Genomic DNA, 912,127 nt, shown 5'->3' with positions numbered 1-912,127 from the left:
GGCGAGCATGGCGGCTACAAAGAGGTTATCGCCAAGATCAGCGGCGACGGCGTGTACGGTCGTCTCAAGTTTGAATCCGGCGGTCACCGCGTGCAGCGCGTGCCTGCGACAGAATCTCAGGGACGCATTCATACGTCAGCCTGTACGGTGGCGGTGATGCCGGAGCTGCCGGAAGCGGAACTGCCGGATATCAACCCGGCAGATCTGCGCATCGACACCTTCCGCTCATCAGGGGCAGGTGGTCAGCACGTTAACACCACCGACTCCGCTATCCGTATTACTCACCTGCCCACCGGGATTGTGGTTGAGTGTCAGGATGAACGTTCCCAGCACAAGAACAAAGCTAAAGCGTTATCCGTGCTGGGCGCCCGTATCCACGCGGCGGAAATGGCGAAACGCCAGCAGGCGGAAGCCTCTACCCGCCGTAACCTGCTGGGCAGCGGCGATCGTAGCGACCGTAACCGTACCTATAACTTCCCGCAGGGTCGCGTAACCGACCATCGCATCAACCTGACGCTCTACCGTCTGGATGAGGCGATGGAAGGCAAGCTCGATATGCTGATTGAGCCTATCGTGCAGGAATACCAGGCCGACCAGCTGGCGGCACTATCCGAGCAGGATTAATGGATTTTCAGCGCTGGTTACGCCATGCCGCCAGTGAGCTTTCTGCAAGTGAAAGCCCGAAGCGCGACGCCGAAATTCTGCTTGAGCATGTGACGGGTAAAGCCCGCACGTATCTTCTGGCTTTCGGCGAAACCGCTCTGACCGCTGAACAGCAATCGCAGCTGGAGGCGCTGCTTGCCCGCCGTAAAACCGGCGAGCCGGTGGCGCATCTGGTTGGCGAACGCGAGTTCTGGTCACTTCCGCTGTACGTTTCAGCGGCCACGCTGATCCCGCGCCCGGACACCGAGTGTCTGGTGGAGCAGGCGCTGGCGCGGTTACCGGCGCAGCCGTGTCAGATCCTCGATCTCGGTACTGGCACCGGCGCGATTGCGCTGGCGCTTGCCAGCGAGCGACCGGACTGCACCGTGACGGCGGTAGACGTGATGCCTGATGCGGTCGCCCTCGCGCGGCGCAACGTTGAACGGCTGGGGCTGAACAATGTTTCCGTTCTGCAAAGCAGCTGGTTTGCCGCGCTTGAAAGCCGCATGTTTGAGATGATTGTCAGCAATCCGCCCTACATCGACGAAGACGATCCGCATCTCGCGCAGGGCGACGTGCGTTTTGAACCTTTGACCGCGCTGGTCGCTGCGAATCAGGGACTTGCGGATCTCGATCACATTGTGACAACGTCACGACAACATTTGCTTCCCGGTGGCTGGCTGCTGGTGGAACATGGCTGGACGCAGGGAGAGGCGGTGCGAGCGCTGTTTACGCGTGCCGGATACGCTGCCGTGGAAACCTGCCGGGATTACGGCGGCAATGAACGTCTGACGCTGGGGCAGTGGTCATGAGCCTGTTTACGCTGCTGATCTCCGTTCACCTGATTTCCGTTGCCGTGACCATTGGCTTTTTCATTGCCCGCTACTGGTGGCGCTACAGCAACAATCCGCTGATTAACGCCCGCTGGGTACGCATCGCCCCGCACTGTATCGACACGGTGCTGTTCCTTTCCGGAGCCGGGTTAATGTGGAAAACCGGCTATCTGCCATTTACTGATAAAGGCGCATGGCTGACTGAAAAGCTGTTTGGCGTTATCATCTACATCGTTTTGGGTTTTATCGCGCTTGGGCGTCATCGTCCGCGCAGCCAGCAGACAGGGTTTATCGCCTTTTTGCTGGGTCTGGTGGTGCTGTACATCATCATTAAACTCGCCACCACAAGAATACCGTTACTGGGGTAAGTCATGAGGTCCTTAGCCGATTTCGAATTTAACAAAGTGCCGCTCTGCGATGGTATGATCCTGATTTCAGAGATGATCCGCGACGATTTTACGTCACAGTACGTTTACGCTGAACTGGAGAATCTGGTCAGCCTGGCGCGCGAAGAGATCAATCAGGCACGTCCGCAGGACTGGCAATTAGAGAAGCTGATTGAGCTTTTCTACGGCGAATGGGGTTTCTGCGACACGCGAGGCGTGTACCGCCTGTCTGACGCACTGTGGCTGGACCAGGTGTTGAAAAATCGTCAGGGCAGCGCCGTCGCGTTGGGCGCCATTTTACTGTGGGTTGCGCACGAGCTGGATATTCCACTGGTGCCGGTCATTTTCCCGACGCAGATGATTTTGCGGGCGGAGTGGCTGGACGGTGAGATGTGGTTAATCAATCCGTTTAACGGCGACACGCTGGATGAGCATACGCTGGACGTCTGGCTGAAAGGCAACATCAGCCCGATAGCTGAGCTGTTCAGTGAAGATCTCGATGAAGCCGATAACGCCGAAGTGATCCGTAAGCTCCTGGATACGCTGAAGTCTGCGCTGATGGAAGAGCGTCAGATGGAGCTGGCTCTGCGCGCAAGCGAAGTGCTGTTGCAGTTCAATCCGGAAGATCCGTACGAAATCCGCGACCGCGGCCTGATTTATGCGCAGCTCGACTGCGAGCACGTGGCGCTGAATGATTTGAATTATTTCGTCGAGCAATGTCCGGAAGACCCGATCAGCGAGATGATCCGCGCGCAGATTAACGCGATCGCGCATAAACACATTACACTGCATTAATCTTAATTCCGATTCACACCTGAATAAGGCGATCCTATGAAACAAAAAGTGGTTAGCATTGGTGATATCAACGTGGCAAACGACCTGCCGTTCGTGCTGTTTGGCGGTATGAACGTTCTGGAATCCCGCGATCTCGCTATGCGCATCTGCGAACACTACGTGACCGTGACCCAAAAGCTGGGCATCCCGTACGTGTTTAAAGCCTCTTTTGACAAAGCCAACCGCTCCTCCATTCACTCCTACCGTGGCCCGGGCCTGGAAGAGGGGATGAAGATTTTCCAGGAGCTGAAACAGACGTTTGGCGTGAAAGTGATCACCGACGTGCACGAAGCGTCTCAGGCACAGCCCGTGGCTGATGTGGTAGACGTGATTCAGCTTCCGGCGTTCCTCGCTCGCCAGACTGACCTGGTAGAAGCGATGGCGAAAACCGGTGCCGTGATTAACGTGAAAAAACCGCAGTTCGTGAGCCCTGGCCAGATGGGTAACATCGTCGACAAGTTTATCGAAGGCGGTAACGACCAGGTGATCCTCTGCGACCGTGGTTCAAACTTCGGTTATGACAACCTGGTTGTAGATATGCTGGGCTTCAGCGTGATGAAGAACGTCTCTAACCAGTCTCCGGTGATTTTCGACGTGACCCACTCCCTGCAATGCCGCGACCCGTTTGGCGCCGCGTCTGGCGGGCGTCGTGCGCAGGTGACCGAACTGGCGCGCGCCGGTATGGCAACCGGCCTGGCGGGTCTGTTCATTGAAGCGCACCCGGATCCGGCTAACGCGAAATGCGACGGTCCATCCGCGCTGCCGCTGGAGAAGCTGGAGCCGTTCCTGAAACAGATCAAAGCGATTGACGATCTGGTGAAGAGCTTCGACGAGCTGGATACCAGCAACTAATAAAAAAACCCGCTTCGGCGGGTTTTTCTTTGCCCGGCGGCGCTACGCTTGCGCGAGCCTACGGGTTTCGTAGGCCGGGTAAGCGTAGCGCCACCCGGCAAAAAAATTACGCAAATATCGTCATCAGATACGCAATAAACAGCGCCATATGCGCCGCGCCGTTCAGCACATTGGTGCGGCCGGTGGAGAAGGATATCTGGCACAGCAGCAAGGATGCCACCATCACAATCATCTCTGGCGCACCCAGCGCAAACTGCAATTCATTTCCCGTCATAAAGGCAATCAACGTCACCACCGGAACGGTAAGGGAGATGGTCGCCAGAACGGAGCCGAAGAACAGATTCATCGCCCGCTGCACCTGATTATTGAGCACCGCTTTCAGCGCTCCCAGGCCTTCTGGCGACAGGATCAACAGGGCCACCAGGAAACCGGTAAAGGCGACCGGCGCGTTCAGTTCAGTTAATAGCGCCTCCAGCGGGTTCGCATTCATCTTGGTGACCGCAATAACGGCAATCAGATGCACGATCAGCCAAACCGTATGCCACGCGCTGCTGTGCGCCGACGGCTTACCGTGATGCGGGTCATCGTCGTCGCCGTCGTCTTCATGCTCGTAAACAAACAGGCTCTGGTGCGTTTTGGTCTGGATCAGCAGGAACACGCCGTACATCGCCGCGGAAATCAGCGCCACCAGCAGCGCCTGGCCGGTGGTGAAATTTGCACCCGGCAGCGCCATCGGAAATACCAGCACAATAATCGCCAGCGGGAACAGGGCGATCAGGTACTGTTTAATGCCAAAGAGGTTCATGTACTGGGTGGCAAATTTGCGACCACCTAATAAAAGTGAAAAACCGACCAGGCCGCCGGTAACAATCATAATGATGGAGTAGAGCGTATCGCGCATTAGCGTTGGCGCGGCGTCGCCGGTGGCCATTAATGCGGAAATTAAACTGACTTCAAGAATCACAACCGAAAGGCTTAAAATTAATGACCCATACGGCTCTCCAAGACGGTGGGCTAACACATCCGCATGGCGTACCACGCTAAATGCACTGGTTAAAATACCCACCAGAGCCAGAATATTGATCCCCACAACCACTGGCAATGACTGACTGCTTCCCCAGAAGAGCAGCACAGCCAGTGCCAGAACCGGGAAAATGAGAGAGGTCTCCTTGTGGCGGGTTTTTACCGCCTCGTGTGTTGCTGTCATGTGTTTCTCCAACAATGCAGGTGCTTGTAATTATAGATAGATTTTAAAGGTATTAAATTAACAGAAATCTGTTAAAAACCCTGTATTTTTTACTTAATTTTACCCTTTATTATAATTTTTATGTCTGAGGCTTATAATGCCTTATCTCTGTTAAATATTAGTTTAATAACAATGAATTACATTTTTATATTGTTCATTTCTTTCTGTCGAGTGGCACCCTCGCGTATCGTCGTCCACACTTATCTTTTAGCCAAAAGAGAGGTTAACGATGCCATACAAATCGAAAAGCGAATTACCGGATAACGTGCAAAACGTATTGCCTGCCCACGCCCAGGATATCTACAAAGAAGCCTTTAACAGCGCCTGGGATCAGTACAAAGATAAAGAAGATCGCCGGGACGATGCCAGCCGTGAAGAGACGGCGCATAAGGTGGCCTGGGCCGCCGTGAAAAATGACTATGAGAAAGGGGACGATGATAAATGGCACAAAAAGAAATAGCCGCCAAATAACACGCTGCCTCCATTTTGACATTTCAGGCGGTTGACCTGCCGCTGTATTGCATCTGGCCCGCGAATTGCTTATCGTTGCTCAACTGCTGTTAAAATGAACAGCACGGAATGCCGGGAAGGCGAATTACAGATGTCGCAAGGAAGCATGCAGTGGCGGAGGTGGAATGTGTTAACGCGTGATTTCTTGATGAAGGCAGATTGTAAGACGGCATTTGGTGCTATTGAGGAATCGCTTCTGTGGTCGGCTGAACAACGTGCGGCGTCGCTTGCGGCAACGCTGGCCTGCCGCCCGGATGATGGTCCGGTCTGGATCTTTGGTTACGGCTCGCTGATGTGGAACCCGGCGCTCGAATTTGTTGAATCAGCAACCGGAACGCTGCCTGGGTGGCACCGCGCCTTTTGTTTGCGCCTGACCGCCGGACGCGGCAGCGCGTGCCAGCCAGGACGCATGCTTGCACTAAAAGAGGGCGGGCGCACCACGGGCGTGGCATACCGGCTGCCGGATACCACGCTGGAAGATGAGCTGACGCTGCTGTGGAAGCGCGAGATGATCACGGGCTGCTATATGCCCAGCTGGTGCAAGCTGGAACTGGATGACGGGCGCACCGTCAACGCGCTGGTGTTCATTATGGATCCGCGCCACCCGCTGTATGAAGCCGATACCCGAACCCAGGTGATTGCCCCGCTGATTGCCGCCGCCAGCGGACCGCTGGGCACTAACGCCCAGTACCTTTTCTCGCTAGATCAGGAGCTGACGCGTCTCGGCATGCAGGACGACTGTCTGAGTGAGCTGGTGGTGAAGGTGAAAGCGCTGCTGGAAGGGAACCCGCTCAGCAATACGCTGCGGCCGGGTTTTGCCTGATAATACGCCCGGCTGACCGGGCGTTTACGGTTATGCCGCCACGTAACTTACGGAATGTTCGAGCGACTGGCTGTGGCTGTCGATCAGCACATCCCAGGTGCCGGTGTAAGGCACCGTCAGCCAGGCCTTATCGTCCTGGACGGTAAGGATATCTGCCTGCGATTGCTTCTGTCCTTTTGTACTCATCAGATGGATGCGGCAACGCTCTGAGCAACGTACCACTACCGTATCCCCGCCAAACAGTTTCAGACTCGTTTTAACTCGTGCCATTTTATACCCCGTCGTTTTTGCCCATCCCGAGCGTGATGTTGTTCACAATTTACTCATTGCATAACACCAAAGGGGCAGGGGTGGGATGCTGATTTCGATCAAAAAATGGCGCAACGATTAAACAAAAATGACAAAATCCCTGAAACCTTTCAGCGGACGCGCGTTTACCCTGCTTAACGCGCGCCCGGGAAAAATTATATGCGGAAATGGCCAGCGGTCTCAGCAAGGTCGCCCGCCTGGCTTTGCAGCGCGCTGGCCGCCGCAGCAGACTGTACAACAAGTTCGGCGTTCTGCTGCACCATGCGATCCAGGTGATTCACCGCGTGGTTAATCTCATGGATCCCTTTCATCTGCTCGCGGGTGGCAATGGATATTTCACGCATAATGCCTGACACGCTCCCGACGCTGGCGCGGATCTCATCCATGCTGTCGCCCGCAAGGTGCACAAACCGGGAGCCGGTTGCAACGCTTTCGGTGGTGGAATCAATAAGGGATTTGATCTCCTTCGCCGCCTGAGCGCTGCGGCTGGCCAGGTTACGTACTTCCCCTGCAACGACCGCGAACCCACGGCCTTGCTCCCCGGCACGCGCCGCTTCCACCGAGGCGTTAAGCGCCAGAATATTAGTCTGGAAGGCGATGCCGTCAATGACGCTGGTGATATCGCCGATTTTCGCGGAAGCCAGTTCGATGGACTGCATGGTGCTGATGGCCTGAGCGACGACGTCGCCTCCGCGGGATGCGGCGGCAGAGGCCTTGCTCGCCTGTTCATTCGCTTCTGCTGCCGACTCGTTTGACTGCGTAACGGAGGCCGTGATCTCTTCCACGGCGCTGGCGGTTTCGCGAAGGCTTGATGCCGCCTGCTCGGTACGCCCGGAAAGATCCTGATTACCTGCCGCAATCTCATGCGCGGCGTTTTTCACTGAGGCGCTGGCATCACGCAGCTGGACCATCACCACAGAAAGCTTATCGCTGAAGGCGTTAAACGCCTGCGCGATTTGCGCCACTTCATCGCCCCCCTTATCCGGCAGACGCTGCGACAGATCGTTAGTACCGTTAGCAATGTTGTTCATCGCGTCACGGATACCGGACAGCCGCTTAAGAAGGCGGGCAATCAGGAGGTGCATGAGGGCTCCGCTCAGCAGGGCGAGGATCGCCAGAGACAGTGCAGATGCTTTTAGCAATGACCGCATCCCGGCGGTGGCATCGCCGTTATCGAGCGCCACAACCAGCAGCCAGTGCGTCCCCGGTACGGCGGTGGCCAGGAACGTTTTTTCGCGTCCGTTAAACGTTCCGTCAACCAGGTTGCCGCTTTTCAGGGTGGCAAAATCGGTCCCTTTGATCGTCTCCGTAAAAGGCTTAAGCGTCAGCGCAGGATCGCTGCCGGCAATAACGGTGCCGTTGCTGTCCAGAAGCAGTCCGCTGCTGGCCGGGGTCGGGTGAATACCGCGCACGTTAGCTACCACGCTGTCCATTGCCACATCGCCCGCCACCACCGCTTTCAGGGCACCTTGCTCTTTAACGGGTACCGCGAACGTCACCACCAGTTTCCCGGTGCCCGCGTCCACATAGGGTGCAGTCACTACCGGGCCATCAGCGCTGACGGCCTGCTGATACCACGGGCGAAGGGTGGGATCGTAATCAGCGGGTACCCCGGTTGGGTCAGAAAATTTAGCCGTTTTGCTGGCATAACCCACGTAGACGTTGGTGAATCCACCCGCCAGCGCAAGCTGTTTGAACACCGGAACCGGATCGTCGCTGAGCGCGACTGGCTGCGCCGAGGTGATGACGGTCATTTTGTTGTTCACCCAGTCGGCAATCGCCATGTTGTGGCTGGCGCTGGTGCTGGTCAGAATATCGCGCTGCGACTGCTGATTATCCTGGCGCGTGACCTGAAAGTTAATAATGGTATTAAGAAGAAGGGCGACGACCAGACAGCCTGTCGTCGCGGCAATGATGCGGGCGCGAATGGATCTGAACATAAGTGTAATACCTGCTGTGTTGTTTCCATGCCTATCGGCAACGGTGCAGGTAAACTTGATGCTGAAACCGCGTCCATAAGAAAATAATATTTTTAGCGGGTTATTATTAAAAAGTTAATACTTTATCGGCGGAAAGCGTCCATTCAGCCAGCTCCACCAGCGTACCAATTTCCACGCCATCAATCAGCGGTAGCCCGGTAATGCCGCGCCCGTCGGTACAGGTTTTGCACAGTTTGACCGGAACGTTTTGCGCGGTCAGGATCTCCAGCATTTGTTGAATGTTGTAGCCCTCTGCGGGTTTCTGCCCCTTCAGCCCGGCCGTGACGGCATCGGACATCAAAAAGAGGCGCAGCTCCAGCTCACTCGCCTTATCGCGCAGCGCGATTGCCAGGCGCAGGCTGTTAAAAAGGGATTCACTGCCGTAGGCCGCACCGTTGGCGACGATCACAATCTTCTGCATGTTGACTCCTGTTCTTTGAAAAGGCACGAATATTGCTTCTCGTACCGAAGAATACGTATCGGGGAGAGAAACGATGACGATAGTGGCTGGCAGTTCCCCTGGCGCAACCGAATGGTTCCAGCGTGCGAGAATGTTGCGCGAGGAACAGCTCGGCAGACTGGCGCAGCTGGGCGCACTGGTGAACGGCATCAGTCGACTGGTGCATATGCTACAGTGCGAGCGCGGTGCGTCAAATGTCTGGCTCTGCTCGCAGGGCAAATTGTACGCGCCTGAATGCAAGGCCAGCAGGGCCCTGGTGGATGAAAACCTCGCCGCATTGCACCTTCAGTTTAACGAACCGCTGCCGGGCAGCGCCCTGTGCGAACGTATTGCCAGCGCACTGCACGGCCTTGAGACGCTAACGGCGCTGCGTGATGGCGTTACAGGCCAATGCGTCACCGCGCCGGAAGCGATGGAACACTACAGCCGCATACTGCGTCATTTGCTCAGTATCGTACCTCAACTCAGCGACAGCATTGACGATCCGCACATCGCGGGCCGATTTGTGGCCCTTTACAGCCTGATGCAGGGCAAAGAACTTGTGGGACAAGAGCGGGCGCTGGGGGCTATTGGTTTCACCCAGGGATTCTTTGACGATGAAACCCGCCAGCGGCTGGTGGATCGCATTGATGGCCAGCAGGCCTGCTTTGAGGTTTTTATCTCCCATTGCACTCCAGACGTGCAGGAGACGTTTATCCTCAACTGCCAGCCGGGTCTGGAGACTGAAAAACTCAGGCGTGAAGCGTGCACCCGCCAGCCTCCGGCAGATAACGGCGATACCGCCCTCAAATGGTTTGCCCTGCAAACCGCGCGCCTTGAGCACCTGCGCACGCTGGAGGAGGTGGCAATTGCCGATCTGATGACGGCAGTTGAGGAGCGCCGCTATAGCGAAAACCTGCACGTAGACGATGAGCACGACGATATCCTGGCGCGATTTCCTGACAGACCGCTGCTGCCGCTGGTGCGCCAGCAGGCGCGTGAAATTGAGCAACTCTCCCGTCAGCTTGCTTCTCTGCGCGACACGCTGGAGGAGCGTAAGACCATCGACAAAGCCAAAAGCGTGCTGATAACGCACCAGAACATGAGCGAGGAGCAGGCGTGGACCGCGCTGCGCAAAATGGCGATGGATAAAAACCAACGCATGGTAGATATCGCCCGTGCGCTGCTTATGGTGAAAAATCTTTGGAAGATACCCCCTGGGGAGTAGTTGCACAGTCAGTGGGCATTTTGTGCCTGATTGAGGTGCGTAAAACAGCGCTCTTCTTGCAGAAACCCCGTAACGCCGGGGATGAAAAGCTGGCATTACCTTTGCATTAACAGATTAACCATTTTCGACGATGCGCCAACGGCGGTGCATGCGTCTTCGGGATAAAGGCGTCCAGCGGTGCTTCAGCACCGTCGGGCGCTTTTTTTTGCCTTTTTTCAGGAGCAATTATGGCGGATTTGTCGAGACGGCGGTTATTGCAGGCCAGCATGCTGGCGAGTGGTGCGATGCTGTTGCCGGGTGTCATGCAGGCCGCATGGGCGGCGGGGTCAGATAAGCCGGAGCAGGATACCGTGCGTATCGGGTTTATCCCCCTGACCGACTGCGCGCCCGTGGTTATCGCGGCCCTGAAGGGGTTCGATAAAAAACACGGCATTACTATTGTGCCGACCAAAGAGGCGAGCTGGGCGGCAGTGCGCGACAAGCTGGTGGCGGGCGAGCTGGACGCTGCGCACATTCTTTACGGCCTGCTGTACGGTCTGGAGCTGGGTATCGCGGGCAAGCCGCAGCAGATGGCGAACCTGATGACCCTCAACCAGAACGGACAGGCCATTACGCTCTCCAGCGATCTGGCGGAGAAGGGCGTTCGTGACCTCGACGGGCTGAAAAAGCTGATTGCGCAGCAGGCGCCGGGAACCTACACCTTCGCGCATACCTTCCCGACGGGAACGCACGCCATGTGGCTCTACTACTGGCTGGCCAGCGCGGGGATTAACCCGTTTGACGACGTGCGCACCGTGGTGGTGCCGCCGCCGCAGATGGTGATGAACATGCGCATTGGCAACATGGTCGGGTTTTGCGTTGGCGAGCCGTGGAACGCGCGGGCGATTAACGACCGCATCGGATTTACCGCCGCCACGTCGCAGTCCATCTGGGCCGATCACCCGGAAAAGATCCTCGGCACCCGACGCGACTGGGTGGCGAAAAATCCGCACACCGCACGGGCGCTGGTGAGCGCCGTGATGGAAGCCGCGCGCTGGATCGAGGCGTCAGCGGAAAACAAACGCGAAACCGCGCAGATCCTCTCGCGCCGCGCCTGGCTCAACTGCAAGGAACAGTATCTCACCGGACGTATGCTTGGCGAGTACGACAACGGGGTCGGTCAGCGCTGGCAGGATGCGCACCCGATCCGTTTCTTCAACGAGGGTGCCGTGAGCTACCCGTATCTCTCAGACGGGATGTGGTTCTTAACCCAGTTCCGCCGCTGGGGCTTGCTCAACGCCGCGCCGGATTACGCGGGCATTGCACAGCGCATTAACCAGACCGCGGTCTGGCAGGATGCCGCGACCGCCGTGGGCGGCATGTCCACACCGTCATCACCATATCGCAGCAGCACCCTGATGGACGGCACCGTCTGGAACGGCACCGATCCGGAAGGGTACGCCAACCGCTTCGCCATTCACCGTAAAGGGGCCTGAGTATGCAGCATCTGCAAAATACAAAACCACAAGAGACGTCAGAGAGCGGGGAAGTGATTGTCCTGCCTCCGCTACAGGTTCGCCGTCGTGCGCCAGCGTTTACGCGTCGGATGAATGATTTTTTACAGCGCGTCATCCCGGCGCTGCTCGGTCTCGGCCTGCTGGTGGTGCTCTGGCAGCTGGCAGCGATAAACAGTAAAGGCTTTCCGACGCCGCTCAGCACGCTCGATTCGGCCATGACCCTGTTTGCCGATCCGTTTTATCGCGACGGGCCAAACGATATGGGCATTGGCTGGAACGTGCTGGCGTCGTTGCAGCGCGTCGCCATCGGCTTCGGTCTGGCGGCGATGGCGGGCATTCCGCTGGGCTTTTTGATTGGCCGCTTCACCTTTTTCTCGCGCATGTTCAACCCGCTGATCGCGCTCCTGCGTCCGGTCAGCCCGCTGGCCTGGCTGCCTATCGGCCTGCTGCTGTTCCAGAAAGCGGAGCCTGCATCGAGCTGGACCATTTTTATCTGCTCCATCTGGCCGATGGTGATCAACACCGCTGAAGGGGTACGCCGTATTCCGCAGGACTACCTCAACGTGGCCCGGGTGTTGCAACTCTCAGAGTGGACCATCATGCGCCGCATTCTTTTCCCCGCCGTGCTGCCTGCGGTGCTGACCGGGGTACGTCTTTCCATTGGCATTGCCTGGCTGGTGATTGTCGCCGCCGAGATGCTCACCGGAGGTTTAGGCATTGGATTCTGGATCTGGAATGAGTGGAACAACCTCAACGTCGAAAACATTCTCATCGCCATCGTCATCATTGGCGTGGTCGGGTTGCTGCTGGAGCAGGGGCTGATGCTGATCGCCCGTCGCTTTAGCTGGCAGGAAAAATAAGGAGTGAAGATGAAACCGTTAATTCAGGTCCAGGCCGTGAGCCAGCGTTTTTCCACCGCCAGCGGCGAGTTTCTGGCGCTGCAAAACGTCTCTTTTGATATCCACGAGGGCGAAACCGTCAGTCTGATTGGTCACTCCGGCTGCGGCAAGTCGACGCTGTTAAACCTGATCGCCGGGATCACGCTGCCGACGGAAGGCGGGCTGATTTGCGACAACCGCGAAATCGCCGGGCCGGGGCCAGAGCGCGCGGTGGTGTTCCAGAACCATTCGCTGCTGCCGTGGTTAACCTGCTTCGACAACGTGGCGCTGGCGGTGGATCAGGTCTTCCGTCACACCATGAGTAAGGCCGAGCGCAAAGCGTGGATTGAACACAACCTCGACCGGGTGCAGATGGGCCACGCGCTGCATAAGCGCCCAGGGGAGATCTCCGGCGGCATGAAGCAGCGCGTCGGGATTGCCCGGGCGCTGGCGATGAAGCCGAAAGTGCTGCTGATGGATGAGCCGTTTGGCGCGCTCGATGCGTTGACGCGTGCCCATCTTCAGGATTCGGTGATGCAGATCCAGCAGGCGCTGAACACCACCATCGTGCTCATCACACACGACGTGGACGAGGCGGTACTGCTCTCTGACCGCGTACTGATGATGACCAACGGCCCGGCGGCCACCGTGGGTGAGATCCTGCGCGTCGATCTGCCGCGCCCGCGCAACCGGGTGCAGCTGGCGGACGACAGCCGCTATCACCACATGCGCCAGCAGATCCTCCATTTCCTCTACGAAAAACAGCCGAAAGCGGCGTAATGAGGGGGCACGATGCGACTGGTCATTATCGGTAATGGTATGGCGGCAGCCCGGCTGATTGCGTCGCTCACCGGGCGTGTTCCCGGTCGTTTCGCTGTCACCGTCATCGGTGACGAGCCGGAGCAGGCGTACAACCGCATCCAGCTTTCGCCGGTGCTGGGTGGCGAAAAGCAGGCGGAGCACATCTGTCTGCACGATGAAGACTGGTACACGGCACGAGGCGTGACGGTGCTGCGAGGAGAAAAGGCGCTCGCAGTAGACGTCAACGCGCGTGAAGTGCATACCTCTGCTCGCACGCTGGGCTGGGATGCGCTGGTGTTTGCCACCGGGTCTACCCCTGTCGTGCCGCCGATCCCCGGGGGCGATGCGCCGCATGTGTTCACCTTTCGCACCCTGGCAGAGACCCGCGCCATCCGGAACCTCTCCGGACCGGCGGTAGTGCTGGGCGGCGGCGTACTCGGCGTGGAGGCCGCGGCAGCGCTGGCGCGCAACGGTGACAACGTCACGCTCGTGCATCGCGGTCCGTGGCTGATGGAACAGCAGCTGGATCAGCAGGCGGGACTGCTGCTGGAAGAGGCGCTGGCGGTGCGGGGCGTACGCTGTGAACTCGCCTCCGGCATCACCGCCATCGCTGACGATGCCGTGACGTTGCTCGACGGACGCCGCATCGCCGCCACGCGCGTGGTGCTGGCCACGGGCGTGCAGCCCAACGTTGCGCTGGCAAAAGCCAGCGGCATTCGCTGCGCGCGCGGCATCGTGGTGGATCAGCAGATGCAAACCTCCGTGCCGGATACCTACGCCATCGGCGAGTGCTGCGAAATTGACGGCCAGACGTTTGGCCTGGTCGCCCCCTGTCTGGCGCAGGCGGATATTCTTGCCGCGCGGCTGGCCGGGGAGGTCACCGCGCCGTTTACCCTGACCGACAACGGCGTGCGCCTTAAGGTGACCGGCGTGGCGCTGTTCAGCCTCGGACGCGCGACGGCGCAGGCGGACGATGTGGTCTGGAGTTCATGGGATCCGCTCACCCGTCACTATCGACGTTTACTGATCCATCAGGGGGCGCTGGCTGGCGTGCTGCTGATGGGTGACTGCCGCAGCGCGGCAACCTTTACCGATTTACTGGCAACGGCTGCGCCCGCCCACGCGGACTGGCTGTTCGATCGTTTCACAACGCAACCGCAGGTTGCAGGACAGAACGCTATGACAAAACCTACTCTGGTGGTGGTTGGGCACGGTATGGTCGGCCATCATTTCCTCGAAGACTGCGTTAACCGCAATTTGCATCAGCAGTATCAGATTATTGTTTTTGGCGAAGAGCGCTATGCCGCCTATGACCGCGTGCATCTGTCGGAATATTTTGGCGGACGCAGCGCGGACTCGCTCTCGCTGGTGGCGGGGGCGTTCTTTGCCGATAACGGCATTGAGCTGCGCCTCTCGCAGCAGATCGTCGCTATCGATCGTGATGCACACGTAGTGCGCACCGCCAGTGGCCATGAGACTCACTGGGACAAGCTGGTGCTGGCGACCGGCTCGTACCCGTTCGTACCCCCCGTTCCGGGCAACGATCTGCCGGGTTGTTTTGTCTACCGCACCTTCGACGATCTGGACAACATTGCGGCCCATGCGACAGGCTCTCGCCGCGGCGTGGTAATTGGCGGCGGCCTGCTGGGGCTGGAGGCGGCGAATGCGCTTAAGCAGCTCGGGCTGGAAACCCACGTGGTGGAGTTTGCGCCTAACCTGATGGCGGTGCAGCTCGACAGCGACGGCGCGGCAATGCTGCGTAAGAAAATTGAGGCGCTGGGCGTAGGGGTACACATCAGTAAATCGACGACGGAGATTGCCACCGCAGACGACGGGCTGGTGCTGCGCTTTGCCGATGGTGAACCGCTGGAAACGGACATGGTGGTCTTCTCTGCTGGTATTCGTCCGCAGGACGCGCTGGCGCGCAGCAGCGGGCTGGCTGTCGGCGAGCGCGGCGGGATCTGCATTGACGACGGCTGCCGGACCTCCGATCCGGATGTGCTTGCCATCGGGGAATGCGCGCTGTGGGAGGGGAAAATCTTTGGCCTGGTGGCACCGGGCTACCAGATGGCGCGCGTGGCCGCCGCTGTGCTGGCGGGTGAGGCGAAACGCTTCACCGGCGCGGATATGAGTACCAAACTCAAGTTGCTGGGCGTGGATGTGGCGTCGTTTGGCGATGCCCACGGGCGCACGCCGGGTGCGCTGAGCTACCAGTGGACGCACGGGCCGCAGCAAATCTACAAAAAGATTGTGGTCAGCCACGACAGCAAAACCCTGCTGGGTGGCGTGCTGGTGGGCGATGCCAGCGAATACGCCACGCTGGTGCAGATGATGCTCAACGGCATCAGCCTGCCAAAAGAGCCGGAAACGCTGATCTTACCCGTATCGTCAGGCAGCGCGCCGAAAGCGCTGGGCGTGGCGGCGCTGCCGGAAAGCGCGCAGATCTGTTCGTGTCATAACGTCAGCAAAGGGGATATCTGCCAGGCGGTAAGCGCGGGCGCAACGGATATCGGCGCCATTAAGCAGTGCACCAAAGCGGCGACCGGCTGCGGAGGCTGTAGCGCGCTGGTGAAGCAGGTGATGGAGTTCCAGCTTGCAGCGCAGGGCGTGGAGGTGAAAAAGGATATCTGCGAACACTTCCCGTACTCGCGTCAGGAGATTTACCACCTGGTGCGCGCCAACCATATCCGCACCTTCGACCAGCTTATCAGCCGCTACGGTCAGGGGCACGGGTGCGAGATCTGTAAGCCGCTGGTGGGATCGGTATTGGCTTCCTGCTGGAACGAGTATCTGCTGAAACCGGCGCATCTGCCGTTGCAGGACACCAACGACCGCTATTTCGCCAATATTCAGAAGGACGGAACCTACTCCATCGTCCCGCGGATGCCTGCGGGTGAAGTGACCGCCGACGGGCTGATCGCCATCGGCCAGATCGCGAAACGCTATAGCCTTTACAGCAAAATTACCGGCGGGCAGCGTATTGACCTGTTTGGCGCCACGCTCGAACAGTTGCCGGAAATCTGGCAGGCGCTGGTGGAGGCCGGGTTTGAGACCGGACATGCTTACGGGAAATCCCTGCGCACGGTGAAATCCTGCGTCGGGTCGACCTGGTGCCGCTACGGCGTGCAGGATTCCACCGGCCTCGCGGTCAGGCTGGAACACCGCTACAAGGGCCTGCGCGCGCCGCACAAAATCAAAATGGCGGTCTCCGGCTGTACCCGTGAGTGCGCAGAGGCGCAGAGCAAAGACGTAGGGGTGATTGCCACGGACAAAGGCTGGAACCTCTATCTGTGCGGCAACGGCGGGATGAAGCCGCGCCACGCGGATCTCTTCGCCAGCGACCTGGACGACGAAACGCTGATCCGCACCGTTGACCGTTTCCTGATGTTCTACATTCGCACGGCAGATCGTCTGCAACGCACCAGTACCTGGATGGATAACCTGGAAGGCGGCCTCGACTATCTGCGCGAGGTGATCCTCAACGACAGCCTGGGGATCGTCCACGAGCTGGAGCAGGAGATGGCCCGGGTGGTGGAGACCTACCAGTGCGAATGGCAAACCACCCTTAACGATCCTGACCGCCTGGCGCTGTTCCGCACCGCGGTGAACGTCCCCGCCGCGGAGGAGAACAAGCGCTGGCAGGAAATTTGTAATATCGACGAGATCCCGGAGCAGGCGGGCATTGGCGCGCATCTTGGGCGCAAACCGATTGCGCTGTTCCGCTTTGGCAAAACCGTTTATGCCCTCGACGATCGGGAGCCGGGCAGCCGCGCGAACGTGCTTTCACGCGGCATTCTCGGTGATGCGGCGGGGGAACCGGTGGTGATCTCGCCGCTCTACAAGCAACGTATTCGTCTGCGCGACGGGTGTCAGGCTGAGAGCGGGGCGCCTGCGGTGCGTGCCTGGCCGGTAAAAATCGAAAACGGCAAGGTGTGGGTTGGAAATGAAGAGCTGGTGATGCGCGCGGAGGCCTCATGACGGAAACCCGGACAACGTGCCCTTACTGCGGGGTGGGCTGCGGCGTGGTCGCCAGCGCAGACGGTGAAAAGGTGAGCATTCGGGGGGATGAAACTCATCCGGCGAATTTCGGTCGTCTGTGCGTAAAAGGATCTGCCCTCGGGGAAACCACGGGGCTACAGGGACGCCTGCTGCGCCCGGTTGTCGATGGCCGGGAGGTGGCATGGCCGCAGGCGCTGGGCGAAGCGGGCGAGCGGCTGCGGAACATCATCAACGAATGGGGGCCGCAGGCGGTGGCGTTTTATGCCTCCGGCCAGCTGTTGACCGAGGATTACTATGCCGCCAACAAGCTGATGAAAGGCTTTATCGGGGCGGCGAACATTGATACCAACTCGCGGCTGTGCATGTCGTCGGCGGTGGTGGGCTACAAACGCGCCTTCGGTGAAGACGTGGTGCCGTGCAGCTACGAGGACGTGGAAAACAGCGATCTGGTGGTACTCGTTGGCTCGAACGCGGCCTGGACGCATCCGGTGCTGTATCAGCGGCTGGTGCAGGCAAAACACAACAATCCGCAGATGAAAGTGGTCGTGATCGATCCGCGTAAAACCGCCACCTGCGATATCGCCGATCTCCACCTCGCGCTCAGGCCCGGCAGCGACGCCGGGCTGTTTGTGGGGTTGCTCAATCTGATCCAGGGGCGCGGCGAGTGGCCGATCCCTCGCGTGGCGGCGTTTTGCGATCTGCCTTCAGACGAGATTGGCACCTTCTACGACTGGTTTGTCACCGCGCCACGCGCGATCACGCTCTACACCATGGGGATCAACCAGTCATCCAGCGGCAGCGACAAGTGCAACGCCATCATTAACGTGCATCTTGCCAGCGGGAAGTTCAACCGTCCTGGCTGCGGCCCGTTTTCGCTGACCGGACAGCCAAATGCCATGGGCGGGCGGGAAGTGGGCGGGCTGGCGAACCAGCTGGCGGCGCACATGAACTTCGAGCCGGACGATCTTTCGCGCGTGGCGCGTTTCTGGGGAACGGAACGGCTGGCGCAGACCCCGGGCCTGATGGCGGTGGAACTGTTTGACGCCATTGCCCGCGGCGAGGTGAAGGCGGTGTGGATCATGGGCACCAACCCTGCCGTGTCACTTCCCGACAGCCACGCGGTGTGCCAGGCTCTGGCGGCCTGCCCGCTGGTCATGGTATCTGAAGAGATGCAGGAGACGGACACCAGCCGGTTTGCCCATATCCGTTTTCCCGCTCTGGGCTGGGGCGAGAAAAACGGCACGGTGACCAATTCTGAACGCCGTATCTCCCGCCAGCGCGCCTTTATGCCTGCGCCGGGCGAGGCCAGACCGGACTGGTGGATCATCGCCCGGATCGCAGAGCAGCTCGGTTATGGCGATGCCTTCGCCTGGGAACACCCTCAGGAGATATTTTGTGAACATGCGGCGCTGACGGCGTTTGAAAATAACGGCGAACGGGCGCTAAACCTGCGCGAACTGGCGTCGCTGTCGCGAGAGGCGTGGGACGCGCTGGCGCCGTATCAGTGGCATGCCGGTGAGTTCCCGCAACGAACGCTTGTTCCGGTTGACCCGTCCCCGCATGGGGCCAGCGTCGACGAATTGTACCCCTTGATACTGAACACCGGGCGGATCCGCGATCAGTGGCACACCATGACGCGCACGGGGTATGTTCCGCGCCTGATGCAGCATATCGATGAGCCTTTTGTTGAGATGAACGCAACCGATGCGGCGCGCGCCGGGCTGACTGACGGCCAGCTGGCGCGGGTAAGCTCCCCGCGCGGAGTGATGGTTGCCAGAGTACGTATCTCTACCGCGCAGCGTGCGGGCGAGCTGTTTGCGCCGATGCACTGGAATGCGCAATTTGCCCGGCAGGGAAAGGTCAACGCGCTGGTGGAAGGGCGGGTTGATGCCGGGTCAGGCCAGCCGGAGAGTAAACAAACCGCGGTGAGGATCCTGCCCTGGCTACCGGCCTGGCAGGGGGAACTGTATGCCCGGGAGCTGCCAGCGCTGCCGCCGTCGGTCTGCTGGTGGCGTAAAGCCTCACGGCTGACGGTGGCGGCGGAGCAGCCGTTACTGTCGTGGGTCATGGCGTACGCCAGCGGTCGGGGCTGGCAGTTACAGGTGGCACAAACGGGAAAACGCAGCAGCGTGCTCGCCTGGCATCACGGCGAGCTGATGCTGGGCTACTGGGAGGGCCATACGCTGCCAGCGCTGGCGCATGCGTTTATTGAAGAAGCCTTAGCTGCTGCGCCCGTCCAACTTGCTGAACGCCATGCGCTGCTGCACGGGCAACGGCCGGACGAAGATGCCGATCCCGGGCGAATTATCTGTAGCTGCTTCAGCGTGGGTGAAAATACGATACGTAAGGCAATAGCCGGAGGCTGTGATTCTGCCCCAGCGCTGGGCGTGAAGCTGCGCTGCGGCACGAACTGTGGTTCCTGCGTGCCGGAGCTGAAAGCGCTGTTGGGATAATAGTGTAAGGGCGTCGGGTGGCGGCTTCGCACCGGTACGAATTTGTAGGTCGGGTAAGGGGAAGCCGCCACCCGACAAATCTTTTCAGGATATTCCTGAAATTTCTCTTAAGACTGGTTTTCAGGGCTTATGGCGTTAACATAATAAGTGTTTGTTCATAAACACAGGTTCTGATTGACGACGTTGAAGGCTGTATCGTCCCGCATCCGTTTTTTGCTGTTACTCCCCCTTTTTACGGCTGGAGCCGTTCATGGTGCGCCGAAATCCTTCGTGCAGCAGGCGCAAAATCCGTTTGATAACAACGGCGATAGTCTGCCGGATCTCGGCATGGCGCAACCGACCAGCGAAGGCGAAAAGCATCTGGCTGAAATGGCTAAGGCCTTCGGTGAAGCCAGTATGACCGATAACGGCCTGACGGCCGGGCAGCAGGCGCGACAGTTCGCGTTTGGCAAGGTGCGGGATGCCGTGAGCGGGGAAGTCAACGAGCAGATTGAATCCTGGCTTTCACCCTGGGGAAACGCCAACGTCAATGTGCTGGTGGATGACGACGGCAACTTTAACGGCAGCAGCGGAAGCTGGTTTATCCCCTGGAACGACAACACCCGCTATCTGAGCTGGAGCCAGCTTGGGCTGACGCAGCAGACAGACGGGCTGGTGAGTAACGTCGGGGCAGGTCAGCGCTGGGTTGCCGGAAACTGGCTGCTGGGCTACAACACTTTTTACGACAACCTGCTGGAAGACAACCTGCAACGTGCCGGGCTGGGCGCAGAGGCGTGGGGTGAAAACCTGCGCCTGTCGGCCAATTACTACCAGCCGTTCGCTGGCTGGCAGCCGCGTTCCGACATCCGCGAGCAGCGCATGGCGCGCGGATACGACGTAACGGCCAAAGCCTGGCTTCCCTGGTTTCACCACCTGAACACCAGCGTCAGCTTTGAACAGTATTTTGGCGATAACGTCGATCTGTTTAACAGCGGTACGGGGTATCACAACCCGGTTGCGGTCAACCTGGGGCTGAACTATACCCCCGTACCGCTGGTCACCCTGACGGCTGCCCATAAGCAGGGGGAGAGCGGCGTTAGCCAGAATAACCTCGGGCTGAAGCTCAACTATCGTTTTGGCGTGCCGCTGGCGAAACAGCTTTCCGCCGGGGAAGTGGCGGCGACGCGCTCGCTGCGGGGCAGCCGCTATGATTCACCCGATCGCGATAATCTGCCCGTGATGGAATTCCGTCAGCGCAAAACCCTCTCGGTATATCTGGCCACGCCCCCGTGGGATCTTAAGCCAGGCGAAACGGTGATGCTTAAGCTGCAAATTCGCAGCACGCACGGTATCCGGCAGATCCACTGGCTGGGTGATACCCAGGCGCTCAGCCTGACCTCACCGGCAAACGGCAACAGCAGCGATGGCTGGAGTGTGATCATGCCTGCATGGGATGATTCAGAAGGGGCGAAAAATACATGGCGGCTTACGGCCGTGGTGGAAGATAAGGATGGGCAGCGTGTCTCCTCCAATGAGATCACGCTTTCCGTGGTGCAACCGCTCGTCGCAATGCCTGCCGACGATCCACGGTGGAAGTTGCTGCCGGATGAGTAAGTTAAAAAATGCGCTCCTGATGCACCCAGACGGCGGCTTCGACGCGGGATTTTAACTTCATTTTTTTCAGCATGTGTTTGACATGCACTTTGACCGTGCTCTCGGTGATGTCCAGACGGCGGGCGATCATTTTGTTCGGCAGCCCCTGGGCAATCAGCTTCAGAATGTCACGCTCACGCGGGGTCAACTGGCTGACGTCACGATCAGACGTGGCGCGGTTCGCACGCAGGCTGGCGGCCAGTACCGGCGTTAACGCTTCACTCAGCACCATCTCGCCTGCGGCAGCCTGTTGCAGCGCCTTGAGCAGATCTTCCGGCTCCATATCTTTCAGCAGATAGCCGTCTGCCCCTCGCTTGAGGGCGGTGACCACGTCTTCTTCATGGTTTGAGACGCTGAAGACCACCACCCGGCCAGAGAGGGATTTCTCCCGCAGCTTGTCGAGGGTTTCCAGGCCATTCATGCCCGGCATGTTGAGATCGAGCAAGATCAAATCAGGATCGAGCGATTCGGCAAGTTCAATACCCTGTTCGCCGTTACTGGCTTCCCCGACGACGGTGATATCTGGCGCCATGCTGACAAGCTGTTTAACGCCAGTGCGCAGCATCGGATGATCGTCAATCAACAGGATAGATGCCGGTTCCTGATTAGTCATGGTTTTCTCCTTGAGCAGTTATGAGGGGCTTTTCGGGTATAAAGGTGACCACAACTTCGGTGCCACCTGACTCTCCCCGGCGAACCTGGCAATCACCGCGCAGGCTTTGCGCGCGGTCTCGCATAATAATTAAACCATAGTGGTTCGTTCGTTCGGCATTTTCCGGCACGCCGCGGCCGTTATCCTGAACCCTGAGCTTCACCTGATTATCCTGGCAGCTGACGGTGACCGTGGCGGCCGTCGCCTCGGCATGCTTGAGCACGTTGCTCAGGGCTTCGCGGGCAATTTGCAGCAAATGGATCGCCTGGTGAGAGGGGACAAAACGCGGTGGCAGCTGGTAATCCAGCTTCACCGGGAAGCCCAGCCGGGCGCTAAACTCCTGACAGCTGGACTCCAGCGCAGGGCGCAGCCCCGGCTCGGTGAGCTGCAAACGGAAGGTGGTCAGCAGCTCGCGAAGCTGAACCCACGAGGTGTTAAGCTCGTTGCGGATCTGACTGAGCAGCTGTTTGCTGCTCTCGGGCATGCCTTCATCCTGCATTTGCAGGCAGCTCACCTGCATCTTCATGCAGGAGAGGGACTGGGCGATGGAGTCGTGAAGCTCGCGGGCGATGGTGGCACGCTCCTCCATCACGATCAGCTGCTGCTGTTTCTCCTGGTGGCGGTCGAGCGCCAGCGTGGCCGTGAGCTGCTCAACAAGCGTATCGACCAGCTGCTGCTGGTCGTGGCTCAGGTGACGTCCGGCGGGCAGGGTGGCCAGCAAAATACCGTACTGGGTATGGCTGTCCATCAGCCGCCACTTGAGGGTCGTGCCGCTGGTGGTAAGCGGCGGCAAGCCGCGCGGGCACAGATGACACCCTTTATCGTCGCAGGAGATATCCGACTGACAGGTAAATTCCTGATGGTTTTCCTCATCTTCAACGTCGTAAACCCGAAGCTCAAGATCGCGGAGCAGAGTCAGATTTTGCAGGCCGTTCAGTACCGGCGAGAGACGTTCGCAAAGCGGGACCTGCATATGCAGGCGACGGTTCGCCTGCCAGAGGAAAGAGAGGATCTCGTTTTTCTGCTCAAGCCCGGCGGTTTTCTCCTGGACGCGTTGTTCCAGTACCGCGTAGCTTTCTGATAGCTCTGCCGACATGGTGTTGAGCGCCTCGCCGAGCATCGCCATTTCGTTGCGCCCGCTGATGTGCGTGCGCTGGGTAAAATCGCGCTGTGTGACGGCGCGGGCCATCGCCAGGAGCTGTTTCCAGGGATTAAGCAACCGCGCGCGTAGCCAGATAACCGTGAAAATCAGCAGCAAACCCATAAACAGCGCCATTGCGCGGTGAACCATCACCACACGGTCAATGCGTAACTCTGTGGTGCGATCGAATGAGGAGACAAGATGATCGATGCGTGACACAAACCCGGCAACGTCCCGGGCGACCGTTTCCCGGTCTTCCGCCCGTTTTAACCCAGGCTCCAGCTGGGTATGCCAGTAGCCCTGAAGCGCCTTAAGCTGAGATTGCTGACCGTCACGGATGGCGGCTCTTTCCAGTTCAGGGCTGAATGCGGTACGCTCCATTTCGTCGATAAGCGGTTGGTCAGCCTGCGTCAGCGGCACCGACGCCAGCAGCCGGTAACTCTGCATACGTAGCGAGCCTGCCTCGTTGATGGCATGCGCGTTACCCTGTACACCCTGTACCAGCCAGCCAGAAATAGCCATGCCGGTCACGCCGATAGCGGTGGACAGCAGAACAATAAGCGCCAGCTGGTTAACCAGCGTCAGCGGAGATAAACATCTTTTTAACATAGAGTTGCCGGGCTCCTGACGTGACCTGATTGCAGGAATGGCGCTATTCTGGTGCATACCCTGGAGTATACCCATACCAATAAAGGATTACCTCTAAATTGCCAGAGGGGTAACGGTTAGTGGGTGGACGAAGCAGGGATGCGTCAGCACCGTGAAAAACCACACCTTTTTTACGTTTTGCATCTACTCATTAAGAGTGATGGCTTTTTTTTCGCCGCAAAACCTCCCACTTTTCCTTTGATTTATATCAACTTACCGCCGCTCTAAAGCCCTAATGTTTGCAGCATCATTCGAGAATCAGAGGTGTCTATGAGTCACTCTTCCGCTCCCGAAAGGGAAACTGGTGCCGTTATTACAGACTGGCGTCCAGAGGATCCGGCGTTCTGGCAACAGCGCGGCCACCGTGTAGCAAGTCGTAATCTGTGGATTTCCGTTCCATGTCTGTTACTGGCGTTTTGCGTCTGGATGTTGTTTAGTGCGGTTGCGGTTAACCTTCCAAAAGTGGGCTTTACCTTTACCACCGATCAGCTGTTTATGTTGACCGCGTTGCCGTCGCTTTCAGGCGCACTGCTGCGCGTTCCTTACGCGTTTATGGTGCCGGTCTTTGGTGGTCGTCGCTGGACGGCTTTCAGTACCGGGATCATGATCGTACCGTGCGTGTGGCTCGGTTTTGCGGTGCAGGATACCTCCACACCGTTTAGCGTATTCGTGATTATCTCTCTGCTGTGCGGTTTTGCGGGGGCGAACTTTGCGTCCAGTATGGCAAACATCAGCTTCTTCTTCCCGAAAGCGAAGCAGGGTGGTGCGCTGGGCATTAACGGCGGCCTCGGTAATATGGGCGTGAGCGTGATGCAGCTGATTGCCCCGCTGGCGATCTCTGTCTCCATCTTTGCGGCCTTTGGCGGCGGCGGTGTGACGCAGCCCGACGGTTCCGTGCTGTTCCTGCAAAACGCCTCCTGGATTTGGGTACCGTTCCTGGTGGTCTTTACCCTGGCGGCGTGGTTCTTCATGAACGATCTGTCCGCGTCCAAAGCGTCACTGAGCGAGCAGCTGCCGGTGCTGAAGCGTGGCCACCTGTGGGTGATGGCGCTGCTGTATCTGGCGACCTTCGGCTCGTTCATCGGTTTCTCCGCAGGCTTTGCCATGCTGTCTAAAACCCAGTTCCCGGACGTGCAGATCCTTCAGTTTGCCTTCTTCGGTCCGTTTATTGGCGCGCTGGCACGTTCGCTGGGCGGGATGATCTCCGACCGTCTGGGGGGAACGCGCGTTACGCTGGTGAACTTTGTTGTGATGGCCATCTTCTGTGCGCTGCTGTTCCTGACGCTGCCTGCGGGTGGTGAGGGGGGTAACTTCTTTGCCTTCTTTGGCGTATTCATGGTGCTGTTCCTGACCGCCGGGCTGGGCAGTGCGTCTACTTTCCAGATGATCTCTGTCATCTTCCGCAAGCTGACCATGGACCGCGTCAAAGCGCAGGGTGGGAGCGACGAGCAGGCAATGCGTGAAGCCGCCACCGATACCGCTGCGGCGCTTGGGTTTATCTCTGCGATTGGCGCGATTGGCGGCTTCTTTATTCCAAAAGCGTTCGGCATCTCACTGGATCTGACCGGCTCTCCGGCGGGTGCGATGAAAATATTCCTCGTCTTCTATATCGCCTGCGTGGTCATCACCTGGCTGGTATATGGCCGTAATACCAAGAAAAACAAGTAAGCTTGATTATCCGTTTGCGCGGCCTGAGTGCCGCGCTTTTTTTAATCGCTAAATAGTTACAACATACTAATAGCTTTTCCTGTGGTCATACGCAGGTAACGCTGTGATCGCCATCGCTTTACAGGTGTTTCTACCCCTTAATACCTAAGATGTTAAATTTTGCCTCGCTTATTGTACGATAAATAAAATATATCTATATAAATCATAAAGTTAAAAAATATTAACGGCTACCGCTTTGGTGGTATTTGATCTAATACCCCCCCTCAGAGTCCCCCTTCGTCTTGATCGTTATCAATTCTCACCATCTTTCATAGCGTTACCTTCGCTGCAAATCAGCAATGTCGATTTAGAGAGCCACAGGCTCCACACAGGAGATACCCGATGAGCAAATTTTTGGACCGGTTTCGCTACTTCAAACTGAAGGGTGAAACTTTTGCCGATGGGCACGGCCAGGTTCTGGATACCAACCGGGACTGGGAAGACGGTTACCGTCAACGCTGGCAGCATGACAAAGTTGTCCGTTCTACCCACGGCGTAAACTGCACTGGCTCATGTAGCTGGAAGATTTTCGTTAAAAACGGTCTGGTGACCTGGGAAATGCAGCAGACCGATTATCCGCGTACCCGTCCGGATATGCCGAACCACGAGCCGCGCGGCTGCCCGCGTGGGGCCAGCTACTCCTGGTATCTCTACAGCGCCAACCGTCTGAAATACCCGCTGATGCGTAAACGCCTGATGAAAATGTGGCGTGAAGCGAAAGTGCAGCACAGCGATCCGGTTGATGCCTGGGCCTCCATCATTGAAGATGCCGACAAAGCGAAAAGCTTCAAGCAGGCGCGTGGTCGCGGTGGTTTCGTTCGCTCTTCCTGGAAAGAGGTGAACGAGCTGATTGCGGCTTCCAACGTCTACACCGTGAAAACCTACGGTCCTGACCGTGTGGCAGGCTTCTCGCCAATCCCGGCGATGTCGATGGTCTCTTACGCCTCCGGCGCGCGCTACCTGTCACTCATCGGTGGTACCTGCCTGAGCTTCTACGACTGGTACTGCGACCTGCCGCCAGCGTCGCCTCAGACCTGGGGTGAGCAGACCGACGTGCCGGAGTCCGCCGACTGGTATAACTCCAGCTACATCATCGCCTGGGGCTCTAACGTTCCGCAGACCCGTACCCCGGATGCGCACTTCTTTACCGAAGTACGTTACAAAGGGACCAAAACCGTCGCCGTGACCCCGGACTACGCCGAAATCGCCAAACTGTGCGACCTGTGGCTGGCGCCGAAACAGGGTACCGATGCCGCAATGGCGCTGGCGATGGGCCACGTCATGCTGCGTGAATTCCACCTCGACAAGCCAAGCCAGTATTTCACCGATTACGTGCGTCGCTACACCGACATGCCAATGCTGGTGATGCTCGAAGAGCGTGACGGCTATTACGCCGCAGGCCGTATGCTGCGTGCCGCGGATCTGGTGGACGCACTGGGTCAGGAAAACAACCCGGAGTGGAAAACGGTCGCCTGCAACAGCAACGGCGAGCTGGTGGCGCCAAACGGTTCTATCGGCTTCCGCTGGGGCGAAAAAGGCAAATGGAACCTGGAGCAGCGTAACGGCACCACGGGTGAAGAGACGGAGCTGCGTCTCAGCATGCTGGGCAGCCAGGATGAGATCGCCGATGTCGGCTTCCCGTACTTTGGTGGTGAAGGTTCCGAGCACTTCAACAAGGTTGAGTTGCAAAACGTTCTGATGCACAAGCTGCCGGTGAAGCGCCTGCAACTGGCGGACGGTTCTACTGCTCTGGTCACTACCGTCTACGATCTGACCATGGCGAACTACGGCCTGGAGCGCGGCCTGAACGACGAAAACTGCGCGACCAGCTATGATGACGTGAAGGCTTATACCCCAGCCTGGGCGGAGCAGATCACCGGTGTGCCACGCGCCCAGATCACCCGTATCGCCCGCGAATTTGCGGAAAACGCCGACAAAACCCACGGTCGCTCCATGATCATCGTCGGTGCCGGTCTGAACCACTGGTATCACCTCGATATGAACTATCGCGGCCTGATCAACATGCTGATCTTCTGCGGCTGCGTCGGGCAGAGCGGCGGCGGCTGGGCGCACTACGTGGGCCAGGAAAAACTGCGTCCGCAGACCGGCTGGCAACCGCTGGCGTTTGCCCTTGACTGGCAGCGTCCGGCTCGTCACATGAACAGCACCTCCTACTTCTATAACCACTCCAGCCAGTGGCGCTACGAGACGGTTACCGCCCAGGAACTGCTTTCGCCGATGGCGGATAAATCCCGCTACAGCGGCCACCTGATTGACTTCAACGTGCGCGCTGAACGTATGGGCTGGCTGCCGTCTGCGCCGCAGCTGGGTACGAACCCGCTGCTTATTGCGGAAGCGGCGAAGCAGGCGGGCATGTCACCGGTGGACTACACCGTTAAATCCCTCAAAGACGGCTCAATCCGCTTCGCGGCAGAACAGCCGGAGAACGGTAAAAACCATCCGCGTAACCTGTTCATCTGGCGCTCTAACCTGCTGGGTTCTTCCGGTAAAGGCCACGAGTACATGCTGAAATACCTGCTCGGTACCGAAAACGGTATTCAGGGTAAAGATCTCGGCAAGCAGGGCGGCGTGAAGCCGGAAGAAGTGGAGTGGAAAGACAACGGTCTCGACGGCAAGCTGGATCTGGTGGTGACGCTGGACTTCCGTCTGTCCAGTACCTGCCTGTACTCCGACATCGTGCTGCCTACTGCCACCTGGTACGAAAAAGACGACATGAATACGTCGGATATGCATCCGTTTATTCATCCGCTGTCGGCGGCCGTTGACCCGGCGTGGGAATCAAAAAGCGACTGGGAAATTTACAAAGACATCGCGAAGAAATTCTCTGAAGTCTGTGTAGGGCACCTGGGCAAAGAGACCGACGTGGTGACGCTGCCAATCCAGCACGACTCCGCTGCCGAACTGGCTCAGCCGCTGGACGTGAAGGACTGGAAAAAAGGCGAGTGCGATCTGATCCCGGGCGTAACCGCGCCGCACATTATTCCGGTTGAACGTGATTACCCGGCAACTTACGAACGCTTTACCTCTATCGGCCCGCTGATGGAGAAGATCGGTAACGGCGGTAAAGGCATCGCCTGGAACACCCAGAGCGAAATGGATCTGCTGCGCAAGCTCAATTACACCAAAGCAGACGGCCCGGCGAAAGGCCAGCCGATGCTGAACACGGCAATTGATGCGGCAGAGATGATCCTGACCCTGGCCCCGGAAACCAACGGCCACGTGGCGGTGAAAGCCTGGGCGGCCCTGAGCGAGTTTACCGGTCGTGACCACACGCACCTGGCGAAGAATAAAGAGGAAGAGAAAATCCGCTTCCGCGATATTCAGGCCCAGCCGCGCAAGATTATCTCCAGCCCGACCTGGTCTGGCCTCGAAGATGAACATGTGTCCTATAACGCCGGATACACCAACGTTCACGAGCTGATCCCATGGCGCACGCTTTCTGGCCGTCAGTCTCTGTATCAGGATCACCAGTGGATGCGTGACTTCGGTGAAAGCCTGCTGGTTTACCGTCCGCCAATCGACACCCGCTCCGTGAAAGCGGTGATGGGCGCGAAATCGAACGGTAACCCTGAGAAGGCGCTGAACTTCCTGACGCCGCACCAGAAGTGGGGTATCCACTCCACCTACAGCGACAACCTGCTGATGCTGACGCTGTCGCGCGGGGGGCCAATCGTCTGGATGAGCGAAGCGGACGCCAAAGATCTGGGTATCGAAGATAACGACTGGATCGAAGTGTTCAACAGCAACGGCGCCCTGACGGCACGTGCGGTGGTGAGCCAGCGTGTACCGGCCGGGATGACCATGATGTACCACGCGCAGGAACGTATCGTTAACCTGCCGGGGTCTGAGATCACCGAGCAGCGCGGCGGTATTCACAACTCCGTGACCCGTATTACGCCGAAGCCGACCCACATGATCGGTGGTTATGCCCAGCTGGCCTACGGCTTTAATTACTACGGCACCGTAGGATCGAACCGCGATGAGTTCGTGGTGGTACGTAAGATGAAGAATATTAACTGGTTAGATGGCGAAGGTAATGACCAGGTACAGGAGAGCGTAAAATGAAAATTCGTTCACAAGTCGGCATGGTGCTGAATCTGGATAAATGCATCGGCTGTCATACCTGCTCAGTCACCTGTAAAAACGTCTGGACCAGCCGTGAAGGTATGGAGTACGCCTGGTTCAACAACGTGGAAAGTAAGCCGGGCACCGGCTTCCCGACCGACTGGGAAAATCAGGAGAAGTGGAAGGGCGGCTGGATCCGTAAAATCAACGGCAAACTGCAACCGCGCATGGGTAACCGTGCCATGCTGCTGGGTAAAATCTTCGCTAACCCGCATCTGCCGGGCATTGATGATTACTACGAGCCGTTTGATTACGACTACCAGAACCTGCACAACGCGCCGGAAAGCAAACACCAGCCGATCGCCCGTCCTCGCTCGCTGATCACCGGCCAGCGCATGGACAAAATTACCAGCGGTCCAAACTGGGAAGAGATTCTGGGCGGCGAGTTCGAAAAACGCGCCAAAGACCAGAACTTCGAGAACATGCAGAAGGCGATGTACGGCCAGTTCGAAAACACCTTCATGATGTACCTGCCGCGCCTGTGCGAACACTGCCTTAACCCGGCGTGCGTGGCGACCTGCCCAAGCGGCGCCATCTACAAGCGTGAAGAAGATGGCATTGTGCTGATCGACCAGGACAAGTGCCGCGGCTGGCGTATGTGCATCACCGGCTGCCCGTACAAAAAAATCTACTTCAACTGGAAGAGCGGTAAGTCTGAGAAGTGCATCTTCTGCTACCCGCGTATCGAAGCCGGTATGCCGACCGTCTGCTCAGAAAGCTGCGTAGGTCGTATCCGCTACCTCGGCGTGCTGCTGTACGACGCGGACGCGATTGAAAATGCCGCAAGCACCGAGAACGAGAAAGATCTGTATCAGCGTCAGCTGGACGTCTTCCTCGATCCAAACGATCCGAAGGTTATTGAGCAGGCGCTGAAAGACGGTATTCCGCAGAGCGTGATTGACGCCGCACAGCAGTCTCCGGTGTACAAAATGGCGATGGACTGGAAGCTGGCCCTGCCGCTGCACCCGGAATACCGCACGCTGCCGATGGTCTGGTACGTGCCGCCGCTGTCTCCGATTCAGTCTGCGGCGGACGCGGGTGAACTGGGCAGCAACGGCATTCTGCCGGACGTGGAAAGCCTGCGTATCCCGGTTCAGTATCTGGCCAACCTGCTCACCGCAGGGGATACCCAGCCGGTACTGCTGGCTCTGAAACGTATGCTGGCGATGCGTCACTTCAAACGTGCGGAAACCGTTGACGGCGTTAACGATACCCGCGCGCTGGAGGAGGTCGGCCTGACCGAGGCGCAGGCGCAGGAGATGTACCGCTATCTGGCAATCGCTAACTACGAAGATCGTTTCGTGGTGCCGAGCAGCCACCGTGAACTGGCTCGCGAGGCCTTCCCGGAGAAAAGTGGGTGTGGCTTTACCTTTGGCGACGGTTGCCACGGGTCAGACAGCAAATTCAACCTGTTCAACAGCCGCCGCATTGACGCGATGGATGTGACCAGCAAAACGGAGCCGCACCAATGATTGAACTCGTCATTGTTTCGCGTCTGCTCGAGTACCCTGATGCTGCGCTTGTGCAGCATCAACAGGAACTCTTTGATGCACTCGCGTCATCTGAAAACCTGGATAAAGAGGATGCCCAGAAGCTGGGCATTTTCCTCCGCGATCTGCTGGCACGCGATCTTCTTGATGCGCAGGCGGACTACAGCCAGCTGTTTGACCGGGGCCGTGCCACGTCTCTGCTGCTGTTCGAACACGTTCACGGTGAATCCCGCGACCGTGGTCAGGCGATGGTGGATCTGATGGCCCAGTACGAGCAGCACGGTTTGCAACTTGACAGCCGCGAGCTGCCGGATCACCTGCCGCTGTATCTGGAATATCTGGCGCAGTTGCCGAAAGAGGAAGCGCTGGGCGGGTTGCAGGACATTGCTCCCATTCTGGCGTTGCTCGGCGCGCGTCTCCAGCAACGTGAGAGCAGCTATGCAGTCCTGTTCGATCTGCTGGTGAAACTGGCTAACGCCTCGGTTGACAGTCAAAAAGTGGCGGAAAAAATTGCGGATGAAGCCCGTGACGATACCCCACAAGCACTGGATGCCGTCTGGGAAGAAGAGCAGGTGAAATTCTTTGCTGACCAGAGCTGTGGCGAATCTGAAATCTCCGCGCATCAGCGTCGTTTTGCCGGAGCGGTGGCTCCGCAATATTTGAATATCTCTAACGGAGGACAGCACTAATGCACTTCCTGAATATGTTCTTCTTTGACATTTACCCGTATATCGCGGGCACCGTATTCCTGGTGGGAAGCTGGCTGCGTTATGACTATGGCCAGTACACCTGGCGTGCTGCCTCCAGCCAGATGCTGGATCGTAAAGGGATGAACCTGGCGTCAAACCTGTTCCACATCGGGATTTTGGGAATTTTCGCCGGCCACTTCCTGGGGATGCTGACCCCGCACTGGATGTACGAAGCGTGGCTGCCGATTGACGTGAAGCAGAAGATGGCGATGATTGCCGGCGGCGCCTGTGGCGTGATGACCCTGGTGGGTGGTCTGCTGCTGCTGAAACGACGTCTGTTCAGCCCACGCGTGCGGGCTACCACGACCGGAGCGGACATCCTGATCCTCTCCCTGCTGATGGTGCAGTGTGCGCTTGGTCTGCTGACCATTCCATTCTCTGCGCAGCATATGGACGGCAGCGAGATGATGAAGCTGGTTAGATGGGCGCAGTCTGTCGTGACCTTCCGCGGGGGCGCTTCTGAGCATCTGGACGGCGTGGCGTTCATCTTCCGCGTTCACCTGGTGCTGGGTATGACCCTGTTTGTGCTGTTCCCGTTCTCTCGCCTGGTGCACATCTGGAGTGCGCCGGTGGAGTACCTGACGCGCAAATATCAGATTGTGCGTGCCCGTCGCTGATTCGCTGTATTAATACAACCCCGCATTTGCGGGGTTTTTTTTGTCCCCGATCCAGGGGGGCGTGCGGATGCCGGGTGGCGGCTGCGCCTTACCCGGCCTACAGACCCTATTTGTAGCCCCGGTAAGCGAAGCGCCACCGGGGAAAACAGGCAGGGAAGGATTACTCCCGGCATCGATAAATATGGCGTATTGTGCTTGAGTGAGTGCTTAAGAATCTGGAAGTGATGGTGGTGGGGGAAGGATTCGAACCTTCGAAGTCGATGACGGCAGATTTACAGTCTGCTCCCTTTGGCCGCTCGGGAACCCCACCAGGGGTAATTCATATTTTGAGGTAAAGCTGGAGATGGTGGTGGGGGAAGGATTCGAACCTTCGAAGTCGATGACGGCAGATTTACAGTCTGCTCCCTTTGGCCGCTCGGGAACCCCACCACGGGGTAATGCTTTTAACTGGCCTGCTTCCTGTTGGAAGCGGGGCGCATCATATCAAATGAGACGCCCCTGTAAAGCATTCCTTTAGGAAAATGAAGCTGTTTGCCTGCTTTTTATCCGTAAAGGCGTAAAGCTAATCAATTCATTTTCCGAGGGATTAAAGAATAATCGTTCTGTTGCCGTACACAAAGACGCGCTGAGCAAGTACCTGATACAGCGCACGGCTCAGTACGTTCTTCTCAACGTCACGGCCAGCACGCATCATATCTTCTGCCGTATAGGTGTGATCCACGTGGATCACGTCCTGCATGATGATTGGACCTTCGTCCAGATTGTCATTCACGTAGTGCGCGGTTGCGCCAATGATCTTCACCCCACGCTCGTATGCCTGGTGATACGGACGCGCGCCAATAAAGGCTGGCAGGAAGGAGTGGTGGATGTTGATAATCTTGTTCGGGAAGCGCGCCACAAAGGATGGCGTCAGCACGCGCATATATTTCGCCAGCACCACGTAGTCCGGGTTATGCGCTTCAATCGCAGCTGCCATCAGGTTGTCGTGCTCTTCACGGGTATGGCCTTCGTGACTGACTAGCTCAAACGGAATGTCGAAACGTTCTACCAGCGTACGCAGCGTCTCGTGGTTGCCAATGACGGCGGCAATTTCGACGTCCAGGCCACCGTAGTTAGCTTTCATCAGCAGATCGCCCAGGCAGTGCGCCTCTTTGGTGACCAGAATGACAATGCGGCGACGGCCCGCCGGGTTCAGCTCGCGCACCGAGCCTTCCGGCAGGGCGCTGTCCAGATCGGCAAGCAGGGTTGTGTCGTTGAAAATGCCTTCCAGTTCGGTACGCATAAAGAAGCGACCGGTACGGTGGTCAACGAACTCGTTGTTCTGCACGATATTCAGTTCATGCTTGTAGCAAATGTTGGTAATTCGTGCGATCAGCCCTTTTTGATCGGGACAGATAGTGCGCAGAACTTTACGTTGTAATGATTGCATCGCCGGGAAATCCTGTTTATGTATTTGCGAAGTCTGAGTTGTCAGGCATTACTGCCGCAACACTTTTTAAATTTTTTTCCTGAACCACAGGGGCAGGGATCGTTACGACCGAATTGCGGACGTGTGCCGTCAATATAATACCATTGCCCGCTCTCCTTTAAGAACCGTGAGCGTTCAATGATGGCGCCGGGTTTGTTTTGTTCGCTAAAGCGGGCGACAAAACTGACATAGCCCTCGTTGGCATCGCGGCCGGGAGCGGCTTCAAAGACGGTGAGGCCCAGCCAGACGGTGTTGGCAAAACCAGCTTCAATCTCTTGGCGAAAATCGGCAGCATGGCAGGACGGATGCCAGGTTTTAATCAGGTAGTCTGCGTTTTTGATCACAAAAGCAGTATACCGCGAGCGCATAAGGTGTGACGGGTCTGGTGCAACCTGCTCGCCAGAAAGATATCGCTGGCAACATAGGCTATACTCCAGAGCGCTACCACAGGGGCAGAGTTGAGACACGATTCTCTTCCTGGAACAAAAAATAAGGCGTTAAACGCTTAAGGTAGCAATATGTTAACTGAGCAGGTGCGTTGACGCTATGTCGGGAATCCAGGGGAAGTAAAACAGGGCTAATGAGAAAGGTAAAAATTGGACTGGCGTTGGGCTCAGGTGCAGCCCGGGGTTGGTCACATATTGGCGTTATCAATACCTTAAACCAGATGGGGATTGACGTTGATATTGTCGCAGGATGTTCTATCGGGTCGCTGGTCGGATCCGCGTACGCCTGCGGTAAGCTTCCGGAGCTTGAAAGCTGGGTGCGCTCCTTCAGTTACTGGGATGTGCTGCGCCTGATGGATCTCTCCTGGCAGCGTGGCGGCCTGCTGCGCGGCGAACGCGTGTTCAATCAGTTTCGTAAGATAATGCCCCTCGCTGACTTCAGCCACTGCCAAATGCCTTTCGGGGCCGTTGCAACCAACCTCAGTACGGGCAGGGAGTTATGGCTCACTGAAGGGGATATACATCTCGCCGTTCGTGCATCCTGTAGCATGCCGGGGTTAATGGCGCCTGTGCCTCACAACGGCTACTGGCTCGTTGATGGGGGCGTAGTGAATCCTGTCCCTGTCTCTCTGACGCGCGCCATGGGGGCGGATATCGTTATTGCCGTGGATTTACAGCACGACGCACACCTTATGCAGCAGGATTTGATGCCGGTTAATCTTCAGAGCGATGACACGGAAGAAGAGAAACTTGCCTGGCATGCGCGATTACGCGGCAGAATAGGGCGCCTGACCGCCCGTCGCGCGGTGACCGCGCCGAACGCCATTGAAATCATGACGACCTCTATTCAAATCCTTGAGAATCGCCTGAAGCGAAACCGTATGGCTGGCGATCCTCCGGATATTCTTATTCAACCCTATTGTCCACAAATCTCTACCCTTGATTTCCACCGGGCTGAGGCCGCCATAGCAGCGGGCTCGTTAGCCGTCGAAAAGAAAATAGATGAACTGTTGCCTTTTGTGCGTACAGCACGTTGAGCACTTTTTTGATTACTTCAGCAAAATCTGACAGGCGATAGTACCAATAGCATGCCACTATTGAGTAACTGTCAGCCAGGGGAGGAACCATGACACAGCCATTGGCCGGAAAACATATTTTGATAGTAGAAGACGAGCCCGTTTTCCGATCGCTACTGGATTCGTGGTTATCCTCACTGGGTGCAACCACGTCCCTTGCCGAAGATGGCGTCGAGGCACTGGAAAAAATGGCCAGCATGGCGCCTGATCTGATGATCTGCGACCTTGAAATGCCGCGCATGGACGGATTAATGCTGGTGGAAAACCTGCGTAATGAAGGTTATCAGACACCGATACTGGTGATCTCGGCAACCGAAAATATGGCGGATATTGCTAAGGCGTTGCGTTTAGGTGTGCAGGATATTCTGCTCAAACCGGTTAAAGATTTGAACCGTCTGCGTGAAACGGTGTTGGCCTGCCTGTATCCCAATATGTTTAATTCCCGGGTGGAAGAAGAAGAACGTCTTTTCCAGGACTGGGATGCTTTAGTCAGTAATCCGCTCGCGGCCGCGAAGCTGCTTCAGGAACTTCAGCCGCCGGTGCAGCAAAATATCTCTCATTGCAGAGTAAATTATCGCCAGCTGGTAGCGGCTGACCAGCCTGGGCTGGTGCTGGATATTGCGCCGTTATCAGATTCTGACCTCGCTTTTTATTGCCTGGATGTTACCCGGGCGGGAGATAACGGCGTTCTGGCGGCCTTATTACTCCGTGCGCTGTTTAATGGATTGCTACAGGAACAATTATCCCATCAGGGGCAACGACTTCCTGAGTTAGGCAGTTTACTAAAACAGGTCAACCAACTTTTTCGCCAGGCCAATTTGCCGGGGCAGTTCCCGCTTCTGGTTGGCTATTATCACAGCGGGTTGAATAACCTTATTCTGGTCTCTGCGGGTTTAAATGCCACGCTGAATACTGGCGAACACCATATTCAGGTGAGCAACGGCGTGCCGTTGGGTACGCTGGGAAATACTTACCTTAATCAAATTAGCCATCGCTGCACCTCCTGGCAGTGCCAAATTTGGGGTGCCGGAGGGCGGTTACGCTTAATGTTGTCCACGGAGTAAGCAGTCAGATTTTATTTTTCAGATTGCTTTACCTGTGTTTTTGCTGGCAGTGCTACTATCGCTGCAAGTTTCATGCGTATTTGTCTTAATTGATCGGCAACGCGTTCTTTTCAGACCCGTATTAGTGGCTGAGACTGTATACTCAACGCGTTATTCAATGCATAAAAGTTCAAAACTTGAACAGTTCAGGAGAGTTTCAATGGCTGCCCTTAATTCGAAAGTCAGAAAGGCCGTTATCCCGGTGGCGGGATTGGGTACCAGGATGTTGCCAGCGACGAAGGCAATCCCAAAAGAGATGCTGCCTCTGGTTGATAAGCCATTAATCCAGTATGTCGTGAATGAATGTATTGCAGCAGGTATCACCGAAATTGTGCTGGTGACGCATTCATCTAAAAACTCTATCGAAAACCATTTCGATACCAGTTTCGAACTCGAAGCAATGCTGGAAAAACGCGTTAAGCGCCAGTTGCTGGAGGAAGTGCAGTCTATTTGCCCTCCACACGTTACCATTATGCAGGTTCGTCAGGGCCTGGCGAAAGGCCTGGGGCACGCAGTATTGTGTGCACACCCGGTAGTGGGTGATGAGCCGGTCGCGGTTATTCTGCCTGACGTGATTCTTGATGAGTACGAGTCCGATCTTTCCCAGGAAAACCTGGCGGAAATGATTAAACGCTTCGACGAAACCGGCAGCAGCCAGATTATGGTTGAGCCAGTCGACGACGTGACCGCTTACGGCGTGGTTGACTGCAAAGGCGTTGACCTGCAACCTGGCGAAAGCGTACCGATGGTTGGCGTTGTTGAAAAACCTAAAGCGGACGTCGCGCCGTCTAACCTTGCTGTCGTTGGTCGTTACGTACTGAGCGCTGAAATTTGGGCTCTGCTGGCGAAAACGCCTCCGGGTGCGGGCGATGAAATCCAGCTGACGGATGCTATCGATATGCTGATCGAGAAAGAGACCGTGGAAGCCTACCATATGAAAGGTAAGAGCCATGACTGCGGGAATAAGCTCGGTTATATGCAGGCATTCGTCGAATATGGTATTCGCCATAACAGCCTGGGTGAAGAATTTAAAGCCTGGCTCAAAGGTAGCGTGGGTATTAAGTAATAAACTCACAGCCCAGTGAACAAGACCGGTGGAGCGATGCCCACCGGTTTTTTTATGCCTGTCGCTCCGTAATTGGCGGAGGATTGTCAAGGACGTTAAATAGGTAGCCTCACAATATGACAGAATGTAAGGAGATGTTCGGGCAAATATTACAGGCATAAAAAATCCCGCATTAAGCGGGATTTTTCAGAATCTTTCCAGATTAATCCTTGATCAGGAAGTCATCCAGTTGTTTACCTTGTTCGTCCATTGCTTTCTTGATTACAGCAGGAGTACGGCCCTGGCCGGTCCAGGTTTTCTCTTCGCCGTTCTCATCGATGTAGCTATATTTAGCAGGACGTGCCGCGCGTTTTGCTTTGGTACCGGTTTTAGCCGCAGCCATGCTGTTCAGCAATTCGTTTGGATCGATACCATCGGCAATCAGCATTTCACGATACTGTTGCAGTTTACGTGTACGTTCTTCGATTTCAGCCGCAGCAGCGCTTTCTTCTTCACGACGTTCGTTAACTACAACTTCTAATTTTTCGAGCATTTCTTCAAGCGTCTCAAGGGTACATTCTCTTGCCTGCGCACGAAGAGTACGGATGTTGTTCAGAATTTTAAGTGCTTCGCTCATTGTAGTAATCTCAAACTTATAATGGGGGTGGGTTTGTTGTCCTAATAATAGAGCCTTAATTTCACTTGTGCAATAGGTGGGAATGTAAGGAATTCAAAAAATACAAAATAAACGACGCTATTATTAATTACGCTAACTTAAATTTCATTGTTTGTTGGGTCTGTGAGATATCGTTTCAAACGGCAAAAGCGCGTCATTTGCGTGTATGTTTTGTGACTTTTACCTCAGGAATTATAGTTGCGATTGATAAATATCAGCCTTTTGTATTACCCCGAGTAAGCGCAGCGAAGACAAGAATAGTTAATAAATAGTGAATTTTAATGAACGAAGAAGACACTATAAAAAGAAGTGTTATCTCTGGTTGCGGACTCACCTTATTGTCAGTGTTTAATGACTTTACTGCCTGTTTTAACGCATTATTTTGCGCCATTCGCGAAGGATTTACTGATGCATGGCAGGCTGGAGAGCGCAGCCCGCCGCTGATGACAGTACAAAATATGGTACAATGATCCATCGGGAATATTACACATTGATTAGGGTTCTTCGGCCAATGGCACAACTTTATTTCTACTATTCGGCAATGAATGCAGGGAAATCGACGGCGTTACTGCAATCCTCATACAATTATCAGGAGCGGGGGATGCGTACCGTTGTTTATACCGCCGAAATCGACGATCGCTTTGGGGCAGGGAAGGTGAGCTCAAGAATAGGGCTCTCGTCGCCTGCAAGGCTGTTTAACCCTGAAACGGACCTGCTGGAGGACATTCGTGCCGAGCATGCCTCTAAGCCTGTCCATTGCGTGCTGGTAGATGAAAGCCAGTTCCTGACCCGAGAGCAGGTCCATGCGCTTTCAGAGGTCGTTGATGAGCTGGATATTCCCGTTCTTTGCTATGGATTACGTACCGATTTTCGTGGGGAGTTATTTGCCGGCAGTCAGTATCTGCTCGCCTGGTCGGATAAGCTGGTTGAGCTGAAAACAATCTGCTTTTGTGGCCGCAAGGCAAGTATGGTTCTTCGCCTGGACCAGTCGGGTAAACCCTATGCTGATGGCGAGCAGGTGGTGATAGGAGGCAATGAACGTTATGTCTCGGTCTGCCGCAAGCATTATAAAGAGGCGCTGGCTGTAGGCTCGCTGACGGCGTTACAGGGCGACAATCGAAAATAATAAGAATGTTTTACGGATCCTCAGATATAAAAAAACCCGCCAGCGGCGGGTTTTTTTATCATACTGTCAATCAAGCATTTTTCTTCGCTTTCTTGTCAGCCTTTACAACTGCGGGGATTTCAACTTTTACGGCAGCGACATCGCTTTCAGTGAAGTTACGACCGTAATAAGTATCCAGCAGGATCTGTTTCAGTTCGGAAATCAGTGGGTAGCGCGGGTTAGCACCAGTACACTGGTCATCGAATGCATCTTCAGACAGCTTATCTACGTGAGCGAGGAAGTCAGCTTCCTGAACGCCTGCTTCGCGGATAGATTTAGGAATACCCAGTTCAGCCTTCAGGCTCTCCAGCCATGCCAGCAGTTTCTCGATCTTCGCGGCAGTACGGTCGCCCGGTGCGCTCAGACCCAGGTGATCTGCGATTTCAGCATAACGACGGCGCGCCTGTGGGCGGTCGTACTGGCTGAATGCAGTCTGCTTGGTCGGGTTGTCGTTGGCGTTATAGCGGATAACGTTGCTGATCAACAGGGCGTTCGCCAGACCGTGAGGAATATGGAACTGTGAACCCAGCTTGTGCGCCATGGAGTGACAGACACCCAGGAAGGCGTTAGCAAACGCAATGCCCGCGATGGTTGCCGCACTGTGTACACGTTCACGCGCAACAGGGTTTTTCGAACCTTCGTTGTAAGAAGCTGGCAGGTTTTCTTTCAGCAGTTTCAGCGCCTGCAAAGCCTGACCGTCAGAGAACTCAGAAGCCAGTACGGAAACGTAAGCTTCCAGAGCGTGAGTTACCGCATCCAGACCACCGAACGCACACAGTGATTTCGGCATTTCCATGACCAGGTTGGCGTCAACGATAGCCATATCTGGCGTCAGTGCGTAGTCAGCCAGCGGGTATTTCTGACCAGTTGCGTCATCAGTCACAACGGCAAATGGCGTCACTTCTGAACCGGTACCGGAAGTGGTGGTGACGGCGATCATTTTCGCTTTCACGCCCATTTTCGGGAACTTGTAGATACGTTTACGGATATCCATAAAGCGCAGCGCCAGTTCTTCGAAGTGAGTTTCCGGATGCTCGTACATCACCCACATAATTTTCGCGGCGTCCATTGGGGAACCGCCACCCAGTGCGATGATCACATCAGGTTTGAAGGAGTTCGCCAGTTCAGCGCCTTTACGTACAACGCTCAGGGTTGGGTCAGCTTCAACTTCAAAGAAGACTTCAGTTTCGACGCCAGCCGCTTTCAGAACAGAGGTGATCTGGTCTGCATAGCCATTGTTGAACAGGAAACGGTCGGTCACGATGAGCGCACGTTTGTGGCCATCAGTAATCACTTCATCCAGCGCGATTGGCAGAGAGCCGCGGCGGAAGTAGATAGATTTCGGAAGTTTGTGCCACAACATGTTTTCAGCTCGCTTAGCAACGGTTTTCTTGTTGATCAGGTGTTTTGGACCAACGTTTTCAGAGATGGAGTTACCACCCCAGGAACCACAACCCAGAGTCAGGGAAGGTGCGAGTTTGAAGTTGTACAGGTCACCGATACCACCCTGAGAAGCAGGGGTGTTGATCAGGATACGTGCCGTCTTCATCTTCTGACCGAAGTAAGCAACACGCTCAGGCTGGTTATCCTGGTCGGTGTACAGGCAAGAGGTGTGGCCGATACCGCCCATCGCCACCAGCTTCTCTGCTTTATCTACCGCGTCATCGAAATCTTTCGCACGGTACATTGCCAGCGTCGGGGAGAGTTTCTCGTGAGCAAACGGCTCACTTTCATCAACGACTTTCACTTCACCAATCAGAATCTTGGTGGTAGCAGGGACGCTAAAGCCAGCGAGCTCAGCGATTTTATATGCAGGCTGACCTACGATAGCCGCGTTCAGCGCACCATTTTTTAGAATCACGTCCTGAACGGCTTTCAGTTCTTTACCTTGCAACAGGTAGCCGCCGTGGCTGGCGAAACGTTCACGAACGGCGTCGTATACCGAATCAACCACGACAACAGACTGTTCAGATGCACAGATAACGCCGTTATCGAAGGTTTTAGACATCAGCACAGAAGCAACTGCACGCTTGATATCTGCCGTTTCGTCGATCACAACAGGGGTATTACCCGCGCCTACGCCGATGGCTGGTTTACCGGAGCTGTACGCTGCTTTAACCATACCAGGACCACCGGTCGCCAGAATCAGGTTAATGTCAGGGTGATGCATCAGGGCGTTGGACAGTTCAACAGAAGGTTGGTCGATCCAGCCGATGAGATCTTTTGGCGCACCCGCCGCAATGGCAGCCTGAAGCACGATATCTGCTGCTTTGTTGGTGGCGTCCTTCGCACGTGGATGCGGGGAGAAAATGATTGCGTTACGTGTCTTCAGACTGATGAGAGATTTGAAGATGGCGGTAGAGGTTGGGTTAGTGGTTGGAACGATACCGCAAATGATGCCGATCGGTTCTGCGATGGTGATGGTGCCGAAAGTATCGTCTTCTGACAGCACACCGCAGGTTTTCTCATCTTTATAGGCGTTGTAGATATACTCTGAAGCAAAGTGGTTTTTGATCACTTTATCTTCAACGATACCCATGCCGGATTCGGCAACGGCCATTTTAGCGAGAGGGATTCGAGCATCAGCAGCAGCCAGAGCGGCCGCGCGGAAGATTTTATCAACCTGTTCTTGGGTGAAATTGGCATATTCACGCTGGGCTTTTTTTACGCGCTCGACGAGGGCGTTCAGTTCAGCGATATTGGTAACAGCCATAATGCTCTCCTGATAATGTTTAAACTCTTTTAGTAAACCAGCGCTCGATACGTCTGACAGTATAGTCAGAGCCGATCCCACTTGCGTAACACACAGTAAAACAAAGGATTACTCACTGCTCCAGCTCACTAATTTACTAAAAGAGCCTTACCTTAGCATCATACCTTTTTGATAGGTGATCTCCCTGGCGGCGTAACCAAGATTACTCACTTCTGAGTACGAAAATTATGATCGAGATCAATTTTGTCCTAAGCTGATACCTTTCAGCAGGGTTATTTTGTGCTAATTATTCTACTGTTAAATAATTAAGTAACTATTGGAAGCAGCGATATCATTGATTACACAAATGTTTAACATCATGAATTGATAACGTTTAAGAACAGATTTCTGGTGAAGTATGCGGCTAAAAAGCGTATCTTCAGCGCGGATTTATCATGACATGCAGTTTCTCCCTGGCCATGCTCAATTGCGGAGCTTAATGTGATTCAAACGCTCTTTGATTTCCCTACATATTTCAAGTTTTTTATCGGCTTGTTTGCTCTGGTTAACCCGGTAGGGATCATCCCTGTCTTCATTAGTATGACCAGCTATCAGACGGCTGCGGCACGAAATAAAACCAACCTGACGGCAAACCTGTCGGTGGCGATCATCCTACTTACCTCTCTTTATCTCGGAGACGCCATTCTTCAGGTCTTCGGCATCTCAATTGATTCGTTCCGTATAGCAGGCGGGATCCTGGTGGTGACGATTGCCATGTCGATGATCAGCGGCAAGCTGGGGGAGGATAAACAGAACAAGCAGGAAAAATCAGAGACAGCTATCCGCGAGAGCATCGGGGTTGTGCCACTGGCACTGCCGCTGATGGCGGGCCCGGGGGCGATCAGTTCCACTATTGTCTGGGGAACGCGCTACCACAGCCTGATGCACCTGATTGGCTTTTCTGTTGCCATTGCGCTGTTCGCGCTGTGCTGCTGGGGCGTATTTCGTATGGCGCCATGGCTGGTTCGCTTGCTGGGACAAACGGGCATCAACGTGATTACCCGTATCATGGGTCTGTTGTTAATGGCGTTGGGCATCGAATTTATCGTTACCGGTATAAAAAGTATATTCCCCGGGTTAGTACACTGACTTTCATTTGAAAGAGCGGAGCCAGCGGCTCCGTTTTTTTTACGTGATTATCTGCAAATCATATAAATAAAGTTGAAATAGGCGCCAGTCATAATAAGTTCTACTAATAATCCTCTTTTGTTGTTTTTCAAGGGGTTGTTTATTTTCATTTCCCCTTGCCGCGCATAAATCCCTCAAACCCTCTGTTATTTTACTCACATGATACTCTGGGGCTTGCTGACAGATAACCGAAATGATATTAGTAATTTCGACGCTGACTCAGACGAATGTGCTAAATAATAATCAATTGTTAAATTATCGTGAAAAATCGTTCAGCTAAGCTTTGTCGTCGCGTTTGTAGCAACAAAATTTCTTATCTGTTTGAATTACATCTCTTTTTGTTGATTTCGGCGTAAGCCAGGGTTGGCACCATAGTTATGCCAGCCATCGTAAAAGAGAAATGCTTAACAAATTTGCAAAATGTATTGGCGAGAGATGGCACCATTTGGTACTTTCCGGCCTTATATTTTGCAGCATTAAACAAGTTGATGAGAACTATTTTCATATAGCCCTCACATAAGATATCCAACGCATCTCTCTGACAGGGGAGAGGTGTAAAGAATCGACGCAAGACCGCCGTACGAGCGGTCAGTAATAATGAAGTCGGTGATAGCAAGAAGTAAAAAAAGAACCTGACAGTAGCAAAAAAAACTCCTGCGCTGTACAGGCCCCAACAGGGGATTACACAACTGGCGAAGGCCGGTCATTATAATGAGTGGAGTATCAACACAATGTCCATCATCACAAAAAAAAGTCTGGTAGCGGCGGGGATTTTAACTGCGCTAATCGCGGGCAACGCTGCAATGGCTGCGGACGTTCCTGCTGGTGTTCAGCTGGCTGAGAAGCAAACGCTGGTACGTAATAACGGTGCGGAAGTGCAGTCTCTTGATCCGCACAAAATTGAAGGTGTTCCAGAGTCTAACGTTAACCGCGATCTGTTTGAAGGTCTGCTGGTGACTGACGTAGACGGCCACCCGGCTCCGGGCGTGGCGGAAAAATGGGACAACAAAGATTTTAAAGTCTGGACCTTCCATCTGCGTAAAGATGCGAAATGGTCTGACGGTACGCCGGTTACCGCCGAAGATTTCGTCTATAGCTGGCAGCGTCTGGCGGATCCGAATACCGCCTCCCCGTATGCGAGTTACCTCCAGTATGGCCATATTGCCAATATCGATGACATCATCACGGGTAAAAAGCCAGTTACCGACCTGGGCGTAAAAGCCATCGATGCCAACACCTTTGAAGTGACGTTGAGCGAACCTGTTCCGTACTTCTATAAGCTGCTGGTTCACCCGTCCGTCTCCCCGGTACCAAAATCTGCGGTAGAAAAATTTGGTGAAAAATGGACGCAGCCTGCGAATATCGTGACCAACGGTGCATATAAGCTGAAGGACTGGGTCGTTAACGAACGTATGGTGCTGGAGCGCAACCCGCAGTATTGGGATAATGCGAAGACCGTTATCAATCAGGTCACCTACCTGCCAATCTCTTCTGAAGTGACGGACGTAAACCGCTACCGCAGCGGTGAAATCGACATGACCTATAACAATATGCCGATTGAACTGTTCCAGAAGCTGAAAAAAGAGATCCCTAAAGAAGTTCACGTCGATCCGTATCTGTGCACCTACTATTACGAAATTAACAACCAGAAAGCACCGTTCACCGACGTACGTGTTCGTACCGCACTGAAGCTGGCTCTGGATCGCGACATTATCGTGAATAAAGTGAAGAATCAGGGCGACCTGCCGGCTTACAGCTACACCCCGCCTTACACCGACGGTATGAAGCTGGTTGAACCTGAATGGTTCAAATGGTCCCAGGAAAAACGTAACGAAGAAGCGAAAAAACTGCTGGCTGAAGCTGGCTATACCGCCGACAAGCCGCTGACCTTTAGCCTGTTGTACAACACCTCCGATCTGCATAAAAAGCTGGCTATTGCCGTCGCGTCAATCTGGAAGAAAAACCTCGGCGTGAACGTGAAGCTGGAAAACCAGGAATGGAAAACCTTCCTCGATACGCGCCACCAGGGAACCTTTGACGTGGCTCGTGCAGGATGGTGTGCGGACTATAACGAACCGACCTCATTCCTGAACACCATGCTGAGCGACAGTTCGAACAATACCGCACACTATAAGAGCCCGGCGTTTGATAAGCTGATTGGCGAAACCCTGAAGGTGGCAGATGACGCCCAGCGCGCCGATCTGTACGCGAAATCAGAACAACAGCTCGATAAAGACTCTGCGATCGTTCCGGTTTACTACTACGTTAACGCCCGCCTGGTGAAACCATGGGTAGGGGGTTATACCGGTAAAGACCCGTTGGATAATATTTCCGTTAATAATCTTTATATTATCAAGCATTAATGGCAATACGTGGGGCGAGCGAGCTTGCCCCACTGTGTCTATTTTGTAACATTCATCAGGCACACGCCAGAAGGTACGGGCAATGTTGAAATTTATCCTGCGTCGCTGTCTTGAAGCGATTCCAACGTTATTTATTCTAATTACAATTTCCTTCTTCATGATGCGTCTTGCACCGGGCAGTCCTTTTACCGGTGAACGCACGCTTCCGCCAGAAGTTATGGCCAACATCGAAGCGAAATACCATTTAAACGATCCTATCACCACGCAGTACTTCAACTATCTGAAGCAGCTTGCACACGGTGATTTTGGTCCGTCATTTAAATATAAAGACTATTCCGTTAACGACCTGGTGGCGTCCAGCTTCCCGGTATCGGCTAAATTAGGGGCTGCTGCATTTATCCTGGCCGTTGTTCTCGGTGTCACTGCGGGCGTTATCGCTGCGCTAAAACAAAATACCCGATGGGATTACGCCGTAATGGGGGTCGCAATGACCGGGGTGGTTATCCCCAGCTTCGTTGTCGCGCCGTTGCTGGTCATGATATTCGCCATAACCCTGAAATGGCTCCCCGGGGGCGGCTGGAACGGCGGGGCGCTGAAGTTCATGATATTGCCGATGGTGGCATTATCTCTGGCCTACATCGCCAGCATCGCCCGTATTACCCGCGGTTCAATGATTGAGGTCCTGCACTCGAACTTCATCCGTACCGCCCGTGCGAAAGGGCTGCCGATGCGCCGGATTATTTTCCGTCATGCCCTCAAGCCTGCACTGTTACCGGTACTCTCCTATATGGGTCCGGCTTTCGTCGGCATTATCACCGGCTCAATGGTGATTGAAACCATTTATGGCCTGCCGGGTATCGGGCAGCTGTTTGTTAACGGGGCGCTTAACCGTGACTATTCGCTGGTGCTGAGCCTGACGATCCTCGTGGGCGCGCTGACCATTCTGTTTAATGCCGTTGTCGATGTGCTGTATGCCGTTATCGACCCGAAAATCCGTTACTAACTGGAGCACGCCATGATGTTGAGTAAGAAAAACAGCGAGGCGCTGGAAAACTTCAGTGAAAAGCTGGAGGTCGAAGGTCGTAGCCTTTGGCAGGACGCCCGCCGTCGTTTTATGCATAACCGTGCCGCCGTTGCCAGCCTGGTCGTGCTGGTGCTTATCGCGCTGTTCGTAACCCTGGCACCAATGCTCTCTCAGTTCACCTATTTCGATACGGACTGGGGCATGATGTCCAGCGCGCCGGATATGGAATCCGGGCACTATTTCGGCACCGACTCCTCCGGGCGTGATTTGCTGGTGCGTGTGGCGATTGGCGGCCGTATCTCCCTGATGGTTGGCATCGCGGCGGCGCTGGTGGCGGTGATTGTCGGCACGCTTTACGGCTCGCTTTCCGGTTACCTCGGCGGGAAAGTGGACTCCGTGATGATGCGTCTGCTAGAAATCCTGAACTCCTTCCCGTTCATGTTCTTCGTCATTCTGCTGGTGACCTTCTTTGGTCAAAATATCCTGCTGATCTTCGTGGCGATCGGGATGGTGTCCTGGCTGGATATGGCGCGTATTGTGCGCGGCCAGACGCTGAGCCTTAAACGTAAGGAGTTTATCGAAGCCGCACAGGTTGGTGGCGTTTCTACCGCCAATATTGTGGTGCGTCATATCGTTCCTAACGTGCTGGGCGTGGTGGTGGTGTACGCCTCCCTGCTGGTGCCAAGTATGATCCTGTTTGAATCTTTCCTGAGCTTCCTGGGATTAGGTACGCAGGAGCCGTTGAGTAGCTGGGGCGCTCTGTTAAGTGATGGCGCAAACTCCATGGAAGTGTCACCGTGGTTACTGCTGTATCCGGCGGGCTTCCTGGTCGTCACCCTGTTCTGTTTCAACTTTATCGGCGATGGCCTGCGTGATGCCCTCGACCCGAAAGACCGTTAAGGAGCGCCGTCATGACCATTATTGAAACGGCAACCGCGCCACAGGCGCAACAGCGGACCAGCGCACTGCTGGACGTTAAAGACCTCCGCGTGACGTTTAAAACCCCCGACGGTGATGTTACTGCCGTTAACGATCTCAACTTCGACCTGCGTGCCGGTGAAACGCTGGGCATTGTGGGCGAATCCGGTTCCGGTAAATCCCAGACCGCATTCGCGCTGATGGGCCTGCTGGCGTCAAACGGCGTGATCGGCGGTTCGGCGACGTTTAACGGGAAAGAGATCCTGAATTTGCCGGAACATGAGCTGAACAAGCTGCGCGCCGAGCAGATTTCAATGATTTTCCAGGATCCGATGACGTCCCTGAACCCCTATATGCGGGTGGGCGAACAGCTGATGGAAGTGCTGATGCTCCACAAGGGGCTGGGTAAAGCCGAAGCGTTTGAAGAGTCCGTCAAAATGCTGGATGCGGTGAAAATGCCTGAAGCACGCAAGCGCATGCGCATGTATCCGCACGAGTTTTCCGGCGGTATGCGTCAGCGCGTTATGATCGCGATGGCATTGCTTTGCCGGCCAAAACTGCTGATCGCTGATGAACCAACCACCGCCCTGGACGTGACCGTTCAGGCGCAGATCATGACGTTGCTGAACGAGCTGAAGCGCGAGTTCAATACCGCCATCATCATGATCACCCACGATTTAGGCGTCGTTGCCGGGATCTGCGACAAAGTGTTAGTCATGTATGCAGGCCGCACGATGGAATACGGTAATGCTCGCGATGTGTTCTACCAGCCAGCCCATCCGTACTCTATCGGGCTGCTGAATGCCGTTCCGCGTCTTGATGCGGAAGGGGAGTCGCTGCTGACTATCCCGGGCAACCCGCCAAACCTGCTGCGTCTGCCAAAAGGCTGCCCGTTCCAGCCGCGTTGTCCGCATGCGATGGAAATCTGTAACAGCGCACCGCCGCTGGAAGCGTTTGCCCCAGGCCGTCTGCGCGCCTGCTTTAAGCCGCTGGAGGAGCTGATATGAACGCGATCGACGAAAAAAGAAATGTGCTGCTCGAAATCGCTGACCTGAAGGTCCATTTCGATATCAAAGACGGTAAACAGTGGTTCTGGCAGCCTGCCAAAACCCTGAAAGCGGTGGATGGCGTCACGCTACGCCTGTACGAAGGCGAGACCCTGGGCGTGGTGGGCGAATCCGGCTGCGGCAAATCGACGTTTGCGCGGGCGATCATCGGCCTGGTGAAGGCCACCGACGGGAAAGTGGCCTGGCTTGGCAAAGATTTGCTGGGGATGAAGCCGGATGAATGGCGCGACGTGCGCAGCGACATCCAGATGATTTTCCAGGATCCACTTGCGTCCCTGAACCCGCGTATGACCATTGGCGAAATCATTGCCGAGCCGCTGCGCACCTATCATCCGAAGATGCCGCGCCAGGAAATTCGCGATCGGGTGAAAGCGATGATGCTCAAGGTGGGTCTGCTGCCTAACCTCATCAACCGCTACCCACACGAGTTTTCCGGCGGTCAGTGCCAGCGTATCGGTATCGCACGCGCGTTGATCCTTGAACCAAAACTGATTATCTGTGATGAGCCAGTTTCGGCGCTGGACGTTTCCATCCAGGCCCAGGTGGTTAACCTGCTACAGAAACTGCAACGGGAAATGGGGCTGTCGCTGATCTTCATCGCCCACGATCTGGCGGTGGTAAAACACATTTCGGACCGTGTGCTGGTCATGTATCTGGGCCACGCCGTAGAGCTGGGCACGTATGATGAGGTGTACCACAATCCTCTGCACCCTTATACCAAAGCGCTGATGTCTGCGGTTCCCGTTCCGGACCCCGATCTGGAAAAAAATAAAACCATTCAGCTTCTGGAAGGTGAACTGCCTTCGCCAATCAACCCGCCTTCAGGCTGCGTATTCCGTACTCGATGTCCAATAGCCGGGCCGGAATGTGCAAAAACACGGCCGGTTCTGGAGGGCAGTTTCCGACATGCGGTTTCCTGCCTGAAAGTAGACCCGTTATAATCGCAAGGGCTGACATGATGTCAGCCCTTATTTTTCGAGGTTAATGTGTCGCGATTATTCACGTCGGCCCGCCAGCGGCTGTATCACCTTTTATTTGATCCTGAAACGGTTTCCGGTCGCCGCTTCGAAGGTCTGTGTGGTTTATTTGCGCTGATTAGCGTCATTATTATCTTTATCGAATCCGGCGCCGGAACGCAGTACCACATGACGTATGAGGAGTGGCACGTTTTCGTCTGGCTGGAATTGATTGTCACGCTGGTGTTTACTGCGGAATATGTGCTGAGGGTCATTAGCTGGCCAAATCCGGCGAAATACGTTTTCAGCTTCTGGGGATTTATTGATTTAGCCACCATCCTGCCGCTGTATGTCATGTGGCTGTGGCCTGAGATCAGCCTGAATTATGTGTTTGCCTGGCGTGCAATGCGGGCGATTCGTGTGTTACGGATTCTCAAACTGCTGCGCTTTATGCCGTCGCTGCGGGTTTTTTGGGTTGCCATTGTCAGCGCCCGCCACCAGCTGATTCTCTTCTATTCGTTTATTGCTATCGTGATGATCGTTTTTGGCTCCCTGATGTATTTAATCGAAGGGCCGAAATACGGGTTTACCACGCTTAATGCGTCTGTTTACTGGGCTATCGTCACGGTGACCACCGTGGGCTATGGCGATATTACCCCGCATACGCCGCTCGGACGTATTGTGGCATCGGTTCTTATCCTGATCGGCTATTCGGTGATAGCGATTCCGACGGGGTTAATTACCACCCATATGAGCAGCGCCTTCCAGAACAGCAAGCAGCAACGCAAATGTCCGAATTGTCAGCAGGGGAATCATGAACCCGGCGCGCGGTTTTGTCACCGCTGTGGAAATGCCTTACCGGATTAAATAAAAAGGCTGCGCGGGCAGCCTTTTTTATTATTCGCGCCAGAGGATATGGCACAGTTTGTGATCTTTCTCGCGGCACAGCAGGACGCGGGCAAAGATGTCGTTAATTTCTCCGCCGTCTTCATCTGCAAGGCCAATCACCACCTCGGCGAAGAAGTCCGGGTTGAGATCAAAATCGACATGTTCGGCCCAGTCTTCAGCCGGATCGAACAGCTCAGCACCGCCACGCTCTTCGAATTGCAGGTTGAAAAGAATGACGTCAGCAGGGTCGAGATTATCGACCGCCAGCTCGAGAAAAATATCGTAGGCCTGTTCGAGCGTTTCGTCTTCGGTCAGGCGATTGTTCAGATCCATTTCCATGATGACTACCTGTTAAACATCGTTGGGCACGTTTTACAGCAACGGACTAAAGAAGTAAAACAGTCGTTCGGCAATTCGCTGCCACAGCGGACGTTTCGCCCACAGTCTGGCGTCCAGCAGGCGTGAGCGGGAGATATAATCGTCCTGAACCGCCGCCAGATCGCCACCGAACCCGGCGTCATCAATGACCAGCGTAATTTCAAAATTCAGCCACAGACTGCGCATATCGAGGTTGACGGTACCCACCAGGCTCAGCTCTCCGTCCACCAGCACGCTCTTGGTGTGTAACAGGCCGCCTTCGAACTGATAAATTTTAACGCCTGCGGCCAGCAGCTCACTAAAGAACGCGCGGCTTGCCCATCCCACCAGCAGCGAATCGTTCTTGCGCGGCATAATAATGCTCACATCCACTCCGCGCTGTGCCGCTGTACAGATGGCATGCAGAAGGTCGTCGCTGGGAACGAAATAGGGCGTGGTCATGATCAGATATTCCCGCGCGGAGTACGCGGCGGTAAGCAGTGCCTGATGGATCAGATCTTCCGGGAAGCCAGGACCGGAGGCGATAGTGTGGATAGTGTGCCCGCTGGCTTCCTCAAACGGCATGATATTGCCATCCGGCGGCGGGGGAAGAATGCGTTTACCGGTTTCAATTTCCCAGTCGCAGGAGTAGACGATGCCCATTGAGGTCGCGATCGGTCCCTCCATCCGCGCCATCAGATCGATCCATTGCCCCACGCCGGAATCCTGCTTGAAGAAGCGGGGGTCAACCATGTTCATGCTGCCGGTGTAGGCGATGTAGTTATCGATCAGAACCATTTTCCGGTGCTGGCGGAGATCCATGCGGCGCAGAAAGACGCGGAAAAGATTCACTTTTAGCGCCTCGACCACCTCGATACCGGCGTTGCGCATCATACCTGCCCACGGGCTACGGAAAAAGGCCACGCTGCCGGCGGAGTCCAGCATCAGGCGGCAGTGGATACCGCGACGTGCAGCGGCCATTAGCGATTCGGCGACCTGGTCCGCCATGCCGCCCGGCTGCCAGATATAAAACACCATCTCGATATTATGCCGGGCGAGCTGGATATCACGGATCAGCGCCTGCATCACATCATCAGAAGAGGTCATCAGTTGCAGCTGATTGCCTTTTACCCCAGCAATCCCCTGGCGGCGTTCGCACAGCTTGAACAGAGATGCGGCCACGCTACTGTTCTCTTCAGCGAAGATATGCTTGCAGGCTTTAAGGTCGGCAAGCCATTTCGCCGTGGAGGGCCACATGGCGCGGGCGCGTTCGGCGCGGCGTTTACCCAGATGAAGTTCACCGAAAGAGAGATAGGCGATGATGCCCACCAGCGGCAGAATGTAGATAATCAGAAGCCAGGCCATGGCGGAAGGTACCGCTCTGCGTTTCATCAGAATGCGCAACGTCACCCCGGCAATTAACAGCCAGTATCCTAAAATGACCAGCCAACTCACCACGGTGTAGAAGGTTGTCATAAATAAAAAATCCTTTTGAAAGCGTATTGTTATGAGTTTACGCATCAGGATTCATCTGGCAAATAAAAACGGCAGATAAAAGCGCTGGTTTGCCGCCTGCTTAGGCATATAATGGCATCTCTGTTAGAGAAAGAGTTGTAGACATGAAGCGCAGTAGAACTGAAGTTGGGCGCTGGCGCATGTTGCGACAGGTGAGTCGTCGTAAGGCTCGTTGGCTTGAAGCACAATCCCGCCGCAATATGCGTATCCACGCCATCAGAAAATGTGGCCTGAACAGACACCGTAACGCGCTGTTGTTCGCGGTCCAGGACATCTGAAAAGCATGAAGGGCACCGTAAAGGTGCCCATTAAACATCCAGGCTATCAATTTTTGCAGTCTCTTCCCATCTGCTTTCCGCGATATACTGAGTCCCCATAACGTCATGATATTAAAAGATGAATCCTTATCTCTGGATTTTTATTGTACTTTTGGCGCTGGATGCGCTCAGGGAAGATTTAGGACTTTCGTCATTTTCCTCATTGGCAGATTATGTTTTCGCATGGGGAATACATTGTTATTAAAGGAAAAAAGGATGAACGGAAAAGTAATGGCAGCACTCTTTGGGATTGCGATATTAAGCGGTTGTGCCAGCAGCAAAACCTCACCCGAACGGCACGCGTTTTATTTCGTGTCGCATCAGTCCAGCTTTACTGGCGGCAATTACACCTCCAGCGTGCAGAAAAATTATCAGCTGAACGTGGCGCAGTTCCGCGAGCTTTATGCCCGTGGCAAAGCTGACCGCGCGGAAGGGCGGACTGAGGCTGAAGCCAGTGAATACGCGCAAAGCATTCGCGATCAGCTAAAAGAAAATGCGAAGTCGCAGGAATTGTTCGCAGGCAACGCGAAGGATAAATGGTCTTCGGACATGGACAGTAAAGACGCCCTGTTATTTGGTAACGAACTGGCCGCGACTTATCTTGATGGCTATAACGGCGTACAATAGCGCAACTGATTCAGGGGATACCGTAATTACCGGTATCCCCGCTGTTTTTGAGCGAAAGGAGTGAGACGTGTTTGCGGAGTTTGGTGTACTGAATTTCTGGACCTATGTTGTCGGCGCATTTTTTATCGTGCTGGTTCCAGGACCGAACACCTTGTTTGTGCTGAAAACAGGGATTGGCCACGGCGTTAAGAAAGGCTATCTGGCAGCCACCGGTGTGTTTATTGGTGATGCCGTGCTGATGTTTCTGGCCTGGGCGGGCGTCGCCGCGTTGATCCAGACCACTCCGGTTTTATTTAATATTGTCCGCTATCTGGGCGCGTTTTATCTGCTGTGGCTGGGCGGAAAAATGCTCTGGTCCGTTATGACGCGTCAAAAAAATGCGCCCGAAAGTAGCGCCGAACCGGCAAGCGCAATCCTTAAGCGTTCGCTGGTGCTTAGCCTGACGAACCCGAAAGCGATTCTCTTTTACGTGTCGTTCTTCGTGCAGTTCATTGATGTCAATGCGAAGAATACCGGCACGTCGTTCCTGATCCTCGCCACAACGCTTGAGCTGATCAGCTTCATGTACATGAGCTTCCTGATTTTCTCAGGCGCGTTTGTCACGCGTTACCTCAAAACCAAAAAGAAACTGGCGAAGCTGGGGAACGGGCTGATAGGTCTGCTGTTTGTCGGATTTGCGGCGAGGCTGGCGTCGCTGCACTGAATGAAGAAAAGGCTCCTGAGGGAGCCTTTCGTTTCAGAATACTTTTTTATACGGACGAACCGTGACTTTCTCGTACACGCCGGCTGCGACGTACGGGTCTGCTTCTGCCCAGGCCTGCGCGGCTTCCAGAGATTCAAACTCGGCAATCACCGTGGAGCCGGTAAAACCCGCCGCGCCCGGATCGTTGCTGTCAACGGCAGGCATCGGGCCTGCGGTCAGCAACCGACCTTCATCCTGTAGCAACTGTAAACGCGCCAGATGAGCAGGGCGAACGGAAAGACGTTTTTCCAGAGAATCAGGTACATCTTCAGCGTAAATCACGTAAAGCACGGCAAAGCTCCTTAACCGGTAAAAGTGGCAATTACGTTATGTGAAAGCACAAATGACTGCAATGTAAAGATAATAACAATGTTAAAACCCTGATCTGGATGCCCCTTTTTTGCCCTCATGTACGCTTAAATTGCGCCAGGACAAAGTGTCTTATTGAATATGATTGCTATTTGCATTTAAAATCGAGGTTCGGTTTTTTAACGTTGATGATTATGACTTCGATGACCCTTGATTTACCTCGCCGCTTTCCATGGCCGACGCTGCTTTCCGTCGTTATTCACGGTGCTGTCGTGGCGGGTCTGCTCTATACCTCGGTTCATCAGGTTATTGAAATGCCGGCGCCTGCGCAGCCAATTTCTGTGACCATGGTATCGCCTGCGGATCTTGAGCCGCCGCAGGTTGCGCCGCCGCCGCCACAGCCCGTTGTTGAACCCGAGCCGGAGCCAGAGCCCGAGCCGGTTCCTGAACCGCCGAAAGAAGCGCCGGTAGTGATCCATAAGCCGGAGCCGAAACCTAAGCCGAAGCCAAAACCAAAGCCGGTCAAAAAGGTGGAAGAGCGTCCGAAACGCGAAGTGCGTCCGGTTGAGCCACGCGCCACGCAGCCGGTTGAAAATGCCGCCCCGTCACGTCCGCTGATGAATAACACCACGACCGCGACAAAACCGACGGTAACGGCGCCCGCGGGCCCGCGCGCGCTGAGCCGTAACCAGCCGCAGTACCCGGCACGTGCCCAGGCGTTACGTATTGAAGGGCGTGTACGGGTGAAATTCGACGTTACGGCCGATGGACGTGTCGATAACGTGGAAATCCTGTCCGCACAGCCGGCGAATATGTTTGAACGCGAAGTTAAATCGGCCATGCGCAGGTGGCGCTATGAAGCCGGTAAACCCGGCAATGGGTTGATTGTGAACATTGTCTTCCGCCTGAACGGCGGGGCACAGATGGAATAAAAGAAGCCTCCGCAAGGAGGCTTTTTTTACCTGAGGATCAGCTCCGTGGGAGCTGGCGGGGCTTACCGTCGCTATCCACCGCCACATAGATAAATAATGCCTCCGTCGCCTTATAGCGCTGACCAATCGGCTCAGAAGAGACTTTTTTCACCCATACTTCAATGTTGATGGAGACAGACGTATTGCCGCGTTTTACGCAGCGTGCGTAACAGCACACCACGTCCCCCACCGCGACAGGGCGCAGAAAGGTCATGCCATCGACCCGGACTGTCACCACGCGCCCGTGTGCAATCTCTTTTGCCAGGATTGCACCGCCCATATCCATCTGCGACATCAACCAGCCGCCAAAAATATCGCCATTGGCATTCGTATCCGCAGGCATTGCCAGTGTGCGTAAAACCAGTTCGCCCTGTGGGGCGTCATTTGTTGTCATTGTTTTTAAACTCGTAACTGAAAACTTCAGGCGGGATGCTACTATGATTTCTGGCTGGAGAGAATAGGGTTAGCGCCCGCAGAGCAGGCGCCTTAGGGTCAGAAGGACAGTGTCACGCCGGCGTAATACGCACGGCCTGGTTCGTTATAGGTCGATGCACCGTCATTTTCTCGGTAAATCTGCTTATCAAAGAGGTTGCTGATCCCGGCATTCAGGCGGACATCTTTTGTCAGTTGATAGTTACTACCGATCCCAACGATGGAATAGGCGCCAATCTCTTTATCTGACATCGCATTCTGCTCTTTGCGGATTTCAGCATTTTCTCTTGGCTTCTGGCGGCCATACATCGTCCAGCTAAGGTTCGCTGAAAGTTTGCTGTTAACCTGCCAGTCGAGCATCGTGTTGACGGTATATTTTGGGATAATCGACAGAGGGTTGCCGGTGTCCTTACTTTCAGACTGAATCATATACGTCGCATTGGTACGCCAGGTTAGCGTGTCGCGGATAACCGGGACGGTGAGGTTGCCTTCCAGCCCCTCAACAACAGCCTTTCCTCCGTTCTGCCACTGAAGGATATTTGCGCCGCTGCTTGTCTGGCCCAGCACGTCCGTTCCCGAAACAATCTTGTTTTTGTAATCGTTGCGGAACCAGGTTATGCCAGCCTCGTAGCCTTCCAGCGCGAAGGCCAGGCCAATCTCTTTGTTCACGCTGATTTCAGGATCCAGATCCGGATTACCTAACAGGTAACAGCTTCCTTCGGAAACGTTGTTCGGGCAGCCATTGCCGCGGGTGGAAAGCAGATAGCCTTCGCTGGATTGATACAGGTTTGGCGCTTTAAATACCCGAGCGATACCCGCTTTAACCTTGAACATGTCACCCAAATCCTGAGAGAGGTTCAGGCTAGGACTCCAGTTGCTGCCAAACTGATTGTGATAATCAAAGCGGAGCCCTGGGATCAGGTTGGTGCCCTGGCGCGCTTCAATATTGTCCTCAAGATAGATGCCAGTGAGGTCAGCGCTGTTTTTGCTGTTGCGCTCAGAAGCTGTACCGGGAACGCCGTTAATCACTTCTCCCGACACATTTGTCGCCTGCATTGAGGCCGGATCGTTCAGTTCATCACGGTTCCATTCTGCACCCACGGTTAGCGTCTGTTCGACCAGCCAGAAGAAAGGCATGTTCAGTTCACCCGTTGAACGGTATGACTCCAGCCGGCTGGTATCGTATTTATCGCTATTGATCATCCCCTCAACTTTGCCCGTAGAGCCTTCTTCCAGGCGGGTGTTGTTGGTCTTTTCATAATAAACACCGAACTTTGACTGACCCCAGTCCCAGATGCCGTTGTGCGTAATGCCATAAGACTGGCGGTACATTCGGTTCGTTTCGTGTCCATACAGGGACGACACCAGACCGTCAGGGCTGACGTTGCTGTTGCTGTATTGAGTATCACCCGCGTAGATATTGCCCTGGCGGCTGTAGCTGTAGTCGAAATCGATAATCTGCTGTGGCGTGAGTTTCCAGGAGAGCAGAGCATTAATGTCCTTGTTGCGCACGCCTTCACGTCCGGCGGCGTAAGAGCCGTTTTGCGCGGTGTTGATGTCCTGAGCATCTGCGTCAGTTTTGTTGATATTCCCGTACAGGCGCATCGTTAACGCATCGCCCGCAAGGGGGCCGCTCAGATCAAAATTAGCGCGTTTCGTCGCTCCCTCTTTATCATTTTCAGGCTGGTTAGTGTACAGGGAGAGCGAGCCGTGCCAGTCGTTGGTCGGGCGTTTGGTAATGATGTTGACGACGCCGCCGGCCGCCCCCGAACCATAGCGGGCGGCAGCAGGTCCCCGGAGCACTTCAATGCGCTCAACCATCTCTGGCGGAACCCAGTTGGTATCCCCGCGGGTGTCGCGCTCCCCGCGCCAGCTGTAGCGCACCGAGTTACGTGACGTCACCGGCACACCGTCAATCAGAATCAGCGTGTTCTCCGGCCCCATACCGCGGATGTCGATCTGGCGGTTGTTACCGCGGCTGCCTGTCGCGCTGTTTCCGGTGAGGTTAACCCCGGGCATTTTGCGAATAATTTCTGAAAGATCGTTAACCGGTGGATCCTTTTCTATGTCCTTTGCCGTGATGATGGATACCCCCGGCTGTTGCTTCAGCGCCTCTTCAGCGGTGGCCTGAACAACCATTGTTTCACCATCGGCGAGAGGATCTTCCGCTGCGTGTGCGCTCTGGTATAACGTTGAAAGAATGGCGAGCGTAAGTGTAGCCGGGGCAAATCTTATTATGTTATTCATCAACTCATTTCCATTTGTTAAAAATGCGATGACGAATATTAATGATAGTCATTCTCATTACAATAAAGTGACAGCAATCTCCATAAAATCTTCATGATTCAGACATTTTCGCAGGGAGGATGTAGAGAAAAGAGAAGGCGGGAAAAGAGGCCAGACCGCGTGGCGATCTGGCCAGAAGGATCAGTGCTTGTCATCCTGCGGCATGTGGCGATAAATATAAACGCCGCTGAGCAGGGTGAAGATAAGAGTCAGCGCCGTCAGACCAAACACCTTGAAGTTGACCCAGATATTCTGCGGCAGCCAGAATGCGATATAGATATTCGCCAGACCACACAGAATAAAAAATAGTGCCCAGGCGATATTCAGACGCCCCCACACAGCCTGCGGCAGGGTCAGTTCTTTCCCCAGCATGCGCTGGATCAGCGGCTTCTTCATCACCCACTGGCTGATGAGGAGTGCGCCCGCAAACAGGCCGTAAATCACCGTGACCTTCCATTTGATAAATTCATCATTGTGGAAGAACAACGTCAGACCACCAAACACCGCCACCATCAGGAAGGTGATGAGCGCCATCTTTTCAACTTTGCGATAGCGAACCCAGCTGTAAATCAGCACCACAGCCGTTGCCACAATCAGCGCCAGCGTACCGGCATAAATGTCGTACAGCTTATAAAAAGCGAAAAATACGATCAGCGGTAAAAAATCAAGAAACTGCTTCATTCTGCGATCCCAGTTACTGACGAATTAACATGTACAGGCGGAACAAATAGACCAGCAGCACGGCTGAAATCAGATTGCTCAGCGTATTGGCGACAACCGCTCCGACGTTTGGCGTTAACACCGCAAAATTCGGCGCAAACAGCAACAGCAGAGTTTTGGCCAGCAGCCAGCTGATAACGGCCGGGGCGACCAGTCGCATATTGGCCCATGCGAGCCTGATGCTGCTGCGCATGGCGGTGAAAATGCCCATTTTGTCCTGCACAACCATTACTGGCGCGAATGAAAGCACGATAGCCAGCAGCACGCCCGGAACGACAACCAACATTATCCCCATCTGGACCAGCAGCGTGGTCAGGAAGATGAGGATAAACAGTTTTGGTAGCACCGGAGCGCTGGCCCCGATTGCACGTAACGCGCTGACGCGTTGGCCGGCAGACACCAGCTGGATCATCAGCAACACGCCACCCGCCAGAATGGCGTTGCCAATCAGGCCCGAGAAGGTCGATGCCGCAGATGCGCGCAGCAAGATTTGCTGTTGCTCTGGCGTCATATTCTGCACAAGGTCAAACAACCCTGCGCTGCCTGCAAGATTTTCCCCCTGGCTCAGCGTGGCAATCTGTTCATCACTGGGTGAGAACGCATGACCCAGCACCACCGTAATAAAGGCGCACAACAACGCGATCAGTAAAAAGGTAATGAACTGATTGCGGAAAAAATTTCCCGTGTCACGGTAGACAGACTTCGCCGTGATAGACATGCACTCTCCTTGAGTATTGCAGGTGTTAATTAGCCGGCAATTGTACACCGGATAACACGCTGGTGGCAGCATCAAGGCTTGTATGGAAAAGCATATCTTTGTAAAGCGGCGGTAATCCATAGCGGGCGCGGGCGCGATTGCATGCCTCATTGACCTGCCCATCCTTTCCCGACATCGCGAAAGTGCGACACGGGCTGGGGCGATCCGCGTAAATGGAACAGCGGGTGGATACCCCAGGCTCACCTTGCAGTGCCACACAGCGGCTCTGTTTTTGGTTGGTGCCGCGCATACAGCGCAGAAAAGGGGTTAAGGGTTCAGTGAGATCAACCGGAACGGTGCCGCCGCCATCGCTGGCTTCAGCCCAGTAGAAAGAGACTCGAAAATACGCACAACAGGCTCCGCACGTCATGCACGGGTTATGATCACTCATGGCACACCTGCAAAAGTAGAACGCATCAAATCACATTGTGAGAGCGATAAATTATCCAGCCGCTACAGGAAGCGCAAGAGAGGGAAAACAGAAAATTTTGTAACCATGAAATGCCAAAAATTGACGCGGTAACAACTTATTGCTTTATGAGGCGTCACCAAAAATTAACCTAGATCAATGAATGTTAACTTACTGGTTTTAATGTGATCTGTGTTAGATCACTTATTACTCATTTGTGAGTATATTCTCCTCCGCAATTAAAACCACAACGATGGAGCGGATATGAAAAAATTAGCGGTGGCAGCCCTTATCTTAAGCAGTCTCTCTGGCGGCGCGTACGCGCATGAAGCAGGCGAATTCTTTATTCGTGCCGGTTCGGCAACGGTACGTCCAACGGAAGGGTCCGATAATGTACTGGGTATGGGCGGGTTTAACGTCAGCAATAACACCCAGTTAGGCCTGACGTTTACGTATATGGCAACGGATAACGTTGGCGTCGAGCTTTTAGCCGCCACGCCATTCCGTCACCGCGTCGGTTTAGGACCGACCGGGGACATTGCCACGGTTCACCATTTGCCACCAACGCTGATGGCGCAGTGGTACTTCGGCGATTCCAGCAGCAAGGTGCGCCCTTATATTGGTGCAGGGGTTAACTACACCACCTTCTTTGATGAGAAATTTAACGATACCGGTAAAAAGGCCGGGCTCTCCGATCTCAGCCTGAAAGACTCGTGGGGTATGGCGGGGCAGGTTGGTCTGGATTATCTGATTAACCGTGACTGGCTGATCAACGCCTCGGTCTGGTATATGGACATTGATACGGACGTGCGCTTTAAAGCTGACGGGCAGCAGCAAAGTATCAATACCCGTCTGGATCCGTGGGTATTTATGTTCTCAGCAGGCTATCGTTTCTGACAGAAGATATATCCCCTGTCAGCCGGTGATTGCTGTATGGTGGTTGTTCCATACACTTGGCTGGAGGGGATATCCCCAACATCAAATTTGAGTGTCCGGTTTGTGCAGGTAAACAGTTTCAGTTCACGACGTTCAGCCCAGCACATAGCCTACCTCACGGTGCTATCTGTTCCGTTTGCGGAACACGTCTCACCATTCATTCATGCCTGCCGAAGCTCAGACGACGACGGTGGCCAAAGCCAGTAAACTAGAAAAGGCCTCTGAGAGGCCTTTTTAGATCGTGAGGTCACTTCTGAATTAAATAACGAATGGTTGGTCCGTCCTGCTGGATATCCAGCACGGTATAGCCGTGATTTTTGGCATCAAGAGGAATGTTATTGATCGACTGGGGGCAATCGCTCACCACTTCCAGAATTTCACCTTTCTTTAGCTGCGGTAGCGCTTCAAGCGTGGCGACGGCCGGGTAAGGGCAAGGTTCACCCACCATATCGAGACGATAATCAGGCACGATCTCTTTCATGCGGCATTCTCCTGAGTTTCAGTTTTGGCGGTGGCGCGTCGGAAGAAGCGCTTTTCTTGTGCAACAACCAGTAAGAAGGCAATAAGCAGCAGGGCGTAGGTCACCAGGAGTCCCCCGAGTGGACCAAAGGTTTTCAGCAGGTTGACCTTGTCCCAGTTTGTTGCCAGTACCGGAGAAACGTCATCCCAGTAGTAGGCCAGAATGGTAGAGCCAATCACGTTACCCAGACCCACCCACCAGTAATGCACCTGGCCTTCCACAGCGCGATACATCCAGCCGGTTTCACACCCGCCCGCCAGCACGATGCCAAAACCAAACAGCAGCCCGCCAATGACGGCATTTGGGCCCGCCCACATGATTTTCGGTTCCACGCCGAGCTGAACGTAGCTGAAGATGCCGATCGCGCTCACGGCCATACCGGCAATGATCGCCTTCGCCATCATGCTTCGTCCGGTGATCCACATATCGCGAAACGCGGAGGTAAAGCAGATCTGCGCGCGTTCAATCAGCAGACCAAAACCGACGCCGAACAGCATGGCCAGGCCGAGTTTTGGCTGATTCATCGCCGTGCAAATCGCCCAGGCAACCATGGCAAAAAAGACCAGCATACCGAGGCGGAAGCGACGACGCGCCTGATCGGGTTTTTGCGTTAACGGAGAGGCAGCGCTAACTTTCGTCATTTTCACCGGAATGCGGAACAGCGGCAGCAGGGTGAATTTAGCACCGAAGTAGGAGCCGATGGCGGTGGCGACGGCAAAGAACCAGGCATGCAGCGAGAACTGCGGAATACCGGTAAAGAACGCGGCCAGATTACAGCCCATCGCCAGGCGGGCGCCAAACCCGGCAATGATGCCGCCGACCACGGCCTGCATAATGCGGATGCGGCTTTTCGGCATGCGCAACTTAACGTTGTTGGCCCACAGCGCGGCCGCAAAACAGCCGCCGAACATGCCAATGATCATCATCCCGTCGATGCGGGTCAGCGGTGTGCCCTCAAGATGGATCAGTTTGAAGTAGCCCCACTCTTCGGCATGGACGCCTGCCAGCTGTAATAGCTGCCCACCCCAGCGGGTAAACTCGCCCGTAACAGCCCAGAAGGTGCCGGTAATACCGAAATAATAAGTAGAGAGAATGCCTGCCGCGATAACGGCCGGAACAGGTGACCAGAACTTAACCAGGTAAGTCTGTTTGAAGGAATGCCATGACATGAATAACCTCTGAACTCAGAAGGGTAACGCTAAAAAGAGCCCAGATCATACGCTTACGCGAAAGTTTGGAAAGTCATTCACACCGAAAATATCGACAGGATCAATTTTGACCTGCTTCTTTCAGGAAGAGAGAAGGGAAAACCGCCTGACGCCGGGGCCAGACGGTGTTAACGGTTACGCCTTGCGCGTGGCCGCTTTCATGGATGTGACGAATGCGTGTAACTCAGCCAGCATCTGCTCTGGCTTATCCACGTTCTTCTCGATAATTTTCACGATAGCCGAACCGGAAATGGCTCCGGCGGCTTTCGCGTCAATCGCCGCAGTAACCTGATCCGGTGAAGAAATGCCAAAGCCCTGAAGCGGCGGTGCAGCATGGTATTCTGCCAGCTTCTCCACCAGATGATGCAGCGGCAGCGCGGCTTTGTTTTCCGCACCGGTGACGCCCGCACGGGAGAGCAGGTAGGTGTAACCTCGTCCGTAAGAGGCAATCTGGCGCAACAGATCGTCATCGGCATTCGGTGGACAGATGAAAATCGGCGCGACGTTGTGGCGCATTGCCGCCTGACGGAATGGCGCAGACTCTTCAACGGGCACGTCAGCCACCAGCACGGAGTCAACGTCCACGCGGGCGCACTCTGCATAAAACGCATCAATACCGCGGCTGAACACCAGGTTGGCGTACATCAGCAGGCCGATCGGAATGGTCGGGTGCTTCTGACGGATCGCCGCCAGCATTTCAAAGCACTGGCTCGGCGTCACGCCCGCGGCAAACGCGCGTAGCGTTGCGTTCTGAATGGTCGGGCCATCCGCCAGCGGATCGGAGAACGGAATACCGAGCTCCAGCGCGTCGGCACCGGCATCAATCAAGGTGTCGATAATCTTCAGCGACTGCTCCAGGCCGGGGTCGCCCAGCGTCACGAAGGGAACGAAGGCGCCTTCCTGGCGAGCTTTCAGTTGTGCAAATGCGTTGTCGTAGCGTTCCATCAGATTTCCCCTCGTGCTTTCAGAATATCGTGAACGGTGAAGATATCTTTGTCACCGCGACCGGAAAGGTTTACCACCAGCAGCTGCTCTTTTTCCGGGTTTTCCTTCATCATTTTCAGCGCGTGCGCCAGCGCGTGGGAAGACTCCAGCGCCGGGATGATCCCTTCATTGCGGCACAGCGTTTTGAAGGCCTCCAGCGCTTCGTCATCGGTGATGGAGACATAATCCGCGCGGCCGGTGCTGTTGAGGAACGCGTGCTGCGGCCCTACGGACGGGAAATCCAGCCCGGCAGAGATTGAGTAAGACTCTTCAATCTGCCCTTCATCGGTCTGCATCATCGGGGCCTTCATGCCGAAGTAGATCCCCACGCGGCCATGCTTCAGCGGCGCACCATGCTCGCCCGTTTCAATACCGTGGCCGGCAGGCTCAACGCCAATCAGCCCAACGCTGGTTTCGTCGATAAAATCGGCAAACATGCCGATGGCGTTAGATCCGCCGCCAACGCAGGCGATCACCGCATCCGGCAGGCGACCCTCTTTTTCGAGGATCTGCGCTTTAGTCTCTTCGCCGATCATGCGCTGGAATTCACGCACGATGGTCGGGAACGGGTGCGGGCCCGCGGCGGTACCGAGCATGTAGTGGGCGGTTTCGTAGCTGCCAGACCAGTCGCGAAGCGCTTCATTACAGGCATCTTTCAGCGTGGCAGAACCGCTGTGCACCGGGATCACTTCCGCCCCCATAAGACGCATACGGAACACGTTTGGCGACTGGCGCTCAACGTCCTTCGCCCCCATGTAAATGCGGCATTTCAGACCGAGCAGGGCGCTGGCGAGCGCTGAGGCCACACCGTGCTGTCCCGCGCCGGTTTCGGCGATGATTTCGGTTTTACCCATCCGCTTCGCGAGCAGCGCCTGGCCAAGCACCTGGTTAGTTTTATGCGCGCCACCGTGCAGCAGATCTTCACGCTTAAGATACAGCGTAGTTTTAGTGCCTTCGGTCAGGTTGCGGCACTTTGTCAGCGCCGTCGGACGACCGGCGTAGTTTTTCAGCAGGTCGGTAAACTCCGCCTGGAACGCCGGATCTTTCTGTGCGCTCACGAACGCTTCTTCCAGCTGGCGCAGCGCGGGCATCAGGATTTGTGGGACATACATCCCACCGAACTCACCAAAATACGGGTTAAGTAATGTCGTCATCTTCTCTTCCTTAATATGCACGCAGAGTTTTAAATACCGATGCCAGCTTGCTGGCGTCTTTAATGCCCGGTTGGGACTCTACGCCTGAATTGAAATCGAGGCCTGCGCAGCCGGTTTTGGCCGCTTCCACACAGTTATCGGGGCTTAATCCCCCCGCCAGCAGGACATTGTCCAGCACTTCGCCACGCAGCAGTGACCAGTCAAAACGCTGCCCCGTGCCGCCCTGGCCGTTGTCGAGCACGTATTTATCAACATGCTTCAGGTTACGCGCGGGCAGGGTGGCGCCAACGCTTTGCGCTTTCCAGATCTGAACCTGAGGCGCCAGAACATGTCGCAGAGCATCGATGTACGCCTGATCTTCATCGCCGTGCAGCTGGACCGCGCTCAGGGATAACGCGTCCGCTTTTGCCGCAACGTCGTTAATATCCGCATTGCGGAACACGCCCACGTAGCTCAGTGGCGCAGCTGCCATCACCTTGCGCGCCTGTTCTTCATTTACTGCGCGAGGAGAGGACTCGACAAAGATCAGACCACCATAGATCGCGCCCGCTTCATATGCGGCCTGCGCATCCTGTTCACGGGTCAGGCCGCAGACTTTGTTCTCACCCAACAGCACGCGGCGCACGGCCGCGTTAAGGTCTTCGTGTTCCATCATTGCGGAACCTATCAGGAAACCGTTGGCAAAGTGGCTGAGTTCGCGCACCTGAGCGTAGCTGTTAATCCCGGATTCGCTGATCACCGTGACGCCCGCGCCCAGACGCGGCGCAAGCTGGCGCGTACGGTTGAGGTCAATCGACAGGTCGCGCAGGTCGCGGTTGTTAATGCCGACCACTTTGGCTTCCAGCGCGATGGCGCGCTCCAGCTCCTCTTCGTTGCTCACTTCGGTCAGCACGCCCATATTCAGGCTGTGCGCGACGGCGGAGAGCTGGCGATACTGCTCGTCATCCAGCACGGAGAGCATCAGCAGGCAGGCATCTGCCTGGTAAAAGCGCGCCAGCCAGATCTGATACGGGTCGATAATAAAGTCTTTGCACAGTATCGGCTGCGGCGCGATGCCGCTGACTACGGGCAGAAAATCGAAGCTGCCCTGGAAATATTTCTCATCCGTCAGCACAGAAATGGCAGACGCATGATGCTTGTAGATACCGGCAATACGCGCCGGGTCGAAATCGTCGCGGATCACGCCTTTGGACGGAGACGCTTTTTTACACTCCAGAATAAACGCGGTACGCGCGCCCTGGAGCGCATCATAAAAACGACGGCTGCTCGGAACGACGTCATTCTGAAAACTGGCGAGCGGCTGCTGTTGCTTACGGGCTTCCACCCAGATGGCCTTATCGGCGACGATTTTCGCTAAAACGGTCTGCATTATTTACCCTCTTGCCGCAAGTGCGGTAACGCGATCGTAAGCTGCACCGGAGCGCAGTACGTCCAGAACTTTTTGGGCGTTGGCTTTCAGATCTTCCTCGCCATGTAAACGCATCAGCATGGCTACGTTGGCCGCCACGGCGGCCTCATGGGCGGCCTCACCTTTACCTTGTAATAAGCGCGTGAGAATGTCACGGTTTTCTTCCGGCGTGCCGCCCGCCAGGGCGTCCTGATGGTACGGGGTCAACCCGAAGTCAGCGGCCTCAAGTTGATAGTTCAGCACTTCGCCGTTATTCAGTTCCGCCACCAGCGTGGGCGCATGCAGGGAAACTTCATCCATCCCGCCGCTGTGTACCACGGCGGCGCGTTGGTAACCGAGGACGCGCAGCGTCTCCGCAATCGGCAGGACCAGTTCCGGGCTGTAAACGCCAATCAGCGCCAGCGGCGGGTGCGCCGGGTTAATGAGTGGACCGAGCACGTTAAACAGCGTACGGGTTTTGAGCTGCTGGCGAACCGGCATCGCGTGGCGGAAACCGGTGTGATACTTCGGCGCAAACAGGAAACAGACGCCCAGGTCATCCAGCGCTTCACGGGAACGCTCGGCGTTCATGTCCAGGTTGATACCGAAAGCCGCCAGCAGGTCGGACGATCCTGAACGGCTGGACACGCTGCGGTTGCCGTGTTTCGCCACCTTCAGACCGCATGCCGCGGCCACAAAGGCGCTGGCGGTGGAAATATTGATACTGTTACTGCCGTCGCCACCGGTCCCGACAATATCGGCAAACGGATAGTCCGGGCGCGGGAACGGGGCGGCATTTTCCAGCAGCGCGGTTGCCGCGCCGGCGATCTCCTGCGGGCTTTCGCCACGTACCTTCATGCTCACCAGCGCAGCGGCCAGCTGCTCAGGCTTCAGCTCGCCGCGCACGACGGCGGAGAACAGCTGATGGCTCTCCTGCTGGCTCAGGGTCTGAGCCTGATACAGTTTTTCCAGAATCGGTTGCAGGGTGTTGGTCTGCTCCAGCTTTTGTAGCGCCCAGTCGAGCGTTTGCTCCAGCAGACGCGCGCCGTTGGACGTCAGGATAGATTCCGGGTGGAACTGCATCCCGCAGACGCGATCCGCATCGTGACGCACCGCCATCACCATCCCTTCAAACGAGGCGTTAATGGTCAGCCCGGCCGGAATGTTGCTGCCGACCAGCGAGTGGTAACGCGCTACCGGAAGCGGGTTCGGCAGACCGGCAAACATCGCCTGACCGTCATGTTCAATACTTGACGCTTTACCATGGAGGATCTCCCCCGCCTGACCCACGTAACCGCCGTAGGCTTCGACAATCGCCTGGTGGCCGAGGCAGATGCCGATAATCGGCAGCTTGCCGCGCATACGGGTCAACAGCTCAGGCATACAGCCTGCTTCGCTCGGTGCGCCTGGGCCCGGGGAGAGCATCAGCACCGGGTTTTGCATGGTCGCCAGACGGTCAATTAGCGTCTGGGCCGGAACGTGGTTGCGATAGATAACGACATTGTGACCATTCGCACGCAGCTGATCTGCCAGGTTGTAGGTAAAGGAGTCGATATTATCGAGCAGCAGAATGTCAGCCATCAGAAAATCTCCTGTGCATGATGTGCGGTAGCAATGGCGCGCAGTACCGCGCGCGCTTTACTGCGGGTTTCGTCGGCTTCCGACTGCGGAACAGAATCCAGCACAATCCCGGCCCCGGCCTGGACGGTGGCAATGCCGTCCTCAACGTAGGCGGAGCGGATCACGATGCAGGTATCAAGGTCACCGTGAGCGGTGAAATAGCCCACGGCACCACCGTAGCTGCCGCGACGGCGTCCTTCCGCTTCGGCGATCAGCTGCATAGCGCGGACTTTCGGCGCGCCGCTCAGGGTGCCCATGTTCATGCAGGCGCGGTAGGCGTGCAGAACGTCGAGGTCGTGGCGCAGTTCACCCACCACGCGGGATACCAGGTGCATGACGAAGGAGTAGCGGTCGACTTTGGTCAGGTCCGCCACGTAGCGGCTGCCAGGCGTACAAATGCGTGCCAGATCGTTACGCGCCAGGTCAACCAGCATCAGGTGTTCGGAGAGCTCTTTATGGTCGGTACGCATTTCCAGTTCGATGCGGCTGTCGAGATCGCGGTCCAGGGAGCCATCGGCACGACGGCCGCGTGGACGGGTTCCCGCTATCGGGTAGATCTCAATCTGGCGGCTGGTGGCGTCGTACTTGAGGGAGCTTTCCGGCGACGCGCCAAACAGGGTGAAATCATTGTCCTGCATAAAGAACATGTACGGGCTTGGGTTGCTCTTTTTCAGCACATCGTAAGCCGCCAGCGGCGACGGGCAGGGCAGTGAGAAGCGACGGGACGGCACTACCTGGAAAATCTCCCCGGCACGAATCGCTTTTTGCATCTGACGCACCACCGCGCCGTACTGATCGTCGGTCTGACTCACCTCGCAGGTCATCTTTTCAACACGCTGCACTGGCAGCGCGGGCGGTGCTTCCGACATCTGCTGTTGCAGTTGGGCGATGCGCTGCGCGAGGCGATTTTTCTCAGACACAGACGGCGTGAACAGGCTGGCCTGGATGCGGGTGTATTTTTTCTGATGGTCGATCACCAGCAGGGTTTCGGCCAGGTAGAAACAGTAGTCCGGGCAGCGGTTACCCTGCTCGGTTTCCGGTAAATCTTCAAAGCCAGCAACCAGGTCGTAAGCAAACAGCCCGCCAAAGAACATTGCTTCGCGCTCAACTTCCGGCACGGCCACCAGATTTTGCAGCAGGCGAAAGGCGTCAAAAACGGAGAGCGAGCAGAGGCGGGCATCCTCATCCAGCAGCTGGCTCACCGGCGGGAAATGCAGAATACGCAGGTCCGGGTGGCGTTCATTTTCAATGCCTGAAGGCAGCGTCGCATCCAGCAGCGGCAGGAGCGACGCGCCATTGTCAGACAACGCCCTGATAGTGACGGTGTCACCTAACGCGGTAATGCGCAGCGCGCTGTCAACCAGCAGCAGGCTTTTGAGGTCGTCCTTACTGTCGATATCAGCTGACTCCAGCAGCAGCGTCGCGGGACGTGCGCCGCACACCTGATGAAACAGCGCGGTAGGGTTATGGCGATAGGCCGCCTCGCAGGTCAGCAGTTCGAGATGAGGTTTGGCTGTTTGCATGTTGTTGTTCTCATATTCTGTTCAAAAAAAAGCCCGCTGGGTAGCGGGCCGGGTATCTGTTTGCATTTCGCTGACGCGTGACACTGCCCGAAGATCAGGAAGTACGCCACCAACCGTGCAGAGCGAAATGTGCTGTCATTTTCAGATACCTTTCTCGTGTGAACTTGCGTACTAGTTAACTAGTTCGATGGCGTGTTGTCAACCCCTGATTTCAGTATTTCGCGGTTAGTCGGTATCATAGGGGCTTCGGATGTCTCCAACCTGTTATGGGAAGTGCTTTGAGCGATACCACCTACGCCGTAATTTATGATTTACACAGCCATACGCAGGCTTCAGATGGCCTGCTGACACCCGAAGCCTTGGTCCATCGCGCCGTTGAAATGCGTGTCGGCACGCTGGCAATAACCGATCACGATACCACTGACGGCATTCCCGCCGCGCGCGCCGAGATTGCCCGCAGCGGACTGGCGCTGGATCTGGTGGCCGGGGTTGAGATCTCGACGGTCTGGGAAAACCACGAAATTCATATCGTTGGCCTGAATATCGATACAGAACATCCGGCCATGCGTGCTTTTTTGCAAGAACAAAAAACACGCCGCAATCAACGCGCGGAGATGATTGGCGAACGTCTGGAAAAAGCGCATATTCCCGGTGCGCTGGAAGGCGCGCGAAAGCTGGCGAACGGTGGGGCGGTGACGCGCGGCCATTTCGCCCGTTTTCTGGTGGATGCCGGTAAGGCGACGACCATGGCGAATGTCTTTAAAAAGTATCTGGCGCGCGGGAAAACCGGATACGTTCCCCCACAGTGGTGTACAATAAAACAAGCTATTGATGTGATTCATCATTCTGGCGGTAAGGCCGTGCTGGCCCATCCGGGGCGGTATAATCTTTCTGCTAAATGGCTGAAAAGACTGCTGGCACACTTTGCCGAATGCGGCGGTGAGGCGATGGAAGTTGCCCAGTGTCAGCAGGCACCCAATGAGCGTTCGCAGCTCGCGACCTACGCCCGTCAGTTTGGTCTGCTTGGGTCACAGGGTTCAGATTTCCATCAGCCCTGCGCGTGGATTGAACTGGGGCGCAAGCTCTGGTTACCCGCGGGCGTTGAGCCTGTCTGGCAGCTCTGGGAACAGCCACAGCAAATTGAAGAGAGGGAAGTATGAGTCAGTTTTTCTATATCCATCCGGATAACCCCCAGCCACGTCTGATTAATCAGGCCGTGGAGATCGTCCGCAAAGGCGGCGTTATTGTCTACCCAACCGATTCTGGCTACGCGCTGGGCTGTAAAATTGAGGATAAAGGGGCGATGGAGCGCATCTGTCGCATCCGCCAGCTGCCGGATGGCCACAACTTCACCCTGATGTGTCGCGATCTCTCTGAGCTGTCGACCTATGCTTATGTTGATAACGTGGCCTTTCGTCTGATTAAAAACAACACGCCGGGTAACTACACCTTCATTCTGAAGGGGACAAAAGAGGTGCCGCGTCGTCTGTTGCAGGAAAAACGTAAAACCATCGGCATGCGCGTGCCGTCGAACCCGATTGCCCAGGCGCTACTGGAAACCCTCGGCGAGCCGATGCTCTCCACATCGCTGATGCTGCCGGGCAGTGAGTTTACCGAGTCCGACCCGGAAGAGATCAAAGATCGTCTGGAGAAGGTGGTGGAGCTGATTATTCATGGCGGCTATCTTGGTCAGCAGCCGACCACCGTGGTGGATCTCACCGAAGACGCGCCAGAAGTGATTCGTGAAGGCGTGGGCGATGTTAAGCCTTTCTTGTAAGGGTGTAAGCAGATATACTACGCGGCCATCAAAGCAGGGCGCCGCCCTGTTTTTGACCTGATTCGACGCCTGTGAAGGCGACACCTGAGGAAGCTCAATGAGCGAGAAGTTACAGAAAGTGCTGGCGCGCGCCGGCCACGGTTCGCGCCGTGAAATCGAAGCCATTATTGAAGCAGGCCGCGTGAGTGTGGACGGTAAAATCGCCACGCTCGGTGACCGCGTTGAAATCGTACCGGGGCTGAAGATCCGCATTGACGGCCATCTTATCTCCGTGAAAGAGTCTGCTGAACAGATCTGCCGCGTACTGGCTTACTACAAGCCGGAAGGCGAACTGTGTACCCGCAACGACCCGGAAGGTCGCCCGACGGTGTTTGACCGTCTGCCAAAATTGCGTGGCGCCCGCTGGATTGCCGTAGGGCGTCTGGACGTGAACACCTGCGGCCTGCTGCTGTTCACCACCGATGGTGAACTGGCAAACCGTCTGATGCACCCGAGTCGTGAAGTGGAACGTGAATACGCCGTTCGTGTTTTCGGCCAGGTTGATGAGAACAAACTGCGCGACCTGTCGCGTGGTGTTCAGCTGGAGGACGGCCCTGCGGCGTTCAAAACCATCAAGTTTACCGGTGGTGAAGGCATTAACCAGTGGTACAACGTTACCCTGACAGAGGGACGTAACCGCGAGGTGCGTCGACTGTGGGAAGCGGTCGGTGTCCAGGTGAGTCGCTTGATTCGCGTCCGCTATGGCGACATTCTGCTGCCGAAAGGCCTGCCACGTGGCGGCTATACCGAACTGGATCTGACGCAAACCAACTACCTGCGCGATCTGGTTGGCCTGACGCCAGAAACCACGTCGAAAGTGGCGGTAGAGAAAGATCGTCGTCGCATGAAGGCGAATCAAATCCGCCGTGCGGTGAAACGTCATAGCCAGGTCAGCAGCAATCGCCGCTCTGGCAGCCGTAATAACAACGGTTAATTGAAAAGCCCGGTGAATATACCGGGCTTTTTTTTCAGTAATCAATCCCAATTTGCGCTTTGATACCCGCATCGAACGCATGCTTAACCGGACGCAGCTCGCTGACGGTATCGGCCAGCTCCAGAATGTCCCGATGACACCCGCGCCCCGTGACGATCGCCGTTTGGTGTGCAGGGCGGTTCCTGAGGGCCTCCAGCACGGCTTGCAGCGGCAGGTATTCATACGCCACCATATAGGTGATCTCATCCAGCAACACCATGTTCAGCGACGGGTCTGAAAGCATTCTTTTGGCATGCTCCCAGACGGCGAGGCAGGCTGCGGTATCGGTTTCCCGGTTCTGGGTATCCCAGGTAAAACCGGTTGCCATTACCTGAAACTCAACGCCATGCGGCTCGAGCAGATTACGCTCGCCGTTGGGCCATTCACCCTTGATAAACTGGATCACGCCCACTTTCTGCCCATGCCCGACTGCGCGGGTGGCGGTCCCAAATGCGGCGGTGGTTTTGCCTTTGCCGTTGCCGGTGAACACGATTAGGATACCGCGCTCGTCCTGAGCGGCCGCCACGCGTGCATCAACCTGTTCTTTCAGACGCTGCTGGCGCTGCTGATGACGATCATCACTCATTGCGATATCCCCGGTTTGCGGCCTGGCTGGGCATCGAAGGTCATTCCGGTTTTGCGACGGCTGTCGTCACCCATCAGCCACAGGTAAAGGGGCATGATATCGGCCGGGGTTTTAAGCTTCTGCGGATCTTCTGTCGGGAAGGCGCTGGCGCGCATTTTGGTGCGCGTACCGCCCGGATTAATGCAATTAACCCGCAGGTGGCGGCTTTGGTACTCTTCGGCCAGCACCTGCATCATTCCTTCGGTGGCAAATTTTGAGACGGCGTAAGCCCCCCAGTTCGCACGCCCCTGACGCCCCACGCTGGAGGAGGTAAATACCAGCGAGCCGGAATCGGAGTTGAGTAATAAAGGAAGCAAGGCCTGGGTCAGGAAAAACGTCCCGTTGACGTTAACCTGCATCACCTGTTGCCAAATTTCCGGATCCTGTTCATCCATCGGGCGCACTTCGCCCAGTAACCCCGCGTTGTGCAGTACGCCGTCCAGACGCGGATAATGTGTGCTGATCTGCTGGGCAAGGGCCTGACATGACGCTGGCGTGCAGGTCAGCAGATCGAGCGTATACCAGGGCGTGGGGGTACCGCCGGCGTTTTCGATTTCACGGGCGACGGCCTTGAGCTTTTCTTCATTACGTCCCAGCAGAATAAGGCTCGCACCGTATTCAGAATAGGTCAGCGCCGCTTCGCGACCAATCCCGTCGCTGGCACCGGTAACCAAAATGATGCGGTTCTGTAGAAGGTTTTTTTGTGGCTGATAATGCACGGTGGCTCCTCAGGCGCATTGGGCGTGACTTGCACCTTTATTTATGACTTTTCGGCTTTATGCCCGAAACAGCGTCAGAATTCAATCAGTCTACAGGACAGAACGCTGGGAAATTAACAATTTGCAAAGATTTAAACCAGAAGCGGGGGATTCCTGAAGCCGCCTCGCAGAGGTAATGTCCAGAGCGAGACGCCTGCGCAGGGCTGTTGTACACTGGCGTGAAAGATTCGTGGTTAAATCAAGGTGGAACGCGTGGAATTACTTTCTCAGTATGGGTTGTTTTTGGCCAAAATCGCGACGGTGGTTATTGCTGTCGCGGTGATTGCCGTCCTGATTGTCAACCTGACGCAGCGTAAGCGTCAGCGTGGTGAGTTACGCATTACCCGCCTGAGCGAGCAGTATAAAGAGATGCAGGAGGAGATGTCTCTGGCGCTGCTTGACGATCATCAACAGAAGCTGTGGCTAAAAGCCCAGAAGAAAAAACATAAGCAGGACGCCAAAGCCGCGAAGGCGAAAGCTAAGCTCGCCACGCCACAGGCTGACGCAAAACCGCGCGTCTATGTGCTCGATTTTAAAGGTAGCATGGATGCGCATGAAGTCTCCTCTCTGCGTGAAGAAGTGACGGCGGTGCTGGCCGTGGCGACAGCCCAGGATCAGGTGGTGGTACGCCTTGAAAGCCCGGGCGGCGTAGTGCATGGGTATGGACTGGCGGCTTCGCAGTTACAACGTCTGCGGGATAAACAGATCCCACTCACCGTTGCGGTAGATAAGGTCGCGGCGAGTGGCGGCTATATGATGGCGTGCGTGGCGGATAAAATCGTCGCGGCACCGTTCTCCATTATCGGCTCGATTGGGGTGGTCGCGCAGATCCCTAACTTCAATCGTTTCCTGAAAAATAAAGAGATCGACATCGAACTGCATACGGCGGGTCAGTACAAACGTACGCTGACGCTGCTCGGCGAAAATACCGAAGAGGGACGGCAGAAATTCCGGGAAGATCTGAACGAAACCCACCATCTGTTCAAAGATTTCGTGCACCGCATGCGCCCAACGCTGGACATTGAGCAGGTGGCTACGGGCGAGCACTGGTACGGCACGCAGGCGCAGGAGAAAGGGCTGGTGGATGAAGTGGGTACCAGCGACGACCTCCTGCTCAACCTGATGGAAGGCCGTGAGCTGGTGGGGGTGCGCTTCACCCGACGTAAGCGCCTGCTCGACCGTTTTACCAATAGCGCGGCAGAAAGCGCGGATCGCCTGCTGCTACGCTGGTTGCAGCGCGGACAAAAGCCGCTGCTGTAAAGACAAACGCGAGGCAGATGCCTCGCGTTTTCGTTTTAATCGACCAGGTGGTACTTCTCTGAGAGGGTATGCGCCAGGTATTTAAACATGTTAAACACGGCGGTGCTTTTTGGGGTGGGTAACCCTTGTTCATCAAGGAAGTATTCACCGCTGAACACCAGCACGCCATTACGCTGTTCCACGCCAGTCGCTTCAATCCCCGCCAGGGTGTCTTCATGGTCGCGAATGAGTTTATTTGCTTCGATAAGCAGTGAAGCTCGGTCAATGGGTTGAGTCGTATTCTGCATATTCCACTCCTTAAACAGTGACAATAGTCTACGCCTGGGTCGCTTCGGGGGCAAATTTTCCCTGTTATCCGAGGGGATAAGGAACAGGGGCTGGCTGGCGGGATTTGCTTTTGCATGCTAATAAAGTTGCGTAACGAATTTTATCAGGTACAGTGTGCGCTTTCGTCATTCTGGCAACAGAATTGCTTGACATTCGACCGGGAATTCGTCACGAATGAACTTTGATGTGAGAAAAATACCCGAAAACTCAATGACCTGGATGTCGCCATTCTGACGTTCGGTAACACATAGGGGTTGATATCCCCTGACGACGTCGCAATATCAATGGCTCGTCGTCAGCGGAAGGGAAATCAACGTGCGGCGTATTCCTGGAAGAATTAAATTAGGTAAAGGTGAATATGGGTAAAGCTCTCGTCATCGTTGAGTCCCCGGCAAAAGCCAAAACGATCAATAAATATCTGGGCAATGACTACGTGGTTAAGTCCAGCGTTGGTCACATTCGCGACTTGCCGACCAGTGGCTCAGCCAGCAAAAAGAGCGCAGACTCTACCTCCACCAAAGGGGCTAAAAAGCCTAAAAAGGATGAACGTAGCGCGCTTGTCAACCGCATGGGTGTTAACCCATGGCACAACTGGGATGCACATTACGAAGTGCTGCCAGGCAAAGAAAAAGTCGTTAACGAGCTGAAACAGCTTGCTGAAAAAGCAGACCACATTTATCTCGCAACCGACCTTGACCGCGAAGGGGAGGCCATCGCATGGCACCTGCGGGAAGTGATCGGGGGTGATGACAAACGCTACAGCCGTGTAGTGTTCAACGAAATTACAAAGAATGCGATTCGTCAGGCGTTTGAAAAGCCGGGTGAACTGAATATCGACCGTGTTAACGCTCAGCAGGCGCGTCGCTTTATGGACCGCGTTGTAGGCTACATGGTCTCGCCGTTGCTGTGGAAAAAGGTCGCTCGCGGCCTGTCTGCGGGGCGTGTGCAGTCTGTGGCTGTTCGTCTTGTTGTAGAGCGTGAACGCGAGATCAAAGCGTTCGTCCCGGAAGAGTTCTGGGAAGTGGATGCGAATGTCACCACGCCGGGCGGCGATGCGCTGCCGTTGCAGGTGAGCCACCACAACGACAAACCGTTCCGTCCTGAAAATCGCGATCAAACCATGGCCGCCGTGGCGCTGCTGGAAAAAGCGCGTTATCAGGTTCTGGATCGTGAAGATAAACCAACCAGCAGCAAGCCTGGCGCACCGTTTATCACGTCAACTCTCCAGCAGGCGGCGAGTACGCGTCTGGGTTACGGCGTGAAGAAAACCATGATGATGGCCCAGCGTTTATATGAAGCGGGTTACATCACCTACATGCGTACTGACTCCACCAACCTGAGCCAGGACGCTGTCAACATGGTGCGTGGCTATATCGAGGACAACTTCGGTAAGAAATACCTGCCGGATAGTCCTAATCAGTACGCCAGCAAAGAGAATTCTCAGGAAGCGCACGAAGCGATTCGTCCTTCTGACGTTTCCGTTCTGGCTGAATCGCTGAAAGATATGGAAGCGGACGCCCAGAAGCTGTATCAGCTGATCTGGCGCCAGTTCGTCGCCTGCCAGATGACGCCAGCGAAATACGACTCCACCACGCTGACCGTCGGCGCGGGTGATTTCCGCCTGAAAGCGCGCGGCCGTATTCTGCGCTTCGACGGCTGGACAAAAGTGATGCCTGCGCTGCGTAAAGGCGATGAAGACAGAACGCTGCCTTCAGTCAACAAAGGTGACGAGCTGTCGCTGGTTGATCTGGTCCCGGCTCAGCACTTCACCAAGCCACCTGCGCGCTTCAGCGAAGCATCGCTGGTGAAAGAGCTGGAAAAACGCGGCATCGGTCGCCCGTCCACCTATGCGTCAATCATTTCGACCATTCAGGATCGTGGATACGTTCGCGTTGAGAACCGTCGTTTCTATGCTGAAAAAATGGGCGAGATTGTCACCGACCGTCTGGAAGCAAACTTCCGCGAGTTGATGAACTATGACTTCACCGCGCAGATGGAAGACAGCCTCGATGAGGTTGCCAGCCATAAGGCAGAGTGGAAGAAAGTTCTCGACAGCTTCTTCAGCGATTTTACCAATCAGCTTGAGAAAGCCGAGAAAGATCCTGAAGAGGGCGGCATGCTGCCTAACCAGATGGTACTGACCAGCATCGACTGCCCAACCTGTGGCCGTAAAATGGGGATCCGTACCGCGACCACGGGCGTATTCCTCGGTTGCTCTGGTTATGCGCTGTCGCCGAAAGAGCGTTGCAAAACCACCATCAACCTCGTGCCGGAGAACGAAGTTCTCAACGTGCTGGAAGGTGACGATGCGGAGACCAACGCACTGCGCGCCAAACGCCGCTGTAAGAAATGCGGCACGGCGATGGACAGCTACCTGATCGATCCAAAACGCAAACTGCACGTTTGTGGCAATAACCCGACCTGTGATGGTTATGAGATCGAAGAAGGTGAGTTCCGCATTAAGGGCTATGACGGTCCAATCGTTGAGTGTGAGAAATGTGGTTCCGAAATGCACCTGAAAATGGGACGCTTCGGTAAGTACATGGCATGCACCAACGACGACTGTAAAAACACGCGTAAGATCCTGCGTAACGGTGAAGTTGCGCCGCCGAAGGAAGATCCGGTTCCGCTTCCTGAGCTGCCGTGCGAGAAGTCAGACGCGTATTTCGTGCTGCGTGACGGCGCTGCCGGGGTATTCCTGGCGGCCAACACCTTCCCGAAATCGCGCGAAACCCGTGCGCCGCTGGTAGAAGAGCTGTACCGCTTCCGCGACCGTCTGCCGGAGAAACTGCGTTACCTGGCCGATGCGCCACAGCAGGATCCGGAAGGCAACAAAACCGTGGTGCGCTTCAGCCGTAAAACGAAGCAGCAGTACGTGGCGGCAGAGAAAGAGGGCAAAGCGACCGGATGGTCAGCCTTCTTTGTCGACGGGAAATGGGTTGAAGGCAAGAAATAATCTTCCCTTACCGTAACTTACCTGTAAAAGGGCCGGACTTCCGGCCCTTTTTTATTACGTAGTTATTATTTTTTGTTCCGTACTATACAGCCTGGCTATAAATGATATAGTGGTTATAGTTAACCCGTTTCTTATTATCAAATCGTCTTAAGCGATTGACGCATGCGCTAAATCGGATGGTCTGGCATGAAATTACAGCAGCTTCGCTATATCGTTGAGGTCGTCAATCATAACCTCAATGTCTCTTCCACCGCAGAAGGTCTTTATACCTCTCAGCCCGGCATCAGTAAGCAGGTGCGTATGCTGGAGGATGAGTTAGGTATTCAGATATTTGCCCGCAGCGGTAAGCACCTGACTCAGGTCACCCCGGCAGGACAGGAAATCATACGCATCGCACGGGAAGTGCTCTCCAAAGTCGACGCCATTAAATCCGTCGCCGGGGAACATACCTGGCCGGATAAAGGCTCTCTGTATATTGCCACCACGCATACACAGGCGCGTTATGCGCTTCCCGGGGTGATCAAAGGCTTCATAGAACGCTATCCCCGCGTTTCCCTGCATATGCATCAGGGATCACCGACGCAAATCGCAGAGGCCGTGTCTAAAGGCAATGCAGACTTCGCTATCGCGACGGAAGCGCTCCATCTGTACGATGATCTGGTCATGCTCCCGTGCTACCACTGGAACCGCTCTATTGTCGTGACCCCGGATCACCCGCTGGCGGGGAAGGGCGAAGTGACAATCGAAGAACTGGCGCAATACCCGCTGGTGACCTATACGTTCGGCTTTACGGGCCGGTCTGAACTGGACACCGCGTTTAACCGCGCCGGATTAACGCCACGGATTGTCTTTACGGCGACGGATGCGGACGTCATAAAAACGTATGTACGTCTGGGCCTGGGCGTTGGGGTTATTGCCAGCATGGCGGTGGATCCTGTCTCAGACCCGGATCTGGTGCGTCTGGATGCGCATGATATTTTCAGTCACAGCACCACCAAGATAGGTTTTCGTCGCAGCACGTTCCTGCGCAGCTATATGTATGATTTTATTCAACGCTTTGCGCCACATTTAACGCGCGATGTGGTGGATACAGCTGTGGCGTTACGCTCCAATGAAGACATCGAAGAGATGTTTAAAGACATTAAACTTCCCGCCAAATAATCACTCCCGGTATCTTTCTCTTGCGGAAAGATACCGTCATTCCGCTTTAAACCTGAATTAGAATTATCATCATCTACGCCCACTGTCATATATCGTCATAACCCATTTGATGACTATGGTTTTACTGTCGCAAATTTGCGACAAAAGTAGAAACTAATTTACAGCTGTGCAAATTATTCTTTTCAATTATTTATTTCTGGTCAAAAGATTGAATTTTCCCGGGCTCGGATACGTAAATTCACTGGCTTTTCGGCTAAAGTTTCTTTAGGATTTATCTCATCAGATGATTACTTGTGCCAATTGTTTGGTCTCTAAATGATAAGCGATATCGATTGTATGAGGTTAGCAATGCCGTCAGGAAGTGAAGAACCGCAAAGGGATCCCGCGCTTAAGCGTAAAGCCTGGCTGGCGGTCTTTCTTGGCTCTGCCCTGTTCTGGGTGGTGGTTGCTCTTCTTGTCTGGAATTACTGGGGTTGATTATGGTCATGACGGTGCGTACAGAAGCGAGAAAAGAGATGTGTCAGCTTCGTGACAATGCTCACAAAGCCCGTAAGGCGCCAGCAACCAGCGTGCCAGCTTCCTGGAAACTGACGCCGCAGCAGCAGGCCTTTATTGATGTGTTCGCGGAAGACGAACCCAAAAAACAATAATTTTGATTTTTGCGTAATGATGCAAATAGTCTGAATATAGACCGTGCACTTTTGTACTCCTTAATAAATACACATCAGCAATATAGAACGAGGGCAGACCTCGCAACCTTAAATAATTAAAGTCTGGTGTCCCTATGATGAATAACATGACAACCGTAAAATACTGGTCATGGCTCGGCGTATTCTCAGCGTCGATCCTCTTCTGGTGTCAGCTCCTCTGGCTGGCCCTGCACTAAATCGTAAAACCTCGCCACGGCGGGGTTTTTTGTTTTATCCCTCGCGTTGGACCATTCCTAAATTTATCAATTTGGGTTGTTATCAAAACGTTACGACATCTTTGTGTTATCTTTAATTACAGCCCTGATGATTGTCAGGACATCCCTGTTTTTAAGGAGGAGCTTATGTCGTTAACCCTACGCGAAGCCAGTAAGGACACATTACAGGCGGAAAATAAAACCTGGCGCTACTACAGCTTACCGCTGGCTGCCAGAACGCTTGGGGACATTTCGCGGTTACCCAAGTCGTTGAAAGTCTTACTGGAAAACCTCTTGCGCTGGCAGGATGGCGACTCGGTTACCGAGGAGGATATCCAGGCTCTGGCAGGGTGGCTGAAAAATGCTCATGCAGACAGAGAAATTGCCTATCGCCCGGCCAGAGTGCTGATGCAGGATTTCACTGGCGTGCCAGCGGTGGTGGATTTGGCAGCTATGCGTGAAGCCGTTAAGCGCCTCGGGGGCGATACAGCTAAGGTTAACCCCTTGTCCCCGGTAGACCTCGTCATTGACCACTCCGTCACCGTCGATCACTTTGGTGACGACGATGCTTTCGGCGAAAACGTCCGTCTGGAGATGGAACGTAACCATGAACGCTACGTATTTCTGAAATGGGGTCAGCAGGCGTTCAGCCGCTTCAGCGTTGTTCCACCGGGCACCGGCATTTGTCACCAGGTCAACCTGGAATATCTCGGCAAAGCCGTCTGGAGTGAATTGCAGGATAAAGAGTGGGTGGCTTACCCTGATACGCTGGTGGGCACCGATTCACACACCACCATGATTAACGGCCTTGGCGTTCTGGGCTGGGGCGTCGGTGGTATTGAAGCGGAAGCGGCCATGCTCGGCCAGCCGGTATCAATGCTCATTCCCGATGTGGTGGGCTTTAAGCTGACCGGTAAATTGTCCGAAGGCATTACCGCCACGGATCTGGTTCTGACGGTCACCCAGATGCTGCGTAAGCATGGCGTGGTGGGTAAATTCGTTGAATTTTATGGCGATGGTCTGGATTCACTGCCGCTGGCGGACCGGGCCACCATCGCCAACATGGCGCCGGAATATGGCGCGACCTGCGGCTTTTTCCCGATTGATAGCGTTACGCTGGAGTATATGCGCCTCAGTGGTCGCAGCGAGGAGCAGGTGGCTCTCGTTGAGGCCTACACCAAAGCGCAGGGCATGTGGCGTAACCCGGGTGACGAGCCGGTATTTACCAGTACGCTGGAGCTGGATATGGGCACCGTTGAGGCAAGCCTCGCAGGGCCAAAACGTCCGCAGGACCGCGTCGCCCTGAGCAACGTTCCGAAAGCCTTTGCCGCCAGCAATGAGCTGGAAGTTAACGCCGCACAAAAAGATCACCGTCCGGTGGACTATGTTCTGAACGGGCGTCAGTATCAGCTCCCTGACGGCGCCGTGGTGATCGCCGCTATCACTTCCTGTACCAACACGTCCAACCCGAGTGTGTTAATGGCTGCCGGGCTGCTGGCAAAAAAAGCGGTAGAGCTGGGGCTCAAGCCACAGCCTTGGGTTAAAGCCTCCCTGGCGCCTGGTTCGAAAGTGGTATCCGATTACCTGGCACAGGCCAGACTCACGCCTTACCTCGACGAGCTGGGCTTTAACCTGGTGGGCTACGGCTGTACGACCTGCATCGGTAACTCTGGTCCACTGCCTGAACCTATTGAAATGGCGATCAAGCAGGGGGATTTGACCGTTGGCGCGGTACTTTCCGGTAACCGAAACTTTGAAGGGCGTATTCATCCGCTGGTGAAAACCAACTGGCTGGCCTCGCCGCCGCTGGTTGTAGCCTATGCGCTGGCCGGAAACATGAACATTAACCTGGCGACCGATCCGATTGGTCACGATCGCAAAAATGAACCGGTCTATCTGAAAGACATCTGGCCATCATCGCGCGAAATTGCGCGCGCGGTAGAGAAAGTTTCCACCGAGATGTTCCGCAAAGAGTATGCGGAAGTGTTCGAAGGCACAGCGGAATGGAAAGCGATCGACGTGGTGGGTTCCGATACCTATGACTGGCAGGATGATTCCACCTATATTCGCCTGTCGCCATTCTTCGACGAAATGCTGGCGGAGCCTGCACCGCTGAAAGATATTCACGGCGCGCGCATTCTGGCGATGCTGGGCGATTCCGTCACCACCGACCATATCTCCCCTGCGGGTAGCATCAAGGCGGACAGTCCGGCAGGTCGGTATCTGCAAAGTCGTGGCGTGGAACGTCGCGATTTCAACTCCTACGGTTCGCGCCGCGGTAACCACGAAGTGATGATGCGCGGGACCTTTGCCAACATCCGCATTCGCAATGAAATGGTCCCAGGCGTGGAAGGGGGTATGACGCGCCACCTGCCGGATACAGAGGTCATTTCAATTTATGACGCAGCCATGAAGTATCAGCAGCAGGGTACGCCGCTGGCCGTTATTGCCGGTAAAGAGTACGGCTCCGGTTCCAGTCGCGACTGGGCGGCAAAAGGTCCGCGTCTGCTCGGGGTTCGCGTGGTGATTGCCGAATCCTTTGAACGTATCCACCGCTCAAACCTGATCGGGATGGGGATCCTGCCGCTGGAGTTCCCGCAGGGCGTAACGCGTAAAACGCTGGGTTTGACCGGGGAAGAGCAGATTGATATCAGCGGTCTGCAAAATCTGCAACCGGGTAAAACCGTTCCGGTGAAGTTAACGCGCGCAGATGGAACGACAGAAGTGCTGGATTGCCGGTGTCGTATTGATACGGCAACAGAGCTGACCTATTATCAGAACGACGGCATTTTACATTATGTGATTCGTAAGATGCTGGACTGATAAAACTCGCCCGGCACATGTGCCGGGCGTTTTGCGTTTACTCGCTCAGCAGATGCCCCATTTTGGCAGCTTTGGTATCGAGGTAGTGCGCGTTTTTCGGGTTGCGGCCGACAATCAGCGGTACGCGTTCCACAATATTGATGCCCGCTTCAGTGAGGATTTCCACTTTTTTCGGGTTATTGGTCAACAGACGCACTTCGTCCACGCCCAGCAGCTTGAACATATCCGCGCACAGGGTGAAATCGCGCTCGTCAGCAGCAAAGCCGAGCTGATGGTTCGCTTCGACGGTATCGTAGCCCTGATCCTGCAACGCATAGGCGCGGATTTTATTCAGCAGGCCAATATTGCGACCTTCCTGACGGTGATACAGCAGAACGCCACGTCCTTCCTCTGCGATATGAGAAAGGGCGGCTTCAAGCTGAAAACCGCAGTCGCACCGCAGACTGAACAGCGCGTCACCGGTCAGACACTCTGAATGAACGCGGGACAGCACCGGCGTTTGCCCCGAAATGTCGCCGAACACCAGGGCGACGTGATCTTGCCCGGTTGCCAGTTCTTCAAAACCCACCATCAGGAAATCGCCCCATGGGGTTGGCAGTTTGGCTTCTGCCACACGTTTAAGCTGCATGTGATTCTCCAGACCAGGCTGACACGTTTCGTGCCTTTGCCCCATTATGCTTTCTGTATCGGACTATTTTGCCACAAGCCCGGCAACTTCACCTAATCACCACCACGCTTTACAAACGTTAAACGCACAATCCGACATATCCACCAGAATGATGAAATTCAGTTATGATTGTGGTGCTTAGTGAAAAAGGAGAGGACATGCTTTCAATTGCCAGACGAACGGCCGCAGGAGCCGCCGTATTGCTCGTTATACCCCTGGTCGTTTGGTTCTCCGGCTGGATGTGGCAGCCCGGACAAAACGAGACGTGGCTGAAAGCCTTATACTGGATAACCGAGACGGTCACCCAGCCGTGGGGGATTATTACGCACGTGCTGCTCTGTGGCTGGTTCCTGTGGTGCCTGCGCTTTCGCCTTCGCGCGGCGCTGGTACTGTTCGCTATTCTCGGCGGCGCCATACTTATCGGGCAGGGGGTGAAGTCGTGGGTCAAGGATCGCGTGCAGGAACCCCGTCCTTTCGTCGTCTGGCTGGAAAAAACGCATCATGTTCCGGTGGATGAGTTCTACAATTTAAAGCGTAAAGATCGCGGTGCGTTGGTAAAGGAGCAGCTTGCAGAACAGCAGGATATCCCGACCTTTTTACGCAAACATTGGCAAAAAGAGACCGGCTTTGCGTTTCCTTCCGGGCATACGATGTTTGCTGCCAGCTGGGCGCTACTTGGCGTGGGACTGCTGTGGCCGCGTCGGCGTACCCTCACGATTGCGATTTTGCTGGTCTGGGCGACAGGCGTAATGGGCAGCCGGATGCTGCTGGGGATGCACTGGCCGCGTGATTTGGTGGTGGCAACGCTGATCTCGTGGGTACTGGTGACGCTGGTGACCTGGCTTGCACAACGTTTTTGTGGACCATTGACGCCGCCGCCGGAAGAGAAGGAAGAAATAGCCGAAAGGGAGTCTGGCGGAACCTGAAGGTTGATATTCCGCATTTTGACCATAAATCCATGTAGGGCGCGTTACTTTTTCCATTTCGCGCCCGCCACTAAAATGGTAGCTTATAAGGCTGATTGCAGTGAGTTGAACACGCTTTATACGCTCGAACCACATAACGGGAAGTCATGTGAAATATTTACTCATTTTCTTACTGGTGTTGGCGATTTTTGTCATTTCAGTCACATTGGGCGCGCAAAACGATCAACAGGTAAGTTTTAACTATCTGCTGGCGCAGGGCGAGTACCGGGTGTCGAGCCTGCTGGCGGTGTTATTCGCGGCGGGTTTTGTCATCGGCTGGCTTGTATGCGGCCTGTTCTGGCTTAAGGTTCGTGTTTCTCTTGTTCGCGCTGAACGTAAAATTAAACGACTTGAACATCAACTTACGCCTGCGTCTGACATTCCGGCGAGCTCTGGTGTGCCGGTAGTCAAGGAATAATCGAATATGCTGGAGTTGTTGTTTCTGCTTTTGCCTGTCGCCGCAGCCTATGGCTGGTATATGGGCCGCAGAAGCGCGCAACAAACAAAACAGGATGAAGCAAACCGACTCTCCCGTGACTACGTAGCGGGGGTGAACTTCCTGCTGAGCAATCAGCAGGATAAAGCGGTGGATCTGTTCCTCGACATGCTCAAAGAGGATACCGGCACCGTAGAGGCGCATCTCACCCTGGGAAACCTGTTCCGCTCGCGCGGAGAGGTTGACCGTGCCATTCGTATCCACCAGACCCTGATGGAAAGCGCTTCGTTGACCTATGAGCAACGGTTGCTGGCCGTGCAGCAACTTGGGCGGGATTACATGGCCGCGGGGCTTTACGATCGCGCCGAGGATATGTTCTCTCAGCTGGTGGATGAGACGGACTTCCGTATCGGTGCGCTTCAGCAGCTTCTGCAAATCTATCAGGCCACCAGCGACTGGCAAAAAGCGATTGATACCGCCGAACGGCTGGTCAAACTCGGTAAAGACAAACAACGCGTCGAAATTGCCCACTTCTATTGCGAGCTGGCTCTCCAGCAGATGGGTAGCGATGACATGGATAAAGCCATGGCATTGTTAAAGAAAGGCGCTGCGGCCGATCGCAACAGCGCGCGCATCTCGATCATGATGGGGCGGGTCTTTATGGCTAACGGTGATTACGCCAAAGCCGTGGAGAGCCTGCTTCGCGTTATCGACCAAGACAAAGAGCTGGTCAGCGAAACGCTGGAAATGCTGCAAACCTGCTATCAGCAGTTAGGTAAGCAGGACGAGTGGGTTGCGTTTCTGCGTCGCTGCGTTGAAGAAAACACCGGTGCCACAGCCGAGCTGATGCTATCGGATGTCGTCGAAGAGCACGAAGGGAGTGATACCGCCCAGGTATACATTACCCGCCAGTTGCAGCGTCATCCTACCATGCGCGTCTTCCATAAGCTGATGGATTACCACCTTAATGACGCAGAAGAAGGGCGCGCTAAAGAGAGCCTGATGGTGCTGCGAGACATGGTGGGTGAACAGGTGCGCAGCAAACCGCGCTATCGCTGCCAGAAATGCGGCTTCACCGCCTATTCGCTTTACTGGCATTGCCCTTCCTGCCGGGCGTGGTCCACCATTAAGCCAATCCGAGGTCTGGACGGGCAGTGATTTTTAAAACGCCGCATTTTAGTTACAACATACTAATGGTTGCAGTGATTTCGTCAGCACCGTGCGGTCTGGGGTTCGGCAGGAAAATCATTCGATTCTGTTCATTTACCCCGAGGGCAGGTAGAATGCACGCCGTTTATCTGTTCCGCGCCGCTGCGCGCCCATAGACGAAAAGGGCTGGTCATGACGTCTGTTACATCCTCCACTTCCCGCGTAGTTACCGATTCTCCCGTAGTTGTCGCTCTGGATTACAATAACCGTGACGCCGCACTGGCCTTTGTTGATGGCATTAATCCCCGCGATTGCCGTCTGAAAGTAGGCAAAGAGATGTTTACGCTGTTCGGCCCGTCAATCGTCCGCGATCTGCACCAGCGTGGCTTCGACGTTTTCCTCGACCTGAAATTCCATGATATTCCAAATACCACTGCGCACGCCGTTGCTGCGGCGGCTGAACTGGGCGTGTGGATGGTTAACGTTCATGCATCCGGCGGGGCACGCATGATGACGGCTGCGCGCGAAGCGCTGGTGCCGTTTGGTAATGACGCTCCGCTTCTGATCGCCGTCACCGTGCTGACCAGTATGGATGAATCCGACCTGCGCGATCTGGGTGTGACGTTGTCACCTGCTGAACACGCGGAGCGTCTGGCGCGCCTCACGCAACAGTGTGGTCTCGATGGCGTGGTCTGTTCGGCTCAGGAGGCGGTTCGCTTCAAATCTGTGCTAGGCCGCGACTTTAAACTGGTAACGCCAGGTATCCGTCCGGCAGGCACCGAGTCTGGGGATCAGCGACGCATCATGACGCCAGAGCAGGCGCTGAGCGCGGGTGTAGACTATATGGTGATTGGTCGCCCGGTGACGCAATCCGCTCATCCGGCAGAGACCCTGAAAGCGATTAATGCATCACTGAAAAAGGGGGCATAATGCGTGACGCCAACAGTCGTCTGGTCTATTCAACGGATACCGGGCGCATTGAAGAGCCAAAAGAGAAAGCTGAACGTCCAAAAGGCGATGGTATCGTGCGAATTCAGCGCCAGACCAGCGGCAGGAAAGGTAAAGGGGTTTGCCTTGTCACTGGCATTGATCTGGATGATGCAGACCTGGTAAAGCTCGCCGCTGAACTTAAAAAGAAGTGCGGATGCGGTGGGGCAGTAAAAGACGGCATTATTGAGATTCAGGGTGATAAACGGGATTTAATTAAAGCGCTGCTGGAAGCCAAAGGAATGAAAGTCAAACTGGCGGGCGGCTAAAATAAATGAGCCACGGACATTGCCGTGGCTCTTTTTTTTACGTGCGTAAGTCAGACCTGAAAATACAAAATATATTATTATACCGGTGAGAGCCGTTATGGTGATTATTTGCCCACCTGGTGACCGATAACACCACCTACGGCAGCACCACCTAATGTACCCAGCGTACTACCATCCGTTAATACTGCACCACCAAGCGCACCAGCACCGGCACCAATCGCGGTATTACGGTCACGTTTAGACCAGTTAGAGCAAGCGCTCAGGGACATTGCTACAGTGATTGCCAGAACAGCGGCGGCTAATTTTTTGCTGGTAAAGGTCATAATACTTTCTCCTGAATTATCGATTCACGGAAAGGAATGCACTTTAAGTATAGACAATATCCATACTTAAATTCTGTTCCCGTGAAACCTGGTCGCGCAGGCGTTTCATCATCACGCAGGTGATAGTCACTTCCTGTTATATCGCTAATATTAATTTTACGTGTTTAGAACGGTTTCAACAGGTAAAAACTCTTAAAGGCAGGGTCAGAATACTCTCAGAGAAAGGTTTAAGTGCGCCCATTATTCGGGCGCAGCAGGATAATCAGGCCGTTTTTTTCACAATATCGACAGTCAGGCCGTCTTGTTCTAATTGCTGGCGATATTCATCGCGCAAACGCTCATCCGTAATCACACGGCTGAAGCGTGAAGCCGGACCCATCGTATAAGGGTGTACGGCGCCAAACTTAGAGCTGTCGGTCAGCACTATCGCTTCACACTCTTTGGCGAGCACTGCGTTAACCACGTCTGAACGCATCATGTCGCGACCGGTAAAGCCGGTGTCGGGCTGCCAGCCGTCAATACCAATGAATGCTTTACTGAAGTGAACCTGCTGAACATATTGACGCGTTAATGGCCCCACCATGCTTTCGCTTTTCTTCTGGTAAATGCCGCCCAGCAGTATCACCTCGCACTGAGTTTCCTTCAACAGATGGGCGATATAGCTGCTTACGGTGATGATGGTAACGTCTTTTTGATCGGCGAGCGTGCGCGCCAGAAGAGCGTTACTGCTGCCATTTTCAATAAAGACGGTCTCACCGTTATTCACTAAGGATGCAGCAAACTCCGCCAGCTCCCGCTTGAGCGCATAATTGTTCATCATGCGGGTTTCGACGTCGTCGCTGTCCAGTGGAACGGCATATCCGTGCGCACGCCGCAGGTAGCTCTGTTTTTCCAGCAGATTCAGATCCTGACGAATGGTGACTTCAGAAACGCCGGTGGCTTTAGCGAGATCGACCACGCTTACGCGTCCCTGATCGATCACCATCTGCAAAATGATTTGTTGTCGGGAATTCATAGCATCCATTTAAAAGGCAAGGGCGGAAACGACGTGGCTACACTTCCCACGGGGCTTTAGGTTGAGTGGATTCTGGAGCGTTATCAGCGCCGTTCTCAGCCAGCAGTTCAGACTTGAGGATTTCAAGGTTACGGATAGCAGAGTGATAATCGCCTGCGACAAGAATATCCAGCACAGTATCAATACGCTGTGCCACGGCTGTTGCATCAATGTTAGACATAAGCTCACCCTGAAGCGAAAAGTTAATATTATCAATGATGCAGAAAATTGATTCAAAAGAGAAGGTAAAAAATGCAATAACCAAAGTTCATAAATGAAAGTGATAAATTTGGCCCCCGTATGCTGCGGGTTGTAGGGGTGGATTAGTCTAAAACTGCGCGCAACGCGCTTTTTTATAAGAGGAATTCGACTATGACAGTTATCAACCAGACAACCTGCACATTGTTTACTGATGCTGAACGATTCACTCAACTGGCGGCTTATTATGAGGCCGAACGGCGTACGGTGTGGATGATGTTACGTGCCACGCCACGGCCTTGCTTCAATCATGCGCTGATCGAGGAGATCATGAATCTCTCCTGGCTGGTTCGACAGTCAGGATTTGTCGTTGATTTTTGGGTCACCGGATCGCTGGTCCCCGACATCTACAATACCGGCGGTGATTTACAGTTCTTCGTTGAGTGCTTCAAAAACAACCGACGCGAAGCGTTACGCGCCTATGCCCGGGCCTGTGTGGACTGCGTTCATGCCGCCTCGCGAGGGTTTGATACCGGAGCTGTCACGCTGGCTATGGTGGAAGGAAGCGCGTTAGGGGGCGGGTTTGAAGCCGCGCTGGCGCATCATTTCATTCTGTCCCAGCGCGATGCCCGATTAGGCTTTCCGGAAATCGCGTTCAATCTGTTCCCGGGCATGGGCGGCTATTCACTGGTGGCGCGTCGTGCCGGCATGAAAATGGCGGAGGCGCTGATCTACAAAGGTGAGACGCATACGGCGGAATGGTATGAGCAGCATGGTCTTGTGGATCTCTTATTCGAGCCGTTACAGAGCTATGTTTCGGTGCGGACGTTTATCGACACGCTACAGCCGAAGCTGAACGGCGTAAGGGCCATGCTGCGTGCGCGTACGCGCGTGCTGCCACTTCCGCGAAGCGAGCTGATGGACATTACCGAGGATTGGGTTGATGCCGCCTTCTGCCTTGAACCGAAGGATATCGCCTACATGGAGCGGCTGGTTATGCTGCAAAATCGCCATCAGGCGACGGGCTTACGCAAAGCCAGCTAACGGACATTTCTGGCCTGATAGCGCTTTAGCCATCGCTCGAATGCGGCAGCGGGCATGGGCTTAGCAAAAAGATAACCCTGCCGTTCGTTGACGCCATTCTTCGTCAGAAAGGCGTCTTCTTTTGCACTTTCCACCCCTTCAGCAATGACCTGCAAATTTAACGCCTGCGCCACGGCGACTATCGCACGCACCAGCGACTGTGAAATGGACTGCTTATGGATGTCCCGCACGAAAGCCTGGTCAAGCTTAATGGCATCGATAGGGAAGCGCGCCAGCTGCGACAGGGAAGAGTACCCCGTACCAAAGTCATCCAGGTGAATTTGCGCTCCCAGGCGGCTAAACTGCTGGATCACTGACAGGGCCAGTTCTTCATTTTCAATGAGACAGCTTTCGGTCAATTCCACGTCAATCGGGCAGTATTCAAAACTCAGGTCTTTCAGCGCCTGCTTCAGGTCGCTGAAGATGGTCTGGTCCGCCAGCTGACGGGCGGAGACGTTGACCGCGACGCGAAGGTTGATCCCCTTGTCGCGCCATTTCGCCACCTGGCGCACCACATCAAGCATAACCCAGCGGCCCAGGGGCACAATCAGCCCTGACTCCTCAGCATAGGAGATAAACTCCATCAGCGGGATCAGGCCACGCTCTGGCGACTGCCAGCGCACCAGCGCCTCCAGACTTCTGACTTCGCCGCGCCAGGTTATTTTGGGTTGGTAGTGGATTAACAGCTGATCGTTATCCAGCGCTTTACGCAGGTTGGTATCCAGCCACAGGTATTCAAATACGCGCTGGTTCATCTCTGGCGAGAAGACGCAGAATTTGCCCCGGCCATTTTCTTTGGCGGTGTACATGGCGGTGTCGGCATTACGAATGACGCTTTCGCGATCGTTACCGTGCTGGGGCGCAAGCGCGATGCCCAGCGAGCAGCCGGTGTAAACCTCTATCAGCCCGATGCGGAAAGGCTGACGAAGTCGGGTCAGTATGCGCGATGCCATGGCTTCCAGCGCGCCCTGCGAGGTATCGGTGGCCAGCACGATAAACTCATCCCCACCCAGGCGCGCCAGGGTTTGTCCTTCGTCCAGGCAGCTCAGGATCGCCAGCGCAACGGCCTGTAGCAGCTGGTCGCCAAACATATGCCCATAGGCATCGTTCACTTTTTTAAAGTTATCCAGATCGAGATAAACCACGCCTACCTGGGTGTCACCCCGAGCGGTGATGGCATCAGAGATCAGCTCATGGATGGCGTTTCGGTTAGGCAAACCGGTAATCGTATCCGTATTGGCGAGTACGCGCAGGCGCTCCTGGGCCCGACGCTCTTCGGTTATATCGGTACCTGAACAGATGAGGAAGATTTCATTTTTCCCGCTGCCGCTGTGAACAAATTTATTTCTGAAGAGAAACAGGCGCTGCCCTTTGCGGGTCTTGATCCAGCGTTCAACTTCGTACGAGCTGCCGTTACGAAAAAAACCGGTGATGTTGCGTTTGGAGGCCGCGGCTTCGCTACGGCTCATAAACAGTTTGAACACGTTTTGCCCGATAACTTCCTGTTCCTTCAGGCCCGTATATTCTTCACTTAAACGGTTGAAGCGCTGAATATTCCCGTTCTGGTCGAGGATCACAATCACGGAGTTAGCCTCGGACACTACCTGTTCGGCGAAGGAGAGCCCCTGCGCCAGGTCGCGCGCCACGGAAGGAGTATCGTTCCAGGCTGATGCCGTTCCTGCCCACTCATTTTTGTTAATTTTACGGCCGACAAGATGAACGGGAACGTCCACACCGTACAAGGGCAGGGTCATGGCAATGCTGGAGGTTATCACGGTGAGCTGGCGGATCAGCGCGGCCTGCTCATCATCCAGCGCCACCACTTGAATGATGTCAGCGCTTTCACTGGCAGCAAGATGCAGAGCATTGCTGTCTGCTGTCAGTCGCCACCAGGGGCTATGCGTACCCATGTAACGAAACAGCAAATTCTGCTCCAGATCGTCCATCACGTTTTCTCCCGCGGCTGCTGAGTAGCGCACAAATTATTCATTTGCAGTCGACAATGACGGCTCTCTTTTACTGTAGATAATTCTGGCGAAATGTGGCGATGGGAAACAGAAAAGTGTGAGAAAAAACGATGATTTTGCGGGAGATAATATTGGAGAGAACTCCCGGCCACCCCTTAACGGAACGGCCGGAAGTTTACGCGGTTATCAGGCGACAGGGCGCGCGATAATACTGCGGGTTTCCATGCGCACTTCAGCGATGGTGACATCAATCACGTCAGTGACCTTGTAAACCGTTTCGCCTTTAATTTGCACGGTCCCGTTTTCCTGGCTACAAACCAGTTCGTCGCGAACGGCATGCAGGAACGGGGCAGGAATAAAGGCAACGGCGCCATTATCCACCAGACGAACGCGCATACCGCCGCGGCTGATGTCAATGATTTCAGCCGGGAAACGGGTGTCAGTCCCTGCCTTATCATTCAGGAAGCGCGCGTATAACCAGTCGCCGACATCACGCTCCGCCATACGGTTCAGACGGCGACGTTCTGCCATCTGCAACTTCGTATCATCCTGTGGGCGGGCAACAGATTCCCCTTTTATGATCGCTTTCAGCAGACGATGGTTAACCATATCGCCGTACTTACGGATCGGAGAGGTCCAGGTCGCGTAAGCCTCAAGGCCAAGGCCGAAGTGCGGGCCTGGCTCGGTGCTGATTTCCGCAAAGGACTGGAAGCGGCGAATACGGCTGTCAAGGAACCCTGACGGCTGTGCGTCCAGCTCGCGGCGCAGTTTGCAGAAACCTTGCAGGGTCAGCACTTCCTCAGGATCGACGTGTACGTCATGGGTTTTCAGCAGGGCAGCCAGCGCTTCGGTGTTCGCTGGATCAAACCCGGTGTGCACGTTGTAAATGCCAAAGCCTAATTTGTCGCGCAGCACGCGGGCGGCACAAATGTTGGCGGATATCATCGCTTCTTCAACGATGCGGTTGGCAATACGGCGCGGCTCAGCGACAATGTTCAGCACTTCACCTTTTTCACCCAGCACAAAACGGTAGTCCGGACGATCTTTGAAGACCAGCGCGTGAGTTTGACGCCATTCGCTGCGGCTCAGGCAGACGCGGTGCAGCAGACGAATTTGTGCGGCAATGTTGTCGGACTCAGGTTTCCAGCTACCCGTGTTCTCCAGCCAGTCGGACACGTCGTCATAGGCTAGCTTGGCTTTGGATTCGATGGTGGCGGCGAAGAATTCAATATCTTCTTCAATGGTACCATCAGCCGCAATGGTCATCCGACAGGCCAGCACCGGACGCACTTCATGCGCACGCAGCGAGCAAAGATCGTCGGAGAGTTCACGCGGCAGCATCGGAATGTTAAAACCCGGCAGGTAGTTGGTGAACGAGCGCACTTTGGCCATCTCGTCCAGCTTGCTGCCTTCGACAATCCATGCGGTAGGGTCGGCAATGGCGACGGTCAGATGCAGTTTGCCATCGGCTGTCTCTTCGGCATACAACGCATCGTCCATATCCTCGGTGCTGGCGCTGTCGATGGTGACAAAGTCCAGCGCCGTCAGATCGCGACGTTCCAGACCTTCGTCCTGCATTTCAGTCGCCACGCCCTCAGGCGCTTCTTTTTCGAGGTTGTGGCGCGCCAGCGTCACCCACCATGGGACGAAATGGTCGTCGCCGAAGGTAATGTATTGGGTAAGCTCGGCGTAAAAACCGCGATCGCCTTTTAAAGGATGACGGCGCATCTCAGCAACCGCCCAGTCACCCTCAACAAAATCATGCTCAACGCCACGCGCGGCGCGGCACGGAATAGCATCTTTCAGGAGAGGATGGTCCGGCACGACAGAAAGACGATCGTCTTTTTTATGCACTTTCCCGACAAAGCGGGTCAGGAAAGGTTCGATCAGTGCTTCCGGCTCGGCAGACTCTCGTTCCTTTTCGGTATGAATAACGGCCGAAATGCGGTCGCCATGCATCACTTTCTTCATCTGAGGAGGCGGAATGAAGTAGCTCTTCTGCCCGTCAACTTCAAGAAAGCCAAAGCCCTTTTCCGTGGCTTTTACGACCCCTTCTGCACGCGGCGTCTGGGAATGCAGTTGCTGTTTAAGCTGCGCTAGCAGCGGGTTGTCCTGAAACATAATGTTCTATTTTCGTAGCCATTGAGCGGCTGACAGTTTTACGCGAATCTCACTGCTACAGCAAGCGCTCTTTAGGTAAAGAGTATGGTTATTCCTCTTTGCCGAGCGCCACGCGCAGACGGTCCAGCCAGCCATAAAATGCATCTCGGGTAAGCAGGTTGATGGCCTTCTCTGGCGAGAGACCTGACCCGGTCAGGGGCGTTAACTGGGCGGCGCTAAAGCGATCCGGAGAGGCGACAAGCAGCGCACGAGCGGCTGAGAGCATCGAAGACGCGGGACCTTCACTTCGCGGATGGTTAAGCAGAATTTCGCCCGTCAGATCAAGCAGCATCGGCTCATGACACAGCACAGGAGTAAGCGCTTCAAGCGCCGGTTCCGCCTGCCAGCGTGAGAGCGCCTCAAGCTGAAGCGCACTGGCATATTTTAGCTCAACCGCGGGTAGCGTGGCGGTCCATCTGCTGAAGCTGACCGGCAACGTATGGGGCTGAATGTGGTGCCCGGGCAGCCAGCGTACCGGATAGCCAAGCAATGCCTGAAATACCGCGACCACTCGCGCCTGAAAACCGACAAAGCCGATGATCTGGTTGATGAGCACAATGTCATACGTTGTGAGTCCAACCTCATCAAGCTGGTTTTGGGCCTTATCATCAATGACATCGGGTGAGCTGGCTAACTGGCGGGCATACTGGGTAATTTCTGCAAGGCGTCGATTGCTTTCCCGGGAGGAGTCCGGCCCCGGAAGAGGGGCGAGCAGAGCAGCGTAGTGGTTACAGAGCCGCTGAACGCCACACGCCTGGGCAACCGTTAATGCCGTGCTCAGCCTGTCGTAGGCGCTGAGGGTATGCAGACGGTTCACGGGAGTATCAAGCGGGAACAAAAGATGACACAGGGTTCGGGCAGGCGTAAGCCAACCAGCACAGCTTGCGAGAATGTCATTGGGCAGGGCTAAATCGAGCAAAAAACGGTCGTCGACGTTAGCGGCTTCGGGCACCAGCGGCAAAACGTCCGTCTGCGAATGATTCGACTGGGTTTCATGATACCAGTGGCCTTTGCCGGAAAAACGGCCTTGTTCCATGGGCGTTCCTTGATCTCAAAATGGCGATCAATATCCTGGCGTAAGGCGGATGAGGGGAAAAATATTGTTAGGTGATAACAAATAGCAGAACGGAATAACGAGGGGCGGGGCGGGGGAAACTCTCTTCCCTGACGGGAAGAGAGTGACAAGCTTATTTAATTTCCAGCTCGTTCATTGCAGCGATGTTGAAGCCGCCGTCAACGTGAACCACTTCGCCGGAGATACCTGCGGAAAGGTCAGAGCACAGGAAGGCCGCAGAGTTACCCACATCTTCGATGGTAACGGTACGACGAATCGGGGTAACCGCTTCGCAGTGTGCCAGCATTTTACGGAAATCTTTGATACCGGAAGCGGCCAGGGTACGGATTGGACCCGCAGAAATAGCGTTAACACGCACGCCTTCAGGACCCATCGCGTTCGCCATGTAGCGCACGTTGGCTTCCAGAGACGCTTTCGCCAGACCCATAACGTTGTAGTTAGGGATAGCACGTTCTGCGCCGAGGTAGGACAGAGTCAGCAGGGCTGCGCCCGGGTTCAGCATCGCGCGGCAGGATTTTGCCATTGCAACGAAGCTGTAGGAGCTGATGTCGTGGGCGATTTTGAAGCCATCACGGGTAACCGCATTCACGTAGTCGCCGTCCAGCTGGTCGCCAGGAGCGAAGCCGATGGAGTGAACAAAACCGTCGAATTTCGGCCATGCTTTTGCCAGTTCAGCAAACATGCCATCAATGCTTTCGTCTTGTGCAACGTCACATTCCAGAACAATGCTGGAACCCAGCTGCGCGGCAAATTCTTCAACACGGCCTTTCAGCTTGTCGTTCTGGTAGGTGAACGCCAGCTCAGCGCCTTCGCGATGCATTGCCTGTGCGATGCCGTATGCGATGGACAGTTTGCTGGCAACGCCAGTCACCAGAATGCGCTTACCGGAAAGAAAACCCATAGCTTTAATCCTTATATTCATTTCTTATTTTGCCTTGTAATTCATAGCGTTACAGGCAGTATTTCAAAATCATTCGAAATTAGCTCGAAATTAGCTCGAAATTATAGCCCACTCACAGCCCCTTGTGTCACGATATTTCTCGCTCCTGCGCCGTGAATGGGCTCACGGAAGAGGTCGAACTGTCTCTTCATCAGGCTGTTTCGTGTGTATCCCAGCAGTATATCACCGCACGCGGGGTTCGCCTCATCCAACCAGAGACTGCCCGGAGCACAGCCGGATCTTAATTCGCTGACGAGGGGATTCTGGCGATAACCTTAATTTCGAAATCAAAACCCGCAAGCCAGTTAACGCCTATTGCTGTCCAGTTTGGGTAAGGAGCGTGGGGAAATGCCAGTTTTTTCGCCTCCATGATAACGGGGAACTGGTTTTCAGGATCGGTATGAAACGTCGTGACATCAATCAGATCGTCAAAAGTACATCCCGCGGCTGCCAGGGTCGCCCGTAAATTATCGAACGCCAGCTGCACCTGAGCGGGAAGGTCGGGTTCAGGTGTGCCATCGCTGCGGCTGCCAACCTGATCGGAAACAAATAACAGATCGCCAGAGCGAATTGCAGCTGAATAGCCATGCTCTTCATAGAGGGCATGTCGGTTAGCCGGGAAGACGGGATCACGTGAAGGCATGGCTTTTCCTTTTCTGTCAGAGGTATTGTTGTGCTTACGCGGTAGAAGTAACATACGCGACGTATGTGAAAAATGTAATTCACATACGTCGCGTATGTCAAATTATAGTTATCGCTTAATTAAGGAAGTCCCATGGCTACAAAACGTCGCGCTGAAACGGCCCAGGAAAATCGCGAGAAAATGATTCAGGCGGCGCGAAAGGCATTTGCTGAAAAAGGCTATGCCGCAGCGTCAATGGATGAACTCACGGCAAGCGTGGGGTTAACACGCGGCGCGCTATATCATAATTTCAACGACAAGAAGGGATTACTGGCGGCGGTGGTCGCGCAGATAGACAGCGAAATGGCAGCAAACGCAAAAGCGATTGCCGCCGCCGCCGAAGATGACTGGGAGCGACTGCTGGCGGAGGGCATCGCCTATATCAAAATGGCGCTCGTTCCGGAAGTTCAGCGTATCGTCCTCCTTGACGGCCCGGCTGTTCTGGGCGACCCGGCGCAATGGCCCAGCCAGAACAGCTGCCTTGAGTCGACCCGTCAGACCATCGAAAAAATGATGGAGTGCAACGTAATCAAAAAGATGGATGCCAGAGTCGCAGCCCATCTGCTGAATGGCGCTGCTCTGAATGCGGCTCTGCTGATTGCCGCGAGTGATGAACCGCAGAAGACTCTCCCGCATGCCATAGAGGTGTTTACTCTGCTGGCAAGCGGGTTACGCAGCGGCTAACGATCTTTACGCCACGCGTCCGCCGTCAACGCTTCACCAAAGTGTCCGGCAATCAGGCGTTTTGTCAGATCGTGGAGCGGGGAGGCCAGTACGTCAGCGGTACTGCCGCGCTCGACAACTTCTCCCTGGTGCATCACCAGCACCTGGTCGCTTATGTGCTTCATCATGCCCAGATGCTGAGTCACGTAAATATACGAGATCCCCTGCTTTTCCTGTAACTCCAGCATCAGGTTAATGAGCTGCGAACGCATCGACATATCCAGCGACGCCAGCGCTTCGTCGGCGATGATGACCTTCGGGCGCAGGATCAGCGCGCGGGCCAGACCGAGACGCTGTTTTTGGCCAGGGGCCAGCATGTGAGGGTAATAGCTGACATGGTCGGGCAGGAGGCCTACCAGACGCAGGGTTTCGACAATCCGTTTGCGACGCGCTTCCGGCTCCAGGTCGGTATTCAACCGCAGCGGGAAATCCAGGATCTGGGAAATACGCTGACGCGGGTTCAGGGACGTCGACGGATCCTGAAAAATCATCCGGATGCGCTGACTGCGAAAAGAGTAGTCCCCAAATTCCAGAGGATGATCGTCAATCAGTATTTCACCGCCGCTCGGCTCGACCATACCCGCGAGCATTTTTGCCAGGGTCGATTTGCCCGAGCCGTTTTCACCGATAATCGCCAGCGTCTGCTTTTCGCGCAGCGTAAAGCTCAGCGGTTTAACAGCCTCGACGGTCTGACGGTGAAACAGGCCGGTGCGATAGCGAAAGGTCTTACTCAGGTTACGTACTTCCAGTAAGGTTTCGACCATTTCACTCTCTCTCCATGTTCAGCGGGAAATGACAGGCAAACAGATGATTTTTCGGCCCTGTCAGGCGCGGTGTTTCGATGCATTTGCGCTGAGCATACGGGCAACGCGGACCCAGACGGCAGCCAATGGGCAGCGATTCCAGCAGCGGTATCGCGCCAGGCAGCGTATTCAGACGGCTTTTGTGCGGCATCGCGCTGCCAAAGTCCGGGATCGCCCTGATCAGCGCCTGCGTGTAGGGATGATGCGGCGTCGTCACCAGGTCTTCGCTTGGCGCGGTTTCTACCGTCTGGCCGCAATACATTACATCAATTTTATCCGCCCATTTGCTCAGCATTTGCAGGTCGTGGCTGATCAGCAAAATGGTGGTGTTGTTATTCTGGTTCAGACGCGTGAGCAGGCGGAAAATCTGCGCCTGGGTGGTTGGCTCCATCGCGTTCGTTGGTTCGTCCGCAATCAGCAGACGCGGCTGATTCGCCAGGGCGATGGCAATCATCACTTTCTGGCATTCACCGTCGGTCAGTTCGTAGGGGAAACTGCGCATCGCGTCTTTATGGTCTTTGATCCCGACACGGTGCAACAGCTCAATGGCACGGCGTTTACGCCAGCCGAAACGCTGCCACCAGCGGCCTTTATAGGTCCACCCGGGGATGTTCTGCATCAGCTGTTTCCCGACGCGCTCGGACGGATCGAGACAGGATTGCGGCTCCTGGAAAATCATCGAGACGTTATGGCCCACCAGTTTACGGCGTTCGCGCGGGGAGAGACGCAACAAATCGATGTCGTCGAAACGCATACGGTCGGCGGTCACCCGCCAGTTGTCCTTCGCCACGCCGCAAATGGCCTTGGCGATCAGACTTTTCCCCGAACCCGATTCGCCCACCAGCCCGCGGATTTCGCCCTCTGCAAGCGTAATACTGATGCGATCCACGGCCTTGACCCAGCCTTCGCCCGTTTTAATTTCTATCGTGAGGTTGCGGATATCGAGTAACGGCATTATTGCACCCCCGCATTGATTGCGCGGCGGATCCCGTCGCCCAGCAGGTTAACGAGCAGCACGCTCACCATGATGGCCGCGCCCGGCAGCATGACCGTCCACGGCGCAACGTAAATCAGCTCCAGCGCATCGCCAAGCATGGCGCCCCATTCCGGGGAGGGGAGCTGCGCGCCAAGGTCCAGGAAGCCCAGCGCTGCGATATCCAGAATCGCCATCGACAGGGCGCGGGTGATCTCCGTCACCAGCCCGGCGGCAATGTTAGGCAGCACGGCAAACCACAAAATATTAAACGTGGTGGCGCCATCCAGACGGGCGGCGACGACATACTCTTTCTCCAGCTCGTCGTGAACCAGGCTGTAAACCGAACGCACCATGCGCGGCAGAATGGCCAGCCAGACGGCGAACATCGCATGGGTGAGGTGCGGCCCCGCGAAGGCCACGACGATAATCGCCAGCAGCAGCGAAGGAATAGAGAGCAGGGTATCAAGAATATGGTTAAGCACAGCCGACCGCAGCCCGTGGGTTGAGCCGGCAAAAATGCCCAGCGCCAGGCCGCAGATCGCGGCAGCCAGGGTGACCACGAACGCGCCGCCCACCGTAGGTGCGGCGCCGCTCAGCAAACGACTTAGCACGTCGCGTCCGAGATCGTCAGTCCCCAGGAAGAACGAAACCTCCCCGTAGCGCGACCACGACGGCGGTAAAAGCTGATAGCCAAGGAACTGCTGATCGATGCCATACGGTGCAAACCACGAACCCAAAACGCACAGCAACACGAGGCCAATGCAGCCGTAAAAGCCGATCATCGCCGTGGTGTCGCCGTAAAAATTACGCCACACGGTGCGTAGCGCACCGGGCGTGCGCTTTTCGCTGTAGACGTTATCGTAAGGCATACCATTCCTTATGCTTCAATGGGTTGGCCATGGCACCCAAAATATCGGAAATAACGTTAACAATAATGACCAGGGAGCCAATCACCATCACGCCGGCGGAGATCGCCGCGTAATCCTGCTGGCGAATGGCGTTGATCATCCAGCGCCCAAGGCCCGGCCAGCTGAAAACCATCTCGGTGATCATTGCCAGCGTCAGCATGGTTGAGAATTGCAGCCCAAGACGTGGGATTACGGGGGGCAACGCATTGTGCAGCACATGGCGACGTAAAATCGTCAGGCGAGACAGTCCGCGCGTGGCGGCGGCTTTCACATAGTTTTGATCGAAGACGTCGATAGTGCTGATGCGCATCAGGCGGATCACCTCGGTCGTCGGCGCGACGGCCAGCGTAAGCACTGGCAGCACCATGTGGCGCAGCGCGCTCACGATCATTTCGTCGCGCCAGACTGAATCAGAAAGCCAGGCGTCAACGATGGCGAAGCCGCTCACCGTTTGCACGTTATACAGCAGGTCAAAACGGCCAGATACCGGCAGCCAGCCTAACGTCAGTGAGAAGAAGAGGGTAAGCAGCAGCGCCAGCCAGAAAACAGGGATGGAAAAGCCAATTAAGGCAAGCGCGCTAATAAATTTATCCTGCCATTTATTACGATAAATTCCCGCCAGCATTCCCACCGGGATCCCCACCATGAGGGCAAAGCCAAAGGCGAGTATACACAGCTCCATGGTGGCCGGGAAAACCACTTTCAGCTGTTCGGAGATGAGCTGTCCGTTGATGCTGGACACGCCAAAATCCCAGTGCAGCAGGCCATTAAACCAGAACAGCCAGGCGTCCCAGAGAGATGAGCCCTGAAGCGGGGCGTGCGGCGTAAAGTAGCTCAGGCTAAAGCCGACAAAGGTCAGGAAGAACAGGGTCACCAGCAGTAACAGTAGCCGACGCAAGGTAAATATAATCATGGTTTCTTCACCTCTTGTTCTTTCTCACGGGTCACGCCCGCGAAGGAGGCGTTACCAAACGGGCTGAGTACCAGCCCTTTAATATCGTAACGGTAGGCCTGGAGGCGCAGGGAAGAGGCAAGCGGCAACACGGGAAGTTCTCTGGCCAGAATATTTTGCGCTTCATCGTAGGCCTCAATGCGTGAGGCAAGCTGTTGAGACGCCAGCGCTTTTTGCAGCACAGCATCAAATTCCCGGTTACACCAGTGGGCGTAGTTGGTCTGGGAGTTGATTGCCGCACAGCTCAGCAGCGGACGGAAGAAGCTGTCCGGGTCGTTACTGTCGGTGGACCAGCCAGCCAGCGTTAAGTCGTGATTCATGTCCATCAGACGCGCCTCCTGGAAACGGCCTTCGACAGGCACGATGATCACCTTAACGCCCACCTGCGCCATATCAGCCTGCAACAGCTCAGCCGTTTTCAGCGGGCTGGGGTTCCACGCCTGAGAGCTGGTGGGCACCCACAGCTGTAGCGTCAGGTTTTCTGCCCCCAGCGCTTTAAGCTGTTCGCGCGCTTTCGCCGGATTATATTCCGTAATCTTCGCCTCGCCGTCATAGGCCCAGGAGGCGCGCGGAAGAATAGAGGCGGCGGTTTCCGCGGTACCGTAGTAAATCGACTGCATCAGACGCTGATTGTTGATCGCTAACGCCAGCGCATGGCGCACGGCCGGATTATTCAGCGGCGGCTTATCGGTGTTAAACGCCAGATAAGCGATGTTCATGCCCGGGCGCAGGGTCAGGCGCAGGCGTGGGTCGTCGCGCAAAATGGTCAACTGGCTGGCCGCAGGCCAGGCAAGCACGTCGCACTCGCCGGTCAGCAGTTTGGAGAGTCGGCCTGTTCCACCTGAACCCAGATCAACAATAACCTGCGGCATCAGCGGCTTGCCGCGCCAGAAACGATCGTGGCGTTGCAGGCGAATGTATTGTCCGGCGCGGTACTCTGCTAACTGGAACGGACCGGTGCCTACAGGCTCACGATCGAGACGTTCCTGACGATCCTTTTTCGTCAGCTGATCCGCGTATTCGGCTGACATGACCGAGGCGTAGTGCGTCGCCAGATGCCAGAGGAAGGAGGCATCCGGGCGATTCAGACGAAACTCAACCGTACGGTTATCCAGTTTACGAACGCTTTTGACCGAGTCCGCGAATTGCAGACTGTCGAAATAGGGGAAGTTCCCGCCATTAACGTTATGCCACGGATGATTGCGGTTGAATATGCGCTGGAAGGTGAAAACCACGTCATCCGCGTTGAGCTTACGGGTTGGGGTAAACCACGGGGTGTGCTGAAATGCGACATCATCGCGTAGACGAAAGCGGTATGTGGCGCCGTTATCAAGCACTTCCCAACTTTCAGCAAGCTCCGGAACCAGCCGATAGGTATAAGGATCGACGTCGAGCAGGCGATCGTAGAGCTGTGCGGCCAGCGTATCGACAATCAGGCCGCTCCCCGCTTTTTGCGGATTAAAAATATCAACTTGACCGCTGACGCAGTAGACGAAACCACTATCACGGATATCAGGAGGCACAGCGCGATCGGGCGCAGCAAAGGCCAGATTGCTGAACAAACCGAGTGCAAACAGGGACGATAAAACCAGGCGCATAGTTTTTAAGGTTTTTAGATTCGATCTGCAAAGTGTATCGCACTTACGCCTGCTTCGTAAAAATGTCTGGGGGTAAGTGCTGATAATGTCAGCGCATTTGATGTTTTTTGAGCAATGCCCTTAACTGATGGTAGGTCAGGCCCAGCAGTTCAGCTGCCCGTTTCTGATTATATTTCGCCTCTTTCAGGCTCTGCTCAAGCAGCTGTTGCTCCTGCTGATGCTGGAACTGGCGTAAATCGAGCGGCAACGCCGGAGCCTGCTGGCGCGTCGCCGGAGCAGGGAGCTGTTTCTCCTCGCGCCGAAAAGGATCGAGAATAATGTTGTCCAGTTCGGTCTCGCTGCTGCCATGCCGGTAAACGGACCGTTCCACCACGTTTTTCAGTTCACGAATATTGCCCGGCCAGTGGTAACCGAGCAGGGTCCCGGTGGCCCGTTCGCTGAAGCCTGGAAAGAGAGGTAGACCCAGTTCCCGGCACATCTGAATGGCAAATTGATCGGCCAGTAGCATGATATCGCTGCGCCGCTCCCGCAGCGGCGGCAGCTGTACAACATCGAAAGCCAGCCTGTCCAGCAGGTCGGCGCGGAATTTGTCCTCAGCCACCATCGCGGGCAGGTCGGCGTTGGTGGCGCATACCAGGCGAACGTTGACCTGGAGCGGCTGACTGCCGCCAACGCGTTCCAGTTCACCGTACTCAATGACGCGCAGCAGCTTTTCCTGCACCAGCATCGGCGCGGTCGCCAGCTCGTCGAGAAAGAGCGTTCCGCCATCGGCGCGCTCAAAGCGTCCGGGATGGCGTTTTTGTGCGCCGGTGAAGGCGCCAGCTTCATGACCAAACAGCTCGGTGTCGAGTAGGTTTTCATTCAGCGCCGCGCAGTTAAGGGAAATAAAAGGGCCGTCCCAGCGGCCAGAAAGAAAGTGCAGGCGGTTAGCGATAAGTTCTTTACCCGTTCCGCGCTCACCGATAATCAGCACCGCTTTATTCAGCGGCGCGAGGCGCGATACCTGTTCAAGCACTTCCAGGAAGCTGTTAGCTTCGCCAAGCAAATTATCTTTATATTCAGCCATGATGAAATTAACCACTCCTTAGTGATATTCACCAGGTGAGAATAGCCGCTGGCTGGATAAATATCAATCACACTCAGTAAAATCAATAAGATAAAAAGTTGGCATGGGATTTGTATTAACTACTCAGCAGGGCATCGCCCGATAACAGAACTATGAGGATTGAATTATGGGTATTTTTTCTCGTTTTGCCGACATCGTGAACGCCAACATCAACTCGCTGCTGGAGAAAGCGGAAGATCCGCAGAAGCTGGTGCGCCTGATGATTCAGGAGATGGAAGACACGCTGGTTGAAGTACGCTCCACCTCCGCCCGCGCGCTGGCAGAGAAAAAGCAGTTAACGCGTCGTATCGAGCAGGCAACTGCCCAGCTTAACGAATGGCAGGAAAAAGCGGAACTGGCGCTGCGTAAAGATAAAGAAGATCTGGCTCGCGCTGCGCTGATTGAGAAGCAGAAGCTGACCGACATGGTTGCCACGCTGGAACACGAAGTGACGCTGGTGGATGATACTCTGGCGCGTATGAAGAAAGAGATTGGTGAGCTTGAAAACAAACTCAGCGAAACCCGTGCACGTCAACAGGCGCTGGCGCTGCGCCACCAGGCTGCAAGCTCGTCTCGCGACGTGCGTCGCCAGCTGGACAGCGGCAAGCTGGATGAAGCGATGGCCCGTTTCGAATCGTTTGAACGTCGTATCGACCACATGGAAGCTGAAGCCGAGAGCCACAGCATCGGTAAACAGAAAACCCTCGATCAGCAGTTTGCTGACCTGAAGGCCGATGATGAAATTAGCGAGCAACTGGCTGCGCTGAAAGCCAAAATGAAACAAGACAACCAATAATAATTCCTGCGGCACCTGAGCGTGCCGCATCGTAAGACAAGGAGTACACATGAGCGCGCTTTTTCTGGCTATACCCCTGACCATTTTCGTGCTGTTTGTTCTGCCCATCTGGTTATGGCTGCACTACAGCAACCGCTCTTCACGCGGTGAGCTGTCGCAGAGTGAACAACAGCGGCTGGCGCAGCTCTCTGCCGAGGCAAATAAAATGCGCGAACGTATTCAGGCGCTGGAAGCGATCCTGGACGCGGAACACCCGAACTGGAGGGAACGGTAATGGCTGGACTGAATCTGAATAAAAAACTGTGGCGGATCCCACAGCAGGGCATGGTTCGGGGCGTTTGCGCCGGGCTGGCGCACTATCTGGATGTTCCGGTAAAACTGGTGCGTGTGGTCACCGTATTGTCGATTTTCTTCGGCCTGGCCTTTATTACACTGGTGGCATACATCATTCTGTCGTTTGTACTCGATCCTATGCCGGAAGGTGAGCTGGATGCGGAGAACACGCCAACCAGCAGCGATCTCCTGAACGCGGTGGATGAACAGCTGAGCGCAGGGGAGAAGCGATTGCGCGAGATGGAACGTTATGTCACCTCCGATACCTTTACGCTGAGAAGTCGTTTTCGTCAGCTTTAAGAGAGAACTTACATGAAACAAAACTGGCAACAGGCCGGTCAGAAGGTAAAACCCGGCCTGAAAATCGCAGGTAAACTGGTTCTGATGACGGCGTTACGTTATGGCCCGGCCGGTGTGGCGGGTTGGGCGATCAAGTCTGTTGCCCGCAAGCCGGTCAGAATGATGCTGGCGGTCGCTCTGGAGCCGCTGTTACAGAAGCTGGCAAAACGCGTTTCCCGGCGCTACCTGTCACGCTAGTGTCTCCCGCATTAGCCCTTTCTCGCCCAGAGAAGGGGCATGACTTTCCCTTCTGCGTTTCTTCTGCTTTTCTGCTTTCTTTGCGGCAGCTCACAATAATGCGTTGCGCTGCGCTGAGATTGCTGCTTTCTGCCCCCGGGTCCGTTGACAGATATTTTACATGGGAGTAGATTGCCAATCCGTGGGACCGCTACCATGGAAAATAATGTGAACGCAAAAATTAAAAAACTTATCAATCATATTTACGGTGAATCATTTTCAGATGCACACCTTAACGTGTTATTAACTAAGCTTGAAAAGGCGGCGGTTAATATTACGGAAAAGCGTAAGTCAGGCTGGGATGAAAAAGACGTTGTGCTGATTACCTATGCCGATCAGTTCTCCGCGAAAGGGGAGAAAGCGTTGCCGGTATTTACCCGTTTCTATAATGAATGGCTTTCTCGCACGTTTTCTCATGTCCATCTGTTACCGTTTTATCCGTGGTCGTCGGATGATGGATTTTCCGTTATTGATTATCACGAAGTTGCACCTGAAACCGGAACCTGGCGAGATGTTGCGGAATTAAAACAGTCTGCCAGCTTAATGTTTGACTTCGTTTGCAACCATATGTCAGCGAAAAGCGAATGGTTTGCTAATTATCTGGCGCAGAAGCCGGGCTACGAAGATTTCTTTATTTCTGTCGATCCCGAAACCGATTTATCGGCGGTGACGCGTCCCCGCGCATTACCGCTGCTGACGCCGTTCACGCTTAATGATGGCAGCGTTCGTCATCTGTGGACCACATTCAGCGATGACCAGATCGATCTCAATTTCGCCTCGCCGCAGGTGCTGATTGCCATGGTTGACGTTCTGCTCCATTACCTCATGGAAGGGGCGCGTTATATCCGTCTGGATGCGGTCGGGTTTATGTGGAAGATCCCGGGAACCACCTGTATCCATCTGGAACAAACCCATTGCCTTATCCAGCTGTTCCGCGCCATTACGGACGCCGTGGCGCCTGGAACGGTGATCATCACTGAGACAAATGTTCCCCACAAAGACAATATCTCTTACTTCGGTGATGGTGAAAATGAAGCCCAGATGGTCTATCAGTTTTCCTTACCACCGCTGGTGCTGCACGCCGTTCATCGTCAGGATGTCAAAGCCCTGTGCCGGTGGGCGGGCTCGCTGGCGCTGCCTTCAACTTACACCACCTGGTTTAATTTCCTGGCTTCACATGATGGTATCGGATTGAACCCGTTACGCGGCATCCTTCCGGAATCAGAGATCCTTTCGCTGGTCGAAAAGCTTCAGCAGGAAGGCGCGCTGGTCAACTGGAAAAATAATCCTGACGGAACGCGAAGCCCCTATGAAATTAATGTCACCTATCTTGATGCGTTGAGTTTGCGAGACAGCTCAGATGATGAGCGCATTGCGCGGTTCATCCTGGCGCATGCTGTGTTGTTAAGTTTTCCTGGCGTACCGGCTGTATATATTCAAAGCATTCTTGGTTCGCGTAACGATTATGAAGGTGTCGAACGTCTCGGATATAATCGCGCGATAAACAGGAAGAAATACACCGCAGGTCAGGTTGATCGGGAGCTTAATAATAAGAAGAGTATTCGTTATCAAATTTATTCTCGTTTGAATGAGCTTATTGCTGTTCGTCGCGGCGAGCGTGCGTTCCATCCGGATAGTCAGGCTATTTTTGACGCAATCGGTGAACATATTCTTAAAATTGTTCGTGTTGCTGAAAATGGCGAGCGAATGACAGCATTATTTAATTTTAGCAATAAAATGCAGACCGTTTATGGACAAACGCTCTTTGGTACGGAATTACTCTCAGGACAAAATATTAGCGGTACGGAACTGACCCTCAATCCATGGCAGGTAATGTGGATTAAAGAAAACTAAAAAGGACCCTAAAATGAAAATGCCCAAAATTGTGCTGTTATCAGCACTGGTTTCGTGCGCCCTGTTATCAGGCTGTAAGGACGATAAAGCATCTCAGGTCACCATTGAGTTTATGCACTCGTCGGTAGAACAGGAGCGTCAGGCAGTTATTACGAAACTGATCGAAAAATTCGAGAAAGAAAACCCGACTATTACGGTGAAACAGGTCCCCGTTGAGGAAGATGCCTATAACACCAAGGTCATTACGTTGGCCCGTACCGGCGCGCTGCCGGAAGTGATTGAAGTCAGCCATGACTACGCCAAAGTCATGGATAAAGAGCAACTGCTGGACCGTGACGCGATCGGCAACGCGATTAAAGCCGTCGGTGAAGATACCTTTTACGACGGCATTTTACGCGTTGTTCGCACTGAAGACGGCAAGGCATGGACGGGGGTGCCGGTTAGCGCCTGGCTGTCCGGCGTCTGGTATCACAAAGACGCGCTCGCGGCAGCGGGAATCGAAGAACCGCACAACTGGGAGCAACTGCTGAAAGCCAGTCAGGCGCTCAACGATCCGGCGAAAAAACATTACGGTATCGCGCTTCCAACCGCAGAAAGCGTCATGACGGAGCAGGCCTTCTCGCAGTTTGCGTTGTCAGGCGGAGCCAACGTCTTTGATGCAAACGGCAACGTGAAAATCGATACCCCTGAAATGTCGAAAGCGTTGGCGTTTTATCGGGCACTGGCCGCGAACACCATGCCGGGCTCCAATGATGTCATGGAGATCAAAGACGCCTTCATGAACGGCTCTGCGCCTATGGCCGTTTACTCCACCTATATCCTGCCCGCGGTCTACAAAGATGGCAATCCGGCCAACCTGGGGTTCGTGGTCCCGACGGAAAAATCATCAGCCGTGTACGGCATGATCACCTCGTTGACGATCACGACCGGCCAGATCGAAGAGGAAACGCAGGCGGCAGAAAAATTTGTGACCTGGATGGAGCAGGCTCAAAACGCGTCTGACTGGGTGATGATGTCCCCTGGCGCGGCGCTGCCGGTGAACAAACTCGTGGTGGGCACTGAGAGCTGGAAAAACAACGACGTGATCAAAGCCTTTGGCCAACTGCCTTACGAGCTGATTGCGCAGTTCCCGAACGTCCAGGTATTTGGCGCCGTGGGCGATAAAAACTTTACCCGCATGGGAGACGTTACCGGGTCCGGCATTATCAGTTCCATGGTGCATAACGTGACGGTGGGACAAAAAGATCTCAATGCGACGTTAAGCAACAGCCAGAAGAAACTGACTGACCTGATATCACAACGATAGGAGCGCTTTGCGAAGGGAATTATGAAGACGTTGTTTTCTGGTCGTTCAGATATGCCTTTCGCCATGCTGCTGTTGGCCCCCAGCCTGATTTTGCTGGGGGGCCTGGTGGCCTGGCCAATGATTTCCAACATTGAAATCAGTTTTTTACGTTTACCGCTGAACCCGCGTATTGATGCGGTGTTCGTCGGCCTGGATAACTACATTCGCATTCTGGGCGATGCTGCGTTCTGGCACTCCCTGTGGATGACGTTCTGGTATACGGCGCTGGTGGTGCTCGGCAGCACCGGGCTGGGACTGGCCGTAGCGATCTTCTTTAACCGTGAATTCCGCATGCGGAAAACGGCACGTTCACTGGTGATTCTGTCCTACGTGACGCCGTCTATTTCACTGGTATTTGCCTGGAAATACATGTTCAACAACGGCTACGGGATTGTGAACTATCTGGGCGTTGATCTGCTGCATCTCTACGATCAGGCGCCGCTGTGGTTCGATAATCCTGGCAGCAGTTTTGTGCTGGTTGTGCTGTTCGCCATCTGGCGTTACTTCCCGTACGCCTTTATCTCGTTCCTCGCGATTTTGCAGACCATTGATAAATCATTGTACGAAGCGGCAGAGATGGACGGAGCAAATGCCTGGCAGCGTTTTCGTATCGTGACGTTGCCCGCCATCATGCCGGTGCTGGCCACGGTGGTCACGCTGCGAACCATCTGGATGTTCTACATGTTTGCGGATGTTTATCTGCTCACCACCAAGGTCGACATTCTGGGCGTATATCTCTACAAAACAGCCTTTGCGTTCAATGACCTGGGTAAAGCAGCCGCCATTTCCGTTGTGCTGTTTGTGATCATCTTCGCTGTCATTCTGCTGACCAGAAAAAGGGTAAACCTCAATGGCAACAAATAAACGCGTTCTGGGCCGTATCGGTTTTTATCTGGGACTGGCGCTATTTCTGATTATCACGCTGTTTCCATTTTTTGTGATGTTGATGACGTCGTTCAAAAGCGCGAAAGAGGCGATCTCGCTGCACCCGACCATTCTGCCGCAGGAGTGGACGCTACAGCACTACATCGACATCTTTAACCCGCTGATTTTCCCGTTTGTGGATTACTTTCGTAACAGCATGGTGGTGTCGCTGACCTCCTCGGTCATTGCGGTGTTTCTCGGCACGCTGGGCGCGTATGCGTTATCCAAACTGCGCTTTAAAGGGCGCACTACGATCAATGCGAGCTTCTACACCGTCTATATGTTCTCCGGGATCCTGCTGATGGTGCCGCTGTTCAAAATCATCACCGCGCTCGGCATTTATGACACCGAACTGGCGCTGATCATCACCATGGTGACGCAGACGTTGCCTACCGCGGTCTTTATGCTGCGCAGCTATTTCGACACGATCCCGGACGAAATCGAAGAAGCCGCGATGATGGACGGCCTGAACCGCCTGCAAATCATCTTCCGCATCACCGTGCCGCTGGCGATCTCGGGTCTGGTGTCGGTCTTTGTCTACTGCTTCATGGTGGCGTGGAATGACTATCTGTTCGCCTCCATTTTCCTGTCCAGCGCCAGCAACTTCACGTTGCCGGTGGGGCTGAACACGCTCTTCAGTACGCCAGATTACATCTGGGGTCGCATGATGGCTGCATCGCTGGTCACGGCACTTCCGGTCGTCATTATGTATGCCCTGTCTGAACGTTTCATTAAAAGTGGTTTGACCGCCGGCGGCGTGAAGGGCTGAGGCGGCCGATTTTAACAAGGAGTCAGTCATGAAAAAATTAGTTGCGACAGCGCCTCGTGTAGCGGCGCTGGTGGAATACGAAGATCGTCCTGTTGCAGCACACGAGGTGAAGATTCGTGCCCGTTATGGCGCCCCAAAACACGGCACTGAAGTCGTGGATTTCCGCGCGGCAAGCCCGTTCATCGATGAAGAGTTCAACGCGGAGTGGCAGATGTTTACCCCGCGTGAAGAAGGTGCAGCGCGCGGCATCGAATTTGGTAAATTCCAGCTGGGGAACATGATCGTCGGCGACATCATCGAATGTGGTGCGGACGTGACGGAATACCAGATCGGCGACAGCGTCTGCTGCTACGGCCCGTTGCAGGAAACGGTCATTGTTAACGCGGTGAACAACTATAAGCTGCGCAAAATGCCGCAGGGCGCATCCTGGAAAAATGCCGTTTGTTACGATCCGGCGCAGTTCGCCATGAGCGGCGTGCGTGATGCTAACGTCCGCGTAGGGGATTTCGTCGTGGTTGTGGGGCTGGGCGCGATTGGCCAGATTGCGATTCAGCTGGCGAAAAAAGCCGGCGCGTCAGTGGTTATTGGTGTCGATCCTATCGAACATCGCTGTGAGATCGCCCGTCGTCACGGTGCAGACCACTGCCTGAACCCAATCGGTACCGATGTTGGTCTGGAAATTAAGAAACTGACCGGCAAGCAGGGCGCGGATGTGATCATCGAAACCAGCGGATTTGCAGATGCGCTGCAATCTGCGCTGCGCGGTCTCGCCTACGGCGGAACGATCTCCTACGTGGCCTTCGCCAAGCCGTTCGCGACGGGCTTCAACCTTGGTCGCGAAGCACACTTCAACAACGCCAAAATTGTCTTCTCCCGCGCATGCAGTGAACCCAACCCGGATTATCCGCGCTGGAGCCGCAAGCGTATTGAAGAGACCTGCTGGGAATTGCTGATGAACGGTTATCTCAATTGCGAAGATCTGATCGACCCGGTCGTCACCTTCACCACCAGCCCGGAAAGCTATATGAAGTATGTCGATCAGCACCCGGAACTCAGTATCAAAATGGGCGTCACTTTTTAAGCTAAGGACAGCAAATCATGAAAATCGCAACACAAAACCAGGCCTTTTTCCCGACCGCTATCATGGAAAAATTCGAATACATCAAAGCGATGGGATTTGATGGCTACGAAATCGATGGCCGACTGCTGGTGGAAAATCTCGACGAAGTAAAAGCGGCTATCAAAGCCACCGGCCTGCCGGTCACGACGGCCTGTGGCGGATACGATGGCTGGATCGGGGATTTCATCGAAGAACGCCGCCTGAACGGTCTACAGCAGATTGAACGCATTCTGGAAGCGCTGGCAGAAGTGGGCGGAAAGGGGATTATCGTTCCGGCTGCCTGGGGGATGTTTACCTTCCGTCTGCCGCCAATGACTTCGCCACGTAGCCTGGACGGCGATCGCAAAGCGGTCAGCGCTTCCCTGCGCTGGCTGGATGAGGTGGCAGCGCGCACCGGTACTACCGTCTACCTGGAGCCGCTGAACCGCTATCAGGATCATATGATCAACACCCTGGCCGACGCGCGTCGTTATATCGTAGAGAACGGCCTGAGGCACGTGCAGATCATCGGTGATTTCTACCACATGAATATTGAAGAAGACTCCCTGACGGAAGCGCTGCATCAGAACCGCGACCTGCTGGGTCATGTGCACATTGCTGATAACCACCGCTATCAGCCGGGCAGCGGCAGCCTCGATTTCGCCAGCCTGTTCGATCAGCTGCGTGCCGATAACTATCAGGGTTATGTCGTGTACGAGTGCCGGGTGCGTGCCGACGATCCGGCTCAGGCCTATAAGGACTCTCTCACTTACTTGCGTGATTGCTAAGGATGACGAGCGTGATGAGTGCTTCTACACCTTTGCCTCTGCGCGTCGCCATCATTGGCGCCGGGCAGGTTGCAGACAAAGTGCATGCCTCGTATTACGCCACGCGCAGTGATGTTCAAATGGTGGCTGTCATGGACAGCCGCCTTGAGCAGGCACAGGCGTTCGCGGAACGTTATGCTATTCCATCGGCATGGCAGGACGCTCACGAGATGTTGCAGGAAGTAAAACCGGATGTGGTGAGCGTCTGTTCGCCTAACCGGTTCCATTTTGAACATGTGATGGCGGCTCTCGAAGCAGGCTGTCATGTGATGTGTGAAAAGCCGCCGGCGATGACCCCGCACCAGGCAGATGAGATGCGTCTCGCGGCGCGCAAGGCTGGAAAAGTCCTCGCGTACGATTTTCACCATCGCTTTGCCCTGGATACCCAGCTCCTGCGCGATGCGGTTATGAACGGAACGCTCGGTGAAATTTACTTCACCTCCGCGCAGGCGCTGCGTCGCTGCGGTGTGCCGGGGTGGGGCGTGTTCACCAATAAATCGCTCCAGGGCGGCGGGCCGCTGATTGATATCGGCATTCATATGCTGGATGCCGCGATGTATGTGCTCGGCTTCCCGACCGTGAAACGGGTAACCGCGCACAGCTTCCAGAGACTGGGGAACCGGAAACACACCGGCCAGTTTGGCGAATGGGATCCTGCGCAGTTTACCGTGGAAGATGCCCTGTTTGGTACGATTGAGTTCTGCAACGGTGGCATTCTGCGTCTGGACACCTCTTTTGCGCTTAATATCCGCGAGCAGTCGATCATGAACGTCTCTTTCTGCGGTGAGAAGGCGGGTGCAACGCTGTTCCCGGCACACATTTATAACGACGAAGCCGGTGTTTTGCAGACGCTGATCCAGCGTGAAGAAGCTGACGATCGGAGACATCTGCGCAGTATGGATGCGTTTGTTCGCCACGTATTGGGCGAGCCGGTCATGATTGCCGATGCGGAGCAGGGGCTGGTGATCCAGCAATTAGTCGCGGCGTTATATGAAGCCGCGGAAACAGGGGAAAGCGTGACGTTATGCTGAACCAGTCTGTACTAACCGATCCGGGCTTTTGCCCGCATAGCCTGAATAAGTACGCGTCCATTATGGCCTGCGGCAATGGCTACATGGGCATGCGCGCCACGCATGAAGAAGATTACACCCAGCAGACCAGAGGCATGTACCTTGCGGGGCTGTATCATCGCGCGGGACGCAACGAAACCACTGAGCTGATCAATCTGCCGGATGTCACCGGGATTGAAGTTGAGCTGGACGGCATCAATTTCACGCTCCTTTCAGGCGAAATTCTTGAGTGGCAACGCGAGCTGGCCTTTGCTAACGGCGAACTGCATCGTAATGTTGTCTGGCGTTCGCCGGACGGAAAACGCTATCGCCTCGAGAGCCGTCGTTTTGTTTCGCTGGACCAGTTGCCCTTAGTGGCAATGCAGCTCTCGATCACACCGCTTGACGGCGCCGCTCAGGCCGTGCTGAAAACCGGCATAGATGCGACACAAACGAACAGCGGCAGGCAGCATCTGGATGAAATCTCGGTAAGGGTCTTTGACCAGCACTACATGCAGGGTGTGTATGAAACGCAGGACCGGGCGTCTGAAGTTGTTGTTTCGGCGTTTTGTCAGCTCTCCGCTAAGAGCGACAGCTGTTTCACCGCCAAAAATCGTCGCCTCAGCGTTCATCATTCTCTGACTATCTCGCAAGGTGACACTGTCACGCTTGAAAAAATCGTCTGGCTGACGCATCGCTGCGATAAATCGCTCTCGCAGGAGTCTTTCGCCCGCAACGCGCTGGCCGATCTCAAAGTCTGCGCGGCAAGAGGCTACGATGCGTTGCTTGAGAGCTCAGCGTACGCCTGGGAAGCGGTATGGCGTGACGCTCGGGTGGAAGTGACGTGTGCAGAACAGCAGGATCAGCTGGCGCTGGATTACGCCGTCTGGCATCTGACGACAATGACGCCTGCTCATGATGAGCGAAGCAGTATTGCGGCTAAAGGGCTGACGGGTGAGGGGTATAAGGGACACGTCTTCTGGGATACCGAAATTTTCCTGCTGCCGTTCCATCTGTTTACCCGTCCACAGATTGCCCGCAGCCTGCTGCGCTATCGCTGGTTGAATCTTTCGGGTGCGCGCGAAAAAGCACGGCGTAACGGTTGGCCGGGCGCGTTGTTCCCGTGGGAAAGCGCCGCCAGCGGACAGGAAGAGACGCCAGAATTCGCGGCCATTAACATCCGCACCGGGGTTCGCCAGAAGGTTGCTTCCGCACTCGCTGAACATCACATCGTGGCAGATATTGCCTGGGCCGTAGTCGCTTACTGGCAGGCAACACACGACGATGTCTTTATGCGCAATGAGGGCCTGACGCTGCTGATGGAAACCGCTTCGTTCTGGATGGGACGCGCGACGGAAATTAATGGTCGTCTTGAGATCCATGACGTGATCGGACCGGATGAATACACCGAGCATGTCAACAACAATGCCTACACCAACTATCTGGCCTGGCACAACGTTGCCTGCGCGCGTCAGTTTATGGCGATGTTTGGGCGTGAAGATGCGCGTTTTACGGAGAATGCCGGGAAGTTCCTGGCGCGCCTGTGGCTGCCAGAGGCCGATGCAGACGGTGTGATCCCGCAGGACGATACCTTCATGGCGAAACCTGCCATCGATCTGAGCCGCTATAAAGCCAAAGCGGGTAAGCAAACCATTCTGCTTGATTACTCTCGCGCGGAAGTGATCGAGATGCAGATCCTGAAGCAGGCCGACGTGGTGATGCTTAACTACCTGCTGCCGGAACGGTTTACGCCGCAGCAATGTGCCGCCAATCTGGCGTTCTACGAGCCACGCACGATCCATGATTCATCCCTGAGTAAAGCCATTCACGGCATTGTGCTCGCACGCTGCGGTGACACCGACGGGGCGTATGCCTTCTGGCGTGATGGGATTGCCATCGACCTGGGGGACGACCCGCACAGCAGTGATGACGGTATTCATGCCGCCGCCACCGGTGCGATCTGGTTGGGCGCCATTCAGGGTTTTGCTGGCCTGCACATTAGCGAAGGGGAGCTGCATCTTGCGCCGAAGCTGCCTGCTCACTGGCAGAAACTCGCCTTTCCGCTGCGGTGGCGGGACGCAACGATGCACATTACCTGTGAAGATGACCAGTTAACCATTGAAACCACCGCACCTGTCACGTTGACGCTGTGGGGTAAAACGCTGCACGTATCAGGGCGAAAGGTCTGTGCGCGTAAGGACTTTCTTGCATCTGTTAATGGGACCGCTACCACGGAGGGGCGCCATGACGCTTAACGCTGTTGTATTCGATCTGGACGGGGTGATCACCGATACCGCGCATCTTCACTTTCTGGCCTGGCGCGCCGTGGCGGAGGAGATTGGTATCCCCTTCGACGAAGTTTTTAACGAACAGCTGAAGGGAATAAGCCGTATGGACTCCCTCCAGCGCATTCTGAAACATGGCGGGAAAGAGGGAATGTTCAGTGACGAGCAGCGCCTGGCGCTGGCGACGAAAAAAAACGCGCTTTACGTCCAGTCGCTGGCATCAATGACGCAGGACTCGCTGCTCCCGGGTATTCGCGACGTGCTGGCGGATATTCGCGCCGCGAAGGTCAAAATTGGCCTGGCATCCGTATCGCTTAATGCCCCTGGGATTTTGCACGCGTTGGGCATTCATCAGGCTTTCGATTTTTGCGCCGATGCTTCGCGTATTTGCCGCTCAAAGCCGGACCCGGAAATCTTCCTTGCGGCCTGTAAAGGACTGAACGTGCGTCCTGAAGAGGCCATTGGTATCGAAGATGCCGCCGCAGGGGTAGATGCGATCAACGCCGCAGGAATGCTGTCGGTCGGGATTGGGCCTGGCCTGAACCATGCGGGATTACAACTTCATTCAACGCAGGAACTGACCTGGGAACGCCTGACGGCGTTCTGGGCATCCCGGGCGTATTGATAAGGAATTAATAATGGCTCAACTGTCTCTGAAACACATTCAGAAAATCTATGATAACCAGGTCCACGTGGTTAAAGATTTCAACCTCGAAATTGAAGACAAAGAATTTATCGTCTTCGTCGGTCCATCGGGCTGTGGGAAATCCACGACGCTGCGAATGATTGCAGGCCTTGAGGAGATCAGCGCGGGTGAACTGATTATTGACGGGGTTTGCATGAATGATGTTCCCGCCAAGTCCCGTGATATCGCGATGGTCTTCCAGAACTATGCGCTCTATCCGCATATGACAGTCTACGACAACATGGCGTTTGGCCTGAAAATGCAAAAAATTGCGCCCTCCGTCATTGAAGAACGCGTTACCTGGGCGGCACAGATCCTGGGCTTGCGCGACTATCTCCAGCGTAAACCTGGTGCGTTGTCCGGCGGTCAGCGCCAGCGCGTGGCGTTAGGCAGGGCGATAGTGCGCGAAGCGGGGGTCTTCCTGATGGATGAGCCTTTATCCAACCTCGATGCCAAACTTCGCGTGCAGATGCGCGCTGAAATCAGCAAGCTGCACCAGAAGCTTAATACCACCATGATTTACGTGACGCACGATCAGACGGAAGCCATGACGATGGCGACCCGCATCGTGATTTTAAAGGACGGCATCATTCAGCAGGTGGGCGCGCCGAAGCAGGTCTACAACGAGCCGGCGAATATGTTCGTTGCAGGGTTTATTGGTTCGCCTGCGATGAACTTCATTCGTGGCGCGATCGACGACCGCTACTTTGTGACGGAAACGCTGCGCCTGGAGATCCCGGAGGACAAGCTGGCCGTACTGAATGCGCAAGGTTACCAGCGTAAAGCGGTTGTCTTTGGGATCCGTCCGGAAGACATTCTCACCGTACAGCGAAGCGGTGAAAACATCACGGCGAAGATCAGCGTTGCTGAGCTGACCGGGGCTGAATTTATGCTTTATGCCTCCGTGGGTGGGCATGAACTGGTTGTCCGTGCGGGAGCGGCGGATGATTACGTTGCCGGAGAGAATATCGGCATCCAGTTCGATATGAATAAGTGCCATTTCTTCGATGCTGATACTGAAACAGCTATTAGATAAGAAAGGTGTTCGCCGGAAATGAAAGTTTCCGGTTTTTTGTGTGTTAATTATAAAGGAATATTTTAATGAGTACTCTACTAAGAAGTGCTGCGCTCGTTCTGTGCGCAGGGGTGAGCTGCGCGCAAGCAACAGAATCAGCCAAACAGTGGGAATTTAATATTGGTGCCATGTATGAAATTGAAAACGTCGAAGGTCAGGCTGACGATAAAGATGGATTATATGAACCCTCCGTGTGGTTTAATGCCACATGGGATGCCTGGACCATTTCGCTGGCTATGTATCAGGAGGGGCCGGTCGATTACAGTAGCATGACGCGCGGCACCTATTTCGATCGTCCTGAAGTAGAATTACGCTATCGTTTTATCGGCACCGATGATTTTACGTTCGGCCTGACCGGTGGCTTCCGTAATTATGGCTATCACTTTAAGGATGAACATGGTGCTAAAGACGGTAGTGCTAATATGCAGCGCTATAAAGTTCAGCCTGACTGGGATATTAAACTAACCGACGACTGGCGTTTTGGCGGCTGGTTTGCCATGTATCAGTTTGCCAACGATCTGGAAAAAACCGGCTATTCTGACAGCCGCGTCGAGACCGAAACCGGTTTTACCTGGACAATTAACGAAACGGTCTCGGCAAAAGTTAATTACTATTTAGAGCGCGGTTTTAATATGGACGGCTCACGAAATAACGGTGAATTCTCCACTCAGGAAATTCGCGCCTATCTGCCGATTTCATTGGGTCAGACGACGCTAACGCCTTATACCCGTCTGGGACTCGATCGCTGGTCAAACTGGGACTGGCAAGACGATCCTGAGCGTGAAGGACATGATTTCAACCGTTTGGGTATGCTGTACGCCTATGATTTTAACAATGGTTTATCCATGACGCTGGAATATGCCTACGAATGGGAAAACCATGACGAAGGGGAAAGTGACCGCTTCCACTATGCCGGTATCGGCGTGAATTACGCGTTTTGATAACACTTCACCAGGGGCGTTTGCCCCTGGTTTTTAACGTAATGAAGCCGCATCTGAAAAATGCGTTTCAACCAATATCTTATGCGGGGCAGGTTTACCCGCTATGCACCTGAACAACACATCGCAGCTCTCTTCGCCCAGCTTTCTGGTGGGGATATCAAAGCCGCCAGGCGCAGGGGTTAAAATGAGAGATAGCATTGGGTCGCTGTATCCTGCCATTGCGACCTGTTCCGGGATCGTCAGGTTTAGCGCATCCGCGGCACGATAAAGACTCAGCAATTTCATACTGTCTGTCGCAAAAACCGCATCGGGCGGGTTGTCTGAAGAGAGTAGCTGACAGGCCGCCTGAAGCGCGCTTTCATGGGTATACCCGCCATCAATAACCCAGTCCGGGTTAATCGCAATACCCTGCTTCTCAAGGCTCGATTTATAGCCCGCCAGGCGATCGATAGAAACGTGATAATCGAGCGGGGCATGCAGGCAGGCAATTTTAGTTCGACCATGTTTGATAAATGAGTCGGTTAATATGGCGCTGTCGCGGAAATTATCCGTGTCGACAGAATAGATATTCTGGTAATTACCTTCCACTTTACCAATAACGACCACGGGCACGCCATATTCGTCCAGCGTCTCGAAAAAAGACTCGTTCGCCGGCGAGCTTAGCATGATGATCCCCTTGATCATCTTCTGCTTTATTTTACCCACGCATTTTTGCAGATCATCTTCGCTGCTTTTGGACGTTTGTAAAATAACATCAAAACCCTCTTCTTCTGCTTTTGCCGTAATGGCATGTAGTACATCAGAGAAAAACGGATTGCCTGCGGTGGTTTTGGTTGAACGGGTCGAAATAACCATAATGGCGTCGAAGCCAGAAGAGGTGAGTGCGCGGGCAAGTTTATTCGGTTGATAATTTAATTCTTCTATCGCCTTCAACACCTTTTCGCGCGCTTCAGGAGAAATATTCGTTTGTTTATTCAGAACGCGCGACACGGTTGATTTCGAAACGCCAGCAACGCGGGCAATATCATAGATGGTGGGTGACATACACCTTACTCACTCCAGACGGACAGCAATTGCGCCCATCTTACTGGAGAGAAAACGGCAATAGCAATAATTAAGAATTGATAATCAACGATCTGCCCCAATTTACTGTATTCTGAAGTGACTTTTTTCAGGGTTCCAGGCAATGAAGGACGGCGATGAAGCGACTTAAAAACGAATTCAATTCTCTGGTGAACCGTGGCGTTGATCGCCATCTGCGTCTTGCCGTGACGGGGCTGAGCCGCAGCGGTAAGACAGCATTCATTACGGCGATGGTCAATCAGCTGTTGAACCTGCATGCAGGGGCGCGCCTGCCACTGCTTAGCGCAGTGCGCGAGGAGCGGTTGCTTGGGGTGAAACGCGTACCGCAACGTGATTTTGGCATACCCCGTTTCACCTATGATGAAGGTCTGGCGCAGTTATATGGGGAGCCTCCCGCCTGGCCCACCCCGACGCGTGGCGTGAGCGAAATCCGTCTTGCGCTTCGTTTCCGCTCGAATGAATCCCTGATGCGTCACTTCAAAGAAACGTCCACGCTCTATCTCGAAATTGTGGATTACCCGGGAGAATGGCTGCTCGATTTACCGATGCTGGCGCAGGATTACCTGAGCTGGTCCCGACAGATGACCGGTCTGTTGCAGGGGCAGCGGGCAGAGTGGTCGACCAAATGGCGCCAGCTTTGCGAAGGACTGGATCCGCTGGCACCGGCGGATGAAAACCGTCTGGCCGTCATAGCCGAAGCCTGGACGGATTACCTGCATCAGTGCAAGCAGGAGGGGTTGCATTTTATTCAGCCGGGCCGTTTTGTTCTGCCGGGCGATTTAGCCGGTGCTCCCGCGCTACAGTTTTTCCCGTGGCCGGACGTTGACAGCATCGGCGAATCGAAACTGGCGCAGGCGGAGAAGACCACCAACGCCGGTATGCTCCGCGAGCGATACAATTATTACTGTGAAAAGGTGGTTAAGGGCTTTTATAAAAATCACTTTTTACGCTTTGACCGCCAGATCGTACTGGTGGACTGCCTGCAACCGCTTAACAGCGGGCCGCAGGCGTTTAATGATATGCGGCTGGCGCTTACGCAGCTGATGCAAAGCTTTCATTATGGCCAGCGTACGCTGTTTCGCCGTTTGTTCTCGCCGGTCATCGACAAGCTGCTGTTTGCCGCCACAAAAGCTGACCATGTGACGGTCGATCAGCACGCCAACATGGTATCCCTGCTGCAACAGCTGGTGCAGGATGCCTGGCAGAATGCGGCCTTCGAAGGGATCAGCATGGACTGTCTGGGGCTGGCGTCCGTACAGGCTACGCAGAGTGGGTTGATTGACCTGAATGGCGAGAAAATTCCAGCCCTGCGGGGCAACCGTCTCAGCGACGGTGAGCCGCTCACGGTCTATCCGGGGGAAGTCCCGGCGCGTCTGCCGGGCCAGGCTTTCTGGCAAAGCCAGGGTTTTCAGTTCGAAGCCTTCCGTCCGCAGAGTATGAACGTTGACCAGCCATTGCCGCATATCCGTCTGGATGCCGCGCTGGAGTTTTTAATTGGAGATAAATTGCGATGACGGAACCGTTAAAACCACGCATTGATTTTACCGGCCAGCTTGAGCAGTCCCCGCATGAGGCGTTTAAAACGGCGCAAACCTTCAGCGGGCCGCAGGCCGACAACTTTGCTCCCGTGCTGGCAGACGAGCCGTTGGCTGAAGAGGGGCAGGCGGAAGCGGTGGTTGATGCGGCACTGCGCCCGAAACGCAGCCTGTGGCGCAAGATGGTGACCGCCGGGTTAGCCCTTTTTGGTGTGAGCGTAATCGGTCAGGGCGTGCAGTGGGGTGTCAATGCCTGGCAAACGCAGGACTGGGTGGCGCTGGGGGGATGCGCCGCCGGGGCGTTGATTGTTGGTGCGGGCGTTGGCTCAGTCGTCACCGAGTGGCGTCGCCTCTGGCGTTTGCGTCAGCGTGCCCACGAACGCGATGAAGCGCGGGATCTGCTGCACAGTCACGGCACAGGAAAAGGGCGTGCTTTTTGTGAAAAGCTTGCGGCTCAGGCCGGGATTGATCACTCTCACCCGGCGCTTCAGCGCTGGTATGCGGCGATCCACGAAACCCAGAATGACCAGGAAGTGGTCACGCTCTATGCCCACATTGTTCAGCCGGTGCTGGATGCGCAGGCTCGTCGTGAGATCAGCCGCTCGGCGGCGGAATCTACCCTGATGATCGCCGTCAGTCCGCTGGCGATGGTGGACATGGCCTTTATCGCCTGGCGCAACCTGCGCCTGATCAACCGCATCGCCAGACTGTATGGCATCGAGCTTGGCTATTACAGCCGGCTGCGCCTGTTCAAACTGGTATTGCTGAATATCGCCTTCGCCGGGGCAAGCGAACTGGTACGGGAGGTCGGGATGGACTGGATGTCGCAGGATCTTGCGGCGCGTCTCTCTGCCCGGGCGGCGCAGGGGATTGGTGCCGGTCTGCTGACGGCACGCCTGGGCATCAAAGCGATGGAAGTTTGTCGTCCACTCCCCTGGATCGATGGCGATAAGCCGCGGCTGGGGGATTTCCGTCGCGAATTGATTGGCCAGCTTAAAGAGACGCTCAATAAAAAACCTGCTCAGTGAGGTTTTGTTTACTAATCGTGCGGGCTGTCAATATTTGTTGACAGCCACCTTCCCGAATACCGTTATCTGACATATCATTTTACTGTTATTGGCTTAAACGGTGAATTTCCCATGCGTCTGGAAGTCTTTTGTGAGGACCGTCTCGGTCTGACCCGCGAGTTACTCGATCTTCTTGTTTTACGTAGCATTGATTTACGTGGCATAGAGATCGACCCTGTCGGGCGAATTTACCTCAATTTTGCCGAAATTGAATTTAATACCTTCAGTAGCCTGATGGCGGAAATCCGCCGTATCGCTGGCGTTACGGATGTACGCACCATCCCCTGGATGCCGTCCGAGCGGGAACATCTTGCGCTGAGCGCGCTGCTGGAAGCAATGCCGGAGCCGTTTCTCTCTCTCGATCTGAAAAATAAAGTCGAGCGCGTTAACCAGGCCAGCTGCCAGCTGTTTGCGCAGACTCAGGAAAAACTTATCGGGCACCACGCCACGCAACTGATTACCGGTTTTAATTTCCAGCGCTGGCTGGACAGCAACCCGCAAAATACCCATAGCGAGCATGTCGTTATCAACGGACAGAATTTCCTGATGGAGATCACGCCGGTCTACCTGAAAGGGGAAAATGCCGCGCGGGTGCTCACCGGCGCGGTGATCATGCTGCGCTCCACGGTGCGCATGGGACGCCAGTTACAGAATCTTTCCAGCCAGGACGTCGGCGCATTCAGCCAGATTATTGCGGTGAGCCCGAAGATGCGTCATGTAATCGACCAGGCGCGCAAGCTGGCAAATCTTACGGCGCCGCTGCTGATTACCGGGGATACCGGTACGGGGAAAGATCTGCTGGCGCATGCTGTGCACATGGCCAGCCCGCGTGCGGCAAAACCGTATCTGGCGCTGAACTGCGCCTCTATTCCTGAAGATGCGGTGGAAAGTGAGCTGTTCGGGCATGCGCCGGAAGGCAAAAAAGGCTTCTTTGAGCAGGCGAACGGCGGCTCGGTGTTGCTGGACGAGATTGGCGAAATGTCGCCACGCATGCAGGCGAAACTGCTGCGTTTTCTCAATGACGGCACGTTCCGCCGTGTGGGGGAAGATCATGAAGTACACGTGGATGTGCGCGTCATCTGCGTCACCCAGAAAAACCTGGTGGAGCTGGTGCAGAAAGGGGTATTCCGCGAAGATCTCTACTATCGTCTCAACGTTCTGACGCTCAATATTCCGCCGCTGCGCGATTGCCAGCAGGACATCATGCCGTTGACAGAACTGTTCGTGGCCCGTTTTGCCGACGAGCAGGGCGTGCCGCGTCCGAAGCTCTCTGCCGACCTGGGCACCGTGCTGACGCGTTACGGCTGGCCGGGCAATATTCGTCAGCTTAAAAATGCGGTCTATCGCGCATTAACTCAGCTTGAAGGGTATGAACTGCGCCCTCAGGATATTCTGTTGCCGGATTACGATGCCGGGACGGTCTCGGTAGGCGAAGAGGCAATGGAAGGCTCGCTGGATGACATCACCAGCCGTTTCGAGCGTTCGGTGTTAACGCAGCTTTATCGCAGCTATCCGAGCACGCGCAAGCTGGCTAAACGTCTTGGGGTGTCACATACCGCGATTGCAAATAAGCTGCGCGAGTATGGGTTAAATCAGAAGAAGGGTGACGAATAAATAAAAAAGCCTCTTTGCAGAGGCTTTTTTACGATTAGGCTTTAAGCGCTTCAAGTGCAGCGGTGTAATCCGGTTCGGTAGTGATTTCGTTAACCAGCTCACTGAAAACAACGTTGTCGTTTTCGTCGATCACCAGTACCGCACGAGCAGCCAGACCTTTCAGCGCGCCTTCGGAAATGGCAACACCGAATTTTTCCAGGAAATCCGGGCTGCGCAGAGTGGAAAGGGTGATGACGTTGCTCAGGCCTTCAGCGCCGCAGAAGCGGGACTGGGCAAATGGCAGGTCAGCAGAAATGCACAGCACTACGGTGTTGTTCATTTCGGTCGCCAGCTGGTTGAATTTACGCACTGATGCAGCGCAAACGCCAGTATCGATGCTTGGGAAAATGTTCAGGACTTTACGTTTGCCAGCAAACTGGCTCAGCGTGACGTCAGACAGATCTTTAGCCACCAGAGTAAAAGGCTGTGCTTTGCTGCCAGACTGTGGGATGGAACCTGCAACAGCAACCGGGTTGCCCTGGAAATGAACGAGTTGTGACATAGATATCTTCCTGTTTACAAATAGTTAACGTCGTGGCTAGTGTATGTCATCCGCAGTTAGCACGGCAAACCAATTTTCTGCCTTTCCGGCCTGCAAGGAGTCAGTGATGAGAAGCGTTAAGGTCTATGAAGAAGCCTGGCCATTGCACACCCCGTTTGTGATCTCGCGTGGCAGCCGTAATGAGGCCTGTGTGGTCGTGGTTGAATGTGAAGAGGACGGCGTAAAAGGCGTCGGGGAATGTACCCCTTATCCTCGCTACGGAGAAAGCCTGGCGTCAGTCATGGCGCAAATTATGACGGTGGTGCCCGAGTTGCAGGCGGGTCTGACGCGCGAGGCTCTTCAGCTTCGGTTGCCGGCCGGCGCGGCACGCAACGCGATTGACTGCGCACTCTGGAGTCTGGAAGCGGCGAAACAACAAAAACCGCTGCCTGCGCTGCTGGACGTTACGCTGCCGCAATCGATCGTCACCGCGCAAACGGTGGTCATCGGTGAACCAGAGCAAATGGCCGCCAGCGCTCAGGCGCTGTATGCCACCGGTGCAACATTATTAAAGGTGAAGCTCGACGATCGTCTGATTAGCGAACGCATGGTCGCCATTCGTGCGGCGGTGCCTGATGCCACTCTTATCGTCGATGCGAACGAATCATGGCATAGCGAAGGGCTGGCAGCCCGTTGTCAGCTGCTTGCCGATCTGGGCGTTGCCATGCTGGAGCAACCCCTCCCGGCAGAAGACGATGCCGCCCTGGCGAATTTTATTCATCCGCTTCCCGTCTGTGCAGATGAAAGCTGTCATACCCGTGAGAGCCTGTCAGCTCTCAAGGGACGCTACGAGATGGTGAACATTAAGCTGGATAAAACAGGTGGATTAACCGAGGCCCTGGCACTGGCACAAGATGCGCAGGCGCAAGGCTTTGCTCTGATGCTGGGCTGCATGTTGTGCACGTCCAGAGCGATCGGCGCTGCGCTCCCGCTGGTGAACAGCGTGCGTTTTGCCGATCTGGACGGCCCAACCTGGCTGGCGGTTGACGTATCACCCGCCCTGAATTTTACCTCCGGCGTACTTCATCTTTGAGGCTGCCAGCGCAGGAGATCTGTCATCGCCCGCAGGTATTTTTCGCTCGCTTCATCCGAGGAGATGGGCGGAAACTCTGCGGTGATACAGTGAAGGCTGAGGTCTGCGCACCAGCTGCCAAACGACCCGGGTGTTTCATAGCCAACGCTGCTCACCAGAGGTAGAGCAAACGCATCCGCCAGCCACTGCCCGAGCGCCGTATTACGAGGATCTTCAATACAGGCGAGGGGATCGTGGAAAGAGACAACCCAGGCCGGGTGGATCTTATGAATAAGCTGGCACAATGCCTGAGTCTCCGGTTCGGAACCGGGTTTGTCTCCCGTGAGCAGGACAACATCTCGCTCCTGCGCCGAACTGTTCCAGCGATACACCGTTTCACCGGCGCGCCAGTTTGCCGCCGGGAAGTTCCTGTTCAGGTCAACGCCGCGTGCATTCGCCCGTAATCCAAGCTGACAACCGTCCGGATTGACGGTCAAAATCACATGATGACGTCGTAAATCGGGGGCCAGCGTACGTAGCGCGCACGAGAGCGTCACGACAGACGAGTTTTCATCGCCATGCGTGCCCGCAATGATTAAGCCGCTATTGCGATCGGCCTCGGGTGCCGGAAACCAGATCAGCGGCGCGCCTAAAAACGAGCGTCCATAATGTTCAGTCCCGGGCGGGAAGGCGCCGCGTTCCGTTCTTGGTCGGGTAGTTGCCATAGTAAACCCTGATGATAAAGTCACTTCTGGCAGTGTTGTGCAAAAGCCGCGCTTAATCAAATAGTTTCCGTGTGTGTGGAAAATTGCCTGACATCAACTTTCCGGAGGAAGCATTTGCATTTCTCCGTTTCGAAACAAATAATTACGCATCTGCCTGTTACCTGACATCATTAAGGGGATCGTATGAAGCATCCTGTTTCGCTTCTTTGTACTGCGCTGTGGCTGTGCGGGCTTTCTTCACTTTCATATGCCGCGGAGGTTCCCGAAGGAACGGTTCTGGCGCAAAAGCAGGAGCTGGTTCGACATATTAAAGATGAGCCCGCTTCGCTCGATCCGGCAAAAGCGGTGGGGTTGCCCGAGATACAGGTGATCCGCGACCTCTATGAAGGGCTGGTAAATCAGAACGAAAAAGGGGAGTTAGTTCCCGGCGTGGCGACGCGCTGGCAGAGCAATGACAACCGCGTCTGGACGTTCACGTTGCGGGATAACGCTAAGTGGTCTGACGGAACCCCGGTGACGGCACAAGATTTTGTCTATAGCTGGCGTCGTCTGGTTGATCCTAAAACAACGTCACCTTTCGCCTGGTTTGCGGCGCTGGCGGGCATTAACAATGCCCAGGCCATTATCGACGGCAAAGCTGCTCCGGATACCCTCGGCATGACGGCGGTGGATGCTAAAACGTTGCGCGTGCAGCTGGACAAACCGCTGCCCTGGTTCAGCAATCTGACGGCTAACTTCGCGTTTTATCCTGTTCAAAAGGCCAATGTGGAAAGCGGTAAGGAATGGACGCGCCCTGGCGCGCTCATTGGCAACGGTGCGTATGTGCTGAAAGATCGCGTGGTGAATGAAAAACTGGTGGTTGAGCCAAATTCTCATTACTGGGATAACGCCAGGACGGTGCTTAAAAAAGTCACCTTTGTGCCAATCAACCAGGAGTCCTCAGCGACCAAACGCTATCTGGCGGGCGATATCGATATTACAGAATCGTTTCCGAAAAACATGTACCAGAAGCTGCTTAAAGATATTCCGGGTCAGGTATATACACCGCCACAGCTTGGGACCTATTACTACGCGTTTAACACGCAAAAAGGCCCAACCGCGGATGCCCGCGTACGTCTCGCGCTCAGCATGACTATCGACAGACGTATTATGGCGGAGAAAGTCCTGGGGACCGGTGAGAAACCGGCCTGGCATTTTACTCCCGATGTCACTGCGGGTTTTACGCCGGAAGCCTCGCCATTTGAGCAGATGACGCAGCAGGAGCTGAATGCGCAGGCGAAAACGTTGTTGCAGGCGGCAGGCTATGGCCCTCAGCGGCCGCTAAAATTAACGCTGCTGTACAACACGTCTGAAAACCATCAGAAAATTGCGATTGCCGTCGCATCCATGTGGAAGAAAAATCTGGGTGTTGACGTTAAGTTGCAGAATCAGGAGTGGAAAACCTACATCGACAGCCGCAATACCGGGAATTTTGACGTCATCCGTGCATCGTGGGTAGGGGACTACAATGAGCCGTCAACATTCCTGTCGCTGCTGACATCCTCCCATAGCGGGAATATCTCACGATTCAACGATCCTGCTTACGATAAGATTATTCATCAGGCGACGCTCGAAACTACTGAAAAAGCGCGTAATGCCGACTACAACATGGCCGAGAAGATCCTCACCGAGAAAGCACCGATTGCCCCTATTTATCAGTACACCAATGGCCGTCTCATCAAGCCATGGGTTAAAGGTTATCCGATAAATAACCCAGAGGATGTTGCGTACAGCCGTACAATGTATATTGAAAAGCACTAAAAAGAGCTCAGGGCGCTACGTGATTATGGTTAACATCCATTAACCGCATAAGCGCCCGCTCTCAGGGTTGATTGTTTTACAGCCTGGTTATTTCCGAATATTCCCTTCATATCAGCCCATCACTCTTGTCATGATGAATATCTTCAGAGAGATTCTTCCTCCCGTTTATCGAAAAACGCGTAGTCATTTTTTCGCCATTCCAGTAGCAGTGTAGTCATTACTTTTTTTAAGATTAAATTTGTCCGATACAGGATTTTTCATATTCAGGCCATTTATTGAATTAAAACCTTATTTCTCTGCGCTGTTAAGGGACGCGTTAATAAATGCATTGATGTAAATCAATTATTCAACCTCATGGAACAATAAGTTCAATATTTCCAATCAAAGCAGTCATTTCTGCCAAATTAATGTGAATAAATAGTTAATTTTTACTGTGTGTCATGTATCTATGGCATTTATGAGTATAATAATTTAGTGGAATATTCTTAAGAAAAGTCTAATGGTAGATCTTTGATCTGATAAGTTGATTTTAAATGGGCTTTTGCTCTAATATGGTTTTGTAAAGAAACGTCACTCACTTAACATTTATTTCTTTTAAAGAAAGGGACTGCTATGGCCGATTCATTCCAGAATGAGGTGCCCAAGGCACGCATAAACTTAAAGCTGGCTCTGCATACAGGTGGCGCGCAGAAGAAAATCGAACTGCCGCTTAAACTCCTCACCGTCGGTGATTTCAGTAATGGAAAAGAGAATCGCCCATTATCGGAAAGGGAGAAAATTAACGTCAATAAAAATAACTTCAACAGCGTACTTTCGGAATTTAACCCGGAAGTGAATCTGACGGTTCCTAACACAATGGCCGGGGATGGTTCGGAAGAAAGCATAAAACTGAATTTCTCCGATATTAAGGATTTCGAACCTGAACAGGTTGCCCGCCAGATCCCCCAGCTCCGCGCCATGCTGGCCATGCGTAATTTATTACGCGACCTCAAATCCAATCTCCTTGATAACGCCACTTTCAGAAAAGAACTCGAGAAAATTCTTAAAGACCCGGCGCTGTCTCAGGAATTACGCGACGAAATGAGTGCACTGGCCCCGAAATAAGCGGCATGTGTAATTTAATGGATTAACCGGGAATATGCTGATGTCTGTGAATACTGAAACCGCCTCCGCGCAGGGGCAGACCACCGTACTGGAAAAAGAGGGCGTTTACGCCTCCCTGTTTGAAAAAATCAACCTGACCCCGGCCTCCAGCCTGGGGGATATCAATGCGTTTCTGGATGACGCCGCGCTTTCTGACGCTCCGGCGGGTGAACGCCTGACGGCGGCGATGCAGGTGTTTATGGACTGCATCCGCAAATCCGGTCAGCCGGTGGAGAAGCTCGACAAAACGCTGATTGACCACCATATCGCTGAGCTGGATTTCCAGATTAGTCGTCAGCTGGATGCCGTAATGCATCACCAGGAGTTCCAGAAGGTGGAGTCGACCAGTCACCCGGGCGATGACCCGGTACGCTTTGCCCCGCATCCGGGCATGGGATTTCCGGCCAGTGAGCTGAAAGCCGTGGAGTATGATGAGGATGATGACAGCCGGCCACCACGTATCCGCACGACCTTTATGGGAATGTACGGTGTCGACTCACCCCTGCCGATGGCGTATCTCGATGACATCGCTCAGCGTCGGGAAGGGCATGACGCACTACAGGGTTTTCTGGATATTTTCAGCCATCGCATTCTGACGCAGTTTTACCGTATCTGGCGTAAATACTCTTACCCGCGAAGCAGTGGAAGCCATTTGCTGCGGGTATGTTGTTCATGCTGGTGGCAGCCAGCATTGTCGCAGTGGGATGGCAGACGATGCATGCGCCAGATTCAGTACAAACTCAGCTGGCCGCGTCCCTGACTCCTTTACCTGATGGACTCTCTACAGCACAGTTGCAGGCGCTGCAACAAACGTCACCGCCACCTGAACCGGGGATCAGCAAGACACAGCAGCTGTTAGCGCAGCTTTTACACCTGAAACCAGACTGGGCAGTAAGCTACGGCGACCGTCTGGTGCAGCAGGCGCTGACGCTGTGGCCTGAAGAGGCCAAACCCCTGGCGCAACAGTGGCACAAGCAGATTAGCGTTGCCGGACTTGCAGAGTCAGAGCTGAATGGCTGGCATCAGGGAATGACGCAGTTACAGCAGTTGACGAACAGGCTAAACGCGCTGGATGAACAGAAGGGGAAGTACATGACGGTCAGCGAACTGAAATCAGCCGTGTTTGCCATGTCGCAGTCCTTCAGCCATACCGTTCCGCTTGAGGAGCAGCTTCGTCTGCTTTCCATTTTACCTGCCGGGCAACCCGTGTCAGCAGCGCAGCTAAACCAGGCCGAACAGCATCTTCAGCAGTTGATTGCCAGCTATGCCTTGCTGAAGCACCAAAAAGAATAATGAGACTGGCGAAAAACACGGAGTTGACATGTCAGCAAGAGAGCGTTTTTTTAAGAAAGTGCAACAGAATATCGGGGACAAACCAATCTATGTTAATACGGCTGAGGCCGAAGTCAGGGCGTTTTGTGAGAGGATGGAGGATCTTGCGCAGCAAATCATCACATGGTTTGAAGGTTCTGGTATTGAAATATTTTTATCTAAAAAACATATCACCGATTTAAGTACGGTTGGCTACAGCCTCAGTAGCGGTATATGTCGTTATGCCATTACGACGATCATTTTGCAAAATGGGGATCGCAGCGTCACCATTATGCCAGAACAGGTGATCAGGGGGCCGGAGAAGGGGTGTGTGACGATGAGTATTAATGTCCCCGATAGTCTGTCGGGGGCGAGGATATTCCATTTAAGCATGGCGCCTGATACAGGCTGGTATATTCGTCGCGGGCATCAAAGTGCAAAAGAGAATATTCTCATGAATGAGGACTGCTTTTTCCAGACTATCGACTATCTGGCCTGAACGTAAGCCACTCTAACGGGAGGGGAGCGTATTAACTACGTTAACTTATTAAGCACCACTAAACAACGGCGCCCTACAGCACCCCTCCTTAAATATATAATTGCCATTTTTGAAGGGGTATCAGCAACCAAACGACAAGTCAGACATTTAGCGTAAAACATGCTTTTTGTCCGCCTTAAGTAAAACTGCGAAAATCAAACTGCAAAACAACAAACCAGCGACGAACGTGAGGACAAATTTGTATGGCAATGCTATAACCCTTAATGCCAACCAAAATATAATGCCCCAGGAAAACGTATGCTAAGAAATATTAGTGTCAGAACGTTCATTGTCTATTTCCTTTTATGTGTATTTTTGGTAAGTGATGGAGTTATAGCGCTATTTTCACGGAATTCTTCGCTTTTTATTGCAGTCATAATTGTACAATTCATCGCCTTATTTTTACTCTGGGCGTACATGACCAAATATCTTGTGACGCCGATCAATACGGTGAAAAAAAGTATTGAAGAAGTGACGTCAGGCAAACTTGGCGTGTCGATACCTGAATTTGGCAACAATTGTGCAGGACGCCTGATCCCGGGGATTAATAGTCTCTCCAGCAACATTGCAACGCTGGTCCGTGAGATCCGCGCCTCCTCGCAAACCGCGATGACCCTGTCAGATCAACTCTCTTCACGCAGCGCGCAGCTTTCCGTCAAAACAGAACAGCAGTCAGCTTCGCTGGTGCAAACGGCAGCCAGCATGGAAGAAATGGCTGCAAGTACAAAAAATAATGCCGACAATACCCGTTTAGCCAGCGAACAGGCGAATCTCGCGACGTTGCAGGCGCGTAAAGGCGGAGAGTTAATGGGGCAGGTCGCGAACAATATGCAGTCGATTACCGACTGCGCCCAGCAAATGACAGAGATTATCTCGCTGATTGACGGTATCGCTTTTCAGACCAATATTCTGGCGCTTAACGCCGCCGTTGAAGCGGCAAGAGCGGGCGACCATGGTAAAGGGTTTTCTGTGGTCGCGGGTGAAGTGAGAAGCCTGGCGCATCGTAGCGCCGAAGCGGCAAAAAATATTAAGTCATTGATTGAAGTCACCAGCCATAACGTGACGCAGGGTGTTAACGTGGTCTCTGAAGCCGAAAAAAACATGCATGACATTGTTACCGGTTCGGGCAATGTGAGCAGACTGATGGATGAAATCTCCGCCTCAACATCAGAACAGGAAAAAGGTATTTCACAAATTACACAGGCATTGTCAGAGCTTGAACGCGTAACGCAGAGCAACGTGTCGATGGTTGAAGAACTCAATGGATCGTCAGATGTGCTGCGCAATCAGGTGATTGAGCTTCAGACACGAACATGCAATTTCCGTCTGGAAAATGAGTTCCAGGCTGACAATGCATTAAGAAGCCGCGAATGGGCGGAGAATTCCTGAGCGTATTCAGGACGATGCCTCACATAATTATTGCTTAACCCTCGGCGAAAGCTAGACTGACACCGAAAGAGATAAAACGGTGGAGGCGCTGTGGAGAGCATCAAAGGGTCTGAGGTTAACGTACCTGACGCAGTTTTTGCATGGGTGTTTGATGGACGTGGCGGCGCAAGGCCGCTTGAAGATCAGGATCACATCGACAGCGAACATCCATGCTGGCTGCACCTCAACTACACGCACCCGGACAGCGCCGAGTGGCTCGCGTCCACGCCGCTATTGCCCAACAACGTTCGGGATGCGCTGGCGGGAGAAAGTCTCAGACCCCGCGTCAGCCGGATGGGTGAGGGGACGTTAATTACGCTGCGTTGTATAAACGGCAGTACGGATGAGCGTCCGGATCAGCTGGTGGCCATGCGTGTTTATATGGATGAACGGCTGATTGTTTCCACCCGCCAGCGAAAAGTGCTGGCGCTGGATGACGTCATTAACGATCTGAAAGAGGGCACGGGGCCTACGGATTGCGGCAGCTGGCTGGTGGATGTGTGTGATGCGCTGACCGATCATGCCAGCGAGTTTATAGAAGAACTTCACGATAAAATCATCGATCTGGAAGATAACCTGCTCGATCAGCAAATCCCCCCACGTGGTTTTCTGGCGTTGCTGCGTAAGCAACTCATCGTGATGCGCCGCTATATGACCCCGCAGCGCGACGTTTATGCGCGGCTGGCCAGCGAACGTATGAGCTGGATGAACGACGATCAGCGCCGCAGAATGCAGGATATCGCTGACCGGCTCGGACGTGGTCTGGATGAGATTGACTCATGTATTGCCAGAACGGCAGTCATGGCGGATGAGATAGCCCAGGTAATGCAGGAGTCGTTAGCCAGAAGAACGTACACCATGTCGCTGATGGCGATGGTCTTTTTACCGAGTACCTTCCTGACGGGGTTGTTTGGCGTAAACCTCGGAGGGATCCCCGGCGGTGAATATCACTATGGCTTCACCACGTTTTGCGTCATGTTAGTGGTTTTGATTGGGGGTGTTGCATGGTGGTTGCATCGTAGTAAATGGCTGTAAATTTACGCTTTTCTGAGGCAGAGTCGGCTTCAAAACGACATTTTAATTGAGCGAAGTCAATAAACTCCGACCATGTTAGGTGCAATATTACTCCCGCAGGTGAATGCAACGTCAAGCGATGGGCGTTGCGCTCCATATTGTCTTACTTCCTTTTTTTGAATTACTGCATAGCACAATTGATTCGTACGACGCCGACTTCATAGTCGGCTTTTTTTTGCCTCCTGTTTATCTGCGTCTACCCTTTAGGGGTCAGCACCCTAATCTGGAGGAAAAGATGAGTATGCTACTTGCCCTGCAACGCCTGAACACCTGGCAGTCCGATCCGGTGCCTACCGATCCGACGCCGATACCCGATCCTGTCCCACGTCCGCAGCCGATGCCGGATCCGCCGCCGGATGAAGAACCGATTAAATTGTCGCATCGTTAGCGCAGATCTGCGAGGATACGCGCCATCTGACTGCAATCATTACCACGAGAGTATATTGTGACCGCTTTTTCCACGCTGAACGTTCTGCCTGAAGCCCAACTGACTAACCTGAATGAGTTGGGCTACCTCACTATGACCCCTGTCCAGGCCGCCGCGCTGCCGGCTATCCTTGAAGGCCGTGATGTGCGCGTGCAGGCGAAAACCGGCAGTGGAAAAACGGCTGCATTTGGGCTAGGCCTGTTACAACACATTGATGCAACCCTGTTTCAGACCCAGTCCCTGATACTCTGCCCGACGCGCGAGCTGGCCGACCAGGTTGCGGGTGAGCTGCGTCGTCTGGCGCGTTTTTTGCCTAATACTAAAATTTTAACGCTCTGCGGCGGGCAACCGTTCGGTGCGCAGCGCGATTCCCTTCAGCACGCGCCGCATATCATTGTGGCAACGCCGGGCCGTCTGCTCGATCACCTGCAAAAAGGCACCGTTTCACTCGATGCACTGCAAACGCTGGTGATGGATGAAGCTGACCGCATGCTGGATATGGGCTTCAGCGATGCGATTGACGAAGTGATCCGCTTTGCGCCAGCCACGCGTCAGACGCTGCTTTTTTCTGCCACCTGGCCCGAGGCGATTGCGGCGATCAGCGGGCGCGTGCAGAAGAACCCGCTGACCATTGAAATCGATGCTGTCGATGCGTTACCGGCGATTGAGCAGCAGTTCTTCGAGACATCGCAGCACGGCAAAATTCCACTGCTACAAAAATTGCTGAGCCAACACCAGCCAGCGTCCTGCGTGGTGTTCTGTAATACCAAAAAAGATTGTCAGGCGGTGTGCGATGCCCTGAATGATGCAGGACAGAGCGCATTATCGCTGCATGGCGATCTGGAACAGCGCGATCGCGATCAGACGCTGGTGCGTTTCGCTAACGGCAGCGCACGCGTGCTGGTTGCAACGGATGTGGCGGCCCGTGGCCTGGATATTAAATCGCTTGAGCTGGTGGTGAATTTCGAACTGGCATGGGATCCGGAAGTGCATGTCCACCGCATCGGGCGTACCGCGCGCGCAGGTAACAGTGGTCTCGCCATCAGCTTCTGCGCACCTGAAGAGGCGCAGCGCGCCAATATTCTTGCGGAAATGCTGCAACTGAAACTCAACTGGGTGAATACCCCTGGTAATATCAGCATCGCTCCGCTGGCGGCGGAAATGGCCACTCTGTGCATCGACGGCGGTAAAAAGGCCAAAATGCGTCCCGGTGACGTTCTGGGGGCGTTAACTGGGGATATCGGTCTCGACGGGGCAGATATTGGCAAGATCACGGTCCATCCTGCGCATGTCTACGTAGCGGTTCGCCAGTCGGTTGCGCATAAGGCCTGGAAACAGTTGCAGGGCGGGAAGATTAAAGGGAAGACCTGCCGCGTTCGACTGCTGAAATAAGCTTAAAACGCGTCTCAGAAATGATATCTGAGACGCTCCCAGGTTACTTGACTTCTACCACGTTCAGGCGCAGTTCATCGAATTGCGCATCCTCTTCCTCTGGCTGCCAGCCAGCAGGCTGCATCGGGATCTCTTCGCGGTCAAACGCCAGATCCCCGCCATTCACCACCTCTGAACCGTGGTTAATCCCTTTGAAATCGAACAGTTCAACGTCGGCCAGGTGCGAAGGCACCACGTTCTGCATGGCGCTGAACATGGTTTCGATGCGGCCCGGATAGCGTTTATCCCAGTCACGCAGCATGTCGCCAATGACCTGACGTTGCAGGTTCGGCTGTGAGCCGCACAGATTGCACGGAATGATAGGGAAGGCTTTGGCCTGGGAGAAACGCTCAATGTCTTTCTCGCGGCAGTAGGCGAGTGGGCGGATCACGATGTGTTTGCCGTCGTCGCTCATCAGCTTCGGTGGCATTCCCTTCATTTTGCCGCCATAGAACATATTCAGAAACAGCGTTTGCAGAATGTCGTCCCGGTGATGACCAAGCGCAATCTTGGTGGCGCCCAGTTCGGTTGCGGTGCGGTACAGAATGCCGCGACGCAAACGTGAGCAGAGCGAGCAGGTCGTTTTGCCCTCTGGGATCTTCTCTTTAACAATGCCGTAGGTATTCTCTTCTACGATTTTGTACTCAACGCCCAGGTTCTCAAGGTACTCCGGCAGGATATGTTCCGGGAAGCCGGGCTGTTTCTGATCGAGGTTAACCGCGACCAGGGAAAAGTTCACCGGTGCGCTTTGCTGTAGATTGCGCAGGATCTCCAGCATGGTGTAGCTGTCTTTACCGCCCGACAGGCAGACCATGATGCGATCGCCTTCTTCAATCATATTGAAGTCTGCAATGGCTTCGCCCACGTTACGGCGCAGTCGCTTTTGCAGTTTATTCAGGTTGTACTGTTCTTTCTTGTTAATTTCTTGATTTTGTTGCATCTATTCGTTACTCAGATCTCAAATGGGGCACAGGGTGAGGAAAACGATTTCAAAGCGTCAGCTTCGTGTTCATCTCTTCTATCCATGTAGCATAGATTTCATACACCATCTGCGCATGTACGTGCCCCATCTGGTTAGCGATAAAAGACGGGTTTGCGGCTACCGGTAAAAACCAGCATGCGAAAGTGTGTCGTGTATGGTACGGATTGCAGCGCCGAATGCCAGCACGATTTACAAATGAGCTCCACAGGAGAAGTTTGGTTAAGACTGAAGGGTTGTCTACACTTACAGCTTACGCAGTAAAAACGGAGGTGAAAATGACTGACCGTCCCGTTAATGGTGACCATCCTGATTATAATCCCAGCCCGGATAACCCGGAAAAGGATGGAAAAAAACCGAAAGATGATCCTGGCTCAGCGCCTGAATCAGGCGATAAAGATCCAGAGTAATGACCTGCCGCCTTTTCGAAGGCGGTTTTAACACCCATTCGGCCTCTCTACGCGCACCGCTATTCATGTTGTCCTCTTCAACGTTGTCTGATAACCGCTCAGAACCCCTACTGTTTTGCCTGGCGAACAGCTGAGATAAAGCACGAATCTCATTCCCGCGTACCAGCGCGTTTTACATTTCTCCTGCTACGCTTTTGAGGGGGACAAGGGAGCGCTTCTATGAAAAATAAAGACGAGCAGACAGGATTAGTTGGGCTGGCGATTGGTGCCGCCGTTATCGGGCTGGTTTCATCCCAGAAGATCATCAACCGTGAAAGTATTGTCGCTGAGCTGGTAAGGCTCGGCAGGCAGAAGGGGGATGGTGTCGAAGATGAGGTCTTTTTAAAAGCGGCTGAGTTAGTGAGAAAAGGAGTATAACGATGGCTGACATTCGTCATGCACAGTGTCATTGTGGGGCGGTGAAATTTACGGTTGAGCTGTCGGACGGCCTGAATACCGCTCGTCGATGTAGCTGCTCGTTTTGCAGGATGCGTGGGGCGGTAGTGGTTTCAGCGCCTTTGACGGGCATTAAGGTGACGCAGGGCGCGGACACGCTCACAGAGTACCGTTTCAACACCGGCACGGCGCGCCATTTCTTCTGTTCGATTTGCGGTATTTACACGTTCCATCAACGACGTTCCAATCCCAATGAATATGGTGTGAATGTCGCCTGTCTGGAAAATGTCACGCCATTCGACTTCCCGGAAGTGGCGGTAATGGATGGAGTTAATCACCCTATGGATGGCGACAGCGGAGTATTTGGCTATCTCTCTTTCCGCAAAGAACAGGCGAAACAGCGATAAAATTAGCCCGCAGATCGCTGCGGGCTAACGGGATTAGAACTGGTAAACCAGACCTAACGCTACGATGTCATCCGTACCGATGCCATTGTTTTTGTAGAACGAATCATCTTCATCCAGCAGGTTGATTTTATAATCAACATAGGTGGACATGTTTTTGTTGAAATAGTAGGTAGCACCGACGTCAGCGTATTTCACCAGATCTTTATCGTCCTGGCCATTGCCCAGGTCTTTACCTTTGGACTGTAAATAGGAAATAGCCGGACGCAGACCGAAATCGAACTGATATTGTGCGGTGACTTCAAAGTTCTGGGTTTTGTTTGCAATACCGCCGCCATCTTGGCTATCGGTTGAACCATAAGGGGTCATATTGCGGGTTTCGGAATACATTGCCGCCAGGTAAATATTGTTAGCGTCATATTTCAGGCCAGCAGTCCATGCATCCGCCTTATCGCCACCTGCATACTGAGATGCTGCGCCAGTGCCAGCACTAACCTGATCGTTGGTACGGTCAGATGACGTATATGCCGCGCCTGCGCTGAAGCCCATGCCAAAGTCATAGGTGGTGGAGATACCGAAGCCATCACCGTTTTGATTACGAATGTTGTTATCTGAACGGTTATTAGTGCCTTCCTGAGAGCAGCCATACTCGTCACAGTTGCTGCCTTCATTATTACCCTGATACTGCACCGCGAAGTTCAGACCCTGCACCAGACCAAAGAAATCGGTATTACGGTAGGTCGCCACGCCGTTTGCACGACCGGTCATAAAGTTATCGGCATAAGTATAAGAGTCGCCACCAAATTCTGGCAGCATATCGGTCCAGCCTTCAACGTCGTACAGGACGCCATAGTTACGGCCGTAATCGAAGGAGCCGTAATCGCCCACCTTCACACCCGCGAAGGCCAGACGCGTCCAGGACTGATTGTCAGAACCTTCGGTGTTGTTTGCCTGAATGTTGTATTCCCATTGTGCGAAGCCGGTCATCATGTCGTTGATTTGGGTTTCACCTTTGAAGCCCAGTCGCATATAGGTTTGATCGCCATCTTTAGACGCGTCGTCAGAGAAATAATGCAGACCATCTACTTTGCCATACAGATCCAGTTTATTGCCGTCTTTATTATAAATTTCAGCTGCGTGAGCGGCGCCAGCCATTAACAAAGCGGGGATCATCAGTGCCAGTACTTTTCTTTGCATTTTGATTATTCCTTTGCAGTTATTTTTTATTACTTCGTGAACTTTCCGGGCTGGAAAGCTGTCCCATGCTAAATCACTCTGACGGCGGATGAATAAAATATAATTGTTACGGGTTAAGTAAAATCTAAACTAAATGATGCGGTAGAAATAACGATTGATGCCATGAATGAATTATTATAATCAATACAAAATAAAAATTATTAATTACGTGGAAAACAAGGTAACCTCCACGCCGTTATATGCCTTTAAGATTTTTTCATCCATAATTCCCGTGAATATTGTTCAGAACATTGAGGCAATTTTCACCGATCTTCTGGATTCGCCCGGTGCACGTGCATCGGGCTTTTTTTGGCAAAAAAATGCCCGGACAAGCCGGGCATAAAGTTATTCACTGGTCGATTTTTCGGCTTTCCCCGCCAGTTGCGCCAGGAAGTCATAACGCTTCTGTAGATCCGCTGCCGCATCCTTCCATAGCTGCTCTGCCACTTCTGGCTGTTGAGCGTTCAGCCTGCGGAAACGCTGCTCCTGAAGTAAGGTTTCGGCAAGGGCGTCTGACGGCGGACGCGAATCCAGCGCCAGCGGCAATTTCCCTTCATCGGCACGGCGCGGGTCGAAGCGGTACAGTGGCCAGAAGCCGGTTGCGGTGAGCTGACGCATCTGGTCGTGGCTGAGCGCCAGATCGTAGCCATGCTCCTCACACGGACTGTAGGCGATGATCAGCGACGGCCCTGGATACGCTTCCGCTTCCTGAATGGCTTTCACCGTCTGGTTGAGCTGCGCCCCCAGCGAAATCTGCGCGACGTAGACGTGTCCATACATCATCATGCTGACGCCCAAATCTTTACGCGCCTTGCGCTTGCCGTGCTCACCAAATTTCGTGACCGCCCCCAATGGCGTTGCTTTCGAGGCCTGTCCGCCGGTGTTGGAATAGCACTGAGTATCAAGCACCAGAATATTGACGTTTTCGGTCAGGCTCAGGACATGATCAAGACCGCCGAAACCAATATCGTAGGCCCACCCGTCGCCGCCGATCAGCCAGACAGATTTTTCAACCAGCGCGTCAGCATCAGTCAGGAGTTGTTCAGCCCCTTCAACACCCTTAAGCGCGTTGCGCAGTTCAGCAACCTGCGCGCGACGAACGTCAGGTGTGGCCTCCGCATGCAGGGCATCATTCAGTTCTGCCGGGATCTTATCGGCAAACTGTGCGAGCAGACGCATTACGCGGGCGCGGTGCTGATCGACCGTCAGACGGAATCCCAGACCAAATTCTGCGTTGTCCTCGAAAAGCGAGTTTGCCCACGCCGGGCCGCGACCGTTCGCGTCGGTGGTGTATGGCGTGGACGGCAGGTTACCCCCGTAGATCGACGAGCAGCCCGTCGCGTTGGCAATCAGCATTCGGTCACCGTAAAGCTGAGTGAGCAGTTTGATATACGGTGTTTCGCCGCAGCCGGAGCACGCCCCGGAGTACTCGAAGAGCGGGGTGATGAGCTGCGAGGTACGAATGTCAATGCGTTCCAGCTTGTTGCGATCGATTTCGGGCAGGTCGAGGAAGAAATCATAATTCACTTTCTCTTCTTCAACATGTTCAAGACGCGACATCATATTGATGGCTTTGATTGACGGGTCCTGACGATCTTTCGCCGGGCACACCTCGACGCACAGGTTACAGCCGGTACAGTCTTCCGGCGCAACCTGTAGGACATATTTCTGACCACGCATATCGCGGGATTTTACATCCAGCGAGTGCAAACTTTCCGGCGCGCCATCTAACGCTTCTGGCGACACCACTTTGGCGCGAATGGCCGAGTGAGGGCAGGCCGCCACGCAGTGGTTGCACTGGGTGCACAGCTCTTCTTTCCAGATGGGAATCGCTTCGGCAATGTTGCGTTTTTCCCAGCGGGTCGTGCCCATCGGCCAGGTTCCGTCAGGCGGAAGCGCAGAGACGGGAAGGGTGTCGCCCAGTCCGGCAAGCATCGCCGCCGTGACGGTTTTGACGAAATCCGGGGCGGCGTCCGACACCACGGGCGGCCGGTTCGGACTGCTGGCATTGACCGGCTGCAACGGCACCGCGAACAGCGATTCGCGCGCCAGCGCCAGCGCCTGCCAGTTGCGCTCAACCAGTTCCTGACCTTTGCTGCTGTAGCTTTTGGCGATCGCCCCCTGGAGTTCCATCAGCGCGCTGTCGCCCGGCAGAATATTAGTCAGGTGGAAGAACGCCATCTGCATAACCGTATTGATGCGCGCGGCCAGGCCGCATTCGCGGGCGATCTTCGCGGCGTTAATGACATACAGGCGCGCCTGTTTCTGGTTAAGCACTGCCTGGACTTCCTGGGGCAGGCGTGCCCAGACCTCATCGGCGCTGTAAGGGGTGTTGATCAGGAAAATACCGCCGGGCTTCAGGCGCTCGGCCATCTGATATTTATCAATGAACTGGAGCTGGTGACAGCCAACAAAATCCGCCTGAGAAATCAGGTATGCCGAGCGGATCGGGTGTTCGCTGACGCGCAGGTGGGAAACGGTCAGTCCGCCCGCTTTTTTGGAGTCGTAGACGAAATACCCTTGCGCATACCACGGCGTGGAGTTGCCGATAATTTTGATGTTGTTCTTGGTCGCCGAGACGCTGCCGTCGCTGCCCAGACCGTAGAACAGCGCTTCCAGTTTCGCATTGGAGGGCAGGGTGTTTTCCGGTAAGGGCAGAGAAAGGTTAGTCACGTCATCATAAATGCCGACCGTAAAGCGCGGCTTCGGTTTTGCCTCGCGGAGTTCAGCAAATACCGCCAGGACGCACTCCGGCCCGAACTCTTTGGAAGACAATCCATAACGCCCGCCAATGACGCGCGGCAGCGTTTCGCGCTCACCGCGGTTAAACGCCTCAGCCAGAGCGGTCATCACGTCCAGATAAAGTGGCTCAGCCTGTGCGCCAGGCTCTTTGGTGCGGTCCAGTACCGCCACGGCACGCGCGCTGTCCGGCAGGGCTGCGAGCAGGTGTTCTGCTGAGAAGGGACGGTAGAGGCGAACTTTGAGCACGCCAACTTTCTCTCCACGCGTCAATAGCTCATCAACCACCTCTTCACAGGTGCCGATGGCGGAGCCCATCAGGACGATCACGCGCTCGGCCTGCGGATGACCGTAATATTCAAACGGCTTATATTCGCGGCCCGTCGCAGCGGCAAAATCGTCCATCGCCTGTTCAACGTGCGCATAGACCGCGTTGTACCACGGGTTTGTCGCCTCGCGGGACTGGAAATAGGTATCCGGGTTCGCAGAGGTACCCCGGATCACCGGATTTTCCGGATTGAGGGCGCGAGCGCGATGCGCATCGATGTCCGCCTGCGGCAGCAGATTCAGAATGGTGTCGTCCGGCAGTGGAACGATTTTATTGATCTCGTGGGACGTACGGAAACCATCGAAGAAATGAATAAATGGCACACGGCTTTTCAGCGTGGCGATATGCGAAATCAGCGCGAAGTCCTGCGCTTCCTGCACGCTGCTGGCGCAGAGCATAGCGCAGCCGGTCTGACGCACGGCCATCACGTCTGAGTGGTCGCCAAAAATAGAGAGAGCGTGAGTGGCTACGGTGCGTGCGGCAACGTGCAACACAAACGGCGTTAATTGCCCTGCCAGCTTGTAAAGCGTGGGGATCATCAACAGCAGCCCCTGAGATGACGTGAACGAGGTCGACAGGGCACCGGTCTGCAACGCACCATGCACGGTGGCAATGGCACCGGCTTCGGACTGCATCTCTACAACCCGCGGGACATCGCCCCAGACGTTTTTTATCCCATTACCAGCCCAGGCGTCAGCCTGTTCAGCCATGGTGGAGCTGGGCGTGATGGGGTAGATGGCGATCACTTCGCTGGTACGAAACGCAACAGACGCGACTGCACCATTGCCGTCAATAGTTTGCATAGGACAACACCCTTACATTGCGCAAAAAGAGGGGCCTGTAAAACGACGACAGACCCTGAATATTATCTGCGTATTTTAGCAAAGCTCAGGTTTTACGATTTTCGCTTTTGTGTCCTTGGTATGCGCTGTATCAATGACTCGATGGCTATTCGCGTTAAAAAATTGCGAGAAATTGTTACCAGGGCGCATAAATACGCACATCCGCTCTCGACGATGCGGCGCGTGATGCCTATTATGCATAGGTTTCGCTTTATTTATGGGGAGGAAGGTATGCGTTCAGCATTTTGGGTCGGATGTGCCGCGTTACTGTTGTCGGCATGCAGCAATGAACCTGTACAGCAGGCGACAGCGGCACACGTTACGCCGGGTATGCGGGCGGCTATGTCCAGTTCAGGTCAGGCCAACTGCGCAATGATCGGCGGTTCACTCTCCGTTGCCCGTCAGCTCGATGGCTCCGCCATCGGCATGTGCGCATTGCCAAATGGCAAACGCTGTAGTGAGCAGTCGCTTGCCGTAGGTTCGTGCGGAAGCTACTGAGTTATTCAACTCGCTTAAACATCAATGTTTTATTGGCTGTCGCCAGGGTTAACTGGTCTTCGGTCAGGTCTACCTGTGCGCCTGTGCGTAGCATATCGGCGATGGTCTGATCCAGTTCATTTAGCTGCGGCTCGGTGCAGAGTTTCCGCGTCATTGCCAGCGTTTTGACCGTCAACTCTCCTTCGGACAGTTTCCCCTGGCCGTTGAAGCCGTTGCACATTGTGCCTGAGACGACAATGTTGTTAATCAGGCTGATATTGGGTTGCGCACTGAAGCGAATTTCAGGCTGGGTTTTCCCGCCTTTAACCGCTTTTCCATCCACATTTTCCAGAACGAAACGATGATTCTCTAGCTGTTCGGTCTGAACGGAGGCTTTACCAGGATTAACGCATCCAGCCAGTGCGAAGCTGATTAAACTTACTGCCGCGAGCTTTTTCATTTTTTTTTCTCAAACTATCAATACCGTAAATATTTTTTCAGTGTAACCATACCCTCCTGAGTGTTAATGGGGTTTATCTGAAAGTGCGGGAAGGGACCGGGCGGCGGCGCACCCGGTCAGTGAGTTAGTGCGATTTAAATCCGGCTGCGGCCATCAGCATTTTAAAGAGCATACTTACGCAGGCCAGCGCCAGAACGCTGCCGCCCCAGATGATGGCAAGCCACATCAAACGTTTCCATACAGGTTGTTGCATCAGTGATAACCCTCCCCATGCTGTACTTTTCCGCGAAAAACGTAATAACTCCAGAAGGTGTAGACCAGAATCACGGGAATGATCAACAGTGCACCCACTAACATAAAGCCCTGGCTTTGGACTGGCGCAGCGGCCTGCCACAGGGTAATGTCCGGCGGGATAATATGCGGCCAGATGCTGATCCCAAGCCCGCTAAAGCCAAGAAAAACCAGCCCTAATGTCATAATAAACGGCAGAGTATGGCTCGCAGGATCGTTCAGGCAGCGCCACTGGCACAGACTCAGGATCGCAACCAGCGCAGGAACGGGCAGCAGATAAAACAGATTCGGCAGCGTAAACCAGCGCGCAGCAATAGCTGGTTGGGCGAGAGGGGTCCAGATACTGATTACTGCAATGAATACCAGAAGCAGGAGCAGAAGCACTTTCGATACCTGACGCATCCGCTGTTGCAGGGCATTTTCGCTTTTCATTACCAGCCACGTTGATCCTAACAGCGCGTAAGCCACTACAAGACCCGCACCGCAGAAAAAATTGAACGCGGTAAACCAGTCAAACGGACCACCGCTGTAAGCGCGACCAGTGACGCTGAACCCATGGATGACCGCGCCGACGGTGATGCCCTGGCTAAAGGTCGCCACAATTGATCCACCAATAAAGGCCTTATCCCAGAACGGGCGGTGCGCCGGAGTGGCCTTGAAGCGAAATTCGAAGGCGACGCCACGAAATATAAGCCCGATCAGCATTATTGTCAGTGGAATGGTTAGCGCGTCGATGATAACCGCATAGGCGAGAGGAAAGGCGCCAAACAGGGCCGCACCGCCAAGCACCAGCCAGGTTTCGTTGCCATCCCAGACGGGAGCCACGCTATTGACCATCACGTCGCGGTCGTCCGCATTCGGCGTTGCCGGAAACAGGATGCCTGTCCCCAAATCAAAACCGTCCATCACGATATACATCAACGTGGCGAAAACGATAATCACGAACCAGATAATGGAAAGATCGATACCCATTACGGTTACTCCTTAAATTCAGTGGTGACGGCAGAAAGCGGACGAGCAGGGCGGCCATCGGATTCAGTCGCGAAGGATTCATGGGGCTGCGGCCCTTTTTTAATCAGACGCACCATATAGCTGTAACCCACGCCGAATACCGCGGTATAAACCACGAAGAAGGCCAGCAAACTGACGCTCATGTGCAGATCGCCATGCGCGGAAACCGCATCCTTTGTACGCTGTAGACCATAGACGACCCAGGGCTGGCGGCCGACCTCCGTTGTTACCCATCCGGCGAGGATCGCGATCAGCCCGGACGGCCCCATCAGCAGGGCAAACCACAGGAAGGAACGTGAGGTATAAAGGCGCTGTTTATAACGCAGCCAGATTGCCGTCACGCCCAGGAGCAGCATCAACATTCCCAGGCCGGCCATGATGCGGAAAGACCAGAAGACAATGGTGGCGTTCGGGCGATCTTCTTTTGGGAACTCCTTCAATGCCGGAACCTGTTTATCGAGACTGTGGGTCAGGATCAGGCTGCCGAGAGCGGGAATTTCCAGGCCAAAACGGGTCCGTTCCTGCTCCATATCCGGCCAGCCAAATAGCAGCAGTGGGGTAGGCTCACCCGGCGGATTCTCCCAGTGGCCTTCTATGGCGGCTATTTTCGCTGGCTGGTGTTTTAAGGTGTTAAGCCCGTGCATATCCCCCACCAGCGCCTGGACGGGGGCCACGATCAACGTCATCCACAACGCCATGGAAAACATGGTGCGAATAGCGGGCGTATTGTTTCCGCGCAGCAAATGCCAGGCCGCGGAAGCACCGACAAACAGCGCGCTGCTGAGAAATGCCGCTATCGACATGTGCAGCAGGCGGTAAGGGAAGGAGGGGTTAAACACCACGGCAAACCAGTCCACCGGAACGACCTGACCGTTGATGATTTCATACCCTTGCGGTGTCTGCATCCAGCTGTTTGACGAGAGGATCCAGAACGTAGACATGAGGGTCCCCAGTGCGACCATGCAGGTCGAAAAGAAGTGCAGCCCCGGCCCGACCTTATTCCAGCCAAACAACATTACCCCGAGGAACCCCGCCTCAAGGAAGAACGCGGTAAGCACTTCATAGGTCAGCAGGGGGCCGGTAATACTGCCCGCGAACTGCGAAAACCCACTCCAGTTAGTGCCAAACTGATAAGCCATCACCAGGCCGGAGACCACGCCCATCCCAAAGTTGACGGCGAAGATCTTCGACCAGAAATGGTACAGCGAGCGCCAGACGGGATTTTTTGTTTTCAGCCACAGCCCTTCCAGCACGGCGAGATAGCTCGCCAGGCCAATGGTTATCGCCGGAAAAATAATATGAAAGGATACGGTAAAGGCGAACTGTATTCGCGCAAGATGAAACGCATCTAAACCAAACATGCACTGCCTCAATGTTAAACGGTGTACTGTTATGATAGAGAGGCGGCAAATGAGATATCAGAAGCAGAATTTGATAAATTATCTATAACAGTTGTGGGAAAAGCTTAACTTTATCTGGCTGATATAGTTAACAAGGAAGAATAAAAAATTTCTTTTTATGATTTTTACGCATTAATCAGCTTGCTTTGTCGCCAGCAACATGCGTTAATGGATTTCTGGTTTTGAATCCAAATAAATATCTGACGTAGTTTTATAAAGCAGTTCTCATCACGTTGTGCCTCTCCGCAGCCTCTCTTGGGTCTTTATCTACATTCCGATTAGTTTTGTATCGAACCATTTTTTGCCTGATCGGCTCATGAGTAATTTACGTTTTTACGTTCAAAGGAGAATCCTATGACTTCTTATATCCATTTCCGCTGCCCATGCTGTCATGGCTCGCAGTACCGCACCTCAGCTTTTGATGTGTCTGACAAAAATCCGTTCGGCGCGAAATGCATTTTCTGCAAATCGTCGATGATCACGCTCGACCACCTGGCCGCAGCGCGTTCTGCTCAGAATCACATTACAGAGTACCGCAAGTAATCTGCCGCGTTTCCTATAACAGTTAGCAAAATCTTCTCTTTTTCTCCTGCTGATATACACTGTCAGCAATAAGGAGAATCTGATGAAAAAATACCAGCGTCTGGCGCAACAAATTATCTCGCAGATTGAGCTTGGCGTATGGTTGCCGGGCGATAAGCTGCCTTCTCTGCGAGAGCAGGTGGCAAGCAGCGGCATGAGTTTTATGACCGTGGGCCACGCGTATCAGATGCTGGAAAGTCAGGGGCGCATTGTTGCCAGACCGCAGTCAGGCTATTACGTTGCCGCCCGCCCGACCACACACCAGCCTGCACCGCCCGCGCAGGTGATGCGCGATGAAGTGGTCGACATCAACACCTATATTTTCGACGTGCTACAGGCCAGCCGCGACCCCTCCGTTGTCCCTTTTGCCTCGGCATTTCCCGATCCGCGCCTTTTCCCGCTTCAGCAACTCAACCGATCGCTGGCTAACGTCAGCAAAACGGCTACCGCCATGAGCGTGATCGAAAACCTGCCGCCGGGTAACGTCGACTTACGTCATGCCATTGCCCGTCGCTACGCTCAGCAGGGAATGAATATCTCCCCGGATGAAATTGTGATCACCGCGGGCGCGCTTGAGGCGCTCAACCTCAGTTTGCAGGCTGTGACTGAACCAGGGGACTGGGTTATCGTTGAAAACCCCTGTTTTTATGGCGCACTCCAGGCGCTTGAACGTCTGAAACTGAAAGCGCTGTCGGTTGCCACTGACGTGCGTGAGGGCATCGATCTCAGTGCCCTTGAGCAGGCGTTAAATGATTATCCGGTGAAAGCCTGCTGGCTGATGACCAACAGTCAGAACCCGCTCGGCTTCACGCTGAGTGCAGAGAAGAAAGCTCAGCTGGTGGCCTTACTCACCCGGCATAACGTCACGCTGATTGAAGACGATGTTTACAGCGAACTCTACTTTGGCCGCGAAAAGCCGCTTCCGGCAAAGGCCTGGGATAAGCAGGATATGACGTTGCACTGCTCCTCATTCTCCAAGTGTCTGGTGGCCGGTTTCCGTATTGGCTGGGTGGCGGCGGGAAAACATGCGCGCCGTATTCAGCAGTTGCAGCTGATGAGTACGTTGTCCACCAGCTCTCCCATGCAACTGGCGCTGGTGGATTACCTGGCGACCAAACGTTACGACGCCCACCTTCGCCGTCTGCGACGCACGCTTGCTGAACGCAAACAGCAGGCCTGGCAATCGCTTTTGCGTCATATGCCTGCCGGCGTCAAAATCCATCATAACGACAGCGGCTATTTTTTATGGCTGGAACTGCCTGAACAGCTGGATGCGGGGCGGTTGAGTGAGAAGGCGTTAACCCATCAAATCAGCATTGCGCCCGGCAAGATGTTTTCCACCTCCAATATCTGGACACCGTTTTTCCGTTTCAATACCTCATGGGGCTGGGGCGAGCGGGAAGAGCAGGCGGTCATCCAGCTGGCGGGGTTAATCCGCGAAATGATGCTGCACCCAGTCACACCTTGATGAAAATTCCTGAAGCGACATAACGCGCAGTCTACCTTTAGTAAGGGAGCGCGGATTGGTAACGTGACGTTGTCACGTTTCTGCCCGCCAGAACGTGTGCTGACAGCGAAAACAATGTCGATTTCAACAGGACGATGCTATGCAAAATCAATTGCTGATTAATGGTGAACTGGTGACCGGCGAAGGTGAGAAGCAGGCGGTTTATAATCCTGCCACGGGTGAAGTGCTGCTGGAGATTGCTGAAGCGTCGGCAGCACAGGTGGACGCTGCCGTCCAGGCTGCCGATCGCGCGTTCACAGAGTGGGGACAAACGACGCCGAAAACGCGCGCCGAATGTCTGTTGAAACTGGCTGATGTGATAGAAGCCAACGCTGACGCGTTCGCAAAAGTGGAGTCCCTTAACTGCGGGAAACCGCTGCACTGTGTTCAGGGAGATGAGATCCCGGCCGTGGTCGATGTGTTTCGCTTCTTTGCCGGGGCCGCCCGCTGCCTGAACGGGCTGGCTGCCGGAGAATACCTCGAAGGACATACCTCAATGATCCGCCGCGACCCGGTTGGCGTTGTCGCCTCTATTGCGCCCTGGAACTACCCTCTGATGATGGCGGCGTGGAAGCTGGCGCCCGCGCTGGCGGCGGGAAACTGTGTCGTCATCAAGCCGTCTGAAATTACCCCGTTGACGGCGCTGAAGCTGGCGGAACTGGCGAAAGATATCTTCCCGCCAGGCGTGCTGAACGTGCTGTTTGGTCGCGGAAAAACCGTAGGAGATCCGCTGACCGGCCACGAAAAAGTCCGTATGGTTTCTCTCACCGGCTCTATTGCTACCGGAGAACATATTATCGGGCATACCGCATCTTCAGTTAAACGTACCCATATGGAATTGGGCGGAAAAGCCCCGGTCATTGTCTTTGACGATGCAGATTTGGATGCCGTGGTTGAAGGCGTGCGTACGTTTGGTTTCTACAATGCTGGTCAGGATTGTACCGCAGCCTGTCGTATCTATGCCCAGAAGGGGATTTACCCCGCGCTGGTCGAAAAGCTGGGCGCAGCCGTTGCCAGCCTGAAAATGGGCGCGCCGGACGATGCGTCAACCGAGCTGGGACCGCTCAGCTCCGCAGCGCATCTTTCCCGCGTTTGCGCTGCCGTGGACGAAGCCAAAACCCTTGGACATATCCGCGTCGTCACCGGTGGCAGTAAAAGTGAGGGGGCAGGATATTACTTCCAGCCAACGCTGCTGGCCGGGGCGAAGCAGGAAGATGCGATCGTCCAGCGAGAAGTGTTTGGCCCGGTGGTCAGTGTGACAGAATTTGAGGATGAAGCGCAGGTGCTGAACTGGGCTAACGATTCGCAATACGGCCTGGCCTCGTCCGTCTGGACAAAAGACGTCGGACGCGCCCATCGCCTCAGCGCACGGTTGCAGTATGGCTGCACCTGGGTCAATACCCATTTTATGCTGGTGAGCGAAATGCCGCACGGCGGGATGAAGTTATCCGGTTATGGCAAAGATATGTCGGTCTACGGACTTGAGGATTACACGGTAGTCCGGCATGTCATGATCAAACACTAAACCCTCATGCCCGGCGCAGTGCCGGGCGATTCAGCTTACCAGCCACAGACCTCGTGTTCATTTTCCGTATCGTAGGCGCGAACGGTGTTCACCAGATCCTTCACGACATCTGCCGCGACGTCCGGGATCAACAGCTCCATTGGCGCTTCTGTTTCATAATCCACCGACACGCCGTTGCTGTTGTTGGTGACGGTCACGGTATAGGTAGCCTTACCCATTATCTACTCCTTATGCGTATTGACCACTTTACCGATGCCCGCACCGCTGAGCGTGACGGCAGGATCCGCAAAAAAGTCGATATTAAAATAGGTGTCGTCGGTCAGTAGCTCAATGCGGTGCCATTTTTGCGGTGGGGAGATGCCAAAAGAACCGGCCTCAATAACCACTTCCAGATCGGGCTCGGTGGCGTCGCCATCGGCAAAGCCAAAGTAACGCACCGCACCCTGCATGACGGACAACCGACCGTACACGCCGGCTTTGGTGTTGTGATGGGTAAAAAGCGCTTTTGGGGCGGTCTCTTTATTCCAGAACGGCGTCGAGCGGGTATGAACAAAGTTTTCAGGAATACGTAACATAATAGTTTCCTTCATGTTGGCGGGCGCTTAAAGGGACTTAAGCACCTCAGGTTCAACAAAGAATTCAATATTGAACAGGGTGTCGTCGGTCATCACCTCAATGTGGTGCCATCTCTCTGGCGGGAAAACGCCGAAACGACCCGCTTCAATGACGAGCTCGCTGTCAGGCTCAGAGGTAAATTCATCAGCATAGCCCAGATAACGCACTGCGCCACGCATCACCGACAGGCGAGGGTAAACGCCCGGACGCGTGCCCGTATCCAGGTGGCGTTTAAAAATGCCGGCGGGGGCCGTTTCTTTGTTCCAGAAAGGCGTGGAACGGGTGTGAATGCAACTCTGCGGAATGCGTAGCATGTTTCCTCCCTTAAAAGCCTGCTGGTATTAAACTGCTTTCTGAGGGGATGGATTTATCAAAAAGTGCATTTAATATGCATCTTATCAATAATAACCGTTTTGCTTTACCCGGCGTTGTTACACAAGGTACTCAGTTGTTATTATCCTTAGTATTTAAGTGGTTATGATGTAACGAAAAAACTTGATCTGTGTCAACATATGACGCATATTGCGTGCGGTTATTTTTCGGCTCAGGTAAACAGAATGACGTTGTATCAAAAGATGTTGGTGTTCTACGCAATCATGGCCTCCATCTGCGCATTAATCACCTGGTTCCTGTCTAAAGATCGTAAACGTATTCGCCTGTTGAGCGCATTCCTGGTGGGTTCCACCTGGCCGATGAGCTTTCCTGTTGCCCTGTTGATCTCTCTTTTCTGAAGCACGCTTCCAGAATCGGCATCCAGACATAGCATTCCATACATTGAGGCTGTATAAATATACAGTCCGTCATACATGGAGTGCTTATGATCAGTTTCTATTCGCAGCAAGCAGGCTGCACTGTGCGCTGGCAAGATCTTCCCGGTGTCGGTGACCCGGTTGTGTTTATCCACGGGTTGGGCTGTGCATCGTCGTATGAATATCCTCGTTTTGTCTGTGATACCCGTTTCGGGGGGCGCAGAGCCATTCTGATCGATCTTCCCGGTAGCGGTTACAGTGACAAACCTGACAACTACCGTTATCGCACGAGCGAACAGGCGCAGGTGGTGGTTGAACTGTTAAACCATCTCGCCCTGGATAGTCTATGGCTGTATGGTCATAGCATGGGAGGGAGTATCGCGATCGAAACGGCAGCACTGTTAACGTCGCGCGTTAAGGGCCTGATAGTATCTGAACCCAATTTTCATGCGGGTGGCGGGATGTTCAGCCGAGCAATTGCGGCCCAAACGGAACAACATTTTCTGGCTCAGGGCTATGATGACATGCTGCGGGCGGAAACGTCGCCGTGGGCTGGAAGCCTTCAAAGCAATGCCCCCTGGGCCGTCTGGCGCGGCGCAACAAGCCTGGTCGAGGGCGTTAAACCTGACTGGGCACACCTGTTCTTGTCATTGAGCTGCCCGGTAATGTTAGTTTTTGGTGAGCGATCCCTGCCTGATGACGATTTTAATCGCCTGCAACAAAACAATGTTGCTGTAAAAATTATCCCTGATGCGGGCCATTCAATGTCCTGGGAAAACCCGTCAGCGTTGGCTCAGGCTTTATCTGGCTTCATAAACGGCTCATGAAGGGGTAGCCCGCATTGCTGCGGGCTGCAATGATTAAGACAGCAGGGCAGACAAGGCTTTCCGCGCAGCAGGCTGAACGTCATACGGGCACTGATAATCCACGTTTTCAATCGCGCGGGTGTAGAGCGCAACCAGCCAGTCATAAACATAGGCTGTCGCCGCATGGACAGGCTGCTCGCCAAGTCGGGTAAGACGGGGAGAAGCGCTGCTCACAACTGGCGTCACAAAAATTGGCTGACCTTTGCGGATCCGGCTTGCAGGCCGTTCAGAAACGGGCGTCATTTCATAGCCAAGCCAGCTAATGAAATTGCCTGTCGCGGCATGCAGCTGCGCGGCACTGCTTTTATCTTTTTCTGCAATGCGTTGCAGTTGCAGCGGCAGATCCAGCCGGTAGCTGGTAACGATCAGCACATCCGCAATCTGCTGTAATACCTCTGCGTCCAGGCCCAGACGGGCAGCCGCCGCGTCGTTGCGACTCCACTGACGAAGATGGTTAACCCACACGTTATGGGCCAGCCGCGCCTTGTCTTTGGTCTGCAACGCGCCTGGATTTTCCTGCGTCTCTTCCGCAAACAGATCGATAACATCGTTAAACAGGCCGTTGACCTGTTCCTCACGAGGCTGGTGAACGGTCAGCAGCGTCTCAAACGCGTTTAACGGCGGCAGAAGTCCCTTAAGCAGTTCACCATGACGAGCGGCACTGCCTTGCAGCGTTCGGACCATTTTTTCGGCCTGTGCCCGCCCTGCGCCTGGCTCCTGAGTGAGAGGCGCGACATATGGGCGAATCAGCGTCGACAGCGACTCTTGTAACAGCCTTTTCAGCGCGCGGAGACGCTTCTGGCGCTGTGCCGGCAGGGTAGCCTGCGACAGCCACTCAATCACCCGCTGCATGCTGTGGGTATCGAGCGCCTGGAGCGTGCCCCAGCGCAGACCCGGCTGGCCCAGCAATTGCTGCACCGCTTCGTCCAGATTCTGCTTTGTGGTAAACCGCGCATCATGAGGGGTAATGGCCCAGACCAGCCCCGGCAATGCGGATTCTTCAACCGGCTGCGTCTCTTTGACCCAGTTTTGCAGGAGCCTTGCCGTTTTCGCGGTCTGCTGGTGGTGCGCCGTCGCATTGCAGATAACCAGGACATCCGGCTGAATGTGCTGACGATAATGCTCCAGCAACCACAGGCATTTTGCCTGCATTATCAGCGGCGTGTTTTCCTCAGAAATGGCAGGGATATCAATGACGTCAACGTTATCCAGCACGCAGTTCTCAACGGGCAGCACCACTTCGCGGGTCAGAGATGCCAGTACATCGACGGGCAGGCTAATGGCGTTAAGCAGCTCGCCGTTTTTTACCGGATGAAGCAGTGTTTCCTGTGCTTCCGGCACGGTAAACGCCCCGTGCGTAAGGAAGCCTTCGCAGGGCAGACCAAAGCTGTCCACCAGCAGACTCAACGGCGCCGCAAGCGCGCTGGCATGGCTGGTTTGATGCAGCACCTGGGCGAATTTAAGCCACTGCTGGGTTAACTCCTGCTGCTCACCCCACAGCAGAGACCAGACGCTGGCGCGGGTGCTGAGATCAAGCGACGGAACCAGCAGGGCAAACTGGTGCCACAGGGCATCATCAATATGCTGCTTAGCGCCGGGTACTACGCTTTGCCAGAACCGGGCAATGGTCGCGACTTCCCGCGCCGTCATTCCCGGCACGCTCTGCGGTTGACGCAGTGCACGCCACTTCTCAAGCCGGGCTTCAATCACCAATTTATCCACCGCGCGGATCTGCGGATCCAGCGTGGTGCGCGCGATAAACAGCTGCACCAGCTCGGCCTCCGTTACCAGGCGTAGGCGCAGGGGAAACGCGTCGTCTGCGACCTCGCGGGACGCTCTGCTGAAACGCACGGCCATGTTGGTCGGTGCATGCCCGGGGTTAATATGCGAGAAGTAATCAAACGTGCGTTGACCCGGCGTAACGTTCAGCCGTTCGTCCCCGCTGCCGCAAAGAGCAGCCAGCAGGTGCGCTTTCGCGGCCTGCGAGTGGCCATATAAGCCGATACTGCCTTGGCTGACAAGGGCGCGATCGAGCGCCTCTTCACGCGCGCTTACTGCGTTAAGGCGGGCAAGCAGGGCGTCGGCTTCGTTATCAAGCATCGGGGCGTGCTGTCGCGTCTCGTTGATCCACCCGATTAAGGCCTGAGTGGTGGCAGTCGTCGCAGTCATTTGAGGTATACGCTCCCGCTGTCGATCCAGTAGTGGCTGCCGCTGTGTCGGCGATCGGCCAGAGTATTCAGTTTAAAGGTCAGGGCATCCGGCGGCACGGGCGTGCCGTCCTGTAGCCAGGCATCACTCAGCTCGAAAGATTCCGGGCCTTCCTGCTTAGTGCCGCCACGCAGCTTCAGGCGCACGTTCAGTACGCCGTCGCCCGCAATGGCTTTCGCCAGCTCGGCTGAGTTGATGCTCAGGGTATAGAGCGGCGTCGCGGGCCAGCGGGCATTGGCCAACTGCCGGAAGCCGAGCGTAACGTTGCCGCGCAGCGGGAAGTGCAGACGGGCGTCCAGTTTCGCGCCGGGTTTATCGAGGTCGATATCGTGATACCAGACGTTCTCGTCCCGCAGGGTATTGATCGTGTTATCCAGCACGCCCAGATAGCGCACCGTAGAATACGCGCCGATATCCGCTGCTTTAAAGTTAAAGCGCGGCAGACGAAGATCCAGCGCCAGGCTACAGAGCATCGCTCCCACCGCAGCGGTGGATTTCGGGTTGCCGATCCGTCCCTGCTGGCTGAACGGATACCATTCATGAACCTGGTATTTATCCAGCCAGACGATGCGGTTGACGGGCACCGGTTGCAGGTGGCGAATCAAGGCCTGAACGCCCGGCAGACAGCCCGGCCGTCCCGTGATCAGCAGGATATCGCAGCTGTAATGAGAGATCGCCTCACATACCGCATGAAGCGGGGCGGCAAGCGTGAACTGACCCGCCAGCATGGCGTCCCGCATCTCCCGGAAGCTGACGTGCAGCGGTACGCTGAACAGATCAAAGTGTTCTGAGCCGGCAGGCAACGCATGGTCGATCGCCTGCTGGAGATAATTCATCACGTTGCGCGTCGGTTTTTGCGCAAGCAGATCGCCAAAGGTGGCATGCAGCCCGGCCAGCGGATCGTCAACATCGCTCGATTCCCACGCCGCCAGGATCGCGTGACCGATCGGCATAAAGAGCTGAAGCGCCGTCTGCTGGCGCAGGACCGCCTGGGTATCGATCCGCCCGGAGTCACCGAACAGGGATGCCATCAGCTGGGAGGCATCGGCTATGCCGGATTTCTGAAGCTGGGTTTGCAGGGCGGGCAGAACGTAGCGCTGGATCACGTCCAGCAGCGTGTCGTCACCGGCTACCTTAAACCCTTCGCGGAACAGCAGCTGCGGGGTGATTTTGACGTTATTCCCGGAACCATCATCTAACTGATAGTGCGTGATGGCCATATCCGTCGTGCCGCCGCCGATATCAATCGAGGCCACGCGCAGCGCACGCCCCGGCTGGACGCCAGGCTCAGGCGCGCGATCCGGACGGGCGAGGGAGGCGAAAAAGGCCTCGGTCTGGCCACCAAAATGGGAAATGGCTTCGTTATACAGCCACACCAGCTGGCCGCAGCTGGCCTCGTCCCACTCCATCTGGATCTCAGGGACCGGCACCACGCTTTTTTCCTGCTGCTTGCGGCTGGCAAAATCTTCATCCTGCGGGTGCCAGCCCATCGCTTTCCAGACGATGGCGATGGCTTCGAACATGCGGCGACGGAAAATCTCGCGCTCCTGTTTCGGCATCGCCGACGGCAGGGTGAGGATCAGCGTCCGCAACTGGCGGGGAGAGGCCGGGAAGCCGAGCCGCAGGCGGGTGGCCACGCTGTTAATCTGGCCAAGCGCCTGAGCCAGCAGCTCGCAGAGCATGTGCGTCATCAGGGTGCTGCGGCTGTACTGCGGAGAGAACACCGGCAGGCGCTCATCCTGCGGCAGCGTAAAGAGCGGTTCCCCGTCGTCGTTCATCAGGTTCATCAGCGGAAACGCAGTTGCCAGCGGTTCGCGCTGGGTTTTGCTGTTCATCTGGCTAAAGCGCCAGTCCTGCACCACCGGCGTCTCGTCCCACAGATAGCGACGCGGGCTGGAAATGCCGCTGTTGCCTTCGGTGCCCAGACGCTGCATTGCCAGCTTACGCGCTTCATCACCCACGCGGACAATCGACGGCCAGACGAATGCATCCTCACGGCCGCTTTCCACCGAGAAGTGTTGCTTGCCAAAACGCGCTTCGGAAAACTCAAGACGGCTGGTAAACAGCGGCTCATTCAGGAACTGCGGCTCACTCAGCGATCGTACCTGAAGTTCAGCCGTCTGACGCAGGCCGTCGTTGGCATCACCATGATCTTCAATAATCACGCCGCAGGTGTGGGTGTTGCCTACGTCAAGGATCAAATCGACAGGAATAGCAGGGGTGCTCAGGGTATGGGTGACAAACTTCACTTCCGGCACGGTGAGTTGTTCACCGAGCATGGAGAGCAGGTTGAGCCAGTGCGCCTGATATTCAAAGCTGCGCATGGCCTGATGCAGCTCGCGCTCGGAGCGTTTTTCAACCCCGTCGGCAAACTGCGTGAAGGCTTCACGGAGCCAGCCGTCAATCCAGGTCTGGTCGAGGAAACTTTCAACCTCACTGTCGCGCCAGGCGAGCGCGAAACGTGTGCCGTTCAGGATATCGTTTTCAACCGGCGACAGGGCAGACGTCGCATGCTCTGCAATCTGGCTGTCGAGCGCGACGGTGACCCGGTGCGTATTGCCAGCTACGTCGGGCGTGGAAAGCTTTCGTACCTGGACGCGCGCCCAGTTATCCGGGCCTTCAACAAACGTCCGCGGCGGGTTAAAGCGCAGGAAAGGGATCGGCAGCCAGACGCCGTCCAGCACGGTCAGGGAGTCATGCAGTGGAATGGTGCTTTCAGGCTTGACCACTTCCGGCTGCCCGCCATCGGTGGCAGGGAGCGTGTACCGGCCGTTAACCAGGTCAAAATCCAGACGCAGCAGCGGGCCATTTGCCGTTTTACGCACGAAACGCCCGTTGCTGGCGGTGTCCTGCGGAGTCAGGCCAAAATCGAGAAACTGCACGCCGCTGTTAGCAATCAGCGTCACGCTCTGTTTATAGTCGCAAAGATTAACCAGCATAGGATCAGACACCTGCTTTCTTGAACGTCAGAGGAACGACGGTGTTGGCATCGTAACGTGCGGTGCATTCCGCCACATCGCTGGCACCTGCCTTACAGGTCACTTCCGGCATCGGATAGCGTGAACCGTCGGTGCAACGCGCGTTTCCGCGCGTTTTGATCAACAGCTCGCCGTTGCTGTGTAATCCGGAAAAGACGTCTACCCGGCAGACAATGTTGTCGCCATGCACGACCCGGGCGAAACCTTTATTGTTCTGGATCTGGTAGCGCAGCGACGGCGGTTTGCCGGTGAGCGGATCCTGCACATCGAGAAACGCGCGCCAGGTGCCGTTCAGGAAGCGCGTTAACCCCGCTTTGACCTGGTTTGCCTCCATCACCATCGCATCTTTCGGTATCGCGGTAATGACCACCGGTTCGGCTGCCGGGGCAGGCGTTTTCACCTTCGGCTCTACCACTTCGGCTTGGTGCAGCGGGAGTTTCAGTTCAAGCGGCTCAACCGACTTTATGGGGGCCGGAGCAATGGCGACGGGTACTGGCGCTGGTGTGGCAACAGGCGCTGCGATTGGGGCCTGTTTTGGCCAGAGCAGCGGGGTGGCGATGGCTGCAATAATGACGGCGGCAACCGGCAGCAACCACAGGGGGGAGCGACGTTTTTTCTGTATGGCCGCCGGTGCGGGCTCTGGCGGCGCGGCGTTCATGCGCACCGGCTCTGGCGTATACAGTTCATCGTCGGTGATACGGACTGTAGTCACAGGCGTGATAAGCGGCGCGTCGGCCTGCTCAAAGGTCACCACCGGGGCCGGTTCTGGCTCCGGTTCAGGTTCAGGCTCGTTAATCACCACTGGCTCAGGTTCAGGGACCAACGATTCGCGCAGGCAGTCCAGCACGTCGTCGCGCGCGTTTTCGTTAAGGTTGACGAAACCCCAGAAGCAGATCACCGGTTTGCCATCCACCAGGAAAACAAAGTTTTCACCGGGAAACTGAAAGGCTTTTGAGAGCAGAGAGCCAAACAGTTGCTGCGCCGTTTTCGGTGACTGAAGGCATTTTTTACTCAGCGACTCCACGCTGGTGAGCGTGTTTTCCAGATAGCGCAGGGCACGATAACGATCATCTTCATCCGCCGCCTTCCAGCTGGAGACGGTTCCCTCAACCGGGGAGTACCAGTCAACGCGATCGCCGCCGTCGTTGACCTGGGGGATGGCCAGGCAATCAACGATAGCCTGTTGTTTGCGCAACCGAAGCGCTTCGCGGATTTGCAGCGCTGATTCAAAAACGGCCTGTCCGCCGCCGCCAACGGCCTGAAAATCATCCAGATTACCGCTGCGTAAAAGTGTTTTTGCCACGATTTGGTCCTGTAGACTTTTTCACGCCATTACTTTAGCGAATCAGGTAAGCAAGCAAACGGCTGAGGAGACGGCAAAAGGGACGATTTCTTGCGGCATTGATCGTGACGGTTGTGCTTGACGAATAATGGACCTTAAGGCAAATCGGTTTCTGCGGGCTGATGCTAAAACCAGCGAAATGTACGGCTTTAGAATAACCTGATAGTGATTCGTTATTTGTCAGGCCAAAACGTCTGTGCTGTTATTACTGTTCACTATAATAAAACCGAAAGGGTAATAACCATGTCTACAGGGAAAACCGTGCTGGCCCTCGCGCTGAGCGCGCTGCTACCTGCAAGCGCCGCATGGGCGGAAAACAAAGACACCATTATCTACTGCTCCGAGGCGTCGCCGGAGTCGTTTAACCCGCAGATCGCCAGCTCTGGGCCCTCGTTTGTCGCCAGCTCGCAAACGCTGTATAACCGTCTGATTAACTTCGACCCGGTAAAAAACACGCCGGTGCCTTCTCTGGCCGAGTCGTGGACCATTTCGCCAGACGGCAAAACATACACGTTTACCCTGCGTAAAGGGGTAAAGTTCAACAGCAATAAATACTTCAAACCGACCCGTGATTTTAACGCTGATGACGTTATTTTCTCCGTTATGCGTCAGAAAGACCCTAAGCATCCCTATCACAATGTTTCCCAGGGTAATTACGAATACTTTAATGACGTGGGCCTCGACAAGCTCATTCAGGATGTGAAAAAGATCGACGATTATCACGTTCAGTTCACGCTGAGTGAACCCAACGCGGCGTTCCTGGCCGACTGGGGAATGGACTTCGCCTCGATCCTCTCAGCCGAGTACGCGGACGCGATGCTGAAAAAGGGTACGCCTGAAAATGTGGATACCTGGCCAATCGGCACCGGCCCGTATGTGCTTCAGCAGTACAAGGTGGATTCGCTGATCCGCTACGTCGCCAATCCGAACTACTGGGAGGGAGAGGTGCCGACTAAACACCTGATCTTCTCCATCACGCCAAATGTTGAGACGCGTCTGGCTAAGCTGCAAACGAACGAGTGTCAGATCATTCCTGCGCCGTCGCCGGTGCAGTTTGAAGCGATCAAGAAAAACAAAGACCTGACCCTGCACTCGGTGGATGCGCTGAACGTGGGGTACCTGGCGTTCAACACGGAGAAAAAACCGTTTGATAACGTGCTGGTGCGCCAGGCTCTGAATTACGCAACGGACAAAAAGGCCATTGTGAACGCGGTCTTTATGGGGTCTGGTACGGTCGCTAAATCGCCGATCCCGCCGAACATGCTCGGCTTTAACAAAGACCTGAAGGATTACGGCTACGATCCGGAAAAAGCGAAAGCGCTGCTGAAGCAGGCGGGTCTGGATAAGGGCGCGGAAGTGACCCTCTGGTCCATGCCGGTTCAGCGTCCGTACAACCCGAACTCGCGACGCATTGCGGAGATGATCCAGGCTGACTGGGCGAAAGTGGGCGTGAAGGCGAAAATCGTCTCATACGAGTGGGGGGAATATCTCTCCGGCATGCGTAAAGGCGAGCATGATTCCGCGCTGTTCGGCTGGATGTCTGATAACGGCGATCCGGACAACTTCGCCGATGTGCTGCTGGGTTGTAACAGCATCAAAACCGGATCTAACGCCGCGCGCTGGTGTGATAAGGGGTATGATGAGCTGGTGCAAAAGGCCAAACTGACCAGCAACCCGGACGAACGTGCGAAGCTGTATGGCCGGGCACAGGAGATTTTCTACCAGCAGGCACCGTGGATTGCGTTAGCTAACGGCAAAACGTTCTACGCGACCCGCAGCAACGTGTCCGGGTACAGCGTGAGTCTGATGGGCAGTGACTTCTCGAAAGCGAAGCTGAACTGATCGTATTCTTGCCGGGTGGCGGCTATGCCTTACCCGGCCTACAGTTACCACCCGTAGGCCCGGTAAGCGTAGCGCCACCGGGCATTTGGAAAGGAGTGACAATGTCACATTTAAACGATGTTATCGCCCGCGTCGATGCCGCCATCGAAGAGAGCATAATTACCCACATGAACGAACTGCTGATCGAATTAAGCGACGATGCAGAGCTCAGCCGTGAAGATCGCTATACCCAGCAGCAGCGCCTGCGTACCGCGATTGCGCATCATGGTAAGCAGCATAAAGAAGAGGCGGAGGCGCGCCATGCCCACCTCACGCAGGGTGGGACTATCCTGTAAGGGTTAAAACTGGCGCCGTGCCACCAGCCAGGCGCCGACCACCAGCATCGCTGCGCCGCAGACCGGGCCAACCAGCGCCCTCAGGGGGACACCGTTGCTCTTGAGGATGTCCATCACCAGGCCGCCAATCAGCTGGCTTGCTACCAGCACGGCAATGGTCGTTGCCGCGCCCACATTTTGATACCCGCTAATACTGGCAAAGACAAAAAATGACCCCAGCAGGCCGGGGATCAACGTCCACCAGCGCACCGTCGACGCCAGTTCGCTAAACCCCGACAGGCCATTTTTCACCAGCAAAATGCTGACAAACAGCACAATCCCCACCAGCGAGTTCAGCAGCATGGCGATAAGAATAGTGGAAGAGGATTGCGTAATGCGCACCATCAGGGTGTTTTGTACCACCAGCCCAATCCCGGCGGCCACCAGAAACGCTAACGTCAACGATTGATTCATGGCAGAGCATCCGGATCGCTGCGCTCATCGAGCTGGAGTTGCATAAAGGTTAAATCCAGCCAGCGACCGAATTTGGTTCCCACCTGCGGCATATTACCGGTGGTAACAAAGCCCAGGGTTTCGTGCAGATGAATCGACGCCTGGTTCTGCGCCTCGATACCGGCAACCATCACATGTTTACCAATCTGGCGGGCTTCCTTGATTAATTCCGTCATCAGCAGCCGACCGATGCCTTTGCCCTGATGATCGGGATGAACGTAAACCGAGTGCTCCACCGTATGGCGAAAACCGTCGAACGCTCGCCAGTCGCCAAATGAGGCGTATCCCGTCACAACACCTTCTTCTTCACTGACCAGCACCGGATAACCCAACAGCGTGCGCGCCTCAAACCATGCAATACGGTTATCGGTGTCGACAGTTGTATCGTTCCAGATGGCGGCGGTGTGCAGCACCGCATGGTTATAAATTTCACCGATAGCGGCACAATCTTCTTTGCAGGCATGACGAACGATCATGGTTAACCTCTGGCTGTGTTGTTTACTATAGTAGTACGATTCACTCACAATATTACACAGTTCTTGTGTTGCATCGCTACGACAAAATCCCTATTTTTTTGTCACCAAACTGCCCCGAAAAACCATCCGTACACTATAGTATGACGTCATGAACACAATGACAGACAATATGAATCAACGCATTAGCGCCCGCATACGCCTTGAACGCGAGTCGCGGGGCTGGTCATTAAGCGAACTGGCCGAACGGGCAGGTATTTCACGCGCCATGATCCATAAGATTGAACGGGGGGACAGTAGCCCAACGGCGACGCTGCTTGCCCGGTTATCCGGTGCCTTCGGTATTAGCATGTCTACGCTCATTGCGCGCGCGGAAATGCAGGAGGGCAAACTGTTACGTCTGGCGAACCAGCCCGTCTGGCGCGATCCGCAAACCCACTATTTACGTCGTCATGTGTCGCCGCGCAGCGATATGCCTATTGACCTCGTCCAGGTGGAACTGCCCGCGGGCAGCGATGTGCCGATGCCCGCCTCCTCTTATGCGCTGGCGCGACAGCTGATTTGGTTGCAGGCAGGTGAACTGGTCTTTCTGGAGGGGGACACCCGCCATGAAATGAAGGCCGGAGATTGTCTGGAACTCGGGCCGCCGAACGACTGCCGGTTTATTAACGAAACGGATGAATCGTGCCTTTATCTGGTCGTGCGGCTTAATCAGTCCGGCTCATAATGCAAAGGCGATCCGCAGGATAACGTGCCAGACTTGAATGACATTTTCAGCTGTAAGGAGCGATGAATGAGTCAATCAACTACGCAAAACCGACGCTGGGTACTGGCTTCCCGTCCACACGGCGCACCGGTTGCCGAAAATTTCCGCCTGGAAGAGCAGCCGATCCCCACGCCCGCAGAGGGGCAGGTGTTATTACGCACCGTATGGCTCTCGCTTGATCCGTACATGCGTGGCCGTATGAGCGATGCCCCATCCTATTCACCTCCTGTCGAGATTGGCGCGGTGATGGTGGGCGGCACGGTAAGCCGCGTCGAGACCTCCCGCCATCCGGATTATAAAGAAGGTGAGTGGGTTCTGGGCTACAGCGGCTGGCAGGAGTATGAACTTTCCGACGGGAAAGGGCTGGTCAGGCTGGGCGAAAACCCGTCGCACCCTTCATGGGCACTCGGCGTGCTGGGAATGCCGGGCTTCACCGCGTATATGGGGCTGCTTGATATCGGCCAGCCTCAGGCGGGGGAAACGCTTGTCGTGGCGGCAGCCACGGGGCCGGTCGGCGCAACGGTGGGGCAGATCGGTAAAATCAAGGGGTGCCGGGTTATCGGCGTGGCCGGCGGGGAGGAGAAATGCCGCCATGCGGTCGACGTGCTCGGTTTCGACGCCTGTCTGGATCACCATGCGGATGATTTTTCCGAACAGCTGGCGAAAGCCTGCCCGCAGGGCATTGACGTGTATTATGAAAACGTCGGCGGTAAAGTCTTTGACGCCGTACTGCCGCTCCTGAATACCTCCGCGCGCGTACCTGTTTGCGGACTGGTCAGCGGCTACAACGCGACCAACCTGCCGGATGGTCCGGATCGCTTGCCGCTGCTGATGGGGACCATCCTCAAAAAACGCATCCGCATGCAGGGCTTTATCATCGCTCAGGACTATGGTCATCGTATCGACGAGTTCCAGCAGGAAATGGGACGCTGGGTGAAGGAAGGCAAAATTCACTATCGCGAGCAGGTCACCGAAGGGCTGGACGCGGCGCCGGAGGCGCTGATTGGGCTGCTGGAAGGGAAAAACTTCGGCAAGGTCGTGATCCGCGTGGCGGCGGACTAAACAGAGCATCGGTTATGGCGGGCAAAGTCCGCCATAATTATTTGTGAAGATACGATATATTGTCTTTAATTAATCCATGAGCATTGCGCGCCATCGGCCCAGCTGAGCCAGAAGTGGTAAACGTAATATTAATTGAACAATTTTTATTTTAACGCGCGCCCTTCATACCAGGCATGACGATACAGGATATATCAAACCGGCGATGTTTTTTTAAACAGTCGCTGAAAATGGCATTTTGTTTTGGCTACGGGAATTAAACATGCTTGATTTGGAAAACCTGGAAAAAGCACAAAGAATCAGTCTGACGATGCAAGTTGAGGACAGTTTAAAGGGAGCGTTAATTACGGGCTCATTAAAACCTGGGGCTCGACTCATCACGAAAGAGATTGCGGATAAATTAGGCACCAGCATCACACCGGTGCGCGAAGCCCTGCTGCGCCTGGTGTCGGCAGGCGCATTACAGGCCACGCCTGCTCAGGCGTTTTTGGTGCCAGAGGTTACGCTGGAGCGTTATAACGAAATTAACGCCATTCGAAAACAGCTTGAGCCGATGGCTGTTGCGGCGGCGTGTCAGAATATGACCGAGACCAAACTGGATGCATTACGCGCGCTGTCAGATAACTTCAGCACCGCCATGCATCAGGGCGACGTGCAGAAGGCGATCCATGCCAACCGCGTGTTCCGGTTTACGCTTTATCAGTATGCCGAAATGCCGACCCTGAACTCGCTGATTGAGCAGCTCTGGGTACGGATTGGTCCGTGTATCAACTACCTGCACGAAGAGATGAAAGATATCCCTGCAACGACTTACCATTATGCCGATCTGCTTTCTGCGCTTGAGCAAAGGGACGTGACGGCCAGTCGGGAAGCGATCGACCGAGCCATTGATGAAGCTAATATCCTCCTGCAACGACAATACGACAGTTAAGGATCGCACTGGCGCACTTATTTTTTTATTCGTTTTAAACTTCCCTGAGTATATTCCCGGCGCTTAAGGCTACCGGGAATGATGTTATTTTTTACCGGCAACGTGCGCTGCCGGAAAATGTTTTACTCAAAGCGATAAGAGACCGACAGGCCCACGCCATAGTTACGGCCAGGGGCGGGTTCGTAATAGCGATTGTAGCCAGCGTTAACAATCTCTGAACCGACGTACTCTTTATCAAACAGGTTATCGACGCGACCAAAGATGTCCATTCCCCATTTGCCGTAATTGAGTTTATACCCGGTATTCAGACCGACCACGGTATAAGAGGGCGCTTTGGCGGTATTGGTGTCGTTTGCCATCACGTCGCTCATGTAGCGGGCATCTGCCCCCGCGTACCAGCCTTCCTCAGGCTCCCAGCCAAACGACGCATACCCCATGTTACGGGCAATCCCCGGCATCCGGTTGCCGCTACAGTCTGCATTGCTACAGACGTTGGTACGGTAGGTCGCATCAAGATAGGTCCACGCCATTTTCAGCTTCCAGTTTTCGGCAAACTGCTGGTCGAGCGCAATTTCCACACCCTGACGGCGCGTTTTCCCCGCATTTTTGTAGGTAGTGCGACCATCTTTGTTTTCGTCCACCACGATCTCGTTGTCGGTATCCGTGCGGAACAGCGCCGCCGTCAGGATGCCATTGCCGATGCGGGTTTTGCTGCCAATCTCATAGGTGTTGTTGGTTGACGGTTGCAGATTAATATTGAGGCCGCCTTTGCCATCAGAACGGTAGGAGAGTTCGTTGATGGTCGGGGTCTCAAATCCACGTCCCGCCGCGGCATAAAGGTTCCAGGCGTCGGTCACGGCGTATTTCACCGCACCAGCCGGGAGCCATTTATGGTAGCTGGCGTCACCGCTGTCATCGCCGTTTTGCGGGGTAATGTAATGATCGTTGGAGTCAAACCAGACGGAGCTGTAACGCACGCCCGCCTCAACGGACAGCTTTTGCGTGAGCTGCCACTGGGTTTGCAGGTAGGGATCAAGGTTCCACATCAGGTTACGTTCGTCACGGCGTTTGTTACCCTTCACGCCAAAATCCGGCACGCCGTTGTTCATCACGAAGTTTTCATACCCGCGGCGATTTTCACTCATATTTTCGTAGTTAAGGCCGGTGGTAAACGTTACCGGCACCAGCAGCTCGCCGCGGTGGGTCCAGCGGGTATCAATACCCTGGTAGTGGCGCTGCATATCAATTACGCCGCCCGAATGCGCAGGATTTTCAGTCTGCGTGGTATCCGGAATGGACTGGTACTGGGTCATTTCACGCTCACCGGCATACATCATCACGCTGAGGTCGTCCTGTTCGCTCAGCTGGCGGTCGTAGCGGATCCCGGCCTGGGTCTGCTTAATGGTTTTACGCGTATTGTACTGATCGCCACGGGGTGACTGGCGCGGGTTGTTCTGCCACTCCTGATAACTCAGTCCGCCCGGATCGTTGGCTTTCATGTCCACGCTGTTAAAAATCAGCGTTAGCTTGCTGACATCATCAATGCGCACGCCCAGTTTCGCGTTGGCGAGGTTTTTCCGTGCGCCGCTGTGGTCACGATAGCCATGTGTGGTGAAACGGGTGGTGGATACCGCATAGTCCACATCCCCCGCCTGAGTCCCGTCGCCCACCGCACCGGTGGCCTTCATGCCGTAACGCCAGGTGCCGTAGCTGCCGTAATAGCTGCTGGCTTCAATTGTGGCTGGCTGTTGTCCGGTCTGGGTGTTTATGTTGATCACGCCGCCGGAGGCATTGCCGTACAGGGCAGAGAAGGGGCCGCGCAGCACGTCGACGCTCTCAATGCTGTTGAGGTCAATGTTTGACGTCTGCCCCTGGCCGTCGGGCATGGTTGCCGGAATGCCGTCCACGTACATGCGGATCCCGCGTACGCCGAAGGTTGAACGCGCGCCGAATCCGCGAACGGAAAGTTGCAGATCCTGAGCATAGTTCTGGCGGTTCTGGATTTGCAGGCCGGGTACGCTCCCAAGGGATTCAGAAAGGTTGATGCGCGGTGTGGCATGTCGCATATCCTCGCCGCGGACCACGCTGACTGCGGCGGGGGTGTCCAGTTCGGAGACGGTTTGCGGCGTGGCGCTGACGATCAGAGTCTGTTCATCTGCGGCCATCGCATTCAGCGGGCCAAAAATGACGGGAACGAACAGCAGTGGTAGTGATGCCTTGCGGGCAGTAATAATTTTCATGGAGTAAACCGGTTAAGAAAAATTCGAACCAAATCAACTGGAACCTGTGTATATATGTTAAATCCTTTGTAAATGTTATGAAAACTATAACCGCACATTTCGTGAATGTAAGGCTTTGAAGGAAAGAAATACTCCACATTCAACTCATTAATGATTACTATTCTCATTAAAATAACGGCAAAGCGATGACTTTGCCCACCGGAAGTGATGTCAGCGGTAAATCTCCTCATTTAAAAAGGAATTGTTATGTCTTTACGTCATCTGTGCTCGCCGCGCCTGCGTGGGTCTCTGCTGTTGGGCTCTTTACTGTTTGCCGGTACGTTCCAGGTTCATGCCGCTGAAGAGATGCTGCGCAAAGCGGTCGGCAAGGGCGCGTATGAAATGGCCGTCAGCCAGCAGGAAAACGCGCTGTGGGTTGCGACGTCACAAAGCCGCAAAACCGATAAGGGCGGCGTGGTCTATCGTCTGGATCCGGTCACGCTGGAAGTGACGCAGGCGATTCATAACGATCTCAAGCCGTTTGGCGCCACGATCGATAACGCCACCCAGACGCTGTGGTTCGGTAACACCGTCAACAGCACCGTGACGGCGATTGACGCCAAAACGAGCGAGGTGAAAGGGCGCCTGGTGCTGGACGATCGCAAGCGTAGCGACACGGTGAAGCCGCTTCAGCCGCGCCAGCTGGTGGCCGATGACACGACCAATACGGTGTACATTACCGGTATCGGCAAGGAGAGCGTGATCTGGGTTGTTGATGGCGCAACGCTGAAGCTGAAGGACACCATCACCAACACCGGCACGTTCAGCACCGGTCTGGCCCTGGATGCGAAGGCAAAACGCCTGTATACCACCAATGCGGACGGCGAGCTGGTGACCATTGATACGGCAACCAACAAAATCCTCAGTCGTAAAAAAGTGCAGGATGACGGAAAAGAGCACTTCTACCTGAACCTGAGCCTGGACACTGCCGGCCAGCGTGCGTTTGTGACGGATTCAAAACAGCCAGAAGTGCTGGTGGTGAATCTGAAAGATGGCAGCGTGATGCAGAAAATCGCCGCGCCAGCATCGCTGGCCGTACTGTTTAACCCGGCGCGTAACGAAGCCTATGTGACGCACCGCGAGGCGGGCAAGGTGAGCGTGATTGACGCCAAAACCTACAAAGTGACCAGGACCTACGATACCCCGGTTTACCCGAACAGCCTGGCGCTGTCTGCGGACGGTGAAACGCTGTACGTAACGGTGAAACAGAAATCCACCCGTCAGCAGGAAGCGACCCAGCCTGACGATGTGATTCGTATCGCGCTGTGATGGTGGAATTGCCCGGTGGCGCTGCGCTTACCGGGCCTACAAAACCATGAGATGTAGGCCGGGTAAGGCGAAGCCGCCACCCGGCTTTTTTATTAACGCGAGGTTTCTTCTACCAGCGGTGCGTCGTGCTTTTCATCGTCGTGATGAAGCGGCGCGGTGCTGTGGATCTCGTGAACGCGCTTACGCACGCCGAACCAGCCAGCAATCAGCAGAACCGCCAGCAGTGGGATCGTCGCGATGGTGTAAGTACCGTTCGGGTAGTCGAAGGCCATCAGCACCAGCACGCTCAGCAGGAACAGCAGGGTAAGCCAGGAGGTCACCGGTGCGCCCGGCAGCTTGAAGCTGACGTCAGCCGCTTTTCCTTCTTTGATCGCTTTGCGCAGACGCATCTGACACACCACGATAAAGGCCCAGGAGGCAATAATCCCCAGTGCAGCCACGTTCAGAACGATCTCAAATACGCGGGACGGCACCAGATAGTTCAGGAACACGCCAAAGATATACACCACCAGCGTGGCCAGAATACCCGCGTAAGGCACCTGCTGCCTGCTCATCTTCGACATAAACTTCGGCGCAGAGCCCCCCATCGACATGGAGCGCAGGATACGGCCGGTCGAATAGAGCCCGGAGTTCAGGCTGGAGAGCGCGGCGGTCAGTACCACGATGTTCATGATGCTGCCCACGTACGGCACGCCCAGCTTAGAGAAGAAGGTCACAAACGGGCTTTGCCCCGCCTGGTATGCATTCCACGGCAGCAGCAGCACCAGCAGCACCACGGAACCCACATAGAACAGACCGATACGCCAGATCACGCTGTTGATGGCTTTTGGCACCATCGTCTGCGGATCTTTACATTCGCCTGCCGCCGTACCGACCAGTTCGATGGAGGCAAAGGCGAACACCACCCCCTGCACCAGAACCAGCGCTGGCAGCAGGCCGTGCGGGAAGAAACCACCGTTATCGGTAATCAGGTGGAAGCCGGTTGCGTTACCGTCCAGTGGTTTACCGGTACCGAGGAATACGGTTCCGACCACCAGGAAGATCACAATGGCCAGCACCTTCACCAGTGCGAACCAGAACTCCATCTCGGCGAACCATTTCACGCCGATCATGTTCATGGTCCCGACAATTGCCAGCGCCCCAAGGGCGAACACCCACTGCGGCACATCGCCAAACGCGCCCCAGTAGTGCATGTACAGCGCAACGGCGGTGATATCGACGATACCGGTCATCGCCCAGTTAACGAAGTACATCCAGCCCGCGACATACGCGGCTTTTTCACCAAGAAACTCGCGGGCGTAAGAGACAAAGCTGCCGCTGGAAGGGCGGTGGAGTACCAGTTCGCCGAGGGCGCGAAGGATGAAGAAAGAGAAGATCCCGCACACCAGATAGACCAGGGCGAGAGCGGGGCCAGCCATTTGCAGACGTGCGCCTGCACCTAAAAACAGACCTGTACCGATAGCGCCGCCGATGGCGATCATCTGCACCTGACGGTTGCCCATCGCCTTGTGATAGCCCTCTTCATGAGAGTTCAACCAGCGACGTTTCGCAGCATGATGATCGGCTGCGCTTTTATTGCTTGTTTTCATTGAGTTACCTGTTTGCCTGTCTGAACCATTAACGTGATAGTCCTGCCTGGCAGAAGCCGAAACAAACGATTGCTTCTGCGCAGACACATGCCGCCTTTCCAGTCATTCTGTGTATGGATAAGGCAAAACATGGCGAGGCATCCTACCCGCAATTGATAAGCGACGCAAAATATAACCGTGCCGAAAGTGATGCTCGTCGAAGGAAATCGTGTGGTCAGAGCAGACGGCGATCACAACGCGCTGAATCGTGACGTTTTTTTAGGCAAAAAGGTCTGCGAATGCTGATTTAATCATCAGGTTTGCTTAATAGTTACTTATAGGTAGAGCTTATGAATGCCGCAGGGCTGCAATAAGTAATGCAAACGCGGTAGTGTGCTGGCGGCGGCTCGGATAGTACAGATGGTATCCCGTAAAAGCCGGGCACCAGGCTTCAAGCACACGCACTAACCGGCTCTCAGCAAGGGCGTCCTGAACCGCATCTTCCGGGACGTACGCCAGCCCCAGACCGTTTTCGGCGGCATCGATGCGTTGCGGCAGGCTGTTGAGGATCAGCTGGCCGTCAACCCGCACGCGCAGCTCACGTCCGTCCCGTTCAAATTCCCAGGCATATAATCCGCCGCGTGTGGGCAGGCGCATATTAATGCAGCGGTGCTGATCAAGCTGCTCCGGCGTTTCCGGTACGCCGAAACGTTGCAAATACTCTGCCGACCCGACGACCGCCATGCGCATGTCCGGCGCAATACGAACGGCAATCATATCTTTCGCCACCTGCTCACCCAGACGCACCCCCGCGTCAAAGCGGCCATCGACAATATCAGTCAGCCCATTGTCCACCGTGACTTCAACGTTGATGTCAGGATACTGCGCCATAAAGGGTTTAAGCACAGGCCACAGCACCGCAGACATGGCGTGCTCCCCGGCGGTAAGGCGAATATTCCCGGCAGGTCTGTCGCGGGTATCACGCAGCGCGGTGAGTTCCTGTTCGATCTCCAGCAGATGGGGGCTTAAGCGCATGAGGAGTTGCTCGCCGGCCTCGGTAGGGGCCACGCTACGGGTGGTGCGGGTTAACAGACGGACTTCCAGCCTCGTTTCCAGATTGCGCATTGCGTGGCTGAGCGCCGACTGAGATACCCCAAGCTGCGCCGCGGCGCGGGTAAAGCTGCGCTCCCGGGCGACGACCATAAAGGAAAGCAGATCGTTGAAGTTGTCTTTTAACATGGCGGTTTACTCGATTTATGAAATGAATTCATGGTTCCTTTCTGATTATGCACTCTAATGCTCCCCATGGCTTTACGCTACTGTTAACGCAACAGCAAACGAGGAGTTAATCATGAAAATTATCCGTAGCGGTTCGTTACCTTCCGTTCAGGGGCCAGAGGCCTGGTTTACCGGCTGCGTGCGCATTGACGCGCCTTTCCAGGCGACTGAACCGGCAAAAGTCGGCGGCGCGACCGTCACCTTTGAACCCGGCGCACGTACCGCCTGGCATACGCATCCTCTTGGACAAACGCTGATCGTGACGCAGGGGCGCGGCTGGTTACAGGAGTGGGGGAAAGAGGCGGAACCGCTGAATCAGGGTGATATCGCCTGGATCCCACCCGGCGTGAAGCACTGGCACGGAGCAAGCGCGCAGACGGCCATGACCCATATCGCCATCGCAGAAGCTGTCGACGGGAGCCCGGTGGCATGGCTGGAGAAGGTCACCGACGAGCAGTATCCGGACGAGTAGTCTGGCGTTTCGTAAACAAATTATTAACGTTATGATTCGATCCGTTTTCTTCAGCATGTGCAGGCGGAACGGTGAAAATCAATATCATAGGCACCAGCGGAAGTGGGAAAAGCACGTTTGGCAGGCGAATCGCGGAGGCGCTGGCTATCCCTTACATTGAAATGGACAGGCTTTACTGGCGAGCGAACTGGCAGGGAACACCGGATGATGAGTTTCTTGCAACCCTGGAAAAAGCGCTCGCCGCCTCGCCTGACTGGGTCCTGGACGGAAATTACAACCGCACACGCGACGTTAAGTGGCGCGACGTCGATCTGGTGGTGTGGATAGATCGTGGGTTTATCCGCACGCTCTGGCAGGCGGTGACGCGGGCCTCCAGACGCGCCTGGCACAAACAGGAGCTCTGGCCCGGCACGGGGAACCGCGAAAGCTTTCGTCGGTCGTTCCTTAGCAAGGACTCTATTATCATCTGGACGATCAAAACCTGGCGCAGCAACCGCAAACGATATGAGGCGGATATGCAAAACCCGCAGTACGCACACATTCGCTTTCTCCGCATTACCCGACGGCAGGATGCAGAAAGACTCATTGCCTCGCTTAAATCACGCCGATGACAGACGCTCTATTGCCGTTTTCCGGCAATCCAAATGTAAATTAATTGTTTCTCAGAGGTGAAATCCGCCTTTAATAATGACGACATGTTAAGTCAAACGAGAACGCAACATGTCATGGCGAATCAGCATTCTGGATAAAAGCCCCGTCGCAGAACACGAAACAGCCGCCGATGCGCTGGCGCGAACCTTAGCTCTGGCGCAACAGGCAGAAACGCTGGGTTATCACCGCTTCTGGATTGCCGAACACCACAATACCCCGCAGCTTGCCAGCCCCTCGCCGGAGCTGCTGATTGCCTGGATCCTCGGGCAAACAAAACGTATTCGCGTGGGCTCAGGCGGCGTCATGCTGCAACATTACAGCCCCTATAAAGTCGCCGAAAATTTTAACGTACTGGCCGCCATTGCGCCGGGCCGGGTTGATCTGGGCGTTGGCAAAGCGCCCGGCGGTCTGCCGCTCTCTACCCGCGCCTTGCAGCACGGCCTTAATCCGCAGGAAAAAGGCAGCTTTGCTGAACAACTGACGCAGCTCGATCGCTGGATCCGCCCTGAAAATCAGTCAGCGGAGGAGGACGTTCGCGCCACGCCGCTGCCGCCGGTGCCTGCCCGGGGGCTTCTGCTGGGCGCCAGCACAGAAAGCGCGCTGCTGGCGGCCTCCCTCGACTGGCATTTTGTCTTTGCCGCCCATCTGAACGGTGATCCTGAGCTGCTGCGCGAGGTCGTCACAGCCTGGCGTCAACACAGCGTCCGGGAGGTGATTGTGGCCGTGCAGGCCATTGTTGCCCCAACCCAGGCTGAGGCCGATGCGCTGGCGCAGAAGGTTGAAGTGTGGGGCGTGGAGCTGGCAAACGGACAGCGCGTCACCGTCGCCAGCGAAGAACAGGCCTACGCCTTTGCGCGGCAGGCGGGGAGTGAACCGGTGCGCATCGCGCGTCGGGCGCAGTCTCTGCTGGCCGGAACGGCGGCGTCGGTGCTTGAACAGCTCAACGCGTTGCATCAGCAGTGGGGGATTGACGAATTTATCATCGACACGCCGGTCGCTGATGGCGCAACGCGCGTGCAGTCCCTGCGACTGCTGGCCGAGGCGCGTCTTAACAGGGAGGTTACCGTATGAGCTTTAGCGAACAACTGATTGCCTGGCGCCGTGAGCTGCACCAGAACCCTGAACTCTCTGGTCAGGAGGTCGAAACAACGGCGCGCCTGCGCGAGTGGCTGACGGCAGCCGGGATTGCCCCGCTGCCTTACGATCTCCAGACCGGGCTGGTTGCGGAGATCGGCACGGGCAACGCACTGGTTGCGCTGCGTGCCGATATCGACGCGTTACCCATCGACGAGCGCAGCGGGGTGCCGTTTAGCTCCCGGCGCGCCGGGGTGATGCATGCCTGCGGACACGACATTCACACCAGCGTGATCCTCGGCGCCGCGCTAAAGCTGAAAGAGCGGGAAGCCTCGCTCAACGGTCGCGTGCGGATCCTGTTCCAGCCTGCGGAAGAAAATTTCGGCGGAGCGAAAAGCATGGTGCGGGCCGGGGCGTTACGCGACGTACGCGCGATTTTCGGGATGCATAACGAGCCGTCACTGCCGGTCGGCGAGTTTGCCACGCGCGGCGGCCCGTTCTATGCCAACGTTGATCGCTTCGTTATTCACGTGACCGGCAAAGGCGCGCATGCCGCACGTCCCCATGAAGGCAACGACGCCATCGTGCTGGCAAGTCAGCTGGTAACCGCGCTGCAAAGCGTAGCCAGCCGTAACGTCAACACGCTGGATTCGGTTGTTCTGAGCGTGACGCGCATCGCCGGGGGGAATACCTGGAACGTGCTGCCGGAAAGCGTTGAGCTGGAGGGCACGCTGCGCACGCACCGCACGGAAGTGCAGCAGAACGTGAAAGCGCGCGTCGGTGAAATCGCCGCCGGATTTGCCAGCGCCTTTAGCGCGCAAATCAACATCACCTGGTACGCCGGGCCCACCGCGCTGGTGAACGATGAGCACTGGGCCGGGTTTGCCACCTCGGTCGCGCGCGAAGCGGGATATGAAACCCGGCATGCGGAACTGCACATGGGCGGGGAGGATTTCGCGGTCTATCTGCAAAACATACCCGGCGCGTTTGTCAGCATTGGCAGCAACAGTCCGTTTGGGTTACATCACCCGGCATTTAACCCGGACGAAGCATTAATCGAACCCGCTGCCTGCTATTTTGCTCAGCTCGCGGAAAAAGCCCTGCAACACGTTTAATTAATTTGAGGTGATTATGTCTGCACATCGTCAATTGCGGCTGGGGACCATTTTGCATGGTGCATCCGGAAATATGTCTGCCTGGCGCCATCCGGCGGCGGTCGCGGATGCCAGCATTAATTTTGATTTCGTTAAAGAAACGGCTTTAAAAGCAGAAGAGGGCAAGCTCGACTTTATATTTGTGGCCGACGGTCTTTATATTAACGAGAAATCCATTCCGCATTTTTTAAACCGCTTTGAGCCGCTGACGGTGTTGTCCGCGCTGGCGAGTATCACCTCGCGCCTGGGGCTGGTCGGCACGTTATCCACCTCGTACAGCGAGCCTTTCACCGTTGCACGCCAGTTCGCCAGCCTCGATCACCTGAGCAACGGACGCGCGGGCTGGAACGTGGTGACGTCACCGCTGGAAGGGTCAGCCAGGAACTTCTCCCGCGAAAAACACCCGGAGCATGCGCTGCGCTACCGCATTGCCGATGAGTATCTCGACGTGGTGAAGGGGCTGTGGGATTCCTGGGAAGGGGATGCCTTTATCCGCAATAAAGAGAGCGGAAAGTTCTTTGATGCGTCGAAACTGCATACTCTTGATCACCACGGTGATTTCTTCCAGGTTTCCGGCCCGCTGAATATTGGCCGCACGCCGCAGGGACGTCCGATTGTCTTTCAGGCTGGCGCGTCCGACGACGGTAAAAAGCTGGCGGCAAAACACGCTGACGCCATCTTTACCCACCATGACACGCGGGAAGAAGCCCAGGCTTTTTACCGCGATGTTAAACAGCAGCTGGAAAGTCACGGCCGCCGCGCAGAGGATTTACATATATTCCAGGGCGTCAGCGTGATTGTTGGAAACGACGCCGATGACGTAGAAAACCAGTATCAAACTACGGCGGCACTGGTCTCCATTAATGATGCGCTGAATTACCTCGGACGATATTTCGAGCATCACGACTTCAGCCAGTATCCCCTCGACGCGCCGTTCCCGGATATTGGCGATTTGGGCAAAAACAGCTTCCGCAGCACCACCGATGAAATCAAGCGTAACGCCCGTGAGCGCAACTTAACTCTGCGTCAGGTCGCGCTGGAAGCCGCATCGCCGCGCCCGCGTTTTTCCGGCACACCGGAGCAGGTGGCCGATGGTTTACAGGCCTGGTTCGAAGAGAAGGCGGCGGATGGCTTCATCATTCAGGGCGGCACGCCGGACACCTTCCCGCGCTTTGTTGACCAGGTGGTGCCCGTTTTACAGGCGCGCGGCCTGTTCCGCACCGACTATCCCGGCACCACGCTGCGCGAAAGTCTGGGCTTAGACGAGCCCAAAAATCAGTTCACACAACAATAAAAGAGAAAAACGCTATGCAGAAATCATCACTTATTCTGGCGCTTGCGCTGGCCTTTACCCCTGCCGTCTGGGCAGAGAACGTCAATATTAACGGCACCGGCGTGAGCATTGAAGCCAATAAAACGCCGATCAATACCGCCAAAAACAGCGATGCGATCGCGCAACTGCCGAAAGACTATCGTTTTGCCGTGCCGGGGAAATTTACCGTGGCGGTGGCGGGACTGAATCAACCGCCACTGACGGTCTTTTCCGACGACAACAAAACTCTGCTGGGAAGTGAGGTCGACATCGCGCGTCTGGTAGCGGACAGCCTCGGACTGGAGCTGAACGTGGTGCCCACCTCCTGGGAGGATTGGCCGCTGGGGGTTGCCTCCGGGAAATACGACGCGGCTATCAGCAACATCACAGTCACTAAAGCGCGCAAAGAGAAGTTCGACTTCGCCACCTACCGCAAGGATTCACTTGGCTTCTACGTGAAATCCACCAGTCCGATTAACTCGCTTGTGAAGGCAGAGGATATCGCCGGGCTGCGCATCATCGTGGGTTCCGGCACCAACCAGGAGGCCATCCTTCTGGCATGGAACGAAGAGAACCTCAAAAAAGGGCTTAAACCCTTTACGCCGATCTACACCAAAGACGACGCGGCCCAAACGCTGGCGCTTCAGTCCGGACGCGCGGACGCCTACTTTGGCCCGAACGTGATCGGTGCCTGGAAAGCGGCGCTTAACGGTAAAACCAAACTGGTCGGCAGCGTCGACGGTGGCTGGCCGAAGGCGGCGCATATCGCGGTGACGCTGAAAAAAGGCAGCGGCCTGGTCGAACCGGTTCAAACCGCGCTGAACGGCGCGATCAAGAACGGAGATTACGACAAAGTGCTGAACCGCTGGGGGGAAGGCGTGGAGCGTATCCCCAGTTCCGAAGTTAACCCGGCGGGTCTGGGCGATTAAGGAGGCGCTATGCGCGAACAATTTCGTGACGTTTCGCCGGAAGATGCCGATCTTCAGCCCATTATCGAGGGGCTTTTCGGTGAGTACGCCGCTCGTTACGGCGACTACTTTTCAAAGGATGCGGAAGTCGAGCTGACAGAGTGGTACCTGGCGCCGCAGGGGCTGTTTATCGTCCTGGAGCGCGATGGCGAGATCATCGCCACCGGTGCGTACAAGCCCTTCGACGAACATACCGCAGAGATCAAACGCATCTGGACGAATAAAACGCTGCGCCAGCAGGGGCTGGCCGCGCGCGTGGTACAGGAGCTGGAGCGCCGGGCGGTGCTGGCGGGCTACAGCCGCATCTACCTGACCACGGGGTTTCGCCAGCCGGAGGCGGTGCGGCTCTATCTCAGTCAGGGGTATCAGCCGCAGTTCGATCTTAACCGTGATCCGGAAGAGTATAGCCAGCCGCCGTTCGACGGTCGGCTGCGTTTCACCAAGACGCTGATCCGCGAAGCGCTCAGCAAAACCGCATAAGGAGCGACGATGAGCAACGTTGAAACCATAAAAGTGGTCCCGGCACGTTATCCGCTGCGCGCTGCTGGCGCCGTGGTGGCGCTGTTTGTACTGGCGGTCGTGATCCAGTCCGTGGCCTTTAATCCGCGCTGGGAATGGGCGGTATTTGCCCGCTGGTTCTTCGACCCGGTGATCCTCGAAGGCGTCGGCCAGACGCTGCTGCTGACGTTAATAAGCACCGTACTGAGCGTGGTTATTGGCGGCATGCTGGCGCTGGCGAGGCTCTCGTCATCATGGCTGTTGAGCAGCCTGGCGTGGGGGTACATCTGGCTGTTCCGTTCCCTGCCGCTGATCGTGGTGCTGATTATCCTCTATAACTTCTCCTATCTCTACGACACGCTCTCTCTCGGCGTGCCTTTTACCGGCATTACCTGGGGCAGCTTTGAAACCATCAATGTTCTCGGGCAGTTTTCTACCGCCATCGTGGGGCTGACGCTGGTGCAGAGCGCCTATACTGCGGAGATCATTCGCGGGGGCTTCCTTGGGGTCGACCACGGTCAGTATGAGGCGGCCGCTGCGCTAGGTCTGCCGGCATGGCGTCGCACGGTGCGCATAATTCTCCCGCAGGCGCTGCGCACCATCCTGCCGTCCGGGTTTAACGAAATCATCAGCCTCGCCAAAGGGACGGCGATGGTTTACGTGCTGGCGATGCCGGAACTGTTCTACACGATCCAGATGATCTACAACCGCACCCAGGAGGTGATCCCGCTGTTGATGGTGGGGGCCGTCTGGTATCTGGTGATCACCACCGTACTGTCTGCCATCCAGCATGTTATTGAGCGTGGACTCGCCCGCAGCGAGCGCCGCTCCGCCGTTAACCACAACCGGGCGGCCAGTCGCGCGCGTTCCGTCACCACTTCGCCAGCACAGGAGCCTGTTCATGCAAGCCTCTCCTGAAGGACATATTTCCATTACCGGCGTCAGTAAGTTTTTTGGCCGACATAAAGCGCTCGATAACGTCACGCTTGAGATCCCGCCGGGCTCCGTGACGGTGATCCTCGGCCCCTCTGGATCGGGAAAATCGACGCTGCTGCGCACCATTAACCATCTTGAGCGCGTAGACGAAGGCTTTATTCAGATTGACGGGGATTACATCGGCTATCGCCGTCAGGGTGACAAACTCTACGAGCTCAAAGAGAAAGAGATCCTCAAACAGCGCGTCAACGTTGGGTACGTGTTTCAGAACTTCAATCTTTTTCCGCATCTCACGGTGCTGGAAAACCTGATTGAAGCACCCATCGCGCATAAAAAGTTCAGTAAAAAAGAGGCTGTTGAAAACGCCTACAGCCTTCTGGATGTGGTAGGTCTGCGCGATAAAGCCGATGCCTGGTCGCGTCACCTCTCCGGCGGCCAACAGCAGCGTATCGCCATTGCCCGCGCGCTGGCGCTGCGCCCGCGCGTGATGCTGTTTGATGAACCCACCTCGGCGCTGGATCCGGAACTGGTTGGCGAAGTGCTGGACGTGATTAAAAAGCTCGCCCGTTCCGGCACGACGCTGGTGGTGGTCACCCATGAGATCGGCTTTGCCCGGGAAGTGGCGGACCAGGTGGTATTTATGGTCGACGGTAAAATTGTGGAGCAGGGCAGCAGCGACGACGTGTTAAACCGACCGTCGCATCCGCGAACGCGCCAGTTCCTCTCAAAAGTGCTGTAAGGAGCGCAGATGAAATATGGACTCCTGGCGGGGCTGGTCTTCACGACGGCGAGCCACGCCAGCATTGATTTAAAGGCCAACGAACAGCCGCTGCCGGTGACGGTTGATCAACAGGCAGTGGCGAAAATCCCGGCGAACTATAAATTTGTTGAGCCGGGTACCCTCACGGTGGCGATTTCAGCCCTGAATTCTCCGCCGCTGGCGCTGCTGGCCAGTGATAACCGCACCCGTATTGGCAGCGACCCGGATATCGCCCGGTTGCTGGCGGGCAGTCTGGGGCTGAAGCTGAAGCTGGTGCCAACGGCGTGGGAAGACTGGCCGCTGGGGATCACTTCCGGGCGTTATGACGTGGCGTTGGTGAATATCGCCGTCACCGAGCAACGTAAGGCGAAGTTCGATTTTGCGACCTATCGCGTCGATTCCCTCGCCTTCTCGGTGAAATCCACCAGCAACGTACAGTCGATCACCCGTGCGAAAGATCTGGCCGGTAAAAAGGTGATTGTCGGGTCAGGCACCAATCAGGAACGTATTCTGCTGGGCTGGAACGAAGAGAATAAAAAGGCCGGGCGCGAGCCTGCGTTGCCGGTTTATCTGACCGACGACGCCTCAGGCAATCTTTATATTCAGTCCGGCAGGGCGGATGTTTTCTTTGGACCGCAGTCCGTTTCGGCCTACAAAGCCGCGTTAACCGGCAGAACCCGCGTCGTGGGATTAGGGCCGAAGAAAGCCTATGTCGCCACCACAACCAAAAAAGGTAATGGGCTGGTGTATGCGTTGCAGGCTGCGCTGGACGGTGCGATTAAGCGCGGGGAGTATCAAAAGGTGCTGGCGCGCTGGGGGGAGGCGGGCGAAGCGGTGACGTCTTCAGATGTTAATCCGCCCGGGATAACCTACTAATGGTGCTCTACACTTAGGGTTTTCATCCCTGAGGGGGCAACATGATCAAACTCTATGGCGTACCCGGCTGGGGATCGGCAATCAGTGAAGTGATGCTGACTCTGGCAGACATCCCGTATCAGTTCGTCAACGTGGACGGGTTTGACCAGCCCGGCCCGCAGCGCGAATTGCTGTTGAAACTGAACCCGCTGTGCCAGGTGCCGACGCTGGAGCTGGAAAATGGGGCGATCGTGACGGAAACCGCAGCGATCGCCCTGATGGTGCTCGACAGACGTCCCGACCTCGCGCCGCCCGTAGGGCAGGCCGAGCGCCAGCAGTTTCAGCGCCTGCTCATCTGGTTTGTGGCGAACGTCTATCCCACCTTTACGTATGCAGATTACCCGGAACGCTGGGTGCCTGATGCCCCGGAACAGCTGAAGAAAAATTGCATTGAGTACCGAAAATCGCTCTATCTGTGGTTCGACAGCCAGCTCAGCGCCTCGCCGTTTGCGTTTGGCAAACAGCTGACGCTGCTTGACGTCTATATTGCCGTTGCGCGTACCTGGGGGCCACGTCATGAGTGGTTTGCCACTAACACGCCTAATATTACCGCCGTCGCGGATGCCGTCTGCGCGCTGCCGGAACTGCACAAGGTGCTAAAAGCTAACGATATAATCTGATAACGTGGAACGCTCACCTATAAAAGGAGCCCTGCCCATGCCACACGTTGATATCAAATGTTTTCCACGCGATCTGACTGACGAACAAAAAACGGCCCTGGCGGCGGATATCGCCGAAGCGATCGCCCGTCATCTGAACAGCAAAGATCGCTCAATCTCCGTGGCGCTTCAGGAGGTTCAGGAAGCTGACTGGAAGGCGCAGGTCTGGGATACCGAGATCGGCCCGAAACTGGATGAACTGATTAAGAAGCCCGGTTATTCGATGTAACTTGCCTGCCGGGTGGTGCAATATCACCCGGCGCTCCTCGCTTTTATTCCCTTTCGCAAAAATCGATAATAAAAACCATAACGATTCCGCTACAATTCATCCTTCCGAACAATATTCGTTGAATCAGCAGGTAAGCACTGCAACTGCACCAGATTAAGTACAAATTAGTAAAAGGATAATTTTTCCATGACAAAATTACCTCAGTTTTCACTCGCCTTTATTCATCCTCGTTACTGGCTCAGCTGGGCAGGCATTGCCGCGCTCTGGTGCACGGTTCAGCTTCCGTACCCGCTGCTGTTGAAAATAGGTCACGGGCTTGGGCGTCTGGCTATGCGCCTGCTTCCACGCCGCGTGGAGATCGCCAGACGAAATCTTGAGCTTTGCTTTCCTGATATGAAAGAGGACGAGTGCGAGCGTTTACTTGAGCGTAATTTTGAATCGGTTGGAATGGGCGTCATCGAAACGGGGATAGCGTGGTTCTGGCCAGACTGGCGCGTACGGAAACACTTCAGCGTAACCGGCTACGAACATATGGAACAGGCGCGGGCGCAAGGAAGGGGAGTGGTGCTCATTGGCATGCATTTTCTCACGCTGGAATTAGGCGCACGCATCTTTGGCATGCTCAACGCGGGTATTGGTGTGTATCGTCCCAACAATAATGCGTTGCTCGACTGGCTGCAAACGCGCGGTCGTCTACGTTCCAATAAAACCATGCTTGACCGCTATGACCTGAAGGGCATGATCCGCGCGCTGAAGCAAAACGAGATCCTGTGGTATGCCCCGGACCACGACTATGGCAAAACGAATAGCGTGTTTGTGCCGTTTTTTGCCGTCCCGGACGCCGCGACAACTGCCGGGAGCTACATGCTGGTGAAAAGTGCCAGACCGGCCGTGATCCCGTTTGTACCGCGCCGAAAAGCAGACGGCACAGGGTATGAGCTGATTATTCTGGAGGATATCAGCGATACCTTGCAGGGAGGCGACAAAGCGTCGGTGGCCACGCAAATGAACAGAGCGATTGAGCGCGCCGTGATGATGGCGCCTGAGCAATATATGTGGCTGCATCGCCGGTTCAAAACCCGCCCTGAAGGCCAGCCGGACCGGTATAAACGCAAAAAACAGATCCCATCTTCTGCAAGAACCTTATCTGCCAGCGATATTTCGGACCGGTCGAGTATCCAGCAGTAGCCCGGCAGGGCGGATGCCGGTGCGCTCCGCCCTTTATAAATCCTGCCGCGCTGGATAGAATTACCGCATCCATATTGACGGGATGCCCCACATGACCGGAAGAGTCGATTATCATCTAGAAAAATACCTCCTCACCGAAGCCGGCGAGCCGGAACGTCTGACGCGCCAGTGGGCCGAGGTGATGCGCGAATGTCATGACCAGAAATCCGGGGCAGAAGAGCGGTTGCGTCTCGCGCTGCTGAATGTGGATTATGTGACCAGCTTTGAGCTTCCCTTCCGGTTACTTCTTACCCGTGCACCGCAGCTGATTGATAGCATCAGAAATGAGTTTCAGCTCAGTCAAAAAAATGTCCTGTTCAACGGCAAGCGGTTTGGCTGCGTCTACAGCCTTAAACGGGATTTGAACGGCATTCCCGATGAATTTACCTACCACCTGAAGACCCGTATTCAGCGAATCGATGCGTCCGGCGGATCGGAAGTGCCTTACCGGCAAATCGCTCAGCAGGTGAAAGCCCCCCGCGAGCGCCTCCAGCTGGCGCTGGAACAGGGGCTTGCGGTCACCGCGCTTGACGGGCTTTTCTGGTTTGGCCTCCAGCGCATAGCCGCCGAGGTGCAGCGGTTAAGGAAGACCGGGATGAGAATAGTGACGTCCGATACGGAGGTGTTCGACACCCTTACCGGAACAATACGACGCATTCCGGTTTATCGTCTTGAGGACGCTGCCGCTACTTAGCCTGGAGCAGGATCGCCAGCAGCCCAGGAAAGCGGGCGTCCAGATCCTCTCTTCTCAGTGAGATCATATTCTCGCGCCCCTGCGGGCGCTGCCAGATCACGCCGCTGTCGCGCAGCACGCGCCAGTGGTGAGTCATAGTAGATTTCACCACCTCTTCCGGGCGCAGCGCGTTACAGCTCAGTTCGCTGCCGTCGGCCAGCCTGCGGATAATCGCTAATCGCAGCGGGTTGCCGAGGGCGAACAGCACATTTTCCAACACTATTTGTTCAGGTTCCGGGTGGTTTGGGATCATCGTTTTCCTGCGTCTCGCGTGAGATTGAGCTATATCAACAATAGGTCAACCGTTAAAAAATAGTTCGATAATACTCGTACAATAGGACTATTATAACAAACGAACGAACACGCGACCATCCCGGTCGTCACAAACCAGTCATGAAGACTTAAGGAAATAACATGCCCCGACCCATTCCACTCGAACGTTATCGCAACATCGGTATCTCCGCGCATATCGATGCCGGCAAAACAACCACCACTGAGCGCATCCTGTTTTACACCGGGATGAGCCACAAGCTGGGTGAAGTACACGATGGCGCGGCAACCACCGACTGGATGACGCAGGAGCAGGAGCGCGGGATCACCATTACGTCGGCGGCGGTGAGCTGTTTCTGGCCCGGTATGGACAGAGGCTTTGAACCGCACCGCATCAATATTATCGACACCCCCGGGCACGTGGATTTCACCATTGAGGTGGAACGTTCCATGCGTGTGCTCGACGGCGCGGTAATGGTCTATGACTCCGTCGGCGGCGTGCAGCCGCAGTCGGAGACTGTCTGGCGTCAGGCGAATAAATATCACGTTCCGCGTCTGGCGTTCGTCAATAAAATGGACCGCCCGGGTGCGGATTTCTTCCGCGTGGTGCAGATGATGCAGGAGCGGCTGAAAGCCAATCCGGTCCCGATTGTGATCCCCGTGGGGGCAGAAGAACACTTCACCGGCGTGGTGGATCTCATCAAGATGCGCACCATTCTGTGGGATGATGCGACGCAGGGCATGGCGTTTAGCTATGCGCCAGTGCCTGACGATCTGCTGAGCACCGCCCAGGCGTGGCGAGAAAAAATGGTTTCGGCTGCGGCAGAAGCCAGCGATGAGCTTATGGATAAGTACCTTGAGACGGGCGAACTGGATGAAGCGGAAATCATCCAGGGGCTGCGCGTCCGGACCATCTCCGGTGAAATACAGCCCATGCTGTGCGGCAGCGCTTTCAAGAACAAGGGTGTGCAGCGCATGCTCGACGCGGTGATTGAATTGATGCCGTCTCCACTGGACGTGCCTGCTATTGATGGGGTAGACGAAGACGGACAGCACGCCGAGCGCCACCCAAGCGATGATGAACCGTTCTCGGCGCTGGCCTTCAAGCTGATGAGCGATCCGTACGTTGGCCAGCTGACCTTTATCCGCGTCTATTCCGGCATACTGCGCAAAGGCGACGCGGTGTACAACCCGGTGAAGGGCAAGAAAGAACGTATCGGGCGCATCGTGCTGATGCATGCCAACGATCGCCATGAGGTGGACGAGCTGCGCGCAGGGGATATCGCAGCCTGTGTCGGGCTGAAAGACGTTACCACCGGTGACACGCTGACCGATCCGAATGCGGTGATCACCCTTGAACGGATGGAGTTCCCGGATCCGGTTATTTCGCTGGCGATTGAGCCGAAAACCAAGGCCGATCAGGAGAAAATGGGGATCGCCCTACAGCGCCTGGCTGCGGAGGATCCGTCGTTTCGCCTGCACACGGACGAAGAGTCCGGACAGACCATCATCTCCGGGATGGGCGAGTTGCATCTGGAGATCATCGTTGACCGCATGAAGCGTGAATTTGGCGTTGAGGCGAACATTGGTCGTCCGCAGGTCACCTACCGTGAAACCCTGCGTAAAGCGGTGAAGGATATAGAAGGTAAATTTGTCCGACAGTCCGGCGGGAAAGGGCAGTACGGTCATGTGGTCCTGAGCCTTGAGCCGTTAGCCGCCGGGAGTGGTTTTGTGTTTGAAGATGCCACCAAAGGCGGGGTGGTGCCGCGGGAGTACATCCCGTCGGTGGAAAAAGGCTTGCGAGAAGCCATGAATACGGGAGTGCTGGCGGGCTATCCGGTGGTGGATGTGAAAGCGACCCTGACGTTTGGTTCCTACCATGACGTTGACTCCTCGGAGATGGCCTTCCGCATGGCGGCGATCCTCGGCTTCAAAGAGGGCGCACGGCGGGCGGATCCGGTTATTCTTGAGCCGGTCATGCACGTTGAGGTGGAAACGCCGGAAGAGTACGCCGGGAACATTATGGGCGATCTCTCCTCCCGTCGCGGCCTGGTGCAGGGTATGGCAGAGCAGTATGGCAGCCAGATTATTCGCGCTGACGTCCCGCTGGCTGAGATGTTTGGCTACGCCACCACGCTGCGCTCGATGTCCCAGGGTCGCGCGACGTATACGATGGAGTTCCATCATTTTGCGGAAGCTCCGCGGAATGTGGCGGATGAGATTATTGCGAAGCGTGTGAAGTAATAAAAAGCCCTCTTCCTCAGGAAGAGGGCTTTTCTTTTTTGAGGTGCGTTAATCCAGCGCCTTCACCATTTTCCCGCTCGCGACAAACGTACCCGCACCCAGATGATGCAGCGTATTCAGCTTATCCCCGTCAAACTGCCAGCGTCCGGCGACAAATGCGCGTTCATCCGCCGCGGCGGAAACCACTTCGCCAAACAGAGTGTCATATTTCTCTGCCGCAGAGGTTACAGGTAATAACCGGCACTCCATCCACGCCAGACATTTCTCTTCTATAACCGGCAGGCCAAGCTCAGGGCCATAAATAACCGGGATCCCGTAGCAGTTAAATTTATCCTCGTCGCGCCCGCTGACGCTGCCGACCGCCCAGGTCCAGTTGGCTGCCGCCACGCCGGGGATCACAATGCCGAATTTCCCGCTGCGTTCGATCAACTCCCGTGACCACGCGCTTTTGTCTACCACAATCGCGATACGCGGGGGCTCAAATTCCACCGGCATAGACCATGCGGCGGCCATGACGTTGCGACGATCGATGGTCTCATCCCGGCTGGTGATGAGCACGGTTGGACCGTGATTCAGAAGACGGCTGGCATGGCGTAATTCAACAGGGCGAAAGTGGTTCATAGGATCTCCTCATGTACACGATGAGTATGACGAAAAAGCACTTTTGCGCATATGCATAAGGGAAAATAGTTTATAAACAGGGGATATCACATCCTGGAGCAAATCATGTCCCCATTTCTGAGTGCTTATTTCGCCCGCACGGGCTGGCAGCAGCCCGTACAGGTTGATATCGATACCCTGCGGGGGCTGCATTTACACCATAACTGCGCGATCCCTTTCGAAAATATTGACGTCGTTTTGCCGCGTGAAATCCATCTGGATGACGCGTGTCTGGTGGATAAACTGGTCACCGCGCGTCGGGGGGGATATTGCTTTGAGCAAAACGGCCTGTTTGAGCGGGTGTTGCGTGAAGTCGGGTTTACGGTGCGCAGCGTACTGGGGCGGGTTGTGCTGGCCAATCCGTCGCAGATGCCGCCGCGTACGCACCGGTTGCTGCTGGTTGAGCTGAACGGCGAGCGCTGGATCGCCGATGTGGGATTTGGCGGACAAACGCTGACGGCGCCGATTCGTTTGATCGCCAACGAGGAGCAGGACACCCCGCACGGGAGTTTTCGTTTGCTAAGCGAGGGTAACGACTGGGTATTGCAATTCCGCCATCACGAGCACTGGCAGTCGATGTACCATTTCGACCTGGCGACCCAGTATTTCAACGATTACGTGATGGGAAACTTCTGGTCGGCGCACTGGCCGCAGTCCCATTTCCGTCATCACCTGCTGATGTGTCGCCACCTGCCGGACGGGGGCAAGCTGACGCTGACCAACTTTAATTTTACCCACTGGCAGAACGGGCATGTGGAGGAGCAGATCCATTTGCCGGATGCGGAGGCGCTGTATAAGCTGATGCAGGCGCGGTTTGGCCTGGGCGTTGATGACCCGAAGCACGGCTTTACCCTGGCCGAGCTGACGGCCGTGATGGCGGGGTTTGATACGCATCCACAGGCAGGGAAATAGCCCGGTGGCGGCTACGCCTTACCGGGCCTACAGCGGCTTGAAACGTAGGTCGGGTAAGGCGAAGCCGCCACCCGACAAAATCAACGGCGCGATCTCACTACCTGATAGCGACGGGTGAAGTACTCAAACGGCGCGCTCCACACGTGCACCAGACGGGTGAACGGGAAGATAAGGAAGATCGTCATCCCCAGCACCAGATGCACGCGGAAGATCGGTGCGACGCCGCTCAGCATTTCTGACGAGCCTCCCTTAAACGTCACGATCCCCTGCGCCCAGCCGACCAGCTTCATCATCTCGCTTCCGTCAGGATACTGGGCGGAGAAAGGAATGGTCGACAGCCCAAGGATGCACTGAAGCAGCAGGATACTCATGATGATAATATCCGGCGTGGTGGACGTGGCACGCACCCGCTGGTTGAACAGGCGGCGGATCAGCAGCATCGACCCGCCAATCAGCGTCAGCACCCCGCAAATACCCCCCGCAATCATGGCTAACTGCTGTTTAACCGCGACGGGTAAAAACCAGGCGTACATCCAGTGCGGAGTTAACATGCCGAACAAATGCCCGAAGAAGATCCCCAAAATCCCGATATGAAACAGGTTAGAGCCCCAGTTCATACCGCGCTTGCTGAGCATCTGGCTCGACGAGGCGCGCCAGGTGTACTGCCCGTAGTCGTAGCGCAACCAGCTGCCAAGGAAAAACACGGTGGCGCAGATGTACGGATAAATGTCATAGAAAAACACGTTCAGGTAATGTGTCATTTTGGGCCTCCGGCGCTGACGTCCACGTACTGCGGCGCGACGTCCTGGCTAAAGCGTCGTTGATATTGCTGCATCGGCGAGCTGTCGCACGATGTGGCGTTGTCTTCGATAAACTTCACCTGTTCCTCTTCCCACACGGCGTCCAGCGCCTGACGGGTATCATCCCGTTTTTCACCGGACACCTGTTTCGCCACGCTGTCGCTGGAAAGCCGCGTTTCCGCCAGCGTCAGCAGGGCGTCAAACAGCTGGTAATGCGCCACGCCGCGCTGTTTCAGGCGGCCGCCAATCAGCGCCAGGATCGGCGCGACGTTTTGCAGCCCTTCGCGCGCTTCGTCGTCGGTAACGATGCTAAGGTACTCCAGATAGAGCGGCAGATAGTCCGGCAGCTCGCGGCAGTCAAGCTGAAGGCCGGCTTTCTCATACTGGCTCATCAGGTCGACCATCGCCTGACCGCGATCGCGGGACTCGGCGTGAACGTGTTCGAACAGCAGTAGCGAGGTTGCGCGCCCCCGTTCAAACACTTCGCACCATTCGGCCTGCTTATCCAGCAGCGGGGCGCTCAGGTGCTGCTGCGCAAACGGCAGCAGCATGGGCGCGTCCTGTTCCACCAGGGAAAGCGCTTCGTCACGGTTTTCCCACAGCAGCTCATCGGGATACTCAATGAGTAGCGCGATGATTTTGAGGATTTGCATTATTCTCCCTCCCCGTGTTCACGCACCTCGGTGATGTTGATCGCGTCAATGCGGCTGCTGTTGAAGAGGTTGAATTTGGTGTCGGAACCGTGGCAGCCGTCGCCAAAGGTGAAGCCGCAGCCGTTTTTCTCCGGGAAGGCGTCGCGCGCCATTTCGCGGTGGCTGGTCGGGATCACGAAGCGGTCTTCGTAGTTGGCGATAGCCAGATAGCGGTACATCTCCTCAACCTGCGCTTCGGTCAGGCCCACTTCTTCAATGGCGCGGGTGTCGGTCACGCCTTCCACGGTCTGGGAGCGTTTGTAGTGGCGCATCGCCATCATGCGCTTCAGGGCGCGCAGCACCGGACCGGTATCGCCCGCGCTGAGCATGTTTGCCAGGTACTGGACCGGGATGCGCAGGCTTTCGACCGCAGGCAGCACGCCGTCGCTCTGCGGCAAACCACCCGCGTCGGCGTAGGACTGAATCGGTGACAGCGGCGGCACATACCAGACCATCGGCAGGGTGCGGTATTCCGGATGCAGCGGCAGGGCAAGCTTCCAGTCCATCGCCATTTTGTAAACCGGGGAACGCTGTGCCGCGTCGATGACGTTCTGCGGAATACCCTGTTTCAGCGCTTCCTCAATCACCGCCGGATCGTTCGGGTTAAGGAACACGTCGCACTGGCGCTCGTACAGATCGGTTTCATGCTCGGTGCTGGCCGCCTCTTCAATGCGGTCCGCGTCATACAGCAGCACGCCGAGATAGCGGATGCGCCCAACGCAGGTTTCCGAGCAGACGGTCGGCTGGCCGGACTCAATGCGCGGGTAGCAGAAGATGCACTTCTCTGACTTGCCGCTCTTCCAGTTGAAGTAGATTTTCTTGTACGGGCAGCCGCTGATGCACAGACGCCAGCCGCGGCATTTGTCCTGGTCAATCAGCACAATGCCGTCCTCTTCGCGCTTGTAAATCGCACCGCTCGGGCAGGTGGCAACGCAACTGGGGTTCAGACAGTGCTCGCACAGGCGCGGCAGGTACATCATGAAGGTGTTTTCAAACTGGCCGTACATCTCCTTCTGGATCTTCTGGAAATTGCGGTCGCGGGCGCGTTTTTCGAACTCGCCGCCCAGCAGCTCTTCCCAGTTGGGCCCCCATTCGATTTTATCCATTCGCTTGCCGTCAATCAGCGAGCGCGGGCGGGCGGTAGGGAGGTGATCGCCCTCTGGCGCGCGGTGCAGATCCTGGTAATCGAAGGTGAAGGGTTCATAGTAATCGTCAATCTGCGGCAAGACGGGGTTAGCGAAAATCTTCGACAGCACGCCCATTTTGCCGCCGAGGCGCGGGGTCAGCTTGCCGTGAATACCGCGGATCCAGCCGCCTTGCCACTCATCCTGATCTTCCCAGTTTTTCGGATAGCCGATACCCGGTTTGGTTTCGACGTTATTGAACCACGCGTACTCCATCCCTTCGCGCCCGGTCCAGACGTTCTTACAGGTGACCGAGCAGGTGTGGCAGCCAATGCATTTATCGAGATTCAGAACCATGCCAACCTGTGAGCGTATTTTCATTTTTTCGCCTCCTGTACCTGATCCCGACCTTCGCCGTCCAGCCAGTTAATGTTTTTCATTTTGCGGATCATGATGAACTCGTCGCGGTTCGAGCCGACGGTGCCGTAATAGTTGAAGCTGTACGCCAGCTGCGCGTAGCCGCCGATCATGTGGGTCGGTTTCGGGCAGACACGGGTGACCGAGTTGTGGATCCCGCCGCGCCGTCCGGTTACTTCTGACCCCGGAATGTTGAGGATGCGCTCCTGAGCGTGGTACATCATGGTCATGCCCGGCGGCACGCGCTGGCTGACCACCGCGCGGGCGGTGAGGGCGCCGTTGGCGTTAAAGGCTTCGATCCAGTCGTTGTCCTCAATGCCCAGCTCGCGCGCGTCGGTTTCGCTGATCCAGACGATTGGCCCACCGCGCGACAGGGTCTGCATCAGCAGGTTTTCGCTGTAGGTGGAGTGAATGCCCCATTTCTGGTGCGGCGTCAGGAAGTTAAGCGCTTTTTCCGGGAATCCGTTCGGCGGGATTTCGCGCATATGGGTAACGCTGCGGGTGTCAATCGGTGGACGATAGGCCACCAAACTCTCCCCGAAGGCGCGCATCCAGGCATGATCCTGATACAGCTGCTGGCGGCCCGAAATCGTGCGCCACGGGATCAGCTCGTGAACGTTGGTATAGCCTGCGTTATAGGAGACGTGCTCGCTCTCAAGGCCGGACCACGTCGGGCTGGAGATGATTTTGCGCGGCTGCGCCTGAATATCGCGGAAGCGGATTTTCTCATCTTCTTTGTTCAGCGCCAGATGAGTGTGATCGCGCCCGGTCAGTTCGCCGAGGGCTTCCCAGGCTTTGACCGCGACCTGACCGTTAGTTTCCGGCGCAAGGGCGAGGATCACCTCTGAAGCGTCAATGGCGGTCTCGATGCGCGGGCGACCTTTCGCCGGGCCGTCGAGCTTGACGTAGTTGAGCTTGCCGAGGAAATCGACCTCGTTCTGGGTGTTCCACGATATGCCTTTTCCGCCGTTACCGAGCTTGTCCAGCAGCGGCCCAAGGGCCGTGAAGCGCTCGTAGGTTTCCGGATAGTTGCGCTCGACGACTGCAATGTTTGGCGCGGTTTTGCCGGGGATCAGATCGCACTCGCCTTTGCGCCAGTCCAGAATATCAAAAGGCTGCGACAGCTCCCCCGGGGAGTCATGCTGAAGCGGCTGTAGCACCACGTCAGTTTCGGTGCCGAGATGTCCGACGCACACTTCAGAGAAGACTTTGGCGATGCCCTTGTAAATCTCCCAGTCGCTGCGGGACTCCCACGCCGGGTCAACGGCTGCGGAAAGCGGGTGAATAAACGGATGCATGTCCGAGGTATTCATATCGTCTTTTTCATACCAGGTGGCGGTGGGCAGGACGATATCCGAGAACAGGCAGGTGCTGGACATACGGAAATCGAGCGTCACCAGCAGATCCAGCTTGCCCTCAATGGCGGCGGTTTGCCATTCCACCTCTTCAGGTTTCACGTCGTCCGTTGAGCCTAAATCCTCACCCTGAATACCGCTTTCGGTGCCAAGCAGGTATTTCAGCATGTATTCATGGCCTTTCCCGGACGAGCCAAGCAGGTTAGAACGCCAGACAAACAGGTTGCGCGGGTGGTTCTTACCGTTATCCGGCTGTTCGCAGGCGAAGCGGATATCGCCCGATTTTAACGCCTGAACGGTGTAGTCCTGCGGCGACATACCGGCGGCGTCCGCCCGGGCCTTAACGTGCAGCGGGTTGAGGTTGAGCTGCGGCGCGGAAGGGAGCCAGCCCATGCGCTCGGCGCGGACGTTGAAATCAATCAGGTGACCGGTAAACTTCGATGCGTCTGCAAGGGGAGAAAGCAGTTCCTGTGCGGTGAGCTTCTCATAGCGCCACTGGCTGGCGTGGTTGTAGAAGTACGATGTGCTGTTCATCTGGCGCGGCGGACGGTTCCAGTCCAGCGCGAAGGCCAGCGGCAGCCAGCCGGTTTGCGGGCGCAGCTTCTCCTGGCCGACATAGTGCGACCAGCCGCCGCCGCTCTGCCCGACGCAGCCGCAGAAGACCAGCATGTTGATCATCCCGCGGTAGTTCATGTCCATGTGGTACCAGTGGTTCACACCGGCCCCGAGGATGATCATCGAACGACCGTGAGTTTTGTGCGCCGTGTCGGCAAATTCACGGGCGATTTTTTCTATCAGATAAGCGGGGACGCCGGTAATTTGTTCGCCCCAGGCCGGGGTGTAGGCTTTTATCTCGGCGTAGTTTGTCGCCGCGTTACTGTCTTCCAGACCGCGATCGAGGCCGTAGTTTGCCAGCACCAGATCGTACACGCTAACCACGCGTCTCTGGCTGCCGTCGGCCAGCGTCAGGGTTTTACTCGGTACTCGGCGCGTCAGCACCGGCTCCTGCTTCACGCTGCGGAAATGCGGATTCTCGTTGCCCCCGAAGTAAGGGAAGGCCACGTCTGCCACGCTGTCGTGGGTGATGAGCAGGGAAAGCGTCAGCTCGGTTTCCTGTCCCGCAGCCAGCGACTCCAGGTTCCATTTGCCTTTTTCACCCCAGCGGAAGCCGATGGAACCATTCGGCGCCACCAGATTTCCGGCCACGTCAAAGGCGATGGTTTTCCACTCCGGATTATTGGTTTCACCCAGCCCGTCGGCCAGATCCGACGCGCGCAGCATGCGGCCCGGCACCACGCGACCGTCAGCCTGTTCATCCAGCAGGACCAGCATCGGCATGTCGGTGTAGCGGCGGCAATAGTTAAGGAAGTAATCACTCGGATTATCAAGGTGGAACTCTTTAAGGATCACATGGCCCATCGCCATGGCAAGGGCGCTGTCGGTACCCTGTTTGGGGGCCAGCCACTGGTCGCTGAGCTTCGCCACCTCCGAGAAGTCCGGCGTAATGGCGACGGTCTTGGTGCCCTTGTAACGCACTTCGGTAAAGAAGTGGGCGTCCGGGGTGCGCGTCTGCGGCACGTTCGAGCCCCAGGCAATGATATAGCTGGAGTTGTACCAGTCCGCCGATTCCGGCACGTCGGTCTGTTCGCCCCAGGTCATCGGCGACGCCGGAGGCAGATCGCAGTACCAGTCATAGAAGCTCAGGCAGGTGCCGCCGAGCAGGGAGAGATAGCGCGTACCGGCGGCATAAGAGACCATCGACATGGCCGGGATGGGGGAAAAACCGGCTACCCGATCCGGGCCGTAGTTTTTGATGGTCCAGACGTTGGCGGCAGCAATCAGCTGGTTAAGCTCTTTCCAGTTTGAGCGGATAAAACCGCCTTTTCCGCGCGCTTTCCTGTAGCTCTGCGCTTTCTGCGGATCGTTTTGAATGGCATCCCAGGCCAGCACCGGATCGGTATGCTGCGCCAGCGCCTCTCGCCAGAGTTCGATCAGCCTGCGGCGTACCAGCGGGTACTTGAGACGGTTGGCGCTGTAGAGATACCAGGAGTAGCTTGCGCCACGCGGGCAGCCGCGCGGTTCGTGGTTAGGCAGGTCAGGGCGGGTGCGCGGGTAGTCGGTCTGCTGGGTTTCCCAGGTTACCAGGCCATTTTTGACATAAATTTTCCAGCTACAGGAGCCGGTGCAGTTAACGCCGTGGGTGGATCGCACAATTTTATCGAACTGCCAGCGCTGACGGTAGCTGTCCTCCCAGTCGCGGTTGGTGTGGTACACCTGCCCGTGCCCATCGGCGAAACTGTCGCCTTTTGTTTTGAAGTAACGGAAGCGGTCCAACAGTTTGCTCATGACATTTCTCCTGCTTCGATAGCATGGCCGGAGGGTGAGACATCACGCTCCGGCGAAGAGGTAGTTATTATTTTTGTGAGGATTTGCGGCCGTACACCAGCCAGGTGACGAGCACGCAGACGATGTAAAACACGAGGAAGACTTTCATGGCGCCCACCGGGGAACCGGTCATCGCCAGGGATGTGCCAAAGGCTTTGGGAATAAAGAACCCGCCTACCGCACCGATGGCAGAGATAAAGCCCAGCGCGGCAGCCGTTTCGGTCACCGCTTCATGCTGTGCCTGTTCGTCGCTCCCGCCCTGTTTTTTCACGCGGTCGAGGGTGATTTGGCGAAAGATAATCGCGATCATCTGGAAGGTCGAGCCGCTGCCCAGGCCTGCGGTGAGGAACAGGCCCATAAAGACCAGATAGAAGGCGATAAAACTGCCTGAACCAGACCCGGGGAGCGTCAGGAAAATCAGGGCGCTAAAGATGGCCATAAAGACGAAGTTGATCAGCGTCACCCGTACGCCGCCCAGCCTGTCTGAAATCATTCCGCCAGCCGAACGCGCCAGAGCGCCGATCAGCGGGCCAAAGAAGGCGAGGTGGAGGATATTTACGTCCGGAAACTGGGTTTTCGACAGCATAGCAAAGCCTGCCGAGAAACCGATAAACGAGCCGAAGGTTGCCAGATAAAGCAGGCTCAGCAGCCAGAGGTGAAAGCGCTTAAGCACCGGAAGCTGGCTGGCAATGGACGCTTTCGAGCTGGCGATGTCGTTCATGCCAAAAAACGCCGCAAGGGTAGCAAGAATCAGCAGCGGGGCCCAGATCCACGCCGCGTTCGCCAGCCACATCGTCGAGCCATCCTCCTGGGGGACGCCGTGAACGCCGAGAAAGGTAAACATCGGCAGGAAAATCACCAGCGGCGCAACCAGCTGCATCACGCTCACGCCCAGGTTACCCAGCCCGCCGTTAATGCCCAGCGCGCTGCCCTGTCTGGCTTTCGGGAAGAAGAAACTGATGTTTCCCATGCTGGAAGCGAAGTTGGCCCCGGCAAAACCGCACAGCAGTGCGATGATGATAAAGACCCAGTAAGGCGTAGCGGTATTCTGGATGGCGATCCCAAGCCAGACACAGGGTACGACCAGGATAACGGTACTTAACACGGTCCAGTAACGTCCGCCAAATATCGGCACCATAAAAGAGTAGGGGACACGCAATATCGCGCCGGAAAGAGAAGGTAATGCCGTTAGCATAAAAAGCTGATCGGTGCTGAAATTAAATCCGACCTTATTAAGATTTACCGCAATAGCGCTAAACAACATCCATACACAAAACGCGAGAAGCAAACACGCCACGGAAATCCACAGGTTTCTACGTGCGATAGGTTTCCCTTTATTCTCCCAAAATTGCGCGTTTTCCGGTTTCCAGTTACTCAACAGATGCTGATTACTCTTCTCGCTTTGATGTGACATATCACCCTCTTGCTTACCCAAATGGAGAGAAAAAAGAAGTGAAAACAGAAAGATACCTTTCGGCAGTTTGTAGAAATTTTTGGATGTTATGGGATACATCTGAAAGGATAGATAAAAAAGCGAATCCCTGAGTTTGGAATGGGAATCAGGGTTCGCTTTATGTGTTACTAATTGTAACTATTTGCGGAAATTAATACCCCGATGGGAGTATTAAAACAATTCGAGGGAAATAAGCTTATCCAGATGCTTATTAAATGCCGCGTCGTCCATTTCAGGCATATTTAATACGTATATGCCATCCAGGCCACATACCAGACCAATTAAACGCCAGGCGATATTTTCCGGCTGGTCAGCAAGCGTAAAGGCGTTGGCCTCCGCCCCGGCGCGGATAATCGCGACCGTTTCCTGGTGCCACATCTCCATGGTCAAAACGTAGGCGCCTTTGATATCGCTATCCCGGCTGGCGAGAATTTGCGCCTCCCGCCACAGTCGAATGTAGGGCTCAAACCCGCCGTCATCGCTGCCGAGCATGGCATGCAGGCGCTCACGCCAGCCGGCGTTTTCGCCAACGATTTCAGCATCCAGCAAATCGCGGATCAGCCGGACAAACGCCAGCGACTTAAGCTCGCCCGCCGACGCAAAGTGGTGATGCACCTGCCCGGTGGCGACGCCCGCTTCGGTGGCGATGCGGCGCACGGTCATCGCAGCGAATCCTTCGGTCAGCGCCACGCGCATCGCGGCCTGGAGGATCTCTTCCCGCCGCTCGTCCTTGCTCAGATAACGCATAATTTCTCACTCTCAATGGCAACGAAACGAGTGTAACAAAGAGCTGGACAAGTGTTCAACTTTACGTAGGATCGCATTCTGGACATGTGTCCAGTTTTTAACTGAAAAGGAAATTTATGTTTCGTCAGTGGTTAGCGTTAGTGATTATCGTGCTGGTGTATATCCCGGTGGCGATTGACGCGACGGTGCTGCACGTGGCGGCGCCAACATTGAGCATGACGCTGGGTGCCAGCGGCAACGAATTGCTGTGGATTATTGATATTTACTCGCTGGTGATGGCGGGAATGGTGCTGCCGATGGGCGCGCTGGGCGATCGCATAGGTTTTAAGCGCCTGCTGATGATCGGCAGCGTGCTGTTTGGCCTGTCATCGTTAGCGGCGGCTTTTGCGCCGTCCGCGGGCTGGCTGATTGCCGCCCGCGCGTCGCTGGCGATTGGCGCGGCGATGATCATTCCGGCTACGCTTGCAGGGATCCGCACCCTGTTTATTGACGTGCGGCACCGTAATATCGCCCTCGGCGTCTGGGCTGCCGTTGGGTCGGGCGGCGCGGCGTTTGGCCCGCTGATTGGCGGCATGCTGCTGGAGCACTTTTACTTGGGGTCGGTGTTCCTGATTAACGTGCCGATCGTGCTGATCGTGGTTTCGCTTGCTGCGCGCCTGGTGCCTGCTCAACAGGGGCGGCCCGAACAGCCGCTCAATATCAGCCATGCCATTATGCTGATTGTGGCGATTTTACTGCTGGTCTATAGTGCCAAAACCGCCCTGAAAGGGGTGCTGTCGCCGTGGATGGTGGCCTGTACGCTGCTTACCGGAGCGGTAATGCTGTTTATCTTCGTCCGTATCCAGCTACGCGCGCGCGTGCCGATGATCGACATGCGTCTGTTTTGCCATCGCATTATTTTAAGCGGCGTGGTCATGGCGATGACCGCCATGATTGCGCTGGTGGGCTTTGAACTGCTGATGGCGCAGGAGTTGCAGTTCGTGCATGGTTTTACGCCGTTTGAAGCAGGGATATTCATGCTGCCGGTGATGGTGGCGAGCGGATTTAGCGGGCCGATCGCGGGTGTGCTGGTCGGGCGTCTGGGGCTGCGCATTGTCGCGGCCGGAGGCATGGGGCTTAGCGCGGTCAGTTTTATCGGCCTGTCGACGCTCGATTTCAGCACCCAACAGTGGCAGGCGTGGAGCCTGATGGTGCTGCTGGGCTTCAGTGCCGCCAGCGCACTGCTGGCATCGACGTCAGCGATCATGGCTGCCGCGCCGAAAGAGAAAGCGGCCGCCGCAGGCGCGATCGAAACCATGTCCTACGAGCTGGGTGCTGGTCTGGGGATCGCCATTTTCGGTCTGCTGTTAACCCGCAGCTTTTCGGCGTCTATTGTACTGCCGCAAGGGCTGAGCGCGTCGCTGACAGATAAAGCCTCGTCGTCCATCGGTGAAGCGATGAAGGTGGCGCAGGAGCTGTCGCCGTCGCTGGCCGAGCCGGTGATGAAGGCGGCGAAAACCGCGTTCATCACCTCGCACAGCGTGGCCCTGGGCAGTGCGGGAGGCATGCTGCTGATTCTGGCGGTCGGGATCTGGTTTAGTCTGGCGAAGGTCGGAGGGCAGCAGTAATAAAAAAGGCCAGCCGCGAGGGCTGGCCTTTTGAACTAACAAATCTTAGAACTGGTAGGTCAGACCTACAGCTACGATGTTGTCGGTAGCCACTTTGGCATCTTTGGTGAACTGGCTGTCATCCACGAGGTTGATTTTGTAATCAACATAGGTGGACATGTTTTTGTTGAAGTAGTAGCTCGCGCCAACGTCAACGTATTCAACCAGGTCCTGGTCGCCATAAGAACCGATGTCTTTACCTTTGGATTTCAGGTAAGCGATGGACGGACGCAGACCGAAGTCGAACTGGTACTGAGCCACAACTTCGAAGTTCTGCGCTTTGTTGGCAACGTGACCGTTACCGAACGCCGTCATGTTGCGGGTTTCAGAGTAGGTGGTTGCCAGGTAGATGTTGTTCGCATCGTACTTCAGGCCAGCAGCCCAGACTTCTGCGTTTTCGCCACCGGCGTTCAGGTTGCTTGCAGCACGAACCTGACGGTCGGTACGGTCAGATTTCGCGTAGGTCGCACCCACACCGAAGCCGTCGAATTCATAGGTAGAAGACAGACCCCAGCCGTCACCGTTGGATTCGGTGATATCGTCACGGTCGTTTTTACCCTGGTACTGAGCAGCCACGTTCAGGCCGTCAACCAGACCAAAGAAGTCGGTGTTACGGTAGGTTGCAACGCCAGTGGTACGGCCGGTCATGAAGCCGTCAGTCTGCGTCCAGGTATCGCCACCGAACTCTGGCAGAACGTCAGTCCATGCGCCGATGTCATAAGCCACACCGTAGTTACGACCGTAGTCGAAGGAACCGAATTCATCGAATTTCAGACCAGCGTACGCCAGACGGGTTTTGTTGCCGTCGGAACCTTGAGCTTCAGAGCGATTGCCCTTGAACTCATATTCCCACTGACCGTATCCGGTCAGCTGATCGTTGATCTGAGTTTCACCTTTGAAGCCCAGACGAACATACGTTTTGTCGCCGTCGCTACCAGCATCATCAGAAAAATAGTGCAGACCAGTAACTTTGCCGTACAGATCCAGTTTGTTACCGTCTTTGTTAAAAACTTCAGCCGCGTTAACAACGCCAGCTGCCAACATGGAAGTCACTGCCACTGCAACTAATTTAAGTTTCATCTTAAATAATCCTTATAATTTTATTTAGGTATTTCCTAAGCCACCTGAGCGATTTTTAAACGAGGCTTATCGTCAATGGCAGACTATTTTTAAAATTCCGTAGACTGCTTTCAATAATAAGTTTCAAAATATTAAAGATAATTTCAATTAGTGTGATCCTGATCGGATAAATTGCCCTTAAATCGGCCAGTCAGGTTAATATATAGACATAAAGTGATTATTAACTAATCAAGATAATATGGCTGTGAATAGTTGTCGGACGTTTTAGTTTTTTGGTGGGATTAAAAGGGTTTGGCAGGGAATGTCAAAGCATGTGGCAGGATAACCTTTTTTAAAACAGTTGATTATAAATTTCTCGGGAAACCAGAACCTGTTTTTTAAGAGAAATATTCAGAAATAAACTATTGCACTTTGTGCTATATAGCGCGGGAATATTGGCGCTGAATTAATTACCTGCGTTGTCAGTTTATGTCAATTTCCACAACAACTCTGGCTTTCTGACAGCACTCTATACAGAAATTTAATTACTCTCTAATGTTACGAACCATATTCGAGGGTGTGATCACATATTAAAATATTGTTAATATTTTGCCGGGCATATTCGGTACCCGGCAAAAATAAAAATGCTATTTGCGGGTGGCATACCAGCACAGTAACGATCCGGCGCACACCATCAATGCCCCTTGCCAGAATGAGAGTGAAAGCGGAGAACTCAGCAGAATAGCCGCCAGTGCGGCGGAAAGAACTGGCGTGAAATAAGAGACAGCCGCAAGCACCGTGACGTTACCGTGAAGAATACCGATATTCCAGGCGGCGTAGCCAAAGCCAAGCGCAACCCCACACATCAATAGCTTCACCACAACCGGGACGCTGAACACCATTTCGGGCTGATCGCTGACGGCATATTTGACCCACAGGCTCAGGGCGGTCAGCAGGACGAAAAGGGTAATGCCATTTTGCCCTTTGGCATACTTGCTGGTGACGGTGCAGTAGGCGGCCCAGATAAAAGCGCCAGCAAACGCCAGCCCATAACTTAGCGGACTGGAAACGACGTTCTGCATGATGTCATTCAGTTGCAGACCGTTTTCGCCACCTAAAACCCAGCACACACCCAACAGCGAGATGAGAAGCCCAGGGATCACCCACAGGGTGGTTTTTTGCCCGTTGAACAAAATCGCGAACGCAATCGTCAGGCTTGGCCACAGATAATTGACCATACCGACTTCAATCGCCTGTGAGCGCGTCGCGGCATATCCCAGCGACAGGGCCAGGCACATCTCATAGCTGACAAACAGGATGCTGCCCGCAATGAGATAGCGCATGGAAAAACGCCGAAGATCGGGAAAACCCACCGTCACCAGACACAACAGCCCGCTGACGGTGTAAATCATCGCCGCGCCGCCCACCGGGCCCAGTCCTTCACTGACGCTGCGGATGAGACCCACCATGGTGCTCCACAACAATATGGCCGCCAGGCCTGTCAGCGTTGCTCTTTTTCTGTCCATTACCCTGCCAGTCTTCTAAAAATCAAAGGGAAAACTTATAGCATCTATTTGCTACACCTGGCGAATTTTCAAAGAGCCTGTTAACCCGAAAGGATTAGCAAATCGTACCGGCAGTGACTATTAAGGGGGCGAAGTCTGACGACCTTGATTTGACGCAAAAAAAACAGGGACTTTGCTGTTAGTTTGCGGCGCGAAGTCTTATCAGATAACGAGGACAGCAATGGACGTCAGCCGCAGACAATTTTTTAAAATCTGCGCGGGCGGTATGGCCGGAACAACAGCCGCAATGCTGGGATTCGCTCCCAAAATGGCGCTGGCTCAGGCACGCAACTATAAACTGCTGCGTGCGAAAGAGATCCGTAACACCTGCACATACTGCTCCGTGGGTTGTGGGCTATTAATGTATAGCCTGGGTGATGGCGCAAAGAACGCCAAAGAAGCGATTTATCATATTGAAGGGGACCCGGACCATCCGGTGAGCCGCGGGGCGCTTTGCCCGAAAGGGGCGGGGCTGCTGGACTACGTCCACAGTGAAAACCGTCTGCGCTACCCGGAATATCGTGCGCCGGGCTCTGACAAATGGCAGCGTATCTCCTGGGACGAAGCCTTCTCCCGAATTGCAAAACTGATGAAAGCGGATCGCGACGCCAACTTTATTGAGAAGAACGAGCAGGGCATCACGGTAAACCGCTGGACCTCCACCGGGATGCTGTGTGCCTCTGCGGCAAGTAATGAGACCGGCATGCTGACGCAAAAATTTGTGCGCTCCCTCGGCATGCTGGCGGTTGATAACCAGGCGCGCGTCTGACACGGACCAACGGTAGCAAGTCTTGCTCCAACATTTGGTCGCGGTGCGATGACCAACCACTGGGTTGATATCAAAAACGCTAACGTCGTGGTGGTAATGGGCGGTAACGCCGCTGAAGCCCATCCGGTGGGATTCCGCTGGGCGATGGAAGCGAAAAACAACAACGATGCGACGCTGATTGTCGTCGATCCACGCTTTACGCGTACGGCATCGGTGGCTGATATCTATGCGCCGATCCGCTCCGGTACGGACATCACGTTCCTGTCCGGCGTGCTGTTGTACCTGATCGAAAATAACAAAATTAACGCGGAATACGTTAAGCATTACACCAATGCCGGCCTGCTGGTAAGGGAAGATTTCGCCTTCGAAGATGGCCTCTTCAGCGGCTATGACGCCGGGAAACGTCAGTACGATAAATCGTCCTGGAACTATCAGTTCGACGAAAACGGCTACGCGAAACGCGATGAGACCCTGAGCGATCCGCGCTGCGTGTGGAACTTGCTGAAACAGCACGTTTCCCGCTATACGCCGGACGTGGTGGAAAACATCTGCGGTACGCCGAAAGCGGACTTCCTGAAAGTATGTGAAGTGCTGGCTTCCACCAGTGCCGCCGACAGAACCACTACATTCCTGTACGCGCTGGGCTGGACGCAGCATACCGTGGGCGCGCAGAACATCCGTACCATGGCGATGATCCAGCTGCTGCTCGGCAACATGGGGATGGCCGGTGGCGGCGTGAACGCCCTGCGCGGGCACTCTAACATTCAGGGCTTAACCGACCTCGGCCTGCTGTCGACCAGCCTGCCGGGTTACCTGACCCTGCCGTCCGAGAAGCAGACCGACTGGCAAAGCTGGCTTGACGCCAACACGCCAAAAGCGACGCGTCCGGACCAGGTGAACTACTGGAGTAACTATCCGAAGTTTGCCGTCAGTCTGATGAAATCGTTCTACGGCGACGCGGCGCAGAAAGAGAATGACTGGGGCTTTGAGTGGTTGCCGAAATGGGACCAGGCTTACGATGTCATCAAGTATTTCAATATGATGGATAAGGGCGACGTCACGGGGTATATCTGCCAGGGCTTTAACCCGGTAGCGTCATTCCCGGATAAAAACAAAGTCGTTCGCAGCCTGAGCAAGCTGAAGTACATGGTGGTTATCGATCCGCTGGTCACCGAAACGTCTACGTTCTGGCAGAACCACGGTGAATCAAACGATGTCGATCCGGCAGCGATTCAGACCGAGGTGTTCCGCCTGCCATCGACCTGCTTTGCGGAAGAGGACGGTTCTATTGCCAACTCTGGCCGCTGGCTACAGTGGCACTGGAAAGGTCAGGATGCGCCGGGCGAAGCGCGTAATGACGGCGAAATTCTGGCCGGGATTTACCATCGTCTGCGCGAGATGTACCGCGCAGAAGGCGGCAAAGGCGCTGAGCCGCTGCTGAAGATGAGCTGGAACTACAAGCAGCCGGATCATCCTGAGTCCGAAGAGGTGGCAAAAGAGAACAACGGCGTGGCGCTGGCCGACCTGTACGATGCCAACGGCAATCTGGTGGCGAAGAAAGGACAGCTGCTCAATAGCTTCGCGCTGTTGCGTGACGACGGTACCACGGCCTCTTCCTGCTGGATCTACACCGGCAGCTGGACGGAGCAGGGTAACCAGATGGCCAATCGCGATAACGCCGATCCGTCAGGCCTGGGCAATACCCTGGGCTGGGCATGGGCGTGGCCGTTGAACCGCCGCGTACTGTACAACCGTGCCTCCGCAGACGTGAACGGTAAGCCGTGGGATCCGAAACGCATGCTGATCGAGTGGAACGGCACGAAGTGGACGGGGAACGATATCCCGGACTTCAACACCGCCGCGCCGGGCAGCAACACCGGGCCGTTTATCATGCAGCCGGAAGGGCTGGGACGTCTGTTTGCTATCGACAAACTGGCGGAAGGGCCGTTCCCGGAACACTACGAGCCGATGGAAACGCCGCTCGGCACTAACCCGCTGCACCCGAATGTGGTCTCCAGTCCGGTGGTACGCATCTATGAAGACGACGTGCTGCGTTTAGGTAAAAAGGACAAGTTCCCTTATGTCGGCACCACCTACCGCCTGACCGAGCATTTCCATACCTGGACCAAGCACGCGCGGCTTAACGCCATCGCGCAGCCGGAACAGTTTGTGGAGATAAGCGAAACGCTGGCGAAGGCGAAAGGCATTGCCAACGGCGATCGCGTGAAGGTCAGCAGCAAGCGCGGCTTTATTCGCGCGGTGGCGGTGGTCACCCGTCGTCTGCAAACGCTGAACGTGCATGGCCAGCAGGTGGAAACCGTCGGTATACCACTGCACTGGGGCTTTGAAGGGGTAGCGCAGAAAGGCTACATCGCCAATACCCTGACGCCAAACGTCGGCGATTCCAACTCGCAAACGCCGGAGTATAAAGCGTTTCTGGTCAACATCGAGAAAGCGTAAGGAGCGATTAAATGGCGATGGAAACACAAGACATTATTAAACGCTCCGCGACCAACCCGATAACGCCCGCGCCTCGTGCGCGGGATTACAAGGCAGAAGTCGCCAAGTTGATCGATGTCTCCTCCTGCGTGGGCTGTAAGGCCTGCCAGGTGGCCTGCTCGGAGTGGAACGATATTCGCGACGAGGTGGGGCACTGCGTTGGTGTCTATGACAATCCTGCTGATCTGAGCGCCAAGTCCTGGACGGTGATGCGCTTTAGCGAAACCGACCAGAATGGGAAGCTGGAGTGGCTGATCCGTAAAGACGGCTGTATGCACTGTGAAGATCCGGGCTGCCTGAAGGCATGCCCGTCTGCCGGGGCAATCATTCAGTACGCCAACGGGATCGTCGACTTCCAGCAGGATAACTGCATCGGCTGCGGTTACTGTATTGCAGGTTGTCCGTTTAATATCCCGCGCCTCAATAAAGAGGATAACCGGGTCTATAAATGCACGCTGTGCGTCGATCGCGTCAGCGTCGGCCAGGAGCCTGCCTGCGTGAAGACCTGTCCTACCGGGGCGATCCACTTCGGTACCAAAAAAGAGATGCTGGACGTGGCACAGCAGCGGGTGGATAAGCTCAAAGCGCGCGGCTATGACAAGGCCGGGATTTATAACCCGCAGGGTGTCGGCGGTACGCACGTCATGTATGTTCTGCACCACAATGACCAGCCGGAGCTGTATCACAATCTGCCGAAAGATCCGGCGATCGATACCTCAATCAACCTGTGGAAAGGGGCGCTTAAGCCGCTCTCAGCAGCGGGCTTTATCGCCACCTTTGCCGGGCTGATTTATCACTACATCGGTATCGGGCCGAATAAAGAGGTGGATGACGACGAGGAGGAGCATCATGAGTAAGTCGAAAATGATAGTGCGCACAAAATTTGTCGATCGCGCCTGTCACTGGACGGTGGTCATCTGCTTCTTCCTGGTGGCGGTATCCGGCATATCGTTCTTCTTCCCGACGCTACAGTGGCTCACGGAAACCTTCGGGACACCGCAGATGGGGCGCATTCTGCACCCGTTCTTCGGCGTGCTGATTTTCGTGGTGCTGATGTTTATGTTCGTGCGTTTCGTTCATCACAACATCCCTGACAAGCAGGATATTCCCTGGATTAAAGGGATTGTTGAGGTTCTGAAAGGCAACGAGCATAAAGTCGCGAAGGTGGGCAAATACAACGCCGGGCAGAAGATGATGTTCTGGACCATCATGAGTATGATTTTCGTGCTGCTGGTGACCGGAGTGATTATCTGGCGTCCGTATTTTGCCCAATATTTCCCGATCCAGGTGGTGCGCTACGCACTGCTGATCCACGCGACCTCGGCCATTATTCTGATCCACGCCATCCTGATCCATATGTATATGGCCTTCTGGGTGAAAGGATCGATTAAAGGCATGATTGAAGGGAAGGTGAGCCGCCGCTGGGCGCAAAAACACCATCCGCGCTGGTATCGGGACGTCGAGCGTCTTGAAGCGCAAAAAGAGAGTTCGGAAGGGTTGAAGTAAACCTCGCGCCGTCGGCATTGTCCGGCGGCGCTGCACTTGCGCGGCTCTGAGCTACGTATTGGTAATTAACGCATCAATTCCTGCAAGAACACTACTTCTTGCACTGCGCAGATTACATACATAATTCTTATTATTAAGTTTCTTTGTCTCCACGTGTGTGATGTTGGCTGTATTAAGAAAATATGTCTGGAATTCAATGTTCACCAGTGGCGTTGCAGCGTTTGAATGTCCTCTTAAATGATTGTGATAGCTTAACGAATGGAAGGGACTTCCCCTAGATATGCGCCTGATTAACTTTCGTGCAATCATAGGATAAACATTGACCCAGAGGGATTCGTTATGACCATCACCACTGTCGGTATCGATCTTGCTAAAAATGTGTTTGCTGTTCACTGCATTGACCAAAATGGTAAAGCTGTTCTGGTTAAACCCAAGGTGTCGCGTGCAGCACTTTCTGAACTCATCGCAGGTTTACCTCCCTGTGTCATTGGAATGGAAGCCTGCTCGGGTGCCCACTATTGGGCAAGATTATTCAGGCAGTATGGCCATGATGTCCGGTTGATGGCTCCGAAATTTGTCTCACCCTATCGCATGGCGGGTAAGACCGGGAAAAATGATGCAGCTGATGCAATAGCTATTTGTGAGGCAGTGCAGCGGCCGCATATGCGCTTTGTACCAGTCAAAGACGAAAGCCAGCAGGCAATGCAATGCTTACATCGGACAAGACAGGGATTTATCCAGGAAAGAACAGCAACGTATAACCGTCTTCGGGGCCTGATATCTGAATTCGGGGTTATTGCCCCACAAAGCACTGATGCTCTGCGTCATGTTGTTTCTGACCAGAAGGAAACTCTGCCAGTACAGGTTAGGCTGTGCATTGATGATCTATTGACATATGTCACTAATATTGAAGAGAAAATCGCCGAATATGACAGGGTATTATCTCGTGTGGCCAAAACAGATCATCGCAGCCAGCAGTTAATGGAACTGAAAGGTGTTGGGCCCACCACAGCGAGTGCGCTGGTCGCCAGTATTGGCAATGCCCATGATTTTAAGAACGGGCGCCAACTGGCAGCCTGGTTGGGGCTAACGCCATCACAATACAGTAGTGGCGGAAAATCAAAGCTTGGCAGGATAACAAAAGCGGGTGATGCCTATCTGCGAACCCTACTGGTCCAGGGAGCCCGTTCTGTAATGGTAGGGGCAGAGAATAGAACGGACCCGTTTAGCCGTTGGGTCTGCTCGTTGATTGGTAGGCGGGGATACTGGCGTGCTGTCGTTGCAATCGCCGCCAAGAATGCGAGGTTGTGCTGGGCATCATTACATTACGGCGATGACTTCAGACTGTATTCAACAACATGAAAAATTTAACTGAGTAGTAACTGAACTGTAAATTGTTGATGGTAAAGGGTTAGACCCCCGTGAGAAGTATCTGCATATCCTACTGGATATCACTATCCGATTAACGAAGGAGGATCTCACGAGCGTCTTTCATCAGGGTCCGAATCACTAGCGATTCAGCATGACCGTTTATAGTAGCGCAGTCTTATCCCTTGCCTTTCATTGATGAACAGACAGAAATTAAAAACCGGCGTTGACTGTTCGGGGAAGCCCTTATAGTACAATAAGTCTCGTTGATAAGTCGTCATAAAAATCGTGCTGAATAATCATAAAATAGGGCTGGTATTCACGCGTTCTGTCTGATGGGTTGCGATAAACGTCAAACTGAAAACACATCAAAGCCCTCCAAAATAAGGGTCATCCGATAATAGCCCTGCTTTGGCCATTAATTCATTCATCGCTTTAATAAATCCCTGATCCTGTTGATGCTGTCGCTTGTGCTCTGCTGTTGTAGAGAGTGGGCGAGGCTTTTTCCCCGTAAAAGGCTTTGTTGTAACACATCTTTCTGTGCGGTTCGGTTTCATGTTTTCTCCTTTGTTGGTGCGGTCATTATCAACCGCAGCCAACAAAAAACAATACTGTTTCCCCTGGTAATCTACATTATGCGAGCCGTCTTCCAGTAATATCAAAACCGCTCTGCAATATAGCGGAAGGGATATTTTGTAGGCTTCACTTTGCCGATCTTGCGTTTCGGTAAATCCACTTTGTCTACGTGAATTTCTTTATAGGGGATCTGGGAAAGCAGATGCGAAATAATATTCAGCCGCACCCGTTTTTTATCTTCTGAGCGCGCCACAAACCACGGCGCCCAGGCGGTGTCGGTCGCTTTAAACATCGCGTCGCGGGCGAGGGTATACTCATCCCACAGATTGAAAGATTTAATATCCATTGGAGACAGCTTCCAGATCTTGCGACCATCATTAATGCGATCGCGAAGGCGTCGCTCCTGCTCTTTTGGCGTTACTTCAAGCCAGTATTTCAACAAAATGATCCCGGCATCGACCATCGCTTTTTCCATCACGGGCGTTCCATCAAGAAATTTTTCGGCCTGCTCCTCGGTACAGAAACCCATGACTCTTTCCACGCCCGCACGGTTGTACCAGCTGCGGTCAAAAATAACGATTTCCCCGGCAGAGGGCAGATGGGGAACGTAACGCTGAAAATAGAGCTGACTTTTCTCTTTATCGGTGGGAGCCGGTAACGCAACAACGCGAAACACCCGAGGGCTGACGCGTTCGGTGATGGCTTTGATGACGCCGCCTTTACCGGCGCCGTCTCGTCCTTCAAAAACAATACAGACCTTTAACCCTTTGGCGACCACCCATTGCTGGAGCTTAACCAGTTCAACATGGAGGCGGCGAAGCTCTTGCTCGTACGCTTTGGTTTTGAGCGGCGCGTTTTTAACGACATCATCAACAACACGGGTTTTCTTCTTACTGACCATGGTGGGTCTCCCTTTGTATCCGGTCGCGGGATCGAGGCCGTACTAAGAGTGTAATCGGCCTGAATGAATGGATTAATGTGTCAGAAATCTGATTTGAACTGGTTCACCATACAAGTTTAATCAATAATGCACGCTGCATTTTTTTAACAGTGGTCGCGGTATGAAAAAGACAATTTTTTCGTTAGCACTGGGTACCTTTGGCCTGGGGATGGCTGAGTTTGGCATTATGGGCGTGCTGACCGAGCTGGCTCATGATACGGGCATTTCGATTCCCTCCGCCGGAAATATGATTTCGTTTTACGCTTTTGGCGTGGTGATCGGCGCGCCGATTGTGGCGCTGTTCTCCAGCAAATTTTCGCTGAAAACAACGCTGCTGTTTCTGGTGGCGATGTGCGTCGTCGGTAACGCGCTCTTTACCTTCTCTGACTCCTACGTGGGACTGGCGGCGGGGCGCTTAATCTCTGGTTTCCCGCATGGCGCGATTTTCGGAGTGGGGGCGATAATCCTGTCAAAAATCGCGCCGCCGGGTAAAGTGACGGTCGCTGTGGCCGGGATGATTGCCGGGATGACCGTTGCCAACCTGCTTGGCGTGCCGCTCGGGACGTGGCTGGGACATGAATTTAACTGGCGTTACACCTTCTTTTTGATTGCGGTCTTTGACGCGCTGGTGATCCTGTCTGTTCTGCTGTGGGTGCCTGACATTCACGACACGACAACCACCCGGCTGGCAGAACAATTCCACTTCCTGAAGAAACCGGAACCGTGGCTGATTTTTGCCGCTACGATGTTTGGCAATGCCGGGGTGTTTGCCTGGTTTAGCTTCGTGAAGCCGTTTATGGTCAACGTGTCAGGCTTTTCTGAGGGCGTCATGACCGCGATCATGATGCTGATGGGGCTGGGCATGGTGCTGGGAAATGTCTTCAGCGGCAAGCTGTCGTCACGCTTTAGCCCGCTGCGCATTGCTGCCACCACTGACCTGGTGATTGTGGCTTCGCTGCTGGCGTTGTTCGCCTTTGGCGAGCTTAAAACAGCTTCACTGGTCATGGGATTCATCTGCTGCGCCGGGCTGTTTGCGCTCTCTGCGCCGCTGCAAATTCTGCTGCTGCAAAATGCGAAAGGCGGCGAGATGCTGGGGGCCGCAGGCGGGCAAATGGCGTTTAACCTCGGCAGCGCAATTGGCGCCTATTTCGGTGGATTAATGATTACGCTCGGCTTTAGCTGGAGCTATGTCACGCTGCCGGCCGCGATTTTATCCTTCTCTGCGATGACCTCTCTGCTGATGTATGGTTATTTATGTGCCAAAAAGCGTCAGGCCAACGCAGGTGCGCTGGCCTGATTGCACACTTTGCCCGCTGGTCGCGGGCGCAGAAGGGGACTAAACGAATTTCGCCAGCGGGTCAGCGGCGGCAAAAGCAACCGCTTTGTCTGCTGCTGGCGGATAAATCAGTTCGTTGGTGATGGCGACTTTGATCTTTTTGCCTTCCTCGCGCACGGATTTAATGCGCTGTTCCCAGCCCTCGGTGTATACCGCGCCCCAGCCACCCAAATCCAGACAGGTGACGTAGTTCACCTGACGGTAAGGGTACGGCTCCAGATTTAAGAGGCTGGCCGCCGCGTTGTGTCCGGCGAATTTCCCAAGCTGGATCGCGTGCTGGCAGGTCATCAGCGCCGTGTTGCCCGCATCGTCCGTTTTGGCGTGCGCCATATCACCCGTCGCGTAAACCTCAGGATGCGCAAGAACCTGCAACGTGTCGTTGACGATCAGCCGTCCCTGAGTATCGCGTTCCCCGTCAATTTGCAGGCTGAGGGGGTTAGCCTCTACCCCTGCCGTCCACACTACAGTGGCGCTGGCAATGCGCTCTCCGTTTTTCAGCGTTACGCCGCTGGCATCGATGGCTTCAATTTCACTGTTTAAACGCCATTCAATGCCCAGCGCGTTGCTTGCTTCTTCAATTGTGTTACGCAGCGCCTCGCTATAACGCCCGCCGATGGTTGCACCTCTTTCAACTACGATTACTTTAGTCTTTGTATCAGCGCCGAAGCGAGTACGGAGTCGGGCAGGAAGTTCCGTTGCCAGTTCGATGCCGGTAAAGCCGCCGCCACACACGACCACGGTATTACGCTCCGGGGTGGAGGGGCGCGAAACCAGCGAATCAAGATGCTGCTCGAATAATCTGGCGGAGTCGAGTTGGTCGATATCAAAGGCGTATTCAGCCAGACCGGCAACAGGAGGACGTTTAGTCTGGCTACCGGTTGCGAGGATCAGACGTTCCCAGGCGACGTCAGCAATCGCGCCGTTTGAATCGCGATACAAAACGGTTTTAGACGAGGTATCAATACGTTGTGCTTCGCCCGCAATAAAGGCGATACCCAGCTCAGCAAACAGTTCGGTCAGCGGCGCGACCATCGTCGACACGTTCTCTTCATAAAAGCGTGGGCGAACGCGTAGCTCCGCAACAGGGGCCAGCACGGCGATGCTGAGGCTATTGTTACCCGCCAGAGCAGAAAGGCGCGCGGCGCTGACCGCAGCCCACATACCGGAAAACCCACTACCCACAATTAAAATCTGCTTTTTCATACTCGATCCTTTAGTGCGTCAGGCTGTATGTCTGACATAACTGCCACTATACTTGTCGGAGTTAACTGCGACAACTTCTTTCTGAGTTAAAAATCGTTATAATGCAGCGAACAATGACCCGGAGTGAGCCATGGCGTTTTACAGTTCTGGTGTGGAATATGGCATTCATAGCCTGATGTGTATGGTGGATGCAAAAGGCAATGAACGTGAGATGAGCGTCCGGGAGATGGCGGCCTTGCAGGGCGTGCCGTACGACTATCTTGGAAAAATCTTCACCCGTTTATCACGCGCGGGGCTGGTCATCAGCACCGAGGGTAAAGGGGGAGGCTTCCGGCTGGCGCGTCCGGCGGAGCTGATCAGCGTGCTGGACGTGGCGCACGCCATCGACGGCGAGAAGAATATGTTTGAGTGTCGGGAAGTGCGTCAGCGCCTGGCGGTGTTTGATGAAACGCCACCTGCCTGGGTCTGTGACGGCCCGTGTGGGGTGCGCTCGGTCATGGACAGCGCGCAGCAGCGGATGGAAGAGGAGTTAGGGCGCCATACCATCCTGGATCTGGCGCGGAAGATGTATCGAAAAGCGCCGGACACGTTCCAGATCGAGGTTCAGGAATGGATTTCCGATCGCCGTTCGTCCACGTGAAAAGCCGGGCAGGGCAGAGCCGCTACCCGGCCACCGCGGTTAAGAACGTAAATCAATCACCATACGGCCACGGATCTGGCCCTGTTCCATCTCTTTGAAGATGGCGTTGATATCTTCCAGTGGGCGCATTGTAACTTTCGGTTTCACCTTACCTTCAGCCGCAAACTGGAAGGCTTCGAGCAGATCCTGACGGGTACCCACCAGGGAACCCACTACCTGAATCCCATCCAGGACCAGACGTGGAATATCCAGGCTCATCGCTTCCGGCGGCAGGCCAACAGCCACCACGCGGCCACCGGCGCGTACTGCGTCAACGGCAGAGTTGAAGGCCGCTTTCGCTACCGCCGTCACCACCGCCGCATGTGCACCGCCGGTTTTCTCCTGAATCACTTTTGCCGCATCTTCACTGCGGGAGTTCACGGTTAAGTCTGCGCCCATGCTGGCAGCGAGCTTCAGCTGCTCGTCATTCACGTCAATGGCGATAACTTTCGCATTGAAGACATTTTTGGCGTATTGCAGCGCGAGGTTGCCCAGACCGCCCAGGCCATAGATCGCAATCCACTGGCCGGGTTTGATGTCAGAGACTTTTACCGCTTTGTAGGTGGTGACCCCGGCGCAGGTGATGCTGCTGGCCGCCGCAGAGTCCAGTCCGTCCGGAACTTTAACCGCGTAATCCGCGGTTACGATGCACTCTTCCGCCATGCCGCCGTCAACGGAGTAACCCGCGTTTTTCACGTCACGGCACAGCGTTTCGTTGCCGGTATTACAATATTCACAGTGGCCACAGCCTTCGAAGAACCACGCCACGCTTGCACGATCGCCTACTTTTAGCGACGTGACGCCAGGACCAATCTCTTTGACGATACCAATCCCTTCGTGGCCGAGGATCACCCCGGTTTTGTCGCCAAAATCGCCATTCTTAACATGGAGATCGGTATGGCAAACGCCACAGCACTCCATCTTCAGTAGCGCTTCACCATGTTTGAGCGCGCGTAAGGTTTTTTCTGTGACATTAACCTGATGATCCTGAGTGACAACAGCAGCCTTCATGTGTTTCTCCTTTCATGATGAGTATCTGCATAGCAGGTCTGATTACCCATTAAGGATTAATACTTTGGCGCTGTAATGCAAGGCAACCGCAACATAATGTCATTATTCGATGCATTTTCGGATTAAGAAAAGGCTGTACCCCTCATAAATTGGGGTGAAAAACACTGGCCCGGCGACGTCACCGCCGGGCTCAGATTTACAGTTGCGCTTCTATCACCTCAATCTCTTTTCGCCATTGCGCCTGTAACTGCGGTTTTTGATGTTTTGGCTTGCGCGCCAAATCTTCTTCCAGCAGTGTTTCCAGGGCAACCAGGCGTTCCAGCAGATCGTCAGACGCTGAAGAGGGTGCCTTCAATGCGTTATTCGATGCCTCAGGTACAACCGGAGCGGTGTCCTCACGCAGGCGCTCAAACACCGCCTCCGCATCGTGCCATTCGCTCAGCCTGCCGTCCTCAATCAGCCAGAAGCGGTTACAGCTCTGGCTAATTAACTGACGATCGTGGCTCACCAGCAGCACTCCGCCTTCAAACTGTTGCAGCGTTTCCGCCAGCGCCTCTTTGCCTTCCATGTCCAGGTGGTTGGTCGGTTCATCCAGCATCAGCAGGCTATAACGGGCAAGCGTCAGGCCGACGAACAGCAGGCGCGAACGTTCCCCGCCGCTCAGCGTACTGACTTTTTGCCCGTGACGCGCCCACGGGAACCCGGCACTGATGAGCGCCATTTTACGGGTCTGCGGATCTGGCGCGAAAGGCTCCAGCGCATCAAGCAGCGCTGCATCATCTGGCAACTGGTGCAGCGTCTGGTCGTAGTAGCCGGGTGAGACGCGCGGATGACGCTTAAGCCGCTCGTCCGCGATCTCGTCGCGAAAATGTCGCCAGATAAGCTTCAGCAGCGACGATTTTCCGCAGCCGTTACGACCCACAATCGCCACGCGATCGCCGCTCTTCAGTCGCGCGCTGTCGAGAGTAAACAGGTCTGGCAGACCCGGCGCCGGGGGGACGCCGAGGTGAGTCATTTCCAGCAGGCGGTCGGCGCGAAGCGCGTCCCCGCGCAGGGTTAAGGTCCACGGGCTTCCCGCCGTCAGTTCCGTCTGGGTCTCTTTCAGGCGTTCGACCTGTTTTTCCATCTGCTTAGCCTTACGGGAGAGATCTTCGTTGTCATAGACCTTGCCCCAGGTCGCGAGACGCCGTGCGCTGGCCGTGACGCGGTCGATCTCTTTTTGCTCTGCCTTATGGCGCAACGCATCGCTTTCGTCTTTTGCGTCGAGCGCCAGACGGGCGGCAGTGCAGGGAAGGGCAAAGGCGTGCAGCGTTTTATCGCGCAGGATCCAGCTGCCGTTGGTTACCGCGTCCAGCAGTTGCCTGTCGTGTGAGACCAGCACAAAGCTGCCGGACCAGTTTTGTAGAAACTGCTCCAGCCACAGCAGGGTCGGCAGGTCAAGGTGGTTGCTCGGTTCGTCCAGAAGCAGCAGATCCGGATCGCTTATCAACGCTCGTGCCAGCAGCAACCGCGTATGCTGGCCGCCGCTCAGCGTGGCGGAGGTTAACGCCGTTTCCTGCATCGTGAAGCCCATTCCGGCCAGCAGCGACTCGGCTTTCCAGCGCAAACTGTCGCGCTCACCGATCGGCAGCTGCGCCAGCACCGCATCCAGCATGGTCAGGGGATAAAGGGCCTCCGGCAGATGTTGTTCCACGCGCGCCAGCAGGCAATGCCCCGCCAGTGAAACGGTTCCGGCAGCAGGGGACTGCGTTCCGTCGAGGATTTTCAGCAGCGTACTTTTTCCGCAGCCGTTATCACCCAGCAGGCCGATGCGATCGCCTTTTTTCAACGTAAAGGAGAGAGAGTCGAAGAGCGTGCCGAACGCCGTATCAACGCGTAAAGAATGTGCAGTGAGTAAAGTGCTCATTGTTGCTTACCCAGGAGTTACAGGCATGTTTATGCCTCGTCAAACATCGCTGACGATAACTCAGTAAGCCCGAGAGAAGGGATTTCAGGGGTTGGTGTCTTCGCTCAAGCGGAAGTTATCGCAGCACGATACCGATAACGCTTGAGCTGGTGCGATCACCAAATGTATGTGAAACATTGAAAATTTCACAGTACAGCATAATTGGCCTCCTTATATATTCAGTAGGTTAATGGATGAAGGGAGTGTAGCGGGGGAAAATGGGTTTGGCTAGTGGGAGGTGCCGTATATTCCCCTCACCCTAACCCTCCTCCCCAAAGGGGAGAGGGCTGGGTAAGGGGCAATGCTTAAATAGAAGTACGACGATAGCTACGGTATTCCGGCATCCAGAAATTATCGTCAATCGCCTGCTGCAACGCATCGGCAGAGGTTTTCACCGCGACGCCTTGCTGCTGCGCCATTTTGCCTACCGCGAAGGCAATTGCGCGGGACACTTTATGAATGTCTTTCAGCTCCGGCAGTACCAGGCCTTCACCGTTATTCACCAGCGGTGAGTGACCTGCCAGCGTTTCGCTCGCGGACATCAGCATTTCGTCGGTGATGCGTGACGCGCCGGAGGCGATAACCCCCAGACCAATACCCGGGAAGATATAGGAGTTATTGCACTGTGCGATGGGATAGAGTTTGTCCTTCCACAGCACCGGATCAAACGGGCTGCCGGTCGCGACCAGTGCCTTACCTTCTGTCCAGGCGATGATATCCTGCGGCGTTGCCTCCACGCGTGAAGTCGGGTTAGACAGCGGCATCACGATAGGGCGTTCGCAGTGCTTGTGCATCTCGCGAATAATCTCTTCCGTGAAGAGGCCGGTCTGCCCGGATACGCCGATCAGAATGTCCGGCTTCACGTTGCGCACCACGTCAAGAAGCGAGAGCACTTCGTTATCCGTATCCCAGTTTTTCAGGTTTTCACGCTTCTGCACCAGTTTGGTCTGGAACGGGAGCAGGTTTGGCATACCGTCGGTCAGCAGGCCAAAACGGTCCACCATAAAGACGCGGGAGCGAGCCAGCTCTTCGCTTAAGCCTTCGCGCTGGGTCTGGGCAATAATTTGCTCGGCGATGCCGCAGCCTGCGGAGCCTGCACCCAGGAAGACAATTTTCTGATAGCTGAGCTGGCTGCCTGCCGCACGGCTCGCGGCAATCAGCGTCCCCACGGTCACTGCCGCAGTGCCCTGAATGTCATCGTTGAACGAGCAGATCTCATCGCGGTAGCGGTTCAGCAGCGGCATGGCGTTTTTCTGTGCGAAGTCTTCGAACTGCAACAGCACGTCCGGCCAGCGGTGCTTCACGGCCTGGATGAAATCATCAACAAACTGATAGTACTCGTCGTCGGTAATGCGCGCGTGACGCCAGCCCATGTACAGCGGATCGTTCAGCAGTTGCTGGTTGTTGGTCCCCACGTCCAGCACCACCGGCAGGGTGTAGGCCGGGCTGATCCCGCCGCAGGCGGTATACAGCGAGAGCTTACCGATGGGGATCCCCATCCCACCAATGCCCTGGTCGCCAAGGCCCAGAATACGTTCGCCATCGGTTACCACGATCACCTTGATGTTGTGATTAGGCACGTTTTGCAGAATGTCGTCCATGTTGTGACGGTTCTGATAGGAGATGAACACGCCGCGGGAACGTCGGTAGATCTCTGAGAAGCGTTCACACGCCGCGCCGACGGTTGGGGTGTAAATGACGGGCATCATCTCTTCGAGATGGTTCTGCACCAGGCGGTAGAAGAGGGTTTCGTTGGTGTCCTGGATATTACGCAGGTAGATGTGCTTATCGATTTCGGTTTTAAAGCCTTGATACTGGATCCAGGCGCGTTCCGCCTGTTCTTCAATGGTTTCAACCACTTCAGGCAGAAGACCCAGCAGGTTAAAGCTGCTGCGCTCTTCCATGCTAAAGGCGCTGCCTTTGTTCAGAAGGGGAAACTCCAGTAAAACCGGACCGGCGTAAGGAATATAAAGGGAACGATGTTTTTTCAGTTTGTTGTCCATGTCACTCACTCTTTTTAAGAAGATCCGTCCCTGACACTGCTGTTTGTCATCTTTCTGGCCTGTGCTACGGGGTGCGGTCGGGCGGTATTATAAAGGAGCTAAATATTAATTACCGCAACACATAAACAAAAACACCACCGGGGTAACCGATGGTGTTGTGGATTTCGTACTGGAACTTACTTGCCTGCCTGACGTTTCCTGCCGGTGGCGTGGGTCACTTGCGTTTCGCTCCCCTCTTCAATAACCACTTTGCGCTGGTTAGAGAGCTTGTAGTTCAGTCCCAGAATGTGGCGTGCCTGACGGTTCGATTTCATATTAACTCCTCAATCCCGTTGATAGTTTTAAGGACAAGTTTGCTCACGCAAACGAAATGTAACCCCTTAGGTTGCAGATCCAGCTTAGCAGGTTTTTACAAAGGTGCATTTTGCCCGCTGACCACATAGTTGATGGTTTGCTGGTAGATGTCACTGAGGATGTCATTGTCTGTGGCTTCCACCCACCTGGTCAGTTCCATCAAAATGTCATCTTCGGTAACAACACCGTGCTCCGCCTGAAGACCCTGCGCAATCGCGTTAACGAGTTCGGGTTGTGCTGCTGTGGTATGTGCCGGGTAATAAGTAAACATGCTGCCTCCGTGTCGTTGTCTGTTTAATGTTACGGCGTGCAAAATCGTAATTCGCATTCAGATTGGCAAATATTTTCGCCGTTGTGGTTCAGATTCGTCCTGGAAATAAAAATATCATCTCCCCTAGCACAGAAATAAAATTCAGGGTTTCCAGCGGCGTAAATTTGTCGTTTTTTCATAAGGCATGGGCGTTGGCCAGGAAATCAATTCTACAATGCTGCCCCAGTGGGTTTGCCCATAGCAGAAAGCATTACCTTCACCTTGCTCATCCGGAAACGTGAGCGGCTTTGGCGCGGTAAACATCTCCCCGCCAGCAGCGGTGAAAGCGGCTATCGCCTTATCAAAATCATCAACATAAACAGCAAAATGCTGGAGGCCAAAGTCGCTGGCGCGGGCGGGCATTCCCTGTTCAGGGCCATGCATTTCGAAAAGTTCTATGCCGGGTCCGTGGGGCATGACGAGCATGCGAATGGCGTGAATTTTTGTGCCGGGAAATAATTTTAAGGTGTGCTGCTGGGCGGGCTGATCAATATTATCGGTTTGCGCATCGACAGAATGATATAAAACCTGGGCGTCGAAAGCGCGTTCAAAAAATAGGGTGGCTTTTTCAATGTCGGGCACCGTAATACCGATATGGTCGATGCCCCTTACTGAAGATGGCATAGTTAACTCCTGCTATAAAAAATTTAAATATAGCAGGAGATAATCAGGCTATTACCACTTCATTTCGCCGGTATTCACTTTGGCACTCAGTTCCAGCGAACTGGCTTCCGCCAGATTCGGCCACTGTTTTTTCATTGTGTTGATGACGCCGGTTGACGCTTTATCTGCCGTGAGGGCCTGTTCAAACTGCTGTAGATAGCGACGGGTAAAGTCGATAGCGCCGGTACCTGCTGGCGGTGTCCCCAGGTAGTGGCCCGGAATAACGTGTTCGGGCTTAAGGGCTGCCATGCTATCCAGCGTCTGCTGCCACTGTTTGCGGCTTTCCGGCGTTTGGGTATCTGCCGTCCAGACGTGAATGCCCCATGAGACGCCCGTGCCGCCGAGGATGGTTTTTGCGGATGGGATCCAGACATACGCCGCATAGCTCTCAGGCTCTTCAATATTCAGTCTCTCACCGTCAATCATAAAGGTGGTTGAGGCAAGCACTTGCGGCACGTAGAGCTGCGTCGGCGCGCCGTCTTTCATCTGTGGCCCCCAGAAGGCGAGCTTCGCGTCTTTTGTGGCCTTGATATGGTCCACCACCTGTTGCGTGGCGACAACTTTGGCATTAGGGAAGGCTTTCACCAGCGGTTGCAGGCCGAAATAGAAATCCGGATCGCCGGAAGTGATCACGATTTTGTTCAGCGTTTTACCGCTGTGGCGAATTTTTTCTACCAGCGCTTCGCCATCTTTCACGCTGAACTGGGCGTCAAACAGTACCGCCTCTTTCGGGCCAGACACCAGGGTGGAAGAAACGGCAAAAATGCCTTTTTCCTGCGGGTTGTACGTATCAACGGTCAACGGCGCGGCAAAGACGGCCGGAGTGAAAAGGGTTGTCAGCAAAGCAAGGCGGGCGATGGTCATGGTCATCTCTCTGTTCTTCAGGAAAGTCTCTATTGTACGGATCTCTTCATTTGCCAGAATTCCTGAAACAGGAGATGCTTAGTTTCATAAATCGAGCAAATGGAGGTCAAAATGGATCGCGTTATTGCCGCCCAGGTGTACAACCGCATCTGTGAGCTGGGGAGTTTAAGTGCGGCGGCGCGGGCGCTAGGGATCTCCCGTCCGATGGTGAGCCGTTATCTGGAGCAGATGGAGAAGTGGGCCGGGGCGCGGCTGGTGAACCGCTCCACCCGCAAGCTGACGCTGACGGCGGCAGGAGAGAAGGTCCTGCAAAAGACGCGTACGCTCTCGCAAATTTCTCAGGAAATTGAAGATCAGTCAGTGAAGGATTTACCCTCAGGCACGCTTCGCGTCGCCTGCGCGCATTTCACCGCGATGCAGATTATCGCTCCGGTGCTGCCCGATCTGTTGCAGCGTTACCCTCAGCTGCGCATTGAGCTGGATGTTAATAACCATCCGGTAAGCCTGGTGGGCGAGCGAATTGACGTGGCGATCCGCATCACCGATAACCCCGAACCGGGCATGATCGCCCGCCGACTGGGAGAGTGTCGGTCCGTACTTTGCGCTTCGCCGCACTACCTTGCCAGCCGGGACGTTCCAGAGCAGCTGGAGGACTTAGCACGGCACAACTGCCTGCATTACAGCTTTTTTGCCGGTCAGTCGTGGCGTTTTTTGACGCCCGAAGGGGAGCCGATCACGACGGCGGTCAGCGGCAATCTCAGCGCCAGCATCTCGTCACTGCTGATGGAGGCGGCGATAAACCACTGTGGTATTGCCATGCTGCCCGAGCGCGAGGCCGACGCGGCGCTACGGCAGGGCAGCCTGGTGCCGGTGCTCAGCGCCTTTACGCCAAAACCGATCGGTATTTTTGGTATTTATCAGTCGCGAGACTATCAGCCTGCGGCGCAGCGTGTGTTCCTCGACGCGCTGGCAAACCACCTTGCCACGCGCTCGGACTAATCTGTCTTCCCTGCAAAATGGATTATGCGTCCTATACTTATCCCTTTGTAAGCCAAAAGGAGAGCAAGAATGACGATTCATAAGCACGGTTCAGCACACTGGTCTGGCGACATCAAACGCGGCAAAGGGACGGTCTCAACAGAAAGTGGCGTCCTTAACCAGCAACCTTACGGCTTTAACACCCGCTTCGAGGGCGAAAAAGGGACCAACCCGGAAGAGCTGATTGGCGCAGCGCACGCGGCCTGTTTCTCTATGGCCCTGTCGCTAATGTTGGGCGAAGCGGGTTATACCGCCGACTCCATCGATACCACGGCGGATGTCTCGCTGGATAAAACCGACAGTGGTTTTGCCATCAGCAAAGTGGCGCTGCAAAGCAAGGTGACGGTACCGGGTATCGATCCGCAGCAGTTCGACGGCATTATTCAGAAAGCGAAGGCGGGTTGTCCGGTGTCGCAGCTGTTGAAAGCCGAAATCACGCTGGATTACAAACTGAACTGATATCTGGCCGGGCAAATGCCCGGCTAACCTTTCACCGCCGCAGGGAAGACCTCGGCAAGCCACGCAATAAACACTCTCAGGCGATGTGTTAAATGCCGACTCTGTGGATAGACCACGTGAAAAGGATACGCCTTAGGACGCCAGTCGCTCAGGATCTCTACCAGCGCGCCCGTTTCCAGATGCGCTCTCGCAGCATAGCCAAACGTCTGAATAATCCCTAAACCCGCCAGCGCCGCGGCCAGGTGTGCGTTGCTTTCATTGACTCCAAGATGGTGCGGAACGCTGATCTCCAGCGGTTCATCCCGATCGAGAAACCGAAACGGGAATGCGCGTCCGGTAACGGGGGAAAGGTAGCTAATCAGCTTATGGCCGTTGCGCAGCTCCTGCGGATAGGCAGGGATGCCGTGTGTCTTAAGATAGCCCGGCGTCGCGCAGGCTAGCATCCGGGCGTCACCGATATGCCGGGCGATAAGCGAAGAGTCATCCAGCGGGCCGCCGCGGATCACGCAGTCTACGTTTCCACTGATTAAGTCTACCGGACGGTCGGCTACCCCCAGGTTGATGCGCAGGTCCGGGTAGCGCTGAAAAAAATCCGGCAGCAGGGGGATCAACACGTCCCGGGCGGTTGCCCCCCCACGTCGATACGCAAATGGCCTTTAGGCGTGCAGCACGATGCGCGAAAGGCGGTATCAATGTCCTCTATATCGATTAATACCCGCAGCGCTTTCTCGTAGTATTCCATGCCTTCTGCCGTCGTGACCACCCGGCGCGTAGTACGATGCAGCAGCCGTGTTTCCAGGTGCGCTTCAAGTGATTTTACCAGCTTACTCAGCGTAGCTATCGGCATGTTCAGGGAGTCTGCCGCTCGGGTAAAGCTTCCGGATTCAACCACCCGCGTAAAGGCGCGCATTGCCATTAGCTGATCCACACAGATCTCCTCTGATTATTTCCTGCTGTGAAAATTCATTTTCATTTTTGCCCGTTTATCACGAATCCCGCAAGATCTAAAGTCTGCCTGACGCGGGCAAACGCTCCTCTTTTACATCACAACAGAAGGTTATGAGTATGAATACAACGCTTGCAGGAAAAATCGCTCTGGTGACTGGCGGCAGCACCGGTATTGGTCTCGCAACGGCACAGGAGCTGGCGGCGCAGGGAGCGAAGGTCTATATCACCGGACGTCGTCAGGCCGAACTGGATGCTGCGCGGGCAGACATTGGCGCCGCGGCGGTAGCTATCCGCGCGGACGTCTCCAGAATGGGCGATCTGGATGCGGTTTACGCGCAGATTGCTAAAGAAGAAGGACGACTCGATATTCTGTTCGCCAACGCCGGGGGCGGCGACATGCTGCCGCTGGGCGCCATCACCGAGGAGCAGTTTGACCGGATTTTTGCCACCAACGTGCGCGGCGTGCTGTTTACCGTCCAGAAAGCGCTGCCGCTGCTCTCCTCTGGTTCATCCATTATCCTCACCGGATCGACGGTTTCAATTAAGGGGACGGCGAATTTTAGCGTCTACAGCGCCAGTAAAGCCGCCGTGCGGAACTTTGCCCGCTCCTGGGCGCTGGACTTACAGGGCCGCGGGATACGCGTCAACGTCGTCAGCCCTGGCCCCGTGAAAACGCCCGGTCTTGGCGATCTGGTTCCCGAAGAACAGCGTCAGGGATTATACGATGCGCTGGCGGCCCAGGTGCCGCTGGGTCGCCTGGGCGCGCCGGGCGAAGTCGGAAAAGCCGTGGCGTTTCTGGCGTCCGATGCCGCCAGCTTTATAAACGCCACGGAGCTGTTTGTCGATGGCGGGATGGCGCAAATCTAGCGGTTACGCCAGCAGCGTACGCTTCGGTCTCCGGCTGCGGGCTGAAGCGGCTGCGGCCGTTCGCATCCTTCAGCTGCCAGCGGGCAGCGGTCGCGGAAGTAGCAGCCATCGGGCAGGCGGCGATTACCGGGGAGATCGGTTTTGCGTAATGCCAGATCTTCGTCCAGCGGTTCTCCGGTACGGGGAACGGAGTCAAGCAGCAGCTGCGTATACGGATGCCGTGGCTTGCCCAGCACCTGGTCCGCCGGACCCAGCTCCACAATCTGCCCCAGATACATTACCGCCACCCGGTCGCTCATGTGACGGACCACCGAGACGTTGTGCGAGATCAGCACGTAGGTCAGATTTCGCTGCTGTTGCAGGGCAACCAGCAAATTGAGGATCTGCGCCTGGACGGAAATATCCAGCGCGCTGGTGGGTTCATCCAGCACAATGATGTCCGGATCCGAAGAGAGCGCCCGGGCAATAGCGATGCGCTGGCGCTGTCCACCCGAAAACGCATGCGGCAGGCGGTCAAGATATTCCGCCCGAATGCCCACCTGCTGCGCCAGCGTCTCAGCCAACTGACGACGCTCCCGTTCGCTGCGGCGTTGCTGTATCCACACCGGCTCGGTAATGATGCGCCAGACGGGTAAACGCGGGTCGAGGGACGAGAGCGGGTCCTGAAATACCATCTGCATACCGCCTGCCGCATTCGCGCGCTGACAGGCACCGGTACTCGGTTTGAGCATGCCCATCAGCAGCTGCGCCAGCGTGCTCTTTCCACAGCCGGATTCCCCCACAACGCCCAGCGTTTCGCCGCGATGGATCCGGAGATCCATGCCGTTGAGGGCGTGTACCTGCTCCGTCACGCGCCCCAGCCAGTTTTTGCGCGCAGGAAAATTCACATGCACGCTATCAAGTTCCAGCAGTACCTCAGACATGGCGTCTCTCCTGTTGTGGGTACCAGCAGGCAGCCTGCTGGCCTTCTGCGCCCGTGGAAATTAAGCGCGGCGTTTCGCTGCATTTCGCTCCGGCAGCAAAACAGCGCTCGCGAAAAGCACATCCGCGCGGGAGGTGGCTGAGGTTAGGCACCGTGCCGGGAATGGCCGGAAGGATCTCGCGCGGTTCACCATTTTCCGGGGCACACCGCAGCAGGCCAATCGAATAGGGGTGTACAGGATGGTGGATCAAAGTCTGCGTGCTGCCGCTTTCGATCACGCTGCCCGCATACATAACGTACATCCGGTCACAAAGCTGCGATACCACCGCCATATCGTGACTGATAAACAGCACCGACGTCCCGCTGGCGCGCGCTTTGTGTTTCAGCAGACGCAGCACCTGACGCTGAACGGTCACGTCCAGCGCGGTGGTCGGCTCATCGGCAATGATCAGCTCCGGCTCGCAGGAGAAGGCAAGGGCGATCATCACCCGCTGGCGCATGCCGCCGGAAAGCTCAAACGGATAGCGATCCATCACCTGTGCCGCATCCGGGATTTGCATCTCGCCCAGCAGGGCGATCGCCTTCTGCTGCGCGTCGCGGCGGGAAAGCGACTGATGCTGGCGGATCACCTCCACCATTTGCCTGCCAATCCGGCGCGTGGGGTTGAGCGCCGTCATCGGCTCCTGAAAAATCATCGCCACCCTGGCGCCGCGCCACTGACGAAGCTGTTTTTCCGACGCGTTCAGGACATCTTCACCGAGGAGCGTGACCCGTCCATGGTGAATATGGTAACTGCCTTCCGGCAGCAGGCGCATCGCCAGCATCGCGGTAACCGATTTTCCCGAGCCGGATTCGCCCACCACGCCGACAATTTCACCCCGGCCAATCTCCAGCGAGACGTGGTTGAGCGCGTGGACGTCACCGCGAAAAATGGGGAAGCTCAGGTGCAAATCTTCAATTGATAATACGGAATCACTCATGACTGCTTCCCTCCTGATTTGGGATCCAGCAGGTCGCGAAGACCATCGCCAAACAGATTAAACCCAACTGCCGTGATCAGAATTGCCGCCCCCGGAAACGCGCAGTACCACCACTGGTCAAGCACGTAGTTACGCCCCACGGCCACCATCGCGCCCCATTCGGCGGTGGGTTGCTGCGCGCCTAATCCAATAAAGCCCAGCGTGGCGGCCATCAGAATGGCGCTGCCGATATCCAGCGACGCCTGTACGATCAGCGGCGGCAGGGCGTTACGCAGGATATGCCAGCTGATCAGGTGCCAGCGCGATGCGCCAAAGGTGCGGGCGGCCTGCACGTAGGTGAACTGGCGCACCACCAGCGTTTGCCCGCGTGCCAGCCGCACGTAAAACGGAATGCGTACAATCGCAATCGCCAGCATCGCGTTAAACAGGCTTGGGCCGAGCGCGGCGGCCAGCGCCATCGTCAGCACCAGCGAGGGGATGGAGAGCATAATGTCCATGATACGCATAATGATGGCGTCGCCGCGTCCGCCGAGTACGCCGGACAAACAGCCGAGCAGAGAACCGATGCCGCCCGCAATCACCACCACCGCCAGCCCCGCCGTGATGGACTGCTGGCTGCCCACCAGCACGCGGCTGAACAGATCCCGGCCCACCTCATCGGTGCCAAACCAGTGCTGGGCTGATGGCGCCTGCAATCGCGCGGTCAGATCCAGCGCGTTCGGATCGTGCGGGACTATCCACGGCGAGACCACCATCATCAGCAGCATCACGATCATAATCACCCCGCCGATCAGCGTGAGCGGGCTTTTGCGTAACATCCAGAACAGCTTTGCCCAGTTGATGCGCTGTTTGGCGGTGCTGACGGGGACGGGCGTTTCCTGAGTTAACATCATTCGGCACCTCCGCGCCCGATTCGCGGGTCGATCCACAGATACAGCAGATCCACCACCAGATTGACGAAGACATAGGCCAGCGATACCACGACCGCGAAGCCCATGACGGCAGGGAAGTCCAGCGCCTGAATGGAGGTCACCACCCAGGCTCCCATTCCCGGCCAGGCAAACACGGTTTCGGTAAGGACTGCCCCATACAGCAGATCGCCCAGCGCCAGCCCGAGCACGGTAATGGAGGGGATCATGGCGTTGGGTAAGGCGTAGCGCAGCACGATGTACCAGCCCGGCAACCCGCTCGCGCGGGCGGTACGAATATAATCCTCGCTCAGCTGCTCCAGCATCGCGGAACGCACCTGACGCGCCACAATACCCAGATGCACAAAGGCCAGGGTCAGGGAGGGTAGAATCAGGTGCTGTAGGGCGTTGAAAAACACCTCGCCGTTGCCTTCCAGCAGGGCGTCCAGCAGATAAAAGCCGGTAACGTGGGCAGGCGGATCGAGCCAGTCGTCCAGCCTGCCGCCGCCGGGCAGAATTTGCAGTTGCCCGTAGAACAGAACGATTACCCCCAGTCCCAGCCAGAAGGCAGGCGTCGAGATGCCCGTCATCGCCATCAGTCGCACCAGGTGATCCAGCCAGCGGTTACGGTACACCGCCGATAAAATGCCCAGCGGTACGCCAATCACCAGCGCCAGCAGCAAAGAGCAGAAGGCCAGCTCCAGCGTGGCGGGGAAAAAGGCTTTCAAATCTTCCGCAACGGGGCGACCGGTGCGAATGGAGGTGCCCAGATCGCCGTGCGCCAGCGCCTCTACATAGCGGCCAAACTGAATATAGAGCGGTTGATCCAGCCCCAGCTGCTGGCGGATGCCCTGCACGATTTCATCGCTGGCGCGGTCACCGGCCAGCAGGCGGGCCGGATCGCCGGGGATCAGGTGTGAAATAATAAAAGTAATAATACAGACACCGGCCACCACCAGGATTAACCCCCAGCAGCGCTGGCGCACGATGCTCCAGAACGTCATACACTTCCCCCCGGCGTGGGCCGTTACTTACTCATGGTGGCGATGTTAAAGACCTGCTCAAGCATCGGATTAAAGGTGAAGCCTTTGACCTCTTTGTTCATCGCCAGCTGGTAGTTCTTCTGGAACAGATAAACGTAAGCCGCCTCGTCAATCACCACTTTCTGCGCCTGCTGGTAATCTTTGGTGCGTTCCGCCTGATCGGTGGTTTTCAGTGCCGCCTGCAACAATGCATCGACCTCTTTGTTCTCATAGAATGAGCGGTTACCCGGCAGCCCTTTTTTGTCCGATTCGAACCAGTAGTTCATGAACATGTACGGGTCAGCGAAGTCCGGGCTCCAGTTACCAATCGCAATGTCATAATCACCTTTGCCGACGCGGTCGCGCATGGTGGCGTTCGCCAGTTTCTCGAGCTTGACGTTAATCCCCAGCTTGCCCAGGCTCGCCTGCGTGGAGAGGGCGATAGGCTCCCAGTTCGGGTCGTTATCGGAGTAGAGGAACGTCAGGCTGGCCGGTTTATCGTTGACTTTCTCCAGCGCCGCTTTGGCCTTAGCCTCGTCAAAGCTGTACTGCATGGCGTTCGCATCGAAGCCCCACATGCCCTCCGGGATCGGGCCGCGCATCTGCTTGCCGTTCCCGCTGAGAATGCCTTTCACCATCCCCTGATAATCGGTGGCCCAGGAGACCGCGCGGCGCAAATCCACCTGATTCATCGGAGGCTTACTGTTGTTCAGATAGAGATAGGTCACCCGCAGGGACGGGTATTCCGCCACGGCCACTTTGCCTTCCTGCTTCAGAGCGGCAAGCTGATCCACCGGCAGGGCGTCGGCGATATCCAGATCGCCACGGGAAAGTTGCAGGCGACGCGAGGCGCTTTCACCGATAATCTTCACCGAGACGCGCTTGAAGTGCGGCTTTTCACCCGGCCAGTGTGGGTTGGGCACCATCACCAGCTGCTGACCTTTCCGCCAGCTTTTCAGCATAAACGGTCCGGAACCCGCGGTGTTTTGCGCCAGGAAACCGCGCGCGTCGTCGGCGGCATTGGCTTTCAGCACCGCCGGGTTGACGATCGACGCGCCGTCATTGGCCAGCGTGTAGAGGAACGGGGCGAACGGCTGGCTGAGGGTGAATTTCACCGTATGCTCATCCACCGCGTCCACTTTCAAATCTTTCGGGAACGCTTCGGAAGGTCCCTGATTAATTTTCAGCAGACGTTCAAACGACAGCTTGACCGCTTCGGCGGTCACCGGCGTGCCGTCGGAGAATTTTGCATTATCTGCCAGGGTGAACGTCCACTCTTTCTGGTCGTCTGACGCCTTCCAGCCCGTCGACAGATCGCCTTCCACCTCCGTGGTGCCTGGCTTGTATTTCACCAGACGCTGGTACGAGGGGTAGGTCACCGTCCAGTCGTTGTTATCGATAGTGACCGCCGGATCCAGCGTTTGCGGATCGGCAGCTTTCCCAATCACCAGCATATCTTTTGGCACCGCCGCCAGCGCGAGAGGGGCGCTCAGGGCGAGCGTAGCGGCAATCAGGGTTGTAAGCAGCGTTGTTTTCATGGCCGGGCTCCAGAATTACAGTGAGTGTGTGGTCGGATAACAGGCGAACTGGTCATCTAACAGCGGGTAGCTGGCGGCGTTCGGCAGTTCGAAATGCCACCATTCGCTGCTGATGCCCACAAAACCGCCGCCGTACATTACGGCGTTCAGGAGCAGACGATTTCGCTGCGCCTCAGGCGGAACGGAAGGGTGCCAGGCATGAGAACGGTCGTGCATTTCGTCAAACCCGGCGCCCATATCCAGCACGTTGTCGTGTTCATCCATCAGCGTGACGTCAATGGCGGTGCCCCGGCTGTGGTTAGAGCCAATTGCGACATCCACCACGTATTCCGGGTTGGGGCAGGCATCCCAGAGTTGCGACTGCGCCTGCTGGGGGCGGTAGGCGTCGTAAACCACCAGCTTCAGACCGGCCAGCGCGGCGATGCTGATCGCTTTCGCCAGCGCGGTGGCGGCATCCGTATGCAGCAGGCACGCGGCGTGCTGGTAGATCGGGCGGCCGGTGATGTTATCGGCGGTCGCGTATTTCAGATCGATATGCAGCGTGGGAAAGGTTTTCGCCACATCAATCAGTTGACTCTCTTCAGGCATAGCTCCGCTCCTTTAGCGTTCAAATTGACCAAACTCTTGCTGTAGTTGTCGGTTGACTGCCAGACGTTCCGGCAGCGCATCGCCCAGCGCCTCCACAACGCCCGACAGCAGCAGGTTGAAGAGACAGCTCACCGGCGCCAGCGAATCCCAGAAATGGCCGGTATCGGTCTTCACCTGGAGTAAATCAATCGGATAATCCCGCGCCCACGGGCACCAGATATCGGTGATCAGCGCCATCGCCAGGCCTTTTTCGCTCGCCACGCGGCAGTACTGGCGGGCAATGGCGGAGTAGGCGCGGGTATCCGTCAGCACGATATACGGGTTAGAAAAGCCGGAGTTAAGCGACTCCACCCAGCTACCGGAGAGCCCTTCGGAATAGCTCACCCGCGGGCGCAGATACTCAAGATGGCTGAAGAACGCATTGGCGATCCCGCGCGTGGACTGGATCCCCAGCACGAAGACGGCGTCGGCATGGGTAAGTTGCTGGACCACCTGCCTGAACGTTTCGCTTTGCGCCAGCTGGTAGACATGGGCAATGGCGTCCACCTCCAGCGACAGGGAGTGCTGAAGGCGATCCGACAGCGGCTGTTGCTGCTTCCAGGAGTCGAGACGCTCGTTAATGCCCCAGGGCTGGTGGGGATTGCGCAGGCTTTTTTTGGCGTCGTCCAGGTTGCGATAGCCCAGCTTGCGCAGAAAGCGTCCGACGGTGATCCCGCTGGTGGCCGTGGCCAGCGCCACGCTCTCTGCCGTTTCAAAGGGGATCTGCCCGACGTGCGCCAGCATCCAGCTTGCCACCCGTTTTTCGCTCGGGGTGAGCTGGCTAAAGGTCGCTTCGATACGGCTCAACACCTCAGGTTTGGTCGTCATACCGCCTCGCTGTTAACTGGCTGTCAAAGGCCGGGTTTCTGTTACCGGATTAACAATGCAGGACGCGTGCCATGTTCACATTGCGGCGAAAACGCGCTGTGCAGCAAAGTTAATGCAATATTTGTTTAACAGATGATCAACATTTGTGCAGCGTAGTTCACTTTTGGTGCAGTGTGCAGGCTGAGGGGTATCTATTTGGTGAATACGTCAGCCTCTTCACATTTTTTGGTAAGATGAAAGCTCTGGGAATGAGAGAGGGAGCCTTACATGGCAAATTTGCCCTGGCGGGTCAGCGTGCGCCTGATGGCTCTCGCAAAAAAAATAGCGATGGTCATCGGGATCATTGTGCTCGTTTTGCTGGCGGTGCGGGTTTATCTTTCGCAGCAGGGGCCGGCCCTGCATCACTGGCACACCTGGCGGGCTGACGAAATGTCCGTGCAGGAGATGGATAACGCGACCTTCGCAGCGTATGTCGCGCGGGAAAACGCCATCTTCACCGCTCTCGACGCTGAGGTGACGGCGAATGTCACACCCGCAGAGCGCACGCCGCTGAACCGTTATTACCGCCAGAGCCTGGTGTGGCCAGGACACTTTTCCCCGGATGCAAACCGGTCGTTCGTGCTGATGCCTGCCGGAAAGCCGCGCGGGGCGGTGGTATTGCTGCACGGTCTGACGGACTCGCCCTACAGCGTCAGGCATCTGGCAGAGAATTATCAACAGCACGGCTTTGTGGCCGTAGTGCCTCGTTTGCCCGGACACGGCACGGCGCCGGGCGCGCTGACAGACGTTGACTGGGAGGCTTGGCTGGCCGCATCGCGCCTTGCGGTTCGTGAAGCGACACGCCTGACGGGGAACGATCTTCCCCTGCATCTGGTGGGCTACTCCAACGGCGGGGCGCTGGCGATGAAATACGCCCTCGACGCTCTTGATGCGCCTGAACTGCGTAAACCTCAGCAGATCGTTTTGCTCTCACCGATGATTGGCGTCACGGCGTTTGCGCGCTTTGCCGGATTCGCCGGGCTACCGGCTATGTTACCGGCGTTTGCCAAAGCCGCGTGGCTCAACATTTCGCCGGAATATAATCCTTATAAATACAATTCGTTCCCGGTGAATGCAGCACGTCAGTCCTGGCTGCTTACCCAGGCGCTGCATGAGCAGATAAACCGCGATGTTCATGATCACAAACTGGCGCAGCTTCCGCCGGTACTGGCGTTTCAGTCAGTCATGGATTCAACGGTCAGTACCCGCGCCGTGGTTAGCGGGCTGTTTGACCAGCTTCCGGCAAACGGCAGCGAACTGGTAGTTTTTGATATCAACCAGGCCGGGAGTTTTCGTCCACTGTTCAGGCCATCATCCTGGACGGCGGTGGCTGACCTGCTGCCCGAGGCGAAAAGACGTTACAGCGTCACAATCGTGACCAATGCCAGCCCCGACAGGTTTGATATGGTGGCAAAGACAACGCCAGCGGGTGGCACCCGGGAAACGGTGACGCCGCTGTCGGTCGCGTATCCGCAGGAGGTTTATTCCCTGTCGCATGTTGCTATTCCGTTCCCGCCTGATGACGATCTGTATGGCCGCCATCCTGAGGTGAAAAACCACTACGGTATCAGCCTGGGGACGATAGCCCTGTGGGGAGAAACATCGGTTCTGAGCGTCGGCAAAGATGCGCTGATGCGCGTGACGTCGAATCCGTTCTACGATTATATGCAGACGCGGATCGACAGCCGTATCGGGGAGAATTAAGCCCGACGTGGAATAGATTAGGTCACACCGGGGAACTGTGTTAAACAGTACCGTTCAGGCGTATACCCCATACCGGACCCCGTTTCTGTGCTGACAACTCTTATTTATCGAAGCCAGCTGAGCTTAACCTGCACCTCCGCAGCGTTAAGCGCGCTGGTTGAACAGGCCAGGATCCGTAATACGGAGCAGGGCATCTCAGGCATTCTTCTCTCCCGTGGACGTGACGTTCTGCAAATTCTCGAAGGCACGGAACAGAGCGTCGTCTCGCTTTTTAACACCATCCGTGCGGATGACCGGCATACCGGCGTGGTGGAGCTGATGCGCGATTACGGCCCGCGCAGACGTTTCGAAGACGTGGGAATGCTGCTGTTTGACCTGGACGTTCAGACCCCGAAAGCGGTTCTGGCGTCGGTTCTGCATTACAGCAAGCTGGAAAGCTATCTGACTTCTGAGGATCGGGTTTTCAAATTTATTCAGACCTTTATCACCGGCAAAACCGCTATCCCACCCGCTTCGGACTATGAGCCTGATAAATGGACGCTTTCGCGAGAGCGCGCGCCGTTTGGTAAAGGGTTAGGTCTGCTGGCGGGACAGCCCTGCCAGTTTGCGCTGCAACCCATTGTCGAGCCGTCCGAAGGCAAAATCAGTTCTCTCGAAGCGCTTATACGCGGAAACGACGGCGGCAGCCCGGAGCATTTCTTCCGTAGTCTCGATCGTGAACAGATTTACGAAGTCGACCTGCAAACCAAAGCCTGGACCTTTGCGCTGGCGCAAAAGCTCGGCATCGGCAGCCACAAACTGGCGGTGAACCTGCTGCCAATGTCGCTGGTTAACGTGCCGGGCGCGGTAGAGTTCCTGGTAACGCAGATCAAAAAGCACAATCTACAGCCAGAGCAGGTGATCATTGAAGTCACTGAGAACGAGATGATCTCTGGCTTCAACCAGTTTAACAGCGCCATTAAACAGCTGCGCGCGGAAGGGGGTGGGCTGGCGATAGATGATTTTGGTTCCGGCTATGCTGGTCTTTCACTGCTCACCCGGTTTCAGCCGGATAAGCTCAAAATCGACAGAGAGATCGTCAGCGATATCCACCTGAGCGGGCCCAAGCAGGCGATTGTGAAGTCGATAATCAGCTGCTGCACCGATCTGGAGATTACGCTGGTCGCAGAAGGCATTGAGAAGATAGAAGAGTGGTGCTGGCTTGAATCCGCCGGTATTCGCCGCTTCCAGGGCTTTTTGTTCGCCCTCCCGCAGCTCAATGGCGTGGGTAATATTCACTGGCCCCATCGGGTGGGTTAAGCAAATTTTCCCTCGCCATATTTCCCCGACACCCTGCCTGTGCTTAAATAGCTAAACCGGTTTAACATGATTTAGCTAAGAAGGTGATATGGAGACGATCTGGGTACTTGGCGATGCCGTGGTGGATCTGTTGCCCGACGGAGAGGGCAAACTGCTGCAATGTCCTGGCGGCGCACCGGCCAATGTCGCGGTAGGGGTTGCGCGTCTGGGCGGCAGAAGCGCCTTTATAGGCCGGGTGGGCGACGACCCCTTCGGGCGTTTTATGCAAAAAACGCTTGCGGATGAGCAGGTTAATACAGAATGGCTGCGCCTAGACCCGCAGCATCGCACCTCCACGGTGGTGGTGGATCTCGATAACGACGGTGAACGTTCCTTTACCTTTATGGTTCGCCCGAGCGCTGATTTATTCCTCGACTCTGCCGATCTCCCGCCATTCCGCGCCGGGGAGTGGCTGCACGTCTGCTCTATCGCGCTCAGCGCCGAACCCAGCCGTTCCGCGACGTTTCAGGCGATGGCCGCGATCAGACAGGCGGGGGGATTTGTCAGCTTTGACCCCAATATCCGCGCCGATCTCTGGCACGATGAAGTCGAGCTGCGTCAGTGTCTTGAGCGGGCATTAGCCTGTGCAGATGTGGTGAAAATCTCGGTGGAAGAGCTGGCGTTCTTAACCGGAAATGCGCAGGTCCATGAGGGGCTGGCGGCGCTGATGCGCACCTGTCCGGCCAGGCTGGTGCTGGTGACGCAGGGAAAAGAGGGCGTAACCGCCTGGCAGAAAGGCGCGTTGACGCACTATCCTGCATCACCCGTGGAATGCATTGATACCACCGGCGCGGGGGATGCTTTCGTCGCCGGGCTGCTGTTCGGTCTGGCTCGTGATGGCCAGGCCCGTCTTTCAGAGGTCATCACGCTGGCGCAGCGCTGTGGGGCGCTGGCGACAACCGCAAAAGGGGCAATGACCGCGCTGCCTTATCATCACGAACTGTAATTCACCTCTCCAGGCCTCCGGTCGGCGGCCTGAATTGTCGCCTCGATCACACTTACTAAAACGGTTTAGCAAAAAACGTTGCCGATCCAAAATTCAACGGTTTAGTATCATCAGCCTAAACCGGTTTAGCAATTTAGCACTTTCACCGATAGTTATTAGGGATGCGACAAAATGTATAAAAAACGCAGACTTGCCGTGATGATAGGCATGCTGGCCGGGAGTACCTCTGTTTTTGCCCAGACGGATATGACACGTATCGAAGCGCGCCTTGCGGCGCTGGAGCAGCGTTTGCAGGAGGCGGAAACCCGCGCGCAGGTTGCTGAAAAGCGCGCCACGGCAGCGGAACAGAAAACACAGCAGCTGGTGGCTGCGCAGCAGGAAGCGCAGACCTCCACACAGGCGGTGGCGCAACGTACTACGGTGCTGGAAGAAAAAGCCGACCGGACAGGCGGTTTTGAATTTCACGGTTACGCCCGTTCCGGCTTGCTGATGAACGACGCGGCCTCCAGCAGCAAAAGCGGCCCTTATCTTACGCCCGCCGGGGAAACCGGCGGGGCCATCGGGCGTCTGGGGAACGAAGCGGATACCTACGTTGAGCTGAATGTTGAGCACAAACAGACGCTGGAGAATGGTGCGACGACGCGCTTTAAGGCGATGCTGGCCGACGGCCAGAAAACCTATAACGACTGGTCGGCAGACAGCAGCGACCTGAACATTCGTCAGGCCTTTGCCGAGCTGGGCAATTTGCCTGACTTTACCGGTGCGCTGAAGGGCAGTACCTTCTGGGCGGGTAAGCGTTTTGACCGCGACAACTTCGACATTCACTGGCTGGATTCCGACGTGGTGTTTCTCGCCGGGACCGGCGGCGGCGTCTACGACGTGAAGTGGAACGATACGCTGCGCAGTAACTTCTCCCTTTATGGCCGTAACTTCGGCAGCGAAGAGGAGATCGACAACAACGTTCAGAACTACATCCTCAGCATGAATCACTTCGCCGGGCCGGTGCAGATGATGGTCAGCGGCTTACGGGCAAAAGATAATGACGACCGTAAGGACAGCAACGGCGATCCGATTAAAACCGACGCGGCCAATAACGGGGTACATGCGCTGGTTGGTCTGCATAACGAGAGCTTCTACGGCCTGCGGGAAGGTTCCGCCAAAACGGCGCTGCTTTACGGCCACGGTCTGGGCGCCGAGGTGAAAAGCATTGGTTCAGACGGCGCGCTGCTGTCAGAAGCCGATACCTGGCGTTTTGCAAGTTACGGTGTCACGCCGCTGGGCGGTGGCTGGCACATTGCGCCCGCCGTGCTGGCGCAAAGCAGTAAGGACCGCTACGTGAAGGGCGACAGCTATGAGTGGGTCACGCTCAATACGCGTCTGATCAAAGAGGTGACCCAGAATTTCGCCCTCGCGTTCGAAGGCAGCTATCAGTACATGGATTTAAGCCCGGAAGGCTACAAGGATCGCAATGCGGTTAACGGTAGCTTCTACAAGCTGACCTTCGCCCCGACGTTAAAGGCGGGCAAAATTGGCGATTTCTTCAGCCGTCCGGAGCTGCGCCTGTTCGCCACCTGGATGGACTGGAGCAGCAAGCTGGATAACTACGCCAGCGATGACGCCTTTGGCAGCAGCGGCTTCAACGCGGGCGGGGAATGGAACTTTGGGGTGCAGATGGAAACCTGGTTTTAACCCTTCACGCTCCCGCATCGCGGGGGCGTTTCGAACACCATAAAAAGAGGTCAGGAAGAGGTATCTATGGATTTTAATCATATTGCGCGCGAGCTTATTCCGCTGCTCGGTGGCAAAGAGAACATTGCCAGCGCGGCACATTGCGCCACGCGCCTTCGTCTGGTGCTGGTCGATGATGCACTTGCCGACCAGCAGGCTATCGGCAAGGTTGAAGGCGTGAAAGGCTGTTTTCGAAACGCCGGGCAGATGCAGGTAATCTTCGGCACCGGGGTGGTGAATAAGGTTTACGCCGCGTTTATTCAGGCGGCAGAGATTAGCGAGTCCAGTAAATCGGAAGCGGCGGATATTGCGGCCCGCAAGCTGAACCCGTTCCAGCGTATCGCGCGTCTGCTCTCCAACATCTTCGTGCCGATTATCCCGGCGATCGTGGCCTCGGGTCTGCTGATGGGCCTGCTGGGGATGGTTAAAACCTACGGCTGGGTTAATCCGGATAACGCGCTCTATATCATGCTGGATATGTGCAGCTCGGCGGCGTTTATTATTCTGCCGATCCTGATTGGCTTCACCGCCGCGCGGGAGTTTGGCGGCAACCCGTATCTGGGGGCAACGCTCGGCGGCATCCTGACTCATCCGGCGCTGACCAACGCCTGGGGCGTAGCGTCCGGCTTCCACACCATGAACTTCTTCGGTCTTGAAATCGCCATGATTGGCTATCAGGGAACCGTCTTCCCGGTGCTGCTGGCGGTGTGGTTTATGAGCATTGTGGAAAAACAGCTGCGCCGGGCGATCCCGGATGCGTTAGATCTGATCCTGACGCCGTTCCTGACCGTCATTATCTCCGGCTTCATTGCGCTGTTGATTATTGGCCCGGCGGGACGCGCGCTGGGCGACGGGATCTCCTTCATTCTTAGCACTCTGATTGCCCACGCGGGCTGGCTGGCCGGGCTGCTGTTTGGTGGGCTCTATTCGGTGATCGTCATTACCGGCATTCACCACAGCTTCCACGCCATTGAGGCCGGGCTGCTGGGTAATCCGTCGATTGGCGTTAACTTCCTGCTGCCGATCTGGGCGATGGCGAACGTGGCGCAGGGCGGGGCGTGTCTGGCGGTGTGGTTCAAAACCCGCGATGCCAAAATCAAAGCCATTACCTTACCGTCGGCGTTTTCCGCGATGCTGGGCATCACCGAAGCGGCAATTTTTGGCATCAACCTGCGTTTTGTGAAGCCGTTTATCGCGGCGCTGATCGGTGGTGCGGCGGGCGGTGCCTGGGTGGTATCGGTGCATGTCTACATGACCGCCGTTGGCCTGACGGCGCTTCCCGGCATGGCGATTGTCCAGGCCAGCTCGCTGCTCAACTATATTATCGGCATGGTGATTGCCTTTGGCGTGGCGTTCACCGTCTCTCTGCTGCTGAAATATAAAACGGACTCTGAATAATGACCTTATCTTCCCGCTGGCCTGCCGTGTTGCAGGCCGTTATGCAAGGCCAGCCGCGTGCGCTGGCGGACAGCCACTATCCGCAGTGGCATCCCGCGCCGGTGACAGGGCTGATGAACGATCCGAACGGGTTTATCTGGTTTGCCGGGCGCTACCATCTGTTTTATCAGTGGAACCCGCTGGGCTGCGATCATCGCTACAAGTGTTGGGGGCACTGGAGCTCAGCAGATCTGGTGCACTGGCAGCACGAGCCAATGGCGCTGATGCCTGACGAAGAGTATGACCGCAATGGCTGTTACTCCGGCAGCGCCGTGGATAACAACGGCGTGCTGACCCTGTGCTATACCGGCAACGTTAAGTTTGACGATGGCGGCCGCACCGCCTGGCAGTGTCTGGCGGTGCAAAATGACGATGGCACGTTTGCCAAACTGGGACCGGTGTTGCCCCTGCCGGACGGGTACACCGGGCACGTCCGCGATCCGAAAGTATGGTGGCATGACGGGCTGTGGTACATGGTGCTCGGCGCGCAGGATCGACAGCAGCGCGGCAAGGTGCTGCTGTTTACGTCAGCCGATTTACACATCTGGGCGTCCTGCGGCGAAATCGCCGGTCACGGCGTCAACGGACTCACGGACGCGGGCTATATGTGGGAGTGCCCGGATCTGTTTGAGCTTGATGGCACACACGTCTTGATCTGCTGCCCGCAGGGGCTGGCGCGCGAACCGCATCGCTATCTCAACACCTATCCGGCCGTCTGGATGCGTGGGGTATTTGATTATCAAACGCCTGCATTTGCGCACGGCGAGCTGCATGAGCTTGACGCCGGTTTCGAATTTTACGCGCCGCAAACCACGGTGGCAGAAGATGGCCGCCGCATCCTCATCGGCTGGTTGGGCGTGCCGGACGGCGAAGAGATGCTCCAGCCTACGCGGGCGCACGGCTGGATCCACCAGATGACCTGTCCTCGCGAGCTGCGCTACCGCGACGGTAAGCTCTGGCAAACCCCGGTCCGTGAGCTGGAAACGCTGCGCGAGGATGAACATCTCTGGCAGGGACGCGCCAGCGATGCCCCGGTGCTGGCGGGAGCGCGTCTTGAGTTCGAACTGAGCGCATCGAGCGTGAACGTGGATTTTGCCGGCGCGTTGCGGCTGATTGTGGATGATGAGGGGATCCGTCTGGAACGCGCCAGTCTGAAAACCGCAGACACGCTGACCCGCTACTGGCAGGGCAATGTTCATCATTTACGCGTGCTGTGCGACTGTTCCAGCGTCGAAATTTTCATCAATCACGGTGAAGGCGTCATGAGCAGCCGCTATTTTCCTGACCATCCGGCCCAGGTACGCTTCGAAGGTGCGTCCGATATCACATTACGCTACTGGTCGCTGCGCAGCTGCATGATAGAATAGAGGTTTTGGCAGCCGGATCTAAGTCGTTGTGAGAAAAACAAAACGCGTCACCATTAAAGATATCGCGGAGCTCGCGGGGGTATCAAAAGCCACCGCCAGCCTGGTTTTGAACGGCCGCAGCAAAGAGCTTCGGGTGGCGGAGGAGACACGCGAGCGTGTGCTGGCGATTGCCAAAGAACATCATTATCAGCCCAGCATTCACGCCCGTTCGCTGCGGGACAACCGCAGCCACACCATTGGTCTGGTGGTGCCGGAAATCACCAACTACGGGTTTGCCGTTTTTTCTCATGAGCTGGAGACCCTCTGCCGCGAGGCGGGTGTTCAGCTGCTGATCTCCTGTAGCGATGAAAATCCGGGCCAGGAGACGGTGGTGGTCAATAACATGGTGGCCCGCCAGGTGGACGGGCTGATTGTCGCCTCCAGCATGCTCAACGACGCGGACTATCAAAAGCTGAGCGAACAGTTGCCCGTTGTGCTCTTTGACCGCCATATGAACGACAGTTCTCTGCCGCTGGTTCTCACCGATTCAATTACCCCAACCGCCACACTGGTGGCCGACATCGCGCGCCAGCATCCGGATGAGTTCTACTTCCTCGGCGGTCAGCCGCGGCTTTCCCCGACGCGTGACCGTCTTGAAGGGTTTAAGCAGGGGCTGCGTGACGCTGGCGTCGAGTTACGTCCGGAGTGGATCATTCATGGTAATTACCATCCGAGCTCCGGCTACGAAATGTTTGCCGAGCTTTGCGCACGCCTGGGCCGCCCGCCAAAAGCCCTTTTTACCGCCGCCTGCGGTCTGCTGGAAGGGGTGTTGCGCTATATGGGGCAACATAATCTGCTGCAAAGCGATATGCGTTTGGCCAGCTTTGACGATCACTATCTCTATGATTCTCTGACCATTCCTGTCGATACCGTTCGTCAGGATAACCGCCAGCTCGCCTGGCACTGCTTTAATCTGATTGGCAAACTGATTGAAGGGGAAACGCCGGAGCCGATCCAGCGTAAGCTGGATGCCACCCTGCAACGGCGATACAAGGCCGTGGAGTGACAGGGTAACGTCTGAGGGTGACATCAATAACTTTAATTAATTAAAGATTGGATTCAGCCGATAACCAAAGGGAAATTATATCCCTGAGGTGTGTTATGTCGTTGAAAAAATCATCCCTGATTATCCTGTTTTCCCTGCTTTTCTTCTTTGTGGCCAGCACTATCACCAGCGTTGGGCTCATCATTAAAAGTAATACTTCGCTGGATAATGTGAACAAAGAAATTCAGGTGGTTCTGTCCATTATTGATCCCATTAACCACAGCCGAACCCTGCGGGTCAGGGTTATGGAGTATGTGAAAATGGTGGAAGCGGGGGACGCTACCGATCTGTCTGCGAAACTGGCCTCGGTTAAAGAGGCGCTGACCAAAGCCGATAGTGCATTTTCGGCGTTTATGGCCTCGCCGCGTTTGCCGGACGAAGCCCCGCTGGTCACTGCCTACCAGGAGGCGTGGCAAAACTACCGTAACCAGGGACTGGCGCCTCTCATCGCCGCTGCCGCCGCTCACGATGTGTCGCGGTTCAACGCTCTTATTCCCGTGGTGTCTCAACTCGATCGCCAATATGAAATTGTGCTCGATCAGGTTCTCTCCGTTCACCAGAAGTACGCCAAAACGCTGAACGAGGATGCGAGCCATAATTTCGTGTCGGGTCTGGTTATTATCGCCTGCATTGCGGTGCTGTTCGTGGTGGTGATCTTCGCCGTCAGCCTGCTGATGAAACGCGTGGTCTTTGCGCCGGTGAACCTGGCGCGCGAGCACTGTCGCCAGATTGCGGCCGGGAAGCTGGACGTACCGGTACCGATCAAGCGTGATTCCGGGAATGAAATCGATCACCTGATGTCCTCGATGGAGCAGATGCGCCAGGCGCTGCTCTCCACCATTTCTCAGGTGCGCGACGCCAGCCACACCGTGACGCATGCGGCGCAGGAAATTGCCTCCGGCAATATCGACCTGGCCTCCCGTACCGAGCAACAGGCTTCGGCCCTGACCCAGACGGCCGCCAGCATGGAAGAGCTGAGCGCGACGGTGGCGAATAACACCGACAACGTTTTCCAGGCCGGTAAGCTGGTGCAGGATGCCGTGAAAAATGCCCATACCGGTGAAGCGGTAACCCGTGAAGTCATCGAAACGATGAATACTATCGCGTCCAATTCGAAGCGTATTGAGGACATCACCAGCGTCATCAACAGCATTGCTTTCCAGACTAATATTCTGGCGCTAAACGCGGCCGTTGAAGCGGCGCGTGCTGGCGCGCAGGGGCGAGGATTTGCCGTGGTAGCAAGTGAAGTGCGCACCCTGGCACAAAAAAGCGCGGTGGCGGCGAAAGATATTGAAAGCCTTATCGCCCAGTCTGTTTCCAGCGTGAAAAACGGTGCACAACTGGTGAATCGTTCGGGAGAGGTGATTGATTCTATTATCAGCTCTGTGAATAAAGTGCATACGCTGATGGAACAGATTTCGGTTGCCTCAGAAGAGCAGAGCCGCGGGATTGGTCAGGTTGGGCAGGCCGTAACGGAGATGGACGGTGTGACCCAGCAGAACGCGGCGCTGGTGCAGCAATCCGCCGCCGCCGCGGCCTCGCTGGAGGAGCAGGCGCAGCAGCTGTCCCAGAGTATCTCGAGCTTTAGTTTGCCTGCTACGGCGTGATGTTCAGAGAGGCTCCTGAGGGAGCCTTTTTAATGTCTGCATGTAGCCGCTGCACAATCTCCTTCAGCCATTACTGTTATCCGTACAAACCCGCTATGACATAAATTTTAACTTTCCCCGGCAATATTTCTGTTCCTCATCCGTCTACCTCATCAGAGACCATAATCATTCAACATAAACGAGGTACACATGAGAAATTTTGATATGCACGGAAAAGGTCACGGGCGTGGTTTGGGCCGCCATCGTATGGGTAAGGGCATCGTGATTGGCGCAGTCCTGTTCGTGGTGCTTGGCCTGCTGGTCATGTCCCTGTGGAACGCGTTGCTCCCGGCCATCCTGGGGGTTAAAGCCATTGGCTTCTGGCAGGCGCTGGGGATCCTGCTGCTGAGCCGCATTCTTTTCGGTGGGCTGGGTTTCCGTCCTGGTATGTTCGGTGCGCACCGCCGTATGCACGAACAATGGATGAATATGAGCCCCGAACAACGTGAGACCTTCATTCAGCAGCGTCGGGCGGGATTTGGGCGCCACGGTCATTGCCGGTGGCACGATGGCCGGGATGAAAAGCGAGACGATAACGGTGCGAAAGCGCCGGAAGCCGAGTGAGCGATATGAAAGCCGGTGAGGCGGGGGAATCATTACTGATCTCGGCACTCAATGCCTGCCGCGCGCGGCTAAAAGCCTTCATTCGCGGACGGACTGCGGTTCGTGATGATGTCGATGATATTCTTCAGGAAGTGACCTGGCAGTTGATGAAAGTGGAACAACCGGTCGAGAACGTCGCCGCCTGGCTGTTTCGCGCCGCACGAAATGAGATGATCGACCGGGCGCGAAAAAAGCACGAGGTTTCACTGCCGGGGTACCTGACAGCAGATGACGAAGACTTTCCTGAGCAGGAGATTGCAGAAACGTTATTCGGCGTACCGCAAACGCCGGAGGAAGAGTATCTCAACATTCTGCTATGGGAAGAGTTGGGGCAAGCCCTGTCGGAACTGCCGCCACCTCAGCGCGAGGTGTTTGAAAAAACGGAATTTGAGGGCTACAGCATGAAGATGCTGGCAGAGGAAACAGGCGACAGTGTGCAGGCGTTATTATCCCGCAAACACAAAGCCGTGCGATTTTTGCGTAGTCGCCTCAAGGATATTTATGAAGCGTTGACAGGGCAATAAACTTCGACCACTCTGAAAAACAATATTATAAAGGGGTCGTTATGCTTCAACGGTTAGCAAAAAAAAAGGTGCTGTTACTCTCTGCTCTGATGGTTACAGGGCTGGTCAGGGCAGAGGAGTCGCTTCCGGATGTGGTGAAGCACTTCAGTGAACAGCAGGACATCAAAATCATCAAGAAAATTGACGCCCCCGGCGGCGCGCCAGCGTGGCTGGGGAAATATCAGGACATGGGCGTGACGCTCTTTCTGACCCCTGACGGAAAGCACGTCGTGTCTGGTTATCTTTATGATGAGAAAGGAACCAACCTCAGCGAGGCCTTTTTCCAGAAAGAGATCTACGCCCCGATGGGCCGCGAGATGTGGAAAAAGCTCAATGCGGCGCATCCCCTGAAAGAGGGCGCGGAGAGTGCCCCGCGCAAAGTCTTCGTCTTTGCCGACCCGTTCTGCCCGTACTGCAAGCAGTTCTGGGCTGAAGCGCAGCCGTGGGTGAAGGCTGGCAAGGTTCAGCTCAATACGCTGCTGGTTGCATTTCTTACCCCAAACAGCGGGCGTAACGCCACCGCGATCCTGAATGCGAAAGATCCGGTGTCGGCCTGGAAAACGTACGAGCTGTCCGGCGGGAAAAAGCTGCCGAAACCTGAAGCTGCGGCTTCCCGGGAAACCGTTGAGATCCTGCAAAATCACCAGACGCTAATGGACAGTCTCGGCGCGAATGCCACACCGGCTATTTATTACCTGAATGAGCAAAACGAACTGCAACAGGTCGTGGGTATGCCAGACGCAAAACAGCTTGAGGCGATGTTCGGGCCGAAGCCGTAAAAGAAAGGCAGAAACAGAACGTTTCTGCCTTTTTTAAGTCAACTACCCCAGCGTCCCCGGAGGTAATTTACCGCCTCCTGCGTCTGCGGCTGGTTAAGATAGTCTTCACGGAACAGGATGGTGCCCTTAACGTCTGGCAGTGAATCGTTGAGGTCGAGCTGTTTTTTCAGCTCCGGTACGCCGCCGTTCACCGTCCAGTCCGGTTCGTTTCTGGAAGGCGCGCCCACTTTGTAGAACGCGATCCCGATATACAGGCGGGTATGGGTCGGTTTCACCACGTCAGCCCACCATTTTGTCAGCACATCGTAACGTGCCGCGTCGCGGGCGAAGGGCCAGTAGATCTGCGGCGCAATGTAATCCAGTAAACCCTGCTGTACCCATTTGCGCGTGTCAGCGTAGGATTCATCATAGGCTGCGGCACCGCGCGTGTCCGAGCCTGCCGGGTCGAAGGAGCGATTGCGCCAGACCCCCGCCGGGCTAACGCCAAATTCGACCTCAGGTTTAGCCTGCTTGATCGCCCTTGAGACCTGCACAATCAACTGCTGCGTATTGTGTCGACGCCAGTCCGCTTTTGACGCAAATCCTTCGCCATAGCGCCTGAAGGTCCAGGCATCATTCAGGGTGGACCCCGGCGTCTCGGTGTAAAAATAGTCATCGAACTGAACGCCGTCGACAGGGTAGTGATTTACCACTTCCATCACCACCTGGGTTATCCAGTCCCGCACGTCGGGAATGCCCGGGTCGAGAACAAAACGATCCCCCGAGGTGCGGATCCACTCCGGATGCTGGACGTACACGCTGGAGGGATGAAGCGACGAGGTGCGGTTAAGCGCGGCGATGGTCGACGGCTTCGTGTTGGTGGAAACGCGGTACGGGTTAAACCAGGCATGAACCTTCATCCCGCGCTTGTGCGCTTCATCCAGCATAAACTGAAGCGGATCGTAACCGGGATCTTCCCCGATAGTCCCCGTCAGGGTATCTGACCAGGGCAGTATTTTAGAGGCCCACAGCGCCGTACTGTCCGGTTTTACCTGAAAGAAGACGGTGTTGATCCCAAGTTTTTTCAGCTTATCGAGCTTGTCCGTCAGCGCCCGCTGTTGCTGGGCGATACGCTGGTCCGCGCTACGGCCATTCACCGATGACACGGGAGGCCAGTCGAGACGGGAGACGGTCGCCAGCCAGATCCCGCGCATGGGTTCGTTAGTCTGCTGTAGAGGTTTCGCCTGCGGCAGCGGGGTAACGAGTGATTTGGGTGGTTTGGAAGTGCAACTTACCAGTAAAAGCGCGCAGCCAAGCAGCGCGCCAATCCGTTTTACGTGTCGCATCATTTGCGTGTTAGCTCCTGGGTGTCCGGCTATCCGTCCAGGGATTAAACGCCGGTTCGTCCTGTTCCCCGTTACCGTCATCGTGAAGAGAGTCGAGGTAGAGGGCTTCAACTTCCGCCCGCGCCCATGGGGTGCGGCGCAGGAACTTCAGACTCGATTTAACACTCGGGTCCTTGCGAAAACAGTTGATTTTGATTCGGTTGCCCAGTTCATTCCAGCCATATCGCGCAACCAGCGCGTTAACCTGCATTTCGAGCGTTACGCCATGCAAAGGATCGTTGGAAACATGTGCTGTCATAGGCGTCCGGTAGTCTCATTTTTTATGGGGATGTGATAAACGCTCAAAGGTTACAAGAAAGCAGGGGACGCGGCAATTTCAGCGTGAGGTTCTTCACCCGTGAAGGGTGAAGAAGATTTTCCGGTTAACGCTATTTTTTAAACAGTTCAGGCGCCCACGGCGTCGGGTCTACCTCCATAAAGGGCGCACGCTCAAAGCGGGACTTCAGCGCCCAGGGCACCGTACAGTCGAAAATCGTTTTGCAGGTGATCCCGTTGCCACGAATGGAGGGGCTGTAGTCCGGCGTCTGAGACGGATCGAGCTGGTGTCCGCGGATCCCCGGCAGATGGGTGATGCTGACATCGCCCTGCATACGGGTGGTCATCGCCCACAGGATGTCGTCGCTGTCGAAAATATCCACATCTTCGTCGACGAGAATAATGTTTTTAAGCTCGGAATAGGTGGCTAACGCGATGAGTGCCGCCTGACCCTGACGCCCTTCGTCAGAGGGCTGGCGTTTTTTCACCTGCAATACGCCAAGAAACTTGCCGCCGCCAGCGGTATGCGCATAGACGTTTTGCAGAAAACCGGGGATGGCTTCTTCCACCGCATTACGGATGCTGGCCTCCGTTGGCAAACCGGCCAGCGTGGTGTGCTCCTCGCCCGGTCCTACCAGGGTTTGCAGGATCGCCTGATGACGCATCGTGACGGCCTTCACTTTGATTACCGGTAAGGAGGGGTTAGCCTCCCCACAGTAGCCGGGAAATTCCGGCATCGCGTGCCCGGTGTGGGTATGCTGATCTTCTTCTACACGCACGCCCGGCAGCAGTTCGCCTTCGATGATAATTTCCGCACGCGCTATCGCTTTTTCATTTACGGCCACACCCTGCACCAGCTCTACGGGGGTCTGACGTAACGCGCCGGCGACACCCAGCTCGTTGTAGCCGAAGGGCGTGGTAGGGGCTTCGAAACAGGCGCCAATATAGATAGCGGGTTCGAGACCCATATTGATCGTGACCGGCAACGGTTTGCCCGCCTCCTCGGCTTTCTTACGGAACACTTCAATATGGCGGCCTGCGGCAAGGAACATGGAGAGCTCATCGCGCTCCTGCACGCAGAGACGGTGAATAGTGACATCGGTCAGTGAGGCATCTTCCGGATCGCTTGCCAGCACCAGCCCCAGACAGAAGAACGGACCGGCATCTATCGGCGTGTTGGTCGGTGCCGGAAGCAATTTACGCAGATCGAAGTCCGGATCGTCGGCATAAAACACCTGTTCCTGACACGGCGCCTGTGCCGCCGGAACCACAACGGGAGCAATCGGGTTTTTCACGGCCTGGCCGACATGTTTTGCCAGTTCAGAGGGCTCGCAGCCCAACAGGAGCGCCGCCCGCTCGCGGCTGGCGTGCATTCCGACCAGAATACGCGAGTCGGGATATCCCTTAATAGCGTTAAACATCATCGCCGGGCCAATGCGCGTCGGACGTTTTACCGTGCCGCCAGCACCAATATGCCGGTACACACCCGCCAGCTCCGCGTCAGGATCGACTGGATGGCTGGTTTCAAGGTATTGACCTTCATGGCGTTTGAGCAGTTCGATAGCACTTCTGAGATCGTTGATGTGGTTTTTCATATTTCCCTCCTCGGATGAAGGCTTCCATTCTTAACCGGACGAAGAGGGCTATCAATTGCATCATTTATGCTATTTTAATATGAATTTTATTATCAATAATAAAGGCATGGTATGCAGTTTCGACTGATGCGCAATTTCATCGTGGTGGCGGAAGAGCTTCACATGCATCGGGCGGCGGAGCGCCTTAACATGGCGCAGCCAGCGCTGAGCCAGCAGATAAAAACGCTTGAAGATCGTCTTGGGGTCTTGCTCTTTAGCCGGGCGAATCGTCGCCTGACGCTGACGCCAGCCGGTGAGGCATTTCTCAGTAAAGCCAGAGTCGCGATTTTAATGACCGATCAGGCGATTCTGGATGCCAGACAGACGGCCAGAGGGGAACAGGGCGTGCTGAATCTCGGATGTGTTTCAAGTGCGATATTCGACAGTAAGCTACCCGCCGCGCTGCGGCTTTTACATGAGAAATGGCCCGCCATCAGCCTTTCCATGATGACGGGTAACGTGCAAACCCTTTATACCGGCGTGCAAAGCAACCAGCTGGATGTGGCCATTATTCGTGCCCCGTTACCGCTATTGCCTGACGATCTGCAAAGCCGTCCATTTACAACGGAAAAGGCCGTGCTGGCCTTACCTCGTCAACATAGCCTGGCGGGCTCCGCCGCGCTGACGCTTGCGTCGGTGAAAGAGGAGAAGTGGATCGCCCTGCGCGACCCGGAGGGGATGGGGCTGGAGCAATATTTCTATGATGCCTGCCACAGCGCGGGCATACAGCCTGACGTTGTGCAAAATGCCACCGATGTCCCCACGGTGATAAGTCTCGTCTCGGCAGGGTTTGGCATCGCCATGCTGCCGGCTTCAGCGAAGGCGATATGCGTACAAAACGTCGTCTTTGTGGATATTCTTGACCGACTCCGGGAGAGCGAGCTGACGCTGGTTTGCCACCGGATTATTCGCTCTGAGGTCCTGAAAAAATTGATGAGCATCCTCGATCATACCTGACGTCCGGCGGCCTGAAGAAGCTGTTCTCGCAGCCAGCGGTTAGCCGGATCCTGGCTGTTTTTCGGGTGCCAGTACATACCGATGACGATCGGAGGGAGATCCAGCGGCGGCGGAAAAATATCAAGCGTTTGCGTGAACCGTAGCAACATGCGTCTGGGTAGGGTGCAGAGCAAATCGGTACCGGCAACAATCGCAGGCGCCATCGCATAGCTTTGCGTCGACATCACCACGTTACGCTGGTGGCCAAGCCCCGCCAGATGCTGATCGACAAAGCCTGCGAACGGGTCGCCCTCGGATGAAACCACCAGGTGGGAAAGGCTACAATAGCTTTCCAGATCCATCGGTCCCGTACCGCGCGGATGGCCTTTTCGCTGGGCTGTGGCATATTCATCGTCAAACAGTTTGCGTCTGACCCATGCATCGTGCGCCCCCGCATTAACGCCGACATAAATATCCACATCGCCATTTTCCATCTGCGCTGGCAGCAGCGGGGTTTCCGGGAGCGCAAAACGCAGGCGGATGCCTGGTGCTGCGCTGCTAATCTGATTCTGCAACTCTGCCCCCAGCATCAGCGCCGGGTTCTCGTGCAGGGCAATCACAAAGGTGCGGGTGCTGTTATGCGCGTTGAACGTGGTGGGTTCAAGCATCGCCGATATACCCTGCAAAACCGTCGCGACCTGCGGCCTTAGCGCCTCGGCGCGCGGCGTAGGTAACACCCCACGTCCGTGTGGGGAAGGGATAAACAGCGGCTCATTGAACAGGACGCGCAGGCGCGCAAGGCGGGCAGACATCGCCGGCTGGCTGATGCCCAGCCGCGCGGCCGCATGGGTGATATTCTGATCCCTGAGTAACGCATCCAGCGTCAGGATCAGGTCCATATCCATATCGGAGGAGGGCATCTTATTGTGCGTCATAGCTTGCTGCCGTTGTTCAACAGGGAAGGTTAGCCATTGCCAGAAAAGCAGTCACTGCATTACCTGGCTCCTGCATGCGGCTGATCATGACCAGATTTGCGGTCAACGCCTGAGCATTCAGGTTGCGGTAAATCAGTCCGGGTATTTGCACCTGTTGCAGGGGGGCGGGAACCAGCGCCAGACCGAGCCCGGCTGCGGCAAATGCCAGAACGCTTAGCGTACTGTTTGAACGATGTGCCACGCAAAAACCATCCCCGAGCTGCTGCGCCAGCAGCAAAGTCAGATTTTCATTGGCGTCATGCGCGTCGTACAGGACCAGGGGATGACCGGCGAGCATTTCAACGGAGAGGTGCGGATGGATGGCTAAGGGATGATCGTCACACATTGCGATTATCATCTCCCAGTTTCCGGTTTTCTGCACCCTGATCTGCGGATCGGCTGTCGTACTGTTATCCGGTGTATAACCGACATCAATATGCCCTGCGAGGATCGCAGCTACCTGTTTCTGGGGAGCGATTTCCTGAATGGTGACTTCTGCATCCGGATGGGTTTTACGGAAGCGACGTACATCGGTAATCATTTTGCCACTAAAAATGGCGTTCCCGGCAAAACCGACCCGTACACGCCCTGTTTCTCCCCGTATCGCACGCTGGACTGCCAGACGCGTGTGTTCCATTTGTTCCAGCATCAGTCTGGCTTCGCTGAGAAGAAGCGATCCGGCCTCAGTAAGTTCCACACGACGGCTGGTGCGGATAAACAGCGGACCGCCTAACTCAGTTTCAAGGGCTTTAATCTGCATGCTGAGCGCAGGCTGAACAATATTGAGTCGCTCAGCCGCGCGTCCAAAATGCTCTTCTTCTGCAACAGCCAAAAAATAGCGTAAGTGCCGGAGTTCCATTGCCACCCTGACTCATCATTAAAAATGATTGTTTAGTAAAATATATATATTTGAGTATAAACCGCTTCACGGCCAAACTGAACGCATCAACTCAAACAGGAATCAAACAATGCAAACTCACCAACTGCAAGACCGTCAGGATCTTAACGACCTCATGAATGGCTGGATGCACCGCGACCTGGGCGAATGGGAGCAGCTGCGTAATCTTTTTCATCCGGACGGCACAATCGAAATTACGTGGTTCGAAGGGCTCGCGAGCGATTTTGTCGAGGGTTCCATGCGTATGGGCGCTTCAGATTTGCGCACAAAACATATGATTGGCTCGCCCGTCGTCACTTTTAACGACCGCGGCGACAAAGCGATTCTTGAAACCAATGCGATGATCATCGCTGAAAATATAAAACTTAATATTGGATGCGAATGCCACAATCGTTTCTACGATCTGGCAGAAAAGAGAGAGGGCGTATGGAAGCTGTTCCATCGTCAGAGCATCTACGACATGGGTATTTTCACCTTTCCGCTGGGCCCGGTTGAGATTGATTCAAAAATTGCTGCCAACTATCCGCGGGAATATGCCGCGCTAGCTTATCTGCTGGAACAAAGCGGTTTCCCCTCAGCCGCGTATTTGCCACGCGTGACAGTGAACTAGAAGCGAATATGAAAGCGAACGCAAAAAAATGGCTGGCTGTCTGACAGGTTGAGCGCAGGGCCGAACAGATTTCGCCGGCTGGTTAATACCCGGCCGCGGGGCCCTGGGCGTGAGATAGCGGTCCCAGGCTGAAATATTTAGCCTGGGACGCAGAGACTCTCTTATTGGGCGTCCCGGTTGGTATAGGTCACCGGAACCCACGCGTAGCCTTCCCGCTCACCTTTCTTCACATACCCGATCCCGGGGAAAGGCAGATGTGGCGCCGCAATCAGATCTTTGTTTTTCACAAACTCAGCGAACGCTGCGTTGCGTACCCGGGCGGCTCCGTCCTGATCCTCATCGTAAGCAATCGTCACGTTGGGCTGTGGGAACTGAACCGCGGCAACGTGAATGATGTCGCCGACAAAGGTAATTTTTTCACCTTTGCTCTCCAGCGTGTAGAACGCGGACCCTGGGGTGTGGCCCGGGTGAACCGTACCACTGATGCCCGGCAGAAGCTGTTCCGTCCCGGAGAAAGTCTTCACTTTTCCGGCGTCAAGATAGGGCTTTAAGGTCTTGCGCGCGACGTCGAAGTAGTTCTGGTCATAGCCGGACTTTTTCTGGTTCTCGTCGTTAAAGAAGAAATCGATATCCGGTTTGCCGACATAGACCTGCGCGCGGGTAAACACGCGCTGACCGTCTTTAACCAGGCCGCCAGCATGATCGGAGTGCGCATGGGTGATCAGGATATCGGTAATATCCTGCGGTTTAATGCCCTGCGTCGCCAGGCTTTCAATCAGCCGCCCGCCTTTGCCGGGGCCAAAGAGCTGACCGGAACCGGTATCCACCAGAATTTTGTGGCCGGGGATGGCGATATAGAACGCGTTAATCGACGCTTCCACCGGATTGGCCTGGAAGTTTTTAGCCAGTAACGCATCGGTATTTTCTGCCGTCGTCCGACGCAGTAAGGCGTGCAGATCCTGCGGCACGCTGCCGTCCGTAAAGGCGGTGACAATCGTATCGCCAACCTGAACGCTGTAGCCGCCAGCCTGCTGTTTCACCACATGCTGTGGAACGCTGGCCAACGCGTGGATCGCGGGAAAGAATAAAACCGAACCGGTCAACAGGGTTGATAACGCAAGTTTTTTCACAGTAAACATGATGGGCTCCTCAATAGTAAGTTCATCATAGTTCAACTGAGATTTTTGAGAACAGCAGGGAAGTGGATGTGACCTATCCATGAAATGGATAGGTCTGAGAGAATGCTTTACAGCACGCCGGTACCGCCGTCAGAGCACCATACTTGTCCGGAGGCGTATGAGCAGGTATCTGAGGCAAAAAGCACATACAGCGGTGCGATTTCAACCGGCTGGCCCGGTCGGCCCAGGGGCGTATCTTCCCCGAACTTTTGAACTTTGGACTGCGGCTGACCGCCGCTGGACTGAAGAGGCGTCCAGTATGGACCTGGCGCGACGGCATTCACCCGAATGCCACGCGGCCCCAGCTGCTGAGCCAGAGACTTGGTAAAGGCCACGTTACAGGCTTTGGTCTGCGCATAGTCCACCAGGATCGCGCTCGGTTTAAACGCCTGAACGGAAGTGGTGTTGATGATCACGGCGCCTTCCTGCAAATGGCGCAGCGCAGCTTTAGTGATCCAGAAGGGGGCATAGACGTTGGTTTTAAACGTCGCGTCGAAATCTGCCGTGGTGAGATCGTCGATCGATTCGCAGTACTGCTGGCGTCCAGCGTTGTTCACCAGGATATCCAGGCCACCCAGTTCCGCGACGGCTTTTTCCACCAGCGTATCGCAGAACGACTCCACGCGAATGTCGCCGGGAATGGCGACCGCTTTACGGCCTTCGGCCCGAATCAGCGCAATGACCGATGCCGCATCGGACTCCTCTTCCGGGAGATAGCCAATAGCCACATCTGCACCTTCACGGGCATAGGCGATCGCTACCGCGCGACCAATTCCGGAATCACCGCCAGTAATCAGCGCTTTTTTTCCTGCCAGTTTGCCTGATCCGATATAACTTGTTTCACCGTGATCCGGTATTGGCTTCATTTCCGATGCCAGCCCGGGGGCCCTTTGCGGTTGTTCAGCAAACGGTGGACGAGGGTAATGCAGCGTGTGATTATTTCCTGTAGACATACCGGCCTCCTTAATAGTGAATTCCAAGATTAGTCGTTAATTAAACGTAAGCGGGCAAAATTGACAAATTCAGACAAATCTATCTTCTGGTAGCGGATATAAAATATTTTCTCAAGCCAGCATGTAATACCAGAAAAGGGCGACCTCATCTTTTTCCGGCAGGGCGTTGTAAAGGTAGCGATCGTAACCGCCGAGAATAAACCCATAGTGACGATAGAACTGACAGGCAGAAACATTAACGTTCTGCGTCTCCAGCCGTAACCCGGGCGCATTGAGGCTTCGCGCCCAGACGTGGGTGGCGGACATCAGCTTGTGCGCCGCGCCCGTACGGCGTTTTGAACGCTCCACGGCAATGTAATCCACCGAAATAAATTTATTCCAGTTGCAGGACGCGGTAATAAAACCGGCGATTTCACCGTCATCCGTTTCGGCGATAAGAAATATTGAATCCGGATTAACGCAATGATTTTCCAGCGTCTGGAGATCAAGTTCATAGGTTTTAAGATAAGGTTCGGTCAGCGCCTCGATATGCAAATCACCATTGAGAAATGGCTCTCTGGCAATCTCATCAACCTTGAAAGAAAAATCACAACATTCAAGGCGGGCGAGGTCTGTACTTAATCCTTTTCGAATATGCATAGTATTCCTTAAGTGGGAGTTATAAATAGATAATAGACGAAGCGGCATCCCCTGCTGGCATAACACTCTGTAGATCCTGGTCTAAGCTTGTATTTCGTTCCGCGTAAAAGGTGGTCATTCGAGGACAATGAATGGAATTCAGAACATGTCGCAGGCACTGGGGTGCTGAGTTTATTTCCGATGACGTTGTACGTTTTCGCGTCTGGGCAGAAGGGCAAAAAGATCTCACGTTGCGTTTAACCGATACCGACATTCCCATGGCGGCGGTGGGCGACGGCTGGTTTCAGATTGACGTGCCCGGCGTCAGGCACGGTACGACGTATCAGTTTGTTTTACAGGATGGAATGGCGGTGCCGGACCCGGCCTCGCGCGCGCAGCAGTCTGACGTCAACGGCCCGTCGGTGGTGATCGACCCGCGTCGCAGCCTGCCCACTCAGCGGGAATGGCAAGGACGACCGTGGGAAGAGACGGTGATCTACGAGCTGCATATCGGCACCTTCACCGGGGAAGGAACCTTCAGGGCGGCCATCGGCAAACTGCCTTATCTGGCCGAACTGGGTATTACGCAACTGGAAGTGATGCCCGTGTCCCAGTTCGGGGGCGCGCGCGGATGGGGGTATGACGGCGTGCTGCTGTATGCCCCGCACTCGGCTTATGGCACACCGGATGATTTTCATGCCTTCATCGATGCCGCCCACGCGCTCGGGCTTTCCGTGGTGCTGGATATCGTACTCAACCACTTTGGCCCGGAAGGGAACTACCTGCCGTTGCTCTCACCGGCGTTTTTCCATCAGGATCGTATGACCCCGTGGGGCAACGGTATTGCCTATGAGGTTGAGGCCGTCCGGCAATACATCGCCGAGGCGCCGTTATTCTGGCTCTCGGAGTATCATCTTGACGGTCTGCGCTTCGACGCCATCGACCAGATCCATGACGACGCTGAGACCCATATTCTTCCCGAGATAGCGCAACGGATCCGCGACGCATTTCCGGATCGGCATATCCATCTGACCACCGAAGACAGTCGCAACGTGATTTTCCTGCATCCGCGCGATGAGCATGGTCAGACGCCGCTTTTCACCGCCGAATGGAATGATGATTTTCACAACGCCGCGCATGTCTTCGCGACCGGGGAATCACACGCCTATTATCAGGATTTTGCCTTTGAGCCGGAGAAAAAACTGGCGCGGGCGCTGGCAGAGGGCTTTGTCTACCAGGGGGAAATCTCGCTTCAGACCGGAAAATCGCGCGGGGTAGAGTGTCGCGAGCAACCTCCGCAGTTTTTTGTCGATTTTATTCAGAATCACGACCAGGTCGGCAACCGTGCCCAGGGGGAGAGGCTTATCTCTCTGGCAGGCGCGGATAAAACGCGTGTGCTGTTCGCGGCGCTGCTCCTGTCGCCCCATATTCCGCTGCTGTTTATGGGCGAGGAGTATGGCGAAACGCATCCGTTCCTCTTTTTCACCGACTTCCACGGCGACCTGGCGAAAGCCGTGCGGGAAGGGCGCGCGAAAGAGTTTACCGGCCATGCCGGGCACGATGAAACCGTACCGGACCCCAATGACGTAAATACCTTTATGCGGTCGAAGCTTGACTGGAACAAGGCAGACACGCAGGAAGGCAGGGCGTGGCTGCACGCTACGCGCGAACTGATTGCGCTGCGTCAGCGCTTTATCGTCCCGCTACTGAAACAGCGGGGCGCCGTGGAGGGTAACGTCCTGCAAACGGCGCTCGGCATGGTTGCCGTGAGCTGGCGTTTCCCGTCCGGTACGCTGTCGCTGGCGCTGAATATCGGCAAAAAGCCGCTCGCCTTACCGAACCTGCCCGGAAAAACGATCTTTAGCTGGCCGGAGGCAGTCGATAACCTGCCGCCAAACAGCATTGTTGTTCGCTTAGCTGATGGAGAAGCAGCGCTATGATCCCTTCCTCTACTTACCGAATTCAGTTTCGCAACGGCATGACCTTCGATCGCGTGGTGGACCTGATTCCGTATATGAAAGACCTTGGAATTAGCCATCTTTACGCGTCGCCTGTTTTCACCGCAACCACGGATTCCACCCACGGCTATGACGTGACCGACCCCAACGAAATCGACCCGGCGATTGGCGGGCGGGAAGGGTTTGACCGCATGGCGGCAGCGCTGAAACAGGCGGGGATGGGGCTGATTCTGGATATCGTTCCTAACCATATGTCGACCTCGCTGGAAAACCGCTGGTGGCGCGATGTTATCGAACAAGGCAGGCAGAGCCGCTATGCGGCGTATTTTGATATCGACTGGTCCCGACCGCTGACGTTGCCGTTTCTTGGCGACACCTTTGTAGCCGAGCTAGAGCGGGGGGCTTTCACCTTAAAACGTGACAGTGTCACCAACAGCGCAGCGCTGGTTTACTATGATACCGCCTATCCGCTTAATCCCGGCACGTATGCCGAAGGCAAGAGCATCGCTGAGATCCACGAGGCGCAAAGCTGGCGGCTGATGTCCTGGCGGGAAGCGCCGAAACAGCTTTCATGGCGGCGCTTTTTTGAAATCACCGGGCTGGTCGGCGTGCGGGTAGAGGATGAGGCGGTCTTCGCAGACACGCACCGCCTGATCCTTGAGCTTGTTCACGCCGGGGTTGTCGACGGCCTGCGCATTGACCATGTGGACGGGCTTGCCGATCCGCTGGGCTATTTGCAGCGCCTGCGTGCGGCGACCGGACCGGATTGCTACATCACGGTTGAGAAGATCCTCGCAAAAGGGGAACAGCTTCCTCCGGAGTGGCCGGTCTCGGGGACCACGGGCTATGAGTTCATCGCCTCGCTGGCGGAAGTGCTGGTGGACGATACCAACCTCTCGCGACTGGAGACGCTCTACGATGAGACGCTGGGTACGACCGTGGACAGGCAGGCGGAACTTCGCAAAGCCAAAGGGCTGATGACCGATCGTAATTTTGAAGGTGAATTTACCACGCTGCTCAAAATAGCCAGCGAGCTGGCCGGGCATAACGGCGCCGAAGTGGAGCATGAGGATATCCGCCATGCCCTGCGCGAGCTGCTTATCGCGTTTCCGGTGTATCGCACCTACGGCACCGGAGAGGGGCTGACGCCACCGGATGTGGCGCTGCTCAGTCGCGTGGTCGCCAGCGTCGACACCTCTGAACCCGCGCTCAGCCTGATCGTGCGTATTCTTACCGGCGATCTGCCGGAGGAGGACCACGCGCTGGCCTCGCTTTTCCGCACCCGTTTTCAGCAACTGACCGGGCCGCTGATGGCGAAATCGGTAGAGGATACGCTGTTCTTCCGCCATAACCTGGAGCTGGCCCTGAACGAAGTCGGCGCTGACCCGACGCCGCGCGCATTTTCACTTTCCCGTTTTCACCAGGAGATGCGCATTCGTCTTGCCCGCCAGCCCGATGCGCTGCTGGGAACCTCCACCCACGACACCAAACGCGGCGAGGATGCGCGAGCGCGACTATACACGCTGACGGAAGCGCCAGATCTGTGGGGGGAAAACCTGGCGCGCTGGCGGCAGATGAACCAGACGCAGGTCCGATTCCTCAACGACGGCACCGCGCCGAACGCCGCCGACACCTGGATGATCTTCCAGGCGCTGGCGGGCGTCTGGCCAGCCACGCTGTCGCCTGACGATCGAGATGGCCTTAAGTCACTGGAAGAGCGTTTTCTCGGCTTTATTGAGAAAGCCCTGCGCGAGGCCAAGCAGCGTACCGACTGGATCGACAGCAACGAAGGGTACGAGAGCGTGGTGCTGGACTACGTGCGCCATCTGCTCTCCCCGGATAACACCCTGTTCCTGCGTGATTTCAGTGCCGCACTCCAGCCGTTTATTCGGGCTGGGTTAATGAACAGCCTGAGCCAGACGGTGATCAAGCTGACTGCGCCAGGCGTACCGGACATCTACCAGGGTAGCGAAGGGCTTAACTTCAGCCTGGTCGACCCGGATAATCGCCGCGAACCGGATTTCACCGCGCTGGCGGAAAACCTCAGCGTAGCGGATGGAACCATTTTTAACGATGCGCAACGCTGGCGAGACGGCAGCGTGAAGCAGTACGTCACCGCCACGCTGTTACGGCTGCGCCCGCATTACCCGGCGCTTTTCCGCTACGGCGACTGGCTGCCGCTGAAGGTGACCGGCGAGCGGGAAGAGAATCTGATCGTTTATGCCCGCATAAAAGATGACGAGGCGCTGATCGTCGCCGTGCCGCGTCTGGTGTTTGACGTCACCGACAATGCGATGCTGTGGGCCAATACTACGGTGGCCATACCCCAGGAGCTGGCCGGGAAGCACTACCGGGATCTGTTTACCGGTGAGCGCCGCCTTCTGCCAGAGACGCTGGATTTAACGTCTGAAAAGGGATGTTTGTTGGTTCTGCTTACCTGCGACTAATCGAGGAGAACAAAAATGCCAAAGGATACAACGTTTGAAATTCGGGCCGGTCATGGCCAGCAGTTGGGCGCAAATTATGACGGGAAAGGGGTGAACTTCGCTCTGTTTTCCGCCCACGCGGAGCGGGTAGAGCTGTGTCTGTTTGATCCTTCGGGAAAAACAGAAATAGCCCGCCTGGAACTGCCGGAATATACCCATGAGGTCTGGCACGGCTATGTGCCGGCTCTGAAACCGGGGGCGCTGTATGGTTACCGTGTGTATGGCCCTTACGATCCGGAGAACGGTCACCGCTTCAATCCCAATAAGCTGCTTATTGACCCCTATGCCCGTGAACTGGTGGGTGACATTGAGTGGAACGATGCCCACTTCGGCTATGAGCTGGGACACGATGAGCTGGATCTCAGCTTTGATACGCGAGACAGCGCGCCGTTTACGCCCAAATGTAAGGTCATCGACCCCAATGCCGTCGACTGGCAAGACTCCCGCCGACCCCATATCCCGTGGCCGCATACCGTGGTTTATGAGAGCCACGTAAAAGGCTTTACCCAGCTTAACCCGGCTATTCCGCCTGAACTGCGCGGTACGTTTGAGGGGATGGGGCATAAAGCGTCGGTGGAGTACATCAAAAGCCTCGGGATTACCTCGGTCGAGCTGCTGCCGGTTCACTGGTTCCCTGACGATCAGCACCTGCTCGATCGCGGTCTGAAAAACTTCTGGGGCTATAACTCACTCGGTTTCTTTGCGCCAGCGTCACGCTATTACGGCCCGGCGGGGATCCAGGGTTTCCGCGACATGGTGCGTGCCTATCATGACGCGGGCATCGAGGTGATCCTCGACGTGGTCTATAACCACACGGCGGAGGGCAACGAGCTGGGGCCAACCCTGTCGTTTAAGGGAATTGATAACTTCTGTTATTACCGCACCATGCCGGATCAGCACCGGTATTACATCAACGACACCGGCACCGGGAACACCGTTAATACTTCACACCCGCGCGTATTGCAGATGGTCATGGACTCCCTGCGTTACTGGGCAGAATCGATGCAGATTGACGGTTTCCGCTTTGACCTCGGGACCATTCTCGGACGTGAGCCGGAGGGGTTCGACCCGCGCGGCGGCTTCTTCGATGCCGTGACCCAGGATCCGGTGCTGTCGAAGCTGAAGCTCATCGGTGAGCCGTGGGATATCGGCCCCGGCGGGTATCAGGTGGGAGGCTTCCCGCCTGGCTGGGGTGAGTGGAACGACAAATACCGCGATACGGTACGTGAATACTGGAAGGGGGATAACGTCTCTAACGATTTTGCCGCCCGTCTGTTAGGGTCCGGTGATTTGTACGATCTGCGCGGGCGTCGTCCGTGGGCCAGCGTCAATTTTATTACCGCGCATGACGGCTTCACGCTGAACGACCTGGTGTCGTACAACGAGAAACATAACGCCGATAACGGGGAAGATAATAACGACGGGCATAACGATAACCGGTCGTATAACTACGGCGAAGAAGGGCCGACGGAGAACCCGGATATCATCGCCACCCGCGAGCGGCAAAAGCGCAACTTCCTCACCACGCTCTTCTTCTCGCACGGTACGCCGATGCTGCTGGCAGGGGATGAGTTTGGCCGGACGCAAAAGGGCAATAATAACGGCTACTGTCAGGACAGCGAGATCTCCTGGGTAAACTGGGAAGGACTCACTGAAAACGACGAGAAGCTGCGCGACTTTACCCGTCGGCTGATTGCCCTGCGCGCGACGCAGCCGCTGCTGCGACGTGAGAACTGGCGCGACGGGCTGGAGATCCGCTGGTTTAACGCCGGTGGCGGACCGCAGCAGTCGGAACAGTGGGACGAGGGTTCCACCCTTGGTCTTGCCATCAGCCGTCCTGATCTTGAGCAGGAAGAGGGCGTCTGGCACGACGTGCTGATGCTGTTTAACCCGTTTGAAGGTACGGTGCCATTCCAGATCCCCCAGTTTGGCGAAGGGGGTTGGGTGCTGGAGCTTTCGACGGCGGATGAGGCCCCCACAGGGGAAATCATCACGGAATCCGTCGATTATGAACTGGCCGGGCGGAGTATGACGCTTTTCCGCCGTCTTTAAAGCGAGGCCGCCGCGCGTGCGGCGGTATCATACAGGGAGGAGATCGCGCGGAGTAACTGCGCGGTCTCGCCAATCGACGCGCCCGGAATGCCGCTTTCAGCGTGAATGTTGATCAGGCAGGCCTCCCGCACCTCCCGGTACTTCATGCACAGCGCTTTTCCCTCCTCCGTGGTGGAGAAAAAAAGCTCTTTTCCGGCTTTCTCGCTGGTGACATATCCCGCCTTGACCAGCTTTTTCAGCGCATACGTCACCACGTGGGTATCTTCCACGTTAAGCACAAAGCAGATGTCGGCCAGCTTTTTCTTGCGGTTGCGGTGATTCACGTGGTGCAGAAGCGAAACGTCAAAGGCCCCCATATCCGGTTCACCCGCTGCGGTCATGCAGCGCACCATCCATTTGTTAAACGCATTGCTGGTCATGATCAGCGCATATTCCAGCTCTGATAATTCAGCACACCGCTCTGAGACGAGATGACGGGAGGAGACGATTCGCCCTTCCGCAATATCGTCGTGGTTTAACGCTGTCGTCTTTTTCTTTACTGTCATAACGATCCTTCCCCCGAAATGTAAACCCGTCGATAAAATAAGAACATTTTATTGATAAATTGTTTACATGTTTTTGACGTTCAGATATAGCTTTTTAGTGCAGGTTCTGTGGAGCCTGACGCAAAACACAACATCGCGCGCCGTAATGCACCGGCTTCGCTCTGCTGCGAAGTATAAAAAATAGCCGTCGGCGCGCAACGCTCACTTTGGATAGGGTAACGTTTATGGACAGTTCTACACTGTTGCCACTTATCGGGATTCCGGTGGTGGTTATTGGTTTTGCACTGCGTTTCAACCCGCTGCTGGTTGTCGTGGTGGCGGGGCTGGCGACGGGCCTGCTGGTTGGCATGGATTTCGGTATGCTGCTGGAAACCTTTGGCGAAAAGTTTGTGAATAGCCGATCGCTTGCCACCTTCATTCTGATCCTGCCGGTGATTGGCCTGCTGGAGTATTACGGGCTGAAAGAGCGCGCCCAGGCCTGGGTAGCGAAGATCGCCAGCGCCACCTCGGCGCGTATCCTGATGCTCTACTTTGTCGCCCGCGAAGGGACGGCTGCGCTGGGCCTGATGTCCCTTGGCGGCCACGCGCAAACGGTGCGTCCGCTGCTGGCGCCGATGGCGGAAGGGGCGGCCCTGAATGAATACGGCGAACTGCCGCAGACTATCCGCGACAAAATCAAAGCCCATGCCGCCGCGTGTGACAATATCGCGGTTTTCTTTGGGGAAGATATCTTTATCGCCTTTGGCGCGGTACTGCTGATTGATGCGTTCCTGAAAGAGAACGGGATCGAGGGGATCGAACCGCTGCATATCGGCCTGTGGGCCATTCCGACCGCTATTGCGGCACTGATCATCCATATGACGCGTCTGCTGCGCCTCGACGCCAGCATTCGTCGCGACGTGATGGCCTGGAAAGCAGAGCAGGGTACGCAGGAGATCGCACCATGATGACCCTCATCACCATTAACCGCGTGTATTACCTGATCGGCTTCGTCGTGATGCTGCTGGTTGTGATGACCCTTCGCGACCGCGCTAACCCGAAACGCTATACCACGGCGCTGTTCTGGTTTCTGTTCGGCGGGATCTTCCTGTTTGGCGATCTGATGGTGCAGGAGCTGGGTAAGTCGCTGGCGTATCGCATTATTGGCGGCGCCGTTATCGTGATTGCGCTGCTGGCCGGTTTCGGGCTGGTCGGGAAGGGGCACTATAAAATGTCCACCGAGGATGAGCGTGTTGCCTCGTCGAACCGGCTGAAAAACTGGCTGTTTTTACCGGCACTGATGATCCCCGTGGTAACGGTCATCGGGACGCTGTTTCTGAAAGGCGTGTCGATTGGCGGCGTTTATCTGCTCGACCAGAAACAGCTTACGCTGGCGGCGCTGTGCGTGGCCTGCGTGGCGGCTATCCTTACCGGCTGGTGGCTGACAAAAGGTACGCCGCTGCATGCGGTGCGTCAGTCTCGTCGGCTGGTCGATACCATTGGCTGGGCGGTGATCCTGCCGCAGATGCTCGCCATGCTCGGCGGGGTGTTTGTGGTGGCGAATACCGGCGAATCGGTACAAAAGGTGGTCAGCCTGTTTGTGAACCCGGACAGCCGCTTCATGCTGGTGGTCATTTACTGCGTGGGGATGGCGCTGTTTACCATGATCATGGGTAATGCCTTCGCAGCCTTCCCGGTGTTAAGCGCCGGTATCGCTCTGCCATTCCTGATTAACGTCCATCACGGTAACCCGGCGCCGCTGCTGGCTATCGGTATGTACGCAGGCTATTGCGGCACGCTGATGACGCCGATGGCCGCCAACTTCAACATTGTGCCCGCCGCGCTGCTGGAGCTAAAAGACAAATATCAGGTTATCAAGATCCAGATCCCGACCGCGTTAACCCTGCTGGTGGTGAACGTGTTCTTAATGTATTTCCTCGTGTTTCGCTAAGGAGCTGCAATGGAATTAACGCAACATCAGGCTGACGCCTTCGCCAGAATGCCGTTGACCTATTTACGTCAGGAATACCCGAACCACATTATGCATCTGCTCAACGATGACGGCGACGTTTTGCCGCCTCGCGAGCTGCACCCGATCTTTTACGGCTGTTTTGACTGGCACTCTGCGGTGCACGGCTACTGGCTGCTGCTGCGCTGCCTGCGTCTCTGGCCCGAACTGCCGTGCCGGGAAGAGATCATCACTCTGTTCGAAGAACACCTGATCGACGAGAAGGTGGCGAAGGAGCTGGCCTATTTTACCGCGCCGTTCCGCGCGTCGTTTGAGCGGCCTTATGGCTACGGCTGGCTGCTGGCGCTGGCGCAGGAGCTGAAACAGTCGTCACTGCCACAGGCGGAGCGCTGGTACCAGACGCTGCAACCGTTAACGCGGGATATTCGCCAGCGGCTGGTGGATTACCTCAGCAAGCTCACCTATCCCATCCGCGTCGGAACACATTACAACACGGCGTTTGCGCTCGCGCTGGGGCTGGATTATGCCCGGGCGGTGACGGATGACGGGCTTGAACAGGCGATCCTGGACGCGGCGACGCGCTTTTATCATACGGACACGCAATATCCGGCGCATTATGAGCCGGGCGGCGACGAGTATATCTCCGGGGCGCTGACCGAGGCGTTACTGATGAGTAAGGTGGTAGAGAATTTCCCGGCCTGGTTCGATGCGTTTCTGCCTGAAGTGGGTGCCGTTTCAGCGCTGATGAACCCGGCTGAGGTAAGCGACCGCACCGACCCGAAAATCGCACATCTGGACGGGCTTAACCTCAGCCGCGCGTGGTGTATGAAGCACATTGCCCGCGCTTTGCCGGAAAACCACCCGGCGCAACAGGCGTTACAGGATGCCGTTGCGCGCCATCTCTCGGCAAGCCTGGAGCATGTTGTCGGCAGTCACTACAGCGGCGGCCATTGGCTGGCGAGTTTTGCGCTGCTGGCGCTGGAGTAGCGCTTAGTTATATTTTTCGTGCTCATCCTGTTTCCGCAGGATGAGTGATTTTACGCAACCGGCTCGCGCTGACGACGACCGCTACCGCAGAAGCTGCGGCGGCGACCCACAGCGCAACATGAATTGACCTTTCATCTGCGGCCAGCAGAACGGCCACGGCGGCGGCGCCCAGACACTGCCCGAACGTGCGCATAATGGATAAAACACCGGATGCATAGCTCGCATGCTCACGAATAACGTTGGAGAGCATTTCCCGGTTATTGGGACTCTGAAAGCAGCCAAACCCCACTCCGCACACCAGACTCCGCAGGCAGATATCCCACACTGAAGGGCGGTCGGGTAATGTTGCCAGCAGGATCAAACCGACGACAAAAATCATCAGCCCCAGGGTGGATATCGCCGGGGCTGAAATCGTGTCTGCCCACCGGCCTGCATGCGGCGCAATCAGTACGATCCCTAGCGGCCACGGCGTAAACAGCAGGGCAGACAACACCGGGCTGTAGCCGTATTCGCTCTGAAACAGGAAGGGCAGCGCAATAAAGGTGATCCCCTGGCTGACAAAAGCAATCATCGACGTGAAGGCCGCGAGGGTAAAACGTTCATTTTTAAACATCATCGGCGGCAGTAAGGGGTTATCCGCGCGGCGGATCTGCCAGATAAACGCCATGCCGCTCAGCGCAGCGAGCATTGTCCAGCAAAGACTGCCAAGGTGATAAGTCGCGTCATGGAGGCTGTTCGCCGCCATGATCGTCGACCCCAACAGCAGCGCCGACAATATGGCGCCCGGGGTGTCGAAAGGCGCTTGCTTTCGAACCGCATCCCGCGGCAGCGCTTTGACCGCCAGCAGTAAGGCGAGGGTGCCGGGAACAACGTTTATCGCAAACAGCCATTGCCAGCTCAGGGTGTGAAGGATCGTCCCGCCCAATACCGGGCCGATAGCGGAGCTGGAGGCGATGAGCAGGGCGTGCAACCCCAGAATGCGGCCAAGCAATCGCCCGGGAAATACGGACCGCAGGATTGCGGGGGCAATACTCAGCGTCGCCGCGCCGCCGATCCCCTGAAGCACCCGCATACCGATAAGCACTTCGGGTGTATTCGCCAGCGCGCAACCCAGTGATGTCAGGGTAAAGGTCGTCAGACCTGCCAGAAATACGGGGCGATAACCCAGGCGGGCCGCAAGCGCCGCGAATATCGCCAGCGTCATCGCAGCCGCCAGCAGATACCCGTTGGCGAACCAGACGGCAATACTGGCAGGTACCTGCATCTCCTGAGCCATGGAGGGCAGGGCAATGTTGATCATGGTGCCATCAAACACGCCCATTAAGGTGGTGGTCATAATTGCGGCCATCACCCGTGCGCGCGCCGGGCCAGGCAGTCCTTCGTCGCCGGGTTGACTGGAAAAGAGCGTCATCATGTTGTCCTCTGAGAAGAGTGATGGATGACAAAACTATAAAGATGGCTTTTACAGGGCGGAAGGCGCACCATTTGCACTTTATCGTTGCACGAAACGCCTTATCTGAATGAACAGGAATGAGCGCTATGACCGATCCTGATTTTAATTTACTGATTGCACTCGACATATTGCTGAGCGAAGCGAGTGTCGCAGGTGCAGCACGTCGTCTGAACCTCAGCACCTCGGCCATGAGCCGGACATTAAGCAGGTTACGCGACGTTACAGGCGACCCGATCCTGGTGCGCGCCGGGCGTAACATGGTACTAACCCCGTGGGCCGAAGCGACCCGGGATCGCGCCAGACGTGCAGTGCACGAGGCGAGGGCGGTATTGCAGCCCTCAACTGAAACGTTCAGTGCGCAAAGTCTGGCGCGCCTTTTTACCATCAGGGCAAACGATGGTTTTGTGGTGGCGTTTGGGCCTGCGCTTATAGCGGCTGTGGCCGACGCCGCGCCGGACGTCTGTATACGCTTTGCGCCTAAGCCGGAAAAAACGTCGCGCTATCTTCGGGAAGGGCTGGTTGATCTGGAGATTGGCGTCCAGAGCAATATGGGGCCTGAAATACGGCTGCAACGGTTGTTTGAGGATCGATTTGTGGGCGTCGTGCGTAAGGGACACCCGCTGGCTAAGCAGGCAGAAATAGGCGTGAAGGATTATGTCGCCTGGGGCCATGTGGTAGCGTCACCCGAGGGCGCGTTGCACGGTTCCGTTGACGATGCGCTGGCCGAACTGGGGACAAAACGTAAAATCGTCAGCGTCGTACCGGGATTTCCGACGGCACTGTCCGTGGCGCTGGAATCAGATCTTATCGCCATGATACCCGCGCTCTATTTACTCAATCAGCAGGTAACGGACCAGATACACGTTTTCGAGCTGCCGTTCAGAAGCCGTCGTATTACGGTATCGCAGATGTGGCACCCAAGAATGGAACGCGACCCTGGTCACCGCTGGCTGAGAGAGCGAATTCTTGCGATATGCGGTGTGGCGAGGTCAGATATGATTAAGGGTTCTGTATAGCGATTGCTATACACAGCGCTTATGCTATGCTTGTAAAGCAATTGCTATACAAGAGGTATACCTATGAAATCAGATGTTCAACTCAATCTCAGAGCCAAAGAATCCCAGCGGGCGCTTATCGATGCCGCCGCAGAGATCCTCCATAAATCACGCACGGACTTCATTCTGGAGATGGCCTGTCAGGCAGCCGAGAATGTGATCCTCGATCGACGTGTATTCAATTTTAACGATGAACAGTACGCAGAGTTCATTGACATGCTCGATGCCCCGGTCGCGGACGATCCTGCCATAGAAAAACTGCTGGCAAGGAAACCGCAGTGGGACGTGTAACAGCACCAGAGCCCTTATCCAGCGTCCATCAACTGGCGGAGTTCGTCAGCGGAGAGGCCGTGCTTGACGAATGGCTAAAACAAAGAGGTCTGAAAAACCAGGCGCTCGGCGCAGCCCGAACATTTGTCGTTTGTAAAACGGGCACGAAGCAGGTCGCGGGATTTTACTCTCTGGCTACAGGCAGCGTTAACCATACGCAAGCGACAGGTAATCTGCGGCGTAACATGCCGGATCCCATACCCGTGATTGTACTTGCCCGTCTGGCTGTGGATGTCTCGTTACGCGGAAACGGGTTGGGAGCCGATTTACTCCACGATGCGGTTTTACGCTGTTATCGGGTAGCTGAGAATATCGGGGTGCGGGCGATGATGGTTCATGCACTCACTGAGGAAGCCAAAGCGTTTTATATCCACCATGGTTTCAAAGCATCGCAGACTCAGGAACGGACACTGTTTCTCAGGCTTCCCCAGTAGAGGCAAAGGGAGGGGGTGGGATGCGATGGGCTTATCTGACGAGGGATAGGATTTGGAATATTGTCTTCAACTTATGTTAATTGCAAATCTAGATCACAGATTTATCATATCTAATACCTCTCTAAAATCTATGAATGATACTGGGCTCGTATCATGGGTATAGATTGGTTAATTTTTTTACAGGTTCAGTTCGTTAATAATGCGCTCAGACTCTTCACGCAGTGGCATGTTGTCTTTGTCTAGAACTCCATCATTTTTTGGATCATCAGTCAGCAGATCTGCAAACAGAGGAGTAAAGTTCGGCTGTGCTTAGCCTCGTTCAGTCACCAGCTCGAACAATTTAATTTTTGCTGTGTCGTTGGTCAAGTCCCAGACCAGAAAAAGGGCGATTTGCTTGCGGTATATAACACTATCTTCCGGTGTTCCCATATGGTGACGATCCTCCTGAAGCATAGTGATTCTTTAACCTCAATGCGTTGACTCCAGATGCTGAGTTGCTCATTCATACCAATCGTGGCCATCAGGCCGATAGGAACAGGCGTATCCTTGAAGATTCGAACAATATTACGCACTCCATCGTAGGCTATCTGCAATCGATATAGCATATCAGTTAGCTTTTGACTCACAGCAGTCTTTTTCGCGGGAATTTAAAAAACTATTTGGGGTATCACCTCGAGAGTATAGGAATCGAGAATGCTGGGACTTGAATAACTTAAAAACACCATTTGATTTTAACTTGCAGGATTTGCCAGAATTAAGATTGGTAGAGTTACCAGAAATGAACTTTGTGGGTTATGAAGTAAATTACAGTGAATTTATCAGAGATAAACCAATAGATAGTAACCCACTCAGGATGGATGCAGTCGTTAGAAATTTAAATTACTACAAAGAGGATGTTTATTTATTATCAAGCTTTGAACCAATAAGAAAAAATGATAATAAACTTGATATCAAGACTTTTATTGGAACTAAATATCAGGAAGGTAAGCAAACCAGAATGGTGAAGACCCAAAAAAACGGACCAGGTTTATATGCAAGCTTAACATTCATGGGAAGTTGGGAAGACTATTCCTCTGTCTCAAGACGAATATATATGGAAATGCTACCTAAGTACAACCTTAAACGAAGAAATGGAGTTGATATTGAGCTTTTCAGGTTCATTGGCAACACATCAATAGCAGAAGATAATTGGTTTGAGGTGGAATATTACATTCCAGTAACCTATTAGATCTAACATGGGTTAGCGAAATGAATAATATCGGCATTGCATTTTTGTTTTTTGCCATTATTAATGCCGCTCCTGTCGCGGCCTCTATCCATACATCTAAGTTTATTGTTGAAAAATGTGAGGTAGATCCTTCTAATTTAAAATAAGAAATTGCGTAGTAAATCGCGAATAACATTTTTGGTATCATAAAACAGCAGTTCTAGACAGTAGTAAGGGTGATTAATGAGTGATGAGAACCTTTTGAAATATATTGAGGGTCGATTAAATATTAATGATGATAATAGCACTGATTACACCTTTTGGTTATACCCTCCGTTATGTTTAACACATACAGAATTACAAATACTGTATTTTATCTTGCAAGGCAAAAGTGTTGATGACATCGCGAAATATAGAAACAGAAGCTCAAAAACAATATGGGGACAAAAGAAACAGATTTATATAAAATTAGTAATTCAAAGTGATACAACTCTTTATCGTGATTTAATAAAACAGGGGGTAATTTGTTTTAAAAAACACAATATCAAAGGGTAATAAGTTAGCCAATGTCTAAAAAAACTAATGAAGAGCACAATAATGATGAAGAACTGGCTCCAATGGTTGATGGCTTGAGTGGTGCATTGTGTATATTTATACTTATCACTACAGTCTTTATGCTTAGCGGGATTGAAACTGTCGTTACCGGAGGGGGGAGATATTTCACAGGAGAGAATACCTCAATAAACCATTATAAAAATACCATATATTTCGAAAATGTCATCTCTTTACCAAAAGAGGATTATGATAAAATTACTTCCAAAATAAATTCTAGCGGTAAAAATAAAATAATATTTGAAGCATTTACTTCAGATGTTACGGAGGGGGACTCATTAAAGGCCAAAAGAAGACTAATATATAATTTATTAGATTTTAAGAAACAACTCAAGATTGAAAACATACGAGTAACGTTAAAGGTTTCAGAAACCAACTTTTGCGGCAGTGCATCATCATGTATTAAATGGAGCGTAGAATAATGTATTTGATTGGGTTCTTATTTTATATAATAATCGCAATTTCTTATTTTCATATCGATGAGATATATGAAATAGTGAATCAATCATATCTTTTGGCTCAATCAATCACAATAGGTATGGGGGTTCTTTATATCTATCCCCTTGCAATATTTGTTTTTATTTGTGCTTTATCTAAAAAAACGGATAAACATAAACATATCATCGACTCACAAACTAAGATAGCGGCCTCGGTGTCGGTATCACTCGGGTTGATTGGTACGTTTCAGGGCCTGACTGCGATGGTATCCTCTATCGCCAGTTCAATGGGGGGGGAGGGCGATATAGCGGAGAAAATGAATTCAATGCTTGCTGCAATTTCATCTGCGCTGTCAGCGATGTCATACGCTTTTTTGACGTCCATTTTGGGTGTAGCAGTATCCGTATTATTGCTTTTAAGCCTTAATTTTTGGTTATTCTATTTTAAAGAGTCATCGCCTAAAAAAATTAAAAATCGTTCTCTTACCATCAATTACGGAAAAGTAATTGTGGATAATTTTGATGAAGTAGAAGAAAAGCTATCATTAATAAATAAAAAACTAGACAGTCAGAGACTTATTGAACAACAGACTCTTCTGGTGAACCAGCAAGTGCTTGCTTCGCTGTCTGGTATATCAGATAGTTTGAAATCCATAAATCAACAATTAGAGGAAACCTCGGAACACGAACGAGAGCAAATATCAGGAATTAAAGCAAACTTTGAACAGCTTAAAACTAACCTTCGAAACGCAATGGAGATTATGATCAAATGAAGTATGCAGGTATTTTTCTGTTGATGTTTATAATGGTGTCAATGAAGAGTTATGCTGCTACTAAAGATTATTATAGTTATTTAACAATGGTTCTGGGTAATGCGGAAAGCGTTAAATCAAAAGAGGCTTTGGTCAACGCTGAGGAAGTAAATAAACTTAGCTCTCAGCTTTATGCAGTACCTAAAATGTCAGCATCAGTAACACCAAAAACAAGTAAATCCAATAACAATAAACAATTTGTTGAAAGCAAAGTAACTCTTTCCTCGTTACTATTTGAGGATACCATATTTAACAACATTAAAGCTCAGAACTATAAATTACTGGCATCAGTCGTTGAACTGGATAAAGAGAAGGAGAGAATAACAACCGCTATTATGAGCGATCAGATACATATTTCTTTGTATGAGAAGTTACGCGATAACGCTGTGCAGTTGAAACTTGAAGCTGAATCACTTTATGAAAAGATAAATGTAAAGTATGATTTCGGTATCATTAAAGAAAGCGATGTACAGTTGGCCAAACTTTTAGTACAAAAAATTAATAATGAAATTGACAGCATTGAGCATGCAATCGATCGTCTTAAAGTAAACATCGAGTCAAATTCTTTGCACCCTTATCCAACAGAAGAGATAAAGATCGAAAATTCTAAAATCGATGCGCTGTTGAAATTTAACAATAAAGAATCAGCATTAGTTAATAACTTGGACCTTCGAAAATTATCTCTAAATAAAGATGAGTCGAAAGAAAATGCGCGTAAGCAGGATTCAATGCTGTCAGTCAGTCTTGTAGCAGAAAACAAATGGAACGATGACGAAACAGTAAAAGATGATTCTTATATCGGGTTAAAAATTTCGCTAAATGTTTTCGATCTTGACAGTAAATTAGCGAAATCAGCAGGCATGAAAAATTATGAATCTCTTTCTTGGGATTATGACCATAAATACAAACTATTACAAAATCAAACCAAATTAGCGAAACTGACATCTGAAGCAAATATTCGTGAGATTACTAACCTTGAACGTCAATACAAAACAACTAAGGAATTAATTAAAAACCAGGAACGCGAATACGGTATCAATCAGGCATCGGTATATGAGATGCTTAACACCCGCTTCGATCTCTTTCAGCTAGAGAAATCCATCACTGAAATGAAAGTTTCAGAAGCGAAAAACAAAATTAATCTTTTACAGGCTTATGGGCAAGTCCTTGATTTTTTCATGGGTGAAACTTAAAGGTGAAAAAGATTTTTAACAATATTTATTGTAAGATAAACAAGCATCGGTCGCCATTTTTTATGTTAGCAGTGGCCATGATGGTTTTACTTTATATTATCTTTTGTGAAATTGACATCGTGTCACCAGGGCAGGGTGTGATAACTGGAGGAAATGATAAAGTCGTTATTAAAAGCCCAAGCTCCGGGTTTATTAATAGCTTTAACTTGCAAGAGGGAGATCAAATTGAAAAAGGGACGGTTTTGTTTTCTTATACCAATCTTGATTATACTTATAAGGGGATAACGCTTAAAGACCTTATTGGTTTCAATAACAAGAAGATAAAATTTTTACAGCAAGATAGTAAGCTATTGGAAAGCTTACTGTCTGCACCTACTATTCCTATCGACATTGATAGGGAGACTACGTCAGAATTTGGATCTCTTAGTTATTATTCCTTCAGAGAGGAAAATGATGCTCTACAGATGGAAGAACAAAGTTTACAAGAGAAGGAGAAACTTTTGAATGAGGAGGTTAAACTACGTGAAAAACAGATAGCTAATCTTCAACGAAAAGATAATTTGTTACGAAAAGGTGGGGCAAGTGATATTGATATATTGACTAATTCTGCGGATATTGAACGTCAAAAAACAGATCTAATTAGCGCACTGGATGAAGAGAGAGAATTAATGGCTACGAAGCTAAGTCGAACATCCTAAAAGGTGAATCGCGCATAGTCTATTTAACATAATATTCATTATGCGCACTAAGATTAATTAAGAACAAATCCAGCCGTTTCGGACCCATCCTTGTTCTGCTCATTCAGCGCCTTATGTCCATATGCCATCAACGCTCATAACTGTCGTTACGGTCTTGCGTGTTCTCCACGGCAGTCACCTGCACATCCTTAAAGCGCAACCCATCCACACCGGAAATTTTCCCGAACTCTGACGCGTCAATCAAAATTCCGTCCAGCGTTAACTTGGTCACAGGACGCTCCGGATACCCCTCAATGAAAAATGCCCGCGAGAAATATTTGTTGTCTGAGCGACGCGCCGTCATATTTTTAATCGTCAGTCCGCTGACCGCAGTAAGACCGGCTTCGCCCTCAACACCTTCAGCCAGCTTGCGCCAGTGTTCTGGTTTATCAGATAAATTTCCCGGGTCGCCATAGCTGTACTGCGGAAACCAGTTCAGCTGGATCAGCTCCGGAAAACGTACGTCCGTAAGATGTAAATTTTGGACGGTGATATCACGGATAAATCCGCCCCGGTTGCGGGCCGACTTAATGCGAAACCCGACGCCCGTACCGTTAAACGCATTATCTTCTATCAGGACGCGTTCAATGCCGCCTGAGGTTTCGCTCCCCAGCGTGATCCCGGACCCCTTATTCAGCGTACAACCGCGAACCACTATATCCCTAGCGGTACGTGCTTTTTGCGCCGCTTCGCGTCCTCGTCCTGATTTTATGCAGATATTGTCGTCATTACAGGAAACAATGCAGCGTTCAACCCGCACCTGTTCACAGGAATCGATATCAATCCCGTCGGTGCTCGGCCCCGCAGAATTGCTGATTTGCACGCCCTCAACCGTGATATGGCGCGAATAACAGAGGTGCACGTTCCAGAATCCGGACTCCCGACTGGTAAAATCACGCAGCAGAATGCTCTGGCTTTCAAAGACCAGAATATTGCGCGGGCGCTGACAGTCGTAATCAACCACCCAGCGCAATCCTCTGGCGCTGTAATCGCCGACCATGCCGCTGCGCTCGTCATCGCCCCAGAAGCGTCGCCACCAGATAACACCCTGCCCGTCTATCGTGCCTGTACCGGTAATACTGACGTTTTCACAATCGATGATATTAATAATGCCTGCCGGCCAGCGCATATCAATGCCGGCCACCCGGGTGTTTATCAATGGATAATCAGCCAGATCCTGGCTTCCAACGAGCTGTGCGCCAGCGTCCAGGCGAAGCGAAACACCGCTTTTCAGGAACAGTGCTCCGGTCAGAAAACGGCCTTGCGGAATAACAATGACATCGTTCTGTTGAGCGGTATTTATGGCCTGCTGAATGGCAGACGTTGACAGGCGTTGCGCGGTTGGGTCCGCGCCGCACGTCAGAATGGAGACCGCTTTCATGGCTTGTCCTTAAACAGATGAAAGCCTTAGTCTAGAAATCCGCGTGAAGGATAACCTTTGTCTGTTTGACAGCCACGCGGTCAGGCTGGCAAAAAAGCAGATATTTACTGGCTTGCGATCACCGCAACGCCCTTTTCTTTCAGAGCGCTCACCCAGCGTTCATCCGTTGTGTTTTCAACAACCAGCGTATTCACCAGCGACAGGTCGCCAATCACAAACGCCGAGGCCGTGTTGATCTTTTCCGGTGAGGCCAATACCACCGTTTCCGCCGCTCTACCGGAAAATGCACGTTTGATGCACGCTTCTTCGTAATCTCCGGTGGTCAGCCCGGCCTCAGGATGGACGCCGGTGACCCCCATGAAGAACAGATCCGCATGAATATTATTGATGCCTTCAATAGCGGCCGCGCCGACCGTGACGATGGAGTGTTTATACAAACGACCACCAATCAGGATCACCTCTATGCATGGATGGTCGACCAGCCCCAAAGCGATACCCGGGCTGTGCGTCACCACGGTTATCCGTAAATCGGGTGGTAAGAACGTAATAAGTTCGGAGGTGGTCGTCCCGCCATCAATGATCACCACCTGCCCCGGTGAAATGAGCTGCGCGCCTCGCCGTGCCACGCGTTTTTTTGCATCCATTTTAACGGACTGACGCTCGGCAAAAGGCGCAATCGCTGACGATGCTGGCAGTGCGCCGCCGTGAACACGCTGCAAACGCCCTTCTGCCGCCAGTTCACGTAAATCCCGGCGGATAGTGTCCTCAGACACCGAGAAAAAGAGGCTGAGCGTAGTAGACTGGACCTGACCTTCCGCCTCCAGTTTTTCCAGAATCAACTGTTTACGCTGGCTTGTGAGCATGAATTATTCCTGTTGTTGCACGATATGCCTTGTATTTGCACGATAGTGCTGTTTATGATGCTTACTCTACGAGAGGAGAGCCAAACGTGCAATCAAAACGTGCAGATATACGCATCATCAACAGCGAGACGTTGTCCGACAACTGGTATAACCTGAAAAAATACACTTTTGACCTCAAGCGCAGCGATGGCGACTGGCAGCGACAAGAGCGTGAAGTGTATGACCGGGGGAATGGCGCGACGATCCTGCTCTATAATCGCGACAGCAAAACCGTCATTCTGACGCGTCAGTTCCGTTTCCCGGTGTTTATAAATGGTCACGAAGAGGATCTCATTGAGGCGGCCGCCGGGTTGCTCGATAACCTTGACCCGGAAAGCCGGATTAAGGCCGAAGCGGAAGAAGAAACCGGGTATAAGGTGACGCGCGTAGAGAAAATTTTTGAGGCCTATATGAGCCCGGGCTCGGTTACCGAGAAACTCTACTTCTATCTGGCGGAATATCACCCGCAGGATCGGACCAGCGCGGGCGGCGGCGTTAAAGCAGAGGGAGAAGATATCGACGTACTGGAAATGACGCTGGACGACGCGCTTCGGAGCATTGAAAATGGGCAGATTGTCGACGGAAAAACCATCATGCTGCTCTATCACCTGGCCCTGAAAGGCATTTTATAATCTCACCATTAGCCAGATACCTGCCCCGGCGCAGGTATTTGCCTGTGCTATTCTTGCTGAACACCTCAACATGGAGATGCGAAAATGGCCGACTGGGATCCCTCTCTTTATCTACAGTACAGCGCAGAACGCACACGTCCCGCCGCTGAGTTGCTCGCCCGGGTGCCGCTTGCTGACATAACCTCTGGCGTGGATTTGGGCTGCGGGCCAGGCAACAGCACCGCGCTGCTGAAACAGCGCTGGCCTTCTGCGCAGATCGCCGGCGTGGATAATTCCCCGGCCATGCTGGAGGAAGCCCGACAGGTCCTGCCAGACTGCCACTTTGTTGAGGCGGATATCCGGCACTACAAACCTGACCAGCCGCTCAGCCTGATCTACGCCAACGCCTCACTGCAATGGATCCCGGACCATTACCACCTTCTGCCACACCTGGTTTCACTGCTCCAGTTAAACGGCGTGCTGGCGGTGCAAATGCCTGACAACTGGCTTGAGCCAACGCACGCCCTGATGCGTGAAGTTGCCTGGGAACAGGGCTACCCCGATCGTGGCCGCGAGCCATTGCCGGGTATCCATGCCTACTACGATATTCTGACGGAAGCGGGATGCGACGTGGATATCTGGCGCACCACTTACTTCCATCAGATGAGCTCTCATCAGGCGATTATTGACTGGGTCAGCGCGACGGGGTTACGCCCGTGGTTACAGGAACTCAACGAAAGCGAGCAGAAAAACTATCTGAAACGCTACCTTGAGCTGCTGGAAGAGCAGTATCCGCTCCAGGAGAACGGGCAGATACTGCTGGCTTTTCCGCGCCTGTTTATGGTCGCTCAGCGGGTTCCGTAAGCCGGATCAGGAACGCGCTTCCTTGAGCAACTGCTGAATTACGGCCTCCTGCTTGTCGTAGTTCCCCTCGCCAAACGCGGTGTAACGCAGTTGCCCTTTCGCATCGAAATAGTAATGTGCTGGCCAGTACTGATTTCCGAACGCGCTCCAGATTTTGTAGTTATTATCCGTCACTACGCGGTACGGCAGCTGCCATTTGTTGACCGCGTTTTTCACCGATGATAACGGCTTTTCCCAGGGGTATTCCGGGGTGTGGACGCCAATCACTACCAGACCTTCAGACTGATATTTCATCGCCCAGTCACGCACGTGCGGAAGCGTATGCTGACAGTTGATACAGTCCCAGGTCCAGAAATCGATAAGCACAACTTTCCCCCGCAAGGCCTCAGAAGTGACAGGGTCACCGTTTACCCAACCCGTACCGCCGCTTAATGACGGTAGCTGGCTGCTCGGCATCGCGTCAGCGACCGGTTGCAGTTTCACCTGCGTGGAGGTGGGTTGCGCAAGGCTCAACAGGGCATTTTCCAGCTGGTCGGCAATACCGTTGGCGCCTTTCAGAGCTGAGGTGATCCCGCTGGCGTTGCACGCAACGGCGGCTAACATCATCACTCCCGCTCCCTGACGCAAACGCGCCATCAATGCGGATTTGGCCCTCAGAGGGGTTATCAGCTTACGGCCCCCCGCGACAAGCAGCCCCAGCATCAACGCGCACCCACTGCCGTAAGCGGCTAACAGCGCTCCGGTTGCGATGGCCGAGTGGCCCGCAATATTAATGCTGAAGATCGCCCCGAGAATCGGTCCGGCACAGGGGGACCACAGCAGCCCAACGGCCAGCCCTGCCAGAAAAGCCGAAACCAGGCCGCGTCGCTGCATGCTGTGGGTGTTGAGAACGTTTCCCGCGCTAACCGCCGGGCGGGCAATGCGCTGAGCGAACTGCGGAAAGATCAGGGCCAGGGCGGCAATGCTCAGTACCAGCAGCGCAATCCAGCGACCGATAATGGTGGCGTCAGCGATCCACTCGCTGGCAACCGTTACTACCATCGCCACCAACGTGAACATCACAATCATTCCCGCCAGAAGCGCCAGAATGTGTTTGCGCTGCCCCTGAAAGCCAGCGAACAGCAGAGGAATGACGGGAAGCGTGCACGGACTGAGCAGGCTAATCATGCCGCCTAAAAAAGCGATTATCAGAAACATAACGACCTCACGATACGGTTGCTGCGAAGGTGCAGTGAGGTCATTTCACCGTACGAATGTGTTCAGGCCGTGTGCGAAAAGCTGAATTTTGTCTGCCTGCGTATCGGCGCGGGGTGCAGATACACAGGCGTACAATTAACCGCGCGGAAGGATCACGCTTACGGCCAGCCCTCCCTCTGCCCGGTTTGCAAGATGCAATTTCCCGTCAAGCTGGGCGGTGAGCTGCGCGGCAATGGCGAGGCCTAACCCGGTGCCGCCCGTTTCCCGGTTGCGCGACGTTTCAACCCGGTAGAACGGCTGTAACACCGCCTCCAGTTCTGCCTCCGGGATGCCAGGGCCGTTATCCATAATGCGGATCGCGACCTGCCTTTCATTTTCATCAATCTCTATTACCGCGCTCTCGCCAAACTTCAGCGCATTATCGAGCAGATTGGTCATTACCCTGCGCAATGCCTGGGGACGAGTGACGATCGGCAGACGCGCATTGCGTGCATGAAACTGCACGTTTTTACCAATGTCCTGATAATCACTGGCGATGCTGTTAACCCACGCATTCAGCTCCAGCTTCAGCGTGGTCTCTTCCAGAGATTCTGATGACCGGGCATAGGCAATCCCCTCCCGTACCAGGCGCGACATATTATCCAGGTCGCTCAGCAGCTTATCGCGGAGTTCGGGCTGATCCGCCATTTCGATCCGCAGCTTCATGCGCGTGATGGGCGTCTGGAGATCGTGAGAAATGGACGCCAGAATCTGCGCGCGTTCACGCAGATAGGTCTGTATCCGCGACTGCATCTCATTAAAAGCGTGCGCTGCCTGGCGCACCTCAACCGGACCTTTTTCAGTCATCGGAGAGTGGGCCGCAGGATCGAGGGAATCAACCGCGCGCGTGAATTGCAGGAAGGGCCGGACAACCTGGCGCACGGCAACCCAGGAGCAGAGCGCGACAAGTAACAGCTGAAGAACCAGCACCACGGGCAACCAGCTGGCGACAGGCGGCATGCGCGGGATCAGATCGATGGTGAGCGGTGCGCCGTCGCGGAGCGTCAGATGGGCCTGAATATGGGAAATCGGCCCTGGCACCGCCGTAAACTGAAGCGGATATTGGGCTGAAAGCGTCTCTTTCAGGGTTCGAATCGCATCCCGCGAGCGCTTGTCCGTTGGCGCGGCGCCTGCCTCGCCGGGGCCAAGGATATAACGATAATTACCGCGACTGAGCCGTTCCAGCCACTCTGGCCGCTCTTTAGCCGGAAGCCGGTCGAGAATGGCCACGCTGGTCGCCACGTCGTTCTCAAGATTGCCCAGCATAACCGTACGCGCGCTGCGCATTCGCTCAACCATGACCAGCGTCAGGCTGAGCGCGTTAGCCAGCAAGAGCCCGAGCAGCACAATGATCAGCAGCCGGGACAGTAAGGGGCGGGGCCACAGGGTCATTCATTGGCCTCGACGATGGTCACCGGCATGGTAAAAACGTAGCCTTCGCTGCGAACGGTTTTAATGTAGGCGGGCGTGCGGGCATCTTCATTCAGACGCTGTCGCACGCGGCTCACCAGGAGATCAATCGAACGCTCGAACAGCTCGGCATCACGTCCCTGCGTCAGGTTCAGCAACTGATCGCGGGTCAGCACCCGTTGAGGATGATCGAGGAATACGCGCAAAAGGCGATATTCCGCCCCGCTGAGCGCCACAACCATCCCCTCGTTATCAATCAGATGACGCGCCACGGTATCCAACTGCCATTCCCCGAACACCACCAGGCGCCCTGCCTCGGTCACCTGAAGATTAGGCGGCATAGTACGAAAACGACGCAGGATAGCTTTGATACGCGCCAGCAGTTCGCGGGCCACAAACGGTTTCACCACGTAATCGTCGGCGCCCATCTCCAGCCCCAGGATCCGGTCCGTGTCCTCGTTGCGCGGTGAGCATCAGGATCGGCAGATCCTTATGCCTGCTGCTGCGCAGCTGCCGACACAGCGTCAGGCCATCATCGCCGGGCATCATCACGTCCAGCACCACCAGGTCGATATGCTGTTTGTCGAGCACTACGCGCATCTCTTTCCCGTTCGCCGCGCCAGAGGCGTGGTAGCCGGATTTCACTAGGTAATCGACAATCAGTTCACGAATATCCCTGTCGTCATCGACGACAAGGATGTGATCAATATGCTCCACCGCAGGCTCCCTGATTAAGAGGTAACGGATTGAAAATAGCACATATCAGAGCTTATCCGCGTCGACAACCGCGTTAACAAAGTCCTGCGGATCTTCCTGCGGCGGGTTGTGGCCAACCGTTGCGCCGAAAGTACGGTGCTCATATTTTCCGGTGAATTTCCCGGCATAGGCCGCAGGTGCAGGGTGTGGCGCCCCGTTATTACCGCCTTCGATGGTGATGGTCGGCACCGTAATGTTCGGCAGCGTCGCCAGTTTTTGTTCATAGGCGTCATATTTAGGCTCCCCTTTTTCCAGACCCAGACGCCAGCGGTAATTACTGAGCGTGACGGCAACGTGGTCCGGGTTATCGAGGGATTTGGCGCTGGCATTGAAGGTGGCATCGCTGAATTTCCAGTCCGGCGAAGCCTGGGACCAGATCAGCCGGGCAAAATCGTGCGTATTTTTAGCATAGCCTTCCGCACCGCGCGGCGTGGCGAAATAGAACTGATACCACCACTGAACCTCTGCCTTCGGCGGTAATGGTTGTTTCCCAATCGCCTGACTACTGATCAGATAGCCACTCACCGAGACCAGCGATTTCGCCCGTTCCGGCCAGAGCGCCGCAACGATATCCGCGGTACGCGCTCCCCAGTCATAACCGGCAAATACCGCCTGTTTGATGTTCAGGGCGTCCATCAGATTAACGATATCTTTCGCCATTGCCGAAGGCTGGCCGTTTCGCGGTGTTTTATCAGAAATAAAGCGCGTGGTGCCGTACCCGCGCAGGGACGGCACAATGACACGATACCCTTTCGCGGCCAGCGCGGGGGCCACTTCAGCGTAGCTGTGAATGTCGTACGGCCAGCCATGCAGCAGGATCACCGGTTGCCCCTCTTTCGGCCCGATATCGACATAACCGACGTTAAGATCGCCAGCGTTAATCTGTTTTACCTGGTTGAAGGCCGACGCGTAATCCTTGCCCATCGCTTCCGCCTGACAGGACATCACGGTGCCAAGCGAAACGGTCAGGGCGACTGCTGAGTATGCGAGTTTGTTAAACATGATGTTATCTCCGGGTGAGTTCAGTTGACGGAGATATAACACCATGCGTTTGTATAAAGGATGTGTGCGGATGCGGCTTTATTGCATACCTGTGTATGTATCACAGACGCAGATACAGTGTGATACAAACCCGGTTATTCGATATCTGATACGTAATGCGTATCAGCAAGTTTCTTATAGCGCTCCATAACAGACACGGCCAGCGCAGCCTGATGCACGGCAAGTGACAGACGCTTTTCTGCACTTTTAACCTGAGGTTTCAGGGAAACTATTCGCTGTTGTATGGCATGCTGCTGCTGACTGTTGTCACGCAATTCCAGGGTCTGTTGAGAAGTCAGCATTGTAAACTGAGTTTGTAGGGAAAGTCTTATAGCAGCGAGTGTACCTGCCCCCTGTTCGTTGAAATGTTCACCGCTGATATGATAAAGAGTCTCACCGGCAATAATGTGTTGACCTTCTGAGGCGGTCAATTTGGTTACGTAGCCAGCATATTGAGGAGTGATTTTTACCAGCCCGGATGAGGGCATAACGATTCCGGAAAGGTGAGCCTTACGTGTATAGCTACCATAAAGAATAAAGAGTATCAGGCACAGAAATATGAATAACGTTGTGAGTGCGCTTACTGATAAACCGAATGACGCAGGTAAGACAATCTCACCATAATCAGAATCTGTTTGATGATTTAAAGCCTCTTCCCTGAAGATATTCATATCCCAAATACCCTTCAAAAATTTAACGACAAAACAAAAGCATTCATGCACGAATGAATTATAATAGGATAAAAAAGCCCTCTGCTTCTTATTCTAACTATTAATAGCAATATTGACACCAAAAAAAGAATGGATTGATCTAAAATGTTATAATACTGTCCATGCATCAGACAAAAAGACAATGAAGTCAATATACATGGGATAATATACTTTTTATTAAAAATTGAGTGGAAAACACCGAAGATACAGCCCCTGTATATAATCTCCTCATAATATGGGACTACGAAGGTGGCTATTATAAATGCTATAAAACTAATATGGGAAGGTCCATAATGATATAAATTATCCCTGTAAAGATAAACATTATACTGAACCAGCAAAATGACAAACAACACAACAATAGAAAATTTTATTGAAGTTAAATCTCTACTTGGGTGTAATTTAAAACCATCCAACTTCCTTAAGTAAAAAATATACAAGAAAAATGCAATTGAAAATTCCGTAATAAACAATAAGAAAAATGACACATCGAGAGTAAGATAGCGGAGGGTTATGGATGGCGATAACGTAATTATTATTGAGATAACAGACGCAATAAAAAGAACAATTACGTTTTTCTTACTATAAATGAATGGATAGACATGCCTAAAGATTATCATGTTCAACCTATTATCAATTCATATTTTATATAAGAATCAACAAATATGGCTATGATATCGTAATCATTTTTTGATATCATGCACTTTAACTTCAGTGAACATTTGTAATGATTCCATTCTGCAACACAACAATTTTTATCGGAGTGTACTTTATTTACTTTTAAACCTATTCATCAAGTTAACGCCCCATCGAGTTACTGCTATTAATACAATCAACGCAATAAGAAACCTTGATATAATCCCTGGCCGTGATACTTCGTCAAACTCAAGAACTTCAGCGTATTTCAAAAGGGTAAATGCGATAATGAAAAAAAATAAGTAAATTAGGAAATTTAAAAATTGTTTCATGCTTAACCCGATACTTGTGATTACATTAACTTTATCAAAAATAATAGCTCATCATGACTACTTCGAATAATCATTAAATATCGAAACATCTAGAATAACATTCAGTTATAATGAGCTTTTAAATTATTATCACACACAACTCAAATTACTTACCAACGGCATTGTCCGGGGCCGTTGTAATTATTACTTTTATCTTTACTACCACGATCTGAAAAACTATCTTTTGTGCACTGGCCAGCTATAGCTCCACCAATTACCCCAGCGGTCATACCCACTGGCCCCCCAGGAGAGCCGGCGATTAGACCACCGATGATTCCTGCGCCGCATGAGTCAACGCCCTTGTAAATAGAGCCATTGTTTCCTTTTGAATTACCAGGTTTAGAGCTGGTGTTACGACTACCGGCACCTTCATAATTACCGCTTCCATTGCCGCCACTTACTAATGCTATCTCATTCAGGCTTAATGCTCTTATATTCGACATAAATCATCTCCATTTAATTTAGTTTTGCATTTTGTGCTAAAAAAATATCTTACATTACTTAATGTAAAGAAAGTGTATTTATGTAAGCAAATGTAAATAAGCTATTGGACTTCGTAAAACGTAGCTCCATTTGGGAGCAGTTCAGCTCCTGCATGGGCAGGCCTATAACACGAAATCGACCTGGAGGTACGGTAATGTTCAGGCATCTTTTCTGACGTCCAGCGCGCAATCACTTCTGCGTCGTAACAGATTTTACAGCCATGGCGCATCGCTTCGTTACGGACGTGCCAGAGTGTTTCGGCTTCTTCGGGCCTGGCTTTTCTTGGCATTACATACTCCTTTATGGATAAATCTGAATAACAAAAGCACGACCAACTGGAATGTGATATTGATGAAATATCAGAACCCAAACAAATGATAACGCTCAAATATGGAGATCACCGGATGACGATACCCACGCTTACGACAGAACGCTTATTACTTAAACCCCTTGTTGCCGCCGATGCCGTCCAGATCCAGCAACGCTATCCGCGCTGGGAGATTGTCCGCTATATGGTGGCTTCAGTCCCCTGGCCCTACCCGGAAAACGGTGCAGAAAATTATGTTAACAACGTTGCACTACCCGATATGGCCAAAGGGATTGCGTGGTTCTGGACGATTCGCCGTCGCGAAGCGCCTGACGAACTGATGGGGTTGATTTGCCTGTATGACGTGGAGGACAACAATCGGGGCTTCTGGCTCGCGCCGGAATTTCAGGGCCAGGGATATATGCGCGAGGCGAGTATTGCGGCCACGGATTACTGGTTCAATACGCTCAATAAACCGGTGTTACGCGCGCCGAAAGCGGCGGCCAACAGCCGCTCCCGACGTATTTCAGACAGCAGCGGCATGCGGCTTATCAGGACGGAGAAGAAAGCCTACGTCAGCGGCATGCTGGACTCGGAACTGTGGGAAATCACCCGCGACGAATGGAATGCCCGTCAGGTCAGCTGATAATACTTATCCGGCATCAGTCTTTCAGGGATGTTCTCTTCATCGTTCATCTGCAACAGATCGCGCTCCATCATGTTGCAGATGGCGTCCAGCGGCAAATCGTTATCTTCCGTCCCAAACGGATCTTCCAGCTCTTCTGCCAGCGTATCCAGAGAGATAAAAGTGTACGAAATCAGCGCAGAGACAAAGGGCGTCATGTAATGCAGATCCACAACCAGCGCAAACGGCAGCATGATGCAGAACAGATACACCGTCCGGTGCAGGATCAGCGTATAGGCAAACGGGACTGGCGTGTTGGCGATACGCTCACAGCCAGCCAGCACGATGGACATATCATTCAGGCGGTTGTTGAGGCTGTGAAACAGGATGTCTGAAAGGTGCCCGCTACGCCGCCGTACGGCCAGCCATTCCCCCATAATCAGCAGGATACGGTTCGCCGGCGAGTTGGCGTCCATCACTTTGCGTAAATCGTCAGGAGCCAGATAGCGGGACAGCTGATCGGCATTGGTTTCTCTGCGCAGGGTCATACGCAGACAGTTAGCAAACGCGATTTGCAGGCGGACAAACTCTCCGAGATGTTTATCATCCGGCAAGGTGTTTTTTACCTCGCGAAACAGCGAGCGCGCCGCTATCATCAACTGCCCCCAAAGCAGACGCGCCTCAACGTAGCGCGAATAACAGGCGTTATTGCGAAATCCCAGGAAGATAGCGATAGCCACGCCCAGAATGCTGAACGGCGCGACGGTAAACCGGATACCCAGCGAGGTGTACCACGGCAGCATGACAATCACGGCGATGGAAAGCAGGAAGTTAAGCAGCAGTCGGGTATAAATTTTGGGAAGTACCGAACCATGCCAGACAAAAATCAGTTGCAGCCAGTGCTGTTGAGGACGAACAATCATAATCAGCTTCAGAAAAGTAAAGAGCGCGGCTATTAAACGTGATCCCCCTCACGGTTGCAAGCATGTTAATAGTTCATTGCATTTTCTGACCTGTTAAGCCTCAACCGCACGGTGCTGAATGTGTTTTTTTAAAAAAAGAACGTATAGTATGTTGTAACTAAATAGAGTCTGTAAAAAACCCGGCCAACGCCGGGCATAATGATTAGCAGAGCGGTTTCACCGCATCGCGCATGCCTTTGCTTAAAATCGCATCCAGATCCTGCGCAACCTGGTCTACCAGTCCGTTCACCAGAGTGAGATCCTGTTCCCAGTGCTCGCTCACGCTTAACACTGACGATACCAGTTCACGGGTAGTGACCTGTTTGTCGTGATGTTGCGTCCACAACTGCTGGTAACGTTCAAGCCAGTGCGCATCGTCCTGCACCGGATAGCGCTCACCGTTGCGCTCGGCACGGTAAAATGCAATCAGCGCCGCCAGAGCAAAGGTCAGACGTGCTGGCAGTTTGCCGGTCGCCTTCTGCCCTGCCAGCAGTTGCGGCAGAATGCGGGTGCGGTACTTGGTCATCCCGTTCAGGGCAATCGACAGCAGCTGATGCTTAATGTACGGATTACGGAAACGCCCCGTTACGGCACTGGCGAAGGAGTGCAGCTCGTCGCGCGGCAGATCCAGGACCGGAATAATCTCCTCATAAATAGCCTTCTCTACGAACGCGCAAATTTCCGCGTCGTTCATGGCTTCCCCTACCGTATCCAGGCCGGCCTGAAAAGCGACCGGAACCAGCGCCGTGTGCGCGCCGTTGAGGATCGCCACCTTACGCTCTTTATACGGTTTGATATCGTCAACAATCAGGACGTTGAGTGGGTATTTATCCAGGCGCAGTTCAGCTGCAAGTGATTTCGGCCCCTGAATAACAAACAGATAGAAATGTTCCGCCGTGTCGAGGAAGCTGTCGTGATAGCCCAGCCCGGCTTCCAGCTCTGCCACCTCATCACGCGGATAGCCGGTAACAATGCGGTCAACCAGCGTCGAACAGAAAGTGTTAGCATCATTCAGCCACGCAATGAATACCGCCGGCAGCGCCCACTCCTGTGCATAGCGCAGCACCAGTTCACGCAGGGCATCGCCGTTGTAGTCGATGAGTTCGCAAGGAATGATAATCCAGCCTTTATCCGCTGCCCCGTTAAAGTGGGTAAAGCGCTCGAACAGCAGACGCGTCAGTTTGGCCGGATAGCTGACAGCTGGCGCATCGTCAAACTTATCCCCCGCGTGATAGCTGATCCCCGCCTCCGTGGTATTGGAGAAGACAAACCGCGTGTCCGGGTTATGGGCGAGCTTCAGAAATTCATCGTACTGGCTGTAGACGCTGATTTCACGATTCACGGAACGAATAAGACGCGCATCGCTTACCGCTTCCCCCTGCTCATTCAGACCGCGAATAATCGTTGTATACAGACCATCCTGGGTGGTCAGGGACGGCGGAAAATCGCTCTGGATCGGCCGCACAATCACCACACCGGCATTGAGATTGGTATGCTCGTTTAAGAGGTCGATTTGCCAGTCAACGAACGCGCGCAGGAAGTTACCTTCGCCAAACTGGATGATACGTTCAGGATAGCGCGCACCGGGGAAATCACGACGGTTGAGTGTGTTCACAATGGAGGTCCTTTATGATTAGTCATACAGCCTGATAAGATTGGTGTGATAACTTATCAAAACTTCAGGACCATAACCCCTGTCTGGATCAACTCAGGATGCGATGGTGAAAAATAATCACAGAAATTTATAGAACACCGAGGTCGCCGTCATGTCCCCGTTCGGCATCAGGGCGTAGCGTGGGATCTCCCCCGCCTTTTGCCAGCCTGCTCTCTGGTAAAACGTCTCCGCGCCGCTGCCGGTTGAGGTATCAAGCACCAGTACCGTAAGCGCTTTTTCACGTGCAACCGCCTCCAGGGCTTCCATCAGCGCCATTGCCGCCCCTTTACGGCGCGCGTTCTCATGAACCAGCAGTTTCGCGACATCTGCACGGTGCGGCTGGTTTTCAGGCTGATCGGTGATCAGCTGGACCGTGCCAACCAGCCCCTGCTCCGCATCAAAACAGCCCAGGACGGTACGCTCGTCGCGCCCGACGCTGTCTGCGACGCCGACCCAGAAGTTTTGGGCTTTCCCGGCAGAAAAAGGCAGCATAAAGCTGACGGAGGCGCCGCCGTTGACACAGTTGACGAGAATATCGTTGAGGGCATCGATGTGGGTGAGGATGTCCTGCCGGGAGAGAGGTTTAATCAGCATGGGAGAGTTCATTGCGCGTCCTTGGGTTGAATCTCTCCACTTTGCTATTAACATTTTTGTAACGCAATAAGTGATGACATAGGATTTCGTTATGTCATTTCTCGCCGTGGTGTTGCCGCTTCATGGCGTACATTTGCGCATCCGCGTGTTTTAGCCATGCCTGCATATCGTTGCGGTGATGATCGAACTCGCTCAGCCCCCAGGAGAACTGTAACGACCAGGGATGCAGCTGACGCGCGTTATACTTTTCCGTTTGTTCCACGAGATACTGCATGGCGATCCAGGCGCCAGGCTCATCGGTATCCGCAAACAGCACCGCGAACTCATCTCCCCCGAAACGTACCAGCAGATCGGCCTCGCGGAACGAGGAACGCATCAGGGCGGCCATAGCTTTCAGAGCTTTGTCCCCCTCCTGATGTCCGAAGCGATCGTTAATGGTTTTGAAATGGTCCAGATCCAGCCAGCCAAGGGTTAAGGGTTCTGCCCGACGCTGCGAAACCGACAGTGCAAACTGCGCAAACTGGTTAAACCCGCGACGGTTAAACAGCCCCGTGAGTTCATCGGTTGTGGCCGCGCTAACGGCCGCAAATTCATCCTCTGCCAGCGCGCTGAGATCGGCCAGTACGGCGGCATCCGCCGCGGTAAACTCACGAGGCGCGTAATCAATGAGACACAACGATCCCACGCACGCCCCGTCACGTAAACGCAGCGGGAAACCGGCGTAAAAGCGCACGCCCGGATCTCCCACCACCTGCGGATTATCCGCAAAGCGTTCGTCCAGCAGCGTGTCACTCACCACCAGCGGCGCGTCACCCAGGATCGTATGACCACAAAACGAGAGATCGCGAGGCTGGGTGGCAGGTACCTGGCCGTCGGCAGACTTCACGATCGCGGCGTGGTCATCCACCAGCGTAATCATCGCCAGCGGCACCCTGAAAAAGCGTGTTGCCAGCCGCGTAAGACGATCAAACGCGGGGTAATTGTCGATCTCAAGCAGACCGGACTCGCGCAGAGCATTCATGCGCTCCGCTTCATTCACGGGAATTTGAGGTGCCTTCATAACGTCTCCTGACGCTGAGCATTAGTAAAAGCGTAGCTTAAACAGAGACATTGTCAGTTCAGGAGGCACGATTTACCTCTATGACCAGCCAATGATGGATTACGTTGACGATATACTGTTGTTGCTGCGCACTCAGCGGCACGCCCTGCGGGATAGCGTGCCACTTAGCCAGACAGCCCCGACAGCAGGTTGCCGTGGCATGCTGGGCGATAAAAACCGGATGGCCGCGCATTGGCGTCTGCTTACCGTCATTCACCGGGTGTGCAGGCGCCAGCCGCGCGGCGACAAAATCAGCAGCATGCTTATCGATAGTCTCCGCGCCCTTTTCCCAGCAGTATTGCCGCTCTTTCGTCCCTAAATGAAAACGTGAACGGAACGTGGAGCGAGCCAGGCGCGCGAACAGAGGATCTAACGTGGACATCAGTATACGGACCGTCCAAGGCGTTTGGTCAGCTGTTCCAGCGCCGCCACGCCCGCCAGTGAATTTCCGGTCTCGTCCAGTTCCGGGCTCCAGACGGCAATCGCCATCTCGTGAGGGACAATCGCCACGACCCCACCGCCAACGCCGGATTTAGCCGGCAGCCCCACGCGCCAGGCAAACTCCCCGGCATTCTGATACATTCCGCTGGTTGCCATTAAGGCGTTGATCTGCCGGGCCTGCATCGGGGAGACAACGTCCTCGCCCAGATGCGGGGCATGGCCCTGATGCGCCAGAAACAGAAAAGTCTGCGCCAGTTCGACGCAGTTCATCTTCAGCGCGCAGTAATGAAAATAGTTTTGCAGCACCGTGGCGACGTCATTATGAAAGTTGCCGAAGGACTTCATCAGCCAGGCGATGGCGGCGTTACGTGCAGAGTGTTCAAACTCAGAGCGCGCTACCACCGGATCGTAGGCGATGTCCTGCACGCCGGAAAGCTGCCGCACAATCTGGAGCATCCGCTGGCGCGGCGCGCTCAGCCGGCTTTGCAGCATATCGCACACCACCAGCGCCCCGGCGTTAATAAACGGGTTACGCGGCTTACCCTGTTCGATTTCCAGCTGGAGAAGAGAGTTGAACGGCTGACCGGACGGATCTTTGCCCACCCGCTGCCAGATCTCCTGCTCGTCATACTGGCGCATGGCGGCAACGAGGCTAAGCACTTTTGAGATCGACTGAATCGAAAAGCGCTCAAGCGCGTCTCCCGCCTGAAAACGCTGGCCGTCGACAGTACAAATGGCGATACCGAGCTTATTACCGCTGATCGAAGCCAGCGCGGGAATGTAATCGGCAACCTTACCCTGCCCCAGTAACGGACGAACCTGCGCCAGAATCTCGTCCAGCATCTCATTATGGATGACCGCAGCCACACTTTGCTCCTTGCCCTCAGGCTAAAACGGGCCGCGAGTATAACAGAGGCTGATACGTCACGTCAGGCAGGGAGACGAAAACGCGAGACGGCCTGCAACAAAAGATCGGACTGCTGATGCAGGCGCTCAGAGGCATTTGACGCTTCGCTAACCAGCATATCTGTCCGACGCGATACCTGATTCAGCGCCTGAAGCTGACGGGTCATCTGATGAATGCTGTCCCCCTGATTCAGGGTAGCCAGCGAAATATCATTCAGCAGGCTGCTCAGATTCGCCACCAGCCCGGTGACCTGTTGCAAATTCTCTTCCAGACGGTTTACCACCTGAGAACCTTCTTCAATGCCCTGTAGCGAGTGGTTAATCAGCGCCTGGATGGTTTGCGTAGAGTGACTGCTTTTTCTGGCCAACAGTCCCACTTCCCGGGCAACCACCGCAAATCCGCGCCCCTGCTCTCCTGCATGGGCGGCTTCAATGGCAGCATTGAGGGCCAGAATGTTGGTCTGAAACGCCACGCTGTCGATCATCGCGACGATCCCGCGCATCTCTGAGGATCGGTCGACGATCGTCTGCATCGAGCCATTCACCGCTGACATCATTTGCTCCCCACCAGCGGCAGCCTGTCGGGCTTCATCCGCGCGCGAGCGGGCGAGTTTTGCATAACCCGTGTTCCCCTCAACGTGGGTTTCGAGATCGGCGATGTGTGCGGTCACCTCCTCCAGCTCTTTGGCCTGTCGCGTAGACTGCTGATAAAGCTTCTGATTCCCCTGCGCAAGCGATCCGATATTTTCAACCATGGAGGTAGTGGCCTCGCTGACCTGGGTCACCAGTTGCTGGAGCCCGCGCTGCATGGCGGTAATACTGCCGCTGAGCTGGCTGATTTCACGGTTAAAGCGCACAACGTCAGGCGGCGTGCCTGACAAATCCCCTGCCGCAAGCTGGTTAATCTGGATAATCAGACGGCGTAGCGGGGATATCACCCACTTCGCCATTCCGAACCAGACGGCTATGGCAATGGCCAGTAGCACCAGCGGCGCAAACAGGAACAGCCGTTGCAGACCTGAGAGTTGTTCCATGAGCGACTGACGCCCCTGTATCGTCTGCTTCTCACTCCGTTGCTGATAGCGTGCGAAATTGTCATTAAAATCGGTCTGAAACGCCTGGGCGGGTACGGCGAAAAAGAGGTCGATGCTGTTGGTTTTCACCAGCCCCTCCGCCTGCTCTCGGATGGCGTCGAAAAACAGCTGATAGCTGTTAACCAGCCCGTCGTCTTTCGGCGGATTAAGCGCGAGCCAGGCCTGCCATGCCTGCTGTGACGCCGCCAGGGATTTTTGCGCCTCGTCCATCAGGCTATGCCAGCTCCCTTCCGAGCCGGTCTCCTTGTCCTGCATAAAGTACACGCCGGAGCGGTTGAGCAGATCGCTTGCGGCCAGCAGAGAAATACGGGCCTGATCCAGCCTGCTCTGCTGCTGCCAGGCCAGCTGATTGCGCTGTTCGTTACGCTGGGCTTCATTCAGGGAGGCGGTGAGCAGGAAGGAGGAAGAGAGTTGCAGGGCGGAGAAAAGGCCAATGATACAAAAGATGCCGGTCAACAGGCCAAACTGACGAGGAATAAAGCGCGGCGCAAGACGACTAAAAATTTGCGTTAGGTTCATAATTTTCTTCTGTAACAATACGTTAGACGCGAGCGAGTCTACGAAACGAAAATGACAGAACCATTACGCAAAAATGACAGGAAACGTGAACTGCCGGGTAGCGGCCTGGCCTTACCCGGCAACAAGACTAGACGCGATCCTTCCACACCGTCTGCACATTACAGAACTCATGCAGACCGAAATGAGAAAGCTCTCGCCCGAAGCCGCTCTTCTTCACCCCGCCAAACGCGACGCGCGCATCACTGGCGCTGTAGCCGTTGATAAAGATCCCGCCGCACTCCAGCTCGCGCGCAAAGGTTTCGGCCAGCGCATCGTTCGCGGTAAAGACCGTCGCCGATAAGCCAAAATCGCTGTCGTTAGCCAGCTGCAATGCGTGCGCCGCATCGTTCGCAATGGTAATTGCCGCCACCGGACCAAACAGCTCCTGACGAAAGGCCGTCATCTGTGGGGTGACGCCGCCGAGTACGGTTGGGGCATAATAGTTACCGGTCCCGGACATCTTCTCCCCGCCGAGCAGCAGGGTCGCCCCTTCCGCCAGCGTAGCCTGCACCTGCTGATGCAGTTCATCGCGAAGATCAAATCGCGCCATCGGGCCAATATAGTTATCTTCCTCATCCGGTGCGCCCATCTTCAGCGCCTTGACCGCGTCAACAAAGCGTTGGGTAAAGGCGTCCGCCACGCCCGCTTCCACAATAAAGCGTTTTGCCGCCGCACAAACCTGCCCGGTATTCTGATAACGTCCGGCCACCGCCGCGTTGACGGCCAGATCCAGATCGGCATCGTTCAGAACGATAAACGGATCGGAACCGCCCAGCTCCAGCACGCATTTCTTCAGCGCCGCGCCCGCCTGCGCGCCAATTGCCGCACCAGCCCGAACGCTGCCGGTTACGGTCACCGCCGCGATACGACGATCGTTAATCGCCTGGCTGACGCCGTCATTCGTCGCGTTCACCCAGCCAAAGACCCCCTCCGGGAAACCGGCATCCGCGAATACCTTCCCGGTCAGCTCCGCCGAGCCGAGCACATTAGGCGCATGTTTAAGCAGATAGCTGTTCCCTGCCAGCAGGATCGGCACCGCACCGCGCAGCACCTGCCAGAGCGGGAAGTTCCACGGCATCACCGCCAGAACGGGCCCAAGCGGACGGTACTCAATCACCGCATTTTCGACCTGGGTAGATTCCGGGTGCAGCATCGCCGGGCCGTGTTCAGCGTACCAGTCGCAAAGGCTGGCGGACTTAGCCACCTCCGCACGCGCCTGCATAATGGGCTTGCCCATCTCCCGGGAGATAGTCTGCGCCATCTCTTCCGCACGACTACGCAGCGCCGCACCCAGATCGCGAAGTTTTTGCGCCCGGTGCGCCACGCTTTCGCGTCGCCACTGACGAAAACCGGTATCCGCCTGCGCAATGGCACGCTCAACGTCATGGGACGTTGCCCACGGGTAAGCAGCCAGCGTTTCGCCGGTAGCCGGGTTGACAGAGTGGGCATGGGTAGCAGATGAATAGGTCATGATGTTCTCCACGTAATAACAGTTGATTGATTGTGGCCTACTCTGCTATTTCTTAAAAATGAATAATACTCACCACCTTATTCACAATACGAGAACGGTATGGACTTAACTCAGCTTGAGATGTTTAACGCCGTCGCACTGACCGGCAGCATTACCCAGGCGGCGCAGAAGGTACACCGGGTGCCGTCAAACCTCACCACCCGCATCCGACAGCTAGAAGCGGATCTCGGCGTGGAACTGTTTATTCGCGAGAATCAGCGCCTGCGGCTTTCCCCCGCCGGGCACAATTTTTTGCGCTACAGCAAGCAGATCCTGGCGCTGGTTGACGAAGCGCGAATGGTCGTCGCCGGGGATGAACCGCAGGGATTATTCTCGCTCGGCGCGCTGGAAAGTACCGCCGCCGTACGCATTCCGGAAAGTCTGGCGCGGTTTAACCAGCGCTATCCGCGCATTCAGTTTGCGTTGTCCACCGGACCTTCCGGTACGATGATTGACGGCGTGCTTGAGGGGACGCTCAGCGCCACCTTTGTCGACGGGCCGCTCTCGCACCCGGAACTGGAAGGGATGCCGGTTTACCGGGAAGAGATGATGCTGGTCACCCCTGCGGGTCACGCAGAAGTATCAAAAGCCACGCAGGTGAGCGGCAGCGACGTGTATGCCTTTCGCGCCAACTGTTCTTACCGGCGTCATCTGGAGAGCTGGTTCCATGCCGACCGCGTCACGCCGGGAAGGATCCATGAGATGGAGTCCTATCACGGGATGCTCGCCTGCGTGATTGCCGGGGCAGGCATTGCGCTGATGCCCCGCTCCATGCTGGAGAGCATGCCGGGCCATCATCAGGTGGCGGCGTGGCCGCTGGCGGAAAACTGGCGCTGGCTCACCACCTGGCTGGTGTGGCGACGTGGGGCGATGACCCGCCAGCTTGAGGCGTTTATCGCGCTGCTGAACGAGCGTCAGCCACCAGCGCCCAGTTGTTAATGTTGAACGTAGTCCTGGAGTCGAAGGAAAATTTTTCCCTTCATATACAGCGTGGCCTGCCCGCCAATCAGCACGCGGTCGCCTTTCAGCTCGCAGCGCAGATCCCCGCCGCGCAGGGAGACCTGGCGGGCCGACATCTGCGTTTTACCAAGCTTTTCGCTCCAGTACGGGATCAGCATGCTGTGAGCTGATCCCGTCACCGGATCTTCCGGCACCCCTTCCCCCGGGCAGAAGAAGCGGCTGACGAAATCATACTCATCCCCCGGCGCCGTAACGCAGACCATTTTCCCGAGCGGGAGCATGGCCGCAGAGGTTAATTTCATCCTGCGTGGTAAACCAGCGCAGTTCAAACCCGTTATCCGTTCGGACAAAGAACGCCGTCTCTGACTGATTATGCTGCTTCGCCATCTTCAGCAGCGTCTCATCCGGCAGCCACGCTTCCAGCGGACACACCGCCGCCGCATTGCCGCCGAACGCCCTGTCGCTGAAGGCATCTACCAGATAAAAATCAATTTCCTGCATCGTTGGTTCCTCTTAGATTTGTTCAGCGCAGAAATACTGTGCCCTTCAGATACAGTGCCGCCTGCCCGCCCATCCGCACGCGGTCGCCCTTGAGTTCGCAGCGTACGTCGCCACCACGGGCAGAAACCTGGCGGGCAAACATCTGTGTTTTGCCAAGCCGTTCACTCCAGTACGGGATCAGCATGGTGTGCGCGGAGCCGGTGACAGGATCTTCCGGCACGGCCACGCCTGGCGAGAAGAAACGGCTGACAAAGTCGTATTCCCCCTCGTCCCGGGCAGTGACGGCCACTTTATGCTCGCCCGGCGTCATGGCGGAGAAATCCGGATTAAGGGCTTCAACCTGCTCTCGGCTTTCCAGTATCAGCACCCAGGCGCGGCCTTTTCGCGCCTCGACGTAGTGGCTGATACCGAGTGCGGTGAGCATCCCCGGTGGCGGCGTCTGTGCCTGCGTCGGGCAGGCCGGGAAGTCCAGCGTCATCCAGTCACCTTCACGACTGACGGTCAGGCGACCAGAGGCGGTGTCAAAACGAAGGCGTGAGTCCGGATAATCCAGTTCGTGAAACAGTACATACGCCGCGGCAAGCGTCGCGTGACCACAGAGATTAACCTCGGTGAGCGTGGTGAACCAGCGCAACTCGATCCCCCCTTTGGTACACACAAAAAACGCGGTTTCTGACTGGTTATGCTGTTGTGCCATCCGCAGTAACGTCTCATCCGGTAGCCATGCGTCGAGCGGGCACACCACCGCCGGGTTGCCGCCAAAGGAGGACGCGCTGAACGCATCTACCAGATAAAAATCAATCTCCTGCATCGTGTTACCGCCTGTTTTTGTTGTGTTGTTCTTTATCTTCGATGAAAACAACCCCGTTCGCTACCGCTGCATGAAGGTAAATTTTGTGATTCACATCACATAACGGTTGAGTTTTCGCCGTTTAAGGCTTTAAGATCGTCTCCTCATCTTTCAGGCAACGAATCCCAGATATCCCTATGACAACACACACGGTTTCCCGCAGAGTCGCGTGGCTACGCGTGGTCACGCTCGCCATCGCCGCGTTTATTTTCAACACCACGGAATTTGTTCCGGTTGGGCTGTTGTCCGACATCGCCGCCAGCTTCCATATGGAAACGGCACAGGTTGGCATTATGCTGACCATCTATGCATGGGTGGTGGCGCTGATGTCGCTGCCGTTTATGCTGCTGACCAGCCAGATGGAACGTCGTAAGCTGCTTATTGGGCTGTTTGTGGTGTTCATTGCCAGCCATGTGCTGTCATTTATGGCATGGAACTTTACCGTGCTGGTCATCAGCCGCGTCGGCATCGCGTTTGCCCATGCCGTTTTCTGGTCGATCACCGCGTCCCTCGCCATTCGTCTGGCTCCGGCGGGAAAACGCGCCCAGGCGCTGAGCCTGATTGCCACCGGAACGGCGCTGGCGATGGTGTTAGGCCTGCCGATCGGGCGCATTGTGGGACAATACTTCGGCTGGCGCACCACCTTCTTTGCCATCGGCATGGGGGCGCTGATCACCCTGGTGTGTCTGATCAAACTGCTGCCAAAACTGCCCAGCGAACACTCCGGCTCGCTGAAAAGTCTGCCGCTGCTGATGCGTCGACCGGCGCTGATGAGCATCTATCTGCTGACCGTGATTGTTGTGACCGCCCATTACACGGCCTACAGCTATATTGAGCCGTTTGTTCAGGTTGTGGCGGGCTTTAGCGCTAACTTTGCCACCGTTCTGCTGCTGATCCTGGGCGGCGCGGGGATTATCGGCAGCATCCTGTTCGGGAAGCTGGGCAATAAGCACGCGTCTGCGCTGGTAAGCAGTGCGATTGGTCTGCTGCTGGCATGCCTGCTGTTACTGATGCCTGCGGCAGGCAGCGAGAGTCATCTGGCGATCCTCAGTCTGTTCTGGGGCGTGGCAATCATGATTATTGGTCTGGGAATGCAGGTCAAAGTGCTGGCCCTGGCCCCGGACGCCACGGACGTAGCGATGTCGCTCTTCTCCGGGATTTTTAATCTGGGGATTGGAGCCGGTGCGCTGGTGGGAAATCAGATCAGCCTGCATGTATCGATGTCGGCCATTGGTTATCTCGGGGCGATTCCGGCGCTGATCGCGCTGATCTGGTCGGTGCTTATCTTCCGTAAATGGCCGGTCGCGATGGAAGAACAGACCAGCCACGGTTGACGTTTGTTATGCCGGGTGGCGGCTTCGCCTTACCCGGCCTACGAAGCATTAATATCCGTGTTCTTCATCACCGCCAAGATAACGGAATCTTTCATCTGTCATTTTGGTCTGACAATCATAGATACCGATTCTCGTTGCCAGAGGAGTGGTTGCAGAAGACGCATCGCTTTATATTCATAAGAATTATATCCATTGCGAGTAGGCCGGGTAAGGCGAAGCCGCCACCCGGCAACGTTCTCAATGATACGTCTTAACAATCTCCAGCACGCCGTTAATAATAAACTGCACGCCCATACAGACCAGCAGAAAACCCATCAGTCGGGAGATAGCTTCAATCCCCCCCTTACCCACCCAGCGCATAATCGCGCCGGAGCTGCGCAATGACCCCCAGACGATAATGGCGATAAGCGCAAAAATGATCGGCGGCGCAACGGTGATAACCCAGTGCGGAAATGTCGACCCATCACGCACCGTTGAGGCGGAACTGATGATCATCGCAATCGTCCCCGGCCCCGCCGTGCTCGGCATGGCTAACGGCACAAACGCGATGTTGGCGCTCGGTTCGCTTTCAAGCTCCTCCGATTTGCTTTTGGCTTCCGGGGATTCGTGCGCTTTATGCGCCGGGAACAGCATCCGGAAACCAATAAAGGCCACAATCAGCCCGCCAGCAATACGCAGACCGGGAATCGAAATACCAAAGGTATTCATCACCAGTTGCCCGGCGTAATAAGCCACCATCATTATGGCAAAGACATAGACAGAGGCCATCATCGACTGCTGATTGCGCTCTGCGCTGTTCATGTTCCCCGCCAGCCCCAGAAAAAGCGCCACCGTCGTTAACGGGTTCGCCAGCGGCAGCAACACCACTAGTCCAAGCCCCACTGCTTTAATCAAATCCAACATAATGCACCGCAGTCCTTATCCTTATTCAACATCGCAATTATAGGGGCAAATCCTCGTCCGGAGCCATCCGACAGCGTAACCATAATTGTCTCGCGTAATTCATAACCCCAGATTATCTGTATGATTTAAAAGCGTACAGAATAAGTTCCTGAAGCGTTTTAGCATTTCGTGGCATCGGCTGATTCATTCAGTTGACTTATACTTGCCTGAGCAATAATATCTGCCGTGACTAAACTACTTGCCAGGGCAACCATTGTGAAAAGCACCAGTGACCTCTTTAACGACATAATCCCACTGGGTCGTCTAATTCATATGGTTAACCAGAAAAAAGATCGCCTGCTCAATGACTATCTGTCACCGCTGGATATCACCGCAACACAGTTCAAAGTGCTGTGTTCCATTCGCTGCGAAGTGTGTATCACGCCGGTTGAGCTGAAAAAGGTGCTCTCTGTCGATCTGGGTGCGTTAACCCGCATGCTGGATCGTCTCGTCTGTAAAGGATGGATAGAACGAAGCCCTAACCCGAATGACAAACGTGGCGTACTGGTGAAACTGACCAGCGATGGCGCGGCCATGTGTGAGCAATGTCATCAATTAGTAGGACAAACACTGCACCAGGAACTGACAAAAAACTTATCGGCAGATGAAGTGGCAACGCTTGAGCTCTTACTCAAGAAAATCCTGCCGTAAACAGAAAAAGAGGTATGACGATGTCCAGACGCAATACTGACGCTATCACCATTCATAGCATTTTGGACTGGATCGAAGATAACCTGGAATCTCCACTCTCTCTTGAGAAAGTGTCTGAGCGTTCAGGTTACTCAAAATGGCACCTGCAACGGATGTTTAAAAAAGAGACCGGCCATTCATTAGGACAATATATTCGCAGCCGCAAGCTGACGGAGATTGCCCAAAAACTGAAAGAAAGCAATGAGCCGATCCTCTATCTGGCGGAACGCTACGGATTTGAATCGCAACAGACCCTGACGCGTACGTTCAAGAACTACTTTGACGTGCCGCCTCATAAGTACCGTATTACCAGTATGCCGGGTGAATCCCGTTATCTGTATCCGCTAAAACATTGCAGTTAATCATCGCCTGTTAAGACGTAACCGAGGAAATCATGAAATTTATCGCCTCCGCCGCCCTCACCTTGCTGGTGCTGGTTTCCGGCCAGAGCTTCGCGGAGCAACCCCCCAATGCGGGGCAGCAAAATAATTGTGACACCATGATTATGCCGTCCACGCAAAACCAGTCGCCCTGGGACTTCAATCACATGGGCGCTGGCAGCGACAAATCCGACGAATTAGGCGTGCCGTATTACAACCACGACCTGTAATTCGTTTTTGCCCCGCTAATGCGGGGCTTTTTTCTGCCTTAACCCCGCACCTGCGTTGCCCGACGCACCCGCAAGCCAAAGACGTTGATATACAGCCCGGCCATAATCAGCCCTGCGCCACAGAGTTGCAGCGCGCTGAGCGTTTCATCCAGCAACAGTGCGGCGCTGGCAAGCCCGACCACCGGTACCAGCAGCGATAACGGCGCCACACGCCAGGTTTCATAGCGTCCGAGCAGCGATCCCCAGATACCATAGCCAATGATTGAGGCGACTAACGCCAGGTAGATCAGCGACAAAATGGTCGTCAGGTCGATCTCCACCAGGCTTTTCAACATCGCCTGCGGACCATCCAGAATAAACGACGCGGCCATAAACGGCACGATTGGGATCAATGCGCTCCAGACCACCAGCGATAAGACCGGCGGACGCGTCTCGTGCTGCATTATCAGTTTGTTAAAGATATTGCCGCACGCCCAGCTCAGCCCCGCCGCCAGGGTGAGCATAAAGCCCAGCAGCGCGACATGCTGACCGTTGAGGCTGCCTTCAATCAGCACCAGCACGCCAAAGACCGCAAGGCTAATGCCCGCCAGCTGCTTGCCCTGCAAGCGTTCGCCGAAGACAAATGCGCCGAGAATGATGGTAAAGAACGCCTGCACCTGAAGCACCAGCGAAGCCAGGCCCGCAGGCATACCGAATTTGATGGCGCAAAAAAGAAACGCAAACTGACCAAAGCTGATGGTAAGGCCGTAGCCCAGCAGCAGCTTGAGGGGAATTATCGGGCGGGCAACGAACAGCAGCGCCGGGAAGGCCACCAGCAGGAAGCGCAGCCCCGCCAGCATCAGTGGAGGCATGTTGTGCAACCCCATTTTGATGACCACAAAATTGAGTCCCCACACCACGACAACCAGCAACGCTAACAGCCCGTCTTTCCGCGTCATTTTCCGCCCCTGAATTATTAAAATTTTGTAAACACTTCAAGGTAACAGAAAAAATAGCCCCGCGAGAAGATCATTAATTCTGGTACTGGAGAGAAGCACCTGCGGATAAATTGGGTGCTATACAAGCTGCCGATCCCATGATAATCCTGTAATAACACAACAAAAAAAGCATAAGCATTTGTCGGGCAGGAAAATGAAACCATCAATCAGGCGCTCAACCGCAGCGCTGCTGGCATCGTCATTGTTATTAACAATTGGCCGCGGGGCAACGCTGCCCTTTATGACCATATATCTCACACGCGTGTACGATATGAGCGTGGAGAATATTGGCTATGCCCTTACCGTGGCGTTGACCATTGGCGTGGTGTTTAGCCTTGGGTTTGGCATCCTGGCGGATAAGTTCGACAAAAAACGCTATATGCTGATCGCCATCGTAGCCTTTATCGCCGGGTTTGTGGCGATTCCGCTGGTGAATAACGTGACGCTGGTGGTGCTGTTCTTTGCCCTGATTAACTGCGCCTATTCCGTCTTCTCAACGGTGCTGAAAGCATGGTTTGCCGACGTGCTGACCTCCAGCGAAAAGGCGCGCGTTTTCTCACTCAACTACAGTTTCCTGAACATTGGCTGGACGATCGGGCCGCCGATCGGCACCCTGCTGGTGATGTACAGCCTGCAACTGCCGTTCTGGCTGGCCGCCTTCTGTGCCGCACTGCCGCTCGGGTTTATCCATTTCTTTGTGCAGAAAAGCATAGCCTCAGACAGCCCTGAGGAGAAAATGCCGTGGCAGCCCTCGGTGCTGCTGAAAGACCGGGCGCTGTTCTGGTACACGCTCTCCGGCCTGCTGGCGTCGTATGTGGGTGGATCGTTCGCCACCTGCATTTCCCAGTATGTCCTCGCCGCACATGCGGACAGTGATTTCGCAGAAAAGGTGGTGGCCGTTGTGCTGCCCGTCAACGCGGCGGTGGTCGTCACCCTGCAATACGCGCTTGGACGTAAGATCACCGCCAGCAATATTCGTCCGTTAATGACCGCCGCGACGCTTTTTTTCATCCTCGGGCTGGGCGGGTTTATGCTTTCCGGCGAGAACCTGATTTACTGGGGGATCGCGGCGGCGATTTTCACCCTGGGTGAAATTATTTATGCACCGGGTGAATACATGCTGATCGACAATATCGCCCCGCCGGGCATGAAGGCGAGCTATTTCTCCGCCCAGGCGCTGGGCTGGCTCGGCGCGGCGGCGAACCCGATGATCACCGGGCTCATCCTGACCCATCTGCCGCACTGGTCATTATTTATCATTATGATGGCCGCCATCATTGCGGCCTGGCTGATGATATTGCGCGGGATGCGCGTGAAAAGTGAAGATAGCGTGTCGGGTGGCGCTGCGCTTACCCGACCGACAAAACCCTAATCGTAAGCCGGGTAAGGCGAAGCCGTCACCCGGCAAAACCAACACCCTAGTGGTGCAACATCTCCTCCACCACCTGCTCTTTGTACATCTCATTCGGGTAGTAGGTCGGCCAGTTATCCATCTCTTTCAGCAGCGCCTCGTGGGAGGTGTTGCCCATAAAGATATGGAAGTGTGAAGAGGCTTTCGGCCCGATGATATGGTCGCTGAACTGCACAAACTTAGGCGCCTGGCTCGCGTTATCCTTGCACTCAAACAGGTAGCGCACGCCTTTTTTCCCCGACGCATAGGTCAGAATTTTGTAGCCGCTGTAGTCGTAGCGGCAGCTGCTCACCGTTTTGCCTCGGTGGAATTCCATCACGTTGTTTTCAATGCCGATGGCGTCCACGTCCGTCGCGTACCCCTTACGGTAGTAGGCCTTCACCTCGGCAGCGGATTTTTCTCCCTTCTGCGCTTTCTTTTCGAAAACCGGATCCAGCGAACCATCAAGCAGGAACGGATAAACGGACTGCCAGGTCCCGTCCCAGTCAGACAGCGTCCTGTCCCTGACGTCTTTATCCTCAAAGACGCCGTTTGCCGCCTTCTGTTCCGCCTCCGTCATCTGATGACCGTGCGAATGGGCAAAAAGCGAGCCGCTTACCAGCAGCGTTCCCAGAGTCAGCGCAATTTTTGCAAGTTGTGCAGCCACAGCAAAATCCTCATTCCGTTTTATAAGAATGAGGATGTTATATTATAACATTTCAGATCGCAACCAGCCCGCGAACGCCCTCCTGCTCCATGTTCTCCCCGCGCCCCTGCTGGACGATGCTGCCGCGCGACATCACCAGATAGCTGTCGGCCAGCTCTGCCGCAAAATCATAAAACTGCTCCACCAGCAGGATGGCCATATCCCCCCGGTTCGCCAGGCTGCGGATCACCTGCCCAATCTCTTTAATCACCGACGGCTGAATACCTTCCGTGGGTTCATCCAGAATCAGTAACCGTGGACTGCTCGCCAGCGCGCGACCTATCGCCAGCTGCTGCTGCTGACCACCGGAAAGATCGCCTCCGCGTCGGTGCTTCATCTCCTTCAGCACCGGGAAAAGCTGCCAAATCTCCTCCGGTACGCTCCTTGCGTTTCCCGCGGAGAAGCGTGACAGCCCCATCAGCAGGTTTTCTTCTACGGTCAGACGCGGAAAAATCTCCCGCCCCTGCGGAACATAGGCCACGCCGGACTGCACCCGCTGGTGCGGTTTACTGTGAGTGATGCTCTTTCCCTGCCAGACGACCTCCCCGGCTTTCACCGGGATCAGCCCCATCAGGCACCTCAGCAGCGTGGTTTTGCCCACCCCGTTGCGCCCCAGCAGGCAGGTAACTTCCCCGACGACCGCCTCAAAGCTCACCCCGCGCAGAATATGACTTCCTCCGTAGTACTGATTCAGTTCGCTAACCTGTAACATCACCTCTCCTTAACGTCCCAGATAGACGTCAATTACCTGTTCATTGGCCTGTACCTCGCGAAGCGAACCTTCCGCCAGTACCCGCCCCTGATGCAGCACCGTGACGTGGTCGGCGATGGTCTCGACGAAACCCATATCGTGCTCAACCACCATCAGCGAATGCTTGCCTGCCAGGGTTCGGAATAGCTCGGCAGTGTATTCCGTCTCTGCGTCGGTCATACCGGCAGCGGGTTCGTCCAGCAGTAACAGATGCGGGTCCTGCACCAGCAGCATGCCGATCTCCAGAAACTGCTTCTGTCCGTGGGAAAGCAGCCCGGCACGGCGATCGCGCTCGCTGCCAAGCCGCAGCAAAACCAGCATCTCATCAATGCGGTCGCGCTGCTCGCCGCTAAGCGTGGCCCGCAGGCTCGCCCAGACGGACCTGTCGGCTTTCATGGCGATTTCGAGGTTTTCCCCTACGGTCAGAGCTTCAAACACGGTCGGCTTCTGGAACTTACGGCCAATGCCCTGACGGGCGATGGCCGCCGGTTCCAGGGCAGTCAGATCGATGGACTGATCGTAAATAGCTTTCCCGCTTTTTGGCCGGGTTTTGCCGGTAATCACGTCCATCAGCGTGGTTTTACCGGCGCCATTAGGGCCAATGATGCAGCGCAATTCTCCGACGCCGATGTTCAGCGAGAGATCGGTCAACGCCTGAAAACCGTCGAAACTGACGTTAATGGCCTCGAGCTGCAACACCGGATCGGTCTGCTCGCGGTAATGGTCGCCCGGTAGCTGGCGGGTAAAGAGTCCTTCAGAGGGCTGCATTAATTCTCTCCCTTACGAAACAGACCGAACACGCCGCGCGGTAAAAACAGCGTCACGGCGATGAAAATCAGCCCCAGAAACAGCTGCCAGTACTCCGGCATCGCCACGGTGAAAAAGCTCTTCGCACCGTTGACCAGCGCCGCGCCAATCACCGGGCCCACCAGAGTGCCGCGTCCACCCAGCGCTACCCAGATGGCCGCTTCAATCGAGTTGGTCGGCGACATTTCACCCGGGTTGATAATGCCCACCTGCGGAACGTACAGCGCTCCCGCCAGGCCACACAGCACGGCGGAAAGCGTCCAGACCAGCAGCTTGAAACCGCGCGGATCGTAGCCGCAGAACGTGAGACGGTTTTCCGCATCGCGCACCGCCGTTAAAATGCGGCCAAATTTACTCTTCGCCAGCGCGTAGCCTGTGCCCAGGGCCAGAAGCAGCAGCACGACCGTTGCGAGAAACAGCGCGATCCGCGTGGTGGTCGCCGTGACGGAAAACCCGAGCAGCGTGGTAAAACCGGTAAAGCCGTTATTGCCGCCAAAGCCGGTTTCGTTGCGAAAGAACAGCAGCATGCCCGCGTAGGTCAGCGCCTGGGTCATGATGGAGAAATAGACCCCTTTGATCTTCGAGCGAAAAGCAAACCAGCCGAAGACCAGCGCCAGCAGGCCGGGGATCGTCACAATTAACACCAGAGCCCAGGCAAAATGCTGCGTTCCCCACCAGAACCAGGGCAGCTCGCTCCACGAGAGAAACGACATAAACGCGGGCAGCCCGTCCCCGGCCGCCTGGCGCATCAGGTACATGCCCATCGCATAGCCGCCCAGGGCGAAGAATATGCCGTGCCCCAGCGAGAGCATACCGGCATAGCCCCAGACCAGATCGAGGGCCACGGCGACAACTGCGTAGCAGAGGATCTTGCCGATGAGCGTCAACATCCACGTAGAAACGGCCAGCGGATGCGTTGCGGGCAACAGCGCGAGAAAAGGCAGCACCAGCAGCGCCGCAACCAGCAGACTGCCGAAGATTTGCGTGGAGCGCGGTGCCCTGCGCGCCAGTGTTAAGGTCAATGGCTGGCTCATCAGTCTGTCACCCTCCCTTTAAGTGCGAATAACCCCTGCGGACGTTTCTGAATAAACAGAATGATCGCCACCAGAATCAGGATTTTGCCCAGCACGGCGCCCATCTGCGGTTCAAGAATTTTATTGAAGATCCCCAGACCAAAGGCCGCCGCGACGCTACCGGCCAGCTGGCCGACGCCGCCGAGCACCACCACCAGGAACGAATCAATGATGTATCCCTGGCCCAGCTCCGGTCCCACGTTCCCCAGTTGGGACAATGCCACGCCGCCCAGCCCGGCAATGCCGGACCCGAGGCCAAACGCCAGCATATCTACCCGTCCGGTGAGGACGCCGCAGCAGGCCGCCATGCTGCGGTTTTGCGTCACCGCCCGCACGTTCAGCCCCAGACGCGTTTTATTCAGAATGAGCCAGGTGAAGAACAGCACCATCAGCACAAACCCGAGCACCACAATGCGGTTCCACGGTAGCGTCAGGTTGGCGAAAACCTGCACCCCGCCGGACAGCCAGGCCGGGTTTGCGACCTCAAGGTTCTGGGCGCCAAAGGTCATGCGCACCAGCTGGATAAGCATCAGGCTGATCCCCCAGGTGGCGAGCAGGGTTTCCAGCGGGCGGCCATACAGATGGCGGATCACCGTGCGCTCCAGCACCATCCCGATACCTGCCGTCAGGCAAAATGCCACCGGCAGCGCCACCACCGGATAAAGCGCCAGCCACTGAGGCATCCACTGCGCCATCACCTGCTGCACCATCCAGGTGGCATACGCCCCGAGCATCAGCATTTCGCCGTGGGCCATGTTAATCACCCCCAGCAGACCATAGGTGATAGCCAGCCCGAGCGCGGCCAGCAAGAGTACCGACCCCAACGACAGGCCCATGAAGGCCTGCCCCAGCAGTTCGCCCCACATCAGCCGGTGCTGAATACGGTCCAGGCTCTCAGCGGCGGCGGCACGTACCCGTGCGTCCGGCTCGGTTTGCGCCCGGGTGAACGGCGTCAGCGTGGCCTGAACGTCCGGATCGTCAGACTGTCCCAACAGTTCAACCGCGTTGAGGCGCGTTTCCGCCTGCGGACTCGCCAGCTGAAGATTTGCCAGCGCCAGCCTCAGCGACTGTCGGGTAACGTCGTCCGTTTCGCGGTTAGCCCGCTGTTGCAGAAACCCGAGCATATCCGGCTGGGCGTCACGCTGAAGTTGCCGCGCGGCATGACGCCTTTCGGTGACACTGTCACTGACAAGCTGATGCGTCGCCAGCGCCGTGACGGTTAACACGCGCAGCCGGTTGGTCAGCCGCACGGCTTTGGTCGTTCCTTCGGCGCTCTTTGCCGCGCCCAGGGCAACCATTTCGCCGTCGATGCGGGTAAAAGCCTTCTTCTGGCTGTCGGTGTAGAGGTTCTCCTGTTGCAGCGCTTTAAGCAGCGGCAAACGTGCAGGTTCCGGCGTGGCTGCCCAGCGGGTCAGCATGGCGGTCTGCTGGCTGCGGCTAGCGGCAACGAAATCATCGGCATCCGATGCCTGCGCCATCCCTGGCAGCAGTCCGGTAAGCCACACAATCGCAATAATTATGCGCATGGCGTTCATGACGTCTCTCCCTGGTGGTGGCTTAGTTGCTGGCGGTTTTCATCGGCTGGTCAGGTTTTTTGTCATTCCCGGCGATAAACGGGCTCCACGGCTGAGCGCGTACCGGCTGTTCGGTTTGCCAGACGACATTGAACTGGCCGTTGCCTTCGATTTCACCAATCATGACGGGCTTATGCAGGTGGTGGTTGGTGGCATCCATGGTCAGCGTAAAGCCGGACGGCGCGTTGAACGACTGGCCCGCCATTGCCGCGCGCACTTTGTCCACGTCGGTTGTCCCCGCTTTTTCAACCGCCTGCGCCCACATATGCAGGCCGACATAGGTCGCTTCCATCGGATCGTTGGTGACGACGGTATCGGCATTCGGCAGCTTATGGGCTTTCGCGTAGGCTTTGTAGGCCGCGACAAAAGTCTGGTTGGTCGGGTTATCGACGGATTCAAAGTAGTTCCACGCCGCCAGGTTACCCACCAGCGGTTTGGTATCAATGCCGCGCAGTTCTTCCTCGCCCACCGAGAACGCCACCACCGGCACGTCCGTGGCTTTCAGCCCCTGGTTCGCCAGCTCTTTATAGAAAGGCACGTTGGAATCACCGTTGATGGTGGAGACCACTGCCGTTTTACCGCCCGCGGAGAATTTCTTGATACTGGCGACGATGGTCTGGTAATCGCTATGACCAAACGGGGTGTAGACCTCTTCAATATCTTTATCTTCCACGCCTTTCGAGTGCAGGAAGGCGCGCAGGATCTTGTTCGTGGTGCGCGGGTAAACGTAGTCCGTTCCCAGCAGGAAGAAGCGTTTCGCGCTGCCGCCGTCCTCGCTCATCAGGTACTCCACCGCCGGGATCGCCTGCTGGTTAGGCGCCGCGCCGGTATAGAAGACGTTAGGTGACATCTCTTCACCTTCATACTGCACCGGATAGAACAGCAAACCGTTCAGCTCCTCAAAAACCGGCAGAACTGATTTACGCGATACGGAGGTCCAGCAGCCAAACACCACGGCGACCTTATCCTGGCTCAGAAGCTGGCGGGCCTTTTCGGCAAACAGCGGCCAGTTGGATGCCGGGTCAACCACCACCGGCTCCAGCTTTTTCCCGAGCACGCCGCCTTTGGCGTTGATTTCGTCGATGGTCATCAGGGCGACATCTTTCAGGGGCGTTTCTGAAATGGCCATCGTGCCGGAGAGTGAGTGCATGATCCCGACTTTAATGGTCTCTGCGGCCTGGACGCCAAAACTGACCCCCATGGCGACCACGGAGGCGGACAAGGCGAACGCTTTTATAAAGGTACGACGGTGCATATTTTCACTCCTGAAAAAGAAAGCTGTGCGAAGACGTCCGTTACCGCCCGGACGCAGAAAAAGTAACGTCAGTTTCAGGAGAGCAAAAAGGGTGCCAGGTTGCAGAGGCAGGATTTAAACGGGTTCGAAGAGAGGACCTACGGGAAACGACTCAGAATGGTACAGCGCTGCACTGTAATAATGCAGCGCTGTGAACGATGTTACCAGACGTCGCTGGCGATTTGCGTCACCAGGCGAACTTTATCCCACTGCTGGGCTTCGCTCAGGCTGTTACCCTCTTCCGTGGAGGCAAATCCGCACTGTGGGCTGAGGCAAATCTGCTCTTTCGCCACGTAGCGCGCGGCCTCTTCCAGACGCGCTTTCACCCCTTCCGGGTTCTCCAGTTCACCGTGCTTGGTGGTGATTAGCCCCAGAACCACCTGCTGTTTACCCGGGCGCACAAAACGCAGTGGCGCAAAGTCGCCGCTACGGTCGTTGTCGTACTCCAGGAAGAACGCGTCGACGTTCACCGTACCGAACAGCACCTCCGCCACCGGCTCATAGCCGCCTTCGGAAATCCAGGTTGAGCGGAAGTTGCCGCGGCAAACGTGTAGCCCGATGGTCAGATCGTCCGGTTTGCCCTCCAGCGCCTTATTCAGCACCCGGGCATAGGTTCGGGCAAGTTCGTCTGCATCATCACCGCGCTCGCGGATCTGCCGGCGCTGGTCTTCTGAACAAAGGTAGGCCCAGACGGTATCATCCAGTTGCAGATAGCGGCAGCCTGCATCGTAAAAGGCCCGAATGGCATCGCGCCAGGTGGTCGCCAGATCGTCAAAGTAATCTTTCAGATCCGGGTATACCGTGGCATCAATATCCTTGCGGCCACCGCGGAAGTGCAGCACGCTCGGGCTCGGAATGGTCATCTTCGGCTGTGCGTTACCGCTGATGCTTTTGAGGTAGCGGAAATCTTCCAGCATAGGATGATCGCCGAAGCCCAGTTTGCCCGTTACGCGCACGCCATGGGCTTTGGTCTGCACCCCGTTGAACTGAATGCCCTGCTGCGAATCATAACGCTCTACGCCCTGTAGCCCGTCAAAGAAGTCAAAGTGCCACCAGGCGCGGCGGAATTCACCGTCCGTTACCACATGCAGACCGCAGGCGCACTGCTGCTCGACAACATGGCGAATGGCCTCGTCCTCAACAGCGCGAAGCTGACCGGCATCGATCTCACCGCTGGCGAATTGCAGACGGGCCTGTTTAACAGAATCCGGGCGTAAAAAACTGCCGACTACATCGGCGCGGTACGGGGCGTGGTGTCGCTGCATGGAAATCTCCTCTGTCTGTCGGCGTTAATTGCCCACAGTGATAATTCATCTCTTGAATCTTTAGACTTCTGGATGTCTAAACGTCCTGAAAAGATGTCATACCGGCTCGCCGCCGACAAACGAGAAAATTTCATCTGTGTTGAAATAAATTCATGTTCACAGGGCGGGTGATGAAGATCCTGCAAACGCGAACCGCTCATCTTCCCAGCCGGTGATGCCCCCGAGCATAATCTTGACCGGCAGACCCAGACGCGCCAGCTTCAGCGCCGCCCTGTCCGCCCCGTTGCAGTGCGGGCCTGCACAATAGACGACAAACAGCGTGCCCTCTGGCCACGCTTTCATCCGCTCGGCGGTGATCTGGCTCCAGGGTAAATGCAGCGCGCCGGGCAGATGCCGCCGGGCAAAATGTTCAGGTTTTCCGACAACGTGCAGCAGAACAAAGTCCTGCTCACCGCTGGATACCGCGTGATGGACATCGGCGCAGTCCGTCTCGACGCTCAGACGACGCAGAAAATGCCCCACGGCTTCCTGCGGCTCAGCAGCCGGAAATTCAGTAACATAGCTCATGAATCTTCCTCATTTGTGGTGTTTGTGTTAACACTACTCTATCCCTTACTTCAGCCCATGAATGCGTCCGCCTATGCCAGAAAACAGCAAAAAGATGACAAACTTAAGACATTCCTCGCCGCGCGCGGTCGTGCTGGCATATGACGGTTTATGTACCTTTGAGTTTGGCGTGGCGGTAGAAATCTTTGGCTTGCCGCGCCCGGAGATGGGCGATGACTGGTATCAGTTCGCCGTGGCGAGCGTGGATGACGGCGAGCTCCGGGCAACGGGCGGGATCCGTATTCTGGCCGATGGCGATCTGCGTCTGCTGGAGACGGCGGATCTGGTTGTCGTACCCGGCTGGCGAGGGCTGGACGAACCCGTACCCGACGCGCTCTGTCAGGCGCTCCGTGCGGCGCATGCCCGGGGTTGTCAGCTACTCTCAATCTGCTCTGGCGTTTTCGTTCTGGCAGCCTCAGGCCTGCTTGACGGGCGGAAGGCAACCACCCACTGGCGCTATACGCAAGCTCTGAAAACGCGCTATCCCGCCATCACCGTGGTCGACGATGTGCTGTACCAGGATGAAGGCGATATTCTCACTTCCGCAGGCAGCGCCGCGGGGATTGATCTGTGCCTGCACGTGGTGCGTCGGAATTACGGTATTGAAGCGGCAAACCGCGTGGCGCGTCGGCTGGTGATCCCGCCCCATCGGGACGGCTCGCAAACCCAGCAGCTTAGCCGACCGGTGGCTCAGTTGCGGGAGAGCCAGCGCCTGGGCCAGCTGTTTGATTATCTTCACCAGCATCTGGCCGTTTCCCATACCGTCGAATCGCTGGCCCTGCGGGTGGGTATGAGTCAGCGCACCTTTCTGCGCCGTTTCCAGGACGCGACCGGAACAACGCCCGCGCGCTGGTTATTAACTGCACGATTGCAGCGGGCAAAAGATTACCTCGAAAATAGTCGGCTCAGCATCGACAATATTGCGGAACAAACCGGTTTTGGACAAAGCGGCACGCTGCGCCACCATTTCCGGCAGCAATTTGCGCTTTCGCCCGCGCAATATCGCAAACAATTTTCACAGCCGGTACGATAAACGGGCAAAAAAAAACCGCCATAATCTGGCGGTAAATGCTTGCATGGATAGATTTGTATTTTGGTATCTACGCTCCGGTATTCCATACCGGGATGTGGATCATCTGCAATCTACCACTGTGAGCCTCAACGAAGCATAAACGAATCGATTAACCCGCTTTGGTATTAATTTGCAGATAACGCATCAGCCCCTGCTCTGCACTCTGGCGGGCATCATCATTAATCGCTTCGAGATAAAACGCACGAGAGACCCCATACGGCGCCTGCTCGGATGGGTAAACGGCGAACTGGAAGGTTTTGCCCCTCGCCTTATTGGTACAGCCCAGCTCCCAGCGATCTTCTCTTACCTGGGTGCTATTACATTCGACACGTCCGTAATCGCTGGTTAAATACGATCCGACACGGCTTTTTGCTGACTGAATATATTCTGGTTCTTCATTTGAATAGATGCTGGCCGCAGCACCCACCGCAACCACTACGCCCAGAAGTGATAGCACGATTATTTTTTTCATTTATTCGATCCAATCCTTAGCCAGAAAAATCTTATTGTAAATGATTTCCCAATATATCTAGCTTCTCTTTGCATACCAGAAATGGGAGTTTACAACGGCGATATTGCTTTTAAGAATAGTCTTAAGTGAGTTTTATTGCGACCACAATTTTTGACAGTCTATTTTCTCAAATTTAAACAGTCGAATAATTACTCTATGAAATTATCCCTACGATGACCGTAGCGTATTTTCAGGGGATAAAGGATGTTCAGAAAAGAATTTTCGCTACTGCTGGTGATTAGCGCCCTGTTCTCAGGGCAGATTATGGCGGAGCACAAAGGGCATGAATTTGTGTATGTGAAAAACGCCGACCATCAGCTTCGTCATGAAGCTGACAGCGACGAGTTACGCAGCGCGGCTGAGGAGTCTGCGGAGGGGTTGCGCGAGCACCATGCCTGGCAGAAATCGCGCAAACCGGATACCCACTCTGCGGGTTAGCTGCCTTTACGCTTCGGCAAGGTCTTCATCAAATCGTCAGGGCTAACGGAGGCCACAATGCTTCCCGGAGGCGGCATTTTGAAGATGTGATTCTTCATCTTGCCGATAACGTGCATTTCACACGGACGGCAGTCAAACTTCAGTGTCAGCACTTCATCGCCATTCACCAGCTGCATCGGCGTCGCTTTCCAGCTTTTAATATTGCCTTTCGCCTGTTTCGGACAAAGATTAAAGGCAAACCGCAGGCAGTGTTTGGTGATCATCACCGGCACATCGCCCTTCTCTTCATGCGCTTCATACGCGGCGTCAATCAGCTGCACGCCGTGACGATGGTAAAACGCACGCGCTTTGTGGTTGTAAACGTTCGCGAGGAACGAGAGATGCGTGTCCGGGTAGACCGGCGCAGGCACCGTTTCGGCCTTACGGCTGCCGCGCGGATAGTTTGCCAGGCGTGCTTCATCCAGCATCTCTGCCGTTTCACGGCGGAACTGGTTCAGCAGGCTGTTCGGCACGAACAGCGCGTCCGGCAGATTCACCTCAGTATTGCGCGCGTAATAAATGGTCTGCCCCAGCTTCGCCACGCCATCCTTGAGGTTGCTAAGCGCTTTCTCCGCATTGTTCGCCACCTCGAACAGGCCGTCGAGCGTATGCGTCACGCTGATACCGTCTTCGCAGGTCATGGTCAGGATCAGCTGCTCTTCCCAGCCCCCCAGCGCGATATCCACCGCAATGCGGCGCTCGCTGGAGGTCTTGAGCAAGGCCTGCTGCCAGTTGTGATCCAGGTTACGGTTAAGCGCCGCATTAGGACGGGCTTTGTAGAGATCGGCAGGCATTTCGTTCGGCCAGACGCGATAGCGATTTTCGCCGGTTTTCTCCACCGTATTGGCGCGGAAACCCACTACTTCACGTTTGATCATCACGTTGAGACCATCGCCGTTCGCCAGCGGCTCTGTAACCTGAACGTCAAGATGATCTTTCGCCACTTTCAGCACTTCACCCACCGGTAAACCGATAAACTTCGGTGAATCGAACGCGCCAATATCCCCTTTACGGGCATTCACGAAATAGTCCGTGCTGCCGCGGTGGAAGGTCTTGTCCGTCGACGGAATAAAGAAATGCTCTGTACGACCGGCGGACGCGCGCGCCAGGTCACCGCGATCGTCGATGATGGCATCCAGCATCTGACGATAATGGGCGGTGATATTTTTCACGTAGCTCATGTCCTTGTAGCGTCCTTCAATTTTGAAGGAGCGTACACCGGCATCGATCAGCGCGCCGAGGTTGGCCGTCTGATCGTTATCTTTCATCGACAGCAGGTGTTTTTCGAATGCCACCACGCGGCCCTGATCGTCTTTCAGGGTATAAGGCAGACGGCAGGCCTGAGAGCAGTCGCCCCGGTTAGCGCTGCGCCCCGTCTGGGCGTGAGAGATATTACACTGCCCCGAATACGCCACACACAGCGCACCGTGGATAAAGAATTCAATGGTCGCGTCGGTCGCCTGGTGGATATCGCGGATCTGGTTCAGGTTCAGCTCGCGCGCCAGAACAATTTGCGTAAACCCGACGTCCGAAAGAAACTTCGCCTTCTCAACGGTGCGGATATCGCACTGGGTGCTGGCATGCAGCTCAATCGGCGGGATATCCAGTTCCAGAACGCCCATATCCTGAACGATCAGGGCGTCAACGCCGGTCTGGTAGAGATCGGTAATAAGACGCTGCGCGGGCTCAAGCTCATCATCATGAAGAATGGTGTTCAGGGTCACGAACACCTTCGCCCCGAAACGGTGGGCGAACGGGACCAGCTCGGCAATGTCGCGCAGGCTGTTGCTGGCGTTATGACGGGCACCGAAGCCAGGGCCGCCAATGTAGACGGCATCTGCTCCGTGAAGAATGGCTTCACGGGCAATGGCGGCGTCGCGGGCCGGGCTTAGCAGTTCAAGATGATGGGAGTGCAGGCGCATACTTCGTCGTTATCCGTTATGGTCAAAATGGCGGCTATTGTAGTCAGAAGTCTGTGCCAGTGAAACCGTTTTGCGACGCTTTAGCGGGGATAATGGATCAGAGAGTGGAAATGCACCGTCCGGGCGCTGCTGTTGCGGTACGCGTGCGGTTTATCGCCGGCAAAACGCACGCCGGAATCAGCGTATAGCGTGCGCCAGACACCGTCAATTTGCATATCCAGCTCACCGCTTATCACCACCACGTGCTCGATCACCCCGGCTTCGTGCGGCGTGGACTCACTCAGTGCGCCGGGCGACAGGGTGATGGAGAAATGGTCGAACTTAAGCTGTTCATCCCAGGGGAAAAGCGGTTTCACCACCATCGCCTGCTGCTGCGGATCGAATACCGCCTGCGGTTCGCTTTCTGGAGTGATAAACGCCGAAAAAGGTACGTTCAGCCCGGTGGCGATTTTCCACAAGGTAGAGACCGTCGGGCTGGACTCATTGCGTTCGATTTGCCCGAGCATCGCTTTCGACACGCCCGTCTCTTCCGCCAGTTTCGACAGGCTCCAGCCCCGCGCCTGACGCAGCGCTTTCAGTGTGGTTGCCAGGTGTTGAGTGATATCCATAGTTCCTCCCGTTGCGGCAAAGCATACCACTTGTACGCTATAGCGCACAGTGATACCTTATTCCGGACGTTATAACGCACAACGGAGTTTCCATGCGATCGACTGCCTCTCTCTTTCCTGCCGTGCTGGCCGGTTTTGTTGCCGTTCTGGTGGGCTATGCCAGCTCTGCCGCCATTATCTGGCAGGCGGCTGCGGCGGCTGGCGCCAGTACACAGCAAATTGCCGGATGGATGACCGCTCTAGGGCTCGGGATGGGGATCAGCACGCTGGCATTGTCGTGGTGGTATAAAGCCCCCGTGCTGACCGCCTGGTCGACTCCCGGCGCGGCGCTGCTCGCCACCAGCCTGCAAGGCGTGACGCTGGCGGAAACCATCGGGGTATTTATATTCGCGAATGCGCTGATTCTGCTGTGCGGCATCACCGGCCTGTTTGCCCGGCTGATGAAACTGATCCCGCACTCGCTTGCCGCCGCTATGCTGGCGGGCGTGCTGTTACAGTTTGGCCTGAAGGCATTCAGCAATCTTGAGGGACACATTTTTCTTTGCGGCAGTATGCTGGCCGCCTGGCTGGTGGCCAAAGCCGTAGCGCCCCGGTACGCCATTGTCGCCACGCTGCTGGTGGGCGTGTTCGTGGCATGGGCCGGAGGTGACGTTGTCACGGACAGGATGACGTTATCAGTCATCATGCCGGAATTCATTGCCCCTGCGTTCACCATCACCAGCCTGCTCAGCATCGGCTTACCCTTCTTCCTGGTGACCATGGCGTCGCAGAATGCGCCCGGCTTCGCCACCATGCAGGCATCGGGCTATCCGCTGGCGGTCTCACCGCTGATCGTTGCCACCGGCGGGCTGGCACTGCTGTTATCCCCCTTCGGCGTTTATTCTATATGCATCGCCGCCATCACTGCCGCCATCTGCCAGAGCCCGGACGCCCATCCGGATGCCAGTAAACGCTGGCTGGCCGCGGCGGCGGCAGGCGGGTTTTATCTGCTGGCGGGGGTGTTCGGCGGGTCGATTTCCGGGCTGATGGCCGCCCTGCCGCTGAGCGGCATCCAGACGCTGGCCGGGCTGGCCCTGCTCGGCACTATCAGCGGGAGTTTGTATCAGGCACTGAACCATGAAGCAGAGCGCGACGCGGCGATCGTTACCTTCCTGATGACCGCCAGCGGCGTCACGCTCCTGGGAATTGGCTCCGCCTTCTGGGGGCTGGTGCTGGGAGGGATCTGTTACGCCGTCTTCTCACGCCTTCGCCGCGCGTAGCTGTGACGGCGTGATGCCGGTCATGCTGCGAAAACGGTTACTGAAATGGCTGGCGGAGTTAAATCCGCAGGCCAGCGCGATGTCGGTGAGCGGCGTGGTCGTGTGCTGTACCAGCGCTTTGGCCTTCTCCATGCGGCGCTGCATAACGTACTGATGCGGCGCCAGCCCCATCGACTGGCGGAACATCCGCGCAAAGTGATACTCACTGAGTGCGGCCTGGCCCGCCAGTTCCGCCAGGGTTAAGGGTTGTGCAAGGTTTTCCTCGATAAAGGCCAGCACGTTGCGCAGTACAAACGGCGATAACCCGCCGGTCACCACCGGCAGCTTCCACTGTACGCTGGAATAGTGCTGGACCAAATGCGTCAGCAATAAGGTCGACGCGGTGCTCAGGGTGAGCTGATTGGCGTTTTGCTGCCAGTCGCAGCCGAGCAAAAACTGGCGATAAAGGGCGGTGATTTTCGGATCGCTGCCGAAGATTTTTTCCTCCAGCGTCAGCGATAGCGGTCGTTTATCCCAGATTTTCTCCCCCACGTCCCGCAGGTGTTCATCGGTGCAGTAGAGGTGCACAAACGACAGGTCGTCGCGGATATCCCACGTGGATTCGCTCTCTTCCGGCATCAGACAAAAACGGTCCGGCCCGCCGCCATTTTTCCAGCCACCCGGCGTTTTTTGATAGCTTTCATAGCCATCCGCCACGTACAGGCTAAGGGTGTGATGGTTGCTTTTCACCGTGATCGTGTCGTGCTTGTTGTACCACGCCGCCAGTTGAATGCCAGTATTGAGCGCGACGGTTTCCCGCAGCACTGCATTTTGTTGGCGTAACGTTTCAAAGGTGTCGTAAACGAGAGACATGGCCGTAAACAGGTGATTAATCAGACTGTCAGTCTAAGAAGTGTTGCAGCCTGTTACCAGCCATTGTGCGAGAAAAAAGCGCAAGAATTTGCAAGTCCGGCGCAAGGCGATGAAAGCCGGCCCCCCCTTCTTTCGCCACACTGTTGTTTTTCGCGGTATGAGAAGAGAGACACCATGAACGCATTACTCTATGGGCTGGTCGTTGTTATCTGGGGCACGACCTGGATCGCCATTTTTTTACAACAGGGGCCGGTTGCAGCGCCGGTCTCCATTTTCTGGCGCTTCGCCGTGGCCAGCGCCACGATGATGATCGTCCTGGTCGCCCTTCGCCGCCTGCGCAGGCTGGCGCTGCGGGATCATCTCTACTGCATGCTTCAGGGCTGCTGCGTTTTCTGTTTCAACTTCTGGTGCTTTTACACCGCCGCCGCCCATATCAATACCGGCCTTGAGTCGGTGATTTTCTCGATGGCCGTACTGTATAACGCCATCAACAGCTTTATCTTCTTCGGCCAGCGCCCACCCGCACGCTTCTGGACGGCGGCAGCGCTGGGGCTTATCGGGATCATCACCCTTTTCTGGAACGATCTGCTCGCCAGCGGCTGGAGCGCGTCGTTGCTTACGGGCATCGGGCTTTCCGCCCTCGGCACCTACGGCTTCTCGCTGGGGAATATGATCAGCATGCGTCATCAGCGAAACGGGCTGGAAACTATGACCACCAACGCCTGGGCGATGCTGTATGGCACCGTCGTGATGGGCCTTATCGCGCTCTTCAGGGGCGACAGCTTTATGCCGGAATGGACGGTGAGCTATATGGGGGCGCTGCTCTATCTTGCGCTGTTTGGCTCGGTGATTGCCTTCGGCGCCTACTTTACGCTGGTAGGCCGCATTGGTCCCGGTAAAGCCGCGTACAGCACGCTGCTGTTCCCGCTGGTGGCGCTGTCGATTTCAACGGTGTACGAAGGTTACGTGTGGCATCTCAACGGGATCGTCGGCCTGCTGTTGATTCTGGGGGGAAATATGGTGATGTTTACGAAGCCGGAAACCTGGTTCCGCCGCCTGCGGACGGCATAAAAAAACGGCCTGCGAAAATGCAGGCCATTTTTTATTAATTTGCTGTCTGATGAACATCAAACATGGTGGCATCCGTCGCCATGTCATCCACAACCTGCTTCAGGGTGCCGAAGCCCATTGGCGTATTCTCGTTCGCCAGCTCTTTCCCTTCACCCTTACGAACAACCTTAATCACTGGTTTGTTCGTGGCCGCATCGATTAACTCACCTTCGAAGAACAGATGCGTATCCATGGTACGATGGCCCGTTGCCATCTGCGTACCCGCAACCAGCAGCGCCACAGGCACCACTTCATAGAACTGAAAACCTTCTTTGTCTGAGCTCACACCCGTGATGGCGCCGCGGAAGATCAGGCTATGTTTGCCCGGCGTCGTCACAATCGGCTTACGCTGGCCAATCGCGGTTTTCAGTTTGGTATTGGTATAATTCAACAGCTCATCAAGCGTTTTTTGCCCAAGCTGAGTGGTCGGTTTTGGCGTCGGATAATAGGTTATCGGCGTCCAGATAATGCTGTCGTAATTCGCCTCATTATAGGACGGGTCAACCCAACGCAGGGTTGGCTTCCCGGTTGCAGATTTCATCTCCTGCAAGCCGGAGTAATCTTTTAAAAAGCCTGAATATTGATCGGGGGCTGCGACTTTTGACGCACAGCCGGAAAGGGCCAACAGACCAGAAAGCACTGCAACTTTAAAAAAAGTGTGAGTACGCATGATGGTATTCCATGTTATCTGCAAGTATGCACTTGAAGTTATAACAAAAAACCGGGCGATGTGTTGTGGCAAAAAATGACGAAGACAGCACAAATAGCGAAAAAACTGCCCGACCGAAACCGGGCAGTGAAAAATTACTCCTTCAGGTCCACTTGCCAGAACAGGTGCTTGCCGAAGGGATCGATTTCATAGCCCGTGACCTCTTTACGGACTGGCTCAAAAATCGTCGAGTGGGCAATCATTACCGCCGGCATTTGATCGTGCATCATCTGCTGCGCCTGCTTGTACAGCGCCACGCGTTTTTCGCGATCGGTTATCGATTTAGCTTCGGCAATCAGGTTATCAAACGGCTTATAGCACCATTTGGCCGAGTTCGACCCGCCGTTGGCGGACGTACAGGTAAACAGCGGGCCGAAGAAGTTATCCGGATCGCCCGTCGCCGTTGTCCAGCCCATCAGTGCGGCCTGATGCTCCCCGCCCTTCACGCGCTTCAGGTATTCGCCCCATTCGTAGGTCACGATTTTGGTCTGCACGCCCACTTTCGCCCAGTCCGCCTGGATCATCTCCGCCATACGCTTCGCGTTCGGGTTATACGGCCGCTGCACGGGCATGGCCCACAGATCGATGCTTACGCCGTTGGCAAATCCCGCCTCCTTTAGCAGCGCTTTCGCTTTTTCTGGATCGTAATCATAGTCTTTCAGCTCGCTGTCGGCACTCCAGACGCCAGGCGGCAGCAGGTTTTTCGCCGCCGTGCCGGTGCCGTGGAACACCGCCTCAATGATGGCGGGTTTGTTAATTGCCATCGCCAGCGCCTGGCGCACTTTTACGTTATCCAGCGGCGGCTTTTGCGTGTTAAACGCCAGGAAACCGGTATTCAGACCGGCCTTGCTCATCAGGTTGATGTCTTTGTTAGCCTTCATACGCGGCAGGTCCGCCGGATTCGGGAACGGCATCACCTGGCACTCATTCTTCTCGACTTTGGCAAAACGCACCGAGGCGTCCGGCGTGATGGTGAACACCAGACGATCCAGCTTCGATTTTCCCTGCCAGTAGTCGGGGAAAGCGGTGAAGAGGATGCGGGAATCCTTCTGATATTGCGCCAGCTTAAACGGCCCGGTGCCAATCGGCTGCATATCGACCTTTTCTGGCGTGCCCGCTTTCAGCATGGCATCGGCATACTCCGCCGACAGAATGGAGGCAAAGTACCACGCCAGATCAGCGACAAACGGCGCTTCCGGATGCGCCAGGGTGAAGCGCACGGTGCGATCGTCAACTTTATCAATGGCGGTAATCAGGCTGCCGAACTCCAGACTTTCGAAGTTGGAATAACTGCCGTTGGAGACGTTATGGTAGGGATGATTCACATCCTTCTGGCGCATAAACGAAAAAATCACGTCGTCCGCGTTGAAGTCGCGCGTCGGCGTGAACAGCTTATTACTGTGGAATTTCACCCCTTTGCGCAGGTGGAAGGTGTAGATCTTGCCATCGTCGCTTACCTCCCAGCTTTCCGCCAGGCTCGGCACCAGTTCGGTAGTGCCCGGTTTGAAATCGACCAGACGGTTATAAACCGGTACGGCGCTGGCGTCCACGCTGGTCCCCGACGTATAGAGCTGAGGATTGAAATTTTCCGGCGATCCTTCGGAGCAATACACCAGCGTTTTTGCCGCGACGGTGGAACTGACCGTCAGCGCAGCAAGCGCCAGCGTTATCATTGTGAATGTGCTTTTCATCATTTATTCCTGTCTTTTTAATTCGACGGCTATTTACTTCTTTTGCCATTTCATAAATAACATTAAAGTGATGGCGCAAACACATGAAAAATAAATACAGAAGGAAACACTATGGGCTCAGAACTCTCCAGACAATTAACCCAACGCTTTTTCCGCTATCTCGCCATCACCAGCCAGAGCGACCCGAAAGTCAAAACCCTGCCCTCCACCCCGGGTCAGCACGACATGGCGCGGGAGCTGGCGAAGGAGCTGAAAACGCTGGGGTTAGATGATATTGTGATAGATGAGTTCGCCACCGTTACCGCCGTGAAAAAAGGCAATGTTCCCGGCGCGCCGCGGATTGGTTTTATTACCCATATCGACACCGTCGACGTCGGTTTATCCCCGGATATTCATCCACAAATATTAACGTTTACGGGGAATGATCTCTGCCTGAATAAAGAGAAAGATATTTGGCTGCGCGTAAATGAGCACCCGGAAATTCTGGCTTATCCTGATGAGGAGATTATTTTCAGCGACGGAACCAGCGTATTAGGCGCAGATAATAAAGCGGCCGTCACCGTGGTCATGACGGTGCTGGAAAACCTCACCGCTGAACATAAGCATGGCGATATTGTGGTGGCGTTTGTACCCGATGAAGAGATTGGCCTGTGTGGCGCGAAAGCGCTGGATTTGAAGCGCTTCGACGTCGATTTTGCCTGGACCATCGACTGCTGCGAGCTGGGGGAGATTGTTTACGAGAACTTTAACGCGGCGGCGGCTGAAATTCGCTTTACCGGCGTCACGGCTCACCCGATGTCCGCCAAAGGGGTGCTGGTCAATCCGCTGCTGATGGCAACGGATTTCATCAGCCATTTCGATCGCCGGCAAACCCCGGAATGCACCGAGGGGCGCGAAGGTTATATCTGGTTTAACGGCATCCAGGCCGGGCAGAACGAAGCGATACTGAAAGCCAATATTCGTGATTTTGACAAAGATGGTTTCGCCGCCCGCAAGCAGCACATTGCCGATGTGGCGGCGCAAATAGCCGCGCAGCATCCCACGGCAAACGTGGAATACCGCATTGAGGATACCTACAGCAATATCAGCAATGCGATTGGCGAAGACCGCCGCGCGATCGACCTGATGTTCGAGGCGATGGAGTCGCTCGGCATCACCCCAAAACCGATCCCCATGCGCGGTGGCACGGATGGAGCGGCCCTGTCAGCCAAAGGCCTGCTCACCCCGAACTTCTTCACCGGCGCCCATAACTTCCACTCGAAGTTTGAGTTTTTACCGCTGTCGTCGTTCGAGGCCTCCTGTCGCACTGCCCTGCAACTCTGTCTGCTGGCGGCGCGTTAAGCGGGCTTGCGTGCGAGCATGGTGGCGAAGCGCAGCTTGATACGGTTCCCGTTGGCATCGGTACGGTGGAGTTCCCCTACCTCTTCGTTGTACTTGATCAGCTCCCAGCCTTCGTAGTAGTTGCTCAGTTCACCGGTTTTGAAGGCAAACGGGAAGCCGACTGTGCACGGATAATCCTCCGTATCCATGGCAGCAACGATCAGGTTATAGCCGCCTGGTCTGGTGCAACGCTGCATATTGGCGATAAGACCAGGGATGGTATTCGCTTCGAGGAACATCAACACGACGGTGGAAAGAATAAAGTCGTATTCGCCGTCAAAGGTCAGGTTGTTCAGATCCTTAATCGCCGTTTCCAGATTCGCGATCCCTTCCGCCGCCTTAATGCGCTCAATGTTATCGATGCTCATCGGGTTTTTATCCCACGCCGTCACGTCATAGCCGTTGGCAGCGAGGTAGAGGCTGTTGCGGCCATTTCCGCAACCCAGATCGAGCGTTTTACCGGGCTTAACAATGTCCGCGCTGAGCAGCACCTCTGAGTGCGTGCGGGTCAGCCCATATTTCTCAGTAAAGTAGTTTTCATCGACAGTCATTATTTTTCCTCAGATTGCATAAGCAGTGCCTTATCAGCGCGCACCAGAAGTTTGCCCTGCATCAGCAAGATAAAAGTACGGACCAGCAGCATCGCGATGATGACGTTGGTGAAAATAAACAGGGGAACCTCGAGGGCATGAAAGAGCCCTGACGGACTGCTCTGCCCCAGATGTAAACCGGTGGTCGCCAGCGCCGACACCCCGAACGAGAAGCTCCAGAACGACGCGTTGAACGGCTGCGACAGATACCACGGCATCAGACGCAGCATAAACAGGAGTTGCAACAGGCCATAGCCGAAAAGCATTTTGGCGAAGGTGTCCGCTTCGCCGCCGTTGACGCTAAACCAGGCGCTACAGGCCACCAGGGCAGGCGCAAGCTGGATCCCGAGCGAGGTACGAAGGGCAGCGGGCAGTTCGCCCGCGCTGCGCAGGCGTTGCAAAATGACCGGCTCCAGGCTCAGCCAGGAAAAGACCCCGGCACCAAGGAACACCAGCCCCGCGTCGTGGAAGCCTAGCGCACCGCAGGCCATCGCGCTGATAAAATTGTTCGCTACCGTCGGCAGATACAGTCCCGGCGTCGTGGCTTCTTCCGGATGCTTGCCGCGCCACAGCCCGGCGCTTTGCCAGGCGGCATACGCAAGCTGGATCACCACGCCCACGCTAAACAACCCCAGCGCCAGCGGGCGATACCACGGCACAAAGCCGATGGCCACCAGCAGCGTTGTGGCAGGAAACAGGCTGACAAAACTGCTCATTACCGGATGCCGCATCTCGGCCAGCACGCTATGTGGAAACCGTACCGCACGGGTAAGAAACGCCATGCTCAGAAGCAACCAGATCGCCACCGCCAGCGCCACCAGGATCTCGCCCGGCCAGCGCGTCACTGGCCAGATGGTGCTGGCATAACGCCAGGCGAACCCCATGCCTATGGTTCCCAGGACCATACCGAAATACCCGGCGGGCAAGTTAAGAACGCGTTGGTTTTGGTTATGCATTTTTTTTAAACTTTAAAATGTATTTTAAATGCCATTTTAAGGGGTTTCCTGAGCGGACGCCAGCACTTCGAAAAACCAAAACTTTGCTACGTTTATTGAAAGGCTTTTCAGGGATAACACGATGACAAAATATCGGCTTAGCAATGAAACGCGTCTCTGGCGCTGGCAGGACGGATCAACGCCGTGCACAACGCCTCTCAGACAAATTATTGCCGTGAAGGATTTTAACGATGTGACCCGCGGGACTAAAGGCGGTTGGGTTGAGGATGAACACGCGCTCGCCCAGGATGGGGATTGCTGGGTTTACGATGAAAACAGCGTGGTGTTTGCCGGGGCCAGGATATCCGGTAACGCCCGCCTCACCCAACCCTGCATCGTAAGCCACCGCGCACACGTTGGCGGCAACGGCTGGCTTGACGCGGCAGAGGTGAGTCACGGGGCGGTAATAAGTGACAACGTCACCATTCAGCACTCCACCGTACGCGGGGAATGCCGTATCGCGGGTGATGCGCGGGTGCTGCATAACAGCCTGGTGATTGCAGCCAAAGGGCTGACACCCGACCGTGAGCAGATCCTGCAAATCTATGACAGAGCCACGGTCAGCCAGTCGCGTATTGTGCATCAGGCGCAAATCTACGGCGATGCCATGGTGACCTGGGCCTTTGTTGAGCACCGCGCCGAGGTGTTCGATCGCGCCATTATTGAGGGCAACGCGCTGAATAACGTCTGGGTGTGCGACTGCGCCAAAGTGTACGGCAACGCCCGTCTGCTGGCCGGTCTGGAGGATGATGCCATCCCGACCGTGCGGTACAGTTCACAGGTCGCGGAAAACGCCCTCGTCGAAGGCAACTGCGTCATTAAACACCACGTATTAATAGGCGGCGAGGCGTGGTTACGCGGCGGGCCGATCCTGATTGATGACAAAGTGGTCATTCAGGGGCGGGCGCGTATCAGCGGCGATGTCCTGATTGAGCATCAGGTGGAAATAACGGACGATGCGGTTATCGAGGCGCTGGAGGGTGAAAGCATTCACGTCCGGGGAGCCAAAGTGATCAACGGCGACACGCGGATCACCCGGACGCCGCTGCTGGGGGCGCTATAGCGGGAAGATTCTGGCGTACAGGTTCACGTCATCGTAGCGACCGTTGAGCATTTCCGCTTCCCGCAAACAACCTTCCAGCGTGAAACCGTTGCGCTGCGCCACCCGGTTACTGCTCTGGTTATCCACGCGACACTTGATCACAAAACGGCGGATCTCGCCGCGCTCAACGTAATAGCGCATAAACGCCTGGAGCGCCTGAGAAAGAATACCCTGCCCCTGATGTGCTTCGTCAAGCCAGTAGCCGATATACCCGGCCTTATTCGCAGGCTCGATCGCGTTGAAGGAGAGCACGCCTATCAGCTCGTCATTCATAAAAATCAGGAACATTTTGGCGTAACCGCGCTGGTGCAACATCTGGTTGCTCTGCACGTTGCGGCGCGTGTCCTCTTCGCTGCCGACATGCTGCGCCCAGTCAAAGGCGGTTTGCAGCCAGGTTTTGTTTTTGATTACGAGGTTATGCAGATCGGTGGTATAGCGCTCTTCGACGGCGCGAAGCTCGATTTCCTGGTTAACGGGGATGATTTCTGAAGACATGGTGCCTCTTAATTGCCGGGTGGCGCTAACGCTTACCCGGCCTACAAATGCGTCCAGAGCAGGCCGGGTCGCCACCCGGCACAAACCCATAAGGACTAGCGCATGATCCGGTCGTCAACGTAGTTACGTTTGTCCGGCGCGGGCGGGAAGTACTGGTAAAGCCAGGTCTCGCTGATGGCATCGCCCTGACAGCGCAGGAACAGGCGCATATCCACCGGCTCGGTGGAGTCAGAGGTTGGATACCAGTCAAACAGAATGCGATACCCGTCGAACGGTTCGACATAGAGTATCTCCACCTGCTTCGCTTCACCGCTGGACAGGGTGATCACCGGCTCAATGCCCTTCGGTGCGGCGGCCTTCAGATCGCCCCCGACGAAATCAATGGCAAAGCGACGGGCCCACACTTTCGGGTAATTTTCACCCGGCGCCCAGCCCTCCGGGAAGCCTCCCATACCGGTACGGGTGGCGTAGACGTTTGCCAGCGGGGAACGCACCGGCGGCTGCGCGCTCCAGTAGAGACGGTATTTGAAGTCCAGCTCATCACCCGCCTGCACCGGTTTCTCTGGCTGCCAGAAGCAGACCACGTTATCGAGCGTCTCGCCGGTTGTCGGGATCTCCATCAGGGCAATGGAACCTTTCCCCCAGTTGTTGCGCGGCTCGACCCACAGGCTTGGTCGCTTGTTATACCAGCCCATGACGTCCTGGTAATGAGAGAAGTCACGGTCAAGCTGCAACAAACCAAAGCCCTTCGGGTTTTTATCCAGGTAGGCGTTAAATTGCAGCTTTTGCGGGTTGTTCAGCGGCCGGCAGATCCACTCCCCGTTACCGCGCCACATCGCCAGGCGGTCTGAATCGTGGATCTGCGGATGAATGGTGTCGCACATGCGGCGTTCGTTGTTGCCGCAGCTAAACATGCTGGTCATTGGCGAGATGCCGAGCTGCTTGATGTCTTTGCGCGCATAGAGATGGTTTTCGACGTCCATGATCACCTGGCTCTTCTCACAGTGGATCACAAACTTATAGGCACCGGTAATGCTCGGGCTGTCCAGCAGCGCATAGACGGTAAAGGTGGTATCACCCGGCTTCACGGTTTCAAACCAGAAGGAGGTGAAATCCGGGAACTCTTCCGGGGTGTCGGTAAAGGTATCCACCGCCAGACCACGCGCAGAGAGGCCGTACTGGTAGGTATCATCCACCGCGCGGAAGTAGCTCGCGCCCAGGAACGAAACGATATCGCGTCGCGCCAGCTCCGGCGCTTTAAAGACGCGGAATCCGGCGAAGCCGAGGTCGCTCTGCCCTTCAAGCTGGCGGGTATCCACGCCCGTATCGCCGTAGCTGAACAGCTCAGGCCGGAAGTGGATCTCACGCGCCTGAGAGGTGGTTTGATCCAGCGAGAACATGCGCACGCGGCGGCGGAACCCCATCCCCATATGGAAGAACTGGGCGTCCAGCTGACGGCCTTCAATGTTATTCCACAACGACTGCTTCTCATCGTAACGGATGGCGTTGTACGCCTGCGGCGTCATAGTGGCCAGCGTTTCCGGCAGCGGACGCGGCGCACCGCCCCACGCGGTTTTCGCCAGATCGTGCGCCATGGATTGCAGAACAGAGAAGTCAAAGCGACGGCTCTGACCGTCGGCAATGTCGGAGTCAGCAGCATACGCCGCCTGGGAAAACAGAGAAGCAAGGCCAGAAGTGCCGCTCAGGGCAGCCATTGCCAGGGAACCTTTGAGAAAACGTCTGCGATTCATGCCTGAGAAAACGTCCTTATGGTCGTGTGAATGAGTTTCGCGCGCAGCGAAATGACGGCAAGAAAGAACGCACAGCCTAAACAAAAACGGTTAAGAATCCAATTGTTGGCGGGTGATTATCTGAACAAACCGAGAAATATTTTCTGTCGACCAGAACGGCCTGAAAAAGGGGTAAAGTTATGTATAAAAGTGTCCCGGCTGGACATCAACAGCCGGGACCAACGAGGCGGTTATTTTACGCTGACATCGATACCCGGGAAGTACTTATCAGCCAGTTTAGCGATCGTGCCGTCGGCACGTACTTTATCAATTGCGGCATCAAGCTGCTTTTTGGTGGCCTCATCCCCCTTACGCAGCCCAAAGCCGATCCCACTGCCGAGGATGGTGTCGTCCGACACCGGTTTGCCGATAAAGCCAAACCCTTTACCCTGCGGCTTACTGAGGAAACCTGCCTGCCCGGCCGCTGACATGACCAGCGAGGCATCGATGCGGCCATTCAGCAGATCCCCCCAGGCCATATTCTGATCTTTATAAGACACCACGGTGACACCGTGCTTTTCCCAGTGCTCTTTGGCGTAAGTTTCCTGAATTGAACCCTGAAGAACGCCGATGGTTTTGCCCTTCAGCCCTTCGGGGGTAGCCTCTACCGCAGAACCGGCTTTGCCCACCAGCTGGGAGGGAATGCGATAGATGGGCTGGGTGAAATCAATGCTTTTGCGACGCTGTTCGGTGATGTTCATCGCCGAGTTTATGGCATCGAACTTTTTCGCCACCAGACCGGGGATCAGCGCATCAAACGAGGTTTCAACCCAGCTGCACTTCAGCGCGGCGGCTTTACAGATGGCATTTCCCAGTTCTACGTCAAACCCTTCCAGCTCGCCTGACGCATTGCGGCTTTCAAACGGCGGATATTCCTCTTCCAGCCCGTATCGCAACTCGGTAGCGGCAAACGACGAGAATGAACACAACAGTCCCATGCCGACAACTAACGCGCGTAATTTCATCTCAAATTCCTTAACGTGGTGTAACCCGACAAAGGGCCTGGGCACCTGCCCGTAACGTCGCCTCATCTTTCGCAAAAGAGAGACGGATTAACTTATTGTCCGTGCCATCGGCATAAAACGCCGACAGCGGAATGGTGGCAACCCCGCATTCGACAATCAGCCTTTTCACCATCTCGCTGTCGCGCTCGTCGCTAAAGCCGCTGTAATCCGCCAGCAGGAAGAACGAACCGGCACTTGGTAGCAGCCTGAACGGTGAGTCGGCGAGCAAACTTTGCAGCAGATCGCGCTTGCGCTGATAAAACGCCGCCAGCGACAGCCAGGTTTGCGGATCGGACATGTGTTCGGCAAACGCGTACTGCATCGGCGTATCGGCCGAGAACATTAAAAATTGATGGACTTTACATATCTCATCCATCAGCTCCGCGGGTGCCACACAATAACCCACGCGCCAGCCGGTGACGTGATAGGTTTTTCCGAAAGAAGAAATAATCACGCTGCGCTCCGCCAGCTGCGGGTGCGTCGCCATTCCGTGGTGCGGTTCGCCATCAAAAACGACGTGCTCGTACACTTCGTCAGACAAAATGATGATGTCGGTGTGGCGCGTCAGCGCTGCCAGCTGGTGCAGATCGGCGGCTGAAAACACCTGTCCGCTCGGGTTGTGCGGCGTATTGACGATGATCATCCGCGTGCGCGGGGTAATAGCCGCCCGTACTTCATCCCAGTTCACGGCAAAATCCGGTACCGTCAGCTTAATGGCGATCGGCGTCGCCCCTTGCAGACGCACAATCGGCGCATAGCTGTCAAAGGAGGGCTCGAAATAGATCACCTCATCCCCAGGATGAACCAGCCCGCTGATGGCTGAGTAAAGCCCTTCGCTGGCGCTGGCGGTCACCAGCACCTCACTCGCCGGGTCATAGCGTGTGCCATAGAGCGTGGCAATTTTGTCCGCAATGCGCTCCCTGAGCGGTTGCAGCCCGGTCATGGAGGCGTACTGGTTATGCCCTGCCTCCATGGCGCGGGTCACGCCGGTGATAAGTTTTGGGTCGCAGGAAAAATTCGGCGCACCCTGAGAAAGGTTGATGGCGTTATGCCGGGCTGAAAGCTGGCCGATAACGGTAAAAATGGTGGTTCCCACATCGGGCAATTTGGATCGTGTCTGCACCGGCGTTTTCAAAGTCATCCTCTGTCCCTTCTCGTGGTGAATGCATAACTATTCAAACAACAACTTCATTGCCGGGACAATCGAATTGTTGTCATAATAGCCATGACAAAAACGCATAGCTAAGGTGAGATATGTCGCGTCGTTCATTTCCGCTCAATGCCGTAGAGACGTTCATCGTGACCGCGCGTCACCTGAATCTTACCCATGCCGCCAGGGAGCTTTGTCTGACGCAGGGGGCGGTAAGCCGCAAAATCGCCTCGCTGGAAAGCTGGTTCGGCTTCCCGCTGTTCGAGCGCCATGCGCGCGGCCTGCGTCTCTCCTCTCAGGGAAGCGCCCTGCTGCCGGAGCTGCAATCTGCGTTTGAGCACCTGCTGAACGTTGCTGAACAGGCGCGAACGCACCAGACCGTTATTCGTCTGAAAGCGCCTACCTGCGCGATGCGCTGGCTGGTGCCGCGTCTGCTACAGGTGGAGCGCGAACAGCCGGAACTCCAGATTGCGCTGACCACCACCACCGATCATAACGTCAATTTCAAAACCGAATCCTGTGACGCGGCGATTGTGTTTGGGACGCACATGAGCGCCGGCGATCTGCTGTTCGAAGAGGCCTTAACCCCGGTGATGAGCCCGGTACGGGCCGGTTCTGCGCTGGAAACTCTCACCTTCCTTCACCCCACGCGGGACAAAACGGACTGGACGCTGTGGCTGGCGAAACAGCCGGGTCCGCCGCCAGCTATGCTCAAAAATCAACACTTCGAAACCATGGATCTGGCCATTACCGCCGCCATTCAGGGGCTGGGCATCGCCATCGCGGATGAAACGCTGGTGGAGGAGGACGTGCGCGCCGGACGGCTGATGCGGCCTTTTGACACAAGCATAAAGACGGGGGCGAGCTACCGGCTGGTATTACGCGACGCACCCGGCCCGGAAAACGGACTGGATGCGTTTCGCGCCTGTCTGCTCAGTCGAGGCTGACGTGGTGTTTCATCACCCGTTTGAAGAGGCTCATACGGGCACGCATGAAGCGGTTTTCAAGCCGAAAACCTGCATGTTTATTCACACCAATACGTAACAGCACGTCCCGCCCTTTCCGGCAGGCGGGCCAGCGCGTGGGCCCTGCCAGGCTATCGCGTGCCCCCGCATCCCGGGCGAAGCTCACCCAGTAGTCCGCCACCTGAGCGGCGAAGGCCAGATCGCGTTCATTTACATACTGCCGCGAGGGTTCCACCTGTCCAAGGGTATCGAACACGTAGGGCACTTCGTTGCCGTGCCAGGCGCCGTTGATGTACGTCGCGTGCTCCGCTTCAGCCACATAATTAAACCAGTATCGCCAGCACAGGCCGCCCGCCCGCTGCTGCGCCTGCATCACCACGTATCCCATGGTGGTGAAGGCCATGTCGCGGCATACCTGCCTGCCAAGTTCCTCATCGCCCTTCACGCCAGGATAAAGCAGCTTAATCAGCCCCAGGCCAAAGCGCCGCTCGCGGCGAAGCTTCTGGATCTGCCCGGCCAGATCGACCCCGAACACCGACATCACGCTGGCTTCGTCGCTGTTTGACCCAATCATCACCGGTACAGGATGCTGGCGGGCCGCGAAGAAAACGTCGAGCATGGCCTCAGGCAAAACGCAATCCCCCACGATGGGCGCAGGGGCGATATTCAGCGGCGAGGTCAGCGGCCAGAACGCCTCAGGCGGGATCGCGCGAAGCTGTTCCGCGGTGGCATTTTGCAGGCCGAAATGGGCGGCAATCGCTTCGCCTTTATGCATGGCCTGCTCGCGTGGCGTGTCCGGCAGCGTGTACCCGCTTTGCACAATGGCTTTATGGAACAGTCCTCGCGCAAGCGGGGAGGCCATCAGCGACAGCACGCTGCGCGCGCCGGCCGACTCGCCAAATACGGTGATGTTCTCAGGATCGCCGCCGAACGCGGCGATGTTATCGCGCACCCATTCCAGGGCCTGGATCTGATCGAGCAACGCAAAGTTATGCACCACGCGCTCTTCTTCCCCCTCCAGCGCCGGATGGGCAAAAAAGCCGAGGTGCCCGAGACGGTAATTAATTGTCACCACCACCGTGCCGCGCTTCGCCAGCGCCCTGCCGTTATACGGAGGCAGCCCGCCAGCGCCGAGGGTAAATCCTCCGCCGTGCAGCCAGACCATCACCGGAAGCGGATCGGCGCGTGCGACTGGCGACCAGACGTTAAGGTACAGGCAGTCTTCAGAGAACTGGCCGGGATCGCCGCCACCCAGCTCCTGACAGCTTTCGCTGCTCTGCCAGCTGGAGGCGGAGAACGCCGTTGCCGGACGTACGCCATCCCAACGCGCGGGAGGACGCGGGGAGCGCCACCGCCACTGGCCTACGGGCGGTGCCGCATAGGGAATGCCGCACCACACATGAGTATCGCCTTCAGTAAAACCAATCAGTTCGCCCTGGCGCGTTTCAACCACAGGGGCGGAGGGATTTTCCATACCAACCTTCTTTTTCCATCACACCCTTGCAGAGTAACGGTTTCAGAGCAAACCGCAACGCTGTTTGCTGCGCGCTTCCGCCTCCTCGTAAAGCGAAAACTCGTCGTACACCGCACAGCCGAGCGCGGCTTCGAAGGCATTGCGGCTGGCATTGCCGTGGCTGCGCGCCTGCGTTTCATTGCCAAGATTCGACTGGAAGATCCCCGCCGCACTGACGGGCAGAAAATCCTCGTAGGTGATGGGCTGTGCCACAACCCAGCCGCGTTCGATCAGCGGCTGCGGATCGTCGCCGGGACGAAACGCGTGTCGATGCGCCTCACCTGTCGGGGTCAGACGGTAGCGGAAATAAGCCAGCCGCTGACGGCGCAGGAACATTTCGCTGTCCGGGAAGGCGCTGAAGATCTCGCGCAGGTGAAGCTGGTGGGTCAGGTTGTCTTTGCCGGTCCCGGCCTGATTTAACAGACTGTCGTACAGCTCGCGCCCTTTCGGCGTAAGGGCCACGCCGCGCTGCTCAATCTCACCGAAACGCGCGGTATGGGTGCCCTTGTGTTCTCCCGCGAAAAGCACCGGCTCCTCCAGCGCCTTAAAGCTGGTCTGGCGCAGGAGGATCGGCACCTCGCGGCGAGGCGGGCCTTCAATCAGAATTTTCGGCTCAATGCCGTACTTCGGCATTAGCTCCTGCACCCGGTCGATATCCAGAGTGCGCGGCGTGAGATGGTTTATATGGCACCCCGGGAAACAGACCACGTCGGCAATCAGGCGATGTTCGTTGCTCAGCGCCAGATAGGTTTCCTGATCGACCGTCGCATGGCGATGCCAGCGGAAGGTTTCCAGGGCTTCCTGAACAAATTCGCGCGCCTGTGCCTCGGTAAAGTGTCCCTGCGCATCATGCAGGTCGATCAGTTCCAGGCAGCGCGGCGTAAAGATGTTGCGCCGGGAGAGGATCTCCGCCGCCCTTTCGCGCAGCGCAACGTTTTCAATCAGCTCCAGGCGCAGCAGCGAGGTAAAAATGCGAAACGGATTACGGCAGAGCGCCGCATCGTCTGTCGGACGAAACGCCGTCGAGTGGACGGGCACGCCCGCCTGGGAGAGATCGTAATAGCTGACCGGATACATGCCCATAATGGCGAAGATCCGGCGCAGGGTGGAAAGCTCCTGCGCGGTGCCAACGCGGATCGCACCGTGACGTTCAACATTCAGGCGCGCCAGTTCGTCTGCGTTTGCCAGTTGTTCATGTAAAAGTGGGTTATTTTCCAGAACCGCCAGGTTAACGTCCGCCACCAGTTCCAGCAAGGTGCCGTACTGCGGAACTTCCTGCTGGTACATCGCCGACATAGCCTGCGAAAAGTGTTCCCGAATATCATCAGCCGTGATGGTGTTCGCCATGATGTCATGCCTCCAGTGAATACTACCTGGAGTGTAGAGAAGCCCGTTCCTTTCGTTGGGAAGAATTTACGAATTGTGATCCAGGCAGACGAGTGGTCAAAGCGTGGGCATTTTCGAAAAACGGTTGTAACTCAAATAGATCAAATGTTAAAAATATTTTGCTATCAGGTTATCAAATTCAAACATCTTAACTTGTCACCCGCGTCGCTCTGTTTTTAACATCGCCTATGGAAAAAAATGGTCTGTTCAGTCAGCGCATACGCTTGCGCCATTTGCATACTTTTGTGGCCGTCGCTCAACAGGGAACGCTGGGGCGAGCGGCTGAAACCCTTAACCTCAGTCAGCCTGCACTATCCAAAACGCTGAACGAACTGGAACAGCTTACCGGAACCCGCCTGTTCGATCGCGGCCGTCTGGGCGCTCAGCTTACTCTCGTGGGTGAACAGTTCCTGACGCATGCCGTTAAAGTTCTCGATGCCCTCAATACCGCCGGTCAGGCGCTCAACCGCAAAGAGGAACCGGCCAGCGACATCGTGCGCGTGGGCGCGCTGCCAACGGCGGCGCTGGGTATACTGCCTGCGGCGATCGGCCAGTTCCACCGTCAGCAAAAGCACGCCACGCTTCAGGTCGCGACCATGAATAATACCATGCTGCTGGCGGGCCTGAAGTCAGGCGAGCTGGATCTGGGCATTGGGCGGATGTCCGATCCGGAACTGATGAGCGGCCTGAATTACGAGCTGCTGTTCCTGGAATCGCTGAAGCTGGTCGTGCGTCCGAATCATCCCCTGTTGCAGGACACCGTGACCCTGAGCCGCGTGATGGAGTGGCCGGTGGTGGTCTCACCAAAAGGAACCGTTCCGCGTCAGAATGCGGAAGCGTTGCTGCAAATGCAGGGCTGCACGCTGCCTTCCGGGTGTATTGAAACGCTCTCGGCGTCGCTGTCGCGCCAGCTTACGGTGGATTACGACTACGTGTGGTTTGTGCCGTCTGGCGCGGTGAAGGACGATCTGCGACGCGGCGTGCTTACGGCGCTGCCGGTAACATCGCCCGGCGCGGGAGAACCGATTGGGATCCTGACGCGGGTAGATGCCCCGCTCTCTGAAGGCGCCCAAACGCTGTTAAGCGCTATTCGTAAATCAATGCCTCTCTGACCCTAAACGCAGAACCCGCCGCGAGGGCGGGTCTGTCTTACTCAGAACGTTTCCCAGTTATCACCTGAGACGGCCGCCGCCGGGGTTAAAGGCGCGGGTTTCGCTGCGGTTGCAGCGGCTGTAGTCCGTCCTGCGCGCGCCCCGTTGAGACGAAACGCGCCAACGGCCTCCGTCAGACGTGCGCCCTGCTCTTCCAGCGAGGCCGCCGCCGCAGAAGCTTCTTCCACCAGCGAGGCATTCTGCTGCGTCACCTTGTCCATCTCGGAAATCGCCTGGCTCACCTGAACAATGCCGCGGCTCTGCTCATCGGACGCCGCGGCAATCTCCAGCATAATATCGGTGACGCGTTTAACCGCCTCGACAATCTCATTCATGGTATTGCCCGCCGCAACCACTTCCCCGGAACCCTGATCGATAAGCAACACCGATTCATTAATCAGGCTTTCAATCTCTTTCGCCGCATTCGCGCTGCGGCTTGCCAGGGTGCGGACTTCACTCGCCACGACCGCAAAGCCGCGTCCCTGTTCACCCGCACGCGCCGCCTCGACCGCCGCGTTGAGCGCCAGAATATTGGTCTGGAACGCGATACTGTTAATCACGGCGGTAATTTCAGAGATCTTCTTCGAGCTGGTGGAAATATTACCCATGGTTTTCACCACGCCGGAGACCATCTGCCCCCCGCGGCTGGCCTTACCGGAGGCATCTTCTGCCAGTTTACTCGCATGATGCGCGTTATCGGCGTTCTGTTTCACCGTCGCGGTGAGCTGCTCCATGCTGGCCGCCGTCTGTTCAATCGCCGCCGCCTGCTGCTCGGTACGGGAAGAGAGATCGGTGTTACCCGCGGAGATCTCGCTGGTTCCACGGTAGATCTCCTCCGCCCCTTGCCGCACGGTGCCCACGGTTGTCACCAGCGCGTGCTGCATCGTTTGCAGATCGCGCGTCAGGCGGCCAATTTCGCTGCGCCCGGTCGGTTCGTCCGGCATGGTCAAATCGCCTTTCGCGATATTTTCGATACGCGTAGCGGCTCGCTGGAGCGGGTTTATCACCGTACGGCGCAGCACCACAAAGGTGATCACCGCCAGCGCCAGCGCCAGGCCAAACGCGCCGAACATAAACATCAGCCCCAGCCGGGTGCGGGTGTGAGCCTGTGCCGTCAGCGCGTTGGCGCGTTCGGTGCGGATTTTTATCGCCTTCAGCAGCACCGCGTTATAGGCATCGTCCAGCGGACGCGCGGTCTCATTTTCGTGGTTAATAATGGCTTCAAACATGCCGTTTTTGGCATATTTCAGCATCGGCTGCATACCGGCGATGTAGGCGTCATAGCGGGTTTTCAGATCGCCATCCAGCGCTTCATCAGCCGGGGTACGAACGGTGCGCTTCATATAGGCGGCAAATCCATCCTGCGACTGCCTGATGCGGATCTCAGCCTCAGCGATGTTTTGTTTCATCGCCTCCATCTCCGCGATACGGCTCGCCGCCCCCGCGTGGATCATGTTGATACGGGCGGTGCGTAAATGGTTGGAACTGTTTGACAGACCGGTGCGCACCTGGATTTCTGCCGTGACATCCTGCTGATCGTTATCGGCCTGGAGCAGGAAATAGCCTGCCAGACCTGAGCTCAATGCAAACAGGAGAATAATGCCACCGAGAATGGAGGAAAACAGCGGAACCAGCCGGATGTGATGCAAGAAACTCAGCTTATGCTGCGCCTGCATCGATGTTGTGTTGTCCATGACCGTCGACTCTCTTATAGGTAAGATGCGTAATAACACGCCTGTAAAAGAGTCATCGGCACGCCAGGGAATTAAATTACGTCTAAAAGCGCCGGACAGGTCACACTTTAGAGAAGATCAGGGAAGAAATGCCAGCGGAAAAAACCGCTGGCAGAATAATCAGTTGTCGCCGAAATGGATAACGGTGCGAATGGATTTTCCTTCGTGCATCAGATCGAAGGCTTCGTTGATCTGCTCCAGCGGCAGGCGGTGCGTAATGAACGGATCAAGCTGAATTTTACCGACCATCGCATCTTCAACCATGCCCGGCAGCTGAGTACGGCCTTTCACGCCGCCAAATGCTGACCCGCGCCATACGCGCCCTGTCACCAGCTGGAAGGGACGGGTTTTGATCTCCTGACCCGCGCCGGCCACACCGATAATGATGCTCTCGCCCCAGCCTTTGTGGCAGCACTCCAGCGCTGAGCGCATTACGTTGACGTTGCCGATACATTCGAAGCTAAAGTCCACGCCGCCGTCGGTCAGCTCAACGATCACCTCCTGAACCGGTTTGTCGTAGTCTTTCGGGTTGATAAAGTCGGTCGCCCCCATCTCACCTGCGAGCTTAAATTTCTCCGGGTTGGTATCCACAGCAATGATACGCCCAGCTTTCGCCTGTACCGCGCCCTGGATAACCGCCAGACCGATCCCGCCCAGGCCGAACACCGCCACGGTGTCCCCCTCTTTCACTTTCGCCGTGTTATGCACCGCGCCGATACCGGTGGTGACACCGCAGCCGAGCAGACAGACTTTATCCAGCGGTGCCTGCGGATTCACTTTCGCCAGTGAGATCTCGGCGCACACCGTGTATTCGCTGAAGGTGCTGGTACCCATGTAGTGATAAATGGGCTCGCCGTTATAGGAGAAACGGGTGGTGCCGTCCGGCATAAGTCCTTTGCCCTGCGTGGCGCGCACGGCCTGGCAGAGGTTAGTTTTGCCGGATTTGCAGAACTTACACTCGCCGCACTCTGCGGTGTAGAGCGGGATCACATGGTCGCCGGGCTTCAGGCTGGTGACGCCTTCACCCACTTCCACCACCACACCGCCCCCTTCGTGGCCGAGCACCGCCGGGAATACCCCTTCCGGATCGTCACCGGACAGGGTAAACGCATCGGTATGGCAAACGCCGGTGTGGGTAATTTTGATCAGCACTTCGCCTTTCTTCGGCGGAGCAACATCAATTTCAACGATTTTCAGCGGCTGGCCTGGGCCGAACGCGACAGCTGCGCGAGATTTCATGATGTCTTTCCCTTGTTGTGAGGTGTGTGGGTTTATTTTAGATAAGAGCGCAGTAAATGGCCGACTTCCGCCATCCGCACTGCCCGCTGATCCGGGGTGGTCTCCCCCGTCACCAGCTCATCTTTGAGGTGAATTTCGACCATTTCCCCCATCAGACCATTGGCAGCGCCGCGCACGGCGGCAATTTGCTGCAAAATGGCGAGACAGGGATCGCCCGATTCCAGGGCGCGTTCAAGGGCATCAACCTGGCCCCGAATGCGGCGGACGCGGGTCAGAATACGTTTTTTATCTTCGGGTGAATGCGGCATACGCCCTCCTGATACTATAGGGGGGTATTGTATCTGTTAATACGATTTTATGTAAACATGAAGTTTAGTGTGGGTTTTAAGTAGAGCCGTAGGTAATGTGAAAAATCAGCGTCTGGAGTTAATATTGGTGACTCGTTGATATACCAGAAGTGGGCAATCAGGTGCGTCATGAGCGAAAAGTAGATTGGATAAATCCATGGCAGACATGCACTGTCCCTTTAAAATTAACGTGTTGGTTGTTCTTGTTATTAAGTGTAATGCAAGTGTGGTACAGATGAAGTCATACAACGTCATTCTCCCTTAAAAATCCTACTTTTAAAGACTTGTGCAAGCACACTACCCCCCACTAAAGAATGTAGGTGTCATAAGAATACGAAAAAGAATAGACTAATACATGTTGGATATATTTATCTTTGATAACATTTAGCCTGTAGTAAACAAAATAAGTCGGATACAGCATGTTCGGACAGAAAACATTGCTGAAACTGGTTCGGATCCGGTTTATCTAATAGAATTTCTATACACTTTGATAAATATTAGTATCACAATTGGGTTTTACAAATTGAATTCGGATCACAACGCTTCATCATTAAAGGAAGGTGCGAATAAGCGGGGAAATTCTTCTCGGCTGACTCAGTCATTTCATTTCTTCATGTTTGAGCCGTTTTTTCTCCCGTAAATGCCTTGAATCAGCCTATTTAGACCGTTTCTTCGCCATTTAAGGCGTTATTCCCAGTTTTTAGTGAGATCTCTCCCACTGACGTATCATTTGGTCCGCCCGAAACAGGTTGGCCAGCGTGAATAACATCGCCAGTTGGTTATCGTTTTTCAGCAACCCCTTGTATCTGGCTTTCACGAAGCCGAACTGTCGCTTGATGATGCGAAATGGGTGCTCCACCCTGGCCCGGATGCTGGCTTTCATGTATTCGATGTTGATGGCCGTTTTGTTCTTGCGTGGATGCTGTTTCAAGGTTCTTACCTTGCCGGGGCGCTCGGCGATCAGCCAGTCCACATCCACCTCGGCCAGCTCCTCGCGCTGTGGCGCCCCTTGGTAGCCGGCATCGGCTGAGACAAATTGCTCCTCTCCATGCAGCAGATTACCCAGCTGATTGAGGTCATGCTCGTTGGCCGCGGTGGTGACCAGGCTGTGGGTCAGGCCACTCTTGGCATCGACACCAATGTGGGCCTTCATGCCAAAGTGCCACTGATTGCCTTTCTTGGTCTGATGCATCTCCGGATCGCGTTGCTGCTCTTTGTTCTTGGTCGAGCTGGGTGCCTCAATGATGGTGGCATCGACCAAGGTGCCTTGAGTCATCATGACGCCTGCTTCGGCCAGCCAGCGATTGATGGTCTTGAACAATTGGCGGGCCAGTTGATGCTGCTCCAGCAGGTGGCGGAAATTCATGATGGTGGTGCGGTCCGGCAAGGCGCTATCCAGGGATAACCGGGCAAACAGACGCATGGAGGCGATTTCGTACAGAGCATCTTCCATCGCGCCATCGCTCAGGTTGTACCAATGCTGCATGCAGTGAATGCGTAGCATGGTTTCCAGCGGATAAGGTCGCCGGCCATTACCAGCCTTGGGGTAAAACGGCTCGATGACTTCCACCATGTTTTGCCATGGCAGAATCTGCTCCATGCGGGACAAGAAAATCTCTTTTCTGGTCTGACGGCGCTTACTGCTGAATTCACTGTCGGCGAAGGTAAGTTGATGACTCATGATGAACCCTGTTCCATGGCTCCAGATGACAAACATGATCTCATATCAGGGACTTGTTCGCACCTTCCTAAGGAATGACTAAGTATGAAAAGAATTGTTCTCGCCTCTTTGGTTGTAGCTTTTTCGTTATCTGCTAACGCAAATCAATTAAGCATTGATGACCAAATTAATAATGCTTGCGCTAAGGCCTTAAGCGGTGACAAAGAACCTTTGGGTGACTTCCCGCCAGATAGTTATGCTGCAACAGTCAGTCCGAAAGTTAAAGATGCTTACAACGAAGTTTTAAAATCTCGGTCCTCTATTGTAAACGATCAGAGTTTACAGAATGCAACCAGTTGCGCCAACCTTGTTAGAGATAAACTGAAATCAAAAGGTGAGTACACAGAAGAAAAATAATTGCCAGGGTGGAGAAACAGCATTTTTTGTGGAACTGAACGCTTTCTCTATCAGAGTTCGTTCTTAAGAAAATATCGACAAGATAGTTCCGCAGCTGTGTTTTCCACCTCTCGCTGGTCCCTCAATACCCTAACATCCCGTTGCCTGAAGGCACCCTCCGTAATGACAGCGCCCGCCTAAACAGCACAGACGAGGCTGACGATATTTACACTTTCGTCTCGTCGTGACCAACCCTATTTAGCTCAAAATGTTAAAAATCCGCACTTATATGGCACAATGTGAACAGAAATAACATTCTCGTCACCTAAGGAAGGTGCGAACAAGTTCCTGATATGAGATCATCATATTCATCCGGAGCGCATCCCAGAGGGACATCATGAGCCATCAACTCACCTTCGCCGATAGTGAATTCAGCACTAAGCGCCGTCAGACCCGAAAAGAGATTTTCCTCTCCCGCATGGAGCAGATTCTGCCATGGCAGAATATGACCGCTGTCATCGAGCCGTTTTATCCCAAGGCTGGTAATGGCCGGCGACCCTATCCGCTGGAGACCATGCTGCGTATTCACTGCATGCAGCATTGGTACAACCTGAGCGACGGTGCCATGGAAGATGCCCTGTACGAAATCGCCTCCATGCGCCTGTTTGCCCGATTATCCCTGGATAGCGCCCTGCCGGATCGCACCACCATCATGAATTTCCGCCACCTGCTCGAGCAGCATCAACTGGCCCGTCAATTGTTCAAGACCATCAATCGCTGGCTGGGCGAAGCAGGCGTCATGATGACCCAAGGCACTTTGGTGGATGCCACCATCATTGAGGCACCCAGCTCTACCAAGAACAAAGAGCAGCAACGCGATCCGGAGATGCATCAGACCAAGAAAGGCAATCAGTGGCACTTTGGCATGAAGGCCCACATTGGTGTCGATGCCAAGAGTGGCCTGACCCACAGCCTGGTCACCACCGCGGCCAACGAGCATGACCTCAATCAGCTGGGTAATCTGCTTCATGGAGAGGAGCAATTTGTCTCAGCCGATGCCGGCTACCAAGGAGCGCCACAGCGCGAGGAGCTGGCCGAGGTGGATGTGGACTGGCTGATCGCCGAGCGTCCCGGCAGGGTAAAAACCTTGAAGCAGCATCCGCGCAAGAACAAAACGGCCATCAACATCGAATACATGAAAGCCAGCATCCGTGCCAGGGTGGAGCACCCGTTTCGCATCATCAAGCGGCAGTTCGGCTTCGTGAAAGCCAGATACAAGGGGCTGCTGAAAAACGATAACCAACTGGCGATGTTATTCACCCTGGCCAACCTGTTTCGGGTGGACCAAATGATACGTCAGTGGGAGAGATCTCAGTAAAAACCGGAAATAACGCCAGAAATGGTGGAAAAAATAGCCTAAATAGGCTGATTCGATGTGTTTGCGGGAAAAAAATCGGCCCAGATCCGCGAAATTTTAATCAGCGAGTCAGCTTGGGAAGAAATGACCTGCTTATTCGCACCTTCCCTGGGACGTAAATAATTTCAGGCCCTTCGGGGCCTTTCCTTTTCCCCTCTTTCCTGCTCTTTCCCCCCCTATTGTTAATAGTTTTCCTGACAAAAACACGATCCATGTGAAAAGTTGTACAATTTTAATGTACAGATTTGATCGAATAGTATAAATTCAATGCCACTGATGTTACAAAATTGTTTGTTAACGGTGGAAAATTATGCGTCGCAACCATGCTCCCTCTACAGCAGAAAGCGCTATCACCTTGTATTTTAACAAGGATAACGTCCCTACACAGCAGGAAACCCTTGGTGCCATCGTCAGTGAGATCATCAAAGAAAATGTACAACTGAGCAGAATGACAATCTGTACAAAGCTGTTGCGCAGAATTGAAGAGTCAACGTCTGACGTTGAGAAAGCGCACTATAACGGTCTGATAGCCCTCTTCTTCGAGCGTTAACCTGAACACTGTTTTTTTAACTTACTAAGTTAGTCATGCTGAGTGAGAATAGAGCTCCTGAATGCGATGACTAACCCCATGCTACAGCCTGCTGCGTGTAGCAGAGTGAGATTGAAGCTATGCATAGAACTAAATTTGAACGACTTAAGGATGACCTTATCGGTGAGGCCGTATTATCCATACTGAAAGAGAACGGACCTATTACCTTTGTGTCTCTTGCTAATCGCCTGCGGGCGATGGCTAACGTTGAATCAAATGATGAACGTAAAAATGCATTGATTGCCGCTGAAGATGAAGTGCGCCAGCGTGTAACCGGCGTCTCGCACGACCGGGGAAGAGTGATGGGCGATTATGAAATTGGGCGCATGCGCTCTCTCTTTACTCACAACACGCTTCTGACCCCAGACAAGAAACACTAATTTTAACCGAAACGGTGACCACCATGAGTAAAGCGATTATGCAGCAGACGTATAATTTTGAAGCCCTGCACGATAAAGAACTGGCGGAACATTTTCTTAATGCTGGAAAGCATCTCAGTGGTGAGGTTGAAGTGTTGGGCTCGGCAATACGCTGTATTATGCTGACCGGTGACAATCTCTCAAATAAAGAGATTATCCTGCAACTGATTCACGCCCTCGAAATTACCGAGGAGCCCGAAGCCTGCGATGTCATTCGAAACACGCTTGAAATTGTTGTCGGTTTTACGCGCGATGATATCTGATAACAGATTATTGCCCTGGTGAGTGACTGTTTTTGCTGGTGGTCGAAGAGTTAAGTCTGTCGTACCACCAGTATAGTGAAGCCATTAACTAAATAGCCGTACCATTCGATCCAGCTCATCTTCTTTAACCGCCCGGGAAAGATAATATCCCTGGAAGCGCTTAACCCCTAATGCGACAAGTTTTTCAAATTTTTCTTCGCTATCGACGCCTTCCGCAACGCATTCCCTTCCCGTCATGTCGCTGTATATCTGTATCGCTTTAATAATGCTATTGTCATTGTCGTTAGCAACAAAGTGCTCAACTATATCACGGTCAAGCTTCAGTCCATCAACATTAATCTGTCGGATGGGTAACATAGCGTAATTTCTGGAAAAGCAATCATCCAGAAACAGCCGGCATCCCTCGGCGCGTAAACGCTGGAGAGTGACAGGAATATTTGGATCCTTTGTTACATCAATGGTTTCAGCTAATTCGAAGACAAGTTTCCCGGCCCACTGCGGTTTCAGTAACATTTCAACGGCTTTTTTCGCCATTCCCGGCAGCGCGTTCCCGGCAGCCAGTTGAGGAGGAATATTAACCGAAAAATAATATTTTCCATTGTATCTGTTGATACCTGATACGGCCGCGTGAATGACTAACGCCGTCAGCTTGAGCCAAATTTCGCCATTTTTTATCCCATCCAGAAATTGGCCTGGTTTCAGGACCTGACCGTTTTTATGCCAGCGCAGCAGAATTTCAAAGCCCACTCCTTTTTTATCGCCATCGGTAATAATTTGATAAGCCGCAAAGATTTCCCGCTTATGTAACGCCTGCAATATATTTATTTCTGCTTCCGAAAACCCCTGCGTTTTGTTCTTTACTGCACAGACCTCATCCCTTAAGACACGTGCATCGCTAAACCACACTCTGATAAGATATAATTTACCCAACCCCACTTTACGATGAGTATAAATGGTTTTATCTGACAAACCTAACCTCGCTGACTGCTCTTTTATCGAAATACCCCGATAAAAATTCAGCAATACGGTTAACTCACGTTTTGTTAAACCATGCAGGCTTTCCTTACCTTCCTTCTCAGGTCCTTCACGCAATAAACGTGACGAATCGGCATGCACATCAGAAATACTCTCTACACAATTCATTACCTCTGAAATATTCGCCACCCTGATCCTCGACAACGATTTGGTATTATTAACGAGACTTTTCAGCGTGGCATAAAGCCATCTCTCTGGTATTGCACCATACAGGGTCACGCTACAAATAACCGGCAGTGCATTCAGAACCGAGACCAACCGTTTCAGGCTTTCAAGAAAGGCAGCGACGTCGCGACCAGGAAAAACAGAAACTTCAGGCTGTTGATTTTGCATCATTTTTTGCACATCACCTGAGCAAACTTCATCCTCTTCAAAATGGAGCCGCGTGGCGTTTACGCCACGAGACTTCAGAAGCAGGCTATACCCCTCGAAGGTGAAACCGCAGGCTGAAATAACGAATCGTTGCTTGTAGCAAGTACCTTGCATAAAAGGTAAGTTTTGAGACATAACCTGCTCCTGAGAATGTAAATATCATTCCCAAATGTGATTAAAGCCAATATTCTTTGTCGCATTGAATAATTTTACCGCACCCCATTTGGTTAATAAACCGTTATCAATGTTATGCACGGGAACATCTTTGCGTTAATCAACCCACTCATCCATATGCAGCATAAATATTACTTTCTTTTCATATAACGACAGTAAATATGCACTTCACAAGGTATAATGAAAATTCCGAAAAAGAAGACCAGACACTTCATCTTATCGGCCCAGACAAAAAGAGAAAATGCTATGGATAATCACATTTCATCCAGGGCTTTGCTACATCGAAGGGATGTTATTAAAAACAACCCGCGATTTGGTGAAGCTATAACAGAGCACTACAGAATTAATGATGCCATTTATAAAAAACAACCCTTGTTCTACAAAACGATGCTTCAGGAATCACGCTTCAACATAATACTGTCAATGTGTTGTTTTGTTTTTGGTAATCAGGCTGAGTCAGTTTCAGAGATAAAGGCACTGTGTACCCGCTATAATATCGCCAGTCCTAACAGTGTTATCACGATCATCACCATACTTAAGACCACCGGGCGAATTAAGACCTGGCGCTGTACCGAAGATCGCCGAAAAACAAAAATCGCGCCAACGGAAAAAGGACTGGATGAGCTGAAACGCTATATGTCCGGGGCGTTTACGCCTGTTAGCATTCTTTTTCCGACATTCAATATAAATGCTAACCTTCTGGACAATGATATTCTGAGGCACAACTTTTTCCGGCGCGCCGCAGAGTACCTTTTCCGCGGATTAACATTCAGGAAAGTGCTTCCGGAGGTGGGTTTATTTATTGATAAGGATGGTGGCCGAATGATTATGCTCTATCTCTATTTGCAGGCCATCAAAAACAAAACAGCACACGGTGCCATAATAGCGTATTCAGCCAGCACGCTGGCAAAAGAATTTTTCGTTTCGCGTATTCATGTTAAACGGATTATCAAATCGGCGCAGGAGGCAGGTTATCTTAAAGATCGCGGCGATGGCCGGATGTCAATTTACCCGGCCTTTATCGAGCTGGTCGAAAATTATGCCGGATTATATTTTGCGTATGTCACACATTACATCAACGTGGTACCAAAAGAACGACGCCATGCTGTCAACATGACGCCTACACTCTGATCTGACGGGCGTTCGGTTTGCTGAACGCCTTTTTTATCGCTCGCGCAGCGCCTCTTTTGCCTTATTCAATGGTTTCAGCAGATAATCAATGACGGATTTACTGCCGGTTTTGATATCAACCGTGGCTATCATACCCGGGAACACCGGGAATTCCTTGCCCTGCCTGTTGGTCAGATGGTTACTGTCAGTACGAATATAAACGCGATAATAATAAACATCCCGTTTCACCTCGTCCTGAAGGGTATCCGGGGAAATCATCGTCACCTCCCCTTCCAGCCCGCCGTAGATCGAGTAGTCATAGGCGGTGATTTTCACCAGCGCTTTTTGCCCGGGATGGATAAACGCGACATCGCGCGGCGAGATTTTCGCTTCTATCACCATCTGGTCATCAAGCGGTACCAGGCTCATCAGTTTGCCGTTCGGCGGGATCACCCCGCCCACCGTCGTCACGTCAATGTCCTTCACGATGCCACGCACCGGTGCATTAAACGTTAAGCGGGTGAGTGAATCTTCGCGCCCTTTCATGACCGAACGCTGCGCTTCCATTTCTGCGTTCGCTTTCGCCAGTTCTTCGCGGGCGCGAACGTAGTACTGGTTTTTCATCTCGGTGATTTTGCTCTCCAGCTCATTTTTTTGACGTTCAAGGCGTAAGACTTCGACCTTACTGGCTGCCCCCTGCGTCACCAGCGGGCGCGTTAATGCCAGTTCACGCTGCACGAGATCCGCTCCCTGGCGTAAACCCGCCAGCCCTTTTTCCAGGCTTTCGCGACGTGACTGATAAAGCGCCGTTTCCTGTTTGACCAACTCAACGTCGTCATCCAGCTCTGCCGGGAATGTCAGCGCGGTGTCGTTCACCTCAGCATTCAGACGCGCGGCCGTCGCCATCGCAGCGTTTAATCGAGACTCGCTCTCCAGCACGCTGGACTCGGTTTTCGTCCGGTCCAGTTGGGCAAGCTGTTGACCACGCTCGACGATATCGCCTTCGCGCACCATCAGACTGTGGATAATCCCCCCTTCCAGGGACTGGATCACCTGCTCGTGGGAGGACGGGATCACCTTGCCGCTGCCCGTCGTGACCTCATCCAGCTGGAACAGGCTGGCCCAGGTAATAAAGACCACCAGCAGGGCAAACAGCGACCATGCCACCAGCGACGAACGCGGCAGGCGGGGCTCCTTCAGCCGGCTGTTAAAGCGGGAGAAATCATTCATGCCACGCCCTCCGTTTTCAGTTTAACCGTGCGCTGCGGCGCCTGCTGCGGGGCCATTCCGTGCTGGCGTAAAATGGCATCACGAGGGCCATCCATCACCACTTTGCCGTTTTCCAGGACGATGATGCGGTCAACCAGGTCCAGAATCGGCAGACGATGCGTCGCCACCACCAGCGTCCGGCGCTTACCGAGCCACTGGTGCAGATGCTGGATAAACTGCTTCTCGCTGACCTCATCCAGCCAGGCGGTGGGTTCATCCAGCAGCAGAATATTCGGCGAGGTGATCAGCGCGCGCGCCAGCAGCAGCGCCTGACGTTGCCCGCCGGAAAGCCCCGTTCCGCCCTCATTGATGATGGTGTTCAGCCCCATTTTCTGCTTGCGCACAAACTCCAGCGCGCCGCTGTTGACCAGCGCCTGATGGATTTCCTCGTCTGTCGCCAGCGGATTACCCATCAGGATGTTGTCGCGTACGGAGCCGAAGAACAGCCGCGCCTGCTGGCTGAGCAACTGCATGTCGCGGCGCACGTCGGCCGGGTCAAGATGATTGAGAGCAATATCGTCCAGCAAAATGCTGCCCTGCTGTGGCTCCTGCATTCCCGCCAGCAGATGCAGCAAGGTGCTTTTCCCCGAACCATTCCGCCCGAGCACCGCCACGCGCTCCCCTGCGCGAATGCGCAGTTTGCTGATATTCAGCACGGTAAGCTTCTCTTCTTCATCGTAATAAAACCCGACGTCGTCCAGCCGATAATCACCGCGCAGATGGGCTTTATGCACTTTTTTGCCGTGCTGGGGATCGTCAATCGGGCGCTGCATCAGGTCATCCAGTCCCTTGCGGGCCACCTTTGCCGACTGCCAGCGGGAGAGCACGCCGGAAATCTGCGACAGGGGCGCGATGGTGCGGGACGCCAGAATCGAGGTCCCCACCAGCGCACCGGTGGTCATGTCGCCGCTGATAACCAGATAACACCCCACCAGCAGCACCACGGCGTAGACGATAGACTGCACCTCCTGGGTCCAGGTCAGCAGCAGCCCCGTCAGCCAGCGCTGCTTCATGCCGACGCTCGCGGCAACGTCATTGGTGTTATTCCACTGGTTCTGGAACCTCTGCTCGGCGCGCATTAGCTTGATGTCCTCAAGCCCCTGCACCGCTTCCACCAGCGTGGCGTTACGAATCGCCGATTCACGCATCCCTTCGCTGGAGAGTTTTCCCAGCGGGCGCTGCACCAGCAGGCCGGGAATGAGCAGCAGCGGTACGGCCAGCAGCACCACCAGCACCAGCGGGCCGCCAATCATCCACAGAATGAAGACGAACAGCAGGAAGAACGGCAGATCGGAGATAGCGGCAATGGTGGTGGAAGTGATCAGCTCCCGCACCGACTCCAGCTCGCGGATCTGGGCGATAAACGACCCGGTCGATTTCGACCGTGCGCCGTTTTTAATCCTCAGGGCGTGGGCAAACACGCGCTCGGAAATACGCAGGTCGGCGCGTTTCCCTACCACGTCCGAAATATGCACCCGCAGCATGCGCATGATGAATTCAAACACGATGGCGATCATCACACCGCCAAACAGCACCCACAGCGTGGCCTCCGACTGGGACGGCACCACCCTGTCATATACCTGCATGGAAAAGACCATGCCGGAGAGCGCCAGCACGTTGGCGACCAGCGCCACCAGCATTATGTCGCTGTAACGACGCCAGTCTTTCAGCGCCAGCTGCCAGAACCAGTTTTTCTCATAGGGTTTGATGTAATCATCCACGCGCGCATCCGGCGTGGACTCCAGGGGACGCAGCACCATCAGCCCCTTTAACCGCGAACCGAGTTCGTCGCGCGTCAGCGTCGTCTCCAGGCCCCCGTCGCCGCTAAACTGCACGCTGACGTTCCCTTCGTTGTCCATACGGTTGATGACCGCAATTTGCCCGCCGGTGAACTCCGCCAGCAGCGGTAAACGCCACGGATCGAGCGCTACGGCTCCCGCCGCCACCCAACGCATCCCCAGCCCAAGCTGGCGCGCCATCTCCTCCAGCACCAGCTGGCGTGGAGACTGGCTTTCATGGTTAATCGTGACCCGAACATGCTCCGCCGAAAAATCCAGCCGATAATATTTCGCGATGATGAGCATGCCCTGCAACCAGGGTTCGTACTGCGGATGTGTCTTCATAATGCTACGTCCTGTTCAGGGCGATGATTTCGCACTGAAATGATACCTTTGCGGGATGATTAGAAATCGAACACTGTCTAAACGAGCCCGCAAAATAATCTTGTGAAATATAGGGTTATGGCTATTCGTGTAAAGAAACGCAAAAGGCCGCGAGGAGCGCTCCCCGCGGCGTTGTTTTACGCAATTAACAGTTGATGATTGGCCAACAGCGTCGCCAGATCCGTCTGCACGCCGTTCAGCGTCACCAGCGTGGTGGGCGTGAACTGACCGCCCGTCCCGTCCAGGTCAACCTGGATCTCGGTGTTGCTGCCGTTTTGCACAACGCGGATGTAGTCGGCGATGTTGCCCGCGCTGCTGTCCAGCGTCGCCACGCCGTTCACGTAGCTCGCCGAGCCGGTGCCGGTATAGCCGCTGTCGGAAAGCAGGTCGCGCAGATCGATACGGTCCGTATCCGCCGTCCCTTCCCAGGTGCCGACGGTAAAGCCGTTCACCACATCGCTACCGTTGCCGCCCGTCGCGTCAGACGCGTTGATCAGCTTATAGAGCAACGTATCGTGACCGCCGCTGCCGATGTTGAAGGTGTCGTTCCCGCCCCGGCCTTCGAACTGGTTATCACCGCTGTTGCCGGTGATCACGTCGTCATAGTCGGAGCCGTTAATCCCTTCAATATTCAACAACCGCGTGGTACCGAATCCGGTGTCCTGCGCCGTTGAGAGGCGCAAATCAACGGTTATCCCAGAGGTGGCATTACGATAATCCACCACGTCCATGCCGCCGGTATTGCTCCAGGTGTCGTAGTCGGAATGGGTATTCCAGCCGCCGGAGCCGTTATAGGTATAGGTCCCATCCTCTGCGATAAAGGTGTCGTTATACCCGGTACCGGTGATGGTTCCGCTGTGGCCGCCGGTGGCCGCTTCGGCGGTGAGAACATAACCCTCTTTGCCGTTGCCCGCGTCCAGGCCGGTCCAGGTGACGTTATCCGAGACGCCGTTGGTGATCTTCACGATCTCCGCCGAGTAGGTTTCGTTCGGATCCAGCCCGTAGAAACTCACCAGCGCAGAGGTATCGTTCGAGCCAATGCCGGACTGAGCGTTGATGATCTGCGAGGCCACCAGCACGCCCGCAGCGTTATACAGATTGACCGTATTGCCGTAGTACGCGTTGATGCCTTCGCTATCGACAATGTGCAGATGCATCGCGGTACCGTCAGCGATCTCCGCATTGTTCTGCACCAGCACCACCTTACCGTTCTGCTGAGACACCAGCAGATCCTGCGCACCGTCCCAGTTGTAGTCCACCGCGGCGACACCGGTGACGTTGGCCAGCCCAGAAGCCAGCTGGCTTGAAGTCCAGGTTGAGCCGTAGCCGTTGTTGGTGAACAGGGTCGCCGTCTGTGAGCTGCCGTAGGTGCTGAGCTTGATGATGTCCATCTGCCCGTCACCGTTCCAGTCTACCGCCACCGACAGATAGCCCGCCGTGGCGTTAGAGGCTTCCACCGCGCTTTTGGTCGTGGAAAGCTGCCCGGTACCGTCGTTGTAGTAAATCACCCCGCCGTTGTTGTTGTAGCTGCTGCCGAGGTACAGATCCATGTAGCCATCGCCGTTAAAGTCCGCCCACGTCATGGAGGCCGCCGTGGTGGTATTCGAGGCGTTGGCCACAAACACGTTGGTCAGGTTCTGGCCAATGGAAAGCGTACCGTTCCCGTTGTTGTTAATCACGGTGAGCGAGTACGCCCCGCTGCGGTTGGTGTGCTGCACGATGTCCACGGTACCGTCGTTGTTCAGGTCGACGCCGGAGATTTCACGCCCGGAATCGAACTGGCCGTAGAATCCACCTTCCCCGCCGGTGCCGTCCGGCGACAGAACGCCGTTGGTATTCACCAGGTAGGTCAGGGAGTCCATACCGGCATCGCCGTACGCCAGATCAAGATAGCCATCGCCGGTTTTGTCGTAGGCAATTACGCCGCCGTACCAGATGGTGGTTCCCATCGCCAGCTGGCTGGCGGTGTAGCTGCTGCCATCGTAGGTCCACATCACCTGCGTAGAGCCCGCGTAGGTGTTCTCCGTCGCAAAGATATCCTGCGTGCCGTTACGGTCAAAGTCAGCTGCCGTCTGGCTCACCACATAGTAGCTACGGGTGTTAGTTAACGTATTCCCGGCATAGGTTGAATCATCGCTGCTGGAATAAGACTGTCCATTAGCGATGATATTCCACAGCCCGCTGCTGTTCATGCCGAGAGTCATGGTTGAGTTGTTGCTGTTCCCCGCAGTGGTCGCCCAGTCGGTATTCACCGAGGTGGTATCGATCACCAGGCTACCGGTTGCCGTACCGGTGGTGTTACCGTTGCCCGCGCTACTCTTCACCTGCGCGGTTACGTCGTAACTCGCCACACTCAGGGCATCGCTGTCCGGGATCTGTAGATACCAGGTATTGTGATCCGGGTCGACGACCACCGCACCGCCGGTCTGGGAGGTGTAGGTTTTCCCGTTCACCGTCACCACCAGATATTCACCGTTCACCAGGTCTGCGGAGACCGTACCGCTGACAATCGGCGTGGTATCCGAGGTGGTCTGGGCAGTAATCGCCGCGGTGGTGGTCGGGATGCTGGTATCGACGTTCAGCACAAAGCCATCCGATTCCGTGTAGTTACCGGCTTTGTCGGTGACGCGCAGAATGTAGGTGTGATTCCCGTCGAGCAGGCCGTTGTCCTGATAGGACCAGCTTGCGCTGCCGTTCATCGTGACCTGACCCAGCAAGATCCCGTCCCGGTAAAGCTGCACGATTTCGCCATCTTCCGGAGCGCGGTTAAGCGTACCGTTGATCAGCGGCGAGGTATCGTCCGTCGCGACTGATGCGCCGTACGTGCCTGTACGTTCACCTTCCCCGTCGGTATAGCTGACCACCGTTCCCACCGTGTCAGGCGGCGTGGTATCAACCGTTACCACCTGCGAAGAGGTTGAGCCGACGTTGCCCGCCTGGTCGATGATCCGCACCTGGTAGGTGTAATCCCCATCTGCCAGATCGCGGGTATCCGTATAGCTCCAGCGCTGGTTAGTGACGGTAGTGTCAATCCAGGTATTACCGCCGTCGAGGCTGATCTGTACGCGCTCGTCGCTGGCCAGCGCGCTGCCCAACGAGCCGTTGATCGTCAGCGAGGTGTCCATGGTGATGAAATCACTCCCGGACTGCCCGGTATCTTCGCTGATGCTGTCAATGGTGATGCCGTACTGCGGCGCCTGGGTATCCACCGTCACGTCCTGCGTGGTGGTGGCCCCAACGTTGCCCGCCTGATCGACAACCCGCACCTGATAGCGGTAGTCGCCGTCGGCCAGGGTGCGGGTGTCGTTATAACTCCACCGGGTGCCGCTTACCGTGGCGTAAACCCAGGTGGTGCCGCCATCCATGCTCACCTGCACATACTCACCCGCCCCGAGTTCGGCCCCGAGCGTCCCGTTGAGCGTGTACGAGGTCGAACTGGTCAGGAAGTCGTTATTGTCGAAGCCGGTATCGACGGTGATGTTATCCACGGTCACCGTAATCGCCGCATCCGGCGCGACCGTATCGACCGTCACCTGCTGATGAGCGCTGGCACCCACGTTGCCCGCCGCATCCACTACGCGAACGTAGTAGTCATAGGTCTGGTTACCCAGCGTGCGGCCGTCCACGTAGTACCAGCTGTTGCCAGTGACGATCACGTTCTGCCAGGTGACCCCGCCGTCGATGCTGATCTGGGCATATTCGCCGTCGGCCAGCGTTGCGCCGAGCGAGCCGTGCAGCGTCAGGGAGGTGTCATTGGTGATAAAGTCGCTGCTGCTCAGGCCGGTATCGTCGCTGATGCTGTCGATAGCGATCGTTTTGCTGGCGTCCGGCGCGACGGTATCAATGGTCACCACCTGGCTGGTAGTGGCGCTGATATTCCCCGCGTCGTCAATCACCCGCAGCTGATAGTTGTAGTCTCCGTCGGCCAGCGTGCGGCCGTCAACGTAGGTCCAGCTCAGGCCGCTGACGCTCACGTCAGTCCAGGTTGCGCCACCGTCGAGGCTGATCTGAGCGTGGTCACCGCTGCCCAGGGCCGCGCCGAGCGTCCCTTTCAGGCTGATCTGGTTGTCGCTGGTAATAAAGTCGCTGTCGGACAGGCCGGTATCCTGCGAGACGGAATCCACGGTAATAGTCGCCGCCGCAGGCTTCGTCAGATCGATTACCACGTCCTGGCTGTCCGTTGCCCCAACGTTGCCTGCATTGTCGATCACGCGCACCTGGTACTGGTACGTACCGTCGGTCAGGGTACGGCCATCGGTGTAGCGCCAGGTGGTGCCGGTGACGGTCAGGTCAATCCAGGTAGTACCGCCGTCAAGGCTGATCTGCGCTTTCTCGTTATTGCCGAGCTGCGCGGTCAGGGAACCATTCACCACCACCTGGCTGTCGTTGGTGATGAAGTCATTCGCGCTGAGGCCGGTATCGTTTTGCAGGGAATCAATGCTGATCCCCATCGACGGTGCGGTGAGATCCACGGTAACGGTATGGTTATCGCTGGCGCTGTTGCCGATGGCGTTGCTCACCTGCGCGTTAATCACGTACGAACCGCCGTCCGCCAGCGCGGTCACGTCTGCGCTGCCGACCGTATAGCTCCAGGTGCCGTCATTTTGAACGGTAGCCGTGTAGGTTTTACCGTTAAGCGTAATGGTCACCGTCTGGCCCGTTGGCGCATCGGTGGTGCCGCTGATAACCAGCGGCGTGCCGTGCTCGGCGGCGTTGACGATATCATCCTGCGCAAAGGTGTTAATGGCGATGGTCGGCACGTCGCCGTTCAGCGTCACGTCGTGCGTTGCGCTGCCCGGGTTACCTGCCTTATCGCTCACCGTAGCCGTAATGGTGTAATCCCCGTCGCTCAGTCCGAGGAAGTCGCGTCCCGGCACGAAGACGGACCAGGAGCCATTCGCCGCCACGGTCGCCTGATAGCTGTGGCCGTTGAAGGAGACGGTCACCGTCTGGCCCTGCTCCGCGGTGGTGGTCCCGCTGATGGTCTGTCCCGCCAGCTGCTCGGCGTTGTTGACGATATCGTCATCGGCCACGGTGCTGATGGTCACGGCTGGCGCGACGGTATCGACCGTTAAGGTATGCGTCGTCTGGCCGTTATTACCCGCCTTGTCGTTCACCGACGCGGTGACCGTCAGCGCGCCTTCGCTCAGGTTGGCAAGATCGGCGGCCGGGACGTCGAGCGTCCAGGTGCCGTCGTTTGCCACAAGCGCAGTGTAGGTTTTCCCGCCCAGCGTGACGGTCACCGTCTGGCCTGCTTCCGCGCTGGAAGAGCCGTGTACGGTGAGCGGCTGTTGGGCTTCCGCCGCATTCAGCACATCGTCGCCCGACAACGTGTTCACGCTAATCACCGGCGCGGTGGTGTCCACGCTGATGGTGTGCGTCGCCGAGGCGCTGTTCCCGGCGCTGTCCTGCGCCGAAACAGAAACCTGGTAGCTCGCGCCGTCGGCCAGGGTGCCCACGTCGGCGGCCGGTACGGTGGTTGTCCAGGAGCCATCGCTCTGGATAGTGGCCGTATAGCTCTTACCATTCAGGGTGATAGTGACCTGCGTGCCGTTAGCAAACTGCGCGCTGGAGCCGTTGATGACCAGCGACGCCCCCGCTTCTGCCGCATTGATCACGTCATCACCGCTGAGGGTGTTGACGGTCAGCGCGACCGATGCGGTATTTACCACCACGTCATGGGTCTGGGTGCTGCTGTTGCCCGCGCTGTCGGTGATTGTCGCGCTGAGGGTCACGGTGCCGTCGGTCAGGGCAGAAATGTCGCTGGCAGGAACGCCCACGCTCCATTTGCCACTGGCGTCAACGGTGGTGGTGTACTGGTTCGAACCTATCGTGATGACCAGCTTATCGCCGACGCTGGCGCCGGTTGCGGTGCCGCTGATGACCTGCGCCTGCCCGTGCTCAACGCTGTTGATGACGTCATCGCCCGCCACGACGTTAAAGCTGACGGTCGGCGGCGTAGTATCGAGCGTAATCGCTTTGCCCGCGCTGCCCGGGTTACCCGCGGCGTCACTCACGCTCACCTGCACGGTGTAGCCGTTATCCGCCAGAGTGGACAGATCGGCGGCCGGCACGTTAATGCTCCAGACGCCGCCCTGCTGAACCTGTGCGGTATAGCTGTTTCCACCGAGGTTAACGGTTACCGTCTGACCGACTTCAGCCGTGGTGGTGCCGGAAATGGCCACGCCCGCAGCCGCTTCGCTGCCGTTGATCACGTTGTCGCCGGCTACCGTGTCAATGGTCACGGTTGGCGCCGTGGCATCGACGCTGTACTCCCGGCCCGCAGACGCGCTGTTGCCGTTCACATTGGTAACGCTCACCTGCACGCTGGCGTCGCCGTCTTTCAGACCCGCAAGATCCGAGGAAGGCACGGTGGCCGTCCAGTTGCCGTCGGCATCGACTTTGGCGGTGTAAGACTTGCCGCCAAAGGTGATGGTCACGGTCTGGTTCTCTTCCACATTGGAGGTGCTGCCGGAAAGCACCAGATCCGCACCTTTCTCCGCCGCGTTAATCACGTCGTCGGTGGCGATGGCATCAATGCTGATCGCCACGGCTGCCAGATCGACGGTGACGTCGTGGCTGATAGAGACCGGATTGCCCGCCGCGCTCTGGCCTGCAACGGTCACGGTAACCGTGCCCGCAGCCAGGGCCCCGACGTCTGCTGCCGGGATCGCCGCGCTCCAGGTACCGTCTGCCAGCACGGAGGCCGCATAGGTTTTGCCATTGACGGTCACGGTGAGCGTAGTGCCTGCCGCCAGTCCGTCGCTGGAGCCGGTGACAATCAGGTTCTGTCCATGCTCGATGCTGTTAATCACATCGTCGCCCGCGACGGTATCCACGCGCAGGCCCGGCAGGCTGGCGTCGATAGTGATATCGCGCTCGCCCGTTCCCGTATTGCCATGGTCATTAGTGACGGTTGCTGACACCGTTAAATCGCCATTGCCCAGCGCGGTCAGGACGGATTCCGGCACGTTAACGGACCAGGTCAGATCGCTCTGCACCGTCGCGGTATAGGTGTTGCCGCCGATGTTCACCGTCACGGTGTTACCGATGTCCGCGTTCGCCACCTTACCGGTAATGGTCTGGCCTGCGGCCACTTCCGCCGCGTTGATGACGTTGTCCCCCGCCACGGTGTTGATGGTGACGGTTGGCAGCGCGGTATCGACAAGCAGGTTCGCCGTAGTGCTGATGCTGTTGCCCACGCCGTTGGTGGCCGTCGCGCTCAGGGTGTAGCTGGCTTCACCGAGGCCTGACAGATCCGCAGCCGGAACCGTCAGGCTCCAGGTGCCGTCTGCCGCAGTCGTCGCCGTGTAGTTTTTACCGTTCAGGGTCACGGTGACCACGGTGCCTTCCGCCAGGTTGGCGCTGGTGCCGTTGACGCTCAGATCCTGCCCTTTTTCTACCGCGTTCAGGACGTTGTCATCGCTGATGGCGTTGAAGCTGACCGACGGCAGACCGGTATCGACGGTCACATTATGCGTGCCGCTGCCGGTATTGCCCGCCGCGTCGGTGACTGACGCAGTGACGGTCACGCTGCCGTCGCTGAGGCCTGAAATCACATTCGCCGGAACGCCCACGCTCCAGTTACCCGCCGCATCCAGCACGGTGGTATAAGTCTGGCCGCCGATCGTGACGGTGACCTTATCGCCCGCCGCCGCGCCGGTGGCGGAGCCGCTGATAATCTGCGCCTGATTGTGTTCAGCCACGTTAATCACATCGTCGCCTGCAACGGTGTGGATGCTCACCGCAGGTACGGTGACGTCCACCGTCAGGGTGTGGTCAACCGACGCCGGGTTACCCGCCTTGTCGCTGACTGAGGCGGTGACCGTCACGCTGCCGTCGGTTAATCCTGCCAGATCCGCCGCCGGAACGTTCAGCGTCCAGCTGCCGTTCGCGCTGACGGTTGTGGTGTAATCTTTGCCGTTCAGCGATACGGTCAGCGTCTGGCCTGCTTCGGCGGTACTGGTGCCGGAGATTGCCAGGTCTGACTGCGCTTCCGTGGCGTTCAGGATATCGTCGGTGGCAATCGTGTTGATGGTCACGGACGGCGCGGTAGCATCCACGCTGTACTCACGGCCCGCCGAGGCGCTGTTGCCGTTCACGTTGGTGACGCTCACCTGCACGCTGGCGTCGCCATCCTTCAGGCCAGCCAGATCCGCTGACGGCACGGTGTAAGTCCAGTTGCCGCTGTCGTCCACGGTGGTGGTGTAGATCCTGCCGTTCAGACTGATGGTCACGGTCTGCCCGGCTTCCACGTTGGTGGTCGCACCGGACAGCACCAGATCCGCGCCCTTCTCCGCCGCGTTAATCACGTCGTCGGTGGCAAGCGCATCAATGCTGATCGCCACGGCTGCCAGATCGACGGTGACGTCGTGGCTGATAGAGACCGGATTGCCCGCCGCGCTCTGGCCTGCAACGGTCACGGTAACCGTGCCCGCAGCCAGGGCCCCGACGTCTGCTGCCGGGATCGCCGCGCTCCAGGTACCGTCTGCCAGCACGGAGGCCGCATAGGTTTTGCCATTGACGGTCACGGTGAGCGTAGTGCCTGCCGCCAGTCCGTCGCTGGAGCCGGTGACAATCAGGTTCTGTCCATGCTCGATGCTGTTAATCACATCGTCGCCCGCGACGGTATCCACGCGCAGGCCCGGCAGGCTGGCGTCGATAGTGATATCGCGCTCGCCCGTTCCCGTATTGCCATGGTCATTAGTGACGGTTGCTGACACCGTTAAATCGCCATTGCCCAGCGCGGTCAGGACGGATTCCGGCACGTTAACGGACCAGGTCAGATCGCTCTGCACCGTCGCGGTATAGGTGTTGCCGCCGATGTTCACCGTCACGGTGTTACCGATGTCCGCGTTCGCCACCTTACCGGTAATGGTCTGGCCTGCGGCCACTTCCGCCGCGTTGATGACGTTGTCCCCCGCCACGGTGTTGATGGTGACGGTTGGCAGCGCGGTATCGACAAGCAGGTTCGCCGTAGTGCTGATGCTGTTGCCCACGCCGTTGGTGGCCGTCGCGCTCAGGGTGTAGCTGGCTTCACCGAGGCCTGACAGATCCGCAGCCGGAACCGTCAGGCTCCAGGTGCCGTCTGCCGCAGTCGTCGCCGTGTAGTTTTTACCGTTCAGGGTCACGGTGACCACGGTGCCTTCCGCCAGGTTGGCGCTGGTGCCGTTGACGCTCAGATCCTGCCCTTTTTCTACCGCGTTCAGGACGTTGTCATCGCTGATGGCGTTGAAGCTGACCGACGGCAGACCGGTATCGACGGTCACATTATGCGTGCCGCTGCCGGTATTGCCCGCCGCGTCGGTGACTGACGCAGTGACGGTCACGCTGCCGTCGCTGAGGCCTGAAATCACATTCGCCGGAACGCCCACGCTCCAGTTACCCGCCGCATCCAGCACGGTGGTATAAGTCTGGCCGCCGATCGTGACGGTGACCTTATCGCCCGCCGCCGCGCCGGTGGCGGAGCCGCTGATAATCTGCGCCTGATTGTGTTCAGCCACGTTAATCACATCGTCGCCTGCAACGGTGTGGATGCTCACCGCAGGTACGGTGACGTCCACCGTCAGGGTGTGGTCAACCGACGCCGGGTTACCCGCCTTGTCGCTGACTGAGGCGGTGACCGTCACGCTGCCGTCGGTTAATCCTGCCAGATCCGCCGCCGGAACGTTCAGCGTCCAGCTGCCGTTCGCGCTGACGGTTGTGGTGTAATCTTTGCCGTTCAGCGATACGGTCAGCGTCTGGCCTGCTTCGGCGGTACTGGTGCCGGAGATTGCCAGGTCTGACTGCGCTTCCGTGGCGTTCAGGATATCGTCGGTGGCAATCGTGTTGATGGTCACGGACGGCGCGGTAGCATCCACGCTGTACTCACGGCCCGCCGAGGCGCTGTTGCCGTTCACGTTGGTGACGCTCACCTGCACGCTGGCGTCGCCATCCTTCAGGCCAGCCAGATCCGCTGACGGCACGGTGTAAGTCCAGTTGCCGCTGTCGTCCACGGTGGTGGTGTAGATCCTGCCGTTCAGACTGATGGTCACGGTCTGCCCGGCTTCCACGTTGGTGGTCGCACCGGACAGCACCAGATCCGCGCCCTTCTCCGCCGCGTTAATCACGTCGTCGGTGGCAAGCGCATTGATGCTGATGGCAACGGTAGCCAGATCCACGGTCACGTCGTGGCTGATGGTGATCGGATTACCCGCCGCGCTGTCACCGGTAACGCTGATTTTCACGGTGCCTTCCGGCCACGCGCTCACGTCGGTGGACGGGATCGCCGCGCTCCAGGTGCCGTCTGCCAGTACCGTTGCCGCGTAATCTTTACCGTTGACGGTAACCGTCAGCGTCGTGCCCGGCGCCAGCCCGTCGCTGGAGCCTGAAACAATCAGGTTCTGCGCGTGCTCGATGGTGTTGACCACGTCGTCACCCGCCACGGTATTCACGCGCAGGCCCGGCAGGTTAGCGTCGATAGCGATCTCGCGTTCGCCGGTGCCGGTGTTGCCGTGGCCGTTGGTGACGGTCGCCGTCACGCTCAGGCTGCCGTTGCCGAGTGCGGTCAGCACGTCAGACGGCACGTTGACGGACCAGGACAGATTATTTTGCACCGTTGCGGTGTAGCTGTGGCCACCGATAGTCACGGTCACGGTGTTGCCCGCTTCGGCATTCGCCACGGTGCCGCTCAGTGTCTGGCCTGCCGCCACTTCCGCCGCGTTGATGACGTTGTCCCCCGCCACGGTGTTGATGGTAACGGTTGGCAGCGCGGTGTCGACAAGCAGGTTCGCAGAACTGCTCACGCTGTTGCCAACGCCGTTGGTGGCCGTCGCGTTCAGGGTGTAACTGGCCTGACCGAGACCGGCCAGATCCGCAGCCGGAACCGTCAGGCTCCAGGTGCCGTCTGCCGCAGTTGTCGCCGTGTAGTTTTTACCGTTCAGGGTCACGGTAACCACGGTGCCTTCCGCCAGGTTGGCGCTGGTGCCGCTGACGCTCAGATCCTGGCCTTTTTCAACGGCGTTCAGGACGTTGTCATCGCTGATGGCGTTGAAGCTGACCGACGGCAGACCGGTATCGACGGTCACATTATGCGTGCCGCTGCCGGTATTGCCCGCCGCGTCGGTGACTGACGCAGTGACGGTCACGCTGCCGTCGCTGAGGCCGGAAATGACGCTGGCCGGAACGCCCACGCTCCAGTTACCCGCCGCATCCAGCACGGTGGTATAAGTCTGGCCGCCGATCGTGACGGTGACCTTATCGCCCGCCGCCGCGCCGGTGGCGGAGCCGCTGATAATCTGCGCCTGATTGTGTTCAGCCACGTTAATCACGTCGTCGCCTGCCACGGTGTGGATGGTCACTGCCGGAACGGTGACGTCCACCGTCAGGTTGTGGTCCACCGACGCCGGGTTACCCGCCTTGTCGCTGACGGCCGCGGTCACGGTGACGCTGCCGTCGGTTAATCCTGCAAGGTCAGCTGCCGGCACGTTCAGCGTCCAGCTGCCGTTCGCGCTGACGGTTGTGGTGTAATCTTTGCCGTTCAGCGATACGGTCACCGTCTGGCCTGCTTCGGCGGTGCTGGTGCCGGAGATTGCCATGTCGGACTGCGCTTCCGTGGCGTTCAGGATATCGTCGGTGGCAATCGTGTTGATGGTCACGGACGGCGCGGTAGCATCCACGCTGTACTCGCGTCCCGCAGACGCGCTGTTGCCGTTCACGTTGGTGACGCTGACCTGCACGCTGGCGTCGCCGTCTTTCAAACCGGTCAGATCCGCAGACGGCACCGTGGCGGTCCATTTACCCTCAGCGTCCACCGTGGCGGTGTAGTTCTTGCCGCCGAAGGTGATGGTGACGATCTGGTTTTCTTCGACGTTCGAGGTGGTGCCGGAGAGCACCAGATCCGCACCCCTCTCGGCGGCGTAGATCACGTCATCGGAAGCGATGGCGTCAATGCTGATGGCGACGTTTGCCAGATCCACCGTCACATCATGGTTGATAGTCACCGGATTGCCCGCGCTGCTCTGGCCTTCAACGTTCACGGTGACCGTGCCTGCGGCAAGGGCACTCACGTCCGCAGAAGGGATCGCCGCGCTCCAGGTGCCGTCTGCCAGCACGGTAGCCGGATAGGTTTTACCGTTTACGGTGACGGTCAGCGCCGTACCCGCCGTCAGGCCGTCGCTTGAACCCGTGATAATCAGATTCTGCCCGTGTTCGATGCTGTTAATCACGTCATCGCCCGCTACGGTGTCCACGCGCAGGCCCGGCAGATTCGCGTCGATAGTGATATCGCGCTCGCCGCTGCCGCTGTTGCCCACGCCGTTCGTGACGCTGGCGGTCACGGTCAGATCGCCATTGCCCAGCGCGGTGAGCACAGAATCCGGTACGCTGACGGACCAGGTGAGATTGTCCTGTACCGTTGCGGTGTAGCTGTGGCCGCCAACAGACACAGTCACGGTGTTGCCCGCTTCGGCATTCACCACTGTGCCGCTAATGGTCTGGCCGGTTGCCAGCTCCGCTGCGTTGATCACGTCGTCGCCCGCCACGGTGTTGATGATGACGCCAGGCAGCACGGATTCCACGTTCACGGTGTGCGAGGTGCTGGAGCTGTTGCCGACGCTGTCCGTCGCGGAGGCCGACACGGTGTAAAGCGCTTCACCCAGTTGCCCCACCTCGCTCGCCGGAACGGTTGTGGTCCATTGGCCATTGGTGTCCACCGTGGCGCTGTACGCTTTGCCGTTGAGCATCACGGTGACCACCGCGCCAGCTGCCAGCCCGGAAGCCGTACCTGTGATGGTCAGATCCTGCGTTTTCTCGCTGCTGTTGATCACATCGTCACCGGACACGGTGTCAATGGTCAGCACCGGCGCGGTGAGGTTGACTTCAACCTCGTGCGTTGTGCTGTTGCTGTTTCCGGCTTTATCGGTCAGCGCCGCGGTGATGGTGTAATCCCCGGCGGCCAGGGCACTCACGTCCGCCGCAGGCACGCCCACGCTCCACCTGCCGGAAGTGTCCAGGGTCGCGGTGTAATCTTTGTTATTGATGGTGACGGTCACCACGTCGCCCGCCGCCGCACCGGTCACGGAACCGGTGACAATCAGCGCCTGCGCATGCTCGGCGCTGTTGATCACGTCGTCGTCGGAAACGGTGTTAATGGTCAGCTGTGGCACCGTGGTATCCACCAGCACATCGCGGTCCGCCGAGGCCGGGTTACCCGCCTTATCCGCGACGGCTGCCGTGATGGTGTAATCGCCGTCGGTAATCGCGCCGATATCCGCAGACGGTACGGTGACGCTCCAGCTGCCGTTCGCCTGTACGGTGGTGGTGTAGTCCACGCCGTTCAGCGTCACGGTCACGGTCTGGCCCGCTTCGGCGTTGGAGACACCGTTAACGACCAGATCCTGCTGCGCTTCGGCCGCGTTGATGATGTTGTTGTCGCTGACGATCTCGATGGACACCGTCGGCGCGGTGGCGTCCACGCTGTATTCGCGGCCCGCCGAGGCGCTGTTGCCGTTCACGTTGGTGACGCTGACCTGCACGCTGGCGTCGCCGTCTTTCAGTCCGCCCAAATCGGCAGACGGTACGGTCGCCGTCCAGTTGCCACTGGCATCCACCGTCGCAGTGTACAACTTGCCGCCGAAGGTGATGGTAACGGTCTGGTTTTCTTCCACGTTGGTGGTCGAGCCAGACAGCACCAGGTCCGCGCCTTTCTCAGCCGCGTTGATTACGTCGTCCGAGGCAATCGGATTAATGCTGATGGCGACTGCCGCCAGATCCACTTTCACGTCGTGGCTGATAGAAACCGGGTTACCCGCCGCGCTCTGGCCGTCAACGGTCACGGTGATCGTGCCTGCGCTCAGCGCGCCGACGTCCGCCGCCGGAATAGCCGCCGTCCAGGTGCCGTCCGCCAGCACGGTTGCCGCGTAGATTTTGCCGTTGACGGTGACCGTCAGCGCCGATCCGCTCGCCAGCCCGTCGCTGGAGCCGGTGATAATCAGGTTTTGACCATGTTCGATGCTGTTGATCACATCGTCGCCTGCTACGGTATCCACGCGCAGGCCCGGCAGGCTGGCATCAATCGTGATGTCGCGTTCGCCGGTGCCGGTGTTGCCGTGGCCATTGGTCACGCTCGCAGTTACGGTGAGATCGCCGTTACCGATAGCGGTTAAGACGTCAGACGCCACGTTAACCGACCAGCTCAGGTCGTCCTGAACCGTCGCGGTATAGGTGTTGCCCCCGATACCGATCGTGACAGTGTCACCGCTCGCCGCGCCGCTCACTTTCCCGCTCAGGGTTTGTCCGGAAGCCACTTCCGCCGCGTTAATCACGTCGTCGGTGGCAACCGCATTAATGGTGACCTGCGGCAGCGCGCTGTCGACCAGCACGCTATGGCTGGTATTCGCGCTATTACCCGCGGTATCGGTCACGCTGGCCGTCACGCTGTAGCTCGCTTCGCCCAGTACCGAGACGTTTGCCGCCGGAAGGGTGACGCTCCAGTTACCGCTGGCATCGGTGGTGGCGGCGTAACTGATACCGTTCAGGGTTACGGTGATGCGGGTCCCGTCCGGCTGGTTGCTGGTGCCGGAGATCAACAGGTCCTGGCCTTTTTCGGTCGCGTTGATCACGTCGTCAACCGCCAGGGTATTGATGGTAATCACCGGCGCGGTCAGGGAGACGTCAAACGCGTGCGTCGCGCTGGTGCTGTTGCCCGCTTTATCGGTGAGTGTCGCGGAGATCGTCTGATCGCCGTTAGCCAGCGCGCCCACGTCCGTCGCCGGAACGCCCACGCTCCAGTTGCCGGACGCATCCAGCATCGCGGTGTAGTCTTTGCCGTTCAGGGTCAGGGTAATCACATCGCCCGCCTGCGCGCCCGTCACCTTGCCGGTGACAATCAGCGCCTGGCCGTGCTCGGCAATATTAACAATGTCGTCGCCCGCCACAATGTTGAAGGTAATCTGCGGCACGGTAGTGTCGACCAGCACGGACGCCCCCGCGCTGGCCGGGTTGCCCGCTTTATCGGACACGGTCACCGTGACCGCCGCGCTGCCGTCGGCGATCCCCGCCAGATCCGCCGCCGGAACGTCCAGCGTCCAGCTGCCGTTCGCCTGCACCTGGGCGGTGTACTGATTGCCGTTGAAGGTCACGGTGACCGTCTGGCCTGCTTCGGCAGTAGATGTTCCGCTCAGGGTCAGATCCTGCGCCGCCTCTGCCGCATTCAGCATATTGTCGCCGCTGATGGTGTTGATGGTGACCGCTGGCGCGGCGGTATCGACGCTGAATGCCTGCGAGGAAGAGGCTGCGTTGCCGTTCACGTTGGTGACGCTGACCTGTACGCTGGCGTCGCCGTCCTTCAGGCCGCTCAGATCGGCAGCCGGTACGGTGCAGGTCCAGTCGCCGTTGGCATCGACCGTCGTGGTCCAGGTTTTACCCGCAAAGATAATGGTAACGGTCTGGCCCGCTTCAACGTTCGAGGAGGAGCCGGACAGCACCAGATCCTGGCCTTTTTCTGCCGCGTTAAGCACGTTGTCGTCCGTCACGCTGTTGATGCTTATCGCCACCGGGGCGAGATCGACATCCACAACGGTACCGATATTCACCGGGTTGCCGGAGGTATCCTGCGCGCTGGCGCTGATGGTGAGCGACCCGTCCGCCCACCGGGAGACGTCGGCGGCCGGAACCGCAGCCTGCCAGCTGCCATCCGCCAGTACCGAGGCGGAATAACTCTTGCCGTTGATGGTCACGGTGACGGTGCTACCCGCCGCCAGGTCGGTGCTGGTGCCGGCGATAACCAGGTTCTGCGCGTGTTCAATAACGTTAATGACGTCGTCACCGGCGACGGTATCAATGCGCAGGCCGGGCAGCTGGGCGTCAATGGTGACATCCAGGGAAGACGATCCGGTATTGCCGTGCGCGTTCGTCACGCTGGCCGATACGGTCAGGTCGCCGTTACCGAGCGCGGTTAACTGACTCTGGGTTAACGGCAGGCTCCAGGTGAGATCGTCCTGTACGGTGGCCGTGTATGTCTGCCCGCCGAGGATAATCGTGACGGTATCGCCCGATGCCGCGTTAGAAACCTTTCCGGTCAGGGTTTGCCCTGCGGCCACTTCCGCCGCGTTGACGATATTGTCGCCCGCGAAGTTGTTGAGGGTAACAACCGGCAGCGAGCTGTCCACCAGTACATCGTGCGTGGCAGCGGCGCTGTTGCCCACATTATCGGTGACGCTCGCCGTCACGGTGTAATTGGCTTCACCCAGCGCGCTCACCGCAGAGGCGGGGACGGTAACGCTCCAGTTGCCGCTGGCGTCGGTGGTGGCGGTGTAGTTGATACCGTTCAGATTAACGGTGATGGTGGTTCCTTCCGGCTGGTTGCTGGTGCCGGAAAGCAGCAGATCTTCGCCCTTCTCTGCCGCATTGATCACGTCATCCGCGGCCAGCGTGTTAATACCGATAACGGGCGTCACAGTATTGACCACCACATCCACTGAACTGCTGCCGGTGTTGCCGGATTGGTCGGTCACGGAGACGTTAATGGTCCAGGTGCCGTCCGTCAGCCCCTGAACGACGGACGCAGGCAGGCCGAGGCTCCAGTTGCCTGCCGCATCCACCACGGTGGTGTAGTCCACGTTATTGATGGTGATGATGACCAAATCACCCGCCGCCGCGCCGGTGACGGAGCCGCTCAGGATCTGCGCCTGAGCATGGGCCAGCTGGTTAACGGTGTTGGTGTCGGTGACGAAATCGTTGATGGTCACCTGCGGCACGGTGGCATCCACCAGCCCAACGCGGTCCGCGCTGCTGCTGTTGCCCGCCACGTCGCTGACGGTGGCCGTCACGGTGACATTGCCATCGCTCAGCGCGCTAACGTCGGCGGCAGGCACGTTCAGCTGCCAGCGACCGTCCGCCTGGACCGTGGTCTGGTAAGATTTACCATTCAGCGTCACGGTGACCGTCTGGCCCGCTTCAGCGGTTGTGCTGCCGCTGAGCATCAGATCCTGCTGCGCTTCTGCCGCATTAATGATGTTGTCGTCGGTCAGGTTATCAAGCGTAATGGCTGGCGGCTGCGTATCGACGATCACCACGCGTGAAGCGTCCGCGCTGTTGCCGTTGACGTTAGTCACGCTGACGCTCACCTGCGCCCGCCCGTCGATCAGCGTTTCCATCGCGCTCGCCGGAACGGTCAGGCGCCAGGAGCCGTCCTGCTGCACCTGTGCGGTAAAGGTTTGATCCGCGAATTTCACCACCACGGTCTGCCCGGCCTCCACGCCCTGCGTCTGACCGGAAAGCGTGACATCCGCGCCTTTTTCCGCCGCGTTCAGCATATCGTCAGTGGTTACGGTATCGATGGTGACGGCCACCGCGTTCAGGTCAAGCTCGATCGGGTGTTCAGCCGCCACGGTGTTGCCCCAGGCATCTTCCGCGCTGACGCTGACGGTCATGCCTCCCGCCGTCCATGCCTGAAGGTCCGCCGCAGGCACGCCAATCTGCCAGCTGCCGCTGGCGTTAACCGTGGTGACGTATTCGACATTATTGATGGTAACGGTGATCTGTGTGCCTTCAGCCAGATGAGTGCTGGAGCCGGTGACGGCCAGATCCTGCTGCTGCTCGATGGCGTTAATCACGTCATCGCCAGAGATCGTGTTCACGCGCAGGCCCGGCAGTTCGGCGTTGATGTTGATATCACGTTCGCCGGTGCCGGTATTGCCGTGCGCATTGGTGACAGAGGCGCTGAAGGTTAAATCGCCGTCGCCAAACGCCTGGAGGTCGGCCGATGGGATCGTCACGCTCCATTTCAGGTCGCTGCCAACCGTCGCGGTGTAGCTCTTGCCGCCCACGGTGACAGAGACGGTATCGCCCGCCGCCGCGCCGGTGACGCGTCCGCTGAGGGTTTGGTCAACCGCCGCTTCGGCGTTATTGACCAGGTTATCCCCGGCAAAGGTGTTGACGATCACCTGCGGCAGCGCGGTATCGACCAGCAGATTCGCCTCGGCGGAGCCGCTGTTACCCACGCTGTCGGTGCCGCTGACGCTGACGGTGTACAGGGTATTCGCCAGATCCAGCACGTCGGAAACCGGCACCTGAACGGACCAGCGACCGTTCTCAACGGTGGCCTGATAGTTAACGTTGTTCAGCGTCACGGTGACGGTGCTGCCGTTCGGCAGATTACTGGTCCCGCTCAGGCTCAGGGGCTGCATGGCCTCCTGCGCATTCAGGACGTTATCCTGACTGATGGGGTCAAAGGTAAATTCCGGCGGGTTGCCGCTGAGCGTAATGCCGTGCGTCGCGCTGCCGGTGTTGCCCGCCGCATCGGTCACGGCGACCGAAATGCTGTGGCTACCTTCCCCCAGCGCGCCAATGACGGAGGCAGGCACGCCGACGCTCCAGCTGCCGTCCGCCTGGACGACACCGGTAAAGGTCTTGCCGCCAACGGTCACGGTGACAACGTCGCCCGCTGCCGCGCCGTTCGCCTGGCCGGAAATAATCTGCGCCTGCCCCTGCTCGCTGGTGTTCAGAATGTCGTCGCCCGCGACGGTGTTGATGGTGACCACCGGCGCTGCGGTATCGACCGTGAAATCGGCGGTGACGGAGGACCCGTTACCCGCTTTGTCGCTGACGTTTACCGTCAGGGTGTGCTCGCCGTTAGCCAGCGCCTGTACTTCACTGGCCGGAAGCGTAACGGACCAGGTGCCGTCGCTGCCCACGGTCGCCGTGTGATTTTTGCCGTTCAGCGTGACCGTCACAATCTGGCCCGCTTCCGCATCGGTTTTCCCGGTCAGCGTCAGCGGCTGATTATGTTCAGCCGCGTTGATGATGTTGTCCTGGGCGATCGTGTCGACAGAGATCACTGGCGAGGCGGTATCGACGCCAATCGTCTGGCTGCCGGACACGGTGTTGCCCGCCGCGTCTTTACCGCTGACGTTGACCGTCCAGGTGCCATCGCCCAGCGCCTGCGCGTCGGCAGCAGGCACCTTCACGCTCCATGCGCCGTTTGCCCCCACTTCTGCGGAATAGGTTTTGCCGTTGAGCGTGACGGTAAGCGCCGTTCCCTGCGCCAGGTTTTTGCTGGTGCCGGACAGCGTAAAGCCAGCGGACTGCTCGCTGGCGTTGATCACGTTATCGCCCGCCGTGGTGGCGAGCGTCACGCTGGCATCCGCTGTAGAAACGGTTACGGTGATACTGCCCGCAGAGGTCGTTTTACTGCCGTCGATCTGTACGACAGACCAGGTATGCTCCCCGTCGGCCTGGGTCGGGAGTGTTACCGTCCAGGTGCCGTCCTTCGCGACCATGGTGCTGGCGATAGTGCTGCCGCTGCCGTCTTTAACCTGAATGGTCGCGCCCGGCTGCCCGGTACCGCTGAAGGTGGGGGTGTTGTCATCCGTGACCGCTTTTGCACTCAGCACGCCCTGCTTGTCACCCGCGTTGTCCGTCAGCAAAAATGTCGGCGTGGCGCTTTCGACTTCTTTTGTATTATCAATAACTTTGGTTTTGGTTTCGCCATCGCCGCCGTGAGCCAGCAGTGCGCCGATCGCACCGCCCCCTAACGCCGCACCGGCAATCCAGCCCCACGGCGCATCGCTTAAGACGCTTCCCTGCTCCAGGAAAGGTTCAATGCTGCTAATGGGTGCAGCCTGGGCGGTTAATTCGGTGGCGGCAACGCCTGATGCTTCCCCGGCATCGGCAAATGAAATATGCGTCAGCTCCTGGTTATCGTTAAATACCAGTTCGGAATGATTATGGGTTTCCGTGTCTTCGACAAAATAATTATTGCAGCGGATCACGCTGCCATCTTTCATATAAATGAGGAGGTCATTCCCCTGGCGGACATAACGCACCACGTCCTGAGCTGAACCCTGAATTTCAATCACGCTCGGCGATGAAATAGAGACCGAGAGATTCCCTTCACCGGTTAATTTCGTCTTCTCTGCCGTTTTGCGAATGATGACATCAACAACTTTTGCGGTACTCATATTCTTCTCCTTGCAGGTGCGCGTATTCCTGTGGATATGTCCACCAGAGGGATGTAGCTATCCTTGGGAAAAATCACCCATTATTGTCTGACTTATTTCGCGCAGAAAGGCGCGCCTTTTTTTAACTTAAATCAGGTAATTTCGCGGCAGCGTTTTTCTCTATTCCGATAAGCGGCAAGAGATTATCCACCGCAGAGGCGTAATTAATCGCCGCACTCCAGCCATCGTATTCAGCCATTATTTTCGCTGAGGTGGCAGACCAGACATCCTGCTCCACGCTGAGCAGATCGTTAATGCTGCGCTTGCTCAGGGTATATTCATTTTTGTAGACATCGCGGGCGCGCAACGCATTTTCCAGCTGACGCTTCCCGGCTTCCATTCGTCCACGCGCCCCGGTCCAGTCGGCCTGTGCGACGGAGGCTTTTTGCAGGACATCAAAACGGGCCTGATCGACCTGGGACGATGCCATTGCCCTTGCGCCCTCGGCCTGACGGACGCGCGCCGAGACCGCGCCGCCCTGATAAAGCGGTGCGTCAATATTGAGCTGGATCTGATCATCCCAGTACGCGCGATTATCAGACTCATAGCGGGTGCGGCCCCCTTTCAGGCTTAAGGTCGGCCAGTGCTGAGACCTGGCGGTTTCTACGCCGTATTGGGCTGAACGCTCCATGTTCTGCGCGGCCATCACCGTTGGGATCAGTGAATAATCAATTCGATTGAGAGAATCCGGCTCCACGGCCAGACCTCCCGGAACCGGTGAATAGCGTTCAGCCTGTATGCCAGTTAATACCGCCAGCCGCGCGCGGGCGCTGTTCAGAGACGCATTATACTGCTCTACCGTCGCCTGCATCCCGGCGATACGGGTGCGGGTCTGAAGCTCATCAGAGGTGGAGCTTACGCCAGCATCGGCGCGGAGTTTTGCCAGTTGCTCAACGTTTTTAAGCGCCTGCACGTTCTCTTTTGCCGCCTGCAACAGATCGCTGTAGCGTTTTACTTCCACATAGCTGAGGGCCGTTTTTTCCGCGACGGCAGACATCGTGCTCATCAGCTGGTAGCGATAGCTGTCACGCTGAGCTGAAGACTGGCTGATGCTGTTATTGGTCTTGCCAAAATCGTACACCAGCTGCGTCAGGCTCAGGCCCCAGGCTGCGGAATTTCGCAACGAGCCGCTTGAATCGGTGGTCTGGCTGTGACCCGTACTCCCGTTCAGGGCTATTTGTGGCATCCAGCCACTGCGCGCTTCGTCTATTTGTGCCTGGCCGATCCCCAGTTGCGCTGCCTGCTGGCTCACCGAGGGGTCGCGATCGAGAGCGAAAAGAATACTTTCTTTCATCGTCATTGCCGCAACGGGAGATATCCCCGTCTGGCCGTTATTTGCATTAGCCGCAGTCACCACCAGCGAAATTAAGGTCAGGGAGACAGATAATCTGAGCAACCTGTTATTGCATTTCATCTTCATAATATCCCCCGACTCCAGGTGATAGCCAAATAAATACCCAGGAAGAGGTACAAATAATTCTTCAGAAATCCTCACCTCTTCTCGATTAATTTGGGTAATAGTTCCCCAAGCCCATTTCAATTGAGATGAGAGCCGTTCAATCTCTTTTTTTCTTTTAAGAATTTACTTAAATATTTATTGATTCGCAGCATAACAAAATGTGATATGAGCAACCACACCCGCAATGTTAATGCGGTGTTACAAATAAGAAAAAAGATGGGGTTTCTGGACAAAACGTTATAAAAGGCCTTTCAGATGAAACAAATAAACCCCCTGTAATATAAAGAAAATTCTAAAATGCCCCGGTGTACATTTTTGCGTTAATTTCACCCCGAATCAGACACAAAGATTTTCAAAGAAATGTCAACTTAAGTAATACACCGAATAAAATTGAATTATTTTACTTTAAAAACAAAAACTCATAGATATATGCACTAATTTATAATTACAAATTAGTTAAACATTCTGGTTAGGGCCAATAATCCGGCAGCTTAAGCCAAATTTTCAAGTAAAACATAGCGATAACAACATACCTAAAAGATACATACATGTTTTTGATGACTGATTAATGCGATATCAATAATCACTTCATTAAACTGTTTTTGGATAACATCCCGCACCTGTCGCGATTCCCTTTCCTGCAAAATGCTGTAAACTGCGATTTATTGCGACATTTTGCAGGATACTGCCCCATGCATAAAACCGCCAGACAGAAATATGTGCTTGATATCATTACTGAGCAAGGCCAGGCCAGCATTACCGAGCTGGCAGAGCGATTGCAGGTTTCGGCGGACACCATCCGTCGCGATCTGACCGACCTGGAAAAACAGGGACTGGCACAAAAAAACCATGGCGGCGCCATCGCGCTGAATCTCTCGACGATGACCCGAGTAAGCAGGAATAGCTTGCTCCCTGAAATTAAGCAGCGGCTGGGTAAACAGGTTGCGCAATGCGTGCCTGCGGGCTCGACGCTTTTTCTGGACGCCGGAAGCACACTGCTGGCCGTTGCCTCTTTCCTTCAGGGGCCGCTGACCATCATCACCCCTTCTCTTGATATCGCCCAGCAGGTTAGCGATCGGGAAGATATTGACCTGATCCTGCTCGGTGGAAAGTGGGATCAGAAACAACGCCTGTTTGCCGGAAGCGCCACCCTTTCCCTGCTCTCTCGCTACCGGGCGGATATTGCCATCCTTGGCGCATGCGCCATCCATGCCGAACTCGGATTGAGCGCCAGTCAGGAGGCGGATGCCGAAGTGAAGCGTGCCATGCTGGCCGCAAGCCAGGCGCACTGGGTAGTCGCCGACCATCTAAAACTCAACCAGTGCGAACCGTATCTGGTGTCAGGGTTATCCGAGATTCATCAACTGTTTTTAGATCGTCCCTGGGCAGAGCTCGGGGACCATAGCGCCTTGCAGGTTACCGTTGGCGCGCATTAACGTGGAGAAGGTCATGAATAAAGTGAAGACAATGAATATTGCGCTGATCGGGTATGGTTTTGTAGGTAAGACGTTCCATGCCCCGCTGATCCAGTCCGTCGAAGGCCTGAAGCTGGCGGTGGTCTCATCCCGGGATGAAGAGAAAGTGAAACGCGACCTGCCGGACGTCCTCGTTGTCGCCACGCCGGAAGAGGCCATTCAGCACCCGGATATCGACCTGGTGGTTATCGCCTCCCCTAACGCGACCCATGCGCCGCTGGCCACCCTGGCGCTCAATGCCGGCAAGCATGTGGTAGTGGATAAGCCGTTTACGCTGGATATGCAGGAAGCGCGAGATCTGATTGCGCTTGCGCAAGAAAAACAGCGCCTGCTCTCGGTCTTCCATAACCGCCGCTGGGATAGCGATTTTCTCGGCATTAAGCAGGTGATTGAGCAAGGCCGTATCGGTAAGGTGAAACATTTTGAGTCGCATATCGATCGTTTCCGTCCGGAGGTTCGCGTGCGCTGGAGAGAGCAAAACGTGCCCGGCAGCGGCCTGTGGTTCGACTTAGGCCCGCATATGATTGACCAGACGCTACAGCTTTTTGGTCTGCCGCAGTCGGTACAGGGCAACATCGCCACCCTGCGTGACGGCGCGGAGATTAACGACTGGGCGCACGTGGTGCTGAATTATCCGGAACACAAAGTGGTCCTCCATTGCAGCATGCTGGTGGCGGGTGGCGTTGCCCGCTTTACCGTCCACGGCGATAAGGCCAGCGTGGTGAAAGCGCACATCGATCAGCAGGAAGCCCAGCTGCTGGCAGGCGTCGTTCCGGGTAGCGAAAGCTGGGGTGAAGACAGCGACGCTATGGTGCTGTTTAATGCCCAGGGTGAAGCCAGCGCTATCCCTGCGCCAAAAGGCGACCAGCGGCAGTACTATATAAACGTGCGCGATGCCCTGAACGGCAAGATTGACAACCCGGTCCATCCGGTGGAAGCCCTGGCGGTGATGGCGGTGCTGGAAGCGGCGGTAAAATCTTCGGAAACGGGTTCAACTCTGGAACTTGACTTAACGGCGCAGGAGCGCGCGCAACTGCAATAAGCCGCAAAAAAATGCCCTGCGGGTTAGCAGGGCATTATCGGTTACTGACGCTTTTTCGGCATCATGCGCAGCAGCGTGTTGTCCTTCCAGAAGTAGTGATGCATCAGCGCGGCAAAGGCGTGCAAACCAATCACGAAATACCCCAGATTCGCCAGCGTTACGTGCCACTCCTTTAGGGTATCCACCAGGTCAAAATTCCCCTCCGCCGCATGCGGCATCGTCAGGCCAAACGCAAACCAGTCATTTCCCCGGTTATACATCATCACCATACCGATCAGCGGCAGCGCAATGAACAGCAGGTAGATTACCAGATGCCCGAGATGGGACAGCCCGGTGATCATCGCTTTTGGTTTCGGTTGAATAGGCGGAGCCGGGAATTTGAGGCGGATAAGCAGGCGCGCCACCATCAGCACCAGGATGCTGATCCCGCAGGAAACGTGGATCATATTAATAAGCGGACGATCGGTTCTTGGGAACCACCCTCTGAACTCCATGGCGCAATAGGCCATAATGACTAACAGAAAAACCAGCCAGTGAATGCTGATTTGCAGACCCGTATATTTTGTGCGCATGTTGTTTCCCGATAAAGAATCATTATCGCGCCAACATAACCACCTTTCCTGAAAATGTGAACCCCCTCGCATGGAGGGGGCTCCTGATTACGACTGCAAATAGACCACCTGCGTCTGCAAATACTCATTCAGACCGTGTTTGCCATCCGCCCCGCCGATACCGGATTTACGCCAGCCTGCATGGAAGCCCTGCATCGCTTCAAAGTTTTCACGGTTAATGTAGGTCTCGCCGAACTTAAGCCCCTTAATGGCTTTCATCGCGACGTTCAGGTCCTGCGTATAAACAGACGAGGTTAAACCGTAGTCGCTGTCGTTGGCCATGTTCAGCGCCTCTTCCAGGGTGTCGAATGCCACCACTGGCAGCACCGGGCCAAAGGTCTCTTCGTGCATGATGGCCATATCCTGACGTACGTCCAGCAGCAGCGTTGGGGGATAAAAATACCCTTTGCCTTCTGCCGCTTTACCGCCAAGGACCACTTTAGCCCCCTCCTGCACCGCGCGCGCCACCTTCTGCTCCACGCGCTCCAGCGCGGCGGCGTTGATCAGCGGCCCCATGGCAATATCCGTTCGCTCAGCCGGATTGCCAAACTGGACGGCTTTCATTGCCTCGCCCAGACGATTAACAAAGCGGTCGTAGATCCCCTTCTGGACATAGACACGTTCCGCACAGTTACACACCTGCCCGGTATTGATGACGCGTGAATCCACAATGGACTTCACGGCCAGCTCGAGGTCGGCATCGTCCATCACGATGGCCGGGGCTTTACCGCCCAGCTCCAGCCCCACTTTGGTGATGTTTTTCGCCGCCGCAGCCATGATCTTCTCGCCTGCCCCGACGCTGCCGGTCATGCTGACCATCGCCACTTTCGGGTTCCCGGCCAGCTCCTGTCCGACGGTTTCACCCCGGCCCAGCACAAGGTTAAAGACGCCTTTCGGCAGGCCAATCTCATCGACGATTTTGGCAAACGCAATGGCGTTGTTTGGGGTAAATTCGCTCGGCTTGATAACGATGGTGTTACCGGTGAGCAGCGCGGGAGCGAGCTTACGGGCAATCAGGAAGAAGGGGAAGTTCCACGGCAGAATGCCGGTGGTGACGCCCAGGGCACGCTTAAACACCAGAATATTTTCGCCCGGACGGTCACTCTGAATGATTTCCCCTTCATAGCGGCGCGCCCACTCGGCCATATAGTCGATATAGTCAGCGGTAAAGTTCACTTCCACTTCCGCCAGCTGCTGGATCTTGCCGCCTTCGGCCACAATCAGCGCGCTGATTTCACTGACGCGCTCGCGGATCCCGGCGGAAATTTTGCGTAGCCAGCTGGCGCGTTCAATAGCAGGCAGCGCCTCCCAGCCAGCCTGCGCGCGATCTGCCGCGTCAATGGCCTTGCGGGCGTCCTCGGCGCTGCCGTCGGGGATACGGGAAATGACCTCTTCGGTGGCCGGATTGATCACGTCAATCCATGCATCACCCTGCCAGGCAACAAACTGTCCATCAATATACATAGGATGTTGTACGGGTACTGTCATAACCTGCTCCTGTAATCACACTGTTTTTAACAAGTAAACTTAATGTTAAAAACTATAATTACCGGGGCAATTGCCTACTCTATGAGTCTGTTTTTGTGAGATATCTCATAAAAGAAACGGGTCAGCCCGTTTCCAAAATCACAAATCGGCAACACAGGATGCCCGTTTGCGTAAAAGATGGCGCAAACGGGCAGAGCATTACAGCAGAGAACGGCTCACCAGCGCGTCGGTGAGAATGACGTCGTTTCGCAAGATCTGCCACGCGGCGTCCACGTCGGCAGGGATATCGACATGGGCAATGAAATCACGTCCCGCCGGACCGTAGCCGTTGATGTCATCCCTGAGTCGCGGAAATTCACCCAGCACCAGCGACAAGTAGCGCTCTACCGGCCATAACCCCTCGACCGGGCCGCTAAACACCAGACCGTCGTCGCTGTTTTGCAGCACGGGCGTCAGGCCGGGATGACTCACCCATGCGGGCGATGCGGCCTCGTCGCGGCAAACGCGGGCAAACGTAGCCATTGTGCGACGCTGCATTGTCGGGTCCTGCACCACCAGCACCCGGGTGGCGTTCAGTCCGGATTGTTTCATCAACGCCCGGCTGAAGCGGGCGTTTTCGCCACAGTTGGTCGACTGATCCTCAACGTGAAGATGCTCGGCCGGAATGTTCCAGAACTCACGGGCGATGTCGGCCAGAATAGCCGCCTCAGCACGTCCGGTGGTGGGTATCCTGTTATAGCGGGGGTGTTTCGCAATCGCGGCGTAGAGGAAGGTCGTCGAGTGACCGATCCCGCCGCTGATGATCAGAGGAACACCCTGTTCAGCCGCGATTTTACAGGCAGCATCAATCGCGGGGATCACCGCATTACCCGCCAGAATCACCAGATCAACGGGCTGGTTGTCCTGATAGTCGTCCTGAGCAAGCCACGCCCCAACGGTATTCACGGCGTCGAGGGTTGTGCCAGGTAGACAGGGGAAAAGTGCCATTGTCATCGTTACCTCCTTACAGCATACAGAGCCTTCGATTATCCCCCTTTCTTCGCGTCATGCTATGGCATGAATGCTGAAAAAACGGGCCGGGATGTGCTCAAAAAGCACTCACATTTGATTAACATGAGAAAATCGTATTCACTTGAATTATGATTTGCGTCAGCCTTAGAATCATTAGCCCGCTCACAATTCAACTTTTTGAAAGGTAAACCCCGTTATGCGCCTGCCCCAACGCGACCCTTATGCTCCTCGCGAGTGGCAGCCACACGAGAAACCCGCCCTGCTGGGTTCCCCTTCCACCCCGGAACATCCAACGTCGAAACGAATCGCCTATGGCGTGGTCGGCCTGCTGGTGTGTCTGACCGGGGCGCTGGGTAACGCGGTCGTCACCGCCAATCTGCAAAATCTGCAAGGCACCTTTGGCGCCTGGTCGACTGAAATCGCCTGGCTCCCCGCCGTCTATGTCATGACCAACGTCTCCATCAACCTGCTGCTGGTAAAATTTCGCCAGCAGTACGGTTTGCGCGCCTTTACGGAAGGCTTCCTGGTGCTGTATGTGCTGGTCACCTTTTTCCACCTGTTTGTGAACGATCTCAGCTCGGCGCTGATGGTACGGGCGGCACACGGGATGGTCGCCGCCGCGCTCAGCTCGCTCGGCATTTATTACCAGATCCAGGCCTGGCCCGCGAAGCACCGACTGAAGGCGCTGACCATCGGCATAACCGGGTCGTCGCTGGCGATCCCGCTGGCGCGGCTGTTCTCCACCGAGCTGTTACAGCTTGATGAGTGGCGCGGGCTGTACTTCTTCGAGCTGGGTCTGGCCCTGATCTCCCTGGCCTGCGTGATGGCGCTCAAGCTGCCGCCGGGCGATCGACGCAAGGTCTTCGAGAAGAAAGATTTCATCACCTTCTTTTTGCTTGCGCCCGGCATGGCGCTGCTGTGCGCGGTTCTGTCGTTAGGGCGTCTGGACTGGTGGTTTGAAGCGCCGTGGATCGGCTGGGCGCTGGCTCTCTCGCTGGTGCTGATTGTCTCCGCGATCGTGTTTGAACATAACCGCAACAACCCGCTGCTTAATACCCGTTGGCTCTCCAGCGGCAGCATCGTCCGCCTGGGGCTGATTATGCTGCTGATCCGCATCGTACTGGCGGAGCAGAACACGGGCGTCATCGGCTGGCTGCAATATGTAGGCTTACAGAATGAACAGATGACCCATCTGGCGTGGGCTATTTTCGCCGGGATCGTCTGCGGTATCGTCACCAGCTGTCTGACGATTAAGCCCACTAAACTGGCCTGGCCGATTATCACCTCGCTGGCGCTGATGATCGTTGCCTCGCTGCTGGACAGCCAGTCCAACAACCTGACCCGGCCGGATCAGCTTATTTTCAGCCAGTTCCTGCTGGGCTTCGGCAGCGCGTTCTTCCTCGCGCCTGCGATGCTGGCCGCTATTGGCGGGGTGATCGCCGATCCGCGCAATCTGGTCAGCTTTTCCGTGATGTTTGGCATGAGTCAGAACCTTGGGGGGCTGCTGGGGTCCGCGATCCTCGGCACCTTCCAGACCTGGCGCGAGAAGTACCATTCCAGCCTGCTGGCTGACCAGCTCACCACCCTTAACCCGCTGGTGAACGAACGGATTCAGCTTTACACCCAGATGTACAAAAGCCTGATTGGCGACAGTTCCCTGCTGGGAACTCAGGCCATTACCCAGCTCCAGACGGTGACGGCGCTTGAGGCAAACATCCTGGCTTACAACGATACTTATCTCCTGACGGCGAGCATTGCCACTGCCACGCTGGTCTGGATTTTATGGCGCTTGCTACGCCTGCGCATCACCGCCCGTATGGCCCTTAAGAACGCCACTGGCAACAACTAATGACTATTTATCAGGAGAAGTTATGAGTCAGCAGGATGCCGCCAAAGAGCAGGCCAACACCCGCAAAAATGTGCGCGTCGTTTCCATCTTCACCGCCGCGGCTATCGGCATTGTCGGGGTACTGGTGATCCTTTATGCCTGGCAGCTGCCCCCGTTTACGCGTCATGCCCAGTTTACCGATAACGCCTACGTGCGCGGCCAGACCACGTTCATCAGTCCGCAGGTAAACGGCTACATTACCGAGGTCCATGTTCAGGATTTCGCGCAGGTTAAAAAAGGCGAGCTGCTGTTGCAGATAGATGACCGCATCTATCGCCAGCGCGTCCATCAGGCCGAGGCGCAGCTGGCAATGAAAATTGCAGCTCTGAATAACAACCTGCAACAGCGCAAAAGCGCGGAAGCGGTGATTGCCAAAAACGAGGCGGCGCTGAAAAACGCCCGTGCCCAAAGTCTGAAAACCCAGGCGGATTTGAAACGCGTGAAAGAGCTGACCGCGGACGGCTCCCTCTCCATTCGCGAGCGCGATTCGGCGCTGGCCAGTGCCGCCCAGGGGAGCGCCGATATCGACCAGGCGAAAGCAACGCTTGAGATGTCGCGTCAGGATCTACAAACGGTCATCGTCAATCGCGGTTCGCTGGAAGCGGACGTTGAGAATGCGAAAGCCGCGCTGGAGCTGGCGCAGATCGATCTGCAAAACACCCGCATTGTCGCGCCGCGTGACGGTCAGCTTGGGCAGATTGCAGTGCGTCTGGGGGCGTACGTCACCGCCGGGACGCACCTTACCACGCTGGTCCCGCCGCAGCATTGGGTGATCGCCAATATCAAAGAGACGCAGCTGGCGAATTTACGCGTCGGCCAGCCGGTGAAATTCACCGTCGATGCCTTAAACGATAAAGCCTATCAGGGCCGCGTAGAGAGCATATCCCCGGCCACAGGGGTCGAGTTCAGCGCTATCACCCCGGACAACGCCACGGGCAACTTTGTTAAAATCGCCCAGCGCATCCCGGTACGCATTGAGGTACTCGGTGAGCCGGAGGCGTACCGGCTGCTGCGTCCTGGCATGTCGGTGCAGGTGACCATCGACACGCGGGAGGCGAAACAATGACGCTTCGCCCGATAGCCGGCCTGCTGATAATGACTATCCTGGCGGGATGCCAGTCGGTAGACGTTGAGCCCGCCAAATCGTCCCTGCACATACCGGCCCAGTGGCGCGCGACGTCGGGGCCAGCCAGCCCGACAGAGCAGCTCTGGTGGCGAAATTTTCACGACAGCAATCTGAATCGCTATGTGGATCAGGCGCTGAAGAATAACAGCGACGTGCTGATTGCCCGCGAGCGGATTAACGAGTACCAGGCCCGGGTGTACGCCGCTGACGGCACCCTGTTCCCGTCGCTTGACGCGGGCGTGACCGGGACGCGCGCGCGCTCGCAGTCCGCCGCCACGGGGCTTCCGGTATACGGTACGTTGTACAAAGGCAGCCTGACCGCCAGCTACGACGTGGATATCTGGGGCGTAAACCGCAGCACCTCCCGTGCCGCTGAAGCGTCGCTGGAGGCACAAAAGGCGGCGGCTGCGGCGGCTGATCTGACCGTCGCATCCTCGGTGGCCTCCGGGTACGTCACCCTGCTGTCGCTGGACGAACAGCTGCGCGTTACCCGGTCCACGCTGAAGTCGCGTGAAGAGGCGTTCAACCTCGCCAAGCGACAGTTCGAGACGGGATACAGCTCTCGCCTTGAGCTGATGCAATCGGATTCTGAGCTGCGCGCCACCCGCGCCCAGGTTCCACTGCTTCAGCACCAGATTGCGCAGCAGGAAAATGCGCTTAGCCTGCTGCTGGGCAGCAACCCGGGTGACGTTGCGCGCGGTGAAAGCTTTGATGCCCTGACGCCGCTGAAACTGCCCTCCCAACTGCCGTCGACGCTACTGAACCGGCGCCCGGATATCGTCCAGGCTGAACGTCAGCTGATTGCGGCGGACGCGACGCTGGCGGCATCGCGCGCCAGCCTGCTGCCGTCGATCAACCTCACGGCCACGGGATCGGTGCAGGATCGCACGCTGTCGGGATTGCTGGATAACCCGCTACAGCTCTGGAGCGTGGGCGGCAGTATTCTTGCGCCGCTGCTGAACCGTCAGGCGCTGAATGCGCAGGTAGATATCTCTCAGTCCCAGCGGAATCAGGCGCTGTATAGCTACGAAAAAACCGTGCGTAACGCGTTTGCTGAGGTGAATGACAGCCTTGATGCCATCACCCGCTATCAGGAACAGCTTACCGAGCTGCTGGCACAGCAGACGGTCGCGCAGGAGACGCTGAGGATTGCGCAAAACCGCTACCGCAACGGATACTCTTCTTATCTGGATGAGCTCGATGCGCAGCGCACGCTGTTCTCGGTGCAGACCAGCGTGGTACAGGTGAAAAACAACCTGCTGCTGGCGCAAATTGATTTGTATAAAGCGCTGGGCGGCGGTTGGAGCAGTGCGTGAAAACATGCCGGGTGGCGGCTACGCCTTACCCGGCCTACGTGCTCTACATGCTCTCCCGTAGGCCCGGTAAGCGCAGCGCCACCGGGCAAGGGTTATACCCGGAGAAACGATAAAAAGCCGGGTGGCGGCTACGCCTTACCCGGCCTACATGCTCTACATATTCTCCCGTAGGCCCGGTAAGCGCAGCGCCACCGGGCAAGGGTTATACCCGGAGAAATGATAAAAAGCCGGGTGGCGGCTACGCCTTACCCGGCCTACATGCTCTACATATTCTCCTGTAGGCCCGGTAAGCGCAGCGCCACCGGGCAAGGATTATACCCGGAGAAACGATAAAAAGCCGGGTGGCGGCTACGCCTTACCCGGCCTACATGTTCTACATATTCTCTCGTAGGCCCGGTAAGCGCAGCGCCACCGGGCAAGGGTTATACCCGGAGAAATGATAAAAAGCCGGGTGGCGGCTACGCCTTACCCGGCCTACATGCTCTACATATTCTCCCGTAGGCCCGGTAAGCGCAGCGCCACCGGGCAACGGTTTTAGCCGGAAATCTGCTCCATCGCCTGCAAGATACGCTTATCCGAAATGGGATACGGCGTTCCCAGCTGCTGAGCGAAGAAGCCGACGCGCAGCTCCTCGATCATCCAGCGGATCTCCCGCACGTCGTCGTCATCGCGACGCGCCGGCGGCAGTTTGTTGAGCCACTGCTGCCACGCCTGCTGCACGTTTTCGACTTTCAGCATCTGCGCACGATCGCGATGCGGATCGACCGCCATTTTCTCCAGACGCTTCTCTATCGCCTGCAAATAACGCAGCGTATCGCCCAGACGCTTAAAGCCATTGCCGGTGACAAAGCCGCGATACACCAGCCCCGCCATCTGCGCCTTGACGTCCGACAGCCCCAGGGCCATGGTCATATCCACCCGCCCCTTCAGGCGCTTGTTGATATTGAACACGGCGGTAAGGATCTGCTCGACCTGTTTGGCAATCTCGACCACGGTGTCGTTCAGCTCCGCGCGCACCTTTTCATGAAGCTGAGCAAAGCCCTCTTCCGTCCAGACCGGACCGCCGGCCTCGTGGATCAGCTTATCCACACCGCAGGAGATGCAGTCGTCGATCAGGTCCAGCACCTTACCGTACGGGTTAAAGTAGAGCCCCAGCTTGGCTTTGTTCGGCAGCTTCTCGTGCAGATACTTAATCGGCGACGGGATGTTAAGCAGAAGCAGTCGACGCAGCCCGCGCCACATCATCTGCTGTTGCTCCTGCGGATTGTCAAAGAGCTTAATCGCCACGCTGTCGCGCTCATCCACCAGCGCGGGCCAGGCTTTGACCTTATAGTTCCCGCGCTTCTGCTCGTAGCTTTCCGGAAGCTGACCAAAGCTCCAGATGTGCAGCCCGCTCTGCTCAATGCCGTCATCGGCCACCGCAGAGAGCGTCTCCTGGACTTTACCTTTCAGCGCCTCTTTCAGCTCCGTCAGAGAACGGCCTTCGAGCAGCTTTTTGTTTTTATCGTCCACCACGCGGAATGTGATTTTCAGGTGATCGGGCACCTGATCCCAGTTCCAGTCGTCGCGGTCGATGGTGGTCCCGGTCATACGGCGGAACTCACGCTCCAGCGCGTCCAGCAGCGGCAGCTCGAGCGGCGTGACGCGGCCTAAAAACGCTTCGGCGTAGTTCGGCGCTGGCACAAAATTACGCCGCACCGGTTTAGGCAGGGATTTGATTAATGCAATGACCAGCTCGCGGCGCAGGCCGGGGATTTGCCACTCAAACCCGCTCTCTTCCACCTGGTTTAACAGCGGCAGCGGAATGTGCACCGTCACACCATCGGCATCCGCGCCCGGCTCAAACTGATAGGTCAGACGCAGCTTGAGGTTGCCCTTATGCCAGAAGTTCGGATAATCGAGCTTGCTGACCGACTCCGCGCCCTCTTTGATCAGCATGCTCTTTTCGAAGTTGAGCAGGTCCGGGGCCTCTTTGCTGGCTTTCTTCCACCAGCTGTCGAAATGGCGCGCCGAGATCACATCGTGACTGATGCGCTGATCGTAAAACTCAAACAGCGTCTCGTCGTCCACCAGAATGTCGCGACGGCGGGACTTGTGCTCAAGCTCTTCCACCTCGGTGCGCAGCTTCAGGTTTTCGCGGAAGAACGCATGACGCGTCTGCCAGTCGCCTTCCACCAGCGCGTGGCGGATAAACAGCTCGCGACTCAACGCCGGATCGATCTGGCTGTAGTTAACCTTACGCGCGGCCACCACCGGCAGGCCGTAGACGGTGACTTTTTCCGTCGCCATCACCGCGCCCTGCCCACGCTCCCAGTGCGGCTCGCTGTATGAGCGTTTCAGCAGGTGCTGCGCCACAGGCTCAACCCACTCCGGATCGATACGCGCGGCGATACGCCCCCACAGACGGCTGGTTTCCACCAGCTCGGCGACCATGGTCCACTTCGGCGGCTTCTTAAACAAACCGGAGCCCGGGAAGATGGAGAAACGCGCGTTGCGTGCGCCGGTATATTCCTGCTTATCCGCATCCTTCATCCCGATATGAGACAGCAGGCCGGTCAACAGGGCGATATGGATTTCGCGGTACTCCGCCGGTTCACTGTTCACCGGTATACCCAGCTCTTTCACCACCTGGCGCAGCTGGGTGTAGATATCCTGCCACTCGCGTACGCGCAGATAATTGAGGAAATCCACCCGGCACTGACGGCGGAACTGGTTCGAGGAGAGCGCTTTTTGCTGCTCGCCAAGGTAGTTCCACAGGTTCACAAAGGCGAGGAAATCGGACTCTTTATCGTGGAAGCGACGGTGTTTTTCGTCCGACGCCTGCTGCTTGTCCATCGGACGCTCGCGCGGATCCTGAATGGAGAGCGCCGAGGTAATGATCATCGCCTCGCGCACGCAGCCGTGTTTTTGCGCCTCCAGCACCATGCGCGCCAGACGCGGGTCGACCGGCAACTGGCTAAGCTGGCGGCCCAATGGCGTTAGCTTGTAGGCCGTCGCCTGTTCGTCGGTGGTGATGGCCCCCAGCTCTTCCAGCAGCCGCACCCCGTCCTGAATATTGCGCTTATCCGGCGCTTCCACAAACGGGAAGGCGGCGATATCGCCCAGCCCCAGCGCGGTCATTTGCAGGATAACGGATGCCAGGTTGGTCCGCAGGATCTCCGGATCGGTAAACTCCGGGCGCGACAGGAAATCGTCTTCCGAATAGAGACGAATACAGATCCCTTCCGACACGCGGCCGCAGCGGCCCTTACGCTGATTAGCCGACGCCTGCGAAACCGGCTCAATCGGCAGGCGCTGAACTTTGGTGCGGTAGCTGTAGCGGCTGATGCGCGCCGTACCCGGGTCGATCACGTATTTAATGCCCGGTACGGTCAGCGAAGTTTCGGCCACGTTGGTCGCCAGCACGATGCGGCGCCCGCTGTGCGGCTGGAACACGCGGTTCTGCTCGCTGTTCGACAGGCGCGCGTACAGCGGCAGGATCTCAGTATGGCGCAGATCGCGCTTGCTGAGCGCATCGGCGGTATCGCGGATCTCGCGCTCGCCGCTCATGAAGATCAGAATGTCGCCAGAACTCTCGTTGCCCAGCTCGTCGACGGCATCAAAGATGGCCTGAAGCTGGTCGCGCTCGGTATCGTCCGCCTCTTCCACAATCGGGCGATAGCGCACTTCCACCGGATACGTGCGTCCTGACACCTCAATAATCGGCGCATTGTTGAAATGTTTTGAGAAGCGCTCCGGGTCGATGGTCGCGGAGGTGATGATGATTTTCAGATCCGGACGCCGGGGCAGCAGCTCTTTCAGGTAGCCGAGCAGGAAGTCGATGTTCAGGCTGCGCTCGTGCGCTTCATCGATGATGATGGTGTCGTACTGCATCAGCAGACGATCCTGCTGGATTTCCGCCAGCAGGATACCGTCGGTCATCAGCTTAACCATGGTGTTATCGCTGACGTGGTCGCTGAATCGCACCTTGTAGCCGATGCAGCCGCCCGGCTCCGTTTGCAGCTCTTCCGCAATACGGTTCGCCACGGTGCGCGCCGCCAGACGACGCGGCTGGGTGTGACCGATCAGCCCTTTCACCCCGCGGCCCAGCTCCATGCAGATTTTCGGCAGCTGAGTGGTTTTACCTGAACCGGTTTCCCCCGCGACGATCACCACCTGGTGGTCGCGTACGGCCTCAAGAATGTCCTGTTTCTTCTGGCTGACGGGCAGATTTTCCGGATAGGTAATCTCCGGACGTGCGGCTTCACGCAGCACAACTTTCCCTGCCGCCTGTTCAATCTCGTTGGCCATCTCCTGGTAAATGGCCTGTTGTGCATCAGGATTTTTAACCTTCTTAACGCCGTGCAGACGGCGCGCAAACCGCTGTTTATCGCGCAGCATCAGCGAATCAAGCTTTTGCATCAGCATCGGGAAGGTCAATTTTTGGTGTTCTGTCATAGCGTTAACGGGCAGTGCACTGCCGGATAAAATCTCTTTTTAATGATTGGTATAGAGTACCACATCAGCGCTTTTCGCGCCTTATTCAAAAAATTCGAACATAGGCTTCGATATATTGCGCTATCCCTGTGGCAGGATTGTGAATAAAGTGTCAACAAGCAACGGGGCAACCCCCTCAATCAAATACAAAACAGGAATTTCCCATGAGCAAAGTATTAGTGTTGAAATCCAGTATTCTGGCAGGGTATTCACAGTCTGGTCAGCTGTCTGACTATTTCGTTGAACAGTGGCGTGAACAGCACAGCGCGGATGAAATCACCGTGCGTGACCTGGCGGCAAACCCAATTCCTGTGCTGGACGGCGAGCTGGTTGGCGCGCTGCGTCCGAGCGATGCGCCTCTTACCCCGCGTCAGCAGGAAGCCCTGGCGCTCTCCGACGAGCTGATTGCTGAGTTGCAGGCGCACGACGTTATCGTGATCAACGCCCCAATGTACAACTTCAACATTCCTACCCAGCTGAAGAACTACTTCGACCTGGTGGCGCGCGCTGGCGTAACCTTCCGTTACACCGAGAACGGCCCGGAAGGTCTGGTGAAAGGCAAGCGTGCGGTTGTACTGACCAGCCGCGGCGGTATTCACAAAGATACCCCTACCGACCTGGTCGCACCGTACCTGACGCTGTTCCTGGGCTTCATCGGCATTACCGACGTGAACTTCGTGTTCGCTGAAGGTATCGCTTACGGCCCGGAAGTGGCCACCAAAGCGCAGACCGACGCGAAAGCCGCTATCGACAGCCTGGTCGCTGCCTAAGTTTTCCCCCTCTCACCGCCCGGTGGGAGGGTTTTTCTTTTCCCCCGTATTTCGTTATCATCCGCACCCACTCTCCAGCCCGGCGGCCTGATGTCTGTCATTATCGATACGTTTATTGCACCACCCTGTCACGACAACATTGAGATCCTCTGGCAGGACGAGCATCTGCTGCTGATCAATAAACCTTCCGGTCTGCTCAGCCTGTCGGGGAAAAATCCGCAAAACCTCGATTCCGTCCACCACCGTCTTGTTCAAACTTTTCCCGGCTGCACGCTGGTGCATCGTCTTGATTTTGGCACTTCGGGTCTGATGGTCATTGCGCGTAACAAAGCGATCAACGCCGCGCTTTGCCACCAGTTCAGTCAGCGCGCCGTGAACAAGGTTTACACCGCCCTGCTGTGCGGACATGTGGAACAGGACGAAGGGACCGTGGATGCGCCGATTGCCAAAGATCCGGCGCTGTTTCCGCTGATGACGATCTGTGCCCGCACCGGTAAGCCCGCTCGCTCCCGCTATCGGGTGGTGGAACGTATTTACCAGGATACGACAATGCCGCTGACGCGGGTTGAGCTTACCCCGGAGACCGGGCGCACCCACCAGCTGCGCATTCACTGCCAGCAGTTAGGCCACCCTATTCTGGGGTGCGATCTGTATGGTGGTCTGGAATGGCCGGGGGCGGAAGAAACGCCCCGGCTGATGCTGCATGCAAGCGCTCTGAATTTTATTCATCCGCTGAGCGGCGAGACGATGAACGCCCGTCACGCCGCGCCGTTCTGAGCGGGGATTACCACATTAAATCGTCAGGGATTTTGAAGTCTGCGTACGGATCGTCTTCGTCCTGCTCTTCCTGACTCAGGGCGCTGTTTAGCACAATGCTGTCCGCATCGCGCTGGGCAATTTTATCCGCCACTACCGCCGGGATAATCGCGTAATCACAGTCGCCATTCGCGTTAATCACCAGTCGGGCAATCGCCAGACGGCCGTTGATCAGCTGGGTTTGCGTCTGCTTATCGACCTCGATTTTTTTGATAAGGTTGCCGTCGGTAAAGTTAAAGGTAATGTTGCCCTTCGCCACGGTGATGCGGTTCATCTCAATCAGCTGCTTCACCTGCGCCCTGAACTCTTTTGCCAGCACCGCCTGTTTTTGCTGTTCGCTCAGCTGTTTATCACGCTCCAGCTGGGCTTTCTTGTTCTCTTCAACAGCCTCTCTCGCCTCGCGAGCCTGGACGCGGGATTTTTTCGCCGTGCGCTGGACCTTCGCCATCTTTTTACTGCTGACTAAGCCCGCTTTCAGCATCTGCTCTTGTAGGGTGAGTTTTGTCATGTTCGTTTAAACCGGTTGGAAATGTCGGGGGATTATACCTGAATCGCGCAGTTCATGAAGAACCCTCATGTTGCAGTGAAATTAAGTCACTTCCCCTGCGCCAGTGGCTCAGGCATAAATTATGCATTGATAACGTTCCGGCAACATGAACTTAGGATGCATAACCAAATGAGTCAGGCTTTCACATTTACCCTTAAGCGCAGTTGCTTTGATGAAAATTATAACCCGTCAGAAAACACGCGTACCACCACCAACTTCGCCAACCTGGCGCGTGGCGAGAAGCGTCAGGAGAACCTGCGCAATACGCTGGTGATGATCAACAACCGCTTTAACGCGCTGGCGAGCTGGGATAACCCGAAAGCTGACCGCTATGCCGTCGAGCTGGAGATTATTTCAGTCGATATGAATATCGGCGGCGATTTTACTTTCCCGGCCATCGAAATTCTGCAAACGACGATCGTGGATAAAAAAACCCACGAGCGCATCGAAGGCATCGTCGGAAATAACTTCTCATCGTATGTTCGTGACTATGATTTCAGCGTCCTGCTGCTCGAGCATAATAAAGACCGGGCCCGTTTCTCTCTCCCCGAGAATTTTGGCGAGCTGCACGGCAATATCTTTAAAAGCTTCGTTCATTCTGCGGAATATCAGGCGAACTTCAAAAAAGCGCCGGTGATCTGCCTGAGCGTCTCCAGCAAAGACACCTATCGTCGTACCGGTAACCACCACCCGGTGCTGGGCTATGAGTACCAGCCGGACGGCGAGTCGCTAACGGAACAGTACTTCGCGAAGATGGGCCTGAAGGTTCGCTATTTCATGCCGGAAAACAGCGTCGCGCCATTCGCCTTCTTCTTCACCGGCGATTTACTGCGTGATTACACCAATCTGGAACTGATCGGCACCATCAGCACCATGGAGACGTTCCAGAAGATCTATCGACCAGAAATTTACAATGCCAATTCCGCTGCGGGACAGTGCTATCAGCCCGACCTGAATCAGCAGGATCACTCATTAACCAAAATCGTCTATGACCGTGAAGAGCGCAGCCGGCTGGCCATTGAACAGGGTAAATATACCGAAGAGCGGTTTATCAAACCCTATAAAACCCTTCTTGAGCAGTGGTCTCAACACTTCACGCTTTAATTTAATACGGATAAAAGGTTCTTTTATGAAAACATTGCTCCCGACATCAACGGCTGGCAGCCTGCCGAAACCCACCTGGCTTGCACAGCCGGAAACGCTCTGGTCGCCGTGGAAACTCCAGGACGAGGAATTACTGGCAGGGAAACAGGATGCGCTGCGTTTGTCTCTGGATGAACAGATTCGCGCCGGGATTGATATCGTCAGCGACGGGGAACAAACCCGCCAGCATTTTGTCACCACCTTTATTGAACATCTCAGCGGCGTGGATTTTGAGAACCGTCAGACGGTACGCATCCGTAACCGTTACGATGCGAGCGTACCGACCGTGGTAGACGCGGTGGCGCGCCAGAAGCCGGTGTTTGTTGACGACGCTAAATACCTGCGCCAGCTGACTGACAAGCCGATCAAGTGGGCGCTGCCCGGCCCGATGACCATGATCGACACGCTATACGATGCCCACTATAAAAGCCGCGAAAAGCTGGCCTGGGAGTTCGCTAAAATTCTCAATCAGGAGGCCCGCGAGCTGGAAGCGGCCGGCGTCGACATTATTCAGTTCGACGAACCTGCCTTTAACGTCTTTTTCGACGAGGTGAATGACTGGGGTATCGCCGCACTGGAGCGCGCCATTGAAGGGCTGAAATGCGAAACCGCGGTACATATCTGTTACGGGTACGGCATCAAAGCCAATACGGACTGGAAAAAGACGCTCGGCTCCGAGTGGCGCCAGTATGAAGAGGCATTTCCAAAGTTACAGACCTCGAAGATCGATATCATCTCGCTGGAGTGCCACAACTCGCGCGTGCCGATGGATCTGCTGGAGCTTATCCGCGGTAAAAAAGTGATGGTCGGGGCAATTGACGTCGCCACCCAGACCATCGAAACGCCGGAAGAGGTGGCCGATACGCTGCGCAAGGCGTTGCAGTTTGTTGATGCAGACAAGCTCTATCCGTCCACCAACTGCGGTATGGCCCCCCTTTCCCGCCAGGTCGCCAACGGTAAGCTGAAGGCGTTAAGCGCCGGGGCTGACATTATCCGTCGCGAGCTTGCCCGCTAACCTTCAGGTTTGCCAGTACAGTGGCGTACCGAATCGCTCAATATAGTAATCAATCACCGCCCTGACGTTCAGGGGCGGATGACGCGCGTTCGGGTAAATCGCCGCAATTGTCAGTGGCTCCGTATTAATTGAACACTCCATTTCCGGCAGCAGTGCCACCAGCTCACCGCTTTTGAGCCGTTCGCTCACCATCCAGTCCGGGAAAAGCACAACGCCCATGCCGCCCAGCGCCGCAATCAGGAGCGTTTCCGCGTTATTGGAAGTCATCAGAGGTACAATGGGATAGTGAACCCACGCCTCGCCCGGCTGCCGGATCAGCCAGCGGTTAGGCCCGGACGAGCCGCGGTAAACCAGACAGTGGTGACGGCTGAGATCGTCCGGCCCCTCGGGCGCGCCATGTTTTTGCAGATAGTCCGGCGAGGCCGCCAGATGGTAGAACTGCTGCCCGAACACCCGGGCGTGAAACGAGGAGTCCGTCAGCGCGCCGATGCGGAAGATAACGTCCGCGGCGTCACGGTGCGGATCGATAAAATCGTCGGTGAGGGTCAGTTCAATGGAGAGACGAGGGTAACGCGCCAGAAGCCCCGGCAGGCCCGGCGCGATGTGCCTTTGTCCGAAAAAGACCGGGCCATTGATACGCAGCGTGCCCGACGGCTCGCGGGCGCGTTCATCCAGCTCGCGTCGCGCGTCCTCCATATTCCCGGCCATCGCACGGGCATAGCGCACAAAAAGATGCCCGCTCTCTGTGGGCATAATCGCCCGCGTGTTGCGGTAGAAAAGCTGTTGCCCGAGGGCGTCCTCAAGCTGGTGGATCACGCGTGAGACCTGCGACGCAGAAATCCCTTCCCGCCTCGCCACCACGGAAAAATTCTGCGTTTCATAAACGTCGATGAAGATCAGCAGCGCGCGAATGCTGATATGTCCGGCATCCATCATTAATGCATTTCCTGCAAAGGTGTTTCCTGCATTATGGCATTTTTCTCAATGATGTTCAGACGTAATCTTCTCCGCCTGGAAAAAGGAGAAAAAGCGTTATGCACATTATTTTAATTTTACTGGTGATTGCCGGCGGCATGGGGCTGTCCGTGGAAGCCGGGCTGCTGGGGCCGCTGGGCGCAGAGGTGGGCGACCTGTGGGCGGCGTTCAGCATATTCAGCGTGGGAACGGGGCTGACGTTTCTGCTGATGCTGTTTTTCAGCCCCCGCAACAGTCCCTCATTTTTTGCGCAGCCTTCATGGCACCTGTTGGGTGGCGTGCTCGGCCCGGTTTACGTCATCATTCTCACCATTGCCACGCCTGCGATCGGCATTGCCATGACGATGATCGGCATTCTGGCAGGCCAGGTTTTTAAAAGCCTGATTATCGACCACTATGGCCTGCTGGGTACGCCGCACCGCAGGATCGATACAAAACGCATTATTGCGCTGGGATTTATCATCGCCGCGCTCATTCTCGTGGCGCAGGGGTAACGTTATGACAGTGATTATGATTATTCTGGCGGTGATTGGCGGCGCAACGCTGAGCATTCAGGCTGCTATTAACGGGCAATTAGGCAGCAGCGTGGGGGTATTTAAAAGCGCGTTTCTGACGTTTTCCGTCGGCGCGCTGGTGACCGCCCTGCTGATCTTCTTTTTTGAGCCGAAACAGGCGGTCAGCCTGATGGATGTGCCCAAATGGCAGCTTCTGGGGGCCCTGTGCGGCGTGCCCTATATCGTGATTATGGTGCTCGCCGTGCAGCGCATCGGGACCGCCGTTGCCACGGTAGCGGTTATCCTGGGCCAGCTGGCCATGAGCATGCTGATTGATAACTTTGGCTGGCTGAACAATGAAGCCATTCCGTTTTCAGTGAGCCGTTTCGGGGCCGTCGTCTGCCTGAGTATTGCGCTCTTCTTCATCTACTCAAGCAGTAAACCTCAGCCCGAAGAGGATTAACCGCCCTCTTTGCGGGTAAAGAACAGCGTCACCGTGGCGACGGTGACGCCAAATTTCTTCATCTCGGTTTTATTAAACAGACGGGTGCTGTCCTGCAAATACATCCAGTCATCAAAGTGCAGCAGCCAGGTTTTACCGTCCGCCTTCACGTTCATGCTGTAGCGCCAGTTAAGGGCATTGCCCGCCGCCTGGCCTGTCGCGACACCGTCTATGTCACCCGCCGTGCCTTCATAGCGATTCTGCCCAACGCGGCGGATATGCCAGACGCGCTGCTGCTTCTCGCCGTCATCGTAGACAAAATGTTCATTCAGGGTCAGCGTATCGCCGATAACATCCCCGGCGATCTCGACGTGAAAACGACGGATCTGCTTACCGCTGCGATCCTGCACCATCCCCCACGCCTCGGTTTTCCCCTGGAAGTAAGTAAAAATATCAAGCCGTGGCTGCTGCTGACGATACTCTGTCACCTCGGTGCTACATCCGGCCACCAGCATCGTCAGGGCAAGCGCCATTAACAGGAAACGTTTCATTGTGGTCCTCCGATTAACTGCTGACGCAGTTCAGGATACTCGCTCAGCCAGGCTTCACTCTGCGGCTCCTGCTGCAAAATGCCCTGCGCCTGCCACTGGTCGCGGGTCGCCTCAACCAGGTCGTCACCATCGATGTCCCGGGCATAGGTGATAATCAGCGCATTATCGCCGTCTAACCCTGTATAGCTGCCGTCGGGCGTCAGAAGCTGAGAGGTATAAACGGTAAACGGCCCCCAGACGCTCGCCGATCAGGTAGGCCACCGGCCCGCCCAGGGTCGCCAGTACCGTCAGCAACCAGCCCGGCAAGGTGGTCGTGCGGGTCAGTTGCGTCCAGACGGTGGCAAACATTAGCCACAGCGCCACCATCCATAGCGGCATCAGGGACGCGCCCGTGAACGCAATCAGCCCCGTCAGCGCCCAGAGCGCGTCCAGTAGAGATCAAACCCGATGGCCAGCAGAAATACCTGCCCGTAGCGCTTCATACGCGTTCCGCAGTCAACTGCACCACGCTGATGGTGCGGGCATTAAACCCGGCTTCACAGTAGCCGAGGTAGTAGAGCCACATCCGGCGGAAACGGTCATCAAACCCGAGCTTTTCAATCTCCTGCCAGGCGTGAACGAAGCGCTGACGCCAGTGCGCCAGCGTGCGGGCGTAGTCCGGTCCCATATCGAAGAGGTTACGCACCACAAAATCGGTATGGCGGGTCATGAGTTCATTCATGGCGGTGATGCTGGGCAAAAAGCCGCCGGGGAAGATGTAGCGCTGAATAAAATCGACGCTTTTGCTGTAGTCGCGATAGCGTTGATCCTGAATGGTGATGGCCTGAATCGCCATCCGCCCGCCTGGACGCAGACGCGCCTGGCAGGTGCGGAAAAATGTTGGCAGGTAGCGTTGACCGACGGCCTCAATCATCTCAACCGACACCAGCTTGTCGTAGACCCCGGTCAGATCGCGGTAGTCGCAGAGCAGCACCTCAACACGATCCTGCAACCCTGCCCGGGCGATGCGCGCGGTGGCCCAGTGGTACTGCTCCTGCGACAGCGTGGTGGTGGTCACCCGGCAGCCGTAATGACGGGCGGCATATTCCGCCATCGCCCCCCAGCCGGTGCCAATCTCCAGCAGATGATCGTTTGCCGTGAGCGCCAGCTGGTCACACAGCCTCGCCATTTTCGCCTGCTGAGCCGCGGTCAGATCCTGCTCGTCCCCGCTAAACAGCGCGCTGGAGTACAGGAGATGTTCATCAAGGAAATGGGCGTAAAAGGCGTTGCCCAGATCGTAATGGGCGGCAATATTTTCCCGCGCCTGCGCGCGGGAGTTGCGCCGCATCCAGTGCCGCAGCCGCTCCACCGGTTTCCCGAGCAGGCGAAACCCTTTTTCCAGCTTTCCGAGGATTTGGCTATTGCGCGCAATCAGCTCCAGCAGCGGCGTCAGGTGGGGCGTCTCCCAGTCGCCATCCATCCACGCTTGTGCCGCGGCGAGGCTGCCCCCGGTTAAAATGCGCCAGTAGACGCCCGGAGCAAGTACCTGCACCTCAGCGTGAAGCGCGGCGGAAGCGTCGCCGAACTGGAACGTCTGCGCGCCTTCACGCAGCGTCAGCGAGCCACCGTGCAGGCCATTCAGCAGGCGGAAGAGCAACCATCGCGCGACGCGGACGTTGCGCGGGATATCGGGTTCAAGCGCAAAGACGGGATTGGTCATGAGCGTTCACTCCTGCTGAGGGGATGGTTATGCAGCGGTACGCGCTTCAGCCACAGCCTGAGCGCCTGCCAGTAAATGGCGAAAACGGTTTTGAGGGTCATCAACGGGATCCGCGCCAGCAGCGAACGCAGCGCCGTGCGCGTCAGCGGGACCCGGCGCAGCGTCAGGGTGGCATCAAACACCTTCGTCTCCTGATGGTTTTCGATATGCATGCGCAGCGTGCTGTCCGGGCTGTTGAAGCGCCAGTGGTAGATCATGTCCATCGGATTAAAGGGCGAGACGTGAAACGCTTTCTCCGTCGGCGGGGCGTCCCGCCCCGCTACCGCGTAGTAATGTCGTTCATTCCACGGCGTGTTACGGACTTCGGCGAGAACCCAGCGCAGGGTGTCTTCCCCGTCATAGCAGTAGTAGAAATTGACCGGGTTGAAATGAAAACCGAAATAGCGCAGCTGAGTCAGAAGCATGACCCGCCCCGCCGGACGTTCGCCGGTCAGATTTTCCAGACGCTCAAGGACACGCGCTTTGAGCGGCGTGCCCAGCGGGTAATCCGCATCATAAAATGCCGCGGGCGCAACGCGGTTACGACGCACGCCGACAGAGGGCAGCGCGTCCAGCTCATCCAGATCGAGCCAGGCCATAAACACGCTGTAGGTAAAGTGGTGCGCTTTCGGCGCAAGCCGACGATGGCGCAATGTACCGTGGTAAAGGCAGCTGTTCATCTCAGTTGCCCTCCCCGGTCGCGATAGCGTTGACCACGTCCAGCGCACTGCGCACGCCATCTTCGTGGAAGCCGTTGTACCAGTACGCGCCGCAGAACCAGCTCCGCTGGCGACCGTTTATTTCGCCGCGCCGGGCCTGAGCTTGCCAGCTTTGCGGGTTAAAAAGCGGATGCTCATAGACAAAGCGGCGCAGCACAAACCGTTCCTCCACCGGCGTTTCCGGGTTGAGGGTGACGCAAAACAGCGGGCAACCCGGCGGCAGTCCCTGCAAGATATTCATGTTGTAGGTGACGCAGGCGCTGGCCTGATCCTGCTCGCTGAGGCGGTAGTTCCAGCTCGCCCACGCGCGTTCGCGCACCGGCAGCCAGCGCGGATCGCGGTGAAGCACCACCTCGTTACGCTGCCAGCCGATATCCCCCAGCACCTCGCGTTCAGCCTGCGTTGGGCTGGCGAGCATCGCCAGCGCCTGAGCGGAGTGGCAGGCGAAGATCACCTGATCAAAAGTATCTGTTACGCCCTCACGCGCAATATCAACCCCACGATCGTGGCGAATAACCTGCTGCACCGGCGCGTTAAGGTGCAGCGTCAGGCGATCGCCGAGCGTATCCAGCATCGCGCGGATATACTCCCTGGAGCCGCCTGGCACCACGTACCACTGTGGACGATGGGTAATGTCCAGCAGACCGTGGTTTTCAAAAAAGCGTAAAAAGAGCGGCAGCGGAAAGCGTTTCATCTCCTGTAGCGACGACGACCAGATAGCCGCCCCCATTGGCAGGATGTAGTGGCGCGCAAAAAAGGGCGTAAAACGGTGCTGGCGCAGGAACGTTTCCAGCGTGGCGGAACCATCGACTTCGCCCCGGAGCGTCTGTTTCGCCAGCCGGTTAAAGCGCACGATCTCCTTCAGCAGCGTCCAGAAAGCCGGGTTGAGCAGATTACGTCGCTGGGCGAACAACGACGTCAGCGTGTGCCCGTTGTACTCCAGCCCGCTCTGCGGGTTGTGCACCGAAAAGCTCATCTGCGTTTTTTGCCCGCAGATGCCCAGTTCGCTGAGCAACCCCATGAAGCGCGGATAGGTGCGGTCGTTGTAGACGATAAAACCGGTATCGATGGCAAAGCTGCCCTGCGGCGTGTCGACATCCACCGTTGCGGTATGGCCGCCCGGCGTGGCCTGCGCCTCAAACAGCGTGACCTGATGATGTCCGGCGAGCCGCCAGGCACAGGTTAACCCGGCGATGCCGCTGCCGATAATTGCGATTTTCATGGTCGCACCATCCTGCGCAGCAGTGCGCGCTGAAGTACATCGGGCAGGCCGGAAAGCACGCGCAGCGCCAGGCTGAACCCGGCGGGAAACGCGATGTGATCCTTCCCTTTTGCCAGACCGCGACGAATGGCGTGGACGGCGTCCCCCACGCTGACCCGGCCCGGCATCGGGAAATCGTTTTTGCGGGTCAGCGGCGTGTCGACAAAACCGGGTGAAACGACCGTGACGGCAATCCCTTTCGGTTCCCAGTCGAGGCGCAGCGTATCGGCGAACCAGGTTAACGCCGCCTTGGAGGCGCCATACGCTTCGGCTCGCGGGAAGTGAAGCCAGTGCGCCATCGAACTGACCAGCACCACGCGGTTGCCGGATACCAGCTGCGGCTGCAACGCCGCAAGGCAGTTTACCGGCCCGATGAAATTGGTGGTCATGACCCGCGCCACCAGCTCGGCATCCACCTCGCCGCGGTCGAGATACTCGCAGGTTCCGGCGCAGAGAATCACCGTGTCGGCAGTACAGTCCGCCAGCACCTGGCGACAGGCGTCCCTGTCTGTCATATCGAACAGGCGCACCGTAATGTTGGGGCTGTACTGATGCACGGCTGCCAGACGTTGCGCATCGCGCCCGCAGGCAATCACCCGGTAACCATCGTCGGCAAAAGATTTCGCCAGCCCCGCCCCGATGCCCGAGCTTGCGCCGGTGATCAGAACCGTTTTCATGATTTCACTCTTCGCTTCACGCCGCGCACGGCCCAGCCGAGTATCGGGAGATGTTCGTAAATCATCTCTCCGGCATCGTAGTAATCCCGCTGGCGAACAATGCGATCGTCGCGCATGTCTACCACGGAGCAGCCCGGCAGCTGGCGCATTGCCCCCCCGGCGATACGTGGGTGCGACCAGTGCATCATCCAGGTGACAACAAAGCGATCGCCCTGCTGCAACGGTGCATCGACGGTAAAGCGACAGTGCTGGACGTTAGCCAGCAGATGGGTGAAATAGCGCTGAATCGCGAACACCCCGCTGTGTTCGCCAAAGGGATCGATAAGCGTGGCATCGGCGCGATAAATCCCCGCCAGCGCCGAAGGTGGCTGGGTATCCAGCGTGGCGTAGTAATCAACGAACCGACTGATGACGGACGGCAACGTGCTCATGGGTCACATCCTGGGTGTAAACAACGTAGCGGAATCGCATAATTTAAACTTACACAATTAACTTTATTTGTCCAAGTTTGCGCAGATATATTTTTTATTCTTATTATTTTTCAGTTACATGGAATATCACCACGCACAACCATTTTGTGAAAAATATGAATTTCGCCGCCAGGCTGCCGATTTTTTAGGGATAACCTTAAGGCAAAGGTGCCATTTATCTTCCAGACTTATCCTTTTAATTCATAAGGATGTCACGCGATGAAACATTTACTGATGACGCTCTTTTCCAGCCCGGAATCCTTGTTGCAGGTCATGAGTCACCAGGAAATTATCGAAGCCGTAGAGGATGGCGACCGCATCATCATCGATCAGGATGGAAACGCCTCGGTTAACTACAAAAGCCACGAAGTACGGCAGGACTTTCTGCGCCATGTCAACGCGCTGAAGAGAGCCTGAAATGGGAACGGCAATATTCATGGTATTGATGGTATGCGGGTACTGGTACACCAGCCGCGACCTCTCAACACGGTTTAAAATCAAGCGATCCTTTGGCTGGGACGTCTATTTTCTTGTTGCACTGTATGGCTGTATTTTTGTTCTTCAGGGGGTGATCGCCACCGGCCTGCTGTGGCTGCTGTTGTTCGCCCTCTCCGCCGCCGATAACACGTTCCATTTCACGTCAGCAAAATATGCCGACTGGCAAATTGATTTTATGAACTGGAGCTTCCTGGGGATTCAGGCCCCGGTGGTGGTGATGCTGACCTTCGCGATCCTGTTTTGTCTCTACCGCTCGAACTGGGCCGGAAGCGCGCGGCTGGACGGTGAGGGCCGGAAAAAATTGTACAAGCGGCTGGCGCAGTCGAGCGGGATTGAACAGCTGCTCTATCAGTGCATGGAGGAAGGTGAACTGGCGCACGTCACGCTGAAATCGCGGCGGATCTATATTGGCATGATCCATACCGCCACGCTGGAGTATGAAAAAACGGCCAATATCGTGCTTATTCCGATGCTGAGCGGCTACCGTGACGGGAAGAACATGCAGCTCTGTATCGAACATAACTACAGCAAATGGTATGCCGAGCATGACATTACGCTCGATTCGGAGCCCAAAAGCGCCATGGATTTTCGCAAAGTGATCATGCTGGATCAGATCGAGAGTATTTCGCTGTTCGATCCGGCAAGCGCCAGCGCGCTGGCGATGCGTGAATGAAAAAAATGGCGCCTTATCGTAATAAGGCGCCAGGATTAACCAGGATGAACGCTAAACTTATGGCGTGACAATATTGAACCAGAAGTCAAATGTGTCCATGTAGCTCAGCATCTCTTCCAGCTTCGCTCTGTCTCCGCTCACCTTGACGTCACCCTTGTCCATCGCCTGCTTGAGCGTCTCTTTCTTAAGGATGATGTCATTCAGCGTGGTGCGGTCCAGGGTGATGGTTGCGTCGGCATCCTTCGCCTGCGCGTTGGCGGTATGGTTCAGCACGCCGTTTTCCAGCTCCAGCTTGTATTTGCCGCCATCCTTACCGAGATCGATGTTAAAGACCGCTTTCGCGTTACCGGCCCGCACCCCGTTGATGTGCACGCCCAGGTAGTCGAAGAACATTTCCGGAGTCATCGCCCGCACGGTATCCGGGCTGGCGGTGTTCGGCGTCGGCAGCTTCTTCACGCCATTACGCAGTTCCTGCGCGCCGGTCAGGTAGAAGTTACGCCAGGTGCCCGCTTCCGCCTGGTAACCTAACTGCTCCAGCGCGTCGGCTTCCAGATTACGTGCCGTAGCGTTCTGCGGATCGGCGAAGACAATTTTGCTGGTCACCTGCGCCACCCAGCGGTAGTTGCCCTGCTGATAGTCAGCTTTGGCTTTCTGCATGATGGCATCGGCCCCTCCCATGTATTCCACAAACTTCTTCGCAGCCTGTTCAGGCGGCAGTTCGTCGAGGGTAGCCGGGTTGCCGTCGAACCATCCGAGATAAAACACGTAGGTGGCTTTGACGTCGTGGCTGACGGAACCGTAATAGCCGCGGCTCGCCCACTGTTTTTCCAGCGATTCCGGCAGTGTAAATTCGGCGGCGATCTCGTCGCGGGTCAGCCCCTTGTTTGCCATACGCAGGGTCTGGTCGTTGATGTAGCGATACATATCGCGCTGGCCTTTCATCAGCTTGACGATATTCTCGTTGCCCCAGGTCGGCCAGTGGTGCTGCGCAATAATCACTTCCGCGTCCGCGCCCCAGCGCTCAATGGCGGCGTTGATGTACTTAGACCAGGCCAGCGGATCGCGGATTTTCGCGCCGCGCAGGGAGTAGGTGTTGTGCAGGGTATGAGTCACGTCCTCTGCGGCTTCGATCATTTTCTTCTCTTTGACATACCACAGCATTTCAGACGGGGCTTCTGAGCCCGGCGCCATCATAAAGTCGTAGGTCAGCCCGTCAATCACCTCTTGCTGACCGGTATGGGTAATGTAGTTGGTCGGCGGGATCAGGGTCACCGTACCCGCAGAGGTGGTGGTGCCAAGACCCGCCCCCACCTGGCCTTTTGCATCCGGCTTCAGCAGGTTGCCGTACATATAGCTCGCACGGCGGCTCATCGCATTCCCGGCCATAATGTTTTCGGAAACCGCTTCTTTCATAAAGCCTTCCGGGGCGTAGATCTTCACTTTGCCGGACTTCACGTCGGCTTCGTCAACCACACCGCGCAGGCCGCCGTAGTGGTCGACGTGACTGTGGGTGATCACCACAGCGACGACCGGTTTCTTGCCGCGGTTTGCATAGTAGAGATCCAGCGCTTCTTTCGCCGGTTCAGCGCTTAACAGCGGGTCGATAACGGTGATGCCCTTCTCGCCTTCAATGATGGTCATGTTGGAGAGATCGAGATTGCGGATCTGATACACGCCGTCGGTGACCTTAAACAGCCCGCCAATGTTGATCAGCTGTGACTGACGCCACAGGCTCGGGTTTACCGTATCCGGGGCTTTTTCACCCTCTTTCACGAAATCATATTTCGCCGGGTTCCAGATAACGTTCCCCTGCTCGCCTTTAATCATGTTTTGTGGCAGCGGGGCGATAAAACCTTTATGGGCGTTCTCAAAGTCGGTTTTATCGGCAAACGGTAATTTTTTATACAGGGCGTTATTTGCCTGCCGGGTTGTGGCAGTGGCATCCTGCGGCTGCACTTCCGCAAACACGGAAAGCGACAGCGACGTCAACACACCGGCAAGCGCCAGATGTTTAGCAATTAGGGTTAATTTCATTGAATGGCCTCGTAGATTAATTGCGCCGCCTGGATATTTACTGTTGGCGGATAATTTTAATGCGAACTCATTGACGACCATTCTAATCAGAATACTTTCTCATCATAGTCCCATATGGGACTGGTTATTTATCGGTTCGTAATCCGGGGGCTATTGCTGCTATACTCGCTACCACGGCAGACGTTGCGGGGAGAGGCTTAGCGTGAATTTTCAGGATATCCATACCTATTATCAGCAACTCAATATTGGGCAATTCTTTCCGCACATGCTTTGTAAAGGCGAGGCCTTAACCGTTGCCGCAAATAAAAAATTCACCGTCGAGCCTGGCTATATCTATTTTTGCACTGAAGGGTCGCTGACAATATTAATGCCTGATGATGGCCTAAATATTGGCAATACTATCGAGTATATGCCGATAGGGTTAATGGAAAGGTATTGTCCACTGGCGAAGTATGAATATCGCAGCAGTGCGAAGGTGAAGCTGGTGAGAATAGCCTGGGCCGACTTCGACCAGCTATTTTTCGGAGGCGGGTGTGAGCGCATGCAGGCGCTGGCCACCATACTGACCTACATGTCCATTTTCACCATCGACCTGCACAATGAACGCAGGCAGGTCACCAGCTACCAGACCATCAAACCGATGCTGTACCGCTATCTCTATCGGCAGGAGACCCACACGGGAGAGAATGAGGGCCTGGCGCTGTTTATCATTAAGCGCACTAACCTGTCACGCACGCATGTCTTTCGCGTGCTGGCAGATCTCAAAGCCGGGGGCTATATCACCATGAAGCGCGGAAAGCTGGTGTCGATTGACCGGCCCCTGCCGGAAGCGTATTAAGCTCATCTTCACGCCTTGAGCAACACGCGGGAACGAACGGCCTTATTTATCCCGGCCAGCCGACTTGGGCCGTAAATTCTCATCGAAGACCAGCCGTTTGCGGCCGGGCTCTTCTTCCCGCAGCGGCTCCACCTGATGCAGCGTTTGCTTACAGCGATCCACCAGTACCTGATACTCCCGCGTGCCCTGCTTTTTCCACTCTATTTCCTGCGCGCTTAACTCACGAATCGCTTTCGCCGGACTGCCAAGAATTAAGTGATTCGCAGGCATCTCCGCTTTGGCCTTCACAAACGCCGCCGCCCCGACGATGCTGTTTTCGCCGATCGTCGCCCCGTCCATCACGACCGCATTCATCCCCACCAGCGCATTACGGCGGATAATGCAGCCGTGCAGGATCGCGCTGTGGCCGATATGCCCGTCCTCTTCCACCACCGTGTCCTGCTCCGGAAAACCGTGCATCACGCAGTTATCCTGGATGTTCGCGCCGTCTTTCACCACGATCCGGCCAAAATCACCGCGCAGGCTGGCGTTAGGGCCCACGTAAACACCTTTTCCGAGGATCACGTCGCCAATCAGCACCGCGGTCGGGTGAACATAGCTCTCTTCAGGCACGACCGGCGTCAGACCATCAATTTGATAAACAGGCATACCCTCTCCTTATGTGATATTCAGACCACCAAAACGCTGGTGATAAAGCGTGCCGGGAGCGGGCAGCTCGCCCACGGAGGTTTCCCCCTTCTCACTGACAAACGCCAGGGCTCCCGCCGCCACGCGCTGGTAGATGTTAATACACAGCTGTCGCGCGCTCTGTCCCGCCCAGTGCGCAGGAAGTAACTCCTCCGGCAACAGCGGATCTTTCAGCACCACGCGACGATAAAAATGAATGAGTAACAGCTGGATCTGGAAGCAGCGTTCCGGAGTCAAATCCTCAGGCGGCGCCTCTTTCAGCAGCGGCAGCAGCGGACGGAACGAGTTGATAAACGTTTCGTACATCGCATTTTGTTCGGTCAGCTGCCAGCACTCTTCCACGCGGGATCGTAGCGCCGCGCGTGACAAGGCCAGCGGCGAATGGGCTTCAAAGAAAATGACGTTTTCCGCCACGCCCGCGTCATGCAGCAGAGACTGCACGTCCGCCAGGTTCTGCGACGGCGAGGCCATCAGGCTCGGCGCCAGCGTGCCGAACCCTTGCCAGATGAGCTGTTTTTTCACGTCCGCGAGCGTGGTTTTATCCAGCCCCTCGGAAAGCAGCAGCAGCCATTTACCATCCCACGCCGGCAGTTCCGCACGGTAGATTTTATTTTCCGCGCGGCGGGTCAAACGCAGCCCCTTGTCGCTGAGACGGTAAAAGCTGCGGCGGCCAATGCGGGACACGTCCAGCCAGCCCTCTTTGTTGAGGCGAAACAGCGCGGTGCGCACAAAGCGCTCCCCGAAACCCATCCCTTCCAGCAGGGCCGCCAGGCTGCCGAGCCAGATCTCTCCGCCGCGATGGGAAAGCGCATCGCCATACAGCGAGGAGATAAGCGACGTTCCGCTGACGGGAACAGAGCTGACTGCGTGCTGGATAAAGGCATCAAGTTTATTCATGTGATTCATTCTGTTGTTATTTTTTTCCTGGATGAATCATAGCATACGAATCTGGGGTGTACCCTCACCCTAACCCTCTCCCAAAGGGAGAGGGAACTTAATACACCCTCTCCATTTGGGAGAGGGCTGGGGTGAGGGAAATTCAACCGTTGGCTGCCACTTTACGCAAATCAAACACCCGGCTGGCTTTACCCTCGGAGCGCGGTATACTGCCGCAGTTCACGATCATCACGTCGGTCGAGATCCCCACCATCGATTTAATCCGATGACGCAGCTGATGGCAGACCTGACAGCGCTGTTCATGGGTCAGCGTTAAGCTGCTCTGTTTCAGCTCGACCTTCACCGAAAGTGAATCAAGATGCCCGCGGCGGTTCACCTCCAGCTGATAGTGCGGCGAAAGGTGTTCGAACTTAACGATCTCCTCTTCCAGCTGTGACGGGAAGACGTTAACCCCGCGAATGATGAGCATGTCGTCGCTGCGCCCGCTGATGCGATCCATCCGGCGCATGGTGCGTGCGGTGCCCGGCAGCAGGCGCGTCAGGTCGCGGGTGCGGTAGCGGATCACCGGCAGCGCCTCTTTGGTCAGCGTGGTGAACAGCAGCTCGCCCTGCTCGCCGTCGGCCAGCGGCGTGCCGTCATTCGGGTTGACGATCTCCGGGAAGAAGTGATCTTCCCAGATGGTCGGGCCGTCGGCGGTTTCAAGACACTCCATCGCCACGCCCGGCCCCATCACCTCGGAGAGACCATAGATATCCAGCGCGGTAATGCCCAGCCGTTTTTCAATTTCGCGGCGCATCGCCTGCGTCCACGGCTCGGCGCCAAACACGCCGACGCGCAGGGAACAGGCGCTGGCATCGCCGCCCATCTGACGCTCCAGCTCTTCAATGAGGTTCAGGCAGTAAGACGGCGTCACCATGATCATATCCGGCTGGAAATCGCGGATCAGCTGCGCCTGCTTCTCCGTCTGGCCGCCGGACATCGGGATCACCGTCGCTCCCAGACGCTCGGCACCGTAGTGCGCCCCCAGCCCGCCGGTGAAGAGCCCGTAACCGTAGGCGACGTGAATTTTATCCTTCGCGCTGCCCCCGGCGGCGCGCAGGGAACGGGCGACGATATTGGCCCAGTTGTCGATATCATTCTGGGTATACCCCACCACGGTCGGCTTTCCGGTGGTGCCCGACGAAGCGTGGATGCGCACAACTTGCTCCATCGGCACCGCAGAGGTATCAAACGGGTAGTTGTCGCGCAGATCCTGCTTGGTGGTGCACGGGAATTTTTGCAGGTCCGCCAGCTCGGTGAAATCGTCAGGGTGAACGCCCGCGGCATCAAACTTGCGTTTGTACATCGGAACGTTGTTGTAGGCGTGGTGCAGCGTCCACTTCAGGCGCGCGGTCTGCAACGCCTGCAATTCATCAATGGACGCGGTTTCGATCGGATCAAGCTTTGTTGTATTTATCATCGCAGGGTACTCACATTATTGTTCGCTCAAACACGCTCAAGGATCATGGCAATGCCCTGACCCACACCGATGCACATCGTACACAGCGCGTAGCGCCCGCCGCGTCGGTGCAATTCATTGCTTGCGGCCAGCGCCAGTCTGGCACCGCTCATTCCCAGCGGATGACCTAACGCGATCGCCCCGCCGTTCGGGTTGACATGCTCGGCGTCATCCGGCAAGCCCAGCTGACGCAGCACGCCCAGCGCCTGTGCGGCGAAGGCTTCATTAAGCTCAATGACGTCCATATCGGTGATACTGAGTCCGGCACGCTCCAGCACCTTGCGGGTGGCGGGCACCGGGCCTAATCCCATCAGGCGCGGCTCGACGCCCGCTGTCGCCATGGCCACAATGCGGGTGCGCGGGGTTAACCCCTGGGCAAGCGCCATCGGCTCGCTGGCGATAATCAGCGCCGCCGCCCCGTCGTTGACGCCAGAGGCGTTCCCCGCCGTCACCACACCGTTCTTACGGAACGGGGCTTTCAGCGCGGCAAGCTGTTCCAGGGTGGTTTCGGCGCGCGGATGCTCGTCCACGCTCACTTCCGTTACCGCACCTTTTTTGCCCGCCACCTGTACCGGGATAATCTCCTGCGCCAGAACGCCATTCTGCTGCGCCCGCGCGGTGCGCTGCTGGCTGCGCAGGGCAAATGCGTCCTGATCGGCACGGCTTATATTTAACAATTCCGCTACATTCTCTGCCGTTTCCGGCATGCTGTCAGTTCCGTATTGCTGATGCATGAGCGGATTCACAAATCGCCAGCCGATGGTGGTGTCGAAGATCTCCGCCTGACGCTGAAACGCCGCCGTGGCTTTGCCCATCACGAACGGCGCACGGGACATGGATTCGACGCCACCTGCGATCAGCAGATCGCCATCCCCGGCCCTGATGGCGCGCGCCGCAAAGCCAAGGGCATCCAGACCGGAGCCGCACAGGCGGTTAATGGTGGTGCCGGATACCGTCTGCGGCAGCCCGGCCAGCAGCGCCGACATGCGCGCCACGTTGCGGTTATCCTCTCCGGCCTGATTCGCGCAGCCGAAGATCACGTCATCTATGCGCTCCAGATCGAGCTGCGGGTAACGCGCCAGCAGCGCACGCAGCGGCACGGCCCCTAAGTCATCGGCGCGCACGCTGGATAATCCTCCGCCGTAGCGACCAACCGGGGTACGCACCCCCTCACAAATAAATGCGTCACGCATCAGGCTTCTCCTGTCACACTGCCGCCGGTGCGGTGCGATTTCCCGCGAAAAAGAGCGACGGTTTTCTGGTGTTGGTTCTGAATTTCAATGTCGTAGACGCCGGTCAGTTTGCCCTGATGCTTCACCCGCGCGGTGGCGGTGAGCTTATCTCCGGCAAAGACCGGACGCAGAAAATCGATGGCGCAGCCTGAGGCCACCGCCGCCAGCCCCTGACTGTTGCAGGCGTAGGCAAAGGCGGTATCGGCCAGCGAGAACAGCTGTCCGCCGTGGCAGGTTTTATGCCCGTTGAGCATCTGCGGGGTGATGGTCATGGTCACCACCGCGTAGCCCTCGCCCATGTCGATAATGTCCATCCCCATCGCCTGCGCGCAGGCGTCCCGTTCGTACATCGCGCGGGCGTTATGCCAGGCGTTATGACTCATAGCTACTCTCCAGAAGCGCACGCTGGCGCAGCAGTGAACAGGGGCGATAGCGTTCCTCGCCGTAGTGACGTTGCAGGTTTTCCAGCAGCGTTAACAGACGCTGCCAGCCAAGGCGTTCGCCCCAGGCGATGGGCCCGCAGGGATAGTTAACCCCTAAGCGCATGGCGGTATCGATGTCTTGCTCGCTGGCGACCCCTTTTTGCAGGGCGTCCAGCGCTTCGTTGGCAATCATCGCTACCGTGCGCCAGACCAGCAGGCCGGGGTAATCGGCAATCTGTACCACCCGTTTCTCCTGGTGCTGCAACCAGTAAATGGCTTTCTGCGTGGCGGCGTGCGGGTTGCCCGGTGCGGTGGCTATCACGGCCACATCCCGCTCGATGCGGTCGACCACCACCACCGGGCAGCCGTGGCGCAGCGCCAGCGATTGCGCGGTTTCACCCTGCGTTTCGATCAGCAACAGATCGTCAATTTCCGTGACACCGTCACTTCTTCGCTGTGCGCGCATCGGGCTGAAGCTGTCGCTGACCGGGGCGAGCCAGCTGACGGCGGGTTTCTCCTCCAGCCAGCGGTAAACGCCCTGCCCGCTTTTCTTACCCAGACGCCCCGCCAGCACCAGCTCCTGCTGCACCAGCGACGGCAGAAAACGACGCTCCTGCCAGAAGGCGTTAAACACGGAGCAGGTCACGGCAAAGTTGACGTCCTGACCTATCATGTCCGTCAGCTCAAGCGGCCCCATCGGGAAGCCTCCGCCGTCTCGCAGGGCGGCGTCGATCACCTCGGGCGTTGCCACCTGCTCTTCCAGCGCGCGCCAGGCTTCCGAGTAGAACGGGCGCGCCACGCGGTTGACGATAAACCCCGGCGTGGACTGGCAGCGTACCGGCTGCTTTCCCCAGCTCAGCGCCAGCTCGCACAGTGCATCGGCCACTTCGGGAGAGGTCGCCAGCCCGCTGACCACTTCCACCAGCTTCATCACCGGGGCAGGATTGAAGAAGTGCAGCCCGGCGACGCGTTCAGGGTGGTTTATCTCCGCTGCAATCGCGGTAACGGAAATGGACGAGGTATTGCTGGCAAGCAGCGTCTGCGGCGGGCAGATCTCTGCCAGCTGGGTAAACAGCGCTTTTTTTACCTCAAGCCGCTCGGAGGCCGCCTCGATCACCAGATCGGCTTTCGCCAGAGCACTGATAGTCGTCACCGGCGTCAGGCGGGCGAGGATCTGTTCCCCGGCGTCGGCAGAGAGTTTTCCGCGCGCAACGCGAGAGGAGAGCCGCTGACGAATGCCGTCGATGGCGCGGGAAATCGCCGCTGCATCAATGTCGTACACCAGAACCGGATGACCGTGGCTGGCTGCCACTTCGGCAATCCCGGCGCCCATGGTGCCGCTGCCAATGACGGCGACCGTATGGATATTCACCATCTTATTTCCCCGTAAAGTTCGGCGCGCGTTTTGCCAGGAACGCGCTGACGCCTTCCCGGTAGTCGTCGCTGCGTCCGGCCAGACGTTGATAGTCGCGCTCCAGATCAAGCTGGGCGTCGAGGGTATTGGTTTCGGCGGCGTTAATCGCCTGCTTGATCAAGCCCAGGCCAAAGGTCGGCTGCGAGGCAAAATGCAGCGCCATCAGCTGTGCGGTGGCGGAGAGCTGGTCGTCGTCCACCACCTGCCAGATCATTCCCCAGGCCTGTGCCTGCTCGGCGCTGAGCTTATCGCCCAGCAATGCCAGCCCCATGGCGCGGGCGCGTCCGGTCACGCGCGGCAGCAGCCAGGTTCCGCCGCAGTCCGGTACCAGCCCGAGCTTGCTGAAGGCCATCACAAAGCTGGCTGAACGGGCCGCAATCACCATGTCACAGCCGAGGGCCAGCGTGGCACCCGCCCCCGCCGCCACGCCGTTAACCGCGCAAATCACCGGCTTCGGCAGTTTTGCCAGGCGGCGCACCAGCGGGTTGTAAAAAGTCTCAACGGACATGCCCAGATCGGGCGCGGGGCCGTTCGGGTCGACGTTACGGTCGTTAAGATCCTGCCCGGCGCAGAAACCGCGTCCTGCCCCGGTGATCAGCAGGCAGCGGATGGCGTCATCGCGCTCGGCCTGCTTCAGGCATTCGGAAAGCTGCTGGTGCATGACGTCGTTAAAGCTGTTCAGGCGCTCCGGGCGGTTCAGCGTAATGGTCATTACGCCCTGCTCAACATGGCTCAGAATAGATTCCACAATTAGCGTCCTTTAAAGTCTGGGGTGCGTTTTTGTAAAAAGGCGTTGATACCTTCCCGGCGATCGTCGGTGGCCGCGAGCAGCGCAAACAGCTGACGCTCCTGCGCCAGCCCGGCCTGAAGCGGGACTTCCTGCGACTGGCGAAGCGCCTGCTTCGCCGCCTGTAGCGCCAGCGGCGAGTGGCGCGCCATCAGCGCCGCCTGCTTCAGGGCGTACTCCAGCGTCAGCGAGGCCGGGTAGACGTCGCTGGCCAGCCCGGCGCTGTGCGCCTGAACCGCCGTGATGCTTTCGTCCGTCAGCACCATTTTGCTGGCCAACGATTTGCCCACGCTGCGGATCAGCCGCTGGGTGCCCCCTGCGCCCGGCATGATCCCGAGGGTGATTTCCGGCAGGCCAAAACGGGCGTTATCACCGGCAATCACCACATCGCAGAGCAGCGCCAGCTCACAGCCTGCCCCCAGCGCGAAGCCGTTCACGGCGGCAATCAGCGGTTTGGTGAAGGCGTTGATCCGCGCCCACAGCTGCGGACGGATATCGTTCAGGGTGGCGGGCAGGTCTTTCTCCGCCATTTCGTTGAGATCGGCCCCGGCGGCAAAGCAGCGTTCGTTGCCGTACACCACGCAGACGGCGATCTCAGCATCCGCGGCGGCGGCCTCAAGCTGCTCCGCGATTTGCAGGAGCAGCGCATTGTTGAGCGCGTTGCGCGCCGCCGGACGGTTAAGCGTCAGCTGCAACACGCGACCGTGACGAGTGACAATCAGTTCACTCATACCATCCCCTTCGCATCAAAATCGACGATAACGTCGGCGGTTAACGGCAGCGCCTGACAGCTCAGCACATAGCCTGCGGCCAGCTCGTCCGGCTCCAGGCTGTAGTTGGTCGCCATATCGACTTTTCCGCGCAGCACTTTGCATTTGCAGGTGGCGCATACGCCGCCCTTGCAGGCGTAAGGCAGATCCGCCCCCTGACGCAGGGCCGCGTCAAGAATGCTCTCGTCGTCCGCCGTCAGGGTGATCTCCCTGTCGCGCCCGTCCTGACGGACGGTGACCTTCTGCCCGTCGGCCTGCACGCTGGCTGTCCGTTTAACGGCGGTACCCGGCGTGTTAAAGCGCTCAAGATGGATCGCTTTTTCCGGCATACCCAGCGCTTGCAGCGCCGCTTCGGCCTCATCCATCATCGCCGACGGGCCGCAGATGAAGGCTTCATCGTACTGACGGAAATTCACCAGCGTTTTTGCCAGCGCCTGGAGCTTTTCCCCGTCAATGCGGCCATGGAGCAGATCGCTGTCGAGCGTCTCCTGGCTGAAGATGGCGATCAGCTGCAAACGCTGCGGGTATTTGTCTTTCAGGTCTGCCAGCGCCCGGCGGAACATCATGCTCTGGCTGCTGCGGTTGCCGTAAATCAGGGTGAAGTGGCTGTGGGCTTCAGTGGCCAGCGTAGCGGACATAATCGCCAGCATCGGGGTGATCCCGGACCCGGCGGCAATCGCCAGATAGTGGCCTTCGCGTTCGGCCTGCGGCTGATAGCCAAACTGCCCCTGGGGCACCATCACCTCCAGCACCATGCCCGGTTTGATCTCGTCCCGGGCATAGCGGGAAAAACGTCCGCCCTCGATGGCTTTGACCGCCACGCTGATCTCACCGCACGCGGTGCTCCGGCAGATGGAGTAGCAGCGGCGCAGTTCATCCCCGCCAGGACTGGCTTTCAGGGTCAGATGCTGACCGGGACGGAAGCGGTACGCCTCCTGTAACGCCTGCGGCACCGCGAAGGTAATGGTCACCGCGTCGCGGGTTTCGGGTTCTACTTTTGCCACTGTTAATGAATGAAACGTTGTCATGGCAGCCTCAAATACATTTAAAATAGTCGAAGGGCTCACGGCAGGTATTGCAGCGGTAGAGCGCTTTGCAGGCCGTAGAACCAAATTCACTGATAAGCGAGGTATCGGTGCTCGCACAGCGCGGGCAGCTCACCTCAGCGGGAACGTGGGCATGGCAGCTATGGCCGACAGGCGGGCTGATGCCATATTCACGCAGGTGCCTGCGGGCATCGTCGGTCATCCAGTCGGTGGTCCAGGCGGGCTCCAGTTGCAGCACAATATGTACCGGGCTAAAGCCGTTTCCGGTCAGGGTTTCGCGGATCGCCCCCAGCAGATGCTCCGTTGCCGGACAGCCCGAATAGGTTGGCGTGAAGCCGATGACCCAGCCTTCCCCCTGCGCCTTCACGCTGCGCACCATGCCCAGGTCGGTGATGGTCAGCACCGGCACTTCCGGGTCGGGGATCTGGCTTAACAGCGCCCAAATCTGCGGGATTTGTGCAGGCGCGATGTCGACGAGGCGTTGCATGGCGTCCTCCTTTACCACTGCTGGCCGGGGTAAACGCGCTGGAGATACTGCATCTCTGCCAGCATCGGCCCGAGGTGTTCGGTATGTAGCCCCTTCTTGCCGCCCGTGCGATACGCCACCTCTTCGGGCACGCGGAGGGTGGCTTCCGCCAGGCCAGCAAACACTTCGCGCTCCCACGGGTCCCGCAGGTCGCGCGGATCAACCGCCACGCCGTCTTCAATTAGCGCCAGCTCGACGTCGTCTGCGTCGAACAGTTCAGCCGTAAAGCGCCACAGGCTATCCACCGCCTGTTGCATTTTTTGTGCGGAGGTTTCTGTTCCGTCCCCCAGCCGCACCAGCCAGCCGCGGCTAAAGCGCAGGTGATAGCGTGCCTCCTTAATGGCTTTTGCCGCGATGGCGGCAAGCTGACTGTCGCTGCTATGGATCAGCCGCTCGTAGAGCGCCACGTTCCACGCATCCATCAGATACTGACGGGCAATGGTGTCAGCGAAGCTGCCGTTTGGTTGTTCCACCAGCAGCAGATTGCGGAACTGACGCTCATCGCGGCCATAGGCCAGGGTGTCTTCATCGCCCTTACCCTCCCGTTCAGCGGCGTAGGTCAGGAAATTGCGCGCCTGCCCGAGCAGATCAAGGCCGATATTGGCGAGCGCCAGGTCAATTTCCAGCTCCGGCGCGTGGCCGCACCAGGCGCCCAGACGCTGTGAGAGCACCAGACCGTTGTCGCCCAGACGCAGGGCATAAGCAGATACGTTGTTCATCCCCAACCTCACATATGCTCGATGCCATCAGGGATGGTGTAAAACGTCGGATGGCGGTAGACCTTGCTTTCCGCCGGATCGAAAAATTCCCCGCTCTCTTCCGGCTGGGAAGCGACGATTTCACTCGCCTTCACCACCCAGATGGAACAGCCTTCGCTGCGGCGGGTATAGGCATCGCGCGCGTTTTCCAGCGCCATACGGTCGTCGGCAGCGTGAAGGCTGCCCACATGCCGGTGCGACAGCCCCTGCTTCGAACGGACAAAAACTTCGTATAACGGCCAGTAAACATTGCTCATGGTTGATTCCTCTTATGCGGCCTGGCGAGCGCGTTGTTTTTCCGCGTGGGCCAGAGCGGCTTCACGCACCCATGCGCCGTCGTCCCAGGCTTTACGTTTTGCGGCCAGACGTTCGTGGTTGCAGATCCCGCGCCCGTTGATCACCTCGTCAAATTCCTGCCAGTCGATTTCGCCGAAGCGGTAGTGGCCGCTCTCTTCATCGAAACGCAGGTCGGGGTCCGGCACGGTCATACCGAGCATCTCCACCTGAGGCACCGTGTTGTCCACGAAGCGCTGGCGAAGCTCATCGTTGCCAAAGCGTTTGATCTTCCAGGCCAGGCTGCGGGCGCTGTTTGGGGAGTTGTCGTCGTTGGGTCCGAACATCATCAGCGCGGGCCACCAGAAACGGTTGATGGCGTCCTGCAACATCTGCCGCTGGGCTTCGCTGCCCTGCGCCAGCGCCATGCAGGCCTCAAAACCCTGACGCTGATGGAAGCTCTCTTCTTTACAGATTTTCACCATCGCCCGGGCATACGGGCCGTAAGAGGTACGGCACAGCGCCACCTGGTTCACAATGGCCGCCCCGTCCACCAGCCAGCCAATGACCCCGATATCGGCCCAGCTCAGGGTCGGATAGTTGAAGATGGAGGAGTATTTCATCTTGCCGTCGAGCATCTTTTGATAGATGTCCTCCCGGGCGCAGCCCAGCGTTTCCGCCGCGCTGTAGAGGTACAGGCCGTGTCCGGCTTCGTCCTGCACCTTCGCCAGCAGAATGGCTTTCCGGCGCAGCGTCGGCGCGCGGGTGATCCAGTTTCCTTCCGGCAGCATGCCGACAATCTCAGAATGGGCGTGCTGTCCAATCTGGCGGATCAGCGTCTTGCGGTAGGCATCCGGCATCCAGTCCTGCGGCTCGATGGCCGTCTCCTGTGCGATGCGTTGCTCAAAGCGTTGTTCTTGCGTCACATAACCACCTTTATGATTCGTTAAATCACCACAAATAGCAAAATGGTGAATCATTTGTTTCCTTAAAAGTTACACAAAGGTTAAATATAACCCCAAGAAGCGTTTGTTTATTTTGTGACGACGCTCGCAAGCCTTTTCATGAAAGGCCGATGACGCAAGGCTTCTGGGTGGTCAGGTTAAGCAATACAGATCACAGCGTTAACAATTCATTAAAACTCAGCTTGATTTTTATGATTCGCGATCAAACTATTTATAGTGAAATCACGAAACATCTGGAGAGAAGAAATGCAGCAGTTAGCCAGCTTCTTGTCCGGCACCTGGCAATCAGGCCGGGGCCGCGAGCGCACCATCACCCACGCCATCAGCGGGGAAACGCTATTTGAAGTCACCAGCGAAGGGCTGGATATGGCGGCCGCGCGCCGTTACGCCATTGAACACGGCGGAGAAGCGCTCCACGCAATGAGCTTTATCGAGCGCGCCGCCATGCTGAAGGCGGTGGCCAAACATCTGCTGAGCCAGAAGGATCGCTTTTATGCCCTGTCAGCTCAGACCGGCGCGACGAAGGCCGACAGCTGGGTGGATATTGAAGGCGGTATCGGCACCCTCTTCACCTACGCAAGCCTCGGCAGCCGTGAGCTGCCGGACGATACCCTGTGGCCGGAGGATGAGCTGATCCCGCTGTCGAAGGAAGGCGGCTTTGCGGCACGTCACGTGTTAACGTCGAAATCCGGCGTGGCGGTGCATATCAACGCGTTCAACTTCCCGTGCTGGGGGATGCTGGAAAAGCTCGCGCCCACCTGGCTTGCCGGGATGCCCGCCATCATCAAGCCCGCCACCGCCACCGCGCAGGTGACTCAGGCGATGGTGAAAGCGATCGTCGAGAGCGGACTGGTGCCCGACGGCGCCATCAGCCTGATCTGCGGTGGCGCGGGCGATCTGCTGAACCGGCTCGACAGCCAGGACGTGGTGACGTTTACCGGATCGGCCAGCACCGGGCAGAGTCTGCGCGTCCACCCGAATATCGTCGCGCATTCCATTCCGTTTACCATGGAAGCAGATTCTCTCAACTGCTGCGTGCTGGGTGAGGACGTGACGCCGGAACACCCGGAGTTTGCGCTGTTTATCCGAGAAGTGGTGCGCGAGATGACCGCCAAAGCCGGACAAAAATGTACCGCCATCCGCCGCATCATCGTGCCGGAAGCGCAGATTGACGCCGTCAGCCAGGCGCTGATTGCGCGGCTGGAGAAAGTAGTCGTCGGCGATCCGGCCCAGGAAGGGGTGAAGATGGGGGCCCTCGTCAACGGTGAGCAACGTGCTGACGTGCAGGAAAAAGTCGATCATCTGCTTGCCGCGGGCTGCCAGATCCGTCTGGGTGGTAAAGCTGATTTGCAGGCGGCTGGCGCATTCTTCCCGCCCACCCTGCTGTTCTGCCCGCAGCCGGACGAAACCCCGGCCGTTCACGCCACCGAAGCCTTTGGCCCCGTCGCAACCCTGATGCCCTGCCGTAACACCGAACACGCCATGCAGCTGGCGCGGGCGGGCGGCGGCAGCCTGGCGGGAACGCTGGTTACGGCAGATACCCGCGTGGCGCGGCAGTTTATTGCCGGGGCAGCGCGCGCCCACGGACGTATTCAGATCCTCAACCAGGAATCCTCGAAAGAATCCACCGGCCACGGTTCACCGCTGCCACAACTGGTGCACGGTGGTCCGGGACGTGCGGGCGGCGGCGAAGAGCTGGGCGGCCTGCGCGCGGTGAAGCACTATCTTCAGCGCACGGCCATTCAGGGCAGCCCGTCCATGCTCGCCGCGATCGGTAAACAGTGGGTCCGTGGCGCGGAGGTGCAGGAAGATCGCGTTCATCCCTTCCGTAAATACTTCGAGGAGTTACAGCCGGGCGACAGCCTGCTGACCCCGCGTCGTACCCTGACGGAAGCGGATATCGTGAATTTTGCCTGCCTGAGCGGGGATCATTTCTACGCCCATATGGACAAAATTGGCGCGGCGGAGTCGATTTTTGGTGAGCGCGTGGTACACGGTTATTTCCTGATTTCCGCCGCAGCGGGGCTGTTTGTCGATGCCGGGGTTGGGCCGGTTATTGCCAACTACGGTATGGAAAACCTACGCTTTATCGAGCCGGTCAAGCCGGGCGATACCATTCAGGTGCGCCTGACCTGTAAACGTAAAACGCTGAAGAAACAGCGCACTGCCGAGGAAAAACCCACCGGCGTGGTGGAATGGGCGGTGGAGATCTTCAACCAGCACCAGCAGGCCGTGGCGCTCTACTCCATCCTGACGCTGGTGGCGCGCCAGCAGGGTGACTTTTAATCAAAGCAATGGCATTAACCTTGCGGTCTCGAGTGTTTGAGCGCATCACAATCAGCGGAAGGTAAAACAGGGACTGGTTGGCTTTGATTAATCGAACCATCCAGTCTGCCTGGTTTGGATAAGTTACAACCGGAAACACTAAGCAAATTGACCATGTAGTTAGCATGGTTATTATTTAGCTCCGGGAATATTCCCGCATTAAATTACATGGATGATTAACAAACTATGGCAATTCCTGTTTACCTTTTCTTAACTGACGATGGTGGGTCAAAAATTACAGGCTCGGTGGATGTTCGTTACCGTGAGGGAAGCATTGAAGTCACTGGCTTTACACACAATCTTCGCCTCCCAACCGATCCATTGACCGGGAAAATTACCAGTAAACGTAACCATGCCCCAGTCGTATTTCAAAAAGAAATCGATTCCTCCTCCCCTTACCTGATGAAAGCCGTTGCGACTGGCCAAACCCTTAAAACGGCTGAGTTCAGGTGGTATCGCATTAATGACGCCGGACAGGAAGTAGAATATTACAATATGCGTCTCGATAATATTCGCGTCGTTTCCGTCACGCCATTGATGCATGACATTAAAGACCCGATGAAAGAAAAACATAATCATCTTGAAGTCGTGGAGCTACGCTATGATAAAATAACATGGACATATTGCGATGGTAATATACAGTTTGCAGACTGTTGGGCTGAGCGTTAAATATGCGCACTCCTTCCTATTCAACACCCTATAATATTGCATCCTTTGCACCACCTGGCGTGGACGTGGTTAGCCACATGGTAATAGCGCGATTCCATGGTGGACCCTCATTAATGACCTACATATGGTTTTATCAAATGGTCAGAAACCATGGTCCCTGGGATTACAAACAAGGCCGTGCAGAGTATGCTAATTTTGGCAATTTTCATTACGGTGCCGTTGGTGCGGCAGCAGGCATTCCTGAGGGAATTTTGCTCCGGGGGGCAGGTACTGCACAGATTCTCGCCGGGACAAGCGATCCTGCCGAATTTGCAAAATTCCAGAACAATAATAATTACGGTGATGACCCAGTCGATCAGTTATGGATAAGGGCAGGAATAGATTATGCGCGACGTTCGGGTTTTTAACTGGCGAACTGGAGTCATTATCTTTATTTTTCTTATATTCATTGCATACCCTTTCCGCGATCTGTTTACCGTGTATGAAACTTGCAGGAAAAAATCAAGGTTAACGATCGTTTAACTCTTTACATCACCCAGGTTGAGACGGGCTCACTATCTAAAAACAGGTATCATATTTATCTCGTTGATGCGAAAAAAAGCCCGGAAGACTTCATGTCTAACATTAAAGATATCAATCCCGTCATGATCACCGATGACGATAAAGCTTCTGTGGCAATTAAAAATGGAGACATTTATCTTCGCGTTCGCGGTACGGTTTATTCGTTCACGACGGCAGGTTTTGATGTCCGCATGCATCTCGATAGCTCGCCTTACTGAAGCACACTTTATCTGTCACGGGGGTGTGATTTACCCCCGCTCTTTTTTTAACCTGGCAAGACTGACAAACAACCTGGCAGATGCAGGCAAACGCTTTTCGTGCGCGCCTGTCAGGATAAGGCTGACACAACACAATAAACACAACAAGATGAGGTCTGCGATGGGAAGCAATTCTTCTTTTTCTGCCCGTAGAACGGCACTGGCCATGGCCGTTGCGCTCTGTTGCGCCTGGCAATCCCCTGTTTACGCTCACGGCAGCGAGGCGCATATGGTCCCGATGGACAAAACGCTTCAGGCGTTTGGCGCGGACGTGCAGTAGGATGATTACGCCCAGATGTTCACCATCGTCAAAGACGGTGCCTTTGTGAAGGTCAAACCCGGCGCAAATACCGCCATCGTTAACGGCAAACCGCTGACGCTCCAGGTGCCCGTGGTGATGAAGAACAATAAGGCGTTTATCCCGGAGACCTTTATCAACGATGTCTTTCAGTCCGGTCTTGATCAGACATTCCAGGTTGAAAAAAGCCCCCACCCGTTAAACGCGCTGACGGCTGATGAAATCAACCAGGCCGTAGCCATTGTGAAAGCCTCTGCGGATTTTAAACCCAATACCCGCTTTACCCAGATTGCGCTGGCGGAGCCAGAAAAGGCCAAAGTCTGGGACTTTGTGCTTAACGGCACGGCGGTGGATGCGCCCCGCCAGGCCAATATCATCATGCTTGATGGTAAACACATCATCGAAAGCCGGGTGGATCTGAAGGACAAAAAGATCCTCCGCTGGGAGCCGATCAAAGACGCGCACGGCATGGTGCTGCTGGATGACTTCAATACCGTGCAGCAGATCATCAATGAAAGCCCGGAGTTTGCCGCCGTGCTGAAAAAGCGCGGCATTACCGACCCGAAGAAAGTGATCACCACTCCGCTTACCGTCGGCTTTTTTGACGGCAAGGATGGGCTGAAACAGGAAGACCGCCTGCTGAAAGTGATCAGCTATCTCGACGTGGGCGACGGTAACTACTGGGCGCACCCGATCGAAAACCTGGTTGCGGTGGTGGATCTCGAGCAGAAGAAAATCCAGAAGATTGAGGAAGGCCCGGTCGTGCCGGTTCCGCTCACGCCGCGCCCTTATGATGGCCGCGACCGCGTTGAAACGGTGAAAAAACCGCTGGAAATTATCGAGCCGGAAGGCAAGAACTACACCATCACCGGGGATAGGGTGCACTGGCAGAACTGGGATTTTCATCTGAGCCTGGACTCACGCGTCGGCCCGATAATCTCCACCGTGACCTATAACGACAACGGCAAAAAGCGACAGGTGATGTATCAGGGATCGCTCGGCGGCATGATTGTGCCGTACGGCGACCCGGATATCGGCTGGTACTTTAAAGCCTATCTGGACTCCGGCGATTACGGCATGGGTACCCTGACCTCCCCGCTGGTGCGCGGCAAGGATGTTCCGTCTAACGCCGTGATGCTCAACGAAACCATCCCGGATTACACCGGCGCGCCAATGGAGATCCCCAGGGCGATCGCCATTTTCGAGCGTTACGCCGGGCCGGAATATAAGCATCAGGAATTAGGTAAACCCAACGTCAGCACCGAACGCCGCGAGCTGGTGGTGCGCTGGGTCAGCACCGTGGGTAACTACGATTACATCTTCGACTGGGTATTCCACGAAAACGGCACTATCGGCATTGATGCAGGGGCTACGGGCATTGAAGCGGTGAAAGGCGTGCAGACGAAAACCATGCATGATGCCACCGCGAAGGATGACACCCGATACGGAACGCTGATCGACCATAATATTGTCGGTACCACCCACCAGCACATCTACAACTTCCGTCTGGATATGGACGTGGACGGCATCAACAATAAGCTGGTGGCCATGGATCCGGACGTCAAACCGAACACCGCTGGCGGACCGCGCACCAGCACCATGCAGGTTAATCAGTATGATATTGATACCGAACAGCAGGCGGCGCAGAAGTTTGACCCGGGCACCATCCGCCTGCTGAGCAATACCAGCAAAGAGAACCGCATGGGCAACCCGGTCTCGTATCAGATCATCCCTTACGCGGGCGGCACACACCCGGTAGCGTCCGGCGCGAAGTTTGCCCCGGACGAGTGGATTTATCACCGCCTGAGCTTTATGGATAAACAGCTGTGGGTGACGCGTTACCATCCCGACGAGATGTACCCGGAGGGAAAATACCCGAACCGTTCCACGCACGATACCGGCCTCGGCCAGTACAGCAAAGATAACGAATCGCTGAACGACCAGGATAACGTCATCTGGATGACCACCGGCACCACCCATGTCGCCCGCGCCGAGGAGTGGCCGATAATGCCGACGGAATGGGTGCACACGTTACTCAAGCCGTGGAATTTCTTTGACGAGACGCCAACGCTCGGCAAGAAAAAAGAGCAGAAATAACCCACCGACCGGGCGTAATGCCCGGTTTTTCATCCGCTTACTTGCTGAATTACTCTCCCCGATTATAGTTATTGTTACCTCGCTTAATCCTTTTGCATTTCTTGACACACTTTCACCAGGATTCGAAGTCCCCACAAACAACGTCACAGTTTACTGAGAGGTTTTAGGATGAGAATCAATGAGATCGTCAGGAGTCTCGCGCTGGCGGGATGTTTTATTTCTGCCAGTTCCGCCTGGGCCGCAGAAGCACCTAAGGATGCCACCGCAGCAACGCAACAGGCCAACAACGCACTCTTCAACAAGCTTCCTTTCTCCGATAACACCGATTTTACCAACGCCCACAAAGGGTTTATTGCCCCGCTGCCTCAGGACATTATCAAAGGTGAGCAAGGCAACACCGTCTGGGATCCGCAGCAGTACGCTTTTATCAAAGAAGGCGATAAGGCGCCCGACTCGGTTAACCCGAGCTTATGGCGTCAGTCCCAGCTGATTAACATCAGCGGTCTGTTTGAAGTGACCGAAGGCGTCTACCAGATCCGTAACCTCGACCTGTCAAACATGACCATTATTGAAGGTAAAGAAGGCATTACCGTGGTCGACCCGCTGGTGTCGGCGGAAACGGCCAAAATCGGGATGGATCTTTACTATAAAAATCGCGGTAATAAGCCTGTGGTCGCCGTTATTTACACCCACAGCCACGTTGACCACTATGGCGGCGTGCGCGGCGTGGTGGATGAAGCAGATGTGAAGTCCGGTAAGGTGAAAATCTACGCGCCCGCCGGATTTATGGAGGCCGCCGTCGCGGAGAATATCATGGCGGGTAACGTCATGAGCCGCCGCGCCAGCTATATGTACGGCAACCTGCTGAAGCCGGATGCGAAGGGCCAGGTCGGCGCGGGTCTCGGCACCACCACCTCCGCCGGGACGGTGACCCTGATCGCCCCGACCAATATCATCGAGAAAGATGGTCAGAAAGAGGTGATCGACGGCCTGACCTATGATTTTATGCTCGCGCCGGGATCGGAAGCGCCTTCTGAGATGCTCTGGTATATCGAAGAGAAAAAGCTGATCGAGTCAGCGGAAGATGTCACCCATACCCTGCACAACACCTACTCCCTGCGCGGCGCGAAAATTCGTGAGCCGTTGCCATGGTCGAAATACATCAACCAGGCGATTGTACGCTGGGGTGATAAAGCCGAAATCATTATGGCGCAGCACCACTGGCCGACATGGGGCAACGACAACGTGGTTAACCTGCTGAAAAGCCAGCGCGACCTGTATCGCTACATCAACGACCAGACCCTGCGCATGGCGAACGAAGGGCTGACCCGTGACGAGATTGCCGCCAACTTCAAACTGCCAAACTCCCTGGCCAATACCTGGGCAAACCGTGGCTATTACGGTTCTGTCAGCCATGACGTTAAAGCGACCTACGTGCTCTATTTAGGCTGGTTTGACGGCAACCCGGCGACCCTGGACGAACTGCCGCCTGAAGAAGCCGCGAAGAAATTTGTGGACTACATGGGCGGTGCGGATGCCATCCTGAGCAAAGCGAAAACCGACTTTGACCAGGGGAACTACCGCTGGGTGGCTCAGGTGGTCAGCAAAGTGGTCTTTGCCGATCCAAATAATCAGGCCGCGCGAAACCTGGAAGCGGATGCGCTGGAGCAGCTGGGTTATCAGGCTGAATCAGGCCCGTGGCGTAACTTCTACCTGACCGGCGCCCAGGAGCTGCGTAACGGCGTGGTGAAAGGACCGACCCCGAACACCGCCAGCCCGGATACCGTGCGCGCGATGACGCCAGAAATGTTCTTTGACTATCTGGCGGTGCACATTAACGGTGAAAAAGCGGCGGATGCAAAATCGGTGTTTAACATCGACCTCGGCAGCGACGGCGGTAAATACAAGCTGGAGCTGGAAAATGGCGTGCTGAACCACACGGCGAACGCCGAAGCGAAAGACGCTGACGCGACCGTGACCCTCAACCGCGATACGCTGAATAAAATCATCCTGAAAGAAGTGACGCTTAAACAGGCGCAGGATAACGGCGATATCAAAGTGACCGGCGATGCCGCAAAACTTGATGCCATGCTCGGTTACATGGATAAATTTGAATTCTGGTTTAACATTGTGACCCCGTAAAGGCAGCACTCGCGGGCGGACGTTCCGCCCGCTCAAGGAAAATTCTCTTCAATGGAAAAAAGACATCCAGCCACACCCGAACCCGCGATATGGCCTACCCGTAAATCAATGGTTGTTCACGGGCTGGCCGTGAACCTGCCGTGGCTCGCCTTTGTGAATGCCAGCTTTGCCCTTATGGTCCTGCTGCGCAATTCGCTGTTCGGCCATATCGATGCCCTCCTGCACATCAGCCCCCCTCTGCGGCAGATGATTGACGCCTCCATGCTGGGCGTGGTGATCCTTTCCGTAGCGCTGGTGATCATGGCCTGGCGCCACATCCGCGGCGTCAGCGCCGTTTTGTTTATGTGCAGCCTGCTGTGGTCGATAAGTTGTTACTGGTTTATCAACGTGTTACAGCTTCCTCATCCCTGGCCTATATTCGTTACCCTGCTGATGGCCGGTATGACCGCGCTCTATTTTCACCCGGTTGCACTGCTCTGCTTCACCGTTCCGCTATGGGTAAGCCTGCCCGTTGCCAGCATGCTGCTGAATCAGGAAATTAATTATCGCTTTGCCGGGCTGTGGGTGGTGTTCACGTTCATTCTCGTGTGCGGGCGCTATATCCTGTTGAGCTGGTTTGAAGAGGCGTGGCGTCGCAACCAGCAGAATCAGCGTTTAATTTCACGGCTGGATGCGCTGGCCCATCAGGATCCGCTGACGAAAACGGCCAACCGCCGGGCGATGGAGCTGGTGCTGGAAAATGCCGTAGAGCAAGGCAAACGCTTCGCGGTGCTGATGCTGGATGTCGATTACTTCAAACTGTATAACGACACCTACGGTCACCAGGCCGGAGATGCGTGTCTCGCGCGGGTGGCAGAGGTGCTGAACACCTCGGTGCGCACGCCAGAGGATGTGGTTTCGCGCTACGGTGGCGAGGAGTTTGTGGTGATCCTCTTTGACTGCGAAGAAAGCGTTGCTGAGAAAGTCGCCGCGCGGATCCAGGCTGGCCTGCGCAACGCAGCCATTCCGCACAGCGCGTCGAAGGTTAGTGAATGTGTGACGGCGAGTATGGGCATTGCAGGCTATACCGCAGGGCTGGCCGGCCCGGAAATCATCGCCCGCGCCGATGCGGCGCTGTACAGGGCGAAGGAGGCCGGGCGGAATCGGTGGTCGCTGTAAGTTACGCAGGGTGGCGCTGCGCTTACCCGGCCTACAAAACCAACCTTTTCCTCGATCCCGTAGGCCGGGTAAGGCGTAGCCGCCACCCGGCGTTTTTTTTAATACCGCACACACACACCGACTTGGTTTCACACCAGCCATCCAGCCAGTCGGGGCGGAAATCATTGCCCGCGCCGATGCGGCGCTGTACAGGGCGAAGGAGGTCGGGCGGGATCGGTGGTCGCTGTAAGTTACGCCGGGTGGCGCTGCGCTTACCCGGCCTACAAAACCAACCTTTTTCCTCCATCCCGTAGGCCGGGTAAGGCGTAGCCGCCACCCGGCGTTTTTTTAATACCGCACACACACCGACTTGGTTTCACACCAGCCGTCCAGCCAGTCGGGGCCGAAATCGCGCCCGGTGCCGGACTGCTTCATGCCGCCGAACGGCAGGTTGGCGTCTATCAGCGTGTGGCTGTTCACCCACACTGTTCCGGCCTGTAACCTGTCGGTATACGCCAGCGCTTTACTGATGTTCTGCGTCCAGACGCTGGCCGTTAAGCCATATTCAGTGTCGTTCGCCAGCTGAAGCGCCTCTTCCCCATCGGCCACACGAACCAGGTTCACCACCGGCCCGAAGACCTCTTCACGCGTCAGTCGCAGATGATTATCCGGGTTGACCACCAGCGTTGGCGAAACGTAATAGCCTTTGCCGTCTGGCCCCCGGTTCCCGGCGATCAGCTCCGCATTGTGCGCCTTCGCCTCATCCAGGAACGCCTGAACCTTATCGCAGTGGGCGCGCGACACCAGCGGGTTGATAAACGCCTCCGGCGACATGCCCGGCCCGACGCTGAGGGATTTCACGGCCTGTTCAAACCCGCTGACCAGCGTGTCGAACAGCGGAGCCTCAATATAAATGCGCGAGCTGGCCGCGCAGACCTGCCCCTGGTTCAGGAAGCTGCCGGTCATCAGCCCTTCAATCACCCACGCCGGGTCGGCATCTTTCAGCACGATGGCCGGGTTTTTGCCGCCCAGCTCCAGCGTCACGCCCGTTAGCGTGTCCGCCGCCGCGCGGGCAATCTGCTTGCCCGTCGCCGTCGAACCGGTAAAGCTCACTTTGGCAATGCGCGGGTGCGAGGTCAGCGCCGCGCCACAGACGGCGCCACTGCCGGTCACCACGTTGAACACACCCTCCGGGATCCCCGCCTCGCTCGCCAGTTCCGCCACCCGTAACAGGGTGAGCGGCGTGGTTTCCGACGGTTTGATCACGATGGAGCAACCTGCCGCCAGCGCGGGCATCACTTTCCACATGCCAATCATCAGCGGGAAGTTCCACGGCACAATCCCCGCCACGACTCCCACCGGCTCTTTACGCGTCCACGCCTGATAACGCGCGCCCTGCGGCAGTGGAATCGAGAGATCGAGAGTTTTACCGGCAATTTTGGTGGTCAGCCCTGCCGTGTAGCGCATCCAGTTCAGGGTGCAGCCCACCTCGAAGTCGCGGGAAATGTTAATCGATTTCCCCTGCTCCAGGGTTTCGAGCTGTGCCAGCTCTTCGCCATGCTGTTCCACCAGATCCGCAAACCGCAGCAGGATACGTTCCCGCTCTGCCGGCAGCCGTCCGGCCCAGCTTCGGGCGACAAAGGCGCGCCAGCCAGACATCACCGCACGATCGACATCATCGACGCTGGCATCGGCGGTAGAGGCAATAACCTCTCCGGTCGCCGGGTTGTAGACGTTCAGACGCTTTTCGCTATCGGATGCCGCCTGACGCCCTTCGATCCACAGGCCGTGCTGGCGATCTAAAAACTGCTGCACGCCCGGCAGGATGGCGACATGTGATTCGGACATAGAATACTCCTTCGTTATGCTTCGCAGGGTGTGTATGCAGTCTAAGAGGGGATTCGCATTCCTGCTTTTGTCTGTGTGACATTCGCTTTGCCAGCTGTGACAGGGTCCGCAAATCGTGATAATTCCCGCTTATATCGCTGTAACCGTTGAGTGTTCTTTCCTATAGTCAGCCTCGTAGCCCTGACAAAATGCAACATAAATGCAACAATGCGAAAAGAGTGACGGTGCAGCGAGAACATCAATGGCGTGTGCAAGCGAACAGGACAATTTTCAGCAGTGGCTGGCGCAAATTAACCAGGTTTGTGGGCGCTTTGCGGCACGTCCGTTAGAGGGGGCGTTTCTCGGCGAGCTGGAAACCAGCTACACCCAAAGTCTGAAGCTGAGCACGGTGACCGCCGCAGGCGTTAACCTGTTTCGCACCCGTCAGGAGATCAGAAACGGCAACGACGCCTGGTTCTACACCGTGTTTCAGCTGGAAGGCAGCGCCGGAATCGAACAGGACGACCAGCGCGCGATGCTGAAAGCCGGGGATATCACGCTGATTGACGCCTCCCGCCCGTGCTCCATTTACTGGCAGGAGCGTTCCCGCCAGATTTCGCTCCTGCTCCCGCGACAAATCATTGAGCAACACGCGCGTTTTCAGGAAGTGAGGTGCGCGCTGCCCCTCTCCCGCAGTCTGCCTACCGTACAGCTGAGCTACCGTCTGCTACAGGAGAGCATGGGCAATGCCGATCTCAGCGCCAGTGAAAGCGAAGCGGCGCTTGAGGCGATGGTGTGTCTGCTGCGTCCGGCCTTCCAGCAGCGTGACGAGGTGCTGCCGCGCAAGGAGCGTCAGTTCCGCCACGTTCTGTCCCTGATTGATGATGATATTCAGTCGGAGGCGTTAAGACCGGAGTGGATAGCCTCAGAGAGCGGCATGTCCGTGCGTAGCTTGTACCGCATGTTTGCCGGGAAAGGGCTGGTGGTAGCGCAGTATATTAAGAACCGTCGCCTCGATTTATGCGCTCAGGCGCTGCGTTCCATCAGCGATGACGAAAAGCTGGCGGGGATTGGCTACAGCTGGGGTTTCACCGACCATAGCCATTTTTCCACCGCCTTTAAGCAGCGTTTCGGGGTTTCGCCGGGCGAATACCGCAGGCGTTATCGCTAGCTATTTTTTCAGCCACTTGCCGTTAATTCCCTTCACGTACTCACCCGGCTGCGCGCGGGCCACCAGCTTTTGTCCCGCCATTTTCGCCACCTCGTCGACGGGCAAATTATTACTGTCAGCCAGCTGCTGGTAACTTTCCGTGCGTGCGGCGTTGATACGGTTCACCAGCGCCAGGGTTTCAGCGTCGTGCTGAACGGGCGCAAGATAGCCGCTCAGGGTTTCCCCTACGCGCCCCTGGGCACGCGCATCGTTGAGCGTAAGCGTGGCGGCGTGAACGTTCATCCCCAGCGCCAGTAACATCAGAGCAAATCGTTTCATGACATCCTCAGAACAGATCGCTGCGGGATTTCAGCAGGGCTTCAACGTCTTTATCCACCTTGATATGGATTTCATGCTCGATTTTCACGTTCATGTTGATGGTGATCGGCTCTTTGGGCGCCGCCACTTCAATGCGCGGCGTGCAGCCTGACAGCAGCGCGACGACGGCCACGGTGAGTACACCAGCCCTCTTTTTCATTGTTGTTCCTCACTTTCCTTGCCTGTCGAACCGCGGAGAAGGGGTATCGCCGCATGTTGCTCAAACCATGTTTGCAGATTGTCCCCAAAGCGCAGGCTGCGCCAGAGGGTAAAAATGTTCTCTTCATGGGTGTAATTCAGATTTACGAAACTGCTTTTACCTTCGACGCGGCTGGTGCCTTTAATGGCCGCCTGCATGGTTAACACACCCAGATTATCCACATTGAGTTTTGTCCACGACTGCGAAATTTCCATATAGCGGAGCCAGTTGATCGCCGCCCCTGCAACCATATTGTCTTTCACAATGGCATCCGCCGTGTCCTGGTCGATGCGCAGCGTCATCGGCCCCGGGTTGGTCAGCCAGCCATCTTTAATGATCCATTTTTCATTGTCCAGCCAGAACGGCAGCGCGCCGCTCACCGGGCCGGACATGGCAAACTGCTTCGGATTCACCGCGCTTATGAGTTCGCTGGAGGATATATTATCCACGCGCAGTAAAGCCGGATCGTGCTGCGGCATTCTCAACTGCTGCATGGTGATTTTCCCGCCGAGCGCTTCCACCTTCACGTTGGTGAGCAGGAGCGGGTTCGCTTCGGTCCAGGGATAATCGCCCTGGAGATCCGCGGTGATATTTCGGGCTGTGACCAGGTTTTTCACCTCGTCGATTCGTAACGTTACCGGCCCGCGCGTGCCCAGCGACCAGGTACCCTGGCTTAAGCGGAACGGAAGAACAAAATCCACGCCGTTGATCTCGTTATCCGGCATCCACGCGCTGCCCGCTTTCAGCACCCCGTGCCCCCCGGCCTCAAACCCCTGATCGGGGGCCGCGGAGAAAGCCACCTGCGCGTACATTTCGCCGCCGCGCAGGGTCATTTTCCAGTCTGGCGGGATCAGCGGCTGAAACACCGTAAGAGACTGTTTTGGCCACCAGGCCTGACCGCGAAGGCGTTCGCCGTCCCAGCGTCCATTCACCTGGACCGGGCCGATGTCGTCCGCATGCAGGTTCCCTTTAAACTGGAACACCGTCGGGTCTGTCCCGTCAACACTGAAGGTCAAAACGGACGGCGGCAGCACGCTTCCGCCTGAAAAGCTTGTTTGCCCGGCGTTAAGCGCGAGCGCGCCGCTAAAGGTGGGGTTATCCGGGTCCCGCGACCAGCGCACCGGGTGATCCAGCACCAGGCGCGGCTTGCTGACCAGCATCGTACCGTACTGCAATTTGTCGAACCCCGTGGAAAGATCGGTCAGTTCGATAACGTTGTTGCGCCACTCCCCGGTTCCCCGGACATCCCAGCGCGCGTTCATTGGCGTGAAATTCCCTTTACCCCAGTAGCGCCACTGCCACAAACCGTTGTCCGGTAAAAAGTCGTTAGCCTGGCCGTCCAGATGCAGCTCAAAATCGCCCATCTCGTTTTCATGCGCCCGCAGAATGGCTTGCAGGCGGCCGTCCACGCCCTTCTGCGTGAGCTTCACGCCCGCCAGCGGCCAGCGGATCTCATCGATATCCAGCGAGTCGATGATGCGCCCGCGCGAGCGCAATAAAGCGCCGGGTTCAAACGTAAGCTGCGGATCGTAAAGGCTGCCGGTCAGCATCGCCGGGAGCCTGGCATACAGGATCAGATCGTTTTGCTTGGCTTCCCCGCTCAGGTGCAGCGGCATAGCGCTGTTATCCATACTGAGCGAGCCGGGACCGATATTCAGCACCGCGTTGCCCTTACCCGCATCCCCCTGGGTCAGCACGTTGAGCCGCCCCGTGAAGGTGGCTTTCTCCAGCCCCTGCTGCCAGTTATCCACTTTCAGCCCGACGCGTCCGCTCATTGGCACGCCGGAGGCTAACCAGTTCCAGCGTCCGTCGCTGATGGTCAGCTGCTGAGCGGTGATCTGCCACGGTAAATCGAGCAGCGGCTCGGGGTTGTCCCGCGCCATGACCACCAGCTGGCCCTGATTGTCCTCCCAGTCCAGATCGGCATCGACCAGCGAGGATAACTGTGGCACGTTAAAGGTCGCGACCGTATGCCCTTTCACCGGCACGCCGTCCGGCACCAGCGGCAGGGTAAATTCACCAACCAGCTTCACGGGCTGCGGCTGATCCGGCAGTTGCACATCGAACTGGCTGATGGAGAGGGTCTGGCCGCGCAACTGCCCCTTAATGCTCACCTGCTCGCCGTTATAGGTGATGTCCTGGCGGGCTGGCGTGAGTGAGGCTTGCAGCTCACCCTCCCACTGCTGCCAGGGAGAAAGGGTAAAGCGGTGGATGGTCAGCCAGGTGTTGGGCAGGATGGCCTGCCACTGCGCCAGCGTTTTCGGCGCCACCGTTGAGGGCGCCGATTGCGGTAATTTGCTCAGGCAGACAGAGTTAAGTGTAAGTGCGCCAATATCCAGATCCCAGCGGCTGGGATGTGACAGGGTCACGTTTTCCACGCGGGCAATTTCACACTCTTCTACCAGATAGCGGAGATCGGGGATGATCAGGGCGTGGCGCGTGAGCCGTGGGCTTTTTTCAAATGCGATGCGCGTTCCAACGGGAAGCCAGATCCCGGCAAGCGTGGGTACCCACTGGGCGAGCGTCATCAGCAGCGTCAGCGGCACAAGAAATAGCAGCAGTAATAGCGCGATTGCGGCTTTGTATTTACCCTTCATGGGCAGTTAATATCCTGATTTTGCGAAAAAAATAAGCCGTTCTTGCCGCTCATTGTCGCATGTTTAGCCAGTCAGTTGAAGGTAATGCCATTTTTAAGAGTAGATGCTCTACAATAATTCATAGAACTTATTGATTTCAATGAATTTTGAAAAATTGTAAGATAATTTTAAACATGTTAACGTGGTTCCAAAATCACTGGAGAAAGTCTTATGAAACTCGCGGTATATAGCACAAAGCAGTACGACAAAAAGTATCTGCAACATGTTAACGAGACGTACGGTTTCGATCTTGAATTTTTCGACTTTCTGCTGACTGAAAAGACGGCTAAAACCGCCCACGGCTGCGAAGGCGTGTGTATCTTCGTTAACGACGACGGTAGCCGACCGGTGCTGGAAGAGTTAAAAAAACAGGGCGTGAAATACATTGCCCTGCGCTGCGCGGGCTTTAACAACGTCGATCTCGATGCCGCCAAAGAGCTGGGTCTGAAGGTCGTTCGCGTCCCGGCCTATTCTCCGGAAGCCGTGGCAGAACATGCGGTCGGGATGATGATGTCGCTCAACCGTCGTATTCACCGTGCCTATCAGCGAACCCGTGATGCTAACTTCTCTCTGGAAGGGCTGACCGGCTTTACCATGTACGGTAAAACCGCAGGCGTGATCGGTACCGGCAAAATTGGCGTGGCCGCCCTTCGCATCCTGAAAGGATTTGGCATGCGCCTGCTGGCGTTTGATCCGTACCCAAGCGCCGCTGCGCTGGAGCTGGGCGTGGAGTATGTCGATTTGAAAACGCTCTTCTCGCAGTCTGACGTTATCTCCCTGCACTGTCCGCTGACCCCGGAGAACTATCATCTGCTTAACCAGTCGGCGTTCGACCAGATGAAAGACGGCGTGATGATCATCAATACCAGCCGCGGCGGGCTGATCGACTCTCAGGCGGCTATCGAAGCGTTGAAAACGCAAAAAATCGGCGCGTTGGGTATGGATGTGTATGAGAACGAACGCGATCTGTTCTTTGAGGATAAATCTAATGACGTGATCCAGGACGACGTGTTCCGTCGCCTGTCTGCCTGTCACAACGTGTTGTTCACCGGACACCAGGCGTTCCTGACCGCCGAAGCGCTGATCAGCATTTCGGAAACCACGCTGGGGAATTTGCGTCAACTCGAAAAGGGAGAAGCGTGCCCGAACGCGATAGTGTAAGCCTGGTAACCCGGGTGGCGGCTACGCCCTGCCCGGCCTGTGGATTGCGTTAATTGTAGGCCCGGTAAGCGCAGCGTCACCGGGCTTTTTGGCTTCAATCCTGCCACGCGCAGGATAGTCTTAGCTGACGTTTGCCGTTCTGATTTATCCAGTGTCCCGAAACAGGTAATAATTTCGCTTAAACAAGTTTGATTTTTACCTCATACCCCTCGAGGCCTGTCATGGCTTCACGAGCGATAAACTCAATTTCAGACACTTCCTGCCCTGTTTTTTTACGTAACTCTGAAATTTTTTTGGTTATAAGCGCTGAAATTTCTTCTTCTGCCTTTTGCGTCAGTGCGTCAACGTTCATGTTTACCTCTTGCAACCGTTTACTGTTTCCATTCTCCAGCAGGCGACAGCTAACGATTAACTGCCTTTCACCATAACTGTATGTAAAGAGTGATGTAGCCCCCTGAAACACCGGACAGTAGCTGTATCTCCAGATAAGAGATAGGCTTGAATATATGTCTAACACTAACGCCAATTTTGAGATGACCGGGATCCTGTTAGGGCAAGAAGTCCGTAAACGTAAAACTCCTCAGGAGAAGATCGCCATTATCCAGCAGACGATGGAGCCGGGTATGAATGTCTCCCATGTCGCCCGCCTGCATGGTATCCAGCCCAGCCTGCTGTTTAAGTGGAAGAAGCAATATCAGGAAGGCAGCCTCACCGCCGTTGCGGCTGGAGAGGAAGTCGTTCCTGCTTCTGAGCTTACTGCTGCTCTGAAGCAGGTCCGGGAGCTTCAGCGCCTTCTGGGCAAGAAAACGATGGAAGTTGAGATCCTGAAAGAAGCCGTGGAGTACGGTCAGTCGCGAAAATGGATAGCGCACGCGCCCTTGTTGCCAAAGGACGGGGAATAGCCATGGTCAGCCGGACCATGGGCGTGTCGCGTGCGCAACTGTCACTGCGGATTAACCGTTCTGCCGACTGGCAGGACAGGCGCTGTAACCGGCGTAATGAAGAAGCAGACGCAGAAATACTGTCGGCTATCCTCAACATTATCAGCGATATGCCGAGTTATGGTTATCGACGCGTGTGGGGCATCCTGCGCAAGCAACGTCGCACAGAGGGACAGCCACCTGTGAATGCCAAACGGCTTTACAGGATAATGAGCGAGCATAACCTGTTGTTGTTGCATCACAAACCAGAGCGACCGAAGCGTGAACATAAGGGCAAGATAGCGGTGGCAGAAAGCGATATGCGCTGGTGTTCAGATGGCTTCGAGTTCGGCTGCGACAACGGCGAAAAACTGCGGGTAACGTTCGCGCTGGACTGCTGCGACCGTGAGGCCATAGACTGGGCAGCAAGCACGGGAGGCTATGACAGTTCGACCGTGCAGGATGTGATGCTGAGGTCGGTGGAAAAGCGCTTCGGCGACAGGTTGCCCGACACAGCGGTGCAGTGGCTGACGGATAACGGTTCAGCGTATACCGCGTATGAAACGCGGAGGTTCGCGAGAGAGCTGAATCTGGAGCCCTGCACAACAGCGGTGAGCAGCCCGCAGAGTAATGGCATGGCCGAACGGTTCGTGAAAACGATGAAAGAAGACTATATCGCGTTCATGCCAAAACCGGATGTGAGAACAGCACTGCGAAACCTTGCAGTAGCGTTCACGCATTACAATGAAAACCACCCGCACAGCGCGCTGGGATATCACTCCCCGAGGGAATACCGGCGGCAGCGGACATCGTTAACTTAAGATACAAAAGCTGTTCGGAGATGGAGGGTCAAGATCAACTGTATGTAAAGAGTAGACTATCTGTGTAACGTATGCTGCCGTCGCATTTAAATATGCATTTAGATTGCATTATTTAAACAAGGTGTTATTGTCCCAAAGCCTTAGAGCACAAAAAAGACAAATATAAGAAAAGCTTTGACTCACACTCGCCCCGCATCAGGGGCATTTTTTTGGCTGTCTGTAAGCAAAAAACCCGCCAGAAGCGGGTTTTTGTGTTATTTGAGAAAATTATTTAAAGACTTCTGCGACGGCCTGGAAGTTAGGTCCATGCTCGCGGGCAGCGATAATGACGTAGTATTTCCCGCCCTTCTCGTCTGCCAGTTTTGAGAGTTTTTGATGAAGATCTGAAGGTGAAGAAATTTGTCCACCTGAAGCCCCTACAGATACATTACCAAGGTATTCAAGCTTGAAGTGGTGCGCTTCATCCTTGGAAATCATATCTGCCGCAGACGCGCCGAAGCTTGCTACTGTTAAAGCCAATACACTCCCTAATAGTGCTTTTTTCATATCATTCCTCCTGTTGATGAATCTATATATTTAACATTAGCAGCAAATATGTAAATGATCCGTATCAATATTGTAGAAGGATTGAGCATCACGACCAGCCATCACTGACCTGAACAGCGGGTACAGCAGGTTCATCTACTATACTGACCTGTGCAGTCGCCATTTATCTGCCGGTTGCGCCTGAAGCAATTGAAACTTACCTGTACCATGACCATCAGGAGAACAATATGCACACGAGTAAAACCCTGAAAAGGCTGCTAGCCGTATCAGCAGTTGCAGCAATGTTCAGCACCGTTGGCGTACAAGCCCAGACAACCAGCGCCGCGCAAACTCAAACTGCGGACCAGGCTCAACCGGACGCCAGACTCAGCTCCGGCGACGAGAAAGCATTGAAGGACATGGCGCAGGCCAATATCAACGAAGTTGCCGCCGCCAGGCTCGCCCTCGACAAGGCCCAAACCAGTGAAGTGAAAACATTCGCCCAGAAAATGGTCGACGATCACGGCGCCGCGCTGACCAAAGTCCAGACCGTTGCCCAGAAAAAGGGCGTGGAGCTGCCGACCGAACCAGACGCCGCGCATAAAGCCCTGAACTCAAGGCTGGAAAACCAGCGCGGTGACGCTTTTGACAAAATGTATATGGAATATGCTGGCGTGAAGGACCACGAGAAGGTGCTGTCGAAGCTTAAGAGCGACGCCAGTAAAATCGACGATCCGGATGTGAAGGCTCTGGCCAACGAGCACACTCCGGTCGTTGAGCAGCATCTGAAGTCCGCCGAGCAGATGTCAACGCGTGCTGGCGCATCAGCCGATAAATAACGCGTCGGTAAAACGACTACTGCAAAATAAAGTGGGGCCCGCAGGCCCCACGCTTATTTCCCCTTCCTGCTGAATTATTCCGGCAAGGCGTAGACCACCACCTGATCGCCCACCTGATCCTTCAGGATGGTATTCCCGCCTGCCACGAAGGCCACATACTGGCGACCTTTATATTCATAGACGGACGGGTTCGCTACCGCCGGAGCTTCGGCCTGATCGGACCACAGCTCTTCACCGCTCTCTACCGAGTAGGCACGCACTTTGGCATCCATTGAAGCACCGATGAAGATCACGCCGCCCGCCGTCACTGCCGGACCACCAATGGTAGGCGAACCCCAGCTTTCCGGCATGAAGAAGCCATACTGCTGGGAGGCGCCAACCGGACGACGCCATTTCACATCGCCCGTGTGCATGTCCAGCGCCACGATTTCACCAAACGGCGGTTGCCAGCACGGCATGCCAAGCCAGTTGCTCGCCACCAGCAGACGCATACCGTACGGGGCGCCTTCCTGTGGGGCAAAGCCGCTTTCGTTGCCGGAGTCTTTGTCTGCGTTATCGTAATCCTCACGGCTGTACAGCTTCACGTACTGGACGATATGCGAGGTGTTGACGATGGCGATCTGTTTTTGCGGATCGAACGCCACCCCGCCCCACTGGACGCCGCCGGCGCTATCGGGATAGGTGAGCGTGCCTTCGCCTTTGGTGGTCGGCGGGGTATACATTCCTTCATAGGTCAGGTTATCCCACAGGCGGGAGCACTGGCCGCCACCGACGATATCCGCCAGCTTCCAGATTTCCGGTTTTTTCGACTGGTCGAGCAGCGGCGCGGGTTTGGTCGGGAATGGCTGCGTGGGCGAGAGAACTTCACCCTGAACCGACCCATCACCCTGCGGAACCGGACGTTCTTCGATTGGCCATACGTCCTCCCCCGTCAGGCGGTTAACCACAAACAGGAAACCCTGCTTGGTGGCCTGCACCAGCGCCGGGATCTGCTTGCCGTCTACGGTGATGTCCATCAGCGTCGGGGCGGAGTTGATATCGTAATCCCAGACGTCGTGGTGTACCCACTGACGGGACCAGACCACTTTACCGGTGTTGATGTCCAGGGCGGTGGTCGAGGTGCCAAGCGGAATAGCGTCCACGCGGTTGCCGCCCCAATAGTTGGGAGACGGCGATGAGACCGGGAGATAGACCAGCCCGTTGGCCTCATCGGCGGACATGTGCGTCCAGACGTTGGCGGTACCGGTACGCTTGCGGATCTCTGCCGGGATCGCCTCAAAGGTCCACTCAAGCTTACCGGTCTGGGCGTTGACTGAAAAGACGGTGCCCGGAGGGGCTTCGGCATAGGCCCAGTCTTTCCCGGCCCAGCCCACCAGCAGATGGTTGCCGACAACGGTTGGCGGTTGCAGGACAGAGAGCGGATACTTCGCGTTAACGGTGTTCCACTGGTTCAGATCCAGCACGCCGTTGTCCGCAAAGCCGCTGCACGGTTTGCCTGAATCGGCGTCCAGCGCAAAAAGCTTGCCGTCAACGGTGCCCATATAGACCATCTTCTGGCATGCCTCACCCGTCACCGGATTTTTGGCCTGCCAGTAGGAAACGCCGCGGTTTTTCAGCACCGGCTGGGTCAGCGCCTTGCGCGACGATTTGGTGTCATAGTGCCACTTCTCTTTACCCGTCCCCGGATCCAGCGCAATCAGGCGATCGAATGGCGTGCCGATATAGAGCGTATCGTTGGCGAAAATGGGCGTTGCGGACCAGACGGTAGCTGGCGTATCGCCTTTACCATCCGAGACGTCGCCGGTATGGAACTCCCAGACTTTCGTTAATTTCCCGACGTTATCCGCCGTAATTTGGGTCAGGGGACTGTATTTCTGCGCGTTAAGCTGGCCGTGGAAGCTGTCCCAGGTGGCGGTGCCGGGCACCAGCGGCGTCGCTGGCTGGCTGGCCGAGGCGACTCTCTTTCCATCACCGCTGCCGGTTGAGGCATCGTCGGTGGTTTTTGTGGTTCCGGGCGCCTGCTGATCGGCCGCATCAATGTTCAGTGATTCCTGTGTCCCCTGCGAGGCTTCAGCGGCCTTATCCTGCGCCTGTAGCGCGAGCGGAGCGACCAGCAGCGCCAGCGCCGTCATGCTGACTTTTATGAAGGGATAATGCTTATCGTTGTGCACGGGCGGCTCCTCAGCTTCTGACGGGATGGTTGTAACGAGCGGAATGGCTGCTCAGCATAATCAGACCAATCAGGCCGACCACCATGGCTGCCGTTATGATGTACTGGTGCAGCAGCGCGGCGGCGAAAGCAATACCCGCCAACACCATCAGGGTGACAATAATCAGAAAAACGCGCGCCCCGCGACGCGATGCCGCACGTAACATAAAGGTCAGGATCGCCAGCACTACGCTGGCAATGACCACGCCCAGTGCGCCAATGGTGCCAGTGACGCCGGTAAGCGGCGTCCACCAGGCGTATAGCGCCACCGCGAAGGCTATTATCGCGGTCAGCAGCAGCAAAATGCTGCCGACCCGCGAGGATTGAGAATGCAACATACCAGGAAACCCCCTCTAAAATGCAAAATTGACCATTATTAAGGCGTTTTCGTGAATATATACCCCTGCTGCCCGCCACTATTAAGGGAACGCGACGTGTGGAGCGGCGGCATATTTCACTAAACGTAACTGAGTATAGAAGAGGATTTTCTTATGGGGCGTTTAATAGCAGGCATACGACGTCCTGGTAATGCTACCAACTTGCTGATTTAGTGTATGATGGTGGTTTTGAGGTGCTCCCGTGGCTTCCATCTCCATCAGTTGTCCCTCCTGCTCAGCTACTGAAGGCGTGGTGCGTAACGGTAAAAGTACTGCCGGACATCAGCGCTATCTCTGCTCTCACTGCCGTAAAACATGGCAACTGCAGTTCACTTACACCGCTTCTCAACCCGGTACGCACCAGAAAATCATTGATATGGCCATGAATGGCGTTGGATGCCGGGCAACCGCCCGCATTATGGGCGTTGGCCTCAACACGATTTTCCGCCATTTAAAAAACTCAGGCCGCAGTCGGTAACCTCACGCATACAGCCGGGCAGTGATGTGATTGTCTGCGCTGAAATGGACGAACAGTGGGGCTACGTCGGTGCTAAATCACGTCAGCGCTGGCTGTTTTACGCGTATGACAGGCTCCGGAAGACGGTTGTTGCGCACGTATTCGGTGAACGCACTCTGGCCACACTGGAGCGTCTTCTGAGCCTGCTGTCGGCCTTTGAGGTCGTGGTATGGATGACGGATGGCTGGCCGCTGTATGAATCCCGCCTGAAGGGAAAGCTGCACGTAATCAGCAAGCGTTACACTCAGCGCATTGAGCGGCATAACCTGAATCTGAGACAACATCTGGCAAGGCTGGGACGGAAGTCACTGTCGTTCTCAAAATCGGTGGAGCTGCATGACAAGGTCATCGGGCATTATCTGAACATAAAACACTATCAGTAAGTTGGAGTCATTACCCGACGTCCTGAACCCCTTCGCCACCATAAAGAGAGCGTTATGTTACAAGACGGTTCGAAAGCTACGAGCGGGTTACGCGATTGTCTACATTCTGTTTTTTAATTTCAGGCATAACGGGATAATTTCACGCCCAATAAAATAATTAAATAAGCCCCCCTTCAATATGATGGCGCCTTATGGTACTTAATAAAACAGGGTGTTTATTCTTTAATTAACAGACGTGCAGGCAGGGAAAGTCAGTCGTTATTTGTTCGTTAATTTAACAAATCCCTTTCTTAATTAACCGCCTGTTAAAGCATCGTCAAAGAATAACGATAGTTATTGCAGGCATACACATAAGGTTTTCGGTATGCAACATCAAACCCCTCCCACCCGTGACGTAATGGCGCAGCGACGACTACAGACAGATAAAAACTAAATAAGTCGTCGCCCCTCTAACAACGCGGTAAAATATGATGAATAAAGCCACAACTCTCTCAGCTAATATTACAACACGCTCTAACTGGCACTGGCAGGATAATATCTGGACGCTGGGCCTTTATGGTACAGCCGTCGGAGCGGGAACACTGTTCCTTCCCGTGGAAATCGGCACCCGTGGTCCGGTTATTTTTCTGGTTATGCTCCTGCTGGGGCTGCCGTTATCCCTGATCCCCCATTTACTCCTTTGTCGTGTATATATGCGTGAAGAGAAGACTGAAAACGGCACGTTGCCGATCTTCGGCTCCTTCTTCAGCGGAAGGGGTGAAAAGCTGATCACCCTGTTCTATTGTGTGACCTTCTTCCCGGTAACCCTGGTTTACGGGGTGGCGCTGATTAATGCGCTGAGTAATTTACTGGTGGAGCATCTGCATATTACCGCCATCAGCCGTGGGCCATTGTCGTTTATCGTGGTTGCTGCGCTGTATGTGGTGCTTAGCAAGGGCCGGGACAGAGTCGTGGCCATTATGAGCGCACTGGCGCTGCCGTTCGCGGCATCTGTACTGCTGATCGCCGTATCACTTATCCCGGGATGGCATCTGTCTAACCTGACCGATACGGCCGCTGAAATGAACGCCACGCCGCTGCCGGTAACGCTGAAAAATATCTGGCTGACGCTGCCGCTTATTACCTTCTCGTTTTGCTGTGCACCTATGGTCTCCCCGCTGAGCTCTTACTACCGGGAGAGGAAAGCGGAGGGTGAGAAAAAGGCACTGTTCGTGATCCGTATCGCCTACTTAGCTATCTTCGCCAGTATCCTCTTTTTCGTGCTGAGCTGCGTGCTGGGGATCCCCCATGACAACTTTGTGCGAGCGAAGGCGGAAAACCTGAATGTGCTGTCGGTGATGAAGGGAAACGGTGATTTCAGCCTGATTTACCACATTGCCCCGCTCATCGCTATCATCGGTATGACGAAATCCTTCCTCGGCGTAGGTCTGTCGGTCGCACAAACGTTTGGCCAGTTGGCTGCCAGCGTATCCGGCAAAAAGGCCAACGCCAGCAAGCGGCTGGCCTCTCTGGCGCTGTTCCTGATGACCTATGGCATTGTTTATGCCAATCCGGATGTGCTCAGCCTGATTGAAATGTTCTGCGGACCACTGATCGCGGTGATCCTGTTCCTTATCCCGGCGTACCTCATATACACCCGCCCCTCGCTGGCAGAGCTTCGCGGCGTGACGGTGTTTTTGGTCGTATTGGGGGGGCTGGCAACGCTGTCTGCATTGCTCTGGACAATGCTTTAGTCTGAACGCCGTTTGACTGTACCCATATACAGTAGTATTTTACGTTCAGGCTGAATCACATGCGTAATATCCATAAGGTAAACAATCATGTTTGTGGAACTGGTTTATGACAAGCGAAACGTACAGGGGCTGGAGGGAGCCAGGGAAATCATTCTGGCCGAACTGACAAAACGCGTGCACCGGATTTTTCCTGATGCCAGCGTGACGGTTAAGCCAATGCAAGCGAACGGCCTGAACAGCGACGCCAGCAAAAGCGACCGTGAAAAGCTCAACCGCATGCTTGAGGAGATGTTCGAAGAGTCGGACATGTGGTTAATACAAGAGTAACCGGGCGCAAAGCCCGGTTCTGGCTTCGGGAGACAAAGAGCATACAACGTTAACTTTGCGTAATTTCTTCCGCTATCGCGACGTACCGATTTACGCCTCCATGGTTCCCCCAGCATAATCCCACCGATCCGATTGTAAGACATATCCAGCGCGCGCCACATTTTCTTCCTGCCCTGTACTTTCAGTCTGACTGACTGGAGGTTTCTGTGTGTGGCCTTTTATGAAGAATCCGGTTTGGGGTTATTCGAGGTAGCCCGCTGAAATGGAAACGTGAGCAAGCTCATCCGCTATGAACGAGGAACGGACGATCTAAGGGGTGTTCATTTCCTGGCCATTCGTTTGCCAAGAGCAAAGCAGACCATTGGCAGGGGAAGCGTCACTACCAGCAGCATCCATAGCAAAGTATATACTGTGTCCACCCCGTCATTTTGCAGATTGGTATACAGCTTTACCGGTATACCCTGCGGGAAATAAGCAAAGATCATCACGATCCCGAACTCGCCTACCGCGCGAACCCAGGCGAGTGTTACGGCAGAAGCCAGCCCAGGCAATGCCAGGGGTAATGTAAGAAAACGAAAGCGGTTCCAGGGAGAAGCTCCCAACGTTTGTCCCGCTTCAAGAATATTTTGGGGAACAGTGGCAAACGCCGAACGCGACACCACGATAAAATAAGGCAAAGCGCCGTAAACCTGAGCCAGCACAAACGCCGCCGGATTATTTACCAGCGTAGCTCCCAACAGTGAAAGCCAGCGGCCAATCACGCCATAAGGCCCGAAAGCCGAAACCAGCAAAATCCCCATTGCCAGCGGTGGCGTCAGCAGAGGGATCATCACCAGCAGTTCACCGATCAATCGTTTTCGACCCGTGGCTTGTGACAGCCACAATGCCACCGGCATGCCGATAAGAATGATAATTCCGAGTGCCAGCACACCCAGTCCCATAGAGACGGCAATGGCGCTGTCGTCGCGCCAGGCCAGCTTCAGATGATGCCAGGGCGTGACGCTAATCAGCGTGATAAAGGGGATACTTAACAGCAGGATAGCGGGCAGAGATAACCACCCCGCCACCCAGCCCGGTTTTCTTAGCGGGCGTATAAGCTGTCTCCTTTAGGTTCGGCGTAGCCAAACGCTTTGAACAATTTCTGCCCCTCGGCGCTTTGCATGAACGATACGAACTTTTGTCCCTGTTCTACACCATTCGGCGCGTTTTTCAGCACCGCCGCATAGAACACCATTGGTTGAGTGTGCAGGATTTGATCCTGGCCTTTGCTGTCTTTAATGGTAAAACTGACGGTGTCATACCACTGTTTCGTCATCGCCGGGTTGCTGAGGTTTATTTCATCCGGCAGCGCGACATACGGCAAATGCGCTGAGCGAACTTCACTCTCGTATCCCGCTGCTGCATCCACCTGACCGCTTTCCAGACGCGCCAGCAGCCCTCCTTCCTGATGAGTCTGCTGTGGGTTTTGCAGCGAGCCTAAAATTTTATTGGTGATGCCCGGTATGTTGTAATACTTTTCCGCCAGCATCAGGCTAAACACAATATTCTGGCCTTTTGGGTCGACATAAGGATCGGTGCGGCCAAATAAAACATCTTTCTGCGTCAGCAGAGTCAGCCACGAGCCGTCTTTCTTTCTGTTGGCCTGTTCAAACTGCGCTGCATATTTACCCTCAGGACTGTAAGCGACCACCATGCTGGTACTGGCGACAGGGACCGCCTCATCTATCAGCCCGGCGTCTTTGAGAATTTGCATCGGCCCCGGGGTGATGGAGACAAACACATCGGCCTCAATTTTGTGGCTTGCAAGCAGGCGTGCCATCCCGTATGCACCCTGGCCCTGCCCCTGATAGCCGTCGTTATTTGCTCTGGAAAAAGCCGGACCTAACCCCTGGTCCATTACTTTGCCCATGGAACCGGCATAAGTCACCCTGATATCCTTTGCCAGCGCCATGGATGGCATTTGCAGCAGCGCAACCGCCACCAGCACAACCTGCATTCGTTTCCTGGCCATAAACACCCTCTCGTTATATATGCTTTTATATATCGAATTTTCCAGAAAAATCACCGCAATGACAACCTCCTCAAGCGCGCCGTTGATGCAAGGTTGAATAAAAGGAAATCGGTCTGGGTGGTACATGGTCGACTTAGTCAGATGTTGTCATCCAATTGTGGGCAATAGTTCATGAAACATGCTGCGTAAACTCCTCGTGGCTTTGCGTAGAAGAATCTTGAACTCATTGTCATCAATGTCTTTTGCACAGTTGTAGCCCAACTCGCTATATAGTTAAATATATAGCGATTAAAATAACTTCTGAGGGTTGTATGAATTTGTATATGTTTTATGTCGGCGGAAATGCCGGTAAATCCAATATTGAGGTCCACGACATCCAGTTTGTGGCGGCACGTAAGCCCAATGATGCCTGGCCTGCACTGCGTGAAGCATGGTTTGGTGATAGTGATAAAATTCATATAGACGGCTATAGCCGTATCACGTGGGCCGACGGATACTCTGTCACGCTTTCCCCGGAGCCGCCCCAGACTACGAAGAGATTATTTTTCGTCAATGCGGGTGGTTACAGGCCGGATACGCTTGCAGAACTGCACGAATATGATCTGTCGTCGCCGAAAATGCCCGGCAGGCTAAGGAGAAAGCATTACTAACGCTACTTTGCGGTGTCGATCAACAACATAAGGATAATTTAAAAGAGGTTGATGATTGCCTGTTGCTTGAAAAGGTTGGAGGGTTGTTTATTCATCTGACACCCTGCGATACAGGGCACCGCGATCTTCCAGAGTGGCAGGGATATTTACCGATAGGCGCATGAAACTGCATAAAGAGACGCATCGCTTCAGGATGAAACAGGTCCCCTTTTAGTATTGCTCAGGATTCCCCTCGAGTCTGAGGGCGTCCTGTTCATTGAATATTTACGCTTTTGCGTCTGGCTGTTTTACTGCATATCCAACATACGTCTTCTTTAACTGATCCAATGTTTCCGGCACCAGGCTCGTCCCCCGTTCAAACCGGCACATTATTCGTTACCAGGATGGCAATGGCATGGCGGCCATCGCCGTGTCGTTGCCGCTGGTGGGGCCGAAGCGCATTTCGGAACAGGTGATGGCCAGGATAGAGATAAGCTGATTAGATCAGAATGTGTAACTCATGCTTACCGAGACGCTACGCGGTTCGCCATAGACGGCAGAGTCATCAAGGTATGAGTAGTATTCGCGGTCGAACAGGTTACGAACGTTTGCCTGCACCGCCAGCTGTTTCGTCAGCTGATACTGCGCGAACAAGTCGACGAGCGGATAGCTGCCCTGATAGAGGCGCTGCGTCTCGCCGTCCGGACCGGTGACATCTTTGTACACCTGATTCTGCCAGTTCACGCCGCCGCCTACGGTCAGATCCGGAAGCGTCGGGACGCGGTAACGGCTGAACAGCTTAAGCTGCGTCTGCGGCGCAAAGCTGTTGAAGCGGCCATCTGAATCACGGGCAACATAGCGGGTCGCACTGAAGGTAAGCTGTAGATTGTCGGTAACGGCACCGTTCACCTCAAATTCCGCGCCTTTGCTCACTGCGCCTTTGGTTGCGCGATAAGCTTGTTCGCTGGATCCATTAACGAATACCCCGCTGATTTCCTCCCCCGCGTTCTCCTGTTCTATGCGGAATACGGCAACGTTGGTGGTCAGTCGACCGTCCATCCAGTCTGCCTTCAGGCCGGTTTCATAATTTTTACCGGTGACGGGAGAGAGCCATGCACCCTCTTTCGTGCGTTTGGTTTGCGGGGCAAAAATTGAGGTATAGCTGGCGTAAGCGGAAAGGCTGTCGTTGATGTCATACACCAGCCCGCCGTAAGGGGTGGTGTTGTATTTACGCATATCGCCGCTGCTGCCATCTGAGCTGTACTGGGTATAACGTGCGCCAACGATTAGCGACAACGGATCCGCCAGCGACAGGCGTGCCGCCGTATACGCCGATTTTTGCCGCACGATATCATCCGCATTTTGATACCAGTCGCCCCACTCCGGCTCGGCCACGCTGCCGTCCCAGCTGTTGTTGAAGATGCCAATCTGAGCACTGTCCATTGGCCCGTCTTTGCTGAAGGTAGCATTGTGCTGTCGGCTATAGTTGGCTCCGGCCATCAGCTGATGTTGACGCCCGAGAAGTTCAAAAGGCCCGCTGGCGTAGGCATCAAAGGCGTCCAGAGTGCGCTTGCCGCGATCCTTACTACCCCAGCCTGATGCGTCTTTTCCGGTGGTGGCGTCCGGATTGCCCATCACATAAAGCAGGGTATCATTGAACGTTTGCTCGCCGTGGGTTCCATTGAAACGCACCGACCAGCCGTTATCCCAGTTGTGGGTGAGGTTAGCAAAAACTTTACGCGACTCAACGGAGTATCCCGTCCAGTCTGCCGAGGTATTGACGTTGCGATCGTAATGGGTACGGCTGCCGTTACTGTACAGGCTGGGTAATCCGCCCCAGGTCGGGTTGGCTGTGTTTGTTTGCTGATAGTCCCAGCCCAGCGAGGCCGTCGTGTGTTCCGTTACATCGCCTTCAATGACGCCATAGAGAAATTTCTTGCGCTTGCCATATCTGTCAAGCCAGCTGTCCTGATCCTGATAACCTGCCACGACGCGCCCACGCAGGCTGCCGTCGGAATTGAGGGGCGCGGAGATGTCGCCCACATAACGCTGTTTGTTCCAGCTTCCGTAACTTGCGCTGACGTTGCCCCTGAAGGTTTTACTGTCGGCACGTTTACGCACCATGTTCACCGTTGCTCCCGGATCGCCAGCGCCGGTCATCAGGCCGTTTGCGCCACGCACAATCTCTATACGATCATAAATGGCAGTATCTTCCTGCGCATCGCCAAAATTCCACGCGTCGCCCATTGATGTGGGGATCTCATCGTAGGCGAAATTGGTGATTTCAAAGCCGCGGGAAAAGTAGCTGGAACGCTCGCTATCAACCTGCTGCGACGAAACGCCGGTGGCATTGGTAAGTACCTGGTCAATGGTTTGCAGGTCTTGATCCTGCATACGCTGGCGCGTCACGACGCTGCCTGACTGGGGGATATCGCGCGGGGTCAGCAGCATTTTGGTGCCTGAACGCGTGGTTTTTACCGCATAATCCTGCTGCGAGTCGGCGCTCCCGTTCCCGTCACCGTAGACAACCATCTCTTGTTCTTGCGTATTTTCATCCGCCTGTGCCGGGTGCATGACGGCGGACATTGCCAGCGCAAGCAGTGAAAGTGAGAAGGAAGCAGGAATTAACCCTGCGGGCGCTTTCGCGCGATTAGCCCTGCCATTAAAAATCATCATGTTACCTGTCTGTTGTTGTCGTTATGTGCAAATCATTCATCCAAATAAGAATGGAAATGATAATTATTTGCTTTATTATGCACAGGTAATTTTGTAAGTTAAATGTAAATAAATGTATATTTATCAAAATCAGCGCGGCTCGCGCATGACAGGAACAAAAAATGAACACATTCCATTGGCTAAAAGGAAAGACATGGGGCTTAAGCATTCTTACCGCGGCGTTAACCCTGAGCGCAACGGCGTCAGCAGCCCTCCCGGGTTCGGCTGAGCTCAAGCAGCGCGAACTCGCTGACGGTCTGTATGAGATGGTTTACTCCCCAACGGCAAACGCGTTGTACGTTGCGAGCGCACAGAGTTTCAAAAACGTCAACGGCGGGGTGCTCTATAAACTGGATCCCACAACGCTTGCCACGCAAGGTGAAACCCACACCGACCTGAAAAACTTCGGCATGGCAGCGGACGATAATGGCAAGGTCTACTACACCACCAACACCCTTGATGGCGGGGTATCGAAAGTGGACGTGCAAAGCGGCAAGGTGCTACAGCGCCTGATGTTTGAAGGCAAAGACAAGGATGGCGACCCGGTTGGTGCGCGTGAAATCCTCTTCCACAAGGGACAACTGTTTATCGGTGGCGTTGCCGACCCTGGGTTTATCTCCGTGGTTGATGCCAACACCATGACGCTAAAAGCCCGAATCGAAAATGCCGGGAAATGGGTGACGGGGATTATTTATTCGCCGCTGACAGACCGCCTTTATGCCGCCAATGGCGGCGGTGAAATTCTGGTGATTCACCCGGAGACGTATAAAATCGAACAGCGCTGGACGCCGGGAGATAAAAAAGCGTATTTGTTCCTGAATATGGCAGAAGATCCGGCCACCGGGCGCCTGTTCGTGACTGATGATTCAAAAGCCAAAACCACACTGGTATTTGATGAGCGCAGCGGGAAAGTTATCAAGCGTCTTAAAGGCGATGCGCTGGGAATAAAGTTTAACGCTGAGCGCAACGAAATTTTCATCACTCAGCGCGAATCCAGGAAGGTGTTGCAGCTTGACGCCGGGAGCTATGCTGTGAAAAACAGCTGGACGTTCACCAGCCATCCCAACAGTCTTCTGGTAACACCGGACGGTAAAACGTTATACGTAACCGTGAAGCAGGACTTCAATGACGACAACACGACGAAAGGCCCGGATAGTGTGGTTCGTATTTCATTAAATTAAACAATATACAGCCATCCTGTGAGGGATGGCTGACTTATAAACGTGGACGCTGAAGCAGTATCTTTAGTCCGGCCAACGGATAAAGCCGGGTTAAAGCGCCAGATGTTCTAAAGTCGCGGGGATCCTTACTGGGTAAAAGTAAAGGTGTAGCTACGTGAAGCTGACCCCTATCCTCCTGCAAATTTCGCAGAATTAAGGATTCATTTTGGGAAAGAAAAAACCGGGCCTCGCGCCCGGTTCTGTTCCCACACTAAAAAAGCCTTACGCACTCAATCCGCGATTCTCCAGCATCGGTTCGATCTTCGGATCGTGCCCGCGCCAGTTCCGGTAAAGTTCAGCTAAATCAGTGCTGTTGCCGCGGGACAAAATCGCCTCGCGGAATTTCTGTCCGTTCACGCGCGTCAAACCGCCCTGCTCGACAAACCACTGGTAGCCATCGTCCGCCAGCATCTGCGTCCAGAGATAGGCGTAATAGCCCGCCGCGTAGCCGCCGCCGAAGATGTGGGCGAAATAGCTGCTGCGATAGCGCGGCGGTACGGCTGGAAGATCCAACCCCTCTTTTTTCAACGCGGCGGCTTCAAAGGCTTCTACGTCTTCAACGGGCTCCTGAATGCCGTGCCAGTTCATATCCAGCAGCGCGGCGCTCAATAGCTCCGTCATGTCATAACCCTTATTAAACTGGGTCGCATTGAGCATTTTTTCCCGCAGCGCATCCGGCATCGGTTCGCCGGTTTGATAATGACGAGCAAAGTGCGCAAACACCTGGGGATGGCTGGCCCAGTGTTCATTGATTTGCGAAGGAAATTCAACGAAATCACGTGGCGTGTTGGTGCCTGAAAGCGTGGCATAGCGCTGGCTGGCAAACAGGCCATGCAGGGTATGGCCAAACTCGTGGAACAGGGTAATCACATCATCCCAGGAGATTAGCGCGGTCTGCCCGTTCGCCGGTTTTTGATAGTTGCAGACGTTATAAATCACCGGACGCGCGGCAAACTCATAAGACTGCTCAACAAAATTCCCCATCCACGCGCCGCCCGCTTTGGAATCACGCGCGAAAAAGTCGCCGTAGAACAGCGCCATGCCTTCACCCGTGTGGTCGAAAATCTCCCACACGCGAACATCCGGGTGGTAAACCGGAATATCGAAACGCTCGACAAAGCGGATACCGAACAGCTGCGTGGCGGTCCAGAATACGCCATCTTCCAGCACGGTATTGAGCGCGAAATAGGGTTTGATCTGCGACTCATCCAGCGCGTATTTCGCTGAGCGCACACGTTCGGCATAAAACGCCCAGTCCCAGGCCTGTACCGTAAAACCACCCTGCTCGTCGTCGATGACCTTCTGAATATCCGCCTGCTCCAGCGCGGCCCTGCCGCGTGCCGCAGGAACTATCCCGCGCATGAATTCGAGCGCGGCTTCCGGCGTTTTCGCCATCTGATCGGCAATGCTCCAGCTCGCATAGTTGTCAAAGCCGAGCAGCTGCGCCTGTCTTGCCCGCAACGCGGTAAGCCGACGGATCAGCTCGCGCGTATCGTTTTCGTCGCCTTTCTGAGTGCGTTCCCAGCCCGCGCTGAACAACTTTTTACGGGTCTCGCGCAACGACAGCGCCGCCAGCGCGGGCTGTTGCGTGGTATTCAAAAGCGGGATCAGCCAGCGATCCGTCAGCCCTTTTTCTGCGGCAGCGTGAGCCGCGGCAGCCACCTCCTCCGCACTGAGCCCGTCAAGCTGGTGAACATTGTCCACCACCAGCCCTCCCGCCTTGTTCGCCGCCAGCAGGCGCTGGTTGAACTGGCTGGTCAGGGTGGCGGCTTCGGTATTCAGGGCTTTCAGCTCGGCTTTTTCATCGGCGTTCAGACGCGCGCCCGCAAGAACAAAGTGCTGATACATCTCCTCCGTCAGTCGTCGGGATTCGGCATCCAGCGCCTCGCGATCCTGCCAGACGGCTTCCACGCGGGCGAAAAGCGTATCGTTTAGCCAGATATCGTTCGCCAGCCCGGCCAGTTCGGTGGAGAACTGCTCGTCCAGTGCCTGAAGATCATCGTTGGTGTGTGCGGACGTCATGGCGAAGAACACGCTGCTCACGCGCGACAGCATGGCCCCGCTCTTTTCCAGCGCCAGCACGGTATTGTCAAAGTCCGGCGCGGCGCGCTGCGCGATAATCGCGTCAATGTCTGCACGCTTCAGGCGCATTGCTTCATCAAATGCCGGACGATAATGGCTGTCGTTAATCGCATCAAAACGTGGCGCCTGATAAGGCAACAGGCTAATTTCAAAAAAAGGATTGTTGACCGACATCGTTTACTCCTGAGCACGGTATTTCTCCCCAGAGTAGGCCAGCCTGCGCCGGCCTGCAATGGCGTCATACAAATGTTGCCTTAACGACGTGCCGGAGAGCGTGCTATGTTAGTACAACACAAAAAGCGTTGAGGAACAGTGAGATGATTATTTTAGTTACCGGGGCGACAGCGGGTTTTGGTGAAAGCATCACGCGTCGCTTCGTCGCCAACGGACACAAAGTGATTGCAACAGGGCGTCGTCAGGAGCGTTTGCAGGAGCTAAAAGACGAGCTGGGTGACAGCATTCTGACCGCGCAGCTGGACGTCCGCAACCGCGCCGCCATCGAAGAGATGATTGCCAACCTGCCTGCCGAATGGCGTGAAATTGACGTGCTGGTCAATAACGCTGGCCTGGCACTGGGCATGGAGCCTGCCCACAAAGCCAGCGTGGAAGACTGGGAAAACATGATCGACACCAACAACAAAGGGCTGGTGTACATGACCCGCGCCGTGCTGCCGGGCATGGTTGAACGTAACCGTGGCCATATCATTAACATCGGTTCCACCGCCGGAAGCTGGCCTTACGCGGGCGGCAACGTCTATGGCGCGACCAAAGCCTTTGTCCGCCAGTTCAGTCTGAACCTGCGCACCGACCTGCACGGAACCGCGATCCGCGTGACCGATGTTGAACCGGGTCTGGTAGGCGGAACTGAATTCTCCAACGTGCGTTTCAAAGGCGACGACGCGAAAGCGGATAAAACCTATGAAAACGCGAATGCGCTGACGCCGGAAGATATCACCGAAACCGTCTGGTGGGTCGCGAATCTGCCGAAGCATGTCAACATCAATACGGTTGAGATGATGCCCGTCAGCCAGACCTATGCCGGACTCAGCGTGCATCGCGGTTAATTTACCCTGCCCGGCCTGCGGGCCGGGTATGTGATGGCAGGGAAAAGAATGGTAGTATGTTCAGGTTAACTCTCTGAGAAATCACAACCCATGGCCGCTGAATCGCAACTTAATCCTACCCAGCCCGTTAATCAGCAAATATATCGCATCTTACGCCGTGATATTGTTCGCTGCCTGATCCCACCGGGAACGCCACTCTCAGAAAAAGAGGTTTCGGTACGTTTTGACGTTTCCCGTCAGCCCGTACGTGAGGCGTTTATTAAGCTCGCAGAAAACGGCCTTATTCAGATCCGCCCTCAGCGCGGCAGCTATGTAAATAAAATTTCGCTTTCGCAGGTACGGAATGGCTGTTTTGTTCGCCAGGCCATCGAGTGCGCCGTGGTGCGTCGCGCCGCGTCGCTCATCAACGATAACCAGTGCTACCTGCTGGAGCAAAACCTGCATCAGCAACGAATCGCCATCGACCGCAAACAGTTAAACGACTTTTTCCAGCTGGACGACGAGTTCCACCAGAAACTGGCGCAGATCGCCGAGTGCCAGCTCGCGTGGGATACCGTCGAAAACATCAAAGCTACCATCGACCGCGTGCGCTACATGAGCCTCGACCATGTTTCTCCGCCAGAGATGTTGCTGCGCCAGCATCATGATATTTTCAGCGCGCTGGAAAAACGCGACGTGGAAGCCGTAGATAAAGCGATGACGCTTCACCTTCAGGAAATTAGTGAGTCAGTTCAGTTAATTCGCCAGGAAAACCGCGAGTGGTTCAACGAAGAATAAAACCTCGCCGCCTCCTTTCGGTTGCGGCGAAGTAATTAGCGGACCACTAATACCGGAATAGTGGCGTAGCGCAGAATAGTTTCAGCATTTGAACCCAGCAGATGGGTTGTAATGCTCGGATTTTTTGATCCGATAACAATAACGTCGTATTTCCCCTCTTTGCTGAGCTTGATGATTTCATCGCGTACGTTGCCGAAGCGAACTTCACAGTCAATATTGTCCGGGGACATATCAAAGAGCCGTTTCAGCGCCTTCATCTTCTTATCAGACTCGGCGGTCATATACTCTTCGAACTTCTTAATATCGGCATTGAACCCCCGCAGTAACGAACGGCTGCTGTTAGGGAGAATGTTGACCAGGTTGATCGTCGCGCCTTCCGCCTTCGCGAGGTTGACCGCGTGGCGTACCGCTTTATCGCTCAAATCCATTTCAAACACATCAACAGGCATCAAAATTTTCTTATACATAAGCCTGACTCCTTTTCCGATGAAGGGTTATTTTCTGCCTCCAGAATGACATTGTGGATATAAACAAAGCCTAAACACTTGCACCCGGAAACTATCAATTAAGGAAAATAACTGTCCGCTTTGTAAAGTGGTGTCCTGAACCGTCAACGCCTGCATGAAATAAGAAAAAAGTGTGAGCTTGATCAAAAGCAAATAATTTCGTTAAAGAGAGGCGTATTAATAGTGCCCCGTGAACGGCAGCCGTTGAATTAGCGCCGTAACGGATAAGTACGAGAGGAGAAAATACCATGATGACATACGACCGTAACCGAAATGCAATCACCACTGGCAGCCGCGTCATGATTAGCGGCACAGGCCAGTTCGGCGTGATTAAAGCGATCCACAGCGACGGCCTTAATGCCGAGCAGGTGCGCCGTGGTAAAACGGTTGAAGTCGAAGGATGCGAAGGTAAGTTCGAACCGATTGAGCTGATTCGCCTGGGGATGCACTAAGCTGCGCCCCGACATGCCGCCGCGGACGGCGGCATGTCATCGCGTTAAAGCCGGGAGGCGTACTCAGCAACCGTGGCCTTCGCGCCTTTTTGCAGCAACGTTTGATAGGCCTGCATGACCGCAGCCACAAACACCGCGTCCTTCGGCAGCTCGTTACCGAAAATAGCCTCAATGCCCAACAGCGCGCTAACGCGGCTTTCGCCTTCAGCGCTACCGTTTACCGCCGCCTGAATCACCGCCAGCTGCGGATCGCTCACCTTAATCGCGTTACCCTGCTCATCCACACCGCCGACATAACGCATCCAGCCCGCAACACCGAGGGCCAGCAGCGGGAAGGGTTTCTGGTGGACAAGGTGCCAGCGAACGGAATCGAGCATCCGCTGCGGCAATTTCTGGCTACCGTCCATGGCGATTTGCCAGGTGCGGTGGCGCAGGGCCGGATTGCTGTAACGTGCGATCAGCAGGTCGGCATAGTGAGCTAAATCCACCCCCTTCACTTTCAGCGTCGGCGCCTGCTCTTTCAGCATTAGCGCATGCGCGGCTGCGCGATAATGTTCATCTTCCATGCAGTCGTTAATGTGCTGATAACCGGCCAGGTAGCCGAGATAGGCCAGGAACGAGTGGCTGCCGTTAAGCATACGCAGCTTCATCTCTTCAAACGGAATGACATCAGAAACCAGTTCCGCACCGGCCTTTTCCCACTGTGGACGTCCGGCGACGAAATTATCTTCTACCACCCACTGGCGGAACGGCTCGCAGGCGACACCTGCCGGATCGCGTACGCCGGTCAGCTGTTCAATTTTATCCAGCGTTTCAGCCGTGACGGCGGGCACAATACGGTCCACCATGGTTGACGGGAAGGTGACGTTCGCTTCAATCCAGTCGGCCAGTTCGCCGTCAACAGCGCGCGCGTAGGCGCAGGTGACATTGCGCATCACGTGGCCGTTTTCCGGCATGTTATCGCATGACATCACGCTGAATGCTGGCAGCCCCGCCGCCTTACGCCGCGCCAGCGCTTCAACCACTACGCCTGGCGCAGATTTCGGCTGATGGGGGTTTTGCAGGTCGGCAACGATTAACGGATGATCGAACATCAGTTGTCCGGTTGCCGGGGAGTGGCAATACCCTTTCTCGGTGATGGTCAGGGAAACAATGGCGACCTGCGGATCGCACAGCGCCGCCAGCACGGTTTCAAGGCCGTCGACCTGCGCATGCAGCGCATTTTTGACGACGCCGACCACGCGCGCCGTCCACGCATCGGCAGACATCTCTGCTACGGTATAAAGATTATCCTGTGCCTTCAGATCGGCGATCTGCTGTTCGCCGCCAATCAGGTTAACTTCGCAGTAACCCCAGTCGCTGCCCTGTTCTGCGGCGAGTATATCGGTGTACACCGCCTGGTGCGCACGGTGAAACGCGCCAAACCCTAAATGAACAATGCGTGCCTTGAGGCTGTCGCGATCGTACTGAGGACGCGTTGCCTTCGCCTGTAATAAACGGTTTTCCATGATTGAGACTCGTTAATTATGAACGCTGAGATCCGCAGCCGCTCTGGTGACAGTGCGGCTGCGCCGGTTGACTAAACCAACTAGAATGGCAGTGTCATTACTTTATCCTGCCGATCACAATACTGGTTATGCTGCCATGAACATTGATTTACATTAACTTTCGGCCAAGTGGTGTGATATAAAAATCAAGTTGTGTGACATCTGGCAAAAGATATAAACCAGATCATACAGGGGTGCGCACCGTCTGCTCGCCGGACCGGACCGTCGGCTCACGCCACAACCTGTCGTAGGAATAGCCTGTTAAATCTTCCACGACCCGGCGAGCTTCGGCGGATACGCGTTGGGGAGAGCCGTTGGCTTTCAGGCGATCCAGCTCATCCACAAAGATTTTGTGCGTACGCTTGTTCAGGTTGAATGTCAGAGCCTGCCACAGGGCCAGGATAAGCAAGGCAGCAGTGCCGATGAACATCAGCATTGCGATGGTGTGGATGGCTTCGGTTGGCTGCGTCTGGCTCCCTTTTACAAATCCGCCGCTTTGTACAGGAGACCCACAATAAAGGTGGCAATAGCGACCGTGGTTTTTCGGGAGAATGTCATTACCGCGGCAAACAGTCCCTCACGACGCTGACGGCTGACCATTTCATCGATATCTGGAATGAACGGGAACACGTTCCACGGTGTAAACTCAAGGACGCAGCGCCCCACCTGATACACCCCGGCCAGAATGACCAGCGTCGCGACGGTATTCAGCGCAGGGATCTGGTACACGGCAAAGAAGCCCCCCAAACAGAGCAACATCAGTGAATAGGCAAATACATATAGCTTTGATGGCCCATATCTGATGATCCCTATACCCGCAATTAACGTGACGGGCAGCCCCACAATACTCATCGACAGCAGCGTGCCTGCCAGTGAGGAAGAGACATTCAGACAGTACACGCAGAAAAATACAAATACCGTGTTGTAGACATCTTTGCCGGTAAACGACAGCAGATAGATGGCGAGATGTTTCCTGAAGGCCCGGATTTTCAGGGTGGAACCATACTCCTTAAAAAGTCGTCCAAAGGCAGCCAGCTTCTCCCCTGCTGTTTGTGGGCGTGTGTTTTTTTCTAGCCCGGAGAGCATTTCCGGCGTCAACTCGCGTTCCCAGGTCACTTTCCACGAGATGAATACACATACCATAAACAGTACAGCAAAAATAACGCCGTTTATGAGGTAGGCATGGGCGCTGTTTTCCCCGAAAAAGCCTATCAGTAATCCGGGAATAAATGTCGCCAGAAACGTCCCGGACGCTGAAAGAAACATGCGACAGGTAGAGAGTTTGGTCCGCTGGTTAAAGTCTTTTGTCATTTCTGACGGTAACGTTTCCCACGGGATCAGTACCATTGCAGCAATAATTTCAAATGCTAGATAGACGGCGAGATAAAAACCGTATGTCATGCCATCAAGCCACAGCAATGCATAGACCAGCATCAACGGTGCACCGATCAGCAAAAAGAAACGTCGGCGACCAAATTTTTTACCAAAATAGTTTTTGTAAAAATGGTCAGTGAAACTTCCCATAAACAAACTAACGATAGCATCGACAATGCGCGCTATAGCAACAATAGACGCCGCTTCAACCGGTGACAACCCAACAAATGTCGTATAGAAGAATAATAACCAGGCGCCGATAACGGTAAAGGCACCGCCGCCCATAATATCCGTTAGTCCGTAGCCGATACTAACCGGAATAGTAATTTTTTTCGCAGTATGAGACATGTTCCATCCCCACTCAGTGAGTAGAATTTAGAATCTGAAATAGTTTTCAGCGTTGTCATGGCAAATATTTTTAACCATCTTCGTTAGGATGGCGTTATTATCCGGAACTTCACCACGCTCCACCCAGCCACCAATGATATTGCACAAAATACGACGGAAATAATCGTGGCGAGTATACGAAACCAGACTACGGGAATCGGTTAACATACCGACAAAATTCATTAATAGCCCCTGATCCGCAAGGCTATGTAGCTGGTTTTCCATTCCGCGTTGAGTGTCGTTAAACCACCATCCGGAGCCAAACTGTATCGGCGATTTAACGCCCAATTCCGCAGTCTGAAAATTAGCGATAGTCGTCGCGACAATATCGTTATAGCTGGCGTTGAGGTTATATAGAATGGTTTTGGGCAAAGCTTCAGCCTGCGCCATTGCATCCAGGAGTTGGTTGAGATTGGCCGCAAGATTCGACTGATCGGTCAGCGAGTCAAAACCAGTATTACTACCCAAAGAACGGTACATGCGGGAATTATTATTGCGAATCGCACCGAAGTGTATCTGCATTGCCCAGTTATGCTGCCTGTAATTATGCGCCAGCATAATAAAAATGGCACTGTCAAGAATCGCATTATTACGGGCGTCCAGATTTTCACCCCGGCGCTTTCGGGCAAACACGGATTCAACCTGACTTTCATCTGCTGACTGAAAATGGATCTCCACGGGTCCGTGATCGGAAATTCGGCACCCGATTTCGTGGAACCAGGCAATACGCTGGCTCATTCCCTTAACAAAATCGCTGAATGTCTGGATTTTAGATCCTGTCGTCTCACCTAATCGATCGATAAAGTCGGCAAACTGTTCCGCGTTTTGCGCAAAAACATCGTCCGGACGAAAGGTCGGTAATACCTTAACGTTGAACGTCGCGTCATCACGCAATAATTGATGGTAGCGTAAATCATCAAGCGGAGCATCTGTCGTACAAATAACTTCTACCCTGGAGCGTTTAATGAGTTCCCTCGGCGTAAAATCAGGCTGCTGCAATAGCAGATTACAGCGCTCCATTATTTCACGCCAGTTATGCCTGCCCAGCGGTTCGTCACAGTTAAAATAGTGGTGAAGTTCTAAATGAGTCCAGTGATAGAGCGGATTTCCATAGCTCGCTTCGACCGTTTCAGCCCATGCCGCAAATTTATCCTCCGCCGGGGCATCGCCCGTAATGTATTTTTCGTCAATACCGTTGGCGCGCATGGCGCGCCATTTATAATGATCGCCAGCCAGCCAGAGTTCGGTAATATTATCGAGATTTTTATTCTCGAAGATATCTTTCGCGTCCAGGTGACAGTGATAATCAATAATTGGCAGCGCTTTCGCGACGTTACGATAAAGTTCAACACCTCTCGCATTGCCAATCATAAAGTTATCGTTAATAAAACTCATGACAGGGCTCCATATTTCCGCTGCTTCGCTGCGGTATCGCTCTGGCGCAGGGGTTCAGCTGCATCTTCCACCAGGCTCAAATCGCGGTCGCGCACTTCTGGCATCAGCAAAGCGGAGACCAGCCCAATCAGCGAGTACGCCACCAGCATCGCCACAATCGGCCACCAGGACCCGGTCATATTGCAGAAGATCCCCGCCAGCACCGGACCAAAGCCTACCGCCACGAGACCGCCCGCCTCTTTGGAGATCGCCATGCGGGTAAAGCGGTTTCGCGAACCAAACATCTCCGCCATGGTGATGTTTTCCAGCGCAAACAGCCCGAGCACCGCAAAGTTATGAATAACGATGATAGAGAGCATAATCACGCCCGGCGCGTAACTCTTATCGACGATAATCGACAGCATCGGGTAAGCCAGAATAATGGCTGAAATGTTAAGGATGATATATGGCAGACGGCGCCCCACTTTATCGGACAGCCAGCCCAGCAGCGGGATGGAGACGAAGCCAAGAATCGAGCTGATCATCAGCGCATCGGTTGGGATCGCCTTATCAAATAACAGCGTCTGTACCAAGTACCCGGCAAGGAAGGTCTGGATAAGCCCAGAGTTACCGGCCTGACCAAAGCGCAGCCCCGTCGCCAGCCAGAACGATTTGCTCTTAAACATCGCGCCGACCGAGGTATCCTGCGCAGCAACCGGCGCAACGGCTTCGGCATCGTTTACCTTCTCAAACACCGGGCTCTCTTTAAGGTTCATACGCAGCCAGATGGCGAAGATCATCACCACCACGCTGGCGAGGAACGGCACGCGCCAGCCCCAGGCAATAAGTTCTTCACGATCGAGGGCAAAGAACATCACGGCCCAGATCGCCGTGGCGCTCAGCGTCCCGCAGTTGGTGCCCATGGCCACCAGCGAGGAGATGATGCCGCGTTTACCCTTCGGGGCGTATTCGGCCAGCATGGTGCCTGCGCCGGAGATTTCAGCCCCCGCGCCCAGCCCCTGAATAATACGCAGCGTCACCAGCAGCACCGGTGCGAAAATCCCGATCTGCGCGTAGGTTGGCAGGACGCCGATTAAGGTGGTGCAGATCCCCATCATGGTGATGGTGATAAACAGCACTTTTTTACGGCCAATTCTGTCGCCCATTCTGCCGAAGATAAATGCCCCGACAATACGCGCGATGTAGCCTGCGCCGTAGGTGCCCATCGCCAGGATCAGCGCCATGGCCGCGGACTGCTCAGGGAAGAAAATTTCATGAAACACCAGCGCGGCGCCAAGGGAGTAGAGCTGGAAATCCATAAACTCCAGGGCGGTGCCCAGCCAGCCAGATACGGCGGCTTTCACCAGATCTGACGTACTTCTTTGAGGTTGTGCTTGAGTCATAATGGCTATCTCTACAAGGTAAGATGCGTACCACTGAGAGCCTGTCTTCGCAGGCTCTTAACCGCGTGAATTATTATTGGTCGAACGTGAGCAAGACTTTGCAGCACTGCCGCTGGTCTTTTTCAAACAGTTCGATGGCGTCTGTAACGTGGTGATAGTCAAATGTATGGGTGACCAGTTTTTCAGGGTCGATCAGCCCTTTTTCCAGCCAGTCAATGACCACCGGGAATTTGTTGGCATTCAGGCGCGAAGAGAAGATCGACAGCTCTTTGCCGGTGATCCCCTGCTGCACAATCTGGCTCGGGTCGCTGGAGAAGCCCATCAGCACGATGCGCGCCGCCGGAGACGCCAGCGTAATCGCTTCCTGTAAAATGGACGGATGACAGGCAGCATCGATGATTAACGTCGGCTTGATGCCTTTTTCATCCAGCGCGGCCTGTAAAGAATGCTCGCCGTTGTTGAAGACCCAGTCTGCGCCGCTGCGTTGCGCCATCTCCAGCCGCTCATCAATGCGATCCACCACGATGACCTGCTTCACCTTGTAAACGCCCTTCAGCGCCTGCACGGTGACCAGCCCCATCGGGCCTGCGCCGTAAATCAGCGCCACATCCTGTTCGGTGGGTTTCGCCTGCCCCGTCACGTTGGCGGCAATGGTGAATGGCTCAACCATCACCGCGTGGTGGTCAGGGATCGCATCCGGAATGCGCCAGGCATTTTTCGCCGGCACCACGGCGTATTCGCTGAAGCCGCCGTCACGGTGGACGCCCAGCACCACCAGCGAAGTACAAACGTTCGGTTTTCCAACGGAACACGGGTAGCAGTGCCCGCAGCTGATCACCGGATCAACCGAAACGCGCTGGCCCAGTCGGGTGCCCTCCACGCCTTCGCCAACCGCGTCTATTTCGCCAAAGAACTCGTGACCGATTACCCGCGGGTATTTCGCAAACGGGTTATGCCCGCGATAGATATGGCTGTCTGAACCGCAAATACCGGCGAGCTTAATTTTGACGCGGACGTCGCCTGCGCCCGGCAACGGGAGAGGACGCTCTTCAATCACCAGCACATCCGGCTGTTGGATCACTACGCTTTTCATCATTCGCTCCTCGTTTACCAGTTCCAGAGGGTGCCGTCTTCCAGACGAGCCACCGGCAGATAAGCCGGATCGTACGGGTATTTCGCCGCCAGCTTCTCATCAAACTCAATGCCCAGCCCTGGCTTGTCGCCCGGGTGCATATAGCCGTTATCGAAGCGCCAGCTGTGCGGGAACACTTCCAGCATCTGCTCCGAATACCCCATATACTCTTGCACGCCAAAGTTCGGTACCCACAGGTCAAAATGCAGCGCCGCGGCGTGGCAAATCGGCGACAGATCCGACGGGCCGTGTGAGCCGGTACGCACCTGATAAAGTGAGGCAAAGTCCGCAATGCGACGCATCCCGGTGATGCCGCCCGCATGGGTTATGGTGGCGCGGATATAGTCAATGAGCTGCTCTTCAATCAGCTGCTTGCAGTCCCAGATGCTGTTGAACACTTCCCCCACCGCAATTGGCGTGACGGTGTGCTGGCGGATCAGGCGGAAACACTCCTGGTTTTCAGCGGGAGTCGGATCTTCCATCCAGAACAGACGGTACTCTTCAATGCTTTTGCCGAATCGCGCCGCTTCGATGGGCGTCAGACGGTGGTGCATGTCGTGAAGGAGATGTTCATTGAAGCCGAACTGACTGCGCACTGCGTCGAACAGTTTCGGCGTGAAGTCGAGGTATTTTTCAGTGGACCATAGCTGCTCTTCCGGCCAGGCGCCCTTGGTCGCTGGCTCATACGCCAGCCCTTTTCCTTTTGCCATGCCGTAGGTGGTTTTCATTCCCGGCACGCCGCACTGCACGCGAATTGCCTTGAAGCCCATCTCTTTATGACGGGCATAATCTTCCAGCACGTCGTCAATGGTGTGCCCGGTGGTGTGACAATAAACCATCACCCCTTCCCGGGAGGCTCCGCCCAGAAGCTGATAGAGCGGCATGTTCGCGGCTTTCGCCTTAATGTCCCACAGCGCCATATCCACGGCAGAAATCGCTGACATGGTGACCGGACCACGACGCCAGTAAGCGCCTTTATAGAAGAACTGCCAGATATCTTCGATGCGGTGCGCATCGCGGCCAATCAACTGAGGGCACAGGTGATCTTTCAGGTAGGAGGCAACGGAAAGTTCACGTCCGTTCAGCGTGGCATCACCCAGGCCGACAATGCCCTCATCGGTGGTGATTTTAAGGGTGACAAAGTTACGCCCCGGGCAGGTGACAAATACTTCAGCCCCGACAATCTTCATAATCCATTTCCTTACATCGCTCGTTGTGATGCAGGAAATTTACGCAACTACACTACTACCATACAAGTATAATGATCGTAAAATCAGCGGGCGATCACACTATAAGGACGCTTATGCGCGTCCCCAACCGGCCACGATGATCAACATGCCGCACAGGGCAATCAGCGCGCCTGCCCAGTCATACAGGCTTAGCCTGACGCCATCGACAACGCGCAGCCACAGCAGCGCGGTACAGACGTACACTCCGCCGTAGGCCGCATATACCCTCCCGCTGGCGGCCGGATGCAGGGTGAGCAGCCAGACAAAAAGGGCCAGGGACACACCCGCCGGGATCAGCAGCAGCGCGGAAGCGCCCCGCTTTAGCCAGAGCCACGGCAAAAAGCATCCGATGATTTCGCACAGCGCGGTCGCGAAAAAAAGCAGCGTCGTTTTGAACATTTTTCTCGTTTCGTGAGGATTGATTTAGACATCATACGCGATAATGTTCACATCGTTCCCATACCTGCCGCGCGGGTATGACACCCTTTCGGATTGGTGTAGAATCCAACGGGGTAATCCGATTGTCTGCACCCGTTTAAAGGAAACGCTATGACTACATTAAGCAAACGCCTTTGTCTGACAGCCGTACTGGCGCTGTCATCGTTCGCCTTCGCCGCAACGGCATCAGCCGAAACCAGCAAACTCATCATTGAGTCTGGTGACAGCGCGCAAAGCCGTCAGAACGCCGCCATGGACAAAGAACAATGGAATGACACCCGCAGCCTGCGTCAGAAAGTGAATAAGCGCGTGGAAAAAGAGTGGGATAAAGAAGACGTCGCGTTTGATGCCCGCGACAAATGCCAGCAAAGTGCCAACGTCAACGCCTATTGGGAGCCTAACACCCTGCGCTGTCTGGATCGTCGCACTGGCCGCACGGTAGCACCGTAATGTCGACGCCGTGTGACGTTAAGCTCCGTCCGCTGGAGCGCGAAGATTTACGCTTTGTTCACCAGCTCGACAACAATGCCAGCGTGATGCGCTACTGGTTTGAAGAGCCTTATGAGGCGTTTGTCGAGCTGTCCGATCTCTACGACAAGCATATCCACGATCAGAGTGAACGCCGGTTTGTGGTGGAGTGCGAAGGTGAGAAAGCCGGGCTGGTTGAACTGGTTGAGATCAACCACGTTCACCGTCGAGCGGAATTTCAGATCATTATTTCACCGGAGCACCAGGGGAAAGGTCTTGCGTCGCGGGCGGCAAAGCTGGCGATGGATTACGGGTTTAACGTCCTGAATCTCTACAAGCTTTACCTTATCGTCGACAAAGAGAACGAAAAAGCGATTCATATCTACCGTAAGCTGGGCTTTATGGTGGAAGGTGAACTGATCCATGAGTTCTTTATTAACGGCGAATACCGTAACACCATCCGCATGTGCATTTTCCAGCATCAGCATCTGGCCGGGCATAAGTCCTCCTCCGCCAGCCTGCTTAAACCCACCGCGCAGTAACCTGCGCGGTTTTATTCTCAATAATATTCAATGCTGTTTTTGATGGTGTACTTGTGCTCAACGGCAGGTTTGACGCTGTCATCGGTGATCACCAGCTCACAGCTCACCGGGTTATTGTGGCGATCGTAATCACAGCTCTGCTTTACATTGCCCATCGGTTTATCGTTCAACAGGCTTACCGCCGTATAATCCATGCGCTTGCGCAGATCTTTCGACGGCACCGACTTGACCGATAAACGCTTGTCGCCGGAAACCGTAGTTTTACCCAGCGGGTAGCCGTCGGCGTCATACTGGTACTTCACTTCCATCTCTTTGCTGTGCGCGGCAACCACAAACCCGTTATCGTCGGTGTCCCACGTCAGGCCGGCAGACGGCAGTTCCGCCAGCTGACATTTCCCCTGCAACTTTACCTTCTGCTGCTGGGTTTCCGCATCGACGTAGTAGTTAGCATCCAGCACCAGCGCAACGCCCGTATTAGCGTCGAGATCGTGCAGTTCAAGCGTATCGAAACATCCTTCCGCTGACATCGTGCCGGTCACACGTTTAGAGACTTCACCCTTATCGTTGAACAGCGTCTGGGTAAAATCCTTCACCGGCCCGCGCAGAGGATCAAAGTCAAACTCGTTCGAAAAACTCGCCATCTCCGGCGTAAATGACAGCGGCGCGGTGTTGTTGTCGCATCCCACCAGTACCGTTGCCAGTAGCGTTATCGCTGCGTATTTGTTCACATCATTTACCGAAAGAATGAAAGGGTTGTGATACTCATAGTAGCAAATAGTATGGTAACGATGTTGAATTGGTTCGAATACTGGTAAAATGTACGAATGTAGTCCAGCCAAACAGTCTTCAAGGAACGTTCAAAGGATGAGAACTTTTATAATCAATCTCAAACACTCGCTCGAGCGTCGTGCAAAAATGGAATCTCAACTATTAAAGTTGAACATTGCACACGAATTTATCGAAGCAATTGACGGTCGGAAAATGACTGAAACTGAACGCAGAAATGTCACGCGTGAGGTGAATTATGCTTTTCTCCCAGGTGAAGTGGGTTGCGCATTAAGTCACCAGGAAATATATAAAAAAATAACATATGAAAATATCGACGCAGCTCTTATCCTCGAGGATGATGTCGTAATAAATAATGATTTACGTGAAATACTCGACAACGTAACGCTTAGCACGACTAAACCTGAGATTCTACTTCTTAGTCGAGTTAATAAATATTACAAAAAACCTCTCAAAAGCATAAATGGCTCATATAGCATTCATAAAACTCAACAAGCCACGACTGCTCACGCTTATATTATTAATCAAAAAGCTGCCAGTAATCTCCTTCAGAACCTATACCCTGTGTGGATGGTTTCTGACAAATGGAGCTTATTCGAAGATTTATCTTTGGCTAAAATTCATTCAATCATACCTTTTCCTGTATGTCTTTCCGAAGAAGCGAACGCCTCAACTATTAATGAATCGAAAGGCGATGCCGCTTTAGATGCCAAAAAGAAAGAAATCTGGGAATTGCTGATGCGGGAAAGACCTTTAGCTGCAAAGCTTCGCCAGCGTTACCGACGCGCGATTACACCATTGTTCAATCCAATAATAAATCAAGGGAAAGGGTAAGAGTATTTTTCTTTTTAATTACCGAGCGATTTAGCATTTCCAGGACTATTCAGAAAGACAGGTCCAAAAACAAAAGCTTACCCTAACCCTGCTATGCTTACAGTCCACACAGTGAAAAGGAGCTACAGATGAAACGGTTACCCTGGATTACCGCCCTGCTGTTAATGAGTGCTTCACCCGCTCTTCTTGCGGCCCCGGACTCCTGCGAGCGCGTGAAAAGCGACATTCAGCAGAAGATTATCAACAACGGCGTACCGGAGTCTGGCTTTACCCTGAACATCGTCCCGAACGATCAGGCCGATCAACCGGATGCGCAGGTCGTTGGGCATTGTGCCAACGATACTTTCAAAATTTTGTACACCCGCACCAGTAGCGGCAACTACCCGGTGAGCGGCGCAGGTACGCAAGAGAATGCGCCCGCTGAGCCGCAATGATTTTCCCACTCAATTCCCCTGATTTGACGAGGATTAATATTTAATACCTCTAAATAAGTAACACTCCCCCCATCATTAGCCCGGTTGTAGTCACGGGTGAAAATAATTATTAACAATGATGGGGTGAGTTATGTCCGAAGTTGAACATCACGGCGGTATAAGCCGTCGAACTCTGGTTAAATCTACTGCCATAGGATCCCTTGCGCTTGCCGCCGGTGGGATCGCATTACCTTTTGGTCTGAAAAGCGCCGCCGCCGCTGCGCGCTACGTCTGCACGTTCGCGATGACGAAGTCTACTGGGTTGAAACGGATAATACCGGCGAGGATATTTACGGCAACCATCAGGTTCGCGCCTGTCTGCGAGGCCGTTCAATTCGCCGTCGCATTAATCACCCAGACCGTCTGAATTATCCGATGAAACGCGTGGGCAAACGCGGAGAAGGCAAGTTTGAGCGTATCACCTGGGAAGAAGCGCTGGACACCATCGCCGCGAGCCTGAAAAGCGTGGTCGAAAAATACGGCAACGAAGCGGTCTACATTAACTACTCCTCCGGAATTGTAGGCGGCAACATCACCCGCTCCTCCCCTTATGCCTCGCTGGTCGCGCGCCTGATGAACTGCTACGGCGGCTTCCTCAGCCACTACGGCACCTACAGCACCGCGCAGATCGCCTGCGCAATGCCCTACACCTACGGCAGCAACGACGGCAACAGCACATCGGATATCGAAAACACCAAACTGGTCGTGATGTTCGGCAATAATCCGGCGGAAACGCGCATGAGCGGCGGCGGGATCACTTACTACCTTGAGCAGGCGCGCGAACGGTCAAACGCGCGGATGATCGTTATCGATCCGCGCTACACCGACACTGCCGCAGGGCGTGAAGACGAGTGGATCCCGATTCGTCCGGGCACCGATGCCGCGCTGGTGGCAGGTATTGCGTGGGTGCTGATTAATGAAAATCTGGTCGATCAACCTTTCCTCGATAAATACTGCGTGGGTTATGACGAAAAAACCCTGCCGGAAGGCGCACCGGCTAATGGTCATTACAAAGCCTATATTCTCGGCCAGGGTGATGACAAAACCGCGAAAACGCCTGAGTGGGCGTCTCGCATAACGGGCATCCCTGCCGATCGCATCATTAAGCTGGCCTGTGAAATCGGTTCGGCGAAACCGGCCTACATTTGCCAGGGCTGGGGCCCACAGCGTCAGGCTAACGGGGAGCAAACGTCCCGCGCCATCGCCATGCTGCCGATCCTGACCGGCAACGTCGGCATTAACGGCGGCAACAGCGGCGCGCGCGAATCGACCTACACCATCACCATCGAACGCATGCCACTGCCGGAAAATCCGGTGAAAACGCAAATCTCCTGCTTCAGCTGGACGGATGCCATTGCCCGTGGACCGGAGATGACCGCCCTGCGCGACGGCGTACGCGGCAAAGATAAGCTCGATGTGCCGATCAAGTTCATCTGGAACTACGCGGGTAATACCATCATCAACCAGCACTCCGATATCAACAAAACTCACGACATTTTGCAGGATGAGAACAAGTGCGAAACGATCGTCGTCATCGACAACTTTATGACCTCGTCCGCGAAGTATGCCGATATTGTTCTGCCGGACCTGATGACCGTCGAGCAGGAAGATATCATCCCCAACGATTACGCCGGCAACATGGGATACCTGATTTTTCTCCAGCCGGTTACCGCCCCGAAGTTCGAGCGCAAGCCCATCTACTGGATCATGAGTGAAGTGGCGAAACGCCTCGGACCGGATATCCATCAGAAATTCACCGAAGGCCGTACGCAGGAGCAGTGGCTGCGCTACCTGTACGCCAAAATGGTCGCCAAAGATCCGCTGCTGCCATCCTACGATGCGCTGAAAAAAATGGGTATTTATAAGCGCAAAGATCCTAACGGACATTTTGTCGCCTATAAAAAATTCCGTGACGATCCGGATGCCAATCCGCTGAAAACCCCGTCGGGCAAAATCGAGATCTACTCCAGCAAGCTGGCGGATATTGCGGCAACCTGGGAACTGCAAAAAGACGAAACCATCACCCCGCTGCCGGTCTATACCTCAACCTTTGAAGGCTGGGACGCGCCCGAGCGCAGCAAATTCCCGCTGCAACTGTTCGGTTTCCACTTTAAAGCCCGTACCCACTCCAGCTACGGCAACGTGGATGTGCTCCAGGCCGCCTGTCGCCAAGAGGTGTGGCTTAACCCTGTGGATGCGGAGCAACGTGGAATCAAAAACGGGGATATGGTGCGCGTCTTCAACGACCGCGGCGAAGTGCGTATTGCCGCGAAAGTCACCCCGCGCATCATGCCCGGCGTAAGTGCGATGGGCCAGGGCGCCTGGCATGACGCCAATATGAACGGCGATCGTGTCGATCACGGCTCCTGCATCAATACCCTGACCACGCACCGCCCGTCACCGCTGGCGAAAGGCAACCCGCAGCACACGAACCTGGTGCAGATCGAGAAGGCATAAGGATTAACCGATGACTACCCAGTATGGATTTTTTATTGATTCCAGCCGCTGCACCGGGTGTAAAACCTGCGAGCTGGCCTGCAAGGATTACAAAGACCTGACCCCGGACGTCAGCTTCCGGCGTATTTATGAATATGCGGGCGGCGACTGGCAGGAGGACAACGGCGTCTGGCATCAGAATGTCTTCGCCTATTACCTGTCGATTGCCTGCAACCACTGCGAAGATCCGGCCTGCACCAAGGTCTGCCCGAGCGGGGCAATGCACAAGCGCGACGACGGTTTTGTGGTGGTGGACGAGGATGTCTGCATCGGCTGTCGCTACTGCCACATGGCCTGCCCGTACGGCGCGCCGCAGTACAATGCCGCCAAAGGTCACATGACCAAGTGCGACGGCTGCCATAGCCGCGTGGCGGACGGCAAAAAGCCCATCTGCGTCGAGTCTTGCCCGCTGCGCGCGCTGGACTTTGGCCCGATTGAGGAGCTGCGCAAAAAACACGGTCAGCTTGCTGCCGTCGCGCCGCTGCCGTCTGCGCACTTCACGAAGCCGAGTATTGTGATTAAACCTAACGCCAACAGCCGTCCGACGGGTGACACCACAGGCTACCTGGCAAACCCGAAGGAGGTGTGAGATGGGAAGTGGATGGCATGAATGGCCGCTGGTGATCTTCACCGTTTTCGGGCAGTGCGTGGCCGGCGCGTTAATCGTGATGGGCTTCGTCTGGCTTAAGGAAAATGATGACAAGGCCAGAATGCGTATCGTGCGCAGCCTGTTTTGTCTCTGGCTGGTAATGGGTATTGGGTTTATGGCCTCGGTACTGCATCTTGGCTCCCCGCTGCGTGCCTTCAACTCGCTTAACCGCGTGGGCGCGTCAGCGCTGAGTAATGAGATCGCGGCGGGTTCGATCTTCTTTGCCGTGGGCGGTTTCTGGTGGCTGGTGTCGGTTATCGGTAAAATGCCCCCAGCTTTGGGCAAAATCTGGCTGGTTGTCAGCCAGATCCTGGGCATCGTTTTTGTCTGGGCGATGACCCGGGTCTATCAGATTGAGACTGTCCCGACCTGGTATACGGGTTACACCACGCTGAGCTTCTTCCTGACGATGGTTCTGGCTGGTCCTCTGCTGGCCGCGCTGCTGCTGCGCGTTGCAAACGTGACATTCAAAAGTACTCTTGCTGCGTCAGTCAGCGCACTGGCACTTATCGTCTGCGTGGCGGTCGTCGTGTTGCAAAGCAATACGCTGGGGACAATACAGAGTTCCATCCAGCAGGCTAACGCCCTGCTTCCGGATTATGGTTCGCTTCAGGTATGGCGCATCGCGTTGCTGGCAGCGGGTTTAGGCTGCTGGATCTGCCCGCTGATTCGTCGTCAGGAGCCAAAAACGCTCGGCCTGTTTGCAGGTGTCGTGCTGGTGGTGCTGGGTGAACTGATTGGCCGTGGGCTATTTTATGGTCTGCATATGACCGCAGGGTTAGCAATTGCAGGTTAACACAGGTGCGCGGGGCTACCCGCGCGCAAGTAAGGAAAGTTGTAATGAATGACGTCTCACACCGCGAATCGTTCGCGTTCAGCGCCCGGGTACTGGGCGCGCTGTTTTATTTCGCTCCAGACAGCGAGCAGACCGCGCCGCTGGTGAGTGCCCTGACCGCAGGTGACTGGGTTCAGGACTGGCCGCTGGCGGAGGGAAATCTGCTGCCTGTCGCCAGTATGTTTAAGACCCCATCGGATGAAGCGTTGAAAGACGCCTGGCAGCGTCTGTTTATTGGCCCGTATGCCCTGCCCGCCCCCCCGTGGGGCTCGGTCTGGCTTGATCGCGAGTCCGTGCTGTTTGGCGATTCGACCCTCGCGTTGCGTCAGTGGATGCGTGAAAACCATATCGCCTTTGAGATGCAGCAGAATGAGCCTGAAGATCATTTCGGAACGTTGCTGATGCTGGCGGCATGGCTTGCCGAGAACGGTCGCGAAACAGAACGCGACCAGCTTCTTGCCTGGCATCTGCTGCCATGGAGCACGCGTTTCCTTAGCGTATTCGTTGAAAACGCGGCCCATCCGTTCTACACCGCGCTGGGTAAACTTGCCCAGCTGACGCTGGCGGAATGGCAGTCCACTTTGCTGATCCCGATTGCCGAAAAAACGCTGTACCGATAACAGCACCTGGCTTGTCCACCCGTTGTGCAGGCCAGGCTCGCACATTTTTGCTGCAACACAACGTCACAACTGCCATACTGTATATAATTACAGTATACGGGGGTGCACAATGGCTGTTGAAACAAAATTTGTTGTCGTAAGAAAAGGTGAAGAAAAAATGACATTTGCCAGTAAGAAAGAGGCTGACGCTCACGACAAACTGCTCGATATGGCAGAAGCGTTTACCGACTGGCTGTTGCAAAGCGGAATGCAGATGGATGAAACGCAGGCGGAGAACCTTGGTCTTTATCTCGCCGAGCAGAAAGAGTCCGTGCAGCATATCCTGCGTACCAGCAAGCTTCCCGAGCTCAATGCTGAAACGGATAAAACAGCATCAGATGCGGACAGCAGCAAAAAAATCCGGGCCGTCAAAGCCGCCTGATTGTCAGAACGTCTCATCACCTGTCCTGCCGCCGCGGGCCGGAAACGGCTCGCGGCTTTATTAAGGTCGGCTGAACCTTATATTCATCAACTGTAACCCTGAAAATACGTCCTGTTATCTTGATTTGTCCGCCTCAACGTTTACGCTGATATTCAGCCTTTTTGCTTCCATGGTTATCATTGTTTTGGCCAGGTCCTTATCGCCCCCGTGCACTTTATCTATCAGATCCTGTACAAGGGTCATCATCAGGAAGTTTTTATTTGCAGGATAGAAATCTGCCGTAGTGATCCCGTTATCCTTCAGGCGCTGATGCGCTACCGTCTCTGTATCTGCGATTATTTCAGCTACTTTCTCATGCATGATCTCGATCTGCTCGAAAACAATGCGGTTAATCATTTCAATCTGTTCTGGCGTAAAATTCGGTTCCATTATTTCCCCTCGTCAGGCGTATGTTAAAAACACGTGAATCACACGTTGAACGCCTCTGAATGGTGCGGTAAATTATCACACAACTCTTGTAACTCGTTGATCAGCCTGGCCACATGGAAACCGTCACAGACAGAATGATGGACCTGAACGGCGAAAGGCAACAAGACCTTTCCATCCTGGTTATAGTATTTTCCAAACGTGAACATGGGCGCAAAAAAATTCCGCATGTTAGCGACGTTGACGTTAAAACTGCTAAGGAAGGTGCGAATAAGCGGGGAAATTCTTCTCGGCTGACTCAGTCATTTCATTTCTTCATGTTTGAGCCGTTTTTTCTCCCGTAAATGCCTTGAATCAGCCTATTTAGACCGTTTCTTCGCCATTTAAGGCGTTATTCCCAGTTTTTAGTGAGATCTCTCCCACTGACGTATCATTTGGTCCGCCCGAAACAGGTTGGCCAGCGTGAATAACATCGCCAGTTGGTTATCGTTTTTCAGCAACCCCTTGTATCTGGCTTTCACGAAGCCGAACTGTCGCTTGATGATGCGAAATGGGTGCTCCACCCTGGCCCGGATGCTGGCTTTCATGTATTCGATGTTGATGGCCGTTTTGTTCTTGCGTGGATGCTGTTTCAAGGTTCTTACCTTGCCGGGGCGCTCGGCGATCAGCCAGTCCACATCCACCTCGGCCAGCTCCTCGCGCTGTGGCGCCCCTTGGTAGCCGGCATCGGCTGAGACAAATTGCTCCTCTCCATGCAGCAGATTACCCAGCTGATTGAGGTCATGCTCGTTGGCCGCGGTGGTGACCAGGCTGTGGGTCAGGCCACTCTTGGCATCGACACCAATGTGGGCCTTCATGCCAAAGTGCCACTGATTGCCTTTCTTGGTCTGATGCATCTCCGGATCGCGTTGCTGCTCTTTGTTCTTGGTCGAGCTGGGTGCCTCAATGATGGTGGCATCGACCAAGGTGCCTTGAGTCATCATGACGCCTGCTTCGGCCAGCCAGCGATTGATGGTCTTGAACAATTGGCGGGCCAGTTGATGCTGCTCCAGCAGGTGGCGGAAATTCATGATGGTGGTGCGGTCAGGCAAGGCGCTATCCAGGGATAACCGGGCAAACAGACGCATGGAGGCGATTTCGTACAGAGCATCTTCCATCGCGCCATCGCTCAGGTTGTACCAATGCTGCATGCAGTGAATGCGTAGCATGGTTTCCAGCGGATAAGGTCGCCGGCCATTACCAGCCTTGGGGTAAAACGGCTCGATGACTTCCACCATGTTTTGCCATGGCAGAATCTGCTCCATGCGGGAGAGGAAAATCTCTTTTCTGGTCTGACGGCGCTTACTGCTGAATTCACTGTCGGCGAAGGTAAGTTGATGACTCATGATGAACCCTGTTCCATGGCTCCAGATGACAAACATGATCTCATATCAGGGACTTGTTCGCACCTTCCCTAAAACTGACCCACGGAATATCCGATATGAAGAATATATTCTCCCGGAACTCTTCTTTAGGCCAGTAAGCAAGGATATTGCCATAGCGGGCAACATCTTCTGCATAAACGCGCTGAAAATGGTGAATATTTCCATCGTAATGACTCCATAACGATGAAAACGTCTCCGTTTCTTTATGGAAAAGGGTATAGCTTGGATGAACCTCATTCCATATTACAAGCTCATCATCCTTCATGGCCATACGGAATTCCGGATGCCGGTTTACGACGTCAGAAATAAGGGAAATAATCGCAGGATAAAATTTCCAGCCAACCTCTTTGATATGCTTTAGCAGCACGGTAATGTCCAGCTGAACCGTTTGGTTAAATGTAGATTGAGCAAAGCCCTGAAATACTTCAAAGTGTTCCTTTCTTGCCCAACGTGATAAGTCAACTACCGTATATTCTGGCATTATTTTTGTCATTTCAGAGCCTTAGTTGAGCTGCGCTATATAAAATAGTAGCGTATCACAAACGTAGGGGCTGTATAGACCGTAGCGAAGAGGCACCCTAAATTTTCAGCGTATCAATCACCGCTCTCAGCGCCGGGGATACGTTGCGGTGTGGATAATAGAGGTACAGTCCGTCCATCCGCAGGCTGTAGCGCTGTAAGACGCGTATAAGCGTGCCACGCTCCAGATCGTCAGCCACCAGCTCAACCGGGACATAGGCCAGCCCGAGTCCCAGCCGGGCCGCTTCGGCCTCCATGTAGCTGTCGGAAAAGGCCCATTGCCCCTCCGGGCGGTGAGTAACATGCTTCCCGTCCTGAACAAGCTCCCATTGATAGTGGTTACCGTCGGCAAACTGGTAGGCAATGCAGGGATGAGCATCCAGATCGGCGGGCGTCTGCGGGAAACCATAGCGCCGAAAATGCGCCGGAGCGGCAACCACAGCCATCTCCATATCGGGCGTGATGCGCACGGCAATCATTCCTTGTCCCACCTCCGGCCCAAGCCGGACGCCCGCGTCGAATCGCTCGGCAATGATATCCACGAACCGGCTCTCATTCATCAATTCCAGACGGATATCCGGGTAACGCTGTTTGAAGATAGCGAGCTTTGGCAGCAGGCATTTTTCGATGGCGTGCTGGCTGGCATTAATGCGCACCGTGCCGGATGGCGTCTGGCGGTAATGCGCCAGTCTGGTCAGCCCGGTATCGAGCGCATCAAAGGCTGAACCAGCGGTCTGGTAAAGTTGCTCCCCGGCATGGGTCAGCGACAGTTTGCGCGTGGTACGCACCAGAAGCCGAACGCCCAGCCGCTCTTCCAGCTCGCGAACCGATCGACTGATCCCGGATTGTGCCAGCCCGAGCCGTTGCGCGGCTGCCGTGAAGCTTCCCTCCCGCACCACCTGGATAAACAGATACAGCTCATTGTAGTTTTCCCGCTTCGCCATCATGCCTCATCAATTCATAACAATATGATATTAATCCTAGCAGCCTTTGGCCTCTAATCAGCACTATTTCTGCTAACTATAATGACCGCATTACAACAACACACGGTACCTCTTATGCAAACATTCACCCAAAAACTGTCCGTTGCGCTGCTGCTATGCGCATCATTAAGTGGAGTGACAACAATGAGTTATGCAGAATCACGAAATCCTGCCGCCCCCGTTTCGATGGTGACAACCTGGGATAAGACCTTCGCCGAGAGCAATAAAGTCGACCACCGCAAGGTGACGTTCGAGAACCGATACGGGATCACCCTGGTCGGCGATCTGTACATTCCCAGGAACAGCGGCGACCAGAAGCTGGCGGCGATTGCCGTCAGTGGACCGTTCGGTGCGGTAAAAGAACAATCGAGTGGTCTTTACGCCCAGACTCTGGCTGAACAGGGGTTCGTGACCCTGGCCTTCGACCCATCCTACACGGGTGAAAGCGGCGGCCAGCCGCGTAACGTTGCCTCCCCTGACATCAACACCGAAGACTTTAGCGCCGCAGTGGATTTCCTCGGATTACAGAAAGAAGTCGACCGTAACCGTATCGGCATTCTCGGGATCTGCGGCTGGGGTGGTATGGCGCTGAACGCGGCATCCATGGATACCCGCGTGAAGGCGGTCGCCACCAGCGTAATGTACGATATGAGCCGTGCGATGGGTCACGGCGTGGGCGACGGGAAAGATCGTTATTCAGCGGCCGATCGCCGGGCCGTGTTGCAGTATCTGAACGCGCAACGCTGGAAAGATGCTGAAAGCGGCACCTTCGCCCATGGCGGCCACGATATTGATGTCGATGAAAACGGTAAGGTGACGGCGGCCGGGCGTATTCTGCCGGAAGCATTGCCCGCCGATCCGCATCCGGTACTGAAAGAGTTCTATGATTACTACCGTATGCCGCGCGGTTTCCATGCCCGTTCCGTAAACTCCACCGGCGCATGGACCGCGACCATGCCGTTGTCCTTTATGAATATGCCGCTGCTGAGCTATGCCGGGGAGATCACCATCCCAACGCTGATTGTGACCGGTGAAAACGCGCACTCACGTTATTTTGCGGAAGATGCGTTTAAAGCTGTCGGCAGCAAACAGAAAGAACTGGTGATTGTTCCCGGTGCGAATCACGTTGATCTCTACGATAACGTCGCAGGAAAAATCCCGTTCGCGCAGTTCGGGCAGTTCTTCAAAACCAGTCTGAATTAATTCTCTTCGCCCCCGGCAATCAGGGGGCTTATCTTCTCTTCGCCGTGAATTACACCTATGTCCACACTGAATCAAACCTCATCCCGTGATGCTGAGCGTGCACACTGGGGCGGTATTTTTGCCATGACCCTGTGCGTTTTTGTCCTCATTGCCTCGGAATTTATGCCCGTCAGTCTGCTCACGCCCCTCGCCAGAGATTTAGGGGTGACAGAGGGGACGGCTGGCCAGGGGATCGCCCTCTCTGGTGCGCTGGCTGTCCTGACCAGCCTTTTACTTTCCCGGCTTGCCGGGAATATGAATCGCAAACATCTTCTTTCAGGCATGACCGTCCTGATGGCGCTGTCAGGGATCATTATCGCCTTCGCCCCAAACGCTTTGATGTATATGGCAGGCCGGGCGCTGATCGGCATCGCCATCGGCGGTTTCTGGTCGATGTCTGCTGCCACCGCCATTCGGCTGGTGCCTCAGCATCAGGTCTCTCGTGCGCTGGCGATTTTTAACGGCGGCAACGCGCTGGCGACGGTGGTCGCCGCCCCGCTGGGCAGTTATCTCGGCTCGACCATTGGCTGGCGCGGCGCGTTTCTTTGCCTGGTTCCCGTGGCGATTGTGGCGTTCATCTGGCAATATTTTAGCCTGCCCAACATGGGCGGGAACCAGCGGCCGTCGCCACGTAAAAGCGTATTTCGCCTGTTCCACCGGCCTGCGGTTTCGGTGGGTCTGATGGCGTGCGGCCTGTTCTTCATGGGACAGTTTGCGTTATTTACCTATGTGCGCCCCTTCCTCGAAACCGTCACCCACGTCAGTCCTTCCGGCTTATCGCTGATCCTGCTCACTATCGGTATCGCAGGTTTCATCGGCACGCTGATCGTCGCGCTGGTCCTGAATGCCGCGTTTTACCTCACCTTAATGGCCATACCGCTGCTTATGGCGCTGATTGCAGGGGTATTAATGCTCACCGGGGACAGCCTGTGGATCGTGGCCCTGCTGTTAGGTTTCTGGGGAATGCTGGCAACTGCGGCCCCCACGGGCTGGTGGACGTGGATAGCCCGTACGTTACCGGAAGATGCCGAGGCTGGCGGCGGGCTAATGGTCGCGGTGATCCAACTCTCCATTGCGCTTGGCTCAACGGCGGGTGGCGTGGTGTTTGATACCTTTGGCTGGCAGAGCACATTCGCTTTAAGCAGCATATTACTCCTGAGTGCAGGGGGGCTGACTTTTACGACGTCGCGCCATCGGAAATAAGGCATTATATTAACAGGGTTGTTTTATTTAATTACAAAACCTCGCTCACCTCCCGTAGAAATAATAATTAAGCAATATCCTGGTCAGCCAGCGACATCGCTTTGTTAGCTTGAGCATTCAGGCAAAGCTCAAACCGGAGGTATTCTTTGCTGATTAAATTAAAGAAAGAACGAACGCATCAGGAGGATCGTCGTCTTGCCCTCTGGCTGGCGACCTCCGCGGGACTGCTGAATGCCATTGCGCTGGGCGCGTTCGGTTTTTTTCCCTCTCATATGACGGGCAATACCTCGCAGCTATCCAGCGAAGTTTCCTCCACCGATCTCAGCGATATTCTTTTCTTTGGTGCCATTATTCTTTCGTTTGTATCAGGTGCCATCGCTGCGCGGATTATTGTTATCTGGGGGATTATCCATAACGTCAGGCTGGTATTCAGCCAGGTTCTGTTTGTTGAAGGGCTATTACTGGCCGGGGTATCCCTGTACGAAATGTATTTTCACTCCTTCGCCACGAATCAGGAGATTATTATTTTCCTGTGCGGGTTGATGGGAATTCATAATTCCACCTCCACTCAACTATCCGGCGGTCGGGTGAGATCCACGCACATCACCGGCACGCTGACCGATGCGGGCATTTCGCTGGCCTCCGTTATGGTCGCCATGCTGCGCCGGGATTACTCCAAAGATACGGCCGCGCAAAAGAGTCAGCTCAAAACCCATTTAACTACCCTTTTCTCCTTTATCAGCGGCGGGATCGCGGGGCTGATCCTGTTCAGAGAGTTTGGATTCCACGCGATGCTGGCGCTGGGCCTGTTGCTGGTAATCGTCGCCGCCTTCTCTATCGTCCGCATCTCGTGGCGCGTACGCAAGGTGCGCGCCGCGCTCAGTCGACAGGTATAATCAGCACGCTTTATGTGACGTTGTCACGTAAGGCGTACTTCTTTAAGACTATTCTGCCTGCCCACTGACAGCCCTTATGCCATAAGGCTTCACTCAGGTTGTCACTAATTTCATAGGGTTACTGATTTACCCCCTTCGCTGGAACCCTTCCGTTTCGCTTGCTATAGGTGAAGTACCCCTGCCGAAACATGGCATAACAACAGGCAACCGGTGGTTGCTATAACGCATGCGCACAGGGAGACACACCGCAATGCACCCATTACTTAAACGTTCGCTGCTTTTTGTCGGCGCAATTATCGTGGTTCTCGCTCTCCTCACCTGGGGAATTGGACTGGAAACGATTAAGGCGCGCCAGGTTGACCTGATTTACCTCGGGCAACAGCACCTGATTCTGGTCTTTTCATCCATGTTCTTTGCCCTGCTGGTGGGCATTCCAAGCGGTATTCTGCTGAGCCGTCCGGCCGCGCGTGGTATCGCCGAATATGTGATGCAAATCTTTAACGTGGGCAACACCCTGCCGCCGCTGGCCGTTCTGGCGCTGGCGATGGTGGTGATTGGCATCGGTGATAAACCGGCCATTATCGCCCTCTTTCTGGCCTCTCTGCTGCCGATTGTGCGTAACACCTATGCCGGGCTGTGCTCTGTTCCCGCGTCGTTGCTGGAAGCGGCAAACGGCATCGGCATGACCAAATGGCAGCGCCTGCGTCAGGTTGAGATCCCTAACGCGTGGCCGGTGATGCTTTCCGGTATTCGCATTGCCACTGCGATTAACGTCGGTACCGCACCGCTGGCATTCCTGATTGGTGCCAGCAGCTACGGCGAGCTGATTTTCCCGGGGATCTATCTGAATGATTTCCCGACGCTGATCCTGGGCGCGGCGGCCACCGCCCTGTTCGCCCTGATTCTGGATACGCTGCTGGCGGCACTGGGCCGATTACTGAGCCCGCATCTCGCGCGATAATTATAACAAGGAGCTTCTATGAGACTGTTTTCCGGGCTGACGGCGCTATGCGCCGCCGCGCTCTTCACCAGCCAGGCGCTCGCCGCGCCGCTGATCCTGGCCACCAAGAGCTTTACCGAGCAGCACATTCTCTCGGCCATGACCGTGCAGTATCTGCAAAAGAAAGGGTTTCAGGTACAGCCTCAGACCAATATTGCAACGGTGATTTCCCGTAACGCGATGATCAACAAGCAGATTGATATGACCTGGGAGTATACCGGCACCTCGCTGATCATCTTCAACCACATCAACAAACGCATGTCGCCGCAGGAATCGTACGAGACGGTGAAACGCCTCGATGCGAAGCACGGTCTGGTGTGGCTTAAACCTGCCGATATGAACAATACCTATGCCTTTGCCATGCAGCGCAAGCGCGCCGAGGCTGAACATATCAATACCATGTCTGAGATGGTGGCAAAGATTGAGCAGATCCGTAAAACCGATCCGGATAACAACTGGCTGCTGGGCCTTGACCTGGAATTTGCCGGGCGCAGCGACGGGATGAAACCGTTGCAGGCGGCCTACAACATGGAGCTGGACCGCCCGCAGATCCGCCAGATGGATCCGGGCCTGGTCTATAACGCGGTGCGCGACGGGTTTGTCGATGCGGGGCTGATCTACACCACCGACGGGCGCGTAAAGGGCTTCGATCTTAAAGTGCTGGAAGACGATAAAGGCTTCTTCCCGAGTTACGCCGTGACGCCAGTTGTTCGGAAAGACACGCTGGAGGCTAATCCGGGGCTGGAGGAGGCGCTGAACACCCTATCAGCCCAGCTCAATAACGACGTTATCACCGAACTGAATAAGAAGGTGGATATCGATCATCAGTCACCGCAGCAGGTCGCCCGTGATTTCCTGCGTAGCAAACAGTTGCTGTAGGAGGCGCTATGGAGACGATTCACTATATTCTCGACAACTGGGACTATCTCTTAACCCTGACGCTGCAACACCTGTGGCTTGTGGCGCTCGCCGTGGGCCTGGCGATTATTATTGGCGTGCCGCTGGGCATTTTAATTGTCCGCCATAAATGGCTGGCAACGCCGGTGCTGGGGATTGCCACCATTGTGCTCACCATCCCGTCAATTGCGCTTTTCGGCCTGATGATCCCGCTCTTTTCGCTGATCGGTCAGGGCATTGGCGCCCTGCCCGCGATTACGGCGGTGTTCCTCTATTCGCTGCTGCCGATTGTGCGTAACACCCACACGGCGCTCGACAGCCTGCCGCCGGGCCTGCGTGAAGCGGGACGCGGCATCGGCATGACCTTCTGGCAGCGTCTGCGCTGGGTGGAAATCCCGATGGCGTTGCCGGTGATTTTTGGCGGCATCCGCACCGCCGTGGTGATGAACATCGGCGTCATGGCGATTGCCGCCGTGATCGGCGCGGGCGGGCTGGGCCTGCTGCTGCTTAACGGTATTGGCGGGAGTGATATTCGTATGTTGATTGCGGGCGCGCTGATGATTTGTCTTTTAGCGATTGTGCTCGACTGGTTGCTGCACCGTTTGCAGGTGGTACTGACTCCGAAGGGGATTCGATAATGATAAAACTGGAAAACCTCACCAAACAATTTTCACAGAAACACGGCCAGACGTTTAAGGCCGTCGACAACGTCAACCTGAACGTGCCTGAAGGGGAAATGTGCGTGCTGCTCGGCCCGTCCGGCTGCGGGAAAACCACTACCCTGAAGATGATCAACCGTCTCATTACGCCAAGCAGCGGGACGATCCTGATTAACGGCGAAGACACCAGCGGAATGGACACCGTGACCCTGCGTCGCAACATTGGCTACGTGATCCAGCAAATTGGCCTGTTCCCCAACATGACCATCGAAGAGAACATTACCGTCGTGCCGCGCATGCTGGGCTGGGACAAAGCGCGCTGTAAATCCCGTGCCGAGGAGCTGATGGATATGGTGGCAATGGATCCGCATAAATTCCTTCACCGCTATCCGCGCGAAATGTCCGGCGGTCAGCAGCAGCGTATCGGCGTCATCCGCGCGCTGGCAGCGGATCCTCCGGTCCTGCTGATGGATGAACCGTTCGGCGCGGTCGACCCGATTAACCGTGAGGTGATCCAGAACCAGTTCCTGGAGATGCAGCGCAAGCTGAAAAAGACCGTGATGCTGGTGAGCCACGATATTGACGAAGCGCTGAAGCTGGGCGACCGTATTGCCGTCTTCCGTCAGGGACGTATCGTGCAGTGCGCCAGCCCGGACGAGCTGCTGGCGAAACCCGCGAATGAGTTTGTTGGCTCGTTTGTTGGCCAGGACCGGACGTTGAAACGCCTGCTGCTGGTATCGGCGGGCGACGTCACCGACCAGCAGCCTACCATTACGGTACGCGAATCGACGCCGCTGCCGGAGGCCTTCGCCACCATGGATGACAACGATATTCGCGCCATTACCGTGGTTGATGAGCACGGCAAACCGCTCGGCTTTGTGAAGCGCCGCGAAGCGCGTAACGCCAGCGGCAGCTGCGGGGATATTCTGCATCCGTTCCGCATGACCGGTAAGGCCGAGGATAACCTGCGCGTGGTGCTTTCTCGCCTGTATGAGAGCAACACCAGCTGGATGCCGATTGTGGACGAGGACGGACGCTATAACGGCGAAATATCCCAGGATTATATTGCGGAGTATTTGAGCTCAGGGCGTACGCGCCGGGCGTTGAATATTCATAGCGAGAGTTAAGCATTCAGGCCGGGTACTGCCCGGCCTTTTTCCGCACGCATACCTTTTGCTAACCTCCCGATTTACCGCCACAATATTGTATCGTCCCCGTTAAATCACGACTTCATGCAACGTCTTCACGCTTACCCCGACATCCGCGCGATGTTTCGTCGTCTCCTGATTGCTACCGTCACCGGCGTGCTGGCGGCGCTGGCCGTTGCGGTGTTCCGCCACAGCATGTATCTGCTGGAGTGGCTATTTCTCAGCAACGAAAGCGGAAGTCTGGTGAACGCCGCAGCCGCGTTATCACCCTGGCGGCGGGCGCTGACGCCTGCGCTGGGTGGTCTGGCCGCGGGAATGCTACTGTGGGGATGGCAGCGCATGACGGCACAACGTCCCCACGCCCCCACCGATTATATGGAAGCGCTTGAGACGGGTGACGGCCAGTTTGATTACGGCGCCAGCCTGGTGAAATCCCTCGCGTCGTTGCTGGTGGTCGCCAGCGGCAGCGCCATCGGCCGTGAAGGCGCCATGATCCTGCTTGCCGCCCTCGCCGCCTCCTTTTTTGCACAACGTTGTACGCCGAAATCCGAATGGAAACTGTGGATCGCCTGCGGTGCCGCCGCCGGGATGGCCAGCGCCTATCATGCGCCGCTGGCGGGCAGCCTGTTTATCGCAGAGATCCTGTTTGGCACGCTGATGCTGGCCTCCCTCGGCCCGGTGGTGATTGCTGCTGTAGTGGCCCTGCTGACCACGCGCCTGTTAAGTCCCGGCGCGAATACGCTATATGATGTCCATCTCAGCGAGATGCTTACGGCGGTGGATTATTTCCTGATCGTTGGCGTGGGTCTGCTGGCTGGCGTTTGCGGCCCGCTGCTGATGTGGCTGATGGCGGCCAGCCACAGGCTGTTTCTGCGTCTCAAACTTTCACCGCCGTGGCAGCTGGCGCTGGGTGGTCTGATCGTCGGGCTGCTGTCGCTGCTGACGCCGAAGGTATGGGGGAATGGCTATAGCGTGGTTCAGGCGTTTTTGCAGTCGCCGCCGCTGCTGTCGGTGATTGCTGGCGTCTTTATTTGCAAACTGCTGGCGGTGCTGGCAAGCAGCGGGTCCGGCGCGCCGGGAGGCGTGTTCACGCCAACCTTGTTTGTCGGTATGGCAACGGGAATGCTGTTTGCGCAGATCTTTGCGCTGTGGTTTCCTGGCTCTGAGACGGCGATCCTGCTCGGGCTGGCGGGTATGGCGACGCTGCTCGCCGCCACAACGCATGCGCCAATCATGTCGGCCTTGATGGTATGTGAGATGACCGGGCAGTATTTTTTACTTCCCGGTTTGCTGGTTGCCTGTGTTGTGGCGTCGGTATTGTCGAGAACGCTACGCCACGACTCGATCTACGGCCAGCATACCGCCGAAAGCCGAGAGATCGATGTAGTGCGCTAATTCGCGCTGCTCGGCGCGGGGCAGATAAGGCAGTTCGCCCACCAGCGGGCCAGGCAGCTTTTTGCTCAGCACATCGATGATTTCAGCGTAGTGCGCAAGGCCCGGGTTAATACGGTTCGCCACCCAACCAATCAGCGGCAGGCCGTCATTAGCGATAGCCTGCGCCGTCAGCAAGGCATGGTTGATGCACCCTTCCTGAATGCCCACGACCATAATCACCGGCAACTGCTCCTGCACCACCCATTCGGAAAGGGGACGTAAATCGTTCATCAGGCTGCGCCAGCCGCCGGTCCCTTCAACGACAACGTGGTCAACCTTTTCACTCAGATTTGCCAGGCCATCAGAAAGCAGGCTGTAGTTGATAAGCCCACTGTGAGCGACGCTGCTTTCCTCTTCGCTTAAGGCGATAGGATTAACGGCATCATAAGGCAGTTCCAGAGACGAGACGCTTTGCAGAACCAGGGCATCCTTATTGCGCAGCCCTTCTGGCGTCTCTTTACTGCCTTTTGCAACCGGCTTGTATCCTGCAACGCGTTTACCGCTTGCCGCCAGGGCCTGAAGTAACGCGCGGGATACGACTGTCTTCCCGACAGACGTATCCGTACCAGTAATAAAGAAACGCTTAAGCATGACTCATTCCACCTCTTGGGTATGCTTCAAATATAAACCAGGTAAATAATTCAGTGGGGAAAGTCTACGGGATGCGTGCGCTACCGGGCTTGAGATAGCGCAATTTTTCGTACATCTCTGGAAAAGAGTTAGCCCTGTAGCAAACGAATCAGTAACGAGCCGTTGTACATCGCATCTTTTACCAGCGCGGCGCCGGCCATCGTACCCTGGTTGGAAAATTGCGTACTTTCGACCACGATGTTTTTACTGTACGCGGGAAGCGCCTGCTGATTGATGCAGGCGGAAATCGCCGGAAAGAGGATATCCGCCGCCTGGCTGAGCGGGGAGCCGATCAGTATTTTTTGCGGGTTAAACAGGTTCACCATAATGGCCAGAATGCGCCCGACATTATTGCCCACGCCGGTAATAATGTCCTTCGCCAGCAGATCGCCCTGCCTTGCCGCAGCGCACAGTGCCTCGACGCTTAACGGTTGACCGTGCAGCGTGGAGCTCATCGACTGGCTGAGCCGCACCTGCGCCAGCTCCAGCACGCTTTCGACGCTGGCAATCGTCTCCAGACAGCCATGGTTACCGCAGTAGCAGCGTTTTCCGTACGGATCGACCTGCGTATGGCCGATCTCCACCAGGCTACTGCTGCCAGCATGCAACAGACGCCCGTCGGTGATCACACCTGCGCCAACGTTATGATCAATCACCACCTGAATTACGTCGCGCGCGCCCCGGGAGGCACCAAACAATGCCTCCGCCATCGTCCAGGCGCTGATATCATGCTGAATGTAGACCGGCACACCGGTGTGGTTTTCCAGCACGTCGCCCAGCGGCATCTCTTTGACGTTTTCATAAAACGGCATGCGGTGAACAATGCCATTTTCGGTATCAATAATTCCCGGCAGGGTGATCGCAATCGCCGTTAAACGTTCAAGACGCTGCTGGTGACGAATAAAGAACTGGTCGATGTGGGTCAGAATGGCATCGAGAAGTGGTTGCTCTGCATTAAGCGGGAGTTCCAGCCGGTCCTCCACCACCAGCTTGCTGCTGAGGTCGCGCAGCGCGAGGAAGATTTCCCCGCGGCTAATCCGCAGCGACAGGTAGTGCCAGGCTTCCGTTTCCACCACCAGCCCTACCGCCGGACGGCCACGGCTGCCCGGCTCCTGAATTTCTGTTTCCTGAACCAGATGGGCTTCCAGCATTTCGCGGACAATCTTGGTAATACTGGCGGGTGCCAGTTGTGCCAGGCGCGAAAGATCGATACGCGAAACCGGACCAAGCTGATCAATCAGGCGATAAACGGCACCCGCGTTGGTCTGCTTGATCTGATCGATATGCCCTGGCTGACTATCAGCAACCACCTCGTACTCCCTTATTTTCGAGCTTCGAAATAAACTGAGGGCTATGGTGAAGCACTTCAATGGCTGACGTCAAATTTTTACTTAGCCATGTGATTTACTGCACATTTTCGCCCACTTTTCCCTATAAATAACGCCCGCGAGAAGCGGTAATTAATTGTTCTTTGAAACGCTGTGCCGCATGGCTCTGTTCATGATGTTTAGACCACACCAGCCACATCTCTGAGACTGCATCCTGCTCGGCTATCTTCACCCAGCGCATTTCCGCCAGTTGTACCCGTTTAAATGAGGCCGGGAGAATCGACACGCCAAGCCCTGCGGCAACGAGACCAATGATCGTCATGGCTTCCCCCACCTCCTGCGCGATAGTTGGGACAAGGCCATATCGCCGCATCAGACCAAGAATATCGTCATACAACCCGGTACCCACCTGTGGGTCAAAAAAGACAAACGGCTCTTTCGCCAGTTCAGCCAGCGTGACGCTGTGCTGCGCGGCGAGCGGATGATCCCGGGGGATCATCGCCATCAGCGGTTCGCGGAGGATCACCTGCCACGCCAGGGTATCAGGCAACTGCGTGTTACGCATCAGCCCCAGGTCGAGCGATCCTTCGTTAAGCGGCGATATCTGCTCCCGGGTATTTATTTCGCGCGTCTGAATATGCACATCCGGAAAGTTACGGCGAAACGAGGATAGCGTTTGTGAAACAGCGCTGATAAAGGGGGCCGATGAGGTAAACCCGATGCGCAGCTCCCCCGTCTCCCCAAGATAAAGCCGTTCCGCTCTGGCGGCGGCGTCCTCCACCATACTCAGGATCTGCCGGCTATCGGCGAGAAACTGTTTTCCCGCCGCCGTCAGGCTCACGCTGCGGTTGGTTCGCGCCAGCAGACGCGCCCCGACCTGCTGCTCCAGGATCTGGATCTGCTGGCTTAGCGGTGGCTGAGAGATATTCAGCCTTGCCGCCGCACGACCAAAATGCAGCTCTTCGGCGACGGCGACAAAATAGCGCATATGGCGCAGCTCGATATTCATATTTTTAAAGTATCATTTGAGATTATTAATATATTAGACAGAATATTTACATTTTCCTACCCTAATCTTGTGGTCATACCCGTCACCAGAAAACACGGGGATGTTTAAGCAAGGATTATGTGTGAGCCGTACAACGACCGTTGATATCGCGCCGGCCAGCGACATCGATGATTTACCCGCAGCACCGCAGCCAGTTCAGTTTATTAAACGTGGTACCCCCCAGTTTATGCGCGTCACGCTGGCGCTCTTCTCAGCGGGTCTCGCCACTTTCGCCCTGCTCTACTGCGTTCAGCCGATCCTGCCGGTCCTGTCGCATGAATTTGGCGTGTCGCCAGCCAGCAGCAGTATTTCGCTCTCCATTTCAACCGGGATGCTGGCGATCGGTCTGCTGTTCACCGGGCCACTTTCGGATGCCATCGGACGTAAGCAGGTCATGGTAACGGCGTTAATGCTGGCCTCCGTGTGTACCTTGCTGTCCACCATGATGACCAGCTGGCACGGCATTCTGGTCATGCGCGCGCTGATTGGGTTATCCCTCAGCGGCGTGGCGGCGGTCGGGATGACCTATCTCAGCGAGGAGATCCACCCGAGCTTCGTGGCCTTCTCCATGGGGCTGTACATTAGCGGGAACTCTATCGGCGGGATGAGCGGACGCCTACTCAGCGGTGTGTTTACTGATTTCTTTAACTGGCGCATTGCACTGGCCGTTATCGGCTGCTTCGCCCTCGCTTCGGCGCTGATGTTCTGGAAAATCCTGCCGGAATCGCGCCATTTCCGCCCGACCTCCCTGCGTCCGAAAACGTTATTTATCAACTTTCGTCTGCACTGGCGCGATCAAGGGCTGCCCCGTTTGTTCCTGACCGGTTTCCTGCTGATGGGCTCGTTCGTGACGCTGTTTAATTACATCGGCTATCGTCTGATGCTTTCACCGTGGCATCTTAGTCAGGCATTGGTGGGTTTGCTCTCTGTGGCATATCTCACCGGGACATGGAGTTCGCCAAAAGCGGGCGCCATGACCGCGCGCTTCGGTCGTGGTCCGGTGATGCTGGTTTCCACCGCCGTGATGCTGTTCGGACTGCTGATGACGCTTTTCTCTTCCCTGTGGCTGATTTTTGCCGGAATGCTGCTCTTCTCTGCGGGATTCTTTGCCGCGCATTCCGTTGCCAGCAGCTGGATTGGCCCACGCGCGCGCCGCGCCAAAGGTCAGGCTTCGTCACTGTATCTGTTCAGTTACTATCTCGGTTCCAGCATAGCCGGTACGCTCGGCGGGGTGTTCTGGCATAACTACGGCTGGAACGGCGTGGGCGGATTTATCGCGCTGATGTTGTGCGCGGCACTGCTGGTGGGCGCGAGCCTGCATAAACGACTGCATTAACATTCAGCCCTCTTCGTGTTTAAATCGAGCCGATGCTAATTTTTGTCATCGGCTGATTCAGACACGAGGACTTCATGAAAAACAATAACTATCAACAACTCACCCGCACCTTCCAGCGCCTCTCCCGCTTCTCGCACCTCTCCTCCATCGCCAGCTGGGACATGTTCACCATGATGCCGCCAGGCGGCAGCGCCGCGCGCGGTGAAGCGCTGGCGGAGATGAGCGTCCTGCAACATCAGATCCTGACCGATAAAAAAATGGGTGAATGGCTGGCGGCGGCGGCAGACGAAGATCTGAATGACGTTGAGCAAGCCAACCTGCGTGAAATGACACGCCACTACCAGCAGGCCACTTTACTGCCGGAATCGCTGGTGGAGGCCAAATCGCTGGCGGGCAGCAGGTGTGAACACGCCTGGCGCACTCAGCGTCCGGCCAACGACTGGCAGGGCTTTTCAGCCAACCTGAAAGAGGTGGTGAAACTCAGTCGTGAAGAGGCCCGCCTGCGCGCTGAGGCTAAAGGCTGCACGCCTTACGACGCGCTGCTGGATATCTTTGAACCCGACATGACCAGCGCTCGCCTGGATGTGCTGTTCGGCGATCTGAAGTCCTGGCTGCCGGAGCTGCTGGCAAAGGTTGTGGAAAAACAGGCTCAACGATCGTTCGTTCCGCCACAGGGTCCCTTCCCGACCGCCACGCAGCGCGAGTTGGGCCTGGAAGCGATGAAAATGCTTGGCTTCGATTTTAATGGCGGTCGTCTGGACGTTAGCGCTCACCCGTTCTGCGGCGGCGTGCCGGAAGATGTGCGTATCACCACGCGTTACGATGAAGATGAACTGCTCAGCGCGCTTTTCGGCGTGATCCACGAAACCGGACATGCCCGCTACGAACAAAACCTTCCGCGAGCGTGGGCCGGCCAGCCCGTTGCGCTGGCGCGCTCTACGGCGATCCATGAATCCCAGAGCTTGTTCTTTGAAATGCAGCTGGGCCGCAGCGACGCTTTCCTGAAGCATCTGCTTCCGGCGGTTCATGCCCGTTTCGGTAGCCAGGCGGCATTCAGCGAAGAGAATTTTATTGCCTGGAACCAGCGCGTGAAGCCGGGCTACATCCGCGTTGATGCGGATGAAGTGAGCTATCCGGCGCATGTGGTGCTGCGCTATGAGATCGAGCGCGCGCTAATCAATGGCGAAATTGAAGTCGATGATATTCCCGCGTTATGGGATGAGAAAATGCAGGCGTGGCTTGGGTTATCCACCAAAGATAACTACCGCAACGGCTGTATGCAGGATATCCACTGGACCGACGGCGGTTTTGGCTACTTCCCGTCTTACACGCTGGGGGCAATGTATGCGGCACAGCTGTTCAATGCCGCCAAAACTGCGCTGCCCGGGTTGCAGGCATCCATTGCCGGGGGCGATTTCTCGGCGCTGTTTGACTGGCTGCGTCAGAATATCTGGCAGCACGGCAGCCGTTTCAGCACGTCGCAGCTCATCACCCAGGCCACGGGCGAAGACCTGAATATCCGCTACTTCCGCGAACACCTGACGTCCCGCTATCTGTAACCGAACGCGCCGGGGGGCCCACCCCGGCGTTGTACATATGGTTACACGCCGATACCAATCACTCACGGAAACCCCGAATTTACAGGGATATAGTTATTTCAACGGCCCCGCAGTGGGGTTAAATGAGAAACCAAATTCGAGGGTATGAAAATGAAAAAAGTATTAGCTCTGGTTGTTGCCGCTGCTATGGGTCTGTCTTCCGCTGCATTCGCGGCTGAAACTACCGCCACCGCAGCGCCTGCGGCATCCACCGCTGCTCCGGCCAAAACGGTTCACCATAAAAAACATCGCAAAGCGGCTAAACCAGCGGCAGAACAGAAAGCGCAGGCCGCGAAAAAGCACCATAAAAAAGCGGCAAAACCTGCGGTAGAGCAGAAAGCCCAGGCGGCTAAAAAACATCACAAAAAAGCGGCAAAACACGAAGCGGCTAAACCTGCTGCACAGCCAGCAGCGTAAGAGTACAAGCTTAACCGTGCCCTTCGGGGCACGTTGGTAAACCGGCGCTGAACGGGTTTGCGGTCAGCGCCGTTTTTTTATCCGGAGGGCGTATGCTGCGGCGCTATCGGTTTGAGTTCATTCTTATCCTGCTAATTTTATGCGCGCTCATCGCCAGCCACTTTTATCTTTCCTGAATGTAGCACGCTGATTTTACTCCCACTTTCTCGCCGTCGCGTCTATAGTATTTTCATAGGGTTCACTTTTAATAATCATAATTACCCCCACCAGAGTGTGATATGCGTAAATCTGTTGTGTTGTTACTGGGAACGTTTAGCCTTTTTGCTGGCTTTTCACATGCGGATGATGGCGACGATGACGCCATTAGCGCCAAAGAGGTAAAGACGCTGTTTTTTGGTCATGACGATCGTACGCGTGTCACCGATCCTACCGAATCGCCCTGGGATGCCATCGGGCAACTGGAAACCGCCAGCGGCAATTTATGTACCGCAACCCTCATTACGCCACGCCTTGCGCTGACGGCGGGTCATTGCCTGTTAATGCCGCCTGAAGGCAAACCGGATAAAGCAATCGCCCTGCGCTTTGTGTCGCAAAAAGGAATATGGCGCTACGAAATTCACGGTATTGAGGGGCGGGTGGATCCGTCGCTTGGCAAACGCCTGAAACCGGATGGCGATGGCTGGATTGTGCCGCCCGGGGCGGCCTCCTGGGATTTCGGGCTGATCGTTTTACGTTATCCGCCGTCCGGGATCACCCCGCTGCCGCTCTTTGATGGCGATAAGGCCGCGCTCACCGCCGCCCTGAAAGCCGCCGATCGAAAAGTGACGCAATCAGGTTATCCTGTTGATCACCTCGATTCGCTGTACACCCATACGGACTGCGTGGTGACGGGCTGGGCGCAAAACAGCGTACTGTCGCATCAGTGCGATACGCTACCGGGTGATAGCGGATCGCCCCTGATGTTAAAAACCGATAACGGCTGGCAGCTGATTGGCGTTCAGAGTTCTGCGCCAGCGGCGAAAGACCGCTGGCGCGCCGATAACCGGGCGTTGTCGGTGACCGGTTTTCGCGACCGGCTGGAAGCCCTGGCGCAGCAGTAGGTCACTCAGGCCAGTTTAATCATGATCATGCCGGCGAGCAGTAATACCAGCCCTATCCAGCCTTTATTGTTTAAACGCTGCCCGAACATAATCCAGCCTGCCGCCAGGGTGGCGGCAATACCGAAGCCCCCCCACAGCGCATAGGCCACGGACAGATCGATGCCTTTCACCGCCTGCGACAGGGCGCTAAACGCCCCCAGAACCGCGGCAATCGATAACAGGCCGTAGGCTTTGCGACGAAAACCGTCGGAGAACTTCAGAAAGACGTTGGCAATAATTTCCAGAACGATGGCGAAAGCCAGCCAGGCCGCGTGGATCCATTCAAACTGCTGCATGGGTCTGCTCCTTCTGCTGTTTTGCCGGTTTGCGTGTACCCGATTTAATCAGCACGATACCTGCGACCAGGGTCGTCAGCCCGGCAATTTTCATTGTCGTCAGGGTTTCATCAAATAACATGACGCTAAACAGCGTAATCAATAAAATACCAATACCTTCCCACAATGCGTATGCCACGCCCAGCGCGATTTTTTTAACCGCAAAAGAGAGGAAAATATAGGAAAGCGTAATCATGACCAGCATCAAAATAAAACCGGTGCTGCCATCACTCACGCTTGCCCATTTCATCGACAAGGTGCCGGTAATTTCAGCGACGATCGCCAGAGCTAATAAAATCCAGTAAAACATGTTTTTTCTCCTGCTTGAGAATATAATCCATCGAGGCTCGCTGCGGACAGCAAACCAAAAAATTGGGAATTAAATCAGTTAGCTAAGCGCATAGCGCCAGCTCAGGCAGAAGACGTGACTATAGCGCGGAACGCCAGTGTTGCTCACCAGAAAGCAGGCAGAGGGAGGTTGAAAACAGAGCAGAGTTGTTTGAAAAATACGTCCTGAACAAATTGTCCATAAAATTACAATTATCCGCGGTGTTGCTTCTCGTCTTTGCGGATGAAAATTGTCCTCGGTAGTTGAACACGCCTGATTTGTATCATAAGCCAGGAATTTACTCAAAGCCTTTTCATTTCTTTACCCAGTCTGTTTGATTTTGGTTAGTTTTTTTAATCCGCTTTCCCCTCTATTATAAATAAAAAACTGTTCAGGAACGTCCATGGCCAAACCTATTATCACCCTCAACGGGCTTAAGATCGTCATCATGCTGGGCATGCTGATGATCATTCTGACCGGCGTTCGTTTTGCGGCCGATATCATCGTGCCTTTTATCCTGGCGCTTTTTATCGCGGTGATCCTCAATCCGCTGGTGCAGCGAATGGTGCGGCTACGCATCCCGCGTGTGCTGGCGATAAGCCTGCTTATCAGTATTATTATCGTTGCGATGGTGCTGTTAGTCGCCTATCTGGGAACCTCCCTGAACGAGCTGGCGCGGACGCTACCGACATACCGCTCTTCCCTGGCGACCCCGCTGCTGCAAATTGAACCCTGGCTGCAACGCGCGGGTATCGAAGTCTCGGTTGAGGAACTGCTTAAATACATCGATCCGAATGCCGCCATGACGATTATCACCAGCCTGCTGGCACAACTCTCCAACGCCATGACCTCGATTTTCCTGCTGTTCCTGACAGTTGTGTTTATGCTGCTGGAAGTTCCACAGCTGCCTGCAAAGCTCCAGCACATCATGGTGCGTCCGGTAGAGGGAATGGGCGCCATTCAGCGCGCGCTCGACAGCGTTTCACGCTATCTGGTGCTGAAAACGGCCATCAGCCTGGTGACGGGATTAGTGGTCTGGGGGATGCTCGCCGCGCTGGATGTGCGTTTTGCCTTTGTCTGGGGGCTGCTGGCCTTTGCGCTCAACTATATTCCTAACATCGGCTCCGTGCTGGCGGCGATCCCCCCTATCCTTCAGGTGCTGGTTTTCAGCGGTTTGTATGATGCCCTGATTCTGCTGGCAGGCTATCTGGTGATTAACCTTGTCTTCGGGAACATTCTCGAACCACGGATAATGGGACGCGGGCTGGGGCTTTCAACCCTTGTTGTGTTCCTGTCCCTGATTTTCTGGGGCTGGCTGCTCGGGCCTGTCGGCATGCTGCTCTCCGTTCCGCTGACAATTATTGTCAAAATTGGCCTGGAGCAGACCGCCGGTGGACAAAGTATCGCTGTACTGCTGAGCGACATGAGCCATAAGGCCGATTAATTGTCCATCGACAGCATGGGCTTACCCGTTCTTCCCGCTTCTCGATAGTTGCCCACTGCCCGCTGCCATTCCGACAGCGGGTAGAGGGTGACATCGCTGCACTGGCTGGCGCGCAGTTTAGGCCAGATGCGCCGAAACTCCGCCTGCCACGCCTCAGCGCTCAGCGCGTCCAGATAGTTACGAATGTGAAACCACGCCACGCGCGGCAACGGCCGCTGCTGCCGGAAGGTCTGCCCGGAGAGTAGCCCGTAGCAGACAAAGGTGCCGGTTTCGGGCATCACGCTCAGGATCGTCTCCGCCAGGCTGCCGCCCGTGGCGTCGTACACCACCTCCGCTTGCGCGGCGGCAGCGTTGACGGCGGTCGTATCATGTTGCGCAATCGGGACGATCCCCATTTCAGCCAGACGTTGAGCGTGCACGGGCGAGCGATGGATCCCGTAAACCGCCTCTGCGCCCGCCTGGCGTGCCCATTGCCCGAGCAGAACGGCGCAGTCAGAACCGGCAGCGGTGAGCAGCACCGTTTTCCCGACCGGAGGATAGCGGTCCAGCATCATCTGTGCGGCAAGCGGGTTGATATACGCCCGCGCGGCAAGTAGCGAGTCGACGTCGTCCGGGACGGGAACCGCATACGCCGCCGGGCAGTCGACATAGCGCTGCCAGGTTCCCTGCCCCCGTAACGGCAGGACCCGCTTGCCCAGCAGCGCCGGATAAGCGGCGGGCGTTTCGGTCACTATTCCGACCCCTTCATAACCGGCTATCGCAGACAGCGGCGTGCGATGGCGATATGCTCCGGTGATGGGGATGAGATCGGAGGCGTTCACCGGTGAAAAAAGCATGCGCACACGTATCTCTCCCGGCTGTCGCGGCGACAATGGTGTGGTTTCCGCTTGCAGTACCGATTCAGGCTCACCAAACCGGCGATACCAGAGGGCCAGATTAAGCATTGCGATCGCGCCATCCCATTTCCGGTGCGACATGTTTCAGGATGGACTCGATCACATGTGCGTTGTATTCCACGCCCAGCTGATTCGGCACGGTAAGTAACAGCGTATCCGCTTCCGCGATCGCTTCATCCTTTTTCAACTGTTCAATCAGCTTGTCTGGCTCTGCGGCATAGCTGCGTCCGAAAATGGCCCGCGTTTTCTCATCCAGATAGCCCACGCTGTCGCTCTCATTGCGGCTTGAGCCGAAATACATCCGGTCGCGATCGTCCATCAGGGCAAAAATACTGCGGCTGACCGAAACGCGTGGCTGACGGGTATGCCCTGCCTCAGCCCAGGCCTGTCGGTAGGCACGGATCTGTTTTGCCTGCTGAATATGGAACGGCTCGCCGGTTTCATCATCTTTCAGCGTTGAGCTTTGCAGGTTCATCCCCAGTGTTGCCGCCCATACTGCCGTTGCATTAGAGCCAGCCCCCCACCAGATACGATCGCGTAAGCCTTCTGAATGCGGCTCCAGACGCAACAATCCCGGCGGGTTTGGGAACATCGGCTGTGGGTTAGGCTTTGCAAACCCTTCACCGCGTAATACATCAAGCAGTACCTCAGTGTGGCGGCGCGCCATATCTGATTCGTTTTCCCCTTCCTGCGGCACGTAACCAAAATAACGCCAGCCATCAATCACCTGCTCCGGGGAACCCCGGCTGATACCAAGCTGTAATCGCCCGCCGGAGATGAGATCTGCCGCGCCAGCATCTTCCGCCATATACAGCGGATTTTCATACCGCATGTCGATCACGCCCGTCCCGATTTCGATGCGTTTGGTTTTCGCGCCTATTGCAGCCAGCAAGGGGAATGGCGAACTGAGCTGGCGGGCAAAGTGATGCACACGGAAATAAGCCCCGTCCGCGCCCAGCTCTTCGGCGGCGACCGCCAGATCGATGGACTGTAGCAGCGTGTCAGCCGCGGTTCGCGTGCCGGACTGAGGTGACGGCGTCCAGTGACCAAACGACAAAAATCCGATCTTTTTCATAGTGGAGTATCCTGATAAAGCATTGCGTTATCCCTACTCTACGCATTAACGGATGAGAATAAATGGTGATTATTTAACGGAATGCTTCAAATAAACTGACAGAAATACGCAAATCGCACGCTGCCTTCCCGCAGAGGAGGCATTCTCCTGACATCTCATAATGGGATATAGTGTGAACTATTCTCTTTTTAACAGGTAACATCAGCAATGGCTCTGATCCCCAAAAACTACGCACGGCTGGAAAGCGGCTACCGTGAAAAAGCGCTAAAAATCTACCCCTGGGTTTGTGGACGCTGCTCGCGTGAGTTTGTTTATTCAAATCTTCGTGAACTCACGGTTCACCATATCGACCACGATCACACCAATAACCCGGAAGATGGCAGTAACTGGGAGCTGTTGTGCCTGTTTTGTCACGATCACGAACACTCAAAGTACACCGAAGCGGATCAGTATGGCACCACCGTTGTCGCGGGTGAGGATGCGCAAAAAGACGTGGGTGTCGCCACGTTTAACCCCTTTGCCGATCTCAAGGCGATGATGAACAAGAAGAAGTAATATCGACGGCTTCACTGCCCATACCTGTCGTATGGGCAGTCAGAAAGCCACATATGTTGTATTCCAGTCACAGGTTGAACAATGATACGGCTTTAATATCTGCCTCAGGGTTCACGCGTTTTACTGCCTCTAAAAACGCAGCGAAGTTTTGATTAAACACCGTCAGATTATTATAAAATTGCACCTGTTTTTCACGGGTTCCCTCAAGATAAGTCACAGACCAGATCCGCCTGTTATTTATCACTATCGAGCCTGGTTTAATTTTTATGATAGTCGCCAGCTCAATTTTACGGGTGCTGCTCTTTATAACCTCGTATAAATACTGCTCATCATAAAAGTAGGTTTTACCTGACGAGCCGCCAAACCAGACAGGATGGGTTGAGATTTTTTTCATTCCCCGGCTGTCGGCAACGATGCGCGTTGGATGCCGAATACGCCTGACGAAAAAGCGTATCAGCATAATCAGTGCCACAAAAGACAGCACCACAAAAAGAACGTTAATGCTCTCCCGCATATTTCGTTACCTGACATGCATAGTTATAAGTGAAGAAGTATACCCAAATAGTCTGGTCGTGATAATTACCCTTCTACGCCCGTACGCCATGATGCCTTGTTACCCTTGATCTTTGCTATCGATATACAATACTGTATATAAATACAGTATTAATTGACGGTGATCATCATGCAGTTTTTCACGCCATCAGAGCGACGCCGGAGCGTGGCCCTTCCCCTATTCAATGACCCTGTTCCTTACGTTCTGAATGAACGTATAAGCGCGCCCACGAAGGCTCGCGGCGTAGTGACCTGTATCGTGACATCTGCGAGCTGACCATGTTTGCACTGTGTGATGTGAACGCTTTCTATGCTTCCTGTGAAACGGTTTTTCGCCCGGACCTGAAGGGACGACCGGTGGTCGTATTGTCCAATAACGATGGGTGCGTCATCTCTCGCTCCGCTGAAGCCAAACCCTTTGTGAAAATGGGTGAACCGTACTTCAAACAGAAAGATCTCTTCAGGCATCATGGCGTGGTTTGTTTCAGCAGTAATTATGAACTTTACGCGGATATGTCCAACCGGGTAATGAACACGCTTGAAGAGATGTCGCCTCGTAGCGAAATATACTCAATTGATGAGATCTTTTGCGATCTTACCGGCGTGCGTAATTGTCGCGATCTTTCCGATTTTGGGCATGAAATGAGAGCGACCGTACTGCAACGCACCCATCTGACCGTCGGGGTGGGCATCGCACCCACAAAGACGCTGGCGAAACTGGCAAATCACGCGGCGAAACGCTGGCAGCGCCAGACGGGAGGCGTTGTTGATTTATCCAATGTAGATCGTCAGAGAAAGCTGATGGCGGCGCTACCCGTCGAAGACGTTTGGGGTGTAGGACGTCGCATAGCGAAGAAGCTTGAGATGATGGGGATTAAGACCGTCCTGCAACTAGCAGACACCGATATCCGGTTCATAAGAAAACATTTCAATGTCGTGCTGGAGAGAACGGTGCGTGAATTACGGGGCGAATCGTGTCTTGAACTGGAAGAGTTTGCCCCGGTAAAGCAAGAAATCGTCTGTTCGCGCTCGTTTGGCGAACGCCTCACCGAATATGACGATGTACGCCAGGCCATCTGTAGTTATGCCGCCCGGGCAGCAGAAAAACTTCGCAATGAGCATCAGCATTGCCGCTTTATCTCCGTATTTGTTAAAACCTCGCCCTTCGCGCTTAACGAGCCATATTATGGCAATAGCGCGTCGGTAAAACTGCTCACCCCAACCCAGGATAGCCGGGATATTATCGGCGCATCAGTTCGTTGTCTGGATGCGGTCTGGAAGAACGGCCATCGGTACCAGAAAGCCGGAGTGATGCTGGGAGATTTTTATAGCCAGGGCGTCGCGCAACTTAATCTGTTTGACGACAACGCACCCAGGAAAAACAGCCAAAAGTTAATGGATGTATTAGACCATCTGAATGCTGAAAATGGCCGTGGCACGCTTTACTTCGCGGGACAGGGTATACAGCAGCCGTGGCAGATGAAACGGGAAATGCTTTCACCCCGCTACACCACCCGCTTTGCGGATCTCCTCACTGTTAAGTGATATTAACAATTGCTGCTAAGTTGTAATTTTCCCCTTGCCGGACCGGACAAATCGGTTATCGTGCCAGGCAACTTTCGCAGCAATAAAAGACAGTGGGATGCGCTATGGCGATTTTTGATGGTCACAATGACCTGTTGCTTAATTTATGGCTTCACCATCGCCAGGATCCGGTAACGGCCTTCTTCTCCGGCATTGAGAAGGGACACCTCGATTATCCACGCATGCAGCAAGGCGGATTTTCCGGCGGGCTGTTCGCGCTGTTCGTGCCGCCGCAGGAGTATATCGCCCGCATGGCGCCACAATACGCCAGCGAGCCGTGGCAGCCGGTCGACATTCTCTGGCAGCAGCTGACGATCCTTAAGCAGCTTGTCGCCCACTCCGATGGCCGGGCGCGATTGTGCCTGAGCGCGGCGGATATCGAACGCTGCCGTCAGGATAAAGTGCTGGCGATGGTGGCGCATATTGAGGGCGCGGGCGGTTTTGACGGCGAGGGAGACGATCTACAGGCTTTCTATGCCGCCGGGGTGCGCAGCATTGGGCCTTTCTGGAACATTGCTAACCGTTTCGGCACCGGCGTTAACGGGGCGTTTCCCGGCAGCCCGGACAGCGGCCCAGGGCTTACCGCTGAGGGTATCGCCCTCATTAAGCACGCTAACGCCCTGAACATGCTGATTGACGTTTCGCATATGAATGAAAAAGCGTTCTGGGATACCGCTCGTCATTCCTCTTCACCGCTGGTCGCCACCCATTCCAACGCCCATACGCTGTGCCCGCAACCGCGCAATCTGACCGATCGGCAGCTGCTGGCTATCCGCGACAGCGGCGGCGTGGCAGGCGTCAATTTCGGCAACGCGTTTTTGCGCGCCGACGGTAAACGCGATAGCGATACCCCGCTGAGTACGATTGTTCGCCATATCGACTATCTTATTAACATCATGGGTGACGATCATGTCGCGCTGGGCTCCGATTTTGACGGCATTACGTTGCCTGATGACTTACACGATGTGAGTGGTTTACCGCGGCTAATCAGCGCGTTGCGTGACAGCGGCTATGATCAATTTGTGCTGAATAAGCTGCTGTGGGGCAACTGGCAAAAGGTATTGCAAAATGTTTGGCAACAATAGGTTACGTTGTAAACATTAAGTTAATTCCTTACATCTTTCGGGTTGAGCTTTGCCCTCCTGTGACGCATTATTTGATGACCATCACAAAACTGGCACAAACAATGGCGTTGGTGCTGCTTTTTTAAAGAGGAAAAAACGATGTGGAAGAAACCTGCTTTTATTGATTTACGTCTTGGCCTGGAAGTGACCCTGTACATTTCCAACCGCTAATCGCTCTGCCCGCCATCCGTGCGGGCATTTTTGTTTGACTACCTGGCCCATCTTCATGTTTATTAAAGTCCTCGGTTCCGCCGCTGGCGGTGGTTTCCCCCAGTGGAACTGTAACTGCGCAAACTGTCAGGGTTTGCGCGACGGTACCCTTCAGGCGACCCCTCGCACCCAGTCGTCGATCATCGTCAGCGATAACGGCAAAGAGTGGGTGCTGTGTAACGCCTCCCCCGATATCAGCCAGCAGATTGCCCATACGCCAGAACTGAATAAGAAAGAGGTTCTGCGCGGCACGCATATTGGCGGCATTATTCTCACCGATAGCCAGATTGACCACACCACCGGGCTGCTCAGCCTGCGCGAAGGGTGCCCGCATCAGGTATGGTGTACGCCGGAGGTGCATGAAGATCTTTCCAGCGGATTCCCGATTTTTACCATGCTCCGGCACTGGAACGGTGGCCTGATTCATCACCCGATCGCGCCGCTCACCGCCTTTAGCGTGGAAGCCTGCCCTGATTTGCAGTTTACCGCTGTCCCCATCGCCAGTAACGCACCGCCCTATTCGCCGTGGCGCGACCGCCCGCTGCCGGGGCATAACGTGGCGCTGTTTATCGAAAACCGCCGCAACGGTCAGACGCTGTTCTACGCACCAGGTCTCGGTGAACCCGATGACACCATCCTGCCGTGGCTTAAAAAAGCGGACTGTCTGCTGATTGACGGCACCGTCTGGCAGGACGATGAACTCCAGGCCACTGGCGTCGGGCGCAATACCGGCCGCGACATGGGCCATCTGGCGCTCGGCGATGAACACGGCATGATGGCGCTGCTGGCCTCGCTGCCGGCAAAGCGCAAGATTCTGATCCACATTAATAACACCAACCCGATCCTTAACGAGCAGTCGCCGCAGCGTCACGCCCTTGCGCAGCAGGGAATAGAAGTGAGCTGGGACGGGATGAACATCACGCTTCAGGACTAACTATGCACATTCGCGAAACGCTCTCGCCGCAAGAGTTTGAGCACGCCCTTCGGGCGAAAGGCGCCTACTATCATATTCACCATCCGTACCATATCGCGATGCATAACGGCGAGGCCAGCCGCGAGCAGATCCAGGGCTGGGTGGCGAACCGGTTTTACTACCAGACGACGATCCCGCTGAAAGACGCGGCAATTATGGCGAACTGCCCGGATCCGCACACGCGTCGCAAATGGGTGCAGCGGATCCTCGATCACGACGGCAGCAACGGTCATGACGGCGGTATCGAAGCCTGGCTACAGCTGGGCGAAGCCGTGGGGCTCAGCCGCGAGGACTTAATCAGCGAACGCCACGTGTTGCCCGGCGTCCGTTTCGCCGTCGACGCTTACGTTAACTTCGCCCGCCGCGCCAACTGGCAGGAGGCGGCATGCAGCTCGCTCACCGAACTGTTCGCCCCGCAAATCCATCAGTCGCGTCTCGACAGCTGGCCACAGCACTACCCGTGGATCAAAGAGGAAGGCTATTTTTATTTCCGCAGCCGCCTCAGCCAGGCCAGCCGCGACGTTGAACACGGTCTGGAGCTGGCGAAGCGTTACTGCGATAGCGCGGAAAAGCAGAATCGGATGCTGGAGATCCTTCAGTTCAAACTCGATATCCTGTGGTCGATGCTCGACGCGATGACCATGGCCTACGCGCTACAGCGTCCGCCTTATCACACGGTCACCGACAAAGCGGCCTGGCACACAACCCGACTGGTATAAGCATGCAAAAAAACTCCATCGTCGCCTTTCGTCGCGGCTATCGCCTGCAATGGGAAGCCGCTCAGGACAGCCATGTCATCCTCTATCCGGAAGGCATGGCCAAACTCAATGAGACCGCGGCCGCGATCCTCGAACTGGTCGATGGCCAACGCGACGCGGCGGCCATCATTGCCATACTCAACGAACGGTTCCCGGAAGCCGGCGGCGTGGATGACGACGTCGTAGAATTCCTGCAAATCGCTTATCAACAGAAGTGGATTATTTTCCGTGAGCCAGAATAAACCCGCCGTCAATCCACCGCTGTGGCTGCTGGCGGAGCTGACCTATCGCTGTCCGCTACAGTGTCCTTACTGCTCTAACCCGCTGGACTTCGCCCGGCAGGATCAGGAGCTGACCACCGAACAGTGGATTGAGGTTTTCCGCCAGGCGCGGGCGATGGGCAGCGTGCAGATAGGTTTTTCCGGCGGCGAACCGTTGACGCGTAAAGATCTGCCGGAGCTGATCCGCGCCGCCCGCGATCTCGGTTTTTATACCAACCTGATCACCTCGGGAATTGGCCTGACGGAAAGCAAACTCGACGCGTTCAGCGAGGCCGGTCTGGACCATATCCAGATTAGCTTCCAGGCCAGCGATGAAGTGCTCAACGCTGCGCTGGCGGGGAATAAAAAAGCCTTCCAGCAGAAGCTGGCGATGGCCAAAGCGGTCAAAGCCCGCGATTACCCGATGGTGCTGAATTTCGTCCTGCACCGACATAATATCGATCAGATCGATAAAATCATCGAGCTGTGCATCGAACTGGACGCCGACGATGTCGAACTTGCCACCTGCCAGTTCTACGGTTGGGCGTTCCTTAATCGTCAGGGGCTTCTGCCGACGCGGGAACAGATCGCCCGCGCGGAACGCGTGGTTGCCGAATATCGGCAAAAAATGGCCGCCAGCGGCAATCTGACCAACCTGCTGTTCGTCACCCCCGATTATTACGAAGAGCGGCCAAAAGGTTGTATGGGCGGCTGGGGGTCGATTTTCCTCAGCGTGACCCCGGAAGGCACGGCGCTGCCCTGCCACAGCGCGCGCCAGCTGCCGGTGGATTTCCCGTCGGTGCTTGAGCAGAGTCTGGAATCGATCTGGTATGACTCTTTCGGCTTCAACCGCTATCGCGGGTTTGACTGGATGCCGGAGCCGTGCCGCTCCTGCGATGAAAAGGAGAAGGACTTCGGCGGCTGCCGCTGCCAGGCCTTTATGCTCACCGGGAATGCGGATAACGCCGATCCGGTGTGCAGCAAATCGCCGCATCATCATAAAATCCTCGAGGCGCGACGCGAAGCAGCCTGTAGTGATATGAAGATCGGTCAGCTTCAGTTCCGCAACCGTACCCGTTCTCAGCTTATCTACAAAACCCGGGAACTGTAGATAATGACCACCCGCATCGTGGAACTGGCAGGCGGTTTGCGCGCAACGCTGGTGCATCAGCCGCAGGCGACACGCGCGGCGGCGCTGGCGCGCGTGAGTGCCGGAAGCCATCACGAGCCACCGCGCTTCGCCGGTCTTGCGCATTTGCTTGAGCACCTGCTGTTCCGCGGTAGCCAGCGCTATCAGGGCGATGATCGACTTATGGCCTGGGTCCAGCGCCAGGGCGGCAGCGTCAATGCCACCACGCTGGCACGCCATAGCGCTTTTTTCTTCGATGTCGCCGCCGATAACCTGTCCGACGGCGTCGCGCGGCTGCGGGATATGTTGCAGGCGCCGCTGCTTTCACCGCATGACATACAGCGCGAAGTGGCTGTCATTGATGCGGAAAACCGGCTCATCCAGCAACATGATTCCGCCAGGCGCGAAACGGCGGCGCGCCACGCGATGGAAGAACCTGCGGTTTTTCGCCGTTTTCAGGTGGGTAGCAAGGAGTCTCTCGGGCAGGACCCGGTATCGCTGCAAGCCGCGTTGCGCGACTTTCATCGTCGCTATTATGTGGCCGGACACCTGCAATTGTGGCTGCAAGGGCCGCAAACGCTGGATGTGCTGGCCGAGCTTGCCCATACGTTTGCGTCAGATTTTGCGTCAGGAGGCATGCCTGAAACCGCTCCCCCGTTGCGTCTCAGCGCTGAAGCAGATTATCAGCTGGCGGTAACGGAGCGACCCGCACTGTGGCGTTGTCCGTTAATCCGAAAAAGTGACAACGTCACTTTATTTCGGGAGTTTTTACTGGACGACGCCCCCGGAAGCCTGATTGCCGGGCTACGGGCGCGCGGGCTGGCAGAAGAGGTAGCCCTGAACTGGCTTTATCAGGATGACGATTACGGCTGGCTGGCGCTAACGGTTGATAGCGAACGGCCCGAGGACATTGACCCGCATATTACCCACTGGCTACGGGCGCTACAGCAAACGACGGATGAGCAGCAGCGGCATTATTATCGGCTGGCACAGCAGCGTTTCAGCGCCCTGCCGACGCTGGAGCAGCTGCGCCAGCGGGCATTTGGTTTTGCGCCCGGCGCGGCGCCCGTAGGTTTTTCCGCCTTCTGTGCTGACTTACTGGCGGCGCCAGTCTCGTATCTGGCCTGCAAAAAAATGGAAACCGCTGAAATTATTGCCAGCCAGGGTTTTGCCCTGCCGCTTAGCCATTGGCGTCGCCAGCCGGTTGCAGATGATAGCCCCATCGCGTTTTCCTTCTACCCGCAGACTGCCAGGTATGCTGCGCCAGCCCCGACGTCAGAAGCCGCTCCATTGCTGCATTTGTCGGCGCAGACACAACCGCCGACGCTGATCCTGCGCAGGCCTTTTTATTCGCGCGTGGAACAGGCTCACGGGGTGGCGATGGGCAAGCAGTTACGCCCTCTTCTTGCTGAACTGCGCCATATCGACGGCAGCGGCGAGTGGCAAACGGTTGACGGTAGCTGGCAGCTCACCCTGCGGCTTCCTGACGCCATGGTGACGGCGGAACCCATCATCGGGGCGATAATCGATCGCCTCTCCCACCCCGCTCCTGCTATTACGCCAGCGCCAGAAGGCATTGCCATCCGTGAGCTGCTTCAGCAATTGCCTGAACGTCTGGCATCGGACCCGCCACGGGACGGCTGGCTGGCGGCGTTAGTTGGCGGCAGCGCCGGACACGCGCACGGGTTAGCCCGGCAGCTTGGCCTGCTCCGGACGCCGGTTAACGCTAAGCCGTTGCCGTTAAGCGGTTGTCCCGGCGGGATCGAACACATCCCGCACGCCAGCGCGGATTCGGCGCTGCTGGTGTTTATTCCCCTGCCGCCGGGCGCGTCGCTCGCCGCGCTGCGGATGCTGGCGTTATGCTGCGAACCGCAATTTTTCCAGCGCCTGCGCGTGGAACAGCAGATTGGCTACGTGGTCAGCTGTCGTTATCAGCGTATTGCCGATCGCGATGGCCTGTTGCTGGCGTTACAGTCGCCTGACCGTTCTCCCGTGAACCTGTTGGGTTGCTGCAAACGATTTTTGCGTGAGCTGACGCCGTGCGATGAGGCAGCGTTCAGCGTGTTGCGACAGCAGCTGGCGACGCAGATCCGCTCACCGATGGATGCCAGCGCCACGGCAGTGGCCGCCCTGCGCCAGCGCTATGGTTTGCCGGTGTTAACGCCGCAGGCTATTGATGCCCTGCAACCTGACGAGATAATCGCGCTATGGCGCGAGATGACTCGCCGTCGCCGACGCTGGCGGGTGCTTTTCACGGGCTGACCAGAACCGACGCTTTCTTCCTGTGCGTGGTTTTCAGTCAAAAAAAAGCCCCGTACTACGACGGGGCCGGGCTGCTTATTTCGCTGTTATTTATCCAGCGCGTAGGCAATCACGTAGTCACCACGATCCGGCGACTGGCGTGCACCGCCGGCAGAGATCAGAATGTACTGTTTGCCGGTTTTCGGTGATACATAGCTGACAGGTCCGCCCTGGCTACCCACCGGGAGACGCGCTTTCCACACTTCTTCCCCCGTAGAGGAATCAAAGGCGCGCAGGTAGTAATCCTGGGTTCCCGCAATGAAGACCAGACCGCCCTGCGTGGCCAGCGTACCGCCCAGCGTCGGCATACCGACAGGCATCTGCATACGCATTTTTACCCCAAACGGACCGGTATCCTGAACGGTACCGACCGGCACCTGCCAGACGATTTTCTGCGTTTTCAGGTCAATGGCGGAGAGGGAACCAAACGGTGGTTTCTGGCACGGAATGCCCAGTGGTGACATGAAACGGTTTTTGTTGACCGAATACGGCGTTCCTTTCATCGGAACGGCGCCCATCCCGGCGTTCACGGCTTCACCGCCTGTGTTTGCCACCGCGCTCTGCGGATCTTGTTTAATCAGCTGGACCCACAGACCCAGACGCATGTCGTTGACAAAGATGTACTGGTTGTTCGGATCGGTGGACAAGCTGCCCCAGTTCATTCCCCCCAGCGAGCCCGGGAAGCTCAGGGAAATATCGGTTCCCGGCATCGTGTACAGACCGTCATAACGCATTGATTTGAAGCTGATACGACAGGCCAGCTGGTCAAACGGCGTCGCCCCCCACATATCCGATTCTTTCAGGGTTTCCGCGCCAATCTGCGGCATTCCCACAGAACGCGGCTGCGTTGCCGGGTACTGTTCACGTGGAATATCCGCTGGTTTTACCGGAACCTCTTTCACTTCAGTGAGCGGTTTACCCGTCAGGCGATCAAGAACATAAATTTGCCCCGCTTTGGTGCCCACCACCACCGCGGGCTTGTTGCCCTCTTTCGTCGGGAAATCAACCAGGCTCGGCTGCATCGGGATATCGAAATCCCAGAGGTCGTTATGCACGGTCTGGTATACCCACTTCTCTTTCCCGGTAGTCGCATCCAGCGCGAGGATTGAGGTGGCGTATTTATGATCTTCCGGAATACGGTCAGCGCCCCACAGGTCGACAGAGGAACTTCCCATCGGGATAAACACGGTATTCATCGACGCATCCCAGGACATAGGGGCCCAGGAGTTTGCAGAGCTACGTTTGTAGTGTTCGCCCGGCTTCAGAACATAGTTCGGATCCGGATTACGCGGGTCGAACGCCCAGCGCAGCTGGCCGGTGATCACGTCATAACCACGTATAACGCCTCCCGGCATATCGGTGCTGACGTTATCCGCAACGCGGCCGCCAACGACAACCGTCGTACCCGCCAGCGTCGGGGCCGACGTCAGCACGTAGGTGGGATCTGACGCGTCGCCCATCCCTTCATGCAGATTAACGCTGCCGTTAGTACCGAAGTCCGGGCAGAACTTGCCGTTATCGGCGTCTAACGCGATCAGCTTACCGTCGATGGTGTTCATCAGGATACGGCGCTGGCATGCAGCGCCCGGTGCGACCTGCGCTGGCAGAACCGGCGTGGAGCCGGCTACCGTTGGCTGCGCCAGCGGTTTAGTGGCATCAAAGTACGCCAGGCCACGGCAGCGCATCCAGATTGCAGACTTGGCGTTGATTTCCGCTTTCCAGATCTCTTTCCCGCTATCGGCATCCACGGCGATCACGTTGTTATGCGGCGTACAGAGGAAGACACGATCGCCAACCTGTAGCGGCGTTTGCTGATCTTCTGCGCCATTGCCGTCCGGACTTTCCGGTACGTCACCGGTATGGTAGGTCCAGACCGGTTTCAGGTTTTTCACGTTGTCACGGGTTATCTGGTCCAGCGCCACAAAGCGACTACCGCCAGCCGTATTACCGTAGTGATCCCAGTTCTGCTGTTTCGCATCATCTTTTACCGGCACCAGCGGGCGTTTTTCACCGCTAAACGGCACGGTCGGATGGGGTTGAAACATCTGAACAAAGGTGACGCCCATGGCGACAATAAGGACCGCGCAGACCCCCAGGGCCCCTTTTGCGCAGGACGGTTTTCCTTCACGTTTACGCAATGCAGGCCAGGTGGCGGCTGCCAGCACCATCAGCCCGGCGGGTACCATTAAACGGGAAACCAGCGGCCAGAAGTCGAGCCCGGCATCGAAAAATGCCCAAATCAGGGTGCCAAGAAACACCAGGGCAAACAGCCCCACGGCAGAGGACTTGCGGCGGAAGAACTGAATCGCAGAGAGCAGAGTGATAACCCCGGCGATGAGAAAATACCAACTCCCCCCCAGGGAAACCAGTTTAAAACCGCCGATGGCAAAAAAGAGCCCCGTTACAAGAAGTATCACACCCACCAGCAGGCACCACGGGCCTAACCAGCCGGATGGGCGGGGATTATTGTCTGACATAAAAATGAATCTCCTGATTACTTTATAACAGCAGGGTTTTATTGACTGCCACGATGCTAAAACCCTGCATAACATCAATTGTTCGTGTGCGAATCATAAATTAAAATTATAATGTAGACAAAATGTATTCTGTCGGAAGAAAAGAAAATTCACTAAAGTGCAGGAACATAACAAAATAAAAAAATGGGATATCACTCTGTAATTCGCCAATACCAGAATATTTGACCAGTCAGTTCCGGCTTATGCGATGAATATCAGGTTTGCCGACAAGACAGCCCCGATAACGTAAGATTTTTGCATGATGAGAATTAACTTATTGCCTATTAATTAAGCTTCACAAACACGATCAGCTCGCGGATTTCACGATATACGTCACTACACCAAAGATATCGAGCGTATCGTCGCTGCCGACAATAATCGGTGAATAGGCGCTGTTCATGGGGTTGAGTTGAATATTGGGACGCAACTGGAGGCGCTTCACGGTAAATTCGCCCTCTACCGCCGCAATCACGATATCGCCATGCTCAGGCTTGCGGGAACTGTCCACCACCAGCAAATCACCGTTATTGATCCCCCCTTCTATCATCGAGTCACCGGCGGCTTTGACAAAGTAAGTGGAGCTGGGATGGGCGACTAATAACTCGTTTAAATCGATACGCCGCTCTACATAATCCGCTGCCGGGCTGGGGAAGCCGCACTGTACTAAGTCGCTGAAAAGTGGAATAGCAACGATTTCACGCAACTCTGCGGGTCTGAAAAAGATCATGATAAATACCTCCATACTGTTTTTATATACAGTAGTTTTAACTGAGGTATCGATCAAGCCATGTCAGCGTAAGCGGCTGGCTACGCCTTAACCGCTTCGCTTATAACCCCCTATAGCAATGAAGATTATTTGCTTTGTAAATTTTTACGTATGGGCAAGCTTAACGCGTCATAAAACATCACTATCAAATCACTTACTAATGACTTCTAAATACACAAAACACAACTTAGCTTCACTGCACAATCACTATCCATTGACTTTCTATTTAGACTGGCGCATATTTTACAGCACAAATTAACAAGACAATTTTTGGAGGACGTTTTCTATGCCCGCCCGTGATTATCCCGATAAGCGTGTTGCTCGCGGTGTCGCAAAGGAGGCCGAACTCAGGATGTTAAGCGCGCGCATCGATCCTGCGCTGATGGAGTACATCCGCATTACTGCGTATGAAACACGGAAAAGTAAGCAGGAAATCGTGGCGGAAGCATTAGCGCTTCACCGCCAAAGAAGTCAGATTGGATCATAAACAGCAAAAGCCCGAAAAATCCTCCGGGCTTTTGCTGCCATCGGGATTACCCCACCAGCGAATTTAACGTCTCCAGCGCCTCAGGCGGCAATACCAGATCGGCTGCCGCCAGGTTTTCACGCAGATGCGCCACCGACGAGGTTCCCGGGATCAAGAGGATATTTGGCGAGCGTTGCAGCAGCCATGCCAGCGCCACCTGCATCGGCGTCGCGCCCAGTGAATCCGCCACCGCCTGTAGTCCGGAAGATTGCAGTGGCGTGAAACCTCCCAGCGGGAAGAACGGCACCCAGGCAATCCCCTGCTGCGCCAGCGAATCGACCAGCGCATCGTCACCGCGATTCACAACGTTGTACATGTTCTGTACGCACACCACGGAAACCATCTTCTGCGCTTCAGCGACCTGCGAAGCGGTGACGTTGCTCAGCCCAATATGGCGAACCAGCCCCTGCTGTTGTAGCTCCGCAAGGGTGCTCAGCGGCGCGGCAATCGAGCCTTCCGCCGGTCCGTGGGTGCTAAACATGATCCGCAGGTTAACCACGTCCAGCACATCCCGCTTCAGGTTACGCAGGTTGTCATGCACCGCCTGCGTCAGCTCCTGCGCGGAAAACGCCGGCAGCCAGGAGGCATCCTCGCCGCGTCGGGCTCCGATCTTGGTCACAATCGTAAGGTCGTCCCGGTACGGATGAAGCGCCTCGCAGATAAGCTGGTTGGTCACATGAGGTCCGTAAAAATCGCTGGTATCAATGTGATTCACACCCGACGCCACCGCTTCACGCAGCACCGCCAGCGCCGCATTTTTGTCTTTTGGCGGACCAAAAACGCCAGGCCCGGCAAGCTGCATCGCGCCATAGCCAAATCGTTTAACCGTACGCGTTCCGAGCGTGAACGTTCCGCTTTTATCTATGCTGCTCATGCTGACCTTCCTCATAAAAAATGATCCGGATTTACAACAGGTTCCGCAACGAAACCATTAGTTAAGCAATAGTAAAATTAAAGTTTAAATTCGCTACGACGATAGTATTGATGTAACCCTGCCTCTTCTCTTACGGATGACCGCCATGCTGAAAAATCTGCACGTGATTACCGGTATTATCTTTGCCCTCACCATATTCTGTCTGCTGCAAGTTGTCACGGGAGGGTTGTTCTACTCTGCCGTTAACAACGATCGTCACAACTTTCAGAACTCCGGGTTACTCAATGCCCAACAGGAGAGCCTGAGCGACAGCGTGAACACGCTGGTGAAAACGCGCGTTACCGTCACCCGCGTGGCGATCCGCTACCTGAAAAACCAGCGCGATCCGGCCTCTCTCGCAGCAATCAACACGCTGTTGGGCACCGCGAACGGTTCGCTGACCAAAGCCGAAGACTATTACAAAAACTGGCAGGCGATTTCGCAGGTGAAGGGCCAGAATGCCGCGCTCACCGAAGAGATGCAGAAAGCCTGGAAGCAAATGCACGAGGTGATGCGCTTGTCCATTGAGTATCTGCGCGCCGATAACTATCAGGCCTATGGCGACCTGGACGCCCAGCAGGCGCAGGATGAGATGGAGGCGGTCTATACCCGCTGGCGCGCTGAAAATAACGTGCTGCTGAAAGCCGCCGCCGAAGAGAATCAGAGCAGCTTTACCCAGATGCAGTGGACGCTGGCGGCGATCTTCCTGACTGTGATCGCCGTGCTGGTGGTGATCTGGCAGGGTTTACAGCACCTGCTCCTGAAACCGCTCAACGCCATCATGAACCATATTCGCACTATCGCGAGCGGCGATCTGACGCAAAATGTCGCGATTACCGGGCGCAACGAGATGGGCCAGCTGGCTGCTGGTCTGCACGAGATGCAGCAGTCGCTGGTGAGCACCGTCAGCGCCGTGCGCGGCAGCACAGATTCTATCTACACGGGCGCAGGAGAAATTGCCGCCGGGAGTAACGACCTTTCCGCGCGAACCGAGCAGCAGGCAGCCTCGCTGGAAGAGACCGCCGCCAGTATGGAAGAGCTGACTGCCACGGTGAAACAGAACTCGGATAACGCCCGTCAGGCGACGCTGCTGGCGAAGAATGCGTCTGAAACCGCCGCTCGCGGCGGTCAGGTGGTGGATAACGTGGTGCGTACCATGAATGACATTGCCGACAGTTCTCAGCAAATTGCGCATATCACCGGCGTTATCGATAGCATTGCCTTCCAGACCAACATTCTGGCGCTCAACGCGGCGGTTGAAGCCGCCCGTGCCGGGGAACAAGGTCGCGGCTTTGCGGTCGTGGCAGGTGAAGTACGGACGCTGGCCAGCCGCAGCGCGCAGGCGGCAAAAGAGATCAAAGGGCTTATCGAGAACTCTGTCAGCCGAGTGAATACCGGCTCGGAACAGGTGAGCGAGGCGGGTGCGACCATGAAAGAGATCGTCGCGGCCGTGACGCGCGTAACCGATATTATGGCTGAGATTTCCTCGGCGTCTGACGAGCAGAGCCGCGGTATAGAGCAGGTCAGCCTGGCGGTCTCGCAGATGGACAGCGTCACGCAGCAAAACGCCGCGCTGGTACAGGAGTCGGCAACGGCGGCGGCAGCGCTGGAAGATCAGTCTGAACAGCTGCGTCAGGCCGTGGCGGCATTCCGGCTGAACGCTCAGGCATCGCTGGCGGCTCGCCCTAAAAACGTGAAAACGCCCGTACTGCTGCGCCCGTCAGCGGCAGGCGCGAATACAGCTGACGCGAACTGGGAAACCTTCTGAGTGACAGGCGGGCATCTCGCCCGCCTTCCTGATTAGCGGCTGCGCTTGGCGTGGCGCTCCCAGTTATCTCGCTTCGCATCCTCTGACTTACGCAACGAGACATAGCATGCTCCGCTGCCGCCGTGATGCGGCTGCGCTTCGCAAAAGGCCTGTACTTCATCGAACTCGGTCAGCCAGCGCGCAAGATAGCTGCGCACCACGTTAGGATGCGACTGCTGTTCACGCCCTTTACCATGCACGATGATCAGGTTGCGTAGCCCGTCACGTCCGGCCTGGCGAATAAAGGAATAGACCAGCTGGCGGCATTGCTCCGCAGGCTGGCGTAACAGCGTTAAGCTGGCCTGACGGGAATATTTGCCGGAACGCAGCTTATCAAATACCCCCTGCTGTACCCCTTCGCGCTGGTACATGAGCGGCTCGGCAAGAGGCAACAGTTCCAGAAACCCCAGCGTCAGAAAGTTATCGAGCTGCTCAGTATCTATTTCCTGACGCGCCCGCGTGTTGCGGCTCTGCTGCCAGTGAATATCCGCGCAGCGTTTGAGCGGCTGGACATCCTCCATGGCGTCAAGAAAAAGTGATTTGTCGTCAGGGTTCATGGAAATCCTCCGGCTACATCTGAGTGATGTACTATACCTGCGCCCGTTGCGGGTCTCAATCATCCAGGCACGGGTTCAAATAATGGCTTAAGGAACAGATAATCGCAGACGCAATAAATTTAATCTAACCTTAACTTAAATTTCAGCCGTAATTAATTAAATAATTTACGTTAAAAAATCGTGAAATCAATCACTCAACGTCCTTCTCTTTTAAGAAAAAGCTGTTATAACTTAATAAACCTGCCCAATGGATAATGCATGTAGGATCCGCGAAAGGACGCACGACTGTGTGTACTGTGGAGTCTGTCTGATGTCGGGCAGACTCTATTTTTTTATTGTTGTTATTTTGATTAAATTAATTTCCTGGCTTCCCTTCGAAACTGCGTGATTAATGATTCGGCAAGCGGTGTCTGGCGAGAATCACGACGCTGAATTAAATAATATGCTGCTTTAGGCAGGGTTTCGACAACCGGCAGCATTATCAGACGGTGCGCCAGAAGCGGATCGCAGCCCAGCTCCTGCGGTAAAATGCTGATGAAATCGCTTTGTGCGACGAGGCTAATACAGGAGGAAAAGGTCTCACAGACAACGCCAATTCGCGGTATTTGAGAGCGATGGTTAAAAGTATCCTGCAACTGCTTATAATAACTTCCCCGGGGCGTAGGCATCGTCCAGTTATATTGCAAAAGCTCATTAATTGAGGTCGCCCCTGTCGCCGGATGCCCTGCCCGACAAAATACAGCAAAAGGCTTTTCGAACAGCTTTTCAAACGTAAATTCGTGATCGTACGGCCCCTGATAATAGGTATTGATGGTAAAGTCCAGCTCACCCTGACGTAATTCATTAATCATCGACACCAGCTGGCCTTCCATAATCCGGACGTTGACCTGAGGATGCTGCGCATGAAAACGCGTAATGACGGCCGGCATCAGGCTGCGTGAAATGCTGGCTCCCATCCCAATATTGATCTGCCCGGCAAGCTCGCCCTGTCGCTGGCGGATGTCATCCTGCGCTGCACGCAGCTCTTCCAGAATCAAATTAGCGCGGTGATAAAACCCTTCCCCGCACTCGGTCAGCGCGACGCCTTTACTCCGGCGCACAAATAGCTGGGCCGCCATACCCTCCTCCAGCTCTTTAATGGATTTGGTCAGCGCGGGCTGCGAAAGATTAAGCGTCCGGCTGGCGCCGCGAATGCTGCCCTGACGCGCCACTTCGACAAACGCCCTGATTTGATGAAATTTAATCTGAAATGACATAACGAGACCGATAACCGTTGTTTATCAGAGTAAAGAAACTGTCATCTACTTTAATGGAAACGGATGTGCGAGGGTAATTCCTGAACGGTTAAAACTGTGAAAAAACGATTAGTGATAAGTAAAAACTATCACAGCGTGAAGCAGTTCACATATTTTAATGATGACAGGAAAAGATATGAACGCACTGGCGCAGTACATTCAGACATTAGCTCCACAACTGAGCGCATGGCGTCGCGATTTCCACCATTTTGCGGAATCCGGCTGGGTAGAGTTTCGAACAGCTGCGAAAGTCGCGGAGATCCTCGACTCGCTGGGCTACGAACTGGCGATGGGGCGCGACGTGGTCGATGCCGAAAGCCGTATGGGACTGCCCGATGACGCCATCCTTTCACGAGAGTTTGCCCGCGCCCGGGCACAGGGCGCGCCGGAGAAATGGCTGGCGCCGTTTGAGGGCGGGTTCACCGGCATTGTCGCGACCCTGAATACCGGACGTCCGGGCCCAACGCTGGCGTTTCGGGTAGACATGGATGCACTTGATTTAAGCGAAGCGCTTGACGACAGCCACCGACCGTACCGCGACGGGTTTGCCTCCTGCAACCCGGGCATGATGCACGCCTGTGGCCACGACGGGCATACCACCATTGGTCTGGGGCTTGCGCAGGTGCTTAAGCAGCATGAAGCGCAGCTCAACGGCACCATCAAACTGATCTTCCAGCCTGCCGAAGAGGGTACGCGCGGCGCGCGGGCTATGGTCGCCGCAGGCGCGCTGGACGGCGTGGACTACTTTACCGCCATTCATATCGGGACCGGCGTGCCGAAAGGGACGGTGATCTGCGGCAGCGATAACTTCATGGCGACCACCAAATTTGACGTGCGCTTTACCGGGGTCGCCGCACACGCTGGCGGTAAACCAGAAGAGGGCCGTAACGCCCTGCTCGCGGCTGCCCAGGCCGCCATCGCGCTGCATGGCATCGCACCACACAGCGAAGGCGCGTCCCGGGTTAACGTCGGGGTCATGCAGGCGGGCAGCGGACGCAACGTGGTTCCGGCTGATGCGTTGCTTAAGGTTGAAACCCGCGGCGAAAGCGAGGCTATTAATCAGTATGTCTTTGAGCGCGCACAGGCGGTAATTACCGGCGCGGCGGCGCTCTACGGCGTAACAGCCGGGGTAAACCTGATGGGGGCGGCGACCTCCAGCGCCCCTTCCCCGGCCTGGGTCGATTATCTGCGCGAACAGGCAAGCCAGGTGCCCGGCGTGACTCATGCCATTGATAAGGTCAAAGCGCCTGCGGGCTCCGAAGATGCCACGCTAATGATGGCCCGCGTACAGCAGAACGGCGGCATGGCCTCGTATATGGTCTTCGGCACCGAGCTGAGCGCCGGACATCACAACGAAAAATTCGATTTTGATGAGCAGGTGATGAACGTTGCCATCGAAACGCTGGCGCGAACTGCGCTTAATTTCCCGTGGACGCGAGGTGTGTAATGCAGGAGAACTACGCTTTTATCGCCGATGCCATCGACACGCGATGTCAGACGTTTACCGATATTGCCGACGACATCTGGGATCATCCCGAAACGCGCTTCGAAGAGTTCTGGTCCGCCGAACGGCTCGCCAGTGCGCTGGAAGCCGAGGGCTTTGCCCTGACGCGGGAAGCCGGAGGCATTCCCAATGCCTTTATTGCCAGCTACGGCAGCGGCAAGCCCGTTATCGCCCTTCTGGGCGAATACGATGCCCTGGCCGGGCTAAGCCAGCAGGCGCACTGCGCGACGGCGCAATCCGCCACCCCGGGGGCGAACGGCCACGGCTGCGGGCATAACCTGTTAGGCACTGCTGCCTTCGCCGGGGCGGTGGCGGTGAAAAGCTGGCTGGAACAACACGGCGGCAGCGGAACGGTACGATTTTACGGCTGCCCCGGCGAGGAAGGCGGCTCCGGTAAAACCTTTATGGTACGTGAAGGGCTGTTTGACGACGTGGACGCTGCCGTGACATGGCACCCGGAGGCCTTTGCCGGGATGTTTAACGTCAGCACGCTGGCCAATATTCAGGCCGCCTGGCGGTTTAAGGGGATCGCCGCTCATGCCGCAAACTCCCCACATCTGGGGCGCAGCGCGCTGGATGCCGTGACGCTGATGACCACCGGTACAAACTTCCTCAACGAACACATCATTGAAAAAGCGCGCGTTCATTACTCCATCACCGATACCGGCGGGATTTCGCCCAACGTGGTACAGGCCCAGGCCGAGGTGCTGTACCTGATCCGCGCCCCGGAGATGGCCGATGCGCAGCAGATCTACGCGCGCATCGAGAAAATCGCCCAGGGTGCGGCGATGATGACCGAAACCACCGTCGAGTGCCGCTTTGATAAAGCCTGCTCCAGCTATCTGCCGAACCGTACGCTCGAAGCGGCGATGTACCGCGCATTGCAGCATTATGGCACGCCGGCCTGGACGGAAGAGGAACGCGAATTTGCCCGTGAAATCCGCGCCACGCTCACGGCAAACGACCTGCAAAACAGCCTGAAAAACATTGCCGCAACGGGGGCCGAAGAGGGAAAAGCGTTTGCCCGACGCCATCAGGAGACGCTGCTGGTGGATGAAGTTGCCCCTTACGCCATCACCGATAACGTGCTGGCAGGCTCCACCGATGTGGGGGATGTCAGCTGGAAGATGCCTGTTGCACAGTGCTTTAGCCCCTGTTTTACCGTCGGCACCCCACTGCATACCTGGCAATTAGTGGCGCAGGGGCGCACCTCAATTGCCCATAAAGGCATGTTGCTGGCCGGAAAAGTGATGGGCGCGACCGCGCTGCATCTGCTTCAGGATGCCGACCTGTTGCGAAAATGCCGGGAAGAGTTCGAACAACACATAACAGAAAAACCGTACGAGTGTCCGATCCCGCAGGGCGTGACACCGTCACCTTTAAAATAAAAAAACACAACACAACAACACAACAACAGTCCCGAGGAACGCCCATGAGTATGTCTTCCATACCTTCGCATTCCCCATCCGGTAAGCTCTATGGCTGGGTTGAAAGGATCGGCAATAAAGTGCCGCACCCTTTCCTGCTTTTTATCTATTTAATTGTCATCCTGATGGTCGCGACGGCCGTGCTGTCCGCCTTTGAGGTGAGCGTGCGCAGCCCGGCCGACGGCAGTATGGTAGCAGTGAAAAACCTGCTCAGCGTTGAAGGGTTGCACTGGTTTTTGCCGAACGTGATTAAAAACTTCAGCGGTTTTGCGCCGCTGGGCGCCATCCTGGCGCTGGTGTTAGGCGCGGGACTGGCCGAACGCGTGGGTCTGCTGCCCGCGCTGATGGTGAAAATGGCCTCGCACGTCAGCGCGCGTTATGCCAGCTATATGGTGCTGTTTATTGCCTTCTTCAGCCATATCTCGTCCGACGCGGCGCTGGTGATCATGCCGCCGATGGGGGCGCTGATTTTCCTCGCCGTTGGCCGTCATCCTGTTGCGGGTCTGCTGTCGGCGATTGCGGGCGTCGGCTGTGGGTTTACCGCTAACCTGCTTATCGTGACCACCGATGTGCTGCTCTCCGGCATCAGTACGGAGGCAGCCAGCACCATCGATGCGACTATGCACGTCAGCGTGATCGACAACTGGTACTTTATGGCCAGTTCGGTGATTGTCCTGACGATTGTCGGGGGGCTGATTACCGATAAGATCATTGAGCCGCGCCTGGGTAAATGGGAAGGCCGGAGCGATGAAAAGCTGGAGACGCTGAGCAAAGAGCAGCAGTTCGGCCTGCGCGTAGCCGGGATCGTCTCGCTGGCGTTCATTGCGGTGGTGGCGCTGATGGTGGTGCCGGAAAATGGCGTGCTGCGCGATCCGATCAAACACACCGTACTGCCCTCGCCGTTTATTCAGGGCATTGTGCCGCTGATAATTCTCTTCTTCTTCGTCGTTTCGCTCGCGTTCGGCATCGCCACCGGCAAAATCCGCCGTCAGGGAGATCTGCCGCACCTGATGATCGAGCCGATGAAGGAGATGGCGGGTTTTATCGTGATGGTGTTCCCGCTGGCGCAGTTTGTCGCCATGTTTAACTGGAGCAACATGGGCAAGTTTATGGCCGTGAGCCTGACGGACGCGCTGGAGGCGGCGGGGTTGAGCGGTGTTCCGGCGTTTGTCGGCCTGGCGCTGCTGTCGTCCCTGCTGTGCATGTTTATTGCCAGCGGGTCGGCCATCTGGTCGATTCTGGCGCCCATCTTTGTCCCCATGTTTATGATGCTCGGCTTCCATCCTGCGTTCGCCCAGATCCTGTTCCGTGTCGCCGATTCCTCGGTGATCCCGCTGGCGCCCGTGTCACCCTTCGTTCCGCTGTTTTTAGGCTTCCTGCAACGCTACAGACCGGAGGCTAAGCTGGGTACCTATTATTCGCTGGTTCTGCCCTATCCGCTTATCTTCTTAGGGGTATGGCTGGTGATGCTGGTGGCGTGGTATCTTGTCGGCCTGCCGATTGGACCGGGTGTTTACCCGAGGCTGAACTAAGGAGTACTGATGCTGAGATTACTCGAAGATAAGATTGCGACGCCGCTGGGGCCGCTGTGGGTTATCGCGGATGAAGCGTTCAATCTGCGCGCGGTTGAATGGGAAGAGCACAGCGACCGGATGGTTGAGCTGCTCAACATCCATTATCGCGCCGAGGGTTACGAGCGTATTACTGCCCGTAATCCTGGCGGGCTGAGCGATAAACTGACGGCCTACTTCGAGGGCGATCTCAGCATTATTAATACCCTGCCAACCGCCACGGCGGGCACCCCTTTTCAGCGCGAGGTGTGGCAGGCGCTGCGTAATATTCCCTGCGGGCAGGTGATGCACTACGGTCAGCTGGCAGAGCAGCTTGGCCGTGCCGGCGCGGCGCGCGCGGTCGGTGCGGCAAATGGCTCTAACCCCGTCAGCATTGTGGTGCCTTGCCATCGCGTGATCGGGCGCAACGGCACCCTCACCGGCTATGCCGGGGGCGTACAGCGCAAAGAGTGGCTGCTGCGTCACGAAGGGTATTTTCTGCTGTAATTCCCAGGCTTTTTGTGCTTAATTTTCTTCCTGTTAGGTTCATAATCCTTAATCATTCTGTGGAATTTCAAGGAGATGGCAACACGCTGCCGTCTCTTGTCTTTATTGGGGGTTTGCCAGACTTACGTCCTTACCAAAAAGATGTTAAAATTGACCAATATCAATTAAGGCTTGAGCAAACCTATGATCCCGGAAAAGCGAATTATACGACGCATTCAGTCTGGCGGTTGTGCTATCCATTGCCAGGATTGCAGCATCAGCCAGCTCTGTATCCCGTTTACTCTGAATGAGCACGAACTCGATCAGCTTGACAATATCATCGAGCGCAAAAAGCCTATTCAGAAAGGGCAGACGCTGTTTAAGGCGGGAGACGAACTGAAATCGCTCTATGCTATCCGTTCTGGCACCATCAAAAGCTACACCATTACCGAACAGGGCGACGAGCAGATCACCGGCTTCCATCTGGCAGGCGATTTAGTCGGCTTTGACGCCATCGGCAGTGGCCATCACCCGAGCTTTGCTCAGGCGCTGGAAACCTCTATGGTCTGCGAAATTCCGTTTGAGACGCTGGACGATCTGTCCGGTAAGATGCCGAACCTGCGTCAGCAGATGATGCGTCTGATGAGCGGTGAGATTAAAGGCGATCAGGATATGATCCTGCTGCTTTCCAAAAAGAATGCCGAAGAGCGTCTGGCCGCCTTTATCTATAACCTCTCCCGCCGTTTCGCGGAGCGTGGCTTCTCCCCGCGTGAATTCCGTCTGACCATGACGCGCGGTGATATTGGCAACTATCTGGGCCTGACCGTGGAAACCATCAGCCGTCTGCTGGGTCGCTTCCAGAAGAGCGGAATGCTGGCGGTTAAAGGTAAGTACATCACCATCGAAAACGGTGAAGCGCTGGCCATTCTGGCGGGTCACTCACGTAACGTGGCATAACTCTCCCGGATATCTTATGCCAGGTCGATAAATTTTCATGATTATTGATCTGGCAAAAACTTCCCCCCTGTTTCATTCAAGATATATAGGTTACTCTTTTACTTACAGACTGTGGTGACAGTAGTAAGGAGACCTGTATGGCAAAGTATCAAAACATGCTGGTGGCTATCGATCCTAACCAGGACGATCAGCCGGCATTACGACGTGCTGTGTATTTACATCAACGGATTGGTGGCAAAATTAAAGCCTTTTTGCCGATTTATGACTTCTCATACGAGATGACCACCCTTCTGTCGCCTGACGAGCGCACCGCTATGCGTCAGGGAGTGATCAGCCAGCGTACCGCGTGGATCCGCGAGCAGGCGAAATATTACCTGGAAGCGGGCGTACCGATTGATATCAAAGTGGTCTGGCACAACCGACCTTTCGAAGCCATTATTCAGGAAGTGGTGGCCGGTGGGCATGACCTGCTGCTGAAAATGGCGCACCAGCATGACAAACTGGAATCCGTGATTTTCACCCCGACCGACTGGCATCTGCTGCGCAAATGCCCTTGCCCGGTATGGATGGTGAAAGATCAGCCGTGGCCTGAGGGCGGGAAAGCCGTCGTGGCGGTGAATCTGGCCAGCGAAGAGGATTATCACAATTCGCTGAACGAGAAGCTGGTGAAGGAGACGCTTCAGCTTGCCGACCAGGTTAACCACACCGAAGTCCATCTGGTGGGCGCCTATCCGGTTACGCCAATCAATATCGCCATCGAGCTGCCTGAATTTGACCCGAGCGTGTATAACGACGCGATTCGCGGTCAGCATCTGCTGGCCATGAAAGCGCTGCGCCAGAAATTCAGTATCGATGAGAATATGACGCACGTAGAAAAAGGGTTACCGGAAGAGGTTATTCCGGATCTGGCGGAACATTTGCAGGCCGGGATTGTGGTGCTGGGCACCATTGGCCGGACCGGTATCTCTGCCGCGTTCCTGGGAAATACCGCCGAGCAGGTGATTGACCACCTGCGCTGCGACCTTCTGGTCATCAAACCGGATCAGTATCAAACGCCGGTTGAACTGGACGATGAGGAAGACGATTGACCCCAAAATGAAAGCCCGCCGGTAACGGCGGGCTTTTTTATTACGCTTCGCTCAACCGCTGCGTCGGTGCCTCGTCGCCGGCATTCATCCAGGGCGCGTGCAGAACCATGCTCGGCAGCGCCAGCTTGATCTCCTGCTGGTTCAGCCCCTCCAGAATACGGATATTGATCTCCTGCTGAATATCCATGTACTTGTTGTAGTCCGCAGTATTAACGATATGGACCACCTCGAAGGTCAGGCGATCGCGATCGAAGCCCAGGAAATGGGCGCGGTCAAACTTCGTTTCCCCGACGTCGGTAATGATCTGTTTGACCATATCACCCACTGAACGCAGTTTGTCCGGCGCCGTGTCGCTGGCAACCCCGAAGGTAAAGACGATCCGGCGCGTTTGCATCCGTTTGTAGTTATGCAGCGTCTGTTGCAGCAGAATGGCGTTCCCGCAGACAATCTGCTCCCCGCTCAGGCTGCGGATACGGGTGGTTTTCAGGCCAATGTGCTCTACCGTCCCGGCGACATCGTTAAACACCACAAAATCGCCAATTTCGAACGGCTTATCAAAACCGATGGAAAGCGATGCAAACACGTCGCTCAGGATCGTTTGCACCGCGAGGGCGATTGCAATACCCCCTACCCCAAGGCTGGCAACCAGAGCAGTGATGTTGACGCCCGCGTTAGCAAGAATAGACAGCAGCATCACTGACCAGACTATGGCACGGAGGATAAGCCCCGTGATCACCAGCGTCACCGGGTTTTTATGGCTTCCCGGCGCCAGCATGACGTGACGAAGCCACGACACCACCCCCTGATCCATCCACAGCGCCACCTGGATAGCGAAGACCAGGAACCAGGCGTGGCTCACGGTACCAAAGAGATGATCCGGTAAGTCGACGAAACGCAGGCTGAATAACAGCGCCACGACAAAAAGCAGGAAGCGGCTGGTGCGGTTAAGCATATCCGTCAGGATAAAACGCATCCGGTTGGTGGTGGGGTGCTTGTCGCCCCAGGTAGTGATCCCTTTCTTAACGAAGGCGATCAGACGCGTCAGCAGCCAGTACACCAGCAGAGTCACAAAAACCACCGTGGCGACGCCGATCCAGAAAGATGGCGTCATCATCAGCTCGATGATGTCGAAGCGGGACAAAAATCGCATTACACCTCCTCGTATTACACAAAGGGTAAAGTATAGACAGAGGAGAAAAGCTGGCCGCAGAAATAAGAAAACCGCCCCAGGGGGCGGTTTGTCAGGATGAAGCGCAATTACAGCGCTTTCAGGATCGCATCCACGCTGGCCTTGGCGTCGCCAAACAGCATGTGGGTGTTATCTTTAAAGAACAGCGGGTTCTGCACGCCAGCATAGCCGGTGTTCATAGAGCGTTTGAAGACAATGACGTTCTGCGCCTTCCACACTTCGAGAACAGGCATACCCGCAATCGGACTACGCGGGTCGTCCTGCGCCGCCGGGTTAACGGTGTCGTTGGCGCCAATCACCAGCACGGTGTCGGTGTCGGCGAAATCATCGTTGATCTCGTCCATTTCCAGCACGATGTCGTAAGGCACCTTCGCTTCCGCCAGCAGCACGTTCATGTGGCCTGGCAGACGCCCCGCCACCGGGTGAATACCAAAGCGAACTTTGATGCCGCGCGCGCGGAGTTTCTCGGTGATTTCCGCCACCGGGTACTGCGCCTGCGCCACCGCCATGCCATAGCCTGGGGTGATGATGACGGAATGCGAGTTTTTCAGCATCTCTGCGGTGTCTTCCGCGCTGATTTCACGGTGTTCACCCACTTCCTCATCAGAACCGGTTGATGAGCCGTCAGAACCGAAGCCACCCGCGATGACGCTGATAAACGAACGGTTCATCGCCTTACACATGATGTAAGACAGGATCGCACCGGAAGAACCGACCAGCGCACCGGTGACAATCAGCAGGTCGTTGCTCAGCATAAAGCCTGCCGCCGCCGCCGCCCAACCGGAGTAGGAGTTCAGCATGGAAACCACCACCGGCATATCTGCTCCGCCGATAGACGCCACCAGATGCCAGCCGAAGGCCAGCGCGATGATGGTCATCACCAGTAACGCCAGCACCTGCAAGCCTACGCTTTCGGTACGCACGAAGACCACCAGCAGCACAAAGGAAACGACCAGCGCCGCCAGGTTCAGCTTGTGGCGGTTAGGCAGCATCAGCGGTTTGGAAGAGATCTTCCCGCGCAGCTTGCCGAACGCCACAATCGACCCGGTGAAGGTCACCGCACCGATGAAGATGCCGAGGAACACTTCGGTCAGGTGGATGTTCACCAGAATCGGCTCCAGGCCCGGTTCGTGGTACAGGTAGCTGTTGAAGCCCACCAGCACCGCCGCCAGACCCACGAAGCTGTGCAGAATGGCAACCAGCTCCGGCATCTCGGTCATTTCAACGCGTTTCGCCAGACGAATACCAATCGCGCCGCCGATGATCATCGCCACCAGGATCCACGCCACGTTGCCGGTGTCCGGCCCAAAGATGGTGGCAATCAGCGCAATCGCCATCCCGGCGATACCAAAGTTATTTCCCTGCTGAGACGTTTCGTGTTTGGAAAGCCCCGCCAGACTGAAAATAAACAGGATTGCAGCAACAATGTATGCGGCTGTAACTAATCCTCCAGACATATGCTACCCCTTAGCCTTTACGAAACATTTTCAGCATGCGCTGAGTCACGGTGAAACCACCGAAAATATTGATACTGGCGATCAGCACCGCAATGAAGCTCAGGAAGCTGATCCAGCCGCCATGACCAATTTGCAGCAATGCCCCGACCACGATAATCCCGGAGATGGCATTGGTGACCGACATCAGCGGGGTATGCAGCGCATGAGAAACGTTCCACACGACGTAGTAACCCACCACGCAGGAGAGCGCGAAGACGGTGAAGTGGCCAAGGAACTCTTTTGGCGCGACATCCGCCAGCCAGCCAAACAGGATAATAACCAGCGCCATGATGGCGTATTTGCGCCACGGCGACGCAGGTTTTGCTGGCTCCGCGGGCTCTGGCGCCGCTTTCGGCGCAGCCTGAGGTTGAGCGGAAACCTGAATCGGCGGTGCAGGCCAGGTGATTTCCCCTTCACGCACCACGGTAACGCCACGCACCACCACATCATCAAAATCAACGGTAATGTTGCCGTCTTTCTCTTTGCAGAGCAGCTTCAGCAGGTTAACGAGGTTCGTGCCGTACAGCTGAGAGGACTGGGTTGGCAGACGCCCTGGCAGGTCGGTATAACCGATCACCTTCACGCCGTTCGCGGTCGTCGTGACCTGGTTTGGCACGGTATACTCACAGTTACCGCCGTTTTGCGCCGCCAGATCGACAATAACGCTGCCCGGCTGCATGGAATCCACCATCTCACGGGTGATCAGCTTCGGCGCCGGTTTACCCGGAATAAGCGCGGTGGTGACAATGATGTCCACCTCTTTTGCCTGCGCCGCAAAGAGCGCCATTTCCGCCTTAATAAAGGCTTCAGACATGACCTTCGCGTAACCATCACCGCTGCCCGCTTCTTCCTTGAAGTCCAGCTCAAGGAATTCGGCGCCCATACTCTGCACCTGCTCCTTCACTTCCGGCCGGGTATCAAACGCGCGAACAATAGCGCCCAGGCTGTTTGCGGCCCCGATAGCGGCAAGACCTGCCACACCGGCACCAATCACCATCACCTTCGCGGGTGGTACTTTACCTGCCGCCGTAATCTGACCGGTAAAGAAGCGACCAAACTCATGCGCAGCTTCGACAATGGCGCGATAGCCGGCAATGTTCGCCATGGAGCTCAGCGCATCCAGAGACTGCGCGCGCGAAATACGCGGCACGGAGTCCATCGCCATCACGGTGACACCACGTGCTGCCAGCTTCTCCATCAGCTCCGGGTTTTGGGCTGGCCAGACAAAGCTCACAAGCGTAGTGCCCGCGTTCAGCAGTTCAATTTCACTCTCTTCCGGTGCGTTGACCTTCAGAATGATGGGTGATTGCCAGACCTCAGCACCGTCCACTACGTCCGCGCCAGCCTGAGTAAAGGCCTCGTCATCGAAACTCGCCAGTTTGCCCGCGCCGCTTTCAATCGCGACGGTAAAACCCAATTTAAGCAGTTGCTCCACCGTTTTTGGTGTTGCCGCTACGCGGGTTTCATTGGCTAACCGTTCTTTTGGTACCCCAATACGCATAGTTTTCCCTTCCATCGGTTTTTGATGATGGTTTGTCGATAATTGCCCACGGTTTGTATCAATTTTCACCATCGAGATATCGACGGAGAATGATTAACCCCGGAAAATAAAACAGTAACAAACTTTCTATAACCTACTGAAAATAGCGCCCGTGATCTACCGCCAGAAAACACTATTTCTTACTTTATCTGTGAAAAATAAGCGATCGGGGTCACTGACAGAGATATTTACCTTAAATTCGCCTTCAGGACCGATAAATCGCGCAAGCGAAGCGGTAAAAACATGATATAGCGCCATAAAAGAACAACTCATTAACATTAAATTAACTTGTAAAAGTCATATGCTTAATCAGTTTTGCTTGTGAAACGCCTGTTTTTTCCACATATCACAAAATGTTATCGAATCAGGTCCTTTGGTGAGCACAGGCTGTGAAAAATGCCGCAGACAGCGACGGGTGTTAAATGCCATAATCGGGACCGTCTCAAATTAACAACAACACCAGTACATGGTTTGCGCAAGGCGAAGGATTATTTTTATGAAGCTTAAGAACACACTCCTGGCGTCCGCACTTCTTTCCGCGACCGCCCTGTCTGCGAATGCCGCGACAGAGTTGACGCCGGAGCAAGCGGCAGCGTTAAAACCTTTTGACCATACGGTCATTGTGGGTCGCTATAACTCTATTGGCGATGCCGTCGCCGCCGCATCAAAAGCCGCCGATAAAAACGGCGCTGCCTCGTTTTACGTTGTTGACCAGTCCGATCAGGGCAACAGCGGCAACCAGCGCGTAACGATTGCGCTGTACAAAGAGAATGCCCCAAAAGCAGATGAACAGAAAAACCGCGTGATTAACGGCATTGTTGAACTGCCGAAAGATCAGGCTGTTCAGCTGGAACCGTATGACACCGTGACCGTTCAGGGCTTCTACCGCAGCCAGCCTGAAGTTAACGATGCCATCACCAAAGCCGCGAGAGAAAAAGGCGCTTACGCGTTCTATATCGTGCGTCAGGTTGATGCCAACCAGGGCGGAAACCAGCGCATCACCGCCTTCATCTATAAGCAAGATGCGAAAAAACGCGTAGTACAAAGCCCGGATGCCATTCCAGCGGATTCAGATGCGGGACGTGCCGCGTTAGCGAAAGGCGGTGAAGAAGCGAAGAAAGTGGAAATTCCGGGCGTTGCAACCTCGGCGGCACCAAGCGCTGAAGTGGGTCGTTTCTTTGAAACCCAATCCACCAAAGGCGGTCGTTATACCGTTACGTTACCAGACGGCACGAAAATTGAAGAACTGAACAAAGCCACTGCCGCGCAGATGGTTCCGTTCGACAGCATCAAGTTTACGGGCAACTATGGCAACATGACGGAAATCTCCTATCAGGTGGCGAAGCGTGCTGCGAAGAAAGGCGCGAAGTATTACCACATCACCCGCCAGTGGCAGGAACGTGGTAACAACCTGACCATCAGCGCCGATCTGTACAAGTAATAAAACGGTTTCATAAAGGCGGCGCAGTGCCGCCTTTTTTGTTACTTTTTTTCTGATTTCTGCCACACGTCATTGCATGCATCCTTCACACTCCGTAAAATCCCGCGCCTTAGCGTGATCCACCATTTTTATGCGCCTTAGCGAAATAATTATTCTGGATTTGGACTTTTCATAACAGGAAGCCAATGGAAAAGAAACTTGGCCTGAGTGCTTTAACTGCACTTGTATTGAGCTCAATGCTGGGCGCGGGCGTATTCAGTTTGCCGCAGAACATGGCGGCCGTCGCTAGCCCGGCCGCATTACTGATTGGCTGGGGCATTACCGGTGTCGGGATTTTGCTGCTGGCGTTCGCCATGCTGCTGCTGACCCGTATCCGACCGGATCTGGACGGCGGAATATTCACTTACGCCCGGGAAGGTTTCGGCGAGCTGATCGGCTTCTGCTCCGCCTGGGGTTACTGGCTGTGCGCGGTGATCGCCAACGTCTCCTATCTGGTTATCGTCTTCTCGGCGCTCAGCTTCTTTACCGACACGCCCGAACTGCGCCTGTTTGGCGACGGCAATACCTGGCTGTCCATCGTCGGCGCCTCGGTCCTGCTGTGGATAGTTCACTGGCTGATTTTGCGTGGCGTCCAGACCGCAGCCAGCATTAACCTGGTGGCGACGCTGGCCAAGCTGGTGCCGCTTGGCCTGTTCGTCGTGCTGGCCTTCCTCGCCTTCCGTCTCGATGTCTTTACGCTCGATTTCAGCGGCATTGCGCTGGGCGTACCCGTTTGGGAACAGGTGAAAAATACCATGCTGATCACCCTGTGGGTGTTCATCGGCGTTGAAGGTGCCGTCGTGGTCTCTGCCCGCGCGCGTAACAAGCGCGATGTGGGACGCGCCACGCTGCTGGCCGTACTGGCGGCGCTGGGCGTTTATCTGCTGGTGACGCTGCTGTCGCTCGGCGTGGTAGCTCGCCCTGAACTTGCGGAAATGCGTAACCCGTCCATGGCCGGGCTGATGGTGAAAATGTTGGGTCCCTGGGGGGACGTGATTATCGCGGCGGGTCTGATTGTTTCCGTTTGCGGCGCCTATCTGAGCTGGACCATTATGGCAGCGGAAGTCCCGTTCCTGGCCGCCACGCACAAAGCGTTCCCGCGCCTGTTTGCCCGTCAGAACAAAAACAGTGCGCCATCGGCCTCTCTGTGGCTCACCAACATCAGCGTGCAGGTCTGTCTGGTGCTGATCTGGCTCACAGGATCGGACTATAACACGCTGCTGACCATCGCCTCCGAGATGATTCTGGTACCCTATTTCTTAGTGGGCGCATATCTGTTAAAAATTGCGACCCGCCCGGCACACTATGCGGTAGGCGTCGGCGCCTGTATTTACGGTCTATGGTTGTTGTATGCTTCCGGACCGATGCATCTGCTGCTGTCCGTGGTGCTCTACGCGCCGGGCCTGCTGGTGTTTATCTACGCTCGCCGTACACATCAGCTTGATAATGCCCTTAAGCGCCGCGAAATGGCATTGATAGGTTTGCTGTTAGTCGCTGCCGTACCGGCAACGTGGATGTTAATGGGATAGCGCCGCCTGTCCCATTGTTGAACTGAAAAGGAGATTACGATGGGACACACGCAGCAACGCCCAATATTGATCACTGGCGCAGGCCGTCGCATTGGCCTCGCCCTCGCCCATCACTTTCTCAATCTTCGCCATCCGGTTATCGTCAGTTACCGCACGGAATATCCCTCCATTGAAGGGCTACGAAATGCCGGAGCAGTCTGCATTCAGGCGGATTTCTCCACAGATGAAGGTATTCTCGCCTTCGCGGACAAAGTGAAGTCGACCACCCACGGACTGCGGGCGGTTATTCACAACGCCAGTACCTGGCTTCCCGAAAAAGCAGGACATTCACTCAGCGAAACGCTCGCCTGCATGATGCAGATCCACGTTAATGCGCCTTATCTGCTCAACCATGCCCTACAGGATTTGCTGCGCGGACACGGCCATGCCGCAGGAGACATTATCCATTTCACCGATTACGTGGTGGAGCGAGGAAGCGACAAACACATCGCCTATGCGGCCAGCAAAGCCGCGCTGGATAATATGACCCGCTCTTTCGCACGCAAGCTGGCGCCCGAGGTAAAGGTCAACACGATTGCTCCGGCGATGATTTTATTTAACGAAGGCGATGATGCCGAGTATCGTCAGCAGGCGCTCAACAAGTCGTTAATGAAAATTGCGCCCGGCGAGAAAGAGGTGATCGACCTGATCGATTATCTGCTGACCAGCTGTTACGTCACGGGCCGAACGTTTGCCGTGGACGGTGGCCGCCCCCTGCGCTAGTGAAAGCGGCTCCAGAAGAAGATGAGCACCCAGGCGCTGAGGCTCCAGCAGACCACCGCCCCGCCCAGCGCCAGGGGCAGACGCATAAAACCGGTGAAGTACCACAGCGACAGCAGGTAGATAAAATATGGGATGATCGACCACATCCCGAACACAATGGTGGCGCGCAGTGCCTCAATACCCCGCTCAGAGGCCACAATATAGTGCGCGATTAACGCAAAGGTGGGAAACAGCGGGATCAGCCCGGCAATATAGTAGTTCTTCGTTTTAGCCAGCACCCCAATCAGCAGCACGACCAGCGCACCTAGCGCGGCTTTTATCACCAGCCCCATTCTTTTCACTTAACAATCAAATAACATTCCCGTGCAGGATAACGGAACTCCGGCTAATTTTGAAAGATTAATGGAAGGTTAAGGTTGCGCGGTGTATGTTGACGTTTTTCGCGATGACAGACGTTGTATGAATAAGATTGTTTATGTTGAAGATGAACCCGAGGTGGGGCAATTAATCGCCGCTTATCTGGGTAAACATGATATGGAAGTGGTTGTCGAGCCTCGTGGCGATCGCGCTGAAGACGTCGTCAACCGCGAAAATCCGGATCTGGTGTTGCTGGACATCATGCTGCCCGGGAAAGATGGTATGACGCTCTGCCGGGATCTGCGCGCGAAATGGGACGGCCCGATCGTGCTGCTGACCTCTCTCGACAGCGATATGAATCATATTCTGTCGCTTGAGATGGGCGCAAACGACTACATCCTGAAAACCACGCCGCCGGCGGTTCTGCTAGCCCGTTTACGCCTCCATCTGCGTCAGCGTGCCAGCGCTGAGCGTGAAGCGCCTGCGCCCTCCTTAACGCCGCATAAAGCGATGCGTTTCGGCACACTTTCTATCGACCCGGTCAACCGACAGGTTATGCTTTCCGGGGAGCTGATTGCGCTCTCAACCGCAGATTTTGACCTGCTGTGGGAGCTGGCAACCCATGCCGGACAAATTATGGACCGGGATGCATTACTGAAAAATCTGCGCGGCGTAAGTTACGACGGAATGGATCGTAGCGTTGATGTGGCGATTTCACGACTGCGTAAAAAACTGTTGGATAACGCCACGGAACCTTACCGCATCAAAACCGTACGCAACAAGGGCTATCTGTTTGCACCGCACGCCTGGGAAACCTGAAAAAGGAGCAAACAGGAATATTCGAAAAATAACTGACGATGCATCGGAATTGTTATCGATATTCGTCGAAAGTTATCGATTATATGCATCGTCAGTTATGACATATCCTCTGGTCTGATTCCTCTCTCCAGTTCTATTTCGATGTGCATTTTTCGCGTAAACAAAAGTAGCGCTAATGTATTTGATTGCTATAGTACAATATATATTCAGCAGAGCAGGCACCATCATCGATCAAAAATCCGTCACTTAAATGCACATTAGGCTAAAAATGATCTTTACAATTGACTTAATCATTATCTTATCCTTATGAAAACAAAGGGGATAATGGCGAACATATAAATAATATCGATCTTTTTCAATAGCTTACGTGTTTGCAGAAATCTAATTCTCATGCTAAACCTTATACTCTCTCAATTATTTAATGAAAGAGGTATAGCAATGTCATGGAGAGTCATTAGCTCGGTAATTTGTCCTAACACGGGAATCGTTTATTCAAGCATCTTGGGACTCAAGTTCTTGAAACTCATCATTTGGTATGAAAGCGATGTCTATTTGTACCCCGGTGACAGGATATATCCGACAAAAAATGGCGTCTTCATAAATGGTGTTTTCAAGCCTATATCGATATACAACATATCACCTTACAACGAAATGTTGTGGAGTGAAATTAAAAACAAGATGGCCTGCCCATACAATCGAAACCAGCACGAGGAGATATGCACTTACGCGGTGCATTGCAACGCGCGGAAATGCCCGCATGGGTTTGCCACCAACCCACTGATTGTCAGCACAGGTAAATCCAGACATTAGCGAAAATCGGAAATATTGAGATCAAGATAATTAATATTTCTGCTGCACCGCCTTTGTCCGGATAAATCTCCGTGACTACAGCCCAAATGCTCCTGTGGGGACATTTGGGCTGTAGTCACGCCTGGCAACTCTGGCTTCTTGTACCAAATTAATTTTTATTGTGCAATTTTAAGCAAGCCATCCGGAAGGCTAAAATAAAAATTGCTAATTAACCCTGCCCGTGCATTAATGGTCTCGTTAGTCCGATCCAATAATAGTTGGACAAGTTGCATGACAATTCTCATAACCAGGCGCTATCGCTGATATCCCCTCCTTTTGAGTCCACACCTTAGCATTATATGTTTATTAGCTTTTATATCACTTCGGAAATGTTCAAATGGAGTCTTTATGTCATCAAAAATTTTAGGTCTGGTTAAGTGGTTTAAGGAAGATAAAGGCTTTGGTTTTATCTCCCCTGTAGATGGCAGCAAAGATGTTTTCGTGCATTTCTCTGCCCTTCAGGGAGAGAACTTCAAAACACTTTTTGAAGGTCAGAAAGTCGAATTTATCATCGTAAGCGGCGATAAAGGCCCTGCTGCTGCGAATGTAACGCTTTGCGATAAATAATATCAGCACACAGCCGCGTTGACGATGATGTTGCTTCTGGCTCGTGGACTGCACAAGCAGTCTACAATCCGATGCTAACTGCTTATAAATCAGTAAAGTGTTATTGAGGTCAGGCGGCCGCGAAAAACATCGTCTCTTCCACTTCTTGTATGAGTATTTCTTCAGAGACGCTGAGAGGATTTAAACAAAGCGCTACAGTAGGGACAGACAAGTTGGGCCCCCTTTTGTATGCGAGTGAAACTGTGCTCTGACTCTTTAGCGCAGTTTGGACATGAACATTTGACTAAATAATTGCGACGAAGTTGCGAGTTTTTACGTCCCGACATAGGCTGCTCCTGAATGAAAAGGATTGCCACCATACACGTTAAGGCAGGATATTGCTTGCTTTTATTTTCCAAAGAGAGCAAAAAATAGAAAGGAGCCACGCTTCTGGAACATTCTTACCTTGCACAATCACAAAGAGATATAGAGTGATATATGAAAAAGGTGATCATTTTTTTTAATGCCAACCCCAGCAAAGTCATTATCGTGCTTAAGGGCATAACGTCTGTACGCCAGACATATCCGGATGGTGAAGAAATTAATCTTCAGATCATGACTGCAAGCTTTCCGTCGTTGACGGGAGATCATAATTCTATCTATGTTGCTTCAGACAGGGAACTTACCTCTCAGGAAATATCTGATGCTGCCAAACAATATTTATAATATTTTCTGTCACTAGTCCGGTTAACAACACAGCATTTATTTCACTCAGAATGAGAAAAATTACAATCCATCATTATTAATGCCTGCAAAATGCAGGCTTTTTTACGACATTGCCCTTTAAATTTAACTATTCCGCATAATCGTGCTGTTCACTTTGCTCCCTCTGTTTCCGAAGAAAGTGTATCATCAACCTTCTTCGCTCCTGTGGTGATATGCATGTCCACGCAGGGCTGACGAAGTAAAGCCAGGTTCTTAATTGATTGATTTAGCGGTGCTATCCAATGAAAAAGCTGTTTGTGCAGTTTTATCTCCTGCTGTTTGTCTGCTTTCTGGTGATGACCATGCTGGTCGGGCTGGTCTACAAATTCACCGCAGAGCGCGCGGGCAGGCAATCCCTGGACGATCTGATGAAAAGCTCGCTCTATCTGATGCGTAGCGAGCTGCGAGAAATTCCTCCTCATGACTGGGCGCGCACGTTAAAAGAGCTGGATCTGAATCTGTCGTTTGATTTGCGTATCGAACCCATGAAGGATTTTGACTTAGCGCCGCCTGCGATGCAGCGTCTGCGCGACGGAGACATCGTCGCACTGGACGAGAAATATACCTTCATTCAGCGTATTCCGCGCAGCCATTATGTTCTGGCCGTCGGGCCAGTGCCCTATCTCTATTACCTGCACCAGATGCGCCTGCTGGATCTCGCTCTGCTGGGCTTTATTGCCATTTCGCTCGCTTTACCTGTGTTCATCTGGATGCGACCGCACTGGCAGGACATGCTGAAACTGGAATCCGCCGCACAGCGTTTTGGGGAGGGTCATTTAACTGAACGCATACATTTCGACAGCGGTTCCAGTTTTGACCGGCTCGGTATTGCCTTCAACCAGATGGCCGATAACATCAACGCCCTGATTGCCAGCAAGAAGCAGCTGATCGACGGCATTGCGCATGAACTGCGCACTCCGCTGGTACGCCTGCGTTATCGCCTGGAAATGAGCGAGAACCTCACCGGGGCGGAATCGCAGGCGCTCAATCGGGATATTGGCCAGCTTGAAGCGCTGATTGAAGAGCTGCTGACCTATGCCCGCCTCGATCGGCCTCAGACGGAGTTGCACCTCAGTACACCGGATCTCCCCGTCTGGCTACAGACGCATATTAACGATGTGCAGAGCGTTAACCCTCAGCGAAAACTGCTGACAGCCATTACCCCCGGCGCGTACGGCGCACTGGACATGCGCCTGATGGAACGCGTGCTGGATAATCTGATGAACAACGCCATGCGCTACAGCGAAACGACGCTGCGCATAGGTTTAGATTTGCAGGGAAGCCAGGCGATTCTGTGTGTGGAAGACGATGGCCCCGGCATTGAGCCGGCGGAGCGTGAAAAAGTTTTTGAGCCGTTTGTGCGCCTCGATCCCAGCCGCGACCGGGCTACCGGCGGCTGTGGTCTGGGGCTGGCTATTGTCCGTTCTATTGCCCAGGCGATGGGCGGTTCGGTTCGCTGCGAAGCGAGCGAGCTGGGTGGGGCCCGGTTCGTCTTTAGCTGGCCGATCTATCACAATATTCCCCTTCCCGTACCTGCCTGACCTAAACCGCACGCTGGCCTGACCCGGCGTGTTATGCTATATCAGTAGTATGTTGTAACTAATTAAGGGCTGCCATGGCAACTTACGATCTCATCGAAAGGCTTAACACCACATTTCGGGAAATAGAGCAGGCGTTACTGACCCTCACGGGGCAACTTCAGGACTGCCGCCTGCTGGCCGCCCGCGTCTTTTCCCTGCCCGAGGTGGCGAAAGGCGCGGAGCACGACCCGCTGAACACCATTGAGGTGACGCAGCATATTGGCAAGGCGGCGCTGGAAATGACGTTGCAGCACTTTCGTCGCCTTTTCATCCAGCAGCAGTCCGAAAATCGCAGCAGTAAGGCCGCCGTTCGCCTGCCCGGCGTCATCTGCCTGCAAGCGGATGCCGCAACGCGTGAAGGAATTGAGGCGCAGATTACGCATATCAATACGCTGAAAGCCGCGTTTGAGAAGATTGTAACCGTTGAGTCCGGGCTGGCGCCGGCTGCCCGTTTTGAATGGGTGCATCGCCAGCTTCCGGGGCTGATCACCCTGAATGCTTACCGCACGCTGACGGTACTGCGCCACCCCGCCACGCTGCGCTTCGGCTGGGCCAACAAGCACATCATTAAAAATTTCACGCGCGATGAGATCCTGGCTCAGCTGGAGAAAAGCCTGAAATCGCCGCGAACGGTCGCCCCGTGGTCGCGGGAACAGTGGATTGAACGGCTGGAGCAGGAGTACCACAGCATTGCCTCCCTGCCAGCTGATACCCGTCTTAAAATAAAGCGTCCGGTGAAGGTACAGCCTATCGCCCGCGTCTGGTACGCCGGACAACAAAAGCAGGTGCAATACGCCTGCCCGACGCCGCTGATTGCGCTCTACGATGCCGATCAGGGTGCGGTGGTGCCGGATATCGGGGAACTGCTGAATTACGATGCTGAAAACGTTCAGCATCGCTATAAACCCCAGGCGCAGCCGCTACAGCTGATTATTCCGCGGCTGCACCTGTATGTGGCGCAGTGATTATCTGAGGCTGCCCACCATCGCTTCCGGGCGGACCCAGGCATCAAACTCGGCGTCCGTCAGGTAGCCCAGCGCCAGCGCAGAGGCTTTCAGGGTAAGCCCCTCTTTGTGCGCTTTTTAAGCGATTTCGGCCGCTTTGTCATAACCAATATGGGTGTTCAGCGCCGTTACCAGCATCAGAGACTCATTCAGCAGCTGGCTGATTCGCTCGCGATTAGGCTCAATGCCCACCGCGCAGTGCTCGTTAAAGCTCTCCATGCCATCGGCCAGCAGACGAATCGATTGCAGTACGTTGTGGATCACCATCGGACGATAGACGTTAAGCTCGAAGTTACCCGACGCGCCGCCCATGTTAACCGCCACGTCATTACCCATCACCTGACAGCACAGCATGGTCATGGCTTCGCACTGGGTCGGGTTCACTTTACCCGGCATAATGGAGCTGCCCGGCTCGTTTTCCGGAATGCTGATTTCGCCGATGCCGCAGCGCGGGCCGGAGGCCAGCCAGCGCACGTCGTTGGCAATTTTCATCAGCGAGGCCGCCAGCCCTTTCAGCGCGCCATGGGTATGCACCAGCGCATCACAGGTCGCCAGCGCTTCGAATTTATTCGGAGCGGTAACAAACGGCTGCCCGGTGATCTTCGCCAGCTCTTCGGCCACGCGCACCGCGTACTCGGGATGGGTGTTTAAGCCAGTGCCCACCGCCGTCCCGCCGAGCGCCAGCTCCGCCAGATGCGGCAGGCTGTTGTCGATATGCTTAAGATTGTGCTCCAGCATTGCCACCCAGCCGGAGATCTCCTGACCAAGCGTCAGCGGCGTGGCGTCCTGAAGGTGCGTACGACCAATTTTAACGATGTCGCGGAAGGCCTGCGCTTTCTCGTTAAGCGTAGATTTAAGCACGTTGAGCTGCGGGATAAGCTGCTCGCGGATTGCGATGACGGCCGCCACGTGCATGGCCGTCGGGAACACGTCGTTGGAACTCTGGCTTTTGTTCACGTCATCGTTCGGGTGGACCTTGCGCTCCATGCCGCGCACGCCGCCAAGCAGCTCGCTTGCGCGGTTCGCCAGCACCTCGTTCATGTTCATGTTGCTCTGGGTGCCTGAGCCGGTCTGCCAGATGGCAAGGGGGAATTCGTCGGGATGTTTGCCCGCCAGCACTTCGTCGGCGGCATTGATGATGGCGGTGGCTTTATCGGCATCCAGCAGGCCCAGATCCTGATTGACTTTGGCGGCAGCGCGTTTGGTCAACGCCAGCGCCTGGATTAGCGAGACGGGCATTTTCTCTGTCGAAATGCGGAAATGCTCCAGCGAACGCTGGGTTTGTGCGCCCCATAGCTTGTCGGCCGGGACGTCGATGGCGCCCATGGAGTCTTTCTCGCGGCGATGCATTGTCATTACTTACTCCTTGATAACAAAGATGGGATTGCTCACATGCTTAAGAGATAAGTATTGATGACTTCTGAGAAACGTTATGGCGCTTTGTGCGCTCTTTTTGATGTCGGGTGGCGGCTGCGCCTTACCCGACCTACGAGAATGCAGGCCGGGTAAGCGTCAGCGCCACCCGGCAATTTACAGAATTACTTCACACACGCCGAACACTGGGAAGACTGGATCTGTTTGAAGAAGTCGTTACCTTTGTCATCCACGAGGATGAACGCCGGGAAGTCTTCCACTTCAATTTTCCAGATCGCTTCCATACCCAGTTCCGGGTACTCCACGCACTCCAGGCTCTTGATACTGCCCTGCGCCAGCACCGCTGCCGGGCCGCCTATGCTGCCGAGGTAGAAGCCGCCGTGCTTGTGGCACGCGTCCGTCACCTGCTGGCTGCGGTTGCCTTTCGCCAGCATGATCATGCTGCCGCCGTTGGCCTGCAACTGGTCGACGTAGGAGTCCATACGGCCCGCCGTGGTTGGGCCTAACGAGCCGGAAGCATATCCATCAGGCGTTTTTGCCGGGCCTGCGTAGTAGATCGGGTGATCTTTAATGTACTGCGGCAGCCCTTCGCCGTTGTCCAGGCGCTCTTTCAGCTTCGCATGGGCGATGTCGCGGCCCACGATAATCGTCCCGTTCAGGGAAAGGCGCGTTGAAACCGGATACTGCGAAAGCTGCGCGAGGATCTCTTTCATCGGACGATTCAGGTCCACGCGAACCGCTTCCCCCTCGCCCGCTTTACGCAGTTCTTCAGGAATATATTTGCCCGGGTTGTTCTCCAGCTTCTCGATCCAGATGCCGTCGCGGTTGATCTTCGCCTTGATGTTGCGATCCGCCGAGCATGAGACGCCCATGCCCACCGGACAGGAAGCACCGTGGCGTGGCAGGCGGATCACGCGAATGTCATGCGCGAAGTATTTGCCGCCAAACTGCGCGCCCAGGCCCAGATTCTGCGCTTCGGCCAGCAGTTCCTGCTCAAGCTGCACGTCCCGGAACGCCTGACCATGTTCGTTACCTTCCGTTGGCAGGGCATCGTAGTATTTGGTTGAGGCCAGCTTAACGGTTTTCAGGGTGCTTTCGGCAGACGTACCGCCAATCACAAACGCGATATGGTACGGCGGGCAGGCCGCGGTGCCGAGGGTGCGCATCTTCTCGACCAGATAATTCTTCAGCTTGCCCGGGGTAAGCAGCGCTTTGGTTTCCTGGTAAAGATAGGTTTTGTTGGCTGAACCGCCGCCTTTGGCGATGCAGAGGAATTTGTACTCGTCACCGTCGACGCTGTAGAGGTCAATCTGCGCAGGCAGGTTGGTGCCGGTGTTCACCTCTTTGTACATATCCAGCGCCGCGTTTTGCGAATAGCGCAGGTTGTCTTCGGTGTAGGTATTGTAAACGCCGCGCGCCAGCGCCGCTTCGTCACCGCCGCCGGTCCAGACGCGCTGGCCTTTTTTACCGGTGATAATCGCCGTGCCGGTGTCCTGGCAGGTCGGCAGAATGCCTTTCGCCGCGATATCAGAGTTACGCAGGAATTGCAGAGCAACGTACTTATCGTTCTCACTGGCTTCCGGGTCGCTCAGGATATCAGCAACCTGCTGCTGATGCGCCGGACGGAGCATAAAGGAAGCATCATGGAAGGCTTGCTGCGCCAGCAACGTCAGCGCCTGCGGGTCAACTTTGAGGATCTCCTGCCCTTCAAACTCAGAGACAGAAACGTAATCGCGGGTTAACAGGTAATACTCGGTCTGATCCTGACTGAGGGGGAAAGGATCCTGATAATGGAAGGGTTTATTCGACATTGTTCTCTCACTTACTGCTTCGGTCTGTTTATTCAGGGCAGATGTTCCGCTGCCCGGCTTAAAAGCGAGTCAGCTTATCCTACACAATTTTTTAACAAAAACTGAGACTAGTACGACTTTTTACATCCGCAGGTTACTTCCATTCGGTTTATTGCTTTAATACGCGGAGTTAATTCCACATATGAATCAGGGCTTGATAATGCAAAAACTCATCAACTCAGTGCAAAACTACGCCTGGGGAAGTAAAACTGCGTTAACGGATCTCTACGGTATCGCCAACCCGGACAACCTGCCGATGGCAGAGCTGTGGATGGGCGCGCATCCGAAGAGCAGCTCAAAAATTGAAGATGCCAGCGGCCAGGTTCGCAGCCTGCGTGACGTCATCGACGCCGACAAAGCCGCACTGCTCGGCGATAAAGTGGCGAATCGTTTTGGTGAGCTGCCGTTTCTGTTCAAGGTATTGTGCGCCGACCAGCCGCTCTCCATTCAGGTTCACCCGAACAAAAAAGCCTCTGAGCTGGGCTTTGCCAAAGAAAATGCCGCCGGTATTCCGTTAGACGCCGCAGAGCGTAACTACAAAGATCCTAACCACAAGCCGGAACTGGTTTTCGCCCTTACCCCTTTCCTGGCGATGAATGCCTTCCGCGAGTTTTCCGAGATCATCTCCCTGCTGCAACCGGTCGCCGGGGCTCACAACGCGATCGCCCATTTCCTGGAAAACCCGAACGCAGAAGCCTTGAGCGAGCTGTTTGCCAGCCTGCTGAATATGCAGGGCGAGGAAAAATCCCACGCGCTGGCGGTGCTGAAAGCCGCGCTGAACAGCCAGCAGGGTGAGCCATGGGACACCATTCGCGTAATTTCCGCGTTTTATCCGGACGACAGCGGCCTCTTCTCTCCGCTGCTGCTGAACGTGGTGAAGCTCAACCCGGGCGAAGCGATGTTCCTGTTCGCTGAAACCCCGCACGCCTACCTGAATGGCGTGGCGCTGGAGGTGATGGCTAACTCCGATAACGTACTGCGCGCGGGTCTGACGCCAAAATATATCGACATCCCTGAGCTGGTTGCCAACGTGAAGTTCGTGGCGAAACCTGCTGCGGAGCTGCTTACGCAGCCGGTGAAAAACGGCGCAGAGCTGGACTTCCCGATTCCGGTTGACGATTTTGCCTTCTCGCTGCACGACCTCAGCGCAGACGAAACCGCCATTGCGCAGGAGAGCGCAGCGATCCTGTTCTGTGTAGAAGGCGAAGCGACGTTGCATAAAGATAGCGAGCGTCTGGTGCTTAAACCGGGTGAATCCGCCTTTGTCGCGGCCAACGAGTCGCCTGTCCGGGTGAGCGGTACCGGTCGCCTGGCGCGTGTTTTTAATAAGCTTTAGGGACTTACTGAATTTTTTAACAACTCTTGCTAAGCTAGTAACAGGCGTTGTAACACCAGGCGGTTTTAACCGCCTGGTTTCATTTTAGGGATAATCGCAATGAAAAAATCGGTCGTAGCGGTAGGAGTGATTGTTGCTTTAGGCGTGATCTGGACGGGTGCTTCCTGGTATACCGGGAAACAGCTGGAAAGCCGTCTGGCAGAGATGATGACGCAGGCAAACAGCGAGATTAAGCGCAGCGCGCCTGAAGCAGGTCTGGAGCTGAGCTACCAGAACTACCAGCGTGGCGTGTTTACCAGCCATATGCAGGTGGTGGTGAAGCCGGTTGCGGGTAATCAGAACGCCTGGCTGAAACCGGGCCAGAGCGTGGTGCTGGATGAAGTGGTCAGCCACGGTCCGTTCCCGCTGGCGCAGTTGAAAAAGTTTAACCTGATCCCCTCCATGGCATCCGCCAGAACCGTACTGGTGAATAACGAGGTGACGAAGCCGATTTTCGATATGGCGAAAAATGAGTCGCCGTTTGAGATCAATACCCGCATCAGCTATGCCGGTGATACGCATTCCGACATCGACCTGAAAGCCCTGAATTACGAACAAGGCACTGACAAAGTCGCCTTCAGCGGCGGTAATTTCCAGCTTGATGCCGATCGCGACGGCAAGAATGTCTCCCTGACCGGCGATGCCGCCAGCGGCCTGGTGAATTCAGTCAATGAATATAACCAGAAGGTTCAGCTTACCTTCAACAACCTTAAAGCCAGCGGCAATAGCCGTATGACCGATTTTGATGAGCGTATCGGCGACCAGAAACTGAGCCTCGATAAGATCGCCATTGCGATCGAAGGCAAAGAGATGGCGGTGCTGGAAGGCATGGATCTGGACGGTAAGTCTGACGTCTCCAAAGACGGTAAAAGCATCAACACCCAGCTGGATTACAGCCTGAAAAGCCTGAAAGTACAGAATCAGGATCTGGGTACCGGTAAGCTGTCTCTGAAAATCGGCAACATTGACGGCCAGGCGTGGCATGAATTCAGTCAGAAATACAGTAAAGAGAGCCAGGCTCTGCTGACCGATGCCGCCCTGCAACAGAACCCGCAGGCGTACCAGCAGCAGGCGATGACGGTGCTGTTTAATAACCTGCCGATCCTGCTGAAGGGCGAGCCGGTGATTACCGTTGCGCCACTGAGCTGGAAAAACGGCAAAGGCGAAACCAACTTCAACCTGTCGCTGTTCCTGAAGGATCCGGCCGCTGCGACCGGCGAACCTCAGACCCTTGCCCAGGAAGTTGATCGCAGCGTGAAGTCGCTCGACAGCAAGCTGACTATCCCGATGGATATGGCGACCGAGTTCATGACGCAGATTGCGAAGCTGGAAGGTTATGGTGAAGATGATGCAGGCAAACTGGCAAACCAGCAGGTGAAAGGCCTGGCGGCGATGGGCCAGATGTTCCGCATCACGAAGGTGGAAGACAACACCATTTCCACCAGCCTGCAATATGCTAATGGCCAGGTGACGCTCAACGGCGACAAAATGCCGCTGGAAGAGTTTGTCGGTATGTTTGGTATGCCGACGCTGGGCATGCCGGCACCGGCTGAACCGGCAGCGCCGCCGGCAGTACCGCAGCAGTAAACGAAAACCCCTCGCATGAGGGGTTTTTTATTGCCGGGTGGCGCTGACGCTTACCCGGCCTCCGATCCTGAGTCGTTGCAGGCCCGTGCAAGCAAAGCGTTTACTTCACCGTCACTAACCGTGCAGCCACAATCTGATGCCCGGCCTGCACGTCCGTATTTTCAATGCGCTGCATGATCCTGTCTGCCAGGGTGTACCCCATCTCACGAGCCGGCGTCGTCGCCCAGACGATGGGGAGATCGTCTAACGCATTTTCACCGACATCCGCAAATGCCCCCAGCGCCACCTGATGGCCGAAGAACGTTTCTACCCCGCCCTCACCGCTCTGGCGTCCGGCGCGGATTAAACCGAACCACGCCCCCATCGCAATGACGTCGTTATAGCAAATCACCGCGCTGATCGTCGGGCTGTTGCGAAGCAGCGTGCCGATGGCTTCTGCGGCTTTTTTCTGGCTGGATTCACACTCCACCACCCATTCGCTGTGAAACGGCAGGCCGTATTTGATGAGCGTGGAGCAGTAACCGCCCACCCGCTCGGCACGCGTCAGGGACGAGCTTTTACCGCCGAGCCAGGCGATGCGCTGATGGCCGCGATGAATAAGATGCTCGGTCAGCATTTGCGCGGCCTGCATGTTATCTGGCCGAAGGGTATCGGCTTCGTCGAGATAGCTTGCGCGCGAGGCAAACACCAGCGGTACGCCTTTCTGCGCCGCGCGCTCACACAATTCACTGCCCACGCCGGACGCGCCGGCCACGATCACCCCATCCACCCCTTGCGTCAGCAGCATATCCAGCCTGGAGAGCAGCTGCTCCGGTTCGCGCCCACCGTGGAGCAGGAAAACCATTCGCCCCTGCGCTTCAAGCGCCTCGGTAAGCCCGGCGGTCAGTTCTGCATAAAACGGCGACGTGAGGTCGCGAACGATCAGCCCTATCACCCCGCTTTGCCCACCGCGCAGCGCCGACGCCTGGCGATTACGCACAAAGCCTAACTGCTCAACGGCCTCGTTGACGCGCTGACCCGTTGCAGGAGAGATGCGCCCCTTCCCGCTCAATACCAGCGAAACGGTGCTGACGGAAACCCCCGCCGCCAGCGCGACATCGTTGATGGTGATCTTTTTCGCTACAGCCATATGGTGGCGTGACTCCTTGATAATGAGATCGCTAAAACGTTTTATCAATACGTTATCTTTATACTACCAGTAAAAGCCTGAGAATGTGATTTAGCGCGCACTAAAGTTTGATAAAACGTTTTATCTTCTCGCCCCATCGAAGTCGTTAAATCTCTTTCTACCATTTAAGGAGTCGTTTTATGACGACGAAAGCAGCACAAAAAATATCGCTGTGGGAGTTTTTCCAGCAACTGGGTAAAACCTTTATGCTGCCCGTGGCGCTTCTCTCTTTTTGCGGGATCATGCTGGGGATCGGCAGCTCGTTAAGCAGCCATGACGTCATTACCCTGATCCCTTTCCTCGGAAATCCGGTACTTCAGGCGATCTTCATCTGGATGAGCAAGGTCGGCTCTTTTGCCTTTAGCTTCCTGCCGGTAATGTTCTGTATCGCCATTCCTCTGGGTCTGGCGCGCGAAAACAAAGGCGTGGCGGCGTTTGCGGGCTTCGTTGGCTATGCGGTCATGAACCTTGCGGTTAACTTCTGGCTGACCGCCAAAGGGATCCTGCCGACGACCGACGCGGCGGTACTGAAAGCCAATAACATTCAGAGCGTGATTGGTATTCAGACCATCGATACCGGGATCCTTGGAGCCGTGATCGCGGGGGTAATTATCTGGATGCTGCACGAGCGCTTCCACAACATCCGCCTGCCCGATGCGCTGGCCTTCTTCGGCGGGACCCGCTTTGTGCCAATCATTACGCTGGTTGTGATGGGTCTGTTTGGTCTGATCATCCCTCTGATTTGGCCGATTTTTGCCATGGGGATCACCGGTATCGGCCGCATTATCAATGGCGCGGGTGATTTCGGCCCGATGATTTTCGGTACGGGTGAACGTCTGCTGCTGCCATTTGGTTTACAGCATATCCTGGTTGCCCTGATCCGCTTTACCGAAGCCGGCGGTACCATGGACGTTTGCGGTCATTCCGTTAGCGGTGCGCTGACCATCTTCCAGGCCCAGCTGAGCTGCCCGACCACTCACGGCTTCTCTGAAAGTGCGACGCGTTTCCTCTCTCAGGGTAAAATGCCTGCCTTCCTCGGCGGCCTGCCGGGCGCAGCGCTGGCGATGTACCACTGTGCCCGTCCGGAAAATCGTCATAAAATTAAAGGTCTGCTGATCTCCGGCGTTATTGCCTGCGTGGTGGGCGGTACGACAGAACCTATCGAGTTCCTGTTCCTGTTCGTAGCGCCGGTACTGTACCTCATCCACGCCGTACTGACGGGCCTGGGCTTTACCGTGATGGCTGTGCTCGGTGTGACCATAGGTAACACCGACGGTAACGTGATTGACTTCGTGGTCTTCGGTATCCTGCACGGTCTGTCCACCAAGTGGTATCTGGTGCCGGTTGTGGCCGCCATCTGGTTCGCGGTTTACTACGGGATCTTCCGCTTCGCCATCACCCGCTTTAACCTGAAAACGCCTGGCCGCGATACCGATACGGCCACCAGCGTTGAACAGGCGGTAGCTGGTACCGTTGGGAAATCCGGATATAACACGCCGGCTATTCTGGCGGCGCTGGGCGGTGCGGATAACATTACCTCTCTGGATAACTGCATCACCCGCCTGCGTTTGTCGGTGGCGGACATGTCCAAAGTGGATACCAACGCACTTAAAGCTAACCGGGCTATCGGCGTGGTACAGTTAAATCAACACAATTTGCAGGTCGTCATTGGCCCGCAGGTACAGTCAGTGAAGGATGAGCTGGCAACCCTGATGCGAACCGTCGAAGCCTGATGCCTCGCCCCCTCGTCATGAGGGGGTTTTACTTTACGGAGCACCGTCATGTTTGATTTTTCAACCGTCGTGGATCGACACGGCACCTGGTGTACCCAGTGGGATTATGTCGCTGACCGTTTTGGCGCTGCCGACCTGCTGCCCTTCACCATCTCTGATATGGATTTCGCCACCGCCCCCTGCATTACCGATGCGCTGCACCAGCGAATAAACCACGGGGTGTTTGGCTACAGTCGCTGGAAAAATGACGAATTTCTGGCCGCCGTGGCGCACTGGTTCCGGCAACGCTTTAACAGTCAGATTGATACCGAAACCGTGGTGTATGGGCCGTCGGTCATTTATATGGTCTCGGAGCTGATCCGCCTCTGGTCCTCGCCTGGCGACGGCGTGGTGGTCCATACCCCGGCTTACGATGCCTTTTATAAAGCCATCGAAGGCAACCAGCGTACCGTTGTTTCCGTGCCGATGCAGAAAACAGCGCATGGCTGGGAGGGCAATATGGCCGCGCTGGAAGCAGCGCTGTCAAAACCGGAAAACAAGGTGCTGCTGCTGTGTAGCCCGCAAAACCCGACCGGCAAAGTCTGGACGCGGGAGGAGCTGAACACAATGGCGGCCCTGTGTGAACGTTATGACGTAGCGGTGATCAGCGACGAAATTCATATGGACATGGTATGGGGCACGCATCGTCATACCCCGTGGAATGAGGTTGCGCGCGATAAATGGGCGCTGCTGACCTCGGGTTCCAAAAGCTTCAATATTCCGGCTCTGACGGGTGCCTGGGGGCTTATCGCCGATGACGCCAGCCGTAGCGCCTATCTGAATGCATTAAAAGGTCGGGACGGACTCTCTTCCCCTTCCGTGCTGGCGCTGACCGCGCACATTGCTGCCTACCGACAGGGAGAACCCTGGCTGGACGCGCTGCGGACCTATCTCGAAGAAAACCTGCGCTACATTGCTGACGAACTGAATAATGCATTTCCGACACTCAACTGGCAACCGCCCGAGGCCACCTATCTGGCATGGATCGATCTCAGCCCGCTTGGCATTGATGACAATACGCTGCAAAACGTGCTGATTGATCAGCAAAAAGTGGCCATCATGCCGGGATATACCTATGGGGATGAAGGTAAAGGCTATGTGCGTCTGAACGCTGGCTGTCCGCGTAGTAAGCTTGAACAGGGCGTTCAACGCCTTATCGCCGGCATCAACACTCTGCTGTAAATCATTTGCGCAACGGAATATTCCCTTGCGCAAATAGCTTTTTACCCCGTTTTGTTTTTATAATATGGCGCACTTTAACCAGCAAAGAGTGCGACCATGATTGATACACGCCTGCCTTTAACTGATATTCACCGCCACCTCGACGGAAACATTCGTGCCCAAACCATTCTCGATCTTGGTCGCCAGTTCAATTTAACCCTCCCTGCCGAAACGCTTGAAACCCTGATCCCGCATGTTCAGGTCACGTCGAACGAACCGGATCTGGTGAGTTTTCTGAGCAAGCTCGACTGGGGCGTGAAGATGCTGGCCTCGGTCGATGCCTGTCGCCGTGTCGCCTTTGAAAACATCGAAGATGCCGCGCGTAACGGCCTGCACTATGTTGAACTGCGTTTCTCCCCGGGCTATATGGCGATGACCCACAACCTCCCCGTAGCGGGCGTGGTTGAAGCGGTCATTGAAGGCGTGCGTGAAGGCTGCAAAACCTTTGACGTTCAGGCGCGTTTGATCGGCATTATGAGCCGTACCTTCGGTGAAGCGGCCTGTCTTCAGGAGCTGGAAGCATTACTGGCGCATCGCGACCAGATCACCGCCATCGACCTGGCCGGTGACGAGCTGGGCTTCCCGGGCAGTCTGTTCCTGTCTCATTTCAACCGCGCACGTGATGCAGGATGGCATATTACCGTTCATGCGGGGGAAGCCGCGGGGCCGGAAAGCATCTGGCAGGCCATTCGTGAACTGGGTGCGGAACGTATAGGTCATGGCGTGAAAGCCATTGAAGATCGCGCGCTGATGGATTTCCTCGCCGAACAACGTATTGGAATCGAATCCTGCCTGACCTCCAATATTCAGACCAGTACAGTGGCGTCGCTGGCGCAACACCCGCTGAAAACCTTCCTCGAGCACGGGGTGCTGGCTTCGCTGAACACGGACGATCCGGCGGTTCAGGGCGTGGATATTATTCACGAATACAACATCGCCGCACCACAGGCCGGGCTGAGCCGCGAGCAGATCCGTCAGGCGCAAATCAACGGGCTGGAGATCGCCTTCCTGACGCCTGAAGAGAAACAGGCGCTGCGCGATAAAGTTGCTCAGTAGTCCTCTTTACTGCCGGGTGGCGCTGCGCTTACCCGGCCTACGAAAGCGTTTGGCACTTATGCCAGACAGAGCGTTGCGCGATGTTTGGCAGATTCGATCCCGAGCTCGATCAGCTCCATAATCTGGATTGCCTGGCTTGCGGGAACCGGATTTTCACCTGAACCGTTCAGCGCGTCACGAATGGCGGCGTAATACGCTGGATAGTTCCCCGGCAGGGTCAATACCGTCTCTTCAACCAGTACCTCACCCTCCGCACGCGTCACCACCCCGTCGCGCATGTCGTAGCCCCAGTCCTCCTGCGGTAAGCGTTCGCCATTTTTGAGGCGCTCTTCCTGCGGATCCAGGCCGAATTTCACATAGCTGCCGCGCGCCCCGTGAATGATATAGCGCGCCGATTCCGCAGCCGCAAGCATCGTCCCGTGCAGCACAATGCGCCGCTGCGGATAACTTAAAATGGCGTGAAAATAGTCGGTAGTCTGCGCGCCTGGCCTGAGCTGCGCTAAATCGACCGTCATGCTCACGGGCAAACCAAACAGATGAACGGCCTGATCGAGAAGATGCGGCGCTAAGTCATACCAGATGCCGCTACCCGGTCCCGCCTGCTCGCGCCAGCGATCTCGCACCTGCGGACGATAACGATCGAAGTGCGACTCAAAAAAGGCAATTTCGCCGAGCGTGCCTTCGTTTATCAGCGCCTTAACCGTCAGGAAATCGCTGTCCCAGCGCCGATTGTGAAAGACCGATAATAACCGACCCAGACTTCGCGCCAGCGCATCCAGCTCGCGCGCCTGTGACAACGTCACGGTGAAGGGCTTATCGACAACAACATGTTTCCCTGCCTCCAGCGCCGCTTTCGCCAGGGGGAAATGAGTGTCGTTAGGAGTAGGAATGACAATAAGGTCAATATTAGGATCGTTAAACAGATGCTTAGGCTCCGTTACCACCGGCACGGCTGGCCAGTCGGCGCGGACCTTAGTCTCATCGCTGCTTGTGATAGCCGCCAGTTCCATTCCCGGCGTGCCGGCAACCAGCGGTGCATGAAAGGTTTTGCTTGCGTACCCGTAGCCAATAAGACCGACGCGGATGTTTTCACTCATCGTTTGCCCCCTCGCTGTGCGCTTATTTATCACTGGCCTTGTGCTTAACGCACACATTAATAATGTGCCCTGTGAGTTAAAATAGCATCTCGCGACAGCGCTTTTTGTTACCTCGCATTAAAGTGTGTATATGGGTTCGGGGAATCGTTCCCAAAGCGCTTGCTCTGGCGAAAAGGGCGCTGTAACATTTGTAATCTGTATTTATGGATAAATTACAAACACAAATTATGTCGTCAATAATTAATCGAATCATTGAATTAGCGGGATGGATTGTCCTTGGAGTTTCAGTCGTGTTGCTCGGCATTGCCAGCCATATCGATAACTACCAGCCGCCGGAGCCTGTTACTGTCGCACAACAAAAGTAAGCCGTGTCGTCATAAAGCGTGACACATTACGTCATGGAACGTATTGCCAGCCGTAATGAACGGGGTTACCCTTCTCTTCCAGGCATCTGCTGATGCCTGAATCTTCGCAAAGAAAACTCCTAATTTCGTCGCGTTACCCGAGTGGACAGTTTACGTCTTTATTAATCCGTTTATTATTCGAACGCATTACCTTTATGGGTATTACCCTTTTATATGGAAACTTATTAACATGACAGTTCAGGACTATTTATTAAAATTTCGCAAGATCAATTCCCTTGAAAGCCTGGAAAAACTGTTTGACCATCTGAACTACACGCTGTCGGATAATCAGGACATCATCAATATGTACCGCGCTGCTGACCATCGTCGCGCCGAACTGGTCTCTGGCGGTCGTCTGTTCAATGTGGGGGAAGTGCCTAAATCCGTATGGCGTTACGTTGTATAAGAAAGTAGCCTTCGGCGTGAAATGTTATATACTCTCCGCCCTGCAAATTTCTGTATAACATTTCGCGCAGACTATGGGAGAGCGTATGACCGCATTGCCTGGAGAGAGAATTGGGGGCTGGTTAATCGCCCCGCTGGCATGGCTGCTGGTGGCATTATTAAGCGCTTCGCTGGCGCTGTTGCTATACACCACCGCACTGGTTACGCCTCATGCTATCCAGACACTGATGTCCCAGAGTGCGCTCAATATTGCAACGTGGTTTGTGTCGTTCGTTTTCGCGATCGCGATGTGGTACTACACGCTGTGGCTGACTATCGCCTTCTTCAAACGCCGCAAAAGCGTGCCGAAACATTACATTATCTGGCTGCTGGTCTCCGTGCTGCTGGCTGTCAAAGCATTCGCTTTTTCGCCAGTATCTGACGCGCTGGCGGTTCGCCAGTTACTGTTTCCGCTACTGGCGACGGCGCTTATGGTCCCTTATTTCAAGCGTTCGACGCGCGTTAAGAAGACCTTTGTCAACCCGTAATAACCTTACAGTTAACCTGTTGTGGCCTGTTGTCGTTTATCCGATAATAGGCGGCTATTTTATTTCAGGCTAAATAATGACCGATTACTTACTGCTCTTTGTCGGAACTGTGCTGGTTAATAACTTCGTACTGGTGAAGTTCCTTGGCCTGTGCCCGTTTATGGGCGTCTCCAAAAAGCTGGAGACGGCAATGGGCATGGGGCTGGCGACCACCTTCGTGATGACGATGGCCTCCATTTGCGCATGGCTGATTGATACCTGGATCCTGATCCCGCTCGACATGCTCTACCTGCGCACCTTGTCCTTTATTCTGGTCATTGCGGTTGTGGTGCAATTTACCGAGATGGTGGTGCGGAAAACCAGCCCTGCCCTGTATCGCCTGCTGGGCATTTTCCTGCCTCTCATCACCACCAACTGCGCGGTGCTGGGCGTGGCGCTGCTCAATATCAACCTTGGGCATAATTTCCTGCAATCGGCGTTGTACGGTTTTTCCGCGGCGGTCGGTTTCTCTTTTGTTATGGTCCTGTTCGCCTCGATTCGCGAGCGTCTGGCCGCGGCGGATATTCCCGCGCCGTTTCGCGGTAACGCCATCGCTCTGGTGACCGCAGGTTTAATGTCTCTGGCCTTTATGGGCTTTAGTGGTCTGGTGAAGTTGTAATGAGTGCTATCTGGATTGCCATCGCGTCCATCAGCGTACTGGGACTCGTCTTTGGCATTATTCTGGGTTATGCCTCCCGCCGGTTTGCGGTGGAGGACGATCCGGTGGTTGAAAAAATTGATGAACTTTTACCGCAGAGCCAGTGCGGGCAGTGCGGCTACCCTGGCTGCCGCCCTTACGCTGAGGCGGTGGGCGTGCAGGGCGAAAAGATCAACCGCTGCGCACCGGGTGGCGAAGCGGTCATGCTTAAAATAGCTGCCCTGCTGAACGTCGATCCCCAGCCTGTCGACGGCGATGAACAGGCCCAGGAGCCCGTTCGTGCCCTTGCTGTCATCGACGAAGCCAACTGCATTGGCTGCACCAAATGTATTCAGGCGTGTCCTGTTGACGCCATTGTGGGCGCAACGCGCGCGATGCACACCGTTGTGGCGGATCTGTGCACCGGCTGTAATCTCTGCGTGGCGCCCTGCCCGACGCAGTGTATAGAACTACGCCCGGTTGAAACGACTACTGAAAGCTGGAAGTGGGACCTTCAGACCATTCCGGTTCGCAATATTCCTGTGGAACAACATGCTTAAGTTATTTTCTGCCTTCAGAAAAGAGAAGATCTGGGATTTCGACGGCGGCATTCATCCGCCTGAGATGAAATCGCAGTCTAACGGCACGCCGCTGCGCCAGATCCCGCTGGCGACCCGTTACGTTATGCCCCTTAAACAGCATATCGGCGCGGAAGGTGAACTGTGCGTGAAAGAAGGCGATAGCGTTCTTCGCGGCCAGCCGCTGACCTTTGGTCGCGGACGGATGTTGCCGATACATGCCCCGACTTCCGGTAAGGTGGTGGCTGTTGCCCCCCATACCGTTGCCCATCCGTCGGCGTTGTCTGAGCTGAGCGTGATCATTGAAGCCGATGGTGAAGACCGCTGGATCGATCGTGACGGCTGGAGCGACTACCGTTCCCACAGCCGTGAAGCGCTGATTGAACGCATTCATCAGTTCGGCGTGGCGGGTCTGGGGGGCGCAGGCTTCCCGACCGGCGCTAAGCTTCACGGCGGCGGCGATAAAATCGAAACGCTGATCATCAACGCCGCCGAGTGCGAACCGTACATCACCGCCGATGACCGTCTGATGCAGGACTGTGCCGCGCAGGTGGTGGAAGGGATTCGCATTCTTGCGCATATTCTGCAACCCCGCGAAGTGCTGATCGGTATTGAGGACAATAAACCGCAGGCCATTTCGATGCTGCGTGCGGTACTGGCGGACAGCCACGATATCGCCCTGCGAGTGATCCCGACCAAATACCCGTCCGGCGGGGCAAAACAGCTGACGCAGATCCTGACCGGCAAACAGGTCCCCCACGGGGGCCGTTCGTCCGACATCGGCGTGCTGATGCAAAACGTGGGAACCGCCTACGCGGTGAAACGTGCGGTGATTGACGGCGAGCCATTGACCGAGCGCGTCGTCACGCTGACCGGTGAGTCCGTCTCCCGTCCCGGCAACGTCTGGGCGCGTCTGGGTACGCCGGTGCGTCATCTGCTGGAACAGGCTGGCTTCTGCCCGGGTAGCGATCAACTGGTCATTATGGGTGGCCCGCTGATGGGCTTTACCCTGCCGTGGCTGGATGTGCCGGTGGTGAAGATTACCAACTGCCTGCTCGCCCCTTCCCCAACGGAGATGGGCGAAACGCAGGAAGAGAAAGGCTGCATACGCTGTAGCGCCTGTGCGGACGCGTGCCCGGCAGATTTACTGCCGCAGCAGTTGTACTGGTACAGCAAAGGCCAGTTGCACGATAAAGCCCAGGCGCATAACCTGGCTGACTGTATTGAATGCGGTGCCTGCGCCTGGGTCTGCCCAAGCAATATTCCGCTGGTGCAATACTTCCGTCAGGAGAAAGCCGAAATCTACGCCATCTCCATGGAAGAAAAACGTGCCGCTGAAGCGAAGGCCCGCTTTGAAGCGCGTCAGGCGCGACTGGAGCGCGAGAAACAAGCCCGTCAGGAACGCCATAAGCAGGCTGCCGTGCAGCCTGCGGCGAAAGATCAGGATGCCATTAACGCAGCCCTGGCCCGCGTGCGCGAGAAGAAAGCCACCGCCGCCCAGACGGTTGTGATCGCTCCGGGAGAAAGACCGGACAACAGCGAAGCGATTGCGGCCCGCGAAGCGCGTAAAGCCGAAGCTCGCGCGCGTCAGGCGGAGAAAGCGCAACACGCCAAACCGGAAGCCGACATCGACCCGCGTAAAGCGGCGGTGGAAGCGGCTATCGCCAGGGCAAAAGCCCGTAAGGCCGGTCAGCAGACAGTGGTGGTTGAACAGGAAGCGACGGATCCGCGCAAGGCGGCCGTTGAAGCCGCTATCGCCCGTGCCAAAGCACGAAAAGCGGCACAGGTTCAGCCTGCCGAAGAGAGTGAAGCGCCTGTCGACCCGCGTAAAGCCGCCGTTGAAGCGGCCATCGCCCGTGCCAAAGCACGAAAAGCGGCACAGGAGGACGAACGGCCTGCGGCCGCCAACGACGATCCACGCAAAGCCGCAGTCGCCGCCGCGATTGCGCGCGTTCAGGCAAAGAAAGCCGCGCAGCAAGCCGTTAACGAGGATTAAATGGTTTTCAGAATTGCAAGTTCCCCTTATACCCATAACCAGCGCCAGACATCGCGTATTATGATGCTGGTGTGCCTGGCCGCGCTGCCAGGTATTGCCGTACAGTGTTGGTTTTTCGGCTGGGGTACGCTTTTCCAGTTAGTTCTGGGTTGCGCCAGTGCCGTCGCAGCGGAAGCAGCGATCCTGAAGCTGCGCAAAATGGAAGTGACTCGCATCCTGAGCGATAACTCCGCCCTGTTGACCGGCCTGTTGCTGGCCATCAGCATTCCCCCGTTCGCCCCGTGGTGGATGGTGGTATTGGGAACGGTGTTTGCGGTGATCATCGCCAAGCAGCTGTACGGCGGGCTGGGCCATAACCCGTTTAACCCGGCGATGATTGGCTACGTGGTACTGCTGATCTCCTTCCCGGTACAGATGACCAGTTGGCTGCCGCCGCATGAGATCGCCGCCACCGTCCCCGGCTTTATGGATGCCCTGCACGTTATCTTTACCGGCCACACCGCGCTGGGCGCAGATATGAACGCGCTTCGCATGGGCGTGGACGGCATCAGCCAGGCCACCCCGCTCGATACCTTCAAAACCTCCCTGCGTGCCGGACACAGCGTGGAGCAGGTGATGAAATCGTCTATTTACAGCGGCGTACTGGCGGGTGCTGGCTGGCAGTGGGTCAATCTGGCCTATTTGTTGGGCGGCGCGTTCCTGCTGCAACAGAAGGCGATCCGCTGGCATATTCCGGTGAGCTTCCTGGTGACGCTGGCCGTCTGCTCGACGCTCGGCTGGGTCATCTCACCTGAGTCACTGGCCAGCCCGCAGCTCCATCTGCTCTCCGGCGCGACCATGCTCGGGGCATTCTTTATTCTGACCGATCCGGTCACCGCGTCTACCACCAACCGAGGACGTCTGATTTTCGGCGCGCTGGCGGGCTTGCTGGTCTGGCTTATTCGGAGCTTTGGCGGTTATCCGGACGGCGTGGCATTTGCCGTGCTGCTGGCTAACATCACCGTTCCGCTCATCGACTACTACACGCGGCCACGCGTGTACGGTCATCGCTAAGGGTCACGCCATGCTAAAAACAATGCAAAAACACGGCGTTACGCTGGCGATCTTCGCTGCCGCCCTCACCGGGCTGACCGCGCTGGTAAATGAACTGACGAAAACTACCATTGCAGAGCAGGCAATGAAGCAGCAAAAGGCGCTGTTCGATCAGGTGATCCCATCCGACCTCTACGATAATGACCTGCAAAAAAGCTGCTTTGTCGTACAGGCTCCGCAGCTCGGTAAAGGACCCCATCGCGTTTATATTGCCCGCAAGGGCGATAATCCCGTGGGTGCCGTCATGGAAGCCACCGCGCCGGACGGTTACTCCGGTGCGATTCAGCTGCTGGTTGGCAGCGATTTTTCCGGCACCGTGCTGGGCACGCGCGTGACGGAACATCACGAAACGCCGGGCCTTGGCGACAAAATTGAAACACGCTTAAGCGACTGGATCTTATACTTCGCCGGAAAGATGATTCATGGCGAAGACGATCCTGCTTTCGCGGTGAAAAAAGATGGCGGCGAGTTTGACCAGTTCACGGGCGCCACGATTACCCCGCGCGCGGTGGTCAACGCCGTCAAGCGCGCCGGGCTGTATGCCGAAACGCTGCCCGCGCAGATCAATCATCTTTCCACCTGTGAGGAGTGACCATGAGCCAGGTTAAAGAGGTTATCGTCCAGGGTCTCTGGAAGAACAACTCCGCGCTGGTACAGCTGCTGGGGCTGTGTCCGCTGCTGGCGGTGACGTCTACCGCCACCAACGCGCTCGGGCTGGGGCTGGCGACCACGCTGGTGCTGACCCTGACTAACTTTTCCATTTCAGTTTTGCGCCGCTGGACGCCGTCGGAAATCCGTATTCCGATCTATGTCATGATCATTGCGTCGGTGGTCAGCGTGGTGCAAATGCTGATTAACGCCTACGCATTTGGCCTGTACCAGTCGCTCGGGATTTTCATTCCGCTTATCGTGACTAACTGTATTGTCGTAGGCCGCGCTGAAGCCTTTGCGGTGAAAAACAATCCGGCCATATCCGCGCTGGATGGTTTTTCCATCGGCATGGGCGCGACTGCCGCCATGTTCGTCCTCGGCTCTCTGCGTGAAATTTTGGGCAACGGTACGCTCTTCGACGGTGCGGACGCGCTGCTTGGCGGCTGGGCGAAGTCGCTGCGTATTGAGGTGTTCCATACGGACACTCCGTTCCTGCTGGCCATGCTGCCGCCTGGCGCCTTCATTGGCCTTGGGATGATGCTGGCGTTAAAATACCTGATTGATGAAAAACGTAAACGCCGCGCCGCTGAGCGCAGCGTACAGGAAGGGATCCCCGAGAAAGCAGTATGAATAAAGAGAAACGCATTGCGATCCTGACGCGCCTGCGCGATGAGAATCCTCATCCAACGACAGAGCTGAATTTTAACTCGCCGTTTGAACTGTTGATCGCGGTGCTGCTCTCTGCACAGGCGACGGACGTGAGCGTCAACAAAGCCACGGCCCTGCTCTACCCTGTCGCCAATACGCCGCAGGCCATGCTGGAGCTGGGCGTTGAAGGTGTGAAATCCTATATCAAGACCATTGGCCTGTTTAACAGCAAGGCCGAAAACGTCATTAAGACCTGCCGGATCCTGCTGGAGCAGCACGGCGGCGAAGTCCCGGAAGACCGCGCTGCGCTGGAAGCGTTGCCGGGCGTCGGGCGTAAAACGGCAAATGTGGTGCTGAACACGGCGTTTGGCTGGCCGACCATCGCCGTGGATACCCATATCTTTCGCGTCTCTAACCGCACCCGGTTCGCGCCGGGTAAAAACGTGGAAGAGGTGGAAGAGAAGCTGTTAAAAGTGGTCCCTGCGGAATTTAAGGTGGACTGCCACCACTGGCTGATCCTGCACGGACGGTATACCTGTATTGCCCGTAAGCCACGCTGCGGTTCCTGCATTATCGAAGATCTCTGCGAATACAAAGAAAAAGTCTATCCCTGAGCGTAAACCACCTTACTTCTTACCTGTTCAAGCCCTTAAAATTAACAAGGGCTCTGATATCTTCCCGATTGACCATAAATTGCCCTCTCTTTCTCCTTTACGCATTGTCGATTCTTCGGTCATTTAACACTCAAACAGGTTAATAGTTTTTTCATCACCAAAAATTTCTATACATCTGTGATCGCGATCACTCTGATAACCTGATGTTGGATTTTTGTTGTTAAAACCCGCCCACCCCCTTTGTCAGACAAGATTTCATCGATTCCACACCGCACATAAGACCAGTCATTTTTCAGAATATGGGCTATATCACTGCCAATCACCCAAAATAGCAGAACATATCGCCATACAGCCGTTGAACAGGGTCGTTTACAGTGAAAAAAACCATCAATTTTGAACGGATGAGATTTAACGCTGTATAACATTTGCATGAACCGATGATTATACCGCCAGAGTTATATGTAACAGATTATTACAAACGTATTGCCAGATGGGGCTGGATAGTGAACATTACCCGCCGTTTCCCCTCCCAATATAACTATAAAGCGGATGGACTACGGTCATCACGCTATGAACACCCCCGTTAATATGGGATGTAAAAAAAGAGGTATATGTGTCTACTGCAAACAATAAACCAACAGATGAGAGCGTAAGTCTTAACGCTTTCAAACAGCCTAAAGCGTTCTATCTCATTTTCTCGATCGAATTATGGGAACGTTTTGGCTACTACGGCCTGCAAGGGATCATGGCGGTTTACCTGGTTAAACAGCTGGGTATGTCTGAAGCTGATTCCATCACGCTGTTCTCTTCCTTCAGCGCCCTGGTGTATGGCCTGGTCGCTATCGGCGGCTGGTTAGGCGATAAAGTTCTCGGTACTAAACGAGTCATTATGCTGGGCGCCGTTGTTCTGGCGATTGGCTATGGGCTGGTTGCCTGGTCCGGGCACGATGCAGGTGTGGTTTACATGGGCATGGCTACCATCGCGGTAGGTAACGGCCTCTTCAAGGCGAACCCGTCTTCCCTGCTCTCTACCTGCTACAGCAAAGATGACCCACGTCTGGACGGTGCATTTACCATGTACTACATGTCCATCAACATCGGTTCCTTCTTCTCTATGCTGGCAACCCCATGGCTGGCCGCAAAATTCGGCTGGAGCGTAGCGTTTGCGCTGAGCTTCGTGGGTATGCTGATCACCGTTGTGAACTTCCTGTTCTGCCGTAGCTGGGTTAAAGACTATGGTTCAAAACCAGACTTCGAACCCGTGCACATGGGCAAACTGCTGGCAACCATCGTCGGCATCGTGATCCTTGCCGCTGTCGCCACCTGGCTGCTGCACAACCAGGGCGTTGCACGTGCCGTACTGGGCGTGGTTGCGCTGGGTATCGTGTTTATCTTCGCGAAAGAAGCCTTTGCGATGCAGGGTGCGGCACGTCGTAAGATGATTGTGGCGTTCATCCTGATGCTGGAAGCGATCATCTTCTTCGTTCTGTACAGCCAGATGCCAACGTCTCTGAACTTCTTCGCTATCCGCAACGTTGAGCACTCCATCCTTGGTATCGCGTTCGAGCCGGAGCAATATCAGGCCCTGAACCCGTTCTGGATCATGATTGGTAGCCCGATTCTGGCCGCTATCTATAACAAGATGGGCGACCGTCTGCCTATGCCGCACAAGTTCGCTATCGGTATGGTGCTGTGCTCTGGCGCGTTCCTGGTGCTGCCGCTGGGGACGAAATTCGCGACCGACGCGGGTATCGTGTCTGTTAACTGGCTGATCCTGAGCTATGCGCTGCAATCCATCGGTGAACTGATGATCTCCGGTCTGGGCCTGGCGATGGTTGCGCAGCTGGTCCCTCAGCGTCTGATGGGCTTCATCATGGGTAGCTGGTTCCTGACCACCGCTGGCGCGGCTATCATCGCAGGTAAGATTGCGAACCTGATGGCGGTACCAGACAACGTTACCGACCCGCTGGTTTCCCTGAATGTCTACGGCACCGTGTTCATGCAAATTGGTATCGCGACCGCCGTGATTGCCGTGCTGATGCTGCTGACCGCACCTAAACTGAATCGTATGACGCAGGACGACGACAAATCCGCTAAAGCGATCAAAACCGCGAACGCGTAATGTCATCGGGAAACGACTGAACAGAAGCCGCTAATTGATTAGCGGCTTTTTTTTTATCCGAACGCGCACTAACATAGCTGGAACCTCAGCAAAAAGGAGTTACCGATGAAACTGTTCTATAAACCGGGCGCCTGCTCTCTTGCTTCCCATATTACGCTTCGCGAGAGCGGTAAAGATTTCACGCTGGACGGCGTTGACCTGATGAAAAAGCGTCTGGAAAACGGGGATGACTTTTTTGCGATTAACCCAAAAGGCCAGGTTCCGGCCCTGCTGCTGGATGATGGCACCCTGCTGACCGAAGGGGTGGCGATTATGCAATTCCTGGCGGACAACGTACCGGATCGTCAGCTCCTTGCCCCCACCGGCAGCATTGCGCGTTATAAAACGCTGGAGTGGCTGAACTATATTGCCACCGAACTGCACAAAGGCTTTACGCCCCTGTTCCGCCCGGACACGCCGGAAGAGTACAAACCTACCGTGCGCGCGCTGCTGGAGAAAAAGTTGCAGTACGTTAACGACGCGCTGAAAGACGACCAGTGGATCTGTGGCTCGCGTTTCACCATCGCCGATGCCTATCTGTTTACCGTTCTGCGCTGGGCGCGCGCGGTTAAGCTGAACATGGAAGGATTAGACCATGTCGCATCGTATATGACGCGCGTGGCGGAGCGTCCTGCGGTGGCAGCGGCGCTGAAAGCGGAAGGGTTGAATTAACCGAGCGGCCTGGATTGCCGGGTGGCGCTGACGCTTACCCGGCCTATAAATTCCGTAGGCCCGTGCAAGCGCAGCGGCGCCGGGCGTTTTCTAAAGCTGCGTTGCGCTAAAATAGTGCTCCGGCTTCGCGATGCGATCCTGCGCCGCGACGACCTGGAGCTCATATTCCTGCATCGTCTTCGTCGCAATCATGATTTCATAAACGGCTGCGGTGACGTGCTCCAGCGCATCGCGCAGGCTCGCGCCCTGCAATAGCTTCACCAGCAGCAAACCGCTGGTCACATCCCCGACCCCGACAGGCTGACGTGCACCGAAATCCACCAGCGGTCGACTGATATGCCAGGCTTCATCCTTCGTCACCAGCAGCATTTCAAAACGGTCCTGGCTCAACCCTGCGCGTGCCAGGTGCTTAACCAGCACAATCTCTGGCCCCTAGGCGATCAGCTCACGAGAGGCGCTTACAGCCTCTTCTACGCTGTTGACCGGATGCTCGCACAGGATCTCAAGTTCAATCAGGTTGGGGGCAATAATATCGCTGGCGGGCAATGCATGACGGACATGAAACTCCGCAACGCCCGGCGCTACGATGCAGCCTTTTTCCGGATGTCCCATCACCGGATCGCAGAAATATTTCGCCGCGGGGTTTGCCGCTTTCACCTGGCGCACAATGCCGAGGATATGTTCCCCCTGCTCCGCCGAACCCAGATAGCCGCTCAGTACGGCATCGCAGCGTTTAAGCTGGTCGATATCCGCAATCCCCTGAACGATTTCCGTCAGATGCGACGGCGGCATTACGCAGCCGGTCCATTTACCGTACTGGGTGTGATTCGAGAACTGGACGGTATTGAGGGGCCAGACGTTAACGCCGAGGCGGCGCATCGGGAATTCCGCAGCGCTGTTGCCAGCATGTCCAAACACAACGTGGGACTGAATGGCGAGGATGTTCTTCATGTTGTACTTACCAAACCCTGTCAAAACAAAAGGGGCGTGGTTTCCCACGCCCCTGCATACTTTTAATTACTTCCAGCAGACCAGGCAGTAATTTTTCTTACCGCGACGCAGCAGCGTGTAGCGACCATAGAGACGGTCGTTCTCGGTAAAGGTGTATTCCGGATCGGCCTGTTTTTCGCCATTAATGGTGATCGCGTTAGAGGCGATGGTTTTACGCGCCTGACCGCGAGACGGCTGGAGCTCGGAGTCCACCAGCGCCTGCATCAGATCGGCGCCTTTTTCCATCTCAACCATCGGCACGCCATCCTGCGCCAGCTGTTCGAAATCCGCTTCGCTTAAATCGCTCAGGGTTCCGTTGAACAGGCTAGCCGTAATGCGCTTCGCCGCCGCCAGACCTTCTTCGCCGTGAACCAGTTTAGTCACTTCGTCCGCCAGCACGTACTGGGCGCGTGGTGCTTTACCGCTGTTCTTGTCTTCTTCTTCCAGCGCATTGATTTCTTCGATATCCATAAAGGTGAAGAACTTCAGGAAGCGATAAACGTCGGCATCCGCCGTGTTGATCCAGAACTGGTAGAACTTGTACGGGCTGGTTTTCTTCGGATCCAGCCATACCGCGCCGCCTTCGGTCTTACCGAACTTGGTACCGTCGGCTTTGGTGATCAACGGCACGGTCAGACCAAACACCTGATTCTGGTGGAGGCGACGGGTCAGATCGATACCGGAGGTGATGTTACCCCACTGGTCGGAACCGCCAATTTGCAGAGAGACGCCGTGCAGTTTGTTCAGGCAGGCGAAGTCATACCCCTGCAACAGGTTATAGGAGAACTCCGTGAAAGAGATACCCTGATCGTCACGGTTAAGACGCTGCTTTACTGCTTCTTTGTTAATCATCTGGTTAACAGAGAAGTGTTTGCCGATGTCACGCAGGAACGTCAGCACGTTCATGCCACCAAACCAGTCGTAGTTGTTCGCCGCAATCGCAGAGTTGTCACCGCAGTCGAAATCCAGGAACGGTGCAACCTGTTTACGGATCTTATCCACCCACTCCTGCACGGTGTCTTCGGTGTTCAGCTTACGCTCAGCGGCTTTGAAACTTGGGTCGCCAATCAGACCGGTCGCGCCGCCAACCAGTGCGACAGGCTTATGGCCGGCCATCTGGAAGCGTTTCAGGCATAACAATGGAACAAGATGCCCCAAATGCAAGCTGTCAGCGGTGGGATCGAAGCCGCAATAGAGCGCGATCGGGCCTTGCGCCAGTCGCTCTGCTAACGCTTCCTCGTCCGTCACCTGGGCCACGAGGCCCCGCTCTTGCAATTGTTTAATCAAGTTACTGCTTGCCATCAAATTCTCCATGTATAAACGACTGCACCTTTGCCGGTACACGACTTTTCGCCTGATGCGAAAGGACCATAGAATAAAGCGCCAGCGCGGTGTGCGCTAGCGCTTAAATCAACAAATTTTGGGGATTACGGGGCCAGTCTGTCGATTTTCCAGCCACCGTTGTCGCGCTGGTATAAAAAGCGGTCGTGCAGGCGGTGTTCACCGCCCTGCCAGAATTCCATCTGCTCAATGGGGATGCGGAACCCGCCCCAGAAACTCGGCAGCGGTACTTCACCCTGCTGAAACTTCTGTTTGAGTTCGAGGAATTTACTTTCCAGCACACCGCGGGCTGAGATTCGGCTGGACTGTTTAGAGACCCAGGCGCCGATCTGACTGTCGCGCGGGCGACTGTGGAAATATTTTACCACTTCGAGCGTAGAGAGGCGCTCCGCCTTGCCGGTGACCATCACCTGGCGCTCCAGCATATGCCACGGGAAGAGCAGGCTAATACGCGGATTATTTTCAAGGTGATGCGCTTTACGACTGCCAAGATTGGTGTAGAACACCAGCCCTTTCTCGTCATAATGCTTGAGAAGAACGATGCGTTGATACGGCTGACCATTTTCATCAACCGTGGCAACGACCATTGCCGTCGGGTCAGCCAGTTTCGCTTCGCAGGCCTGCTTCAGCCAGCGTTCAAAAAGCACCAGCGGTTCGGCGGGAAGATCCTGGCGGCGCAGACCGCCTTTGGTGTATTCACGGCGCAGATGCGCAATTTGCTGTAGTTCGTCGTTATCTGACATGGCGTTAGCTGAAAGTGAGATTGGGTGGCGCTATTGTGCGCGCCCCCTTCAAAAATCTCAACGCTTCGGATTTTCAAGCTGACAATTGTTCAGCACAATGCGGTCACGCTTGTAGACGGTGGCGCTGTCGCCTTTCGACCAGAAGACGTAGATCCCGTCTGAGTAGCGCGCACCGGAGGCCGACATTCCCTGCTTCAGCGTTAACAACTTATTGTCATAAACAAAGCTGGCTTCCTGATGCGGGTTGTTCAGCTTCACCGTCAGCGGTTTTTCATCACAACGATATTCCAGCGTATCGGTTTGCATACGCTCAACGAACTGGTTATAGACGCTGCATCCGGTCATAAGAAAAGGTACAGCAATGAGAAGAAGTTTTTTCATGGGCAGATTCCGAAGACTATCCTGGTCCTGGAGGGCCTAACCGCCCTCCTGTTTTTCCCTATTTTACGGGTTACGCCTCCCGCTGAATTTCAGTTAACTCTGATTATGGCGCGGGTTTGCGGGGAAAATGGCCCCAAGGACGCTCGCCTCCCGCGCACCGGTTACGGAGGGTAAATTCCCCGGCAGACCGGCAACCGTACGCCAGGCAAGCCAGGCGAAGGCCAGCGCTTCCATATCGTCTCCGCTGATCCCGGCTTCATCAGTGGTCGTGACTTCGGTGCCTGGCAGCAAGGCGGCGAGGCGTGCCATCACCAGCGGGTTGCGGCTTCCGCCTCCGCATACCAGCAAGCGCTCACATCCGCCGCTCAGCAACACCTGTTCAGAAATCGATACCGCGGTGAGCTCCGTCAGCGTAGCCTGCACATCCTGAGGCGCAAGGCCGGGGAAGCGCGCCAGCTGACGTTCAAGCCAGCCGTAGTTGAAATATTCCCGCCCCGTGCTTTTCGGCGCGGGCAGAGCAAAGAAAGGATCGCTTAACAGGGTTTGCAGCAAGGGAAGGATCACTTTCCCCTGGCTGGCCCACTGCGCGTCTTTGTCGTAGGCTTTGCCGCTCTGACGCCAGATCCAGGCATCCATCAGCATATTACCGGGTCCGGTATCGTACCCCCGCACGGGCTGCCCGGGAATAAGCATCGACAGGTTGGCGATCCCGCCGATGTTCAGGACCATCCTGCGCTCTACCGGGTGCGCCAGCAGCGCCTGATGAAATGCCGGAACCAGCGGCGCCCCCTGCCCGCCGAGGGCCATATCGCGACGACGGAAATCACCCACCACCGTCACGCCGGTTTTTGCCACAATCTGGTTGTTATCGCCAATTTGCATCGTGTGCGGCGCCTCGCCGACAGGTTCATGCCAGACGGTCTGCCCATGGCAACCTATTGCCACGATATCCTGCGGGTGGAGTCTTTCCTGCTGCATCAGGGCCAGTACCGCCTCAGCAAACAGCGCCCCCAGACGCACATCCAGTTGGCCCAGTTGGGAAAGCGTCAGCTGTTGTCCCTGGCAGATGTTCAGGATCTCTTCTTTTAACGAGACAGGAATAGGCCAGGTCAGGCTTGCCTGCTGCGCCACCATGTTTTCATCAATGGCGGCCAGAACGACATCCACACCGTCAAGACTGGTACCAGACATCACACCGATATAGCGACCCGATTTCATGCGCTTTCCTTACGTTACATGGGCTAAGTGCAAACACTCCATCATAAATAACGCGGCTTTGCTATGCGGTGATAATATTTTTTAACAATCTCAGACCTGTAGCACAGACGGTTTTTGTTTATGTCCCGTTAAGCCCTGCTGAAGTAAAATGATCTTGACCCTCCATCTCCGAACAGCTTTTGTATCTTAAGTTAACGATGTCCGCTGCCGCCGGTATTCCCTCGGGGAGTGATATCCCAGCGCGCTGTGCGGGTGGTTTTCATTGTAATGCGTGAACGCTACTGCAAGGTTTCGCAGTGCTGTTCTCACATCCGGTTTTGGCATGAACGCGATATAGTCTTCTTTCATCGTTTTCACGAACCGTTCGGCCATGCCATTACTCTGCGGGCTGCTCACCGCTGTTGTGCAGGGCTCCAGATTCAGCTCTCTCGCGAACCTCCGCGTTTCATACGCGGTATACGCTGAACCGTTATCCGTCAGCCACTGCACCGCTGTGTCGGGCAACCTGTCGCCGAAGCGCTTTTCCACCGACCTCAGCATCACATCCTGCACGGTCGAACTGTCATAGCCTCCCGTGCTTGCTGCCCAGTCTATGGCCTCACGGTCGCAGCAGTCCAGCGCGAACGTTACCCGCAGTTTTTCGCCGTTGTCGCAGCCGAACTCGAAGCCATCTGAACACCAGCGCATATCGCTTTCTGCCACCGCTATCTTGCCCTTATGTTCACGCTTCGGTCGCTCTGGTTTGTGATGCAACAACAACAGGTTATGCTCGCTCATTATCCTGTAAAGCCGTTTGGCATTCACAGGTGGCTGTCCCTCTGTGCGACGTTGCTTGCGCAGGATGCCCCACACGCGTCGATAACCATAACTCGGCATATCGCTGATAATGTTGAGGATAGCCGACAGTATTTCTGCGTCTGCTTCTTCATTACGCCGGTTACAGCGCCTGTCCTGCCAGTCGGCAGAACGGTTAATCCGCAGTGACAGTTGCGCACGCGACACGCCCATGGTCCGGCTGACCATGGCTATTCCCCGTCCTTTGGCAACAAGGGCGCGTGCGCTATCCATTTTCGCGACTGACCGTACTCCACGGCTTCTTTCAGGATCTCAACTTCCATCGTTTTCTTGCCCAGAAGGCGCTGAAGCTCCCGGACCTGCTTCAGAGCAGCAGTAAGCTCAGAAGCAGGAACGACTTCCTCTCCAGCCGCAACGGCGGTGAGGCTGCCTTCCTGATATTGCTTCTTCCACTTAAACAGCAGGCTGGGCTGGATACCATGCAGGCGGGCGACATGGGAGACATTCATACCCGGCTCCATCGTCTGCTGGATAATGGCGATCTTCTCCTGAGGAGTTTTACGTTTACGGACTTCTTGCCCTAACAGGATCCCGGTCATCTCAAAATTGGCGTTAGTGTTAGACATATATTCAAGCCTATCTCTTATCTGGAGATACAGCTACTGTCCGGTGTTTCAGGGGGCTACATCACCCTGCTGAAGTAAAATTTATCTATTCGGCATGCAAAGATATGAACTGTGGTCAGGAATGCCATATAATTTAGCCATAACGGATGCCCCAACCGGGCGTTTTTTGGTGAACAGGAGAGTCAAATGATTTTACGTGTACTGGGCGTTTCGCTGATTGGTTTAACACTGGCGGGTTGTGTGAATGACAGTTCACTCTCCGGCGACGTATATAGTGCTTCTGAAGCTAAACAGGTACAGAACGTGACATACGGTACTATCGTTAATGCCCGTCCTGTTCAGATTCAGGGTGGCGATGACACGAACGTGGTGGGCGCAATCGGTGGTGCTGTGCTGGGTGGTTTCCTGGGTAATACCATTGGCGGCGGCACCGGACGTTCTCTGGCTACCGCAGCGGGCGCAGTTGCAGGCGGCGTAGCGGGTCAGGGCGTTCAGGGCGCGATGAACAAAACTCAGGGCGTTGAGCTGGAAATCCGTAAAGACGATGGCAGCACCATTATGGTTGTGCAGAAACAGGGTAACACCCGCTTCTCTGCTGGCCAGCGTGTTGTACTGGCAAGCAACGGCAGCCAGGTTACCGTCTCCCCGCGCTAATATCCTGATGGATGTGGTCTGTTCAGACCGCATCCATTTAACAAAATCATCGTTTCCAACAATATATTTGCACAATACATTCACACGGTGAATTATTCATTTCATCTGTTCTTGTCCGTGCGCAAAGTATTTTTTATTTCCCTCACTTAGACTCTTCGCAATCTCTTTTCTTTTTTAATTTTTAAATTCTCTATGCTTGCGATCTGTCGATTTGTAAAGAACCGCTTTGTGGCCTTCGCGCTTGGATGCATTGTTATCATTGCCGTATTACAAGCTTTTTTTATAAAACTTGTTGAATGGGTTCCTTCGTTTTCACCTTTGTTTTTCCCTACGCTGACGATATTTCTTCTGGTGTTTCATCTGTTTATTGCCTGTTTTATGGCAATGAAATACTGGTGCGACAGAAGGCGATTATATCTTGTTCCCATTGCCCTGGCCTTTGCCGGCTCAGCGTTATTGATGGTGGGGACTCTGTCCAGCTTCCCGGCCTGGCTTGATCTCTATCAGTTCAACGTGGCGAACTATAATGACGCCATGATTTTCTATATGTTCCGCCACTTTTTAATGGCGGTGCTGATAATCATCTCGGCATTGCTGTATACCCTGCGTACGTCCGCTCTCTCACGAAGCACCCACATCGGTATCGTTGTCGGCGCCTCGCTCTTTACGGGCAGTATGCTTGGGCTGGCATTGTTCTATTCCAGCCATTCAACCCTGCTCACACTGGACCTGGTAGACAATGAAACCCGACAGTTTATGGTTCTCTGGAGCCAGGCGATTAATATCATTTTGATCGTCCTGTGGGTAGTAACGTTAATCACCCTGATGGCCATTACCCGCGTGAGGAATTTGTTTTGGGTCGGCGGCAATTTTTTATGCGTCTGTTATATCGTCACCCTGCTCATGCTATTGTTAGGCGGACACGCTGAAGATATTTCATGGTACCGGGCACGGTTATTCGAAACTGTCGCTACATTAATCATTATCTTCATCTTACTTTCCGATGTATTTAATTTGTATCGTGACTCGCATGTAAAATATCAGGAGTCTTATCAAAACTCGATCCGCGATCCCCTCACCCGTCTGTATAATCGTAGCTATTTCTATGATTCATTAAACCACGCGCTGAGTACAGCAACCCTGGCGCACCCGGTATCGGTGATCGTGAGCGATCTTGACCGTTTCAAACGCATTAACGACTGCTACGGCCATTTGCAGGGGGATAAGGTTTTACAGTTTGTCTCAAACCTGTTGACCGATTCAGTGCGACCGCAGGATATCGCAGCGCGGATCGGCGGCGAAGAATTTGTGCTCATGCTGACAAATACCCCTTCCGATCTTGCGCAACAGGTTGCCGAACGCATACGTCTCAAATTGAGCGGTTTCGACAACGTTAGCAGCGGCGGTTATCTCCCGGAACCGATAACTATCAGTATGGGGGTATTCACCGCCACCTCGCCGGAGACCAGCGCTGAAACCTGTGTGGAAAGCGCGGATAAAGCCATGTACGAGGCAAAAGAGACGGGCCGCAACCGGGTGGTGGTGTTCAGAACATGACAGAGGCCTTGCACGAGCAAGGCCTGTAAACAACGTCAGTCGCGCGACTGTAAATCGTGGATGTTTTGCTCAAGACGGGCGATGAGTCCGATCAGCATTTCCAGCTCAGCGGGGGAAATACCGGCCAGGATCTCCCCTCGCGTTTTACTGATGACGGTTTCCATCTCAGTGATAATCGGGGCCGCTTTTTCCGTCAATTTGATCCGCTTGGCGCGACGGTCGCTGGCGCAGGTTTGTCGGGAGATGAGTCCCTTCTCTTCCAGCTGGTCAAGGGTACGCACCAGAGACGGCTGCTCAATTCCAATCGCTTTTGCCAGTTGGATCTGTGACTGATCGGGCGGGAGCTGATGAATGTTATGCAGCGTAACCCAGTGCGTCTGCGTAAGTTCCAGAGGTTTCAGGCGATGGTCAATCAGAGCACGCCAGATGCGTACCAACCTTGCCAGATCAGAACCTAATGGCGATTCCAATTTCATCTCCTTATAATTAGCTTGCTAAGTGATTATAGTGATTTTAGAATAGTTTGCAGTATTTGTATTGCCAAAACAAATGCAATCACGGTATTCATCATTCCTTAAAGGATGATTTACACTGAATGGTAATGCGCCATCGCATTGAAATCTGCCAATGTGGCCCTCATTCCACCGCAAAGGATCGCTGCTTGTGACGTTGTTTTCCTTCTCCGCAGGGTTGCCCCTCCAGGATTTGATTGTTGGCGCATCGGTCTACTTTCCGCCACTGTTTAAAGCCGTAATGGTCGGTTTTGTAATCTGGCTCATTGCGCATCGTCTGCTGCGCGACTGGATGTATTCTGGTGAAATCTGGCACCCGATGTTAATGGATCTCTCCCTGTTTACCCTCTCCGTCTGTCTTGGCCTTGCCGTGTTAACCGTGTGGTGAGAATAGCATTGAAAACGTTAAAATATTTTTCCACTCTTTTCGTTTTAGCGCTGGCGGTGATGGCCGGCTGGTGGCTCTGGAATTATTATATGCAGTCGCCCTGGACGCGTGACGGCAAGATCCGCGCGGAACAGGTCAGCATCACGCCACAGGTGTCCGGCAGTATCAGCGCGCTGCTGGTGAAGGACAACCAGTACGTTCATGCGGGCGATGTGTTATTTCGCATCGATGAGACCCCTTTCCACATTGCGGTGCTTAATGCCCAGGCGCAGCTCGCAAAAGCTCAATCAGATCTGGCAAAAGCCAATAACGAAGCCGAACGCCGCCGCCATCTGTCGAGAAATTACATCTCTGCGGAGGATCTCGATACCGCCAATATCAATGTAAAAGCCATGCAGGCCAGCCTGAAGGTTGCAGAGGCAACGCTGAAACAGGCCGAGTGGCAACTGACCCAGACCATGGTCAAAGCCCCGGTGGATGGATGGATCACGAGCCTGTCTACCCGTGTGGGTGATTACGCCACCACAGGCCAGCCGGTCTTCGCCCTGGTCGATAGCCACTCTTTCTATGTTGTAGGTTATTTTGAAGAGACCAAGCTGCGCCATATCCGCGAGGGTGCGCCTGCCCGGATCACGCTTTACAGCGGCGCAGAAACGTTACAGGGTCACGTTAGCAGCATAGGTCGGGCAATATACGATCAGAGCGTGGAAACCGATTCTGGCCTGGTGCCTGACATCAAACCCAACGTCCCGTGGGTGCGCCTGGCTCAGCGGGTGCCGGTTCGCGTCGAGTTTGATCAACTGCCGAAAGACATTACCCTGGTCTCTGGCACAACCTGCACCGTCGCCATCGGATCGCGATGATGAACCTGGGGGCTTTCTCCTGGCGCAATACGCCGTGGATAAAAGCGACACGGCCGCAGTGGCGTTACGCGCTGCGCAACGGCATCGCCATGTGCCTTGCGCTTACGGTTGCCTATTATCTGAATCTGGATGAGCCTTACTGGGCGATGACCTCTGCGGCGGTCGTCAGCTTCCCTACCGTCGGGGGCGTTATCAGTAAAAGCCTCGGGCGCGTGGCGGGTAGCCTGCTGGGGGCAACCGCCGCACTGCTTCTTGCCGGCCATACCCTGAACGATCCCTGGCTCTTTCTGTTAAGCATGTCGGCATGGCTGGGGCTGTGTACCTGGGCCTGCGCCCATTTTACCAATAACGTTGCCTATGCGTTTCAGCTGGCGGGTTACACCGCGGCCATTATCGCCTTTCCGGTCGTCAACGTGCTGGACACCACCGAGCTGTGGGATATCGCCCAGGCACGCGTGTGTGAAGTGATGGTCGGCATTCTGTGCGGGGGCGTCATGATGATGATCCTGCCCAGTACCTCAGATGGCACTACGCTTATCACCGCCCTTAAAACGATGCACGCACGTTTGCTGGAACATGCCAGCCTGCTCTGGCAGCCTGACAGCAGCGATGACATCCGCCTCGCGCACGAAAAGGTCATCGGCCAGATCCTGACCATGAACCTGTTGCGCATCCAGGCTTTCTGGAGCCACTACCGTTTTCGTCGCCAGAACACGCTTCTGAACTATTTACTGCACCAGCAATTGCGGATGACGAGCGCGATCTCAAGCCTTCGCCGGATGTTGCTGAACTGGCCTGCACCGCCAGCCCATACCCGGAAGATTATCGAGGCGCTGCTCGCCGCTCTTGCGCGTCCGGATGCCGATATCTATACCGTGGCCCGCATTATCGCGCCGCTCGCCCCAACGGATGAATATGACTACAGGCACCGTGCCTTCTGGCAGCGTCTGAACTATTTCTGCCGCCTGTATCTGCGCAGCAGCCGCTGGTTAAAAGCCGTCGAGAATGCCACGCCCGTCACCGAATTTTCCGTTCCCGGTAGTCCTGCTCTGGCGCGCCATACCGACGCAATGGAGGCGCTGTGGAGCGGTTTTCGTACGTTTTGTGCGTTGACGGCCGTGGGCGCATGGGCCATCACCACCCAATGGGATGCGGGCAGTGCGGCCCTGACGCTTGCGGCAATCAGCTGCGTGCTCTATTCCGTCGCCGCTTCCCCCTTTAATTCCCTGACGCTTCTGCTGCGTACGCTGGTACTGCTGTCGCTATTCAGCTTCGTGGTGAAATTTGGTTTGATGGTGCAGATAACCGACCTCTGGCAATTTCTGCTGTTTCTCTTCCCGCTATTAACCACCATGCAGTTGCTCAAACTGCAAATGCCTAAACTGGCCGGTCTGTGGGGTCAGTTGATTGTTTTTATGGGCTCATTTATCTCTGTAACGAATCCACCGGTTTACGATTACGCTGATTTTCTCAACGACAACCTGGCGAAGATCCTCGGCGTGGGGCTGGCGTGGCTGGCTTTCGCTGTGCTACGCCCGGGCTCGGACGCGCGTAAAAGCCGCAGGCATATTCGGGAGTTGCGCAGGGGTTTTGTCGATCAGCTGAGCCGCAGGCCGCATCTGCGCGAAAGCGAGTATGAATCGCTGGTTTACCATCATGTCAGCCAGCTGAACAACAGCCAGGATTCACTCTCCCGTCGCTGGCTGCTGCGCTGGGGCGTGGTGCTGTTAAACTGTTCGCACGTGGTGTGGCAACTGCGCGCCTGGGAGACGCGTTCCGATCCGCTGTCGCAGGTCCGTGATAACTGTATTTCCATGCTCCGAGATGTGATGAGCGAGCGCGGGGTGCAGCAGCGCCCCCTGAGCGTCACGCTCGCCGAGCTTCAGCGTATTTGCGACGCGCTGGCGCACCATCATCAGCCTGCGGCCCGCGATCTGGCGTCCATTATCTGGCGGCTGCACTGCTCCCTGTCACAGCTTGAACAGGCGCCGCCACCCGGAACGATTGGCGATCAGATCACCCCGCAGGCATAGCGCGCCCCGCCGCCGCCAAGCGGTTTAGGCTGATCGGACATGTTATCGCCGCCCACGTGGACCATCAGCGCCTTGCCTTTGACCTCGTCAAGCTTTTTGAGTCGTGGCGCCACAACCGGATCGGTGGCTTTACCATCGTTATTTACCACCAGCACCGGCAAATCGCCGAGGTGCCCCATCCCTTCCGGGCCTTCATGCTTACCGGAGTTGTGCGGGTCGAGATGCCCCCCTGCGGCTTCCGCAGCTGTTGGTTTCCCCTCTTTCATCGCGGGTTGACAGCTGCCTTTGGCATGAACGTGAAAACCATGTTCGCCGGGTGGAAGAGCCTTGAGATCGGGAGCAAATTCCAGCCCTTTATCGGTTTCGGTGATTTTCACCGTCCCGATGGACTGGCCTACCCCCTGAGAAGTGACGAGATTCATTTCAACGTCCTCGCTGGCTGCATGCGCACCTGCGCAAACAACCAGCGTGACCATTGCCAGAGCAAAACGCTTCATAAGACCTCCACGGGTTATTTTTTGCACCTTAAGTCTATACCAGCGGCGCAGATTTCACCGGAAAGTCAGGTTCAGGCGTGCTCAGGGTACGTCGTAGCCCAGCGCCGCCTTGCGGATGCGGAACCACTGCTGACGCGTCATATCCAGCTCCTCAGCCACAAGCGCAGCGCGGACGCGCTCAATTTTGCCGGAGCCAATAATTGGCAGCGGTTTAGACGGCAGGCGCAGGATCCAGGCGTAAACCACCTGCTCGATACTCTCCGCATTCAGTTCGCGCGCCACCGTTTCAAGCTCGTTACGCAGCGGCTGGAATGCCTCATCGTTAAACAGGCGGCCGCCTCCCAGACAGGACCATGCCATTGGACGGATGCGCAGCTGTTGCAGTTGGTCGAGCGTGCCATCCAGCAGCAGCGGCTGATGAACAGGCGAGATCTCCACCTGATTCGTCGCCAGCGTAAACGGCAGGCGAGACTGCAATAGCGCAAACTGTGCCGGGGTGAAGTTAGACACGCCAAAATGGCGCACTTTGCCGCTCTGGTGAAGCGTCAGGAAGGCTTCCGCGACCTCATCCGCATCCATCAACGGATCGGGTCGGTGGATCAGCAGCAGGTCGATACGATCGGTGGCCAGGTTAATCAGTGACTGCTCGGCGCTTTTAACGATATGCGCGCTGTCAGTGATGTAATGCCCAAGCGCATGCTCCGGTTTTGCTGTGGTGGCAATACCGCATTTGGTCACAATCTCCATACGTTCACGCAGCGCCGGCGCACGCTTCAGCGCTTCGCCAAAGGCAGCCTCGCACTGATAGCCGCCATAAATATCAGCGTGATCGACGGTGGTGATCCCGAGATTGAGATGCTCTTCTATAAAGTCCGCCAGCTGGACCGGAGACATATTCCAGTCCATAAGACGCCAGTAGCCCATAACAAATCGGGAGAACTCCGGGCCCTGCGGGGCAAGGGTAATACGCTGAACCATAACATTTTCCTCAAGGAAGTCATGTCACCAGTATACGCAATTACCCTGCTAAAACAGTGAAGGTTGCTGAGGTTCTTCGCTTTCAACCGCTTTGTTTGCACGAATTTTACGCAGCAGACGCTGTCGACAGAGCCGTAAGACCTCCTGCTTTTGCGCGTCGCTGAAATTTTGCCAGTTAAAACGTTCATCGCGCGTGCGCATGCAGCCACGACAGTATCCTCGTTCATCTACCTGGCAAATACCCCGGCACGGGCTCTGGACAGGGAAAAACTCCAGTTGCTCTGCCACACCTACCTCCAGAACGTCATTATTCCCTACAGTGAAGACCCTAAATGGCTTGCATGCAAGGATGTCCGCCACAAACAGAGCATTAAGGTTTCGCTAATCTTCCCTTCTTATACTCGCCGCATTGATATAACGAATGGTCTGGTCATCATGTGGTTCACTAAAAAGTTACACTGTAACGATATAAAATTTACTCTGGGCTGTGCACTTTTCTTCACCGTACTGAATGCACTGTTTATCCAGCGCAGCTGGTCAATCATTGCGCCTGCGCATCTGCACGATCTCCTGTTTGCTGCCAGCGTGCCGCTGGTGCTGTTCTGCGGCTGGGTGATTGTCTTCAGCCTGCTGAATATTCCCTTTGTTCGCAAGCCGCTCATGATTGTCCTGACCCTGGGATGCGCCGCCGCAACCTGGTTTATGTATACCTATGGCACGGTTATCGATCAGAACATGATTGTGAACGTGTTCGAAACTAATTCCCAGGAAGCGACTGCCCTGGTGACGCCGCAGATGATCCTGTGGCTGGTCGTTGCGGGTCTGGTTCCATCGATTATTTTAGCCCTGACGCGCATTCGCACCGGAAAATGGTGGTATGCCCTCCTGACGCGTGTCGCCGCTATGCTGGGTGCGCTGCTGGTGATCATCCTGGTCGCGGCGGTGTTTTATAAAGACTATGCTTCTCTGTTCCGCAATAACAAAAGCATCGTCAAAATGGTCACCCCGGCGAATTACGTGAGCGCCGTGGTGAAATACAGCAAAATGCGCTGGTTTGCCGGCGACCAGACGCTGGTCCGCATTGGCGAGGATGCTCATAAAGGCGCGCTGATTTCCAGCCAACGCAAGAAAACCGTGCTGATTGTGGTGGTGGGCGAAGCCTCCCGCGCCGCAAACTACTCGTTAAATGGTTACCCGCGTGAAACCAACCCCGAGCTGAAAAAGCAGGATGTCATCAACTTCCCCCAGGCCTCCTCCTGTGGCACGGAAACCGCCGTTTCCGTCCCCTGCATGTTCTCCGGCATGACGCGGAAAAAATATGACGCGGACCTCGCCCATCACCAGGAAGGTCTGCTCGATGTACTTAACCATGCCGGTTTCAACCTGCTGTGGCGCGACAACGACGGCGGGTGTAAAGGCGCCTGCGACCGCGTGCCGCACACGGACATGACCCAGTGGAAACTGGATCAGTTCTGTAAGGACAAATCCTGTATCGACGACGTCAACCTCTACCGTCTGGACAACGTACTGGATGGAATAAAGCAGGATACGGTACTGGTGATCCACCTGATGGGCAGCCACGGTCCGGCCTACTACAACCGTTATCCGGACAGCTTTCGCAAGTTCACCCCAACCTGCGATACCAATGAAATTCAGGATTGCGATCATCAGTCGCTGATCAATACCTATGACAACTCGATTTTGTATACCGACAGCGTGGTCAGCCGAACCATCGACGCGCTAAAAGCCCGGCAGGCCAACATGAACACGGCGCTCATTTACCTCTCCGATCACGGTGAATCGCTGGGCGAAAGCGGAATTTACCTGCACGGTACGCCGTATATGCTGGCCCCGGAGCAGCAAACGCATATTCCGTTTATGTTCTGGCTCTCCCCGGATTATGCGAAAAACTTCGGCGTAAACACGGATTGCCTGCGTGACCATGCCGCAAAAGAGGCGGTTTCACAGGACAATTTATTCGCCACCGTTCTGGGCATGATGGACGTGAAATCAGCGGTTTATCAACCGCAGCTGGATATTCTGTCGCAATGTCGTCGCTAAGCGGGCTTGCATTAGACCGAACGGTCTATTAGAGTAAGGGCATGAGCAGACACACTGAACACGATACACGAGAACATTTGCTGGCTACCGGCGAGCGCCTTTGCATGCATCGCGGGTTTACCGGTATGGGGCTGAGCGAATTGTTAAAAACCGCTGAAGTACCTAAGGGATCGTTTTATCACTATTTTCGATCCAAAGAGGCGTTTGGCGTTGCCATGCTGGAGCGGCACTACGCCAGCTACCATCAGCGCCTGGCAACCCACTTCGCCAGCGGTGAAGGTGACTACCGGGATCGTGTTCTGAACTACTATCAGGAAACGCTGACGCAGTTCTGTCAGCAGGGCATCATCAGCGGCTGCCTGACGGTAAAACTGTCTGCCGAAGTGTGCGATCTCTCCGAAGATATGCGCACCGCAATGGATAAAGGGGCCAGCGGCGTTATTGCCCTGCTGGCTCAGGCGCTGGAGAGCGGGCGCAATGAAAAAACGCTCTCCTTCTCCGGCGATCCGCTCACGCAGGCACAGGTGCTCTATTCCCTCTGGTTAGGCGCCAACCTGCAAGCAAAAATGTCTCGCAGCGCCGTGCCGCTCGAAAGCGCGCTGGCGCATGTGAAAAACTGTATTACCGCGCCTGGCGTGTAGCCGGCGTTTTTATTTACCCTTTTACTAGTCGACTGGTCTACTCAGGAGCCGTTATGTCCGCTGAAAAGCTGTTTACCCCACTGAAAGTGGGTGCCGTTACTGCCCCAAACCGCGTGTTTATGGCCCCACTTACCCGTCTGCGCAGCATCGAGCCGGGCGATATCCCAACGCCATTGATGGGTGAGTATTACCGCCAGCGCGCCAGCGCGGGCCTGATTATCTCCGAAGCCACGCAGATTTCTGCCCAGGCAAAAGGCTACGCCGGTGCACCGGGTCTGCACAGCCCGGAACAGATCGCCGCGTGGAAAAAAATCACCGCAGGCGTGCATGCTGAAGATGGCCGTATTGCGGTTCAGCTGTGGCACACCGGTCGTATCTCACACAGCAGCATCCAGCCTGGCGGTCTGGCGCCGGTTTCTGCCTCTGCCCTGAACGCCAATACCCGCACTTCCCTGCGCGATGAAAACGGTAATGCGATCCGCGTCGACACCACCACGCCACGCGCGCTGGAGCTGGACGAGATCCCGGGTATCGTGAATGATTTCCGTCAGGCCGTCGCCAACGCCCGTGAAGCGGGCTTCGACCTGGTTGAGCTGCACTCTGCGCACGGTTACCTGCTGCATCAGTTCCTGTCCCCGTCTTCCAACCAGCGTACCGACCAGTACGGCGGCAGCGTTGAAAACCGCGCGCGTCTGGTGCTTGAAGTGGTGGATGCTGTTTGTAATGAGTGGAGCGCAGACCGCATTGGTATTCGTGTCTCCCCGATCGGTACTTTCCAGAACGTCGACAACGGTCCGAACGAAGAAGCAGACGCGCTGTATCTGATTGAAGAGCTGGCGAAACGCGGTATCGCCTATCTGCACATGTCCGAGCCGGACTGGGCAGGTGGCAAGCCTTACAGTGAAGCCTTCCGTCAGAAAGTGCGCGAGCGCTTCCACGGCGTGATTATCGGGGCGGGTGCGTATACGGCAGAGAAAGCCGAGGATTTGATCGGTAAAGGCCTGATCGACGCAGTGGCCTTTGGCCGTGACTACATTGCTAACCCGGATCTGGTTGCCCGTTTGCAGAAGAAAGCCGAACTGAACCCGCAGCGCCCTGAAAGTTTCTATGGCGGCGGCGCGGAAGGTTATACCGACTACCCTTCACTGTAATCCCGCTTTGTACATTGATAGCGGCGACCTTTCGCCGCTATACTAAAACATCGTTTCTGTTCAAAAAGATAATCCATTCCACTGGTTAATGAGGAAATTATGCGCCTACTTCACACCATGCTGCGCGTTGGCGACCTGCAACGTTCCATCGATTTCTACACTAACGTTCTGGGCATGAAGCTGCTGCGCACCAGCGAAAATCAGGAATATAAATACTCTCTGGCGTTTGTCGGTTACGGCCCGGAATCTGATGAAGCGGTCATCGAGCTGACCTACAACTGGGGCGTGGACAGCTACGAGCTGGGTACAGCTTACGGCCACATCGCGCTGGAAGTGGATAACGCCGCCGAAGCCTGCGAACGTATCCGCAGCAATGGCGGTAACGTCACCCGTGAAGCCGGTCCGGTTAAAGGCGGTACCACCGTCATTGCGTTTGTGGAAGATCCGGACGGTTATAAAATCGAACTGATTGAAGCCAAAGACGCTGGTCGCGGTCTGGGCAATTGATCCCGCAGGGCGCACTATGCGCCCGTTGTTTTGCTGCATCCCCTCTCAAAATTTGCCATAATGCGCACTGCTTTTTCCCCCTTGTAAGAGACCCTGATGTCCGATAACGCTCAATTTACCGGTCTGTGCGACCGTTTTCGTGGTTTTTATCCCGTTGTCATTGATGTTGAAACAGCCGGATTTAACGCTAAAACCGATGCGCTGCTTGAGATTGCCGCCATCACTCTGAAGATGGATGAACAGGGCTGGCTTGTACCGGACACCACGCTGCATTTCCACGTTGAACCCTTTGAAGGGGCAAACTTACAGCCAGAGGCGCTGGCCTTTAACGGTATCGATCCGACAAACCCGCTGCGCGGGGCGGTAAGCGAATACGAGGCGCTGCACGCCATTTTCAAAATGGTGCGCAAAGGCATGAAAGAGAATGACTGTAGCCGCGCCATCATGGTGGCCCACAATGCCACCTTTGATCACAGCTTCACTATGGCTGCCGCCGAGCGTGCCTCGCTCAAGCGTAATCCATTCCATCCGTTTGTGACCTTCGACACCGCCGCGCTGAGCGGCCTGGCGCTGGGGCAAACCGTGCTCTCTAAAGCCTGCATCACGGCGGGTATTGCGTTTGACGGCACCCAGGCGCATTCCGCGTTATACGACACCGAGCGTACGGCGGAGCTGTTCTGTGAGATCGTCAACCGCTGGAAACGTCTCGGCGGCTGGCCGCTGCCGATGGGCGACGAGGCCGATCTTCAATCGTAGGTTGGGTAATCAATAGCCCCACAGGCAAAAAAAAGCGACCAACATAATGTGGTCGCTTTTTTCATATCCGCAGAAAACTTACTCTGCGTCCGGCTCTTCGGTTTTATACTTCGCCGCAGTCTCTTTGATCAGCTGTTGCAGTTCGCCGCGCTGATACATTTCAATCAGGATGTCGCATCCGCCGACCAGTTCACCATCAACCCACAGCTGTGGGAAGGTCGGCCAGTTGGCGTATTTTGGCAGTTCAGCGCGAATGTCCGGGTTTTGCAGGATATCAACGTAAGCAAAACGCTCACCACAGGCGGACAGCGCCTGAACCGCTTGCGCGGAGAAGCCGCAGCTTGGCAGCTTCGGAGAACCTTTCATGTACAGGAGAATCGGGTTTTCAGCGATCTGGCGCTGAATTTTTTCAATAGTGGTGCTCATGTCTTGCTTCCTTTAACTTCTGTTACGGCATCAGTCTGACATTGTAGCGGGTCAGGCCGACATCGGAAAATAACATTTTTGTCACGTCTAATTATATTATCGCTTATCGCATAAAGTTGCATTGCTAATGTCGTTTATCCCCAGACGAGGTGCGGTTTTGCTTAAGGAGCGAACAGGAGTGCGTCAGAATGGTGAATTTTTTTGCACTTGCTAACGAAACATAATTTTTGAATGAAAAATGCTATTAACTTCTTCTGAATTTATGGATTAGAATCGACAGGTTTTGTAAATCTCACGCGGGTATGCATTGTGGCCTGCATTTATCAGGGGACTGCCCAGTGGCGCGGATAACTAAAATCTCGATGACGCTCTGTGCTTTACTGTTTACCACACTCTCATTTACGCCAGCGGCGAACGCCTCTGAACAGGCGCGGCATTCTGCTGTACAAAAATCGCATCTGGCAAAAACCACAGAACGTAAGAAAAAAACCACCAGTAAAACAGTAAAGAAGAAAACCACCGCTCAGACCAAAAAGACCGCCTCCAGTAAACCCAAAACTCTCCGTTCCGGCACGCACAAAACCACCCGCACGACCGCCAGCCTGGTGAATGAAAAATGCACCGTGCGCAAAGGCCATAAAACGAAATGCGCAAAAGTGACGAAGCTGGCTGACGTGCATAAAGCGCGTATGCAGAAAGCGCAAAAAACGGCGATGAACAAACTGATGGGGCAAATAGGTAAACCGTATCGCTGGGGTGGCACCTCTCCGCGCACCGGTTTTGACTGTAGTGGGCTGGTTTATTATGCCTATAAAGATCTGGTGAAGTTTCGCATTCCACGCACCGCCAATGAGATGTACCATCTGCGCGACGCCGCGCCTGTAAACCGTGGCGAACTGCAAAATGGCGACCTGGTGTTCTTCCGCACCCAGGGACGCGGTACGGCCGATCACGTTGGGGTGTATGTGGGTAACGGTAAATTTATCCAGTCACCGCGCAGCGGTCAGGACATTCAGATCACCTCCCTCAGCGAAGATTATTGGGTGCGCCACTACGTGGGTGCGCGCCGCGTGATGACGCCAAAAACCATTCGCTAAACCCTGCCCTGCCGCCTCCATGGCAGGGTAAGTTCCTCTTTTGCATAACCTTTCAATTTGCTATCCTGTCCTTGTTGTCTGTAGGGTTATTGGCAACATATAAAACTATAAGGAGAGAAGCAATGTCGTTCGAATTACCTGCACTACCGTATGCAAAAGACGCCCTGGCCCCGCACATTTCCGCGGAAACCCTGGAGTACCATTACGGCAAGCATCACCAGACCTATGTCACCAACCTGAACAATCTGATCAAGGGCACCGATTTTGAAGGCAAAACGCTGGAAGAGATCGTGCGCAGTTCAGACGGCGGCGTATTTAACAACGCCGCACAGGTGTGGAACCACACCTTCTACTGGCACTGCCTGGCCCCCAATGCAGGCGGAGAACCTACCGGTGAGCTGGCGGCAGCCATTAACGCCGCGTTCGGCAGTTTCGCGGATTTTAAAGCGAAGTTTACTGACGCAGCCGTTAAAAACTTTGGCTCCGGCTGGACCTGGCTGGTAAAAGAGGCTGATGGCAAACTGGCTATCGTTTCCACTTCTAATGCGGGTACCCCTCTGACCACCAGCGCCACGCCGCTGATGACCGTGGACGTATGGGAACACGCCTATTACATTGATTACCGTAATGCGCGCCCGAACTACCTGGAACACTTCTGGGCACTGGTTAACTGGGAATTTGTTGCGAAGAACTTCGCCGCGTAAGAGACACGCAGAAGGGGCAGCCCTTCTGCGTTTTTGTTTATTCCGCCGTACACACCGCTTCAGGCTGTTTACGACCAGACATCATCACCAGCAGCAGGCCGAGTGCAGCAATGATCGCCCCCATCACCGGCACAAAGCTGTAACCCAAACCACCTGAGATCACCGCCCCGCCCGCTGCGGCACCCAGCGCATTGCCCAGGTTAAACGCACCGATATTCACCGACGAAGAGAGCCCCGGCGCTTCGTGCGCAACGCGCATTACGCGCATCTGCAACGGTGGCACCACGGCAAAGGTTGCGGCGCCCCACACCACCATGGCAATCGCGGCACCCACTTCGTTACGCGCCAGCCACGGAATCGCCACCATGATGACAATCAGCAGCGTTAAAAAACCTTTCAGTGTTCCACTGACGGAGCGGTCGGCAAATTTCCCGCCGAGATAGTTGCCAATCGAGAACCCGACACCAATCAGCACCAGCATCGCGGTAACAAAGAGTGGCGTTGCGTGGGTAATGTCGTGCAGCACCGGGGAGATATAGGTGTAGAGCGTAAACATCGCCCCGGCCCCCAGTACCGTGGTAAGCAGCGCGGACAACACCTGAGGACGCATCAGCACCGCCAGCTCTTTACGTACTTCCGGACGTTCTCCCGCACTTCCTTTCGGCAGTGAGAAGAACAGCGCAACCATCGCGACCACGCCCAGTCCGGCGGTTGCGAGGAAAGACATACGCCAGCCGATGGCTTCTCCCAGCCAGGTGGCAGCGGGAACGCCGCCGATATTAGCGATGGTGAGGCCCATGAACATAGTGGCTACCGCGCTGGCCTGCTTATGTTTTGGCACCACGCTGGCGGCAACAACCGAGCCCAGTCCGAAGAAGGCGCCATGGTTGAGGCTGGTCAGAATGCGCGAAAGCATCAGAGTGGTGTAATCGGGCGAAATTGCGGAAAGCACATTTCCGAGAGTGAAAATCGCCATCAGGAAAATCAGCGCATTGCGGCGAGCGCGGTGGGAAAGCAGCAGCGTCATCAGCGGCGCGCCCACCATCACGCCAATCGCGTAGGCGCTAATTAACATACCGGCCGCAGGAATTGAGACGTCCACACCCCGGGCGATAACAGGCAATAACCCCATAGGGGAGAATTCAGTGGTGCCAATCCCAAAGGCGCCAATCGCCAGGGCCAGCAGGGGAAAATTGATTTTCATGAAGAGACTCCGGATACCGTGCCATAACCCGGCACAGAACTAAGAAGTCAAAAGCATGACATCAATCACAAAAAATGAGAAGTTAACATTTTGGCAAAAGATTTTTGCCGGAGAGGTAACAATAGCGGCAAGAGAGGGAGAAGGTTCTCCCCCCTCCTGAATCAGTGCAGCGCAGCGGTTAAACCACCCGCAACAATCAGGGCAAGAACAACAATGGTGGTAAACAGCGAAAACTTCAGATCGGTACTCATCAATTTTTCTCCTTTTATTCACCCTACGAAAAGTGAGCTTGCTCATTTTTACACAGTTCAGGTCAAAAATCTTCCAGGATTTAAGCGGATATCCACTTTACCTCTTCCCCTTTTCATCAAGATAGGACAAAATTCCACGCTAAATTTATTAGCGTACCGGCCACTGACCCCCTCCTGACGTCCTGTGTCGTTTTCCCGGCGTGTCGCAACTCATGTTTGCGTGATAAGGGTGAGAGAAGGCAAACGTTTACCTTCAATTTTTTCAGGAGCTTAGGATATGGTCTGGAGTGACATTTAATGGCAACAATTAAAGACGTAGCAAAACGCGCAAACGTTTCCACTACAACCGTATCACATGTTATTAACAAAACGCGTTTCGTCGCTGAAGAGACGCGTAATGCCGTCTGGGCGGCAATCAAAGAACTGCACTACTCGCCAAGTGCCGTCGCCCGCAGCCTGAAGGTTAATCACACCAAATCGATTGGCCTGCTGGCCACCAGCAGTGAAGCGGCCTACTTTGCTGAAATCATCGAAGCCGTTGAAAAAAACTGCTTCCAGAAAGGCTATACCCTGATTCTGGGCAACGCGTGGAACAACATTGAAAAACAGCGCGCTTACCTGTCAATGATGGCGCAAAAGCGCGTCGACGGCCTGCTGGTTATGTGTTCTGAATACCCTGAGTCGGTCCTTTCCATGCTGGAAGAGTATCGCCACATTCCGATGGTGGTCATGGACTGGGGCGAAGCGCGCGCAGACTTCACCGACTCTGTTATTGATAACGCCTTTGAAGGCGGCTACATGGCGGGGCGTTATCTGGTAGAACGCGGTCATCGTGAAATTGGCGTGATCCCGGGACCGCTGGAGCGTAACACCGGGGCTGGCCGTCTGGCCGGTTTCATGAAAGCGATGGAAGAGGCGCTGATCACCGTGCCGGAAAACTGGATTGTTCAGGGCGACTTCGAGCCGGAGTCGGGCTATCGCGCCATGCAGCAGATCGTTTCCCAGCCGCATCGCCCTACCGCGGTGTTCTGCGGCGGCGACATCATGGCGATGGGCGCGCTCTGCGCGGCGGATGAACTCGGCCTGCGCGTCCCGCAGGATATCTCGGTGATCGGCTATGACAACGTGCGCAACGCCCGCTTCTTTACCCCGGCGCTGACCACCATTCACCAGCCGAAAGATTCGCTGGGTGAAACGGCCTTCAACATGCTGCTGGACAGGATCGTCAACAAGCGTGAACAGTCCCAGTCCATTGAAGTTCACCCGCGCCTGATTGAACGCCGTTCCGTTGCGGACGGTCCGTTCCGCGACTACCGTCGTTAATCTCATTACGGGGCCAGCTATGCTGGTTCCCGCAACCACTCCCGGTTCAGCGTTTCGCTGTCGCCCAGATAATCCAGCAGCCAGGCCATGGCGGGCGAGACGTCGTTTTGCTGCCACGTCAGACAGCACGCGGCATCCGGGAAGGGGTTTTCCAGCGTCAAGGCCACCCACTCTCCCGCGTCGATGCGCGGGCGCGCAAAATGCACCGGCACCATGCCAACGCACAGCCCCGCGCTCAGACAGGTGGCTGACGACTCCCAGTCCGGTGCGACCACGCGGCGCTGATTATCCAGCAGCCAGGTAATGCGCTTGGGCAGCGAGCGGGAGGTATCTTCCAGCACCAGCGAGGGCCAGTTGCGTAAGGTGTCATCGCTCAGCGGACCTTCCAGCGCCGCCAGCGGGTGATCGCGCGCGACCACGCAGGTCCAGCTCAGCATGCCCATGTCGCGAAACGCGTAGCGCCCCCCAACCGGGATCGCCTGGGTTGCACCAATCGCCATCTCCGCCCTGCCGTCCGCCAGCGCATCCCAGACGCCGTTGAACACTTCCTGCGAAACACGCAGTTCGACGTCGGAAAAATGACGATAGAAATCGACGATCATCTGCCGGGTCCGCTCCGGCTTAACGATGTTATCCACCGCGATAGCGAGATGCCCGCGCCAGCCGTTGGCGATCTGCTGGCACTGCTCACGGGTGATCTGCATTTTTTTGATAACAGACCGCCCTTCCTTCAAAAACCACGCTCCGGCAGGCGTGAGCTCCACGTCGCGATGGCGCCGCTCGAACAGCGGGACCGCCAGCCACGCTTCCAGCTGGCGCACCGTATAGCTGATAGCCGAGGGAACGCGATGCAGCTCCTGGGCGGCACCGGTAAAGCTGCCGTTACGCGCCACGGCATCAACCACTTCAAGGGAATAATCTGACCACATCTTTAGCCTGCAAATTTTTTGAACGCACCCGCCAAATATTAGCGTTTCACAAGCCGCTTTGCACTCCCTACACTCTGCGCCAACGTACACCTGCCTCCTCAGGAGAAAAAAGTGCAACCCAGGAAAGGATTTTTAGTCTGGCTCGGCGGCTTAAGCGTGCTGGGCTTTTTGGCGACCGATATGTATCTGCCCGCGTTCGCCGCGATGCAGGAAGATTTGCAAACCCCTGCCGCCGCCATCAGCGCCAGTTTAAGTTTGTTCCTCGCCGGCTTTGCTTTTGCGCAATTGCTGTGGGGGCCGCTCTCGGATCGTTTTGGCCGTAAGCCCGTCCTGTTGTTGGGGCTGGCGATTTTTGCCGTAGGCTGTCTGGGCATGCTGTGGGTCCGCGATGCCGCCTGGTTGCTGGCGCTGCGCTTTATTCAGGCGGTCGGTGTCTGCGCCGCAGCGGTGACCTGGCAGGCGCTGGTGACCGATTACTACCCCGCCTCGCGCACTAACCGCATATTCGCCACTATAATGCCGCTGGTCGGCCTGTCGCCGGCGCTTGCCCCGTTACTGGGCAGCTGGATCCTCGCGCATTTCGACTGGCAGGCTATTTTCGCCACGCTCTTTGCTATTACGCTGGTCCTGATGCTGCCTGCTTTCGGGCTTAAACCTGCGCATAAAAAAGAGACGCATCCGGACGCAAAGCCCATCACCTTTACCTCTTTACTGCGGTCGAAAGCCTATCGCGGTAACGTGCTGATTTATGCTGCCTGCTCTGCCAGCTTCTTTGCCTGGCTAACCGGTTCGCCGTTCATTCTGCATGACATGGGCTACAGCCCGGCGGCTATCGGCCTGAGTTATGTACCACAGACCATCGCCTTCCTGGTGGGTGGCTATGGCTGTCGCGCCGCGCTGCAAAAATGGGAAGGCCAACAGATGCTGCCCTGGCTGCTGGTGCTGTATGCGCTAAGCGTGATTGCGACCTGGGCTGTCGGCTTTATTCCCGGCGCCGGGCTTGCAGAAATTTTGATTCCGTTCTGCGTCATGGCGATCGCTAACGGGGCTATCTACCCTATCGTTGTAGCCCAGGCGTTGCGTCCATTCCCGCAGGCGACAGGCCGCGCTGCCGCGCTGCAAAATACCCTGCAACTTGGCCTGTGCTTCCTGGCAAGTCTCGTGGTCTCGGCGTTGATTGCAACCCCGCTGCTCACCACCACCAGCGTGATGCTGGTCACCGTTGCGCTGGCGGGATTGGGCTATCGCATGCAGTCCTCAGCCCATCGCGAGCAGAGTGAAAACGCGCAGACAGAAACGTCGCACGCCTGATTGCGCGGGAAACTATGTTAAATACCAGTGATTAGGTTGCTAACAATTTTCTGTTGAATCACCAAATTTTGCGGCCTATACTAAATTTGGTTCGATTAAATACGATAAATATTAAGTGTTAACGGGAGCCGGAGCGCTCCCGTTTTACCATGGAAGGCATTTCGGCAAGGGTTATCTCCCTTCCTCTGTTCTACGTCGGATATTAGCCTCGCGGGCATTTACCGTGAGATTTCTCACAAACCAAAAAAGCGTCTACGCTGTTTTAAGGTTCTGATCACAGCAAGGTGATGGAGAAGCTATGAGTTCATCGTGTATAGAAGAAGTCAGCGTTCCGGACGATAACTGGTCCCGGATCGTCAGTGAACTGTTGGGACGTGCGGGCATTACAATTAATGGCTCATCCCCCTCCGATCCCCAGATAAAGCATCCCGATTTTTTCAAACGCGTGTTACAGGAGGGGTCGTTAGGGCTGGGTGAAAGCTATATGGACGGCTGGTGGGAGTGTGAGCGGCTGGATATGTTCTTCTCCAGCGTATTACGCGCCGGTCTTGAAAAACAGCTCCCTCGTCATTTCAAAGATACCTTACGCATTGCCTCCGCCCGCCTGTTCAATCTGCAAAGTAAAAAACGGGCGTGGATCGTCGGTAAAGAGCATTACGACCTGGGCAACGATCTGTTCAGCCGTATGCTCGATCCTTTAATGCAGTACTCCTGCGGATACTGGAAAAAAGCGACGACCCTGGAAGAGGCGCAGCAGGACAAGCTGCAACTGATCTGTGATAAATTGCAGTTACAGCCCGGTATGCGTGTGCTGGACATCGGCTGTGGCTGGGGTGGTCTTGCCTGGTTTATGGCGAAAAATTACGGCGTCAGCGTAGTCGGCGTCACGATTTCCGCTGAACAGCAGAAGATGGCGCAGGAACGCTGTCTGGGTCTGGATGTTGATATTCGGCTTCAGGACTACCGCGACCTGAACGAGCAGTTCGATCGCATTGTTTCCGTAGGTATGTTCGAGCACGTGGGGCCGAAGAACTACAAGACTTACTTCGAGGTCGCCGATCGTAACCTGAAGCCTGAGGGAATTTTCCTGCTACACACCATCGGCTCTAAACGCACCGATAACAATGTGGATCCCTGGATCAACAAATATATCTTCCCGAATGGCTGTTTACCCTCTGTTCGCCAGATTGCGAACGCCAGCGAACCGCATTTTATTGTGGAAGACTGGCATAACTTCGGCGCAGATTACGACACCACCCTGATGGCCTGGCATGAACGTTTCCAGGCTGCATGGCCTGAAATCGCCGACAACTATTCGGAACGATTCAAACGGATGTTTAGCTATTATCTGAATGCCTGTGCGGGCGCGTTCCGTGCGCGGGATATACAGCTGTGGCAGGTGGTGTTTAGTCGTGGGATTGAGCACGGTTTGCGTGTGGCTCGCTGAAAAAATAACCCCGGTTAACCGGGGTTATTTTTTATTCTTCTTCCATGGTTTTAATTATCGCCGCCTCTTTCGCCGCCAGTACGCGCTCAACGGTATCCACGACCGCCTGGGTCTGGGGATCAATTTCGATATTTACGCGCTGCCCCAGTTTTTTTGCGCCAAGCGTAGTACGTTGCAGCGTTTCAGGAATTAAATGCACGCAAAAACGCGTTGGCGTCACTTCACCGACGGTCAGACTAATCCCATCGATGCCAATAAATCCTTTATAAAGGATGTATTTCATTAATGACGGATCCTGCACCTTAAACCAGATTTGACGGTTATTTTCCGAGGTCACGATTTTCGCCACTTCTGCGGTGGTCATAATATGGCCCGACATCAGATGCCCGCCAATCTCATCGCTGAATTTCGCCGCGCGTTCAACGTTGACGATATCTCCCACCACCAGCTCACCCAGGTTAGTGATACGCAGCGTCTCTTTCATTAAATCAAAGCTAATCTGGTTACCGTTAATTTCGGTCACCGTCAGGCAGCAGCCGTTATGCGCTATCGACGCCCCGGTTTCAATGCCGTCGAGCATATATTCAGGCAGCTCAACTACGTGAGTGCGGAAATTCGGTTTTTCATCAATGGACACCACTTTGGCAGTGCCCTGCACAATACCAGTAAACATGCTTACAGCTCCTGTTCATTCCGAACGGCGATGACACCGTATAATCCCACCACAATAACAGTTGAAAAAACAGGTTGCCAGTGATGCGCAATTTCTGGCGATTTTTTCACTAGATAATTAGTTAAACCCCGCTACAATAGCTGGCATCCCTCTGTTTTTTCTTCTTGCTGCCAGTAACGGCGGCCTTTTTAGTCTCTCAAATAACTACAATACAAAGGTGTTCACGTGCAGAAGTATATGATCGAAGCGCGTCAGTTATTGGCACTGGCCATACCGGTGATCGTCGCGCAGGTAGCCCAAACCGCAATGGGATTTGTGGATACGGTAATGGCCGGTGGTTACAGCGCCACCGATATGGCCGCCGTGGCGATCGGAACCTCAATCTGGCTCCCGGCCATTCTTTTTGGTCACGGCCTGCTGCTGGCGCTGACGCCGGTTATCGCGCAGCTTAACGGCTCCGGTCGACGCGACCGCGTGGCCCATCAGGTGCGCCAGGGCTTCTGGCTGGCCGGGGGTGTCTCCGTCCTGATTATGATCGTCCTGTGGAACGCCGGGTATATTATTCGTGCCATGCATAATATCGACCCGGCGCTGGCGGATAAGGCGGTCGGTTATCTGCGCGCCCTGCTCTGGGGCGCGCCCGGCTATCTGTTCTTCCAGGTGGCACGTAACCAGTGTGAAGGGCTGGCAAAAACCAAGCCGGGCATGGTGATGGGCTTTATCGGCTTGCTGGTGAACATTCCCGTGAACTATATCTTCATTTACGGTCATTTTGGCATGCCGGAACTCGGCGGCGTGGGCTGCGGCGTGGCAACGGCTGCGGTGTACTGGGTGATGTTCGGCTGTATGCTCACCTACATTAAACATGCGCGATCCATGCGTGACATTCGTAACGACACCTCGTTCAGCGCACCTGACTGGACGCTCATGACCCGTCTCATTCAGCTGGGGTTACCCATTGCGCTGGCGCTGTTCTTCGAAGTGACGCTGTTTGCCGTCGTCGCCCTGCTGGTCTCGCCGTTAGGGATTATTGATGTCGCAGGACACCAGATCGCCCTGAACTTCAGCTCTTTGATGTTCGTCCTGCCGATGTCCCTGGCTGCCGCGGTGACGATTCGCGTGGGCTTCCGTCTGGGGCAAGGCTCGACGCTGGACGCGCAAACGGCAGCCCGCACCGGCCTCGGCGTCGGCGTCTGCATGGCAGTCTGTACCGCGCTCTTTACCGTGCTGTTGCGTGAGCAAATTGCCCTGCTCTATAACGACAACCCGGAGGTAGTGACCCTGGCCTCGCATCTGATGCTGCTGGCGGCCATTTATCAGATCTCTGACTCCATCCAGGTGATTGGCAGTGGCGTGCTGCGTGGGTATAAAGATACGCGTTCCATCTTCTTCATCACCTTTATCGCTTACTGGGTGCTGGGTCTGCCGTGCGGGTACATTCTGGCGCTCACGGATCTGGTGGTGGATCGCATGGGGCCAGCCGGATTCTGGATGGGCTTTATCATCGGCTTAACGTCTGCGGCCATTATGATGATGCTGCGTATGCGCTTCCTGCAACGTCAGCCGTCTGCGGTAATTTTGCAGCGCGCTGCACGTTAATGACACAGTAGCCGCCGGCTGGCGGCTACTTTCTCTTCACTTTGCGCGGTAATGAAGCAATCGCGTGAAATCAGAGAGAAAAATGCATTTTCCCTCTTGCCACCTTGGGGCTGTGCCGCTAATATTCGTCCCCGTTGTCACCGACAACACAATGCGTTCATAGCTCAGTTGGTTAGAGCACCACCTTGACATGGTGGGGGTCGTTGGTTCGAGTCCAATTGAACGCACCATTCTGCGTCTGTAGCTCAGTTGGTTAGAGCACCACCTTGACATGGTGGGGGTCGATGGTTCGAGTCCATTCAGACGCACCAATCTGTTTTCTCGCACATTTCATTCCCGTTCAGCCTCATGCAGAGGCAGCAAACCTTTTAAGCACATCGAAAGTGACCTCCAGCCCGCGCGTGCCGCGAAAGAGCGGAATGGCATAAGCCCCATCAGGTTAGCAAAACGCCCGGCGTTTGCCGGGCGTGAAAACAACGTCAATCAATGATTACGGCTTATGTTCAATCGCCGGGTTGTTGTTGATGGCGATGCGCTGCGGTTTCTCTTCTTCCGGGATATCCTGGTGTAATTCAATCGCCAGCAAGCCGTTTTCCAGCGAAGCGCCGGTTACTTTCACATGCTCCGGCAGACTATAGCTGGCCCGGAAGTCGCTGCGGCTGATACCCCGATGGATCCACCCTTCTTCGCCGTTTTCGGTTTTCTCTTCTTCACGTTTACCGCTGATATTCAGCTGACCGCCAACGGTTTCAATTTCCAGTTCGCTCTCTTTCCAGCCCGGCACGCTCAGCGTCAGTTCATAGCGGTTATCACCCACCCGCCGGATATTGTAAGAAGGCGTGGAGGGCAACGGCGTACTGCCGGTTAGCTGGCTAAAAAGGCGATCGATACGGTTAAAACGGTCCGCAAACAGAGAGTCGGAGAGATCGTTCAACATGGGAAAAGCTCTCAGAGTCATCATGTACCTCCTGAACAGTAAAAAGAATATTCAAAAAGTTCATGTCTTACGGGCAGGTATTCCTTACCCGCTTTCTATATGAGGTTACCGCACAATATTTCAACCTCAGGAGCTGCAAAATGTAGCTGGAACCTAAAAAACGCAACGGGCCGTTAAGCCCGTTATTCGTTACATCATCGCAGTTCTATCACTCTCGCCCGCTCAGCCTGCTTTCGGTAGTGGTCATATCGCTCCCGGAACCATGCCTGCTGTTCATTACTCATATTGCCGGTCACGGCATCGATATCAACTGGCTGACCCAGGACGTACATACGGGCAAAACTGCGTGCCAGAAAATCAAAATTCTTTAATGCGTTTATATCTTGTCGCTTCATTAGCATATCCCTCCAGTCATTGTGATTACTGTTCAAGGTCATATGCTTTTCTGATCTCAGTATCCGCCTGAAAAAGATCGTTTTTTGAGCGATGCGTGCGCATCCATCTGCCAGTGTTCACATTTCAGGAACGACAAAACTCTTCAGCCCTGGTCATGATTTTCCCTCCCTTTTATCACTCATGCAGAAAGCATAAACGCCAGCCATGCAGTAAGTTCGCCATGTAGCCGGAAGGTGCGAACGGCATGCTTTAATGCCAGACGCTGTTACAGGTCGTCCAGCGCGTGCAGGTGGGTTACCACCTGCACGCGTCTTATCAGTTCGAATAACAGACAAAGAACGTTTACACTGGCGGATTAATACTGATTTCCTGAACAAATGGGTAAATGGGTGAATCCGGGCTTGTTGGCCATATAGAGAGGGGCGCATGTAGGTTGCCGCGGTTGTGTATCGAACTGCGCATTGTTTTCTACAACACGCTGCTCCTGGCCTTTCACGGCTATTCTCTTTTTCGTCTGCGCTTTCCTGGCGGAGGGGGAGGGTTTTACCTGCGGGGGCGGTTCGGAGGCACCATAACCTGAACAGAATCGCTTCGACTGGCTCAAACTTCCGTCATTGCAGACAAAACGACCATCCGATGTACAGTGTGCTATGCCACCTTTTGAGCCCGAGCAGGGCTGTCTACCACGGGCGGCATCAGCCTGCATGTTAAAAATTACACTGACCGTAAGAAGGAGAATTCTCATTTTCATATCTGTATCCATGATTGACGTCATCATGCTCAGGGTATATCCCCTCAGCCATTAACCTTTTCGCCAGATAAAATGCAATGACTCGCGGCGAAGAAATCAACTATTAATATTTCAGTACCCGCTACAGCATAAGTGCTACAATAAACCCTTGAAAAGTAAATCTTTAATGTGCCTTTTCTGATCAGGGTAAAATAAATGTCTGGTCGTTCATGTTGTCATAACTGTTTTAACCTGAGTAATGACTAGATGGCGGCTCGTGCATCGAGGTATTGCTGTTGTTTCAGATGACGGATTAATACCCTGCCCTCGGGCATAAATTCTGTGCCGTAGCGCACCAGCCCCACCCCCTTCAGCTCCGCGTCAATGGCGTAGCGGAGTTCACCGGGCTGAATCTGTTCCTGCATCACCACGTTAATCCGGCTCAGGCGCGGCTCGTATTTCAGCAACACGGCCGACAGTGTGGTAATCAGCTGGTGGGCTGTCCCGGGCATTCCCTGGAGGATTTTTGTCATATCCGGCAGGCCGTAGTCCGGCAGGTGGGCCAGCGTACCGGCGCGGCAGTTGAGGATGCGCTGCATGTTATCGAGTACTGATAAAATCAGCTGGTTCTCCTCACTGACGCTGTGCAGGTCAAGCCCGCCGGCGAAGTTACCGTACAGCATGTCATACAGAGACGGACGCGGCATCATTCCCCCTCCAGCGGTTTCAGCGTCAGACGATTATTACTGACTTCGATAACCCGCGCCTTATCCGGGTCAAGGTCGTCACGGGTCAGGGTAATACGCCAGGTATCGTTTACCTGGTCCGGTGCCATAAACATCCCCGCCACCGCCACAACCTGCGCGCTCTCTTCCATCGGCATATCCAGGGTCACCGATTCGCCAGGGCGCAGGCGGATATCCTTTTCCGCCACAAGATCGGCTTTAATGGCCTGACTGTCACTGGCGAACAGCGACGGATAGTCAGTACTGTCAAACGCCTTACGCTCTTTAAGCTGGTAAATTCGCACCACCGTTGCCAGCGATGCCCCCTTCGCGTTGTTGTTCACCCCTTCGCGCGCCTGAATATCCAGGTGAAGGGTTTTCACCTCTCTGTAAAAAATGGACTTCGTGACGGCGACGGTGCCGTCCGTCACTTTCTGCGTCAGGCCGCAGCCGGTTAACAGGGTCGCCAGAGAGAGTGCCAGCGCTTTACCAGCGGTAATCGCCATCTTCATCGTTCTTCCTTCGCTGAATGTTTTCCCGGACGCGCTGAAAGCGTCCAAGGTGAATGGTGATAATGTCGTTTCTGTTCTGTTGCGCATTTAGGGGACGCAGCACCGCCGTGCGCCCGACCTGCGCGGTCTGTTCCGCATTGCAGGACAGCCGCGCATCCGGCAGTAAATGCCGGGCAACGCATAACTGCATACGTACATCCAGGTGCGCGCCCAGCCACACGTGCAGCAGCGCCATCAGGTCGGCGTGCAGGTCGCCGCCCGGCAGCCAGCCCCGGACCTCTTCCGGGTTGTCCGTGCTCAGGCGCAACAGCACCTGGCCGTTCACATCCGTGGCATGCGTGCCCATCACCGGACGGTGCTTCAGGCTGACCGGCTGGCATGTACTCATCGCAACCGGCTGCTTCAGCGGGATACGGCAGCGGTCGTGGTGATACACCGTTGCGCGGGTATCCGGGCCATACGGCAGACGCCCCAGCACGCGCGGCATCACGAGGCCGATGTAGCGGGCGTCGTCGGTGTCGCGGAAGGATTTCCACTTAATGTACTCGGCGCGGTCGAAGTAGTTGCCGATATCCTTAATTGCAGCGACCTCTTCCATGGAGTCTTTCAGGAAGAATTTCGGACCGACAGAGCCAATAAACGGCATATGCGCGGCAGCAGACACTTTAGAGATGTTGCGCAGCAGCGCCACATCCTGCGGGCTGGCGTCAAATTCATAGGATGAAATCACGGAGCCAATCGGCTCGCCGCCCGGGGTGTCGTATTCGGCGGTATAGGTGTGCCAGTAGAGGCCGCTCTGGATAAGTTCCGGCGCGTCTTCAAAGTCCTGACGCAGATCTTCTTTCGACACATCCAGAATTTCGGTTTTCACGTTCTGGCGGTAGTCGGTGCTGTCCACCAGCTGCTTCAGGCCGCGCCACAGGGACTCCACCTTCTGGAACTCCTGGTGATGCATTACGGCATCCAGCTGACGGCTGATCTGGAAATCCAGCTCAGCGATATGGTGGTCAATCAGCGTTTTGTCGAGCTTCTCCACCGGCTGACCGGATTTGCGGATGCAGTCCATAAACACCTGCATCGCCGCCGTCAGGCGTTCACCCGCCGGAGCGTCAGAAAGCGCGGCGTCATCCAGAAACGCATTGATATCCCCCAGGCTGGAGGCCGGGGTCAGGTTGATTTTTTCAAACAGGGAGGCGTAAACGCCCTCTTTTTCCAGTACGGTGGTCTGCCCCTGCGCGGAGGCGGTTTCAGTATTCACAGACATCAGCATATTCCCGGTTAATCCATTAAATTACACATGCCGCTTATTTCGGGGCCAGTGCACTCATTTCGTCGCGTAATTCCTGAGACAGCGCCGGGTCTTTAAGAATTTTCTCGAGTTCTTTTCTGAAAGTGGCGTTATCAAGGAGATTGGATTTGAGGTCGCGTAATAAATTACGCATGGCCAGCATGGCGCGGAGCTGGGGGATCTGGCGGGCAACCTGTTCAGGTTCGAAATCCTTAATATCGGAGAAATTCAGTTTTATGCTTTCTTCCGAACCATCCCCGGCCATTGTGTTAGGAACCGTCAGATTCACTTCCGGGTTAAATTCCGAAAGTACGCTGTTGAAGTTATTTTTATTGACGTTAATTTTCTCCCTTTCCGATAATGGGCGATTCTCTTTTCCATTACTGAAATCACCGACGGTGAGGAGTTTAAGCGGCAGTTCGATTTTCTTCTGCGCGCCACCTGTATGCAGAGCCAGCTTTAAGTTTATGCGTGCCTTGGGCACCTCATTCTGGAATGAATCGGCCATAGCAGTCCCTTTCTTTAAAAGAAATAAATGTTAAGTGAGTGACGTTTCTTTACAAAACCATATTAGAGCAAAAGCCCATTTAAAATCAACTTATCAGATCAAAGATCTACCATTAGACTTTTCTTAAGAGTTTTATGCCAGGAAGGGTATAAAAAGAACGCCGCGTAGCGTCTGCCGAAACGCCCTCGCGACCCTGACAGAAAGGTTGTTTTAAAGGCTGGAAACCTTATTATTTTATTACTTTACAGAAGGAGTGGATTAGTCCAATGCTGGATTATTCCATCACTCACAGTTATAAAAATAAGGATAATATTGGCCCCACTATATATTTAAATGCCCTATCTCTTTTTTAACCCCCATTACATACAGATAATCGTTAAACCTGGGACCAAACAGTCTTTCCTTTCAGAAATCAGGCAGAATCATATCTAATCAGCCAGGGTCAATTGCACTTAACTTTTCCATAAGTTCAGGAAGAGGGGCAACATCCCCTCTTCTAAACGTCTTAATTTCTCCCTTCATTGAATGACTTAGCCTTTCTCCTGCTACGCTTGTTTTATGGTTCAGAAACGCAGGAACGCTTTCGATGAAAAAAATCGCTATTATCGGCTCAGGCCCAACAGGGATTTACACCTTTTACTCACTTCTTAACAACGCAGCACCGCTTTCGATCACCGTGTTCGAAAAGGCAGACCAACCCGGTGTCGGGATGCCCTACAGCGACGAGGATAATTCCCGGCTGATGCTGGCGAACATCGCCAGTATCGAAATCCCGCCCATTTTTATTACCTACCTCGACTGGCTCAAACAGCAGAGTGCGGCTCATCTTGCCCGCTATAACGTCGACAGTGAGAAACTGCACGACCGGCAATTCCTGCCGCGTATTCTGTTGGGTGAATATTTTCACGACCGCTTTCTTGCCGTCGTTGCTGAGGCGAAAAAGTCTGGCTTTCATGTCGAGGTGCACCCCAACGCAGAAGTCACGGATATTAAGGCTGATGCAGACGGCGTGGCCCTTTCAGTGAACGATGCCCCTTTCTCAAGGCGGTTTGATCTTGCGGTTGTTGCCACCGGCCACGTCTGGCCTGATGAAGATGAAACCACCCGCGCATATTTCCCAAGCCCATGGTCAGGGCTGATGGACGCGGAGATCCGAGCCTGTGAGGTGGGGATCATGGGTACTTCCCTCAGCGGGCTGGACGCTGCAATGGCGGTTGTGATGCAGCATGGCCGGTTTAGCGGGGAGCAGTTCGTTGTCAATAAAGGCAGCGAAGGGCTAAAAATCACGCTGATGTCCCGCACGGGCGTTCTGCCGGAGGCCGACTTTTACTGCCCTATCCCTTATGAACCGCTGTCCGTGTTAACGGAGTCTGTGGCGGAAAGTGAAATCGCCAAAGGCCCGGACGGGCTGCTTGACCGCATCTTTGCGCTGATGGTGAAAGAGCTCGAGCTGGCCGATCCGCGCTGGTGCCAGGCGATATCGCTCGTTACGCTGAATGCCGACACGCTTCGTGATGTCTGGTTTGAGGATCGTAAAAAGCATGGCCCTTTCACCTGGGCCGAAGCGAATCTGAAAGAAGTGGAGCGCAACAAGCGCGAAAAACGCACCGTTGCCTGGCGCTATACCGTGCTTCGTCTGCATGAAGTGGTTCAGGCCATCGTCCCTTCACTCAGTGAGCGTGACAGAGAGCGGTTTAAATCCGGGCTGGAGCGTGTGTTTATCGATAATTATGCCGCCATTCCACCGCAGTCTATCCGCCGTTTACTGGCGCTGCGCGAGGAAGGGATCATTAGCGTGGTCGCACTCGGTGATAATTACGACCTGGATATCGGCAGCGATCAGACCGTCATCACCACGGCAGAAAAGCGTTACCGCTTCGACGTGTTTATTGATGCGCGCGGGCAAAAGCCACTCAGAAACAAGGACATTCCCTTCCCCACCCTGCGTAAACAGCTTGCGGAAACCGGCGATGACGTCCCGGACGTGGGGGAAGACTATACGTTGCTGGCGCCTGCATCACTGCGGGGGCGCATCGCTTTTGGGGCGATCCCCTGGCTGATGCACGATCATCCCTTTGTTCAGGGTTTGTCTGAGTGCGCTGAAATTGGTAAAGCGATGGCGAAAGCGGCTGGAAAACCTGCGACAGGCGTGCGAAGGAAGTTACCATTCATGGAATTTTAACAGAGCTTCCCTGCCCTGCGGGGTCGGGTTACTCGAAGAAGACGTCCGGGTTTTCCGACAGCGACACGAACGATTTAGTGTTCTTGTCCAGGGCAAGGATTTTGCCGCTTTCAATGTCATATACCCAGCCGTGCAGGCGAATGGCGTTGTTGCGCAGGCCTACCGCCACCGACGGATGGGTCTTGATATTGCTCAGCTGCGCAAAGACGTTCTCCTGCACCATCGCATTCACTTTATCGATTGGCTTATCCCAGGTTTTCTTCTCAACCACCGCTTTTGCCGCATCAGAATAGCGCAGCCAGTGGGAAACGGCCGGCATCGGCTCCAGATCGGCGTTGTCAGCAATCGCCTTCATTGCGCCGCAGTTGGAGTGGCCGCAAATAACGATATCGGTCACGCCCAGGGCAACAACAGCATATTCGATGGTCGCAGAGACACCGCCAGGCTCCGGCCCGAACGGAGGCACAATGTTGCCCGCGTTTCGAATGACAAAGAGCTGTCCTGGCTCCTGTTGCGTAACCAGTTCCGGAACCAGACGGCTGTCGGAGCAGGAGATGAACAGCGCTTTGGGATTCTGACTGGACGCTAAACTACGAAAAAGCTCTTTACGTTGCGGGAAAATCTCTTTTTGAAAGCTGAGAAAACCTTCAATGATATGTTGCATAGCCATTTCTCTTTTATCTGTTTTAATTTAGGTATGATCGCGATCACACTCGTAAAATTTAACCACCGCGCCTTAGCGGAGACAAGCAATATATTTCTGGCCCGACCGCTGCACGATCTCATCCGCGTTCGCCAGGATGTTCTGCCCTTCAAAGGCCCCGTACAGGCGCTGGTACGTTTTCCCTGTCAGTCGGCCAATCACCGACTCAACGGTGCGGGCAGGCAGCGGCAGCATATTCGGATAACTCCACATAAACGACACGGCGTCCTTACCGGGCGTAACCTGCAAAATATCACCGGCCAGCAGCACGCCGTCGCCTGACTGCCAGTGCAGCACCGTGCCGCCTGCAAAATGCCCGCCCAGCCGCAGAAGAGTCACCAAAGGCATAATCTCCAGGGCGTCCTCCTCCCAGAAGCGTATCGCCGGGCTGTCACGCATCACCCACTGCCGATCGCTGGCGTGCAGGTAGATCGGTGCGTTAAACGCCGCGGCCCACTCTTGCATGGTGGTGTAGTAATGCGGGTGCGAAATCGCGATCGCGCTGATCCCCCCGAGCGCGTCAACTAACGCTCTGGTCGCCGGGTCAAGATTGGCGATGCAGTCCCACAGAACATTGCCCTGTGGCGTACGCAGCAGAAGCGCCCGCTGGTTGATGGCAAAAGAGGGAACAGTTTTGATGCTGAACAGCTGCGGCTCCAGCTGTTGCCATTTGTTGGTGTGCGTGGTCGTAAGGCTGTCGAAGTCCGTCCATGTCTGGCCCGTCACCGGGACATACTGGCGCTCATCGTCGCAAATCGGGCAGTTTTTGGGCTGTTCATCGTAAGCGGTACCGCAGGTTTTACAGAGTGTAATCATCGGCTTTCCTCAGCAATAAAGCACTGAGTATGGCAGGGATTATCCATATGTGCTGAGGGGTGCCTGGCCCGCTTTTTTTGACTTATACTGTGCCAGTATCAAAAACTGAATAACGCAGGTGGCACATGGAAATTGATCTCGATAACTTAGTCTTTAACGGGCTGGATGAAGCAGAAGAGCGCAACGCGGAACGTCTCGACGATGCGGATAAAAAAGCCCAGGCGATTGTCGCCGATAACGACTGCGGCGATGCCTGCAAGATCTGAAGAAAAAGCACCGGGCTCCTCGGTGCTTTTTTTTTATGAATGCCTTTTGCTACCCGCTATCAGATCTCCGGCGTTTTGCTAAACCCGGTCAGCATCAGGATCAGGCTTTGGGGAGATGACCCCGTCTCAAACTGATAGTGATTTCCCTGACGATCGCCGCCGATATACCACGAAATGTCGGTTTTCCCTTCTGCCAGCGCCTTGCGCACCGCTTTATCCACGTCCACCATCCGGTATTCGCGGGAGTGGTTCAGGTACAGCACCGCATCCGAGCGATAGTTGCAGGACGGTCGTGACTGCCAGCTCACGGTGGCCGGTTCCCAGTCGTTACTCGCCGGATAGAAGAAGATTTGATCCGCGCCGTCAGTTTCCACTTTCCCGCCATAAATTCTCACGCGGTATTTAAACTGGGCAGGATCCTGTCCGGCAGGCAGCGGAGGGATGTTGAACTTCACCAGCGACAATGTTTCGCTGTTTTTCGTGCGTCCACCGTTCTTCCAGTTATCCTGCACCAGTAAGACCTGGGGATCGGGCTGTGAAAGTGCCGGTTCCATGCTGCTGAGCCAGACGTTAGCCTTCGCTTTTGAATAACCATACGGCACGGTGGTGCCGCAATCCATTCCCCGGTTCATGCACAGGTCGGTCATAAATCGCGCGGCATCTTCCGTCCAGCCGTTCATGAAGTCAGCATGCGCCGTATACAGGCTCCCCCACCGCTCTTCACGCTCACTGCCATGCATGATGGGGTCGAGGGAAAGCTGGACTTTACTGGTATCCAGAGAGCTAATTGTCGGGAGCACGTACGCAATATTCATGTTCACCGTCGGGATCTTCACCGGGAAGGCGGACGGACACTGTCCTTTCGTATCGTAGGTGGCGTTAGCCAGGCCGTGGGCGGGCTTCAGGTTGACCCCGTCCCAGCAGTTCGGGAACTGAATGCCGATATTAAACTGCACGGCATCCTTCGCCTTGCGTAAGCCGCAGACTTCACCCGTTCTGGTGGTGTAGCCCTTGCCATTGGCGCATAAAAAGGTGATATGCGGATTTGGCGCGGTGCCATGATGATCGCCCGCCAGCAGCGACAGCCCCGGCGGAAACGGATGAAGCGGCCAGGCGTCAACATTCGATGCCTGATAATAGGTTTTTTGATAGGCGGGTTTGACCACCGTTCCGTCCGGCAATTTTAGCGACGGAGCCCAGTAGGCCGAGCTGTCTGCTTTGTTATCGCAGGTGGTCTTTTCCTGGGTACGCAGAGATTCACGGCTGGAGTAAGCATCCGCGTGCACGTTACCAAAAAAATCGTGCAGCATAGCCTCATTGGGCATGCCGAATATCATAATGGCATCATCGCCGAGGGTGTGGGAATAACTGCATACAACATGCGCCTATGGACCAGCGTGTGCCGCCTGCATGGTAAGCAGAAGTGCGGAGGCAGAAAGCGCGGGGGTTAATACTGTCCGTTTCATTATTATCTCCATCTGTGAAAGGAGATAGTGGTAACAAAACGGCCATCATTTACCGAGGATTAGCCTGGGTATTATTCCCTTCATCCTCGCTTTACAGACACCACGCACAGCTCATTCCAGTACATTTCGCGCGTCCGGCGCAGTTCAGCGTGACGTTTTATCATGGAACCACTCCGGGTCGATGTTGGCTACGTCCACGCCATACAGGCTGGCGACAGGCAATATTGACTCAAGAACACGTTGCGCGCTGTTCTCCGCATTCACTGGTCGGGGCGCAAAAAACCGCCGTAACGTGCTTATCCATTTTTTCATCGTCATTACCCTTCTCGCTTAACCTGTCCTCAGTTAAACACCCAAATTGCGCCCGGGGGAAATATCAAAATCCACTGTCGATGTGCAGGATCTGCAAATAGCGTCCCGCCGTCTGCTCTCTTCTTTAACACCTTGTTCACTCATGCTTTTTTTCTCATAGCAAAGAACGATTTCTTATTTGGCGATAGCTTTCCCTTATGGGAGCGTAACGGGGTAAAACAAAAACAACGGGATGGCGTATGACTATGGCTGCAAAAATGAAAGGGTTTAAAAAACGGGCGCAGGTTCTGGGATTAGTGGCAGCCTGGGGCCTGGTCTCAGCGCAGGCGCAGGCCGATCGGCTGGCGGATATCAAGGCAGCAGGCGTGGTGAAAGTGGCCACGTTTGATGCCAATCCACCCTTTGGCTCGATTGATGCCAAAACGCATGAGATCGTGGGTTACGACGTGGACTTCGCCAAAGCGCTGGCGAAATCGCTCGGCGTCAAGCTTGAACTGGTCGCCACTAATCCGGCTAACCGTATACCGCTGCTACAGTCCGGAAAAGCGGATATCATCGTGGCGGATATCACCATCACTCCGGAACGCGCACAGGTCATTGATTTCTCAACGCCTTACTTTGTCACCGGCCAGCAGTTCCTGGTTCCGGCAAAATCACCGGACAAGCTTGATGACTATAGCCGGGCACGCATTGGCGCCGTAAAAGGTACGACGGGCGAACAGGCGCTGCACCAGCGTTTTCCGCAGTCCCGCGTCCTCTCTTACGATGATATCCCGCTGGCGCTGACGGCACTGCGCAATGGCAACGTGCAGGCCATTACCCAGGACAGCACCATTCTGGCCGGTCTGCTGGCGCAGGCGCCGGATAAAGCCGACTTCAAAATCCTGCCCGACCTGCTCAGTAAAGAAGAGATTGGCGTGGGGGTGAAAAAGGGTGAAACGGCGCTGCTGAAAGCCGTTAACGATGAGCTGGTAACCCTGGAGAAAAACGGCCAGGCGGCAAAAATCTATGACGTCTGGTTCGGTCCAGGCACCCCAGCTCCACAGCCTCGTAACTTTAAAATAGAAGCCCGGTAATATGCTCTCAGGTTTATTTTCACGCTCCGCGGCCAATGCCGCGGATTTTTCACGTCTGGAACAGGCCAGCGTTGAGTTTCGCCATGTGGACAAACGCTACGGCGATCATCCGGTTTTAACCGACATTAACCTCACCATCATGCCGGGTGAAGTGGTTGCCATTCTCGGCCCTTCGGGTTCCGGAAAATCGACCCTGATTCGGCTTATCAACCAGCTTGAGAGCCTGAGCGGCGGGGAGATTCTGATCGACCACAAGCCGACCGGACAGCTTTCCGGCAGCAGGCTACGTCAGTTACGCAGCCGCGTCGGGTTTGTGTTCCAGCAGTTCAATCTCTATGCCCACCTTACCGCCAGTCAGAACATCACCCTGGCACTGGAGCACGTTCACGGCTGGAAACCCCTGCCCGCCCAGGAGCGCGCGCTGGCGCTGCTGGAGAAGGTCGGCATGCTGGAGAAGGCGCACCGCTTCCCCGCTGAACTTTCCGGCGGACAGCAGCAGCGCGTGGCGATTGCCCGTGCTCTGGCCTCGTCGCCGCAAATCATTCTCTTTGACGAGCCGACGTCGGCACTCGACCCGGAAATGATTGGCGAAGTGCTGTTTGTGATGAAAACCCTCGCCCACAGCGGGATCACCATGATTGTCGTTACCCATGAGATGCAGTTCGCCCGGGAAATTGCCGATCGAATCGTCTTTATCGACGGCGGAAAAATTCTGGAAACCGCGCCCCCGGCGCAATTTTTCAATCAACCGTCGCATCCCCGTGCGAGGCGTTTCTTGCAAAAAGTGCTGGATCCGCTGCATCAGGAGCAACTGTAATGCCCGCTCTGGACTGGCAGGGGGTGCTGGCCGGACAGCCCCTGCACTGGATCCTCTCCGGATTTCTCACCACTCTGTGGGTGACGCTGGCGGGGATTATGCTGGCCAGCCTGCTCGCCTTGTTCTTTATGCTTTTGCGGCTTTCCGGGGGACGTTTCGGGACATTGATCGTCAGCGGCTGGGTATCACTGTTTCGCAATACGCCGCTGCTGGTACAGCTGCTGTTCTGGTATTTCGCCGCCTGGAACGGGTTGCCGCAGGGGCTGCGTGACGCGGTGAACGCAGACCACAGTTGGTCCATTTTACCCGGTGACGTCTGGTGGTTTACGCCAGAGTTTTTATGCTCCGCCTGGGGGTTAGGCGTCTTTACCTCGGCGTTTTTAATTGAAGAAGTGGAATCGGGGCTGCGTTCCGTACCTGCCGGGCAACGGGAGGCGGCGCTCGCTCAGGGATTTTCCTCATGGCGTCTGTTTCGCTACATTCTTCTGCCACAGGGGCTCGCTAACGCGTGGCAGCCCGTCGTCGGCCAGTACCTTAACCTGATGAAGCTCTCCTCGCTCGCGAGCGGGATTGGCTTCGCCGAACTGACCTACCAGGTCCGCCAGATAGAAAGTTACAACGCCCATGCACTGGAAGCCTTCACCGTCGGTACGGTGCTCTACTTGCTTACCGGGATGGTGACGGGAAGCGTGCTGGTGCGCCTCGGCCCCCATTCAGGGAGGAAATATCATGATCCCCGGATTTAACGTTATTATCGAAAACCTGGATTATCTGCTTTGGGGACGTGCGGCTGCGGGAGAACCCGGCGGCGTACTGCTCTCACTGCTGATGGCCGCAGGCGCCGCCGCGCTTGCCCTGCCCGGCGGGATTGTGCTGGCTTGCGTCGCCTGGCGCTATCCCGGCGTGGTGCGCAGTGCGCTGTTTGCGTGGGCAGAGTTGATTCGCGGGATCCCCCTGATCTTCGTGATATTCTGGATGTGGTATCTGCTGCCACTGATAACCGGCAGGGATCTCCCGGGCGCGACGACCGTCACGCTGGCGCTGGCCTGGTTTACCGCGGCTGCGGTGATGCATTCGGTATTAGCCGGACTGAGAGCCCTGCCGTCGGGCCAGAATGAGGCCGCGCTTTCTCAAGGGTTCAGTATGCAGCAAACGCTGTGGCGCGTGCTGCTGCCGCAGGCGCTGAGAAATATTCTGCCGTCGCTGGTGGGGATTTTTATCAGCCTGCTGAAGGATACGTCGCTGGCGTTTATCGTGAACGTTCCTGAACTGACCACGGTGGCGGGACAGATCAACAACCGGGTGCAAATTTACCCGGCGGCCATTTTTATCTTCACGGGTGTGATCTATTACCTGCTCTGCTGCTCGCTTGAGCTGCTCGCGAAGCGCTGGCGAGTTAGCCGGCCAGCGCTTTAACCACCGTTTCCATCGCTTTGGTGGTCAACTCACTGCGCTTAACGCGCTGGTTCGCCAGCGCGGTACGCAGAACGCCCGCAATGACAATATGTTTCGGCTCCTGCCCTAAATCACGCATTTCGAGAACGACCTTGCCTACCACCCGACACATCTCCTGGTACAGCGCTTCGTCTTTGGTCACATTGCCCATTGCCATCACTCCGTTGCCCTAAACCGTCAGCTTAAATCATTCGTCGGCTGGATACAAAAAAGAAGCCCGGCGTGTAGTTCGCCGGGCTTCGTCTGGAAAATCAGGAGATTAGTTGTTTACCGGGATGACTGCGCCTTTGTATTTGGTGCGGATCCAGTCCTGAATCTCTTTGGAGTGCAGCACGTTCACCAGCGCGACGATATCCTTCTTCTTCTCGTCACCGCGATGAACGGTAATGATGTTGGCGTACGGGTTATTCTCACCGCTTTCAACCGCAATTGGATCGTGCACCGGATCCAGACCGGCATCAATTGCGTAGTTGGCGTTGATCACCACCGCAGCACCTTCGTCGTTGTTGTACATCTGCGGCAGCAGAGATGCCTCAACGTTAGGGGTGAATTGCAGCTTTTTCGGGTTCTCCACGATATCGCTGATGCGCGCGGTCACTTTATCGATGCCTGGCTTCAGCTTGATCACGCCCTCTTTTTCGAAGATGGAGAGAATACGCCCTTCCTCGGAAACCGCATCACGCATGATGATTTTGCCGCCTTCCGGCAAATCCTTCAGCGATTTGTATTTTTTCGAATAGATACCGATCGGCTCAATGTGGATTGCGCCCGCACTGACAAAGTCATAATCCTTATCGCCCGCGTGATCTTTCAGGACGCTGTTCAGGTAAGGGATGTGCTGGAAATAGTTGGCGTCAATGTCATGCCCCGCCAGCGCCGTGTTTGGCAGAATGTAGTCCTGGAATGGTTTAATCTCCAGATCGATCCCCTGCTTCGCCAGAATCGGCTTAGCCTGCTCCAGAATTTCCGCGTGCGGGGTGTTGGACGCCCCCACGGTGAGCGTGTCCGCCCAGGAGGCAAAGCTCAGGGCACTCAGGGTTGCGGCGGCGATCAGTGTCAGTGTCTTTTTCATGATGTGGTTCCTGTGTGTATTTATTAGCGTTTATCTAACAGTGAAGTAATGGCATCGCCGCAGAACTGGATAATGAACACGATGATCAGAATGGTCACCGTTGCCACCAGCGTGACGTCACCATGGTTGCGCTGGAATCCTTCCAGATAAGCCAGATTTCCCAAACCGCCGGCACCTATCACCCCTGCCATTGCGCTGTAGCTCACCAGCGCAATCAGCGTCACCGTCATACCTGAAACCAGTGCGGGTGAAGATTCCGGCAATAAAACCCGAAACACTAACGTGCTCAGCCGCGCGCCCATCGAACGCGTGGCCTCAATGACTCCTTTGTCTACTTCTCGCAAGGCAATCTCGACCAGACGGGCGTAGAACGGCGCCGCGCCCACAATCAGGGCGGGCAGCGCAGCGTTAGCGCCGAGAATGGTCCCCACAACGGTCTTGGTGAACGGGATCAGCAGAACGATGAGAATGATGAACGGAATCGAGCGGAACACGTTCACCACAATCGACATCACGCTGTAGACCGTGCGGTTGTGGAATAACCCGCCGCGGGCGGTTAAAAACAGCGCCAGACCGAGCGCGATCCCCAGGACAAACGTCGCCACGCCGGAAAGCGCGGTCATGTAAAGCGTCTCCTGGGTTGCAGCCCAAAGCTGATCCCACTTCAGGTGCGGAAAGAGTTCTTCAGCCATGCTTGATTACCTCGCCTTCAATATCGCTTTGCTTCAGGTCGGCGAGGATATTGTTCAGTTGTTCGTCCGATGCCACCACGTGCACCCAGAGCTGCCCGAAAACACCGTGGGCGGTTTGCGTCATTTTGCCGTGCAGGATGTTAAACGGCAGGCCGTAGCGCAGGGTCAGTTCACCGACGATCGGCCTGTGCGTGCTGTGCCCGGTGAAGGTCAGCCTGATTACCGTGCCTTCCAGATCGTTTGCCAGTTCGGTATTGAAGGTCTCTTCCTCCGCGTACTGGCTCACCTGGCGGACAAACTGCCGGGTGATCGGCTGCTGCGGATGCGTAAACACGCTCAGCACGTCCCCCTCTTCCACCACCTTGCCGTTTTCCATCACCGCCACGCGGTCGCAGATTTTGCGCACCACGTGCATCTCATGCGTAATGAGTACGATGGTCAGGTTAAAGCGACGGTTAATGTCCAGGAGCAGATCGAGGATCTGATCGGTGGTCTGCGGATCCAGCGCCGAGGTGGCTTCGTCACACAGCAGTACGTCCGGATGATTGGCCAGCGCGCGGGCAATGCCCACACGTTGTTTTTGCCCGCCGCTCAGCTGGGATGGGTAGGCATTCTCGCGCCCCTTCAGGCCGACCAGCTCCACCAGCTCGGCAACGCGAGCCTGAATTTGCGCTTTTGGCACACCGGCAATTTGCATTGAAAAGGCGATATTTTCCTTCACCGTGCGCGACCAAAGCAGGTTAAAGTGCTGGAACACCATGCTGATTTTCAGGCGTGCCTGACGCAGCGCTTCTCCCTTCGCGGCGGAGATATCCTGACCGTTAATGGTGACGCTGCCGGCGCTGGGCTTTTCCAGACCGTTCAGCAGACGGATCAGCGTACTTTTCCCGGCCCCGCTGTAACCGATGATCCCGTAAATCTGTCCCTGTTCTATCGTCAGGTTGACGTTATCTACGGCTGTCAGCGCCTGTTTCCCGTTGTCAAAAACCTTCGAAATATTGCTGAGTACAATCATTCTTATTCGTTATCCGTTTCGCATATAGCGGTTTAGCAGTATGGATGTCCAAAAGATAGTAAACAGCCGTTATCAGCTTTTAAATGACCAAAAAAGAATTTCTTATAATGCTCAGGAATAAGCAGCGAACTGGCGGGTGAAAAGCATTTAGATGAATATCAGCAATAATTATCTGCCATTTGCATATCAGGTCTTACTCACCCGACGAAATCGGCTAATTTTGCAGCACTTTATGCGGATATAGCCATCCTCACATCCGGACAACTTTACGTCTTGCTGTCTTTCCATCTGAAAACACAAGGATTATTCCTTTCCGTTCTAAAACTCAGTGAAAGGTTCTTTATTGAGAAAATTTCATGGTTCTATCATCCGGTCATCACCCCTTCACAGGACATGACCATGACGCTTTACCACTCCGTCACCGAACTGATTGGCCGTACGCCGCTCATCCAGCTGCACAAGCTGGACACCGGCCCCTGCTCGCTGTTTCTGAAGCTGGAAAACCAGAATCCCGGCGGCTCGATTAAAGACCGCGTCGCGCTGTCGATGATTAATGAAGCCGAGCGTACGGGCCAGCTACGGCCCGGCGGCACCATTATTGAAGCCACGGCGGGGAACACCGGCCTGGGGCTGGCGTTGATTGCGGCGCAGAAGGGCTACTCGCTGATCCTGGTGGTGCCGGACAAAATGAGCCGCGAGAAGATTTTCCACCTGCGCGCGTTAGGGGCGCAGGTCGTGCTGACCCGTTCAGATGTGAATAAAGGGCATCCGGCCTACTACCAGGATTATGCCCGGCGGCTGGCGAACGAACTGCCAGGCGCGTTTTATATTGATCAGTTCAATAACGCGGCCAATCCGCTGGCGCACCGCACCACTACCGCACCGGAACTGTTTGAACAGCTTGACGGCCAGATCGATGCCATCGTCGTCGGCGTGGGGTCCGGCGGTACGCTGGGCGGCTTACAGGCGTGGTTTGCAGAACATTCGCCGCAGACGGAATTTGTGCTTGCCGATCCGGCCGGGTCGGTGCTGGCGGACCAGGTTGAAAACGGACGCCATCACGATGCCGGATCGTGGCTGGTTGAGGGGATTGGCGAAGACTTTATCCCTCCGCTGGCGCACATCGAAGGGGTTAACCGCGCCTGGCGCATTACCGATCGCGAGGCGTTCACCACCGCCCGCGATCTGCTAAAAACGGAAGGGATCCTGGCAGGCTCCTCCACCGGCACGCTGCTGGCGGCGGCGCTGAAATATTGCCAGGCGCAGACTACGCCAAAACGTGTGGTCACCTTCGCCTGCGACAGCGGCAATAAATACCTCTCGAAGATGTTCAACGACGACTGGATGCGTCAGCAGGGGCTGATTTCGCGTCCGCAGGCAGGCGATCTCTCGGACTATATTGCCCTGCGCCACGATGAAGGCGCGACGGTGACTGCCGCCCCGGACGACACGCTTTCCACCGTGCTGGCCCGCATGCGCCTGTACGACATCTCCCAGCTGCCGGTGCTCGATAACGACAAGGTCGTCGGCATCATCGACGAGTGGGACCTGCTGCGACACATCGGGGGAGATGCCGATCGCTTCTCACTCCCCGTGACGGCAGCCATGACGCGTCAGGTCGAATATCTGGATAAGCAGGCCCCGGAGAGCGCCCTGTACGCCATCTTTGACCGTGGCCTGGTGGCGATTATTTATGACGCAGATCGCTTTCTGGGTCTGATCACACGCAGTGACGTACTCACCGCCTGGCGTAACCGCCTGACGAAATAAAAGGAGCAAAAGATGAAAAACCTGGCCACCCTCAGCGTTCACAGCGGTGAGTATCACGACCCGCACGGCGCCGTGATGCCGCCGATTTACGCCACGTCGACGTTTGCGCAACCGGCACCGGGTGAACATACCGGCTACGAATACTCCCGGAGCGGCAACCCCACCCGCCACGCGCTGGAGACCGCCATCGCCGAACTGGAAGGCGGCACGCGCGGGTACGCTTTCGCGTCAGGGCTGGCAGCCATTTCCACCGTGCTCGAACTGCTGGATAAAGACAGCCATATCGTCGCCATTGACGACGTGTATGGCGGTACGTATCGCCTGATCGAAAACGTGCGCAAGCGCAGCAGCGGGTTACAGGTGAGCTGGGTTAAGCCGGACGATGTAGCCGGGCTTGAGGCCGCCATTCGCCCGGACACCCGCATGATCTGGGTGGAAACGCCAACGAACCCGCTGCTGAAACTGGCCGACCTGGAGGCCATCGCGGACATTGCCCGGCGCCATAATGCGATCAGCGTGGCGGATAATACCTTCGACTCCCCGGTCATTCACCGGCCGCTGGAGGCGGGGTTCGATATAGTGGTCCACTCCGCCACTAAATATCTAAACGGTCATTCAGACGTGGTTGCCGGGCTGGCTGTTGTCGGGGCAAATAAGGATCTTGCGGAGCGTCTGGGCTATCTGCAAAACGCGGTTGGCGGCGTTCTGGATCCGTTCAGCAGTTTCCTGACGCTGCGGGGGATTCGCACCCTCTCTCTGCGCGTTGAGAAGCACAGCGCCAACGCGCTGGCAATTGCGCAATGGCTGGAGCAGCATCCGCAGGTAGACCGCGTGTTCTATCCCGGGCTGGCGTCACATCCCCAGTATGCGCTGGCCCGCAGACAAATGGCGCTGGCGGGCGGCATGATCTCCGTTGTGATTAAAGGCGATGCGCAACGCGCGACAGAGGTGATCCGTCATCTTACGCTCTTTACCCTGGCGGAAAGTCTGGGCGGTGTGGAGAGTCTGGTGAGCCAGCCCTACAGCATGACCCACGCCTCCATACCACTGGCGCAGCGTCTTGCAAACGGCATTGTGCCGCAGCTTATCCGCCTGTCGGTGGGGATTGAGGATGCGAAGGATCTGATCGCCGACCTTCAGCAGGCGCTGGAAAAGTGAGCAAAAAACGGCGGGCGTTGCGCCTGCCGTCATAAGATGACATTAGACCTTAACGCCTTGATAACAAACTTATGTGAATCTGCACAGATTGTTTTGAAACGCTGTTTCCATTTTCCTTTTTACTGTAAATCAGCGTATAATGCGCGCCAAATCCCTGGTGAATGGTTTCAGCGCTTGGAATACAAAAAACAACGTACAACTTCTCCTCTCCTTCGTTGGGCTGGCACTCAGGCACACTTTCTTCTGCACGCTCATTTGATGTCACCTATTCTTAGTGCGTGTCATATACTCTTTCGCAACACAGGTTTGACTCCGCGGCGGTGCGCCCCCGGAGCGAGATTTCCATATCCTTCCCAACTTAAAGACTAAGACTGTCATGAAAAAGACGAAAATTGTTTGTACTATCGGCCCGAAAACCGAATCCGAAGAGATGCTGAGCAAAATGCTGGATGCCGGCATGAACGTGATGCGTCTGAACTTCTCCCACGGCGACTATGCTGAACACGGTCAGCGTATCCAGAACTTGCGCAACGTGATGAGCAAGACCGGGAAAAAAGCGGCAATCCTGCTCGACACCAAAGGTCCTGAAATCCGCACCATCAAACTGGAAGGCGGTAACGACGTTTCCCTGAAAGCGGGCCAGACCTTCACCTTCACCACCGACAAATCCGTTGTAGGTAATAACGAAATCGTTGCCGTGACCTACGAAGGCTTCACCAGCGATCTGTCCGTTGGCAACACCGTGCTGGTGGATGACGGCCTGATCGGCATGGAAGTGACCGCGATCGAAGGTAACAAGGTCATCTGTAAAGTGCTGAACAACGGCGATCTGGGCGAAAACAAAGGCGTTAACCTGCCGGGTGTGTCCATTGCTCTGCCAGCGCTGGCTGAAAAAGACAAACAAGACCTGATCTTCGGCTGTGAACAAGGCGTGGACTTCGTTGCTGCCTCCTTTATCCGTAAACGTTCTGACGTGGTTGAGATCCGTGAGCACCTGAAAGCGCACGGCGGCGAGAATATCCAGATTATCTCCAAGATCGAAAACCAGGAAGGCCTGAACAACTTCGACGAAATCCTCGAAGCGTCTGACGGTATCATGGTAGCGCGTGGCGACCTGGGCGTTGAAATCCCGGTTGAAGAAGTGATCTTCGCGCAGAAGATGATGATCGAGAAATGTGTTCGCGCGCGTAAAGTGGTTATCACCGCAACGCAGATGCTGGACTCCATGATCAAAAACCCACGCCCTACCCGCGCTGAAGCAGGCGACGTGGCGAACGCCATCCTCGACGGTACCGATGCCGTTATGCTGTCTGGCGAATCTGCAAAAGGGAAATACCCTCTGGAAGCGGTCAGCATCATGGCGACCATCTGTGAGCGTACCGACCGCGTGATGAAAAGCCGTCTGGATTACAACAACGACAGCCGTAAACTGCGCATCACCGAAGCCGTGTGCCGTGGTGCGGTAGAAACCGCTGAGAAACTGGAAGCCCCACTGATTGTCGTGGCGACCCAGGGCGGTAAATCTGCGCGTGCCGTGCGTAAATACTTCCCGGATGCGACCATTCTGGCGCTGACCACCAACGAAACTACCGCGCGTCAGCTGGTGCTGAGCAAAGGTGTGATCCCACACCTGGTGAAAGAGATTGCCTCTACCGATGATTTCTATCGTCTGGGTAAAGAAGTGGCTCTGGAACTGGTTGATTGTGGCCTGGCCCAGAAAGGCGACGTGGTGGTTATGGTTTCTGGCGCGCTGGTTCCAAGCGGCACCACCAACACTGCATCTGTCCACGTGCTGTAATATTTCACGAACAAATTATTGTTTTGTTAAAAAGCGTCCTTCGGGGCGCTTTTTTTATTCCCGCCTTTAACCAGAACTATTCAAAAAGCAAATCGGGTTTTTCTATTTAATCGCGATTTATCTAAGATGAATCCGATGAAAAATGCCTTTTTTAACATAGCTTTTTCGTCAAAATTGCCGATTTCGTTGCTTCTTTGAGCGAACGATCAAAAATAGGCGTAATCCCATCAAAAAAATATTCTCAACCCAAAAAACTTTGTGTAATACTTGTAACGCTACATGGAGATTAACTCAATCTAGAGGGTATTAATAATGAATCGTACTAAACTGGTACTGGGCGCGGTAATCCTGGGTTCTACTCTGCTGGCAGGTTGCTCCAGCAACGCTAAAATCGATCAGCTGTCTTCTGACGTTCAGACTCTGAACGCTAAAGTTGACCAGCTGAGCAACGACGTGAACGCAATGCGTTCCGACGTTCAGGCTGCTAAAGACGACGCAGCTCGCGCTAACCAGCGTCTGGACAACCAGGCTACTAAATACCGTAAGTAATAGTACCTGTTAATAAAATGGCGCACATTGTGCGCCATTTTTTTTGCCTTCGTCAAACCTCTACTGAAGCGCTTTCTCTCCCTCGCCTTCCGCCACCGCCGCTGAGACACGACTGTTCTGTACCGACAGGACAGAATTGCTGGCTGAAGAACCACTGCCTGCTGACACGGCAACCGGGATCCCCGCTCTGCGCGCCAGGGCCTTGTCGATTTGCGTTTTATCGCTACCTGACTCCGCTGCAAAGGCGGTAAACGCCGCCGAGTGCGTGAACGGCACCGTCTGTGGGTTTTCGCCCTCAGCCTGCGCCAGCGGCCTGTGCACCTCGATATAACGTTTGCCGTCCGGCTCGACGGAGAACTTCACCGGCTCATTGATGATCTGCACCCGCGTGCCGACGCGCACTTGCTCAAACAACGCTTTGATATCGGGCGCGTTCATCCGCATACAACCCGAGCTGACCCGCAGCCCTACGCTGTCCGGCGCGCTGGTGCCGTGAATAAGATATTCCCCATTCCCGATACCCAGACGAAGCGCAAAGCGCCCCAGCGGGTTATTTGGCCCTGCGGGTACCACAGGCGGCAGTTTAATGCCCTGGGCCAGTGAGCGCGCTCTGATGCCCGCTGTGGGGGTCCAGGTAGGGTTAGGGATTTTCTGACTCACACGGGTGGTGCTGACCGGTGTTTCCAGCCCAAGCTGACCAATACCCAGCGGATAGACCTGCACGATATTTCCGCCAGGCGGATAGAAGTAAAGACGCAGCTCCGCCAGATTCACCACGATGCCCTCGCGCTCGGTGTCCGGCAGTAGCATCTGGGAAGGGATCGTAATGACCGTTCCTGGCGCAGGGTTCACCGGTGCAATGGTATTATTGGTTTCAAGGATCAGCTGTGCGGCGGTATTAAACCGACGAGCGATAGACTGAAGTTTATTGTCACCTTCCTGAATGGTGTATGTCTGGTTTTGCCCAATCAGGCGGCTGCCTGCGGGCGGTAAAGGATAATCAACCGCCCAGGCTGAATTAACAGCACTGAGCGAACCAAGGAGTAATAGAGTTATTAGAGACGCGCGCTTCATGCTGAGATTCCTTATTCACTGACCAAACGTCAGAAAGCTGAAAAACCAGCGAGGTGGAAACCACCTCGCGAAACAGAATGAATGCTGTTCTGTCAGTTTAGCTAAGGATTGCGGCTTTGGCGCGTATGGCGCGGATCATCGCTTCCAGTCCCTGGGATCGGGACGGGGTGAGGTGCTGGGTTAAGGCCATTTTTTCAAACCACGGGCGAACGTCAAAGGCGACAATATCCTGCGCCGACATCTGGTGATAAAGAATAAATACGACGGCAATAAGCCCCTTCACAATGGCGGCATCGCTGTCACCCTGTAATTGAATTACGCCTTCATCCGTCTGCTGCATCAGGATCCAGACCTGGCTCTGGCAGCCCTGAATGATGTTGTCCGGGTTATGCGCCTCTTCGCTGAGCGGCGGCAGGCGCTGGCCCAGCTCGATAATATAAAGGTATTTCTCTTCCCAGTTCGCGCAACGCCCAAAGTTGCGCAGCAATTTATCTCTGTCCGGCAAATCTGCCATCTCTCGCCTCTCCGTTAGCCAAGCAGCTGGTGAATACGTTTTAGTCCCGCCACCAGTCTGTCGACCTCTTCCGTTGTGTTGTACATCACCAGCGATGCGCGGCACATAGCCGGTACCTGATAATACGCCATCAGCGGCATCGCGCAGTGATGCCCGGTACGTACGGCGACGCCGTAATTATCAAGGAAACTGCCTACATCATAGGCGTGATGCTTGCCGAGGTTGAAGGCTATCACACCCAGACGGTCAGCAGGGCCATATAAGGTCAGTTCCGGGACGCTGGCCAGCTCCTGCAAGGCATAATGCATCAGCTGCTGTTCGTACTCCTGAATCGCCGCCAGCCCCGTTTCAGAGACGTAGCTAATGGCCGCGCCCAGCCCGATGATCCCGCCCGTGTTGGGCGTACCCGCCTCGAAGCGCCAGGGCGCACGGGCGTAGGTTGTGCCGTCCGTCAGGCTGACGGTGGCGATCATTGACCCGCCCCCTTCCCACGGCGGCATGGTCTGGAGAATGTCCTCTTTCACATACAACACGCCGATGCCCGTCGGGCCATACAGCTTGTGCCCGGAGAAGACGTAGAAATCGCAGTCCAGAGCCTGAACGTCAACCGCATGGTGCATCACCGCCTGGGCGCCATCAATCAACACTTTCGCACCAACCTGATGGGCTTTGTCGACGATCAGCGCCACCGGATTTTCCGTCCCCAGCACGTTTGAAACGTGGGTCACCGCCACCAGCCGCGTTCTGTCGTCCAGCAGGGCGTCCAGCTTTTCCAGCTGGAGCGTGCCGTCTTCATTCAGGGGGATCACCCGCAGTTGCGCCCCCACACGCTCACAGAGCATCTGCCAGGGCACGATGTTGGCGTGGTGCTCCATCTGGGTGATGATGATGTTATCCCCCGCGTGCACCTGCGCATTGCCCCAGCTGTTAGCCACCAGGTTGATCCCTTCGGTGGTGCCACGCACAAACACCAGCTCTTCCGGCGAACGCGCGTTGAGGAAGGCCGCAACCTGCGTGCGCACGTTTTCCATGCGCTGGGTCGCTTCGGCGCTCAGGGTGTGGATCCCGCGATGTACCGCCGCATAACCATGGCGGTAAAACTCGGCTTCCGCATCCACCACCTGATTTGGTTTTTGCGCGCTGGCCGCACTGTCGAGATAGGCCAGCGGCAGACCGTTCACTTCACGGGTCAGTACCGGAAAATCTGCCCGGACTTTCTCTACGGGAAATGTCATGCTTCGCCTCCAGGCAGCCGCTGACCGATACGGGCCAGCACCTGCTGTTTAAGTCCGCCATCGGGCAGCGCTTCCGTCAGCTCAGCCGCAAAGGCGTAAATAATCATCTTTTGCGCGGCCTGCTGGTCTATCCCGCGCGAGCGCAGGTAGAACATCTGCTCATCGTCAATACGCCCGACCGTCGCGCCGTGGCTGCATTTCACGTCGTCCGCATAGATTTCCAGCTGTGGTTTGGTGTCCACCTCTGCCAGACGTCCCAGCAAGAGGTTGTTGTTGGTCATCTGCCCGTCAGTTTTGATGGCGTGCTGCGCCACGTTGATCAGGCCGTTAAACACCGCACGTCCTTTGTCGCTGACGATGGTTTTGTGCAACTGACGGCTGTTGCAGTAGCCTTTGTTATGCTCAAGCCAGGTGCGCGTGTCGCACACTTCTGACTTCACCGGCATCGCCAGGCTGTTAATACGCAGCGTAGTGTTTTCACCGTTCAGCTGGGTGCTGGTATTGTGGCGCAGCACCGCGCCGCCAAGCAGGAAGCTGTGGCTGTACGCCGCGGCATCCTGGCCCAGCAGAATATCGTTGTGGGCGAAGTGGTGACTGAGCGGATTCTCAAACGCCAGCTTGATGTGGTGCAGCTGGGCATTGGCCGCCACGTTCATCGTCAGACGCGAACCGGTAAAATGACGGGTGTCGTTAAGGCTGACGTAATGCTCGATCACCGTCGCCTCCGCCCCTTCTGCCAGCTCAAGATGGTGGCGATAGTGGGCGGTGTTAATCTCATCACCCTCAACGCCCTGGGTGATATGCATCAGCAGCAGCGGTTTCGCCGGGCGCTGGTTACGCTTAACGCGAATATGGGTGACAGATTGCGACAGGCTCTCTGTCAGGTGCAGGAAGACTTCAGGCTGAACGGGCGCGTTCAGCGACTGACGTTCATCGTTAATGACGATATCGAACCCGCTCTCCTGCACGCTGTCGCTCAGCTCCGCACGGAACAGACCGTCGACAAACACCAGACGCACGGCATCCACGGTCAGCGCCAGCATGTCGCGCTGATCGGGGCTGACCTGCGCCAGACGGGTGACAAACTCGCCGTTCAGCAGGCCATCCAGCGGGGTATATTTCCAGTTCTCATGTTTACGCGTCGGTAAACCGAGACGCAGCATCTGCTGGAGATGGTGCTGAGCCTGTTCAGAGCGCGCTCCACCCTGCGCTTCAAACAGCCGGTGCCACTGCTGGAGTGCATTACTGCTGTTCGGTAAGCCAGCCATAACCCTGCTCCTCCAGTTGTTTAACCAGCGTAAAGTCACCGGATTTCACAATGCGTCCCTGGTAAAGCACATGGACATAGTCCGGTTTGATGTAGTCAAGTATTCGCTGGTAGTGAGTCACGATGATAAATGAGCGGTTGCCGTCACGCAGGGAGTTCACCCCGTCGGCAACGATCTTCAGGGCATCGATATCCAGCCCTGAATCGGTCTCATCGAGAATGCACAGCGCCGGTTCCAGAACCGCCATTTGCAGAATATCGTTACGTTTCTTCTCACCGCCGGAGAAACCCACGTTTACCGAGCGGGTCAACAGATCTTCCGGCATTTTCAGCAGCTTGATCTTCTCTTCCATCAGATCCTGGAAGTCAAAGCGATCCAGCGCCTCAAGGCCGCGATACTTGCGCACCGCGTTCAGCGCGGTTTGCAGGAAGAACTGGTTGCTGACGCCCGGAATTTCCACCGGATACTGGAAGGCCATAAAGATGCCCTCGCCGGCACGCTCTTCCGGCGACATCTCCAGCAGATCTTTGCCGTTAAACTCAACGGAGCCGCTGGTAACTTCATAATCTTCGCGTCCTGCCAGCGTCGCTGAAAGCGTACTTTTCCCGGAGCCGTTTGGCCCCATGATGGCGTGAACTTCACCCGGTTTGACGTCAAAATTGAGGCCACGCAGGATCTCTTTCTCTTCCACGCTAACCTGTAAATCTTTAATGCTTAACATGTGCTTTCCTTAACCGACGCTGTGTTCAAGACTAATGGCGAGGAGTTTCTGGGCTTCAACGGCAAATTCCAGCGGCAGTTCAGAGAACACGTCCTTACAGAAGCCGTTAACGATCATTGAAATCGCATCTTCTTCACTGATCCCGCGTTGCAGGCAGTAGAAAAGCTGATCTTCACCAATACGTGACGTAGTTGCCTCATGCTCAAGCTGGGCGCTGTTATTGCGGCATTCGACATACGGGAAGGTATGCGCCCCGCAGTCCGCGCCAATCAGCATGGAGTCACACTGGGTGAAGTTACGCGCGTTGGTTGCCGTCGGCATGATTTTCACCAGCCCGCGATAGCTGTTCTGGCTGTGACCGGCAGAGATCCCTTTGGAGATGATGGTCGATTTGGTGTTTTTACCGATGTGGATCATCTTGGTGCCGGTATCGGCCTGCTGATGACCGCTGGTCAGCGCCACGGAGTAAAACTCACCGATGGAGTTGTCGCCGCGCAGAATACAGCTCGGGTATTTCCAGGTAATGGCGGAGCCGGTTTCTGACTGAGTCCAGGACATTTTGCTGTTTTCGCCTTCGCACAGCGCGCGTTTGGTGACGAAGTTCAGAATACCACCGGTGTTGCCGTCGCCCGGGAACCAGTTCTGTACCGTAGAGTACTTCACTTCCGCATCTTTATGGATGATCACCTCTACCACCGCCGCGTGCAGCTGGTAGCTGTCGCGCACAGGAGCGGAGCACCCTTCGATGTAGCTTACGTAGCTGCCTTCATCGGCCACCAGGATGGTGCGTTCAAACTGGCCGGTTTTTTCCGCGTTGATGCGGAAATAGGTCGAGAGCTCCATCGGGCAGCGCACGCCTTTCGGCACGTAGATAAAAGTACCGTCTGACGCCACCGCCGCATTCAGTGCCGCGAAGAAGTTATCGTTACTCGGCACCACGGTACCAATATACTTTTTCACCAGCTCGGGGTGATCGTGAATGGCTTCACCAAAGGAACAGAAAATGATCCCCTGCTCCGCCAGTTTTTCACGGTAGGTGGTTGCCACCGAGACGGAGTCAAAAATGGCGTCTACCGCCACCTCTTTGCCTTCGCGCACGGGCACGCCGAGCTGATTAAACGCCTCTTCCACCTCTTTACTCAGGAAGCTGTTCTCCGCGCCGGTTTGCTGAACCGCGCCGGGTTGCGAGGCACAGGTATCATCACAGCTGCCGCAGGAGGGCGCGGAGTAGTAGCTATAATCCTGATAGTTCAGCTTATCGTAATGCGCTTTCAGCCAGTGGGGTTCTTCCATCTCCAGCCACGCGCGGAATGCGCTCAGGCGAAACTCCAGCATCCACTCCGGCTCGTTACGTTTCGCCGAAATGGCGCGCACGACCTCTTCGTTGATGCCTTTCGCCAGCTCATCGGTTTGCAGCTGCGTAAAGAAACCCTCTTTATAGTTGAGGTGTCCGCCGCTCCAGGTGTTTACATCACTCGTTGCTTCAGTATTACGAGACATAGTACCGCCTATACCCCAAAGCTTTCGCCGCAGCCGCATTCGTTCTGGGCTTTCGGGTTATGAAATTTGAATAACTGGTTTAAACCTTCCCGAACGTAGTCGACTTCGGTTCCATCGATAAACGGCATCGCCTGTAGCGCGACGTATAACTTTGCACCGTCGGTTTCAAAGACCAGATCGTCCTTTTCAGGTTCGGTTACGGTATCCAGCACGTAGCCAAATCCCGCGCAGCCAGTCTGCTTAACGCCTAAGCGTACGCCGAGGATGTCGGGATTTTTTGCCACCAGCTCATGAATATGCGCCGCCGCCGCGGGCGTCAGCGTTAAGCCACGCCAGGCAAAATCGGCCGGATTGAAGGTTTCTGAATGCAGTTCCATAGGTCCACCTCATCTGATAAGCCACCAGGGCATAACACCATGTTAGTGATAACGATTATCACTTCAACCCCCTGCGAGCAGGGGCTTTGGGCTAAACCGCCCTTTTTGGCTACTTTCATTAAGCATAGACCCTGTGACGGGATGCGGATGGGATGGTTAGATTTGTTCAATGTATTGATAAATAATGCATTTCATAAGAAAGGCGGTAAGGTGACGGGCAATGATAAAAATTGTATTGGAAATACCTATTTTTAAGATAGCTAAAGTACGCGCAGGCACCATATACATTTTTTACGTATGCCTCCCCCTTAAGCCAGGTTCTTTTTAATCCTTTTTTGCCTTACCTGGGCGCGCATAAAGACGTTTGATGGATAAGTTAACCATTATTTATCAGTCTGATAGTGGTTAAATTCCGAACATGATTAATTACATAAACTCATCCCTTTTCGACGTAATGTTTCCCTTGTTAACCATTTATTCAATAAGGGATTAAATTATGTGGAGTACCTATAAAGCCGCAGCTCATGCTCGCCAGCATGCAGGTCAGTATAGCCAGAAAAGATGTGCAGAATTTTCTTTAATAGCAATACCGGCAAGTAAAGACAGCATATGCAATTTACAGGCATGACTGACATGAAAAAAATAATTCTGGCGATCCTGCTTCTGCCCACTCTCGCATCCGCTGCACAGAAGTTCCCCCCTGAGGTATCCGCTGCCCTTCAGTTTAATAAGTGGTACATCTCGCAAATTATTATCGGGAAAGAGCCCCTGAAAAACTATGAAGCGCTGAGGCCATATGTAACCCGCGAAACTATCAGCAAACTCAAAGCCATGGATAAGCTGGATTCAGATGAATATGACGTGCCTGACGTCGATATGTTCATCAAGGCTCAGGGATATGAAGATGACTGGGGCATCGTCAGTGCGCGGGCGCTGGATTACGATGCCGCCTGTATGCAGGTTTATATCTCATTCGGCAAAAAGCGGGATCACACCGTGATTGACTGCATGGTCAAGGAAGATGGCGTGTGGAAAGTTGAATCCGTGGCCAGTATGAATATTTCAGACAACCTGATGATGGAATAAACCGACGATATGACAGGGGTACTGATGCTATGCATCTTCGCGGATACCCCTGTCGTATCGCCAGAAGGCAAAATCCCGCACTGGCGGTTTACCGTTGGCCCCCTTAACATCAGTGATGGAACGAAACGGCGAAACCCTGTTCACGCCAATGGTCGAGCTGCTCCTGTTGACGAGGCGTAGGCGCTTTACCGGTCCAGACGAAGATTTTTTGCCCGGGGAAGAGTTCAGGACGTGGAGAATCAATCGGCTCAGCCAGCACGTCGATATGCCAGCCTTTGTAGGCAAGACGGGCCGCTTCCAGCCACAAATGCGTACGGTCGTCGCACTCCCACCCAATCAGCAGCGCATCCTTACCTGCTTTTTTTCGCGACTCACCCAGGCTTGCAACGGCAAACTCAATCAGGACACCGTCCAGCAGGCTCGCCATGTGACGCACCGTATTCTGGTCCTGGTTCATTCGCTGCCGCACAGGGGTGATGATGTTATCTATCAGAACATCCATCGCATGGTCACGGCGGAACTCGCCGATTTTGGCGCGCAGTTTTGCCGGACTGGCATAGCGCAGAACGGTTAACATCTCTTCCTGAAACGATGCCCAGTTTCCCTGAGTCATCACTTCTGTATTTTCAAGAAGCGCTTTTACTTTACCGACCGAAACACCCGTTTTCATCAGGCGTTTGATCTCTTCGATACGCAGGATATCTTCATCGTCAAACTGACGATGACCCCCTTCGCTTCGCTGCGGCTTCAACAATCCATAACGGCGCTGCCAGGCACGCAGCGTAACGGGGTTGATACCGCATCGTTCGGCCACTTCGCCGATACTGTAATAGGCCATTAACTCCCTCACGCACAATACTTCCATACCTAACCAAACCAACCTTATCAGATTGTACAAATCATTTGTATAACTAACTCCTCGTTCTGAGACAAGTGAATGGCTCAACGAACCACTCACTCGTTAATGTATTGTTGTATAAATTTAGCCGTACGTACAGGTCACTTTTAAGAGTTACGTACAGGTTTTTATAAATCGTACTTTTTCTCGGGCCAGGCAATCGCCGGTATGCCCCCCAGGCGCGGGCTGGCGAAAAGGTGTCCCTGGAACTGAGAAATCCCGGCAGATTCCAGCCACATCCACTCTTCAGCCAGCTCTACGCCTACCGCACAGAACAGAATTTCCAGGGAGGCGCAGCATTTAATAATTGACTGAATGATCGCCTGACGAGGGCCGCTCTTGTGCACGTTGGCAATCAAGTCACGGTTAATCTTGATTCTGTCCGGCTGAAACTGGGCCAGCAGTTGCAGACCGGCGAATCCCGCGCCAAAGTGATCGATGGCCACGCTGATCCCGGCGCTTTTAAGCTGTCTGACCGCGCTGGTGAACTCTTCGAAGCGCGAGATCGCCTCGCTCTCGGTGAACTCGACCACAATTTGCTCCGGCACAAAACCGTTCGCCTCAATTGCCGTCAGTAAAAAATCGACGGCGCCAGGAACATTGACCAGCGTCATCGGCAGCAGATTAATGGACAACGTTTGAGTCTGTAGGCCCAGTGCGCTGGCCATCGACAAAGCCACCTGTTTACTCTTCAGATCCGATTCGTACAGCGCCTCACGCGACAGGTTGGCAAAATAGCTTTCCGGGGACTCACCGGACGGCGTGCGGATCAGGGCTTCCCAGGAAACTACCTGCTGCATAAACGGATCGACGATAGGTTGAAATGCGAAACTACAGTCCGCGCCCTTTGCCACTACTGTCGGCTGGGAGGATAACGGCGTATTTTCGGTGACAAACTCCCAGGCGTCAGCCGGAGGCAGCTCAAAGTAGTTGGCTTTTTCAGTGGCCTCAACGAAGGTGCGGAAAAATTGCAGGGCGCGATCGTTATAGGTCAGCTGATAGCGCGTTGTGCCTTTATCGAGTACCTGTTGCAGCACTTCGTCGGTATCGTACTGACGAAGGTCAAAGAGCTCCATACCCACGTTGCCAAAACGTCTTGAAGGCCCGTGATCGCTTAACAATTCGACCACGTTGTGATGCCGTGGGTCACGGCAGATGAGCTCATAGATCTCCTTAACGTTATCAGCGGGCCCTTCAAGTAACTGAAAAAAGTGTGTGCCGTTAAACAGCAAAATCCCCGTCACATCGAACTGGCGATTTCTACAATTTGCAGCAGCGACCATGTCTTCCAGCGCTTTCACTGGAACGTCCTCGCAGATATGACTGCGGTAAATGATGGTTGTGAGCATGCTAATCCTGAAGATTGAGGGGGTGACCACGAAAACACGTGGGGAAAACTCTGTTATAGCACATTAATTGCCCAACAAATAATTTACATCTCAACGATTTACACGGCTTTTTTGCGTCATTTACGGGCTTGTACAACTCTGCGACGCCGCTTCGGATTGTACAATATATCTTGTGAATACCGCAGTAAATCGTATAAGAATAAGCAACTGATAAATAATGATTTTATAAAATATATTATAAAATGTTTAAAAAATTGTACATTTTAAATGTACAGATTTGAAAATTATGTATACCTTAAATGTAACGTTACTGATTACGAAAATTTACAGGAGCGAAACATGCAGCAGAACGGACACCTCGCAGACTCGGCAACAGCGATTGCGCAGTATTTCGAAAAAGCCGCGCTTCCAACCCAACAGGAAACATTGGGTCAGGTTGTTGTTGAAATCCTTAGCGACGGGCGAAATCTGAATCGCAAATCGCTCTGCACAAAACTGTTGAGTCGCCTTGAAAAGGCCAATGGCCCGGAAGAGGAACATCATTATCACATGCTTCTTGGCCTGCTCTTCGAACGTTAATGTCATGAACAGCAGTGATGCGGACAGACTAATCGACAAGCTTATTGGAGAAGCCGCTCTTTCACTTTTGAAGGAGCGCGGTCCGGTGACGACCGAGGGATTGGTTCAGCGTCTGCGTAACATGCAAGCATATGAAACGGATCCCCAGCGGCGGGAGACATTAGCGCGAGTTATAGCTGAAATCAGCTCTGGCACGGTCGCTTTTAAAGGTCGCAGAACCGCACAAGGACGAATACAGAGAGAGGGATCTCTCAAAAATAACCGAGACAATGTAGTGCCGTTATTTGGAAATGGAAAACCGTCCGATCCTAAAAAGATACATTGACTACAACTTTACAGCTACGGTGAGAACAAATGAGACAAAATATTCAGCTTCAACCCGAATACCACTCCGCCTTTTTAGATAGCGCGTTGTCGGAGTATTTCCGTCACGCAGGCGATCGCTTTGCTGAAGAGTCTGCCATTTTTTCGACTGCGGTTCGTTGTGTTCTCGCTTCCGAAGGTCATTTGACCAACAAAGCGATCATTCTCTGGCTAATCCAGACGCTGGAATCCACCGACGATGTCGTTAAGGCGGATGTGATCCGCAAGACGCTGGAAATTGTCGTCGGTTACACCATGGACGATCTTTAACGCCTCCCCCATCCCTACGGATAGCGTGTCATCGTCAATTCTGACGAACAGACTGACGATGACACACCCTCTCTCCTCTAACGCCCTGTTAATCAAGAACGCTGAATGTGGCATGGATCCTGCTTAGTCCGCTAAGGGACTGGGCTTTCCAGTAAACATTGCTTCATTTCTTAACAGGTCTGTTATTGATGAAAAAAATCGCCAGCGTCTGCCCCTACTGCGGTGCAGGCTGCAAACTAAACCTCGTCGTTAAAAATAACCGGATTATCCGTGCCGAAGCCGCTGATGGCGTAACCAATCAGGGCACGCTTTGCCTGAAAGGGTTCTACGGCTGGGACTTTCTTAACGACACACGGCTGCTTACCCCCCGTCTGACGCAGCCCATGATCCGCTACAGCAAAGGCGAGGCCTTTACCCCTGTTACCTGGGAAGAGGCCATTCGCTATACCGCTCACAGGCTTAAAAGCATCAAAGAACAGTATGGCCCTCGGTCCATTATGACTACGGGTTCCTCACGGGGAACGGGCAATGAGACCAACTATGTGATGCAAAAATTTGCCCGAGCGGTGCTGAATACTAACAACGTCGACTGCTGCGCCCGCGTCTGTCACGGTCCGTCCGTTGCCGGTTTACAGGAGACCCTCGGCAACGGCGCCATGAGCAATTCCATTAACGATATTGAAAACTCAAAATGCCTGCTGGTATTCGGCTATAACTGCGCCGACTCTCACCCCATCGTCGCCCGACGCGTGCTTAAAGCACGTGAAAATGGCGCTAAAATCATCGTCTGCGATCCGCGTCATATTGAAACGGCACGCATTGCCGATCTTCATCTTCAGCTAAAAAATGGCAGTAACATGGCGCTGGTCAATGCCTTTGGCTATGTCCTGCTGGAAGAGGAACTGTACGACAAAAACTACGTTGCCCGCTTTACCGAAGGGCTTGAGGCGTACCGGCTGACGGTAAAAGATTACGCACCCGAGCAGGTTGAACATCTGACGGGGATCCGCGCGCGGGATGTTCGTCAGGCAATGCGCATGTTCGCAGCGGCGCCTTCAGCAACGGTGATGTGGGGGATGGGCGTCACGCAGTTTGGTCAGGCGGTCGATGTGGTGAAAGGTCTCTCCAGCCTGGCGCTGCTGACCGGCAACCTGGGCCGCCCTGCCGTCGGCGTGGGTCCGGTTCGCGGGCAAAATAACGTTCAGGGTGCCTGCGATATGGGCGTTCTGCCCAATATGTTCCCCGGCTACCAGGACGTCACTGACCCGGCGGTCAGACTGAAATTTGCCGATGCGTGGAAAATCAATGTCAACCGGATGGACGATCGCGTCGGGACGCGTATCACCGAAGTGCCACATCTCGCGCTGGAAGGAAAGATCAAAGCGTATTACATCATGGGGGAAGATCCGCTTCAGACAGAAGCCGATCTGGGGCTGGTCCGCCGCGGCTTTGAGGCGCTCGATTTTGTGGTGGTTCAGGACATCTTTATGACCAAAACGGCAGAGGTGGCTGACGTGCTGCTCCCTGCCACCTCATGGGGAGAGCACGCCGGCGTGTTCACCTGTGCCGATCGCGGCTTCCAGCGTTTCGGCAAAGCCATTGAGGCCAGCGGCAACGTGAAGCGCGACTGGGAGATCATCAGCCTGCTGGCCACGGAGATGGGTTATCCCATGCATTACGAGGATAACCAGCAGATCTGGGACGAAATGCGCGAGCTGTGCCCCCTCTTCTACGGCGTGACCTACGAAAAAATGGGCGAGATGGGCCATGTGCAGTGGCCTTGCCCATCCCTCGATCATCCCGGCACCCCCTACCTGTACAAGGATAACCAGTTCGACACCCCTACTGGCAAAGGACAGCTATTTGCCGCCCCCTGGCGCGCCCCGGCGGAGACACCGGATGCGGATTACCCGCTGGTACTGTGCACGGTGCGCGAAGTGGGTCACTACTCCTGTCGCTCAATGACCGGGAACTGCGCGGCGCTGCAAAGCCTGGCCGACGAGCCGGGCCGGGTGCAAATGAACCCGGCCGATGCGGATGAACGGGGGATTGCCGAGGGCCAGCTGGTCTGGGTACGTTCACGCCGGGGTAAAGTGATCACGCGCGCCAGCATCAGCGAGCGCATCAATGCGGGAGCAATCTATATGACCTACCAGTGGTGGATTGGCGCCTGTAATGAGCTGACGCAGGATAATCTCGACCCGATATCCAGAACGCCGGAAACGAAGTATTGCGCCGTGCAGCTGGAGGCGATCGAGGACCAGCGCTGGGCGGAGGATTTTGCGGCTTCCGCATACCAGACCATGAAGACGCGGTTGATCGCTGCGGTTAACGTTTAAATGCATTGCCGGGTGGCGGCTATCGCTGCCCGGCCCGCTATCCGCTGCTGTTTTACGTTATCTGTTGTGCATAATTATTTTCCAGGTAATCGCGAAGCAGGTTCGGACGGCTCTTTTTCTCCATCAGCCTTCTCAATAGTACGATCAGCTCGTAATCGCTTCGCAGATTAAATTTCTGCATCATCATATATTTATGGGTAAAGACCGTTTTTTCGCTCATCTTCAACGCGTTCGCGGTCTGCACCACCGACAGCCCCCGGTAAAAATTGACCATAATACGAATCTGTTGCCGGGATAAACCTTTATGCTGGCAGTCGAAACAGGTCTTTTTATTCAACGTGTAACCTGGTAATTGCGTCCTGAACCACGCGATAAACAGAACGCCGCTAATACGGTCAAGCGACGCCCGGCGCGGGAGAAAAATGATGTCCTGAAAGCAGGAAGGCAGCGCCGAAAAGCGCAGCTCATCGTCGACGAGACCTATCACAATTCCTTTTTGCCGGGCCAGTAACTCCGGAAAACAGGTCAGCGTTTCCCCCTGACATAATGAAAGAACAATAATATCGGCCTGGCTGACGTTTTCATTGGTCAACGCCAGCTGAAATGTGATGGAGCGATGAAAGTTATGCTTAAAAAAATCGTCGAAAAAGCTCTGTAGCCCAGCCTGAAAAAACAGATCCGTTTCCTGAATCAGAATATTTAACATAGTTCACACCAACGTCTTTAAAAAAGGCTTATCACCGGCATTCAGTTGTACTGCATCGTCATTACCACAACCGCGCTGATGCTTCCCGGCGTGGCGCCGCCCGTCATGGATTTTACCGAGGCCAGCATAGCCAATGTCGCGGTTCTGTCCGCGGCAATGGTCTGGGTCATACTGGTGCCTGTTCCTTTAAGCGCGCCGGTTTGGGCATCGCGCATGGCTATCGCCACGTGCGTGGCCGAACCGCTGTTCATGAAATAGTCCGCTCCCGCCTCGGGATCGGGGCTGCCGGTGAAAGCGACGGTCACACTCTGCGTTCCGGTTGGGCACTGGGTAAACAGCAGACTGAAAGGCACCGGATCCGATGTTGAGCCCGGCGTCGCCATATTGGTTGCCTGAATATTGCCCAGGTTGACATCGAGGCTGTTACTGCCGCCATTAAATATGCACGGCGACGCAACGATATTTCCCGTCACACCGATGTTGACGCTATCAGCGGAGCATACCTTCCCGCTGAGTAAGGCAAGTAAAAGCAGTGTCCTGCATCTTATTTTCATCTTCTTACCTGCTACTGGTAGGTCAAATTAAGGGTGGCGGAGGCATTCGCTGAACCTGACTCCACGCGGGTTAACGTCTGGTAATATCGGGCCGTTAATGGCAACGTCTCTTGCCCCCCGGCAGACTGCCGCAAGAATAGTCGGCTGTTCATCGCCAGCGGTGCACCGTTATAGATAAGCTGCACCCCCACCCCTTTCGCAGTGCCGGCATTTCCCTGCCCGGTTAAGGTCATCACGCTGGTATTGGCGCTGTCCGGGTTCTGTATTCCATTGAGCGAGACCGTAATATTGGTTCCGGCGGCGCAGGTCAGGCCCAGGTTTTGCGTGTTCTGTGCTCCCGCTGGCGTAGTGCCCACCGTGGAGCCGAACGCCGAAGCGGGAATATCCCCTATCGGAAACGTTAGCTGGGCCGTATTCACCGTGCACGCCAGCGCATTGATGGTGCCGGAGGTGAGCTGCGTGGTCAGACCGTCACGGTAGAGGCCATCGCTTCCCTGAAGCGTCACGACGCCGATCGTCCCGGGGGTTAATACCCCCGATGAGACCGGGCCCGTCACCACCAGCTCAATCCTCCCGCCGTACCAGTCCACATAGGAGGTCTGCGCATTGTAGGAAAATGTATTGCTCGGGTTTTCAAAATAGCCGTTGGAAGAAAAGCGTATCCCTATCCCGCTGACGTTCGTGTTGTAAACATGGTTGCCGTAGCTGCTCAACGTGGCGCCGTTGTAGCGCAGGCTGAATCCCAGCATCAGCGGATTCGTACACCCGGTAAGATAGGAGCCTGTGGCTGACGCCGCGCCAGAAAATACCACCGTGCCGACAGGCGCATCGCGCTGCACGTTGATCGTCCCCACGGACAGGGTGGAAAGCTGCGGGGTGATGGTGGTGCAGGTACCGGCACGAGCCATATTTGCCGCCGCGAGCAAACAGAGCAGCAGCATCGCGTTAAGACATTTCATGTTAGCGTTCCTGACGGCAGGTGGCGTGCATATCAGCGATCCCACCGTACGTTGAGTGATTCGGCAGCGTGAAATCAGCGCGGCATTGCTGACTGGATTGACTTCCCCATGTAGCGACTAACGTTCCCTGCTCGCGCATCCCGGTTAAATAGACCTGACCGCGATCGCCGACAATAAAACTGCCGCTGTCATCACCCACAAGGGTGACCACCGCCCCAAACGGAACGGCGCGATCGTTGTCGGTCAGGGTCATCAGCACCCGGCGTCCTGACTTCGGCAGATAATCGGCTCTCACCACCGCTCCCCGCGTCGGCGTCACCGTGCGGGTGTTGATCTCCAGCTCGACATCGTCCGGCATATTTTCCGGGTCGAGGGTGAGATCGTTTTTCCGGTAGACAGAAAGGTTGCTCACGACCGTATATCCGCGAAAATCTGTCCGTACACCGGGCTGATTGCGGATATCCACGTCGTGGGCGCCAGGGGCTTTGATTAGGACGCTGGTCTCCCCCAGCGGCTGGGAAAGCGTGATGCCATCAGCATGGGCGAGAATGCCGCCTTGCAGCCCGTAATTCAGGCGTTCACTGTTTTTGTCATAACCATAACCTGCCGTGACTTCGCCATAGGCGCCTTTGTAATCCGCGTTCACGTTGCCGGTATAGCCCACGCCCTCTGTGCCGTATCCCTGCTGTACGTTCCAGTTCAGGGCACGATTCTCAAGCGCTACTCCGTTCAGGCCGACGTTATGCGTCGTCCCGTTATTGCTGCTGGCGTTCATGCCATAGTTAGCCCATGTCTGCGGCAAAAATTTATCAAGCGGAATGCTGACGTTGAACGCCAGAAGCTGGTCGTGGTCAGCGTTTTTTTGGCTGTCGCGGGTTTCTGACGCTGCGCGGACATTTTTGCTGTAGGTCCATGTCAGGCCATAGCTGATGTTGTGCCAGTAGTTGCTATAGCCAACGCTCCACGAAGCCATCGACTTACCGTCATTCCAGTAATCTTCCCGCGCCGCACTGAGGGTAAGCGCGCCCAGGTTGTCCCCCAGCGTCTGGCTTATCGTCAGCTCGGCACGGTTACGCCGCCTGTCCTGAAGCGCGCTGCTGTCGCCGTACGAATCGAGGACGTCCTGCATCCCGTAATAGCCGCGGGTCGAGTAGCGATACCCGGCAATCGAAAAGTTCGTCCCGGTAGTGATAAAATTCTTGCTGTATCGGGCCCGCCACGACTGACCGCTTGTTTTCGCGGTATGCTCCGGCGTTGACCAGCCCTGAGTGACGTCTGCGGATACAGCCCCGAGATCGCCCATATTCTTGCCCACCCCCAGAGCCGCCGACTGGTACTTATCTGCCCCCTGGACGCCGCCATAGAGCGTAATACCGTGAGGGAGGCCGTAAATTCCGGTCAATTGCCCGAAGGGGGTTTTCTCCACGCTACGGTTATACGAGCGATACTGCCCGGCGGTAAGGGCATATTTCAGGCGCCCCTCCCGTTGCAGGACCGGCAGCGAAGCGTACGGCAGGGTGAAATGTTGCTCACTACCATCAGCTTCGACGATCGTGACATCAAGGTCTCCCGCGCCGCCGGTGGGATACATATCCGCGATCTCAAACGCGCCCGGCGCCACATAGCTTTGGTAGATTTGATAGCCATTCTGACGCACCACGACCTGCGCGTTAGTTCGCGCAATACCGCGCACCACCGGCGCATAGCCTTTCAGGGAATCCGGCAGCATATCGTCGTCGGACGCCAGCTGGACGCCGCGAAACGGCATGCTGTCAAAGACATCGGCAGGCGCGGAACTGTCTCCGAGCGTAAGCTGGGCTTGCAGGGGAATAATCGCGCGCTGCATCAAGGTATAGACGTTGTCCCACTTATCCTGGCCGGACGCATCGCGGGACCAGGTGGTGTAGTTGCGTAACCGCCAGGGACCGACGTTGATCCCCGGCCGCAGGTTTGCATACTGGCTGTCGCTGCGGGTGCCTGCCCCGCTTCTTGCCCGGCTGTTTGCCCCGCTCAGGCTGTAGTTGAGCATGGCCGCGGTAATGCCTTCATCCCACATATCCGGCGGAACGTAACCTCTCGCTGGCAGGTCTATAGCCGCCTGTGGAATGCTAATCGCCAGACGCTGGGCGCCAAACTGGAAATCCGCGCTGGCCTGTGGGATCGCCCTGAGATCGGCGCATTCACCTTCCCCGGCGGCAAGCTGTGGGAAAAGCGCCGTTTTCACGCCCCACGCTTTTAACTGCCCGATACTCAGGCAAGGCTGCAACGTTTCACTGCCGTTAGCATCCTTCACTGCCATAAAACGAATATCCCGCGTTTCCAGCAGCCGATCGTCAAGAATAATATCAACGTGGTATGTCCCGGGCGCCTGCGAGCCGGATTCAAAGGCAGATAAATCCGCTTTTCCCATTCCGGGATTATCCAGCTCTACCAGTTCCGTATTAAACGTCTCACTGGCATACAGTGTGGGAGAGACACCAGCAAGCGCGAGGGCAATAAATATTGCCAGGCGCGCAGGCTGCATTGCATTCAATGCCGTTGTCATGACGAACACCTGATTAACGCGTAAGGATCACAAACTGGCCCGGTGTAATTCGCCAGGGCTGCCATAATCGTTAATGACTTTAAACGTCAGCGTATTGCCACTGGTTCCGTTCGGTAACGGAAAACGGGCTGTGCCTGAAGGCATCACGTACGTGACATCGTCAAGCTTCTTATTACCCAACGTAATTTCATTGAAATTGATAACGTACGGCGTAGGGTTATTAACCTGAAGGGTATTTCCCGCACGACGCCAGGTTAATTTATTGGCTTGCTCCTCGGGGGTAGACGCACGAAGAGTCTCTGGTCGATAAATTAATTTGATGCGCGTTTTGACGGCAATTTGCAGCGAGTTCATCTGCTTTGAGGCTGAAGGAATAGCTTTAATGTTCAGCCAGAATAAACTCTCCCGCCCCTGAGGCAGTGAGCCGGTCATGACAATACGCTCAAGGTTCTTTTGCCCGCCGTCCAGCCGATACAGTGGTGGCGTAATAATAAAAGGCGCTTTACCCGATTGTTCATCCTGAACATCTATCCACGACTGGATTAAATAAGGAACATTATCAGGATTAGTAATACCTATTGACGCCTCTTTTTTAGTCCCATCAAAAATAATACGGGTGCCGCCAATAATTACTCCTGCACTGACGGATGTTAACGTCAGCGGTAACAGCGCCATAGCCAGGCCCGTTGTCGTGATAAAACGCATTTTAATACCTCATAAAACAAGGGGCCGGGCGGCCCCCTGCTGATTACTGCAATGACTTAGTTGTATACCACTGAGAAGTTTGCGACCGAGTTAGCCGGGCCCGCGGTCACGGATGCCGCGGTGGAGATATACTGCGCGTAGAAGTTCAGTGTATTATCAGCCGTACTGCTGAGCGGGTAAATATAGCTGTTGCTGCCGTGCAGCGGCAGATCGGCTTTATCTGCCGTCATCAGGTTAATCGCCACCCCGGTGGCCGCCCCCGCCACGGACGTATCAATCGCCAGCAGGCTGGCGTTGGTTAAATCCGGCGTGCCGTCAAAACGGACTTTTGCATTGGTGACCGTTACCGGACAGTTTTTCAAAATAATATTGAATTGCGTCGCAGCCGTTCTCGCCCCGGTTGTCGGGAATTCCGTTTTATAATAATCGCCTAATACCACCACCTGATTCTGGGATGCCACATCAACGTCGCAGGCAGAATCCAGAATATTCCCGTTAAAATTAACGGTACCGGCCGCTGCGAATGCATTGGTCATGGTGAGTACAGAACCTGCCGCTAACATTGCCATCATCAATTTTGTATTCATAATTTTATATCCCGTATTACTTTATTTATTACCGACATTCAGTTGCAGAAACAAAAGACCTTCCGACGAGTCAAAATTTATACAACTCTTTTTCCGCATACAATCAATTTTGAGGTCTAGCTGTAGACCCTCTTTTAACAATTACAAAACATATTCACTCGGAAACACCTTAAGAATAATGGCCAAAGTCTACTTTTAGACCTGAATAAAAAAGGTTTCAATTTCAATTAATTAAGACTCAAAAAAAAGCGAGTCTATAATTAGACTCGCCGCAAACATTCCCTGATCTGCTGGTTTTTAAGATAATTCTTTATGCCGATCAAAAAATGATCGCATCAGTCAGTGAGGTTTCACATGAATACCCGTTTCGCGCCTGAGTCAGATATTGATAAGTCAACAGTGCTCGGCGCTAAGCCTTTTAAGCACATTGAAAAAATAATCGATAATGTTTTGCCGCATGCGGAGAGAAGCATTATTGCCAGAGGAGAAATTATCCATTATTGCTCCGGCGATACCCGTCAATGCTTTTTACTGTTGCATGGCAGCGTGGCGTTACACCGTCGCGGGGACGGTATCGTCTTAAATTCTGAATCCGCGCCATTTATACTCGGCGTGAGCAGCCAGTTATCGTCTGAACACCTGTACGTCAGAGCGCTGGAAACTTCAGAGGTGGCCAGCGTTTCGCTGGCGTGTTTCAATCATGTTGTCGCACAACAGAATTTATGGGAGCACTTCTCAAACCTGCTGATCTATACCGCATCGCGCGTCTACGAACATTGTGCCCAGATATCGCAAATGTCGGCTTATGATATTATCCGCTTTCAACTGGTTGAGTTAATGCAGGAGCCGGAAGCCATAAGACAAAACATTACTGCCGCAGCCTATATCAAAAGCCGCACCTATCTTTCACGCAGCGGCATTATGCGGATCCTCGCGGAGTTGCGGACGGGGAAATACATCACCATGGAGCGTGGCGTACTAGTTGAGATCCATCACTTACCCCGTAAGTACTGAGGCTGTATTTATCTCTGGAGAAGGTGGAAAAGAAGAGCGACACTATAGAGAGTACAGTCTCTTTCCAGGTTAACGCTATGTCTTCTGACAAACCATCGCATCGCGGCTCTCCCTATGCTCAGGAACTGATTTCTCATTTACAGCCGCACTGCGCCACGCATAAAACCGATCCCGGCGAGCAACTAGATCTCCAGGTTGACGGGCAGAGCATGTGTTATTTAATTCTTGATGGCACGGTCGCCATATACAGAAGAAGCGACGACATGATGCTTTCAACGGCGCGCAGTCCCGCCCTGTTTGGCCTCGCTAACCTGACGGACATTTATTTTAATGACTACCTCCGAACGGTAACGCCTTGCCTGATTGGTGTGCTCACGACCGATCGGGTGGCTCAAATTATCAAAGAGAAGGCGCTGTGGGGGCTGCTTTCTAATCATCTGATGTTTGTCTATAACCGCCTCTATCACAACGTCATGCCGAAAGGCGCGCCAACCGCGTACGAGATGATTCGCCAGCAGCTCGTGCTGCTGATGCAGGAAGATGACAGCTACCGACGCAGCGTGACGGCGGAAAGGTATATCAGGGATAAAACCCATCTTTCCCGCAGTGGCGTAATGCGGATCCTGGCTGATCTGAAAACGGGTGGGTTCATCGAAATGGAAGAAGGCCGGCTGATTAAAATTAACAAACTGCCTGCCAGATACTGAATGTCAGACACAAAAAAGGCCGCGCTTGCGGCCTTTTCTTCACTGCTTAATGGACGTGAACGCCCAACCGCCAGGCAAAGTAGATCTCTTCTTTCAGTTCGTTTGAAGAGAGCGCCAGCAAATCCGTAAATTCCAGCTCAAGCTGTTTCAGCTTTTTCAGGTACTGGGCGGGAGACAGATTGCTTTTATCGCGACGTAAATATTCAATTGCCAGCTGTGTTGGGGTTATTTCAGTATCCATGATGTCCTCGCTTATGTTCAAAACGTGACCAGTATATCACAATCAGGCGGCTAATTTTTGACCAAAAACAAGACATCCGGAAACTTTACACAACGGCCGTCGTCAGCCTGGATGAACAACACAGGCGATCCTGCTCGTCCAGAATATCAATCTGCCACACCTGATGACGGCTTCCGGCATGCAGCGCCCGGCAGACGCCGCGCACGCGCCCGCTGCGAACGGAGCGGATGTGGTTGGCATTGACCTCCAGACCCACCACCTTCTGCTCTCCTTCCGTACACAGGTAGCCCGCCACCGACCCCAGCGTTTCGGCCAGCACGACGGACGCGCCGCCGTGCAACAGGCCAAACGGTTGATGAGTACGGTTGTCTACCGGCATCGTCGCTTCCAGTTCGTTGTCGCCAATGCGCGTGAACTGGATATCCAGCAAACCGACCATGTTCTCCGCGCCCATGGCATTTAAGGCCTCCAGCGTGACCGCACGTTTCCAGATCATCCGATAATCTCCAGTAAAGCCTGCAATGGATGGCGGACGCCGTTACCTTCCACCCGTTTCACCTGGCTGCGGCAGGAGTAGCCCGTCGCCAGACAGCGGTTGCGTGGCAGGCGCTGCATCGCCTGATGCCACGACAGCTCGTAAATGCCGAGCGAATTAGCGTGGTTTTTGACTTCATGGCCGTAGGTTCCGGCCATACCGCAGCAGCCCACGTTAACGCTTTCCAGCTTCGCGCCAAACCGGGCGAAGATAGAAGCCCACTGGGCAGGCGCCGTCGGCAGCGCCGTCACTTCAGTGCAGTGCCCAAACAGATACCAGGCTTCTCCACTCACCTCCTGAGTGGGCGTTTGCGTCAGCACCGCAGGCAGCCACTCGTGCACCAGTAAGACCTGAAAATCACCGCGCTTATCGCCGAGCGTCTGCTTATATTCATCCCGGTAACAGAGCACCAGCGCAGGATCGACGCCCACCATCGGCATACCGAGCTGCGCCACGCGATTCAGAAAATCTGAAGTTTTCTGCGCGGTTTTCGCAAAGCGGGTGAGGAAGCCTTTAATGTGCTGCGCCTTGCCGTTCGGTGAGAACGGCAGCACCACCGGCTGGTAGCCGATTTTCTCGGCCAGTCGGACAAAATCGGCCACCACCTGGGCATCGTAATAGCTGGTAAACGGATCCTGCACCACCAGCACCACCTTCGCTTTCTGCTCAGGGCTTAATGCTTCCAGTTGTTCCAGGGTCATGTTCGCCGAGCGGTGCCCCACCAGCCGACGCTGGAGCGATGGCACCGACAGCAGCGGCAGATCCACCATGCCGATATGTTTTTCTGACAGTTTGCGCACCAGCGGCTGGTTGATAAAGAAGTTAAAGGTTTTTGGCGCACGGGCCATCAGCGGCGCGTAACTCTCCACCGTCGCCACCAGATGATCGCGCATCGGGCGCAGATAACGCGTGTGGTACAGCTGGAGGAAGCGGGAACGGAATTCCGGTACGTCAATTTTAATCGGGCACTGGGTTGAACACGCCTTGCACGCCAGGCAGCCGGACATCGCCTCTTTCACCTCATGCGAGAAATCGTATTCACCTTTGTTCGCATGCCAGCTGTTGCGGGTGCGTTCGATAAGCCCGCGCAGGCTGGCGCGTTTTTCCGGCAGCTCCTGTTCCAGCTTGAGCGGGTCAACGCCGCGGTCGGCCAGCAGGCGCAGCCATTCGCGCACCAGCGTGGCACGCCCTTTCGGGGAATGAATGCGGTTGCTGGTGATTTTCATCGACGGACACATCGGGCTTTTCACATCGAAGTTGAAGCACAGCCCGTTGCCGTTGCACTCCATCGCGCCGCGCCAGGAAGCGCGTACCGCAATCGGAATTTGTCGGTCATAGGTGCCGCGCTTGACGGCGTCCACCTGCAACATCGGCGCATCGATGCCCTCCGGCGGGCAGATTTTTCCCGGGTTGAGGCGGTTATCGGGATCAAAAGCGGCTTTCACCTTACGCAGCTCGGCGTAAAGTTGTTCGCCAAAAAACGCCGGGCTGTACTCGGCGCGGAATCCTTTGCCGTGCTCGCCCCATAACAAGCCGCCGTATTTGGCCGTGAGGGCCACGACCTGGTCGGAGATCTCCTTCATCAGGATCTCCTGCTGCGGGTCGCACATGTCCAGCGCCGGGCGCACGTGCAGCACACCCGCGTCCACGTGCCCGAACATGCCATAGCTCAGACCATGGCTGTCGAGCAGCGCGCGAAACTCCACAATATAATCAGCAAGGTGTTCCGGCGGCACGCAGGTATCTTCCGCAAACGGAATAGGCTTCGCCGCCCCTTTCGCGTTGCCGAGCAGCCCCACCGCTTTTTTACGCATCGCGTAGATTCGCTCGATGCCGGAGAGATCGTTACACAGCTGCCAGCCAATGACGCCGCCTTCCCCCTGGGCAATCAGCTCGTCCAGACGCTGGCAGAGCGTGCTTACCTGGCTCTCAATCAGCTCTGCGTCATCCCCGGCGAACTCGACGATGTTCAGGCCGAGCATCTCTTTATCCGGCACGTCGGTAATCAGTTCGCTCACCGAATGCCAGACGATATCTTCCCGGGCCAGGTTCAGAACTTTTGAATCGACGGTTTCCACCGACAGCGCCCGCGCCTCCACCATAAACGGTGCATTACGCAGCGCGGAGTCAAAGGAGTTGTATTTGACATTCACCAGACGGCGCACCTTTGGCAACCGGGTGATATCCAGACGCGCTTCGGTGATGAAGGCCAGCGTCCCTTCTGACCCGGTCAGTACGCGGGTAAGATCGAACTGGCTCAGATCGTCATTAAAGACATGGCGCAGATCGTAGCCCGTCAGGAAGCGGTTAAGCTTCGGGAATTTGTTGAGGATCAGTTCGCGATTTTCGCGGCAGCGCTCCAGCACGGTACGATAAATCCGTCCGCTGGTGGTGCTCTCTTTTGCCAGCGTTTCGGCCAGCTCGATCGGCATCGGTTGGGTATCGAGGATATCGCCCCCCAGCAGCACCGCCCGCACACCCATAACGTGATCGGAGGTTTTGCCGTAGACCAGCGAGCCCTGCCCCGAGGCATCGGTGTTGATCATCCCGCCAATGGTCGCGCGGTTACTGGTGGAAAGCTCTGGCGCAAAAAAATAGCCGTAAGGTTTCAAAAACTGATTCAGCTGATCTTTGATCACCCCCGCTTCCACTCGCACCCACCCCTCTTCCGGGTTGATCTCAATGATGCGGTTCATATAGCGGGACATATCAATGATGATGCCCTGGTTCAGCGCCTGCCCGTTGGTACCCGTCCCGCCGCCGCGTGGGGTAAAGACCAGGGTGCTGAAACGCTCCTGCGACGCCAGACGGGCGATGAGCGCCACATCGGCGGTAGAGCGCGGGAAAACGACGGCATCGGGAAGAAGCTGGTAAATACTGTTATCGGTCGCCATCGTCAGCCTGTCGGCATAATCGGTGGCGGTGTCACCTGTAAAACCCTGTTGCTCCAGTGCCTGCAAAAAATTAAGCACCAGCTGAACGACGCCCGGTGCCTGAGAAATCTGTGGGATCATTGCTGTCGACCCTAATGAGAATAGTGTGAAATCGTTTGCGTTGTGTCTGGAAAGTTTTATCACATTTTTTTCTTATGTGCTTCGTAGAATTACGGGCAAAATCCGCCTGTCAAAAATCGCTGAAATCACTAATGATTAGAGAGATGCGGTTTATATTCCCATCAGCCTTGCTGGTGTTCATTTAAGGAAAGTTTCGTTTATGGTCAATCTTCGTCAGCCCAGGGATGTCGCGCAGATACTGCTGTCGGTGCTGTTCTTAGCCATTATGATTATTGCGTGTCTGTGGATTGTTCGTCCTTTCGTGCTCGGATTTGCCTGGGCCGCGACCGTCGTCGTCGCAACCTGGCCTTTACTCTTACGTTTGCAGAAACTGCTGTTTGGTCGCCGCGGCCTGGCCGTGCTGGTGATGACGCTGCTGTTGTTCCTGCTGTTTATTATTCCCATTGCACTGCTGGTTAACAGCCTGGTTGACAGTAGCGGCCCGGTTATTCGCGCGGTCACCAGCGGTGATATGACGCTGCCGGATCTCGCGTGGCTGAACAGTATTCCTGTTGTGGGCGCAAAACTGTACAGCGGCTGGCACAGCCTGCTGGAGATGGGCGGTAGCGCCCTGATGGCCAAAGTGCGTCCGTACATCGGCACAACCACCACCTGGTTTGTGGGGCAGGCTGCGCACATTGGTCGCTTCATGATGCACTGTACGTTGATGCTGGTCTTCAGCGCCCTGCTGTACTGGCGCGGCGAGCAGGTTGCGCTGGGGGTACGTCATTTCGCCACCCGACTGGCAGGTAAACGCGGCGATGCGGCCGTGCTGCTGGCAGCCCAGGCCGTCCGCGCGGTAGCGCTCGGCGTGGTGGTCACAGCGCTGGTGCAGGCTGTACTTGGCGGAATCGGGCTGGCAATTTCCGGCGTACCTTATGCCACCATTTTCACCGTCGTCATGCTGATGACCTGTCTGGCTCAGCTCGGTCCGCTGCTGGTGCTGGTTCCCTGCATTATCTGGCTTTACTGGACGGGGGACACGACCTGGGGCACGGTGCTACTGGTCTGGAGTTGCGTGGTGGGCACCATGGATAACGTGATCCGTCCCCTCCTCATCCGCATGGGCGCTGACCTGCCGCTGATTCTGATCCTGTCCGGGGTGATCGGGGGGTTAATTGCCTTCGGCATGATTGGCCTGTTCATCGGTCCGGTGCTGCTTGCGGTAACCTGGCGTCTCTTCTCCGCCTGGGTGCATGAAGTGCCGCCGCCGGGAACCGACCCTGACGTCATCTTAAGCGAACTTGAAGAACTGGAAGATAAGAACGCGCAGTAAGAACGTAGGCCGGGTGGCGCTAACGCTTACCCGGCCTACACTCTCCACAGCAATACTTAAACGTTGCTAAACTATTTATTCTCTGTGCACTGGTCAGACCCGCCTTTTCCTGCCTAAAACCGTCATTCTCTTCAAGAAATCTTTACCTGCCTTTAACTATTGAGACGAATCCGATCGACTCAAAATACTGGCATGCCTACTATTAAGACACGGTTATAAATCAACACCTTGATTTATAAGCATGGAAATCCCCTGAGTGAAACAACGAATTGCTGTGTGTAGTCTTTGCCCATCTCCCACGATGGGCTTTTTTTTATCTTTTTTACGCCCGTGTAATGTCACAGCGGCTGAGCATGCGCCATTCCCCCGCCAGCTCCCGCGTCTCCCCGGTTACCAGCACGTTCACCACCTCGCGTATATCCGCCGAGGACGCGCCAACCTGTAGCTCAAATTCCCCTGGCTCGACAATCCGCTTCCCGTCCCGGCGGGTGAAATTAAACATCTCCACCGGCAGGGTAAAGGTCAGCGTGGCGGTTTCTCCCGGTGAAAGCGTAACGCGCTGGAACGCTTTCAGCTCCTGAAGCGGACGCACCTGCGTGGCGACCTTATCGCGTACGTACACCTGTACCACTTCGCTGCCGCTGCGCTCGCCGGTGTTGGTGATATCGACGCTTAACGCCACCTCTCCGTCGATCGGGACGCGGCTTTCCGCCAGGCGGGCCGCGCCCCAGCGAAACTGCGTCCAGCCGAGACCGTAACCGAACGGGTAAAGTGCGCCGAAATGGAACGCAAACGGCGTGCCGCCGCTTTTCAGCTTGTGGTTATAGTAGTACGGCATCGCCCCGGCGTTTTTCGGCACGCTCAGTACCAGCCTGCCCTGCGGCTCCGCGCGGCCGGTTAAGACATCGGCAATCGCCCAGCCCCCTTCCTGCCCCGGCGCCCAGGCCATCATCAGCGCGGCCACCTTCTCTTCCAGCCCCTGAAGGTTATAAGGACGCCCACCCGTCATGACGACAATCACCGGCTTACCGGTTGCCACCAGCGCCTCCAGCAGCTGTTGCTGCACGCCCGGCAGATCCAGCGAATCGGTATCCGAACCTTCCCCCACGGTGCCGCTCTGGAATAGTCCGGCGAGGTCGCCCACGCAGGCCACCACCACGTCACTCTCTTTTGCCGCGCTCACGGCGTCGGGGATCAGATCCGTGCGTTGTGAAACCGGCGATTGCTGCATCGGCTTACCGCCGCTGTCGCCCGGGAACACCGGTGCGCCCGCCATCCGTTTTTCGATAATGTGGCACCCTTTGGCGTAACGTACCTGTGATGCGCCAAGGTACTGTTCCAGCGCCGCGCGCGGGGTAGTCACCTGCGAGGTCTCTTCAACCATATCGCTGATAATCAGGTGAACCGGGAAGCTGTAGCCGCTCAGTAACGCCAGTGGATCGTCCGCCGTCGGCCCCACTACCGCTACACGGGGTTTTCCGCCGAGGGGCAAAATGCCGTTATTTTCCAGCAGCGTGATCGATTTTGTTGCCAACTCGCGCGCCACCTGCCGGGTCGCCTCATTCTGCAAATCGATACCGTCTTCGTCGGCGTACGGTTTTTCAAACAGCCCAAGACGGAATTTTTCACTTAGCACGCGCGCCACAATCTCATCCACTTTCGCCATTGAGATGAGCCCACGCTCTACCGCTTCAGCCAGATGACGCGCGCAGTCATCCTTCGGCAGTTCCACGTCCAGCCCGGCATTAAACGCCAGCGCCGCCGATTGTGCTGGATCGTGAGAAATCCCGTGGTGCTGGTGCAGCAGGCTGACGCCGCCGTAATCCGCCACGATAATGCCGTCGAAGCCCCACTGTTCACGCAGCACGGTGGTGAGCAGAAAATGGTCGCTGTGCCCTGGCTGATTATCAATGTCGTGATAGGCTGGCATCACCGAACCGGCGTTGGCCAGCTTTACCGCCATCTCAAACGGCAGCAGGAAGGTATCGTTAAGCTCGCTGAAACCGAGATGGACCGGCGCATGATTGCGCGCCCCTTCGCTGAAGGAGTGGCCGACGTAATGTTTCAGGGTCGCCAGCAGATCGCGCTTATCGCCCTGCAACCCCTTCACGTACGCCGTCGCCATCACCCCTACCAGCCACGGATCTTCCCCAAAGGTCTCTTCCGTCCGTCCCCAGCGCACATCGCGCGAGACATCCAGCACCGGGGCCAGCCCCTGCTGGCACCCGACAGACCGGGCCTCTTTGCCAATCTGCTCCGCCGCGCGCTGCACCAGCGCCGGGTCCCAGGTAGAACCGTAGTTCAGCGACGACGGGAACAGCGTTGCATTTTTGCACAGCAGCCCCACCAGACACTCCTCATGAAACAGCGCCGGAATGCCGAGCCGGGTCTCCTCCATCATCATGCGTTGCAGGCGGTTGGCGGCACGCACGCCGGTTTTTGCATCAACAATGTGCGTGCCGAGCGGGCGGGTGATCTGCCCGACGCCCAGCTTCAGCCTTTCGCTGAGGGACGCCTGTTCACTCACGCCGGCGAATTCATCGCTCAGATCGCTGCGTTCGCGGTGGTTGCCGTGTTCATCAAGGATCAGCCAGTACGCGTGCATCTGGGCAAATTTCTCTTCCGGCGTCATACGCGCCAGTAAATCAGCGACACGCTCGTGTACGGAACGTCCCGCGTCCTTGTAGATCGCAGTCATGGTTTACTCCTGTAGTGCGGATTGGGTTGCCGGGCTGAGCTGCCCCGCATCGTTTCGACTATCGCGTTTGCTGGCCAGCTCGCGGGCGATGCTGTCCACCAGCCGGCTGTTAAGTTTGTAGATGGCAAGGAGCGCCACCATGCAGAGGAACAGCGCGCAGGGGATCAGGGTGAACAGGGCATTGATGGTTGCGAGAACGTGAGGCGCCTGGTTTGCCTGACCCGGCGCGTAATCCACCATGCCAAGCACCCAACCGACCACCGCCCCACCCAGCGCCAGCCCAAATTTGATGGCAAACAGGGCGGTAGAAAAGACCAGCCCGTCCAGGCGGCGGCCGCTACGGTGTTCTTCGTAGTCCACCACATCGGAGAACATGGTCCATTGCAGCGGCGTGGTCAGGTTCTGAATAAAACTAAACACAATATTCAGACCGAATATCAGCCACACCTGCGAAGGCGGAATGAAGAAAATCAGTGCGCCAAAAATAACGAAAGAAATAATGGTCCACTGATAGGCACGCACCCGGTCAAATTTCCCCAGCAGGCGTTCAGATAATAATGCGCCGCTTAAGGAGGCCACCATGCCGGAAACAATAAAGGCAAAAACCAGTTCCGGACGTAACAGAACATAATTAACGTAATACATGGTCGCAGAGCCACGCGTCACGACGGCGGTTAACAGTAAAATATTAAACAGAAAAACAATTCGCCACTGGCTATTGGCGGCCAGCAGTTTTAAATCCGTCAGCATCGAGCCGGAGGTGTCATTGCGCGGCGAGTAACGCTCCCGGGTCATAAAGAAGCAGCAGAAGAATAAAACAATGCCCAGCAGCCCCATCAGGCTCATGGCATAGAAATAGCCTTTTTGCACATTCCCCTGGCCTAATAATGAGACCAGCGGCAGCGCGATGACCGTCACAATCAACCCGCCGATAAACGACAGGCCAAAGCGCCAGGATTGCAGCGAGTGGCGTTCGCGCGGGTCGAGCGTCAGCGCGCCGGGCATGGCGCAGTAAGGGACGTTAATCGCGGAATAGATCAGGCTCAGGATGGCATAGGTTACGCAGGCATAGACAATTTTTGCCGTCGCCCCGGCATCCGGTACGTAGAAGGTAATCAGGCAGCTCACGCCAAACGGAATGGCAAACCAGAGCAGCCAGGGACGAAAACGACCGTGGCGGGTCTGAGTGCGGTCCACCAGCGCGCCAATGCACGGGTCGACAAACGCATCGACCACGCGCACCACTAAAAACATGGTGCCCATAATGGCCGCAGGCAAACCGAATACGTCCGTATAGAAATAAGCGAGAAATAACGTTGCCGTTTGCCAGACCAGCGCGCTGGCCATATCGCCGAGGCCGTAACCTATTTTATCTTTGGTACGTAATACAGAGGAGATTGTCATTGTTATTTGCCTTTTTATCAGGTTAAAACGTATTTCAACCAGTCGCGCATCATCCCGACGGATGTACGCGGTAAGGCTCAAGTATTAGCAACGCCCTGCCCGCTAACAATTGTCTAAATTAACAGATAAATAATGATATTTGGTTTTTTGCTTTATTTGTGATGGTGAGCATATTCGCAGGAAAATAAAAAAGGCGAGGACAGATATCCTCGCCTTTTTCAGGTTGTGCAGGTTTTACTTGTTCAGCTCTGCCAGGCTCAGCCAGGTCTGCACCACGGTGTCCGGGTTCAGGGAGAGGCTATCAATCCCCTCATCCATCAGCCAGTCCGCAAAGTCTTCATGGTCAGAAGGACCCTGGCCGCAAATCCCGACATATTTACCCTGTTTCTTCGCCGCGCGGATGGCCATGGAGAGCAGCGCTTTCACCGCCTCGTTACGCTCATCGAACAGCTCAGAGACGACGCCGGAGTCGCGGTCCAGGCCGAGCGCCAGCTGCGTCATGTCATTCGAGCCAATGGAGAAGCCGTCGAAGTGCTCCAGGAACTGCTCGGCCAGCAGGGCGTTGGACGGAATTTCACACATCATGATGATCTTCAGCCCGTTCTCACCGCGCTTCAGCCCCTGACGCGCCAGCTCATCCACCACCGCTTTCGCCTGATCCACGGTACGGACGAACGGGATCATGATTTCCACGTTAGCCAGCCCCATGTCATTGCGCACGCGTTTTACCGCCTCGCACTCCAGCGCGAAGCAGTCGCGGAAGCTTTCCGACACGTAGCGTCCGGCACCGCGGAAGCCCAGCATCGGGTTCTCTTCTTCCGGCTCGTAGCGTTCGCCGCCCACCAGGTTGGCGTATTCGTTGGACTTAAAGTCCGACAGACGCACGATCACGCGTTTCGGGTAGAAGGCCGCGCCGAGCGTGGCGATCCCTTCCGTCAGACGCCCCACATAGAACTCTCTCGGCGAGTCGTAACCCTTCATCATCTCGCGGATTTCGTTTTGCAGTTTTGCGTCCTGGTCGTCGAACTCCAGCAGCGCACGCGGGTGCACCCCGATCATACGGTTAATAATAAATTCCAGACGCGCCAGGCCCACGCCTTCGTTCGGCAGGCAGGCGAAGTCAAACGCGCGGTCCGGGTTACCGACGTTCATCATGATCTTCAGCGGCAGGTCCGGCATGGTATCCACGCTGGAGCTTTTCACGCTGAAGTCGAGGATATCGGCATACACGTAGCCGGTATCGCCTTCAGCGCAGGAGACCGTCACCTTCTGGTCATCCTTCATGCGTTCGGTCGCGTCACCGCAGCCGACTACCGCCGGGATCCCCAGCTCACGGGCGATAATAGCCGCGTGACAGGTACGGCCACCGCGGTTGGTGACGATGGCAGCCGCTTTTTTCATGATCGGTTCCCAGTCCGGGTCGGTCATGTCGGTCACCAGCACGTCGCCGGGCTGAATGCGGTTCATTTCGCTGATGTCGTGGATCACTTTCACCGGACCGGCACCGATGCGGTGACCAATTGCGCGGCCTTCCGCGACAATTTTGCCCTGCGCGTGCAGGGTGTAGCGCTCCATGACCTGACCGCGTGAACGGACGGTTTCCGGACGCGCCTGAACGATAAACAGCTTGCCGGTGTGTCCGTCTTTCGCCCACTCGATGTCCATTGGACGGCCATAGTGTTTTTCAATCTGCACCGCCTGCTTCGCCAGCTCTTCCACTTCGGCGTCGGTCAGTGAGAAGCGATCCCGCTGCTCCTGCGGCACATCTTCAATGGTGACCTGTTTGCCATGCTCCTGCGTCGGAGCATAGATCATGCGGATTTTTTTCGAGCCCATGGTGCGACGTACCACTGCCGGACGGTTAGCCGCCAGCGTAGGCTTGTGAACGTAGAATTCGTCAGGGTTTACCGCCCCCTGCACCACCATCTCGCCCAGACCCCACGCGGAGGTGATAAACACCACCTGGTCGAAGCCGGATTCAGTGTCGATAGAGAACATCACGCCGGAAGAGCCTACGTCGGAACGCACCATGCGCTGCACGCCGGCGGAAAGCGCGACGCCGCGGTGGTCATAGCCCTGATGGACGCGATAGGAGATGGCGCGGTCGTTGAACAGGGAAGCAAACACATGCTTCACCGCCACCAGTACCGCCTCGTAACCCTGGACGTTGAGGAAGGTTTCCTGCTGCCCGGCGAAAGAGGCATCCGGCATATCTTCCGCGGTGGCGGAAGAGCGCACGGCAAAGGAGGCCTGCGCGTCGTCAGCGGAGAGCTGGTTGTAGGCGTTATGGATGGCTTTTTCCAGTTCCGGCTGGAAAGGTGTGTCGATGATCCACTGGCGGATTTGCGCGCCGGCTTTGGCAAGCTCGGTGACATCATCAATATCCGTTTTATCCAGCAGGTCGTAAATGCGCTGGTTTACACCGCTCTGGTCTAAAAACAGGTTAAACGCATCGGCGGTTGTGGCAAACCCGTTAGGTACGGAGACACCCATACCGGACAGATTTGTAATCATTTCACCCAGGGAGGCATTTTTGCCCCCAACTCTGTCTACATCATTCATGACGAGTTGGTTATACCAAAGCACCAGCGGTGACGAGCCATTGTTGGACATCGAAACAATCCTTTTGTGATATTTGATCGGAGTAAGAAACACCTGACTACGTATTTATACTGGCATATTTATTTCCGCTAAAAAAACGGTGAATCGTGTAAGCAATTTAAATTTTCAACTTTTCGGACAGTTTCCCGGCACTCGCTAACCCGATGATTCCTATAGATTCCGGCAAAAACCATAGAAATAAAGCCGCCATTCGAAAAATGAAATCCGCTTTTCAGGAAAATCAAAAACACCATTTCATTTTAAATTCAGATAAGTTCTTTGCTGTGAAATTAACTTTTTTAATTTATGCTTTCAGTCAATTACGTACGCTATTCAGGGTGGATAAAATGGATAATGCTGTCGATCGCCACGTTTTTTATATTTCTGATGGGACGGCGATTACCGCCGAGGTGCTGGGACACGCGGTGATGTCGCAGTTTCCGGTATCGATAAACAGCATCACGTTGCCGTTCGTGGAAAATGAGAGCCGGGCCAAAGCGGTCAAGGACCAGATCGACGCCATTTACCAGCAGACCGGCGTTCGTCCGCTGGTGTTCTATTCCATTGTGATCCCTGAGATCCGCAACATCATTTTGCAAAGCGAGGGCTTCTGTCAGGACATCGTGCAGGCGCTGGTTGCTCCCTTGCAAAGCGAGCTGAAGCTCGACCCGACGCCGATCGCCCACCGTACCCACGGTCTGAACCCCGGCAACCTGACCAAATACGATGCGCGTATTGCCGCCATTGACTACACCCTGGCGCACGACGACGGGATCTCCCTGCGCAATCTCGACCAGGCGCAGGTGATTTTGCTCGGCGTGTCGCGCTGCGGTAAAACCCCCACCAGCCTTTACCTGGCGATGCAGTTTGGCATTCGTGCCGCCAACTACCCCTTTATTGCCGATGATATGGATAACCTGGTGCTGCCCGCCGCGCTCAAGCCGCTCCAGCATAAGCTGTTTGGGCTGACCATCAACCCGGAACGCCTGGCGGCGATCCGCGAAGAACGTCGCGAGAACAGTCGCTACGCCTCGATGCGCCAGTGCCGAATGGAAGTCTCCGAAGTCGAAGCGCTGTACCGGAAAAATCAAATTCCCTGGCTGAACAGTACCAACTATTCAGTAGAAGAAATTGCCACCAAGATCCTCGATATCATGGGGCTGAATCGCCGCATGTACTAATATGCTAGTACATTAATCCAGTTTCAGTTATTATCATGCCATCCTCGGGGCGACGTGCCCCGAACTTGAAATCAGCAGGGATTGGTTTAAGGTGATGGCCATCACTTCCCGGTAGTCTGCCGATGAAGCAAAAAATTTCTGAGACATTCCATGAACAAAACCGACGAACTGCGCACCGCGCGCATTGATAGCCTGGTCACACCGGCTGAACTGGCCCGGCTGCATCCCGTATCCGCCGAGGTGGCGGACCATGTGACGGCCTCCCGTCGCCGCATCGAAAAAATTCTCAATGGTGAAGACAAACGTCTTCTGGTGGTGATTGGCCCCTGCTCCATCCACGACCTCGACGCGGCAATGGATTATGCACAACGCCTTCAGACGCTGCGCGGCACGTATCAGGATCGCCTGGAGATCGTGATGCGTACCTACTTTGAAAAGCCGCGTACCGTCGTGGGCTGGAAAGGATTGATTTCCGATCCCGATCTGAACGGTAGCTACCGGGTAAATCACGGTATTACACTGGCGCGCAAGCTGCTGTTACAGGTTAACGAGCTGGGCGTGCCAACTGCCACCGAATTTCTGGATATGGTGACCGGACAGTTTATTGCCGACCTCATTAGCTGGGGCGCGATTGGCGCACGTACCACCGAAAGCCAGATCCACCGTGAAATGGCGTCGGCGCTTTCCTGCCCGGTGGGCTTCAAAAACGGAACGGACGGCAATACCCGAATTGCCGTAGATGCCATCCGCGCGTCACGCGCCAGCCATATGTTCCTCTCCCCGGATAAAAACGGCCAGATGACCATCTACCAGACCAGCGGCAACCCGTTCGGACATATCATTATGCGTGGCGGTAAAAAACCGAATTACCATGCAGAAGATATTGCCGCCGCCTGCGAAACGCTGGCGGAATTTGACCTGCCGGAGCATCTGGTGGTGGATTTCAGCCACGGCAACTGTCAGAAACAGCACCGCCGCCAGCTGGACGTCTGCGAGGAAGTTTGCCAGCAGATCCGCAGCGGCTCGACCGCCATTGCAGGAATTATGGCGGAGAGTTTTATCAAAGAAGGCACGCAGAAGATCGTCGCCGGACAGCAAATGGTCTACGGCCAGTCAATCACCGACCCGTGCCTGAGCTGGGAAGACAGCGAGCTGCTGCTGGAGATGCTGGCTTCAGCCGTGGACACACGCTTTTAAAATCCTGCCGGGTGACGCTGCGCTTACCCGGCCTACGGTACGTGCCCTTCTCCCTCTCCCCGTGGGAGAGGGTCGGGGTGAGGGCATTAGACCGCACCTCTCCCCCAAATTTGATCCCGTCACACAATTTTCACAAAAACGCTTGCCGTGAATTTGCAGTTTATTGATAATGATTATCATTGTTACATTGATTGTTATTTATAAACATTATGTCACCTACCGATAACAGCGCGGCAACGCCAACAAAAACACACACAGCACCGTCCCCTGCTCCCACCGATCGCCGAATCGACAGCAAAAGCCTGTTGGGTGAGGAGGGACGGGTCATTATCGAGCATGACGGCCAGCACTACCTGCTGCGCCAGACCAATGCCGGAAAACTGATCCTGACTAAATAAACCAGACAACACATTCGCCAGCCACCCAGGTGATCCCCAGGCAGCCAGCGCTTTTCAATTCTTATGGAGAGTTGCTATGCCACACCTGCAATCCGCGTCTTTACGCCCGTCTCTTCTGGCGCTGGCGATTGTCAGCACCCTGCCGGGCGTTACGTTTGCCGCCGCAGACGAAATCACCGTCACCGCCACCGGCAATGCCCGCAGCGCCTTTGAAGCCCCCATGATGGTGAGCGTGATTGACGCCACCGCGCCGGAAAACCAGACCGCCAGCTCCGCCGCCGACCTGCTGCGCAAGGTGCCCGGTCTGATGCTGGACGGCACCGGGCGCACCAACGGTCAGGACGTTAACCTCCGGGGCTATGACCGCCGTGGCGTGCTGATACTGGTGGATGGCGTGCGCCAGGGCACTGATACCGGACACCTGAACAGCACGTTCCTCGATCCGGCGCTGATCAAACGTATTGAAGTAGTACGTGGTCCTTCCGCCTTGCTGTACGGCAGCGGCGCGCTGGGCGGCGTAATTTCGTATGACACCGTCGACGCCAGCGATCTGCTGGATGCAGGTAAAAACAGCGGCTATCGCGTATTTGCTACCGGTGCAACGGGCGATCATAGCATCGGGATGGGTGCCAGCGCCTATGGCCGCACCGATACCCTGGACGGTCTGGTCTCCTGGTCCAGCCGCGATCGCGGCGACATTCGCCAGAGTGACGGCGCGAGGGCGCCAAACGACGAATCCATCAACAATATGCTGGCGAAAGGCAGCTGGAAAATCGATCCGGCGCAGACGCTGAGTGGCTCCCTGCGCTACTACAACAACGACGCGCAGGAGCCGAAAAATCCGCAGACCACGGATGCCAGCAGCAGTAACCCGATGACCGATCGTTCCACCATTCAGCGCGATGCCCAGCTTGGCTACCGCATTGCGCCAGCCGGAAACGACTGGCTGAACGCCGATGCGAAAATTTACTGGTCCGAAGCGCGGATCAACGCCCAGAACATCGACGCCAGCGGCGAGTTCCGTAAGCAGACTACCAAAGGCGGCAAAGTGGAAAACCGCACCCGCCTGTTCAGCGACTCCTTCGCCTCGCACCTGCTGACCTACGGGGGGGAATACTATCGTCAGGAGCAACACCCTGGCGGCGCGACCACCGGCTTCCCGGACGCGAAAATCGACTTCAGCTCCGGCTGGTTGCAGGATGAGATCACCCTGCGCGACCTGCCGGTAACGCTTCTCGGCGGGACGCGTTACGACAACTACCGCGGCAGCAGCGACGGTTACGACGACGTGGATGCGGATAAGTGGTCATCACGCGCCGGGTTAACCGTGAGTCCAGCCGACTGGCTGATGCTGTTCGGCTCTTACGCCCAGGCCTTCCGTGCGCCAACGATGGGCGAGATGTATAACGACTCGAAGCACTTCTCTATCGGCAGCTTCTACACCAACTACTGGGTGCCGAACCCGAACCTGCGTCCGGAAACTAACGAAACCCAGGAGTTCGGTTTTGGGCTACGTTTTGACGATCTGCTGCTCGCCAACGACGCGCTGGAGTTCAAAGCCAGCTACTTCGACACCAAAGCGAAAGATTACATCTCCACTACCGTCGATTTTGCGGCGGCCACCACCATGTCCTATAACGTACCAAATGCCAAAATCTGGGGCTGGGACATGATGGCGACTTACGCGACCAGTCTGTTCAACCTGGACGTGGCCTACAACCGCACACGCGGGAAAGATACCGACACGGGCGAATACATCTCCAGCATCAACCCGGACACCGTCACCAGCAAGCTGGATATCCCCGTGGCGCAAAGCGGCTTCTCCGTGGGCTGGATCGGCACCTTCGTCGAACGTTCAACGCACATCAGCAGCAGCTACAGCGAGCAGCCTGGCTACGCAGTGAATGATTTCTACGTCAGCTATAAAGGTCAGCAGCAGTTCAAAGGCATCACCACCACCCTCGTGCTGGGGAACGCCTTCGACAAAGCCTACTGGTCACCACAAGGCATCCCGCAGGATGGCCGCAACGGCAAGATCTTCGTCAGTTATCAATGGTAATTCCCTTCGGGGCAACGATTCAGAAGGATAAGATTATGGGTCACTACACACGCTGGCTTGAGCTTAAAGAAGAACATCCGGGTAAGTACGCCCGTGATATCGCCGGATTAATGCACATCAGCGAAGCAGAGCTGGCATTTGCGCGCGTTGGACACGACGCCTGGCGGCTGCGCGGTGAAATCCGTGAGATTCTGGCAGCGCTGGAGTCGGTGGGGGAAACCAAATGCATCTGCCGTAACGAATACGCCGTTCACGAACAGGTCGGGGCGTTTACTAACCAGCACCTCGGCGGCCACGCCGGGCTGGTGCTGAATCCGCGCGCGCTGGATCTGCGTTTGTTCCTCAACCAGTGGGCGAGCGCGTTTCACATAAGTGAAACGACCTCCCGCGGCGAACGTCAGAGCATTCAGTTCTTCGATCATCAGGGCGACGCTTTACTGAAGGTCTACACCACGGATCACACCGACGTTGCCGCCTGGGGCGACGTGCTGACCCGTTTTATCATTGCCGATAACCCCACTCTGGCACTGAAGGCTGTCGATGCCCCTGCGCATTCCGACGGTGCTGATGCAGGCTCGGTGGAGAAAGAGTGGCGCGCCATGACCGATGTGCATCAGTTCTTTAGCTTACTGAAGCGCCATAACCTGAGCCGCCAGCAGGCGTTTCGTCTGGTGAGTGACGATCTGGCCTGTAAGGTGGATAACAGCGCGCTGGCACAGCTGCTGGAGACGGCGCGACAGGACGGAAACGAAATCATGATCTTCGTCGGCAACCGCGGCTGCGTGCAGATCTTCACCGGTGTGGTGGAAAAACTGACGCCCATGAAGGGCTGGCTGAACATCTTCAACCCAACCTTTACCCTGCATCTGCTGGAGGAGACTATCGCCGAGACGTGGGTAACGCGCAAGCCTACGGCGGACGGACACGTTACCAGCCTGGAGCTGTTTGCTGCGGACGGAACTCAGATCGCCCAGCTCTACGGGCAGCGTACCGAAGGCGAGCCTGAGCAGAACCAGTGGCGCCGCCAGATTGACGCCCTGACGCCAGAAGGGCTGGCCGCATGAAAAACTGGTTCGCCCTGCTCTGCGCCCTGCCGCTGGTCGCCGTCGCCGCGCCGGAGAGAATTGTCGCCCTCGGCGGCGACGTGACGGAGATCGTCTACGCCCTCGGCGCGGAGTCTTCTCTGGTTGCGCGCGACAGTACCAGCCAGTGGCCGCAGGCGACAAACGCGCTGCCTGACGTGGGGTATCTTCGCCAGCTGAATGCGGAGGGGATTTTATCCGTACGCCCGACGCTGGTGCTGTCAAGCGACCAGGCGCAGCCCTCTCTGGCGCTGAAACAGGTTGAACAGAGCCACGTCCGGGTGGTTACCGTTCCCGGCACGCCTGACCTGCGCACGATTGACGAAAAAGTACGGGTGATAGCTCAGGCGACGCATCATGAGGCGCAAGGGGAAACCCTGCGCAACTCGCTGCGTCAGGCGCTGGCGGCACTGCCCTCAACACCGCTCAACAAGCGGGTGCTGTTTATCCTCAGCCACGGCGGAATGACCGCAATGGCGGCCGGGCAACAGACCGGCGCGGATGCGGCAATACGCGCCGCCGGGTTGCAGAACGCCATGCAGGGCTTTACCCGCTATCAGCCGCTTTCCCAGGAGGGGGTGATGGCCAGCCAGCCGGATCTGGTGGTGATTTCGCAGGACGGTCTTAACGCGCTGGGCGGCGAAGAAAATCTGTGGAAACTGCCCGGCCTGGCGCAAACGCCAGCGGGACGAAGCAAGCAGATGCTGGCTATTGATGATATGGCCCTGCTGGGCTTCAGCGTCCGCACGCCGAAAGCCATACAACAGCTGCGTGCCAGAGCGGAGCAACTGCCCTGATGTCCCGGCGCATCACGTTATCGTTATGGCTTCTGGCGGGGTTGCTTACCGTCATGACGTTCATGGCCACCGGTTTTGGGGCGTTACGCCTGCCGGTGAACGTGCTGTGGAGCGGCAGCGATGAGACGCTACGCCAGATCTGGCTTACCATCCGTCTGCCCCGCGTACTGCTGGCGCTGGTGATTGGCGGATCGCTGGCGCTCGCCGGCTGCGTCATGCAGGGGCTGTTCCGCAATCCACTGGCCGACCCGGGCCTGCTCGGGATCAGCAGCGGTGCGGCGCTGGCCGTCGCCCTGTGGGTGGTGCTCCCGCTCTCGCTGCCCGCGCTGGTGATGCTTTACGCCCCTATGCTGGCGGCATTTCTTGGGGCGCTGGCAGCCACTGGCGTGATCTTCCTGCTCAGCAAGCAGCGTGACCCCTCTCTGTCACGTCTGTTGCTGGTGGGTATCGCCATCAATGCCCTGTGCGGTGCGGCAGTGGGTGTGCTTTCGTGGGCAAGCAATGACGCCCAGCTGCGTCAGCTTTCACTCTGGGGAATGGGAAGTCTTGGTCAGGCACAGTGGTCAACGCTGCTCGCCGTGACCTCGCTGATGGTGCCTGCCGTTCTGGCGATCTGGCGTTGTGCCAGCGCATTAAATTTACTGCAACTGGGTGAGGAGGAAGCGCATTACCTTGGCGTGGACGTTGCCCTTGTACAGCGAATATTACTGTTATGCAGCGCCCTGCTGGTCGCGGCGGCTGTCGCCGTCAGCGGCGTGATTGGCTTTGTCGGACTCGTGGTGCCGCACCTGATGCGCATGTGGCTGGGCGCCGATCACCGGGCAACCCTCCCCGGCACGGTACTCGCGGGCGCATTACTGCTGCTGGTGGCGGATACGGTCGCGCGCACCCTGGTCGCTCCGGCAGAAATGCCGGTCGGCCTGCTCACCAGTATCCTTGGTGCTCCCTGGTTCTTATGGCTCATTTTTCGTCGTGGAGAACAGCATGGCTGAACGTTATACGGCTGAAAATCTTACTTTTACCCGATCTGGCCGCACGCTGACAGATAACGTTTCGCTGTCACTGTCGCAGGGAGAGCTGGTTACATTGATCGGCCCCAACGGCGCGGGGAAATCCACGCTGCTGCGGCTGCTGACCGGCTACCTGAAACCCGACAGCGGCGGCTGTTCGCTGGCGGGAAAAGCGCTGGATGAATGGCATCCGCAGACGCTGTCCCGCTATCGGGCGGTGATGCGCCAGCAGTCTCAGCCTGGATTTGACTGGCAGGTGGAGGATATTGTTGGCATGGGGCGTGCGCCCTGGACGCGTCACCCGGAACCGTCGATTGTGCGTGAGGTGTTGCAGCTGACCGGTTGCCTGCCGCTGGCCGGCAGGCGTTATCATGCCCTCTCCGGCGGCGAGCAGCAGCGCGTCCAGCTCGCCCGCGCGCTGGCGCAGCTGTGGCGTGACGGAACGCCGCGCGGCTGGCTATTTCTCGACGAACCCACTTCCGCGCTGGATCTCTACCACCAGCAGCATCTGCTGCGCCTGTTGAAATCGCTGACCCGTCAGGGCCATCTTCACGCCTGCGTGGTGCTGCACGATCTCAATCTTGCCGCATTATGGTCGGACCGGATCCTGCTGTTACACAACGGCAGGATTGTTTCTCAGGGCATACCGGAGACGGTTTTGCAGGCCGACGCGCTGGCACACTGGTACGGTGCGCAGGTGCACGTCGGCAGACATCCGGCGCACGCCGCACCGCAGGTTTTTCTCGCCCCTTAGCTTGAGCAGCTCACTTCCAGCCGCTTGCCCCAGTCCGGCGGGCGGCTGACATAGTCATCCTCCCGGTCGGCAAACGGCGTGCGCAGGGCGATATGCAGCCGATGCAGCTCGGTATAATCCCCCTGCTCTGCCTGCTCAATGGCCCGCTGCGCCAGCCAGTTGCGCAACACCATCGTCGGGTTAACCGCCTTCATCCGCGTCTGGCGGGTATCGTCATCAATCTGTTCCTGCTGTAAACGCGTCCGGTAAACGGCAAACCAGTCATCAAACGCCTGACGATCGATGAACTCGTCGCGCAGCGGTGACGCGGCGCTCTGCTGCGCGGTCTGGCTCAGCATACGGAAGGTTCGGGTATAGTCGCTGCCTTCACGCACCATGATGGCAAACAGCCCATTCAACAGCGCGTTATCGCCTTTTTCCTGCGTCATCAGCCCCAGCTTGTTGCGCATTAACACACCATATTCCCGCAGCAGGATCTCCTGATAGCTGTCCAGCGCATCGTTCAGGGCATCGACGTCGATAAACGGCGACAGGCTTTGCGCAAGCCGCTGAAGGTTCCACAGCCCCACCGCAGGCTGGTTGTCGAAACGGTAACGCCCCTGATAGTCCGAATGGTTACAGATGTAACCCGGCTGATAGTCATCAAGGAAGCCGTACGGACCGTAGTCAAACGTCAGCCCTAACAGGGACATGTTGTCGGTATTCATCACCCCGTGGGCAAAGCCGACGGCCTGCCAGCGGGCAATCATTGCGGCAGTGCGCGCGACAATATCACGGAACCAGAGAACATAGCGGTCCGGCTCGTTTTGCAGGTGCGGCCAGTGACGGCGAAGGGCGTAATCGGCAAGCTGGCGGACCTTATCCGGCTCGCGGCGATAGTAGAAGTGTTCAAAATGACCGAAACGCAGATGGCTTTCCGCCACGCGGATCAGCATCGCCCCCTGCTCCATCGTTTCCCGGGCCACCGGCGTGTCGCTGGTGACAATGGACAGCGCGCGTGAGGTGGGGATCCCCAGGGCATGCATCGCCTCGGAAGCCAGACCTTCACGGATGGTTGAACGCAGCACCGCGCGGCCATCCCCCATGCGTGAGTACGGGGTTAGCCCTGCCCCTTTCAGGTGCCAGTCGAGCGTTTCGCCATTCGGCAGAAGCTGTTCACCCAGCAGGATGCCGCGGCCATCGCCGAGCTGTCCCGCCCAGACGCCAAACTGATGTCCGCTGTAGACCTGAGCCAGCGGCTTCATGCCCGGGAGCAGCGTTTCGCCGCCCCAGACGCCGGCGCCTTTTTCTGGCTGAAAAAGCGTCGAAGGGATGCCAAGCGAATCCGCTAATGCATCGTTATGCCAGATAAGACGCGCGTTCTGTAATGGCGTTGGCTTAAGCGCGGTGTAAAAGCCGGGTAATTCATCGTGCCAGTGAGCAGTAAAAGACAGGGTCATAAGTCCTCCTGCTTTAAGTGTAGAGGGTTTCCCTGGACGTAAACACGGGCGAAGAAAGGGGTTATTGCTGAACGAGAGTCGTGACCCGCTCTGCCGGGACGGCAGGCCACAGGCTTCCCTGCATTGCACCAAAATTGAAGGGCAGCACGCGTTGTAAGATGCCGTGATCGTCAATTCCCGAGACCATGACCGACTGACAATGCGGCGCGATCTGCCAGAGAATAGCGCGCATAAAAGGCTCAAACGAGAGTGCCGACGCGCGCTGCTGGATAAAGTTTTTATCCAGAATCACCCGTTTGAACAGACCATCATAAACCGGTTTAAGGGAAGATGCCCCTGCACCAAAGTTAGCCAGTACTAAGGGGAAATGGATCGCCATTCTTGCCAGACAGGGATCGTCTTTCCCGTTATTTAAACCTGGATAGTTCTCATTAACAGTAAACTCAAGAAACGGATAACGCTCGAGGATTGAAACAGCGTTCTCATTAGTTAATAAAAACTCAACAATTGCAGGTGTAATATTGATCCATGCAATTAACTGATGCTGAATAAAAAATAGCTTACAGGTATCGAGTAATTGCAGTTTCTCCTGAAACAGCGCTAATTCATCTTCCTGAGAAAGATGTGGGATAACCAGTTCAGTCGGGATCCGTACGTCCGCACCCACGCCAGTAAAGTTAACCAAAATCTCTAAACCTTTAAGCAAACCTGCACTATCACGCGCCGGAAGGAGTAAAAGTTCAGACTGGTAAGCATTATCTAGCGTAATAATCATCGCGCTTGTCCTGCATTAAAGATGAGAGAGAACATCCTGGAGCAATTGCAGGCACAATTCCACTGTCTTGATTTTAATAAGATTAATTTCATTCTTTCCGTATTAATTTTCAGATTTTTCCCTGAATCTAAATTAATTTTATCCTGGTTATTGAATAATAGCCAGTTTTAGATAAAACAGGCACATGCGGACATAAATAATTGGGCAAAAATTTAACTTTAATCAACCCGCAAGAAAAGCCTGACGTCTATTTTCACCGCCAGGCCCTCCGCACTGCATTTTTATGCAGCGGTTAAATACGTCTGGCCTGCCAGAAGTTTTTACGCCAGTAAACATTATCCAGAGAGGAGCGCATCACGCCACGGCTGGTCGAGGCATGAATGAACTGATTATCGGTATCATAGATGCCGACATGAAGGCCGCTTTCACCGGAGCCCGTTTTAAAAAAGACCAGATCGCCGGGCAGGAGCTCGTCTTTATCAATTTCAGTGCCGATTTTCGCCTGCATACGCGTTTCACGCGGAAGCTGGAGGTCAAATTTATCGCGGAAGGTCATCAGCACAAATCCCGAGCAATCCACCCCGCCCCGGCTCATGCCGCCGTAGCGATAAGGTGTGCCGCGCCAGTTGCTGAGCTGATCGTTCAGGCTGGCAATGACCGTAATGGAATCGGAAAGCCGTGGGTTGGGCGGAGGTGCACGATGGCTGCTGCATCCTGCAAGAAAGAGCGCCGCAACAAGGAGAAACCAGAATCGCATTTCAGACGAATCCTCTGCTTTTTTTGTTCTTTCGGTAATTTAGCGTGCATCTATGCAGCTGTGCAAGAAAGGTTATTCCTGCGCCGTGGAAATGAGCATCTTGTGGCCTTCAATATCCAGCCTCCGGAACGACATGTGGTAAGCGCTCGCAAGATTGGCGGCCGTCAGCACGCTGTCGCGCGTTCCGCTGGCAATCAGCTTGCCACGCGCCAGCAACCACACCCGATGCGCGTGGCGCAACGTATGGTTCAAATCATGGCTGCTCATCACAATGGCGATCCCCTTGCGACACAGCGCGCTGAGCAGGGTATCCAGCGCTGCCTGCTGGGCAACGTCCAGCCCGCTCATCGGCTCGTCCAGCAGCAACAACCGCCCGTGAGGATTTCCCGCCGGATGGATCTGAAGGATGACGGCGGCCAGACGCACGCGCTGCCACTCGCCGCCGGAAAGCTGATTTGCATGCCGGGTAAGCTTGTCGTCTAACCCGAGTGCCGCAGCAACCTCGTTGAGCAATCCCACCTGATTTTTATCAGGCAGATGCAGCGTCAGGTAGTGCCAGACGGGCATCGCAAAGGGCGGAACCTGCTGCTGAACCAGATAGCTTCGACGGGAGGCAAGTGTAGCGGGTAGCCAGTCGACGAGCGATTGCCCGAGGAAGGTAATCTCCCCTTTCCCGCTGGTCAGCCCCGCCATACGCGCCAGCAGCGTGCTTTTTCCGGCGCCGTTTGGCCCAACCAGGTGAAGGATTTCACCTGCGTTGACTGCGGCAGTCACAGGCTCAAGACGTCCCTTCCCGGCAACGTCCGTGAGCTGCATCAGCAGCGTCATTATTTCGCCAGCGCCAGCTTGATTGATTCCATCACGATAGGATCTTCAGGCGTCATGTCAGGCGAAAAACGCTGCACGACCTCACCGTCACGGCCAATCAGGAATTTTTCGAAGTTCCACAGAATATCGTCCGGATAGAGCGGCGCGCGGCCTTTACTTGCCATACGCTCATAGAAACCACTCTCTTCAGGCGCAACGGCGGTCGGCGCCGCGGCCACCAGTTTGGCATACAGCGGATGACGATTTTCACCGTTCACGTCAACTTTGCTGAACATCGGGAACGTCACGCCATAGGTTGTGCTGCAAAAGGTCTTAATCTCCTCTTCGCTACCCGGCTCCTGGCCCAGGAACTGGTTGCACGGGAAGCCGAGTACGGTAAAGCCGTCTTTTTCCCAGGCTTTATGAATGTTTTCCAGCTGTTCATACTGCGGCGTAAGGCCACATTTCGACGCCACGTTCACGATGAGCAGCACCTTGCCCTTGTAGCCTTCCAGCGTGGTTTTCTCGCCGTCAATGGTCGTCACTTCGGTATTCAGAATATCAGACTGCATAGCATTCCCTCAGGTTGACTTACAGGTTGTGTTTTAACGTCCAGCTTTTAATAGTAGCCAGATAAAGACCGGCGCGCCCAGCGTTGCGGTCACCACGCCTATGGGCAACTCAGCGGCCGTCAGGGCGAGCCGGGCGATGATATCGGCAATCAGCAGCGTTGCCGCCCCGGCAACCGCCGAGGCCGGGAGCAGGGTTCGGTGGTCCGTAATGCCGCACAGGCGCAGCATATGCGGGATCACCAGCCCAATAAAGCCAATCGCCCCCGCCAGCGCCACGCTTACGCCTACCATCCAGCCAATGGCGATAACCAGCACGTTGCGCCAGAATCCAATCGGCATCCCGAGCTGGCGAGCAGACGTTTCGCCCAGCGCGAGAATATTAAGAGGCTGCGCCTGGAACGCCGTCCACAGGATGACCGGGATCAGGAGCACCATCAGCCACCCCTGACGCCAGTCAACACCCCCAAATCCCCCCATCATCCAGTACATTAACTGGCGCAGATCGAAGGAGGTGGAGAAGTAGACGGCCCAGGTCATCAGCGCACTACAGATGATCCCCAACGCTACCCCGGCAAGCAGCAGCCGACTGGTGGATAAGTGGCGGTGGGCAAAGCGCAGAAGGATAAGGGTTATCAACAGCGCGCCAAGGATGGCGCTGAGGCTAATCCCCCAGCCGGAGAGCTCGCCTCCCCCCAGCATCACGGCGGCGATAAGCCCGACGCCTGCGCCATTCGAGACCCCGAGAAGCCCGGGTTCCGCCAGAGGGTTTTCAAATAATGCCTGCATGATCGTGCCGCACAGCGCCAGCGCAGCGCCGACTAAAAGGACAGCCAACGTCCGCGGCAGGCGGATCTGCCAGACAAAGAGCTGTCCTTCAGGCGTAAACCAGCTTTCCGGCCCCAGCCACCGATCGCCCGCACACAGGCTGACGGTGGTGGCGACAATCAACAGCACCCCGAGCAGACACAGGCGGCGAAGATCGGAGCGGTGCTGGCGGCGGGCAAGATCAAGCATAGACGATAGGTTATCCGGTTGAGATATCATTGATTTTACGGCGGGTTTAGCAAATAGCGCAAAGAAAAAAGGCCGCGTGAGCGGCCTTTTTAGTTAGTTCATATTACTCTGCTTTGGGCGTTGCGTTTTCGACACGGCTTTTTAACTTCTGTCCGGGTCTGAAGGTCACCACGCGGCGGGCTGTAATGGGAATATCTTCCCCCGTCTTCGGGTTACGGCCCGGACGTTGGTTTTTGTCTCGCAAATCAAAATTGCCAAAACCGGAGAGTTTAACCTGCTCACCATTTTCCAGAGCACGACGGATCTCTTCGAAAAACAGCTCTACCAGCTCTTTGGCATCCCGTTTGCTAAGCCCAAGCTTATCAAACAGATATTCTGACATTTCAGCTTTTGTAAGCGCCATAGGTTCAATCCCTCAATGATGCCTGGAATCGCTCTTTTAATGCCTCTACACATTTGGCGACGGTAGCGGCAATCTCCTCTTCTTCGAGTGTACGGCTGGTATCCTGAAGGATAAGGCTAATAGCGAGGCTCTTGAAACCTTCTGCTACGCCCTTGCCGCGGTACACGTCAAATAAGTTTACGCCAACTACCTGATTTACGCCAACTTTCTTACATTCGGCCAAAATATCTGCTGCGGGCACATTTTCAGCGACCACAACCGCGATATCACGGCGGTTTGCCGGGAAGCGGGAGACGTCCTGCGCCTGAGGAATGACGCGGTCTGCAACCGTGTTCCACTCCAGTTCGAATACGATGGTACGGCCATTCAGATCCAGCTTACGTTCCAGTTCCGGGTGAACAACCCCAATGAAACCAACACGTTTGCCGTCTAAATAGATCGCCGCACTCTGACCCGGATGCAGGGCTGGAATCGCTTCTGCGCGGAATTCAATTTCGGATAATTTACCGGTCAGATCGAGAATCGCTTCCAGATCGCCCTTCATATCGTAGAAATCAACCGTCCCTTTTGCCAGGTCCCAGTGCTCTTCAAAACGGTTACCGCTGATGGCGCCGGCCAGCATGAGATCCTGACGGATGCCTAAATTCGCCTGAGTATCCGGTACAAAGCGCAAACCGCTTTCGAAAATACGCACGCGGTTTTGCTGACGGTTCTGGTTATAAACGATAGTACCCAGCAGTCCCGTCCACAGGGACAGACGCATCGCTGACATCTCGCTGGAAATCGGGCTTGGCAGGATCAGCGCTTCCTGACCCGGGTGGATCAGCTGTTGCAGCTTAGGATCAACGAAGCTGTAGGTGATCACTTCCTGGTAGCCTTTGTCGTTCAGCATGGTTTTCACACGCTTCAGAGACAGATCGGCCTCGCGATGGCTGCCCATCACCAGACCCGCCTGCACCGGCTCGTCAGGGATGTTGTTGTAGCCGTAAACGCGGGCCACTTCTTCCACCAGATCTTCCTCGATCTCCATGTCAAAACGCCAGGACGGCGCAACGGCTTTCCACTCGTCCAGACCCTCAGTAACTTCGCAGCCCAGACGCGTCAGAATGTCGGTCACCTGCGCATCGGCAACGTGGTGACCAATCAGACGATCCAGTTTGCTGCGGCGCAGGGTAATGGTCGCACGCTTCGGCAGCGTCGCTTCGTTGGTCACATCGATAACCGGACCCGCTTCGCCGCCGCAGATGTCGATCAGCAGGCGAGTAGCACGCTCCATCGCTTTGTATTGCAGCGCAGGATCCACGCCACGCTCGTAGCGGTGAGAAGCATCAGTGTGCAGACCGTGACGGCGTGCGCGGCCGGTGATGGAGAGCGGGCTGAAGAACGCGCATTCCAGCAGGACGTTTTGCGTCTCGTCGTTGACGCCAGAGTGCTCGCCGCCGAAGATCCCGCCCATCGCCAGCGCTTTGTTGTGATCGGCAATCACCAGGGTGTCAGCGTTCAGTTTCGCTTCGCTGCCGTCCAGCAGAACCAGGGTTTCGCCCTCTTTCGCCATGCGCACGACGATCCCACCTTCGATACGATCTTTATCAAAGGCGTGCATTGGCTGGCCCAGCTCCAGCAGAACATAGTTGGTGACGTCGACGACCGCATCGATAGAACGGATACCGCAGCGACGCAGTTTCTCTTTCATCCACAGCGGGGTTGGCGCTTTAACGTTAATACCTTTCACCACACGACCGAGGTAGCGTGGGCAGGCCTCAGGCGCGTCTACCTGTATCGGCAGCACGTCACTGATGGTTGCCTCAACCGGAGCGATCTCCGGCACGTTCAGTTCAGTCTGGTTCAGCACGGCCACGTCGCGGGCCACACCGATGATGCCTAAACAGTCAGCACGGTTTGGCGTTACGCTGATTTCGATGGTGTTGTCATCAAGCTTCAGGTATTCGCGGATATCGGTACCAACTGGCGCATCCTGCGGCAGTTCAATAATGCCGGAGTGATCGTCGGAAATACCCAGTTCGGAGAAGGAGCACAGCATGCCTTCAGACGGCTCACCGCGCAGCTTAGCCGCTTTGATTTTGAAATCGCCCGGCAGCACCGCACCGACGGTCGCCACGGCCACTTTCAGGCCCTGACGGCAGTTTGGCGCACCGCAGACGATATCCAGCAGACGGTCACCGCCCACATTGACTTTTGTTACGCGCAGTTTGTCAGCGTTAGGGTGCTGACCGCATTCAACCACTTCACCCACGACCACGCCGGTGAAGGCGCCAGAAACCGGCTCTACACCGTCAACTTCCAGACCCGCCATGGTGATCTGGTTGGAAAGCTCGTCGCTGTCCAGCGTGGTGTTCACCCATTCGCGTAACCACAGTTCACTGAATTTCATTGTTCTGTCCTGCCCTTATTTAAACTGTTTGAGGAAACGCAGATCGTTTTCGAAGAACGCACGTAAGTCGGTTACGCCGTAGCGCAGCATGGTCAGACGCTCCATACCCATACCGAACGCAAAGCCGGAATACACTTCCGGATCGATACCCACGTTGCGCAGCACGTTTGGATGCACCATGCCGCAGCCCAGCACTTCCAGCCATTTGCCGTTTTTACCCATCACGTCAACTTCCGCAGACGGTTCGGTGAACGGGAAGTAGGACGGGCGGAAGCGAACCTGCAAATCTTCCTCAAAGAAGTTGTTCAGGAAATCGTGCAGCGTGCCTTTCAGGTTGGTAAAGCTGATGTTTTTATCAACAATCAGACCTTCCATCTGGTGGAACATTGGGGTGTGGGTCTGATCGTAGTCGTTACGGTATACGCGACCCGGCGCGATGATGCGGATTGGCGGCTCCTGCTCCTTCATGGTACGGATCTGAACGCCGGAAGTCTGAGTACGCAGCAGACGGGTAGCGTCAAACCAGAAAGTGTCGTGGTCAGCACGTGCCGGATGATGGCCAGGAATGTTCAGGGCATCGAAGTTGTGGTAATCATCTTCAATTTCCGGGCCAGTCGCCACGGTAAAGCCGAGCTCACCGAAGAAACTTTCAATACGATCGATAGTACGAGTCACCGGATGCAGACCGCCGTTTTCAATACGACGACCCGGCAGAGAAACGTCAATCGTTTCTGCCGCCAGACGCGCATTCAGTACTGCGCTTTCCAGCTCGGCTTTACGCGCGTTCAGCGCCTGCTGTACCTGCTCTTTGGCTTCGTTAATCACTGCACCGGCTGCCGGGCGCTCCTCTGCTGGCAGTTCACGCAGGGTAGTCATCTGAAGGGTCAAATGCCCTTTCTTGCCCAGATATTCGACGCGGACATTGTCTAACGCGGCAACATCTGAGGCCTGGTTAATGGCGGCCGTTGCACTGGCAACCAGCTCTGCGAGATGTGACATGGTTTTCCTCATTATGTCGGTGCAGACACCGAATTGTTGGACGTATTCTCTTAACTTCAGGCACAAAAAAAGCCTCCATCGGGAGGCTTATCTGGCGCTGTTTTTCGTTTCATCTTTCACGCGCTAGCCTCCTGAAGTCAGGTGCTAAAGTAAAAGAAGAAGCGGAAAAAAGCAGCATTCATGCTTGCGTTACCTTGTAGGGTAAAAACCGTTAAGACCTTATTGAAAAGCCTGCACGGATAAATGTCAATCTTCTGATGGTGTTAAATGAAAAGAGGAGGCAAAGCCCCCTCTCTCAACTGGCTTATGCCAGTGCTGCTTTCGCTTTTTCGACCAGAGCGGTGAACGCTACTTTGTCGAATACTGCGATGTCAGCCAGGATCTTACGGTCGATTTCAACAGAGGCTTTTTTCAGGCCGTTGATGAATTTGCTGTAAGAAATACCGTTCTGACGTGCTGCTGCGTTGATACGCGCAATCCACAGTTGACGGAACTGACGCTTACGCTGACGACGGTCACGGTAAGCGTACTGACCTGCTTTGATAACAGCCTGGAAGGCAACGCGGTATACGCGTGAACGCGCACCGTAGTAGCCTTTAGCTTGTTTCAAAATTTTCTTGTGACGTGCACGTGCAATTACACCACGTTTTACGCGAGCCATGTGTGCTCTCCTGTATCTATTCTAAGTTAAAAAAGTTAAACGTTAACGACTTATGCGTACGGCAGGCACGCGATGACCAGGCCCAGATCGCCTTTAGAAACCATGGCTTTTGGACGCAGGTGACGTTTACGCTTGGTAGCTTTCTTAGTCAGAATGTGACGCAGGTTAGCGTGCTTGTGCTTAAAACCACCTTTACCGGTTTTTTTGAAGCGCTTAGCAGCACCGCGTACGGTCTTAATTTTTGGCATTTTAATAACTTCCACTTCGCATTGTTAAATAAACGAAACATAGGCGAACAAAACCTATGGGGCCCGAAGGCTCCACAGATTTTGCTGCTTGAAGGCCTTACTGTTTCTTCTTAGGAGCGAGCACCATGATCATCTGGCGGCCTTCGATCTTCGTAGGGAAGGATTCGACTACTGCCAGTTCACTCAGATCGTCACGGACGCGGTTAAGCACTTCCATACCAATCTGTTGGTGGGCCATCTCACGACCGCGGAAACGCAGCGTGATCTTGGCCTTATCGCCATCTTCCAGAAAGCGAATCAGGCTGCGGAGTTTTACCTGATAATCGCCATCGTCGGTACCAGGACGGAATTTAATTTCCTTAACCTGGATAACTTTTTGCTTCTTCTTCTGTTCCTTAGAAGACTTACTCTTTTCATAAAGGAACTTGCCGTAGTCCATGATACGACAAACTGGCGGTTCGGCGTTAGGGCTGATTTCAACTAAATCTACTCCAGCTTCTTCAGCCTTTTCGATCGCTTCTCTCAGACTCACAATCCCCAGCTGCTCGCCTTCCAGACCTGTTAAGCGAACTTCCTGGGCGCGAATCTCGCCATTGATACGATTCGGACGTGCCGTTTGAACTCGTTTTCCGCCTTTAATACCTTATTCCTCCAGTTGTTGAAGACTGCGGCTGCGAATCTCTTGTTGCAGCTTCTCAATCACTTCACTTACGTCCAGGCTCCCCAGGTCTTTACCACGGCGGGTGCGAACGGCAACTTTGCCTGCTTCCACCTCTTTATCACCACAGACCAACATATACGGGACACGACGTAAAGTGTGCTCGCGGATTTTAAAGCCAATCTTCTCATTTCTCAAGTCTGCTTTTACGCGAATGCCCGCATTTTGTAGTTTCTGCGTCAATTCTTTAACGTAATCCGCCTGAGAATCGGTAATGTTCATCACCACTACCTGCACTGGCGCAAGCCAGGTTGGGAAGAAGCCCGCGAACTCTTCGGTCAGGATGCCGATGAAGCGCTCCAGTGAACCGAGAATCGCACGGTGAATCATAACCGGCACCTGACGCTCGTTGTCTTCGCCAACATAAGAGGCGCTTAAACGCTGCGGCAGGGAGAAGTCCAGCTGTACCGTTCCGCACTGCCATGCGCGATCGAGGCAGTCATACAGGGTAAATTCAATTTTCGGACCGTAGAATGCGCCCTCGCCCAGCTGGTATTCGAACGGAATACCGTTCTCTTCCAGCGCGACGGCGAGATCCGCCTCTGCGCGATCCCATGTCTCATCGCTGCCGATACGTTTTTCCGGACGCGTTGAGAGTTTGACCACGATCTTCTCGAAGCCAAAGGTGCTGTACATATCGTAGACCATACGAATACAGGCGTTAACTTCTTCACGGACCTGATCTTCAGTACAGAAGATATGCGCATCATCCTGAGTAAAGCCACGAACACGCATCAGACCGTGCAGCGCACCTGATGGCTCGTTACGGTGGCAGCTACCGAATTCCGCCATACGCAGCGGCAGATCGCGGTAGGATTTCAGACCCTGGTTGAAGATCTGAACGTGGCCCGGGCAGTTCATTGGCTTGATGCAGTATTCACGGTTCTCAGACGAAGTGGTGAACATCGCATCTTTGTAGTTGTCCCAGTGGCCGGTTTTTTCCCACAGCACACGGTCCATCATGAACGGGCCTTTCACTTCCTGGTACTGGTACTCTTTCAGCTTGGAGCGCACGAACGTTTCCAGTTCACGGAAGATAGTCCAGCCGTCGTTATGCCAGAACACCATCCCCGGCGCTTCTTCCTGCATATGATACAGGTCAAGCTGCTTACCGATTTTACGGTGGTCACGCTTAGCCGCCTCTTCCAGGCGTTGCAGGTACGCGTTCAGGGCCTTCTTATCGGCCCACGCGGTACCATAAATACGCTGCAACATTTTGTTGTTGCTGTCGCCACGCCAGTAAGCGCCTGCGATTTTCATCAGTTTGAAGTGATGACAGAAGCGCATGTTCGGCACGTGCGGTCCACGGCACATGTCGACGTATTCCTGGTGATGGTACAAGCCAGGCTTGTCATCATGAGCGATGTTTTCATCAAGAATCGAGACTTTGTAGCTCTCGCCGCGCTTCACGAAGGTTTCACGCGCTTCGTGCCAGCTGACTTTCTTCTTAATGACGTCATAGTTGGTTTCGGCGAGCTCGTGCATTCGTTTCTCGAGCGCGTCGATATCTTCCTGAGTCAGGGTGTGGTCAAGGTCAACGTCGTAGTAGAAACCGTTGTCGATAACCGGGCCGATCGCCATTTTGGTGTTTGGCCACAGCTGCTTAATAGCATGGCCTAACAGGTGCGCACAGGAGTGACGAATGATCTCCAGACCTTCTTCGTCTTTCGCGGTGATGATCGCAAGCGTTGCATCGCTTTCAATCAGATCGGACGCGTCTACCAGCTCACCGTTTACGCGACCTGCGATGGTTGCTTTTGCAAGTCCAGGACCGATATCCAGGGCAACATCCATTGGGCTAACAGCATGGTCGAAATGGCGTTGGCTGCCATCAGGAAGAGTAATTACAGGCATTTTATATCCTTATTTGCAGTGATGCCCCACACATAAGAGCATATACAAAGAAAATAATCGTGATTAAACAGTAGATTACGAAACCATCTGACCAACAATCGTCAAATTGGTTCGTCATCATGCACCTGCCGATTCAGATAAATGCGAATTTACGGCAAGCAGGGTAATGGTAACACTATTGAAAGGGCGAATGCACCTTCTGCGACCGTTTGAACCGTTCATCCTTTTGTCTGCGTTCATGAACTTTTGCTGACGGAAGCTCGCAATCCGAAAGTGCTGAGCTATTCTTGACTTGGTCCTTAAACATCGAAGGGGTATCACATGAATGTATCCAGCAAAACCGTTGTGATATTGAATCTACTTTCCGCTGCTTGCCTGGTATTGATTCTGGCTGACAGATTCCATTGGTTTTAAGCCGAACCGGTGTTCCGGCATAACCTGTTGTCCAGGGTTGAGCGCTTTCTGGCGCAGATTTTGGTAGACTAAGGGTATCAACTGACAAGGATTAGGTTATGCCAACAAAAAGATTTGCCGTGAAGCACTGGAAAATGGTCGTGGTGTTAATTGCTATTTGCGGCGCGATGTTGCTGCTGCGCTGGGCCGCAATGATCTGGGGCTAATATTTTGTCAGCGAAAACGTGCCGTGAATTTACTGAATAAATCTTAACTATCTTTACGATAATTTATGGTCCAAAACCGGTACGTCATAATCCGGTTTTCGACAGGCTGTGACAGCGTATATATTCCGTCACACGTGGCAGTTGAAATATCAGGACCACTCACCCGCCACCAGCTTGTGTACATCAAATGCATCATTCATTGACTGGCCGGTAGACTGAGAGCCAGGGGCAATGTTGGAGCCTGCTTCTACATCCGAGGCTTTAGCGATCCCGATTGGGCTGTTAACGTCACTGGCAGGTTGCGTCATATTATCAGCAGCAAATACGCCAAATGAAAGTGCGGAAAGCACCATCGCTGCTGTAGCGGTTTTGATTTTTTTCATAATTTTATTCTCATACTTATTTAATGCGATATGCCTGAGGCGAGTTTTTCGCCTGTGCCGTAAGTGTAGATCTGGATCACATTCTTGCCTAGTCAAATTATTTATCAATTCGTGTCAAATAAACTGAATAAGCCCTGGCCGGCTAATTATGGAGAAATTATGAAGATGAAACCAGACCCATTATTTTAAAACGCCGTTTAATATAAATAAGCACAGTTTCAGAAAATAAAAAACGGGCCGAGAATAATCCCGGCCCGACGATATTACATTTTATAACCTAAAGAAATCGTGGTTCGGCGATCGGTATGTTCCGGTGCAGAATCAGGTGGTGATGAGTTCCAGGTTACGTTGTACGCCACCTTGAGTCCAAAGTGTTCGTTGATGGCCACGTTCAACGCACTTTCTGAGTTCAGCGTTGTATCTTCAGCACCAAACACCGACACACCCTGGGTGAATTTTGCGTTGTCCGTCATCTGCCATGCATAGGTGCCCGATGCATAACCCAGCGGCTGGGTTTCATCTTCGCCGTTGGTGTACTCGTCGTAACGGACACCCGGACCGAATTCAAAACGCAGGCTGTGCACCGGCCCATTGAGGAACTGACGACCATAACCCGCAGTTACGACATCACGCTGGCGATAGCCGTTGTAGCGGTCAGTCAGCCAACTCGCCTGCCCGAACAGGTAGTCATAATCGGTCATGTTGTATCGGCTACGTCCGCCTACCGCGTATTTCTCCGATGAGCGTTGATCGTTAGCAGAGGTGTTGCTGGCATTTCCCCACAGCGACCAGGCCGTGGTGTTGCCGTACCAGGTCAGGGTGCTGTCTGCGGTCAGGGAGGAGCTTTTCGTATTACCGGATTGCGCCAGATACCCGGCATTCACGTTACCTTCAAAGGGTTTTTTGGCAGTGGAGGGATCGTCCATGACAGTAAAAACGGTATCATCGGCGGTTGCATTCAGTGACGCAAATACGCCACCCGCCAGCATCAGTGCTGCGGGTACTGTCTTCAAAAGCTTCATTTTATTTAAGGAGTCCGTACAACATAAAAAGAGACCGTCACGGTCTCGGAAACTTTCTTGCGGATCAATGACAAGGCGACCATAGAAAGGTAACAAATTATAAAAAGCCGCAAATAACATAGCAATATTTTCTTCTTTCATTTTTTGAATAAGAACGATCCCAAAACGTGTTTTATTTTATATGCCCGGCGCAGGTTATTTGTCAGCATTCATATTTAAAATCATACTGTTATTTACGTTGCCTTCCTGCCAAACGGTGCCAGGCTTAAAAGAACCCATGATAAAAGGAGGTCATGATGGCTTCGATTTATACGCTGACACTCTCCCCTTCCCTCGACTCCGCGACCATGACGCCGCAAATCTACCCGGAAGGTAAGCTGCGCTGTAGCGCGCCGGTGTTTGAGCCGGGCGGCGGCGGCATTAACGTGGCGCGCGCCATTACCCATCTCGGCGGAAAAGCCACCGCCATCTTCCCCGCTGGCGGCGCCACGGGAGAACATCTGGTGGCGTTGCTGGCAGATGAACAGGTTGCCGTAGACACCGTCGACGCTAAAGACTGGACCCGGCAGAACCTGCATGTCCATGTTGAATCCAGCGGCGAGCAATATCGTTTTGTGATGCCGGGGGCGAAATTAACCGATGATGAGTTTCGTCAACTGGAAGAGAAAGTGCTGACCATTGAAAGCGGCTCATTACTGGTGATCAGCGGTAGCCTGCCGCCGGGCGTCAAAACAGAAAAACTGACGGCGCTGGTTCAGGCGGCGCTCCAGCGCGGCATCCGCTGCATTGTCGATAGCTCGGGCGAAGCCCTGAAGGCGGCGTTAGAACCCGGACAACTTGAACTCGTTAAACCTAACCAGAAAGAGCTCAGTGCCCTGGTTAATCGAGAACTCAGCCAGCCTGATGACGTTCGTACTGCCGCAGAAGAGCTGGTACGTACGGGCAAAGCGCATCGCGTTGTGGTCTCTCTCGGTCCTCAGGGTGCGCTGGCCGTCGACAAGACGGGCTTTGTACAGGTTGTGCCACCGCCGATGAAAAGCCAGAGCACCGTGGGTGCCGGTGACAGTATGGTTGGCGCGATGGTGCTGAAGCTAGCGCAGGGCGCTTCGCTTCTGGAGATGGCACGCTATGGCGTCGCGGCAGGGAGTGCAGCCACCATAAACCAGGGAACGCGTCTGTGTTCGCTTGCGGATACCCAGAAAATTGTCGATTACCTGGCGAGAAGCTGAACCTGCTTCCCCTTCCCATGGAGGGGGAAGTCGCTAAACAGGGCATATCGACTATGCTAAGAAAACTTTCAGGATAACAACGAGGTGAATTATGAGCAGTGGTGATATCACCCGCTACGTCGTAACCGTGAATATTCATGAGGCGTCGCTGACCGAACTGAATGAACTCAACAACGCGTTCACGCGCGCCAATTTTCTGCTCACGTTGACGGACGATGAGGGCAATATCCACGATCTCGGCTCACTGGCATTTGGCCTGATAAGCCCGCTGAGTCAGGAAGAGGTGAAGGCGCTGGCCAGTAGCCTGGTGGAAAGCGTGACTGACAAAGCCACGGAAATTGATGTGGATAGCTGGGAAAACTGGCATAAAAAAGAACAATAAGTGCCCTGTACAAAATTAAACCGCTCAGTTGTGCGTTAGTTCCTGTTTTTTTATAGCCGTTTTGCACTAACTTTATGATCTGGCAGACAACATGGGAGAGACATCATGTGGCAGGCTATCAGTCATCTTTTAAGTGAGCAGCTGGGTGAAGGTGAAATTGAACTGCGTAACGAACTGCCAGGCGGAGAGATCCATGCCGCATGGCATTTACGTTACGCCGGGCGCGATCTTTTCGTTAAATGTGATGAGCGTGAATTGCTCCCCATTTTTACTGCCGAAGCCGATCAGCTTGAGCTGTTATCGCGCAGTAAAACAGTCACCGTTCCGCAGGTATTAGCCGTCGGCAGCGATCGTGACTATAGCTTTCTGGTGATGAACTATCTTCCCGCGCGCCCTCTGGATGCGCACAACGCCTTTATTCTCGGGCAACAGATCGCCCGTTTGCACCAGTGGAGCGATCAACCTCAGTTCGGGCTCGATTTTGATAACGACCTCTCCACTACCCCACAGCCAAACGCATGGCAGCGCCGTTGGTCGACCTTTTTCGCCGAGCAGCGCATCGGCTGGCAGCTGGAGCTGGCCGCTGAAAAGGGATTAGCGTTCGGCAACATCGACGCGATTGTTGAACACATTCAGCAGCGTCTGGCTTCGCATCAGCCTCAGGCTTCCCTTCTGCACGGAGATTTATGGTCAAACAACTGTGCACTTGGGCCTGATGGTCCCTATATATTTGACCCGGCCTGCTACTGGGGCGACAGAGAATGTGACCTCGCAATGCTGCCGTTGCACTCTGAACAGCCGCCGCAAATTTATGATGGCTATCAGTCTGTCTCGCCGTTACCTGCGGGTTTCCTTGATCGTCAGCCGGTTTATCAGCTGTACACCTTGATAAACCGGGCTATTTTGTTTGGCGGGAGTCATCTGGTGAATGCCCAGCGGGCGCTGGACCGCATTCTGGCGGCATAGCGGGAGGGGGCGGCTTCACGCCCCTTCCCTTAGGATTTACAGGAAGCCAAGCAGCGTAAAGAAGAAATACCCGGCCACAATGATAATGACCGGCAGGATGTAGAGCGGGAAAAACTGCACAAAAATGGTATGACGCGGAACGACAATGCGCGATTCGATCTGCTCGCGGCTCATCCCGTCAGGGCCTTTCGCCTTCTCAAGGATCAGCTGGTCTTCCACCCCTTCGCGCAAAAAGCGGGTCTGGCGACTCATGCGCGCGCCGGAAGCCTGCAACGCCATCGCGATAAATATCAACGCATAGATTATCCAGAAACCGACATTCAGCTGGTGGTGAAAATCCGGCGTGGGCGAGTTGAACCAGAAGACGTTCAGGAACGGGGTGTTAAACCGCATCATCTCAATCATGACGTGCGCAAAATCAAGCATGACGGCATTGATGCCCGGCTGTTTTTCGCTGTGATCGTACATAAATTTGAGTACGGAGATCAGCGTTGAAATCAGGGCGGGAATGAAAATAACCCAACCAGCAATACGTTTTAAGACCGCGATGCGTCCAGCTTGTTGATACGTCATTAGTTCCTCTTCATAAAGACGCGTTATTTGTGCCTAAGTCTACCTGCTGTCGGTCATTTTCGCCCGCTCTTTGAATGCAATATGCTAAATTGCTTGTGCTTAGCACCGTTTGTCTTACCCCCAAGATAAGGAGATGTTGTAATGTCGACCCCGCGCCAGATACTTGCCGCTATTTTTGACATGGATGGATTGCTGATTGATTCCGAACCCCTGTGGGATCGGGCTGAACTGGACGTGATGGCCAGCCTCGGCGTCGATATCAGTCGTCGTAACGAGCTTCCCGATACCCTGGGGCTGCGCATCGATATGGTGGTTGACCTCTGGTATGCCCACCAGCCATGGGTTGGCCCGGATCGCGACGAAGTAACGGCGCGCATTATCAACCGCGCTATCTCCCTCGTAGAAGAGTATAAGCCGCTGTTACCGGGCGTACGCGACGCTATCGCCCTGTGCAAGGCGCAAGGGCTGAAAGTGGGGCTGGCCTCCGCCTCACCGCTGCATATGCTGGAAAAAGTGCTGACGATGTTCGGGCTGCGCGACAGTTTCGACGCGCTGGCCTCGGCCGAAAAGCTTCCTTACAGCAAGCCACATCCGCAGGTATATATGGACTGCGCCGCGAAACTGGGGCTGGATCCACTTACCTGTGTGGCGCTGGAAGATTCGGTTAACGGCATGGTGGCGTCCAAAGCCGCTCGTATGCGCTCCATTGTTGTGCCGGCTGAAGAAGGCCGACACGATCCCCGTTTTGCCCTCGCGGACGTCAGGCTGACGTCTCTTGAAGAATTGACTGCCCGCCATCTGCGCGGGGAGTAACGCTCTTTCAGGCAGCTTCGGCTGCCTGTCTCGCCAAATCAAAACAACGTTTTACTTTATTTGCTTTTCTCATTCCAGACTCCTATTCTTACGTGCAGAATGACAATAACCTGACTTCTGAGGCGCGTATGATACTGGATGCTTTTACTCTGGCAGGAAAAGTGGCGATGGTGACCGGGTGCGATACCGGTCTGGGGCAAGGTATGGCCATTGCCCTCGCCCAGGCAGGATGCGATATCGTGGGGGTTAACCGCAAGGTTCCTGACGAAACGGCAGCGCGCGTTACGGCGCTGGGACGACGCTTTATCGCGATTCGCGCCGATCTTGGCAAGCAGGAGAGTATTCAGAGCGTGGTGGATGCCGCGGTCGCTGAGATGGGCCGCATCGATATTCTGGTTAACAATGCCGGCACCATCCGCCGTGCCGATGCGCTGGAATTTAGCGAGAAGGACTGGGACGAGGTCATCGATCTCAATCTGAAATCGGTCTTTTTCCTCTCTCAGGCAGTGGCGAAACAGTTTATCGCGCAGGGTCAGGGCGGCAAGATTATTAACATTGCTTCCATGCTCTCCTTCCAGGGCGGCATCCGGGTGCCCTCCTATACGGCGTCCAAAAGCGGCGTGCTGGGCCTCACCCGCCTGCTGGCGAACGAATGGGCAACGCTGGGCATTAATGTGAATGCTATAGCGCCGGGTTACATGGCGACCAATAACACCCGGCAGCTTCGCGATGATGAGCAGCGCAGCCAGGCGATCCTCGACCGTATTCCGGCGGGTCGCTGGGGTCTGCCGGAGGATTTACAGGGTCCGGTGGTGTTCCTGGCCTCATCGGCCTCTGATTACGTTAACGGCCATACCCTCGCCGTAGACGGTGGCTGGCTGGCGCGCTAACCGTGCGTTTGTGACAAAGAGTTACACCGTCACCTCTTTCACACACTGTATAAAAACCCTATACTGTATGAATCGACAGTTTACTGGGTTTTATCATGACGGCGGAAGGCCACCTGCTTTTTTCACTTGCCTGTGCAGTGTTTGCCAAAAACGCTGAACTGACCCCTGTGCTGGCACAGGGGGACTGGTGGCATATTGTCCCTTCCGCCGTGCTGACCTGCCTCCTGCCGGACATAGATCATCCAAAGTCATTCCTTGGCCAGCGGCTGAAGTGGATTTCAAAACCCATCGCCAGAGCCTTTGGTCATCGCGGGTTTACCCACAGCCTGCTGGCCGTATTCGGCCTGCTTACACTCTTCTATTTGAAGGTTCCGGAGAGCTGGATCGTCCCGGCGGATGCCATTCAGGGCATGGTGCTCGGCTACTTAAGCCATATCCTCGCCGATATGCTGACGCCAGCGGGCGTACCGCTGCTCTGGCCCTGCCGCTGGCGTTTCCGTCTGCCAATCCTCGTGCCGCAAAAAGGCAACCAGCTGGAGCGCGTTCTGTGTATGGCGCTGTTTGCGTATGCCGTGTGGATGCCGCAGACATTGCCCGAAAATGGTGCAGTGCGCTGGTCATCGCAAATGATCAACTCGCTACAATTTCAGTTCAATCGTTTTATTAATCACCAGATTGAACATTAAACCGGCAATATAATCACTTTTGTCATAAACCATTCCATATGGATATAAGCGCGACATCACACTTCTGATAACCTTGCGCCAACAGGTTCGGTAAAAACCGACCGTATAATAAATCAGGAGAACGGGGATGAATTTTCCACTCATCGCGAACATTGTTGTGTTCGTCGTATTGCTATTGCTTCTCGCCCAGGCTCGCCACAAACAGTGGAGCCTGGCGAAAAAGGTACTGGTCGGTCTGGTCATGGGCGTGGTGTTTGGCCTGGCCTTACACGCCATTTACGGCTCCGATAGCCCGGTACTGAAAGATTCTATTCAGTGGTTCAACATTGTCGGTAACGGCTATGTACAGCTGCTGCAAATGATCGTTATGCCGCTGGTATTCGCCTCTATTCTGAGCGCCGTAGCCCGCCTGCATAATGCCTCTCAACTGGGTAAAATCAGTTTCCTGACCATTGGTACCCTGCTCTTCACCACGCTGATTGCGGCGCTGGTGGGTGTGCTGGTAACCAATCTGTTTGGCCTGACTGCTGAAGGTCTGGTGCAGGGTAGCGCTGAAACCGCGCGTCTGACGGCGATTGAGACCAACTACGTGGGTAAAGTGGCCGATCTGACCGTTCCGCAGATGGTGCTCTCCTTCATTCCGAAGAACCCGTTCGCTGACCTGACCGGTGCAAGCCCAACCTCCATTATCAGCGTGGTGATCTTCGCCGCATTCCTGGGCGTGGCTGCGCTCAAGCTGCTGAAGGACGATGCGCCGAAAGGCGAGCGCGTTCTGACAGCCATCGATACCTTGCAAAGCTGGGTGATGAAGCTGGTGCGTCTGGTCATGCAGCTGACGCCGTACGGTGTCCTGGCGCTGATGACCAAAGTCGTGGCAGGCTCTAACCTGCAAGACATCATCAAGCTTGGCAGCTTTGTGATCGCCTCTTATCTGGGGCTGGGCATTATGTTTGTGGTGCACGGTATCCTGCTGGGCGTGAACGGCGTTAGCCCGCTGAAATATTTCCGCAAAGTCTGGCCGGTGCTGACCTTCGCCTTCACCAGCCGTTCCAGCGCGGCATCTATCCCGCTGAACGTGGAAGCACAGACCCGTCGTCTGGGCGTACCGGAGTCTATCGCCAGCTTCTCGGCCTCCTTTGGCGCCACCATCGGGCAGAACGGCTGTGCGGGTCTCTACCCGGCGATGCTGGCCGTGATGGTTGCCCCAACCGTGGGGATTAACCCGCTGGATCCGGTCTGGATTGCGACGCTGGTGGGTATCGTGACCATTAGCTCCGCCGGTGTTGCGGGCGTGGGCGGCGGCGCGACCTTCGCTGCGCTGATCGTTCTGCCTGCGCTGGGACTGCCGGTGACGCTGGTTGCCCTGCTGATCTCTGTTGAACCGCTGATCGATATGGGGCGTACCGCCCTGAACGTGAGTGGCTCAATGACCGCCGGTACCCTGACCAGCCAGTGGCTGAAGCAGACCGACAAAACGATTCTCGACAGTGAAGAAGATGCGGAACTGGCCCATCGTTAATCACGGCTGAAATAAAAAAACCGCCTGCGGGCGGTTTTTTTATGGCTGTTATTCTTCAACCTCTTCATCCTGGCGGGTCTGCACAGCCCATCGCTGCGCCGATTCCGGCACCGTAAACGCAGGGGAGCGACGGAAGTGCTCGCCAATCAGCACGAAGGCAACGTATTTACCCCGTAACATCCAGACATCGCGAAAACCATCCACTTTCAGGGCATGGTCAGGCGGCGCGGGTTCAACGCGGGGCACATAGCTAATAACCTGGCGGTTTTGTTGACGAAGAGGTTTCATAAGCGACGGGTTCACTAAAGCAAATTCTTAAAGCAGGAAATTTCTATCATAGCCGATTCTCCCCCCACCCGTCGCGCCTGACGTGAGGCAGATGGCTCCTTTCGCTAATCACTTATCTGAAAACGCTTAGTTCGCCTGCTAATTCATCACATTGTTCTATCCTTAATAGGGTTTTCAGGAACGAACAAAGGAGAATCGTGCAATGTCGAACAATGATAAACCACATCAAGCCCCTATTCATGGCACCGAAGAATCTCAACCGGGAATGGACTCACTCGCCCCTGCGGATGGCTCTCATAAACCGTCGCCGGGCCTCTCCGCGCCGGGCGAGCAACCTACTGCACCGGGAAGCATGAAGTCACCCGATGCGGACAACGAAAAGTTAAAATCTCTCGACCCGCACCGCAAAGGGGGTGAAGGCTATGCGCTGACCACCAATCAGGGCGTGCGCATCGCCGATGACCAGAACTCCCTGCGCGCCGGAACGCGCGGCCCGACGCTGCTGGAAGATTTCATCCTGCGGGAAAAAATCACCCATTTCGACCATGAGCGTATTCCTGAACGTATCGTTCACGCTCGCGGCTCCGCGGCGCACGGTTATTTCCAGCCATACAAGAGCCTGAAGGCGATCACGAAGGCGGATTTCCTTTCCGATCCGAACAAAATCACACCGGTATTTGTGCGCTTCTCTACCGTACAGGGCGGCGCGGGTTCGGCCGATACGGTGCGTGATATCCGCGGCTTCGCCACCAAATTCTATACCGAAGAGGGCATTTTCGACCTCGTCGGGAATAACACCCCGGTTTTCTTCATTCAGGATGCGCATAAATTCCCTGACTTTGTCCATGCGGTAAAACCAGAGCCACACTGGGCCATACCGCAGGGACAAAGTGCGCATGACACCTTCTGGGACTACGTCTCCCTGCAACCGGAAACCCTTCACAATGTGATGTGGGCGATGTCTGACCGGGGGATCCCACGCAGCTATCGCACCATGGAAGGGTTTGGTATTCATACCTTCCGTCTGATTAACGCTGAAGGTAAAGCGACGTTTGTGCGTTTCCACTGGAAACCGGTCGCGGGGAAAGCATCCCTGGTGTGGGATGAAGCACAGAAGCTGACCGGGCGCGATCCGGACTTCCACCGTCGCGAACTGTGGGAATCCATTGAAGCCGGTGATTTCCCGGAATACGAGCTGGGGTTACAGCTGATCCCGGAAGAGGACGAGTTCAAATTCGACTTCGACCTGCTCGACCCGACCAAGCTTATTCCTGAAGAGCTGGTGCCGGTTCAGCTGGTGGGCAAAATGGTGCTTAACCGCAACCCGGATAACTTCTTCGCGGAGAATGAGCAGGCTGCGTTCCACCCGGGCCATATTGTGCCGGGGCTGGATTTCACCAACGATCCGCTGCTACAGGGCCGTCTGTTCTCTTACACCGATACGCAGATCAGCCGTCTCGGTGGACCGAACTTCCACGAAATTCCTATCAACCGTCCGACCTGCCCGTACCATAACTTCCAGCGTGACGGGATGCATCGCCAGGATATCGATACCAACCCGGCGAACTACGAGCCAAACTCCATTAACGATAACTGGCCGCGTGAAACCCCGCCGGGGCCAAAACGTGGCGGATTTGAGTCGTATCAGGAGCGCGTGGACGGAACAAAAATTCGCGAGCGCAGCCCGTCATTCGGCGAATATTACGCTCAGCCTCGCCTGTTCTGGAACAGCCAGACCCCGATTGAACAGCAGCACATTATCGGCGGTTTCAGCTTTGAGCTGAGCAAAGTGGTGCGTACCTACATTCGCGAGCGCGTGGTCGACCATCTGGCGCATATTGATATCCAGCTTGCTCAGGGCGTGGCGAATAATCTCGGCATCACGCTGACTGACGAGCAATGCCATGCCGCACCGCCAAAAGACGTGAACGGGCTGAAGAAGGATCCGTCCCTGAGCCTGTACGCGGTACCTGGCGGGTCAATTAAAGGCCGCGTAGTGGCTATCCTGCTGAATGATAAACCGCGCGCCAGCGACGTGCTGGGGATCATGAAGGCGCTCAAAACCCAGGGCGTACATGCCAAACTGCTTTACTCCCGCATGGGTGAAGTGACAGCCGACGATGGCTCTGTCCTGCCAATTGCCGCGACCTTCGCCGGGGCACCGTCGCTGACGGTTGACGCGGTGATTATGCCGTGCGGCGACGTTGAGAGCCTGCTCGGTAACGGTGATGCCGCCTATTATCTGCTGGAAGCCTATAAGCACCTGAAGCCAATCGCCCTGGCAGGCGATGCGCGGAAGTTTAAATCTCTGCTGAAGGTACCGGATCAAGGGGAAGAAGGCATTGTCGAAGGTGATAACATTGACGATGCGTTTATGACCCGGTTGTTTGACCTGCTTGCCGCCCACCGCGTGTGGTCGCGCAGCAGTAAGATTGACCAGATACCGGCGTAAAAAAAAGCCGGGTGGCGCTGCGCTTACCCGGCCTACATTTCGATTGCTTTTGTAGGCCCGGTAAGGCGAAGCCGCCACCGGGCTTTATCTTAAAGATCCGCGAAAGTTCCCAACCGATATCCACGCTCGGCAATCGCGTACTTCAACGACGCCGACGTCAGCACATCCAGTTCCGCCAGACGCGGCCAGCAGTAGGCGCTCTTACGTACGATGTTATCGACAAACGCCGGGTGCGCCATTACCTCAAGCGAGCGCTCCCCTTTTGCGGCGGACTCATCCAGCACCTTCAGGAACAGCGCTTCGTCGATCTCGTCGCCATAAAATGCGCTGCTGAACGCCTCCGTTGACGTCACCGCGACGTCCGGCAGCCCGCGCACCTCACGATCCATGCGCATCGCCACGCCTCTACGTTGCGCAAACTCTGCCACAAGCGGGAAAATCGCCGGGATCATATGCACATGATGATGGCTGTCAATATGGGTAGGCTCGCGGCCAAACACATCCACAAAGCGGTTAAACTGGCAATCCAGCTCGCGGGCAATCTCATCGAGCGGCAGAGCGTCCTGCTCCGCCATTTCCCAAATCCATTTCCCCAGCTGGCCGTCGCGCGTCAGGCCCGGCATTGGCGAAAGGGGCAACCCAAGCGTCAGCACAAAGTGCATGCCCACGCCCAGCTCGGGCAGCTCACGGCTTAACTGCGCCGCATGTTCCACCGCCTCACCGTTGATGAGCGCTGTTGTAGAGGTCACGACGCCCCGGCGACAGGCTTCAATAATGCCGTAGTTCTGCCCTTTTGACAGGCCAAAATCATCGGCATTGACGATCAGCAGGTTTTCCATCGCGCCTCCTCTTAACGGTGTGTGAGTTTCAGTTTCTCAACCGTTGCAGCAAAGTTTGGCAGCCATTTTTCATGCGCCAGGATCATCTCACCCGCGAGTTTTTCAGCGTCACGGTCAGAATGCACCAGCGGGCTGAGGTTCAGCGCCAGCAGCACGTCATTCAGTTCGCCGCTCAGGGCCGCATTGCTCGCCGCCACTTCAAAGCCTTTGATGGTGTGAATCAGGCCCATCACCTTATCGTCGAAGTGGGTAATGCGGGGATGTGGTTTTGCACCCTCGCGCCCAAGAATGCAGGTCATCTCAACGGCCCAGTCTGCCGGGATATTGTCGATGTGCCCATGATGGGGAACGTTCACATAGTGCTCGGCCTGCTTGTCATTGTAAATGGCGTTAATCACTTCACACGCGGCATCCGAATAGTATGCCCCGCCGCGCTGCTCCAGCTCTTTCGGTTTGACGTTCAGGTTCGGATCTCTATACAAATCAAAAAGCTGCTTCTCTACTTTCTGTACAACCTGAGCGCGTGCGCCACCTTTGTAGTATTCGCCCATTTCAATGGCCAGCATCTCTTTCTGCTTGAAGTAGTAGAGCAGATACGAGCACGGCAGCAGATTCAGGGAGCGGATCAGCCCTTCGCTGAACGGCAGATCGAAAATGTTTTTCACCGAGGCCGCGGTCAGGCGACCAGAGGCGACGCCGTCGAGCAGTTCCGCAAAGCGCGATTGCCCGTTCACTATCACATCTTTGATAAAGACCATGTGATTCAGGCCGAACAGATCAATGGAGAGATCATCGTTATCGGTCAGTTCCAGTACATCGCGGATGAACATCTTCATGCCAATCGGAATATTGCAGACGCCGATAAAGCGTTTGAAACCGGTGTGGCGATAGACTGCCTCGGTGACCATCCCGGCCGGGTTGGTAAAGTTGATCACCCAGGCGTTCGGGCAGATCTCCTCCACGTCTTTAATGATGTCAAAAATGACCGGAATAGTACGCAGGCCTTTAAACAGGCCACCTGCCCCGTTGGTTTCCTGGCCCAGATAACCGTGGCTCAGCGGAATGCGCTCGTCCAGCTCACGCGCCTTCAGCTGGCCGACGCGCAGCTGCGTGGTCACGAAGTCAGCATCTTTCAGTGCCAGGCGGCGATCCAGCGTTTTATGCACGGTTAAGGGCACGCCCGCTTTTTCAACCATGCGTTTGCACAGTTCAAAAATAATATTCAGCTTCTCCTGACCTTCTTCAACATCCACCAGCCATAATTCGCTGACCGGTAATTCATGATACCGTTTCAGGAAACCTTCAAGTAATTCCGGGGTATAGCTGCTGCCGCCACCAATGGTTACGACTTTTAATTTCTGTTGCATAATATCTCCCTTAGCGTATCAGGTTAATCGCCTGCAAGGTATAGCGTACTCTTCCCGCTATTTGGGCAAGCCATTACGTCACTGTTCCTGGCGGATAAACCGCCGAAAGTTAATTAATTACCGTTAAATTTTTGCGGTAACTGTTCGGTGTGAATGAAGTCAATTTTTTAAAGGTTTTAATAAACAGGCTGGGGCTGCTGTAACCCGATTCGTAAGCGATATCGGTGACAGAGTAGTTAGTAATTTCCAGCTGTTTTTTGGCAAAGTTAATGCGGATTTCATTAATGATTTGCACAGGCGTTTTACGGTAATAACGCTGCGTGGCGCGCGTCAAATATTCCTGCGATTTACCCGACAGCGCCACCATATTCTCCAGGGCGTTATCGCTGAACTGTCCTTTATCGTGCATCAGCTCCACGGTACTGCGCAGCCACTGAGGAATATCATCCACCACCTGCTGTTCTTCACGGTGATGGCGGAGGCGATTCATGACGTAGAACGTCACGGTTTCAATAAATTCATCAAATTCATTGTCGCGGAAATTCAGCGAGGCGATAACCGTTTCAATCCAGGTCATAAACTCATTTTTAACGCGATACACCTGTGACGCCACAAAGCAGAACGGCACCAGCGGCAGATAGTGCTTCTCGAAGAAACGCCTGCTCACCCCTACGTTCAGAATGCGTGTCGCACCAAACTCATAAAAGCTCTGGTGATAAGATCCCATTGGCAGGAAGACGAAATCGCCACGCTCAAGCAGGACGCGCTTACCGTTGATCTCCTGATAGTAGCGGCCGGTCAGAACAATCGTGAACTCGTAGTAGTCATGCTGGTGCAGACCGCTGGCGCTCTCCGTTTTGTTGTAAATCACCACGTGAAAATTTTTGCCATTAAACAGCTGTTGCTCATGTGCGGTTTTGATTTCCATCGTGCTGACCTCCTGCTACTTCAACTGACTTATTGCATCTTCTCGTGAAGCTCGATGAGCTCCGCGACCAGCTCGCGTGCCAGCATGGAGGTCATCAGATGATCCTGCGCATGTACCAGCACCAGACTCACTTTCATCTTCCCTTCGCCCTGGTCGCTTTCGATGAGCTTCGTCTGCACCAGATGCGCTTCGTTTAACGCTGTACGGGACTGCTCCATCATGGTTTTCGCGGCAACGAAGTCGCCCTGCTTAGCCTGCTTAAGCGCCGCATACGCCAGGCTGCGTGCCTGCCCGGAGTTGATGATGAGGCCCATCACCACCTCTTCCAGATCGTTCTCTGCGGTTTCTTCGGCAACGATACTCTCTAAATCTAACATCTTTAAGCTCCTTTCCGCTGGCGCGAGTTGCCCCGCGCCGTGCAATTTTAGAATTTCAGTGCGAGGGCGATATCCTCTTCGCTCTCTTCTTCATCGATAACCGTTGCGGCCTTGTTCGCAATCGCCACGAACGGCATGTAGAGCAGGGTTGCAATCCCGAGGTTGAATATCGCCAGCAGGAAGGCCGCCACGCTACCGTTGGTGTTGAAGAACGCGCCCAGACCAGCCGGCATCGTCCACGGCGCAATGTTGGTCACCGGCGGGATAATGCCCAGGTAGTACGCCGTCAGCGTAATCGCGGCCAGCAGCGGCTGAACCAGGATGAAGGGAATGAACATCACCGGGTTCATGATAATTGGCAGACCAAACAGGATCGGCTCGTTAATCTGGAAGATGCCTGACGGCAGGGCCAGCTTCGCAACCTGACGATGGTCGGCGCGGCGAGAGACAATAAAGACCGCGATGATCAGACCCAACGTCGCCCCGGTACCGCCCAGGAAGATATAGGAGTCAAGCATCGGCTTCGCCCACACATGGAAGGTTTTACCGGCCGCCAGCGCCGCATCGACGGAGCCGTACTGCTGGTAAAGCGCGACGTTTTCCAGTGCCCATGGGGTCATAATACCGCTGTCCAGCGCCGCCAGTGCCAGTGAACCATGCACGCCGAAGAACCACAGCAGGGAGGTAAAGATGACATACGCCCAACCGACCACGCTACCCATCGACGCCAGCGGCGTTGAGATAGAGTCCATAATGATCTGGTGGAAGTTTGTGCCCCAGTGAGAGAGCGCCCAGGCAATAATCCCCATGATGGAGAGAATAATGAAGCCCGGAATCAACGCGGAAAATGAACGAGAAACGGAGGCCGGAACGCTATCCGGCAAGCGGATAACCCAGTTACGGCGAATAATGAAGGTGAACATTTCGGCCACCACCAGCCCGATAATAATACCGGAAATGATGTTTGCCCCACCCAGCCAGTTGGCGCCAACGGCGTAAGCGTCACCCACGCTGTACGGTGTGACGGTCATGAACGCGGCAATGGACAGTAAGCCTGCCGCCAGCGGATCCACTTTACGCTCTTCCGCCAGCGCCATTCCGATAAAGAAAGGCGCCATTAGCGACATAATACCCAACGTACCGTTGTATACGTTGCCGCCAATGGCTTTTAAACCATTAAGGGTTTCAATAGTTGAAGCATCTAACCTAATTCCTAATGAATAAAAAAAGGAACCTTCTCCAAAGCTCAGAAAAACGTTGTTAATTAAAACGAACATTGCCCCGGCTAATGTCAACGGCATTAATTTAATAAAGCCGTTCTTAATGGCATTAACGTGAGGCTGCTTTCCTATTTTAACAGCAAAAGGAAGGAGTACCTTTTCAAGTGAAGCGATGACTTTACTCATAGGAAAATACCCTTAAATGCCGCAACGACCGTTACGGCGTATTGTGTGTGAAATAACTCTTTGACGGGAAAAATAAAAAATTAATTAGCAGCTTTTTTAATCGCCGCAACGGCAGCTTTTAATACACCTAAACCATCAATCTTGCCGTATAAAACGGAATCGATCACTTCGACCGGCTTATTGGGTAGCAGACGCTGAATTTCTGGCAGCATATAAGCGATTTGCGGCCCGAGTAAAATAACGTCGGCTGTCTGACCCTTCTCGCCCGCCAGCGTTTCCGGAAACGCCTCAATCACCACAGGGACTTCATATTTTTCGGCCTGCGCGCGCATTTTGGAAACCAGCAGCGAAGTGGACATGCCCGCAGAGCAAAACAGATAGATATGTTTCTTTTCCATGATAACTTCCCTCTTGTTTGGCTACCCGCCGTCTCGCTATCACTCGACTCGCTATCCTGGCTGACGGGCAGTGTGCTGAACATTGTTTGTCGTTGAAGTGAGTATACGCAATGGTACAGGGAGGGGATAATTCTGGATAGACTGAAATTGTCTCTCATTGACCTGGCTTGTTGACTACCTTCACATTTCAGGCAAATAATTCGCGCCAAGAAATAAGATTCACGTATGCATAAAAAAACCGGCCTTCCGGCCGGTTTGTTAACGCTCTCAGGCAAGCAGGCTTACTGTGCCTTAGGTGCCTGTGGGTCGGTGTCGTATTCGGCACAGGTCTGGTAACCAGAATTGATCACGTGACCCGTATCATCCAGGGCGACAAAATAGGTCTCTGCCTTACCATCACGTTGACCCAGAATATAGGTCTGGCAGGTACCACGCGCGTGGATCATAGTGACTTCTGAAGAAGGTTTACCGGCAATGGCTGCAACCTGGGAACGCGTCATGCCTTTTTTGACGTCTTTTACCACTGGCTGTGTGAACTGATCTTTAGTGCGATCGTAAGCTGTACACCCTGCCAGCATAGTCAGTACCGCCGCTGCGCTTAAAATTCCTGCTACGTTCTTGTTCATATTCCGTCCTCTTGTTTATCAGCGTGTTAACTAAGCATGGGATAAAAATTACTATTGTTCAACTTTGCGAGTTACGCCAGACGAATTTCGGAAAATTCTAATAAAACAACGGTAAGCTGCTAAATCGCTGTAAAACAGTACACTCAAAACTGTGATCCTTGTCGTTTCCCCGACAAAGGGTTAGTTTTAACAGATCACACTTTCTGTTTGGTTCTGCATAGGGAGGGCGTAATGGCTCTGCAACAAGAAATTATTCAGGCGCTGGGCGCGAAACCTGCGATTGATGCCAATGAAGAGATCCGTCGTAGCGTTGATTTTTTGAAAGCTTACCTGTCTGCACACCCTTTCCTGAAGACGCTGGTGCTGGGCATCAGCGGCGGTCAGGATTCCACTCTGGCCGGTAAGCTGAGCCAGATGGCCATCTCCGAGCTGCGTGACGAGACCGGTGACACCGCGCTGCAATTTATTGCCGTACGTCTGCCGTATGGCGTGCAGGCCGACGAGCAGGACTGTCAGGATGCGATTGCGTTTATTCAGCCGGACCGTGTTCTTACCGTAAACATCAAAGGTTCGGTACTGGCCAGCGAGCAGGCCCTGCGTGAAGCCGGTATTGAACTGAGCGATTTTGTCCGCGGCAACGAGAAAGCCCGTGAGCGCATGAAAGCGCAGTACAGTATCGCAGGGATGACCAAAGGGGTCGTCGTCGGCACCGACCACGCCGCGGAAGCCATCACCGGCTTCTTCACCAAATACGGCGATGGCGGCACGGATATTAACCCCCTCTTCCGTCTGAACAAGCGTCAGGGCAAGCAACTGCTGGCGGCGTTGGGCTGCCCGGAGCACCTGTATAAGAAGGCGCCAACGGCGGACCTGGAGGACGATCGCCCTTCCCTGCCGGATGAAGCGGCGCTGGGCGTTACGTATGACAACATCGATGATTATCTGGAAGGCAAAACGCTCGACGAAAGTACCGCTAAAATTATCGAAGGCTGGTATCTGAAAACCGAGCATAAGCGCCGTCCGCCCATTACGGTGTTTGATGATTTCTGGAAAAAGTAAAAGCAAAACGGTAACTCCGCTTTGCAGGCCGGGTAAGGCGTAGCCGCCACCCGGCTCTTTTTTAACCACCAAACACCTGCTACACTGTATGCCTGAACAGTATATGGAGCAGTATGTGAGCAGGCGTCAATCCGCCCCGCGTCTTGAGTTCGAAGCGGCGGCTATCTACGAATATCCCGAGCATCTTCGCCCCTGGCTTGAGGCACTGCCTAAACAGCCTGGCGTCTATTTCTTCCACGGCGACAGCGACACCATGCCGCTCTATATCGGCAAAAGCGTGAATATCCGCAGCCGGGTGATGTCGCACCTGCGTACGCCGGATGAAGCATCGATGCTCAGGCAGTCCCGGCGGATCACCTGGATCGAGACGGCAGGCGAACTGGGCGCGCTTCTGCTCGAAGCCCGGCTCATCAAGGAACAGCAGCCGCTGTTTAACAAACGCCTGCGCCGCAACCGCCAGCTGTGTTCCTTGCAGATTAACGCAGGAAAACCGCAGGTCGTTTATGCCCGGGAAGTGGATTTTTCGCATGAACCCAATCTTTACGGTCTGTTTGCCAACAAACGTGCCGCACTGCAAACCCTGCAATCCCTGGCTGATGAATTACAGCTTTGTTACGGCCTGTTAGGACTGGAAGCCACCACCCGTGGTCGCGCCTGTTTCCGCTCAGCGCTGAAACGCTGCGCCGGGGCGTGCTGTGGAAAAGAGAGCGTTGAAGAACATCATGCCCGGTTTATGGCTGGCCTTGCCTCTATCAGCGTTAACTGCTGGCCGTGGGAAGGCGCGGTGGCGCTGAAAGAAACCCGCGATGGGATGACGCACTATCACATCATCCGCAACTGGCTCTGGCTTGGCGCCGTTGAAAATCTGGATGACGCTACCGCTCTGCTGCGCACCCCTGCCGGTTTCGATCAGGATGGTTACAAAATTCTCTGCAAGCCACTGTTAACCGGAAAATATGAGATCATCGTCCTCAATGACCCGGCAGCCAGGTAATTTCACTGAACAGCAGCGACCCCTTCGTTTCCAGTAAACGGAGGGTATGACTGCCCGCTTCCCAGCTGGCGCCCTGATCGGCGGTCAGTAATTTGTCGCCCAGTTGCCAGGCGCCGCTTAATACGAATGCCACCCCACCGCGTGATGCGAAGGTAGTGAACGTCCGGGTAGCAACGCGCACCTTTGCCTGGCAGCAATCCCGTCGGGTCATGATGTTGAAGTCCATCGACATCTGCCCCTCTGTGAGCACGGCTTTCACCGCCAGATCGCCCGCAAATCGGTAAGGCTGATGATGCTTCAGGGTATGACAAAACGCCCTGCCTGCATCCAGGGTCACCTCGCCGCCCTCCAGCAGCGTAATCACCCGGTCAACGCCCGGGAACGCGGAAAATTCGCCGTTACTGGCGATGGAGGCAATACTGGCCCGCCAGAAAAAATCCCGCGTCGCGGGAGGAAAACAGCAAATCTCACGCGTCTCACCCGCACCATTACGCCAGAGACTGACCGGCATTTTACGGATATCAAAGAATTCCATGACCACTCCTGAAGGACGCACCGTGCGCCAGGGCATTTTCACAGACGTATTATCGGCAGCAGTCAGGCCAGACCTTAGGCATGGGATAAAAGAAAAACCGCCGGTCCTGTCCACAGCGTTTTCGCTTTTGTAGACAGGAGCCCGGCGGTCTTAAGAGAGTGAACCGATTATTCGGTTGGTGCAGGCATTTTACCTTCCGGCGCTGCACGTTCTGTCAGACGCTTCTCAAAATTGGCATTAAATTGCTTTTTCTGTTCCGGCGTCAGAATGTTGTAAATCTTGTTCTGGGTTTCCATGTGGGCCAGCATGCGCGCTTTATGCTGCTCGGCCATTTTGTCGATCTGCGCTTCCGCTTTTGCTTTATCGAAGCTGTCGCTGGCAATGATGTCATGCATTGCGCGGCGCTCTTCCAGCGGAGGACGTTTCATCTGGTCACGCTGGCTTTTCATGATGTCGCGGATCTGCTGCTTCTGCGCATCGGTGAGGTTCAGATCTTTAAACATCATCATCTCATGGTGCATACCCGGCTTGCCTTTATGATGCATCATCATTTTGCCTTCCGTCGGCGCGGCGGTAGTGGTCGCGGTATCGGCGGCGAACGCCATGCTGGTAGCGCCCAGAGCCAGGGTAGAGGCAACAAACAGTGCAGTTAATTTACGCATAATGTCTTTCCTTACTTTCAGTTATTCTTCGGCGCTATGCCGTGTTGACGAGATTAACTTTACGGGGTTTATCGTCAATTAGTCAGAGCAACGGTAAAACAATGAAAGTGTAAAAAACAACTTTTCGCCAATTGTGGAGAAATTAAGGAAATAGCGTGAAGAGATGAAACAAAAATATTCAACAGGATGATTTTAAAGAGATTATGGAGAAGTATAGCGAAGTGCCGTTTAATAATAAAGCAATTCTCCAGGAATATTCCGCAAACAATACCAGAGCGTTTTTAACGCTAAGAAATTTATTCTTCATTTCCCCTCCGGTCTGCGCGAGGGGAGACGATCAGGGCATTTTTTCCAGCATCAGGCCAGCTCGCAAACCAAACGCGACCGACGGATTAGGAAATAAAACATATTCCGTGGATTTCTGTACCGCATAGCGCGTCTCACCATCTTCCGCCAGCAGGACGCCCTGGCGAAACGGCGTAAAGTTCAGCGTATGGGGCGCCATATGTAGCTGGAAAGCCTCGCTTTGACGCGTGATCTGCTGCACGACCCGATAGCGCACAACGGGTTCCCGGGAGGGTTCCGGCGCAACCCCGGCGAGCAACGCCCGAAGCGCCTGATGCGTAGGGGCAAAACGCGTCAGGTCGTTTTGCCCGAACGGCAGCGCTTTTCCCAGCTCCAGGGTGCAGGATAACGCGCCAACATTCTCGCAGGTGAAGTGGGTAAACGTGCCGCCTGGCGTCTGGTGGAAAACCAGCGCCTCCAGCCCCGCGTCGCCAAGCCAGGTCAGAAACGCCTCATCCCACGGCTGATGACGCTGCGGTAACACGCCAAAACGCACGTGGTACGAGGCGCGAATGGCCGTATGCAGATCGAGGTGCCAGCGCGTTTCCCCCGCCCCGGCAAAAAACGCCGTGACCACCTTCTCCAGCCATTGCGCGCGCGTCGTCTCATCACTCTGTGGAAACTGCGCCCAGCGACCACCAAACATGCGGTTGATGTCGCTCACGAGATACCGTTTATTTTGCGCCAGCGCAGGCGGATTTCCCAGCACCACCATCAGACGGCAGTGCAGCGTGATCTCTGCGCGAAACAGCGCGCGCAGCAAAAGATCGACAATCTCCACGGGCGCGGTTTCGTTTCCGTGAATGCCGGTCGAAAGCAGCAGCGACAGGTCATATTCCCCCGTCGGCGTCAGTTCAAGCACGCCCCGCCCCAGCCATCGCCAGTGGAACGAGGGGCCTTCCCCCTCTTGCCGCTCCGGTGTCTCTTCGGCCAGCGTCAGCGCCAGTAAGTTTTCCATATCATCTCCTTAGCGCTGGAACGGATAAACCGATCCCAGTTGCAGGATGGTCGATAATGCATCCAGCGCCTCGCGGCCTTCGCGCAGCAGCTGCGGATCAACCAGATCGGCCTGAACCAGACGGTCGCGATAATAGCGGTCCACCCAGTCATTGAGGGTATTGAACAGCGTGTCGTTCATCATCACCGCCGGATTCACGGCCTGCATCTCCTCCGGCGTTAACACCACGCGCAGTCGCAGGCACGCCGGTCCCCCGCCATTGGCCATACTTTCCCGCAGATCAAACACGCGCAGTTCATCAATCGGGTTATCCGCCTGCACCAGTTCGCTCAGATAGCGCCAGACGCCCTGATGGTTGCGGGACTCCTGCGGCAGCACCAGCATCATGCTGCCATCATCCCGGCTCAGCAGCTGGCTGTTGAACAGATACGTTTCGACCGCATCCTGTACGCTTACCGCCTGCGTGGGCACCTGAATCGGCATAAATCCCGGCACGCGTTCGCGCAGCGTGGCCAGCAACTTTTCCTGATGGGCAAACGCCTGCTCGTGGCAGAACAGCACCTGACGGTTGGAAACGGCAATGACGTCGTTATGAAACACGCCCTGGTCGATCACCTGCGGATTTTGCTGGGCAAAAATCACCTGAGAAGGATTAACCTGGTTCAGCCGCGCAACCGCCTGGCTTGCGGCTAAGGTTTGTCTCGCCGGATAACGAACCGGCGCGGCGTGGCCGCCCTCTTCCCGTCCATAGATAAACAGCTGCAAACCCGGCTCGCCATAGTCGCCGCCCAGACGGTTGTGGTTTGCCGCCCCTTCATCGCCAAACATCGCGACCTGCGGCAGCGCCGAATGCACCTCGAAATGCGCTTCATGATTAAAAATGGCGCGCAGCACGCGCCCGGTGGTCTCCGCTTCGCTGGCGCGGTGGAATTTGTTGTTCAGGTTAGCAACGGTCAGATGCACTTTGCCGTCCAGCGTATCCGCCGACGGCGCAACGGTGGCGGCATTCGCCACCCACATCGAGGAGGCTGAACTGGCCGCCGAAAGCAGGTGTGGCGTCTGCGTGCCTGCTTTTTCCACCACCTGTTCATCCGTACCGCTGAACCCCAGCTGGCGCAGCACGGCCACGTTTGGTCGCTCCTGAGGCGGGATCACCGCCTGCGGGAAACCGGCATCGGACAGCGCCTTCATTTTCAACAGACCCTGCTTCGCCGCCAGCTTCGGGTTCGAGACCTGGAAACGGTGCTTCGTCGAGGCTTCATTACCGAACGACAGCCCGGCATAGTGGTGCGTCAGCCCCACGAGGCCGTCAAAGTTAACCTCACGCGCTTTCATGGGCGTCACCCTCTGTAAAATCCAGCCCCGGATTCAGCGTCTCCGGCAGCGTCAGCGCCGGGGTTTCCAGGCTTGCCATCGGCCACGCGCAGTAATCGGCGGCATACCAGGCGCTGGCGCGATGGTTGCCCGACGCCCCTACGCCACCAAACGGCGCGGTGCTCGCCGCACCGGTCAGCGGTTTGTTCCAGTTCACGATCCCGGCGCGCGCTTCCAGCAGCAGCTGTTCGAATTTCTCGCGATGCGGCGATATCAGGCCGCTCGACAGGCCGTAGCGGGTGTTGTTGGCCATCTCGATCGCCGACTCAAAATCGTCATAGCGCCAGACGCACAGCAGCGGGCCAAAGACCTCTTCATCCGGCACGTTGCTCGTCGCACTCATCTCAATAATCCCCGGCGTCAGCAGCGACGTGCCCGGCTGAACCAGCTTCGGCTCCAGCAGGGTTTTCGCCCCGCGCGCCACGTGCTCCTGCCACGCTTTCAGCACGTTCAGCGCCGCCTGCGCGGAGATCAGCCCGCCGATAAACGGCTGCGGCTCGGCATCCCATTTCGCGGGAACCAGACGCGCGCTCACCTCCACCAGACGCTTCAGGAACGCATCCCCCTGCGCGCCGCGTTTAACCAGCAGGCGGCGGGCGCAGGTACAGCGCTGTCCGGCGGTAATGAACGCCGACTGAATGGTCAGATGGACCGCGGCATCGATATCATCCGGATCTTCCACAATCAGCGGGTTGTTGCCGCCCATCTCCAGCGCCAGAATTTTTTCCGGCTGCCCCGCCAGCTGACGATGCAGCTGATAGCCCGTTCCGGCACTGCCGGTGAACAGCAGACCGTCAATGTCGCTCAGCGCACTCAGCGCCTGACCTGTTTCACTCCCGCCCTGCACCAGATTCACCACCCCCGGCGGCAGCCCCGCCTGCTCCCAGAGTTTTATGACTGCTTCTCCGGTTAAGGGGGTTAACTCACTCGGCTTGAAGATGACGGTATTCCCCGCCAGCAGCGCAGGCACAATGTGCCCGTTCGGCAGATGTCCGGGGAAGTTATACGGGCCAAACACCGCCAGCACCCCGTGCGGACGGTGGCGCAGCGTGGCGGCGCCGTCTGGCATCTCGGTATGCTGCTCGCCGGTGCGGGTATGGTACGCCTTCACCGATATCGCAATTTTGTTGATCATCGCCGTGACTTCGGTTGTTGCCTCCCAGCGCGGCTTGCTGGTTTCGCAGGCAATGATGCGGGTCAGCTCGGCTTTATTGGCCTCCAGCAGCGCAGCAAATTTCTCAACCAGCGCCTGGCGCTCGGAGAATGGCCGTTTCGCCCATGCCGGAAACGCGCGGCGTGCAGCCTGGCAGGCCTGCTCAACCTGCCCGGCGCTGGCGTCGTTCCCCGACCAGAGCACCTCCTGACCGACCGGGTTAGTTTTTGTCCGCGCGTCACCTTCGCCCGTTACCCAGTCACCGTTAATCCATAGAGTCATGCTGTTTTCTCCTCAGGGCAGAGCCGCACCAGGCGAACCGTGTCGCCAGCGTTACATTTCAGGGCATCCAGTTGCGCAGCCGTCAGTACCAGACGCTCGCATGTTGGGTTGGTTCGCACCAGCATGGCGCGGAAGTTGGTGTAATTCTCGTTCGAGACCAGGCAGGCTGGCCACTCGCCCGGCGCGGGCTGGCCTTCTGAAACCTCAACCAGGCGGCTTTTACGGATGGCGCGAACGCGGTCAATGTCGCATTCCAGCGTCGGGCCGCCGTCGAAGATGTCGACGTAGTTACGGTAGCGAAATCCCTCTTTCTCCAGCACTGCGCGGGCCGGGGCGGTTTGCGGGTGAACTTCGCCGATCACCGCCTGCGCTTCAGGCGTTAAGAAATGGGTATAAATAGGATGCTTCGGCATCAGCTCGGCGATAAACGCCTTCTGACCGGTCCCGCACAGGTAATCCGCCCGGCTAAATTCCATGGAGAAGAAGCGTTCGCCCAGACTCTCCCAGAACGGCGAGTAGCCCGTCTCATCAATCACGCCGCGCATCTCCGCGACCACTTTTTCGTTGAAGCGGTCGCGAAAGGCGGCCATAAACATAAAGCGCGATTTGGAGAGCAGATAACCGTTGCCCTCTTTGCGCCAGTCCGGATCGAGAAACAGGGTGCAGAGTTCGCTGGCGCCGGTATGGTCATTACAGAGGAAGAGCGTCGGCAGCGCGTTGTAAACGTTCAGCTCTTTCGAGGCGTGGACCATCGTGCCGACGCGGTAGTTGTACCACGGATCGTTAAGCCCGACGGCCACCTCGATAGCGCAAATCCCCGCCACGGTTCCCGTGTCAGTATCTTCCAGCACGAACACATAGCCCTGTTCGCTTTTTGGCAACGTCCCCTGCCAGGTTTGCAGGGCGCGCTCAATGCGCGCCGACAGCGTTTTTTCATCGGCAGGCAGCGAGGTCAGCCCGCCCCCTGTCTTACCGGCAAGCTGCATAAGCCCGGCGAGATCGCCGTGCGCAACGGGACGGATGACCATCATGATGACACCCCGGACTTCACCTGTTCGCAGGCCAGCGCAAAACGATCTAAGCCAGTTCTGACCTCTTCCTCGCTGACGATCAGCGCAGGGGCAAACCGCACCACGTTAGCACCGGCAATCAGCACCATTACGCCCTGCTTTGCCGCTTCCTGTGAAATCAGCTTCGCTTTGCCGGCAAACTCAGGGGCAAGCTCACAGCCTATTAACAGCCCCAGACCGCGGATCTCGTTGAACAGGCCAGTTTTGCTGTTAATGGCAGTAAGGCGCTCAACAAACCACTGGTGACGCTGCTTCACGCCGTTAAGCACCTCAGGGGTGTTGATGATATCCAGCACCTGTCCGGCGACAGCGGTTGCCAGCGGGTTGCCGCCGTATGTGGTGCCATGGGTGCCCACGGTCATCACGCTGGCGAATTTATCGGTGGTCAGCATCGCCCCCACCGGGAAACCGCCGCCGAGCGCTTTGGCTGTTGAGAGCACATCCGGGGTCACGCCATAGTGCATGTAGGCGTACAGCTCACCCGTGCGGCCCACGCCGGTCTGGACTTCGTCAAAAATCAGGACCGCGTTATGCCGATCGCACAGCTCGCGCAGCCCTTGCAGGAACGCTTTCTGGGCGGGCATGACGCCGCCTTCCCCCTGCATGGGCTCGACAATCACCGCACAGGTGGTGTCGTCAATCAGCTCGCTGGCAGAGTGTAAATCGTTATACGCCGCATGCCGGATATCCGGCGGCAGCGGCGCAAAATCCTGAGAATATGAGGGCTGACCACCCGCGCTGACGGTAAACAGCGTGCGGCCATGGAAGGCATTTTTAAAGGCTACGATGCCGCTCTTGTGCGCGCCGAATTTATCGTGCGCATATTTTCGCGCCAGCTTTAGCGCCGCTTCGTTCGCTTCCGCGCCGGAGTTACAGAAAAAGACTTTGTCTGCGAAAGTGGCGTCGATCAGCTTCTTCGCCAGACGCAATGCCGGTTCGTTGGTATAACCGTTGCCGGTATGCCAGAATTTCGCTGCCTGGTCATTCAGCGCCTGCCGCAGCGCCGGGTTTGCATGCCCCAGCGCATTCACCGCAATCCCACCCGCAAAGTCGATATACTCTTTGCCCTGCTGATCCCACAGGCGAGAGCCTTCCCCACGTACCGGAATAAAAGCCGCCGGAGCGTATACCGGCATCATCCATTCATCGAAATTTTCACGCGTAACTGACAGAGACATAGCGACCTCATCCGGTAAATAAAAGGTTGTTTAAATGTTAAATAATTGAGTGTTTGCACTGTGAATGTAGATTGCAGCCTTCGTGCCAGCCAGCGATAAAAATGCATAAACGGGTTGGGGTAACACAATATCAATGAGTTACAATATGGAGTTATTCACTGTTAATGCATAAATAGTGAATATTTTTACGACAAGCGGCGCTTTGCCGCATGAAAACAAGAAAGAGTATGCAGAGGCCAAATATAATTCTGGAATTGTGATCGCTCGCGAAATTTATCGGTCCTTTATGCCCTGTTCGAGGGCAAAACGCGCCGAAATGGTGCAAATATTGCACCGTCGGCATTATCTGTCGCAGTAATTGGGCGAAGCGGATAACAGACGACGTAAATTCTGCTACCATCCTTGCACTATTCACCTTGCATTGGCAGCGACTATGAAATTTGTCTCTTTTAATATCAACGGCCTGCGTGCCCGCCCTCACCAGCTTGAAGCGATTGTTGAGCAACATCAGCCAGATGTGATCGGCTTGCAGGAGACAAAAGTTCACGACGATATGTTCCCGCTCGAAGAGGTAGCGAAGCTGGGCTATAACGTTTTTTACCACGGTCAGAAAGGCCACTACGGCGTTGCGCTGCTGACCAAAGATACGCCGGTGTCGGTGCGTCGTGGCTTCCCGGGTGACGATGAAGAGGCGCAACGCCGCATCATCATGGCGGAAATTCCTTCCGCGCTCGGCAATGTGACCGTCATCAACGGCTATTTCCCGCAGGGTGAAAGCCGCGATCATGAAACCAAATTCCCGGCCAAAGCGAAGTTTTATCAGGATCTGCAAAACTACCTGACAACCGAACTCAAAAAAGAAAACCCGGTGCTGATCATGGGCGACATGAATATCAGCCCGACGGATCTGGATATCGGTATTGGCGAAGAGAACCGTAAGCGCTGGCTGCGCACCGGCAAATGCTCTTTCCTGCCGGAGGAGCGCGAGTGGATGGAGCGCCTGCTGGGTTGGGGGCTGGTGGATACTTTCCGCACGGCTAACCCGGCGACGCAGGATCGCTTCTCGTGGTTTGATTATCGCTCTAAAGGCTTCGATGACAACCGGGGCCTGCGTATTGATCTGCTGCTGGCGAGCGCCCCCCTGGCCGAACGCTGCATCGAAACCGGTATCGACTATGACATCCGCAGCATGGAAAAACCGTCCGACCATGCGCCGGTATGGGCAACGTTTAAGCTGTAAACTTCAGTGAATATTAAAAAAATCAGTCTCCTGTGCGCCCTTTTGGGCGCATTTGTTTTGACCGTTGTTTTGCTTCCTCCAGGCATGCTCTCCCTCGACACGCTAAAAATGCACCAGCAAACGTTGATCGATCGTGTGGAGCAGGCGCCTCTTCAGAGCGCGCTGATCTATTTTGCGGTTTACGTTCTGCTCTCCGCGCTGTCGATCCCCGGAGCCGCGCTTCTGACGCTGCTCGGCGGGGCGCTTTTCAGCCTGTGGGAGGCGACGCTGTTGGTGTCATTTGCCTCGACGCTCGGCGCCACGCTTGCCATGCTCGTCAGCCGTTATCTGCTGCGCGACTGGGTGCAACGGCGCTTTGCCGCACAGATGAGCACGATAGATGCGGGGATGGATCGCGACGGCGCACGCTACCTTTTTGCCCTGCGCCTGATGCCGTTGTTCCCGTTCTTTCTGGTCAATTTGCTGATGGGGCTAACCCGTCTCAGGGTGCGTCACTACTGGTGGGTCAGCCAGCTTGCAATGCTACCTGCCACCGTCATTTATCTGAACGCCGGACGCGAGCTGGGGAAACTCACCGCGCTGCGCGATATTCTGTCGCCGGGACTGCTGTTCGCCTTTACACTATTAGGGTTATTACCGCTGGTCACTCGCTGGCTGTTTTCCCGTTACATCCCTTCGATTAAAAAGTGAGGCATTATGCGCCGGGTGCGTTTTTGCGCGTTTCTGACGAGTCTGCTGCTGGCAACCTCTGCCTTCGCCGCAGAGAGCTGGCAATCCATTCAGCAACAGGCCACCGGGCAGACCGTCTGGTTTAACGCCTGGGGCGGTGACGAGGCCGTTAACCGCTACCTCGACTGGGTAAGCGGCGAGATGAAAACGCACTACGCCGTCAACCTGAAGATCGTTCATCTGGCCGATGCCGCCGACGCGGTGAAGCGGATCCAGACGGAACATGCCGCAGGACGCAGCAGTAACGGGTCGGTGGATCTACTCTGGGTAAACGGGGAAAACTTCCGCAACCTGAAAGCGGCAAACCTGCTGCTCACCGGCTGGGCGCAAACCCTGCCCAACTGGCGCTACGTCGATACCCGTAAACCGGTAACGGAAGATTTTGCCATCCCGACCGATGGGGCAGAATCCCCGTGGGGCGGCGCGCAATTAACCTTTATCGCCCGTAAAGCGAGTACGCCGACACCACCGGCAGATCCCCACGCGCTGCTGGTATACGCCCGACAGCACCCTGGCAAGGTGAGCTATCCGCGACCGCCGGATTTTACCGGCACGGCGTTTCTTGAGCAGCTACTGCTGGCGCTGACCGCCCATCCGGAGGCGTTAAAAAACGCGCCAGACAGAACCTTTGCGCAGGTCACCGCGCCGCTGTGGGATTACCTTGATACGCTGCACCCCCTGCTGTGGCGCGAAGGGAACGATTTTCCTCCGTCGCCTGCGCGCATGGATACGCTGCTGGCCAGCGGCAGCCTGAACCTGTCGCTCACCTTTAACCCCGCCCATGCGATGCAAAAGGTGGCGAGCGGTGAACTGCCTGCCGACAGCTACAGTTTCGGCTTTCTCAAAGGCATGATCGGCAACGTCCATTTTGTCGCTATCCCGGCAAACGCCAGCGCGAGCGCAGGCGCGAAGGTGGTGGCGAATTTCCTGCTGTCACCGCAGGCGCAGATCCGCAAAGCTAATCCTGCCGTCTGGGGTGACCCGAGCGTGCTGGATGGCGAAAAACTGCCTGCGAAAGCGGCAAAACAGCTTAGCGCCTTTACCCCCTCAGGCACGCCTGATGTACTTCCCGAACCTCACGCCGCCTGGGTTAACGCCCTGGAGCAGGAATGGCTTCGCCGCTACGGAACCCGCTAAGCGGGCTGGTCTGGGCGGCAATGGCGGTCATCTATCTGCCACTGCTTCCCGCCAGCGGCATGCTGCTGGCCCCGGCGTTTTCTCCCGGCAACTGGGCGACGCTGTTTGCCGACCCGCAGCTGCCGCAGGCGCTGGCCGCCACGCTGGTTTCCACGCTTATCGCGACGCTGGGCTCACTGTTTATCGCCCTGACCCTGCTTGCGCTTCTCTGGCCGGGTGAAGGCTGGCAGCGCCTGAGCACCCGTCTGCCGTGGCTGTTAGCCGTGCCGCACGTCGCCTTCGCCACCAGCGCGCTGCTGCTGTTTGCGGAAGGGGGGCAGTTTTACCGGATCTGTACGGTCTGTTCGCCGCAGCTTGACCGCTACGGTATCGGGCTTGGCCTGACGCTTGCGGTCAAAGAGAGCGCGTTCGTTCTGTGGGCAATCTACGCCGCGCTGCCTGAAAAGCGTCTCGCACAGCAGAAAATCGTCCTGCATACCTTCGGCTACGGACGAATGCAGGCGCTCAACTGGCTCGTCCTCCCGGCAATCGCCCCCGCGCTGGGCGCAGTCATGCTGGCGGTGCTGGCCTGGTCGCTTTCCGTGGTGGATGTGGCGATCGTGCTCGGGCCAGGCAACCCGCCTACGCTGGCGGTACTGGCCTGGCAGTGGCTCGCCCAGGGCGATGCACAACAGCAAACAAAGGGAACGCTGCTGTGTCTGGTGTTGCTCCTGCTGCTGGCGGCGCTTGCCGCGGTGGGATACGGCTTCTGGACGGCATGGCGGCGCGCCCAGCGTGACCCCTCCGGAATTCGTCACGCTTCGCATACTGCGCTGCCCGCACGGACGCTGGGCGGGTTACTGCCGCTGTGCGGCGTCCTCTGTGCGCTGGTTCTGCTGATGCTGGCACGCCGGGACGACATCGGCCCCGTCAGCGACAGCCTTTCACTGGGACTGCTGTCCAGCCTGACAGCGCTGGCCATCCTCATGCTCTGGCTTGAGTGGGGACCCCAGCGCGGCGCGGTGTGGGTCTGGCTGCCGCTCGCCCTCCCGGCGCTGCCCCTCGTGTCCGGGCAATATGCCGTGGCGCTGTGGCTGGGCATCGACGGCCAGTACGCTGCGGTGCTCTGGAGCCATATGCTCTGGGTTCTCCCGTGGATGCTCCTGGTGCTGCAACCGGCCTGGCGCAGGCTCGATCCCCGGCTTATCCTCACCGCCAGAACGCTGGGCTGGCGACAGGCGAAAATTTTCTGGTTCGTGAAATGCCCCCTGATGATTCGTCCGGCCCTGCTGGCCTTTGCCACCGGCTTTTCCGTGAGCATGGCCCAGTACATGCCGACCCTCTGGCTGGGAGCGGGACATTTCACCACCCTGACGACGGAGGCGGTCGCCCTCAGCAGCGGCGGCAGCATTCCGATCCTCGCCAGCCGGGCGCTGGGTCTGTTGCTGTTGACCAGCAGCGTATTTGCCCTTGCCGCGCTGCTCTCCCGGCTCGTGGGCCGTCACAGACAAGGATTACGTTAATGCTGAACGTGAAAAATCTCACCATTGCGCCACTCTTCCGTGAGGTCAACTTCCGCGTCCCGGCGGGGGAGATTGTCACGCTGATGGGGCCCTCCGGGAGCGGGAAATCGACCCTTTTCGCCTGGATGGTGGGGGCGTTATCCGCTGATTTTAAGGCGCACGGCGAGCTGTGGCTGAACGATCGGCGCTGCGATATGCTCCCCGTGGAAACGCGCGGGATCGGCATTCTGTTTCAGGATGCCCTGCTGTTTGACGCCTTCAGCGTGGGGCAAAACCTGATGCTGGCGCTGCCGGCGCACATCGTCGGGCGCGCCCGCCGCAACGCGGTAGAACAGGCCCTGGACACTGCCGGGCTGGCAAACCACTACGCCAGCGATCCGGCGACCCTTTCCGGCGGCGAGCGCGCCCGGGTCAGCCTGTTGCGCGCTCTTCTCGCCCAGCCGCAGGCATTGCTGCTCGACGAGCCGTTCAGTCGACTGGATAAAACGCTGCGCGCCTCATTCCGGGCGTGGGTATTCGAGGTTACTCGCCAGCGCAGGATCCCGGTGGTGCTGGTCACGCATGATGAGGACGATATTCCGCCCGGCGGCGAGGTGATTGAGATTTCTCGCTGGCAATAATGTGCTAACGCAATGTTTTTGGCTTCAGGAGAGACGACAATGCCCCCCTCTTTTAATGACGTCAGGTTTTTCGATGAAACGTGTTTCTCAACTGACCGCGCTGGCCCTGCTCTGCGGCCTCGCCTCACTCTCCTCCACGGCGGCTGATATGCCCCACGCCCTCACGCTGGACCAGCTCCAGGCGCAAAACGGCGCGGTAATTGATACGCGCGTCAGTGCGTTCTTTAACGGCTGGCCGCAGACCCTGAGCGGAACGTCCGGTCATGAACCCGCCGCGCTTAATCTCTCTGCCAGCTGGCTTGGGGCAATGAGCGATGAACAGCTCAGCGGCTGGGCAAAACAACATCGGCTTACGCCAGACATGCCGGTTGCGCTCTATGGCAACGATGATGACAACCAGACCGTCAAAGCGCGGCTGGAGAAAGCGGGCTTTACCCACGTCTCCACCCTGAGCGATGCCCTGCAACAATCCGACCGTCTGCAACGTCTGGCGCATTTCGAACAGCTGGTTTATCCGCAGTGGATCCGCCAGTTGCAGCAGGGCAAACCCGTTACCGCCGCACCAGCCGGAGAATGGAAGGTGATCGAGGCTGGCTGGGGTGCGCCGAAGCTTTATCTCCTGAGCCACATTCCCGGTGCGGGCTATATCGACACCAATGAAGTGGAAAGCGAACCGCTGTGGAATAAGGTCTCTGACGAAAAGCTGAAAGCGATGCTGGCGAAGCACGGGATCCGTCACGATACCACCGTCATTCTGTACGGTCGCGACGTGTATGCCGCCGCGCGCGTGGCGCAGATCATGCTCTACGCGGGCGTGAAGGATGTGCGAATTCTGGATGGCGGCTGGAAGGCGTGGTCCGACGCCAGCCTGCCCGTTGAGCGCGGAACGCCTGCAAAGGTCAAACCAGCCCCTGATTTTGGCGCGCCGATCCCGGGCCAGCCCCGGCTGATGGTGGATATGGAGCAGGCCCGGGGAATGCTGCACCGTCAGGACGCCTCGCTGGTGAGCATTCGTTCCTGGCCAGAGTTTATCGGTGAAACCAGCGGCTACAGCTATATCAAGCCAAAAGGTGAGATTGCCGGTGCGCGCTGGGGCCATGCGGGCAGCGACGCGACCCACATGGAAGATTTCCACAATCCGGATGGCACCATGCGCAGCGCCGATGATATTGCCGCCATGTGGAAAACGTGGAATATCCTGCCGGAGCAGCACGTTGCGTTTTACTGTGGTACCGGCTGGCGCGCGTCTGAAGCCTTTATGTACGCCCGCGCCATGGGCTGGCAGAACGTTGCCGTCTACGACGGCGGCTGGTACGAATGGAGCAGCCATCCGCAGAACCCGGTCTCCACCGGGGAGCGCGGACCGGAGAGCGCACGCTAGCGGGGAAGTGATTTCAGCGTGATATAACCGCTCCAGATGCGCGTTGTGGTGGTCAGCCAGCACAACGCGCCCAATGTCCAGGCAAACAGCGCGAAATGCGCCGGAAACAGGCAGCACAGCGCAAACAGCGCGATGGTCTCCGTTCCTTCCGTTAATCCCCCAATGTAATAAAGCGACTTGTGCGCATAGCCGGGGTTGTCGATATCATGCTTCCCCGCCAGCGCGGCAAAGGCCAGAAAACTGCTGCCCGTCCCCATAAAAGCGAACAGCAGCCAGGCGGCGGCGATCGCGTTATCAGCCGGAGCGGCCAGCGCAAAGCCAAACGGCACCAGGGCGTAGAACAGGAAGTCGAGGGCGATATCAAGAAATCCTCCCGCGTCCGTCAGGCCACGGCGACGCGCCAGCGCGCCGTCCAGACCATCCAGCAGCCGGTTCAGCACAATGGCGATCAGCGCCGCCGGATACCAGCCCAGCGCCAGAAACGGTAACGCCAGCACGCCAATCGCAAACCCGGCGAGCGTTAAGCCATCAGGCGTGATAAACGGTTTATCCAGCGCGGCGGCCAGCTGATTTAACCCGGGTTTCAGCCGGGGGTGCAGATGTTTATCCAGCATGCGGTTTACCTTTAAACGTGGCGCACAGACCCTGAGCCGGGATATCCAGCGCGGCGTTAAAGCGGGCGGAAAGATTCTGAAAGGCAATCAGAGCCGTCATTTCGGTGATGGTCTCTTCCGTAAAGTGGCGCTTCAGCAGACTTTTGATATTTTCATCCACCTGAGGCGGCGTGGCGGTGACCGCTTCCGCATAGGCCAGCGCCGCGCGCTCCTCTTCGCTGAACAGGGTGGAATTTTGCCAGTCGCTGACGGCCTGCACTTTATCCAGCGCCCCGCTCCGCTCGGCCAGACGCAGGCTGTTGGCATCAATACAAAATGCGCAGTGGCAGATCTGCGAGATCCGCGTCATTAGCAGCGATCGCAGAACCGGGGTCAATCGCGCATTGCGCCGCTCCAGATAGCCGACAAACAGCGCCACCAGCCAGAAAAGACGCGGCATACGCCCCCACCAGCGCGTGGGGTTCAGCACCGCGCCGAAGTGTTTTTTCTGCATGGCGGCGATGGGGCTGAGGCTGACGGGAAGGGTTTCCATGGGCGCAACCCAGGCGGATGTCTCTTTCACCTGATTCTCCTGATGACTGGACTCTTTGGAAGGGCACGATAATATGTCGTTTTTCGCTATTAATTATTGACGAACATGCTGAAAACACTCGATGTGGTTGCGGCCATCCTCGAAAAAGAGGGCAAGATTTTGCTGGCGCAGCGTCCCGAACATGCCGATCAGCCAGGAATGTGGGAATTTGCAGGCGGGAAGGTTGAAGCCGGTGAGACCCAGCCGGAAGCGCTGATCCGCGAACTGCGCGAAGAACTCGGCATTGAAGCCGTGCCCGCGCGGTATGTGGCAAGCCACCAACGGGAGGTGTCGCAGCGGCTGATTCACCTCCACGCCTGGCATGTGCCTGAATTTAGCGGTCAGCTGAAGGCGCATTATCACTCGGCGCTGGTATGGTGCACGCCAGAAGACGCGTTCACGTATGCTTTAGCCCCGGCGGATATACCGCTGCTGGAGGCGTTTATTCTTTTACGCGACGCCAGACCAGCGGGTTTGTACTGAGGGTGCGTTCATCACGCTGGCACTGCAACAGCACGCCATCTGCCCTGACCACTGCGCCTTCGGAATAGTTTTGATCCTGATAGATACAGCACTGATTACACGGCTGCGCACGCTGGCCGCCAGCGCTAAAGACCTCTGGCGGCACGTTGACCTCGACATCCGGGCGAATGCGGTCAGCCTGTGCCCCGGCGGACACCATCAAACATAACGCGGCCATTGCGTAACGGTTCATAGACTTTATTTCCTTTGCATCGTTTATATCTATAACGGTCGATCCGGACGGGATCTTTAATTTATCTCGTCATCGCTTTTGGTTATGACGCGCGCCCTGTCATTAATTTCCCTTGCGGCATAAATTTCTGCTTGCCTCTCAAAGCGGTGCGGGTGGTATAGTCAAAAAAACGACACAAAACATCTACGCCACACGCATAAATTATTATAAGAGGTTCTTATATCTATGGATCAGACACGCTCTCTGGAAAGCTTTCTTGCCCATGTTCAGCAGCGCGACCCGCACCAAAGCGAGTTTGCCCAGGCCGTTCGTGAAGTCATGACCACCCTGTGGCCCTTCCTTGAGGAAAATCCGCGTTACCGTCAGATGGCGCTGCTTGAACGTCTGGTAGAGCCGGAGCGCGTCATCCAGTTCCGCGTGGCGTGGGTGGACGATCGCAATCAGGTGCAGGTCAACCGCGCGTGGCGCGTGCAGTTTAACTCCGCCATTGGGCCGTTTAAGGGCGGGATGCGCTTCCACCCCTCGGTGAACCTGTCGATTCTGAAATTCCTCGGCTTCGAGCAGACCTTTAAAAATGCGCTCACTACCCTGCCGATGGGCGGCGGTAAAGGCGGGAGTGATTTCGATCCGAAAGGCAAGAGCGAAGGCGAAGTGATGCGCTTCTGCCAGGCGCTGGTCACTGAGCTCTATCGCCACCTTGGGCCGGACACCGACGTTCCTGCCGGGGATATCGGCGTGGGGGGGCGTGAAGTGGGCTTTATGGCCGGGATGATGAAAAAGCTCTCCAACAACAGTGCCTGCGTCTTTACCGGCAAAGGTCTGTCGTTTGGCGGTAGCCTGATTCGCCCGGAAGCGACGGGTTATGGTCTGGTCTATTTCACCGAAGCGATGCTTAAGCGTCACGGGCTGAGCTTCGAGGGGATGCGCGTGGCGGTCTCCGGCTCCGGCAACGTGGCGCAGTACGCTATCGAGAAAGCGATGGCGTTTGGCGCGCGCGTAGTGACCGCCTCCGACTCCAGCGGCACCGTGGTGGATGAAGCTGGCTTTACGGCAGAAAAACTGGCGCGTCTGTGCGAAATCAAAGCCAGCCGTGACGGTCGGGTAGCGGATTATGCCCGTGAATTTGGCCTGACCTATCTGGAAGGTAAACAGCCGTGGGGCGTGCCGGTGGATATTGCCCTGCCGTGCGCGACGCAAAACGAACTGGACGTGGATGCCGCCCGGACGCTGATTAGCAATGGCGTGAAAGCGGTAGCGGAAGGGGCAAATATGCCCACCACTATTGAAGCGACCGACCTGTTCCTGGACGCGGGCGTGCTGTTTGCGCCAGGCAAGGCGGCGAACGCTGGCGGCGTGGCAACATCCGGTCTGGAAATGGCGCAAAACGCCGCGAGAATGGGCTGGAAGGCAGAGAAAGTGGATGCCCGTCTGCACCACATCATGCTCGATATTCATCACGCCTGCGTGGAGTACGGCGGCGAGGCCTCGCAAACTAACTACGTGCGCGGGGCGAATATCGCCGGGTTCGTGAAGGTGGCCGATGCAATGATCGGACAGGGTGTGATTTAGTTTCGCTGCATTCTCGCCCTTGTAGGCCCGGTAAGCGCTGGCGCCACCGGGCTTTTTTCAGGCCGCAGAGGGGCTTTCGCCGGGTGGCGGCTTCGCCTTACCCGGCCTACGGTTTAAGCGGTTGTATTTTTGGCTGCGCTTTTCTTCTTTTTGAACGGTTTCTTCGCCCCGCCGCCCGGGGCGACCATTCCCCGGAATCGCTTCACTGGCGTACTGCGCGCCTGGTCAATCAGCTGATAAAGCGTCCCTACCAGCGGCTGCATAAAGTCCTGATAACGGCACTGCTTTTCGCTGATCTGCGTCAGCACCGACTCCCAGTGCGCGGTCATGTCCGGCCTGGCGGCCAGCTCCGGCAGCGAATGAATTAGCGCCCGGCCCGGTTCTGTTGAATGGATGTAACGTCCCTTTTTCTCCAGGAAGCCGCGCTTAAAGAGCAGTTCGATGATCCCCGCGCGGGTCGCTTCCGTGCCCAGACCGTCGGTGGCGCGCAGGATCTTCTTCAGATCTTTATCCTGCACAAAGCGGGCGATCCCGGTCATGGCCGACAGCAGCGTCGCGTCGGTGAAATGGCGCGGCGGCTGGGTTTGTCGTTCAACCACTTCGCCCTTCTCGCACAGCAGTTCGTCGCCTTTGGCCACGACCGGCAGCGGCGTGCCGTCGTTCTCTTCGTCACGCTCTTTGTTGCCGAGCAGCGTGCGCCAGCCCGCTTCCGCGAGGAAACGCGCTTTGGCGATAAATTTGCCTTTGGCAATCTCCAGTTCAATAACGCACTTGCGGAACACCGCGTCCGGGCAGAACTGCATCAGATACTGACGTGCGATCAGGTTATAGACCTTTGCTTCGTTGTCGGTCAGGTTGACGTTGCTGGTGCGCGCCGTCGGGATTATCGCGTGGTGAGCATCGACTTTTTTATCGTCCCAGCAGCGGTTATGGGTATCCAGGTTTACCGCCGGCTGCGGCAACAGATCCGGCGCATGGACGCCAATGGCATTCATCACCGAGTGGCGTCCGGCGAAGTGTTCTTCCGGCAGATAGCGGCTGTCCGAACGCGGATAGGTGATCAGCTTGTGGGTTTCGTAGAGCTTCTGGCAGATATCGAGCACGTTCTGCGCGCTAAGACCAAAGCGCTTAGCCGCCTCAATCTGCAACGCCGAAAGGGAGAACGGCAGCGGTGCGGGCTCCGTTTCCCGTTTGTCGTTATAGCTGGTGACGATTGCGGGCTGGCCGGTAATGCGGTTGACCACGTGCTCCGCCAGCGGGCGATGCAGCAGCCGTCCCTCTTCGTCCTGATATGACTCACAGGCATCGCTTGGCTGCCAGACGGCGGTAAAGCGTTCGTCTTTCGGCGTGACGATATGCGCTTTGACTTCGAAGAAGTCTTTGGCGACGAAATTTTCGATCTCTTCGTCGCGACGCACCACCAGCCCCAGCACCGGTGTCTGGACACGACCGACGGAGAGTACGCCCTGATAACCCGCGTTGCGCCCGAGAATGGTGTAGGCGCGGGTCATGTTGATCCCGTATAGCCAGTCCGCACGGGCACGCGCCAGCGCGGAGACACACAGGGGAATAAATTCGCTGTTGGCGCGCAGGCGTGAAATGGCCCGCTCTACCGCCTGAGGGTTGAGGTCGTTGATCAGGCAGCGCTGCACCTGCTGGCGCTTTTCCGGCGCCAGCTCCAGGTAGTCCAGCACTTCATCGACCAGCAGTTGCCCTTCCCTGTCCGGGTCACCCGCGTGGACCACTTCCGTCGCCTCATGCAGGAAGCGCTTAATGACGTTGAGCTGTTTGGTGACGGAAGGACGCGGTTGGAGACGCCACTTTTCCGGCACAATCGGCAGATCGTTGAGATTCCAGCGGGCGTAGCGGCTGTCGTAGACATCCGGCTGCGCCTGTTCAAGCAGGTGACCGATACACCAGGTGACCACCTGCCCGTTACCGCATTCGATAAAGCCGTCGCCTTTGCGATGCGGCCTGGGCAGCACATCGGCGATGGCACGCGCCAGACTCGGCTTTTCGGCAATAAACAACCGCATCGAATTAACGGATCTCAATCATCGGGCGACCACCGCGGGCGGTCACCAGCTCACCAATGGCCGTCAGGGTGATGCCAAACTCGGCAGCCGTCGCCTGAACGTCAGCTTCAGCTTCCGGCGTCACCGCCAGCAGCAGGCCGCCGGAGGTTTGCGGATCGCACAGCAGGTTACGCCACGCTTCCGGCATTTCGCCCATTAAATGGCCGTAGCTGGCGAAGTTGCGCTGCGTCCCGCCCGGCACTGCGCCCTGAGCAATGTACTCTTCCACGCCCGGCAGCTTAGGCACATCCTGATACCAGACCTGCGCCTGCACGCCCGCGCCCTGACAGACTTCAGAGAGGTGCCCCAGCAGACCAAAACCGGTCACGTCGGTCATGGCCTTCACGCCGTCGATATTGGCGAATGCCGCACCGGCGAGGTTCATCTGGCACATCACTTCCGTTGCCAGACCGATATGCTCGGGCTTCAGCAGGGATTTCTTCTCGGCAGTGGTCAGTACGCCAATGCCCAGCGGCTTAGTGAGGAACAGCTTGCAGCCCGCCTGCGCGGTGCTGTTGCGCTTCACGCGCTCGGTCGGCACCACGCCGGTGACGGCCAGGCCGAAGATCGGCTCCGGCGCATCGATAGAGTGACCACCGGCCAGGGCAATACCCGCCTGCTGGCAGGCAAAGCGTCCGCCTTCGATCACGTCGCGGGCAATCTCCGGCGGGAGGGTGTTAATCGGCCAGCCCAGAATGGCGATCGCCATAATCGGTTTACCGCCCATCGCAAAGATATCGCTGATGGCGTTGGTGGCAGCAATGCGCCCGAAGTCGAACGGGTTGTCGACAATCGGCATAAAGAAGTCAGTGGTGCTGATAATGCTGGTGCCGTTACCCAGGTCATAAACCGCTGCATCGTCACGCGTTTCGTTACCGACAAGCAGATTCGGGTCGACAAACTTCGCCTGCTCACTGTGCAGGATGGTCTCCAGCACTTTCGGGGAAATTTTACAACCGCAACCGGCTCCGTGGCTGTATTGCGTTAAACGAATGGTTTGCTCGCTCATGGACGTCTCCTGTCATCTCAATCGCGCTATGGTAGCGCTCATTCCATAAAGAGGTAAGTATGACTGTCTGAATTCTGCGGCGGATGCTCAGAATCCAGACAGTTTAGCGCGGGTGATTAAAAACGGCTGACGAAAGGCGTAGTGTCCGGCACGCTAATGGTGCTGGAAGCTTTAAGCTGCGGGGTGCCGAGATAGAGGAAGCCGACAATTTTATCCTGTTCGCCGCAGGAGAAACCTTCCCGCACGGCGGCGCTCCCGGTCAGCGGCCCGGTACGCCAGATGCCGTTAAAGCCCTGCGCGACGGCGGCCATCTGCATTGCCATTACCGCGCAACCGGCAGACATCTCCTGCTCCCAGACCGGCACTTTATGATCGGCCTGACATTTTGCGACTACCGCGATGATCATCGGCGCACGGAACGGCGCGTTGCGGGCTTTATCAATCCCCTTCTCATCCTGGCCTGCGGCAACAGCCCCCTGCTCCAGCAGCTGGCTGAAGCGGTCGCGCCCTTCGCCTTCAATGATAAAGAAGTGCCACGGCTGCAATGTGCCATGGTCCGGCGCACGCATTCCGGCACGCAGAATGTTTTCCAGCTGCTCGCCGACGGGTGCCGGTTCGGCCAGGCGGGAAGCGCTACGACGGTTAACAAGCAGTTCAAGTGCGTCCATTGGTTAACTCCTTTCATGAAATTTACTCACAAAATTAACACGACAGCAGAATTTGTTACAGCGTGGCAGGCGATTCCTGCTGACAAGTGGCGGTTGGGTCATTACGATAACCGCACATTACCGTCCCGTGGCGACGGAAACAGTCCTTTTCTGGTTAGGGAGAATACATGCGAACCCTTTGGCGAATCTTTGCCGGTTTCTTTAAATGGACGTGGCGACTGCTCAACTTCGTCCGCAACCTGGTGATGAACATCTTCTTCATCTTCCTGGTCCTGGTATGCGCAGGTATCTGGATGCATATCAGCAACGCAAACCAGTCGCAGCATTCGACGCGCGGCGCGCTGTTACTCGATATCACCGGGGTGATTGTTGATAAGCCATCGACCAGCAACCGTCTGGGCGTGATTGGTCGCCAGCTGTTCGGCGCAACGTCAGACCGTCTTCAGGAAAACTCCCTGTTTGATATCGTCGACACCATCCGTCAGGCTAAAGACGATCGTAACATTACCGGTATCGTGCTGGACCTGAAAGATTTTGCCGGCGCCGATCAGCCGTCAATGCAGTACATCGGTAAAGCGCTGCGCGAATTCCGCGACAGCGGTAAACCGGTTATTGCCATTGGCGACAGCTACACCCAGGGACAATATTATCTGGCGAGCTTTGCCAATAAGATCTGGCTTTCGCCACAGGGCACGGTCGATCTGCATGGCTTTGCCACTAACGGTCTGTACTACAAATCGCTGCTCGACAAGCTGAAGGTCACCACCCACGTCTTCCGCGTCGGGACCTATAAATCCGCCGTGGAGCCGTTTATCCGCGATGATATGTCCCCTGCCGCCCGTGAAGCGGACAGCCGCTGGATTGGCGAGCTGTGGCAGAACTACCTCGGCACCATTGCCGCTAACCGTCAGATTACCGCTGAGCAGGTCTTCCCGGGCGCGCGCGGCGTGCTGGACGGCCTGCGCAAGGTGGACGGCGATACAGCGAAATACGCGCTTGATAACAAACTGGTCGATCAGCTGGGTTCCAGCGCTGAAATTGAAAAAGCGCTGACCAAACAGTTCGGCTGGAGTAAAGAGGATAAAAACTACAGCGCCATCAGCATGTATGACTACGCCGCGAAAAAGCCGGACGACAGTGTTGACAGCATCGCCGTGGTGTTTGCTAACGGGGCCATTATGGATGGCGAAGAAACGCCGGGGAACGTCGGCGGGGACACCACCGCGTCGCAGATCCGCGATGCGCGCCTGGATCCGAAAGTGAAGGCGATTGTCCTGCGGGTGAACAGCCCTGGCGGCAGCGTCAGCGCCTCTGAAGTGATCCGTGCTGAACTGGCCGCCGCGCGCGCCGCGGGCAAGCCGGTAGTGGTATCGATGGGCGGCATGGCGGCTTCCGGGGGCTACTGGATCTCGACGCCAGCCAACTACATTGTGGCTAACCCAAGCACGCTGACCGGCTCGATTGGCATCTTCGGCGTGATCAACACCGTAGAGAACAGCCTGGATTATCTCGGCGTCCACACCGACGGCGTTTCCACCTCGCCGCTGGCGGATGTGTCCGTCACCAAATCCCTGCCGCCTGAGGTGTCTGAGATGATGCAGCTCAGCATTGAGAGTGGCTATAAACGTTTCATCACGCTGGTTGCGGACTCCCGTAAAAAGACGCCCGATCAGATTGACCAGATCGCTCAGGGCCACGTCTGGACCGGCCAGGACGCGAAGAGCAACGGCCTGGTAGACAGCTTGGGTGACTTCGACGACGCCGTGAAGAAAGCGGCGGAGCTGGCGAAGCTCAAGCAGTGGCACGTGGACTATTATCAGGACGAACCAACGTTCTTCGATATGGTCATGGACAGCATGTCCGGCTCCGTTCGTGCCATGCTGCCGGACGCGCTTCAGGCTTATCTGCCGGCGCCGGTGGCGACCGCGGCGAAAGCCATGAAAGCGGAGAGCGACAAGCTTGCTGCCTTTAATGATCCACAAAGCCGCTACGCGTTTTGCCTGACCTGTGCGAACGTGCGTTAAAAACCGTCCCCTCTTCCCGTGAAGAGGGGATTTTTTCTTTTGAAGAACAAGAACTCATTACCATGCAGAAGAAATCAATTTATGTCGCCTATACCGGCGGTACCATCGGTATGCAGCGCTCAGAAAATGGCTATATCCCGGTTTCCGGCCACTTGCAGCGCCAGCTGGCGCTGATGCCTGAATTCCACCGTCCGGAAATGCCGGACTTTACCATCCACGAATATGAGCCGCTGATGGACTCCTCCGACATGACGCCGGAAGACTGGCAGCATATTGCGGACGATATTAAAGCCCATTACGACCAGTACGACGGCTTCGTGATCCTGCACGGTACCGACACCATGGCGTTCACCGCCTCGGCGCTCTCCTTCATGCTGGAGAACCTGAGCAAGCCCGTCATCGTGACCGGCTCGCAGATCCCGCTGGCGGAACTGCGTTCAGACGGGCAGATCAACCTGCTTAACTCCCTGTACGTGGCGGCCAATTATCCGATTAACGAAGTGTCGTTGTTCTTCAATAACCGTTTGTATCGCGGGAACCGCACTACCAAAGCGCACGCCGACGGCTTTGACGCTTTTGCCTCACCTAACCTACAACCGCTGCTGGAAGCGGGGATCCATATCCGTCGTCTGGGCACGCCGCCCGCACCAAATACCGCAGGCGAACTGATCGTTCACCCGATCACCCCGCAGCCGATCGGCGTGGTGACGATTTATCCGGGTATTTCCGCCGACGTGGTGCGCAACTTCCTGCGCCAGCCGGTGAAGGCGCTGATCCTGCGCTCCTATGGTGTGGGTAACGCCCCGCAGAACGGTGAATTCCTGAAAGAGCTTCAGGAGGCGAGCGATCGCGGGATTGTGGTGGTCAACCTCACCCAGTGTATGTCCGGTAAGGTCAATATGGGCGGCTACGCCACCGGCAATGCCCTGGCGCACGCTGGGGTGATCAGTGGTTTCGATATGACCGTTGAGGCAACGCTGACTAAACTTCACTATTTACTGAGTCAGGATCTGGACATTGATTCCATTCGCCACGCCATGATGCAAAACCTGCGCGGTGAACTGACGCCGGACGAATAAGGAGGTCCCATGAAGCAACGCGCCCTGTTACTGGTCGATTTGCAAAATGATTTCTGTGCGGGCGGTGCGCTGGCCGTTGCCGAAGGCGACAGCACCGTAGACGTCGCGAATTCGCTGATTGAGTGGTGTAAAGCTCGTGGTGAAGCGGTGGTGGCGAGTCAGGACTGGCATCCGGCAAACCACGGCAGCTTTGCCAGCCAGCACAACGTTGAGCCTTACAGCCAGGGCGATCTGGACGGGCTGGCGCAAACCTTCTGGCCCGATCACTGCGTGCAGCAGACGGAGGGCGCTGAGTTGCATCCGCTGCTGAACCAGAAGGCCATCGACGCGGTGTTCCACAAAGGTGAAAACCCAACCATCGACAGCTACAGCGCGTTCTTTGATAACGGTCATCGTCAGAAGACGGCGCTGGACGCGTGGTTGCGCCACCATGAGATCACCGAGCTGATTGTGCTGGGCCTGGCGACGGATTACTGCGTGAAGTTCACCGTGCTGGATGCGCTCCAGTTGGGCTATACCGTGAATGTCATCACCGACGGCTGTCGCGGGGTGAATATTCAGCCGCATGACAGCGCTCAGGCGTTTATGGATATGGCCGCAGAAGGCGCAACGCTGTATACGCTGGCTGACTGGCTGGAGACGCAGGCGTAAGCTTTTTTAGCCGGGTGGCGGCTTCGCCTTACCCGGCATTTCTTTCCCAATCCCCATAAAGTGAACTCCCTCGCATCACAAGCGAAACGGCGATGCTATTCTCTTCAGGCTGTTTTTTCGCCACGCCTTTTCTGTGGCGTGGTTATTTTTATTCAGTCAAAGAGGAAATTATATGAAACGTTTGCCCTTGCTGGCAGCATTACCCTTGCTTTGCGCGTCACTGGCTTCCGCCGCGCCCCTGATGTCCGTGGGTTACTTCAATGGGGGTGGCGATGTTACCGCCGGACCGGGTGGCGATATTAATAAACTCGACGTCCGCCAGATCACCCACCTCAACTACTCGTTTGGTCTGGTCTATAACAACGAGAAAGACGAAACCAACGCCGCGCTGAAAGATCCGGCAAAACTGCATCAAATCTGGTTATCACCTAAGGTGGCATCCGATCTGGCGTTACTTCCTCAGCTTCGTAAACAAAACCCGAACCTGAAAGTCCTGCTTTCCGTTGGCGGCTGGGGCGCGCGTGGTTTTTCTGGCGCAGCGGCAACCAAAGAGAGTCGCGCGGTATTTATTCGCTCCGCGCAGGAGATCGTCAGTAGATACGGCCTGGACGGGATCGACCTGGACTGGGAATATCCGGTCAACGGCGCGTGGGGACTGGTCGAGAGCACCCCTGCCGACCGGGATAATTTCACCGCGCTGTTAAAAGAGATGCGTGACGCGTTCGGTAAGAAAAAGCTGGTCACGATTGCGGTGGGCGCGAATGCGGAAAGTCCGAAAAGCTGGGTGGATGTGAAAGCCATTGCCCCCCTGCTCGATTACATCAACCTGATGACCTACGACATGGCGTACGGTACTCAGTATTTTAACGCGAATCTGTATGACTCCAGCGCCTGGCCAACGGTGGCTGCCGCAGACAAGTACAGCGTCGATTTTGTGGTGAATAACTATCTGGCCGCCGGGCTGAAGCCGCAGCAGATGAACCTCGGAATTGGTTTCTATGGGCGCGTGCCGAAGCGCGCCGTTGAACCGGGTATCGACTGGAGCAAATCGGACGCGCAGAACAATCCGGTGACGCAGCCCTACTTCGGGCCGCAGGAACTGGGCCTGTTCAAATCGCTTGGCTATGATCTGACCAAAGATACCTATGTGAAATACAACGATATCGTCCGCAAGCTGCTGAACGATCCGCAGAAACGCTTTACCGAGCACTGGGACGAACAGGCGAAGGTGCCGTGGCTGTCGGTGAAATCCGCCGACGGGAAGGCGCTGTTTGCGATTTCCTATGAGAACCCGCGCTCCGTGGCGATCAAAGCGGATTACATTAAGGAGAAAGGTCTGGCTGGCGCCATGTTCTGGGAGTACGGTGCTGACGACGAAAACCAGCTCGCGAAACAGCTGGCGGAGTCGCTTGGGATCCCGCACTAAGATGTAGTGTGCCGGGTGGCGCTAGCGCTTACCCGGCCTACATGGGAGCTTTATTTGAAGGTCGCAATCGGCTTCGGCGCGATGCCGAACTCTTCTTTCAGCTCGCGCTTGCTTTTCATCACCATCTGACCGTTAGTGTCGATGGTCATGTGCTGGGCGTCGGTATTGTGACGCGCCTGCCACAGCATCACCAGCTGCAAACTGTTCTCTTTTTGCTCAGGTGTGAGCGCCACACCGTCCGGCCATTTTCCCAGCTCAACGGCCGTTACCAGACGCTGATAAACCTCCGGGGTCATACCTGCAATCATGTCATCAATATTCATGATCTCTCCCTTTCAAAGGAATAATTTGCTGAATCGTTTTTTCAACCCTTGGTATGGTCGCCGTTTTCATCATCGGTAAAGCTCATGGAAGCCGAATTTACACAGAAACGCTCCCCCGTCGGCTGCGGGCCATCCGGGAAGACATGCCCGAGATGGGCGTCACAGTTCCCGCAGCGAATTTCGGTGCGCACCATGCCGTGCGAGGTGTCCGTCAGGTAGCGGATCGCATCATCGCTGACAGGCTCGTAAAAGCTCGGCCAGCCGCAGCCAGAATCGTACTTCGTCTGGGAGTTAAACAGCGGTGCATCACACACCAGGCAGTGGTAGACGCCTTCCCGTTTATTGTGCAGCAAACGCCCGGAAAACGGCGGTTCTGTGCCGTGATTTTGCGTCACGTAAAACTGCATCTCTGTAAGGTTTTTTTTCAAATCGTCGGGGTTACGTTGGTTCGACATATGCTTACATCTCGCTGTTGAAACAGACATCTTTTAACCCAGATTCTAACAAAACATTAACACCCGCGCGTGCACTTTTGTTCTAAACTTATGTGTCGCGAAAAGGCGGTCAGGCAATTGTGATCAATTTCACATTTTAATCCTGCGAGGCCTTTAAAATTCCGGGCGCAGCCCCCATGTGGTTGCTAGCTCAAAGGGAAAGTGAGGCGAGTCAGTCGCACAAACGTTAGTCACAGGATTGATTTGTCGCAATGATTGACACGATTCCGCTTGACGCTGCGTAAGGTTTTTGTAATTTTACAGGCAACCTTTTATTCACTAACAAATAGCTGGTGGAATATATGACTATCAAAGTAGGTATCAACGGTTTTGGCCGTATCGGCCGTATTGTTTTCCGTGCTGCTCAGAAACGTTCTGACATCGAAATCGTTGGTATCAACGATCTCCTGGACGCTGAATACATGGCGTACATGCTGAAGTACGACTCAACTCACGGTCGTTTCGACGGCACCGTTGAAGTGAAAGACGGCCACCTGGTTGTTAATGGCAAAACCATCCGCGTTACTGCTGAGAAAGACCCAGCTAACCTGAAATGGAACGAAATCGGTGTTGACGTTGTAGCTGAAGCTACCGGTATCTTCCTGACCGACGAAACTGCACGTAAACACATCACTGCGGGTGCGAAGAAAGTTGTTCTGACTGGTCCTTCCAAAGACAACACCCCAATGTTCGTTCGCGGTGCAAACTTCGAAACTTACGCTGGCCAGGACATCGTTTCCAACGCATCCTGCACCACCAACTGCCTGGCACCGCTGGCTAAAGTTATCAACGACAACTTCGGCATCATCGAAGGTCTGATGACTACCGTTCACGCAACCACCGCTACTCAGAAAACCGTTGATGGCCCGTCTCACAAAGACTGGCGCGGCGGCCGTGGCGCGGCTCAGAACATCATCCCATCTTCTACCGGTGCTGCTAAAGCAGTAGGTAAAGTACTGCCAGAACTGAATGGCAAACTGACTGGTATGGCGTTCCGCGTTCCAACTCCTAACGTATCCGTTGTTGACCTGACCGTTCGTCTGGAAAAAGCTGCTTCTTATGAAGAAATTAAGAAAGCAATCAAAGCTGCTTCCGAAGGCCCAATGAAAGGCGTTCTGGGTTACACCGAAGACGACGTTGTATCTACCGATTTCAACGGCGAAGTGTGCACTTCCGTGTTCGATGCTAAAGCAGGTATCGCACTGAACGACAACTTCGTGAAACTGGTTTCCTGGTACGACAACGAAACTGGCTACTCTAACAAAGTACTGGACCTGATCGCTCACATCTCCAAATAAGTTGAGATGAGTGCTTGATCCTAAAAGGCGACTTCGGTCGCCTTTTTTATTGTTTTTAGACAGAGGATTGCTTAATGATTAATAAAATTTTTGCACTTCCGGTAGTCGAACAACTTAACCCTGTGCTCTCCCGCCGTCAGATCGACGGTGCTGATATCATCGTTGTTGATCATCCGCGCGTTAAAGCCTCCGTAGCACTCAATGGCGCCCATCTGCTCTCCTGGAAACCAGAAGGTGAAGAAGAAGGCCTGTGGCTGAGCGAGGCCACCTCGTTCAAAAAAGGGGCGGCGATCCGCGGCGGCGTACCGATCTGCTGGCCATGGTTTGGCCCGTCAGCGCAGCAGGGTTTACCCTCACACGGTTTCGCCCGTAACCAGCAGTGGACGCTGAAAGCCCACAACGAAGATGAAAACGGTGCGGTGTTGACCTTTGAACTCCAGGCGAATGATGAAACGCGCGCCCTGTGGCCACATGAGTTCACCCTGTATGCCCGCTTCAAGCTGGGTAAAACCTGCGAAATTGAACTGGAAGCGCACGGCGAATTCGAAACAACGTCCGCCCTGCACACCTATTTCAACGTAGGCGACATTCAGGCCGTTAAGGTGAGCGGACTTGGCGATACCTTTATCGACAAAGTGGATAACGCGAAAGAAGGCAAGCTGGACGACGGCGTGCAGACTTTCCCGGATCGTACCGACCGCGTGTATCTGCACCCGGAAGCCTGTAGCGTCATCCACGACAGCGCGCTGAACCGCGGTATTGATGTGGTTCATCACCACCACAGCAACGTGGTGGGCTGGAACCCGGGCCCTGCCCTTTCCGTCAGCATGGCGGATATCCCGGATGACGGTTACAAGACCTTCGTGTGCGTGGAAACCGCGTGCGTGACCGCGCCGCAGAAAACCAGCGAAGAAAAACCGTCCCGCTTAGGCCAGACGATCAAGATTGTGAAGCGCTAATATTGTTCAGGCATCATAAAAAAACAAACGGGGCGCTAGCGCCCCGTTTTAATGCATCACGTTCTGGTCAGAACTTGTAGGTCACACCCACGGAGAAGATGCCAGACCAGGACTTGTCGACCATCGGGCTGTCTTTCACTTCATCGCTCAGACGAATGTAACGGCCAGTACCGTACACATTCCAGTCACCGAGGAAGTTATACGAGGCGGTGAGTTCCAGGTACGGGTCCCAGCCATCATCCGCGCTGTAGCTCTTCAGACCACTGCGGCGAGACTCCGCTTTAGACACGCCATAGTAGTAGTCGTTGTAATTCTCGCTGCTGTACTGCACACCGATACCCGGCGTCAGCGTCACTGCGCCGTTGGTATAGCGATAAAGCCACGCCAGATCCCAGATGAAGCCGTTGCTGTTGTCCAGGGTATCGCCCGCCAGCGCAGTGCGCAGGAAGCCATACTCGGTATTATGGACGTAAGAAAGCCCCGCCATCAGTGAGCTTCTGCGTTTGTCCAGCTGACGAAGCGCATTGCTGTCGCTGTCGCCTGGTTTAAAGTGCGTTGGATCGTAATAGGCCATGATGGAGAGCTTATCGGCCGTATCGTTCCACAGATAGTAGCCACCGCCCAACCCACGGAACCAGAAGTTATCGCCTTCATAGGTGACAACGGGGACAGGATAAACGTCGCGGTCATACTGCTTGTACGGGCTGTTAATCACGCCAGCACCCGCGCCAACAGTCCACTGGCTCTCAGCCTGTACGGTGCTCGCTGCGGTAGCGGCAAGGATGCCCAATGCCAGAAGTTTGAGTTTGGTCACAATCCATTCTTTCCTGTAGTCAAATAATCAGCGGGTGAAGTGTAACCGCCATTCCCGTACATCCCAAAATTTTTTGCGCGCTAATCCGTTTGATTAACCCGTTATTTTTCATTTTTCAGATGACATCCCGCTTTCATTTATGTGACCGATAAATGAAAAACCCACTTTTCGCTTATAACCGCAGTGGAAATTTTTGGATGAGTTATTGATATGTCATTGAAAGTAGATTTTATCCGTATGCAAGTTTTGCAATTGCCATCTAAGCTTTAATTTAAGAAGAGGTTTTGCTGAACACCCTGCGGTTCATAGCCTTCGACCTGGCACACAGGTTGCTGCTCTGGCAGTGAGGTGCGAAAAATTCTCTTCCGGGAGCCTCCACTACTCATACGAACGGCTCTTATCCTGTGCTAAAAAACGAAAGGACGGCATGCCATGAATATATTCGATCACTATCGCCAGCGCTACGAAGCTGCCAAGGACGAAGAGTTCACACTGCAGGAGTTTCTTACCATTTGTCGGCAAGATCGCAGTGCCTATGCCAATGCGGCAGAACGGCTATTGATGGCTATTGGTGAGCCAAACATGGTTGATACTGCCCTGGAGCCACGGCTTTCCCGTCTATTTTCGAATCGGGTGGTCGCCCGATACCCGGCGTTTGAAGAGTTCTATGGCATGGAAGACGCCATTGAGCAGATCGTCTCCTACCTGAAGCATGCCGCTCAGGGGCTGGAAGAGAAGAAACAGATCCTTTATCTGCTGGGTCCTGTCGGTGGGGGTAAATCCTCCCTGGCTGAACGGCTGAAAGCGCTGATGCAGCGCGTGCCGATCTATGTGCTGAGCGCCAACGGCGAACGCAGCCCGGTCAATGACCATCCGCTGTGCCTGTTTAATCCGCAAGAGGATGCGCAAATTCTGGAAAAAGAGTTTGGCATTCCGCATCGCTATCTCGGTACGATCATGTCGCCGTGGGCGGCAAAACGTCTGCACGAGTTCGGCGGGGACATCACCAAGTTCCGCGTCGTGAAAGTGTGGCCGTCTATCCTCGAGCAGATCGCCATTGCCAAAACTGAACCCGGTGACGAGAACAACCAGGATATCTCGGCGCTGGTGGGTAAAGTCGATATCCGTAAGCTGGAGCATCACGCGCAAAACGACCCGGATGCCTACGGTTATTCCGGTGCGCTGTGCCGCGCCAACCAGGGGATTATGGAATTTGTCGAGATGTTTAAAGCACCGATCAAAGTGCTGCATCCGCTACTGACCGCCACCCAGGAAGGGAACTACAACGGGACAGAAGGTATTTCCGCCCTGCCGTTTAACGGGATTATCCTTGCCCACTCTAACGAATCTGAATGGGTGACCTTCCGTAACAATAAAAACAATGAGGCATTCCTTGACCGTGTGTACATCGTCAAAGTGCCATATTGCCTGCGGATCTCCGAGGAGATCAAGATTTACGAAAAACTGCTCAACCACAGTGAGCTGGTCCATGCCCCTTGCGCACCGGGAACGCTGGAAACGCTGTCGCGCTTCTCGATCCTGTCGCGCCTGAAAGAGCCGGAAAATTCCAGCATCTACTCAAAAATGCGCGTGTATGACGGTGAAAGCCTGAAGGATACCGACCCGAAAGCGAAATCGTACCAGGAATACCGCGATTACGCCGGGGTCGACGAAGGGATGAACGGTTTGTCGACGCGTTTCGCGTTTAAGATCCTCTCCCGCGTCTTTAACTTCGACCACGCGGAGGTGGCCGCCAACCCGGTACATCTGTTCTACGTGCTGGAACAGCAAATTGAACGTGAACAGTTCCCACAGGAGCAGGCTGAACGCTACCTGGAGTTCCTGAAAGGCTACCTGATCCCGAAATACGCCGAGTTTATCGGCAAAGAGATCCAGACCGCCTACTTGGAATCCTATTCCGAATACGGCCAGAACATCTTCGACCGGTACGTCACCTACGCTGACTTCTGGATCCAGGATCAGGAGTATCGCGACCCGGATACCGGCCAGCTGTTTGACCGTGAATCCCTGAACGCGGAACTTGAAAAAATCGAGAAACCAGCCGGGATCAGCAATCCGAAAGACTTCCGAAACGAGATTGTGAACTTCGTGCTGCGCGCCAGAGCGCATAACAACGGCCGCAATCCGAACTGGACCAGCTACGAAAAACTGCGCACGGTTATAGAGAAGAAAATGTTCTCTAACACGGAAGAGCTGTTGCCGGTCATCTCGTTCAACGCCAAAACCTCAACCGACGAGCAGAAAAAGCACGACGATTTTGTCGACCGTATGATGGAAAAAGGCTATACCCGCAAACAGGTCCGCCTGCTCTGTGAATGGTATCTGCGCGTGCGTAAATCGTCTTAAAACAAGTGCCCGGTAACGCGCTTACCGGGCCAACAAAATGTCCGGTACTTACGGACGCTGCAAGTTGGCAAATGCAGTACGGGGGATATATGACCTGGTTTATTGACCGGCGTCTTAACGGCAAAAACAAGAGCACGGTGAATCGCCAGCGCTTCTTGCGCCGTTATAAAGCGCAAATTAAACAGTCGATCTCCGAGGCCATCAACAAACGCTCGGTGACCGACGTCGACAGCGGCGAATCCGTCTCCATCCCTAACGATGACATCAGCGAACCGATGTTTCATCAGGGGCGTGGCGGCCTTCGCCATCGCGTGCACCCAGGTAATGACCACTTCGTCCAGAATGACAGAATCGAGCGGCCCCAAGGCGGAGGCGGCGGTTCTGGCAGCGGTCAGGGGCAGGCCAGCCAGGACGGTGAAGGCCAGGACGAGTTCGTCTTTCAGATTTCAAAAGACGAATATCTCGACCTGCTGTTTGAGGATCTGGCCCTGCCGAATCTGAGAAAGAATCAGCACCGTCAGCTCAACGAATACAAAACCCATCGCGCGGGTTATACCGCAAACGGGGTACCCGCCAACATCAGCGTGGTGCGTTCACTGCAAAACTCGCTGGCGCGACGCACGGCGATGACGGCAGGCAAACGGCGCGAACTGCGCGAGCTGGAAACCAGCCTGAAAGTGGTGGAAAACACGGAGCCGGCACAACTGCTGGAAGAGGAGCGCCTGCGAAAAGAGATCGCCGAACTGCGGGCGAAGATCGACCGGGTGCCGTTTATCGACACGTTCGACCTGCGCTACAAGAACTACGAAAAACGGCCGGAGCCTTCCAGTCAGGCGGTGATGTTCTGCCTGATGGACGTATCAGGTTCAATGGATCAGGCCACCAAGGATATGGCTAAGCGTTTTTATATTCTGCTCTATCTGTTCCTGAGCAGAACGTATAAGAACGTGGAGGTGGTCTACATCCGCCATCACACTCAGGCGAAAGAGGTGGATGAACATGAGTTCTTCTACTCGCAGGAGACCGGCGGCACCATCGTGTCGAGCGCCCTGAAGCTGATGGACGAGGTGGTGAAGGAGCGCTACGATCCGGCGCAGTGGAATATCTACGCCGCGCAGGCATCGGATGGCGATAACTGGGCGGATGACTCGCCGCTGTGTCATGAAATTCTGGCGAAGAAGATCCTGCCGGTGGTGCGTTACTACAGCTACATTGAAATTACCCGTCGCGCCCACCAGACGCTGTGGCGTGAGTATGAGCATCTGCAAGCGATGTTCGATAACTTTGCGATGCAGCACATTCGTGACCAGGATGACATCTACCCGGTCTTCCGGGAACTGTTCCAGAAACAGTCGTCCACCAGCAACGCATGACCCAACAGCCAGCGCACCCGCTGGCTGTTTTCTTTCAGCCCTCTCCGTCCCGTGCTAATGTAGCAAGCTACGTATTGGCAAATCACAGGTGAAATCGTTATGTCTGATGACGTGATCGGGACGACGCCCCATCAGCGGCTAATCAGCTTATTAACCGAGCAGGAGGCGCGCTTTCGCGTGGTGGCGCATGAGGCCGTTGGGAAATGCGAAGCGGTCAGTGAAATTCGCGGGACCGATCTCCGGCAGGGTGCAAAAGCACTGGTCTGCAAGGTAAAAGGCAACGGTGTTAAGAAACATATTCTGGCAATCCTCGCCGCCGATCGGCAGGCCGATCTGAGCCTTCTGGCCAGTCATTTCGGTGGGCTAAAGGCCTCTCTCGCCAGTCCGGCTGAAGTGGATGCGCTTACCGGCTGCGTCTTCGGCGCCATTCCCCCCTTCAGCTTTCATCCGGATCTGACGCTGGTCGCCGATCCGCTGCTGTTTGAGCGCTTCGATGAGATCGCCTTTAACGCCGGCCTGCTGGAAAAGTCGGTGATTATGGACACCCAGGACTATCTGCGTATCGCCCGTCCTGAACTGGTGACGTTCCGTAAACAATAAATACTGCGGCTGGCTAACGGTCAGCCGTTTTCCAGCAGCAGCACGGAAGCAATCAAAATAATCGCGATAATAAAAAACGATGAGGAGATAATCAGCGTTTCGACAAACATAGGATCGTTCATGATGCCCTCTGCTTTGCCCGTTTGCCTCTTTTTTACCCCCGCACAATGACAGTTAAATGACAATGACGCGTCCGTGAAATGACTATTTTTTCGCTGAAACGATTCGCTGTTGACTATCCTCCCCCGTATAAAGTCACTGTTTAAATACTTTATTTGTTACCGGTATCACGAAAAGAAATTTACGTAACCCCGATGCCAGATCTCGCAATTGTTAACCTTTTCATCATGGTTAACCCTGTTTACGGAGCACCTCAAAAATAAACCTTACACTGGCAAGGTGAATACAATGACCGAAATAATTACCCGTAAAGAAAAGATCAGTTATGGGTTAGGCGATATGGCGAGCCATATTGGGCTGGATAACGTCATTATTTTTCTGACGTTTTACTATACGGACGTGGTGGGGCTACCTGCCGCATTCGTGGGCACCATGTTTCTTCTGGCGAGAACCGCCGATGCCATAATAGACCCGGCGATGGGCTATATCGCAGACAGGACGCGCACGCGCTGGGGCAAATTCCGCCCCTGGATGCTGTGGCTGGCGCTGCCCTTTGGCGCAAGTTGTCTGCTGACCTACGCCGTTCCGGCGTCGCTCGATCTGCACGGTAAAATGATTTTCGCCACCGTCAGCTATACCCTGATGATGCTGATGTATACCGCAATCAATATTCCCTATTGCTCCATGGGCGCGGTGACAACGCCCGACAACGATGCGCGAATTTCCCTCCAGTCCTATCGTTTTTTCCTGGCCACGCTGGGTGGCGCGCTGTCGACATTCTTTATGATGCCGCTGGCAGAGTTTTTAGGCGGCGATGATAAATTACTGGGCTACCGCTGGGCGATGGCCATTATGGCGACCATCGCGGTCATCATGTTCTGGATCTGCTTCGCCAATACGCGTGAACGTATTAAGGCTCCCGCTACCCACAATAATTATCTTGCGGAACTGCGGGATTTATTACGAAACGACCAATGGCGGGTTGTCGCCGTCCTGGTATTAACCAACATTGGTTTTGGCGTTATTCGCCTTGGCGCAATGATGTATTTCGTCACTTATTATCTCGGTAGCGCAAGCTATTTTATGTGGATGCTCGGGGCGCATATTCTCGGGAAAGCCGCAGGCAGTGCGCTGGCCAAACGTCTGACGCAGAACGTCAGCAAAGTGCAGATGTTTGGATACTGTTCCGTACTGGCGGGGGTACTCAGCATCGCCCTGTTCTTTGCGCCTAAGTCAGTGCTTATTCTGGTGCCCATGACGTTTATCGTCTCCACCCTTTACCAGGCCACCACCACGCTGATGTGGGTAATGATGGCGGACGTCGCCGATTACGGCGAATGGAAACAGGGGAAACGCATGGACGGCGTGATCTTCTCCACCTTCCTCGCCGTACTCAAGCTGGGAATGGCGATCAGCGGCGCGATTGTTGGCTGGACGCTGGGCTTAAGCGGCTATGTCGCCAACGCCCCGGAACAGACCACCACGGCCATGTACTGCATCATCGCCCTCTTCACCGTCGTGCCTGGCGTCTTGTCACTCTGCGCGTTTGCCACGCTGCGCTGGTACAAGCTCGACGACAGCACAATGCAATCCATCCATCTTGCCAAACACCCTGTTTAGAAGGACGCGTTTTCCATGAGTGAGCTGATCCAACATTCCAACAGTATCGAATGGCGTTTTGAACGCCAGACCCTGCGTATTGAACCGTGGGGTGAAAACAGCCTGCGCGTCAGGGCCACCTGCTCCCCGGCTTTTGATGACGCCTTACAGGCACTGTTGCCCGCCGCCCCTTGCCAGGCTGAGATTGTCGCCGAAGCGGAAAGCCTGACGCTGCGCAACGGCAATATTACCGCGACGCTGAATCTTAAAGGTCAGCTGGCCTTCTACAATCAGCGCGGCGAACTGCTGCTGGAAGAGATGTGGCGCCAGCGTTCAACGGTGGGTATCGGTGCCAGCGAGAAGAGCCAGGATAAATATGTCAGCGCCCTGAAGCTGGATGGCCGCGAATTTAAGCCGCTAATGGGGGGGAAATATCAGCTCACCGTCCGGTTTGAATCGCGTCCGGATGAACGCATCTATGGCATGGGTCAGTATCAACAGCCGTGGCTGGATCTGAAAGGCTGTACGCTGGAACTGGCGCAGCGCAACTCCCAGGCCAGCGTGCCCTTTATGCAGTCCAGCCTTGGCTATGGCCTGCTTTGGAACAACCCGGCGATTGGTGAAGCCAGCTTTGCAAAAAATCAGACGGAATGGCGCGCCCGCGTGACGGGAGAAATGGACTACTGGATCACCGCCGCTGATACGGTGGCGGATATCACCCGCCAGTATGTGAAAGCCACCGGTACTCCGCCCTCCGCCCCGGCGTTTATCAGCGGGCTGTGGCAGTGCAAATTACGCTACCGCACCCAGCAGGAGGTGCTGGAGGTTGCGCGGGAGTATCGCCGCCGTAATCTGCCGCTGTCGGTGATGGTCATCGACTTTTTCCACTGGCCGAATCAGGGCACCTGGTGCTTCGACCCCGTAGACTGGCCCGATCCTGAAGGGATGGTCGACGAGCTGCGCGAAATGGGTATTGCGCTGATGGTGTCGGTGTGGCCAACGGTAGAGGCGCGCAGCCCTCTCTACCCGCTGATGAAAGCCAAAGGCTGGCTGGTCAGCAGTGAACGTGGCGTGCAGGTCAACCTCGATTTTATGGGCAATACCACCTTCTTTGATGCGACCCATCCTGAGGCGCGGAAATTCGTCTGGGATACGGTGAAGAAAAATTACTACGACATGGGCATTAAGCTGTTCTGGCTGGACGAAGCCGAACCGGAATACCGCGCCTATGATTTTGACAACTATCGCTACCACGCCGGTCCGGTGCTGGAAGTGGGCAATCGCTACCCGCGTGACTTTGCGCAGGGCTTTTTCGATGGGCTCCAGGCAAATGGTGAAACCGACATTGTTAACCTGGTACGCTGTGCCTGGGCAGGCAGCCAGCGCTTCGGCGTGCTGGCGTGGTCGGGTGATGTCCACTCCTCGTTCCATGCTTTTCGCAATCAACTCGCCGCGGGACTGAATATGGGGCTGGCGGGGATCCCATGGTGGACAACCGATATCGGTGGCTTCCAGGGAGGGAACGTTAACGACCCGGCGTTCCACGAATTGCTGATCCGTTGGTTCCAGTGGGCGGTGTTTACACCGGTTCTGCGCATGCACGGCTATCGCGAACCGCAGATCCAGCCCCCGGAGCGCTACCGTGACGGCATTCCTCAGTGTAACAGCGGTTCGCCTAATGAGCTGTGGAGTTACGGAGAAGAGAATTACGCCATCATGCAGCACTGGCTTACCGTGCGCGAAACCCTGCGCCCCTATATTGACGCGTTGTACCAGCAGGCTCATCTGCACGGAGACCCTCTCATGCGTCCGCTGTTCTGGCACTATCCGCAGGATAAGCAGAGCTGGACGTGTGAAGATCAGTATCTGTTTGGCGAAGATCTTCTGGTGGCGCCGGTTATGCAGGCCGGTCAGCGTGAGCGCGATGTCTGGCTGCCGACGGGCAATAGCTGGATCGCTCTCAACGGTGAGCGCTACGCCGGTGGGGAGCATATCCGGGTGCCTGCGGCGCTGGAAACCATCCCGGTGTTTATCCGCGAAGGAAGTCCACTTATCCAGCAGCTGGTGGACTGACGTCAGGCAAGTGACCAAAAATAGACAATTTTTTCAGTAAAGCCTGCCTGCCGTCGCGTTTGCGCGTAAAGTAAGCAGGCTTACTATTTTTGGCAAGGATCCCGTCATGTTCGACCCTACTCTGCTCATACTTCTGGCCCTGGCTGCTCTGGGTTTTGTCAGCCACAACACCACCGTCGCGATTTCCATTCTGGTCCTGATCATCGTTCGCGTCACACCATTGAATACCTTCTTCCCGTGGATAGAAAAACAGGGGCTTACCATCGGGATCATTATTTTGACCATCGGCGTGATGGCCCCGATTGCCAGCGGAACGCTACCGGCCTCAACGCTGCTGCACTCCTTTGTAAACTGGAAATCGCTGGTGGCGATTGCGGTGGGCGTTTTTGTCTCATGGCTTGGCGGGCGCGGCGTGACGCTGATGAGCAGCCAGCCTTCACTGGTGGCCGGGCTGCTGGTGGGCACCGTGTTAGGCGTGGCGCTGTTTCGTGGCGTGCCGGTTGGCCCGCTGATTGCTGCCGGACTGGTTTCGCTGTTTATCGGGAAGTCGTAGTCAGGCTGGCGATATAGCGGGCGGGCGTCTGTCCCAGTCCTTTCTTAAACATGGTGATGAAGGCGGTGGTGGAGTCATACCCCAGCGCCTGCGCCGCCTGCTGAACCGACTTTCCGCCGATCAAAAACTGCAATGCGACAATCAGCTGGAGCTGGTGCCGCCAGCGGCGAAAGCTCAAGCCAGTCTCTTTCACCACCAGCCGCGCCAGATTGCGTTCGCTCATGGCAAAGTGGCTGGCCCACTGCGCCAGCGTCTGCCAGGCGGCAGGTTCGTTTGCCATGGTCTCACTCATCAGGCGAATTTTTGGATGCGGAGATACCGGCAGCTGTAGATGCTCCTGCGGTTGCAGGGGCAGTTCATCAAACAGGACGTCAACCAGCCTTCCGGTAGCGGGAAGAGGCAGTTCCTCCCGTGACCTGTCCGCAAGCGCCAGCACCAGCTCCCGAACCAGGGGCGATATTTTCAGCGTACAGGTACGCGTCGGCAATTCGAGCGCACCGGGTTCAATAAACAGCAGACAGAGCTGCGCGCCGGGCGTCGCCTTGTTGCTGTGCGGCGTTTGTCCCGGGATCCACACCGCATACTGGGGCGGCACCATCAGCATCGCGTTCTCCACTTCACAGGTGATCGCTCCCCCCAGCGCCATAATCAGCTGCCCTTTGCGGTGCTGATGCAGCGGAATATATTGTTCCTGTGCCACCACGCGGATGCGAAAGGCCACCGCCGCGTCGTGCTGGCTATCGGGATCGTAGCCATCGAGCCCCAGTCCGTACATAAAGTTGTCCGATATTAGCGATAAACTGTCATTTTAGCCTGATTTCAACCACGACTTAAATCGGTATGGTATGCGCTCGCCTGAACGTAAGAGACAATAATGACTACTGCTATTCAACCTTCCGGGAAACAGGGTGCGCTGCTGATTGCAGGCATCCTGATGATTGCCACGACGCTGCGCGTCACCTTTACCGGTGTCGCCCCCCTGCTCGATACCATCCGACAGGACTATGGTTTAAGCACGGCGCAAACCGGCCTGCTCACGACGCTGCCTCTGCTGGCCTTCGCCTTTATCTCTCCCCTTGCCGCAGGCGTCGCCCGGCGCCTGGGCATGGAGCGCAGCCTTTTTATCGCTCTGCTGCTGATTTGCATCGGGATTGGCGTACGTTCGCTGCCGTCGGCCTCGCTGCTGTTTATCGGTACGGCGATCGTAGGCTGTGGGATTGCGCTGGGCAATGTCCTGTTACCTGGCTTAATCAAACGTGATTTTCCGGGCCAGGTCGCAAAACTGACGGGGGCTTATTCGCTGACGATGGGAGCCGCTGCTGCCGCAGGGTCGGCGCTGATCGTCCCGCTGTCGCTGGGGAGTGGTGGCTGGCACGGGGCGCTGTTGATGCTGATGTTCTTCCCGCTGGTGGCGCTGCTGCTGTGGTTACCGCAATGGCGCCAGAAGCCGGCCGCCACCCTGACCGGAGCGGGCGCGCTGCACAATCGGGCTATCTGGCGCTCGGCGCTCGCCTGGCAGGTGACGCTTTTTCTGGGCATTAACTCGCTGATTTACTACGTCATTATCGGCTGGTTACCCGCGATTTTGCTTAGCCATGGCTACAGCGAAACGCAGGCTGGCTCCATGCACGGGCTTCTCCAGCTGGCAACCGCGGTTCCCGGTCTCGCCATTCCGCTGATCCTGCACCGTCTTAACGATCAGCGTGGCATTGCCGGGCTAGTCGCCCTGATGTGCGCCGTCAGCGCGGCCGGGTTCTGGTTCGCGCCGGGGCTGGCCGTCGTCTGGACGCTGGTGTTTGGCTTTGGATCCGGCGCCACCATGATCCTCGGCCTGACGTTTATCGGGCTGCGCGCCAGCTCGGCCCATCAGGCCGCGGCGCTCTCCGGCATGGCACAGTCGATTGGCTATCTTCTGGCGGCCTGTGGCCCACCGCTGATGGGGAAAATTCATGATACCGCCGGAGACTGGCGCATTCCGCTGCTCGCCTGCGCGCTGGCCGCAGTGGTGATGGCGTTATGCGGTATGCTTGCCGGGCGTGACCGGGAGATCACACCCCGCTGACATTCAAGGCAGACCCGGAGGTCTGCTTTTTTTATCCCTGCGCCGCCCGCAGCATGGCCTGTACCAGCACGACCGGGCGCCCTTGCAGCGCGGCCCGCTCATGCTGGAACAGCGTGAGGACAAAGAAAGGATGGGTTACCAGCTCTGCCGCGCGGATCTCGCCCTGCTCGTCCCAGCCCGTTACGCGCATGTCGCCCCGCTCAAGCTGGTCGGCAAACTCAGGTGAGACGCCGTAATTGCAGTGATACCCCTCCTGAATTTCCGGCTTGCCATACGCTTTAGCAATCAGCGTGTTATTCCGCAGCTCGATCGCGTCGGTTTTTTCCACCAGCGAGCAGGTCAGCGGCGCAATTACCATCCTTCCCTCGGTGTCGGTTTCGGCATGGCCTGCATCGTGCCAGCCCAGTACATTACGCGCATACTCAATCAGCGCATGCTGGAACCCGCCGCAGGTGCCGAGAAAGGGGATGCTGTTCTCACGCGCGTAACGGGCCGCAATAAACGCCGCCTCGGTGTTTTTATACGGGCTTGCCGGTACCAGCCAGATGGCATCGTACCCGACCAGGTCTTCGGGGCTGGTCAGCTCAGGCGTGGCGAGCCAGTCATAATCAGCGGTGAGCTCCAGAACCGCAGCGGCGTCGTCAATCGCCAGCGGGATCGCCTGGTGCGCAATAACATCGGGATTGTAATCACCAACCAGCGCAATGCGCAGCGTCGTTTTAACCGGGGAGAGTTCCATCAGAGATTCCTTATGCCGGAGGATTTTCAGATAACATAAGGAACCTCAGACTACCGATCTTTTGCAATTATCACAATACCTTAAATTGGGTGGATAAAAGCCGGGTGCTATAGTGTTCTTGCAGAACGTCGTAAGGAAATGAGGAGGACCCATGATTCAATGTAAACGCGTGTATGAGCAGGCGACCTCAAAAGACGGTTACCGGATCCTGGTCGACAGACTCTGGCCGCGAGGGATAAAAAAGACCGACCTCGCCTGTGACGAGTGGTGTAAAGCGCTAACGCCGTCCAGCGAACTGCGAAAAGCTTTTCACAGTGAAACGATAGATTTCACCGCGTTCAGTGAAGCCTATCGTAAAGAGCTGGCGCAGCATCCGGATGAAGGCAAACGCCTGGCGGCTCTCGCCAAACAGCAGACCGTGACGCTACTCTATGGGGCGAAAAATACGGAGCAGAATCACGCGCAGGTACTGGCAGACTGGCTGCGTAAACTGTGATTAACCGATCGCCAGCTCATCCACGTTGTGTGGCATCTCGTCGGGAGTAAGCGGCATCAGATGTTCCGGGCGAACAAACGCAAAGCCGTGCTGATTATCAAAGGCGTAAACATCACCGGTGACCAGCCACAGCGCACGCGCTGACGTGGCGGGTAATTGCGTCATGACGCCGTTAACCGGGTTCACAAAACGCTGGCCCGGCTGACAGAGGCCAAACAGCTCGACGGATTTACCGATATTTCGACGGCCTGCCGCCGTACGCGCACCCACGATCATCGCCATGCTGCCCGGTTTTAACTGAAACATACTTCTTCTCGCATACGTACTGCCAGAAACTGGCTAAGAATAATCCTAAAGAGAAGTGTATCGCAGTTTTATTGCCGTTGTCATCTGGTCGGTTGCGGGTGATCGCGGCGGTAAAGATCCCATTCATCGATCACTTCCCCGCCGGGCAGTTTGCACTCGGTACGTACGCCCTGCGGGCTTTGAACAGGGATTTGCTCTCCCCCTTTCTCCAGACAGTACACTGACGCCGGGTTTGCCATACCAATAGCGTGCGGCGGTTGAGGCGCATCAGGAGGGGTTGTCTTTGTTGAGCAGGCGGCCAGCGGTAAAACCAGCGCCAGGAGAAGATATTTCATTATCATGATCCTTCAGGGTGTAAAAATGTCAGAGTAACGGGTCATCGCCGTTTTCTCCATGATTTATCCATTAAACCTGCACGATTCCCCCTTATAGTGATGCCTGTTCTCACACTGACCAGAGAACATCATTCCGTAATCAAGATGTTTTGCCCCGATCTCAACATCGGGGCTTTTTTTAGTCTTCCCCTCATCTGCCTTCAGAAGAATCTATAAAATTAATCCTGTTCATGTTTTACTATGACCGGAGTCTATATTTTCAGCATAACATGCAGATACAGAGGTCTTCTGCATGGGAGTCATCCTGCCTCATGTCAGATATCATTCTTGCCCGTGTTTCAGAAACCCTCTCCACTGAGCAATCTCTCGACAGTCTGGTGCGTCAGCTACTGGAAATGCTGGAAATTGTGACGGATATGGAATCAACCTACCTGACGAAAGTCGATATCAATGCGCGTTTGCAGCACATTTTATATGCCCGTAACAGCAAGCAAATGCAGATCCCGGAAGGGTTCAGCGTGCCCTGGGACGAAACACTGTGTAAGCGCGCCATCGACAGCGACACGTTGTTCAGTAACGAGGTGCCCGACCGCTGGCCGGAGTGTGAAGCGGCCAAAGCACTGGGCATTACAACCTATATGAGCGTGCCGGTTCACCTGGCTGACGGTTCTCTGTATGGCACGCTTTGCGCTGCCAGCACCGCACAGAAACAGTTCAGCGAGCGTGGCGAGCAGGTGATCAGACTCTTTGCCGGTTTAATTGGTCAGTACATTCAGAAAGAGTCGCTTGTGCTTCAGCTTCGCGAAGCAAATGCGGCGCTCATTGCTCACTCTTACACCGACGCCCTCACCGGCCTGCCGAATCGTCGCGCCATTTTTGAAAACCTTACCACCCTGTTCTCACTGGCGCGCCATCTTAACCGCAACGTCATGATGGCTTTTATTGACCTCGATGATTTCAAGCGAATCAATGACCAGTACGGGCATGAGGCGGGCGATCGCTTCCTCGTACAGGTCGGCAAGCGGCTGACTCACGAGCAAACGCAGGATGAGATTATTGGCCGGCTCGGCGGCGATGAATTTCTGGTTGCCAGCCTGAGTCACAGCGATGATGGCGACGCCAGTACAGAGGTCAACGCAATCAAAACCCGCCTCAATGGTCTTATTGCGGGCGAATACGGGTTAGGCAATGCCACTATTCTTTATCCCGGCGCAAGCCTTGGCGTCGTTATTGTTGATCCTCACAGCACGGATGAAGATAGCGCCCTGCGCACCGCAGACCTCGCGATGTATCAGGATAAAAAAGGAAAAAGCAAAACAGGCTTTGTCGCGTTAGATTAAAACCGTACACTCTACGGCCTTATACAAACTCAAACAGGTGATGGCATGAGAATAGGGATCCTCTTTCCGGTGGTTATTTTTATCACAGCGGTGGTGTTTTTAGGCTGGTTTTTCCTTGGCGGTTACGCCGCGCCGGGGGCTTAAATGAGAAAAACGACCATCATCATGTTGATTGTCGCCATCGTGGCCGTCGCCGGTACGCAGTTAGGCTGGTGGTAACGCCCAAAGTAAAAAGGCCGCCGTCAGGCAGCCTTTTTTAACACAGGTCAGATTTAGCTTTTGATTTTTCTGTAGATAAACAGAACAACCAGCGCGCCAATCACCGCGACGACAAAGCTGCCGAAGTTGAAGCCATCAACTCTGCCAAAGCCGAACAGGGTACTGATCCAGCCACCGACGACTGCACCCACAATCCCCAGAATGATCGTGACGATGAAACCGCCGCCATCTTTGCCCGGCATAATCCACTTCGCCAGGATCCCCGCAATCAGCCCAAAGATAATCCAGGATAAAATTCCCATAGCTTTCCTCTCTGTATGGTTTTTGTCATTAAATCAACGACACAGAAAAGGATAGCACAGGATCTGAGAAAGGAAATTTGTGATAAGAATCACACGGTTCGTTTGATTAAAATATGAGCAGTAAAAAAATGCCGTTCCACACTCATCGTGGGGTTGCATCTTTTACTGAGAAAGATTATCTTTCTCATTACTGAATAGTTGAGCAAATCACTCAGGTATTCAGTACGACATTGCTCACATTGCTTCCAGTATTTCTTGCCCACCCTTGAGTGGGCTTTTTTTTGCCCGAACCCACCAAAATCTGGCGTTTCTTCAGTGGAGGTGAAACGCTATTCTCTGTGGCTACTGAACAACAAAAACGTTGATAACATGAACGTATCAAGCAAGTTTGTCATCTGCCTTAATCTTGTTTCTGCCAGTACGTTACTGCTACTGCTCTCAACACGGTTTGAGTGGTTCTGAGATGAAAGGAGCCTGGCATGGTGGCTTTCCTTTCGATTCCGTGCAGCCTCAACTCTCGTACTTGTAGCTTTTATGACCTGTGTTAAGATCCCTGCACCTCAGGACGTGGTGGGACAACAGGAAAATGAAGAAGGCCATTGCCGTTGCTATCATCTCAACCTTTATGGTCGTCCTGTCGCTGTATGCGGTTAACGCCATTATCGCTGAGCAGCAAAAGAACCGGCAGAGGGAGATCTCCCACACGCTCTTAAGCTATTCTGAAGAGTTAACGCAAAATATCGCCAGTACGCTTAAAAATACCTCCGCGCAGGGATGCGATAGCGCCAGTCTGAACGTCTACCGAAAATTAAAGATGCGAAGTCTCTATTTCGCCGATGTGGGGTTTATTGAAAAGGGGAAAATCACCTGCACCGCGTTTTGGGGCAAGCTGGCAAATCCCATCGCCCTTCCCTCTGAGCTGCATAATACCCAGAACGGATTCAGCCTGGCGCAGTTTTCGCAGAAAGATTTCTTTGTCGGCAATGCGACAATCTATAACCACCTTATTATCTTCACCTCCCGTTCAGCCTACGATAAATTTGCCCCCGTTACCGCCAACTATTCGCTTCGTTCTTCCACTAAAGATTTCGGCCGCACCTTTTTCACCGTTACGCCGCCATCAGAAAACTTCAGCCGCTTACAGTCTCTGTTATTTACGCTGGCTGTGACAGAGTGCAGTACACGCTGGGATTTGTGCGTTACCGTCACACACCATGATGCCGGACTGGCTTCGCTCTCCCACGTAGTGATGGTGCTTCTGTGCTTGTTTTTATACTTTATCTGGGTATCCCTGACGCTGTTTTCTCTTCGACTTTATGAAGACCGACGTTCTCTGGAACGAACGCTGGTCAAAGCGGTAAAAGCGAATACCATCAGCGTTCATTTTCAGCCTGTTATTCGGGTTGCTGATAAGAAAATCGTCGGGGTTGAAGTGTTATCAAGATGGCAGGATAACAATCACAAAGAGGTTTCTCCTGAGCTGTTTATCCCGTTAATTAAAAAAATTGGCCTGTATAACGTTTATTATCAGAACATGATAAAGAAATCCCTGGCGGAAATTGCCGCGCTGGCCGCTGAACATCAGTTAATGATTTCACTGAACGTTGGCCGGACGGAAATTGAAGACGGCAAATTCCTGGCGGTATTACGTCATGAATGCTCAGAGAACGCGATTCCCTTATCGTTAATCAAAGTTGAGTTATCCGAGAATGGCGTTTCCACCGCGGCCATCCTTGAAGAGTTTTGTGAGGAGCTTAAATCGGCAGGCGTCAAAATTTCAATAGACGATTTTGGTGTGCAAAACTCTAATCTGGCCAGGCTATCAAATCTCAAATATGACGAAATCAAGGTGGATAAGTCGTTAGTGGACGGCATCAGCGAGCACTATAAACAGGATATCCTGGTGATCTTCAGCGACGCGCTAGCTAAACTGCACAAAACCCTTGTTTTTGAAGGGGTTGAAAGCGAAACGCAATATCAGTTCATCGCGCAGAGATACCCCGATGCCCTCGTACAAGGCTGGTACTTTTCGAAGTCGCTAACCCGGCACGACCTCGCCAGGCTGCTGGCAGACTCAGCGCGATGACGCGTTATTCATTGCCCCACTGATTCAGGAAGTTCGCAATATCGTCAATGCGCGCTTCGTCTATCTCGGCCTGGACAGCCATCTCCCGCTGCGCCTCTTCACTGATTTCCTCATTGTTGTATAAGCGAGTGAGCAGCAGCTGGAAATAGTGTGCCAGCGGCGTACGCTCTGCCTCTTCTACCGGTTTCGCCGTTTCAGTCGCATACTCGTCGACGATGTCATAATACTTGAGCGGGATATCATGGGTCATAGCGTTGTTTCCGTCTTGTGTGCATAAAAAACGGGAACCCTCAGGCTCCCGTTGTCATTTAACCCAGCGAGTGGATTACATGTTCGCGATAATCGCGTCGCCAAACTCTGAGCATTTCAGCAGTTTAGCGCCTTCCATCAGACGTTCAAAGTCATAGGTGACGGTTTTCGCGTTAATCGCGCCTTCCATACCCTTAACGATCAGGTCTGCGGCTTCGAACCATTCCATATGACGCAGCATCATCTCTGCGGATAGAATGATAGAGCCTGGGTTGACTTTGTCCTGGCCTGCGTATTTAGGTGCAGTACCGTGAGTTGCTTCGAACAGGGCGCACTCGTCACCGATGTTCGCGCCCGGGGCGATACCGATACCACCCACCTGTGCGGCCAGCGCATCGGAGATGTAGTCACCATTCAGGTTCATACAGGCGATCACGTCATACTCAGCAGGTCGCAGCAGGATCTGTTGCAGGAACGCATCGGCAATCACATCTTTAATGATGATCTCTTTACCGGTGTTCGGGTTCTTAATTTTCTGCCATGGGCCGCCGTCGATCAGTTCACCGCCGAACTCTTCGGTCGCCAGCTGGTAGCCCCAGTCTTTGAACGCGCCTTCGGTGAACTTCATGATGTTGCCTTTGTGAACCAGGGTCACAGACTCACGATCGTTGGTGATAGCGTATTCGATGGCGGCACGCACCAGACGCTTGGTCCCTTCTTCGGAGCATGGCTTGATGCCGATGCCGCAATGCTCAGGGAAGCGAATTTTCTTCACGCCCATCTCTTCGCGCAGGAATTTAATCACTTTTTCTGCATCAGCAGAGTCCGCTTTCCATTCGATACCGGCGTAGATGTCTTCTGAGTTTTCACGGAAGATAACCATGTCGGTCAGTTCCGGGTGCTTAACCGGGCTTGGGGTGCCCTGGTAGTAACGCACCGGACGCAGACACACATATAGATCCAGTTCCTGACGCAGCGCCACGTTCAGGGAGCGAATGCCGCCGCCAACTGGCGTGGTCAGAGGGCCTTTGATAGCAACGCGATAGTCGCGGATCAGGTCCAGCGTTTCGGCTGGCAGCCAGACGTCCTGGCCATAAACTTGAGTCGATTTTTCACCGGTGTAAATTTCCATCCAGGAAATTTTACGCTCGCCTTTGTAGGCTTTCTCAACAGCGGCATCAACCACTTTCAGCATTGCCGGGGTAACGTCTACGCCGATACCGTCGCCTTCAATGAACGGGATAATCGGGTTGTGAGGAACGTTAATCTTGCCGTTTTGCAGGGTGATCTTTTTACCTTCCGCCGGAACAACTACTTTGCTTTCCATTAACCTCTCCTTCGAGCGCTTCTGGTTGTTACTGTTCTTATGTTAATAAATTGTAATGAGCCTTCCGATAGTACCTGATTGTCCGACGCCATGAAAGGTCTTCGTTATTAGGCTATAATGCGGCAATTGATAACGCCTGAAAATACCATGACGAAAACTTCTTTTAGAAAACACCGGGTTGAGCGATTCAGCTCACGACAAGCCACCAGAAGAACGCCAGAACCCCAGCCAACGCGGGTCATACTGTTCAATAAACCCTACGATGTATTGCCACAGTTTACCGACGAGGCCGGGCGCAGCACGCTGAAGGACTTTATTCCCGTTCAGGGAGTGTACGCGGCGGGACGTCTGGATCGTGACAGCGAAGGGTTGCTGGTGCTCACCAATGACGGCGTGCTCCAGGCCAGGCTCACTCAGCCGGGCAAGCGTACCGGGAAAATTTACTTTGTGCAGGTTGAAGGCGAGCCGGACGACGCGTCGCTGGCAAAACTGCGTAACGGCGTAACGCTGAACGACGGTCCCACCCTGCCGGCTGGTATTGAGCGCGTGAATGAACCCGAGTGGTTGTGGCCGCGCAACCCGCCGATTCGTGAGCGGAAATCCATTCCCACCAGCTGGCTTAAAATAACCCTTTATGAAGGCCGCAACCGACAGGTCAGGCGCATGACTGCGCATGTGGGCTTCCCTACCCTGCGACTCATTCGCTATGCCATGGGCAGCTACACGCTGGACTCGCTGGCAAACGGGGAATGGCGGGATGTTACCCCTAAGGAGAACTGATGTTTAAACCTCATGTTACGGTCGCCTGCGTGGTCCATGCGCAGGGGAAATTCCTGGTGGTGGAAGAGACCATCAACGGCAAAGCGCTGTGGAACCAGCCTGCCGGGCATCTTGAAGCCAATGAAACCTTACGCCAGGCGGCAGCCCGTGAGCTGTGGGAGGAGACGGGTATCCGCGCCGAACCGCAGCATTTTATCCGTATGCATCAGTGGATAGCGCCTGACCAGACGCCTTTCCTGCGCTTCTTATTCGCCGTTGAACTTAATGAAACGTGCGCCACTGAACCGCACGACGACGATATCGATCGCTGCCTGTGGGTGACTGCCGAGGAGATCCTGAACGCGCCAAACCTGCGTTCGCCGCTGGTGGCGGAAAGCATCCGCTGCTGGCAGTCTGCGGCGCGCCTGCCGCTGGATATCATTGCAGAGTTTAACTGGCCGTTTACAGAGGGTGTCAATGGTGGGGGGGCGTGATAGAATACGCCGCCTTGAAGTTCAATGTCGTGAGTATTCCATGTCAGATAACAGCCAGAAAAAAGTAATCGTCGGCATGTCCGGCGGTGTCGATTCCTCCGTTTCCGCCTACCTGTTGCAGCAACAGGGCTATAAGGTGGAGGGCCTGTTCATGAAGAACTGGGAGGAAGACGATGGCGAGGAATACTGCACTGCCGCTGCGGATCTCGCCGATGCGCAGGCCGTGTGCGATAAGCTCGGCATCGAACTGCACACCGTTAACTTTGCCGCAGAATACTGGGACAACGTTTTTGAACTCTTCCTCGAAGAGTACAAAGCGGGCCGCACGCCAAACCCGGATATTCTGTGCAACAAAGAGATCAAATTCAAAGCCTTCCTGGAATTCGCCGCGGAAGACCTGGGCGCAGACTACATTGCGACCGGCCACTACGTGCGTCGCGCGGATGTGAATGGCAAAAGCCAGCTGCTGCGCGGTCTGGACGGCAACAAAGATCAGAGCTACTTCCTCTATACGCTGAGCCACGAACAGATTGCCCAGAGCCTGTTCCCGGTCGGCGAGCTGGAAAAGCCGGAAGTGCGTAAGATTGCTGAAGATCTGGATCTGATCACCGCGAAGAAAAAAGACTCCACCGGTATTTGTTTTATCGGCGAGCGTAAATTCCGCGAGTTCCTGGGGCGCTACCTGCCTGCACAGCCGGGCAAAATCGTCACCGTTGACGGCGATGAGATTGGTCAGCACCAGGGGCTGATGTACCACACTCTCGGCCAGCGTAAAGGTCTGGGTATCGGCGGCACCAAAGAGGGCAGCGAAGATCCGTGGTACGTGGTCGACAAAGACGTCGAAAACAATATTCTGGTTGTGGCTCAGGGTCACGACCACCCGCGCCTGATGTCCGTTGGACTGATCGCGCAACAGCTGCACTGGGTCGATCGCGAGCCGCTGAAAGGCACGCTGCGCTGCACAGTGAAAACGCGCTACCGCCAGACGGACATCCCTTGCACCGTAACCGCACTGGATGACGATCGCATTGACGTGCGTTTCGACGAGCCGGTTTCCGCCGTTACCCCTGGCCAGTCTGCTGTTTTCTACAGCGGCGAAATTTGCCTCGGCGGTGGGATCATTGAACAGCGCCTGCCGCTGCCTGCTGTTTAAACCGTTTGCACACATAAAGGAGACCGTGTGGCGAAGAACTATTATGACATCACCCTGGCGCTGGCGGGAATTTGCCAGTCAGCCCGTCTGGTGCAACAGCTGGCGCATCAGGGTCATTGCGACGCTGATGCCCTGCACGTTTCACTCAACAGCGTTATCGATCTTAACCCAGGCTCCACGCTGGGCGTCTTTGGCGGCAGTGAAACCAATCTTCGTCTCGGTCTTGAAACTCTGCTCGGCGTGCTCAACGCCAGCAACCGTCAGGGGTTGAACGCGGAACTGACCCGCTACACCTTAAGCCTGATGGTGCTGGAACGTAAGCTTAATGCGGCAAAAGGCGCAATGAATACCCTGGGCGACCGCATCGCCGGGCTACAGCGCCAGCTCGACCACTTTGACCTCCAGTCTGAGACCCTGCTCAGCGCGATGGCCGGTATCTACGTTGACGTGATTAGCCCGCTCGGCCCGCGTATTCAGGTCACCGGTTCGCCTGCCGTATTGCAAAGCCCACAGGTACAGGCGAAGGTACGCGCTTCGCTGCTGGCAGGCATCCGTGCCGCCGTGCTGTGGCAACAGGTCGGCGGTGGCCGCCTACAGTTAATGTTTTCTCGTCATCGCCTGACGACTCAGGCAAAACAAATTCTTGCTCATTGTTAACCTCCCGGAGTTGCGAATTATGGAATTATCCTCACTGACCGCCGTATCCCCTGTCGATGGACGCTACGGCGATAAAGTCAGCGCGCTGCGCGGGATCTTCAGCGAATATGGCCTGCTGAAGTTCCGTGTTCAGGTTGAAGTACGCTGGCTGCAAAAGCTGGCCGCCCAGACAGCAATCAAGGAAGTTCCTGCTTTTGACGCAAAGGCAAACGATTACCTTGATAAAATCGTTGCTGAGTTCAGCGAAGAAGATGCCGCGCGCATTAAAACCATCGAACGCACCACCAACCACGACGTGAAAGCGGTTGAATACTTCCTGAAAGAGAAAGTGGCAAGCGTCCCTGCCCTGCACGCGGTATCTGAATTTATTCACTTCGCCTGTACGTCTGAAGATATTAACAACCTGTCTCACGCACTGATGCTCTCTACCGCGCGGAAAGAGGTAGTACTCCCTTACTGGCGTAAAATCATTGATGCGGTGAAAGCGCTGTCCGTGGAATACCGCGACATTCCGCTGCTGTCCCGTACTCACGGCCAGCCAGCAACCCCATCCACCATGGGTAAAGAGATGGCGAACGTGGCGTACCGCATGGAACGCCAGTATCGTCAGCTGGAGCAGGTTGAGATCCTCGGCAAAATCAACGGCGCGGTGGGTAACTACAACGCCCACATCGCCGCGTACCCGGAAGTGGACTGGCACCAGTTCAGCGAAGAGTTTGTGACCTCTCTGGGGATCCAGTGGAACCCGTACACCACCCAAATTGAGCCGCACGACTACATCGCCGAGCTGTTTGACTGCATTGCGCGCTTCAACACCATCCTGATCGACTTCGATCGTGATGTATGGGGTTACATCGCCCTGAACCACTTCAAGCAGAAGACCATCGCCGGGGAAATCGGTTCGTCCACCATGCCGCACAAAGTGAACCCAATCGACTTCGAAAACTCCGAAGGTAACCTGGGTCTGGCGAATGCCGTGTTGCAGCATATGGCGAGCAAGCTGCCGGTATCTCGCTGGCAGCGCGACCTGACTGACTCCACGGTGCTGCGTAACCTGGGCGTAGGTATTGGCTACGCGCTGATCGCCTACCAGTCCACCCTGAAAGGTGTGAGCAAACTGGAAGTTAACCGCGACCGTCTGCTGGACGAGCTGGATCACAACTGGGAAGTGCTGGCGGAGCCGATTCAGACCGTGATGCGTCGTTACGGCATCGAAAAACCGTACGAGAAACTCAAAGAGCTGACCCGCGGTAAACGCGTTGATGCTGAAGGTATGAAACAGTTTATCGACGGTCTGGCGCTGCCAGAAGAAGAAAAAGCGCGCCTGAAAGAGATGACCCCGGCAAACTATATTGGCCGTGCCATCGCTATGGTTGACGAGCTGAAGTAATCGCCCTTCCCCCTTTCCACCTGGAAAGGGGGCTGCTTTACATCATCGAGCCGACATTTCACGTCACATTATCTGTTTTGCCGGGATTAGAGCCTGCCGTCAGGCTGATTGTTATTTTTTGCCGTGGAATAACTTTCCGGAATATACCGTTTTAAGCCGAACGGGCACAGTTTGAACTGGCACGGGGTTTCAGCCGTGCACGGGCGATCCATCTCCTGTCGGTTGCCTGGACACGCGTTTTTCTGTTTGAACCCCACCCAGCCTATTGATGTAAAGGGCATTGCCTGCGCTATCCATACTCTACGCCGCCGATCGTTAATCAGGATCCCCTGGTTTGAAGTGGTGATGATTTCACCTGTACGAACGTAATAATCTCCCTTTAACCACAGGATATAATTGTAAGCGTCGTCTCAGCACCGTCTGGCAGATCCTGAAATTCCTGAGAGGATAATGGACACCAAATATGGTGGACGCTATCCATGAAATCATTAACCGCAGTGCGTAAAAAAAGCCCTAATTATCCCGTTGAGTTCAAAATCAAAATGGTTGAACTCTCGCATCGACCAGAGATCTCCGTAGCGCAACTCGCTCGTGAGCATGGGATCAACGATAATTTGCTGTTCAAGTGGCGCCAGTACTGGCGCGAAGGAAAACTACGTCCTCCTTCAACAACAGAAAACAACGTGCCTGAGCTGTTCCCGATAACACTTGATGCCGAAGATGTTGTCCCTGCAACCTCCCCCCGGTCACAACCTGTAGCTGCTGCGGCACCTGAATCACTCAATATCAGCTGTGAAGTGACGTTCCGGCACGGATCACTCCGTCTGAATGGTGCCATCAGCGAAAATATCCTGAACCTGCTGATACGGGAGCTCAAACGTTGATCCCATTACCATCAGGGACAAAGATCTGGCTGGTCGCTGGCATCACCGATATGAGAAACGGCTTCAACGGCCTGGCGGCAAAGGTGCAGACGACGCTGAAAGACGATCCGATGTCAGGTCACGTTTTTATCTTCCGTGGGCGTAATGGCAGTCAGGTAAAGCTCCTCTGGTCTACCGGCGATGGACTGTGTCTGCTGACCAAACGGCTGGAGCGCGGCCGCTTCGCCTGGCCGTCAGCCCGGGATGGCAAAGTGTTCCTCACACCGGCACAGCTGGCGATGCTCCTTGAAGGTATCGACTGGCGGCAGCCTAAAAGACTGCTTACGTCACTGACTATGTTGTAGGCCTCTTTATCCTGGTCGACGCTGAATGAGCCTGGTAATATACCCGGTATGAACAGCTTACTTCCTGACGATATCGATGAACTGAAACGTCTCCTTGCCGAACAGGAGGCGCTGAACCGTGCCCTTCTGGAAAAGCTGAACGAGCGTGAACGCGAAATAGATCACCTGCAGGCGCAACTGGATAAGCTGCGCCGGATGAACTTCGGCAGCCGCTCCGAAAAAGTCTCCCGCCGTATCGCGAAGATGGAAGCCGACCTTAAGCAGTTGCAGAAAGAAAGCGATACCCTTACCGGCCGGGTGGATGACCCGGCCGTGCAGCGCCCGCTGCGGCAGACCCGTACCCGCAAACCGTTCCCTGAATCACTTCCCCGTGACGAAAAACGGCTGCTGCCGGCAGCGTCATGCTGCCCGGAATGTGGTGGTGCGCTGAGTTACCTGGGTGAAGATGCCGCCGAACAGCTGGAGCTGATGCGCAGCGCCTTCCGGGTTATCCGGACAGTACGTGAAAAGCATGCCTGTACTCAGTGCGATGCCATCGTGCAGGCCCCCGCGCCTTCACGGCCCATCGAGCGGGGTATCGCAGGACCGGGGCTGCTGGCCCGCGTGCTGAGTTCAAAGTATGCAGAGCACACCCCGCTGTACCGCCAGTCTGAAATATACGGCCGCCAGGGTGTGGAGCTGAGCCGCTCACTGCTGTCGGGCTGGGTGGATGCGTGTTGCCGGCTACTGTCACCGCTGGAAGGGGCGCTTCAGGACTATGTGCTGACTGACGGTAAGCTCCATGCTGATGACACGCCTGTCCCGGTGCTGTTGCCAGGTAATAAGAAAACGAAGACCGGGCGGTTGTGGACGTACGTTCGTGACGACCGTAACGCCGGGTCAGAGCTGGCGCCGGCAGTGTGGTTCGCTTACAGCCCGGACAGAAAAGGTATCCACCCGCAGAGCCATCTCGCTGGCTTCAGCGGTGTTCTGCAGGCGGATGCGTACGCCGGGTTCAACGAACTGTACCGCAATGGACAGATAACGGAAGCTGCCTGCTGGGCTCATGCCCGCCGCAAGATCCACGATGTGCACGTTCGCACCCCGTCAGCGCTGACGGAGGAAGCCCTGAAACGGATCGGTGAGTTATATGCCATCGAGGCGGAAATAAGGGGGATGCCGGCGAAGCGACGCCTTGCAGAACGTCAGCAAAAAGCTAAACCGCGGCTGAAATCCCTGGAAAGCTGGCTGCGTGAAAAGGTGAAAACGCTGTCGCGACACTCAGAACTGGCGAAAGCGTTCACGTACGTACTGAACCAGTGGCCGGCGCTGGCTTACTATACTGACGACGGCTGGGCCGAGGCAGATAACAACATAGCTGAGAATGCGCTACGGATGGTCAGCCTGGGCCGCAAAAACTACCTGTTCTTCGGTTCGGATCATGGAGGAGAGCGGGGAGCGCTGCTGTACAGCCTGATCGGGACATGCAAACTGAACGGAGTGGAGCCAGAAAGCTACCTTCGCCATGTGCTTGATGTTATAGCTGACTGGCCGATAAACCGGGTCAGCGAACTACTCCCCTGGCGCGTAGCACTGCCAACTGAATAACACATCCCCGTCAATACGGTTCTCGCTGCACGCTTACATATAATTCAGGCCATACTGTGTTTCAACTTTGCAAAAGATGGTTCCGCTTTCCGGGCTCGCAATAGTCTCAACAACCTTCCATTCCATAAAGTCCTCTTTACTCGCTATATTGCTGTTTTGTTGTGTAAAAATGCTGCTTTTCTGGCACATCTTATGCAAATCTAATTTCGCATCATAAAATAAGTGTAGACAAAGCCAGGCATAGTGAGAACATCCTTACAAAAAAAAGGGCAATATTTACAAAACTGGCGTGCTCGTGCTGTCCAAAAAGCGACTCGCCTTCAACAGTTCATAAACGGATGGCTGTTTTATCGGGATTGCGAAAGCTTGCGAAAACAAGTCAGTTTATATTACCCGCGCCTGCTGGGGGCGCATGAGGCTTACGTGAGTTGGGTGGGTGATATGAACCAGGCTCAGGTCAACATACTTAATAATCAGGTGCCTGGCGTAATGCCTCCCTGTGTTCGGGAGCATGAAAAAAATCATTTAATTTCATTGCGCTGGTGTCAACCTGAATAATCAGCGTTAAACTATTCATACCATTTATAAAGGGAGAAGTGATGATGCGCGTACTGGTTGTTGAGGATAACGCATTGCTACGTCATCACCTGAAAGTTCAACTTCAGGAGATGGGTCATCAGGTGGATGATGCTGAAGACGCAAAAGAGGCGGATTATTATCTCAATGAACACCTGCCGGACATCGCCATTGTCGATTTAGGGCTGCCGGATGAAGACGGATTGTCCCTTATCCGCCGCTGGCGTAGCCATGACGTTTCCCTGCCGGTGCTGGTGCTGACTGCCCGCGAAGGCTGGCAGGACAAGGTTGAAGTCCTGAGCGCTGGCGCGGATGACTACGTGACCAAACCCTTCCATATTGAAGAAGTCGCTGCGCGTATGCAGGCGCTGCTGCGCCGCAACAGCGGGCTGGCGTCACAGGTTATCTCTCTGCCGCCGTTCCAGGTGGACCTCTCTCGCCGCGAATTTTCTATTAATGATGAAGTGATCAAGCTGACCGCATTCGAATACACCATCATGGAAACGCTGATCCGTAACAACGGTAAAGTGGTGAGCAAAGATTCCCTGATGCTTCAGCTCTATCCGGATGCCGAGCTGCGCGAAAGCCACACCATTGACGTGCTGATGGGTCGCCTGCGTAAAAAAATTCAGGCGCAGTACCCGCATGACGTGATCACCACCGTGCGTGGTCAGGGCTACCTGTTCGAATTACGCTAAATGAAAGGGATATTGCGCCACATTTTACCCCTTTCGCTGCGGGTTCGCTTTTTGCTGGCAACCGCCGCCGTCGTGCTGGTGCTGTCGCTCTCTTATGGGATGGTGGCGTTGGTCGGTTATAGCGTGAGCTTCGATAAAACCACCTTCCGCCTGCTTCGCGGCGAAAGTAACCTGTTTTATACCCTGGCGAAGTGGGAGAACAACCGAATCACCGTCGAGATGCCGGAAAACCTGAATCAGCAGAGCCCGACGCTGGCGCTGATCTATGATGAAAAAGGGAAATTGCTTTGGGCCCAGCGCGATGTCCCGTGGTTGAAAAAGCGCATCCGTCCGGAATGGCTGAAAACCAACGGTTTTCATGAAATAGAAGCCGACCTCAACTCCACCAGCAGCCTGCTGCGTGACGATCGCGCCTTACAGATTAAGCTTAATGAGATCCGGGCCGAAGATGACGACACGGAGATGACCCACTCTGTGGCCATCAACCTTTACCCCGCCACCCTGAACATGCCGCAGTTAACCATTGTGGTGATCGATACCATACCGGTTGAGCTGAAACGCTCGTATATGGTCTGGAACTGGTTTGTGTATGTTCTGGCTGCCAACCTGCTGCTGGTGATCCCTCTCCTGTGGGTTGCTGCGTGGTGGAGCCTCCGCCCGATTGAATCCCTTGCCAAAGAGGTGCGCGAGCTGGAGGAACATCACCGCGAGAAGCTAAACCCGGAGACCACGCGTGAGCTGACCAGCCTGGTGCGCAACCTCAACCGCCTGCTGAAAAGCGAACGTGAACGCTACGACAAGTATCGCACGACGCTCACCGACCTTACGCACAGCCTGAAAACCCCGCTGGCCGTGATGCAGAGTACCCTGCGTTCCATGCGCAGTTCGAAAATGAGCGTGGATGACGCCGAGCCGGTGATGCTGGAACAAATCAGCCGTATTTCACAGCAGATCGGCTATTACCTGCACCGCGCGAGCATGCGTTCCGGAAGCGCCCTGTTGAGCCGTGAACTGCACCCGGTAGCCCCGCTGCTGGATAACCTCACCTCTGCGCTAAACAAGGTGTACCAGCGTAAAGGGGTCAACATCAGTCTGGATATCTCACCGGAAATTAGCTTTGTCGGTGAGAAAAATGACTTTATGGAAGTGATGGGAAACCTGCTCGATAACGCCTGCAAATATTGTCTGGAGTTTGTCGAGGTGTCCGCGCGGGTAACGGATAACGAACTGCATATTATCGTTGAGGATGATGGTCCTGGCATTCCCCGTAATAAACGCGAAGTGGTGTTCGATCGCGGCCAGCGCGCCGATACGCTGCGGCCAGGCCAGGGCGTCGGATTATCCGTCGCCAGGGAAATCGTCGATCAGTACGAGGGCAAGATTGAAACCGGTGAAAGTTTGCTGGGCGGTGCCCGTATGGAAGTCATTTTTGGCCGCCAGCATCCCGTATCGAACGATAGTTGACCCGAAATGTGAAAAATACGCGGATCTCGCAGTCAGGGGGCGGTGCTTCCGTTATAATCCGTCTCAGTAAGAGCCTGCGGAATACAAAAATATGGATTATCAATTAACGCTTAACTGGCCCGAATTTATTGAACGTTACTGGCAAAAACGCCCGGTCGTTCTTAAACGCGGGATCAGCAATTTTATCGACCCTATTTCTCCTGACGAACTCGCTGGTCTGGCGATGGAAAACGAGGTAGACAGCCGTCTGGTGAGCCACCAGGACGGGAAATGGCAGGTCAGCCACGGTCCCTTTGAAAGCTACGATCACCTGGGCGAAAACAACTGGTCTTTACTGGTGCAGGCGGTCAACAACTGGCACGAACCCACCGCAGCCTTAATGCGTCCCTTCCGCGCCCTGCCAGACTGGCGAATGGACGATCTGATGATCTCCTTCTCCGTTCCCGGTGGCGGCGTGGGTCCGCATCTGGATCAGTACGACGTGTTTATCATTCAGGGTACCGGGCGCCGTCGCTGGCGCGTGGGCGAAAAAGTGCCAATGAAGCAGCACTGCCCGCACCCGGATCTGCTTCAGGTTGATCCGTTTGAAGGGATCATTGATGAAGAGCTGGAGCCAGGTGACATTCTCTATATCCCACCGGGCTTCCCGCATGAAGGTTATTCCCTGGAAAACTCGCTGAACTATTCGGTTGGTTTCCGCGCGCCAAGCGGGCGCGAGATGATCAGCGGATTTGCTGACTATGTTTTACAGCGTGAGCTGGGCAGCTACCGTTACAGCGATCCGGACGTTCCGGCGCGTGAGCACCCGGCGGATATTCTGCCAGAGGAGCTGGATAAGCTGCGCGGGATGATGCTGGATCTGATCAACGAACCGGAGCACTTCAGACAGTGGTTTGGCGAGTTTATCAGCCAGTCGCGTCACGAACTGGACGTCGCACCGCCAGAGCCGCCGTATCAGGCAGATGAAATTTATGATGCGCTCCAGCAGGGCGATAAGCTGGTTCGTCTGGGCGGATTACGCGTACTGCGCATTGGCGAAGAGGTATTCGTCAACGGCGAGCGCCTGGACTCTCCGCATCGCCCGGCGCTGGAAGCGATTGCCAGCCATATGGTGCTGACTGCGGATACCTTTGGCGACGCACTGGACGATCCCTCCTTCCTCGCCATGCTGGCCGCGCTGGTGAACAGCGGGTACTGGTTTTTTGAGGACTGAGCCGCTTTAATGCCCGGTGACGCTGCGCTTACCGGGCCTACGATCGAAATGTAGGCCGGGTAAGGCGTAGCCGCCACCCGGCTTTGTTTTACTTCCGCTCCCCCGCCGCAAAATCCTCAATCTCACCCGCCCAGTCTGCCGGATATAACCCTTCCCGCACCTCCCGATGAAACGTTGAATATGGCCAGTCGACGACTTTCCCGACATAGCCATGCTTCAGCGGATTGATGTAGACGTAATCCATATACCGCCGATAATCCTGCTCATTGCGAATAGTGTGCTCCCAGAAACGCGGTTGCCAGACGTGGCGCATTTCAATGTTGCGGCTAAACGTTTTTTTGATGTCGCGCCAGCGCGCTGAAAAGTCACTGTCTCCTTCCGGCAGGGTCCAGATACAGTGCATATGTTCAGGCAGGATAACCCAGGCGTTAATGGTGAAGGGCTTCGCACGCTTAACCGTGGCGGTAGCGGAACGCAGGCTGTCGATGTGGCGAGTAAGTAAATCGCTCTGGCGGTTTTGCAGATTGACGGTGAAAAACCAGGTCCCACCGGGGATGTAGTGGCGGCGGTAGTTTGACATTGGCACTCCTTGCCCATTGCCCGGTGGCGCTGCGCTTACCGGGCCTACGATCGAAATGTAGGCCGGGTAAGGCGTAGCCGCCACCCGGCATAAAACATTACCGCTTCGCGGTTAACTCCGCTATCCGCACGATCACCTGCACCGCTTTCTCCATCCCTTCCAGCGTCACGAACTCATGCTTGCCGTGGTAGTTATATCCACCGGTAAACAGGTTCGGGCACGGCAGGCCCATAAACGACAGCTGTGAACCATCGGTACCGCCACGGATCGGTTTCATCACCGGCTCGATGTCACAATCGCGCATCGCCTGCTGGGCGATATCAAGAATATGCGGATGCTCCATCACCTTATCGCGCATATTGTAATAGCTGTCTTCGATGATGAGTTCAATATAGCAATCCGGATGCAGCCCCTTGCCGACCTTTTTCGCGATCTCCATCATCTTACGTTTGCGCGCTTCAAAGGCTTTGCGGTCGAAATCGCGGACAATATAGTGCATCTGCGCGCTGTCCACGGTCCCCTTGATGCTGGTCAGATGATAAAAACCCTCATACCCTTCCGTCATCTCCGGGCTCTCTTCGGCGGGCACTTCCGCATGAATACGCGCAGCCAGCGACAGCGCATTCACCATCACCCCTTTCGCAGACCCCGGGTGCACGTTATTCCCGACGATTTTGATCGTTACCGATGCCGCGTTAAAGTTTTCATACTCCAGTTCACCCACGCCGCCACCGTCGACGGTGTAGGCCCACTGCGCGTTAAACGCCTCAACGTCAAAGTGTTTTGCGCCTTTTCCAACCTCTTCATCCGGCGTGAAGGCCACGCGGATATCGCCATGTGGGATATTTTTGCCCTTCAGCACCGCCAGCGCCGTCATGATCTCGGCGATGCCCGCTTTGTCATCGGCCCCCAGCAAGGTTTTGCCGTCAGTGGTGATTAACGTCTGCCCCAGCAGCTGATGCAGTACCGGGAACATCACCGGCGACAGCACTTCGTCGCCAATGCCCAGCGCAATATCACCGCCGCGGTAGTTTTCAACAATCTGCGGGTTTACGTGTTTACCGCTAAAATCAGGTGAGGTATCGACATGAGAAATAAAGCCAATTGCCGGGATATCGCCGTCAATATTCGCCGGCAGCGTTCCCATCACGGTCCCTTTTTCGCTGAGCGTGACATCAACCAGCCCCATGGCCTCCAGCTGCTCTTTCAGCAGATTTAGCAGCTTCCACTGGCCTTCGGTGCTTGGCACCTGTCGGACCCCCGGCTTAGATTGGGTATCCAGCGAAACGTAATGTAAGAAACGCTCAAGTAGTTTATCCATGCAGTCACCCTCACTTTTTGTGACAACATTATCATTAAGCAGCAAAACGCAAATATTGCGTCAGGTCACTTTTATCCCGCAAACGAGAACTTTTTACGTTTATATCGTTGTGCGTTAATAAATGTAGCTTATGAATAAGTGAGAAGGATTGGCGATTCAATGGGTTTGCCGTAGAATGTCCGCCCTCATTACGAGTCACCAAGGTGGTTACACACAAACCCCGCTTCAGTCTGCTGCCTGAGGCGTCTATATGGGACAGCGCGAAAATTGAATACACAACCCCGTTCCCTTTCACCGCTGGTGCAACTGGAACGAATTCGTAAAAGTTTCGATGGCAAAGATGTCATTTCCGACCTTAATCTGACCATCAATGACGGTGAGTTTCTCACGCTGCTCGGCCCCTCCGGCTGCGGCAAAACCACCGTCCTGCGCCTTATCGCCGGGCTGGAAAGCGTTGATAACGGCCATATCCATCTTGAGAACCAGGACATAACCCAGGTTCCAGCCGAAGATCGCCACGTCAATACCGTCTTTCAGAGCTATGCCCTGTTCCCGCACATGACCGTGTTTGAGAACGTGGCGTTTGGCCTGCGGATGCAAAAAACACCGGCCAGCGAGATCCCACCTCGGGTTACCGAAGCCCTGCGCATGGTACAGCTGGAGGCGTTCGCCCAGCGCAAGCCGCATCAACTTTCCGGTGGTCAGCAGCAGCGTGTGGCCATTGCCCGCGCCGTGGTCAACAAACCTCGCCTGCTCCTGCTGGATGAATCCCTCTCCGCGCTGGACTACAAGCTGCGCAAGCAGATGCAGAACGAGCTGAAAGCGCTTCAGCGTAAGCTCGGCATCACGTTCGTGTTTGTTACGCACGATCAGGAAGAAGCCCTGACCATGTCAGACCGTATCGTGGTGATGCGCGACGGCAAGATTGAGCAGGATGGCACCCCGCGTGAAATTTACGAAGAGCCGAAAAACCTGTTCGTCGCCAGCTTTATAGGCGAAATCAATATTTTCAACGCCACGGTGATTGAGCGTCTGGACGAGCAGCGCGTTCGCGCGAACGTGGAAGGCCGCGAATGCAATATTACCGTCAACTTTGCCGTCGAGAAGGGGCAAAAGCTCAACGTCCTGCTGCGCCCGGAAGATCTCCGCGTTGATGAGATCCACGACACGGCTGACGTCGAAGGTCTGATCGGTTACGTTCGCGAACGCAACTACAAAGGGATGACCCTCGAATCCGTTGTGGAACTGGAAAACGGCAAAATGGTGATGGTCAGCGAGTTCTTTAACGAGGACGATCCGGACTTCGACCACTCGCTGGATCAGAAAATGGTCATCAACTGGGTAGAAAGCTGGGAGGTTGTACTGGCTGATGAAGAACACAAGTAAGTTCCAGAATGTGGTGATTGCCACGATCGTCGGTTGGCTTGTGTTGTTTGTCTTTCTACCCAACCTGATGATCATCGTAACCAGCTTCCTGACCCGCGACGACGCGAACTTCGTGGCGATGGTCTTTACGCTGGACAACTACGCACGCCTGCTCGATCCGCTCTATTTTGACGTGCTGCTGCACTCGCTCAATATGGCGCTGATTGCTACCCTCGCCTGTCTGGTGCTGGGGTATCCATTCGCCTGGTTCCTGGCCCGCCTGCCGCAAAAAGTGCGGCCGCTGCTGCTGTTTTTACTGATTGTACCCTTCTGGACCAACTCGTTAATCCGCATCTACGGGCTGAAAATCTTTCTCAGCACCAAAGGTTATCTGAACGAGTTCCTGCTGTGGCTGGGGGTGATCGAGACGCCGATCCGCATCATGTTCACCCCGGGCGCGGTAATTGTCGGCCTGGTCTATATCCTGCTGCCGTTTATGGTGATGCCGCTCTACTCCAGCATTGAAAAGCTCGATAAACCGCTGCTGGAAGCGGCGAAAGACCTGGGTGCCAGTAAGTTACAAACCTTTGTCCGCATCATTATTCCGCTGACCATGCCGGGTATTATCGCCGGCTGTCTGCTGGTCATGCTGCCTGCGATGGGCCTGTTCTACGTATCGGACCTGATGGGCGGGGCGAAAAACCTGCTGATCGGTAACGTGATTAAGAGCCAGTTCCTGAATATCCGCGACTGGCCGTTCGGCTCGGCCACCAGCATAACGCTGACGGTGGTGATGGGACTGATGCTGCTGGTTTACTGGCGTGCATCACGCCTGCTGAATAAGAAGGTGGAGCTGGAATGATCGGTCGACTGCTTCGCGGCGGTTTTATGACCGCCATTTATGCGTATCTCTATATTCCGATAATCATTTTGATCGTGAACTCCTTTAACAGCTCACGCTTTGGGATCAACTGGCAAGGGTTTACCACCAAATGGTATGGCCTGCTGATGAACAATGACAGCCTGCTACAGGCCGCTCAGCACTCGCTGACGATGGCGGTATTTTCTGCCACCTTCGCGACGCTGATTGGCTCACTGACCGCCGTGGCGCTGTACCGCTACCGTTTTCGCGGTAAGCCGTTCGTCAGTGGCATGCTGTTTGTGGTGATGATGTCCCCGGATATCGTGATGGCCATTTCACTGCTGGTGCTGTTTATGCTGCTGGGCATCCAGCTCGGTTTCTGGTCGCTGCTGTTCTCGCATATCACCTTCTGTCTGCCGTTTGTGGTGGTAACCGTCTACGCGCGTCTGAAAGGGTTCGACGTACGCATGCTGGAAGCGGCGAAAGATCTGGGTGCGAGCGAGATGACCATTCTGCGCAAAATCATTCTGCCGCTGGCGATGCCCGCCGTGGCAGCAGGATGGCTGCTCAGCTTTACCCTGTCGATGGACGACGTGGTCGTGTCCTCCTTCGTCACCGGGCCGAGCTATGAAATTCTGCCGTTGAAGATCTACTCAATGGTTAAAGTCGGTGTTTCACCCGAAGTGAACGCGCTGGCGACTATTCTGTTGGTGTTATCGCTGGTTCTGGTAATTGCCAGCCAGGTTATTGCTCGTGATAAAACAAAATCTCAGGGGACACAGAAATGAAAAAAATGCTTGCCGCTGCGGCACTGGTGCTCGGAATGGGCGCCGCGCATGCTGATGACAGCAAAACGCTCTATTTCTACAACTGGACCGAGTATGTGCCGCCGGGCCTGCTGGAGCAGTTCACCAAAGAGACGGGCATCAAGGTGATCTATTCGACCTACGAGTCGAATGAAACCATGTACGCCAAGCTCAAAACCTATAAAGATGGCGCGTATGACCTGGTGGTGCCGTCGACCTATTTCGTCGACAAGATGCGCAAAGAAGGCATGATCCAGAAGATCGACAAAACGAAGCTAACCAATTTTTCAAACCTCGATCCTGAGATGCTAAACAAGCCGTTCGACCCGAACAACGACTACTCCATTCCGTACATCTGGGGCGCGACGGCAATTGGCGTCAACAGCGATGCCATTGATCCAAAAACGGTTTCATCCTGGGCTGACCTGTGGAAGCCGGAATACAAAAGCAGCCTGCTGTTAACCGACGATGCGCGCGAAGTGTTCCAGGTTGCGCTGCGTAAACTCGGCTATTCCGGTAACACCACCGATCCGAAAGAGATCGAAGCGGCGTATAACGAACTGAAAAAGCTGATGCCAAACGTGGCGGCGTTCAACTCGGATAACCCGGCTAACCCGTATATGGAAGGTGAAGTGAATCTGGGTATGGTCTGGAACGGCTCTGCGTTTGTGGCGCGTCAGGCCGGGACGCCGCTGGAGGTGGTCTGGCCGAAGGAGGGCGGCATCTTCTGGATGGACAGCCTCGCGATCCCGGCGAATGCGAAAAACGTCGAGGGTGCCCTGAAGCTGATTAATTTCCTGCTGCGCCCGGATGTGGCAAAAGAGGTGGCGGAAACCATCGGCTACCCGACGCCAAACCTGGCCGCGCGGAAGCTGTTAAGCCCTGAAGTGGCAAATGATAAATCGCTTTATCCGGACGCTGAAACCATCAGCAAAGGGGAATGGCAGAACGACGTCGGTGACGCGAGCCGCCTGTATGAAGAGTATTATCAGAAGCTAAAAGCAGGCCGTTAATGCATAACGGGCGACGCAATGTCGCCCGTTACTCTTACAGCCCCTTGAGGAGTTTATCCACAAAGGCTGGCACCACCTCGCTCGCCAGACCGTAATGTTTCTCTTCAAACTCGCTCCCGACCTGGCTTGGCTCCAGATTAAGCTCCACCGCATGGGCACCTTGCAGTCGCGCTTCGTGAACAAATCCTGCCGCCGGATAGACATGTCCTGAGGTACCAATGGCGATAAAGACGTCCGCCATAGCCAGGGCGCTGTAGATCTCATCCATTCCCAGCGGCATTTCGCCAAACCAGACCACATGCGGACGCAGACGCGAAGGGAACTGACAGCAGTGGCAGCGGTCTTCGTCCAGCACGTCCTCTTTCCAGTCCAGCACCTGACCACTCCATGCGCACCGCACCTTGAGCAGTTCGCCGTGCATGTGAATGATGTTGTGGTTTCCGGCCCTTTCGTGAAGATTGTCGATGTTCTGCGTGACCAGCAGAAAACGATCCCCCAGCGCTTCCTCCAGCTTTGCCAGCGCCAGGTGCGCCGCATTCGGCGCAATCTCCGGCTGCTGAAGCTGGCGACGGCGGGCGTTGTAGAACGCCTGCACCAGCGCCGGGTCGCGGGCGAAACCTTCCGGCGTCGCCACATCTTCAACTCGGTGTTCTTCCCACAGTCCGTCCGCCGCGCGGAAGGTCTGAATACCGGATTCGGCGGAGATCCCCGCCCCGGTCAACACCACCACTCTGGGTTTATCCATCGCTTCTGGCATCATCCTGTCTCTGAAAAAGATCCGCTGACGCAGGCGTTCACGTAAGCGGCGTTTATTTTTGCGAAAACGGCTGAGTCGACCCTGGCGACGCGACAGCATAATAACCTCGTAAACTAATCGGTGAGATGAAGGAATGCGGCTCCGCGCATGCCTCCTGCGTCCCCGTGTCGCGCGCGTTCAATGCGCGGCACGCGGGCGACCGGCAATAAATGTCGGGGCAGACGCCCGGACAACTGTTCCGTAATCGCAGTGAAATTTGACAGCCCTCCCCCGATCACCAGCAGATCCGGGTCGACGATGGTCAGGATATTCCCCAGGCACACGGCCAGCAGGTCGAGATAGCGTTCAACGTGCTCTCGCGCCTGCGCATCCCCTTGTTCCCACAGGGTAATGATTTCGGGGGCGTCATGTTTCTGATGATAGAAGTGTTCATAAAGCCATGCAAACCCACGGCCTGAAAGGTAACTCTCAATACAACCTTGCTGACCACAACCGCAGCGGATCAACGGGAAATCACGTCCGACAACATCCAACGCATCCACCGGCAGACGGATATGACCAAATTCGCCGGTAATGTAGCTGCGCCCGGTAATGGGTTTACCGTTAATGACTATCCCGCCCCCCACGCCGGTTCCGAGGATCAGCCCCATCACCAGCGGATAGCGACGAAACTCGTCGTCCCAGGCCTCTGAGAGAGCAAAACAGTTGGCATCGTTGTCTAAGCGCACGTCGCGCTCAAGGAGAGCAGAAAGATCGGCACGCAGCGGTTTGCCGCTGGCAGCAGGAACGTTGGCGGCATACAGCGTGCCATCGTCGGTTTCGGGCATACCCGGAATACCAATGCCGACGCTGCCTTTGACGCCAAAGCGTTCATCCGCTTGCGCCACCAGCGCGGCAATGGCGGTTAAAAATTCATCGTAGCTTTCGCGCGGCGTGGGTACGCGGGTTTCCCATTGTAGCTTAAGGTCTTTATCGAACACGCCGAGCGCAATCTTGGTGCCGCCAATATCAAATCCGTAATACATGATGCATTCCTCTGTTTGATTCAGCGGCCAAAAGACCGCTAAACCATGACGAAATTACTGGCCACTTAATACCCTCGCCGGATCAATTCGGCTTGCGCGACGCGCCGGATACCAGCTTGCCAGCAGACTCAGTAAAAGTGCTGTAACCAGCACATAAATAACGTCCAGCCAGTGCAGTTCAGACGGCAGGAAGTCAATAAAATAGATATCGCCTGACAGGAACTGATGGCCAATAAGCGCTTCAATTCCGTTGATAATCGGCGTCAGCTGAAGGGAAACCACCACGCCGATCGCCACGCCGCAGAGGCTGCCAAACAGCCCCGCCAGCAAACCGTACCAGACGAAGATGGCGCGAATAAGACCGTCTTTCGCCCCTAAGGTACGCAGCACGGCGATGTCGCCGCTCTTATCCTTAACGGCCATGACCAGCGTCGAGACGATATTAAAACACGCCACCCCAATCACCAGCACCATCGCCAGATACATAATCGCGCGGATCATCTGGATATCACGGTACATATACCCGTAAGTGCCGATCCAGCTTTTGATGTAGACATAGTTATTGGTCACGCTGCCAGCGTCACGCACCAGTTTATTGGCGTTGAAGACGTCGTTAACCTTAATGGCAATGCCCGTCACGCTGTCGCTCATATCCAGATACTGGCGCGCATCTTCCAGCGGCACCATCGCGAAGCTGTGGTCGAGCTGGCCGCTCAGCTGCAAAATACCGGTGACGTGCAGACGTACGCGCTTAGGCTGCTGCAATTTGTGATCAGCGCTGGCGTTCGGGATCATGATCGAGACCCAGTCGCCCTGCTTCACCTTCAGCGCATCGGCAACGCCTTTGCCCATGATGATCTGCTGCTCGCCAGCCTTAAAGTTTGCCCATGCGCCATTTTGCACATAGCGCGGCAGCGCGCTCAGACGCTCTTCCTGACGAGGATTTACCCCTTTCACCTGAATGGCGCGCAGGTTTACCCCGCTCTCTACCAGCCCGGTAAAGTTGATGTAAGGTGCAGCCGCCGCAATGCCGGGCACCTTTTCCACTTTGTTAAGGGCATCACGCCAGCTGGACCACGGCTGGTTAACCGGCTCGATTTCACCGTGGGGGACAACGGCCAGAATGCGGTTATTCAGTTCACGCTCAAAGCCGTTCATGGCGCTTAAGCCCACGATCAACACCGCCACGCCCAGGGCGATACCGATGGTGGAGATCACGGAGATAAGGGATACCATCCCGCTCCGGCGACGACCGCGGCTAAAGCGTAACCCGATGAGTAACGATAACGGTGAAGCCATTACTCCGCTCCCATCAGCGTCAGTTCAGCATTCAGACGACCGTCGCGCATTTCCAGCTGACGCCCCATCCGCTTAGCCAGTTGTAAATCGTGGGTGACCACCAGAAACGCGGTTCCCTGCGCGGCGTTCAGTTCGCCGAGAAGCTGGAAAATGCTGTCTGCGTTACGCGCATCGAGGTTACCTGTCGGTTCATCCGCCAGCACCAGGCGCGGGTTGTTGACCAGCGCACGGGCGATGGCCACACGCTGACGCTCACCGCCGGAAAGCTCAGACGGACGGTGATTCCCGCGATGACCCAGCCCTACCGCTTTTAGCATGTCGCTGGCGCGGGCATTAATTTCCGCGGGTTTCTTTTTACCAATCAGCAGCGGCATAGCGACGTTTTCCAGCGCCGTAAAGTCCGGCAGCAGATGGTGGAACTGATAGATAAAGCCCAGCTCGCGGTTACGCAGCTCGGCTTTCGCCGTAGACGACATTTTACTCAGCGGCTGCCCGGAGAAGATCACATCGCCTTCGGTTGGCGTGTCCAGCCCGCCAAGCAGGTGCAGCAACGTACTTTTACCGGAGCCAGAGCTACCGACAATCGCCATCATCTCGCCTTCGCCCACGCTAAAACTCACATTGTGCAACACGTCGGTCTGCACAGTGCCTTCCTGATAGCGTTTGGACAGGTTGTCGCACTGCAACAGGATCTTATTCATAACGTAAAGCCTCAGCGGGTTGAGTGGCGGCAGCCCGCCAGGAAGGATAAAGCGTAGAAAGCAGCGCAATGGCCATCGCGGCCAGCGCAATACCGACCACCTGGAGCGGCTCGATTGCCACCGGCAGCGCCGCGCCATCAAGCAGCGCGCCGATAATCGGCATGAGATTGTTGAGCTGGCTGGCGAGCAGCGCCCCCAGCGCCGCGCCGAGCAGCGCGCCGATGATGCCAGCGCTGGCGCCCTGGACCATAAATACCGCCATGATCTGGCGCGGAGTCACCCCCTGAGTTTGCAGAATGGCGACTTCGCCTTGCTTCTCCATCACCATCAGCCCGAGCGAGGTGATGATATTAAACGCGGCAACGGCCACGATCAGGCTCAGCAGCAGCCCCATCATGTTTTTCTCCATGCGCACGGCCTGGAACAGTTCGCCCTTCCGGTCGCGCCAGTCCTGCCATTTCGTCCCTTCCGGTAGCGTCTGCTGGCTAAGGGTATCCACCTTCAGTGGCGCATCAAGCCACAGACGCCAGCCGGTGATATTTCCCGCCGGGTAGCGCATCAGACGCGAGGCGTCCTGAATGTTAACCAGCATCTGGTAACCATCGACTTCGCTGTTCGCCGCAAACGTGCCAATCACGTTGAACAGGCGCTGGCTTGGCAGACGCCCCATCGGCGTAAACTGACTGGCTGACGGCACCATCACACGCAGCTGATCGCCACGGTTGACCCCGAGCTGCCCGGCAAGCTGCTCGCCGAGGATGACGTTGTATTTACCCGCTTCCAGGTCGGTTTGTTTCACATTGACCAGGAACGGCGTCAGCGGATCTTTTTGCGCCGGATCGATACCCAGCATCACCCCGACCGCCACGCTACGGGCGCTTTGCAGCACCACATCGCCCGTCGTGAGCGGCGCAACGCGCGTGACACCCTGTAACTTCACCGCGCTTTCCGGCAGCTGTTGCGGATTAACGGAACCCTGAGTGGAAGAGAGAACGGCCTGCGGCATCAGCCCCAGGATATTGTTTTGCAGCTCGCGCTCGAAGCCGTTCATGACGGAAAGCACCGTCACCAGTGCCATCACGCCAAGCGTAATGCCAATAGTCGAAAGCCAGGAGACAAAGCGACCGAAGCGGTCCGCGGCGCGCCCACGCATGTAACGTAAGCCTATAAAGAGTGCGACAGGTTGATACATGAAATCCGTCTGTTTGCTGATAGCAGACCCACGAGTATATAAGCGAATCCGCTAAGCGTAAATGACTGAAACCGTAAGATTCGGTAATCATTTTTCCGAAAAATTCAGATAAATCATCATGCTACTGACTGAACTTCCGCCAGACAGCCTCCACCTTTTCCGAAAATCGTCCTGATACAGACTGTTACCCGTTACATCAGGGTTTCATTTTACAACAATCGTCCTTTCGTTTATGGCAACAAGGTCGTCACGCACAATGAAACAAAAAGCATTATGGATTAACCAGATAAAAGGTCTGTGCATCTGCCTGGTGGTGATTTACCACTCGGTGATCACCTTTTATCCTCACCTGGACGGGCTACAGCATCCGTTATCGGGCCTGCTCGCCAAATGCTGGGTCTACTTTAATCTTTACCTTGCCCCGTTCCGTATGCCGGTGTTTTTCTTTATCTCCGGCTATTTGATCCGTCGATATATTGACGAGGTGAACTGGCGCACCAGTCTCGACAAGCGGATCTGGAGCATTGTCTGGGTTTTGGCCCTGTGGGGCGTCCTGCAATGGCAGGCGCTGACTCATCTGAATGCCTGGCTCGCCCCCGAGCGAGAGCTGGCGACAGCATCCAATGCGGCCTACGCCGATTCCGTTTCAGGGTTTGTACGGGGAATGCTCACGGCCAGCACCAGCCTATGGTATTTGTACGCCTTAGTGGTCTACTTTACGCTCTGTAAGCTGCTGAGCCGCTGGAAACTGCCGATGCTGGGGCTTCTGGCGCTGGCAAGCATCGCCATCAACTTCCTGCCGTTACCGTGGTGGGGAATGAACAGCGTGGTGCGCAACATGGTCTACTACAGTCTCGGCGCATGGTACGGCGCGCAGTTGATGGCGTGGATGAAAGGGATGAATTTGCGCCGCAGCTGGCTGATCCTCATCGCCTCTGGTGCGGTGTCGGTGGTGCTGTGGTTCGCTAACGTCCCTCTGCCGCTCTCTCTGCTGTCAATCATGGTTATCATGAAGCTCTTTTACAGCTTCGAGCAGCGTTATGCCGTTCATCCCAATAATCTGCTGAACGTCATCGGTTCAAACACCATCGCGATATATACCACCCACCGCATTTTAATCGAGGCATTTAGCCTGCTCCTGATCCGCGAAATGAATGCGGCGTACTGGCCGATCTGGGCGGAGTTAACGCTGATTCTGGTTTATCCATTTATCAGCCTGCTCGTCTGCACGCTGGTTGGGCTGGGGGCACGTAAGCTCTCGACCGCCCTCTTTGGCGATCTTTTCTTCTCCCCTCCCGCGCGGCTTTCGCCCGTGCCCACGACCCGCTAACTAACCCTGTCCCATGCGGACTACAAAATAAGGCCTGCACAGACGGCTCCCTCTCCCTATGGGAGAGGGCTGGGGTGAGGGTGAACATACAGCTGTGGTGCTCGTTCCGTTCACCTTATATTCCTTGCTATTCTATAACCGCACGAGCGGTGAACGTGCCAGGGTGGCTCAGTCGCCACCACCCTGGCAACCCGGTAAATCGTCGCTTCGCGATACCCTCGGCTTATTCCTTCCGGCTATCGGGTCGGGCATGAGCCTGCATCCATGCAGGCCACGCCCTCTCGGCGCATCCCTGCGCCTCGCCCCGGCCTTCAGGAAACGCCTCAGCGATTTACAGCCGGACCAGGGCATCGCTGAAAGCCCTCAGTTAGTCTGAAGACAACGTTATTGCTTCTGCTTTCAAATTACTGAGGAACCCTCTACCCATCCGGGGGCACTTTCCCTCTTGTGCGGTTACGATTTGCTTATGTAAAACGATCGAGGATAATAAAGACATTGCGTATCAGTGATATGCCCCAATACTGTTGGTATATCCCCAAGAGACTCTGACATAGCCATGCCTGAACACTATCGTTACTCCTTGCCTGTCAAAGCGGGCGACCAGCGCCAGCTGGGCGAACTCACGGGCGCGGCCTGCGCCACCCTGGTGGCGGAAATTGCTGAGCGGCATCCAGGGCCGGTGGTGCTGGTTGCCCCGGACATGCAAAACGCTCTGCGCCTGCACGACGAAATTCGTCAGTTCACCGACAGTCTGGTATTCAGCCTGGCCGACTGGGAAACGCTTCCCTACGACAGTTTTTCTCCGCACCAGGAGATCATCTCTTCGCGCCTGTCGACGCTGTATCAGCTTCCCACCATGCAGCGCGGCGTGCTGATTGTGCCGGTGAATACCCTGATGCAGCGCGTCTGTCCGCACAGCTATTTGCACGGCCATGCGCTGGTGATGAAAAAAGGCCAGCGCCTGTCGCGCGATGCCCTGCGCGTGCAGCTGGACGGAGCCGGCTATCGACATGTCGACCAGGTGATGGAGCACGGCGAATACGCGACGCGCGGTGCGCTGCTGGATCTCTATCCGATGGGCAGCGATCGGCCATATCGTCTGGATTTCTTTGATGATGAGATCGACAGCCTGCGCGTGTTCGACGCTGACACCCAGCGCACGCTGGAGGAAGTGGACTCCATTAACCTACTGCCCGCCCATGAGTTTCCGACGGATAAAACCGCCATCGAGCTGTTCCGCAGCCAGTGGCGCGACAGGTTCGACGTGAAGCGCGATGCCGAACATATCTACCAGCAAGTCAGCAAGGGCACCCTTCCGGCCGGGATCGAGTACTGGCAGCCCCTGTTCTTTAACGAACCGCTGCCGGCGCTGTTCAGCTACTTCCCGGCGAATACGCTGATTGTTAACACCGGGGATATCGACGCCAGTGCCAGCCGCTTTGAAAGCGAAACGCGCGCCCGCTTTGAAAACCGGGGCGTTGACCCGATGCGTCCGCTGCTGCCGCCGGAAATGCTGTGGCTACGTACCGACGAGCTGAACGCCGAGCTGAAACGCTGGCCGCGCATGCAGCTCAAAACCGACGCGCTTGCCGAGAAGGCGGCGAACACCAATCTCGCGTTCCGGACGCTGCCTGACCTGGCCGTTCAGGCGCAGCAGAAATCCCCGCTTGATAATCTGCGCAAGTTTCTTGAGTCCTTCACCGGGCCGGTGGTCTTCTCCGTTGAAAGTGAGGGTCGCCGTGAAGCGCTGGGCGAACTGCTGGGACGGATCAAAGTTGCGCCGAAGCGCATTCTTCGCCTGAGCGAAGCGACCGGAAATGGCCGTTACCTGATGATCGGCGCCGCCGAGCACGGATTCATTGATACGCTCAATAACCTGGCGTTGATTTGTGAAAGCGACCTGCTGGGCGAGCGCGTCGCGCGCCGTCGTCAGGACAGCCGTCGCACCATCAACCCGGACACCCTGATCCGTAACCTGGCCGAACTGCACCCCGGTCAGCCGATCGTTCACCTGGAACACGGGGTGGGTCGCTATCAGGGGATGACCACCCTCGAAGCAGGCGGCATCAAAGGTGAATACCTGATGCTGACCTACGCCAACGACGCCAAACTGTACGTGCCGGTGTCGTCCCTGCACCTGATCAGTCGCTACGCCGGGGGCGCGGAAGACAACGCGCCGCTGCATAAGCTGGGCGGCGATGCCTGGGCGCGTGCGCGCCAGAAGGCAGCGGAAAAAGTGCGCGACGTGGCCGCCGAGCTGCTGGATATTTACGCCCAGCGTGCGGCCAAAGAGGGCTATGCGTTTAAGCATGATAAAGAGCAGTATCAGCTGTTCTGCGACAGCTTCCCGTTTGAAACTACGCCGGATCAGGCCCAGGCCATTAACGCCGTGCTGAGCGACATGTGCCAGCCGCTGGCCATGGACCGCTTGGTCTGCGGTGACGTGGGCTTCGGCAAAACCGAAGTGGCGATGCGTGCCGCCTTCCTGGCGGTGGAAAACAACAAGCAGGTGGCGGTGCTGGTGCCGACTACCCTCCTCGCCCAGCAGCACTTCGACAACTTCCGCGACCGCTTCGCCAACTGGCCGGTGCGCATTGAGATGCTGTCGCGTTTTCGCAGCGCCAAAGAGCAGACGCAAATCCTGGAACAGGCAAGCGAAGGCAAAATTGATATTCTGATCGGCACTCACAAGCTGCTGCAAAGCGACGTGAAGTGGAAAGATCTGGGGCTGCTGATCGTGGATGAAGAGCACCGCTTCGGGGTGCGCCATAAAGAGCGCATCAAAGCGATGCGCGCCGACGTCGACATTCTGACCCTGACCGCAACGCCGATCCCGCGCACCCTGAACATGGCGATGAGCGGCATGCGCGATCTGTCGATAATCGCCACCCCACCGGCGCGCCGTCTGGCGGTGAAAACCTTTGTTCGCGAGTACGACAATCTGGTGGTGCGCGAGGCGATCCTGCGCGAAGTGCTGCGCGGCGGCCAGGTGTATTACCTGTATAACGACGTTGAAAATATTCAGAAAGCCGCCGACAGGTTGGCAGAGCTGGTACCGGAAGCGCGCATCGCCATTGGTCACGGCCAGATGCGCGAGCGCGAGCTGGAGCGGGTGATGAACGATTTCCACCACCAGCGTTTCAACGTGCTGGTGTGTACCACCATCATTGAGACCGGGATCGACATTCCAACGGCGAACACCATCATTATCGAACGTGCGGATCACTTCGGCCTGGCCCAGCTGCACCAGCTGCGCGGGCGCGTCGGGCGCTCGCACCATCAGGCCTACGCCTGGCTGCTGACGCCGCATCCGAAGGCGATGACCACCGACGCGCAAAAGCGTCTGGAAGCTATCGCCTCGCTGGAAGATCTGGGCGCTGGCTTTGCGCTGGCGACCCACGACCTGGAGATCCGCGGCGCCGGTGAGCTGCTGGGTGAAGACCAGAGCGGCTCCATGGAAACCATCGGTTTCTCGCTGTATATGGAGCTGCTGGAAAATGCCGTCGATGCGCTTAAAGCCGGACGTGAACCGTCTCTGGAAGATCTCACCAGCCAGCAGACCGAAGTGGAACTGCGCATGCCTTCTCTGCTGCCGGATGATTTTATTCCTGACGTGAATACCCGTCTGTCGTTCTACAAACGCATTGCCAGCGCGAAAAGCGAAGGCGAGCTGGAAGAGATCAAAGTCGAACTGATTGACCGTTTTGGGATATTGCCCGATGCGGCGCGCAACCTGCTGGATATTGCCCGCCTGCGTCAGCAGGCGCAGAAGCTGGGCATTCGCAAGCTTGAAGGCAATGAGAAAGGCGGCGTCATTGAGTTTGCCGAGAAGAACCACGTCGATCCGATGTGGCTGATTGGCCTCCTGCAAAAACAGCCGCAGCATTTCCGTCTTGATGGCCCGACGCGTCTGAAATTCACTCAGGATCTGACGGAACGTAAAACCCGCATGGACTGGGTGCGTAACTTTATGCGTCAGCTGGAAGAGAACGCCATCGCATAACGGTATCCCCCGCCAGCGCCCGGCTGGCGGGGGGACAATTTACAAACTCTTTGCACTTCGCCCGAACTTCCCGACTATACATTCGCCATAATTATCATTAACGCCTTATAAAACAATAACCTTATCATTTGTATGGATTATGATAATGATGATTTCTTCGCGTTTTACCCGCTGGTTAACTCTGTTTGCGCTGGCCGCGACGGTTGCCGTCGCGCTCCCTGCTCGCGCCAATACCTGGCCTCTTCCGCCTGCCGGCAGCAATGTCGTAGGTGAAAACCGCTTTCACGTGGTTGAAAACGATGGCGGTTCGCTGGAAGCGATTGCCAAAAAATATAACGTCGGGTTCCTGGCGCTGTTGCAGGCCAACCCGGGCGTAGATCCATACGTGCCCCGTGCAGGCAGCGTACTGACGATTCCGCTGCAAACCATCCTGCCGGACGCGCCGCGTCAGGGCATTGTGATTAACCTCGCCGAGCTGCGTCTGTATTACTACCCGCCGGGCAAGAACGAAGTGACCGTCTACCCTATCGGTATTGGTCAGCTGGGGGGCGATACGCTCACGCCTACCATGGTCACCACCGTCTCTGATAAGCGCGCTAATCCAACCTGGACCCCGACGGCAAACATTCGCGCCCGTTATAAAGCTCAAGGTATCGACCTGCCTGCCGTGGTGCCTGCTGGCCCGGATAATCCGATGGGGCACCATGCGATTCGCCTGGCGGCATACGGTGGGGTTTATCTTCTGCACGGAACGAATGCGGATTTCGGGATCGGGATGCGCGTCAGCTCCGGCTGCATTCGCCTGCGCGATGACGATATCAAAACGCTCTACCGCGTGATCGCCCCTGGCACGAAAGTGAATATCATTAATACGCCGATTAAAGTGTCTGAAGAGCCGGGTGGCGTCCGTCTGGTTGAGATCCACCAGCCGCTATCGAAAAACATCAATGACGATCCGCAGACGCTGCCGATTAATCTGAATGCCTCGATGGTGAGCTTTAAAACGAATGCCAATACCGATGGCGCGGTGATGGAGCGGGCGATGGAAGCGCGCTCGGGGATGCCAACCGATGTCACGCGGCATCATGAGGTTGCTCAGCAATCAATGTAAAGCAGTAATAACGACAAACGCCCTGCATCAGCAGGGCGTTTTTTATTGCAGTGGCATAACGGAGGGTTGCGTTACGCTTATTTGTAGATAACAGCGGTACCGTGCAGGGTGTTAGGACCGGTCACAGAGGTGATGCGGAATGATTTCGCACCCATTTCGTCAGCTTTTTGTGCCAGCTGATCTTCCAGAGAGCCCAGATTAGTCCCGGCAGTGGCAGAGATGGTACCGACTTTCTGCTGGTCTGCTGGCGTGGATTGCACTTCAACAGCAGCGAAGCTTGCGAAAGAGAGTGAACTCAGAACGGCGGCAGCGATGAGGGTTTTAACGTTTTTCATGATTTTATACCTTTAGGCAGATGATGTAGTGGTCGTTAGTTATTTAGTTAACGATCGATAGGTAAATGATAGATGTGATCCAGGTCACACGTCAACCCATTTTTATAATGGTCGTTAAATTAATTTCATTTGCCTTATATTTCATAAAGATAAAATTAAATTATTTTTCAGAAATCACCGCTGGTCGTTGCAGACGTTTATTTTTATAATGACTATTCAACAAAACAACAGAGGACCAACGGCACATGACAACCGATGTCACGCGTTGCGCGAAGAAAAGCCGTGGCCGACCAAAAGTGTTCGACAGGGATGCGGCGCTCGATAAGGCCATGACGCTCTTCTGGCAGCATGGGTATGAAGCCACGTCGCTTTCCGATCTCGTGGAAGCAACGGGCGCGAAAGCCCCTACCCTGTACGCAGAGTTCACCAACAAAGAAGGCTTATTCCGGGCCGTTCTGGACAGATACATCGCGCGCTTCGCGGCAAAACATGAAGCCCAGCTGTTCTGCGAAGAAAAAACGGTTGAGCAGGCATTGCAGGATTATTTCACGGCAATCGCGACCTGCTATACCAGCAAGGACACGCCTGCGGGCTGTTTTATGATCAACACCTCCGCGACCCTCGCGGCATCGTCTAAAGAGATTGCCAACACGGTCAAATCGCGACATGCGATGCAGGAGGAGACGCTCAGCACGTTTCTGGCTCAGCGTCAGCAGCGCGGCGAAATACCGGCGCATTGCCGTCCGCAGGAGCTTTCCCAGTATCTGAGCTGTATTTTACAGGGGATGTCCATCAGCGCCCGTGAAGGCGCGACGCTGGAAAAATTGCAGGGGATTACGCAAACAACGCTGCGCCTGTGGCCTGAACTTCTTAAACTCTGACGCAAAAAAAAGCTCCTCAGCCTGAGCGCATGAGGAGCTAAGTTCAGAGAACATCTTTTTTACACTTTGTTATTCAGTATCAGCTGACCGTTGCTGTCGAGAGGGATCTGCGTGCCAGGATCTTTATCCATGCGGATTTTGCCCTGCTGATCGCCAATTTTGTAGGTTACGTCGTAGCCCAACATTTTTTCAGACTTGTCATACACGGTTTTACAGCGCTGCTGCGTTGTGGTGTAGGTATCATTTTCCTGCATCGCGCCCTGTACCTGGTTACCGGCATAACCGCCACCCAGCGCACCAACCACCGTCGCGACATCCTTACCACGGCCGCCACCAAACTGATGACCAATCACCCCACCAGCAACCGCGCCCAGCACGGAGCCAGCGATACGGTTTTCATCCTGAACCGGACGACGGTGGGTGACAGAAACATTACGGCACTCCTGACGAGGCGTCTTGACCGTCTCTTTGATCGGTGTAGCGGAAACCACCTGCGCATACTGCGGGCCACGATCAAGTACGTTCAGACTGGCAACGGCAGCCACACCTAACGCAGCTGCGACGCCAATCCCTATACCCGCCAACATTGATTTATTCACGGGACTTCCTCCTTTGTTGCAATTGGTAGCAATTTTGCAGCGCAATAAACGCTTCGCCAATAAGATAAAGGATCAAAATCAGGGCTGTTGACCGGGACAACGTGGGTTTAAGAGAACTCTTAAGCGTCAGGAGGGAAATGCACAGCATGATGTGCTAAGAATTCCCTCCGGAGGGCCCGGAGGGAGAGAGAAATTAGTGCAGCTTCAGGCGTGGACGGATCACGCGGTTGATGCGGCCAACCAGCATCATCAGGCCGGTTTTGAAGTAGCCGTGCAGCGCAATCTGGTGCATACGGTACAGAGAAATGTACACGAAGCGGGCGATGCGCCCTTCCACCATCATGGAGCCGCGCATCAGGTTACCCATCAGGCTGCCCACGGTGGAGAAGTTTGAGAGCGACACCAGAGAGCCGTGGTCTTTGTAGACATAGGCTTTCATCGGTTTGCCTTTCATCTGCGCCAGGATGTTATGCAGCACGAGGCTTGCCATCTGGTGCGCGGCCTGGGCGCGAGGCGGTACAAATCCGCCTTCCGGACGTGCGCAGGAGGCACAGTCGCCAATGGCGAAGATGTCCGGATCGCGCGTGGTTTGCAGCGTCGGCTCTGTCACCAGCTGGTTAATGCGGTTCGTCTCCAGCCCACCGATATCTTTCATGAAATCAGGCGCTTTGATCCCCGCAGCCCAAACCATCAGGTCGGCCTGGATATATTCGCCGTCTTTGGTATGCAGGCCGCCCTCATCCGCGCTGGTCACCATGGTCTGGGTCAGCACGCGCACGCCCAGTTTGGTCAGCTCGTTGTGCGCCGCGCCGGAAATACGCGGCGGCAGCGCAGGCAGAATACGTTCACCTGCTTCCACCAGCGTCACATTCAGCGCTTCGTTAGTCAGCCCTTTGTAGCCGTAGCTGTGCAGCTGTTTGACCGCATTGTGCAACTCCGCCGATAATTCAACGCCCGTTGCGCCGCCGCCCACGATAGCAATGTTGACCTTGCCGTTAGCACCCATGTTATTGGTGTACTTCAGGAACAGGTTAAGCATCTCCTGATGGAAACGACGCGCCTGATGCGGGTTATCCAGGAAGATGCAGTGCTCTTTTACGCCTGGGGTGTTGAAATCATTGGAGGTACTGCCCAGGGCCATCACCAGCGTGTCATAGGCCAGCTTGCGCTCAGGAACCAGCAACTCGCCTTTATCATCACGCAGCTCAGCCAGCGTGATGGTTTTGTTTTCACGATTGATATCCACCACCGAACCCAGCTGGAACTGGAAGTGGTGGTTACGCGCATGCGCCAGATAGCTCAGCGCATCCACGCCCTCATCCAGCGACCCGGTCGCCACTTCGTGCAGTAACGGCTTCCACAGATGACTGTGGTTACGATCCACCAGCGTGATTTTGGCTTTCTTACCGCGACCCAGCTTCTTACCCAGCTGTGTCGCCAGCTCCAGTCCGCCAGCACCACCGCCGACAATCACTATCTTTTTCAATGGCGTAGTCAACGTGACCCCCTCAAATTATTAACCAATTGTTAATTAAAAGTTATATAAATAACCCTTAATTAACAACAGGTTACTGCGCTGAAACCATTCAGATTCATTGAGAATAGCACGTCAGGCGCATTGGTCATACCAAAATTGATATGTATCAAGTTTTGATGGTTTAAAAGTAGACAACTCTGACAAAAAAGAGGCCCGGTACGCTTTCACGTACCGGGCCTTTATCAGGTTCAGGGAGATCAGCCCAGCGTTTTAAAGGCTTTAATACGCTGCAAGTGCGGGGAAATGTTTTTGAACTTGTGGGTCTGCTCTTCGTCCCAGACAATTTCGTAGTAATGGTGCAGAAGCTCGGCGGCGCGGGAGCTGTTCAGCGCTTCATCGTTGCGGGAGAGGATCACCAGACACCGATCGCGGTTCTTTTCACGGAAATTGCTCACGCATTTAGTTGAGATGTCGGCGTACTCCTCCGGGCGATCGATTTTGCCTTCCATGTTTTCGTTCGGAAAGAGGTTAGGATTAAAAATGACCTGACGGATATCGCACAAAAAACCGATGCGCTCTGCCCAGTATCCTCCTAACCCCACGCCGCAGATCAGCGGGCGATCGTCGATATTGAGCTGCAACATTTTATCCACTTCTTTAAGCAGATGCTGCATGTCATGCTTCGGATGACGTGTGCTGTAACTGATCAGCCGGACATCCGGATCGATAAACTGCAATTGCAGCACTTTCTCATGATTACCAGGACTGTTTGAGTCAAAACCGTGTAAATAAATGATCATCGTCTCACCACGCTACGCCTTCCGGGATGAATTAAAGGGCTGCTTTATGTGCCTGCCAGCGCTCGTTCAGGGCTTCAAGCCGGGCGTTTACCGTTTTCCAGCGCGCCGAGTCCATCAGCTCCTGACGACTAAATGAACCTTTATGATACAATTGTGTAACACGTTCAGCATTGATCGGCGACAGGTTATCCAGCACGCTCACCGCCCCTTTACGATTATTGCAGACGAGGATCATATCGCAACCCGCATCCAGCGAAGCCTGCCCACGTTCGGCATAGCTACCCATAATTGCCGCCCCCTCCATGGATAAATCGTCAGAGAAAATTACGCCATTGAAGCCTAATTCCTGACGCAGTACGGTTTTCAGCCAGTGCGGAGAGCCGCTGGCCGGACGCGGATCGACCTCACTGTAGATGACGTGCGCAGGCATGATGGCATCCAGCTTGTTATCAGCGATCAGCGAGCGGAAAACCGACATGTCTTTAGCGCGAATGTCTGCTTCCGGGCGCGGATCGCGCGGGGTTTCTTTATGGGAATCCGCCGTCACCGCCCCGTGGCCCGGGAAATGTTTGCCGGTGGTTTTCATGCCCGCAGCATGCATACCGTCAATAAAGCGCGTCGCCATTGCCAGCGCAATACGCGGATCGTCATGATACGAACGCTCACCAATTGCCGCGCTAATGTGTCCTACGTCCAGCACCGGGGCGAAGCTGATGTCGATATCCATGGCGATCATCTCGCTGGCCATCAGCCAGCCGGCGTCCTGCGCCAGTTGACCGCCCTCTTCGATCCCCAGCAGCGCAGCAAAAGATTGCGCGGCGGGTAAACGGGTAAACCCTTCGCGGAAACGCTGCACACGCCCACCTTCCTGGTCTACGGCCACCACCAGGTGATTGCGCGACGCCGCACGGATCTGGCGAACCAGCTCACGCAACTGCTCCGGATCATGATAATTGCGGGTGAAAAGAATCAGCCCCCCTACCAGCGGATGCGCCAGAATTTCGCGCTCTTCCGCATCCAGCTCAAACCCTTCGACATCCAACATTACTGGACCCACACCTACCTCTCTTATCCTTTCGTTTGTAACTGACGCCAGGCATCATTTGCCAGCGCAATAAATTGTTTGTCATCTGTCTGCTGAAGGCGCATTTCAAACCATCCCGCCATCAGCATCAACACCCACGGACGCCAGCGCGCGACCTGCCGCGCAAGGGTGAGCGCATTGATGTTGGCGTTTCGGGCATAGGCGGTTATCAGCTGCTCGCGCGACGCCTCATCAGGCATCCAGACCGCAGCGAGTTCGAGCGCCACGTCACCGTCTCCGGCATATTCCCAGTCGATAAGTTTCTCGCCTGCCGTGGTATGAACGATATTACCCGCGTGGACATCCATATGCAGCGGCGCCAGACGTAACGCCTGCGGCTCTCCCGCTCTGCGTAGCCGCTTAAGCTGCGCCAGCCAGTAGGGCGTGCGTCGTCCAGGCGCAGCCTGCTGCCAGTAGTGATCCAGCAAAGGAAGTAACGTTACCCGCCAGCCCAGACGCGGCTGGCGATGCAGATGATACAGCATGGCTGCAAGCGCAGGCGTATCGGGAAGCTCGCTTTTGATCTCACCCGCAATAAACGCCACCGCCATCCAGTCTCTGATAAAGAGATGAGGTTGTGGCGCAAGGTCGGCGGGCAGGCGCTTCAGGGCGCGGAACTGGCGACGAAAATGGGAGGCAGGCGCGGCGGCATCGTGATGCTGACGTAAAACCAGCCGATGGTCGCCACGCTCAATAATGCAACTCGCGCCGCCAAGCCCGGCGGGGGCTTGCGGCGCGATAACACGGTACTGAGGGAAATAACGCGTCAGGACGTCATGACGCGTGCGCTTATTGTTGCGTAACGGCACCTTTACCTGACCAGATAATTTCGCCGGTCTGAACCAGCATTAACTGCATCTGCAACGACGGCGTGTTCACGTTGCCTGTCGCGTTAGAATAAAGGACATACTGCGCGCCAACGTTGCGGGCAATACCAATCGCTTTACTGCGCGAACCCAGGCTGTCCTGAGGCGACAGACCAAGCTGCTGCTTGGCGACCGCGAGCTGCTGAGCTGAGACCAGCGTAAATTTACCGTTGTTTGCCAGCGCGTTGCGCAGGGTTTCCGTCGCTTCTCCCGCATTCAGGGAACCGTTTGTACGGTTGTTCACGCTGTCCACCAGCAGCACGCTGCCGGGCGTAACGCCCTGTGCCTGCAACATTTTGCCCACCATCGGCTGCATCGCGCCGTTCCAGTCATAGTGGCGTACTCGCGGCGCAGGCTGTGCGGTGTCGTCCGGATGTTCGATCGGGCCAGGCTGCGCCGGAATGGTCGGTACAGACGGCACGGTTGGAACAGGCTGCGCTGGCGTTGTTGGCTGTTCCGTTCCCGGCTTCGCCTGATCTACCGGTGCTGGTTCTTCCGTTCGCGTCACACAACCCGCCAGAAAGAGTGCAAAAGCACTCAGGAGCGCATAACGGCTCATTGTTTTAATCAAGGTTCACTCCTTACAAATAAAGATAAAGTCTCACCTTATGTGCACCCAGATAGCTGGCGCTGCCGTAGAGCGTGACTGACGATCTTGCCGGGATAGTCACGCTGCGCGGCGCCTCAAGCGGGTGCATCTCAAGACCTCTCACGTCATACCAGTAGAAGCGATAATGCACCGTCACTGGCTCTTGCCTTTCGTTATAGAGCGTAGAGGAGGCTGAAGACTGGATTTCGCTTATGGTCAGCGAAGGTTTCTCCGCCGTGATGCCCGCAGCAAGCACTGAGGACTCCATCACCAGCGTCTGTTCTTCACTGACCGGGATGGCGGGACGCGCGCTGCACCCAACCATTACCAGCGTCACGATCAGCGCTGCAATACGCCCAGTTAACATATTAAAGACCTTTATGTGCCAGCATCGGTCCCATTGGACGTCCACCCAGCAGATGCATATGGATATGATAGACTTCCTGGCCGCCATGGCGATTACAGTTCATGATCAGACGGTATCCGTCTTCAGCAATCCCTTCCTGCTCTGCGATTTTCGCGGCTACCGTAAGCATACGGCCCAGCGCCACTTCATGCTCGGTTTTAACGTCATTAACGGTCGGGATCAGAATATTGGGAATAATAAGGATGTGCGTCGGCGCCTGGGGAGAAATGTCGCGGAAAGCCGTGACCAGTTCATCCTGATAGACAATATCCGACGGAATTTCGCGGCGGATAATTTTACTGAAAATCGTTTCTTCAGCCATGACCTTTTCCTTTTAAGTTTAATCTGGCGTCGTGCGTCCGTTGTTAACACACATTGTCTGATTTACTGCGTGACACAAGACAAGAGTATGAGCGAGTTTCTCCTGTCCTTTCAACCTTCTCCCGTGATTTCTTTCCTGATTGTCCGCCATCTGGCTGAAGAGGCATCGCTTTAGGACATTTCTTTTCTGAAACCTTATTTCAGTTCATCCCGAAACATCTGTTTACAGCGTTAATCACAATGCGTATATTTCGCATTTGCATTTTCATGCGCATTTTTAACATAGAAAACGACGTCAGCCCGTGCTAGCGGGACTGTCGCGAATTACCTTCACCATTCACTAAGGGTTTGATGATGTCTTTCATTAATCACACCAGGGATGGGCAACATCAGCCTGCCGCAACACCTTCGTTGCTGGCCGCCTGCATTGCTATGGCATTGACGCCAACCGCCGCTTTCGCTGCTTCAACCACCGAAGATACCGTCGTCGTAGACGGGGGTTTTGACAACACACAGGATCTTTCTGCCAGCCAGGATCAGGATTACAGCGTAAAAACTACCACCACCGGCACCAAACTGTTGCTGGTTCCCCGCGACATCCCACAGTCCGTCAGCGTTATCAGCCAGCAACGTATGGCTGACCAGAATCTGCAATCCATCGGACAGGTGCTGACGAATACCACGGGCATTACGGCCCAGGTGCAGGACAGCGACCGTACCGTGTTTTACTCACGCGGCTTTTTCGTCAGCAACTACGCCTATGACGACCTGCCAACCTCCATCAGTGAAGTGTGGAACTTTGGTGATACCGCCGCGGATACCGCGATTTATGACCGCATCGAAGTGGTTCGCGGCGCCACCGGCCTGATGTCCGGCACGGGCAACCCGGCGGCGTACGTTAATATGGTGCGTAAGCACGCGGACAGCCCGGAATTTAAAGGTAACGTCTCCGCCAGTTACGGCAGCTGGGACAAGCAGCGCTACGTGCTGGATCTCCAGGCGCCGCTGGTAGAGTCAGGTAAGGTACGGGGCCGTCTGATTACCGGTTATCAGGACAACGACAGCTTCGTGGATAACTACCACTACCGGAAGAAATTCCTCTACGGTGTGATGGACGCGGATGTCACCGACAGCACCACCCTCTCGGTAGGGTATGAGTATCAGGAAAGCCATACCGCCGACCCAACCTGGGGCGGGCTGCCGACCTGGTACAGCGACGGAAGTAAGACCCACTACAATCGCAGCCAGACTGTCGCACCTGACTGGGCTTATTCAGATAAAGACAGCACCCGCATCTTCGCTAACCTGACTCAGCGTTTCGATAATGGCTGGGAAGCGCACATCAACGGCATGCATGCTGAAACCAACTTCGACTCCAAACTGATGTATATGTCCGGCTATCCGGATAAAGAGACCGGTGCGGGCCTGGTGGGTTACGGCGGCTGGAACCGTGGGGAACGTAAACAGGATGCGGTTGACGCCTTCCTGCGCGGCGGCTTCGATCTCTTTGGCCGTCAGCACGAAATGATGTTCGGCGGCAGCTTCAGCCGTCAGCGTAACCATTACGACAACTCCATGCCGGATGCGGTATACGGCATGGTTGATGTCGGCAACTTTAAGAACTGGAACGGGAACATCGCCGATCCCCAGTGGACGCCGTGGAAACTCTACAACAAGGATGATATTCGCCAGTCTTCAGCCTATTCGTCGGCTCGTTTCTCGCTGGCCGATCCGCTGCACCTGATCCTGGGCGCGCGCTACACCCAATATAACATTCGTTATAACCCGGCAGGATCGCCGAATACCCGTCTGGAAAGCACCAAAGATGATGTCACGCCGTACGCCGGCCTGGTGTATGACATCAATGAGGACTGGTCGACCTACGTCAGCTATACCTCTATCTTCCAGCCGCAGGATAAGCGCGATGCCAGCGGACGTTATCTTGACCCTACCACGGGTAAAAGCTACGAAGCCGGGGTGAAGGCGGACTGGTTTAATACCCGCCTCACCACCTCGCTGGCGATTTTCCGCATTGAGCAGGATAACGTCGCCAGCAACACCTATACCTACATGCCGAGCGGTGAGTCGATCTATGAATCGCTGGACGGGGTGGTCAGCAAAGGGGTCGAGTTCGAGCTCAATGGTGCCCTGACCGATAACTGGCAGCTGACCTTCGGCGCGACGCGTTACATCGCAGAAGATAAGAATGGCAACGCCGTCAGCTCCGATCAGCCGCGCACAACCATGAAGCTCTTCACCCGCTATCAGTTGCCAATGCTGCCGGAACTGACCGTGGGCGGTGGCGTAAACTGGCAGAACAAAGTGTGGACGGACGTGGAAGGCGGCCCGGCAGGACGTTCCCGCGCGGAGCAAGGCAGCTATGGGCTGGTGAACCTGTTCAGCCGTTATCAGGTCACCAAAGATTTTGCGGTGCAGGCTAACGTCAACAACCTGTTCGACAAAGAGTATTACGATTACGTCGGCTCTTATGTAGTGTATGGCGCGCCGCTGAACGTCTCGGTGAGCGCGAGCTACGATTTCTGAGTGACAGAAGCCCGGTGGCGCTGCGCTTACCGGGCCTACCCATCACGTAGGCCCGGTAAGGTGCCGCCGCCACCCGGCACCACAAGCCGCAGTAATAAAAAAGGCAGCCATTCGGCTGCCTTAGTCTCCCCAGGTCACAGCTTAGTTGTTGCGGATGTACTCATCCATTTCGGTTTTCAGGTTATCGGATTTCGTACCGAAGATTGCCTGAACACCAGAACCTGCAACAACGACGCCCGCTGCGCCCAGTTTTTTCAGACCCGGCTGGTCTACTTTCGCAACGTCGGCAACGCTCACACGCAGACGAGTGATACACGCGTCCAGGTTAGTGATGTTCTCTTTACCACCGAAGGCAGCTACCAGAGCAGGCGCCATTTCGCTGGTCGCACCGGCTTTGCTGTCTTCCGTTGCATCTTCACGACCCGGCGTTTTCAGGTCCAGTGCTTTGATCAGCACGCGGAAGACGGTGTAGTACACCACTGCGTAGCCCGCACCCACAATTGGGAACAGCCACAGCTTGCTGCTGTTACCGGACAGAACGATGAAGTCGATCAGACCGTGAGAGAAGGACGTACCGTCACGCATACCCAGCAGGATACAGATTGGGAATGCCAGACCTGCCAGTACCGCGTGGATGATGTACAGGATCGGCGCAACGAACATGAAGGAGAACTCGATCGGCTCGGTGATACCGGTCAGGAACGAGGTCAGCGCTGCGGAGATCATGATACCGCCCACTTTTGCACGGTTCTCTGGTTTAGCAGAGTGCCAGATCGCAATTGCGGCGGCCGGCAGACCGTACATTTTGAACAGGAAGCCACCAGACAGTTTACCTGCCGTTGGGTCACCCGCCATGTAGCGTGGGATGTCGCCGTGGAACACCTGGCCTGCTGCGTTGGTGTATTCACCAATCTGCATCTGGAATGGAACGTTCCAGATGTGGTGCAGACCAAATGGTACCAGGCAGCGCTCAATGAAGCCGTAGATACCGAACGCCACAACCGGGTTCTGGTAAGCCGCCCACTGAGAGAAGGTCTGGATTGCTGTACCGATTGGTGGCCAGATGAAAGACAGAACCACACCGGTGAAAATCGCGGCCAGACCAGAAATGATCGGCACAAAACGTTTACCCGCGAAGAAGCCCAGATACTCAGGCAGCTTGATGCGATAGAAGCGGTTAAACATATACGCTGCAATCGCACCGGAGATGATACCACCGAGAACACCGGTGTCCGCCAGATGCTTAGCGGCAATCTCTTCAGCAGGTAAGTGCAGTACCAGCGGCGCAACCACAGCCATGGTTTTCACCATGATGCCGTAAGCAACAACGGACGCCAGCGCGGATACACCGTCGTTATTGGTGAAGCCCAGAGCAACACCGATAGCGAAGATCAGCGGCATGTTAGCAAAAACAGAACCGCCTGCTTCGGCCATCACGTGGGAAACTACGGCTGGCAGCCAGCTGAAGTTTGCAGAACCGACACCCAGCAGGATACCTGCGATAGGCAGTACGGATACTGGCAGCATCAGCGATTTACCGACCTTTTGCAGGTTAGCAAATGCATTCTTAAACATAATTGAGAGTGCTCCTGAGTATTTGTGCTTTTTTTACGTTTTCACGCATTGGCCCGGGGGGAGTACCGCGCCGTGGACAGGACATCTAAGCGCCCTTTATTTATTACACAGAGTAAAATAATTCCCTCTGAGTTTGTTTGACGGCTATCACGTTTCAGTTCAAGACGGCCAAAAAACTTGCAGATATTTACATAAAGCATGTCTGGATGTGTCTAAAAACGCCATCACCGCCCCAAATGAGGCGGTGAACTTTACTCGTTTTACTTATTAATTACGAGCCTAAAAATAACAGGCGTATCAGACAGATTGCAGGTGGGCGGGGTCGATATGGAACAGACTAGCGAAGTTTTCCGTTGTCACGCGAGCCAGCTCTTCAATACTGACACCTTTCAGAACGGCCATATACTCAGCGACATCCCGGGTCATCGCTGGCTGATTTTCTTTGCCGCGATGAGGCACCGGTGCCAGGTACGGGGAATCGGTTTCCACCAGAATACGATCCAGCGGAACATATCGCGCCGCATCACGCAGTTGCTCAGCATTCCGGAACGTTACAATCCCCGAGAACGAGATATAAAAGCCTAAATCAAGCAGCTTACCCGCCGTTTCTCTGTCTTCAGTGAAACAGTGTAGTACGCCACCGCAATCCGTCACCTTTTCTTCCCGCAGGATCGCCAGCGTGTCGGCGCGCGCATCGCGGGTATGAACGATAACAGGCTTATTCAGTTCACGGCCAATACGGATGTGGTTGCGGAAGGATTCCTGCTGGCGAGGTTTCGTTTCCGGGGTGTAGAAATAGTCCAGGCCGGTCTCGCCCATCGCCACTACGCCCTCTTCTGCGGCAAGACGGCGTAAATCCTCAACGTCGTATGCTTCATCCTGATTCAGCGGATGCACGCCGCAGGAGAAGACGACATTATCGCGCTCGCCTACCAGTTCACGCATGGAGCGGTAACTCGGCAGCGTGGTCGCCACGGCCAGGCAAAATTTCACATCGCGCGCGGCGGCTTTCGCCAGCACGTCGTCCACATTTTTATGCAGGGACTGATAATCCAGGCCATCGAGATGGCAGTGTGAGTCGACTAAAAACATAATGTCTCTCTCAGAGGTGGGAAACCGGCGGTATGACGCCTGGTTGCAGGTAGTGTTCGATACGCAGTAACTGGTCGGTCAGTAAAAGCTCGCGATTGAGACCGGTTACCGTCAAAAGTTGTTCACGACTCTGGCAGATATCATGAAGGATAGCGTGCAGCGACTGCCCTGACAGGCGATTCGCCAGCGTGGTGACCAGCGCCCACACGTCAGGGTTAGTCAGAAGCGTCGCCCCCTGCTGGATTTTGAGCGCATCCAGCAGCAGCGCGGCCAGCCAGTGCAGCCGTTCCGGAGCCTGATCGCTGTTCAGCGCTGGCAGCACGCTCAGCCAGTCATGGCTGTCGAGGGCTGATTCAACCGCACGACATAGGGTTTCACGCTGGGACCACACCTCCGGCTGCAATAAGGCCAGCGCAGCCGCAGGCGCACCGCTGCACAAGCGCAACGCCGAGCGCGCCGCATCTTGTGACACCGTCACTTCTCGCTCAAGCCAGGCGAGCGCCCAGGATTCCTGAGGGACAGCGAGGTGGTGAAGACGGCAGCGACTGCGCAGCGTCGCCAGCAAGCGTTCCGGCTCGCGGCAGGAGAGGAAAAACCAGGTATTCTCTGGCGGCTCTTCCAGGGTTTTTAACAGGGCGTTGGCTGCGGCTTCCGTGAGCAGCGCGGCGTCTTTCAGCCACACCACTTTCGCCCCCCCCAGACGCGCATATTCGTACAGTTTCTCATTGACCTCACGCACCGCGTCGATACCGAGCGTATTTTTGCCCTTCTCGGGTTCGAGGGTGTAATAGTCAGGATGCGTGCCCGCCTGCATAAGCTGGCAACCCCGGCATTTACCGCAGCTTTTATGTCCTTCCGGCTGTTGGCACATCAGAAAGCGGGTGATGGCGTAAATCAACGCATCATCACCCATTCCCGGCAGCGCCTGGATCAGTAACGCATGATGCCCCCGACCAACCTGATAGCTGCCGATCAGCTGTTCAAAGTGTGGGCGCAACCATGGATACCATTTCATGCCTGCTGCTCCTGTAGCCACTGCGTAACGGTCTGCTGAATATCACGCGTAACGTCTTCAAGGGATTGCGTCGCATCGATGGTACGAATGGTCTTGTCCTGCCCGGCCAGTTCCAGATAACGCGCACGGGTGCGGTTAAAGAAATCAAAAGACTCCTGCTCAATGCGGTCCAGTTCGCCGCGGGCACGGGCGCGCTTCAGGCCCACCTCAGGAGTTACGTCCAGATACAGCGTCAGGTCAGGACGGAAATCGCCCAGAACCGCGTCGCGAAGCGTAGCCAGCATGGCCTGATCGATACCCCGGCCCCCGCCCTGATACGCCTGGGTTGAGAGATCGTGGCGATCGCCAATCACCCATTTCCCTTCTGCCAGAGCGGGTTTGATCACCGTCTCCACCAGCTGAACGCGCGCAGCATAGAACATCAGCACTTCCGCTTTGTCGGTAATAACTTCATCGCCAACGGATTTGATATCCAGAACCAGGCTGCGCAGTTTTTCCGCCAGCTGCGTACCGCCCGGCTCGCGGGTAAAGACCATGTCGGCAACGCCAAGCGACGTAAGCGTATCCACCACCACGTTACGGGCAGTTGTTTTGCCCGCCCCTTCGAGTCCCTCAATGACAATGTATTTACTGCGCATTTTTTTCCTTAAGTGCCTTCAGATAGTCCTGAACGGAGCGATTGTGGCTGGCCAGGTTGGTATTAAACGTATGCCCCCCTTTTCCGTCAGCCACAAAATAGAGATACGGCGTTTTGGCCGGGTGCGCGGCGGCCTTCAACGATGCTTCACTCGGCGTCGCGATCGGTCCAGGCGGCAGGCCGCTAATCACGTAGGTATTATACGCCGTTGGCGTCTCCAGATCTTTTCTGGAAATCCTGCCGTTGTAGTTTTCGCCCATGCCGTAGATGACGGTAGGATCGGTTTGCAAACGCATGCCGATGCGCAGACGGTTAATAAACACCGAGGCAACCTGGTCACGTTCGGCAGCAACGGCCGTCTCTTTCTCGATGATCGAGGCCATCGTCATGAACTGGTTTTGATCTTTATAAGGCAGTCCCTCTGCTCGCCCTTTCCAGGCAGCGTCTACCGCCGCGACCATTTTGTTGTGCGCGCGCTTCAGAATGGCCACATCCGTCGTGCCTGCCGTATACATCCACGTATCGGGCCAGAACCAGCCTTCCACCCACTCGGGATGTTCGAATTTTAAGGCGTCTGCCACGGTCTGGTAGCGGTCATCTTTCAGCGTATGCTTAATGTATGGCGCGTCCCGCAGCTGCCTGAGGTAATCGCTCAGACGCATACCTTCCACAAAACGCAGCGGGAACTGGGCTTCTTTACCACTCTCCAGCAGTTGCAGCATCTCGCGCACGGTCATGCCAGGGGTAAAGCGATAGGTGCCGGCCTTGAAATGGGACAGGTCCGGTTCAATACGCAGCAGCCACTGGAATACGCGTGGGCGATTGATAATTTTGTCGTCATACAGCTGCTGACCAAGCGCCTGCCGCCCGGTCCCCGCTTTCAGGGTAAAAATCGTCTCGTCTTTTATCAGGATCTGACTCTCCGCCAGCTGACGAACTTTCCACACTCCCGCTCCGCCAGCGATACCGAACGCAACGATAAGAAGGAGGACAAAGCGTAACATTTTCTTCATGACTACCTGGTTTGCTCACATAACGGGGCCAGAAACTGGAACAGCTCGCGGGATGACCAGCATTTTCGGCCATAAGCGCGAACGGGGACAACGGGCATCAGCGCATTGCAGATAACGGCTTCATCAGCAGTCAGCAGCGCCTCCTCCTTAGCGTTGACTTCGACAACGCGAAAGCCTGCGCGTGCCAGCTGGTGCAGACAAAACTGCCGCATAATGCCGTTGACGCCGGCCTGCTCCAGCGAAGGCGTGAACACGTCACTGCCCTTCCGCCAGAGTAAATTAGCCGCACAGCATTCCGTAATGTACCCTTCGCTGTCAAGAACCAGCGCCTCCCCGGCCTCCGTCTGCTCAAGATGAGTACGAATAAGCACCTGTTCAAGGCGGTTGAGATGCTTTATACCCGCGAGCATCGGGTTTCGCCCCAGACGTACCGGACTTAGCGCCAGGGCTACGCCCTCTTCACGCCAGTGCGCATAATGGGAAGGATAATCTGAAACGGAAAGGACCCGCGTAGGATGCAGACAGGCAGATCCGCTATAACCCCGGCCACCGCTCCCGCGGCTGATAATGACTTTCAGGACGCCGCTTGCTTTATCTGAGGCCAGCCTACGCATTTCACTTTCAAGAATGTCCCACTGCGAGAAGGGGATCAGTAATGCTTCGCAGGCTTTTTGTAAACGAAGGATATGGGCCCCGAGCAGGCACACGCCACCGTCGAGAATACGCGCAGTCGTGAAACAGCCATCGCCAAACTGGGTCGCCCTGTCGCTGGCTGGCAGCGTTTCTTGCTCAAGGCCATTAATCAAAAACATGGTGGCTCCTTATGCGTGGAGGCTCAGTCTGGCAGGATGTGAGCAGCCGGACAAGGGGATTTCACCTAATAAAAAAGGCCCGGCAAGCGGACCTTTTTTATCGTCAGCGACTAACCAGACTCAGACCTTTTTGAAGATCAGAGAGCCGTTAGTCCCACCGAAGCCGAAGGAGTTACACAGGGTATACTCCATACCGCTAACCTGGCGCGCTTCGTGAGGAACGAAGTCCAGATCGCAACCTTCATCCGGATAATCCAGGTTGATGGTTGGCGGTACAGCCTGATCGCGCAGCGCGAGAATAGAGTAGATTGACTCTACTGCCCCCGCAGCACCCAGCAGGTGACCGGTCATGGATTTCGTGGAGCTTACCATTACGCGGCCGGCAGATTCGCCGAAGATAGACTTAACAGCCTGCGCTTCTGCTTTATCGCCCGCAGGGGTAGACGTCCCATGGGCGTTAACGTAGCCAATCTGTGCTGGCGTAATGCCCGCATCGCGGATGGCGTTTTCCATCGCCAGCGCAGCGCCTGCGCCGTTCTCTGGAGGAGACGTCATGTGATAAGCATCGCTGCTCATGCCAAAGCCAACAACTTCAGCATAAATTTTCGCGCCACGTTTTTTCGCGTGTTCGTACTCTTCCAGTACGATCATGCCTGCACCGTCACCCAGCACGAAACCATCACGGTCTTTATCCCACGGACGGCTCGCCGCCTGAGGATTATCGTTTCGGGTAGAGAGCGCACGCGCTGCACCGAAGCCACCGACGCCCAGCGGGGTACTGGCTTTTTCAGCGCCGCCCGCAACCATAGCATCTGCATCGCCGTACGCAATGATACGCGCGGCCTGGCCGATGTTATGCACGCCAGACGTACAGGCTGTCGCGATTGAGATGCTTGGGCCACGCAGGCCGAACATAATGGTCAGGTGACCTGCCACCATGTTGACAATCGTAGACGGAACGAAGAACGGGCTGATTTTACGCGGGCCGCCATTCATCAGGGATGTATGGTTTTCTTCAATCAGACCCAGACCGCCAATCCCGGAGCCGATAGCGGCGCCGATACGGGTCGCGTTCTCTTCCGTAATCTCAAGGCCAGAATCCTGCATGGCCTGAACGCCAGCGACAATTCCATATTGAATGAAGGCATCCATCTTGCGCTGTTCTTTGCGCGAGATGATCTCTTCACAGTTAAAATCCTTTACTAAGCCAGCAAATTTCGTTGCATAGGCGCTAGTATCGAAATGGTCGATTAGGCTGATGCCGCTCTGACCGGCAAGGAGAGCTTTCCAGGTGGACTCTACGGTATTGCCGACAGGAGACAACATGCCAAGTCCGGTCACAACTACACGACGCTTAGACACGCTTGTCCTCCAGGGAGGGATAAAAAAAGAGATTCGTGGGACAACAAAAGATAAAACTCAGGCGGTCGAATGACCGCCTGGAGATGTTCACTTACGCCTGGTGACCGTTGATGTAATCAATGGCAGCCTGAACGGTGGTGATTTTCTCAGCTTCTTCGTCCGGAATCTCAGTATCAAACTCTTCTTCCAGAGCCATTACCAGCTCAACGGTGTCAAGAGAATCTGCGCCCAGGTCTTCAACAAAGGAAGCGGAGTTCACAACTTCTTCCTGCTTAACGCCCAGCTGTTCGCCGATAATTTTCTTAACGCGTTCTTCGATAGTGCTCATACTCTTAAATTTCCTATCAAAACTCGCTTTCGCGATGGTTTTCGTAGTGTATAAAATGTTGAAAAATTTGCAACTAAATCCCGGCAGGTCTTACCACGATTTTACGTTATTTTGAGGCCATTTGCCCAAATAACGCAAATATTTTCGATCGTGATTAAACCATGTACATCCCGCCGTTGACGTGGAGGGTTTCACCAGTGATGTAACCCGCTTCGTCAGAGGCTAAAAATGCAACCGCGCTGGCGATTTCTTTAGGGTCGCCAAGACGACCCGCCGGAACTGCCGCCAGCGTACCCGCACGCTGCTCATCAGTCAGCGCACGCGTCATGTCCGTTTCAATAAAGCCCGGAGCAACAACGTTTACAGTAATTCCGCGGGACGCGACTTCACGCGCCAGCGACTTACTGAAACCGATCAGACCTGCTTTCGCCGCAGCGTAGTTAGCCTGACCAGCATTTCCCATGGTACCAACCACAGAACCTACAGTGATAATACGACCATGACGCTTTTTCATCATAGCGCGCATTACCGCTTTTGACAGACGGAATACAGATGACAGGTTGGTTTCGATAATATCGTTCCACTCGTCGTCTTTCATTCGCATCAGCAGGTTGTCGCGAGTGATCCCGGCATTATTGACCAGAATATCCACTTCGCCAAACTCTGCGCGAATATTTTCCAGAACAGATTCGATAGATGCTGGTTCAGTCACATTCAGTACCAGACCTTTACCGTTCGCACCCAGATAGTCGCTGATGGCCTGTGCGCCATTCTCACTGGTCGCAGTCCCGATCACCGTCGCGCCGCGCGCAACCAGTGTTTCAGCAATAGCGCGCCCAATACCGCGGCTTGCGCCGGTCACCAGGGCAATTTTTCCTTCAAAACTCATGGTATTCCTCTTTTATTGCGAGAGTGCCGCTTTCATGGCTTCCGGCTCGTTAATCGCCGAGGCAGTCAGGGTGTCTACAATACGTTTTGTCAGACCGGTAAGTACCTTACCTGGACCAACTTCATACAGATGTTCAACGCCCTGAGACGCCATAAATTCAACGGTTTTAGTCCACTGAACCGGGCTGTAGAGCTGGCGAACCAGCGCGTTACGGATAGCCTCCGGCGCGGTTTCGCACTGCACATCGACGTTATTCACAACGGAAATCGTCGGTGCGTTAAAGGTCATTTTTTCCAGCTCAACCGCCAGCTTATCGGCAGCGGGCTTCATCAGCGCGCAGTGAGACGGCACGCTCACCGGCAGGGGCAGCGCACGTTTTGCGCCCGCAGCTTTACAGGCAGCACCTGCACGCTCAACCGCTTCTTTATGACCCGCGATAACCACCTGGCCTGGCGAGTTAAAGTTTACCGGAGAAACGACCTGACCTTCAGCAGATTCTTCACAGGCTTTAGCGATAGAAGCATCATCCAGACCGATGATGGCAGACATGCCGCCCGTGCCCTCTGGCACCGCTTCCTGCATGAATTTACCACGCAATTCAACCAGGCGTACCGCGTCAGCGAAGGCAATCACCCCTGCGCAGACCAGCGCAGAGTATTCACCCAGGCTATGACCCGCCATCAGCGTCGGCGCTTTGCCGCCCTGCTGCTGCCATACGCGCCACAATGCGACGGAGGCTGCCAGCAGTGCCGGTTGAGTCTGCCAGGTTTTGTTCAGCTCTTCAGCGGGGCCCTGTTGGGTCAGCGCCCACAGATCATAACCCAGCGCGTCAGAGGCTTCACGGAAAGTCTCTTCAATAACCGGATAGTTTGCTGCCATTTCAGACAACATCCCAACAGTTTGCGAGCCCTGTCCCGGGAACACAAAAGCAAATTGCGTCATTTTTTAATCCTTATCCTAGAAACGAACCAGCGCGGAACCCCAGGTGAACCCGCCACCAAAGGCCTCAAGCAAGACCAGTTGGCCCCGTTTAATTCGTCCATCGCGTACCGCTTCGTCAAATGCGCACGGTACCGATGCCGCAGAGGTGTTGCCGTGGCGATCAAGCGTCACCACAACGTTATCCATAGACATGCCCAGCTTCTTCGCCGTCGCGCTGATGATACGCAGGTTCGCCTGATGCGGCACCAGCCAGTCGAGTGCGGTGCGTTCAAGGTTATTGGCTTCCAGCGTCTCATCGACAATATGCGCAAGCTCAGTCACCGCCACCTTGAATACTTCATTACCTGCCATGGTGAGGTAAATGGAGTTATCAGGATTAACGCGATCGGCGTTAGGCAGCGTTAACAGCTCGCCGTAGCGGCCATCGGCATGCAAGTGCGTGGAGATGATGCCCGGCTCTTCGGACTGCCCCAGCAGCACCGCGCCCGCGCCATCGCCAAAAATAATGATCGTGCCGCGATCGGTTGGATCGCAGGTACGCGCCAGCACATCAGCGCCGATCACCAGCGCATATTTTACGGCGCCCGATTTTACATACTGATCGGCGATGCTCAGCGCATAGGTGAAACCCGCGCACGCTGCTGCAACATCAAATGCCGGGCAGCCTTTGATGCCGAGCATGTTCTGCACCTGGCACGCTGCGCTTGGGAAGGCATGCGTGGCAGAGGTTGTCGCCACCACAATAAGCCCGATCTGTTCTTTATCAATGCCAGCCATCTCAAGCGCTCGCTGAGCGGCTTCGTAGCCCATGGTGGACACAGTTTCGTCTGGCGCGGCGATACGACGTTCACGGATACCTGTGCGCGTGACAATCCACTCGTCAGACGTATCTACCATTTTTTCAAGATCGGCGTTGGTACGCACTTGTTTTGGCAGGTAGCTGCCGGTACCTAAAATCTTCGTATACATGTACGCTCAGTCACTTTTAGCTAATACAGATCCCAGGCGAGCGGCAATCCTCTGAGGGACTTGTCGCTGCACCGCCTGCACTGCCTGTTCAATCGCGACGGTAAATGCTCGCTGATTGGCGGCGCCATGACTCTTAATCACGATGCCGCGCAATCCTAACAGACAGGCGCCATTATACTGGTCGGGGTTGAGGTGACTGAATCGCCGCGTCAGGCTTTTTTGTAACCAACGCTTTAATAAAATCAGCCACCAGGACCTTTTTTTACCTTCTCCCTGCGATTTCAGCAGAGAAAGGAACATTCGTACGACCCCTTCCATGGTCTTCAACGTCACGTTTCCGGTGAAGCCATCACACACTAATACATCCGTTTTGCCCGTCAGCAACTCATTGGCTTCGAGATAACCAATATAGTTGATGGAGGGGACCTGTTTGAGTATTTCCGCAGCGTCGCGGATACTGTCCAGGCCTTTAGTCTCTTCTTCACCAATATTCAGTAAAGCAACGCGGGGATTGTTAATCCCGACCACGTCTTCAGCCAGCACCGACCCCATAACGGCAAACTGAGCCAGCATTGTACTATCACAATCCACGTTAGCGCCCAGATCCAGCACCACCGTTTTGCCCTTCTGCTGATGCGGTAATACCGTCACCAGCGCCGGACGCTCAATGCCCTCAATCGGCTTGAGCAATAATTTCGACAGCCCCATCAGCGCGCCAGTATTTCCCGCGCTGACGCAAGCCTGCGCTCGCCCTTCTTTCACCAACTCCAGCGCCATTCGCATAGAGCTGCCGCGGCTATTACGAATAGCCTGCGATGGCCGGGCATCACTGGCAATAACTGACTGCGCAGGAATAATCTGCAGACGCGAACGTTGTTCAAAGTCAGCTTTTGCAAGTAATGGCGTGATTGTGTCGGGATTACCGACTAAAAGAAGTGTGAGTTGCGAATTAGAATTCAGTGCCTGCAATGCTGCAGGCACTGTCACGGTAGGGCCAAAATCTCCCCCCATGACATCTAACGCCAGAGTTAGACGTGTCAAGGTATCGTCGCAGCCTGGTTCGGTAAACTCCCCGTTTGCACGGGGAAGTTCCTCACTAAGCCTAATCACGCTGACGCGTGATTACTTAGTGATAACCTTGCGGCCGCGGTAGAAACCGTCAGCGGTGATGTGGTGACGCAGGTGTTTCTCACCAGAAGTCTTGTCTACAGACAGGCTGGTAACTGCGGTCAGCGCGTCATGGGAACGACGCATGCCACGTTTGGAACGGGTTGGTTTATTCTGTTGTACGGCCATGGACCTTACTCCTCAATTACTTACGCTTTAAGCTGGCTAATACGGCAAATGGGTTTGGTTTTTGCGCTTCATCAGGCAGTTCCCCAAAGACCATGTCCGCCTCGGACACTTCACAGTGTTCAGAATCATGCACCGGAACGACTGGCAGGGAGAGGATGACTTCATCTTCAACCAGCGCCAGAAGATCGATTTCACCGAATTCGTTAACCTCAATCGGCTCATACGCTTCCGGGAGTGCTTCAGCCTGTTCGTCAGAACGAACCGGACTAAAACAATACGTTGTGTGAACATGCTGTACAAACGGTTTCCCGCAACGCTGACATTCGAGCGTTACCGTCACCTTTGCATCACCGGTTAACACGGCGAGACGCTGGTTGTCGATAGCGAACGACATGGAGCATTCTACATCACTGTCCACACTGACTACAGATTCGGCAATACGCTCAGCCTGATCGGAAGAATAGACTCCTTCGTAATCGAGGCGTTTTTGAGCCGTACGAACCGGATCAAGAGTCAGGGGTAATTTTACCTTTTGCATAGGGCGCGCATATTAACTTTGTAACGTCATAGAGTCAAAGAAAAAGGCAACCAGAGCTGCCTTTTGCCAATTATTCGCACACATTGCGGCCTGTAGTTTAAAATGGCTGGCATCGATACGCTATATCTGGTGATAAAAATATGCCAAATCTCGTCCTTGCTTCCACTTCACCTTATCGCCGAATGCTGCTGGAAAAGCTCGGGATCCCGTTTGAATGCGCTGCGCCGGAGGTGGATGAAACGCCACAGCCGGGCGAGTCACCGCGTCATCTGGTGACCCGTCTCGCGAAAGAGAAAGCACAGTCGCTGGCCGTACGTTACCCCGCACATCTGATTATAGGCTCCGATCAGGTTTGTGTGCTGGACGGCGAAATCACCGGCAAACCGCATACGGAAGAAAACGCCTGCCAGCAGCTGTTGCGTGCGCGAGGCGGTATCGTGACCTTTTATACCGGCCTGGCGCTTTATAATTCGGCTTCCGGTCATCTGCAAACCGAGTGCGAGCCGTTTGATGTGCACTTCCGTCATCTTAGCGAGCAGGAGATTATGGATTATGTGCGTCGGGAACGTCCGCTAAACTGTGCAGGGAGCTTTAAAAGTGAAGGACTAGGGATTGCGTTGTTCGACAAGCTCGATGGCCGCGATCCCAACACGCTGGTGGGGTTGCCGCTGATTGCGCTGTGCCAGATGTTAAGGCGAGAAGAGTGTAATCCGCTGACGATGTGACCGTTGCGGCCTGATGCCCACAGGGAGAGGGAGAAAAACATGTAGGCCGGGTAAGCGCAGCGCCACCCGGCACAAAATCAGCCGCGCAGAACTTTCAGACAGCGTTTGAGCTGCTCATCCAGCGGCGCTTCAATACGGATAACTTCGCCGGTATTAGGATGGGTAAATTTCAGCGCTGCCGCGTGCAGGAACAGACGCGACAGCCCTGTTCCCGCCAGCTGCTTATCAAATTCGCGATCGCCATAGCGGTCATCAAACGCAATCGGATGGCCCGCAAACTGGGTATGGACGCGAATCTGGTGGGTACGCCCCGTCACCGGACTACAGCGCACCAGCGTGGCGAATTCGTAGCGCTCTTCAACTTTAAAGCGCGTCTCAGACGGTTTCCCTTCCTGATTAACGCGAACAATGCGCTCGCCGCTTTGCAGAATATTTTTCAGCAGCGGCGCCTGCACCACTTTCACGTGGGACTGCCACTGACCGCGCACCAGCGCCAGATAATCTTTCTGCATCCCTTTTTCGCGCAGCTGTTCATGCAATGAACGCAGCGCAGAACGCTTTTTCGCCACCAGCAGCACGCCAGAAGTATCACGGTCAAGACGATGAACCAGTTCGAGGAAACGGGCTTCCGGGCGCAGCGCGCGTAACCCTTCAATCACGCCGAAGCTCAGGCCGCTCCCCCCGTGCACCGCCGTTCCGGACGGTTTATTCAGCACCAGAATGTGGTCGTCCTCATAAAGGATAACGTCGCTCAGGGCCGCGACTTTTTGCAGCTTCGGAGAAACGACCTCTTCTTCACGCTCTGCAACACGTACCGGTGGAATCCGGACTTCATCGCCCGCCTCGAGCTTATACTCGGGCTTCACGCGTTTTTTGTTCACCCGCACCTCGCCCTTACGCAAGATGCGATAAATCATACTTTTTGGCACGCCCTTCAACTGGGTGCGCAAAAAATTATCGATACGTTGCCCCGCCTCGTCGTCGGCGATGGCAACCATTTTTACGGCTGGAGTCTCTGTTTTCATGGTTGGCGATTCTAAATAGCGTCAGACATTAGCGCCACTCATTTTTCTATGCTTATATTTACTTTTATCCGGACCACTCCCCTTTCGCGCAATCGATTTGGTGGTTATTAAACCAATCACCCCGTTGAAGTGAAGAAACTGTGAGTAACCGGGTGATAATTGGTAAAAGTCATCTTGCTATAACCCGGCGAGCAGTGGAATAATGAATCCGTTTTCCGCGTTAAATCCGGGTTTTGTAAGGATGTCGACGGAATGACCAATTTTGTCTGACCGATCATCCACGCAGCAATGGCGTAAGACGTATTGATCTTTCAGGCAGTTAGCGGGCTGCGGGTTGCAGTACTTCCCGGTATAAGGATTGTTCTCTGGAGAGTTTTCCCAGGCAATTCCCCTGATAATTGCGCTGTGTTTCCGTATGAAACACAGGCAACCGACACTCTGCGCCTCTTAAGCGAGCGACAACCGTGAGGTTGGCGACGTGAATAGACACGAGGCCATCGGTTCATACCCCGGAAAGCGTCACCTTGCCCGCAGCTTTGTCGTCAATGTAAGAATAACGAGTAAGTTACGATGAAAAGAATGTTAATCAACGCAACTCAGCAAGAAGAGTTGCGTGTCGCCCTTGTGGATGGGCAGCGCCTGTACGATCTGGATATCGAAAGTCCTGGACACGAACAGAAAAAAGCGAACATTTACAAAGGCAAAATCACCCGCATTGAACCAAGCCTTGAAGCTGCATTTGTCGATTACGGTGCTGAGCGTCACGGTTTCCTTCCTCTCAAAGAAATCGCCCGCGAATATTTTCCTGCAAACTACAACTCCCATGGCCGTCCGAACATTAAAGATGTTCTGCGTGAAGGTCAGGAAGTTATCGTCCAGATCGATAAAGAAGAGCGTGGCAACAAAGGTGCCGCACTGACCACCTTTATCAGCCTGGCAGGAAGTTATCTGGTATTGATGCCAAACAACCCGCGTGCGGGTGGCATCTCTCGCCGTATCGAAGGCGATGACCGTACCGAGCTGAAAGAAGCGCTGGCAAGTCTCGAGCTGCCAGACGGCATGGGCCTTATCGTGCGCACCGCAGGCGTCGGCAAATCTGCCGAAGCGTTGCAGTGGGACCTGAGCTTCCGTCTGAAGCACTGGGAAGCCATCAAGAAAGCGGCTGAGAGCCGTCCTGCTCCGTTCCTGATCCACCAGGAAAGCAACGTTATTGTGCGTGCCTTCCGTGATTATCTACGTCAGGACATCGGTGAAATTCTGATTGATAACCCGAAAGTGCTTGAGCTGGCTCGCCAGCACATCGCCGCGCTGGGTCGCCCGGATTTCACCAGCAAAATTAAACTGTACACCGGTGAAATCCCGCTGTTCAGCCACTATCAGATTGAATCCCAGATCGAGTCTGCCTTCCAGCGTGAAGTGCGTCTGCCGTCCGGCGGTTCTATCGTAATTGATACCACCGAAGCGCTGACCGCTATCGACATCAACTCCGCGCGTGCAACTCGTGGCGGCGACATCGAAGAGACCGCCTTCAACACCAACCTTGAAGCCGCTGATGAAATCGCCCGCCAGCTCCGCCTGCGCGACCTGGGTGGTCTGATTGTTATCGACTTCATCGACATGACCCCGGTTCGCCACCAGCGTGCGGTTGAAAACCGTCTGCGTGAAGCGGTACGCCAGGATCGCGCACGTATCCAGATTAGCCATATCTCGCGCTTCGGCCTGCTGGAAATGTCCCGTCAGCGTCTGAGCCCGTCACTCGGCGAGTCCAGCCATCACGTCTGCCCGCGCTGTTCCGGTACGGGTACCGTGCGTGACAATGAATCGCTCTCCCTCTCTATTCTGCGTCTGATTGAAGAAGAAGCGCTGAAAGAGAACACCAAAGAGGTTCACGCCATCGTTCCGGTGCCGATTGCCTCCTACCTGCTGAACGAAAAACGTGCAGCGGTAAGCGCAATCGAAGCGCGTCAGGGCGGCGTTCGCTGCATCATCGTGCCAAACGACGAGATGCAAACCCCGCACTATCACGTGCTGCGCGTGCGTAAAGGCGAAGAGACAAGCACCCTCAGCTACCTGCTGCCGAAGCTGCATGAAGAAGAAATGGCGCTGCCATCGGATGAAGAGCCTGCCGAGCGTAAACTGCCTGAGCAGCCTGCATTAGCAACCTTCATCATGCCGGAAGCCCCGCCGGAAGCGACGCTGGAAAAACCAGCGGCAAAACCTGCCGTGCAAAAGGCGGCCCCTGCCGCGCCAAAAGCGCAGCCTGTGCAGCCGGGTCTCCTGAGCCGCATCTTCGGCGCGTTGAAAAAAATGTTTGCTGGCGAAGAAGTTCAGCCTGAGCAGCCGAAAGAAGCGCCAAAAGAAGCGAAACCAGAGCGTCAGCAGGACCGTCGTAAGCGTCAGAACAATCGTCGCGATCGTAATGACCGCAACGACCGTAGCGATCGTAACGAACGCCGTGATAATCGTTCCGAGAACAACGAAGGTCGTGAACAACGCGAGGACAACCGTCGCAACCGTCGCGAGAAGCAACAGCAGAACGTTGAAGATCGTGAGATTCGCCAGCAGGCGGGCGATGAGTCCGAGAAGAGCAAACAGCGTGACGAGCAGCAACCTCGCCGCGAGCGTAACCGTCGTCGTAACGACGAGAAACGCCAGGCCCAGCAGGAAGTCAAAAACCTGAACCGCGAAGCGCCTGTTGAACAGCAGGACACGGAGCAGGAAGAGCGTACTCAGGTTATGCCGCGTCGTAAGCAGCGTCAGCTGACCCAGAAAGTACGTGTGGGTGCTGTTCAGACGGAAGAAAACGACGTTATCGCGGTTGAAGCAGCAGAAAGCACAACGGGTACCCAGGTTGCAAAAGTTGACCTGCCAGCCGTAGTGGAAAATCAGGTTGAGCAGGACGAAAGCAGCGAAAACCGTGACAACGCAGGTATGCCGCGTCGCTCCCGTCGTTCTCCGCGTCATCTGCGCGTGAGCGGTCAGCGTCGTCGTCGCTACCGTGACGAGCGTTACCCGACTCAGTCGCCAATGCCGCTGACCGTGGCGTGCGCGTCACCTGAGATGGCATCCGGTAAAGTCTGGATCCGTTATCCGGTTGCTCGCCCGGAGCAGGCTGTTGAAGAACAGGCTGTGACCGAAGAGGTGATTGCACCGGTAGCAGCGGTGGAAGACGTCGTGACTGAAGCGGCAACCGTGGTCGAACCGCAAGTTGTTGACACGGTGGCACCGCAGGCTGTGGAAGTGGAAACGACCCATCCTGAAGTCATTGCTGCGCCGGTTGATGCCGCTCCGCAGATCATTGCCGTAGAAGATACCGTGGTGGCTGAAGAAGTCGCGGAGGAAGCTGAGCCGGTCTCCGCAGCAGAAGAACCCGCAGACGTTACCGTCGAAACGGTGACGGAAGAGGTTGTTCAGGACGTCGAGATTCAGGTTGAGCCTGTTGTCGAAGAGGTCAAAGAGGCTGAAGTGAAATCCGAGCCGGTTGAGGTCGTTGCCGCTCCAGCGCCTGCTCACGTTGCTACCGCGCCGATGACTCGCGCCCCGGCACCTGAGTATGTACCTGAAGCGCCACGCCATAGCGACTGGGTTCGTCCGGCATTCAACTTCGAAGGCAAAGGTGCTGCCGGTGGTCACAGTGCAACGCACATGGCTACTGCGCCAGCTACTCGTCCTCAGCCTGTTGAATAACGCACGCTAAGACTGAAAGCCGACCTTCGGGTCGGCTTTTTTATGGCTGTTGCAGGGGCTTTCTCATTCCGGTGACCTCCGGCATTATCTGCCGCATCAGCTCCAGAAAACGCCGCAAGCGCGCCGGATAATAACGAGACCAGGGGTAAACCAGATGTACCGGTAACGCTGCCGGCTGCCACTCTGGCAGTAGATGCACCAGTCTTCCTTCCTGAATATCATCCTGTACCGTCCAGCTGGATACCACCGCCACGCCAAGCCCGGTGAGTGCCGTATTGCGCGCCACATACAGGCTGTCTGTACTCAGGCGTGGCGTAATGGTAACCCGCGCCGGGGCGGATGATGCATCGTGGAAAAGCTCCACATGGCGTTGATAAAAAGAGCTGATGGCGATCCAGGGAAGCTGCTGCAAATCTTTCGGCGTTTTAACCGCGGGATAACGGGCCAGTAATTCCGGTGAAGCCACCACCGAGCGCGGCACTTCAGCCAGCAGCACGGACACGGTTGCCGGATCGACTTCCACACCCACCCGAATAGCACAGTCAAGGTTGTCGTCGAGGAAATCAACCGAGCGATCGTTAAGCATCCACTCAACAGAAAGCTGGGGATAGCGCTGTAAAAATTCGGTTAACGGTTTCAGAAGCTGATCCTGGCCAAACGCGTGCGGGGCGCGCACCCTCAGCACCCCAACCGGTTCATCTTCCGTCTGCCCTACCTCGTCTTCCAGCGCCAGCCAGCTGTCAATCACCCGTCGGGCATGCTGATAGCAGCGTTCGCCGTCATCGGTCAGCCGGGTCGTATGGGTTGTGCGCAGCATCAGGCGTACTCCCAGCATGGTCTCAAGCGACTGCAACCGTCGGCTCACCGTGGCCTGGGTTGTTGCCAGCTGACGTGCCGCCGCAGAAAGAGACCCCGCCTCCACAATGCGAACAAACGTTCGCATCAGTTCTACCCGATCTATACGCTCAGACCTTTTCATACCATTTTTACCCATACGCCACACGTATAAGCGTTTTACCACCGCGCCCGCTACCGTCGCAAGGCGTACTGATAAAAAATAGCCGCACACGACGAATGAGGAACATCTTATGAACACAACCACCACCCGGGCCGTAAGCCGCTGGGTAATCTTAATGCTGGCGCTCGGTGCGGGCTTTAGCGTGGCATCCATCTATTATGCCCAGCCTCTGCTGCCGCTGATGGGCTCAGACCTGCATCTGAGCATCGAAGGCATGGGCATGGTCCCGACGCTCACCCAGGCGGGTTATGCCCTGGGCATCCTGTTTCTGCTCCCGCTCGGCGATCGTCATGACCGCAGAACGCTGATCCTGATAAAAAGTGCGGCCCTGGCGCTGTTCCTGCTGGGTTGTAGCCTGACCGGACAACTGCACTCCCTGCTGCTCACCAGCCTGCTGATTGGCATGGCCGCCACCATGGCGCAGGATATTGTCCCGGCCGCAGCGATCCTCGCGCCGGAAGGTAAACAGGGAAAAACGGTCGGCACGGTGATGACCGGCCTGCTGCTGGGGATTTTGCTCTCCAGAACCGTCAGCGGCGTGGTCGGTGAAGCCTTTGGCTGGCGGGTGATGTATCAGCTGGCTGCTGCAAGCATTGCCTTTGTCGGCGCGGTGATGTGGGCCGTACTCCCACGTTTTGCTATTAACTCCACGCTGAGCTATCCCGCGCTGATGCGTTCCATGGAGCACCTGTGGCGTCGTTACCCGGCACTGCGTCGCGCGGCGCTGGCTCAGGGTTTTCTGTCGATTGCCTTTAGCGCATTCTGGTCAACGCTGGCGGTCATGCTGCTGGAACGGTATCACCTTGGCAGTGCCGTAGCGGGTGGATTTGGTATTGCCGGAGCCGCTGGCGCGCTGGCCGCACCGCTGGCGGGTGGTCTTGCCGATAAGCTGGGCGCAGGTAAAGTGACCCAGCTGGGTGCCGCGCTGGTGACCCTCTCGTTTGCCCTGATGTTCCTGATGCCGGCACTGGGTGTACACGGTCAGTTGATCCTGATTGCCCTCTCCGCGGTCGGTTTCGATCTCGGCTTGCAGTCCAGCCTCGTGGCCCACCAGAACCTGGTCTACAGCCTTGAGCCGCAGGCCCGCGGACGCCTGAACGCCCTGCTGTTTACCGTCATTTTCATCGGAATGGCGCTGGGTTCGGCATTAGGCAGCAATATCTATACGCTGGCAGGCTGGTCTGGCGTGGTGGCTCTGGCAACCCTGTGTGGTGCCATTGCGCTGGCTATCAGAGTGATTGAAAGCGCCCGGGTGCTGTCCGCACAGGCAGAACGTGTGTAAAAAAAATGCCCAACCCGGACGGGTTGGGCAGTCAAAACATGCCCAGTTTCAAGACATGTCAAACAGGTCAGAGTCTTATTTGTTCATCTGGAACAAAGACATACCCTGCATATCGCTAAAGGCTTTATACGAGGCCTGCAACGCCGCCTGCTGCATGGTGTAGGACGAAATCACCGAGTTCCAGTCCACGTCAACCAGGTTACTCATCTGCTGCGTCTGACCCAGCGCGCGGTCTTCACCCAGAGCGTCCAGCTTGCCCAGCTCATCCAGCTTGATGCCGAGGTCGGCGCGCACGGTCAGCACGTTGTTGAGGGAGTTGCTCAGGCCACGGTTGGCTTTATCAATAGCCGCCGTAAACGCCTCGGCTTTCGTTTCATCCTCCCCAATCGGCGTATTCAGCGCTTCAATTGCGGAGTCGAGGATCTTGAACAAATTCGTTTCCGGCGCACTACCATCTGGCTCTGGCTTGGCATTGCTGGTGAAGCTATCGAAAACTTCAGTGCCCGTATGGCTAATTTGCATCGTGCGCGCGGAGTCAACCTGCTGGCTGATTGGCGTTCCGCCGCCCTTATAATCACCCGTCGCCTGGTCGAAAGCCGCCGCTTCGGTCTTGTAACCGGAAAAAATATAGCGACCGTTACCGTCCGTGCTGTTAGCCAGGTTCATGAGCTGATCGCGAATACCTTGCAGGTTCGTGGCCAGCGAAGCGCGGTCATCGTCACTTAACGTACCGTTGCCCGCATTGACAATCTTTTCCTGAGCAGCCTGGATGGCGGTTGTCACTTGCGATAACACGTTCTCTTCCAGCGAGACTTTCGTCGTAGCGAAGGAGCGTGCCAGCGCATACTGGCTGTTTTGCGTTTGAGCCTGAGAGAGCACAACGGCCTGCGAGGCGGCAATCGGATCGTCAGACGGACGGTTGATACGCTTCCCCGTAGACATCTGCTCGCCGTAGCTGAGCCAGAGACTTTGGGAGTTCGTCACGCCGCGCATGCTTTGCTCATACATCATTTGAGTACTAATACGCATTTTTTATGCCTCAGCCTTAGCGGATATTGATCAATGCATCAAACAGCGTGCTCGCCGTTTGCAGCACCTGCGCATTCGCCAGATAGTACTGCTGATAGCGTTGCAGGTTGCCATACTCTTCATCCAGGTTAACCCCGGAGATTGACTGCTGTTGTTTGGTCAGCTGCGTCACCACGTTAACTTTGGTTTCGCTGCTGGTTTTCAGCGACGCCGTGGTGCTGCCCACCGTACTGACCAGCGCGGCATAAGCATCGTTAAAGGTTTTGTTCCCTCCCACCAATTTGGCGCTCTGTAAATCCAGCAGCTTCTGGCCATTGGTATTGTCGCTTTCACCGCTTCCTTTCGCGGAGGCCATCGCCAGTTTGGATTCGTCGCTGATCGCTACGTCCATATTCACAATGACGTCATTCACCGGTTTGACGATGAAACTGTCTTTATTATCGGCTGAGCCGCTAATCTTAACGTTGAGACCATCAAACGACAGATTACCGCTGGCGTCAGGCTTGGCCGTGAAGCTGGTATTGTCCGACAGACGCGTGATTGTCCAGTCAGTACCGTTGTACTCAACTTTATAGTTTGTCGCCTGGACCTTTGTACTGTCCGTCATCGTGGCCGTAACGGACGCGCTTCCGGTGTTTTTACCGTTACTCAGCACTGCCGGAGAGCCAAAATCAAACAGCTTGCCGCCTGCATCCCCGTTGGCATCAAAGCCAGCCTGGTGCTGGGTATTCATGGCATCCGCAAACGCCAGCGCCATCTGGTTAAGGGTGTTTCGCGCCTGATCCAGATCCTGAGAACGGAACGTTAACAGCCCCCCAAGCGACCCCGTGGTGATCTGTTTTTCTGAGATCTCCACGTTGCCCGCTGCGGTATCCACATACGCAATTGTTGTACGCGCTGGGTCCGCACTGGATTTCACCGCCGCCAGCTGGCTGGCGTTGCTGCCCTGTACCAGGGTGTAACCGTTGGCGATAGAGATGTTGTAGGTGCCGCTGTCCTGTACGGTGACGTCCACACCGACAATCTTGTTCAGTTCACTCACCAGCTGATCGCGCTGATCGAGCAGTTCATTCGGGGATGCGCCCGCACCGACGCCAGTCAGCCGGGAGATCTGATCGTTAAGATTGGCAATCTGTTTCGCGTAGTTATTGATCTGATCGACGCTGGTAGAAATCGCCGTATTGACCTGCGCATCCTGATCGCGGAGATATTGATCGTTGGTTTTAAACTGGTTTACCAGACCATCCGCCTTCCCGAGTACCGTCTGGCGTGCAGCCGGATCTTCAGCGTTACTCACCAGCGTTTGCAGGCTTTTAAAGAAATCCTGGAGGTTGGCAGAAAGCGAGTTTGTGGTATCAGAAAGCACGTCGTCAATTTTTGACATCTGCTGGTAGCGCGTGGTCAGCCCACTGCTCTGGTTCTGCGCCGCGCGCAGCTGGTTGGTGATAAACGCATCATATTCACGCTGAACACCGGAGACATAGACCCCGTTACCCACCCAGCCACCGCCGGTCAGGGTGCTGTTTGATGCCCCCAGAATGGTGGTCTGGCGGGTATAACCTGCCACGTTGTAGCTTGAAATATTATTACTGACGGTATTGAGTGCCGACTGCGCAGCACTGAGGCCACTCATGGCGCTGTTAATCAAACTGGACATGGGGGTTCCTTTTATACGTTCAGACACGAGTCCTGATGAAGGTTATCGGCAACCTCCACCGGGACTTGAGAACTTTCAGAACAGATTTTCGAGATCTGTGCTATACGCTTTGCTGACCTTCTCAGACATGGATTTCAGCTGCTGGATCATGCTGGTCAGCTTGCGCGCATAGTTTGGATCGGTCGCGTAGCCAGCATTCTGCAATGCCTGAGCGCCCTGCTCTGGCGTGGCGGCCTGGGTCACGGCGGTGTAGCGCGGATTCCGGCTCAGCAGCCCGACATAATCCGACAACGCTTCCAGATACGAGCTGTAGACGCGGAATTTGGCTTTCACCTTCACTGCCGCACCGTTCTCATATTCGGTGGTGGTGATCTCGGTGGTCGGCCCTTTCCAGCTGGAGGTGGCCTTCACGCCAAAGATGTTGAAGCTCGGCTCACCGTTCTCCCTGCGGATCTGACGTTGCCCCCAGCCCGACTCCAGCGCCGCCTGCGCCAGAATCAGATGGTGCGGCACGCCGCTCTCTTCACTGGCAAGACGCGCCGGCAGGGAGAGCTGCGCCAGGAAGTCTTTGCTGTCGCCGGAGAGCGGCTCGTCACGCGTTTCTGCCGGCTTCGGCATCGCCTTACGCACCATCTGCGTCAGCGCCTGATTTTGATAACTGGTCACCTTTTCGAGATCAAACTTCAGCGGCACCTGCGGCGGGGCCTCTTCAGGCGGGAGCCCCTGAGCGGCTGCGGTCTGCTTCACGATCATGTCCGCCAGGCCGAGCCCCTTTCCGGCGGTCATTTGCTGGGCAATCTGCTGATCGTACATGCTGGTGTAAAGCCGCGTGGAATCACTGCTGAACATGCCATCTTTCGGCAGGGTTTCACGCATGCTTTTCAACATCATCTGTACGAACATGCCTTCCACCTGACGGGCAACCGGGCGGATATTCGCCGCCGGATCCTTGCCCGCTTTGGTTTTCAGCTCGTTGAGCGACTGGGCATCCCAGGCGGCACTGGTCAACAGTTTGCTATCGGTCAGCATTTAGATGATTTCCAGTCTGGCGCGCAGGCAGCCTGCACTTTGCATGGATTGCAGAATGGACATCAGATCCATTGGCGTTGCACCCAGCGCATTCAGAGCACGCACCACGCTGTTCAGGTTGGCGCTGGAGCGCACGCTCTGCAACGAACCGCCGCTCTGTCGCAAATCAATCTGCGTTTGCGGGGTCACTACCGTCTGACCGCCACCAAACGGGGTATCCGGCTGGCTGACGTTGGCCGAGCGGTTAACCGTGACGGAGAGATTGCCCTGCGCCACGGCGCAGCTGTCCAGCGTCACTTCGCGGTTCATCACCACCGAGCCGGTACGGGAGTTGATAATGACTTTCGCATCCTGCACCGGCACGTTCACTTCCATATTCTGGATATCGGCCAGCAACCGCACCTGGTTGCTGCTGCCGGTTGACGTGCGGATCTGCACGGTACGGGCATCCAGCGCGGTGGCGCTGCCGTAGCCCCGGCTGCGGTTGATGGTGTCAGCGATCTGCTGCGCCATCGTGAAGTCTTCGTTATTCAGTTGCAGGTTAATGGTGTTGCCGGTGCCGAACTGGGTCGGCAGCTCACGTTCGATGATCGCGCCGTTGGTAATACGTCCCCCGTTCAGCTGGTTCACCTGCACGCTGCTGCCACCCGCCGACGCGCCTGCTCCGCCAACCAGAATGTTGCCCTGCGCCAGAGCATACACCTGGCTGTCGACGCCTTTCAGCGGCGTCATCAGCAACGTACCGCCGCGCAGGCTTTTGGCGTTACCCATCGACGAGACAACCACGTCGATGGTCTGCCCCTGACGCGCAAAGGCCGGATAAGACGCGGTCACCATCACGGCCGCCACGTTTTTCAGCTGCATGTTGGTCCCGGCCGGTACGGTAATACCGAGCTGCGAGAGCATATTGTTCAGGCTCTGGGTGGTGAACGGCGTCTGGGTCGTCTGGTCACCCGTCCCATCCAGCCCCACCACCAGGCCGTAGCCAATCAGCGAGTTTTCGCGCACGCCCTGCACGCTGGTGAGATCGCGTATGCGATCGGCCTGCGCAACGGTAGCGACCAGCGACAGCGCCACGGCGAAGAGAAATTTATACATAGGTCACCTCGCTTACATCGGCGATAAGTTAAGGAAGAAGCGTTGCAGCCAGCCCATATTTTGCGCTTCGTTGATGTAGCCGTTGCCGACGTACTCAATGCGCGCATCCGCCACCTGGGTGGACGGTACGGTGTTGGTGCCGCTGATAGTGCGAGGGTTAACCACACCGGAGAAGCGAATGAATTCCGTACCCTGGTTAATGGCGATCTGTTTTTCGCCCACCACGTGCAGGTTGCCGTTCACCAGAACCTGGTCAACCGTAACCGTCAGCGTTCCGCTGAAGGTGTTGCTGGCGTTCGCACCACCTTTACCGTTAAAGGTGTTGCCGCCGGAGGCTTCCACATCCGCACGGGCGTTGCCGAACAGCCCTTGCAGATAGCGCGGCACGGTGTCGAAGCCAAAATTGGTTTTGCCGTCGCGGCTGGCGTTCGCCGACGAGCTCTTACTCGCACTGACGTTTTCCTGCAACACAATGGTCAGCGTATCGCCAACGTTACGCGGACGACGGTCTTCAAACAGCGGCTGATAACCGTAGTTAATCGGCTGTGCGGTCTGGAAAATAGAGCCGTTCACCACCGGCGCGGGGCCGGGAACGGGTTGGGCGGTAGTCGCACCCTGTACCAATGGTTTAGACGGGATCCAGGCACACCCGCTGAGGGTGACGGCCAGAACAGTCAGGATCGGATAACGAAACGCCGCGTTTTTTTGCATTGCCTTCATCTTCGAAAACAGGGAGCCGGTGCGACGTTTACCGCACCGGGCTACACCTTAGAGTTGCGTCAGTTTTTGCAGCATCTGGTCGGTCGTCGACACTGCTTTACTGTTAATTTCATAGGCGCGCTGGACCTGGATCATATTCACCAGCTCTTCCGCCACGTTAACGTTCGAGGTTTCCACATACCCCTGATACAGCAGCCCCGCCCCGTTCAGGCCCGGGGTACTTTCATTTGGCGTGCCGGAAGACTGCGTTTCGGTGTAGAGGTTCTCGCCGATGCTTTCCAGTCCGGTATCGTTCATGAAGGTGGTCAGGTTGAGCTGTCCAACCTGGACCGGCGCGGCCTGACCTTGCTGAGTGACGCTGACGATGCCGTCACGACCAATGGTGATACTCAGCGCGTTCGCCGGGATGGTGATCGCAGGCTGAACCTGGAAACCGCCCGCCGTCACCAGCTGACCATTCTGATCCACCTGGAACGAACCATCGCGGGTATAGGCGGAGGTCCCGTCAGGCAGCTGCACCTGGAAGAAACCCTGACCTTTAATGGCAACGTCTTTACTGTTGTTGGTCTGGGACAGGTTGCCCTGGCTGTGCAGACGCTCGGTGGCGACCGGGCGCACGCCGGTACCAATTTGCAGACCGGACGGCAGCGTGGTTTGCTCAGAAGACTGCGCCCCTGGCTGACGAATCGTTTGATAAAGCAAATCTTCGAAAACCGCACGCTGGCGCTTGAAACCATTGGTGCTGACGTTTGCCAGGTTGTTGGCAATCACATCCATATTGGTTTGCTGTGCGTCCAGACCGGTTTTCGCGATCCATAAAGAACTGATCATAGGGAGTCCTGTTAACTCATAGCCAGAAGTTGGTTAGCCTTGCCTGCGTTTTCATCGACGCTGCTGATGATTTTCATCTGCATTTCGAAGCGGCGGGCGCTGGCGATCATGTCGGTCATGGCTTCCACCGGTTTGACGTTACTGCCTTCCAGCACGCCGGACATCACGCGGATGGTCGGGTCGGCCTGTAACGTGGCGCCACGCGTGGCCTGCGCCGCCTGGGTCAGACGGAACATCCCGTCATCGCCACGCTGCACTTCGTTGCCTTCCGCTTTCACCAGCTTCAGACGACCGACAGGCGCAACGGTGTTCGCCGGGTCGCCCGGGTTTAACGCCGAGATCGTCCCGTCTGCCGCAATGGTCAGCTCGGACCCTTCCGGCACCGTCAACGGACCGGCTTCGCCCATCACCGGATGCCCCTGAATCGTCAGCTGCCCGGTGGCGCTTACCTGGATATTACCGTTGCGGGTATACCCTTCCCCGCCGTCCGCCGTTTGCACCGCCAGCCAGCCGTCCTGCTGAAGGGCAACGTCCAGCGGACGCGCGGTGTAATCCATCTGGCCTGGCGTCATGTCGGCGCCCGGCGTGGAGGCGGTGACCAGCGTACGCGTAGGCAATGACAGACCTTCTACCGGCACCGCACGCAGCGCGTTGAGCTGCGCACGAAAACCTGGCGTGGAGGCGTTTGCCAGGTTGCTGGCGGTAACAGCCTGCTGATTGAGCGTCTGGCTTGCTGCGCCCATCGCTGTATATATTGCGTGATCCATTGCGCTTTCCCGTCAGCTGCTTAACGCAGGTTAACCAGCGTGTTGAGGATCTGATCCTGGGTTTTGATGGTCTGCGCGTTGGACTGGTAGTTACGTTGCGCGACGATCATGTTCACCAGCTCTTTACTCAGATCGACGTTGGAGGCTTCCAGCGCGCCGTTAGTCAGCGTGCCGAAGTTACCGGAACCCGCGGTACCCAGCAGGGCAACACCGGAAGACTGCGTGGCAGACCAGACGTTATCCCCTTCGGATTTCAGGCCTTCGTTGTTGGCGAAGTTTGCCAGCACGATCTGGCCCAGCACCTGGGTCTGTTCGTTCGAATAGTTACCGACAACGGTACCGTCATCGTTGATCTGGTAGCTCACCAGATCGCCCGGCTTATAGCCGTTCTGGCTCGTCGCCACGATGTTGTTCGCACCGGTGTTTTGCTGCATGGAGCTCTGGAAACTCAGAGAGAACACGGCAGGATCCGCACCGCTAATGGTGCCTGTAGTGATATTGATAGCTGGGGTGGCATTTGGCGTAGCGCTTATTACGCCAGCAGCATTGTAGTTGTAAACTCCCGCCAGGTTACCGTTGCTGTCGAAGTTCATCTGTGCTGCTTTTCTTGCAGAAGCACCCGCTACGCTTCCATCCTGGGTATACACATCCCATTTGTTGTCAGCTGTTTTGACATAAAACAGGTTCATGTTGTGCGCATTACCCTGGCTGTCAAACACCGTCACGGTGCCTTTCTTGTTGTAAGAGTCAGGGGTGGACGGATCGAAGGCGACGGTTGGCGCGGTATCGGTGGAGTTCAGGTTGATCTGCTGAGAGGCCGTGGTGGTGGACTTCGCCGCCATCAGCGTCGTTGGGATGGAGATCGCCTGCGGATTCGCACCGGTTTGCACCGTAGGCGGCGTGCCGGCAACCGGATAACCGGTTAACTGAAGCCCCTGCATGTTCACCAGGTTACGGTTTTCATCCAGCTTGAACTGGCCGTTGCGGCTGTAGAACACGGAACCGTTGGCATCCACCATACGGAAGAAACCGTTCTGGCTGATGGCGACGTCCAGACCGCGACCGGTGTTGGTGGTCGTCCCGTCGGTGAAGTCCTGGGTGATACCCGCAACCTTCACGCCCAGACCCACTTTAGAGCCTGCAAACATATCTGCAAAAGACGCAGAACCGGATTTAAAACCATAGGTCGCGGAGTTGGCGATGTTGTTGCCAATGACGTCCAGGTTGGTGGCCGCAGCATTCAGGCCGCTGACCGCTTGAGAAAAGGCCATGACTTACTCCTGATAAGTATGAAGGCTTAGATAATCTGCCGAACTTCGTCGAGTGTGGTGGTACCGGAGGTACCCAAATCCAGTTTGTTGCCATCGCTACCCTTGATGACGCCCTGAACCAGGGCAAACTGTAGCGGCTGAGCCACCAGCTGAGTGGTGCCGTTGCTGGCGCTAATCGCAACCTGATACGAGCCGTTAGGCGCTTTAGTGCCGTCGGTCAGGCTGCCATCCCAGGTAAAGGTATGAACGCCCGCTTTAAGCTCGCCAATCTCAATCGTGCGCACCACGTTGCCGCTGGCGTCTTTGATTGTGGCGGTGACTTTGTCGGCCGGCTGCTGCAACTCAACGCCAAACGGCGTCGTGGTGGTGGTGGACGTGCCATCGGTAGTGCTGGTGCCCGCCAGAATCGTGGTCCCCGGGATCATCACCCCGTGACCGATCAGGTTGGCGGCCTGCAAGGACTGGCTGTTATCGATTTGACCGGAGACCGAGCCGAGCGTGGTGTTCAGTTTCTCAATGCCGCTGACGGTACTGATCTGCGCAAGCTGCGTGGTCAGTTCGTTGTTCTGCATCGGATTGGTCGGGTCCTGATTTTTCAGCTGCGCCACCAGCAGGGTCAGAAAGCTGCTCTGTAAATCGGAGGCATTGCTCCCGGTGAGAGAGCTGGAACCGGTCGCACTGCTGGTGCTGTTGACGCCGGTATTTGTCGGGTCATTCACGTTTACGGCGATGGACATGCGTGTCTCCTTTACTGGCCGAGAGTGAGTGTTTTGAGCATCATGCTCTTCACGGTATTAAGCACTTCGACGTTTGCCTGGTAGCTACGCGACGCGGACATGGAGTTCACCATCTCCCCGACCACATCCACGTTCGGCATTTTCACGTAGCCGCTGGCATCCGCGAGCGGGTTGCCTGGCTCGTAAACCAGCTTGTCGGGTGCCTGGCTCTCAACCACGTCCGCCACTTTTACGCCGCCCGTTGCCGCACCCGGTGCAGCATCAACCTGGAAGACAACCTGTTTAGCGCGATACGGTTGCCCGTCAGGGCCGGTCACGCTGTCGGCGTTGGCCAGGTTACTGGCGGCCACGTTCAGTCGTTTGGACTGCGCCGTTAATGCCGAACCGGCGATATCAAAAATATTCAGCAAGGCCATTTACTAATTGCCCCCCTGTAGGACGGTCATCATGCCTTTAATTTGCCCGCCGAGTAGCGTCAGACCTGTCTGGTATTGCAGGCTGTTATCGGCAAACTGTGTGCGCTCCCGGTCCATGTCGACGGTGTTACCATCAAGTGAGGGCTGATCGGGAATACGGTAAAGCAGGTCGGTCGTTGGCGCGGTCATCGCCTGAGCGGGAATATGACGTGAGGATGTCAGGGCCAGTGAGACACCCGTTCCTTCGGCACGTCCACGCTCCATCACTTTTTTGAGTTCACTGGAAAAATCAATATCGCGCGCCTGATACCCGGGGGTATCCGCGTTGGCGATATTGGCGGCTAAAATCTCCTGCCGCTGGGCGCGTAAATTGAGCGCTTCCTGCTGAAAACGTAACGCGGCGTCGAGTTTATCGAGCATGTCTCCTCCGCTGATGAGAAAATTTCAGTTCACAGCTTAAATCTCACCCCGTCTCCCCTATCGACGGAATAAGCGCAAAATGCGTCGCTATTTGTTGCGTTGATGGAAAACCACTGCGGGTAGAATTTGCTAAATTCTGGACATGGTGGAACGTGCGATGCGGACTTTTAAACGTGGCCTGGCGGCGACCCTACTGCTTTTAAGCCCTCTGGTGCAGGCTGAGGGGTTAGAGGACCAGCTCAATGCATTCTTTGCGCAGAAGCTGGCCGGTTTCAGCGATGACGTACGCGTGACCGTGCGCACCCCGCCTAACCTTTACCCTTCCTGCGAAGCCCCGTCATTTAGCGTGACCGGCAGCACCCGCTTATGGGGCAACGTGAACGTGCTGGCGCGTTGCGCCAATGAAAAACGCTACTTACAGGTTGCGGTTCAGGCGACGGGCAATTATGTTGTCGCCGCCGTTCCCATTCCCCGGGGCAGCCTGCTGCAACCTGACAGCGTAACGCTGAAGCGAGGCCGTCTGGATCAGCTTCCACCGCGGACGATGCTGGATATCAACCAGGCTCAGGAGGCGGTCAGCCTGCGCGATGTCGCTCCTGGACAGGCGATACAGCTATCCATGCTGCGCCAGGCGTGGCGGGTGAAAGCGGGACAACAGGTGATGGTGGTCGCCAATGGCGAAGGCTTTAGTATCAACAGTGAAGGAAAAGCGCTGAATAATGCCGCAGTGGCACAAAATGCCCGGGTCAGAATGTCCTCAGGCCAGGTGGTCAGCGGCACGGTCGGTCCTGATGGGAATATTCTGATTAACCTGTAATCTTTTTAAAGATTTCGCGGCGACTGCCGATAAATATTCAACAAATGATGATGTCAGGCGCAAACGCCGCGAACCCTCGATGAGGACAACACTATGAGCATTGATCGTACATCAGCCCTGAAGCCGGTTAGCACTGTACAACCTCGCGAAACGAATGAGGCTGCCCCGCAAAAAACGCGTCTGGAAAAAACGTCGACGGCTAACAGCACCAGCGTCACGCTGAGCGATGCGCAGTCGAAGCTGATGCAGCCAGGCAGCAGCGATATCAATATGGAACGTGTTGAAGCGCTGAAAACGGCTATCCGTAACGGCGAACTGAAAATGGATACCAGCAAAATCGCTGATGCGCTGATTCAGGACGCACAGAGTTTCCTCCAGAGTAACTAACCGTATGAGTCGACTGTCAGAAATACTGGATCAGATGACGGTGGTCCTGAACGACCTGAAAACGGTGATGGATGCAGAACAGCACCACCTCTCTTCTGGTCAAATCAACGGCAGCGCGTTGCAACGCATAACTGAAGATAAAAGCTCGCTGCTGGCGACCCTGGATTATCTGGAAAAACAGCGACGCGCTGAGCAAGACGCGAAACGCAGCGCCAATGATGAGATCAACGAACGCTGGCAGACCATTACAGAAAAAACCCAGCATCTTCGCGATCTCAACCAGCATAACGGCTGGCTGCTGGAAGGACAGATTATCCGTAATCAGCAGGCGCTTGAAGTGTTAAAGCCCTATAAAGAGCCGGGGCTGTACGGTGCGGATGGTCAGACGGCCACGGCACGTATCACGGGTGGGAAAAAGATTTCGATTTGACGCAGTAGCGGCACGTCATGAAGCGGGGAGCACCTTCTGGTGAACTCCCCTTTTGGCGTTTATACCGTGCGGCGGGTGAACTCTTTCACTTTGAAGCCAAGCACTGCCAGCGTGGCAAAGTACGCCACCACACCGACCACCACCACGGCCATCAGACGCATCAGGCGGTAAGGCATGGTGCCCTGCGCCCACTCAGGCATGACATACAACATGCCAACCAGCGCGGCCGCCATCACCACTACCGCAATCGCCAGACGCAGCAGGAAGCTTGCCCAGCCCGGCTGCGGTGTGAAGATATCCTGCTTGCGCAGCTGCCAGTACAGCAGCCCGGCGTTCAGACAGGCCGCCAGACCAATCGACAATGACAGCCCCGCGTGTTTCAGCGGTCCAATAAACGCCAGGTTCATCAGCTGCGTCATGATCAGCGTCACAATGGCAATCTTAACCGGCGTTTTGATGTCCTGACGTGAATAGAAACCGGGCGCAAGCACCTTCACGACAATCAGCCCCATCAGCCCCACCGAGTAGGCTACGAGCGCACGCTGGGTCATGGCGGCATCAAAGGCGGTGAATTTTCCATACTGGAACAATGAAACCGTCAGCGGTTTTGCCAGGATCCCCAGCGCCACCGCGCTTGGCAGCGCCAGCAGAAAACAGAGACGCAGACCCCAGTCCATCAGGCGGCAGTATTCATCGTGGTTGCCGCTGGCGAAACTTTTCGACAGCGACGGCAGCAGAATAGTCCCCAGCGCCACGCCCAGCACCCCGGATGGAAACTCCATCAGACGATCGGCGTAGTACATCCAGGACACCGAGCCCGACACCAGGAAAGAGGCGAAGATGGTATTGATGATCAGCGAGATTTGGCTAACGGACACACCGAGTATCGCCGGTCCCATCTGTTTGATAACGCGCATTGCGCCCGCATCTTTGAAATTAATGCGTGGCAGAACCAGCATGCCGATTTTTTTCAGGTGCGGAAGCTGGTAAGCAAGCTGTAACACGCCGCCGACGGTCACGGCCCAGGCCAGCGCCAGCACCGGTGGGTTAAAATGCGGCGCGGCGAACAGCGCAAAGCCAATCATGCTGACGTTGAGGAACGTGGGGGCAAAGGCCGGAACGGAGAAGCGGTTCCAGGTATTCAGGATGGCACCCACCAGCGACGCCAGCGAAATCAGCAGAATATAGGGGAAGGTTATACGCAGCAGTTGGGTGGTCAGGGCAAATTTATCCGCTGTGTCAGCAAAACCCGGCGCCGTCACCATGATCACCCAGGGCGCTGCCAGCATCCCCAGGACGGTCACGATCGCCAGCGCCAGCGTCAGTAATCCGGAAACGTAGGCCACAAAGACGCGGGTGGCATCTTCGCCCTGTTTGCTTTTATATTCTGCGAGGATCGGAACAAATGCCTGTGAAAAGGCCCCTTCGGCAAAAATACGGCGCAGCAGGTTTGGCAGCTTAAAAGCGACGAAAAAGGCGTCAGTCGCCATCCCGGCGCCAAAAACCCTTGCCACAATGGCATCGCGCGCAAAGCCAAGCACGCGGGAAAACATGGTCATCGAGCTGACGGCCGCCAGCGATTTTAATAAGTTCATTAACGTGAAGTTCCACAACCCTACGGATTTCCAGGACGGATAAGCGTTAGCGCCACCCGGCAAAGCCAACAAGCGGCGCTTAGTCTAACCGGATTTCAACGAATTACTATCGGCAGATGTTACAACGCGTTATTCCGACATGGCTTCGCGCCAGAGTCGTTCCACAATGCGCTGCGCCAGAATAGCCTGCTCCCCGGACGTTTCAGGAACCGTCTGATTCTGCACGCAGGTGATGAAGTGACGCGCGCAGCCCACGAAGCCACGCTGCTCCAGGGTGCTTTGCCAGCCGGGAACCGGTAACGCGACCACGCCATTGCCCTTCTCTTCCCGCCACTCTCGCATATCGGTGACGTCATACAGCGCGCCATCCGTAACGGCCTGCACGGACTCGCGCTGGCTGCCCGCCCGACGATGCATGCTGGTCGTCACCTGCAAATGCTCAACGGCAAAATGATGTTCGGCGTAAACCATCTCACCCTGCTCGTTAGTCAGCAGCGTGCCGCTTTGCAGCTGGGCTTTTCCGTTACTCAGCCAAAGGGCCGTATCCACGACGTGGAGATAATCATCCAGCAGCGTGAAGCGCAGGTCGTTCGGCCCCACGCTGTCGGTACGGTGCTTATCCATACGCAGAGAGGCGAACGAGCCGGACTGCGCTTTAAGCTGCTGATAGAGCGGTGCAAAACGGCGGTTGAAGCCGACCATCAGCGTCAACTTTTTACGCGCGGCCAGCTCAATCAGTCGTTCAGCATCCTGTACATTTTCCGCCAGGGGTTTATCCACGCAGACGTGAACGCCTGCGTTAAGCAACTCGCTCACCACCTGATAGTGCGTCGCGGTTGAGGTATGCACAAATACCGCATCACATTCACGGGCTAAATCCTGTAGCGAACCGGCATAAGGGATGCGCCAGGTTTTGCAGATGCGCTCAGCTTTCTCGCGGGTGGGCGACCACGCCCCTTGCAGCGTCCAGTCGGACGCGGCGCCTAAAACGGGCAGCCAGGCTTTTTGCGCGATCCCTCCCAGCCCCACAACACCAATGCGTAATGTTGTCACGATTAATCTCCCAGATGTGCGAGTAACGCATCCAGACGCTGCTTCAGCCCGGCAACCTCGTCCTCCAGGGCTGCCACGCGCGCGGTCAGGCTGTCGTTTGATGCTGGCGTGTCGGATTCTACGGCCAGCGCAGAGGGCTCAACGTCGCCGCTAAACAGGTGCATGTAGCGGCTTTCACGCTTGCCCGGCTCGCGTGGCAGACGCACCACGTAAGGACCGTCCTCGCGTGAGGCTAATCGCTCCAGCGTCTGTTCAACGTCCTGCATATCCTGAAACTCATGCATGCGGGAGGCGCGTGTGCGCAGTTCACCCGGCGTCTGCGCCCCGCGCAGCAGCAGCGTGGTGATCACTGCCACTTCTGCGGCGCTGAGTTTTAAATCGCCAAATTCGGAATTACAAAAGCGCTGTTCATATTTAGTGACGCGATTACCGAAGCCGCTGACGGTGCGCAGGTAGTGGCGCTTCACCAGCTCATCAAGGATAACCTGCACCTCGTGCTCGCCAAGGTTCATCACCGGCTCACGGTTCGTCTTCTGGTTGCAGGCCATCGTGACGGCATTCACGGACAGAGGATACTGTTCCGGCGTGGTGACCTGCTTTTCCAGAAGGCAGCCGACCACGCGCGCTTCGGTGCCATTTAACTGATATTTCATTTTTTCTCCTTAACGACCCGCGGTCCACTCCTGCGTGGTGAGCGCGGTGAGCACATGGTCCCGCCACTCGCCGTCAATCAGCAGATAATCTTTGGCATAGCCCTCTTTCTCAAACCCCAGGCGGGCCAGCAGATCGCCGCTGCGCTTATTGTGCGGCATGTAGTTGGCCATAATGCGATGGATATGTTGCGTGCGCTGCATGTAGCGAATCGCCGCCGTCAGCGCCTCAAACATGAGCCCCTGCCCCTGCCATTTCTGACCGATGGAATACCCGAGGTAACAGGCGTGAAACGACCCGCGTACCACGTTTGAAAAATTGGCAATGCCAACGATCTCTTTCTCTTCCGGATCGAGAAGCGCGAAATAAAACGCACTTCCCTGTTTATGAAATTCCGCAATCATACTGAGGCGCGCCTGCCAGCCAGAGGGGTAGCAGTGGCTCTCGTCCCGAACGGGTTCCCAGGGTTTTAAAAACTGGCGATTCTCGGCGTAATAATCCGCCAGACGCCAGGCATCACGCTCATGCACCAGACGAACGACCAGCCTGTCCGTCGTCAGACGCACTTTTGGCACATTACTGCGATAGCCAAACATCGTTACCACTCCTTCCCGTCGCTTCTGCTCTGCCTGTTAGCTTTACTATACCTGCGCCTGTGCCTTCTGTGAAAACAGTGACATACCATTTTGATCGCTTTTCACATTTTTCGATGAGAACTCTCTATCAAAGCACCTTTTTGATAAAAAAATATTGTCGCCAGCGGGTATGGGAAAAAGCCCGGCGACACCGCAGAATGTTAGCGTGCTCATCTTTTATTTTCCCTGGAGGGAAAATGTCCCGCGTATCACAGGCCAGGAGCCTGGGTAAATATTTCCTGCTCGTCGATAACATGCTGGTCGTGCTCGGCTTATTTGTCGTTTTTCCGCTTATATCGATTCGTTTTGTCGATCAAATGGGCTGGGCGGCATTGATGGTCGGGATCGCGCTGGGTCTACGCCAGTTTGTACAACAGGGTCTGGGCGTGTTTGGCGGCGCAATAGCCGACCGCTTCGGCGCGAAACCGATGATCGTCACCGGCATGCTGTTACGTGCGGCGGGATTCGCCACCATGGCAATCGCTCATGAACCCTGGCTGCTGTGGTTCTCCTGTTTCCTTTCCGGGATTGGCGGCACCCTTTTCGACCCACCGCGTACCGCGCTGGTGGTTAAGCTTATCCGTCCGCAACACCGGGGGCGCTTCTTCTCGATTTTGATGATGCAGGACAGCGCTGGCGCGGTGGTTGGCGCCCTGCTGGGAAGCTGGCTGCTGCAATACGATTTCCGCCTGGTTTGCGCCACCGGCGCGGTGTTGTTTATTCTCTGCGCGCTGTTTAACGGTCTGTTTCTGCCCGCGTGGAAGCTGTCGACGGTGAAGGCGCCTGTGCGGGAAGGGCTTGACCGCGTGCTGAGCGATAAACGCTTCGTCACCTATGTGTTAACCCTGACCGGCTACTACATGCTCGCCGTGCAGGTCATGCTGATGCTGCCCATTATGGTTAACGATATTGCCGGCACGCCGGCAGCGGTGAAATGGATGTATGCCATTGAGGCCTGCCTCTCTCTGACGCTGCTCTATCCGATTGCCCGCTGGAGCGAGCGCCGTTTCCGGCTTGAGCACCGTCTGATGGCCGGGCTGTTGCTGATGACGCTGAGCATGATGCCCATCGGCCTGGTGAGTTCGCTTCAGCAACTGTTTATGCTCATCTGCACCTTCTATATTGGCTCAATCATTGCCGAGCCAGCCCGTGAAACGCTGAGCGCGTCACTTGCCGACGCCCGGGCCCGCGGCAGCTACATGGGCTTCAGCCGTCTCGGGCTGGCGCTTGGCGGCGCACTGGGTTACACCGGTGGCGGCTGGCTGTTTGATGCCGGAAAAGCGCTCCATCAGCCGGAGCTGCCGTGGGTCATGCTCGGCATGGTCGGCTTTATTACGCTGATTGCCCTCTGGTGGCAGTTCAGTGATAAACGCAGCACCCGCGGGATGCTGGAGCCTGGCGCCTGACCCCTTTCATTATCAGTTTTTTCTGCTGGTTTCTGTTGGATCACCCTGACATACTGGCGTATCAGGACAGATGCGCCGATTTTATGTTGAGGAACGCCATGAAAAAGATCGTTATTGCCGCTGCGTTAATTGTCAGTGGTCTGCTGGTGGGATGTAACCAGCTTACGCAGTACACCGTCAGTGAGCAGGAAATTAATCAGGCGCTGGAAAAACATAATAACTTTTCAAAAGATATCGGCGTGCCCGGCCTTGCGGATGCGCATATCGTCCTGACGAATCTCGCCAGCCAGATTGGGCGCGAGGAGCCTAACAAAGTCACCCTTTCCGGCGATGCCAGCCTCGATATGACCTCGCTCTTCGGCAATCAGAAAGCGGATATCAAGCTGAAGCTCAAGGCGCTGCCGGTCTTTAATAAAGAGAAAGGGGCCATTTTCCTGCAAGAAATGGAAATCGTCGATGCAGTTGTGACGCCGGAAAAAATGAAACCGGTGCTGCAAACGCTGATGCCGTATCTCAACCAGTCGTTGCAGAACTACTTTAACCAACAGCCTGCCTATGTTCTGAGCGAAGACAAGAGCAAAGGCGAATCTCTGGCGAAAAAATATGCCAAAGGGATAGAGGTGAAGCCGGGTGAAATCATCATTCCTTTCACCGACTAAACACTCCGGGCGCTCAGGCGCCCGTTTTTTTTAACGGAATAGTGTGCAAACGAAAACGTTTCCGCTTATGATTTGTGTCCGGCAAAAACAGCCCTCTTATGACTGATCTCTTTCAAGCCGGAGCTTCCATGACTGTACAATCCCAGGTTCTCAAAATCCGCCGCCCAGACGACTGGCATATCCATCTTCGTGATGGCGACATGCTGAAAACCGTCGTGCCGTATACCAGCGAAATTTATGGCCGTGCGATTGTTATGCCTAACCTGGTTCCGCCAGTCACTACCGTCGAGGCCGCGATTGCCTATCGCCAGCGTATCCTTGACGCCGTTCCGGCCGGATACGATTTTACCCCATTGATGACCTGCTACCTGACGGACTCGCTGGATCCGAATGAAGTTGAGCGCGGGTTTAACGAAGGTGTATTCACCGCCGCGAAGCTCTACCCGGCGAATGCCACCACCAACTCCAGCCATGGGGTGACCAGTATTGATGCCATCATGCCTGTTCTGGAGCGTATGCAAAAACTGGGCATGCCGCTGCTGGTGCACGGGGAAGTGACCCACGCTGACATTGATATTTTCGATCGCGAAGCACGTTTTATCGAAACGGTCATGGAGCCGCTGCGCCAGCGTCTTCCAGGGCTGAAAGTGGTGTTTGAACACATTACGACTAAAGATGCCGCAGAGTACGTCCGCGACGGTAACGAGCTGATCGCTGCCACCATCACCCCTCAGCACCTTATGTTTAACCGTAACCACATGCTGGTGGGCGGCGTTCGCCCACATCTGTATTGTCTGCCGATCCTCAAGCGCAACATCCACCAGCAGGCGCTACGTGAGCTGGTCGCCAGCGGCTTCCCGCGCGCGTTCCTCGGCACGGATTCCGCCCCGCATGCCCGTCACCGTAAAGAGGCGAGCTGCGGCTGTGCAGGCTGCTTTAACGCCCCGACCGCCCTGGCAAGTTACGCAACCGTGTTTGAAGAGATGAATGCGTTAGCCCATTTCGAAGCCTTCTGCTCCCTTAACGGCCCGCGTTTCTACGGCCTGCCGGTTAATGACACGTTCATTGAGCTGGAGCGCAAAGAAAGCCAGGTTGAGGCGTCGATTGCGCTCACCGACGATACGCTGATCCCCTTCCTGGCCGGTGAAACCGTAAACTGGACGGTAAAAGGCTAAAAAAATCGCGCCCCCTGTTGTCAAAGCGACAATATAACTGTATAAATAAACAGTATATTACACAGGGGGCATTTATGCGTATCGAAGTCACCATTGCCAAATCCACCGTCCTGCCTGCTGGCGCACTCGACGCTCTGGCGGGTGAACTATCCCGACGTATTAACAGCACTTTTCCTGAAAACGATGGCGCCGTAACGGTACGTTATGCGACAGCAAACCATCTTTCCGTCATCGGCGGCGCGAAAGAAGACAAAGAACGCATCAGCGAAATTTTGCAGGAAACATGGGAAGGCGCCGACGACTGGTTCATCACTGATTAAAATTTGCTCCCTCATTGTGTTTTTTTGCCGGGTCGCCCCGGCTTTTTTTCGTTTCGTCTCCCGAAAGTTCAAAATATTTCAGCCTCTTCTTAGAAAATCGTGAACAAGATGGCGTTTTATTGTTCGAACAATCCTAAAAAGCAGAAAAATGTGTTGCTACCCGTTTATTTTTTCCTTCTGAACCCTTATTAATTGATATACTGAAATTGCTTTCAGAAAAACATGCATTGAACCTCAAAGTCGTTGTCTTCTAACACGCATTAAGGGGGTTATAATGGAAAAGAATAGTGAAGTCATCCAGACCCATCCGCTTGTTGGCTGGGATATCAGCACCGTAGACAGCTACGATGCGCTGATGCTGCGTTTGCACTACCAGACCTCAAATCAGCAAAACCGTGACGAAGCGGAAGTTGGACAGACGCTGTGGCTTACAACAGACGTCGCCCGTCAGTTTATCTCTATTTTAGAAGCAGGCATCGCAAAAATAGAATCTGGCGACTATCAGGAAAATGAGTATAAACGGCATTGACCTTATGCCCCTTTTCACTCAACAGGCACCCTCGCGGTGCCTTATTTATTTCGTTCTTGTATAAGCCCACTTAGTTAATTACTCTGCTAACAAAGCGTTAGTAAAGAGAAGCCTATGAAATACGATTTAATCATTATCGGAAGCGGCTCCGTAGGATCTGCCGCCGGTTATTACGCCACGCAGGCGGGTCTGAAAGTGCTGATGATTGACGCCCACCTTCCCCCCCACTCTGAAGGAAGCCATCACGGCGATACCCGTCTGATCCGTCACGCTTACGGTGAAGGTGAACGTTATGTACCGCTGGTGCTTCGGGCTCAGACGCTGTGGGATGAGCTGGCCTCACTCACCGAAGATCGCATTTTTGAGCGCACCGGGGTCGTTAACCTGGGGCCAGCCAGCTCCACGTTTCTGGCGACCGTCGAGGAGAGCGCGAAAGCCTACCGCCTGGACGTCGAGCGTCTGGATGCAAACGGCATCATGGCGCGCTGGCCGGAAATTTCTGTTCCTGAAGACTACATTGGATTGTTTGAAGCCAATTCCGGGGTACTGCACAGCGAAACGGCCATTAAGACCTGGATTGATCTCGCCGCCAAAGCGGGCTGCGCACAGTTGTTCAACTGTCCGGTCACGGGCATCACCCACTATGCAGAGGGTTCAACCGTCACCACCTCTGAAGGTGAATATACCGCCACGCGTCTGCTGGTGAGTGCGGGAACGTGGGTGACGAAACTGCTGCCGGACCTGCCCATCCAGCCGGTGCGAAAAGTCTTCTCCTGGTTCCAGTCTGACGGGCGTTACAGCAGTCAGAACAAATTCCCGGCGTTTACAGGCGAGCTACCCAATGGCGACCAGTTCTACGGTTTTCCCTCGGAAAAAGACGCGCTCAAGATTGGCAAACATAACGGCGGGCAGGTAATTTCCTCTGCGGAAGAACGCAAGCCGTACGGCGCTTATCCGCAGGATGGTTCCGAAGCCTTCACGTTCCTGCGTAATATCCTGCCGGGCGTAGGCGGGTTGCTTTACGGCGCAGCGTGCACCTATGACAACACCCCAGATGAAGACTTTATCATCGACACCCTGCCGGGACACGATAACACCCTGCTCGTAACCGGACTCAGCGGTCACGGGTTTAAATTTGCCTCTGTGTTAGGTGAAATCGCCGCCCAGTTTGCGCAGGGGATCACACCTTCGTTTGATCTCAAGCCCTTCGCGCTCTCGCGCTTTGATCGATAATACCTCTACAGGCTCCGAATAACCGGGGCCTGTTTAGCGATAGAGGCATGATGCGCAGACTGGTGAATTACCTTATCAATAACATCCGCGAGCATTTTATGCTCTACATTGTTCTTTGGTCGCTGCTGGCGATCATTGACGTTATCTATATTGTATTCTTCTGAAAATTCTCGCTGACGTTTATTGACACTCCTTTAAATTTATTTAACTTATATTTTTTAAAAAACGTCACCTCAAATTTATTGAACGAAGCGATTGAAATACATTGCGGAAACATATTCAAATTCGCTGAAATAAATTAAATAAAAAACATTATTCATTTTTTTCAGTTGCATTATTTATTTAACCCGTCCATTTTTATTGCTCAGTCATTTGAGAACGGAAATTCATATGCAATGGCGTAACTCCTCCCGCCGCTACGGAATAATATCCATGTGTTTACACTGGCTATTTGCACTTGCCGTTTATGCCATGTTTGGTCTCGGCCTGTGGATGGTGACATTAAGCTATTATGACAGTTGGTATCATCAGGCCCCCGAATTGCACAAAAGCATCGGGGTTCTGCTGATGATGGGTCTGGTTTTTCGCGTGATCTGGCGACATATCTCTCCGCCCCCTCCAGCACCCAAAAGCCATGGCCGACTTACCCGCATAAGCGCTGTTGGCGCACATATCGCACTCTATGCCCTGCTGTTCGCCATTCTGATCAGCGGCTATCTCATTTCGACCGCAGACGGTAAACCGATCAGCGTGTTTGGGCTTTTTGACGTCCCAGCCACGCTGGCTGACGCCGGTTCACAGGCTGACACCGCAGGTGTGGTTCATCTGTGGCTGGCATGGAGCGTGGTGATCCTGTCTGTCCTGCATGGCCTTGCGGCCCTGAAACATCACTTTATTGATAAAGACGATACGCTGAAGCGCATGCTTGGCCGTTCGTCAGTTGACTCTGGAGCATAAAATGAAAAAACGCCTGTTGGGTATCGCATTAGGTTCGCTGCTATTTACCACCGGTTCGGCCATTGCCGCTGACTATAAAATTGATAAGGAGGGCCAGCATGCCTTTGTCAATTTCCGTATTCAGCATCTGGGTTACAGCTGGTTATATGGCACATTCAATGATTTCGATGGCACATTTACTTTCGACGAGAAAAACCCTGCTGCCGATAAAGTGAACGTCACCATTAATACCAACAGCGTCGACACTAATCACGCCGAGCGTGATAAACATCTGCGCAGCGCTGAATTTCTGAACGTGGGCAAATTCCCGCAAGCTACTTTCGCGTCGACAGAGGTGAAGAAAGACGGTGATAAGCTCGCTATTACCGGTAATCTGACGCTGAACGGCGTAACAAAACCGGTCACACTGGATGCCAAATTAATTGGACAGGGCGACGATCCGTGGGGTGGCAAACGTGCTGGCTTTGAAGCCGCAGGCAAAATTCATCTAAAAGATTTTAATATCACCACGGATTTAGGCCCGGCATCGCAGGATGTTGAGTTGATTATTTCGGTGGAAGGCGTTCAGCAGAAGTCATAAAACAGGCCCGGCAGGCTTTCGCGCCGCCGGGCAGTGTTTTACTCCGGGTCCGGAATACCCAGTTTGGTATTCAGTCGGCCCCGGGATTTATTAAAGATCTTATTCCCGTTCTCGCGTCCGGCACGGCGACGACGTTGCTCTTCTTCAGGCAAGATACTCTCTTCACTGCACAGCTCGCTACAGCAGCCATTAAACTTCTCGGCACATGCAGGGCACTGAATAAACAGCAGATGACATCCGTCGTTTTTGCAGTTGGTATGCGTATCGCACGGCGTACCGCACTGGTGGCAGTGCGCGATCACGTCCTCTGAAATTCGCTCGCCCATACGCTCGTCAAACACAAAGTTCTTACCGATAAAACGCACCGGTAAACCCTGCTCACGGGCGCGACGGGCATACTCAATGATCCCACCCTCAATGTGCCAGACTTTATTAAACCCGTTGTGCTTCATCCAGGCGCTGGCTTTTTCACAGCGGATCCCCCCGGTGCAGTACATAACGATCTTTTTGTCTTTATGCTCCTGCATCATCTCAACGGCTTTTGGCAGTTGCTCGCGGAAGGTGTCGGCAGGAATTTCCATCGCATTCTCGAAGTGACCCACTTCATATTCGTAGTGGTTACGCATATCAATGAACACCGCATCCGGATCGTCGAGCATCGCGTTCACTTCAGCGGCCTTCAGGTACTCCCCCACATTAGCGGCATTGAAGCTCGGATCGTCAATGCCATCCGCCACAATACGCTCGCGCACCTTCATGCGCAGCACCCAGAATGATTTACCGTCATCATCCAGCGCAATGTTCAGGCGTAAGCCGTTAAGCGCCGGATCAAACCCGTAAAGGAGGTCGCGGAAGGCGCTGACCTTGCTTTCCGGCACGCTGATCTGCGCGTTAATCCCCTCACGCGCCAGATAGACGCGACCAAACACGTTCAGGGCGGTGAAAGCCTGGTAAAGCGCATCGCGGGTCGCCTGGGGATCGTTGATGGTGAAATACTTATAGAAAGAGATCGTTGTGCGCGGTTCGGTTTCGGCCAACATACGCGCTTTCAACATCTCATTCGAAACGCGGTTGTGTAACACTGGCATGGTGTACAAGTCCTGCAATCGTTGAGAAATAAAAATCGGTCGGCATGATATAGCAAACAAAGACAATTTACATCCACACAATTTACGCTACATTTCAGTCAACCTGATTAATCAGACTTAACATTTGCATATTCTTTCATGTTTCGATGACAGACATTTTGGCTATGCCTTAAAAAATGAGACAATATCCTTTCAGGACGTTAGAACACAGGACAGACATGACCCAGTTACCGAAATTTACTGCCACGCTTTTGCATCCCCGCTATTGGTTAACATGGTCAGGCATTGGCTTGTTGTGGCTAATTGTACAGCTGCCTTATCCCGTCATTTTCCGCATGGGTAAAGGACTGGGCCGCATTGCTCAGCAGTTTATGAAGCGTCGCGCCAGGATCGCGTATCGTAACCTTGAGCTTTGTTTTCCTCAGATGAGTGAATCTGAGCGCCACGACATGGTGGTTAAAAACTTCGAATCTGTCGGCATGGGGCTGATGGAGACCGGTATGGCCTGGTTCTGGTCGGATAAACGCATGGCGCGCTGGACGGAAGTGGCCGGGACCGGCATGGAGCCGGTGCATACTCTTCAGGCCAACCAGACTGGCGTCCTGCTGATTGGCGTTCATTTCCTGACGCTCGAAATTGGCGCGCGCATGTTCGGCATGCAGGCGCCGGGTATAGGCGTTTATCGTCCTAACGATAATCCGGTGATCGATTTGATCCAGACCAACGGACGCATGCGCTCCAATAAAAGCATGATCGATCGCAAAGACCTGAAAGGGATGATCCGCGCCCTGAAAGCAGGTGAAGTGGTCTGGTATGCCCCGGATCATGACTATGGCCCGCAATCCAGCGTGTTTGTCCCGTTCTTTGCGGTGGAAGATGCAGCGACGACCACCGGGACCTGGATGCTGGCGCGGATGTCCAAAGCGGCTATCGTGCCGTTTGTGCCGCGCCGTAAACCAGACGGTTCAGGCTATCAGCTCATCATGCTGGAGCCGGAACTCGCGCCACCGCTGATTGATGCAGAAACCACCGCGCGCTGGATGAACGGCGTTGTCGAGAAATGCATTATGCTCGCCCCGGAGCAGTACATGTGGCTGCATCGCCGCTTTAAAACCCGGCCTCAGGGCGTCCCTTCCCGGTATTAACCTGCGTGCGGCCTTCCGGGCCGCATGTTGTTTTAGCTTTAAAAGCTCCCCGTCATTGCGGCAATCATACCCCGGGCGCATAATTAGCAGGCTTATTACCTCACTGTTCACGGTGCCCTGCACCTCATTATGCGGATAGTTATGTCCCCCACAGATGCTCCCATAAACTGGAAACGTAACCTGACGGTTGCGTGGCTGGGTTGTTTTCTTACTGGCGCCGCCTTTAGCCTGGTGATGCCCTTCCTGCCCCTCTACGTTGAACAGCTCGGCGTCACCGGACATAGCGCCCTGAATATGTGGTCCGGCCTGGTGTTCAGCATTACGTTCCTGTTCTCCGCCATTGCGTCGCCTTTCTGGGGTGGGCTGGCGGATCGCAAAGGCCGCAAAATTATGCTGCTGCGCTCCGCGCTCGGCATGGCGATCATTATGCTGCTGATGGGGGTGGCGCAGAATGTCTGGCAGTTCCTGATACTACGCGCGCTTCTGGGCCTGCTCGGGGGATTTATCCCTAACGCCAACGCCCTGATCGCCACCCAAATCCCGCGCCAGAAAAGCGGCTGGGCGTTGGGCACGCTATCCACTGGCGGCGTAAGCGGCGCACTGCTGGGCCCACTGGCGGGCGGGCTGCTGGCCGACCACTACGGACTGCGGCCGGTATTCTTCATTACCGCCAGCGTGCTGTTCCTCTGCTTCCTGGTGACGCTTATCTGTATCCGCGAGAATTTCACGCCCGTGGCCAAAAAAGAGATGCTGCACGTCCGGGATGTGCTGGCCTCGCTGAAAAACCCAAAGCTGGTGCTGAGCCTGTTTGTAACCACCATGATTATCCAGGTGGCCACCGGTTCAATCGCGCCTATACTGACGCTCTACGTACGCGACCTGGCGGGAAACGTCAGTAATATCGCCTTTATCAGCGGCCTAATCGCCTCTGTTCCCGGCGTGGCGGCGCTACTGAGCGCGCCGAGGCTCGGCAAGCTGGGAGACCGTATCGGCCCGGAAAAGATCCTGATCTGCGCCCTGATCGTCTCCGTCCTGCTGCTGATCCCCATGGCGTTGGTGCAGTCTCCGTGGCAGCTCGGCGTCCTGCGCTTCCTGCTGGGGGCTGCGGATGGTGCGCTACTCCCGGCTGTACAGACGCTGCTGGTCTATAACTCCACCAACCAGATAGCCGGTCGTATTTTCAGTTATAACCAGTCGTTTCGCGATCTGGGTAACGTCACCGGACCGCTGGTCGGCGCGGGGATTTCGGCCAGCTTCGGTTTCCGGGCGGTCTTTATCGTAACGGCAGGCGTCGTGCTGTTCAACGCCGTTTATTCGTGGCTCAGCTTATCCCGGGCGCTACGCCCGGCGCGAATAAGACAACATCGTGACGGCTAATTTTCGCATTCATACTTGCAAAATCACATAATCAGCTATTCTTTCCCTGAATACCTTCACGAAAAACAGGGAGACACCAATGACCATGTACGCCACGCTGGAAGAAGCAATTGATGCCGCTCGCGAAGAGTTCCTCGCCGATAATCCCGGCGTTGAGGAAGAAGATGCTGACGTGCAACAACTCAATATCCAAAAATACGTCCTACAGGACGGCGATATTATGTGGCAGGCCGAATTCTTTGCTGATGAAGGTGAAGACGGTGAATGTCTGCCGATACTGAGTGGTGAAGGTGCACAGGCGGTATTCGACGGCGACTATGACGAAATTGAGTTACGTCAGGAGTGGCTGGAAGAAAATACGCTGCACGAATGGGACGAAGGTGAGTTTCAGCTCGAACCGCCGCTGGATACCGAAGAGGGTCAGGCCGCAGCGGACGAATGGGACGAGCGATAAGTCACCGCTACTCGTAGGGGCCGTGGCTGGCATCGATGGGCAGCAGTAGCGTGTCGAAAATCAGCGAAAACGGCAGATCGAGCACGGTGAGATAGCGCCATGCGGAATCACGGACATCCCACTGTACGCCGGGGTAGTACTGATTCCCGTGGCCCTGCCCGGGGATGGTGCGGCTGATGATGCTGCCGCAGCCGCTGAGCAGGCATGCCATCATGACGACAATGATTACTTTCATTTCTGACCTCTAAAAAAATACCGGCGATTAAGCCGGTATTTTATTTGGCGGGTGGCGCTTCGCTTACCCGCCCTACTTAACAACTTACTTCGCCTTCAGGGCCAGCGGATTGAGCTTCACGTCCTTGTAGTAGTTCACCCACGAAGAGTATCTCTCCGGAGAGGACCACACGCGGTAGTGAAGCCGTGCCATCGTCACCGGATCGCTCAACAGCACCAGACGACGGTCGCGGTTAAGCTTTTCTGGCGTCTCGTTCAGCGCCTGCTCAACGTGGCGATCGCGGGCGATCTCCAGCACCTGGCTGGCGCGGTGACGCGCCGTCGCCATCGCGGTTGCCAGCGCGTTGAATGACGGGTTAAACACGGCATGCATAAAGCCATCATCCAGCGTGCGTTTGCGGTTCTGCTCCAGATAGGTATCGGTATCCACCAGCACCTGCGGCGGAGAATACTCTTCCGGGATCAGGAACAGCTTCCAGCGTTTGGTACGCAGGCCCACCGTGGAACGGCTGGAGATCACCGACACAAACGGCGACAGGATCAACGAGAAGACGATTGGCGCCAGCCAGAACAGGAAACGCAGATCCAGCCAGGCCATACCAACGGCCCACACCAGGCCCAGCAGCAGCTGAGAGCCGTGGCGCATAAAGGCTTCACTCCACGGCGTAGAGTCATCGTCACGCTGCGGTGAATTCCACACCACTTCCCATCCCAGGAACGCGCTCACCACAAACACCGTATGGAACAGCATACGCACCGGCGCCAGCAGGACCGAGAACAGCACTTCCAGCAGCAGTGAAAGGGTCACGCGGCAGAAACCACCGTACTCCTTCGAACCTTTGCACCAGATCAGAATGATACTGAGCAGCTTAGGCAGGAACAGCAGCACCATGGTCGACGCGAACAGCGCGATCGCAAGCTCCGGACGCCACTGCGGCCACACCGGGAACAGCTGGCGCGGTTGCAGGAAATACTGCGGCTCCGTCAGGGCATGCACAACCTGCAACGCGGTTGAGAGCGCCAGGAACATAAACCACAGCGGCGCAGACAGATAGGACATAACGCCCGTCAGGAACACCGCACGGTGAACAGGGTGCATCCCTTTCACCAGGAACAGGCGGAAGTTCATCAGGTTACCGTGACACCAGCGGCGGTCGCGTTTGAGCTCATCCAGCAGGTTCGGCGGCAGCTCTTCATACGAGCCAGGCAGATCGTAGGCAATCCAGACGCCCCACCCTGCACGGCGCATCAACGCCGCTTCCACAAAGTCATGCGACAGAATGGACCCGGCAAACGACCCTTCACCCGGCAGCGGTGCCAGGGCACAGTGCTCGATGAATGGCTTCACGCGGATAATGGCGTTGTGGCCCCAGTAGTGAGATTCACCCAGCTGCCAGAAGTGCAGACCGGCGGTAAACAGCGGGCCGTAAACGCGGGTCGCAAACTGCTGGCAGCGCGCATACAGCGTGTCCATACCGGATGCTTTTGGCGAGGACTGAATAATACCCGCGTTCGGGTTGGCTTCCATCAGACGGACCAGCCCGCTCAGGCAGTCGCCGCTCATCACGGAGTCTGCATCCAGTACCACCATGTAGCTGTACTGGTTACCCCAGCGACGACAGAAGTCATCAATGTTTCCGCTCTTACGCTTAACACGACGACGACGACGACGGTAGAAGATCTGCCCTTCCCCCTGCACCTCGGCAATCAGCTCCATCCAGGCTTTTTGCTCCGCCACGCAGATATCCGGATTGTAGCTGTCGCTCAGGATATAGACGTCGAAATGCGCCGCGTTACCGGTCGCCTTCACGGACTCCCAGGTGGCACGCAGCCCGGCGAATACGCGGTCAACGTCTTCGTTACAGATAGGCATGATCAGCGCGGTACGGTGCTCAGGATTGAGGGGCTCATCCCCGACCGTCGACGCGGAAATGCTGTATTTGTCACGCCCCATCAGCAGTTGCAGGAAGCCCATCAGCGCCGTCCAGAACCCGGCGGAGACCCAACAGAACAGCACCGCGAACAGCAGAAGAATGCCGCTCTGTAAAATATACGGCAGCAGCTGCATGAAGGAGACCCAGATATCCTGGCCAATCATGTCAGCAGGGTTAATCAACGCCCAGCCCTGGTACGGCAGAATGGTTTTCATGTACCAGGTGGCGACAACCGTCTGCGCCAGCGTCAGCAGCAGCAGAATGTAACGACGAATCGTTCCCACGGTACGCCATTTCTGCTCGGATGCCTGCTGTTCTTTGGTCAGACGTGACAGATAGCGCGGCGTCACGTCACGCCCACGCAGGCGATCCCAGAAGCGGCCCACCGGGTTGGTGCGCCACGGATCGGGGAACATGGAGGAACGCGTGGCCTTCGGCATCGCCTGTAGCTGGTCACGCCCTTCGTCATCCTTGATTAGCTGCCCTTCTGCCAGCGAGTCCGGCCATGCCTGCTCCAGACGTGCCTTCACTGACCCCAGCGGCGTATCATCATCACGGGAAAAGTGACGATGTTCACCATCCAGCGCGGTGTGAACCGCGCGGATGTCGCTCGCAGGGAGTGCCGCTTTTTCAATGTCCGTCAGCGGCATGGCATCAATATATTCAGATGTATTATTCATTGGCAGGTAGCTGATAGCTCCAGGTTTCACTCAGCGGCTTATCGTTACTGACCAGCGCGGCGCGCATTTCAGTGGTCTGTTTCGGATCTTTCACCTTCACGCGCAGGGTCAAACGCCACCCTTTGGTGACCGGGTTGTAACGCACGGCGTTCTCAACGATTTCACCGTTATCGCCAATGCTGGCCTGTGCCGTCACGGCAGTATCCGGGGCCAGTTTTTTCATATCCTGCCCGGTGAAGTCCACGATAAATGCCAGCGTGCCATCCGGCTGACGAATCAGGTTGGACTGCTTCACGTCACCCGTCGAACGACGCGTCTGCATAACATACGCGTTATCCGGTGCGTGCAGCTTGTCTTCGTCACGGCTGAAGGTGATCGCATACTTGAAGTTCATCTCTTTACCGGCTTCCGGCAGCTGATCCGGTGTCCAGTACGCCACAATGTTATCGTTGGTTTCATCGTTAGTTGGAATTTCAACCAGCTCAACCTTGCCTTTACCCCAGTCGCCTTTCGGCGTAACCCAGGCGCTTGGACGCAGATCGTAGCGGTCATCCAGATCTTCAAAGCGGGAGAACTGACGGCCACGTTGCAGCAGACCAAAGCCCTGCGGGTTTTCCATCGCAAAGCTGCTGACGGCGAGGTGTTTCGGGTTGTTCAGCGGACGCCAGATCCACTCGCCGTTACCCGCATGAATGGAGAGGCCGTTGGAATCATGCAGTTCAGGACGGAAATTGGTCGCCGGAGAGGGCTGGTTCGGCCCGAACAGGAACATGCTGGTCAGCGGCGCGACGCCCAGTTTGCCCACTTTATCGCGCAGGTAAACTTTAGACTGTACGTCAACCACCGTGTCACGCCCTGGCATGATCACGAAGCGATAAGCGCCTGTCGCACGAGGGGAGTCCAGCAGCGCATAAATTGTCAGACGTTTGTCGGTTGGTTTTGGACGTTCGATCCAGAACTCGCGAAAACGTGGAAATTCTTCACCTGATGGCAGCGCGGTATCAATTGCCAGACCGCGCGCAGAAAGCCCGTACACCTGCCCCGCGCCAATCACGCGGAAGTAGCTGGCGCCAAGCATGCTGACGATTTCGTCGTTTTTATCTTTGCTGTTAATCGGATAAAGCACCTTGAAGCCTGCGAAGCCGAGGTCTTTCACCGTGTCTTTATCGTGTTGCACATCGCCAAAATTGAAATAATCCGGGCTGTACTTGATTTTGCGTACCGCGGTCGCCGTCACTTCGTTGATGGCAACCGGCGTGTCGAAGAACATACCCTGGTGGTAAAATTCAAGCTTGAACGGGGTTTTAATATTGTTCCAGTACGCTTTATCGTGATTGAACTGGATCTGCTGATAGTCCGCGTATTTCATGTCGCGGAAAACGGAGGGCAGGTTACTTTTTGGCGCTTCGTAGCTCTTGCCCGCCATCGATTTAGCCTGTTTTGCGACATCATCGATGTTAAAGGCCAGTGCAGATGAGGTATACAGTGACAACAGCACTGCTACACCCAACCAACGCATTTTCATCATTTGTGGTTTATGTTTCATAATAAGTAAGCACTTCCCCCTTTGTGTGCTTATATCGATCCGATCCATTTTAATGGAAACTCAGGCAATCCGACAACATTATCACTGCTTTGTTCAGCTCGCTGGCTCATGGATTAAGCAAATGAAAGAACCCGCTTTTCACTTTGCGTGCTTATCCTGGAGACAGGGTGTCGGTCTTGGTGTAGGGTTGGCTCCGAATGTAACCATTATGAGCCTTAGGGATAAGGCGAAAAGTCTGAGAATGCGCAAAGTTATATGAGCACAACCCCTGTACAACGTGAATATTTCCTCGACTCGATCCGCGCATGGCTCATGCTATTGGGGATCCCTTTTCATATTTCACTGATCTATTCCAGCCACACCTGGCACGTGAACAGCCAGATGCCCTCCTGGTGGCTGACGCTGTTTAATGATTTTATCCATGCCTTCCGCATGCAGGTGTTTTTTGTCATTTCCGGTTATTTCTCTTACATGCTCTTCTTGCGCTATCCCCTCAAACGATGGTGGAAAGTGCGCGTGGAGCGCGTGGGCATACCGATGTTGACGGCCATTCCGCTGCTGACGCTGCCGCAGTTCATCATGTTGCAGCATGTTAAAGGCAAGGCGGAAAACTGGCCGAATCTCTCCTTCTATGAGAAATACAACACCCTGGTCTGGGAGCTGATTTCCCACCTCTGGTTCCTGCTGGTACTGGTGGTGCTAACCACGGTGAGTTTGTTGATCTTCAGCCAGCTGCGCCAGCGCGCGAGCACCGCATCCTCGACCTTCTTCGCCAACATCACCCTGGGCAAGCTATCTCTGCTGTTTCTTGCGCTGGGGGTCGCGTATGCCGCCGTCAGGCGTACCCTGCTCATTGTCTACCCTCCCATTCTGAGCGATGGGCTGTTTAATTTCGTGGTGATGCAGACCCTGTTCTACATTCCCTTCTTCCTGATTGGGGCGCTGGCATTTATTCATCCCCGGCTTAAAGCGCTGTTTACCACCCCCTCCCCCTGGTGTGCGGTGGGTGCTGCGCTGGCCTTTGCCGCCTATCTTCTCAATCAGCGCTATGGCAGCGGGGACGCGTGGATGTATGAGACAGAGAGCGTGATAACGATGCTGATGGGCCTGTGGATGGTTAACGTGGTGTTCGCCCTTGGCCATCGTCTGCTGAATTTTAAATCCAGTCGCGTCACCTATTTCGTTAATGCTTCGCTGTTTATCTACCTGGTTCACCATCCGCTGACGCTGTTTTTCGGGGCGTACATAACGCCGCATATCGCCTCGAATGCGCTGGGCTTCTTCACCGGCCTGGTCTTTGTGGTTGGCATTGCCATCGTGTTGTATGAAATCCATCTGCGGATCCCGCTTTTGCGTTTCCTGTTCTCAGGCAAACCTCAGGTTAAAGCGGGATAACAAAACGGCGCCTCCAGGGCGCCGTTTTTGCACTTCAGACATCAAAATGCCTGGCTGCGCGCGGTCAAAATCCGCTGATACAGGTCGGCGGTGCGCTCATCGAAACAGACAAAAATGACTTTTTCCGGCATGGGTTTGAGGGAAAGGTAGTGATAAACGGTATTCACGGCGATTGTAGCTGCCGCTTCCTTTGGATAACCGTACACGCCGGTGCTAATGGCGGGGAACGCCATGGTCTTATACCCGTTATCCGCCGCAAGCCGCAGGCAGTTCCGATACGCCTGCTCCAGAATCTCAGCCTCATGGCGGTCGCCACCGTGCCAGACGGGTCCAACGGTATGGATCACCGCTTTGGCCGGGAGATCGCCTGCAAGCGTAATAACAGCATGCCCCGGCGGGCACTCTCCCTGCTGCTGACGCACGGTTTTGCATGCTTCAAGGAGTTGAGGGCCTGCGGCCCGGTGAATGGCACCGTCCACCCCGCCCCCACCCATCAGGGAGGAATTGGCTGCGTTGACGATCACGTCAACGTGTACCGTCGTGATATCGCCATGAATAACGTCGATTTGCGGTCTCATAAACACCCTCTGCAACCCGCCTTTTTCATCAGTGTATCGCAGAGGGAGAAGGAGAAAAACTGCCGTGAAAAAAACGTCGGTTATCGGTAATCGACCTGAACGACCGCAAGCGTTTTCTGTTCATTCAGGTATTTCATGCTGACAGCGGCCAGAGCTGAATGAGGATGATGGCCCCGGAGCGCCTCGTCATAACTGATGGTATGCGTTTTCATACGGTTATTTTCCGGACAGGAGATCGCAAACTGCTGATGCCGGGGCGTGACTTCGCACGGGTCAGCGACCACCGCGCCACGAAAATGAATCACCCCACCATTTTCTATAGTTGCTGAATAAGCCGGAGATAAAAAAGAGGACAGGATCAGTCCCAGACCAGAAATAATACACGCTGCGGATTTGAACATTATTTGTACTCCTCAATGAAATTCGTCCTTGAGGGGTAAAAACGCTCCGTTATGACGTATCAATTTAAGCAACCCGATGACTGGGTTCTTGATATCAGCATAGCTTACCTGCGCAGCGCCGCCACTTTATTAAATCATTGATTTCATGAATTATTAAAGCGTACTTACCGGTGCGTTCCACTGCTGTGATAAATGAAGCGATTTTCCATCGGAAACGGTGACGATTATTTTTACCGCATCCCCTGAACGAATATTTAAACTGATTCGCGTTAAATCAATCGGCTGATTAGCGGGTATAAAAAGAGTATTTTTCTGCCGCGATGTACTTTGTCCCGCTTGCCCCTGTCGGACAGATAACACCTCAACCTGACATTCGCAGGCGTCTGCCAGCGTGACCTGAGGAATAATGGTTGTCATATTTGCCTGCTGTGAGGTGCTGAACGTTATCTGGCTGGCAAGCGCAGCAAGGAGAATGAAGGTGCTCATGAGATCCTCCCGAAAAAAAACAGGGCATGTGCCCTGTTTTTTGGTACAGAAATGAATCAGTACTGATGTGCGGTCGCGTTGTTGCCAAAGCCAACCTGGTGCACAGTCACCGTTGAGCCGGACGCTGTCTGGTCTACCGCCGCGCCGTTGCCGCCGCCGAACTGTTTCACGTTGATAACAGAGTCTTTGCTATTCCACTGGTCGATGGTGGCGCTGTTACCAAAGCCTTTTTGCAGCAGATCGATAGAACTGTCATCAGAGCCCTGACCAACATCTGCGCCGTTACCGCCACCGTGCTGGGTAATGGTCAATTCAGAATCTCGGGCGTCCGTCTGCAAAGCAAGCGCGGAGTTACCGCCGCCGTACTGGTAAATGCTCAGGGTTGAGTCAGGGCCGTTATTGCCGCCACCCCAGCCACCACCGTGGCCGCCGCCAAATTGTGGTACCGCACCTGCGAAAGCACTGCCAGAAACTACGATTGCTGCAATAACTGCCACTTTGAAAAGTTTCATGGTAAACCCCCATCGGATTGATTAAGGCGTCACACATCGCTAGCGTTGAATAACGCGAATAGCCATTTGCGACTGTCTCTGTACTACAACTGCTGTTTTCTGCGTACCATACTGCGTTATATTCGCCCTGTTACCCGAGCCTTTCTGGATAATCATGGCGGTGTTGCCAAAAGCGCCCTGCTTAATACTCGCATCGTTGCCGTTACCGGTCTGATCGATATAAGCAAGGTTATACGTCCCTGACTGATCAACATGCGCGCGGTTATTCCCGCCCTCCTGGGAAATAATGGACAGCAATTTAGAACCGCCCTGGCGTACATCAGCATTATTACCTGAGCCCTGTTGACCAATAATGGCTGCCTGATTGTATGAAGCTTTACTTAATTCATTTATCGCAAAATTATATTCAGAACTGGCTAAATCTGAATCACCTGCGATTACAAACCCAGGCGCACCCAGTAATGTAAACATCATAAACAACATTTTGTTTTTCATGCTGTCACCCTGGACCTGGCTATAAAATAGGTATGTCTTTACCCGTTAACGCGATTCGTTTTGTTAACGCCGCGTTACGGAAAAGAGTATGTCTGCCGAAACATATTTAATATCTCACCCGTGTGCCTTATTTTTATATGCTCATTCACCTCAAAGTCGTAAATCTCGCCTGAAACGACGCGACACACCACTAATGCAGAAATAAATTCTTGTCTGAGCGTCTGGACAACAGCGAGACAGGCTGTCCAACCTGTACCGGCTTCTACAGACAAACATGGCAATGTCTTTTGCCAGGTGCGTGACACGAAGCAAGTTTTCTTAAGAAAAATTTCCAGCTTAGAGAAGTCTTAACTTTTTAGCTGAGTTCATACTTTTTACCGGCTGGCTTACAATAATTAAAAGCTCAATAATTCAATTCTTTATAATATATTGTATGACTTTCAAAATCTGTGCACGTTTATACACCTGTACAACTTTCCCCTTATCTTAAAATCTATTCACCCTGCAAAATACACAACTTAATATCGAATTTTACATTCTGTTACATGATTAACACTTGCTTTAAAGTTTGCAATAGCTAGATTGAAAACAGCAGTACGTTATTTGTTTTTAATTTTACCGCCTCCTTTGGAGGAAGGTTTTTTAACTACACACAGCAGTGCCACACCTGTCAGTACTTCTGGTGCCTTTTTCAATAATACGAGGGCAGCTGCCGGGTGTCATAAATAACGTGGGGTTTCATCATGTTTAATGAAGTCCATAGCTTACCCGGTCATACATTATTGTTGATCACAAAACCTTCCCTACAAGCGACAGCGTTATTGCAGCATTTAAAACAATGCCTCTCGCTTAACGGGAAACTGCATAATATTCAACGTTCTTTTGATGATATCGCTCCTGGCAGCATCATTCTTCTCGATATGATGGAAGCGGATAAAAAACTGGTCCATTACTGGCAGGATAATTTAAGCAGGAAAAACAATAATATCCGCGTATTGTTATTAAATACGCCTGATGAGTATCCTTTCCGCGATATTGAGAGCTGGCCGCATATTAACGGCGTGTTTTACGTCACTGAAGAAGAAAACCGTGTCGTGGAGGGTTTGCAGGGCATATTGCGGGGGGAGTGTTATTTCTCGCAAAAACTGGCCAGCTACCTCATTACCCACTCCGGAAATTATCGCTATAACAGTTCAGAATCTGCACTTCTGACGCACCGTGAGAAAGAGATCCTGAACAAACTGCGTATTGGTGCTTCAAATATTGAAATCGCCCGTTCGTTATTTATCAGCGAAAATACGGTTAAGACGCATCTTTATAATCTTTTCAAAAAGATAGCTGTTAAAAATCGCACGCAGGCGGTGTCGTGGGCAAACGATAACCTCAGGCGTTAATAGCATGAAACGCACCCTAAGTTGGATTGCCGCAGCAGGCATTATGCTTGCTGCCGGAAACCTTCAGGCTGTTGAGGTGGAAGTTCCCGGACTGTTGACCGACCACACCGTCACCTCTGTCGGACACGATTTTTATCGTGCCTTCAGCGATAAGTGGGAAAGCGATTATCCGGGTAACTTAACCATCAACGAACGGCCCAGTGCGCGGTGGGGAAGCTGGATCACAATAACCGCTAATCAGGACGTTATTTACCAGACTTTTTTATTCCCAACGAAAAGAGACTTCGATCAGAACGTCGCTTTCGCGCTGGCACAAACAGAAGAAGCTATTAACCGCCTACAGTTAGACAAAGCCCTTTTGAGCACAGGCGATTTAGCAAAAGATGAGTTCTAGCAACGACACCTATTTCGGAGGCTGTAATGCGTCTCGCACACACAGTGATTTCGTTAATGCTCATTGCGCCGTTGAGCTGGGCCGGAAATATGACATTCCAGTTCCGCAACCCTAATTTTGGCGGCAACCCGAATAACGGAGCCTTTATGCTTAACCAGGCTCAGGCTCAAAACTCCTATAAAGACCCCAGCTATGACGATGATTTCGGTATCGAGACCCCGTCGGCCCTGGATAATTTCACTCAGGCCATCCAGTCGCAAATATTAGGTGGCTTATTAACCAACATTAATACCGGAAAACCCGGACGGATGGTCACTAACGACTTTATCGTCGATATTGCCAATAAAGACGGACAGCTTCAGTTAAATGTGACAGACCGAAAAACCGGTAAAACGTCGACAATCCAGGTTTCCGGTTTGCAGACCAGTTCAACTGATTTCTAAACAACCCCAAAATAAGGACAATTATTATGCAGCGCTTTTTTATTTTAGTTGCAGTGTGCTTATTAAGCGGTTGTTTAACTGCCCCGCCAAAAGAAGCCGCTAAACCCACCCTAATGCCTCGTGCCCAGAGCTACCGGGATCTGACACATCTGCCGGTCCCTACCGGGAAGATATTCGTCTCGGTCTATAACATTCAGGATGAGACGGGCCAGTTCAAACCGTATCCGGCCAGTAACTTCTCGACGGCCGTACCGCAGAGCGCCACCGCGATGCTGGTCACCGCCCTGAAAGATTCTCGCTGGTTTATCCCGCTGGAACGTCAGGGGCTGCAAAACCTGCTTAACGAACGAAAAATCATTCGTGCCGCGCAGGAGAATGGTACCGTTGGCGTCAATAACCGCATGCCGCTACAGTCTCTCACCGCAGCCAATATCATGGTGGAAGGCTCGATTATCGGCTACGAAAGTAACGTGAAATCGGGCGGCGCGGGTGCGCGTTACTTTGGCATCGGGGCCGACACGCAGTATCAGCTGGATCAGATTGCCGTCAACCTGCGCGTGGTTAACGTGAGCACGGGTGAGATATTATCCTCCGTGACCACCAGCAAAACGATTCTCTCTTATGAAGTGCAGGCCGGGGTGTTCCGCTTTATCGATTACCAGCGTCTGCTGGAGGGTGAAATTGGCTATACCTCTAACGAGCCGGTCATGCTGTGTCTGATGTCGGCCATCGAAACCGGCGTGATTTTCCTGATTAATGACGGTATCGATCGCGGCTTGTGGGATCTTCAGAATAAAAGTGACGTGAGTAATGCGGTGCTGGTGAAATACCGAGAGATGTCGGTGCCGCCAGAGTCATAATCGGCGGCGCATAAAAAAGGCGAGATTTCCGTCTCGCCTTTTTTTATTTACTTACCGCAGGAACGCTTCGGCTCTTCTCGCGTCGGGCCGCAAGCCAGAGGCCGCTGTTCTTCATGGCGTAGCCAAACAGTAATCCCAGCATGAGCGAAGGGACCACCAGCTTCCAGTCCCCCTGCCCCGCAAAGGTCGCGCAGGCACCCATGAACGTGCCGGGCACAAAGGACAACAGCAGATGTTTTGCCTGAACGCACATCAGGAAGGCCACAATGCCGGTGATGGCGTACCCCAGGATTTCCACATGCGGCGCCAGCGCGCTGCCTTTCATAATGACCAGCGCCCAAATCACACCGCTCATCAGAGTACAGCCGGAGATGAAGAGCCCTTTGAGACCACCCTGCGGGCAGGCGAAATAGGCCGTGCAGCCAAGAAAACCAGCCCAGCTCAACAAGCCGAGAGAGACAGCCACCCAACCCCAGAGGCCGGAGAGGATGCCAGTCGTGATTGCAATACAAAGTAGTATGTTCATGGTGCGCATCTTAGCAGATGCGCACCATAGAAATGAGATCAGAAGCACATTACGTGCAAGTTGAAATGTATCGTTGCAGGATTTTTGTGATTCAAATCACTCTTCGTTCTCTTCTTCCAGCTCGTCCCACATGGCAGCGATGGCGTCACGCGTCAGCGGAGCCAGCGCTCTCCAGAACGGCGAGGTGGCATGGGCTTCAACTTTACCCAGGAAGGTGCCAACCCACGGAAGCAAATACGTTTCGAACAGGGTTTCAATCGCCTCGTTCTCATCATCACCTGCATTATCTTCAATCCAGGAGGCCGCCAGCAGCAGGGTACCGATATGATCGGCAGGCATATCCGTCAGCGGCATGCCCCGTTCTGAAAGAAACGTCCGAACTTCCGCTTCGGTCGCACCTTCCTGCCAGGCAGAACGATACGGCGACACGCGACACTCTTCCCCCACAAACAGCGCGTTGTAATCCGTTGAAATCTGCTGCATATCACAGCTTTTTTGCAAGCGTTCCAGCAACTCATCCTGTTCCAGCGGCCAGCTCTGCGCCAGTTTACCTTCACGAATCAGGGTAAACAGCGGAACCAGCAGCGGATCCTGCGGCTGGCGGTAATATAAGGTGCCCAGCACGCGGCAAAGGATGGAAAACTCATTCATGTTTTTATTCCGTTATTAATTAAAGATCGGCAAATTCATCAATCGGCGTCATGCCGCGCGACTCAAGGAAGTCGAGCATACGACGCGGCGTGACGTTCAGGATCTGTTCTTCCGGGAAATTCACGTCCCGCAATATTTTCAGGCACTCGCTGAAATCACCCAGCGTGAAGGCCGTGTGTGAATCAGAGCCCAGCGCCACCATGCCGCCCGCGTCACGCACGGCCGCCGCCACTTCGCGGCAGTTGGCTTCACTGCCCTTACGCGAGTGAACAAAGGAGGAGTTGTTAATCTCCAGCGCCACGCGGTGCTTCGCTGCCGCCTGCGCCACGGCCTGAATATCAATCGGGTATTTCGGATTTCCCGGGTGGCTGATAATGTGCACGTTGCCGCTGGCAATAGTGGCAATCATCGCTGCGGTGTTGGTCTCTTTATCCTGGGGCGCAAAGACCGGCTCGTGGAAGCCGGCGAGGATCAGATCTAACGAGGTCAGCATCGGGCCGGTGCAGTCAATCTCACCGTCAGTATTTTTGATGTTCGCTTCGATGCCGCGCAGTATCCCGATACCGTCCACCAGGCGTGGCCAGATACGCATATTCACAAAATGCCAGTAGTGCGGCGCATCCGCCATATCCGGACCGTGATCGGTTATCGCAAACAGTTTAATGCCTTTCAGCTTCGCCTGAGCGATATAATCATGGAGGTTACTGTAAGCGTGGGTGCTGGCGACGGTGTGCATATGCAGGTCAACGGGATACATCTTTCTCTCCTCTGCGGTTTTTCCAAAGGATAGCAGTTATCTGCGGCGAATATTAGCAAAAACCCGGCGAACGCCGGGTTTCTCTCAGTAGCCTCGCTGTCTGTCGACCTGTCCGGTCACCGCGTTGCCCTTCTCTATTTCGCTGATGATATGCGAGATGTACGCCACGGCCTCCGCCGGTCGCGTCACGGCCGCAATATGAGGCGTCATCGCCACGCGCGGATGTGCCCAGAGCGGGCTGTCTGTCGGCAGCGGTTCGCGGCTATAGACATCCAGCATTGCGCCTTTCAGTTTACCGCTATCCAGCGCTTTCAGCAGATCGTCTTCCACAACGTGTACTCCGCGCGCCAGGTTCATTAAGTAGCTGTCTTCTGCCAACTGGTTGAGGAGCGTGCCATTGATAATGCCGACCGTTTCCGCCGTATTCGGCAGCAGGTTAATGAGGACGCGAGTCCCTTTCAGGAACGCCGGGAGTTCGTCCGTTCCGGCAAAGCTCTCGACGCCTGGATAATCCTTACGGCTCCGGCTCCAGCAGCGCAGTGGGAAGCCCCACGGCGCGAGCGCTTCGGCGACTTTCGAACCCAGTACACCCGCGCCGAGGATGCCGATGGTGAAATCTTCATACTGATAATCCGGAAGCGCTTCCCAGTGGGATTGCTGTTTAAACGCCTGATAATCGTCGAAACGTCGGAACCAGTGCAGCACCTGGCTCACGGCATATTCCTGCATCTGCTGCCCCATACCGGTATCTTCCAGACGAAACAGGGGAATATCCTCCGGCAGCATTTCAGGGTGTGCCTTCAGCTTACTGAGAATGGAATCCACACCCGCACCAAGAGCAAACACCGCCTTCAAACGGCGTCCCTGAAGCATTTCGACCGGGGGATGCCAGACCAGCGCGTAGTCGGCATGTTCATTATCGCCCTGTTTCCATTCGCGAACGCGTGCGCCAGGCAGTGCCGCCGTAAGCGCGTTAATCCAGTAAGCCGTATCAAAAGTGGGGTGATAGAAGATAATATCCATAGTCATTGCCTTTTATTGCGCTGTTTTATTTTCATTTTCAACTGGCTTGCCAGCATAACAAATTTATCGCTAAACCGCGTTGCTGATAAAAGAGGCGCATTTCGCACATTTCGGAATCAGGTTGCCTGAAGTTTGTCTAAACACGCTAAATTACTGAAAAAGTGGGTTGACGGCAGTACGGCTTTTCCTTACATTAGCGCCCGTCCCGACAACAACGGGATGACAATATGGTGAGGTGTCCGAGTGGCTGAAGGAGCACGCCTGGAAAGTGTGTATACGGCAACGTATCGGGGGTTCGAATCCCCCCCTCACCGCCATATTCAAGACAAGAGCTCGTACGAAAGTACGGGCTTTTTTCTTTTATATTCTCTGCAAGGGGGGGATGAGAACCCCCGACCGGGGTTCGACAACTGGCGCAGCCAGTTGGACAGACTGAGAGCGTAGCGAACAGGCTGCCCGAAGGGCGAGCGAAGCGAATCAATCCCCCCCTCACCGCCATATTCAAGACAAGAGCTCGTACGAAAGTACGGGCTTTTTTCTTTTATATTCTCTGCAAGGGGGGGATGAGAACCCCCGACCGGGGTTCGACAACTGGCGCAGCCAGTTGGACAGACTGAGAGCGTAGCGAACAGGCTGCCCGAAGGGCGAGCGAAGCGAATCAATCCCCCCCTCACCGCCATATTCAAGACAAGAGCTCGTACGAAAGTACGGGCTTTTTTCTTTTATATTCTCTGCAAGGGGGGGATGAGAACCCCCGACCGGGGTTCGACAACTGGCGCAGCCAGTTGGACAGACTGAGAGCGTAGCGAACAGGCTGCCCGAAGGGCGAGCGAAGCGAATCAATCCCCCCCTCACCGCCATATTCAAGACAAGAGCTCGTACGAAAGTACGGGCTTTTTTCTTTTATATTCTCCGCAAGGAGATTCGCTCCCTGCGTTCTTTATGTCGGGTGGCGCTACGCTTACCCGACCTACAAAAAGCTAGTCTTCAACCATCTTTGCATACTCTTCGGTGAGAAAATCCACCAGCGTCCTGACCGATGGCAGCAGGCCGCGCCGGGATGGATACACCGCGTGGATCACTTCCCGTCTGGGTTCCCAGGCATTCAGCACCCGAACAAGTTCACCTGAAGCCAGCTGATCCTTCACCATCAAAATGGGCAGCTGTACCACGCCCACGCCCACCATCGCCGCCTCCCGCAGCGCCAGCATGTCGGTAGTCACCAGGCGCGGCGTGAAGTGAATTTCTGCCTTTGCGCCCTCCGGCCCGCTCAATTCCCACTTATGCAGGTGCTTGCCCGCCCCCATACTTAACCCCGGCCACTCGCTGAGTTCAGAGGGCATCGCCGGGTTGCCCATCCGTTCAATCAGTGCCGGCCCGGCAACCAGACAGTGCCCCCTGTCCGCCAGCACCCTTAATACCAGATCGCTGTCATCAAACGGGCGCGGACGAACGCGGATCGCCACATCCACCCCCTCCGCCACCAGATCGACCCGGCGGTTGGTGGCTTCAAGCTGGAGGTTGATCCCTGGATAGCGCGCCATAAACCGTGCCAGCATGGGCCCCACGTGAACGTGCAGCAAGGTGACAGGACAGGTGATCCGGACCATACCGCGCGGCTCAGCCTGTAAAGCAGCCACCGCCTCCTCCGCAGCTTCAGCTTCCACCAGCATGGCTTTACAGTGCTGATAGAATGTCTGCCCCACCTCCGTCACCGCAAACTGCCGCGTGGTACGTTGTATCAACCGAACGCCCAGGCGTTCTTCCAGCTGCGCAATCCGACGGCTCAGTTTCGACTTAGGCTGATCGAGCGCCCGCCCCGCCGCCGCAAAGCCGCCATGCTCCACCACCTTCACAAACCATACGAAATCATTGAGATCCTGCATACGCCTCCATTGTTCCATTTAAGGAACAGTGAATGTCATTTTTGCTATCTACCGGGATATTAGCCCTGAATATAAGCTAATTCCATCAACAGGACATCAGGAGTTAATCATGAAAAACGTAACAGGCGTGTATACCGCACCTCGTCCGCACTGGGTCGGTGACGGTTTTCCGGTTCGTTCGATGTTTTCTTACCAGACGCACGGCGAGCCCCTGAGCCCGTTCCTGCTGCTGGACTACGCCGGACCACATACCTTCCCGGCGGACGGCGCGAAACGCGGCGTGGGCGAGCATCCTCATCGCGGTTTTGAAACGGTGACCATCGTCTACTCAGGCGAAGTGGAGCATCGTGATTCCACCGGCAGAGGCGGCGTTATTGGCCCAGGCGACGTGCAGTGGATGACGGCAGGCGCAGGCATTTTGCACGAGGAGTTCCACTCCAGCGCGTTTTCGCAGAAAGGCGGTGAACTGAAAATGATGCAGCTGTGGGTCAACCTGCCCGCCAAAGACAAAATGGCGACGCCTGGCTACCAGAGCATCACTCAGTCGGATATCCCGGTGGTCACCCTGCCGGATAACAGCGGAACATTGCGCGTGATTGCTGGCCGTTTTGGAGAGGTAACCGGCCCGGCGCATACCTTCTCACCGCTGAACGTGTGGGATCTCGCGCTGCGCCAGGGTAGCCATCTGACGCTCAATCAGCCCGAAGGCTGGAGCACGGCGCTGGTTGTCGTTGAAGGCAGCGTGACGGTGAACGGCACCACGCCTGCCGGTGAGGCGCAACTGGTCGTGCTGAGTCAGAGCGGTGACAAACTGCATCTCGAAGCCAGCAGCGATGCCAAAGTGCTGCTGATGGCCGGGGAGCCGCTGAATGAACCCATCGTGGGCTATGGCCCGTTTGTGATGAACAGTAAAACCGAAATTGCCGAGGCTATTCGCGATTTCAACTCCGGCCGCTTTGGCCAAATCTAAACGTAATAAGGAGCGCATTATGTCTACCCCTGCAAACTTCAACGGTGCACGTCCCGTTATTGACGTAAACGATGCCGTTATGCTGCTTATCGATCACCAGAGCGGGCTGTTCCAGACCGTAGGAGACATGCCAATGCCTGAGCTGCGCGCCCGTGCAGCAGCGCTGGCAAAAATCGCCTCGCTGGCGAAGATCCCGGTGATCACCACGGCGTCGGTTCCACAGGGACCGAACGGCCCGCTTATCCCGGAGATCCACGCCAACGCGCCGCACGCACAGTATGTGGCACGCAAGGGTGAGATCAACGCCTGGGATAACCCGGAGTTCGTGGCGGCGGTGAAAGCCACCGGGCGCAAAACGCTGATTATCGCGGGGACGATCACCAGCGTCTGCATGGCCTTCCCGTCCATCAGCGCGGTGGCGGACGGATATAAAGTGTTTGCGGTGATTGATGCCTCCGGCACCTACAGCAAAATGGCGCAGGAGATCACCCTGGCGCGCGTGGTGCAGGCAGGCGTGGTGCCGATGGACACGGCTGCTGTTGCTTCCGAAATTCAGCGCACGTGGAACCGTGAAGATGCGGGTGAATGGGCTGAGGTGTACACACACATCTTCCCGGCCTACCAGCTGCTGATCGAAAGCTACAGCAAAGCGCAGGACGTGGTGAAAAATAGCGAAGTGCTCGATTCGCAGCGTTAATCCTGTGCGCTGCGACATAAGCTGATTAAGGCTTAACCGAACAAGCACGAATGCTGAAAATCTGCTTGACCGTTTTAGCGCAACTCCCTATAGTAGCGCCCCGTTGCCCCCCAAGCGGTCAGGCAGCAAAACAATATGGTGAGGTGTCCGAGTGGCTGAAGGAGCACGCCTGGAAAGTGTGTATACGGCAACGTATCGGGGGTTCGAATCCCCCCCTCACCGCCATATTTGAAGAAGAGCTCGCATGAAAATGCGGGCTTTTTTTTCGCATGTTGCACGCCTTTGGGGGGGATGAGAACCCCCGACCGGGGTTCGACAACTGGCGCAGCCAGTTGGACAGGCTGAGAGCGAAGCGAACAGGCTGCCCGCAGGGCGAGCGAAGCGAGTCAATCCCCCCCGGTGCGACAGGAGCTGACTCACCTACAAAAAAAGAAAGCCCGTACAAAAGCACGGGCCTGTCTCAACCATTCCTCAGCTATTCAACTTCCCTACCGACTCCTTTCCTTCAGGAGATGAAACCTGCTCAGGCTGAGCACGCGCTTCATCCTTACGCTCCTCCAGCCAGTAATCCGCATTTTTAATCCCCAGCCGAACCGGGTCAAAGTGTGGATCCAACCCCTGTGCATTCTGGATTTCATAATCCTTCAGGCTGGCAAACGCTTTTTTATGCAACAGAACGATGGCAATAATGTTGAGCCATGCCATCAGCCCTACGCCAATATCCCCTAATCCCCAGGCCAGATCCGCGGTGCGTACCGTGCCATATACCGTCGAAGCCATCAGACACAGCTTGAGCAGGAACGTCAGCCACGGGCGATGAATCTTACGGTTGATGTAGGCGATATTCGTTTCAGCGATGTAGTAGTAAGCAATGATCGTGGTGAAGGCAAAGAAGAACAGCGCGATGGCAACAAAGTAATTACCGAAGCCCGGCATCATACTTTCCATTGCCGTCTGGACATATCCCGGTCCTGCGGCCACGCCCGCTATTCCGGTATAGAGCGCTGCGCCGTCGACGCCCTGCACGTTATACAGCCCGGTGATCAACAGCATAAACCCGGTCGCGGAGCAGACAAACAGCGTGTCGATGTACACGGAGAACGCCTGAACCAGCCCCTGTTTCACCGGATGGCTTACGGCCGCCGCCGAGGAGGCATGTGGCCCGGTACCCTGCGCCGCCTCGTTGGAATAGACGCCACGCTTCACGCCCCACATGATGGCCTGGCCCAGAATAGCGCCAAACCCAGCTTCAAGGCCAAAAGCACTTTTCCAGATCAGCAATATAACTGAAGGAAGCTGATCAATATTGATAGCGATAATCACGCACGCGACAATAATATAGCCGAGCGCCATAAACGGAACCACCATGCTGCTAAAGCTGGCAATCCTTTTTACGCCACCAAAAATAATAAAACTCAACAGCACAGCAAGTAACGCCGCCGTGACATTTGGGCTCAGACCAAAGGCAATATCCAGGCTCGCACCAATAGAGTTTGCCTGCACACCTGGCAGTAATAATCCGCAGGAGAAAATCGTTACGATGGCAAATAACCATGCGTACCACTTCACGCCTAATCCTTTCTCAATATAAAAGGCAGGACCACCACGATATTCGCCGTTAATTTTCTCTTTATAAACCTGACCTAACGTGGATTCGACAAAAGCAGAGCTTGCCCCCAAAAATGCCACGATCCACATCCAGAAAAGCGCACCGGGTCCACCAAAGGTAATGGCGGTCGCTACACCGGCAATATTCCCTGTCCCCACGCGGCCCGCCAGCGTCATCGTCAGCGCCTGAAACGACGACACGCCTGCCTCGGTAGGACGCCCCTGAAACATCAGGGTAATCATAAGTTTTATATGCCGTAATTGCAGAAAGCGACTACGCAGCGAGAAATAGAGGCCGACACCCAGACATAAAAATATTAACGCCGGGCTCCAGATAACACCATTAATTGCACTAACCAGTTCGTTCATGTATGACCCTTAGCGTGATGTTCCAGAGGAAACGATCCCCTGGCGAGTTTCTTTTTAGAATTTTGTCTGAACAAGTACGAAACATAGATAATTACCCAAAAGACACCAACTTAATTTTTACTGCTTAGTCATGTTCTGTGACAACATTCACGTTTAATTTTAAACCAATAATTAGCATGATCATTATATTCATAGATATTTTGTGGGTATTATAAATACATATCACATTTCCGTGACCTGTATAAAAAGCGTTCGCAGCAAATTAACAGTAATATTATTATTACCGCAAAACGGGGCGTAAATCCCGTTGAATGCTATAGGAAATAAATATGATTTAAAAAAGCCACGCGTGCAGAGGGAATAAAGGAAGCTTCCCGGCATAACGCCGGGAAGAAATGACTTAAAATGTGAAATGATCTTAATCGGAGTACACTTCCAGCGTTCGTTGGCACAGCGCTGAGCGGACGCAGTCCTCTTTTGTGAAGCGGACCACCCCTATCATCTCATCTTCCTCAAAACGTGACATGGCATCGCTCAGGCCGGACTTCACGCCCGACGGCAGGTCACACTGGGTAATATCGCCGTTGACGATAACCGTCACGTTCTCCCCGAGGCGCGTTAAAAACATCTTCATTTGCGCAGCGGTCACGTTCTGAGCCTCGTCAAGAATGACGACCGCATTTTCAAATGTACGTCCGCGCATATAGGCGAACGGCGCGATTTCCACCTTGCCAATCTCTGGTCGCAGGCAGTACTGCATAAAGGAAGCGCCCAACCGCTTCACCAGCACGTCATAGACGGGCCTGAAGTACGGGGCAAACTTCTCGGAAATATCGCCGGGCAGGAAGCCCAGATCTTCATCCGCTTGCAGTACCGGACGGGTAACGATGATCCTCTCCACGTCCTTATGAATCAGCGCCTCCGCCGCTTTGGCGGCGCTGATCCAGGTTTTCCCGCATCCGGCTTCCCCGGTTGCAAAGATGAGCTGTTTACTCTCGATAGCATTCAGGTAGTGCGCCTGAGCTTCATTCCGCGCCACAATTGGCGATGCATCGCGGCTGTCCCGCGCCATGCCAATGGATTCTACGCCGCTCATCTGCACAAGCGAGGTGACCGATTCTTCTTCACGCTGCTTATGGCTACGTGAATCCCGTCTCAGCACACGTTTTGCTTCACGACGAGCTTTGATCACTGCTTTCTGTCTTCCCATGGATAGCACCTTGAGTTGTTGGTATTCATCACACGCGCCAGCATCGGCACGATTATGCGCACGAACATCAGAGGGTTGGCTTCCTTGTAAGCCATTGCTTGCATTACCGGATGACGATATACAACGGCTACGCGCACCGTTATGCACGTCGGTAGAAAAAGGTTCTTGAGGTGAAGGAGAGAATTTGGTGGTGAAGAAATCGCTGCCGGAGTCTGAGCCTCCGCGCCGGGTACTGCGGTTGATGTGTTTACCTTGTCCAGTACAGGACGCAACCATTCGCGATCTCCATAGTGAGTTAGCATCACTGCCGGGAACTACCGCTGTCTTCTCTTAAGTACATCAGGAATTATCATAAATGCAACATTTATTTTACCTGAATGCAACTTTTAGGACTGCCCCTACATGGAAAATCAGTCTTATATAGAAATATTACAGAAATATAACAATAAGATAGTCCTTCGAAAAAATAATGTCCCCGCGAACTGTCGCAGGGACGATTATCAGGCTTCTATCAGACCCTGAGCGAGCCAGGCGTTCGCGTCACGCGCGCCGGGCAGGGCAAAGAAATAGCCGCCGCCGATGGGCTTAATATATTCCTCCAGCGCTTCGCCGTTGAGCCGCTTCTGCACGGTGAGGAATCCCTTCTCCAGATCGTGCTGATAGCAGACAAACAGCAGTCCCATATCAAGCTGACCGGAGTTGGTCACCCCCAGCGAGTAGCTGTAGCCCCTGCGCATCATCAGGCTGGATTGCGTCTCTTTGGTGCGAGGATTGGCGAGGCGAATATGGCTGTCCAGCGCGATGACGTCCCCGTTCGGATCGCGGGCGTAGTCGGGTTCATCGTGCTCGTGCTTCATGCCGAGCGGTGCGCCGGTTTGCTTATCGCGACCGAAGATAGTTTGCTGCTCTTTCAGCGGCGTGCGGTCCCAGAACTCCACGTGGAACTGAATGATACGCACCGCCTGATAGGTGCCTCCGACCGCCCAGGCCGGTTCGCCCTGATCCGCCGTCACCCATACCACGTTCTTCATCAACGCGGTATTGCTGCTGTCCGGGTTGGCGGTGCCGTCTTTGAAGCCCAGCAGGTTGACCGGCGTCTCTTTCCCTTTACTGCGCGCGGCGTGGTCAGAGATAAAACCTTCCCGCTTCCAGCGCACGCTCAGCAGATCCGGGGTGTGCTTGATAATATCGCGCAGGGCATGGATCACCGTATCCTGGGTATTAGCGCAGATCTGCAACAGCAGATCGCCGTGGCACAGCGCCGCGTCGAGAGAATCATTCGGGAATCGCGTCATTTTTTGCAGCGCTTTCGGCTTCTGCTTCGCCAGTCCGTAGCGATCATCAAACAGCGATTCCCCCACCGACACGGTGATGGTCAGATTATCGGGAGCGATAAACGCGCCGAGGATGCCGGAATCCATCGGCGGCAGGCGCGGATTCGGTGTTTCCGGTGCGGGACCGCCGGCGGTGAGGAAGGCAATACGCGTGGTCAACAGCCTGAACAGACGCTCAAGGTCGGCTTTATCACTCGCCAGCGAATCGAAAGCCACCAGCATCATCGAGGCCTGCTGCGGCGTCAGGATCCCCGCCTGGTGCTCACCATAAAACGGCTGCGTTTCCATACGCGCATCCGGGGAGAGCGTGCCAGGGGCGCTTTGCGGTTTTGCCGCATGCGCCACCGGACAGCCTCCCGCCAGGGCAAACGCGCCGCCCAGCGCCCCTACCCCTTTTAACAACCGACGTCGGGAAGGTTCCGCCACGTCGTATTCGTCATGCTTGTTCATCGCTTAATCCAGACCCAGTACGCCACGCAGCAGGGAGAGATCTTCCGCCAGGGTGGTTATCGGGCCTTTCAGCGCGTTACGGTCAGCATCGGTCAGCTTGTCGTAGGTTTCGAACCCGTCTTTGGTGCGGTATTTCGCCAGGATAGCGTCAACTTTCTTAAAGTTGGCATCCACTTTCGCCAGCAGCTCGCCGTTCTCTTTTTGCAGCTGAGGCCGCAGCAGCTCGACAATTTTCTGTGCGCCGTCGACGTTCGCCTGGAAGTCCCACAGGTCGGTGTGGCTGTAACGATCTTCTTCACCGCTGATTTTGCTGGCGGCCACTTCTTCAATCAGGCCCGCTGCGCCACCCACCACTTTCGACGGTGGGAATGCCAGCTCGCTGATGCGTTTTTGCAGCTCCAGCACGTCGCTGTTGAGCTGCTCGGCGTATTTCTCCATCCCACTGGTGGAGTTATCGCCAAACAGGGCTTTTTCCAGACGGTGGAAGCCGGTGAATTTCGGATCGGTGGCCTTCTGCTCGTAGTCGTCTTCACGGGCGTCAATGCTGCCATCAAGGTCAGAGAACAGTTCGGCAATCGGCTCAATGCGCTCGTAGTGCTGACGGGTAGGCGCATACAGGGATTTCGCTTTTTCGATGTCGCCCGCTTTCACCGCGTCGGTAAAGGCTTTGGTGCCTGCCACCAGGTCCGCTGTCTCTTTGGTGACATAGGCTTTATAGGCGGTAATGGCGTCGCCGAGGCTCAGCAGCGCCGTGCCTTTGGCCGCGTCCGCCGTCGCTGCGCCTTTGACGATCAGCTTACCTTTCGGGTTAGTCAGCAGGCCGCAGGTCATGTCATATTCCCCGGGCTGAAGATTTGCGGTCATCTTCTGGCTGAAGCCCGGCGCGATATTCTCGCGCTCTTCCACCACCATCACGCCTTTCAGGATTTCCCACTCCAGCGCCTTCTGGCTGTGGTTCTGAATAATAAACTGCGTTTTACCGCTGTTAACCGTGATGGTCATCGGCTCGCACTGTTTATCGTTGACGGTGACTTTTACCTGCGGAATATCTGCCGCCTGAGCGGTGAAGGCAGACACGAACAGCGCGGCAATGCCTGCGCATAACGCACTACGACGGAACTGAATGGCCATGACTCTTCCCTTTAAAAGTATGTTGTAACTAAAACAGCACTTACGGCGCTACGCGCGACGCCTGCGAGCCGGTACGCGGCGGCATAGCGAACAGGATCAGCGCCGGAACCAGATAGATAAAGTACATCGCCACTTCGCTGACGCTCGGCGTTTCCTGGTAGCCGAAGATCCCTTCGAGCAGGGTACCGGTCAGTGAATGGGTCGACAGGACGTTGCTGAGATCGAACGCCACGTCCTGGAAGTGGTTCCACAGACCCGCTTCGTGGAAGGCGCGGATCGCCCCTGCCGCCAGCCCTGCGGCCACCAGCAGAATAAACAGGCTGGTCCACTTGAAGAACGCGCCCAGGTTAAGACGAATGCCGCCCCAGTAGAGCAGGAAGCCAAGCACAACCGCCGTGGCCAGCCCGAGCACCGCGCCCAGCGGCGGCCAGATGCCCACGTCCTGCTGAAAAGCCGCGAGCAGGAAGAACACAGACTCCAGGCCTTCACGCGCCACGGCGAAAAAGACCATCATGATCAGCGCCCAGCCGTGGTGGTTGCCTTTTTGCAGGGCGTTATCCACCGCCTGCTCAAGCTGTACCTTCACGTTACGGGAGACCTTGCGCATCCAGAACACCATCCAGGTGAGGATCACCACCGCAATCACGGCGACGATCCCTTCAAACAGCTCCTGCTCTTTCTGCGGGAACTCCCCGGTGGTTTCGTTGATGAGGATACCGAGGCCCAGGCAGAGCGCCGCAGCAAGGAAAACCCCAACCCACATGACGCCAATCCAGCGTCCGCGCTGGGTACGCTTCAGATAACTGGCGATAAGGCTAACAATCAGGGCCGCTTCAAGGCCTTCACGTAACATAATGAGAAAAGGAACAAACATGCCGACACCTTAAATGTTTATCGCGGTCAACTGATGCAAAGAAAGGTAAATTCTTGTGATAGTGATTATCATTACGGCAACAAGAAAAACAAGCGAAATGTGTTGCGTTTTGATGACCAGATGTAAACGCATTGCGGAGTAATAATTGCCTGAGTAACCGTTACGTTTATAAGGTATAACGAAAATGCCCATTTACGGTTAACCGGGGCTGTGGCTAAATGTCCCCCTCGAAAACCAACTGAAAATAAGCCATGTTTAAAATTGTCCATTTCCTGCTGGCGCTGGTGATTATTCTTGCGCTCGCCTGGCTGGTGAGTTTCGACCGCCGAAAAATTCGTATTCGTTTCGTTTTACAGCTGATCGTGATCGAAATCGCGCTGGCGTTCTTTTTCCTCCACGCAGAAAGCGGCCTGTTTATTATTAAATACGTCTCCGGTTTCTTTGAGTCGCTGCTTAAATTCGCTGCCGAAGGGACGAATTTTGTCTTTGGCGGGATGGGTGAAAAAGGGCTGGCGTTCATTTTCCTTGGCGTGCTCTGCCCCATTATTTTTATCTCGGCGCTGATTGGTATTCTTCAGCACTGGCGTATTCTGCCGATCTTTATTCGGGTGATCGGGACGCTGCTGTCAAAACTGAACGGCATGGGCAAGCTGGAATCCTTTAACGCGGTGAGTTCGCTGATCCTCGGTCAGTCTGAAAACTTCATTGCCTACAAAGGCGTGCTGGGCGATCTCTCCTCGCGTCGTCTGTTTACGATGGCTGCCACGGCCATGTCGACGGTTTCGCTGTCGATTGTCGGGGCCTATATGACTATGCTCGACGCCAGGTTTGTCGTCGCGGCGCTGATCCTGAACATGTTCAGCACCTTTATTATTCTTTCGGTCATTAACCCGGCCCGCCCGGAAGCGGAGCCGGATATCAGGCTGGAAAAACTGCACGAATCCCAGAGCTTCTTTGAAATGCTGGGCGAGTATATTCTGGCCGGTTTTAAGGTGGCGATGATTATTCTGGCGATGCTGATTGGCTTTATCGCCCTTATTAGCGCCATTAACGCCCTCTTCTCCGGCATATTTGGCATGAGCTTCCAGCAGATTCTGGGTTATGTGTTTTATCCGCTGGCGTGGCTTATTGGTATTCCGCTGAGCGATGCCTTAAGCGCGGGGAGCATTATGGCAACTAAACTGGTGGCGAATGAATTTGTGGCGATGATCGAGCTGCAAAAAATAGCCCATCAAATGTCACCGCGCGGGCTGGGGATTTTGTCCGTGTTCCTGGTGTCGTTCGCTAACTTCGCTTCCATTGGCATTGTGGCGGGGGCAATAAAAGGTCTGAATGAGCAACAGGGTAACGTGGTGTCGAGGTTTGGTTTACGCCTTGTATACGGGGCAACGCTGGTAAGCCTGCTGTCGGCGAGCTTTGCGGGGTTGGTGCTGTAAGTTTTGTGCCCGGCGGCGCTTCGCTTGCACGGGCCTACGATACAACAACGGCGGGTTATCCCGCCGTTTTCATTAAAACTGCACGCACACCGGCTGGTCGACCCGCATCACCGACTCCTGCGCGAAGCGTGATTTATAAATTCCGCGCAACGCTTCGATGTTCTTCTCGCTCTGCGCATCTTTACCGTGGATCAGCATCAATGCCTTGCTCGGCTCGCGCGCCACTTTTCCATCATTCCCCAGCCACTGACCGCGCGCATCAAATACCGTTAAACCATCGCGAAAGCGTGGCGTCACGTCCTGGTCGACAAACTGCTGCCATTCGTTGCCTGTGATTTGCGCCCCGGCAGGACGGTTTAAGCCGAAATAAAGCGTGGTCTGCTGCATCTGATTTTCTGCTTTGCAGGTTTCCACCGCCGCGTGCTGTGCGGGTGCGCTACAGCCCGCCAGCATCACGAATGCTGCCACCATTAACCCTGTTTTAATTCTCATTGATGAAGACTCACATAGGTGAAAGGACTATCCCCTCTCCCCACCGGGGAGAGGGTTAGGGTGAGGGGTAAATTACTCAGCCTGGAGCTTAGACGGCGGCGCTGAGTGATAGTGCGCGTCCGCCTCCGCAAAGCGTTTCTGCATAGACGCAGACGGCGCTTTACCCAGCAGGCTAAACACCACGATACCGAGGCTGCCGAAGATGAAGCCCGGAATGATTTCGTACAGGCCCAGCCACGCGAACTGTTTCCAGACGATAACGGTTACCGCACCGATAATCATCCCCGCCAGCGCGCCGTTGCGGGTCATGCGTGACCACAGTACAGAGAACAGCACCACCGGACCAAATGCCGCACCGAAGCCCGCCCAGGCGTAGCTCACCAGCCCCAGGACGCGGTTTTCCGGGTTTGCCGCCAGCGCAATCGCCACCAGCGCAACCACCAGCACCATAAAGCGCCCTACCCACACCAGCTCTTTCTGGCTCGCGCCCTTACGCAGGAACGCTTTGTAGAGGTCTTCGGTGATGGCGCTGGAGCACACCAGCAGCTGACAGCTCAGGGTGGACATCACCGCCGCGAGGATCGCGGAGAGCAGAATACCGGCAATCCACGGGTTGAACAGGATCTGCGCCAGCTCGATGAATACGCGCTCGGCGTTCTGGTTCACCGCGCCCGCCTGCGCCGGGTTGTTGTTGAAGTACGCGATACCGAAGAAGCCGACCGCACACGCCCCCGCCAGACACAGGATCATCCACGTCATGCTGATGCGACGCGCGTGAACGATGGTGTGGTGAGAATCCGCCGCCATGAAGCGCGCCAGAATGTGCGGCTGGCCGAAGTAGCCCAGGCCCCAGCCCATCAGAGAGACGATGGCGACGAAGTTCAGCCCTTTCAGCATATCGACGTTTTCGATGCTCTTCTGCTTGATCACTTCCAGCGATTCGCCAAAGCCGCCGACGGTGAAAATGACAATCACCGGAGTCAGGATCAGGGCGAAGATCATCAGGCTCGCCTGCACGGTATCGGTCCAGCTTACCGCCAGGAATCCGCCCACGAAGGTATAGAGGATGGTTGCTGCGGCGCCGGCCCACAGGGCGGTTTCATAGCTCATGCCGAAGGTGCTTTCGAACAGGCGCGCGCCCGCCACGATGCCGGAGGCACAGTAGATGGTGAAGAACAGCAGGATCACCACCGCGGAGATAATGCGCAGGATACGGCTGTTATCTTCAAAGCGTCCGGTGAAGTAGTCCGGCAGCGTCAGGGCGTTGTTGTTGGCTTCGGTGTGCACGCGCAGACGGCCTGCCACCAGCTTCCAGTTGATCCACGCGCCGACGGTCAGACCGATGGCGATCCAGCTTTCGGAGATACCGGAGATGAAAATCGCGCCCGGCAGCCCCATCAGCAGCCAGCCGCTCATGTCGGAAGCGCCCGCAGAGAGTGCGGTGACCATCGGGCCTAAGCTGCGCCCGCCGAGGATGTAGTCGTCAAAGTTTTTAGTGGAACGCCATGCCAAAAACCCTATCAGGATCATGCCAAAAATATAAACGAGAAATGTCACCAGCATCGGTGTGCTAATAGCCATTCAAATTCTCCAAAATGTCGAGCGACAACCGTCCGGGTTGCCTTGTTATGTCATCACCGGAACGTAGTGATGTGTGTATGTGTTTCCGTTGGGCGCGCTATCCTGCCGTATACGCATCCCACTGACAAACGATTTAACACTGCATTTACATGAATTTCATCCCTGGTTTTATACGTCTTTCCTATAGGTTGCACTCGCTCACGCTTTTACGGGTTGCACCTTTAAAAAGTGTTAAGCACCGCATAAAAACTGGACTCATAAACCGCCGCACGTTCTTTTTCACAGCTAACTAATCGTTAACAATCCATTCATTTTCCAGCTTGCAGACCAGGTCACATTTAACACGGTTGCACAAAGTTGCAACATGGTGGATATTTCACGCTATCAACAGAACGCTATTACAGAACAACAGGAGTTTTGGCATGGGGATGACCACCATGGGGGTTAAGCTGGATGACGCTACCCGCGAACGGATTAAAACCGCTGCGACCCGCATCGACCGCACACCGCACTGGTTAATCAAGCAGGCGATTTTTAACTATCTGGAAAGACTGGAGAGTGAAGAAGGTCTGCCAGAGCTGCCTGCCCTGCTGGCGGGTGCAGCGAACGAAAGCGAAGAGGCCGCGACGGCCGTTGAAGAGAACCACCAGCCGTTCCTGGAATTTGCCGAGCAGATCCTGCCGCAGTCCGTCAGCCGCGCCGCCATTACCGGCGCCTACCGCCGTGCCGAAACCGACGCCGTGCCGATGCTCCTGGAGCAGGCGCGCCTGCCGGAAGCCGTTGCCGCTCAGGCGCACAGCCTCGCGTATCAGCTCGCCGACAAGCTGCGTAACCAGAAAACCGCCAGCGGACGCGCCGGTATGGTGCAGGGTCTGTTGCAGGAGTTCTCCCTCTCCTCGCAGGAAGGCGTGGCGCTGATGTGTCTGGCGGAAGCGCTGCTGCGTATTCCGGATAAAGCCACCCGCGATGCCCTGATCCGCGACAAAATCAGTAACGGCAACTGGCACTCCCACATTGGCCGCAGTCCGTCCCTGTTCGTTAACGCCGCCACCTGGGGCCTGCTGTTTACCGGCAAGCTGGTCTCCACCCATAACGAAGCCAACCTGTCGCGCTCTCTGAACCGCATCATCGGCAAGAGCGGCGAGCCGCTGATCCGCAAGGGCGTGGACATGGCGATGCGCCTGATGGGCGAGCAGTTCGTCACCGGGGAAACCATTGCCGAAGCGCTGGCGAACGCCCGCAAGCTGGAAGACAAAGGCTTCCGCTACTCCTACGACATGCTGGGTGAAGCGGCGCTGACCGCCGCCGACGCGCAGGCCTACATGGTCTCTTACCAGCAGGCGATCCACGCCATCGGTAAAGCGTCCAACGGTCGCGGTATTTATGAAGGTCCGGGCATCTCTATCAAGCTTTCCGCCCTGCACCCGCGCTACAGCCGTGCGCAGTACGACCGGGTGATGGAAGAACTCTACCCGCGCCTGAAGTCCCTGACCCTGCTGGCGCGCCAGTATGACATCGGCATCAACATCGACGCCGAAGAGGCGGACCGTCTGGAGATCTCCCTCGACCTGCTGGAAAAACTGTGCTTCGAGCCGGAGCTGGCGGGCTGGAACGGGATTGGTTTCGTTATCCAGGCTTACCAGAAACGCTGTCCGTTCGTCATTGACTACCTGATTGACCTGGCCAGCCGCAGCCGTCGCCGCCTGATGATCCGTCTGGTGAAGGGCGCCTACTGGGACAGCGAAATCAAACGCGCCCAGATGGAAGGTCTGGAAGGTTATCCGGTCTATACCCGCAAGGTCTATACCGACGTCTCTTACCTCGCCTGCGCGAAAAAACTGCTCGGCGTGCCGAACCTGATTTATCCTCAGTTCGCCACCCACAACGCCCACACCCTGGCGGCGATCTACAGCCTCGCGGGTCAGAACTACTATCCGGGCCAGTACGAGTTCCAGTGCCTGCACGGCATGGGTGAACCGCTGTACGAGCAAGTGACCGGTAAAGTGGCCGACGGCAAGCTAAACCGTCCGTGCCGAATCTATGCCCCGGTAGGTACCCACGAAACTCTGCTGGCCTACCTGGTGCGTCGTCTGCTGGAGAACGGGGCGAACACCTCCTTCGTTAACCGCATCGCCGATACCACCCTGCCGCTGGACGAACTGGTGGCCGATCCGGTACAGGCCGTTGAGAAGATGGCGGCGCAGGAAGGCCAGATTGGTCTGCCGCATCCGAAGATTGCCCTGCCGCGCGAGCTGTATGGTGCAGGTCGCGTCAACTCGGCGGGTCTGGATCTCGCCAACGAACACCGTCTGGCGTCGCTCTCTTCTGCCCTGCTAAACAGCGCATTGCAGAAGTGGCAGGCCAGGCCGATCCTTGAGCAGTCCGTTGAGGACGGTGAAATGCAGCCGGTGATCAACCCGGCAGAGCCGAAGGATATCGTCGGCTACGTGCGCGAAGCCACGGAAGCGGAAGTGGAGCAGGCCCTGGAGAGCGCGGTGAACAACGCGCCAATCTGGTTTGCCACCCCGCCGCAGGAGCGTGCCGCCATTCTGGAACGCGCGGCGGTGCTGATGGAAGATCAGATGCAGCAGCTTATCGGCATTCTGGTGCGTGAAGCGGGTAAAACCTTCAGCAACGCCATCGCCGAAGTGCGCGAGGCGGTCGACTTCCTGCACTACTACGCCGGTCAGGTGCGCGATGATTTCGACAACGAAACCCACCGTCCGCTCGGCCCGGTGGTGTGTATCAGCCCGTGGAACTTCCCGCTGGCGATCTTCACCGGCCAGATTGCCGCGGCGCTGGCCGCAGGCAACAGCGTGCTGGCGAAACCGGCAGAGCAGACCCCGCTGATCGCCGCCCAGGGCATTAACATTCTGCTGGAAGCGGGCGTACCGGCGGGCGTGGTGCAGCTGCTGCCAGGGCGCGGTGAAACGGTCGGGGCCAAACTGACCTCCGATAACCGCGTACGCGGCGTGATGTTTACCGGTTCGACCGAAGTGGCCTCCCTGCTACAACGCAACATCGCCACCCGTCTGGATGCGCAGGGCCGTCCTACCCCGCTGATCGCTGAAACCGGCGGCATGAACGCCATGATCGTGGACTCCTCCGCGCTCACCGAGCAGGTCGTCGTTGACGTGCTGGCCTCTGCCTTCGACAGCGCGGGCCAACGCTGTTCCGCCCTGCGCGTACTGTGCTTACAGGATGACGTGGCTGACCACACGCTGAAGATGCTGCGCGGTGCGATGGCGGAATGCCGCATGGGCAACCCGGGCCGTCTCACCACCGACATCGGGCCGGTCATCGACGCGGAAGCCAAAGCCAACATTGAAAACCACATTCAGACCATGCGTGCCAAAGGCCGTCCGGTGTTCCAGGCGGTGCGCGAGAACAGCGAAGATGCCCGCGAGTGGCAGACCGGCACCTTCGTGCCGCCAACGCTGATTGAGCTGGCAAGCTTCGACGAGCTGAAAAAAGAGGTCTTCGGTCCGGTACTGCACGTGGTGCGCTACAACCGTAACAACCTCAACGAGCTGATCGATCAGATCAACGCCTCGGGTTACGGCCTGACGCTTGGCGTGCATACCCGTATCGACGAAACCATTGCCCAGGTGACCGGCAATGCTAAAGTCGGCAACCTGTACGTCAACCGCAACATGGTTGGCGCGGTCGTGGGCGTGCAGCCGTTCGGCGGTGAAGGTCTCTCCGGCACCGGCCCGAAAGCGGGCGGTCCGCTCTATCTGTACCGCCTGCTGGCGAACCGTCCGGAAAATGCGCTGGGCGTAACGCTGGCGCGTCAGGACGCGGAATATCCGGTGGATGCGCAGGTGAAAGCCGTGCTGACCCAGCCGCTGGACGCGCTGATTAAGTGGGCTGAAAATCGTCCCGAGCTGCATGCGATTGCACAGCAGTACGGCGAGCTGGCGCAGGCGGGAACACAGCGTCTGCTGCCGGGTCCAACCGGTGAGCGCAACACCTGGACGCTGATGCCGCGCGAGCGTGTGCTGTGCGTGGCGGATAACGAGGAGGATGCGCTGGTGCAGCTGGCAGCCGCAACGGCAACGGGCTGTGAGGTGCTGTGGCCGGAAGATGCCCTGCATCGCGACCTCGCCAAACAGTTGCCAAAAGCGGTCTCGGCCCGCATTCGCTTTGCGAAGGCCGATGCCCTGCTGACCCAGCCGTTTGACGCGGTGATCTACCACGGTGATTCCGACCAGCTACGCGAACTGTGCGAGCAGGTGGCGGCCCGCAGCGGCGCGATTGTCTCGGTGCAGGGCTTCGCCCGCGGGGAGACCAACCTGCTGCTGGAGCGCCTGTACGTTGAGCGCTCGCTCAGCGTTAACACCGCGGCGGCGGGCGGTAACGCCAGCCTGATGACAATCGGTTAATCGTGTAAACTCTCCCCGGTGACGCTACGCTTACCGGGGCTACAAAATAGCCCAGGCCGGATAAGCACAGCGTATCCGGCTTTTTTACATGGAGGGGATGATGAAAAGAGTATTTCTCGCAGGTGCAGCCCTGCTCATGAGCGCCAGCGCGCTGGCCGACGAGTGCGATAACGCGACCACCCAGCTTGAACTGAACACCTGTAGCGCGCAGCAGTACCAGGCCGCCGATAAAAAGCTCAACGAGACGTATCAGGCCGCCATCAAACGTGCGGCAGCGCCTCAGCGCGATCTCCTGAAAAAGGCGCAGCAGGCGTGGATTAGCCTGCGCGACGCGGACTGTGCGTTTATCGGTTCGGGTACGGAAGGCGGGAGCGTTCAGCCAATGATTGTGAACCAGTGTCTGGCGGAGAAAACCGCGGAGCGCGAAGCGTTTCTGGCCACGCTGATGCAGTGTGAAGAGGGCGACTTAAGCTGTCCTCTTCCGCCGGGAAACTAGCGCACGCGGATCCCTTCGATAATCATCCGCTGTACGTTTTCCAGGGTGCTCTGGAAAAACGCCTCGTCCTGGAGCGTTTTACCGGTCACCGCCTCGACCTGGGCCGCGAAGTCAGCGTAGTGCTGGGTTGAGGCCCAAATCATGAAGATCAGATGATGCGGATCGACGGGCGCCAGTTTTCCGCTGGCGACCCATCCGGCAATAATGGCTGATTTATCGTCCACCAGCTGCTTTAAATCGCCGGTCAGCTCCGCCTGCAACAGCGGCGCGCCCTGCAACATCTCCAGGCAGAACAGCCTTGATGCCTGCGGGTAATCACGCGATACCTCCAGCTTCAGGCGTATGTACTCCTCTATCGCCACCAGCGGGGCCAGCTCTTCGCGAAACGCCTTGAGAGGTGCCAGCCAGATATCGAGGATCTGCTGCATCACCGCGATATAGAGCGCCTCTTTTGACGGGTAGTAGTAGAGCAGATTGGTTTTGGACACCCCGGCCTGCTCGGCCACCTGCTCAAGGCGCGTGCCGTGAATACCAAACTGCGAAAATGTCTCCAGCGCGGCGCTGAGGATCGCCTGTTTCTTGGCGCTCACCGCCTGCGAACGTTTACCGGGTGTTTTCACTGCGCCTTGTGTCATTTTCGCTCTCCTTATTCTGCGTAGCCAACAGCATAGCAAAACCCCCGTCTCGCCACGACCTTCTGCACTCCCATCGCGCATGAGTGCCTGTTTTCTGTGCAATGTTTTTGACCATTTAGTCCACTTTCACACGCATCATCTCACCAACCTCTGATTAACACATTAATAACACTGCCATTTTCAAAAGTGGCACTGCCTTTGCAAAATCGTATTCACCTGCAATGTAGTGAAGAGAGGTTCGTGATGAAAATTGGCGTATTTGTACCGATCGGCAACAACGGCTGGCTTATCTCAACCACTGCCCCGCAATACATGCCGACCTTTGAGCTGAATAAAGCCATCGTGCAGAAAGCGGAGCACTACCACTTCGACTTTGCGCTCTCGATGATCAAGCTGCGCGGTTTCGGCGGTAAGACCGAATTCTGGGACCACAACCTGGAGTCCTTCACCCTGATGGCGGGCCTGGCGGCGGTAACCTCGCGCATCCAGATTTACGCCACCGCCGCCACCCTTACCCTTCCCCCGGCAATCGTGGCGCGGATGGCCTCCACCATCGACTCCATCTCCGGGGGGCGCTTTGGCGTTAACCTGGTCACCGGTTGGCAAAAGCCGGAGTACGAGCAGATGGGGATCTGGCCGGGGGACGATTACTTCTCCCGTCGCTACGACTACCTGACCGAATATGTGCAGGTGCTGCGCGATCTGTGGGGCACCGGCAAAAGCGATTTCAAAGGCGACTTCTTCACCATGAACGACTGCCGCGTCAGCCCACAGCCGTCGGTGCCGATGAAGGTTATCTGCGCCGGGCAGAGCGACGCGGGAATGGAATTCTCGGCGAAATACGCCGACTTTAACTTCTGCTTCGGCAAAGGCGTTAACACCCCTGCCGCCTTCGCGCCCACCGCGGCACGCATGAAAGCGGCGGCCGACAAAACCGGGCGCGACGTGGGTTCCTACGTGCTGTTTATGGTGATTGCCGACGAAACCGATGACGCCGCGCGCGCCAAATGGGAACGATACAAGGACGGCGCGGATGACGAAGCGCTGAGCTGGCTTACCGAGCAGAGCCAGAAGGATACCCGCTCCGGCGCGGACACCAACGTTCGCCAGATGGCCGACCCGACGTCTGCCGTCAATATCAACATGGGCACCCTGGTTGGCTCGTATGCCAGCGTCGCCAGAATGCTCGACGAAGTGGCTGCCGTGCCCGGCGCCGAAGGCGTGCTGCTGACCTTCGATGATTTTCTCACCGGCGTGGAAACTTTCGGCGAGCGCATTCAGCCGCTGATGCAGTGCCGCGCCCACATCCCTGCCGTGACGAAGGAGGTGGCGTAATGACGACCCTCAACGCTCGCCCGGAAACCATTACCTTTGACGCGCAGCGCAGCGCGCTGATCGTGGTGGATATGCAAAACGCCTATGCCAGTAAAGGCGGGTATCTGGATCTGGCCGGGTTTGACGTCTCCACCACGCAGCCGGTGATTGAGAACATCAAAACCGCCGTGAGCGCCGCGCGTGCTGCGGGCATGCTGATCGTCTGGTTCCAGAACGGCTGGGACGACCAGTACGTCGAGGCTGGCGGTCCCGGCTCACCCAACTTTCACAAATCCAACGCCCTGAAAACCATGCGCCAACGGCCCGAACTCCAGGGCACGCTGCTGGCGAAAGGCGGCTGGGATTATCAGCTGGTGGATGAGCTGGTACCGGAGGCCGGCGATATCGTGCTGCCGAAACCGCGCTACAGCGGCTTTTTCAATACCCCGCTCGACAGCCTGCTGCGCAGCCGGGGCATTCGTCATCTGGTGTTCACCGGCATCGCCACCAACGTGTGCGTGGAGTCGACCCTGCGCGACGGCTTTTTCCTCGAGTATTTTGGGGTGGTACTGGAGGATGCCACCCATCAGGCCGGGCCGGATTTTGCCCAGAAAGCCGCCCTGTTCAATATCGAAACCTTTTTTGGCTGGGTCAGTAACGTCAATGATTTCTGCGACGCGCTGGATCCCCCGCTCGCCCGCATCGCCTGAGGAGAACCGCTATGCCGAAATCCGTGATTATTCCGCCGGGCACCAGCACCCCGATTGCCCCGTTTGTCCCCGGCACCCTCGCCGACGGCGTGGTGTATGTCTCGGGCACGCTGCCGTTTGATAAAGACAACAACGTGGTATTTATCGATGACCCAAAGGCGCAAACCCGCCACGTGCTGGAGACGATCAAAACCGTGATCGAAACGGCGGGTGGGACGATGGAGGACGTGACCTTCAACAGCATCTTTATCACCGACTGGAAAAACTACGCCGCGATTAACGAAATCTACGCGGAGTTTTTCCCCGGCGATAAACCGGCGCGGTTTTGCATCCAGTGCGGGCTGGTAAAGCCCGAAGCGCTGGTTGAAATTGCCACCGTTGCGCACATCGCGAAGTGAGGCGGCCATGAAACTGTCCATTTCACCGCCCCCCTTTGCGGGCGCGCCCGTGGTGGTACTGATTGCCGGGCTCGGCGGCAGCGGCAGCTACTGGCTGCCCCAGCTCGCCGTGCTGGGGCAGGAGTATCAGGTGGTGTGCTACGACCAGCGGGGCACGGGGAATAACCCGGATACCCTGCCGGAAGACTACACCCTCGCACACATGGCCGACGAGCTTGCGCTGGCGTTAGCCGAGGCCGGGATCGCCCGTTACTGCGTGGTCGGCCACGCGCTGGGGGCGCTGGTCGGCCTGCGGCTGGCCATCGATAAGCCCGACGCCATCACCGCGCTGGTCTGCGTCAACGGCTGGCTGACCCTCAATGCCCATACCCGCCGCTGTTTTGACGTTCGCGAACGTCTGCTGCATGCGGGCGGCGCGCAGGCGTGGGTAGAGGCACAGCCGTTGTTCCTCTACCCGGCAGACTGGATGGCCGCCCGCGCCCCGCGGCTGGAGGCCGAGGACGCGCTGGCGCTGGCCCATTTTCAGGGCAAAGCCAATCTGCTGCGCAGGCTGGATGCGCTGAAGCAGGCCGATTTCAGCCGCCACGCTGCACGCGTTCGCTGCCCCGTACAGATTATCTGTTCCACCGACGATCTGCTGGTGCCGTCCGTCTGCTCCGCTGAACTGCACGCCGCCCTCCCGCACGCCCGCAAAACGGTCATGCGCCAGGGCGGGCATGCCTGCAATGTGACCGTGCCGGACATCTTTAACACTCTGCTGCTGAACGGGCTTGCCAGCCTGCTGCACAGCCCAGAACCCGCTTTGTAAGGAGCTTGAATGAGCGAAGCCATCACGCCCGCCGCGCTGGAAACGCTGTTTACCGGCGCACGTACCCATAACGGCTGGCTGGATATACCGGTCAGTGACGAGACGCTGCGCGAGATTTATGACCTGATGAAATGGGGGCCGACGTCCGCCAACTGCTCCCCGGCGCGCATTGTGTTTGTGCGAAGCCCGGAAGGAAAAGAGAAGCTGCGCCCGGCGCTCTCCAGCGGCAACCTTGAGAAAACGCTCACTGCCCCGGTCACGGCGATTGTCGCCTGGGACAGCGAGTTTTATGAGCGCCTGCCTGAACTGTTCCCACACGGCGATGCCAGAAGCTGGTTTACCGCAAGCCCCGCGCTGGCGGAAGAGACCGCCTTTCGCAACAGCTCAATGCAGGCCGCGTACCTGATTTTCGCCTGCCGCGCGCTCGGGCTGGACACCGGGCCGATGTCGGGTTTTGACCGGGAAAAAGTGGACGCGGCCTTTTTCACGGGCACGCTGCTCAAAAGCAATCTGCTGATTAACATCGGCTATGGCGATACGACCAAACTGTACGGACGCCTGCCGCGTCTGGCCTTTGACGATGCCTGCGGGCTGGCGTAAGGAGCGAACGTGATGACACCGGATAAACAAACCTTTCGCGACGCCATGGCCTGCGTCGGCGCAGCGGTCAATATCATTACCACCGACGGCCCGGCAGGCCTGGCGGGCTTCACCGCCAGCGCGGTATGCAGCGTCACGGATTCCCCGCCTACCCTGCTGGTGTGCCTGAACCGCGGCGCGTCGGTCTGGCCGATTTTCAGCGAGAACCGCACCCTGTGCGTTAACACGCTGAGTGCCGGACAGGAGCCTTTATCCAACCTGTTTGGCGGGAAAACGCCGATGGCGGACCGCTTTGCCGCTGCCCGCTGGCAGACAGGCGACACGGGCTGCCCGCGTCTGGAAAATGCGCTGGCCTCGTTCGACTGCCGCATCAGCCAGGTGGTGAGCGTTGGCACTCACGACATTCTGTTTTGCGACATCGTATCCATCGTACGCCACCCGGCGCCGCAAGGGCTGGTGTGGTTCGACCGCGGCTATCACGCGCTTATGCGACCCGCCTGTTAATCCGCATTCAGGAGACAGATCATGTTCGGACTTCCCCACTGGCAGTTGAAATCGACCTCCACAGAAGAAGGCGTGGTCGCGCCGGATGAAAGGCTCCCGCTCGGGCAGACAATGGTGATGGGCGTGCAGCATGCGGTCGCGATGTTTGGTGCGACGGTGCTGATGCCCATGCTGATGGGGCTGGATCCTAACCTCGCCATTTTGATGTCGGGTATGGGTACCCTGCTGTTCTTTTTTGTCACCGGCGGGCGTGTGCCCAGCTATCTGGGCTCCAGCGCCGCCTTCGTTGGGGTGGTTATTGCAGCGACCGGGTTTAACGGTCAGGGTATTAACCCCAACCTGAGCGTGGCCCTCGGCGGCATTATCGCCTGTGGGCTGGTCTACACCCTGACCGGTCTGGTGGTGATGAAAGTCGGCACGCGCTGGATCGAGCGGATGATGCCCCCCGTCGTCACCGGGGCGGTGGTGATGGCGATAGGCCTGAACCTCGCGCCGATTGCGGTGAAGAGCGTATCCGGCTCGCCGTTTGAAAGCTGGATGGCGGTGATAACGGTGCTGTGCATCGGCGTGGTGGCGGTCTTTACGCGCGGCATGATCCAGCGTCTGCTGATCCTGGTCGGGCTGATTGCGGCCTGTCTGGTCTACGCGCTGCTGGCGAACGTGTTCGGCCTCGGCAAACCGGTTGATTTCACACTGATTCACCAGGCCGCCTGGTTCGGCCTGCCGCAGATGACCTCACCCACCTTTAACGCTCAGGCGATGATGCTCATCGCGCCTGTCGCGGTGATTCTGGTGGCTGAAAACCTGGGCCACCTGAAAGCCGTAGCGGGAATGACCGGGCGCAATATGGATCCGTATATGGGGCGGGCGTTTGTGGGAGACGGTCTGGCGACCATGCTCTCCGGCTCGGTCGGCGGCAGCGGCGTGACCACCTACGCGGAAAACATCGGCGTGATGGCAGTGACCAAAGTCTATTCGACGCTGGTCTTCGTGGCGGCGGCGGTGATGGCGATGCTGCTCGGCTTTTCCCCAAAATTCGGCGCATTGATCCACACCATCCCGGCCCCCGTGATTGGCGGCGCCTCGATTGTGGTATTTGGTCTGATTGCCGTCGCGGGGGCACGCATCTGGGTGCAGAACCATGTTGATCTGAGCCAGAACGGTAACCTGATCATGGTGGCGGTAACGCTGGTGCTGGGGGCGGGTGATTTCGCCCTGACGCTGGGCGGGTTTACGGTGGGCGGGATTGGCACGGCGACCTTCGGCGCGATCCTGCTCAACGCCCTGCTGAGCCGCCGGATGGCTGCCGCGCCGCAGGGCGCCGTGGTGACTCAGGATCCGTGAAATCAACACGTCGGGTAACGGCGACGCCTTACCCGACCTGCATGTTCCTTAAGAGCGATCACGCCTGCTCAAACAGTCGTTCTATAGATTGCGTGGGGAAGAACAGCGAACTGCTGTTTTCACCTGCCAGCGGGATAAACCCCAGCTTCAGATAAAATCGTTTGGCCCGTTCGTTAAGCGCATCCACAAAAATTCCGTGGACGCCAACAGCCTGCGAGGCCAGATAAACAACGCGCATAGCGTGTGTGACAAGCGTTGTTCCCCACTCGTTTCCCTGGAGTTCTTTATGGACAGCCAGACGCCCCAGCGTCACGCTGGGGACGTTGCTGTATGGGATGCGGCGCTGCTGAGTCTTTGAAGGAAGCATCGCTTTTTCAAAGCAACTTCCCGAGAGTGTGTAATAGCCCAGGACACGCGGATGGTCGCGTTCTTTAAGCAGGTAGCCGCGTAAAATACGCCCGCCGTGCTGACGTATCAGGTGCTCGGTAAGGAAGGCATTTAGCGAGGGTTCACCACAATCGAAATCGCCGAAATCGTAATCGGTTCCCTCTGATAACATTTCGATCGTGAGATTTGCCACGACGCTTCACTCCATGTTTCGAAGACGTTTCGCCGCTCGCTTCAGGCGTTCATTTGGCTCTGGCGGATTGTCGATGGCATCCATAACGGCAATCCATGAGGCTTCGTTTAATACGAGACGCCGATGCTGTTCGATGACTTCGGCAGCACGCTCTGACGCACTGTTCACCATAAACTGGGTGATCGTTTGGTTGGTCATCGCTGCCGCTTCTTCAATCATTGTTTTGTCTTCGTCCGACAGGCGAAGATCGATACGCTGTTTTTTGAGTGCTGGCATGGTTTCATTTATCGTGTACGGTTTTCATCCGTACACATCGTAGTTAAACCTGCCCTTTATTTCAATCAAAAGCTTATTCGGCCGTTAAATCGTTCACCGCATTCCGACGCTTCCTGAGCTTTAACTCACTCACCAGCACGCCGAGAACAATAAACGCCGCGCCCACCAGCGCCAGCAGGGGCAGACGCTCCCCGGCGAGTCGCCCGAAAATACCCGCCCATACCGGTTCACCGGTATAAATGACCGTCGCCCGAGTTGGGGATACGCTGCGCTGCGCCCAGTTCATGGTGACCTGGATAATGGCGCTGAAAATGCCCAGCCCCAGCGCCACGACGATAAGCCCGGTAGACATCGGCGGGACGGACTCCCCTGCCGGCACCATCGTCGCGAACGCCACCAGCGACGCGGTGGTAAACTGCACCACCGTCACCCGCTTGACGTCCACTTTTCCTGCCCAGGCGCTAATCAGGATAATTTCTGCCGCAATGGCGACGGCCCCCACCAGAGTGATGATCTCCCCCGGCCCCAGCGCCAGCAGATTATTTTCCGGCCCGGCTAATAAAATAAGGCCGATGAACGCCAGCACGATGCCAATGCACGACATCAGGCCCGGCATTCTGCCGAGGCACAGCCACTGCAACAGCGGCACCAGCGGTACGTACATGGCGGTGATGAAGGCGGATTTACTGCTGGAGATAGACTGGAGCCCCCACGTTTGCAGGCTGTAGCCCATGGCAATCGCCACACCAATGGCGACACCCGCCTTAAGCTCTCTCAGGGTCAATCCGCGCAGGGTTTTCAGCGAAATAAGCGCCACGGCAATCGCCGCGGTTGCAAAGCGCAGCCCTACAAAGAAAAACGGATCGCTCATCGTGACCGCGTACTGAACGGCAAGAAAGGTTCCGCCCCAGAACATGGTGATCAAAATCAGGATCGCTTCCTGAGGCTTAATGGAGAAGGTAAAACGGGAAACGGACATGGGACACCAGCACGAAGAATTAATCCTGTAGTGTGCGATGCCTTTGATGACAGTTCAATGTAGCTGACATAAAAAAACCGCCGGGAAACCCGGCGGCAGGGCGTTAACCCGGCGTACTACTTATTGCTGCCGTGGCTATTTTTACCCCCTTTTTTACCAGCCTCTGATGCGCGCTGAGGGTCGTTTTTGAAGTTGCCCCCGCTAGACTGGCCACCTTTACGACCTGCTTCTGATGCTCTTTCACGGTCTTCAGCGAAATTACCTGAACCACCACGATGGTTTGCCATCTCTAACCTCCAGAGTGTGAAACATTAGACATCATATTGCATTCAGTAAAAGAGGATTCTTTCACCTCGCGGCTCAAGGACAGTGCCTTTATCTGTGCCGCGTGAAACTAAGCTTAGTGTAATGCGGCTATCCGGCAAGCGAGAGGTAATATTCTGCAACATGATCTCAGCCTTTCGTATGAAATATCGGGGAAGTTATTCATAAGCCATTCTTATATTTTGAAAAATCCGCGCCGCGAAAGTTGTTTCATTTTGCTACAAGGCGCGTAACCAAAAGATATTGTTATATATCAAAGAAATGCCGTTCATTTTTGCAGTCTGGCTGTGATGTCATATCTTTAAAGGAACGCAGCGATCGGCTGTAAGAAAAACCAACGAGGAGTGATGCAAAATGGCAAAAGTTCTGGTGCTCTATTATTCCATGTATGGACACATTGAAACCATGGCTCACGCAGTAGCAGAAGGCGCAAACAGAGTAGACGGCGTTGAGGTCGTGGTTAAACGCGTACCGGAAACCATGCAGGCGGAAGCCTTCGCCAAAGCCGGGGGGAAAACACAAAACGCCCCGGTCGCCACCCCGCAGGAGCTCGCGGACTATGATGCCATTATCTTCGGCACCCCGACCCGCTTCGGCAATATGTCCGGCCAGATGCGCACCTTCCTCGACCAGACGGGCGGGCTCTGGGCCTCCGGCGCGTTATACGGCAAGCTGGCCAGCGTGTTCAGCTCTACCGGCACGGGCGGCGGCCAGGAGCAGACGATCACCTCCACCTGGACTACTCTTGCCCATCATGGGATGGTGATTGTGCCGATTGGCTACGGCGCACAGGAACTGTTCGATGTTTCCCAGGTTCGTGGCGGGACACCGTATGGTGCGACCACCATTGCCGGTGGCGATGGTTCACGTCAGCCAAGCAATGAAGAACTTTCAATCGCCCGCTATCAGGGTGAATACGTCGCGGGTCTTGCCAAAAAACTGAACGGCTAACCCAACAGGAGGACAAGTATGCCAACTCAAGAATCCAAAGCTCACCACGTGGGCGAATGGGCAAGTTTACGCAATACCTCTCCGGAGATTGCCGAAGCCATCTTTGAAGTCGCCAATTATGACGAAAAGCTGGCTGAGCAGATTTGGGAAGAAGGCAACGATGAAGTGCTGGTTCGCGCCTTCGAAAAAACCGACAAAGACTCGCTGTTCTGGGGCGAGCAAACCATCGAACGTAAAAACGTCTGAACGTTCCCCCCGCCCACGCGGGGGGTTATCTTCTATTTCGCCGCGTTGTTCATCACCGCATTGAATTTATCGACAGGACAGAAGCCGTTGCCATCCACCGGACAGCCCTTCAGCTCCAGCGTCACGCGCTGCGCAGGGGATTGCAGCGACAGTACGCTGGCGTTACGCAGTTGCTCTGAACTCTGGTAGACATACTCAATTTTCATCAGCTCCTGATTAGTGTTTTTGTCATGCCAGCGCTGGAAGACAATTTTACCGCCAATCGGGGTTCTTTCCTGCTGGTCGTGCAGTTGATAAGGCCTGAAGTCCAGCGCGGTCAGCAGCGAGGCGATGTTTGAGTCGTGCCCCACCAGCAGGGTGATTTTTGGCGCTTTTGCCTGGTCGGTCACCAGCGCTTTATCAATGTACTTCACCAGCGGTTTAGCCACGTTCTGCGCCACCTCCGTCGACGTAAACAGCGAGTCCTGATAGCCGTTTTTCAGCTTCGACAGCACGCGCCACTGCTGATCGGTTTTGATTTCCCCCCAGGCCACCTGGTCTGTCGGGAAGCCTTCGTAATACTGAAGCGTGAACGCATCCACCAGCGAGTTACCCACCTTCAGCGGCCCGGAGACGCCCGGCTCTTTTTCATAATCGGCGCTGAACGTATCTTTCGCCTCCGTCAGGGAGCAGACTTTTTTCTCCTTGCAGGACGGCGAGTCGCTGTAGTTTGTCAGCTGTTCCAGCAGTTTGTAGCTTTCATCCAGCTGCATTTTCTGCCGTTCCGTCTCCATCGCTTTCAACGCTTTCTCGCGAAACTCAGGGGAGTTATCGGTAATGACCGGATTGAAGGTGGGGTCCATGGTGCCCATTTTTTCCTGGTGATGCACAGGAACATCGCACCCCGGGAACGCGCCGGTGATAAAGAACTGCGCGGTCGCCACGGTGCGCTGGAGGCTGTTGGCGTAGGCATAGACGGTATCCGCTGGCGGGCATTCACCCGTCTTCACCATCCCCTGCTCTGCCAGCCACTCGCGCATATAGTGACCCATATACACTTCCAGTACGCCGCCTTTGGTGGTGAGCTGTCCACCCGGGACGTCCCACTCCGGCCACTGCTTCGGCGTGGACTGCTCCAGCACGCTGCCGTTATTGGCAAGCGGCGCGCGCAGGTTGTGGCGGCTCATGATGAGCACCTGTTCCAGCTGATAGCCGTCCGGCGTGTCCTGCGCCTGTGCGCCAAAGGTCACGGAAAGGGTACCTGCCACGGCAACTGCGAGTAGTGCTTTTCTCATCCCTAATTCCTCACACGTTTTTAATGTCGCCCTGAGTGTGACAGATCCGTGACAGTTTTTTCGGGAAGCATTTCTCAAACTGATGATTAACGTGCTTACGGCGTGTGCCGATGAGTTTTATAAAAAAACCATACCCCACCGGAGAATTCGCTGTGAAACGTACCCGCCTTGAAGAGAGCACCTGCCCCGTCGCCCGTTCGCTGGATATTATCGGCGACTGGTGGTCGCTGCTGATTGTTCGCGACGCGCGCTACGGGGTCGCAGTCGATATTCTGGTGGCCTATCTCACCGATGAAGCGGGGATCCGCGCTACGTAAAACAGTAGCCTAACGCTGAAGCTGGTCGCCGTATTCGCTCATCCAGGCGGCCAGCGGCGAGAGTGCGTCCTGAAGGGTTAGCCCCAGCTCGGTGATCTGATACTCCACGCGCGGCGGGATCTCCGGGTAGACCGTTCGCGTCACCAGCCCGCGCTGCTCAAACAGGCGCAGCTGCTTCGTCAGCTCTTTCTGGGTGATGGGGGCAGCCGCCCGCAGCAGATCGCCAAAGCGAACGGGCGTATTGAACACAATCAGGCGATAGAGAATGGGGATCGCCCACTTACCGGAAATCAGGTTCACAAACTGCGTCATCGGGCAGGTATACGCCTCAGATTTTTTTTCGCAGCACGCTTCCAGCAGCTCTGCCATTTCACACCTCTTGCCTCTTTAGTATCCATTTGGTACCTGGTTTCCTTTCGATACTAACGTTTCTATAGTGCTTTCTCCAGAGACATTTCAGGAGAAGAACATGGGTCGTTTAACCGATAAGTATACGTTGATTACCGGCGGCACCAGCGGTATCGGTCTCGCCACCGCGCAGGCGTTTATCGCCGAAGGGGCGCGCGTCGCCGTGACCGGACGCAACCCGGATACCCTCGCCGAAGCAGAGCGCATTCTGGGCGATAAGGCCTGGGTGATCCCAACCGACGCAGGCGATATTTCGTCGCAAAAAGCGCTGGCGGAGACCCTCGCCGCCCGCTGGCCACGCCTGGATGCGGTCTTTCTCAACGCCGGTGACGTAACGCACGCGCCGCTGCAAGTCTGGCAGGAAGAGGCCTGGGACCGTCTGATGAACATCAACCTGAAGGGACCGTTCTTTTTAATTCAGGCGCTGCTGCCGCTGCTGAATAACCCATCCTCGGTGATCCTCTGCGGCTCCGTGAGCGCGCGCATCGGCCTGCCCACCAGCAGCGCGTATGCCGCGAGCAAGGCCGCCCTGCTGTCGCTGGCGCGTACACTGTCGGCGGAGCTGCTGCCGCGCGGGATCCGCGTCAACGGTCTGAGTCCCGGTCCGGTGGAAACCCCGGCGTTTACGAAAACGGGCTTAAGCGACGAGGCGCTTAACGCGATGATGGCAGAGGTCATTAAGCTGGTGCCGCTGGGCAGAATGGGCTCGACGACCGAGCTGGCAAAAGCCGCGCTTTATCTGGCCTCCGACGAGTCGAGCTACACGGTGGGAACGGAACTGCTGGTGGACGGCGGAATGGGGAGCCTGTAATTTTATAAGGCGCTGATGCCGGTGACCGCACCGACATACAGCGCCGCCCACGCACAGGCGGAAAGCAGGCTGACGGCGTAGACCTTGACGGCGTTCAGCCTGAGCATCCCGGCCGCCAGCGGGACGATGTAACGCAACACCGCCAGGAAGCGCGACGTAAAAAGCACGATGACCCCGTTCTTTTGCAGCTGATGCTGGACCCGCAGGAACTTATTGGCATGCTTTGAGGTGAAGCGCGTGACCATCCGGGTATGCCCCATCAGCTGGCCGATATGGTAATTCAGCACCGAACCCGCCGTTGCCCCCATCACCACGGCGAGCCACGTCAGCGCAGGATGCATGCTCCCCTGGCTGACGGTAATGCCCGCCAGCAGCATCACCGACGCAGGCGGCAGCACGGAGGAGATCAGCACCGTCGATTTGCTCAGCGCCATCACGAATAACAGCACAAACAGATGTGCCGGATACAGCGCAAAATGATTCAGCAGGTTATCAAACCATGTCATTTTCCCCTCCCCCGTTAATAATTTAATTGTCCATTTAAAATGAATAACCTTAAATAAACCCTCAACATTTTATTAATAAGATTTACCTAAACCGTTCTTAAACATTATTTAATTTTCTGAGCACTAAATTTAAACAGGCGTATTATCCCTCTCGTTTTACAACGATCTCGTTATGGCGAGGCTCCTGTACAAATACACGTTATCGCTCTGGTGGGTTCGAGAGAACCGGCACAGGGTAAAACAGGCACTGTCGAATCAAGGCTTTGTCAGTATAACTTCCCTTGTGGGATACGGTGTACAGTGCTGAACCCAGGACGTGGGGATCTCCTTTCCGACATGCCCTGTCTTGCTCGCCCCTGAGAGATTTTATTATTCAAAGGGAATTTACTATGTCTTACGCTATTCACAACCAAAACCTGGCTTTTAATGACAGCGCCATCGCGCAATATATGAATACCGATTTTATCGTTATCGATATTTCATTATGCGTAGCTCTGGCACGCGAGCAGTTCTTTGAAAAATTAAAAGATGATGATATTCCGTCTCATATTTTTATCGAAGATAACGGTCGCCTCGCAGGTTTAATCGCCGTACGCAAATTATTGCAGGCCACGGATACCGTGCAGCCTGTTAAGGGGTTGATGATATCGGATTTTATTCAGCTCAAACCGGAAGATGAGCGGGCGGATGTCGCCGGGCTGCTGGCGCACGCGGGTGCGGATGTAGTGCCGGTGGTGACCCACGGCAAGCTGGTGGGCTGCCTTACCGAGCGTGAAATCGCCCATCTGCTGGAAGATGACGTTACTGAAGATGCCCAGCTTCAGGGGGCGACGCTGCCGCTGGAGAAGCCCTATCTGGAAACCAGCGCCTTCAGCCTGTGGAAGAAACGCTCCGTCTGGCTGCTGCTGCTGTTTGTTGCGGAAGCGTATACCAGTTCGGTGATCCAGCATTTTGAAGAGGCGCTGGAATCAGCCATCGCGCTGGCGTTCTTTATTCCGCTGCTGATTGGCACCGGCGGAAACAGCGGGACGCAGATCACCTCGACGCTGGTGCGCGCCATGGCGCTGGGTGAAGTCCACCTTCGCGATGTGGGTCGCGTGCTGCGCAAAGAGATGAGCACCTCGTTAATGATTGCCGCCACGCTGGGTCTGGCGGGCTGCGTTCGCGCCTGGATGATGGGCATTGGGATGGAAATCACGCTCATCGTCAGCCTGACGCTGGTCTGCATTACGCTGTGGAGCGCCATCGTCTCGTCGGTGATCCCGATGGTACTGAAACGCTGCAAAATCGATCCGGCGGTGGTCTCCGCACCGTTTATCGCCACGCTAATCGACGGCACCGGGCTGATTATCTACTTCAAAATCGCGCAGTATACGCTGGGGCTGGAATAACGAAAAAACCCTGCGATATTGCTATCGCAGGGTTTTCGAATTTGGCGGAAGCGTAGAGATTCGAACTCTAGAACCCTTTCGGGTCGCCGGTTTTCAAGACCGGTGCCTTCAACCGCTCGGCCACGCTTCCAAAGTGAGGCGCACTATAAACATCTCTGAGCATGATGTAAAGCACGAAATTGCATAACATTACACGTCTTTCGTCCTCCCCTTCCGTCCCGCTGATTTCTTCGCCATCGACTGGCTAAAATGTAAACATTTATTTTTACATTCATAACGTTTATTAGATTCGCGGGTGGTCATTTAGACTCTTTTTCGCACAACACCCATTAACCGTGGATCACTGCGATAAGAGATTAGCCATGACTTTATTTAACGACGATTATGAATTTTTTATTTATCAGTGATAACTATTACCTTTGCCATGGTGTATCAAGCTCCCTGACATCAACCCATTTGATTCGCGATGACGCGGATATTCACGATCTTGATGGGGTCGATCAGGCGATGGATTTTATCATTGCGATTGAACAGGATAAGTTACGCAATAAAACCATTCGGCAGGTCAAAAAAGTTAAGTGTGATTACATTGTCCTGATGCATGAGATAGAAGCCAACCGCGCAGTGAGAATCGATAATATTATCTATTCGTCGATGCATTTTACTGCTCACCCTTTTCAGCAGCTGATGCGCTTTTACCGGGCGCTCAGAACACACTCCTTTACGCGACGCGAATATGACGTGCTGAAGCTGTTTCATTTGGAAAACCATGAGATCGCGAAAAAGCTGCAACTGTCACAAAAAACGACCAGCACCTACCGCGTGAGGATCCTCGAGAAATTAAATATGCGCTCAAAAAACATTCTGGCGATGACCCGTGTAAAATCGGCGATCGTCGATTAAAAGCTGTAACATTTTGCCTTGCCACGGAAAAACCGGGCCGTCACGTTTCGCCCTGAGGGGGTTTGGCTGGCGCGGTATACCAGTTCTCTTTGGCAACCATTACGCTGCCCTCTGGCTGCATAACAAAATTCGGGGACATGATCTGCACGTTAAATTCGTTAAACACATCCTGTATCTGGCTATGCAGTTCATTGCGGGCAACCGCGAGGGACTGTTCGGGCAGCAGACGGACCTGCAATTCGTAAGCGATATACCAGTCCATTAACCCCAACTGGCGTACCAGCGGCGGCTCGGAAAGGTCAATCCCTTTTGCCCGTTTCGCGGCCAGCTCCAGCATGGCATGCACCTGACGCCATGGGGTGTCATAACCGATCGTGACGCTGACCGTCAGATTGAGGCTGCCATCGGGCTGTAGCGCGCTCAGATTGGTGATCTTACCGCTCACCACCACCGCGTTGGGCACGGTAACGACATAATTTTCCCGGGTAATAATTTTGGTCGCCAGCATGCCAATTTCACTGACCTTGCCTTCGTTATCCGCCACCCGAATGACATCGCCTTTGCGCAGTGCGCGGGAGTAAATCAGGACCAGACCGCTCATGGCATGGTTCATCACCCCTGCCGAGCCCAGCGTTAACATCAGGCCAAAGAAGACGCTAATACCTTTAAACGCCAGCGAGTTTGCACCGGGAAGAAACGGCCAGGCGGCGGAGAGAGCAAATAGCCAGACGGCAACGGAAATGAGCTTACGGGTAGCCCCCACGGTTTCCGGATGTACGCCGGGAAGTTGCAGACGACCAGCCTCCACCTGATTGAGCACCATCCTGAGAAGCTTCAGAATAAATGCGGTAATGAGGAAAATGATCAGCACAATCGTCAGCCCCGGCAAGGCCGAGACAATCGCCAGGGCGATTTGCTGCACCACGCGAAGCGTCCAGTCTCCCAGCGACGTGCCCCACACCCGCGTCCACGGAAACAGACTGAATGCCCAGCTCAGCCAGACGTAAAAGCCGATCAACCCCAGCAGGAACATCAGCAAGGCGTAAAGCCGAATCTCAATTGCGCCAATGTACCGCCGCCAGCTTTGCGGCACCCGGCTGCGATTCTCCACAATACGCCGACGGTAGACGCGCCGGAACCAGCGCCAGGATCGCCACGCGCCGTAGCAGAGCAGCAACAGCGCCAGCAGGCCAGCGGCTGTTTTTACCGTCGACAGCGCCAGCCAGCCGGTATCGTATTGATCGCGCAGCGCCATCCTTTGCGCTTCCATGCGCGCCAGCACGCGCTGTGCGGCCTGATTGAGGGTAAGATCGTCCCCTTCGTCCAAATCCCCTTCCGTCAGCAGCATCACAGGTTTCCCGTTCATCACTATTAGCCGTCCCTGCTGGTTATAGCGGGTCACGGGGACGATGCTGAGCGGCTCACGCACATCCGCCTCGGTAAAATTGCGCAGGGTGTTGCGGATGCGTAAAACGCGTTCTTCCGGCGTGGTCAGGCCAAATTTCGCCTGGAGCATGACGATGGGCTGATGGAAGATGTAGACCGTTCGGGCGCGCTCCTGCTCCGTAGGCGCCTGGCGGGGCTCTGCGGCATACGATGAGAAGGCGCTCAGGGCGGCAAAACAGAACGCAAACGCGAGCAGGATCTTTTTCATCCTTACTACCCCAGGTCAGAAATCTTGTTATTTTTCAGGCAACCCGCGAATGCCAGGTGGGTATGTTGAGAATAGTCTAGCCTTTCGTTTCTGCAACAAGCGACGGTGAGCGTGTTGCTCTCAGTCACAATATATGTATTATGTTATAACATAACAATTTCGGATTGCGTTCTATGTTACTTAAAAATGGGTTATTTCTGGCTTCACTGCTCTCCATGGCGCCTGCCGCTTTCGCCGCAACCACCTGGCCCCTCACGATTGAAAATTGCGGCGTTAAGCAGACCTTTACGCAGGCTCCTCAGCGCGTCGTGACCGTGGGTCAGCATGAAACAGAATTACTGCTCGCACTGGGGCTGGAGAAAACGATCGCCGCGACGTCAGTCTGGTTCGGCAAGCTCCCGGCCCCGCTGGAGGATGCCGGGAGAAACCTCCCCCGGCTTGCGGATAATTCCCCCTCCTTTGAGGCCGTGGTAGGGCAGAAACCTGAACTCGTTCTCGCACAGTATCACTGGCACATTGGTCCGCAGGGAGAAGTGGGAACCCGTGAGCAGTTTGCGTCGCTGGGGATTAATACGTGGATCTCCCCTGCCGACTGCACGGATAAAACGGTAACGGAAACCTCAAACGCAGACGGAGCACGTAGCGCGCCGTTTTCACTGGCGGAAATTACACGGGAAGTGACAGATCTGGCGACGATTTTTGATGTTTCCGCGCGAGGTGAGCAGCTCAATCGTGCGCTGGCGGAGCGTATTAAAAAGGCCCAGGCGCGCGCCTCCGCGAAACCGCTTAGCGTTGTATTCTGGTTCTCCAGCAGCCGTCTGAATGGCGATCCCTGGGTGGCCGGGAATTACGGCGCGCCTGGCTGGATCAGCCGCACGCTGGGGTTGAAGAACATTATTGACTCTCACGACGAATGGCCCGCTGTAACGTGGGAACATATAGCCCGATCGCAGCCGGACGTGATTGTTATCGCCGGGATGTCCCGCAGGCTCTACCCTGCCGATGACGTTGAGGTAAAAAAAGCGTTCTTGCGCAGTGACCCGGTGACAAAGAACATGCCTGCGGTCAGGAACAACCACATCATCGTGGTGCCAGCGATGTCGTTAAACCCTTCATTGCGTAATGTCGATGCGGTTGAGCTTATCAGCGATCGGCTGGCTTCTTTCCAGGATGAACAATGAGTCATTTCGCTTTTGACCGCCGCCAGCAGGGTTTACTGGCAGCCGGTGCCATGGCGCTGCCGCTGATGCTGGTCTTTGCCGCCAGTATCGGTGACATGCCGGTGTCGTATGCCAGTACCGGGAAAGCGATCCTCAACGGACTGGGTTTGACCTCTTATGCGTTGCCGCAAACGGAGGAAGGTATCGTCTGGCAATATCGCATGAGCCGGGCAGTAATGGCCGCGTGCAGCGGCGGCGGCCTGGCGTTGTGCGGGCTGGTGTTGCAGTCGATCCTGCGTAACCCTCTGGCTGAGCCTTATCTGCTGGAGATTTCCGCGGGCGCATCGCTGGGGGCCGTCTGCGTGATGCTTCTCGGCATCGGGGGGAGCGTGATTGGCGTGAGCAGCGGTGCGTTTGTCGGCTCGTGCGCCGCCTTTGCGCTCATCATGGTGATTACAAACGGGATGAGTGAAAGCCCGTCGCGCATTTTACTGGCTGGCATTGCGGGCACCCAGCTCTTCAACGCCATGACCGCGTACGTCGTCAGCACGTCCGCCAATGCCGAGCAGTCCCGTAGCGTCATGTTCTGGCTGCTGGGAAGTCTGAGCGGCGTGCGCTGGCCTGACGCGCTGCTGGCGCTGGCCGTTACGCTTGCGGGTTTACTGGTGGTATTGCTCTTTTCACGGGCGCTGGACACCTTCACCTTCGGGGATGAGGTCTCCACCACGCTGGGGATCCCGGTTACCGCCGTGCGTATTGTCTTATTGCTGACCTGTGCCATTGTTACCGCAACGCTGGTGAGCGCCACGGGCGCAGTGGGGTTTGTCGGGCTGGTCATTCCCCATGTAACGCGCATGCTATGTGGGCCGGGCCATCGTCTATCTATCCCGCTGACGTTTCTTATCGGCGCCCACTTTATGATCCTCGCCGATATCGTCTCACGCACGCTGATTGTGCACCAGGTTCTGCCCATCGGGGTGGTGACTGCGCTGGTAGGCGCCCCCGTCTTTGTGGCGTTGCTTTATCAAAACCGAAAGGAGCATCCATGAATATTACTGTGGCCGGGTTAACCGTAACCCGACAAGCGCAGACGGTGCTTAAGGATATCGATCTCGACCTGCCATCCGGGCAGATTATCGGCCTGTTAGGGCCAAACGGCTCGGGCAAGTCGACGCTGCTGCGCTGTCTCGCCGGGCTGTTTCCACGACTCAGCGAACGCGTGGCGCTTAATGGCACAACGCTCGGCATGATGCCGCTGAAAAAACGCGCGCAGCACATGGCGTTTGTCCCGCAACATGCTGAGGTCGACGGAGAACTGACCGTTGAGGACATTGTCAGACTGGGGCGTACGCCCTACCGGAAAACATTCCAGAAAACCTCGCGCGACGATGAGGCTGCGGTTGAGCAGGCGATTGGCCTGATGCAGTTATGCCGCTTACGCCAGCGGCGATGGCACTCTTTGTCTGGCGGAGAGCGCCAGCGAAGCCAGATAGCCCGCGCGCTGGCCCAGCCGCCGCAGGTGCTGTTGCTCGATGAACCGACAAACCACCTGGACATTCAGCACCAGCTGGAGCTGATGCGGCTCGTTTCACAGCTGCCTCTTACGGTGGTGGTTGCACTGCACGATCTCAATCTTGCGGCCAATTATTGCCAGCGTCTGATCCTCCTGAAGGCCGGGCAGATCGCCGCCACGGGCGCGCCCGAAGCGGTTCTGACGCCGGCAAACATCGAGGACACCTGGTGCGTAAAAGCTCAGGTCTGCAAGGCCGACGCCGGGATCACGATAAGCTACAACATGGTGGCATGACGGAAGACTGGCGCAAAAACAAAAACCCCTGCGATATTGCTATCGCAGGGGTTTCGAATTTGGCGGAAGCGTAGAGATTCGAACTCTAGAACCCTTTCGGGTCGCCGGTTTTCAAGACCGGTGCCTTCAACCGCTCGGCCACGCTTCCTAAGTGAGGCGAACTATAAACACCTCACCGCGCGCTGTAAAGAGTGCGCGCATTCGTTCGCTTTAAAAATAGCCAAAATGCGTTTAATCGGTTGAATAGACGACAGATTGGCCGTTTTGGCAGCATAATATCCACCGCGGATCGTTAGTGCTTTTTGATGTACATATCTTTGGTGTAGTAGTACCCGAGCTTGTCTGGCGTGAACCCCCCTACCCACGGTTTCACCAGGTGCGTGCGCACGTAATGATAGACCGGGATCGCCGGTACATCCCGTCCCAGCAGATCTTCTGCCTGCTGGTAGAATTTACCGCGCTCCTCCGCCGTTTTCGATTTCGCCGCGTTCACCAGTGCCCGATCGTAGTCCGGATTGCTGTACTGAGTGGTGTTTTGGCTGTCCCCGGTACGGAAGTTGTTCAGGAAGGTTGCCGCATCGTCGTAATCGGCAATCCAGGCGTAGCGTACCGCGTCAAAGTTATGGGTGTGCATGGTATCAAGCATGGTTTTCCACTCCTGATTTTGCAGCTTCGCCTCCACGCCGAGGTTCTTCTTCCACATTGAGCTGGCGGCAATGGCAATACGCTGGTGCGATTCCGAAGTGTTATAGAGAAGATTAAAGCTGAGCGGATGGCTGTCGTTAAATCCGGCTTCGGCCAGCAGCTTTTTCGCCTCAGCAATGCGTTTATCCATCGGCCAGCTGGCGTAATCCGGGTTCTGAAGCTTGACGCCGCCAATATCCGGCTGGCTGATCAGCCATGCCGGGCGCTGGCCCTGCCCTAATACTTTATCGGCGATGATGTCTTTATCCAGCGCCAGGTTCAGCGCCTTGCGCACGCGGGCGTCGTTGAACGGCGGCCGGGTGGTGTTGAACTGATAATAATAGGTGGCAAGCTGCGGTGAAACGTCCAGCTCGCTCCCCAGCGTTTTCTTCAGCTGAGCAAACTGGTTGATCGGCACCGTGTAGACAATGTCGATTTCGCCCGCTTTGTAGCGGTTGACGTCAGCAGCTTCAGAGGAAATGGGCAGATAGGTCACCTTGTTGATGACGGTATGTTCGTTATCCCAATATTTCGGGTTACGCACCGCGACAATGCGTTCGTTAACCACCCACTGTGACAGTTTATAAGCCCCGCTGCTGACGAAGTGCTCCGGTTTGGTCCACTTATCACCGAAACGGCCTACCAGGACTTTATCAATCGGCACCAGAGACGGGTGAGCCAGCATCGCCAGGAAAGCGGCGTTAGGTTGCGTGAGCGTAACTTCCAGCGTGCTGTCATTGATGGCTTTCACCCCCAGCGACTCGGGCGCTTTTTTGCCTTCTGCGATATCAGTGCCGTTGACGATACGCATACTACCGGGATAGCTGGCATACGGAGAGGCGGTTTTCGGGTCGACCAGCCGCTGCCAGCTCCAGACAATATCTTCCGCGGTGATGGGGGTTCCATCGCTCCAGGTAATGCCCGGACGCAGATGGAACGTCCAGACGGTGTTGTCTTTATTTTCCCATTTCTCCGCCAGGCGCGGCTGGATTTCACCTGCCGGAGAGACGCTGACCAGCCCGTCGAATAAATCGCTGATAATATTGAATTCGACATCGCTTTCGACTTTATGCGGGTCGAGCGAGGCGGGTTCACTGCCGTTGTTCCTGACCAGTTCCTGCTTATCTGCCAGCTGGGTTCCTGCCGGCACGTTAGCCGCCCAGGTTGCCGTGCTGGCGCACAGGACCCCTGCGGTTAACAAAGAGAGCGTAAAGCGCGTGCGTGTTTGTGGTTTCATTTCCTTCGCCTTATTGTCTGTTTTTATGACGATCCGGAAATAACTCTTAGCGGCCTTAGGGAAATAACGCAATATTTTTCAGATACCTATAAGAGGTTGATCTGAATACGCCCAACAAACCGCACTTCATTCTGAGTACAAAGGCTTTGCCAGAATAAAAAACCAGCATAATCCCTAAGGGGCTGAGTAAAGATGGGTAAAACCACTTTGCGTCTGCCGCGCCGTTTCCTATTCTTTGCGCTAATTACATCTGTCATAAGAGAGTGACTCATGGATCGTATAATTACTTCTTCACGCGACCGCACATCGCTACTCAGCACCCATAAGGTGCTGCGCAATACCTATTTCATGCTCAGCCTGACGCTGGCGTTTTCGGCGATCACCGCGACGGCCAGCACCGTACTGATGCTACCTTCTCCGGGCCTGATCCTGACGCTGGTAGGTATGTACGGTCTGATGTTCCTGACCTACAAAACCGCGGATAAACCGGTGGGTATTCTCTCCGCGTTCGCCTTTACCGGCTTCCTGGGCTACATTCTGGGGCCAATCCTGAATGCCTATCTGTCTGCCGGAATGGGCGACGTGATTGGTATGGCGCTGGGCGGTACCGCGCTGGTGTTCTTCTGCTGCTCGGCCTACGTGCTGACCACCCGTAAGGACATGTCCTTCCTTGGCGGTATGCTGATGGCAGGTATCGTGATTGTGCTGGTCGGTATGCTGGCGAACATCTTCCTGCAATTGCCTGCGCTGCATCTGGCAATCAGCGCGGTGTTTATCCTGATTTCATCCGGCGCAATCCTGTATGAAACCAGCAACATCATTCACGGCGGTGAGACGAACTATATCCGCGCCACTGTGAGCCTGTATGTGTCGCTGTACAACATTTTTGTCAGCCTGCTGAGCATCCTGGGCTTCGCCAGCCGCGATTAACTCACCGTGCTGTGAACAGGGCCCCGCTTATGCGGGGCTTTGTTTTTTTGGTAGACTTAGGCGGTTTTTGACTAACGTGTGAATGAATATGTTGAGTTTTGAAGGCAAAGAGATCGAAACCGATAACGACGGTTATCTGAAAGAGAGCAGCCAGTGGAGCGAAGCGCTGGCGGAGAAAATTGCGGAAAACGAAGGAATTACTCTCTCCCCGGAACACTGGGAAGTGGTGCGCTTCGTGCGAGAATTTTACCTTGAATTCAACACCTCGCCGGCTATCCGCATGCTGGTCAAAGCCATGGCGAATAAATTTGGCGAAGAGAAAGGCAACAGCCGTTATCTGTATCGCCTGTTTCCGAAAGGCCCGGCTAAACAGGCGACAAAAATCGCCGGCCTGCCAAAGCCGGTAAAATGCATTTAATAGCGAATACTGAAGTCAGCGTATTCCCGGTCGGGTTGATGCGGTTCCGTTAGCACCTTATCAACCCGCGCGCTGCGCGGTCCGCCCGCTTTCAGCCACGCCACCAGCTTCTCAACCCGATCCGCCTCACCGCAGGCCACAACCTCCACGCTGCCATCATCCATGTTACGCGCATACCCTGTCAGCCCGAGCTGAAGGGCTTCGCGCTGGGTGCTGTAGCGGAATCCGACGCCCTGTACAAGGCCATGAACCCAGGCAATGGTGCAAACATTTGACATCATCCTTCTCCTTATCCGACTGGCGCGTTGCATTTCCTCACTGAAGTCGGGAAAATGGCGGCCATTTCATTGGAATCGACAGAATAGCAAATTATGAGTGTACGTTTAGTGTTAGCCAAAGGGCGCGAGAAGTCATTACTGCGCCGTCATCCCTGGGTCTTTTCCGGCGCGGTTGCTCGCATGGAAGGTAAAGCCAGCCTCGGTGAAACCATCGATATTGTTGACCATCAGGGGAAATGGTTAGCACGCGGCGCATACTCGCCAGCATCTCAGATCCGCGCGCGCGTCTGGACGTTCGATAAAGAAGAAACCATCGATATAGACTTCTTTGTCCGTCGTCTGCAACAGGCGCAGCAGTGGCGCGAGTGGCTGGCAAAGCGTGACGGGCTGGACAGCTATCGTCTGATTGCCGGAGAGTCCGACGGGCTGCCGGGCGTGACCATTGACCGCTTCGGCAATTTCCTGGTGTTGCAGCTGCTGAGCGCCGGGGCGGAATACCAGCGTGCCGCGCTGATTAGCGCCTTGCAAACCCTGTTCCCGGAATGTGCCATTTACGACCGCAGCGACGTGGCGGTACGTAAAAAAGAGGGCATGGAGCTGACGCAAGGCCCGGTCACCGGCGAACTGCCGCCTGCCCTGCTGCCTATCGAAGAACATGGCATGAAGCTGCTGGTGGATATCCAGGGCGGCCATAAGACCGGTTATTACCTCGACCAGCGTGACAGCCGTCTGGCAACGCGCCAGTACGTTGCCGATAAACGCGTGCTGAACTGCTTCTCTTATACCGGCGGCTTTGCGGTCTCTGCCCTGATGGGCGGCTGTGCTCAGGTGGTGAGCGTCGACACCTCACAGGAAGCGCTGGACGTGGCGAAGCAGAACGTTGAGCTGAATAAGCTGGATCTGAGCAAAGCGGAGTTTGTGCGCGACGACGTATTCAAACTGCTGCGTAAATACCGCGACCAGGGCGAGAAATTTGACGTAATCGTGATGGACCCGCCGAAGTTTGTTGAAAACAAAAGCCAGCTGATGGGCGCCTGCCGTGGCTATAAAGACATCAACATGCTGGCGATCCAGCTGCTGAACCCGGGCGGCGTGCTGCTGACGTTCTCCTGCTCTGGCCTGATGACGACAGATTTATTCCAAAAAATCATCGCCGATGCCGCAATAGATGCGGGTCGTGATGTACAATTTATAGAGCAGTTCCGTCAGGCCGCCGATCACCCGGTGATCGCTACCTACCCGGAAGGGCTGTATCTGAAAGGGTTTGCCTGTCGCGTCATGTAACTTGAAAAGAGAAATATTGCCCGCACATAGTGTGTATGTAATGTTTCCCGGGAGGTGACTATGATTGCCAGCAAATTCGGTATCGGCCAGCAGGTCCGCCACACCTTGCTTGGATATTTGGGTGTGGTCGTGGATATCGACCCGGAGTATTCCCTTGATGAACCGTCAGCAGACGATCTGGCCGTTGACGCAGAGCTTCGCGCCGCGCCCTGGTATCATGTGGTTATGGAGGGCGACGATGGTCAGCCTGTCCATACCTATCTTGCCGAAGCGCAGCTGAGTGGTGAACTACAGGATGAGCATCCGGAACAACCCACTATGGACGAGCTTGCTCAGACCATCCGCAAACAGTTACAGGCACCAAGACTGCGCAACTAAAGGTGTAAAAAAGCCCGTCAAACGGGCTTTTTTTATTTTGCCAGCCCCAGACGGGGAATATCGATTGCCGGACAGCGATCCATCACCACCTTCAGCCCGGCATCGCGCGCCAGCACGGCCGCCTGCTCATTAATCACGCCCAGCTGCATCCACAGCGTTTTCGCGCCAATGGCAATTGCCTCCTGCGCCACGCCCCAGGCCGCCTCTGAATTACGAAAAACGTCCACCATATCCACCTTTTCCGGCACGTCCGCGAGCGTCGCATAGCCCTGCTGGCCCAGCAGCGTTTTCCCCGCCACCTTCGGCGAGACCGGGATCACGTGATAACCCTGATCCAGAAGGTATTTCATGACCCGATAGCTTGGGCGATCCGGTTTATCGCTCGCGCCGACCAGCGCGATAGTGCGCGTGGACGTCAGAATCTCGACAATGTCGTTCTCTTTCATGCTCTTCCTCCTGGCTTTTTTCAAAGTGTACGTCAAAGCGGACATCTCAACCACGCATCCCATACAGAAGTATGAGGGCAAAACGGCAGAATATGTCTATATGTTAGTAAACGTGTTTGTCGAAAACTTTTGATACATTCTTACCGGGTAGTTTGTCTACAGGAGTCTGCTATGAAAACCGGCATTGCCTGGGCTATGGTTGCGTTAATCATGCCGGTTTGTGTTTTCGCAACCACTCTCAGACTCTCAACCGACATTGACCTGCTGGTGCTGGACGGGAAAAAAGTCTCCAGCTCCCTGCTGCGGGGTGCAGACAGTATCGAGCTGGATAACGGCCCGCACCAGGTGGTTTTTCGGGTGGAAAAGACCATTCGCCTCGCCGACAACGAACAGCAGGTGTACATTTCGCCTCCGCTGGTGGTCAGCTTTAATACCCACCTTATCAGCCAGGTCAATTTTCGTCTCCCGCGCCTTGAGACAGAAAAGGAGTCACTGGCATTTGATGCCTCGCCGCGCATTGAACTGGTGGACGGGGACTCCATGCCCATCCCGGTAAAACTGGATATTCTGGCGCTGACAAAAAGGTCAAAGGGAACAGACTATGAAGCGGACACCGAGACCTACAACAGGGCCAGCAGGCGCGCCTCGCTGCCCCAGTTCGCCACCATGATGGCGGATGACAGTACCCTGCTTTCGGGCGTATCGGAGCTGGATGTACTCCCCCCTCAGTCGCAGACCCTTACTGAGCAACGCCTCAAGTTCTGGTTCCAGAATGCCGATCCGGACACGCGCGCCCGTTTTCTGCAATGGGCGAAGCAACAACCTTCGTCGTAAGCCACATTTTTTCGTCCTTTCTCTTGCAGCATCAGCCAGTTCCCGTCATCGTGTAACGAGGTAACCTCACGGATAAGATTATGGAACTGACAACACGCACACTTCCGGCGCGCAAGCACATTGCTCTGGTTGCGCACGATCACTGTAAACAAATGCTGCTTAACTGGGTTCGTCGCCATCAGCCTCTTTTACAGCATCATGCCCTTTCTGCCACGGGAACAACCGGCAACCTGATCCACCGCGAAACCGGTCTGGAAGTGAATGCCATGCTGAGCGGCCCGATGGGGGGTGACCAGCAGGTAGGTGCTCAGATTTCAGAAGGTAAAATTGACGTTCTGATTTTCTTCTGGGATCCGCTGAACGCGGTTCCGCATGATCCGGACGTTAAAGCGCTGCTGCGTCTGGCGACGGTGTGGAACATTCCGGTAGCCACCAATCTTTCAACGGCAGATTTCATCATTGAATCGCCGCAGTTTAACGATCCGGTGGAGATTTTGATCCCGGATTATCAGCGTTATCTTGCGGAGAGACTGAAGTAGTTTTTTGCCCGGTGGCGCTGCGCTTACCGGGCCTACAGAATTTGCCCGGCGCGTTACGGCTTTCTCGCCACCGGCACGTCAATACTTTTCAAAATATCGACAAACACCGACGGCTCCTCTTTGTTGAACAAGAGCCACACGCGATGGCGCGCGCGGGTTATCGCCACGTACAGTAAACGCCGCTCCTCTGCATCCGGGAAATCTTCCGGAACAGGTAATAACGCCTCTTCCATCACGGATTCCCGCGCCGGTGCAGGGAAACCGTCGCTCCCCTCTTTTACCCCCACCACAATCACGTAGTCGGCCTGCTGCCCTTTACTGGCGTGAATGGTCATAAAATCGAGCTGAAGTTTTGGCCAGCGCGTCGCCGCTTTTTCCAGCGCCGTCGGCTTGAGGTGATGATAACGCGCCAGCACCAGAATACGCTCATCCGGTTTCGCATAGCCGCTCAGTTTATCCAGCAGCGGTTCCAGCTGATCGTCCGCCAGCAGCGTGACGGCCTTTTTATCCCCCGACGTCAGGCTGTTAAGCGGTTTCGACAGCTGGTGCGGGTTCTGCTGAATAAAACGGTTGGCTATTTCGCCAATCCGCGAGTTGAAGCGGTAGGTGGTGTCCAGATCGCTGCGATCGCCTTCCCCAAAATAGTGGTGGAAGGCCGTTGTGAGGGATAGTTGCGCCCCGCTGAAACGGTAGATAGCCTGCCAGTCATCGCCCACGGCAAACAGCGACGTGTGTTTATTCTGCGCCCGCAGCGTCGAAAGCAGCGCAGCGCGCTGCGGCGAGATATCCTGAAACTCATCCACCAGGATGTGTTTCCACGGGCTGACGAAGCGCCCTTTCTCCAGAATGATAATGGCCTGATGGATCAGCCCCGAAAAATCGACCGCGTTTTCGTCTTTCAGCACGGTTTTCCACGCTTTCAGCATCGGCGCCATCAGCTTAACCCGTTTAGAAAACACAGCGCGGATCGACTCCGGTGCGCTTTCTATCATCTCCGCCTGAGAGCCGCCGTGCATGCGCATCAGGCTTACCCACCGGTCGAGACGAGAGCCCAGCCGGCGCGCCAGCTTTTCATCCTGCCAGAAGCTGCCCTCCGGCACCTCCCAGCTGAGTTCCTCTTCAAGCCACTGACGCCAGCCTTTCGCCTGCGCCTTTTTTTCACTGCACTGCTGACGCCATGCCTCGATAAACAGCGCCTGGCGAGCCTGAGCGTCGTTCTCCAGCTTGCTGACAACAGGAACTTTTTTGCTGCCCTGTTGAATGATGTGTAAAGCGAGGGAGTGGAACGTGCGCGCCGAGATATCCTGGGTATGCAAACGCGCCTGAATGCGCTCATCCATCTCCTGCGCAGCCTTGCGACCAAAGGCCAGCAGCAAAATCTGGTCTGCAACCGCCTCGCCCGTTGTCAGAAGCCAACCCGCGCGCGCCACCAGCACCGACGTTTTGCCGCTCCCGGCACCTGCCAGCACCAATAAAGACTGTTCGCCATTCACCACGGCGCGCGCCTGGGCAGGATTGAGGGGCGATGACTCCACTGTACTGAAGAAGTCGGCATATTGCGTAAGCATCGCCTCAGTCCAGGCCTGGTTATGCGCCAGACGGCTTTTCTCGATATCGCTCAGCCAGGCCTGGCACTTCCGCCACGCGTCGCGGCAGTTATCAAATTCCTCAAGCCGCGCCACCGGTAAAGGCAATGCCGTCAGCGCCTGGGCGATTTTTTGCTGAAGCCCGGCGGTTTGCTGGCGCGTCAGCCACTTCTGCTGCGTATTTCTTAGCGCGATATCGTCCAGCACCTGTTGTAGCACCTGTGCGGCTATCACGCTCATCTCCTGGCTCCACTGCTGCCAGCGCGTGTTCAGATGATGGTGGAAGCGTTGGGTTTCCGCCCACTCGGTCCCGTGGAGTCGCACCACTTTGTCTGCCGGCAGGACGAACTCCAGCTCCCCCCATACCAGCCCTCGTTTACAATGAATGGCCAGTAGCTGATTAAACGGAATAAGGTATTCGTGGCGTTCCCCGGAGACTTTCACTCCCGCATTGAGAAGGACAACCTTGTCGTAAGGGTGCTGCGCCAGGCGTTTGCCCATTGAAGTTGCTTTCAGTTCCATATCCTGCCGGATCCACGAGGTCATAATTTGTCAGACAGTTTAACTGCCAGTTTTAAGGTGCTCCAGCCCAAAAAAACGTTACAATCACCGGGCGTTAATCATATCGAAGGAAATGAGGGTTTATGCGTACCGTTCTGAATGTGTTGAATTTTGTCCTTGGCGGTTTTGCCACCACCCTTTCCTGGCTTTTTGCCACTCTGGTGAGCATCGTGCTCATCTTCACCCTTCCGCTGACGCGCTCCTGCTGGGAAATCACCAAACTGTCCCTCGTTCCTTATGGAAATGAAGCCGTACACGTGGATGAGCTGGAGCCGGAAAGAAAAAATGCCCTGATGAATACCGGCGGCACGCTGCTGAATATTTTATGGCTGATCTTCTTTGGCTGGTGGTTGTGTCTGATGCATATCTTCGCTGGTATCGCCCAGTGCATCACGATTATAGGCATTCCGGTTGGCATCGCTAATTTCAAAATTGCTACCATCGCCCTGTGGCCGGTAGGACGCCGTGTTGTCCCGGTCGAAGTCGCGCAAGCCGCGCGTGAAGCCAACGCCCGTCGCCGTTTTCAGTAATAAGGACTGGCCGCACTCATGCTAAGCCCCCTGCTTCGTCGCTATACGTGGAACAGTAACTGGCTGTATAACGTCAGGATCTTTATCGCCCTCTGCGGCACCGTCGCTCTGCCGTGGTGGCTAAATGACGTGAAGCTCACCATCCCCCTCACGCTTGGGGTGGTGGCCGGTGCGCTGGCGGATCTCGACGACCGCCTGGCCGGTCGTTTGCGTAATCTGGTCATCACGCTGGTCTGCTTCTTTATTGCTTCCGCCTCCGTTGAGCTGCTTTTCCCCTGGCCCTGGCTGTTTGCCTTAGGGCTGACGGTGTCCACCAGCGGCTTCATTTTGCTCGGCGGCCTCGGGCAACGCTACGCCACTATCGCGTTTGGCGCCCTGCTGATTGCCATTTACACCATGCTGGGCGTCTCTCTTTACGATCAGTGGTATCAGCAGCCGGTCCTGCTGCTGTTGGGCGCTATCTGGTATAACCTGCTGACCTTAACCGGACATCTTATTTTTCCGGTTCGTGCCTTACAGGACAACATTGCCCGCAGTTACGAACAGCTGGCCCACTATCTGGAGCTGAAATCCCGGCTGTTTGATCCGGATATTGAAGAGGACAGCCAGGCGCCCCTGTACGATCTGGCGCTGGCAAATGGCCAGCTGGTCGCCACGCTAAATCAGACCAAAGCGTCTCTGCTCACCCGTCTGCGCGGCGATCGCGGTCAGCGCGGTACCCGGCGCACACTGCACTACTACTTTGTCGCCCAGGATATTCACGAGCGCGCCAGCTCCTCGCATGTGCAGTACGCTGACCTGCGCGAGAAATTCCGCTACAGCGACGTGATGTTCCGTTTCCAGCGCCTGCTGTCAATGCAGTCTCAGGCCTGCCAGCAACTTGCGCGCTCAATACTGCTGCGCACGCCCTATCAGCACGATCCTCGCTTTGAACGCGCATTCAGTCATCTGGATGCGGCCCTCGATCGCGTTCAGGCCAGTGGGACATCGCCGGAACAGTTCAAAGCCCTGGGATTCTTGCTCAACAACCTGAGAGCCATCGATGCTCAGCTCGCCACCATTGAGTCTGAACAGGCGATGGCAATGCCGGGCAATGACGCCGACAACCAGCTTGCCGACGACAGTCTCAACGGTTTCAGCGATATGTGGCTGCGCCTGAGCCGTCATTTTACGCCGGAATCCGCCCTCTTTCGCCATGCGGTAAGGATGTCGCTGGTTCTGTGCGTCGGCTACGCGTTTATCCAGATAACAGGATTGCACCACGGTTACTGGATCCTGCTGACCAGCCTGTTTGTCTGCCAGCCGAACTATAACGCTACCCGCCATCGGCTCGCGCTGCGTATTGTCGGGACATTAGTCGGGGTCGCCATCGGGCTGCCGGTGCTCTACTTTGTGCCATCCGTAGAAGGGCAACTGATCCTGATTGTGATTACCGGTGTACTGTTTTTCGCCTTCCGCAATGTGCAGTACGCCCACGCCACGATGTTCATCACGCTGCTGGTGCTGCTCTGCTTCAATCTGCTGGGTGAAGGCTTTGAAGTGGCCCTTCCTCGCGTTATCGACACGCTAATCGGCTGCGCCATTGCCTGGGCGGCGGTGAGCTTTATCTGGCCGGACTGGCGTTTTCGTAACTTACCGCGCGTGTCCGACAGAGCAATGAACGCCAACTGCCGCTATCTGGATGCTATTCTTGAGCAATACCATCAGGGTCGCGATAACCGTCTGGCCTATCGGATTGCCCGTCGCGATGCGCATAACACGGACGCAGAGCTGGCTTCCGTTGTCTCGAATATGTCAACTGAGCCGCGCGCCACGGCAGAAATCCGGGAGACAGCCTTCCGCCTGCTGTGTCTGAACCACACGTTCACCAGCTATATCTCTACCCTTGGCGCCCACCGTGAGAAACTGACAAATCCGGGCATCCTGGCGCTGCTGGACGACGCCGTTTGCTACGTTGATGATGCGCTTCATCATCAACCTGCGGATGAGCCACGGGTTCACCAGGCACTGGATGAACTGGTGCAACGTATCGCACACCTTGATCCTGGCACCGACAACAAAGCTCCGCTGGTCCTACAGCAAATTGGCCTGCTTATCGCTTTGCTGCCGGAAATTTGTCGGCTGCGACAGAAGATCGCTACCTGGCGGAATGATGGCCCTGCGACTCAGGCAGCGCATTAAACCACTCCATAAGCTCCCGGCGAATATCCGCCGGGAGTGCCGCTTCATGTAACCCTTCGATGGCGCCTTCAAGCGCGAACAATACCCGGATACTCAGCGCTTTATTCTTAGAGCGCATTTTCAGCCAGCTCGTCTTCGCCCCCAACTGTCGTAGCGTCTCTTCATTGGTAATGCCCGCCTCCATAAGCAGGACCTCAATCTGAAAGGTCAGGTTCGGCAGATCCTTAAGCCGATTACGCTGATGGCGCTGGTAGCGCTCTTTCCTGGCGGCATCGAGCGCAAACGAGGAGAGCTGAAGCAGCTTTTCCCTGTTTTGCCACAGACCTTCATCCACACGGTAGTAATTAAGCAGCACTGGCCGTCCTCGTTTCATCAGGGTCAGAAAAGAGGAGGCGTTTTTTACACAGTATTTTGCACTTTGCTCACAGGCGCGAAGGTACAGCTCGCCGTCAGACACCATCGCGAACACCGCTTCATCCACGGCCAGGGTATAACCGCCAAACAGGGCGCGATGATGAATTTCGCCCAGCGGAGAGAGGTATTCTTGAGATTGATAAATCCGATCATAAGATATCTTTTTCATGATAATTCCATTAAAAATCATACAGTAAACACGATATTTCTTACTAACGGATCCGTTAGCAGGAAAATAGGCAACTTATTGCCGTTGGGCAAGATGATTTTTTCAGGTTCACCAGGAATGGATGAAATTTGCGAGTCGCTTTCCGAAAATGAGGTTGATCTTTATGCACACAGGGGTTACTGTATATCCATACAGTAACTACAGGGCTGGAATGAATATGTACACTTCAGGCTATGCAAATCACTTAACACCTTCCACTTCTGCCGCAGGCAATGCTGCGCAGAATTCTATCGGGCGTGTATCGACAGGGCTTATCAGTGAAGTGGTTTACCGTGAAGACCAGCCGCTGTTAACACAACTCTTACTCCTGCCGCTTTTGCAGCAGCTCGGGCAACAGTCTCGCTGGCAGCTCTGGCTGACGCCACAGCAAAAATTAAGTCGTGAATGGGTTCAGTCGGCTGGCCTGCCGTTAGCGAAGGTGATGCAGATTAATCAACTCTCCCCTTGCGATACGGTCGAGTCGATGGTCCGGGCATTACGTACCGGGAACTATAGCGTCGTGATTGGGTGGTTGCCGGAGGATCTGTCGCAAGAGGAACATTTGCGTCTGACTGAAGCGGCTGAAGAAGGTAACGCGATGGGTTTCATCATGCGGCCGGTTCGTGGAGATTCCTATCGCAGAGGACAACATCCCGGGCTAAAAATTCACTCAAATGTGTACCATTGAGTCATTTTAAGAGTTTTCCTGGAATTTTTTTCGACCGCAGTATGCAAAAAAAGTTCAACGCGCCAAAACTGCGGCAAGGCTTGTCTGACGCGGTTCTCGTTAATTTTACTGCACAAAATTCGTTCAAAAATTGTTAAATATTAGGTATACGGAACTTTTTTTTTCATATGCCTGACGGACTTCACACTTGTAAGTTTTCAGCTACGTTGTAGACTTTACATCGCCAGGGGTGCTCGGCCTAAGCCGAAGATATCGGTAGGTTTATATTTGACCACGCCCCCCGGTGAAGGATTTAACCGTGATTCCTCCGATGGAGATATTCATGGCAAATTTTGGATGATAACGAGGCGCAAAAAATGAAAAAGACAGCTATCGCGATTGCAGTGGCACTGGCTGGCTTCGCTACCGTAGCGCAGGCCGCTCCGAAAGATAATACCTGGTATGCAGGTGGTAAACTGGGCTGGTCTCAGTTCCATGACACCGGTTGGTACAACAGCAGCCTGAACAACGATGGCCCTACTCACGAGAGCCAGCTGGGTGCAGGTGCGTTCGGTGGCTATCAGGTTAACCCGTATGTTGGCTTTGAAATGGGTTACGACTGGTTAGGTCGTATGCCTTACAAAGGCGACAACGTAAATGGCGCTTTCAAAGCTCAAGGCGTACAGCTGACCGCTAAACTGGGTTACCCAGTAACTGACGATCTGGACGTGTACACCCGTCTGGGCGGCATGGTATGGCGTGCAGACTCCAGCAACAGCATCGCTGGTGACGACCACGACACTGGTGTTTCCCCAGTATTCGCTGGTGGTGTTGAGTGGGCAATGACCCGTGACATCGCTACCCGTCTGGAATACCAGTGGGTTAACAACATCGGTGACGGTGCTACCGTTGGCGTTCGTCCAGACAACGGCATGCTGAGCGTTGGTGTTTCTTACCGTTTCGGTCAGCAGGAAGATGCGCCAGTCGTAGCTCCAGCTCCGGCTCCAGCTCCAGAAGTACAGACCAAGCACTTCACTCTGAAGTCTGACGTTCTGTTCAACTTCAACAAAGCTACCCTGAAACCAGAAGGTCAGCAGGCACTGGATCAGCTGTACACCCAGCTGAGCAACCTGGATCCTAAAGACGGTTCTGTAGTGGTTCTGGGCTTCACCGACCGTATCGGTTCTGACGCTTACAACCAGGGTCTGTCTGAGAAACGTGCTCAGTCTGTAGTTGATTACCTGGTATCTAAAGGTATCCCAGCTAACAAGATCTCCCCACGTGGTATGGGCGAATCTAACCCAGTTACCGGTTCTACCTGTGACAACGTGAAACCACGCGCTGCACTGATCGACTGCCTGGCACCAGATCGTCGCGTAGAGATCGAAGTTAAAGGTATCAAAGACGTTGTAACTCAGCCTGCGGCATAAGTTATCGTCTTATAAAAAAACCCCGCGATGCGGGGTTTTTTATTATCTGAAGAAAAGTAAAAAGCTTATTTTTTACCTAACAGTGCCTGTAGATCGTTCTTCAGCGTCGACATCTGGCTGGCATACTTCTCTTTGTGCTCGGCATCTTCAATCAGCTGCACCACCGTTTCCGACAGGGTTTTCCCGCGCCGCTGCGCAAGCCCGGCCAGACGCTGCCAGACCATGAACTCCAGGTCGATGGATTTCTTACGGGTGTGCTGATGCTCGGCATTGAAATGCCGTTTACGACGAGCACGGATAGTTTGCTTCATCCGGTTTAACAAGGCCGGATTAATGTGTTTCTCAATCCAGCCGTTGACCTGTACCGGTTCGTTTTCGAGGGTCAGCAACATATCCACAGCTTCTTGTGCCGCGCTGGCTTCGATGTAGCAGGTGATCAGCTCCCCTTCACGGTGCTTTTTGACCAGGTACTTCCATTTCCAGCCGCTTTCGAGGTTTTCCAGTTGTTGATATTTCATTGCGATCTCAGTGTTACCGTGTAACTCTGTTCAGAATATCAGTTTTTTGGCAATCTGCTGAAAAGAAATCATATCCTGTGAAACGCCGCAGGCGATCCGCATGACGAAATCCCGAATCCTGATTGGGCAGAGTGCGCCGCTTACGGTATACTCCACGGTTTTACTTCTGACTAAAAAACATCAACTTTGACCATTACGAAACTTGCATGGCGTGACCTGGTTCCGGATACCGAGAGCTATCAGGAGCTGTTTGCACAGCCAGACCTCACAAAAGAACACGAATTCATACTTAGCGATACACAACCGCGTTTGCATTACGCGCTGGAGCAGATGTCATCCCCATGGGCTACATCTCCTTTCATGCTGCTCAAAGCCCCGGAAGAAGCCGAGTATCTGACGCTTCTCGGTGATGCCATGCGCCAGTTGCATCCAAAAACGAACGCCGTTTTTGGTGGTCAGTATCATATTGCCGGACGTGACGTGACCTTCGAACCTTCCACGCAGGCAGACGGACAATTCGCTGCAAAAGGCGAGGTGATCACCGCCAACTGGGTGGAAGCAGAACAGCTGTTCGGCTGCCTTCGTCAGTTCAATGGCGATGTGTCACTGCAACCCGGTCTGGTACACCGCGCGAACGGCGGCGTGTTGCTCATCTCCCTTCGCACCCTGCTTGCACAGCCTCTGCTGTGGATGCGCCTGAAAACGGTGGTGACGCAGCAACGTTTTGACTGGGTAGGCTACGATGATTCACGTCCGCTGCCTGTTTCCATTCCGTCTATGCCGCTGTCGCTGACCGTCGTGCTGACGGGTGACCGTGAATCTCTGGCTGATTTCCAGGAAATGGAGCCAGAACTCGCGGAGCAGGCGGTTTACAGCGAATTTGAAGACAATATTCAGATCGCCGATGCCGATGACATGGCGCAGTGGTGTCAGTGGGTTATGGCCGTGGCGGAACGTTTCGCGCTGCCCTCGCCTGCCGAGGATGCGTGGCCGGGCTTAATCCGCGAGGCCGTACGCTACACTGGCGATCAGGAAACCCTGCCGCTCTGCCCGCTCTGGATCGGTAAACAGCTGCGTGAAGTGGGCGTTATCAGCGGCAACGGTCCGTTTACCGGCGAGCAGCTTAGCCAGATGCTGGCCCAGCGTGAATGGCGTGAAGGTTATCTTGCTGACCGTATGCAGGATGAAATTCTGCTGGAACAGATTCTGGTGGAGACCGAAGGCGAACGTATCGGGCAAATCAACGCCTTGTCCGTCATCGAGTTCCCCGGACACCCACGCGCCTTTGGCGAGCCTTCCCGTATCAGCTGTGTCGTGCACATTGGCGACGGCGAATTTACCGATATCGAACGCAAGGCCGAACTGGGTGGAAACATTCATGCCAAAGGCATGATGATCATGCAGGCATTCCTGATGTCTGAACTTCAGCTGGAGCAGCAGATCCCCTTCTCTGCCTCGTTGACCTTTGAACAGTCCTACAGTGAAGTCGACGGCGATAGCGCCTCGATGGCAGAGCTGTGCGCCGTGATCAGCGCGCTTGCAGAAGTACCGATTAATCAGAATATTGCGATTACCGGTTCCGTGGATCAGTTTGGTCGTGCTCAACCGGTGGGTGGACTGAATGAGAAAATCGAAGGCTTCTTCGCTATCTGCCAGCAGCGCGGTTTAAACGGCAAACAGGGCGTGATTATTCCGGCCCCTAACGCTCGCCATTTGAGCCTGAGCCAGGCGATTCTGGATGCAGTAGAGCAGGAACAATTCGCCGTCTGGGCCATCGAAGGGGTTGAGGATGCACTACCCTTACTGACAAACCTGGTCTGGGACGGCGAAGGCCAGACAACCCTGATGCAGACCATTCAGGAACGTATAGCTCAGGCGACACAGCAGGATGCTCGTCATCGTTATCCGTGGCCGTTACGCTGGTTAAGTTGGTTTAGTGCTAACTGATCGGACTTGTTCAGCGTACACGTGTTAGCTATCCTGCGTCCTTCACTAAAATAAGGCTTACTGAGAACATGGTAGATAAACGCGAATCCTATACTAAAGAAGACCTTCTTGCCTCTGGTCGCGGTGAACTGTTTGGTGCGAAAGGCCCGCAGTTACCGGCCCCAAATATGCTGATGATGGACCGTGTCGTGAAAATGACCGAAACCGGCGGTAACTTTGATAAGGGTTACGTAGAAGCAGAACTCGATATCAACCCGGACCTGTGGTTCTTCGGTTGCCACTTTATTGGCGATCCGGTAATGCCTGGCTGCCTGGGCCTCGATGCCATGTGGCAGCTGGTTGGCTTCTATCTGGGCTGGCTTGGCGGTGAAGGTAAAGGCCGTGCGCTGGGCGTAGGCGAAGTGAAATTCACCGGTCAGGTTCTGCCTACCGCGAAGAAAGTCACCTACCGTATCCATTTCAAACGCATCGTTAACCGCCGCCTGATTATGGGCCTGGCGGACGGTGAAGTGCTGGTAGATGGTCGTCTTATTTATACCGCGAACGACCTGAAAGTGGGTCTGTTCCAGGATACCTCCGCTTTCTGATAACGGCATTTAGCCCCTTCCAGAAAGGCGAAACCTCCGCATTGCGGAGGTTTCTTTTTAAAGAGACGGTATCAAGCAAGTACTGCCCTGTCTCCGATGGCTTCTCGCCAGCCCCCTAGCCATTGGGACCTTTGATTCAGGGCCTGATAGGGACACATTTCTTTTGAACGTCCGGCGATGCCAGCCTGATAACCACGTTGATGAGCCCTTTCCAGGCGATCTCGTTTCTGTCTCTTCATGCCTCGTTTCCCTCATTCTTTTGTCTGGTGGAAAGAAAACAGTGATTGCAATATGTGCAAGCACAGTTAACGAATACCCCGAATCGGCGTCAGCGTCAACGTTCAAAATTCATACGGGTGTCATATTTGTGAGCTACATGGAAGATCGTTTGTACAAAAAATGTGACGCGGGACAAGTAACAAACTGAACATAAAACGAAAAAAAAGCCGCAATCAGCAAGAAGCTGAGTGCGGCTTTCGTCGATGAATTTTACTTATGGCAGCCGGGAAATCTCTCTTGCGATAGCAGCCGACTCCTGTGCCCACCCCTGCGCAAGCACTTTCACCATTTCGTCATAGCCATCTTTCTGCTGCTTCAGTTCCAGATGGAAAGGACGCTTAATCAGCTGGCCCTGATGATTCAAGAGCCACTCCCCGCTGATAACAACCGCACCATCATAGCGGCCATGGAATCCCGTCACGTTAACATTCAGAGTGTCCTGATCGCTTCCCAGAGGCTGCGAGGCGACTACCCAACCAGGAAGCTGGCTGCTCAGATTCGCCACCAGCGTGTTGCGTAGCTGCTGATCCAGAGGGCTGGCCCACAGGTTATTGTTGGCGATAACGTACTGCACATCGCTGGTCTGGTAGACCACCCCGTTGCCCGCCAGATAATCTGGCACGGCAACCTGTTCAACCCACAGCAGACGGCTGCCCTGCGAGCTGCTACTCTGCGCACCGGATTGCGCGCTTAACGGCAACTGGTAGTAGCTTTTGTTATCGCTTCCAGAGCTACAGGCCGTTAATACCAGTGCGCCTGCGATGATTAGCCATTTTTTCATTGTTTCGCCCTCTTAGGCTCAGGATCCTTTTTGTCTTTCGCTTCAAACACCAGCGCGTTGCTCTTTTCATTGAGCGTTTTCAGAACGGGCTGTAGCTCGCGTAAAACCTGATCAAGACGTTGCATATCCGCCACCATCTTGTTGTAAGCCGCTGAGCCCGGCTGGAAGCCCTGCATACTGCGATTCAGTTCGCGCAACGTTTTCTGCATATCCTGCGGCAGCTGCTGCATGGACTGGTTGGCGGTGATCTTGTTGATATTATCCAGCGTGGTTTGCAGACGTTGCATCGTCGCCTGGCTCTGATGCAGTGATCCCGTCGCGGCCTCAAGCATTGGATTCAGCGGCAGATTGTTGATCTTATCCAGTGTTTCCATCAGGCGCTGTTGGATCTGCGCCAGGCCACTGCTGACCGTAGGAATAATTTTGTAGCCGCCAAATTCACGGATCCCCGTCATTGGTGGCGCTTTTGGATAGAAGTCCATATCGACATATAACGCCCCTGTGACCAGGTTGCCAGTTTTCAGCGAGCCACGCAGACCGCGATTCATCAGATCGCTGATATGCTCCCCAATATCCTGGTCCTCGCCTATCTGGTTAATCAAACGCTCAGGCTCAATGCGGATCAGCACCGGAATACGATAATCATCATCAAGCATCTGCTTGAGTCCCGGAACAAAGTAAGGCACTTGTCCCACGGTCCCCAGACGGATACCGCGGAACTCAACTGGCGCCCCAGGCTGCAAGCCGCGTACAGAGTCCTTAAAGAACATCAGGTAGTCGATGTGATCGGTATAGAGCGCATCCTGAATGCTTTTTTGATCGTCAAACAGCCTGAAGGCGGTTTTCTCCGCCACCGGTTGTCCCAGATCGATACCTTCCGGCACATCAAAACTGACGCCCCCACCAAACAGCGTGGTGAGTGAACCCATCTCAACGCGCATCCCCGCAGAGGTGAGATCCACCGCGATCCCGCTGTCTTTCCAGAAGCGAACGTTGCTGGTCACCAGGCGGTCATTAGGCGCATTGATAAATAGCTGATAGCTGATGGTCCGTTTTTGCGGATCGAAGGTGCTTGTTTCAACCGAACCGACGCGATACCCACGGAACAGCACCGGATCGCCCGGCGAGAGCTGACCCGCTTTTTTGCTGTCCAGAATAACGCGGATCCCTTTTGCATCCGGTGGCGCAAGCGGCGGTGAATCCAGCAGCTGATAGTTTGCTGGCTGGGCGCCTTTGTTGCCGGGCTGGAGTTCGATGTAGGCCCCTGACAATAGCGTTCCTAAGCCGCTGATCCCTTCTCTCCCGACCTGCGGTTTCACTACCCAAAAAACAGAATCTTCATGGAGCAGTTTTTCCATGCCGGCATTCAGGCGGGCCTTGATTTCAACATGGGTTAAATCATCCGTCAGGGTCGCGCTTTCCACGACACCCACATCCACGCTGCGGCTCTTGATGGTGGTTTTTCCGCCCTCAATCCCCTCTGCATTGGTGGTAATTAGCGTGACTTCCGGTCCCTGATGGCTGTAATGATAAAACAGGATCCATGCACCGATCAGCGCGGTCACGATGGGGAAAATCCACACCGGCGACCAGTTTCTGACCTTCTGCACTTTAGCCTCTCCACTCTTATTTTCCATGCTCTTACTCTTCCTCATGGCTTGAATCGGGCTCACGATCCCACGATAAACGAGGGTCGAAGGTCATGGCCGCAAACATGGTCATAATGACGACCAACGCAAACATCAGCGCCCCCATAGCGGGATAAATACTCATCAGCCCCCCCATACGCACCAGCGCTGAGAGAACTGCAATCACGAACACGTCAATCATCGACCAGCGGCCAACAAATTCCACGACCTCATAAATCAGATGCATACGCTCGCTGTCTCGCTTACCGTGCCCTTTTGCATCCCAGCAAAGCCAGGCAATGGCAATCATCTTTAAGGTCGGAACCATAATACTGGCGAGGAATATGACGCCTGCCACAGGGTATGACCCCTCGCTCCACAGCAAAATCACCCCGGCCAGTATGGTCGAGGGCATTCTGTCGCCGAGCAGATCGGTGATCATGATCGGCAAGATATTGGCGGGCAGATAGAGCATGACAGAGGTCACCAGCAGCGCCATGGTCCATTGCAGGCTATTTTTACGCCGGACGTGACCTTTTGTTTCACAGCGCGGGCACACCTCGACATCCGCGGGCAGCACGGCGGTGCAGCCCGAGCAGGAGCGAAGCCCCTGACGGATACCCGGTACGCCCACCTTTACCGTGTGCGAGAGCGTCGGCGCCGGGGCAATATCGTCCCAGGCCCAGCGTCGGTCCACGCACTGGAACGCGCGCAGTTGTAGCACGCAGTAAAGACACCACGGAATAAAGCTGCTGCCAATCCCCACATCGCCGTAGGCCATCAGCTTCACGAAACTGACCAGGATACCCGCGAGAAAAATTTCCGCCATCCCCCAGCTTTTCAACTGGAACAGGATCCGCGCGAGTTTGATTTTAAGGACAGTGGGCATCCTGACGCGGTTGACCAGCAGCAGAATGACGACCAGGCAAAAAGCCGGGACGATCTGCACGAAAAGAAGAAAGAAGGTGCCAAGGCTGGCGTAATCTTCCGAGAACATCACGCCTGGTATTTCCAGTAAATCCACCTGGCTGGTCATCCCGCCCACTTTCATATAGATGAAAGGGAAGAGATTGGAGAGCAGTAACATGAATAAGGCTGCCAGCGCATAAGCCGTAGGACGCTGCCTTGGCGCGTCCCACTCGGTCGTCAGCGTAGCGCCGCAGCGCGGGCAGGCAGCCTTATGTCCGTGACCAAGCTCTGGCAACGCCACGAGCATATCGCATTGCGAGCATAATATATGCCGATCGGCATGGTGCTGGTCACACATAGATTATCCCTGTTTATGCGCCGTTTTTCAGAGACTCAAGGTACTCCCAGCGCTCAAATGCCTCTTCCAGCGCCTGTTCAGCCTGGGAGAGTTCAGCCAATACTTTCTGAGTATAGTCGTGAGGCTGCGTAAAGAATGACGCATCAGCGACCTGGATTTGCAGTGCTTCCAGTGCAGCCTCCAGCTCTTCCAGACGCTGCGGCAGCCCTTCCAGCTCGCGCTGCAAGTTATAACTCATTTTAGCAGGAGACTTTTTGACAGTTTCTGCTTTTGCAACAACAGGTTCGGCGACATTTTTGGTCTTCGCCTGTTTTTGCGCCAGCGACTGTGATTGCTGTCCACGCGCGTCATGATAGCCGCCCACATATTGACCGATGCGTCCTTCGCCTTCGAAGATCCAGCACTCGGTCACGGTGTTATCGACAAACTGACGATCGTGGCTGACCAGCATCACGGTTCCCTGATAACCATCAATCAACTCTTCCAGCAGTTCCAGCGTTTCGACATCCAGATCGTTAGTCGGTTCATCGAGAATCAATAAGTTACTGGGTTTCAGGAACAGACGCGCCAGCAAAAGACGGTTACGTTCTCCGCCGGACAGCGCGCGCACCGGCGTCATGGCGCGTTTCGGGTGGAACAGGAAGTCCTGAAGGTAGCCCAGCACGTGACGCGGCTTGCCATTAACCATGACCTCCTGTTTACCCTCGGCGAGGTTATCCATCACCGTACGGTCTGGATCCAGCTCGGCGCGGTGCTGGTCGAAGTACGCCACTTCCAGTTTGGTACCGCAGTGGATACGACCGCTGTCGGCCTGGAGCTGACCGAGCATCAGTTTCAGCAGTGTGGTTTTACCGCACCCGTTCGGGCCGATCAGCGCAATTTTGTCGCCGCGCTGAACCTGAGCGGAGAAATCGTTCACCAGCACTTTGCCGTCAACCGAATAATTCACGTTCTCCATTTCGAAGACAATCTTGCCCGAGCGGGACGCCTCTTCCACCTGCATTTTGGCGCTACCCATGACTTCGCGGCGTTCGCTACGTTCGCGGCGCATCGCCTTCAGGGCGCGAACGCGGCCTTCGTTACGGGTACGACGCGCTTTAATGCCCTGACGGATCCATACCTCTTCCTGGGCCAGCTTGCGGTCGAACTCGGCATTTTGCAGCTCTTCCACGCGCAGGTTTTCTTCTTTCTCCAGCAGATAGGTATCGTAATCGCCCGGATAGGTCACCAGCTTGCCGCGATCAAGATCGACAATGCGCGTGGCCATGTTGCGGATGAACGAACGGTCGTGGGAGATGAAGATAATGGTACCGTTAAAGGTTTTCAGGAACCCTTCCAGCCAGTCAATCGCTTCGATATCCAGGTGGTTCGTCGGTTCGTCCAGCAGCAGCACCTTAGGCCCGCTCACCAGGGCACGACCCAGCGCCGCTTTACGCAGCCAGCCGCCGGAGAGCGCCGACAGCTCCATATCCGCTTCCAGGCCAAGCTGGGCCAGCACTTCGTTAATGCGGTTTTCCAGCTGCCACAGACCGTGGTGATCGAGCATCTCCTGCACTTTTGCCAGCTCGTTGAGATTCTTGTCGCTCGGGTCCGTCATCACCAGATGCGAAATCTCGTGATAACGCTTGAGGTATTCCGCCTGCTCTGAAATCCCTTCGGCCACAAAATCGTATACGCTGCCGGTGACGTTACGCGGCGGATCCTGTTGCAGACGAGAGACGATCAGATCCTGCTCGTAAACAATACGGCCGTCATCCAGCCCCTGCTCACGGTTGAGGATTTTCATCAGCGTCGATTTACCTGCGCCGTTACGGCCCACCAGACAGACGCGCTCGTTATCTTCGATATGCAGCTCTGCATTATCGAGAAGCGGTGAGTCGCTGAAAGAGAGCCACGCGCCGTGCATACTAATTAAAGACATTTATTTTTCCTTTCAGACCGCGGAGATCAGCCAGCAGTTGTGGATTTGACGGTTACGGGCAAAGTCCTGAGACAGCGTTTTTTGGCTGATTTCTTGTGCTTTCAGTCCCAGTTCGGCCAGGCCGTCGTGATCCATGCGGAATCCGCGCTTGTTATTCGAGAACATAATGGTGCCGCCTTTACGCAGCAGACGCTTCAGGTCGGTCATCAGGCGCAGGTGATCGCGTTGAACATCAAAGCTATCCTCCATACGCTTGGAGTTAGAGAAGGTCGGCGGATCGATAAAGATCAGGTCAAACTGCTCGTCGGTATCGCGCAGCCAGCCCAGCACGTCGGCCTGTAACAGGCGATGCTGACGGCCGGTTAAGCCGTTAAGACGCAGGTTGCGCTCTGCCCACTCCAGATAAGTCCGGGACATATCTACCGTGGTGGTGCTACGCGCGCCGCCAAGCCCCGCATGAACGCTGGCGCTGCCGGTATAGGAGAACAGGTTCAGGAAGTCTTTGCCCTTGCTCATCTGGCCCAGCATGCGGCGGGCGATACGGTGATCGAGGAACAGGCCGGTATCAAGGTAGTCGGTCAGGTTAACCCACAGCCGCGCGTTATATTCGCCCACTTCGATGAAGTCACCCTTCTCGCCCATCTTCTGATACTGGTTTTTGCCTTTCTGACGCTCACGTGTTTTCAGCACCAGCTTGTTTGGCGAAATGCCGAGTACGGCGATGGTGGCCGCAATCACATCCAGCATACGCTGACGCGCTTTTTGCGCATCGATAGTTTTCGGCGGGGCGTATTCCTGAACCACCACCCAGTCCGCATAGCGGTCAACCGCCACGTTGTACTCGGGCAGGTCAGCGTCGTACAGGCGATAACATTCGATGCCTTCTTGCTTCGCCCACTTCTCAAATTTCTTCAGGTTTTTGCGCAGGCGGTTGGCGTAATCTTCCGCCACGCCTGACGGTTTGCTATCCGCCGCTACCTCTGCCAGATGGTAGTTTTTCTGCACGCAGTCCAGCGGGCCGTTTTTCGCTTTGAACTGGCGATCGGCACGCAATTGCAGGCAGCTCAGCAGCTCCGGCGAGGCGCTAAACAGGGAGAGGTTCCAGCCGCCGAAATGCGCTTTCATGTTGCGGCCCAGCAGGCTGTGCAGTGCAATCAGCGCCGGCTCGCTGTCCAGACGCTCACCATACGGCGGGTTGCTGATCACCGTACCGTACGGGCCTTTTGGCAGAGGATTGGTCAGATTCGCCACGTCCTTCACCTCGAAGGTCACCAGCTCGCCGATACCGGCACGACGGGCGTTGCTGCGCGCGCGTTCAATCACCCGTGCGTCGCTGTCCGAACCGTAAAAGTGAGAGGTGTACTCCGCCAGCCCTTTACGGGCGCGGGTCTGCGCATCGTCTTTGACCTCTTTCCAGATGGCCTCATCGTGCTGCGCCCAGCCTTTGAAGCCCCAGTGGCCGCGGTGCAGCCCTGGCGCACGGTCGGTGGCCAGCATCGCGGCTTCAATCAGCAGCGTACCGGAACCGCACATCGGATCGAGCAGCGGCGTACCTGGCTGCCATCCGGAGCGCATCACGATAGCGGCAGCCAGCGTTTCTTTGATCGGCGCCATCCCGGTGCGATCGCGATAGCCGCGCAGATGCAGGCCTGCGCCACTCAGATCCAGAGAAATACTGGCCGTATCGCCGTTCAGCCAGACGTTGATACGCAGATCCGGGTTTTCACGGTCAACGTTCGGACGTTCTTTATTGCGACGCGTGAAGCAGTCCACAATGGCATCCTTAACGCGCAGGGCACCATACTGGCTGTTGCGGATCTCATCGTTGACGCCGTTGAAATGCACCGCAAAGGTAGCGTCCGGGGTGAAGATCTCTGTCCAGTCGATCATCTGTACGCCGGTGTAGAGATCAAGATCGCTGTAGACCTTGCACTCTTTCATCGGCAGCATGATGCGCGACGCCAGACGGCTCCACATCAGGCTCTGGTAAATAAGCCGCGTGTCGCCCTCAAAATGGACACCACCCTGAACCACCCGGCACTCTTTCGCGCCCAGGGCTTCCAGTTCAGTTTTTAACAGCTCTTCCAGCCCACGGGCCGTACTGGCAAACAGAGAATTCATATCGTCACTTTTACTCATAGAAAATTGTCGCGCATTATAGCTAATATGGCGTGTATGTCATAAAGTTGAAGGCTTATTTTCTTTAGCGGGAGTGTGCAGTGGCGACGTTATCCAGGCTTTTTATTCATCCGGTGAAATCCATGCGCGGCATCGGCGTCTCTCACGCGCTGGCCGATATGAGCGGATTCGCCTTCGATCGTATTTTTATGGTCACCGAGCCTGACGGTACGTTTATCACCGCACGTCAGTTCCCGCAGATGGTTCGCTTTACCCCTTCCCCGCTTCATGACGGGCTGCATTTGACCGCGCCGGACGGTTCAAGCGTCGTGATCCGCTTTGCTGATTTTGCGCCGCTTGATGCGCCAACGGAAGTGTGGGGCAATCATTTTACCGCGCGTATCGCGCCGGATAACATTAACCAGTGGCTGAGCGGCTTTTTCTCCCGTGACGTTCAGCTGCGCTGGGTTGGGCCTGCGCTGACCCGTCGCGTGAAGCGCCACGATGCGGTTCCTCTCTCCTTCGCGGATGGTTTTCCCTTCCTTCTGACCAGCGAGGCCTCGCTGCGTGATTTACAAAACCGTTGCAAAGCCAGCGTGCAGATGGAGCAATTTCGCCCGAATCTGGTGGTGACCGGAGCGAATGCCTGGGATGAAGATACCTGGAAAGTGATCCGCATCGGCAGCGTTATTTTTGATGTCGTGAAGCCGTGCAGCCGCTGTATTTTTACCACCGTCAGCCCGGAGAAAGGCCAGAAACACCCTTCCGGCGAACCGCTGAAAACCTTGCAGTCATTTCGTACCGCGCAGGATAACGGCGATGTCGACTTCGGCCAGAACCTGATCCCCCGCTCCAGCGGCGTGATCCGCGTGGGCGACGAGGTCGAAATTCTCACCCGCGGGCCTGCCAGGGTGTACGGCGCAGGTCAGGATGAAGAGATGGTTGACGTTGTCACCAACGTCGCTTCCGCGGTGGATATTCACTGGGAAGGCAAAGTTATCCGTGGTAACAATCAGCAGGTGCTACTGGAACAGCTGGAACAGGCAGGTATCCGCGTACCGTATTCCTGTCGCGCGGGGATTTGCGGATGCTGTCGCATTAAACTGGTCGATGGTGAAGTAAGTGCCCTGAAGAAATCTGCAATTGGCAGTGACGGCACGATCCTGTGCTGTAGCTGTGTCCCGAAAACATCCGTACAGCTGGAAGCTTAAACTGCCTGTTCAAGGCTGAAGGAATCAACGCGCAGCTGTGGCTTCAGCCTGTCATTCATCACTTTGATGGCATCACCTAACTGCATAACTCGCCCGGCAATGGTCACGCCGGGTTGGGCCAGCAAACAGAGCGCAGCGTTTTCACCGGGTTCAACCACCAGCAAATTCACCTCTTCTTCGGTATCGCTCAGATTGACGCTCGCCGCATCGCCGATAGCCGGGGTCCAGCACATGCCGTGGGCGAGAAAATGCCAGCTTTTCGGCATTTGCGGTTTCAGGAAACGGATCGCCACCAGCGCATTTAGTACCAGTTCAGCGCGCTGTTCTTTGGAGAGATCGAACTCGCGGCATTTTTCTTCAAAAGAGAAATAGAGTGCAGCGTCGTCAACGCAAAAGCCTGAGGGAGCAAACGCGTCTGGCGTTAACATTCGGCGCGCAAAACGAGAGCGAAACAACATGCCATTGGCTAAGTCGAGCATCATACGGTCATGCTCGTCACAAAAATACCAGCGCCAGTTATCGTCAGGTTTAATTCGCATGTTTCTCTCCCGTCCCCTAAACGTCCTGTACTAAAAATGTCCTGTTTGCCGCTTCGCTTATAACACTAGTAATAAAAGACTATAATGTTTAAATAAGCAACAATGACGGAATATAAAACAACCAGGGCTGGAAATAAAGCCCTGGTTGTCTGATTAAGAGAAAAGATTAGATATGCGTGACGATTTCTTTAATCAGCGGCGGCCCTTTAAAAATAAAGCCGGAATAAATTTGCACCAGCGATGCACCTGCCGCCATCTTCTCACGTGCAGCGATGACAGAGTCAATGCCACCCACGCCAATAATCGGCAGCTGACCTTTTAATTCTGCGGAGAGTGCGCGAATAATTTCGGTGCTTTTTAATTGTACCGGACGGCCACTTAATCCACCCGCTTCGTCACAGTTTTTCATTCCCTGAACGAGAGAGCGATCGAGTGTTGTATTGGTTGCAATCACACCATCAATATTATGGCGAACTAAACTGTCGGCAACCTGGATCAATTCTTCTGCCGAAAGATCCGGGGCGATCTTAACCGCGACCGGAACATATTTATGGTGGATCGCCTGTAGCGCCGTTTGTTTATTTTTAATGGCGCTAAGAAGATCGTCGAGCGCTTCGCCATATTGTAATGAACGCAGCCCTGGGGTGTTAGGCGAAGATATATTCACCGCAATATAACCGGCATAGGCATAGACTTTTTCCATACAAATCAGATAGTCATCTTTACCCTGCTCGACCGGCGTGTCTTTATTTTTGCCAATATTAATACCCAGCACGCCATCAAAATGGGCTTTCTTAACGTTCTCAACCAGATGATCGACGCCAAGGTTATTAAAGCCCATGCGGTTGATCAGCCCCTCGGCTTCAACCAGGCGAAACAGACGTGGCTTGTCATTTCCCGGCTGCGGACGCGGCGTCACCGTCCCGATTTCGATCGAGCCAAAGCCCATCGCACCGAGTGCATCAATGCATTCGCCATTTTTGTCCAGACCGGCCGCCAGGCCCAGTGGATTTTTGAAAGTCAGGCCCATGCACTGAACTGGTTTTTCCGGCACGTTTTGACGCACCAGCGCGGCCAGAGGCGTTCCTGTAATACGGCGTAACTGCTGAAATGTAAATTCATGAGCGCGCTCAGGATCGAGCTGGAAAAGGGCTTTACGAACGAAGGGGTAGTACATGAACTCTCCTGGATTCCCGGTGTGCAAACCGGGAGGGGATTATGTGCGATTCCGCCCGGAAAGGGAATTGACCTGTGGCAAAAAAAGCCACGTAAAACGCAATCGTTTACTTATCGGTTCGCTTCTTATGCATTTTTCTGCATTCATCCTGAGGATAAATCATTTAGTGGAATAACCACGCAATGTCACACTCCTGAAAATTGTTATGAATGTTAGATAAAAGCAAACAATTAGTTATAAGGAGCAACCATGCGCGTCATTACCCTGGCCGGAAGCCCCCGCTTCCCCTCTCGCTCCAGCGCACTGCTGGAATACGCTCGCGAAAAGCTTAATGCTCTGGATGTCGAAGTGTGTCACTGGAATTTGCACAATTTCGCGCCTGAAGATCTGCTCTACGCCCGTTTCGACAGCCCGGCGCTGAAAACCCTGATCGAACAACTTAAGAGTGCTGACGGGCTGGTCGTCGCGACACCGATTTATAAAGCCTCTTTTTCCGGCGCACTGAAAACGCTGCTCGATCTGCTGCCCGAACGCGCGCTGGACGGTAAGGTCGTCCTGCCGCTGGCCACAGGCGGTACGGTAGCTCATTTACTGGCGGTGGATTATGCCCTCAAGCCGGTTCTGAACGCGCTGAAAGCGCAGGAGATCCTGCATGGCGTCTTCGCTGACGACTCACAGGTAATCGACTACCAGCATAAACCCCATTTCACGCCGAATCTGCAAACCCGCCTCGACAGTGCGCTCGAAACCTTCTGGCACGCCCTGAGCCGTCGGGATCGCCACGCGGCAGCATTTCATCAATCACAAGGAGTGGCGCATGTTTAAAACAGTTACCCGTATCGGGCTGGCAGGTCTGCTGGCAGTGGCGTCGCTGGCTCAGGCGGCGGAGAAAGCGCCGGAGAGCCTGCGTATCGGTTATCAGAAAGGCAGCGTCAGCATGGTGTTGGCGAAAAGCCATGCGTTGCTTGAGAAGCGTTTCCCGGAGACCAAATTCTCATGGGTCGAGTTCCCTGCCGGACCACAGATGCTGGAGGCGCTGAACGTCGGGAGTATTGATTTAGGTAGCACCGGCGATATCCCGCCAATCTTTGCGCAGGCTGCCGGGGCGGATCTGGTTTACGTTGGCGTTGAGCCCGCCAAGCCGAAGGCAGAGGTTATTTTGGTGCCGGAAAACAGTGAGATCAAAAGCGTCGCCGACCTCAAAGGCCGTAAGGTTGCTTTCCAGAAAGGTTCAAGCTCGCACAACCTGCTGCTGCGCGCGTTGCAGGAGGCCGGCCTTAAATTCACCGATATCCAGCCCGTTTACCTGACGCCTGCCGATGCGCGCGCGGCGTTTCAGCAAAAAAATGTTGATGCCTGGGCTATCTGGGATCCGTACTACTCCGCCGCACTGTTGCAGGGCGGTGTGCGGGTGCTGAAAGACGGCACCACCCTGAAGCAGACCGGTTCGTTCTACCTGGCGGCACGTCCTTACGCTGAGAAAAATGGCGCATTTATTCAGCAGGTGCTGGATACCTTCTCTCAGGCCGATGCGCTGACCCAAAGCCAGCGTCAGCAGAGCATCACGCTGCTGGCAAAAACCATGGGCCTGCCTGAACCGGTGATCGCCACTTATCTTGACCACCGTCCTCCCACCACCATAGCACCGGTTGACGCCCACGTTGCCGCTCTCCAGCAGCAAACGGCAGACCTCTTTTATCAAAACCGCCTGGTTCCAAAGCAGGTGAATATTCGCGAACGCATCTGGCAACCCGCTGTCATTGAAGGAAAAAAATCATGAGTCTGAATCTTTTCTGGTTTTTACCCACCCACGGTGATGGACACTATCTTGGCACAGAAGAAGGCGCCCGCCCGGTCGATCACGGCTATCTACAGCAGATCGCCCAGGCGGCAGACCGCATCGGTTTTACCGGGGTACTGATCCCGACGGGCCGCTCGTGTGAGGATGCGTGGCTGGTTGCCGCGTCAATGATCCCCGTCACCCAGCGTCTGAAATTCCTGGTAGCCTTGCGCCCGAGCGTGGTGTCGCCCACCGTCGCGGCGCGTCAGGCGGCAACGCTGGACAGGCTTTCCAACGGCCGTGCGCTGTTCAACCTGGTGACGGGCAGCGATCCGCAGGAGCTGGCGGGCGATGGCGTCTTCCTCGATCATACCGAGCGCTATGAAGCCTCCGCAGAGTTCACCCGCGTCTGGCGACGTCTGCTGGAAGGGGAAACCGTCACCTTCGAAGGGAAACATATCCACGTTCGCGATGCACAGCTCTACTTCCCGCCGGTACAGCAGCCGCGTCCTCCCCTCTATTTCGGCGGATCGTCGGACGTGGCGCAGGAGCTGGCGGCTGAGCAGGTCGATCTCTATCTGACCTGGGGCGAGCCACCGGAGCTGGTGAAAGAGAAAATTGCTCAGGTACGCGCTAAAGCCGCAGAACATGGCCGTACGGTACGCTTCGGCATTCGCCTGCACGTGATCGTCCGCGAAACCAACGACGAGGCCTGGCAAGCCGCCGACCGTCTGATCGCTCATCTGGACGACGACACAATCGCTAAAGCACAGGCGGCGTTTGCCAAAACCGACTCCGTGGGCCAACATCGGATGGCTTCCCTGCACAACGGCAAGCGTGAAAATCTTGAGATCAGCCCGAACCTGTGGGCCGGGGTAGGTCTGGTGCGCGGCGGCGCCGGCACGGCACTGGTCGGCGACGGTCCAACCGTAGCGGCACGCATTAATGAATATGCGGCGCTGGGGATCGACAGCTTTATCCTGTCTGGCTACCCACATCTGGAGGAGGCGTACAAGGTGGGTGAACTGCTGTTCCCGCATCTGGATGTCGCTATCCCGGAAATTCCGCAGCCACGTCAGCTTCAGTTGCAGGGCGAAGCCGTGGCGAACGCGTTTATCCCGAGAAAAGTCGCGCAAAGCTAAGGAGCCACCATGTCTGCAACCGCACAAAAATGGCTGCTGCGCGCCGCGCCGTGGTTTCTGCCCGTCGGCATTGTCCTCGTCTGGCAACTGGCGTCTTCAACTGGCTGGCTGTCGAGCCGCATTTTGCCCTCTCCGGAGGGCGTTGTGGAAGCGTTCTGGTCGCTAAGCGCCAGCGGTGAGCTGTGGCAACATCTTGCCATCAGCTCCTGGCGCGCGGTAATTGGCTTTTCGATTGGCGGAAGCATCGGCCTGACGCTGGGGCTGATCAGCGGCCTGTCACGCTGGGGTGAGCGGCTACTGGATACCTCCGTTCAGATGCTGCGCAACGTGCCGCATCTGGCGCTTATTCCGCTGGTTATCCTGTGGTTTGGCATTGATGAGAGCGCCAAAATTTTCCTCGTGGCGCTGGGAACGTTATTCCCGATTTATATCAATACCTGGCATGGGATCCGTAATATCGATCGCGGTCTGGTGGAGATGGCCCGCAGCTATGGCCTGTCAGGTTTTGCCCTGTTTACCCATGTGATCCTGCCGGGCGCCCTGCCCTCCATTATGGTTGGGGTGCGTTTTGCGCTCGGCCTGATGTGGCTAACCCTGATCGTGGCGGAAACCATTTCGGCTAACTCCGGCATTGGTTATCTGGCGATGAACGCCCGCGAGTTCCTGCAAACGGACGTGGTGGTGGTTGCCATTATCCTTTATGCCCTGCTCGGCAAACTTGCGGACGTCAGCGCCCAGTGGCTGGAACGTAGCTGGCTGCGCTGGAACCCGGCCTACACCGCTCAGGAGGCGAAAGCATGAATACTGCACGACTGAACCAGGGAACACCGTTACTGCTGAACGGCGTGACCAAACGCTACGGCGACAACACCATTCTGAATGCACTGGATCTGCATATTCCTGCCGGACAGTTTGTGGCCGTTGTCGGCCGCAGCGGTGGCGGCAAGAGTACCCTGCTGCGTCTTTTAGCCGGGCTGGAAGCGCCAAACAGCGGTGACATTCTGGCAGGCACTACGCCGCTGGCCACGATTCAGGATGATACGCGCATGATGTTTCAGGACGCGCGTCTGCTGCCGTGGAAAACGGTGATGGATAACGTCGGGCTGGGCCTGAAGGGCAGCTGGCGGGAGGACGCCCGGCAGGCACTCGCTGCGGTAGGGCTGGAGAATCGCGCGGGAGAGTGGCCTGCGGCCCTGTCGGGTGGACAAAAGCAGCGCGTAGCGCTGGCACGCGCGCTGATTCACCGTCCCGGCCTGTTGCTGCTCGATGAACCGCTCGGCGCGCTTGATGCCCTGACGCGGATCGAGATGCAGGATCTGATTGAAACCCTCTGGCAGACGCACGGCTTTACGGTACTGCTGGTGACGCATGATGTCAGTGAAGCCGTGGCAATGGCAGACAGGGTGCTGTTAATAGAAGAGGGCAAAATTGGTCTGGATCTGACGGTAGATATTCCACGTCCTCGCCGCGTGGGATCGGCCAGACTGGCGGAGCTGGAAGCCGAAGTACTGGATCGGGTGATGAAACGTGGGGAAGCGGAGATTCAGCGGATAAAGGCTAATGCCTGATGCCCTCACCCCGGCCCTCTCCCACAGGGAGAGGGAGAAAACCGATGCCCCGCGACCCCACGTAGGCCCGGTAAGCGTAGCGCCACCGGGCTTTTTTACATCAGGCCAGCGCCTTAGCAATCTTCTCGTACAGATCGCCAGACAGATTTTCCAGCCCTTTCAGCTGCTCAAGCGCGGCGCGCATTTTCGCCTGACGCTGCGCATCGTAACGTTTCAGGCGGATCAGCGGCTCAATCAGACGAGACGCCACCTGCGGGTTACGGCTGTTCAGCTCGGTCAGCATTTCAACCATGAACTGATAACCGCTGCCGTCTTCGGCATGGAACGCGGCCGGGTTGCTGCTGGCGAAGGCACCAATCAGAGAGCGGACGCGGTTCGGGTTGCTCATGGTGAACGAACGGTGCTTCAGCAGGCTGCGTACTTTGCTGAGTACATCGGCTGCCGGGCTGGTGGCCTGAAGGATGAACCACTTGTCCATCACCAGACCATCCTGATGCCACTTGTCGTCGTACTCCTGCATCAGCGCATCGCGGCACGGTAGCTCGGCGGCAACGCTTGCGGCCAGCGCGGCCAGGGCATCCGTCATGTTATCGGCTTCGTGGTACTGCTTGCTGACCAGCGTGTTCGCCAGCTCTGCCTCACCAAACGCCAGATAGCGCAGGCAGGTATTGCGCAGGGAACGTTTACCGATATCCGCATGTTCCACCCGATACGCGTCCAGCTTGTTGGCGTTGTAAATGGCGAGGAACTCATCTGCCAGTTCGGTCGCCAGCGTGCGGGTCAGCGCTTCACGCACGGCGACGATGGCAATCGGGTCGATGATGTCAAACAGCTCGGCGATTTCAGTCGCAGAAGGCAGCGTTAAAATTTCAGCCGCCAGCGCCGGGTCAATGTTCTCATCCAGCAGGATGGCACGGAACGCGTCTGCCACATGAACCGGCAGCGTCAGCGGCTGGCCCTGCTGGTAACGGTTGACGTTCAGCTTGATGTAGGTCGCCAGCAGACTTTGTGCGGCATCCCAGCGCGAGAAATCGTTGCGCGCGTGACGCATCAGGAACGTCAGCTGCTGATCGCTCCACTTGTATTCGAGTTTCACCGGCGCGGAGAATTCGCACAGCAGGGCAGGAACGGGCTGGAAATAGACGTTATCGAAGATAAAGGTCTGCTCTGCCTGGGTCACGTTCAGCACGTTATGCACCGGGTGGCCGCCCTTCTGTAACGGGATCACGTTGCCTTCGTTGTCGTACAGCTCAACGCTGAATGGAATGTGCAGCGGATGTTTCTCTTCCTGCTCGGCCGTTGGCGGCGTGCGCTGGCTGATGGTCAGCGTGTACTGCTCAGTTTCCGGGTTGTAGTCGTCTTTGACCGTCACAATCGGCGTACCGGCCTGGCTGTACCAGCGGCGGAAATGAGACAAATCGACGTTAGAGGCGTCCTCCATCGCCTGGACGAAATCGTCGCAGGTGGCCGCACTGCCGTCGTGACGCTCAAAGTAAAGCTGCATCCCTTTCTGGAAATTCTCTTCGCCCAGCAGGGTGTGGATCATACGGATAATTTCAGCGCCTTTTTCATACACCGTCAGGGTGTAGAAGTTATTCATCTCAATGACTTTATCCGGGCGGATCGGGTGCGCCATTGGGCTGGCATCTTCTGCAAATTGCAGACCACGCATGGTGCGCACGTTGTTGATGCGGTTCACCGCCCGCGATCCCAGATCGGAGCTGAACTCCTGATCGCGGAAGACGGTTAAGCCCTCTTTCAGGCTCAGCTGGAACCAGTCGCGACAGGTGACGCGGTTCCCGGTCCAGTTATGGAAATATTCGTGGCCGATAACGCGTTCGATATCGAGGTAATCTTTATCCGTGGCGGTATCGGTACGCGCCAGCACGTATTTAGAGTTAAAGATGTTAAGACCTTTATTCTCCATCGCGCCCATGTTGAAGAAATCGACCGCAACGATCATATAGATGTCGAGGTCATATTCGAGGCCAAAGCGCGTTTCATCCCACTTCATGGAGTTGATGAGGGAAGTCATTGCCCACGGTGCGCGGTCAAGGTTGCCACGGTCCACGAACAGCTCCAGCGCGACTTCACGGCCAGAGCGCGTTTTAAAGGTGTCGCGCAGGACATCGAAATCTCCCGCCACCAGCGCAAACAGATAGCAGGGTTTCGGGAACGGATCCTGCCACTGTACCCAGTGACGGCCATTCTCCAGTTCCCCTTCACCAATCCGGTTGCCGTTGGAAAGCAGGTACGGGTACAGCGTTTTGTCGGCAATAATTTTGGTGGTAAAGCGCGCCAGGACGTCCGGGCGATCCAGATACCAGGTAATGTGGCGGAAACCTTCGGCTTCACACTGGGTACACAGGGCTACGCCTGACTGGTAAAGTCCTTCCAGCGCGGTATTGGCGGCAGGGCTAATTTCATTCACGATGCGCAGGGTAAAGCGTTCCGGCAGGTTGTCGATGACCAGCTGGTTGCCTTCTTCTTTATAGTCTGACCAGGCTTCATCGTTAATATGCAGGGAAACCAGCGTCAGGTCTTCACCATCCAGACGCAGCGGCACGGCAGTCGCGCTCTGGCGCGTCACCTGGCTTACCGCAGTCACCACGGTTTTTGTGGCATCCAGGTCGAAAGTCAGATCGATATCGCTTATCAGGTATTCCGGCGCACGATAGTCGTGGCGGTATTTAGCTTGTGGCTGTTGTGTCATAGAAAACCTTATGCATCGTTTGTCGAGTAACGATTCAATATATTCCTGTTGTGTAAAACGCGCTATGCAGAATGTTCATCTTTTCAGGCACAACGCCCTTTTTAGCTACATTTTTATAACACGGGGCACGAAATGCTCTCGACCATAAAGTGTGCTTATGTTGTGATCGGGGTTCAATAAATCACTAAACAGGGTATACTCCGGAGTTGTTTATTGTACTAAACGCTCCCGTGAGAGGATGCTACAGCGCACCTATGACTCAATTCGCTTCTCCGGTTCTGCATACGTTGCTGGATACCGACGCGTACAAGCTGCATATGCAGCAAGCCGTGTTTCACCACTATCATGATGTCCATGTTGCGGCGGAATTTCGCTGCCGGGGTGACGACTTGCTGGGTATCTACGCAGATTCCATTCGTGAACAGGTCGAGGGCATGCAGCATCTGGCGCTCACCGATGACGAATATCAGTGGCTTTCAGGCCTGCCTTTCTTTAAAGCGGATTATCTGAACTGGCTGCGTGAGTTCCGCTATAACCCGGAACAGGTCACCGTCACCAATGATAACGGCAAGCTGGACATTCGTCTGACCGGCCCGTGGCGTGAGGTGATCATGTGGGAAGTGCCGCTTCTGGCCGTGATCAGCGAGCTGGCCCACCGCTATCGCTCCCCTGAAACCGGTGTGACGCAGGCGGTTGCCGCTCTGGAGAATAAACTCGTTGAGTTTTCCAGACTGACCGAAGGGCTGGATATGTCCCGATTCCGTCTGATGGACTTTGGCACGCGCCGCCGCTTCTCTCGCGAGGTTCAGGAAGCCATTGTCAGACGTCTGCAACAGGAGCCGTGGTTCGTTGGCACCAGTAACTACGATCTGGCACGTCGCCTTGATTTAACGCCTATGGGCACCCAGGCGCACGAATGGTTCCAGGCGCACCAGCAGATCAGCCCTGACCTTGCCAACAGCCAGCGCGCCGCCCTCGCCGCGTGGCTAAAGGAATACCCGGATCGGCTGGGTATTGCCCTTACCGACTGCATTACCATGGACGCGTTCCTGCGCGACTTTGGCCCTGAGTTTGCCGAACGCTACCAGGGTTTGCGCCATGATTCCGGGGACCCGGTTGAATGGGGTGAGAAAGCCATCGCCCATTACGAAAAACTGGGCATCGACCCCATGAGTAAGGTGCTGGTCTTCTCCGATAACCTTGACCTGGCGAAAGCCGTCGACCTTTATCGCCATTTCTCATCGCGGGTGAACCTGAGTTTCGGGATTGGTACGCGGTTAACCTGTGATATTCCTCAGGTGAAACCGCTGAACATCGTCATAAAACTGGTGGAATGTAACGGTAAGCCGGTCGCGAAGCTCTCCGACAGTCCGGGCAAAACCATCTGCCATGACAAAGCGTTTGTCCGCGCATTACGTAAAGCCTTCGATCTGCCTCAGGTTAAAAAAGCCAGTTAACGGCTTCGGGGGAGCCTTCATGGCTCCCCTTCTCTTATTAATTTCTTATTTCTTCTCATAAGACGGTGAAATTTACTTGTCTGATAGCGGATGGCAGGTAACATAGATATCCCCCCTATAAGGGCGGACAAGTGTTTATTTTTTCCGACTATTAACAGAGAGAATATTATGAGCGTTGTGCCTGTAGCCGACGTACTCCAGGGCCGTGTCGCCGTTGACCAGGAGGTCACCGTGCGCGGATGGGTGCGTACTCGCCGAGATTCTAAAGCTGGCATCTCCTTCCTCGCCGTCTATGACGGTTCCTGCTTTGATCCTGTACAGGCCGTCATTAATAATTCTCTGCCCAATTACAATGATGACGTTCTGCACCTGACAACCGGCTGTTCCGTGATCGTCACCGGTGTTGTGGTGGCCTCTCCGGGCCAGGGTCAGAGCTACGAAATTCAGGCGACCTCGGTGGAAGTGACCGGCTGGGTTGAAGATCCTGACACCTACCCGATGGCTGCAAAGCGTCACAGCATCGAATATCTGCGTGAAGTCGCGCACCTGCGTCCGCGCACCAACCTGATTGGTGCGGTTGCCCGCGTGCGTCATACGCTGGCGCAGGCGCTGCATCGTTTCTTTGACGAGCAGGGTTACTTCTGGGTTTCTACTCCGCTGATCACGGCTTCCGATACCGAAGGCGCAGGTGAAATGTTCCGCGTTTCAACGCTGGATATGGAAAACCTGCCGCGTACGCCGGAAGGTAAAGTCGATTACGACAAAGACTTCTTTGGTAAAGAAGCCTTCCTGACGGTTTCCGGCCAGCTCAACGGTGAAACCTACGCCTGTGCGCTGTCTAAGATCTACACCTTCGGCCCAACCTTCCGTGCGGAAAACTCCAACACCAGCCGTCACCTGGCGGAATTCTGGATGCTGGAGCCGGAAGTGGCCTTTGCCGATCTAAATGACGCGGCAGCCCTGGCAGAAGCGATGCTGAAATACGTGTTTAAAGCCGTTCTCGAAGAGCGTGCAGACGACATGAAATTCTTCGCTGAGCGTGTCGATAACGACGCCATCGCCCGTCTTGAGCGCTTCGTCTCCGCAGACTTCGCGCAGGTGGATTACACCGACGCGGTCGCAATCCTGGAAAAATGCGGTGAGAAATTCGAAAACCCGGTTTACTGGGGCGTGGATCTCTCCTCCGAGCACGAACGTTATCTGGCAGAGAAGCACTTTAAAGCACCGGTTGTGGTGAAAAACTATCCGAAAGACATTAAGGCGTTCTATATGCGCCTTAACGAAGACGGTAAAACCGTTGCCGCGATGGATGTCCTCGCGCCGGGCATCGGTGAGATCATCGGTGGCTCCCAGCGTGAAGAGCGCCTGGATGTGCTGGACGCGCGTATGCAGGAGATGGGCCTTAACCCGGCGGACTACAGCTGGTATCGCGATCTCCGTCGCTACGGCACCGTTCCACACTCCGGCTTTGGCCTGGGCTTCGAACGTCTGATTGCTTACGTAACAGGTGTTCAGAACGTACGTGATGTGATTCCGTTCCCACGCACACCGCGTAACGCAAGTTTCTAACCGACCAAATCATTAATGGCCAGCAAATGCTGGCCATTATTTTATCCTGCAATGTCAGTTTTCGTCAGTCAGAAGTAAGCGTCTTTAAACCACAACCCCGCTATTACCTCTACCTGTTACGTTTTGTTTCCACGAAATATCCTGAGACAAAAAAATAACCCCATTCTTATTGCGCTTAAAACAATTCTTACGCATTAGCATAAAAAACAATCAATTTCACAGCCATCTGGATGGCTTTTGTCAATCATAAGAAAAAATGAGCCGTTTAACTTCTGTTTATACGAAAGGCCTTTAGCTAAATTAAACATAAGGAAATCATATATATAAGAATAAAGCGGATGTTTAATTCGCCAGGCGGCACTGAAATTTGAGGTGCTTCACAAAGTTCCCAAAAATACATATTTAGTTACACATATTTTCTTTTGGTAACTGAATCTTGAAGATTGTAGCACTTTCAGTGTAGCGAAACGGTTCTATGAATGGAAAGATGCCTGTCAGACACATAAAGACACCTAACTCTCATCAATAGTTCCGGAAATATTTATTGACAGAATTTATTGGCGGCAGTGGCGAGTGTCATAAAAAAACCAATGAGGGTAATAAATAATGATGAAGCGCAATATCCTGGCAGTGGTAGTCCCTGCCCTGCTGGTAGCCGGTGCAGCAAACGCTGCTGAAATCTATAACAAAGACGGCAACAAATTAGATCTTTACGGGAAAGCAGTTGGCCTGCATTACTTCTCTGATTACGCGGGCAACGATGGCGACAACACTTACGCGCGTCTGGGCTTCAAAGGTGAAACTCAGATCAACGATCAGCTGACTGGCTACGGTCAGTGGGAATACAACTTCCAGGGTAACAACTCTGAAGGTGGCGATGCACAGAACGGCAACAAAACCCGTCTGGCATTCGCAGGTCTGAAATTTGGTGACGCAGGCTCCTTCGACTACGGTCGTAACTACGGTCTGGTCTATGACGCAATCGGCATCACCGATATGCTGCCTGAGTTCGGCGGCGACACCGGCGCGAGCGATAACTTCTTCGCAGGCCGTACGGGTGGTCTGGCGACTTACCGTAACAGCAACTTCTTCGGCCTGGTTGACGGTCTGAACTTTGGTGTTCAGTACCTGGGCAAAAATGAACGTGATGACGCAGTACGTTCCAACGGTGACGGCTGGGCAACCTCTCTGAGCTATGATTTCGACGGTTTCGGCATTGTGGGTGCTTATGGTGCAGCTGACCGTACCAACAACCAGCAGACGCTGGAATGGGGTAAAGGTGACAAAGCTGAACAGTGGGCAACCGGCCTGAAATATGACGCGAACAATATCTACCTGGCAGCTATTTATGGCGAAATGCGTAACGCAGCGCGTCTGGGCAGCCGTGGTTTCGCTAACAAGTCTCAGGACTTCTCTGTCGTCGCTCAGTACCAGTTCGACTTCGGTCTGCGTCCATCCATCGCATACTACAAATCTAAAGCGAAAGACGTAGAAGGTATCGGTGACGAAGACTACATCAACTACATCGACGTTGGTGCGACATACTACTTCAACAAAAACATGTCTACCTATGTTGACTATCAGATCAACCAGCTGAAAGACGACAACAAGCTGGGCATCAACAACGACGATATCGTGGCTCTGGGTCTGGTTTACCAGTTCTAATCAGCACACCTCGTTGTTATATGCTTAATGAACAGGGCTTCGGCCCTGTTTTTTTATTCCTGAGAGAAAATAATAGCGACTTTTGAAAAGCCGCACGCTTTTCGTCGCAAACGGTTGGCATTTTGTAAATCTACCGTTAACCTGATAGCGGATTTCACTTCTGTAATCACAATGGAACTTCGTCATGTTTGAGAACATTACTGCCGCTCCTGCCGACCCAATTCTGGGCCTGGCCGATCTGTTTCGTGCCGACGACCGCCCTGGCAAAATCAACCTGGGTATTGGTGTATATAAAGATGAAACCGGCAAAACTCCGGTACTGACCAGCGTCAAAAAAGCTGAGCAGTATCTGCTGGAAAACGAAACCACCAAAAACTACCTCGGTATTGATGGTATCCCTGAATTTGGTCGCTGCACCCAGGAGCTGCTGTTCGGCAAAGGCAGCACCATTGTGAGCGAAAAACGCGCCCGCACGGCGCAGACCCCAGGCGGTACCGGCGCACTGCGCGTGGCGGCAGATTTCCTGGCGAAAAACACCTCTGTGAAGCGTGTGTGGGTAAGCAATCCAAGCTGGCCGAACCACAAGAGCGTTTTTAATTCTGCGGGTCTGGAAGTGCGTGAATACGCCTACTACGACGCGGCAAACCACGCGCTGGATTTCGACGGTCTGCTGGCCAGCCTGAGCGAAGCCCAGGCGGGCGATGTGGTGCTGTTCCACGGCTGCTGCCATAACCCAACCGGTATCGATCCTACGCTTGAACAGTGGGAACAGCTGGCTAAGCTGTCCGTTGAAAAAGGCTGGCTGCCGCTGTTTGACTTCGCTTACCAGGGCTTTGCCCGTGGTCTGGAAGAAGATGCTGAAGGTCTGCGCGCATTCGCCGCCGTCCATCAGGAGCTGATTGTCGCAAGCTCCTATTCCAAGAACTTTGGTCTGTATAACGAGCGTGTCGGCGCCTGTACGCTGGTGGCTGCTGACGAAGCAACCGTCGATCGCGCATTCAGCCAGATGAAGTCCGTGATCCGCGCTAACTACTCTAACCCACCGGCACACGGTGCGTCTGTGGTCGCGACGATCCTGAGCAACGATGCGCTGCGCGCAATCTGGGAACAAGAGCTGAACGATATGCGTCAGCGCATTCAGCGCATGCGTCTGCTGTTTGTGAACACGCTGGCTGAGAAAGGCGCTGACCGTGACTTCAGCTTCATCATCAAGCAGAACGGCATGTTCTCCTTCAGCGGCCTGACCAAAGAGCAGGTGCTGCGCCTGCGTGAAGAGTTTGGCGTGTATGCCGTTGCCTCTGGCCGCGTGAACGTTGCAGGTATGACGCCTGACAACATGGCGCCGCTGTGCGAAGCCATTGTCGCGGTGCTGTAACCTGCACCCATAAAAAAAGCCTGCATCGCGCAGGCTTTTTTATTTTACCGGGTTTACCAGACAGGCATTTCATCCTGAAGGAACGGGTTATGCAACCGCTCATCGCCCAGCGTCGACATTGGTCCGTGTCCAGGGATAAACGTCACATCATCACCTAACGGCAATAACTTCTGCTTAATCGACTGAATCAGTTGACCGTGATCGCCGCGTGGGAAATCGCTGCGTCCTACGCCCCCTTTGAAAATCACGTCACCGGAAATCAGCAGGCGCGACACGTCATCAAAGAAGACGATATGGCCGGGCGTATGCCCTGGGCAATGCAACACCTGTAAAGTTACATTCCCTACGTTAACGCGATCGCCTTCGTTCAGCCAGCGGTCCGGTGTCAGTGGCTGACACTCATCCAGACCAAACATGCGGCTTTGGGCAGGCAGCCCCTGAAGCCAGAACTCATCTTCTTTTTCCGGGCCGATAATCGGCACACCGTAGTGTTCAGCCAGTTCTGCCGCTGCACCCACATGGTCGAGATGGCCATGGGTGAGTAAAATCTGCATCAGCGTTACACCGCTGGCAGCGACTTCCTGCTTGATTGTCCCGGCGTCTCCACCGGGATCGACAAGCGCGGCCAGTTTAGTTTGTTCACACCAGATCAATGAACAGTTCTGTGAGAACGCGGTAACCGGAATAATACGATAGTTCATACTGCTCCTGTGTTTCGTTATTACCAGTGCCGAACCGGCCCGGTATCAATATGCACAAAGTTGCTACGTGGGTAGTATCCTACACCACCTGCGCGCATAGATAACGCCGCTTTGCGAATATTGGCTAACGAAACGCCTTCAATATGGAAATCCATCGCCTGCCCTTTAGTGTGATAGCTTTTTTTCGCTACCCCACGGCTGTGGGCGCGCAGTTCATTGTTGGTATCCAGAGAGCGATAGCCAGAAATGAGTTGCACCGGCCTTTTGGTCCCCAGCAGTCCCTGCAAGCGGTAAAGCTGATCGAATAATCCAGGGTCGATGGCTTTGATTTTATTCGCGCGGAAATCACGGAAAAAATGGTTGAGTCTTGCTAATTCATCCTGAATATAGCCTCTGCCATCGAAAAATTCCGCTTTAAGCGTCTCACCAGTATGCAGATTGTTGAGCGTTAAAATACGCGGACGAGGTGTCGAGAGGGTGGCAAATGCTGGCGTCGGAAGGATGACTGCTGCGCCCAGCGCAACGCCACCTAACGCCAGCAATTTGCGGCGATTAGCGTCAAATTTGTCCATGATAATCAGGTCTACAGGTAAAAGAAATTGTCAATATGCTTAGCGCACGAAGGGCACCATAACTGGCAAAGCCTGCTACGTCAAGGCACCCAACCCCAGTGAATACGCGGCTTGCAGACAGATCGCCTCATATTCACCATAACTTACGACAATCATTTTTACCGAACTACTTCATTTACCTGATTAATTGTTCCGCTTTTGGCAAAATTTGTGCGCCGGATCGCGCTGTCAGATCATAATTGTAAATATCTGTACGATACTGGGTGCGTCCGTCCGCGCCTACAAACGCCGTCAGATAGTAAAGATTGACCGGAATATTGTGGCGAATATTGACGTAACGCGTATCCCCCTGCTTCAGGGCATCTGATATCCGCGCATCGTTCCAGCCTGCATCCTGCAACAGCATATTCGCCAGCTCGGAGGCCTTGTTCACGCGAACACAGCCCGAGCTGAGCGCGCGTGCATCTTTCTGGAACAGATTATGGTTCGGGGTATCATGCAGGTAGATAGCGTCCGAACTTGGCATATTGAATTTGTAACGTCCCAGCGAGTTATGGGCGCCCGGTGCCTGCTGGAAACGGAACGGCAGGTTCGAAGGCGTAATCGTTGACCAGTCGACCATCCAGGGATCAATCGCTTCTTTGCTGTTCCAGCCCCGCATCACCGTATAGTTATGTCGCTCCAGATAACCCGGGTCATTCCATACCTTAGGCAGGATATCTTTGCGCGCCAGCGTCGGCGGCACGTTCCACGGCGGGTTAACCACCACGTTATTCAGCGCGCTGCTCATCATTGGCGTTTTACGGTCAGGTCGGCCGACAATCACGCGGGACGCCAGCACTTCGCTACCGTCCTGATAGTAGACCAGGGAGTACGCCGGAATGTTGACCATAATGCCGGTGGATAACGTGCCCGGCAGCAAGCGCAAGCGCTGGATATTCAACGCCAGCACCCCTGCCCGCTGGGCCGGAGAGACGTTCAGCCAGTCGCGAGTAGATGGACCAATCACGCCGTCAGCGCCAAGCCCCTGCGCGGCCTGGAACTGCTTCACTGCGGCGACCAGCTCGCGATCGTAAGCGGCGGGCTTATTGCTCAACGCAACGGCCGTTTTCTCTTTTACCGGCGCCGACGGGCTGACGACCGCATTTTGCGTCTCGTCACCGGGCAGCGCAATTTTAGGGCCGCTGTCGAGAATGCCGGAGCGTTTCATGATTTCGCGGATCGCAGGCACATCGCTGCTCCACTGCCCCGGACGCAGCGTTGTGGTGCCGCGCAGCTGAGGCCACGGGCGGGAATCCGCAACCAGCTCAAGAAGCGACTGATGCATCGTGGCATATTGCGGATGGGCAGGCGCAAGGCTTGCGATAAAGCGCGGCAGTTCGCCGTTATCCAGCGACAGCTGCCACTGGTTAATGACGGACAGCGCAGGCGTCGCCAGCTTGTACGGTTTACTGCTGTATAACCAGCGGTTGCCGTTCACCGAAATCCCCGCCACAAACTGTAAGTAGCCCATCATGGCATCAGACAGCACCACGTCACGCGCCTGTCCGGTAACGGCAGGGTCGGTCAGGAGTTCAACCCAGGTCGTGAACTGCGGCTGAAAACCTGCAATCGCCACTTCAGCCAGCTGCTGCTGGAAGGCACGTACCGCCTCGCGATTTTCCCACATCGGTTTCATATCGCGCGCAGCGTAAAGCAGCGTGAGCTGGTTAATGTAAGCGGGAGTATAGCCCGAGGGCAGCCCGGTCATAAGCTGCTGGCGTAATGATTCAGTATCGATGCCTTCCGGCAGCGGTTTAATGCCGGCCATGATGGCCGTCGCCGGAGACTGATCCAGCGGTTGTGACAGCGACGTCGGCTGCGCGCCCATTGTCGCGGAGCTGTCCGTCGGTACAATTTCAGGCTCATCGGCCTGAGCGGTCAACAGTGGAGCAAACATCACTGTCAGGCACAAACTCAGCGCAGACAGCTGACGACCACGATTTTTCTTAAGCAACATCCCTTGCCCCCTGTTTTTCACGACATGCCCATTATTCTGGAGCTTTCCTTCAGTATAGAAAGGCACACACGCTGCTGCCTTACCTTATGTAAAGAAGTTTAAAGATAACGCAGCCCTGAACACAAGTTAAGTGAATAAAAAAAGCGGCGCATGAGCGCCGCTATTTGTCGCACCCCAGTTTAAGAGGCGTCAGCCGTGCCCGGTAATGACTCCGGTGGCTGTGGGGCGAAACCACGCAGGCCCACGACGTGCACGTGTTCACTGTTCTGGAACACCTTACGCACCAGCTTATAGGTGGTCCCTTTTTCCGGACTGATATTTTCCGGCGCCGCGATGATGAGCTGCATATCGAGTCGCTCGCAAAGCTCAAACAGCGTGGCGATGGAGCGAGCGTCGAGACGCGCGGCTTCATCGAGGAACAGCAGACGGCATGGCGAGATGTCTTTGCCGCGCAGACGACGCGCTTCATCTTCCCAGCTCTGCACTACCATCACCAGAATCGACATACCGGTTCCGATGGCTTCACCGGTAGAGAGCGCACCGGATTCCGCGCGCAGCCAGCCGTCTGAGCCACGGTTAACCTCAACTTCCATTTCCAGATAGTTGCGGTAGTCCAGCAGCTCCTCGCCGATGGTTTGCGGCGTACGCTGGCCCATGTCAATCTGCGGATTCAGACGCTGATACAGCTTCGCCAGCGCTTCGGAGAAGGTCAGGCGGTTACTGTTGAACAGATCCTGGTGCTGTTCGTGCTGTTCAGACAACACGTCCAGCAGCGTGGAGTGCGCTTCACGCACGTTCACGTTCAGCCGCACGCTGTTGACCTGGCCAAACGACACGCTTTGCAGGCCCTGGTTCAGCTGACGGATACGGTTCTGCTCGCGCTGAATGGTTTTACGAATAATATTCGCCACGCTGCGGGAGCTGATTGCCAGCTTCTGCTCGCGGGAGGTCAGCTCCTCCGTCAGTCGGCCCAGCTCGATCTCCATCTGTTCGATCGCTTCCACCGGATCGTCGGTACGGATGATGTCCTGACGAATACGCTCGCGTAAGTGCTGATAAACCGCCACGAAGAACTGAATTTTGCGCTCAGGACGCTTCGGATCTTCGGACATACGCAGCACGTCGCGCAGGTGTTCGTTATCCGCCACCGCCAGACGCAGCGCCCCCAGCGCCTTATCCGACATAGAGCGCAGTTCATCGGCTGACAGGTACGCCAGCTCGCGACGATGCAGACGACGCTCCACGTTGTTATCTTTCACCATGCGCATCACCGCGCACCACCCCGCCTTCGCGGTCACAACCTGTTCACGCATCTCATGATAGTCACGCTCCAGCTTGCGCAGGCGTCGCGTCAGGTTGTCCATCTCTGCTTCACAGAAGGTCAGCGCTTTTTCCAGCTGATTACGACGCGCGCGGTTGTTACTGAGCTGAGCATGCAGCTCATCGCGGCGAATACGCGCCCGCTCTTCTGCACCGCTGTCGGCGCGCACGCCGATGTCCTGCAACTCTTTATGCAGATCGTTTAACAGCTCTTTCTTGGTGTCGAAGGAGCTTTTCAGCGAGGCCATGACCTGGCTGTACTGGCTCAGCTGTGCGGCGTGAGTACGCATCGCTTCACGGGCGCGCGTACGCTCTGCTTCGGCCTGCTCAAGACGCTCGCGCAGCTTTTCATTAAGATCACTGTTCCCGCTCAGCATTTCTGCTGAATCGGAGTAGCCGAAGTGTGCGCGACGTTGCACCACTTCCGTCAGGGCAAACGCCTGCTGACGCGCTTCGCGCTGCACCTGCTGTGACCAGGCGTAATCTTCTTTTAACTGCTCAAACTGTTCCGGGTCGCTCTGGAGAACGGAAACCATCGGCTCCAGTTTTGCCAGCTGATTGCCGTGCTGCTGCACAAAGCGCGCCGCTTCCTGCGCTTCGTCCAGACGTTCCTGAATTTCGTCCACGCGGTCGGCGAGCGTATCGTCCGCCAGCAGGTTCAGGCGCGGCAGGATGCGGTTAAGGGCCGCAACGCCCTCTTTCGCCTGCTCGAACTGCACGCGGCTTTGCTGGTTGTCATTTTCATGGCTGGCAAGCGCACGCTCCAGCTCACCACGGCGGGTGTTGAGCTTGCGGATTTCAGCTTCCGGATCGGGCTCAAAGGCAACGCCCAGGTGGCTGCCGATAAAGCGGCTGAACGCCTGATGCAGACGCTGCGTTTTTTGAACATCAAACGACAGGGTTGCAAAACGTTCAGAAAGCGTTTCGCGCTCAGCGTGCAGGCTTTCAATACGGTTTTCACGCGCGGCGCGGCCAAACAGCGGCAGTTCCGGGAAGCGCGAATAGCGCCACTGGCGATCGGCGATTTTCACCACCACCGCTTTTTCCAGCTCGTCGACGCTGAATACGCTGTCATCAAACGACTGCGGATCCCCTTCGATGAGGTAGAGATCTTCCGGGCAGTCTTCCAGCCCTGCAAGCTGGTCCGAAATCAGCGACAGATCCGGCACCACAATCGCGTTACGGGATGGACCGTACAGCGCGGAGAAGTACGGCGCATCGTCCAGGCCGACATCGTCGTAAATTTCAGACAGCAGCACGCCGCCGAAACGCTCGGCTAAGGCATTCAGGCGCGGATCTTCTGAGCCGCCAGGCTGGCTTAAACGCTCGATCTCTTCATCGACGTCACGCTTGCGCGCACCCACTTCGTCACGCTCAACAATCGCTTCACGCTCGCGCTCCAGCAGCTGTTGCATGTACTCGGTGACGTCCTGGCTGGAGGCAAACTCCTGGCCACACTGTTCGCTGAGCTGGTTCAGGCTGCTTTGTGCAGCCAGCCAGATCGGCGCACGCTGTAAGAGCGTCTTCGAACGCGACTGAAGCTGTTCCAGCTCCTGACGCAGCGTCATGCGCTGTTCGCTGGCGTTCGATACGGTATCCGACAGGGCCGCAATACGCGCTTCCAGCTCCTGGTGCAGGGACTCAAGCTCGTCGAAATCGTAATTTTTACCCTGACGCTTGCAGAATTCCGCCAGCAGACGCTCGGCTTCCTGCTGTTCACGCAGACGCTGTTCCAGCTCGTTCAGGCGCATGCGCAGCGGCTGCACCTGTTCGGCCAGATGGCGTTGATTGACGCCGTCGCGCAGCAGCTCACGGGCAACGTCCCACGCTTCGTTACGCGCCAGCGGACCGTTGATCGCCACCACCAGCTGGTACGCCTGCTCAAACTGGCTATGCGCCGTTTGCGCCACGCTCATTTTCTGATCGAGAGAAAGCAGTTTCTCAGTGGCTTCCTGCTCTTTGGCCTGGAAGGTATCCAGCCATTCGTCAGCGCTTTCCGGGGTCAGGTCCGGCAGATGGCACAGCTCTTTGGCACGCTGCAACGCCTGCAACGCCTGGTTGTACTGAATCGCACGCGTCTGCTGCACGTCCAGCGCCTGCTGGTAATCAGCAAGCTGGCTTTTCAGCTCATCCACTTCCAGCTCGGCGGCTTCCGCGCGGGCTTCGTTCTCTTCCTGCAATTCGGCAGCTTCGGCCACCACTTCATTTTGCTCTTCAAGACGAATTTGCAGCTCATCCAGATCGGCTTCATAGCGCTCGATTTTTTCCTGCTGACGCAGCGCGGTCTGCACCAGGTTCAGGTGATCGCTGGCCGCCTGGTAATCGGCTTCCAGATCCCCTTCCGCACCGTTGTGCTCGCCCAGTTCGCGCGCCATTTCGACATGCTTATACTGCTCAGCCACCAGCTGTTTGCGGGAGGTAAACAGCTCGCGGCGATACTCCAGCGCCTGGTCGAGATGAATACGGCGCTCGTTGGCGTGGCGCATATAGTCCGCCGCCACGTAGTTGGTGGCTTCGCTGATCAGGTGCTTAAACAGGTCGCGGTCAGACTGTGTGACGCGAATCGCTTCCAGCGTCATGCGGTTTTCACGCAGCGCGGCTTCCATATCCTGGAAGGCCTTACGCACGCCGCTGTTTTCCGGCAGCAGGTAGTCGCGCAGGGAGCGAGTAATGGCGCTGGAGATACCGCCGTACAGGGAGGCTTCAATCAGACGGTAGTATTTACTACGATCTGACGCGCTGCGCAGACGACGGGCTACCACGCCGAGATCGAACATCAGAGAGTGATAGTCGGTAATGGAGTTAAACTGCTTAAACTGCACGCCTTCGATAGCTTCCAGCTTGTCTTTCAGCTCCTGGAGCGTGAGGACGCGCGCCTGACGTTCATTCAGGGTTTCCGTCAGCAGCGCGGTCGGCTGTACGGAGGTTGGTAGTCCCTGGATCGCAAACGGTTTGATATCTACTTTACGGTCGCGGCCAGCAACCTGTTGCAGACGCACGCCTACAACCACGCGCTGATGGCGGGAGTTGATCACGTCCAGCACTGAATAACAGACGCCCGCTTTCAGCTTACCGTGCAGACCTTTATCACGAGAGCCGCTCGTGGCGCCCGCTTCAGTGGTGTTACGGAAGTGCAGCAGGGTCAGGTCAGGGATCAGCGCCGTCACGAAGGCCGCCATGGTGGTGGATTTACCCGCCCCGTTACCGCCGGAGAGCGTTGTCACCAGCTCATCCAGATCGAATGTTCGGGCAAAGAAGCCGTTCCAGTTGATCAGCGTTAGTGAGCGAAATTTACCGCGTTCAATCATTACTCTTCCTCCCCGCTATCCGGCTGATTCTCTTCGTGCTCGTCATTGAGCTGCAAATGGTTTTCCACCGGCATCGCTTCACCGTCACGGATCATGCGCAGCTGCGCTTCACGCGCATCGTCACCCGCACGCACGTCGGCGCCAAAACGGAAGACCGATTCGGTAATACGGAACTTGCTGCTGTCGTGACCCATGAACCAGACCATTCCCAGACGGCGCAGACGGTTCAGGGAAGAGCGAACTTTTTCCTGTAATTTCTGACGGTCCAGATCGGACCCCGTTGAGCGGTTATTCACCAGCTTGAGCAGCTTGCTTTCATCCGCCAGCGACAGCAGCTCATCGTAAAGCTCCTGCTGGGTGAAGATCCCTTCATTCGCCAGACGTTCCGGGCTGAGATAGAGGTAGCAGAGAATTTTGCCGACCATCATATCCAGTTCGGAAAGCACCGAGCGCGGAATAAGCGTGGTAGAGCGCGGACGCAGGTAGAAAAAACCTTCCGGCGCGCGGATCAGCTCAACGTTATAGCGAGCGTAAAACTCTTCCAGGTACTCCTGAAAGTCCATCAAAAAGGCGTGATTATCCAGCTCGTCAAGGCCAATGTGACGACCGGCACGCAGCTGGCTATCCAGCGCCGGAAACAACGGATTCGCCAGCGCCTGTGCCAGCTTAACTGGCATCACGTGTTCAATATTTGTCAATGACATGCGCCTGTACCTTGGCTCCGTAATCGTTAATCGGCTGCCACTTCGGCGGCAGTCCGGTGAAATCGGCTTGTGCGATGCCCAGGCGCACCGCCTGGTCTACAACAATGCGGGCAACATCGAAGTGGCGCGCGCGCGGATACTGCGCCAGATAGTCGCGTACCACGAGGCCAAGATCCAGCGGTGCTTGTCTGGTTTTGTAGACAGCGAGCTGTTCTTCGATCATCGCCGCAAGCTGCTCGCGAATTTCGTTAAATTCTTCGTATTCCAGATCCGGTGGCAGTTCACCGGTGACCTCTTCATCACGCAGCGCCATCTCTTCGTCGCGCATATCCAGCAGACGATCGGCGTTGGCGTAGGTCAGCGCCCACGGCGCATCGAAGTAGGTCTGTACCGACTGGCGCAGACGTTGAGCAAAGACGCGATTCTTATCCATATCGATGGCGGTACGGATAAATTTATGCACGTGGCGGTCGTAACCGATCCACAGGTCGATCGACTGCTGGCCCCAGCTGATAATGCGGTCAAGCTTGCTCTGCAAATCAAACACCAGACGGTCGATAAAATGCAGATCGTCGTGCGCCATCGTCGCGTCCTGAATGCGTAGCAGATTGGCCTGTAGCTTATCTCCCGCCGCCTCCAGTGTATCCTGCAACTCACGCAGCGTACCCGACGTTTCTGACAGCAAGAGTTCACAGCTGGAGATGGCCGCACGCCAGTCTTTATTAAGCAGTTGAGCGATATCGTCTTTCACCTGCTGCTGCTGTTCGTCCATCAGACGTTGAGTCAGATCGATACTGTCGAAAATCTCGGCGACCGAATATTTCAGCGGCGCGTAAACGTTGCGATGCCAGTGGAATTCGTCACCGTTTTCATCAGCCGCGTCGGCGGCACGCTTCAGCTCACCTGCAACAATAGAGAGCTGCATGGAGAGACGCAGCGTGGAAAATTCGCGCTGGCGGATGTAATAGTCGGTAATGCCAATGCCCAGTGGCGTAAGACGATAGATGGCGTTTCCTTCCGCCTGCTCGCTGGTAAAGCGGTTCAGCAGACGTTGACGCACCATATCATTGATTGCGTTGTTGGCACGCACGCTAATGGTTTCGCTGGTTTGCTCAAACGCATCACTGACGTGGCGGAACGCATCCACCAGTTCGCCTTCACTCATTTCGCCATCCAGGCGTTCGCCGTTTAGCGTCGCAACCGCCAGCAGGAATGAGAGTCTGTCTACCGGCAGCGAGATGGAGAAATCGTTTTTCCTGGCCCAGGCAACCAGTTCGGGGACTGTCTGGGAAAATTCACTCATAGATTATCCTTGCATCTGCGGCTTGCGCGCGGTGACGTGTATATAGCGGCCAAGGCTCAGATAAGGCTCCTGGCGGCAGTACCGCGTCTCTATTTCTGTTAAGGCGTCTAAACAGTCATCCTGTTTTTGTTTATCACGCAGATAATCATGAAACACCCTCACGCCGGTTTTGCCGGTAATTTCCCAACCGATCTCCTCCAGCCAGCCATAGACCTGCTGCGGTTCACGGGGGAAATCCGGTGAAAGCGTGCGTCGTTTCTTTTTATACATGCCCTGCTGTACATAGCCAAAATTGCCGACCAGCACGTTTCGCATTAGCAGGCCGTTGGCATTGTAAAACATCAGCGATAACGCACCGCCCGGGCGCAACATCGACCACAGCGTTTTTAACATCGCTTGTGGTTCGGCGATCCATTCGAGCACAGCATGAAACAATATCAGATCAACCTGCGTTTCCAAATGCTGCGGAATGTCCTGAGCGGCGCAATGTATAAAATGCATGTTGTCGCTCACACCTTTCTCTTCTGCCGCTCGCCCTGCACGCGCAACCATCTCGGCAGAAAGATCGCAAAGCGTGACGTGATGTCCCCGCTGCGCCATCAGAATTGCAGTCTGACCTTCCCCACCGCCGGCATCCAGCACGCGCAACGGTCGGTCACCGAATTCAGCCAGCAGCTTGTCCAGATCCTGCCAGAGGATCGTCTGACGAAGCTGACCTTTGGTGGTGCCATAAATGTTGCGCGAAAACTTTTCCGCGATGTCATCAAAATTGCGATCCCGCATTGGGAGGGTTCCACTCACTGCAAAACCGCTATTTTGTCACACCCGCGCGGAGAATGAACCACTCTGGTGTAATATCACCGACAATCGCCTGCTGTATGGTTAAAAAAGGAACCAAAAAGGATGCTTTTTACCCTAAAAAAATATATCGGAGGCATGATGCTTCCCCTTCCCCTGCTGTTGCTTCTCATCGCGCTGGGGCTGGCATTGATATGGTTTAGCCGCTTTCAGAAAAGCGGTAAATCCCTCGTTACCGTGGGCTGGCTGGCGCTGCTGTTACTCAGCCTGCAACCGGTCGCTGACGGTTTATTACGTCCGATTGAAAACACCTACCCGACATGGCAGGGAAATCAGAAGGTGGGCTATATCGTCGTGCTGGGCGGCGGGTATACCTGGGATCCGAACTGGGCGCCCAGCTCGAACCTGATCAACAACAGCCTGCCGCGCCTGAACGAGGGGATCCGCCTGTGGCTGGCCAATCCTGGATCGAAGATGATCTTCACGGGCGCTGCGGCAAAAACCAACCCGGTCAGTACCGCTGAAGCAGGAGCAAGAGTGGCTGAATCGCTTGGCGTACCGCGTTCCGCCATCATCACGCTGGATAGCCCAAAAGATACCGAAGAAGAGGCGGCGGCGGTGAAACAGGCCATCGGTGATGTACCGTTCCTGCTGGTGACCTCTGCTTCACACCTGCCGCGCGCAATGATTTTCTTTGAGAAGCAGGGCCTGCATCCGCTTCCTGCTCCGGCAAACCAGATGGCTATTGACGCCCCGCTCAATCCGTGGGAACGGATAATCCCGTCCCCGGTATGGCTGATGCACAGCGATCGCGTCGGCTACGAGACGCTTGGCCGCCTCTGGCAGTGGCTCAAAGGTTCGTCAGGCAAGCCAGGGCAGGAGTGATTTTGCGGCCAGATCGAAACTGGCGCGATTAAAGCGCCCGGTGTTGACCAGCTGCGCCACCTCATCCCAGAGAAGATAGAGCCAGCGTCGCCAGAGAAAGGCCTCCGCAACGGGGGCGCGCTGAAGATAGTGCCAGAGCAAATCTTCCGCCGCCCCGCCCTCGCTCAGCCTGAACAGTTCGTACTCGCGCGGCGCCCAGAGCATGATCCCCGGCCCGACCATCGCCAGCAGCTGGTCGCTGCGCGAGTCTTTAAGCATACTGCGCAGCGTGAAATTGCCGTGAACCAGCACGCAGTTGTCGTTAAAGCCCTCAAACAGCGTCGGCAGACACTCCCGGGTGCGGAATAAAATACGTTTGTCCTGCATCGTTAAACCGGTGTTGTTGAACTGGTTCAGCGTGCCCCACAGCACTTCAACACGCTGGCGATACCACAGCGGCCACAGGTTTTCCTGCGTGCTGTCCACCGCGCCAACAAGACCCCGGCTGTCCTGCCGATGCCAGGCAAGCAGAGCCTCGACAATCTGATCTTTCAGCTGTTCCCAGCGCTCCGGTGTACGCGTCGGGGCTTCAACAGAAACCCCGCGTAAACGCTCGATAAGCAGAACAT

General features: G+C 55.4%; 856 protein-coding genes, 8 tRNA genes, 4 other RNA genes, 24 pseudogenes, 1 riboswitch and 2 other annotated features (2 of these 895 running past the window's edge). Of the genes and pseudogenes, 451 read left to right on the top strand and 441 right to left on the bottom strand.

Translation table 11 applies throughout. The annotated features are described in order from the left end of the window. The 5 genes in view from prfA to kdsA are tightly spaced (at most 36 nt apart) and all read left to right on the top strand, a layout consistent with a single transcriptional unit that may run on beyond the window. Positions 1-624, top strand: partial view of a peptide chain release factor 1 gene (gene prfA / locus AC4OVU_RS12455; RefSeq protein WP_003856667.1) — the 3' portion only. 459 nt of this gene lie to the left of the window's left edge; 624 of the gene's 1,083 nt are visible here — the last part of the coding sequence; the start codon falls outside the window, past its left edge; it ends in the stop codon at positions 622-624. Continuing rightward, entirely contained in the window at positions 624-1,454 is an 831-nt protein-coding gene (prmC, locus tag AC4OVU_RS12450; RefSeq protein ID WP_023303859.1) for a peptide chain release factor N(5)-glutamine methyltransferase, read from the top strand. Before prfA ends, prmC begins: the two co-directional genes overlap by 1 nt. Next, positions 1,451-1,843 (top strand): invasion regulator SirB2, encoded by a 393-nt coding sequence (sirB2, locus tag AC4OVU_RS12445; protein WP_110293021.1) that lies wholly within the window; start codon positions 1,451-1,453, stop codon positions 1,841-1,843. The genes prmC and sirB2 overlap by 4 nt, the downstream gene beginning before the upstream one ends. Before the next feature lie 3 nt (positions 1,844-1,846). Continuing rightward, a complete protein-coding gene (gene sirB1, locus AC4OVU_RS12440; protein WP_110293022.1) occupies positions 1,847-2,656 on the top strand; it encodes an invasion regulator SirB1 in 810 nt (269 codons plus the stop codon). Positions 2,657-2,692: 36 nt separating this feature from the next. Beyond that, on the top strand, positions 2,693-3,547 hold the full coding sequence (gene kdsA, locus AC4OVU_RS12435; RefSeq protein ID WP_023303858.1) for a 3-deoxy-8-phosphooctulonate synthase: 855 nt from the start codon (positions 2,693-2,695) through the stop codon (positions 3,545-3,547). A 106-nt stretch (positions 3,548-3,653) separates the two neighbouring features. Here kdsA and chaA read toward each other — a convergent pair whose 3' ends face one another. Beyond that, positions 3,654-4,754 (bottom strand): sodium-potassium/proton antiporter ChaA, encoded by a 1,101-nt coding sequence (gene chaA / locus AC4OVU_RS12430; protein ID WP_003856672.1) that lies wholly within the window; start codon positions 4,752-4,754, stop codon positions 3,654-3,656. 268 nt (positions 4,755-5,022) lie between these two features. Here chaA and chaB point away from each other — a divergent pair, with 268 nt between their 5' ends. Together chaB and AC4OVU_RS12420 are read left to right on the top strand one after the other, a co-directional pair. Then, entirely contained in the window at positions 5,023-5,253 is a 231-nt protein-coding gene (chaB, locus tag AC4OVU_RS12425; RefSeq protein ID WP_003856674.1) for a putative cation transport regulator ChaB, read from the top strand. Positions 5,254-5,430: 177 nt separating this feature from the next. Continuing rightward, complete coding sequence (locus tag AC4OVU_RS12420) at positions 5,431-6,126, top strand: gamma-glutamylcyclotransferase (protein WP_017384255.1); 696 nt, start codon at positions 5,431-5,433, stop codon at positions 6,124-6,126. A 30-nt stretch (positions 6,127-6,156) separates the two neighbouring features. Here AC4OVU_RS12420 and AC4OVU_RS12415 read toward each other — a convergent pair whose 3' ends face one another. From AC4OVU_RS12415 to AC4OVU_RS12405, 3 genes are all read right to left on the bottom strand, one after another. Next, the gene (locus AC4OVU_RS12415; RefSeq protein ID WP_015570352.1) at positions 6,157-6,396 is read right to left on the bottom strand and encodes a hypothetical protein; all 240 of its coding nucleotides are present in this window, start codon (positions 6,394-6,396) and stop codon (positions 6,157-6,159) included. Positions 6,397-6,590: 194 nt separating this feature from the next. Continuing rightward, positions 6,591-8,375, bottom strand: coding sequence for a methyl-accepting chemotaxis protein (locus AC4OVU_RS12410; RefSeq protein WP_110293024.1), 1,785 nt, complete (start codon positions 8,373-8,375; stop codon positions 6,591-6,593). A 106-nt stretch (positions 8,376-8,481) separates the two neighbouring features. After that, positions 8,482-8,835 (bottom strand): DsrE/DsrF/TusD sulfur relay family protein, encoded by a 354-nt coding sequence (locus AC4OVU_RS12405; protein WP_110293025.1) that lies wholly within the window; start codon positions 8,833-8,835, stop codon positions 8,482-8,484. Between the two features lie 73 nt (positions 8,836-8,908). Here AC4OVU_RS12405 and nasR point away from each other — a divergent pair, with 73 nt between their 5' ends. The 7 genes from nasR to AC4OVU_RS12370 all read left to right on the top strand — a co-directional run bounded on the left by nasR (position 8,909) and on the right by AC4OVU_RS12370 (position 21,301). Beyond that, entirely contained in the window at positions 8,909-10,081 is a 1,173-nt protein-coding gene (gene nasR / locus AC4OVU_RS12400) for a nitrate regulatory protein NasR (RefSeq protein WP_110293026.1), read from the top strand. 227 nt (positions 10,082-10,308) lie between these two features. Continuing rightward, complete coding sequence (locus tag AC4OVU_RS12395; RefSeq protein ID WP_023296759.1) at positions 10,309-11,556, top strand: CmpA/NrtA family ABC transporter substrate-binding protein; 1,248 nt, start codon at positions 10,309-10,311, stop codon at positions 11,554-11,556. 2 nt (positions 11,557-11,558) lie between these two features. Continuing rightward, a complete protein-coding gene (gene ntrB / locus AC4OVU_RS12390; protein ID WP_017384249.1) occupies positions 11,559-12,437 on the top strand; it encodes a nitrate ABC transporter permease in 879 nt (292 codons plus the stop codon). Positions 12,438-12,446: 9 nt separating this feature from the next. After that, positions 12,447-13,235, top strand: a complete 789-nt coding sequence (locus AC4OVU_RS12385; RefSeq protein ID WP_015570359.1) for an ABC transporter ATP-binding protein — start codon at positions 12,447-12,449, stop codon at positions 13,233-13,235. Positions 13,236-13,247: 12 nt separating this feature from the next. Next, the gene (gene nirB / locus AC4OVU_RS12380; RefSeq protein ID WP_110293027.1) at positions 13,248-17,234 is read left to right on the top strand and encodes a nitrite reductase large subunit NirB; all 3,987 of its coding nucleotides are present in this window, start codon (positions 13,248-13,250) and stop codon (positions 17,232-17,234) included. Next, complete coding sequence (locus AC4OVU_RS12375) at positions 17,231-19,708, top strand: nitrate reductase (protein WP_491928692.1); 2,478 nt, start codon at positions 17,231-17,233, stop codon at positions 19,706-19,708. The genes nirB and AC4OVU_RS12375 overlap by 4 nt, the downstream gene beginning before the upstream one ends. 174 nt (positions 19,709-19,882) lie before the next feature. Then, entirely contained in the window at positions 19,883-21,301 is a 1,419-nt protein-coding gene (locus AC4OVU_RS12370) for a YchO/YchP family invasin (protein WP_017384247.1), read from the top strand. Position 21,302: 1 nt separating this feature from the next. Here AC4OVU_RS12370 and narL read toward each other — a convergent pair whose 3' ends face one another. Next, a complete protein-coding gene (gene narL / locus AC4OVU_RS12365; protein WP_003856701.1) occupies positions 21,303-21,953 on the bottom strand; it encodes a two-component system response regulator NarL in 651 nt (216 codons plus the stop codon). Continuing rightward, positions 21,946-23,742: a nitrate/nitrite two-component system sensor histidine kinase NarX gene (gene narX / locus AC4OVU_RS12360; protein ID WP_045335047.1), complete on the bottom strand. Its 1,797-nt coding sequence runs from the start codon at positions 23,740-23,742 to the stop codon at positions 21,946-21,948. The genes narL and narX overlap by 8 nt, the downstream gene beginning before the upstream one ends. Before the next feature lie 309 nt (positions 23,743-24,051). Here narX and AC4OVU_RS12355 point away from each other — a divergent pair, with 309 nt between their 5' ends. The 5 genes from AC4OVU_RS12355 (at position 24,052) to narI (AC4OVU_RS12335) (ending at position 32,490) form a co-directional block, all read left to right on the top strand. Beyond that, the gene (locus AC4OVU_RS12355; protein ID WP_017693303.1) at positions 24,052-25,449 is read left to right on the top strand and encodes a NarK family nitrate/nitrite MFS transporter; all 1,398 of its coding nucleotides are present in this window, start codon (positions 24,052-24,054) and stop codon (positions 25,447-25,449) included. Positions 25,450-25,830: 381 nt separating this feature from the next. Beyond that, a complete protein-coding gene (locus tag AC4OVU_RS12350) occupies positions 25,831-29,574 on the top strand; it encodes a nitrate reductase subunit alpha (RefSeq protein WP_193143540.1) in 3,744 nt (1,247 codons plus the stop codon). After that, entirely contained in the window at positions 29,571-31,106 is a 1,536-nt protein-coding gene (narH, locus tag AC4OVU_RS12345) for a nitrate reductase subunit beta (protein WP_017384243.1), read from the top strand. The genes AC4OVU_RS12350 and narH (AC4OVU_RS12345) overlap by 4 nt, the downstream gene beginning before the upstream one ends. Continuing rightward, a complete protein-coding gene (narJ, locus tag AC4OVU_RS12340; RefSeq protein ID WP_063931268.1) occupies positions 31,103-31,813 on the top strand; it encodes a nitrate reductase molybdenum cofactor assembly chaperone in 711 nt (236 codons plus the stop codon). Before narH (AC4OVU_RS12345) ends, narJ begins: the two co-directional genes overlap by 4 nt. Then, positions 31,813-32,490: a respiratory nitrate reductase subunit gamma gene (gene narI / locus AC4OVU_RS12335; protein ID WP_129541421.1), complete on the top strand. Its 678-nt coding sequence runs from the start codon at positions 31,813-31,815 to the stop codon at positions 32,488-32,490. The genes narJ and narI (AC4OVU_RS12335) overlap by 1 nt, the downstream gene beginning before the upstream one ends. Positions 32,491-32,715: 225 nt before the next feature. On the opposite strand, the gene AC4OVU_RS12330 is transcribed toward narI (AC4OVU_RS12335), so the two are convergent. The 4 genes from AC4OVU_RS12330 to AC4OVU_RS12315 all read right to left on the bottom strand — a co-directional run bounded on the left by AC4OVU_RS12330 (position 32,716) and on the right by AC4OVU_RS12315 (position 34,425). After that, positions 32,716-32,800, bottom strand: a tRNA-Tyr gene (locus AC4OVU_RS12330). A 34-nt stretch (positions 32,801-32,834) separates the two neighbouring features. Next, positions 32,835-32,919: transfer RNA gene (locus AC4OVU_RS12325), tRNA-Tyr, on the bottom strand. 157 nt (positions 32,920-33,076) lie between these two features. After that, positions 33,077-33,919: a formyltetrahydrofolate deformylase gene (gene purU, locus AC4OVU_RS12320; RefSeq protein WP_003856715.1), complete on the bottom strand. Its 843-nt coding sequence runs from the start codon at positions 33,917-33,919 to the stop codon at positions 33,077-33,079. A 41-nt stretch (positions 33,920-33,960) separates the two neighbouring features. Further along, positions 33,961-34,425 (bottom strand): YchJ family protein, encoded by a 465-nt coding sequence (locus tag AC4OVU_RS12315; RefSeq protein ID WP_032673872.1) that lies wholly within the window; start codon positions 34,423-34,425, stop codon positions 33,961-33,963. A gap of 113 nt (positions 34,426-34,538) precedes the next feature. Here AC4OVU_RS12315 and rssA point away from each other — a divergent pair, with 113 nt between their 5' ends. From rssA to galU, 3 genes are all read left to right on the top strand, one after another. Beyond that, entirely contained in the window at positions 34,539-35,441 is a 903-nt protein-coding gene (gene rssA, locus AC4OVU_RS12310) for a patatin-like phospholipase RssA (protein WP_023303848.1), read from the top strand. Positions 35,442-35,530: 89 nt separating this feature from the next. Beyond that, complete coding sequence (gene rssB, locus AC4OVU_RS12305; RefSeq protein ID WP_003856721.1) at positions 35,531-36,544, top strand: two-component system response regulator RssB; 1,014 nt, start codon at positions 35,531-35,533, stop codon at positions 36,542-36,544. 199 nt (positions 36,545-36,743) lie between these two features. Next, positions 36,744-37,649, top strand: a complete 906-nt coding sequence (galU, locus tag AC4OVU_RS12300; RefSeq protein ID WP_003856723.1) for a UTP--glucose-1-phosphate uridylyltransferase GalU — start codon at positions 36,744-36,746, stop codon at positions 37,647-37,649. Positions 37,650-37,851: 202 nt separating this feature from the next. Here galU and hns read toward each other — a convergent pair whose 3' ends face one another. Beyond that, positions 37,852-38,265 (bottom strand): histone-like nucleoid-structuring protein H-NS, encoded by a 414-nt coding sequence (gene hns / locus AC4OVU_RS12295; RefSeq protein ID WP_003856724.1) that lies wholly within the window; start codon positions 38,263-38,265, stop codon positions 37,852-37,854. 320 nt (positions 38,266-38,585) lie between these two features. On the opposite strand from hns, the gene AC4OVU_RS12290 reads away from it, so the two are divergent. After that, positions 38,586-38,774 (top strand): hypothetical protein, encoded by a 189-nt coding sequence (locus AC4OVU_RS12290; RefSeq protein ID WP_129541422.1) that lies wholly within the window; start codon positions 38,586-38,588, stop codon positions 38,772-38,774. Positions 38,775-38,815: 41 nt separating this feature from the next. Continuing rightward, entirely contained in the window at positions 38,816-39,430 is a 615-nt protein-coding gene (tdk, locus tag AC4OVU_RS12285; protein WP_003856726.1) for a thymidine kinase, read from the top strand. 70 nt (positions 39,431-39,500) lie between these two features. Here the strand turns inward: tdk and adhE are convergent, their stop codons facing one another. Beyond that, a complete protein-coding gene (gene adhE, locus AC4OVU_RS12280; RefSeq protein ID WP_032103375.1) occupies positions 39,501-42,182 on the bottom strand; it encodes a bifunctional acetaldehyde-CoA/alcohol dehydrogenase in 2,682 nt (893 codons plus the stop codon). Between the two features lie 480 nt (positions 42,183-42,662). On the opposite strand from adhE, the gene AC4OVU_RS12275 reads away from it, so the two are divergent. The 7 genes and pseudogenes from AC4OVU_RS12275 to AC4OVU_RS12245 all read left to right on the top strand — a co-directional run bounded on the left by AC4OVU_RS12275 (position 42,663) and on the right by AC4OVU_RS12245 (position 50,544). After that, entirely contained in the window at positions 42,663-43,310 is a 648-nt protein-coding gene (locus AC4OVU_RS12275) for a YchE family NAAT transporter (protein WP_017384236.1), read from the top strand. Positions 43,311-44,080: 770 nt separating this feature from the next. Then, entirely contained in the window at positions 44,081-45,712 is a 1,632-nt protein-coding gene (gene oppA, locus AC4OVU_RS12270) for an oligopeptide ABC transporter substrate-binding protein OppA (protein WP_110292578.1), read from the top strand. A gap of 82 nt (positions 45,713-45,794) precedes the next feature. Continuing rightward, positions 45,795-46,715, top strand: coding sequence for an oligopeptide ABC transporter permease OppB (oppB, locus tag AC4OVU_RS12265; RefSeq protein WP_003856738.1), 921 nt, complete (start codon positions 45,795-45,797; stop codon positions 46,713-46,715). 12 nt (positions 46,716-46,727) lie between these two features. Next, the gene (oppC, locus tag AC4OVU_RS12260) at positions 46,728-47,636 is read left to right on the top strand and encodes an oligopeptide ABC transporter permease OppC (RefSeq protein ID WP_003856740.1); all 909 of its coding nucleotides are present in this window, start codon (positions 46,728-46,730) and stop codon (positions 47,634-47,636) included. Between the two features lie 11 nt (positions 47,637-47,647). Then, positions 47,648-48,661, top strand: a complete 1,014-nt coding sequence (locus AC4OVU_RS12255) for an ABC transporter ATP-binding protein (RefSeq protein WP_023303844.1) — start codon at positions 47,648-47,650, stop codon at positions 48,659-48,661. Continuing rightward, positions 48,658-49,662 (top strand): murein tripeptide/oligopeptide ABC transporter ATP-binding protein OppF, encoded by a 1,005-nt coding sequence (oppF, locus tag AC4OVU_RS12250; RefSeq protein WP_017384233.1) that lies wholly within the window; start codon positions 48,658-48,660, stop codon positions 49,660-49,662. Before AC4OVU_RS12255 ends, oppF begins: the two co-directional genes overlap by 4 nt. A 14-nt stretch (positions 49,663-49,676) precedes the next feature. Next, positions 49,677-50,544, top strand: a pseudogene (locus tag AC4OVU_RS12245) (ion transporter). Between the two features lie 30 nt (positions 50,545-50,574). Here the strand turns inward: AC4OVU_RS12245 and AC4OVU_RS12240 are convergent. Both AC4OVU_RS12240 and cls read right to left on the bottom strand, forming a co-directional pair. Beyond that, on the bottom strand, positions 50,575-50,904 hold the full coding sequence (locus AC4OVU_RS12240; protein ID WP_003856748.1) for an HI1450 family dsDNA-mimic protein: 330 nt from the start codon (positions 50,902-50,904) through the stop codon (positions 50,575-50,577). A 33-nt stretch (positions 50,905-50,937) separates the two neighbouring features. After that, complete coding sequence (gene cls, locus AC4OVU_RS12235; protein ID WP_003856750.1) at positions 50,938-52,398, bottom strand: cardiolipin synthase; 1,461 nt, start codon at positions 52,396-52,398, stop codon at positions 50,938-50,940. Between the two features lie 143 nt (positions 52,399-52,541). On the opposite strand from cls, the gene AC4OVU_RS12230 reads away from it, so the two are divergent. The 4 genes from AC4OVU_RS12230 to leuE all read left to right on the top strand — a co-directional run bounded on the left by AC4OVU_RS12230 (position 52,542) and on the right by leuE (position 54,084). Further along, entirely contained in the window at positions 52,542-52,715 is a 174-nt protein-coding gene (locus AC4OVU_RS12230) for a YciY family protein (protein WP_017384232.1), read from the top strand. Between the two features lie 118 nt (positions 52,716-52,833). After that, positions 52,834-52,959 carry a KPN_01571 family protein gene (locus AC4OVU_RS12225; RefSeq protein ID WP_213822333.1) on the top strand — a complete coding sequence of 42 codons (126 nt, stop codon included), beginning with the start codon at positions 52,834-52,836 and terminating at the stop codon, positions 52,957-52,959. Positions 52,960-52,970: 11 nt separating this feature from the next. Then, entirely contained in the window at positions 52,971-53,381 is a 411-nt protein-coding gene (locus AC4OVU_RS12220; RefSeq protein ID WP_015570374.1) for an Exc2 family lipoprotein, read from the top strand. A gap of 67 nt (positions 53,382-53,448) precedes the next feature. Continuing rightward, complete coding sequence (gene leuE / locus AC4OVU_RS12215) at positions 53,449-54,084, top strand: leucine efflux protein LeuE (protein ID WP_110292577.1); 636 nt, start codon at positions 53,449-53,451, stop codon at positions 54,082-54,084. 33 nt (positions 54,085-54,117) lie between these two features. Here leuE and AC4OVU_RS12210 read toward each other — a convergent pair whose 3' ends face one another. Then, positions 54,118-54,414 (bottom strand): YciI family protein, encoded by a 297-nt coding sequence (locus AC4OVU_RS12210; protein WP_003856755.1) that lies wholly within the window; start codon positions 54,412-54,414, stop codon positions 54,118-54,120. A gap of 221 nt (positions 54,415-54,635) precedes the next feature. Between AC4OVU_RS12210 and tonB the strand changes: the two genes are divergently transcribed. Beyond that, on the top strand, positions 54,636-55,364 hold the full coding sequence (gene tonB / locus AC4OVU_RS12205) for a TonB system transport protein TonB (RefSeq protein WP_017384230.1): 729 nt from the start codon (positions 54,636-54,638) through the stop codon (positions 55,362-55,364). 37 nt (positions 55,365-55,401) lie between these two features. On the opposite strand, the gene yciA is transcribed toward tonB, so the two are convergent. The 5 genes from yciA to AC4OVU_RS12180 form a co-directional block, all read right to left on the bottom strand. Next, complete coding sequence (gene yciA, locus AC4OVU_RS12200; protein ID WP_003856759.1) at positions 55,402-55,797, bottom strand: acyl-CoA thioester hydrolase YciA; 396 nt, start codon at positions 55,795-55,797, stop codon at positions 55,402-55,404. 98 nt (positions 55,798-55,895) lie between these two features. After that, positions 55,896-58,082: a TonB-dependent siderophore receptor gene (locus AC4OVU_RS12195; protein WP_045335037.1), complete on the bottom strand. Its 2,187-nt coding sequence runs from the start codon at positions 58,080-58,082 to the stop codon at positions 55,896-55,898. Positions 58,083-58,262: 180 nt separating this feature from the next. Next, complete coding sequence (locus AC4OVU_RS12190; protein WP_003856762.1) at positions 58,263-58,802, bottom strand: septation protein A; 540 nt, start codon at positions 58,800-58,802, stop codon at positions 58,263-58,265. Positions 58,803-58,815: 13 nt separating this feature from the next. Continuing rightward, positions 58,816-59,559 (bottom strand): YciC family protein, encoded by a 744-nt coding sequence (locus tag AC4OVU_RS12185; RefSeq protein WP_015570376.1) that lies wholly within the window; start codon positions 59,557-59,559, stop codon positions 58,816-58,818. A gap of 25 nt (positions 59,560-59,584) precedes the next feature. Further along, positions 59,585-59,989 carry a YkgJ family cysteine cluster protein gene (locus AC4OVU_RS12180; protein WP_023296724.1) on the bottom strand — a complete coding sequence of 135 codons (405 nt, stop codon included), beginning with the start codon at positions 59,987-59,989 and terminating at the stop codon, positions 59,585-59,587. 282 nt (positions 59,990-60,271) lie between these two features. Here AC4OVU_RS12180 and ompW point away from each other — a divergent pair, with 282 nt between their 5' ends. Both ompW and ymcF (AC4OVU_RS12170) read left to right on the top strand, forming a co-directional pair. After that, positions 60,272-60,904: an outer membrane protein OmpW gene (gene ompW / locus AC4OVU_RS12175; RefSeq protein WP_023296723.1), complete on the top strand. Its 633-nt coding sequence runs from the start codon at positions 60,272-60,274 to the stop codon at positions 60,902-60,904. Between the two features lie 29 nt (positions 60,905-60,933). Then, a complete protein-coding gene (gene ymcF, locus AC4OVU_RS12170) occupies positions 60,934-61,155 on the top strand; it encodes a cold shock small protein YmcF (protein ID WP_463682615.1) in 222 nt (73 codons plus the stop codon). A gap of 35 nt (positions 61,156-61,190) precedes the next feature. Here ymcF (AC4OVU_RS12170) and yedF read toward each other — a convergent pair whose 3' ends face one another. From yedF to trpL, 8 genes are all read right to left on the bottom strand, one after another. After that, the gene (gene yedF, locus AC4OVU_RS12165) at positions 61,191-61,424 is read right to left on the bottom strand and encodes a sulfurtransferase-like selenium metabolism protein YedF (protein ID WP_003856774.1); all 234 of its coding nucleotides are present in this window, start codon (positions 61,422-61,424) and stop codon (positions 61,191-61,193) included. Beyond that, positions 61,421-62,632: a selenium metabolism membrane protein YedE/FdhT gene (yedE, locus tag AC4OVU_RS12160; RefSeq protein WP_110292576.1), complete on the bottom strand. Its 1,212-nt coding sequence runs from the start codon at positions 62,630-62,632 to the stop codon at positions 61,421-61,423. Before yedE ends, yedF begins: the two co-directional genes overlap by 4 nt. Positions 62,633-62,806: 174 nt before the next feature. Continuing rightward, positions 62,807-63,616 carry a tryptophan synthase subunit alpha gene (trpA, locus tag AC4OVU_RS12155; protein ID WP_491928691.1) on the bottom strand — a complete coding sequence of 270 codons (810 nt, stop codon included), beginning with the start codon at positions 63,614-63,616 and terminating at the stop codon, positions 62,807-62,809. Next, positions 63,616-64,809: a tryptophan synthase subunit beta gene (gene trpB / locus AC4OVU_RS12150; protein ID WP_003856780.1), complete on the bottom strand. Its 1,194-nt coding sequence runs from the start codon at positions 64,807-64,809 to the stop codon at positions 63,616-63,618. The genes trpA and trpB overlap by 1 nt, the downstream gene beginning before the upstream one ends. A gap of 10 nt (positions 64,810-64,819) precedes the next feature. Continuing rightward, complete coding sequence (gene trpCF, locus AC4OVU_RS12145; RefSeq protein ID WP_110292575.1) at positions 64,820-66,178, bottom strand: bifunctional indole-3-glycerol-phosphate synthase TrpC/phosphoribosylanthranilate isomerase TrpF; 1,359 nt, start codon at positions 66,176-66,178, stop codon at positions 64,820-64,822. A gap of 3 nt (positions 66,179-66,181) precedes the next feature. Then, a complete protein-coding gene (trpD, locus tag AC4OVU_RS12140; protein ID WP_017384223.1) occupies positions 66,182-67,777 on the bottom strand; it encodes a bifunctional anthranilate synthase glutamate amidotransferase component TrpG/anthranilate phosphoribosyltransferase TrpD in 1,596 nt (531 codons plus the stop codon). After that, on the bottom strand, positions 67,777-69,339 hold the full coding sequence (locus AC4OVU_RS12135) for an anthranilate synthase component 1 (protein WP_045142567.1): 1,563 nt from the start codon (positions 69,337-69,339) through the stop codon (positions 67,777-67,779). Before AC4OVU_RS12135 ends, trpD begins: the two co-directional genes overlap by 1 nt. Before the next feature lie 23 nt (positions 69,340-69,362). Continuing rightward, positions 69,363-69,457: a sequence feature (Trp leader region), on the bottom strand. Continuing rightward, positions 69,434-69,478 (bottom strand): trp operon leader peptide, encoded by a 45-nt coding sequence (gene trpL, locus AC4OVU_RS12130; RefSeq protein WP_071524153.1) that lies wholly within the window; start codon positions 69,476-69,478, stop codon positions 69,434-69,436. Its footprint overlaps the feature before it by 24 nt. A 127-nt stretch (positions 69,479-69,605) precedes the next feature. Here trpL and rnm point away from each other — a divergent pair, with 127 nt between their 5' ends. The 3 genes from rnm (at position 69,606) to rluB (ending at position 72,089) form a co-directional block, all read left to right on the top strand. Then, a complete protein-coding gene (rnm, locus tag AC4OVU_RS12125) occupies positions 69,606-70,499 on the top strand; it encodes an RNase RNM (RefSeq protein WP_026080677.1) in 894 nt (297 codons plus the stop codon). Further along, positions 70,496-71,116, top strand: coding sequence for an L-threonylcarbamoyladenylate synthase (locus AC4OVU_RS12120; protein WP_003856793.1), 621 nt, complete (start codon positions 70,496-70,498; stop codon positions 71,114-71,116). The genes rnm and AC4OVU_RS12120 overlap by 4 nt, the downstream gene beginning before the upstream one ends. A gap of 97 nt (positions 71,117-71,213) precedes the next feature. Further along, complete coding sequence (gene rluB, locus AC4OVU_RS12115; RefSeq protein WP_003856794.1) at positions 71,214-72,089, top strand: 23S rRNA pseudouridine(2605) synthase RluB; 876 nt, start codon at positions 71,214-71,216, stop codon at positions 72,087-72,089. Between the two features lie 34 nt (positions 72,090-72,123). Here the strand turns inward: rluB and cobO are convergent, their stop codons facing one another. Both cobO and AC4OVU_RS12105 read right to left on the bottom strand, forming a co-directional pair. Continuing rightward, positions 72,124-72,714 (bottom strand): cob(I)yrinic acid a,c-diamide adenosyltransferase, encoded by a 591-nt coding sequence (gene cobO / locus AC4OVU_RS12110; RefSeq protein ID WP_110292574.1) that lies wholly within the window; start codon positions 72,712-72,714, stop codon positions 72,124-72,126. After that, entirely contained in the window at positions 72,711-73,472 is a 762-nt protein-coding gene (locus AC4OVU_RS12105; protein ID WP_110292573.1) for a YciK family oxidoreductase, read from the bottom strand. The genes cobO and AC4OVU_RS12105 overlap by 4 nt, the downstream gene beginning before the upstream one ends. A 252-nt stretch (positions 73,473-73,724) precedes the next feature. Here AC4OVU_RS12105 and sohB point away from each other — a divergent pair, with 252 nt between their 5' ends. Further along, the gene (gene sohB, locus AC4OVU_RS12100; RefSeq protein WP_023296716.1) at positions 73,725-74,771 is read left to right on the top strand and encodes a protease SohB; all 1,047 of its coding nucleotides are present in this window, start codon (positions 73,725-73,727) and stop codon (positions 74,769-74,771) included. A gap of 35 nt (positions 74,772-74,806) precedes the next feature. On the opposite strand, the gene AC4OVU_RS12095 is transcribed toward sohB, so the two are convergent. Further along, on the bottom strand, positions 74,807-75,058 hold the full coding sequence (locus AC4OVU_RS12095; protein WP_003856804.1) for a YciN family protein: 252 nt from the start codon (positions 75,056-75,058) through the stop codon (positions 74,807-74,809). Between the two features lie 398 nt (positions 75,059-75,456). Here AC4OVU_RS12095 and topA point away from each other — a divergent pair, with 398 nt between their 5' ends. The 6 genes from topA (at position 75,457) to acnA (ending at position 82,942) form a co-directional block, all read left to right on the top strand. Further along, a complete protein-coding gene (gene topA, locus AC4OVU_RS12090; RefSeq protein ID WP_003856806.1) occupies positions 75,457-78,054 on the top strand; it encodes a type I DNA topoisomerase in 2,598 nt (865 codons plus the stop codon). A 186-nt stretch (positions 78,055-78,240) separates the two neighbouring features. Beyond that, positions 78,241-79,215: an HTH-type transcriptional regulator CysB gene (gene cysB, locus AC4OVU_RS12085; protein WP_006810844.1), complete on the top strand. Its 975-nt coding sequence runs from the start codon at positions 78,241-78,243 to the stop codon at positions 79,213-79,215. A 336-nt stretch (positions 79,216-79,551) separates the two neighbouring features. Beyond that, the gene (locus AC4OVU_RS12080; protein WP_213083754.1) at positions 79,552-79,692 is read left to right on the top strand and encodes a YmiA family putative membrane protein; all 141 of its coding nucleotides are present in this window, start codon (positions 79,552-79,554) and stop codon (positions 79,690-79,692) included. 2 nt (positions 79,693-79,694) lie between these two features. Beyond that, positions 79,695-79,865, top strand: coding sequence for a YciX family protein (locus AC4OVU_RS12075; RefSeq protein ID WP_006810843.1), 171 nt, complete (start codon positions 79,695-79,697; stop codon positions 79,863-79,865). A 137-nt stretch (positions 79,866-80,002) separates the two neighbouring features. Beyond that, positions 80,003-80,101, top strand: a complete 99-nt coding sequence (ymiC, locus tag AC4OVU_RS12070) for a small membrane protein YmiC (protein WP_032103392.1) — start codon at positions 80,003-80,005, stop codon at positions 80,099-80,101. A 165-nt stretch (positions 80,102-80,266) separates the two neighbouring features. Beyond that, complete coding sequence (gene acnA, locus AC4OVU_RS12065) at positions 80,267-82,942, top strand: aconitate hydratase AcnA (RefSeq protein ID WP_110292572.1); 2,676 nt, start codon at positions 80,267-80,269, stop codon at positions 82,940-82,942. 37 nt (positions 82,943-82,979) lie between these two features. Here acnA and ribA read toward each other — a convergent pair whose 3' ends face one another. Further along, complete coding sequence (gene ribA / locus AC4OVU_RS12060) at positions 82,980-83,570, bottom strand: GTP cyclohydrolase II (protein WP_003856813.1); 591 nt, start codon at positions 83,568-83,570, stop codon at positions 82,980-82,982. Positions 83,571-83,767: 197 nt separating this feature from the next. On the opposite strand from ribA, the gene pgpB reads away from it, so the two are divergent. From pgpB to yciH, 5 genes are all read left to right on the top strand, one after another. Further along, positions 83,768-84,535 (top strand): phosphatidylglycerophosphatase B, encoded by a 768-nt coding sequence (pgpB, locus tag AC4OVU_RS12055; RefSeq protein ID WP_110292571.1) that lies wholly within the window; start codon positions 83,768-83,770, stop codon positions 84,533-84,535. Positions 84,536-84,683: 148 nt separating this feature from the next. Then, complete coding sequence (locus AC4OVU_RS12050) at positions 84,684-84,992, top strand: LapA family protein (protein WP_003856817.1); 309 nt, start codon at positions 84,684-84,686, stop codon at positions 84,990-84,992. A 6-nt stretch (positions 84,993-84,998) separates the two neighbouring features. Next, on the top strand, positions 84,999-86,168 hold the full coding sequence (gene lapB, locus AC4OVU_RS12045; RefSeq protein WP_003856819.1) for a lipopolysaccharide assembly protein LapB: 1,170 nt from the start codon (positions 84,999-85,001) through the stop codon (positions 86,166-86,168). 183 nt (positions 86,169-86,351) lie between these two features. Next, positions 86,352-87,089: an orotidine-5'-phosphate decarboxylase gene (gene pyrF, locus AC4OVU_RS12040; RefSeq protein WP_045339893.1), complete on the top strand. Its 738-nt coding sequence runs from the start codon at positions 86,352-86,354 to the stop codon at positions 87,087-87,089. Further along, positions 87,089-87,415, top strand: coding sequence for a stress response translation initiation inhibitor YciH (gene yciH, locus AC4OVU_RS12035; RefSeq protein WP_015570389.1), 327 nt, complete (start codon positions 87,089-87,091; stop codon positions 87,413-87,415). The genes pyrF and yciH overlap by 1 nt, the downstream gene beginning before the upstream one ends. 104 nt (positions 87,416-87,519) lie before the next feature. Here yciH and osmB read toward each other — a convergent pair whose 3' ends face one another. From osmB to AC4OVU_RS12020, 3 genes are all read right to left on the bottom strand, one after another. Next, a complete protein-coding gene (gene osmB / locus AC4OVU_RS12030) occupies positions 87,520-87,738 on the bottom strand; it encodes an osmotically-inducible lipoprotein OsmB (protein ID WP_017384212.1) in 219 nt (72 codons plus the stop codon). Between the two features lie 262 nt (positions 87,739-88,000). After that, on the bottom strand, positions 88,001-88,753 hold the full coding sequence (gene yciT / locus AC4OVU_RS12025; protein ID WP_017384211.1) for a DNA-binding transcriptional regulator YciT: 753 nt from the start codon (positions 88,751-88,753) through the stop codon (positions 88,001-88,003). A 37-nt stretch (positions 88,754-88,790) separates the two neighbouring features. Next, positions 88,791-88,973 carry a YciZ family protein gene (locus tag AC4OVU_RS12020; protein WP_003856825.1) on the bottom strand — a complete coding sequence of 61 codons (183 nt, stop codon included), beginning with the start codon at positions 88,971-88,973 and terminating at the stop codon, positions 88,791-88,793. Between the two features lie 191 nt (positions 88,974-89,164). Between AC4OVU_RS12020 and AC4OVU_RS12015 the strand changes: the two genes are divergently transcribed. Beyond that, the gene (locus AC4OVU_RS12015) at positions 89,165-90,034 is read left to right on the top strand and encodes a crotonase/enoyl-CoA hydratase family protein (protein ID WP_110292570.1); all 870 of its coding nucleotides are present in this window, start codon (positions 89,165-89,167) and stop codon (positions 90,032-90,034) included. Here the strand turns inward: AC4OVU_RS12015 and pdeR are convergent. The 5 genes from pdeR to AC4OVU_RS11990 all read right to left on the bottom strand — a co-directional run bounded on the left by pdeR (position 90,031) and on the right by AC4OVU_RS11990 (position 96,858). Next, positions 90,031-92,022, bottom strand: coding sequence for a cyclic di-GMP phosphodiesterase (gene pdeR / locus AC4OVU_RS12010; RefSeq protein ID WP_110292580.1), 1,992 nt, complete (start codon positions 92,020-92,022; stop codon positions 90,031-90,033). The two genes, AC4OVU_RS12015 and pdeR, sit on opposite strands and share 4 nt — an antisense overlap. A gap of 204 nt (positions 92,023-92,226) precedes the next feature. After that, positions 92,227-94,161, bottom strand: coding sequence for an exoribonuclease II (locus tag AC4OVU_RS12005; protein ID WP_110292569.1), 1,935 nt, complete (start codon positions 94,159-94,161; stop codon positions 92,227-92,229). Between the two features lie 88 nt (positions 94,162-94,249). Beyond that, positions 94,250-95,236, bottom strand: a complete 987-nt coding sequence (locus tag AC4OVU_RS12000) for a CMD domain-containing protein (RefSeq protein WP_110292568.1) — start codon at positions 95,234-95,236, stop codon at positions 94,250-94,252. 151 nt (positions 95,237-95,387) lie between these two features. Next, on the bottom strand, positions 95,388-96,176 hold the full coding sequence (gene fabI, locus AC4OVU_RS11995) for an enoyl-ACP reductase FabI (protein ID WP_003856831.1): 789 nt from the start codon (positions 96,174-96,176) through the stop codon (positions 95,388-95,390). Positions 96,177-96,456: 280 nt separating this feature from the next. Next, the gene (locus tag AC4OVU_RS11990; protein ID WP_110292567.1) at positions 96,457-96,858 is read right to left on the bottom strand and encodes a RidA family protein; all 402 of its coding nucleotides are present in this window, start codon (positions 96,856-96,858) and stop codon (positions 96,457-96,459) included. Between the two features lie 132 nt (positions 96,859-96,990). On the opposite strand from AC4OVU_RS11990, the gene AC4OVU_RS11985 reads away from it, so the two are divergent. Further along, positions 96,991-97,581: a TetR/AcrR family transcriptional regulator gene (locus tag AC4OVU_RS11985; RefSeq protein WP_015570397.1), complete on the top strand. Its 591-nt coding sequence runs from the start codon at positions 96,991-96,993 to the stop codon at positions 97,579-97,581. Here AC4OVU_RS11985 and sapF read toward each other — a convergent pair. The 6 genes from sapF to pspF form a co-directional block, all read right to left on the bottom strand. Next, positions 97,578-98,384 carry a putrescine export ABC transporter ATP-binding protein SapF gene (sapF, locus tag AC4OVU_RS11980; protein WP_003856838.1) on the bottom strand — a complete coding sequence of 269 codons (807 nt, stop codon included), beginning with the start codon at positions 98,382-98,384 and terminating at the stop codon, positions 97,578-97,580. The genes AC4OVU_RS11985 and sapF overlap by 4 nt on opposite strands. A 1-nt stretch (position 98,385) precedes the next feature. Then, positions 98,386-99,378, bottom strand: a complete 993-nt coding sequence (sapD, locus tag AC4OVU_RS11975; protein ID WP_003856840.1) for a putrescine export ABC transporter ATP-binding protein SapD — start codon at positions 99,376-99,378, stop codon at positions 98,386-98,388. Beyond that, complete coding sequence (gene sapC, locus AC4OVU_RS11970; RefSeq protein ID WP_003856843.1) at positions 99,378-100,268, bottom strand: putrescine export ABC transporter permease SapC; 891 nt, start codon at positions 100,266-100,268, stop codon at positions 99,378-99,380. The genes sapD and sapC overlap by 1 nt, the downstream gene beginning before the upstream one ends. Further along, positions 100,255-101,220, bottom strand: a complete 966-nt coding sequence (gene sapB, locus AC4OVU_RS11965; RefSeq protein ID WP_017383081.1) for a putrescine export ABC transporter permease SapB — start codon at positions 101,218-101,220, stop codon at positions 100,255-100,257. Before sapB ends, sapC begins: the two co-directional genes overlap by 14 nt. Beyond that, positions 101,217-102,857: an ABC transporter substrate-binding protein SapA gene (gene sapA / locus AC4OVU_RS11960; RefSeq protein ID WP_017383082.1), complete on the bottom strand. Its 1,641-nt coding sequence runs from the start codon at positions 102,855-102,857 to the stop codon at positions 101,217-101,219. The genes sapB and sapA overlap by 4 nt, the downstream gene beginning before the upstream one ends. Positions 102,858-102,945: 88 nt before the next feature. Beyond that, entirely contained in the window at positions 102,946-103,938 is a 993-nt protein-coding gene (pspF, locus tag AC4OVU_RS11955) for a phage shock protein operon transcriptional activator (RefSeq protein ID WP_181419217.1), read from the bottom strand. Positions 103,939-104,089: 151 nt separating this feature from the next. Between pspF and pspA the strand changes: the two genes are divergently transcribed. The 15 genes from pspA to AC4OVU_RS11880 all read left to right on the top strand — a co-directional run bounded on the left by pspA (position 104,090) and on the right by AC4OVU_RS11880 (position 118,520). Beyond that, positions 104,090-104,758, top strand: coding sequence for a phage shock protein PspA (pspA, locus tag AC4OVU_RS11950; protein ID WP_015570399.1), 669 nt, complete (start codon positions 104,090-104,092; stop codon positions 104,756-104,758). Positions 104,759-104,807: 49 nt separating this feature from the next. After that, positions 104,808-105,032: an envelope stress response membrane protein PspB gene (gene pspB, locus AC4OVU_RS11945; protein ID WP_003856853.1), complete on the top strand. Its 225-nt coding sequence runs from the start codon at positions 104,808-104,810 to the stop codon at positions 105,030-105,032. Next, on the top strand, positions 105,032-105,391 hold the full coding sequence (pspC, locus tag AC4OVU_RS11940) for an envelope stress response membrane protein PspC (RefSeq protein WP_006810819.1): 360 nt from the start codon (positions 105,032-105,034) through the stop codon (positions 105,389-105,391). Before pspB ends, pspC begins: the two co-directional genes overlap by 1 nt. A gap of 12 nt (positions 105,392-105,403) precedes the next feature. Continuing rightward, positions 105,404-105,628, top strand: a complete 225-nt coding sequence (gene pspD, locus AC4OVU_RS11935; RefSeq protein WP_003856857.1) for a phage shock protein PspD — start codon at positions 105,404-105,406, stop codon at positions 105,626-105,628. Between the two features lie 195 nt (positions 105,629-105,823). After that, a complete protein-coding gene (locus AC4OVU_RS11930; protein WP_110292565.1) occupies positions 105,824-107,521 on the top strand; it encodes a sugar phosphorylase in 1,698 nt (565 codons plus the stop codon). A 13-nt stretch (positions 107,522-107,534) separates the two neighbouring features. Continuing rightward, complete coding sequence (locus AC4OVU_RS11925) at positions 107,535-108,827, top strand: ABC transporter substrate-binding protein (RefSeq protein WP_110292564.1); 1,293 nt, start codon at positions 107,535-107,537, stop codon at positions 108,825-108,827. 21 nt (positions 108,828-108,848) lie between these two features. Then, positions 108,849-109,730, top strand: a complete 882-nt coding sequence (locus AC4OVU_RS11920; RefSeq protein WP_003856862.1) for a carbohydrate ABC transporter permease — start codon at positions 108,849-108,851, stop codon at positions 109,728-109,730. Further along, positions 109,717-110,559 carry a carbohydrate ABC transporter permease gene (locus AC4OVU_RS11915; RefSeq protein WP_110292563.1) on the top strand — a complete coding sequence of 281 codons (843 nt, stop codon included), beginning with the start codon at positions 109,717-109,719 and terminating at the stop codon, positions 110,557-110,559. Before AC4OVU_RS11920 ends, AC4OVU_RS11915 begins: the two co-directional genes overlap by 14 nt. Positions 110,560-110,587: 28 nt before the next feature. Further along, the gene (ycjQ, locus tag AC4OVU_RS11910; protein WP_045338112.1) at positions 110,588-111,640 is read left to right on the top strand and encodes a D-guloside 3-dehydrogenase; all 1,053 of its coding nucleotides are present in this window, start codon (positions 110,588-110,590) and stop codon (positions 111,638-111,640) included. A gap of 17 nt (positions 111,641-111,657) precedes the next feature. Further along, on the top strand, positions 111,658-112,446 hold the full coding sequence (gene ycjR / locus AC4OVU_RS11905; RefSeq protein ID WP_110292562.1) for a 3-dehydro-D-guloside 4-epimerase: 789 nt from the start codon (positions 111,658-111,660) through the stop codon (positions 112,444-112,446). A gap of 11 nt (positions 112,447-112,457) precedes the next feature. Next, a complete protein-coding gene (ycjS, locus tag AC4OVU_RS11900) occupies positions 112,458-113,516 on the top strand; it encodes a D-glucoside 3-dehydrogenase (RefSeq protein WP_108376594.1) in 1,059 nt (352 codons plus the stop codon). Further along, positions 113,510-115,789: a glycoside hydrolase family 65 protein gene (locus tag AC4OVU_RS11895; protein ID WP_110292561.1), complete on the top strand. Its 2,280-nt coding sequence runs from the start codon at positions 113,510-113,512 to the stop codon at positions 115,787-115,789. The genes ycjS and AC4OVU_RS11895 overlap by 7 nt, the downstream gene beginning before the upstream one ends. Then, entirely contained in the window at positions 115,779-116,444 is a 666-nt protein-coding gene (pgmB, locus tag AC4OVU_RS11890) for a beta-phosphoglucomutase (protein WP_045329950.1), read from the top strand. The genes AC4OVU_RS11895 and pgmB overlap by 11 nt, the downstream gene beginning before the upstream one ends. 13 nt (positions 116,445-116,457) lie before the next feature. After that, on the top strand, positions 116,458-117,540 hold the full coding sequence (locus AC4OVU_RS11885; protein WP_047731558.1) for an ABC transporter ATP-binding protein: 1,083 nt from the start codon (positions 116,458-116,460) through the stop codon (positions 117,538-117,540). A 65-nt stretch (positions 117,541-117,605) separates the two neighbouring features. After that, complete coding sequence (locus tag AC4OVU_RS11880) at positions 117,606-118,520, top strand: OmpG family monomeric porin (RefSeq protein ID WP_023303821.1); 915 nt, start codon at positions 117,606-117,608, stop codon at positions 118,518-118,520. Positions 118,521-118,553: 33 nt separating this feature from the next. Here the strand turns inward: AC4OVU_RS11880 and AC4OVU_RS11875 are convergent, their stop codons facing one another. Continuing rightward, a complete protein-coding gene (locus AC4OVU_RS11875) occupies positions 118,554-119,564 on the bottom strand; it encodes a LacI family DNA-binding transcriptional regulator (protein WP_032653773.1) in 1,011 nt (336 codons plus the stop codon). Between the two features lie 155 nt (positions 119,565-119,719). On the opposite strand from AC4OVU_RS11875, the gene AC4OVU_RS11870 reads away from it, so the two are divergent. The 3 genes from AC4OVU_RS11870 to tyrR all read left to right on the top strand — a co-directional run bounded on the left by AC4OVU_RS11870 (position 119,720) and on the right by tyrR (position 123,819). Further along, the gene (locus AC4OVU_RS11870) at positions 119,720-121,117 is read left to right on the top strand and encodes a YcjX family GTP-binding protein (RefSeq protein ID WP_491928690.1); all 1,398 of its coding nucleotides are present in this window, start codon (positions 119,720-119,722) and stop codon (positions 121,115-121,117) included. Then, positions 121,114-122,166 carry a YcjF family protein gene (locus AC4OVU_RS11865; RefSeq protein WP_023296694.1) on the top strand — a complete coding sequence of 351 codons (1,053 nt, stop codon included), beginning with the start codon at positions 121,114-121,116 and terminating at the stop codon, positions 122,164-122,166. Before AC4OVU_RS11870 ends, AC4OVU_RS11865 begins: the two co-directional genes overlap by 4 nt. 111 nt (positions 122,167-122,277) lie before the next feature. Next, positions 122,278-123,819: a transcriptional regulator TyrR gene (gene tyrR, locus AC4OVU_RS11860; protein ID WP_491928689.1), complete on the top strand. Its 1,542-nt coding sequence runs from the start codon at positions 122,278-122,280 to the stop codon at positions 123,817-123,819. A gap of 34 nt (positions 123,820-123,853) precedes the next feature. Here tyrR and tpx read toward each other — a convergent pair whose 3' ends face one another. After that, entirely contained in the window at positions 123,854-124,360 is a 507-nt protein-coding gene (tpx, locus tag AC4OVU_RS11855; RefSeq protein WP_063157712.1) for a thiol peroxidase, read from the bottom strand. 106 nt (positions 124,361-124,466) lie between these two features. Between tpx and ycjG the strand changes: the two genes are divergently transcribed. Next, on the top strand, positions 124,467-125,432 hold the full coding sequence (gene ycjG / locus AC4OVU_RS11850) for an L-Ala-D/L-Glu epimerase (protein WP_017693343.1): 966 nt from the start codon (positions 124,467-124,469) through the stop codon (positions 125,430-125,432). On the opposite strand, the gene mpaA is transcribed toward ycjG, so the two are convergent. Next, the gene (gene mpaA / locus AC4OVU_RS11845) at positions 125,423-126,136 is read right to left on the bottom strand and encodes a murein tripeptide amidase MpaA (protein ID WP_017382234.1); all 714 of its coding nucleotides are present in this window, start codon (positions 126,134-126,136) and stop codon (positions 125,423-125,425) included. The genes ycjG and mpaA overlap by 10 nt on opposite strands. Positions 126,137-126,319: 183 nt before the next feature. Here mpaA and AC4OVU_RS11840 point away from each other — a divergent pair, with 183 nt between their 5' ends. From AC4OVU_RS11840 to dbpA, 9 genes and pseudogenes are all read left to right on the top strand, one after another. Next, positions 126,320-127,936 carry a peptide ABC transporter substrate-binding protein gene (locus AC4OVU_RS11840; protein ID WP_110292560.1) on the top strand — a complete coding sequence of 539 codons (1,617 nt, stop codon included), beginning with the start codon at positions 126,320-126,322 and terminating at the stop codon, positions 127,934-127,936. A gap of 612 nt (positions 127,937-128,548) precedes the next feature. Next, positions 128,549-129,040, top strand: coding sequence for a type VI secretion system contractile sheath small subunit (gene tssB / locus AC4OVU_RS11835; protein ID WP_003856899.1), 492 nt, complete (start codon positions 128,549-128,551; stop codon positions 129,038-129,040). A gap of 379 nt (positions 129,041-129,419) precedes the next feature. Beyond that, positions 129,420-129,713, top strand: a pseudogene (locus AC4OVU_RS11830) (type VI secretion system baseplate subunit TssG); the annotation flags it as partial. Between the two features lie 80 nt (positions 129,714-129,793). Further along, a complete protein-coding gene (locus AC4OVU_RS11825; RefSeq protein ID WP_369701586.1) occupies positions 129,794-130,372 on the top strand; it encodes a VasL domain-containing protein in 579 nt (192 codons plus the stop codon). 28 nt (positions 130,373-130,400) lie between these two features. Next, complete coding sequence (locus tag AC4OVU_RS11820) at positions 130,401-130,889, top strand: hypothetical protein (RefSeq protein ID WP_033486893.1); 489 nt, start codon at positions 130,401-130,403, stop codon at positions 130,887-130,889. Between the two features lie 297 nt (positions 130,890-131,186). Further along, positions 131,187-132,317 (top strand): methyl-accepting chemotaxis protein, encoded by a 1,131-nt coding sequence (locus AC4OVU_RS11815; RefSeq protein WP_491928688.1) that lies wholly within the window; start codon positions 131,187-131,189, stop codon positions 132,315-132,317. Between the two features lie 90 nt (positions 132,318-132,407). Beyond that, positions 132,408-133,391 (top strand): zinc transporter ZntB, encoded by a 984-nt coding sequence (gene zntB / locus AC4OVU_RS11810; protein ID WP_006810774.1) that lies wholly within the window; start codon positions 132,408-132,410, stop codon positions 133,389-133,391. Positions 133,392-133,665: 274 nt separating this feature from the next. Beyond that, positions 133,666-133,818: a proline-rich small protein YnaL gene (gene ynaL, locus AC4OVU_RS11805; protein WP_015570430.1), complete on the top strand. Its 153-nt coding sequence runs from the start codon at positions 133,666-133,668 to the stop codon at positions 133,816-133,818. Positions 133,819-133,875: 57 nt separating this feature from the next. Beyond that, the gene (gene dbpA / locus AC4OVU_RS11800; protein ID WP_045348216.1) at positions 133,876-135,249 is read left to right on the top strand and encodes an ATP-dependent RNA helicase DbpA; all 1,374 of its coding nucleotides are present in this window, start codon (positions 133,876-133,878) and stop codon (positions 135,247-135,249) included. 43 nt (positions 135,250-135,292) lie between these two features. On the opposite strand, the gene ttcA is transcribed toward dbpA, so the two are convergent. Together ttcA and AC4OVU_RS11790 are read right to left on the bottom strand one after the other, a co-directional pair. Further along, positions 135,293-136,228: a tRNA 2-thiocytidine(32) synthetase TtcA gene (gene ttcA, locus AC4OVU_RS11795; protein ID WP_001186974.1), complete on the bottom strand. Its 936-nt coding sequence runs from the start codon at positions 136,226-136,228 to the stop codon at positions 135,293-135,295. Positions 136,229-136,277: 49 nt separating this feature from the next. Next, a pseudogene (locus AC4OVU_RS11790) lies at positions 136,278-136,475 on the bottom strand (tyrosine-type recombinase/integrase); the annotation flags it as partial. Between the two features lie 10 nt (positions 136,476-136,485). On the opposite strand from AC4OVU_RS11790, the gene AC4OVU_RS11785 reads away from it, so the two are divergent. From AC4OVU_RS11785 to AC4OVU_RS11775, 3 genes are all read left to right on the top strand, one after another. Next, positions 136,486-136,677 (top strand): hypothetical protein, encoded by a 192-nt coding sequence (locus AC4OVU_RS11785; RefSeq protein ID WP_126514710.1) that lies wholly within the window; start codon positions 136,486-136,488, stop codon positions 136,675-136,677. A 219-nt stretch (positions 136,678-136,896) separates the two neighbouring features. Next, the gene (locus AC4OVU_RS11780; protein ID WP_000790642.1) at positions 136,897-137,094 is read left to right on the top strand and encodes a hypothetical protein; all 198 of its coding nucleotides are present in this window, start codon (positions 136,897-136,899) and stop codon (positions 137,092-137,094) included. A 2-nt stretch (positions 137,095-137,096) separates the two neighbouring features. Continuing rightward, the gene (locus tag AC4OVU_RS11775) at positions 137,097-137,519 is read left to right on the top strand and encodes a GFA family protein (protein WP_058700677.1); all 423 of its coding nucleotides are present in this window, start codon (positions 137,097-137,099) and stop codon (positions 137,517-137,519) included. A 33-nt stretch (positions 137,520-137,552) separates the two neighbouring features. Here AC4OVU_RS11775 and ompC (AC4OVU_RS11770) read toward each other — a convergent pair whose 3' ends face one another. Both ompC (AC4OVU_RS11770) and nifJ read right to left on the bottom strand, forming a co-directional pair. Then, on the bottom strand, positions 137,553-138,713 hold the full coding sequence (gene ompC / locus AC4OVU_RS11770) for a porin OmpC (protein ID WP_023303805.1): 1,161 nt from the start codon (positions 138,711-138,713) through the stop codon (positions 137,553-137,555). Positions 138,714-139,097: 384 nt separating this feature from the next. Next, the gene (gene nifJ, locus AC4OVU_RS11765; protein ID WP_110292922.1) at positions 139,098-142,622 is read right to left on the bottom strand and encodes a pyruvate:ferredoxin (flavodoxin) oxidoreductase; all 3,525 of its coding nucleotides are present in this window, start codon (positions 142,620-142,622) and stop codon (positions 139,098-139,100) included. Between the two features lie 270 nt (positions 142,623-142,892). Between nifJ and AC4OVU_RS11760 the strand changes: the two genes are divergently transcribed. Next, positions 142,893-143,159: a putative hemolysin gene (locus AC4OVU_RS11760; RefSeq protein ID WP_003856935.1), complete on the top strand. Its 267-nt coding sequence runs from the start codon at positions 142,893-142,895 to the stop codon at positions 143,157-143,159. A gap of 1 nt (position 143,160) precedes the next feature. On the opposite strand, the gene hslJ is transcribed toward AC4OVU_RS11760, so the two are convergent. The 4 genes from hslJ to AC4OVU_RS11740 form a co-directional block, all read right to left on the bottom strand. After that, positions 143,161-143,598: a heat shock protein HslJ gene (gene hslJ / locus AC4OVU_RS11755; protein WP_491928687.1), complete on the bottom strand. Its 438-nt coding sequence runs from the start codon at positions 143,596-143,598 to the stop codon at positions 143,161-143,163. Positions 143,599-143,722: 124 nt separating this feature from the next. Continuing rightward, positions 143,723-143,851 carry a DUF2474 domain-containing protein gene (locus AC4OVU_RS11750; protein ID WP_017693358.1) on the bottom strand — a complete coding sequence of 43 codons (129 nt, stop codon included), beginning with the start codon at positions 143,849-143,851 and terminating at the stop codon, positions 143,723-143,725. After that, a complete protein-coding gene (gene cydB, locus AC4OVU_RS11745; RefSeq protein ID WP_045907296.1) occupies positions 143,851-144,861 on the bottom strand; it encodes a cytochrome d ubiquinol oxidase subunit II in 1,011 nt (336 codons plus the stop codon). The genes AC4OVU_RS11750 and cydB overlap by 1 nt, the downstream gene beginning before the upstream one ends. 5 nt (positions 144,862-144,866) lie before the next feature. Next, a complete protein-coding gene (locus AC4OVU_RS11740; RefSeq protein WP_015570438.1) occupies positions 144,867-146,261 on the bottom strand; it encodes a cytochrome ubiquinol oxidase subunit I in 1,395 nt (464 codons plus the stop codon). Between the two features lie 393 nt (positions 146,262-146,654). On the opposite strand from AC4OVU_RS11740, the gene ymcF (AC4OVU_RS11735) reads away from it, so the two are divergent. From ymcF (AC4OVU_RS11735) to patD, 3 genes are all read left to right on the top strand, one after another. Then, the gene (ymcF, locus tag AC4OVU_RS11735; protein WP_017693360.1) at positions 146,655-146,843 is read left to right on the top strand and encodes a cold shock small protein YmcF; all 189 of its coding nucleotides are present in this window, start codon (positions 146,655-146,657) and stop codon (positions 146,841-146,843) included. An 82-nt stretch (positions 146,844-146,925) separates the two neighbouring features. Beyond that, positions 146,926-148,350, top strand: a complete 1,425-nt coding sequence (locus tag AC4OVU_RS11730) for an aminotransferase-like domain-containing protein (RefSeq protein WP_023303801.1) — start codon at positions 146,926-146,928, stop codon at positions 148,348-148,350. Positions 148,351-148,489: 139 nt separating this feature from the next. Further along, complete coding sequence (gene patD, locus AC4OVU_RS11725) at positions 148,490-149,914, top strand: aminobutyraldehyde dehydrogenase (protein ID WP_023303800.1); 1,425 nt, start codon at positions 148,490-148,492, stop codon at positions 149,912-149,914. Positions 149,915-149,949: 35 nt separating this feature from the next. Here the strand turns inward: patD and AC4OVU_RS11720 are convergent, their stop codons facing one another. Genes AC4OVU_RS11720 through AC4OVU_RS11710 form a run of 3 tightly spaced genes read right to left on the bottom strand, consistent with a single transcriptional unit; the run spans position 149,950 to position 150,843 of the window. After that, positions 149,950-150,132 carry a DUF1869 domain-containing protein gene (locus AC4OVU_RS11720; RefSeq protein ID WP_003856955.1) on the bottom strand — a complete coding sequence of 61 codons (183 nt, stop codon included), beginning with the start codon at positions 150,130-150,132 and terminating at the stop codon, positions 149,950-149,952. A 3-nt stretch (positions 150,133-150,135) separates the two neighbouring features. Beyond that, the gene (locus AC4OVU_RS11715) at positions 150,136-150,489 is read right to left on the bottom strand and encodes a TehB family protein (protein WP_003856958.1); all 354 of its coding nucleotides are present in this window, start codon (positions 150,487-150,489) and stop codon (positions 150,136-150,138) included. A gap of 27 nt (positions 150,490-150,516) precedes the next feature. Next, a complete protein-coding gene (locus AC4OVU_RS11710; RefSeq protein WP_023303799.1) occupies positions 150,517-150,843 on the bottom strand; it encodes a TehB family protein in 327 nt (108 codons plus the stop codon). 243 nt (positions 150,844-151,086) lie between these two features. Between AC4OVU_RS11710 and AC4OVU_RS11705 the strand changes: the two genes are divergently transcribed. Beyond that, positions 151,087-151,260: a GhoT/OrtT family toxin gene (locus tag AC4OVU_RS11705; RefSeq protein WP_003856960.1), complete on the top strand. Its 174-nt coding sequence runs from the start codon at positions 151,087-151,089 to the stop codon at positions 151,258-151,260. Positions 151,261-151,346: 86 nt separating this feature from the next. After that, a complete protein-coding gene (locus AC4OVU_RS11700; RefSeq protein WP_110292923.1) occupies positions 151,347-152,105 on the top strand; it encodes an alpha/beta fold hydrolase in 759 nt (252 codons plus the stop codon). A gap of 33 nt (positions 152,106-152,138) precedes the next feature. Here AC4OVU_RS11700 and AC4OVU_RS11695 read toward each other — a convergent pair whose 3' ends face one another. Genes AC4OVU_RS11695 through AC4OVU_RS11685 form a run of 3 tightly spaced genes read right to left on the bottom strand, consistent with a single transcriptional unit; the run spans position 152,139 to position 158,633 of the window. Beyond that, positions 152,139-154,313 carry a virulence factor SrfC family protein gene (locus tag AC4OVU_RS11695; protein WP_110292924.1) on the bottom strand — a complete coding sequence of 725 codons (2,175 nt, stop codon included), beginning with the start codon at positions 154,311-154,313 and terminating at the stop codon, positions 152,139-152,141. Then, positions 154,310-157,291 (bottom strand): virulence factor SrfB, encoded by a 2,982-nt coding sequence (locus AC4OVU_RS11690; RefSeq protein WP_129541435.1) that lies wholly within the window; start codon positions 157,289-157,291, stop codon positions 154,310-154,312. Before AC4OVU_RS11690 ends, AC4OVU_RS11695 begins: the two co-directional genes overlap by 4 nt. A gap of 4 nt (positions 157,292-157,295) precedes the next feature. Further along, a complete protein-coding gene (locus AC4OVU_RS11685; protein WP_110292926.1) occupies positions 157,296-158,633 on the bottom strand; it encodes an SrfA family protein in 1,338 nt (445 codons plus the stop codon). Between the two features lie 282 nt (positions 158,634-158,915). On the opposite strand from AC4OVU_RS11685, the gene AC4OVU_RS11680 reads away from it, so the two are divergent. Continuing rightward, positions 158,916-160,514, top strand: a complete 1,599-nt coding sequence (locus tag AC4OVU_RS11680) for an ABC transporter substrate-binding protein (protein ID WP_110292927.1) — start codon at positions 158,916-158,918, stop codon at positions 160,512-160,514. A 101-nt stretch (positions 160,515-160,615) separates the two neighbouring features. Next, entirely contained in the window at positions 160,616-160,849 is a 234-nt protein-coding gene (locus tag AC4OVU_RS11675) for a YdcY family protein (protein WP_017382275.1), read from the top strand. 3 nt (positions 160,850-160,852) lie between these two features. Here the strand turns inward: AC4OVU_RS11675 and AC4OVU_RS11670 are convergent, their stop codons facing one another. After that, the gene (locus AC4OVU_RS11670; RefSeq protein ID WP_047733298.1) at positions 160,853-161,302 is read right to left on the bottom strand and encodes a DMT family transporter; all 450 of its coding nucleotides are present in this window, start codon (positions 161,300-161,302) and stop codon (positions 160,853-160,855) included. After that, the gene (locus AC4OVU_RS11665; protein ID WP_015570449.1) at positions 161,299-161,817 is read right to left on the bottom strand and encodes a GNAT family N-acetyltransferase; all 519 of its coding nucleotides are present in this window, start codon (positions 161,815-161,817) and stop codon (positions 161,299-161,301) included. Before AC4OVU_RS11665 ends, AC4OVU_RS11670 begins: the two co-directional genes overlap by 4 nt. A gap of 148 nt (positions 161,818-161,965) precedes the next feature. On the opposite strand from AC4OVU_RS11665, the gene AC4OVU_RS11660 reads away from it, so the two are divergent. From AC4OVU_RS11660 to AC4OVU_RS11650, 3 genes are all read left to right on the top strand, one after another. Next, a complete protein-coding gene (locus AC4OVU_RS11660; protein ID WP_017382277.1) occupies positions 161,966-162,541 on the top strand; it encodes a helix-turn-helix domain-containing protein in 576 nt (191 codons plus the stop codon). 66 nt (positions 162,542-162,607) lie between these two features. After that, positions 162,608-163,642 carry an NADPH-dependent curcumin/dihydrocurcumin reductase gene (gene curA, locus AC4OVU_RS11655; RefSeq protein WP_032103593.1) on the top strand — a complete coding sequence of 345 codons (1,035 nt, stop codon included), beginning with the start codon at positions 162,608-162,610 and terminating at the stop codon, positions 163,640-163,642. 259 nt (positions 163,643-163,901) lie between these two features. Then, positions 163,902-164,570: a GntR family transcriptional regulator gene (locus AC4OVU_RS11650; protein ID WP_110292928.1), complete on the top strand. Its 669-nt coding sequence runs from the start codon at positions 163,902-163,904 to the stop codon at positions 164,568-164,570. Positions 164,571-164,692: 122 nt separating this feature from the next. Here the strand turns inward: AC4OVU_RS11650 and pqqU are convergent, their stop codons facing one another. Continuing rightward, entirely contained in the window at positions 164,693-166,810 is a 2,118-nt protein-coding gene (gene pqqU / locus AC4OVU_RS11645) for a TonB-dependent receptor PqqU (RefSeq protein WP_040117693.1), read from the bottom strand. Positions 166,811-167,056: 246 nt separating this feature from the next. Between pqqU and yncE the strand changes: the two genes are divergently transcribed. Continuing rightward, complete coding sequence (gene yncE / locus AC4OVU_RS11640; RefSeq protein WP_110292929.1) at positions 167,057-168,118, top strand: 7-bladed beta-propeller protein YncE; 1,062 nt, start codon at positions 167,057-167,059, stop codon at positions 168,116-168,118. Between the two features lie 92 nt (positions 168,119-168,210). Here the strand turns inward: yncE and ansP are convergent, their stop codons facing one another. Next, complete coding sequence (gene ansP, locus AC4OVU_RS11635) at positions 168,211-169,707, bottom strand: L-asparagine permease (protein WP_017693369.1); 1,497 nt, start codon at positions 169,705-169,707, stop codon at positions 168,211-168,213. Between the two features lie 327 nt (positions 169,708-170,034). Then, a complete protein-coding gene (locus AC4OVU_RS11630; protein ID WP_045334941.1) occupies positions 170,035-170,925 on the bottom strand; it encodes a LysR family transcriptional regulator in 891 nt (296 codons plus the stop codon). A 112-nt stretch (positions 170,926-171,037) separates the two neighbouring features. Between AC4OVU_RS11630 and AC4OVU_RS11625 the strand changes: the two genes are divergently transcribed. From AC4OVU_RS11625 to AC4OVU_RS11565, 13 genes and pseudogenes are all read left to right on the top strand, one after another. Beyond that, positions 171,038-171,436, top strand: a complete 399-nt coding sequence (locus AC4OVU_RS11625) for a (R)-mandelonitrile lyase (RefSeq protein WP_110292930.1) — start codon at positions 171,038-171,040, stop codon at positions 171,434-171,436. A gap of 71 nt (positions 171,437-171,507) precedes the next feature. Next, positions 171,508-172,047, top strand: a complete 540-nt coding sequence (locus AC4OVU_RS11620; protein WP_045329905.1) for a shikimate kinase — start codon at positions 171,508-171,510, stop codon at positions 172,045-172,047. 109 nt (positions 172,048-172,156) lie between these two features. Further along, positions 172,157-173,158, top strand: coding sequence for an LLM class flavin-dependent oxidoreductase (locus AC4OVU_RS11615; protein ID WP_110292931.1), 1,002 nt, complete (start codon positions 172,157-172,159; stop codon positions 173,156-173,158). Next, positions 173,155-174,276, top strand: coding sequence for an amidohydrolase (locus tag AC4OVU_RS11610; protein ID WP_040117692.1), 1,122 nt, complete (start codon positions 173,155-173,157; stop codon positions 174,274-174,276). Before AC4OVU_RS11615 ends, AC4OVU_RS11610 begins: the two co-directional genes overlap by 4 nt. 16 nt (positions 174,277-174,292) lie before the next feature. After that, positions 174,293-176,556 (top strand): annotated as a pseudogene (locus AC4OVU_RS11605) (NtaA/DmoA family FMN-dependent monooxygenase). A gap of 9 nt (positions 176,557-176,565) precedes the next feature. Beyond that, positions 176,566-177,075 (top strand): GNAT family N-acetyltransferase, encoded by a 510-nt coding sequence (locus tag AC4OVU_RS11600; RefSeq protein WP_015570459.1) that lies wholly within the window; start codon positions 176,566-176,568, stop codon positions 177,073-177,075. 9 nt (positions 177,076-177,084) lie between these two features. Further along, positions 177,085-178,011: an amino acid ABC transporter permease gene (locus AC4OVU_RS11595; protein WP_040117689.1), complete on the top strand. Its 927-nt coding sequence runs from the start codon at positions 177,085-177,087 to the stop codon at positions 178,009-178,011. Then, on the top strand, positions 177,995-178,768 hold the full coding sequence (locus AC4OVU_RS11590) for an amino acid ABC transporter ATP-binding protein (RefSeq protein WP_017693375.1): 774 nt from the start codon (positions 177,995-177,997) through the stop codon (positions 178,766-178,768). The genes AC4OVU_RS11595 and AC4OVU_RS11590 overlap by 17 nt, the downstream gene beginning before the upstream one ends. A 9-nt stretch (positions 178,769-178,777) precedes the next feature. Beyond that, positions 178,778-179,665, top strand: coding sequence for a transporter substrate-binding domain-containing protein (locus AC4OVU_RS11585; RefSeq protein WP_110292933.1), 888 nt, complete (start codon positions 178,778-178,780; stop codon positions 179,663-179,665). A 41-nt stretch (positions 179,666-179,706) separates the two neighbouring features. Next, a complete protein-coding gene (locus tag AC4OVU_RS11580) occupies positions 179,707-180,324 on the top strand; it encodes a glutathione S-transferase family protein (RefSeq protein ID WP_006810732.1) in 618 nt (205 codons plus the stop codon). Positions 180,325-180,361: 37 nt separating this feature from the next. After that, on the top strand, positions 180,362-180,592 hold the full coding sequence (gene pptA / locus AC4OVU_RS11575; protein ID WP_003857012.1) for a tautomerase PptA: 231 nt from the start codon (positions 180,362-180,364) through the stop codon (positions 180,590-180,592). A 186-nt stretch (positions 180,593-180,778) separates the two neighbouring features. Continuing rightward, positions 180,779-181,780 carry a Kdo(2)-lipid IV(A) acyltransferase gene (locus AC4OVU_RS11570; RefSeq protein WP_064489345.1) on the top strand — a complete coding sequence of 334 codons (1,002 nt, stop codon included), beginning with the start codon at positions 180,779-180,781 and terminating at the stop codon, positions 181,778-181,780. A gap of 91 nt (positions 181,781-181,871) precedes the next feature. After that, positions 181,872-182,513 (top strand): ECs1377 family protein, encoded by a 642-nt coding sequence (locus AC4OVU_RS11565; protein WP_110292938.1) that lies wholly within the window; start codon positions 181,872-181,874, stop codon positions 182,511-182,513. Here AC4OVU_RS11565 and AC4OVU_RS11560 read toward each other — a convergent pair. Then, on the bottom strand, positions 182,506-182,805 hold the full coding sequence (locus AC4OVU_RS11560) for an ArsR/SmtB family transcription factor (protein WP_000612740.1): 300 nt from the start codon (positions 182,803-182,805) through the stop codon (positions 182,506-182,508). The two genes, AC4OVU_RS11565 and AC4OVU_RS11560, sit on opposite strands and share 8 nt — an antisense overlap. A gap of 161 nt (positions 182,806-182,966) precedes the next feature. On the opposite strand from AC4OVU_RS11560, the gene fusA reads away from it, so the two are divergent. Continuing rightward, positions 182,967-185,066 carry an elongation factor G gene (gene fusA, locus AC4OVU_RS11555; protein ID WP_110292935.1) on the top strand — a complete coding sequence of 700 codons (2,100 nt, stop codon included), beginning with the start codon at positions 182,967-182,969 and terminating at the stop codon, positions 185,064-185,066. A 48-nt stretch (positions 185,067-185,114) separates the two neighbouring features. Here the strand turns inward: fusA and AC4OVU_RS11550 are convergent, their stop codons facing one another. Then, positions 185,115-185,687 carry a flavin reductase family protein gene (locus AC4OVU_RS11550; protein ID WP_017382293.1) on the bottom strand — a complete coding sequence of 191 codons (573 nt, stop codon included), beginning with the start codon at positions 185,685-185,687 and terminating at the stop codon, positions 185,115-185,117. Between the two features lie 105 nt (positions 185,688-185,792). Here AC4OVU_RS11550 and nhoA point away from each other — a divergent pair, with 105 nt between their 5' ends. Then, positions 185,793-186,638, top strand: a complete 846-nt coding sequence (nhoA, locus tag AC4OVU_RS11545) for an N-hydroxyarylamine O-acetyltransferase (protein WP_491928686.1) — start codon at positions 185,793-185,795, stop codon at positions 186,636-186,638. An 80-nt stretch (positions 186,639-186,718) separates the two neighbouring features. Here nhoA and narI (AC4OVU_RS11540) read toward each other — a convergent pair whose 3' ends face one another. From narI (AC4OVU_RS11540) to AC4OVU_RS11515, 6 genes are all read right to left on the bottom strand, one after another. Then, a complete protein-coding gene (gene narI / locus AC4OVU_RS11540; protein WP_015570467.1) occupies positions 186,719-187,399 on the bottom strand; it encodes a respiratory nitrate reductase subunit gamma in 681 nt (226 codons plus the stop codon). After that, positions 187,396-188,091, bottom strand: coding sequence for a nitrate reductase molybdenum cofactor assembly chaperone (gene narW / locus AC4OVU_RS11535; RefSeq protein ID WP_006810721.1), 696 nt, complete (start codon positions 188,089-188,091; stop codon positions 187,396-187,398). Before narW ends, narI (AC4OVU_RS11540) begins: the two co-directional genes overlap by 4 nt. Next, positions 188,091-189,635 (bottom strand): nitrate reductase subunit beta, encoded by a 1,545-nt coding sequence (gene narH / locus AC4OVU_RS11530; protein ID WP_017382296.1) that lies wholly within the window; start codon positions 189,633-189,635, stop codon positions 188,091-188,093. Before narH (AC4OVU_RS11530) ends, narW begins: the two co-directional genes overlap by 1 nt. Continuing rightward, positions 189,632-193,372 carry a nitrate reductase subunit alpha gene (locus AC4OVU_RS11525; protein WP_110292936.1) on the bottom strand — a complete coding sequence of 1,247 codons (3,741 nt, stop codon included), beginning with the start codon at positions 193,370-193,372 and terminating at the stop codon, positions 189,632-189,634. The genes narH (AC4OVU_RS11530) and AC4OVU_RS11525 overlap by 4 nt, the downstream gene beginning before the upstream one ends. Before the next feature lie 67 nt (positions 193,373-193,439). Further along, positions 193,440-194,825, bottom strand: a complete 1,386-nt coding sequence (locus AC4OVU_RS11520; RefSeq protein ID WP_491928685.1) for a NarK family nitrate/nitrite MFS transporter — start codon at positions 194,823-194,825, stop codon at positions 193,440-193,442. 210 nt (positions 194,826-195,035) lie between these two features. Beyond that, entirely contained in the window at positions 195,036-195,611 is a 576-nt protein-coding gene (locus AC4OVU_RS11515; protein WP_015570471.1) for a TetR family transcriptional regulator, read from the bottom strand. Between the two features lie 116 nt (positions 195,612-195,727). Between AC4OVU_RS11515 and AC4OVU_RS11510 the strand changes: the two genes are divergently transcribed. Next, entirely contained in the window at positions 195,728-197,218 is a 1,491-nt protein-coding gene (locus AC4OVU_RS11510) for an MFS transporter (protein ID WP_110292937.1), read from the top strand. Positions 197,219-197,263: 45 nt separating this feature from the next. On the opposite strand, the gene ompC (AC4OVU_RS11505) is transcribed toward AC4OVU_RS11510, so the two are convergent. Both ompC (AC4OVU_RS11505) and yddG read right to left on the bottom strand, forming a co-directional pair. After that, positions 197,264-198,337 (bottom strand): porin OmpC, encoded by a 1,074-nt coding sequence (gene ompC / locus AC4OVU_RS11505; RefSeq protein ID WP_017382300.1) that lies wholly within the window; start codon positions 198,335-198,337, stop codon positions 197,264-197,266. Between the two features lie 626 nt (positions 198,338-198,963). Further along, the gene (gene yddG / locus AC4OVU_RS11500; protein WP_017382301.1) at positions 198,964-199,842 is read right to left on the bottom strand and encodes an aromatic amino acid DMT transporter YddG; all 879 of its coding nucleotides are present in this window, start codon (positions 199,840-199,842) and stop codon (positions 198,964-198,966) included. 220 nt (positions 199,843-200,062) lie between these two features. Between yddG and fdnG the strand changes: the two genes are divergently transcribed. From fdnG to AC4OVU_RS11480, 4 genes are all read left to right on the top strand, one after another. Further along, complete coding sequence (fdnG, locus tag AC4OVU_RS11495; protein WP_121363381.1) at positions 200,063-203,110, top strand: formate dehydrogenase-N subunit alpha; 3,048 nt, start codon at positions 200,063-200,065, stop codon at positions 203,108-203,110. Between the two features lie 11 nt (positions 203,111-203,121). Next, positions 203,122-204,006 carry a formate dehydrogenase subunit beta gene (gene fdxH / locus AC4OVU_RS11490; protein ID WP_015570476.1) on the top strand — a complete coding sequence of 295 codons (885 nt, stop codon included), beginning with the start codon at positions 203,122-203,124 and terminating at the stop codon, positions 204,004-204,006. Next, the gene (gene fdnI / locus AC4OVU_RS11485) at positions 203,999-204,655 is read left to right on the top strand and encodes a formate dehydrogenase-N subunit gamma (protein ID WP_015570477.1); all 657 of its coding nucleotides are present in this window, start codon (positions 203,999-204,001) and stop codon (positions 204,653-204,655) included. The genes fdxH and fdnI overlap by 8 nt, the downstream gene beginning before the upstream one ends. A 339-nt stretch (positions 204,656-204,994) precedes the next feature. Further along, entirely contained in the window at positions 204,995-206,017 is a 1,023-nt protein-coding gene (locus AC4OVU_RS11480) for an IS110-like element IS5708 family transposase (protein ID WP_491928684.1), read from the top strand. Positions 206,018-206,269: 252 nt separating this feature from the next. On the opposite strand, the gene AC4OVU_RS11475 is transcribed toward AC4OVU_RS11480, so the two are convergent. The 3 genes from AC4OVU_RS11475 to ppk2 all read right to left on the bottom strand — a co-directional run bounded on the left by AC4OVU_RS11475 (position 206,270) and on the right by ppk2 (position 207,500). Next, positions 206,270-206,392, bottom strand: a complete 123-nt coding sequence (locus AC4OVU_RS11475; protein WP_306790263.1) for a CcdB family protein — start codon at positions 206,390-206,392, stop codon at positions 206,270-206,272. After that, positions 206,392-206,580, bottom strand: a complete 189-nt coding sequence (locus AC4OVU_RS11470) for a hypothetical protein (protein WP_110292260.1) — start codon at positions 206,578-206,580, stop codon at positions 206,392-206,394. The genes AC4OVU_RS11475 and AC4OVU_RS11470 overlap by 1 nt, the downstream gene beginning before the upstream one ends. Positions 206,581-206,681: 101 nt before the next feature. Further along, on the bottom strand, positions 206,682-207,500 hold the full coding sequence (ppk2, locus tag AC4OVU_RS11465) for a polyphosphate kinase 2 (RefSeq protein WP_017693386.1): 819 nt from the start codon (positions 207,498-207,500) through the stop codon (positions 206,682-206,684). A 160-nt stretch (positions 207,501-207,660) separates the two neighbouring features. Here ppk2 and araJ point away from each other — a divergent pair, with 160 nt between their 5' ends. After that, entirely contained in the window at positions 207,661-208,836 is a 1,176-nt protein-coding gene (araJ, locus tag AC4OVU_RS11460; RefSeq protein WP_032619633.1) for an MFS transporter AraJ, read from the top strand. A gap of 39 nt (positions 208,837-208,875) precedes the next feature. On the opposite strand, the gene AC4OVU_RS11455 is transcribed toward araJ, so the two are convergent. Continuing rightward, positions 208,876-210,078 carry an NAD(P)/FAD-dependent oxidoreductase gene (locus AC4OVU_RS11455; RefSeq protein ID WP_110292261.1) on the bottom strand — a complete coding sequence of 401 codons (1,203 nt, stop codon included), beginning with the start codon at positions 210,076-210,078 and terminating at the stop codon, positions 208,876-208,878. Positions 210,079-210,208: 130 nt separating this feature from the next. Here AC4OVU_RS11455 and AC4OVU_RS11450 point away from each other — a divergent pair, with 130 nt between their 5' ends. After that, the gene (locus tag AC4OVU_RS11450) at positions 210,209-210,718 is read left to right on the top strand and encodes an RrF2 family transcriptional regulator (RefSeq protein ID WP_015570482.1); all 510 of its coding nucleotides are present in this window, start codon (positions 210,209-210,211) and stop codon (positions 210,716-210,718) included. Between the two features lie 39 nt (positions 210,719-210,757). Here AC4OVU_RS11450 and adhP read toward each other — a convergent pair whose 3' ends face one another. The 7 genes from adhP to AC4OVU_RS11415 all read right to left on the bottom strand — a co-directional run bounded on the left by adhP (position 210,758) and on the right by AC4OVU_RS11415 (position 217,907). Next, positions 210,758-211,768, bottom strand: a complete 1,011-nt coding sequence (adhP, locus tag AC4OVU_RS11445; protein ID WP_006810706.1) for an alcohol dehydrogenase AdhP — start codon at positions 211,766-211,768, stop codon at positions 210,758-210,760. Between the two features lie 196 nt (positions 211,769-211,964). Next, the gene (locus AC4OVU_RS11440; RefSeq protein ID WP_110292262.1) at positions 211,965-213,674 is read right to left on the bottom strand and encodes an ABC-F family ATP-binding cassette domain-containing protein; all 1,710 of its coding nucleotides are present in this window, start codon (positions 213,672-213,674) and stop codon (positions 211,965-211,967) included. 344 nt (positions 213,675-214,018) lie between these two features. Beyond that, positions 214,019-215,716, bottom strand: a complete 1,698-nt coding sequence (locus tag AC4OVU_RS11435) for an NAD-dependent malic enzyme (protein ID WP_110292263.1) — start codon at positions 215,714-215,716, stop codon at positions 214,019-214,021. Between the two features lie 176 nt (positions 215,717-215,892). Then, positions 215,893-216,030 (bottom strand): stationary-phase-induced ribosome-associated protein, encoded by a 138-nt coding sequence (gene sra, locus AC4OVU_RS11430; protein ID WP_000841561.1) that lies wholly within the window; start codon positions 216,028-216,030, stop codon positions 215,893-215,895. 95 nt (positions 216,031-216,125) lie between these two features. Continuing rightward, entirely contained in the window at positions 216,126-216,341 is a 216-nt protein-coding gene (gene bdm, locus AC4OVU_RS11425; protein ID WP_015570485.1) for a biofilm-dependent modulation protein, read from the bottom strand. 141 nt (positions 216,342-216,482) lie between these two features. Next, complete coding sequence (locus AC4OVU_RS11420; protein WP_110292264.1) at positions 216,483-217,004, bottom strand: VOC family protein; 522 nt, start codon at positions 217,002-217,004, stop codon at positions 216,483-216,485. 51 nt (positions 217,005-217,055) lie between these two features. Beyond that, positions 217,056-217,907, bottom strand: a complete 852-nt coding sequence (locus tag AC4OVU_RS11415) for a Vmh family MBL fold metallo-hydrolase (protein WP_110292276.1) — start codon at positions 217,905-217,907, stop codon at positions 217,056-217,058. Positions 217,908-218,018: 111 nt separating this feature from the next. Here AC4OVU_RS11415 and AC4OVU_RS11410 point away from each other — a divergent pair, with 111 nt between their 5' ends. Together AC4OVU_RS11410 and AC4OVU_RS11405 are read left to right on the top strand one after the other, a co-directional pair. After that, the gene (locus AC4OVU_RS11410; RefSeq protein ID WP_235016484.1) at positions 218,019-218,906 is read left to right on the top strand and encodes a LysR family transcriptional regulator; all 888 of its coding nucleotides are present in this window, start codon (positions 218,019-218,021) and stop codon (positions 218,904-218,906) included. 69 nt (positions 218,907-218,975) lie between these two features. Continuing rightward, positions 218,976-219,404: an OsmC family protein gene (locus tag AC4OVU_RS11405; RefSeq protein WP_003857069.1), complete on the top strand. Its 429-nt coding sequence runs from the start codon at positions 218,976-218,978 to the stop codon at positions 219,402-219,404. Positions 219,405-219,427: 23 nt separating this feature from the next. Here AC4OVU_RS11405 and AC4OVU_RS11400 read toward each other — a convergent pair. Further along, a pseudogene (locus AC4OVU_RS11400) lies at positions 219,428-220,332 on the bottom strand (LysR family transcriptional regulator). A 137-nt stretch (positions 220,333-220,469) separates the two neighbouring features. Here AC4OVU_RS11400 and AC4OVU_RS11395 point away from each other — a divergent pair. Then, positions 220,470-221,219, top strand: coding sequence for an SDR family oxidoreductase (locus AC4OVU_RS11395; protein WP_110292267.1), 750 nt, complete (start codon positions 220,470-220,472; stop codon positions 221,217-221,219). Here AC4OVU_RS11395 and AC4OVU_RS11390 read toward each other — a convergent pair. Genes AC4OVU_RS11390 through AC4OVU_RS11360 form a run of 7 tightly spaced genes read right to left on the bottom strand, consistent with a single transcriptional unit; the run spans position 221,216 to position 228,044 of the window. Beyond that, positions 221,216-222,142: an oligopeptide/dipeptide ABC transporter ATP-binding protein gene (locus AC4OVU_RS11390; RefSeq protein WP_015570491.1), complete on the bottom strand. Its 927-nt coding sequence runs from the start codon at positions 222,140-222,142 to the stop codon at positions 221,216-221,218. The two genes, AC4OVU_RS11395 and AC4OVU_RS11390, sit on opposite strands and share 4 nt — an antisense overlap. Further along, positions 222,135-223,121, bottom strand: a complete 987-nt coding sequence (locus AC4OVU_RS11385; protein ID WP_032671167.1) for an ABC transporter ATP-binding protein — start codon at positions 223,119-223,121, stop codon at positions 222,135-222,137. The genes AC4OVU_RS11390 and AC4OVU_RS11385 overlap by 8 nt, the downstream gene beginning before the upstream one ends. After that, positions 223,118-224,014: a D,D-dipeptide ABC transporter permease gene (gene ddpC / locus AC4OVU_RS11380; RefSeq protein ID WP_006810694.1), complete on the bottom strand. Its 897-nt coding sequence runs from the start codon at positions 224,012-224,014 to the stop codon at positions 223,118-223,120. Before ddpC ends, AC4OVU_RS11385 begins: the two co-directional genes overlap by 4 nt. Then, positions 224,011-225,033, bottom strand: coding sequence for an ABC transporter permease (locus AC4OVU_RS11375; RefSeq protein ID WP_003857077.1), 1,023 nt, complete (start codon positions 225,031-225,033; stop codon positions 224,011-224,013). Before AC4OVU_RS11375 ends, ddpC begins: the two co-directional genes overlap by 4 nt. A gap of 23 nt (positions 225,034-225,056) precedes the next feature. After that, a complete protein-coding gene (locus tag AC4OVU_RS11370) occupies positions 225,057-226,589 on the bottom strand; it encodes an ABC transporter substrate-binding protein (RefSeq protein WP_003857078.1) in 1,533 nt (510 codons plus the stop codon). A 15-nt stretch (positions 226,590-226,604) separates the two neighbouring features. After that, on the bottom strand, positions 226,605-227,177 hold the full coding sequence (ddpX, locus tag AC4OVU_RS11365; RefSeq protein WP_017382319.1) for a D-alanyl-D-alanine dipeptidase: 573 nt from the start codon (positions 227,175-227,177) through the stop codon (positions 226,605-226,607). Positions 227,178-227,189: 12 nt separating this feature from the next. Further along, positions 227,190-228,044: a MurR/RpiR family transcriptional regulator gene (locus tag AC4OVU_RS11360; RefSeq protein WP_110292268.1), complete on the bottom strand. Its 855-nt coding sequence runs from the start codon at positions 228,042-228,044 to the stop codon at positions 227,190-227,192. Between the two features lie 267 nt (positions 228,045-228,311). Between AC4OVU_RS11360 and AC4OVU_RS11355 the strand changes: the two genes are divergently transcribed. The 11 genes from AC4OVU_RS11355 (at position 228,312) to dsbG (ending at position 241,278) form a co-directional block, all read left to right on the top strand. Next, the gene (locus tag AC4OVU_RS11355; protein WP_110292269.1) at positions 228,312-229,787 is read left to right on the top strand and encodes an alpha/beta hydrolase; all 1,476 of its coding nucleotides are present in this window, start codon (positions 228,312-228,314) and stop codon (positions 229,785-229,787) included. 87 nt (positions 229,788-229,874) lie between these two features. After that, positions 229,875-231,086, top strand: a complete 1,212-nt coding sequence (locus AC4OVU_RS11350; RefSeq protein WP_110292270.1) for a diguanylate phosphodiesterase — start codon at positions 229,875-229,877, stop codon at positions 231,084-231,086. A gap of 88 nt (positions 231,087-231,174) precedes the next feature. After that, positions 231,175-232,071 carry a fructokinase gene (cscK, locus tag AC4OVU_RS11345; protein WP_110292271.1) on the top strand — a complete coding sequence of 299 codons (897 nt, stop codon included), beginning with the start codon at positions 231,175-231,177 and terminating at the stop codon, positions 232,069-232,071. A 171-nt stretch (positions 232,072-232,242) separates the two neighbouring features. Further along, on the top strand, positions 232,243-233,760 hold the full coding sequence (locus AC4OVU_RS11340) for a carbohydrate porin (RefSeq protein WP_023303760.1): 1,518 nt from the start codon (positions 232,243-232,245) through the stop codon (positions 233,758-233,760). Positions 233,761-233,826: 66 nt separating this feature from the next. Next, positions 233,827-235,197, top strand: coding sequence for a sucrose-specific PTS transporter subunit IIBC (locus AC4OVU_RS11335; RefSeq protein ID WP_017382323.1), 1,371 nt, complete (start codon positions 233,827-233,829; stop codon positions 235,195-235,197). After that, positions 235,197-236,603 carry a sucrose-6-phosphate hydrolase gene (locus AC4OVU_RS11330; protein WP_110292272.1) on the top strand — a complete coding sequence of 469 codons (1,407 nt, stop codon included), beginning with the start codon at positions 235,197-235,199 and terminating at the stop codon, positions 236,601-236,603. Before AC4OVU_RS11335 ends, AC4OVU_RS11330 begins: the two co-directional genes overlap by 1 nt. A 28-nt stretch (positions 236,604-236,631) precedes the next feature. Beyond that, entirely contained in the window at positions 236,632-237,648 is a 1,017-nt protein-coding gene (locus AC4OVU_RS11325) for a LacI family DNA-binding transcriptional regulator (protein WP_096205278.1), read from the top strand. A gap of 95 nt (positions 237,649-237,743) precedes the next feature. Then, on the top strand, positions 237,744-239,294 hold the full coding sequence (locus AC4OVU_RS11320; protein WP_023303757.1) for a methyl-accepting chemotaxis protein: 1,551 nt from the start codon (positions 237,744-237,746) through the stop codon (positions 239,292-239,294). A 189-nt stretch (positions 239,295-239,483) separates the two neighbouring features. Further along, the gene (locus AC4OVU_RS11315) at positions 239,484-239,897 is read left to right on the top strand and encodes a hypothetical protein (RefSeq protein ID WP_058700700.1); all 414 of its coding nucleotides are present in this window, start codon (positions 239,484-239,486) and stop codon (positions 239,895-239,897) included. 5 nt (positions 239,898-239,902) lie between these two features. Continuing rightward, positions 239,903-240,460: an RNA polymerase sigma factor gene (locus tag AC4OVU_RS11310; RefSeq protein WP_049134000.1), complete on the top strand. Its 558-nt coding sequence runs from the start codon at positions 239,903-239,905 to the stop codon at positions 240,458-240,460. Positions 240,461-240,501: 41 nt separating this feature from the next. Continuing rightward, positions 240,502-241,278 (top strand): thiol:disulfide interchange protein DsbG, encoded by a 777-nt coding sequence (dsbG, locus tag AC4OVU_RS11305; protein WP_110292273.1) that lies wholly within the window; start codon positions 240,502-240,504, stop codon positions 241,276-241,278. A 38-nt stretch (positions 241,279-241,316) separates the two neighbouring features. On the opposite strand, the gene AC4OVU_RS11300 is transcribed toward dsbG, so the two are convergent. The 3 genes from AC4OVU_RS11300 to AC4OVU_RS11290 form a co-directional block, all read right to left on the bottom strand. After that, positions 241,317-242,606, bottom strand: a complete 1,290-nt coding sequence (locus AC4OVU_RS11300) for a glycoside hydrolase family 10-like protein (RefSeq protein WP_110292274.1) — start codon at positions 242,604-242,606, stop codon at positions 241,317-241,319. Between the two features lie 7 nt (positions 242,607-242,613). Further along, positions 242,614-242,901 (bottom strand): VF530 family protein, encoded by a 288-nt coding sequence (locus AC4OVU_RS11295; protein WP_003857097.1) that lies wholly within the window; start codon positions 242,899-242,901, stop codon positions 242,614-242,616. 130 nt (positions 242,902-243,031) lie between these two features. Then, positions 243,032-244,513 carry a UbiD family decarboxylase gene (locus AC4OVU_RS11290; RefSeq protein ID WP_110292275.1) on the bottom strand — a complete coding sequence of 494 codons (1,482 nt, stop codon included), beginning with the start codon at positions 244,511-244,513 and terminating at the stop codon, positions 243,032-243,034. A 111-nt stretch (positions 244,514-244,624) separates the two neighbouring features. Here AC4OVU_RS11290 and AC4OVU_RS11285 point away from each other — a divergent pair, with 111 nt between their 5' ends. Next, on the top strand, positions 244,625-245,509 hold the full coding sequence (locus tag AC4OVU_RS11285; RefSeq protein ID WP_017382331.1) for a LysR substrate-binding domain-containing protein: 885 nt from the start codon (positions 244,625-244,627) through the stop codon (positions 245,507-245,509). Here AC4OVU_RS11285 and AC4OVU_RS11280 read toward each other — a convergent pair. Both AC4OVU_RS11280 and AC4OVU_RS11275 read right to left on the bottom strand, forming a co-directional pair. After that, entirely contained in the window at positions 245,500-246,423 is a 924-nt protein-coding gene (locus tag AC4OVU_RS11280; protein ID WP_023303753.1) for a LysR family transcriptional regulator, read from the bottom strand. The genes AC4OVU_RS11285 and AC4OVU_RS11280 overlap by 10 nt on opposite strands. A gap of 16 nt (positions 246,424-246,439) precedes the next feature. Further along, on the bottom strand, positions 246,440-247,321 hold the full coding sequence (locus AC4OVU_RS11275; protein WP_023303752.1) for a LysR substrate-binding domain-containing protein: 882 nt from the start codon (positions 247,319-247,321) through the stop codon (positions 246,440-246,442). Positions 247,322-247,430: 109 nt separating this feature from the next. Between AC4OVU_RS11275 and AC4OVU_RS11270 the strand changes: the two are divergent. Next, a pseudogene (locus AC4OVU_RS11270) lies at positions 247,431-248,014 on the top strand (nuclear transport factor 2 family protein). A gap of 117 nt (positions 248,015-248,131) precedes the next feature. Here AC4OVU_RS11270 and AC4OVU_RS11265 read toward each other — a convergent pair. From AC4OVU_RS11265 to AC4OVU_RS11255, 3 genes are all read right to left on the bottom strand, one after another. Continuing rightward, positions 248,132-249,109: an MBL fold metallo-hydrolase gene (locus tag AC4OVU_RS11265; protein WP_045338515.1), complete on the bottom strand. Its 978-nt coding sequence runs from the start codon at positions 249,107-249,109 to the stop codon at positions 248,132-248,134. Positions 249,110-249,216: 107 nt separating this feature from the next. Further along, positions 249,217-250,101 carry an SDR family oxidoreductase gene (locus tag AC4OVU_RS11260; protein WP_017382335.1) on the bottom strand — a complete coding sequence of 295 codons (885 nt, stop codon included), beginning with the start codon at positions 250,099-250,101 and terminating at the stop codon, positions 249,217-249,219. Positions 250,102-250,212: 111 nt separating this feature from the next. After that, positions 250,213-250,740 (bottom strand): GNAT family N-acetyltransferase, encoded by a 528-nt coding sequence (locus tag AC4OVU_RS11255; RefSeq protein ID WP_032653615.1) that lies wholly within the window; start codon positions 250,738-250,740, stop codon positions 250,213-250,215. 131 nt (positions 250,741-250,871) lie between these two features. Between AC4OVU_RS11255 and treZ the strand changes: the two genes are divergently transcribed. Genes treZ through glgX form a run of 3 tightly spaced genes read left to right on the top strand, consistent with a single transcriptional unit; the run spans position 250,872 to position 257,215 of the window. Further along, the gene (gene treZ / locus AC4OVU_RS11250) at positions 250,872-252,659 is read left to right on the top strand and encodes a malto-oligosyltrehalose trehalohydrolase (RefSeq protein WP_110293098.1); all 1,788 of its coding nucleotides are present in this window, start codon (positions 250,872-250,874) and stop codon (positions 252,657-252,659) included. Next, the gene (treY, locus tag AC4OVU_RS11245; protein ID WP_110293097.1) at positions 252,656-255,124 is read left to right on the top strand and encodes a malto-oligosyltrehalose synthase; all 2,469 of its coding nucleotides are present in this window, start codon (positions 252,656-252,658) and stop codon (positions 255,122-255,124) included. The genes treZ and treY overlap by 4 nt, the downstream gene beginning before the upstream one ends. A 15-nt stretch (positions 255,125-255,139) precedes the next feature. After that, positions 255,140-257,215, top strand: a complete 2,076-nt coding sequence (glgX, locus tag AC4OVU_RS11240) for a glycogen debranching protein GlgX (protein ID WP_110293096.1) — start codon at positions 255,140-255,142, stop codon at positions 257,213-257,215. Here glgX and AC4OVU_RS11235 read toward each other — a convergent pair. After that, positions 257,212-257,760 carry a winged helix DNA-binding protein gene (locus AC4OVU_RS11235; protein WP_110293095.1) on the bottom strand — a complete coding sequence of 183 codons (549 nt, stop codon included), beginning with the start codon at positions 257,758-257,760 and terminating at the stop codon, positions 257,212-257,214. The two genes, glgX and AC4OVU_RS11235, sit on opposite strands and share 4 nt — an antisense overlap. Before the next feature lie 224 nt (positions 257,761-257,984). Here AC4OVU_RS11235 and AC4OVU_RS11230 point away from each other — a divergent pair, with 224 nt between their 5' ends. Genes AC4OVU_RS11230 through AC4OVU_RS11220 form a run of 3 tightly spaced genes read left to right on the top strand, consistent with a single transcriptional unit; the run spans position 257,985 to position 260,695 of the window. Further along, the gene (locus tag AC4OVU_RS11230) at positions 257,985-258,707 is read left to right on the top strand and encodes a DUF969 domain-containing protein (protein ID WP_003857121.1); all 723 of its coding nucleotides are present in this window, start codon (positions 257,985-257,987) and stop codon (positions 258,705-258,707) included. Continuing rightward, positions 258,704-259,690: a DUF979 domain-containing protein gene (locus AC4OVU_RS11225; protein WP_110293094.1), complete on the top strand. Its 987-nt coding sequence runs from the start codon at positions 258,704-258,706 to the stop codon at positions 259,688-259,690. Before AC4OVU_RS11230 ends, AC4OVU_RS11225 begins: the two co-directional genes overlap by 4 nt. A gap of 9 nt (positions 259,691-259,699) precedes the next feature. After that, entirely contained in the window at positions 259,700-260,695 is a 996-nt protein-coding gene (locus tag AC4OVU_RS11220) for a DUF2891 domain-containing protein (RefSeq protein WP_110293093.1), read from the top strand. Between the two features lie 22 nt (positions 260,696-260,717). Here the strand turns inward: AC4OVU_RS11220 and AC4OVU_RS11215 are convergent, their stop codons facing one another. Next, positions 260,718-262,106: an MFS transporter gene (locus AC4OVU_RS11215; RefSeq protein ID WP_032669873.1), complete on the bottom strand. Its 1,389-nt coding sequence runs from the start codon at positions 262,104-262,106 to the stop codon at positions 260,718-260,720. A gap of 128 nt (positions 262,107-262,234) precedes the next feature. On the opposite strand from AC4OVU_RS11215, the gene AC4OVU_RS11210 reads away from it, so the two are divergent. The 3 genes from AC4OVU_RS11210 to AC4OVU_RS11200 all read left to right on the top strand — a co-directional run bounded on the left by AC4OVU_RS11210 (position 262,235) and on the right by AC4OVU_RS11200 (position 263,967). Then, positions 262,235-263,164: a LysR family transcriptional regulator gene (locus tag AC4OVU_RS11210; RefSeq protein WP_110293092.1), complete on the top strand. Its 930-nt coding sequence runs from the start codon at positions 262,235-262,237 to the stop codon at positions 263,162-263,164. A gap of 63 nt (positions 263,165-263,227) precedes the next feature. Next, positions 263,228-263,494 carry a type II toxin-antitoxin system TacA family antitoxin gene (locus AC4OVU_RS11205; RefSeq protein WP_003857131.1) on the top strand — a complete coding sequence of 89 codons (267 nt, stop codon included), beginning with the start codon at positions 263,228-263,230 and terminating at the stop codon, positions 263,492-263,494. Continuing rightward, positions 263,482-263,967, top strand: coding sequence for a GNAT family N-acetyltransferase (locus tag AC4OVU_RS11200; RefSeq protein WP_110293091.1), 486 nt, complete (start codon positions 263,482-263,484; stop codon positions 263,965-263,967). Before AC4OVU_RS11205 ends, AC4OVU_RS11200 begins: the two co-directional genes overlap by 13 nt. Before the next feature lie 151 nt (positions 263,968-264,118). Here AC4OVU_RS11200 and AC4OVU_RS11195 read toward each other — a convergent pair. Beyond that, positions 264,119-264,554: pseudogene (locus AC4OVU_RS11195) on the bottom strand (SDR family oxidoreductase); the annotation flags it as partial. Between the two features lie 5 nt (positions 264,555-264,559). On the opposite strand from AC4OVU_RS11195, the pseudogene AC4OVU_RS11190 reads away from it, so the two are divergent. The 7 genes and pseudogenes from AC4OVU_RS11190 to AC4OVU_RS11160 form a co-directional block, all read left to right on the top strand. After that, positions 264,560-264,643: pseudogene (locus tag AC4OVU_RS11190) on the top strand (AraC family transcriptional regulator); the annotation flags it as partial. A gap of 27 nt (positions 264,644-264,670) precedes the next feature. Beyond that, positions 264,671-265,195 (top strand): GyrI-like domain-containing protein, encoded by a 525-nt coding sequence (locus tag AC4OVU_RS11185; protein WP_146215500.1) that lies wholly within the window; start codon positions 264,671-264,673, stop codon positions 265,193-265,195. Between the two features lie 222 nt (positions 265,196-265,417). After that, positions 265,418-265,729, top strand: a complete 312-nt coding sequence (locus AC4OVU_RS11180) for a helix-turn-helix transcriptional regulator (RefSeq protein WP_491928683.1) — start codon at positions 265,418-265,420, stop codon at positions 265,727-265,729. Between the two features lie 11 nt (positions 265,730-265,740). Beyond that, positions 265,741-266,208 (top strand): hypothetical protein, encoded by a 468-nt coding sequence (locus AC4OVU_RS11175; RefSeq protein ID WP_163313192.1) that lies wholly within the window; start codon positions 265,741-265,743, stop codon positions 266,206-266,208. After that, positions 266,208-266,996, top strand: coding sequence for a hypothetical protein (locus tag AC4OVU_RS11170; RefSeq protein WP_163313193.1), 789 nt, complete (start codon positions 266,208-266,210; stop codon positions 266,994-266,996). The genes AC4OVU_RS11175 and AC4OVU_RS11170 overlap by 1 nt, the downstream gene beginning before the upstream one ends. Beyond that, positions 266,993-268,228 (top strand): TolC family protein, encoded by a 1,236-nt coding sequence (locus tag AC4OVU_RS11165; protein WP_491928682.1) that lies wholly within the window; start codon positions 266,993-266,995, stop codon positions 268,226-268,228. The genes AC4OVU_RS11170 and AC4OVU_RS11165 overlap by 4 nt, the downstream gene beginning before the upstream one ends. 2 nt (positions 268,229-268,230) lie before the next feature. Then, the gene (locus tag AC4OVU_RS11160; RefSeq protein WP_187167879.1) at positions 268,231-268,926 is read left to right on the top strand and encodes a hypothetical protein; all 696 of its coding nucleotides are present in this window, start codon (positions 268,231-268,233) and stop codon (positions 268,924-268,926) included. A 127-nt stretch (positions 268,927-269,053) separates the two neighbouring features. Here the strand turns inward: AC4OVU_RS11160 and AC4OVU_RS11155 are convergent, their stop codons facing one another. Together AC4OVU_RS11155 and AC4OVU_RS11150 are read right to left on the bottom strand one after the other, a co-directional pair. Beyond that, positions 269,054-270,346, bottom strand: coding sequence for a glycoside hydrolase family 28 protein (locus tag AC4OVU_RS11155; protein WP_110293005.1), 1,293 nt, complete (start codon positions 270,344-270,346; stop codon positions 269,054-269,056). Between the two features lie 104 nt (positions 270,347-270,450). After that, positions 270,451-271,209, bottom strand: coding sequence for a DeoR/GlpR family DNA-binding transcription regulator (locus AC4OVU_RS11150; protein ID WP_110293006.1), 759 nt, complete (start codon positions 271,207-271,209; stop codon positions 270,451-270,453). A gap of 86 nt (positions 271,210-271,295) precedes the next feature. On the opposite strand from AC4OVU_RS11150, the gene AC4OVU_RS11145 reads away from it, so the two are divergent. Then, positions 271,296-271,880: an NUDIX hydrolase gene (locus tag AC4OVU_RS11145; RefSeq protein ID WP_039270753.1), complete on the top strand. Its 585-nt coding sequence runs from the start codon at positions 271,296-271,298 to the stop codon at positions 271,878-271,880. Between the two features lie 84 nt (positions 271,881-271,964). After that, positions 271,965-272,723, top strand: coding sequence for a trans-aconitate 2-methyltransferase (tam, locus tag AC4OVU_RS11140; RefSeq protein ID WP_032653587.1), 759 nt, complete (start codon positions 271,965-271,967; stop codon positions 272,721-272,723). A gap of 6 nt (positions 272,724-272,729) precedes the next feature. Here the strand turns inward: tam and AC4OVU_RS11135 are convergent, their stop codons facing one another. From AC4OVU_RS11135 to AC4OVU_RS11105, 7 genes and pseudogenes are all read right to left on the bottom strand, one after another. Continuing rightward, the gene (locus AC4OVU_RS11135) at positions 272,730-273,920 is read right to left on the bottom strand and encodes a cytochrome c biogenesis protein/redoxin (RefSeq protein WP_059295665.1); all 1,191 of its coding nucleotides are present in this window, start codon (positions 273,918-273,920) and stop codon (positions 272,730-272,732) included. 135 nt (positions 273,921-274,055) lie between these two features. Then, a complete protein-coding gene (locus AC4OVU_RS11130; RefSeq protein ID WP_110293007.1) occupies positions 274,056-275,351 on the bottom strand; it encodes an ATP-binding protein in 1,296 nt (431 codons plus the stop codon). Continuing rightward, positions 275,348-276,086 (bottom strand): annotated as a pseudogene (locus AC4OVU_RS11125) (response regulator). Before AC4OVU_RS11125 ends, AC4OVU_RS11130 begins: the two are co-directional and overlap by 4 nt. A gap of 45 nt (positions 276,087-276,131) precedes the next feature. Continuing rightward, positions 276,132-277,127, bottom strand: coding sequence for an alpha/beta fold hydrolase (locus AC4OVU_RS11120; RefSeq protein ID WP_047726557.1), 996 nt, complete (start codon positions 277,125-277,127; stop codon positions 276,132-276,134). A 134-nt stretch (positions 277,128-277,261) separates the two neighbouring features. After that, entirely contained in the window at positions 277,262-277,837 is a 576-nt protein-coding gene (locus AC4OVU_RS11115) for an HlyD family secretion protein (protein WP_110293008.1), read from the bottom strand. A gap of 14 nt (positions 277,838-277,851) precedes the next feature. Next, positions 277,852-278,496 (bottom strand): CPBP family intramembrane glutamic endopeptidase, encoded by a 645-nt coding sequence (locus AC4OVU_RS11110; protein ID WP_491928681.1) that lies wholly within the window; start codon positions 278,494-278,496, stop codon positions 277,852-277,854. Between the two features lie 497 nt (positions 278,497-278,993). Beyond that, positions 278,994-279,326, bottom strand: coding sequence for a hypothetical protein (locus AC4OVU_RS11105; protein WP_071524110.1), 333 nt, complete (start codon positions 279,324-279,326; stop codon positions 278,994-278,996). 444 nt (positions 279,327-279,770) lie between these two features. On the opposite strand from AC4OVU_RS11105, the gene AC4OVU_RS11100 reads away from it, so the two are divergent. Then, complete coding sequence (locus AC4OVU_RS11100; protein ID WP_096205823.1) at positions 279,771-280,319, top strand: GNAT family N-acetyltransferase; 549 nt, start codon at positions 279,771-279,773, stop codon at positions 280,317-280,319. Here AC4OVU_RS11100 and AC4OVU_RS11095 read toward each other — a convergent pair. The 8 genes from AC4OVU_RS11095 to sad form a co-directional block, all read right to left on the bottom strand. Continuing rightward, on the bottom strand, positions 280,307-281,221 hold the full coding sequence (locus tag AC4OVU_RS11095) for a bestrophin family protein (protein WP_017382358.1): 915 nt from the start codon (positions 281,219-281,221) through the stop codon (positions 280,307-280,309). The genes AC4OVU_RS11100 and AC4OVU_RS11095 overlap by 13 nt on opposite strands. A 202-nt stretch (positions 281,222-281,423) precedes the next feature. Next, positions 281,424-282,875, bottom strand: coding sequence for a tagaturonate reductase (locus tag AC4OVU_RS11090; RefSeq protein ID WP_129541453.1), 1,452 nt, complete (start codon positions 282,873-282,875; stop codon positions 281,424-281,426). A gap of 117 nt (positions 282,876-282,992) precedes the next feature. Beyond that, positions 282,993-283,520 (bottom strand): GNAT family N-acetyltransferase, encoded by a 528-nt coding sequence (locus tag AC4OVU_RS11085; protein ID WP_047732094.1) that lies wholly within the window; start codon positions 283,518-283,520, stop codon positions 282,993-282,995. An 82-nt stretch (positions 283,521-283,602) separates the two neighbouring features. Further along, positions 283,603-284,568, bottom strand: coding sequence for a sensor domain-containing diguanylate cyclase (locus AC4OVU_RS11080; RefSeq protein ID WP_023296617.1), 966 nt, complete (start codon positions 284,566-284,568; stop codon positions 283,603-283,605). Positions 284,569-284,626: 58 nt separating this feature from the next. Further along, positions 284,627-284,989, bottom strand: coding sequence for a DUF4186 domain-containing protein (locus AC4OVU_RS11075; protein WP_047732095.1), 363 nt, complete (start codon positions 284,987-284,989; stop codon positions 284,627-284,629). Beyond that, positions 284,989-285,915: a glutaminase B gene (glsB, locus tag AC4OVU_RS11070; protein WP_003857165.1), complete on the bottom strand. Its 927-nt coding sequence runs from the start codon at positions 285,913-285,915 to the stop codon at positions 284,989-284,991. The genes AC4OVU_RS11075 and glsB overlap by 1 nt, the downstream gene beginning before the upstream one ends. 62 nt (positions 285,916-285,977) lie before the next feature. Beyond that, positions 285,978-287,567 (bottom strand): methyl-accepting chemotaxis protein, encoded by a 1,590-nt coding sequence (locus AC4OVU_RS11065; RefSeq protein WP_110292766.1) that lies wholly within the window; start codon positions 287,565-287,567, stop codon positions 285,978-285,980. Between the two features lie 127 nt (positions 287,568-287,694). Next, positions 287,695-289,077, bottom strand: coding sequence for a succinate-semialdehyde dehydrogenase (sad, locus tag AC4OVU_RS11060; RefSeq protein ID WP_110292767.1), 1,383 nt, complete (start codon positions 289,075-289,077; stop codon positions 287,695-287,697). A gap of 99 nt (positions 289,078-289,176) precedes the next feature. Between sad and ptrR the strand changes: the two genes are divergently transcribed. Then, a complete protein-coding gene (gene ptrR, locus AC4OVU_RS11055) occupies positions 289,177-290,055 on the top strand; it encodes a putrescine utilization regulator PtrR (protein ID WP_110292768.1) in 879 nt (292 codons plus the stop codon). Here the strand turns inward: ptrR and AC4OVU_RS11050 are convergent. Together AC4OVU_RS11050 and AC4OVU_RS11045 are read right to left on the bottom strand one after the other, a co-directional pair. After that, positions 290,052-290,577: pseudogene (locus tag AC4OVU_RS11050) on the bottom strand (PhzF family phenazine biosynthesis protein). The gene ptrR and the pseudogene AC4OVU_RS11050 overlap by 4 nt on opposite strands. Positions 290,578-290,599: 22 nt before the next feature. After that, a complete protein-coding gene (locus AC4OVU_RS11045; RefSeq protein ID WP_110292769.1) occupies positions 290,600-291,388 on the bottom strand; it encodes a PhzF family phenazine biosynthesis protein in 789 nt (262 codons plus the stop codon). Positions 291,389-291,564: 176 nt separating this feature from the next. Between AC4OVU_RS11045 and AC4OVU_RS11040 the strand changes: the two genes are divergently transcribed. Next, entirely contained in the window at positions 291,565-292,761 is a 1,197-nt protein-coding gene (locus tag AC4OVU_RS11040) for a sugar transporter (RefSeq protein WP_022648106.1), read from the top strand. A gap of 237 nt (positions 292,762-292,998) precedes the next feature. Here AC4OVU_RS11040 and AC4OVU_RS11035 read toward each other — a convergent pair whose 3' ends face one another. Beyond that, positions 292,999-293,664 (bottom strand): MarC family NAAT transporter, encoded by a 666-nt coding sequence (locus AC4OVU_RS11035; protein ID WP_003857180.1) that lies wholly within the window; start codon positions 293,662-293,664, stop codon positions 292,999-293,001. 255 nt (positions 293,665-293,919) lie between these two features. Here AC4OVU_RS11035 and marR point away from each other — a divergent pair, with 255 nt between their 5' ends. Genes marR through marB form a run of 3 tightly spaced genes read left to right on the top strand, consistent with a single transcriptional unit; the run spans position 293,920 to position 295,003 of the window. Then, positions 293,920-294,354: a multiple antibiotic resistance transcriptional regulator MarR gene (marR, locus tag AC4OVU_RS11030; RefSeq protein WP_017383983.1), complete on the top strand. Its 435-nt coding sequence runs from the start codon at positions 293,920-293,922 to the stop codon at positions 294,352-294,354. 20 nt (positions 294,355-294,374) lie between these two features. Next, a complete protein-coding gene (marA, locus tag AC4OVU_RS11025; RefSeq protein WP_001303241.1) occupies positions 294,375-294,755 on the top strand; it encodes an MDR efflux pump AcrAB transcriptional activator MarA in 381 nt (126 codons plus the stop codon). Between the two features lie 32 nt (positions 294,756-294,787). After that, positions 294,788-295,003 (top strand): multiple antibiotic resistance protein MarB, encoded by a 216-nt coding sequence (marB, locus tag AC4OVU_RS11020; RefSeq protein ID WP_110292230.1) that lies wholly within the window; start codon positions 294,788-294,790, stop codon positions 295,001-295,003. Positions 295,004-295,041: 38 nt separating this feature from the next. On the opposite strand, the gene eamA is transcribed toward marB, so the two are convergent. Then, a complete protein-coding gene (eamA, locus tag AC4OVU_RS11015) occupies positions 295,042-295,941 on the bottom strand; it encodes an O-acetylserine/cysteine exporter (RefSeq protein WP_110292231.1) in 900 nt (299 codons plus the stop codon). Between the two features lie 193 nt (positions 295,942-296,134). Between eamA and ydeE the strand changes: the two genes are divergently transcribed. Beyond that, positions 296,135-297,352, top strand: coding sequence for an efflux MFS transporter YdeE (ydeE, locus tag AC4OVU_RS11010; RefSeq protein WP_017383985.1), 1,218 nt, complete (start codon positions 296,135-296,137; stop codon positions 297,350-297,352). A gap of 46 nt (positions 297,353-297,398) precedes the next feature. Here ydeE and zinT read toward each other — a convergent pair whose 3' ends face one another. From zinT to AC4OVU_RS10970, 8 genes are all read right to left on the bottom strand, one after another. Then, positions 297,399-298,037 carry a metal-binding protein ZinT gene (gene zinT, locus AC4OVU_RS11005; RefSeq protein WP_017383986.1) on the bottom strand — a complete coding sequence of 213 codons (639 nt, stop codon included), beginning with the start codon at positions 298,035-298,037 and terminating at the stop codon, positions 297,399-297,401. A gap of 52 nt (positions 298,038-298,089) precedes the next feature. Then, positions 298,090-298,788, bottom strand: a complete 699-nt coding sequence (urtE, locus tag AC4OVU_RS11000) for an urea ABC transporter ATP-binding subunit UrtE (protein WP_110292233.1) — start codon at positions 298,786-298,788, stop codon at positions 298,090-298,092. Between the two features lie 9 nt (positions 298,789-298,797). Beyond that, positions 298,798-299,595 carry an urea ABC transporter ATP-binding protein UrtD gene (gene urtD / locus AC4OVU_RS10995; protein ID WP_077580130.1) on the bottom strand — a complete coding sequence of 266 codons (798 nt, stop codon included), beginning with the start codon at positions 299,593-299,595 and terminating at the stop codon, positions 298,798-298,800. Beyond that, a complete protein-coding gene (gene urtC / locus AC4OVU_RS10990) occupies positions 299,595-300,668 on the bottom strand; it encodes an urea ABC transporter permease subunit UrtC (protein WP_015570542.1) in 1,074 nt (357 codons plus the stop codon). Before urtC ends, urtD begins: the two co-directional genes overlap by 1 nt. Beyond that, complete coding sequence (gene urtB, locus AC4OVU_RS10985; protein ID WP_110292234.1) at positions 300,668-302,242, bottom strand: urea ABC transporter permease subunit UrtB; 1,575 nt, start codon at positions 302,240-302,242, stop codon at positions 300,668-300,670. The genes urtC and urtB overlap by 1 nt, the downstream gene beginning before the upstream one ends. Positions 302,243-302,264: 22 nt before the next feature. Continuing rightward, positions 302,265-303,536, bottom strand: coding sequence for an urea ABC transporter substrate-binding protein (gene urtA / locus AC4OVU_RS10980; RefSeq protein WP_015570544.1), 1,272 nt, complete (start codon positions 303,534-303,536; stop codon positions 302,265-302,267). A 200-nt stretch (positions 303,537-303,736) separates the two neighbouring features. Next, a complete protein-coding gene (locus AC4OVU_RS10975; RefSeq protein ID WP_015570545.1) occupies positions 303,737-304,840 on the bottom strand; it encodes a cobalamin-independent methionine synthase II family protein in 1,104 nt (367 codons plus the stop codon). Between the two features lie 156 nt (positions 304,841-304,996). Continuing rightward, entirely contained in the window at positions 304,997-305,407 is a 411-nt protein-coding gene (locus tag AC4OVU_RS10970; protein ID WP_017383989.1) for a rhodanese-like domain-containing protein, read from the bottom strand. 73 nt (positions 305,408-305,480) lie between these two features. On the opposite strand from AC4OVU_RS10970, the gene ftrA reads away from it, so the two are divergent. Continuing rightward, entirely contained in the window at positions 305,481-306,479 is a 999-nt protein-coding gene (gene ftrA / locus AC4OVU_RS10965) for a transcriptional regulator FtrA (protein ID WP_185846746.1), read from the top strand. Positions 306,480-306,627: 148 nt separating this feature from the next. Here the strand turns inward: ftrA and AC4OVU_RS10960 are convergent, their stop codons facing one another. Then, positions 306,628-306,990, bottom strand: coding sequence for a hypothetical protein (locus AC4OVU_RS10960; RefSeq protein ID WP_040117634.1), 363 nt, complete (start codon positions 306,988-306,990; stop codon positions 306,628-306,630). Positions 306,991-307,233: 243 nt separating this feature from the next. On the opposite strand from AC4OVU_RS10960, the gene AC4OVU_RS10955 reads away from it, so the two are divergent. Then, on the top strand, positions 307,234-307,467 hold the full coding sequence (locus AC4OVU_RS10955) for a DUF2554 family protein (protein WP_015570548.1): 234 nt from the start codon (positions 307,234-307,236) through the stop codon (positions 307,465-307,467). On the opposite strand, the gene AC4OVU_RS10950 is transcribed toward AC4OVU_RS10955, so the two are convergent. Both AC4OVU_RS10950 and AC4OVU_RS10945 read right to left on the bottom strand, forming a co-directional pair. Then, positions 307,464-309,428, bottom strand: coding sequence for a peptidase U32 family protein (locus AC4OVU_RS10950; protein ID WP_032648288.1), 1,965 nt, complete (start codon positions 309,426-309,428; stop codon positions 307,464-307,466). The genes AC4OVU_RS10955 and AC4OVU_RS10950 overlap by 4 nt on opposite strands. Before the next feature lie 80 nt (positions 309,429-309,508). Next, positions 309,509-310,036: a helix-turn-helix domain-containing protein gene (locus tag AC4OVU_RS10945; protein WP_015570550.1), complete on the bottom strand. Its 528-nt coding sequence runs from the start codon at positions 310,034-310,036 to the stop codon at positions 309,509-309,511. Positions 310,037-310,128: 92 nt separating this feature from the next. Here AC4OVU_RS10945 and AC4OVU_RS10940 point away from each other — a divergent pair, with 92 nt between their 5' ends. After that, on the top strand, positions 310,129-311,295 hold the full coding sequence (locus tag AC4OVU_RS10940; RefSeq protein ID WP_047637352.1) for a benzoate/H(+) symporter BenE family transporter: 1,167 nt from the start codon (positions 310,129-310,131) through the stop codon (positions 311,293-311,295). On the opposite strand, the gene AC4OVU_RS10935 is transcribed toward AC4OVU_RS10940, so the two are convergent. Further along, on the bottom strand, positions 311,275-312,147 hold the full coding sequence (locus AC4OVU_RS10935; protein ID WP_006810606.1) for a helix-turn-helix domain-containing protein: 873 nt from the start codon (positions 312,145-312,147) through the stop codon (positions 311,275-311,277). The genes AC4OVU_RS10940 and AC4OVU_RS10935 overlap by 21 nt on opposite strands. 174 nt (positions 312,148-312,321) lie before the next feature. On the opposite strand from AC4OVU_RS10935, the gene AC4OVU_RS10930 reads away from it, so the two are divergent. Continuing rightward, the gene (locus AC4OVU_RS10930; RefSeq protein WP_023303719.1) at positions 312,322-313,218 is read left to right on the top strand and encodes a DMT family transporter; all 897 of its coding nucleotides are present in this window, start codon (positions 312,322-312,324) and stop codon (positions 313,216-313,218) included. A gap of 34 nt (positions 313,219-313,252) precedes the next feature. Here AC4OVU_RS10930 and AC4OVU_RS10925 read toward each other — a convergent pair whose 3' ends face one another. Together AC4OVU_RS10925 and AC4OVU_RS10920 are read right to left on the bottom strand one after the other, a co-directional pair. Then, positions 313,253-313,927 carry a DUF3313 domain-containing protein gene (locus tag AC4OVU_RS10925; RefSeq protein ID WP_110292237.1) on the bottom strand — a complete coding sequence of 225 codons (675 nt, stop codon included), beginning with the start codon at positions 313,925-313,927 and terminating at the stop codon, positions 313,253-313,255. Positions 313,928-314,061: 134 nt separating this feature from the next. Beyond that, entirely contained in the window at positions 314,062-315,657 is a 1,596-nt protein-coding gene (locus tag AC4OVU_RS10920) for an ABC transporter substrate-binding protein (RefSeq protein ID WP_045348280.1), read from the bottom strand. Between the two features lie 111 nt (positions 315,658-315,768). Between AC4OVU_RS10920 and pepT (AC4OVU_RS10915) the strand changes: the two genes are divergently transcribed. Further along, complete coding sequence (gene pepT, locus AC4OVU_RS10915; protein ID WP_045906708.1) at positions 315,769-316,998, top strand: peptidase T; 1,230 nt, start codon at positions 315,769-315,771, stop codon at positions 316,996-316,998. Here the strand turns inward: pepT (AC4OVU_RS10915) and tehB are convergent. Then, the gene (tehB, locus tag AC4OVU_RS10910) at positions 316,995-317,588 is read right to left on the bottom strand and encodes a tellurite resistance methyltransferase TehB (RefSeq protein ID WP_015570555.1); all 594 of its coding nucleotides are present in this window, start codon (positions 317,586-317,588) and stop codon (positions 316,995-316,997) included. The two genes, pepT (AC4OVU_RS10915) and tehB, sit on opposite strands and share 4 nt — an antisense overlap. Continuing rightward, complete coding sequence (gene tehA / locus AC4OVU_RS10905; RefSeq protein ID WP_110292238.1) at positions 317,588-318,583, bottom strand: dicarboxylate transporter/tellurite-resistance protein TehA; 996 nt, start codon at positions 318,581-318,583, stop codon at positions 317,588-317,590. Before tehA ends, tehB begins: the two co-directional genes overlap by 1 nt. 121 nt (positions 318,584-318,704) lie before the next feature. Here tehA and ydcK point away from each other — a divergent pair, with 121 nt between their 5' ends. Then, positions 318,705-319,685 carry a YdcK family protein gene (gene ydcK, locus AC4OVU_RS10900; RefSeq protein WP_110292239.1) on the top strand — a complete coding sequence of 327 codons (981 nt, stop codon included), beginning with the start codon at positions 318,705-318,707 and terminating at the stop codon, positions 319,683-319,685. Here ydcK and rimL read toward each other — a convergent pair. The 4 genes from rimL to AC4OVU_RS10880 form a co-directional block, all read right to left on the bottom strand. After that, complete coding sequence (gene rimL / locus AC4OVU_RS10895) at positions 319,680-320,219, bottom strand: 50S ribosomal protein L7/L12-serine acetyltransferase (RefSeq protein WP_017384000.1); 540 nt, start codon at positions 320,217-320,219, stop codon at positions 319,680-319,682. The two genes, ydcK and rimL, sit on opposite strands and share 6 nt — an antisense overlap. 95 nt (positions 320,220-320,314) lie before the next feature. Beyond that, positions 320,315-321,970, bottom strand: a complete 1,656-nt coding sequence (locus tag AC4OVU_RS10890) for a glucan biosynthesis protein D (protein ID WP_017384001.1) — start codon at positions 321,968-321,970, stop codon at positions 320,315-320,317. Between the two features lie 230 nt (positions 321,971-322,200). After that, positions 322,201-322,974, bottom strand: a complete 774-nt coding sequence (locus AC4OVU_RS10885) for an ABC transporter substrate-binding protein (RefSeq protein WP_110292240.1) — start codon at positions 322,972-322,974, stop codon at positions 322,201-322,203. Positions 322,975-322,984: 10 nt separating this feature from the next. Then, the gene (locus AC4OVU_RS10880; RefSeq protein ID WP_047747344.1) at positions 322,985-324,154 is read right to left on the bottom strand and encodes a pyridoxal phosphate-dependent aminotransferase; all 1,170 of its coding nucleotides are present in this window, start codon (positions 324,152-324,154) and stop codon (positions 322,985-322,987) included. A gap of 113 nt (positions 324,155-324,267) precedes the next feature. Here AC4OVU_RS10880 and AC4OVU_RS10875 point away from each other — a divergent pair, with 113 nt between their 5' ends. Continuing rightward, positions 324,268-325,110 carry a LysR family transcriptional regulator gene (locus AC4OVU_RS10875; protein ID WP_015570561.1) on the top strand — a complete coding sequence of 281 codons (843 nt, stop codon included), beginning with the start codon at positions 324,268-324,270 and terminating at the stop codon, positions 325,108-325,110. On the opposite strand, the gene AC4OVU_RS10870 is transcribed toward AC4OVU_RS10875, so the two are convergent. Both AC4OVU_RS10870 and hglS read right to left on the bottom strand, forming a co-directional pair. After that, entirely contained in the window at positions 325,097-326,602 is a 1,506-nt protein-coding gene (locus AC4OVU_RS10870; RefSeq protein ID WP_491928680.1) for a carboxylesterase/lipase family protein, read from the bottom strand. The genes AC4OVU_RS10875 and AC4OVU_RS10870 overlap by 14 nt on opposite strands. Before the next feature lie 42 nt (positions 326,603-326,644). After that, positions 326,645-327,988, bottom strand: coding sequence for a 2-oxoadipate dioxygenase/decarboxylase HglS (gene hglS, locus AC4OVU_RS10865; RefSeq protein ID WP_017384005.1), 1,344 nt, complete (start codon positions 327,986-327,988; stop codon positions 326,645-326,647). 227 nt (positions 327,989-328,215) lie between these two features. On the opposite strand from hglS, the gene AC4OVU_RS10860 reads away from it, so the two are divergent. Continuing rightward, positions 328,216-329,139, top strand: a complete 924-nt coding sequence (locus tag AC4OVU_RS10860; RefSeq protein WP_003857247.1) for a LysR substrate-binding domain-containing protein — start codon at positions 328,216-328,218, stop codon at positions 329,137-329,139. Between the two features lie 41 nt (positions 329,140-329,180). Here the strand turns inward: AC4OVU_RS10860 and AC4OVU_RS10855 are convergent, their stop codons facing one another. The 4 genes from AC4OVU_RS10855 to AC4OVU_RS10840 all read right to left on the bottom strand — a co-directional run bounded on the left by AC4OVU_RS10855 (position 329,181) and on the right by AC4OVU_RS10840 (position 334,178). Then, on the bottom strand, positions 329,181-330,872 hold the full coding sequence (locus AC4OVU_RS10855; protein ID WP_110292242.1) for a methyl-accepting chemotaxis protein: 1,692 nt from the start codon (positions 330,870-330,872) through the stop codon (positions 329,181-329,183). Between the two features lie 159 nt (positions 330,873-331,031). Continuing rightward, positions 331,032-332,150: an S-(hydroxymethyl)glutathione dehydrogenase/class III alcohol dehydrogenase gene (locus AC4OVU_RS10850; protein ID WP_047726542.1), complete on the bottom strand. Its 1,119-nt coding sequence runs from the start codon at positions 332,148-332,150 to the stop codon at positions 331,032-331,034. A gap of 32 nt (positions 332,151-332,182) precedes the next feature. Beyond that, complete coding sequence (locus tag AC4OVU_RS10845) at positions 332,183-332,458, bottom strand: metal/formaldehyde-sensitive transcriptional repressor (RefSeq protein WP_003857256.1); 276 nt, start codon at positions 332,456-332,458, stop codon at positions 332,183-332,185. A 739-nt stretch (positions 332,459-333,197) separates the two neighbouring features. After that, on the bottom strand, positions 333,198-334,178 hold the full coding sequence (locus AC4OVU_RS10840) for an IS5-like element IS5 family transposase (RefSeq protein ID WP_000019403.1): 981 nt from the start codon (positions 334,176-334,178) through the stop codon (positions 333,198-333,200). 84 nt (positions 334,179-334,262) lie between these two features. On the opposite strand from AC4OVU_RS10840, the gene AC4OVU_RS10835 reads away from it, so the two are divergent. From AC4OVU_RS10835 to AC4OVU_RS10815, 5 genes are all read left to right on the top strand, one after another. Next, positions 334,263-334,574 carry a hypothetical protein gene (locus tag AC4OVU_RS10835; protein ID WP_023303710.1) on the top strand — a complete coding sequence of 104 codons (312 nt, stop codon included), beginning with the start codon at positions 334,263-334,265 and terminating at the stop codon, positions 334,572-334,574. A 376-nt stretch (positions 334,575-334,950) separates the two neighbouring features. Next, complete coding sequence (locus tag AC4OVU_RS10830) at positions 334,951-335,931, top strand: IS5-like element ISKpn26 family transposase (protein WP_491928679.1); 981 nt, start codon at positions 334,951-334,953, stop codon at positions 335,929-335,931. A gap of 349 nt (positions 335,932-336,280) precedes the next feature. Further along, entirely contained in the window at positions 336,281-336,520 is a 240-nt protein-coding gene (gene ycgZ, locus AC4OVU_RS10825; RefSeq protein WP_003857265.1) for a regulatory protein YcgZ, read from the top strand. Between the two features lie 119 nt (positions 336,521-336,639). Next, positions 336,640-336,939 carry a hypothetical protein gene (locus tag AC4OVU_RS10820; RefSeq protein ID WP_017693452.1) on the top strand — a complete coding sequence of 100 codons (300 nt, stop codon included), beginning with the start codon at positions 336,640-336,642 and terminating at the stop codon, positions 336,937-336,939. 23 nt (positions 336,940-336,962) lie between these two features. Continuing rightward, positions 336,963-337,241, top strand: coding sequence for a biofilm development regulator YmgB/AriR family protein (locus tag AC4OVU_RS10815; protein ID WP_017384011.1), 279 nt, complete (start codon positions 336,963-336,965; stop codon positions 337,239-337,241). An 84-nt stretch (positions 337,242-337,325) separates the two neighbouring features. On the opposite strand, the gene AC4OVU_RS10810 is transcribed toward AC4OVU_RS10815, so the two are convergent. Further along, entirely contained in the window at positions 337,326-338,783 is a 1,458-nt protein-coding gene (locus AC4OVU_RS10810) for an EAL domain-containing protein (protein WP_023303708.1), read from the bottom strand. A gap of 285 nt (positions 338,784-339,068) precedes the next feature. Here AC4OVU_RS10810 and AC4OVU_RS10805 point away from each other — a divergent pair, with 285 nt between their 5' ends. Further along, complete coding sequence (locus AC4OVU_RS10805) at positions 339,069-339,953, top strand: MarR family transcriptional regulator (RefSeq protein WP_491928801.1); 885 nt, start codon at positions 339,069-339,071, stop codon at positions 339,951-339,953. 33 nt (positions 339,954-339,986) lie between these two features. Here AC4OVU_RS10805 and AC4OVU_RS10800 read toward each other — a convergent pair whose 3' ends face one another. From AC4OVU_RS10800 to AC4OVU_RS10780, 5 genes and pseudogenes are all read right to left on the bottom strand, one after another. Next, positions 339,987-341,162, bottom strand: a complete 1,176-nt coding sequence (locus AC4OVU_RS10800) for an HlyD family type I secretion periplasmic adaptor subunit (RefSeq protein WP_032619700.1) — start codon at positions 341,160-341,162, stop codon at positions 339,987-339,989. Beyond that, positions 341,159-343,324, bottom strand: a complete 2,166-nt coding sequence (locus AC4OVU_RS10795; RefSeq protein WP_017384015.1) for a type I secretion system permease/ATPase — start codon at positions 343,322-343,324, stop codon at positions 341,159-341,161. The genes AC4OVU_RS10800 and AC4OVU_RS10795 overlap by 4 nt, the downstream gene beginning before the upstream one ends. A 176-nt stretch (positions 343,325-343,500) precedes the next feature. Continuing rightward, positions 343,501-358,917: an Ig-like domain-containing protein gene (locus AC4OVU_RS10790; protein ID WP_491928800.1), complete on the bottom strand. Its 15,417-nt coding sequence runs from the start codon at positions 358,915-358,917 to the stop codon at positions 343,501-343,503. A gap of 78 nt (positions 358,918-358,995) precedes the next feature. Beyond that, a pseudogene (locus tag AC4OVU_RS10785) lies at positions 358,996-363,303 on the bottom strand (Ig-like domain-containing protein); the annotation flags it as partial. A gap of 121 nt (positions 363,304-363,424) precedes the next feature. Then, positions 363,425-364,762 (bottom strand): TolC family outer membrane protein, encoded by a 1,338-nt coding sequence (locus AC4OVU_RS10780; RefSeq protein ID WP_032619706.1) that lies wholly within the window; start codon positions 364,760-364,762, stop codon positions 363,425-363,427. Positions 364,763-365,493: 731 nt separating this feature from the next. Here AC4OVU_RS10780 and AC4OVU_RS10775 point away from each other — a divergent pair. Then, complete coding sequence (locus AC4OVU_RS10775) at positions 365,494-366,237, top strand: DeoR/GlpR family DNA-binding transcription regulator (RefSeq protein WP_015570569.1); 744 nt, start codon at positions 365,494-365,496, stop codon at positions 366,235-366,237. A gap of 13 nt (positions 366,238-366,250) precedes the next feature. Further along, positions 366,251-367,318 (top strand): oxidoreductase, encoded by a 1,068-nt coding sequence (locus AC4OVU_RS10770; protein WP_032619707.1) that lies wholly within the window; start codon positions 366,251-366,253, stop codon positions 367,316-367,318. Between the two features lie 41 nt (positions 367,319-367,359). On the opposite strand, the gene cybB is transcribed toward AC4OVU_RS10770, so the two are convergent. The 3 genes from cybB to AC4OVU_RS10755 form a co-directional block, all read right to left on the bottom strand. Further along, positions 367,360-367,890, bottom strand: coding sequence for a cytochrome b561 (gene cybB, locus AC4OVU_RS10765; protein WP_015570570.1), 531 nt, complete (start codon positions 367,888-367,890; stop codon positions 367,360-367,362). Between the two features lie 87 nt (positions 367,891-367,977). After that, positions 367,978-369,417: an aldehyde dehydrogenase gene (gene aldA, locus AC4OVU_RS10760; RefSeq protein WP_045348295.1), complete on the bottom strand. Its 1,440-nt coding sequence runs from the start codon at positions 369,415-369,417 to the stop codon at positions 367,978-367,980. Positions 369,418-369,615: 198 nt separating this feature from the next. Next, positions 369,616-370,410, bottom strand: a complete 795-nt coding sequence (locus AC4OVU_RS10755) for a YdcF family protein (RefSeq protein ID WP_072202399.1) — start codon at positions 370,408-370,410, stop codon at positions 369,616-369,618. A gap of 214 nt (positions 370,411-370,624) precedes the next feature. Here AC4OVU_RS10755 and AC4OVU_RS10750 point away from each other — a divergent pair, with 214 nt between their 5' ends. Genes AC4OVU_RS10750 through AC4OVU_RS10740 form a run of 3 tightly spaced genes read left to right on the top strand, consistent with a single transcriptional unit; the run spans position 370,625 to position 374,758 of the window. After that, positions 370,625-372,277 (top strand): MFS transporter, encoded by a 1,653-nt coding sequence (locus tag AC4OVU_RS10750; protein WP_380023958.1) that lies wholly within the window; start codon positions 370,625-370,627, stop codon positions 372,275-372,277. Between the two features lie 22 nt (positions 372,278-372,299). After that, positions 372,300-373,382, top strand: a complete 1,083-nt coding sequence (locus AC4OVU_RS10745; RefSeq protein WP_017693458.1) for an HlyD family secretion protein — start codon at positions 372,300-372,302, stop codon at positions 373,380-373,382. Continuing rightward, on the top strand, positions 373,379-374,758 hold the full coding sequence (locus AC4OVU_RS10740) for an efflux transporter outer membrane subunit (RefSeq protein ID WP_110292959.1): 1,380 nt from the start codon (positions 373,379-373,381) through the stop codon (positions 374,756-374,758). The genes AC4OVU_RS10745 and AC4OVU_RS10740 overlap by 4 nt, the downstream gene beginning before the upstream one ends. Before the next feature lie 534 nt (positions 374,759-375,292). Here AC4OVU_RS10740 and hrpA read toward each other — a convergent pair. Continuing rightward, entirely contained in the window at positions 375,293-379,195 is a 3,903-nt protein-coding gene (gene hrpA / locus AC4OVU_RS10735) for an ATP-dependent RNA helicase HrpA (protein WP_110292958.1), read from the bottom strand. 203 nt (positions 379,196-379,398) lie between these two features. Between hrpA and azoR the strand changes: the two genes are divergently transcribed. Next, complete coding sequence (gene azoR, locus AC4OVU_RS10730) at positions 379,399-380,004, top strand: FMN-dependent NADH-azoreductase (RefSeq protein ID WP_015570577.1); 606 nt, start codon at positions 379,399-379,401, stop codon at positions 380,002-380,004. Positions 380,005-380,094: 90 nt separating this feature from the next. Beyond that, the gene (locus AC4OVU_RS10725) at positions 380,095-380,781 is read left to right on the top strand and encodes an RluA family pseudouridine synthase (protein WP_017693463.1); all 687 of its coding nucleotides are present in this window, start codon (positions 380,095-380,097) and stop codon (positions 380,779-380,781) included. A gap of 7 nt (positions 380,782-380,788) precedes the next feature. Here the strand turns inward: AC4OVU_RS10725 and AC4OVU_RS10720 are convergent, their stop codons facing one another. Continuing rightward, positions 380,789-381,328 carry a DUF2058 domain-containing protein gene (locus tag AC4OVU_RS10720; protein WP_017384500.1) on the bottom strand — a complete coding sequence of 180 codons (540 nt, stop codon included), beginning with the start codon at positions 381,326-381,328 and terminating at the stop codon, positions 380,789-380,791. A 168-nt stretch (positions 381,329-381,496) separates the two neighbouring features. Between AC4OVU_RS10720 and AC4OVU_RS10715 the strand changes: the two genes are divergently transcribed. Together AC4OVU_RS10715 and AC4OVU_RS10710 are read left to right on the top strand one after the other, a co-directional pair. Next, on the top strand, positions 381,497-382,471 hold the full coding sequence (locus tag AC4OVU_RS10715) for a DUF1852 domain-containing protein (RefSeq protein ID WP_023296571.1): 975 nt from the start codon (positions 381,497-381,499) through the stop codon (positions 382,469-382,471). 25 nt (positions 382,472-382,496) lie between these two features. After that, positions 382,497-383,525 carry a methionine synthase gene (locus AC4OVU_RS10710; protein WP_003857302.1) on the top strand — a complete coding sequence of 343 codons (1,029 nt, stop codon included), beginning with the start codon at positions 382,497-382,499 and terminating at the stop codon, positions 383,523-383,525. 3 nt (positions 383,526-383,528) lie between these two features. On the opposite strand, the gene AC4OVU_RS10705 is transcribed toward AC4OVU_RS10710, so the two are convergent. Further along, complete coding sequence (locus AC4OVU_RS10705) at positions 383,529-384,461, bottom strand: LysR family transcriptional regulator (protein WP_023303693.1); 933 nt, start codon at positions 384,459-384,461, stop codon at positions 383,529-383,531. A gap of 98 nt (positions 384,462-384,559) precedes the next feature. Between AC4OVU_RS10705 and AC4OVU_RS10700 the strand changes: the two genes are divergently transcribed. Further along, entirely contained in the window at positions 384,560-384,994 is a 435-nt protein-coding gene (locus tag AC4OVU_RS10700) for a DMT family transporter (protein ID WP_003857304.1), read from the top strand. Between the two features lie 4 nt (positions 384,995-384,998). Then, a complete protein-coding gene (locus AC4OVU_RS10695) occupies positions 384,999-385,457 on the top strand; it encodes a DMT family transporter (protein ID WP_003857305.1) in 459 nt (152 codons plus the stop codon). Here the strand turns inward: AC4OVU_RS10695 and AC4OVU_RS10690 are convergent. The 8 genes and pseudogenes from AC4OVU_RS10690 to AC4OVU_RS10655 form a co-directional block, all read right to left on the bottom strand. Continuing rightward, positions 385,454-385,987, bottom strand: coding sequence for a DUF3833 domain-containing protein (locus AC4OVU_RS10690; RefSeq protein WP_491928678.1), 534 nt, complete (start codon positions 385,985-385,987; stop codon positions 385,454-385,456). The genes AC4OVU_RS10695 and AC4OVU_RS10690 overlap by 4 nt on opposite strands. A 23-nt stretch (positions 385,988-386,010) precedes the next feature. Beyond that, positions 386,011-386,223: pseudogene (locus AC4OVU_RS10685) on the bottom strand (hypothetical protein); the annotation flags it as partial. Further along, positions 386,213-386,425 (bottom strand): annotated as a pseudogene (locus AC4OVU_RS10680) (DUF2878 family protein); the annotation flags it as partial. The pseudogenes AC4OVU_RS10685 and AC4OVU_RS10680, both read right to left, overlap by 11 nt. 40 nt (positions 386,426-386,465) lie before the next feature. Next, positions 386,466-387,686, bottom strand: coding sequence for an SAM-dependent methyltransferase (locus AC4OVU_RS10675; protein ID WP_045141532.1), 1,221 nt, complete (start codon positions 387,684-387,686; stop codon positions 386,466-386,468). After that, positions 387,683-388,405, bottom strand: coding sequence for a DUF1365 domain-containing protein (locus AC4OVU_RS10670; RefSeq protein WP_023296566.1), 723 nt, complete (start codon positions 388,403-388,405; stop codon positions 387,683-387,685). Before AC4OVU_RS10670 ends, AC4OVU_RS10675 begins: the two co-directional genes overlap by 4 nt. Before the next feature lies 1 nt (position 388,406). After that, a complete protein-coding gene (locus AC4OVU_RS10665; protein ID WP_017693469.1) occupies positions 388,407-389,666 on the bottom strand; it encodes an NAD(P)/FAD-dependent oxidoreductase in 1,260 nt (419 codons plus the stop codon). Then, on the bottom strand, positions 389,663-390,382 hold the full coding sequence (locus tag AC4OVU_RS10660) for an SDR family NAD(P)-dependent oxidoreductase (protein WP_110292955.1): 720 nt from the start codon (positions 390,380-390,382) through the stop codon (positions 389,663-389,665). The genes AC4OVU_RS10665 and AC4OVU_RS10660 overlap by 4 nt, the downstream gene beginning before the upstream one ends. After that, a complete protein-coding gene (locus tag AC4OVU_RS10655) occupies positions 390,379-390,813 on the bottom strand; it encodes a nuclear transport factor 2 family protein (RefSeq protein ID WP_017384507.1) in 435 nt (144 codons plus the stop codon). The genes AC4OVU_RS10660 and AC4OVU_RS10655 overlap by 4 nt, the downstream gene beginning before the upstream one ends. A 258-nt stretch (positions 390,814-391,071) precedes the next feature. Between AC4OVU_RS10655 and AC4OVU_RS10650 the strand changes: the two genes are divergently transcribed. Both AC4OVU_RS10650 and AC4OVU_RS10645 read left to right on the top strand, forming a co-directional pair. Beyond that, positions 391,072-391,269 (top strand): hypothetical protein, encoded by a 198-nt coding sequence (locus AC4OVU_RS10650; protein WP_003857318.1) that lies wholly within the window; start codon positions 391,072-391,074, stop codon positions 391,267-391,269. Between the two features lies 1 nt (position 391,270). Further along, complete coding sequence (locus AC4OVU_RS10645; protein ID WP_022651152.1) at positions 391,271-392,023, top strand: hypothetical protein; 753 nt, start codon at positions 391,271-391,273, stop codon at positions 392,021-392,023. Positions 392,024-392,080: 57 nt separating this feature from the next. Here AC4OVU_RS10645 and AC4OVU_RS10640 read toward each other — a convergent pair whose 3' ends face one another. Next, complete coding sequence (locus tag AC4OVU_RS10640) at positions 392,081-394,057, bottom strand: alkyl/aryl-sulfatase (protein WP_110292954.1); 1,977 nt, start codon at positions 394,055-394,057, stop codon at positions 392,081-392,083. A gap of 202 nt (positions 394,058-394,259) precedes the next feature. Here AC4OVU_RS10640 and AC4OVU_RS10635 point away from each other — a divergent pair, with 202 nt between their 5' ends. Beyond that, the gene (locus AC4OVU_RS10635; protein ID WP_023303685.1) at positions 394,260-394,895 is read left to right on the top strand and encodes a helix-turn-helix domain-containing protein; all 636 of its coding nucleotides are present in this window, start codon (positions 394,260-394,262) and stop codon (positions 394,893-394,895) included. A 42-nt stretch (positions 394,896-394,937) separates the two neighbouring features. On the opposite strand, the gene paaY is transcribed toward AC4OVU_RS10635, so the two are convergent. The 13 genes from paaY to paaA form a co-directional block, all read right to left on the bottom strand. Beyond that, on the bottom strand, positions 394,938-395,543 hold the full coding sequence (paaY, locus tag AC4OVU_RS10630; protein WP_006810541.1) for a phenylacetic acid degradation protein PaaY: 606 nt from the start codon (positions 395,541-395,543) through the stop codon (positions 394,938-394,940). A 9-nt stretch (positions 395,544-395,552) separates the two neighbouring features. Beyond that, a complete protein-coding gene (gene paaX, locus AC4OVU_RS10625; protein WP_032103751.1) occupies positions 395,553-396,488 on the bottom strand; it encodes a phenylacetic acid degradation operon negative regulatory protein PaaX in 936 nt (311 codons plus the stop codon). Between the two features lie 133 nt (positions 396,489-396,621). Beyond that, positions 396,622-397,938: a phenylacetate--CoA ligase PaaK gene (gene paaK, locus AC4OVU_RS10620; RefSeq protein ID WP_491928677.1), complete on the bottom strand. Its 1,317-nt coding sequence runs from the start codon at positions 397,936-397,938 to the stop codon at positions 396,622-396,624. A 26-nt stretch (positions 397,939-397,964) separates the two neighbouring features. After that, entirely contained in the window at positions 397,965-399,170 is a 1,206-nt protein-coding gene (pcaF, locus tag AC4OVU_RS10615; RefSeq protein ID WP_032103752.1) for a 3-oxoadipyl-CoA thiolase, read from the bottom strand. Continuing rightward, complete coding sequence (gene paaI / locus AC4OVU_RS10610; RefSeq protein ID WP_110292953.1) at positions 399,170-399,592, bottom strand: hydroxyphenylacetyl-CoA thioesterase PaaI; 423 nt, start codon at positions 399,590-399,592, stop codon at positions 399,170-399,172. The genes pcaF and paaI overlap by 1 nt, the downstream gene beginning before the upstream one ends. Then, on the bottom strand, positions 399,582-401,006 hold the full coding sequence (gene paaH / locus AC4OVU_RS10605; protein WP_017693478.1) for a 3-hydroxyacyl-CoA dehydrogenase PaaH: 1,425 nt from the start codon (positions 401,004-401,006) through the stop codon (positions 399,582-399,584). Before paaH ends, paaI begins: the two co-directional genes overlap by 11 nt. Position 401,007: 1 nt before the next feature. Next, positions 401,008-401,796, bottom strand: coding sequence for a 2-(1,2-epoxy-1,2-dihydrophenyl)acetyl-CoA isomerase PaaG (gene paaG, locus AC4OVU_RS10600; protein ID WP_110292952.1), 789 nt, complete (start codon positions 401,794-401,796; stop codon positions 401,008-401,010). Further along, positions 401,796-402,563, bottom strand: coding sequence for a 2,3-dehydroadipyl-CoA hydratase PaaF (gene paaF, locus AC4OVU_RS10595; RefSeq protein ID WP_491928676.1), 768 nt, complete (start codon positions 402,561-402,563; stop codon positions 401,796-401,798). The genes paaG and paaF overlap by 1 nt, the downstream gene beginning before the upstream one ends. After that, positions 402,560-403,630, bottom strand: a complete 1,071-nt coding sequence (paaE, locus tag AC4OVU_RS10590; RefSeq protein WP_491928675.1) for a 1,2-phenylacetyl-CoA epoxidase subunit PaaE — start codon at positions 403,628-403,630, stop codon at positions 402,560-402,562. Before paaE ends, paaF begins: the two co-directional genes overlap by 4 nt. A 7-nt stretch (positions 403,631-403,637) precedes the next feature. Beyond that, positions 403,638-404,135: a 1,2-phenylacetyl-CoA epoxidase subunit PaaD gene (paaD, locus tag AC4OVU_RS10585; protein WP_045338255.1), complete on the bottom strand. Its 498-nt coding sequence runs from the start codon at positions 404,133-404,135 to the stop codon at positions 403,638-403,640. A gap of 11 nt (positions 404,136-404,146) precedes the next feature. Continuing rightward, positions 404,147-404,893: a 1,2-phenylacetyl-CoA epoxidase subunit PaaC gene (paaC, locus tag AC4OVU_RS10580; protein WP_045338254.1), complete on the bottom strand. Its 747-nt coding sequence runs from the start codon at positions 404,891-404,893 to the stop codon at positions 404,147-404,149. Between the two features lie 8 nt (positions 404,894-404,901). Continuing rightward, the gene (gene paaB / locus AC4OVU_RS10575) at positions 404,902-405,189 is read right to left on the bottom strand and encodes a 1,2-phenylacetyl-CoA epoxidase subunit PaaB (RefSeq protein WP_003857353.1); all 288 of its coding nucleotides are present in this window, start codon (positions 405,187-405,189) and stop codon (positions 404,902-404,904) included. Positions 405,190-405,201: 12 nt separating this feature from the next. Beyond that, complete coding sequence (gene paaA / locus AC4OVU_RS10570; protein WP_003857355.1) at positions 405,202-406,131, bottom strand: 1,2-phenylacetyl-CoA epoxidase subunit PaaA; 930 nt, start codon at positions 406,129-406,131, stop codon at positions 405,202-405,204. A 285-nt stretch (positions 406,132-406,416) separates the two neighbouring features. Between paaA and paaZ the strand changes: the two genes are divergently transcribed. From paaZ to AC4OVU_RS10535, 7 genes and pseudogenes are all read left to right on the top strand, one after another. Beyond that, positions 406,417-408,456, top strand: a complete 2,040-nt coding sequence (gene paaZ / locus AC4OVU_RS10565) for a phenylacetic acid degradation bifunctional protein PaaZ (RefSeq protein WP_110292951.1) — start codon at positions 406,417-406,419, stop codon at positions 408,454-408,456. A gap of 225 nt (positions 408,457-408,681) precedes the next feature. Next, on the top strand, positions 408,682-409,164 hold the full coding sequence (locus tag AC4OVU_RS10560) for an Hcp family type VI secretion system effector (protein WP_023303677.1): 483 nt from the start codon (positions 408,682-408,684) through the stop codon (positions 409,162-409,164). 113 nt (positions 409,165-409,277) lie between these two features. Next, on the top strand, positions 409,278-409,571 hold the full coding sequence (locus tag AC4OVU_RS10555) for a polymorphic toxin type 44 domain-containing protein (protein ID WP_223825170.1): 294 nt from the start codon (positions 409,278-409,280) through the stop codon (positions 409,569-409,571). Positions 409,572-409,778: 207 nt separating this feature from the next. Beyond that, positions 409,779-409,943, top strand: coding sequence for a hypothetical protein (locus AC4OVU_RS10550; RefSeq protein WP_258364708.1), 165 nt, complete (start codon positions 409,779-409,781; stop codon positions 409,941-409,943). A gap of 160 nt (positions 409,944-410,103) precedes the next feature. Continuing rightward, a pseudogene (gene tynA, locus AC4OVU_RS10545) lies at positions 410,104-412,377 on the top strand (primary-amine oxidase). 168 nt (positions 412,378-412,545) lie between these two features. Then, a complete protein-coding gene (locus AC4OVU_RS10540) occupies positions 412,546-414,519 on the top strand; it encodes an alkyl/aryl-sulfatase (protein ID WP_110292950.1) in 1,974 nt (657 codons plus the stop codon). A 51-nt stretch (positions 414,520-414,570) separates the two neighbouring features. Next, positions 414,571-415,677 (top strand): GGDEF domain-containing protein, encoded by a 1,107-nt coding sequence (locus tag AC4OVU_RS10535; protein ID WP_023296554.1) that lies wholly within the window; start codon positions 414,571-414,573, stop codon positions 415,675-415,677. A gap of 327 nt (positions 415,678-416,004) precedes the next feature. Here the strand turns inward: AC4OVU_RS10535 and AC4OVU_RS10530 are convergent, their stop codons facing one another. Continuing rightward, the gene (locus AC4OVU_RS10530) at positions 416,005-417,504 is read right to left on the bottom strand and encodes an aldehyde dehydrogenase family protein (RefSeq protein ID WP_491928674.1); all 1,500 of its coding nucleotides are present in this window, start codon (positions 417,502-417,504) and stop codon (positions 416,005-416,007) included. A 241-nt stretch (positions 417,505-417,745) separates the two neighbouring features. Here AC4OVU_RS10530 and feaR point away from each other — a divergent pair, with 241 nt between their 5' ends. Beyond that, complete coding sequence (feaR, locus tag AC4OVU_RS10525; RefSeq protein WP_110292949.1) at positions 417,746-418,654, top strand: transcriptional regulator FeaR; 909 nt, start codon at positions 417,746-417,748, stop codon at positions 418,652-418,654. Here the strand turns inward: feaR and AC4OVU_RS10520 are convergent, their stop codons facing one another. Genes AC4OVU_RS10520 through AC4OVU_RS10510 form a run of 3 tightly spaced genes read right to left on the bottom strand, consistent with a single transcriptional unit; the run spans position 418,655 to position 421,807 of the window. Next, positions 418,655-418,972 (bottom strand): YdbL family probable chaperone protein, encoded by a 318-nt coding sequence (locus tag AC4OVU_RS10520; RefSeq protein ID WP_023296550.1) that lies wholly within the window; start codon positions 418,970-418,972, stop codon positions 418,655-418,657. Positions 418,973-418,979: 7 nt separating this feature from the next. After that, positions 418,980-419,171: a YnbE family lipoprotein gene (locus AC4OVU_RS10515; protein WP_003857369.1), complete on the bottom strand. Its 192-nt coding sequence runs from the start codon at positions 419,169-419,171 to the stop codon at positions 418,980-418,982. Next, positions 419,168-421,807 (bottom strand): YdbH family protein, encoded by a 2,640-nt coding sequence (locus tag AC4OVU_RS10510; RefSeq protein ID WP_110292948.1) that lies wholly within the window; start codon positions 421,805-421,807, stop codon positions 419,168-419,170. Before AC4OVU_RS10510 ends, AC4OVU_RS10515 begins: the two co-directional genes overlap by 4 nt. A 210-nt stretch (positions 421,808-422,017) precedes the next feature. On the opposite strand from AC4OVU_RS10510, the gene AC4OVU_RS10505 reads away from it, so the two are divergent. Continuing rightward, on the top strand, positions 422,018-423,007 hold the full coding sequence (locus AC4OVU_RS10505) for a 2-hydroxyacid dehydrogenase (RefSeq protein WP_017384525.1): 990 nt from the start codon (positions 422,018-422,020) through the stop codon (positions 423,005-423,007). A gap of 178 nt (positions 423,008-423,185) precedes the next feature. Here AC4OVU_RS10505 and AC4OVU_RS10500 read toward each other — a convergent pair whose 3' ends face one another. Beyond that, complete coding sequence (locus AC4OVU_RS10500) at positions 423,186-423,359, bottom strand: GnsA/GnsB family addiction module toxin (protein ID WP_032619737.1); 174 nt, start codon at positions 423,357-423,359, stop codon at positions 423,186-423,188. A 181-nt stretch (positions 423,360-423,540) separates the two neighbouring features. On the opposite strand from AC4OVU_RS10500, the gene AC4OVU_RS10495 reads away from it, so the two are divergent. After that, positions 423,541-424,748, top strand: a protein-coding gene (locus tag AC4OVU_RS10495) for an IS3 family transposase (RefSeq protein WP_089617520.1) whose coding sequence is annotated in 2 segments (ribosomal slippage) — positions 423,541-423,862 and positions 423,862-424,748 — 1,209 coding nt in all. Because the reading frame shifts where the segments join, the coding sequence is not laid out codon by codon here. A 267-nt stretch (positions 424,749-425,015) separates the two neighbouring features. On the opposite strand, the gene AC4OVU_RS10490 is transcribed toward AC4OVU_RS10495, so the two are convergent. Further along, positions 425,016-425,294 carry a YdgH/BhsA/McbA family protein gene (locus AC4OVU_RS10490; protein WP_003857380.1) on the bottom strand — a complete coding sequence of 93 codons (279 nt, stop codon included), beginning with the start codon at positions 425,292-425,294 and terminating at the stop codon, positions 425,016-425,018. A 227-nt stretch (positions 425,295-425,521) separates the two neighbouring features. Between AC4OVU_RS10490 and AC4OVU_RS10485 the strand changes: the two genes are divergently transcribed. Beyond that, the gene (locus AC4OVU_RS10485) at positions 425,522-426,112 is read left to right on the top strand and encodes a DUF4142 domain-containing protein (protein WP_032619739.1); all 591 of its coding nucleotides are present in this window, start codon (positions 425,522-425,524) and stop codon (positions 426,110-426,112) included. A gap of 74 nt (positions 426,113-426,186) precedes the next feature. Here the strand turns inward: AC4OVU_RS10485 and AC4OVU_RS10480 are convergent, their stop codons facing one another. Then, a complete protein-coding gene (locus tag AC4OVU_RS10480; protein ID WP_110292947.1) occupies positions 426,187-428,283 on the bottom strand; it encodes a pyrroloquinoline quinone-dependent dehydrogenase in 2,097 nt (698 codons plus the stop codon). Positions 428,284-428,293: 10 nt separating this feature from the next. Further along, complete coding sequence (locus AC4OVU_RS10475) at positions 428,294-428,659, bottom strand: hypothetical protein (protein ID WP_017694067.1); 366 nt, start codon at positions 428,657-428,659, stop codon at positions 428,294-428,296. A 241-nt stretch (positions 428,660-428,900) separates the two neighbouring features. On the opposite strand from AC4OVU_RS10475, the gene AC4OVU_RS10470 reads away from it, so the two are divergent. From AC4OVU_RS10470 to AC4OVU_RS10460, 3 genes are all read left to right on the top strand, one after another. Continuing rightward, a protein-coding gene (locus tag AC4OVU_RS10470) for an IS1 family transposase (protein ID WP_248786037.1) occupies positions 428,901-429,598 on the top strand; the annotation gives its coding sequence in 2 pieces (ribosomal slippage) (positions 428,901-429,150 and positions 429,150-429,598; 699 coding nt in all). Between the two features lie 470 nt (positions 429,599-430,068). Further along, positions 430,069-431,331, top strand: coding sequence for an amino acid permease (locus AC4OVU_RS10465; RefSeq protein WP_110292960.1), 1,263 nt, complete (start codon positions 430,069-430,071; stop codon positions 431,329-431,331). An 87-nt stretch (positions 431,332-431,418) separates the two neighbouring features. Next, positions 431,419-431,658: a DinI family protein gene (locus tag AC4OVU_RS10460; protein WP_003857390.1), complete on the top strand. Its 240-nt coding sequence runs from the start codon at positions 431,419-431,421 to the stop codon at positions 431,656-431,658. 320 nt (positions 431,659-431,978) lie between these two features. Here AC4OVU_RS10460 and AC4OVU_RS10455 read toward each other — a convergent pair whose 3' ends face one another. Then, positions 431,979-432,725, bottom strand: a complete 747-nt coding sequence (locus tag AC4OVU_RS10455; protein ID WP_110292946.1) for a molybdate ABC transporter permease subunit — start codon at positions 432,723-432,725, stop codon at positions 431,979-431,981. A 14-nt stretch (positions 432,726-432,739) separates the two neighbouring features. Further along, complete coding sequence (locus AC4OVU_RS10450) at positions 432,740-433,654, bottom strand: extracellular solute-binding protein (RefSeq protein ID WP_129541667.1); 915 nt, start codon at positions 433,652-433,654, stop codon at positions 432,740-432,742. Between the two features lie 326 nt (positions 433,655-433,980). On the opposite strand from AC4OVU_RS10450, the pseudogene AC4OVU_RS10445 reads away from it, so the two are divergent. Continuing rightward, a pseudogene (locus AC4OVU_RS10445) lies at positions 433,981-434,483 on the top strand (DUF1543 domain-containing protein). Between the two features lie 319 nt (positions 434,484-434,802). Here the strand turns inward: AC4OVU_RS10445 and fhuE (AC4OVU_RS10440) are convergent. After that, a complete protein-coding gene (gene fhuE, locus AC4OVU_RS10440; protein ID WP_491928799.1) occupies positions 434,803-436,971 on the bottom strand; it encodes a ferric-rhodotorulic acid/ferric-coprogen receptor FhuE in 2,169 nt (722 codons plus the stop codon). Positions 436,972-437,135: 164 nt separating this feature from the next. Here fhuE (AC4OVU_RS10440) and AC4OVU_RS10435 point away from each other — a divergent pair, with 164 nt between their 5' ends. Further along, entirely contained in the window at positions 437,136-438,194 is a 1,059-nt protein-coding gene (locus AC4OVU_RS10435; RefSeq protein WP_047056678.1) for a YncE family protein, read from the top strand. Between the two features lie 261 nt (positions 438,195-438,455). Here AC4OVU_RS10435 and dcp read toward each other — a convergent pair whose 3' ends face one another. Beyond that, positions 438,456-440,489 carry a peptidyl-dipeptidase Dcp gene (dcp, locus tag AC4OVU_RS10430; protein WP_040117595.1) on the bottom strand — a complete coding sequence of 678 codons (2,034 nt, stop codon included), beginning with the start codon at positions 440,487-440,489 and terminating at the stop codon, positions 438,456-438,458. A gap of 143 nt (positions 440,490-440,632) precedes the next feature. Here dcp and ydfG point away from each other — a divergent pair, with 143 nt between their 5' ends. Then, positions 440,633-441,379 carry a bifunctional NADP-dependent 3-hydroxy acid dehydrogenase/3-hydroxypropionate dehydrogenase YdfG gene (ydfG, locus tag AC4OVU_RS10425; protein WP_015570609.1) on the top strand — a complete coding sequence of 249 codons (747 nt, stop codon included), beginning with the start codon at positions 440,633-440,635 and terminating at the stop codon, positions 441,377-441,379. 90 nt (positions 441,380-441,469) lie between these two features. Continuing rightward, entirely contained in the window at positions 441,470-442,156 is a 687-nt protein-coding gene (locus AC4OVU_RS10420; protein ID WP_023296540.1) for a GntR family transcriptional regulator, read from the top strand. A gap of 35 nt (positions 442,157-442,191) precedes the next feature. On the opposite strand, the gene AC4OVU_RS10415 is transcribed toward AC4OVU_RS10420, so the two are convergent. Next, the gene (locus AC4OVU_RS10415; RefSeq protein ID WP_491928673.1) at positions 442,192-442,623 is read right to left on the bottom strand and encodes a universal stress protein; all 432 of its coding nucleotides are present in this window, start codon (positions 442,621-442,623) and stop codon (positions 442,192-442,194) included. A gap of 287 nt (positions 442,624-442,910) precedes the next feature. Here AC4OVU_RS10415 and ydfZ point away from each other — a divergent pair, with 287 nt between their 5' ends. Then, the gene (gene ydfZ / locus AC4OVU_RS10410) at positions 442,911-443,114 is read left to right on the top strand and encodes a putative selenium delivery protein YdfZ (protein ID WP_003857405.1); all 204 of its coding nucleotides are present in this window, start codon (positions 442,911-442,913) and stop codon (positions 443,112-443,114) included. A 44-nt stretch (positions 443,115-443,158) separates the two neighbouring features. Here ydfZ and AC4OVU_RS10405 read toward each other — a convergent pair whose 3' ends face one another. The 7 genes and pseudogenes from AC4OVU_RS10405 to AC4OVU_RS10375 form a co-directional block, all read right to left on the bottom strand. Beyond that, positions 443,159-444,622 (bottom strand): mannitol dehydrogenase family protein, encoded by a 1,464-nt coding sequence (locus AC4OVU_RS10405; protein ID WP_045334791.1) that lies wholly within the window; start codon positions 444,620-444,622, stop codon positions 443,159-443,161. Between the two features lie 223 nt (positions 444,623-444,845). After that, positions 444,846-446,383 (bottom strand): annotated as a pseudogene (locus AC4OVU_RS10400) (MFS transporter). Between the two features lie 27 nt (positions 446,384-446,410). Beyond that, positions 446,411-447,817: a glucuronate isomerase gene (uxaC, locus tag AC4OVU_RS10395; RefSeq protein WP_045349162.1), complete on the bottom strand. Its 1,407-nt coding sequence runs from the start codon at positions 447,815-447,817 to the stop codon at positions 446,411-446,413. Beyond that, entirely contained in the window at positions 447,814-449,199 is a 1,386-nt protein-coding gene (locus AC4OVU_RS10390) for an MFS transporter (protein WP_017694076.1), read from the bottom strand. The genes uxaC and AC4OVU_RS10390 overlap by 4 nt, the downstream gene beginning before the upstream one ends. Positions 449,200-449,272: 73 nt before the next feature. Then, a complete protein-coding gene (locus tag AC4OVU_RS10385) occupies positions 449,273-450,292 on the bottom strand; it encodes a Zn-dependent oxidoreductase (RefSeq protein WP_023296536.1) in 1,020 nt (339 codons plus the stop codon). A 14-nt stretch (positions 450,293-450,306) separates the two neighbouring features. Further along, positions 450,307-451,521 carry a D-mannonate dehydratase ManD gene (manD, locus tag AC4OVU_RS10380; protein WP_017384541.1) on the bottom strand — a complete coding sequence of 405 codons (1,215 nt, stop codon included), beginning with the start codon at positions 451,519-451,521 and terminating at the stop codon, positions 450,307-450,309. Positions 451,522-451,632: 111 nt separating this feature from the next. Then, positions 451,633-451,959: a YnfA family protein gene (locus AC4OVU_RS10375; RefSeq protein WP_003857412.1), complete on the bottom strand. Its 327-nt coding sequence runs from the start codon at positions 451,957-451,959 to the stop codon at positions 451,633-451,635. Between the two features lie 150 nt (positions 451,960-452,109). Between AC4OVU_RS10375 and AC4OVU_RS10370 the strand changes: the two genes are divergently transcribed. Both AC4OVU_RS10370 and speG read left to right on the top strand, forming a co-directional pair. Next, a complete protein-coding gene (locus AC4OVU_RS10370) occupies positions 452,110-452,448 on the top strand; it encodes a DUF1283 family protein (protein WP_006808856.1) in 339 nt (112 codons plus the stop codon). Then, positions 452,448-453,008: a spermidine N1-acetyltransferase gene (speG, locus tag AC4OVU_RS10365; RefSeq protein ID WP_003857416.1), complete on the top strand. Its 561-nt coding sequence runs from the start codon at positions 452,448-452,450 to the stop codon at positions 453,006-453,008. The genes AC4OVU_RS10370 and speG overlap by 1 nt, the downstream gene beginning before the upstream one ends. Before the next feature lie 17 nt (positions 453,009-453,025). Here the strand turns inward: speG and AC4OVU_RS10360 are convergent, their stop codons facing one another. After that, positions 453,026-453,736, bottom strand: a complete 711-nt coding sequence (locus AC4OVU_RS10360) for a YnfC family lipoprotein (protein WP_110292982.1) — start codon at positions 453,734-453,736, stop codon at positions 453,026-453,028. A gap of 136 nt (positions 453,737-453,872) precedes the next feature. On the opposite strand from AC4OVU_RS10360, the gene AC4OVU_RS10355 reads away from it, so the two are divergent. The 7 genes and pseudogenes from AC4OVU_RS10355 to AC4OVU_RS10325 all read left to right on the top strand — a co-directional run bounded on the left by AC4OVU_RS10355 (position 453,873) and on the right by AC4OVU_RS10325 (position 460,122). Beyond that, positions 453,873-454,628 carry a glycosyltransferase family 25 protein gene (locus AC4OVU_RS10355; protein WP_160160645.1) on the top strand — a complete coding sequence of 252 codons (756 nt, stop codon included), beginning with the start codon at positions 453,873-453,875 and terminating at the stop codon, positions 454,626-454,628. A 128-nt stretch (positions 454,629-454,756) separates the two neighbouring features. Continuing rightward, complete coding sequence (locus tag AC4OVU_RS10350) at positions 454,757-455,062, top strand: DUF1161 domain-containing protein (RefSeq protein WP_003857424.1); 306 nt, start codon at positions 454,757-454,759, stop codon at positions 455,060-455,062. A 130-nt stretch (positions 455,063-455,192) separates the two neighbouring features. Further along, a pseudogene (gene ynfE, locus AC4OVU_RS10345) lies at positions 455,193-457,558 on the top strand (selenate/tellurate reductase subunit YnfE). A gap of 10 nt (positions 457,559-457,568) precedes the next feature. After that, on the top strand, positions 457,569-458,186 hold the full coding sequence (locus AC4OVU_RS10340) for a DMSO/selenate family reductase complex B subunit (protein ID WP_017384545.1): 618 nt from the start codon (positions 457,569-457,571) through the stop codon (positions 458,184-458,186). A gap of 1 nt (position 458,187) precedes the next feature. Continuing rightward, positions 458,188-459,042: a dimethyl sulfoxide reductase anchor subunit family protein gene (locus AC4OVU_RS10335; RefSeq protein WP_491928672.1), complete on the top strand. Its 855-nt coding sequence runs from the start codon at positions 458,188-458,190 to the stop codon at positions 459,040-459,042. Between the two features lie 44 nt (positions 459,043-459,086). Then, positions 459,087-459,701: a Tat proofreading chaperone DmsD gene (gene dmsD / locus AC4OVU_RS10330; RefSeq protein WP_045339616.1), complete on the top strand. Its 615-nt coding sequence runs from the start codon at positions 459,087-459,089 to the stop codon at positions 459,699-459,701. A gap of 109 nt (positions 459,702-459,810) precedes the next feature. Further along, a complete protein-coding gene (locus AC4OVU_RS10325; protein WP_017384548.1) occupies positions 459,811-460,122 on the top strand; it encodes a YebG family protein in 312 nt (103 codons plus the stop codon). 114 nt (positions 460,123-460,236) lie between these two features. Here the strand turns inward: AC4OVU_RS10325 and AC4OVU_RS10320 are convergent, their stop codons facing one another. From AC4OVU_RS10320 to AC4OVU_RS10300, 5 genes and pseudogenes are all read right to left on the bottom strand, one after another. Further along, positions 460,237-460,551, bottom strand: a complete 315-nt coding sequence (locus AC4OVU_RS10320) for a hypothetical protein (RefSeq protein WP_017384549.1) — start codon at positions 460,549-460,551, stop codon at positions 460,237-460,239. Between the two features lie 38 nt (positions 460,552-460,589). Next, positions 460,590-460,805: pseudogene (locus AC4OVU_RS10315) on the bottom strand (CatA-like O-acetyltransferase); the annotation flags it as partial. A 147-nt stretch (positions 460,806-460,952) separates the two neighbouring features. Further along, entirely contained in the window at positions 460,953-461,933 is a 981-nt protein-coding gene (locus tag AC4OVU_RS10310; protein WP_000019403.1) for an IS5-like element IS5 family transposase, read from the bottom strand. 70 nt (positions 461,934-462,003) lie between these two features. Continuing rightward, a pseudogene (locus AC4OVU_RS10305) lies at positions 462,004-462,465 on the bottom strand (CatA-like O-acetyltransferase); the annotation flags it as partial. Between the two features lie 85 nt (positions 462,466-462,550). Next, entirely contained in the window at positions 462,551-463,435 is an 885-nt protein-coding gene (locus AC4OVU_RS10300) for a LysR family transcriptional regulator (protein ID WP_017384550.1), read from the bottom strand. A gap of 114 nt (positions 463,436-463,549) precedes the next feature. Between AC4OVU_RS10300 and AC4OVU_RS10295 the strand changes: the two genes are divergently transcribed. The 8 genes from AC4OVU_RS10295 to clcB all read left to right on the top strand — a co-directional run bounded on the left by AC4OVU_RS10295 (position 463,550) and on the right by clcB (position 471,914). Next, positions 463,550-464,677: an alpha/beta hydrolase gene (locus AC4OVU_RS10295; protein ID WP_110293066.1), complete on the top strand. Its 1,128-nt coding sequence runs from the start codon at positions 463,550-463,552 to the stop codon at positions 464,675-464,677. A 57-nt stretch (positions 464,678-464,734) separates the two neighbouring features. After that, a complete protein-coding gene (locus AC4OVU_RS10290) occupies positions 464,735-465,919 on the top strand; it encodes an MFS transporter (RefSeq protein WP_110293067.1) in 1,185 nt (394 codons plus the stop codon). A gap of 146 nt (positions 465,920-466,065) precedes the next feature. Next, positions 466,066-466,815 (top strand): YoaK family protein, encoded by a 750-nt coding sequence (locus AC4OVU_RS10285; RefSeq protein WP_017384553.1) that lies wholly within the window; start codon positions 466,066-466,068, stop codon positions 466,813-466,815. A gap of 250 nt (positions 466,816-467,065) precedes the next feature. Next, positions 467,066-467,776 (top strand): osmoprotectant ABC transporter permease OsmY, encoded by a 711-nt coding sequence (gene osmY / locus AC4OVU_RS10280; protein ID WP_003857442.1) that lies wholly within the window; start codon positions 467,066-467,068, stop codon positions 467,774-467,776. An 18-nt stretch (positions 467,777-467,794) separates the two neighbouring features. Continuing rightward, complete coding sequence (gene osmX, locus AC4OVU_RS10275; RefSeq protein WP_017694085.1) at positions 467,795-468,694, top strand: osmoprotectant ABC transporter substrate-binding protein OsmX; 900 nt, start codon at positions 467,795-467,797, stop codon at positions 468,692-468,694. A gap of 8 nt (positions 468,695-468,702) precedes the next feature. After that, complete coding sequence (gene osmW, locus AC4OVU_RS10270; RefSeq protein WP_006808875.1) at positions 468,703-469,350, top strand: osmoprotectant ABC transporter permease OsmW; 648 nt, start codon at positions 468,703-468,705, stop codon at positions 469,348-469,350. Further along, positions 469,350-470,498 carry an osmoprotectant ABC transporter ATP-binding protein OsmV gene (gene osmV, locus AC4OVU_RS10265; protein WP_003857446.1) on the top strand — a complete coding sequence of 383 codons (1,149 nt, stop codon included), beginning with the start codon at positions 469,350-469,352 and terminating at the stop codon, positions 470,496-470,498. The genes osmW and osmV overlap by 1 nt, the downstream gene beginning before the upstream one ends. A 105-nt stretch (positions 470,499-470,603) precedes the next feature. Next, on the top strand, positions 470,604-471,914 hold the full coding sequence (clcB, locus tag AC4OVU_RS10260; RefSeq protein ID WP_023296525.1) for a voltage-gated ClC-type chloride channel ClcB: 1,311 nt from the start codon (positions 470,604-470,606) through the stop codon (positions 471,912-471,914). Here the strand turns inward: clcB and bioD are convergent. The 3 genes from bioD to AC4OVU_RS10245 form a co-directional block, all read right to left on the bottom strand. Beyond that, the gene (gene bioD, locus AC4OVU_RS10255; RefSeq protein ID WP_015570628.1) at positions 471,849-472,544 is read right to left on the bottom strand and encodes a dethiobiotin synthase; all 696 of its coding nucleotides are present in this window, start codon (positions 472,542-472,544) and stop codon (positions 471,849-471,851) included. The genes clcB and bioD overlap by 66 nt on opposite strands. 128 nt (positions 472,545-472,672) lie before the next feature. After that, positions 472,673-473,893: a sugar metabolism global transcriptional regulator Mlc gene (mlc, locus tag AC4OVU_RS10250; protein WP_003857451.1), complete on the bottom strand. Its 1,221-nt coding sequence runs from the start codon at positions 473,891-473,893 to the stop codon at positions 472,673-472,675. 121 nt (positions 473,894-474,014) lie between these two features. Further along, a complete protein-coding gene (locus AC4OVU_RS10245) occupies positions 474,015-474,920 on the bottom strand; it encodes a LysR family transcriptional regulator (protein ID WP_110293068.1) in 906 nt (301 codons plus the stop codon). A 121-nt stretch (positions 474,921-475,041) separates the two neighbouring features. Between AC4OVU_RS10245 and AC4OVU_RS10240 the strand changes: the two genes are divergently transcribed. The 5 genes from AC4OVU_RS10240 (at position 475,042) to AC4OVU_RS10220 (ending at position 479,410) form a co-directional block, all read left to right on the top strand. Then, positions 475,042-476,295: an MFS transporter gene (locus AC4OVU_RS10240; protein ID WP_017384556.1), complete on the top strand. Its 1,254-nt coding sequence runs from the start codon at positions 475,042-475,044 to the stop codon at positions 476,293-476,295. Between the two features lie 74 nt (positions 476,296-476,369). Next, on the top strand, positions 476,370-477,854 hold the full coding sequence (locus tag AC4OVU_RS10235; RefSeq protein ID WP_045339628.1) for a carboxypeptidase M32: 1,485 nt from the start codon (positions 476,370-476,372) through the stop codon (positions 477,852-477,854). A gap of 150 nt (positions 477,855-478,004) precedes the next feature. After that, positions 478,005-478,310 carry an acid resistance repetitive basic protein Asr gene (gene asr, locus AC4OVU_RS10230; protein ID WP_491928671.1) on the top strand — a complete coding sequence of 102 codons (306 nt, stop codon included), beginning with the start codon at positions 478,005-478,007 and terminating at the stop codon, positions 478,308-478,310. 92 nt (positions 478,311-478,402) lie between these two features. Then, on the top strand, positions 478,403-478,486 hold the full coding sequence (gene ydgU, locus AC4OVU_RS10225) for a small membrane protein YdgU (protein WP_057979992.1): 84 nt from the start codon (positions 478,403-478,405) through the stop codon (positions 478,484-478,486). A gap of 102 nt (positions 478,487-478,588) precedes the next feature. Next, complete coding sequence (locus AC4OVU_RS10220; protein WP_003857461.1) at positions 478,589-479,410, top strand: trypsin-like serine peptidase; 822 nt, start codon at positions 478,589-478,591, stop codon at positions 479,408-479,410. Positions 479,411-479,415: 5 nt separating this feature from the next. Here AC4OVU_RS10220 and mdtI read toward each other — a convergent pair whose 3' ends face one another. The 3 genes from mdtI to AC4OVU_RS10205 all read right to left on the bottom strand — a co-directional run bounded on the left by mdtI (position 479,416) and on the right by AC4OVU_RS10205 (position 480,383). Next, positions 479,416-479,745, bottom strand: coding sequence for a multidrug/spermidine efflux SMR transporter subunit MdtI (mdtI, locus tag AC4OVU_RS10215; protein ID WP_003857463.1), 330 nt, complete (start codon positions 479,743-479,745; stop codon positions 479,416-479,418). Beyond that, complete coding sequence (gene mdtJ / locus AC4OVU_RS10210; RefSeq protein WP_015570633.1) at positions 479,732-480,094, bottom strand: multidrug/spermidine efflux SMR transporter subunit MdtJ; 363 nt, start codon at positions 480,092-480,094, stop codon at positions 479,732-479,734. Before mdtJ ends, mdtI begins: the two co-directional genes overlap by 14 nt. A 118-nt stretch (positions 480,095-480,212) precedes the next feature. Continuing rightward, positions 480,213-480,383, bottom strand: a complete 171-nt coding sequence (locus AC4OVU_RS10205) for a protein YdgV (protein WP_006808891.1) — start codon at positions 480,381-480,383, stop codon at positions 480,213-480,215. A gap of 132 nt (positions 480,384-480,515) precedes the next feature. Between AC4OVU_RS10205 and AC4OVU_RS10200 the strand changes: the two genes are divergently transcribed. Continuing rightward, positions 480,516-481,556, top strand: a complete 1,041-nt coding sequence (locus tag AC4OVU_RS10200; protein ID WP_110293069.1) for an AI-2E family transporter — start codon at positions 480,516-480,518, stop codon at positions 481,554-481,556. Here AC4OVU_RS10200 and AC4OVU_RS10195 read toward each other — a convergent pair. Together AC4OVU_RS10195 and AC4OVU_RS10190 are read right to left on the bottom strand one after the other, a co-directional pair. Continuing rightward, positions 481,553-482,500 carry a zinc-dependent alcohol dehydrogenase family protein gene (locus tag AC4OVU_RS10195; RefSeq protein WP_110293070.1) on the bottom strand — a complete coding sequence of 316 codons (948 nt, stop codon included), beginning with the start codon at positions 482,498-482,500 and terminating at the stop codon, positions 481,553-481,555. The two genes, AC4OVU_RS10200 and AC4OVU_RS10195, sit on opposite strands and share 4 nt — an antisense overlap. Continuing rightward, positions 482,493-483,527 (bottom strand): LLM class flavin-dependent oxidoreductase, encoded by a 1,035-nt coding sequence (locus tag AC4OVU_RS10190; protein WP_017384559.1) that lies wholly within the window; start codon positions 483,525-483,527, stop codon positions 482,493-482,495. Before AC4OVU_RS10190 ends, AC4OVU_RS10195 begins: the two co-directional genes overlap by 8 nt. A gap of 207 nt (positions 483,528-483,734) precedes the next feature. Here AC4OVU_RS10190 and yajD point away from each other — a divergent pair, with 207 nt between their 5' ends. Further along, positions 483,735-484,082 carry an HNH nuclease YajD gene (gene yajD, locus AC4OVU_RS10185; protein WP_006808895.1) on the top strand — a complete coding sequence of 116 codons (348 nt, stop codon included), beginning with the start codon at positions 483,735-483,737 and terminating at the stop codon, positions 484,080-484,082. 67 nt (positions 484,083-484,149) lie between these two features. Here yajD and AC4OVU_RS10180 read toward each other — a convergent pair whose 3' ends face one another. Then, positions 484,150-484,596, bottom strand: coding sequence for a hypothetical protein (locus AC4OVU_RS10180; RefSeq protein ID WP_017384560.1), 447 nt, complete (start codon positions 484,594-484,596; stop codon positions 484,150-484,152). A 317-nt stretch (positions 484,597-484,913) separates the two neighbouring features. On the opposite strand from AC4OVU_RS10180, the gene AC4OVU_RS10175 reads away from it, so the two are divergent. From AC4OVU_RS10175 to pqqF, 8 genes are all read left to right on the top strand, one after another. Next, positions 484,914-486,179: a Y-family DNA polymerase gene (locus tag AC4OVU_RS10175; protein ID WP_023303648.1), complete on the top strand. Its 1,266-nt coding sequence runs from the start codon at positions 484,914-484,916 to the stop codon at positions 486,177-486,179. A 104-nt stretch (positions 486,180-486,283) separates the two neighbouring features. Next, entirely contained in the window at positions 486,284-487,303 is a 1,020-nt protein-coding gene (locus AC4OVU_RS10170) for a dipeptidase (protein ID WP_032653397.1), read from the top strand. Positions 487,304-487,441: 138 nt separating this feature from the next. Beyond that, positions 487,442-487,513 (top strand): pyrroloquinoline quinone precursor peptide PqqA, encoded by a 72-nt coding sequence (gene pqqA, locus AC4OVU_RS10165; RefSeq protein WP_002905689.1) that lies wholly within the window; start codon positions 487,442-487,444, stop codon positions 487,511-487,513. A gap of 55 nt (positions 487,514-487,568) precedes the next feature. Beyond that, the gene (pqqB, locus tag AC4OVU_RS10160) at positions 487,569-488,486 is read left to right on the top strand and encodes a pyrroloquinoline quinone biosynthesis protein PqqB (RefSeq protein WP_017384563.1); all 918 of its coding nucleotides are present in this window, start codon (positions 487,569-487,571) and stop codon (positions 488,484-488,486) included. 2 nt (positions 488,487-488,488) lie between these two features. After that, positions 488,489-489,244 carry a pyrroloquinoline-quinone synthase PqqC gene (gene pqqC, locus AC4OVU_RS10155; protein ID WP_003857506.1) on the top strand — a complete coding sequence of 252 codons (756 nt, stop codon included), beginning with the start codon at positions 488,489-488,491 and terminating at the stop codon, positions 489,242-489,244. A 2-nt stretch (positions 489,245-489,246) separates the two neighbouring features. After that, entirely contained in the window at positions 489,247-489,525 is a 279-nt protein-coding gene (gene pqqD, locus AC4OVU_RS10150; RefSeq protein ID WP_003857508.1) for a pyrroloquinoline quinone biosynthesis peptide chaperone PqqD, read from the top strand. Then, a complete protein-coding gene (gene pqqE, locus AC4OVU_RS10145; RefSeq protein ID WP_022651046.1) occupies positions 489,512-490,654 on the top strand; it encodes a pyrroloquinoline quinone biosynthesis protein PqqE in 1,143 nt (380 codons plus the stop codon). Before pqqD ends, pqqE begins: the two co-directional genes overlap by 14 nt. 3 nt (positions 490,655-490,657) lie before the next feature. Continuing rightward, entirely contained in the window at positions 490,658-492,934 is a 2,277-nt protein-coding gene (gene pqqF, locus AC4OVU_RS10140) for a pyrroloquinoline quinone biosynthesis protein PqqF (protein ID WP_110293071.1), read from the top strand. A gap of 86 nt (positions 492,935-493,020) precedes the next feature. Here the strand turns inward: pqqF and AC4OVU_RS10135 are convergent, their stop codons facing one another. Both AC4OVU_RS10135 and AC4OVU_RS10130 read right to left on the bottom strand, forming a co-directional pair. Then, positions 493,021-495,450: a glucose/quinate/shikimate family membrane-bound PQQ-dependent dehydrogenase gene (locus tag AC4OVU_RS10135; protein WP_045334116.1), complete on the bottom strand. Its 2,430-nt coding sequence runs from the start codon at positions 495,448-495,450 to the stop codon at positions 493,021-493,023. Positions 495,451-495,796: 346 nt separating this feature from the next. Continuing rightward, entirely contained in the window at positions 495,797-496,216 is a 420-nt protein-coding gene (locus AC4OVU_RS10130; RefSeq protein ID WP_003857514.1) for a translesion error-prone DNA polymerase V autoproteolytic subunit, read from the bottom strand. Between the two features lie 325 nt (positions 496,217-496,541). Between AC4OVU_RS10130 and AC4OVU_RS10125 the strand changes: the two genes are divergently transcribed. Next, complete coding sequence (locus AC4OVU_RS10125; RefSeq protein ID WP_003857516.1) at positions 496,542-496,742, top strand: hypothetical protein; 201 nt, start codon at positions 496,542-496,544, stop codon at positions 496,740-496,742. A 46-nt stretch (positions 496,743-496,788) separates the two neighbouring features. Here AC4OVU_RS10125 and AC4OVU_RS10120 read toward each other — a convergent pair whose 3' ends face one another. Next, positions 496,789-497,655 carry an aldo/keto reductase family oxidoreductase gene (locus tag AC4OVU_RS10120; RefSeq protein ID WP_023296516.1) on the bottom strand — a complete coding sequence of 289 codons (867 nt, stop codon included), beginning with the start codon at positions 497,653-497,655 and terminating at the stop codon, positions 496,789-496,791. Positions 497,656-497,800: 145 nt separating this feature from the next. On the opposite strand from AC4OVU_RS10120, the gene tcp reads away from it, so the two are divergent. Then, positions 497,801-499,462 (top strand): methyl-accepting chemotaxis citrate transducer, encoded by a 1,662-nt coding sequence (tcp, locus tag AC4OVU_RS10115; protein ID WP_017384568.1) that lies wholly within the window; start codon positions 497,801-497,803, stop codon positions 499,460-499,462. A 32-nt stretch (positions 499,463-499,494) separates the two neighbouring features. Here tcp and smrA read toward each other — a convergent pair whose 3' ends face one another. Together smrA and AC4OVU_RS10105 are read right to left on the bottom strand one after the other, a co-directional pair. Beyond that, positions 499,495-500,058: a DNA endonuclease SmrA gene (smrA, locus tag AC4OVU_RS10110; protein ID WP_015570640.1), complete on the bottom strand. Its 564-nt coding sequence runs from the start codon at positions 500,056-500,058 to the stop codon at positions 499,495-499,497. A gap of 350 nt (positions 500,059-500,408) precedes the next feature. Then, entirely contained in the window at positions 500,409-501,314 is a 906-nt protein-coding gene (locus AC4OVU_RS10105; RefSeq protein ID WP_003857524.1) for a LysR family transcriptional regulator, read from the bottom strand. 175 nt (positions 501,315-501,489) lie between these two features. Here AC4OVU_RS10105 and AC4OVU_RS10100 point away from each other — a divergent pair, with 175 nt between their 5' ends. The 6 genes from AC4OVU_RS10100 (at position 501,490) to uspE (ending at position 508,365) form a co-directional block, all read left to right on the top strand. Beyond that, on the top strand, positions 501,490-502,800 hold the full coding sequence (locus AC4OVU_RS10100; protein WP_110293072.1) for a M20 family metallo-hydrolase: 1,311 nt from the start codon (positions 501,490-501,492) through the stop codon (positions 502,798-502,800). Beyond that, positions 502,800-504,245, top strand: a complete 1,446-nt coding sequence (locus tag AC4OVU_RS10095) for a M20 family metallopeptidase (protein ID WP_110293073.1) — start codon at positions 502,800-502,802, stop codon at positions 504,243-504,245. The genes AC4OVU_RS10100 and AC4OVU_RS10095 overlap by 1 nt, the downstream gene beginning before the upstream one ends. Positions 504,246-504,289: 44 nt before the next feature. Further along, positions 504,290-505,816, top strand: coding sequence for a p-aminobenzoyl-glutamate transporter (gene abgT, locus AC4OVU_RS10090; RefSeq protein WP_032104209.1), 1,527 nt, complete (start codon positions 504,290-504,292; stop codon positions 505,814-505,816). 9 nt (positions 505,817-505,825) lie between these two features. After that, positions 505,826-506,341 carry a methylated-DNA--[protein]-cysteine S-methyltransferase gene (gene ogt / locus AC4OVU_RS10085; protein WP_015570643.1) on the top strand — a complete coding sequence of 172 codons (516 nt, stop codon included), beginning with the start codon at positions 505,826-505,828 and terminating at the stop codon, positions 506,339-506,341. Between the two features lie 183 nt (positions 506,342-506,524). Beyond that, entirely contained in the window at positions 506,525-507,277 is a 753-nt protein-coding gene (fnr, locus tag AC4OVU_RS10080; RefSeq protein WP_000611906.1) for a fumarate/nitrate reduction transcriptional regulator Fnr, read from the top strand. A gap of 137 nt (positions 507,278-507,414) precedes the next feature. Next, positions 507,415-508,365 carry a universal stress protein UspE gene (gene uspE / locus AC4OVU_RS10075; protein WP_003857535.1) on the top strand — a complete coding sequence of 317 codons (951 nt, stop codon included), beginning with the start codon at positions 507,415-507,417 and terminating at the stop codon, positions 508,363-508,365. A gap of 40 nt (positions 508,366-508,405) precedes the next feature. On the opposite strand, the gene AC4OVU_RS10070 is transcribed toward uspE, so the two are convergent. The 3 genes from AC4OVU_RS10070 to pntA all read right to left on the bottom strand — a co-directional run bounded on the left by AC4OVU_RS10070 (position 508,406) and on the right by pntA (position 512,551). After that, entirely contained in the window at positions 508,406-509,515 is a 1,110-nt protein-coding gene (locus AC4OVU_RS10070) for a mechanosensitive ion channel family protein (protein ID WP_017694101.1), read from the bottom strand. A gap of 107 nt (positions 509,516-509,622) precedes the next feature. Further along, a complete protein-coding gene (gene pntB, locus AC4OVU_RS10065) occupies positions 509,623-511,011 on the bottom strand; it encodes a Re/Si-specific NAD(P)(+) transhydrogenase subunit beta (protein WP_003857541.1) in 1,389 nt (462 codons plus the stop codon). A 10-nt stretch (positions 511,012-511,021) separates the two neighbouring features. After that, positions 511,022-512,551, bottom strand: coding sequence for a Re/Si-specific NAD(P)(+) transhydrogenase subunit alpha (gene pntA, locus AC4OVU_RS10060; RefSeq protein WP_017384575.1), 1,530 nt, complete (start codon positions 512,549-512,551; stop codon positions 511,022-511,024). A gap of 535 nt (positions 512,552-513,086) precedes the next feature. Here pntA and ydgH point away from each other — a divergent pair. From ydgH to folM, 3 genes are all read left to right on the top strand, one after another. After that, positions 513,087-514,031, top strand: a complete 945-nt coding sequence (ydgH, locus tag AC4OVU_RS10055) for a DUF1471 family protein YdgH (protein ID WP_000769339.1) — start codon at positions 513,087-513,089, stop codon at positions 514,029-514,031. Between the two features lie 185 nt (positions 514,032-514,216). Beyond that, the gene (locus AC4OVU_RS10050; RefSeq protein WP_110293074.1) at positions 514,217-515,599 is read left to right on the top strand and encodes an amino acid permease; all 1,383 of its coding nucleotides are present in this window, start codon (positions 514,217-514,219) and stop codon (positions 515,597-515,599) included. Positions 515,600-515,638: 39 nt separating this feature from the next. Continuing rightward, entirely contained in the window at positions 515,639-516,361 is a 723-nt protein-coding gene (gene folM, locus AC4OVU_RS10045; RefSeq protein WP_110293075.1) for a dihydromonapterin reductase, read from the top strand. Here folM and AC4OVU_RS10040 read toward each other — a convergent pair. After that, entirely contained in the window at positions 516,358-516,693 is a 336-nt protein-coding gene (locus AC4OVU_RS10040; protein WP_017384576.1) for a GlpM family protein, read from the bottom strand. The two genes, folM and AC4OVU_RS10040, sit on opposite strands and share 4 nt — an antisense overlap. 127 nt (positions 516,694-516,820) lie before the next feature. On the opposite strand from AC4OVU_RS10040, the gene rstA reads away from it, so the two are divergent. From rstA to AC4OVU_RS10025, 3 genes are all read left to right on the top strand, one after another. Continuing rightward, the gene (rstA, locus tag AC4OVU_RS10035) at positions 516,821-517,537 is read left to right on the top strand and encodes a two-component system response regulator RstA (RefSeq protein WP_015570649.1); all 717 of its coding nucleotides are present in this window, start codon (positions 516,821-516,823) and stop codon (positions 517,535-517,537) included. Positions 517,538-517,927: 390 nt separating this feature from the next. Next, positions 517,928-518,347 (top strand): anti-adapter protein IraM, encoded by a 420-nt coding sequence (iraM, locus tag AC4OVU_RS10030; RefSeq protein WP_015570651.1) that lies wholly within the window; start codon positions 517,928-517,930, stop codon positions 518,345-518,347. Between the two features lie 387 nt (positions 518,348-518,734). Beyond that, positions 518,735-518,953: a cold shock domain-containing protein gene (locus AC4OVU_RS10025; protein WP_017384577.1), complete on the top strand. Its 219-nt coding sequence runs from the start codon at positions 518,735-518,737 to the stop codon at positions 518,951-518,953. Positions 518,954-519,114: 161 nt separating this feature from the next. Here the strand turns inward: AC4OVU_RS10025 and AC4OVU_RS10020 are convergent, their stop codons facing one another. Beyond that, entirely contained in the window at positions 519,115-519,279 is a 165-nt protein-coding gene (locus AC4OVU_RS10020) for a YnfU family zinc-binding protein (RefSeq protein ID WP_213083756.1), read from the bottom strand. Between the two features lie 151 nt (positions 519,280-519,430). On the opposite strand from AC4OVU_RS10020, the gene AC4OVU_RS10015 reads away from it, so the two are divergent. The 3 genes from AC4OVU_RS10015 to tus all read left to right on the top strand — a co-directional run bounded on the left by AC4OVU_RS10015 (position 519,431) and on the right by tus (position 522,242). Next, complete coding sequence (locus AC4OVU_RS10015; protein WP_017384578.1) at positions 519,431-519,658, top strand: hypothetical protein; 228 nt, start codon at positions 519,431-519,433, stop codon at positions 519,656-519,658. A gap of 281 nt (positions 519,659-519,939) precedes the next feature. After that, positions 519,940-521,238 carry a two-component system sensor histidine kinase RstB gene (gene rstB, locus AC4OVU_RS10010; protein WP_017693541.1) on the top strand — a complete coding sequence of 433 codons (1,299 nt, stop codon included), beginning with the start codon at positions 519,940-519,942 and terminating at the stop codon, positions 521,236-521,238. 74 nt (positions 521,239-521,312) lie between these two features. Next, on the top strand, positions 521,313-522,242 hold the full coding sequence (tus, locus tag AC4OVU_RS10005) for a DNA replication terminus site-binding protein (RefSeq protein WP_110292378.1): 930 nt from the start codon (positions 521,313-521,315) through the stop codon (positions 522,240-522,242). Here the strand turns inward: tus and fumC are convergent. Beyond that, positions 522,243-523,637 (bottom strand): annotated as a pseudogene (gene fumC, locus AC4OVU_RS10000) (class II fumarate hydratase). A gap of 182 nt (positions 523,638-523,819) precedes the next feature. Next, positions 523,820-525,466, bottom strand: a complete 1,647-nt coding sequence (fumA, locus tag AC4OVU_RS09995; RefSeq protein WP_017384582.1) for a class I fumarate hydratase FumA — start codon at positions 525,464-525,466, stop codon at positions 523,820-523,822. Positions 525,467-525,665: 199 nt separating this feature from the next. On the opposite strand from fumA, the gene manA reads away from it, so the two are divergent. Both manA and AC4OVU_RS09985 read left to right on the top strand, forming a co-directional pair. Further along, positions 525,666-526,841, top strand: coding sequence for a mannose-6-phosphate isomerase (gene manA, locus AC4OVU_RS09990; protein WP_003857564.1), 1,176 nt, complete (start codon positions 525,666-525,668; stop codon positions 526,839-526,841). Between the two features lie 99 nt (positions 526,842-526,940). After that, positions 526,941-528,467, top strand: a complete 1,527-nt coding sequence (locus AC4OVU_RS09985) for a YdgA family protein (RefSeq protein ID WP_023296462.1) — start codon at positions 526,941-526,943, stop codon at positions 528,465-528,467. 100 nt (positions 528,468-528,567) lie between these two features. Here the strand turns inward: AC4OVU_RS09985 and AC4OVU_RS09980 are convergent, their stop codons facing one another. Then, the gene (locus AC4OVU_RS09980) at positions 528,568-529,596 is read right to left on the bottom strand and encodes a Mal regulon transcriptional regulator MalI (protein WP_017384586.1); all 1,029 of its coding nucleotides are present in this window, start codon (positions 529,594-529,596) and stop codon (positions 528,568-528,570) included. A 179-nt stretch (positions 529,597-529,775) separates the two neighbouring features. Between AC4OVU_RS09980 and malX the strand changes: the two genes are divergently transcribed. From malX to add, 3 genes are all read left to right on the top strand, one after another. Then, the gene (malX, locus tag AC4OVU_RS09975; protein ID WP_491928670.1) at positions 529,776-531,368 is read left to right on the top strand and encodes a maltose/glucose-specific PTS transporter subunit IIBC; all 1,593 of its coding nucleotides are present in this window, start codon (positions 529,776-529,778) and stop codon (positions 531,366-531,368) included. Positions 531,369-531,416: 48 nt separating this feature from the next. Then, positions 531,417-532,589 carry a MalY/PatB family protein gene (locus AC4OVU_RS09970; protein WP_491928669.1) on the top strand — a complete coding sequence of 391 codons (1,173 nt, stop codon included), beginning with the start codon at positions 531,417-531,419 and terminating at the stop codon, positions 532,587-532,589. 96 nt (positions 532,590-532,685) lie between these two features. Further along, a complete protein-coding gene (gene add, locus AC4OVU_RS09965) occupies positions 532,686-533,684 on the top strand; it encodes an adenosine deaminase (protein ID WP_015570661.1) in 999 nt (332 codons plus the stop codon). Between the two features lie 56 nt (positions 533,685-533,740). Here the strand turns inward: add and AC4OVU_RS09960 are convergent, their stop codons facing one another. Further along, positions 533,741-534,781, bottom strand: coding sequence for an oxidoreductase (locus tag AC4OVU_RS09960; RefSeq protein WP_017693546.1), 1,041 nt, complete (start codon positions 534,779-534,781; stop codon positions 533,741-533,743). A 239-nt stretch (positions 534,782-535,020) separates the two neighbouring features. On the opposite strand from AC4OVU_RS09960, the gene blr reads away from it, so the two are divergent. The 12 genes from blr to gstA all read left to right on the top strand — a co-directional run bounded on the left by blr (position 535,021) and on the right by gstA (position 545,205). After that, positions 535,021-535,146, top strand: coding sequence for a division septum protein Blr (blr, locus tag AC4OVU_RS09955; RefSeq protein ID WP_151884424.1), 126 nt, complete (start codon positions 535,021-535,023; stop codon positions 535,144-535,146). Positions 535,147-535,375: 229 nt separating this feature from the next. After that, positions 535,376-535,591 carry a transcription modulator YdgT gene (ydgT, locus tag AC4OVU_RS09950; protein ID WP_000217941.1) on the top strand — a complete coding sequence of 72 codons (216 nt, stop codon included), beginning with the start codon at positions 535,376-535,378 and terminating at the stop codon, positions 535,589-535,591. Positions 535,592-535,676: 85 nt separating this feature from the next. Beyond that, the gene (locus AC4OVU_RS09945; protein WP_045338785.1) at positions 535,677-536,117 is read left to right on the top strand and encodes a DUF2569 domain-containing protein; all 441 of its coding nucleotides are present in this window, start codon (positions 535,677-535,679) and stop codon (positions 536,115-536,117) included. Positions 536,118-536,193: 76 nt separating this feature from the next. Then, the gene (gene rsxA, locus AC4OVU_RS09940; protein WP_000133206.1) at positions 536,194-536,775 is read left to right on the top strand and encodes an electron transport complex subunit RsxA; all 582 of its coding nucleotides are present in this window, start codon (positions 536,194-536,196) and stop codon (positions 536,773-536,775) included. Then, positions 536,775-537,353, top strand: coding sequence for an electron transport complex subunit RsxB (rsxB, locus tag AC4OVU_RS09935; protein ID WP_015570664.1), 579 nt, complete (start codon positions 536,775-536,777; stop codon positions 537,351-537,353). Before rsxA ends, rsxB begins: the two co-directional genes overlap by 1 nt. Continuing rightward, positions 537,346-539,367: an electron transport complex subunit RsxC gene (rsxC, locus tag AC4OVU_RS09930; RefSeq protein WP_110292376.1), complete on the top strand. Its 2,022-nt coding sequence runs from the start codon at positions 537,346-537,348 to the stop codon at positions 539,365-539,367. Before rsxB ends, rsxC begins: the two co-directional genes overlap by 8 nt. Beyond that, a complete protein-coding gene (gene rsxD, locus AC4OVU_RS09925) occupies positions 539,368-540,420 on the top strand; it encodes an electron transport complex subunit RsxD (protein WP_015570666.1) in 1,053 nt (350 codons plus the stop codon). It abuts the gene before it with no gap. 10 nt (positions 540,421-540,430) lie between these two features. Beyond that, positions 540,431-541,051: an electron transport complex subunit RsxG gene (rsxG, locus tag AC4OVU_RS09920; protein WP_110292375.1), complete on the top strand. Its 621-nt coding sequence runs from the start codon at positions 540,431-540,433 to the stop codon at positions 541,049-541,051. 2 nt (positions 541,052-541,053) lie between these two features. Then, positions 541,054-541,740 carry an electron transport complex subunit E gene (locus AC4OVU_RS09915; RefSeq protein ID WP_003857592.1) on the top strand — a complete coding sequence of 229 codons (687 nt, stop codon included), beginning with the start codon at positions 541,054-541,056 and terminating at the stop codon, positions 541,738-541,740. After that, a complete protein-coding gene (gene nth / locus AC4OVU_RS09910; RefSeq protein WP_015570668.1) occupies positions 541,737-542,372 on the top strand; it encodes an endonuclease III in 636 nt (211 codons plus the stop codon). Before AC4OVU_RS09915 ends, nth begins: the two co-directional genes overlap by 4 nt. A 613-nt stretch (positions 542,373-542,985) precedes the next feature. Beyond that, positions 542,986-544,494, top strand: a complete 1,509-nt coding sequence (dtpA, locus tag AC4OVU_RS09905; RefSeq protein WP_017693548.1) for a dipeptide/tripeptide permease DtpA — start codon at positions 542,986-542,988, stop codon at positions 544,492-544,494. 105 nt (positions 544,495-544,599) lie between these two features. Continuing rightward, positions 544,600-545,205, top strand: coding sequence for a glutathione transferase GstA (gene gstA, locus AC4OVU_RS09900; protein ID WP_003857598.1), 606 nt, complete (start codon positions 544,600-544,602; stop codon positions 545,203-545,205). A gap of 90 nt (positions 545,206-545,295) precedes the next feature. Here gstA and pdxY read toward each other — a convergent pair. From pdxY to AC4OVU_RS09870, 6 genes and pseudogenes are all read right to left on the bottom strand, one after another. Further along, a pseudogene (gene pdxY, locus AC4OVU_RS09895) lies at positions 545,296-546,156 on the bottom strand (pyridoxal kinase PdxY). Between the two features lie 66 nt (positions 546,157-546,222). Then, positions 546,223-547,497, bottom strand: a complete 1,275-nt coding sequence (gene tyrS, locus AC4OVU_RS09890) for a tyrosine--tRNA ligase (RefSeq protein WP_017384594.1) — start codon at positions 547,495-547,497, stop codon at positions 546,223-546,225. A 125-nt stretch (positions 547,498-547,622) separates the two neighbouring features. Further along, complete coding sequence (pdxH, locus tag AC4OVU_RS09885; RefSeq protein WP_003857601.1) at positions 547,623-548,279, bottom strand: pyridoxamine 5'-phosphate oxidase; 657 nt, start codon at positions 548,277-548,279, stop codon at positions 547,623-547,625. A 57-nt stretch (positions 548,280-548,336) separates the two neighbouring features. Beyond that, a complete protein-coding gene (mliC, locus tag AC4OVU_RS09880) occupies positions 548,337-548,660 on the bottom strand; it encodes a C-type lysozyme inhibitor (RefSeq protein ID WP_015570672.1) in 324 nt (107 codons plus the stop codon). A gap of 93 nt (positions 548,661-548,753) precedes the next feature. Further along, positions 548,754-549,878 (bottom strand): anhydro-N-acetylmuramic acid kinase, encoded by a 1,125-nt coding sequence (anmK, locus tag AC4OVU_RS09875; RefSeq protein ID WP_015570673.1) that lies wholly within the window; start codon positions 549,876-549,878, stop codon positions 548,754-548,756. Between the two features lie 186 nt (positions 549,879-550,064). Continuing rightward, positions 550,065-551,272 (bottom strand): IS3 family transposase gene (locus AC4OVU_RS09870; protein ID WP_089617520.1). Its coding sequence is split into 2 segments (ribosomal slippage): positions 550,065-550,951 and positions 550,951-551,272, totalling 1,209 coding nucleotides; the frame shifts between segments, so codons are not numbered across the junction. 213 nt (positions 551,273-551,485) lie between these two features. Between AC4OVU_RS09870 and slyB the strand changes: the two genes are divergently transcribed. Together slyB and AC4OVU_RS09860 are read left to right on the top strand one after the other, a co-directional pair. Then, entirely contained in the window at positions 551,486-551,953 is a 468-nt protein-coding gene (slyB, locus tag AC4OVU_RS09865) for an outer membrane lipoprotein SlyB (RefSeq protein ID WP_003857604.1), read from the top strand. A gap of 192 nt (positions 551,954-552,145) precedes the next feature. After that, on the top strand, positions 552,146-553,510 hold the full coding sequence (locus AC4OVU_RS09860; RefSeq protein WP_023303565.1) for a sensor domain-containing diguanylate cyclase: 1,365 nt from the start codon (positions 552,146-552,148) through the stop codon (positions 553,508-553,510). A 35-nt stretch (positions 553,511-553,545) separates the two neighbouring features. Here the strand turns inward: AC4OVU_RS09860 and slyA are convergent, their stop codons facing one another. Further along, entirely contained in the window at positions 553,546-553,986 is a 441-nt protein-coding gene (slyA, locus tag AC4OVU_RS09855) for a transcriptional regulator SlyA (protein WP_006808997.1), read from the bottom strand. 187 nt (positions 553,987-554,173) lie between these two features. On the opposite strand from slyA, the gene AC4OVU_RS09850 reads away from it, so the two are divergent. Genes AC4OVU_RS09850 through AC4OVU_RS09840 form a run of 3 tightly spaced genes read left to right on the top strand, consistent with a single transcriptional unit; the run spans position 554,174 to position 557,306 of the window. Then, the gene (locus AC4OVU_RS09850) at positions 554,174-554,410 is read left to right on the top strand and encodes a DUF1656 domain-containing protein (protein WP_003857607.1); all 237 of its coding nucleotides are present in this window, start codon (positions 554,174-554,176) and stop codon (positions 554,408-554,410) included. Positions 554,411-554,412: 2 nt separating this feature from the next. Next, positions 554,413-555,273, top strand: coding sequence for an efflux RND transporter periplasmic adaptor subunit (locus tag AC4OVU_RS09845; RefSeq protein ID WP_026094311.1), 861 nt, complete (start codon positions 554,413-554,415; stop codon positions 555,271-555,273). After that, entirely contained in the window at positions 555,273-557,306 is a 2,034-nt protein-coding gene (locus tag AC4OVU_RS09840) for an FUSC family protein (protein ID WP_110292379.1), read from the top strand. The genes AC4OVU_RS09845 and AC4OVU_RS09840 overlap by 1 nt, the downstream gene beginning before the upstream one ends. Here the strand turns inward: AC4OVU_RS09840 and sodC are convergent. The 3 genes from sodC to AC4OVU_RS09825 all read right to left on the bottom strand — a co-directional run bounded on the left by sodC (position 557,285) and on the right by AC4OVU_RS09825 (position 559,069). Further along, positions 557,285-557,803: a superoxide dismutase [Cu-Zn] SodC gene (gene sodC, locus AC4OVU_RS09835; protein ID WP_015570677.1), complete on the bottom strand. Its 519-nt coding sequence runs from the start codon at positions 557,801-557,803 to the stop codon at positions 557,285-557,287. The two genes, AC4OVU_RS09840 and sodC, sit on opposite strands and share 22 nt — an antisense overlap. A gap of 81 nt (positions 557,804-557,884) precedes the next feature. Further along, positions 557,885-558,781 carry an aldo/keto reductase gene (locus AC4OVU_RS09830; protein ID WP_110292374.1) on the bottom strand — a complete coding sequence of 299 codons (897 nt, stop codon included), beginning with the start codon at positions 558,779-558,781 and terminating at the stop codon, positions 557,885-557,887. A gap of 48 nt (positions 558,782-558,829) precedes the next feature. After that, complete coding sequence (locus tag AC4OVU_RS09825) at positions 558,830-559,069, bottom strand: DUF1289 domain-containing protein (protein ID WP_017384600.1); 240 nt, start codon at positions 559,067-559,069, stop codon at positions 558,830-558,832. A gap of 147 nt (positions 559,070-559,216) precedes the next feature. On the opposite strand from AC4OVU_RS09825, the gene eptA reads away from it, so the two are divergent. The 5 genes from eptA (at position 559,217) to rnt (ending at position 563,897) form a co-directional block, all read left to right on the top strand. Continuing rightward, entirely contained in the window at positions 559,217-560,842 is a 1,626-nt protein-coding gene (gene eptA, locus AC4OVU_RS09820) for a phosphoethanolamine transferase EptA (RefSeq protein ID WP_045329740.1), read from the top strand. Between the two features lie 41 nt (positions 560,843-560,883). After that, entirely contained in the window at positions 560,884-561,483 is a 600-nt protein-coding gene (locus AC4OVU_RS09815) for a TetR/AcrR family transcriptional regulator (protein ID WP_017384602.1), read from the top strand. 53 nt (positions 561,484-561,536) lie between these two features. Beyond that, positions 561,537-562,634, top strand: coding sequence for an alkene reductase (locus AC4OVU_RS09810; RefSeq protein ID WP_062939000.1), 1,098 nt, complete (start codon positions 561,537-561,539; stop codon positions 562,632-562,634). A 99-nt stretch (positions 562,635-562,733) separates the two neighbouring features. After that, positions 562,734-563,141, top strand: a complete 408-nt coding sequence (gloA, locus tag AC4OVU_RS09805; protein ID WP_491928668.1) for a lactoylglutathione lyase — start codon at positions 562,734-562,736, stop codon at positions 563,139-563,141. A gap of 96 nt (positions 563,142-563,237) precedes the next feature. Continuing rightward, the gene (gene rnt / locus AC4OVU_RS09800; RefSeq protein WP_003857625.1) at positions 563,238-563,897 is read left to right on the top strand and encodes a ribonuclease T; all 660 of its coding nucleotides are present in this window, start codon (positions 563,238-563,240) and stop codon (positions 563,895-563,897) included. Between the two features lie 78 nt (positions 563,898-563,975). Here the strand turns inward: rnt and grxD are convergent, their stop codons facing one another. Continuing rightward, positions 563,976-564,323: a monothiol glutaredoxin 4 gene (gene grxD / locus AC4OVU_RS09795; protein ID WP_003832760.1), complete on the bottom strand. Its 348-nt coding sequence runs from the start codon at positions 564,321-564,323 to the stop codon at positions 563,976-563,978. Between the two features lie 338 nt (positions 564,324-564,661). Here grxD and AC4OVU_RS09790 point away from each other — a divergent pair, with 338 nt between their 5' ends. Both AC4OVU_RS09790 and sodB read left to right on the top strand, forming a co-directional pair. Then, positions 564,662-565,420 carry a C40 family peptidase gene (locus AC4OVU_RS09790; protein ID WP_017384605.1) on the top strand — a complete coding sequence of 253 codons (759 nt, stop codon included), beginning with the start codon at positions 564,662-564,664 and terminating at the stop codon, positions 565,418-565,420. 122 nt (positions 565,421-565,542) lie between these two features. Next, entirely contained in the window at positions 565,543-566,124 is a 582-nt protein-coding gene (gene sodB, locus AC4OVU_RS09785; protein ID WP_017693553.1) for a superoxide dismutase [Fe], read from the top strand. Between the two features lie 37 nt (positions 566,125-566,161). On the opposite strand, the gene AC4OVU_RS09780 is transcribed toward sodB, so the two are convergent. Continuing rightward, entirely contained in the window at positions 566,162-567,328 is a 1,167-nt protein-coding gene (locus AC4OVU_RS09780) for an MFS transporter (protein ID WP_017384607.1), read from the bottom strand. 161 nt (positions 567,329-567,489) lie between these two features. Beyond that, positions 567,490-567,579, bottom strand: coding sequence for a cytochrome bd-I oxidase subunit CydH (gene cydH, locus AC4OVU_RS09775; RefSeq protein ID WP_003857632.1), 90 nt, complete (start codon positions 567,577-567,579; stop codon positions 567,490-567,492). Positions 567,580-567,876: 297 nt separating this feature from the next. Here cydH and purR point away from each other — a divergent pair, with 297 nt between their 5' ends. Continuing rightward, entirely contained in the window at positions 567,877-568,902 is a 1,026-nt protein-coding gene (gene purR, locus AC4OVU_RS09770; protein WP_003857634.1) for an HTH-type transcriptional repressor PurR, read from the top strand. Between the two features lie 17 nt (positions 568,903-568,919). On the opposite strand, the gene punR is transcribed toward purR, so the two are convergent. Then, positions 568,920-569,831, bottom strand: a complete 912-nt coding sequence (punR, locus tag AC4OVU_RS09765) for a DNA-binding transcriptional activator PunR (RefSeq protein ID WP_003857638.1) — start codon at positions 569,829-569,831, stop codon at positions 568,920-568,922. 111 nt (positions 569,832-569,942) lie between these two features. Between punR and punC the strand changes: the two genes are divergently transcribed. Together punC and cfa are read left to right on the top strand one after the other, a co-directional pair. After that, positions 569,943-571,142: a purine nucleoside transporter PunC gene (punC, locus tag AC4OVU_RS09760; RefSeq protein WP_023296385.1), complete on the top strand. Its 1,200-nt coding sequence runs from the start codon at positions 569,943-569,945 to the stop codon at positions 571,140-571,142. Positions 571,143-571,440: 298 nt separating this feature from the next. Continuing rightward, positions 571,441-572,589 carry a cyclopropane fatty acyl phospholipid synthase gene (cfa, locus tag AC4OVU_RS09755; RefSeq protein ID WP_017384609.1) on the top strand — a complete coding sequence of 383 codons (1,149 nt, stop codon included), beginning with the start codon at positions 571,441-571,443 and terminating at the stop codon, positions 572,587-572,589. Between the two features lie 31 nt (positions 572,590-572,620). On the opposite strand, the gene AC4OVU_RS09750 is transcribed toward cfa, so the two are convergent. After that, positions 572,621-573,262 (bottom strand): riboflavin synthase, encoded by a 642-nt coding sequence (locus tag AC4OVU_RS09750; RefSeq protein WP_015570688.1) that lies wholly within the window; start codon positions 573,260-573,262, stop codon positions 572,621-572,623. 225 nt (positions 573,263-573,487) lie between these two features. Here AC4OVU_RS09750 and mdtK point away from each other — a divergent pair, with 225 nt between their 5' ends. From mdtK to AC4OVU_RS09735, 3 genes are all read left to right on the top strand, one after another. Beyond that, positions 573,488-574,861 (top strand): MdtK family multidrug efflux MATE transporter, encoded by a 1,374-nt coding sequence (gene mdtK, locus AC4OVU_RS09745; protein ID WP_017384611.1) that lies wholly within the window; start codon positions 573,488-573,490, stop codon positions 574,859-574,861. A 153-nt stretch (positions 574,862-575,014) separates the two neighbouring features. Next, positions 575,015-575,091, top strand: a tRNA-Val gene (locus tag AC4OVU_RS09740). Positions 575,092-575,095: 4 nt separating this feature from the next. After that, positions 575,096-575,172: transfer RNA gene (locus AC4OVU_RS09735), tRNA-Val, on the top strand. Between the two features lie 179 nt (positions 575,173-575,351). Here the strand turns inward: AC4OVU_RS09735 and AC4OVU_RS09730 are convergent. The 7 genes and pseudogenes from AC4OVU_RS09730 to tssB (AC4OVU_RS09700) form a co-directional block, all read right to left on the bottom strand. Then, entirely contained in the window at positions 575,352-575,822 is a 471-nt protein-coding gene (locus AC4OVU_RS09730; protein WP_026080712.1) for an Hsp20 family protein, read from the bottom strand. Positions 575,823-575,992: 170 nt separating this feature from the next. After that, positions 575,993-576,193 (bottom strand): cell surface composition regulator GlgS, encoded by a 201-nt coding sequence (gene glgS, locus AC4OVU_RS09725; protein WP_026094313.1) that lies wholly within the window; start codon positions 576,191-576,193, stop codon positions 575,993-575,995. Positions 576,194-576,549: 356 nt separating this feature from the next. After that, positions 576,550-576,945, bottom strand: a complete 396-nt coding sequence (locus tag AC4OVU_RS09720; RefSeq protein WP_181419211.1) for a YdcA family protein — start codon at positions 576,943-576,945, stop codon at positions 576,550-576,552. A gap of 242 nt (positions 576,946-577,187) precedes the next feature. Then, a complete protein-coding gene (tssE, locus tag AC4OVU_RS09715; RefSeq protein WP_032103561.1) occupies positions 577,188-577,631 on the bottom strand; it encodes a type VI secretion system baseplate subunit TssE in 444 nt (147 codons plus the stop codon). Beyond that, positions 577,631-578,155: a type VI secretion system lipoprotein TssJ gene (tssJ, locus tag AC4OVU_RS09710; RefSeq protein ID WP_172821116.1), complete on the bottom strand. Its 525-nt coding sequence runs from the start codon at positions 578,153-578,155 to the stop codon at positions 577,631-577,633. The genes tssE and tssJ overlap by 1 nt, the downstream gene beginning before the upstream one ends. 115 nt (positions 578,156-578,270) lie before the next feature. Then, positions 578,271-579,431, bottom strand: a pseudogene (gene tssC / locus AC4OVU_RS09705) (type VI secretion system contractile sheath large subunit); the annotation flags it as partial. 34 nt (positions 579,432-579,465) lie between these two features. Beyond that, complete coding sequence (gene tssB, locus AC4OVU_RS09700; RefSeq protein WP_003856899.1) at positions 579,466-579,957, bottom strand: type VI secretion system contractile sheath small subunit; 492 nt, start codon at positions 579,955-579,957, stop codon at positions 579,466-579,468. A 586-nt stretch (positions 579,958-580,543) separates the two neighbouring features. Between tssB (AC4OVU_RS09700) and AC4OVU_RS09695 the strand changes: the two genes are divergently transcribed. Further along, entirely contained in the window at positions 580,544-582,139 is a 1,596-nt protein-coding gene (locus AC4OVU_RS09695; RefSeq protein WP_110293035.1) for an FAD-NAD(P)-binding protein, read from the top strand. Positions 582,140-582,167: 28 nt separating this feature from the next. On the opposite strand, the gene AC4OVU_RS09690 is transcribed toward AC4OVU_RS09695, so the two are convergent. Continuing rightward, positions 582,168-582,803, bottom strand: a complete 636-nt coding sequence (locus tag AC4OVU_RS09690) for a carbonic anhydrase (protein ID WP_015570694.1) — start codon at positions 582,801-582,803, stop codon at positions 582,168-582,170. A gap of 72 nt (positions 582,804-582,875) precedes the next feature. Then, positions 582,876-583,658: an MBL fold metallo-hydrolase gene (locus tag AC4OVU_RS09685; RefSeq protein WP_032648110.1), complete on the bottom strand. Its 783-nt coding sequence runs from the start codon at positions 583,656-583,658 to the stop codon at positions 582,876-582,878. Between the two features lie 125 nt (positions 583,659-583,783). Here AC4OVU_RS09685 and AC4OVU_RS09680 point away from each other — a divergent pair, with 125 nt between their 5' ends. After that, entirely contained in the window at positions 583,784-583,924 is a 141-nt protein-coding gene (locus tag AC4OVU_RS09680) for a hypothetical protein (protein WP_032648108.1), read from the top strand. Between the two features lie 59 nt (positions 583,925-583,983). Here the strand turns inward: AC4OVU_RS09680 and AC4OVU_RS09675 are convergent. Further along, positions 583,984-585,390: pseudogene (locus AC4OVU_RS09675) on the bottom strand (DUF1996 domain-containing protein). 144 nt (positions 585,391-585,534) lie between these two features. After that, complete coding sequence (locus AC4OVU_RS09670) at positions 585,535-585,702, bottom strand: hypothetical protein (RefSeq protein WP_032653328.1); 168 nt, start codon at positions 585,700-585,702, stop codon at positions 585,535-585,537. A gap of 245 nt (positions 585,703-585,947) precedes the next feature. On the opposite strand from AC4OVU_RS09670, the gene AC4OVU_RS09665 reads away from it, so the two are divergent. From AC4OVU_RS09665 to AC4OVU_RS09650, 4 genes are read left to right on the top strand one after another with little or no spacing between them, the layout of a single operon-like run. After that, entirely contained in the window at positions 585,948-586,778 is an 831-nt protein-coding gene (locus AC4OVU_RS09665) for an ABC transporter substrate-binding protein (RefSeq protein ID WP_017384619.1), read from the top strand. A gap of 1 nt (position 586,779) precedes the next feature. Then, complete coding sequence (locus tag AC4OVU_RS09660; RefSeq protein WP_015570698.1) at positions 586,780-587,595, top strand: amino acid ABC transporter ATP-binding protein; 816 nt, start codon at positions 586,780-586,782, stop codon at positions 587,593-587,595. Next, complete coding sequence (locus AC4OVU_RS09655; RefSeq protein ID WP_015570699.1) at positions 587,595-588,341, top strand: amino acid ABC transporter permease; 747 nt, start codon at positions 587,595-587,597, stop codon at positions 588,339-588,341. Before AC4OVU_RS09660 ends, AC4OVU_RS09655 begins: the two co-directional genes overlap by 1 nt. Further along, on the top strand, positions 588,325-589,011 hold the full coding sequence (locus AC4OVU_RS09650) for an amino acid ABC transporter permease (RefSeq protein WP_110293036.1): 687 nt from the start codon (positions 588,325-588,327) through the stop codon (positions 589,009-589,011). The genes AC4OVU_RS09655 and AC4OVU_RS09650 overlap by 17 nt, the downstream gene beginning before the upstream one ends. On the opposite strand, the gene fumD is transcribed toward AC4OVU_RS09650, so the two are convergent. The 4 genes from fumD to AC4OVU_RS09630 form a co-directional block, all read right to left on the bottom strand. Next, a complete protein-coding gene (gene fumD, locus AC4OVU_RS09645; protein WP_003857676.1) occupies positions 588,992-589,201 on the bottom strand; it encodes a fumarate hydratase FumD in 210 nt (69 codons plus the stop codon). The genes AC4OVU_RS09650 and fumD overlap by 20 nt on opposite strands. A 108-nt stretch (positions 589,202-589,309) precedes the next feature. Then, the gene (locus tag AC4OVU_RS09640) at positions 589,310-590,122 is read right to left on the bottom strand and encodes a MetQ/NlpA family ABC transporter substrate-binding protein (RefSeq protein WP_003857677.1); all 813 of its coding nucleotides are present in this window, start codon (positions 590,120-590,122) and stop codon (positions 589,310-589,312) included. Between the two features lie 23 nt (positions 590,123-590,145). After that, complete coding sequence (locus AC4OVU_RS09635) at positions 590,146-590,814, bottom strand: methionine ABC transporter permease (RefSeq protein WP_017384621.1); 669 nt, start codon at positions 590,812-590,814, stop codon at positions 590,146-590,148. Beyond that, the gene (locus AC4OVU_RS09630; RefSeq protein WP_017384622.1) at positions 590,807-591,829 is read right to left on the bottom strand and encodes a methionine ABC transporter ATP-binding protein; all 1,023 of its coding nucleotides are present in this window, start codon (positions 591,827-591,829) and stop codon (positions 590,807-590,809) included. The genes AC4OVU_RS09635 and AC4OVU_RS09630 overlap by 8 nt, the downstream gene beginning before the upstream one ends. A gap of 399 nt (positions 591,830-592,228) precedes the next feature. On the opposite strand from AC4OVU_RS09630, the gene AC4OVU_RS09625 reads away from it, so the two are divergent. The 5 genes from AC4OVU_RS09625 (at position 592,229) to lpp (ending at position 597,104) form a co-directional block, all read left to right on the top strand. After that, complete coding sequence (locus AC4OVU_RS09625; RefSeq protein WP_047737619.1) at positions 592,229-593,599, top strand: pyridoxal-phosphate dependent enzyme; 1,371 nt, start codon at positions 592,229-592,231, stop codon at positions 593,597-593,599. A gap of 12 nt (positions 593,600-593,611) precedes the next feature. Then, complete coding sequence (locus tag AC4OVU_RS09620) at positions 593,612-594,757, top strand: trans-sulfuration enzyme family protein (RefSeq protein ID WP_491928667.1); 1,146 nt, start codon at positions 593,612-593,614, stop codon at positions 594,755-594,757. A 36-nt stretch (positions 594,758-594,793) separates the two neighbouring features. Continuing rightward, positions 594,794-595,126: a protein YnhH gene (gene ynhH / locus AC4OVU_RS09615; protein WP_418235933.1), complete on the top strand. Its 333-nt coding sequence runs from the start codon at positions 594,794-594,796 to the stop codon at positions 595,124-595,126. 7 nt (positions 595,127-595,133) lie between these two features. Next, entirely contained in the window at positions 595,134-596,555 is a 1,422-nt protein-coding gene (gene pykF, locus AC4OVU_RS09610; protein ID WP_003857687.1) for a pyruvate kinase PykF, read from the top strand. A gap of 312 nt (positions 596,556-596,867) precedes the next feature. Then, entirely contained in the window at positions 596,868-597,104 is a 237-nt protein-coding gene (lpp, locus tag AC4OVU_RS09605) for a murein lipoprotein Lpp (RefSeq protein ID WP_001082307.1), read from the top strand. A gap of 60 nt (positions 597,105-597,164) precedes the next feature. On the opposite strand, the gene ldtE is transcribed toward lpp, so the two are convergent. The 7 genes from ldtE to sufA all read right to left on the bottom strand — a co-directional run bounded on the left by ldtE (position 597,165) and on the right by sufA (position 603,793). After that, positions 597,165-598,178 carry a L,D-transpeptidase LdtE gene (ldtE, locus tag AC4OVU_RS09600; protein WP_110293038.1) on the bottom strand — a complete coding sequence of 338 codons (1,014 nt, stop codon included), beginning with the start codon at positions 598,176-598,178 and terminating at the stop codon, positions 597,165-597,167. A gap of 97 nt (positions 598,179-598,275) precedes the next feature. After that, positions 598,276-598,692, bottom strand: a complete 417-nt coding sequence (gene sufE, locus AC4OVU_RS09595; protein ID WP_015570705.1) for a cysteine desulfuration protein SufE — start codon at positions 598,690-598,692, stop codon at positions 598,276-598,278. A 14-nt stretch (positions 598,693-598,706) separates the two neighbouring features. Beyond that, positions 598,707-599,927: a cysteine desulfurase SufS gene (gene sufS, locus AC4OVU_RS09590; protein WP_045334079.1), complete on the bottom strand. Its 1,221-nt coding sequence runs from the start codon at positions 599,925-599,927 to the stop codon at positions 598,707-598,709. Beyond that, on the bottom strand, positions 599,924-601,195 hold the full coding sequence (gene sufD, locus AC4OVU_RS09585; protein WP_023303546.1) for a Fe-S cluster assembly protein SufD: 1,272 nt from the start codon (positions 601,193-601,195) through the stop codon (positions 599,924-599,926). Before sufD ends, sufS begins: the two co-directional genes overlap by 4 nt. Further along, positions 601,170-601,916, bottom strand: a complete 747-nt coding sequence (sufC, locus tag AC4OVU_RS09580; protein ID WP_003857736.1) for a Fe-S cluster assembly ATPase SufC — start codon at positions 601,914-601,916, stop codon at positions 601,170-601,172. Before sufC ends, sufD begins: the two co-directional genes overlap by 26 nt. 9 nt (positions 601,917-601,925) lie before the next feature. Next, entirely contained in the window at positions 601,926-603,416 is a 1,491-nt protein-coding gene (gene sufB, locus AC4OVU_RS09575; protein ID WP_003857739.1) for a Fe-S cluster assembly protein SufB, read from the bottom strand. A gap of 8 nt (positions 603,417-603,424) precedes the next feature. Beyond that, positions 603,425-603,793 carry a Fe-S cluster assembly scaffold SufA gene (gene sufA, locus AC4OVU_RS09570; protein ID WP_003857741.1) on the bottom strand — a complete coding sequence of 123 codons (369 nt, stop codon included), beginning with the start codon at positions 603,791-603,793 and terminating at the stop codon, positions 603,425-603,427. A 633-nt stretch (positions 603,794-604,426) separates the two neighbouring features. Here sufA and AC4OVU_RS09565 point away from each other — a divergent pair. Continuing rightward, entirely contained in the window at positions 604,427-604,879 is a 453-nt protein-coding gene (locus tag AC4OVU_RS09565) for a DUF3828 domain-containing protein (protein WP_023303543.1), read from the top strand. A 109-nt stretch (positions 604,880-604,988) separates the two neighbouring features. Here the strand turns inward: AC4OVU_RS09565 and AC4OVU_RS09560 are convergent, their stop codons facing one another. Further along, a complete protein-coding gene (locus AC4OVU_RS09560) occupies positions 604,989-605,717 on the bottom strand; it encodes a MerR family transcriptional regulator (RefSeq protein WP_015570709.1) in 729 nt (242 codons plus the stop codon). 188 nt (positions 605,718-605,905) lie between these two features. After that, positions 605,906-607,126, bottom strand: coding sequence for a diguanylate phosphodiesterase (locus tag AC4OVU_RS09555; RefSeq protein ID WP_015570710.1), 1,221 nt, complete (start codon positions 607,124-607,126; stop codon positions 605,906-605,908). A gap of 339 nt (positions 607,127-607,465) precedes the next feature. Here AC4OVU_RS09555 and ycgZ (AC4OVU_RS09550) point away from each other — a divergent pair, with 339 nt between their 5' ends. The 4 genes from ycgZ (AC4OVU_RS09550) to fdhF all read left to right on the top strand — a co-directional run bounded on the left by ycgZ (AC4OVU_RS09550) (position 607,466) and on the right by fdhF (position 610,677). Further along, on the top strand, positions 607,466-607,705 hold the full coding sequence (gene ycgZ / locus AC4OVU_RS09550; RefSeq protein WP_017384632.1) for a regulatory protein YcgZ: 240 nt from the start codon (positions 607,466-607,468) through the stop codon (positions 607,703-607,705). A gap of 4 nt (positions 607,706-607,709) precedes the next feature. Further along, on the top strand, positions 607,710-608,030 hold the full coding sequence (locus tag AC4OVU_RS09545) for a hypothetical protein (RefSeq protein ID WP_032648090.1): 321 nt from the start codon (positions 607,710-607,712) through the stop codon (positions 608,028-608,030). A gap of 29 nt (positions 608,031-608,059) precedes the next feature. Further along, positions 608,060-608,338, top strand: a complete 279-nt coding sequence (locus AC4OVU_RS09540) for a biofilm/acid-resistance regulator YmgB/AriR (RefSeq protein ID WP_003857748.1) — start codon at positions 608,060-608,062, stop codon at positions 608,336-608,338. 188 nt (positions 608,339-608,526) lie between these two features. Then, positions 608,527-610,677 (top strand): formate dehydrogenase subunit alpha, encoded by a 2,151-nt coding sequence (gene fdhF, locus AC4OVU_RS09535; RefSeq protein ID WP_023303541.1) that lies wholly within the window; start codon positions 608,527-608,529, stop codon positions 610,675-610,677. A 52-nt stretch (positions 610,678-610,729) separates the two neighbouring features. On the opposite strand, the gene AC4OVU_RS09530 is transcribed toward fdhF, so the two are convergent. From AC4OVU_RS09530 to AC4OVU_RS09505, 6 genes are read right to left on the bottom strand one after another with little or no spacing between them, the layout of a single operon-like run. After that, a complete protein-coding gene (locus tag AC4OVU_RS09530) occupies positions 610,730-611,383 on the bottom strand; it encodes a helix-turn-helix transcriptional regulator (protein WP_023303540.1) in 654 nt (217 codons plus the stop codon). Positions 611,384-611,424: 41 nt separating this feature from the next. Continuing rightward, positions 611,425-611,937 carry a fimbrial protein gene (locus AC4OVU_RS09525; protein WP_110292481.1) on the bottom strand — a complete coding sequence of 171 codons (513 nt, stop codon included), beginning with the start codon at positions 611,935-611,937 and terminating at the stop codon, positions 611,425-611,427. Between the two features lie 11 nt (positions 611,938-611,948). Further along, complete coding sequence (locus AC4OVU_RS09520; protein WP_110292482.1) at positions 611,949-612,896, bottom strand: fimbrial protein; 948 nt, start codon at positions 612,894-612,896, stop codon at positions 611,949-611,951. Position 612,897: 1 nt separating this feature from the next. Beyond that, complete coding sequence (locus tag AC4OVU_RS09515; RefSeq protein ID WP_110292483.1) at positions 612,898-615,441, bottom strand: fimbria/pilus outer membrane usher protein; 2,544 nt, start codon at positions 615,439-615,441, stop codon at positions 612,898-612,900. A 27-nt stretch (positions 615,442-615,468) separates the two neighbouring features. Continuing rightward, on the bottom strand, positions 615,469-616,146 hold the full coding sequence (locus AC4OVU_RS09510; RefSeq protein ID WP_032648080.1) for a fimbrial biogenesis chaperone: 678 nt from the start codon (positions 616,144-616,146) through the stop codon (positions 615,469-615,471). 56 nt (positions 616,147-616,202) lie between these two features. Further along, a complete protein-coding gene (locus AC4OVU_RS09505; protein ID WP_015570717.1) occupies positions 616,203-616,733 on the bottom strand; it encodes a fimbrial protein in 531 nt (176 codons plus the stop codon). Positions 616,734-617,087: 354 nt separating this feature from the next. Between AC4OVU_RS09505 and AC4OVU_RS09500 the strand changes: the two genes are divergently transcribed. Next, a complete protein-coding gene (locus AC4OVU_RS09500; RefSeq protein WP_015570718.1) occupies positions 617,088-617,747 on the top strand; it encodes a winged helix-turn-helix transcriptional regulator in 660 nt (219 codons plus the stop codon). Between the two features lie 77 nt (positions 617,748-617,824). Next, positions 617,825-618,454: a helix-turn-helix domain-containing protein gene (locus AC4OVU_RS09495; protein WP_023296357.1), complete on the top strand. Its 630-nt coding sequence runs from the start codon at positions 617,825-617,827 to the stop codon at positions 618,452-618,454. Between the two features lie 46 nt (positions 618,455-618,500). On the opposite strand, the gene AC4OVU_RS09490 is transcribed toward AC4OVU_RS09495, so the two are convergent. From AC4OVU_RS09490 to ydiJ, 3 genes are all read right to left on the bottom strand, one after another. After that, positions 618,501-618,695, bottom strand: coding sequence for a YdiH family protein (locus tag AC4OVU_RS09490; protein WP_003857766.1), 195 nt, complete (start codon positions 618,693-618,695; stop codon positions 618,501-618,503). 85 nt (positions 618,696-618,780) lie between these two features. Beyond that, positions 618,781-619,191 carry a 1,4-dihydroxy-2-naphthoyl-CoA hydrolase gene (menI, locus tag AC4OVU_RS09485; protein WP_023296356.1) on the bottom strand — a complete coding sequence of 137 codons (411 nt, stop codon included), beginning with the start codon at positions 619,189-619,191 and terminating at the stop codon, positions 618,781-618,783. Then, positions 619,188-622,244, bottom strand: a complete 3,057-nt coding sequence (gene ydiJ / locus AC4OVU_RS09480) for a D-2-hydroxyglutarate dehydrogenase YdiJ (RefSeq protein WP_032103720.1) — start codon at positions 622,242-622,244, stop codon at positions 619,188-619,190. The genes menI and ydiJ overlap by 4 nt, the downstream gene beginning before the upstream one ends. Before the next feature lie 199 nt (positions 622,245-622,443). Here ydiJ and ydiK point away from each other — a divergent pair, with 199 nt between their 5' ends. Next, positions 622,444-623,559: an AI-2E family transporter YdiK gene (gene ydiK, locus AC4OVU_RS09475; protein WP_015570721.1), complete on the top strand. Its 1,116-nt coding sequence runs from the start codon at positions 622,444-622,446 to the stop codon at positions 623,557-623,559. A gap of 209 nt (positions 623,560-623,768) precedes the next feature. Further along, an RNA gene (rprA, locus tag AC4OVU_RS09470) (antisense sRNA RprA) lies at positions 623,769-623,876 on the top strand. A gap of 5 nt (positions 623,877-623,881) precedes the next feature. Here the strand turns inward: rprA and AC4OVU_RS09465 are convergent. The 3 genes from AC4OVU_RS09465 to ppsA form a co-directional block, all read right to left on the bottom strand. Further along, the gene (locus AC4OVU_RS09465) at positions 623,882-626,257 is read right to left on the bottom strand and encodes a glycoside hydrolase family 3 N-terminal domain-containing protein (RefSeq protein ID WP_110292725.1); all 2,376 of its coding nucleotides are present in this window, start codon (positions 626,255-626,257) and stop codon (positions 623,882-623,884) included. 3 nt (positions 626,258-626,260) lie between these two features. Next, positions 626,261-627,661: an MFS transporter gene (locus tag AC4OVU_RS09460; RefSeq protein ID WP_017384642.1), complete on the bottom strand. Its 1,401-nt coding sequence runs from the start codon at positions 627,659-627,661 to the stop codon at positions 626,261-626,263. Positions 627,662-627,895: 234 nt separating this feature from the next. Next, positions 627,896-630,274 carry a phosphoenolpyruvate synthase gene (gene ppsA / locus AC4OVU_RS09455; RefSeq protein ID WP_491928666.1) on the bottom strand — a complete coding sequence of 793 codons (2,379 nt, stop codon included), beginning with the start codon at positions 630,272-630,274 and terminating at the stop codon, positions 627,896-627,898. A gap of 335 nt (positions 630,275-630,609) precedes the next feature. On the opposite strand from ppsA, the gene ppsR reads away from it, so the two are divergent. The 8 genes from ppsR (at position 630,610) to AC4OVU_RS09415 (ending at position 638,740) form a co-directional block, all read left to right on the top strand. Further along, positions 630,610-631,443, top strand: a complete 834-nt coding sequence (gene ppsR / locus AC4OVU_RS09450) for a posphoenolpyruvate synthetase regulatory kinase/phosphorylase PpsR (RefSeq protein ID WP_017384644.1) — start codon at positions 630,610-630,612, stop codon at positions 631,441-631,443. A gap of 150 nt (positions 631,444-631,593) precedes the next feature. After that, entirely contained in the window at positions 631,594-632,640 is a 1,047-nt protein-coding gene (gene aroH, locus AC4OVU_RS09445; RefSeq protein ID WP_032670070.1) for a 3-deoxy-7-phosphoheptulonate synthase AroH, read from the top strand. Positions 632,641-632,849: 209 nt separating this feature from the next. Beyond that, positions 632,850-633,038, top strand: a complete 189-nt coding sequence (hemP, locus tag AC4OVU_RS09440) for a hemin uptake protein HemP (RefSeq protein WP_015570723.1) — start codon at positions 632,850-632,852, stop codon at positions 633,036-633,038. A 76-nt stretch (positions 633,039-633,114) separates the two neighbouring features. Further along, entirely contained in the window at positions 633,115-635,097 is a 1,983-nt protein-coding gene (locus AC4OVU_RS09435; RefSeq protein WP_023303529.1) for a TonB-dependent hemoglobin/transferrin/lactoferrin family receptor, read from the top strand. 35 nt (positions 635,098-635,132) lie between these two features. After that, positions 635,133-636,161, top strand: coding sequence for a hematinate-forming heme oxygenase ChuS (gene chuS / locus AC4OVU_RS09430; RefSeq protein WP_023303528.1), 1,029 nt, complete (start codon positions 635,133-635,135; stop codon positions 636,159-636,161). Next, positions 636,158-636,976: a heme/hemin ABC transporter substrate-binding protein gene (locus tag AC4OVU_RS09425; RefSeq protein WP_015570726.1), complete on the top strand. Its 819-nt coding sequence runs from the start codon at positions 636,158-636,160 to the stop codon at positions 636,974-636,976. Before chuS ends, AC4OVU_RS09425 begins: the two co-directional genes overlap by 4 nt. After that, positions 636,976-637,968, top strand: a complete 993-nt coding sequence (locus AC4OVU_RS09420) for a FecCD family ABC transporter permease (RefSeq protein ID WP_110292727.1) — start codon at positions 636,976-636,978, stop codon at positions 637,966-637,968. The genes AC4OVU_RS09425 and AC4OVU_RS09420 overlap by 1 nt, the downstream gene beginning before the upstream one ends. After that, the gene (locus tag AC4OVU_RS09415; protein ID WP_491928665.1) at positions 637,961-638,740 is read left to right on the top strand and encodes a heme ABC transporter ATP-binding protein; all 780 of its coding nucleotides are present in this window, start codon (positions 637,961-637,963) and stop codon (positions 638,738-638,740) included. Before AC4OVU_RS09420 ends, AC4OVU_RS09415 begins: the two co-directional genes overlap by 8 nt. Here AC4OVU_RS09415 and selO read toward each other — a convergent pair. The 14 genes from selO to thrS all read right to left on the bottom strand — a co-directional run bounded on the left by selO (position 638,737) and on the right by thrS (position 651,379). Further along, a complete protein-coding gene (gene selO / locus AC4OVU_RS09410; RefSeq protein WP_491928664.1) occupies positions 638,737-640,179 on the bottom strand; it encodes a protein adenylyltransferase SelO in 1,443 nt (480 codons plus the stop codon). The genes AC4OVU_RS09415 and selO overlap by 4 nt on opposite strands. Before the next feature lie 61 nt (positions 640,180-640,240). Then, entirely contained in the window at positions 640,241-640,954 is a 714-nt protein-coding gene (locus AC4OVU_RS09405) for an EAL domain-containing protein (RefSeq protein WP_023303526.1), read from the bottom strand. Between the two features lie 292 nt (positions 640,955-641,246). Further along, positions 641,247-641,711 (bottom strand): NlpC/P60 family protein, encoded by a 465-nt coding sequence (locus AC4OVU_RS09400; protein ID WP_015570730.1) that lies wholly within the window; start codon positions 641,709-641,711, stop codon positions 641,247-641,249. Positions 641,712-641,783: 72 nt separating this feature from the next. Beyond that, positions 641,784-642,539, bottom strand: coding sequence for a vitamin B12 ABC transporter ATP-binding protein BtuD (btuD, locus tag AC4OVU_RS09395; RefSeq protein WP_023303525.1), 756 nt, complete (start codon positions 642,537-642,539; stop codon positions 641,784-641,786). After that, positions 642,539-643,090, bottom strand: a complete 552-nt coding sequence (locus AC4OVU_RS09390) for a glutathione peroxidase (protein WP_045338445.1) — start codon at positions 643,088-643,090, stop codon at positions 642,539-642,541. The genes btuD and AC4OVU_RS09390 overlap by 1 nt, the downstream gene beginning before the upstream one ends. Before the next feature lie 33 nt (positions 643,091-643,123). Further along, positions 643,124-644,104: a vitamin B12 ABC transporter permease BtuC gene (gene btuC, locus AC4OVU_RS09385; RefSeq protein WP_110292999.1), complete on the bottom strand. Its 981-nt coding sequence runs from the start codon at positions 644,102-644,104 to the stop codon at positions 643,124-643,126. A 103-nt stretch (positions 644,105-644,207) separates the two neighbouring features. Further along, on the bottom strand, positions 644,208-644,507 hold the full coding sequence (gene ihfA / locus AC4OVU_RS09380) for an integration host factor subunit alpha (RefSeq protein ID WP_003857805.1): 300 nt from the start codon (positions 644,505-644,507) through the stop codon (positions 644,208-644,210). A gap of 4 nt (positions 644,508-644,511) precedes the next feature. Further along, entirely contained in the window at positions 644,512-646,899 is a 2,388-nt protein-coding gene (gene pheT, locus AC4OVU_RS09375) for a phenylalanine--tRNA ligase subunit beta (RefSeq protein ID WP_086524413.1), read from the bottom strand. Positions 646,900-646,914: 15 nt separating this feature from the next. Further along, a complete protein-coding gene (gene pheS, locus AC4OVU_RS09370) occupies positions 646,915-647,898 on the bottom strand; it encodes a phenylalanine--tRNA ligase subunit alpha (protein WP_003857809.1) in 984 nt (327 codons plus the stop codon). Positions 647,899-647,960: 62 nt separating this feature from the next. Further along, positions 647,961-648,085: a sequence feature (Phe leader region), on the bottom strand. Beyond that, positions 648,036-648,080, bottom strand: a complete 45-nt coding sequence (gene pheM, locus AC4OVU_RS09365) for a pheST operon leader peptide PheM (protein WP_154299526.1) — start codon at positions 648,078-648,080, stop codon at positions 648,036-648,038. (Overlaps the previous feature by 45 nt.) A gap of 117 nt (positions 648,086-648,202) precedes the next feature. After that, positions 648,203-648,559 carry a 50S ribosomal protein L20 gene (gene rplT / locus AC4OVU_RS09360; RefSeq protein ID WP_000124850.1) on the bottom strand — a complete coding sequence of 119 codons (357 nt, stop codon included), beginning with the start codon at positions 648,557-648,559 and terminating at the stop codon, positions 648,203-648,205. Between the two features lie 50 nt (positions 648,560-648,609). Continuing rightward, complete coding sequence (rpmI, locus tag AC4OVU_RS09355; protein WP_001124225.1) at positions 648,610-648,807, bottom strand: 50S ribosomal protein L35; 198 nt, start codon at positions 648,805-648,807, stop codon at positions 648,610-648,612. 97 nt (positions 648,808-648,904) lie between these two features. Then, positions 648,905-649,447, bottom strand: coding sequence for a translation initiation factor IF-3 (gene infC, locus AC4OVU_RS09350; protein WP_023616141.1), 543 nt, complete (start codon positions 649,445-649,447; stop codon positions 648,905-648,907). A 3-nt stretch (positions 649,448-649,450) separates the two neighbouring features. Further along, complete coding sequence (gene thrS / locus AC4OVU_RS09345) at positions 649,451-651,379, bottom strand: threonine--tRNA ligase (RefSeq protein ID WP_003857814.1); 1,929 nt, start codon at positions 651,377-651,379, stop codon at positions 649,451-649,453. Between the two features lie 321 nt (positions 651,380-651,700). On the opposite strand from thrS, the gene yncL (AC4OVU_RS09340) reads away from it, so the two are divergent. Continuing rightward, on the top strand, positions 651,701-651,793 hold the full coding sequence (yncL, locus tag AC4OVU_RS09340; RefSeq protein ID WP_017384656.1) for a stress response membrane protein YncL: 93 nt from the start codon (positions 651,701-651,703) through the stop codon (positions 651,791-651,793). A gap of 98 nt (positions 651,794-651,891) precedes the next feature. After that, positions 651,892-651,999, top strand: a complete 108-nt coding sequence (gene yniD, locus AC4OVU_RS09335; RefSeq protein WP_003857815.1) for a small membrane protein YniD — start codon at positions 651,892-651,894, stop codon at positions 651,997-651,999. Positions 652,000-652,148: 149 nt separating this feature from the next. Here yniD and AC4OVU_RS09330 read toward each other — a convergent pair whose 3' ends face one another. Together AC4OVU_RS09330 and AC4OVU_RS09325 are read right to left on the bottom strand one after the other, a co-directional pair. Continuing rightward, positions 652,149-652,382 carry a YdgH/BhsA/McbA family protein gene (locus AC4OVU_RS09330; RefSeq protein ID WP_015570736.1) on the bottom strand — a complete coding sequence of 78 codons (234 nt, stop codon included), beginning with the start codon at positions 652,380-652,382 and terminating at the stop codon, positions 652,149-652,151. Positions 652,383-652,645: 263 nt separating this feature from the next. Further along, the gene (locus AC4OVU_RS09325) at positions 652,646-653,404 is read right to left on the bottom strand and encodes a DUF481 domain-containing protein (protein WP_026080717.1); all 759 of its coding nucleotides are present in this window, start codon (positions 653,402-653,404) and stop codon (positions 652,646-652,648) included. Positions 653,405-653,700: 296 nt separating this feature from the next. Between AC4OVU_RS09325 and pfkB the strand changes: the two genes are divergently transcribed. The 3 genes from pfkB to AC4OVU_RS09310 all read left to right on the top strand — a co-directional run bounded on the left by pfkB (position 653,701) and on the right by AC4OVU_RS09310 (position 655,981). Beyond that, entirely contained in the window at positions 653,701-654,633 is a 933-nt protein-coding gene (gene pfkB / locus AC4OVU_RS09320) for a 6-phosphofructokinase II (protein WP_017384657.1), read from the top strand. Between the two features lie 91 nt (positions 654,634-654,724). Continuing rightward, positions 654,725-655,015 (top strand): type V toxin-antitoxin system endoribonuclease antitoxin GhoS, encoded by a 291-nt coding sequence (gene ghoS, locus AC4OVU_RS09315; protein WP_003857822.1) that lies wholly within the window; start codon positions 654,725-654,727, stop codon positions 655,013-655,015. 105 nt (positions 655,016-655,120) lie between these two features. Further along, positions 655,121-655,981: a fructosamine kinase family protein gene (locus tag AC4OVU_RS09310; RefSeq protein WP_017693590.1), complete on the top strand. Its 861-nt coding sequence runs from the start codon at positions 655,121-655,123 to the stop codon at positions 655,979-655,981. A gap of 36 nt (positions 655,982-656,017) precedes the next feature. On the opposite strand, the gene AC4OVU_RS09305 is transcribed toward AC4OVU_RS09310, so the two are convergent. Continuing rightward, positions 656,018-656,554, bottom strand: coding sequence for a YniB family protein (locus AC4OVU_RS09305; protein WP_015570741.1), 537 nt, complete (start codon positions 656,552-656,554; stop codon positions 656,018-656,020). 141 nt (positions 656,555-656,695) lie between these two features. On the opposite strand from AC4OVU_RS09305, the gene hxpB reads away from it, so the two are divergent. The 4 genes from hxpB to tcyP all read left to right on the top strand — a co-directional run bounded on the left by hxpB (position 656,696) and on the right by tcyP (position 660,462). Next, positions 656,696-657,367 (top strand): hexitol phosphatase HxpB, encoded by a 672-nt coding sequence (gene hxpB / locus AC4OVU_RS09300; protein ID WP_003857825.1) that lies wholly within the window; start codon positions 656,696-656,698, stop codon positions 657,365-657,367. A 128-nt stretch (positions 657,368-657,495) separates the two neighbouring features. Further along, positions 657,496-658,257, top strand: a complete 762-nt coding sequence (gene kduD, locus AC4OVU_RS09295; protein WP_017693592.1) for a 2-dehydro-3-deoxy-D-gluconate 5-dehydrogenase KduD — start codon at positions 657,496-657,498, stop codon at positions 658,255-658,257. Positions 658,258-658,352: 95 nt separating this feature from the next. After that, the gene (locus tag AC4OVU_RS09290) at positions 658,353-658,943 is read left to right on the top strand and encodes a metal-dependent hydrolase (RefSeq protein WP_015570742.1); all 591 of its coding nucleotides are present in this window, start codon (positions 658,353-658,355) and stop codon (positions 658,941-658,943) included. 127 nt (positions 658,944-659,070) lie between these two features. Beyond that, complete coding sequence (tcyP, locus tag AC4OVU_RS09285; protein ID WP_015570743.1) at positions 659,071-660,462, top strand: cystine/sulfocysteine:cation symporter; 1,392 nt, start codon at positions 659,071-659,073, stop codon at positions 660,460-660,462. Positions 660,463-660,510: 48 nt separating this feature from the next. Here tcyP and cedA read toward each other — a convergent pair whose 3' ends face one another. Further along, a complete protein-coding gene (gene cedA / locus AC4OVU_RS09280) occupies positions 660,511-660,765 on the bottom strand; it encodes a cell division activator CedA (protein WP_071524159.1) in 255 nt (84 codons plus the stop codon). A gap of 187 nt (positions 660,766-660,952) precedes the next feature. On the opposite strand from cedA, the gene katE reads away from it, so the two are divergent. Then, positions 660,953-663,202: a catalase HPII gene (gene katE, locus AC4OVU_RS09275; RefSeq protein WP_017693594.1), complete on the top strand. Its 2,250-nt coding sequence runs from the start codon at positions 660,953-660,955 to the stop codon at positions 663,200-663,202. Positions 663,203-663,291: 89 nt separating this feature from the next. Here the strand turns inward: katE and chbG are convergent, their stop codons facing one another. The 7 genes from chbG to osmE all read right to left on the bottom strand — a co-directional run bounded on the left by chbG (position 663,292) and on the right by osmE (position 669,143). Further along, complete coding sequence (gene chbG, locus AC4OVU_RS09270; RefSeq protein WP_015570746.1) at positions 663,292-664,041, bottom strand: chitin disaccharide deacetylase; 750 nt, start codon at positions 664,039-664,041, stop codon at positions 663,292-663,294. An 11-nt stretch (positions 664,042-664,052) separates the two neighbouring features. Beyond that, the gene (locus AC4OVU_RS09265) at positions 664,053-665,408 is read right to left on the bottom strand and encodes a 6-phospho-beta-glucosidase (protein WP_015570747.1); all 1,356 of its coding nucleotides are present in this window, start codon (positions 665,406-665,408) and stop codon (positions 664,053-664,055) included. Between the two features lie 109 nt (positions 665,409-665,517). Beyond that, positions 665,518-666,336 carry a transcriptional regulator ChbR gene (gene chbR / locus AC4OVU_RS09260; RefSeq protein ID WP_017384663.1) on the bottom strand — a complete coding sequence of 273 codons (819 nt, stop codon included), beginning with the start codon at positions 666,334-666,336 and terminating at the stop codon, positions 665,518-665,520. Positions 666,337-666,365: 29 nt separating this feature from the next. Beyond that, positions 666,366-666,713, bottom strand: coding sequence for a PTS N,N'-diacetylchitobiose transporter subunit IIA (gene chbA, locus AC4OVU_RS09255; RefSeq protein ID WP_003857835.1), 348 nt, complete (start codon positions 666,711-666,713; stop codon positions 666,366-666,368). A gap of 47 nt (positions 666,714-666,760) precedes the next feature. Then, positions 666,761-668,119: a PTS N,N'-diacetylchitobiose transporter subunit IIC gene (gene chbC / locus AC4OVU_RS09250; protein ID WP_017384664.1), complete on the bottom strand. Its 1,359-nt coding sequence runs from the start codon at positions 668,117-668,119 to the stop codon at positions 666,761-666,763. Between the two features lie 80 nt (positions 668,120-668,199). Beyond that, a complete protein-coding gene (gene chbB / locus AC4OVU_RS09245; RefSeq protein ID WP_015570750.1) occupies positions 668,200-668,517 on the bottom strand; it encodes a PTS N,N'-diacetylchitobiose transporter subunit IIB in 318 nt (105 codons plus the stop codon). Between the two features lie 281 nt (positions 668,518-668,798). After that, positions 668,799-669,143, bottom strand: a complete 345-nt coding sequence (gene osmE, locus AC4OVU_RS09240) for an osmotically-inducible lipoprotein OsmE (protein WP_003857836.1) — start codon at positions 669,141-669,143, stop codon at positions 668,799-668,801. A gap of 231 nt (positions 669,144-669,374) precedes the next feature. Between osmE and nadE the strand changes: the two genes are divergently transcribed. Together nadE and cho are read left to right on the top strand one after the other, a co-directional pair. Continuing rightward, complete coding sequence (gene nadE / locus AC4OVU_RS09235; RefSeq protein WP_110293015.1) at positions 669,375-670,202, top strand: NAD(+) synthase; 828 nt, start codon at positions 669,375-669,377, stop codon at positions 670,200-670,202. A gap of 115 nt (positions 670,203-670,317) precedes the next feature. After that, positions 670,318-671,196 carry an excinuclease Cho gene (cho, locus tag AC4OVU_RS09230; protein ID WP_063136382.1) on the top strand — a complete coding sequence of 293 codons (879 nt, stop codon included), beginning with the start codon at positions 670,318-670,320 and terminating at the stop codon, positions 671,194-671,196. On the opposite strand, the gene ves is transcribed toward cho, so the two are convergent. The 7 genes from ves to astC all read right to left on the bottom strand — a co-directional run bounded on the left by ves (position 671,174) and on the right by astC (position 678,753). After that, positions 671,174-671,731, bottom strand: coding sequence for an environmental stress-induced protein Ves (gene ves / locus AC4OVU_RS09225; RefSeq protein ID WP_017384666.1), 558 nt, complete (start codon positions 671,729-671,731; stop codon positions 671,174-671,176). The two genes, cho and ves, sit on opposite strands and share 23 nt — an antisense overlap. Positions 671,732-671,898: 167 nt before the next feature. After that, positions 671,899-672,393, bottom strand: a complete 495-nt coding sequence (gene spy / locus AC4OVU_RS09220) for an ATP-independent periplasmic protein-refolding chaperone Spy (RefSeq protein ID WP_015570753.1) — start codon at positions 672,391-672,393, stop codon at positions 671,899-671,901. A gap of 337 nt (positions 672,394-672,730) precedes the next feature. Then, positions 672,731-673,696 carry a succinylglutamate desuccinylase gene (astE, locus tag AC4OVU_RS09215; protein ID WP_110293016.1) on the bottom strand — a complete coding sequence of 322 codons (966 nt, stop codon included), beginning with the start codon at positions 673,694-673,696 and terminating at the stop codon, positions 672,731-672,733. 9 nt (positions 673,697-673,705) lie between these two features. Beyond that, complete coding sequence (astB, locus tag AC4OVU_RS09210) at positions 673,706-675,031, bottom strand: N-succinylarginine dihydrolase (RefSeq protein ID WP_023303517.1); 1,326 nt, start codon at positions 675,029-675,031, stop codon at positions 673,706-673,708. Continuing rightward, complete coding sequence (gene astD / locus AC4OVU_RS09205) at positions 675,018-676,505, bottom strand: succinylglutamate-semialdehyde dehydrogenase (protein WP_110293017.1); 1,488 nt, start codon at positions 676,503-676,505, stop codon at positions 675,018-675,020. The genes astB and astD overlap by 14 nt, the downstream gene beginning before the upstream one ends. Beyond that, entirely contained in the window at positions 676,502-677,536 is a 1,035-nt protein-coding gene (gene astA / locus AC4OVU_RS09200; protein ID WP_015570755.1) for an arginine N-succinyltransferase, read from the bottom strand. The genes astD and astA overlap by 4 nt, the downstream gene beginning before the upstream one ends. Beyond that, positions 677,533-678,753, bottom strand: coding sequence for a succinylornithine/acetylornithine transaminase (astC, locus tag AC4OVU_RS09195; RefSeq protein ID WP_023303516.1), 1,221 nt, complete (start codon positions 678,751-678,753; stop codon positions 677,533-677,535). The genes astA and astC overlap by 4 nt, the downstream gene beginning before the upstream one ends. 433 nt (positions 678,754-679,186) lie before the next feature. Here astC and xthA point away from each other — a divergent pair, with 433 nt between their 5' ends. The 6 genes from xthA to AC4OVU_RS09165 all read left to right on the top strand — a co-directional run bounded on the left by xthA (position 679,187) and on the right by AC4OVU_RS09165 (position 685,362). Then, positions 679,187-679,993, top strand: a complete 807-nt coding sequence (xthA, locus tag AC4OVU_RS09190) for an exodeoxyribonuclease III (RefSeq protein ID WP_015570756.1) — start codon at positions 679,187-679,189, stop codon at positions 679,991-679,993. A gap of 6 nt (positions 679,994-679,999) precedes the next feature. Continuing rightward, positions 680,000-680,683: a TVP38/TMEM64 family protein gene (locus tag AC4OVU_RS09185; RefSeq protein WP_017693601.1), complete on the top strand. Its 684-nt coding sequence runs from the start codon at positions 680,000-680,002 to the stop codon at positions 680,681-680,683. Positions 680,684-680,689: 6 nt separating this feature from the next. After that, on the top strand, positions 680,690-681,859 hold the full coding sequence (locus tag AC4OVU_RS09180) for an ABC transporter substrate-binding protein (protein WP_072259277.1): 1,170 nt from the start codon (positions 680,690-680,692) through the stop codon (positions 681,857-681,859). After that, positions 681,832-683,361 (top strand): ABC transporter permease family protein, encoded by a 1,530-nt coding sequence (locus tag AC4OVU_RS09175; RefSeq protein ID WP_110292877.1) that lies wholly within the window; start codon positions 681,832-681,834, stop codon positions 683,359-683,361. Before AC4OVU_RS09180 ends, AC4OVU_RS09175 begins: the two co-directional genes overlap by 28 nt. Then, positions 683,361-683,981: an ATP-binding cassette domain-containing protein gene (locus AC4OVU_RS09170; protein ID WP_015570760.1), complete on the top strand. Its 621-nt coding sequence runs from the start codon at positions 683,361-683,363 to the stop codon at positions 683,979-683,981. Before AC4OVU_RS09175 ends, AC4OVU_RS09170 begins: the two co-directional genes overlap by 1 nt. 73 nt (positions 683,982-684,054) lie before the next feature. Continuing rightward, positions 684,055-685,362: a sulfurtransferase gene (locus AC4OVU_RS09165; protein ID WP_110292888.1), complete on the top strand. Its 1,308-nt coding sequence runs from the start codon at positions 684,055-684,057 to the stop codon at positions 685,360-685,362. Here the strand turns inward: AC4OVU_RS09165 and AC4OVU_RS09160 are convergent. Together AC4OVU_RS09160 and AC4OVU_RS09155 are read right to left on the bottom strand one after the other, a co-directional pair. After that, positions 685,359-685,976, bottom strand: coding sequence for a CDP-alcohol phosphatidyltransferase family protein (locus tag AC4OVU_RS09160; RefSeq protein WP_110292878.1), 618 nt, complete (start codon positions 685,974-685,976; stop codon positions 685,359-685,361). The genes AC4OVU_RS09165 and AC4OVU_RS09160 overlap by 4 nt on opposite strands. Continuing rightward, entirely contained in the window at positions 685,966-686,538 is a 573-nt protein-coding gene (locus tag AC4OVU_RS09155) for a carboxymuconolactone decarboxylase family protein (protein ID WP_039271064.1), read from the bottom strand. Before AC4OVU_RS09155 ends, AC4OVU_RS09160 begins: the two co-directional genes overlap by 11 nt. A gap of 75 nt (positions 686,539-686,613) precedes the next feature. On the opposite strand from AC4OVU_RS09155, the gene AC4OVU_RS09150 reads away from it, so the two are divergent. Beyond that, entirely contained in the window at positions 686,614-687,030 is a 417-nt protein-coding gene (locus AC4OVU_RS09150; protein ID WP_017693607.1) for a pyrimidine (deoxy)nucleoside triphosphate diphosphatase, read from the top strand. On the opposite strand, the gene AC4OVU_RS09145 is transcribed toward AC4OVU_RS09150, so the two are convergent. Next, positions 686,990-687,262, bottom strand: coding sequence for a YnjH family protein (locus AC4OVU_RS09145; protein WP_003857857.1), 273 nt, complete (start codon positions 687,260-687,262; stop codon positions 686,990-686,992). The genes AC4OVU_RS09150 and AC4OVU_RS09145 overlap by 41 nt on opposite strands. A gap of 225 nt (positions 687,263-687,487) precedes the next feature. On the opposite strand from AC4OVU_RS09145, the gene gdhA reads away from it, so the two are divergent. Then, positions 687,488-688,831, top strand: coding sequence for an NADP-specific glutamate dehydrogenase (gene gdhA, locus AC4OVU_RS09140; RefSeq protein ID WP_015570765.1), 1,344 nt, complete (start codon positions 687,488-687,490; stop codon positions 688,829-688,831). Positions 688,832-688,944: 113 nt separating this feature from the next. On the opposite strand, the gene AC4OVU_RS09135 is transcribed toward gdhA, so the two are convergent. From AC4OVU_RS09135 to AC4OVU_RS09125, 3 genes are all read right to left on the bottom strand, one after another. Continuing rightward, the gene (locus AC4OVU_RS09135) at positions 688,945-690,867 is read right to left on the bottom strand and encodes a DNA topoisomerase III (protein WP_491928663.1); all 1,923 of its coding nucleotides are present in this window, start codon (positions 690,865-690,867) and stop codon (positions 688,945-688,947) included. Between the two features lie 4 nt (positions 690,868-690,871). Further along, the gene (selD, locus tag AC4OVU_RS09130) at positions 690,872-691,915 is read right to left on the bottom strand and encodes a selenide, water dikinase SelD (protein ID WP_017384682.1); all 1,044 of its coding nucleotides are present in this window, start codon (positions 691,913-691,915) and stop codon (positions 690,872-690,874) included. A 116-nt stretch (positions 691,916-692,031) separates the two neighbouring features. Next, positions 692,032-692,583 carry an NAD(P)H nitroreductase gene (locus AC4OVU_RS09125; protein ID WP_032670093.1) on the bottom strand — a complete coding sequence of 184 codons (552 nt, stop codon included), beginning with the start codon at positions 692,581-692,583 and terminating at the stop codon, positions 692,032-692,034. A gap of 167 nt (positions 692,584-692,750) precedes the next feature. On the opposite strand from AC4OVU_RS09125, the gene sppA reads away from it, so the two are divergent. The 4 genes from sppA to chiD all read left to right on the top strand — a co-directional run bounded on the left by sppA (position 692,751) and on the right by chiD (position 697,763). Then, positions 692,751-694,607, top strand: a complete 1,857-nt coding sequence (gene sppA, locus AC4OVU_RS09120; protein ID WP_110292880.1) for a signal peptide peptidase SppA — start codon at positions 692,751-692,753, stop codon at positions 694,605-694,607. 62 nt (positions 694,608-694,669) lie between these two features. Continuing rightward, a complete protein-coding gene (ansA, locus tag AC4OVU_RS09115) occupies positions 694,670-695,686 on the top strand; it encodes an asparaginase (RefSeq protein WP_058700550.1) in 1,017 nt (338 codons plus the stop codon). Positions 695,687-695,695: 9 nt separating this feature from the next. Next, the gene (gene pncA / locus AC4OVU_RS09110) at positions 695,696-696,337 is read left to right on the top strand and encodes a bifunctional nicotinamidase/pyrazinamidase (RefSeq protein ID WP_032670958.1); all 642 of its coding nucleotides are present in this window, start codon (positions 695,696-695,698) and stop codon (positions 696,335-696,337) included. Between the two features lie 172 nt (positions 696,338-696,509). Continuing rightward, on the top strand, positions 696,510-697,763 hold the full coding sequence (gene chiD, locus AC4OVU_RS09105; RefSeq protein WP_491928662.1) for a chitinase ChiD: 1,254 nt from the start codon (positions 696,510-696,512) through the stop codon (positions 697,761-697,763). A 50-nt stretch (positions 697,764-697,813) separates the two neighbouring features. Here chiD and AC4OVU_RS09100 read toward each other — a convergent pair whose 3' ends face one another. Both AC4OVU_RS09100 and msrB read right to left on the bottom strand, forming a co-directional pair. After that, on the bottom strand, positions 697,814-698,086 hold the full coding sequence (locus tag AC4OVU_RS09100) for a YeaC family protein (protein WP_017384688.1): 273 nt from the start codon (positions 698,084-698,086) through the stop codon (positions 697,814-697,816). A 41-nt stretch (positions 698,087-698,127) separates the two neighbouring features. Next, positions 698,128-698,541, bottom strand: a complete 414-nt coding sequence (gene msrB / locus AC4OVU_RS09095) for a peptide-methionine (R)-S-oxide reductase MsrB (protein ID WP_017384689.1) — start codon at positions 698,539-698,541, stop codon at positions 698,128-698,130. A gap of 341 nt (positions 698,542-698,882) precedes the next feature. Here msrB and gapA point away from each other — a divergent pair, with 341 nt between their 5' ends. Continuing rightward, positions 698,883-699,878 (top strand): glyceraldehyde-3-phosphate dehydrogenase, encoded by a 996-nt coding sequence (gene gapA / locus AC4OVU_RS09090; RefSeq protein WP_006809136.1) that lies wholly within the window; start codon positions 698,883-698,885, stop codon positions 699,876-699,878. A 74-nt stretch (positions 699,879-699,952) separates the two neighbouring features. Next, positions 699,953-700,837, top strand: coding sequence for a D-hexose-6-phosphate mutarotase (locus AC4OVU_RS09085; protein ID WP_110292881.1), 885 nt, complete (start codon positions 699,953-699,955; stop codon positions 700,835-700,837). A gap of 67 nt (positions 700,838-700,904) precedes the next feature. Here AC4OVU_RS09085 and AC4OVU_RS09080 read toward each other — a convergent pair whose 3' ends face one another. Continuing rightward, a complete protein-coding gene (locus AC4OVU_RS09080) occupies positions 700,905-701,651 on the bottom strand; it encodes a MipA/OmpV family protein (RefSeq protein WP_017384691.1) in 747 nt (248 codons plus the stop codon). 432 nt (positions 701,652-702,083) lie between these two features. On the opposite strand from AC4OVU_RS09080, the gene yeaG reads away from it, so the two are divergent. From yeaG to AC4OVU_RS09065, 3 genes are all read left to right on the top strand, one after another. Beyond that, the gene (gene yeaG, locus AC4OVU_RS09075; protein WP_006809140.1) at positions 702,084-704,018 is read left to right on the top strand and encodes a protein kinase YeaG; all 1,935 of its coding nucleotides are present in this window, start codon (positions 702,084-702,086) and stop codon (positions 704,016-704,018) included. Between the two features lie 89 nt (positions 704,019-704,107). Then, positions 704,108-705,391 carry a YeaH/YhbH family protein gene (locus AC4OVU_RS09070; RefSeq protein ID WP_017384692.1) on the top strand — a complete coding sequence of 428 codons (1,284 nt, stop codon included), beginning with the start codon at positions 704,108-704,110 and terminating at the stop codon, positions 705,389-705,391. Positions 705,392-705,490: 99 nt separating this feature from the next. Further along, on the top strand, positions 705,491-705,991 hold the full coding sequence (locus AC4OVU_RS09065; RefSeq protein ID WP_023303492.1) for a YbaK/prolyl-tRNA synthetase associated domain-containing protein: 501 nt from the start codon (positions 705,491-705,493) through the stop codon (positions 705,989-705,991). Between the two features lie 20 nt (positions 705,992-706,011). On the opposite strand, the gene yoaI is transcribed toward AC4OVU_RS09065, so the two are convergent. Further along, positions 706,012-706,113, bottom strand: a complete 102-nt coding sequence (gene yoaI, locus AC4OVU_RS09060) for a small membrane protein YoaI (protein ID WP_017384693.1) — start codon at positions 706,111-706,113, stop codon at positions 706,012-706,014. 286 nt (positions 706,114-706,399) lie between these two features. Here yoaI and AC4OVU_RS09055 point away from each other — a divergent pair, with 286 nt between their 5' ends. The 3 genes from AC4OVU_RS09055 (at position 706,400) to AC4OVU_RS09045 (ending at position 710,336) form a co-directional block, all read left to right on the top strand. Next, positions 706,400-707,731 carry a glycoside-pentoside-hexuronide (GPH):cation symporter gene (locus AC4OVU_RS09055; RefSeq protein ID WP_491928661.1) on the top strand — a complete coding sequence of 444 codons (1,332 nt, stop codon included), beginning with the start codon at positions 706,400-706,402 and terminating at the stop codon, positions 707,729-707,731. 15 nt (positions 707,732-707,746) lie between these two features. Then, the gene (locus AC4OVU_RS09050; RefSeq protein ID WP_023303491.1) at positions 707,747-709,783 is read left to right on the top strand and encodes a glycoside hydrolase family 31 protein; all 2,037 of its coding nucleotides are present in this window, start codon (positions 707,747-707,749) and stop codon (positions 709,781-709,783) included. Positions 709,784-709,889: 106 nt separating this feature from the next. Continuing rightward, positions 709,890-710,336, top strand: coding sequence for a DUF441 domain-containing protein (locus AC4OVU_RS09045; protein ID WP_003857881.1), 447 nt, complete (start codon positions 709,890-709,892; stop codon positions 710,334-710,336). Here AC4OVU_RS09045 and AC4OVU_RS09040 read toward each other — a convergent pair. Further along, on the bottom strand, positions 710,320-711,111 hold the full coding sequence (locus AC4OVU_RS09040; RefSeq protein WP_017384695.1) for an AraC family transcriptional regulator: 792 nt from the start codon (positions 711,109-711,111) through the stop codon (positions 710,320-710,322). The genes AC4OVU_RS09045 and AC4OVU_RS09040 overlap by 17 nt on opposite strands. 99 nt (positions 711,112-711,210) lie before the next feature. On the opposite strand from AC4OVU_RS09040, the gene AC4OVU_RS09035 reads away from it, so the two are divergent. Then, positions 711,211-712,398: a CynX/NimT family MFS transporter gene (locus tag AC4OVU_RS09035; protein WP_017384696.1), complete on the top strand. Its 1,188-nt coding sequence runs from the start codon at positions 711,211-711,213 to the stop codon at positions 712,396-712,398. Between the two features lie 31 nt (positions 712,399-712,429). On the opposite strand, the gene AC4OVU_RS09030 is transcribed toward AC4OVU_RS09035, so the two are convergent. Next, a complete protein-coding gene (locus AC4OVU_RS09030; protein ID WP_045344203.1) occupies positions 712,430-713,137 on the bottom strand; it encodes a CTP synthase C-terminal region-related (seleno)protein in 708 nt (235 codons plus the stop codon). 151 nt (positions 713,138-713,288) lie between these two features. On the opposite strand from AC4OVU_RS09030, the gene AC4OVU_RS09025 reads away from it, so the two are divergent. Further along, positions 713,289-713,633 carry a DUF488 domain-containing protein gene (locus AC4OVU_RS09025; protein ID WP_015570789.1) on the top strand — a complete coding sequence of 115 codons (345 nt, stop codon included), beginning with the start codon at positions 713,289-713,291 and terminating at the stop codon, positions 713,631-713,633. Here the strand turns inward: AC4OVU_RS09025 and AC4OVU_RS09020 are convergent, their stop codons facing one another. Beyond that, positions 713,634-713,939, bottom strand: a complete 306-nt coding sequence (locus tag AC4OVU_RS09020) for a hypothetical protein (protein ID WP_015570790.1) — start codon at positions 713,937-713,939, stop codon at positions 713,634-713,636. A gap of 80 nt (positions 713,940-714,019) precedes the next feature. Continuing rightward, positions 714,020-714,274, bottom strand: coding sequence for a putative hemolysin (locus AC4OVU_RS09015; protein ID WP_015570791.1), 255 nt, complete (start codon positions 714,272-714,274; stop codon positions 714,020-714,022). Between the two features lie 311 nt (positions 714,275-714,585). Between AC4OVU_RS09015 and AC4OVU_RS09010 the strand changes: the two genes are divergently transcribed. From AC4OVU_RS09010 to yoaJ, 3 genes are read left to right on the top strand one after another with little or no spacing between them, the layout of a single operon-like run. Continuing rightward, on the top strand, positions 714,586-715,614 hold the full coding sequence (locus AC4OVU_RS09010; RefSeq protein WP_045344202.1) for a sensor domain-containing diguanylate cyclase: 1,029 nt from the start codon (positions 714,586-714,588) through the stop codon (positions 715,612-715,614). Positions 715,615-715,659: 45 nt separating this feature from the next. Beyond that, positions 715,660-715,758, top strand: coding sequence for a YoaK family small membrane protein (locus AC4OVU_RS09005; protein WP_015570793.1), 99 nt, complete (start codon positions 715,660-715,662; stop codon positions 715,756-715,758). Further along, a complete protein-coding gene (gene yoaJ / locus AC4OVU_RS09000) occupies positions 715,759-715,833 on the top strand; it encodes a protein YoaJ (protein ID WP_015570794.1) in 75 nt (24 codons plus the stop codon). A gap of 53 nt (positions 715,834-715,886) precedes the next feature. On the opposite strand, the gene AC4OVU_RS08995 is transcribed toward yoaJ, so the two are convergent. Then, positions 715,887-716,135 carry a GlsB/YeaQ/YmgE family stress response membrane protein gene (locus tag AC4OVU_RS08995; protein WP_003857896.1) on the bottom strand — a complete coding sequence of 83 codons (249 nt, stop codon included), beginning with the start codon at positions 716,133-716,135 and terminating at the stop codon, positions 715,887-715,889. A gap of 369 nt (positions 716,136-716,504) precedes the next feature. On the opposite strand from AC4OVU_RS08995, the gene yncL (AC4OVU_RS08990) reads away from it, so the two are divergent. Both yncL (AC4OVU_RS08990) and AC4OVU_RS08985 read left to right on the top strand, forming a co-directional pair. Beyond that, positions 716,505-716,597, top strand: coding sequence for a stress response membrane protein YncL (gene yncL / locus AC4OVU_RS08990; RefSeq protein WP_071524166.1), 93 nt, complete (start codon positions 716,505-716,507; stop codon positions 716,595-716,597). A 124-nt stretch (positions 716,598-716,721) separates the two neighbouring features. Continuing rightward, positions 716,722-718,221 (top strand): EAL domain-containing protein, encoded by a 1,500-nt coding sequence (locus AC4OVU_RS08985; protein WP_023296321.1) that lies wholly within the window; start codon positions 716,722-716,724, stop codon positions 718,219-718,221. Positions 718,222-718,225: 4 nt separating this feature from the next. Here the strand turns inward: AC4OVU_RS08985 and AC4OVU_RS08980 are convergent, their stop codons facing one another. Together AC4OVU_RS08980 and icd are read right to left on the bottom strand one after the other, a co-directional pair. After that, a complete protein-coding gene (locus AC4OVU_RS08980) occupies positions 718,226-718,471 on the bottom strand; it encodes a YmjA family protein (protein WP_022650806.1) in 246 nt (81 codons plus the stop codon). Between the two features lie 75 nt (positions 718,472-718,546). Continuing rightward, positions 718,547-719,797 (bottom strand): NADP-dependent isocitrate dehydrogenase, encoded by a 1,251-nt coding sequence (gene icd / locus AC4OVU_RS08975; RefSeq protein ID WP_045329638.1) that lies wholly within the window; start codon positions 719,795-719,797, stop codon positions 718,547-718,549. A 117-nt stretch (positions 719,798-719,914) separates the two neighbouring features. On the opposite strand from icd, the gene rluE reads away from it, so the two are divergent. The 5 genes from rluE to purB are packed head-to-tail and all read left to right on the top strand — an operon-like array spanning position 719,915 to position 724,250. Then, positions 719,915-720,577: a 23S rRNA pseudouridine(2457) synthase RluE gene (rluE, locus tag AC4OVU_RS08970; protein WP_017693618.1), complete on the top strand. Its 663-nt coding sequence runs from the start codon at positions 719,915-719,917 to the stop codon at positions 720,575-720,577. Next, entirely contained in the window at positions 720,577-721,050 is a 474-nt protein-coding gene (locus tag AC4OVU_RS08965) for an NUDIX hydrolase (protein ID WP_015570797.1), read from the top strand. Before rluE ends, AC4OVU_RS08965 begins: the two co-directional genes overlap by 1 nt. A 40-nt stretch (positions 721,051-721,090) precedes the next feature. Next, entirely contained in the window at positions 721,091-722,203 is a 1,113-nt protein-coding gene (gene mnmA / locus AC4OVU_RS08960) for a tRNA 2-thiouridine(34) synthase MnmA (RefSeq protein WP_032103856.1), read from the top strand. Between the two features lie 27 nt (positions 722,204-722,230). Next, positions 722,231-722,860 carry a high frequency lysogenization protein HflD gene (gene hflD / locus AC4OVU_RS08955; protein ID WP_006809213.1) on the top strand — a complete coding sequence of 210 codons (630 nt, stop codon included), beginning with the start codon at positions 722,231-722,233 and terminating at the stop codon, positions 722,858-722,860. 19 nt (positions 722,861-722,879) lie between these two features. Next, entirely contained in the window at positions 722,880-724,250 is a 1,371-nt protein-coding gene (gene purB / locus AC4OVU_RS08950) for an adenylosuccinate lyase (RefSeq protein WP_017693620.1), read from the top strand. A gap of 86 nt (positions 724,251-724,336) precedes the next feature. Here purB and AC4OVU_RS08945 read toward each other — a convergent pair whose 3' ends face one another. Beyond that, a complete protein-coding gene (locus AC4OVU_RS08945) occupies positions 724,337-724,639 on the bottom strand; it encodes a hypothetical protein (protein WP_491928798.1) in 303 nt (100 codons plus the stop codon). A 90-nt stretch (positions 724,640-724,729) separates the two neighbouring features. Here AC4OVU_RS08945 and tnpA point away from each other — a divergent pair, with 90 nt between their 5' ends. From tnpA to AC4OVU_RS08915, 6 genes are all read left to right on the top strand, one after another. Then, positions 724,730-725,134, top strand: coding sequence for an IS66-like element accessory protein TnpA (gene tnpA / locus AC4OVU_RS08940; RefSeq protein ID WP_491928619.1), 405 nt, complete (start codon positions 724,730-724,732; stop codon positions 725,132-725,134). Then, positions 725,131-725,478 (top strand): IS66 family insertion sequence element accessory protein TnpB, encoded by a 348-nt coding sequence (tnpB, locus tag AC4OVU_RS08935; RefSeq protein WP_000612626.1) that lies wholly within the window; start codon positions 725,131-725,133, stop codon positions 725,476-725,478. Before tnpA ends, tnpB begins: the two co-directional genes overlap by 4 nt. Positions 725,479-725,526: 48 nt before the next feature. Further along, entirely contained in the window at positions 725,527-727,065 is a 1,539-nt protein-coding gene (locus tag AC4OVU_RS08930) for an IS66-like element ISKpn24 family transposase (RefSeq protein WP_004201219.1), read from the top strand. A 602-nt stretch (positions 727,066-727,667) separates the two neighbouring features. Next, the gene (gene phoP / locus AC4OVU_RS08925; protein WP_026094318.1) at positions 727,668-728,339 is read left to right on the top strand and encodes a two-component system response regulator PhoP; all 672 of its coding nucleotides are present in this window, start codon (positions 727,668-727,670) and stop codon (positions 728,337-728,339) included. After that, complete coding sequence (phoQ, locus tag AC4OVU_RS08920; RefSeq protein ID WP_015570801.1) at positions 728,340-729,803, top strand: two-component system sensor histidine kinase PhoQ; 1,464 nt, start codon at positions 728,340-728,342, stop codon at positions 729,801-729,803. Between the two features lie 91 nt (positions 729,804-729,894). Then, the gene (locus AC4OVU_RS08915) at positions 729,895-731,016 is read left to right on the top strand and encodes a ribosomal protein uL16 3-hydroxylase (protein WP_017384706.1); all 1,122 of its coding nucleotides are present in this window, start codon (positions 729,895-729,897) and stop codon (positions 731,014-731,016) included. Positions 731,017-731,104: 88 nt separating this feature from the next. Here AC4OVU_RS08915 and AC4OVU_RS08910 read toward each other — a convergent pair whose 3' ends face one another. After that, positions 731,105-731,596 carry an REP-associated tyrosine transposase gene (locus AC4OVU_RS08910; protein ID WP_015570803.1) on the bottom strand — a complete coding sequence of 164 codons (492 nt, stop codon included), beginning with the start codon at positions 731,594-731,596 and terminating at the stop codon, positions 731,105-731,107. 97 nt (positions 731,597-731,693) lie between these two features. Next, a complete protein-coding gene (pepT, locus tag AC4OVU_RS08905; protein WP_006809220.1) occupies positions 731,694-732,917 on the bottom strand; it encodes a peptidase T in 1,224 nt (407 codons plus the stop codon). A 237-nt stretch (positions 732,918-733,154) separates the two neighbouring features. Here pepT (AC4OVU_RS08905) and potA point away from each other — a divergent pair, with 237 nt between their 5' ends. Genes potA through potD form a run of 4 tightly spaced genes read left to right on the top strand, consistent with a single transcriptional unit; the run spans position 733,155 to position 736,963 of the window. Beyond that, entirely contained in the window at positions 733,155-734,303 is a 1,149-nt protein-coding gene (gene potA / locus AC4OVU_RS08900; protein ID WP_162837914.1) for a spermidine/putrescine ABC transporter ATP-binding protein PotA, read from the top strand. Further along, the gene (potB, locus tag AC4OVU_RS08895) at positions 734,287-735,144 is read left to right on the top strand and encodes a spermidine/putrescine ABC transporter permease PotB (RefSeq protein ID WP_017693625.1); all 858 of its coding nucleotides are present in this window, start codon (positions 734,287-734,289) and stop codon (positions 735,142-735,144) included. Before potA ends, potB begins: the two co-directional genes overlap by 17 nt. Then, positions 735,141-735,932, top strand: a complete 792-nt coding sequence (potC, locus tag AC4OVU_RS08890) for a spermidine/putrescine ABC transporter permease PotC (protein WP_110292884.1) — start codon at positions 735,141-735,143, stop codon at positions 735,930-735,932. The genes potB and potC overlap by 4 nt, the downstream gene beginning before the upstream one ends. Next, positions 735,929-736,963 carry a spermidine/putrescine ABC transporter substrate-binding protein PotD gene (gene potD / locus AC4OVU_RS08885; protein ID WP_015570806.1) on the top strand — a complete coding sequence of 345 codons (1,035 nt, stop codon included), beginning with the start codon at positions 735,929-735,931 and terminating at the stop codon, positions 736,961-736,963. The genes potC and potD overlap by 4 nt, the downstream gene beginning before the upstream one ends. Before the next feature lie 34 nt (positions 736,964-736,997). On the opposite strand, the gene cobB is transcribed toward potD, so the two are convergent. Genes cobB through lolC form a run of 5 tightly spaced genes read right to left on the bottom strand, consistent with a single transcriptional unit; the run spans position 736,998 to position 741,937 of the window. Then, complete coding sequence (cobB, locus tag AC4OVU_RS08880) at positions 736,998-737,819, bottom strand: Sir2 family NAD+-dependent deacetylase (RefSeq protein WP_110292885.1); 822 nt, start codon at positions 737,817-737,819, stop codon at positions 736,998-737,000. A 14-nt stretch (positions 737,820-737,833) separates the two neighbouring features. After that, complete coding sequence (nagK, locus tag AC4OVU_RS08875) at positions 737,834-738,745, bottom strand: N-acetylglucosamine kinase (RefSeq protein ID WP_110292886.1); 912 nt, start codon at positions 738,743-738,745, stop codon at positions 737,834-737,836. Between the two features lie 54 nt (positions 738,746-738,799). Beyond that, a complete protein-coding gene (lolE, locus tag AC4OVU_RS08870; protein ID WP_017384711.1) occupies positions 738,800-740,044 on the bottom strand; it encodes a lipoprotein-releasing ABC transporter permease subunit LolE in 1,245 nt (414 codons plus the stop codon). Continuing rightward, complete coding sequence (lolD, locus tag AC4OVU_RS08865; protein ID WP_015570809.1) at positions 740,044-740,745, bottom strand: lipoprotein-releasing ABC transporter ATP-binding protein LolD; 702 nt, start codon at positions 740,743-740,745, stop codon at positions 740,044-740,046. The genes lolE and lolD overlap by 1 nt, the downstream gene beginning before the upstream one ends. After that, positions 740,738-741,937: a lipoprotein-releasing ABC transporter permease subunit LolC gene (gene lolC / locus AC4OVU_RS08860; RefSeq protein ID WP_491928660.1), complete on the bottom strand. Its 1,200-nt coding sequence runs from the start codon at positions 741,935-741,937 to the stop codon at positions 740,738-740,740. The genes lolD and lolC overlap by 8 nt, the downstream gene beginning before the upstream one ends. Positions 741,938-742,193: 256 nt before the next feature. Between lolC and AC4OVU_RS08855 the strand changes: the two genes are divergently transcribed. From AC4OVU_RS08855 to ldtC, 3 genes are all read left to right on the top strand, one after another. Further along, on the top strand, positions 742,194-743,267 hold the full coding sequence (locus AC4OVU_RS08855) for an acyltransferase family protein (protein WP_110292887.1): 1,074 nt from the start codon (positions 742,194-742,196) through the stop codon (positions 743,265-743,267). Between the two features lie 556 nt (positions 743,268-743,823). Further along, positions 743,824-747,270 carry a transcription-repair coupling factor gene (mfd, locus tag AC4OVU_RS08850; protein WP_017693631.1) on the top strand — a complete coding sequence of 1,149 codons (3,447 nt, stop codon included), beginning with the start codon at positions 743,824-743,826 and terminating at the stop codon, positions 747,268-747,270. A 145-nt stretch (positions 747,271-747,415) separates the two neighbouring features. Beyond that, on the top strand, positions 747,416-748,381 hold the full coding sequence (gene ldtC, locus AC4OVU_RS08845; RefSeq protein ID WP_023303432.1) for a L,D-transpeptidase LdtC: 966 nt from the start codon (positions 747,416-747,418) through the stop codon (positions 748,379-748,381). Between the two features lie 77 nt (positions 748,382-748,458). Here the strand turns inward: ldtC and bhsA are convergent, their stop codons facing one another. Further along, positions 748,459-748,716 (bottom strand): multiple stress resistance protein BhsA, encoded by a 258-nt coding sequence (gene bhsA, locus AC4OVU_RS08840; RefSeq protein WP_006809234.1) that lies wholly within the window; start codon positions 748,714-748,716, stop codon positions 748,459-748,461. Between the two features lie 245 nt (positions 748,717-748,961). On the opposite strand from bhsA, the gene AC4OVU_RS08835 reads away from it, so the two are divergent. Beyond that, positions 748,962-749,597: a TetR/AcrR family transcriptional regulator gene (locus tag AC4OVU_RS08835; protein ID WP_015570813.1), complete on the top strand. Its 636-nt coding sequence runs from the start codon at positions 748,962-748,964 to the stop codon at positions 749,595-749,597. Positions 749,598-749,656: 59 nt separating this feature from the next. Here AC4OVU_RS08835 and AC4OVU_RS08830 read toward each other — a convergent pair whose 3' ends face one another. From AC4OVU_RS08830 to hinT, 8 genes are all read right to left on the bottom strand, one after another. Next, positions 749,657-750,196, bottom strand: a complete 540-nt coding sequence (locus tag AC4OVU_RS08830) for a glycine zipper 2TM domain-containing protein (protein ID WP_017384715.1) — start codon at positions 750,194-750,196, stop codon at positions 749,657-749,659. 193 nt (positions 750,197-750,389) lie between these two features. Further along, on the bottom strand, positions 750,390-751,694 hold the full coding sequence (locus AC4OVU_RS08825) for an NAD(P)/FAD-dependent oxidoreductase (protein WP_017693633.1): 1,305 nt from the start codon (positions 751,692-751,694) through the stop codon (positions 750,390-750,392). A gap of 236 nt (positions 751,695-751,930) precedes the next feature. Beyond that, entirely contained in the window at positions 751,931-752,473 is a 543-nt protein-coding gene (ycfP, locus tag AC4OVU_RS08820; RefSeq protein WP_110292250.1) for an alpha/beta hydrolase YcfP, read from the bottom strand. Positions 752,474-752,504: 31 nt separating this feature from the next. Then, positions 752,505-753,530 (bottom strand): beta-N-acetylhexosaminidase, encoded by a 1,026-nt coding sequence (nagZ, locus tag AC4OVU_RS08815; RefSeq protein ID WP_003857934.1) that lies wholly within the window; start codon positions 753,528-753,530, stop codon positions 752,505-752,507. Positions 753,531-753,541: 11 nt separating this feature from the next. Further along, on the bottom strand, positions 753,542-754,366 hold the full coding sequence (gene thiK / locus AC4OVU_RS08810; RefSeq protein WP_017384718.1) for a thiamine kinase: 825 nt from the start codon (positions 754,364-754,366) through the stop codon (positions 753,542-753,544). Further along, the gene (gene lpoB / locus AC4OVU_RS08805) at positions 754,347-754,991 is read right to left on the bottom strand and encodes a penicillin-binding protein activator LpoB (protein ID WP_085929697.1); all 645 of its coding nucleotides are present in this window, start codon (positions 754,989-754,991) and stop codon (positions 754,347-754,349) included. Before lpoB ends, thiK begins: the two co-directional genes overlap by 20 nt. 13 nt (positions 754,992-755,004) lie before the next feature. Continuing rightward, positions 755,005-755,379: a YcfL family putative periplasmic lipoprotein gene (locus AC4OVU_RS08800; RefSeq protein ID WP_003857939.1), complete on the bottom strand. Its 375-nt coding sequence runs from the start codon at positions 755,377-755,379 to the stop codon at positions 755,005-755,007. Position 755,380: 1 nt separating this feature from the next. Then, positions 755,381-755,740: a purine nucleoside phosphoramidase gene (gene hinT / locus AC4OVU_RS08795; protein WP_063863810.1), complete on the bottom strand. Its 360-nt coding sequence runs from the start codon at positions 755,738-755,740 to the stop codon at positions 755,381-755,383. 353 nt (positions 755,741-756,093) lie between these two features. Here hinT and fhuE (AC4OVU_RS08790) point away from each other — a divergent pair, with 353 nt between their 5' ends. Continuing rightward, positions 756,094-758,283 carry a ferric-rhodotorulic acid/ferric-coprogen receptor FhuE gene (gene fhuE / locus AC4OVU_RS08790; RefSeq protein ID WP_110292251.1) on the top strand — a complete coding sequence of 730 codons (2,190 nt, stop codon included), beginning with the start codon at positions 756,094-756,096 and terminating at the stop codon, positions 758,281-758,283. 141 nt (positions 758,284-758,424) lie between these two features. Here the strand turns inward: fhuE (AC4OVU_RS08790) and ptsG are convergent, their stop codons facing one another. From ptsG to yceD, 14 genes are all read right to left on the bottom strand, one after another. Beyond that, positions 758,425-759,858, bottom strand: coding sequence for a PTS glucose transporter subunit IIBC (gene ptsG, locus AC4OVU_RS08785; RefSeq protein ID WP_003857942.1), 1,434 nt, complete (start codon positions 759,856-759,858; stop codon positions 758,425-758,427). A 297-nt stretch (positions 759,859-760,155) separates the two neighbouring features. Then, the gene (locus AC4OVU_RS08780; protein WP_129541508.1) at positions 760,156-760,950 is read right to left on the bottom strand and encodes a metal-dependent hydrolase; all 795 of its coding nucleotides are present in this window, start codon (positions 760,948-760,950) and stop codon (positions 760,156-760,158) included. Positions 760,951-760,960: 10 nt separating this feature from the next. Further along, positions 760,961-761,965, bottom strand: a complete 1,005-nt coding sequence (gene holB / locus AC4OVU_RS08775) for a DNA polymerase III subunit delta' (protein WP_110292253.1) — start codon at positions 761,963-761,965, stop codon at positions 760,961-760,963. After that, on the bottom strand, positions 761,962-762,603 hold the full coding sequence (gene tmk, locus AC4OVU_RS08770) for a dTMP kinase (protein WP_015570821.1): 642 nt from the start codon (positions 762,601-762,603) through the stop codon (positions 761,962-761,964). Before tmk ends, holB begins: the two co-directional genes overlap by 4 nt. After that, complete coding sequence (yceG, locus tag AC4OVU_RS08765; protein ID WP_017384722.1) at positions 762,593-763,615, bottom strand: cell division protein YceG; 1,023 nt, start codon at positions 763,613-763,615, stop codon at positions 762,593-762,595. Before yceG ends, tmk begins: the two co-directional genes overlap by 11 nt. A gap of 2 nt (positions 763,616-763,617) precedes the next feature. Further along, the gene (gene pabC / locus AC4OVU_RS08760) at positions 763,618-764,427 is read right to left on the bottom strand and encodes an aminodeoxychorismate lyase (protein ID WP_023296305.1); all 810 of its coding nucleotides are present in this window, start codon (positions 764,425-764,427) and stop codon (positions 763,618-763,620) included. A gap of 120 nt (positions 764,428-764,547) precedes the next feature. Beyond that, a complete protein-coding gene (gene fabF, locus AC4OVU_RS08755) occupies positions 764,548-765,789 on the bottom strand; it encodes a beta-ketoacyl-ACP synthase II (protein ID WP_017693637.1) in 1,242 nt (413 codons plus the stop codon). Positions 765,790-765,880: 91 nt separating this feature from the next. After that, on the bottom strand, positions 765,881-766,117 hold the full coding sequence (acpP, locus tag AC4OVU_RS08750) for an acyl carrier protein (protein ID WP_003857954.1): 237 nt from the start codon (positions 766,115-766,117) through the stop codon (positions 765,881-765,883). A 154-nt stretch (positions 766,118-766,271) separates the two neighbouring features. Further along, on the bottom strand, positions 766,272-767,006 hold the full coding sequence (fabG, locus tag AC4OVU_RS08745; RefSeq protein WP_003857956.1) for a 3-oxoacyl-ACP reductase FabG: 735 nt from the start codon (positions 767,004-767,006) through the stop codon (positions 766,272-766,274). A 12-nt stretch (positions 767,007-767,018) separates the two neighbouring features. After that, complete coding sequence (gene fabD, locus AC4OVU_RS08740) at positions 767,019-767,948, bottom strand: ACP S-malonyltransferase (protein WP_015570824.1); 930 nt, start codon at positions 767,946-767,948, stop codon at positions 767,019-767,021. 15 nt (positions 767,949-767,963) lie between these two features. Further along, positions 767,964-768,917: a beta-ketoacyl-ACP synthase III gene (locus tag AC4OVU_RS08735; RefSeq protein WP_017384725.1), complete on the bottom strand. Its 954-nt coding sequence runs from the start codon at positions 768,915-768,917 to the stop codon at positions 767,964-767,966. A 6-nt stretch (positions 768,918-768,923) separates the two neighbouring features. Beyond that, a complete protein-coding gene (plsX, locus tag AC4OVU_RS08730; protein ID WP_017693638.1) occupies positions 768,924-769,958 on the bottom strand; it encodes a phosphate acyltransferase PlsX in 1,035 nt (344 codons plus the stop codon). 81 nt (positions 769,959-770,039) lie between these two features. Continuing rightward, positions 770,040-770,213, bottom strand: coding sequence for a 50S ribosomal protein L32 (gene rpmF / locus AC4OVU_RS08725; RefSeq protein ID WP_003857964.1), 174 nt, complete (start codon positions 770,211-770,213; stop codon positions 770,040-770,042). A 16-nt stretch (positions 770,214-770,229) separates the two neighbouring features. After that, on the bottom strand, positions 770,230-770,751 hold the full coding sequence (gene yceD / locus AC4OVU_RS08720) for a 23S rRNA accumulation protein YceD (RefSeq protein ID WP_110292254.1): 522 nt from the start codon (positions 770,749-770,751) through the stop codon (positions 770,230-770,232). A gap of 140 nt (positions 770,752-770,891) precedes the next feature. Between yceD and AC4OVU_RS08715 the strand changes: the two genes are divergently transcribed. After that, positions 770,892-771,476, top strand: a complete 585-nt coding sequence (locus AC4OVU_RS08715) for a Maf family protein (protein ID WP_017693639.1) — start codon at positions 770,892-770,894, stop codon at positions 771,474-771,476. A gap of 77 nt (positions 771,477-771,553) precedes the next feature. On the opposite strand, the gene rluC is transcribed toward AC4OVU_RS08715, so the two are convergent. Further along, a complete protein-coding gene (gene rluC / locus AC4OVU_RS08710) occupies positions 771,554-772,501 on the bottom strand; it encodes a 23S rRNA pseudouridine(955/2504/2580) synthase RluC (RefSeq protein ID WP_003857970.1) in 948 nt (315 codons plus the stop codon). 570 nt (positions 772,502-773,071) lie between these two features. Between rluC and rne the strand changes: the two genes are divergently transcribed. Next, a complete protein-coding gene (rne, locus tag AC4OVU_RS08705; protein WP_491928659.1) occupies positions 773,072-776,188 on the top strand; it encodes a ribonuclease E in 3,117 nt (1,038 codons plus the stop codon). Between the two features lie 40 nt (positions 776,189-776,228). On the opposite strand, the gene AC4OVU_RS08700 is transcribed toward rne, so the two are convergent. Then, complete coding sequence (locus tag AC4OVU_RS08700; RefSeq protein WP_491928658.1) at positions 776,229-777,182, bottom strand: LysR family transcriptional regulator; 954 nt, start codon at positions 777,180-777,182, stop codon at positions 776,229-776,231. A 94-nt stretch (positions 777,183-777,276) separates the two neighbouring features. Between AC4OVU_RS08700 and AC4OVU_RS08695 the strand changes: the two genes are divergently transcribed. After that, on the top strand, positions 777,277-778,488 hold the full coding sequence (locus tag AC4OVU_RS08695; RefSeq protein ID WP_110292257.1) for an MFS transporter: 1,212 nt from the start codon (positions 777,277-777,279) through the stop codon (positions 778,486-778,488). 75 nt (positions 778,489-778,563) lie between these two features. Here the strand turns inward: AC4OVU_RS08695 and flgL are convergent, their stop codons facing one another. From flgL to flgB, 11 genes are all read right to left on the bottom strand, one after another. Next, complete coding sequence (gene flgL, locus AC4OVU_RS08690; RefSeq protein ID WP_017384730.1) at positions 778,564-779,517, bottom strand: flagellar hook-associated protein FlgL; 954 nt, start codon at positions 779,515-779,517, stop codon at positions 778,564-778,566. 16 nt (positions 779,518-779,533) lie between these two features. Further along, positions 779,534-781,174 carry a flagellar hook-associated protein FlgK gene (gene flgK / locus AC4OVU_RS08685; RefSeq protein ID WP_017384731.1) on the bottom strand — a complete coding sequence of 547 codons (1,641 nt, stop codon included), beginning with the start codon at positions 781,172-781,174 and terminating at the stop codon, positions 779,534-779,536. Positions 781,175-781,249: 75 nt separating this feature from the next. Further along, a complete protein-coding gene (flgJ, locus tag AC4OVU_RS08680; RefSeq protein WP_017384732.1) occupies positions 781,250-782,203 on the bottom strand; it encodes a flagellar assembly peptidoglycan hydrolase FlgJ in 954 nt (317 codons plus the stop codon). After that, positions 782,204-783,301, bottom strand: coding sequence for a flagellar basal body P-ring protein FlgI (locus AC4OVU_RS08675; protein ID WP_017384733.1), 1,098 nt, complete (start codon positions 783,299-783,301; stop codon positions 782,204-782,206). It lies immediately after the preceding gene. A gap of 12 nt (positions 783,302-783,313) precedes the next feature. After that, the gene (gene flgH / locus AC4OVU_RS08670) at positions 783,314-784,012 is read right to left on the bottom strand and encodes a flagellar basal body L-ring protein FlgH (protein ID WP_003857987.1); all 699 of its coding nucleotides are present in this window, start codon (positions 784,010-784,012) and stop codon (positions 783,314-783,316) included. Positions 784,013-784,069: 57 nt separating this feature from the next. Continuing rightward, complete coding sequence (flgG, locus tag AC4OVU_RS08665) at positions 784,070-784,852, bottom strand: flagellar basal-body rod protein FlgG (protein ID WP_000625853.1); 783 nt, start codon at positions 784,850-784,852, stop codon at positions 784,070-784,072. An 11-nt stretch (positions 784,853-784,863) separates the two neighbouring features. Then, positions 784,864-785,619: a flagellar basal body rod protein FlgF gene (locus tag AC4OVU_RS08660; RefSeq protein WP_003857990.1), complete on the bottom strand. Its 756-nt coding sequence runs from the start codon at positions 785,617-785,619 to the stop codon at positions 784,864-784,866. A 20-nt stretch (positions 785,620-785,639) separates the two neighbouring features. Next, on the bottom strand, positions 785,640-786,890 hold the full coding sequence (gene flgE, locus AC4OVU_RS08655) for a flagellar hook protein FlgE (RefSeq protein WP_033487242.1): 1,251 nt from the start codon (positions 786,888-786,890) through the stop codon (positions 785,640-785,642). Between the two features lie 26 nt (positions 786,891-786,916). Beyond that, positions 786,917-787,627, bottom strand: a complete 711-nt coding sequence (flgD, locus tag AC4OVU_RS08650; RefSeq protein ID WP_003857994.1) for a flagellar hook assembly protein FlgD — start codon at positions 787,625-787,627, stop codon at positions 786,917-786,919. 11 nt (positions 787,628-787,638) lie between these two features. Next, positions 787,639-788,043 (bottom strand): flagellar basal body rod protein FlgC, encoded by a 405-nt coding sequence (gene flgC, locus AC4OVU_RS08645; protein ID WP_003857997.1) that lies wholly within the window; start codon positions 788,041-788,043, stop codon positions 787,639-787,641. 3 nt (positions 788,044-788,046) lie between these two features. Further along, complete coding sequence (gene flgB, locus AC4OVU_RS08640) at positions 788,047-788,463, bottom strand: flagellar basal body rod protein FlgB (protein WP_003857999.1); 417 nt, start codon at positions 788,461-788,463, stop codon at positions 788,047-788,049. Between the two features lie 157 nt (positions 788,464-788,620). Here flgB and flgA point away from each other — a divergent pair, with 157 nt between their 5' ends. From flgA to flgN, 3 genes are all read left to right on the top strand, one after another. Next, positions 788,621-789,280 carry a flagellar basal body P-ring formation chaperone FlgA gene (flgA, locus tag AC4OVU_RS08635; RefSeq protein ID WP_023296301.1) on the top strand — a complete coding sequence of 220 codons (660 nt, stop codon included), beginning with the start codon at positions 788,621-788,623 and terminating at the stop codon, positions 789,278-789,280. A 93-nt stretch (positions 789,281-789,373) separates the two neighbouring features. Further along, complete coding sequence (gene flgM, locus AC4OVU_RS08630; RefSeq protein WP_003858002.1) at positions 789,374-789,667, top strand: flagellar biosynthesis anti-sigma factor FlgM; 294 nt, start codon at positions 789,374-789,376, stop codon at positions 789,665-789,667. Between the two features lie 4 nt (positions 789,668-789,671). Next, positions 789,672-790,097: a flagella biosynthesis chaperone FlgN gene (gene flgN / locus AC4OVU_RS08625; RefSeq protein ID WP_003858003.1), complete on the top strand. Its 426-nt coding sequence runs from the start codon at positions 789,672-789,674 to the stop codon at positions 790,095-790,097. 59 nt (positions 790,098-790,156) lie between these two features. Here the strand turns inward: flgN and murJ are convergent, their stop codons facing one another. The 4 genes from murJ to rimJ all read right to left on the bottom strand — a co-directional run bounded on the left by murJ (position 790,157) and on the right by rimJ (position 793,992). Beyond that, a complete protein-coding gene (gene murJ / locus AC4OVU_RS08620; protein WP_017384735.1) occupies positions 790,157-791,692 on the bottom strand; it encodes a murein biosynthesis integral membrane protein MurJ in 1,536 nt (511 codons plus the stop codon). A 129-nt stretch (positions 791,693-791,821) separates the two neighbouring features. Next, positions 791,822-792,745 carry a Gfo/Idh/MocA family protein gene (locus tag AC4OVU_RS08615; protein WP_017384736.1) on the bottom strand — a complete coding sequence of 308 codons (924 nt, stop codon included), beginning with the start codon at positions 792,743-792,745 and terminating at the stop codon, positions 791,822-791,824. Positions 792,746-792,747: 2 nt separating this feature from the next. Beyond that, the gene (locus tag AC4OVU_RS08610; RefSeq protein WP_110292462.1) at positions 792,748-793,398 is read right to left on the bottom strand and encodes a YceH family protein; all 651 of its coding nucleotides are present in this window, start codon (positions 793,396-793,398) and stop codon (positions 792,748-792,750) included. A 9-nt stretch (positions 793,399-793,407) separates the two neighbouring features. Beyond that, entirely contained in the window at positions 793,408-793,992 is a 585-nt protein-coding gene (gene rimJ / locus AC4OVU_RS08605) for a ribosomal protein S5-alanine N-acetyltransferase (RefSeq protein WP_003858007.1), read from the bottom strand. A gap of 236 nt (positions 793,993-794,228) precedes the next feature. Here rimJ and mdtH point away from each other — a divergent pair, with 236 nt between their 5' ends. The 9 genes from mdtH to AC4OVU_RS08560 all read left to right on the top strand — a co-directional run bounded on the left by mdtH (position 794,229) and on the right by AC4OVU_RS08560 (position 800,890). Further along, positions 794,229-795,437, top strand: a complete 1,209-nt coding sequence (gene mdtH, locus AC4OVU_RS08600; protein WP_491928657.1) for a multidrug efflux MFS transporter MdtH — start codon at positions 794,229-794,231, stop codon at positions 795,435-795,437. 98 nt (positions 795,438-795,535) lie between these two features. Continuing rightward, on the top strand, positions 795,536-796,096 hold the full coding sequence (locus AC4OVU_RS08595) for a lipoprotein (RefSeq protein WP_017384739.1): 561 nt from the start codon (positions 795,536-795,538) through the stop codon (positions 796,094-796,096). Between the two features lie 128 nt (positions 796,097-796,224). Then, entirely contained in the window at positions 796,225-797,271 is a 1,047-nt protein-coding gene (pyrC, locus tag AC4OVU_RS08590) for a dihydroorotase (protein WP_110292464.1), read from the top strand. Positions 797,272-797,345: 74 nt separating this feature from the next. Next, positions 797,346-797,591, top strand: coding sequence for a DNA damage-inducible protein I (gene dinI, locus AC4OVU_RS08585; protein WP_491928656.1), 246 nt, complete (start codon positions 797,346-797,348; stop codon positions 797,589-797,591). 274 nt (positions 797,592-797,865) lie between these two features. After that, positions 797,866-798,120, top strand: a complete 255-nt coding sequence (gene bssS, locus AC4OVU_RS08580; protein WP_491928655.1) for a biofilm formation regulator BssS — start codon at positions 797,866-797,868, stop codon at positions 798,118-798,120. 114 nt (positions 798,121-798,234) lie between these two features. After that, a complete protein-coding gene (solA, locus tag AC4OVU_RS08575; protein WP_110292465.1) occupies positions 798,235-799,353 on the top strand; it encodes an N-methyl-L-tryptophan oxidase in 1,119 nt (372 codons plus the stop codon). Between the two features lie 50 nt (positions 799,354-799,403). Then, positions 799,404-799,517 carry a YceO family protein gene (locus AC4OVU_RS08570; protein ID WP_003858014.1) on the top strand — a complete coding sequence of 38 codons (114 nt, stop codon included), beginning with the start codon at positions 799,404-799,406 and terminating at the stop codon, positions 799,515-799,517. 226 nt (positions 799,518-799,743) lie between these two features. Beyond that, entirely contained in the window at positions 799,744-800,310 is a 567-nt protein-coding gene (locus AC4OVU_RS08565; RefSeq protein WP_045341504.1) for a cytochrome b, read from the top strand. 1 nt (position 800,311) lies between these two features. Then, positions 800,312-800,890, top strand: a complete 579-nt coding sequence (locus tag AC4OVU_RS08560) for a YceI family protein (protein ID WP_017384744.1) — start codon at positions 800,312-800,314, stop codon at positions 800,888-800,890. A 38-nt stretch (positions 800,891-800,928) separates the two neighbouring features. Here the strand turns inward: AC4OVU_RS08560 and trhO are convergent, their stop codons facing one another. Beyond that, a complete protein-coding gene (gene trhO, locus AC4OVU_RS08555) occupies positions 800,929-801,978 on the bottom strand; it encodes an oxygen-dependent tRNA uridine(34) hydroxylase TrhO (RefSeq protein ID WP_022647710.1) in 1,050 nt (349 codons plus the stop codon). Between the two features lie 218 nt (positions 801,979-802,196). Between trhO and AC4OVU_RS08550 the strand changes: the two genes are divergently transcribed. The 3 genes from AC4OVU_RS08550 (at position 802,197) to AC4OVU_RS08540 (ending at position 804,954) form a co-directional block, all read left to right on the top strand. Then, entirely contained in the window at positions 802,197-803,123 is a 927-nt protein-coding gene (locus AC4OVU_RS08550) for a Kdo(2)-lipid IV(A) acyltransferase (RefSeq protein WP_110293004.1), read from the top strand. 141 nt (positions 803,124-803,264) lie between these two features. Next, the gene (mdtG, locus tag AC4OVU_RS08545) at positions 803,265-804,500 is read left to right on the top strand and encodes a multidrug efflux MFS transporter MdtG (RefSeq protein WP_110293003.1); all 1,236 of its coding nucleotides are present in this window, start codon (positions 803,265-803,267) and stop codon (positions 804,498-804,500) included. A 79-nt stretch (positions 804,501-804,579) separates the two neighbouring features. Beyond that, positions 804,580-804,954: a MysB family protein gene (locus tag AC4OVU_RS08540; RefSeq protein WP_015570844.1), complete on the top strand. Its 375-nt coding sequence runs from the start codon at positions 804,580-804,582 to the stop codon at positions 804,952-804,954. Positions 804,955-804,961: 7 nt separating this feature from the next. Here AC4OVU_RS08540 and AC4OVU_RS08535 read toward each other — a convergent pair whose 3' ends face one another. From AC4OVU_RS08535 to mdoG, 3 genes are all read right to left on the bottom strand, one after another. Continuing rightward, complete coding sequence (locus AC4OVU_RS08535) at positions 804,962-805,189, bottom strand: YceK/YidQ family lipoprotein (protein ID WP_003858030.1); 228 nt, start codon at positions 805,187-805,189, stop codon at positions 804,962-804,964. A gap of 84 nt (positions 805,190-805,273) precedes the next feature. Continuing rightward, on the bottom strand, positions 805,274-807,802 hold the full coding sequence (gene mdoH, locus AC4OVU_RS08530) for a glucans biosynthesis glucosyltransferase MdoH (RefSeq protein ID WP_003858032.1): 2,529 nt from the start codon (positions 807,800-807,802) through the stop codon (positions 805,274-805,276). Further along, positions 807,795-809,348, bottom strand: a complete 1,554-nt coding sequence (gene mdoG / locus AC4OVU_RS08525; RefSeq protein WP_491928654.1) for a glucans biosynthesis protein MdoG — start codon at positions 809,346-809,348, stop codon at positions 807,795-807,797. The genes mdoH and mdoG overlap by 8 nt, the downstream gene beginning before the upstream one ends. A 255-nt stretch (positions 809,349-809,603) precedes the next feature. On the opposite strand from mdoG, the gene mdoC reads away from it, so the two are divergent. After that, a complete protein-coding gene (gene mdoC, locus AC4OVU_RS08520) occupies positions 809,604-810,743 on the top strand; it encodes a glucans biosynthesis protein MdoC (protein ID WP_017384749.1) in 1,140 nt (379 codons plus the stop codon). Positions 810,744-810,784: 41 nt separating this feature from the next. Here the strand turns inward: mdoC and ymdB are convergent, their stop codons facing one another. The 5 genes from ymdB to csgB all read right to left on the bottom strand — a co-directional run bounded on the left by ymdB (position 810,785) and on the right by csgB (position 813,215). Beyond that, positions 810,785-811,321 (bottom strand): O-acetyl-ADP-ribose deacetylase, encoded by a 537-nt coding sequence (gene ymdB, locus AC4OVU_RS08515; protein WP_110293002.1) that lies wholly within the window; start codon positions 811,319-811,321, stop codon positions 810,785-810,787. Positions 811,322-811,401: 80 nt separating this feature from the next. Further along, entirely contained in the window at positions 811,402-811,722 is a 321-nt protein-coding gene (locus tag AC4OVU_RS08510) for a YmdA family protein (RefSeq protein WP_017384751.1), read from the bottom strand. Between the two features lie 153 nt (positions 811,723-811,875). Next, a complete protein-coding gene (gene csgC / locus AC4OVU_RS08505; RefSeq protein WP_017384752.1) occupies positions 811,876-812,208 on the bottom strand; it encodes a curli assembly chaperone CsgC in 333 nt (110 codons plus the stop codon). Between the two features lie 56 nt (positions 812,209-812,264). Beyond that, complete coding sequence (csgA, locus tag AC4OVU_RS08500) at positions 812,265-812,720, bottom strand: curli major subunit CsgA (RefSeq protein WP_003858043.1); 456 nt, start codon at positions 812,718-812,720, stop codon at positions 812,265-812,267. 39 nt (positions 812,721-812,759) lie between these two features. Further along, entirely contained in the window at positions 812,760-813,215 is a 456-nt protein-coding gene (csgB, locus tag AC4OVU_RS08495) for a curli minor subunit CsgB (protein ID WP_017384753.1), read from the bottom strand. 743 nt (positions 813,216-813,958) lie between these two features. Here csgB and csgD point away from each other — a divergent pair. The 4 genes from csgD to csgG are packed head-to-tail and all read left to right on the top strand — an operon-like array spanning position 813,959 to position 816,306. Then, positions 813,959-814,609 (top strand): biofilm master transcriptional regulator CsgD, encoded by a 651-nt coding sequence (gene csgD, locus AC4OVU_RS08490; protein WP_017384754.1) that lies wholly within the window; start codon positions 813,959-813,961, stop codon positions 814,607-814,609. 4 nt (positions 814,610-814,613) lie between these two features. Then, positions 814,614-815,003 (top strand): curli production assembly/transport protein CsgE, encoded by a 390-nt coding sequence (csgE, locus tag AC4OVU_RS08485; protein WP_003858052.1) that lies wholly within the window; start codon positions 814,614-814,616, stop codon positions 815,001-815,003. Between the two features lie 26 nt (positions 815,004-815,029). After that, complete coding sequence (csgF, locus tag AC4OVU_RS08480) at positions 815,030-815,446, top strand: curli production assembly/transport protein CsgF (protein WP_003858054.1); 417 nt, start codon at positions 815,030-815,032, stop codon at positions 815,444-815,446. Between the two features lie 26 nt (positions 815,447-815,472). Beyond that, positions 815,473-816,306, top strand: a complete 834-nt coding sequence (csgG, locus tag AC4OVU_RS08475; protein WP_003858055.1) for a curli production assembly/transport protein CsgG — start codon at positions 815,473-815,475, stop codon at positions 816,304-816,306. 43 nt (positions 816,307-816,349) lie between these two features. Here csgG and AC4OVU_RS08470 read toward each other — a convergent pair whose 3' ends face one another. The 4 genes from AC4OVU_RS08470 to ghrA all read right to left on the bottom strand — a co-directional run bounded on the left by AC4OVU_RS08470 (position 816,350) and on the right by ghrA (position 819,263). Continuing rightward, a complete protein-coding gene (locus tag AC4OVU_RS08470; protein WP_072206705.1) occupies positions 816,350-816,832 on the bottom strand; it encodes a DUF1097 domain-containing protein in 483 nt (160 codons plus the stop codon). 96 nt (positions 816,833-816,928) lie between these two features. Continuing rightward, complete coding sequence (locus tag AC4OVU_RS08465) at positions 816,929-817,483, bottom strand: TorD/DmsD family molecular chaperone (protein ID WP_023296296.1); 555 nt, start codon at positions 817,481-817,483, stop codon at positions 816,929-816,931. 19 nt (positions 817,484-817,502) lie between these two features. Further along, positions 817,503-818,240, bottom strand: a complete 738-nt coding sequence (locus tag AC4OVU_RS08460; protein ID WP_110292942.1) for a phosphatase — start codon at positions 818,238-818,240, stop codon at positions 817,503-817,505. Between the two features lie 84 nt (positions 818,241-818,324). After that, the gene (ghrA, locus tag AC4OVU_RS08455) at positions 818,325-819,263 is read right to left on the bottom strand and encodes a glyoxylate/hydroxypyruvate reductase GhrA (RefSeq protein WP_110292943.1); all 939 of its coding nucleotides are present in this window, start codon (positions 819,261-819,263) and stop codon (positions 818,325-818,327) included. A 229-nt stretch (positions 819,264-819,492) separates the two neighbouring features. On the opposite strand from ghrA, the gene AC4OVU_RS08450 reads away from it, so the two are divergent. From AC4OVU_RS08450 to AC4OVU_RS08435, 4 genes are all read left to right on the top strand, one after another. Next, positions 819,493-819,580: transfer RNA gene (locus AC4OVU_RS08450), tRNA-Ser, on the top strand. Positions 819,581-819,624: 44 nt separating this feature from the next. Continuing rightward, positions 819,625-819,761, top strand: a non-coding RNA gene (locus AC4OVU_RS08445) — RtT sRNA. A gap of 44 nt (positions 819,762-819,805) precedes the next feature. Further along, positions 819,806-819,942, top strand: a non-coding RNA gene (locus tag AC4OVU_RS08440) — RtT sRNA. 44 nt (positions 819,943-819,986) lie between these two features. Then, positions 819,987-820,123, top strand: a non-coding RNA gene (locus AC4OVU_RS08435) — RtT sRNA. Between the two features lie 120 nt (positions 820,124-820,243). Here AC4OVU_RS08435 and AC4OVU_RS08430 read toward each other — a convergent pair. After that, a complete protein-coding gene (locus tag AC4OVU_RS08430; RefSeq protein WP_032653195.1) occupies positions 820,244-821,149 on the bottom strand; it encodes a LysR family transcriptional regulator in 906 nt (301 codons plus the stop codon). A gap of 109 nt (positions 821,150-821,258) precedes the next feature. Between AC4OVU_RS08430 and AC4OVU_RS08425 the strand changes: the two genes are divergently transcribed. The 3 genes from AC4OVU_RS08425 to AC4OVU_RS08415 all read left to right on the top strand — a co-directional run bounded on the left by AC4OVU_RS08425 (position 821,259) and on the right by AC4OVU_RS08415 (position 823,041). Next, a complete protein-coding gene (locus AC4OVU_RS08425; protein WP_015570855.1) occupies positions 821,259-822,119 on the top strand; it encodes a pirin family protein in 861 nt (286 codons plus the stop codon). A gap of 19 nt (positions 822,120-822,138) precedes the next feature. Next, positions 822,139-822,816 (top strand): isochorismatase family protein, encoded by a 678-nt coding sequence (locus AC4OVU_RS08420; RefSeq protein ID WP_003858068.1) that lies wholly within the window; start codon positions 822,139-822,141, stop codon positions 822,814-822,816. Between the two features lie 137 nt (positions 822,817-822,953). Continuing rightward, positions 822,954-823,041: transfer RNA gene (locus AC4OVU_RS08415), tRNA-Ser, on the top strand. 246 nt (positions 823,042-823,287) lie between these two features. Here AC4OVU_RS08415 and AC4OVU_RS08410 read toward each other — a convergent pair. From AC4OVU_RS08410 to efeU, 5 genes are all read right to left on the bottom strand, one after another. Next, positions 823,288-824,793 carry an alanine/glycine:cation symporter family protein gene (locus AC4OVU_RS08410; RefSeq protein WP_045333961.1) on the bottom strand — a complete coding sequence of 502 codons (1,506 nt, stop codon included), beginning with the start codon at positions 824,791-824,793 and terminating at the stop codon, positions 823,288-823,290. A 418-nt stretch (positions 824,794-825,211) separates the two neighbouring features. Next, positions 825,212-826,003 carry a phosphate starvation-inducible protein PhoH gene (gene phoH / locus AC4OVU_RS08405; RefSeq protein ID WP_017384762.1) on the bottom strand — a complete coding sequence of 264 codons (792 nt, stop codon included), beginning with the start codon at positions 826,001-826,003 and terminating at the stop codon, positions 825,212-825,214. A gap of 500 nt (positions 826,004-826,503) precedes the next feature. Next, positions 826,504-827,787: an iron uptake transporter deferrochelatase/peroxidase subunit gene (gene efeB, locus AC4OVU_RS08400; RefSeq protein ID WP_023296295.1), complete on the bottom strand. Its 1,284-nt coding sequence runs from the start codon at positions 827,785-827,787 to the stop codon at positions 826,504-826,506. Between the two features lie 3 nt (positions 827,788-827,790). Next, positions 827,791-828,918 carry an iron uptake system protein EfeO gene (gene efeO, locus AC4OVU_RS08395; protein WP_017384764.1) on the bottom strand — a complete coding sequence of 376 codons (1,128 nt, stop codon included), beginning with the start codon at positions 828,916-828,918 and terminating at the stop codon, positions 827,791-827,793. 40 nt (positions 828,919-828,958) lie between these two features. After that, positions 828,959-829,792 carry an iron uptake transporter permease EfeU gene (gene efeU, locus AC4OVU_RS08390; protein ID WP_023296293.1) on the bottom strand — a complete coding sequence of 278 codons (834 nt, stop codon included), beginning with the start codon at positions 829,790-829,792 and terminating at the stop codon, positions 828,959-828,961. Positions 829,793-830,043: 251 nt separating this feature from the next. On the opposite strand from efeU, the gene AC4OVU_RS08385 reads away from it, so the two are divergent. Continuing rightward, entirely contained in the window at positions 830,044-831,228 is a 1,185-nt protein-coding gene (locus AC4OVU_RS08385; protein ID WP_017384766.1) for a NupC/NupG family nucleoside CNT transporter, read from the top strand. Between the two features lie 72 nt (positions 831,229-831,300). Here AC4OVU_RS08385 and AC4OVU_RS08380 read toward each other — a convergent pair whose 3' ends face one another. Together AC4OVU_RS08380 and putP are read right to left on the bottom strand one after the other, a co-directional pair. Further along, positions 831,301-831,720 (bottom strand): DUF3574 domain-containing protein, encoded by a 420-nt coding sequence (locus tag AC4OVU_RS08380; protein ID WP_023296292.1) that lies wholly within the window; start codon positions 831,718-831,720, stop codon positions 831,301-831,303. A gap of 72 nt (positions 831,721-831,792) precedes the next feature. Beyond that, positions 831,793-833,301 carry a sodium/proline symporter PutP gene (putP, locus tag AC4OVU_RS08375; RefSeq protein ID WP_017384768.1) on the bottom strand — a complete coding sequence of 503 codons (1,509 nt, stop codon included), beginning with the start codon at positions 833,299-833,301 and terminating at the stop codon, positions 831,793-831,795. Positions 833,302-833,723: 422 nt separating this feature from the next. Here putP and putA point away from each other — a divergent pair, with 422 nt between their 5' ends. Both putA and AC4OVU_RS08365 read left to right on the top strand, forming a co-directional pair. Further along, positions 833,724-837,686, top strand: a complete 3,963-nt coding sequence (gene putA, locus AC4OVU_RS08370) for a trifunctional transcriptional regulator/proline dehydrogenase/L-glutamate gamma-semialdehyde dehydrogenase (protein WP_015570863.1) — start codon at positions 833,724-833,726, stop codon at positions 837,684-837,686. A 100-nt stretch (positions 837,687-837,786) separates the two neighbouring features. Further along, positions 837,787-838,182, top strand: a complete 396-nt coding sequence (locus AC4OVU_RS08365; protein ID WP_017384770.1) for a lysozyme inhibitor LprI family protein — start codon at positions 837,787-837,789, stop codon at positions 838,180-838,182. Here AC4OVU_RS08365 and rutR read toward each other — a convergent pair. Further along, entirely contained in the window at positions 838,179-838,817 is a 639-nt protein-coding gene (gene rutR / locus AC4OVU_RS08360; protein ID WP_003858090.1) for an HTH-type transcriptional regulator RutR, read from the bottom strand. The two genes, AC4OVU_RS08365 and rutR, sit on opposite strands and share 4 nt — an antisense overlap. 243 nt (positions 838,818-839,060) lie before the next feature. Here rutR and rutA point away from each other — a divergent pair, with 243 nt between their 5' ends. Genes rutA through rutG form a run of 7 tightly spaced genes read left to right on the top strand, consistent with a single transcriptional unit; the run spans position 839,061 to position 844,495 of the window. Then, complete coding sequence (rutA, locus tag AC4OVU_RS08355; RefSeq protein ID WP_003858092.1) at positions 839,061-840,152, top strand: pyrimidine utilization protein A; 1,092 nt, start codon at positions 839,061-839,063, stop codon at positions 840,150-840,152. Next, entirely contained in the window at positions 840,152-840,841 is a 690-nt protein-coding gene (gene rutB, locus AC4OVU_RS08350; protein ID WP_032653188.1) for a pyrimidine utilization protein B, read from the top strand. Before rutA ends, rutB begins: the two co-directional genes overlap by 1 nt. 11 nt (positions 840,842-840,852) lie before the next feature. After that, positions 840,853-841,239: a pyrimidine utilization protein C gene (gene rutC / locus AC4OVU_RS08345; RefSeq protein WP_015570870.1), complete on the top strand. Its 387-nt coding sequence runs from the start codon at positions 840,853-840,855 to the stop codon at positions 841,237-841,239. A 7-nt stretch (positions 841,240-841,246) separates the two neighbouring features. Continuing rightward, positions 841,247-842,047 carry a pyrimidine utilization protein D gene (gene rutD, locus AC4OVU_RS08340; protein ID WP_110292991.1) on the top strand — a complete coding sequence of 267 codons (801 nt, stop codon included), beginning with the start codon at positions 841,247-841,249 and terminating at the stop codon, positions 842,045-842,047. Between the two features lie 9 nt (positions 842,048-842,056). Then, the gene (locus AC4OVU_RS08335; protein WP_032104810.1) at positions 842,057-842,647 is read left to right on the top strand and encodes a malonic semialdehyde reductase; all 591 of its coding nucleotides are present in this window, start codon (positions 842,057-842,059) and stop codon (positions 842,645-842,647) included. Between the two features lie 12 nt (positions 842,648-842,659). After that, positions 842,660-843,151: an NADH-dependent FMN reductase RutF gene (rutF, locus tag AC4OVU_RS08330; RefSeq protein WP_015570873.1), complete on the top strand. Its 492-nt coding sequence runs from the start codon at positions 842,660-842,662 to the stop codon at positions 843,149-843,151. 21 nt (positions 843,152-843,172) lie between these two features. Then, complete coding sequence (gene rutG / locus AC4OVU_RS08325; RefSeq protein WP_133982581.1) at positions 843,173-844,495, top strand: pyrimidine utilization transport protein G; 1,323 nt, start codon at positions 843,173-843,175, stop codon at positions 844,493-844,495. Between the two features lie 58 nt (positions 844,496-844,553). Here rutG and AC4OVU_RS08320 read toward each other — a convergent pair whose 3' ends face one another. The 4 genes from AC4OVU_RS08320 to AC4OVU_RS08305 all read right to left on the bottom strand — a co-directional run bounded on the left by AC4OVU_RS08320 (position 844,554) and on the right by AC4OVU_RS08305 (position 846,617). Further along, complete coding sequence (locus AC4OVU_RS08320) at positions 844,554-845,075, bottom strand: GNAT family N-acetyltransferase (protein ID WP_032647926.1); 522 nt, start codon at positions 845,073-845,075, stop codon at positions 844,554-844,556. 6 nt (positions 845,076-845,081) lie between these two features. Further along, complete coding sequence (locus AC4OVU_RS08315; RefSeq protein WP_015570876.1) at positions 845,082-845,351, bottom strand: type II toxin-antitoxin system TacA family antitoxin; 270 nt, start codon at positions 845,349-845,351, stop codon at positions 845,082-845,084. 73 nt (positions 845,352-845,424) lie between these two features. Beyond that, positions 845,425-846,330, bottom strand: a complete 906-nt coding sequence (locus AC4OVU_RS08310; protein WP_110293128.1) for a DMT family transporter — start codon at positions 846,328-846,330, stop codon at positions 845,425-845,427. Positions 846,331-846,446: 116 nt separating this feature from the next. Continuing rightward, a complete protein-coding gene (locus AC4OVU_RS08305) occupies positions 846,447-846,617 on the bottom strand; it encodes a con-10 family general stress protein (protein WP_001273664.1) in 171 nt (56 codons plus the stop codon). 391 nt (positions 846,618-847,008) lie between these two features. On the opposite strand from AC4OVU_RS08305, the gene wrbA reads away from it, so the two are divergent. Both wrbA and AC4OVU_RS08295 read left to right on the top strand, forming a co-directional pair. Continuing rightward, positions 847,009-847,605 carry an NAD(P)H:quinone oxidoreductase gene (gene wrbA, locus AC4OVU_RS08300; protein WP_006809323.1) on the top strand — a complete coding sequence of 199 codons (597 nt, stop codon included), beginning with the start codon at positions 847,009-847,011 and terminating at the stop codon, positions 847,603-847,605. 18 nt (positions 847,606-847,623) lie between these two features. Beyond that, the gene (locus tag AC4OVU_RS08295; protein WP_006809324.1) at positions 847,624-847,851 is read left to right on the top strand and encodes a YccJ family protein; all 228 of its coding nucleotides are present in this window, start codon (positions 847,624-847,626) and stop codon (positions 847,849-847,851) included. Between the two features lie 32 nt (positions 847,852-847,883). Here the strand turns inward: AC4OVU_RS08295 and agp are convergent, their stop codons facing one another. Next, entirely contained in the window at positions 847,884-849,125 is a 1,242-nt protein-coding gene (agp, locus tag AC4OVU_RS08290; RefSeq protein WP_017693667.1) for a bifunctional glucose-1-phosphatase/inositol phosphatase, read from the bottom strand. Between the two features lie 152 nt (positions 849,126-849,277). Between agp and AC4OVU_RS08285 the strand changes: the two are divergent. After that, positions 849,278-849,385, top strand: a pseudogene (locus tag AC4OVU_RS08285) (winged helix-turn-helix transcriptional regulator); the annotation flags it as partial. A gap of 66 nt (positions 849,386-849,451) precedes the next feature. Here AC4OVU_RS08285 and AC4OVU_RS08280 read toward each other — a convergent pair. Next, positions 849,452-849,811: a winged helix-turn-helix transcriptional regulator gene (locus AC4OVU_RS08280; RefSeq protein ID WP_017384779.1), complete on the bottom strand. Its 360-nt coding sequence runs from the start codon at positions 849,809-849,811 to the stop codon at positions 849,452-849,454. Positions 849,812-849,911: 100 nt separating this feature from the next. Here AC4OVU_RS08280 and AC4OVU_RS08275 point away from each other — a divergent pair, with 100 nt between their 5' ends. Beyond that, the gene (locus tag AC4OVU_RS08275; RefSeq protein ID WP_110293127.1) at positions 849,912-850,661 is read left to right on the top strand and encodes an SDR family oxidoreductase; all 750 of its coding nucleotides are present in this window, start codon (positions 849,912-849,914) and stop codon (positions 850,659-850,661) included. A 2-nt stretch (positions 850,662-850,663) separates the two neighbouring features. Here AC4OVU_RS08275 and AC4OVU_RS08270 read toward each other — a convergent pair whose 3' ends face one another. Continuing rightward, complete coding sequence (locus tag AC4OVU_RS08270) at positions 850,664-851,167, bottom strand: DedA family protein (RefSeq protein ID WP_110293126.1); 504 nt, start codon at positions 851,165-851,167, stop codon at positions 850,664-850,666. 159 nt (positions 851,168-851,326) lie between these two features. Further along, positions 851,327-851,496, top strand: a riboswitch (M-box (ykoK) riboswitch). A 60-nt stretch (positions 851,497-851,556) separates the two neighbouring features. Here AC4OVU_RS08270 and AC4OVU_RS08265 point away from each other — a divergent pair. Continuing rightward, positions 851,557-852,558 (top strand): magnesium transporter, encoded by a 1,002-nt coding sequence (locus AC4OVU_RS08265; protein ID WP_003858115.1) that lies wholly within the window; start codon positions 851,557-851,559, stop codon positions 852,556-852,558. Between the two features lie 42 nt (positions 852,559-852,600). Here AC4OVU_RS08265 and AC4OVU_RS08260 read toward each other — a convergent pair. Then, positions 852,601-852,688: transfer RNA gene (locus AC4OVU_RS08260), tRNA-Ser, on the bottom strand. Positions 852,689-852,942: 254 nt separating this feature from the next. On the opposite strand from AC4OVU_RS08260, the gene AC4OVU_RS08255 reads away from it, so the two are divergent. Next, a complete protein-coding gene (locus AC4OVU_RS08255) occupies positions 852,943-853,461 on the top strand; it encodes a LuxR C-terminal-related transcriptional regulator (RefSeq protein WP_110292605.1) in 519 nt (172 codons plus the stop codon). Between the two features lie 40 nt (positions 853,462-853,501). Here the strand turns inward: AC4OVU_RS08255 and AC4OVU_RS08250 are convergent, their stop codons facing one another. Continuing rightward, positions 853,502-855,115, bottom strand: coding sequence for a mechanosensitive ion channel family protein (locus tag AC4OVU_RS08250; protein ID WP_032104945.1), 1,614 nt, complete (start codon positions 855,113-855,115; stop codon positions 853,502-853,504). Positions 855,116-855,288: 173 nt separating this feature from the next. Here AC4OVU_RS08250 and AC4OVU_RS08245 point away from each other — a divergent pair, with 173 nt between their 5' ends. The 3 genes from AC4OVU_RS08245 to AC4OVU_RS08235 are packed head-to-tail and all read left to right on the top strand — an operon-like array spanning position 855,289 to position 858,082. Continuing rightward, complete coding sequence (locus AC4OVU_RS08245; protein WP_110292604.1) at positions 855,289-856,296, top strand: ABC transporter substrate-binding protein; 1,008 nt, start codon at positions 855,289-855,291, stop codon at positions 856,294-856,296. Continuing rightward, positions 856,293-857,324 (top strand): FecCD family ABC transporter permease, encoded by a 1,032-nt coding sequence (locus AC4OVU_RS08240; RefSeq protein ID WP_110292603.1) that lies wholly within the window; start codon positions 856,293-856,295, stop codon positions 857,322-857,324. The genes AC4OVU_RS08245 and AC4OVU_RS08240 overlap by 4 nt, the downstream gene beginning before the upstream one ends. Further along, entirely contained in the window at positions 857,321-858,082 is a 762-nt protein-coding gene (locus AC4OVU_RS08235; RefSeq protein WP_110292602.1) for an ABC transporter ATP-binding protein, read from the top strand. Before AC4OVU_RS08240 ends, AC4OVU_RS08235 begins: the two co-directional genes overlap by 4 nt. A gap of 60 nt (positions 858,083-858,142) precedes the next feature. Here AC4OVU_RS08235 and AC4OVU_RS08230 read toward each other — a convergent pair. Further along, positions 858,143-858,230 (bottom strand) — tRNA-Ser (locus tag AC4OVU_RS08230). A 144-nt stretch (positions 858,231-858,374) separates the two neighbouring features. Further along, entirely contained in the window at positions 858,375-860,003 is a 1,629-nt protein-coding gene (locus tag AC4OVU_RS08225) for an ABC transporter substrate-binding protein (RefSeq protein ID WP_110292601.1), read from the bottom strand. Positions 860,004-860,273: 270 nt separating this feature from the next. Here AC4OVU_RS08225 and yccA point away from each other — a divergent pair, with 270 nt between their 5' ends. Together yccA and tusE are read left to right on the top strand one after the other, a co-directional pair. Further along, complete coding sequence (gene yccA / locus AC4OVU_RS08220; RefSeq protein ID WP_003858127.1) at positions 860,274-860,933, top strand: FtsH protease modulator YccA; 660 nt, start codon at positions 860,274-860,276, stop codon at positions 860,931-860,933. A gap of 88 nt (positions 860,934-861,021) precedes the next feature. Next, positions 861,022-861,351, top strand: coding sequence for a sulfurtransferase TusE (gene tusE / locus AC4OVU_RS08215; RefSeq protein WP_003858129.1), 330 nt, complete (start codon positions 861,022-861,024; stop codon positions 861,349-861,351). Here tusE and yccX read toward each other — a convergent pair. Continuing rightward, positions 861,348-861,629 carry an acylphosphatase gene (gene yccX, locus AC4OVU_RS08210; RefSeq protein WP_017693676.1) on the bottom strand — a complete coding sequence of 94 codons (282 nt, stop codon included), beginning with the start codon at positions 861,627-861,629 and terminating at the stop codon, positions 861,348-861,350. The genes tusE and yccX overlap by 4 nt on opposite strands. Positions 861,630-861,722: 93 nt before the next feature. Here yccX and rlmI point away from each other — a divergent pair, with 93 nt between their 5' ends. Together rlmI and hspQ are read left to right on the top strand one after the other, a co-directional pair. Next, complete coding sequence (gene rlmI, locus AC4OVU_RS08205; RefSeq protein WP_015570890.1) at positions 861,723-862,913, top strand: 23S rRNA (cytosine(1962)-C(5))-methyltransferase RlmI; 1,191 nt, start codon at positions 861,723-861,725, stop codon at positions 862,911-862,913. Between the two features lie 60 nt (positions 862,914-862,973). Beyond that, the gene (gene hspQ, locus AC4OVU_RS08200) at positions 862,974-863,291 is read left to right on the top strand and encodes a heat shock protein HspQ (protein WP_003858136.1); all 318 of its coding nucleotides are present in this window, start codon (positions 862,974-862,976) and stop codon (positions 863,289-863,291) included. Between the two features lie 32 nt (positions 863,292-863,323). Here the strand turns inward: hspQ and AC4OVU_RS08195 are convergent, their stop codons facing one another. Further along, positions 863,324-863,737 (bottom strand): CoA-binding protein, encoded by a 414-nt coding sequence (locus tag AC4OVU_RS08195; protein WP_006809337.1) that lies wholly within the window; start codon positions 863,735-863,737, stop codon positions 863,324-863,326. Between the two features lie 171 nt (positions 863,738-863,908). On the opposite strand from AC4OVU_RS08195, the gene csgI reads away from it, so the two are divergent. Continuing rightward, the gene (gene csgI / locus AC4OVU_RS08190) at positions 863,909-864,571 is read left to right on the top strand and encodes a curli synthesis inhibitor (RefSeq protein WP_017384801.1); all 663 of its coding nucleotides are present in this window, start codon (positions 863,909-863,911) and stop codon (positions 864,569-864,571) included. Positions 864,572-864,651: 80 nt separating this feature from the next. Beyond that, positions 864,652-865,110 carry a methylglyoxal synthase gene (mgsA, locus tag AC4OVU_RS08185; protein WP_003858146.1) on the top strand — a complete coding sequence of 153 codons (459 nt, stop codon included), beginning with the start codon at positions 864,652-864,654 and terminating at the stop codon, positions 865,108-865,110. Between the two features lie 53 nt (positions 865,111-865,163). On the opposite strand, the gene helD is transcribed toward mgsA, so the two are convergent. Further along, positions 865,164-867,218, bottom strand: coding sequence for a DNA helicase IV (helD, locus tag AC4OVU_RS08180; RefSeq protein ID WP_491928653.1), 2,055 nt, complete (start codon positions 867,216-867,218; stop codon positions 865,164-865,166). A gap of 122 nt (positions 867,219-867,340) precedes the next feature. On the opposite strand from helD, the gene AC4OVU_RS08175 reads away from it, so the two are divergent. Both AC4OVU_RS08175 and yccS read left to right on the top strand, forming a co-directional pair. Next, a complete protein-coding gene (locus AC4OVU_RS08175; protein ID WP_003858149.1) occupies positions 867,341-867,787 on the top strand; it encodes a YccF domain-containing protein in 447 nt (148 codons plus the stop codon). 18 nt (positions 867,788-867,805) lie between these two features. Continuing rightward, positions 867,806-869,968 (top strand): YccS family putative transporter, encoded by a 2,163-nt coding sequence (gene yccS / locus AC4OVU_RS08170; RefSeq protein WP_015570895.1) that lies wholly within the window; start codon positions 867,806-867,808, stop codon positions 869,966-869,968. Here the strand turns inward: yccS and AC4OVU_RS08165 are convergent. Next, entirely contained in the window at positions 869,925-870,551 is a 627-nt protein-coding gene (locus AC4OVU_RS08165) for a TfoX/Sxy family DNA transformation protein (RefSeq protein ID WP_017384804.1), read from the bottom strand. The genes yccS and AC4OVU_RS08165 overlap by 44 nt on opposite strands. 217 nt (positions 870,552-870,768) lie before the next feature. On the opposite strand from AC4OVU_RS08165, the gene sulA reads away from it, so the two are divergent. Together sulA and ompA are read left to right on the top strand one after the other, a co-directional pair. Continuing rightward, the gene (gene sulA / locus AC4OVU_RS08160; RefSeq protein ID WP_026094322.1) at positions 870,769-871,278 is read left to right on the top strand and encodes an SOS-induced cell division inhibitor SulA; all 510 of its coding nucleotides are present in this window, start codon (positions 870,769-870,771) and stop codon (positions 871,276-871,278) included. A 356-nt stretch (positions 871,279-871,634) separates the two neighbouring features. Then, positions 871,635-872,687 (top strand): porin OmpA, encoded by a 1,053-nt coding sequence (gene ompA, locus AC4OVU_RS08155; RefSeq protein WP_017694761.1) that lies wholly within the window; start codon positions 871,635-871,637, stop codon positions 872,685-872,687. Between the two features lie 65 nt (positions 872,688-872,752). Here the strand turns inward: ompA and matP are convergent, their stop codons facing one another. Next, positions 872,753-873,205: a macrodomain Ter protein MatP gene (matP, locus tag AC4OVU_RS08150; protein ID WP_006809347.1), complete on the bottom strand. Its 453-nt coding sequence runs from the start codon at positions 873,203-873,205 to the stop codon at positions 872,753-872,755. Positions 873,206-873,391: 186 nt separating this feature from the next. On the opposite strand from matP, the gene AC4OVU_RS08145 reads away from it, so the two are divergent. Next, the gene (locus AC4OVU_RS08145) at positions 873,392-875,152 is read left to right on the top strand and encodes an AAA family ATPase (RefSeq protein WP_045329593.1); all 1,761 of its coding nucleotides are present in this window, start codon (positions 873,392-873,394) and stop codon (positions 875,150-875,152) included. A 68-nt stretch (positions 875,153-875,220) separates the two neighbouring features. Further along, positions 875,221-875,739 (top strand): bifunctional 3-hydroxydecanoyl-ACP dehydratase/trans-2-decenoyl-ACP isomerase, encoded by a 519-nt coding sequence (gene fabA, locus AC4OVU_RS08140; RefSeq protein WP_000227926.1) that lies wholly within the window; start codon positions 875,221-875,223, stop codon positions 875,737-875,739. A gap of 71 nt (positions 875,740-875,810) precedes the next feature. Here fabA and rmf read toward each other — a convergent pair whose 3' ends face one another. From rmf to rlmKL, 6 genes are all read right to left on the bottom strand, one after another. Beyond that, a complete protein-coding gene (rmf, locus tag AC4OVU_RS08135; RefSeq protein ID WP_003858162.1) occupies positions 875,811-875,978 on the bottom strand; it encodes a ribosome modulation factor in 168 nt (55 codons plus the stop codon). Between the two features lie 254 nt (positions 875,979-876,232). After that, positions 876,233-876,799: a membrane integrity-associated transporter subunit PqiC gene (gene pqiC, locus AC4OVU_RS08130; protein ID WP_015570900.1), complete on the bottom strand. Its 567-nt coding sequence runs from the start codon at positions 876,797-876,799 to the stop codon at positions 876,233-876,235. Beyond that, positions 876,796-878,436 (bottom strand): intermembrane transport protein PqiB, encoded by a 1,641-nt coding sequence (gene pqiB / locus AC4OVU_RS08125; protein WP_015570901.1) that lies wholly within the window; start codon positions 878,434-878,436, stop codon positions 876,796-876,798. Before pqiB ends, pqiC begins: the two co-directional genes overlap by 4 nt. Before the next feature lie 4 nt (positions 878,437-878,440). After that, a complete protein-coding gene (gene pqiA / locus AC4OVU_RS08120; protein ID WP_110292598.1) occupies positions 878,441-879,694 on the bottom strand; it encodes a membrane integrity-associated transporter subunit PqiA in 1,254 nt (417 codons plus the stop codon). Positions 879,695-879,707: 13 nt separating this feature from the next. Continuing rightward, entirely contained in the window at positions 879,708-881,615 is a 1,908-nt protein-coding gene (locus AC4OVU_RS08115) for an ABC transporter ATP-binding protein (protein WP_006809352.1), read from the bottom strand. A 12-nt stretch (positions 881,616-881,627) separates the two neighbouring features. Further along, a complete protein-coding gene (gene rlmKL, locus AC4OVU_RS08110) occupies positions 881,628-883,736 on the bottom strand; it encodes a bifunctional 23S rRNA (guanine(2069)-N(7))-methyltransferase RlmK/23S rRNA (guanine(2445)-N(2))-methyltransferase RlmL (RefSeq protein WP_026080728.1) in 2,109 nt (702 codons plus the stop codon). 98 nt (positions 883,737-883,834) lie between these two features. Between rlmKL and AC4OVU_RS08105 the strand changes: the two genes are divergently transcribed. Further along, positions 883,835-884,944 carry a YcbX family protein gene (locus tag AC4OVU_RS08105; RefSeq protein WP_047365681.1) on the top strand — a complete coding sequence of 370 codons (1,110 nt, stop codon included), beginning with the start codon at positions 883,835-883,837 and terminating at the stop codon, positions 884,942-884,944. Here AC4OVU_RS08105 and zapC read toward each other — a convergent pair. Together zapC and pyrD are read right to left on the bottom strand one after the other, a co-directional pair. Further along, the gene (zapC, locus tag AC4OVU_RS08100; protein ID WP_015570906.1) at positions 884,941-885,483 is read right to left on the bottom strand and encodes a cell division protein ZapC; all 543 of its coding nucleotides are present in this window, start codon (positions 885,481-885,483) and stop codon (positions 884,941-884,943) included. The genes AC4OVU_RS08105 and zapC overlap by 4 nt on opposite strands. A 166-nt stretch (positions 885,484-885,649) precedes the next feature. Next, positions 885,650-886,660 carry a quinone-dependent dihydroorotate dehydrogenase gene (gene pyrD, locus AC4OVU_RS08095; protein WP_015570907.1) on the bottom strand — a complete coding sequence of 337 codons (1,011 nt, stop codon included), beginning with the start codon at positions 886,658-886,660 and terminating at the stop codon, positions 885,650-885,652. Between the two features lie 249 nt (positions 886,661-886,909). Between pyrD and ssuE the strand changes: the two genes are divergently transcribed. Genes ssuE through ssuB form a run of 5 tightly spaced genes read left to right on the top strand, consistent with a single transcriptional unit; the run spans position 886,910 to position 891,150 of the window. After that, a complete protein-coding gene (ssuE, locus tag AC4OVU_RS08090; protein WP_040117457.1) occupies positions 886,910-887,485 on the top strand; it encodes an NADPH-dependent FMN reductase in 576 nt (191 codons plus the stop codon). Then, positions 887,478-888,440 (top strand): sulfonate ABC transporter substrate-binding protein, encoded by a 963-nt coding sequence (locus tag AC4OVU_RS08085; RefSeq protein ID WP_040117456.1) that lies wholly within the window; start codon positions 887,478-887,480, stop codon positions 888,438-888,440. The genes ssuE and AC4OVU_RS08085 overlap by 8 nt, the downstream gene beginning before the upstream one ends. Then, complete coding sequence (ssuD, locus tag AC4OVU_RS08080) at positions 888,437-889,582, top strand: FMNH2-dependent alkanesulfonate monooxygenase (RefSeq protein WP_017384817.1); 1,146 nt, start codon at positions 888,437-888,439, stop codon at positions 889,580-889,582. The genes AC4OVU_RS08085 and ssuD overlap by 4 nt, the downstream gene beginning before the upstream one ends. A gap of 9 nt (positions 889,583-889,591) precedes the next feature. After that, positions 889,592-890,383, top strand: coding sequence for an aliphatic sulfonate ABC transporter permease SsuC (ssuC, locus tag AC4OVU_RS08075; RefSeq protein WP_003858185.1), 792 nt, complete (start codon positions 889,592-889,594; stop codon positions 890,381-890,383). Continuing rightward, positions 890,380-891,150 (top strand): aliphatic sulfonates ABC transporter ATP-binding protein, encoded by a 771-nt coding sequence (ssuB, locus tag AC4OVU_RS08070; protein ID WP_015570909.1) that lies wholly within the window; start codon positions 890,380-890,382, stop codon positions 891,148-891,150. The genes ssuC and ssuB overlap by 4 nt, the downstream gene beginning before the upstream one ends. A gap of 100 nt (positions 891,151-891,250) precedes the next feature. Here ssuB and pepN read toward each other — a convergent pair whose 3' ends face one another. Continuing rightward, on the bottom strand, positions 891,251-893,863 hold the full coding sequence (pepN, locus tag AC4OVU_RS08065; RefSeq protein WP_015570910.1) for an aminopeptidase N: 2,613 nt from the start codon (positions 893,861-893,863) through the stop codon (positions 891,251-891,253). A 254-nt stretch (positions 893,864-894,117) separates the two neighbouring features. On the opposite strand from pepN, the gene pncB reads away from it, so the two are divergent. From pncB to AC4OVU_RS08045, 4 genes are all read left to right on the top strand, one after another. Continuing rightward, positions 894,118-895,320, top strand: a complete 1,203-nt coding sequence (gene pncB / locus AC4OVU_RS08060; protein WP_110292874.1) for a nicotinate phosphoribosyltransferase — start codon at positions 894,118-894,120, stop codon at positions 895,318-895,320. Between the two features lie 168 nt (positions 895,321-895,488). Then, complete coding sequence (gene asnS / locus AC4OVU_RS08055; RefSeq protein WP_015570955.1) at positions 895,489-896,889, top strand: asparagine--tRNA ligase; 1,401 nt, start codon at positions 895,489-895,491, stop codon at positions 896,887-896,889. Positions 896,890-897,495: 606 nt separating this feature from the next. Further along, complete coding sequence (gene ompF, locus AC4OVU_RS08050) at positions 897,496-898,554, top strand: porin OmpF (RefSeq protein ID WP_017384819.1); 1,059 nt, start codon at positions 897,496-897,498, stop codon at positions 898,552-898,554. A gap of 184 nt (positions 898,555-898,738) precedes the next feature. Next, positions 898,739-899,929, top strand: coding sequence for an amino acid aminotransferase (locus tag AC4OVU_RS08045; RefSeq protein WP_017384820.1), 1,191 nt, complete (start codon positions 898,739-898,741; stop codon positions 899,927-899,929). Positions 899,930-899,982: 53 nt separating this feature from the next. Here the strand turns inward: AC4OVU_RS08045 and AC4OVU_RS08040 are convergent, their stop codons facing one another. The 7 genes from AC4OVU_RS08040 to cmoM form a co-directional block, all read right to left on the bottom strand. Then, positions 899,983-900,630: an MBL fold metallo-hydrolase gene (locus AC4OVU_RS08040; protein ID WP_032619969.1), complete on the bottom strand. Its 648-nt coding sequence runs from the start codon at positions 900,628-900,630 to the stop codon at positions 899,983-899,985. Positions 900,631-900,650: 20 nt separating this feature from the next. After that, the gene (gene mepK / locus AC4OVU_RS08035; RefSeq protein WP_032670198.1) at positions 900,651-901,202 is read right to left on the bottom strand and encodes a peptidoglycan L,D-endopeptidase MepK; all 552 of its coding nucleotides are present in this window, start codon (positions 901,200-901,202) and stop codon (positions 900,651-900,653) included. A gap of 175 nt (positions 901,203-901,377) precedes the next feature. After that, positions 901,378-903,201 carry a L,D-transpeptidase gene (gene ldtD / locus AC4OVU_RS08030; RefSeq protein WP_110292994.1) on the bottom strand — a complete coding sequence of 608 codons (1,824 nt, stop codon included), beginning with the start codon at positions 903,199-903,201 and terminating at the stop codon, positions 901,378-901,380. Positions 903,202-903,380: 179 nt separating this feature from the next. Beyond that, positions 903,381-907,829, bottom strand: coding sequence for a chromosome partition protein MukB (gene mukB / locus AC4OVU_RS08025; RefSeq protein WP_110292995.1), 4,449 nt, complete (start codon positions 907,827-907,829; stop codon positions 903,381-903,383). Beyond that, a complete protein-coding gene (mukE, locus tag AC4OVU_RS08020; RefSeq protein ID WP_017384823.1) occupies positions 907,829-908,533 on the bottom strand; it encodes a chromosome partition protein MukE in 705 nt (234 codons plus the stop codon). The genes mukB and mukE overlap by 1 nt, the downstream gene beginning before the upstream one ends. Continuing rightward, on the bottom strand, positions 908,514-909,836 hold the full coding sequence (gene mukF, locus AC4OVU_RS08015; RefSeq protein ID WP_015570962.1) for a chromosome partition protein MukF: 1,323 nt from the start codon (positions 909,834-909,836) through the stop codon (positions 908,514-908,516). The genes mukE and mukF overlap by 20 nt, the downstream gene beginning before the upstream one ends. A gap of 3 nt (positions 909,837-909,839) precedes the next feature. After that, positions 909,840-910,619: a tRNA uridine 5-oxyacetic acid(34) methyltransferase CmoM gene (cmoM, locus tag AC4OVU_RS08010; RefSeq protein ID WP_003858212.1), complete on the bottom strand. Its 780-nt coding sequence runs from the start codon at positions 910,617-910,619 to the stop codon at positions 909,840-909,842. A gap of 120 nt (positions 910,620-910,739) precedes the next feature. Between cmoM and elyC the strand changes: the two genes are divergently transcribed. Continuing rightward, the gene (gene elyC, locus AC4OVU_RS08005) at positions 910,740-911,519 is read left to right on the top strand and encodes an envelope biogenesis factor ElyC (protein ID WP_015570963.1); all 780 of its coding nucleotides are present in this window, start codon (positions 910,740-910,742) and stop codon (positions 911,517-911,519) included. Here the strand turns inward: elyC and AC4OVU_RS08000 are convergent. Further along, positions 911,496-912,127, bottom strand: partial view of a YcbJ family phosphotransferase gene (locus AC4OVU_RS08000; RefSeq protein ID WP_003858216.1) — the 3' portion only. It continues 262 nt past the right edge of the window; only the last 632 of its 894 coding nucleotides appear in the window; its start codon lies beyond the right edge, outside the window; it ends in the stop codon at positions 911,496-911,498. The genes elyC and AC4OVU_RS08000 overlap by 24 nt on opposite strands.

It is taken from the genome of Enterobacter sp. 6722112 (genome assembly GCF_058661685.1).
The sequence above is the reverse complement of the archived record's forward strand: the minus strand, read 5'-3'. Positions and strand labels throughout refer to the sequence as shown.

Excerpts from the sequence above, each read along its gene's own strand:
- sra (WP_000841561.1), bottom strand. The coding sequence starts at position 216,030 with ATGAAATCGAACCGTCAGGCACGCCACATTCTGGGACTGAACTACAAG.
- AC4OVU_RS09125 (WP_032670093.1), bottom strand. The coding sequence starts at position 692,583 with ATGGACGCACTTGAACTGCTTGTTAACCGTCGTAGCGCTTCCCGCCTG.
- pqiB (WP_015570901.1), bottom strand. The coding sequence starts at position 878,436 with ATGGAAAATAAGAGTGGAGAGGCTAAAGTGCAGAAGGTCAGAAACTGG.
- tcyP (WP_015570743.1), top strand. The coding sequence starts at position 659,071 with ATGAATTTTCCACTCATCGCGAACATTGTTGTGTTCGTCGTATTGCTA.
- AC4OVU_RS09015 (WP_015570791.1), bottom strand. The coding sequence starts at position 714,274 with ATGAAATATCTTCTCCTGGCGCTGGTTTTACCGCTGGCCGCCTGCTCA.
- pqiC (WP_015570900.1), bottom strand. The coding sequence starts at position 876,799 with ATGAAAAAATGGCTAATCATCGCAGGCGCACTGGTATTAACGGCCTGT.
- treY (WP_110293097.1), top strand. The coding sequence starts at position 252,656 with ATGATCCCTTCCTCTACTTACCGAATTCAGTTTCGCAACGGCATGACC.
- yncL (WP_017384656.1), top strand. The coding sequence starts at position 651,701 with ATGAATGTATCCAGCAAAACCGTTGTGATATTGAATCTACTTTCCGCT.
- aldA (WP_045348295.1), bottom strand. The coding sequence starts at position 369,417 with ATGACAGTACCCGTACAACATCCTATGTATATTGATGGACAGTTTGTT.
- treZ (WP_110293098.1), top strand. The coding sequence starts at position 250,872 with ATGGAATTCAGAACATGTCGCAGGCACTGGGGTGCTGAGTTTATTTCC.
- AC4OVU_RS08535 (WP_003858030.1), bottom strand. The coding sequence starts at position 805,189 with ATGAAAGTAATCATTGTCGTCATGATGGCATGCCTGCTCAGCGGCTGC.
- AC4OVU_RS10650 (WP_003857318.1), top strand. The coding sequence starts at position 391,072 with ATGAAACATTTACTGATGACGCTCTTTTCCAGCCCGGAATCCTTGTTG.
- AC4OVU_RS10195 (WP_110293070.1), bottom strand. The coding sequence starts at position 482,500 with ATGCTTAATCTGGCCCTCTGGTATCGCCGGTTTGGTGAGCCTGAATCG.
- tssB (WP_003856899.1), top strand. The coding sequence starts at position 128,549 with ATGGCCGATTCATTCCAGAATGAGGTGCCCAAGGCACGCATAAACTTA.
- AC4OVU_RS11610 (WP_040117692.1), top strand. The coding sequence starts at position 173,155 with ATGAGCTTTAGCGAACAACTGATTGCCTGGCGCCGTGAGCTGCACCAG.
- AC4OVU_RS11990 (WP_110292567.1), bottom strand. The coding sequence starts at position 96,858 with ATGCCTTCACGTGATCCCGTCTTCCCGGCTAACCGACATGCCCTCTAT.
- AC4OVU_RS12410 (WP_110293024.1), bottom strand. The coding sequence starts at position 8,375 with ATGTTCAGATCCATTCGCGCCCGCATCATTGCCGCGACGACAGGCTGT.
- AC4OVU_RS09670 (WP_032653328.1), bottom strand. The coding sequence starts at position 585,702 with ATGAAAAAATGGATAAGCACGTTACGGCGGTTTTTTGCGCCCCGACCA.
- AC4OVU_RS09135 (WP_491928663.1), bottom strand. The coding sequence starts at position 690,867 with ATGCGGTTGTTTATTGCCGAAAAGCCGAGTCTGGCGCGTGCCATCGCC.
- AC4OVU_RS09170 (WP_015570760.1), top strand. The coding sequence starts at position 683,361 with ATGCTGAACGTGAAAAATCTCACCATTGCGCCACTCTTCCGTGAGGTC.
- yncL (WP_071524166.1), top strand. The coding sequence starts at position 716,505 with ATGAACGTATCAAGCAAGTTTGTCATCTGCCTTAATCTTGTTTCTGCC.
- mdtG (WP_110293003.1), top strand. The coding sequence starts at position 803,265 with ATGTCCCCCACAGATGCTCCCATAAACTGGAAACGTAACCTGACGGTT.
- AC4OVU_RS10645 (WP_022651152.1), top strand. The coding sequence starts at position 391,271 with ATGGGAACGGCAATATTCATGGTATTGATGGTATGCGGGTACTGGTAC.
- nth (WP_015570668.1), top strand. The coding sequence starts at position 541,737 with ATGAATAAAGAGAAACGCATTGCGATCCTGACGCGCCTGCGCGATGAG.
- AC4OVU_RS09630 (WP_017384622.1), bottom strand. The coding sequence starts at position 591,829 with ATGATTGTACTCAGCAATATTTCGAAGGTTTTTGACAACGGGAAACAG.
- paaF (WP_491928676.1), bottom strand. The coding sequence starts at position 402,563 with ATGAGTGAACTGATTGTCACTCGTCACGGTCGCGTGTTGCAGCTGACG.
- agp (WP_017693667.1), bottom strand. The coding sequence starts at position 849,125 with ATGAGAAAAGCACTACTCGCAGTTGCCGTGGCAGGTACCCTTTCCGTG.
- AC4OVU_RS09035 (WP_017384696.1), top strand. The coding sequence starts at position 711,211 with ATGACTACTGCTATTCAACCTTCCGGGAAACAGGGTGCGCTGCTGATT.
- AC4OVU_RS12135 (WP_045142567.1), bottom strand. The coding sequence starts at position 69,339 with ATGCAAACAGCCAAACCTCATCTCGAACTGCTGACCTGCGAGGCGGCC.
- ydcK (WP_110292239.1), top strand. The coding sequence starts at position 318,705 with ATGACAAAATATCGGCTTAGCAATGAAACGCGTCTCTGGCGCTGGCAG.
- rsxC (WP_110292376.1), top strand. The coding sequence starts at position 537,346 with ATGCTTAAGTTATTTTCTGCCTTCAGAAAAGAGAAGATCTGGGATTTC.
- AC4OVU_RS09680 (WP_032648108.1), top strand. The coding sequence starts at position 583,784 with ATGGAAATTGATCTCGATAACTTAGTCTTTAACGGGCTGGATGAAGCA.
- AC4OVU_RS08610 (WP_110292462.1), bottom strand. The coding sequence starts at position 793,398 with ATGAAATATCAGTTAAATGGCACCGAAGCGCGCGTGGTCGGCTGCCTT.
- AC4OVU_RS10130 (WP_003857514.1), bottom strand. The coding sequence starts at position 496,216 with ATGATCTTTTTCAGACCCGCAGAGTTGCGTGAAATCGTTGCTATTCCA.
- oppC (WP_003856740.1), top strand. The coding sequence starts at position 46,728 with ATGATGTTGAGTAAGAAAAACAGCGAGGCGCTGGAAAACTTCAGTGAA.
- fusA (WP_110292935.1), top strand. The coding sequence starts at position 182,967 with ATGCCCCGACCCATTCCACTCGAACGTTATCGCAACATCGGTATCTCC.
- prmC (WP_023303859.1), top strand. The coding sequence starts at position 624 with ATGGATTTTCAGCGCTGGTTACGCCATGCCGCCAGTGAGCTTTCTGCA.
- AC4OVU_RS09405 (WP_023303526.1), bottom strand. The coding sequence starts at position 640,954 with ATGATTATTACGCTAGATAATGCTTACCAGTCTGAACTTTTACTCCTT.
- AC4OVU_RS09490 (WP_003857766.1), bottom strand. The coding sequence starts at position 618,695 with ATGGATACTGAAATAACCCCAACACAGCTGGCAATTGAATATTTACGT.
- AC4OVU_RS12180 (WP_023296724.1), bottom strand. The coding sequence starts at position 59,989 with ATGAGTGATCATAACCCGTGCATGACGTGCGGAGCCTGTTGTGCGTAT.
- rutA (WP_003858092.1), top strand. The coding sequence starts at position 839,061 with ATGAAAATTGGCGTATTTGTACCGATCGGCAACAACGGCTGGCTTATC.
- grxD (WP_003832760.1), bottom strand. The coding sequence starts at position 564,323 with ATGAGCACCACTATTGAAAAAATTCAGCGCCAGATCGCTGAAAACCCG.
- chbG (WP_015570746.1), bottom strand. The coding sequence starts at position 664,041 with ATGGAAAACCTGCTGATCGTCAATGCCGATGATTTTGGCCTGTCAAAA.
- yciT (WP_017384211.1), bottom strand. The coding sequence starts at position 88,753 with ATGAATTCCCGACAACAAATCATTTTGCAGATGGTGATCGATCAGGGA.
- csgI (WP_017384801.1), top strand. The coding sequence starts at position 863,909 with ATGAAAACCGGCATTGCCTGGGCTATGGTTGCGTTAATCATGCCGGTT.
- AC4OVU_RS12095 (WP_003856804.1), bottom strand. The coding sequence starts at position 75,058 with ATGCAGAATACGACTCAACCCATTGACCGAGCTTCACTGCTTATCGAA.
- AC4OVU_RS11410 (WP_235016484.1), top strand. The coding sequence starts at position 218,019 with ATGGATCGCGTTATTGCCGCCCAGGTGTACAACCGCATCTGTGAGCTG.
- tusE (WP_003858129.1), top strand. The coding sequence starts at position 861,022 with ATGTTGAGTTTTGAAGGCAAAGAGATCGAAACCGATAACGACGGTTAT.
- spy (WP_015570753.1), bottom strand. The coding sequence starts at position 672,393 with ATGCGTAAATTAACTGCACTGTTTGTTGCCTCTACCCTGGCTCTGGGC.
- flgE (WP_033487242.1), bottom strand. The coding sequence starts at position 786,890 with ATGGCCTTTTCTCAAGCGGTCAGCGGCCTGAATGCTGCGGCCACCAAC.
- ppsR (WP_017384644.1), top strand. The coding sequence starts at position 630,610 with ATGGATAATGCTGTCGATCGCCACGTTTTTTATATTTCTGATGGGACG.
- AC4OVU_RS10290 (WP_110293067.1), top strand. The coding sequence starts at position 464,735 with ATGTCCACACTGAATCAAACCTCATCCCGTGATGCTGAGCGTGCACAC.
- paaE (WP_491928675.1), bottom strand. The coding sequence starts at position 403,630 with ATGACAACGTTTCATTCATTAACAGTGGCAAAAGTAGAACCCGAAACC.
- ntrB (WP_017384249.1), top strand. The coding sequence starts at position 11,559 with ATGCAGCATCTGCAAAATACAAAACCACAAGAGACGTCAGAGAGCGGG.
- pgpB (WP_110292571.1), top strand. The coding sequence starts at position 83,768 with ATGCTTTCAATTGCCAGACGAACGGCCGCAGGAGCCGCCGTATTGCTC.
- AC4OVU_RS09650 (WP_110293036.1), top strand. The coding sequence starts at position 588,325 with ATGATCCCCGGATTTAACGTTATTATCGAAAACCTGGATTATCTGCTT.
- AC4OVU_RS09160 (WP_110292878.1), bottom strand. The coding sequence starts at position 685,976 with ATGCTGGATAAACATCTGCACCCCCGGCTGAAACCCGGGTTAAATCAG.
- yeaG (WP_006809140.1), top strand. The coding sequence starts at position 702,084 with ATGAATATATTCGATCACTATCGCCAGCGCTACGAAGCTGCCAAGGAC.
- AC4OVU_RS11665 (WP_015570449.1), bottom strand. The coding sequence starts at position 161,817 with ATGATCGTTCGTCATGCCTGCAAAGAAGATTGTGCCGCTATCGGTGAA.
- AC4OVU_RS10320 (WP_017384549.1), bottom strand. The coding sequence starts at position 460,551 with ATGGAACCGAATTTTACGCCAGAACAGATTGAAATGATTAACCGCATT.
- oppB (WP_003856738.1), top strand. The coding sequence starts at position 45,795 with ATGTTGAAATTTATCCTGCGTCGCTGTCTTGAAGCGATTCCAACGTTA.
- osmW (WP_006808875.1), top strand. The coding sequence starts at position 468,703 with ATGGAGACGATTCACTATATTCTCGACAACTGGGACTATCTCTTAACC.
- AC4OVU_RS12290 (WP_129541422.1), top strand. The coding sequence starts at position 38,586 with ATGAACGAAGAAGACACTATAAAAAGAAGTGTTATCTCTGGTTGCGGA.
- btuC (WP_110292999.1), bottom strand. The coding sequence starts at position 644,104 with ATGCTTGATCTTGCCCGCCGCCAGCACCGCTCCGATCTTCGCCGCCTG.
- AC4OVU_RS10970 (WP_017383989.1), bottom strand. The coding sequence starts at position 305,407 with ATGAGCTATGTTACTGAATTTCCGGCTGCTGAGCCGCAGGAAGCCGTG.
- AC4OVU_RS09540 (WP_003857748.1), top strand. The coding sequence starts at position 608,060 with ATGAGACAAAATATTCAGCTTCAACCCGAATACCACTCCGCCTTTTTA.
- chbC (WP_017384664.1), bottom strand. The coding sequence starts at position 668,119 with ATGAGTAAAGTCATCGCTTCACTTGAAAAGGTACTCCTTCCTTTTGCT.
- AC4OVU_RS08930 (WP_004201219.1), top strand. The coding sequence starts at position 725,527 with ATGAACAGCTTACTTCCTGACGATATCGATGAACTGAAACGTCTCCTT.
- pepT (WP_045906708.1), top strand. The coding sequence starts at position 315,769 with ATGGGCTCAGAACTCTCCAGACAATTAACCCAACGCTTTTTCCGCTAT.
- AC4OVU_RS11120 (WP_047726557.1), bottom strand. The coding sequence starts at position 277,127 with ATGTTTAACAAACTCGCATACTCAGCAGTCGCCCTGACCGTTTCGCTT.
- flgL (WP_017384730.1), bottom strand. The coding sequence starts at position 779,517 with ATGCGTATTAGTACTCAAATGATGTATGAGCAAAGCATGCGCGGCGTG.
- AC4OVU_RS12230 (WP_017384232.1), top strand. The coding sequence starts at position 52,542 with ATGAAGCGCAGTAGAACTGAAGTTGGGCGCTGGCGCATGTTGCGACAG.
- murJ (WP_017384735.1), bottom strand. The coding sequence starts at position 791,692 with ATGAACTTATTAAAATCGCTGGCGGCCGTCAGCTCGATGACCATGTTT.
- ihfA (WP_003857805.1), bottom strand. The coding sequence starts at position 644,507 with ATGGCGCTTACAAAAGCTGAAATGTCAGAATATCTGTTTGATAAGCTT.
- flgG (WP_000625853.1), bottom strand. The coding sequence starts at position 784,852 with ATGATCAGTTCTTTATGGATCGCGAAAACCGGTCTGGACGCACAGCAA.
- paaZ (WP_110292951.1), top strand. The coding sequence starts at position 406,417 with ATGCAGCAGTTAGCCAGCTTCTTGTCCGGCACCTGGCAATCAGGCCGG.
- sapA (WP_017383082.1), bottom strand. The coding sequence starts at position 102,857 with ATGCGCCTGGTTTTATCGTCCCTGTTTGCACTCGGTTTGTTCAGCAAT.
- AC4OVU_RS11480 (WP_491928684.1), top strand. The coding sequence starts at position 204,995 with ATGACCATCACCACTGTCGGTATCGATCTTGCTAAAAATGTGTTTGCT.
- rimL (WP_017384000.1), bottom strand. The coding sequence starts at position 320,219 with ATGTCTTCAGAAATCATCCCCGTTAACCAGGAAATCGAGCTTCGCGCC.
- add (WP_015570661.1), top strand. The coding sequence starts at position 532,686 with ATGATTGATACACGCCTGCCTTTAACTGATATTCACCGCCACCTCGAC.
- AC4OVU_RS09420 (WP_110292727.1), top strand. The coding sequence starts at position 636,976 with ATGTCCCGGCGCATCACGTTATCGTTATGGCTTCTGGCGGGGTTGCTT.
- AC4OVU_RS11865 (WP_023296694.1), top strand. The coding sequence starts at position 121,114 with ATGACGGAACCGTTAAAACCACGCATTGATTTTACCGGCCAGCTTGAG.
- pyrD (WP_015570907.1), bottom strand. The coding sequence starts at position 886,660 with ATGTACTACCCCTTCGTTCGTAAAGCCCTTTTCCAGCTCGATCCTGAG.
- AC4OVU_RS10975 (WP_015570545.1), bottom strand. The coding sequence starts at position 304,840 with ATGCAGCGACACCACGCCCCGTACCGCGCCGATGTAGTCGGCAGTTTT.
- AC4OVU_RS11565 (WP_110292938.1), top strand. The coding sequence starts at position 181,872 with ATGACCGGAAGAGTCGATTATCATCTAGAAAAATACCTCCTCACCGAA.
- mgsA (WP_003858146.1), top strand. The coding sequence starts at position 864,652 with ATGGAACTGACAACACGCACACTTCCGGCGCGCAAGCACATTGCTCTG.
- AC4OVU_RS11170 (WP_163313193.1), top strand. The coding sequence starts at position 266,208 with ATGTATTTGATTGGGTTCTTATTTTATATAATAATCGCAATTTCTTAT.
- AC4OVU_RS09025 (WP_015570789.1), top strand. The coding sequence starts at position 713,289 with ATGATTCAATGTAAACGCGTGTATGAGCAGGCGACCTCAAAAGACGGT.
- gapA (WP_006809136.1), top strand. The coding sequence starts at position 698,883 with ATGACTATCAAAGTAGGTATCAACGGTTTTGGCCGTATCGGCCGTATT.
- pqqF (WP_110293071.1), top strand. The coding sequence starts at position 490,658 with ATGACCACCCGCATCGTGGAACTGGCAGGCGGTTTGCGCGCAACGCTG.
- AC4OVU_RS11750 (WP_017693358.1), bottom strand. The coding sequence starts at position 143,851 with ATGCAACAACCTGTATGGAAACGTTTGATGTGGCTTGCCATCATCTGG.
- AC4OVU_RS10385 (WP_023296536.1), bottom strand. The coding sequence starts at position 450,292 with ATGAAAAGCGTAGTGATCCAACAGCCGGATGTGCTGGTGATTGAAGAG.
- sufS (WP_045334079.1), bottom strand. The coding sequence starts at position 599,927 with ATGACATTTCCCGTAGAGAAAGTCCGGGCAGATTTTCCGGTACTGACC.
- AC4OVU_RS11895 (WP_110292561.1), top strand. The coding sequence starts at position 113,510 with ATGCTGAACCAGTCTGTACTAACCGATCCGGGCTTTTGCCCGCATAGC.
- pntA (WP_017384575.1), bottom strand. The coding sequence starts at position 512,551 with ATGCGTATTGGGGTACCAAAAGAACGGTTAGCCAATGAAACCCGCGTA.
- ymcF (WP_017693360.1), top strand. The coding sequence starts at position 146,655 with ATGACTTCTTATATCCATTTCCGCTGCCCATGCTGTCATGGCTCGCAG.
- lolC (WP_491928660.1), bottom strand. The coding sequence starts at position 741,937 with ATGTATCAACCTGTCGCACTCTTTATAGGCTTACGTTACATGCGTGGG.
- ycgZ (WP_017384632.1), top strand. The coding sequence starts at position 607,466 with ATGCAGCAGAACGGACACCTCGCAGACTCGGCAACAGCGATTGCGCAG.
- AC4OVU_RS12355 (WP_017693303.1), top strand. The coding sequence starts at position 24,052 with ATGAGTCACTCTTCCGCTCCCGAAAGGGAAACTGGTGCCGTTATTACA.
- ppsA (WP_491928666.1), bottom strand. The coding sequence starts at position 630,274 with ATGTCCAACAATGGCTCGTCACCGCTGGTGCTTTGGTATAACCAACTC.
- matP (WP_006809347.1), bottom strand. The coding sequence starts at position 873,205 with ATGAAATATCAACAACTGGAAAACCTCGAAAGCGGCTGGAAATGGAAG.
- pntB (WP_003857541.1), bottom strand. The coding sequence starts at position 511,011 with ATGTCTGGAGGATTAGTTACAGCCGCATACATTGTTGCTGCAATCCTG.
- narL (WP_003856701.1), bottom strand. The coding sequence starts at position 21,953 with ATGACTAATCAGGAACCGGCATCTATCCTGTTGATTGACGATCATCCG.
- AC4OVU_RS10245 (WP_110293068.1), bottom strand. The coding sequence starts at position 474,920 with ATGAATATCGAGCTGCGCCATATGCGCTATTTTGTCGCCGTCGCCGAA.
- AC4OVU_RS08910 (WP_015570803.1), bottom strand. The coding sequence starts at position 731,596 with ATGTCAAACTACCGCCGCCACTACATCCCCGGTGGGACCTGGTTTTTC.
- AC4OVU_RS10450 (WP_129541667.1), bottom strand. The coding sequence starts at position 433,654 with ATGCAGGTTGTGCTGGTGGCGGTTGCGCTGCTGCAAATGCCATCCATG.
- yccS (WP_015570895.1), top strand. The coding sequence starts at position 867,806 with ATGCTAAGCCCCCTGCTTCGTCGCTATACGTGGAACAGTAACTGGCTG.
- AC4OVU_RS10755 (WP_072202399.1), bottom strand. The coding sequence starts at position 370,410 with ATGACAATGGCACTTTTCCCCTGTCTACCTGGCACAACCCTCGACGCC.
- AC4OVU_RS10510 (WP_110292948.1), bottom strand. The coding sequence starts at position 421,807 with ATGAAGGGTAAATACAAAGCCGCAATCGCGCTATTACTGCTGCTATTT.
- AC4OVU_RS11885 (WP_047731558.1), top strand. The coding sequence starts at position 116,458 with ATGGCTCAACTGTCTCTGAAACACATTCAGAAAATCTATGATAACCAG.
- AC4OVU_RS10535 (WP_023296554.1), top strand. The coding sequence starts at position 414,571 with ATGGAAAAAAGACATCCAGCCACACCCGAACCCGCGATATGGCCTACC.
- AC4OVU_RS08465 (WP_023296296.1), bottom strand. The coding sequence starts at position 817,483 with ATGAATGAGTTTTCCATCCTTTGCCGCGTGCTGGGCACCTTATATTAC.
- AC4OVU_RS09565 (WP_023303543.1), top strand. The coding sequence starts at position 604,427 with ATGAAAAAAATAATTCTGGCGATCCTGCTTCTGCCCACTCTCGCATCC.
- AC4OVU_RS10655 (WP_017384507.1), bottom strand. The coding sequence starts at position 390,813 with ATGAGCACGTTGCCGTCCGTCATCAGTCGGTTCGTTGATTACTACGCC.
- AC4OVU_RS11420 (WP_110292264.1), bottom strand. The coding sequence starts at position 217,004 with ATGCCATCTTCAGTAAGGGGCATCGACCATATCGGTATTACGGTGCCC.
- clcB (WP_023296525.1), top strand. The coding sequence starts at position 470,604 with ATGCAACGTCTTCACGCTTACCCCGACATCCGCGCGATGTTTCGTCGT.
- AC4OVU_RS08695 (WP_110292257.1), top strand. The coding sequence starts at position 777,277 with ATGAACACAACCACCACCCGGGCCGTAAGCCGCTGGGTAATCTTAATG.
- AC4OVU_RS09960 (WP_017693546.1), bottom strand. The coding sequence starts at position 534,781 with ATGAGTGAAAACATCCGCGTCGGTCTTATTGGCTACGGGTACGCAAGC.
- wrbA (WP_006809323.1), top strand. The coding sequence starts at position 847,009 with ATGGCAAAAGTTCTGGTGCTCTATTATTCCATGTATGGACACATTGAA.
- azoR (WP_015570577.1), top strand. The coding sequence starts at position 379,399 with ATGAGCAAAGTATTAGTGTTGAAATCCAGTATTCTGGCAGGGTATTCA.
- pqqB (WP_017384563.1), top strand. The coding sequence starts at position 487,569 with ATGTTTATTAAAGTCCTCGGTTCCGCCGCTGGCGGTGGTTTCCCCCAG.
- AC4OVU_RS09465 (WP_110292725.1), bottom strand. The coding sequence starts at position 626,257 with ATGACTGCGATCTACAAGGACGCGGGACGTTCCGTACACGAGCGTGTC.
- galU (WP_003856723.1), top strand. The coding sequence starts at position 36,744 with ATGGCTGCCCTTAATTCGAAAGTCAGAAAGGCCGTTATCCCGGTGGCG.
- fabG (WP_003857956.1), bottom strand. The coding sequence starts at position 767,006 with ATGAGTTTTGAAGGAAAAATTGCCCTGGTGACCGGCGCAAGCCGCGGT.
- AC4OVU_RS12220 (WP_015570374.1), top strand. The coding sequence starts at position 52,971 with ATGAACGGAAAAGTAATGGCAGCACTCTTTGGGATTGCGATATTAAGC.
- AC4OVU_RS10705 (WP_023303693.1), bottom strand. The coding sequence starts at position 384,461 with ATGATGGATGCCGGACATATCAGCATTCGCGCGCTGCTGATCTTCATC.
- pqqD (WP_003857508.1), top strand. The coding sequence starts at position 489,247 with ATGCAAAAAAACTCCATCGTCGCCTTTCGTCGCGGCTATCGCCTGCAA.
- pykF (WP_003857687.1), top strand. The coding sequence starts at position 595,134 with ATGAAAAAGACGAAAATTGTTTGTACTATCGGCCCGAAAACCGAATCC.
- AC4OVU_RS09730 (WP_026080712.1), bottom strand. The coding sequence starts at position 575,822 with ATGATGACTCTGAGAGCTTTTCCCATGTTGAACGATCTCTCCGACTCT.
- AC4OVU_RS11335 (WP_017382323.1), top strand. The coding sequence starts at position 233,827 with ATGGATTTTAATCATATTGCGCGCGAGCTTATTCCGCTGCTCGGTGGC.
- feaR (WP_110292949.1), top strand. The coding sequence starts at position 417,746 with ATGGCGTGTGCAAGCGAACAGGACAATTTTCAGCAGTGGCTGGCGCAA.
- mepK (WP_032670198.1), bottom strand. The coding sequence starts at position 901,202 with ATGGACAAATTTGACGCTAATCGCCGCAAATTGCTGGCGTTAGGTGGC.
- msrB (WP_017384689.1), bottom strand. The coding sequence starts at position 698,541 with ATGTCGAACCAACGTAACCCCGACGATTTGAAAAAAAACCTTACAGAG.
- potD (WP_015570806.1), top strand. The coding sequence starts at position 735,929 with ATGAAAAAAATGCTTGCCGCTGCGGCACTGGTGCTCGGAATGGGCGCC.
- rlmKL (WP_026080728.1), bottom strand. The coding sequence starts at position 883,736 with ATGAATTCTCTGTTTGCCAGTACGGCCCGTGGGCTGGAAGAGCTGTTA.
- folM (WP_110293075.1), top strand. The coding sequence starts at position 515,639 with ATGGGACACACGCAGCAACGCCCAATATTGATCACTGGCGCAGGCCGT.
- mdtI (WP_003857463.1), bottom strand. The coding sequence starts at position 479,745 with ATGCAGCAGTTTGAATGGATCCACGCGGCCTGGCTGGCTTTCGCCATC.
- sad (WP_110292767.1), bottom strand. The coding sequence starts at position 289,077 with ATGACCTATTCATCTGCTACCCATGCCCACTCTGTCAACCCGGCTACC.
- speG (WP_003857416.1), top strand. The coding sequence starts at position 452,448 with ATGTCGACGCCGTGTGACGTTAAGCTCCGTCCGCTGGAGCGCGAAGAT.
- AC4OVU_RS10175 (WP_023303648.1), top strand. The coding sequence starts at position 484,914 with ATGTTTGCACTGTGTGATGTGAACGCTTTCTATGCTTCCTGTGAAACG.
- csgA (WP_003858043.1), bottom strand. The coding sequence starts at position 812,720 with ATGAAACTTTTCAAAGTGGCAGTTATTGCAGCAATCGTAGTTTCTGGC.
- AC4OVU_RS11515 (WP_015570471.1), bottom strand. The coding sequence starts at position 195,611 with ATGCGTTATCTGAGCAAGGACGAGCGGCGGGAAGAGATCCTCCAGGCC.
- AC4OVU_RS12255 (WP_023303844.1), top strand. The coding sequence starts at position 47,648 with ATGACCATTATTGAAACGGCAACCGCGCCACAGGCGCAACAGCGGACC.
- AC4OVU_RS11675 (WP_017382275.1), top strand. The coding sequence starts at position 160,616 with ATGTCACATTTAAACGATGTTATCGCCCGCGTCGATGCCGCCATCGAA.
- AC4OVU_RS08040 (WP_032619969.1), bottom strand. The coding sequence starts at position 900,630 with ATGAACTATCGTATTATTCCGGTTACCGCGTTCTCACAGAACTGTTCA.
- mdoC (WP_017384749.1), top strand. The coding sequence starts at position 809,604 with ATGAGCACAACCCCTGTACAACGTGAATATTTCCTCGACTCGATCCGC.
- AC4OVU_RS10960 (WP_040117634.1), bottom strand. The coding sequence starts at position 306,990 with ATGAAAAAAATAATCGTGCTATCACTTCTGGGCGTAGTGGTTGCGGTG.
- chaA (WP_003856672.1), bottom strand. The coding sequence starts at position 4,754 with ATGACAGCAACACACGAGGCGGTAAAAACCCGCCACAAGGAGACCTCT.
- AC4OVU_RS12405 (WP_110293025.1), bottom strand. The coding sequence starts at position 8,835 with ATGCAGAAGATTGTGATCGTCGCCAACGGTGCGGCCTACGGCAGTGAA.
- osmY (WP_003857442.1), top strand. The coding sequence starts at position 467,066 with ATGCACCCATTACTTAAACGTTCGCTGCTTTTTGTCGGCGCAATTATC.
- AC4OVU_RS11320 (WP_023303757.1), top strand. The coding sequence starts at position 237,744 with ATGTCGTTGAAAAAATCATCCCTGATTATCCTGTTTTCCCTGCTTTTC.
- osmX (WP_017694085.1), top strand. The coding sequence starts at position 467,795 with ATGAGACTGTTTTCCGGGCTGACGGCGCTATGCGCCGCCGCGCTCTTC.
- acnA (WP_110292572.1), top strand. The coding sequence starts at position 80,267 with ATGTCGTTAACCCTACGCGAAGCCAGTAAGGACACATTACAGGCGGAA.
- AC4OVU_RS10435 (WP_047056678.1), top strand. The coding sequence starts at position 437,136 with ATGAACACATTCCATTGGCTAAAAGGAAAGACATGGGGCTTAAGCATT.
- chuS (WP_023303528.1), top strand. The coding sequence starts at position 635,133 with ATGGGTCACTACACACGCTGGCTTGAGCTTAAAGAAGAACATCCGGGT.
- AC4OVU_RS09310 (WP_017693590.1), top strand. The coding sequence starts at position 655,121 with ATGTGGCAGGCTATCAGTCATCTTTTAAGTGAGCAGCTGGGTGAAGGT.
- tpx (WP_063157712.1), bottom strand. The coding sequence starts at position 124,360 with ATGTCACAACTCGTTCATTTCCAGGGCAACCCGGTTGCTGTTGCAGGT.
- AC4OVU_RS09660 (WP_015570698.1), top strand. The coding sequence starts at position 586,780 with ATGCTCTCAGGTTTATTTTCACGCTCCGCGGCCAATGCCGCGGATTTT.
- narW (WP_006810721.1), bottom strand. The coding sequence starts at position 188,091 with ATGCAAATCCTCAAAATCATCGCGCTACTCATTGAGTATCCCGATGAG.
- AC4OVU_RS11260 (WP_017382335.1), bottom strand. The coding sequence starts at position 250,101 with ATGTCTACAGGAAATAATCACACGCTGCATTACCCTCGTCCACCGTTT.
- selD (WP_017384682.1), bottom strand. The coding sequence starts at position 691,915 with ATGAGCGAGCAAACCATTCGTTTAACGCAATACAGCCACGGAGCCGGT.
- yceG (WP_017384722.1), bottom strand. The coding sequence starts at position 763,615 with ATGAAGAAAATGTTACGCTTTGTCCTCCTTCTTATCGTTGCGTTCGGT.
- fabI (WP_003856831.1), bottom strand. The coding sequence starts at position 96,176 with ATGGGTTTTCTTTCCGGTAAGCGCATTCTGGTGACTGGCGTTGCCAGC.
- hemP (WP_015570723.1), top strand. The coding sequence starts at position 632,850 with ATGTCACCTACCGATAACAGCGCGGCAACGCCAACAAAAACACACACA.
- AC4OVU_RS11825 (WP_369701586.1), top strand. The coding sequence starts at position 129,794 with ATGCATGCGCCAGATTCAGTACAAACTCAGCTGGCCGCGTCCCTGACT.
- hglS (WP_017384005.1), bottom strand. The coding sequence starts at position 327,988 with ATGGCGAACACCATCACGGCTGATGATATTCGGGAACACTTTTCGCAG.
- AC4OVU_RS10135 (WP_045334116.1), bottom strand. The coding sequence starts at position 495,450 with ATGTCAGACAATAATCCCCGCCCATCCGGCTGGTTAGGCCCGTGGTGC.
- ompW (WP_023296723.1), top strand. The coding sequence starts at position 60,272 with ATGAAAAAATTAGCGGTGGCAGCCCTTATCTTAAGCAGTCTCTCTGGC.
- AC4OVU_RS10855 (WP_110292242.1), bottom strand. The coding sequence starts at position 330,872 with ATGGACAACACAACATCGATGCAGGCGCAGCATAAGCTGAGTTTCTTG.
- paaI (WP_110292953.1), bottom strand. The coding sequence starts at position 399,592 with ATGAGTCATAACGCCTGGCATAACGCCCGCGCGATGTACGAACGGGAC.
- AC4OVU_RS09985 (WP_023296462.1), top strand. The coding sequence starts at position 526,941 with ATGAAAAAATCGGTCGTAGCGGTAGGAGTGATTGTTGCTTTAGGCGTG.
- ssuB (WP_015570909.1), top strand. The coding sequence starts at position 890,380 with ATGAATACTGCACGACTGAACCAGGGAACACCGTTACTGCTGAACGGC.
- AC4OVU_RS10715 (WP_023296571.1), top strand. The coding sequence starts at position 381,497 with ATGAGTCAGGCTTTCACATTTACCCTTAAGCGCAGTTGCTTTGATGAA.
- AC4OVU_RS09655 (WP_015570699.1), top strand. The coding sequence starts at position 587,595 with ATGCCCGCTCTGGACTGGCAGGGGGTGCTGGCCGGACAGCCCCTGCAC.
- AC4OVU_RS10870 (WP_491928680.1), bottom strand. The coding sequence starts at position 326,602 with ATGGAAAATCCCTCCGCCCCTGTGGTTGAAACGCGCCAGGGCGAACTG.
- AC4OVU_RS11210 (WP_110293092.1), top strand. The coding sequence starts at position 262,235 with ATGACCGATCCTGATTTTAATTTACTGATTGCACTCGACATATTGCTG.
- chbB (WP_015570750.1), bottom strand. The coding sequence starts at position 668,517 with ATGGAAAAGAAACATATCTATCTGTTTTGCTCTGCGGGCATGTCCACT.
- AC4OVU_RS11295 (WP_003857097.1), bottom strand. The coding sequence starts at position 242,901 with ATGACAGCACATGTTTCCAACGATCCTTTGCATGGCGTAACGCTCGAA.
- AC4OVU_RS10805 (WP_491928801.1), top strand. The coding sequence starts at position 339,069 with ATGGATAATCACATTTCATCCAGGGCTTTGCTACATCGAAGGGATGTT.
- csgG (WP_003858055.1), top strand. The coding sequence starts at position 815,473 with ATGCAGCGCTTTTTTATTTTAGTTGCAGTGTGCTTATTAAGCGGTTGT.
- flgJ (WP_017384732.1), bottom strand. The coding sequence starts at position 782,203 with ATGCTGACCGATAGCAAACTGTTGACCAGTGCCGCCTGGGATGCCCAG.
- AC4OVU_RS09525 (WP_110292481.1), bottom strand. The coding sequence starts at position 611,937 with ATGAAAATAAGATGCAGGACACTGCTTTTACTTGCCTTACTCAGCGGG.
- cscK (WP_110292271.1), top strand. The coding sequence starts at position 231,175 with ATGGAGACGATCTGGGTACTTGGCGATGCCGTGGTGGATCTGTTGCCC.
- AC4OVU_RS11370 (WP_003857078.1), bottom strand. The coding sequence starts at position 226,589 with ATGAAAACAACGCTGCTTACAACCCTGATTGCCGCTACGCTCGCCCTG.
- AC4OVU_RS11615 (WP_110292931.1), top strand. The coding sequence starts at position 172,157 with ATGTCATGGCGAATCAGCATTCTGGATAAAAGCCCCGTCGCAGAACAC.
- AC4OVU_RS11595 (WP_040117689.1), top strand. The coding sequence starts at position 177,085 with ATGAGCAACGTTGAAACCATAAAAGTGGTCCCGGCACGTTATCCGCTG.
- AC4OVU_RS11710 (WP_023303799.1), bottom strand. The coding sequence starts at position 150,843 with ATGCTACGCATTCCGCAGAGTTGCATTCACACCCGTTCCACGCCTTTC.
- astA (WP_015570755.1), bottom strand. The coding sequence starts at position 677,536 with ATGATGGTCATCCGTCCCGTTGCGCACGGCGATCTCGCCGGGCTTATG.
- ydiJ (WP_032103720.1), bottom strand. The coding sequence starts at position 622,244 with ATGATCCCACAGATTTCTCAGGCACCGGGCGTCGTTCAGCTGGTGCTT.
- AC4OVU_RS09720 (WP_181419211.1), bottom strand. The coding sequence starts at position 576,945 with ATGAAAATGAGAATTCTCCTTCTTACGGTCAGTGTAATTTTTAACATG.
- AC4OVU_RS11580 (WP_006810732.1), top strand. The coding sequence starts at position 179,707 with ATGATCAAACTCTATGGCGTACCCGGCTGGGGATCGGCAATCAGTGAA.
- potC (WP_110292884.1), top strand. The coding sequence starts at position 735,141 with ATGATCGGTCGACTGCTTCGCGGCGGTTTTATGACCGCCATTTATGCG.
- topA (WP_003856806.1), top strand. The coding sequence starts at position 75,457 with ATGGGTAAAGCTCTCGTCATCGTTGAGTCCCCGGCAAAAGCCAAAACG.
- rssB (WP_003856721.1), top strand. The coding sequence starts at position 35,531 with ATGACACAGCCATTGGCCGGAAAACATATTTTGATAGTAGAAGACGAG.
- AC4OVU_RS11415 (WP_110292276.1), bottom strand. The coding sequence starts at position 217,907 with ATGACCATCGCCCGCCTTGCTTTGCTGACAACCCTTTTCACTCCGGCC.
- AC4OVU_RS09145 (WP_003857857.1), bottom strand. The coding sequence starts at position 687,262 with ATGAACCGTTACGCAATGGCCGCGTTATGTTTGATGGTGTCCGCCGGG.
- AC4OVU_RS11925 (WP_110292564.1), top strand. The coding sequence starts at position 107,535 with ATGAAAATGCCCAAAATTGTGCTGTTATCAGCACTGGTTTCGTGCGCC.
- AC4OVU_RS11670 (WP_047733298.1), bottom strand. The coding sequence starts at position 161,302 with ATGAATCAATCGTTGACGTTAGCGTTTCTGGTGGCCGCCGGGATTGGG.
- yajD (WP_006808895.1), top strand. The coding sequence starts at position 483,735 with ATGGCTCTGATCCCCAAAAACTACGCACGGCTGGAAAGCGGCTACCGT.
- ompA (WP_017694761.1), top strand. The coding sequence starts at position 871,635 with ATGAAAAAGACAGCTATCGCGATTGCAGTGGCACTGGCTGGCTTCGCT.
- osmV (WP_003857446.1), top strand. The coding sequence starts at position 469,350 with ATGATAAAACTGGAAAACCTCACCAAACAATTTTCACAGAAACACGGC.
- AC4OVU_RS09860 (WP_023303565.1), top strand. The coding sequence starts at position 552,146 with ATGCTTGCGATCTGTCGATTTGTAAAGAACCGCTTTGTGGCCTTCGCG.
- AC4OVU_RS10355 (WP_160160645.1), top strand. The coding sequence starts at position 453,873 with ATGAGAACTTTTATAATCAATCTCAAACACTCGCTCGAGCGTCGTGCA.
- pspC (WP_006810819.1), top strand. The coding sequence starts at position 105,032 with ATGGCTGGACTGAATCTGAATAAAAAACTGTGGCGGATCCCACAGCAG.
- AC4OVU_RS08675 (WP_017384733.1), bottom strand. The coding sequence starts at position 783,301 with ATGTATAAATTTCTCTTCGCCGTGGCGCTGTCGCTGGTCGCTACCGTT.
- cysB (WP_006810844.1), top strand. The coding sequence starts at position 78,241 with ATGAAATTACAGCAGCTTCGCTATATCGTTGAGGTCGTCAATCATAAC.
- AC4OVU_RS08570 (WP_003858014.1), top strand. The coding sequence starts at position 799,404 with ATGCGCAGACTGGTGAATTACCTTATCAATAACATCCGCGAGCATTTT.
- AC4OVU_RS11135 (WP_059295665.1), bottom strand. The coding sequence starts at position 273,920 with ATGTTTCTGATAATCGCTTTTTTAGGCGGCATGATTAGCCTGCTCAGT.
- holB (WP_110292253.1), bottom strand. The coding sequence starts at position 761,965 with ATGAAATGGTATCCATGGTTGCGCCCACACTTTGAACAGCTGATCGGC.
- AC4OVU_RS08115 (WP_006809352.1), bottom strand. The coding sequence starts at position 881,615 with ATGTCTTTAATTAGTATGCACGGCGCGTGGCTCTCTTTCAGCGACTCA.
- glgX (WP_110293096.1), top strand. The coding sequence starts at position 255,140 with ATGCCAAAGGATACAACGTTTGAAATTCGGGCCGGTCATGGCCAGCAG.
- AC4OVU_RS09085 (WP_110292881.1), top strand. The coding sequence starts at position 699,953 with ATGATTAATAAAATTTTTGCACTTCCGGTAGTCGAACAACTTAACCCT.
- AC4OVU_RS11155 (WP_110293005.1), bottom strand. The coding sequence starts at position 270,346 with ATGAAAGCGGTCTCCATTCTGACGTGCGGCGCGGACCCAACCGCGCAA.
- AC4OVU_RS11340 (WP_023303760.1), top strand. The coding sequence starts at position 232,243 with ATGTATAAAAAACGCAGACTTGCCGTGATGATAGGCATGCTGGCCGGG.
- ssuC (WP_003858185.1), top strand. The coding sequence starts at position 889,592 with ATGTCTGCAACCGCACAAAAATGGCTGCTGCGCGCCGCGCCGTGGTTT.
- gdhA (WP_015570765.1), top strand. The coding sequence starts at position 687,488 with ATGGATCAGACACGCTCTCTGGAAAGCTTTCTTGCCCATGTTCAGCAG.
- AC4OVU_RS11315 (WP_058700700.1), top strand. The coding sequence starts at position 239,484 with ATGAGAAATTTTGATATGCACGGAAAAGGTCACGGGCGTGGTTTGGGC.
- csgF (WP_003858054.1), top strand. The coding sequence starts at position 815,030 with ATGCGTCTCGCACACACAGTGATTTCGTTAATGCTCATTGCGCCGTTG.
- sufE (WP_015570705.1), bottom strand. The coding sequence starts at position 598,692 with ATGGCAGATTTGCCGGACAGAGATAAATTGCTGCGCAACTTTGGGCGT.
- AC4OVU_RS09005 (WP_015570793.1), top strand. The coding sequence starts at position 715,660 with ATGAGAATAGGGATCCTCTTTCCGGTGGTTATTTTTATCACAGCGGTG.
- ddpX (WP_017382319.1), bottom strand. The coding sequence starts at position 227,177 with ATGCCTGAAGAGAGTCAACTGATTGATGTGGCGAAAACCTTTCCCACG.
- AC4OVU_RS10880 (WP_047747344.1), bottom strand. The coding sequence starts at position 324,154 with ATGACTTTGAAAACGCCGGTGCAGACACGATCCAAATTGCCCGATGTG.
- AC4OVU_RS11650 (WP_110292928.1), top strand. The coding sequence starts at position 163,902 with ATGCTTGATTTGGAAAACCTGGAAAAAGCACAAAGAATCAGTCTGACG.
- AC4OVU_RS11385 (WP_032671167.1), bottom strand. The coding sequence starts at position 223,121 with ATGAGTGATTCCGTATTATCAATTGAAGATTTGCACCTGAGCTTCCCC.
- yedE (WP_110292576.1), bottom strand. The coding sequence starts at position 62,632 with ATGTCATGGCATTCCTTCAAACAGACTTACCTGGTTAAGTTCTGGTCA.
- osmB (WP_017384212.1), bottom strand. The coding sequence starts at position 87,738 with ATGACCTTTACCAGCAAAAAATTAGCCGCCGCTGTTCTGGCAATCACT.
- AC4OVU_RS10100 (WP_110293072.1), top strand. The coding sequence starts at position 501,490 with ATGAACGCACTGGCGCAGTACATTCAGACATTAGCTCCACAACTGAGC.
- pqqU (WP_040117693.1), bottom strand. The coding sequence starts at position 166,810 with ATGAAAATTATTACTGCCCGCAAGGCATCACTACCACTGCTGTTCGTT.
- AC4OVU_RS10745 (WP_017693458.1), top strand. The coding sequence starts at position 372,300 with ATGAGTCAGCAGGATGCCGCCAAAGAGCAGGCCAACACCCGCAAAAAT.
- paaX (WP_032103751.1), bottom strand. The coding sequence starts at position 396,488 with ATGAATCACATGAATAAACTTGATGCCTTTATCCAGCACGCAGTCAGC.
- AC4OVU_RS08965 (WP_015570797.1), top strand. The coding sequence starts at position 720,577 with ATGTTTAAACCTCATGTTACGGTCGCCTGCGTGGTCCATGCGCAGGGG.
- AC4OVU_RS10520 (WP_023296550.1), bottom strand. The coding sequence starts at position 418,972 with ATGAAACGATTTGCTCTGATGTTACTGGCGCTGGGGATGAACGTTCAC.
- AC4OVU_RS11405 (WP_003857069.1), top strand. The coding sequence starts at position 218,976 with ATGACGATTCATAAGCACGGTTCAGCACACTGGTCTGGCGACATCAAA.
- fdxH (WP_015570476.1), top strand. The coding sequence starts at position 203,122 with ATGGCGATGGAAACACAAGACATTATTAAACGCTCCGCGACCAACCCG.
- gstA (WP_003857598.1), top strand. The coding sequence starts at position 544,600 with ATGAAACTGTTCTATAAACCGGGCGCCTGCTCTCTTGCTTCCCATATT.
- rpmF (WP_003857964.1), bottom strand. The coding sequence starts at position 770,213 with ATGGCCGTACAACAGAATAAACCAACCCGTTCCAAACGTGGCATGCGT.
- narH (WP_017384243.1), top strand. The coding sequence starts at position 29,571 with ATGAAAATTCGTTCACAAGTCGGCATGGTGCTGAATCTGGATAAATGC.
- AC4OVU_RS10190 (WP_017384559.1), bottom strand. The coding sequence starts at position 483,527 with ATGAAAAAGATCGGATTTTTGTCGTTTGGTCACTGGACGCCGTCACCT.
- AC4OVU_RS09330 (WP_015570736.1), bottom strand. The coding sequence starts at position 652,382 with ATGAAAAAAATCAAAACCGCTACAGCAGCGATGGTGCTTTCCGCACTT.
- fhuE (WP_491928799.1), bottom strand. The coding sequence starts at position 436,971 with ATGATTTTTAATGGCAGGGCTAATCGCGCGAAAGCGCCCGCAGGGTTA.
- dcp (WP_040117595.1), bottom strand. The coding sequence starts at position 440,489 with ATGTCGGTCAACAATCCTTTTTTTGAAATTAGCCTGTTGCCTTATCAG.
- pptA (WP_003857012.1), top strand. The coding sequence starts at position 180,362 with ATGCCACACGTTGATATCAAATGTTTTCCACGCGATCTGACTGACGAA.
- AC4OVU_RS09830 (WP_110292374.1), bottom strand. The coding sequence starts at position 558,781 with ATGGTTCAGCGTATTACCCTTGCCCCGCAGGGCCCGGAGTTCTCCCGA.
- AC4OVU_RS09560 (WP_015570709.1), bottom strand. The coding sequence starts at position 605,717 with ATGGCCTATTACAGTATCGGCGAAGTGGCCGAACGATGCGGTATCAAC.
- fdnI (WP_015570477.1), top strand. The coding sequence starts at position 203,999 with ATGAGTAAGTCGAAAATGATAGTGCGCACAAAATTTGTCGATCGCGCC.
- flgB (WP_003857999.1), bottom strand. The coding sequence starts at position 788,463 with ATGCTCGATAAACTCGACGCCGCGTTACGTTTTCAGCAGGAAGCGCTC.
- ydeE (WP_017383985.1), top strand. The coding sequence starts at position 296,135 with ATGAAACCATCAATCAGGCGCTCAACCGCAGCGCTGCTGGCATCGTCA.
- yceD (WP_110292254.1), bottom strand. The coding sequence starts at position 770,751 with ATGCAAAAGGTAAAATTACCCCTGACTCTTGATCCGGTTCGTACGGCT.
- kdsA (WP_023303858.1), top strand. The coding sequence starts at position 2,693 with ATGAAACAAAAAGTGGTTAGCATTGGTGATATCAACGTGGCAAACGAC.
- AC4OVU_RS08335 (WP_032104810.1), top strand. The coding sequence starts at position 842,057 with ATGAGCGAAGCCATCACGCCCGCCGCGCTGGAAACGCTGTTTACCGGC.
- AC4OVU_RS10660 (WP_110292955.1), bottom strand. The coding sequence starts at position 390,382 with ATGAAAACGGTTCTGATCACCGGCGCAAGCTCGGGCATCGGGGCGGGG.
- slyB (WP_003857604.1), top strand. The coding sequence starts at position 551,486 with ATGATTTTACGTGTACTGGGCGTTTCGCTGATTGGTTTAACACTGGCG.
- sulA (WP_026094322.1), top strand. The coding sequence starts at position 870,769 with ATGTACACTTCAGGCTATGCAAATCACTTAACACCTTCCACTTCTGCC.
- dmsD (WP_045339616.1), top strand. The coding sequence starts at position 459,087 with ATGAATGACGTCTCACACCGCGAATCGTTCGCGTTCAGCGCCCGGGTA.
- AC4OVU_RS09695 (WP_110293035.1), top strand. The coding sequence starts at position 580,544 with ATGAAAAAAATCGCTATTATCGGCTCAGGCCCAACAGGGATTTACACC.
- AC4OVU_RS09515 (WP_110292483.1), bottom strand. The coding sequence starts at position 615,441 with ATGACAACGGCATTGAATGCAATGCAGCCTGCGCGCCTGGCAATATTT.
- helD (WP_491928653.1), bottom strand. The coding sequence starts at position 867,218 with ATGGAACTGAAAGCAACTTCAATGGGCAAACGCCTGGCGCAGCACCCT.
- AC4OVU_RS12120 (WP_003856793.1), top strand. The coding sequence starts at position 70,496 with ATGAGTCAGTTTTTCTATATCCATCCGGATAACCCCCAGCCACGTCTG.
- AC4OVU_RS10770 (WP_032619707.1), top strand. The coding sequence starts at position 366,251 with ATGAATAAAGTGAAGACAATGAATATTGCGCTGATCGGGTATGGTTTT.
- tyrR (WP_491928689.1), top strand. The coding sequence starts at position 122,278 with ATGCGTCTGGAAGTCTTTTGTGAGGACCGTCTCGGTCTGACCCGCGAG.
- yncE (WP_110292929.1), top strand. The coding sequence starts at position 167,057 with ATGTCTTTACGTCATCTGTGCTCGCCGCGCCTGCGTGGGTCTCTGCTG.
- AC4OVU_RS09915 (WP_003857592.1), top strand. The coding sequence starts at position 541,054 with ATGAGCCAGGTTAAAGAGGTTATCGTCCAGGGTCTCTGGAAGAACAAC.
- AC4OVU_RS11280 (WP_023303753.1), bottom strand. The coding sequence starts at position 246,423 with ATGACGCACAATAAGATGCCCTCCTCCGATATGGATATGGACCTGATC.
- AC4OVU_RS11045 (WP_110292769.1), bottom strand. The coding sequence starts at position 291,388 with ATGCAGGAGATTGATTTTTATCTGGTAGATGCGTTCAGCGCGTCCTCC.
- adhE (WP_032103375.1), bottom strand. The coding sequence starts at position 42,182 with ATGGCTGTTACCAATATCGCTGAACTGAACGCCCTCGTCGAGCGCGTA.
- AC4OVU_RS11450 (WP_015570482.1), top strand. The coding sequence starts at position 210,209 with ATGGCGTTTTACAGTTCTGGTGTGGAATATGGCATTCATAGCCTGATG.
- pabC (WP_023296305.1), bottom strand. The coding sequence starts at position 764,427 with ATGTTTTTGATTAATGGCCTTGAGCAAGAAACGCTGCCAGCCAGCGAC.
- AC4OVU_RS11920 (WP_003856862.1), top strand. The coding sequence starts at position 108,849 with ATGAAGACGTTGTTTTCTGGTCGTTCAGATATGCCTTTCGCCATGCTG.
- AC4OVU_RS10500 (WP_032619737.1), bottom strand. The coding sequence starts at position 423,359 with ATGAACGTTGACGCACTGACGCAAAAGGCAGAAGAAGAAATTTCAGCG.
- AC4OVU_RS11310 (WP_049134000.1), top strand. The coding sequence starts at position 239,903 with ATGAAAGCCGGTGAGGCGGGGGAATCATTACTGATCTCGGCACTCAAT.
- mdtH (WP_491928657.1), top strand. The coding sequence starts at position 794,229 with ATGTCCCGCGTATCACAGGCCAGGAGCCTGGGTAAATATTTCCTGCTC.
- tssJ (WP_172821116.1), bottom strand. The coding sequence starts at position 578,155 with ATGGCGATTACCGCTGGTAAAGCGCTGGCACTCTCTCTGGCGACCCTG.
- AC4OVU_RS10300 (WP_017384550.1), bottom strand. The coding sequence starts at position 463,435 with ATGGCGAAGCGGGAAAACTACAATGAGCTGTATCTGTTTATCCAGGTG.
- AC4OVU_RS10020 (WP_213083756.1), bottom strand. The coding sequence starts at position 519,279 with ATGTCGGGACGTAAAAACTCGCAACTTCGTCGCAATTATTTAGTCAAA.
- AC4OVU_RS12015 (WP_110292570.1), top strand. The coding sequence starts at position 89,165 with ATGACAGTTATCAACCAGACAACCTGCACATTGTTTACTGATGCTGAA.
- mdoG (WP_491928654.1), bottom strand. The coding sequence starts at position 809,348 with ATGAAACATAAACCACAAATGATGAAAATGCGTTGGTTGGGTGTAGCA.
- AC4OVU_RS10725 (WP_017693463.1), top strand. The coding sequence starts at position 380,095 with ATGTCTGTCATTATCGATACGTTTATTGCACCACCCTGTCACGACAAC.
- AC4OVU_RS08430 (WP_032653195.1), bottom strand. The coding sequence starts at position 821,149 with ATGCAGGATCTCAATGATTTCGTATGGTTTGTGAAGGTGGTGGAGCAT.
- bssS (WP_491928655.1), top strand. The coding sequence starts at position 797,866 with ATGGAAAAGAATAGTGAAGTCATCCAGACCCATCCGCTTGTTGGCTGG.
- menI (WP_023296356.1), bottom strand. The coding sequence starts at position 619,191 with ATGATCTGGAAACGTGCGGTCACGCTGGAGGCCTTAAATGCCATGGGC.
- flgH (WP_003857987.1), bottom strand. The coding sequence starts at position 784,012 with ATGCAAAAAAACGCGGCGTTTCGTTATCCGATCCTGACTGTTCTGGCC.
- rsxB (WP_015570664.1), top strand. The coding sequence starts at position 536,775 with ATGAGTGCTATCTGGATTGCCATCGCGTCCATCAGCGTACTGGGACTC.
- AC4OVU_RS08470 (WP_072206705.1), bottom strand. The coding sequence starts at position 816,832 with ATGAACATACTACTTTGTATTGCAATCACGACTGGCATCCTCTCCGGC.
- AC4OVU_RS09175 (WP_110292877.1), top strand. The coding sequence starts at position 681,832 with ATGGCTTCGCCGCTACGGAACCCGCTAAGCGGGCTGGTCTGGGCGGCA.
- AC4OVU_RS09390 (WP_045338445.1), bottom strand. The coding sequence starts at position 643,090 with ATGCAGTCTGATATTCTGAATACCGAAGTGACGACCATTGACGGCGAG.
- pqiA (WP_110292598.1), bottom strand. The coding sequence starts at position 879,694 with ATGTGTGACCAGCACCATGCCGATCGGCATATATTATGCTCGCAATGC.
- rmf (WP_003858162.1), bottom strand. The coding sequence starts at position 875,978 with ATGAAGAGACAGAAACGAGATCGCCTGGAAAGGGCTCATCAACGTGGT.
- AC4OVU_RS10670 (WP_023296566.1), bottom strand. The coding sequence starts at position 388,405 with ATGAACAGCTGCCTTTACCACGGTACATTGCGCCATCGTCGGCTTGCG.
- AC4OVU_RS09815 (WP_017384602.1), top strand. The coding sequence starts at position 560,884 with ATGAGCAGACACACTGAACACGATACACGAGAACATTTGCTGGCTACC.
- hspQ (WP_003858136.1), top strand. The coding sequence starts at position 862,974 with ATGATTGCCAGCAAATTCGGTATCGGCCAGCAGGTCCGCCACACCTTG.
- AC4OVU_RS10935 (WP_006810606.1), bottom strand. The coding sequence starts at position 312,147 with ATGTCTCTCGTTTACGACACCTTTGAAACGTTACGCCAACAAAATGCA.
- nagK (WP_110292886.1), bottom strand. The coding sequence starts at position 738,745 with ATGTATTACGGATTTGATATTGGCGGCACCAAGATTGCGCTCGGCGTG.
- AC4OVU_RS09810 (WP_062939000.1), top strand. The coding sequence starts at position 561,537 with ATGTCCGCTGAAAAGCTGTTTACCCCACTGAAAGTGGGTGCCGTTACT.
- AC4OVU_RS09970 (WP_491928669.1), top strand. The coding sequence starts at position 531,417 with ATGTTTGATTTTTCAACCGTCGTGGATCGACACGGCACCTGGTGTACC.
- AC4OVU_RS11115 (WP_110293008.1), bottom strand. The coding sequence starts at position 277,837 with ATGAATATCTTCAGGGAAGAGGCTTTAAATCATCAAACAGATTCTGAT.
- purU (WP_003856715.1), bottom strand. The coding sequence starts at position 33,919 with ATGCAATCATTACAACGTAAAGTTCTGCGCACTATCTGTCCCGATCAA.
- narH (WP_017382296.1), bottom strand. The coding sequence starts at position 189,635 with ATGAAAATACGCTCACAGGTTGGCATGGTTCTGAATCTCGATAAATGC.
- rplT (WP_000124850.1), bottom strand. The coding sequence starts at position 648,559 with ATGGCTCGCGTAAAACGTGGTGTAATTGCACGTGCACGTCACAAGAAA.
- rluE (WP_017693618.1), top strand. The coding sequence starts at position 719,915 with ATGCGGCAATTGATAACGCCTGAAAATACCATGACGAAAACTTCTTTT.
- AC4OVU_RS10335 (WP_491928672.1), top strand. The coding sequence starts at position 458,188 with ATGGGAAGTGGATGGCATGAATGGCCGCTGGTGATCTTCACCGTTTTC.
- ppk2 (WP_017693386.1), bottom strand. The coding sequence starts at position 207,500 with ATGGTCAGTAAGAAGAAAACCCGTGTTGTTGATGATGTCGTTAAAAAC.
- AC4OVU_RS12375 (WP_491928692.1), top strand. The coding sequence starts at position 17,231 with ATGACGGAAACCCGGACAACGTGCCCTTACTGCGGGGTGGGCTGCGGC.
- AC4OVU_RS08460 (WP_110292942.1), bottom strand. The coding sequence starts at position 818,240 with ATGTATCCCGTTGACCTGCATATGCACACCGTCGCCAGCACCCACGCT.
- AC4OVU_RS08510 (WP_017384751.1), bottom strand. The coding sequence starts at position 811,722 with ATGTTCAAATCCGCAGCGTGTATTATTTCTGGTCTGGGACTGATCCTG.
- manA (WP_003857564.1), top strand. The coding sequence starts at position 525,666 with ATGCAAAAACTCATCAACTCAGTGCAAAACTACGCCTGGGGAAGTAAA.
- AC4OVU_RS09665 (WP_017384619.1), top strand. The coding sequence starts at position 585,948 with ATGGCTGCAAAAATGAAAGGGTTTAAAAAACGGGCGCAGGTTCTGGGA.
- csgC (WP_017384752.1), bottom strand. The coding sequence starts at position 812,208 with ATGAGCACCTTCATTCTCCTTGCTGCGCTTGCCAGCCAGATAACGTTC.
- AC4OVU_RS10325 (WP_017384548.1), top strand. The coding sequence starts at position 459,811 with ATGGCTGTTGAAACAAAATTTGTTGTCGTAAGAAAAGGTGAAGAAAAA.
- ldtD (WP_110292994.1), bottom strand. The coding sequence starts at position 903,201 with ATGTTGCTTAAGAAAAATCGTGGTCGTCAGCTGTCTGCGCTGAGTTTG.
- rimJ (WP_003858007.1), bottom strand. The coding sequence starts at position 793,992 with ATGTTTGGCTATCGCAGTAATGTGCCAAAAGTGCGTCTGACGACGGAC.
- cobO (WP_110292574.1), bottom strand. The coding sequence starts at position 72,714 with ATGAGTGATGATCGTCATCAGCAGCGCCAGCAGCGTCTGAAAGAACAG.
- AC4OVU_RS10690 (WP_491928678.1), bottom strand. The coding sequence starts at position 385,987 with ATGAAACGTTTCCTGTTAATGGCGCTTGCCCTGACGATGCTGGTGGCC.
- pepT (WP_006809220.1), bottom strand. The coding sequence starts at position 732,917 with ATGGATAAACTACTTGAGCGTTTCTTACATTACGTTTCGCTGGATACC.
- AC4OVU_RS10890 (WP_017384001.1), bottom strand. The coding sequence starts at position 321,970 with ATGAATCGCAGACGTTTTCTCAAAGGTTCCCTGGCAATGGCTGCCCTG.
- yciH (WP_015570389.1), top strand. The coding sequence starts at position 87,089 with ATGCGTGACGCCAACAGTCGTCTGGTCTATTCAACGGATACCGGGCGC.
- ldtC (WP_023303432.1), top strand. The coding sequence starts at position 747,416 with ATGATGATTTCTTCGCGTTTTACCCGCTGGTTAACTCTGTTTGCGCTG.
- slyA (WP_006808997.1), bottom strand. The coding sequence starts at position 553,986 with ATGAAATTGGAATCGCCATTAGGTTCTGATCTGGCAAGGTTGGTACGC.
- AC4OVU_RS08295 (WP_006809324.1), top strand. The coding sequence starts at position 847,624 with ATGCCAACTCAAGAATCCAAAGCTCACCACGTGGGCGAATGGGCAAGT.
- AC4OVU_RS09840 (WP_110292379.1), top strand. The coding sequence starts at position 555,273 with ATGAACCTGGGGGCTTTCTCCTGGCGCAATACGCCGTGGATAAAAGCG.
- trpA (WP_491928691.1), bottom strand. The coding sequence starts at position 63,616 with ATGGAACGCTACGACAACGCATTTGCACAACTGAAAGCTCGCCAGGAA.
- mukE (WP_017384823.1), bottom strand. The coding sequence starts at position 908,533 with ATGTCATTGACAAATATTGAACACGTGATGCCAGTTAAGCTGGCACAG.
- tehA (WP_110292238.1), bottom strand. The coding sequence starts at position 318,583 with ATGCATAACCAAAACCAACGCGTTCTTAACTTGCCCGCCGGGTATTTC.
- AC4OVU_RS09065 (WP_023303492.1), top strand. The coding sequence starts at position 705,491 with ATGTCTGATGACGTGATCGGGACGACGCCCCATCAGCGGCTAATCAGC.
- pncA (WP_032670958.1), top strand. The coding sequence starts at position 695,696 with ATGAAGCAACGCGCCCTGTTACTGGTCGATTTGCAAAATGATTTCTGT.
- AC4OVU_RS10530 (WP_491928674.1), bottom strand. The coding sequence starts at position 417,504 with ATGTCCGAATCACATGTCGCCATCCTGCCGGGCGTGCAGCAGTTTTTA.
- yniD (WP_003857815.1), top strand. The coding sequence starts at position 651,892 with ATGCCAACAAAAAGATTTGCCGTGAAGCACTGGAAAATGGTCGTGGTG.
- AC4OVU_RS10370 (WP_006808856.1), top strand. The coding sequence starts at position 452,110 with ATGACTACATTAAGCAAACGCCTTTGTCTGACAGCCGTACTGGCGCTG.
- narX (WP_045335047.1), bottom strand. The coding sequence starts at position 23,742 with ATGTTAAAAAGATGTTTATCTCCGCTGACGCTGGTTAACCAGCTGGCG.
- AC4OVU_RS11600 (WP_015570459.1), top strand. The coding sequence starts at position 176,566 with ATGCGCGAACAATTTCGTGACGTTTCGCCGGAAGATGCCGATCTTCAG.
- AC4OVU_RS10505 (WP_017384525.1), top strand. The coding sequence starts at position 422,018 with ATGAAACTCGCGGTATATAGCACAAAGCAGTACGACAAAAAGTATCTG.
- AC4OVU_RS10460 (WP_003857390.1), top strand. The coding sequence starts at position 431,419 with ATGTTTGTGGAACTGGTTTATGACAAGCGAAACGTACAGGGGCTGGAG.
- phoP (WP_026094318.1), top strand. The coding sequence starts at position 727,668 with ATGCGCGTACTGGTTGTTGAGGATAACGCATTGCTACGTCATCACCTG.
- AC4OVU_RS09545 (WP_032648090.1), top strand. The coding sequence starts at position 607,710 with ATGAACAGCAGTGATGCGGACAGACTAATCGACAAGCTTATTGGAGAA.
- AC4OVU_RS11130 (WP_110293007.1), bottom strand. The coding sequence starts at position 275,351 with ATGACCCTGTGGCCCCGCCCCTTACTGTCCCGGCTGCTGATCATTGTG.
- AC4OVU_RS11355 (WP_110292269.1), top strand. The coding sequence starts at position 228,312 with ATGGCAAATTTGCCCTGGCGGGTCAGCGTGCGCCTGATGGCTCTCGCA.
- AC4OVU_RS11880 (WP_023303821.1), top strand. The coding sequence starts at position 117,606 with ATGAGTACTCTACTAAGAAGTGCTGCGCTCGTTCTGTGCGCAGGGGTG.
- mukF (WP_015570962.1), bottom strand. The coding sequence starts at position 909,836 with ATGAGTGAATTTTCCCAGACAGTCCCCGAACTGGTTGCCTGGGCCAGG.
- sirB1 (WP_110293022.1), top strand. The coding sequence starts at position 1,847 with ATGAGGTCCTTAGCCGATTTCGAATTTAACAAAGTGCCGCTCTGCGAT.
- AC4OVU_RS10390 (WP_017694076.1), bottom strand. The coding sequence starts at position 449,199 with ATGACTCAAGCACAACCTCAAAGAAGTACGTCAGATCTGGTGAAAGCC.
- efeO (WP_017384764.1), bottom strand. The coding sequence starts at position 828,918 with ATGGCCATTCAGTTCCGTCGTAGTGCGTTATGCGCAGGCATTGCCGCG.
- katE (WP_017693594.1), top strand. The coding sequence starts at position 660,953 with ATGTCGAACAATGATAAACCACATCAAGCCCCTATTCATGGCACCGAA.
- lapB (WP_003856819.1), top strand. The coding sequence starts at position 84,999 with ATGCTGGAGTTGTTGTTTCTGCTTTTGCCTGTCGCCGCAGCCTATGGC.
- rluB (WP_003856794.1), top strand. The coding sequence starts at position 71,214 with ATGAGCGAGAAGTTACAGAAAGTGCTGGCGCGCGCCGGCCACGGTTCG.
- AC4OVU_RS12190 (WP_003856762.1), bottom strand. The coding sequence starts at position 58,802 with ATGAAGCAGTTTCTTGATTTTTTACCGCTGATCGTATTTTTCGCTTTT.
- AC4OVU_RS08310 (WP_110293128.1), bottom strand. The coding sequence starts at position 846,330 with ATGTCCGTTTCCCGTTTTACCTTCTCCATTAAGCCTCAGGAAGCGATC.
- anmK (WP_015570673.1), bottom strand. The coding sequence starts at position 549,878 with ATGAAATCGGGTCGCTATATCGGTGTGATGTCTGGTACCAGTCTTGAC.
- AC4OVU_RS08085 (WP_040117456.1), top strand. The coding sequence starts at position 887,478 with ATGTTTAAAACAGTTACCCGTATCGGGCTGGCAGGTCTGCTGGCAGTG.
- putP (WP_017384768.1), bottom strand. The coding sequence starts at position 833,301 with ATGGCTATTAGCACACCGATGCTGGTGACATTTCTCGTTTATATTTTT.
- tnpA (WP_491928619.1), top strand. The coding sequence starts at position 724,730 with ATGAAATCATTAACCGCAGTGCGTAAAAAAAGCCCTAATTATCCCGTT.
- bdm (WP_015570485.1), bottom strand. The coding sequence starts at position 216,341 with ATGTTTACTTATTACCCGGCACATACCACAGCAGCACAACCCGAACTC.
- sufD (WP_023303546.1), bottom strand. The coding sequence starts at position 601,195 with ATGGCTGGCTTACCGAACAGCAGTAATGCACTCCAGCAGTGGCACCGG.
- AC4OVU_RS10180 (WP_017384560.1), bottom strand. The coding sequence starts at position 484,596 with ATGCGGGAGAGCATTAACGTTCTTTTTGTGGTGCTGTCTTTTGTGGCA.
- AC4OVU_RS08315 (WP_015570876.1), bottom strand. The coding sequence starts at position 845,351 with ATGCCAGCACTCAAAAAACAGCGTATCGATCTTCGCCTGTCGGACGAA.
- AC4OVU_RS08165 (WP_017384804.1), bottom strand. The coding sequence starts at position 870,551 with ATGAAAAAGATATCTTATGATCGGATTTATCAATCTCAAGAATACCTC.
- sppA (WP_110292880.1), top strand. The coding sequence starts at position 692,751 with ATGCGAACCCTTTGGCGAATCTTTGCCGGTTTCTTTAAATGGACGTGG.
- cfa (WP_017384609.1), top strand. The coding sequence starts at position 571,441 with ATGAGTTCATCGTGTATAGAAGAAGTCAGCGTTCCGGACGATAACTGG.
- AC4OVU_RS10860 (WP_003857247.1), top strand. The coding sequence starts at position 328,216 with ATGGAAAAAAATGGTCTGTTCAGTCAGCGCATACGCTTGCGCCATTTG.
- AC4OVU_RS11510 (WP_110292937.1), top strand. The coding sequence starts at position 195,728 with ATGTTTCGTCAGTGGTTAGCGTTAGTGATTATCGTGCTGGTGTATATC.
- AC4OVU_RS09460 (WP_017384642.1), bottom strand. The coding sequence starts at position 627,661 with ATGACAATCTCCTCTGTATTACGTACCAAAGATAAAATAGGTTACGGC.
- AC4OVU_RS09640 (WP_003857677.1), bottom strand. The coding sequence starts at position 590,122 with ATGAAAAAGACACTGACACTGATCGCCGCCGCAACCCTGAGTGCCCTG.
- flgM (WP_003858002.1), top strand. The coding sequence starts at position 789,374 with ATGAGCATTGATCGTACATCAGCCCTGAAGCCGGTTAGCACTGTACAA.
- rpmI (WP_001124225.1), bottom strand. The coding sequence starts at position 648,807 with ATGCCAAAAATTAAGACCGTACGCGGTGCTGCTAAGCGCTTCAAAAAA.
- nhoA (WP_491928686.1), top strand. The coding sequence starts at position 185,793 with ATGTCCCCATTTCTGAGTGCTTATTTCGCCCGCACGGGCTGGCAGCAG.
- araJ (WP_032619633.1), top strand. The coding sequence starts at position 207,661 with ATGAAAAAGACAATTTTTTCGTTAGCACTGGGTACCTTTGGCCTGGGG.
- AC4OVU_RS11915 (WP_110292563.1), top strand. The coding sequence starts at position 109,717 with ATGGCAACAAATAAACGCGTTCTGGGCCGTATCGGTTTTTATCTGGGA.
- ptrR (WP_110292768.1), top strand. The coding sequence starts at position 289,177 with ATGGACTTAACTCAGCTTGAGATGTTTAACGCCGTCGCACTGACCGGC.
- AC4OVU_RS10810 (WP_023303708.1), bottom strand. The coding sequence starts at position 338,783 with ATGTCTCAAAACTTACCTTTTATGCAAGGTACTTGCTACAAGCAACGA.
- AC4OVU_RS08995 (WP_003857896.1), bottom strand. The coding sequence starts at position 716,135 with ATGGGAATTTTATCCTGGATTATCTTTGGGCTGATTGCGGGGATCCTG.
- AC4OVU_RS08410 (WP_045333961.1), bottom strand. The coding sequence starts at position 824,793 with ATGAACGAACTGGTTAGTGCAATTAATGGTGTTATCTGGAGCCCGGCG.
- sufB (WP_003857739.1), bottom strand. The coding sequence starts at position 603,416 with ATGTCTCGTAATACTGAAGCAACGAGTGATGTAAACACCTGGAGCGGC.
- yddG (WP_017382301.1), bottom strand. The coding sequence starts at position 199,842 with ATGGACAGAAAAAGAGCAACGCTGACAGGCCTGGCGGCCATATTGTTG.
- AC4OVU_RS08275 (WP_110293127.1), top strand. The coding sequence starts at position 849,912 with ATGGGTCGTTTAACCGATAAGTATACGTTGATTACCGGCGGCACCAGC.
- AC4OVU_RS08735 (WP_017384725.1), bottom strand. The coding sequence starts at position 768,917 with ATGTATACGAAGATTTTAGGTACCGGCAGCTACCTGCCAAAACAAGTG.
- AC4OVU_RS11285 (WP_017382331.1), top strand. The coding sequence starts at position 244,625 with ATGCAGTTTCGACTGATGCGCAATTTCATCGTGGTGGCGGAAGAGCTT.
- flgK (WP_017384731.1), bottom strand. The coding sequence starts at position 781,174 with ATGTCCAGTTTGATTAACAGCGCCATGAGTGGCCTCAGTGCTGCGCAG.
- AC4OVU_RS11740 (WP_015570438.1), bottom strand. The coding sequence starts at position 146,261 with ATGTTTGGTTTAGATGCGTTTCATCTTGCGCGAATACAGTTCGCCTTT.
- ribA (WP_003856813.1), bottom strand. The coding sequence starts at position 83,570 with ATGCAGCTTAAACGTGTGGCAGAAGCCAAACTGCCAACCCCATGGGGC.
- narI (WP_015570467.1), bottom strand. The coding sequence starts at position 187,399 with ATGACACATTACCTGAACGTGTTTTTCTATGACATTTATCCGTACATC.
- AC4OVU_RS08800 (WP_003857939.1), bottom strand. The coding sequence starts at position 755,379 with ATGTTAACTGGGCGTATTGCAGCGCTGATCGTGACGCTGGTAATGGTT.
- AC4OVU_RS08780 (WP_129541508.1), bottom strand. The coding sequence starts at position 760,950 with ATGTTTTTAGTCGACTCACACTGCCATCTCGATGGCCTGGATTATCAG.
- pgmB (WP_045329950.1), top strand. The coding sequence starts at position 115,779 with ATGACGCTTAACGCTGTTGTATTCGATCTGGACGGGGTGATCACCGAT.
- tus (WP_110292378.1), top strand. The coding sequence starts at position 521,313 with ATGGCAACTTACGATCTCATCGAAAGGCTTAACACCACATTTCGGGAA.
- fhuE (WP_110292251.1), top strand. The coding sequence starts at position 756,094 with ATGTCTTTCATTAATCACACCAGGGATGGGCAACATCAGCCTGCCGCA.
- AC4OVU_RS12000 (WP_110292568.1), bottom strand. The coding sequence starts at position 95,236 with ATGGAACAAGGCCGTTTTTCCGGCAAAGGCCACTGGTATCATGAAACC.
- AC4OVU_RS12020 (WP_003856825.1), bottom strand. The coding sequence starts at position 88,973 with ATGTCTAACATTGATGCAACAGCCGTGGCACAGCGTATTGATACTGTG.
- AC4OVU_RS12075 (WP_006810843.1), top strand. The coding sequence starts at position 79,695 with ATGGTCATGACGGTGCGTACAGAAGCGAGAAAAGAGATGTGTCAGCTT.
- AC4OVU_RS09040 (WP_017384695.1), bottom strand. The coding sequence starts at position 711,111 with ATGTACGGACTGGGGCTCGATGGCTACGATCCCGATAGCCAGCACGAC.
- AC4OVU_RS09265 (WP_015570747.1), bottom strand. The coding sequence starts at position 665,408 with ATGCAACAGAAATTAAAAGTCGTAACCATTGGTGGCGGCAGCAGCTAT.
- AC4OVU_RS11275 (WP_023303752.1), bottom strand. The coding sequence starts at position 247,321 with ATGGAACTCCGGCACTTACGCTATTTTTTGGCTGTTGCAGAAGAAGAG.
- sapC (WP_003856843.1), bottom strand. The coding sequence starts at position 100,268 with ATGCCTTACGATAACGTCTACAGCGAAAAGCGCACGCCCGGTGCGCTA.
- AC4OVU_RS10050 (WP_110293074.1), top strand. The coding sequence starts at position 514,217 with ATGGAAAAGAAACTTGGCCTGAGTGCTTTAACTGCACTTGTATTGAGC.
- ompC (WP_017382300.1), bottom strand. The coding sequence starts at position 198,337 with ATGAAACTTAAATTAGTTGCAGTGGCAGTGACTTCCATGTTGGCAGCT.
- tam (WP_032653587.1), top strand. The coding sequence starts at position 271,965 with ATGGCCGACTGGGATCCCTCTCTTTATCTACAGTACAGCGCAGAACGC.
- AC4OVU_RS10675 (WP_045141532.1), bottom strand. The coding sequence starts at position 387,686 with ATGACCAATCCCGTCTTTGCGCTTGAACCCGATATCCCGCGCAACGTC.
- AC4OVU_RS10105 (WP_003857524.1), bottom strand. The coding sequence starts at position 501,314 with ATGTCATTTCAGATTAAATTTCATCAAATCAGGGCGTTTGTCGAAGTG.
- AC4OVU_RS09530 (WP_023303540.1), bottom strand. The coding sequence starts at position 611,383 with ATGTTAAATATTCTGATTCAGGAAACGGATCTGTTTTTTCAGGCTGGG.
- purR (WP_003857634.1), top strand. The coding sequence starts at position 567,877 with ATGGCAACAATTAAAGACGTAGCAAAACGCGCAAACGTTTCCACTACA.
- ansP (WP_017693369.1), bottom strand. The coding sequence starts at position 169,707 with ATGAAAACAAGCAATAAAAGCGCAGCCGATCATCATGCTGCGAAACGT.
- AC4OVU_RS10200 (WP_110293069.1), top strand. The coding sequence starts at position 480,516 with ATGGCCAAACCTATTATCACCCTCAACGGGCTTAAGATCGTCATCATG.
- AC4OVU_RS09030 (WP_045344203.1), bottom strand. The coding sequence starts at position 713,137 with ATGGAACTCTCCCCGGTTAAAACGACGCTGCGCATTGCGCTGGTTGGT.
- zapC (WP_015570906.1), bottom strand. The coding sequence starts at position 885,483 with ATGCGAATTAAACCTGACGATAACTGGCGCTGGTATTTTTGTGACGAG.
- solA (WP_110292465.1), top strand. The coding sequence starts at position 798,235 with ATGAAATACGATTTAATCATTATCGGAAGCGGCTCCGTAGGATCTGCC.
- ldtE (WP_110293038.1), bottom strand. The coding sequence starts at position 598,178 with ATGAAGCGCGCGTCTCTAATAACTCTATTACTCCTTGGTTCGCTCAGT.
- cydH (WP_003857632.1), bottom strand. The coding sequence starts at position 567,579 with ATGAGTACCGATCTGAAGTTTTCGCTGTTTACCACCATTGTTGTTCTT.
- AC4OVU_RS11715 (WP_003856958.1), bottom strand. The coding sequence starts at position 150,489 with ATGTTACGTATTCCTGAAAACTTTGTTCATACCCGCTCGACGCCGTTC.
- mliC (WP_015570672.1), bottom strand. The coding sequence starts at position 548,660 with ATGAAAAAACTTCTTCTCATTGCTGTACCTTTTCTTATGACCGGATGC.
- AC4OVU_RS11780 (WP_000790642.1), top strand. The coding sequence starts at position 136,897 with ATGAAAAATAAAGACGAGCAGACAGGATTAGTTGGGCTGGCGATTGGT.
- rne (WP_491928659.1), top strand. The coding sequence starts at position 773,072 with ATGAAAAGAATGTTAATCAACGCAACTCAGCAAGAAGAGTTGCGTGTC.
- AC4OVU_RS12240 (WP_003856748.1), bottom strand. The coding sequence starts at position 50,904 with ATGGAAATGGATCTGAACAATCGCCTGACCGAAGACGAAACGCTCGAA.
- AC4OVU_RS11985 (WP_015570397.1), top strand. The coding sequence starts at position 96,991 with ATGGCTACAAAACGTCGCGCTGAAACGGCCCAGGAAAATCGCGAGAAA.
- AC4OVU_RS08195 (WP_006809337.1), bottom strand. The coding sequence starts at position 863,737 with ATGAAAGAGAACGACATTGTCGAGATTCTGACGTCCACGCGCACTATC.
- AC4OVU_RS10780 (WP_032619706.1), bottom strand. The coding sequence starts at position 364,762 with ATGAAGATGAAATGCAATAACAGGTTGCTCAGATTATCTGTCTCCCTG.
- fabD (WP_015570824.1), bottom strand. The coding sequence starts at position 767,948 with ATGACGCAATTTGCTTTTGTGTTCCCGGGACAGGGCTCGCAAACTGTT.
- ymdB (WP_110293002.1), bottom strand. The coding sequence starts at position 811,321 with ATGAGACCGCAAATCGACGTTATTCATGGCGATATCACGACGGTACAC.
- selO (WP_491928664.1), bottom strand. The coding sequence starts at position 640,179 with ATGACCCTGTCTTTTACTGCTCACTGGCACGATGAATTACCCGGCTTT.
- ttcA (WP_001186974.1), bottom strand. The coding sequence starts at position 136,228 with ATGCAACAAAATCAAGAAATTAACAAGAAAGAACAGTACAACCTGAAT.
- AC4OVU_RS10845 (WP_003857256.1), bottom strand. The coding sequence starts at position 332,458 with ATGCCGCATTCACCCGAAGATAAAAAACGTATTCTGACCCGCGTCCGC.
- urtA (WP_015570544.1), bottom strand. The coding sequence starts at position 303,536 with ATGCACCGTCGTACCTTTATAAAAGCGTTCGCCTTGTCCGCCTCCGTG.
- AC4OVU_RS11930 (WP_110292565.1), top strand. The coding sequence starts at position 105,824 with ATGGAAAATAATGTGAACGCAAAAATTAAAAAACTTATCAATCATATT.
- AC4OVU_RS10125 (WP_003857516.1), top strand. The coding sequence starts at position 496,542 with ATGCCCGCCCGTGATTATCCCGATAAGCGTGTTGCTCGCGGTGTCGCA.
- glgS (WP_026094313.1), bottom strand. The coding sequence starts at position 576,193 with ATGAAGCGACAAGATATAAACGCATTAAAGAATTTTGATTTTCTGGCA.
- osmE (WP_003857836.1), bottom strand. The coding sequence starts at position 669,143 with ATGAACAAGAACGTAGCAGGAATTTTAAGCGCAGCGGCGGTACTGACT.
- potB (WP_017693625.1), top strand. The coding sequence starts at position 734,287 with ATGAAGAACACAAGTAAGTTCCAGAATGTGGTGATTGCCACGATCGTC.
- AC4OVU_RS09555 (WP_015570710.1), bottom strand. The coding sequence starts at position 607,126 with ATGCTCACAACCATCATTTACCGCAGTCATATCTGCGAGGACGTTCCA.
- smrA (WP_015570640.1), bottom strand. The coding sequence starts at position 500,058 with ATGAACCCTGACGACAAATCACTTTTTCTTGACGCCATGGAGGATGTC.
- AC4OVU_RS11820 (WP_033486893.1), top strand. The coding sequence starts at position 130,401 with ATGTCAGCAAGAGAGCGTTTTTTTAAGAAAGTGCAACAGAATATCGGG.
- AC4OVU_RS11105 (WP_071524110.1), bottom strand. The coding sequence starts at position 279,326 with ATGTCGAATATAAGAGCATTAAGCCTGAATGAGATAGCATTAGTAAGT.
- AC4OVU_RS10950 (WP_032648288.1), bottom strand. The coding sequence starts at position 309,428 with ATGCGCCTGCACTCCCATCATCTTGAACTGCTAAGCCCGGCCCGCGAC.
- AC4OVU_RS11255 (WP_032653615.1), bottom strand. The coding sequence starts at position 250,740 with ATGCATATTCGAAAAGGATTAAGTACAGACCTCGCCCGCCTTGAATGT.
- ycfP (WP_110292250.1), bottom strand. The coding sequence starts at position 752,473 with ATGATCATTTATTTACACGGTTTTGACTCAAACAGTCCTGGTAATCAT.
- AC4OVU_RS09050 (WP_023303491.1), top strand. The coding sequence starts at position 707,747 with ATGAGTGAGCTGATCCAACATTCCAACAGTATCGAATGGCGTTTTGAA.
- AC4OVU_RS10830 (WP_491928679.1), top strand. The coding sequence starts at position 334,951 with ATGAGCCATCAACTCACCTTCGCCGATAGTGAATTCAGCACTAAGCGC.
- AC4OVU_RS08235 (WP_110292602.1), top strand. The coding sequence starts at position 857,321 with ATGAATATTACTGTGGCCGGGTTAACCGTAACCCGACAAGCGCAGACG.
- AC4OVU_RS10815 (WP_017384011.1), top strand. The coding sequence starts at position 336,963 with ATGAGTAAAGCGATTATGCAGCAGACGTATAATTTTGAAGCCCTGCAC.
- nadE (WP_110293015.1), top strand. The coding sequence starts at position 669,375 with ATGGCTCTGCAACAAGAAATTATTCAGGCGCTGGGCGCGAAACCTGCG.
- AC4OVU_RS11760 (WP_003856935.1), top strand. The coding sequence starts at position 142,893 with ATGCGTTCAGCATTTTGGGTCGGATGTGCCGCGTTACTGTTGTCGGCA.
- uxaC (WP_045349162.1), bottom strand. The coding sequence starts at position 447,817 with ATGAGTTTTATTAACGATAACTTTATGATTGGCAATGCGAGAGGTGTT.
- efeU (WP_023296293.1), bottom strand. The coding sequence starts at position 829,792 with ATGTTTGTTCCTTTTCTCATTATGTTACGTGAAGGCCTTGAAGCGGCC.
- patD (WP_023303800.1), top strand. The coding sequence starts at position 148,490 with ATGCAAAATCAATTGCTGATTAATGGTGAACTGGTGACCGGCGAAGGT.
- AC4OVU_RS08240 (WP_110292603.1), top strand. The coding sequence starts at position 856,293 with ATGAGTCATTTCGCTTTTGACCGCCGCCAGCAGGGTTTACTGGCAGCC.
- chiD (WP_491928662.1), top strand. The coding sequence starts at position 696,510 with ATGAAACGTTTGCCCTTGCTGGCAGCATTACCCTTGCTTTGCGCGTCA.
- rutD (WP_110292991.1), top strand. The coding sequence starts at position 841,247 with ATGAAACTGTCCATTTCACCGCCCCCCTTTGCGGGCGCGCCCGTGGTG.
- AC4OVU_RS10550 (WP_258364708.1), top strand. The coding sequence starts at position 409,779 with ATGTCTAACATTAAAGATATCAATCCCGTCATGATCACCGATGACGAT.
- csgD (WP_017384754.1), top strand. The coding sequence starts at position 813,959 with ATGTTTAATGAAGTCCATAGCTTACCCGGTCATACATTATTGTTGATC.
- rstA (WP_015570649.1), top strand. The coding sequence starts at position 516,821 with ATGAATAAGATTGTTTATGTTGAAGATGAACCCGAGGTGGGGCAATTA.
- nirB (WP_110293027.1), top strand. The coding sequence starts at position 13,248 with ATGCGACTGGTCATTATCGGTAATGGTATGGCGGCAGCCCGGCTGATT.
- AC4OVU_RS11630 (WP_045334941.1), bottom strand. The coding sequence starts at position 170,925 with ATGTTAAAAGACAACTTCAACGATCTGCTTTCCTTTATGGTCGTCGCC.
- AC4OVU_RS09635 (WP_017384621.1), bottom strand. The coding sequence starts at position 590,814 with ATGGCTGAAGAACTCTTTCCGCACCTGAAGTGGGATCAGCTTTGGGCT.
- urtE (WP_110292233.1), bottom strand. The coding sequence starts at position 298,788 with ATGTTACAGGTTAGCGAACTGAATCAGTACTACGGAGGAAGTCATATT.
- tssE (WP_032103561.1), bottom strand. The coding sequence starts at position 577,631 with ATGCCGCGTCCGTCTCTGTATGACATGCTGTACGGTAACTTCGCCGGC.
- AC4OVU_RS11080 (WP_023296617.1), bottom strand. The coding sequence starts at position 284,568 with ATGAAGGCACCTCAAATTCCCGTGAATGAAGCGGAGCGCATGAATGCT.
- AC4OVU_RS09045 (WP_003857881.1), top strand. The coding sequence starts at position 709,890 with ATGTTCGACCCTACTCTGCTCATACTTCTGGCCCTGGCTGCTCTGGGT.
- mfd (WP_017693631.1), top strand. The coding sequence starts at position 743,824 with ATGCCTGAACACTATCGTTACTCCTTGCCTGTCAAAGCGGGCGACCAG.
- mpaA (WP_017382234.1), bottom strand. The coding sequence starts at position 126,136 with ATGGCAACTACCCGACCAAGAACGGAACGCGGCGCCTTCCCGCCCGGG.
- AC4OVU_RS09945 (WP_045338785.1), top strand. The coding sequence starts at position 535,677 with ATGACCGCATTGCCTGGAGAGAGAATTGGGGGCTGGTTAATCGCCCCG.
- AC4OVU_RS08565 (WP_045341504.1), top strand. The coding sequence starts at position 799,744 with ATGCAATGGCGTAACTCCTCCCGCCGCTACGGAATAATATCCATGTGT.
- AC4OVU_RS11065 (WP_110292766.1), bottom strand. The coding sequence starts at position 287,567 with ATGAACCTAACGCAAATTTTTAGTCGTCTTGCGCCGCGCTTTATTCCT.
- AC4OVU_RS09150 (WP_017693607.1), top strand. The coding sequence starts at position 686,614 with ATGCTGAAAACACTCGATGTGGTTGCGGCCATCCTCGAAAAAGAGGGC.
- AC4OVU_RS10920 (WP_045348280.1), bottom strand. The coding sequence starts at position 315,657 with ATGAAAAGCACATTCACAATGATAACGCTGGCGCTTGCTGCGCTGACG.
- AC4OVU_RS12415 (WP_015570352.1), bottom strand. The coding sequence starts at position 6,396 with ATGGCACGAGTTAAAACGAGTCTGAAACTGTTTGGCGGGGATACGGTA.
- AC4OVU_RS10040 (WP_017384576.1), bottom strand. The coding sequence starts at position 516,693 with ATGGGGCTGGTGATAAAAGCCGCGCTAGGTGCGCTGGTCGTGCTGCTG.
- eamA (WP_110292231.1), bottom strand. The coding sequence starts at position 295,941 with ATGACGCGGAAAGACGGGCTGTTAGCGTTGCTGGTTGTCGTGGTGTGG.
- acpP (WP_003857954.1), bottom strand. The coding sequence starts at position 766,117 with ATGAGCACTATCGAAGAACGCGTTAAGAAAATTATCGGCGAACAGCTG.
- ddpC (WP_006810694.1), bottom strand. The coding sequence starts at position 224,014 with ATGATGTTAACTCAGGAAACGCCCGTCCCCGTCAGCACCGCCAAACAG.
- AC4OVU_RS10025 (WP_017384577.1), top strand. The coding sequence starts at position 518,735 with ATGTCATCAAAAATTTTAGGTCTGGTTAAGTGGTTTAAGGAAGATAAA.
- AC4OVU_RS08175 (WP_003858149.1), top strand. The coding sequence starts at position 867,341 with ATGCGTACCGTTCTGAATGTGTTGAATTTTGTCCTTGGCGGTTTTGCC.
- AC4OVU_RS08550 (WP_110293004.1), top strand. The coding sequence starts at position 802,197 with ATGACCCAGTTACCGAAATTTACTGCCACGCTTTTGCATCCCCGCTAT.
- asr (WP_491928671.1), top strand. The coding sequence starts at position 478,005 with ATGAAAAAAGTATTAGCTCTGGTTGTTGCCGCTGCTATGGGTCTGTCT.
- astB (WP_023303517.1), bottom strand. The coding sequence starts at position 675,031 with ATGAAAGCGCGTGAGGTTAACTTTGACGGCCTCGTGGGGCTGACGCAC.
- AC4OVU_RS11220 (WP_110293093.1), top strand. The coding sequence starts at position 259,700 with ATGGAATTAACGCAACATCAGGCTGACGCCTTCGCCAGAATGCCGTTG.
- AC4OVU_RS09010 (WP_045344202.1), top strand. The coding sequence starts at position 714,586 with ATGTCAGATATCATTCTTGCCCGTGTTTCAGAAACCCTCTCCACTGAG.
- rsxD (WP_015570666.1), top strand. The coding sequence starts at position 539,368 with ATGGTTTTCAGAATTGCAAGTTCCCCTTATACCCATAACCAGCGCCAG.
- curA (WP_032103593.1), top strand. The coding sequence starts at position 162,608 with ATGAGTCAATCAACTACGCAAAACCGACGCTGGGTACTGGCTTCCCGT.
- flgN (WP_003858003.1), top strand. The coding sequence starts at position 789,672 with ATGAGTCGACTGTCAGAAATACTGGATCAGATGACGGTGGTCCTGAAC.
- AC4OVU_RS11290 (WP_110292275.1), bottom strand. The coding sequence starts at position 244,513 with ATGAAAAACCACATCAACGATCTCAGAAGTGCTATCGAACTGCTCAAA.
- pqqC (WP_003857506.1), top strand. The coding sequence starts at position 488,489 with ATGCACATTCGCGAAACGCTCTCGCCGCAAGAGTTTGAGCACGCCCTT.
- astE (WP_110293016.1), bottom strand. The coding sequence starts at position 673,696 with ATGGAAAACTTACTGGCGCTGACGCTGGCCGAAGAGACACCGGAGCGG.
- AC4OVU_RS09400 (WP_015570730.1), bottom strand. The coding sequence starts at position 641,711 with ATGCGATTCTGGTTTCTCCTTGTTGCGGCGCTCTTTCTTGCAGGATGC.
- csgB (WP_017384753.1), bottom strand. The coding sequence starts at position 813,215 with ATGAAAAACAAAATGTTGTTTATGATGTTTACATTACTGGGTGCGCCT.
- punR (WP_003857638.1), bottom strand. The coding sequence starts at position 569,831 with ATGTGGTCAGATTATTCCCTTGAAGTGGTTGATGCCGTGGCGCGTAAC.
- AC4OVU_RS08980 (WP_022650806.1), bottom strand. The coding sequence starts at position 718,471 with ATGACCCATGATATCCCGCTCAAGTATTATGACATCGTCGACGAGTAT.
- AC4OVU_RS10720 (WP_017384500.1), bottom strand. The coding sequence starts at position 381,328 with ATGACAAAACTCACCCTACAAGAGCAGATGCTGAAAGCGGGCTTAGTC.
- ssuE (WP_040117457.1), top strand. The coding sequence starts at position 886,910 with ATGCGCGTCATTACCCTGGCCGGAAGCCCCCGCTTCCCCTCTCGCTCC.
- ydfZ (WP_003857405.1), top strand. The coding sequence starts at position 442,911 with ATGATGACATACGACCGTAACCGAAATGCAATCACCACTGGCAGCCGC.
- AC4OVU_RS09290 (WP_015570742.1), top strand. The coding sequence starts at position 658,353 with ATGACGGCGGAAGGCCACCTGCTTTTTTCACTTGCCTGTGCAGTGTTT.
- AC4OVU_RS11585 (WP_110292933.1), top strand. The coding sequence starts at position 178,778 with ATGAAATATGGACTCCTGGCGGGGCTGGTCTTCACGACGGCGAGCCAC.
- AC4OVU_RS09690 (WP_015570694.1), bottom strand. The coding sequence starts at position 582,803 with ATGCAACATATCATTGAAGGTTTTCTCAGCTTTCAAAAAGAGATTTTC.
- AC4OVU_RS11470 (WP_110292260.1), bottom strand. The coding sequence starts at position 206,580 with ATGAAACCGAACCGCACAGAAAGATGTGTTACAACAAAGCCTTTTACG.
- pheS (WP_003857809.1), bottom strand. The coding sequence starts at position 647,898 with ATGTCACATCTCGCAGAGCTGGTTGCCAGTGCAACGGCCGCCATTAAC.
- AC4OVU_RS08280 (WP_017384779.1), bottom strand. The coding sequence starts at position 849,811 with ATGGCAGAGCTGCTGGAAGCGTGCTGCGAAAAAAAATCTGAGGCGTAT.
- yccA (WP_003858127.1), top strand. The coding sequence starts at position 860,274 with ATGGATCGTATAATTACTTCTTCACGCGACCGCACATCGCTACTCAGC.
- AC4OVU_RS10220 (WP_003857461.1), top strand. The coding sequence starts at position 478,589 with ATGCGTAAATCTGTTGTGTTGTTACTGGGAACGTTTAGCCTTTTTGCT.
- AC4OVU_RS11225 (WP_110293094.1), top strand. The coding sequence starts at position 258,704 with ATGATGACCCTCATCACCATTAACCGCGTGTATTACCTGATCGGCTTC.
- AC4OVU_RS10835 (WP_023303710.1), top strand. The coding sequence starts at position 334,263 with ATGAAAAGAATTGTTCTCGCCTCTTTGGTTGTAGCTTTTTCGTTATCT.
- AC4OVU_RS10420 (WP_023296540.1), top strand. The coding sequence starts at position 441,470 with ATGGCCGCTGAATCGCAACTTAATCCTACCCAGCCCGTTAATCAGCAA.
- AC4OVU_RS11035 (WP_003857180.1), bottom strand. The coding sequence starts at position 293,664 with ATGTTGGATTTGATTAAAGCAGTGGGGCTTGGACTAGTGGTGTTGCTG.
- AC4OVU_RS10555 (WP_223825170.1), top strand. The coding sequence starts at position 409,278 with ATGACCTACATATGGTTTTATCAAATGGTCAGAAACCATGGTCCCTGG.
- AC4OVU_RS09180 (WP_072259277.1), top strand. The coding sequence starts at position 680,690 with ATGCGCCGGGTGCGTTTTTGCGCGTTTCTGACGAGTCTGCTGCTGGCA.
- AC4OVU_RS10795 (WP_017384015.1), bottom strand. The coding sequence starts at position 343,324 with ATGAAGACACATCCGCAGTACGAACCCTGGTTGCAGGGCATGCTCATC.
- ycjG (WP_017693343.1), top strand. The coding sequence starts at position 124,467 with ATGAGAAGCGTTAAGGTCTATGAAGAAGCCTGGCCATTGCACACCCCG.
- lolE (WP_017384711.1), bottom strand. The coding sequence starts at position 740,044 with ATGGCTTCACCGTTATCGTTACTCATCGGGTTACGCTTTAGCCGCGGT.
- paaH (WP_017693478.1), bottom strand. The coding sequence starts at position 401,006 with ATGGTGAATATCCATACGGTCGCCGTCATTGGCAGCGGCACCATGGGC.
- yedF (WP_003856774.1), bottom strand. The coding sequence starts at position 61,424 with ATGAAAGAGATCGTGCCTGATTATCGTCTCGATATGGTGGGTGAACCT.
- AC4OVU_RS11870 (WP_491928690.1), top strand. The coding sequence starts at position 119,720 with ATGAAGCGACTTAAAAACGAATTCAATTCTCTGGTGAACCGTGGCGTT.
- paaD (WP_045338255.1), bottom strand. The coding sequence starts at position 404,135 with ATGCAACGCCTCGTCGACATCGCGCCTGCACAAATCCCGCAGATTTGG.
- AC4OVU_RS10945 (WP_015570550.1), bottom strand. The coding sequence starts at position 310,036 with ATGGATATCACTCAACACCTGGCAACCACACTGAAAGCGCTGCGTCAG.
- pfkB (WP_017384657.1), top strand. The coding sequence starts at position 653,701 with ATGGCTTCGATTTATACGCTGACACTCTCCCCTTCCCTCGACTCCGCG.
- rutB (WP_032653188.1), top strand. The coding sequence starts at position 840,152 with ATGACGACCCTCAACGCTCGCCCGGAAACCATTACCTTTGACGCGCAG.
- AC4OVU_RS11390 (WP_015570491.1), bottom strand. The coding sequence starts at position 222,142 with ATGTCTGAGGTACTGCTGGAACTTGATAGCGTGCATGTGAATTTTCCT.
- ycgZ (WP_003857265.1), top strand. The coding sequence starts at position 336,281 with ATGCGTCGCAACCATGCTCCCTCTACAGCAGAAAGCGCTATCACCTTG.
- AC4OVU_RS11265 (WP_045338515.1), bottom strand. The coding sequence starts at position 249,109 with ATGTTTACTGTGAAAAAACTTGCGTTATCAACCCTGTTGACCGGTTCG.
- AC4OVU_RS11040 (WP_022648106.1), top strand. The coding sequence starts at position 291,565 with ATGACAACACACACGGTTTCCCGCAGAGTCGCGTGGCTACGCGTGGTC.
- AC4OVU_RS10740 (WP_110292959.1), top strand. The coding sequence starts at position 373,379 with ATGACGCTTCGCCCGATAGCCGGCCTGCTGATAATGACTATCCTGGCG.
- bioD (WP_015570628.1), bottom strand. The coding sequence starts at position 472,544 with ATGCTTAAGCGTTTCTTTATTACTGGTACGGATACGTCTGTCGGGAAG.
- AC4OVU_RS11180 (WP_491928683.1), top strand. The coding sequence starts at position 265,418 with ATGAGTGATGAGAACCTTTTGAAATATATTGAGGGTCGATTAAATATT.
- fabA (WP_000227926.1), top strand. The coding sequence starts at position 875,221 with ATGGTAGATAAACGCGAATCCTATACTAAAGAAGACCTTCTTGCCTCT.
- AC4OVU_RS10930 (WP_023303719.1), top strand. The coding sequence starts at position 312,322 with ATGAACGCATTACTCTATGGGCTGGTCGTTGTTATCTGGGGCACGACC.
- chbR (WP_017384663.1), bottom strand. The coding sequence starts at position 666,336 with ATGGAAATCAAAACCGCACATGAGCAACAGCTGTTTAATGGCAAAAAT.
- AC4OVU_RS10485 (WP_032619739.1), top strand. The coding sequence starts at position 425,522 with ATGCACACGAGTAAAACCCTGAAAAGGCTGCTAGCCGTATCAGCAGTT.
- chaB (WP_003856674.1), top strand. The coding sequence starts at position 5,023 with ATGCCATACAAATCGAAAAGCGAATTACCGGATAACGTGCAAAACGTA.
- AC4OVU_RS10800 (WP_032619700.1), bottom strand. The coding sequence starts at position 341,162 with ATGAATGATTTCTCCCGCTTTAACAGCCGGCTGAAGGAGCCCCGCCTG.
- asnS (WP_015570955.1), top strand. The coding sequence starts at position 895,489 with ATGAGCGTTGTGCCTGTAGCCGACGTACTCCAGGGCCGTGTCGCCGTT.
- AC4OVU_RS08265 (WP_003858115.1), top strand. The coding sequence starts at position 851,557 with ATGTCTTACGCTATTCACAACCAAAACCTGGCTTTTAATGACAGCGCC.
- AC4OVU_RS10490 (WP_003857380.1), bottom strand. The coding sequence starts at position 425,294 with ATGAAAAAAGCACTATTAGGGAGTGTATTGGCTTTAACAGTAGCAAGC.
- AC4OVU_RS09500 (WP_015570718.1), top strand. The coding sequence starts at position 617,088 with ATGAATACCCGTTTCGCGCCTGAGTCAGATATTGATAAGTCAACAGTG.
- rluC (WP_003857970.1), bottom strand. The coding sequence starts at position 772,501 with ATGAAAACAGAGACTCCAGCCGTAAAAATGGTTGCCATCGCCGACGAC.
- ymiC (WP_032103392.1), top strand. The coding sequence starts at position 80,003 with ATGAATAACATGACAACCGTAAAATACTGGTCATGGCTCGGCGTATTC.
- AC4OVU_RS11150 (WP_110293006.1), bottom strand. The coding sequence starts at position 271,209 with ATGCTCACAAGCCAGCGTAAACAGTTGATTCTGGAAAAACTGGAGGCG.
- AC4OVU_RS10665 (WP_017693469.1), bottom strand. The coding sequence starts at position 389,666 with ATGAAAATCGCAATTATCGGCAGCGGCATCGCCGGGTTAACCTGTGCC.
- ycjR (WP_110292562.1), top strand. The coding sequence starts at position 111,658 with ATGAAAATCGCAACACAAAACCAGGCCTTTTTCCCGACCGCTATCATG.
- AC4OVU_RS11360 (WP_110292268.1), bottom strand. The coding sequence starts at position 228,044 with ATGACGACCAAACCTGAGGTGTTGAGCCGTATCGAAGCGACCTTTAGC.
- kduD (WP_017693592.1), top strand. The coding sequence starts at position 657,496 with ATGATACTGGATGCTTTTACTCTGGCAGGAAAAGTGGCGATGGTGACC.
- AC4OVU_RS11560 (WP_000612740.1), bottom strand. The coding sequence starts at position 182,805 with ATGATCCCAAACCACCCGGAACCTGAACAAATAGTGTTGGAAAATGTG.
- mnmA (WP_032103856.1), top strand. The coding sequence starts at position 721,091 with ATGTCAGATAACAGCCAGAAAAAAGTAATCGTCGGCATGTCCGGCGGT.
- AC4OVU_RS09055 (WP_491928661.1), top strand. The coding sequence starts at position 706,400 with ATGACCGAAATAATTACCCGTAAAGAAAAGATCAGTTATGGGTTAGGC.
- iraM (WP_015570651.1), top strand. The coding sequence starts at position 517,928 with ATGCTAAACCTTATACTCTCTCAATTATTTAATGAAAGAGGTATAGCA.
- astD (WP_110293017.1), bottom strand. The coding sequence starts at position 676,505 with ATGACTCTATGGATTAACGGTGACTGGGTAACGGGCGAAGGTGACGCG.
- AC4OVU_RS11720 (WP_003856955.1), bottom strand. The coding sequence starts at position 150,132 with ATGGGTAAGGCTACCTATACCGTGACCGTCACCAACAACAGCAACGGC.
- AC4OVU_RS10340 (WP_017384545.1), top strand. The coding sequence starts at position 457,569 with ATGACTACCCAGTATGGATTTTTTATTGATTCCAGCCGCTGCACCGGG.
- rssA (WP_023303848.1), top strand. The coding sequence starts at position 34,539 with ATGAGAAAGGTAAAAATTGGACTGGCGTTGGGCTCAGGTGCAGCCCGG.
- rutC (WP_015570870.1), top strand. The coding sequence starts at position 840,853 with ATGCCGAAATCCGTGATTATTCCGCCGGGCACCAGCACCCCGATTGCC.
- ycjQ (WP_045338112.1), top strand. The coding sequence starts at position 110,588 with ATGAAAAAATTAGTTGCGACAGCGCCTCGTGTAGCGGCGCTGGTGGAA.
- btuD (WP_023303525.1), bottom strand. The coding sequence starts at position 642,539 with ATGACGCTGCTGATGCAGCTCACGGACGTTGCCGGGAAGGGACGTCTT.
- rlmI (WP_015570890.1), top strand. The coding sequence starts at position 861,723 with ATGAGTGTACGTTTAGTGTTAGCCAAAGGGCGCGAGAAGTCATTACTG.
- xthA (WP_015570756.1), top strand. The coding sequence starts at position 679,187 with ATGAAATTTGTCTCTTTTAATATCAACGGCCTGCGTGCCCGCCCTCAC.
- rsxA (WP_000133206.1), top strand. The coding sequence starts at position 536,194 with ATGACCGATTACTTACTGCTCTTTGTCGGAACTGTGCTGGTTAATAAC.
- nasR (WP_110293026.1), top strand. The coding sequence starts at position 8,909 with ATGACGATAGTGGCTGGCAGTTCCCCTGGCGCAACCGAATGGTTCCAG.
- AC4OVU_RS10640 (WP_110292954.1), bottom strand. The coding sequence starts at position 394,057 with ATGAAATTAACCCTAATTGCTAAACATCTGGCGCTTGCCGGTGTGTTG.
- flgC (WP_003857997.1), bottom strand. The coding sequence starts at position 788,043 with ATGGCCTTGCTGAATATTTTTGATATCGCCGGTTCGGCATTAACGGCG.
- pspB (WP_003856853.1), top strand. The coding sequence starts at position 104,808 with ATGAGCGCGCTTTTTCTGGCTATACCCCTGACCATTTTCGTGCTGTTT.
- ydfG (WP_015570609.1), top strand. The coding sequence starts at position 440,633 with ATGATTATTTTAGTTACCGGGGCGACAGCGGGTTTTGGTGAAAGCATC.
- urtC (WP_015570542.1), bottom strand. The coding sequence starts at position 300,668 with ATGAGCCAGCCATTGACCTTAACACTGGCGCGCAGGGCACCGCGCTCC.
- AC4OVU_RS09980 (WP_017384586.1), bottom strand. The coding sequence starts at position 529,596 with ATGGCTGTAGCGAAAAAGATCACCATCAACGATGTCGCGCTGGCGGCG.
- ssuD (WP_017384817.1), top strand. The coding sequence starts at position 888,437 with ATGAGTCTGAATCTTTTCTGGTTTTTACCCACCCACGGTGATGGACAC.
- AC4OVU_RS11235 (WP_110293095.1), bottom strand. The coding sequence starts at position 257,760 with ATGACAGTAAAGAAAAAGACGACAGCGTTAAACCACGACGATATTGCG.
- AC4OVU_RS08245 (WP_110292604.1), top strand. The coding sequence starts at position 855,289 with ATGTTACTTAAAAATGGGTTATTTCTGGCTTCACTGCTCTCCATGGCG.
- cobB (WP_110292885.1), bottom strand. The coding sequence starts at position 737,819 with ATGCTGTCGCGTCGCCAGGGTCGACTCAGCCGTTTTCGCAAAAATAAA.
- AC4OVU_RS11700 (WP_110292923.1), top strand. The coding sequence starts at position 151,347 with ATGATCAGTTTCTATTCGCAGCAAGCAGGCTGCACTGTGCGCTGGCAA.
- manD (WP_017384541.1), bottom strand. The coding sequence starts at position 451,521 with ATGAAGATTGTCGGGGCTGAAGTATTTGTCACCTGCCCGGGGCGTAAC.
- AC4OVU_RS08365 (WP_017384770.1), top strand. The coding sequence starts at position 837,787 with ATGAAAAGAGTATTTCTCGCAGGTGCAGCCCTGCTCATGAGCGCCAGC.
- pspA (WP_015570399.1), top strand. The coding sequence starts at position 104,090 with ATGGGTATTTTTTCTCGTTTTGCCGACATCGTGAACGCCAACATCAAC.
- tehB (WP_015570555.1), bottom strand. The coding sequence starts at position 317,588 with ATGACTGTCGATGAAAACTACTTTACTGAGAAATATGGGCTGACCCGC.
- AC4OVU_RS08420 (WP_003858068.1), top strand. The coding sequence starts at position 822,139 with ATGTCTACCCCTGCAAACTTCAACGGTGCACGTCCCGTTATTGACGTA.
- marA (WP_001303241.1), top strand. The coding sequence starts at position 294,375 with ATGTCCAGACGCAATACTGACGCTATCACCATTCATAGCATTTTGGAC.
- AC4OVU_RS09620 (WP_491928667.1), top strand. The coding sequence starts at position 593,612 with ATGAAAAACCTGGCCACCCTCAGCGTTCACAGCGGTGAGTATCACGAC.
- paaC (WP_045338254.1), bottom strand. The coding sequence starts at position 404,893 with ATGAACAACGTATCTGCTTATGCCCTGCGTCTGGGCGACAACGGTCTG.
- ydgT (WP_000217941.1), top strand. The coding sequence starts at position 535,376 with ATGACAGTTCAGGACTATTTATTAAAATTTCGCAAGATCAATTCCCTT.
- flgD (WP_003857994.1), bottom strand. The coding sequence starts at position 787,627 with ATGTCCATCGCCGTAAACGTGAATGACCCGACAAATACCGGCGTCAAC.
- elyC (WP_015570963.1), top strand. The coding sequence starts at position 910,740 with ATGCTTTTTACCCTAAAAAAATATATCGGAGGCATGATGCTTCCCCTT.
- AC4OVU_RS10465 (WP_110292960.1), top strand. The coding sequence starts at position 430,069 with ATGAATAAAGCCACAACTCTCTCAGCTAATATTACAACACGCTCTAAC.
- ompC (WP_023303805.1), bottom strand. The coding sequence starts at position 138,713 with ATGCAAAGAAAAGTACTGGCACTGATGATCCCCGCTTTGTTAATGGCT.
- AC4OVU_RS08660 (WP_003857990.1), bottom strand. The coding sequence starts at position 785,619 with ATGGATCACGCAATATATACAGCGATGGGCGCAGCAAGCCAGACGCTC.
- AC4OVU_RS10560 (WP_023303677.1), top strand. The coding sequence starts at position 408,682 with ATGGCAATTCCTGTTTACCTTTTCTTAACTGACGATGGTGGGTCAAAA.
- mukB (WP_110292995.1), bottom strand. The coding sequence starts at position 907,829 with ATGATTGAACGCGGTAAATTTCGCTCACTAACGCTGATCAACTGGAAC.
- AC4OVU_RS12385 (WP_015570359.1), top strand. The coding sequence starts at position 12,447 with ATGAAACCGTTAATTCAGGTCCAGGCCGTGAGCCAGCGTTTTTCCACC.
- AC4OVU_RS08985 (WP_023296321.1), top strand. The coding sequence starts at position 716,722 with ATGAAGAAGGCCATTGCCGTTGCTATCATCTCAACCTTTATGGTCGTC.
- efeB (WP_023296295.1), bottom strand. The coding sequence starts at position 827,787 with ATGAACAAGCATGACGAATACGACGTGGCGGAACCTTCCCGACGTCGG.
- sapB (WP_017383081.1), bottom strand. The coding sequence starts at position 101,220 with ATGATTATATTTACCTTGCGTCGGCTACTGTTACTGCTGGTGACCCTG.
- sapD (WP_003856840.1), bottom strand. The coding sequence starts at position 99,378 with ATGCCGTTACTCGATATCCGCAACCTCACGATAGAAATTAAAACGGGC.
- astC (WP_023303516.1), bottom strand. The coding sequence starts at position 678,753 with ATGTCTCTGTCAGTTACGCGTGAAAATTTCGATGAATGGATGATGCCG.
- AC4OVU_RS10235 (WP_045339628.1), top strand. The coding sequence starts at position 476,370 with ATGAAAAACAATAACTATCAACAACTCACCCGCACCTTCCAGCGCCTC.
- AC4OVU_RS09070 (WP_017384692.1), top strand. The coding sequence starts at position 704,108 with ATGACCTGGTTTATTGACCGGCGTCTTAACGGCAAAAACAAGAGCACG.
- AC4OVU_RS10750 (WP_380023958.1), top strand. The coding sequence starts at position 370,625 with ATGCGCCTGCCCCAACGCGACCCTTATGCTCCTCGCGAGTGGCAGCCA.
- AC4OVU_RS10170 (WP_032653397.1), top strand. The coding sequence starts at position 486,284 with ATGGCGATTTTTGATGGTCACAATGACCTGTTGCTTAATTTATGGCTT.
- AC4OVU_RS08595 (WP_017384739.1), top strand. The coding sequence starts at position 795,536 with ATGAAAAAGATCGTTATTGCCGCTGCGTTAATTGTCAGTGGTCTGCTG.
- AC4OVU_RS08225 (WP_110292601.1), bottom strand. The coding sequence starts at position 860,003 with ATGAAACCACAAACACGCACGCGCTTTACGCTCTCTTTGTTAACCGCA.
- AC4OVU_RS11205 (WP_003857131.1), top strand. The coding sequence starts at position 263,228 with ATGAAATCAGATGTTCAACTCAATCTCAGAGCCAAAGAATCCCAGCGG.
- AC4OVU_RS11775 (WP_058700677.1), top strand. The coding sequence starts at position 137,097 with ATGGCTGACATTCGTCATGCACAGTGTCATTGTGGGGCGGTGAAATTT.
- sodC (WP_015570677.1), bottom strand. The coding sequence starts at position 557,803 with ATGAAGCGTTTTGCTCTGGCAATGGTCACGCTGGTTGTTTGCGCAGGT.
- paaY (WP_006810541.1), bottom strand. The coding sequence starts at position 395,543 with ATGCCTGTTTATCAAATTGATGGTCTGACGCCGGTCGTGCCTGAAGAG.
- AC4OVU_RS11440 (WP_110292262.1), bottom strand. The coding sequence starts at position 213,674 with ATGAGCACTTTACTCACTGCACATTCTTTACGCGTTGATACGGCGTTC.
- AC4OVU_RS10955 (WP_015570548.1), top strand. The coding sequence starts at position 307,234 with ATGTTCAGAAAAGAATTTTCGCTACTGCTGGTGATTAGCGCCCTGTTC.
- ogt (WP_015570643.1), top strand. The coding sequence starts at position 505,826 with ATGCTGAGATTACTCGAAGATAAGATTGCGACGCCGCTGGGGCCGCTG.
- ynaL (WP_015570430.1), top strand. The coding sequence starts at position 133,666 with ATGAGTATGCTACTTGCCCTGCAACGCCTGAACACCTGGCAGTCCGAT.
- urtD (WP_077580130.1), bottom strand. The coding sequence starts at position 299,595 with ATGCAGCCCTCTGAAGGACTCTTTACCCGCCAGCTACCGGGCGACCAT.
- csgE (WP_003858052.1), top strand. The coding sequence starts at position 814,614 with ATGAAACGCACCCTAAGTTGGATTGCCGCAGCAGGCATTATGCTTGCT.
- rutF (WP_015570873.1), top strand. The coding sequence starts at position 842,660 with ATGACACCGGATAAACAAACCTTTCGCGACGCCATGGCCTGCGTCGGC.
- ghoS (WP_003857822.1), top strand. The coding sequence starts at position 654,725 with ATGAGCAGTGGTGATATCACCCGCTACGTCGTAACCGTGAATATTCAT.
- AC4OVU_RS10070 (WP_017694101.1), bottom strand. The coding sequence starts at position 509,515 with ATGCGATTTTTGTCCCGCTTCGACATCATCGAGCTGATGATGACGCCA.
- AC4OVU_RS11085 (WP_047732094.1), bottom strand. The coding sequence starts at position 283,520 with ATGAACTCTCCCATGCTGATTAAACCTCTCTCCCGGCAGGACATCCTC.
- fumA (WP_017384582.1), bottom strand. The coding sequence starts at position 525,466 with ATGTCGAATAAACCCTTCCATTATCAGGATCCTTTCCCCCTCAGTCAG.
- AC4OVU_RS11230 (WP_003857121.1), top strand. The coding sequence starts at position 257,985 with ATGGACAGTTCTACACTGTTGCCACTTATCGGGATTCCGGTGGTGGTT.
- ydgU (WP_057979992.1), top strand. The coding sequence starts at position 478,403 with ATGCTGCGGCGCTATCGGTTTGAGTTCATTCTTATCCTGCTAATTTTA.
- AC4OVU_RS08305 (WP_001273664.1), bottom strand. The coding sequence starts at position 846,617 with ATGGCAAACCATCGTGGTGGTTCAGGTAATTTCGCTGAAGACCGTGAA.
- sirB2 (WP_110293021.1), top strand. The coding sequence starts at position 1,451 with ATGAGCCTGTTTACGCTGCTGATCTCCGTTCACCTGATTTCCGTTGCC.
- AC4OVU_RS11570 (WP_064489345.1), top strand. The coding sequence starts at position 180,779 with ATGACAAAATTACCTCAGTTTTCACTCGCCTTTATTCATCCTCGTTAC.
- sapF (WP_003856838.1), bottom strand. The coding sequence starts at position 98,384 with ATGGTCGAAACCTTACTGGAAGTACGTAACCTGAGTAAGACCTTTCGC.
- AC4OVU_RS10415 (WP_491928673.1), bottom strand. The coding sequence starts at position 442,623 with ATGTATAAGAAAATTTTGATGCCTGTTGATGTGTTTGAAATGGATTTG.
- AC4OVU_RS10840 (WP_000019403.1), bottom strand. The coding sequence starts at position 334,178 with ATGAGTCATCAACTTACCTTCGCCGACAGTGAATTCAGCAGTAAGCGC.
- oppA (WP_110292578.1), top strand. The coding sequence starts at position 44,081 with ATGTCCATCATCACAAAAAAAAGTCTGGTAGCGGCGGGGATTTTAACT.
- AC4OVU_RS11215 (WP_032669873.1), bottom strand. The coding sequence starts at position 262,106 with ATGACGCTCTTTTCCAGTCAACCCGGCGACGAAGGACTGCCTGGCCCG.
- AC4OVU_RS11695 (WP_110292924.1), bottom strand. The coding sequence starts at position 154,313 with ATGACTGCGACGACTGCCACCACTCAGGCCTTAATCGGGTGGATCAAC.
- AC4OVU_RS09165 (WP_110292888.1), top strand. The coding sequence starts at position 684,055 with ATGAAACGTGTTTCTCAACTGACCGCGCTGGCCCTGCTCTGCGGCCTC.
- cydB (WP_045907296.1), bottom strand. The coding sequence starts at position 144,861 with ATGGGTATCGATCTTTCCATTATCTGGTTCGTGATTATCGTTTTCGCC.
- yoaI (WP_017384693.1), bottom strand. The coding sequence starts at position 706,113 with ATGAACGATCCTATGTTTGTCGAAACGCTGATTATCTCCTCATCGTTT.
- hslJ (WP_491928687.1), bottom strand. The coding sequence starts at position 143,598 with ATGAAAAAGCTCGCGGCAGTAAGTTTAATCAGCTTCGCACTGGCTGGA.
- AC4OVU_RS12225 (WP_213822333.1), top strand. The coding sequence starts at position 52,834 with ATGAATCCTTATCTCTGGATTTTTATTGTACTTTTGGCGCTGGATGCG.
- AC4OVU_RS09750 (WP_015570688.1), bottom strand. The coding sequence starts at position 573,262 with ATGTTTACTGGTATTGTGCAGGGCACTGCCAAAGTGGTGTCCATTGAT.
- oppF (WP_017384233.1), top strand. The coding sequence starts at position 48,658 with ATGAACGCGATCGACGAAAAAAGAAATGTGCTGCTCGAAATCGCTGAC.
- uspE (WP_003857535.1), top strand. The coding sequence starts at position 507,415 with ATGGCAAAGTATCAAAACATGCTGGTGGCTATCGATCCTAACCAGGAC.
- AC4OVU_RS08270 (WP_110293126.1), bottom strand. The coding sequence starts at position 851,167 with ATGACATGGTTTGATAACCTGCTGAATCATTTTGCGCTGTATCCGGCA.
- AC4OVU_RS11625 (WP_110292930.1), top strand. The coding sequence starts at position 171,038 with ATGAAAATTATCCGTAGCGGTTCGTTACCTTCCGTTCAGGGGCCAGAG.
- ptsG (WP_003857942.1), bottom strand. The coding sequence starts at position 759,858 with ATGTTTAAGAATGCATTTGCTAACCTGCAAAAGGTCGGTAAATCGCTG.
- tmk (WP_015570821.1), bottom strand. The coding sequence starts at position 762,603 with ATGCGCAGTAAATACATTGTCATTGAGGGACTCGAAGGGGCGGGCAAA.
- paaK (WP_491928677.1), bottom strand. The coding sequence starts at position 397,938 with ATGATAAATACAACAAAGCTTGATCCGATCGAAACCGCGTCCATTGAT.
- ftrA (WP_185846746.1), top strand. The coding sequence starts at position 305,481 with ATGCCAGAAAACAGCAAAAAGATGACAAACTTAAGACATTCCTCGCCG.
- AC4OVU_RS12185 (WP_015570376.1), bottom strand. The coding sequence starts at position 59,559 with ATGTCTATCACGGCGAAGTCTGTCTACCGTGACACGGGAAATTTTTTC.
- dsbG (WP_110292273.1), top strand. The coding sequence starts at position 240,502 with ATGCTTCAACGGTTAGCAAAAAAAAAGGTGCTGTTACTCTCTGCTCTG.
- AC4OVU_RS08540 (WP_015570844.1), top strand. The coding sequence starts at position 804,580 with ATGACCATGTACGCCACGCTGGAAGAAGCAATTGATGCCGCTCGCGAA.
- chbA (WP_003857835.1), bottom strand. The coding sequence starts at position 666,713 with ATGTTAGATTTAGAGAGTATCGTTGCCGAAGAAACCGCAGAGAACGAT.
- AC4OVU_RS11100 (WP_096205823.1), top strand. The coding sequence starts at position 279,771 with ATGACGATACCCACGCTTACGACAGAACGCTTATTACTTAAACCCCTT.
- AC4OVU_RS12395 (WP_023296759.1), top strand. The coding sequence starts at position 10,309 with ATGGCGGATTTGTCGAGACGGCGGTTATTGCAGGCCAGCATGCTGGCG.
- pncB (WP_110292874.1), top strand. The coding sequence starts at position 894,118 with ATGACTCAATTCGCTTCTCCGGTTCTGCATACGTTGCTGGATACCGAC.
- AC4OVU_RS10095 (WP_110293073.1), top strand. The coding sequence starts at position 502,800 with ATGCAGGAGAACTACGCTTTTATCGCCGATGCCATCGACACGCGATGT.
- rsxG (WP_110292375.1), top strand. The coding sequence starts at position 540,431 with ATGCTAAAAACAATGCAAAAACACGGCGTTACGCTGGCGATCTTCGCT.
- lpp (WP_001082307.1), top strand. The coding sequence starts at position 596,868 with ATGAATCGTACTAAACTGGTACTGGGCGCGGTAATCCTGGGTTCTACT.
- hns (WP_003856724.1), bottom strand. The coding sequence starts at position 38,265 with ATGAGCGAAGCACTTAAAATTCTGAACAACATCCGTACTCTTCGTGCG.
- AC4OVU_RS10940 (WP_047637352.1), top strand. The coding sequence starts at position 310,129 with ATGCGATCGACTGCCTCTCTCTTTCCTGCCGTGCTGGCCGGTTTTGTT.
- AC4OVU_RS10540 (WP_110292950.1), top strand. The coding sequence starts at position 412,546 with ATGAGAATCAATGAGATCGTCAGGAGTCTCGCGCTGGCGGGATGTTTT.
- AC4OVU_RS12195 (WP_045335037.1), bottom strand. The coding sequence starts at position 58,082 with ATGAATAACATAATAAGATTTGCCCCGGCTACACTTACGCTCGCCATT.
- AC4OVU_RS10850 (WP_047726542.1), bottom strand. The coding sequence starts at position 332,150 with ATGAAATCTCGCGCAGCTGTCGCGTTCGGCCCAGGCCAGCCGCTGAAA.
- AC4OVU_RS08855 (WP_110292887.1), top strand. The coding sequence starts at position 742,194 with ATGAAACAAAAAGCATTATGGATTAACCAGATAAAAGGTCTGTGCATC.
- adhP (WP_006810706.1), bottom strand. The coding sequence starts at position 211,768 with ATGAAGGCTGCTGTTGTCACTCAGGATCATCAGGTTAATGTCACAGAA.
- fdhF (WP_023303541.1), top strand. The coding sequence starts at position 608,527 with ATGAAAAAAATCGCCAGCGTCTGCCCCTACTGCGGTGCAGGCTGCAAA.
- AC4OVU_RS09425 (WP_015570726.1), top strand. The coding sequence starts at position 636,158 with ATGAAAAACTGGTTCGCCCTGCTCTGCGCCCTGCCGCTGGTCGCCGTC.
- cls (WP_003856750.1), bottom strand. The coding sequence starts at position 52,398 with ATGACAACCTTCTACACCGTGGTGAGTTGGCTGGTCATTTTAGGATAC.
- rnt (WP_003857625.1), top strand. The coding sequence starts at position 563,238 with ATGTCCGATAACGCTCAATTTACCGGTCTGTGCGACCGTTTTCGTGGT.
- AC4OVU_RS11110 (WP_491928681.1), bottom strand. The coding sequence starts at position 278,496 with ATGATAATCTTTAGGCATGTCTATCCATTCATTTATAGTAAGAAAAAC.
- AC4OVU_RS11330 (WP_110292272.1), top strand. The coding sequence starts at position 235,197 with ATGACCTTATCTTCCCGCTGGCCTGCCGTGTTGCAGGCCGTTATGCAA.
- AC4OVU_RS09020 (WP_015570790.1), bottom strand. The coding sequence starts at position 713,939 with ATGTTTCAGTTAAAACCGGGCAGCATGGCGATGATCGTGGGTGCGCGT.
- AC4OVU_RS11590 (WP_017693375.1), top strand. The coding sequence starts at position 177,995 with ATGCAAGCCTCTCCTGAAGGACATATTTCCATTACCGGCGTCAGTAAG.
- ghrA (WP_110292943.1), bottom strand. The coding sequence starts at position 819,263 with ATGGATATTATCTTCTATCACCCCACTTTTGATACGGCTTACTGGATT.
- putA (WP_015570863.1), top strand. The coding sequence starts at position 833,724 with ATGGGGATGACCACCATGGGGGTTAAGCTGGATGACGCTACCCGCGAA.
- cybB (WP_015570570.1), bottom strand. The coding sequence starts at position 367,890 with ATGCGCACAAAATATACGGGTCTGCAAATCAGCATTCACTGGCTGGTT.
- tyrS (WP_017384594.1), bottom strand. The coding sequence starts at position 547,497 with ATGGCAAGCAGTAACTTGATTAAACAATTGCAAGAGCGGGGCCTCGTG.
- AC4OVU_RS09435 (WP_023303529.1), top strand. The coding sequence starts at position 633,115 with ATGCCACACCTGCAATCCGCGTCTTTACGCCCGTCTCTTCTGGCGCTG.
- AC4OVU_RS10295 (WP_110293066.1), top strand. The coding sequence starts at position 463,550 with ATGCAAACATTCACCCAAAAACTGTCCGTTGCGCTGCTGCTATGCGCA.
- AC4OVU_RS08425 (WP_015570855.1), top strand. The coding sequence starts at position 821,259 with ATGAAAAACGTAACAGGCGTGTATACCGCACCTCGTCCGCACTGGGTC.
- AC4OVU_RS11520 (WP_491928685.1), bottom strand. The coding sequence starts at position 194,825 with ATGTCACATCAAAGCGAGAAGAGTAATCAGCATCTGTTGAGTAACTGG.
- AC4OVU_RS11815 (WP_491928688.1), top strand. The coding sequence starts at position 131,187 with ATGCTAAGAAATATTAGTGTCAGAACGTTCATTGTCTATTTCCTTTTA.
- AC4OVU_RS11525 (WP_110292936.1), bottom strand. The coding sequence starts at position 193,372 with ATGAGCAAACTGTTGGACCGCTTCCGTTACTTCAAAACAAAAGGCGAC.
- AC4OVU_RS08835 (WP_015570813.1), top strand. The coding sequence starts at position 748,962 with ATGACAACCGATGTCACGCGTTGCGCGAAGAAAAGCCGTGGCCGACCA.
- AC4OVU_RS09625 (WP_047737619.1), top strand. The coding sequence starts at position 592,229 with ATGACGCTTTACCACTCCGTCACCGAACTGATTGGCCGTACGCCGCTC.
- AC4OVU_RS10475 (WP_017694067.1), bottom strand. The coding sequence starts at position 428,659 with ATGTTGCATTCTCAATCCTCGCGGGTCGGCAGCATTTTGCTGCTGCTG.
- AC4OVU_RS09415 (WP_491928665.1), top strand. The coding sequence starts at position 637,961 with ATGGCTGAACGTTATACGGCTGAAAATCTTACTTTTACCCGATCTGGC.
- trpD (WP_017384223.1), bottom strand. The coding sequence starts at position 67,777 with ATGGCTGACATTCTGCTGCTCGATAATATCGACTCCTTTACCTACAAC.
- AC4OVU_RS11175 (WP_163313192.1), top strand. The coding sequence starts at position 265,741 with ATGTCTAAAAAAACTAATGAAGAGCACAATAATGATGAAGAACTGGCT.
- flgA (WP_023296301.1), top strand. The coding sequence starts at position 788,621 with ATGCGGACTTTTAAACGTGGCCTGGCGGCGACCCTACTGCTTTTAAGC.
- phoQ (WP_015570801.1), top strand. The coding sequence starts at position 728,340 with ATGAAAGGGATATTGCGCCACATTTTACCCCTTTCGCTGCGGGTTCGC.
- hrpA (WP_110292958.1), bottom strand. The coding sequence starts at position 379,195 with ATGACAGAACACCAAAAATTGACCTTCCCGATGCTGATGCAAAAGCTT.
- AC4OVU_RS10405 (WP_045334791.1), bottom strand. The coding sequence starts at position 444,622 with ATGGAAAACCGTTTATTACAGGCGAAGGCAACGCGTCCTCAGTACGAT.
- narI (WP_129541421.1), top strand. The coding sequence starts at position 31,813 with ATGCACTTCCTGAATATGTTCTTCTTTGACATTTACCCGTATATCGCG.
- AC4OVU_RS11435 (WP_110292263.1), bottom strand. The coding sequence starts at position 215,716 with ATGGACAACAAACTGAAAAAACATCGTTCCCTTTATATTCCTTACGCC.
- AC4OVU_RS11875 (WP_032653773.1), bottom strand. The coding sequence starts at position 119,564 with ATGTCACCCACCATCTATGATATTGCCCGCGTTGCTGGCGTTTCGAAA.
- hinT (WP_063863810.1), bottom strand. The coding sequence starts at position 755,740 with ATGGCTGAAGAAACGATTTTCAGTAAAATTATCCGCCGCGAAATTCCG.
- AC4OVU_RS09305 (WP_015570741.1), bottom strand. The coding sequence starts at position 656,554 with ATGACGTATCAACAAGCTGGACGCATCGCGGTCTTAAAACGTATTGCT.
- AC4OVU_RS10350 (WP_003857424.1), top strand. The coding sequence starts at position 454,757 with ATGAAACGGTTACCCTGGATTACCGCCCTGCTGTTAATGAGTGCTTCA.
- AC4OVU_RS10775 (WP_015570569.1), top strand. The coding sequence starts at position 365,494 with ATGCATAAAACCGCCAGACAGAAATATGTGCTTGATATCATTACTGAG.
- paaB (WP_003857353.1), bottom strand. The coding sequence starts at position 405,189 with ATGAGCAATGTTTACTGGCCGTTATACGAAGTTTTTGTCCGTTCGAAG.
- AC4OVU_RS09685 (WP_032648110.1), bottom strand. The coding sequence starts at position 583,658 with ATGATTACACTCTGTAAAACCTGCGGTACCGCTTACGATGAACAGCCC.
- ydgH (WP_000769339.1), top strand. The coding sequence starts at position 513,087 with ATGAAGCTTAAGAACACACTCCTGGCGTCCGCACTTCTTTCCGCGACC.
- rstB (WP_017693541.1), top strand. The coding sequence starts at position 519,940 with ATGAAAAAGCTGTTTGTGCAGTTTTATCTCCTGCTGTTTGTCTGCTTT.
- tdk (WP_003856726.1), top strand. The coding sequence starts at position 38,816 with ATGGCACAACTTTATTTCTACTATTCGGCAATGAATGCAGGGAAATCG.
- AC4OVU_RS11660 (WP_017382277.1), top strand. The coding sequence starts at position 161,966 with ATGAACACAATGACAGACAATATGAATCAACGCATTAGCGCCCGCATA.
- AC4OVU_RS10515 (WP_003857369.1), bottom strand. The coding sequence starts at position 419,171 with ATGAAAAAGAGGGCTGGTGTACTCACCGTGGCCGTCGTCGCGCTGCTG.
- AC4OVU_RS10120 (WP_023296516.1), bottom strand. The coding sequence starts at position 497,655 with ATGAGCAGCATAGATAAAAGCGGAACGTTCACGCTCGGAACGCGTACG.
- AC4OVU_RS10875 (WP_015570561.1), top strand. The coding sequence starts at position 324,268 with ATGTCGCGTCGTTCATTTCCGCTCAATGCCGTAGAGACGTTCATCGTG.
- abgT (WP_032104209.1), top strand. The coding sequence starts at position 504,290 with ATGAGTATGTCTTCCATACCTTCGCATTCCCCATCCGGTAAGCTCTAT.
- ynhH (WP_418235933.1), top strand. The coding sequence starts at position 594,794 with ATGACATTAGACCTTAACGCCTTGATAACAAACTTATGTGAATCTGCA.
- AC4OVU_RS12350 (WP_193143540.1), top strand. The coding sequence starts at position 25,831 with ATGAGCAAATTTTTGGACCGGTTTCGCTACTTCAAACTGAAGGGTGAA.
- lolD (WP_015570809.1), bottom strand. The coding sequence starts at position 740,745 with ATGAATAAGATCCTGTTGCAGTGCGACAACCTGTCCAAACGCTATCAG.
- AC4OVU_RS10015 (WP_017384578.1), top strand. The coding sequence starts at position 519,431 with ATGAAAAAGGTGATCATTTTTTTTAATGCCAACCCCAGCAAAGTCATT.
- rutR (WP_003858090.1), bottom strand. The coding sequence starts at position 838,817 with ATGACACAAGGCGCAGTGAAAACACCCGGTAAACGTTCGCAGGCGGTG.
- fumD (WP_003857676.1), bottom strand. The coding sequence starts at position 589,201 with ATGGGCAATGTGACCAAAGACGAAGCGCTGTACCAGGAGATGTGTCGG.
- AC4OVU_RS08255 (WP_110292605.1), top strand. The coding sequence starts at position 852,943 with ATGAATTTTTTATTTATCAGTGATAACTATTACCTTTGCCATGGTGTA.
- AC4OVU_RS09520 (WP_110292482.1), bottom strand. The coding sequence starts at position 612,896 with ATGAAATGTCTTAACGCGATGCTGCTGCTCTGTTTGCTCGCGGCGGCA.
- yccX (WP_017693676.1), bottom strand. The coding sequence starts at position 861,629 with ATGTCAAATGTTTGCACCATTGCCTGGGTTCATGGCCTTGTACAGGGC.
- purB (WP_017693620.1), top strand. The coding sequence starts at position 722,880 with ATGGAATTATCCTCACTGACCGCCGTATCCCCTGTCGATGGACGCTAC.
- pyrC (WP_110292464.1), top strand. The coding sequence starts at position 796,225 with ATGACTGTACAATCCCAGGTTCTCAAAATCCGCCGCCCAGACGACTGG.
- AC4OVU_RS11075 (WP_047732095.1), bottom strand. The coding sequence starts at position 284,989 with ATGTCCACGTTAGATCCTCTGTTCGCGCGCCTGGCTCGCTCCACGTTC.
- nifJ (WP_110292922.1), bottom strand. The coding sequence starts at position 142,622 with ATGCAAACTATTGACGGCAATGGTGCAGTCGCGTCTGTTGCGTTTCGT.
- AC4OVU_RS09325 (WP_026080717.1), bottom strand. The coding sequence starts at position 653,404 with ATGAAGCTTTTGAAGACAGTACCCGCAGCACTGATGCTGGCGGGTGGC.
- AC4OVU_RS08380 (WP_023296292.1), bottom strand. The coding sequence starts at position 831,720 with ATGAGAATTAAAACAGGGTTAATGGTGGCAGCATTCGTGATGCTGGCG.
- AC4OVU_RS10925 (WP_110292237.1), bottom strand. The coding sequence starts at position 313,927 with ATGCGTACTCACACTTTTTTTAAAGTTGCAGTGCTTTCTGGTCTGTTG.
- trpCF (WP_110292575.1), bottom strand. The coding sequence starts at position 66,178 with ATGCAGACCGTTTTAGCGAAAATCGTCGCCGATAAGGCCATCTGGGTG.
- narJ (WP_063931268.1), top strand. The coding sequence starts at position 31,103 with ATGATTGAACTCGTCATTGTTTCGCGTCTGCTCGAGTACCCTGATGCT.
- ydiK (WP_015570721.1), top strand. The coding sequence starts at position 622,444 with ATGGTCAATCTTCGTCAGCCCAGGGATGTCGCGCAGATACTGCTGTCG.
- pyrF (WP_045339893.1), top strand. The coding sequence starts at position 86,352 with ATGACGTCTGTTACATCCTCCACTTCCCGCGTAGTTACCGATTCTCCC.
- cmoM (WP_003858212.1), bottom strand. The coding sequence starts at position 910,619 with ATGCGGGATCGCAATTTTGATGACATCGCGGAAAAGTTTTCGCGCAAC.
- AC4OVU_RS10700 (WP_003857304.1), top strand. The coding sequence starts at position 384,560 with ATGCACATTATTTTAATTTTACTGGTGATTGCCGGCGGCATGGGGCTG.
- AC4OVU_RS11475 (WP_306790263.1), bottom strand. The coding sequence starts at position 206,392 with ATGTGTTTTCAGTTTGACGTTTATCGCAACCCATCAGACAGAACGCGT.
- fnr (WP_000611906.1), top strand. The coding sequence starts at position 506,525 with ATGATCCCGGAAAAGCGAATTATACGACGCATTCAGTCTGGCGGTTGT.
- AC4OVU_RS11165 (WP_491928682.1), top strand. The coding sequence starts at position 266,993 with ATGAAGTATGCAGGTATTTTTCTGTTGATGTTTATAATGGTGTCAATG.
- AC4OVU_RS11840 (WP_110292560.1), top strand. The coding sequence starts at position 126,320 with ATGAAGCATCCTGTTTCGCTTCTTTGTACTGCGCTGTGGCTGTGCGGG.
- phoH (WP_017384762.1), bottom strand. The coding sequence starts at position 826,003 with ATGGGAAGACAGAAAGCAGTGATCAAAGCTCGTCGTGAAGCAAAACGT.
- aroH (WP_032670070.1), top strand. The coding sequence starts at position 631,594 with ATGAACAAAACCGACGAACTGCGCACCGCGCGCATTGATAGCCTGGTC.
- AC4OVU_RS10710 (WP_003857302.1), top strand. The coding sequence starts at position 382,497 with ATGAAAACATTGCTCCCGACATCAACGGCTGGCAGCCTGCCGAAACCC.
- ves (WP_017384666.1), bottom strand. The coding sequence starts at position 671,731 with ATGGAATTCTTTGATATCCGTAAAATGCCGGTCAGTCTCTGGCGTAAT.
- dinI (WP_491928656.1), top strand. The coding sequence starts at position 797,346 with ATGCGTATCGAAGTCACCATTGCCAAATCCACCGTCCTGCCTGCTGGC.
- hxpB (WP_003857825.1), top strand. The coding sequence starts at position 656,696 with ATGTCGACCCCGCGCCAGATACTTGCCGCTATTTTTGACATGGATGGA.
- AC4OVU_RS10310 (WP_000019403.1), bottom strand. The coding sequence starts at position 461,933 with ATGAGTCATCAACTTACCTTCGCCGACAGTGAATTCAGCAGTAAGCGC.
- bhsA (WP_006809234.1), bottom strand. The coding sequence starts at position 748,716 with ATGAAAAACGTTAAAACCCTCATCGCTGCCGCCGTTCTGAGTTCACTC.
- trhO (WP_022647710.1), bottom strand. The coding sequence starts at position 801,978 with ATGCCAGTGTTACACAACCGCGTTTCGAATGAGATGTTGAAAGCGCGT.
- ansA (WP_058700550.1), top strand. The coding sequence starts at position 694,670 with ATGCAGAAGAAATCAATTTATGTCGCCTATACCGGCGGTACCATCGGT.
- AC4OVU_RS11730 (WP_023303801.1), top strand. The coding sequence starts at position 146,926 with ATGAAAAAATACCAGCGTCTGGCGCAACAAATTATCTCGCAGATTGAG.
- AC4OVU_RS08385 (WP_017384766.1), top strand. The coding sequence starts at position 830,044 with ATGTTTAAAATTGTCCATTTCCTGCTGGCGCTGGTGATTATTCTTGCG.
- pepN (WP_015570910.1), bottom strand. The coding sequence starts at position 893,863 with ATGACACAACAGCCACAAGCTAAATACCGCCACGACTATCGTGCGCCG.
- marB (WP_110292230.1), top strand. The coding sequence starts at position 294,788 with ATGAAATTTATCGCCTCCGCCGCCCTCACCTTGCTGGTGCTGGTTTCC.
- AC4OVU_RS08250 (WP_032104945.1), bottom strand. The coding sequence starts at position 855,115 with ATGAAAAAGATCCTGCTCGCGTTTGCGTTCTGTTTTGCCGCCCTGAGC.
- mdoH (WP_003858032.1), bottom strand. The coding sequence starts at position 807,802 with ATGAATAATACATCTGAATATATTGATGCCATGCCGCTGACGGACATT.
- AC4OVU_RS11300 (WP_110292274.1), bottom strand. The coding sequence starts at position 242,606 with ATGATGCGACACGTAAAACGGATTGGCGCGCTGCTTGGCTGCGCGCTT.
- pspD (WP_003856857.1), top strand. The coding sequence starts at position 105,404 with ATGAAACAAAACTGGCAACAGGCCGGTCAGAAGGTAAAACCCGGCCTG.
- AC4OVU_RS08560 (WP_017384744.1), top strand. The coding sequence starts at position 800,312 with ATGAAAAAACGCCTGTTGGGTATCGCATTAGGTTCGCTGCTATTTACC.
- AC4OVU_RS11455 (WP_110292261.1), bottom strand. The coding sequence starts at position 210,078 with ATGAAAAAGCAGATTTTAATTGTGGGTAGTGGGTTTTCCGGTATGTGG.
- AC4OVU_RS11680 (WP_110292927.1), top strand. The coding sequence starts at position 158,916 with ATGTCTACAGGGAAAACCGTGCTGGCCCTCGCGCTGAGCGCGCTGCTA.
- trpB (WP_003856780.1), bottom strand. The coding sequence starts at position 64,809 with ATGACGACATTACTTAACCCGTATTTTGGTGAGTTCGGTGGGATGTAT.
- pcaF (WP_032103752.1), bottom strand. The coding sequence starts at position 399,170 with ATGCGTGACGCATTTATTTGTGAGGGGGTGCGTACCCCGGTTGGTCGC.
- AC4OVU_RS11550 (WP_017382293.1), bottom strand. The coding sequence starts at position 185,687 with ATGAACCACTTTCGCCCTGTTGAATTACGCCATGCCAGCCGTCTTCTG.
- AC4OVU_RS11705 (WP_003856960.1), top strand. The coding sequence starts at position 151,087 with ATGACGTTGTATCAAAAGATGTTGGTGTTCTACGCAATCATGGCCTCC.
- ompF (WP_017384819.1), top strand. The coding sequence starts at position 897,496 with ATGATGAAGCGCAATATCCTGGCAGTGGTAGTCCCTGCCCTGCTGGTA.
- AC4OVU_RS11395 (WP_110292267.1), top strand. The coding sequence starts at position 220,470 with ATGAATACAACGCTTGCAGGAAAAATCGCTCTGGTGACTGGCGGCAGC.
- AC4OVU_RS08700 (WP_491928658.1), bottom strand. The coding sequence starts at position 777,182 with ATGGGTAAAAATGGTATGAAAAGGTCTGAGCGTATAGATCGGGTAGAA.
- AC4OVU_RS11690 (WP_129541435.1), bottom strand. The coding sequence starts at position 157,291 with ATGCTGGTTAATCTTTGCGACTATAAACAGAGCGTGACGCTGATTGCT.
- sufC (WP_003857736.1), bottom strand. The coding sequence starts at position 601,916 with ATGTTAAGCATTAAAGATTTACAGGTTAGCGTGGAAGAGAAAGAGATC.
- sodB (WP_017693553.1), top strand. The coding sequence starts at position 565,543 with ATGTCGTTCGAATTACCTGCACTACCGTATGCAAAAGACGCCCTGGCC.
- AC4OVU_RS11375 (WP_003857077.1), bottom strand. The coding sequence starts at position 225,033 with ATGACGTTCTGGAGCATCGTGCGCCAGCGCTGCTGGGGGTTAATCCTG.
- tssB (WP_003856899.1), bottom strand. The coding sequence starts at position 579,957 with ATGGCCGATTCATTCCAGAATGAGGTGCCCAAGGCACGCATAAACTTA.
- AC4OVU_RS10885 (WP_110292240.1), bottom strand. The coding sequence starts at position 322,974 with ATGAAATTACGCGCGTTAGTTGTCGGCATGGGACTGTTGTGTTCATTC.
- malX (WP_491928670.1), top strand. The coding sequence starts at position 529,776 with ATGACGACGAAAGCAGCACAAAAAATATCGCTGTGGGAGTTTTTCCAG.
- AC4OVU_RS09505 (WP_015570717.1), bottom strand. The coding sequence starts at position 616,733 with ATGAATACAAAATTGATGATGGCAATGTTAGCGGCAGGTTCTGTACTC.
- AC4OVU_RS09495 (WP_023296357.1), top strand. The coding sequence starts at position 617,825 with ATGTCTTCTGACAAACCATCGCATCGCGGCTCTCCCTATGCTCAGGAA.
- AC4OVU_RS09510 (WP_032648080.1), bottom strand. The coding sequence starts at position 616,146 with ATGCGTTTTATCACGACAACGGGCCTGGCTATGGCGCTGTTACCGCTG.
- icd (WP_045329638.1), bottom strand. The coding sequence starts at position 719,797 with ATGGAAAGCAAAGTAGTTGTTCCGGCGGAAGGTAAAAAGATCACCCTG.
- pheT (WP_086524413.1), bottom strand. The coding sequence starts at position 646,899 with ATGAAATTCAGTGAACTGTGGTTACGCGAATGGGTGAACACCACGCTG.
- pdxH (WP_003857601.1), bottom strand. The coding sequence starts at position 548,279 with ATGTCAGATAACGACGAACTACAGCAAATTGCGCATCTGCGCCGTGAA.
- AC4OVU_RS08045 (WP_017384820.1), top strand. The coding sequence starts at position 898,739 with ATGTTTGAGAACATTACTGCCGCTCCTGCCGACCCAATTCTGGGCCTG.
- AC4OVU_RS08715 (WP_017693639.1), top strand. The coding sequence starts at position 770,892 with ATGCCAAATCTCGTCCTTGCTTCCACTTCACCTTATCGCCGAATGCTG.
- sufA (WP_003857741.1), bottom strand. The coding sequence starts at position 603,793 with ATGGAACTGCATTCAGAAACCTTCAATCCGGCCGATTTTGCCTGGCGT.
- tcp (WP_017384568.1), top strand. The coding sequence starts at position 497,801 with ATGCTGAAAAATCTGCACGTGATTACCGGTATTATCTTTGCCCTCACC.
- thrS (WP_003857814.1), bottom strand. The coding sequence starts at position 651,379 with ATGCCTGTAATTACTCTTCCTGATGGCAGCCAACGCCATTTCGACCAT.
- AC4OVU_RS09100 (WP_017384688.1), bottom strand. The coding sequence starts at position 698,086 with ATGAATATTGATGACATGATTGCAGGTATGACCCCGGAGGTTTATCAG.
- AC4OVU_RS08915 (WP_017384706.1), top strand. The coding sequence starts at position 729,895 with ATGGATTATCAATTAACGCTTAACTGGCCCGAATTTATTGAACGTTAC.
- AC4OVU_RS12005 (WP_110292569.1), bottom strand. The coding sequence starts at position 94,161 with ATGTTTCAGGACAACCCGCTGCTAGCGCAGCTTAAACAGCAACTGCAT.
- rutG (WP_133982581.1), top strand. The coding sequence starts at position 843,173 with ATGTTCGGACTTCCCCACTGGCAGTTGAAATCGACCTCCACAGAAGAA.
- AC4OVU_RS10375 (WP_003857412.1), bottom strand. The coding sequence starts at position 451,959 with ATGTTCAAAACGACGCTGCTTTTTTTCGCGACCGCGCTGTGCGAAATC.
- mdtJ (WP_015570633.1), bottom strand. The coding sequence starts at position 480,094 with ATGTTTTACTGGATTTTATTAGCTCTGGCGATCGTCGCTGAAATTACC.
- AC4OVU_RS09780 (WP_017384607.1), bottom strand. The coding sequence starts at position 567,328 with ATGAAAATCAATTTTCCCCTGCTGGCCCTGGCGATTGGCGCCTTTGGG.
- AC4OVU_RS12080 (WP_213083754.1), top strand. The coding sequence starts at position 79,552 with ATGAGGTTAGCAATGCCGTCAGGAAGTGAAGAACCGCAAAGGGATCCC.
- AC4OVU_RS10820 (WP_017693452.1), top strand. The coding sequence starts at position 336,640 with ATGCATAGAACTAAATTTGAACGACTTAAGGATGACCTTATCGGTGAG.
- AC4OVU_RS10695 (WP_003857305.1), top strand. The coding sequence starts at position 384,999 with ATGACAGTGATTATGATTATTCTGGCGGTGATTGGCGGCGCAACGCTG.
- gloA (WP_491928668.1), top strand. The coding sequence starts at position 562,734 with ATGCGCCTACTTCACACCATGCTGCGCGTTGGCGACCTGCAACGTTCC.
- yciA (WP_003856759.1), bottom strand. The coding sequence starts at position 55,797 with ATGACAACAAATGACGCCCCACAGGGCGAACTGGTTTTACGCACACTG.
- eptA (WP_045329740.1), top strand. The coding sequence starts at position 559,217 with ATGTGGTTCACTAAAAAGTTACACTGTAACGATATAAAATTTACTCTG.
- rnm (WP_026080677.1), top strand. The coding sequence starts at position 69,606 with ATGGGAAGTGCTTTGAGCGATACCACCTACGCCGTAATTTATGATTTA.
- AC4OVU_RS11095 (WP_017382358.1), bottom strand. The coding sequence starts at position 281,221 with ATGATTGTTCGTCCTCAACAGCACTGGCTGCAACTGATTTTTGTCTGG.
- tonB (WP_017384230.1), top strand. The coding sequence starts at position 54,636 with ATGACCCTTGATTTACCTCGCCGCTTTCCATGGCCGACGCTGCTTTCC.
- urtB (WP_110292234.1), bottom strand. The coding sequence starts at position 302,242 with ATGAACGCCATGCGCATAATTATTGCGATTGTGTGGCTTACCGGACTG.